Source organism: Streptomyces sp. Je 1-4 4N24, assembly GCF_026239515.1.
Lineage (GTDB): Bacteria > Actinomycetota > Actinomycetes > Streptomycetales > Streptomycetaceae > Streptomyces > Streptomyces nigrescens.
This window is the reverse complement of sequence record NZ_CP110836.1, coordinates 4,620,388-5,532,031: the sequence shown is the minus strand read 5'-3', so window position 1 is coordinate 5,532,031 and position 911,644 is coordinate 4,620,388. Positions and strand designations below refer to the sequence as shown.

Sequence of the window (911,644 nt, the reverse complement as noted above, 5' to 3'; positions counted from 1 at the left end):
GATCTTCGCCTGCGGCGGGCTGCTGCTGACCGCCCTGGTGCAGGGCGGGGTGGCCTGGGCCTGGCTCTCCACCCCGTCGCTGCTGCTGTTCGCCGGCAGCGCGGGGTGCGCGGCGCTCACCGTCCTCATCGAGCGCCGGGCCGCGGAGCCGATCATCCCCGGCTGGGTCTGGCGCCGCCGCACCATCTCCGCCGTCAACCTCGCCCTGGGCGCCCTGGGCCTGCTGATGGTCGCCCCGACGGTGTTCCTGCCCACCTACGCGCAGTCGGTGCTGGGCCTGAGCCCGACCGCCGCCGGTTTCGTGCTGTCCGTGATGACCCTGAGCTGGCCGGTCTCGGCCGCCCTCAGCAGCCACGTCTACAACCGGCTGGGCATCCGCACCTGCGCGATGCTCGGCATCGGCGCGGCCGGACTGGTCCTGCTCGCCTTCCCGCTGCTGCCCTACCCCGGCGCGGCCTGGCAGCCCGCGCTGATCATGCTGGCGCTCGGCGCGACCCTCGGCCTCTTCCAGCTCCCGCTGATCATCGGCGTCCAGTCCTCCGTCGGCTACACGGAGCGCGGCACCGCCACCGCCTCCATACTCTTCTGCCGCCAGGTCGGCCAGTCCCTCGGCGCCGCGCTCTTCGGCGCCCTCGCCAACGCCACCCTCAACGACCGCCTCGCCCACGCCCCTTCGGGCATCCGCCCCGGCCTGCCCGACGACCTCGACGCGGTCTCGCGCGCTTTGGAACACCCCGGCGACCTCACCGCGCAGGCCACCGACTACCTCCGCCGCGCCGTCGACACCACGGTCGACCATGTCTACCTCGGCGCCGCCGCGGCCGCCGGGCTCGCACTGCTCGCACTGCTGCTGGCACCGCGGCGCTTCCCGCTGCACACGGACTCCGTGGGTACGGGCCCGAACGAGGGGGAGCCGGGCAGGACCTGACCGGGCGACCGGCCCCGGGGCGGCGGGGCGGCCGTGTGGTCAGGCGCCCGCGCCGCCGCCCGCGCGCGGCAGCTGCGTCTCCAGGGTGTCTTCCGCATCGGGGCCGGCGTCCGGGACGGTGCCGGCGTCCCGCCCGGCGCCCCGCGGCTCCGTCGCGTCGTCCTCGTCCGGTGCCGGTGCCTTCCCGGTGAGCGCCGCCAGGCTGTTGCGTACATGGGTCATATGGGTGCGGACCTCTTCGCGCTCCGCGTCGTGCTCCCGCAGGATCCGCTCCGTGGTGCGCTCGATGCGCTCCACCTCGGCCTGCGCCTGGGCCAGCAGCCCGGCGCCACGGTCCTCGGCGTCCTCCTGACGGTGCCGGGCGGCCTCCTCCGCCTCCGCATACAGCAGCTCGCCGTCGGCGCGGGCGGCCTTCCCGCGGGCGTCCAGCTCCGCGACGAGCCGGTCCATCTCCGCCTCCATCTGCGCGAATTGCCGACCGGCCGTGTCCCACTCCTCGGCCTGCCGCTTCTCCTGGTCGCGCAGCAGCTGCGCGGTGCGCCGCTGCACCTCCGCCAGCTCTTCGGCCGCCTCCTCCCGCAGCTTCCCGGCCTCCTCGGTCGCCACCGCCACCAGCTCCGCGGCCTCACCCCGCGCCGCCTCACCCGTGCGCCGGGCCCGCGTCTCCGCCTCGCCGCGCCGGGCGTACGCCGCCTTGTCGGCCGCCTCCCGGACCTCGTCCGCATGGACCGCGGCCTCGTCCCGGATCTGCTCGTCCGCCTGCTGCGCCTCGGTTCGCAGCCGCGCCGCCTCCGATTCCGCGGTCGTCAGGATCAGCCGGGCCTCACGGCCGAGCGAGGCATACGTCTGCGGCGGCAACTGCGCCACATGGGCCCGCAGTTCCGTGAGTTCGGCCTCCATCTCGTTCGACAGGACCGTGAGCCGCGCGGCGCGCTCCCAGCAGGAGTCACGGTCGACCGAGAGCCCCTCGACCCGGCGGTCGACATCCTCCGGCCGGTAGCCACGCCCTCGTACGGTCTCGAACCCGTGAGGCGAAACCGATGCACTCATCCCTCAAGCCCCTCTCCGCCGCGCGCGGCAGTGGTGCGACCCGCAGCCTTCCGCGCCATTTCGCATCGTTGTGTGCAGCACTGTGCCGTTACGCGCATTTCCCTGGGGATCGGTGCGAGATCGCACCCTCGCGGCACTTCACCCCATCCACCCCACCAGGATGCGTCATTTGGTGCCAGAAGTCGGAATCCGGTCATCGTGGCGCAGCGCCTCGAACAACTCCCTCGCCCCGTTCTCGTCCCACGGCAGCACCGACCCGACGCCGCTGACCATCACCCCGGGCCGGTGCACCGGAACCGTCGTCGCCGTACCGCCGCCCCCGGCGATCTGCTTCATCGACCAGCCCATATCCAGCAGCCGCGCCACATCCGCGCCCTCGTCCACGAGCAGCGCCGCCAGCGAGGCGTCCCTCACCCGCGTCAGCCGGTCCGGATCGAGAAGCACCGACGGGGCGGCCATTTCGCCCGCCACCGCACCGAGCAACTGCCGCTGGCGCTTCACCCGTCCGAGGTCACCCTCCGGGTCGGCATACCGGGCCCGTACGAACGCCAGCGCCTCGGCGCCGTTCATCTGTTGGCAGCCGGCCGGGAAGTCCGCGCCCGACTTCTCGTCCTTCAACGGGGCGTCCAGACACAGCCGCACCCCGTCCAGCGCGTCCACGACCTGCACGAACCCCAGGAAGTTCACCTCGGCATAGCGGTCGATCCGCAGCCCGGTCGCCTGCTCCACCGTTCGGGTGAGCAGCTTCGGACCGCCGTCCGCATACGCCTCGTTGATCTTCCGGCTGCCATGGCCGGGTATCGGGACGTAGCTGTCGCGCGGCAGGCTGACCAGTGTGGGGCCGTGCTCACCGGAGTGCAGCACCATGATCGTGTCGGTGTTCTGCACCTCGTTGTTGCCGACATGCAGCTGCTCGCGCTGCTGCGGGGTCAGCGCGGTACGGCTGTCCGTGCCGACCAGCAGCCAGTTGGTGCCCTCGCCCGCGGCCGGCCGCCCGGCGTACTCGCCCAGCGCGTCGACATGCTGCAACTGCCGACCCGTCGACACATACAGCCAGGCCCCGCCCGCACACACCAGGGCGACCAGCACCAGCAGCGTCACCAGGGTCCAGGTGAACCACGCCCACGGGCGCCGGCGCGGCGGCCGGCCCGTCCTCCGCCCACGGTGCCACCACCGCGGGCGCGCCGCCCGGTACAGCGTCGTCGACGACGCCTGTGACAGCGGGGATATCGGACGGCCCATATACGCATGGTCAGGGCGCCCGACCCAACCCGCAGGTCGAGCGCCCTGACCATGCCCGGCAGCGGTGCCTGCCGCCGGCCCGTTGACGCGCCGCTAGCGAGGTGCGGTGCCAGGCGCCACGGGCCCACGCCGGCCCATCGGACAGGCCCTACAGCAGCCCGTCCCACATCTGTTCCAGCAGCACCGACCACCAGGTCTCCGGCGACCCCAGCGCGGGCGGATCCAGCGCGACCAGCTGTGCCTGGAAGTCGACGGTCCACCGGCCCGCCTGCTCGGGCGTCAGCCCGTACCGCAGCCGCCACATCCGCCCCAGCATCGCCAGACAGCGCGTGAACTCCGGCAGCCCCGAGTTCACGAACTGCGGCGTCGCCGGCTGACCACCCGGACCGGCCTCCATCGGCACCGCCACGATGTGCGCGGTCCCGTACTGCACACACAGCTGACGGCCGAAGTCATTGCCCATCACCAGATACGAACCGGCATCCGCGGCCGGCTGCACCATCCGCTCCGCCGCCAGCTCCGCCAGCGTCGGCACCGGCCGGTGCGGCTGCGCCTGCGCCCAGAAGAACGGCCCGAAGTCGACCGGCAGCCCGGCCCACACCAGCATCTGCGCCACCACATCGGGCACCCCCTGCCGGGAGACCGCCCGCTGGTCGAAACGGAACAGGGCCTGCGGGCCGAACGCCTGCTCCAGCTCCTGCCCGATCACCTGCGGGGGCACCGGCGGCACCGGCTGCACCTGCGACGGATGCGGCAACGGCACCCGCACCGGCGCCGGCCGCGCCGGACCGTCCGCGACCTGGTGCAACTCGCCCTGATGCTCGACGAGATGCCGTACGCCCTGCTGGCGCGAGGCATGGTCCCTGCCGTACGCGGCGGTGTGGCTGATCCGCACCTGCGGCCAGTTGTCCCGGATCATCCGGGCGCAGTAGCCACCCGGCAGATCACAGCACTCCAGCTCGGTGTGCAGCTCCAGCACCTGCTGCGGCGGCACGTTCATCTGGCGCAGCTCATGCAGCAGCTGCCACTCCGGATGCGGCGTACCGGGCGCCGAACGGCGCACGATCTTCTGCTCGGACCCGTCCGGCGCGCGATAACTCAGCACGGCCATATAGCCCGGCCCGACCGTCGGCTGGCCACTGGGCGCCTGCGGATAGCCGTACGCACCGCTGCCGCCGGGGCCCGGCGCACCGGGCGGCCCCTGCACAGGTCCGGGCGGCGCCGCGGGCGGGGGCGTGGGACCGGCCGACGGCGGCACACCGGGAGCACCCGGACCACCGGCCGCGCCGGGTCCACCGGCACCGCCGGGCAGCGCCGCGCCGCCCGCCAGCATCGTGGCGGCGGCATGCACCCCGCCGCCACCGGTACCGCCCGCGGCGGGCGGGGCGGGCGGGGCGGGCGGCGGGGGCGGACCGCCCTGGCCGCCGGAGCTCCGGCCGTCCGCGGGAACCCCGGGCTTACCGGGCGGACCGGGAGGCTTGGGCGCGCCCGGCACACCGGGCGGCGCGGGCGGCGGCGGGACCCCGGGGCCACCGGCGGCGCCGCCCGGCCCGCCCGCACCCCCGAGGCCGGCTGCCTGCACGGACGCACCGTCGGCGAGCATCGTCGCGGCGGCATGCACCCCGCCGGAGCCGGGACCGCCGGACGCCGGGGCACCCGCCCCGCCGGAACCGGAAGCCCCGGACCCGCCGGAACCGGCCGACGCCTCCGCGCCGCCCGGCCCGTCCACCGCGCTCAGATCCACCTCGGCCGCGTCCAGCTGCGAGACCAGCTGCGTCGGCACATAGCCACCGGCCGGCGCACCGGGCGCACCGGGGCCGGACGCCGCGGGCCCGCCGGGCGGGCGCACCCCGTCCTCGCCCGTACCGGCCTCCGCGGCCTGCGCCGGGTCCTGCTGCGCACCGTCCCGGCCCGCACCGGGCGGACCGGGCGGACCGGGCGGACCGGGCGGACCGGGCGGCGGGGGCGGGCCCGCGGCGGCGTTACCGGGCAGTGACGAGCCGTCGGCCAGCATCGTCGCCGCGGCATGCACCCCGCCGCCCGCGGGCGGCGCCCCCGGAGGCGGTACCCCAGGCCCGGCCGCGGCGGGCGAACCGGCTCCGGGCGTACCGGCACCCGGCGGGGGCGGCACATCGGTGACCGGCGGACCCGACGGCGGCGGCAGATCCGGCAGCCCCCCGGCGGCCGGCGGCGCGGACGGCATCGGCGGCGGCAGCGCACCGCCGCCGGGCCGGGCCCCGTCCGGGGCATCCAGCGCGGGCGCGACCTGCGTACGCGGCAACTGGCTGCCGCCCTGCAGCAGTTCGGTCTTGGCTTCCGGCCGGGCCCGCGGCGCCGACGGAGCGTCCTCCTCCTCGTCGAAACCGGCCAGCGGAGGCGCGAACACCGTCGCGGGCAGCCCCACCGAACGGTCCTCGCCGCCTCCGGCGGTCGTGTCCGCCTCGGCCCACGGCGTCGGCACACCGGAGGGACCCGCGCCCGCACCCGTCTCCGCGGCCTGCGCACCGCTCTGCGCGGGCCCGCCGTCCGTACCGTTGACGCTCACCTCGGCCCAGGCATCCGACGCCGACGACGCGGGCGCAGGGTCGGGAGCAGGCGCGGGAACGGACGGCGCGGCAGCCGCCGGCGCCTCCTCCGCGCCCCGCTGCTCCGCAACCCCCCTCGCGTCCGCCGCCTCCTGCAGCCACTCCGGCGGCGTCAGCAGGAACGAGGTGGCCTCCAGGTCGATCCGCTGCGGCGGCGCCTCGGCCACGCCGTACCCGCCGTCCGCGGCAGCGCCGTACTCCTCCTCGTAGCGCCGGATCACCTCACCCACCGGCAGCCCCGGCCACAGCGTCGTCTCTCCGCTGTCCCGCGCGATCACCAGCCGGGCCCGGCCGCCATCCGTCGCCGGACCCCCCTCCCGGTCCTCCGCCCAGGCCACGAAGCCCAGATCGAACTCCCGCACCCGCACCTCACGATGGAGCGCCGCCGGCACCTCGCCGTTCACCCACCGCTCCGCGCGCTCCTGCGCCTGCGCGAACGTCACCACCGCGCTCAACCCCCCACCGCGACCGCGTACGCGAAACCACCGTCGACCATCAGATCCGCCACCGTCTCCAGCTCCGGCGGATTGCCCGCCAGCCGCTGCAGGAAGTCATCGAAATCCGCGCCGCACGGCAACAACAGCCGCTCGACCCGCTCCTGCACCGTCCACCCGTCCTGGTCCCGCGCATCGTCGTACGGGCAGAACCACACCGAACCGAGCGCCTCACCGCGCACCTTCACCGCGACCACCCCGCCCTGCACGAACGCCACGCCCAGATAGTCCTTGGTGAAGTGGTCCCGCAGACACTTGTTCACATAGAGCAGATCGTTGACCGCCGCGTCATCGCGCACCGTGAAGAACGGCTGGTCGACCAGCAGCCCCAGCTCCGCGTCCAGCGCCGCCCCCACCGGCGCACAGCCGCCCGCCGCCTTCAGGAACGACCGGTACGCGCCGGGCAGCCGATAACCCAGCGCCTCCTCGGCCTGCGCCAACTGCTCCTCACCCACCGAAAGATCACGGTGCGGCAGTCCGAAGTGCGCCGGCCGCGTCTCCTGCAACGGCCGGGTACCGCGCTTGTCGTGCGCCACGGCGGCCGTCGCCAGCCCGCCGTGATGCCGCAACAGCGCCTTCACCTCCACCGGAACCAGCTCCATGCGCCGGGTACCGGCCACGTGATGCCAGGTCCAGCCGTGCGGAGTCGCCACGGCCGGCACATCTATCCACAGCTCGTGCCCCTGCGCATGCAGGGCCGCGTTCGCCGACACATAGTCCGTCAGCCGCAGTTCGTCGACGCCGAAACCCTCCGGCGGCTCGGCGATCTCCGCCGCCGCGCGCGCATACGGCGAGAACTCCGGGAAACCCCGTTCGTCCATCCGCACACCGGCGGGGTACCGTGCCGCACGGACCGGATCCGGAAAATGCACGACCTGCCCGGCATAGGCCGAATTCGGTGGCGCGGCATGTCCCGCCGCCCGGGGGCCGGGGAGTGCCCCCAGCCCTTGCCGACCTGTCGTCATCGCGCTTGCCCCCTGGCTGAAGCTGGCTTTGGAGCACAGCCTAAGCCGTACCGCCTCGCCGTCCCCCCTCCCCCGCCCCCGCTCGTCAGCCCCGCGACACACCGACGTCACCCACCGCCCCACCACCCCCGAGCCCCCCGCGCACCACCCCGCCCACCAGCCCCGTTGCCCCGCGACCGACGCCCCGTCAGCCCGCCGTGAGATCATCGACAGCCCGCCCGACTACCGCAACACCCAGCACATTTGGCAGGCTGACCTCCCCCACCTACGGCGGGGGGACCCCCAGCTACACGGGGATTCGGGGAGGGAAAGCACCACCATGAGCACCACTGCACGCCACCACAACGCAGCCGCAGGCGACCCCCGCATCGGCTGGAGCGGCCCCGCGGACGCCGATCGCGCCCCCGCCCTCCACCACCGCCGCGACGGCATCCTCCCCACCATCGGCGCCGCCCTGTCCGTACGCGGACAAACGCTCACCTGCACCGCCAGCAAGGCCGAACAGCCCCCCGCCCTGCACCCCCTCGTCCAGGACTTCCTCGACACCCTCGCCACCGCACAACGCGAGCGCTTCACCGGACGCTGCCCCGAAGCGGTCCTCCTCTCCCGGCACCTCACCGCCGTCGAGGGCAACCGCGGCAAACGCGCCTCCCGCAAACCCCTCACCAACGGCGAAGCCCGCCGCTCCCTCAAACACTCCAAGATCACCGCACGCCACATCCGCGAGGACGGCGACCCCCGGCACGGCAGCTACGCCCCGCCCTGCCGCTCCTGCGACGCCCTCCTCGCCCACTTCGGCGTCATGCCCATCAGCGGCACCGCGCCCACAGGAAGCTGACCGCCACCATGCCGCCCACCACCCCCGGCCCCCGCACCCCGGCCCACGACCGGACCGACTCGACCCGCTTCCCCGCCGCCGTCGACGTCGCCCTCCACGAAGCCGGCTGGCAGCCCGGCCGCTGGAACATAGAACAGGCGGAACACTGGGCCGACACCCTCCGCGCCCACACCTCCCCCGCCGGCCACCGCCACACCGTCTTCCCCGCCGCCGTCGAAGCCTGGGCCGAATTCGGCGGACTGCACATCACCGGCCCCGGCCCCGGCCGCCACATCGCCCCCGCCCCCTTCGCCATCGACCCCCTGCACGGCCTCCACCTCGCCCGCACCCTCGGCGACCTCGGCCGCGCCCTGGAAACCGACGTGGCCCCCCTCGGACGCGAAGAACTCACCACCCGCGACGGCGACACCTACAGCCAGGCGACCCTCGCCATCGACACCGAGGGCCGCGTCTACAGCCTCGATCACACCGGTGACTGGTATCTGGGGCCGGACATCGACAGTGCGTTGGGGGTGCTGGTGTTGGGGACGCGGCCCGTGCGGCTGGGGATGGCGGCCCACGTTGGCGACTGAGCCGCCGTGGTTCTTCCGTGGTTTTTTTCCCGCCTTCGGCGGGTGCGCGGGGGGTGTGTTTGGGCGGGGGCCGCTTGTTGTCGGTGGTGGGTGCCGGGTGCGGGCCTCCGGCACCTGTGTTGTGGACTGCTTCGCTTTACGTCCACAACACAGGCCCCTCCGGCCCGCCCCCTCCCGTCCGGATGGCGGCCCCCGTCCGGTGGGGATGAGGGTTTCCAAAGACCAGTAGCTCGGCCGCATCGTGGCGCGGCCGAGCTACTGGTCTTTTGTTTTCCTTCACCCCCACCGGGGTGGGGTCCCATCGAGTACGGGAGGGGGCGGGGCCGGAGGGGTGGGTGTTCGGACGTAAAGCGAAGCAGTCCGAACACCCACCCCGGAGGCCCCGAACCCGGCACCACCACAAACCGGGGCCCCACCCCAATCGCCACCCCCGCCGACAGGCGGGACACGCACGGCGGATCACCCGACAACGTGGGAATCCGGCAACACCGCCGATACACGGAAGCCGCCAGAATCCGTCGGGCCCGATACGAAGACGCCGCCCAGGGCCGTTACGCGCTCCCGCATGCCCACCAGGCCGTTGCCGCCGCTCGGCAGGCCCGCGTCGGCGGCGCCGCCCTCGCAGGGACCGTTCTCCACCTGGACCGCCAGCTCACCATCCCGGTGCGCCAGCCGCACCCGGGCCCGTGCCCCCGGCGCATGCTTGTGCACATTCGTGAGCGCCTCCTGCACCACGCGATAGACGGTCCGCTCCACCCGCGGCGCATAGTGCCGCCCATCAGAAGCAGCCGGCTCCCCCTCGGCCACCCCGTCCACCGTCAGCTCGACGACCATCCCGGCCGCCCGGGACTGACCCACCAGGGCCGCCAGCTCCGCCAGATGCGGCCCCTCGGCATCCGTATCCCCGGCGGCCGACGCCGACGCCCCGCCCGTCGGGCCGCCGTCCTCCGAGGGCTCCGCCGCAGCTCCGGCCACGGACGGCTCCGGGGACCGCGCCTGCACCGTCGCCCCCGCCCGGGAAGCCACCGCCGCCAGCCGCTCCGGCGCATCCGACACCGCGGCACCCCATACCGCCGCCCCGTCGGCCGTACGCAACACCCCCAGCATCTCCCGCAGCTCCGTCAGCGCCTGCCGCCCCATGTCGCCGACCAGACCCGCGTTCTTCGACGCCTTCTCCGGGTCCTTCAACGCCACCGCCTGCAGCGCCGCCGCATGCACCACCATCAGACTCACCCGGTGCGCGACCACATCGTGCATCTCCCGCGCGATCCTCGTCCGCTCCTCATTACGGGCCCACTCCGCCCGCTCCTCGGCCCGGTCCGCCAGCAACGACAGCTCGCGCTCCAGACCGTCCGCCCGCTCCCGCAAACTCTCGACGAGCCGCCGACGGGCCCCCACATACAGACCCCACAGCACCGGCGGCGCCGTCAGCACCAGCCCCAGTGCGAGCGACATCGCCGGGATCAGCCACATCGGCGGCTGGAAGTCCTCCTGCGCCGCCACGTCCTGCCGCAGGCTGAGGAACGTCGTCACCAACGTCCCCGTCACCGTCATCCCCGCCAGCAACGCCGTGATCCGGCGCGGCACCTCCGACGCGGCGAGCGTGTACAGCCCCACCGTGCTCAGCAGCCCGCCCATCTCCGCCGGGATCACCGCTATCGAGACCAGCACCACCACCACCGGCCAGCGCCGGCGCAACAACAGCACCGGCCCCGCCAGCAGGCCGAGCAGTATCCCGAGCAGCTCGGGCAGCTGCGCCCCCTCGGCGAATCGCGCCCCTTCCAACGCACACTCCACCGTGGAAGCCGCCGCCAGAAACACATCCAGCACGGCACTCCGGCGCCGGGCCCACCACCACGGCCCACTCACCGGCGCACCCCGCGCGCCCACACCTTCACTTGCCCCCGTCGCGGTCATACCGACCAGCCTACGGGCGCCCGCCCCCGATCCCCCGACCCATTACCGGCCCCGACCCAGGCCCATTACCAGCCCTTACCACCGGTTTTCACCCGAACTATTGAATCGCCCACATTTTCGACCCCGTCGCACACCTGCACGCGTCACCCTGTTCCCATGCCGAACCCCCATCGGGAACGCCCCGACTACGAGTCCTTACGCCCCCAGGCCGTCGCCCTGCGCCGGGCCGGCCTCAGCCGCCGCCAGATCCGCGACCGCCTCCACCTCCACAACAACGACATCCTCAACCGCCTCCTCGAAGGGGTCCCCGCCCCCGACTGGACCCGCCGCCCCAACGCCAAGGACGACCTCCGCGCACGGGCCCGCGAGCTGCGCAAACAGGGCCTCACCTACGACCGGATCCAGGTCGAACTGGGCTGCTCCAAGAGCTCGATCTCACTTTGGGTGCGGGATCTGCCCAAGCCGAAGCCGCGCCACACCCCGGCCGAACAGGCCCGGATCGCCCGCGAAAAGCGGTGGGAGCACGAGCTGGCGGTACGGGACAGGGAGCGCCGGGAAACGAAGAGCGCAGCAATCCAGGAGGTCGGTGACCTATCAGACCGGGAGCTCCTCTTCGCCGGAGCCGCTCTCTACTGGGCCGAGGGCTCCAAGGACAAGCCGTACAGACGGCGGGAACACGTCCAGTTCGTCAACAGCGACCCCGGCGTCATCGAGGTCTTCCTGGCCTGGCTGCGCCTGCTCGGCGTAGAGCCGGATCGGATTGCCTACCGGGTCATGATCCACATGACTGCCGACGTGGAGGCAGCCGAGCGCTACTGGGCCGAACTTGTCGGCGTGGACGTCGCCGCGCTCCAGAAGACCACGATCAAGAAGCACAACCCCAAGACCACGCGCAAAAACGTCGGGGAGGGCTACCGCGGCTGCCTGGTGGTCCGGGTGCTACAAAGTGCAGAGCTATACCGTCGCATCGAAGGCTGGTGGTACGGCATAGTGTTGGGTGCCAAGCGGCCAGACTGACGAGATGTCCGGTTTGGGCCGCTTTACTATCCCCTGTGGTGTAATTGGCAGCACTGAGGCTTTTGGTGCCTTATGTCCGGGTTCGAGTCCTGGCAGGGGAGCACACCCACAACAGGCGATTTTCCGGGTCCTGACCACCACGTCAGGACCCGCCCGCGTTTCGGCTGCAATACGCACCGGTATCCTTCGGATGACCACCACCCGAAGTAGCCAAGAAGCCGAAGGGCATCCCCGTGAGCGCCAACCGCCCGGCAGCCGTCGTCGTTCTCGCAGCGGGTGAGGGCACCCGCATGAAGTCGGCCACCCCAAAGGTCCTGCACACCCTCTGCGGCCGCTCCCTCGTCGGACATGTCGTCGCCGCCTCCCGTGAGCTGGACCCCGAGCATCTCGTCGTGGTCGTCGGCCACGCCCGCGAGCAGGTGCAGGCGCATCTCTCCGCGGTCGATCCCGCCGTGCGCACCGCGGTGCAGCACGAGCAGAACGGCACCGGTCATGCGGTCCGTACGGCTCTGGAGGAGCTGAGCCAGAGCGGTGTTGCCGTCGACGGCACGGTGATCGTCGTCTGTGGTGACACTCCGCTGCTGACCGGCGAGACGCTCCGGCTGCTGGGTGACACGCACGCCGCGGACGGCAATGCCGTCACGGTGCTGTCGGCCGAGGTCCCGGACGCGACGGGTTATGGGCGCATCGTGCGGGACGAGAGCTCGGGCGCGGTGACCGCGATCGTCGAGCACAAGGACGCGAGTGTGGCGCAGCGGGCGATCCGGGAGATCAATTCCGGGGTGTTCGCTTTTGACGGGCGGCTGCTGGTCGATGCGCTCGGCAAGGTGCGGACGGACAACAGTCAGGGCGAGGAGTACCTGACCGATGTGCTGGGGATCGTGCGGGAGGCCGGGCACCGGGTCGGTGCGGCGGTGGCCGGTGATCACCGGGAGATTCTGGGGATCAACAACCGGGTGCAGCTGGCGCAGGCGCGGCGGCTGCTGAACGACCGGTTGCTGGAGCGGGCGATGCTGGCCGGTGTGACGGTGGTGGATCCGGCGTCGACGTGGGTGGATGTGTCGGTGACGTTCGAGCCGGATGCGACGGTTCACCCGGGTACGGAGCTTCTGGGTGCGACGCATATCGCGACGGGTGCCGAGGTGGGTCCGCATTCGCGGTTGTCGGACACGTCGGTGGGTGCGGGCGCGGTGGCGTCGTTCACGGTGGCCGAGGGCGCGCGTATTGGCGAGGGGGCGAATGTCGGTCCGTACGCGTATCTGCGTCCGGGTACCGATCTTGGCCCGAAGTCGAAGGCCGGTACGTATGTGGAGATGAAGAACGCGTCGATCGGTGAGGGCACGAAGGTGCCGCATCTTTCGTATGTGGGGGATGCAACGATTGGTGAGTTCACCAATATCGGCGCGGCGAGTGTCTTTGTGAACTACGACGGTGAGGCGAAGCACCACACCACGGTCGGGTCGCATTGCAAGACGGGGTCGGACAACATGTTTGTGGCTCCTGTCACGGTCGGGGACGGTGCTTATACGGCGGCCGGCTCTGTTATCACCAAGGATGTGCCCCCGGGTTCGCTGGCGGTCGCGCGTGGCCAGCAGCGGAATATCGAGGGTTGGGTCGCGCGTAAGCGGCCTGGAAGCGCCGCCGCGCAGGCGGCTTCGGCTGCTCGCCAGGAGTCCGAGGGCGAGCGGTGATCGTGCAAGGGGTGCGCCGTGCGGGGCGTACCGTGATGAACGCACGCAAACTGTGATTCGAGGAGATTTGCTGTGACCGGGATCAAGACGACCGGCGAGAAGAAGCTGATGCTCTTCTCCGGCCGCGCCCACCCCGAGCTTGCCGAGGAGGTCGCGCACCAGCTGGGTGTGGGCCTGGTCCCGACGAAGGCATTCGACTTCGCCAATGGCGAGATCTATGTCCGCTATCAGGAGTCGGCGCGTGGCGCGGATTGCTTTTTGATTCAGAGCCACACGGCTCCGATCAATAAGTGGATCATGGAACAGCTGATCATGATTGATGCGCTGAAGCGGGCTTCCGCTCGGAGCATCACGGTGGTCGTGCCGTTCTACGGCTATGCGCGTCAGGACAAGAAGCACCGTGGCCGTGAGCCGATTTCGGCGCGGCTGATCGCGGATTTGATGAAGACGGCGGGTGCGGACCGTGTGGTGACGGTTGATCTGCACACCGACCAGATCATGGGCTTCTTCGACGGCCCGGTGGATCATCTTTTTGCGCTGCCGGTTCTTGCGGACTATGTGGGCGCGAAGGTGGACCGGGAGAAGCTGACGGTGGTTTCGCCGGACGCGGGCCGGGTGCGGGTGGCGGACCGTTGGTGTGACCGTCTGGGTGCGCCGCTGGCGATTGTGCACAAGCGGCGTGACAAGGACGTGGCGAACCAGGTCACGGTGCACGAGGTCGTCGGTGATGTGAAGGACCGGGTGTGTGTCCTGGTCGACGACATGATCGACACGGGTGGCACGATTTGTGCGGCGGCGGATGCGCTGTTCGCGAATGGTGCCTCGGATGTGATCGTGACGGCGACGCACGGTGTGCTGTCGGGTCCGGCGGCGGACCGGCTGAAGAATTCGAAGGTGAGCGAGTTCGTGTTCACGAATACGCTGCCGACGCCTTCGGAGCTGGAGCTGGACAAGATCACGGTGCTGTCGATGGCGCCGACGATTGCCCGTGCGCTCCGTGAGGTGTTCGAGGACGGTTCGGTGACGAGCCTCTTCGAGGAGCAGTGAGTGCAGGGCGTCGGGCGGGCCTGTGAGGTAGTCCGGGTCTGATCGACTTTGGGGCGGCCTCCCGGCCGGGTAGACTCATCGAGTTGCTCGGCGAGGGAGGCCGCCTTTTGGGTGGTTGTCCGTTATCGACGCGCTCTTCGTAGCAGGTCTGTCGTGGGCCGGGTGACGCCCACCGGATGTTTCTGAGATACGAGGAGTGCAGTCATGGCCGAGGTCAAGCTCACCGCCCAGGTTCGTACCGATTTCGGTAAGGGTGCCGCCCGTCGTGCCCGCCGCGCCGACCTGGTTCCCGCGGTGATTTACGGTCACGGTGCGGAGCCGCAGCACGTGGCGATCAACAACCACGCGCTGATGATGGCCCTGAAGACGCCGAACGCGCTGCTGCGTCTGGAGTTCGACGGCAAGAACGAGCTGGTCATCCCCAAGGCCGTGCAGCGTGAGGCGATCCGTGGCTTCCTGGTGCACGCGGACTTCCTGGCCGTGAAGAAGGGCGAGAAGGTCAACGTCGAGCTGCCGATCCACACCGAGGGCGAGCTGGCCCCGGGCGGCAACCTGCTCGAGTACGTGCTGAACACCCTGCCGGTCGAGGCCGAGGCCACCCACATCCCGGAGTCGGTCACCATCTCCATCGCGGGTCTGGACGCCGGTCACTCGGTGCAGGCGAAGGACATCGCGCTGCCGGCCGGTGTGTCGCTGGCCGTTGAGGACGACGCCGTGGTGCTGCAGATCGTCGCGGCGCAGGCGGAGGCGCCGGCCGAGGAGGCCGCCGAGGGTGAGGGCGCTGAGGGCGCCGAGGCCTGAGTCGTTTTTGCTGAGGCGGGTTCTCAGCGCTTTGTCCAGCCGCTGCCGCGCGCCTTTGGGCGTGGGGTGGCGGTTGGGCTGTTTCATGGGCAGTTGCGGTCGGGGCCGGCGGGTGTGGCCGGCGGATGTGGGAGTGGCTGAGATGGCGGACGCTGATCCGTGGCTGGTGGTGGGGCTGGGTAATCCGGGCCCGGAGTATGCGCGTAATCGCCACAATGTGGGTTTCATGGTGGCGGATTTGCTGGCGGAGCGGATGGGGGGCCGTTTCAAGGCGCACAAGGCGCGGGCGCAGGTGGTGGAGGGGCGTTGTGGTGCGCCGGGTCCGTCGAGTCGCCGTGTGGTGGTGGCGAAGCCGTTGTCGTTCATGAATCTGTCGGGTGGGCCGACGACGGCGTTGCGGGATTTCTACAAGGTGCCGGTGGGCAACATCGTGGCGATTCACGATGAGCTGGATATTGATTACGGTGCGCTGCGGCTGAAGCTGGGCGGCGGTGACAACGGTCACAACGGTTTGAAGTCGATCACGAAGTCGTTGGGGGCGGAGTATCACCGGGTGCGGTTCGGGATCGGGCGTCCGCCGGGCCGTATGCAGGTGGCGGATTTTGTGCTGAAGGATTTTTCGGCGGCGGAGCGGCGCGAGCTGGATTATTTCGTGGACCGTGCGGCGGATGCGGTGGAGACGCTGATCGTCGATGGTCTGGAACGGGCGCAGACCACGTACAACTCGTGAATGGGACAGCGGGGGTCAGTCTCTGACGAACCGTTGTCCGAGGTTGACGGGTGTGGGTGGATGGCCAAGGATCGCCGCCATGCCCAGAAGCAGTACGCGTACCCGTCCGGTCAGACGTAGTCGTATCCGGCGGGCCGGTGAGAGCGCCTATGGGGCGCTCCTTGTCGCCAGGACCGGGTTGATGGGTCTGCTGGCGTTGCTCCTGCTGGTGGCGGGGGTGTGGACGTCGTGGCACACGGCGCAGTACGCGATGCTCACCAAGGGGCGGGAGCGCGGAATGATGACGGTGTCGGCGTGTGCGGGTGAGCGGTGCACGGGCCCGTACGTTCCGTCGGCGGGTGCCGGCCGGCGGCTGGCGAAGGTGTCGATCGCGGAGGCGGCGGCGCCGGACAAGGGTGCGCGGGTCGAGGTGACGGTCAAGCCGGGGACGACGCAGGTGGTGCGGACCGGGGCGGCCGGGATTCTGCATGCGTGGGTGCCGTTCGCGGGATCGTTGTTGCTGGCGGCGCTGGTGGTGGCCGGGGGGATGCGGCTGCGGCGTACGGCGTGGGTGATGGGGTTGTTGGGGGCGGTGTTGTTGGGCGCGGCGTTCACGGCGCTGTAGAGCTGACGACGGCGGCGGCCCGTCCTCCTTGGTGGGAGGGCGGGCCGCCGCCGTTGTGTGGTGCCGGGGTGGGTCAGCCGGTGTTGCGCAGTCCGGCGGCGACGCCGTTGACGGTGAGCAGCAGCGCTCGGGCGAGGACCGGGTCGGGCTCCTCGCCGCGTTCGGCGGCGCTGCGCTGGCGGTCCAGCAGCGAGACCTGGAGGTAGGAGATCGGGTCCAGGTAGGCGTCGCGGATGTGGAAGGTCTGCTTGAGGACGTCGTTGGAGTCGAGGAGTTCCTTCTCCCCGGTGACGCGCAGGACCTCGGCGACGGTGAGTTCGTGCTCGGCCTTGATGACGTCGAAGACGTGCTTGAGCTTGTCGGGGACGAGGGTGTCGACGTAGTGCTGGGCGATCCGCAGGTCGGTCTTGGCCAGCGTCATGGTGACGTTGGACAGGAAGTTGCGGAAGAAGTGCCAGTACTCGTGCATTTCGTCCAGGACGCTGTCGAGTCCGGCCTCGCGGGCGGCCTTGAGGCCGGTGCCGACGCCGAACCAGCCGGGGACGATCTGGCGGGACTGGGTCCAGCCGAAGACCCACGGGATGGCGCGCAGCCCGTCGAGTCCTGCGCCGGAGTCGGGGCGGCGGGAGGGGCGCGAGCCGAGGTGGAGCTCGGCGAGCTGGTCGACGGGGGTGGAGGCGAAGAAGTACGCGGGCAGGTCCGGGTCTTCGACGAGGCGGCGGTAGGCGCCGTGGGCGGCGTCGGAGACGGTTTCCATGGCGGCGTCCCAGCGGGCCAGGGCCTCGTCGGACTGCCGGGGGGCGGTGTGCAGGGCGGAGGCCTGGAGGGTGGCGGCGACCGTCAGTTCCAGGTTCTCCCGCGCCAGCGACGGGACGAGGTACTTGTCGGAGATGACCTCGCCCTGTTCGGTGACCTTGATCTCGCCTTCGAGGGTCCCGTAGGGCTGGGCGAGGATCGCGTCGTGGGAGGGGCCGCCGCCGCGGCCGACGGTACCGCCGCGGCCGTGGAAGAGGCGCAGCCGTACGCCGTGCCGGTGGGCGACGTCGCGCAGCAGGCGCTGGGCGCGGTGGATCTCCCACTGGGAGGTGGTGATGCCGCCGAACTTGGAGGAGTCGGAGTAGCCGAGCATGACCTCCTGGACGTCGCCGCGCAGGGCGACCAGGCGCCGGTAGGAGGGGTCGGCGAGCATCTCGTCGAGCAGCTGGTCGGCGATCTTCAGCTCGTCGGTGGTCTCCAGGAGCGGGACGATGCCGATCTTGGCCCAGCCGGCGTGCAGGTCGATCAGGCCGGCTTCGCGGGCGAGGACGGTGGCGGCGAAGACGTCGTCGGAGCCCTGGCACATCGAGATGATGTAGGACTCGACGACCTCGGGCCCGAAGGTGTCCTTGGCCTTGAGGATGGTGCGGAAGACACCGAGCGTCTTGGCGCCGGCCTCGTCGAGCGGTGCCGGGGTGGGGGCCAGCGGGCGGCGGGAGCGCAGTTCCTTGGCGAGGAGCTTGCGGCGGTAGTCGCGCGGCATGTCCACGTAGCGCCAGGATTCTTCGCCGAGGCGGTCGAAGAGCTGGCCGAGGGCGTGGTGGTGCGCGTCGGCGTGCTCGCGGACGTCCATGGTGGCGAGCTGCAGGCCGAAGGCGGCGATGGTGCGCAGGGTGCGCTCCAGGCGGCCGTCGGCGACCAGTCCGCCGCGGTGTTCGCGCAGCGAGGTCTGGATCAGGGCGAGGTCGTCGAGGAGCTCCACGGTGCCGAGGTAGTCACGGCCGGGGACGTGGGGGGTGTCGCCGGCGAGGCGTTCGCGGGTGTTGACGAGCTTCTGCCGGACGCAGGTCGCCTTGAGGCGGTAGGGCTCCTCGCTGTTCAGCCGCTTGTAGCGGGGGCTGATCTCGGGGAGGAGGTCGAGGTCGCGCTGGAGGGAGGCCAGCAGCTCGTCGGTGGCGCCGCAGTTGCGGATGGAGTTGGACAGTGCGCCGCGCAGCTCGTCGACGTGCTCCAGGGCGTCGGTGATGCCGTGCTCGTGCTGGAGGAGCAGGACGTCCCAGGTGACCTGGGGGGTGACGTTGGGGTTGCCGTCGCGGTCGCCGCCGATCCAGGTGCCGAAGGTGAGCGGGCGGGTGCCGGCGGGCAGTTCGGTGCCGGCCCGTTCCAGCTCGGCGGCGAGGTCTTCGAGGACGTCGCCGACGGCGCCGCGGCCCAGCTCGTCGAGGTAGTAGATGGCGTTGCGGGCCTCGTCGGTGGGCTCCGGGCGGGCGACGCGCAGCTCGTCCGTCTGCCAGATGAGGTCGATGTTCTCGGCCAGGCGCAGGTCGGCGCGGCGGCGCTCGCCGTCGGGGCTGTCGAGCAGCTCGGCGACCTTGCGGAGCTTGGTGAGGACGGAGCGCCGGGCGGCCTCGGTGGGGTGCGCGGTGAAGACGGGGCGTACGCCGAGGTTGCGGGCGGTCTCGCGGAGGTGCTCGGGGTCGGCGTCCTTGAGCATGTCGGCGGTGCGGGCGAGGATGCTGCCCTCGGCGGCGCGCCTGGCGCCCAGCTCCCGGCCGCGGTGCACCTGCTCGGTGACGTTCGCGAGGTGGAAGTAGGTGGAGAAGGCGCGCACCAGCTTGGCGGCGGTGGCCAGGTCGGTGTCGCCCAGGAGCCGGGCCGCGGCTTCGCCGTCGGAGCGGGTCAGGGCGCGTACCCGCTCGACCAGGTCGAGCAGTTCCTGCCCCTCTTGTCGGACGAGGGTCTCGCCGAGGAGATCACCGAGGCGGCGGATGTCGGCACGCAGGGCGACGTTGTCGCTCGGGCCGGCTTCGGGGCCTTCGATGGACACGATCTCGGCCGGAGTGTTGTCGGCACTGCTCACAGGTGCGGCTCCTTGCAGCGATCAGGGACGTCGCACCGCGACCCGTGGGAGGGGTCGGAACGGGCGACGGGGTGGGCAGGTCTGATGCGGGCGGGTTGCGGACCGCGCTGTCCGACGTCCCCAGGATAGGTCTGCCCAGCATCTGCAGATCACACCGTCCGCTGGGTGGGCACTGCGTCACAGGTGAGGGGGTGTGGCGCCTGTCACGGCCTTGCCCGTGGCGGCGGCACTGCCATACTTACGAGACCGTAGGTTACGGTCCCGTAGCCGTAGCCGTGCCCCCGAGCCCCCGACGAGGGACACCATGACCGCTGGTCCTGAAGCCGTAGAAGATCCACCGATTCCTGCCGATTCCGCCGCCGGTCCGTCCGCCGGTACGCCGTCCGCGACGCTGGGCGGCGAGCAGCGCAGGTCGCTCGAACAGATCACGCTCCTGCTGTTCATCACCGTCCCGTTCGTGGCCCTGGTGGCCGCGGTGCCACTGGCCTGGGGCTGGGGGGTGAGCTGGCTCGATCTGGGGCTGATGGTGGCGATGTACTACATCGGCTGCCACGGCATCACGATCGGCTTCCACCGCTACTTCACGCATGGCGCGTTCAAGGCGAAGCGACCACTGCGGATCGCGCTCGCGATCATGGGCTCGCTGGCCGTGGAGGGGCCGCTGGTGCGCTGGGTGGCCGACCACCGCAAGCACCACAAGTTCTCCGACGCCGAGGGCGACCCGCACTCACCGTGGCGCTTCGGCGAGACGGTGCCCGCCCTGATGAAGGGGCTGTGGTGGGCGCACATCGGCTGGATGTTCGACGAGGAGCAGACGCCGCAGCAGAAGTACGCACCGGACCTGATCAAGGACAGTGCGATCCGTACGATCTCCCGCCAGTTCGTGCTGTGGACGACGGTGTCGCTGCTGATCCCGCCGCTGGTGGGCGGCCTGGTGACCTGGTCCTGGCAGGGTGCGCTGAGCGCGTTCTTCTGGGGTTCCCTGGTCCGCGTCGCGCTGCTGCATCACGTGACGTGGTCGATCAACTCCATCTGCCACGCTGTCGGCAAGCGCCCCTTCAAGTCCCGGGACCGTTCGGGGAACGTCTGGTGGCTGGCCGTCCTCTCGTGCGGTGAGTCCTGGCACAACCTGCACCACGCGGACCCGACCTGTGCCCGGCACGGGGTGATGAAGGGGCAGCTGGACTCCAGCGCCCGCTTGATCCGCTGGTTCGAGAAGGCGGGCTGGGCGTATGACGTCCGGTGGCCGGATGCGTCCCGTCTCGATGCCCGACGCGCGGAGAAGGCCGCCGGGGGTGCCTCCCGGCGGTAGCCGGGAAGGCATGATTGACGGGTGGCGATCGACGACAGCAGTACCAGCGGCAGCAAAAGCAAGTCTTCCTCCGCGGGGACGCGGCGGGCCCGCAGGGTCCGGATGACCGGTGCGGAGCGCCGGGAGCAGCTGCTGGACATCGGTCGCACGCTCTTTGCCGAGCGGGGCTACGAGGGCACGTCGGTGGAGGAGATCGCGGCGAAGGCCGGGGTGTCCAAGCCGGTGGTCTACGAGCACTTCGGCGGCAAGGAGGGCCTGTACGCGGTGGTCGTGGACCGCGAGATGCGGCAGCTCCTGGACATGGTGACGGGCGCACTGACCGCCGGCCATCCCCGCGAACTCCTCGAACAGGCGGCTTTCGCGCTGCTCGACTACATCGAGACCTTCACCGACGGCTTCCGCATCCTGGTCCGCGATTCCCCCGTGGCCCAGTCGACGGGCACCTTCGCCTCTCTCATCAGCGATATCGCCACCCAGGTCGAGGACATCCTGGGCCTGGAATTCAAGGCCCGCGGCTTCGACCCGAAACTCGCCCCGCTCTACGCACAGGCCCTGGTCGGCATGGTCGCCCTGACCGGCCAGTGGTGGGTCGACACCCGCAAGCCGAAAAAGGCCGAGGTCGCGGCCCATCTGGTCAATCTCGCCTGGCACGGCTTGGGCAACTTGGAGGCAAAGCCTCGGTTGATAGGGCATCGGAAGAATTGAGGGGCGGGAGGGCCGGGGCTGAGGGCGGCGCTCTCGGGTTCGGCGGACCGACGGTTCGATTGCCGGGTATCTGCCATGGCATCTCCATGGCGACACCTCGCGGTGATGACTCCACGGTGATGCCTCAAATGGCGACCCACCCGATGATCACCGTCTGGCACACTGGTCGGCCGTCGTCATCACCGCGTCTCACCAGGGGCCACGAGACGGTCATCCGGGTACGCGAGGGTGGGACCTTTGCGGGACGAGGCGAGCCGGAACAGGAGCAACAAGCCGAATGACCGAGATAAAGTTCTGCCTTTCACGGGAAGAGTATGCGCAGCACTTCGCCGCGCTGCCCGAGCATGAGGCATGGGGAGCTCTTCAAACGGGAAACGGGAGGTTCGCCGCCGAATCGCCTCTGGCCCGGGTTCATCGCCGCGGCGGAAGCGACGTCCGGGAGCCGGCCTTCGCCCTCACATCGACGGCAGAGCCCGCGCAGACCCTGTGCACCGTCGCCCCCCAGGCCGGCGCGGCCGACCCACAGACCGCCTATGCGGTGCATGACGGATCCGGCCGCTTCATCGGCCGGATCATCCACGAGCGTTCCCCACTGAGAATTCGCCAGGCGTGGCGCATCGAGGACGCGGCCAAACAGTGCAGCGCGGTCGCCTATAAGGGGAATATCCGCGGCTGGATCGGATATTGGGCGATCTCACCGTTCTGGGCCGTCATGGCGCTGATCCACCTCCTCAACGGTGACCTGCATCCGAGCGGTTCACTGTGGAGCAAGCCCCACCGCGCCCGCTGGCGCATGCGGGCCGGCGGCGGACCGAGGAAGGCCGCCCTCGACTTCAACACCGGCCGCTACCGCGCAGACACCGGACTGCTGGATGTACACCTCATCTATGCGCAGGCCGCGCTTTACGGCGTGTAGCAGCGAGCCGGGCGCCGCTCTCCTATCCCCGGAGCGCCGCCAGGCAGATATCCTGCGAATGATCGAGCGTTTGGCGACATTTCCGACACGCCGCACACCCACTTTCCCCTTTCTTTAATGTGTCTTTACCGCACCCCAGGGCTTTGCCTTACTCCTCTTTTACCTCCGCGTTTTCACCGCGCCAGGTGATCACGATACGGTGAGCGGATGCGCCGATTCGGGATCGCCGCATCCAGGAAATCGCCGAGCGACGGGGGAATCACGCCATGGCGGCAGACTTCAAAATCGACGTCGAGCGTGTTCAGGGGATGCTCAATAAACTCGCGAATGCCGATGACCGCATGCGGGACGCGCAGCACCGCCTGAACAAGGTGGGCCCGAAGGCCCTGGGCACCGATGGCCTCGATGATGCCTGTGATGAATTCCAGGGTCAGTGGGGCGACGGTATCAAGCGCATCGCGGATGCGGCGAAGGATATTCACGAGAAGCTCAAGATGACGCTGGATGCCTATAAAGCGGGCGAAGAGGAAAACGCCAAGATGCTCGGCAAGAAGTAACCACCGCCTCGGCCCGAGAAGCGACTGACAACAGGGGGAAGCGCATGTCCTGGCGCAGCATGTTCATCGACGACGACTCGGCCTGGCCCGGGGTCGGATTCAATCCGGCCAAGGGGGATCTGCACGCCATCCAGGCACTCTCCTCGGACGTGAAGTCCGTGGGCGACGAGCTGGATGAGCTGGACCATCTGCTCAAGGCGGTCGGCAAGAGTGACGGCGCCTGGGAGGGCGAGGCGGCCCGGAACTTCGCCAAGAAGCTCGGCGAACTACCCAAGTTCCTCAAGCAGGGCAGCGAGTCCATGCACGACTGCGCCAAGGCGCTGCGCGGCTGGCACGGCCATCTGCAGGCGTTCCAGGAAAAGGCCGGGAAGATCGAGGCGGAGGCGGCGTCGGCCCGTAAGCAGGCGGAGTCGGACCTCGATCACTACAACGACGTGTACCAAAGGTACTCGCCGTACTTCGGGCAGCCGATGGAGCCAGCGGCTGCCAAGCGGATGGACCACGAGATGGACACGGCCAAGGACAAGGCCGACCACTCCAAGGACAAACTCGAAGAGCTCATCCGCGAGGCCGAGCGCATCTACGCGCAGTGGAAAGACCGCGCCGGCGAGGCCGAACGCGCGATCCTGAAGGCGTCGGAGAACCACCCGCCGGATCTCCACTGGTGGAGCAAGGCGATGGACGGGCTGAAGGCCGGCTTCCGGGCGTTCACGGACTGGCTGGTCGAACACGCCGACCTGCTGTCCACCATCTCGTCGGGCCTGGCCGCGGCCGCGCTCGCCTGCGAGTTCGTTCCGGTTGTCGGGACGGCGGTGGGTGCCGTGCTCGCCGGCGCCTCCGCGGTCTGCGCCGCCGGTGCGATGGCAGGCCACTGGATCGGCAATGCACGAGGCAACGGAACTCCGGGATGGAAGATCGGGCTCGATGCGCTCGGGGTGCTCCCAGGCGTGGGCGGCATCGCGAAGTCTGCATTCGCGGGCGCCAAAATCGGCACACGCGCCGCGAGCATAGCTGGGGCCGGTGGACTGGGAAAGATGGCCGCCGGAGCCCAGGGCCTGACGAGGGGATACAAACTCGGCGAAAAGGTCTACGAAGGCGTGCGGTCCCCCCTCACCCAGAAGGGCATCAACTTTTGCCTGAAAGGAAAATTCCCGGAGGGAAAGGTGCCGGCTGCCGTGGAGGCCGGCATCCAACTGCCCATCAAGGCTGGATCATTCGCTCATGGCATCGAAAAGCAGTTCTCCGATCATTCGGGATAAAAACAGCTCCCGGTCGGCGCTGAAAGCAGAAATGAAATAGCGTTCGCGCGATCATAACGGGCCGCACGACGCGAGGGTCGGCGGGAGTCCTTTCGGGGGACGGTCGGCCCAGCGGCGCACGACCCGGCCGCGGGAACACTGAAAGGACCGAACCATGTCGAATGACGCCGGAGATGTGACGGCAGACGCACCGTCCCTGCAGTCGAAAACGTCCAGACTGCATATCGGCTGGATCATTCCGCCCTTCATCCATGAACTTCCCGTGAATGCCGTGGATGACGAAGCAGCGGCCGACCAATTGTACTCGCTGGTCACGGAACTCCTGCCACACCACCCTCCGGAGTATCAGTACCGCTTCACGCTGGGCCTCTCGGCGCAGTTGGAGCCAATGGCGGCAGCCAACGTCACCTATGCCGGCCTCTGCCCGCTCGAAGTAGAGGGACGGCCGAGTCTGTCGACCATCGTGGTCAGTCAGATGGAGCACGACAGTGAGGACGAGGCCGAGCTGCTGCGCAAGACACGCGAGCTCCTCGAGCGAAAGTATCCGGACGACGACTGCCAGACCGTGGAGTTGACGTGCGGTCCCGCGCTCACCCGCATCGGCACCTCCAGGCTTGTCATCAATGCGGAGTGGTCGGCATCCGGTAATGAGCTGCCGGTTGTCCTGACGCAGATGCAGGCCTACATCCCGCTGCCCAGTACCGCGGAAATGTTGGTCTTCGAACTCAGCTCACAAGCGAGCGAGGACTGGGGTCTGCATGCCGAAGTCTTCGGCGAAATCCTCAACACCGTCGACTGGGGGACGGAGCAGGAAGTTGAGGACTATCGCGCCATGCAGGGCGGGGGCTCGGCCGGTGCGTCGGCCACCGTCGCGACGGACGAGTCCGTCAAGAAGGCCCTGTACTGGCACTCCAGCAGGCTGGTGGATGCCGTCGCGCTGCACGGCAGCATGGGCGGCGGCGACGTCGCCTCCCTCACGTGTGCCGAGTGCTGGGCCAAGGGCCTGCGGTCCGCTTGTTCGGCCCGGCACAGCTGGTACATCGGTGAGGTGACGAGCGGCGACCTCACCCGCGCGCTGCCGCGGGTGATCGAATCCTTCGCCTCGCAAGGTTGGCGGACGGGCGGCGAGAGCACCGGAGAACGGGTCCGCCTCCGGGCCGGGGACGAGGCACCTGAGCAATCGGCGGGTTATGCCTTCACCGCCTCGGTTGACATCGAATCCGGCACGTTCACCGCCGAGGTGACCGCCCCGTGCACCCGCGCCGCTGCCCCTGCTGATTCCCTGTTTGGTTAAGAGGAGCTGAGAATGATGCGGGCTGATCTGGAGCAGAGAATCCCCGCGCTACTGCCCGCGGGCGAGGTTTATCTGGGCGGGTTCACCACGTCACGCTCGCCATGTGCCAGCGGTACGGGTGGCTGCGACGTGCCGGACAAGCGACGGCCCAGGGTGCTGGCCGACGGCCGGTCCAGTTCTGGAGACTTCCTGGGAAAGTTCGGGGAATTCGTCTTCCGTTTCCTGACCGCCGACTTTTCGTCGCCCGGTCAGTTCGACAGGGTGACCGATCCTGCCAAGAGGGCGAAGGCGCAGAAGAGGAAGAACAAGTTCTTCGGCGGCTGGGACAGCCTGGCCGGGCAGTGGCTGGCGGCAGCTCAGCCGCGGGCCAAGGTGGGAGTCGTCACCGCGGTCGCGCTCACCGAAAGAAATTTTCACTTCGTGTACGCGCAGTACAACCGCTGGAACGGGAAACTGGACGAGGCGATCGAGCTGGGTCCGGCCTTCCGCCGGGACTGTCTGTCCTGGACGCGGCTGACCGGCGCCCATGACCACGACGTGCAGCTCGGTTTCTCCGACGGCTCGTGGGGGACGCTGTTCGGTCCCGGCACGGAGGAATGTGCGAAGTTCTTCCCGCACACCCTCGGCAAGCGGGACCCCATCCCGTAAGCCCGGCCCGATGCCGGGATGAGCCGTCGCCGAAGGCCGGAAGTCCCCTCGACTCGACGCCCGGCTGGAGCCGGCCCGTGCCGGCCTCGGACCGGCAGTCGCCACGAACGGCGAGCTGGATGTGGTCGAGGCCGGTGATCACGGCGCGGGTCACCTCGGAGGGGGAGAGTCGGGGCGCGGCTGCGGGGGTGGCGGCCGGCGGTGGGCGGGGCGCTTCAGCGTGTCGTCGGCTTCTGGGCGACGGCGAAGATGCGGCGGAAGGGGAAGACCGTGCCGTGGCGGCCCGTGGGGTAGGCCTTGCGGAGGGCGTCGCGGTATTCGGCGAGGAAGGCTTCGCGGGCGGCCGGGTCGTTCTCCAGGGCGGTGAGGACGGGGCGCAGGGCGGTGCCCTTGACCCAGTCGAGGACCGGGTCGTCGCCTTCCAGGAGCTGGACGTAGGTGGTTTCCCACACATCGGCGGCGCAGCCGAGGTCGGTGAGGCGCTCCAGGTATGCGGCCGGTTCGAGGATGTGGATGAAGCGGCGGCCGTGGGTGTTGAGCCGCTCGCGCCACTGGGGGGCGTCGCACAGTTCGCCGAGGAGGGCGTGGCTGGGTGAGGTGAAGTTGCCGGGGACCTGGAAGGCGAAGGTGCCGCCGGGGGCGAGGGCCTCGATCCAGCGGGCGAAGGACTCCGGGTGGTTGGGGACCCACTGCAGGGCCGCGTTGGAGACGATCAGGTCGTAGGTCTCCTCGGGCGTCCAGTCGGCGGCGTCGGCGGGGGCGAAGTCGAGGTGGCCGCCGCCCGGGGTGGGGCCGGCGTGGGTCTCGGCCTCCTTGAGCATGTCCGGGGAGTTGTCGAATCCGGTGATGTGCGCGTCGGGCCAGCGGGTGGTGAGCTGGGCGGTGACGTTGCCGGGGCCGCAGCCGAGGTCGGCGATGCGGGCGGTGCGGTCCTGCCGGGGCAGGTCGGGTATCCGGTTGAGCAGGTCGTGGAACGGACGGGTACGGTGCCCGGAGTGGCGGAGATATTGCTGCGGATCCCAGGTTGGTGCGTCGTGCATGTTCGAAACCCCTTTGCCGATGCAGGGCTGACACAAGGCTGGCACGGTCTGGTTCGGGCCGTCTCGGCCGGAAACCGAGCCCCCGCCGACGATGCCCCATAGTCCAGCGAAATATATCTCGACGTCAAGAGACTTCATGTCGACAGACCCTCTACACTGATCGTCATGGAGGACGAGGTCGACCGACTGGTCGCAGCATGGCGCCGCGAGCGCCCGGACCTCGACGTGGAGCCGCTTGAGGTCCTCAGCCGCGTCTCCAGGCTGGCCAGACACCTTGACCGGGCCCGCCGTATCGCCTTTTCCGAGGTGGGCCTGGAGCCGTGGGAGTTCGACGTACTCACCGCGCTGCGGCGCGCCGGGGCGCCGTACCAGCTCTCCCCCGGAGCGCTGCTGACGCAGACGCTGGTCACCTCGGGGACGATGACCAACCGCATCGACCGGCTGGCCAAGAAGAACCTCGTCGAGCGGCTGCCCGACCCCAGCGACCGGCGCGGAGTGCTGGTCAGACTGACCGCGGAGGGCCGCGACAAGGCCGACCGGTCGCTGGCCGGACTGCTCTACCAGGAGCGCGCCATCCTCGCCGAGCTGTCCCGCCAGCAGCGCAGTGAACTGGCCGGACTGCTGCGGCAGTTGACCGGGCCGTTCGACAACACTCCCGGATAGCCATCCAGGGGAAGCCCAGGCGCGTCGCGAAGACAGTTCTGCACCGGCGTACGACCGTTTGGCCCACCGCATTTGACGGCGCGTAAGAAGATGGCGCGCGCCCCCTGAATTCGCGTGCGCCCCTCGCCGCCCCTGTCCCCTTGCCCGCCGCTCGCCCCGTGGGCTTGGATCGCGCCATGAGCCAGCAGCGCGCACCGCATCCGGCGAACGGCCCGTACGGCAGGCGGTTCGAGGGCCGTACGGTCCTGGTGACCGGGGCCGCCGCCGGGATCGGGGCGGCCACCGCCGACCGGCTGGCGGCCGAGGGCGCCGGGGTACTGCTGCTGGACATCGACGACGCGCGCGGCGAACACACCGCGCGGCGCATCCGGGCGGCCGGCGGGCGGGCCTCGTACGAGCACTGCGATGTGGCGGGCGAGGACGACTGGCGGCGGGCCGTCGAGGCGGCGCGGCAGCGCTACGGCCCGGTGGACGGGCTGGTCAGCAACGCCTTTGTGCCGTCTGTGGCGACCGCCGAACACACCCCGCTGGCGGACTGGGACCGGCAGCTCGCGGTCAATCTCACCGGTTCGTTCCTGGGCGTACGCGCCGCCCTGGCGGATCTGCGGGCGCGCGGCGGGGCGGTGGTGCTGACCTCGTCCGTGCATGCCCTGGTCGGGCTGCCGGGGCGGCCGGCCTACGCCGCCGCGAAGGCCGGACTGACCGGTCTGGGCCGTCAACTGGCCGTCGAGTACGGGCCGGAGGTGCGGGTCAACAGCGTGCTGCCGGGCCCGGTGCTGACGGCGGCCTGGGACGGGATCGGTGAGGAGGAGCGGCTGGCCAGCGCCGCGGAGACGGCGGCGCGGCGGCTGGGGCGGCCCGAGGAGATCGCCGCGGCCATCGCCTTTCTGCTCTCCCCCGAGGCGTCCTTCGTCACCGGGGCGAGCCTCGTCGTCGACGGCGGCTGGAGCGTGTACAAGAACTCCTCGTGAGCCGGTTCTGCTGACGGCGGGGCCGCGGCGCCCCGCCCGGGCCTCGATCCGTAGGGGGATCCATGGGCATCCATTTCGGCGGCGACTACAACCCCGAGCAGTGGCCCGAGGAGGTGTGGGCCGAGGATCTGAAGCTGATGAAGGCGGCCCATGTCACCATGGTCACCGCCGGGATCTTCTCCTGGGCCAAGGTCGAACCCCGGCCCGGGACCTGGGACTTCGGCTGGTTCGACCGGGTCATGGACGGGCTGGCGGGTGCCGGTATCGCCGTCTGTCTGGCGACCATGACCGCGTCACCACCACCGTGGCTCTCCCGCGCGCACCCCGAGATCCTGCCCGAGGACGCCGACGGCCGGCGGCGCTGGCCCGGCGCCCGGCAGCACTACTGCCCCTCCAGCCCCGTCTACCGCGCCCACGCCGTACGCCTCGTCGAACAGCTCGCCACCCGCTACGCCGGCCACCCCGCGCTCGCCATGTGGCACATCGGCAACGAATACGGCTGCCACACCCGCCACTGCTACTGCGAGGTGTCGGCCGACGACTTCCGGCGCTGGCTGCGTGAGCGCTACGGGAGCGTCGACGCGCTCAACGCCGCCTGGTCGACGGCCTTCTGGTCGCAGGCGTACGGCGACTTCGACGAGGTGCTGCCGCCCCGCACCGCGCCCACCTTCCCCAACCCCGCACAGCAGCTGGACTATCTGCGCTTCGGTGACGAGGCGCTGCGCGCCTGCTATCTGGCCGAAAAGGCGGTGCTGGAACGTGTCACCCCAGACATTCCGGCCACCACCAATCTGATGCCGCAGCACAAGCCGGTCGATGCCTTCGCCTGGTCTTCCCATATGGACGCGATGGCGCTGGACTTCTACCAGGATCCCCATGTGCCCGACGATCACATCCGGGCCGGATATGTCTTCGATCTGATGCGCTCGGCGCGCTCCGGGCAGCCCTGGATGCTGCTGGAACAGGCGCCGGGCGCGGTCAACTGGCGGCCCCGCAACGGCCCCAAGCCGCCCGGTGCCATGCGGCTGTGGAGCTGGCAGGCCGTCGCCCAGGGCGCGGACGCGGTGCTGTTCTTCCAGTGGCGGCAGTCGCTGGGCGGCGCGGAGAAGTTCCACTCGGCGATGCTGCCGCACGGCGGGACCGACACCCGCATCTTCCGTGAAGTGACGGAGCTGGGGCGGGAGTTGGCTTCGCTGCCGGGAATCGAGGGGACCCGGTCGCGGGCCGGGGTGGCGCTGCTGGCGGACTGGCACAGCTGGTGGGCGCTGGAGCTGGACTCCAAGCCGTCGACCGCGCTGGACCACTCCCGTATCGCACTGGACCACTACCGGCCGCTGTTCGAGGCGGGCGTGGTCTGCGATGTGCTGCCGCCGCAGCGCGACCTGTCCGGCTACCGGCTGGTCGTGGCGCCCAACCTGTATCTGCTCAGCACGCAGGATGCCGAGCGGCTGGCCGCCTATGTACGCGACGGCGGACAGCTGCTGGTGTCGTTCTTCTCCGGGATCGTCGACGCACACGACCGGGTGCACCCCGGCGGCTACCCGGCGCCGCTGCGGGCGCTGCTGGGGCTGCGGGTGGCGGAGTTCTGGCCGCTGGACGCGGGCCGGTCGGTGGCGGTCGATGGGGGTACCACCCTGCTCGAGCGAAGTCGAGAGCTTGGGGGAGATTACGTGGGGCAAGCGGACCTGTGGTCGGAGGCCCTCGACCTCGAAGGGGCCGAGGCGCTCGCCCACTTCACGGACGGGGAGCTCGCCGGCCGGCCCGCGGTGACCCGGCACTCCTACGGGCGGGGCACGGTCTGGTACGTCGCCACCCGGCTCGAACCGGCGCTGATGCGGGCGCTGCTGGACGAGGTCCGCGCGGCGGCCGGTGTGGAGCCCGTACTGCCGGGGCTGCCCGCGGGCGTCCAGGCCACCGTCCGCGAGGGCGCCGGCGGCCGCTTTCTCTTCCTCCTCAACCATGGGACGGAGACCGCCGAGGTCGGGCTGCCGGCGCCGCTGCGGGATGCGCTCGCGGCGCGCGGGACGGCCGGGGCCGGGGCCGTCGACCGGATCACGCTGGGGGCACGGGGCGTGGCGGTGCTGACGGAGCCGTAGGGCGTGCCGGGGGCCTGACCCGATCCGTCGGACCGGCGCCAGGAGCCCGCGGCGGGCTCAGGGCCCCGGCCGTCCCACGGGACCCGGCCGTCCCACGGGCCCCGGCCCGCTCACGGCACCGGCACCGAGGCCGCCGCGGCCGCCGCCTCCAGCTCGACCGGGCCGACCCCGGCCCGGCGGGCCAGCGCCACCGCCGCGAGGGTGGAGTGCACCCCGAGCTTGCCGAGCACGTTCTGCATATGGGTACGGACCGTGTGCGGGGAGAGGAACAGCCGCTCGGCGACCGCCTTGCGGCCCAGGCCCGCCACCATGCAGCGCAGCACCTCACGCTCGCGCGGGGTCAGCGACTCCACCAGCCGCTCACTCTCCGAACGGTGCTTGCGGGCGGCCGTCAGCTCCCGCAGCACACCGGTCAGCAGCGCGGGCGGCAGATGCGTCTCGTCACGGAGCACACCGCGGATCACGGCGAGCAGCCGGGAGAGCGAGCAGTCCTTGGCGACCCAGCCGGAGGCACCGGCCTGCAGGGCGGCGGCCGCGCGGCGCGGGTCGTCGCGGTCGGCGAGGACGACGGTGCGCAGATACGGATGGCTGGTGCGCAGGCCGGAGACCAGCGCGATCCCGTCCCGCGGCACGGCGCGCGGCACGGTGTCGCGGGCCGCTCCCTGTGCGGGCACCGCGAGCAGCGGCGCGGCGAGGTCGGCGTCGGCAAGCAGCACGTCGAAGCGGTGGCCGTCGGTGGCCGCCCGGTCCAGATTGCGCAGGGCAGCGGGGGCGCTGCCCGCGGCCGCGACGTCCACGTCCTGTTCCGCGGCGAGCGCGGCCGCCAGGGATTCGGCGAAGATGCGGTGGTCGTCGACCACCAGAACCCGGATGCGTTGCACAGAGACCCCCTGTCTCGGTGAACGGACCATAGCGGGCACGGCGCCCGAGTTGAAGATCGCCTCAGCCGCACGGCCACCGCCGTGCCGACATTGCTACCCCACCCCGGGCGCCGTACCCGAACGGTCTCGCCCCCTGATCGGCACCGGCCCCCACCGGTGCAGGTTCCCAGCGTACGGACGGGGTGCGGCGAGGGAAGGTGATTGGCGAAACTGCTTCCCCCGCCGGGCCGTTCGGTGCCTGTCCGGTGGCTTCACGCCGTCCGGCGCGCCCTACTCGACGCGGTGCGCCCCCGCGCTCGCGACCGCCTCGAAGATCCTCGGGGCGGTATGGCCGGCCGCCGCGAACGCCTCGGTGACCGCCGCGCCGGCGGCCGGGGCGTCCGCCTCCTCGACGAGCACGATCGCCGAGCCGCCGAAGCCACCGCCGGTCATCCGGGCCCCGAGGGCGCCCGCCGCCAGCGCGGAGTCGACGGCGAGATCGAGCTCACGGCAGGAGATCTTGAAGTCGTCGCGGAGCGAGGCGTGGCCGGCCGTCAGCAGCGGGCCGATGGCGCGGGTGCGGTCGGCGTCGAGGCAGGCGATGACCTTTTCGACGCGGTGGTTCTCGGTGACGATGTGCCGGACGAGGGCCTGGACGACGGGATCGCCGGCCAGTCCGGACAGCGCCTCGGGCAGTTGCGCGTAGGGCACGTCGCGCAGGGCACGCACCCCGAGCGCCCGCGCGCCACGCTCACAGCCGGCGCGCCGCTCCGCGTATGCGCCGTCCCCCAGCTCGTGCTTCACCCGGGTGTCGACCACGAGGAGCCGCAGCCCCTCCCCCGCCAGGTCGAACGGGACCTGGCGCCGGGCGAGGTCGCGGGTGTCCAGGAACAGGGCGTGGCCCTCGGTGCAGCAGGCCGCGGCGGTCTGGTCCATGATCCCGCAGGGCACCCCGACGAAGGCGTTCTCGGCCCGCTGGGCGAGCTGCGCCAGCCGCTGCGGCTCCTGGCCGAGCGCGTACAGGTCGTTGAGGGCGAGCGCGGTGACGACCTCCAGGGCGGCGGAGGAGGAGAGTCCCGCGCCGGTGGGCACCGTGCTCTCGAAGTGCAGATCCGCGCCGCCGACGGGCAGTCCTGCCTCCTGCATCGCCCAGACGACGCCGGCCGGGTAGGCGGCCCATCCGCCGCTGCGCTGTGCGCCGCCCCGGCTCGTCTCCAGCGCCCCGGAGGCCGTCTCGGGCCATGGCCGCAGCTCGTCGAGGCGCAGTGCGACGATGCCGCCGTCGGCGCCGCCGGAGTGCAGGCGCAGCACCCCGTCGGTGCGGGCCGAGGCGGCGGCGAGGGTGGTGTGCGGCAGGGCGAGCGGCATCACGAAACCGTCGTTGTAATCGGTGTGTTCACCGATCAGGTTGACCCGGCCGGGCGCCGCCCAGATGCCCGTGGGGGCGGCGCCGTACACCGCGGCGAACTGCCCGGCGGTGTGCTGGGCGCCGTGCTCGCGTCCGGTGGCCGGGGTGGCGGTTCCGTGTGCGACCATCAGGACTCCTTTGTCCGGTTTGTTCGGTCGAGACGCTGCGCGAACTCCCAGGCGTCGGCGACGATGCCGGCGAGGTCGGCGCGGCTCGGGCGCCAGCCGAGGCGGTCGATAGCGGTCTGCGCGGAGGCCACCAGCACGGCGGGGTCGCCGCCGCGGCGCGGGGCGGCCACCTCCGGGACGGGGTGCCCGGTGACCTTGCGGACGGTCTCGATGACCTCGCGGACGGAGAAGCCGTTGCCGTTTCCGAGGTTGCAGATCAGGTGCTCACCGGCGGTGGCCGCATCGAGGGCGAGGAGGTGGGCCTCGGCGAGGTCGGCGACGTGGATGTAGTCGCGGACACAGGTGCCGTCGGGGGTGGGGTAGTCCTCGCCGTAGACGGAGATCGCCGCGCGCTTGCCCTGGGCGACCTGGAGGACGAGCGGGATCAGGTGCGACTCGGGGTCGTGGCGCTCGCCGCAGCTGCCGTAGGCGCCGGCGACGTTGAAGTAGCGCAGTGAGACGGCGGCCAGGCCGTGGGCGGCGGCCTCGCCGCTGATCATGTGGTCGACGGCGAGCTTGCTGGCGCCGTACGGGCTGGTGGGCGCGGTCTCGGCGGACTCGGTGATCGGGGTGGACGCCGGCTCGCCATAGGTGGCGGCGGTGGAGGAGAAGACGAGGGTGCGGACACCGGCGTCGCGCATCGCGGCGAGCAGGTCCATGGTGCCGCCGACGTTGTTGCGCCAGTACTTCTCGGGGTTCACGACGGACTCGCCGACCTGGGAGAAGGCGGCGAAGTGCAGCACCGCGTCGTAGGAGGGGTCGAGCCACTTCGCCGCGTCCTGGATGCGGCCCTCGATGAAGTGGGCTCCGGCGGGGATGCCCTCGCGGTGGCCGGTGGACAGGTCGTCCAGCACGGTGACCTCGTGGCCGGCCTGCAGCAGATGGGCCGCAACGACGCTGCCGACGTATCCCGCACCACCGGTGACCAGGTATTTCTTGCTCACTCGCTCGCTACCTCTCGCAGTCGCTCGGCCGCGGCCTCCGGCGGCACATCATTGATGAACACGTTCATGCCGGATTCGGAACCCGCGAGAAACTTCAGCTTGCCGGAAGTTCGGCGGATGGTGAAAAGCTCAAGGTGGAGTGCGAATTCTCCGCGGTTCCCGGCGCGCAGCGGCGCCTGGTGCCAGGCGGCGATGTACGGCGTGCGGGCGGTGTTCGCCGCACGCTCCCCGCTCCCGCCGCCCGACTCCTCGAAGATCCGGTCGAAGCGCCGCAAGACTTCCAGATAGATCTGTGGGAATTCTGTGCGCGCGGCCTCGTCGAGGGCGAGCAGGTCGGGGACCCGGCGCTTGGGGTAGAGGTGCACCTCGTAGGGCCAGTGGGCGGCGTACGGGACGAAGACCACCCAGTGCTCGCCCTCCAGGACGATCCGGCGGCCGTCGGCCAGCTCGTCGGCGACCGTGTCGTCGAAGAGGTTGCCGCCGGTGGCCTCGCGGTGTGCGGCGAGCGAGGTGAGCATCCGCTCGGTGCGCGGGGTGAGGAAGGGGTACGCGTAGATCTGGCCGTGCGGGTGGCCGAGGGTGACGCCGATCTCCGCGCCGCGGTTCTCGAAGCAGAAGACCTGCTCCACACCCGGGAGTTGGGACAGTTCCGCGGTGCGGTCGGTCCAGGCCTCCAGGACCAGGGCGGCCTGCTCCTCGGTGAGGTCGGCGAAGGAGGCGTCGTGGTCGGGGGTGAAGCAGACGACCTCGCAGCGGCCGCTGTCGCCGGCGAGGGAGGGGAAGCGGTTCTCGAAGACGGCGACGTCGTAGTCGGGGGCGGGGATCTCGGAGAGCCGGCCGTCACGGGAGGGGCACAGCGGGCATTCGTCGGCCGGGGGGTGGTAGGTGCGGGCCTGGCGGTGTGAGGCGATGGCGACCGAGTCGCCCAGGAGCCGGTCGTGGCGGATCTCGGAGGCGGTGGCGACGGGGTCGAGGGGGCGGTGGTCGGCCTCGTCGCGTACGGCGTCGTCCCGCAGGTCGTAGTAGATGAGCTCCCGGCCGTCCGCCAGCCGGGTCGTCGTCTTCTTCACGGAGCTCCTCACACGCCTACCAAACACAAACAAACACAATGAAGCACAACTAAACAGCGGCGTCAACGCTGGGCGCAGCACGGGATCCCGCAGGGGCATTTACGACATATCGACAGGCCCGATCACAGATCAACAACTCAACCAAACAAAAGTATTCAGTTTCTGAGGGTGCGGGCGTAGCTTTCTGTGCGTTCTGGTCGCGCAAAGAAGCGAGTTCCCACCATGATCACCCTGGCCGAGGGGCTACGGCTCCCTACCAACGGGCTGGATTACACGATCCTGGCCCTCTACTTCGTCGTCGTCCTCGGCATCGGATTCGCGGCCAAGCGCAGCGTGAAGACGAGCCTGGACTTCTTCCTCTCCGGGCGGTCACTGCCTGCCTGGGTCACCGGCCTCGCGTTCGTCGCCGCCAACCTCGGCGCCACCGAGATCCTCGGTATGGCCGCCAATGGCGCGCAGTACGGGGCCTACACCGTCCACTGGTACTGGATCGGCGCCATCCCGGCGATGGTCTTCCTCGGCCTGGTGATGATGCCGTTCTACTACGGCTCCAAGGTCCGCTCGGTGCCGGAATTCCTGCTGCACCGCTTCGGCCCCTCCTCGCACCTGCTCAGCTCGGTCATCTTCGCCGTCTCATCCGTACTGATCGCGGGCGTGAACCTGTACGCGATGGCGATCGTGCTGCAGGCGCTGCTCGGCTGGCCGCAGTGGGTCGCGATCGTCGTCGCGGGCTTCTTCGTCCTCGCGTACATCACCATCGGCGGTCTGTCCTCGGCGATCTACAACGAGGTGCTGCAGTTCTTCGTCATCCTGGCCGCGCTGATCCCACTGACCGTCGTCGGCCTCAAACGCGTCGGGGGCTGGGACGGCCTGACCGACTCCCTGACGTCCTCGCACGGTGATGCGTTCCTGACCGCCTGGAAGGGCACCGGCATCGGCGAGGGCAACCCGCTCGGCGCGAACTGGCTCACCATCGTCCTCGGCCTCGGCTTCGTGATGAGCTTCGGCTACTGGACCACCAACTTCGCCGAGGTGCAGCGCGCCCTGTCCGCGAAGAACCTCTCCGCCGCCAAGCGGACCCCGCTGATCGCCGCCTTCCCCAAGATCTTCATCCCACTGGTGGTGGTCGTCCCCGGTCTGATCGCGCTGGTCATGGAGCCGACGCTGGGCAAGTCCAAGGACGGCCTGCAGTACAACGACGCGATCCCGGTACTGATGCGGGACCTGCTGCCCAACGGCGTACTGGGCATCGCCGTCACCGGCCTGCTCGCCGCCTTCATGGCCGGCATGGCCGCCAACGTCTCGTCCTTCAACACCGTCTTCACCAACGACATATGGGCGGCGTACCTCAAGAAGGGCCGGGAGGACGCCTACTACCTGAAGACGGGCCGGGTGGTCACCGCGGTCGGCGTACTGACCGGCATGGGCACGGCGTTCATCGCCGCCAGCTTCAGCAACATCATGAACTACCTCCAGACGCTGTTCTCCTTCTTCAACGTCCCACTGTTCGTCGTCTTCATCATCGGCATGTTCTGGAAGCGGACCAGCGCCGCGGCCGGCTTCTGGGGGCTGCTCTCCGGCACCGTTGCCGCGATGGTCAACTACTTCTGGCTCTACAAGCAGGGCATCATCGCGATCCCCTCCGACCAGGGCGCGAACTTCGTCTCCTCCATCGTCGCCTTCGTCGTCGGCGCGCTCGTGATGTTCGTCGTCACGATGGTCACCAAGCCCAAGTCCGTCGAATCGCTCGCCGGCCTGGTCTACGGCACGAGGTCACCCGGTATGACGGAGCTGCCCGCCGAGGGCGACGACGCCTGGTACCGCAAGCCGGCCCTGCTGGGCTGGGGCGCGATCGTCCTCGCCGCCATCTGCTACATACCGTTCTCCTTCTGACCCTGCCTGAACCAGCGGAGTTGACGCACCATGAGTGACTACCAGCACGAGGTCGCGGAGCTGGAGCGCGAATCGGCGACCGCCGCGCGGCTCTTCGACGTACGGCGCATCATCGGCGGCCTGTTCGTCGTCTACGGCGTGATCGTCACCATCGCCGGCGTGATGGCGACCGACGCGGACCTCAAGAAGGCCCAGAACATCAACATCAACCTGTGGACGGGCCTGGGCATGCTCGCCCTCGGCCTGTTCTTCCTGATCTGGATGAAGCTACGGCCGGCGGTTCCGCCTACGGCTGGGGAGCTGGCGGAGGAGGGTGGGGGCGGGGCTGGGGAGGGGTGAGGGCGGGGGCGTGATGGGCTGAGCGGGGTGTGGCGGGGGCGGGGGCGGGGGCGGCTTGTCGGGGCCTGCCGCCGCGCAGGGCTGGGCGCGGCTAACGCGGGGGCGGGACCGGCTCGTCGGGGCCTGCCGCCGCGCAGGGCTGGGCGCGGCTAACGCGGGGGCGGGACCGGCTCGTCGGGGCCTGCCGCCGCGCAGGGCTGGGCGCGGCTAACGCGGGGGCGGGACCGGCTCGTCGGGGCCTGCCGCCGCGCAGGGCTGGGCGCGGCTAACGCGGGGGCGGCGCCGGCTCGCCCGATCCCGCCACGGCGCAGTGCGCGGCGCGACTACCGAGGCGGCGGCACCGGCTCGTCGGGGCCCGCCCCCACCGCGCCGCGCGCGCCACGGCCGCCCGCCCGGTCCAGCAGCCCCGTACGCGCCGCCAGCGCGGCGGCCTCCAGCCGGGAGCCCACCTCCAGCTTCATCAGCACCCGCTGCACATGCGTACGCGCCGTACTCGGCGCGATGTCCATCCCCGCCGCGATCAACCGGGTGTCCTCACCGTCCGCGACCCGCATCAGCACCTCGACCTCCCGCGGGGTGAGGAGCTCCAGCAGCCGCGCCCCCTCGTCGTCCGGCTGCGCCGCGGGGTGCAGCAACTCCTCGAAGGCCTGCTGCAACAACTGCGGCGACACCGCCGACTCCCCCGCCCGCGCCTTCATCATGGCGCGCTCCACACCTTCGATCCGCTCGTCGTTACGCACGTACCCGGAGGCCCCGGCCGCAAAGGCGGCAGCAATCCCACGCGGACTGGGCACCGGCCCCAGCACCACCACCGCGACCTGCGGCCGCTCCTTCTTGATCCGCACGACCGGGTCGAAGGCCCCCGGCCGGGCGGGCGCGGCGGTACCCAGCAGACACACCTCGGGCGCCCGGCTCACCACCAGCTCCGCGGCCCCCGCGCTCGGCGCGGCCGCCGCCAGCACCCGGTGCCCGCGTAGTTTCAGCGCCGAGGCGAGCGCCTCCGCGAGCAGACGATGATCGTCGACCACCATGAGCCGCACGCCCATCGAGCAACCTCCCCCGCTCCAGCGGGCCCCGGCGCGGCCCCCGGCCGGGCCGCTTGTCCCCGGGAAGCTACACGCTCGGCTGCGATAGCGCGCCCCCTACCGGGAAGAAGCCCCCCGGAATGCTGGAATCCCGGCCATTCGGGGCCGGTTGGTGTGGGGATGGGAGCCTTGGGGGCGGTGGCGTGGGGCTGCGACGTCGCCGTATCCATGGGAAGTGCGCATTCAGGGTCCGTCGTTGGGCGTGACACTGGCTCCGGCTCCGGCTCCGGCTCCGACTCTGCGGAGCTGCTTGCTCCGGCGACCGGTCAAGCCGCCGACATAACAAGAGCGTTCCGCCGCAGAGTTGAACAGTGACGGGCCGACGGCAACACACCGCACTGTTCCGTTTTGGCGAGCAGGTAGAGCCGATCGCGCGCCGGACGCTCCCATGGACGGCACCGCCGAACCGATCCGAACGCCGCACTCCACCAACATCGTTGAATTAAAAAGAAACCGCCGTCCGGTTCTCGGCGCGAGTGTCGCCGACGGCGTTGTCAGTGCCGTATGCGAAGGTTAGTTCGGCAGTTGAACGGAGCATCGGGGGAGGGGTCGAGCCCGCTATGTCATTGACCTACGAGGTAGCGGCACTTCATGCAGGGCGACCAGATCCAGCCGCTTTGGTGGGGGAATTCCGCCGTACACATGTCTTGATCCCAACGATCAACGAAACACTCATGTCCACGGAGTTGGACGGCATCCGCTGGCTGTACGCGTTCACCGACGAAGACACCCTGACCCGCTTCGCCCTCTCCCGCGGCAGCGAGCCCGGGACGGAGTGGCGGTATGTGACCGCATCCGGCGCCCGGGTCCTTGACGTGCTGATTCCTGCCTGCGAGGGCCCGACGGGGGTGGCGTTGGATGCGGGCAGTGAACAGGGTGCGCTCTTCCCGCCGATGGCCGGAATCGTTCCGACCAGCGCGGCCATCGATGTATCAGCGGACGGCATTTCGGACGTACCGCACAAGGGGGAGGAATAAATGGGCCTGGTCGGCGGAAACGGTTACCAGCTCGAACCCGAGGCTTTTGAGCAGCTCACCAAGGGCATCAAGGCCGCGACGGCCGAACTCAAAGAACTGGGCTTTGATGTGGAGGCCCAACTGGGGCGCGGTTTCGACCGGTTGTCCCTGGACAGCATGGAATGCGGCGATGACGGCCTGGCCGCTGTGATGGATTCCTTCTGCGACCGCTGGGGCTGGGGCGTGCGCACGTTGATGCAGGACGCCAACGAATTCTCCAAGAAGCTCGGAATTACCGCCGGCATGTACTACGAGCAGGAGCAGTACGTCTCGGACGCACTGAAGCAGACGGTGAACGCGGCGATGGGCGACCCGTCCAAGACGGCAGAGGAGCTGCACAACACCTCGTGGGCCGACATCGGCGCCGACAACCCCTTCTCCCAGGTCGCGAACGCGGACTTCGACCCGACGTCGAAGGCGTCGATGGACGCGCATCAAAAAGTGGCAGAGGGCGCCCAGCAGTTCAGCCACGACGTGACCTCCGTTCCTGACCGGATCATGCACGGCGGCGAGGACCCCGCCGACGTCAAAACGGAGTTTCACGAGCCGAAGGGTTCGCAGGGCCAGGGGGGTAACAGCAAGTGAGCTGGGTCGGGGATGCCGTCAACGCCGTAGGCGAGGGCGCGAGCAAGATAACGGGGGCGGTCGAGCGCGGTGCCGGTGAGCTGATCGAGCACGGCTCCGACCTGACCGGTGACGCCCTGGAGGCGGCCGGTCTCGACGACGCCGGACATGCCGTCCGCTCCGCCGGCGCGGACGCGGCCGGTGCCCTGGGCGCCCACGTCGACGAACGCCAGCTGGGCGAGACGGAAGACCCCAAAGAGCTCATCCACGGCGACGTGGAGAAGATCAACGAGACGGCGTCCCACCTCAAGGACTTCTCAGCGGCCTTCGACCGGGTGGCCGACGGGATGCGCAAGCTCGGCTCGGGCCAGCACTGGAGCGGCAAAGCGGCGGACGCCTTCCGTGAGAAGTTCGATATGCATCCCAAGCAGTGGATGCACGCCGCCGATGCCTGCGACGACGCCTCGAAGGCGCTGAAGTCCTATGCGGAGACGGTGTCCTGGGCACAGGGCAAGGCCGGCGACGCGATCGACAAGTACCGCAAGGCGCTGGAGGCCACCCGCCGGAGCGTCGAGGCCTACAAGACCAAGGTCGACACGTACAACGCGCAGGTTGACTCGTACAACGCCGCCGTTGACGGGGGCCAGGACCCGGGCGCCCAGCCGCAGAAACCGGTCGTGTACGAAGACCCCGGTGCCGAGGGCCGTGAGGCGGCCCAGGACATGCTCAAGAGCGCCCGCACCCAGCGCAACGAAGCTGCCGGACGGGCCCGTAACGCCATCAAGGGCGCCCTGTCCCACGCTCCTGAGAAGCCCACGTGGCTCGACTCGGCGGGCGCGAACCTCAAGGACGGCGGCGAGGCGTTCGTCTTGGCGAACGCGCACATGGCCGGCGGTGCCCTCAAGGCCGGGGCCGACACCCTCAAGCTGGCCCGGACGATCAACCCACTGGACCCCTACAACGTCACCCACCCCTGGCAGTACCTCTCGAACACCTCCACCACCCTCATGGGCCTGGCGCAAGCCCCCCTCCACCCCATCGACACCGCCAAGGGCGTGCTCGGCTCCGGCTGGGGCAGCGACCCGTTCGACTCCGGCGCAGCGATGATCGTCAACGCGATCGGCGGCAAGGGCGCGGGCAGCCTGGCCAAGGGCGCGGCGAAGGCAGGGGCGAAGAACGCGGCCAAGGGCGCAGCGCGGACGGCAGCCAAGGAGGGCGGCAAGCGCACCGTCATGGACCGGCTGCGCAGGGCCTGGTGCAAGACCTTCGGCAGCGACCCCATCGACATGGCCACCGGCCGCATGATCCTGCCGCAGACCGACATCGCCCTCCCCGGCAGCCTCCCGCTCTCGTTCACCCGCACCTTCGAGTCGTCCTACCGCCAGGGCCGCTGGTTCGGCCCGACCTGGATGTCCACCGTCGACCAGCGCCTGGAGATCGACGCCGAGGGCGTCATCCTCATTGGCGAAGAGGGTGATTTCCACCTCTATCCTCACCCTGCCGTGGGCGTCCCCACCATGCCCACCGACGGTGACGGCGCCCCGCTCGAACTCACCCCGGACGGCGACTACCTCCTCACCGACCCGGCCACCGGTGTGCGCCGCTACTTCACCACCTACACCGAAAACCTCGCCGTCCTCGACGAGATATCCGACCGCCGCGGCAACCACCACACCTTCGACTACACCGAAGACGGCACCCCCACCGCCATCACCCACAGCGCCGGCTACCGCCTCCTGCTCACCACGGACGAGGGGCGCATCACCGCCCTCCACCTCGCCGGCGCCGCCCCGGACGGCAGCGACCAGCTCCTGGTCACCTACGGCTACGACGAGCTGGGCAACCTCACCAGCACCACCAACTCCTCCGGCCTGCCCCTACGCTTCGGCTACGACGACCACGGCCGGATCACATCCTGGACCGACACCAACAACAGCAGCTACCTCTACCTCTACGACGACCAGGACCGCTGCACCTCACAGGGCGGCATCGAAGGCCACCTGCGAGGACACTTCTCCTGGGGCGACCCCGACCCCACCACCGGCCTGCGCACCAACCTCCACCACAACTCCCTCGGCCAGGTCACCACCTACCAGGTCAACGACCACCACCAGATCGTCGCAACCACCGACCCCACCGGCGCCGCCACCCGCACGGTCCGCGATGCCAAGCACCGCGTCCTGTCGTCCACCGATCCCCTGGGTCGCACCACCCACATCGACTACGACGATGAGGGCCGGCCGGTGAGCGTCGTCCTCCCCGACGGCAGCCGCTCCACCACCACCTACAACGACCTCGGCCTGCCCCTGACCACCACCGGTCCGGACGGCACCACCTGGACGCACACCTACGACGCCGACGGCAACCGGACCTCCACCACTGACCCCACCGGGGCCAGCACCACCTACATCCACGACGAGCGCGGCCATATCGCCGGCGTCACCGACGCCTTGGGCAACACCACCCGGCTCTATTGCGACAAGGCCGGCCTGCCGGTGTCGGTCACCGATCCCCTCGGCGCGGTGACCCACTACCGCCGCGATGCTTTCGGCCGCACCACCTCCGTCACCGACCCCCTCGGCGAAACCACTCACATGGTGTGGACCGTCGAAGGCAAGCTGGCAGCCCGCATCGACGCCTCCGGCGCCACCGAGGAATGGACCTACGACGGCGAGGGCAACCGCCTCACCCACACCGACGCCATCGGCCAGACCACCCGCTTCGAGTACACCCACTTCGACCTGCTCACGGCCCGCACCGACCCCGACGGCGTCCGCCACGAGTTCACCCACGACACTGAACTCCGCCTCACCCAGGTCACGAACCCTCAAGGCCTGACCTGGAACTACAGCTATGACGGCGCAGGCCGCCTGATATCCGAGGTCGACTTCGACGACCGCGTCCTGGCATACGCCCACGACCCCGCAGGCCAACTCGCCAGCCGTACCAACACCCTTGGCGAAGTCACCACCTACACCCGCGACGCCATCGGCCGCATCACACACAAGGACGCCGCCGGTCTCGTCACCACCTACGTTCACGACGCCAGCGGCAACCTGCACCAAGCGGCCAACCCGGACGCCACCGTCACCTACACCCGCGACATCCTGGGCCGCGTCACCGCCGAAACGGTCAACGGCCGCACCATGACGTTCACCTACGACGCCCTGGGCCGCCGCATCTCCCGCACCACCCCCACCGGTCACACCACCACCTACACCTACGACGCCGCCGGCAACCGCACCGCCATGGACATCGCCGGCCACGTCCTCACCTTCGACCATGACGCTGCCGGCCAGGAACTCACACGGACCATAGGCAGCCATCTCCAGCTCACCCACATCTGGGACCCCACGGGCCGCCTCACCGCCCAGTCCTTCACCGCAGCAGCCACCGGCGCTCTCCCGGCCCCCGCAGAGGCTGCCCCGGCACCACACACCACTGTCGGAGCACAGCGGCTCCTCCACCGCGGATACACCTACCGCCCTGACGGCAACCTCACTGCAATCGACGACTCCCACACCGGCCGCCGAACCTTTGACCTCGACCGCGCCGGTCGCGTCACTGCCGTCCACGCCACCGGCTGGACCGAGACCTACGCCTACGACGAAGCCGGCAACCAAACCCACGCCACCTGGCCCGACCGCCACGCAAACCCTTCAGCCCGAGGCGACCGCACCTACACCGGCACCCGCATCATCCGCGCCGGCACCATCCGCTACGAACACGACGAACTCGGTCGTGCGACCCTCCGCCAAAAATCGCGCCTCTCCCGCAAACCAGACACCTGGCGGTACGCCTGGAACACCGAAGACCGCCTCACCACTGTCATCACCCCTGATAGCACAATCTGGCGTTACCTCTACGACCCGTTCGGTCGCCGAATGGCCAAACGACGCCTCGCCGACGACGGACAAAGAGTTGCTGAGGAAACCGCCTTCACCTGGGACGCGGCCACCCTCACTGAGCAAACCACCTACACATCTACAGCCCGTGAAACGATCACTCTCACCTGGGATCACGATGGCCTAGCTCCCCTGACCCAAACAGAACGCAAAACCGCAGCACCGGACCGATCCGGTGCTGCACAAGAAATTATTGACCAACGCTTCTTCGCCATCGTCACTGATCTGGTGGGCACTCCCACGGAACTGGTTGATCCCACCGGAAACTTCGCCTGGCGCACGAGCTCCGGTCTATGGGGGGACACCACCTGGAACGCCAACGCCACCGCCTACACCCCCCTACGGTTCCCCGGCCAACACTTCGACCCAGAAACCCAATTCCACTACAACGTCCAACGCCACTACGACCCGGCTACGGCGCGCTACCTCACCCCTGACCCCTTCGGCCTGGACCCGGCCCCCAATCCAGCCACCTATGTCCGCAATCCCCACACCTGGACCGACCCGCTTGGGCTCGCTCCCGATGCCTGTACAGCGGCCACTTCGGGAAAGCCGAGCTTTCCCGACGAGACCGTAGAGGCCACACCTGAGATCGTGGCACCAAAACCACTAAAGCCAAACCAAGCCTGGGATGCCATCAACGACTTTTTGGGGCCAGGCGAGCACACGAACACCCATCCCCGAACGGGAGTTCCTGACCCGCACCGTCTAGTATCAGAGGACGGGCAACGCAGCACCAGAATCGGGCCCCACGAAATGAACAGCAAGAATACAAAATTCCACTTCCACATGGAGAAGTGGGCCTTCATTTCACCGATGAACAAATGGATAGTGGATAACACGATGGTTCGAGTTCCCTTGGGGCTTAAATAATGGAGATCGAAATCCTGCGTATCATCGACCAGGAATCTGCAGAAGTGCATTTTCGATGTCGGGCAGGGGAGGCGCGAGGCGTTTGGCGAGGCGACTCTCCAGCCACCCTCGGAACACACCATATCGAGATCGACGTTCCAAATCCTGCACAATCTTGGAATTCCCGCACCCCGACAACACCACTCATCGCAGGCGACCCCGAAAACCAGAATTCCGTAACCACAATTGCAGGAACACTAGAATCCCTAGGGGAAGATGCGATCGCCTGCATTCGAGTCGACCAGGATATTCTGATGATCGAACTCGCTTCAGGCGATGAAGAGCCATCCGTTGGTACCGGCATCGAGATCCATACCACAGCCATTCACCTATACCCCCTCGATCTTTGAGGTGAAATCCGGAAAACTTCGTCACGTTATTCACCTTCCACATCCGATCCGACAAGGGCTGGGCATCCGCGATGCGATCAAGGATGGGTAGAAACGTGTCGCCTCATCGGCCATTCTGCAGCTATCAGGGAGTGCGACTCGACCTGCGAATCCGGGCAATTCAGGATAGTATCTCCGAGCCTTCGGCACCGCCTCGGGCCAGGGTTGTGATCGCAGCGGCTCGCGTCTGACTCCAGGGTGGCCGAGCGATGTGATGCTATTTCCTGTTCTGGTGCCTCGCCGGAGCAGCGATGCAGCCAGTTCACCGGCACAGGTCGGCTCCGAAACCAACCATGGGTGAACGTCCTGGACCATGTGGGGTCAGAGAAAGAGGAACTAAACCTCCCTCTCTGCGTAAAGACTCAGGGCGACCACCAGTTGTCGGACGTCATCGACGTGCTGTTAAAGGGGCAGCACATCGGGATGAGACTGGCGTAATCAAGGGCCCCTTATCGAACTTCCGGTACGCCTCGGAAGAGAAAGAAGTAAATGACTACTCCGCAACAGCCACCAGCCGGCTTCGGGCAGGCGCCGGGTTACGGGGCGCCACAAGGGATGCCGCAGCCCGGCCCACCGCCGGCCGGGTATCCGGTGGGTGCCGCCCCCGGCGGACCGGCGCCGTACGGGCATCAGCCGCATCCCGCCGGGCCTGCGCCCTACGGGCAGCCCGGACCCTACGGAATGCCGCAGCAGGCGCCCCCGTTCGGTTACGGCGGCCCAGGCATGCCGCCTCCCATCCCACCGAAGCGGAACGCCGGGAAGACGTGGGGCATCCTCGGTGCCGTGGCCGGTGTGCTGGTGATCGGGACTCTGGCCTCGACCGTGGCGGCCAACGGCGGAGGGAGTTCGTCGGGCGGGTCCGACGGCGGGCCGAGGTACCGGGTCACGGTGCCGCAGACGCTGGCAGGCGGGGAGTACAAGCTCGCCAAGGACATATCCCAGCAGGCCGGCAGTGCGGTGCCGCCTGACGGGGCCAATGAGCACAACATCAAGGCAGTGGGCGGGCAGTACTCGTCGGGAACCAAGTCGCTGGTGATGCTGGGGCTCTACGGCGTCATTGATGATCCCGAGACGGCCATCGACCACGCCATCCGTGGCATGACGCGCGACGGCAAAACGGAAGTCGCCGTGGCGGACAAGAAGTTCACGCCCACCGGGGGCGGAGATTCGCTTACCTGTGGTGTGGATGTGCGGACGGAGATGGGCCAGAAGGTCACGCTGCCGTTCTGTATCTGGGCCGATTCCAGTGCGAGCGCGAATGTCGCCGAAACCGACGCCTCGGATCTGTCGAAGGATCCGCAGTCCGTCGACCTTCAGGAATTCGCGGACAAGGCGGCCAAGATCCGCAGTGAGGTCAGGAAGCCGCTGGGCTGAGGCCCCGCGGATGGAGGCGGGCGCCTCCTGAAGTTCCGCCGGTCACCGTGGTACCGGTCGTTCTCCCACGGTGGGCGGCGTCGCTCCAGGAGCCGTGCGTCGGCCCGACCCTGGACGGCAGGACCTGCAGGACCTACGCCTCCTCCGCCAACTCCAGCCACCGCATCTCCAACTCATCCTTCTCCGAGCTCAGCTCGCGCAGCTGGGCGTCGAGACCCGCGACCTTCTCGAAGTCAGTCGCGTTCTCGGCGATCTGGGCGTGGAGCTTGCTCTCCTTGTCGCCGATCTTGTCCAGTTGGCGCTCGATCTTCTGGAGTTCCTTCTGGGCGGCGCGGTTGACGGCGGCGGCCTTCTTGGGGGCCGAGGTCTGCGGGGCGGGGGCCGGGGTGGCGGCCTCGATGACCTGGCGGCGGCGGTCCAGGTACTCGTCCAGGCCGCGCGGCAGCATCCGCAGCGTGGCGTCGCCGAGCAGGGCGTGGACGCGGTCGGTGGTGCGCTCAATGAAGTAGCGGTCGTGGCTGATGACGATCAGCGAGCCGGGCCAGCCGTCGAGGAGGTCCTCCAGCTGGGTCAGGGTCTCGATGTCGAGGTCGTTGGTGGGCTCGTCGAGGAAGAGAACGTTGGGCTCGTCCATCAGGAGGCGGAGGATCTGCAGGCGGCGGCGCTCACCGCCGGAGAGGTCGCCGACCGGCGTCCACTGCTTCTCCTTGGTGAAGCCGAACTTCTCGCAGAGCTGGCCGGCGGTCATCTCCCGGCCCTTGCCCAGGTCGACCCGCTCGCGCACCTGCTGGACGGCCTCCAGCACCCGCAGCGTCGGGGGGAGTTCGCCGACCTCCTGGGAGAGGTACGCCAGCTTGACGGTCTTGCCGACGGTGATCCGGCCGGCCACCGGCTGTGCCTCGCCCTGGGTGCGGGTGGCCTCGGCCAGCGCCCGCAGCAGCGAGGTCTTACCGGCGCCGTTGACGCCCACCAGGCCGATCCGGTCGCCGGGGCCCAGCTGCCAGGTCAGGTGCTTGAGGAGGATCTTCGGCCCGGCCTGGACGCTGACGTCCTCCAGCTCGAAGACGGTCTTGCCGAGGCGGGAGCTGGCGAACTTCATCAGTTCGGCGTTGTCGCGGGGCGGGGGGACGTCCGCGATCAGTTCGTTGGCGGCCTCGATGCGGAAGCGGGGCTTGCTGGTACGGGCGGGGGCGCCGCGCCGCAGCCACGCCAGCTCCTTGCGCATCAGGTTCTGCCGCTTGGCCTCTTCGGTGGCGGCGATCCGCTCCCGCTCGGCCCGCGCGAAGACATAGTCGCTGTAGCCGCCCTCGTACTCGTGGACGTCACCGCGCTGGACGTCCCACATACGCGTACAGACCTGGTCGAGGAACCAGCGGTCGTGGGTGACGACGACGAGCGCGGAGCGGCGGGCGCGCAGATGTCCGGCCAGCCAGGAGATGCCCTCGACGTCGAGGTGGTTGGTGGGCTCGTCGAGGACGATCAGGTCCTGTTCGGCGATCAGCAGCTTGGCGAGCGCGATGCGGCGGCGCTCGCCACCGGACAGCGGGCCGATGACGGTGTCCAGGCCCTGGGTGAAGCCCGGCATGTGCAGATCGCCGAAGAGGCCGGTCAGCACGTCGCGGATCTTGGCGTTGCCGGCCCACTCGTGGTCGGCGAGATCGCCGATGACCTCGTGCCGGATGGTGGCGGCAGGGTCGAGGGAGTCGTGCTGGGTGAGGACGCCGAGGCGCAGCCCGCCGTTGTGGGTGACCCGGCCGTTGTCCGCGTCCTCCAGCTTGGCGAGGATCCGGATCAGGGTGGTCTTGCCGTCCCCGTTGCGCCCGACGACGCCGATCCGGTCCCCCTCGTTGACGCCGAGCGAGACACCGTCGAGCAGGGCACGGGTTCCGTACACCTTGCCGACGGCTTCCAGATTGACGAGGTTGACGGCCATCTCACTCCTGCACTCAGACCTGCGCTTCCGACCTGCACGTCAGATCGATCGACCTACCCAGCCTAGTCGTCGTGCGGAGGTGGGCCGCCGGGAGATAAATACCTGTGGATAAGTGCGGGGAGATGAGTACCGGGAGATGAGTAGCCGTACTGATGGCAGGGCCGGCGGGCGCTCCTAGCGTGGGCCGCATGATCAACGAGCGGGCTCCGGAAGCCCTTCCTGTGCGCGACGCGGCACCGTCGGTGACGGGTTCCACCGTGGGCCGCGTTCTCATCGGCCTGCTGGTGCTGGCGTTCGCCGGGGTGACCGGGCTGTTCGCGCCGCTGCTGGTGATGGCGAGCGACAGCTGCTCCGAGGAGGACGCCCGCACGATCTGCTCCGCGGGCGCCCAGCAGGTCGTCGGCGGCCTGCCGGTCGGCGCCGCCTTCGTGGCCGCCCTCCTGGCGGTGGTGGGCATGGCCAACAGGAGCACGGCGGGCTGGGGCTGTCTCCTGGCGGCGCCGTTTCTGCTGGTCGTGTCCTGGGTGGTGGCGCTAGGCCTCGCGGGCAGCTGAGGCAACCGCCTCACCGTTGTAACGTGCCGTCATGGCACCGGACATGGGCATGGAAGTGGAGACCGTACGCGGGCTGGTCTACGGCCCGAGCGGCAAGCAGCTGGACGTCCACCGTCCGGCCGGGACGTCCGGGGCGATGCCGACCGCGCTGCTGTGGCACGGCATCGGCCCCGACGAGCGCGACGTCCTGGAGCCGCTGGCGCGGACGACGGCGGCCCTCGGGGCGCTGGTGCTCGTCCCGGACTGGCGCTCGGACGCCGCGGACGGCGGCCGGGCGCAGCTGCTGGAGTCGCTGGCCTTCGTCCGCAAGGAGGCGGGCGGTCTGGGCGGCGACGAGGCGTCGTACGTACTGGCCGGGTGGTCGGCGGGGGCCGGGGCCGCGCTCGGGGTCGCCCTGTGGCCCGAGTCCGTGGCGGAGTGGCGTCCGCGGGCGGTGGTGGCCGTGGCGGGCCGCTACGACCTGCCGGCCCGCACCACCGGGACCGCCCCGCTGGACGATCTCGCCGCGGGCCGCGACCCGGGCGTACCGGTCCATCTGCTGCACGGCACCCGCGACACCGTCGTGGACGCCCAGCACTCCCGCGCCCTCGCCGCGACGCTGCGGACCGTGGGCCGGGCGGTGACCCTCCAGGAGCCGGAGACCGACCACGCGGGCGTCATCATGACCGCGTACGACCCCGCGGCGGACCAATGCGTCCCGACGACCGCCGAGCACGCGGTACGGGCGGGGCGGCTGGTGGCGGGGGCGCTGGCGGGGGTCGGCGGGGGTATGGCGTAGCGCTCCCGCCGGTGTCTCGGGGCGGGAGCGCTACGCCGGACGACCAGGTGGTGAGCCTCCGGGCGGCCGGTCACCAGGGAACGCTTCTCTGCGGTCCTGTTGCCCGGTTGCCCTGTTACTCGGTGGCCATGTTGCCCAGTGCTCCCGTGCTCCCGTGCTCCCGTGCTCCCGTCTCCCGTGCTCAGCTCAGCGCTTTCTCGATGGCCTCGAAGATGTCGGCGTCGGTCTCCTGCTGCCAGGCCGGAAGGTCGGGCCAGTCCGCGACGCAGCCCGGCTTCGGGTCGTCGAAATGCTTGACATCTGGGCCGTCCAGCAGGTCGCGACGAAGCGGCCCTTCTGCTCCCGGGACAGCCTGGACGTGTGCCCGTCGCTGAACTCGATGAAGTGGCGCACCTGCTCGTAGACCGACCCGGCTGCCTCACGCTCCCACGGCGGGGTGTCGACCCACGGAGCGACGTAACCGGCCTTCGGCTCCCCGGGGAAGTGCTGATGCACACCGACGATCCAGGTCTCCCGGAACAGTCATGCACCCTCGGTCTGCAACATGCCATCCCCTCTCGTCACGGCGTGCTCCGCATGGCGATCTCCGCCCCCAGCTCCGCCGCACGGTGATCGCGGCTCAGGCGGCCGAACTCGTCGCACAGGTCTCGGAGCCCACGGGCGATGTACCCGGAGGATGAGGCGCGAGCCAGTGGTGCGGACAGCGGCGGAAAGGTACTGCGGTGCGCCCTCGGCTGCGGGCAACGAAGGCCGCACCGAATGTCATTACCCATGGGAAACAGTGACGTATAGGCTGCATGATCGGGCTCGCAGACCAACGGGCTCCGCAAGGAAACAAGGGGGACACGATGAAGAGCAAGCTCGCGCTGTCACTTGGTGCAGTCATTCTCAGTACGGCATCGGCAGGGCTCATCTCGGCCACCCCGGCCGCTGCCGCGGGCTACGAACACTTCGAGCAGGTCACATGCTGGAATATGAAGTACACGCACACGAGTTGGAGCGGGACATGCAATGTCCCGTTCGGCCACGCTCGAGCAGTGGCTGAGTGCGCCAACGGAAAGATCCATAAAGGCGCGTGGACGGGGCGTGGCACCTGGAAGTTCGGCATGAGCTGCGGCAAAAGCCGGATGGGCGGCATGAATGTGGAGGCCAAGAGCAAGTGAAGGCTGCGCCGGTCACTCCGCACCCGTGAGACGTTGCCACTGAATATCCGTCGGGGGCACCACCCCCGACGGATCGCAGCGGGTCACGGAATGATCCCGAGCTGATGGTCGGGCCTCCCGAGTGCCTTTGTGAGTGGCACCTAGGTGCGTGTCGGTCAGCGGCGGCCGCCGCCACCGGACGACCAGGTGTTGAGCCTCCGTACGGCCTCCTCCAACTCCCGGCGGCGGGCCGCCTGATCCGCGGGAGGCCGCGCCTGCTCCGACGGACGGACGGGGACGGACGGCCGGACGAGACGGCCGTCCTCACCGCACAGCGGCAGCAGCTCGGGCGGCAGTCGCCGGACGCGCACGAGGCGACGCCGCACCGGAGGCTCCGGCAACCAGGCCGTGGGCGAGAGGGCGCCGGTACTACTGCTCGCCCGATGGCCGCCCTGCCCCGGAAATAACCAACCCAGCAGCCTTTCGAGGATTGTTCGAACGAGGCCGCCTGGCCCACCCTTCAACGGGTGGCCGCCTTGCGGAGAACCTCGGTGAGCCGGCGGGCGGTGGCCGCGTTGCAGTTACCGAGGGCGACCAGCGAGACGCCGTACACGCCCGCGAAGCCCGGCAGATCGACGCCGAGCGACGGCAGCGTGATGCCGTGGTCCATCAGCGCGGTGCGCAGCTCTTCGGCACTTTCGTGTACGTCGTCGGGGAGGGAGCGGTCGAGGGGCATGGACCCCGCCTTTCTGTACGCATAGCAACGAACCGCTTACAGAGTGATGTGACGCGGCGTAGCGTGAAAGGGGTTTGGGCTCCCGGGCGTGGTCCGGGGAATGCGCGGTGTGACGTGGTGGAGATGTGGGAACCGCCGGGGCCCGTCCGCAATCACTGTGAATCAGCTACACGTACGGCGGTGAACCGTGGCACGACGCAAGGACATCGACGGGTCGGCGGGAGTTCCGACCTTCTACGGCAAGGAGCTGCGCTACCAGCGGGAGTTGGCCGGGCTCACGCTCCAGCAGCTGGTCGAGGGCAGCTTCTACGGCCCCAGTCACCTCAGCGAGATCGAGCGCGGCGAACGGCGGATGCCGGCGGAGCTGGCCGAGCACGTGGACAAGGTACTCAAGACGGATGGCTTCTTCCAACGGCGCTGCGAGGACGTGCGGAAGGCGAGGCGGACGGGCCATGCCGAGTACTTCGAAAGCGTCCTGGAGGCGGAGAAGTACGCGGAGACCATCGAGGAGTGGTGCCCCACCCTCATCCCTGGGCTGTTGCAGACCGAGCCGTACATGCGGGCAGTGGTGCGGGCGACCCATCCGCTGGCGCCCGACGAGGAGGTGGAGGAGAAAGTCAGCGCCCGCACGGCGAGGGCTCACCTCTTCGAGAGTGACCGCAAGACCCCGGAGTACTGGGTGATCCTGCCCGAGTACGTGTGGCGCTGCCCGGTCATTCCTGCGGCCGAGATGGCTGATCAGCTCGAACGCATCGCAGAGCTGGCAAGGAGGCGCCGGATCGTTCCACAGGTCCTTCCGTGGAATTGCGGACCGCACCCCCTCATGACGGTGGGCTTGGCCAAGATCATGACCTTTGCGGATGCTCCGCCGCTTGCCTACCTGGAATCGCAGTACAGCGGCGACACGATCGACGATCCGGCCCTCGTGAAGAAATACCGCAAGGCATACGATCGGCTCAGGGCCGCCGCACTTGCTCCCGAGGCGACCCTGACCATGATCGAGGCGGCCGCAGAGGACTACCGAAGTGACAAACGACCGGATTGACTTGAGCACCGCCGTCTGGCGCAAGAGCAGCTATACCAACGGCGACGGCGGGGACTGCGTCGAGGTGGTCGACGATCTCCCCGGCATCGTCCCCGTCCGCGACTCCAAGGACCCACACGGACCGGCGATCATCTTCCCGGCCACCGCCTGGTCGACCTTCGTCACCGCCGTCAAGGACACCGACCTCCCGGGCGTCTGAGTCCTCCCGGGCGCCTGAACGCTCCCAGCCGGCTGACTTCCAAGGCACGTTCCTATGTGGTCAGCTCAGCGCTTTCTCGATGGCCTCGAAGATGTCGGCGTCGGTCTCCTGCTGCCAGGCCGGAAGGTCGGGCCAGTCCGCAACGTAGCCGGGCTTCGGATCGTCGAAATGCTTGAACATCTGGGCCGTCCAGCAGGTCGCGACGAAGCGGCCTTTCTGGCCCCGGGACAGCCTGGACGTGTGCCCGTCGCTGATCTCGATGAAGTGGCGCACCTGCTCGTAGACCGACCCGGCTGCCTCGCGCTCCCACTGCGGGGTGTCGTCCCAGGGAGTGACGTAGCCGGCCTTCGGCTCCCCGGGGAAGTGCTGGTGCACTCCCGCGATCCAGGTTTCCCGGAACAGTCGTGCACCCTCGGTCTGCGACATGCCATCCCCTCTCATCACGGCGTGCTCAGCGTGGCGATCTCCGCCCCCAGCTCAGCCACGCGGTGGTCGCGACGCAGGGGGCCGAACTCGTCGCACAGGTCTCGGAGTCTAGGGGCGATGCACCCGGAGGTTTTGACCCCACAGCGACATCCCTCCCACGACGGTGCTGCCACGCCGGTATCGAGAACCGCCCCCGCCCCAAAGAACCTCCGCCCTACAAAACCCTCGCCCCCACCGCCGGAGAATCCGCCATCCGCACCTGTCGGCAGGTCCCCGACGCCATCAACGCCGACGCCACCTCCCGCGCCGCCTCCGCATCCTTGACCAGGAAAGCGGTGGTCGGCCCCGAGCCGGACACCAGCGCGGCCAGCGCCCCGGCCGCGGTGCCCGCCTCCAGGGTCTCGGTCAGCGACGGCCGCAGGGACAGAGCCGCGGCCTGAAGGTCGTTGGCCAGAGTCGAGGCCAGCGCACTGGCATCGCCAGCCTCCAACGCGGCCAGCAGCTCAGGCGCCGCCTCCGGCTCCGGCACATCCGTCCCCGCCGTCAGCCGGTCGAACTCCCCGTAGACGGCGGGAGTGGACAGCCCGCCGTCGGCGACCGCGAAGACCCAGTGGAAGGTGCCGCCGACCGGGAGCGGAGTCAGCAACTCGCCGCGCCCCCGCCCCAGCGCCGCGCCACCGACCAGGCTGAACGGTACGTCGCTACCCAACTCGGCGCAGATATCGAGGAGTTCGGCGCGATCGGATCCCGTCGACCAGAGCGCGTCGCAGGCCAGCAGGGCGCCCGCGGCGTCCGCGCTGCCGCCCGCCATGCCGCCCGCGACGGGGATGTCCTTGTGGATGTGGAGGTGGACCTTCGGCTCGATGCCGTGGCGGGCGGCGAGCAGTTCGGCGGCGCGGGCCGCCAGGTTCGTCCGGTCCAGGGGGATCTGATCGACGTCGTGGCCCTCGGCGGTGATCCGCAAGGTGTCCGAGGGGGTGGCGGTGACCTCGTCGTAGAGGCCGACGGCGAGGAAGACGTTCGCCAGGTCGTGGAAGCCGTCCGCGCGGGCGGCGCCCACGGCCAGCTGGACGTTGACCTTGGCCGGTACCCGGACGGTGACCGGGGTGCCGGTCGGGTCGGCCGTGCCGGTCGGGTCGGCCGTGCCCGTCACGCCGGTCGCGCCCGTCGCGCCGGTCGGGTCGCTCGCGCCGGTCGAGTCGGTCGTGCCGGTCGTGCCCGTCGCACCCGTCGGGTCGGTCGTGTCGGTCATGCGGCTCCCCCTGTCTGACGGATGCCGGGCGTGCCGCCCGGTCCCTTGTGCTCGGCGATCCGCGCGAACTCCTCTACGGTCAGTGCCTCGCCGCGGGCCTGCGGTGAGACGCCGGCGGCGACCAGGGCGGCCTCCGCCGCGGTGGCCGATCCGGCCCATCCCGAGAGCGCGGCGCGCAGTGTCTTGCGGCGCTGGGCGAACGCCGCGTCGACGACGGCGAAGACCTCGTCGCGGCTCGCCGAGGTCTCGATCGGCTTCTCGCGGCGGACGAGGGAGACCAGGCCGGAGTCGACGTTGGGGGCGGGCCAGAAGACGTTGCGGCCAATGGCGCCGGCCCGCTTGACCTCGGCGTACCAGTTGGCCTTCACGGAGGGCACGCCGTAGACCTTGTTGCCGGGGCGGGCGGCCAGCCGGTCGGCGACCTCGGACTGCACCATGACCAGGGTGCGGTCGATGGTGGGGAAGGTCGCGAGCATGTGCAGCAGCACCGGCACGGCGACGTTGTAGGGGAGGTTGGCGACCAGCGCGGTGGGGGCGGGGCCGGGCAGCTCGGTGACGTGCATGGCGTCGCTGTGGACCAGCGCGAAGCGGTCGGCGCGGCCGGGCAGCCGGGCCTCGACGGTGGACGGCAGCGCCGCGGCCAGCACCTCGTCGATCTCGACGGCGGTGACCCGGTCGGCGGCCTCCAGCAGTCCCAGGGTCAGCGAGCCGAGGCCGGGGCCGATCTCCACGACGACATCGTCGGGCCGGACGCCGGCGGTCCGCACGATACGGCGGACGGTGTTGGCGTCGATGACGAAGTTCTGGCCGCGCTGCTTGGTGGGGCGGACGCCCAGCGCGGCAGCCAGCTCGCGGATGTCGGCGGCGCCCAGCAGGGGCCCGGGATCGTCGGTGGTGCTCTTGCTCATGCCACAGCCTCGTTGCGCTCGTTCACCCGTGAAGCTTACGGCCGCAGACCGGCCACGGGCTCGCCCCCCGGCTGATGTAGAGCTTCTTGGCCCGGTAGGTCTGCTCGCGGGCGGGTGCGTCCTGTGGCCGGCCGTGGCCGCCGAGGGCCCGCCAGGTGGCGACATCGAACTGGTAGAGCCCGCCGTAGGTGCCCGAGGAGTCGACGGCGTTGGGCCGCCCGCCCGCCTCGCACTGCGCCAGCTTGTGCCAGGCGAGGTGGTCGGCACCGCGCACGGAGGTGGGCAGCTCCCTGATGCCGAGGTGCACGATCTGCGGGCGCGGGGCGCGTACGACCTCGCTGTGCAGCCGCTTCGCTTTCTGCCTGACGCCGTTGACGGTGCGCACCCGGTAGGTGACCCGTCGCACACCGGGCCGCCCCTGCTGGACGACGGCCACGGTGCCGCGGGCCAGGCGGGGGTCGGTCCGGTGGACCGTACGGAAGGGGATGGGTTTCTCGCGGACCTCCTTGGAGCCGGTGATCCGCAGCACCGAGATGGTCTGGCCGTCGCGCGGGAAGCTCTCCGGCGGCACCGAGGTGGTGTCCTGGCCGCGCAGGGCGAGGCCGGCCTCCGCGAGGGCCTCGCGGACGGTGGCCGCGTTGGTGCGGACCCGGTGCTCGCGGCCGTCGGCGACGATCACCACCGAGCGTTCGGTACGGACGGCCAGCTCCATGCCGCGCTGGGCGATGCGCCGGGAGCGGGAGGCCGACAGGTAGGCGCCGTCGGCGCGGACACCGAGCTGGTCGAGTGCGCCGGCGACGGTGTCCGCGGTGGTCCACACCGTGCGGCGCTGCCCGTCGATGGTCAGCACGACCGGGCGGCCGTGCCGGACGACGACCTCGTCGCCGCTGCGGAGGGCGGTGCCGGGGGCGGGGGCGACGATGTCGTGGGCGCCGATGTCGAGGCGCTCGTGGGCCAACAGGTCGTCGACGTCGGCGGCGAAGGTGTGCAGGGTGCGCGGGGCGCCGTCGACGGTGAGCCGGACCGCCTTGTCGTGCGCGATGAAGGCGGTGGTGCCGCCGGCGAGGAAGGCCACGACCAGGGCCCGGGGCAGCAGCAGGCGCAGCGCGTCGGGGTGTTCGGCACGGCGTCTGCGACGGCCGCGCGCGGCGCGGTGGCTGCTCTGCGAATGACTCACGGCGCGCTCCACATGCCCCGGCTGCGGTTGACGGCGGGAATGTAGCGGAGTCGGCGTCACTCTCCCAAGTCGGACCGATACGGAAAGTGACCGGATCGGGGGATGCGGGAGGATGCGGGAGGGCTTTCCGGTGGGGCGTACGGGCCCTTCGGCGGTAGGCGGGAGTCCGCCGCGAACCGTCAGTAACCGAAGGCCCGCGCCGTGTTCGCCGCGATGGCGGTGGCCAGGGCGTCCTCCGTCAGCGCCGTGACCTCGGCCATCGCCCGCAGCGTGACCGGAATGAGGTACGGGGCGTTGGCCCGTCCGCGGTACGGGGCGGGCGTGAGGAAGGGGGCGTCGGTCTCGACGAGGACGAGTTCGGGCGGGGCGACGGCGAGTGCGTCACGCAGCGGCTGGGCGTTTTTGAAGGTGACATTGCCGGCGAAGGACATGAAGTAGCCCGCCGCGGCGCAGATCTTGGCCATCTCGGCGTCGCCGGAGTAGCAGTGGAAGACGACCCGGTCGGGTGCGCCCTCCTCGCGCAGGATCCGCAGCACATCGTCGTGTGCCTCGCGGTCGTGGATGACCAGGGCCTTGCCGTGCCGCTTGGCGATCTCGATGTGTGCCCGGAAGGAGGCCTCCTGGGCGGCCATGCCTTCGGGGCCGGTGCGGAAGTAGTCCAGGCCGGTCTCGCCGACGCCGCGGACCTGCGGGAGGGCGGCCAGCTTGTCGATCTCGGTGAGTGCGGCGTCCAGGGCACTGTCACCGCCGGGCTCCCTGGCTCCCTGCCGGGACCAGCCGTCGGCCTCTCCGAGGACGATCCGGGGCGCTTCGTTGGGGTGCAGGGCGACGGTGGCGTGCACGCTGTCGTGGGCCGCCGCGGTCTCGGCGGCCCACCGCGAACCGGCCAGGTCGCAGCCCACCTGGACCACGGTGGTCACACCGACGGAGGCGGCCTTGGTGAGCGCCTCCTCGACGGTGCCCTCCTGCATGTCCAGGTGGGTGTGCGAATCCGCGACCGCCACCCGGAGGGGTTCGGGCAGCGGCGGCGGGGTGTTCTTGTCCTGCGGTGCCATGGCCGCGATCCTACGAGGGGCGCGGCACGGAGCTCACCTGCGGTGGTGCTGGAAGGGGTGCAGCAGGTCGGAGAGGTGCCAGTGGTGGCGTCCGGCGTCCTTGTCCCCGGCGGTGCCGCCGGTGGGGTCCGGGTCCGGGTCCGGGTCCGCCGCGGGGGTTTCCTTCTTCTTCTCGCTGCCGGGCTTCTTCTCGCTGCCGGGCCGGCGCTGGTGCATGCTCGCCATCGCGGCGGAGACCATCGAGACCTGCCCGGAGCGCATGATGCGGACGACGTCGGTGCCGCAGTTCAGGCAGGTGGGGCAGGTCAGCGGGGACGGGACGCGCACGCCGTCCGCGTAGTAGACGACCTGCGGCTCCCCCTTGCCGTCGACCTGGTGGACTATCTCGTAGGCCTGTTCCCAGCCGTAGCCGCACCGCATACAGGCGAAGGAGTACGCCTCGTGCGCTGCGGCGTCGGGCCGGGGGGCGGGGTGGTCTCCGCTGGTGGTCGTGGGGGAAACGCCGGTGGTCTTCGCGAAATCGTTCATGTGCTGCGCTCCTCTTGTCCGCTGGACAAGGTCTCCGGGAACCGTTCGTCCCACGTCCAGTGGACGCCTTTCCCGGTCACAAAGCAGCTGATCGCCGACCGTATTGGCCCAGATTTGGCCGGGGACAGGGAAAACTCCCCGCCGTCCCGGTCTGCGCTTTACCTTTCAGGCCAGTCATTTACCTTCCGATGGGTCGGTTTTCGCCGCGTTCTTCGCCGCGACCACCGCATCGAAGACCTCGCGCTTGGGCAGCCCGGCATCCGCGGCGACCGCGGCGATGGCTTCCTTGCGGCGCTCCCCGGCCTCCTCGCGGACCCGCACCCGGCGCACCAGCTCCTCGGCGCCCAGGTCCTGCGGCCCGGTGTCCGGGGCGCCCTCGACCACGATGGTGATCTCGCCGCGTACGCCCTCGGCCGCCCAGGGCACGAGGTCCTCCAGCCGCCCGCGCTTGACCTCCTCGTAGGTCTTGGTCAGCTCCCGGCAGACCGCGGCGCGCCGGTCGGCGCCGAAGATCTCGGCCATCGCGGCGAGGGTGTCGTCCAGCCGGTGCGGCGCCTCGAAGTAGACCAGGGTGCGCCGCTCGTCGGCGACCTCGCGCAGCCGGGTGCGCCGCTCACCGCCCTTGCGGGGCAGGAACCCCTCGAAGCAGAAGCGGTCCACCGGCAGCCCGGAGACGGCCAGGGCGGTGAGCACCGCGCTGGGGCCCGGTACGGCGGTGACCTTGATGTCGCGTTCGACGGCCGCGGCGACCAGCCGGTAGCCGGGGTCGGACACCGAGGGCATCCCCGCGTCGGTGACCAGCAGCACCCGCGCCCCGCCGGCCAGCGCCTCGGCCAGCTCGGGCGTCCGGGCCGCTTCATTGCCCTCGAAGTACGAGACGATCCGCCCGGACGGCTGGACCTCCAGCGCCTGGGTCAGCCGGCGCAGCCGCCGGGTGTCCTCGGCGGCGATCACATCGGCGGCGGCCAGCTCGGTGGCGAGCCGCGGCGGCGCGTCCGCGATCTCTCCGATGGGCGTCCCTGCAAGTACCAGCGTTCCAGTCACCTTCCCATCCTCCCAGGGCGCCGCCGTGCCCCGGCCGGTCGGTGTCCCCCGGTGTGCTCCCCGCCGGTCCACAGGCGGCTTCCCTACGATGGGCCGGGTGACGAGTGACACCACCGCGACCGACGCCGCCGCGCAGTACGCCCCGGAGCCGCCCGGAGCGCCCCCCGTGTGGCAGCGGCGACTGCGCCGCTTCGGGCTTCCCGTCCGCCCGCAGACCGATGTCCGCGCGCGGCTGGTGCCCGCCTTCCCCGAGCCGAGCGGCCGTCTGTGGGCCGTGTTCGGCGCGGGCCCGGAGGCCGCGGCCCGGCTGACGCGCTGGTCGGCCTGGGCCGGTCCGCTGCTGGTGGCGCTGTTCGCCGGGGTGCTGCGGTTCTGGAACCTGGGCAGCCCGCGGAAGGTGATATTCGACGAGACGTACTACCCCAAGGACGCCTGGTCGCTGCTGCAGTACGGCTACGAGGGCACCTGGGCCAAGAACGCCAATGACGCGCTGGTCGGGCATCCGCCGGAGCTGCTGCTCTCGCCGGAGCACTCGTATGTCGTCCACCCGCCGATGGGCAAGTGGCTGATCGCGCTCGGCGAGGGCGTGTTCGGGATGAACCCCTTCGGCTGGCGGTTCATGGTGGCGCTGCTCGGCACCCTCTCGGTGCTGCTGATCTGCCGTATCGGCCGCCGGCTGCTGCGCTCGACGGCGCTGGGCTGTCTGGCGGGCTCCCTGCTGGCGGTGGACGGTCTGCACTTCGTGATGAGCCGGACCGCGCTGCTCGATCTGATCGTGATGTTCTGGGTGGTGGCCGCCTTCGGCTGTCTGCTGGTGGACCGGGACCGCACCAGGGGCCGGCTGGCGGCGGCGCTGCCGGTCGGCCATGGGGGCACCTCCCGTTCGGGCGAAGCCGAGAACGGGGGAGGGGTCGCGCGCCCGGACGAGAGCGTCGGTGACCGGATGCGGCTCGGGTGGCGCCCCTGGCGGATCGCGGCCGGGCTGTGCCTGGGCCTGTCCGCGGCGACGAAGTGGAACGGGCTGTACTACCTCGCGGCCTTCGCCGTGATGGCGGTGCTGTGGGATGTCGCGGCACGCCGTACGGCCGGCGCCCGGCGCCCCTTCCGCTCGACGCTGCGCCGCGATGTCCTGCCCGCCTTCGGGGCCACCGTCGTCGTCGCCGTCGCCACCTATCTCGCGTCGTGGTCGGGCTGGATCGCCACCAAGGGCGGCTACTACCGCGACTGGGCGACCACACCGGAGGGCCGTACGGGGGCCTGGGTCTGGCTGCCGGACTGGCTGCGCAGCCTGTGGCACTACCAGACCGAGGTCTACTCCTTCCACACCGGACTGACCACCCCGCACGCCTACCAGTCCAACCCGTGGAGCTGGCTGGTCCTGGGCCGTCCGGTCTCGTACTTCTACGAGGACCCCAAGGCCGGCCAGGACGGCTGCACGGTGGCCGAGGGCTGCGCCCGTGAGGTGCTGGCGCTGGGCACGCCCCTGCTGTGGTGGGCGGCCTGCTTCGCGCTCCTCTATGTCCTCTACCGCTGGCTGTTCCAGCGGGACTGGCGGGCCGGGGCGATCCTGTGCGCCGTCGCGGCCGGTTATCTGCCGTGGTTCCTCTACCAGGAACGGACCATCTTCCTCTTCTACGCGGTGGTGTTCGTCCCGTTCCTGTGTCTGGCGCTGGCGATGATGATCGGCGCGATCGTCGGGCCGCCGGGCTCGACGGAGCGCCGGCGCACGATCGGCGCGGTCGGCGCCGGTGTCCTGGTTCTCCTGATCGCATGGAATTTCATCTACTTCTACCCCCTCTATACCGGGATGCCGATCCCCAAGTCGGCCTGGCACCACCGGATGTGGTTCGACACCTGGGTGTGAGCGACGCCCATTCGACAGTTCCGTAACAGCTGTACAACAGCGCGTCACCGGACCGTGCCCGTATCGAGACTCAGGGCCCTCCCGTGTCCCTTAGAGTGCGAGGCACGTTCTTGTGTGCGTATTCAGGGACGAGGCTCTGGGAGGGAATCGGTGGCATGCGCCGTGAGGTGAAGTACGGGCTGATCGGCGGATCGGTGGCCCTGGTGGCGGGAGTCGTGGGCGGCTTCACGCTGTTCGGCGGCTCGGACGAGTCGCCGCAGGAGGTCAGATCGGCGGATGCCAAGTCGGGTGAGAACGGGACCAAGGTGGCAACCGGCCCGTTGTCGGCCAAGGAAGTGCAGACGACCTCGCGGGAGTTCCTGACCGCGTGGCAGTCCGGTGACGCGACCAAGGCGGCCGGGATGACGGACGACCCGGCGAAGTGCAAGAGCGCGCTGGAGGCCCTGGGCAAGCAGGCGCGGTTCTCGAAGGTGACGCTCACGCCGGCCGCGCCGACCGGCGGCAAGGTGCCGTACACCGTCGCGGCGCAGATCGACTACAAGGGCACCAAGTCCGCCTACTCCTACCGCACCTCCGCGACCGTGGAGCGCGACAAGGCCACCGGAAAGCCGCAGATCGCCTGGCAGCCGACGATGCTGCACCCGGGCCTGGCCAAGGGCGACCAGCTGCGTACGGGCGAGGCCGAGGCGCCGCCGATCAAGGCCGTCGACCGCAAGGGCGCCGCGCTGACCCCCGAGGCGCATCCGGCGCTGGCCGGGGTGCTGGACAGCCTGCGCGACAAGTACGGCGACAAGACCAACGGCAAGCCGGGCGTGGAGCTGTTCATCCACCGCGCCAAGAGCGCCAAGCCCGCCGACCAGCTGCCCGACAAGACCCTGAAGGTGCTCTCCAAGGGGACGCCGGGCACGCTCAAGACCACCCTGGACGCCGGAATGCAGTCGGCGGCCGAGCGGGCGGTCAAGGGCAAGAAGTCCGCCTCCGTGGCGGCGGTCAAGCCCAGCACCGGCGAGATCCTGGCGCTCGCCAACTCCCCGGAGAAGGGCTTCAACCTGGCTACCCAGGGGTCCCTCGCGCCCGGCTCGACGATGAAGGTCGTGACCGCGGCGATGCTGATGGACAAGGGCATGACCTCGCCGGGCAAGTCCCACCCGTGCCCCAAGTACGTGACGGCCGGCGGCTGGAAGTTCCAGAACCTCAACAAGACCGAGATCAAGAACGGCACCTTCGCGCAGAGCTTCGCCGCGTCCTGCAACAACGCCTTCATCTCGCAGGCCAAGGACCTCAGCGACGACGATCTGACCAAGGAGGCCCGGGACGTCTTCGGCATCGGCCTGAACTGGCAGACCGGCATCCCCACCTTCGACGGCGCGGTGCCGGTGCAGAGCGACGCCCAGATGGCGGCCTCGCTGATCGGCCAGGGCGGGGTGCGGATGAACCCGCTCACTGTCGCCACGATCTCCGCGACGGTCCGGGCCGGCTCCTTCCACCAGCCGTACATCGTCTCCCCGTCGCTGGACCACCGGACGCTCGCCAAGGCCCCCCGCACGATGAAGCCGTCCACGCTCAGCGGTCTGAGGTCGCTGATGAAGCTGACCGCGACATCCGGTACGGCCGCCGAGGCGATGTCCGGGGTCAGCGGTGACATCGGCGCCAAGACCGGCTCCGCCGAGGTCGACGGCCAGAAGAAGCCCAACGCCTGGTTCACCGCCTACCGCGACGACCTCGCCGCGGCGGCCGTCGTCCCGGCGAGCGGCCACGGCGGCTCCAACGCGGGCCCGGTGGTCCGCGCCCTCCTCACCGCCCGCTGACGAGCGCGGGGCGCCCACGCGGCGCCCCGTCTCAGCGACCGGAAGTGACTCGCATGGCCCGTACAGCTTTCGCTAGCGTGCGGGCCATGAGCGATTCCGCGTCCGGCAGTGCCCCGGGAACCCAGACCGCCATATCGCCCGCCGCGCGCGAGCGCACCACGTGACCCCGCTCGTCGTCGCCGCGGTCCTGCTGGCCGCCGTCACCCACGCCGGCTGGAACGCCATCGCCCACGGCATCCGTGACCAGCTGCTGGCCTTCACCCTGGTCGGTGGCGGCGGTGCGGTCTGCGGTCTCGCCCTGGCCGCCGTCACCCCGCTCCCCGCCGCCGGCGCCTGGCCCTACCTCCTGGCCTCCGCCGTACTGCACATCGTCTACCAGGCCCTGCTGATGCAGTCGTTCCGCCTGGGCGACTTCGGGCAGATGTACCCCATCGCCCGCGGCACCGCGCCCCTGGTCGTCACCGTCCTGGCCGCCGTCTTCGTCCACGAGATCCCCGACGGCTGGGCGCTGGCCGGTGTCGCCCTGGCCTCCGCCGGGCTGGTGGGCGTCGCCCTCTGGGGCATCCGCGGTTCAGGCACCAAGCCGCACTGGCCGGCCCTCCTCGCCGCCCTCGCCACCGGCCTCGCCATCGCCTCGTACACGACCGTCGACGGCCTGGGCGTACGCGCCTCCGGCAGCTCCCTCGGCTATATCGCCTGGCTGATGCTCCTCGAAGGCATCGCGATCCCCGCCTACGCGCTCGCCACCCGCCGCCGCCAACTCCTCACCGAACTCCGCCCCTTCGCGCTGCGCGGGCTGGCCGGCGGGGTGCTCTCCGTCTTCGCCTACGGCCTGGTCCTGTGGGCCCAGACCCGCGCCCCCCTCGCGCCGGTCGCCGCGCTGCGCGAGTCCTCGATCATCGTGGGCGCCGCCATCGGCGCCGTCTTCTTCAAGGAACGCTTCGGCGCCCCCCGGATCGCCGCGGCGGGCCTGATGGTCATCGGCATCGGCCTGATGCTGCACACCGGCTGAGGGGCGCCGCGCGGACGGCTCAGCCGCCGGCCCGTGCGCCACGGACGCGCCGCACCAGGTCCTCCGCGGCCTTCGGCCATGCCTCTTTCTCGAAGGCGAAACCCGCTTCGAGCAGCCGGCCGGGCACCACCCGGCGGCTCTTGAGCAGCAGTTCGGTGTCGGAACGCAGCGCGAACGCGCCCAGCTCGGCCATCCACTTCGTAGCCGGCAGGCCCACCGGGACGCCCCAGGCGGCCCGCAGTGCGCGCATGAGGTCCCGCTGCGGCAGCGGACCGGGCGCGGCGAGGTTCACCGGCCCGGTGAGGTCGCTCCGGTCCACCAGGAACTCCACCGCGCGGACGAAGTCGCGGTCATGGATCCAGGACACATACTGGGCGCCGCCCGCGACCGGTCCGCCGAGCCCCAGCCGCGCCAGCCGCAGCAGCACATCGAACACCCCGCCGCGATCCGGGCTCATCACCATGGCGGAGCGCAGCGCGACCTTGCGGGTGTCCGGGGTGGCGGCCTCCTCCTGGGCCCGCTCCCACTCCTTGGCGATCTCGACGCTGAACGCCCAGTAGTCCGGGACGCCGGGCTCCGAGCCGCCGATCTCACCGGCCGCCTCGTCGTGGGGCGCGTCGAAGCGGTGGGCGTAAATGGTGGCGGTGCTCATCTGCAGCCAGACGCGGGGCGGCCGGGCGGCCGCCGCGATCGCTTCGCCCACGACCCGGGCGGAGTCCACCCGCGAGCGCATCATCTCCTGGAGGTTGGCCGGGGTGTAGCGGCAACTGACGCTGCGTCCGGCCAGGTTGATCACGACGTCACTGCCGTCGACCGCCGCCACCCAGGGGCCGGGCGTCGCACCGTCCCAGACGACGTCCCGCGCACGGACCGGGCGTCTGGTCAGCACCACGACCTCGTGACCCGCCGCTGTCAGCGCACGGTTCAGGATTCCGCCCACCTGACCGGTCCCGCCGGGTATCACTATCTTCATCAGGCTCCCTCGTCGCGCACGGCCAGTCCTGGCCCCGCCGTTTCCCGTGTTGCCGGGTGTGGGAGCGCCACACCCGGCAACCGGCCGATGCCGTGGCCCGGGGAGGTCAGCGTCCGGGGTAGACCGTGCCGTGGGGCGGGGTCTTCAGCGTACGGAGATAGGTGTCGATCGCCCGTGCCGGGAGGGGCGACTGGCACTTGCGGTAGAGCCAGTGGTCCATCGCGTCGAGGACGGCGAGCTTCCCCTTCGGGAATTCCTGAGCCATCCGACGCGCGCCCGGAAGCGGGGTCGCCAGATCGTGCTTGGCGTTCACGACGAGCACCGGCGGAAGCGGGCCCTTGGCCCGGACCGGCTCCGGCTCGGGCGCGGCCGGCCAGCCCTGGCAGCCGAGGATCATGTCCAGGGCCTGGGAGTTGTAGCGGCTGTGCGGGTTGGCGGACTGGGTCCGCTGACGCAGCTCCCGGTAGTGGGCATAGTCGCGGAGGCGGAAGTCGTAGTCCCGGCACATCACGGTGCGCCAGGCGGGGACGGGAGAGCTGTCGGTCCAGTAGACCTTGCCCTTGCCGCTGTTCAGGGCCCCCAGCTGCTCGGCGGTCGGCTGGGGGTTCCACTTCTGGAGGTAGTCGAAAAGGAAGCCGGACAGCTGGTCGGCGGTGACCTTCTTCCGCGTGGGGCCGTGCCGTCCCGGTTCGAACAGCCTGCCCGCGTCGGCGCGCGCGAACAGCCCGCGGACGACGGCCTGCATGTCCTGGCCCTTCAGCGCGCAGGAGGTGTCCTTCGCGCACCAGTCCGCCAGCTGCCGCACCCCGTTCTCGGCGGCGGCGGAACCTTCCGCGAGGAAGCGCTCGGCGTCCGGCCGGGACGGGTCCATGGCGCTGTCGAGGGCCAGCGCCCGGAGCTTCTGCGGGAAGAGACGGGCATATTGGCGGCCCATGAGCGTGCCATAGGAGTGCCCGAGGAAGCTGATCTTCTTCTCACCGAGGGCGGCGCGGATCGCATCCATGTCACGCGCGACGCTGACGCTGTCCATATGGTCGACGACCGGACCGCTGCGTGCCCGGCAGCTGTCGGCGAGCTGCTTGTTGAGCGTACGCATCCGCTGGAACTCGGCGGCGTTCTTCGGGCGGGTGGGGATCTTCCCGGCGAGCCTGTCGTCGCACCGGAGCTCTCCGCTGCGGCCGATACCGCGCGGGTCGAAGCCGATGATGTCGAAGCGGCTCCTGATGTTCTTGGCGTAGCCCTCGACCGGGTTGTCGGCGAAGTAGGCATCGTCCAGGCCGGTCGTACCGGGCCCGCCGGGGTTGGAGAGCAGGACACCGATGCGCTTCTTGGGGTCGGTGGCCTTCTGGCGGGCCACCGCGATCTTCATCGTCGGCCCGTCCGGCTTCGCCCAGTCGACCGGAACCTCCAGCGTCCCGCACCGGGTCCGCTTGCTCGGGGCGGGGTAGGGCGGCTCGGCCTTGGGGCAGGCGGACCACTGGATCGACCGCACCGGGGCCTCCCCCGCCGCCGGCTCCGCACTCGCCGGAGTCGCCCCCGCACTCGCCGGCACGAGCAGCGACGCGGCAAGCGCCACCACCCCCGCCGAGGCCGTGCGGCCAACACCCCTACGACGCCGGCGCGACCGGACGTCCACACTCTCGACCGGCCCGTCCCCGGGCCGGGAGAAGGAATCTGAAGCATTCATGCCGCACACCCTCACGCCCCCACATGATGGCCCTTCCATGGCCAGACGATGGCGACGTAACAGAGACACCGCGGCACCCAACTCCCCACCGAAACCCACCACATGCCCTCCCCCCACCGGGCCGGCCCGTCCACAAACGGGAGGGTGCGGGGCCTCCGGGGTGGTGTTGAGGACGTAAAGCGAAGCAGTCCTCAACACCACCCCGGAGGCCCCGCACCCGGCACCCACCACCAACAAGAGGAAGGGTCAGCCCACAAACCTCCCCCGCTCCCGCCGAAGGCGGGCGAAAACTACAGAAGACGCACGACGGCGTCACCCGGCAACGTGGGAAACCGCCCGCAGCAGCGCTTGCGCACGCGCATCCGCCGTCACATTCCGCTGCATCCCATTGGTGACATAGCCGAACGCCAGCCCGCTCTCCGGATCGGCGCAGGCGAGCGCGCCCCCGCGCCCGGGGTGGCCGAACGCGCCGGGCGCGAGGAGCGGGGAGGACGGCCCGTGGAGCATGAAGCCCAGGCCGAACCGTGTAGCGACCAGGAGGGTGCGGTCGAGCCCCGCGGACTCCTCGGTCCGGGCGAGGGTGAGCGTCGCGGGCGCGAAGAGCCGGGCGCGGCCGTCCACGGGACCGATGAGTGCGGCGTAGCAGCGGGCGAGCGAACGTGCGGTGGCGACGCCCGCCGAGGCGGGCAGCTCGGCGGCCCGGTACTCCGGCGCGTTCTCGTCGGGGGCGGGCGAGATCGCGGCGAAGGCGCGGCTGGTGAGCGAGCCGGGATCGGCGTACGCGTCGACGACGGACTGCTTCGGGCGGACCCGGAGCCCCGAGGCGGCGGGCGGCGCCGGGGGCTCGACGGGGGCGAGCCGCCCGACGCGGGACTGCGCCTCCTCGGGGAGGCCGATCCACAGGTCGAGGCCGAGCGGCCCGGCTATCTCGTCGGCGACCCAGCTGCCGATGGTGCGGCCGGTGGCCCTCAACACCAGCTCGCCGAGCAGCCAGCTGTAGGTCTGCGCGTGGTAGCCGTGGTCCGTGCCGGGTTCCCAGGCGGGTTCCTGGGCGGCGAGGGCGGCGGGGCCGCTGACCCCGTCGATGGCCTGGTCCGGGGTGAGCGGGGCGTCCAGGACGGGCAGTCCGGCGCGGTGCGAGAGCAGATGGCGGACGAGTACGCGTTCCTTGCCGGCGGCCTTGAACTCGGGCCAGTACGTGCCGACCGGCGCATCGAGGTCGAGCTGTCCGCGCTGGTGCAGCAGCAGCGGGACGACGGCGGCGATGCCCTTGGTCGCGGAGCGGATCACCTGGGCGGTGCCGGCCTCCCAGGGCGCGGCGTCCGCCGCATGCTTGCCGGCGTCCCCGTCCCTCGTGCCGCCCCACAGGTCCACGACCTTGCGCCCGTGCCGGTAGACGGCGACCGCCGCGCCCCGCTCACCGCGCCGCGCGAAGTTGGCCATGAAGGCGTCCCGGACCGGCTCGAAGCCGTCCTCTACCGTGCCCTGGACGTCCACCACTGATTCCCGCTTCCCGTTCATCCGCCGCTGTCGTGACCCCATCCATGGTGCAACGTGCGGATCAGTGCTGATGACCAGGACCGCGGCCCGTGGCGTTCGTCACATGCGCACCCCGCGGCAGGCCCCGGGAGGGCGTCAGCGGTGGGTCACAGCGGGACGTCGACCGACCGCGGATCGAAACCGAAGGGCAGCTCCAGCCGGTGGGTGCGCATCAGTTCCTCGTCGCACAGCAGCTCCTGGGTGGTCCCGTCGGCGACCAGCACACCGCCGGAGAGCACGACGGACCGCGGGCACAGCTCCAGCGCGTACGGCAGATCGTGGGTGACCATCAGGACGGTGACGTCCAACGACCGAAGGATGTCGGCGAGTTCGCGGCGGGAGGCGGGGTCGAGGTTGGAGGACGGTTCGTCGAGGACCAGGATCTCCGGCCGCATCGCCAGCACCGTGGCGACGGCGACCCGGCGACGCTGCCCGAACGAGAGGTGGTGCGGCGGACGGTCGGCGAACTCCGCCATCCCGACCCGGGTGAGTGCTTCGGTGACCCGCTCGTCCAGTTCGGCGCCGCGCAGCCCCGCGGAGGCCGGCCCGAAGGCGACGTCCTCGCGGACGGTGGGCATGAACAGCTGGTCGTCGGGGTCCTGGAAGACGATGCCGACGCGGCGGCGGATCTCGGCGAGGTGCTCCCTGGCGACCGGGAGCCCGGCGACCTCGACGGTGCCGGCGCCCGCTTCAAGGATGCCGTTGAGGTGCAGTACGAGGGTGGTCTTGCCGGCGCCGTTGGGCCCGAGCAGGGCGACCCGCTCGCCCCGGCCGACGGTCAGGTCGACACCGAAGAGCGCCTGATGGCCGTCGGGGTAGGCGTAGGCGAGCCCGGAGACGGCGAGGGAGGGGGCGGGCGTGGCGGTGCTCAAAGGGTCCATCCCAGGAGGCAGACGGCGAGCGCGGCGAGCGGGAGGGCGGCCGCGCGGGTCCATTGTGTGCGGGTGGCGGCGCTGCCGTCGACCACGGGCATGGTGCCGGTGTAGCCGCGGCTGACCATCGCGAGGTGGACACGCTCACCGCGCTCGTAGGAGCGGATGAACAGCGCCCCGGCCGATTTGGCGAGCACGCCCCAGTGGCGGACGCCACGCGCTTCGAAGCCGCGGGAGAGCCGGGCGATCCGCATCCGCCGCATCTCGTCGGTGATCACATCGCCGTAGCGGATCATGAAGGAGGCGATCTGGACGAGCAGCGGCGGCATCCGGAGCCGCTGCAGGCCCAGCAGGAGTTCACGCAGCTCGGTGGTGGACGCGAGCAGGACGGACGCGGCGACGCCGAGCGTGCCCTTGGCGAGGATGTTCCAGGCGCCCCACAGCCCGGACTCGCTCAGGCTCATCCCGAAGACGGCGACCCGCGGCCCCTCGGCGACGAACGGCATCAGCACGGCGAAGGCGACGAACGGCACCTCGATCAGCAGCCGCTTGAGCAGGAACCCGGCCGGGATCCGCGCGGCCGCGGCGGTGGCCGCGATCAGCAGCGCGTACAGCCCGAACGCCCAGACGGCTTCGCGTGGGGTGGAGACGACGACGAGGACGAAGCAGAAGACCGCCGCGATCTTGCAGTGCGCCGGCAGCGCGTGGACCGGCGAATGCCCGTGCCGGTACAGCTTGTGTGCTCCCCCACTGCTGAACGCGTGGGAGGTACCCCCATCCGCACCCATCTCAGACGCTCTCCGACGGGCGCCCGGCACCCGCGTCCGGCCGCTCCGCGGTGGCGGCGCTCCGGCGGCGCCGCACCACGACGAAGACGCCGGTGCCCACGGCCAGCGTCGCGCCGACGCCGATGACCCCGGCGAGGCCGCCGGACAGCCGCGGGTCGGTGATGTCCTTGACGCCGTAGTCGGCGAGCGGGGAGTCCTTGGCGGCGTGGTCCTCGGCCTTGCGGTCGATGCCGTGGTCGTGGGCGACCTTCTCCAGGCCGTCGGGGTTGGCGGAGGCGTAGTAGCTGAGGCCGCCCGCGCACACCAGGGCGGCGGCGAGCCCGGCCAGCCAGACGCGGCGGACGGAGCGGCGCGCGGGGACCGGGGCGGCGGCCGCGGGCACGGGTGCCGGGGCGGCCTCCGGGGCGGGCTCGTCGGCCGGAGCGGCGAGCGGTGAGGTCCGCAGCTCCAGCGGCTTGGTCAGCCCGCGGGCGCCGTACACGAGGTCGGGGCGCACCGCGATCACGGCACCGACCGTCAGGGCGGTGATCGCCGCCTCGCCGATCCCGATCAGCAGATGCACGCCCACCATGGCCGTGAAGACCTTGCCGATCGGCACATCCGCGGTACCGCCGAGCGCATAGAGGGCGGTGAAGGCGACCGCGGCCGCCGGCACCGAGAGCAGCGCGGCGACGAACGAGGCCACGGTGATGGAGCGGCGCTTACGCGGCAGCACCTTCACCAGCCCGCGGAACACGGCGTAGGCGACCACGGTCGTCACGATCGCCATATCGGTGATGTTCACACCCAGCGCGGTCAGCCCGCCGTCGGCGAACAGCACGCCCTGCATCAGCAGCACGACCGAGACGCACAGCACGCCGGTGTACGGGCCGACGAGTATCGCGGCCAGCGCACCGCCCAGCAGATGCCCGCTGGTGCCCGCCGCGACCGGGAAGTTCAGCATCTGCACGGCGAAGATGAACGCCGCGACCAGCCCGGCCAGCGGCGCCGTCCGCTCGGCGGCCGCCGCACCGGCCGGCCCCGCACCCGCCAGCTCACGCCGGGCGCCGCGCAGGCTGACCGCCACCGCGACCGCGGCGACCGCTCCGGTCGCCGCGGACACCGGCGCATTGATGAATCCATCGGGTACGTGCATCTCGGCTTCTCCGCTTCAGGCTCTGCAACCCACCAATGGTGGTGCCTCCTGCAAACAAGTTGCAAGAGCGCCCATGATGCGTAACGGCCACGACGCCGCCGAAGGGGGGTCCCATCTGGACACCCTCGGGAGGTGGCACATCTGTACGAATGACCGGAAACGGGCGCCGCCCCGCCACACGAGAGTGGCCGGGTTCACCCGACCGAGTTGCCGCCGCTTGCCCGGCCCGAAACGATGGGTGCGTGAGCGATGCACCCGAGGCCGTCGGGCCGCGCCCGGAGCCGAACCCCGCCAAGCCTCGTGGACGGCTGCGCCGGATGCCGGCCCGGCCGGACCCGCCCGGCGGCTCATATCTGCGCTTTCCGCATCTGCACGGCGGTCTGCTCTGCTTCGCCGCCGAGGACGACCTGTGGATCGCCCCGATCGCCCCGGACGGCGAGGAACCCGGCCGCGCCTGGCGGCTGACCGTGGACCGCACCCGCGTCGGCCACCCCCGCTTCTCCCCCGACGGGCAGCAGATCGCCTTCACCACCTGGCGCAGCCTCGACCCCGAGGTCCATCTCGCGCCGGTCGACGGCGGCCCGGCCCGCCGGCTGACGTACTGGGGCAGCACCGACGCCCGGGTCTGCGGCTGGACGCCCCCCGACCACGAGGGCCACTCGCACATCCTGGCGGTCTCCTCGCACGGCCAGCCGTTCTCGTACTACTCGTGGGCCTACAGCCTGCCCACCGACGGCAGCCCCGGCGGCCAGCTGCCCTGGGGGCCGGTCTCCGACATCGCGGTCGCGGACATCGGCGGGGAGCACCGCACCCTGCTGCTGAGCGGCAAACCGCCGCACGAGCCCGCCTCCTGGAAGCGCTACCGGGGCGGCGCGATGGGCCGGATGTGGCTGCACGGCACCCGGCTGCTGCCGGACCTGCACGGGCACCTCGACTCGGTGATGTTCGTCGGCGGCCGGGTCGCGTTCCTCTCCGACCACGAGGGCATCGCCAATGTCTACTCCTGTCTGCCCGACAGCACCGATCTGCGCCGCCACTCCGACCACGGCGACTTCTACGCCCGGCACGCCTCGACCGACGGCGAGCGGATCGTCTACCAGTGCGCCGGTGAACTCTGGCTGATCGACGACCTCACCCCGGACGCGGTACCGCGCAAGCTGGCGGTGCGCCTGGGCGGTCCGCGGGCCGGCCGGCGCAGCTACCAGGTCCCTGCCGCCTCGCACGTCACCGCGCTCGCGGTGGACACGACCGGGCGGGCCAGCGCGGTCGGCGTACGCGGCAGCCTGTACTGGCTCACCCACCGCGACGGCCCGGCCCGGACGATCCATGACGTCCCGGGCGTACGGGTCCGGCTCCCCGAAATGCTGGGCGCCAGCGGCCGGATCGCCTATGTCACCGACGCCGAGGGCGCGGACGCGATCGAGATCACCAACCTGCCGCGGGCCAGCGCGCCGGGCGAACCGCGCCGGCTGGCCGCCGGTGAACTGGGCCGGGTCCACGAGATGACCGCCGCCCCGGACGGCGAACGGCTGGCGGTGGCCGCGAACGACGGCCGGCTGCTGCTGGTGGACGTGGCCCGGCCGGAGGAGGGGGCGAGCGAGGAGGAGACCGCCTCCGGCGGTGTCACCGAGCTGATCCGCTCCACCAACGGCCCGGTCCGCGACCTGGCGTTCTCCCCCGATTCCCGCTGGCTGACCTGGTCGCACCCCGGCATCGGACGGTCGCTGCGGCAGATCAAGATGGCCCGGCTGGCCGACCGGCACATCGTGGACGTCACCAACGGCCGGTTCGAGGACGAGCAGCCGGTGTTCACCCGCGACGGCCGCTATCTGGCGTTCCTGTCCTGGCGCGGCTTCGACCCGGTCTACGACGTACACACCGGCGATCTGTCCTTCCCGCTGGGCTGCCGCCCCTATCTCGTCCCGCTGTCGTCGGCGACCCCCTCCCCCTTCGCGCTGTCCCCGGAGGGCCGGCCCGCGGCGGGCGGCCTGGACCCCGACGAGGTTCCTCCCCCGGCCGGCGAAGGGCCGCTGCTGGTCGAGGTCGAGGGGCTGGAGAACCGGGTCACCCCGTTCCCGGTGGCGGCGTCCAAGTACTCCTCCCTGGAGCCGGTCAGCGGCGGCGGGCTGGTCTGGCTGCGCTGGCCGATCTCCGGTGCGCTCGGCGAGACCTTCGCCAACCCGGCCGAGACCTCGGGCCGTCCCACCCTCGAACACTTCGATCTGACCAAGGCGCGGCGCACCGAACTCACCAGCTCCCTGGACGGGTTCGCGCTCAGCGGCGACGGCTCCCGGCTGGTCGTCAACGACGAGGGCGAGCTGCGCGCGGTCCCGGCGACCGAACAGCCCGACAGCGACTCCACGGTCTTCCTGGACCTGCGGCGCATCCTGCACGATGTCGATCCGGTGGCGGAGTGGCACCAGGCGTTCGAGGAGGCGGGCCGGATCACCCGGGCGTACTTCTGGGAGCCGCGGATGTGCGGCATCGACTGGGACGCGGTGCTGGCGCAGTACCGGCCGCTGCTGGACCGGGTCGCCTCCCCGGACGAGTTCGCCGACCTGCTGCGCGAGGTGATGGGCGAACTGGGCACGTCGCACGCCTATGTCACCGGCGCCCGGCGCAACGAGGGACCGCCGCACTACCAGCGCGCCATGGGCCTGCTCGGCGCCAACCTCGTGTGCCGGGACGGCCGTTGGGTGGTCACCCGGATCCTGCCCGGTGAGTCCTCGGACTCCAAGGCCCGCTCCCCGCTGGCCGGTACGGGCATCCGCGAGGGCGCGGCGCTCACCCATGTCGACGGCCGCCCGGTGGACCCGGTGACCGGCCCGTATCCGCTGCTGGCCGCGGCCGGCGGCACCACCGTGGAGCTCACGTTCTCCCCGCCGGAGGACGAGGGCCCGGCCCGCCGGGTCGCGGTGGTCCCGCTGATCGACGAACGGCCGCTGCGCTACCAGGACTGGGTGGCCAAACGCCGGGCGGTGGTACGGGAGTTGAGCAGCGGCCGGTGCGGCTATCTGCACATCCCCGACATGGGCGGCTCCGGCTGGGCACAGTTCAACCGCGATCTGCGGATGGAGGTCTCCCGTCCCGCCCTGATCGTGGACGTACGGGGCAACGCGGGCGGCAACATCTCCGAGCTGGTGATCGAGAAGCTGACCCGCACCATCATGGGCTGGGACCTGACCCGTGACGCCGAGCCCGTCTCGTACACCAGCAATGCGCCGCGCGGCCCGGTCGTGGCGGTCGCCGACGAGATGACCTCGTCCGACGGCGACATGATCACCGCGGCCTTCAAGCTCCAGGGCCTCGGCCCGGTGGTCGGCATGCGCACCTGGGGCGGGGTGGTCGGGATGACCGGGCGGCACCGGCTCGCCGACGGCACCGCGATCACCGTCCCGATGAACGCCGCGTGGTTCCGGCTCTACGGCTGGGGCGTGGAGAACCACGGCGTCGAGGTCGACATCGAGGCGCTGCGCTCCCCGCTGCACTGGGCCGAGGGCCGCCATCCCCAGCTGGGCGTCGCGATCCGTACGGCGCTGGAGCTGCTGGAGCGGCATCCGGCGGCGATGCCTCCGGACCTGTCGGACGTGCCGGACCTGCGGCGGCCCCCGTTGCCGCCGCGCAGCGGAGGCGCGGCCGAGGCGGCAGGCGCCTGACGCGAGCGGGCCCGGGCCGCCTCACCCCGGGCCGATCAGGAACTTCTGGTCGTCCTTCCCCGTGCAGGGCCGGGCGAGGGCGGTGGCGCCGGGCTCGTCGCCGCCGAGGGTGACGCATCGCTCGGCGCCCTCACCGCTCAGCCGCAGCCGGTACGCCGTCCCGCCGGCGCCCGTCCGCCCGCCGGCCGGTTCCACCCGGAACAGCTGTGCCGGCCCACCCGCCCTGCAGTCGTCCCACGGCTCCAGCAGCCCCTCCAGGCCGGACTCGCGCAGCAGGACCAGACAGCCCTTGCCGTGGTCACGATGGGTCCACTGGATGCGGTGGCGCCCCGCCCCGGCCGCCGTCAGATGCGTCTGCGGCGGCACGGCCTCCGCACAGGGCCGCTGCACGGCGACCGTGCGGTACCGGCGCACCCGCAGCACCCGCCCGTCCGTCAGACACAGGCCCGGGGCCCGCAGCGGACGGATCCGGACCTCGCCCGTGGGCAGCGGCGCCTTCGCCGCGGCCCCGTGCGGGGCGGTGCCGTCCCCGGTCAGCAGCGGTATGCCGACGGCGAGCAGCAGCGCCACCAGCGCGGCGGCACCGCTCAGCAGCACCCGCCGGCTGCGGTACGGGCTCCGGCGCGGGGCGTCCAGTACGGCAGCGCCGGCAGCGCCACCGGGCGCCTCCCCGGCATCCGGCGGCTCCCCGCCATCCGATGGCTCCCCGGCACCGGCCGCCGCCCGCTCCTCGATGCCCTGCCGCGCCGCGAGCCACGCGCCGACCTCGTCCTCCGCGCAGCCGCAGGCCCGGAGGAAGACGGCGAGGAGTTCGGCCCGCGGCAGGGTCCGTCTGCGCAGGACGTCGGCGAGGGTGCTGCGGGCGAGCACCTCGCCCCGTTCCGCCGCCCGCTGTTCGAGCTGACGGTACGTCAATCCTGATTGCTCCTTGAGCTGTTGCATCAGTTCGACGAGTGCGACCGCGTCACCGGCCGCGGCCGGACATAAGCCGCCGGATCCCCCCGTGCTTCTCATGCGGGCCATTGAACCGCCGCCGGGCCGCGGCCACAACACCGTGCCCGTCACCCCGGACAGCACCCTTCGCCCCTCCGGACAACGCCGCCGGGCCCCGTCCGACCTGCCCGGACCTCGCACGCCTGTCCGGGCCGGCCGATTCCCCTTGCCGGACAGCCGCGGCCCCAGCAGGGTCATGTCCTGCCCGGCCGGCACCGCCCCACACACCAACGAGCCACCACACAACGGGAGATACTCCGATGGGAATCCGTCACCGGATCGTTCCGCTCGCCGCCGCACTGGCGCTCACCGGCGGCCTCGCCGCCACCGAAGCCGCCCCCGCGCTCGCCGCCCACCCGGCGACCGGACCGACCGCCCAGCCGGCCGCCGCGGGCGGTACGTACCTCTACTTCAACAAGAACCAGAGCAACCCGAGCGACTCGCGGCTCTACCTGATGAAGAGCGTCCCGAACGCCAAGGACAAGGTGCTCGCCAAGTACCGTGCGGGCTCCGGCAACGGCGGGCGCAACGCCAAGAACGAGTGCGCGAGCATGCAGGGCTGGCTGCCCAACGGCAGCTACCGGGTGCTGGACCACACCAAGCGCCACAACGGCGGGCCCCGGGGCATCAACGGCTATGCGATCCACGTCCAGGACAAGGTCTGCAAGAACGGCAGGACCAAGCGCACCGAGCTGTTCGTGCACAGCGAGATGAACGTCAACGGCACACAGGGCGCCCGGCAGCCCGGCCGGGACAACCCCTACCGCTGGGACGGTGTCCGGGACTACTACTCGCTGGGCTGCATCAAGCTGACCCCGGCCCACATCATGAACCTGTTCGCCAAGGCCGGGCACTACGGCTGGCCGAAGTCGCTCAAGGTCGTCAGCTGACCGACGGCACCGGCCGTCGCCGACTGACCGACGGCGTCGACTGACCGACGGCACCGACTGACCCTGCAGGCACGAGGGTTGGGGGAACACGGGGAAGTGGTGGGGCGCACCCGGGCGGCCGGGTGCGCCCCTCCCGCACGCCGCGGCCCGGACCTCGCCGGCACCCCTCTGACCTGCCCGGACATCTGGGTTCCGATCCGAGACGGACGATCACTTCCCGGTAATAGAACCATTACATCGGGGTCGTACCGTTCCCGCCCGGGGCAGCCGCTGCGCGCCCCGCCAACACCCCCCGACCTCAACGGAGATACACCGATGGGAATCCGTCGACGGATCCTTCCGCTGGCCGCCGCACTGGCGCTGACCGGCGGACTGGCCGCCACCGAAGCCGCCCCCGCACTGGCCGCCCGGCCGGCGTCCGGGCAGACCACCGGAACGGCCGCGGCCGACGGTACGTACCTCTACTTCGACAAGAACCAGAGCAACCCGGGCAACTCGCGGCTCTACCTGATGAAGAGCATCGCGAACGCCAAGGACAAGGTGCTCGCCAAGTACCGTGCGGGATCCGGTGACGGCGGCCCCAACGGCAAGGACGAGTGCGCCAGTTCGCAGGGCTGGCTGCCGAACGGCGCCTATGACGTGCTGGCCCACGACGCGCACTACAACGGCGGGGACCAGGGGATCAACGGGAAGGTGATACACGTCCAGGACAAGGTGTGCGAGAACGGCCGGACCACCCGCGCCGAGCTGTTCGTGCACAGCGAGATGTGGCCCGAGGGCAGCCAGGCGGACGCTCAGCCCGGCAAGGACAACCCCTACCGCTGGGACGGCGCCGATGACTACCGCTCGCTGGGCTGCATCAAGCTGAGCCCGGCCCACATCACGAACCTCTTCGCCAAGGCGGAGCAGTACGGCTGGCCGACGGAGCTCAAGGTCGTCAGCTGACATGCGGTGGGGCGCACCCGGTCGACCGGGTGCGCCCCTTCACGCATGGCGCGTACGCCGCCGCGCGTGGTGTTCAGGACGAGCCACGTCAGCTCTGGAAGCGGCCCTCGGCGGCGTCCATCGCGTCCTGGGCCGGCCGGCGGCCCTGCTGGCCACGGTCACGGGGCTGCTGCCCACGGTCCTGGCCGCCCTGACGACGGTCGCTCTCCCGCTCGGGGCGCTGACCGCCGCGCTCCTGGTCCTGGCGCTGACCGCGCTCGTGACCCTGCTCGCGAGCGTCGCCCGAGGCCTTGTGCGCCTGGTCCTTGAGCTCGTTGGCCTTGTCCTGGAACTGGTCCTTGATGCCCATGCTGTTCACTCCTAGTGGGGTGTAGGGGGGTTGGGCCCCGTTCAGCGTGACACGCCCGGACATTGCTCGCATTTCGATCACGGATGACTACGCTCCGTGAGAATCAGCAGGTGCTCGGCGGGCGCTCACCGGTCCGCCCGCTCCTTCTCGTCGGCCTCACCGCCGGCGCCCACCAGACCGACCCGCCTCCCGTCCAGCCGGTCCCCGAGGCGCCGCATCTCCCGCCGGCCCGCCGTCCCGACGAGCGCGGGCAGATATCCGCGGACCGACTGCATCCCGCGCAGCCACCACTGCCCGTAGACATGTACGGAGCGGCGCTCGATGCCCGCGACGATCCGGTCGACGGCGGGGCCCAGCGGATAGGTCTTGTTCGACGGCCAGGGCAGCCGGGAGCGCAGCTCGCGCATGATGTCGTCCTGGTCGGCGCCCCGCACCATGTCGGTGTCCGTCCAGCTCAGATAGCCGACACCGACCCGTACGCCCTTGTAACCGACCTCGGCACGCAGACTGTGCGCGAACGCCTCGACGCCCGACTTGGACGCGCAGTACGCGGTCATCATCGGCGCCGGGGAGATCGCCGCCAGCGAGGCGATCTGCAGGAAGTAGCCGCGGGATTCCATGAGAACGGGCAGGAAGGCGCGAGCGGTGACCGCGCCGCCGATGAGGTTGACCTCGATGACCCGCTTCCAGGCGACCGGGTCGGAGTCGACGAACGGGCCGCCGGTCGCCACCCCGGCGTTGGCGACGACCACATCGACCTTCCCGAAGCGGTCCTTGACCTCGCCCGCCACCCGGGCCATCGCCTCGTGGTCGGTGACATCGGCGTGCCAGTGGTGCGCCGGGCCGTGCAGTGCGGCGGCGACCGCGCGCAGCTCGTCCGGCTCCAGCCCGACCAGCGCCAGCGACGCACCGCGCGCCGACAGCTTGCGGGCCAGCAGCGCACCAACCCCGCGCGCCGCGCCGGTCACCACGACGACCTGCCCCTGCAGACTCCTGCTCGCCCTCATGCCGTCTTCTCCTTCTTCTGCCGCGCGCCGCTTGGTACTTCGGCGGTGGCGGCCGCCCCGCTGCCGGTGCTGTGCAGATGGTCCTGTACGAGCGCGCGCAGCCGGCCGGAGACCGCGCCGGGGTCCTCGATCGGCGTCATGTGTCCCAGGCCCGGCAGCTCGGTCAGCCCGCGGAAGTCGGGGAGGACGGAGGCCAGCCGGCGGGCGTGCACCAGCGGGGTGAGCCGGTCGGCGGTGCCCGCGAGGACCGCGGTCGGCAGCTCCAGCCTGCTGACGCCACCGGTGAGTTCGAGGCCGGCCAGTACCGTGCCCCAGCGGGCCCGTACCCCGGCCGGGCAGGCGTGCACAATGCGCGCACAGGCCTCGATCTGCTCGGCGGTGGCACCGGGGCCCATGGTGGCGTACTTCAGCGCACGCTTGGCGAGCGGCGATACGGGGCCGAGCGGGGCCCGTGAGCGCAGCAGCAGCCGGTGGGCGCGGCGGCGGCCCTGCGGGCTGCGCAGCGCGAACACCCGTGATTCGGCGGGCAGATCGGCGCTGCCGGTGCTGCACAGCAGCGCGGCCGCGGCCCGTTCGCGCAGTTGCGGCCGCTCGGCGGCGGCCATGATCGTCATGCCGCCCATCGAGTGGCCGCCCAGCACGGCGCGTTCGCCCCTCTCCAGGGTCGCCTCCAGTACGGCGACCAGGTCGTCGGCGAGTGCATGGGTGCTGTGGCCCGCCGGACCGGCGGCGGGGCTGCGGCCGTGGCCGCGCTGGTCGTAGACGACGACCTTGTGGTCGGTGGCCAGTTCGCGGACGACCGGGGCCCAGAAGGCGGTCGAGCAGGTCCAGCCGTGTGCCAGGACGACGGCCGGGGCGGACTCGGGGCCATGGACCTCGGCGTACAGCCGGGCGCCGTCGGCCGAGGTGGCGGTCAGCGTCGTACGCGGTACCGGCGGGGCGTACGGACCGCTGGTGACATGTGCGGGCCGGCGGCTCATGCGGTCACCTCCGCGCGCTCGCCGGTGCTCCGGCCCGCGGGCCTGGTGCCCGGTGGCCGCAGCACCTCGTACTCCGCGAGGTCGACCTGCCGGGTGACCTTCTTGAACTCCGAGGTCGTGCCCGGCCAGACGGTCGTGTTGCGGCCGTTGGCGTCCAGATACCAGCTGTCGCAGCCGCCGGTGTTCCACACCGTGCGGGTCATCCGCTGCTGGACCCTGCGGTTCCAGTCCTGCACGGCGGACGGCCGGGCGTCGAGCGCGATCTTTCCGCCGAGGACGTCCAGCTGGCGCATGAAGTCGGCCAGGTAGTTCAGCTGCGCCTCGATCATCAGGATCATCGAGCTGTTCCCGAGGCCGGTGTTGGGCCCGATGACGGTGAGGAAGTTGGGGAAGCCGGCCGCGCTGGCGCCGCGCAGCGCCTCCATGCCGTCCTTCCACTCCTCGGCCAGCGTCGTCCCGTTGGCGCCCGTGACCCGCTGCGCGATCGGCATGTCGGTCACATGGAATCCGGTGCCGAAGACGATCGCATCGGCCTCCACCTCGCTCCCGTCGGACCCGACCAGGGTGCTGCCGCGGACCTCCGTGAGCCCCGCGGCGACCAGGTCCACATTCGGCTGCGCCAGGGCCGGGTAGTACGTGTTGGAGAGCAGGATCCGCTTGCAGCCGATGCGGTAGTCGGGCGTCAGCGCGGCCCGCAGCCCCGGGTCCTTGATGGCCTTCTTCATATGGTTCCGGGCCAGGAACTCGATCAGGCCCAGCTCATTGGGGCGCTTGGTGAAGGCGCTGACCTGCATCTCCCTGAGCCCCCACAGCAGCCCGCGGCGCGCGGCCCGGGTCGCCGGGAGCTTGCTGTGCAGCCATTTCTCGGCCGCACTGATCTTGCGGTCGGCGCGCGGCAGCACCCAGGGCGGGGTGCGCTGGAAGAGCGTGAGGCGCTCCACGTCCGGCTGGACGGCCGGCACGATCTGGATCGCCGAGGCGCCCGTACCGATCATGGCGACGCGCTTGCCGCGCAGGTCGTAGTCGTGGTCCCAGCGGGCGGAGTGCGAGACCTTGCCGGGGAAGGTGTCCAGCCCGGGAATCTCGGGCACCTTGGGGTCCGACAGCGGCCCGGTCGCCGACACCACCACATCCGCGGTCAGCGGGCCGCTCGCGGTCTCCACCTCCCAGTGCAGCGCGTTCCCGTTCCACCGCAGGCTGAGCACCTCCGAATGGAAGCGGAGGTGCGGGCGCAGCCCGAAGGTGTCGGTGACCCGCTCCAGGTACGCGCGGATGTGCGGCTGCCCGGAGAAGTTGCGCGGCCACTCCGGGTTGGGCGCGAAGGAGAAGGAGTACAGGTGCGAGGGCACATCGCACGCACACCCCGGATAGCTGTTGTCCCGCCAGGTGCCACCCACCGCGTCGGCCCGCTCCAGGACCACGAAGTCGGTGATTCCCTGGCGCCGCAGCCGGACCGCCGCCCCCAGGCCACCGAAACCCGATCCGATCACCGCAACCCGCACATGCCTGCGCTCGCGCTCGGCCATCCCGCCGCCTCCCGAGTTCGACGTTCTACCTGCCATCTTCGGTGCCATGACCTTCGGCGTCACAGCCGCCCGCCCAACTACGCCAGCAATCACTGGCGCAATTGGAGCGTAAGGCAGCCACGTACCGAGCGGTAGGGGGCGGGCGGCAGGAAGTTACCGCCGGTCGCACACCGGCCCCGCGTCATACCCCCGGCATAGGCTGAACCCGTGGCAGCGAACGAGAACACCCCCGACGAGCGGACGGAGCCCGCGGAGCACCGTCCCGCACGCGAATTCCGCATGGCCGACCTGGCCGAGGAAGCCGGCATCACGGTCCGTACGCTGCGCTTCTACCGCGAGCGCAAGCTCATCCCGCCACCGCGCCGCGAGGGCCGGATCGCCTGGTACAACGAGCACCATCTCGCCCGGCTGCGCACCATCGGCGCCCTCCTGGAGCGCGGCCACACCCTCGGCGGCATCGCCGAACTCCTCTCGGCCTTCGACACCGGCCGCGACGTGGGCGAACTCCTCGGCCTGGAGAACACCCTGGTCCCGCCCTGGTCCGAGGAGACGCCGGTCCGCCTCACCCCCGAGGAACTCGCCGACCACTTCAGCGAGGACATCACCGCCGAGAACCTCAGCACGTCCCTGGACATCGGCTATCTCGCCGTCGACGGCGACGAGTTCGTGCACATCAGCCGCCGCCTCCTGGACGCCTCCACCGAACTCGTCAACCAGGGCATCCCGCTGGCCGCCGTCCTGGAAGCCGGCCGCCAGGTACGCGCCCACGCCGACGCCCTCGCCGATGTCTTCACCACCCTCATCCGCACCCACCTCCTGTCCGACGTCCTCGCCCGCGTCTCCGCCTGCGAGGACGTCGGCCCCCACGAGGTCGACCACCTCACCGAGACCATCGAGAAGCTCCGTCCCCTCTCCAAGGGCGTGGTCGAGGCCGAGCTCTCCATGGCCATGGACCGCCGCGTCCGGGCAGAGGTGGCGAAGTGGCTGCCGCAGGAGGGACGGGAGGGGACCTGACCGCGGACCGCCGGGCGGACACGGCTCAGGGGCTGTCTCCCCGATCCGCCCTGATCGGGGAGACACCCCCTAGCACCGTCGCAGCCGGTACCGCGCCGCATGGTCGCGCAGCCGCTGCCGGGCGAGGTCCCGGTCGGCCGGGGTCTCCTCGGACGTGACGAGCTGCTCGGCATAGATGCGCACCAGCTCGGTCCGCACGAAATGCCCCTGCACCTGCTCCTCGACCAGGTGCGCATCGCTCAGTTCGGCCAGGTGGCGGTGGGTGCGTTCGAGATCGCGTCCGGCCAGGGCCGCGGCGGCGTCCACGTCCACCTCCGGGCCGGGGTGGAGACCGAGGAGACGGAACAGCCGGGCGGCCCCGCTCGACAGCGCGCGATAGCTGAGGTAGAGGCAGGCCTCCACCGCCAGATCGGCGTCGTGTGCGGACAACTCCTGCAGCCGGCGCCGCTCATCGGCCAGCTTGCTCGTCCAGCACCCCAGTGACCAGTCGGGGTGCGCCATCAGCCGGGCAGCGGCGATCCGCAGCGCCAGCGGCAGTCTGTCGCACCGCTCGACGAGTTCCCGGGCGGCGGCCGGGTCCGCCGCGATGCGCGCCCGGCCCAGCGCGTTGCCCAGCAGCTCCAGGGCGTCGTCCACGATGAACGGTCCCACCGTGACCAGGGCCGCCCCGTCGCGGACCACCAGCCCGCTCAGCCGCCGCCGGCTGGTCACCACGGCCAGACAGCCCGGAGCCGCGGGCAGCAGCGGGCGCGCCTGTTCCGCCGTGCCGGCGTTGTCCAGCAGGACGAGCATCCGCCGTCCGGCGAGCAGCGAACGGTACAGCGCCGAACGCTCCGTCAGGGACTCGGGAATCTTCGCCTCCGCCACCCCCAGTGCCCGCAGAAACGTTCCCAGCACGGTGCCCGGCCGCATCGGGGGACGCTCGAACCCCCGCAGGTCGGCGAAGAGCTGCCCGTCGGGGAACTCGGCCTTGTGGCGGTGCGCCCAGTGCACCGCCAGCGTGGTCTTGCCGGTCCCGCCCCCGCCCGCGAGCACCACACAGTCCGGCCTCGGAAGCCGGTCCAGCTTCTGGTCCAGCGCGACGATCTCCCCCACCCGCCCGCAGAAGTCGGCGATACGGGGCGGGAGTTGGGCGAGGGAGGTCAGCGGGGCCGACGGGCAGCAGGAGCCGTACGCCGCGGCGGAGTCGTACGGCGCGGCGGGTTCAGGGCCGGACCCCGGACCGGGGTGGGAACGGGGAGCGGAGCCGGGGCCGGGGCCGGGGCCGGCCGACGGGCGGCGGGCGAAGGGCGGCGCGGCCGCGGACTTCCCGCCGAGCACCGCCAGATAGGTCTCGCTGAGGGCCGGGCCGGGATCGATGCCCAGCCGGTCCTCCAGATGCCGCCTGGTGCGGTGGAAGTGATCGAGGGCCTCGGCCTGCCTGCCGCTCGCCTGCAGCGCACGCATCAGCAGCGCGGTCAGCTCCTCGTGCAGGGGATGCTCCGCGAGCCAGGCGGTCAGCTCTGTTATCAGTTCGCCGTAGCGGCCGAGCATCAGCAGCTTGGAACCGAGCTCCTGCAGCGCCGCCACTCTCGCCTGGGTCAGACCGACACCCAGCGTCCGCCGCACCCGTTCCCCCGGCACATCCGCCAGCGGCTCACCCCGCCACAGCCCGAGGGCCTGGCGCAGCTTGGCGACGGCGGTCCGGGGTTCGGCCTCATGGGCGTTGGACACCAGATACCGGAACCGGTTGACATCCACCGCGCACGGATCGGCGAGCAGCACATACCCCTGGCCGCGGGTGGCGATTTCGGCCTGGCCGACCAGCAGCTGCCGCAAGCGGTGCACATGATTGTGGACCACGCCTCTCGCTCTGGCCGGCGGATCCGCGTCCCAGGCCAGGTCGATCATTCTGCTCACCGTGATCACCTGATTGACCTCGCTGATCAGAATCGCGGCCACGGTGCGCAATCGCCCGGTTCCCAAACTCAGCAGTCGCCCATCGTTCACTTCAATTTCAACTGGCCCTAGTAGCCGCAACTGAACCATTGTGACCTCGAGTTCACGCCGCCGATGGACGCACGGCAAACCGCCCCTTTTTGCAGGAAGAGCACCGGTAGGAACGCCAGGTTCCGATTCCCTCACCCGCTCTCACTATATGGACACCCCCAGTGAATTGACGAACAGTCAATAGGGGCGCGGGCTCGCCGGCGGGACTCCGTGATCACGACGTGAGCGGATCATGAGCCGGGCCGCGAATCATCGTTTCCGCCGGCGGCAGTGGCTTTCCCCAGCGGCTGCCCCGGCCGCCTCTCCGGTCCCCCCACCGCATCGGGGACCGGAGAGGACCGCTGTCCGCACCCCCCATGAAGGAGAACCATGTTCACCAAGAACGTTGTGAAGAAGAGCCTCGCCACGGCGGCTCTGTGCGCAGCGCTGAGCGGCACGGCGCTCGCCTTCCCGGCGACGGCCTCGGCCGCACCGGTCGCCGCCGCGGCTGCGGCGGGCGAGTCGCCGGTCAGCGTCGGCGCCAACGCGAACCTCAACTTCAACGTCGACGTTCTCGGCATCGCCAACAAGATCGAGGCGTCGATCAAGACCAGCCAGAACCGCGAGGGCTTCGTCAAGAACCTGGCGGAGTCGGCGTTCTACGCCAGCGGCGGAAAGTACAACGTCGTGGTCCACAACCTCAGCCAGGGCTACGCGGACAACTTCCAGGGCGTCAAGGCGTACGGCTCCGCCACCTACGACAGCGTGGTCTACGGTATCTGGGTGTTCGAGGAGGGCGAGTTCACCAACAAGGGCGACGGTGGCTTCATCAACTGGGCCTTCAAGGGTGCCTGGGAGCGTCCCGACAACGGTGGCTACGTGAAGTTCTCCCGCCTCTCCTGAGGCACGGGTCGCACAACTGGCCCGCCCCCGCATGACGGCCTGCCGGATGATCCGGCAGGCCGTTCCGCATGACACCCACCACAACACAAAGGCCGCCCGAGAGATCCCTTGCACCGGACCGACCCCATGAATTCCCTTCGGCCACACCTCGACACCGCACCCGGAATTACGGGGTAATAGGGCCCTGTCACGGCCGCCTCCGCATCCAGCAGAAGGACGGCGACGGGGAAAGCCCTGGAGAGACCTTCTGCCGCTTGGGCAGCGGTCTCTCACCGTACGGTTACCGCGCCGCTACCGCCCTTTTCAGAGCGTCGCGGTGCTCCCAATTCCACGGGGCGTCGCGAAGTTCATCAGGCAGCCCTGCAAGCCCTGCCGTGATGTGGTCCACGGCGTCCGCGTACCGGGCGAGGCCCAGATTCGCCAGACCCATGTTCAGACGGTTGAACTCGGGCGTGAGCCAGTAAGCCGTGTCCGGGGGCGGCAGTTCAGCGGCAGCGGTCGTCAGCCTCTCCGCGTTCTCGACCAAGCGAAGGGCGTCGTCCCGCTCCCCCGACTCCGCCATGCCGGCTGCCGCCTGGAGCAGGTCCCCGAGACGCTGAGCGGGGTGGGCGCCCGGGGTGTGCGCGGCAGCGGAGTACCAACGGGCAACCCCGTGCGGTCGGCCCTGTTGACGTGCGATGTACCCCTTGAAGTTGAGCGCCTGCGCGGCCAGCGTGCCATTGCCCACCTCGTCCGCCAGCTCCACTGCGTCGTTCAGCAGATGCACTGCCCTGGCGTCCTGGCGCTCTTGAGCGAGCATCCATCCGCCGAACTGGAGGAACTCAGAGGCGACTTCCGCCAATCGGTTGCGATGTGGCCCCCGGGCGCCCTTGAGCAGGTGGATCACCTCGTTCATCTGCGTCAGGGTGGCCGGAAGTACCGACTGGGGCCTGACCGTGTCATCCAGCCGTCGGTACGCGGCAAGGACCCCGGCCAGGGCGTCCACGGTCCCCGCGTCCAGCCGGGAGGGGTTGGCCACGCTGCGGGTCATCCGAGAGCGGTCGTCATCGTCGAGCAGGGTTCCGGCCAGCGCTCCCCCGGTCTTGAGCAGATCGTCAAGTGACCTGGCCAGCTTGGGCGACGGCTGCTGCTTCCCATTCAGCACCCGGGACAGGTAGGCGGGGTCGTAGTTGATGGCACGCGCGGCGGCCTTTATCGAGTAACCGTTGTCATGCAGAGCACGGCGGGCAAGATCAGCGAAGTCGTCGTCACGCATCGCGCCTCATCACTCAGGGGTTGACCGAGTGACTTCCACTGTAGTCAACGCTGGTCAACTCCCGTGTGAGCTAGCGGCGTACCGACCATGGGAGCCATGACAGAGCCCACGAAGTACCCGACGGCACCGGTGGAACTGCCGTTATGGATGGACCTGGAGCCCGTGCCCGTGACCGGCTGCGATGTGTGCGGCGCACTGGCCAGGGAACGGGACGCCGCGCGGCGTGCCGGAGACGGCTCCAAGGTGAGCGACTGCAATGTGGAGATCCAGCGGCACCCGCACGGCACGAAGGTGGCCCGGAGGTGATCGCGCGGGCTGTTACCGGCCACCCCGTGGAAGACGAGTGGGCCCCGACCGGAACTAGCCCGGAGCGGGCGGACGTGCCCGGTCTGAGCTGACGGGCTCAGGGTCTCGCCCCGGTCCGCCCCTTGACCGGGGTGCTGCCGAGGCAGTGAGGCAGACCGCTTCGGCCCCGGGAAGCCGAAGCGCCTCTTGCCGCCCCGTCCGGCGACGGCGAGCACCACAGCCGGATGGGGCGCCCTGCCGCGAGCTACCGCTCGAACACCACCGTCACCGGCGCATGGTCCGACCACCGCTGGTCATAGCTGGCCGCCCGCTCCACCGACGCCTTCACCGCGCGCACCGCGAGGCCGGGAGTGGCCATGGCGTAGTCGATGCGCCAGCCCGCGTCGTTGTCGAAGGCGCGGCCCCGGTACGACCACCACGAGTACGGGCCCTCGGTGTCCGGGTACAGGCTGCGGACGACATCCACATAGCCGCCGCGGGCCTCGTCCAGGACATCGGTCAGCCAGGCGCGCTCCTCCGGGAGGAAGCCGGACTTCTTCCGGTTGGCCTTCCAGTTCTTCAGGTCGGCCTCCTGGTGCGCGATGTTCCAGTCGCCGCACACCACCACCTCACGGCCGTCCGCCGCGGCCCGCTTGCGCAGCTCGACGAGGTAGGGCAGGAACTCCGCCATGAAGCGTTCCTTCTCGTCCTGCCGCTCGGTGCCGACCTCACCGGAGGGCAGATAGAGGCTGGCGACGGTCACCCCGGGCAGGTCCGCCTCGACATAGCGGCCGCTGGTGTCGAATTCCGCCGAGCCGAAGCCCACCTGGACACGGTCCGGCTCCCGCCGGGTGTAGAGCGAGACCCCGGCCCGTCCCTTGGCGGCCGCCGGCGCGTGCACGGTGTGCCAGCCCGCGGGCTCGCGCACCTCGTCCGGGAGCTGGGCGGTCTCGGCCCGTACCTCCTGCAGGCACAGCACATCCGCCGCGGTCCCCGCCAGCCACGGGACGAAGCCCTTCTTGGCCGCGGCGCGCAGCCCGTTCACATTCACAGAGGTCACGGTGAGCATCCGGGCACGATACCGACCCTCCGCACCTCATCGCGCCGGGCGTCCGCTCGCCCGTACGATTTCTGGAATGGAGATACGTCCCGTCCGCTATGACCACCCCGACGCGGTCACGCTCGATGAGCTGGTCCAGCAGGAGTACGCCCGGCGCTACGGCGACGGTGACATGACCCCGCTGGACCCGGAGATGTTCACCCCTCCTCACGGTGCGTACCTGATCGCGTACGCCGGCGCCCGCCCGCTGGCCACCGGCGGATGGCGGCGGCAGGAGGACGCGGCGGAGGGGTACGCGGTCGGCGACGCCGAGATCAAGCGGATGATCGTGGTCCCGGAGGCACGCGGACGGGGGCTGGCCCGGCGGATCCTGGCCGCCCTGGAAGCGGACGCACGGGCCGCGGGGCGCTCCCGCATGGTGCTGGAGACCGGGATCAAGCAGCCCGAGGCGCTGGAGCTGTATGCCTCGTGCGGCTACGCACTCGTCGAGAAGTTCGGTCTGTACCGGACGTACGACGACAGCCGGTGCATGGCGAAGTTGCTGGTGGCTGAGGGCTGAGGCAGCCGGGGCGCCGCTCGGCCCGCGCACGGGCGGGCGTCCGGCCCTGTCGGCCCGACCCCGCCCCGGCCCTGCCCCGACCACGGCCCGCCCTCCCCCGGCCCGGAGATTTATTGACAGGTGTCCGCGCCGCTCCCCATACTCATTCCACTAATCAACTAGCTAAAGGGGGGATCCGGGTGAGCGACCCGAGCCCATGGGCCATCGAGGCCGAAGGACTGGGGAAGAAGTACCGTCGCGGCTGGGCGCTGCGGGACTGCTCCTTCCGGCTCCCCGCGGGCCACATCTGCGCCCTCGTCGGCCCCAACGGCGCCGGCAAGAGCACGTTCCTGGGCACCGCGACCCGGCTGGTGCAGCCGACCACCGGCACGCTGAAGCTGTTCGGCGTCCCGGTCTCCGACCCGGCCGTCCTGGCCCGGGTCTCCTTCCTCGCCCAGGACAAGCCCCTCTACCCCCGCTTCACGGTGGCCGAGACGCTGCGGCTGGGCCGTGAGCTCAACCCGCGCTGGGACCAGGAGCTGGCCGAGCGGATCGTCCGCTCCGGCAAGGTGCCGCTCAGCGCCCGCATCGGCACCCTCTCTGGCGGCCAGCGCACCCGCGTCGCCTTCGCCCTCGCCTTCGGCAAGCGGCCCGAGCTGCTGCTGCTCGACGAGCCGATGTCCGACCTCGACCCGCTCGCCCGGCACGAGATGTCGGGGCTGCTGATGGCCGAGGCCGCCGAACACGGCACGACCGTCCTGATGTCGTCCCACATGCTCTCCGAGATGGAGGTCATGTGCGACTACCTCCTCGTCCTCGCCGAGGGCCGGCTGCGGATGGCCGGCCAGACCGAGGACCTGATTCCCGCGCACCTGCTGGTGACGGGCGTCGCCGAGGGGGACGACGGGGTGCCCGAGGGGCTGCGGCGGCAGCACACCGTGGTCGAATCCCGGGTCACCGGGCGGCAGTTCAGCGCCCTGATCCGGGCCGGCGGCCCGCTCTCCGACAGCTGGGAGGTGCTGTCTCCGAGCATGGAGGAGGTCCTGCTGGCCTATCTGCGCTCACCCGACGCCCCCACGCTGATCGCGGACGAGTCCCGCGTCGACGGACCGCGAGGGGCCGCGGCATGAGCAGCACCAACACGTCCGGCCTCGCCGGTGCCACGGGCGCCGCGGACGGCGCGGACGGAGCGGACGGCGCGAGCGGCCTCGCCGGTACGGCCACCGGCCGCCGCGGCCTGCTGCACGGCCTGCCCTGGCTGGTCTGCCGCCGGCACCGCACCTTCCTGCGCCTCGCCCTGCTGGTCACCGTCGTAGGATGCGCAACCTTCGCCTACCAGCGCATCGGCGTGATGGACTTCCTGCACGCCCGGGGAACCACCCCCGACACCGAGGGGCGGCTGGCCAACGACTTCCAGAACGCCTACGGCAACGTGTTCCTCAGCGGCAGCCAGCTGCTGGAATACCTGCCCGTCCTCATCGGCATCTTCGTCGGCGCACCGCTCATCGCCGGCGAGCAGGAGCACGGCACCATCAAGCTGGTCACCACCCAGTCGGTGAGCCGCGGCCGCTGGATCGCCGCCACCCTCGCCCTGCCGCTGGCCGTCGCGGTGCTGTGCACCACCCTGCTGTCGGCCGCCTTCACCTGGCTGTGGACGCCGGCGCACAGCCTGGCCATGGGCAGCGACTGGCTGGCGGGCGGCCCCTTCGACAGCACCGGCCCCGTCCCCGTCGCCAGGACCCTGTTCCTGACCGCCTGCGGGATCGCCCTCGGCATGCTGATCAAGCGGGTGGTGCCGGCCATGGCGGCCACTGCCGTCTTCACCGTGGTCACCGGCGTGGTCTGGGCCGAGCAGGTACGCCCCCGCCTCGGCGCCCTGCGCAGCGTCACCTACCCGTATGCCTCCGAGGACGGCCCCCGTCTGCCGGTCGACGCCGTACGGGTGGACGACTGGGTGTCCACCGCGGACGGCACGCTCTACGGCTTCGGCACCTGCATCAACGACGACACCGAGGCCTGCCGGGCCAAGCTGGGCATCGTCAACCGGGTGACCCAGTACTTCGACTACGGGCAGATGGCCGGGATGCAGTGGCGGGGCGCGGGAATTCTGCTGGCGCTGACCGTCGTGGTGCTGGCGTTCGTCGTCTGGCGGGCGCACCGGCGGCCGCTCTGAACGGCCAGCCGCGCGACGGCCGATACGGGCGGCCGGCCGCGGGAGAATTCCGTACGGGGCACGTGCCGGGCGGCGCTTTGACACCCGGCACGGCCGGCCTGATCATCAAGCGGTCGGACAGCCCGGCCCCGGCGCCCCACAGGACGGCACGGGCGAAAGAAGCAGAGAGGTGGTGAGCGTCGTCGAATTCCGGATCGACCGTCGCAGCGGTGTCGCCACCTACCTCCAGATCGTCCAACAGGTCCAGCAGGCACTGCGGTTGGGGGTCCTCGTGGAGGGCGACCGGCTGCCGACCGCCGCGCAGGTGGCCGCCACGACCAAGGTCAACCCCAATACGACCCTCAAGGCCTACCGCGAACTGGAGCGCGAGGGCCTGGTCGAACCGCGCCCCGGCCTCGGCACCTTCGTCAGCAGGACGCTCGCCCGTCCCCAGTCCGCCGCGGACACCCTGCTCCGCGAGGAACTCCGCTCCTGGATGGACCGGGCCCGCGCGGAGGGACTGGACCGTGAGGACGTCCAGGCCCTGATGAACTCCGTACTGCAGGACCGGTATCCGAACGGCTGAGCCGGAGGGCTGATCCCGACGGTCGAGCCGGAGGGCTGATCCGGACGGTCGAGCCGATCTGCTGATCCGGACGGTCGATCCCGGCGGGCGCCCCGGGCGGAGCGGCGGCGCCCCCCTGCGCTCCCGCCCCTCCCCTCCCCTCCCCTCCCCTCTCCTCCCCGCTTGACCCTCACGCAACGTCAGGCCGCACGCTGAAGGAACGGCACGGCCCCGGCCACCGGTGGCCTCACCACCGGAAGACGGCGGGCCGGCCGGACACCACGGGACGAAAGGCGCTGCGATGAGTTACTCGGTGGGGCAGGTCTCCGGCTTCGCGGGGATCACGGTGCGGACCCTGCACCACTACGACAAGGCCGGCCTGCTCTCCCCCAGTGACCGCAGCCCCGCCGGCTACCGCCTCTACAGCGACACCGACCTCGCCCGGCTGCAGCAGATCCTCTTCTACCGGGAACTCGGCTTCCCCCTCGACGAGATCGCCACCATCCTGGAGGACCCGCAGGCCAACGCCCTGGACCATCTCCGTGCCCGGCACCGCCTCCTCAACGACCAGATCACCAAGCTGCACCGGCTGGTCGAGGTCGCCGAACACGCCATGGAGGTCCAGCAGACCGGTGTGGAGCTGACCCCTGAGGAGCGGTTCGAGGTCTTCGGCGAGGTGGCCTTCGACCTCACCTACGCCACCCAGGCCCATCTCAAGTGGCAGCACCACGAGGGCCATCAGCGCTCGATGGCGCGGGCCGCCGCGCACTCCAAGGAGGACTGGGCGAAGATCATGGCCGAGGCCGCCGACTGGCGTCTGCGGCTCCTCGCCGCCTTCGACGCCGGCGAGCCGGCGGACGGCACACCCGCCATGGACCTCGCGGAGGAGCACCGGCAGCACATCGCCCGCTGGTTCACCCCGTGCCCCACCGATATGCACGGCCGGATCGCCGACGACTTCGCCGCCGATCCCCGCGCCTTCGCCCTGGTCGTACCCCCCACCGAACAACGCCCCGGCCTCGCCCCGTACCTCCGCACCGCCGTACACGCCAACGCGGTACGCCAGTCGCCGCCGCACGGGGGCTGAGGGCCGTACGGGAGCTGAGCGCCGCACGGGGGCTGAGCGCCGTACAAGGGAGTCAGCGCCGTACATGAGCTGAGCGCCGTACGAGGGATGAGTGCGGCGCGAGGGCTGAGTGCCGCACGCGCTTCCCGGCGGCCCCCGGTCGCCCCGCCTGACGGCCAAATACCCGGACCCGGCGCCCGTATCTCCCACCGCCTCACCCGCCCGGCCCACCTCACACACGGAACGACCGCGGCCCTCCCTCTCCGCCACCTCCGCCACCTCCGTCGCCTCCGTCGCCTCCGCCTCTCCACCGCATCCGCCCCATCTCCCCTGCGTTCGCCGCGTCTGCCGCTTCGCCATGCCCGCATGCCGGCCATGCCCGCCGCAGAACACAGCCCGCAGCCCGCAGCACACACCACGCAGAACACACCACCCTCCCCAGACCCGAAGAAGGCTGAGGCCGACCGCCCATGACGCACATCCTGATCACGGCCGCCGGGTCCCACGGCGACATCGCCCCGTACACCGGCGTGGGCGCCCGGCTCCGCGCCGCCGGCCATGAGGTCGCCCTCGCCACCCACGACAGCTACGCCCCGCTCGTACGGGCCGCCGGCCTGGAGTTCCGCCAGCTGCCGGCCGACCCTCGCACCCGTCGCGCCGACCCCGCGGAAGCCGCCGGGCCGGACCGGCCCCCGGCGCCTGGCGGCACCCGCGCCCTCATGCGCCAGGCCACCGCCTTCATCAAGGAACTGGGCGGCGGTATCGCCGACGCCGCCCGCGAGGACACCGGCCTGCTCCTGCTCTCCGCCACCACCGCACCGCTCGGCCACCACCTCGCCGAGGCGAGGGGCATCCCGTCCCTGGAGCTGCCCCTCGTGCCCGCCGCCCCCACCGGCGACTTCGCCCCGGTCGTCAGCGGCGGCCGCTCACTGGGCCGCTGGGGCAACCGCGCCGCCGGCCGGCTCTCCCTCCGCGTCGTCGACCGCCTCTACGCCGACGCGGCCCGCGAGATGCGCGCCCGCCTCGGGCTGCCGCCCGCCACGCCCCGTACGGTCCGCCGCCGCGCCGAGGCCGCCGGCCGGCCGGTCCTGTACGGCTTCAGCGAGGTCCTGGTACCCCGCCCCACCGACTGGCGCACCGGCCTCGACGTCGTGGGGAACTGGTGGCCCTGGCATGCGCCGGACGACCGACTCCCGCCCGTCGTCGAGGACTTCCTGGCCGCGGGCCCGCCCCCGGTCTTCATCGGCTTCGGCAGCATGGCGGGCGGCGAGGGCGAACGCCTGAGTGCTCTCGCGGCAGCCGCCCTGCGCCGCGCCAAGGTCCGCGGCGTCCTCCAGTCCGGCTGGGCCGGTCTGACCACCCGGCACACCTCCGCGGACGCCGACCTCCTCACCATCGGCGAGGTCCCGCACGCGCTCCTCTTCCCCCGGATGTCCGCGGTGGTACACCACTGCGGCGCCGGCACCGCCGCCGCGGGGGTGCGCGCCGGAGTCCCCACCGTCCCGGTCCCGGTCACCGCCGACCAGCCCTTCTGGGCCGCCCGCCTGGCCGCCCTGGGCGTCGCCACCGCCCCGATCCCCTTCAAGGACCTGTCCACGGACCACGCCGTCGCCCGCCTGGCCCACGCCATCAGCCAGGCCACCGCCGCCCCGGCCCGCCGCGACCACGCCACCGCCGCCGCCCACCGTCTCGCCACCGAGGACGGCGCCGGCAAGGTCCTCAAGGCAGTCGAGCGCCTGGCTGCCTGAGCCCGCCCCGCCACCGTGCCCCGACCTCGTGCCCCTGCCCCGTCACCGCCACCGCCACCGCCACCGGTGTCGCAAACACCGGGCGGCCGGCGAGCCCCGGCTCGTCACCCCACCGGCCGCCGGACCACCGGGACCCGCCCGGACCACCGGGACCCGCCCGGACCACCGGGACCCGCCCGGACCACCGGGACCCGTCCGGACCGCCGGGGCCCGTCCGGCGGGCGGTCCGCCACCCGTTCGGCGGCCCGGTGCCCCGCCCCGGGATGCGACCACCGGCCACAGGGCGTGGGCTCGCAACTATGACCACGTTCCGCAAAAGCACCCCGCTGCGCAGAATGCTGCTGCTCGCCATAGCCCCGACGGCCATGGGCTGCGTCCTCACCCTGGCGGCGTCCGAGGTGGCCGTCGCCGCCTCGGCCGGCACCTGGAGCCACCCCACTAAGGCCCGCCACCGCATCAGCTCCCCCTACGGCGTCCGCGGCTCCTGGCAGGCCGGTCACCACACGGGCATCGACCTCGCCGTCCGCCCCGGGACCAAGGTCAGGTCCGTGGGCTCCGGCACCGTGGTCCTCGCCAAACGGTCGGGCGCCTACGGGAAGGCCGTGACGATCCGGATGAACGACGGCCGCTACACCCTCTTCGGCCACCTCTCCCGTATCACGGTCCGCCCCGGCCAGAAGGTCCGCGCCCGCACCCGCCTCGGCTACAGCGGCGCCACCGGCCGCGCCACCGGCCCCCACCTCCACTTCGAGGTACGCACCAGCCGCCGCTACGGCACGGACATCAACCCCCTCACCTACCTGGCCAAACACGGCATCCGCCTCACCCCCCACACCTCTGCCGCACCACGCCACCGCCATCGCCACAAGCACCACCACCGCCACCACAGGCACCACCACTAGGGAGACACCCCCCAGCCCACCGGCCGACAAGCCCACGCCTCACCACCCCTGAGCCCCCCTCAGCCCCGGGCTTCCGCCGGTCGCCGCGGCTGCCGTGCGTTCCTGCCGTACGCAGAGGCGGGTATGAGCTTGCCGGGGAGGCCCCCGTGGCAGGTACGCCGACGCCCAGACCGGTGGCGTACTTCACTGCCGCACGACACGAAAAAGCCCCCACCGGATCATCCCGGAGGGGGCTTTGACGTACTGTGCTGTGGACCTGAGGGGATTCGAACCCCTGACCCCCTCGTTGCGAACGAGGTGCGCTACCAGCTGCGCCACAGGCCCTTGCGACGAGTGAAACTCTAGCATCTCGGTCGCGGTGCTCGGAAATCGCTTCCGGTGCTGGTCAGCGGAGGGCTGTCACTCGTTCGCCGCGCGCGGGCGGTCCTCGTCCTCGTACTGGTCGAAGAGCGGGGTGCGGCCGCGGGCGCGGCGGCCGGCGTGGGTGGGGCGGTCCTGAGAGGGCATGTCGGGCTGGGCGTGGTCGGGGGCGGCACTGGAGCGGGCGGAGCTCCAGGCGTCGTCGGCGTCCAGGTCGACATGGCTGGTGGCGCGCGGGGCGACCGGGGCGGTGACGTAGGTGGGCAGGGGGACCGGGACCGGCTCCCAGCTGCCGGCGGCGGGGCTCGGACGCTCGCGCTCGCGCTGCTGGTCGACCCACTCGGCGTGGTCGGTCTCCTCGACCAGGGCGCGGCGGCCCGCGGTGTGGGCGGGGGTCGCGGGGCGGGGCGGTTCCGGGGCGGCCTCGGCCGGGGCGTCAGCGCGGGCGTCGGCCGGGTGCTCGTCGGCGGGCGGCTGGTCGGCCGCCTGCTGAGGGCGGCGCCTGCCCTCCCGCAGTCGCTGGGCCGCCGCCTCCGCCTTGCGCCGGTCCATGGTGAAGGTGAAGCGCCGCCGCTCCTGGGCGCGCAGGTAAATGATGTACGCGGTCAGGAGGAGGGCGGGGAGCGCGGGGGCCCAGAGGAAGGGGATACCGCCGACCGCGGCGACGATGGCGCCGACGGTGAAGGTGAGGAACAGGATGGTGATGGTGCGCCGGCGGCGGGCGAGAACCTTGGCGCGCTTGGTCCGCTCGGCGGCGGAGGGGCGCGGAGGGGTGGCCTGCACCCGGGTGTGGACGGCCTCGGCTGGGTCCGCCGGAGCGGGATCGCCAAAGTCCCGGGCGGCGGCCTCGTCGGCCGGAGCGTCCGGGTCCGCTTCGTCGCCCGCATCGTCGGCGGGGTACTCCCCGTGCCGCTTGTCGTAGCGGCGCTGCATGGCCGCGCGTCCGGACAGCAGCCGGATGGCGGTGCTGAAGCGCTCGGTCGGACGGGCCTCGTTGAGCTCGTCCTGCCTACGGAGCCACATCGGCACCAGATAGGCGGCCCAGGCCCCGACGATGACTGCGTAGATGAGGCCGCTGCTTCTCACAACTCACACGGTAGAGGGGTTTGCAGGGGGCCATCCGCCAATTGAGCCGGTGTGTCGCACGATCTGGCTGATATCTCGAACTTTTTTGTGATCGTAGAGATCAGCACCTCAGCCAATCCGGTCAATCAAGGAATGGATTCGAACATTTATTTTATTTGTGGGGTGCGCCCGGTGTGCGGGGTCTCCCTCGCCGCCAGCGGTTGATCAGGCCTTCGGGCACCTCTTCCGCGGTGAGGGCGTAAACGGCGTGGTCGCGCCAGGCGCCGTCGATGTGAAGGTAGCGCGGGCGGATGCCTTCTTCGCGGAAACCGAGCTTTTCGACCACCCGGCGGCTGGGGGTGTTCTCCGGGCGAATGCAGATCTCGATGCGGTGCAGGCCCACGGACCGGAAGCAGTGGTCGACGGCGAGCGCCACGGCCGTCGGAATGACACCGCGGCCGGCGACTTCCTGGTCGACCCAGTAACCGACATGGCCGGAGCACATGGAGCCCCAGGTGATGCCCGCGACCGTCAGCTGGCCGACGAGCCGGCCACGGTATTCGACGACGAACGGCAGCATCCGGCCGGCGTGCGCCTCGGCGCGGAGATGGCGGACCATCTGACGGTACGTGGGACGGTGCGGCGGGGCGAGGCCGGGCGGGGGCGGCGGGATGGTCGCTTCCCAGGGCCGCAGCCAGTCGCGGTTACGGCGGTTGACGTCGCGCCAGGCCCGTTGGTCGCGCACCCTTATCGGGCGGAGGGTGACATCACCGTCCGTCAGGATCACCGGCCAGGGCGCGTTCAGCTCGGGCTCCCGGAAGGTCTGGGGTGGTCGCCGCCCCGGATCTGGTCGACGGCGTGCGGCAGCAGGTCTGCGAGGACGGCGAGGCCGTCGCGGACACCGCCGGTGGAGCCGGGGAGGTTGACGATCAGGGTCGTACCCGCGACGCCCGCCAGGCCGCGGGAGAGCGCGGCGGTGGGGACCTTCGTCCGGCCGGCGGCGCGGATCGCCTCGGGGATGCCGGGGACCTCGTAGTCCAGGACCCGGCGGGTGGCCTCGGGGGTGCGGTCGGTGGGCGAGAGGCCCGTACCGCCGGTGGTGAGGATGACCGCGTAGCGGGCGGAGGAGACGGCGCCGCGGAGGGCGGCCTCCACCGGCTCGCCGTCGGGCACCACCTGCGGGCCGTCGACCTCGAAGCCCATGGCCGCCAGGCCCTCGGCGAGCAGCGGGCCGCCCTTGTCGGCGTAAACGCCGGCCGCGGCGCGGTGGGAGGCGGTGACGACCAGGGCGCGGGCGGGTGTCATGACCGGCTCCAGTCGCCGGACTTTCCGCCGGTCTTCTCCTCCACACGGATGTCGGAGATCACCGCGGCCTTGTCGACGGCCTTGACCATGTCGACGACGGTGAGGGCCGCGACGGACACGGCGGTGAGCGCCTCCATCTCGACGCCGGTGCGGTCGGTGGTTTTGACCGTGGCCGTGATCTCGACGGCGTCGTCGGTGAGGGAGAGGTCCACCGTCACGCCGGAGACGGCCAGCGGGTGGCAGAGCGGGATCAGCTCGGGGGTGCGCTTGGCGCCCATGATGCCGGCGATCCGGGCGGTGGCCAGGGCATCGCCCTTGGGCATGCCCTCGCCCCGCAGCAGCTCGATGACCTGCGATGACACCAGGACGCGGCCGCGGGCGCGAGCGGTGCGGGCGGTGACGTCCTTCTCGGAGACGTCGACCATCCGCGCCGCGCCCGCCGCGTCGAGATGGGTGAGGTGTTGCTGGCCGCTGCTCATCGTTCTCCCGGTACCAAACTGCCGCCTGTGGGACGACACCGTACCCCCGGCGGCAGCGGGCTATCCGAGCAGGACGACGTCCACCTCCGCGCCCGCGGGGACCTCGGTGGTGTCCTCGGGGACGATGATCAGCGCGTTGGCGTGCGCCATGGCTTTGATCAGGTGGGAGCCGGCGCCGCCCACGGGGGTGACCGTGCCGGCCTCGGCGTCGTAGGAGCCGCGCAGGAACTGGCGCTTCCCCTTGGGCGAGGAGGCCACGGCCTCGGTGCACCGGGCGGGAGTGGTGGGGCGGTGGACCTCGGGCAGCCCCATGAGGGCGCGGATGGCCGGGCGGACGAACAGCTCGAAGGAGACATATGAGCTGACGGGGTTGCCGGGCAGGGCGAGGAGCGGGATGCGGTCGGGGCCGATGAGGCCGAAGCCCTGGGGCTTGCCGGGCTGCATGGCGAGCCTGCGGAACTCGACCGTGCCCTCCTCGGCGGACAGCGCGGCCAGGGTTTCCTTGACGACGTCGTACGCGCCGACGCTGACGCCGCCGCTGGTGACGAGGATGTCGGCCCGGATGAGCTGGTCCTCCAGGGTGGAGCGGAGGGTCTCGGCGTCGTCGGCGACGGCGCCGACGCGGTAGGCGATGGCTCCGGCGTCGCGGGCGGCGGCGGTGAGCTGGAAGCTGTTGGAGTCGTGGATCTGGCCGGGCCCCAACGCCTCGCCGGGCTGGACCAGTTCGCTGCCGGTCGACAGCACCACGACGCGGGGGCGGGGGTGGACCCGGACCGTGCCGCGGCCGATGGCGGCGAGCAGGCCGATCTGGGAGGGGCCGAGGACCGTGCCCGCCCGCAGGGCCGGCTCGCCTTCGGTGACATCGCTGCCGCGGGCGCGGATATGGGCGCCGGCGGCGGCCGGGCGGTGGACGCGGACCTCGCCGCCGGCGTCCTGCGGGGCGGCGCTGTGGGCGCGCATCGTGGCGGCCGGTCCCTGGCCCGTGCCGCCGTCGGTCCACTCGACGGGGACGACGGCGTCGGCGCCGGGCGGCACCGGGGCACCGGTCATGATGCGGACGGCCTGGCCGGGCCCGATCCCGGGCAGCTCGCCGCTGCCCGCCGCGACATCGCCGATGACGGTGAGAGCGACCGGGGCGCTCTCCGTGGCGTCCGCGACATCGGCGGCCCGGACCGCGTAGCCGTCCATGGAGCTGTTGTCGAAGGGCGGCAGGGCGACGGGGACCGTGATGTCCTCGACCAGGACGCAGCCCTGGGCGTCGAGGAGTTGCAGCTCGATCGGGTCCAGCGGGCCGATCTTCGACAGGACGTCGTCGAGATGCTCGGCCACCGACCAGACGCGGTCCTGGTGGCGGGTCTGGTCGGTGGTGCCGTTCAACGTCTTACATCTCCTCGGTGACGTAACTGCGAAGCCAGGTCCGGAAGTCCGGGCCCAGGTCCTCACGTTCGCATGCCAGTCGGACAATGGCACGCAGATAGTCGCCGCGGTCGCCGGTGTCATAGCGGCGGCCCTTGAAGACCACGCCGTGCACCGGGCCGCCGAGGGCGGGGTCGGCGGCCAGCGCCTGGAGGGCGTCGGTGAGCTGGATCTCGCCGCCGCGGCCCGGGGCGGTCTTGCGCAGCACCTCGAAGACGGCCGGGTCGAGGACGTAGCGGCCGATGATGGCGAGGTTGCTGGGGGCGTCGGCCGGGTCGGGCTTCTCGACCAGGTCGGTGACGGCCACGACGTCGTCGTCGCCGGTCGGGGCGGCCGCCGCGCAGCCGTAGAGGTGGATCTGCGCCGGGTCGACCTCCATGAGGGCGATGACGGAGCCGCCGTACTGCTCCTGTATCTCGACCATGCGCTGCAGCAGCGGGTCGCGGGGGTCGATCAGGTCGTCGCCGAGGAGGACCGCGAAGGGCTGGTCGCCCACGTGGGGTGCGGCACACAGCACCGCGTGGCCCAGGCCCTTGGGGTCGCCCTGGCGTACGTAGTGCATGGTCGCCAGGTCGCTGGACTCCTGCACCTTGGCGAGCCGGGACTCGTCGCCCTTGCGGTGCAGCGCCTCTTCGAGTTCGTAGTTACGGTCGAAGTGGTCCTCGAGGGGGCGCTTGTTGCGGCCGGTCACCATCAGGACGTCGGAGAGCCCGGCGGCGGCCGCCTCCTCCACCACGTACTGGATGGCGGGCTTGTCGACTACCGGGAGCATCTCCTTGGGTGTGGCCTTGGTGGCGGGGAGAAACCTGGTGCCGAGGCCGGCTGCGGGGATGACAGCCTTGCTGATCCGTGTGTGCGATGCGGTCATGCGCGACACCATAACCGGCCCTATCGGAACGATGATGAGGGACCGGTGAATAGAGCATGAGAGCGGGAGCAAGGGCGCACAGTGAGCATTGAGCACGATAGAAAGCGCAGGTTGCGGCGGGATCTCCTGGAGGTGAGGAGAGCGTTGCCGCCGGATGTCGTCGCGGCGACGGGCGAGGCGCTGGCCCGACGTGCCCTGGAGCTGGACGAGTTGGTGTGGCCGGTCGCGCCGCGGCCCGAGGCGCTGCCCACCGTCGCGGCCTATGTCTCGATGGGCGGCGAGCCCTCCACCCGGGCCCTGCTCGACCTGCTGCGGGCGGCCGGGGTGCAGGTGCTGCTGCCCGTACTGCTGGCGGACAACGATCTGGACTGGGCGCTCTACGAGGGCGCGGAGGGGCTCGTACGGGCGGGCCGCGGGCTGCTGGAGCCGGACGGGCAGCGGCTGGGCCCGGAGGCCGTCACGGAGGCGGACGTGGTGCTGCTGCCGGGGCTCGCGGTGGACCGCAGCGGGCTGCGGCTGGGGCGCGGCGGCGGCTCCTACGACCGGGTGCTGTCGCGGCTGGAGCGGGCCGGTGCGCGGGCGTCGCTGGTGGTGCTGCTGTACGACGCGGAGGTGCTGGCGGAGGTGCCGGGCGAGGCACACGACCGGCATGTGCATGCCGCGGTGACCCCGTCGGGGGTGCACCGGTTCACGGAGCCGGGGGAACGTCCGCAGGACTGAGGCGGGCCGTGGACGGGCGGGCGGCCGGGCGGAGCCGGAAAGCCGTCGGGCGGACCGGATTCCTCCGGCCCGCCCGACGGCTCAGCAGTCACCAGGCGGCGGCGTGCGCGCCGCCCGCCCCTACGGCGACAGCGTCAGGGTGTCCTTGCCCGCCTTCTTGACGGCCTGCTCGCTGTACGCCCAGGGCAGCAGGTCGCCCTTGGCCCACTTGTCGGTCTGGTCGTAGTAGTGCGCGTCGTAGGCGTGCCCGGAGGCGCCGGTGAGGTTGATCCAGCGGGACTTGTCGAGGTCGGCGAGGTTGACGACCATCCGCATCGACGGGACCCAGGTGACCTTGTAGCCGCCGGCGGCGTTCCAGCCGGTGGCGTCGACCGCGGCCTCGCCGCCGCCGACGTTCCAGGGGCCGCGGTTGAACAGGCCCTGGAGCATGCCGGGCCCGTCGGTGCCCAGGGTCTGGTTCTTCAGGAACATCTGGTGCAGCCGTCCCCAGCTCCAGTTGTCGATGTTCTTGCCCAGCTTGGAGGTGAGCTCGAAGCGCGCGTCCTTCATGGCGTGTGCCAGAAGCTGGTCGCGGTTCTTGTCACCGGGGCGGTTGGGCCGGTCCTCGGTCTTCCACCAGTCGTTGTCCTGGTCGTCGAGGATGGTGCGGACGACCTCGTACCAGCGGTCGCCGCCGTCGGGCTGGGCGGAGTCACCGGCCCGCTCGCCGCATTCGCGGATGTACTTGTCGTTCTCGTCGGCGGGGCCGGTCTCGTCCGCCGGGCGGACGGTGAGGCACTGCCCGTCGGGGCGGACTTCCTTGGGCATCTTGTTGCCGAAGGCGAGCTTGAGGGTGTTGCGCCAGACGGCGTTGAAGTAGGCGGCCGCGGCGGAGTCGGGCTCCTGGGTGAAGTCCCAGCCCTCCAGCAGCTGCTGGGCGTCGCGGACGTACTTGTCCTTGATGTCGATCTTCGTCAGGTAGGGCGTCAGCAGCCGTGCGATCTCGCTGCTGTTGTCCTTCTGGAAGGTCTGCATGTCGTCGGTGGAGACCTTGCTGCCGTCCTTGATCTTCGACTCGATCAGGTCGTTGATCCGCTGGCTGCGGGAGCCGTAGCCCCAGTCCTTGGTGAGGAGGTAGGGGTACTTCTCGTCGGCGACGGCCTGGTTGGCGGTGACGATGTAGCCGCGCTTGGGGTTGTACTCGTACGGCAGGGCCTTCTGCGGGATGTAGCCGGTCCACTGGTACTTCGGGTTCCAGCCGGGCGCCGGGTAGGTGCCGTCGAACTGGCCGTCGCCCTTGCCGCGGACCGGGATCCGGCCCGGGGCCTGGTAGCCGATGTTGCCCTTGGTGTCGGCGTAGATCAGGTTCTGGGACGGGACCTCGAAGTGCGCGGCGGCCTTGCGGAAGCCGTTCCAGTCCTTGGCGCGGTTGAGTTCGAAGACGGCGTCCATGGACTTGCCGGGGTCCAGCGCGGTCCAGCGCAGCGATACGGCGTAGCCGTCACCGCGGTCCGGGGCGGCGTTGCCGACCGGGGCGTCCTTGCCGACATCGGCCAGTTCGTTGTCGCGGTCGGAGACGAGCGGCCCGTTCCTGGTGGACCGGACGGTGATCTCGTGGCTGTCGCCGCCGGCGACCTTGATGGTCTCCTTGCGGGTTATGAAGGGCCGCTGCTTGTTGTCGTAGAAGTACCCGTCGGCGTTGACCTTCTCCAGGTACAGGTCGGTGACGTCCGCGCCGAGGTTGGTCATGCCCCAGGAGATGTCCTGGTTGTGGCCGATGACGACGCCGGGCATCCCGGAGAAGGTGAACCCGGAGGCGTCGTAGTTGCACTTGGGGCTCGTGGTGCGGCAGTGCAGGCCCATCTGGTACCAGAGCGAGGGCATCTGCGGTGCCAGGTGCGGGTCGTTGGCGAGCAGCGGCTTGCCGGTGGTGGTGTGGGCGCCGGAGACGACCCAGGAGTTGGAGCCGATGCCGTTGCCGTTGGGGCCGAGCAGCGCGGGGACCTTGTCCAGCGTCTTGGACAGCGAGGACAGCTGCGACTGCACTGCCGCGGTGGCCCCGCCGGGGCCGGCCGGGGCGGCGTTCGCCGAACCGCTGGGCTTGAACTCCTTGGAGGCGGGGTCGACCGCACCGCCCTCGACGATCGGCTTGTTCCGCTTGTACGGGTATGCCGGGTAGAGCTGGGCGATCTGCGCGGGGGTGAAGCGGCTGGTCATCAGGGAGCGGTCGATCTCCTCCTGCATGTTGCCGCGCAGGTCCCAGGCCATCGCCTTGAGCCAGGCCACCGAGTCGACCGGCGTCCACTTCTCGGGCTTGTAGTCGTTCTCGAAGTCCAGCGCCGCGTACTCCAGGGACAGCGCCGAGCCCTCGTGGTCCTTGAGGTAGGCGTTGACTCCCGCGGAGTAGGACTGGAGGTACTTCTTGGTGCTGGGCGACAGCTTGGTGTCGTACTCCTTCTGCGCCACCTCGCGCCAGCCCAGAGTGCGCAGGAACGAGTCGGTCTTGACCTCGCTCTTGCCGAACATCTCCGAGAGCCGGCCGGCGGTCATGTGCCGCCGTACGTCCATCTCCCAGAAGCGGTCCTGGGCCTGGACGTATCCCTGGGCGCGGAAGAGGTCTTCGTCGGTGTCGGCGTAGATCTGCGGAATGCCGTGGGCGTCGCGGGTGACGTCCACCGGGTTGGTCAGACCCGGGAGTTTGAGCGAGCCCGTGGTCTGCGGGAACGACGCACGGACGGTACTGACACCCCAGAACGCGCCGAAGCCGATGCCCGCCACGAGCAGCAGCACGACCGTGATCGCGACGAGACGGCCGCGCCGCCCCTTCTTTTTCCTGGGGACTGGGCCGGACTTGTTGGCGGGCATCTCTGTCCTTCGAGGGGCAGGGTGGGAGTGCTGGAGCAACCATAGGCGCACGGGTTCGGCGACCCCTACGCGGAGTCACCACCGGCACATCCAACCTTCAAGTAATGGTAAATTGTTAGTCTCAGTAACTAGATACGGTAAGGAAAGCCCGCCCCGGAACCCGTGCGAGGAAGGATCAGCTCCTGACTGTCGACCATCTCAACGAACTCCTGCTGATCTGCTCGCTCGTACTGCTCATTGCGGTCGCCGCGGTACGGCTTTCCTCGCGCAGCGGGCTCCCCAGCCTGCTCATCTACCTGGGGATAGGCGTCGCGATAGGACAGGACGGGCCGGGCGGCGTCATCTTCGACAACGCCGAGCTGACCCAACTCCTCGGCTATGCCGCGCTGGTCGTGATCCTCGCCGAGGGCGGCCTGGGCACCAAGTGGAAAGAGATCAAACCGGCGCTGCCCCGGGCGGCAGCGCTCTCGACGGTCGGCGTCGCGGTGAGCGTGGGGGTCACCGCGGCCGGAGCGCACTATCTGGCCGGACTCGACTGGCGCCAGGCGCTGCTGATCGGTGCCGTGGTGTCCTCCACGGACGCCGCGGCCGTCTTCTCCGTGCTGCGCAGTGTGCCGCTGCCGGCTCGCCTGACCGGCGTACTGGAAGCCGAATCCGGCTTCAACGACGCCCCGGTGGTCATCCTCGTCGTCGCGTTCTCCACGTCGGGACCGGTCGAGCACTGGTACACCCTGCTCGGCGAGATCACGCTGGAGCTGGCGATCGGCGCCGCCATCGGACTGGCCATCGGCTGGCTCGGCGCGTACGGCATGCGGCATGTGGCGCTGCCCGCGTCCGGTCTGTACCCGATCGCCGTCATGGCCATCGCGGTCTCCGCCTACGCGGCCGGCGCCCTGGCGCACGGCTCCGGCTTCCTCGCCGTCTACCTGGCCGCGGTCATCCTGGGGAACGCCAAACTGCCGCACGCGCCGGCCACCCGCGGCTTCGCCGAGGGCCTCGGCTGGCTCGGCCAGATCGGCATGTTCGTCCTGCTGGGCCTGCTGGTGACCCCGCACCGCCTGATCGACGACATCGTCCCGGCGCTGGTGATCGGCATGATCCTGACGCTGGTGGCCCGGCCGACGTCCGTGTTCGTGGCGCTGCTGCCGTTCCGGGTGCCGTGGCGGGAGAAGACCCTGCTGTCGTGGGCCGGGCTGCGCGGCGCGGTACCGATTGTGCTGGCGACCATCCCGATGGTGGGCGATGTGCCCGGCAGCGAACGGGTCTTCAACATCGTCTTCGTCCTGGTCGTGGTCTACACCCTCGTCCAGGGGCCGACGCTGCCCTGGCTGGCCAAGCGGCTGCGGCTGGGCGAGGACGAGGAGGCCGCCGACCTGGGCATCGAGTCGGCGCCCCTGGAGCGGCTGCGCGGCCATCTGCTGTCCATGTCCGTCGGCCCGACGTCCCGTATGCACGGTGTCGAGGTCGGCGAGCTGCGGATGCCCGCGGGCGCCGCGGTCACCCTCGTCGTACGGGACGGCTCCAGCTTCGTGCCCTCGCCCTCCACGGTGCTGCGGCGCGGCGACGAGCTGCTGGTGGTCGCCACCGACCCGGTGCGCGACGCGGCGGAGAAGCGGCTGCAGGCGGTCTCCCGGGGCGGCAAGCTGGCCGGCTGGCTGGGCACCGGTGGCCCTGCCGCGGGGCGCGGCCACCGCCACCACTGACGTCCCACCGCACCCCCGGGCACGGAAATGTGCTGCATCTCTCCACGGATCCCAAGGAATTCCGCGTGAAGCCCTGACCAATCCCAGGGCTTCACGCGCCGCGGCCTGTAGTATGAAGAGGCACATCGACGAACCAACTCTGCCTGATGCAGAGCTGGCGCGACCGCTCGGCGGCCGCGGTCCCCTGCCCCACGCAGAGCCACCTTCCCCGGTGCGGACCACGCGGTATCACTCGGTCCTGCGCGAGAGGACAGCTCTCGGCGCGTACCCGTGACGACCTCGCGGGTGGCGCTACCAGGCGGCAGAAAGGCCCGGCCGTGGCATCCGCGGTCAAGGACTCCCGTTCCGGATACGGACCACTGCTCCGCACCCCTGGTGCTTGGACATTCCTGCTGCCCGGCTTTCTGGCCCGGCAGCCTTTCGCCATGCTGACGATCGGCATCGTGCTGCTCGTCGAATCCACCACCGGCTCGTACGGCACCGCGGGCGCGGTGTCCGCCGCGACCGGTGTCTCGATGGCCCTGTTCGCCCCGCAGAGCGGCAAACTCGCCGACCGCTTCGGCCAGCGCGCGGTGCTGATCCCCGGCGTCCTGGTACATGTCGCCGGTGTCGCTGCGCTGATCACCCTGGCCCTCGCGCACGCCCCCCTGTGGGCGCTGTTCGCTGTGGCGGTCCCCACGGGCGCCTCGACGCCGCAGGTCGGCCCGATGGTGCGGGCCCGCTGGGCCGCCCGGCTCGGCGGCAGTCCGCTGATGCCGACGGCCGCCGCCTTCGAGTCGGTGACCGACGAGTTCACCTTCGTGGTCGGCCCGGTGCTGGCGACCGCGCTGTGCACCGGCATCCACCCGGCGGCCGGGCTGGTCGCCGAGGCCGCGCTGACGCTGGCCGGTGGGCTGCTGTTCGCCGCGCAGCGGCGCAGCCAGCCGGCCGTGCACCGGACGCAGGCCGGCGACCGGCCGCGCGTCTCGGCGCTGTCGGTGCCCGGCGTACGCGTCCTGATCGTGGCGTTCCTCGGCATCGGCGCCGTCTTCGGCGGTATGCAGGTCTCGCTGACGGCGTTCACCCAGCACATCGGGCAGCCCGGCATCAACGGCGTGCTCTACGGGATCTTCGCGGGCGGCAACATGCTCGCCGGTATCGCCTGCGGCGCCCTCGCCTGGAAGGTCGGCCCGCGGCGCCGGCTGCTCGTCGCCTACGGGCTGCTGGCGCTGGCCACCACCCCGCTGTGGGCGGTCACCGCGGTGCCGCTGCTGGGCGCCGTCGGCCTGGTCGTCGGCCTGTGCATCGCCCCGGCCCTGATCACCGGCTACACGCTGGTGGAGTCGCTGGTGCCGGCCGCCGCCCGTACCGAGGCGTTCACCTGGCTGACCGGTGCGGTCGCGCTGGGCCAGGCGGCCGCGGCCACCTCCGCCGGCCAGCTGGCGGACGGCTTCGGGCCGAGCACCGGATTCCTGGTGCCGCTGGCCGGTACGGCGCTGGCCCTGACGGTGCTGCTGACGCTCCGCGCCCACCTGCTGCCGCGCCCCTCGGCCGGGGCCGCCGACGCCCCGGCGCACGGCGCCGACGACCGGGTCCCGGCCGTTTCCGACGACCGGGAACGGGAGCTGGCGCGCGCCTGACCGAGCGTGGAGTCGGTCACCGTCCGCCGGTCACGGTGGACTGGCGGGCGGGAATACTGCAATATGGAGCGTCGTTAGCACTCATCGAGTGAGAGTGCCAGGAGGAAGACTAGTGCCGACCTACCAGTACCAGTGCACCGAGTGCGGCGAGGGCCTCGAGGCGGTGCAGAAGTTCACCGACGACGCGCTCACGGAGTGCCCCGCCTGCAACGGACGCCTCAAGAAGGTGTTCTCCGCGGTCGGCATCGTCTTCAAGGGCTCCGGCTTCTACCGCAACGACAGCCGCGGCTCGTCGTCCAGCAGCAGCCCCGCGAAGAGCTCCTCGTCGGGCACGACGTCCTCCTCGGACTCGGCGGGCTCCTCGTCCGGCAGCTCCGACAGCAAGTCCTCCACCCCGGCCGCCTCCTCGTCCGCCGGCAGCACCTCGGGCACCAGCTCCGCCGCCTGACCCGCACTTCTCCGGACCCCGCCGTCACCGACGGCGGGGTCCGCGGCGTCAGGGCCTCCTTCGGGTCTTACGGCCGCCTTCCGTCTCCGCCAACCGCCTTCCCCCACCGCCGCGCCCCGATAGTGTGACCGGCATGGCTGACGCGGAGATTGGCGTTATCGGCGGATCGGGGTTCTACTCCTTCCTCGACGACGTGACCGAGATCACAGTGGACACCCCGTACGGGCGCCCGAGCGACTCGCTGTTCGTGGGAGAGGTCGCCGGCCGCCAGGTCGCGTTCCTGCCCCGGCACGGCCGCGGCCACCATCTCCCGCCGCACCGCATCAACTACCGCGCCAACCTGTGGGCACTGCGCTCGCTCGGTGTACGCCAGGTCCTCGGCCCGTGCGCGGTCGGCGGACTGCGCCCCGAATACGGTCCCGGCACCCTCCTGGTCCCCGACCAGCTCGTCGACCGCACCAAGGCCCGCGCCCAGACCTACTTCGACGGCGAGCCCCTCCCCGACGGGAGCGTCCCCAACGTCGTCCATCTGGCCTTCGCCGACCCGTACTGCCCCACCGGGCGCCGGGCCGCCCTTTCGGCGGCCCGCGGCCGGGACTGGGAGCCGGTCGACGGCGGCACCCTCGTCGTCGTCGAGGGCCCGCGCTTCTCGACCCGCGCCGAATCGCGCTGGCATGCCGCACAGGGCTGGTCGGTGGTCGGCATGACCGGCCACCCCGAGGCCGTCCTGGCTCGCGAACTGAGCCTCTGCTACACCTCGTTGACCCTGGTCACCGACCTGGACGCGGGCACCGAGACCGGTGAGGGCGTCTCCCACGAGGAGGTCTTCCGGGTCTTCGCCGAGAACGTCGGCCGGCTGCGCGAGGTCCTCTTCGACGCGGTCGCCGGACTCCCCGACAACGCCGCCCGCGACTGCCTGTGCACCGGCGTCCACGCCGGCTGGGACCTGGGCATCGAGCTGCCGTAACCCCCCGACGACGCGCTCGGCCCTCCCTCTCCCGGGTGGCCGGGTTGTCCACAGAGGCGGGGTCGTCCACAGCCCGGAGCGGGCGGGCGGGGTCGTGCGGCACGGTGGTGATCCGCGGTTCACCCGACCTCACCACCCCACAGGCGGTACCACCATGCTCCGCACCTCTCCCGCGCCCCCTGCCCCTACCGGCCCTACCGGCCCCGACCCTCTCTCCCCGCCACTCCCCGCTCCCCCGCCGTGTGAAGTGCCGCACTTCACGCCGGTACGGGCCGACGGCGGGCGGCACCGGTGGGGACGGACCGCGCGACAGCGCTTACTGGCCGCGGGCCTGGCGATGACCGCCGCAGCACTGGCCGGCGGGGCGTCGTACGGTGCCGTACGAGACACTCCCGCCCCCGGCTGCCCGTCGGCAACGGCACCGGGAGGGCGGTGACCATGCTCCAAGATCAAGTGGCATCTGCTCCCACCCCACGCGAGACTGCTGCGAATGGCGGGGCACCCGCCGCGCGCCAATGGGGGCGCGCCCACCGCACCGGTACCGCGGTATCCGTCCACGGCGTCCGCACACTGGGGCCACTCCGCCGGAACCCCCGGTTCCGCGCAGCCGCACCGGCCGCTCGACGCTTCGTGTCACACGACTGGACACCCCGGCCCTGCCCTGCCGTAAGTTGCGGTGCTGATTGTTGGTGCACCGTTCGTAGTGAGCATGGAAAGAGGCTGTCAGGTGAGCGAGAGCAAGGGCGTCCTTCAGGGATTCAGGGAATTCCTGATGCGCGGCAACGTCATCGAACTCGCGGTCGCGGTCGTCGTAGGTGCGGCCTTCACCAACATCGTGAACGCGGTGGTGAAGGGCATCATCAACCCCATCGTGGGCGCGCTCGGTTCGCAGAACCTCGATCACTACCAGTCCTGTCTGACCGCCACCTGCGCCAAGGATCCAAAGACGGGCGCCTTCACCGACGGGATCTACATCCTCTGGGGCTCGGTGCTCAGCGCCGCCCTGACGTTCCTGATCACCGCCGCGGTCGTCTACTTCCTCATGATCCTTCCGATCAACAAGTGGAAGGAACGCCAGGCGGCCCGGCAGACGGCCGAGGCGGGCCCTGCGGACCCCACCGAGATCGAGCTGCTCACCGAGATCCGCGATGCGCTGCTCGCCCAGCGCACCGGCTCACCGTCCGTGCCCTCCCCCGCCTCGGGCACCATCGGCACGCAGAAGACCCACGAGTAGCAGGCGCCCACGGCCGGCAGATGCCGCCCCCTCGCCTCGCTCAGAGGTGGTGGGGCGGCTTTTCGTCGAGGAAGCGGGCGAGGTCGGCGGCGCTGTCTCCACCGGCCGGGCGGTCGCCCCAGCCACGGTCGGTGTCGTCCGAGGACTGCTGGTTCAGCGGGTCATCGAAGATCAGCTTCGCCGCGGGCCTGGCCGCCGCCGGCCGCTCAGCGGGCGAGGACGCGGGGGCCTGCTCGGCATCGGAGGCGTCCCGCTGCTCGGCGGTCGGCTCAGCTTCGGGTTCGGGGGTGGTGCTCACCCCTCCAGAGTACGGGCGGGCCGGGACCGCCCACCGACCGGCGGCCCACAGCACCCTCTCGGGACGGCTCGGCATGAGCGAGGCCCACACCGCCCCTGCCGGGGGCGGGGGCCGGAACGGGGTCCGTCGGTCACGGGTGGTGGAGCGCCTGGGCGCGGGCCAGGTCGAGAGGCCCGTCCTCAGGGATCTCCAGGAAGTGCTCCACCTGCCACGCCTGTGCGGTGCGGGCCTGCCGATTGGTGGTCTCCACCCACGGCGGGTAGATACGGAAAGCCCGCTTTCCGCCGGAGCCGTTCCTGGAAACGATGCCCCGTTCGCAGAGCACCTCGCGCGAAAAGATGAAGTGCCCGAAGCGGTGGCCCTCGCGGGTGCTGATGACGAAGAGATCCACCGGATCCCCGGAGTCGAACGGCTGGATCGGCCCGCCGGTGCTCCGCTTCCACACCGTGACGAACTGGCCGACCTTCGTCGGGGTGGTCTTGGCAACCCGAAACCTGACGGAGGAGCCGTCGAGAGTGAATTCATGTGCCGCGTACTCAGCGCTCTCCGCTTCGCGCACCGGCCAGGAGCAGGTGAACCCACAGGGGTCGTAAACCAACGTCTTCGCCGCGAGGAGCTCAGCATGCAGGGAATCCCCATCCACCCAGCTCTCGGAAACTGCGGGCCGGCACTCCGAGGATTCTTCGGGCTTTGTCTCCATTCCTCCATCGTGTCATTGCCGACCGTCGGACATTTCGGCGGGATATCGACGGCCAGGGCGGGCGGGGGTGCGCGGCCAAGGCCGCCCGGTCGGATGCGGCGGGCGGAGGTGCGCGGCCAAGCGTGCCCGCGGTCGGATGCGGCGGGCGGGGGCGCACGGCCAAGGCCGCCCGGTCGGATGCGGCGGGCGGCGCGTCGTTCTCAGGCGCCGGCGGTCAGGGCCAGCTCGCCGACGACCTGGTCGCCGCTCATCTCCCCGGTCGGGCGGAACCCGAGCCCAAGGTAGAAGCGCTCGGGCCCGTGCTCACCCGGAACCCAGCTCACCGTCACACGACGCTGCCCGCGCCGTCGGACCTCCGCGCACACGGACTCCACAGCGAACCGGCCGTACCCACGGCCCTGGTGTCCGGCGGCGATGTTGAGTCGCCAGATCCCGGAGCGCAGCCTGTCCTCCGGGTTGTCCGGGTCGAAACGAACCAGGAAGAACCCCATGACGAAGCCCACGAGTTGCTCACCGTCGAAGATCAACCGAGGCCAGGCGACCTCGGGTTGCGCATACGCCTCGGCCAGTGACCGCACCACCGGCGCCACCAGCCGCTCCTGGTCGGGTCGCACCTTCAGTCGGCATGCGACCTCGACGTTGTCCGGTGTGACCTTCTCCAGGCGCAGCATTGACGTCATAGCGGGAAGGTACCGGCCGGGTGCCGAGAGCACGACGCAATAAAGGACGCGCGAAACGTCGTCCGCCGGGCCCCGACCACCGCCGTCATGAGCTGGGGAGATAGCCACCCCTGTGAAGCGACGTGAGCCGGGTGGGGCTGCGAACGCCCCCTCCGCTAGCGGCCCTTGTCGTGGGTGGGGATGAGGTGCGGCCGGTGGCCTTCGAAGGGCCGGGTCGGCGGGCCCTGTGAGGCGCGGCTGCGCCTGAGGGGCCGGTTGCGGTCGCTGCCGGGCAGGGGGTGGCGGGGGTGCGCGTACTCATGACGAGCCATGGGTCAGCAGCCTTTCCGCTCGGGGGTGGTGGGGGTGGTGGGGAGGGTGGGGGCGGGGGGAGCGAAGTTCTGCAGTGTGGGGGTGCGGGTGCCCAGGGCGCGGGCGACGGTCGGGAGGCGTACGGCCGCCGAGGCCCCCGGTGTCGCGCGGGGCGTGGGTGGGGGCGGCCGGAGCGGCGCCACGGTTGCCCCCGAAGCCGCGGCCCAAGGTGGGCGGGGCGTCTGGTGGCTGTGGCACGTGCTCCACGCTAGGCGCGGATGAGGCGAATGGCCCGTTTGGTGACCTGAGTGGGTGAGGGCTGTGCCTCGTCGGTGGGTGAGGGCTGTGCCCCGGTGGGGGAGGCTGTGCCGCCGATGGGCGAGGGCTGTGCCGCCGATGGATGAGGCCGCGGTCTCGTCAGTGGGTGCGGGCCGCGCCTCTCAGGGGGTGGGGAGGCTGTTCTCTGGAAGGGCTGGCTTTCCGGAGATGGCTGGTCCTCTGGAGGCGCCACGCTCGCCTGCCCTGCGCTCCCCCCCCAGGGCCACTCTCCCTCAAGCGCGCTCCCCGCAGGGCCACGCTCCCTCGCGGCGCGCTCCCCGCAGGGCCGCCCTCCCTCGCGGCGTGCTCCCCTCGCAGGGCCGCGATCATGTGGCCACGCACTCCTCCGAGAGCGGCGCTCCCCCGTCCCCGGAGTGACCCGTCGAGGTGCCGCGCCCTTGAATCGGTGCGCCCACAGGCCGCGCCCTCGAAGAGAGCCCTAGAAGGGCCTCGCTGATACGCCACGCTCCCTTGAGGACGGGCTCCCCCGGAGTAATCCGCTGAGGGACCGCGCTCCCTTGAAGGAGGAGGCTCGCTCTCCCGGGCCTGGGGCGTCGCCGCGTAGGCCGGGCCTGCTGGAAGGAGGGAGGCAGCGGTTGTTCGGGGCAGTCGTGACGTCAGTGGGTGGCGGCCGGCACGCCCAGGGCCTCGTGCCACCACAGGTCGCGCCCCGGCTTCCAGGAGACCGGTCGCGAGCACCGGTTCACCACCAGGACGGTGCGGTCCACGGCTCCCCCCGAAGCCGCGCCCCGCGCCAGTGCATGGTCGAGCAGGGGCTTCACCGGTCGTACGGCCCCGTCCCAGAACGCCGCATCGGCCGTGATCAGTACCCGGGCCGAGGACTCACGGGTCCGCGCGACCAGTTCGGGCACCGTCAGCGAGACCGGCAGCGTGGTGCGTATCGCATCCAGCCGTCCGCAGGCGAGGGTGGCGATCACCGACTCGGGCACCAGCGGCAGATGCACCGCGACCCGGTCTCCGGCCCGTACTCCGAGCCGGCGGAGTACGGTGGCGGCGCGCTCGGCCTGGTCGAGGAGCATGCCGTGCGTCAGCTCCTCCTGGCGTCCGGGCTCCCCACTCCAGGTGAGGGCGATCCGCGACGCCTCCGGCTCTTGTACTTCCCGGGCGTCATCTGCATGCTCTGAAGTCACACGGCGCAACATGCGGTTCAGCATGGAGATCACCGATCAACGATCGCTGAACGTCCGTTGTACGGGGCCGGCGCCGCCCCTTCCCGCACCCACGCGGCAGCAGATCGCTCCGGGGCCTTTCGGTCACCGCATCGCCCGCCCCGGCTCATCGCTCCGGGCCTCCCGGCCGTGCGGGCAAGCCGCTCCCTGGTTCCTGCCCCCTTCCGGTGCACTCCATCCCCCTCTCCCCCTCCTTTTCCCGTTTTCCTCCGCAGGCGCGAGAGGCGGACCCGTGAGAGGCGGCCCGATGCCCGTCATGCCGAAACCCGAACCGCACCCCCACCTGGGCCCGCAGGCCCGTTGGGCGCTCGCCGCCGTTGCCACCGGCGCGTTCTGCGTCCAACTGGACTCCTTCGCACTGAACCTGGCGCTGCCCGTCGTCCGCGACGCGCTGCACGGTTCTGCGACGGTCACCCCCTGGGTCGTCAGCGGCTATCTTCTCGCCGCGGGGTCCCTGATGCCCGTCGCCGGCCGTCTGAGCGATCTCTACGGGCGGCGCCGGATGCTGACGGCCGGGCTGGCGCTCTTCGGTGTCACTGCCGTCCTGTGCGCGCTTGCGCCGTCGCTGCCGCTGCTGGTGACGGCGCGGGTTCTGCAGGGCGCGGGCGGCGCGTTGATCATGCCTGCCGGGCTGGCCCTGCTCACCCATGCCTGTCCTCCGGGGCGCGGGCGCCGGGCGATGGGCCGTGCGCTGGGGCTGGCCGGACTGGCCACCGTCTGTGGCCCGTTCCTCGGTGGTGTGCTCGCCCGGTCCGTGTCCTGGCGGGCCGTCTTCTGGCTGACGGTGCCGCTCGCCCTGGCCGCCGGGCTGTGTGCCCGCCGGGCGGCGGAGTCCCGCGATCCGGACGCCGGACAGTCCCTCGACCACGTCGGTGCGATCGCCGCGACGGGCGTGGCGGCCTGTCTGGCCCGCTGGCTGGAGCACGCGGACTGGGGATGGGCGGCCGGCGCGGCGCTGTTCGGCGCGCTGTTCGTGCGGGCCGAGCGGCGCTCGTCCGCCCCGCTGGTGGACCTGGCCCTGTTCCGTAACCGCCCGTATGTGGCGCTGACCGTGGCCGGTGCGGTCGCCAACTCCGCGACCGTGGCGCTGTTGTACGTGGTCCCGTGGACACTTCAGCAGGCCGAGGGGTGGTCGGTGCTGGAGGCGGGAGTGGTCTTTGTTGCCCCGGCGGGCGCACTGGCCGTCGGGGGTCCGCTGGCCGGACGGGTGCGTCCGGGGGCGGCGGTGCCGGTGATGGCGCTCTGTCTCGCGTCCGGCGCAGTCGCGCTGGCGGCCACTACACGCGGTACGGGCACGCCCGCCCTGCTGATGGCCGCGACGGCTGCCGCGGCCGCGCTCGGGGTGGCCGGCGGGCTGGCCCTCACCGGCACGCAGGCGGTGGTGCGCCGCGAGCGGGCGGGCGAGGCGTCCGGGGTGACCAAGGCCGTGATGACGGCCACGGCGGGGGTCGGGCTCGCCCTCACCGCCGCCGGGACGGGTGGTGGGGCCCGCCCGTCCTTGGTGCTCCCCGCCGCCGTCTGCCTGGCTACCGCCGCGGCGCTCGTGATCGCTCGCGTACTTGGGGTTCGTCTCGTGGTTGGGCTCGCTCCCGTACTCGGGCGCGTCCTTGTACGCGCGCTCGTCTCCGTGCGCGCGCCCCTTCTCGTACGCGCACTCCTCCCCGTAGGCCGCCGGGTGACCGGCACCGGCACCGAAAGGGCCAACGCGGAGCGGACCGACGTCGAACGGACCGACGCGGAGCGGCCCGACATCCAACGGACCGACGCGGAGCGGGCCAGCGCCAAGCCGCCCGGCACCGATCAGCCCGATGCCGAACGGACCGACCGATGCCGAACGGACCGCCGTGAGTGAGGCGTTCGCGCGTGAACGGGCCCGCCGCCGGCCCCCGTGCCCCTACTACACGCCCGCCCCCGCCGCCGCCTCATACCCCCCAATCACATCGCAGACCTCTCCAAAACCGCGTGCCTCCAGCAGCGCTGCCGCTATTACCGAGCGGTTGCCGCTGCGGCAGTACAGGACCACCGGGCGGGCCGGGTCCAGTTCGGCGATGCGGTGCAGCAGGCCCGCGAGGGGGATGTTGCGGGCGCCGGGGAGGGCGCCCGCCTCGTACTCGGCCGGGTTACGGACGTCGATCAGCTGGACGTCGGCCGATGTGACCTCGGCCGGTCCGCCCGTGCCCAACTGCGGCTCGCACAGTGCCAGTTCCTCATGGCGGATGCGTCGGCTGCCGCGGCTGAGTGCGGGCGTGCGGTCCAGTACGGCGGTCGGGTCGGGCAGATGGCCGAGGACGTGGTCGTAGCCGATGCGGGCGAGGCGGAGGCGGGCCTCCTGTTCCGTGCCGGGGTCGGCGAGCAGCACGATCGGGGTGTCCGGGGCGACCACGCTGCCGGCGTACTCCGCGAACCGGGTGTCCAGGCTCGTATGGAGCGAGCCGGTCAGATGCGCGCGGGTGTAGGCGGCCAGCGGGCGGCAGTCGAGGAGAACGGCGCCCTGCCGGTCGCGGGCCGCGAGGGCCTCGTCCAGGGTGAGGGCGGGCGGCGGGCCCGGCTCCAGGAGGGGGTGGCCGTCGCGGTTGAGGGCCGCGTCGTGGGCGAAGTAGCCGGGGGTGGTGGGCTGCCCCGCGGTGACCAGGCGGATGAAGTCGGCCTCCGGCATGGGCTGGAGGGCGTAGTTGAACCGGCGCTGGTCGCCGATGGTGGAGCTGGTCTCGCTGGAGAGGTTGCGTCCGCAGGCGGAGCCGGCGCCGTGTGCGGGAAAGACCCGGGTCGCGTCCGGGAGGGTCAGGAGTTTGGTGTGCAGGGAGCGGTGCAGACGGGCGGCCATGCCCTGTGGTGTGTGCCCGGCGGCGGAGAGCAGGTCGGGGCGGCCGACATCACCGACGAAGAGGGTGTCGCCGGTGAGCACTCCGAACGGTACGTCGTCGTCGGGGTGTTCGCGCAGTACCAGGCAGATGGATTCGAGGGTGTGGCCGGGGGTGGCGAGAACGGTGAGGGTGACCCCCTGGCCGTCGTGCGCTCCGAGCGAGATGTGTTCGCCGTCCCGTAACCGCCGTATGGGGAAGCCGGTTTCGGCGGCCTCACCGAAGGCGATGGTGGCGCCGGTGGCCCGCGCGAGTTCGAGGTGGCCGGAGAGGAAGTCGGCGTGAATGTGCGTCTCGATGACGAGTTCGATCCGCAGGCCGGCGGCTTCCGCGTCGTGCAGGTAGTCGTCGATGTCGCGGCGCGGGTCGACGAGGACGGCGCGTCCGGTGGCCGTGTCGCCGATCAGGTACGACGCCTGGGAGAGGCAGTCGAGGTAGTACTGCGCGAAGTGCACGGTCGGCCTCCAGGGGTGCGCGGGGCCCGTGCGCGGCGGCCGGGGCCCGTTCGGGCAGGGTGCGTTGTGCGGATGCACGGATGTACGTACATTAGGTAGCCGGATGGCGGGCGACAAGCCGGGGAGGCCGGGACGGCCCGTCACCCTGTATAGAGCCGCTGCTATTTGATTCGGCATCAACTGATCGCACACAGTCATTGCGTGCGCATCGCTTGGTTCCGCATCCATGGCTCCGGCATCACCACTGCAACCCCCGTACGCCCGCGGAGGAATCCACGATGACGACCGAGCCGCCGCACGGCGCGCACGGCCCGCGTTCCCTGGACCGGCGCTCGCCGCTGCCCTTGTGGGCGCAGCTCTCCGCCGATCTGCGCCGTCGGATGGAAGCCGGCGCGTTCCGTGAGGAGTTCCCGGCCGAGCACCGGCTCACCGGCGAGTACGAGGTCAGCCGGCACACCGTCCGGGAGGCGCTGCGCAAACTGCGTGCCGACGGCCTGGTGATCGCCGAACGCGGCCGGACGAGCCGGCTGGACACCCGCCGCATACAGCAGCCGCTGGGCTCGCTCTACAGCCTCTTCCGCGAGCTGGAGGGCCAGGGGGTGGAGCAGCGCAGCGAGGTGCTCCGGCTGGAGCGGACCGTGGACGGCACGATCGCCGGGAATCTGGGGCTGGTCCCGGAGGCGCCGCTGGTCGTGCTGGAGCGGCTGCGGCTCGCGGACGGCGAACCGCTCGCGCACGACACCGCGTATCTGCCCGCCGACGCCGCCGAGCCGCTGCTGGACGCCGACTTCGGGCACACCTCGCTCTACGGCGAGCTGACGCGGCGCTGCGGGGTGAAGGTCACCGGTGGCCGGGAGCGGATCCAGCCGTTCCTGCCGGACATCCGGCAGGCGTGGCTGCTGGGGCTGGCCGACCGGGAGGCGGCGTTCGCCATCGAGCGGCTCGGGCAGGCCGGGGAGCGGCCGGTGGAGTGGCGCGAGACGGTGGTGCGCGGCGACCGGTTCACCTTCGTCGCGGAGTGGTCCGACCACAGCCGGGCCGTCGCCCTTGCGCCGCGGGCCTCGTGTCCGTCCTCGTAGCCCTGACGGTGCTGCCGTGCGGGTTGCTGATCGGTCTGCTGCTGGGCGCGCTCGGCGGCGGTGGGTCGGTGCTGGCGGTGCCGGCGCTGGTCTATCTGCTGGGGCAGTCGCCGCACGAGGCGACCGCGGGGGCGCTGGTCGTCGTCACGGTCGGCGCGGTGACCGGACTGCTGTGCCATGGCCGGGCCGGACGGGTCCGGTGGGCGGCGGGTGCGGCGTTCGGGGCGCTGGGTACGGCGGGCAGCTATCTCGGCTCCCGGTGGAGCGCGGCCCTGGATCCCACGGTGCTGATGGCGGCGTTCGCGGGTCTGCTGCTCGTGGTGGCGGCGATGCTGCTGACACGGGGACTGCGCGAGCGGCGTGCGGCGGAGGGTGTCCGGCCCTTACGGGACCCGGCGATGAGCTCACCGTTACGGGACGCCCCGGAAGCCGTGCCCTTACGGCATCCCGCAGACACGGTGTCCTTGCGGGACGCCCCGGAGATCATGCCCTTACGGGAGCCCGCGGAGACGGTGTCCTTACCGGAGTCCGCGGAGACGATGTCCGTACCGGACCCCGGGGAGACGGCGCCCCTACCGGCGTCCGCAGATCCGCTGTCCTCACAGGAGCCCGCAGATCCGCTGTCCTCACAGGAGCCTGCGGAGAAGCCGTTCTCACAGGAGCCCACGGAGAGGCCGTCCTCACAGGGCCCCGCCGAACCGCATCCCCCACAGGACCCCGCCGAGACCGTGCCCTTACGGGGCACCGCGGGCCCGGCGTCCTCCGGCGACCGGGGCGGCGCCGCCCGCCGGATGCCCCTGCGCCCCGCCCGCTTCGTCGTGACCGCCTCCGCCGTCGGGCTGCTCACCGGCTTCTTCGGGGTCGGCGGCGGGTTTGTCGTCGTACCGGCCCTCACCCTGGTGCTGGGCCTGGAGATGCCGGTCGCCATCGGCACCTCGCTCCTGGTCATCCTCATCAACTCCCTTACGGCGCTGGGCACCCGGGCCGGTACGGGCGCCCTGGACTGGCCGCTGCTGGCCGGTTTCGCGGCCTGTGCGGCGCTCGGCAGTCACCTCGGCAACCGCCTCACCAACCGGCTGCGCCCCCAGGTCCTGGCCACGGCCTTCGCCTGCCTGGTCACCGTCCTCGCCGTCACCATGGCGGCCACCGCCCTGCCCCGCCTCTGGTAGCCCGCGTCCCGCAGGCCGACCGACCTCCGATCCCGACCCCACCCGATTCCCCTTACCTTCCAGGAGGAGCACATGGCCCCCGCGCCCGCCGCCCCGTCCCACCACCAGGTCCTCATCGTCGGCGGCGGCACCGCCGGCATCACCGTCGCCGCCCGGTTACGCCGTGCCGGGGTCCGGGACATCGCGCTGCTGGAGCCCTCCGAAACGCACTGGTACCAGCCGTTGTGGACGCTGGTCGGCGGCGGTCAGGCGCCGCTGCGTGCCTCGCTGCGCACCGAGGCGGACGTCATGCCGCCGGGGGTGCGCTGGCTGCGGGAGCGCGCCACCGATGTCGACCCGGCCGCCCGTACGGTCACCACCGCCTCGGGCCGGGTCCTCTCCTACGGGCGGCTGGTGCTCGCCCCCGGCCTGCAGCTCGACTGGGACGGGGTGCCCGGCCTCGCCGCGGCCCTCGGCCACGGCGGGGTGAGCAGCAACTACCGGCCCGATCTCGCGCCGCTGACCTGGGAGTTGATCCGCCGGATGCGGAGCGGCACGGCGGTGTTCACCATGCCGTCCGGGCCGGTGAAGTGCGGCGGCGCCCCGCAGAAGATCGCGTATCTGGCGGCGGATCACTGGCGTAAGCGCGGGGTGCTGGGTGCGATCCGCACCATTCTGGTGCTCCCGGAGCCCGCGATGTTCAAGGTGCCGGTGTTCTCCCGTGCGCTGACGGAGACGGCCCGGCGGTACGGCATCGAGGTGCGGCTGAGCTCGGAGATGACCCGTCTCGACGGTGCGGCGCGCGAGGCGGTGATCACCGATCACACCACCGGCAAGACCGAGACCGTCCACTACGACCTGCTGCACGCCGTACCGCCGCAGCGCGCCCCCCAGTGGCTGGCCGACGGCCCGCTCGCCGACCCCGACTCCCCGTACGGGTACGTCAAGGCGGACCGGGCAACGCTCCAGCACCCGGATTTCCCGAATGTGTTCGTGCTGGGCGATGTCGCCAATCTGCCGACGTCCAAGACGGGCGCCGCGATCCGCAAGCAGGCTCCGGTCGCGGTCGCCAACCTCCTCGCCGGGCTGCGCGGGCGCCCGGCCGGCGCCCGCTATGACGGCTACACCTCCTGTCCCCTGGTCACCGCCCGGCACAAGATGCTGCTCGCCGAGTTCGACTACGACCTGCAGCCCACGCCGTCGATCCCCTTCCTCGACACCACCCGGGAACGCACCGACATGTGGTTCCTCAAGCGCTACGGCCTGCCGCAGCTCTACTTCAAGGGGATGCTCAAGGGCCTGGCGTAACCCCACCCCCACGGTGGGGGGAGCGTAACCACACCCCCCACCGGGCAGGGCTCACGCAAGGGGCGCATCACCCCCCTAAGGGCGATCCCCCACCCCCGCCCTAAGCCCCCGTCACCTCCCCCACCACACACCCCACGTTGTCCGGCGCCCCCGCCTCGCGGGCCAGCCGGATCAGTTCGCGTACGGCCTGGTCGGGGCCGTCGGCCGCGGTCAGCACCTGCTGGATCGCCTCGGTCGGCACCACCCCGGTCAGGCCGTCGGTGCACAGCAGATAGCGCTCCCCGGGCCGGGCCTCCAGGAGTTGCAGATCGGGGGCGAACTCGGTGGACCCGTCGAGCGACCGCAGCAGCTGTGTGCGCTGCGGATGCGAGGCCGCCTCCTCGGGGGTGAGCCGGCCCTCATCGATCAGCGACTGGACGAGGCTGTGGTCGTGGGTGATCTGGAAGAGGCCGGAGTCGCGCAGGACGTAGGCGCGTGAGTCCCCGAGGTGCAGCAGCGCCAGCTGTGCGCCGGAGCGGAGCAGCGCGGTGAGCGTGCTGCCGGTCGCCGCGTCACCCGCCGGGGCGGCGCGGTGGGCCCGGCGGGCCGCCTCCTCCAGGACGCCCAGCAGGTCCGCCGTGGTCAGGTCCTGTTCTTCCAGATCCTTGAGCGCCTCGATCGCGGCGGTCGCGGCCGGGCCGCCGTCCGGGCCGTAGCCGTCGGCGACGGCCAGCAGCCGCGGTCCGGCATGGGCGGCGTCCTGGTGGAGCGGACGTACCAGCCCCTGGTCGGTCAGGGCGGCGCAGCGCATCGTCAAGGGAGTGTGTGGTGTGGTCATGGCGGTGTTCTTCCTCTCCAACTGGTCGACGAGGAAGGCGGCCAGGTCCCGGCGGGCCGCGGTGTCGGCCTCGACCTGCGCCCAGTACGCGGCGACCGCCACGGCCGCCGCGTCCGGTGACAGCTCGCACACCTCGCGGATGCGGGCCAGCGGCATACCGAGCCGGCGCAGCCAGGCCACCAGCCGGGCCCGCTCCAACTGGGCGGGGGCGTAGCGGCGGTAGCCGCTGTGCGGGTCGACATGGGCCGGGGGCAGCAGGCCGAGCTCGTCGTAGAGGCGCAGTGCCTTCGGCGAGAGCCGGGAGGCCTTGGCGAACGCCCCGATGGTCAGCAGCGCACCGTCCTCGCGCGGCGCCGTGCCCCCGTATCCGTCCACCGTCCGCCCTCCTCGTACCGGGCGCCTCGCCCGGTACGGCCGATGCTGGGGCTTGCCCCAAGGGCAAGGTCAAACGCCCGCCACCGCCCCGCCCGGACCGGCCGGACCAGCCGGACCGGCCTGCCCCGCCGCCTCCGTCACGCCCGCGGTATCGCCGTCCCGGTCGCACCCCGACCCGTCTGCCTCGCCCCCACTGTCACCCCCGCGGTATCGCCGTCCCCATCGCGCCCGGACCAGCCGGCCCCGCCTGCCCCACCGCCTCCGTCACCCCCGCGATACCCCCACCTCCCCCGCATCCGCCGCCCCAGGAGCCAGCCGGTTGAGCGCGGCGGCGGTCAGTGCCTCGACGCCCATGGTGAGGGTCGGCCGGACCACGGGGACGAAGTGCGGCGAATGGTTGGACGGGATGTCCTGGGCGAGCCGTCCGGCCGCCAGCGCCGTCCGGAACTCCTCCGGGTCCCAGCCGCCCAGCCACCAGTAGTAGAGCGGGGCCCCGGCGGCGGTCGCCAGCAGTCCGGCGTCCTCGCTGCCGGTGGCCGGATCGTAGGCGAACAGCCGCTGCTCTCCGAAGAGTTCGGTGAACTGCTCGTTGACCTCCCGCAGGGTCGTGGAGTCGTTGACGGTGACGGGGAAGGAGTCCAGGACCTCGGTGTCCGGCGCGCGGTCCGCCCCGGAGGCGGTGGCCTCGGCGCGCGCGATGCGGTCGATGGCGGCCAGCACGGCGGTGCGGACGGTCTCGTCGAAGGTGCGGACGCTGAGCCGTACGACGGCCCGGTCGGGGATGACATTGGCGGTGTCCCCGGCGTGGAAGGAGCCGACCGTGACCACCGCCTGGTCCTTGGGCGCGACCTCGCGGGCCACGACGGACTGCACCCGCTGGACGAAGGACGCCGCCATCAGGATCGGGTCGATGGTGGTCTCGGGGCGTGAGCCATGGCCGCCGGTGCCATGGAAGGTGATCTCCAGGCTGTCGGCGGCCGCCATACAGGGGCCGGGGCAGTAGGCGATCAGCCCGGCACCGAGCGGGGCGACATGCTGGGCCAGCACCACATCGGGGGTGGGGACCAGGCTCTTGCTGTAGAGACCGGCGTCGATCATGGCGCGGGCGCCGCTGCCGACCTCCTCGGCAGGCTGGAAGAGCGCGATCAGAGTGCCGGACCAGTGGTCGCGGCCCGCCGCGAGCAGGTCGGCGGCGCCCAGCAGGCAGGTCACATGGACGTCGTGTCCACAGGCGTGCATCCGGCCGGGGACCGTGGAGGCATAGTCCAGACCGGAGTTCTCGGTGACGGGCAGCGCGTCCATGTCAGCGCGCAGCAGCACCACGGGGCCCGGGCCGTTGCGCAGGACGCCGACGACGCCGGTCCCGGCGATGCCGGTGGTGACGTCATAGCCGCAGCCGGTCAGCCGGCGGGCGGCCTCTGCGGCCGTACGGGTCTCCTGGAAGCCGAGTTCGGGGTGGCGGTGCAGGTCTTCGTAGAGGGCCACGAGGTCCGCGAGGCGGTCGTCGAGCGGGGCCAGGACGGCAGCGGGGGCGGAGCTGCCGCGGGGGCCGGCGTTAGCGGTCGTGCCTGTCGTGTCGCTGTCGCTCATACACGCATTCGACCATGAACGGCCGGCCGGCATCGAGCGGCGGCCCCCGACATCCCCCGGAACCCTCCCGTACGGGTCCCCGCCCGTCCCTGGCCGGACTTCGCGGTTGCCGCTCTCTCCGTTCGTGACACCGGAGCCCGTGCCTGCAACCGTGGATCACCGCCTGCGACCGGGACCAGCAAGCGCAAGCCGATGACTGGAGGCTGACGTTGGCCATTTCCCCCAACCCACCGACCGGCGAGCCCCGCGACCTCACGGCTCATCTGATGGACCAGGCCATGGGCCATCTCTTCTCCGCCGCCCTGCGCACCGCGGTGCAGCACCGCATCGCCGACCATCTCGCCGAGGGCCCGCGCACCGCCGAGCAGCTGGCCGCCACCACCGGCACCCACGCGCCACATCTGCGCCGCGTACTGCGCTATCTCGCCACCCGCGGCATCTTCCGGGAGGACGCAGCGGGCGCCTATCAACTGACGTCGGCCGCCCGGCCGCTGCGTACGGACGTCCCCGATTCGCTGCACGCCGCCGTGCTGATGATGACCGACGAGATGTTCCTGCGGACCTCGGCCGCCATGCCGGAGGCCGTGGCACACAGCGGCGCGTCCTTCGAGCGGATCTTCGGGGCACCCCTCTTCGCGCATCTGCTGTCGGACCCGGCCGCCCGCCGGCTCCTCGACGACGGGATGTCGTCGCTGTCCGCCCCGGTCGACGAGGCGGTGGCCGCCACGTACCCCTTCCCCGCGGCCGGCACGGTCGTGGACGTCGGCGGCGGCCGCGGCGGCCTGCTGCGCGCCGCGCTGCGCCGCCACCCCCAGCTGACCGGTGTGCTCTTCGACCAGGCGCCGCCGCTGGCCCACCACCTCCTGGACGACGACGAGTTGAAGGGCCGCTGGCGCACCCAGGAGGGTGACTTCTTCGAGTCCGTACCGGAGGGCGGTGACCTCTACGTCCTCAAGCACGTCCTGCACGACTGGCCGGATGAACCGTGCCGGCGCATCCTGCGCAGCTGCCACCGGGCGATGGCGACCGGCAGCCGGCTGCTGGTCATAGACTCCGTGCTGCCGCCGGGCAACACGCCGCACTTCGGCAAGACCATGGACGTCGCGATGATGGCGGTGGTCGACGGGAAGGAGCGCACGGCGGAGGAGTTCGCGACGCTGCTGTCGGCCGGCGGATTCCGGCTGACGCGGGTGCTGCCGACCTCGGCTTTCCCCTCGATCGTGGAGGCGGTCGCCGAGTAGCCGCCGCCCCGGGCACACCGCCCCCGCTCCCCTCGCTGGCGACACGCCGCACGCCGTCCCGGGCGACACGCCCCACCCAGCTCCCCTCCCGAGCGACACGCCCGCCCCGCCCCCCTTCGTGGGCGACACGCCGCACGCCGCTCCCCTCATTGGCGACACGCCGCGCCCCGCTCCCCTCATTGGCGGCACCGCCCGCCCGCGCTGTACTGAGGGCGGCCGCAACGGCCGACGAGAGGAGCTGACGTGCCGGTCCTCATGCGGGCGCGCCGCCGCGACGAGGAGCACCGCGCCGCCACCCCGCTGGAGCTCTTCTTCGACCTGTGTTTCGTCGTGGCGATCGCCCAGGCCGGCCGCCAGCTGGCACATGCGCTCGCCGAGGGGCATCCGGGGCACGGCGTGTCCGGCTATCTGATGCTCTTCTTCGCCATCTGGTGGGCCTGGATGAACTTCAGCTGGTTCGCCTCGGCGTACGACACCGACGACGCGCTCTACCGCGTGGTGACGCTCGTCCAGATGGCGGGGGTGCTGGTCCTGGCCGCGGGCGTGCCGCGGGCCTTCGCGCACAGCGACTTCACCGTCCTCTGGTTCGGGTACCTGGTCATGCGGCTGGCCATGGTCACCCAGTGGCTGCGGGCCGCCCTCGGCAACACCGGCGCCGAGCGGCGTACCGCGCTGCGCTACGCCTTGGGGGTGACGGTGTGCCAGGTCGGCTGGCTGGGCCTGCTGGTCCTGCCCGTGCACGACATTCCCTGGGTGTTCGTGGTCGTGGGCCTGCTGGAGCTGGCGGTCCCCACGCTGGCCGAGCGGGAGCGGCAGACGACCTGGCATCCGCGTCACATCGCCGAGCGCTACGGCCTGTTCACCATCATCGTGCTGGGCGAGACGATCGCGGCGGCCACCCTCGCCGTGCAGTCGGCGCTGGACCGGAACGACGCGCTCGGCACGCTGCTGCCGATCGCGGGCGGCGGGCTGCTGCTGGTCTTCGCCGCGTACTGGATCTATTTCGCGGTGCCCATCCACCTTCACCTCCGCTCGAACCGTCAGGCGTTCCTGTGGGGCTATGGGCACTACCTCGTGTTCGGCTCGGCGGCCGCGGTCGGCGCGGGCATCGAGATCGCGGTGGAGGAGTCCTTCGGCAGGGCGCATCTGTCGGCGTTCGCGGCGGCCGCCTGTGTCACGGTGCCGGCGGCGCTGTTCATGCTCACGGTGTGGCTGATCCACTCCCGGCACCAGAAGCGCGGCCTGGCCCAGCATCTGGTGCTGCCGGTGTCGGCGCTGCTGGTCCTGGTGTGCACCTTCGCCGGGGACTGGGCGGTCCTGGCGACCGGGCTGGTGGCCTCCGCCACCGTGGCGGCCGGTGTCGGCCTCACTTCCCGTCAGGGCACCGCGCTGGTGGAGTAGCGGCCCCCGTCACCCATCTCGACGATCGCCCCGGCACCGATCTCCTCGAAGGTGCGACTGCGCCCCCGCGAGGCCTACGGCACCGCCTCGCCCCACCTCTCTCTGTGGACCTGACGCCCCGTCCAGCCCTGCTCTGACCCTGATCCCGCATCAGATTCGGCCATCTTCGCCCTCCTCCGGACGAGGGGCTCTCTCCAGCACGGCCGCCACTCCGGACCCACCCCATTGCCCGTCAATTACCCACCAATGGACCCCACTTCCCGCCACTTCGCCCCCATGTTCCCCACTGTTCACATGGACCAGCGGAGGCGCGCGGACGCTGAAGCGGTAGGGTGCAGATTGCCCTTTTTATGACAGGGGGTGTACCTGTGGAAGACCGCAGGAAGCCCCGGGACCGACCGCCGTCCGTACCTGAGGAGACGCCAGCCATGGCCCGCCACGCTCAGTCCCGCGCGCGGACGAGACTGTCCCGGCGCAGCAAGGCCGTGAGCGGTCTCGCCCTCTCCACCCTGGTCGGAACCGCCCTGTGGGCGTGGCCGGCCTCGGGCGACGACCACAACAGCGGGACCGACGCCAAGAGCACCATGTCGACGACGGCTTCCGGCCCGGACACGCCACGTACGCCCGTGTCCGCGCCGAAAACCGCCCCGAAGGCCGCACCGAACGCCCCGGCCGGACGGCCGATCCCGGGCCTCAGTGACGCGGCCAGGAAGCGGATACCGGCCGACTCCCGGCAGGTTCTGGTCGTCACGGGCCAGGACATGGACTCCTTCCAGTCCCGTGTCGTCCTCTACACCCGCGAGGAGGGTTCGGACGACTGGGAGCCGGGCCCCACCTGGGCCGCGCACAACGCCGCCCGCGGCTGGACCGACGACCACCGCTACGGCGATCTGCGCTCGCCCATCGGGGTCTACCCCCTCACCGACGCGGGCGGCCTGCTGCCCGCGCCCGAGGGCACCAAGCTCCCCTACGACCGCAACAGCAGCTTCGTCGCCGACGGCACCGGTGTGGAGGGCGAGCCGCTGGCCGGCGCCTTCGACTACGTCATCGCCATCAACTACAACCGCGAGCCGGGGACCTCCCCCCTGGACCAGCAGCGCCCGTGGGGCGCCGCCAAGGGCGGCGGCGTCTGGCTGCACGTCGACCACGACGGGCCCACCCAGGGCTGTATCAGTCTCAAGCCCAAGGTGATGCGGGAGCTGCTGCGCACCCTCGACCCCGACCTGCACCCGGTCATCGTGATGGGACCGGCCGATTACTGAGCAGCCGGCGGGCCCGCCGTACCCCACGGGGCCGCAGGACGCCCTCACCGACGTCCTCGGCCTCCGGGTCGGCCACGCCCAGCGCATCGGTGACGGCTATCTGACCGGCACCACCGTCGTCCTGGCTCCCGAGGGCGGCGCCGTCGCGGCCGTCGACGTACGCGGTGGCGGCCCCGGCACCCGGGAGACCGACGCGCTGGACCCGCGCAATCTCGTCCAGCGCGTCGAGGCGCTGGTGCTGACCGGCGGCAGCGCCTTCGGTCTTGACGCCGCGTCCGGTGTCGCCGCCTGGCTGGAGGACCAGGGCCGGGGCTTCCGGGTCGGCCCGGACCCCGCCCAGGTCGTCCCCGTCGTGCCGGCCGCGGCCCTCTTCGACCTGGGCCGCGGCGGCAACTGGCGGGCCCGGCCGGACGCCGCCATGGGCCGGGCGGCGGCCGCCGCCGCGGCGGGCACCGAGCCCGGCGCTCCGGTCGCCCGGGGCAACACGGGCGCCGGCACGGGCGCGGTGGCCGGCGGCCTCAAGGGCGGCATCGGCACCGCGAGCGCGGTCCTCCCCTCGGGCGCCACCGTCGCCGCCCTGGCCGCCGTCAATGCCGCGGGCTCCGTCACCGACCCCCGCACCGGCGCCCTCTACGGCCTTCTGTACGAGGACCCCACCGCCCTGCCGGCACCCGAGGTCCACGCCGCCGCCCTGCGCCGACTGGCCGAGGCCCGGGAGATCTCCCTGACCCGTTCGGCAGCGTCCGTCCGTCCGCCGCTCAACACCACCCTCGCCGTGGTCGCCACCGACGCCACCCTCACCCGCGCCCAGGCCCACAAACTCGCCGGCACCGCCCACGACGGCCTGGCCCGCGCCATCCGCCCCGTCCATCTCCTCTCCGACGGCGACACGGTCTTCGCCCTGTCCACCGCCACCCGCCCCCTCACCCCCGAAGAGCCCCCCACCGACCCCGCCTTCGGCATCCACACCGAGGCCGGCGCCCTGAACGAGCTCCTCTCCACCGGCGCGGACGTCCTGACCCGCGCCATCGTCAACGCGGCCCACTCCGCAGAAACGGTGCGCGGCCCCGGCGGCGTCTTCCCCTCTTACCGCGACCTGTACGGAACCGCCTGACCGGCATCCGGCACGACCGGAAGACCGCCACCCCGCACAGCCGTGACACAACGGACACGCCGGACGACCGCCCACCCGCCCCCGTAGACGTGCCACCAACAAGCACGGCGGGAAGGCCACCCACCCCCGCAGGCCGTGACGGCAACCGACACCGCGGGACAGCCACCCGCCCCGCAGCCCCTGACGACAACCACCACGGCGGACAAGCAGCCCCCACCCCAGGCAGCAACGGCAAACGGCGGGACAGCCGCCCACGGCCCCAGGGCCGTGACCGCAACCGCCAACGGCGGGACAGCCGCCCACGTCGGAGGCCGGAGGGGATGTCCCGTGCCCCGCCCGCAGGACCGGAGCGAATGCCGGGGCACCCAACCCCACGTACCAGAACCGCCCGCGCCGAGGACGGGGTACGGGACATCCCCTCCGGCCCCCCACCCACCAACGGGCGGCGCACCGGCCTCAACCACTCACCACGCACCAGCCGCACACCGGCCTCAACCACTCACCGGCACCGGACACCACGCGCCACACACCACGCACCACCAGGCCACCGCGCCCCGCGCCCCGCGCCCCGCGCCCCGCGCCAGCAACCACCCACCGCACCCGCACCTCACACCCCGCACCCCACACTCAAACCCCCACCGCCCCCAACACCGACCCCGCCCCATACGTCACACCCATCGCCACCACCCCACCCCCCACATTCCGCACCATCGCCCGCCCCACCGGCGCAAACCCCAGCCGCGCGCTGCCCCACCCGCACAGCCCCAGCGCCACGACCACCGCACCCACCGTGATCCACAGCCGATCCGCGGCCGGCGGCAGCACCATCGCCAGCAACGGCAGCAACGCCCCCGCCGTGAACGCAAGGAAGCTCGCCCCCGCCGCATGCCAGGGATTGGTGAGTTCATCTGGGTCGATGCCCAACTCCACCTCGGCATGGGCCCGCAGCGCATCGTGCTCGGTGAGCTGCTCGGCCACCTCCCGGGCAAGCTGCTCGTCCAGCCCCTTCCCCTCCAACATCTCGGTCAGCTCGACGAGTTCCGCCTGCGGCTCTGTCGCCAGCTCCCGCTTCTCCTGCGCCAGCGCGGCCTTCTCCGAATCGCGCTGGGTGGAGACCGACACATACTCACCGGCCGCCATCGACAGGGAACCGGCCAGCAGCCCCGCCAGCCCCGCCGTCAACAACGTGCCGCGTTCGTCGGTGGCTCCGGCGACCCCGACGACGAGTCCGGCGGTCGACACGATGCCGTCGTTGGCGCCAAGGACCGCCGCCCGCAGCCAGTTGAGCCGGCTGCCGAGCCCGCCGCCGTGCGCCTCGTCGTGGTCCGTTGTCTGCGAGGTCATCGGACGAGCGTCTCACCCGTACCGGCCGTGCCCCGCTCGACGCCCCCGCGCCGCCCCGGAATGGCCGGTGGTAGAAACGGCCTTATGTCCGCACCGCCCCCCTCACCGCCTCCCCAGCCCCCACCGCCCACGCTCGTCCAGCCGGCGCCCCGTAAGCCCGCGCCCCGCCGCCGACTGTGGTGGCACCGGCTGATATTCGGGCTCTGGTACCGACCGGTGGAGGTGCTGGACGAGGCGCGGGACCGCAGCGCCTGGAGCGCGGCGGTGCTGCTGTCGCTGATCAGTGGCGCCATCGGGGTGCTGTCGGTGGACGCGTTCCACACCCAGTGGGCCGTCGACCGCACCGCGGGGCTCCAGCTCATCGGGCTGGCCGAGGCGGGGGTGCTGCTCGCCAGCTTCGTGCTGGGCGCGGTCGCCCATGCGATCGCCCGCACCCTCGGCGGTATCGGCCGCTTCGCGCCGACCGCGAGCCTGTTCATCGTGCTCTTCTGGGTGACAGATCTGCCGCGGCTGATGATCGCCGCCTGGCTGCCGAGCGACGCCACCTTCGTACAGGCCGCGACCTGGACGACCTGGGGCTTCGGCTATGTCCTCGCCATACTGCTCATACGCGGCCAGCACCATCTCTCGACGTGGAAGTCGGCGGCCGCGGTCTCCGTACAGATGCTGGCCGCACTGGCCCTGCTGAGGCTGGGCCCGGTCCGCTGAATCCGGGGCCACCGCCTCGGCCTCACCGGCCACATCAGCCGCACCGCCCGCACTCAGCAACTTCGAGTGCGGGCAGCCACCAACCACCGGCCACCACGGCCACCGGCCACCCACGACCGCCGGGGCTACGACTACCCGACTACGGCCGCCCGGCCACGGCCACCGGCCACGGCCCGCTCAACTACGGCTGGTCAGCCGCCGTACGAGCCCCTCGAACGCCGCCCGCTCGGCGGCGCTCAGCTCCACACACTCCGACGGCGGCCCGTCCGGCCCGGTCTGCCGCGGCACCGAGCCGAGCAGCTCCGGCTGTACGGGCAGCCCCGCTCCGGGCAGCCCCTCCGGGCCTCGCGACGAGAACGAGCCACCCGGTGCGTACCGTCCACGCGAGGCGTACCGTGTCCGCATCTCCCGCTGGTCCCGCCGCAGGGCGGCCTCGTACCGGCCCCGTCGCAGCAGTCTGGTCATCCCGACGGCCCAGACGACGCCCAGAGCGACAAGGACGCCGAGGCCGATCTGCTGCAGAATCGAATCGGAGGGAAGCATGTGGTCCTCCTGGACGGATGGGGGCGCTGGGCCAGGGCTTGTCTACGGATCGGTCCAGGAGCCAGTAGACACCACGCTTCAGGACTTCCGACAGGAGATCTTGGGCCGAAAGTCCCTAAGTGACACATCTCCTATGACATTTCGCCACATTTCCGGCACGGCCCGCGAAGGCGCCACCCCAAGAGGCCGCCCCAAGAGGCCGCCCCGGCAGGATTCCCCCCGCCCCGTTGGACACCCCGGAGGCTTCCCCCGGCGAAGATCGTCCCGGACGATGACGGCACCTCGTCCGCGACGTGAGGAGTACGCACGTGCCGCAGCCGCACCGGCCGCAGCCCCGGCCGCCCGCCGACGCCGCCCCCGAGCCCACCGGCACGGAGCCCACCGACACCGGGACCGACACCGAAACCACCCCGCCCACCGGCACCGCCCCATCCGCCGACGCAGCCCCGCCCGTTGCGCCGCCCGCCCGTGCCCTGGACGGCATCCTCGTCGCGGACTTCAGCCGGGTGCTGGCCGGGCCGCTGGCCGCCGCGACGCTCGCCGACCTCGGCGCCGAGGTGATCAAGGTGGAGCGGCCGGGCACCGGTGACGACACCCGCGCCTGGGGCCCGCCGTTCGTCGCGGACCCCCCTTCCGGCGAATACCCCCCTTCCGGCGAGGAGCCCGCACCGCACGAGGGCGGAGCGCCGCGGCGCGGGACGGCCGCGTACTTCGACGCCGCGAACCGCTCCAAGCGCGGTCTGGCGCTGGATCTCGGCGATCCGGACGATGCGGCCGCGGCCCGCGAGTTGGCGCGCCGGGCCGACGTACTGATCGAGAACTTCCGCCCCGGCTCGCTCGCCAAATACGGCCTGGACCACACCGCCACCCGCGCCGCCAATCCGGGCCTGGTCCACTGCACCATCACCGGGTTCGGCTCCGGTGCGGGCGCCCGGCTGCCCGGCTACGACTTCGTCGTGCAGGCGGTCGGCGGGCTGATGAGCATCACCGGCGAGCCCTGCGGCACACCGCTGAAGGCGGGCGTCGCACTGGTGGACGTGCTGACCGCGAAGGACGCCACCACCGGCATCCTGGCGGCGCTGCGCCACCGCGACCGCACCGGCCAGGGCCAGCTGGTCGAGGTCAATCTGCTGTCGTCGCTGCTGGGCTCGCTGGTCAATCAGGCGTCCGGGCATCTGGCCACCGGCCGCGATCCGGGCCCGATGGGCAATCGTCATCCGAGCATCGCCCCGTACGAGACGCTGGCCTGCCGCGACGGGCAGCTGCTCGCGGTGGCGGTGGGCAACGACCGTCAGTTCCGGGAGCTGGTGCGGGCACTGGGCGCCCCGGAACTCGCCGAGGACGTCCGCTTCGTCCGCAATGAGGACCGGGTGCAGAACCGCACAGATCTCATCAAAGCGCTGGAACGCCGGCTGGCCTCGGACACCCCGCGCGGCTGGACCGAGCGGCTGACCGCCGTGTCCGTGCCCTGCGGCCCGGTCAACACCGTCTCCGAGGCCCTGGAGTTGGCGCAGCGCCTCGGTCTCGACCCGGTGACACCGGTCGGCGAGGGGCGTATCCCCCAAGTCACCAGCCCACTCCGTCTTTCCGGGACGCCGGTGGCCCAACCCTTCGCCCCACCCCGCCTGGACGAACACGGCACGGCACTGCGAACCTGGCTGTCGGGACCGGCCGACCACCCCCTGCCGCCGCACATGTGACCTTCATCACAAGACCGCCGTACCCGCAACCAAATCCGTCCGCTCGTGCTGTTTACCAGCACGGAATCACAACACCCCTGTTATGGAGCAGCTCGTGACAACGCCGGACAACCTCGCGCCCGCTCGGTCCCGCACCCCGCACCAGCTGCTCCCCTCGGTCGAGCAGCCGGCGACGGGCGCCCCGCGCCGTAACCGGCGGATGCGCCGCACGCTCGCCGTGACGGCGCTGTTCGCAGCGGGTGCGCTGACCCTGTCCGCCTGTGGCGGGGACGCCTCGGCCGGTGGCAACGACGACGGCAAGAACGGCCAGGCCGGCGCGGACGCCGCGGCCGCCAAGAACGCCTCCGACGTCAAGATCAAGGTCTCGTCGGACGACGGCGCCACCAACGCCAGCATCAACGACACCGGTGTGAAGGCCACCGGCGGCAAGCTGACCGAGGTGAAGCTCACCGAGGCCGACTCCGGCAAGGACGTCGCCGGTGCCATATCGTCCGACGGCACGTCCTGGAAGCCCGGCGTCCAGCTGGAGCGCGGCACCAAGTACCGGATCGTGGCGAAGGCCAAGGACGCCAAGGGCCGGGCCGCCACCGAGAACGCGAGCTTCACGACGGTCTCCACGGCCAACAGCTTCATCGGCAGCTACACCCCCGACAACGGCAAGACCGTCGGCGTCGGTATGCCGGTGTCCTTCAACTTCGACAAGGCGATCACCAACAAGAAGGACGTCCAGTCCCACATCACGGTGACCTCCAGCAGCGGCCAGAAGGTCGTCGGCCACTGGTTCGGCACCCAGCGCCTGGACTTCCGTCCCGAGGACTACTGGAAGGCCGGCTCCAAGGTCACCATGAAGATCGACCTGGACGGGGTGAAGGGCGGCCAGGGCATCACCGGTGTGCAGTCCAAGACGGTGTCCTTCACCATCGGGCGCTCGCAGGTCTCCACGGTCGACATGAACACCCAGCACATGACGGTCAAGCGGGACGGCAAGACCCTCAAGGACATCCCGATCTCCGGCGGCAGCCCCGAGAACCCCACCTACAACGGCCAGATGGTCATCTCGGAGAAGTTCGAGCAGACCCGGATGGACGGCTCGACGGTCGGCTTCAAGAAGAAGGACGGCAAGGGCGAGTACGACATCCCTGACGTCCCGCACGCCATGCGGCTGTCGGCCTCCGGCACCTTCCTCCACGGCAACTACTGGGGCTCCCCGTCCATCTTCGGCCAGGCCGGCACCAGCCACGGCTGCGTCGGCCTGAAGGACAACAAGGGCGGCGGGGGCAACACCGACGGCAAGTGGTTCTTCAACGAGTCGCTGATCGGCGATGTCGTCGTCGTGAAGAACTCGAAGGACGAGACCATCAAGCCGGACAACGGCCTCAACGGCTGGAACATGTCCTGGGCCGAGTGGCAGCAGGGCAGCGCGGTCTGACGGACGACGCCCGCGGCACACACCCGAAGGCGGTGGCCGGTCCCTGGTAGGGGCCGGCCACCGCCTTTGTGCGTACGGGGCTGCTGCGTACTGGGGCGGCTGCATACGGGGCCTGCATACGGGGCCGCCGCATATGGGGCCGCCGCATACGGCTCCGGCGGATCAACGGGTCCGCCACCCCGGCTGGGCTGGGCCGCGCCGGGCCGTGCCGGGTCAGTCGTCGGCCCACCTCAGCGCGGGTGCACCAGCTCCACCAGTCCCGCCAGCCCCTCGCTCCCGTGGCCGTCCGCCACCCGCCGCTCCATCAGCGCGAACAGCGGCGCGAACAGTTCCGGGCTGACGCCCTGTGCGCGGCTGACATCCCCGATGCTGTCGTTCGAGACCTGCATGGCAAGGGGGGACCCGGTGACGCTGTAGTCGCCGGAGTCGATCTGTGCCGCCATCGCGGGCAGACCGCCGGCCATCGCCCCCAGCCACGGCTGCAGCAGCGTCGTGGTGAACTCCGCCACCGATCCGCCCGCCGAGCGCACCAGCGCGGCCGCGTGCAGAAAGCCGCCGAACATGCCGTACATGCCGCTCAGCAGCGCGAGGTCGTGCAGCGGCGCGAGCCCGGGGTCCTCGCCCAGGTAGACGCTGCGGGCGAACGCGTCCAGCACGCCCCGGTGCGCCTCGAAGGCCTCGCGCGAACCGCTGTAGAGCACAAAGGCCTCCGGGCTCGCGATGATCTCGGGCACGGCCATGATGCCGCCATCGAGGTAGGCGGCGCCGAGGCCCGTCACCCGCTCCGCCATCGCACAGGCCTCCTCGGGCGACCCGTTGGTCACATTGACCACCACGCGCCCCTGCAATGCCGCCCGCCCGACTCCCTGTTGCTCCAGCAGCGGGCCGATATCGCCGTAATCGAGGATGCAGACGAGCACGATCTCGCCCGCCGTGACCGCCTCGGCCACCGAACCGGCGCACCGCGCCCCACGCGCAACGAGCCCCTCGGCCCTGCCGGGCGTCCTGTTCCACACGGTCACTTCATGGCCGGCCACCAGCAGCGCCTCCGCCAGCGCCGCCCCCATGCTCCCCAGCCCGAGGACCGCCACACTCTTCTTCACCGTCGTCACGAACCGAACTCCCGCCTCATTGCACCGGATTCAGCGGCCTCGCAAGGGATTCCGGAGGCCGCCACATCAGTCTTGGCCGGAGCTCGGCACGGGACAAGTACCTACTTTTTGGTGCGTACTTACCTCCAGGTGCGTGGCCGTGCATGGTCGTGCGTGGACACCCCCGCAACGCCGACGGCCCCCGTCGCGGGCGAGCGACGGGGGCCGGTCTTCGGGCCGGTCTCCTGGGACCGGGGGCGTCAGGCGCCGGGGAGTTCGCCGCTCTTCACGGCGGTGACGAAGGAGGCCCAGGCGGGCGCCCCGAAGAGGAGGGCGGGGCCGTGGGGGGCCTTGCTGTCACGGACGGGGACGACGGCGGGGAAGTCGTCCGAGACCTCGATGCACTCGCCGCCGTCCTGGTTGCTGTAGCTGGACTTGCGCCAGGTGGCGGCGGTCAGGAGGTCGTCGGAGACCTCGATGCACTGGCCGCCGTCCTGGTGGTTGCTGTATGAACTCTTGCGCCAAGTGACGGTGCTCAGGTGGATGGTTCGCACGAGGCTTCCTCCAACAGCTGCCTGATGAACTTCCGTGATTCAGCCGGGGTTAGGGCTAGGTCACGGACCAGATCGTAGCTGAGCTGAAGGCGTTCGACTGCTGCCGTTTCCTCGATGAGTTCGCCCGAATAGCCGGTCTCCACCCATGCCACGGTGCGTCCGTCCGGGAGTCGCAAGAACATGGCGTGCGTGTTCGTCAGGGCGTGGAGACCGGCTTCCTGTCTCACGACCTGAATCACGATGTTCCGTCGTTCGCCCATGTCCAGCAGGTGCTCAAGCTGCTTGCGCCACTCTTGGGCATCCTCCAACGGCGTGCGCAACACGGCCTCGGACACGACGGAGCGGAACCGAGCGGCATTGTCGCCGTCCAGCAACTGGTGTCGCCCTATGCGCGCTTCAACCTGTCGTGTCAGCTCTTCACCGCTGATGCCGCCCGCTGTGAGCAAGTCATGTGCGTACGCCTCTGTCTGGAGCAGACCCGGCAGCGCACTCACCGCGTAGTGCCACAGGCTCAACGCTTCCGCTTCCAAGGTCATGTACCGCCGGTACCGCTCCTTGAACTGCGTGGGATCTGCCACCGCCAACTCCCACAACGTCAGCAGCAGCCCAGGCGTCCCGTAGTGCTGGTCCAACGCCTGCACCACCTCCGGGCTCCCCAGCGTCTGCCCGCTCTCCATCTTGCCGAACAGCGACCAGTCCCAGCCCAGTACGTCGCCGAGCTGCCGGAGGGTGTCGCCCTTCTGGGCCCGTAGTAATCGCAGCTCTTCGACGTAGCGCTGGCGCGGCTCCTGGCTCCGACCGGTGACCGCTCGCCTCGGTGGCATGGCGACCTCCTCCGTGGAAGGTGTGGGACTAACGGTGCGTGGCGGCGAAATACGGCCCACAAGCAGCATTCGCCCGCCTTTCCGGCCGCTTCCCGTAAGGGCCGGAACACACACGGTAGTTGCGCGCCGGTCCTCCGGGCAGGGAAACGGCGGACAGAGGGCGGTACTGGGGGCGGTACTCATGGCGACGGCGCAACGGGCGGCGGCCGCCGGATGCTCCGACGGCCGCTGAACCGGTTGTGTGGGGATGGTGGGGCCCCGCTGGGACCTTACGGGTGGTAGAGCTCGGCGATCTTCGTGGCGGCGCCGTGGTCCACGGTCACCCGGACTGTGGCGTTGCCGAGCTTGGCCGCCTTGCGCAGGTCGGCGAGGGTGCACGGGAGGGTGCCGTAGCCGGAGCCGTCCACCTGGACGCGGCCGTCGGGGGCCCCGCAGAGCGCCGCCGCACCGAGCACCTTGGTGTCGTCGAGTAGGTGGAAGGCCTGCTCGCTACCGTTCTCCGGGGCGACCGTGAGCTTGTAGTCGGTGAGCCACTTCAGCGTGCCGACCCAGGTGCCGCTGACGCCCTGGCGTCCGGCGGAGGAACCGCCCTGCCCACCGGCGCCGACCGTCGCGGAACCCTGGCTCCGTTCGTGCCCGTACGCGACGCGCCCTTCCCCTGTGCGGCCCCGGAGCCACCACCCGCCTGCTGCCCACCCGTCGAGGACGAGCCCGCGGAGGCACCGCCCGAGGAGAACCGCCGGACGCAGAGGAACCAGGGGAAGGGGTAGGTGGAGGGATGGAGGGGCAGACGGGCCGAGGCCTCCACCGTGTGGGCGGTGGAGGCCTCGGGACAGCCCTTGGGCCTGCTCCTGCGGAGAGGGATCAGGCGGCGACCGTCACCTCGGCCTCGTCGTCGGCCGGGGAGGGGGCCGGGTGGGTGGGCGACGGCTTCCGCAGGCCCTTGAGGAGGATCACCAGGGCCGTGCTGACGGCCGTACCCGCGGCGATGGCGAGCAGATAGAGGAGCGGCTGGCCGATCAGGGGGACGACGAATATGCCGCCGTGCGGGGCGCGGAGGGTGCAGCCGAAGGCCATCGACAGGGCGCCGGTGACCGCGCCGCCGGCCATCGCGGAGGGGATGACGCGCAGCGGGTCCGCGGCGGCGAAGGGGATCGCACCCTCGGTGATGAAGGAGGCGCCGAGCACCCAGGCCGCCTTGCCGTTCTCCCGCTCGGTCTTGGTGAAGAGCCGGCTCCGGACGGTCGTGGCCAGCGCCATCGCCAGCGGCGGCACCATACCGGCCGCCATCACCGCGGCCATGACCTTCAGACTGCCCTCGTTGGGGTGGGCGAGGCCGCCGACCGCGAAGGCGTAGGCCACCTTGTTGAGCGGGCCGCCGAGGTCGAAACACATCATCAGGCCGAGGATCACGCCCAGGATGATGGCGTTGGCGCCGGTGAGGCCGGACAGCCAGTCCGTCAGCCCCTTCTGCAGCGCGGCGATCGGCTTGCCGATCACGAGGAACATCAGGAAGCCGACGATCGCCGAGGAGATCAGCGGGATGACGACGACCGGCATGATGCCGCGCAGCACCGGTGGGATACGGACCCGTTGAATCGCCATCACCACGGCGCCCGCGATCAGTCCGGCGATCAGACCGCCGAGGAAGCCCGCGTTGATGGTGAGCGCGATGGCGCCGCCGACGAAGCCCGGCACCAGGCCCGGCCGGTCCGCCATGCCGTACGCGATGAAGCCGGCCAGGACCGGGACGAGGAAGCCGAACGCGACGCCGCCTATCTGGAAGAGCAGCGCCGCCCAGCTGGCGGACTCGGTCCAGATGAAGTGCTCGGCGACGGACGGCGCCTTGTTGATCGTGTAGCCGCCGATGGCGAAGGCGAGCGCGATGAGCAGACCGCCCGCGGCGACGAATGGAACCATGTAACTGACGCCGGTCATCAGCCACTTGCGCAGCCGGGTGGCGAAGCCGTCGCCCGCGTCGGCGCCCTTGTCCATGGGTGCGGCGGCCCGCGCCGGGGCGCCGGCCTCGCCGTGTGCGGCCTTCTGCCGTACCTCGGCGATGAGTTCGGCGGGGCGGTTGATGCCCGCCTTCACCCCGACGTCGACGGTCGGCTTCCCGGCGAAGCGTTCCTTCTCCCGTACCTCGACGTCATGCGCGAAGATCACGCCGTCCGCGTCCGCGACGAGCTGCGGGTCGAGCCGCTTGAATCCGGCCGAGCCCTGGGTCTCGACGAACACCTCGACACCGGCGGCCTGACCTGCCTTCTCCAGTGACTCGGCGGCCATGTAGGTGTGCGCGATGCCGGTGGGGCAGGAGGTGATGGCGACGATGCGGAAGGGGGTGGCCGGGGCGGGAGCGGCCTCGGGGGCGGCCTCGGGGGCGGCCTCGGCGGGGGCCTCTGTGGGGGCGCCACCGGCTGGGCGCTCGGCGGCCGTTGCGGTGGTGGGGGCGGCGTCCGTGGTCGCCTGCGGCTCGGCGTCCCGCTCGGGTCCGGGCTCCGCTGCCGGTCCGGCCACCGCCTCGGGCTCGGGCGCTGCGTCCGGCTCGGGGGCCGCCGCCGGCTCGGGGATCGCCTCCGCCTCGGGGACCACCGCCGGCTCGTCCCCGCGGATCAGCGCCGCCGTACGCTCCGGTTCGGTGGCGGACCGCAGCGCGCCGGTGAAGGTCTCGTCCATCAGGTGCCGGGCGAGGGTCGAGAGGATCGACAGATGGTCGGCGTCGCCGCCCGCCGGGGCCGCGATCAGGAAGATCAGGTCGGCGGGGCCGTCCGGCGCACCGAAGTCGATACCGGAGGCGCTGCGCCCGAAGGCCAGCGTCGGCTCCGTGACATGTTCGCTGCGGCAGTGCGGAATGCCGATCCCGCCGTCCAGTCCCGTCGGCATCTGGGCCTCGCGTGCGGCGATGTCCGCGAGGAAGCCCTCCAGGTCGGTGACGCGACCGGAGGTGACCATCCGCTCGGCCAGGGACCGTGCGGCGGCGTCCTTCGTTTCTGCGGACAGGTCGAGGTCGACCAGTTCCGCCGTGATCAGCTCACTCATCGCGGGCTCCCTTGCGCGCGGTACCGCCGTGGGGGCGGTGGGGACGGGACGGGGGGTGGCTGGGGCGCCGCCCGGTGCGGGCCGGGGGAACGGCGGACGGGACGCAGGGATACGCCGCAGACCCGGCAACCACCGCTCCGTACGCGGCAGTCACGGCAAGAGTCCGCCGCGCGGCGCTCATGACACCGGCTCCGTCAGCAGGCGGTCGAACGGCACCGCGTCGGTGGTCCGGACGGCGGCCGTGTCCAGATCGGCCGGGGTCGGCATCAGGCTGCCGGGCAGCTGGACGGCGGCCGCGCCATGGGCCAGGGCGACGGCCAGGGCCAGCGGGCCCGAACCGCCCGCTGTGAGGAAGCCCGCCAGCGAGGCGTCGCCCGCGCCGACATTGCTGCGGACGGCCGCGACCGGGGCGCTGCCGAAGTAGGCGCCTTGCTCGTCGACCAGCAGCTGGCCGTCCGCCCCCAGGGAGGCCAGTACGGCGCGGGCGCCCCAGGCGCGCAGCTCCTCGGCGGCCTTGACCGCGTCGCCGAGGGTCGCGAGCGGGCGGCCGACGGCCTGGGCCAGCTCCTCGGCGTTCGGCTTGACGACGTCCGGGCGTTCGCGCAGGGCCGCGGTCAGCGAGGGGCCCGAGGTGTCCAGGGCGATCCGGGCGCCCGCCCGGTGGGTGCGGGCGACCAGCTCCGCGTACCACTCGGGGGCCAGACCGCGCGGGAGGCTGCCGCAGCAGGCGATCCAGTCGGCGCCCACGGAACGCTCGCCGACCGTGGTGAGCAGCGCCTCCGACTCCTCGGCGGTCAGCTCGGGACCGGTCGCGTTGATCTTGGTGAGGGTGCCGTCGGGTTCGGCGACCGAGATGTTGGAGCGGGTCTGGCCGGCCACCGGCACCCCCGCCACCTCGATGCCCTCGGCGCCCAGCAGCCCGGCCAGCGCCGCACCGGCGGGACCGCCCACCGGCAGTACGGCGACGGTGCGATGCCCGGCGGCGGCCACCGCGCGCGAGACATTGACGCCCTTGCCGCCGGGGTCGATCCGGTCGGCGGTCGCCCGGAGCACGGCCCCGCGGTCCAGCGCCGGGATCTCGTACGTACGGTCCAGGCTGGGGTTGGGGGTGACGGTCAGGATCATGCGCGAACTACTTCCGTGCCCGCACGCTCGATGGCGAGGGCGTCGTCGGGGCTCAGGCCGGTGTCGGTGATGAGCAGGTCCACATCCGACAGTTCGCCGAAGCGGGCGAAGTGCTGCTGCCCGAATTTGGCGGAGTCGGCGAGGAGGACCACCCGGCGGGCGGCGGCGATCAGCGTCCGCTTGACGGCGGCCTCCGCGAGGTCGGGGGTGGTCAGGCCGCCGTCGGGGGAGAAGCCGTTGGTCGCGAGGAACAGCACATCGGCGTTGATCTCGCGGTAGGCGCGCAGTGCCCAGTCGTCGACCGCGGCCCGGGTGCGGTGCCGGATGCGGCCGCCCACGAGGTGGAGGGTGAGCCCGGGGTGGTCGGCCAGCCGCGCGGCGACCGGCAGACCGTGGGTGACGACGGTCAGCTCGGCCTCCAGCGGGATCTCGGCGGCGAGCCGGGCGGCGGTCGTTCCGGCGTCCAGAATCACGCTCCCGGAGCTGCCGGCGCCGCCTTCGCCGCCGGGGAGCTCGGCGAGCGCGGCCCGCGCGATGCGCTGCTTCTCGTCGGCGGCGACGGCGTCCCGCTCGGCGAGGTCGGGCTCGAAGTCCAGCCGGCCGGCCGGGATGGCTCCGCCGTGCACCCGGCGCACCAGACCGGCCCGGTCCAGGGCCTTCAGATCGCGCCGCACGGTCTCGGCGGTGACCTGGAACTCCTCCGCGAGGGAGAGCACATCGACCCGGCCGCCTTCACGGGCGAGCCGCAGAATCTCCTGCTGGCGCTCCGGTGCATACATCTGCGTGAGTGTCCGTTCCATGCCCGAGCCTGTGGTTTCAGTGCGAGGCTACGCCCGGATTTCGACAAAGTAAACAGACACGGGCTTCAGTCAGACTCAAACAGACATCCGCGCCTGTGAGTCCTGCGGGCGCCCCTCGCAGGACCCGGACGCGACGGAGCCCCGACGCCGGAAGGGGCATCGGGGCTCGTCCGTCACAGACCGGGCCGCGGATCTCGGTGCGCGCACCCGCGCGCTCTTTACGCGGCCGCGTCGAATCCCGTGTCATGCGCCATCCGCTTCAGCTCCAGCAGCGCATGCTTCTCGATCTGGCGGATCCGCTCGCGGGTCAGGCCGTGCTGCTTGCCGACCTCGGTCAGCGTGCGCTCGCGGCCGTCCTCGATGCCGTAGCGGGCCTTGATGATCGAAGCGGTGCGGTGGTCGAGACGGTCGATCAGGTCCTCCAGCTCCTCGCTGCGCAGCAGCGTGAGCACGGACTGCTCGGGCGAGGCCGCGGAGGTGTCCTCCAGCAGATCACCGAACTGGGTGTCGCCGTCGTCGTCCACGGACATGTTGAGGCTGACCGGGTCGCGCGCCCAGTCGAGTACGTCGGTGACGCGGGCGGGCGTGGAGCCCAGCTCGCCGGCGACCTCCGCCGGCTCCGGGTCACGGCCGTTCTCACGGTTGAACTCGCGCTGCACCCGGCGTATCCGGCCCAGCTCCTCGACGAGGTGCACGGGCAGCCGGATCGTGCGCGACTGGTCGGCGATGGAGCGGGTGATGGCCTGGCGGATCCACCACGTCGCATACGTCGAGAACTTGAAGCCCTTGGCGTAGTCGAACTTCTCCACGGCGCGCACCAGACCGGCGTTGCCCTCCTGGATCAGGTCCAGCAGAGGCAGCCCGGCGCGCGGGTAGCGGCGGGCGACCGCCACCACCAGACGGAGATTGGAACGGATGAAGATGTCCTTGGCCTTGGCGCCCTCCTCGACCAGCCTTTCCAGCTCCTCGCGGCCGGCGCCCGCGGCATTGCCGTCGGCGACCTCGCCGTCCAGGATCTGCTGGGCGTAGACGCCCGCCTCGATGGTCTGGGACAGCTCGACCTCCTTGGCCGCGTCGAGCAGTGGCGTACGCGCGATCTCGTCGAGGTACATGCCGACCAGGTCGCGGTCGGCGATCTCCCCGCCTATGGCGCGAACACTGGTGGCCCCGTCGGAACCGCTGCTGCTTTCCTGACGGCGGGCGACGGCACGGGTTGCCATGCGTGTGCTCCCTTTGCGATGAGTCGGTCGCGGGACGGTGGGCGGGCCGGGTGGTGGCATCGAAGCCGACGCTCAGCGACTGGCCCGTCCGAAGGAAACAACGGCTGGAATCCGGACAGAATTCCCAGGCTGCCCCGCTATTTTTCTGATCTTGCAGTACCCTGCGCCCCCATTTAGGAGGTCACATGCTGCAACAACACGGGGAAGTGCAGGTCAGGGCGGGCGCCGATGCGGACCTTCCGGCCCTTACGGATCTTTACAACCACTACATCCGTGAGACGTGCATCACTTTCGAACTGGAGCCCTTCACTCCGGAACAGCGCCGCCCGTGGCTGCTCTCCCACCCCCAAGACGGCCCGCACCGTCTTCTGGTTGCCCAAGAGACGACAGAACGGACGAAAAACCCGCACAACGGGCCGCCGAGCCATCCCTCCACCGGCGCGGAGGCTTCCGGGGCCGGGCACGCGGAAGCTTCCGTGACCGGACAGGCGGCGGCACTCGGGGCCGGGCACGGGGCTTCCGGGGCCGGGCACGGGGCGGCTTCCGGGGTCGGGCGCCCGTACGGTGCGCTGCTCGGTTACGCGACCAGCAGCGCGTTCCGCTCGAAGGCCGCCTACGCCCCGTCCGTCGAGGTCACCGTCTACTGCGCCCCGCACGCCGCCGGCCGGGGCGTCGGCACGCTGCTCTACAAGGCCCTGTTCGAGGCGCTGGCCGACGAGGACGTGCACCGCGCCTACGCCGGGATCACCCAGCCGAACGAGGCCTCCACCCGCCTCCACACCCGTTTCGGCTTCCGGCACATCGGCACGTATACGGAGGTGGGCCGCAAGTTCGGCCGCTACTGGGACGTGGCCTGGTACCAGAAGGACCTGGGCTGAACCCGCTCGCCACCGGCTCCCCGCCGCAGCACGCCCGCTTCCGGTACCCGCCGTTCCGGTTGCCGCGGGCGGCGCCCGGGTGTCGCCTGGACAGGAGGGGGCAGCGGGGAAACCGAGAGGAGCCCGCCATGGACCAGCACGCCCAGCGGCACGGCGCGAGGGCCGCCCGCTCCCACGGCACCGTCGAACCCGAACACGGCGCGACGACCACCGCCCGTACCCCGCGGCCGGCCCCGGGAATGGCCGGGATGAAGGAACGGGCCAGGCGCATCCCGCCGACCGTCTCGCTGCCGATCATCACGGCGCTCGCCTTCGGCCTCTTCGTCATCTTCCGCACCCACACCGCCGGCGACAAGGGCGGCCCGGCCATGCTGTACGGGCTGGCCGCGTTCGTGGTGTCGGGCGCCCTGGGGCTGGTGGTGGCCCACTTCCAGTCGTCCCTGATCACCGAGACCCGGGCGACCGCCTACGGTGCGCTCTTCGGCTGCTCGATGGGCTGGGCCTACAGCCTCGGCGGCGAAACCATCCTCAAATCGTCCGCCTTCGGCTTCACCATGGGCGCCGTGATGTTCGTCGCCGCCCTCTACGTCTTCCGCACCCACCGCACCCGCGAGCCGCACGGCTTGCACCGTCCGCACAAGACCCACCACCGGGACGACCGGACGCACCGGCTGCCGGTGGCCACGCACTGACGCCACCACCCCCTGCCCTCAACCGGTGACGCCACCACCCCCTTGACCTCAACCGCAACGCCCAGGCCCGTCCCGGAGTCTCCCTGCTCATCGACGACATGGCGCCGGCCGACGACCCGGTCGCACCCGGCTGGGGCCGCGGAGTGGAGATCCGCGGCCGTGCCGAACTGCTGACCCTCGAAGCGCCTCCGATGGCGCCCGACTTCTTCAGCAACGACGTGATCCGCGTCCATCCGCGCCGCATCATCAGCTGGCACCTCGAACCGGACGACGGCCGCGCCGGGTCCCGCAACGTCGGCTGAGTCCCGGGGCGCCCCTCACTCCACCTGCAGCGCCGCATCGTCCGACCTCCGCCGGAGGGTGCGCGGCGCCCGTCCCGGCGACCAGGTCTCCACCACCACATACGGAGCCTCGGTGGACGTACGCACCACCTCCGTCAGCTCCGCCCGGAAGAGATGGAACGGCTCCGGCGGCCTCACCGCCGCCGCATAGCGCGCGACCAAGGCGCGGTCGGTCACCTCCACGGCCCGCCCGGACACCCGTACATCGCCACCGGCCAGATCGGCGCCCGGCCCCGGATTGGCATGCAGCGCGAACCGGGCGTCGCGCCGCAGATCGGACACCTTGCGCGAGCCGACCATCATGCCCAGCCACAGTTCCCCGTGGCGGAAGTCCGCCTCCAGCCCGGTGAGCCGCGGTGCGCCGTCCTTCCGCAGGGTCGCCAGGACGTGGTGCCGGTACGCCCCGAACCGCTCCCGGACCCGCCCGGCGAGTTCCGGCACCACCGCCTCCACCACCGACCAGCCGACCGCACCGCCGACACCGCCATCGTCGCCCGCACCGCTCCCGATGCCTTCCCGGCTTCTGCTCTCACCCGTCATGACGGCACCCTCCCCCCGATACCCGACATCTCCTGTCCGGTATGGACGCGGGAGGCGGGCCCGGTGACGCCAGGGGCACCGCGGCACCGGCGCACTCCCCGGAACCACCCCGCCCCCGCCTTACGACCAGCGCCGTAAGCCGCGGCCGACCAGCGGTGTAGGACGGAAGGCCGTTACGCGGCGCCGCCCCGCCGACCTAGCCTCGGGCCATGGAGACGACGAGCGGCACACTCGACGAAGCCCTGTTACGACTGCACACCTCCGGCCCCGAGTTCAGCGGCTATCTGAGCAACCACGGACCGATGGCCGTGGAAGCCATGGTCCGCAACGGCCAGGCCCGCACCGTCCACCGCTGGCTCGACGCCTATGCGCACAAGCTGGAGGACGTACCGTCCCCCCGAGCCCGTATCACCGACGCCAACTGGCAGGAGGCGCTGGGCGATCCGGGCCGGGTCACCGACTGGACGCGGTACTTCACCGGGCGGGTCGCCGAGCGCCCCTGGCGCGAGCTCCTCGCCGAGTGGTGGCCGCGGCTGCTGCCCGGTATCGCCGGCGCCGCCACCCACCCCGTTATCCGCGTGGGCCATGCCGTACGCAGCCTCCTGACGGAGGGTGAGGACGCCGCCAGGATTGCGGAGTTCGCCCATGCCCTCGGCTACTGGGCCGCCCGCCATCTGCTCCTGCCCGCGACGGTGCACCCCGCGGGCAGCGCCACCCCGGCCGAGGCGCTGTCCGCCCTCCCCCGGATCGCCGAACGGCGTGTGACACCGCTGAACGGCTACGCCCAACTACTGACCACTCCCGGCTGGTTGAGCACCACCGAGTCGCTGCACCTCCCCGATGACCCCGAGGCCGCACGCGCGGGCCTGACCGCCCTCGTGCGCGCCGCCACCCTCAACTACGCGGACCACGGCCACGGGAACGGCATCATGCTGGTGCACGCCGCCACCGCGCCGAACGCGGTGCTGCGCACCCTGCCGGCGCTCCCCCGGGAACTGTGGGCGAGCTCGTTCGCGGCGGCCTGGGCGGCGGCCTCGGCGATCACCACGCTCTACGCCGCGGACACCCCGCGTCGAGCACCGGACGCCGCCGCGGTCACACCCGACGAGGTCTTCGCGCGGGCGGTCGCCCACGGCAACGAGCATGCGATCAAGTTCGCGGACACCGCCCTGGACGTCGCCGCGGCCTCCGAGGACGGCGACACCCGCGCCCTGTCGGCAGCCCTGAACGCGGTGGAACTGATCGACCACGACGCATGACGCACATTGCCACTCCGCGGAGTCACACTTGGCAGTAGTCGGCGCGCGCGACCACAGCATTCGCCTGGGCCTATACTTGAATGTTCAAGCGTCTGGAGATTTGGGGGTAATTCGACCTTGTTAAAACTTAAATAACTCTCCGAGTGGTGAGAGAGTGGATGGTATGAGCAACGAACCCGCAGCCGAGCCGCGCTGGCTCAGCGACGAGGAGCAATTCGCTTGGCAGTGCTACCTCCACGCCACCACGCTCCTGGAGGACCACCTCGACCGCCAGCTGCAACGGGACGCCAGGATGCCGCATGTCTACTACGGCCTGCTCGTCCAGCTCTCCCGTGCACCGCGGCGCCGGATGCGGATGACCGAGCTTGCTCAGAACGCCAAGATCACCCGCTCCCGGCTCTCGCATGCGGTCGCGCGCCTGGAGAAGAACGGCTGGGTACGGCGCGAGAACTGCCCCTCCGACAAGCGGGGCCAGAACGCCCTCCTCACCGACGAGGGAATGCGGGTCCTGGAGAAGGCCGCCCCCGGACATGTCGCCGCCGTACGCTCCGCGATCTTCGACCGCCTCTCCCCGGAGCAGGTCGGCCAACTGGCCGAGATCTGCCAAGTGATGACCGAAGGACTGCAACCGAAAGGCGCCGACCTCCCCTGGCTGCGCTGACGGATCAGCGGAACCGGAAGTGGCCGACGCCGGTGCGGGCGCGGGAGCCGGACGAGCCGACGGCGGGACGCCGTACGGCCCGCCCCCCTCGGCTCAGTGCACCATCACCGGAACCTGCACCTCACCGTCGCCCTCGGACGAGCCCAGGACCGTGCTCTCGCCGTCGGCGGAGGAGGCCACCGGCGAACCGGCACCCGGCCGCCCGGTGTTGATGAAGGTGTAGGCGATCACGCCCGCCAGGGCCAGGATGCCGACCGCCCACCAGATGGCGGTGGTGTAGCCGTGCACCATCGACTGGAGCTTGAGCAGGTCGGCCGAGCGCGCACCGGCCGCGTGCGAGGTGGCGTACGCGGTGGTGGCGCCGGCCGCGATGGTGTTCAGCAGGGCCGTTCCGATCGCGCCGCCCACCTGCTGCGAGGTGTTGACCATCGCGGAGGCGACACCGGCGTCGCGCGGCTGGACGCCGTGCGTGGCCAGCGACATGGCCGGCATGAACGCCGTGCCCATACCCAGGCCCATCAGCAGGAAGCCGGGCAGGATCAGCGCGGGGTAGGACGTGTCCAGATCGATCTGGGTCAGCACCAGCATGCCGAGCGCGGCGACCGTGAAGCCGGGCGCCATCAGCAGCCGCGGCCGGACGCGGTTCATCAGCCGGGCGCCGATCTGCGTCGAGCCGGTGATCATGCCGACGATCATCGGGAGGAAGGCCAGACCGGTGGTGACCGGTGTGTAGCCCTTCACGATCTGCAGGTAGTAGGTCAGGAAGAGGAAGAGACCGAACATGCCGATCACGGCCAGGCCAAGCGACGCGTAGACACCGGCACGGTTCCGGTCAGTGACCACCCGCAGCGGCAGCAGCGGAGCCTTCACCTTGGACTCGACCAGCACGAACGCCAGCAGCAGCACCGCGGCCGCGACGAACAGACCCAGGGTCGGGCCGGCCAGCCAGCCGTCCGACTCGGCGCGGGTGAACCCGTAGACCAGCGAGACCAGACCGAGGGTGGCCAGGATGACGCCGGGGATGTCCAGCCGGGAGGGGTTACGGCCCTCCGCGGGCTCACGGATGACCAGGAACGCGCCGGTCGCGGCGACCACGGCGAACGGGATGTTGACGAAGAAGGTCCAGCGCCAGTTCATGTACTCGGTCAGCACCCCGCCGAGGATCAGCCCCACGGCGCCGCCGCCACCGGCGATCGCGCCGAAGATGCCGAACGCCTTGGCGCGCTCCTTGGCCTCGGTGAAGGTCACCGCCAGCAGCGACAGCGCGGCCGGTGCCAGCAGCGCGCCGAAAACACCCTGCAGCGCACGGGCACCCAGCAGCATCCCCTGACCGGCCGCGGCCCCGCCGAGCGCGGAGGCGACCGCGAATCCGACGAGCCCGACGATGAAGGTCCGCTTCCGTCCCCACAGGTCGGCGACGCGCCCGCCGAAGAGCAGCAGACCGCCGAAGGCCAGTGCGTAGGCGGTGATCACCCACTGCCGGTTGGCGTCGGAGATACCGAGATCCTGCTGGGCGGAGGGCAGCGCGATATTCACGATGGTCGCGTCGAGAACGACCATCAGCTGGGCGAGAGCGATGAATATCAGCGCTTTCCAGCGCCGCGGATCAGCGTATGGGGCTGTTTCAGGCATGGCGGGATCCACCTACTGGTGCAGTGAGCGAACAAGAGCGAAGAACGGGACGGATGAGGCGGCCGTCGGCGAAGCGACGGACCGGACGTGAAGACGATCGGGACGGAACGGACGTGGACGGGCGGGAGGAGACGGGAGGGGGCAGGCGGACCGGTGCGCCCCGACTTACGAGCGGCGCCTCAGGTCGTCCAAAGTGGCGGCGGCGCCAGGGAGTTCGGAGCGGGCCGGCGCCTGCAGACCGTCCAGGAACAGCTGCAGATGCCGGTGCACGAACTGGTCGAAGTCCGGACAGCCACTGCCCGGCAGCGGCCGGGTGAGCTGAGTGACCGCGACCATCAGATCACCGACGGCGATGTCGGTACGCAGCTGCCCACTGTCGCGTGCGGCGCCCATGACGGCCTCGACGGCCGCCTCCAGACGCCCGCGCGCCGCGAGCAGATCGGGGTGGTCCCGGTCGATGCCGTCGGAGAGCAACGGGCACAGCGCCCCGATCCGCTCCTCCACCGCGGCGTGAACAAAGCGCCTCAGCGCCTGGAAAGCATCGGACTCCTCGGCAAGGGCACTCTCCGCGCGGTCCGCGGTACGGGACATGACGGAGAGCGTGACGTGGTGGATCAACTCCAGGCGATCCGCGAAGTGACGGTAGAGCGTCGCGTTGCCGACACTCGCGCGTCGGGCGATTTCATCGAGCGGGACCTCGGCCCCGAACTCGACCATCGTCTCGCGGGCGGCGGCGATGATCCGCTCCCGGTTGCGCAGGGCATCGGCCCGCAGTCGGGGCTGCTGCCCCTGCTTCCCGGACTTCGCGCATGCGGCGACGGCGGTCACGGCAGCGCACTCCCCTCATCTTCCGGCACTTTCTCGGAACCTGACTTCTCGGAACCTGACTTTCCGGAACCTGGCTTTCCGGAACACTGCCCCGGCGCCCGATCAGGTCACCACTCCGTTGGCTGCTCCGGTCACCACTCCGGTGGCTGCTCCGGCGACCGGCACGAACCGGGGAGAGGTTCCCCGTTTCATCCGGACGCCTGGTTAAACGGGGAAACCCTCCCCGGATATTTCACGCCACCCATGTGAGCTGACCCACACCCCCGCCAGCCGCCCCTCCCCACGCACCCCAGGCCCGACCTCCGGCCTCACTCCGGCCTCACTCCGGCCGACCCCAGCCTCTGGGCCGCCGCCCCGGCCCCGGGCCGTCCCAACCTGCGGGCCGCCCCAGGCGCGCCCCGAGGCCACCCGGGCCGGGACCGCCCCACCCGGCCCCCGCATGCCTCCAGTTGACGTAACCCCGCGCGCGAGCGATCACCCGTCGACACAAGGTGATCGATATGAAGCACAAGGTCTCCGCGGTCCTGGCCGCAGGCGCGGCCACCGCAGCCGCGGCGATAGCCCTGGGTTCACCGCCCAGCGCCGTGGCCATACCCTCCGCGCCCGGCGCCCCGCCGAGCGGCCCGTGTGCGCTGCGCGGTATCAGCGACGACGTCGCCGAATCCGCCGACACCCCCGCCGGCTTCTCCCACTCGTCCGGCACCGTAGAGGCGCTCACCCTCTTCATCGACTTCCCGGACGCCCGCGCCACGATGTCCCCCCGCGCCCGCTTCGCCGAGTTCTTCCCTGCCGCGACGGACTACTTCCGCACCAGCTCGTACGGCAGGCTGACCTACCGCCCCAGGCCGCTGCTCCGGTGGATCCGCATGTCACGGCCGCTCGCTGCGTACGGCATCCAGCGCGGCGCCGGTTTCGACCCGGCCTCGGACGGCGGCTATCACGCGCTCTCCCGGGATGTCGTACGCGCCGTCGACCCGCTCGTCGACTTCCGCGACTACGACGTCATCAACATCATCGCCACCCCCAACGCGGGGCCGCCCGCCACCCGTACGGTCCTCTCGGTCACCTTCAGCGGCGGTGACATGGGGCTGAAGACCGCCGACGGGGTGCCGTTCCGGAATGCGTCCTTCATCTGGAGCCGGCAAACCGGGGTGAGCGCCTTCCGCGTCCTCAACCACGAGAACGCCCATAGCTTCGGCCTGCCCGACCTCTACTTCACGGACGGCCGCGACGCTCCGGCCCCCGCAGGGCACTGGGACCCGATGGACGAGGACTGGGGGCCGAGCAATGATTTCGTCGGCTGGCACAAGTGGAAGCTCGGCTGGCTCTCCGCCGATCAGGTGCACTGCGCCCCACGCCACGGGACACCCGGCGAACACACCCTCACCCCGGTCTCCGCCCCCGGCGGCACAAAGATCGTCGTCATCCCGACCTCCCCCCACACCGCCCTGGTCGCCGAGGCCCGCACCCGCGGCCTGCTGGACCCGACGGTCTGCCGCCCCGGCATCCTCATCTACCGCGTCGCCACCCGCGTCCCCTCGGGCCGCGGCCCCCTCCGCATCGTGGACGCCACCCCGCACAGCGGCGGCTGCTACCGCGACAACAAATACGTCGACCCGGAACTGACCGACGCCACCTTCCAGCCCGGCGACACCTACACGGACCGCACCACCGGCGCAGCCGTCACCGTCCTGACGGAAAACCCGGACGGCACCTATCGCGTACGGGTGACCCCGGCACGCGACTAGGTGTGCTGTCCGGAGAGGTTGGTGACGCGGCTGGCTGGGGTGTGGCCGCTGATGCCGGTGTGGGGTCGGTGGTAGTTGTACCAGTCCAGCCAGTCGGGAAACGCTGCCTGCCGTTCGGCGTCTGAGGTGTAGGGCCGGTGGTAGGCCCATTCGTCGAGCAGGGTGCGGTGGAAGCGTTCGACCTTGCCGTTGGTCTGGGGGCGCCAGGGCCGTGTCCAGCGCGGTTGGATGCCCAGGTCGCGGCAGGTCTGGCGCCAGGTGTTCTTGCTGTAGGACCAGGCATTGTCGGTCAGGACGCGTTCGACGGTGACGCCGCGGGCGGCGAACCATGCCGTGGCCCGTGTCAGGAAGCCCGCGCAGGTGCCTGCCTTCTCGTCCGGGAGGTCTTCGGTGTAGGCCAGGCGGGTGTGGTCGTCCAGGGCGGTGTGGAGGTAGGCAAGCCCGGCTCCGTTGCGGTTCTTGCGTCCGGCCGCGCGGCCGAGGACTTTGTGGCCGCCGCCGTCGGGGATGCGGCCGAGTTTCTTGACGTCGATGTGGACCAGCTCGCCGGGACGGGCGCGTTCGTAGCGGCGGACGGGCTCACCGGTGGCCCGATCCACTGCGGCCAGCGGCGGCAGGCCGCGGCGGGTGAGGATCCGGTGGGCGGTGGAAGCTGCGACGCCGGCGCGGGCGGCCAGTCGCAGTGGGCCGATCCGGTGCTCGCGTCGCATGCGGACGATGTTGTCCTCCACCGCTGCGGACGTGCGGTGAGGCTGGTGGTGGGGCCTGCTGGAGTGGTCCTTCATCCCCGCCCGGCCGTGCAGTTGGTAGCGGCCGGCCCAGCGTGCAGCGGTGGTGTGGCTGACCTGGAAGCGTTCTGCGGCCCGGCGCAGCGGCCAGCCGTCGTCGACGACGCACCGGGCCAGACGCAGCCTTCCGGTCGGCGTCAGCGGGGCGTTACGGTGGATCACGAGGGCCTCCTGCACTCGGCGGTAGATGTCGCAATCCCCACCGAGCCAGAAGGCCCTCACCTCGTTCAAGCACCAGCCAGGGCATGTCGCGTCACCAACGTGCCGGGACAGCACAACTAGGGCCTGGCCGCCCCTGACCCAGGGGACAGGCCCTAACCACCGCCGCCCGGGCACGCCCAGGTACGCCCAGGTACACCCCTCCCCCCACTGCTCCTTCCACTCCTTCTGCTCCTACTCCCCACACACCACTCCTCCCGCCTCCCCCCTCCCCTCCTCCCGCCAGTGCCGCCGGCCGATGCTGATCAGCCGCAGCTGACGGCGCGCCACCCGTACGACCTGCTCGGCCGCCCCCTCCGCACCGTCCGCCTCGGCATCGAGCAGTGCCGCGGCCGTCGTCACCAACCGGTCCACATACAGCTCGGCGAGCATCCGCACATCGTCATCGCGCCACCCCCCCGACACCGGCTGGGACTTGAGCGCCGCCGCGACCTCCTCCGCGAACCGGTCCAGCTCCCCCGCGATGGCCTGCCGTACGGCCCGCACCCCACCGTGCCGCTCACGCGCCACGAACCGGATGTGCAGCGGATGGTGCCGCACATGCTGCTCCACGACCGCGACCGTGCGGTCGATCCGCTCCTCGGCCGCGTCCTGCTCGGCGAGGATCGCCCGCACCATCACATGCAGACTCCCCAGCGCCTCCTCGACCAGGGCGACACCCAGCTCACCCATGTCCCGGAAGTGCCGGTAGAACGCGGTCGGGGCGATCCCCACCACTCGCGTGACCTCCCGCAGCCCCAGGCTGCTCAGGCTCTGCTCCTCCAGCAGCCCGAGCGCCGCATCGAGCAACGCCTGACGGGTCTTCTGTTTCTGGGCCTGCCGGACTCCAAGACTGTGACTCATGTCATCCAGTAAACAACCGTTCTCCGAACTACTCCACCCGGAGACGGTCGTAGACTGAAGGAACTGAGTGAACAACTGTCCTCTGGAACCGGAAAGGAAGATCATGCTCTTCCTCGTCGCAGCCCTCCTCCTGATGGGGATCCTGCTGGGCACCGCGGCACACATCCCCGTCCCCGTCACCCTCGTCGCGGCCGCCGTCATCGCCGGCTGGCTGCTCGTCTTCTTCCTCCGCGAACGCCGCCACCACGACGAGGTGACCTCCCGATGACCACGCTCAGCGAAGCCCTGCGGACGACTCCGACCACACCGGCCAAGGCCACGGGCCCGGCCACCTCCCGCCTCCACTCCCAAGCGGACGGCATGGCCGTGGCCTCCTTCATCCTCGGCCTGCTCGGCACCCTCGTCCTCAACCTCCTCCTCGGCCCCTGCGCCCTGGTCCTCGGCGGCCTGGCCCTGGCCCGCGGCACCACCCGCCGCGGCCGCGCCCTCCTGGGCATCACCCTCGGCGCCGCCGACCTGCTCCTCCTCGCCCTCCTCGTCACCACGGACGGCACAGTCAGCTGGCACATCGGCAGCTGACACCCGGAAGCCGGGCTCGGCCCGACCCCGAACACCACAACGGCGGTGGCCCTCAACAGGCCACCGCCATCCCCACGCCCCACCACACCCCCACCGCTCCCCCGGTGGGCCACGCCCACCACCCCATATCCCCCACACAAGCAATCAGCAGCGAACACATCAGCTACCCTGTCAGGGGTTCAACCCCATGCCTCCGTAGCTCAGGGGATAGAGCACCGCTCTCCTAAAGCGGGTGTCGCAGGTTCGAATCCTGCCGGGGGCACCACAAAATTGCAGGTCAGCACACTGAAGGCCTTGCAGGGAACCTCTCTGGAAGGCCTTCAGGTGTGCAATGGGAACGCCCTGGGAACATTGAAATGCACATTATTCGCACTTCGGACGTCCTTTAGTGATCTGACGGCCACCCACGTCTTGACCGCCAGGGGCGCGGCCCGTTCTCGGGGAAATCTGCCCCGGTTCGTCGAGGTGCGACGGCGTGAGTGCCCTGACTCGGGATCAACGCTTCCCCGATCCCGCCCCGAACGGGGCCGCGGCCATGACGGAGAGTCGCCCCCCTGCACAGTGGCGGTACCGTGCCGGAACCTCACCGGGTTCCTCGTTCCGCTGTCCCTTGTCGGCCGGAAGCGTCCCGGAACAACGCGCCACCGCGCCGAGCCCTCGGCTGTGCGGTGAGACACGTGAAGGGATAGGGCGGGTCTACTCCACGGCTCGGCCTGCGGTGCGCATCAGTTCACGGATCTTGTACCCGTAGGTCTCGGCGCGACTTTCCCCGGCGTAGCACAGCACCTCGTCGCCGTCGTAGTCGCCTTCGCAGGCGTCCAGGCCGTCGAGTACGCCGAGGGCCACGGCCTCGGCCGCGTCAGGCATGCCCAGCGCCAGACGGCGACGGACATCGGCCTCGTACTGCTCGATGATCGGCTCGATCAGACGGCTCGCGGCCTCGTATACGTCGGTGTACCCGAAGCCCGGGCGATAGCCGGTGCTCAGATGGTCGCTGTCCAGGGTGCGCAGGGCCTGCTCGACCTCGGCCGCCGTCCCCTCCTGAAGGGCGGTCAGTTCGACGCGGGCACGCGGGGCGAGCAAGTGGACGGCCAACTGGTCTGCTTCTGCGCGCAGTTCGGGCCGAGCATCCAGCAGCCGGTCCAGCACCGCGGCCTTCTCCACGGCGGTGAGTGCGTCCAGGGCTTCGCCGGGGGCACAGGGGGTGTCGTCGACGGGTGCGGCGTGCCAGGGCAGGCGCCGTTCGACGGCGTGCAGGGCGAGTGCCACGGCATGCCGGCACAAGCGTCCTGACGCCAGGGCGCACGGGCCGTCGCATTCCGCCGTCAGTTCCCGGCCTACGACCTGCACCCATACACCGCGAGCGGCGCCCGAGCCGTCCCGCACCAGGCCGCCGATGCCGCGGGACTCGCTCTCCGCCTCGATCACCGCACCGTCGGCGAGCAGGGTTCGCCCCTCGGTGACCTCGGTGTCGTCGGCGAACGCGTACACCGTCCCCTCGTCCATGACCACAGCCATGCGGTCATTCAAGCGCACCCCCCGGGAGAGTGGGCGAGCGGGCGGCCCTGGCCACTACGTTCGGTGCGGAGACGGCAACACCTCCGCGAGCACGAGGTACCGCAGTGGGCAAACGCAACCAGGAACGACGGCGCGCGAAGGAGAAGCAGCGAGATACGTGGCAACGTGCCCGGGCGGAGCAGGAACTGCGACTGCGGCGATCCCTTTCTGCGGGGTGGGCGGCGGGCGGCCGGGGCGCATCACCTGTCCGCCGTGAGCTGACTGCAGGAAACGGCTGCGACGTTCGCGACCAGCGAGACAGCGATGCCGGTTCGAACGGCTGGCGGGTTGGCACTTCAAAGGTGCAAGGCGGCCGGACCGTTCCACGGTGATCCGCGATCGCGGTGACCACCCCCACCAGCCCCGATCCCTGCCCTCGCCACCGTCCGGCCAACGCCGGGCCCGGACGCACGAATGGACTCTTGAATAAGTCCAGATATAATAAGCGCACCTATCCATGTAGAGGTGTGCCGTGGACAAACCTGCCGAGATGTTCGACCGCGACTTCGAGTGGGCCGAGCTGACCCGCTTCGCCGCCCTGCCCGGCCCGCGCGCCACCCTCGGCGTGGTCTCCGGCCGCCGCCGCCAGGGCAAGACCTTCCTCCTGGACGCCGTCACGCGGGCAAGCGGCGGCTTCATGTTCACCGCCACCGAGACCACCGAAACCGACGCCCTGCGCCAGTTCGGCGAAGCCCTCGCCCGCCACCGCGACCAGCCCACCCCGTTCCGCTTCACTCATTGGGACGAGGCCGTCACGGAACTCATGCGCATCGCCGACAGGGGCGGCCCCACCATCGCGGTCATCGACGAGTTCCCCTTCCTCGCCAAGGCCTCCCCCGCCCTCCCCTCGATCATCCAGCGCGCCCTCGATCCCGCCGCCCAGCACACCAACACCCCCGTACGGCTCCTGCTGTGCGGCTCCGCCCTGTCCTTCATGGGCGGACTCCTCGCCGGCAACGCCCCGCTGCGCGGCCGCGCCGGCCTGGAACTCGTCGTCCCCACCCTGGACTTCCGCCTCGCCGCCGAGTTCTGGGAGATCACCGACCCGCGCACCGCACTGCTCACCCACGCCATCGTCGGCGGCACCCCCGCCTACCGCCGCGAGTTCACCCAGGGCGACGCCCCCGCCGGGCCCCACGACTTCGACGCCTGGGTCACCCGCGCCGTCCTCAATCCCGCCCGTCCGCTCTTCCGCGAGGCCCGCTACCTGCTCGCAGAGGAACCCGACCTTCACGACACCGCGCTCTACCACTCCGTCCTGGCCGCCATCGCCGCCGGAAACGCCGCACGCGGCGGCATCGCCGACTACCTCGGCCGCAAGTCCACTGACCTCGCCCACCCGCTCAGCGTCCTCCAGGGCGTCGGCATGATCACGCACGAGGCCGACGCCTTCCGCCGCAACCGCTCCGCCTACCGCATCGCCGAACCTCTCATCGCCTTCTACCACGCGGTCATGCGCCCCGCCTGGGGCGATCTGGAACGCCCCGGACGCGCCCCCGCCGTCTGGCGCCGCGCCCAGTCCACCTTCCGCAGCAAGGTTGTCGGCCCGCACTTCGAACAGGTCTGCCGCGAATGGGCCCGCTGGCACGCGTCCCCCGCAACCCACGGCGGGCAGGTCACAAGAGTCGCCAGCGGCACCGTCAACGATCCTGCCGCGAAGACCAGCCACGAAGTCGACGTCGCGGTCCATGGCGAGACCGACAGCGGCCGCGAAACACTACTCGCCATCGGCGAAGCCAAATGGAACGACGTCATGGGAAAGGGCCACCTCGAACGTCTCCAGCACATCCGTGCTCTCCTCACCGCGCGCGGCACCGCCACCGACGTCACCCAGCTGCAGTGCTACAGCGGCACCGGCTTCACCGACGAACTGCGCCACCTCGCCGAGAACGACCCCGCTATCCAGCTGATCGATCCAGTTCGCCTCTACCACGGCGACTGACCCGGTCGCAGTCACCGCCCCTGTACCGGGAGAACATGACCTCCACCATTACTGGCGTCGCGGAGAGCCTCAGCTCACGCTCATTCCCAGTCTGCTGACCTGCGAAAACGGCCACTGGCTCAACTCCCTAGGAGCTGCTCCTCGTCGGGCCGATGGTCAGTCGTCGGTGGTGTGGGTGACCGGCAAGCGTTGGGTGAAGGTCTGGCCGCCGTCGCGGGATTCGTAGACGCCGTCCTGGGTTGCGATGAGGACTCGGTTGGCGTCGACGGCAGTCAAGGCTTGGGGCTGACCGCCGGGGACGGTGGCGGTCTTCTTCCAGGTGCGCCGCCGTCGGTGCTGCGGTGCAGTGCACCGGTGGGGTCGATGCCGTACAGCGCGTCCGGCTTGGTCCACGAGAGGTAGGCCATCACCGGCCCGGCGCCGCGGCTGAAGCTCTTGCCGCCGTTTGTGCTCTTGGCGATGCCGTTTTGAGTGGTGGCCAGCACGATGTCGGGGTCGTTGGGGCTGACAGCGATGTCGAGGGCGGCGAGTTCGGCGCGCTTGTCCCAGGTCTTGCCGTCCTTGCTGACGCGCAGGAGGCCACCGGTGCTGTCGTAGCCGTAGATGGTGTTGTGGGCGTAGTCCAGGACATGGAAGTCGACTTCGCCGCCGAGGGAGAGGGTCTTCCAGGTCTTGCCTGCGTCGGTGCTCTTGATCAGGCCGCGATTGGCGTGGTCGCGCTGCCTTCGGCGGGGTGACCGCTGCCGAGGAACGTCTTGGGGCCGGCGACGGTGAAGCCCATGTAGTCGGCGGTGTCGCTGACCCGCTGGGAGGAGCCGTCGTCCGCCACGGCGATGACGCCCTCGTGCGTGGCGACGTACAGCTGTCCGTCCGCGGGGTCGACGCCGAGCCCATGGATATGGCTGAGGGCCATTCCCTCGGAAGGAGAAGTCTCCGAGCCGGTGGTGCCGTTGCCGGAACCGCCTGTGCAGGCGGTCAGAACGGCCGCGAGCAGAGCGGCGACGGCAGCTGCGGCGGAAACGAGGCCGGAGGGCGCACGACGCGAACGGCGTGATCCACATCGAGTCTCCGGTCAAGGCCACTTTCTCCCTCGGTCAGTTCATGACCGACGTGAACTTGTGCCTCCCGGCTCCCTGGTCCGGATGGTTCACTTGGCGACTCACGGTGGCGATCACACAGGTCGGCGACTGAAGCGTTACGCCCAGACCGTGGTGTGTGCCGCGACGAGGTTGTCGGCCGGTGCCGCAGGCCACCATTCGCCCTCGTCGTCCCGGAGGTGGGATACCAGCACTGTCATGGCCGCCCGGTGTCACCCCGCGGGTCGCTAGTGTTGCCCCATGGGCGTGTTGGACACGGCCGAGCTTGAGGCCATGATCGAAGAGGCGACTGTCGATGCCTACAACGAGGACGACCAGCTGACCGGTCTGTTCACCATGCTTGAGGAATACCTCTGCCTGCCCTTCACCACCGCGGTTCTCGGCGTCGAGGTAACGGTGGACGGCCTCGACCTCACGCCGGACAGAAGGATCGTCGCCCTGTGCTCTCGCGGCGGCATGCGGCAATCGATCGGAATGCTGGAGCTGCCGTTGCCCAGCCCGGCGCCCGAGGGTGCGGAGTGGATCGAGGCGTACCGTCACTGGGCCGGTTGCGGTCGGGCACCTCACACCCCACGCGGAACCGGCTTGTCTGGGAGGGCTGAACGTGGCTGACGCCATACATGGCACGCAGCAGGGCGCTGGCGAACCGTCGCTGACCGACCTCATCGAGCGCAGTGCCGAGTTGAAAGGGCAGCTGGTCGCCTTCGGGCAGAGCACCCGCTTTGACCGGTGGCTGACGCCCCTTCTGCTTGAGGCCGCAGGGCCTGAGCGGCAGTTGGACGAGGGCGAGGCGATCCGGGTCATCGACCACTTCATCCTGCGGTACCGCCTGCCGGACGGTTCGACCGTGGTGGACTGGTTCGTCGCCGGACGGAAGGACTTGACCGCGGTCGACCGGGAGATGCTGCTCGGCTGGAGCGACCCCGTCGAGGGAATCTTCGAGATCCAGCGCAAGGAAAAGGACGCCGTCGTCCTGCTGAACCTGGTCGACGACCTGGAGTACCGCACGTACTCGAATGTTGGGCGGGCGGCGTTCCGTGGCATGTCCAAAGGAGGATTCCTCCACACCTGCCTGGTACCCGTTCACTCGGCCGGCGGGGCGTGGCTGGTATCCGGGGCGATGACGAGCTACCCCAAGTCCAGTGCCACCGAGATCGCCCAGGCCGCTCTCCACCTGGCCACCAGCCAACCCGAACTGGTCTTCCGCAACCCCGAGAAGCTCGAGCAGGGATGGCAGCGGATGCGGGAGGACCGGGCCGCGTTCGTCGAGTTCTTCGGCGGCGATGAACTGGTCCTTCCGCCTGCCGAAGCCGAGGACCTCCTCAACGCCTACTACCGCCACCGCCAAGAGGCAGCCGTCGCCGGACAGCCCGACCGTGCCCGGGGCAGGCGGCCGTCTGACCTGGACCTGCCGTTCTTCGAGCTTCCGCGAGAACTCGCGGATTCGCACACCATCGGCGTCATCTATGACCAGGTCGACGGGCTCAACTTCTACGCGGACTACGGGATGTTGCGAGACCTCTTCGCGGACCCGGTGCGCGCGAGCCGTGGGCAGCATCAGGACCTGTTGCGCACGTACCTGCGCGAGGGGTCGATTGCGCCACTGCCGATCTGCCGACTGGCCGCCGCGCACCCGGAGACAGCCGACGCGGTGTTCCGGAAGCTGCTGCGGAAGCCCGGATTCACCTGGAGCGAGCACGGTGAGGCGCTGCTACGCCGACGCAAGCCCTGGTACTACGCGAACGAGCCCCGCCCTGGTGTCTCCGTAATCGGCGACCGCCTCGGCGCGCTCCTCACCGGCCGCCGGTAGCCGGCGTTCACACGGCAGCGACTGCTGCGCAACACTGCCCGTTCTCCGTCCAAGCCGTTTTTTCGGGAGCCCAGTGGGTGAGGGGTGAAAGCTGAGTTGACGAGAGTACCCGCGTCCGGCTCATCGCCATCTGAGCGGACAACTGCGCGCCGACCGAAGCATCAGCGGTGCTCAACGGAACCCGACTGGGCGACAGAGCTGCGTAGACACTCCTGCCGACTCTCGAAGACCCTTCCCAAGGCCTCAGTTGGGAACCTGATGGGAACAACAGGACAAAGAAGGCCCGCGAAGGATCGTGACAGATCACTCCCCCGTCGTTCCTCATGAGGACGTTGACCTGGGAAAACAGCGAAACATCAGGCCGGACAAGGCAAGACGAGTAACCTCATGATCATGCTCCTAAAGCGGGTGTCGCAGGTTCGAATCCTGCCGGGGGCACCATGCAGTACTCCGCTGACCTGGGGTTTCTCTCCCAGGGAGGCACCCTGTTCGGCCCTGGGCGCTTCGTCCGGGGCCGTTTGCGTGAGCAGACGGGGAGTTGATCTCCCGAATATCACCCGATGGACCAGCATCCTGTCGCCACCGCGTATGACGAGCAGGACGGCCTGCACACCCTTGCAGTTGTATGCGCAGACGCTGCCCGACATCAGGGACCTTCGCCGCCGCAGGGGCCGGCTCAGCATCGCCACCTCCGGGGGGGGCCACACCGGCCGCTACCGGCTGCTACCGGCTGCTGACCACCCTCACCGATCCGTCGGCCCACCCGGCCACTCCGATTACTGGGAAGGGAAGGTGAAGCGTAATCAGTCGCTGAGGTACAGGGCTTCCATGTGGCTGGTGGCGTGCTCGCTGTGTTGCACCCGCAGTGAGGAGGCGTCCAGGTCGGCCCTCCCCCACGGGTCCGCGCCGGCGAGGCAGGCCGTGGCGAGGGCGCCCCAGTCGTTCTGATTCGGGTCGTCGTCCAGGTCGAAGTACACGTCGAGGTCTTCGAGGACTTCCGTCGTGATCCCGAGGGCGGACATCACCGCCTGCGGGTCGCCGGTCACGACGAACGGTTCGTCACCGGGCCAGCCGCGGGCATGGAACATGGTGCCGTCCGGGAGCCACACGAGGTCTTCGGTGTGCTCGGCGCCGCAGTGCACCTCCACCCGGCCCACGATCCGTGCGTCGGGGAGGCGCTCCCTCAGCCGAGTGGCCTCCGCCAGCAGGGGCATGTCGTTGCCGTCGTCCGCGAACGCCGGATCGGAGATCGACACGAGGTTCCCCCACGCCCCCGCCTGCACGAGGTCCAGATCAGCTCTCGTGGCGACCGTGATCGTCTCGCTCTGCTTACGGGGGCCGAGGTCTTCGATCACGTCGTCGATCGTGCCCAGCGAGCGAGCGAACTCCGCTGCACGCTCCGGGTCGTTGGGCGGAAGGTGGTCGACCTCGACAGTGAACGGCGGGTTCAGGACAGTCAGTTCGTAGCGCACGCCGCTGCCACGGGTTATGCGGTCGGGCGGGAAAGTCCAGAAGCCTGTGTCAGACATGCCCGTCACCGTAATGGGTTCCCGATCTCGTCAAGGTGCACTCGCCCGCGCCCAGGCCCGGACCGCTACGCGTGGTTCCCACACGTGCTTGGCCGCACGGGCGCTCCCGGTCTGCGGGTGTCGCAGCAGGAGCCCGTACGGTTTGCCCATGGTGACTGCGACGGTCCGCGAGTGGCACGACGAGGAAGGGTGGGGCGTGCTCGACTCCCACGAGACGCCAGGCGGCTGCTTCGGCCACTTCTCCGACGTCCAGACGAGCGGCTTCCGCACGCTGTCGCCGGGACAGCAAGTCGACCTCACATGGGAAGCCCCCGGTTTCCAGCAGGATGGGTACGACTACCGCGCTGTGACCATCGTGCCTCGGCCTGCCTGACATCTACGCCTGACCTCAACAACGGCCCACGCCCACGGCCTCCCCCAGCCCGCTATGCCCTTCTAGGGCGAGGGCGTGAAGCCGGCGGAAAGGTCCATGTGGAATGGGGCGCCCGGAGTCGTTGGGGTCCAGCCCTCGCGAAGAGCAAGCTGGATGATCCGGGCAACGTCAGATGGCAGCACCGGCTTGGCTTCACGTACGAACCAGTTGCTCGGGTGCGGCTGGTTGGTGGTGACCACGAGCGTTGCCCCAGGGTTGTCTGCATGCTCGACCGCGAATGTGCACGGTGTCCAGGAAAGGGCCTGCAAGTAGGTCGGCCTGCGTCGCAACCGCCAGCGATAGACCGTGCTGCCGACGACGATGCGTCGCGATCCCTTGCGGCCCAGTGCCATGGCTCCTCCTCCGTCCTGCGTTCTGGCGTTCTGGCGTTCTGGCGTCGCCAAGCGGGATCAACGGTGGCGGGACGTCTGCGGCGGCTGGTGTATCGAGGCCACCGCTCGCCCGCGCGGGTCATCGGCTCGCGGGGCCAGGTTGATGACCCGGTGTAGCAAGGCCACCGGCTCCCCGGACTGCAGAGGGGGTAAGGCCGACGGTCCCTCCGTCAGGCCTCCACGTAGGCCGCGAGATGCTCGCCCGTGAGGGTCGAGCGGGTGGCGACCAGGTCGGTGGGGGTGCCCTCGAAGACGATGCGGCCGCCGTCGTGGCCGGCGCCGGGGCCGAGGTCGATAATCCAGTCTGCGTGTGCCATGACGGCCGGGTGGTGTTCGACGACGATGACCGACTTGCCGGCGTCGACGAGGCGGTCGAGCAGGCCGAGCAGTTGCTCGACGTCGGCGAGATGGAGGCCGGCGGTCGGTTCGTCGAGGACGTAGACGCCGCCCTTCTCGGCCATGTGAGTGGCCAGCTTGAGCCGCTGGCGTTCGCCGCCGGAGAGCGTGGTGAGCGGCTGGCCGAGGCGGAGGTAGCCGAGGCCGACGTCGGCGAGGCGGCCGAGGATGCGGTGCGCGGCGGGTGTGCGGGCCTCGCCGTCGCCGAAGAACTCCTCGGCCTGGGCCACCGACATCGCCAGCACCTCGCTGATGTCGCGGCCGCCGAGGTGGTGGTCCAGCACCGATGCCTCGAACCGCTTCCCCTCGCACTCCTCGCAGGTGGTGGCGACACCGGCCATCATCGCCAGGTCGGTGTAGATGACGCCGGCGCCGTTGCAGTGGGGGCAGGCACCCTCGGAGTTGGCGCTGAACAGCCCCGGCTTGACGCCGTTGGCCTTGGCGAACGCCTTGCGGATGGGTTCGAGCAGTCCGGTGTACGTCGCGGGGTTGCTGCGCCGGGAGCCCTTGATGGCTCCCTGGTCGACGGACACCACGCCGGATCCGGCGGGGATCGAGCCGTGTACGAGCGAGCTCTTGCCGGAGCCGGCGACGCCGGTGACGACGGCCAGCACCCCGAGCGGGATGTCGACGTCGACGTCCTGCAGGTTGTGCGTCGTCGCACCGCGGATCGGAAGCTTGCCGGTGGGCTTGCGCACCGTCTCCTTGAGGGCGGTCCGGTCGCCGAGATGGCGGCCGGTGACGGTGCCGCCGGCCCGCAGCCCCTCGACGGTGCCCTCGAAGCAGACGGTGCCGCCCGCCGTACCGGCGCCGGGGCCGAGGTCGACGACGTGGTCGGCGATGGCGATCGTCTGCGGCTTGTGCTCCACGACGAGCACCGTGTTGCCCTTGTCGCGCAGCCGCAGCAGCAGGTCGTTCATCCGCTGGATGTCATGGGGGTGCAGGCCCGCGGTGGGCTCGTCGAAGACGTAGGTGGTGTCGGTGAGCGAGGAGCCGAGGTGGCGGATCATCTTGACGCGCTGTGCCTCACCGCCCGAGAGCGTGCCCGACGGGCGGTCGAGCGAGAGGTAGCCGAGACCGATCTCCACGAACGAGTCGAGGGTGCGCTGCAGCGCGGTGAGCAGCGGTGCCACCGTTGGCTCGTCGCGGCCGCGGACCCATCCGGCCAGGTCGCTGATCTGCATCGCGCAGGCGTCGGCGATGTTGATCCCGTCGATCCGCGACGACCGGGCCGCCTCGCTGAGCCGGGTGCCGTCGCACTCGGGGCAGGTGGTGAAGGTGACCGCCCGCTCCACGAACGCCCGGATGTGCGGCTGCAGGGCCTCCTTGTCCTTGGACAGGAACGACTTCTGGATCTTGGGGATCAGCCCCTCGTAGGTGAGGTTGACGCCCTCGACCTTCACCTTGGTCGGCTCCCGGTAGAGGAAGTCCTGCATCTCCCTCTTGGTGAACTTGCGGATCGGCTTGTGCGGGTCGAGAAGGCCGGACTCGGCGTAGACCCGCACGGTCCAGAAGCTGTCGGACTTCCAGCCGGGGATGGTGAACGCGCCCTCGGCGATCGACTTGGAGTCGTCGTAGAGCTGGGTGAGGTCGATGTCGGAGACGGTGCCGCGGCCTTCGCAGCGCGTGCACATGCCGCCGGTACGGGTGAAGGTCTTCTTCACGGCCCTGGTCTTGGCGGCACCGCGGTCGACCGTGAGCGCACCGCTCGCCCGGACCGTGGGGACGTTGAAGGCGAACGCGTGGGGCGAGCCGATGTGCGGCTGCCCGAGCCGGCTGAAGAGGATGCGCAGCATCGCGTTGGCGTCGGTGGCGGTACCGACCGTGGAGCGGGGGTCGGCGCCCAACCGCTGCTGGTCGACGATGATCGCGGTCGTCAGCCCGTCGAGGACGTCGACCTCGGGCCGCGCCAGCGTCGGCATGAAGCCCTGCACGAAGGCGCTGTAGGTCTCGTTGATCAGCCGCTGCGACTCCGCGGCGATCGTATGGAACACCAGCGAGCTCTTGCCCGAGCCGGAGACTCCGGTGAACACCGTCAGCCGGCGCTTCGGGATCTCGATGCTGACGTCCTGGAGGTTGTTCACGCGCGCGCCGTGCACGCGGATCAGGTCGTGGCGGTCGGCCACGTGCGCAGGCGACTGCGTGTCCGTCCTCGGGGCCATGCTCATCGTGTCTCCATCTGTTACGCGGGGCCGCCTTCACGGTCTGTTACGTGGGGCCGCCGTCACGACCTGTTAGGCGGGCCCGCCGTCACGGGTTCCGTCGGTGTCGCCCGGCTCGATCTGGCCAGCCTTGCACGGGACGTCTGATTTCTCCCGGGCCTCGGCCCGTGGAGTCTCTGGGCCCGGGCGCGTGGTTGGGCTCGGGCTCGGCCTCGACTTCGGGCTCGGGCTCGGGCTCGGCCTCGGTCATCCGGACTGCTCAGCGCCGTTCCTGGATGCGGATCAGGTTGCCCGCGGGATCGCGGAAGGCGCAGTCGCGAACGCCGTACGGCTGCTCGGTCGGCTCCTGGACGACCTCGGCGTCGCTCGCCTGCAGCCGCGTGAAGGTGTCATCGAGGTCGCCGGTGGCCAGGAGGAGGGCGGCGTAGGTGCCCTTGGCCATCATCTCGACGATGGTGCGGCGCTCGTCGTCGGTGACGCCGGGGTCGGCGGCCGGTGGCGTCAGGACGATGGAGGTGCCGGGCTGGCCGGCCGGGCCGACCGTGATCCAGCGCATCCCCTGGTATCCGACGTCGTTGCGGACCTCGAAGCCGAGGGTGTCGCGGTAGAAGGCCAGAGAGGCGTCCGGGTCGTGGTGCGGGAGGAAGCTCGCGTGAAGGGTGATGTCCATGGCAGTCACGCTAGGTGCCGCTCGGTGCCGGCGCTTCTCGATTCCTGACCGGTCTTGGTCACCTGTCGCATCGCGACTTCTGACCGGTCCCGTCACCTGTCGCATCGCGATTCCTGACCGGTCCGGCCGGTTCGGTCACCTGGCGCTTCGCGATTCCTGACGGGTCTGGTCACCTGTTTCGCCACGCAGGACGGTATCCCCGCCGTCGCGCGCACCGCCTCGCGCCGGTAGACGCTGGGCGGCACCCCGACCAGCTCGGTGAAGCGGCTGCTGAAAGTGCCCAGCGACGAACAGCCGACCTCGAAGCAGACCTCGGTGACGCTGAGGTCGCCACGGCGCAGCAGCGCCATCGCGCGCTCGATGCGCCGCGTCATCAGGTAGCCGTACGGCGACTCGCCGTAGGCGCGCCGGAACTGGCGGCTGAGGTGCCCGGCCGACATGTTCACGCCGCGGGCGAGCGCTTCGACGTCCAGCGGCTGCGCGTACTCCCGGTCGATCCGGTCGCGCACGCGGCGCAGCCGCGCGAGGTCGCGCAAGTGCTGCTCTGCGGCGGGTCTGCTGGTCACCTACGAGATCGTGCCACGAGGCGTCGGCGTTGCCCAGTGGAGCGGCTTCGGCCTCCGTGTCCGGGGCCGTGGTGCGTGGGGCGGGGAGCCTACGGGGCCGGTGGGATGAGGCCCGTCTGCCAGGCCCAGGCGGCGATCTCGACGCGGTTGCGGACCTTCAGCTTGGACTGGATGTTGGCGAGGTGGGTCTTCGCCGTACCGGGCGAGATGACGAGTTCGGTGGCGATCTCCTGGTTGGTGGAGCCCCGGGCGACCAGGCGGACGATTTCGCGTTCGCGGTCGGTGAGGGTGTCGGGGGTGGTGGGGGTGGTGGGGTGGGGGCGCGCCGGCGGCAGGGACAGCCGCCGGAGGAGCCGTACGGTGATCTGCGGGCTGATCAGGGCGTCGCCCGCCATCGCCGCGCGCACGCCCTCGATCAGCAGGGTCGGCCCGGAGCGTTTGAGCAGGAAGCCGCAGGCGCCGTTGTGCAGGGCCGTGTGTACGTAGTCGTCGAGGTCGAAGGTGGTGACCACGACCACCCTGGTCGGCCGGGTGGCCTGGGGCCCCGCGAGCAGGCGGGTGAGTTCCAGGCCGTCCAGGCGGGGCATGCGGATGTCCGCCAGTACGACGTCCGGCCGGAGGTGGCGGACCAGGTCGAGGGCCGTGGCGCCGTCCGCGGCCTCACCGATGACGGTCATGTCCGGCTGCGAGTCGAGGACGAGCCGGAAGCCGCTGCGGACGTCGTCCTGGTCGTCGGCCAGGAGGATGCGGGTGGGGGCGCCGCTCATGTCGTCTCCTGGGGGAGCGTGAGGGTCTGCGGGAACACGGCCAGCACCCGCCAACCGCCGTCGTACGGGCCGTAGGAGAGGGTTCCGCCGGCCGCCTGTACGCGTTCGCGCAGGGCGTTCAGGCCGCGTCCGCCGTGGCCGTCGCGCTCCCACCGGGCGCGGAGGGCGGTGGCGGGAGCGGTTCCGGCGTCGTTGACGACCTGGACCTCGATCTCGCGGGCGGGTACGGGGCGGGCGGCGGGGTTGCGGATGGCAGGGGTGAGGGTCACCTCGACTCGGGCCGCTCCGGGGGCGTGCCGGCGGACGTTGGTGAGGGCTTCCACGACCATCCGGTAGGCCGTGGAGCTGGTTTCGCGGGAGAGGGTTCCGGGCGTGGCGGGCGGCATGGTGAGCCGGGCCTCGGTGGCTCCCGCGGAGGTGAAGCGCTCGATGAGGGCGGGGAGTTGGTCCACTCCTGGTAGAGGCTCGGGGCGGGGGGTGACCTCCGGGGGCGGGCCCTTGGGGGTGGGTGCTTGCTGGGGTGTGGGGGCTTCCTGGGGCGTCAGGGCAGCTGGGGGTTCCGGGGCGTCCGGGGCGTCCGGGGCGTCCGGGGCGTCCGGGGCGTCCGGGGCGTCCGGGGCGTCCGGGGCGTCCGGGGCGTCCGGGCGGATGATGCCGTTGCCGTTCGCCTCGTGCAGCATCCGTACCGTGCGGTCCATGGATGCCAAGGCGTTCAGCCCGGCTCTTTCGATGCGTTCCAGGGCTGGCAGGGCCTGGCCCGGGTCGGATTCGGCCACGAAGCGGGCGGCCTGGGCCTGCGCGACGATTCCACTGATGTCGTGTGCGACGAAGTCATGGAGATCTCGGGCGAGTTCGAGCTGCTGGGAGCGCCGGGTCTCGATGACCAGCCGGCACCGCCGGTGTTCCACCAGCCGTGGATAGCCGCCCACTACAGCAGCGCCCAGCACCGGCAGCGTCCAGAAGGCGGCGGCGCCTGCCAGGGGCAGCACGGACGGCGCCGGGACCAGCGGCAGCGTCCATGTCGCGACCGCCGCTCCTGCCACCACACCCGCGGCCACTGCCTGCCGACGCGGCGCCCAACGGATCACTACGGCGACGAGCATCAGCAGCACCGCCATCTCGGCCAGCCGCCATACGGATCCCCAGGGCGCCGATGGAGGGGCGGAGAACACCGTGGTCAGCAGCGACAGGCCTCCGGCGAGCGCCAGCGGGCGGGCGAGGCGGGCACGCGAGCGCGGCCAGCAGGCCACGGTCCAGAGGAGCAGGGTGGCGGACGCGACGGCCGGGACGGCTCCATAGGGGATCGCTGCCCATGTGCCGTACGCGAGGGTGAGGGCGGTCAGGGCTGCGCAGCCCGTTATGGCGGCGAGCACGGACAGGGTCGGGGGCCAGGCCGGGGTCGGGGTGAGGGTCGGGGTCGGGGTCGGGGTCGGGGTCGGGGTCGGGGTCGGGGTCGGGGGTAGGTTGCGGCGCCTCATATCGCGTCCGCTTCAACGTGGCGCCTCATCCAGGCCCACCCCCTATGTAATCCGCGGAGTTCATCGCCCCCGTATCGCTGCATCACCCTGCATCGGCCTGAACTGCCCTGCACCGCCAAGGCGTTCATCACCCCCACGCCGTCACCCCCACGCCACCCCCACGCCATCGATCCTACGAGCGGCCGTGGCGGCACTCCCTCCGCCGAACGGCAGAGATGACGCCTGCTCCGACGCCCGAGATCCGCTGATCGGCAGATGGTCCGGTCCGGCGGCCCGGCATCAGATTAGAGGCGTCATCGACAGGGCGGCGGCCGCCAAGTCTGCTGCATATCCAGGGAGTTCCTTGTGCCCGGCATCAATCCCTCCGTCCGTTCCTCTTCCGTCCGTTCCTCTTCCGTCCTTTCCTCTTCCGTCCGTTCCTCGTCCGGCCGTTCCTCGTCCGGCCGTTCGCCCTCCGTCCGTTCGCCCTCCGTCCGTTCCCCTTCCGGCCGTTCGTCCTCCGTAGCCAGGAGGCTCGGCTTCGTCGCTTCCCGTCGTCGCAGGGCCGCAGTGGGAGCCGTCGCCGCCGTGGCCTCAATCGCCGCGCTGACGGGGCTCACCCCCGCCACGTCCGCCGCGTCGGCCGCGCCCTCGGGCACCACGGCCGCCGCGAAGGCACCGGCCGGGCTCGCCCGGGTGAGCGGCCAGGCCCGCGTCTTCTATGCCTACTCGCCGCATGACGACATCCGCTTCTCCGTCGACGCGAAGGCAGCTCCGTTCAGCAGGCCGGTCGGCGGGCTGCCTCAGGGAATGCCCACCGATGCACGGGGAACGGTCACGATCTACCACTGGTCGCCCGAGAAGAAGCAGGGCCGACACGCGGAGGCCTCGGTGGACTGCCTGGCCACCGGGGGCGACACCGCGACGCTCAGCGCCGTGGTCACCAAGTCCGAGGACCCCGAGGAAATCGGGGATCGGCTGGGCTTCAGCGTCAAGGACGGTGGTCCCGGCAGGGGACAGTTCGGCTTCTCCTGGGCCGTGTCGAACGTCGATGTCGCCGATGGCAAGGCCGTCTTTCCGCATGTCGGGACCTGTATGGCACCGGCTCCGTTCGCGTCGGTGACGAAGGGCGGCTTCAAGGTCACACATGCGGAGCTGCCGCCGCTGCCGGCGGGGTGGGGGAAGCAGCAGGCTTACGGGGCCAGGGCCCGATGACGACGATCGAACGGTTCCCGCTCGTTCCCCGCGCGGTTGCGGTGGGCGGCGCACGCCGCGCCGGCGGAACATTCCCGTCCCGGCCGCGGTAGTCCCCGCGTCGCTGGGCCCGGCCGCGGTCACCGTGATCACGGCGCTGTCCTCGTTCGGCTGGGACGAGGAGATGACCGACCCCACCGCTCCGAAGGGCGCGGCTGCCTGGCTCATGACCGCCTGCTATCTGCCGCTGCTGGCCTGGGGCCCGCTCCTGGGGTGGGTGACGGTGGCGTACTACCGTCGGCGCCGCAAAGCCGGGTGAGGGCTGAGCTGAGCACGGCGACGCTCAGGCGGGGCGGAGCTGCACGTACTGTGCGGGGGGGGAAGCGGGGCCGCACGTTCTGCGCGGGGATCTCGTCCTGGCTGAAATTCCGGCTGAATGTCCGGCTGATTGTCCGGGCGGACGGTGGTGCCCAGTGCCGGGCGGTGCCGGGCGGTTTCCGGACGGTGCCGGGCGGTGCCGGGCGGTGCCGGACGGTGTGAGTTATCCACAGGGTCGACGGCGACCCCCGCGGAACTCGTAGGCTTTCGGAATGGCTCTGGCGGACGTGGAAGTGGTCGTGGACATGGATGTGGAAGGCGCTTCGGACGCAAGCGAGGCGGTGCAGGTGCTGCGCCGGGTGTTCGGGTATGACGCGTTCCGCGGCAGCCAGCAGGAGATCATCGAGCACGTCATAGGGGGCGGGGACGCAGTCGTCCTGATGCCGACCGGTGGCGGCAAGTCGCTGTGTTATCAGATTCCCTCGCTGGTCAGAAGCGGTGTGGGGGTCGTGATCTCGCCGCTGATCGCGTTGATGCAGGACCAGGTCGACGCCCTGCGGGCGCTCGGAGTGCGGGCCGGGTTCCTGAATTCGACGCAGGATCTGGAGGAGCGGCGGCTCGTCGAGGCCGAGTTCCTGTCCGGGGAGCTGGATCTGCTGTATTTGGCGCCCGAGCGGCTGCGGGTCGAGCAGACGCTGAATCTGCTCGACCGCGGGAAGATCTCGCTCTTCGCGATCGACGAGGCGCACTGTGTCGCCCAGTGGGGCCATGATTTCCGGCCGGACTATCTGGCGCTGTCGATGCTGCACGAGCGCTGGCCCGAGGTGCCGCGGATCGCGCTGACCGCCACCGCGACCGAGGCCACGCACACCGAGATCACCTCACGGCTGCGGATGGCGGACGCCCGGCATTTCGTGGCGAGCTTCGACCGGCCGAACATCCAGTACCGCATCGCGGCGAAGAGCGAGCCGAAGAAGCAGCTGCTGGAGCTGCTGCGGAACGAGCATGCGGGGGACGCGGGCATCGTCTACTGCCTGTCGCGGGCCTCGGTGGAGAAGACCGCACAGTTCCTGGTGGACAACGGCATCGCGGCGGTGCCGTATCACGCGGGGCTCGATCCGCGGACGCGTGCCGAGCACCAGGGCCGGTTTCTCCGTGAGGACGGGCTGGTCGTGGTCGCCACGATCGCGTTCGGGATGGGTATCGACAAGCCGGACGTCCGGTTCGTGGCCCATCTGGATCTGCCGAAGTCCGTGGAGGGCTACTACCAGGAGACGGGCCGCGCCGGGCGGGACGGGCAGCCTTCGACCGCCTGGCTGGCGTACGGGCTGCAGGATGTGGTGCAGCAGCGGAAGATGATCGACGGGTCGGAGGGCGACGAGGCGCACCGACGGCGGCTGTCGGCCCATCTCGACGCGATGCTGGCGCTGTGCGAGACGGTGCAGTGCCGGCGGGTGCGGTTGCTGGCCTACTTCGGGCAGGAGAGCAGCGCCTGCGGCAACTGCGATACGTGTCTCGTCCCACCGCAGACCTGGGACGGCACGGTCCCCGCCCAGAAGCTGCTGTCCACGGTCGTTCGGCTGCAGCGTGAGCGCGGGCAGAAGTTCGGCGCGGGCCAGATCATCGACATTCTGCTGGGGAAGAAGACCGCCAAGGTCATCCAGTTCGATCACGACGGGCTGAGCGTCTTCGGGGTGGGAGACGACCTCCGCGAGGCCGAATGGCGCGGTGTCGTACGGCAGTTGCTGGCGCAGGGGCTGCTCGCCGTCGAGGGTGATTACGGCACGCTGGTGCTCACGGAGGCGAGCGGCGAGGTGCTGGGCGGCCGGCGCGAGGTGCCGATGCGGCGGGAGCCGGAGAAGGCGGCGCGGGCGGCCCGGACGAAGGCGAAGAGCAAGCGCGCGGCGCCGGCGGACCTGCCGGAAGCGGCGCTGCCGGTCTTCGAGGCGCTGCGCGGCTGGCGGGGCCGTACGGCCAAGGAGCAGGGCGTGCCCGCGTATGTGATCTTCCACGATGCGACGCTGCGGGAGATCGCCACGCTCGGGCCGACGACGACGGCCGAGCTGGGCACGGTCAACGGGGTCGGCGAGAACAAGCTCGCGAAGTACGGCGCGCAGATCCTGGATGTGCTGGCCGGGCAGGAGACTCAGGACAACGCGGGCACCGATGCCGACGCCGACGCCATGCCGACGCCCAAGGTGGCTCAGGAGCATCACGCCGCACCGGAGCCCGATGACGAGGAGCTGCCGGAGCCGCCGGATGACATCGACTGGTGAGGGCGGCTGCGGTGATGCGGCTCGTCGTGGTGCGGTATGGCGGTGATGCGGCGGGCCGGGCCGGGTCGGCCGGGCCCGGGGGCCCCGCGGCGAGCAGCCGCCCGTCGCATGGGGCGGGCGGCCGGCTGGGCTCGGCGCGAGTGCCGGCTGAGCTGATGACGGTGGCCGGCTGATCTGTAGCCAGGTTCATGAACGGGACGATGCCGGTGCGTTCTTCGGTGCGGCCGAACACCTTCGCGGCGTGGACGTCGTAGGCGGAGAGGTAGGCCAGGGCACCGCCGCGTCCGTAGGTGTGATTGACGCTCATCGCCCTGGCCTTGCCGGGGGCGAGGGTGGGGTGGCAGCGGCACCGGGCCTGGATGGAGGTCTTCTCGTCCGCGCTGATCACGTACTCGTCATCGCCGAGCTGTTCGCCCTGTCAGGTGCGGGCGTACGGGTCCAGCACCCAGGCGGCCTTCAGCCGGAAGCCGGGGCTGGTGATGAAGATCCAGGAGCGGTGCTGCCAGGGCTTGAGCGCGTCCTGGGCCAGCCAGCGACGCACGGTCGACGCCGACATGAACGGGGTGGCTTTATTCACGGGTCGTGACAGCGGTTGTTCACGGGATTGGGAGGCGCCCCGATCGACGGTCGGGTGATGTTCACGAGTTTTGACAGCACTGCGGTCCTTGCTGGGACAGCTTCGGGATGCTCCTGGCGAGCGGGGCTGGGCAAGCCACACTCCGGGCGCCGGGTTTTCCCCAGTGCAGAGGGGGGCTGGCCCCACCATCGACCGGCCCGCTGGCCGGATGGTCCGGCAGGCATCGGACAACGAGGCTGAATGCATACGGTCCACCAAGCAAAAGGGAACCCTCTGTGATCAGCTTCAAGCCGCTGCGTCGCTGTACCGCCCGCATCGCTGCCATCGGCGCTCTCGCCGCTGCGGCCTGCGTCACCGTCATGGCCGGCAGCGCAGGAGCTATCGTCAACGGGTCGGACTCCACCGAGAGCTACCCCTTCATGGCGGTCATCCCGGAGTCTGCCCCGGACCAGGGTCTGATCGACGGGAACTGTGGGGCGTCGCTGATCGATCAACAGTGGGTGCTGACGGCGGCCCACTGCATAAAGGGCCAGGGGCTCAAGCTGGACGGCATCGTGCGGGTCGGCAGCGACCACCGCAAGTCCGGCGGCACCGTCCGGAAGATCGACCGGACCTTCGTCCACCCCGGCTATACGAACGGCGACAACAAGGTCGCCAACAAGAACGACATCGCGCTGGTACGCCTGGACCGCCCGGTCGCCCAGCAACCCATCAAGGTCGCCGAGCAGGCAGGGAGGCCCGGTATGCCGACCCGGCTCCTGGGCTTCGGCACCACCGTCGACACCGAGTTGAAGTTCCCGGACCGGCTGCAGGAGCTGAACACCCGCAGGGGCGCCGAGTCCGAGTGCGCGCCCGGGTACGCGGACCGGACCCGGCTGTGCACGATCACCACCGTGCCCAAGGCCATGGCCTGCTTCGGGGACTCCGGCGGACCGCAGGTCCAAAAGGGCCGGAACGGCCGCTGGGAGCTGATCGGCGTCACCTCGGGGCCCGGCGCCCCGAAAGTGCCGTGCTCGCAGGGCCCCGGCCTCTACACCAGCGCGCCCGCCTACGCGGGCTGGATCGACAAGACCATGAAGACCAACGGCGCTCCGTCGACTGCGGCCAAGGGCTCTGACCTCGCCCAGACCGGCACGAACGACAACACCGCGGTGATTGCCGGCGTGGCTGCCACGCTGATCACCGCCGGTGGCGGCACCGCCCTCGCCGTACGCCGCCGCAAGACCCGCCACGCCGCCTGAGCGCACCCGCCGCAACCCAAGACGGCGGCCCCCTCACCAAGGGCCGCCGTCCTTCGCCGCGTCCTGCACGCTCGCTCCCCCGAAGAGCAGAACCCAACCAGCCCTCAAGGCCAATAACCCGCCATCGGAAATGGGCACTCATCGCACCTTCGTCCAGATCACGGGAATCCGGACTCGAGTGGCAGAGCCCCGTCACAGATGTCGATCGCTCCGTTCAGCTGGACGACCCGGCGCTGCCGTCATTTCTCGTGAACATCCACGAGTCGGCTGGTGGCCGACTGCTGCTGAAACTCATCGACAAACGCTGTCGCTGAAAGCGAACGAAGCCAACGGGGCGATGCCCCGCCGGGCGGCCTCGCGGGCCAGTTCCGGGCACGACCGGCGTGAGAGCGGTACTTCACTCTCGGCAGGCAGCCGGCAGGCCGGCGCCTTGACCTCGGCGGCCTCCAGCGGTGTGAACGAGGCGGAACGGCCGCAGCATTGACGGTCTTTGAGCCCGGGCAGGCCCGCCTGGGCGAACCGGCCACGCCAGCGGCGCACCGTGTCCCAATGCAGCCCCGTCTCCCGGGCGATGCATGCGTTGGAGCGTCCACACGCGGCGTGCAGCACCATCTGTGCACGCACCCGCAGCCGGTGCTCGGTCTTGTGGCCGTAGGCAACCTTCTTCAACCTTCTTCAACTGCACGCGTTCGGCGGCACTCGGGGCTATCGGACAGGGGGTGCGGACGGGCATGGCGGGCGAACCAATCGGCCGAAGTGGATCGCTGGTACCCCGCAGCCTGCCCCGCCCGTCACCGCCCCAGCCCCCGCAATGACCGGTGCCAGAGGCCACTTGGACAGGGAAAACGCAACTTCGACATGGCCCGCAGAGGCAGCTACCTTCACCTGGTCTTCGGCGATCGCCCACGGTCGCACAGGAGTTCCTTCAGGCTGAGCCACCCGCGACGGGATGAGTTGGTCACGCCCCACGAATCCTCGCCCCCATGCGTAAGCCACCGAACCGGGTCCACACCAGGCACCCCCAACCAAGGAGAGACGCATGCCCCATCTTGCGCTGTACACATTCGGCGTCCTGAAGTCACCTCTCGCCGATCCCGCACCTCTCACGCGCGAGTTCTACGAGATTGGTGAGGCCGTCTACCGGAAGATCAGTCAGCACCCCGGATACCTCGCGCGTGCTGAACCGGCAGACGGTGACCGGGGCGTGCTCTTCGAGGCGGACTGGGGTGCATGGGGAGAGTTCGCCGTACCGACTTGGTACGGCAAGGGCCATACGGTGGAAACCACCGCTCTGGCCGCGACCCTCTCACTCTGGACCGACCTGCGCCCCGCCTTCGACGCCGTCTACACCGGTCTGCACCGTGAGGCGCTGAACAGGCGTTACGACTGGTTCGAGAGGACGGAACACCCGAATTACGTGTGCTGGTGGGTCTCCGACGGCGTGATACCCACCTGGCGGGACGGGGTTTCCAGGCTGGAGCACCTCCACGACCACGGCTCCGCGCCGCACGCCTTCACCTTTCACCACTCATTCGCCCCGGACGGAACTCCGACCAGGATCAAAGGCATCGGGCCGAAGAGCGACCAGGTTCGCTGACAAGGAAGCCTGAACGACTGGGTTCGCTGTCAAACGCCTCGATTGAATGACGGCGAACAGATGCGTCTGCGCTACGGCGGATCCGCCAGTACCTGGGGCTCCGCCCTCTACCTCGCGAGCACCGATGAATACCAAGACGCCATCCTGCCCACCAGCGGCTTCGCCCCCCGAAGTCGCCCTCGGCTGCGCCTGCGGCCTCTACCTCACCGACCCCAGCATCTGCCCCCGCACCACACACAACACAGGCTCCACAGTCAACTTCCGAAGGATTTACGGAGCCGACCACTAAGGCCGGGCCATGAAGTGCGTCCGGAGGGGGAATTCGGCCGCTTTGGCCCGGCCTGAGTACGGGCGCCGTCACACGACCGATCCCAGAGATCTCGGTGACTGTTACACAACGGATGGATCGCCGTTAAGGACGCTCCGTAGCGTGCTGAGCCTTATCGCATCCCTACGGCGGCCCGAGCCGCCCACGACGAGGAGTACCCATGCGGGCCCAGCGCCGCTCCGTGATCCGAACCGCCACCGTTGCGACCGGTGCACTGGCCGTGCTGCTGCTTCCTGCTGGCGCCGCCTTCGCCGCCGACTCCACCGCCCCCTCGGAGAGCCGGACCTCCATCATGCTGCCCGACGACGGGCTGGCCGGACTGGCCGAGAAGGCCGGCCAGCTGCCCAAGGCTGGGCTCATCGGTGGCGCGAGTGCCCTGGGCGTGGCCGGTACGGCCATCGCCGTCCACCGTCGACGCCACGGAAGCCGCGGCCAGGAAGCCTGAGCCGTCGGCCGGGGCTGAACCCGTACGCCGGGCCGCAGCCTGTACGTCAGGCCTCAACCCGTACGCCGGGCCGACTCCTGCCCCCGGACGGAGGCCGGACCCCCGGATGGAGCACGGACACCCGGATGGAGCTCGGTCCGAGCCCGGCCCCGGACCGAGCCCGGCCACCCGGGCTGAACCCGGACCGAGCCCGGGCGGAACGCAGACAGGGCCCGGCGGAACCAGACAGGGCCCGGACTCCGGCCGTCAGTCCAAAGTGCCCGACACCCGGACGACGAGCCCAGCCCCCAAGAGGCCCCCGCCGCCGCGGTCGCCCGCCCCTACTCCTACTCCTCCTCCCCCACCAGCCGCTGTACCTCCTCATAGCCCAGGACCTCGCCGCCCGCCCCGGCCGCTTCCGTCGGCTGTTGACCCGTACGGATGGCGTCCGCGGCCGTGAGGGTGGCCTGCAGGGCGGTCCGGAAGAGCAGCGAGCCGGTGCTGATGCGGCGTACGCCCAGCTCCGCCAGACGGCTGACGGTGTGCCGGCCGGGAGCGAAGAGGATGTTGAGCGGGGCGGGGATCTCGGCGGCCAGCACCGAGATCTCCTCGTCGGCGACGACGCCCGGTACGAAGACGCCGTCCGCGCCCGCGGCCAGGTACGTCTCGGCGCGCGAGAGCGTCACCGAAAGCGGCGGTGGGCTGTCCGCCCGCCAGTGGGTGTCGATCCGGGCGTTGAGGAACAGGCCCGGTGCCCGCTCCTTCACCGCGCTGATCAATTCGGCCTGACGCGCCGGATCCCGCAGCCCCTCGCCGCCGGGCAGCCCGTCCTCCAGGTTCAGCCCGGCCGCCCCCGCCTCCGCCAACTCGGCGGCCAGGTCGCCCACTTGCCCCGCATCGCCGCCGAATCCGCCCTCCACGTCGACCGTGTAAGGGCAGGTCAGCCGGCCGTTGAGCCGCAGCGCCAGCGCCACGGTGGCGTCCCGGACCTCGGCGAGCCCGCGCCCGTCCGGATAGCCGTGGGCCGCGGCGACGCCCAGGCTCGTGGTGCCGACTGCCGCGTATCCGGCCCCGGCGAGTGCGACGGCCGAGATGACGTCCCAGGCGTTGGGCAGCAGCAGCGGCTGGTCGGCGTGGTGCAGCGCATGGAAGTGGAAGGTGGCGTACTCCGGGGAGGTGCTCATATGGGCACCGTAGGCCGGAGTCCCATCGGTAGGTGCCGAAGACTCGCGGCGGAGAACGGAGTCATGACCACTCCGGCGTACAGCCACCGCGCGCCACCGCCCCGTCCACCCCCTCGAAACCGCGCACCATCACCGCCCGGCCCGCACCCCGCGACTCCCCCATCGCCAACCGACCCGCGCTCCACGACTCCCCCATCACCGCCCGGACCGTCCACCGCGTGTCCCCTCATCGCCGCCCGGCCCACCCCGTCCACCCCTCGAAACCGCGCACCATCACCGCCCGGCCCGCACCCCGCGTGTCCCTTCATCGCCGACCGGCCCGCCCTGCCACGCCCCGAAACCGCCGGCCGGCCCGCCCCGCCGCGCCCCGAAATCGCCGCGCGCCCGCCCTCCCCGGCCTCGTACCGTACGAGCATGATCGAGACGCCGCGCCGGAGCGGGAACGCGCCCGCCACCCTCACCCTCTGGCGCCCCACCGGCCCCGAGGAGCTCGCCCTGGTGGAGGCCTCCGGCTGGCGCGCCTGGCCGCCGCGCCTTCCCGACCAGCCGATCTTCTATCCCGTACTCAACGAGGACTACGCGATCCGGATCGCCCGCGACTGGAATGTGCCGGCTTCCGGCGTCGGTCATGTCACCCGCTTCGAGATCGAGGCGGACTTCGCCGAGCGCTATCCGGTGCGGCAGGCGGGCGGCAAGACGATCCTCGAACTGTGGGTCCCCGCCGAGGAGCTGGCGGAGTTCAACCGGCATATCGTCGGGCGCATCGAGCTGGTCCGCAGCTTCCGACCGCCTCAGGGGGAATGACCGTACGGGAATGACCGCACGGGAACGACCGGGCGGGGAAGGCCGGGCGGGGAAGGCCGGGCGGCGGACGACCAGACCGCTCCTGCGCGCACCGCCCCTGCGCACACCGCCCCTGCCCACACCACCCCGCAGGGCCGGCCCCGCCCGAGTCGCCCCCGAGCCCGCCCCCTACCTCCCGCCGCCGCACTCCCCCGGCCGCCCGTACACCGTGATCTTGGCGCCCCGTACCTCCCGGCTGCTGCAGACCTCGAACGCGGCGCGCAGTGTGTACCGCTTGGCGATTTCCTGGTCGTTGTCGTCGGCCGGCTGGCCGTCCGGGTCGCCGGCGACGACGATCCGGCGAGCGGTCAGCATCCGGTCGCGGATGACATCGCCGGAGCGCTCGGTGCCGTAGAGGGTGTGTGAGGCCAACGGGCTCTCGGCCAGCGCGAGATCGTGCAGCCCGCGGAAGTCGCGCGGCAGGGTCGCCCGCCAGATCCGCCGCCGGGACGGCATGAACAGCAGGCCGTCGCCGGGCTCGGACACCTCCCGTACGGCGTGTGCGACCGCGGTGACATCGTCGACCCGGCTGTCCGGGCTGCGCAGATGGACGTTGACCGGCAGCAGCACCGCCAGCAGCAGCACCACCGCCATCGCCCGCCGCAGCAGCCGCCCACGGGTCTGGCCCCGCTCGTCGGCCGGCCGCAGCAGCCGCGCCAGCGCGGCGCCCGCGAGCAGCGCGAACCCCACGACGTAGTAGAGGACATAGCGGTCCACGTAGGCCGGCTCGACATGGGAGAGCAGCAGCAGGAGGAGGGTGGGCAGAAGCAGCAGGGGGACGCCGAGGGCACGCAGCCCGATGGGGCCGCGGGAGCGGATCCGGACGCGGGAGCAGGCGATGCCGAGGACGGCGAGCACGGCGAACGTCAGCAGCTGGAGGGGGTCCGGCCACATGAGCCAGCTGATCTGCGCCGACTGCCGGGTGCTGAACACCGCGAGCGGGGCCAGAGCGGCGAGGACGGTGGCCGAGGCGAGCAGCCAGGAACGCAGTACGCGGCGGGGCAGCCGCGCCAGGACCACCGCGGCGCCGTGCGCCGGCAGCGCCAGCGCCGCGAACTCGTGCAGCAGACAGGCGGCCAGCATCAGCGCCGTATAGCCGAGCCACAGCCCTCTGCGCGGACCGGCCGCGGCCAGTACCAGCACATAGGTGGCCCAGACGACCAGCGCGCAGACCATCGCGTACGAGCGGCCCTCCTGCGCGTATTGCTGGACGACCGGGATCAGCCCGAAGGTGAAGCCCGCCAGCAGCCCCGCCCGCCGGCCGACCAGGCGCTGCCCCAGCAGGGCGACCCCGGCGGCGGCGACCGTCATCGCCGCCACGGACGGCAGCCGCAGACCGACCGCATCGCCGAACGCGCCGCGGAAGGTGGCGTCGTAGCCGGCGAACCAGACATGCATCAGCGCGTAGTACAGACCGTGCACGACATCGACATGCAGCAGCGTGGACCACAGGTCGGCCAGGCTGCGGTGCGCCATGTCGTAGGTGACCGCCTCGTCCCGCCATATGGCGTCCTGCCGGCGGATCCCCCACGCCCCCAGGAACAGCATCAGCCCCGCGGGCATCAGCACCACCGCGCCCTGCGCCACCCAGGCACCGCGGGCGGCGACGGCGGGTGCGTACGTCTTCTGCGCTTGCGCTACGTCGATGACGGACTCCGGTCACGTACGGGACGGACGGACAGACGAACGGTCAAACGAGGGGTCGGACGAAAGGTCAGGCGAGGGGGCGGATGAAAGGCCGGACTGGCCGACCGGGCGACCGGGCGACCGACCCGGGTGGTCGGGCAGCCGCCGGGCGGACCATCAGGCGAGGAGCAGGCCCACGAACCGGCGGCGGGCCGGGAAGAGACAGTGCCCGGGAAAGACTACGGACGCGGCACGTGACCGGGACAGGAATGGGCGGAGAGGGAGACCCGGTCAACTCCCTCCCCCCGGCCGAGCCAATGGCCGGGGCGCCAGACCGACGAGCCGCCAGGCCGACAGGCCGACGGACCGGGGACACAACGCTGACCAGCCGACGGACCGGGGACACAACGCTGACCAGCCGACGAACCGGGGACACAACGCCGACCAGCCGACAGACCGAAGACGCCGGCCCAACCAGCCGACAGCCCGGGGACATCCGGCCGAGAACCGGAAGCTCCGCCCCCGCCCACGGAGCCCCCGGCCGCCCGCCGCTCAGCCGAGCCGGACCAGCTTCGCGCCGAAGGACGGCTCGACGAGGTCCTGCTTCAGGGCCACCGGCACCTTCTGCGCGCTTTCACCCTCGCCGACCGTCAGCACACCCACCTCGGTGCCGGCCTTCGCCGTGTGCGGGATGCTCTTGCCGCCGTCGCTCATGGAGAACTTCGCCTTCATACCGGCCCAGCCCACCGCCGACAGGTTCTTGGTCGCCACGACCGGCGTCTCACCGCCGAGCCCGTCATCCACATAGCCGACGACCTGGCCCTTCTTGACCACGGTGGCCGAGGCCAGCGCCTCGCGGACCCCCGTGATCACCTTTGAGGTGTTGCTCAGGACCAGGCCGAGCGAGCTGCCGCCGTTGGGGTCCGGGCCGCTGACGTGCTGATCCATCGTCACACCGATCAGCAGGGGGGTCTTGTCGCCGACCGTGCGGTAGGCGGCCCACATGAACGCCCCGCCGGCCGCCGTGCTCGACCCCGTCTTGATGCCGCGGACCTTGCCCGCCATCGTCGTGAGCAGCTCGTTGTTGTTGAAGATCCGCTCCGGCAGCCCCGGGATCTGTTCGTTCTCGGTGCTCACGACCTTGCGGAACGCGTCGTTCTTCATGACCTCTTCGGCGAGCTTGAGCTGGTCGACCGCGGTGCTCTTGGTCGACGCGTCCAGGCCGCTGGGGTCGGTGTAGGTCGTCTTGGTCATCCCGAGGTCCTTGGCGGCGGCCTGCATCTTCTTCGCGAACGCCTTCTCGGACCCGGCGTCCCAACGCGCCAACTGCCGCGCGGCGTTGTTGCCGGAGGGGATCATCAGCATCTGCAGCATCTGGTACTGCGTGAACTTCTGGTCCTTCCTGAGCGTCACACGCGACTCGTCCTCGTTGTGCGAGTCGGCCTCGGCCTTCGCATCGATCGTGATCATCTGGCCCTTCTCACCCAACTTGAGCGGGTGATCGCGCAGGATCACATACGCGGTCATCACCTTGGCGACGCTCGCGGTCGGTACGGGCTTGGCCGCGCCGGACGTGCCCAAACTGCCGACGCCGACGACCTTGGCGGCGGACTGGCCCTGGTCGGGCCAGGGAATCGAGAGCTTGCCGCCCTCGAAGGTGAACCCGGTCGACCCACCGACGGCGAGCTCCGGGTCGGGCAGCGGGCGCACCGCCTGGGCGACCACGAAGATGATCACCAGCAGCACGGCCAGCGGGGTCCAGATCTTGAACCGGCGCACGACCGTACGCAGCGGGGTCTCGGGCGGCGGCGGGGTGTTGGTGAGCTGCGCCAGGAGGTCGAGCGGCGGCAGCGGCTGCTGCTTGGTGCGCTCGGCCTCGGGCAGCTCGGACGGGGCGGCCGTGGCACCCGTGGCGCCCGTGGTGGCGGGCGGCATGGCGCCCGGCCGGTCCGCGGGCTTGGGCGGCGCGGTCGGCTCGGCGGCCTGCGCGGCCTTCGCGGGCTCGGCGGCCGGCAGCGCGCCGCTCGCCTTGCCGGCCGGCTTGGCACCGGCCTTGTCGCTCGCCTTCTCCCCGGGCTTGTCCTCGGCCTTGTCGGGCGTACGGGCGGGGGTCTTCGGCGCCGTCTTGCCCAGCGACTTGCCCGCCGTGCCGTCGTCCGCCGACTTCAGCGCCACGAACTGGCTGGTCCGCTCCGAGTCCCGCTCGGCGACATTCGCAGCCTTGGCCTTGGCCTCATCCTTGGCCTCGGTCTTGACCTCATCCTTGGCCTCGGTCTTGGAATCTTCCTTGGCCGCGGTCTTGGCCTCGGGCTTGGACGCGCTCTTGGAACCGCTCCTGGACTCAGCGCCCGCCTTGTCCTTGGCACCGGCCTTGTCCGTGGCACCGGCCTTGTCCGTGGTGTCCGACGTGCCCTTGCTCCCGGGCTTGCCGGTGCTCTCCGGCTTGTCCTTGGCGTCGGTCTTGTCCTTGGCCTTGCTCGTGGCCGCGTCGCCGCCCTTGGCGGGCGGGGAGATCTTGAACGCGGTGGTCGCCTGATCGACGGCCTCGGCCTCGGCGCCCTCCCCCTTCAGATTCGCGAAGGCAAAGACCCGGGTCGCGTTGTCGACCGCCGACTCCTCGGTCCCGGCAGCGGCCTCTTCACTGCCCTTGCCGTCGCCCTTGCCGTCACCGTTGCCGTCACCCTTGCCCGCACCCGCCGCAGCGGCAGCCCCACCGGGCTTGCCCTTCTGCGGCCCGACGGTCTTGAACACGGCGGTCGGCTGGTCCACGACCTCGGCACCCTTGGACCGCGACTCACCCTGGGCCCCGGACGCAGGCTTATCCCCGGACGCAGGCTCGGCCTCGGGCTCGGCCTTACTCTCGCTCTTACCCTTGGACTCCGGCTGGGACTTGGCACCGGCCTCGGAGCCGCCACGACCCGCGCCGGCGTCACCGTCGGCCTGGGGGTCGGCGTCACCGTCAGGCTCGGGGTCAGCGTCGGCTTCGGACGCCACCGCAGGCCGCTCCTCCGCCTTTGCTTCCTGCTTTGCGGCAGCACCCTCGGCACCCCCGTCCGCGTCCTCGGACACCTCGGACGCGTCAGCGCCGGCCTTCTCGGCCGCACCGGAACCGGCCTTCTCCCCCGCCTCGGCCCCGGACTTCTCCCCCGACGCCGCCTCGGACTCCACATCCGACGCCGCGGCGGCATCGGCTCCGCCGTCGCCGCCCTCACCCGCCTCGGCGTCCTCCTCGGCGTCCTCATCGCCCTTGCCCGCGACCCAGGCGGCCACAGCGGCGCGCAGCCGCTCGTCGCCACCCCCGGAGCCCTCGGCGCCCTCCTCGGCCCCCTGAGGCTCCTCAGACGCACGTTCGGACCCCGACTCGACCCCGGCCCCGGGACCGCCCTCCGACGCGGGCTCCGCCCCGGATTCCGGCTCCGCCCCGGATTCCGGCTTCTCCGCGCTGTCCGGCCTGGGCTTCGCCTTCGCCCCGGACGTGGCTTTCGCCCCGGACTTCGCCTTCGCCGCCGTCTTCGCCACCGGCTTCGCCTTCGCCGTGGACTCCGGCGCCGGAGCAGGCTTCGGCTCCGCCGCGGCCTCCGCCCCGTCCTCAGGCTTCGGATCCTTCCCGGAACCCGATTCCTTCGCCGGTTCGTCCGGCTTCCCGCGGAAGGCAGACAGCCGCGGATCACGTTCGCTCCGCGCCGTCTTCCCCGACGACTGCTTCTTGTCCGACTTGTCGGGGGACTCGCCCGCCACCGATGTCTCCTTCATACGTCCCACTGCTGCCTGGCCCAGTGTTCCCAAGTGTCCTGTGTCCACGTGGCCCCATCTCGCCGCCACGCGTACCGGTAGCCGCAGCACCCCACAGAAAGATGTCGCCGACGTGCAAGACGAGAACGACATACCTACCGGTTCCCTACCGAACCCCCCACGCACCCTCGACAGATGAATGTGAGAGGGGTCACCCTGTCATTCATCCACGCGGGGAGGCATGGATGGGCAGGAGCCGCAGAACAATTCCGGAGGAGCTTCTGCTGCTCGCTTTGGACCCGACCACGGGGACCACAGCGCAGCCGCAGTCGCTCGACCTCGGCCTGGCCGGGGCACAGCTAGTAGAGCTGGCTCTGGCAGGACGGATAGCCCCAGACGGGGATCGTATCGCCGTGGTGATGGCACGGCCGACAGGAGATCCAACTCTGGACTCCGCGCTCGAACTGCTGCGCCGACGCGGCAGTCCGGTGCGCGCGGTCCACTGGATCGGCGGGCCCCGACTCGGGCTGCGCCAGACCTACCTCACGCATCTCGAACGGTGCGGCATGGTCCATGCCGTGGCGGGACAGATGTGCGGGGTACTGCCGACGACGCGCTACCAAGCGACGGAGACGGCCATCAGCCGGGAAATCAGGGCCCGGCTGGACAACGCGATCCGCACCGGCGTACCCCCGGACCCGCGGACCGCTGCGCTCGCCGCGCTGGCCCATGCGGTCGGGCTCGGCAAGCATCTGTATCCAGGGAACGAAGGGCGTTCATCGCGCTCCCGTCTCCGGGATCTGATCCGGCACGACCCGATGGGCGGACTGGTCGCACACGCCGTCATGGATGTGCAGAACGGTGTCGCGGCCCAGCCTCGGCGGCAGCAGGCGGCCGGCGCGACAGCCGTCCGGCAACCGGCCGCACGGGCCACGGCGGACCCGGCCGGAGCGCCGGTCCAGTCGCGGCACGGCCACGGCCGGATGGCCCGGGTGGGCGCCCGCTGACGCCGTAGAACGCCGTACGACACCTCGTACCACCCAGCGCAGCACCCGCATCACCCGCACCACCCGCCCCAAAGTCCCGTTCGGGAGCCGCAGCACCAGGCGCGGGGTGGCGGGCCGGCCGATCTGGACGACGGCCGGCCCGCCACCCCGCGCATCTGCTCGCTCGCCTTCTGTGTGCATTTCACTGCGCGGCGTCACCTCGGAGTGGCAGTCTGCTGAAAAGGAAACGACAGCAGTACGGAGCCGGAGGTGCACGTCCCGTGGCGTCCAATGTCAATCCCACCGTCAGGCGACGCCGATTGGGCCAGGAGCTGCGAAGGCTCCGTGAGCTCAAAGGCATGACGGCGGAGGAGGTGGCCGAGGCATTGCTGGTCTCCCAGTCGAAGATCAGCCGCCTGGAAAACGGCCGCCGCAGCATCAGCCAGCGCGATGTCCGCGATCTGTGCGGGGTCTACGAGGTCGAGGACCACCGCATCGTGGATTCGCTGATGCAGATGGCCAAGGATTCGCGTCAGCAGGGTTGGTGGCACGCCTTCGGCGACATCCCCTACAGCGTCTACATCGGCCTGGAGACCGAGGCGGCCTCGCTGCGGATCTACGAGTCCCTGCTGGTGCCCGGCCTGCTGCAGACCCCCGGATACGCCGAGGCGGTCATTCCCGGCACGGTCCCCGAGCTGGCGCCCGACCATCTGGAGAAGCGCATTCAGGTGCGGATGCGCCGCCAGGAGCGGGTCACCGACTCCGAGCGTCCGTTGCGGCTGTGGGTGGTACTGGACGAGAGCGCGCTGCGGCGCGTGGTCGGCAGCCATCTGATCATGCGCGAACAACTGGACCATCTCGTCGAGATGAGCCAATTGCCGCATGTGACGGTGCAAGTTCTGCCGTATGACACCGGTGCGCATGCCGGAATGTCGGGAACGTTCTCCATCCTGGAATTCGACGATGCCGCCGATTCCAGCGTGGTGTACATCGAGGGCGTCACCAGCGACCTCTATCTGGAGAAGACCAACGATGTGCACAAATACACGATCATGTACGAGCATTTGCGTGCGCAGGCGTTGAGTGCGGAGCACAGCCGGGAGTTCATCGCTGAAGCGGCGAAATCCCATGCAGACGCCATGAGATGACACCTACCAGGGAGTCAATAGCGCGGAATCAGCGCGGAATCCGGGATTCCGGCGAAAGGGATCGCACGGTACACCTGCCGTCGCCCTCATGAAAAGAGATCAAGAAATATGCCCTTCGTACGGGTGAACGGCCTCTGCGGCTGGTGATGTTGGCGCGTAGCGTCATCAGTACCGAATCCGCGGTAACTCAGAGCGAGTTGGAGTCAACATGGCCGTGCAGCCCAATTCCGCATTCTCCTGGACCAAGTCCTCGTACTCCGGTGGCAACGGCGCCTGCGTGGAAATCGCCGTGCCGACCGCCGCAGCCATCGCAGTGCGGGACTCCAAGGACCCCGACGGTCCGCGTCTCACGTTCGACAACTCCTCCTGGCGCCACTTTGTGTCGGACGTCGCCGGTGGCGCGTTCGACGCGGCATGACCTGAGCCGTCACCGTCCGCAATCCGCAGATGTGAGCCCTCTCGACTGGATCGCCGTCCCGGCCGAGGGGGCTCGGCCATGCCCGGGCCCCTCCGGCGGGCGCGCCGGTAGCCGTGCGCGTACGACCACCGACCGCATCGGTCAGCGCAGTTCGGACACATACCGGTCCGTTCCGGGCACGGTCGGAAGGAACGGCGCCACCAGCTCCACCCGCCCCAGCCCCGACTCCGCGACCTCCTCCTCCAGGCCGGCGAACTGCTCCGTCCAGCCGTCGCGCGGGTCCCGCTGGAGGAACCACAGCAGGGTCAGCCGGGTGTCGACGCCCTCGACCTGCCGCACATACGGCATCCGGTCCCCCGGCAGCGGCGTCGGGCGGAAGACCGTGACCATCGCGGCCGGTGAACCCGACAGCCGCCGCGGCAGATGCCGGGCACACAGCCACTCCAGAAGCGCGTCCCGCCGCTCCGGACCGTCCGCGTCGATCACCTCCAGCACCAGCCCGGCGTACGGGTGGTCCAGTGCGTGGAAGTCACGGGGACCCGCCGCACCGTCCCGGTAGACCGTCGCCAGATGGTCCTGGAAGGCCGTGAAGACATGCGTACGGCCCTGGTGGACCCGGCCGTCCCGGTTGAGGCGCTTGTTGATGCCGACGGTCCACTTCATGTGCTCGTCGTAGCGGCCCGCGGTGATCCAGTACGTGGAGAGATAGCAGCCGGCCGTGACCGGCCGGGCGACGGCGGACTTCTCGGGACGGCGCAGCAGTTGCAGCTCGCGCGTGGCCACCCAGCGGCGGCCGGCGAAGATCCACGGCATCGCCATCGCGCCCGCGATGTAGTGGTCGTCCTCGTACGAGCGGTTGTAGGCGTATTCATGGCCGGGGTGCGGTTCGACCATGGTGATCAGCGCATGGCCGGGATGCACGCCGTAGGGGCCGACGGCGGCCAGCTCGGCATAGGCGGCGGGCCCGGGGTCGACGGCCGCGGCGGTGGTGACCTCTGGCGTTCCTTCGCTGTCTGCGGTCATGACAGACAGGTGTAGCTGACGCAGCATCAGATGGGGGGGGCGGGCGGTGCACGAATCGTGGGAGACCGCGCGCACGGAACCGCCCCGGCCCGCCCGCGGCCCCACCCGCACCAGCTCATCATGCGGGCACCCCTGCTTTCCGGCACCGGGCCGCTTAAGCTGCCGGGCATCTGCAGCTAACGATGGTTAATCGCAGACCACGAGCGATTGGAGTCGCCATGCCGGACGCGATACTTGCCCGCGCAGCCACCCCCGTCCCCGGGCTCGCCGCCCGTGCGGCGCGGACCGGTAGCTCGCCCGTGCGCGACATCCTGGCGCTCACCGCCCGGCCGGAGGTCATCTCGTTCGCCGGCGGGCTGCCCGCGCCCGAGCTGTTCGATACGGCGGGCCTCGCGGCCGCCTTTCAGCATGTGCTGGCCGAGGACCCGCTGCGGGCGCTGCAGTACTCCACCAGCGAGGGCAGTCCGGCGCTGCGCGCGGCCATCGCGGCGCGCACCACCGCGCGCGGACTGGCCACCGACGCCGACGACCTGCTGGTGACGACCGGTTCCCAGCAGGGGCTGACGCTGCTGGCCACGGCCCTGCTGGAGCCGGGCGATGTGGTGCTGGTCGAGGACCCCTGTTACCTCGCGGCGCTGCAGATCTTCTCCTTCGCCGGCGCCCGGGTGGTGCCGGTGCCGACCGATGACGAGGGCCTGGACCCGGTCGCGCTGGACGAGATCACCGCGCGGGAGCGGCCCAAGCTGCTCTATGTCGTGCCGACCTTCCAGAACCCGACCGGCCGCACGCTGTCCGCCGAGCGCCGGGCCGCGGTCGCCGAGGTCGCCGCCCGGCGCGGGCTGTGGATCGCTGAGGACGACCCGTACGGAGAGCTGCGTTTCGAGGGCGCGCCGGTGCCGTGGGTCGCGTCGTTCCCCGGGGCCGAGGACCGTACGGCGCTGCTCGGCTCGTTCTCCAAGGTGATGGCGCCCGGTCTGCGCCTGGGTTCGCTGCGCGCGCCGGCCGCGCTGCGGCGTGCCTGTGTCGTCGCCAAGCAGGCCGCCGATCTGCACACCTCGACCGTCGACCAGGCCGCGGCGGCGCGGTACTTGGCGGTCGCGGACCTGGACGCGCATCTGGGGCGGGTGCGCGACGCCTACCGCGAGCGGCGGGATGCGCTGGTCGACGGGCTGGCCGCGGCGCTGCCCGAGGGCTCGCGGTGGAACCGTCCGGCAGGCGGCATGTTCGTGTGGGCGACGCTGCCCGAGGGGTACGACGCGACGGCGCTGCTGCCCGAGGTGGTGCGGCATGACGTCGCCTACGTCCCCGGCGCGCCGTTCTTCGCCGGGCCGCCGGACGCCACGGCCGCCCGTCTGTCGTTCGTGACGCACCCGCCGGAGGAGGTCCGCGAGGGGCTCGACCGGCTGAAGAAGGCGCTGGGGGGCGCGCGTCGGCACGCGTGAGCGCGGACGGCCGGTGCCTGCGCCCGAACGCGGCGGGCGGCGGAAAATCCGCTTCCGGACAGCCGTCGCCCTGCCGGAAACTGGAGGTCCACGGCGCGTGGACCTCCAGTGAACCTCCCGGGAGGCCGGATGACCAGTGGCCCCGACAATCCGGCGGACACGCCGGAGAACGACCCGGCGAACACGCCGGAGGACGACCCGGCGCGCGGCCCGTCGGACCCCAGCCCCGATCCCGACGCCGATTCCGATGCCCTTCGCGAGCCACACGCCGGTCCGGGTCCCGATCCCGATGCCCCTCGCGAGCGGCTCCCGTACCGCGTCCGGGCGCGGCTCCGCGGTGCCGGGCGGTGGCTGCGTGCGCATACCCGGCATGCGCTGGTCGTGGGTGTCGTCACGGCGGTCGCCGGTGCGCTGGCCACCGTGGGCGCCGACCAGCTGCCGAAGCTCTTCGAGGAGCCACCGCCCGGCTGCCCCGGGGCGGGCTGCGACGGCAGGAGTCCCAAGGACAGCGGGTGCGCGTATGACGCCACCACCTGGGAGCCGAAGGAGGGCAACCCGGTCCGCATCCACCTGCGTTACAGCAAGAGCTGCGGTGCCGTATGGGGGCGGATCGTCAACGGCGAGCCGGGGGACATGGTGACGCTCCGGGTGTCGGGCGGCGCGGCCCGCAGCGCCTCGATCGACTACCGGCACGACAAGTACACGACCATGGCGACCGTCGGCCCCACCTTCCGGGTGCGGCTGTGCGCGGTGCCCACGACCATCCCCCGCCGCACCGTCACCTGGGTCAAGTACTGCTTCGAGGCGACAGAGCATGTGCCCTGGGAGTGACCCCTGCGTCCCTCCCTCTTGGCGAACGGCTCTGGTCTTCCCCGGCCCCCGGGCCTAATCTGACGTGCCATCAGATATGAGCTGGGCGGCCCGGCCGGGAGGCACCGATGCTGCTGCGGAACAAGACCGTCGTCGTCTCGGGCGTAGGGGCCGGGCTCGGCCATCAGGTTGCGGCGGCCTGTGTGCGGGAGGGCGCCTCGGTGGTGCTGGGGGCCCGGACGGAGGCGAATCTGGCCAAGTCGGCGGCGCAGCTGGACCCTTCGGGCGCGCGTACGGCCTGGCGGGCGACCGATATCGGTGACGAGACGCAGTGCGCGGCGCTGGCCGGGCTGGCCGTGGAGCGGTTCGGCGGGATCGACGCGGTGGTCCATGTCGCCGCCCTGGACTCGCTCTTCGGGGGGCTTCGGGACGCCGACTTCGACTCCTGGCACCGTGTGGTGGACGTCAACCTCCTCGGCACACTACGGATGACCCGCGCCTGTCTGCCCTCGCTCACGGCACGCGGCGGCGGCTCGGTGGTGGTGATCGGCACCCAGTCGTCGGTCGCCGCACCGTCACAGGTCCAGCAGGCGGCGTATGCGGCGTCCAAGGGCGGGCTGGTCTCGGCGATGTACTCGCTGGCGCGCGAGCTGGGGCCGGACCGGATACGGGTCAACACCGTGCAGCCCGGATGGATGTGGGGCCCGCCGGTGGAGGCGTACGTACGGGTCCAGGCGCAGAGCGAGGGCGTCCCGGAGGCCGAGGTGCTGGCCCGGCTCACCGAGCGGATGGCGCTGCCCGAGCTGGCGACGGATGCGGATGTGGCCGAGACCGTGGTCTTCCTGGCCTCCGACCGGGCGCGTGCGATCACGGGCCAGTCGCTGCTGGTCAATGCGGGGGAGCTGATGCGGTAGCCCCGCCCGCCGGGCACGTAATTCTCCTTTCGGCAACGCCGCGAGGTGCGGTGCCCGGGGGCACCTCCCAGCGGTAGCTGGGGGAGCGTCGCAGGCCCACGGAGACCGGGGAGACTCCCCCTAAGCCCTCGGATACCGGGCGAGCCAGCCCGGCGACGAGCCGGCCGGGCCGTGCAGCGCGGCGCCCTGCGTCATCTCCATCGAGAAGTCGTCGGCCAGCTGCAGGATCGTGTCCCGGCCCTCCAGCTCGACCAGCCAGACCGGCGGCAGCGCCGTCTCGCCGTGCAGGGTGCCCAGCAGATTGCCGCAGATGGCGCCGGTGGAATCGCTGTCGCCGCTGTGGTTGACGGCCAGCAGGAGGCCGTGCCGGAGGTCCTCGGCGACCAGTGCGCAGTACACGCCGATCGACAGCGCCTCCTCGGCCGTCCAGCCCTCGCCCAGGGACTCCACCCGGGCGGGCGTCGGCATGCCCTGCCGTACGGCGCCGAGCGCGCGCTTGAGCGCGTCGGTGGTCTCCTCGTGGCCGGGGCGGGTGGCCAGGTGGGCCAGCGCCTTCTGCACGGCGCTGTCGAGGTCGTCGCCACGGGCCAGCGAATGGCTGATGATCGCGAAGGCCCCGGCCGCCAGATAGCCGGTGGGGTGGCCGTGTGTCTGTGCCGCGCACTCGACGGCGAGCTGGAAGACCAGCTGCGGCTCCCAGCCGACCAGCAGCCCGAACGGCGCGGAGCGCATCACCGCGCCGCAGCCCTTCGAGTCGGGGTTCTTGGGATGGTCCAGCGTGCCCATCGCCTCGTCGCCGAGGCCGCTCAGACAGGCCCGGCCCGGTGCCCGCCGGGAGTACAGCCACTCCTCGCGGGCCAGCCAGCCGTCGTCCTCCTTGCGCTCGTCCGGGCCCCAGTCGCGCTGGGTGGCGGCCCAGCGCAGATAGGCGCGGTGGACGTCGGTGGGCGGGTGCCAGGCTCCGGTGTCGCGGCGCACCTGGGCCCGGATCAGACCGTCCACGGTGAACAGGGTCATCTGGGTGTCGTCGGTGACCGCGCCGCGCCGCCCGTAGGCGGGCACGAAATCGGTCACGCCCTCCTGGCCGTGCGCCTTGCGGATCGCGTCGAGCGAGTCGAATTCGATACCGGCGCCGAGCGCATCGCCGATGGCACCACCGAGCAGACAGCCGCGTACCCGGCTGCGGAAGTCCTGCTGCTCCGCGCGCCCCCAGATGGCGCCACCGCCCGCTGCGCTCATGCCGAAACCTCGCGTCGCTCGGCCTCGCACTCGCGCGGCGCGCACCTCTGAACGGCACGCTCGCTGCGCTCGCTCACTGCGCCCTCCTGAAGCTCACTACGTCCCGGGGGGCCTTGCGGGGCCCCTGGCGCAGCACTGTAATCGACCGAGAATGATCAATTTTTGGCCAGGAGGGTATTGCGAATAGTCATTCGTAAGGAGGCTTTTGGCCGGTACCGTCCCGATGGGTACCGGCCCGAGGGGTACGGGGGCGGTCGGTGCGGGCTTGGCCGGTACGGGGTGCGGCGGTGCGGGGCCCAGCGGTAGGGGGCCCGGGCGGTGCTGGGCGCGGCGAGTCGGGAGGGGCCGCGTCGGGGTGGGGGCGCGCATGTGTGGGGCCGTACGGGCATGGGGGCCGGCCTTGTGTGGCCGTCCGGCCTTGCGCGCCGCCCGGACCGGCCCGTCAACTGGGCTGAGGCGGTACCGGTCATCCGGACGTGGGACCCGCCCCACGAGCCGACAGGCCCGGTCAGCCCTGCCCGGACGCCCGCCGGCCGCGCGGCGGAGACCACAGCCCTCTCGCCGCTCCGCGACGGACGCCCTCGCCCATCGCGCCTCGGGCGGCGCCGCCCTCAGGTCAGTCGCGAAGCGGCCACCGGTCTCGTCCCACCGGATGTCCCGCACCTCTCCCGTCTCTCTCTCCTCTCCCGCCCCCACCTGGGCGTTCATCCGTTCGATGATGGCGGCGGCGCCCGTTGGGCATGCTCTCCCCATGTCCGAGTACGAGTGGGATCGCACCACCATGGCTGTCGTCGCCTCCGCGCTCTCCGGAGACAGCGACGGCGCGGTGGAACTCCTTCGGCCGCTCCCCCAGAGCGATGTGTGCCATATCGCCGTACGCCTTGCCGCCATGGCGGCCGACGCCCTGATCGTCGCCGCCCAGGACAGCGGAGGCGACCGCGAGGAGGCACTGTCGCAGTGGCAGCAGTGCATCCTGCAGCACGAGGCGGAGTACGAGGGAGGAGTGGGGGACTGAGCGGCCGCGGCGGTACGGACGCGGGCCGAGGACGGTCATGACGGCGCGGCCCAGCCGCTGACCGGCCCCGGAACCCTCACAAGCCTTCTGCCCTGCTCCCGCAGAGTAGCCGTCGGCGGAGCTGCGGGGACGGGGCTGTGGACAACCGCGGTGCCGACTCCCGCCGGCTACTCCACGACCGGCAGCAGCTCCGGCAGATGACCGTCCGACGCGAGGGCGGCGGCCCGGCGTTCCTCGGTGACCGGGGCGTAGGTCGTGGTGCGGGGGCGGGCCGGGCGGCCGGCCAGGTCGGCGATGGCGATGAGGTCCTGGATGGAGCGGTAGGAGCCGTAACTCGACCCCGCCATTCGGGAGATGGTCTCCTCCATCAGGGTGCCGCCCAGATCGTTGGCTCCGGAGCGGAGCATCTCGGCGGCGCCGTCCGCGCCGAGCTTGACCCAGCTGGTCTGGATGTTGGTGATGTGCGGGTGGAGCAGCACCCGGGCCATGGCCGTCACCGCGCGGTTGTCACGGGTGGTGGGGCCGGGGCGGGCGATACCGGCGAGGTAGACGGGGGCGTTGGTGTGGATGAAGGGGAGGGTGACGAACTCCGTGAAGCCGCCGGTCTCCTGCTGGATCTCGGCGAGCAGGCGGAGGTGGCCCAGCCAGTGGCGGGGCTGGTCGACATGGCCGTACATCATCGTCGAGGACGAGCGGATGCCCAGCTCATGGGCGGTCTTGACCACCTCGACCCAGGTGGCGGTGGGCAGCTTGCCCTTGGTGAGGATCCAGCGGACCTCGTCGTCGAGGATCTCGGCGGCGGTGCCGGGGATGCTGTCCAGACCGGCGGCCTTGGCCTCGCTGAGCCATTCACGGATGGACAGCCCGGTACGCGTCGCGCCGTTGACGACCTCCATGGGCGAGAAGGCGTGCACATGCATACCGGGGACGCGTTCCTTGACGGCGCGCGCGATGTCGAAGTACGCGGTGCCGGGCAGGTCGGGGTGGATGCCGCCCTGCATGCACACCTCCACCGCACCCACGTCCCAGGCCTGTTGGGCGCGGTCGGCGACCTGGGAGAGGGAGAGCGTGTAGGCGTCGGCGTCCGTGCGGCGCTGGGCGAACGCGCAGAAGCGGCAGCCGGTGTAGCAGACGTTGGTGAAGTTGATGTTCCTGGTGACGATGTAGGTGACGTCGTCGCCCACGGTGTCGCGGCGCAGCTCGTCGGCGAGGGTGCAGAGCGCGTCCAGGGCGGGCCCGTCGGCGTGCAGCAGCGCCAGGGCCTCCGCGTCGGTGAGCCGGGTGGGGTCGTCGGCGGCCTGCGCCAGGGCCTGGCGTACGTCGGAGTCGATGCGCTCCGGCGCCATCCCGGGGGCGGCGGCCTCGCGCAGCGCCTCCCAGTCGCCGTAGACCTCGTCGAAGTCGTCGCGGCGGTCGGCGGTGCGTCCTTCGGTGTCGATGGTGTGGTGCAGGTCCGTACGGCCCGAGGAGCTCATCGTGAAGCCCTCGTCGGGCTCCTGCCAGGGGCGGCCCACCACCGGGGCGTCCTCGACGGCCAGGCCCGTCTCCGGGTCGGCGAGGGCGCGGACATGCGGCAGCAGGCGGGGGTCGAGCCAGGGCTCACCGCGCTGGAGGAACTCCGGGTAGATGGGGAGCCGTTCGCGCAGCTCGAAGCCGGCCGCGGCGCAGCGCCCGGTCAGCTCGTCGATCTGCGGCCAGGGGCGCTCGGGGTTCACATGGTCGCGGGTCAGCGGGGAGACGCCGCCCCAGTCGTCGATCCCGGCGTCGATGAGCAGCTGGTATTCGCCGTCGACCAGGTTGGGCGGTGCCTGGATACGGGTCGAGGGGCCCATGATGTGCCGGGCCACCGCGATCGTCGCGGCCAGCTCCTCCAGTTCGGCGTCCGGCATTCCGCGCATCGCCGTGTCCGGCTTGGCGCGGAAGTTCTGCATGATCAGTTCCTGGATGCCGTGGTAGGCGCGCTGGATGCGGCGCAGCGCGAAGAGGGACTCGGCGCGCTCCTCGTACGTCTCGCCGATGCCGATGAGCAGCCCGGTGGTGAAGGGGACGTTGGAGCGGCCGGCGTCCTCCAGGACACGCAGCCGGACGGCCGGTTCCTTGTCGGGCGATCCGTGGTGCGGCCCACCGGGCTCGCTCCAGAGCCGCTCGGCGGTCGTCTCCAGCATCATCCCCAGGGACGGGGCGACGGGCTTGAGCCGCTGGAAGTCCGTCCAGGACAGCACCCCGGGGTTGAGGTGTGGCAGCAGGCCGGTCTCCTCCAGGACGCGGATGGCCATGGCACGGACGTAGGAGAGCGTGTCGTCGTAGCCGTGCGCCTCCAGCCACTCGCGGGCCTCGGGCCAGCGGTCCTCCGGTTTGTCCCCCAGGGTGAACAGGGCTTCCTTGCAGCCCATTTCGGCGCCGCGGCGCGCGATGTCCAGCACCTCGTCGGGCGACATGAACATCCCGTGGCCGTCCCGGCGCAGCTTGCCGGGGACGGTGACGAAGGTGCAGTAGTGGCACTTGTCCCGGCACAGGCGCGTCAGGGGGATGAAGACGCCCTTGGAGTACGTGATCACGCCGGGGCGGCCCGCGGCCTCCAGGCCGGCGTCCCGCACCCGGGCCGCGGAGGCGCACAGGTCTCTGAGGTCCTCGCCGCGTGCCTGCAGCAGCACCGCGGCCTCGCCGGCGTCCAGCGCGACACCGTCGCGGGCCCGCTTGAGCGCGCGGCGCATCGCGTTCGCCGTGGGGCGGCCGGCGGCGGGCCCGGCGTGCGTCTCGCGGTCGGTCCCTTGGTCGGATGCCTGGTCAGGTACCTGCGCGCTGGAAGTCATCCTCCGAGCATACGAGCGCCCACCGACAGCCCCGCCGCCGGAGAAAGGGCCGTTGATGTGCCTCTGATCACTGCGGACGGAGGTTCCGTCCGGGTACGGAGGGGGCACTTCCCGGCGGCGGCGCACCGCACGCCTACATACTCGCCAGCAGCTCGTCCGAGTACGTCCGGGTCAGGAACTCCATGTTGTGGCCATCGGGGTCGAGGATGTAGACACCGCGGCCGCCGTCCCGGGTGTTGATCTCCTGAGGCTTGGAGTGCATGGGGTCGGCCCAGTAGGACAGCCCGCGCTCCTGTATACGGCCGAAGATCCCGTCGAACTCCTCCTCGGTCACCAGGAACGCATAGTGCGTCGGGACGAATTCGCCGCCTGCGACATGCTCGGCGTAGTCGAGGGCCACCCCGTTGTCCAGCTTGAGGGCGGCGAAGGGGCCGAACGCCTTGGGCTCGGGCACGCCGAGCAGATCGGCCAGGAAACGGGCGGAGGCAAAACGGTCGGTGCTGTGCACGATCGTGTGGTCGAGGCGAGGCATGGGGGCTCCTTGATCTCTCTGGTCCCGTGACCGACATGGTCCCGTGACCGACGTGGTCCCCTGATCTGCGGGACCGTCGAACCGCCGGTCTTCCGGACCGTGGACCGATCTCCTTGGACCGTTGACTGCGGGTGGCTCAACGGGTCCTCACCTCCGACGCTACGACCGGAGGGGGCGGATGCGAATCGGTCTCCGGTACCGGCCCGGACGGGAGGGCCGTACACCGCTGGTCCTAGGGCGCCCCCGGCGCGGTCGCCCTCCCCGGTCCGTCAGGCCTCGCAAGGGGCTGCCTCCGGACGCACCCGCCCGCCGTCACCCATCCGGCACGGTGCGCTGCCCTGTGTCACAAGTACTGCGCGAAGTCGTCCAGCGTCCGCAGTACCTCCGCCTCCCCGGCCGGTGGCAACTGCAGCACCACTTCCTGCAGCCCCAGTTCGCGGTAGTGCGCCAGCTTGCCGGGCGAGGGGTGGACCGCGTACGGCACCACCACCGGCTCACCCGTGCGCCCGGCGTCCGACCAGGCCTGCCGCAGCACCGGAACGGTCTCGGTCAGCCCCCGCCCGCCGATCGGCAGCCACCCGTCCGCGTACTCGGCGATCTGCCCGAAGAGCTTGGGTCCGGCCGCGCCGCCGAGGAGGATGCGCGGCGCGCCGTGGGCGGGCTTGGGGTGCGCGAAGGACGCCCGTACGGACCCGAACGTGCCCTTGTACGCGGTCGGTTCCGCGGCCCACAGGGCGCGCATCAGCGCCACCCGGTCGCGGGTCAGCTCGCGCCGGGTCGACCACTCCACCCCGTGGTCCGCGGCCTCTTCGACGTTCCAGCCGTAGCCGATGCCGAGGGTGAAGCGGCCCCCGGAGAGGAAGTCGAGGGTCGCGACCTGCTTGGCGAGGTCGACCGGGTCGTGCTGCGAGACGAGGGTGATGCCGGTGCCGAGGGCGAGCCGCTCGGTGACCGCGGCGGCCTGGCCGAGCGCGATGAACGCATCAAGGGTGCGGCCGTATTCGCGGGGCAGCGGCTCGCCCATGGGAGCCGGGGTGTCCCGGCTGGCCGGGATATGGGTGTGCTCGGGGAGATAGAGACCGGCGAATCCGCGCTGTTCCAGCTCGCGGCCCAGCCGGTCCGGCCGGATCGTCTCGTCGGTCAGGAAGATCGTGGTCGCGATCCGCATGCTGGGACACCTCCGCGTCGGGCGTGTGCGTGACCGCATGGTGCCTCACCGCCCGACAGTTATCCACAGCCCTTTCCCTCGGTGTCGCACCCGCGTACAACAGTTTTCACACGGCGCGACGAGCCTGCCGCGAGGCGGCACGTATCGGACACGACACGACGTGGGGGCGGGGATGGAACGACGCGATGTTCTGAGACTTTCGGCGGTTGCGGGCGCGACGGGCGCGCTTACGCTCGGACGTGTGAGCTTCGCCGACGCAGCGCCCGCGGGTGCCCGGCCCGGAGGCAGGGCGGGGGAGCAGACCCGGCGGGTCACCGGCCATCTGCCCACGGGCTCACCCGACTTCGTGTATCTGCCGGTCGAAGTGCCGCGCGGGGCGCGTGAGATCGCGGTGGCCTACCGCTACGACAGACCCACCGTCCCCGAGGGCACGGCCGGTAACGCCTGCGACATCGGCATCTTCGACGAACGGGGCACGGACCTCGGCGGCGCCGGCTTCCGCGGCTGGTCGGGCGGCGCACGGACGGAGTTCTTCCTGCGCGCCGACGAGGCCACCCCCGGCTACCTCCCGGGCCCCGTCAACGCCGGCACCTGGCATATCGCCCTCGGCCCGTACACCGTCGCCCCGCAAGGGCTGTCCTACGACGTCACGATCACCCTGAAGTACGGCCCCCGGGGCCACACCCCGGCGCCCGTCCATCCGCCCGAGCGCGCCCGGGGCCGGGGCCGTGCCTGGTACCGCGGCGACAACCATCTGCACTCCGTCCACTCCGACGGCAAGCGCACCCCCGCCGAGATCGCCGCGCTGGCCCGCGCCGCCGGACTGGACTTCATCAACACCTCCGAGCACAACACCACCTCCGCGCACGGTGCCTGGGACGGCCTGTGGGGCGATGACCTGCTGATTCTTACCGGCGAGGAGGTCACCACCCGTAATGGGCACGTGGTGGCCATGGGCACCGACCCCGGCGTCTTCATCGACTGGCGCTACCGGGCCCGCGACAACGCCTTCGGGAAGTTCGCGCGCGCCATCCGCCGGGCCGGAGGCTTGGTCATCCCGGCCCATCCGCACGCCACCTGTATCGGCTGCAACTGGAAGTTCGGGCTGAACGAAGCCGATGCGGTGGAGGTCTGGAACGGCCCGTACACCCCCGATGACGAGATCACCCTCGCCGAGTGGGACAACACCCTGGTCGCCCACGCCCAGGGCCGGGCGGACTGGCTGCCGGCCGTCGGCCACAGCGACGCCCATCGCGACCCCGATGTCGTCGGCCTGCCGCAGACCGTGGTGCTCGCCGACGATCTCTCGCGCCGGGCCCTGCAGGACGGCATCCGGGCCGGCCGGGTCTGGATCGCCGAGTCGTCGAAGGTCGGTCTGTCCTTCTCCGTCACCGGTGAGCGGGGCGAACACGCCGGAATCGCCGAGCGGCTGGCGGTCTCCCGTACGACGAAGGTCACCGCGCGGCTGACGGTCTCCGGCGCCCCCGGCTGCACGGTCTCCTTCCTCACCGACCAGGGGCGGCTGTACTCCACCCCGCTGCCGCCCTCGGGCGACGGCACCGTCAGCTGGCGGACCACCCCGGATTACGCCGCCTACATACGCGCGGAAGTCCGCCACCCCTCGACGACACCGGGCATGCCGGGCCCCATGGCGGCCATGACCAACCCGGTCTTCCTCGGCCGCTGGGGCTGAGCCCGACCGGCTGAGACCGACCGGGCGCGGCGGACGGCGGGCGGCGAGCAGCGCCAGGCGTGCCTCCGCCGCGAGTTGGGTTGGCCAGAGTGGGGCCGGGTGGTGCTGACCGGCTCACCCCGGCCACACGATCGCCTGCAGCTCGCTGTACGCATGCAGCGCGTACGAGCCTACGTCGCGCCCCACCCCGCTCTTCTTGAAGCCGCCGAACGGCGCTTCCATGTTCCGTCCGAGGGTGTTCACGCCGACCCCGCCGGCGCGCAGCTGCCGCGCCACCCGGAAGGCGCGGGCTACATCGCCGGACCACACGTAGTCGATGAGCCCGTAGTCGCTGTCGTTGGCGAGGGCCACCGCCTCGTCCTCCTCGTCGAAGGGCAGGACGACGACCACCGGGCCGAAGATCTCCTCCCGTACGACCCGCATGTCCCGGGTGCAGTCGGCCAGCAGCGTCGGTGCGACATAGAAGCCTCGCTCCGGCGCGGACGGCCGTTCGCCGCCCGCCACGACCCGGGCGCCTTCCTTCCTGCCCAGCTCCACATACGACTCGATCCGGTCGCGGTGCGCCGCCGAGATCACCGGCCCGACCACCGTCCCCGGCGCACGGGGATCGCCGACCGTCAGCCGCCCGAGGTACCGCGTCAGCCGCTCCACCAGCGCGTCGTACACCCCGCGCTGCGCGATCACGCGCGTCGGCGCGGTGCAGATCTGCCCGCTGTAGAAGGAGTACGTCGTGCCGATGCCGGTCACCGCCGAGTCCAGGTCCGCATCGTCGAAGACCACCGCGGCACCCTTGCCGCCCAGTTCCATGAGCTGGCGTTTCATACCGCGACCGCACACCTCGGCGATGCGCTGCCCGACGGCCGTCGAGCCCGTGAAGCTCACCATGTCCACATCCGGCGCGTCCACGGCCGCCTCGCCGACCGCCGGGGAGGCGCCGCTGACGACGTTCACGACCCCCGGCGGCGCCCCCGCCTCCGCGAGCGCCGCCGCCATCCGGTACACCGAGAGCGGGTCCTGTGGGGCGGGCTTCACCACGACGGTGTTGCCCATCGCCAGGGCCGGGGCGACCTTGCCCGCCGGGTTGGCCCACGGGTTGTTGTAGGAGGTGATGCAGGTGACGACGCCGACCGGCTGCCGTACCGCCAGGGCACCGAGCACACCCGCCTTCCCCATCGGCCCGGCCTCGTTGATCTGCGGCGGAAGCCCCTGCTCCACGGGCTCCAGCGCCCCCTTCGCATACCGCCGGAAGCGCGCCACCGCCACCGCCACCTGCATGCCGCGCGCCGTGCCGGTCGTCGCACCGCTCTCCGCCTGCGCCAGCTCGGCGTGCGCCGCGAAGTCGCGTTGCAGCACCTCGGCGGCCCGGTCGAGGATCTCGGCACGCCGCTGCGGCGCCGTACGGGACCAGGTGTGGAAGGCCTCGCCCGCCGCGGACGCCGCCTCGTACACCTGCTCCCGGCTCGCCTCGGGCGCGAGCCCGACGACCGTCTCCGTCGCCGGGTCGATGACCTCGTAGTGGCCGCCGTCGGGCTCGACCCACGCCCCGTCGACGAACAGCCGTTGCGGGGACGTCACTTGGCGCTCACCGCCACCGTGCCCGGCGCGCCGCACCGCAAGCCACCCAGGCTCCGCGCCACGCCCCGCACCACAGGCTGCCGCTCGCCCACGACCGCTACCTCGCCCGCACCCCACCCCACGACAACCGTCGCCTCGCCCGTCCCCCGCGTCCCCAACCCCACACCCGTCACTTCGTGCTCACCGTCCTCGTGTCCCGCCCCGACCGCAGCACCGTCCCCGGGACCGCGCCGGTCACCACGTCCTCGCGGATCGTCTCGACACCGTTGACCCACACCGCGTTGATGCCGATCGCCTTGGAATCCAGGCGCGGGCTGTCGCCGGGCAGATCGTGCACGAGCGTGGCCTTGCCCGCGTCGATCCGCTCCGGGTCGAAGAGGACGAGATCGGCGTGCCGGCCCTCCTCGATACGTCCCCGCTCCCGCAGGCCGAAGAGCTGTGCGGGGTCGTCGGTGAGCATCTTCACGGCCTGTTCGAGACCCATCAGCTTGCGGCCGCGCAGACAGTCACCGAGGAAGCGCGTCGTGTACGGGGCGCCGCACATCCGGTCCAGATGCGCGCCCGCGTCCGATCCGCCGAGCAGCACGTCCTCGTGCCGCCAGGTCTCGGCGCGCAGGGCCCAGGAGTCCGGGTCGTTGTCGGTGGGCATCGGCCACAGGACCGTCCGCAGCTGGTCGTTGGCGCAGATCTCCACCAGGCACGCGAAGGGCTCCTGGCCGCGCTCGGCCGCGATGTCCTGTACGACGCGCCCGGTCAGGCCCTCGTTCGCCGGGGAGTAGGTGTCCCCGATGACATACCGGCCGAAGTGGGTGAGCCGCCGGAAGACGCCCGCCTCCTTGCTGTCCGCGCGCCGCAGCATCTCGGCCCGGACCCCGGGGTCGCGGAGCTTCTCGATCCGTTCGGGGACCGGCAGGCCCAGGATGTCGCCCCATCCGGGGATCAGGTTCAGGGCGCAGAAGGTCCCCAGGGACATGTTCATGGGGGTGAGGATCGGCATCGTCAGGGCCACGATCCGGCCGCCCGCCTCCCGGGCCCGTGCGCTCGCGACCAGCTGCCGCGGCACCCGCTCGGGCACGGCCGCGTCGATGGTCAGCACATTCCAGTTCAGGGGGCGCCCGGCCGCCGCGCTCATCCCGGTGAGCAGCTCGATCTCGGCATCGCTGAACTGGTCGAGGCAGCCGGCCACGATCGCCTCGATCTGGGTGCCCTCGTGCTCACCGACGGCCCGCGACAGCGCGAGCAGCTCGGCCGGCGCGGCGTGCCGGGAGGCGACCGGCTGCCCGTCCCCGTCGGAGTGGGTGGCGGACTGGGTGGTGGAGAAGCCCCACGCGCCGGCCGCCATCGCCTCGTGGAAGAGCGCGAGCATCCGCTCCAGCTGGGCGGGCGTCGGCTGCCCGCCGACGGCGTCCTCCCCCATGACATAGCGGCGCAGTGCGCAATGTCCCACCATGAAGCCCGCGTTGACGGCGATCCGCCCCTCCAGGGCGTCCAGGTATTCGCCGAACGAGCTCCACGACCAGGGCGCGCCCTCTTCGAGCGCCACCAGGGACATGCCCTCGACCTTGGACATCATCCGGCGGGTGTAGTCGGCGTCGGCGGGCCGCTCCGGGTTCAGCGGGGCGAGCGTGAAACCGCAGTTGCCGCCCGCCACGGTCGTCACCCCGTGGTTGAGCGAGGGCGTCGCGTACGGGTCCCAGAAGAGCTGCGCGTCGTAGTGGGTGTGCGGGTCGACGAAGCCGGGGGCGAGGACGAGCCCGGTGGCGTCCTCACTGCTCCTCGCCTCCTCGGTGACGGTGCCGGGCGGCGCGACGACGGCGATACGGCCGTCACGGATGCCGACATCGGCGGTGTACGAGGGCGTGCCCGTCCCGTCCACAACGGTCGCGCCCTTGATCAGATGGTCGAGCACGGTGTGCGCCCCTTCCCCTCGGCGGAATTCAGCTGCCCGCGGCCGGCCGGAACCGGGTCGTGCGGTGCACCGGATCCGTGTCGATCTTCGGGATCACGTGCTCGCCGATGAGCTTGACCGTGTTCATCGTGTCCTCGTACGAGATCCCGATCGGCAGCCCGAAGCTCAGCTGGTCGGCGCCGGCCTGCTCCCAGCGCTTGCACTGCCCGAGCACCTCGTCCGGGTCACCGCAGATCATCAGCTCCTCGGCGATCAGCAGCTCGATGATCTCGGTGGTGTAGTCGGGCAGCAGCTCGGGCCACTCGGGGATGCCCTCGGGCCGGGGGAAGGTGTCGTGGTAGCGGAAGACCAGCGACTGAAGGTAGTTGAGTCCGCCGTTGACCGCGATCTCCACGGCCTTGTCGTGCGTCTCGGCACAGATCGCCGTCGAGGTCACCATCACGTTGTCGTTGACGAAGTCACCGATCGGCTCGGCATCCCGGATCGCCGTCTTGTACTGCTCCAGCACCCACTCCATGTCGGAGACCTTCTGCACGCTGAAGCCGAGGACCCCCAGGCCCTTCTTCGCCGCCATGGCGTACGAGGTCGGCGAGCCGGCCGCGTACCACATCGCCGGGTGCGAGGCCCCGTACGGCTTGGGGAAGATCTTGCGCGGCGGCAGCTGCCAGTGTTTGCCCTGGAACCCGGCGTACTCCTCCTGGAGCCACATCTTCGGGAACTCGGCGATGGTCTCTTCCCAGATCTCCTTGGTGTGGTTCATATCGGTGATGCCCGGCAGGAACCCCAGGATCTCGTGGCTGCCGGCGCCCCGCCCGCTGCCGAATTCGAAGCGCCCCTCGCTGAGATGGTCGAGCATGGCGACCTTCTCGGCGACCTTCACCGGGTGGTTGACCTGGGCGAGCGGGTTGAAGATCCCGGATCCCAGATGGATCCGCTCGGTCGCATGGGCCAGATAGCCGAGGAAGACGTCATTGGCGGAGAGGTGCGAGTACTCCTCCAGGAAGTGGTGCTCGGACGCCCAGGCGTACTTGAAGCCGGACTTGTCCGCCTGGATGACGTACTCGGTCTCCTCCATCAGCGCCTTGTGCTCCGCGAGCGGGTCGGTCTCGGCCCGCTTGCCCACATATCCCTGTACAAAGAGCCCGAATTCCAAGGAGGTTCACCGTCCCTGTGCCATATCTGACGCACCGTCAGATTCGATGTGTGCCGACTGTTCCACCGCACACGGAGAGCGTCAATAGCCGCCACCGCAGGACATGACGAGCTGTCAGATGATGCTGACCCCCGCCAGCCACCCACCGTCGACGACGAACGGCTGCCCCGTGATGTACGACGAGTCCTCGCACGACAGGAAGAGCGCCAGCTTGGCGACCTCCTCCGGCTGCCCGATCCGCCCCAGCGGCACCAGCTTCTGGTAGAGCTCGTCCACGGCCCGCTTCGACTCCGCCGGATCGATGCCCGGGTCGAGCGCGGCCGGGTTGGTCATCGGGGTGTCCACCGCCCCCGGGCACACCGCATTGACCCGGATCTTCCTGGCCGCCAGCTCCACCGCGGCGACCCGGGTCAGCCCGAGGACCGCATGCTTGGTCGCGGCATACGCACCGACGAAGGCCATCCCCGTCAGCGCCGTGTAGGAGGCGGTGTTGACGATCGTGCCGCCACCGGCCGCCTCGATCTCGGGCGCCACCGTACGGATCCCCAGGAAGCAGCCGACCTGATTGACCTGCACCACCTGCTGGAACTCCTCCAGCGGCGTCGACACCAGCTCGTTGAAGCGCAGGATCCCCGCGTTGTTGACCAGGCCGTCGATCTTCCCGAAGGCGTCCTTGGCGGCGACGGCCGCGGCCTGCCAGTCCGCCTCCTGCGTCACATCCAGATGGACGTACCGCGCGGCACCCTCCCCCAGCTCCTTGGCGAGCGCCTCACCCTGCCCGTCCAGCACATCCCCGAGCACCACCCGCGCGCCCTCCGCGACGAACAGCCGCGCCTCCTGCTCCCCCTGCCCCCGCGCCGCACCGGTGACGATGACAACCCGCCCGTCGAGCTTGCCCATGCCTGCCACTCCTCCACTGGTGAGAACGTGACCGCTGGAGCGTGCGCCGTCAGTCGTTGAGCAACGGCGCGACCTCCGCCCCGAACGCCACCATCTGATCCGTCAGTTCCTCGCGGCTCCGGCTGCGGAACCGCACCTGAATCTGCTGTACGCCCATCGCGCGGTACTCCCGCAGCGAGTCGGCGATCCGCTCCGGCGCCCCGGACAGCGTCCGCCGGCCGACCGCCCACCCCGGCTCGCCGACGTACAGCGGCTCGGCGATGGTGCCGATCACAACCGGCTCCTCGATTCCGGCCGCCTCCCTCAGCCGCCGCAGCCTTGCGATCTGTCCGGGCAGCTGTTCGCGCCGGTCCCCCTGCGGGAGCCAGCCGTCGCCACGCTCCGCGGCCCGCCGTACGGCGGCGGGCGAGGAGCCGCCCACCCAGATCGGCGGCCGCGGCGTCTGCACGGGCCGCGGCGCCTGGCCCAGCCCCTCGAACGCGAACCACTTCCCCGCGAACTTCGGGAACTCGTCCGGCCCCAGCGCCGCCTTCAGTGCCTCGACGGTCTCGTCCAGCACCGCCCCACGCCGCCCGAAGTCCACCCCGAGCGCCTCGAACTCCTCCGGTACGTGCCCGGCACCCACCCCGAGGATCAGCCGCCCGCCGGAGAGCCGGTCCAGCGTCGCGTACTGCTTGGCCGTGATCAGCGGATGCCGGAGCCCGACCACCGCGACATGGCTGAGCAGCCGGACCCGTTCCGTGACCGCCGCCAGATGCGCGAGCGTCGCCACCGGGTCGTACCAGACGGTGCTCATCGCCTCCGCCAGCCGGCGCGGAATCGCCAGGTGCTCACAACAGGCCACGTACGCGAACCCGCACCGGTCCGCCACCCGCGCGATCTCGACCAGATCAACGGGCCCGGCAGCCGCCTCCCAGCTCTCCGCAAAGAGCGTGCTCTGCGACTGCACCGGCAACTGCATCCCGCACACCAGCCGCCCGCCCTCCGGCCGCCACACCCCATCACGCACGCCGTCCACCGGCACCCTCCCGCCATCTGACGAACCGTCATATGTATCGGCGCGAGACATCGTGGCGCCTGGCGCCTCATCAGACAAGGGCGGCGTCGGGGCGCAATCGGCTACGCGGCGCCCCGGGAGGCCCGCCACATCGTGTGTTCGCGGCTGATCGCCTCCTCGGCGTCGGCCACCTCCTGCGTCCAGTCCGACTCCTCATGGGTCGCGGACAGCCGCTGGTGCACGATGCTCAGCTCGGTCGCCGCGAAGGTGTAGGCGCGGCCGAGCGACTCGTACTGCCGCACCGCGAACCAGGCGGCTCCGGCACCCAGCACCGCCGCCAGCACACCGGGCAGATCGAAGTCGATGACCTCCAGCAGGCGCAGCACGGCGGCGAGCACACCCAGCCCTTCCACCACGATGAGGCCGATCCGCCAGCGACGGGCCAGCGCAACGTTCATGGCCGCCTTGGTCCCGTACCACTGCTGCTGGTCCGCGATGCGCCCGGTGAGGTACGCCTGCTTACGGACCGCGAACGGGCTGCGGCGCAACTCGCCCATGGCCGGGGTGGCGGCCATCGAGCCGACCGGGACGATGCTATCGGCCGGCGCCTCCCTGAGCAGGACCTCCAGCCGCTCGTGGAACCTGCGTTCCGCGGTGTCCGCGGGCAGCGCGGCCGGGAACGGCTCGCCCGCCACCGCGTACCGCCAGGACAGCGTCTTCGCCGACTCCGCCAGGGCACGTCCGTCGTACCAAGCGCGCTCCGGCCGCTCCGCGAGCATCCACACCTCTAAGTAGACGGTCGCCAAGAAGGCCAGGAGCACCACCGCCACCGCGGCGTCCTTGCCCGACACCGCGCAGACGGCGGCCAGGATCGCCAGCACCAGACGCCATTTGTGCCCCACATATGGCGGCGCTGCCCCGAAAGAGAAGCGGCGTCCGCCGACCGGAACACCGCCGGAAAATCCGCTTCGCCGAGTATCTGCCCCTCGCTCACCGCAGCCCGCCCCCTCGCATCCCGCAACATGAGTCCGAAATACGAAAGAAGTGTAGAGCCGATCGACGGGGCCATCCTGGCATTCAGGGAAGGGGACCGGGACGAGGACGAGACGGGTGCGGTGACACCAACTTCACGGCTGCAAGGCGCCGTTGCCACCCTCCCCGGCGATGTGGATGATGCGGCGACGGGGACGCGCGGTGGCCCGCACCCGACCTGACGACGGGGGAACCGGAATGGCTGGTCAGAACGTCTCGCAGCACACCCACCGATATGATGCCTTCCTTTCCTACAGCCATGCGGCCGACAGCGCCAAGGCCGATCATCTTCGGCGAGGGCTGCAGAATTTCGCGCGCAGCAGCTGGCGGCAGTTACGCGCGCTGCGCATCTTCCTCGACAATGCCTCGCTGTCGGCGAACCCTGGGCTGTGGCCCGAAATCGAGCGTCATCTCGCGGATTCCGGCGCCTTCCTCCTGCTCGCCTGCCCGAGGTCCGCCGGCTCGGACTGGGTGCAGAAGGAGATCAACTGGTGGCGCGCCGGCCTCGGGGCGCGGCGGATGCTGATTGTCGTCACCGGTGGCGAGCTGAAGTGGGACCACGGGGCGGGGGACTTCGACTGGGAGCACACCACCTGCCTGCCACGCACCATGGCGGGGATGTTCAGCGACGAGCCGCGGTGGGTCGATCTGCGCTGGATGTCGGAAGAGGATCCCGGCTCGCTGCGGGACTCGCGCTTCCAGCAATGCGTGGCCGACCTGGCGGCCCCGCTGCACGGGCGCCCCAAAGAGGATCTGATCGGTGCGGACGTCACCCGGCAGCGCAGGACGAAGCGGCTCGTACGCGGTGCGCTCGCCGTCATCACCGCTCTCGCCGTTACGGCGGGCCTGGGATGGGTGAACGCCGTCCAGCAGCGGGACGAGGCCCAGCGGCAGGCCCGGCTGGCGACCTCCCGGCAGCTGGCCGCGACCGCCCTGAACCTCAAGGACGGAAATCTGCGGCTGGCGTCGCTGCTGGCGATCGAGGCGTACCGCATGCAGGAGTCGCCCGAGGCCATCGCCACGCTGAACCGGCTCTCCACGGACAGCCCTCACCTGGTGAGCATGGTGTCGAGCGCGAAGGACATCAGCGCGCTCGCCTTCAGCACGGACGACAAGGCGGTCGCCGTCGGGGACGAGGGCGGTGCGGTGGCGGTATGGCGCGCCGACGGCCGCGCCCTGCGCGCCCGGACCTCGCTGCCGGGCCGTATCACGGCAGTGGGCTTCAGCCAGGACGGGAAGCGGCTGGCCGCCGGGGACGGCAAGGGCAATGTGGGGGTCTATGACCTGACGCGCAAGACACTGCGGCGGCTCGCTCCCCGGCCGAAAAGCGTTTCCTCGCTGGGATTCGGCCTGGCGGGACAACTGGCCGTCGTGGACGACGACGGCACGGTGGCACTGTACGAGGAGAGCGGCAAGAAGGTCCGTTCGAAGCGCCGCGGGCACTCCGGCAAGGTGACCGTCTTCCAGAACGTCGATTCCCACCTTCTGGTGCGCGACGGGGTGGGTGGCGGCGCCCTGTACACGGTGCCCGAGCTGCGCACGGTCCTGGAAAGCAATCAGCTCTCGGTGCCCGCGGGCCAGTACGTGGCGGCCGTCTCCAACGGTGGCCGCTGCTTCGGCTACCTCAAATTCGGGCAGTTGATCAGCACTGGACTACCGAAGCTCAAGGGCCATGAGTCCCTCGCCGGCACCTGCCCGGACTTCCCCGCGCTCCCCAACGAGGAAGCCAGGCTGCTGGCGCTGTCCGACAACGGCCGGATGGCCGTGGGCACGGCATCCGGCATCACGGTGGCCGACGCGCAGACCAAAGGGCAGTCCGGCCAGCTCCGCAAGCTCACCGGTGTCGGCCGCCCCTCGCTGCTGCAGTTCTCGGACACGGGCGACAGGCTCGCATCCGCACACGGCAGGACGGTCGCGCTGTGGAACTTCCAGCAGTCTTCCCGGACGGCTCATCCGCACGGCCTGCCCCTCTCGGACGACCAGACCATGATCCACAGCCCGGCGCTGGCCGCCGGGCCGGACGGCCAGGTCGCCTGGAGCAACCTCATGCAGGACGACCCCTTCGGCAAGGAAACCAGGCTGCACGTCTGGAGCCCGAAGCGCCGCGGCCTGCTCGTGGGCGGGGACGCCCTCCTCTACGACGCGCTTGCCTTCAGCCCCGACGGCCGGACCCTGTACGCCGGCCAGGGCGGCGAGGTGCAGTCATGGCAGATCCAGGACACCCGCTTGGTGAAACGGCACACGGTGACCTTCTCCGGACGGCAGGACGACTACCGGGACCCCGTCATGATCGCCCCGCGCGCGGACGGCACCCTGGTCATCACCACGGACGACGGGGCCGTCCATGTCGCCGACCCGTCGGCGCAGCGCACCCGGATCGCGGTACCACCCGGTACCGGCGACCCTCAGCGCGGGCTGCTCTCCTCATTGAGCGACAACGGCCGGACGGCCGCGGTGGAGAACACCAAGGGCGCCGTCGACCTCTACGACGTCGGCTCCGGCCGGAAAATGCAGTCGGTTCGCCTGGACGGCGAGAAGGTGAATGCTCTCGCGCTGGCCGGCGGGGGACACGCACTGTTCCTCGACGGCAGCAGAGGAACCTTCGCCCGCTGGGACCTGGACGAACAGCGGTTCCGCTGGCAGAGCGACGAACCGAACGGGGCCCGGGTGACCGCGAGCGCGGACGGCCGTACGGTCCTCACCCTGGCCGACAGCGGCGCCTTGACCAGGTGGGACGCGGACACCGGGGACCGGCTGGGCGGCCCCGACATCCCCATCCCGCCCCACACGATGTCCGGGTTCGGCGGCATCGGGGAGCACACCGGCTTCGTGATGGACCGCGCAGGCACCCTGTGGACAGCCACCGAAGGCGGCGAGGTCCTCTCCTGGGACTTCTCGGTGAGCTCCTGGATCGAGGGCCTATGCCGGATCGCCGACCGCAATCTGACCGACGCCGAATGGCGCCGCTATGTGGGGACCACCCCGCCGTCCCGGCCTACCTGCGAGTGACGGCACGGCAGAACCGGCGCGGCACCGAATAGGCCCGGCGTCTACTCGCCCGCGGGCGCGCCGCCACCTTGCCCCTCGGGGCCGCGACCTGCCGCGGGCGGACGTGCACCCCGGCTTTCCGCGACCCGGCGCATGTCCCGCAGCGCCGCGGTCAACCCGGTGGCAAGGTAGCGGAGCTCCCTCGCCGTTGCCCTGGAGTCGCTCAGCATGTGGTCGGCATGGCCGAGCAGTTCATCCGCCATGCCGAGCTGCAGGCTCTCGATATCGTCCGCGACCCGGGATACGTAGCCCGTGCCGTCACCCGCGAGGAAGCACGGCTTGCCCTCCGGGGTCGACCACGGCAGCAGCCGGAACGTTGTCTGTGGCTCGTTCATGGCGCGGCCACCTCGACCCCGTGCTCCGGGCGCGGTCCGAGAACCACGCCGTCCACGGCCAACCAGAGGGTGCGACGGCGGGAACCTGGGCGTTGTGCCCGCTGTCGCCGCTCGTGCGCGACGACGTACGGGCGGACCATGACCGTGTCCTCACCCGGCCTTACCGGCACGCGCGTCAGACACCCCGCCGGTGCGGCCGCGCGGGGTGCGGCGGGGTAGACGCCGACCGCCCGATGGCGGCCCAGCGACGGCAGCAATAACCGCAAGAGCGGCTCGAAGATACGGGCGATACAGCGCGGCATGTCGACCTGCTTTCCTCAGGTTGGCCATGCCTCCGGGCCGCCTTTGCCGCGGTCGCGGGGGCATTCGGTAGTCGTACGACGACTGACCGTAGGGGCCCTGAGGAGGGAGAGGGGTCACACTTTGTGCCCCCTCGTTCAGGCCGCCAATACGCCGAGCTTGACGGCAAGTTCGCTCGCCCGGCGCCGCTGGGCCGGGTTCTTGGACTCCGCCTCTTCGAGGACGATGCGCCGCGCATAGCCGTTGTACCGGACGGTTTCCGGTGCCGCCTCGTGGGCCTTGCCGAGGGCTGCCAAGGCGGCCTCCGCCTGACCATCGAGTTGATATCCGCGCGCTTCCTCGATCCGGTGTCGCGCACGCCGGGGGCGGGAGGGAATCGTCGTGGAATCCGCGGCAGCCGCCTGTCGCACGCTCTCCGCCCCCGCGTGCAACTCGACTGCGACGGTGACGGCATGGGCTCCCATGACAGCTCGGGAGAATGAGGTCACGGGGTGGTAGTAGTCAGCGGGCAGCCGCTCCGCCATGGCACGCGCCGAATCCCAATATCGCCAGGCAGTTCCGGTGTCCCCCCGACGAGCTGCGGTATATCCCGCCTCGAATTGCAGCGCTCCGGCAATGGCGAGCACATCGTCGGGCGCATCCGGCAGGAACGCTTCCAGGTAGCGGAGCGTTTCCAGATTCACCGCGTCGGCAGCGTCGAAATGTGCGTGCCCACTGTCACGGTGCGCCTGAGTCGCCAGCCACGCCGAGATACCGATGGCGTGAGGGTCTTCGGATTCCTGTGCGGACATCATTCCGCGCTCCACGACCCGCCACAGCAGGGACGCATCCGGCTGGTACGCGAGAAAGAACTGGCTCAGGCTGTACGCCTCGGACAACAGTCTTTGCGCCGCTCGCCGCTCGCTCGCCGAATCGGCTTGCATTACCGCCAACTGCGTGTCCCGGATGAGCTCGGGCAGGAGAGCCCCGATGACGTCGCGATGGTTCGGGGCGGAATGCCGGGCACCCCACGCGCGGACAAGGCGCTCCCGAAGGTGCGCCGGCGGTGGAGCTTCCCGTCGCGTCGTCAAGGGGAACGTGTTGAGGGCCGCCCTCACTGCGGGCAGTCGGACGTGCCCAGGCCCGGTGAACATGGCGATCGCCATCGACTGATCACCCGTGAGGTCGGAGAGATCCCTGACCCTGAGGGCCTCCGCAATACGCAAGACGGTCGGCAGCTTGGGCATCTGCAGGCGCCCGCCCTCGATCTGCTTGACCCAGCTCGGCGACTTCCCCAGCAGCCCGGCCAGGACGTTGCGGCTCATCCCTCTACGGGTCCGCAGGATCTGCATGCGCTGACCAAAGGCAACCGGCTCGGCGAACGGGTCCGGCGTGGCATCTGAAGACACAGCCTTGCCCCTCTCTGTGCAGCTCGTCACTGCCAGAGTACGGGGCTGGGCCCTCCTTGTTGATCCCTTGTGGAAACCGCTGCTGCGGCGGGCCGGGGCGGATCGCGTACCGGGCCATCCGGACGGATGGCGTCCGTCCGCCCCCGCCAACGCCTCGCACCAACCCTGCGACGACTCGGCAATCACCGCGACCTCCCGGCAGTTGCCGACGTCCTGGAACGGGCCCAAGCCTGAGATCAAACCGGCGCCGTTGTCATCTCCACCCACCGCAGATACGCGTCGGACCCGGCAACGATCCGCACAGCAGACACCTCCGGGCTCTGCCACGGGTGGCGCTCCAGCAGATGCGCCTCGATTTCCTCGTATCGGTCGGCACGGACCTTGAGGAGAAGCTGCCACTCCTCGCCCGTGCCGAACTCGCCCTGATGCCAGAACACGGAGACGACCGGCCCGACGATCTGCGCCCCTGCGGCGAGCCGCGCGGAGACGACCGACTGCGCCAGCTTCACAGCCGCCTCGCGGTTCTCCGTCGCGGTGGACACCTGAAGAAACTCAGTCATGCGGCGGCCATATCCCCGACTCGGCAAAGGAGGGGCCGGCGTGGAGGACTGAGGACTGCGCGCACCCCTTCCCCCTCAGCTCCCGGCCGGAGTCCCCCGCCTCAGCCCCCCTCCCCCGCCCAAAGCCCCTCCCCCGTCAACCCCAGCAGCTCAATCGCATTCCCCCGCACAATCCGTTCCACCACATCCGCCTCCAGGTGCCCCATCTGGGACTCCCCGACCTCCCTCGACTTCGGCCAGGTGGAGTCCGAGTGCGGATAGTCCGTCTCGTACAGCACATTGCCCACACCTATCGCGTCCAGGTTCTTCAGGCCGAAGGCGTCGTCGAAGAAGCAGCCGTAGACATGCTCGGTGAAGAGTTCGGACGGCGGGCGGAGGACCTTGTCGGCGACGCCGCCCCAGCCGCGGTTCTCCTCCCAGACCACGTCAGCGCGCTCCAGGACGTACGGGATCCAGCCAATCTGGCCCTCGGCGTACATGATCTTCAGGTTCGGGAAGCGGTCGAACTTGCCGCTCATCAGCCAGTCGACCATCGAGAAGCAGCAGTTGGCGAAGGTGATCGTCGAGCCGACGGCGGCCGGGGCGTCGGCGGAGGTCGAGGGCATCTTGCTGGACGAGCCGATATGCATGGCGACGACCGTGCCGGTCTCGTCGCAGGCGCGCAGGAAGGGATCCCAGTAGTCGGTGTGGATGCTGGGCAGGCCCAGATGGGGCGGGATCTCGCTGAAGCAGACGGCGCGGACGCCGCGGGCCGCGTTGCGCCGTACCTCCGCGGCGGCCAGCTCGGCGTCCCACAGGGGCACGAGGGTGAGCGGGATCAGCCGGCCCTGCGCCTGCGGGCCGCACCACTCCTCCACCATCCAGTCGTTGTAGGCGCGCACCCCCAGCAGGCCCAGCTCACGGTCCTTGGCCTCGGTGAACGTCTGGCCGCAAAAACGGGGGAAGGTGGGGAAACAGAGGGCGGACTGGACGTGGTTGACGTCCATGTCGGCCAGACGGTCGGGGACGCTGAAGGAGCCCGGACGCATCTGCTCGTAGGTGATGCCCTCGAGCTTGATGTCGTCGCGCGCGTAACCGACGGCCGTGTCGAGACGGGTCAGCGGACGATGCAGGTCCTCATAGACCCACCAGTCGGCTATGGGCCCGCCGTCACCCACGTCACCCATCTTTGGGGCGAACTTTCCGCCCACGAACGTCAGCTCCTTCACGGGCGCCCGGACGATGCGCGGGCCGACGTCGCGGTACTTCGACGGGAGCCGGTCCCGCCAGACGTTGGGGGGCTCCACCGTGTGGTCGTCCACCGAGATGATCTTGGGGAAGGTCTCCATGGCGGATACGGTAGCGCCGATCTGACGATGCGTCAGCTATGCGGAACGGGGTCCTGAGACCAGGGGGCGCACGGAAGATTCACCTCCGCGCCCCCTGTGCGCGCCACTCCATCCCCGGCACCGATCACCCGAGGAGGCTTTGTGCACGGTCCGGACCCCTACTGACGTAAGCAGCCACGACAAGGCAGACTGGCCGTTGCACACAGCGAGGTAGTGCGCACAGCGCGAATCGATGCCACACACGGCAGGGGGGCACCATGGACGACGGTCCGGGGCGGGAGCGGCTCCGCTTCACCGTGCTCGGTCCCGTACGGGCTTGGCGCGGCGCAACACCGCTGGCAGCGGGCTCTCCGCAGCAGCGGGCGCTGCTCGCCGCACTACTGCTGCGCGGCGGACGCACCGCCACCGCGGCCGAACTCGTCGACGCCCTCTGGGGCGACGAGCCGCCGCATGCCGCGCTCGCCGCGCTGCGCACCTACGCCTCCCGGCTCCGCAAAGCCCTGGGCGACGACGCCGCAACCCTGGTCAGCGAGTCCGGCGGCTATGCGATCCGCCCGGTGGACGGCCGTCCCCTGGACCTCGACGCCGACCACGCCGAGCAGTACGCCGCCGAGGCGGAGAAGGCCAAGGCGTCCGGCGACCGCACCCACGCCCGTGAACTACTGGACCAGGCACTGGCGTTGTGGGACGGCGAGCCGCTGGCCGGCCTAGCGGGCCCGTACGCCGACACCCAGCGCACCCGTCTCCACGAGTGGCGGCTGTCCCTCACGGAGTCCCGCCTCGAACTCATACTGGAAGCCGGCTGCCACGCCGACGCGGTGTCCGAGCTGACCGCACTCACCGCCGCCCACCCGCTGCGCGAGCGACTGCGCGAACTGCTCATGCTCGCCCTGTACCGCAGCGGACGGCAGGCCGAGGCGCTCGCGGTCTACGCCGATACCCGTCGGCTCCTCGCAGACGAGCTGGGGGTCGACCCGTGCGCCTCGCTCTCCGACCTCCATCAGCGGATTCTGCAGGCGGACCCGGATCTGGACGCGCCCGCCGTCAGCTTTGACTCGGACCCCGCAGGCCCCGCCGTGGTGCGCCCCCAGCAACTCCCGGCCACGGTGGCCGACTTCACCGGCCGCGCCGCCTTCGTCTCCGAACTCGGCGACCAACTTGCCACCGCCGAGGGCAGCGTGATGGCCGTCTCGGCCCTGACCGGCATCGGCGGCGTCGGAAAGACCACCCTCGCCGTGCATGTCGCGCACGCGGCCCGCGACCACTTCCCCGACGGGCAGCTCTACGTCGACCTCCAAGGCGCCGGCCACACCCCCTCCGAACCCGTTGCCGTCCTGGGCGCCTTCCTTCGCGCCCTGGGCACACCCGATGCCTCCATCCCCGATGGCCTGGAGGAGCGTTCGGCCCTCTTCCGCTCCCTCCTGGCCGGCCGACGTGTGCTCGCCCTCCTGGACAACGCCCGGGACGCCTCCCAGGTCCGGCCGCTGCTGCCCGGCACGGAGGGCTGCGCCGCCCTGATCACCAGTCGTGCCCGCATGATCGACCTGGCCGGTGCACATCTCATCGATCTGGATGTGATGAGCCCGGAGGAAGCACTTGCGCTCTTCACCCGCATCGTCGGCGAGGAGCGCGTCACCTCGGAGCGGCAGGCCGCCATGGCCGTCGTCGGGGCCTGCGGTTTCCTCCCGCTGGCCATCCGCATCGCCGCCTCCCGGCTGGCCGCCCGCCGTACATGGACGGTCTCCATCCTGGCGCGCAAGCTCGGCGACGAGCGCCGGCGTCTGGACGAACTGCGGGCCGGCGACCTCGCCGTCAAGGCCACCTTCGAACTGGGCTACAAGCAGCTGGAGCCCGCACAGGCCCGTGCCTTCAGGCTTCTGGGGCTGGCGGACGGCCCGGACATCTCGCTCGCCGCGGCCGCCGCCGTACTCGACATGGACGCCGAGGACACCGAGGAACTCCTCGAATCCCTCGTGGACACCTCACTCCTGGAGTCCGCCGCACCGGGACGCTACCGCTACCACGACCTGGTACGCCTCTACGCGCGTTCCTGCGCCGAACGCGATGAACACCCGCCGTCCGAGCGGGATGCGGCGATCTCCCGGCTGCTGGACTTCTATCTGGCAACCGCAGCATGTATGTACGCGCTCGAGCGTCCGGGTGACCGGTTGATCGACCACATGGAGAGCACCAGCTACCCCGGCCTCGTTTTCGCCGACCGTGCGGCGGCATTGGAATGGCTGTTCAACGAAGCCGGGTGCCTGCTCGCCTGCGCTCGGCAGTCCAGCAGCCCGGACACCCTGCGACGGGCCGCCGATCTGTTGCAGCTCACGAAGGACCTGGCCGAATCCGGTGCCGACGCGCTGCAGTACGAGCAGGCCAATGCCGCGCTGCTGACGGCCGCCCGGGAGGCCGGGGACCAGCACGCGGAAGCACGTTTCCACCTTGCGCTCACCTATGTCCGCACGTTGTCGGGACGGCTGGACGAGGCCGATGAGAACGCCAAGTCCGCCATGCTGCTCGGACTTGCCTCCGAGGACCCCTACGTATCGTCGTTCGCACCCAACGACCGTGGGATCATCGCCAACGCGCAGCACCGGCATGCCGACGCGGAGGGCTACCTCCGACAGGCCCTGGCCGCTTTCCGCGACGACGAGAACCGGCAGGCCGAGGCCAGCGCGCTGTGCAACCTTTCCCGCGTCTATCTGGACACCGGGCGGGTGGACAGCGCCATCGATCTGGCGGAAGAGGGGCTCTCGATATACCGCCAGCTGGGGGCCAAACGCCGTCTTGCCAACGGCATGTACGCCCTCGCTCTCGCCTACACCCAGGCCATGCGGCTGGAGGAGGCGACCGAGCAGCTGACCGGCGCACTGGCCATCTTCAGGGACAGCCGGCAGCGCTTCTGGGAGGGCATGACCAACTTCCGGCTCGCCGAAGTCGAGCTCGCCGCCCGCCGTCCCGCCACCGCCGCAAACCATGCCGAACAGGCGCTGACCTCATTGCGGGGCATCGGCGGCGATTCCTGGCGCGCAACGGTACTGACCACGCTGGGGCGCGCCCTGCACGCACTCGGGCAGACCGGCCGTGCGCGCGTGTGCTGGCAGGAGGCACTGGCGACTTTCGAGCGTCTGGGATCCTCGGACGGCATCGCTGTCCAGGCACTTCTCTCGCCTACCGCGGTCGCATAAGCGCGTCCGTCCAACGGTGGACTCCGACGTTTATCGATCGTTCATCGCGGCGGGCCACTCTTATCAGCATCGAACCGCCGCCTCGGGGGGCAAGCGGCTCGGTGCCCAGGCCGCGCAGTTAAGGTGAGCGGCCATGCTACGCCCGTCCGGCGGCCCACGGGGGAGTCGCCGGCCGGGTGACCAAGCAGTAAGCGCCCACACAGGAGTTGATCCAAGTGACCGCCGACAACAAGGCCCCTGTCCCAGGAGACCGGGACATCATCCGGCCCATGGACAACCACCAGCCCATCAGCGGAGCCGGCGTCACCACGCAGGTGAAGAAGTCGGACGACCGGGATGTCCTCAAGCCCATGGACAACCACCAGCCCATCACTGGGGCCGGTGTCACCACCCAGGTGAAGAAGTCGGACGACCGGGATGTCCTCAAGCCCATGGACAACCACCAGCCGATCGCCGCGCCCCTGACCGATGACAATCACCAGCCCACCCCGGGGAGCGGCGCTTCTCAGAAGGGCTGACACCCGTTCATACGACTCCGGGTGAGGGCCCGTCGAACCAACGGGGGGTATACGGGGGCTCGCAGGCCAACGGGGGGGTATTCGGGGGATCGCAGGGGCCGGTTTCGATGGCGTGGAGGGGATGCCGTCGAAAGCCGGTCCCTGCGGCGTTTTGCCTTCGCGGGGCAAAACTGGCGACATTTATCCTATTTCCCTGATGATCGAACATCTGCCCTCAATTGCCGCTAGCTTGTTTCGGGAACAGCAACCTTCCCTGGCCCCTGAGGAGTTGGAATGACCCACACAAAGAAGGCCTTTATCGTCACCGCCATCGCGCTGGTCGCGCTGGGCGGCGCCACGCTGCCGGCCACGGCCGACAACCACATGCCCGCCCCGCCCCACTCCCTGGCGATCCAGGACAACCACGCACCGGTGATACCGCTCAACAGCCACACCCCGGTATCGCCGCTGGACAATCACATGCCCTGATCGCACCACCGAGCTATCGCGCCAAATCGCACGACTCGGCCGCTGATACTCGATCCGGGATGTGGCACGAAAACGGGGGCCGGGCTGACGCTCGGTCCCCGTTGCCATTCGCTTCTGCCTCTTGAGGCCGCGGGTGACGGTCAGCCATACCGCGGCACGCCCCACAATCTTTCGTGGAATACGGTGCGATGAAGCTGCCGCGGGGACCCCCCTCTTCCGCGGGCACTGCACACCCCTCGCCGAGCGCCGCCGTCGCGGCCGCGCCCCTTTCCTGACACCAGAGCTGACGCTTCGTCAGCTCTGGTGCTACAGTCACGCGGCACTCCCCGCCCCGCTCCGCTCGCAGCCAGGAGGCGCGCCGTGTTCGAACCCGCCCGTATACAGACGCTCTGGGAACTGGTCGAGTACCGTGCGCGGGCCTCGTGCGGGATGCCGATGTTCTTCGACGGGCACGGGCGGAGCGTCACCTTCGACGGGGTGCGGGACGAGGCGCTGCGGGTGGCGGCCGGGTTCCGGGAGCTGGGGATCGGGGCCGGGACGCGGGTGGCCTGGCAGTTGCCGACGCGGATCGGGACGGTGGTCGCGTCGCTGGCGCTGGCCAGGCTGGGGGCCGTACAGACACCGGTCATTCCGCTCCACCGGGAGCGTGAGGTCGGCTTCATCCTGGCGGAGTCGGCGGCGGAGTTCGTCCTCGTACCGGGCGTGTGGCGGGGGTTCGACCACACCTCGATGGTCCGGAAGCTCGCCGGGGACGGGGTGCGGGTGCTGCCGGTCGGGGACGGGCTGCCCACGGCGGACCCGGTCGGGGACGGGCTGCCCACGGCGGACCCGGCCGGGCTGCCCGCTGCGGCACCGGTCGGCGACGGGGCCACCACCTGGATCTACTACACCTCCGGCACCACCTCCGATCCCAAAGGGGTGGAGCACACCGATGCCGGCCTCATCGCCGGTGGTGTCGGGCTGGCCACCGCGCTCGGTATGTCCGCGGACGACACCGGCTCCATCGCCTTTCCGTATGCGCACATCGCCGGTCCGGACTATGTCATCGCGATGCTGGTCAGCGGGTTTCCCGCGGTCGTCCTGGACACCTTCGAGCCGGGCCGCGCGGCCGCCGTCTACCGGCGGCGCGGGGTCACCATGGCCGGCGGCAGCACCGCGTTCTACCAGGCGTTCCTGGACGAGTCGCGCCGCTACCGGCGGCGGCTGCCGCACGCGGGGCGGCTGATTCCGTCGCTGCGGCTGCTGTCGGGCGGCGGGGCACCGATGCCGCCGGAGCTGTATACGGCGGCCGGCCGGGAGCTGGGGTGTGCGATCGTGCACGGCTACGGGATGACCGAGTGCCCGATGATCGCGATGGGGACGCCGTACGACAGCGACGAGCAGCTGTCGCGGACGGTCGGCAAACCGGTCGCGGGGGCGCAGGTGCGGATCGTCCGGCCGGACGGGTCCACGGCCGGCACCGGGGAGACCGGCGAGGTCACGCTCAAGGGGCCGATGCTCTTCCGCGGGTACACGGATCCGGCGCTGACCGCGGAGGCGTTCACCGCCGACGGCTCCTTCCGCACCGGCGACCTGGGGCGGCTGCGCCCCGACGGGCATCTGGTGCTGACCGGGCGGCTCAAGGACATCATCATCCGCAAGGGCGAGAACATCTCCGCGCAGGAGATCGAGGATCTGCTCCACACCCATCCGGCGGTGGCGGAGGCCGCGGTGATCGGGCTGCCGGACCGGGAGCGCGGCGAGCGGGTGTGCGCGGTCGTCACACCCACCGATCCTGCCGCACCGCCGCTCACCCTGGCCGGGCTGACCGCGCATCTGCGGGCGGCCGGGCTGATGACCCAGAAACTGCCGGAGCAGCTGGAGACCGTCGGCGCGCTGCCGCGCGGCGGGCCGCTGAACAAGGTGCTCAAGACGGTGCTGCGGGAGCGGTATACGGAGTAGCCGGAGCCGTACGGCGGTGTGGCCGGAGCCGTACGGCGGTGTGGCCGGAGCCGTACGGCGGTGTGGCGATGAGTTCCGGGGGCCGGTGGAGTCTTCACTGGGAGTGGCGCCGGAGGTGTGCGCGGTATGCGTCCGGGGCCGCCCCGGCAGGACGCCCCCGGCAGGACGGAAGGACCCGGACGATGACCGAGACGATCGACTTCGCGGCGCAGGCGCGGCTGGTGTCGCAGCTCGCGGCCCGGACCGCCGAGGAGCAGCTCGATGCCCCCACCCCCTGCGAGGCGTACGCGGTGCGCCATCTGCTGGGCCACCTCGTCGGCCTGGCCGCGGCCTTCCAGGAGGCGGCGCGCAAGGACCTCGGGCCGATGACGAGCGTCGACCCCGGTGCGACGGAGCCCGATGTGGAGCCCGGCTGGCGCACCGAGCTGGACCGGAATCTGCAGGGCATGGCGGAGGCCTGGCTCGCCCCGGAGGCCTGGGAGGGCGAGACCCAGGCGGGCGGGGTGACCCTTCCCGCGGCCATCGCGGGCCGGATCGCGCTCAATGAGCTGGTACTGCACGGCTGGGACCTGGCGCGCGCCACCGGCCAGGAGTACGCGCCCGACGCGGCGAGTCTCGGGGTCTCGTATGCGCTGCTCATGCAGTTCGCCGAGAGCCCGGAGCGCGGGCCGTTCGGCCCGCCGGTGGAGGTGGCGGCGGACGCACCGCTCCTCGACCAGGTGGTGGCGCTCAGCGGCCGCCGGCCGGACTGGACGCCTCCGACGTCGTAGTCGGGGGCCCGAACGGCTCGACGGGGCGGTGCCCGGCCCTCCCGCGTGCGGCGCTGGACGTACGGCGCCGAGTGCGGCGAGTGCGGAAAGTGCGGCGTGCCCTGGACGCGGGTGTGGCGGTGAGGGGAACAGGCGCGGGGACAGGCCGGGGGCGGGCGGCATCCTCACGCGGGGGCGGGCCCCTGGGCACCCTTTCGCAGCCGGGTCTTGAGGATCTTGCCGCTGGCGTTGCGCGGGAGTTCGGTGACGAAGGTGACCTCCCGCGGGACCTTGTAGTTGGCCATCTCGCGGCGGGACCAGGCGATCAGATCGTCGGCGGTGAGCAGGGAGCCGGGGCGGCGGACCGCATAGGCCTTGCCCACCTCGCCGAGGCGGGGGTCGGGTATGCCGACGACGGCGACGTCGGCGATGTCCGGGTGGCGGCCGAGGAGTTGCTCTATCTCTGCGGGATAGGCGTTGAAGCCGCCGACGATGAACATGTCCTTGATGCGGTCGGTGATCCGGAGGTTGCCGTCCGCGTCGAGCACGCCCACGTCGCCGGTGCGCAGCCAGCCGTCGGGGGTGAGCGCGCGGGCCGTGCCGGCCGGGTCCTCGAAGTAGCCGGACATCACGTGGTAGCCGCGGACCAGCACCTCGCCGGGGTCGCCGGGCGGCAGCGGGCGGTCCGCGGCGTCGACGACCCGTACCTCGGTGCCGGGAAGGGCACGACCCGAGGTCGCGGCGATCACCTCGGGCGGATCGCCGCGGCGGCACATCGTGACGACGCCCGAGCTCTCCGAAAGGCCGTAGGCGGTCAGGACGGTGGAGATCTTCAGCTCGCTGCGCAGCCGCTCGACCAGTTCCAGGGGGACCACGGCGGCGCCGGTGACCACCAGGCGCAGTGCGGAGAGGTCGTGCCGGGCGCGGGCGGGGTGGTCCAGGAGCTGCTGATGGAGGGTGGGCGGGCCGGGGAGGACGGAGATCCGCTCGGCGGCGATCTTGGCGAGCGCGGTCTCCACGCTGAAGACCGGCTGGGGGATCATCGTCGCACCGCGCAGCAGACAGGCGATGATCCCGGCCTTGTAGCCGAAGGTGTGGAAGAACGGGTTGATGATCAGGTAGCGGTCGTCCTCCCGGAGGCCGGCCAGTTCGCTCCAGACGTCGTAGGCGCGCAGGGTCTGCGCATGGGTGATCACGGCGCCCTTGGGACGGCCGGTGGTGCCGGAGGTGAAGATGATGTCCGAGGGGGCGTCGGAGCGCACGGCGTCGGCCCGGTCGTGCACGGTCTCCGGTGGCACCGCGGCGCCGCCGGCGAGGAACTCCTGCCAGGTGACGAAGTCGGCGGGGGCGTCGTCGGAGAGCACCACGACCTTTTCCAGCCGCGGCAGTCCGGGCAGCGGGCCGTGGCCGGTGCCTTCCCGGGCGGCGCGGCGGAGTGCGGCGAGGTAGGACGTGCCGAGGAAGGTGCCGGTGATGAAGAGGAGCTTGGCGCGGGTGCGGCGCAGGAGGTAGGCGGCCTCGGTGCCCTTGAAGCGGGTGTTGACGGGGACGAGGACGGCGCCGGCGGTGACGGCCCCGAGGGCGGAGACGATCCAGTCGAGGGTGTTGGGCGCCCATACGGCCACACGGTCGCCGGGCACGACCCCGGAGGCGATACAGGCGGCCGCCGCCCGCTCCACCCGCTCGCCCAGCTCGGTGTACGAGACCCGGGTGCGGCCCTCGATCACGGCCTCCCGGGAGCCGTACCGCCGGGCGGCCGCGCGCACCAGGCGGGGGATGGCGCCGTACTCCAGGTCCGCCCGCGCCTCCACGTCGTCGCGCATCGCACTGCCTCCCGCCGAAGAGCTGTACGCCAGTAGCTGACTGTCCGTCAGATTAGCGGTAGCCTCCTCCGCTGTCAGCACTGGCGACCGACCACGGAGGTGGCGATGGGGGCGACCCTCAAGGACGCTACGGCGATAGCCGGCATCGGACAGACCCCGTTCGCCCGGCAACTCCCGGAATCCGAGAAGACCTTGGCCTGCCGGGCGATCGTCGCGGCACTGGACGACGCCGGGATCGCCCCCTCGGAGGTGGACGCCTTCGCCTCCTACACCATGGAGGAGACCGACGAGGTCGAGATAGCCAAGGCCATCGGCGCCGGGGACGTCACCCACTTCTCCAAGGTCGGCTACGGCGGCGGGGGTTCCTGCGCCACGGTGGCCCACCTGGCCGCCGCCATCGCCACCGGCCAGGCGAGCGTCGGTGTCGCCTGGCGGTCCCGTAAACGCGGCTCGGGACCGCGCCCCTGGAAGAACACCCGGGTCCAGCTGCCCACCCCGGGACAGTGGACCCGCCCCTTCGGACTGCTGCGCCCCGCCGACGAGATCGGCATGCTGGCCCGCCGCTATATGCACGAATACGGCGCCACCCGCGACCACCTCTTCAACGTCGCGCTCGCCTGCCGCAACCGGGCCAACCAGAACCCGGTCGCGATCATGTACGAACGCCCGCTGACCCGCGAGATGTACATGACCGCCCGCTGGATCAGCGAGCCGCTCTGCCTCTTCGACAACTGCCTGGAGACCGACGGCGCGCTGGCCTGTGTCGTGGTCGCAGCCGAGCGCGCCCGCGACTGCCGGCAGCGGCCCGTCTACGTCCACTCCGCCGCCCAGGGCCTGCCCGCCCAGCACCACGGCATGGTCAATTACTGGAACGACGACCCGCTCACCGGCCCCGCCTGGACGGCCGCCCGGCACCTGTGGAAAGGCGCCGACCTCGGACCGCAGGACGTCGATGTGGCCCAGATCTATGACGCGTTCACCCCCCTGATCCCCCTCTCGCTGGAGGGCTACGGCTTCTGCGGGCGCGGTGAGGGCGCGGCCTTCACCGAGGGCGGCGCGCTGGAAATCGGCGGCCGGCTCCCGCTCAACACCGGCGGCGGCGGTCTCTCCGAGGCGTACGTACACGGTTTCAACCTGATCACCGAAGGCGTCAAACAGCTGCGCGGCACCAGCACCGCGCAGGTCCCCGACGCCGCCACCTGCCTGGTCACCGCGGGCGAGGGAGTCCCCACCTCGGCCCTGCTGCTGAGGAGTTGAGACGTCTTGAACACCCGGGAGTCCGCTCGTGAGCCCGTGCACGAGTCCGTTCGCCATGCCATGACACCGATCGTGGCATCCGCCACTGACAACCGGCCCGAGATGGGCGCCGACCTGCTGCTTCCTGTCCCGGACGAGGACGGCGCGCCCTTCTGGGAGTACGCAGCCCGGGGCGAACTGCGCGTCCAGACCTGCGCCGACTGCGACGAACTGCGCTTCCCGCCCCGGCCGTGCTGCCCGCACTGCCAGTCCTTCGCCGCCCGCTGGCAGCGGATGAGCGGCCGCGGCCGGATCTGGTCCTATGTGCTGCCGCACCCGCCGCTGCTGCCCGCGTACGCCGAGCAGCCGGGCTACAACGCGATCGTCGTGGAGCTGGCCGAGGCCCCGCGCATCCGCCTCGTCGGCAACCTCGTCACCGCCGCCGACGCCCCCCTCAACTCCGTCGACCCGGCCCGGCTGCGCATCGGCGCCCCGGTGAAGGCCGTCTTCCACGCCATGCCAGGAGGCGTGACCGTACCCCGCTGGCTCCTGGAGCGGCCATGACGGTCCGCACCGAGATCGAGGACGGGGTCGCGCTGGTCACCCTCGACCGGCCCGAGCGGCACAACGCCGTCGACCTCGCCACCGCCGCCGAACTCGCCGACACCTGGCGGGCGTTCCGCTTCGACGACACCGTACGGGCCGCGGTGCTCACCGGCGCCGGCGGGCGGGCCTTCTGCACCGGCATCGACCGCTCCGTCGACGTCCCCCAGCCGTCCTCGCCCTACTCCCTCGACGACCCGCTGCTCCGCATCGGCCCGAAGGCCAACGACCTGTGGAAGCCGGTCATCGCCGCCGTCGAGGGCATGGCCTGCGGCGGCGCGTTCTATCTCCTGGGCGAGGCCGAGTTCCTCGTCGCCGCCGAGAACGCCACGTTCTTCGACCCGCACACCACCTACGGGATGGTGAGCGCGTACGAGTCCCTCTATATGGCGCAGCGGATGCCCTACGGGGAGGCCGCCCGGCTGGCCCTGATGGGGACGGCGGAGCGGCTGGGCGCACTCCGGGCGTACCAGATCGGCCTGGTCTCCGAGCTGGCCGCACCCGGCGCCGCGGCCGAGGTGGCGCGGCACCGCGCGGCCGTGCTCGCCGCCCAGCCGACCGAGGCGGTCCAGGGCACCGTACGTGCCCTGTGGGCGGCCAAGGAGACAGCCAGAGCGCAGGCCCTGGCGCACGCTCCCCAGCTGATCGCGCTGGGCAGTCTGCCCCCGGACCGCCAGGCCGCGCTGTTCGCCGCCCGCAAGCGGCACGGCGACGGGCACGGTGAGGGGCACGGCAACCAGGACGGCGGACGGGGCGACGGCCAGGACGGCGGACGGAGCGGCCGGCCCCTGGTCAGGTGACGACCGCTCCCCTACGGGTCACATACGGCTCTTGTGCGCCCGGGTGATCTCGCAGGTGAACCAGAACCGTCCGATGGAGGACTGGTTGACGGTGTACTTGGCGGTGTACGTCTCGGTGTCACCGGGACCGACGGTGATCGAGCGCTCGTGCAGCCCGTAGGCCTTCCCGTCAGCCGGCTTGGCCTTCATCCAGTTGACGGCCATGTCGTAGGAGAAGGAATCGTTCATGGACGGGTTGGTGATGGAGACCGTGTACGTGAACTGGCGCAGCGAATCGGAGAAGTCGCAGCCGCTGCCCCTGACGTCCGACCGCCCGTCCGGGTCGTAGGTCTCCTGGGTCGGCGAGGGCGAGAAGGTGGGCTCGTACGACGGGGTCGGGTCGTTCGGGTCGTACCCGCTGGAGAACGTCGGGCTCGGGAAAGAGCTCGGGACCGTCACCCGGGGCCGGCCGAAGGCACAGCCGCCGACGGTCGCCACCGTCACCAGCGCCAGCCCGGCCGCGACCGCTGCCCTGATACCCGTACGGGCGCCCCCGTGGATGCCCGTGCCCCTGCGCATGCCCTGCTTCATTCTGCCCATCCCCCGTGGAAACCGCTGAGCCGTCACTCTTGAATTGACGCGTGCACGGCACCCTAGCAAGCGCCGGTGACACCCCTTACGGGCCCCGGCTACGCGGGCGGGCGTACTTGTCTCGCGCGTGCAGGGGCTCAGGCGTAGCGTCGGTCCCGGAGGATGACCGGACGACCCGAAGCGAGGCGACGCCCGTGGTGCGCAACGTTCTCGGGTCGCTGATCGCCCTCGTCGGAGCGACGGCCGCCGTCTGGAGCCCCTTCCGTCCCTGGTACGACGGCCGTCACGGACGTGACGTGCGGATCGAGGACCTCTTCAACGGGCTCACGCGCACCAGCGCCGCCCTCTTCGGGTCCCTCCTCCTCCCCATGGCGTTCGCCGCCCTGCTGACCCTGATCGGTGTCGCCCTGCGCTCCCGGGTGCTGGTCTCCCTCGCGGGCCTGGTGGTGCTCGGCTTCACGATTCTGTGGATGGTCCGCCAGGGACAGGCTGCGACCGAGCTGACGGCCGGCGCCCGCGGTCTGGGGGTGGGCGTCGCCAACGCCCTCGGCGGCGGCGCGCTGCTGCTGCTCGGCGCCCTGATCATGCGGGGCCGCCCCCGCCGGGTCTACGACCACGGCTATGACGACCGGCAGTACGACGACGGCCGCTACGGACGCTACGCGCACGATGAGCGCTACGACGAGCGCGAGCCCTACGACCCGTATACGCCCTATCCCCCGGGGACTCCCGAACCGTGGGACGCGGGCCGCCCGGGGGCCGAGGAGTGGAACCCGGAGCCCTATCCGACCGGCCCCGGACCTGCCGGCCCCCCGGCCGGTCCCGGCGGACCCGGCGGTCCCGGAGGCGGCCCCTACGGGCAGCAGGAGGACACCCCCACCACACCGCTGCCGATCACCCCGCCACCACCACCGCCCCCGCAGCAACAGCAACAGCAACAGCAACAGCAACAGTGGACACAGGCACAACAGCGGCCACAGCAACCGCCCCCGCAGCAGCCGCAGCCGGCTCCCCCGCCGCCGCCCACCATGCCGGCCCATAAGCAGCCGCCCACGCCTCCGGTGGAGTGGGGCAAGGAGCAGCGACAGCCACGTCCCGCACCGCCCGAGCAACCCGAACGGCGCGAACAGCCCCCGGAGGAACGGGAGTAGACGCACGGGCAGATACGGGGGCGGCGCACGCGGGCCGCCCCGACCACCGCGCACGCGGGCCCCGCCCCGACCACGGCGGCGTCACAAGCCCCGCGCCCGCCCCCCGGCGTCACAAGCCCCGCGTCACGACCGCCGCGCCAGCCCCGTCCCCTTGGCCGCGTCCAGCGCGTACACACAACGGTCCTTGCTGCAGGCGTACACCACACCGCCGACCGCCACCGGCGAGCCGGTGATCTCGCCGCCGGTCTCCAGCTTCCAGCGCAGCTGGCCGCCCATCGCGTCGAGCGTGTAGAGGCAGTGGTCGGCCGAGCCGAAGTGCACCCGGCCCTCCGCGACGACCGGGGCGCCGACGACCTCGGCGCCGGCCTGGAACCGCCAGCGCGGGGTGCCGGTCACCGCGTCGAGTGTGTAGAGCGCCTTGCCGCTGCCCAGATGGACCGCGCCGTGCGCGACCAGCACCGGTTCGGTGGACTGCCGTGCCTCGGTGGCGATCCGCCAGCGGTCGCGGCCGTCCGCCGGGTCCAGCGCGTAGACCGTGCCGAGGTAGTCCGCCAGATAGACCCCGCCGCCGGTGACGGCCGGGCCGGGGGCGAAGGCGGGCGGGCTCAGGAACACCGCGGGCGCCTCGAAGTGCCAGCGCACATCGCCGCGTGCGATGTCGATCGCCAGCACCCGGGTCCCGGCCACGACATAGACCGCACCGTCCGACGCCGGCAGCAGCCGCATCGGCACCCCGCCGCAGGCCGCCGCGTCGCCCACCGGATACGACCAGCGCTCGGCGCCGGTCCGCGCTTCCAGTGCCTTCAGCCGGGCGTCGGCCCAGACGAAGACCGTCCCCTCGTGCACCACGGGCCCGGCCTCGGCGGTCTCGAAGTCGGTCTGGACGCCGCCGGTCTCCCACAGCAGTTCGCCGTTGCCGGCCTCCCATGCCTGGACTCCGCCCCCGCGGGTGCTGGTGACGACGGTCCCGCGGTCGACCTTGAGGGCGTAGACCCAGCCCTCGGTGGTCAGCCGCCAGCGCTCGGTGCCGTCGTCGGCGTCCAGCGCGTACAGGCTCGGGCCGTCCGAGGCATGGATCCGGCCGTCCGCGACCGCCATTGCCCAGGCGACGTCACGGGTCTTGAACTTGCGGCGTCCGCTGGCCACATCGAGCGCATGCACCTCGAAGGAGGTGACGTAGAGCAGGTCGTCGGCGACCGCGGGAGTGCCCCACACATCGTTCGACATCCGGAACCGCCAGGGGCGCCAGCGGCCCGGTTCGGCGGGCGGTGCCTCGGGGGGCGGGGGCGGTGCGGCCTCACCGCGGGCCGGGCTCTCCCCGCCGTTGGCCGGGCCCTGCGGAGGCACCCCGGCCGTGGGTCCGGCGCCGGGCGGCCGTACCCAGTTCGTCGCAGCACCGGCCTGCCCGCGCGGCGGCGGTGCGTCGGCGCGTGGACCCGGCCCTATCGAGGCGGGCGAGCCACCGAGCTGTACGGGACCGGCGGCGCCCTCCCCGGGGGCGGCCGACGGGACGGGTGGTGCGGAGGACAGTGCGGCCGAGGGGGGCGGAGCGGCGGCGGGCGGCGGCGCGGAGACCGGGGTCACCCGGGCCGTCGAGGCGTCCGGGCCGAGCACCGCGGGCTGCGGCATCGGGCCGGGGTGGGCACCGCGCGGGTCGCTGACGCGGTGCGCGCCGGGGCCCGCACCGATCTGGCCGGGCCAGCAGGACTCCGCGGCGGCGGGGGCGCTCTCCGGCCGCGGCGGCGCATGGGCGGGCTGCGCTGCGGGCATCGGGGGCGACACGGGCGGGGCCGGCGGTGCGGCGGGCGCCGGACGGCTCGCACCGCGGCCGGAACCGGCCCGCTGACCGTTGCCGGGTACGGCGGTGCGGCCGCCGCGCCGGCTCTCGATGAGGCCCACCGCGCCGGGCGGCAGCCAGGCCGAGGCGGTACCGCTGTCGTCGCTGCCGGAGCCGAAGAGGTGCGGCGCGAGCTGGGACTGCAGATCGGCGGGGGACGGCCGCTGGCCGGCCTCCATCTGCATACAGGACTCCATGAGCGGACGGAGTTCGTCCGGCAGCCCCGCCAGATCGGGGCCCTCACGCAGCAGCATGAAGACGGTCTCGACCGGATTGGCGCCATGGAACGGCGCATGCCCGGTGGCGGCGAAGACCAGCGTCGACCCGAGGGAGAAGACATCGCTCGCGCCCGTCACACTGCGCGAGTCACGGGCCTGCTCGGGTGACATGTAGGCGGGCGTGCCCACGGCCACATTGGTCATCGTCAGACGGGTGTTGGACACCCCGGAGGCGATACCGAAGTCGATCACCCGGGGGCCGTCCTCGACGACCAGCACGTTCGACGGCTTCAGGTCGCGGTGGACCAGGCCCGCACCGTGGATGGACTGCAGCGCCTCGGCGATCCCGGCCGCCAGCCAGCGCACCGCCTGGGCCGGGAGCGGCCCGCACTCATTGACTATTTCCTCGAGGGAGGGCGCGGGGACATAGGCCGTCGCGAGTCAGGGCACCGCCGCACGCGGGTCGGCGTCCACCACCGCGGCCGTGTAGAAGCCGCTGACCGCGCGGGCCGCCTCGACCTCGCGTGTGAAGCGGACCCGGAACAGCTGGTCCTCGGCGAGCTCGGTACGCACCGTCTTGATCGCCACGCGCCGGCCGGACGCCGAGCGCGCCAGATAGACCAGCCCCATGCCGCCGGCCCCGAGACGGCCGAGCACCTCGAACGGGCCGATCCGCCGGGGATCGTGCTGCGTCAGCTGCTTCAGCTGCTCCACCACTTACCTGCCACCTCCCCGTGGGGCGTAAAAAAGAGACTCTCAATAGCCACGAGCCGCCGAGAGCCACTGCCCCGTGCAGCGTCTCCCCGCCTGCGGCGAGGACTGTCGAAACGGCCGTACGCGTGCTGATTCTTCCTGGCCGAGCCGACGGTTGCGAACCCGGGGCCTGTCCGCCGTGTCACGGCATACCCCCCGTAGCCCGCACCGGGCCTGTTACCCGACGTCACCCCACCCCGCCTGACGTGCTCCGATACGTCCGGCGACGGGTGATTGCCGAGCGGGTTACCGGCCGGTTGGGGCTCCCCTGTGCGCGGCACCGCCCGATATATGGACGTTCACCATTCCGTTTGACGGGCACCTCAGGGGAACGGTTCAGCCTCTGGGGCATCCGATGGCCGCGGTGGCCGAAATCATGCCGTTCCGCCGACCGCACACACTCACCCCCCACCGGCCCTGCCCTCCCCGTCGTCACTTCCGGCCCCACGCCCCAATTCTGCGCGTTCGAAGGTCATTTCGGCGGCATCGCGCCTGGCGTGGCGCCTTGATTGATGCGCGAGCAGCGCAAAGCCCCGGCTGCCGCGGCGGCCATATGTCCACGCTAGCGCCGGTTCACGAAGTATGCGCGACGGAGATTCGAACGCAGGGTCGATTCCCGCGAGGCCCGGAGGGGGCCATGGAGTCGACGGAGAAGCGGGGGTGAAGTTCAACTGACGGCCACCATCGCGCACTTGTTGCACGGAGGGTGACCACTTATCCACCAAAGTTGTCCACAGGCTGTTGATAACACCGTTCACCGGTTCGGACCAAACGGCGCCATACGAGCCGTGCTCGCGGGCGGGCCCGCCACCAGGGCACTCCCCGGGGCCACGCACCCCTAACTCCCCCATCCCCATTTGCAGGCAGCCAAATCGCGCTCCGATCACCCCTCGGTAAGCTGACGGCATGACAGGACAAGTTCGAACCGTCGACGGCAGAGTTGCCGGCCGCCGCGGACAGGCGACGCGGCAAAAGCTTCTCGACTGCCTCAGTGAAATGCTCAGTTCGTCCCCCTATCGGGACGTCAAGGTCATCGATGTGGCCCGAAAAGCGGGGACTTCACCCGCAACGTTCTATCAGTACTTCCCGGACGTCGAGGGCGCCGTCCTCGAAATCGCCGAGGAGATGGCCAAAGAAGGCGCCACTCTGACCGATCTTGTCGCCGGACGCTCCTGGGTGGGCAAATCCGCCTGGCAGGCCGCGGAGGATCTGGTCGAGGGCTTTCTCTCCTTCTGGCGCAAGCACGACGCGATTCTGCGCGTCATCGACCTGGGTGCGGCCGAGGGCGACAAGCGTTTCTACAAGATCCGCATGAAGATCCTCAATGCCGTCACCAACTCCCTTACGGACTCCATCAAGGAACTCCAGAGCAAGAACAAGGTCGACAAGGACGTGAGCCCGGCCGCCATCGCCGGTTCGATCGTCGCGATGCTGGCCGCGGTTGCCGCGCACCAGAAGGGCTTCCAGAGCTGGGGCGTCAAACAGGCCGAGCTCAAGCCGAATCTGGCGCTGCTGGTGCACCTTGGCGTCACCGGAAAGAAGCCGACCAAATAACGAAGTAACCGCGACAGCAGTCGGGGAAGCGGCCGGAGAAGCTGCCGCGCCTCGAAGTCCCGGTGCTCCCGGGACGGTTCGCCGTCGGTCCTGTGTCCGTCCTGCCATAGCTGTACACCACACGCAGCGGGCGCCGCGCGGCCCCTCCGGGGTCCGGCACGGCGCCCGCTGCGCGTATGCGGCGCACCGGCTCGGGCAGAGCCGACGCCCCCTTGCGCACCCGGCCCGCTCAGCGCCGCTCCAGCCGGAACAGCCGGATCTCCCGTGTCACCCGTGCCTGATACGCGGCGTACGGAGGCCAGAGCGCCAGCGCCGCCCGCCATGCCCGCGCCCGCTCCTCACCGGTCAGCAGCCGGGCCCGCACCGGAATGTCCCGGCCCCGCCAACTCACCTCGGCCTCCGGATTCCTGAGCAGATTCCCGGTCCAGGCCGGATGCCCCGGCCGCCCGAAATTGCTGCCGACCAGCAGCCAGCCGCCGCCCTCCTCCGGTACGCACGCCAGCGGAGTACGCCGCGGCAGCCCGCTCCTGGCGCCGGTCGCGGTCAGCACCACACCGGGTAGCATCCGGGCACTGAGCAGCACCTTTCCGCGGGTCAGCCGGTGCACCGCACGGTCCAGGGCGGGGATGACATGCGGCGCGATCCGGGCGAACGTACGGGTCGCGGAGACCTTCATGAGCAACCGCTCACCCGGCGGCATCAGACCTCCACCGCCGCCGTACGGCCCGGCGCACCGGCCGGCTCCCCGCCCCCGCGCGGCTCCCCCGCCGCGTCCGGGAACAGCCCCGCCTCCTCCGCGGCCCGCGCGCGCAGCCGGTGCACGGGCCCCAGCAGCAGCTCGTCGCAGGCCGCGCGCTTGAAGTACAGATGCGCCTCGTGTTCCCAGGTGAAGCCGATACCACCGTGCAGCTGCACCGCCTCGGCCGCCACCGCCCGCAGACTCTCCAGTGCCTGCGCGAGCGCCAGCGCCCCCACCCCGGGCTCGGCCGCACCATACGGACCGGGGGCGCCGCCGGGCGCGTACGGTCCACCGCCCGCCGACCAGGCCGCGTAGTACGCCGCCGAGCGGGCCGCCTGCAGCCGCACATACAGATCGGCGAGCCGGTGCTGCACGGCCTGGAAGGAGCCGATGGGCCGGCCGAACTGCTCACGCTGCTGGACATGGGCGACGGTACGGGCCAGCGCCGTATCGGCCGCGCCGACCGCCTCGGCGGCCAGTGCCGCGGCCGCCGTCAGACCCGTCGCGGCGAGCGCCCCGGCCACCGCCGCCTCGTCACCGTCCCCCTCCCCCAGCAACTCGGCCGGTACATCGCGCAGTTCGAGGCGCGCCTGCGGACGGGTCTCGTCCAGTGCGGTCTGCCGGATCCGCAGCAGACCGGGCACACCGGGCTCCGCCCCGGGCCGGATATCGCTCCCGCCCGCCGCCGCCCGTACGAGGAAGAGCAGGGTGCGGCCCTGCGCGAACCCACCGGTGTGGGCGGCCACCACCAGCACCTCCGCGGTGTGCCCGTTGAGCACCTGCCCGGCCTCCCCGTACAGCCGCCAGCCCCCGCCCGCCGGCCGCCCGCCGTTCTGCGACGGGACGGCCTCGCACTCCCGCGGCGCCCTCCTCGCCTGGATTCCGCCGGCCCGGCCGCCGCCCGACCAACCGCCGTCGTTCGGCCCGGTCAGCGCCAGTGCGGTGGCGAGCCGGCCGCCCGGCACGGCCAGCGTCGCGGTCAGCTCCCCGGCGGCGAGGGCCGGGAGCAGTGCGGTGCGCTGGCGCTCGCTGCCCAGCGCGAGGATCAGCGGGGCGGCCAGCGCGGCGGTCGCTATCAGGGGTGAGGGAAGGACGACGCGGCCGGTTTCCTCGCAGGCCAGGGCGAGTTCGGTGGGCCCGCAGCCCACCCCTCCGTACGCCGTGGGCAGCGCCAGACCGGGCAGGCCGAGCCGGCCGGCGAGCTGCTGCCACAGCTGTGCGTCGTACCCCGCCGGGGTGCGTACCGCCGCCTTGACCTCGTCCGGACCGCAGCGTTTGAGCAGCAGTTCGCGCAGCGTACGGCGGATTTCGTGCTGCTCCTCGGTGAACGCGGCATCCATCGGCGGGCTCCTCCCGGCCGTGCGACAACGCCCGTCCGGTCGACGGGCCCCCGCTTCCGATCTGACGGGCCGTCATAGTAGGGACGGGGGGTGCACTTTCCTAGGCCGGTTCGCAAGTCATCGGCGCCGCCGGGGAACGAAGGCTCAGGACACGCCACAGGCAGGGCGGAGCCGGGTCACGTCGCCGTGACCCGGCTCCCTCGGTCCCGCCGGCCGGTCAGCGGATGAGGTGGACGGTGAGGTTCGTCTCCGTGTCACTGACGTTGACGGCGTGGACGGAGCCGTGGGCGGTGCGGTAGCGCCCGGTGCCTCCGGTGATCGCGAAGTCGATGTTGCCGGGGCCGGCGGCGGTGACGGTGAACCGGCCCTGCGCGGTGAGCTGCCCCAGGGGAAGCGCCAGGTCGGACGTGCACTGGAGGTCGAACTCGTCGGCCGGGGCGGTCCGGGTCAGCGTGCAGATCTGGCTGTAGGTGCCGACCTGGACGATGCCGCGGAAGAGATTCCCGGTGTTGACGAATTCGTCGCCCTGGCTGGGCCCGGACGAGCCGTCCACATCGACGAAGGTTCCCTGAGTCTGCTTTGCGACCAGCTGGAATACGGTCTCTCCCGGGGGAAAGGAATCGGCACCGGCGGCCGATGCCGCGGGTGCACAGAAAAGGATGGCCGACAGTCCGGTGGCCGCGCTCAGCAGAACCTGCTTGAAGTGACGCACAGTTTTCTCCTCTGGGACTGGAAGGGAATTTCACTGACGCTGTGCCGTGAGGTGCCTTGCTTCCCGGACCGATGGCGCGTGGACGGCATGACCCCGCGACTCCCGCCCGGCCCGTCGGCCGGGATTCGGGTCGGCCGGAAACTCGGTGTGCCGGTGCCGCACCGGCCGGCCGGGTCCGCCCGGCCGGCCGTCCGGCGTGCCCGGGTCGATCAGACGTCGGGGCCGGACACGTAGGTGAACCCGCCGGAGGGGGTGCTGCCGTCGGGGCCGGTGACCGTGACCGTGACGGTGCCTGCGGCGCCGCTGGGCGGCGACGTGGCGACCACGCTGGTGTCGGAGACGATCTCGAAGGGCGCCAGGACGCCGCCGAAGGTGACCTGCTCGGTGTGGGCCAGGTCGGTGCCGGTGATCGTCACAATGGTGCCGCCGGAGGTCGGTCCCGTGTTGGGGCTGATATCGGTGACGGTGGGCTGGCTGAGGTAGGTGTAGGTCAGCCCCACGGCGCTCCCGCCGGCGGTGATCACGGTGACGGCGACGCCGCCCGGCCCCGGCGCACCGGCGGCCCTGATGGTGACCTGGGTGTCGGAGACGCTCTGGATCACGGCACGGGTGGCGCCCAGGTACACATCGATCGCCCCGGAGAGGTTGCGGCCGGTGATGACGATCTCGTCGTCACCGCCGGCGACGGGCCCCGCGGCGGGGCTGATGCCGGTGAGGGCGGGCAACGGCACGTAGTAGAAGGTTCCGAGGAAGCCGGTGCCACCCGGGGTGGTGACCGTCACGGGGACGACACCGCCTCCGGCGGGGCTGGTGACGGTCAGCGAGGTATCCGTATTGGCGGTGACGGCGGCCTGAGCGGTGCCGAAGCGCACGGCGCCGGCGTTGGCCAGGTGGTGTCCGGTCACCGTCACGGTGTCACCGCCCCCCGTGGACCCCTGGTCGGGAATCACGGTCGTCGCGATCACACTGACGGTGTTGGCCTCGGCGTTGACCACATAGGCGTGCGTCCCGTCGGGGAAGACCGCGATGCCGGTGGGGCCGGCCCCCACCCCGATGTTCTCGACGACGGTATGGGTGGCGGTGTCGATCACGCTCACCGTGTCCGGGAGGGAATTCGCCACGAACACATGGGCATCGTCCGGGCTCACCGCCAGGAAGCGCGGCTGGGCGCTGACGCCGACGGTGGCGATGACGGCGTTGGTGACGGTGTCGACCACGCTCACCGTGGAACTGCCGGCATTGGTCACATAGAGGCGGGACCCGTCGGGGTTGAGCGCCAGCAGGATGGGGACATCGCCGGCCGTAATCGTCGTAGTGACGGTGTTCGTGGCGGTATCGATCACGCTGACGCTGCCCGAGAAGCACGCCACGTAGGCGCGGGTCCCGTCCGGCGTGATGACCACGCCGGTCCCCCCGGCCCCGACGGGGACCGTGTCGGTGACCGTGTTGGTGGCCGCGTCGATCACGCTCACCGTGGTGCCGGCCTGCTGTGTCACGTAGACGCGGGTGCCGTCCGGGGTGACCGCCGCCATCGTTGGTCCCTCCCCTACGGGGACGTTCGCGACGATGGCATTCGTGGCGGTGTCGACCACGCTGACAAGACCGTCGTCGGCGACGGTCACATAGCCGCGGGTGCCGTCCGGGCTGATCCCCACGAAGCTGGGCCCGGCCCCCGTGGGGATGGTGGCCGTGACGGTGTCGGTGACGGTGTCGATCACGCTGACCGTGTCCGAGCCCCGGTTGGCGACATAGGCGCGGGCCCCGCCGGGCGAAAGGGTAATTCCCTGGGGCAGCACACCCACAGGAATGACGGCGCCTGCCACAAAAGCGGCGCGCAATTCGGAATCCCGCACCTGAGCAGGCGCCGGAATGTGCGGCGTAAAGGCGAACATGACACTCCCTGAGGCAGGCGGGACGATCTTGTCCCGCACACGGAAATGTCTGCTCCGCCGTATGGGCAAACAGCGAGCAGTCAACCGGCCTGGAGCGGCCGGCGAAATGCACAAAGCGATGTGAGAATACCCTGCACGGGAAACCTTTTAAAGGCCGCCGCATATCTCTGATTCTCCGATAATCGCTTTAAGTCCGGCCTCCCCGGAACACTGCGGCCGCGGGGACGGGGACGCATTCCAGCCACCGCGCGTCGAGGCCGGCCGCTCGGAGCCACACTCCGCGCCCTGCCCGCCCTACCAAATCTGATGTACCGTCAGATTCATGCCTACAGGGACCACTTACGGGAATCGCAAGGTCGCCGTCGCCGGAGTCGCCCTGTCCGATTGCGGACGCGTGGACCAGGCCACCCCGTACGCCCTGCACGCCCAGGCCGCCCGCCGGGCACTCGCCGACAGCGGGCTGGACCGTTCGGTGATCGACGGCTTCGCCTCGGCCGGTCTGGGCACCCTCGCACCCGTCGAGGTCGCCGAATATCTGGGCCTGCACCCGACCTGGGTCGACTCGACCTCGGTCGGCGGGGCCACCTGGGAAGTGCTCGCCGCGCACGCCGCCGACGCGATCGCCGCCGGCCATGCCAACGCCGTACTCCTCGTCTACGGCTCCACCGCCCGCGCCGACATCAAGGCCGGGCGCCGCACCTCGAACCTCTCCTTCGGCGCCCGCGGCCCGCTCCAGTTCGAGGTCCCCTACGGGCACACCCTGATCGCCAAATACGCCATGGCCGCCCGCCGCCATATGCACCAATACGGCACCACCCTGGAGCAGTTGGCCCAGGTCGCGGTCCAGGCTCGCGCCAACGCGGCGGCCAATCCGGACGCCATGTACCGCGACCCGATCACCGTCGACGATGTCCTGGGCGGACCGGTGATCGCCGACCCGTTCACCAAACTGCACTGCTGCATCCGCTCCGACGGCGGCTGCGCGGTCCTGCTCGTCGCCGAGGACTACGTCCCGGACCTGGCCAAACCCCCGATATGGGTGCTCGGTTCGGGCACCGCGGTGTCGCACACCACCATATCGGAGTGGGACGACTTCACCGTCTCCCCCGCGGCGGTCTCCGGACAGCTCGCCTTCGCCCGCGCCGGGGTCCGCCCCGCCGAGATCGACCTCGCCGAGCTCTATGACGCCTTCACCTATATGACCTTGGTGACGCTGGAGGACCTGGGGTTCTGCGCCAAGGGCGAGGGCGGCGCGTTCGTCGGGGAGGGGCGGCTGCTGCGGGACGGGGAGTTGCCGGTCAACACCGACGGCGGCGGGCTGGCCGCCTGCCACCCCGGTATGCGGGGGCTGTTCCTGCTGGTCGAGGCGGTACGCCAGCTCCGCGGCGAGGCCGGCCCGGACCGCCAGGTACGCAAACCCGACGGCCGGCTGCCCCACCTCGCGGTCGCCTCGGGCACGGGCGGCTGGTTCTGTTCGTCGGGGACGGTGGTGTTGGGGCGGGGGTGAGGCGGGGCCCGCGACGGCCTCGGGAGGCCGGGCCCGGCGGGAGCCCCGGCGGAGACTCGCGGGCGGGCCCGGCGCCGGGGTCTCAGGGGAGCGGGAGACCGGCGGTCGCTCAGTCGGCGGCCGGGCGGGTGCCGATACTGAAGGCCGTGCCGAAGGGGTCGGTGATCGCGGCCATGCGGGCGTACGGGGCGTCCTCGGGGGTGCCGGCCGTACCGCCGGCGGCGACGGCGCGGGCCGCCACCGCGTCGGTGTCCGCCACCTCGAACACGGTCTGCCAGCGGGAGGCCGGAGCCGTGGGGTCGCCGAAGACACCGCCGATCTCATGGCCGTCGGGCCGGCGCAGGAAGGTGAAGTCGAAGCCCGGGAGGTCGTCGTTGCCGTCGAGCGTGAAGTCGAAGACGGTGGTGTAGAAGCGGCGGGCGGGCTCGGGGTCCGGGGACGCGAGGTCGTTGCGGATCAGGGTGTCGGGCTCGTTCACCAGCTCACAGCCCGGCAGCGTACGCCCCTGCCAGAGGCCGAAGCGAGCCCCGACCGGGTCCACCACGACGGCCGTACGGGCCAGGCCCGCCACATCCGAGGGCGGCACCGGCACCGCCCCGCCGCACTCGACGATCCGCTCGGCCACCGCGTCGCAGTCGTCCGTGGCCAGATACGGCAGCCACCAGGACTCACCCTCGACGTCCGCGGCGGACACGGGCCGCAGCGCCGCCACCCGCCGTCCGCGCAGCAGACACAGGGTGAACGGGCCGGTCGCCGCCGACCGCTCCACGTACTCCCAGCCGAACAGCGCGCGGTAGAACTCCTTCGCCCGGTCGAGGTCGGGGACCCCGAGATCGATCCAAGTCGGCGTTCCGAGCGGCTGATTGATGCTGATCTCGCTCAACGTCTGCTCCTTCGCGGTGACATTGCCCGCGACCGACGTTAGTGGCCCTTTAGGACAGGGCGTGTCCTAGAGAGGCAGCAGGCGGAACGGCAACAGGCAGAGCGGCCGTAGGGAAAGCGGTCGTAGGCAGAGCGCCCTACGCGGCCCATCATGGACAAACGTCATAGACAAGCGTTTAAGACGCTCGTATAGTCGGGGCACCGGTCGGCGAGTGCACCACGACCGAGCGCCACGGCCGAGAGCCACGGCCGCGTGGCGCAGCGCAGGCAGGAGCACCACGTCCCCGAAAGGAACCCCGCCATGTCCGGCACCGTTTCGCCGTCCCCCCGCACCAGGCCACGGACCGTGCTGATCTCCGGCGCGAGCATCGCCGGCCCGGCGCTCGCCCACTGGCTGCACCGCTACGGCTTCGCGGTGACCGTCGTCGAGCGCGCCCCCGAACTGCGGACCGGCGGCTACAAGGTCGACATCCGGGGTGCGGCCGTCGAGGTCGCCGAACGGATGGGAATCCTGGAGGACATCCAGCGCGCCAGTACGGACATGCGGACCGGCGCGTATGTGAACGACGACGGCGAGCGGATCGCCACCCTCCCCGCCGACATCTTCGGCGCCCGGGTCGGCCGGGACGACGAGATCATGCGGGGCGATCTGGCACGCATCCTCTACGAACGCACCCGGGCGGATGTCGAGTACGTCTTCGGCGACTCGATCACATCCCTCACCGAGCGGCCGGATGATCACCACGACGCCCGCCACGACGGCCGCCAGAGCCACGCAGGCCACGCAGGCCACGACACCGACGGCACCTGCGGCGTCGAGGTCACCTTCGAGCGCGGTGCGCCCCGCCGCTTCGACCTCGTCGTCGGCGCGGACGGGCTGCACTCGAACGTCCGGCGGCTGACCTTCGGCCCGGAGGAGCAGTTCGTACGGCACCTCGGGGCGTATATCTCCGCGTTCTCCCTGCCGAACGAACTCGGCCTGGACCGGGAGGAGTTGTACCACGCCGTACCCGGCAAGCTGATCTGCGTCTACAGCTCGTCCGGAGACCCGGCGGCCAAGGGCATGCTCACCTTCCGCTCACCGCGACTGGCCTACGACCATCGCAAACCGGCGGAGCAACTGGCACTGCTGGAGGCCGCGTTCAAGGATGTGGGAGTCGCCCCGTCCGAAGGCTGGACGGAGGTCCCGCGGCTGCTCGAAGCGGCCCGCGAGGCGGACGACTTCTACTTCGACGGACTGCAGTTGATCGAGATGGACCGCTGGTCGCGCGGCCGGGTGGTGCTGCTCGGCGACGCCGCGCACTGCGCCTCACCGGCATCCGGGCAGGGCACCGGGATGGCGCTGGTCGGCGCGTATGTGCTGGCCGGAGCGCTTGCGGAGGCAGGCCGCGGCCCGGAGGAGGCGTTCGACCGCTACGAGAAGGAGATGCGCGGCTATGTCGCGGTCAATCATGCGCTGGCGGCGAAGTTCGCGAAGGAAATGACGGCGGACTCCCGGCGGCAGATCCGGTTCCGTCATCTGATGATGCGGATCCTGCCGCACATGCCGTGGAAGAACCTGGTCGCGAAGAAGATCGCCGAGGACGTCCAGCGCGGCGCCAACGCGATCACCCTCCAGGACCATCCGGTACCGGCCGCCGCCACCGGTCGCGCTCCGGCCGACGGATGCCCGACGTACGCTGCCTGACATGACCGATCACCCCGCGCACCAGGACTCCCCGGACGCCACGCCCGCCGACGCCCCGGCGCACCACTCCGACGACGCGGAATCCCAGGCGTTCCGCGAGTTGCTGCGCGGGCTGCGGGTCTGGGACGTCGAACTGCCGTCGTTCGACCCGGCGACGGCCCCGGCCGAACCGCTCCCGCTGTTCCGGCAGTGGCTGCGCGAGGCCGCCGAGGCCGGTGTCCCCGAGCCGCACACCATGACGCTCGCCACGGCGGACGCGGCCGGCGCCCCCTCCGTACGGACCCTGATGCTGCATGACGCCGATGAGCGCGGCTGGCACTTCGCCTCGCACCGCGGCAGCCGCAAGGGCCGCGAACTGGCCGTACGACCGCGGGCGGCGCTCGGCTTCTACTGGCCGGCGGTCGGCCGCCAGGTGCGGGTCCACGGGCCGGTGACGGCGGCGGGCCCCGAGGAGAGCGCCGCCGATCTGCACCGCCGCTCCACGGGCGCGCTGGCCGCGGCACTCGTCGGCCGGCAGAGCGAGGTGCTCGGCTCGGTACAGGAGATGGCGCGCGCCTCGGAGGCGGCCTGGGAGCGCGCCCGGCGCGAGCCGGAGGCGCCGGTGCCGAGCTGGACGCTGTATGTGCTGCACCCCGAGGAGGTCGAGTTCTTCCAGGGCGATGCGCAGCGCCGTCACGTGCGGCTCAACTATCGCTATGAGGACGGGCGTTGGACGCAGGAGCTGCTCTGGCCGTGAGGCGCTGGCGGACGGGGCGGACCGGTCGGCTCGGACGGACCGGCCGGCTCGGACGGACCGAGTGCACGGAGCGCCACCCGCTCCGCCCGCTCCGCCCTCACAGCTGCTGATACATGATGTGCAGCCCCACATAGCCCTTGGTGGGGTGCAGGAAGCCCTCGGGGAGGGTCGTCATGATCTGGAATCCCAGGGACTTCCAGAGTGCGACGGCACCGGTGTTGGTCTCCACCACGGCGTTGAACTGCATCGCGCGGTAGCCCTCGGCGCGGGCCCAGGCCAGTACGTGCTCCCCCAGGGCCCGGCCGACGCCGCGTCCGGCGTACTGCGGATCGATCATGAAGCTGGCGCCGGCGATATGCGAGGCGCCGCCCATGTGGTTGGGGTTCATCTTGGCCGTACCGAGGACGGTGCCGGAGTCGTCGACGGCGACGACCGTGCGGCCGGGCGGTGTCAGCAGCCACATCTCGCGGCCCGTGGCCTCGTCGAGGTCCCGCGGAAAGGTGTAGGTCTCCCCGGCCGCCACGATGGTGTGGAAGAAGGGCCAGATGGCGGGCCAGTCGGCCGCGGTCGCCTCACGAATCAGCACGGCCACAGCATGCCTCGGGCCCGGCCGGCCCGCCACCGGAATTCGCCGGGGGCCTGGCCGGGGGGCGGGGCGCCGGGGCTCCGAGGGTGCGGGTTGCTCACACCGGCCGGAAGACGGGGATGGCGACCGCGGCGCCCTCACCCCCGAGGTTGCCCTCGCCCGCTCCCCGGAAGTGGACCACGAGCGGCATCCCGATCCGCAGCTCCCGCTCCGGGCAGTCGATGATCTCGGTCATCATCCGGGGGCCCTCGGTGAGATCGACCACGGCCGCGACGTACGGGACCCGGTCGCCGAACGGCGGGAGATCGTTACGGTGCACGACGGACCAGGTGTAGAGGGTGGCGCGGCCGGCGGCCGGCTCCCAGCAGACGTCCTCACTCCAGCAATACGGGCAGAACTCGCGCGGATAGTGGTGGGCCGCACCGCAGCCCTCGGCCCGGCAGCGACGCAACAGCAGCCGCCCCTCGGCCGCCGCGTCCCAGTACGGCCGGGTGAAGGCATCCACCTCCGGCAGATCGAACCGCACGGCGCCCCGCGAGGCGCTCCGTGCCGCGCCTGGTGCTGCGCCCGGCGCCGCGCTCCGCGCCCCCACCGCCCCGGCAACCCCGGCAGCACCCCCCGCCCTGGCAGCCCCGCCCGTCACTGGAACACCCCCAGCACCTCGTCGAACGCCCCTGTCGGCCGCCTCATCGCGAACAGGGCGACGAGGGAGATCAGCGTCGCCATGGCGTTCCGCCCCTGCTCCGCCCCGCCATGGTGCATCGGCACCGGAGCCCCACCGAGCCAGCTCGTCCGCATCCCGCACACCCTCCCGCTGCCGCACCGGGCGTCGGGTCCCGGCACCATACGCCGCGCCGGACACTCACCCCGCTCACCCCTGACGGTACGTCAGTTCAGCTGACGCGGACCGGGTGCGCAAGGGGGCCGACGCGGTCCGCCCGCGCGCCACAGTGGACGGAGGCGCGCAACCTTTCCCTTGCAGGACCATTCCTGACAGGGCGTCAGTTTAGTAATCTGACTATGCGTCAGTTATTGGAGAGCCGTCACACAGGAGCGGGCGTCTGCGATGCTTGGATCGACTCACGGCACCCTCACCACTCACTCCCGGCCGGCCCGCGTCGTGGCCTGTGGGGAGCAACCACCACACACCGTCCACGGTATGAGTGAACCGCACCGCGACGGCGGGGGACAGGGCGCCTGCCCCGTCGACCGGGATGTCAGCGGCCGTCCACTGCACGCTCCGGTGCCCGACCTGGACCGGTTCTTCCGGCCCGAGTCCGTGGCGGTGATCGGCGCCTCGGACCGCGAGGGCCGCCCCAACACCGGCATCACCCGTCAGCTGATCGCCTGGGCGGAACGGGTCGGTGCCCGGCTCCACCCCGTCAACCCGGGACGCACCGAGGTCTTCGGGCAGCCCTGCCATGCCGGCGTCGCCGATCTGCCGGAACCCGTCGATCTCGCGGTCCTCCTGGTCGGCGACCCGCTGCCGGTCATCGAGCAACTCGCCGAGGCCAAGGTGAAGTTCGTGGTGGCCTTCGCCTCCGGGTTCGCCGAGACCGGCGAGCGCGGTGCGGCCGCCCAGGCCCGGCTGGCCGAGGCCGTCGCCCGCTCCGGCCTGCGGCTGCTCGGCCCGAACACCAACCTCAACGCCTTCGAGAAGTTCCGTACGGACCTGGACGGACCGGCCATCGCCCTCATCACCCAGTCAGGCCACCAGGGCCGTCCCGTCTTCAGCCTCCAGGAACTGGGCATCCGCCTTTCGCACTGGGCCCCCACCGGCAACGAGGCCGACCTGGAGACCGCCGACTTCCTCTCCTACTTCGCCACCCGTCCCGAGGTCGGCGCCATCGCCGCCTATGTAGAAGGCCTCAAGGACGGCCGCAGTTTTCTGCTGGCCGCCGACCGCGCCGCCCGCAACAAGGTGCCCGTCGTCGCCGTCAAGGTCGGCCGCACCGAGACCGGCGCCCGGACGGCCGCGTCGCACACCGGCAAGCTCACCGGCGCGGACGAGGTCGTGGACGCCGCCATGCGGCAGTTCGGGGTGATCCGGGTGGACGGGCTCGACGAGCTGCAGGACACCGCGACGCTGCTGGCCCGCGCCAGGAAGCCCACCGCCGAGGGCGTCGCCGTCTATTCGATCTCCGGCGGCACCGGCGCCCACTTCGCCGATCTGGCGACCGCGGCCGGTCTGCGGCTGCCCGCCCTCGCCGCCGCCAAGCAGGCCGAACTGCACCAGTGGATACCCGACTACCTCCACGTCGCCAATCCGGTCGACAACGGCGGTCACCCGGTCGGTGACTGGCGCGGCCGCAAGATCCTCGACGCGATCCTGGCCGACCCCTCCATCGGCATACTGATCTGCCCGATCACCGGCCCCTTCCCGCCGATGAGCGACAAGCTCGCGCAGGACCTGGTGGACGCGGCGGAGCAGACGGACAAGCTGGTGTGTGTGGTGTGGGGCTCGCCGGTCGGGACGGAGGACGCCTACCGCCACACCCTCCTCGGCTCCTCTCGGGTGGCGACCTTCCGCACCTTCGCCAACTGCATCACCGCGGTCCGCGCCTACCTCGACCACCACCGCTTCGTCGACGGCTACCGCTCCCCCTTCGACGACGCCCCCCGCGTCCTGTCCCCGTCGGCACGCAAGGCGCACGCCCTGATGCGGCCGGGCCAGCAGCTCAGCGAGCACGCGGCGAAGCAGCTGCTGCGCGCCTACGGCATCCGGGTCCCGCGCGAACAGCTGGTGACCAGCGCGGCGGCGGCCGTACGGGCCGCGAGCCTGGTCGGCTATCCCGTGGTCATGAAGGCCTCCGGGCCGCAGCTCGCGCACAAGACCGAACTCGGCCTGGTCAAGGTCCATCTGACCTCGGCCAGCCAGGTCAGGGACGCCTACCGCGAGCTCACCGACATCGCCCGCTACGAGGACACCCCGCTGGACGGGGTGCTGGTCTGCCAGATGATCGAGCGGGGTGTCGAGATGGTCGTCGGCGTCACCCGGGACAGCCTCTTCGGGCCGACCGTGACCGTCGGCCTCGGCGGGGTGCTCGTGGAGGTCCTGCAGGACGTCGCGGTGGGCGTACCGCCCTTCGGTGAGGACCAGGCGCGCGCGATGCTCGACGAACTCCGCGGCCGCGCCCTCCTGGACGGTGTGCGCGGAGCGCCGCCCGCGGATATCGACGCGCTGGTCGAGGTCGTCCTGAGAGTGCAGCGGATGGCGCTCGAACTCGGTGACGAACTGGCCGAGCTGGACATCAACCCGCTGGTGGTGCTGCCGCGCGGACAGGGCGCCGTGGCCCTCGACGCGCTCGCCGTCTGCCCTTGACCACACGCGCACCCGCGCCCACCTCCACAGCGCCGGCCACCACGCCGCCGACCGCCATGACCACCCCGACCGCACCCTCTGGAGCCGCTCCCCCATGACACCCTCACCGTCCCCCGGTTCCGTTCCCCCTGCCGAGCCCGGCGAGCCCGCCGCCCGCGCGGAACCCGTCGATTCATTGGTACTGCACACCACTGACAACGGCGTCTCGTGGCTCACCCTCAACCGGCCGGACGCGATGAACGCCCTCACCCGTGACCAGCGCGAATGCCTCATCGGCCGGCTCGCCGACGCCTCGGCCGACCCGGATGTGCGGGCCGTCGTCCTCACCGCGACCGGCAAGGGATTCTGCGCCGGCGCCGATCTGCGCGGTTCGCCGTCGGCCGGTGAACGGGTCGCCGGTGATGTCGCCCGGCTGATCCGGGACGGCGCCCAGCGGCTCATCACGGCGGTGCTGGACTGCGAAAAGCCGGTCATCGCCGCCGTCAACGGCACCGCGGCCGGGCTCGGCGCCCATCTCGCGCTCGCCTGCGACCTGGTGCTGGCGGCCGAATCGGCCCGCTTCATCGAGGTGTTCGTCCGCCGGGGCCTGGCCCCGGACGGCGGCGGCGCCTACCTCCTGCCGCGGCTGATCGGCCCGCAGCGCGCCAAGGAGCTGCTGTTCTTCGGGGACGCCGTACCGGCCGCCGAAGCGGAACGACTGGGTCTGGTCAACCGGGTCGTGCCGGACGGTGAGCTGGCGAAGACGGCCCGGGAGTGGGCCGAGCGGCTGGCGGCCGGCCCGACCCGCGCACTGGCCCTGACCAAACAGCTGGTCAACGCCTCGCTCGACACCGACCGGGCCACGGCCTTCGCCGCCGAGGCCACCGCGCAGGAGATCAATATGACGACGGCGGACGCACAGGAGGGGGTCGCCTCCTTCGTCGCGCGTCGCCATCCGGTGTTCCGGGGACGGTGACCCTCCCCAGGCCGCGTTCCCGGAGCCCCCGCGGGCCTACTTCACCCCGGCCGGGCACTCCGGCACCTCACTGGTGTTCCGCGTCCGCACCCCCGGCAGCCAGCCCCGCACCCCCTGCCCGCTGGTGACCAGATACCAGCGGGTGGAGGTGATGCCCGCTTCGTCGCGGACCATCCGGCCGTCCGTCACCACACAGCGCGCCGCCAGCGCATCGCCGTGCCAGACCCGGCCGGCGGAATTGCCGCGCTCGGCGTACTTGGCGTGCGGGTCGTTGGCCAGTCGCAGCGCGCACTCCAGGGAGCGGCCCGTGCGGCAGGCCCGCTCGCTGTTGTGGACCGTTATCTTCACCGTCGGCGGCGGCCCCGCGGGCTGCAGGGTGACGGGCCCGGGACGCACCAGCCACCACACCCCCAGCGCCACCGCGGCCACCGCCGCCGCCACCACGAGCATGACCATGCGCGGCCGCCTCTGGGACAGCGGCAGCACGACGGGTGCCTGCTCCGTGCCCGGGTCCCTGATGCGGTCCCACAGGCCGGGCGGTGTCTCGATCTGTTCGTCCGCGAGCCGTAGCCGTGCGCGCAGCAGCGCCTCGGCATCGTCCCCGGCTCCGTCGCCCCGGCCACCGCCGAGGTCCAGGCCGTCGCCGCCCGCACCGCCCGCACCGCCGTCGTAGCGTGGCCCCACGCCCACCGTGCCGTTCACCTCCCGGCCTGCCCGTGCTCCGATTCAACGAGGTAGGCGCGCAGCCTGTCCAGCGCACGGGCGCGATGGCGGGCGGCGGTGCCACGATGCACCTTCATTATCTTGGCGGCCTGGTCGATGGTGTAGCCGTCGAGGTCGACGAGGATAACGATGCCGGCCTGCCGGTGCGACAACCGCCCTAACAGGCGCACCGCTTCGATCTCGGCCTGCCGCCGCTCCACGCCGCCGTCCCAGCCACCGGGCGCCCCGCCGAGGCCCCCACCGGCGCCGCCTCCCGCACCGGCCTCCTCGACGCCCTCCAGACCGTCGACCAGCACCTGGCGCCGGTCCTTGCGGTAGGCGTCGCGGGCGACGTTGAGGACGGCGGTGAAGGCGTAGGCGTACGGCTCGGGATGTGCGAGGAAACGCTGTGGCCGGGCCGCGAGTTTGAGATACGCCTCGTGCACCACATCCTCCGCGGACTGTCTCGATCCGGCCAGCATCACCGCCCTCCGGTACAACCGGGGCAGCAGCCCACAGAAGACCTCGTCGAAGGTGGGTGACGCGGCAGACGAAGCTGACGATGATGTCGCATCGGCCATGTACCGGAACTCTCCCCCGTGCTCGGCTACGGACGCGGCCGGAGTGGACGCTACCCGCGCGGACGACACGCAATCAGAAATCCGGCCCCCAATTTCCCCAGAATCCGCCGCAGATCACCCCGAGTAACCGGGAAACCACACCTGTGAGTGGTGCCCGCTCCGCACGCCTTCACATCTGACATGCCATCAGATTCAATAAGGGCATGATGGGACACGCGGGAATGGCGGCCACGGTCGTGCGATACCTACGCTCCGTCGGCGCGCCCACCACGGCCGCCGAATCGTCCCCCGCCACCCCGCTGCCGCGGCCCACGCTGCGCGCCGTACGCGAGGACGAGCGCGCCCCTCTGGACCCGGCCGAATTCCGCTCCGTCCTGGGGCACTTCGCCAGCGGCGTCACGGTCATCACGGCCCCCGGGGAGCCGGGCCCGGCCGGTTTCGCCTGCCAGTCCTTCGCCTCGCTCTCACTCGACCCGCCGCTGGTGACGTTCATGGTGGCGCGCACGTCGACCACCTGGCCGCTGATCGCCCGCGCCGGGGTGTTCTGCGTCAACATCCTCGGCGCCGGACAGGGCGACCTGTGCCGCGGGTTCGCGGTCAGCGGCGGCGACAAGTTCGCCGGCGTCGCCTACAAGGCCGCGCCGGCGACCGGCTCCCCACGACTGGCGGACGTCCCCGCCTGGATCGACTGCACCGTGCAGGCCGTCCACACCGGCGGCGACCATCTCATCGTGGTCGGCCGGGTCGAGGCCCTCGGCACCGACCCGGCCGCCGCCGCGAACGGCCCGCTCCTCTTCCACCGGGGAGCCTTCGGGCAGTTCCGGCCGTGAGGGCGGCGGTACACCGACGAGCGCCGACCGGCCCGGCCTCGGAGGTTCATACCCCGGACAACAGGCCCGCCCCGAGAACGCCTGCGCCCTCTCGGCCCGGCATTGGGGATCAGCGCTGGGCCGTGACCACCCGCCCGTCCCCCGGGCCCTCCCTCCGCTGCCGGATGACCAGGGCCATCAGCGCCGCGACGGCGCACAGTGCGCCGGACGCGTACCAGACCGGGTTGTACGTACCGAACGCATCGCGCGCCAGGCCGCCCAGGAAGGCGATCAGCGCGGCGCCCACCTGATGGGCGGCCAGCACCCAGCCGAAGACGATCGCGCCGTCGTCGCCGTAGTGCTCGCGGCACAGGGCGATGGTCGGCGGGACGGTCGCCACCCAGTCGAGGCCGTAGAAGACGATGAAGAAGACCATCGGCGGGTGGACGGTGTCGGACAGCAGCAGCGGCAGGAACATCAGCGACAGGCCGCGCAGTCCGTAGTAGGTGGCCAGCAGCCTGCGGGTGTTGAAGCGGTCGGTGAACCAGCCGGACGCGATGGTTCCGGCGATATCGAAGATGCCGATCACCGCGAGCAGCGAGGCGGCCGCCGTCATCGGCATGCCATGGTCGTGCGCCGCGGGCACGTGGGGGTCCCCCCTGCTCCTTAAGAGCTTGGGGGAGGGTCTTGACCAGGCCGTTCGTCGTGGCACCGCAGATCGCGAAGGTGCCCGCCAGCAGCCAGAACGGTCCCGTACGCGCAGCCGAGAGCAGCGCCCGTACGGCACGCCGGGCCGCGCCCCGCTGAGGCGGCGGCTTGGGGAGGAACTCCGTCGCCCCGTACGGCGCGACGCCCACGTCCGCCGGGTGGTCGCGCAGCAGCAGCCACACCAGCGGGACGACGGCGAGCGCGGCGAGCGCGACGGTCACCGCGGCCGGCCGCCAGTCGTGCCGGTCGATGATCCAGGAGAGGAGCGGGAGGAAGACCAGCTGTCCGGAGGCGCCGACCGCGGTGAGGATGCCGGTGACCAGCCCGCGCCGGGCGGTGAACCAGCGGCCGGTGACCGTCGCCGCGAAGGCCAGCGCCATCGAGCCGCTGCCCAGACCCACCAGCACACCCCAGGACAGGACGAGTTGCCAGCTCGCGGTCATGAAGACGGTCAGCCCGGCGCCGGCCGCAATCACCGTCAGGGCGACCGCCACCACCCGCCGGATGCCGAACCGGTCCATCAGCGCGGCGGCGAACGGCGCCGTCAGCCCATAGAGCGCGAGGTTCACCGACACCGCAAAACCGATGGTGCCGCGCGACCAGTGGAACTCGGCGTGCAGCGGCTCGATGAGCAGGCCGGGGAGGGAGGCGAAACCGGCCGCGCCGATGATGGTGAGGAAGGTGACGGCGGCGACGGACCAGGCCCGGTGCGGGCGCCGCCGACGGGGCGCCGGGGCAGGGGCGGGGTCCGCCGTACGCAGGGGAAGTTCGGGTGTCTGGGTCACCGGAGCAGCTTCGTGCGTCACCCCCGGGCGGAACGAGTGGCCGGAAGGCCAGGGTTCATCAGGATCGGGCCAGGGCCCTAGCCGAACGTCAGCACACCCCGGGCCACCCGCCCATGATGTGCGTCGTCCGCCGCCGTCGCGAAGTCCTCCACCGGATACGTCCGGGTCACCAACTCGTCCAGCAGCAGCCGCCCTTCGCGGTACAGCCGGGCGTACAGCGCAATGTCCCGCTGGGGCCGCGCCGACCCGTAACGGCAGCCCAGTATCGACTTGTCGAGATACATCGACGACACCAGGAACGAGGCCTCCGCGGTGGCCGGCGGCACACCGAGCAGCACCGCCTGGCCGTGCCGGTCCAGCAGATCGACGGCCTGCCGGATCAGCCGGGTACTGCCCACACACTCGAAGGCGTGGTCGGCGCCGGTCGGCAGGATCTCCTTCACCGCCTTGACGCTGTCGGCCACCGCCGACGCGTCGATGAAGTGCGTCGCCCCGAACTGCCGGGCCGCCGCCTCCTTCGCGGGGTTGGCGTCCACCGCCACGATCACCGACGCCCCGGCGATCCGCGCCCCCTGGAGCACATTGAGGCCGATCCCGCCGGCCCCGATCACCACGACCGAGTCCCCGCGATCCACCTTCGCCCGGTTGAGCACCGCCCCGACGCCGGTCAGTACCCCGCACCCGATCAGCGCGGCCGAGGTCAGCGGGATGTCCTCGGCGATCTTCACGGCCTGCACCGCCTTGACGACCGTACGCTCCGCGAACGCCGAGTTCGACGCAAAGCTGAACAGCTCGCGCTCGCCCCGCCAAAACGGCTTCTGCGGCATCCCGATCGCCTTCCGGCACATCGTCGGGCGCCCCCGGTCGCACTCCGCGCACGCCCCGCAGTTGGCCAGCGTCGACAGCGCGACATGATCGCCGGGCGCCACATGGCCGACGCCCGCGCCCACGGCCTCGACCACCCCGGCGCCCTCGTGCCCCAGCACCACCGGCACCGGAAACGGAATGGTCCCGTCGACCACCGACAGATCGCTGTGACACAGTCCCGCGGCCCGGATCCCGACCAGCACCTCACCCGGGCCCGGATCCCGCACCTCCAGGTCGTCCACGACCCGGGGCTGCTCGCCGTCGAATATGACGCCTCTCATCACCGCTCCAGTCTGGGCAGGCCGAGCACGCGCTCGGCGATGATGTTGCGCTGGATCTCGTCCGAGCCGCCGTAGAGGGTGTCGGCCCGGGTGAACAGGAACAGCCGCTGGAGTGCGTCGAGTTCATACGGAGCCCGCGCGGTCCAGTCGACGGGCCCGAGCGCCGCCGCGGCGCCCCGCACCCGCATCGCCAGCTCCCCGAGCCGCTGATGCCAGCCGCCCCACAGCAGCTTCGCCACACTCGGCGCCCCCGCGTCCCCGGCGGCACCCAGGGTCCGCAGCGCGTTCCACCGCATGACCTTCAACTCGGCCCACTGTCCGACGAGTTGCTCACGTAGCACCGGATCCCGCAGCGACCCACAGCGCACCGCGGCGGCGATCACGGCGGCCAGCTCCGCGGCGAACCCGATCTGCTGCACGAGCGTGGACACCCCCCGCTCCCGCGCCAGCAGCCCCATCGCCACCCGCCAGCCCGCGCCCTCCCCACCCACCACGTGCGGGGCCATCGCCCCGTCGAAGAACACCTCGTTGAACTCCGCCGTCCCCGACATCTGCCGGATCGGCCGCACCTCGATCCGCCCCGGCTGGTCCATCGGCACCAGCAGGAACGAGAGCCCCCGGTGCCGCCGCTCCCCCGGATCCGTCCGCGCCAGCACGAAGCACCAGTCGGCCTCCCTGGCCAGCGACGTCCAGATCTTCTGCCCGCTGACGCGATGGCCACCGCCGTCGCGGACCGCCACCGTGCGCAGCCCCGCCAGATCCGACCCCGCCTCCGGCTCGCTGTAGCCCTGGCACCACAGCTCCTCCCCCCGGGCGATGGCCGGCAGAAACCGCCGCCGCTGCGCCTCGTCCCCCTCCGCGATCAGCGTCGGCGCCAGCAGGTTCTCCCCGATGTGCCCCACCCGCCCCGGCGCCCCGGCCCGCGCATACTCCTCGGCCCACACGACCTGCTGGGTCAGACTCCCCACCCGGTTCCCGTACGCACCCTCCGCACACTCCCACCCGAGCCCGATCCACCCCCCACTCCCCAGCTCCCGCTCCCACGCCCGCCGCCCCCCGACCCCCTCGTACGCACCGACGAGATGACCCTCCAGCCACTCCCGAGCCTCCGCCCGAAACGCCTCGCCTTCTTGCCCGAACTCAAAGTCCACAACGCCCTCCCAGGCCCGCCCCCACCAACCCCCAGAACTCCCACCCACGGGAGGGGACGGGCCGGACACCCACCCGCCCGCCGCAGGCACAACGGTGAGAAACACCCACGGCGGGACAGCCGACAACGTCGCCCGGGGCCCGCGCAGCGGACCGGCGACAAACCCCCACGGCGGGACAGCCGACAACGTAGGCCCGCCACCTACCGATTCGGCCGCGCCTTCGCCTCGGCCGCGGCAGCCATCCCCGCCACCCGCCCCAGCATCGGCATCGGATCCGTCCCCACCGACCCCGGCAACACCTCCGCCACCCGCTCCGGCGTCCACCCGCCCCCCTCGGCATATACGGAGCGCAGCTCCACCGGCTGGGCCCAGACGGCGATCTTCGGCCCGGCGACCGTATAGACCTGCCCGGTGATCTCCCGGGCGCGCTCGCTCAGCAGATAGACGACCAGCGCCGCCACGTCCTCCGGCTCACCGATCTCCGTCAGCTCCATCGGCACCTTCGCCGACATCCGCGTGCGCGCGACGGGCGCCACCGCATTGGCCGTGACCCCGTACTTGTGCAGCCCGAGCGCGGCGCTCCGCACCAGCGAGATGATCCCGCCCTTCGCGGAGGCGTAGTTGGCCTGGGAAACCGACCCCTGGTGATTCCCGCTGGTGAAGCCCACCAGGGCCCCGGACCCTTGGCGCCGCATCACCGCGGCCGCCGCCCGGAACACCGTGAACGTCCCCTTCAGATGAGTGGCGACCACCGGGTCCCACTCCTCCTCGGTCATGTTGAAGAGCATCCGCTCGCGCAGGATCCCGGCCACGCACACCACGCCGTCGATCCGTCCGTACTGCGCCAGCGCGGTGTCCACGATCCGCTGGCCGCCGGCCATGGTCGACACATCGTCGGCGACCGCGGCCGCGACTCCTCCCGCCGCCTCGATCTCCTTCACCACGGACTCGGCGATCTCGCTGCTGGGTGCGCCGCCCTCGATGGAGACCCCGTAGTCGTTGACGACCACCTTCGCGCCCTGTTCCGCGCAGGCGAGGGCGACCGCCCGGCCGATGCCGCGGCCCGCCCCCGTGACGGCGATCACCTTGCCGGCCAAGAAGTTCCCCATGGCGTGACCCTTCCCGCAGTTTCTGACGGACCGTTAGATTTTTGAGCAGACCCGGTACGAACACAAGACCCCGGGCCGAACCCGGCCCGGGCGCCCCGAGGAGGGCCCATGCCCCTGCCGCAGGAGTTCCACGAGATCGCCAAACGCGTGAACAACTGGGGGCGTTGGGGCGCGGACGACGAGATCGGCACGCTCAACCTGATCACCGGCCAGGTCGTCCGGGAGGCCGCCGCCGGCATCCGCAGCGGCCGCCGCATCCCGCTCGCCCTGCCCCTCCGGCACGACGGCGTACAGACCGGCCTGATCCCGGGCCGGGTCAATCCGCTGCACACCATGACGGCCGTCAACCAGGAGATCTTCGGCCCCGGTACGGTCGCGACCTCGGACGACGCGGTCACCATGGGCCTGCAGTCCGCCACCCACTGGGACGGCCTCACCCATGCCTCCCACTCCGGGCGGCTCTACAACAACCGCCCCGCCGACTCGGTCACCGCGCACGACGGCGCCACCTGCCTCGGCATCGAGAAGGCCACCCCGGTCGTCTCCCGCGGCGTCCTCCTCGACGTGGCCCGAGTGCACGGAACCGACGTACTGCCCGGCGGGCACGCCGTCACACCGGAGGACCTGGACGCCGCCGAGGAACTGGCCGGGACGACGGTCCGGGCCGGCGATATCGTCCTCGTCCGGACCGGACAGCTGCGGCACTATCTCGCGGGCGACCGGCAGGCCTACGCCTTCCCGTCACCCGGCCTGTCGCTGCGCACACCAGAGTGGTTCCACGCACGCGATGTCGCGGCGGTCGCCAACGACACCCTGACCTTCGAGATCTTCCCGCCGGAGATCGAGAACCTGTGGATGCCGGTGCACGCCCTCCACCTCGTGGAGATGGGCATGCTGCAGGGCCAGAACTGGAATCTGGAGGAGCTGTCGACGGCCTGCGCGGAAGAGGGCCGCTTCGCGTTCTTCCTGTCCGCGATGGCCGAACCGTTCGTCGGAGCGTCCGGTGCGCCGGTCGCCCCCGTGGCGATCCTCTGAGGCGGTCCTCCGAGGCGGTCCTCCGAGGCGGCCGCGTTTCGCGTCGAGTCGCCGGCCACACCGGCCGGCGACTCGACGACGCCCGGCCGACCAGGTGGCGGTGCGCTCATGCGCGCCCCGAGCACGGCACCGCGGACCGCCACCCTTCCCCGGCTCCCGCCGGGCCCCCGACCAGGCCACGATCCGCACTCGTCAAGACCCCGGACCGGAATCCCGGCCCTCCCGGCGGCCTCGGCGTCCCCTCACGGCGCATCGCTTCACCCAAGAGTGATCAACTGAGCACGCCACGTCAACACCTGGTCTGGACTAATTTCGTTACACCCGATTCGCCCTACCTGGCGGCGGTGCGCCGGTGGTGCGCCGATCGGCGCGATTACGCCTGGTGTGTCACGGCACGTGAGGCCGTGCAATGGGGCTCATAAGCGCCCAGATCGGACCCGGCTGCCAACAGCAGTGGCCGGCCGCGGTCCACCTCGCACCAGATCCGCTTGCCGGCGCCCTCCTGCTGCCAGCCCCAGCGGTCGGCGAGACCGTCGACCAGCTCCAGGCCGCGGCCGTTGGTGTCGTCGCCGTCGGCGTGCCGCTGGCGCGGCGGGCGGGCGCTGGCGTCCACCACTTCGACCCGGACCGTGCCCACCACGGCACCCGAGCCGGAGAAACACATCCGCAGCTCGGCCGCCGCGCCGGTGTGCACCACGGCGTTGGTGACGAGCTCGGAGATCAACAGGATCAGCGTCTCCGCGAGCGGCTCATCGACCCCTATACCGGAACCCACGAGCCGCGACCGGGCCCACCGCCGGGCCCGCCCCACCTCCGCGGGGTCGGGCCGTACGTCCAACTGCACCTGAAGCACCTGCACCGCTCACACCATCCGAACCGGCGGAAACATCGCCTCGCGCCTCCACGGAGTCACGGTGCGTGACCCCGGCGATGCACAGCATGGTTGACGTTGAGTCACCCCAACAAGCGCTTCGGGCATATTCCAGCGCAAGGGAGTATGCGTCCTGCATACTGTGCGACGCACTTTGCGGGGAGTCGAACAAGGGGGGCGACCGGGCCCCTGCCTTAGGCGGGCGGCGCGCAGTCCGTACCCCGGAGCCGTCATTCCGACGGCACCGGGTTCGTTGCGCCACAGAACCACTCGCACCCAACGGAGAGTACCCGAGCGGAGCGCCGACTCCCCCCTGTGACGAGTCACGCCTAGGACACAACCCGATATCGACACTCCGTGACCGCTTCTGCGTAGTGAGTCCGACATTCCGCACACGGGGTGCCAGAGTCTGACATCACCGGCCGCCGCGCACCTCCGGAACGGCCTTCGCGCCCGCGCCGTCAGGCGATCAGGCCCGCGGCCAGCAGCTCCTCCGCCTCGCCCGCCGTTCCCCAGCGCTCGGCGTGCAACCAGGCCCGCTTGAGGTGCAGATGCACATCGGCCTCCCATGTGAAGCCCATTCCGCCGTGGACCTGCAGACAGTCCCGTGCGTTACGCACCGCGGCCTCGTCGGCGAGCAACTTCGCGCCCGTGACGTCGAGAACACCCTCCGTGATCGACGCCGCATACACCGCACTTCGGGCCATTTCCGTCCGTACCAGCATCTGCGCGCACAGCTGCTTGACCGCCTGGAACGAGCCGATGGGGGCGCCGAACTGCTCGCGCTCACGGGCGTGGCCGGCCGCCATCTCGACCGTGCGGACGGCACTGCCGAGCTGCTGGGCGGCGGTGAGCAACGCCGCCTCGCGACGGAGCCGGGGGGCGTCCAGGGCAACGGGCTCGGTGCGCGGCAGGTCCAGGACGCGGGCGAGCGGGGTGAGGGGATCGACGGAAGCAAAGGGGGCGCAGGACACCCGGTCCGGCGCACTCCGGTACGCACCGCTTGTGCGCCCCCGTGCGCCCTCCACCAAGATCAACTCATCGCATCCGTCCGGGTGTTCCCACAGCATCGGCTCCCGCGCCCCTTCGCACAGCCCGACGATCTTCTCGCCGGTCGCGACGCCGTCCACCACCCCGGCCAGCAGCTGGCACGCCACCAGCGGCCCCGGCAGCAGCGCCCGCCCGGCCTCCTCCAGGACCAGCACCGCCTCCGGCAGCCCCAGCCCCACCCCGCCGTCCTTCTCCGGCAGCCGCAGCGCGAAGAATCCGGCCGCACCCAGCTCGCGCCACAGCGCACGGTCCGGCCCGGGGTCCTCGACGGCCGCCCGCAGCCGGTCCCGGCCGAACCGCCCGGCCAGCAGCTCCCGGGTGCCGTCCTTCAACGCCCGTTGCTCATCGGTGAGTTGGAAGTCCATCGCCGGTCATCGCCCCTTCGGCAGGCCGAGGATCCGCTCGGCGACGATGTTCTGCTGGATCTGCGAGGTGCCGGCCGCGATGGTGTACGAGAGGGACGACAGCCGGTCCGCGACCCACTCGTGGTCCGCGTCCAGCGCCCCGGCGCCCAGCACCTCGGCCGCCGTGTCGTACAGCTCCTGCCGGGCGTGCGAATAGCTCAGCTTGAAGACCGAGCCGCCGGTGCCCGGGACGCCTCCGCTCCCCCGCTGCCCCCCGCGCGCGGGGGCCCGCATCGCCTCGCTCACATTCCACTGGGTCAGCCGCCACAGCGCCGTGAACTCCGCGTGCAGCCTGCCCAGTCTGCGGCGCAGCACGGCATCGTCCCAGCGGCCGTTGGCGCGGGCCGCACGGGCCAGCGCGCCGAGCACCCGGCGGCAGGCCACCACCTCGCCGACGAAGGCGGTGCCGCGCTCGAAGGACAGCGTCACCATCGTCACCCGCCAGCCGTCGTTCTCCGCACCGACGCGGTTCCCGGCCGGGACCCGTACGTCGTCGAGGAACACCTCGGCGAACTCCGTCGAGCCGGCGAGGGTGCGCAGCGGCCGGACCGTCACGCCCGGCGCGTCCATGGGCATCGCCAGCCAGCTGATGCCGCGGTGCTTGGGCGCGGCCGGATCGGTGCGGACCAGGAGTTCGCACCAGTCGGCGACCTCGGCGTGCGAGGTCCAGATCTTGGCGCCGTTGATGACGTACGTGTCCCCGTCGCGGACGGCCCTGGTGCGCAGCGCGGCGAGGTCGGAGCCGGCATCCGGTTCGCTGAAGCCCTGGCACCAGACCTCCTCGCCGCGCAGGATCGGCGGCAGCCAGCGGGCGCGCTGCTCGGCGGTGCCCTCGGCGGCGAGGGTGGGCCCCGCGTGCAGCAGCCCGACGAAGTTCGCACCGACGTAGGGCGCCCCGGCGCGCTCCGTCTCCTCCAGGAAGATCAGGTGCTGGGCGGGGGTGGCGCCCTGCCCGCCGGCGTCCCGCGGCCAGTGCAGGCCCGCGTATCCGGCGTCGTACAGCATCCGCTGCCAGGCCGTGTCGTACGCCCGGCGGCCCGGCCAGTCGGTCGCGGCGGGCGGTGCGGGGAGCCGGGGAAGCACCTCGCCGAGCCACCGGCGCAGCCGGGCCCGGAACTCTTCCTCCTCGGGTGTGCAGGTGAGGTCCATGGCGGCTACTTGCCGAGGTCCGGGCGGGTGCGGACCGCGTTGCCGCGCACCGGCCCGTGGCCGGAGAAGTGTGCGGGCCCGGTCGCACGGCCGTCCACGCCGATGCTGCGCGGCAGCTCCCTCGGGTTCGCCATCGCTGTCCCCTCACCCATATCTGATGCACCGTCAGAAGGAGGCTAGCCCCGACCCCTCTGGACCGACAAGGCGTCGGCCTCTAATCTCGGCGGGCGATCTGACGCAACGTCAGCAACAGGGAGGGGCAGATGACCGGCACCACCTTCTGGGACCTGGTCGCCCGGCGCGCCGCCCGAACCCCTGACGCGCCCGCCCTCATCCAGGGGGCCGAGTCCGCCCGGCAGGAACGGCGGATCACATTCGGCGCCCTGCACCGGCGCGCGATGGGGGCACCTCCCGTGCCCTTCAGGCACGGGGGAGGGTCGCGGCCGGCCTGTACGAGAGGGGCGTACGGCCCGGCAGCCGGGTCGTCTGGCAGCTGCCGACCCTCCCCCGAGCTCTTAAGGAGCAGGGGGGACCCCCACCGAGACCGTCCTGTTCAGCCTCGCCCTGGCCCGGATCGGCGCCGTCCAGAGCCCGGTCGTGCCGCTCTACCGCGCGCATGAGGTCGGCCAGGTACTGCGCCGCACCCGCGCGGCCTTCTTCGCCGTCCCCGGCGTGTGGCGCGGCTTCGACCACCGCGCCATGGCGGACCGTCTCGCCGCCGGTCTGCCCGGTCCGCTCACCGTCATCGAGGCGTACGACACGCTGCCCGACGCCGACCCGGCCGTCCTGCCCCCGCCGCCGGCCGACGCCGACGAGGTCCGCTGGATCTACTGGACCTCCGGCACCACCGCGGCCCCCGAGGGCGTGCTGCACACCGACCGCAGCCTGCGGACGGCCGGCCGGTGGCTGGGCACGGCGCTGCGCCTCGGCCCGTCGGACATCGGCTCGATGGCCTTCCCGTACGCCCATGTCGCCGGGCCCGACTACACCGTCATGCTGCTGGAGCACGGCATTCCGGCCGTCCTGCTGGAGCACTTCGCGCTACCGGGCGCGCTCGCCGCCTACCGCCGCCACCGCGTCACCCTCGCCGGCGGCTCCACCGCCTTCTACGCCCTCTTCCTCGCCGAGGCCCGCAAGCTGCCGCCCGGCCGCCGGCTGCTGCCGTCGCTGCGCCTGCTGGCCGGCGGCGGCGCACCCAAGCCCCCCGCGCTGTACCACGAGGTCGTCGCCGGGCTCGGCTGCCAACTCACCCACGGCTACGCCATGACGGAGGCCCCCATGGTCACCATGGGCGACCCGTACGACAGCCCCGGGCACCTGGCCGGCACCGACGGCCGGCCCCCCGCGGGCATGGAGATCCGTATCGCCCCCGGGAGCGGCGAGATCCGGCTGCGCGGCCCCGTCGTCTGCCGCGGCTACCTCGACGAGCCCGCCCCCTTCGACGCCGACGGCTTCCTCCCCACCGGCGACCTCGGCCACCTCACCCCCAGCGGGCACCTCGTCGTCACCGGCCGCCTCAAGGACATCATCATCCGCAAGGGCGAGAACATCTCCGCCCAGGAGATCGAGGAACTCCTCTCCCGCCATCCCTACATCGCCGACGCCGCCGTCATCGGCCTGCCGGACACCACCCGCGGCGAACGCGTCTGCGCGGTCATCGAACAACCCCCGGGAGCCCGCGAGTTGACCCTCGCCACCCTCACGGCGCACCTCCTCTCCCACGGCCTCGCCCCGCACAAGCTCCCCGAACAGCTGGAGCTGCTGCCCGCCCTGCCCCGCGACACAACCCTGCGCAAGGTCCGCAAACAGCAGCTGCGGGAGCGGTTCGGGGGGAGCGGGGCGGGGGCGGGGTGAGGCGCCCGCCCCACCGCCCGCCCCGCCGCCTGCCCCGCCGCCTGCCCCGCCGCCTGCCCCCAAAGGCCCGCCCATGGCGGACACCCCCTGTCCTCCACCCCCCATACGCTCCCCCCCATGAGTCATTCACGACCCCATATCGGCACCGCCGGGCGGCGGGCCCGGATCGGGCGGCGGCAGTTGCTGGCGGGCGGGCACCGGGCGGACCGTGCGGAGGAGGTCGCCGAGGCGGTCGTGGGGCTGCATGCCAGCGATCCGGCGACCGTTCATCTCGCGGCCTGTGCGCGGCTGGCCGTGCCGGATCCGGCGGAGGTGGAGCGGGCGCTGTACGACGACGGCTCGCTGGTCCGGATGCTGGGGATGCGCCGCACCCTCTTCGCGGTCGGCGCCGGGCTCGTACCGGTCGTCGCCTCCTCCACCGCACGGGCGGTCGCCGCCAAGGAGCGGGCGGGGCTGGTCCGGTGGCTCACCGAGGGCGCGCCGGGGTGGGACGAGCGGCGGCTGGCCGAGGCCGAGGCGAAGGTGCTGGCCGTGCTCGGCGGGCGGGGTGCGGCGACCGCGGCCGAGCTCACCGCGGAGGTGCCCGAGCTGCGCGATGCCATCGTGGTCTCCCCCGGCAAGCCGTACGAGGCCACGGTCGCCGTCTCCAGCCGCATCCTGCGGGTGCTGGCCGCCGAGGGCCGTATCCGGCGCGGACGGCCGCGCGGCGGCTGGACCAGCAGTTCCTTCCGCTGGACGCCCGGCACCGCGTTCGCCGAGCTGCCCGCGCCACCGGCCCCCGAGGCGCGCGCCGCACTCGCCCGCCGCTGGCTCGCCTCGTACGGCCCGGCGACCGTCGAGGACCTCAGGTGGTGGACGGGCTGGACGCTCACCGCCACCCGTCAGGCGCTGGCCGCCACCGGCGCCGTCGAGGTGACCCTGGACGGCGGCACGACGGGCGTCGCACTGCCCGACGACCTCGGCCCGGTCGCCGCCCCCGAACCCTGGGCCGCCCTGCTCCCCGGCCTCGACCCCACCACGATGGGCTGGAAGGCCCGCGACTGGTACCTCGCCCCGGACCAGGTGCCGCAGCTCGTCGACCGCAGCGGCAACATCGGGCCGACGGTGTGGTGGGACGGCCGGATCGTCGGCGGCTGGGCCCAGCGGGCGAACGGTGAGATCGTCTGGCGGCTGCTGACCGATGACGGAGGCAGCGAGGCCGCCGCGGCGGTGACGGACGCGGCGGCCCGGCTGGCGGCCTGGGTCGGTGAGGTCCGCTTCACCCCGCGCTTCCGGACGCCGCTGGAGCGGGAGTTGAGCCGGTAGCGACCGGCGGCGGGCCGGTGCCCGGCCGCCTCAGCGCGGCCGGTAGGCGCTCGTCGCCTGCCCGTAGAGCTGGTCCACCTCGTGCCGGCCGCGGTCCGGGCCGATGACGAGGACGAGGTGGTAGCGGCCCTTGTGGATCATCGCGAGGTTCCGTACGTACACTTCGCGACCGCTGCTGTCGCGCCAGGAGAAGGTACCCTCGGCCATCGCCGTCTTCCCGACGTCGATCCGCTGGAGGCCGGAGGCCGAGGCCCAGCCGGAGGAGCGGTACGGCGCCAGCTCGGGCTCCTTGTTCTGCAGATACGCCATCGGGTCGGTGCCGAAGCGCGCCGTCGTGTCGCGGCCGGGCACCACCACCAGCTCATAGTCCCCGCCGACGTACCGCACCTGGCCCCGGTCGTTCGCACCGCGCCGCTGCCAGCCCTCGCGGACCGCGATCTGGAATCCCGCCGGGTCGCTGCGTACCTCGAAGCCCTTGGCGGGCTCGGCGGGCGCGGTGGACTGCGGGGCGCCGGTGCCGGCGGAGGCGTGGTCACCGTCGCTCTCCTGGTCCCCGGACGGTGCGGGACTGCCGCCGGGCGCCGCGCCCGAGGTGCCCGTACGGTCCGCACCGCGCTCGCCCGCCTTGGAGTCCGAACCGGACTTCGGCAGGAACGCCATCGCATAGACGACCGCGCCGACGAGCAGCAGCAGGATCGCGGTGAGCAGCACCCGGCCGAGGTGGCGCGGAGTACGCGACGGGCGGGGCGCGGCGGCCGGGCCGGCCTGCCCGCTCATCTGCCGCTCGTACGGGTCCCGGTCCGCGGGCCCGCCCCGTCCGGGCGACGGGGCAGGGTTGCCGGACTTGGCCGTGCGGGCCGGTCTGGACTGCCGGAGCGGCTTCGGCTGCTTCGGGGGGCGGGGCGGACGGGCGGTGGAGACCAGCGGGGTGGACTGCTCCGGGGCCGGCGCCTGCGGTACGGGCGGTGCAGCCGCTGCGGTGGCCACGGCGGCCGGTGCCGGCTGCGGCCGTGCGCGGCGGGGCGTCCGGGTCTTCTTGTGCCGCCCCTTGCGGACGAGTTCGCCGCGGCGCCGCACGATCGGCAGCCGCCGCGGGTCCGCTCCCTCCGCCGGCATCGTCACCAGCCGGCTGCCGGCCTCCGGCTCCGGTGCGGTACGGATCAAGGAGCGCAGCCAGCCGCTCAGCTCCTCGGCATCCGGGCGGTCGGCCGGGTCCTGGCGCAGCAGGGACTCGACGACCGGCCGCAGCGCCCCGCACTCCTCGGCGTCCGCGGGCGGCTGCGAACAGACCAGCTGCGCCAGTTCGACGGCGTTGTCCTCGGGGAACGGCGGCTGCCCCTGCACGCTCCGGTAGAGCAGCGCGCCGACCGCCCACAGATCGGTGGCCGGGCCGACCGGCGGCGCCAGCTGCCAGTTCTCGTGCACCGGTCCGGCCTGCTCCGGCGCCCAGCGCTCGGTGACCGGGCCGATGACGGTCAGCCGCGCCTGCCGGGCCCGTTCGGCGGCGAGCCCGGCGGTGGGCCGGCCGTACGCGGGCGCGGTGGTGTCGCCGTCCGAGGCGGGCTTGGTCAGCGAGGTCTTGGCGTCGGGACCGGCCGGTGTGGGCTCATCCGGGGCGGGTGCGTCCGGGACGGGTGCGTCCGGGACGGGTGCGTCCGGGACGGGTGCGTCCGGTGCGGGCTGTTCCGGCAGGGCTCCGGCCGTGGTGGGCGGCTCGGCTCCGCACAGCGCCTCCTGGGCCGCGCCCGCCGCCAGACCGGTCAGGATGGCCCGGCCGTCGTCGCAGACCAGGACCGTACGGGCGGTGATGTTGCGGTGCAGCCGGCCCTCCGCGTGCAGCACCCGCAGCGCGGTGAGCAGATCCGCGGCGATCTCCGCGGCGCGGTGCGGGGACAGCGTCCGCTCGGCGAGCAGCGCGGACAGCGGGCGGGCGAAGAGGAGTTCGGCGACGATCCACAGGCTGCCGTCCTGCGCGAAGACGTCGAAGACCTGCTCCAGCCGGGGGTGGTCGGCCAGCTGGGCGGTGGTCGTCGCGGCGTCCAGTGCGCGTCGTACGGCGGGGTCCCGGGGACTGCGGTCGGCCACCCCCGCCCCGCCGGTCAGCCGCGGGGCACCGTAGCGGCCGCCGGCACCGCCCTCGGCGGGCCCGGCCGGCTCCGCCCCCACGACCTCCGCTTCGACGACCTCCGGCAGCGGCACCTGGCGGACCAGCACCTCCTGTCCGCTGAACGTGTCGAACGCCCGGGACTCGGTGAAGTCATCGTCGCCGAGGGGCCGCAACGGCAGGCGGTAACGCTCGGCGAGCACCCTTCCCGCGTACTCGTCCACGACGCCTCCCCGCAGCGCGCGCTGTGTCTACCGTCGCGCCGGAACGCCCTCGGCGCTGGCGCCTCCGGTCACTTCCGGTCGTATTCCCGCCGATTGCGGATGCGTACGGTCTTCGCGGTCTCACGATACGTGCCCGCACCGGAGCTTGCGGCCCGGTCTGCGCAACGACGCGCGCTCTGTCCGTTCCTCGCCCGGCCGCTGCCCCGGTCCCGCCCTCAGTCCTTGATCGCGAAGGTCTTGAACGCGGTGCTGACCACGTTCTGACACTCCTTCTCCGACCAGGCGTCCGCCTTGCAGGTGATCATGATGGCGTAGCCGTGCTGGTCGTCGGCCTTGAAACCGCGGTCGAGGACCCGGACCTTCTGGCCGCTCTGCCGGCGCGTGAAGGACCAGTCGGCGACGGTCGGATAGCCGCGCCACTTCACCGACTTGATGCTGATGAGGCGGTAGTCCTCGCTGGAGCCGCGCACGGCCGGCTCCAGGCTGCGCCAGGAAGCCGCCGCGTCGGTGCCGGGCTCGGCGTTGTAGTCCACCTGGACGCGGGGGAAGCCGCCCGAGGCGCTGTAGATGACGCCGGAGCCCTGCCCCGCGGTGGCCGTCTGCTTGAAGCCCTTGGGCATCGCCATACCGAAGTGGAACCGGCCGTTGGAGACCTGGGCGAAGCCGTCCGGCACCGCCTTGCCGTCCTTGCCGTCCTTGCCGCCGGTGTCGCCCTTGTCCTCGGCCGGGCTGACCCCGCCCGGCGGCTGCGGGACCGGCGAGCCGGGCCCGTCCTTCGCGTCCTCGCCCGTCCCGGCCGATTCCGTGGAGGGCTTCGCCTTCGCCGCGGACGACGCCTTGTCGTGCCTGCCGGCCGGCTTGCCGCTGTTCTTCGTGGTGTCGCCGCCGCTCAGCGCGACGGCCAGGACCGTGCCCAGCACCGCCAGGGCGACGATCACGGCCACGATGATCAGGGTGCGGCGCGGGACGACATCGGTCACCGAAGCACGCGTCGACGGACGGTTCCCGTCACCGGGTCTGGAGTCCGCACGGGCCCGCGCGGCGGCGGCAGCGGCAGTGGCAGCCGCACGGACCGTCTGCAGGGCGCCGCGCAGCCGCTCCTTGGCGGCCTCGGTGTCGAACCCGGGGCGGGTGAGCGTCGGACGGGAGACGCCCGAGCCCGCCCGGTCCGCAGCGGTCGTTTCCTCGGTGGCCGGGGTGGCCGCCTGCCGCGGGCGCTCGGTCCGCTTCGGGGTGCTGGTCGCGGCGGTCTTGGCGGCACCGGCCTTGGCGGCGCCGGCCTTGCTCTTGCCCGCCTTCGTACCGCCGGAAGCGGACCCGCTCCCGGCCGCCGGCTCCGCCACCGGGGCGGCGGCGGGTTTCGGCTTCGGCTTGCGCGGCACCCGCGACCTGGGGGCGGGCTTCGGCTTCGGCGCGCTCTCGGGCTTCGCCGTCGTGCGCTCCTTGGGCACCGTCGGCAGCACCATCGCCCGGGTCTCGTCCAGCGGGGGCTCCGGCTTCTGCGCCTCGGGGGCGTGCACCACATCGAGCAGCAGCGTCCGTGCACCGGCGTCGTCCAGCCGGCTCGCCGGGTCCTTCACCAGCAGGCCGAAGATGACCTCTTCCAGCGCACCGGCGCTCTTCGGCGGCTCGACCGGCTCGGTCATCACCGCCGTCAGCGTGGCGATCGCCGAGCCCTTGTCGTACGGCGGCACGCCCTCGACACAGGCGTACAGCAGCCCGCCCAGCGACCACATGTCGGCCGGCGGGCCCGGCTTGTGGCCGCGGGCGCGCTCCGGGGAGATGTAGGAGGGGGCACCGACGAGCATGCCGGTCGAGGTCACGGAGGGGTCGCCCTCGACCTGGGCGATACCGAAGTCGGTCAGCACGACCCGGCCGTCGTCGGACATCAGGACGTTGGACGGCTTCACATCGCGGTGCAGGATGCCCTCGGCGTGGGCGGCACGCAGCACATCGAGCACCGCCAGGCCGACCTCGGCGGCCCGGCGCGGGGTGAGCGGGCCGTCGTCACGGACGACCTCGGCGAGCGAGCGGCCCTCGACCAGCTCCATCACGATCCATGGGCGGTCGTCCTCGTCGACCACGTCAAAGACCGTCACCGCGCCGTTGTTCCGGATCCGGGCGATCGCCTTGGCCTCACGCAGCGTGCGGGTGATCAGACGGCGCTTCTCGTCCTCCTCGACCCCGCCCGGGAAGCGCAGTTCCTTGACTGCGACCGTACGGCCCAAGACCTCGTCGCGTGCCCGCCAGACGGTACCCATGCCGCCCCGGCCGAGAACATCGGCGAGCCGGTACCGGCCGGCGAGCAGCCTGCCCTCCTTGCCGTTCATCTCGACCTCGTCGCCCACTGAATCCCCTCTGCAATCCAGCCGAGTTGGCAGCTTCGACGTCCCATCGATCACCAAACTGGCCCAACTCGGACAACCCACCCTGGCAGAGCCTTCATTCTCCCTCATCCGCGGCCGTGCGGAAGGCCCGGGTCGGTGCGGGACGACACCTCGTACCCGCCATGAGGGCACCGGCGAACGGGAGTCCCGATGACGAAGCGCCCGCGCCGCCCGGCCGCGGCCCGCACCCTCCGCCCGGCGCCACCCCGGCCGGCCACCGCCACGCCACGGTCCGCACAGGCGCCCTGGCGGCCCTGGCCGCACCCTTCCTGACAGCCTGTATCAGCCGGCCCCGCTTCACCCCGCGCCCCTGGGGCGCGCCCAGCCGCCCGCGACGACGGCAACGGGACACGGCGACCGCAGCGACCTGACAGGGTGACGATCCGCCGTCTAGGGGCTGTCGGGCCCGTCCTCCATGGCGGAGCTCAGCTCGGACAGCAGGGTCTCGAACTGCTCCAGCAGCTCGGCCGGGTAGCGGGACAGGACCGCGTCCTGGCGCGCGTTGGCGGGGCCGAAGAACTCGTCCGCCAGCTCCCCGACCCGGGGACTGCTGTGCAGGGTGACGATCCGCCGGTCGGCGTGTCCGCGGGTACGGGTGACATACCCGGCCTCTTCGAGCCGGTTCAGCAGCGCGGTCATGGCCCCCGAGGACAGCGGGATACGCCTGCCGAGCGAGGCCGGTGACAGCGGGGTGCCCCGCTCCTCGGCCGAGGCGATCTCCAGCAGGGCGAACGCGTCGGTGGAGTGCACACCGATCCGGGCGGCGAAGCGACGGCCCAGTTCGGTGAAGCTCGCTCCGTAGTTCCTGAGCCCTCCCGCCAGCCGCTCACGCCGCGCCCCGACACCGCCGGACACCGGTTCCTCCACGAGGCCCCTCCGCCTTCCCTCCGCCACCGCAGGGCGGCGGCACATGTTGACAACCCGCCGCGGTTCACCATAGCTTCCCGCTGGAATTACTTCACCATGAAGTTTCTTCGCTAGCGAGTCACTTTACGGCAGAGTTACACCTCCCCCTCCCGACCCCTGGAGCGCTGATGCTGAACGCCCCCCGCCTCGACGGCATCGACCCGTTCGCCGCAACCGTCCGCGGCCTCACCGAGCCCGATCCGGTCCGCGCCGCGCTGCGGGCCGCCGGCCCCCTCGTGGAAGTGGACGCCCCAGCCGGCGGACCGGCATGGATCGTGACCGACGACGCCCTGGCCCGCGAGGTGCTCACCGATCCCCGGATCGTCAAGGACCCCGCGTTCGCGCCACCCGGCTGGGACACCGCCGGGCTGGAGCAGACCGCCGCCGAACAGCCCTCCCTCACCACCCTCGACGGCCCCGAGCACACCGCTCTGCGACGCGCCCACGCTCCGCTCCTCAACGCCCAGCGGATCCGCGCACAGTCCGAACGGGTCCACACGATCGCCCGGGAGCTGCTCACCGGACTCGGCGCCGGCCGCACGGTGGTCGACCTGATGGCGGGCTTCACCACCCGCTATCCGCTCACCGTCCTGCTCGATCTGCTCGGCATACCCCTCGACCACGTCGACCGGGCCGCCGACGGCTGCCGGCAGATGTTCAGCGACGAACCCGGCGCGCAGGGCAGGGCGATCGCCGCACTCACAGAACTCGCCGCCTCCGGGCTCGACGAGGGCGGCCGGGGACTCGCCGTGGAGCTGCGCGACCGGGTCCCCGCGCACACCACCCGCAACCAGCTGCAGTACCACCTGTTCGGGCTGGTCTTCGCCGGACAGCTCACCACCGACGCCGCCCTCGGCGTCCTGATCGCCCGCGCACTCGCCACCGGCCCGCACCGCGGCCAGGCGGACCGGACGGATCTCGACGCACTGGTCCGCGAGACGCTACGGCAGCACCCGCCCGCCCCGTTCACGCTCTGGCGGTTCACCACCACCGAGACCGAACTCGCCGGGACACGGCTGCCCGCCCGGGCGCCCGTGCTCGTCGACATCCAGGGAATCAACACCGACCCGGCCCGTTCCGCCGGACCGGACCTCACCTTCGGCGCCGGCCCGCACTTCTGCATCGGCGCCCAGCTCGCCCACCTCGAACTGCGCGCGGTGGCCGCGGTGCTGCGCACCGACTTTCCCGACGCCCGCCTCACCGTCCCCTTCACCGAGCTCCGGCTGACCGGCATCGGCGGCCTGCAGGGAAGCCGGCTGACCGCCCTCCCCGTCGCCCTGCACGGCTGACGGCTTCCCGCTCCGGTCCGCGGCCCGGTAGCAGGGCGCTCTAGAGCGGCACGATGTCCGGCGCCCCCAGGCGCGCCGCATCCGCCGTCAGATCGTCCGGCTGCCGCTGCGATTCGCGCTCCGCCTCGACGCGCTTCTGGTAGTGCGCGATCTCCTTCTCGATCTGGTCGCCGTCCCAGCCCAGCGCGGGCGCGATCAGCTCGGCCACCTCGCGGGCGCTGCGGGTGCCCCGGTCGAAGGTCTCGATGGAGATACGGGTGCGCCGGGTCAGTACGTCGTCGAGGTGGCGGGCGCCCTCGTGGGTACAGGCGTAGACCGCCTCGGCCCGCAGATAGTCCTCCGCGTGCGCCAGCGGTTCGCCCAGCGACGGATCGGCCACCACCAGCTCCAGCAGCTCCTCGGTCAGCGAGCCGTAGCGGTTCAACAGATGCTCTATACGGGCCACATGCAGTCCGGTGCGGGCCGCGATCCGGGCCCGCGCGTTCCACAGCGCCCGGTAGCCCTCGGCCCCGACCAGCGGCACGTCCTCGGTCACACAGTCCGCGACCCGCTGGTCGAGGGCGTGCACCGCCTCGTCCACCGCATCCTTCGCCATCACCCGGTACGTCGTGTACTTGCCGCCGGCCACCACGACCAGCCCCGGCACCGGATGCGCGACGGTGTGCTCTCGCGACAGCTTGCTCGTGGCGTCCGACTCCCCGGCCAGCAGCGGGCGCAGCCCCGCGTACACCCCCTCCACGTCGTCCCTGGTCAGCGGGGTCGCGAGCACCTCGTTCACATGCTCCAGCAGATAGTCGATATCGGCGCTGGAGGCCGCCGGATGCGCCTTGTCCAGATCCCAGCCCGTGTCCGTCGTCCCCACGATCCAGTGCCGCCCCCAGGGGATGACGAACAGGACGCTCTTCTCCGTCCGCAGGATCAATCCGGTCGTGGAGTGGATGCGGTCCTTGGGGACGACCAGGTGAATGCCCTTCGACGCACGGACATGGAACTGGCCGCGCTCCCCGATGAGCGCCTGGGTGTCATCCGTCCACACCCCGGTGGCGTTGACGATCTGCTGCGCCCGGATCTCGTAGTCGCCGCCCCCCTCGACGTCCTCCACCCGCACGCCGACCACTCGCTCGCCCTCGCGCAGAAAGCCCACCACCCGTGCCCGGTTGGCGACCTGCGCCCCATAGGCGGCCGCGGTCCGCACCATCGTGGTGACATAGCGCGCGTCGTCCATCTGCGCGTCGTAGTACTGCAGCGCGCCGACCAGTGCGTCCTTCTTCAGACAGGGCGCCACCTGCAGCGCCCGCTTGTGCGACAGATGCCGGTGCACGGGCAGACCGCGGCCGTGCCCCGACGAGACCGACATCGCGTCGTACAGGGCCACGCCGGAGCCCGCGTACCAGCGCTCCCAGCCCTTGTGCTGCAGCGGATACAGGAACGGCACCGGCTTGACCAGATGCGGCGCCAGCCGCTCCAGCAGCAGCCCCCGCTCCTTCAACGCCTCTCTGACCAGCGCGAAGTCCAGCATTTCCAGATACCGCAGACCACCGTGGATGAGCTTGCTCGACCGGCTGGAGGTGCCCGATGCCCAGTCGCGCGCCTCGACCAGTCCGGTGGACAGACCGCGCGTCGCCGCGTCCAGCGCCGTTCCCGCGCCGACGACTCCGGCGCCGACCACGAGAATGTCCAGCTCCCGCTCCGCCATTCGGGCGAGCGCCTCGGCCCGCTGCGCCGGTCCCAGTATCGCTGTCTTCACTGCTGCCTCCCGCTGTGATCGGGGCCACAACCGCCGTCCGTCGATTCTGTCCACGCTGCGTGCCGGTATCCACCCTTCGCTCCTGACGGCAACACCCCGCCGCCTTGATCCACCAATCCCTATTCTGGGTCAAATATCCGCTTAGTGTATTTATGCGCCCTCCGCACACGTCATGCGCACACGCCATTCGCAGTCGCTCGGGAAGGACGGCCGCAGCATGCCCGCAGACCTCGCCGTCATCGGACTCGGTCACCTCGGCCTCCCTCTCGCCCAGGCCGCCACCGCCGCCGGCATCGGCACCATCGGCTACGACCCCGACCCGCACACCGCCGGGCTCTCCGGCGCCGACGGGCCGCTGTCCGCCACCGAACTCCGCCGGCTGCTCTCCGCCGGCTTCCGCACCACCACCGACCCCACCACCCTCGGCCGGGTCCGTACCGCCGTCCTCTGCGCGCCCACGCCCCTCGGCGAGGACCGCGCCCTGGACCTCACCGCCCTCGCCGACGCCGCCCGCACACTGGCGGCACAACTGCGCCCGCACACCACGGTGATCCTCGAATCCACCGCCTACCCGGGCACCACCGAGGAATTCCTGCGCCCCCTCCTGGAGGAGGGCTCGGGCCTCACCGCCGGACGGGACTTCCACCTCGCCTGCTCCCCCGGCCGCCACGACCCCGGCAACCGGACCCACAGCTACGCCAACACCCCCAAGGTCATCGGCGGCCTCACCCCCGCCTGCACGGAAGCGGCCGCCGCCTTCTACGGCCGCCTCACCGACAAGGTCGTCCGCGCCCGCGGGCCCCGCGAGGCCGAGACCGCCAAGCTCCTGGAAACCAACTACCGCCACATCAACATCGCCCTGATGAACGAGATGGCGGTCTTCTGCCATGACATCGGCGTCGACCTGTGGGACGTCATCCGCTGCGCCGAGACCAAACCGTTCGGCTTCCAGGCCTTCCGCCCCGGCCCCGGGGTGGGCGGTCATGCCGCCCCCATCGACCCCAACTACCTCTCCTACAAAGGCCGTTCACTGGGCCACCCGCTCCGCATGGTGGAACTGGCCCAGGAGGTGAACGGCCGGATGCCGCGCTATGTCATCCAGCGCTGCGCCACCCTCCTCAACGAACACGGCAAATCCGCCCGTGGCGCGCGGATCCTGCTCCTCGGCGTCACCTACAAGCCGGACATCGGCGACCAGGCGGGCTCACCGGCCCGCGAGATCGCCTCCCGCCTGATGGAACTGGGCGCGCACCTCACGTACCACGACCCCTACGTTCCCCAGTGGAACGTTCTGGGCCGGCCCGTCCCCAGGCCCGACTCCCTGTACGAAGCCGCGGCCGCCGCGGATCTGACGGTCCTGCTGCAGCCGCATCGCACGTACGACCTCCAGGGCCTGGCCGTGAAGGCGCAGCTGCTACTGGACACCAGGGGTGCCACTCCTACGGGCGCCGCGCATCGTTTGTAGCCGCCGTTTCGTTTGTGCCCGCACGTTTCGTTTGTACCCGCACGTTGTCGTCTGCGGCGCCGTGTCGCCTCCCGGCGGGGTGGGGGGTGTTTGGGCGGGGGCCGCTTGTTGTCGGTGGTGGGTGCCGGGTGCGGGCCTCCGGGGCCTGTGTTGTGGACTGCTTCGCTTTACGTCCACAACACAGGCCCCTCCGGCCCGCCCCCTCCCGTCCGGAATGGCGACCCCCGCCCGGTGGGGATGAGGGTTTCCAAAGACCAGTAGCTCGGCCGCATTGTGGCGCGGGCCGAGCTACTGGTCTTTTTGCTTTCTTCCCCCCACCGGGGTGGGGTCCCACAACTGGCGGGAGGGGGCGGGGGCTCCGGGGTGTGTTGTCGGACGTAAAGCGAAGCAGTCCGACAACACACCCCGGAGCCCCCGCCACCGGCACCCACCACACACCAGGGGCCCCACCCCAAACACCACCCCCGCCGACAGGCGGGACAGGCACGGCGGGGGCACCCGACAACGTACGGCTAGCGCCGAGGGGCCACCGTCACCTCAACCCGCTGGAATTCCTTCAGCTCGGAGTACCCCGTCGTCGCCATCGCCCTGCGCAACGCACCGAAGAAGTTCATGGAGCCGTCGGGGGTCGTGGACGGCCCCAACAGCACCTCCTCCGTCGTGCCGACCGCCCCGAGGTCCATCCGCTTGCCGCGCGGCACGTCCTCGTGCACCGCCTCCATGCCCCAGTGGTGGCCACGGCCCGGCGCGTCGGTGGCGCGGGCCAGCGGGGAGCCGATCATCACGGCGTCGGCGCCGCAGGCGATCGCCTTCGGGAGGTCACCGGACCAGCCCACACCGCCGTCGGCGATGACGTGGACGTAGCGGCCGCCGGACTCGTCCATGTAGTCGCGGCGCGCGGCGGCGACATCGGCGACCGCGGTCGCCATCGGGACCTGGATGCCCAGAACGTTCCGCGTGGTGTGCGCGGCGCCGCCGCCGAAGCCCACCAGCACACCGGCCGCGCCGGTACGCATCAGGTGCAGCGCCGCGGTGTACGTGGCGCAGCCGCCGACGATGACCGGGACATCCAGCTCGTAGATGAACTGCTTGAGGTTCAGCGGCTCGGCCGCGGAGGAGACATGCTCGGCGGAGACGGTGGTGCCGCGGATCACGAAGATGTCCACGCCCGCGTCGACGACGGCCTTGGAGAACTGCGCCGTACGCTGCGGCGACAGCGCGGCGGCGGTGACGACGCCCGCGTCGCGCACCTCCTTGATGCGCTGGCCGATCAGCTCTTCCTTGATCGGCGCGGCGTAGATCTCCTGCAGCCGCTTGGTGGCCGTGGCGCCGTCCAGCTCGGCGATCTCGGCGAGCAGCGGTTCCGGGTCCTCGTACCGGGTCCAGAGACCTTCCAGGTTGAGGACGCCCAGGCCGCCCAGCTCACCGATGCGGATCGCGGTCTGCGGCGAGACCACCGAGTCCATGGGAGCGGCCAGGAACGGCAGCTCGAAACGGTAGGCGTCGATCTGCCAGGCGATCGAGACCTCCTTCGGGTCGCGGGTGCGGCGACTGGGTACGACGGCGATGTCGTCGAATGAATATGCCCGGCGGCCGCGCTTGCCGCGCCCGATCTCGATCTCAGTCACGTGTGTGGCCTTTCCCTCTACGTCTGCCGTTCCAGTATCCCCGACGCACCGAAGCCCGCGGCCGGGGAGGCCGCGGGCTTCACGGCAGGGCCGTGGTAGCGCCGTGGGGAGGGGCGCGCCGCGCCCCCTCCTCAGCGACGAGAGTAGTTGGGCGCCTCGGTGACCATCTGGACGTCGTGCGGGTGGCTCTCCTTGAGACCCGCCGCGGTGATCCGGACGAAGCGGCCCTTCTCCTTGAGCTCGGGGATGTCGGCGGAGCCGACGTAGCCCATGGAGGCGCGCAGACCGCCGATGAGCTGGTGGGCGACCGACGCGAGCGGGCCGCGGTAGGGCACCTGGCCCTCGATGCCCTCGGGGACCAGCTTGTCCTCGGAGAGCACGTTGTCCTGGAAGTAGCGGTCCTTGGAGAAGGACCGGGCCTGGCCGCGGGACTGCATCGCGCCCAGCGAACCCATACCGCGGTACGACTTGAACTGCTTGCCGTTGATGAAGACCATCTCGCCGGGCGACTCCTCGCAGCCGGCCAGCAGCGAGCCCAGCATGACCGTGTCCGCACCGGCCGCGATGGCCTTGGCGATGTCACCGGAGAACTGCAGACCACCGTCACCGATCAGCGGTACGCCCGCGGCGTTCGCGGCCTGCGCCGCCTCGTAGATCGCGGTGACCTGCGGCACGCCGACACCCGCGACGACACGGGTGGTGCAGATGGAGCCGGGGCCGACACCGACCTTGATGCCGTCGGCGCCCGCGTCGATCAGCGCCTGGGCGCCGTCGCGGGTGGCGACATTGCCGCCGACGACATCGACGTTGATGTTGGACTTGACCTTGGCGATCATGTCGAGGATGCCGCGGCTGTGGCCGTGCGCGCTGTCGATGACGAGGAAGTCGGCACCGGCCTCGACCAGCGCCTGCGCCCGCTCGTAGGCCTCGCCGCCGACGCCCACCGCGGCACCGACGACCAGCCGGCCCTCGGCGTCCTTGGCGGCGTTGGGGTACTTCTCCGCCTTGACGAAGTCCTTGACGGTGATCAGGCCCTTGAGCACGCCCGCGTCGTCGACCAGCGGAAGCTTCTCGATCTTGTGGCGGCGCAGCAGCTCGATGGCGTCCTCGCCGGAGATGCCGACCTTGCCGGTGACCAGCGGCATCGGGGTCATGACCTCGCGGACCTGACGGCTGCGGTCCATCTCGAAGGCCATGTCGCGGTTGGTCACGATGCCCAGCAGCTTGCCCGCGGCGTCCGTCACCGGCACACCGCTGATGCGGAACTTGGCACACAGCGCATCGGCATCGGCGAGGGAGGCGTCCGGGCGGACCGTGATCGGGTCGGTGACCATGCCGGACTCGGAGCGCTTGACCAGGTCGACCTGGTTGGCCTGGTCCTCGATGGACAGATTGCGGTGGAGCACGCCCGCGCCGCCCTGGCGCGCCATGGCGATGGCCATCCGCGCCTCGGTGACCTTGTCCATGGCCGCCGACAGCAGCGGGATGTTCACCGTGACGTTGCGCGAGACCCGGGACGCGGTGCTCACCGCGTTGGGCAGCACCTCCGACGCACCGGGCAGCAGCAGCACGTCGTCGTATGTCAGCCCGAGCATGGCGAATTTGGCGGGCATACCGTCGACGTTGTCACTCATGACACCTTCCCCAATGCTCTTGCCTCAGCGCGGACTCCCATGCTAACGGCCTAATGAGGTGTCCCATTCCACGAGCGATGAGGGCCTCGTCACTTGTGTATTTCTACGGCGACATCCGGCTGTTTCCCACCGGCAACCGCTACTGCTCGGCCAGTGCCCGCAGCCTGCTCAGCGCACGGTGCTGGGCGACCCGCACCGCCCCGGGCGACATCCCCAGCATCTGCCCGGTCTCCTCGGCCGTCAGCCCGACGGCGACCCGCAGCAGAACGAGTTCCCGCTGATTTTCCGGAAGGTTCGCCAGCAGCTTCTTGGCCCACTCGGCGTCACTGCTCAGCAGCGCCCGCTCCTCGGGGCCGAGGGAGTCGTCGGGCTGCTCGGGCATCTCGTCGGACGGCACGGCCGTGCTGCCCGGATGCCGCATCGCGGCCCGCTGCAGATCGGCGACCTTGTGCCCGGCGATGGCGAAGACGAACGCCTCGAAGGGCTTGCCGGTGTCGCGGTAGCGCGGCAGCGCACAGAGCACCGCGACACACACTTCCTGCGCCAGATCCTCGACGAAGTGCCGGGCGTCACCCGGCAGCCGCGACAGCCGGGTACGGCAGTAGCGCAGGGCGAGGGGGTGCACATGGGCCAGAAGATCATGGGTGGCCCGCTGGTCCCCCTCGACGGCGCGTGCGACGAGATCGCCGATTTCCTGCTTCCCGTCATCGCGCATCGGACCATGGTGCCTTGGCGCCGCGCGATCCGCGGCATCAGGTCCGCACTTGTGCACCGAAGCGTTATGAGCGGTAGGTGCGCCAGCTGTTGTCATGTCCTGCACCCTCCCCTCGTGCCCGACCGGCCCGTCCCCGAGGAACTCCATACCCCCAAGGATGCGGCACCGCGCGGCGAATCGGACCGCCGTCGTACGCCGACGGCTGCGGGGCGCCGTGCCGCCCCGCCCGCCACAGGGCGGGCGGGGATCTTCACTCCCCCGCATCGCTGCACGTCACAACGCCTTAACGGACCAGTCCCCAGCGGAAGCCCAGGGCCACCGCATGCGCCCGGTCCGAGGCGCCGAGTTTCTTGAAAAGGCGCCGGGCGTGGGTCTTGACCGTGTCCTCCGAGAGAAAAAGCTCACGGCCGATCTCGGCGTTCGAACGGCCGTGGCTCATGCCCTCCAGCACCTGGATCTCGCGCGCGGTCAGCGTCGGCGCGGCACCCATCTCGGCGGACCGCAGCCGGCGCGGGGCGAGCCGCCACGTCGGATCGGCGAGCGCCTGGGTCACCGTCGCCCGCAGCTCGGCGCGCGAGGCGTCCTTGTGCAGATAGCCGCGGGCACCGGCGGCGACCGCGAGCGCGACACCGTCCAGGTCCTCGGCCACCGTGAGCATGATGATCCGGGCGCCCGGGTCCGCGGACAGCAGCCGGCGCACGGTCTCGACACCGCCGAGACCGGGCATCCGTACGTCCATCAAAATCAGATCCGAACGATCGGCACCCCAGCGGCGGAGGACTTCCTCGCCGTTGGCCGCGGTCGTCACACGCTCGACGCCGGGCACGGTCGCAACCGCCCGACGGAGCGCCTCTCGGGCAAGCGGGGAGTCGTCGCAGACGAGGACGGATGTCATGACCGCCCTCCGCAGCTGATGCGCGTCACCTTGAGCCTCCAGGCTGGTACGTATCGTCACCTGAGCGATTGGCGGCCTCGGACATTTGCCCGGGGTCTACCTCTGCCAACCGCCTCCGCACTCTCAACGACGGTCACTCGAAAGAGTTACGGCTTCGGCGACCGAGTTCAGCACGCTCCGTGAGGAGCCGGATACGCAGACGACTCATCGGGCGACCGGCATCCGCGCGTGCACCCTATGCCCTATTTGGCTCTCTTTCTTCCATTTTCGTGGTGACTATGACTAGATTCGCAATGAGTCATATTTACATCTACTTCGACAGTAGATGTACCGTCGTGAGCACCGAGCCCGAATCAGCATCGCTTCGAGGGGACAAGCAATGGCAGATTTCTCCCGCCTCCCGGGCCCGAACGCAGACCTCTGGGACTGGCAGCTGCTGGCCGCCTGCCGCGGCGTGGACAGCTCGCTGTTCTTCCACCCCGAAGGTGAGCGCGGAGCGGCCCGCAGCGCGCGTGAGACATCGGCGAAGGAGGTCTGCATGCGCTGCCCTGTACGGGCCGAGTGCGCGGCGCATGCGCTGGCTGTCCGTGAGCCCTACGGGGTGTGGGGCGGCCTGACGGAGGACGAACGCGAGGAACTCATGGGCCGGGCCCGGCACCGGCTGGTCCCCGCCTCCTCCATGACCGGTCACGCGGGGATCTCCGGCGCCTGACCTTCGGGGGCGGATCGCTCCTGAAGAAACGTTCCTGCATGGCGGCACGGCTGCCCGCCTGCAGGGCTCCGGCGGGCCATTGCCGCCGTGAGCGAGGGGTTCGGTGCGGCCGTTGTCCCCGGCCGCCTCGGTGCGGCCGTAGTTCCCGGCCGCTGCGGTGCGGCCGTAGTTCCCGGCCGCTGCGGTGCGGCCGTAGTTCCCGGCCGCTGCGGTGCGGCTCAGCGCCTGGCCGCGTCCACCAGCTGGTTGAGCGTCGCCGCGACGGCGGGGACCTGTGCCAGGTCCGGCAGCGTGAGCGCGACGATCTCGCGGTGCACGGCAGGCTCCAGACGTACCGCCGTGGCTCCCTTGGGGCGCACCGACGCCAGCGTGAGCTCGGGCAGCGCGGCGACCCCCAGGCCGGCGCCGACCAGGCCGATGACCGCCGGATAGTCGTCCGTCGCGAAGTCGATACGCGGGGTGAAGCCCGCGCTCTCACAGACCTCCACGAGATGCCGGCGGCAGCGGGGACAGCCCGCGATCCACGCTTCGTCGGCCAGCTCGGCGAAGCGCGCGGCACCCGCCTTCGCCAGCCGGTGGCCGGCCGGCACCAGCCCGACCAGCCGGTCCGCCAGGATCGGGCGCACCACCAGGTCGTCCCACTCCGCCCCGGCCGCCGGGTCCGCACCGCGCACCTCGGGATAGCGGAAGGCCAGTGCGATCTCGCAGTCACCGTTGCGCAGCATCTCGATCGAGCGTGGCGGCTCGGCCTCGACCAGCGAGACCCGGGTACCCGGATGCGCGGCGCGCATCGTCGCCAGGGCGGTCGGCACCAGCGTCGAGCTGCCGGAGGGGAACGACACCAGCCGCACCCGTCCCGCGCGCAGGCCCGCGATGGCGGCGATCTCCTCCTCGGCGGCGGTGAGCCCGGCCAGGATGCCGACGGCGTGCCGTACGAGTGCCTCGCCCGCCTGGGTCAGCCGCATCTCGCGGCCCGCGCGGACCAGCAGCGGGGTGCCGGCGGACTGTTCCAGCGCCTTCATCTGCTGGCTGACGGCCGGTTGGGTACAGCCCAGCTCCCGCGCGGCGGCGGAGAACGAGCCGGTCCTGGCCACGGCGCGCAGCACACGGAGATGACGGGCCTCGATCATGCTTCGAGCATAAGCGCGTCTTGGGTCGATCGTGAAAAATCGAGACGTTGCTTTTGGGACGCATGGCCGGCGTGGATCAATGGGACGCATGAGCTGGGTAGACGCCGAGAAAGCGGGCCCGGACCACGCCCGACCGAACAACGGAGCACCATATGAAGCTGCTGAGCGTGAATCTCGGGCGGCCCGCCCCGTCCCGGCACACCGATGCCGAGGGCGGTACCGGCATCGACAAACGCCCCGTGGACGGCCCGGTGACGGTCACCGCCCCGGGGCCCAAGGGCGTCGGAGGCAGCGGACTGACCGGCGACGCGGTGGTCGACCTGCGCCATCACGGCGGCGACGACCAGGCCGTCTACGCCTATGCACGGGAGGATCTGGACGACTGGCAGCGGGAGCTGGGCCGCGAGCTGGCCAACGGGGCCTTCGGCGAGAACCTCACCACGTCGGGTGTGGAGGTCACCGGCGCCCGTATCGGCGAGCGCTGGCGGGTCGGCCCGCAGCTGTTGCTGGAGGTGAGCTCACCGCGGATCCCGTGCCGGACGTTCCACGGGTGGATCGGCGAGCGCGGCTGGATCAGGCGGTTCACCCAGGCCGGGGTGCCCGGTGCGTATCTGCGGGTGATCGAGCCGGGCGAGATCCGCGCCGGGGACGCCGTCGAGGTGGTGCACCGCCCCGATCACGAGGTGACGATCGGGCTGATGTTCCGGGCCCTGACCACCCGGCGGGAGCTGCTGCCGCGACTGCTGGAGGCGGGTGCCGCGCTTCCCGAGGAGGCGCGGCGGAAGGCGTCGAAGCATGCGGAGCGGGCGAGGGGTTGAGCCGCCTTCCGGACCGGGCGGGGCGGGCTCCCGGGGCGGTGGGCGCGGGGTGTGCCGCCGGTGGTCCGTGGGGCGGCCGCGCCGCCGGGGGTTGGGGCTCGGGCGTCGTGCCCGGGGCGGATAGCGTGCCCGTATGACGACTGCATTGATCACGGGAGCGACGGCGGGCATCGGGGCGGCGTTCGCCCGGCGGCTCGCGAGTGACGGCCACAGCGTGGTGCTGGTGGCGCGCGACGAGAAGCGACTGCATGAGCAGGCCACCGAGTTGCACGACCGGCACGGCATCGAGGCGGAGGTGCTGAGCGCCGATCTGGCCACCGAGGAGGGCATCGCCGCCGTCGAGGCCCGGCTCGCGGACACCAGGCACCCGGTGGACATGCTGGTGAACAACGCCGGCTTCGGCAACAAGGGCGAGTACCTCGAAGTCCCCATGGCCGACGAGCTGACGATGCTCAAGGTGCACTGTGAGGCGGTGCTGCGGCTGACCACGGCCGGGGTGCGCGGGATGCGGGACCGGCGCCGGGGTGCGGTGGTCAATGTGGCGTCGGTGGCGGCGTTCGTGCCGCGCGGCACCTACGGCGCGAGCAAGGCGTGGGTCGTGCAGTTCACCCAGGGCGCGGCGCGCGATCTGGCGGGGAGCGGCGTGCGGTTGATGGCGCTGTGCCCGGGGTTCGTACGGACCGAGTTCCACCAGCGCGCCGGGATGGGGACGGACAACATCCCCGGGTGGATGTGGCTGGACGCGGACAAGCTGGTCGACGCCGCGATGAAGGACCTGACGCGGGGGAAGTCGCTCTCCATTCCCGACCCGCGGTACAAGGCGCTGATGGGCGCCGTGAAGCTGGCGCCCCGTGGCGTGCTGAGCGGGCTGACGTCCCGTACCGGCCGGAAGTACGGGCCCCGCTGACGCCTGGTCACTTCGCCTCTTGCCGGGTGCGGTGCCGTGGTGGTGCCATGGCCGTGGCGTGCGGGGCGGGGCTGTGGGGTGCGGGAAAGCCGGCGCCCCCACAGGCCCGTCCCGGCGAAACGGCACAGGACACGCAACGACGCGCATCGACGGGAAGGGACGGGAAGCGACGGGAAGCGACGGGAAGGGACGGGAAGGGACGGGACGGCGACGAGCGCCGACGCGCCCCGGCGAAGGAGGTCCGTTGAGCACGAGGCACCCCACCTCCGACAGTCCCCCCGGGCCTGGGGGAATGCCGCCGGTCCGGCCCAGCGTGCTGCTGTCGATGGGCCCGGGTGTCGCCGAGCGGCTCCTGGACGGCCGCCACCACACCCGCCTCGCGGCCCTCGCCCGTACCGACCCGAGCCTCGTCGCCCACGATCTGGCCGACCCCGCCCCCGGGATCGCCGCCGCCCTCGCCGACGCCGAGGTGCTGCTCACCTGCTGGGGCGCACCGCCCCTGACCGGCCGGGTCCTGGCCGCGGCCCCCCGGCTGCGGGCCGTCGTCCACGCGGCCGGATCGGTCAAGCACCACCTCACCGACGCCTGCTGGGACCGCGGTATCGCCGTCACCTCGGCCGCCGCCGCCAACGCCCTCCCGGTCGCCGAGTACACCCTCGCCGCGGTTCTCTTCGCCAACAAGCGCGTCCTGCACTCCGCCCACCGCTACCGCGGCCTGCGGGCACCCCATGACTGGCCGCACGAACTCGCCGGGGCCGGCAACTACCGCCGCACCGTCGGCGTCATCGGCGCCTCCCGCATCGGCCGTCGCGTCATCGAGCTGCTGCGCCCGTTCGACCTGCGCGTCCTGTTGTACGACCCGTACGTGGACACCGCCGAGGCCGCCCGGCTCGGCGTGACCACGGTCCCCCTCGACGCCCTCTGCGCCGAGAGCGACATCGTCACGGTGCACGCCCCGCAGCTGCCCGCCACCCGCCATCTGCTCGGCGCCCGCGAACTGGGCCTGATGCCCGACGGCGCGACCCTGATCAACACCGCCCGCGGCTCGCTGGTCGACGGGACGGCCCTGCTCCCCGAGCTGGTGACCGGCCGGCTGCATGCCGTCCTCGATGTGACCGAGCCCGAACTCCCGCCCCCCGGCTCGCCGTTGTACGACCTGCCGAACGTGCTGCTGACCCCGCATGTGGCGGGGTCGCTGGGCACCGAACTCCACCGACTGGCCGACCACGCCCTCGACGAACTCGAACGCTACGGCCAGGGCCGTCCGTTCCTCACCCCCGTACGGCCGGAGGATCTGCACCGCTCGGCATGAGTCGGGCAGACCCCTGCCCGGCGCGGGTGGGTGCCGTACTCCCGTCCCCGCCGGAAAACCCGAAGACCCGGCCCCCGCAGCAGCGGGAACCGGGTCTCAGGTGAAGCAGGCCGATGAAACGCGTCAGCCGGGGCGACGGCTCACATCAGCGAGCGCGGCGCTCAGGTCAGTGCGCGTGGCCGTGACCGTGACCGGCCTCCGGCTCCTCCTCCGCGGGCTTCTCGACGACCAGGGTCTCGGTCGTCAGGAGCAGCGAAGCGATCGACGCGGCGTTCTCCAGGGCGGAGCGGGTGACCTTGACCGGGTCGATGACGCCGGCCTTGACCAGGTCGCCGTACTCGCCGGTGGCGGCGTTGAAGCCGTTGCCCTTGTCCTGCTCGGCGACCTTCGCGGTGATGACGTAGCCCTCGAGGCCGGCGTTCTCCGCGATCCAGCGCAGCGGCTCGACGACGGCGCGGCGGACGACGGCGACACCGGTGGCCTCGTCACCCTCCTTGCCGAGGGAGCCCTCCAGCACCTTGCCGGCGTGGACCAGCGCGGAGCCACCACCGGAGACGATGCCCTCCTCGACCGCGGCGCGGGTCGCGGAGATGGCGTCCTCCAGACGGTGCTTCTTCTCCTTGAGCTCGACCTCGGTGGCCGCACCCACGCGGATGACGCAGACGCCACCGGCGAGCTTGGCGAGGCGCTCTTGGAGCTTCTCGCGGTCCCAGTCCGAGTCGGTGGTCTCGATCTCGGCCTTGATCTGGGCCACCCGGCCGGTGACGTCCTCGGCCTTGCCGCCACCGTCGACGATGGTGGTGTCGTCCTTGGTGACGGTCACGCGGCGGGCGGTGCCGAGCACGTCCAGACCGGCCTGGTCGAGCTTGAGGCCGACCTCCTCGGCGATGACGGTGGCACCGGTGAGGGTGGCCATGTCGCCGAGCATCGCCTTGCGGCGGTCACCGAAGCCGGGGGCCTTGACGGCCACGGCGTTGAAGGTGCCACGGATCTTGTTGACGACGAGGGTCGACAGGGCCTCGCCCTCGACGTCCTCGGCGATGATCAGCAGCGGCTTGGAGGCACCGGCCTGGATGACCTTCTCCAGCAGCGGCAGCAGGTCCTGGATCGAGGCGATCTTGCCCTGGTGGATCAGGATGTACGGGTCCTCGAGGACGGCCTCCATCCGCTCCTGGTCGGTGACCATGTACGGCGAGAGGTAGCCCTTGTCGAAGGCCATGCCCTCGGTGAAGTCCAGCTCCAGACCGAAGGTGTTGGACTCCTCGACGGTGATGACACCGTCCTTGCCGACCTTGTCCATCGCCTCGGCGATGAGCTCGCCGACCTGCTTGTCCTGCGCGGACAGGCCGGCCACGGCGGCGATGTCGGACTTGTCGTCGATCGGACGGGCGGTCGCGAGGAGCTCGTCGGACACGGCCTTGACGGCGGCGTCGATGCCCTTCTTCAGGGCGGCGGGGGAGGCGCCGGCGGCGACGTTGCGCAGACCCTCGCGGACCAGCGCCTGGGCCAGCACGGTGGCGGTGGTGGTGCCGTCACCCGCGATGTCGTTGGTCTTGGTCGCCACCTCCTTGACGAGCTGGGCGCCCAGGTTCTCGTACGGGTCGTCGACCTCGACCTCACGCGCGATGGTGACACCGTCGTTGGTGATCGTCGGCGCGCCGAACTTCTTGTCGATGACGACGTTGCGGCCCTTGGGGCCGATCGTCACCTTGACGGTGTCGGCAAGCTTGTTGACGCCGCGCTCAAGGGCGCGACGGGCGTCCTCGTCGAACTTCAGGATCTTCGCCATCGGTTGCTTCAAGTCCTCTCATTGCGATCCTCGGCCACGGCGTGGGGACCGCTGTCGCTCAAACGAACTGCGCCCCTGCCCCGGGTTGTTTAGACGCGGGAACCAGGGGCGCAGATCACAGCAAAACTGGGTGACTTACTTCTCGACGATCGCGAGAACGTCGCGAGCCGAGAGAACGAGGTAGTCCTCGTTGTTGTACTTCACCTCGGTGCCGCCGTACTTGCTGTAGAGCACGACGTCGCCGACCTTCACGTCGAGCTCGACGCGCTTGCCGTCCTCGACCCGGCCCGGGCCCACGGCCAGGACGACGCCCTCCTGGGGCTTCTCCTTGGCGGTGTCCGGAATGACCAGGCCCGAGGCCGTGGTCTGCTCGGCGTCGAGCGGCTGGACCACAATGCGGTCCTCAAGCGGCTTGATGGCAACCTTGGAGCTGGTGGTCGTCACGATCCGACCTCCCCCTTCGGAGATCTCACGGGGTTAACTGTCTGAGGTGGCGACCAGGTGGATCCGTCGTCGCGGGTGCCGGACCTGCCCGTCGCTGTGTCTGGCACTCCCCACTGGAGAGTGCCAACGCTGAGACTATGACGCGGTTAGCACTCGGTCAAGCGGAGTGCCAGCGCGGCGGGGGGCTCTTCCCCCGCCGCGGTTGACCGGCCGTACGGAGCCGGGGGTGGCGGCCGTACGGAGCCGGGGTTCCGCGGCCGCCCGCATTCGGCGATCATGGGCATCCCTCGCGGGGGCGGGGCGGGTGACGAGGCATCCATCGGGCAGCTTCCCGCCAAATCGGACACACCTACTCCTGGCCTCGCAACCACGCCACCGGCTGCCTCGTCTACCTCCCCGACTGCCGGGCCGACGAACCGGACCCGTTCCCGGCCGGCCGGCGGCCTCGACGAATGGCGGAGGAATCCCGTGTGTGCAGCGACCAGAGTTCCCCGGAGGGCCAGGGTCCCGGAGAGCGATGTCGAACGCACCATGACGTTTGCCGCGCTGGCCCAGGCACCGGACCGGCGGAGAACCGAGGCACGGCTGCTCGCCCTCGTCGTCCTGATCGCGGTCTTCGGCTACACCTACACCGGTCTGTCGATGAGCGGCCGACTGCCCGGCGGGCTGGCCGTCTTCACCGTCACCATGCTGCTCATGGCGCTGCTCCCGCATCTGGTCCTGCGCCGCTTCGCGCCCCGGGCCGATCCGCTGATCCTGCCGGTGGCCACCCTGCTGACCGGGATCGGGCTGGTGCTGCTGCACCGCCTGGACATCACCTATGCGCAGACGCCCCGGCTGAAGACCGCCGCGGCGGCCAACGGCCAGCTGGTGTGGACGGCGATCGGAGTGGCGGTCTGCATCGCCATCCTCCTGATACTGCGCGACCACCGCATCCTGCAGCGCTACATCTATCTGACGATGGTGATCGCACTGGTGCTGCTGATGGCACCGGCCTTCTTCGGCGCCGATATGTACGGCGCCAAGCGCTGGATCCTGCTGGGGCCCCTGTCGCTGCAGCCCGGTGAGTTCGTGAAGATCATGATCTCGGTGTTCTTCGCGGGCTATCTCACCGTCAACCGCGATGCGCTGGCGCTGGCCGGACGCCGCGCCCTGGGCATCCAGCTGCCCCCGGGGCGGCAGCTCGCACCGATCTTCACGATCTGGGCGATCAGCCTGCTGGTGCTGATCTTCGAACGGGACCTCGGCACTTCGCTGATCTTCTTCGGCGTCTTCGTGATCATGCTCTACATGGCCACCGACCGCACCAGTTGGGTGGTGTGCGGTCTGCTGATGGCCACGGTCGGCGCGGCCGTGGTCGGCTCCCTCGAACCGCATGTCCACGGCCGGGTCACCGCCTGGCTGGACCCCATGCGGGCGTTCACCAAGGCCGGCCAGGCGGAGCACATGTCCGACCAGCTCGGACAGGCGCTGCTCAGCTTCGGCAGCGGCGGCATCAGCGGCAGCGGCCTGGGCCAGGGCCACCCCGAGCTGATCGGCTTCGCCGGCAACAGCGACTTCATCCTCACCACCGTCGGCGAAGAGCTGGGACTGGCCGGGGTGATGGCCGTGATCATGCTGTACGTGCTGCTGGCGCAGCGTGGCCTGCGGGTGGGGCTGAGCGCCCGCGACCCCTTCGGCAAGCTGCTCGCCGTCGGGCTGTCCGGAGCGCTGCTGCTCCAGGTCTTCGTCGTCTCCGGCGGCGTCACCGGCCTGATCCCCCTCACCGGCAAGGCCCTCCCGTTCCTCGCCAAGGGGGGCTCCTCCCTGGTCGCGAACTGGGTGATGGTCGCCCTCCTCCTACGGATCAGCGACCACGCGCAACGCCGGCGTGAGCCGGCTTGATTTCTTCCCACGTTTTCGGCTGTCCCGCCGTGGGTGTTGCTCGCCGTTGCGCCTGGCGGCGAGCCGGTCCGCTGCGCTTGGCCTCGGCCCCACGTTTTCGGCTGTCCCGCCGTTGCTCCCCCACTGCCTGAAGGGCGTGGGAGGTACCCCCACGCGGCGGGCCGGGTCCGCTGCGCGGGGCTGTCGGGGTGCGGTGACGAGCCTGCGCGGGTGGGTGTCCGGACTGCTTCGCTTTACGTCCGGACACCCACCCGCTCCGGCCCGTCCCCTCCCGTGGGGGGATGGAAAAGCGGTTGGTGGGGTGATCGTCGGTGGTCATGTGCTCCTCGCGAAGCAGGAGTGAAAGTGCCGTCTGCGGACGCCCGCCCCCACTCACCGTCACTGACTCCTCCCACGGGAGGGGACGGGCCGGAGGGGCCTGGTGTGTGGACGTAAAGCGAAGCAGTCCACACACCAGGCCCCGGAGGCCCGTCACCGCACCCGACAACCACCCAGCCCGCCGCCGGCGCAACGGCGAGCAACACCCACGGCGGGAGGGCCGAAAACGTGGGAGGACAATGACACCGTGAACGCGCTCGACACTTTTTCCACCCTGCTCACCCCGGAGGGCCAGGCCCTGCTGGCCGAATTGCGGGACCACGATCCGGCGGATGAGCTGGCGGCAGCCACCCGGCTGCGGCGGGAGCACCCCGCGGAGCTCGTTTCCGCGGCGCTCGGGCAGGCGCGGCTCCGGCAGCGGGCGGTGGCGAAGTTCGGGGCGGACGCCTGGCGGATGTACTTCACGCCGAACGGCGTCGAGCAGTCCACCCGCGCCACGGTCGCCACCCACCGCGCCACCCGCCTCGCCGCGCTGGGCGTCCGTACGCTGGCCGACCTGTGCTGCGGCATCGGCGGTGACGCGCTCGCCCTGGCGCGGGCCGGGATCCGGGTACTGGCCGTCGACCGTGACCCGTTGGCCTGTGCGGCGGCGCGGGCCAACGCCGAGGCGCTGGGGCTCGCGGAGCTGATCGAGGTGCGCTGCGCGGATGTGACGGAGGTGGACGTCGCCGGGTATGACGCGGTGTTCGTGGATCCGGCGCGGCGCAGCAAGGCGCGGGGCGGCCGGATTTTCGACCCCGAGGCGTATGCGCCGCCGCTGTCCTGGGCCGTCGAGGCGGCCCGTAAGGCACCGGTCGCGGCGTTGAAGATCGCGCCGGGGGTGCCGCACGAGGCGCTGCCCGAGGATGCCGAGACGGAGTGGATCTCGGACGGGGGCGACGTCAAGGAGGCCGTGGTGTGGTTCGGGACGGGTGAGGGCGGCGCGCCCCGGCCGGTGCCCGGCGGCCGCCGCGCCACCCTGCTTCCCGCCGGGGACTCCCTACTCGGCACCGGGCTGCCGGACCCGGCCGCCGGCGACGACGCGCCGCACGCGCCGGTCGGCCCGGTCGGTGACTGGCTGTACGAGCCGGACGGGGCGGTGATCCGGGCCCATCTCGTCGCGGATGTGGCCCGGCAGGTCGGCGGGCGGCTGATCGACCCGACGATCGCCTACATCACCGCGGACCGGCTGACCGCGACGCCGTACGCGACCGCCTATGCGATCACCGATGTGCTGCCGTTCCACGTCAAGAAGCTCAAGGCGCTGCTGCGGGAGCGCGAGGTCGGTATCGCGGTGATCAAGAAGCGGGGCTCCGCGGTCGAGCCCGAGGAGCTGCGCAAGAAGCTGAAGCTCGGCGGCGGACGCAGGTCCTGCACGATCTTCCTCACCCGGGTCGGCGGCGCCCCCAGCATGCTGCTGGGGCACCCGGCCACGGACCCGCTCACGCCAGGTCGGTGAGGTCCTCGGCGTAGATCTGGGAGAGCGGCTGCGGGCCGATGTACTGCTGGCAGGTGCACTGGCCCGCTTCGTACTCCAGCGGCCTGTGGTCGGCGTCCCACGCCACCGCCACCTCAACCCGCTCATGACACTTGCCCTTTTTGTCATGCTTGGCGAGGTGGTGGGTGCAGCCGCACACCGGTTCCGGCGGCTTCTGGGCGGCGGCCAGTTCCTGCCGTTCCTGGCGGGCGGTTTCCAGGCGCTCCATCTTGCGTTCGTGCCGGGTGCGCAGCGCCGTGCGGGCGGTGTCGGCGACCTTCGCGAAGCCGCCCGCCATGAAGAAGATGAAGACCCACCAGAACCAGTCCACGGCCTGCCGCCTCCCCACGTACGCGCTCGGTACTGCACGTCAGGGTAAGACCTCGGGCCGGATGCCGGGCCGGGGGTGGCGGCGAGGACTCGCAGAAGTACAAAACGAGCCCTCGCCGGCCCTCACGAGTAGAGGTTGTGCTTGCTCATCTCGTGGACGTGGTCATGGTCGTGGTGGTGGGTGTGGTCTGCGGGTGCGTCCTCGGGGAACTCGCCGGGCACATGGGGCTCGGTGACCGGGAGCGACGAGTCCGCGGAGAGGTCCCAGGCGGAGGCCGGGCGGTTGCGGGCCACCATTTCCGCGCCCAGGGCCGCGACCATCGCACCGTTGTCGGTGCACAGCTTGGGCCGCGGCACCCGCAGGGTGATGCCGGCGTCCTCGCAGCGGCGCTCGGCCATCGCCCGCAGCCGGGAGTTGGCCGCGACCCCGCCGCCGATCATCAGGTGGTCCACACCGTTGTCCTCGCAGGCCCGGACGGCCTTACGGGTCAGCACATCCACCACGGCCTCCTGGAACGACGCCGAGACGTCCGCCACCGGCACCTCCTCACCGGCCGCCCGCTTCGCCTCGATCCAGCGGGCCACCGCCGTCTTCAGACCGGAGAAGGAGAAGTCGTAGACCGGGTCACGCGGGCCGGTCAGACCGCGCGGGAAGCGGATCGCGTCGGGGTTGCCCTCGCGGGCGTAGCGGTCGATGACCGGGCCGCCCGGGAAGCCGAGGTTCAGCACCCGCGCGATCTTGTCGAACGCCTCACCGGCCGCGTCGTCGATGGTTGAGCCCAGCGGCCGTACGTCGGAGGTGATGTCCGGGGCCAGCAGGAGGGAGGAGTGGCCGCCGGACACCAGCAGGGCCATGGTCGGCTCCGGCAGCGCGCCGTGCTCCAGCTGGTCGACGCAGATGTGCGAGGCGAGGTGGTTGACCCCGTAGAGCGGCTTGCCGAGGGCGTAGGCGTACGCCTTGGCGGCCGAAACGCCGACCAGCAGCGCACCGGCCAGGCCCGGTCCCGCGGTGACCGCGATCCCGTCCAGGTCGGAGGCCGCGACCCCGGCGTCCTTCAGGGCGCGCTGGATGGTGGGGACCATCGCCTCCAGGTGGGCGCGCGAGGCCACCTCCGGCACCACGCCGCCGAAGCGGGCGTGCTCGTCGACGCTGGAGGCGACCGCGTCGGCGAGGAGGGTGTGGCCGCGGACGATGCCGACACCGGTCTCGTCGCAGGAGGTCTCGATGCCGAGGACGAGCGGTCCACCGCGTGAGTCAGCCATGGTTCTCAAGTTCCTTGTACGGAGGGTGCTTCGGAGGAGGTCTGGGTGGTGCGGCGCATCACGAGGGCATCGACATTGCCGGGCTGGTAGTAGCCGCGGCGGAAGCCGATCGGCTCGAAGCCGAAGCGCTCGTAGAGGCGCTGGGCGCGGAGGTTGTCGACCCGGACCTCCAGCAGCACCTCATGGCATTCGAAGTCCGTTGCGGCGCCGAGGAGTTCGGTCAGCAGCCGGGCGCCGAGGCCGGTGCCCCACTGGTCGCGGGCGGTGGCGATGGTCTGGATGTCGCCGGTGCCGTCGATGGCGGCCAGCCCGCCGTAGCCCACCAGCCGGCCTGCCTGCTCGGCGACGAGATAGCGGCGGGTGGCGTACGGGCCGCGCGCATGCGCCAGCTCGGACCAGAACATGCCCGGCGACCAGGCGTCCTCGGGGAACAGCTCCCGCTCCAGCTCCAGCACCGGCGCTATGTCCCACCAGCGCATCTCGCGCAGCATGGCACCGGGCCGGGCGACGTCGCCGCGCTGGGGGTCCCCCCGGACAGCGTCTGGGGGAGGCGCCGAGGTCTGGTGGTCGGGCGACGGGCGGGAACTCACCGGGCAGTGACCACCTTGTAGTTGGCGGGTACCTGCGCGTCCGGACGCCGCAGATACAGCGGCTGCGGCGGCAGCAGCTCCTCGCCCGCCGCGAGCTTCCCGGCCGCCAGCTCGGCCAGCGCGGCGGCGGACTGGTGCTCGGGCGCCTCGCGCCGTACGCCGGTGAAGACCGTGTCGTAGAGCAGCGCGCCCGCGCCCACGGCCGGGACGCCGGCCACCTGGTCGGCGAGGTCCGCGGGCCGGTCGACGGCGGGTTCGGTCAGCCTCGTGCGGGCATCGCCGTAGCGCGCCCAGTAGACCTCCTTGCGGCGGGCGTCGGTGGCCACGATGAAGGGCTCGGTCAGCCCGGAGGCGTGGGCGAGGCCGTCCAGGGTGCACAGACCGTGAACGGGTACGCCGAGCGCGGCGCCGAAGGTGGCGGCGGTCACCAGGCCGACGCGCAGCCCCGTATACGGTCCCGGGCCCACGCCGACCACGATGTCGCTGACCTCGTCGAGCTTGTGGCCGGCCTCGGCCAGCACCCGGTCGACGGCGGGCAGCAGCAGCTCGCCGTGCCGGCGCGCATCCACCTGGCGGGACTCGGCGAGGACGCGGGTGCCGTCATGGAGCGCGACGGTGACGGCGGGGGTGGCGGTGTCAAGAGCTAGCAGCAGCACGTCCTTAAGACTACGGCTCGGCGGGTGGTTCCGGTTCCCGGTGCTACCGTCGCCCCCGTAGCCCAGCAGCAAGCAGCCCGGCGCCCTGGCCCGGGACTCCCCGCCGGTGGCAGGGAGAGGGAGGAAAGGTGGCACAGCGGTGCCCGCTAAGAGCAGCACGATCGTCACCGCGCTGACCACGGCGGCCGTGGTCGCGGTCGGAGTGCTCGGCTACCAGGCCGCGGCGTCCGCCCCGGACACCCTCACCGAGGCCCGTAAGGACAGCCACCACAGCACCCCCAAGAAGCACCCGGACCGTCCCGGCAAGAAGGAGAAGGCGCCCGCTCCGGCCCCGATCCCCCCGGCGTCCGGCAAGGGCCAGCGGATCGTCTACTCGCTCGATGCCAAGCGGGTCTGGCTGGTCGGCGCGCAGGAGAAGGTGCGGCGTACGTTCACGGTCGCGCCGAGCACGATCAGCCCCCCGCCGGGGACCTACGCGGTCGGCTCGCGGTCGGTCAGCGTCACGGGCTCGGACGGGATAGCGATCGAGCATGTGGTGCGGTTCGCCACCGTCGGCAACGTCACGATCGGCTTCAGCGCGGCCGTCGACGGCTCCCGGCCCACACCGGACCCGTCGAAGAAGACCGGCGGTATCCGTGAGTCGCGGGACGACGGCAAGGCGATGTGGGACTTCGCGCTGCAGGGCACCAAGGTCGTCGTGGTCTCCTGACCACGCGGCTCCCGGACGGTCCGCCTTTCGCCCCTACGGGCTACGCCGCGTCGCGGCCCCCGGTGGACGCCGTCCCGGGCTCGGACTCCTCCTCCGCCTCCGGCTCGTCCGCCAGCCTGTCCCGACGGGCTTCTTCGGCGGCGTCGGGGGGCGTGGAGACCGCGCTGGCCGCGGCGCACGCCGCCAGCAGTTCATTCATGGTCGGCGTCTCGCGCGCATCGCGCCCGGCCGCCGCGAAGGGGGTGCTCTCACGCCCGTCGGGCGAGGGGGCGGGCTGGTGGGCCGACATGGACGCCTCCCGGGGGTCCTGGGGCAAGCGACAGAAGCTAGGCTGGCTACTTAGGCTCACCTAACTGGGGTCTCCACCCATGTCACCACGCCCGGCACCCGCTACGCAACATCTTACCGACGGCTTGTCGGAAACTACGGACGTCCGGCCGGATCCGTGACCGGGCGAAACGGCCGCCGCGGCCGCCCCGCCCCCGTCGTCAGCAGGTCTCCAGCGCGGGCAGACCGGCGTCGGCCCAGCGCGTGCCGAGGCCGGTGACCGTCACCTCGCGCACATCGTCCTTGTCGGCCTCCAGGGCCTCCTCCGCGCCACCGTTCCCCATGGCACGCCCGATGACCACATGCAGCCGGTCCTCGGCCAGCTCCTCGACCTTGCCCTCGCCCCACTCCACGACCACCACCGACTCCGGCAGCGAGACATCGAGGTCCAGGTCCTCCATCTCGTCCAGCCCGCCGCCGAGCCGGTACGCGTCGACGTGCACCAGCGGGGGGCCGCCGGCCAGCGAGGGGTGTACCCGGGCGATGACAAAGGTGGGAGAGGTCACGGCGCCGCGCACGCCCAGGCCCTCGCCCAGGCCGCGGGTCAGCGTCGTCTTGCCGGCTCCCAGCTCACCGGTGAGCAGTACCAGGTCACCGGGGCGCAGCAGCGGGGCCAGACGGCGGCCCAACTCCTGCATCTGTTCGGGGGACTTGACGGTAATGTGCGCCATCGCGCCGGTGGTGCTCATGCCGCAAATGGTACGTCCCGCCCGCCAAGCTTCGGACTGCCCGGCCACGGCCCGCAGGCCGTGGCCCGGCAGGCCAGGGGCTCAGGCGCGGGCGTGCCGGGAGCTGCGGGCCGCCGCGCCGGCCCGTTCCACCAGGGACACCAGATGCTCATTGACCAGCTCGGGCCGCTCCAGCATCACCAGATGCCCGGCGCCGGGGACGCACACCAGCTCCGCCTCGGGCAGCACCTCGACGATCGCCCGGCTGTGGTCGGCCGGGGTGATCAGATCGCTCTCCCCGGCGAGCACCAGCGCGGGCACCGCGTCGTACGCGACCAGCGCCTCGGTCTTGTCATGCACCGCGAACGCCGGGAAGAACTCGGCGACCACATCGATCGGGGTCGCCTCGATCAGCCGCTCGCCGAAGCGCGCGATGCCCGGGTCCACCTTCTCCGGCGTCCCGAACGAGTACCGCTTGATCAGTCCCGCGAACAGATCGGCGGTGGCCCGCCGTCCGCGCTCGACGATCTCGCGCTGCCAGCCCAGCGCCTTCAGCACGCCCGGCGCGAGCCAGTGGAAGGCCTTGACGCCCATGGACGGCAGCCCGAAGGCGACCTCGCTGAGCCGGCCCGCGGACGTGCCGATCAGGGCCACCCCGACCACCCGCTCCGCGACGTACTCGGGGAACTGGTCGGCCAGCGCCATCACCGTCATGCCGCCCATGGAGTGCCCGACCAGCACGATCGGCCCCTCGGGGACCGCGGCGTCCAGCACCGCCTTCAGGTCCCGGCCCAGCAGGTCGATGGTGACCGGTTCCGTGCCGTCGATCTGGCCGTGGCCGCGCGAGGAGCGGCCGTGGCTGCGCTGGTCCCAGTGGACGGTGCGCACCGTGCCGCGCAGCGCGGAGCGCTGGAAGTGCCAGGAGTCCTGGCTGAGGCAGTAGCCGTGGCTGAAGACGACCGTGGGAGCCGCGGAGCGCCGGCCCAGCGCCGCCGTCAGCCGCTTGCGCAGGCCGCTCTGGGCCTCCTGCGCGGCCCGCGCCTCCTTCCCGCGGACGGGTTTGGCGGACCGGTCGGCCTTGGCGCCCTTGCCGTTCCTGGCCTTGCCCGGGTGGCCGTCCTTCTCCGGCCGGGCCGACTCCACGCCCGGCTCGTCGACCTCGTAGTACAGCTCGGTGCCGTCCTCGGCGATCGCCGCGCCCGGTGTGCCGCGCAGCGTGCCGTACGGGCCGGCGGCGTCCAGCGCGAGCCGGGCGCGGCGGCGCATCCCGCGGCCGACCGTCATCCGCTCTATCGCCACCCCGGCCGCGGCACCCGCCGCGACCACACCGATCGCGGCACCGGCCACGCCGGCGTGCCGGCCCGCCCGTGCCCAGTTGCCGGCCGCCTCGACGGCCGTCTCGACCGCCTGCGCGGCGGCCTCCTGTCCCTCGGTCATGCCGTACCCCCCGTGAGCGCGCTGTCTCCTCCGGCTTCGTTCCGTATGCCGCTGTCCACGTAGACGCGCGGGACCCGGCTTCCGATCCGTGTGACGATCTCGTAGCCGATGGTTCCGGCCACCCTGGCCCAGTCCTCCGCGGTCGGCTCACCGCGGTCCCCCGGGCCGAACAGCACCGCCGGATCGCCCGGCTCGGCGCTGTCGCCGCCCAGGTCGACCACGAACTGGTCCATCGCGATCCGCCCGGCGACCGTCCGCCACTTGCCGGCGACCAGCACCGGACCGGTGCCGGAGGCGTGCCGCGGGATGCCGTCCGCATAGCCGAGGGGGACCAGCGCCAGGCTGGTCTCGCCGGGGGTCGTGTAGTGATGCCCGTACGACACGCCGTGGCCCCCCGGGACGCGCTTGACCGACGCGAGCGAGGCCTCCAGCGTCATCGCGGGGCGCAGCCCGAAGTCCTGGGAGGTGCCGACCTCGGGGCTGGGCGAGATGCCGTAGATGCCGATGCCGGTGCGGACCAGGTCGAAGTGCGCCTCGGGGAGGGTCAGCAGCGCCGGGGTGTTGGCGATGTGCCGCACCTCGGGGCGCAGCCCGGCCGTCTCTGCGGTCTTCAACGCCTCCTGGAAGACGGCCAGCTGGGCGGCGATCGAGGGGTGCCCGGGCTCGTCGGCGCAGGCGAAGTGCGACCAGACGCCGGTGACGGCTACCGTGCCCTCGGCCTCGGCGGCGCGGGCCGCGGCGGTCAGTTCCGCCCAGTCGGCGGGCGCGCAGCCGTTGCGGCCGAGCCCGGTGTCGATCTTGAGCTGGACCCGGGCGGTCCGGCCGCACTCCCGTGCCGCGCCGGTCACCTCGCGCAGCGCCCACAGCCCGCTCACCGCGACGTCGATGTCCTGCTCGACGGCCCGGCGCCAGGGGCCGCCCGGCGTCCACAGCCAGCACAGCAGCCGCCCGGTGTCGCCCGCCGCCCGCAGCGCGAACGCCTCCTCGGGCAGCGCCGTGCCCAGCCAGTCCGCGCCGGCCTCACGGGCGGCGCGCGCACAGCGCACCGCCCCGTGTCCATAGCCGTCGGACTTGACCACGGCCATCAGCTCTGCCCGGGGTGCGCGGTCCCGCAGTGCACGCACGTTCGACCGCACGGCGGCGAGGTCGATGGCGGCGCGGGCGCGCTTTGCTGTCTCGTTCATCCCCCTCAGTGTCGCAGGCGACGCCGCGGGGCCCCGGGGGACGGGCGGGGAAACCGCGCTCACACGCCGGGCTTCCGCCCCCAGACGTACACGGTGTCGCCCTTCCTCAGCACTTCCCACGCCCTCCGCGCGTCCGTCATGGTGAGGTTGACGCAGCCGTGCGAGCCGGGCCCCGAGAAGATGTCCTCGTAGACGCCGTGCAGCGCCTCCCCGCGGTCGAAGAACTGGGCGTACGGCATCCGCGTGCCGTACAGGTTCGAGATGTGGCGCCGGTGCCGCAGATAGATCCGGTACGAACCGGTGCGGGTCTCCATCGTCGGCGCGCCCGACCGGATCACCACCGGTTCGAGGATCACCCGTCCGCTCTGCTGCACCCACATCAGCTGCCGGTTCAGATCGACACACGCGGTCCGCTGGGGAAGGTTCGGGCAGTGACCGGCCCGGTTGGGGTCCTTCTTGGCCCGCATCAGCCGCACCGTCGCCCCCGTGACCGGTCCCGCGAATCCGGTCGCCGGCGCGATGCGGTGCGCCTGCTGGAACCGCCGGATCGCCCGGCAGTCCCCCGTGCTCTGCCGCCCGTCCACCTGCCGCCCCAGATAGCGCTCCGCCTGCCGCTGGTAGGGCCCGGTGGAGGCACTGCACCGCAGCGCCCTGGTGCCGGTGTGCGCCACCTCGGACCGCGGCACGTACTCGATGTGCCGGGACCCGGCCGTCTCCCGCCCCGCGCGCGGGATCCCGGGAACCAGGTCGGGCAGTCGGTACGCGGCGGACGGGGGCGTCACGGCCACCGCGGGCGACGGCGCCACGGCCACCGCGGGCGGCCCGGCGACAACGAGGAGCGAGGCGCAGACCAGCAGCGCGGAAAAGGTGCGTTTCATGCCCTCACGCATGCCGTGGCCGCGCGGTCGTACAAGCCCACCGGGCACCAGGTTCGCCCTGGTGCCCGCACCGTTCCCCCGCGGGGCGTAACGCCGGACCGGCAGCTGTCAGTCCGTCACATCACGCCAAGCGGCGGCCAGATGGGCGGCGACATCCGAGGCCAGGATCGGCGCACCGGTCGGCCCGGCCGCGCGGCGGGCCGCCAGCCCGTGCAGATACGCGCCGACGGAACCCGCGTCCCGCGCCGGGAGTCCCGCGGCGAGCAGCGACCCGGTCACCCCCGACAGCACATCCCCGCTCCCGGCCGTCGCCAGCCAGCTGGTCCCGGTGGGGTTGACCCGTACCGGACCGTCCGCCTCCGCCACCAGCGTCGTCGAGCCCTTGAGCAGCACCGTGGCACCGTACTGCGCCGCCAACTCCCGTACGGAGGCCAGCCGTGCCGCCTCGACCTCCTCACGCCCGCGTCCGAGCAGCGCGGCGGCCTCCCCCGCATGCGGCGTCAACAACGTCTCAGCCTTCCGCTCCCGGGTTCGCTGCGGCGACAGGAACCGCAGACCGTCCGCGTCCACCAGCACCGGCACCTCCGCCGCCAGCACCTCCTCCAGCGCGTCCGCCTCCTCCCCGATGCCGGGCCCGATCACCCACGACTGCACCCGGCCCGCCTTGTCCGGCGGCCCGGGATGCACCAGCGTCTCCGGGAAGTGCGCCAGCACCGCCTCGGCGGCCGGCCCGACATACCGCACGGCCCCCGCACCGCCCCGCAACGCGCCCGCCACCGCGAGCACCGCCGCCCCCGGATACCGCGCGGACCCGGCCACCACCCCGACCACGCCGCGCCGGTACTTGTCGCTCTCGGGCACCGGACGCGGCAGCAGCTCCGCCACGTCCGCATGCTGCAGCGCCTCCATCTCGGCGTCCTCCGGCAGCGTGAGCCCGATGTCCACCAGCCGCAGCGCGCCCGCCCGCTCCCGCGCCGGATCGATCAGCAGCCCCGGCTTGTACGCGCCGAACGTCACCGTCGCATCGGCCCGTACGGCGTCCCCGTGCACCTCACCGCTGTCCGCGTCCACACCACTGGGCAGATCGACCGCCACCACCCGCGCCGACTCCCATGCGGCCCGGGCGAGTTGAGCGGCCTCCGGGCGCAGCCCACCCCGTCCCCCGATCCCGACGATGCCGTCCACGACCAGATCGGCCCGTGCGATGTCCCGCGGCGCATCGTCCGAAACCCGCCCCCCGGCCGCCCGCAGCGCGGCCAGCCCGCCCTGATGGGCCCGTTCGGGCGACAGCAGCACGGCCACCACCCCGGCCCCTCTCCGGGCCAGCCGGGCACCGGCGTACAGCGCGTCCCCGCCGTTGTCACCGCTGCCCACCAGCAGCACCACCCGGCTGCCGTACACCCGCCCCAGCAACTCCCCACAGGCCACGGCCAGTCCGGCCGCCGCCCGCTGCATCAGAGCCCCTTCGGGCAACCGCCCCATGAGCTCCCGCTCCGCGCCCCGCACGGTCTCCACGCTGTAAGCAGTCCTCATACCGACAAGTCTCACCCCTCACCCACCGACCGACCCGCATTTCCTCCCACCGGGCAGGCCAGTCCGGGATCCGACGGGCCGACACAGCCCTGGGGGAGAGAGGGGGGCGGGCCGAGGAGAGGACGGCCACCTCCTGCCTCCCCGCCACCCGGAGCAGCAGCCTGAATTCCATCCACGGGTCCCCCACGGCCCGCCACCGCCGAACACACGGGAGGGGACGGGCCGGAGGAGGCGGTGTCAGGACGTAAAGCGAAGCAGTCCTGACACCGCCTCCGGAGGCCCGTCCCCGCACCACAACGACTCGGGGCGCGCCACGGCGGGACCGACCCCGCACCCACCGCGGGACCGGCCCAGAACACCCGCACCCCCACCACGGCGGCGCCCGCCGCAAGGGGGAACCCTCACCCCTCCGCAATCACCACAGCAGAAGCCACCCCCGCGTCATGACTCATCGACACATGCCACGACCGCACCCCGAGCTCCACCGCCCGCGCCTCGACCGTCCCCTGCACCCGCAGCCGCGGCTGCCCGCTGTCCTCGACATACACCTCGGCATCGGTCCAGTGCAGCCCGCCCGGCGCCCCGAGCGCCTTGGCCAGCGCCTCCTTGGCGGCGAACCGCGCCGCCAGGGAGGCGATACCGCGCCGTTCACCGCTCGGCAGCATCAGCTCCTCCTCGATGAACAGCCGCCGCGCCAGCTCCGGCGTACGCTCCAGCGCCTCGCCGAAGCGGTCGATCTCGGCGACATCGATGCCGACCCCGATGATCATTCCACCGTCACCGACTTGGCGAGGTTGCGCGGCTGGTCGACCTCGTTGCCGCGGGCGGTGGCCAGCTCACAGGCGAAGACCTGCAGCGGGATCGTGGACACCAGCGGCTGCAGCAGCACCGGCGTCCGCGGAATCCGTACGAGGTGATCCGCGTACGGCACCACCGTCTCGTCGCCCTCCTCCGCGATCACGATCGTGCGCGCCCCCCGGGCCCGGATCTCCTGAATATTCGACACGATCTTGTCGTGCAGCACGGACCGCCCCCGCGGCGACGGCACCACCACGACGACCGGCAGATCATCCTCGATCAACGCGATCGGCCCGTGCTTGAGCTCCCCGGCCGCAAAGCCCTCCGCATGCATGTACGCGAGCTCCTTGAGCTTCAGCGCGCCCTCCAGCGCCACCGGATAGCCCACATGCCGCCCGAGGAAGAGCACCGTGTTCTTGTCGGCGAGGGAGCGCGCCAGCTCCCGTACCGGCTCCATCGTGCCCAGCACCTGCTCCACCTGGGTGCCGATGGCCGCCAGTTCGCGCACCACGTCCCGGATCTCGTCGCCCCACTTCGTGCCCCGCACCTGCGCGACGTACAGCGCCACCAGATAGCAGGCCACCAGCTGGGTCAGGAACGCCTTCGTGGAGGCCACCGCCACCTCGGGCCCGGCGTGCGTGTACAGCACCGCGTCCGACTCCCGCGGGATGGTCGACCCGTTCGTGTTGCAGATGGCGAGCACCTTCGCGCCCTGCTCCCGCGCATGCCGCAGCGCCATCAGGGTGTCCATCGTCTCGCCGGACTGGCTGATCGCGATGACCAGTGTGTGCCGGTCCAGGATCGGATCGCGGTAGCGGAACTCACTCGCCAGCTCCGTCTCGCACGGAATCCGCGTCCAGTGCTCGATCGCGTACTTGGCGATCATCCCCGCGTGGTACGCCGTCCCGCACGCCACGATGACGACCTTGTCGACCTCGCGCAGCACCTCGGGCGGAATCCGCACCTCGTCCAGGGACAGCACCCCCGACGCGTCGATCCGCCCCAACAGCGTGTCCGCGACCGCCTTCGGCTGCTCCGCGATCTCCTTCAACATGAAGTAGTCGTAGCCGCCCTTCTCGGCGGCCGAGGCGTCCCAGTCGACGTGGTACTCCCGCACCTCGGCGGGCACCCCGTCGAAGTCGGTGACCGTCACACCGTCCCGGCGCAGCTCCACGACCTGGTCCTGGCCCAGCTCGATCGCCTCGCGGGTGTGCGCAATGAACGCCGCCACATCCGAGGCGAGAAACGCCTCGCCGTCCCCGACCCCCACCACCAGCGGCGAGTTACGGCGCGCCCCGACGACCACATCCGGCTCATCGGCATGCACCGCGACCAGCGTGAACGCGCCCTCCAGCCGCCGGCACACCTGACGCATCGACTCGGCCAGCTCCCCGCAGGACGAATAGGCCTCGGCGAGCAGATGCGCCACGACCTCGGTGTCCGTCTCGGACTCCAACTCATGCCCGCGGTCGGTGAGTTCGGCGCGCAGCCCGGCGAAGTTCTCGATGATGCCGTTGTGCACGACCGAGACCCGGCCGGCGTTGTCCAGATGCGGGTGGGCGTTCTCGTCGGTGGGCCCGCCGTGAGTGGCCCAACGGGTGTGCCCGATACCCGTCGAACCGGCCGGCAGCGGACGGTCCGCCAGCTCCTTCTCCAGGTTGGCGAGCTTCCCGGCCTTCTTGGCCGCCGCCAGACCACCGTCCGCCAGCACGGCCACCCCCGCGGAGTCATACCCGCGGTACTCCAGCCGCTTCAGCCCGGCCAGGACGACATCAAGGGCGCTCTGCCCGCCCACATATCCCACGATTCCGCACATGGAGGCAGCGTACGCGCCACGTCCTGCGGCACCACGTACGACCACGCACCCGGCTCACCCACCGCACCGCCCGCCCTTCCCGAACGGGCAGAGCACCAGCCGCGCTTGCCGCTCACCCGGGTTCCGGCAGGGACCGGGGCGGGAGCCCACCGCCCCCTCAATACCCCCGCTGTATCCGCTCCTGCGCCTCCAGCACCGTCTCCAGGGATTCCTCGTCCGCCTCCGCGTCCGCTCCGGGCCCGCTGCCCGGCTCGTAACGCTCCAGGAAATCGGCGAGATCCTCCCCCAGATCCTCGTCCGGCAGCTCCTCCGTCAGCTCGGCGTACACCTGGGCGGCAAAGCCGTCCGCGGTGCCGTCCGCGCCGTCGTAGTCCGCCCCGGCGGTCCTCCCCCACGGCCGCTGTCCCAGCAGACCGGCCTTACGCGTGCGCACACGCACCCCCTGATTAGTCCTCGGCCCGGAGCCGGGCCTCTCCCCGTCACCGACGGTACCGGGCAATATCCGCCGGGTACAGACGACCAGGCAGAGAAGCACCCAAGCCAGGCCCGACGTCCACAAGACCACCCCGGCCGGCCACCCCGAGATGAACGGTGTGTGGCGGCTGCGCACAATGGGCGCGTGCCCCTGACGACCGATCCGCAGCAACGACGCCGCGCCGACAGCTCCCCGTACGTCGATCTGACGCGCGCACAGTGGAGCGCCCTGCGGGAGAAGACCCCGCTGCCCCTGACGGCCGACGAGGTCGAACAGCTGCGTGGCCTGGGCGATGTCATCGACCTCGACGAGGTGCGCGATGTCTATCTCCCGCTGTCCCGGCTCCTCAACCTCTATGTCGGCGCCAGCAGCAATCTGCGCGGTGCGCTGAACACCTTCCTCGGCGACGTGGGCGGCGGCCCCCAGCCCGGTACCCCGTTCGTCATCGGGGTCGCGGGCAGCGTGGCGGTGGGGAAGTCCACCACCGCCCGGCTGCTGCAGGCGCTGCTGGCCCGCTGGCCCGAGCATCCGCGCGTCGAGCTGGTCACCACCGACGGGTTCCTCTTCCCCAACGCCGAGCTGCACCGGCGCGGCCTGATGTCCCGCAAGGGCTTCCCGGAGTCCTACGACCGGCGGGCGCTGACCCGCTTCGTCGCGGATGTGAAGTCCGGCAGGGCCGAGGTCACCGCACCGGTCTACTCCCACCTGATCTACGACATCGTGCCGGGCGAGCAGCTGACCGTGCAGCGCCCCGACATCCTCATCGTCGAGGGCCTCAACGTCCTCCAGCCGGCGCTGCCCGGCAAGGACGGCCGCACCCGCCTCGGGCTCGCCGACTTCTTCGACTTCTCCGTCTACGTCGACGCCCGCACCGAGGACATCGAGAAGTGGTACCTGGGCCGCTTCCGCAAGCTGCGCGAGACCGCCTTCCAGAACCCGTTCTCGTACTTCCGCAAGTACACCCAGGTCTCCGAGGACGAGGCCCTCGACTATGCGCGCATGATCTGGCGCACCGTCAACAAGCCCAATCTGCAGCAGAACGTCGCCCCGACCCGCGGCCGTGCCAACCTGGTGCTGCGCAAGGGGCCGGACCACAAGGTGCAACGGCTGTCGTTGCGCAAGCTCTAGGAAGGGCGAACGCCGTGCTGCATCTGCGCCTGATCGTCCCTGCGGACCGTACGGACGAGGTGCTCCAGCTGCTGGAGAAGACCGTCGGGACGACCCATCTCGTCGTGCTGAGCGGGGCGGCCCGTGATCCGCGGGGCGATGTGGTGATGTGCGATGTCGCACGGGAGGCCGGTGACGGACTGCTGGCCCGGCTGCGGGAGATGGGCCTCGACAGAACCGGTTCGATCGCGATCGAGCACATCGACCTGTCCCTGTCCCGGCGGGCCGAGCGGGCGGAGGACGAGGCACCCGGCGAGGGCGCGGACGCCGTCCTGTGGGAGTCGCTGACCGACGCCACCCACGAGGAGTCCACGCTCTCGGCCACCTACCTCGCGTTCCTGACCCTCGCGACGATGATCGCGGCCTGCGGTGTGGTCCTGGACAACGCGATTCTGATCGTCGGCGCGATGGCGGTCGGCCCCGAGTTCGGCCCGCTGGCGGGGATCTCCACGGCCCTGGTCCGGCGCGCCCCGCGACTGGCCTGGCGCTCACTGGTGGCGCTGATCGCCGGCTTCGCCGTGGCCATGGTGCTGACCTGCGGCTTCAGCTACTTCATGGACGCGGTGGGGCTGTTCACCGAGCAGAAGGTCGAGGGCCCGCGCCCCAATACGTCGTTCATCTGGCAGCCGGACTGGATGTCGTTCGTGGTGGCCTTCCTCGCCGGTGTCGCCGGCACCCTCTCGCTGACCTCGGCGAAGTCCGGCGCGCTGGTGGGCGTGGCCATCTCGGTCACGACGGTCCCCGCCGCCGCCAACGCCTCGGTCGCCTTCGCCTACGGCGACTACGCGCAGACCTGGGGCTCCTCCACCCAGCTCGTCCTGAACCTGGCGGGCATCGTGGTCGCCGGCACGCTCACCCTGGTCACCCAGAAGTTGCTGTGGGCCCGGCACGGCGCCCACCCGGTGGCCCGCTAGCGGTACGGAACGGCCTCGCCCCGGAGCGGCAGCTGCCACCCCGGGGCGAGGCCGGAGATTCCAGGGGACCCGCGGTGCGGTCCCCTGCCTCAGCGGCGGCCGCAGCCACCGCGTACGGCACTCATCCCAGCGCCGACTTGACCGCGTCCGCCAGCCGCTCGGCCACCGCACGGGCCTGCTCGATGTCCGCCGCCTCCACCATGACGCGCACCAGCGGCTCCGTACCGGACGGCCGCAGCAGCACCCGCCCGGTGGCGCCCAGCTCCCGCTCCGCCTCGGCGACCGCCGCGGTCACCTCGGGCGAGGTGGTCACTCGGGACTTGTCGACGTCGGGGACGTTGATCAGGATCTGCGGCAGCCGCTCCATGACGCCCACCAGCTCGGCCAGCGGCCGGCCGGTCGCGGCGAGCCGGGCGGCCAGCATCAGACCGGTAAGCGTGCCGTCGCCGGTGGTGGCGTGGTCCAGCACGATGACGTGCCCGGACTGCTCACCGCCCAGCGCGAAGCCGTGCGCCTTCATCTCCTCCAGGACGTACCGGTCACCGACCGCGGACTGGACGAGGTCGATGCCCTCGCGCTCCATGGCCAGCTTGAAGCCCAGGTTGGACATGACGGTGGCGACGACGGTGTTCTTGCGCAGCGTGCCCGCCTCGCGCATGCCGAGCGCCAGGACGGCCAGGATCTGGTCCCCGTCGACCTCGTTGCCGTCGCGGTCCACGGCCAGGCAGCGGTCCGCGTCGCCGTCGTGGGCGACACCCAGGTCGGCTCCGTGCTCGACGACGGCGGCACGCAGCAGCTGCAGGTGGGTGGAGCCACAGCCGTCGTTGATGTTCAGGCCGTCGGGGTCGGTGCCGAGCGTGATGACATCGGCGCCGGCCCGCGCGAACGCCTCGGGCGAGACCCGCGCCGCCGCCCCGTGTGCGCCATCGATGACGATCTTCAGCCCGTCCAGACGGTTGGGCAGCACGCCGACGAGGTGCGCGACATAGTTGTCGAAGCCCTCGTCATAGACGGTGACCCGGCCCACGCCGGCACCGGTCGGCCGCTCCCAGGGCTCGCCGGAGCTGTGGGCGCGGTAGGTCTGCTCGATACGGTCCTCCAGCTCGTCGGCGAGCTTGTGGCCGCCGCGGGCGAAGAACTTGATGCCGTTGTCGGGCATCGGGTTGTGGCTGGCGGAGAGCATCACGCCGAGGTCCGCGCCGAGCGAGCCGGTCAGATACGCGACCGCCGGGGTCGGGAGCACCCCCACCCGCAGCACGTCCACGCCGGCGCTGGCCAGGCCCGCGACGACCGCGGCCTCCAGGAACTCGCCGGACGCGCGTGGATCGCGTCCGACCACCGCCACCGGCCGGTGACCTTCGAATGTGCCGGCTTCCGCGAGCACATGCGCCGCAGCGACCGACAGACCGAGCGCCAGCTCCGCCGTCAGATCCGCATTGGCGACACCGCGCACACCGTCCGTGCCGAAGAGTCGTCCCACTGGTGTCCTCCGAGTAGATGAGCTTGGACCAGAGCATTGAGTCCAGGTATACGCCCCTGGTCCCGGATAGCCGAACGCCCCGGCAGCACGGAGGTGCCACCGGGGCGTTCGCCAAGATGCTGCATGGTGCAGCGCGCGATTAGCGCTTGCTGTACTGCGGCGCCTTGCGGGCCTTCTTCAGACCGGCCTTCTTGCGCTCGACCGCACGGTCGTCACGCTTGAGGAACCCGGCCTTCTTCAGCGCGCCGCGGTTGTTGTCCACGTCCGCCTCGTTCAGCGCACGGGCCACGCCCAGGCGCAGCGCACCGGCCTGGCCGGAGATGCCGCCGCCGGAGATGCGGGCGACAACGTCGTAGCGGTTGTCGAGCTCGAGCACCTTGAAGGGCTCGTTGACTTCCTGCTGGTGCACCTTGTTGGGGAAGTAGCCCTCAAGGGTGCGACCGTTGATCTTCCACTGGCCGGTGCCCGGAACGATCCGGACGCGGGCGATGGCGTTCTTGCGACGGCCCAGGCCGGCGGCCGGCTGCGGGTCGCCGAAGCGGGAGGCGAGGGACTCGGAGGTGTACTCCGACTCCACGACCTCGGTCTCGGTGGTGTATTCCTCGACGGCGTCGTCGTTCTCGATGACGGTCTCGGGAGTGGTCTCGGCCACGATGCTCCTCAGAATTCTCTGTCGTCTTAGGGGGTGGCCGGACTTACTGCGCGACCTGGGTGATCTCGAACGGGACCGGCTGCTGCGCAGCGTGCGGGTGCTCGGCGCCCGCGTAGACCTTCAGCTTCGAGAGCATCTGACGGCCGAGGGTGTTCTTGGGGAGCATGCCCTTGATGGCCTTCTCGACGGCCTTCTCGGGGTTCTTGTCGAGCAGCTCGTCGTAGCGGACGGAGCGCAGACCGCCCGGGAAGCCCGAGTGGCGGTAGGCCATCTTCTGGGTCCGCTTGTTGCCGGACAGGTGCACCTTGTCGGCGTTGACGATGATGACGAAGTCGCCCATGTCAACGTGCGGCGCGTAAACGGGCTTGTGCTTACCCCGCAGGAGGGACGCGGCCTGGGTGGCCAGACGGCCCAGGACAACGTCCTGCGCGTCAATGATGTGCCACTGGCGCTGGACATCGCCGGGCTTGGGGCTGAACGTACGCACGGTTAGCCTTCGCTTCTTCAGAGGTGGGGTATCCCCTGGCCCTGAGGCCGCGGGGACGGGTCCTGTACTGGTCACCACGACCGATCACACCAGCAGGAGCGGCACTACGGGTGACGCAACCCGATCGTCCGTCGCTGGTCATCGGCCCGGTGGACCGCGTAAGGGCCCCCTCACGTGAGATAGAGCAAGCCAATACGCATAACGAACAGGCAGAATACCGGCCCGGCCCCGGTGGGGTCAAAACGCCCCCCGAACCGGCGTGCGGTACCGGCCCGCCGGCGCTGTCACGGTGACTGTGAGTATCACCCGTCTCACGCTGCTCACCCGCACCACCGGCGCACCGCCCGCCGCGCCTACCGCGACCGCTCCACCCGCCGCTCGTCCCACACCGGCTCCGCCGTCTCCCGCACCAGCCCGTCCGACCCGAACACCAGGAACCGGTCGAAGGACCGGGCGAACCACCGGTCGTGGGTGACCGCCACCACCGTCCCCTCGTACGCCTCCAGCCCTTCTTGCAGCGCCTCCGCCGACTCCAGGTCCAGGTTGTCGGTCGGCTCGTCGAGCAGCAGGGCGGTCGTACCGGACAGCTCCAGCAGCAGGATCTGGAAGCGTGCCTGCTGGCCGCCCGAGAGCCGCTCGAAGCGCTGCTCGGCCTGCCTCTCCAGCTCGTAGCGGCGCAGGACGGACATGGCGCCGCCCCGGTCCTTGGCATGTTCCTTCCAGAGGATGTCGACCAGGGTGCGGCCCTCCAGCTCGGGGTGCGCATGGGTCTGCGCGAAGTGACCGGGCACGACGCGCGCGCCGAGCTTCCACTCCCCCGTGTGCCGTACCTCGTCCCCGGCGAGCAGCCGCAGGAAGTGCGACTTCCCCGAGCCGTTGGACCCCAGGACCGCGACCCGCTCGCCGTAGAAGACCTCCAGCGAGAACGGCTTCATCAGGCCGGTCAGCTCCAGGTCCTTCGCCGTGAGGGCGCGCACGCCGGTGCGCCCGCCGCGCAGCCGCATCGTGATCTCCTGCTCACGCGGCGGCTCCTGCGGCGGCCCGGCCTCCTCGAACTTCCGCAGCCGGGTCTGCGCGGCTTGATAGCGGGAGGCGAGGCCGTCGTTGAAGGCGGCCTTGTTCTTGAGCATGTTCACGAGCTGCTTGAGCTGCACATGCTTCTCGTCCCAGCGCCGCCGCAGCTCCTCGAAGCGGGCGAAGCGCTCCTTGCGGGCCTCGTGATAGGTGCCGAACCCGCCGCCGTGCACCCAGACGTCGGAGCCCGCCGGCCCCGGCTCCACGCTGACGATCTTCTCCGCGGCGCGGGCCAGCAGCTCCCGGTCGTGCGAGACGAACAGCACCGTCTTACGGGTCTGCCGCAGCTGCTCCTCCAGCCACCGCTTGCCCGGCACGTCCAGATAGTTGTCCGGCTCGTCCAGCAGCAGCACCTCGTCCGTGCCCCGCAGCAGCGACTCCAGCACCAGCCGCTTCTGCTCGCCGCCCGAGAGCGTCCGCACCTGCCGCCACTGCGCCTTCTCGTACGGCATCCCCAGCGCCGCCATCGTGCAGATGTCCCAGGCGGTCTCGGCCTCGTAGCCGCGCGCCTCGGCCCAGTCGCTGAGTGCCTGGGCGTAGGCCATCTGCGCGGCCTCGTCGTCGTCCTCGGCGGTCATGATCGCCAGCTCGGCGGCGTCCACCGCGGCGGCCGCCTCCCTGATCCGCGGCTGCGCCACGGAAACCAGCAGGTCACGCACCGTGCGCTCATCCCGTACGGAGCCCACGAACTGCGGCATCGCCCCCAGTCCGCCGCTGACCGTCACCGCCCCGCCGTGCGGCTGCAGCTCCCCCGCGATCAGCCGCAGCAGCGTCGTCTTGCCGGCGCCGTTGGCTCCCACCAACGCGACCGACGCGCCCTCCCCCACCCGGAAGGACACATCCCCCAGCAGGACCCTCCCGTCCGGGAGGTAGTACTCCAGATGTCCGGCCTCAAGATGTCCCATGAGCGGGATTGTGACCGGCCTCCAAGCCTTCTACCAACCCCATTAGGATGCGCGGCATGAGCTTTGGGCAAGGCGGGCCGTTCGACGGCCCCGGGGGTTCTTCGTCGTCGACGCCGGACTGGGGCGCACTCGCCGAGGAGAGTGAGGCACAGTCCCGCCGCAAACGCCGGCTGTGGATCGGCGGCGGCGCGCTGGCCGCCCTCGCGGTGGCCGGCATCGTCACCGCCGCCGTCATGACCAGTGGCGGCTCGAAGGGCGGCAAGCCGACGGCTGCGCCCACCGCGTCCGACGAGGCCGCGGTGCCGGACGACAAGCCGTCCTTCCCGGACGTCTCCGTCCCGCCCCCGCCCAACCCGCGGGACTACATCTCCGACCCCAAGAAGGACAAGGCGCCGCTGACCCCCGCCACCCTCTTCCCGCAGAAGAGCATGGTCGTCGGCGAGCACACCTACCCGCGCACCAAGACCGCCGCCACCAAGGACTGCACCGCCGGCGCCCAGGGCCCGCTGGTCTCCTCGCTGTCCCACAACGGCTGCCGGAAGCTGCTGCGTGCCACGTACTCCAAGGGCGGCGTCGCGGTCACCGTCGGCATCGCGGTCTTCGACTCGCCCGCCAAGGCCGCCAAGGTCATGAACGAGAACAAGGCCAACCTCATGCCGCTGCCCGGCGGCGGGGTCCCCTCGGACTTCTGCCAGGGCACCAAGTGCCGGATGGCGACCAACGCCACCGGCCGCTACGCCTACTTCACGATCGCCGGCTACCTCAACGGCAAGGACGTCACCGGCACCGAGACCAAGGCCCGGCAGATCGCCCGCGACGGCGGCGCCTACGCGTTCAGCCAGATCACCCAGCGCGGCAAGGACCAGGCCGCGAAGGCCGCCGAGCAGCAGCTCAAGGACGCACGGAAGAAGGCCGGCCAGTCCTGACGCCCCCGGTGGCGCCGCCTTTTTGACGGCGCCACCGGGCGGCCCGTGCCGCCGCTCAGCAGCAGCCGGCCGCCGGCAGCGTCCGCCTGTTCCGCGCCTCCTGGTTGCGCGCCATCAGCAGGTCGTCGGCCGGATAGCCGACCTCCTCCAGCGTCAGCCCATGGGGCCGGACGACATGCACGGCGGAGTCCCGTACGCCCGCGGCCAGCACCTTGCCGGGCCACTCCACCGGCCGGTGCCCGTCCCCGACGAACAGCATCGCCCCGACCAGCGACCGCACCATGTTGTGGCAGAAGGCATCCGCCCGCACGGTCGCCGTGATGATCCCGTCCGCGCCCCGCACCCAGCTCAGCTCCTGGAGCGTACGGATCGTCGTCGCGCCTTCCCGCCGCTTGCAGTACGCCGCGAAGTCGTGCTCACCCAGCAGCGGCCGGGAGGCCTCGTTCATCGCCTCGACGTCCAGCTCCCAGTCGTGCCACAGCACATGGCCGCGCAGCAGCGGGTCCACCCCGCCGTGGTGATCGGTCACCCGGTACGCATAGCGCCGCCAGATCGCCGAGAACCGCGCATTGAACCCGTACGGCGCCTCGGTGAGCCGCCACACCCGCACATCCTTCGGCAGCCGCCCGGCCAGCCGCCGCAGCAGCTTGTCCTCGTGCTCGGCCCACAGCTCCGCGGGCAGATCCACATGCGCCACCTGCCCCCGCGCATGCACGCCCGCGTCCGTACGGCCGGCCACGGTGAGCTCATACGTCTCCCCGGAGCGCGTCACCGTCCGCAGCGCGTCCTCGATCTCCCCCTGGACGGTCCGCCGCCCGCCGGCCTGCTTCGCCCACCCGGAGAAGTCCTTTCCGTCGTAGGAAAGGTCCATCCGCACCCGGACCAGGCCCGGCTTCACTTCGTCACTCACACCAGCAATCCTCTCAACCCCGCGCGGTGCCGCCCGCACCCGAACGCGAAAGCGGGCCCGCCCCGAAGGGCGAACCCGCTCACGCGTAAGTCAGGACTCAGGCGTCCTTCGACTCCTCGGTCGCCTCGGCAGCCGTGGCCGCCTCCGCGTCCTTGGCCGCACGCTTGGTCGCGGCCTCGGCCTCACCGGTGGCCTGCTGGGCCACGGTCAGCGCCTCCACCAGCTCGATGACAGCCATGGGAGCGTTGTCGCCACGACGGTTACCGATCTTGGTGATACGGGTGTAGCCACCCGGGCGGTTCTCGAACCGCGGGGCGATCTCCGTGAAGAGCGTGTGCACGACGCTCTTGTCCGAGATCAGCTGCATGACCTGACGGCGGTTGTGAAGGTCGCCCTTCTTCGCCTTGGTCACCAGACGCTCCGCGTACGGACGCAGACGACGGGCCTTGGCCTCGGTCGTCGTGATGCGGCCGTGCTCGAAGAGCGCGGTGGCCAGGTTGCGCAGCATGAGGCGCTCGTGCGCAGCGCTGCCGCCCAGACGGGCACCCTTGGCGGGCTTCGGCATGGTGTATCTCCTTCTTTGCTGCACCGGCCGTATCAGGTACCGGTGTCAGTTCCCACGAGGCGGCCGCCCCGCGGAAGATTCACACGGCTGAGGCCCGGGGCACACGGCCCCGGACCCCTGCCGGACAAACTCAGTACTGCTCGGTCTCCACGAAACCGGCGTCCGCGTCGTCGTCGGCGCCGAACGCGTCGGCGGCGGCGGTCGGGTCGAATCCGGGAGGCGAGTCCTTCAGCGCCAGGCCCATACCGGCCAGCTTCGCCTTGACCTCGTCGATCGACTTCGCACCGAAGTTGCGGATGTCGAGCAGGTCGGCCTCGGAGCGCGCCACGAGCTCACCCACGGAGTGGATGCCCTCACGCTTGAGGCAGTTGTACGAGCGGACCGTGAGCTCCAGCTCCTCGATCGGCAGCGCCAGGTCGGCGGCCAGGGCGGCGTCCGTCGGGGACGGGCCCATGTCGATGCCCTCGGCGTCGATGTTGAGCTCGCGCGCCAGACCGAACAGCTCAACCAGGGTCTTACCGGCGGACGCCATGGCGTCACGCGGGCGCATGGCCTGCTTGGTCTCGACGTCGACGATCAGCTTGTCGAAGTCGGTGCGCTGCTCGACACGGGTCGCCTCGACCTTGTAGGTGACCTTGAGCACGGGGCTGTAGATGGAGTCGACCGGGATACGGCCGATCTCCTGGCCCACCTGCTTGTTCTGGACGGCGGAGACATAGCCGCGACCGCGCTCGACGGTCAGCTCCATCTCCAGCTTGCCCTTGCCGTTGAGGGTGGCGAGGACCAGGTCCGGGTTGTGCACCTCGACACCGGCCGGCGGGGCGATGTCCGCCGCGGTGACCAGGCCGGGACCCTGCTTGCGCAGGTACATCACGACCGGCTCGTCGTGCTCGGAGGAGACGACCAGCTGCTTGATGTTGAGGATGAGGTCGGTGACGTCCTCCTTGACGCCCGGCACGGTGGTGAACTCGTGCAGGACACCGTCGATGCGGATGGACGTGACCGCCGCACCCGGGATCGAGGACAGGAGGGTCCGACGCAGAGAGTTGCCGAGGGTGTAACCGAAGCCCGGCTCCAGCGGCTCGATCACGAACCGGGAGCGGTATTCGTCGACGACCTCTTCGGTCAACGAGGGACGCTGAGCAATCAGCATGGTGTTCGATCCTTCAGTCGTGGACGCCCGCTATTTGACGCCCGCTGTACTGACAAGGGTACGGGCGGCACGGCGCCATCGGCTCCGTACCGCCCCCACCGGTCAGCTCTTACTTGGAGTAGAGCTCAACGATCAGCTGCTCCTGCACCTGGGTGTCGATCACCTGGCGCTCGGGCATGCTGTGCACGAGAATCCGGAGGTTCGAGGGGATCGCTTCCAGCCAGGCCGGAACGGTCTTCTCGCCGGCCTCGGCCTGCGCCACCTGGAAGGGGGTCAGGTTCCGAGAGCCCTCGCGGACCTCGATGATGTCGTTCACGGACACACGGGCCGACGGGATGTCGGTCTTGCGGCCGTTCACATTGACGTGTCCGTGACGGACCAGCTGACGGGCGTGGTCGCGGGACTTGGCAAAGCCGGCCCGGTAGACCACGTTGTCGAGGCGGGTCTCAAGGATGCGCAGAAGGTTCTCACCGGTCTTGCCGGTCTTCTGGTTCGCTTCCTTGTAGTAGTTCACGAACTGCTTCTCAAGGACACCGTAGATACGGCTGCACTTCTGCTTCTCACGAAGCTGGAGCAGGTACTCGCTGTCCTTGGTGCGCCCGCGACCGTGCTCACCCGGGGGGTAAGGACGGATCTCGATCGGGCACTTCGCGCTCTCGCACTTGCTCCCCTTGAGGAAGAGCTTCTGCTTCTCCCGACGGCAACGCTTGCAGTCGGCCCCGGTGTAACGCGCCATTGTCTAGTTGTCTCCTACTTCAGGTGGTCAGACGCGGCGACGCTTGGGCGGGCGGCATCCGTTGTGAGGAGTGGGGGTGACGTCCTGGATCGAACCCACCTCGAGGCCGGTGGCCTGGAGGGAGCGGATCGCGGTCTCACGGCCGGAGCCGGGACCCTTGACGAAGACGTCGACCTTGCGCATGCCGTGCTCCTGCGCGCGGCGGGCGGCCGACTCGGCGGCCATCTGCGCGGCGAAGGGGGTGGACTTGCGCGAGCCCTTGAAGCCGACATGGCCGGCAGAGGCCCAAGAGATCACGTTGCCCGTGGGGTCCGTGATCGAGACGATCGTGTTGTTGAACGTGCTCTTGATGTGAGCGTGCCCGTGGGCGACGTTCTTCTTCTCCTTGCGGCGCACCTTCTTGGCGCCGGCCGTACGGCCCTTCGGAGGCATTCATTACTCCCGTGGAGGTGGTCGGTCCTACAGCGAAGACCGCTGGTAAGCGTCCTGTCCTGCTGAGGACTACTTCTTGCCCGGCTTCTTCTTGCCGGCGATCGCGCGACGCGGGCCCTTGCGGGTACGGGCGTTCGTGCTGGTGCGCTGACCGTGCACCGGCAGACCGCGACGGTGGCGCAGACCCTGGTAGCAGCCGATCTCGACCTTGCGGCGGATGTCGGCCTGGATCTCGCGACGGAGGTCACCCTCGGTCTTGAGGTTGTTGTCCACGTACTCGCGGATCTTGACGAGGTCTTCCTCGGCCAGGTCGCGAACACGGGTGTTCGGGTTCACGCCGGTGGCGGCGAGAGTCTGCTGCGACAGCGTCCGCCCGATACCGAAGACGTAGGTGAGGGCGACCTCCACACGCTTTTCGCGCGGGAGATCAACGCCTGCGAGGCGTGCCATTGATGTGGCTCCTGATGGCTATTCGGAGGTCTTCCGCAGCACCGTTCCCGTAAGACTCTGAAGAATTACGAGCCGGGTCCCCGGCCTCCGAGCCGGGGGTGTCGTCCCCACGCGAGTGATGCGGGGGTCGGGTGACTGCGTATGTACGTATGTGCTTGCGTCGCGCGAAAACTGCGAAATGCAGGTGGTCGGCGTGCGTCAGCCCTGGCGCTGCTTGTGGCGCAGGTTGTCGCAGATGACCATGACCCGGCCGTGGCGGCGGATCACCTTGCACTTGTCGCAGATCTTCTTGACGCTCGGCTTGACCTTCATGGGATGTGAGGTTCTCCGGGTCAGTGCCGTCACCCCACGGGAGCGGGGCGGCGACAAGATCTACTTGTAGCGGTAGACGATCCGGCCACGCGTCAGGTCGTACGGAGAAAGCTCCACCACGACCCGGTCATCCGGGAGGATACGGATGTAGTGCATCCGCATCTTGCCGCTGATGTGCGCGAGGACCTTGTGACCGTTCTGGAGCTCCACCTTGAACATGGCGTTCGGGAGGGACTCGATCACGGTGCCCTCGATCTCGATGGCACCTTGCTTCTTGGCCACGCTTCGCCCTTCGAATCGGCTACCTTGATCGACTATCCCGCACCACACCCTCAACCAAGAGGGCATACGGATGCACGAGAGCCGACGCGTCAGTCTACGCCAGCGTCCAGGAAAAGACGAATCCAGGATTATTGCCCATCAGGCGTGATCCTTACGCCCGGGCGGCCCGGCTCACGACAGAGCGGCCGGTTCACGCCAGGGGATCGGGCGCCGCCGTGATCCCCAGCTCGGCGAGCTTGGCCTTGCCGCCGTCCGGCGCGGTCAGCACCAGCGGGCCCTCCTCGGTCAGCGCGACCGAGTGCTCCCAGTGCGAGGACCAGCTGCCGTCGTTCGACTTGACCGTCCAGTCGTCGTCGAGGACGTGGGTCTTGGCCGTGCCGAGGTTCACCATCGGCTCGATCGCGATACAGAAACCGGGCACCAGCTTCGGGCCGCGGCCGCGCTTGCGGTCGACGTAGTTCAGCAGATGCGGGTCCATGTGCATCTGCGAGCCGATGCCGTGGCCGCCGTAGTCCTCGACGATGCCGTACTTACCGCTCGCCGGACGGGGCTGGCGGCGGATGTAGCCCTCGATCGCCTTGGAGATGTCCACCAGGCGGTTGCCCTTGGCGACCGCCGCGACGCCCGCCCACATCGACTCCTCGGTGACCCGGCTCAGCTCGACCAGCTCCGCCGAGTGACCGGACCCGACGAAGGCGGTGTACGCCGCGTCGCCGTGCCAGCCGTCGATGATCGCGCCGCAGTCGATGGAGATGATGTCGCCGTTCTGCAGCACCGTCTCGGTGTCGGGGATGCCGTGGACCACGACATCGTTGACCGAGGTGCAGATCGTCGCGGGGAAGCCGCCGTATCCGAGGAAGTTCGACTTCGCACCGTGTTCGGCGAGCACCTTGCGTGCCGCGTCGTCCAGGTCCTTGGTCGTGGCGCCCGGCACCGCGACCTTCCGGGTCGCCGCGTGAATGGCGGCGACCACCAGCCCCGCCTCGCGCATCTTCGCGATCTGCTCGGGGGTCTTGATCTCCACCATGGGGGCTGGCGCCTTCCTGAACCGACTACAACGCTTCTCCGGCGGTCGTCACAACCGCCCCGTACACGATACGGCCGCGGTACCCGTTGCGGGCACCGCGGCCGTAGGCAAGCCGTTTGCTGCTATGCGTCCCGGGACGGCAGGGCCGCCATCGCGCGCTTGGTGACCTCGTCGACCTTGCCCATCGCCAGGAGCGTGACCACCAGGTCCTGCGCCTTGTAGTAGTCGATGATCGGCTCGGTCTCCGTGTGGTAGACCTCCAGGCGCTTGCGGACGGTCTCCTCACGGTCGTCGTCCCGCTGGTACAGCTCGCCGCCGCAGACGTCACAGACGCCCTCGGCCTCCGGCTTGTTGTACTCGGCGTGGAAGACGTGGCTGCTGTCGTTGCGGCAGATGCGCCGGCCGGCGATCCGCTTGACGACCTCGTCCTCGGGGACCTCCAGGTCCAGGACGGCGTCCAGCTTGAGGTTCTTGTCCTTGAGGTACTCGTCCAGCGCCTTGGCCTGGCCCAGGTTGCGGGGGAATCCGTCCAGCAGGAAGCCGTTGGCGGCGTCGGGCTGCTCCATACGGTCCTCGGCCATCGCGATGGTGACCGAGTCGGGCACCAGATTGCCGGCGTCCATGTATGACTTCGCCTCGCGGCCGAGGGGCGTCCCCTGGCTGATGTTGGCGCGGAACAGGTCCCCCGTGGAGATGTGCGGGATCGCGAGGTTCTTGGCAAGGTACGCAGCCTGCGTACCCTTGCCGGCCCCCGGGGGTCCGACGAGGACGATTCGCATCAGCGGAGGAACCCTTCGTAGTTGCGCTGCTGAAGCTGGCTCTCGATCTGCTTCACGGTCTCCAGGCCCACACCCACGATGATGAGGATGCTTGTCCCGCCGAACGGGAAGTTCTGGTTCGCGTTGAAGAGCACCAACGCCACTGTTGGTACGAGCGCGATCAGCCCCAGGTACAGCGAGCCCGGCCACGTGATCCGGTTGAGCACGTAGCTGAGGTACTCGGCCGTCGGGCGACCAGCCCGGATACCCGGGATGAAGCCACCATACTTCTTCATGTTGTCGGCAACTTCTTCGGGGTTGAAGCTGATGGCCACGTAGAAGAAGGCGAAGAACACGATCAGCAGGAAGTACGTAACGATGTAAACGGGGTGATTTCCCTTGGTGAAGTTGGTGGCGATCCACGTCGCCCATGCCGCCTTCGACCCGCTGAACTGTGCAATGAGGGCTGGAATGTAGAGCAGCGATGACGCGAAGATGACAGGAATCACACCTGCCTGATTCACCTTGAGCGGGATGTAAGTGGACGTACCGCCGTAGGACCGGCGGCCGATCATCCGCTTCGCGTACTGCACCGGGATCCGCCGCTGAGCCTGCTCGACGAAGACCACCAGGGCGACCATCGCCAGGCCCACCGCGATCACCGCGAAGAACTCGATCCAGCCGTCGGCCAGCTTGCCGGTGAGCTTGATCTGCCACAGCGCGCCCGGGAAGCCGGCGGCGATCGAGATGAACATCAGGATCGACATGCCGTTGCCGATGCCGCGGTCGGTGACCAGCTCGCCGAGCCACATGATCAGGCCGGTGCCGGCGGTCATCGTGATGACCATCGTGATGGTGGTGAAGATCGAGTCGCTGGGCACGATCTCGCTGGCGACCGGGCAGCTCTGGAAGAGCGCACCGCTGCGGGCGGTGGCCACCAGGCCGGTGCCCTGCAGGATGGCGAGCGCCACGGTCAGATAGCGCGTGTACTGGGTAATTTTCGCCTGGCCGGACTGCCCCTCTTTCTTGAGGGCCTCCAGCCGGGGAATCACCACGGTCAGCAGCTGGAGGATGATGCTCGCCGTGATGTACGGCATGATCCCCAGCGCGAAGATCGTGATCTGCAGCAGCGCACCACCGCTGAACATGTTCACCAGGGCGAACAACCCGCTGTTACCGCCGGCCTGCTTCATGCAGGTCTCGACGTTCGCGTAATTCACCCCGGGGACCGGGACATGCGCGCCGATCCGGTAGAGCACGATGATGCCCAATGTGAACAGCAGCTTCTTGCGCAGGTCGGGCGTCTTGAACGCTCGGGCGAACGCGGTGAGCACGGTGCCTCCTGCGCCTCCCGCATGTGCGAGAGGTGACGGTCTTGAGGATCGACGAATAGTTAGCGGCCAAAACCGCACAGGCACGGCCCGTGCGGCGAACGTCCGGAGTCTGGTCCCGGACAAAACAACACTGCACGCCACCTTACCGGCGACCGTACCCCCTTGGAACGACCAACCGGGGATGCCCCAATCGCTGGGCATCCCCGGTCAGTTGAACCAACGAACTCAGATGAGCTCGGTGACGGTGCCGCCGGCAGCGGCGATCTTCTCCTTGGCGGAGCCGGAAACGGCGTCAACCGAAACCTGCAGCGCCACGGAGACCTCGCCCTGGCCCAGGACCTTGACGAGCTCGTTCTTGCGCACCGCGCCCTTGGCGACCAGATCGGCCACCGTGACCTCGCCACCCTGCGGGTAGAGCTCGGCCAGCTTGGCCAGGTTCACGACCTGGAACTGCTTGTGGGCGGGGTTCTTGAAGCCCTTCAGCTTCGGGAGGCGCATGTGGAGGGGCATCTGCCCGCCCTCGAAGCGCTCCGGAACCTGGTAACGGGCCTTCGTGCCCTTGGTACCACGACCAGCGGTCTTACCCTTGGACGCCTCACCACGACCGACACGGGTCTTGGCGGTCTTGGCGCCCGGGGCGGGCCGGAGGTTGTGGACCTTCAGCGGGTTGGTCTCCGCCATGTCAGTCGACCTCCTCAACCGTCACGAGGTGGCGGACGGTGTGCACCATGCCGCGGAACTCGGGGCGGTCCTCCTTGACAACCACGTCGTTGAGCCGCTTGAGGCCCAGCGAACGAAGGGTGTCGCGGTGGTTCTGCTTGCTACCGATGTAGGACTTCGTCTGCGTGATCTTGAGGTGCGCCATTACGCGGTCACCCCGGCACGCGCCCGCAGCAGAGCGGCGGGAGCAACGTCCTCCAGCGGCAGGCCACGACGGGCCGCGATCTCCTCGGGGCGCTGCAGGCCCTGAAGCGCGGTCACCGTGGCGTGCACGATGTTGATCGGGTTCGACGAACCGAGCGACTTGCTCAGCACGTCGTGGATGCCCGCGCACTCCAGAACGGCACGCACGGGGCCACCGGCGATCACACCGGTACCGGGGGAAGCCGGCTTGAGCAGGACAACGCCCGCAGCCTTCTCGCCCTGGATGGGGTGAGGGATGGTGCCCTGGATACGGGGGACCTTGAAGAAGTTCTTCTTGGCCTCTTCCACGCCCTTGGCGATGGCAGCCGGAACTTCCTTGGCCTTGCCGTAACCGACACCTACGGTGCCGTCACCGTCGCCCACCACGACCAGCGCGGTGAAGCTGAAGCGACGGCCACCCTTGACAACCTTGGCGACACGGTTGATCGCGACAACGCGCTCAACGTATGCGGTCTTCTCGGCGGCAGCGCCACCGTCGCGACCCTTCCGGTCCCGCCGCTCGCCGCCACCGGCACCGCTCCCGCGGCGCTGGGGTCCAGCCATTGGATTTACCTCTCTCTGTTACGTCCGCTAGCTCCGGAACCGGGGCTTAGAACTTCAGCCCGGCTTCGCGGGCGGCGTCGGCCAGAGCGGCAATCCGCCCGGCGTACTGCTTGCCACCACGGTCGAACACGACGGCCTCGACACCGGCGGCCTTGGCACGCTCAGCGACCAGGGAGCCGACCTGCTTGGCCTGAGCGCTCTTGTCGCCCTCGCCACCACGAATCGAAGCGTCCAGGGTCGACGCGGAGGCCAGCGTGTGGCCCGCGATGTCGTCGATGACCTGCGCCGTGATGCCACGGTTGGTCCGCGTCACCACCAGACGCGGACGCTCCGGCGTACCCGAAATCCGCTTACGGATGCGGATGTGGCGACGCTTAGCGGCGGCGCGCTTGTAGGCGTCACCCTTAGCGATCTTCACACCGTATGCCATGGCTTACTTACCAGCCTTTCCGACCTTGCGGCGGATGACCTCGCCGGCGTACTTGACGCCCTTGGCCTTGTACGGGTCAGGCTTGCGCAGCTTACGGATGTTCGCCGCCACCTCGCCGACCTTCTGCTTGTCGATGCCCTCGACGCTGAGCTTCGTGGGCGACTCGACCTTGAAGGAGATGCCCTCGGGGGCCTCGACCAGGATCGGGTGGCTGTAGCCCAGCGAGAACTCCAGGTTGGAGCCCTTCGCCTGGACGCGGTAGCCGACACCGCTGATCTCGAGCGCCTTGCTGTAGCCCTGGGTCACGCCGGTGATCATGTTCGCCACCAGCGTGCGGGACAGGCCGTGCAGGGCCTTGTTCTGACGCTCGTCGTTCGGGCGCGAGACGGTGATAACGCCGTCCTCACCCTTGGCGACCTCGATGGGAGCCGCGACGGTGTGCGCGAGGGAACCCTTGGGGCCCTTCACCGCGACCGTACGGCCATCGATGGTGACGTCCACACCAGCGGGAACCTGGATGGGCAGCTTGCCAATACGCGACATTAGCTATTCCTCCGTTCCCTGGTTACCAGACGTAGGCGAGGACTTCCCCACCCACGCCCTTCTTGCTGGCCTGCTGACCGGTCAGGAGACCGTGGGACGTGGAGATGATCGCCACGCCCAGGCCGCCGAGGACCTTCGGCAGGTTGGTGGACTTTGCGTAGACCCGCAGGCCCGGCTTCGAAATCCGCTTGATGCCGGCGATCGAGCGCTCGCGGTTCGGGCCGAACTTCAGCTCGAGGACGAGGTTCTTGCCAACCTCGGCGTCCTCGACGCGCCAGCCGGTGATGTAACCCTCCTGCTGGAGGATCTCCGCGATGTGCGACTTGATCTTGCTGTGCGGCATCACGACGGTGTCGTGGTACGCCGAGTTCGCGTTACGCAGACGGGTCAGCATGTCTGCGATGGGATCAGTCATGGTCATGAATTGGCCTTCGGCCTCTCTCGCCGGGGTTTCCTATGTGCGCCATCCCTCTCCCCGATCAGAGTCGGGACGGGTGCGGCGCGGGGACCTACGGCGTAGTAAGCGACTTTATGCGGGCACGGCCCGCGGTCGGTCTCAGGCGGCGGTGCGCCCAAACCCCTCTACCCTACGGGAAAGGAGGAGTGGACGCCCGCCGACCGAATGCTTACCGAGAGCCCTGGTCGTCCCAATGAAGGGATTACCAGGAGCTCTTGGTCACGCCCGGCAGCTCGCCACGGTGAGCCATCTCACGAAGGCACACGCGGCACAGGCCGAACTTGCGGTAGACGGAGTGCGGACGGCCGCAGCGCTGGCAGCGGGTGTACGCGCGCACACCGAACTTCGGCTTGCGAGCAGCCTTGGCAATCAGAGCCTTCTTCGCCATCTCGCTCACGCCTCCTTGAACGGGAAGCCGAGGTGACGAAGGAGAGCGCGGCCCTCATCGTCGTTGGTCGCCGTGGTGACCACGGTGATGTCCATACCCCGGGTACGGTCGATCTTGTCCTGGTCGATCTCGTGGAACATGACCTGCTCGGTGAGACCGAAGGTGTAGTTGCCCCGACCGTCGAACTGCTTCGGGGACAGACCACGGAAGTCGCGGATGCGCGGCAGCGCGAGCGACAGCAGGCGGTCCAGGAACTCCCACATGCGGTCACCGCGGAGGGTGACGTGGGCACCGATCGGCTGGCCCTCACGCAGCTTGAACTGCGCGATGGACTTACGGGCCTTGGTGACGGCCGGCTTCTGGCCGGTGATCGTGGTGAGGTCCTTGATGGCACCCTCGATCAGCTTGGAGTCGCGGGCGGCGTCGCCCACACCCATGTTGACCACGATCTTGGTCAGACCGGGGATCTGCATGACGTTCTCGTAGGAGAACTCGTCCTTCAGCTTCCCGGCGATCTCTTCGCGGTAGCGCGTCTTCAGACGCGGCGCGTTGGTGGTGGCAGTCATCAGATGTCCTCACCGGTCCGCTTGGCAACGCGGATCTTGTTGCCCTCGTCGTCGAAGCGGTATCCGACGCGGGTGACGACCTTGTTACCGTCCTTCTCCACGACCAGCTGAACGTTGCTGACGTGGACAGGGGCCTCGGTCGTCACGATGCCGCCGGTCTTCGAACCACGAGCGGTCTGTCCGGCCTTGGTGTGCTTCTTGACCCGGTTGACACCCTCGACCAGGACACGGTCCTCGCGGGGGAAGGCCTGGATGACCTTGCCCTGCTTGCCCTTGTCCTTACCGGTGATGACCTGGACCAGGTCGCCCTTCTTGATCTTCATCGGTTACAGCACCTCCGGCGCGAGCGAGATGATCTTCATGAACTTCTTCTCGCGCAGCTCCCGGCCCACGGGGCCGAAGATGCGGGTGCCGCGGGGGTCGCCATCGTTCTTGAGGATGACGGCCGCGTTCTCGTCGAAGCGGATGTACGAGCCGTCCGGACGGCGGCGCTCCTTGACGGTGCGAACGATGACCGCCTTGATGACGTCACCCTTCTTCACGTTGCCACCGGGGATCGCATCCTTCACGGTGGCGACGATGACGTCACCGATGCCCGCGTAGCGGCGACCGGAACCACCGAGAACACGGATGCAAAGGATTTCCTTCGCACCAGTGTTGTCGGCGACCCTCAGTCGCGACTCCTGCTGGATCACGTCTATCTCCTGTGTGTCTGCCGGTTCCCGGCAGGGGCCGCCTCGTACGAGACGAAGCCCCTGCCGAGCCTGGCGGAACTGTTCCTAGGGGGTCCCCCTAGGAGGGATTACTTGGCCTTCTCGAGGATCTCGACGATGCGCCAGCGCTTGGTGGCGGACAGCGGCCGGGTCTCCATCAGGAGGACGCGGTCGCCGACGCCGGCAGCGTTCTGCTCGTCGTGCGCCTTGAGCTTGTTGGTACGGCGGATGACCTTGCCGTACAGCGCGTGCTTGACGCGGTCCTCGACAGCGACGACGACGGTCTTGTCCATCTTGTCGCTGACGACGAGGCCCTCACGGGTCTTGCGGAAACCGCGCTCGTTCGTCTCAGTCACATTCTTCTCGCTCATCAGGCGCTCTCCACCGTCTCGATGCCCAGCTCGCGCTCACGCATCAGGGTGTAGATCCGGGCGATGTCCTTACGGACGGACTTGAGCCGACCGTGGTTCTCAAGCTGTCCGGTCGCCGCCTGGAAGCGGAGGTTGAACAGCTCCTCCTTGGCCTCACGAAGCTTGCCGACGAGGTCCTCGTCATTCAGCTCGCGCAGCTCGGTCGCCTTGGTACCGGCCGCCATCACGACTCACCTGCCTCGCGCCGCACGATGCGGCACTTCATCGGAAGCTTGTGGGCGGCGCGGGTCAGCGCCTCCTTGGCAACCTTTTCGTTCGGGAAGGACAGCTCGAACATCACCCGACCGGGCTTGACGTTCGCGACCCACCACTCCGGAGAACCCTTACCGGAACCCATGCGGGTTTCGGCCGGCTTCTTCGTGAGCGGGCGGTCCGGGTAAATGTTGATCCAGACCTTGCCGCCACGCTTGATGTGACGGGTCATGGCAATACGAGCGGACTCGATCTGCCGGTTCGTCACGTAGGCCGGGGTCACAGCCTGGATTCCGTACTCACCGAAGGCCAGCTCGGTGCCACCCTTGGCCATACCGCTGCGCTTCGGGTGGTGCTGCTTGCGGTGCTTGACCCTGCGAGGGATCAGCATGTCGGTCAGGCCTCCGTTCCGGGGGTCTCCGCCGGAGCAGCGGCAGCGGCCTCGGCCTTGGGGGCCTCGGCAGCGGCGGTCTGCTGCTGCGGCTTGCGGCCACCGCGGCCGCCACGCTCGCCACCGCGGCGCGGGCGGTCGTTGCCGCCACCGCGGGCCGGGCGGTTACCCGCACGGGCGGCAGCGTTCTCGGCACGCACCTCGGCGATGTTCTTGACGTCGCCCTTGTAGATCCAGACCTTCACGCCGATGCGGCCGAAGGTGGTCTTGGCCTCGAAGAAGCCGTAGTCGACGTTCGCGCGGAGCGTGTGCAGGGGCACACGGCCCTCGCGGTAGAACTCCGAGCGGGACATCTCGGCGCCGCCGAGACGGCCACCGCACTGGATCTTGATGCCCTTGGCGCCGGCCTTCATCGTCGACTGCATGCTCTTACGCATGGCGCGACGGAAGGAGACGCGGGACGAGAGCTGCTCGGCGACGGCCTGGGCCACGAGCTGAGCATCGGTCTCGGGGTTCTTGACCTCGAGGATGTTCAGCTGGACCTGCTTGCCGGTCAGCTTCTCCAGCTCGCCGCGGATGCGGTCGGCCTCGGCGCCGCGGCGGCCGATGACGATGCCCGGACGAGCGGTGTGGATGTCAACGCGGACGCGCTCACGGGTGCGCTCGATCTCCACCTTGGAGATACCGGCGCGCTCCATGCCCTTCGTCATCATGCGACGAATGGCGACGTCTTCCTTGACGTAGTCCTTGTACAGCTTGTCGGCGTACCAGCGGGACTTGAAGTCCGTCGTCACGCCGAGGCGGAACCCGTGCGGGTTTACCTTCTGGCCCATTACCGGGTTCCTTCCTTGCTGCTGACGACCACGGTGATGTGGCTGGTCCGCTTGCGGATCCGGTAGGCACGGCCCTGAGCACGCGGACGGAACCGCTTCAGGGTCGGGCCCTCGTCGACATAGGCCTCGGAGATGACGAGGCTGCCGGCGTCGGTGTGGTCGTAGTTGTGTGCAGCGTTGGCAATGGCGCTGTCCAGCACCTTGCCAACCGGCACGCTCGCGGCCTGCGGGGCGAAACGCAGGACCGCCTGAGCCTCCGTGGCATCCATGCCACGGATAAGGTCCACCACGCGGCGGGCCTTCATGGGCGTGACGCGGATGTACCGCGCCTGGGCCCTGGCTTCCATGGTTGTCCCTTCGGTGTCAGTCATAGTCTTCGCACTCCGGTCGATCAGCGACGACGCGACTTGCGGTCGTCCTTCTCGTGGCCGCGGAAGGTGCGGGTCGGCGCAAACTCGCCGAGCTTGTGGCCGACCATCGACTCGGTGACGAACACCGGGACGTGCTTGCGGCCGTCGTGCACCGCGATCGTGTGGCCGAGCATGGCCGGGACGATCATGGAGCGGCGGGACCAGGTCTTGATGACGTTCTTGGTGCCGGCATCGTTCTGAACATCCACCTTCTTGGAAAGGTGGTCGTCGACGAAGGGCCCCTTCTTGAGACTGCGCGGCATCTAAACCCGCTCCTAGCGCTTCTTGTTCGTCTTGCGGCGGCGGACGATGTACTTGTTGCTCGCCTTCTTCGGCGAACGAGTACGACCCTCCTTCTGACCCCACGGCGAGACCGGGTGGCGACCACCGGAGGTCTTGCCCTCACCACCACCGTGCGGGTGGTCGACGGGGTTCATCACGACACCACGCACGGTCGGGCGGACGCCCTTCCAGCGCATACGGCCGGCCTTACCCCAGTTGATGTTCGACTGCTCGGCGTTGCCGACCTCGCCGACAGTGGCGCGGCAGCGCACGTCGACCAGGCGGATCTCACCGGACGGCATACGAAGGTGAGCCATGCGGCCCTCCTTCGCCAGCAGCTGCACGGAGGCACCGGCAGAGCGGGCGAACTTCGCACCGCCGCCCGGACGGAGCTCGATCGCGTGGATCGTCGTACCCACGGGGATGTGACGCAGCGGCAGGTTGTTGCCCGGCTTGATGTCGGCGCCAGCGCCGTTCTCAATCCGAGCACCCTGGACCAGGCCACGGGGCGCGATGATGTAGCGCTTCTCGCCGTCTGCGTAGTGCAGCAGCGCGATGCGCGCGGTGCGGTTCGGGTCGTACTCGATGTGCGCGACCTTGGCCGGCACGCCGTCCTTGTCGTGACGACGGAAGTCGATCACTCGGTAGGCGCGCTTGTGGCCACCGCCCTGGTGGCGAACGGTCACACGACCGGCGTTGTTACGGCCGCCCTTGCTGTGCAGCGGGCGGACCAGCGACTTCTCCGGCGTGGACCGCGTGATCTCGACAAAGTCGGCGACGCTGGAGCCACGACGGCCCGGGGTCGTCGGCTTGTACTTGCGGATACCCATTTCTCAGTCCTCGTCCGATTCCGGACGACTCGGACTCCGTTAGGAGACCGGGCCGCCGAAGATGTCGATACGGTCGCCCTCGGCGAGGGTCACGATGGCGCGCTTGGTGTTCGCGCGCTTGCCGTAACCGGTGCGGGTGCGCTTGCGCTTGCCCTGCCGGTTGATCGTGTTGACCCCGGTGACCTTGACCGAGAAGACCGCCTCGACGGCCTGCTTGATCTGGGTCTTGTTCGCGCCGGGCGCGACGATGAACGTGTACTTGTTCTCGTCCAGCAGCGCGTAGCTCTTCTCCGAGACAACCGGCTTGACGAGCACGTCACGCGGGTCCGAGAAGGTCTTGCTGGTGACGACGGCCTCAGTCATCAGGCGTCGCTCCCTTCGGTCTCAGCGGCCTTGGGGCCAGACACGAAGGACTCGAAAGCGGCCTTGGTGAAGACCACGTCGTCGGAGACGAGCACGTCGTACGTGTTCAGCTGGCCCGGCTCCAGGATGTGAACCTGGGGCAGGTTGCGGGCGGACAGCCACGCGGCCTCGTCGCTGCGCTCGGCGACCAGAAGCACGTTCTTGCGCTCGCTGACCTTGCCGAGAAGCGTCTTGGCGGCCTTGGTGGAGATGTCGCCCTCGACCACGCCGGCAACGACGTGGATGCGGCTGTTGCGGGCCCGGTCGGTGAGGGCACCGCGCAGGGCGGCAACCTTCATCTTCTTCGGGGTCCGCTGGCTGTAGTCACGCGGCACGGGGCCGTGGACGATGCCACCGCCGGCGAACTGCGGCGCACGGGTCGAACCCTGACGCGCCCGGCCGGTGCCCTTCTGGCGGTACGGCTTCTTGCCACCGCCGCGGACCTCGCCGCGAGTCTTGGTCTTGTGCGTGCCCTGACGGGCCGCGGCCAGCTGTGCGACAACGACCTGGTGGATCAGCGGAACGCTGACCTTGGCGTCGAAGATCTCCGTGGGGAGCTCGACGGTACCGGCCTTGTCGCCTGCCGGCGAAAGGATGTCAATGGTGCTCATCGGTTACCTCAGGCCCCCTTGGCCGCGGTACGGACCAGGACGAGGCCGCCGTTCGGACCAGGAACTGCGCCCTTGATGAGCAGCAGACCCTTCTCCGCGTCAACGGCGTGGACGGTCAGGTTCTGGGTGGTGACCCGCTCATTGCCCATACGGCCGGCCATCCGCATGCCCTTGAACACGCGGCCCGGGGTGGCACAGCCACCGATGGAGCCAGGCTTACGGTGCACACGGTGGGCACCGTGGGAGGCCTTGCCGCCATGGAAGCCGTGACGCTTCATGACACCGGCGAAGCCCTTGCCCTTGCTCTTGCCGGTCACATCCACCTTGACGCCGGACTCGAAGGTCTCAGCGGTCAGCTCCTGGCCGAGGGTGTACTCACCGGCGTCGGTGGTACGGACCTCGACGAGGTGACGACGGGGGGTGACGTCGGCCTTCGCGAAGTGGCCCTTGAGGGGCTTGTTCACCTTGCGCGGGTCGATCTCGCCGAAGGCGATCTGGACGGAGTCGTAACCGTCCTGGTCATTGGTGCGCACCTGGGTAACGACACAGGGGCCGGCCTTCACCACGGTCACCGGGACGACACGGTTGTTCTCGTCCCAGACCTGGGTCATGCCGAGCTTCTCGCCCAGGATGCCCTTGATCTGCTTAGCCATCTCTTCCGCGCCTCTCAGAGCTTGATCTCGATGTCAACGCCGGCCGGAAGGTCCAGGCGCATCAGCGAGTCAACGGTCTTGGGCGTCGGGTCGAGGATGTCGATCAGGCGCTTGTGCGTGCGCATCTCGAAGTGCTCGCGCGAGTCCTTGTACTTGTGCGGCGACTTGATGACGCAGTACACGTTCTTTTCAGTGGGCAGCGGCACCGGGCCCGCGACCGACGCACCAGTGCGGGTCACCGTCTCGACGATCTTCTTCGCCGAGGAGTCGATGACCTCGTGGTCGTAGGCCTTGAGCCGGATGCGGATCTTCTGTCCCGCCATGGCTACTTCGTAGTCCTGTCTCTCGTAACGCTCTGGGACCCGGTGCGCTGCGCCTCAGCGGAAGCGCTGTTCTTCTCCGACCCACGCGGTCGGGCGTGTCGCACCCCTTCTCGTAAATCCCCGTAAAGGGAATCCTTCAAGAAGGAGAAGGCAGGGGAAGAACACCCACCGGGTGCCTGGCCGAGGCACCCCGCTGACGCTTCCCGGAAGATTCCCGTATTTCCGGCCCTGAGAAGGGACGACGAATACCTGGGACTCGCTTCCGGTCCTCCCGGCGGGAGGCGCGCAGCATCGGCACTCAACCGAGCAACCTGGACAGTGTGCCACACCTGGGACGCGTAAGGCCAATCGGACCCCAACTGTCAAGGAGCCCCGCCCACCTGACGGTGGACGGGGCTCCTCATGAGCTCCGGGGAGCTACGACCGGATCGACCGGATCAGCGAAATTACTTCGTGATCTTGGTGACCTGGCCGGCGCCGACGGTCCGGCCACCCTCACGGATGGCGAACTTCAGGCCCTCCTCCATGGCGACCGGCTGGATCAGCTCGACCGTCATCTCGGTGTTGTCGCCCGGCATGACCATCTCGGTGCCCTCGGGGAGGGTCACGACGCCGGTCACGTCCGTGGTACGGAAGTAGAACTGCGGGCGGTAGTTGTTGAAGAACGGGGTGTGACGGCCACCCTCGTCCTTCGACAGGATGTACGCCTGGGCCTCGAAGGAGGTGTGCGGCGTGACCGAGCCCGGCTTGATGATGACCTGGCCGCGCTCGACGTCCTCGCGCTTGATGCCGCGGAGGAGCAGACCGACGTTCTCACCGGCCTGGCCCTCGTCGAGGAGCTTCCGGAACATCTCGATACCGGTGACCGTGGTGGTGGTCTTCTCGGTCTTGATGCCGATGATGTCGACGGTCTCGTTGACCTTGAGGACACCACGCTCGATACGACCGGTGACAACGGTGCCACGGCCGGTGATCGTGAAGACGTCCTCGATCGGCATCAGGAACGGCTTGTCGACGTCGCGCTCGGGCTGCGGGATCGACTCGTCGACGGCGTTCATGAGCTTGAGGACGGAGTCGCCCCACTCCTTGTCGCCCTCGAGCGCCTTGAGCGCCGAGACCTTGACGACCGGAACGTCGTCGCCGGGGAACTCGTACTCGGAGAGGAGCTCACGGACCTCGAGCTCGACGAGCTCCAGGATCTCCTCGTCGTCCACCATGTCGGCCTTGTTCAGGGCGACAACGATGTACGGAACGCCGACCTGGCGGGCCAGGAGCACGTGCTCCTTGGTCTGCGGCATCGGGCCGTCGGTCGCGGCGACCACGAGGATGGCGCCGTCCATCTGCGCCGCACCCGTGATCATGTTCTTGATGTAGTCCGCGTGACCGGGGCAGTCGACGTGGGCGTAGTGACGGTTCTCCGTCTGGTACTCGACGTGCGCGATCGAAATCGTGATACCGCGCTGGCGCTCCTCAGGAGCCTTGTCGATCTGGTCGAAGGCCGAGGCCTCGTTCAGGTCCGGGTACGCGTCGTGCAGCACCTTGGTAATGGCGGCCGTGAGGGTCGTCTTACCGTGGTCAATGTGACCGATGGTGCCGATGTTGACGTGCGGCTTAGTCCGCTCGAACTTCGCCTTCGCCACTGGTTCCTCCTGAAGTGGTTCTGTACGCCTTACTCATCGGCGCCAGGTGATCTTTGCTGGGATGCCGGCTGCCGGGGCATTCCTCACGGATTGCGGGGATTACCCCGGCAGACGGTGTCAAGCCTAAAGCGTGTTCCGACTCTCGGGAGACGGACCTATTCGCCCTTGGCCTTCGCGATGATCTCCTCGGCGACGTTCCGGGGAACCTCGGCGTAGGAGTCGAACTGCATCGAGTAGCTTGCGCGACCCGAGGTCTTGCTGCGGAGGTCGCCGACGTAGCCGAACATCTCCGACAGGGGGACCAGGCCCGTGACGAGCTTGGCGCCACTGCGCTCCTCCATGGACTGGATCTGTCCACGGCGGGAGTTGATGTCGCCGATCACATCGCCCATGTAGTCCTCGGGCGTGGTGACCTCGACCTTCATCATCGGCTCGAGCAGGGCCGGGGAGGCCTTGCGCGCGGCCTCCTTGAAGGCCATCGAACCAGCGATCTTGAAGGCCATCTCCGAGGAGTCGACCTCGTGGAAGGCACCGTCGAGGAGCGTGACCTTGACACCGGTCAGCGGGTAGCCGGCGAGAACACCGAACTCCATGGCCTCCTGGCAGCCCGCGTCCACGGACGGGATGTACTCCCGCGGGATACGGCCACCGGTGACCTTGTTCTCGAACTCGTACCCGTCGCCCTCGAGCGGAGCGATCGCGATCTGCACCTTCGCGAACTGGCCGGAACCACCAGTCTGCTTCTTGTGCGTGTAGTCGAGACGCTCGACGGCCTTGCGCAGGGTCTCGCGGTAGGCGACCTGCGGCTTGCCGACGTTGGCCTCGACCCGGAACTCACGCTTCATACGGTCGACCAGCACGTCGAGGTGCAGCTCGCCCATACCCGCGATGATGGTCTGGCCGGTCTCCTCGTCGGTGTGAACCTGGAACGAGGGGTCCTCTTCGGCGAGTCGCTGGATGGCGACACCCAGCTTCTCCTGGTCGCCCTTGGACTTGGGCTCAATGGCGACCTGGATGACCGGGGCCGGGAACTCCATCGACTCAAGGATGACCGGGTTCGACGCGTCGCAGAGGGTCTCACCGGTGGTGGTCTGCTTCAGACCCATGACGGCGACGATGTCACCGGCACCCACCGACTCGATCTCCTCACGCTTGTTCGCGTGCATCCGGTAGATCTTGCCGATGCGCTCCTTCTTGCCCTTCACCGAGTTCTGCACCTGCGAGCCGGCCTCGAGGCGGCCCGAGTACACCCGGATGAAGGTGAGCTTGCCCAGGTGGGGGTCGCTCGCAATCTTGAACGCAAGAGCGGACAGCGGCTCGTCCTCGGACGGCTTGCGCTTGATGACCTCTTCCGGGTCGCTGACCGCGTGGCCCTCAATGGCCTCGACGTCCAGCGGGGAGGGGAGGTAGCGCACGACCGCGTCGAGCAGGGGCTGCACACCCTTGTTCTTGAACGCGGTACCGCAGAACACCGGAGTGACGGTGGTGTTCTCGGCCTTGCCGGAGGCGATGGTGATCCGGCGGATCGCCGCGTAGAGCTGCTCCACGGTGGGCTCCTGGCCCTCCAGGTACAGCTCCATGATCTCTTCATCGTTCTCGGCAACGGCCTCGAGCAGCTTGCCGCGCCACTCGTCGGCCGCCTCGATGTGCGTGTCCGGGATGTCGACGGTGTCGTACATCTCGCCCTTGGCGGCCTCGGCCGACCAGACCAGGGCCTTCATGCTGACGAGGTCGACGACGCCCTTGAAGTCCGCCTCGGTGCCGATCGGCAGCTGCATCACGATCGGGGTCGCGCCCAGGCGGTCCACGATCATGTCGACGCAGCGGTGGAACTCGGCGCCCGTACGGTCGAGCTTGTTGACGAAGCAGATACGCGGAACGCCGTAGCGGTCCGCCTGACGCCAGACGGTCTCGGACTGGGGCTCGACACCGGCAACGCCGTCGAACACCGTCACCGCACCGTCCAGGACGCGCAGCGAGCGCTCCACCTCGACCGTGAAGTCGACGTGGCCCGGGGTGTCGATGATGTTGATGGTGTTGTCGACGTCTTCCAGCGGCCAGTGGCAGGTCGTCGCGGCAGACGTGATGGTGATGCCGCGCTCCTGCTCCTGCTCCATCCAGTCCATCGTGGCAGCGCCGTCGTGGACCTCACCGATCTTGTACGAAACACCGGTGTAGAACAGGATCCGCTCGGTGGTGGTCGTCTTGCCCGCGTCGATGTGGGCCATGATCCCGATATTGCGGACCTTGGCCAGGTCAAGCGAAGTGGTGGCCATAGTGGCTCAATCTTCTCTCGGTCTCGATGTGGGTTGCGACTACCAGCGGTAGTGCGCGAAGGCCTTGTTGGACTCGGCCATCTTGTGCGTGTCCTCACGCTTCTTGACCGAAGCGCCGAGGCCGTTGGAGGCGTCGAGCAGTTCGTTCATGAGGCGCTCGGTCATGGTCTTCTCGCGGCGGGCGCGGGAGTAGCCCACGAGCCAGCGGAGCGAGAGGGTGGCCGCACGGCCGGGCTTGACCTCGACCGGGACCTGGTAGGTCGCGCCACCGACGCGGCGGGACTTGACCTCAAGGGTCGGCTTGATGTTCTCGAGCGCGCGCTTGAGCGTGATGACCGGGTCGTTGCCGGTCTTCTCGCGCAGACCCTCCATGGCGCCGTAAACGATGCGCTCAGCGGTGGAGCGCTTGCCGTTCAGCAGAACCTTGTTGATGAGGGAGGTCACCAGAGGAGAGCCGTAGACCGGGTCGATGATGACCGGGCGCTTCGGGGCGGGGCCCTTACGAGGCATTCTTACTTCTCCTTCTTGGCGCCGTAGCGGCTGCGAGCCTGCTTGCGGTTCTTGACGCCCTGCGTGTCGAGGGAGCCGCGGATGATCTTGTACCGAACACCCGGCAGGTCCTTCACACGGCCGCCACGCACGAGCACGATCGAGTGCTCCTGGAGGTTGTGGCCCTCACCCGGAATGTAAGCAGTGACCTCGATCCCGCTGGTCAGACGCACACGCGCGACCTTACGCAGGGCCGAGTTCGGCTTCTTCGGGGTGGTCGTGAAAACACGCGTGCAGACGCCACGGCGCTGGGGGGAACCCTCGAGCGCGGGCGTCTTGTTCTTCTCGACCTTGTCCTGCCGGCCCTTGCGGACCAGCTGCTGGATCGTAGGCACCGTTTCTCCGGTTTCTGTGTGCCAGTCTCGGTAAAGCTAACCTGGAACATCCCCGACCCACGCGGTCGGGTGTGTCGAATACTGCAGTCCGGTCCCTCGCTGGAACGAGTGAGGCGGCAGATTGCGGTGTCAAAACCCGGCTTCCGTGCTGGTCCCCCCAGCGGGAGATTTCGCGCACGGCAGCCCAGGGACACCCCAGGCACAAGGTCAGAGCGTACCTACCGCATTGGCTGCGGTCAAAACAAATGCACACGCGAAGGACACGCCGGACTCCTCACGGCGTTGCGGTCACCGTAGTGCGATCCACGGCCGTACGGAAGAAGGCGCCACGCCCCCGCGCCGGCCCTCCCCCGGCGGCACCGCGTCCGCCGGCCGGCCTCCGCTCGGCCCCCTAGAGATTGACCGCGGCGGAGAGTATGAACACCAGCAGGAACAGCGCCCAGCCACCGATCGCCAGCCAGCCCAGAATGAGACCCGTGAGGGCCTGGCCGTCCCCGCGCTCGCCGGAGCGGCGGATCTCGGCCCGCGCCTTGTGCCCCAGGATCACCGCCGGAATCGCCGTCAGGCCCCACGTCACCGGCGTCATGATCCCGCAGACCAGTGCGCCCGTCGCCGAGCTGTTCGTCGTCACCGGCACCGGCATCTGCATCGGCATGAAGGTCGCCGGCACCATCGGCCGCTGCGGCACGAACTGTGCCTGCGGCACCGGCCCCTGCGGCAGATCCGCGACCAGCATCTGCAGTTCGGCGTGTGTCTGCGCCTTGTAGGCCCGCGTGAGCCGCTGTTCGTACTCCGGCTGCTGCAGCCGCCCCTCGGCGAACCCCGCCTTGAGCACATCGACCGTCCGCTCACGATCGGCGTGCGAGGCGCGCATGGCAGGCACCTGATTCGACGGCTGCGCCGGCTGACCGCCCTGCCACGGTTGGAATGCCACTTCGCGAACCTCCCCCCGCTCGACAGTTGTCCCCATCTTCTCATCACAGACGCAGGGATGGGAGGACAAGTTCCCCCGCGCGGCCCCCAACTCGGCGGGAGCGCCCGACGCGAGCGCCGCGCCGACGCCGCAGGGCGGCCACCCCCGAAGGGATGGCCGCCCTGTTGCTGTCGTACGGACCAGGCTTACTGGTTGTACGGACCGTAGTCGTAGTCCTCCAGCGGGACCGCCTGGCCGGAGCCGGTGCCGAAGGGCGAGTAGTCGATGTCGTCGTAACCGACGGCCGAGTACATCGCGGCCTTGGCTTCCTCGGTGGGCTCGACCCGGATGTTGCGGTAGCGGGACAGGCCCGTACCGGCCGGGATGAGCTTACCGATGATGACGTTCTCCTTGAGGCCGATCAGGGAGTCCGACTTGGCGTTGATCGCCGCGTCGGTCAGGACCCTGGTCGTCTCCTGGAAGGACGCCGCCGACAGCCACGACTCGGTGGCCAGCGAAGCCTTGGTGATACCCATCAGCTGCGGACGGCCGGAGGCCGGGTGGCCGCCTTCCGCCACGACCCGACGGTTCTCGCCCTCGAACTTCGTGCGCTCCACCAGCTCGCCCGGCAGCAGCTCCGCGTCGCCGGACTCGATGATCGTCACACGGCGCAGCATCTGCCGGATGATGATCTCGATGTGCTTGTCGTGGATCGCCACGCCCTGGCTGTTGTAGACCTTCTGGACCTCGCCGACCAGGTGGACCTGGACGGCACGCTGGCCGAGGATCCGCAGCACGTCGTGCGGGTTCACGGCACCCACGGTCATCGGCTGGCCGACCGTGACGTGGTCGCCCTCGCCCACCAGGAGACGGGCACGCTTGGAGACGCCGTAGGCCATCTCGTCGCTGCCGTCGTCCGGGGTGACGACGACCTTCTTGGTCTTCTCGGTCTCCTCGATCCGGACGCGGCCGGCCGCCTCCGAGATCGGGGCGACGCCCTTGGGCGTACGGGCCTCGAAGAGCTCGACGACACGCGGCAGACCCAGGGTGATGTCGTCACCGGCCACACCACCGGTGTGGAAGGTACGCATCGTCAGCTGGGTGCCGGGCTCACCGATGGACTGGGCGGCGATGATGCCGACCGCCTCACCGATGTCGACCAGCTTGCCGGTGGCCAGCGAACGGCCGTAGCAGAAGGCACAGGTGCCGACCGCGGACTCACAGGTCAGGACCGAGCGGGTCTTGACCTCCTCGACGCCCGCGTTAACCAGCGCGTCGATGAGCACGTCACCGAGGTCGACGTTCGCCGGGGCGACGACCTTGCCGTCGACGACGACATCCTCGGCCAGCATGCGTGCGTAGACGCTGGACTCGACGTCGTCCGCCTTGCGCAGGACACCGGCGGCGTCCTTCGAGGCGATCCGCAGCTTGAGGCCGCGCTCCGTGCCGCAGTCCTCCTCGCGAATGATGACGTCCTGGGAGACGTCGACCAGACGACGGGTGAGGTAACCGGAGTCGGCGGTACGAAGGGCGGTGTCCGCCAGACCCTTACGGGCACCGTGCGTGGAGATGAAGTACTCGAGCACGGACAGACCCTCGCGGAACGACGCCTTGATCGGACGCGGGATGGTCTCGTTCTTCGCGTTCGACACCAGACCACGCATACCGGCGATCTGCCGCATCTGCATCATGTTTCCTCGGGCACCCGAGTCAACCATCATGAAGATGGGGTTCGTCTTGGGGAAGTTCTCGTTCATCGCCTCGGCGACCTCGTTGGTCGCCTTGGTCCAGATGTTGATCAGTTCCTGAGTGCGCTCGTCCTTGGTGATCAGACCGCGCTCGTACTGCTTCTGGACCTTCTCGTCCTGGGCCTCGTAGCCCGCGACGATGGCCTTCTTGGCCTCCGGCACGACGATGTCCGAGACGGCGACGGTGACGCCGGAACGGGTCGCCCAGTGGAAACCGGCCGCCTTCAGGTTGTCGAGCGTCGCCGCCACGATGACCTTGGGGTAGCGCTCGGCCAGGTCGTTGACGATCGCGGAGAGCTGCTTCTTGCCCACCGAGTAGTCGACGAACGGGTAGTCCTCGGGCAGCAGCTCGTTGAAGAGCGCGCGGCCCAGGGTCGTCCGCAGCCGGAAGCTGTCACCCTGCTGCCACTCGGGCTCGCCCTCCTCCGGAACCGGCGGGGTCCAGCCGCGGGGCGGGACGGTGCCGATCGGGAAGCGGATGTCGACCTTCGCCTGCAGCGAGAGCTCACGGGCGTCGAAGGCCATGATGGCCTCGGCGACCGAGCCGAAGGCCCGGCCCTCACCCTTGACCTCGCGCTCCTCTTCATCCGTGGTGAGGAAGAAGAGGCCGAGCACCATGTCCTGGGTCGGCATGGTGACCGGACGGCCGTCGGCCGGCTTGAGGATGTTGTTCGAGGACAGCATCAGGATGCGGGCCTCGGCCTGGGCCTCCGCGGACAGCGGGAGGTGGACGGCCATCTGGTCACCGTCGAAGTCCGCGTTGAACGCGGTGCAGACGAGCGGGTGAATCTGAATGGCCTTGCCCTCGACCAGCTGCGGCTCGAAGGCCTGGATGCCCAGACGGTGCAGCGTGGGCGCACGGTTCAGCAGCACCGGGTGCTCGGCGATGACCTCTTCGAGCACGTCGTAGACGACCGTGCGGCCGCGCTCGACCATGCGCTTCGCGCTCTTGATGTTCTGCGCGTGGTTGAGGTCCACCAGGCGCTTCATCACGAACGGCTTGAAGAGCTCCAGCGCCATGGCCTTGGGCAGACCGCACTGGTGCAGCTTGAGCTGCGGGCCGACGACGATGACGGAACGCGCCGAGTAGTCGACTCGCTTACCGAGCAGGTTCTGACGGAACCGGCCCTGCTTACCCTTCAGCATGTCGCTGAGGGACTTCAGCGGGCGGTTACCGGGACCGGTGACCGGACGGCCGCGGCGGCCGTTGTCGAACAGCGCGTCGACGGCCTCCTGCAGCATCCGCTTCTCGTTGTTCACGATGATCTCGGGGGCACCGAGGTCAAGGAGACGCTTGAGGCGGTTGTTGCGGTTGATCACACGGCGGTACAGGTCGTTCAGGTCGGAGGTCGCGAAGCGGCCACCGTCCAGCTGCACCATCGGACGCAGGTCCGGCGGGATCACCGGGATGCAGTCCAGCACCATGCCCTTGGGGCTGTTGCGGGTCTGCAGGAAGGCGGAGACGACCTTGAGGCGCTTGAGCGCACGGGTCTTCTTCTGGCCCTTGCCGGTACGGATGATCTCGCGGAGGCGCTCGGCCTCCTCGTCCAGGTCGAAGGTCTCCAGGCGCTTCTGCAGGGCAGCGGCACCCATGGAGCCGTCGAAGTACGTGCCGAAGCGGTCACGCAGCTCGCGGTAGAGCAGCTCATCGCCCTCAAGGTCCTGGACCTTGAGGTTCTTGAAGCGGTTCCACACCTCGTCGAGACGGTCGATCTCGCGCTGCGCACGGTCACGCAGCTGCTTCATCTCACGCTCGGCGCCCTCGCGCACCTTGCGGCGGACGTCCGCCTTGGCGCCCTCGGCCTCCAGCTCGGCCAGGTCGGTCTCGAGCTTCTTGGCGCGGGCCTCCAGGTCGGAGTCGCGGCGCTGCTCGATCTGCTGACGCTCGACGGAGACATGCGCCTCCAGCGAGGGCAGGTCGCGCGTACGACGCTCCTCGTCCACCCACGTGATCATGTAGGCGGCGAAGTAGATGACCTTCTCGAGGTCCTTGGGCGCGAGGTCCAGCAGGTAGCCCAGCCGGCTCGGCACGCCCTTGAAGTACCAGATGTGGGTCACGGGAGCGGCCAGCTCGATGTGGCCCATCCGCTCACGGCGCACCTTGGCGCGAGTGACCTCGACGCCGCAGCGCTCGCAGATGATGCCCTTGAAGCGGACGCGCTTGTACTTACCGCAGTAGCACTCCCAGTCCCGGGTAGGACCGAAGATCTTCTCGCAGAAGAGTCCGTCCTTTTCGGGCTTGAGCGTGCGGTAGTTGATGGTCTCGGGCTTCTTGACCTCGCCGTGGCTCCACTGACGGATGTCGTCAGCGGTTGCCAGACCGATCCGGAGCTCATCGAAGAAGTTGACGTCGAGCACTATGCGTCAATCCCTCTCAGGGTTGTAAGTCTTGGGGTCTGAAACGGGGGTCCTGGGGCCGGCCGGGGAACCATCACTGGCTCCCCGGCCGAACTCCCGTCAGACCTCTTCGACGCTGCTCGGCTCGCGCCGGGACAGGTCGATGCCGAGCTCCTCCGCAGCGCGGAAGACGTCCTCGTCGGTGTCGCGCATCTCGATGGACATGCCGTCCGAGGACAGCACCTCCACGTTGAGGCACAGGGACTGCATTTCCTTGATGAGCACCTTGAAGGACTCGGGAATGCCGGGCTCGGGGATGTTCTCGCCCTTGACGATGGCCTCGTAGACCTTCACGCGGCCGGTCACGTCGTCGGACTTGATCGTCAGCAGCTCCTGGAGGGCGTATGCGGCGCCGTAAGCCTCCAGCGCCCACACCTCCATCTCACCGAACCGCTGGCCACCGAACTGAGCCTTACCACCCAGCGGCTGCTGGGTGATCATCGAGTACGGACCGGTCGAGCGCGCGTGCAGCTTGTCGTCGACCAGGTGGTGCAGCTTGAGGATGTACATGTACCCGACCGAGATCGGGTCCGGGAAGGGCTCACCGGAGCGGCCGTCGAACAGCTGCGCCTTGCCGGAGCCCTTGACCATCCGCTCGCCGTCGCGGTTGGGGAGCGTCGAGTCGAAGAGACCCGCCAGCTCGTCCTCGCGCGCACCGTCGAAGACCGGGGTCGCGACGTTGGTGCGGGGAGCGACGTCGTCGGCGCCGATCGCCTGCAGACGCTGCTGCCAGTCCTCGGAGCCCTCGACCTTCCACCCCTGGCTGGCGAGCCAGCCGAGGTGGATCTCCAGGACCTGTCCCGGGTTCATTCGGGACGGGACACCCAGCGGGTTGAGGATGATGTCGACCGGGGTGCCGTCCTCCAGGAACGGCATGTCCTCGACCGGCAGGATCTTCGAGATGACGCCCTTGTTGCCGTGACGGCCGGCGAGCTTGTCACCGTCGGTGATCTTGCGCTTCTGGGCGACGTAGACGCGGACCAGCTGGTTCACGCCCGGGGGCAGCTCGTCGCCCTCTTCACGGTCGAAGACGCGGACGCCGATGACCTTGCCGATCTCACCGTGCGGCACCTTCAGCGAGGTGTCGCGCACCTCGCGCGCCTTCTCACCGAAGATCGCGCGGAGCAGGCGCTCCTCGGGGGTCAGCTCGGTCTCACCCTTGGGCGTGACCTTGCCGACGAGGATGTCGCCGGCGACGACCTCGGCACCGATACGGATGATGCCGCGCTCGTCGAGGTCGGAGAGGACCTCTTCGGAGACGTTCGGGATGTCCCGGGTGATCTCCTCGGGGCCCAGCTTGGTGTCACGGGCGTCGACCTCGTGCTCCTCGATGTGGATCGAGGAGAGGACGTCGTCCTGCACGAGGCGCTGCGACAGGATGATCGCGTCCTCGTAGTTGTGACCCTCCCACGGCATGAACGCGACGAGCAGGTTCTTGCCGAGCGCCATCTCGCCTTCGTCCGTGGACGGACCGTCGGCGAGGACCTGGCCCTCGATGACCCGCGCGCCCTCGTCCACGACGACCTTCTGGTTGAAGGAGGTGCCCTGGTTGGAGCGGGTGAACTTGGCGACGCGGTACGTGGTGTACGTGCCGTCGTCGTTGGCGACGGTGATGTAGTCCGCGGAGACCTCCTGGACCACACCGTCCTTCTCCGCCTTGATGACGTCACCGGCGTCGACCGCACAGCGGTACTCCATGCCGGTGCCGACCAGCGGCGACTCCGCCTTGATCAGCGGAACGGCCTGGCGCATCATGTTCGATCCCATGAGCGCACGGTTGGCGTCGTCGTGCTCGAGGAACGGGATCATGGCGGTCGCGGCCGACACCATCTGGCGCGGCGAGACGTCCATGAAGTCCACCTCGTCGGCGGGGACGAGGTCGACCTCGCCGCCACGACGGCGGACCAGGACACGCTGCTCGGAGAAGCGCATGTCGTCGGAGAGCTTCGCGTTCGCCTGGGCGATCAGGAAGCGGTCCTCCTCATCAGCGGTGAGGTAGTCCACCTCCTCCGTGACCTGGCCGTCGACGACCTTGCGGTACGGCGTCTCGATGAAGCCGAAGACGTTGACCCGGCCGTAGGAGGCCAGCGAGCCGATCAGACCGATGTTGGGACCTTCAGGGGTCTCAATCGGGCACATACGGCCGTAGTGCGAGGGGTGCACGTCACGGACGTCCAGGCCGGCCCGCTCACGGGAGAGACCACCCGGGCCCAGCGCCGACAGACGACGCTTGTGGGTCAGACCCGACAGCGGGTTGGTCTGGTCCATGAACTGGGACAGCTGGCTGGTGCCGAAGAACTCCTTGATGGAGGCGACGACCGGCCGGATGTTGATCAGGGTCTGCGGCGTGATCGCCTCGACGTCCTGGGTGGTCATGCGCTCACGCACGACGCGCTCCATACGAGCCAGACCCGTGCGGACCTGGTTCTGGATGAGCTCGCCGACGTTGCGCAGACGACGGTTGCCGAAGTGGTCGATGTCGTCGGTCTCGACAACGATGGAGTTGCCGTTCTCGCCGATCGTCTCGGTCTCGCCGGCGTGCAGCTTGACCAGGTACTTGATCGTCGCGATGACGTCATCGGTGGTCAGCACACCGGCGTCGAGCGGCTCGTCGCCACCGAGCTTCTTGTTGACCTTGTAGCGGCCGACCTTCGCGAGGTCGTAGCGCTTGGGGTTGAAGTACAGGTTCTCGAGCAGCGTCTGCGCGGCCTCGCGGGTCGGCGGCTCGCCCGGACGCAGCTTGCGGTAGATGTCGAGCAGCGCATCGTCCTGACCCTGGGTGTGGTCCTTCTCCAGGGTGGCGCGCATGGACTCGTACTCGCCGAACTCCTCGAGGATCTGCTCGGTCGTCCAACCGAGCGCCTTGAGCAGGACGGTCACGGACTGCTTGCGCTTACGGTCGATGCGCACACCGACCATGTCGCGCTTGTCGATCTCCATCTCCAGCCAGGCACCCCGGGACGGGATGATCTTGGCGGAGAAGATGTCCTTGTCGGACGTCTTGTCGATGGAGCTGTCGAAGTACACGCCCGGCGAGCGCACCAGCTGCGAGACGACGACACGCTCGGTGCCGTTGATGCAGAAGGTGCCCTTGTTCGTCATGAGCGGGAAGTCGCCCATGAAGACCGTCTGGGACTTGATCTCGCCGGTCTCGTTGTTGGTGAACTCAGCGGTGACGAAGAGCGGAGCCGCGTACGTGAAGTCGCGCTCCTTGCACTCATCGATGGAGTTCTTCGGGGGCTCGAAGCGGTGGTCGCGGAACGTCAGCGACATCGACCCGGAGAAGTCCTCGATCGGGGAGATCTCTTCGAAGATCTCTTCCAGACCGGACTTGGTGGGGACTTCCTGCCCACTCTCCAGCGCAGCCTCGACGCGACCCTTCCATGCGGCATTGCCGAGCAGCCAGTCGAAGCTTTCGGTCTGCAGCGCAAGGAGGTTCGGAACCCCGAGGGGCTCCTTGATCTTCGCAAAAGAGATGCGCAGCGGGGCGGTGCTGTCGCCGTTGTTCGTATTGGCAGTCGAGGCGTTGCGCGAGGCGGCCAAGAGGGGGTCCTTCCGAGGGCTCGGACTCACTACGCGCGTACCGGTCCCGAATCGAGCAGACTGAGGGAAAGCCCAGATCAGGGCAGATCATTCAGCTTTGCTCGGGCTCGGGTATGCCCCTGGTGACGGGCAGGGAGCAGCTAACAGGCAGCGCAAAGGGTCAGTGTAGCCACTTGGCACACTGATGTCCAGAGCGAGTTTCCGGAGACCGGTTCAGCACCGTGATACCGATCTTCTCCCTCCGGGAGGTCATGCCCTCCGCACCGGAGGAAGCCCTCGTTTGTTCTTCTCAATGCCATGCGCCTGCCGAAAGCCCTGCGCCAGTGGCGCACACCGATGCTTCCCTCTTCGTCCGCGATCCATGCCTCGAACCCTGGATCGCTTCTGCGTCGCGTCCCGAGAATTGCGCGCCGCGTCCGGTTCGTCAAGGCCCCCCACCTCTGGGAGATCGTCACATGGGGGCACGTCCGGGCAACGATGATCACCATACTCGCACGCAGGCACGAGACAATGCAGCCGTGGCGAGCACGCCGAAGGGCGACCACCCGCATGGGTGATCGCCCTTGGCTGGTGTCCCTGACGCCTCAGGCGCTCAGGACGCGAGTCCGAAGACCCGGTGAAGTCACTTGACCTCGACGGAGGCGCCGGCGCCCTTGAGGGACTCGGCGGCCTTCTCGGCGGCGTCCTTGGCGACCTTCTCGAGGACGGGCTTCGGGGTGCCGTCGACGAGGTCCTTGGCCTCCTTCAGGCCCAGGGAGGTCAGCTCACGCACGACCTTGATGACCTGGATCTTCTTGTCGCCCGCACCGGTGAGGATGACGTCGAACTCGTCCTGCTCCTCGGCCTCGGCGGCGGCCGGGGCGCCCGGGGCACCGGCGGCGGCAACGGCGACGGGGGCAGCGGCCTCGACGTCGAACTTGTCCTCGAACGCCTTCACGAACTCGGAGAGCTCGATGAGGGTCATCTCCTCGAACTGCGCGAGCAGGTCTTCCTGGCTGAGCTTCGCCATGGTGGCGGTCCTTCCACTAATTCGGCTGGTGCCGGATGTACATGTCTGGCGGGCGTACTACGGGCCCGCTGAGCGTCCGAGTGATTACTCGGCAGCCTCGGCGGGAGCCGGCGTACCGGCACCGCCCTGCTCGACCTTGCTGCGAAGCGCGTCCGCGGTGCGGGCGAACTTCGTGAGCGGGGCCTGGAAGGTCGCCGCGGCCTTGGCCATGGACGCCTTCATGCCACCCGCCAGCTTGGCGAGCAGAACCTCACGGGACTCGAGGTCCGCAAGCTTCTTGATCTCGTCGGCGGACAGCGCCTTGCCTTCAAGGACACCGCCCTTGATGACGAGAGAGGGGTTTTCCTTGGCGAAGTCACGAAGACCCTTCGCCGCCGTGACCGGGTCACCGGTCACGAAGGCAACAGCGGTCGAGCCCTTGAGGTGCTCGTCCAGCTGAATCCCGGCCTCCTTGGCCGCGATCTTGGTCAGCGTGTTCTTCACCACACGGTACTGAGCGTTCTCGCCGAGAGAACGACGCAGCTCCTTGAGCTGCGCCACAGTCAGTCCGGTGTAAGAAGTCACAACAGCTGCGTTGGAACCACGGAGCTTCTCAGTGATCTCCTCAACGGCTGCGATCTTGTCAGACGTCGCCATGAGCCTCGGCCTCCTTCCGGGTGATGAGGACCGCGCAGAAGGGGCTGGGCAAAACAAACGCCCCGGCGCAGGCGCACGGGGCGTACTCAACCAGGGCGGAATTCCGTCCGGGAGTTCATCCATACACACCTGCGCAGGCCGTCCGCAGCTAGCGGATCCTTCGGCCACTACACGTCCGGGACCGGACGCGCAGAGACAACCAGCGGTCTTTGGCTTCCGCATACGGTACGGGAGAGCCCTGCGTCAGGCAAATCGGCCGAGAGGGGGCGCGGGCGCCGCTCACGGCTGCTGGAGCGCGTCCTGCGGGCCGGCCGCGCCACGGGGGCAGCGTGGGCCCGGAAGGGCGGCACAGCATGCGTCAGGCCCCGCCCTCCTTGCGGGAGAGCGGGGCCTGACGACAGTGGTCACACGCTATGAGGCGCCGATCGCGGAGATCAGACGGCCTCGTCCTCGACGAGGAGGTTGCGGGTGCGGTTGGCGTCCAGCGGGATGCCAGGGCCCATCGTGGTGGTGATGGTGGCCTTCTTGATGTAGCGGCCCTTGGCGGCGGACGGCTTGAGGCGGGAGATCTCCTCGAGCGCCGCGGCGTAGTTCTCCACCAGCTTGGTCTCGTCGAAGGAGACCTTGCCGATGATGAAGTGGAGGTTCGCGTGCTTGTCCACGCGGAACTCGATCTTGCCGCCCTTGATGTCGGTGACAGCCTTGGCGACATCCGGGGTGACCGTGCCGGTCTTCGGGTTCGGCATCAGACCACGCGGACCGAGCACGCGGCCGAGGCGGCCGACCTTGCCCATGAGGTCCGGGGTGGCGACGACGGCGTCGAAGTCCAGACGGCCCTTGGAGACCTCGTCGATCAGTTCGTCCGAGCCGACGATGTCGGCGCCGGCGGCTTCCGCGGCCGCAGCACGGTCACCGGTCGCGAAGACCAGGACCCGGGCGGTCTTACCGGTGCCGTGCGGGAGGTTCACGGTGCCACGGACCATCTGGTCCGCCTTGCGCGGGTCGACACCCAGACGCATGGCGACCTCGACGGTCGCGTCGAACTTGACGGACGCGGTGTCCTTGGCGAGACGGACGGCCTCGAGGGGGGCGTACAGACGCTCCCGGTCGATCTTCGCGTCCGCGTTGCGAAGAGTCTTGCTGCGCTTCACTTCTGCTCCTGGTGCAGTGGGGTGGAGTCGTGGTGCGGACCAGCGCCTGGCCCTGCCACGTGTGGTGCCTGAAGGGCTGGGATCAGCCCTCGACCGTGATGCCCATGGAACGGGCGGTGCCGGCGATGATCTTCTCGGCGGCGTCCAGGTCGTTGGCGTTCAGGTCGGGCATCTTGGTGGTGGCGATGTCACGGACCTGGTCACGCGTGATCTTCGCGACCTTGGTCTTGTGCGGCTCGCCGGAGCCCTTCTCCACGCCCGCGGCCTTCAGGATGAGCTTCGCGGCCGGCGGGGTCTTGGTGATGAAGGTGAAGGAACGGTCTTCGTAGACCGTGATCTCCACCGGCACGACCATGCCACGCTGCGACTCGGTCGCGGCGTTGTAGGCCTTGCAGAACTCCATGATGTTGACGCCGTGCTGACCCAGCGCGGGGCCGACCGGCGGAGCCGGGTTTGCGGCACCGGCCTGGATCTGGAGCTTGATAAGCCCCGTGACCTTCTTCTTCTTGGGAGGCATGCTCTCTCCGGGTCCTAGTGAGAGGTGTTTCGCCATTCCACCCGGTCATCCGGATGGAGGCATACCGCACAACGATAACGGGTATGGTCGTGCGGCCAAAAACCGAGCAGGTCAGACCGGCTGTGAGCCCGTCTGACCTGGTCGATTTGGCTGGTGTTCCGGAAGAACCTAGTTCTTCTGGATCTGGTCGAAGCTGAGCTCGACCGGGGTCTCGCGGCCGAAGATCTCGACGAGGCCCTTGACCTTCTTCGAGTCGGCGTTGATCTCGTTGATCGTGGCCTGCAGCGTCGCGAACGGGCCGTCGGTGACGGTGACGGAGTCGCCCACCTCGAAGTCCAGCACCTGGACCTCGACCTTGCGGGACGGCGCCGGCTTGCCCTCGGCCGCGGCGGCCTCCTTGGCGGCCTTCTCCTCGGCCTCCGGGGCGAGCATCTTGACGATCTCGTCCAGCGTCAGCGGGTAGGGGTCGTAGGCGTTGCCGACGAAGCCCGTGACACCCGGGGTGTTGCGGACGACGCCCCAGGACTCGTTCGTCAGGTCCATGCGCACCAGCACGTAGCCCGGGAGCTTGTTCTGGCGGATGGTCTTGCGCTCGCCGTTCTTGATCTGGGCGACCTCTTCCTGCGGCACCTCGGCCTGGAAGATGTAGTCCTCGACGTTCAGCGAAACGGCACGCTGCTCGAGATTGGTCTTCACGCGGTTCTCGTAACCCGCGTAGGTGTGGATGACGTACCACTCACCGGGGAGGCCGCGGAGTTCGTCGCGGAGGGCGGCCACCGGGTCGACCGGCTCCTCTTCCTCTTCCTCGGCGGCTTCACCGGCGGCTTCGTCCTCGTCCTCGACGTGCACCGCGGCGGCCTCGGCGGGCTCACCGGCGGCGGCTTCCTCGGCGTCCAGCTCGTCGACCTCGTCGGCGGCCTGGACGATCTCGAGTTCGGTGTCGTCGCCCTGGACCTCGGCCGAGGCAGCCGCGTCCACGTCGGCCGCTGCCGTCTCGGCGGAGTCGGCGGCGTCGTTCAGGTTCGGGTCAGACACGGTGGCTGCTTCTTCCTGGCTTCAAGGGGTTGAACATGCGAAATGGGCGCCCGCTGAGGCGCCCTCCGCGGGATCAGCCGAAGACGTACCCGACGACTCGGTTGATTCCCAAGTCAATCACGGTTACGAGACCGATGATGATGACAACGAAGATGATCACCACGGTGGTGTACGTCGACAGCTGGCTGCGCGTGGGCCAGACGACCTTGCGGAGCTCCGCCACGACCTGGCGGTAGAAGAGCGCGAGCCGTGCGAAGGGGCCCTTCTTGCCGCGCTTGCCGCCGCGACGGGGCTTCTTCTGGGATTCCGCGGTTTCGTCCTCGGAACGACCGCGCTCAGGCATGTCGATGGAGCCCAGGGCGTCCGTCACTCGTCCTCACCTGAATCCGGGTCGTGGCCGTGCCGCGCCCGGTTGAGCCGCACGGCGGTGCATTTCATACGTACGCGTGCACGCACCGTGGTGAAGAAGTGCGTGTAGCAGGGCCGGAGGGACTTGAACCCCCAACCGCTGGTTTTGGAGACCAGTGCTCTACCAATTGAGCTACGACCCTTTGTGGTTCCCCCAACCTACCGCATGCGGCCGACTGCACTACGTGCGTGCACCGCGGCGACCTGTCGGGAGCCAACGGTCAGCGAGTGTACGTGCTTCAGAGCCGGGCGTCGAACAGAAACGTCCCGGGTGGTGCCCGCAAACCGATGTGCCGGGCTCGTCAGAGGTCTGGGACGATGCAGATATGAGCGCTGCCACTCCTCCCGCTTCGTCCCCCGCAGACCGCCGGGTCTCGGCCCGCGTCGGTGCGATCTCCGAGTCCGCGACCCTCGCCGTCGACGCCAAGGCGAAGGCCCTCAAGGCCGCCGGACGCCCGGTGATCGGCTTCGGTGCCGGTGAGCCCGACTTCCCGACGCCCGACTACATCGTCGAGGCGGCGATCGAGGCCTGCCGCAACCCGAAGTACCACCGCTACACCCCGGCCGGCGGCCTCCCCGAGCTGAAGACCGCGATCGCCGCGAAGACACTGCGCGACTCCGGCTACGAGATCGAGGCCGCGAACGTCCTGGTGACCAACGGCGGCAAGCAGGCGATCTACGAGGCCTTCGCAGCGATCCTCGACCCGGGCGACGAGGTCATCGTCCCGGCGCCGTACTGGACCACCTACCCCGAGTCGATCCGTCTGGCCGGCGGTGTGCCGGTCGATGTCGTCGCGGACGAGACCACGGGCTACCGCGTGACCGTGGAGCAGCTGGAGGCGGCCCGTACGGACCGCACCAAGGTGCTGCTGTTCGTCTCGCCGTCGAACCCGACCGGCGCCGTCTACAGCCGCGAGCAGGTCGAGGCCGTGGGCCGCTGGGCCGCCGAGCACGGCCTGTGGGTGCTGACCGACGAGATCTACGAGCACCTGGTCTACGGCGACGCCGCGTTCTCGTCGCTGCCGGTGGTCGTGCCCGAGCTGCGCGACAAGTGCATCATCGTCAACGGTGTGGCGAAGACGTATGCGATGACCGGCTGGCGGGTGGGCTGGGCGATCGGCCCCAAGGACGTCATCAAGGCCGCCGCGAACCTCCAGTCGCACGCCACGTCCAACGTCTCCAACGTCGCGCAGGCCGCGGCCATCGCGGCGGTCTCCGGCGATCTGACGGCCGTCGAGGAGATGAAGGTCGCCTTCGACCGGCGCCGCAGGACCATCGTGCGGATGCTCAACGAGATCGACGGGGTGCTGTGCCCGGAGCCGGAGGGCGCGTTCTACGCGTACCCGTCGGTCAAGGAGCTCCTGGGCAAGGAGATCCGCGGCAAGCGCCCCCAGACCAGCGTCGAGCTGGCCGAGCTGATCCTGGAGGAGGCGGAGGTCGCCGTCGTCCCGGGCGAGGCCTTCGGCACCCCCGGCTACCTGCGGCTTTCGTACGCGCTGGGCGACGAGGACCTGGTCGAGGGCGTGTCGCGGATCCAGAAGCTGCTGGCGGAGGCCAAGTGATCAAGACCACCTACGAAAAGTCGTAGGTGGTCGCGCAGCGGGCGTCCGGAGCCTTCCGGGCGCCCGCTCGCGCGTTCTCCCGGACACCCCTTCGGGAAAGCTCTACCGGCGCACCGCCCGGATGCGGCAAGATCTTGGGATGGAGAGCGTTCGTGCCCGCGGCGAAGCCGCAATCCGAGACCTGTGCCGATTGCCGAAGGCCCATCTGCACCTGCACTTCACCGGTTCGATGCGGTCCACGACCCTGCTGGAGCTCGCCGACAAGTACGGCGTCCATCTGCCGGAGGCGCTGCGGAGCGGTGAACCTCCCCAGCTGAGAGCCACCGACGAGCGCGGCTGGTTCCGTTTCCAGCGGCTGTACGACATCGCGCGGTCGTGTCTGCGGTCCCCCGAGGACATCCAGCGGCTGGTGCACGAGGCCGCCGAGGAGGATGTCCGCGACGGGTCGCGCTGGCTGGAGATCCAGGTCGACCCGACCTCGTACGCCCCCCGGCTGGGCGGGCTGATCCCGGCCCTGGAGATCATCCTGGACGCGGTGCACAGCGCCTCACGGGACACCGGCCTCGGCATCCGCGTCCTGGTGGCCGCGAACCGTATGAAGCACCCCTTGGACGCCCGTACGCTGGCGCGTCTCGCGGTGCGCTACGCCGACCACGGCGTGATCGGCTTCGGGCTGTCCAACGACGAACGCCGGGGTTTCGCCCGGGACTTCGACCGTGCCTTCGCCATCGCCCGGGAGGGCGGTCTGCTGGCGGCGCCGCACGGCGGTGAGCTGTCGGGACCGGCGAGCGTCCGGGACTGCCTGGACGATCTGCACGCCGGCCGGGTGGGGCACGGCGTACGGGCCGCGGAGGATCCCGTGCTGCTGCGCCGGCTGGCCTCACGCGGGGTGACCTGCGAGGTGTGCCCCGCGTCGAATGTGGCGCTGGGCGTCTACGAGAAGCCGGAGGACGTACCGCTGCGGACGCTCTTCGACGCGGGTGTGCCGATGGCGCTGGGCGCGGACGACCCGCTGCTGTTCGGCGCGCGGCTGGCCGCGCAGTACGAGATCGCCCGCACCGCGCACGGCTTCACCGACGCCGAACTGGCCGAACTGGCCCGGCAGTCGGTCCGCGGCTCACGCGCCCCACAGGACGAGCAGCAGCGGGTGCTGGCGGAGATCGACGCCTGGCTGGCCGCGTAGGGCCGTCCAGGGCCACCCAGGCGCCTTCCAGGGCATGCCGTGCGGATCGCCCAGGGGGTGTGTTCCCGATCAGGCGAGTCCGCCGTGATCGGGAAGACGTTCCCTAGAGGCTGACGCCGACCGTGACGGGTTCGTTGACGAGTGTGACGCCGAAGGCCGTGTGCACGCCGTCGCGGACCTCGCGGGCCAGGGCGAGCAGGTCCTCGGTGGTGGCCGCGCCGCGGTTGGTGAGCGCGAGGGTGTGCTTGGTGGAGATGCGGGCGGGGCCGGTGCCGTAGCCCTTGGTGAAGCCGGCCCGGTCGATGAGCCAGGCCGCGGAGGTCTTCAGCAGGCCGTCGCCCGCCGGGAACGCGGGCGGGGCGACGTCGGGGCCGAGACGGTCCTGGACGCGGCCGACGAAGACGGCGTACTCGGCCTCGGTGAGGATCGGGTTGGTGAAGAACGAGCCCGCCGACCAGGTGTCGTGGTCCTCGGGGTCCAGCACCATGCCCTTGCCGGCACGCAGGGCCAGCACGGTCTCCCTGGCGACGGCGGCCGGCACCCGGTCCCCGGCCTCGACGCCGAGGGCACGGGCGGTCTCGGGGTACTTCAGGGGCGCGGAGAGGCCTCCGGCGTCCTCCAGGGCGAAGCGCACCCGCAGCACCACGAACCGGTCGGGGTGCTGCTTGAAGCGGCTGTGGCGGTACGAGAAGCCGCACTCCTCGTTGGGGATCGTGACGGTCTCGCCGAGACGGCGGTCGTAGGCGACGACCTCGGTGATCGTGGTGGAGACCTCCTGGCCGTACGCGCCCACGTTCTGGATCGGGGTGGCGCCCGCGGAGCCGGGGATGCCGGCCAGGCACTCGACACCGGCCAGTCCCGCCTCGACCGTGCGGGCGACCGCGTCGGACCAGTTCTCGCCCGCGGCGAGCGTGAGAGCCGTGCCGTCGAGCGCGAAGCCACGGGTGGCGAGGCGCAGGGCCGTGCCGTCGAAGCCCTTGTCGCCGATGACGAGATTGCTGCCGCCGCCGATGATCAGCAGCGGGGTCCCGGCGTCGTCGGCCGCGCGGACGGCAGCGATCACCTCGTCGTCGGTGGTGGCCGTGACGAGGCGGGTGGCCGGGCCGCCGAGGCGGAAGGTGGTCAGCGGGGCGAGGGGGGCGTCGTGGAGTTCCTGCACGCGCCCAAGGGTACGGGGGCGGTCCGGCAGCCCTCGGCCGGACGCCCCCCGGCGGCCCCGGCTCAGGCCAGGCGGACCACGGCGCGGGACATGCCCAGCACCTTCTGGCCGGCGCTCATGGCGGTGAGGTCGACGCGGACCGTACGGTCGTCGTCGTCCAGCTTGGCGGCGACCTTGGCGCTGACCTCGATCAGCGCGCCCGTCTCATCGTTGGGGACGACGACGGGCTTGGTGAAGCGCACACCGTATTCGGCGACCGCGCCCGGGTCACCGGCCCAGTCGGTGACCACCCGGATCGCCTCGGCCATCGTGAACATGCCGTGGGCGATGACGTCCGGCAGCCCGACCTCCTTGGCGAACTTCTCGTTCCAGTGGATCGGGTTGAAGTCACCGGAGGCGCCCGCGTACCGGACGAGCGTGGCGCGGCTCACGGGGAAGGTCTGCGCCGGGAGTTCCATGCCGACCTCGACGTCGTCATAGGAAATCTTCGCGGTCATCTCAGGCCTCCTTCGTGGCGCGGGCCACCAGCTTGGTGAAGGCGGTCACGACGTGTTCGCCCGCCTCGTCGTGCACCTCGCCACGGATGTCGATGATGTCGTTGCCGGCCATGGTCTTGATGGCCTCGATGGTGGAGGTGACGGACAGTCGGTCCCCGCTGCGCACCGGCCGGGTGTAGGCGAATTTCTGGTCGCCGTGCACCACCCGGCTGTAGTCCAGACCCAGTTGCGGGTCCTCGATGACCTGCCCGGCGGCCTTGAAAGTGATGGCGAACACAAAAGTCGGCGGTGCGATCACATCGGAGTGCCCGAGTGCCTTTGCCGCTTCGGTGTCGGTGTAGGCGGGGTTGGGGTCACCGATCGCCTCGGCGAATTCGCGGATCTTTTCCCGGCCGACCTCGTACGGGTCGGTGGGCGGGTACGTGCGTCCGACAAAAGACTGGTCGAGCGCCATGGGCTCGCAACCTCCCTGTACTGATGGTGATAACGCCGTGAGGCCGCCCCCACGAATGGGGACGGCCTCACGGACGAGCCTGTGTTATCGCGTCTCGCGGTGCGCGGTGTGCGAGTTGCAACGGGGGCAGTGCTTCTTCATCTCAAGACGGTCCGGGTCGTTACGCCGGTTCTTCTTGGTGATGTAGTTCCGCTCCTTGCACTCCACGCAGGCCAGCGTGATCTTCGGGCGGACGTCGGTGGCAGCCACGTGAGTGCTCCTTGGACGGACGGGTGGTCGGATTAACGCATAAAAGAGTAGCCGATCGGAGGACCGACCCCACAATCGGCTACTGTCAGTAGCGGTGACCGGACTTGAACCGGTGACACAGCGATTATGAGCCGCTTGCTCTACCGACTGAGCTACACCGCTGTGATGCGAGGGGACCCCGCCCGAAGGCGGGAACCTCACACATCAGAGCCCCAATACGGAATCGAACCGTAGACCTTCTCCTTACCATGGAGACGCTCTGCCGACTGAGCTATTGGGGCGAGCGATGAAGACATTACACGGCCCGCCGCCAAACGTGAAATCCGTATCCGGGCCGTGCCCCAGCCGCCTCGCGCACCACACCGGTACGACTATTTCGCGCCTGCGCGAAGCTCTCCCGGCCGCGCCCTAGGCTCGGAAGAACGCTGCGTGATCTTGCACGCCGGTGCCTTCGAGGAGCGCGATGTCCGACAGCAGTTCGCCGCAGCCGCAGCCGGGAAAGCCCGGCGGGCCCGGCCGGTTCGCGAGGTCGGAAAACGGTGCGCTGGTGCTGTGCGGAGCCCGGCTCGCCGACGGGCGGACGGTGGACGTACGGCTCGGCGGCGGACGCATCGAGGCCGTCGGGACGGCCGGCAGCCTCGCCCCGCAGGGCGCCCGGGTCGACCTCGCCGGCTACCTCCTGCTCCCGGCCCCCGCCGAACCCCATGCGCACTGCGACACCGCCCTGACGGCCGACTCCGACGGCCCCGCCTCCAGTTCCCCCGAGGACGTCCAGCGGCGGACGACCGAGGCCGCGCTGCTGCAGCTGGGGCACGGCGCCACCGCCTCCCGAAGCCACGTCAGGATCGGCGACGTCCAGGGCCTGCGCTCGCTGGAGGCGGTGCTGCAGGCCCGCAGGTCGCTGCGCGGGCTGGCCGATCTGGCGGCGGTCGCGGTGCCGCGGGTGCTGACCGGGGTGGCCGGGGCGGACGGGCTGGCGATGCTGCGGGACGCGGTGAAGATGGGCGCCTCGGTGATCGGCGGCTGCCCGGACCTCGACCCCGATCCGGCCGGGTACGTCCAGACGGTCCTGGAGCTGGCCGGGGAGCACGGCTGCCCGGTGGATCTGCACACCGACGGTGACGATCCGGCGCGGCTGGCGCGGTTCGCGGCGATGTCCGGCGGACTGCGGCCGGGGGTCGCCCTCGGGCCGTGCGCCGGGATGGCGCGGATGCCGCGGAGTGTGGCGGCGCGGGTGGCCGAGCAGCTCGCGGCCGCCGGGGTCGCCGTCGTCTGTCTGCCGCAGGGTGACTGCACGGGCCTGGAGCGGTACGGCTCGCGGGTGTCGCGGCCGGCGCCCGTACGGCTGCTGCGGGCGGCCGGCGTCCGGGTGGCGGCGGGCAGCGGGGCGCTGCGGGACGTGGCGAACCCGGTGGGGCGCGGTGACCCGCTGGAGGCCGCGTATCTGCTGGCCTCCCTGGGCGAGGCCACGCCGGAGGCGGCCTACGGGACGGTGAGTTCGGCGGCGCGGGCGACTCTGGGCCTGCCGGAGGTACGTGTCGAGGCGGGCTTCCCCGCGGAGTTGCTGGCGGTGCGCGGTGAGCGGATCGCCGGGGTGCTCTCGCTCGCGTACAGCCGGATCGTGATCCACCGCGGGCGGGTGGTCGCCCGTACCAGCGCGGTGCGCGAGTACTGCGACTCGGCGGCGGATGTGGCGCTGGAGCTGCCGCGGCAGTCGCAGCGCTGAGCCGCGGCGGCGAGAAGGCACCCCGCCCCCGGCCGGTCCCGCGCACCGCGGCGGGGCTTCGGCGTACGGTCGGGATCATGCGCATTGTCATCGCAGGTGGACATGGTCAGATCGCGCTGCGGCTGGAGCGGTTGCTCGCCAAGCGCGGGGACGAGGTCGCGGGCATCATCCGCCGGCCGGAACAGGCCGGTGACGTGCTGGCCGCGGGAGCCGAGCCGGTGGTCTGCGACCTGGAGTCGGCGTCGGTGGAGGATGTCGCCCGGCACATGGAGGACGCCGACGCGGCCGTCTTCGCGGCGGGCGCGGGGCCGGGCAGTGGCATCGAACGCAAGGACACGGTGGACCGTGGCGCCACGGCACTCTTCGCGGACGCGGCCGAGGCCGCCGGGGTACGGCGCTTCCTCGTCGTCTCGTCCATGGGCGCGGACCGTGAGCCCCCCGAGGGCACCGACCCGGTCTTCGCCGCGTACCTGCGGGCGAAGGGCGCCGCGGACGCGGACGTACGGGCCCGCGCCGGGCTGGACTGGACGATCCTGCGGCCGGGCCGGCTGACCAATGACCCCGGAACGGACCTGGTGACGCTGGCCGACGCGACCGGCCGCAGCGAGGTGACCCGGGACGATGTGGCGGCCGTCCTGGCGGAGCTGCTCGACGAGCCGGGCACCATCGGCCGGACGCTGGAGCTGGTCGGCGGGGAGGTACCGGTGAAGGAAGCGGTGCGGGCGGTGGCCGGGCACTGAGGGCGGCGTCCGCCGGGTGGGCGGACGAGACGGGACCGGGCCCCGGTCCGCCGGGTGCGGGCCGGGGCCCGGTCGGCTTTCGCGCCGGTCGCGGCTCGGGTCGGGTCGGCCTTCGCTCCGGTCGCGGCTCGGGTCGGGTTGTGACTCGGGGTAGGTCGTGACTCGGGGCAGTTCGTGACCCGGGGCGGTTCGTGACCCGGGCGGTTCGTGGAATGCAGACCCGAGATGCCCAGGGCGTGGCCGGTGTCGTCCCTGCCGCTCATGCTGCCCAACTGGCGGTGAAGGCCGCCAAGTTGGCGACGTCCCTCGGGGAATCGCTGCCACTCCAGGCCGGGACCCCCAGGGCCAGGAGTGGCAGCGGAAGGGGGGCGTCGAATGCGTCGGGCTGAGGGGACCAGCCGCCTGACGTTCAACGGCCGCCCTAGGTGAACGGGCCCTCGACCGTGAAACGGCGCAGGTGCTGGGCGAATGCCTCGGCCTCGCCCGGCGGCCATGAGGACAGGCTCGCCATGATGTGAGCGGCCAGACGTGCCCGTAGCTCCGCCACTGCGCGTTCGCCCTGCTCGGTGAGGACGAGCAGGTGTGCGCGCCGGTCGTCGGGGTCCGCTTCACGGCGGATGAGGCCGGCGGCCTCCAGTCGTGAGGCACGTCGGGTGACACCGGAGCGGTCGACCCCGACGTCGGGAGCCAGGTCGGCCGCGCTGCGGGGCCCGGTCCGGGCCAGTGCGCTCAGCACCGGGTACGTCAGTTCGTCCACCGCCTCCCCCATGCCCTCGGTGAGCTGTTTGTGCAGCTGTGTGCGGGTGGTGCGCCTGAGCAGGAGGCCCAGCGCGTCTGCGATCTCGTGCCCTACCTCGTTCTCCACACTCCCAAGAATAGCGTGCGGCGCGCACGCATCTGCTGCTACGGTGACGGAAATGCGTGCGCGGCGCACGCACTTTCGGAGGGGAAGTCCCATGGCTCGTACCGGCATCGAGGCCGCCCTGAACGACCTGCTCTTCCACCGCGACCTCACCGTGCAGGAGGCCGCCGACCGCCACTTCACCCCGGAGTACCGCCAGCGCACGGACGGGCAGTGGGCCGACCGCGCCGGGTTCCTGGAGCACATCGCCCACCTGCGCACCCTCGTCACCGGCGGCCATGTCCAGGTGCACGAAGAGCTCTACGACGGCAGCAAGTACGCCGACCGGCACACCGCCCACATCACGAAGAAGGACGGCTCGACCGTGCGCACCGAGGTCTATGTGTTCGCCGACCTCGCGCCCGACGGCCGGTTCAGCCGCATCGAGGAGACCACCCTGCTGCTCCAGGGCACCGACGCCGACCGCAACATCGGCAGCGCCCGCTGAGATCCGGGGGAGCCGGAGCGCGGCCGGCTCCGGGGGTCGAGCGGGCCGGTGGTGCCGACACGCGAAAAACCCCTCCGATCTGCTTGTTTCAGCAGATCGGAGAGGTTCCTCCGCTGTGGCGGCGCCAGGATTCGAACCTGGGAAGGCTGAGCCGGCAGATTTACAGTCCCCTGAAGATCAGCCAGCCGTCCAGCGCTTGACCTGCGTAAACGGGCAGACGTTCAGGAGGCGCGGGCATTTCCGTCCACACGTCGTCCACAGACCTGCCTGGCAGAGCTTCTGTTGGCGCGAGGTGCGCGCCAGTCTTGACCTCGTGCGCTAGGACTTTGCGCGTTGGTCCGGAACGGCCATGTGCAACTGTTGGAGACCGTGCATTGCGGCATGGAACGCTGCCCCGATCTCGCGTGCCCTGTCCTCAGTCTTGATCGGCCACATGGAGATGTAGTCAGCTCCGATGTTCACCTGCTCCACGGTGCCATCCAGTACCAAAGCTTCGGCCTTAGAGTTCAGGATCGCCATCCCCTGGTCCGGGACGTAGGGCTTGCTGCTGGCCATGGCATCTAGCTCCACCTTCCAGTGGCGCCCATGGCGAGCGATACACACGAAGATCGCGTCGTTGGCCTTGGCGCTCCTGTAGGCCGCACGATGAGCTTCCAGCTCCGTGCAGTCGGGGATGAGCGCAGCTTGAAGAGGCATTCCAGGCGGCATCGGCATGCTGGCATCGTCGCAGGCACTCACGCCTACATTCAGGTGAACAGCCAGTTCAAGCAGATTCGATACGTCGCCGCCCCGTGCGGGCCCTCAGCAGCGCTCCACGGTCCCGTTCGATAGAGACGCCGGCACTGGCCTCAGCCATGACTGAGCTACCGCTCGGGCCTGATCGGTATCGATCTGACCGTTAAGGAATCAGGTGGAGTTCACAGCGCGAGCCGGTGAGGACAAGCTGCCACTGCGCCGGGCAACTTCGGCAAGACTGCTCCGATGACCGAAGTCCTGAGGCGCCTACTCGCGATGGTGTCCGTCCTAGGCGTGATCGGTGTGCCCTTCGGCATCGGATGGCTCTGGACGCACCCGCAGTCACGACCGTCGCGCTGGATACGCCACAACGCGGTTGACCCGATAACCACCCGCTACGCCGCGTGGATCGATCGGCGGACGCAGCGGCGGCTGGGGAATGCCTGCCGGAATCTGCCACCAACCTTTCCGCCCGTCCCATGGCATGAGTGGCGCTATGTCGCCATGCCGGTGAGGCAGTGGTGCGCCCGCTCCCCGTGGGCGGCCATCGCGCACGCCTTCAAACTGGCGATTCTGGCGGTGGCGGTGCTCAATGTCGGCACGCTCGTGAACATAGCCCGGTACGTCTGGCACAACCCTCCAGGTTCGAGGGGACCACGCCATCTGACGGGAGACCAGCTGGTTGACAACATGATGGCCGATCCCGCGAACCACCACTCGGTGAAGGGCGGGCAAAACCCTCTTGACCCGCTTGGTTCCTTGGTGCGCGCAGGTCAACATGCTGTCGAGTGGTTGGTGCACAAGGTGGAACCCGGGGTGTCGGCTGTCATGAACCCTTTGGCTGACCCTGTGGCCACGGCCACCACGGCAGCCGCGCTGGTGTTGCTGGCCATGTTCTTCGTTGCCATGCGGCCGGCCGCGACCGTCTTCGTCTGGCTCAGCGACACCAAGAAGGCCGGGAGTCAGCAAGAGAACCGGCCGCGGTCGATCCTGGCTGAGCGGCCAGGCATGTTCTCCCGTGCCCGGGTCGGGGAGACGGCCCAGTGGCGGCCTGTGGTTGTGCTCCTGGGCGTCTGCGGGAGTCTCGGACAGGCGTACAAGCAATGGGATACCGGTGGTCCCCTGGTTGCCCCGCGTGTGAGCCTGGCCGCTGCTGAACGGGCGGTGTGGTCAGCGTGGCGGACCCGGCACGATCGGATAAGACACTCACGTCAACAGGGGTTGAAGGAACATGCCGCGCTGGTGGTCGGGGCCCTGCGGGCGGTGGAGGCCAGGCAGGACACGGAGGCAGACACCGGGCAGGTCTTCGAGGACACGGCCCGCATGCTGCTGAAGATCGCCCAGCGGTATGGCGAGGGCCGCACGCTAGCCCTGTTGGACCCCGAGGACTTGAACGGGGTCACCCCGGCGGTGAACCGTGAATGGCTGCGCCTAACCATTCTCGGCAGCGTGGTGGTGGGCACGGCGGTGGGTGCGAACCTATTGGACGTCCCGGACTCGGCGACCGGGCCGCTTATCGGCATCATCAGCCTGGTGGCGGTTGGTGTGCTGTACGGGGCCCGTCTGGTGGCAACGGACCTTATCGACGTCATGCGAGGCCAAAGCCGCAAGTAACTCTGCGCAAGCGCTTCAGCGCTCTACCCGGCCTTCGCCAACGCTCCGCGACGGCTCGTCGCTCCGGCGCGTAGCTTCGTCGCATGCTGGCGCTCTTCGACCTCGACAACACCTTGATCGACCGGCGCGGATGCCTTCACAAGTGGGCCCGCGACTTCGTGCGCTCACGGCGGTTGCCGCGAGAGACAGTGGCCGTCATCTGTGATCAGCTACGGGAGCGGGCCTATCCAGCAGACTTCATACGCCTGCGGGAGACGCTCGGGGTCAGCGATCCCCCGGACGACCTCTGGCGTGAGTATGTCGATGGCGTCGCCCGGTCCGTTCGCCACTTCCCGGGGGTTCTGGAGGGTCTCGAAGAGCTGCGTCGTACGGGCTGGAGTACCGGCATCGCAACGAACGGCGCGGGAGACATCCAACGGGCGAAGCTCGATGCGACCGGCCTCACCCTGCTCTTCGACGGAGTCTGCATCTCGGGGGAGATCGGCGTCCGGAAACCGGCATACGGCCATTTCGAGGCTGCCGCCGAAATGTGCGACACCCGGCTGAGCGCCGATGGGTGGATGGTAGGCGACACCCCCGGCACCGACATTGAAGGGGGGATCGCGGCGGGCCTGCGAACGCTGTGGGTAGCCAACGGCCGTCCGTGGATCTATGGCCCCCGCGAGCCAGACATTGTGGTGAAGGACGTCGCGGAGGCCATAGACGCATTGCAAGGACTGGCGACTTAGGGGCGGAGTCCAGACTCCAGACCTTTGCCTCACAGGGCCCTAGCCGCAGAAACCGCAGAATACGCAGAAATCCAGAAAACGGGCCATGACCTGCAGCGATGACAAGCAGGGCTCGCTGCCGCAAAAAACGCGAGAATCGCCGCAAAAATAGGTGCAAGCCCTCATGCCGTCCGCGGGAGACCCCACGACCGCGCAGCAGATCATCCGATCCTGAACGGCTCGGCCACTGAAAACGGCCTCCCGTCCGCATCACGCGAACCAGAGGCCGTTCACCGCCCAGCGGGGTGCTCAGTGCAGGTCGGGTTGCGACAGCGGGAGGTCATCCGCTCGCAATAGGTCCAAGGCTTCCGAGATCTCCAAGCTCTGGTCCTTCGTCTGCGCCCAACGCTCCATGACGGCCGCCGTCGCCTCAGCCAGCTCGTCAGGAAGACTCAGCTCGCCGAGGGCCGACGCCACCTCGCGCATTTCCGGGCCCCAGCGCCATGCCCGCGCTGCCACTTTGGGGATGTACTCGGGCTCCGCCAGGTAGCTGGTCGAGCGGCCCTGTGCGATGTCGAGCAGCTCGTCCTGCACACCCCAGTCACGCGCGAGAGCGTGTGTCACAGCGGCCAGCACACGGCTCGCCTTCTGGTAGCTGCTGTACGAGAGCTTGAGCGCGGATGCCTTGCCGATGCCACCGCTGAGGGGTCGCGCGGCTACGGCCGTTCCTGCGAAGAGCTCGGCAACCGCCCTCGCGGCTTCGTCGGGGCCGGACAGGTATAGCCGCGCCGTCTTCGCGGCGGACGGGGGCGATCCGATGACCGAACCGTCCACCAGTCGGTCAGGATCTCGGATGGCGAAGGCACTGATGCTCGCCATCGTGGCCGGCGAGACCGCATTGGCATCCACGTAGATCCCGCTGAACTCCTCAGCACCTACCAGGCCCGCGACGGATTCGGCGTCCGCCGGCGGGCACAGGGCCATGATGATGTCGCAGCGACTGGCCATTTCGGCGATGTCGCGGACCTCGCTGAACCCCGCTGCGCGCTCTCTCGTGGCGGGGCTGCGGCCCTCAGGGCACCAGACGACCTCTGCCCCACGGTGTTTGGCCTGAGCGGCCACGGCCGCACCCATGCTTCCGGGATGCAAGATGCCGAGCGTCGTCACGACACCAGCCCCCGGATATCACGTACGGCCGCCGTCGCGTTGGCTGCCAGCGCCTCAGCGATGAGTTCCGCTGCCTCGGTCGGCGACTGGCGATGCGTTTCGACCACCAGAGACCACGGCTCTTCCGCGTGAGCCAGGAGGTCTTCCCGCGTCTCGTCCCACACGGCCAGGCGCGCCTCAACGTCCTTATCGCCGCGGGCCGCAGAGCGCTCGGCCGTGACTTCCTTGGGGCACCACAACAGAACCTTGGCCCAATGGAGCGGGAATGCCTGTACGGCGCTCGCGCCGGCCACCTGGCCCATGTGCAGGACTGGCGTTCGCCCTGCTTTGAGGAGTTCTGACAGACCGCCCCGGTCAATGGCGTACTCGGCGTTGTACCGGGAGTTCCGGTACAACAGCTCTCCCGCCTGGTCGAGTTCGTTGATGCGCTCCAGGGTCGTTAGGCGGTAGCCGGTTGTCCGGCCAGCACCGGCCTTGAGGCGCTGGAACAACGTGAACTCGCCGCGCAGCCGGTTCAGCTCCGCTGTGATCGTGTCCTTACCCGAACCCGGCGGACCGTACAGGATGACGCCAGCGCCGGTCACAGGCCACCGCCGCTCAGTGCATCCCTGGCTTGGTCAGCCATGGCGACGGCTCCGCCCAGCCGGTTGTCCACGACGAAATGCGGCCCCTGAGGCTTCATCTCCATGTCAAGGCCGGAGAGATATTCCTCCCACGATTCCATCTTCCACGCGTCTCGTGGGGCGCCTCGAAATTCGATGTACTCGCGCATCGATTCCGGATCGCATCGAACCCATATGGTAGCGACCGTGACACGCTTCGACCGGCAGCGATTATGGAAGCGTTGCATCCAGTCCGCCTGGGAGAACTCAGAAACGAACGGCGCATCGAGGATTGTCGAAATACCGCAGTTGAGGTTGTCCCATGCCGCCTCCAGGAGGCAGCGGTATTCCAGCGGACGCACCTTCTCGCGGTAGAGCTCCGAACTTCGGTCGTTGGCCTCTCCGCCGAGAGCAATGAGAAATTGGTCTACGAGTGGGCGGGTGATGGAATCCTTGTCGAGGATCGGCCACCCTGTGAGACTTCCGAGGAATTTGGCGAACTCAGATTTTCCGGATCCGGCGTATCCCCCCACCAACAGGACTGATGGAGTGTCGGCGACTCCACCGGCGGCGCGACGGCGCCATGCGTCAAGGACACGGTCACGCAATGCCGCACTGTCGACATCGTCGCTACCGGGCTGGATAACACCGAGGGCTTCCACGATCGCATTTGACGGGTCAGGGAGGCTCTTGTTCTGCGGGTCTGGGACGGATTCCACCCGCGTTTCCTCTCCGGGGAGAGCACGGCGGAAGCCAAGTTCGGCTTCGTTGCGGTCGTAGAGAAGGCAGTAGGCCCGGCGATAATGCGGACCAGGGTATATAGAGCCACTCTCATGACCCCAGATGGTCTGGAAGTTCGCGGCGATGTTGAAGCTGTGTCGCTGCGCTATTTCTCGAAGCTGCTCCCCCGTCTCTTCGAGAGTGAGCGCGTGACTTTCGCGGTACTGCTTCAGAAATTCCGGCTTCCAGTCTGGATTCCGCCGAGCCATCTGCCCCTCCTAGATAGCTACTCGAAGCCGCGAGTGTAGCGGCCTGAGAGGCCCCGTGAAAAACCGTGATAGTGGATGTGTAAGCGGATGTGTAAAAACCTTTGGGCTAAAAAGGCTAGGGACGCGTGATACCGATTCCCTTGCCCTGACGGTGAACTGACACCACGTCCGATCAGGAGGTGTCAATGCATCGCATCCGAAACTCAGTTGGCTTCGATCCTGGCCACCCGTTCGCGCAGTTCTCCCACCTCTGCACGAAGGCCGGCGACCTCCTGCCGCAGCTGGGCGACTTCGTCTTGCACCTCGCTGCTACCAGCGAGCTTCTGGGCGTCCGGCGTCAGGAACGCCGCCTTGCCCTGGTGGCTGACAACGAGCCCGTCGGCCTTGAGGTGCCGGACCGCTTCGCGAGCGACCGTGATCGAAACACCGAACTCGGCCTGGAGCTGCGACAGCGACGGCAGCTGCCCAGCCTCAGTGAACTCTCCGGCTCCGATGCGCTCACGAAGCCGATCAGCCACCTGCTGGTAGGCGGGCTTGCCGGACCACTCAACCATCTGCACCCCAGTGCTCGTATCGACCTCTGCCCCATAGTGCCCAAGCGTGATGGGCAATGCCAGCGTCCCCGAACTCACCGCGGAACGTAGGGGTTGACGGGACTCTGCCTCACAGTGCACTCTGAGGCAGAGCCGGGGAACGCCCTCAGCTCCGACCTTCACCGATGCCTCTGATCGGTAGGGCCGAGAAGAACCGCACTTCCACAGCGCCCGGAGGGCCCCGTGAAACGGGTCCGAAGGAAGCGTCTGTTCCTTGAGAACTGAACAGCGTGCTTATTGAACGGGGTGCAATTCCCCGTCCCCCGCAACGGCCCGGGTGATGGCCGCCGGCGGCCACTTATCCGCGTATCAGCTCTGGAGAACAGTCCTGGGGATCATCCCTTCATCACTGGAGGTCAGCCCCCTCGGTTGCCACCTGGTATGCGCCGCCCTGCTGGCGTCAGAGCAGTGACGATGACGCACCCGATTTCCCGGCTCGGGACCGGTGCTCCGTGGCAACGGCGCACCGATGAAGGCCGTATCCCTGCTTCCTGCGTCAGGTCGGTGTGAACCGACAACATACCCGGGCGCCGCCGGATGGACCGTCGGGCGGCGCCTGTACGACCTCCGGTCCACCCCTTCTGGATCCGCAGCGCTTGGCGCTGCGGCCGGTTGCCTCCTCCGCCCGTCCGGCCCTGTGCCGTACGGGCGGGGTTGAGGGGAGCCGGATAGTCCGGCCCTTCCGATGAAGGAGCACTCATGTCCCGTCTGGTCATTGGTTTCGGCGACGACGGCAAGTTCCGCAACGACATTCAGGACCAGGCCAGCGAGAGCTACACGGTGACCGCCGGCCCGAACGAGACCGTCACCGTCATCGACGGTCAGACCCAGGTCACCAAGGACGACGACACCAACTGAGCGTCCTCGCCGCCGCTGACGCGTTGCCCGAACCGCCCGTCGCGCACGCGGACACCAGTAGCTGTACCTGCGCACTTGCCGGGGCGGTCGCCTCTCACCACATCACCGCGACCGCCCCGGCTCTCCGTCCCTTCGACAACAAGGAGCCACATATGGATGCCTCTACCTTCGCTGCTGTCTTCATCGCCCTGTACGTCGCCCACAGCGTGGGTGATCACTGGGTGCAGACCTCGCACCAGTCGGCTACCAAGGGCCGCCCCGGCTGGGTCGGTCGTCTCGCCGACGCGCGCCACGTCGCCACTCTCACGGCTACAAAACTGGCCTTACTCCTGCCGGTTGCCGCGCTGCTGGGGCTGCGTCTGTCGGTACTTGGTCTGGTGATTGGCCTGGGCGTGGATGCGGTGACGCACTGGTGGGCCGATCGCCGCAGCACGCTGGCGTGGCTGGCCAAGGTCACCGGCAAGACCGAGTTCTACGGCTTCGGCACCGCCGCCCACCCCGCGCACCCGACCACTGCCGAAGGCAAGCCCGCCGCTCACCTCGGCACGGGTGCCTACGCGCTGGATCAGTCCTTCCACCACCTGTGGCTGCTCATTGCAGCCGTCCTGATCGCCACCGTCTGACCGCGCTACAGCTGCACCCGCTGGGGCGGTCGCCTCTCACCACAAGACCGCGACCGCTCCGGCTCTCCGTCCCTTCGACACAGGAGCAAGCCATGCGTACGTACATCGGCAACCAACAGATCGTGTCCACCGGCGAGTTCGAGGAACTGGCCTTCGGCTTCGAGGAGCAGGCGCTGGGCCTCGACCGTGAGCTGTTCCTCAACCCGTTCGAGCCGGAGACCGCCGACGAGCGCGCGGCCCGCTTGGATGCGGCCGCCGACATCCTGGCGGACCTGCGGGAGCAGGGCGAGCACGGCGACGAGATCGCCGCGTGGGACGCCCTCTACGCCGACGCCCTGACCGCCGTTGCGCCGCTGCGGCGCGTGCGCCGCGTCCGTCGCTCGGGCGAAACGGGGGAGGCGGCATGAGCCAGACCCTGACGATGCTGGCGGCTGCGGCGCCTCTGGCGGCCGGATGGTCCCTGCACTCCCGGCGGCTGCACCGCCGCATCGAGGCAGCCCGCAGGGACCCGTTGACCGGTCTGCTGACCCGTGACCCGTTCCAGGCCCGCGCTCGGAAGATTGCGGCGGCTGGGGCGTTCGCGGTGGTGGTCATCGACCTGGACGGCTTCAAGCAGATCAACGACACCTACGGCCACGCTGCCGGGGATGTCGTGATCGCTGCAAGCGGCCAGCGCCTGGGCGAGTGGAGCCGCAGCCACAGCGGGGCGGCCGGCCGCCTCGGGGGCGATGAATTCGCCGCCGTCATCCGCGTCTCCCGAGCTCGGGAGACGCGCGCAGCCATGAACGCGCTGACCGCGTCGCTCGCCGAGCCCGTGGAGTTCGAAGAACACCTGATGTGGGTGGGGGCATCGGCCGGGGTCGTCCAGCAGCACACCGGCAACCGCGTCGCGGACCTGTCGCAGTTGATGCGGTGCGCGGATGAGGTCATGTACGGCGCGAAGCAGACCGGCGGCGGTTGGAGGGTCGGAGCCGACAACGCGGCTCCCGCCTACCGGACGGTCAACGGCCGTCGGGATGGCCGTCGCGGCACCAGCGGGGACCACAGCCTCGAAGGAGGGTCGCTGTGAGCCAGATTTACAGTGCGCGGGGCGCGCGGCAGATGGACGCGGCCACCGTCGCCAAGGCCAACGCCGAAGCCGACCTGCTGCGGGCCCAGGCCGCCGCCGCGACCGGCAAGGCCAATGTCGACGTCGAACGCGTCCGGCGGGAAGCCGCGGCCCAGGCCCGCCGCGAGCGGCGCCGGGAACGCGAGGAGAACGCGACGGCCCGCCGGGAGCGGCGCCGTGCCGCATTTGCTCAGCTCGGCGGCCAGATGGGCGCGCACCGCGTGACGCTGGTGACCGTCGCGGTCATCGCGCTGTTCGTGTCGGTGGCGCTGCCCGCGCAGATCGACTTCCTGGGCAGCCGCTGGGCGTGGCCGATGGCCGTGGCCGGCGGGGTGTCGCTGGAGTCCCTGACGTGGATGTTCGCCATCCAGGGCCAGCGCCGCGAACAGCGGGGCCTGTCCGCCGGCGTCCACCGCGCCGGAACCTGGTCGGCCGCACTGGTGGCCGCTGGCATCAACCTGGCGCACGGCGCGCAGATGTGGGGTTTCGGCTTCGGCGTGGTCGCCGCGGTCGGCTCACTGGCCGCGCCAGTGGCGTATGAGACCTACCGCCTGTCGGTCTCCGAGGACGACACCGGCGCCAGCCCGGAGGAGATCCGGCACAACCGGCGCCGGCGCCGCCACCACCGCAAGGTGCACCGCGCCGCGACGCGCCTGCGGTGGGCCACCGTCCCGCCGATGGATGAGGCTCGTGCGTGGGAGACCGCCTGGCGGATGGTCCACGCCGCAGAACCCGGCGTCACCCGCCGGGAACTCAAGCGGCACACCAAGCGAGCCGGGAAGGTCGCCCAACTCGTCACCGAGCACGCCGACGCCGGACCGCTGCCCTCACTGGAGCTGTTCACCGGCCCCCGTACGGACGCTCCCGCAGCCGTGCCGGAGCTGGAGCGTACGGGTTCTGAAGAGGGGGGCGGGGAGCGTACGCAAGGCCGTACGGACGGGCCCGCGAACGGGCCGTACGAGCAGGTCAGGCCCCGGACGCCCCAGCCTCCGAAGCCGACCCGTACACCGCCCGTACGGCCTGCCCGTACGGGTGCACGGGCCGCGTCGGACAAGGCTTACGAGGATGCGGAGCTGGAGCGTACGCGCCAGCGCGCCGAAGAGGCGTACGCGCAGTCCCTGGACGCCGGAACGCCGATCGGCCCGGCCGCGCTGGGCCGGGAGTTCGGCTTCTCCGAAGGCTGGGCCCGCAAGCGCATCAAGGCCGTGGACGAACGCCGTACCACCGCCGCCCGCCAGGGCCTGCACCTGGTGACCGCAGCCGGACAACCCTGATGGCCGCGCCGGCATGTGTGACCTGCGCCTTCCCCGACGACGAACAGCAAGGAGCGCCTGTGAGGCGCACCGACGCCGTCCGCATGCACAGCGAAGAAGCCGCGGCTTACAGCCGGGCCGCCGAGACCGCCGTCGAGCCGACCCGCACCTGGCTGCTCGGAACGGCCGACGACCACCAGGCCATGGCCGACGCCGCGCGCCTCGGTGACTACCACTACACGGATCTGGAGGACTGACCGTGCCTCGCACCAAGCCCACGCCCGGACAGCAGCGCAAGCACAACGCCCGCCGCAGGGCCAAGCGCCTGGCCGACCACCGCATGCGCATGGCCAACCACGCCGCCAGCCAGCTCGTGAGCTGGGAGTGGGACGGCAAGCGCCCCGTCACTCCCCAGCAGGTCATCGCCAAGGCCACCGCCATGTACGGCAACTACCGCCAGGTCCGGGACCAGGCGATCACCCCGGCCGAGGCTCGCGCCGCCCTGGACACCGTCCTCAACAGCTGACCAGCCCGCTCCCTTATCCATTCACCTGATCAACACGAGGAGATCCGCTGTGACCAGCCAGAACGCTCAGCAGCAGGGTTCGCACCACTGGGTCATGACCCTGGAGCTTCCCGGCCGTGCGATGAACACGCTCTACGGCACCTGGACCCCGCCCGAGGGCGCGACCCGCCATGACGTCTTCATGGCCATCAAGAGCGACATCGGCCGGGAGGCCCCGGAGATGGCGCGCGCCAACGTCGTCTTCTTCTCGCTGGAGCCCAACCAGCTCTGACCTGTCCCGTCCTCGTTTCAACGGGGCCCGGACGTCTGCCGGCCAAAGCGCCGTCCGGGCCCCTTCCACCTCCCGTTTCCGGAAGGAAGCAGCAGTGAATCACGACGACGACCGCGAACTGTTCAACCGGCTGGAAGCCGACATGGCCGCCGACGCCGCCCGCCAGGAGGGTGCGGAGGTGGTGGACCTGGGCAAGGCCCGCTCCGCCCGCGGGGCGGCCGACGAATCGCCCGCCCCGGAGCCGACCGGCCGACCGGCGGAGCCGGATCCGTCCGCCCGGGTGCTGGTGGACGGCCCCGACGTCAAGGGCCCCGGCTACCTGGGCAGGCTGATGGGCGCCAAGCGCCGGGCGATCGTCCCGGAGTGGCTGAAGTCCACCGACGAACTGAAGACTGCCGCCACCTGGGTTGCTGGCCACTACGGCCACATGACCGGCTACCACGCCCTGCGCACCCCGGTCTACGCCGCCCGGCTGGCCTTCCAGGCGCCGCGCGGGGCCGCGAAGTTCCTGGGCGGCACGATGCGTTGGGTCTCCGACGCGGAAGGCGACCCGGTGCGCCGCGCCATGGTGACCAAGGAGGATGCAGCCACCTACCTCAAGCTCTCCCGCCAGCGCGACGGCCGCGTACGGCTGCGCACCCTCGTGGTCACCCTCGCCACGTTCATGGGCCTGGGGGCCGCGCTCGCGCTGTATGTGCTGGCCCCGGCCTGGCTGATGGCGGTGTCGGTGAGTGCAGTGGTGCTGGCCCTGGGCTGGGCCGGGGACGCAGCCGATGCCCCCGTCATCAACCGGGCCGTGGAGCTGCCCAAGGCCCAAAAGCTCACCTCCGACATCGTCCTGAGGGCGCTGGGTGCGCTCGGTATCCCGGCGATCAACCAGGCCCAGTCCAAGGGGCGGGAGGGGTTCACGTTCACCGCGCCCATCACCCGCGACGGCCCCGGCTGGCGCGCCGAAGGCGACCTCCCGTACGGCGTGACGGTTACCGACGTCATCGAGCGGCGCGACAAGCTGGCCTCGGGTCTGCGCCGGCCGCTGGGCTGCGTGTGGCCCGAGGCCGTGCCGGACGAGCACACAGGCCGCCTGGTGCTGTGGGTCGGCGATCAGGACATGTCCAAGGCCAAGAAGCCCGCGTGGCCGCTGGCCAAGTCCGGCACGGTGGACCTGTTCAAGCCGGTGCCGTTCGGCACCGACCAGCGCGGACGCTGGATCAACGTCACCCTGATGTACATCGCGGGCATCATCGGCGCCATCCCCCGCATGGGCAAGACGTTCCTGCTCAGGCTGCTGCTGCTCATCGCCGCCCTCGACCCGCGCGCCGAGCTGCACACCTACGACATGAAGGGCACCGGCGACCTCGACCCCGTCGGCAACGCCGTCTCCCACCGCCACGCCGCCGGAGACGACGACGAGGCAATCGAGTACGCCATCCGCGACTTCCGCGAGCTGCGCACCGAGCTGCGGCGGCGCACCAAGATGATCCGCTCGCTGCCGCGGGACATCTGCCCGGAGTCGAAGGTGACTTCGGAGCTGGCCAGCAAGAAGGAACTGGGTCTGCACCCGATCGTGATCGGGGTGGATGAGTGCCAGGTGCTGTTCGAGCACCCGAAGTACAAGGACGAGTTCGAGGAGATCGCCACCGACCTGGTCAAGCGCGGCCCGGCCACCGGCATCGTGCTGCTGCTCGCCACGCAGCGGCCGGACGCCAAGGCGCTGCCCACCGGCATCTCCGCGAACGCCTCGGCCCGCTGGTGCCTGAAGGTCATGGGCCAGCTGGAGAACGACATGGTCCTGGGCACCTCCGCCTACAAGCGCGGTGTGCGGGCCACGATGTTCTCCTGGGGCGACAAGGGCATTCACTACTTCGTCGGCGAAGGAGCCGATGCCCGGATCGTCGGCTCCGTCTACGTCGATGGCGTAGGCGCCGACGCCATCGCACTGCGCGCCCGCAAGGCCCGCGAGGACGCCGGCCTGCTCTCCGGTCACGCGCTGGGCGAGGAGCCCGAGGCGGATGCCTCCGCCGCCTATGACCTGCTGCGGGACCTGCTCGGCGTGATCCCGGCCGAAGAGGCCAAGGTCTGGAACGAAACCGTCGTGGCCCGCCTGGCCGAGCTGCGGCCCGACGTCTACGGCGAGTGGGCCGCCGAACAGCTCACCGCGGCCCTGAAGCCGCATGGCATCGAGACCGTCCAGATCGGGCGGCGCATCAACGGCAAGGTCGTCAACCGGCGCGGTATCGAACGCGCCCACCTCGCCGCCGCAGTAGCGGAGCGTGACGGAAACCGGGACGCCGGATAAGCCCGCGGGGCCGCTATCGCTAGCGGTAACCCTCGCTAACGTTAGCGGCCCCGCTAGCGCCCCACACCGCATCTGATCAGGCTGCTAGCGGATAGCGGCCCACCTGCGGAAACCCTCGAAAACCGCCCTGGAGGCCGTTCATGACCCGCATCAGCCTCGCTATCACCTGCCTGGCGGTAGTAACGCTCTGTTATGTCGCTCTGTGTGCTGTCTCGCCGTTCGGCGACTGCCGCAAGTGCAAGGGCTTCGGCTACGCGCTCAAGAAAGACCGCCGCGGACGGCTCCGCCCCGGCAAGACCTGCCGCCGCTGCCACGGCGACCGCAAGCGCATCCGCGTCGGCCGCCACCTGTTCAACGTCGCCATGCGCCTCCACCGCGACGGCACCCGCTGACCCCCTCCACCACCTCACGCCAAGGAGGCCCCTGTGGCCATCACCGTCTCCCTCGTCGCCCTCTTCGGCCTGGTCCTGTTCTTCCTGCTCCGCTCCAAGACCCTCGGCTGGGGCTCCGCCTTCATCGCCATGATGTTCGGCTTCTTCCTCGCCTCCACCGGCGCCTCCGGCCCCATCAACCAGCTCACCCACGCCGTCATCGACGCCATCGGCAACCTGTAGGAGGCGGCCGTGAACGAACCCCTCGTCGCCCGCCACTGGCTCGCCGCCGCGGCACCCAAAGCCGCCCCGGCCCTGGCCACCTCCACCGTGCTGATCCTCGCCCGCATCTGGAACGCCAACGGTGCCGAACACTCCGTCGGCGACGCCGTGTTGATGACCGCGCTCTCCCTCGGCGCGGCAGTGGCCGGCGCCCTGGCCTCGGTCGGGCGCGCCGGGGATGGCGTCATCGCGGGCACCGCGTTCGCCACCTCCGGGGCCCTGGCCCTGGCAGGGGTAGCGGGATACGCCGACGGCCTCTCACTGCCCCTGCTGCTGTGGGCCCTGTCCACCGCAGTGACCTACGGCCTGGCAGCGCGGCACTGGCGCACCGACCGCCGCGAAGCCGCCGCCCACGACCGGCACATCGGCGAGCGCCGCGAAGAGCACGCGCACGTGGAACGCGTCGAGGCGCTACGGGCCGGAGCGCAGATCGAGGTAGCCCGCGAAGGCGCCGCCTACGCCACCGCCCTGGCCCAGGCCATCACCGCACGCTCCGCCCTGCCCGGCTTCAACGCCGCCGAACTCACCCACGCGGGACTTCCCGAACTCCCCACCATCGAGATCACCAAGGAGCACTGAGATGGACATCGACCCCGACGAGATCGTCACCGTGGCACTCGACACCTACGACTGGGAGCACTCCTACTCCCGACTGCTCACCCGCCGCCAGCTCGGCGAACTCCTCCTCCGCTTCGCCGACATGGCCGACGAGACCGAAATGGCCTACGAGGAGAGCACCGCATGAGCCACCGTCCCTTTCCCCGGCTGCGCATTCAGCGCGCCACTTGGCCGCGCCCGGCTCTCATCCTGACCGACACCCCGCGCCCCGCCTGCCGCTACTGCGAGGGCATCGGCGGCATCGAGCACGAATACGGCCACCCCGAGACCGGCGAGTACGACGGCTCCCACTGGGAGCCCTGCGAGTGCTGGAACCAAGACCACCGCTGGGTCCTGCTGCCCCTGCCGCGCCTTCCCCAGCGCTGGCACCGCGCCGGCCGCGACCCGTGGGCCGCCAACGGCTTCAGCGACGAACCCCCCTTCTGACCCACACCAGAAAGGCACGACCTATGAGCGCCACCCGCAAGCCCCAGCACAGCGCGGACACCGCTGCCGAAGCGGTCCGCAAGTTCAACCACGCCACCCTGCCCACCCCACGCTCCCGCTCGGGCAGCCTGCACTACCCCGGGCAGGCGTACTCCAGCGTCGCCGCCTTCAAGCGCATGGCGCAGTACCTGCCGCAGTCCTTCGAGCAGACCCGAGGCTTCCTCACCCGGCTGCACCTGGAAGGCGCCCTCACCGCCGACTACGGCCTGGTGGCTGACCACGTCAGCGACGCCACGACCGCACTGGCCGAAGCCTCCCGCTGCGCGGACATGCTCGCCGACGCCCTCAACCGCGCACACAGCGCGCTGGCGCCCATCGGCTACAGCGGCGACATCGAGGACTGAATACGCCCGGGGCGGTCGCCTCTCACCACAAGACCGCGACCGCCCCGGCTCTCCGTCCCTTCGAAGAAACAGGAGAACCCCCAGCATGACACCTGAGTCCGCGCACGCACACCACGCCACCGTGCTGCCGATGCGCGACCGCACTGGCGACGACTTCACCCGCATCCCGCCCAACGACGTGGACGCCGAACAGGCCGTCGTCGGCGCCCTCATGCTCGCCCCCGACGTCATCGCCGAGGTCAGCGCGGTCATGGACCCCGCCGACCACTACCGCCCGGCCCACGAGACCGTCCACCGCGCCACCCTCCACCTGCACAGCCAAGGCCAGCGCGCCGACCCGATCACCCTCGGGCACCACCTCGAACAGGTCGGCGACCTCCACCGCGTCGGCGGCCGGTCCTACCTCCACACCCTCATCGACGCAGTCCCCACCGCCGCCAACGCCGTGTACTACGCCGAGATCGTTCACGACCTGGCACGGCGCCGCCGCAGCATCGAAGCAGGCACCCGTATCGTCCAGGCCGGCATGTCACCGGACGCCACACCCGAGGACCTGCGCGAAGCCCTGGCACTGGGCGCCGAGACCATGCCCGGCGTGTGGGCGGAGCCGATCCCGCTCAACCACCAGCCCAAGCTCCCCACCTTCCCCACCCACACCCTGCCCACCTGGATGCGGGCATTCGTGGAGGCCCTGGCCGAGGAGACCCAGACCCCGCCGGACCTCGCCGGAACCCTGTCCCTCGCTGTCCTGGCCACCGCCGCGGGTGGCCGCGTCGTTGTCCAGCTCCGCGGACGCTGGCGCGAACCGACGAACCTGTTCACGGTCGTCGCCCTGCCCCCGGGCAACCGCAAGTCGGCCGTCTTCTCGGCCATGACCGCCCCGCTGCACGCCGCCGAGAAGCTGCTCGCCTCCGAGACAGCCGGGCGCATCGCCGAGGCCGAAGTGACCGCCAAGATGGCCCGTGAGGCCGCCGACAAGGCCGCCGTTCAGGCGGCCAAGGCCGAGGGCCCCGAACGCGACGGGCTGACCGCCGAGGCCATCGCCCTGGCACAAGCTGCCGAAAGCCTCGAAGTCCCGGTCAAGCCGCGCCTGCTGGCCGACGACTCCACACCCGAAACCCTCACCACCCTCATGAGCGAACAAGGCGGGCGCCTGGCGGTGATGTCGGCGGAGGGCGGCATCTTCGACATCATCGCCGGCCGCTACTCCGGCACCCCCAACATGGAAGTCTTCCTCAAAGGCCACGCCGGGGACTGGCTCCGCGTAGACCGGCGCACCCGGGACGAGAACATCGACGAACCGGCCCTGACCATGGGCCTGGCCGTCCAGCCCGACGTCCTCAAGGACATCGGTCAAAACCGCAGCTTCGACGGCCGCGGCCTGCTCGCCCGCTTCCTGTACTCGCTGCCCGAATCGCTGGTCGGCTACCGCAAGTCCGACCCTGACCCCATCCCCGACCACGTCGCCGAACGCTACGACCGCACCGTCACGGCCCTCACGCTCTCGCTGGCCGAGTGGACCGACCCCGCCGTACTCCGGCTCACCCCCGAGGCCCACCAGGCGCTCCGCGCCTTCGACCAGCGCCTCGAACCTCAGCTCCGCGCCCGCGGCGGGCGGCTGGCACACATCACCAACTGGGCCAGCAAGCTGGTCGGCGCCACCGCCCGCATCGCCGGCCTCCTCCACCTCGGCCAGCACCTCGAAGACGGCTACACCCAGCCCATCAGCGGCGACACCATGGACGCCGCCATCGAGATCGGCGACTACTTCACCACCCACGCCCTGACCGTCTTCGACCTGATGGGCGCCGACACCACCCTCGCCCGTGCCCGTCTCCTCCTGGGCGTCCTGGAGGACAACGGCTGGGAGAGCGTCAGCCGACGCGACCTGTTCGCCAAGCTCTCCCGCTCCGAATTCCCCTCCGTCGGCGACCTGGAGCCCGTCATGGCGCTCCTGGAGGAACACGGCTACCTCCGCACCGAAACCCCGCCCCGCACCGGCAAGCGCGGCCGGCCCCCGGCCCCCCGCTACCTCATCCACCCCCAGGTACGGGAGCCCAAGGTATGAGCCACGAGCCCGCCGCTGATTTTTGCGGCAATTTCCGCGATTTTTGCGGCAACCACCCTCGCACCCTCATCGCCGCAGGTCACAGCGCATCTTCGGGCTTTTTTGCGGATTCTGCGGTTTCTGCGGCGGCCCCCCGTATCCGGAGCGCGAACCCGAATCCTGAAGGAGGGCACTGAGCATGGCCGTAACCCGTAAGCGCACACCCGCGGATGAGCTTGTGCCGCTGCCCGCAGTCCTGGACGAACTCGGAATCAGCCGGGCCTCCTGGTACCGGTGGCGCGACCGCGGCTACGGGCCCGAAGCGCGGCGCACACCGACCGGCCGTATCTGCGTGCGCCGAAGTGCACTGGACGCCTTCAAGAACGAATTGGAGGCCGCGTGACTGAGTGGAGCTACACCGTAAAGATCTGGGCCATCCGTAAGCGTGACTACCGGAAGCCCTACCAGCTCCGCTGGAAGGTGGGGAAGCGTCCGCACTCTGAGTCGTTCCTGACGTCGGGCCTGGCGGAGAGCCGCCGGGCCCAGCTCATCACGGCGGCCCGTGAGGGCGAGCCGTTCGACGTGGACAGCGGAATGCCTAAGTCCCTGGTCACGAAGGAGCGCGATATCTCGTGGTACGAGCACGCGCGCAAGTACATCGAGATGAAGTGGCCCCATGCCCCCGGGTCCACGCGGCGGACGCTTGCCGAGGCGATGGCGAGCGTCGCACCCGCGCTGGTGAAGGACACCAAGGGCATGGCGGACCCCAGGACCGTACGCACGGCCCTGTACAGCTGGGCGTTCAACATGAACCGGTGGGAGCAGGAGCCGCCGGCGGAAGTCGCCAAGGTGCTCGCCTGGTTCGAGCGGAAGTCGCTGCCTGCCTCGGCGCTCTCGGATCCCATGCGGGTCAGGGCCGCCCTGGACGCCCTCACCAAGAAACTGGACGGCAAGACGGCTGCGGCAACCACGATCCGCAGGAAGAGAGCGATCTTTCACAACGCTCTTGGGTACGCAGTGGACGCCGGGCTGCTGACCGATAACCCGCTCCCTCATGTCCAGTGGAAGGCACCCGAACAGGTGGAAGAGGAGGTGGACCCCACCTGTGTGCCGGACCCCGGGCAGGCCGCGAAGCTCTTGGCGGCCGTACGGGACCAGAGCCCCCGCGGCCGTCGCCTGGTGGCGTTCTTCGGGTGCATGTACTACGCCGCGGCGCGGCCGGCCGAAGTCATCGGGCTTCGTGTGCAGGACTGCGACCTGCCGCGACGCGGATGGGGGGTGCTGCGGCTCCGTGAGACGCGCCCCAGGTCGGGTTCCGCATGGACGGACAGCGGCGACGCCCACGACAAGCGGGGGCTGAAGCACCGTCCACGGAAAGCCGTCCGGCCGGTTCCCATACCGCCCGAGCTGGTCGCCCTGCTGCGGTGGCACGTGACGGCGTACGGCGTGGCCCCAGACGGTCGCCTGTTCCGCACACAGCGCGGCGGGCTCATCCAGGACACCGGTTACGGCGAGGTCTGGGCTGAAGCGCGATCACGAGCCCTGACGCCCGCGCAACGCGAATCGCTGCTCGCCAAGCGCCCTTATGATCTCCGTCACGCCGCAGTGTCGACGTGGCTCAGCTCAGGCGTAGAGCCTCAGCTCGTGGCCAAGCGCGCCGGCCACAGTGTCGCCGTGCTGTTCCGCGTGTACGCCAAGTTCCTCAGCGACGGAGACGAGGCTGCGAACGCCAAGATCTCCGCTCGCCTGGGGCAGCACAGCTGACGGGGCCAGAAATCCCGTCCACGCCCCGTCCACGCACTTCGAGGCGGGGCGTTCGAATGCGAGACAGAGCGAGACACTACGTGGATCGCGAGAGCGCATGACAAAGGGCCCCTGGTCTGCGGTAATCGCAGGCCAGGGGCCCTTTGCTTTCCTGTGGCGGCGCCAGGATTCGAACCTGGGAAGGCTGAGCCGGCAGATTTACAGTCTGCTCCCTTTGGCCGCTCGGGCACACCGCCAAGGTTTGCTGCCGGGAGACCCGCTGTGGGGCGGCGCTCCGTGGCAACGACGTAAACCATACCCGATGGCTGGGGGTGGTTCGCCACTCGATTCGGGAGCGCTGGATCTTGGACGGGTGGCTAGGCTTGGCAGGCGGTCCGGGGACGGGCCGCACCCCTGACGGATCTACGTACGAGGAGCCAACTCAACATGGCCGACTCCAGTTTCGACATCGTCTCGAAGGTAGAGCGGCAGGAGGTCGACAACGCTCTCAACCAGGCCGCCAAGGAGATCTCGCAGCGCTACGACTTCAAGGGCGTGGGCGCGTCGATCGAGTGGTCGGGCGAGAAGATCGAGATGCGGGCCAACGCCGAGGAGCGGGTGAAGGCCGTACTCGACATCTTCCAGTCCAAGCTGGTCAAGCGCGGGATCTCGCTGAAGGCGCTCGATGCCGGCGAGCCGCAGGCCTCGGGCAAGGAGTACAAGATCTTCGCCTCGATCGAGGAGGGGATCTCGCAGGACAACGCGAAGAAGGTCGCCAAGATCATCCGCGATGAGGGCCCGAAGGGCGTCAAGGCGCAGGTGCAGGGCGACGAGCTGCGGGTCAGCTCGAAGAGCCGGGACGACCTGCAGGCGGTGCAGCAGCTGCTGAAGGGCAAGGACCTGGACTTCGCCCTGCAGTTCGTGAACTACCGGTAGGAGCCCGGTTCACGGGTGCCACAGGATGGGGCGGCGCGCTTCGGTGTGCCGCCCCACCTGTGTGTCGGGCGGCGATACGGCGGCCCTGCGGGCGCTTGACCTCAACTGCGCTTGAGATTGCAGGGTCGTGGCATGACTTCTCCTCATGACGCACAGACCCACCCCGACGACGCACAGACCCGCCCCGGTACCGGACCCGGGACGCGGGCCGGGTTCCGTACCGATGTGTTTCCGGAGATCCGGCGGGCGGATGCCGGTGCCGTACTGATCAGCGAGTGGGACGCGGGCAGTCCGGCGGGGCAGCGGGCCGTCCTGGACGGTGTCGCCCACGCCTGGGAGGAGACACCTCTGCCGGCGGGCTTCCTGTCGCGGGTGCTGTTCGCCGGGACGGACGGACGCAGTGTGCTCAATTACGCGCAGTGGACGAGCGAGGCGGCACACCGGGAGTTCGTGCGGACCGAGAACACCGGGCTGAGCGAGCGGATCGCGGCCGTACTGGACGGTGGGGGGGACGTGGGCAATTCCGGTCCCGGCCGCTTCCGGCTGTACCGCAGCATGCTGCCGCACGGAGCGCCGCAGGAGCCGGGCTGCGTCGTACGCGTGGCCTTCCGGACGACGGGGCACGACGCGGCCCGGGGGCTCGTGGACGGGCTGCTGGAGCGGGTCGGTGAGCTGCAGCGGGGGGATGGCGGGATCGCCTCGCACTTCCACATCAGCGAGGACGGCGACCGGGTCGTCAACTACAGCGAGTGGACGGATCCGGAGTCGCACGAGCGGGAGGTCGGCCGGGCACTGCAGCCGCAGGGGCAGGTGCGGAGCTATATCGACAGCCTGCCGGGGGTCGAGCCGCTCGGGTTCCGGCGTTATGTGGCCCCTCGGGGGCTCGTACGGGGCTGAGGGCGAGGGGCCGGGCGGGGCGGGTGGTCAGCGCGCCGCGAAGGGCTCGTCCGTGGGGACGATGTCGCGGCCCAGCGGCATGAGGGAGACCGGGATCATCTTGAAGTTGGCGATGCCGAAGGGGATGCCGATGATCGTCACGCACAGGGCGATGCCGGTGATGATGTGCCCCAGGGCCAGCCACCAGCCCGCGAAGATGATCCAGATGACATTGCCGATCGCCGAGCCGGCGCCGGCGTCATCCCGGATGACGGTCGTCCGGCCGAAGGGCCACAGGGCATAGCCGGCGATCCGGAAGGACGCGATGCCGAACGGGATGGTGATGATCAGGATGCAGCAGATGATGCCCGCGAAGACATAGCCGAGCGCCAGCCAGAAGCCGCTGAGGACCAGCCAGAGGATGTTGAGGATGAACTTCATGATCAGCAGCCTTCCACGGGCGCGGCGGAGAACGTAACTGCCGGGCAAGACGCCCTGGACCGGGTGAAGCGTTGCGTTCATGATGCGGCGGTCGGTGGGCGGTGGCCACCGCTCCCCGCGGCCCCTGGCCCGTCAGGGGCGGTGGTGGCCCGCCATCTGTTCCAGGCGGGCGATGCGTTCGCGCATCGGGGGGTGGGTGGAGAACAGCCGGGACATGCCCTCGCCGGCCCGGAACGGATTGGCGATCATCATGTGTCCGGCGGTCTCCAGCCGCGGCTCGGGCGGGAGCGGAAGCTGCTGGGTGCCGGCGTCGAGCTTGCGCAGGGCGGAGGCCAGGGCCAGCGGGTCGCCCGTGAGCTGGGCGCCCGAGGCGTCCGCCTGGTACTCGCGGGAGCGGCTGACGGCCAGCTGGATGAGCCCGGCCGCGACCGGGCCGAGGATCATGATCAGCAGCATGCCCAGGAGGCCGGGGCCCTCGTCGTCGTCGGAGCGGCCTATGGGAATCAGCCAGGCGAAGTTGACGAGGAACATCACGACGGAGGCCAGTGCGCCCGCGACGGAGGAGATGAGGATGTCGCGGTTGTAGACATGGCTGAGCTCATGGCCGAGGACGCCGCGCAGCTCGCGCTCGTCGAGCAGCTGGAGGATGCCGTCGGTGCAGCAGACCGCGGCATTGCGGGGGTTACGGCCGGTGGCGAAGGCGTTGGGCGCCTGCGTCGGGGAGAGGTACAGGCGCGGCATGGGCCGGCGGGCCGCGGTGGAGAGCTCCCGGACCATGCGGTAGAGCTGTGGTGCCTCGAACTCGCTGACCGGGCGGGCGCGCATGGCCCGCAGGGCGAGCTTGTCGCTCTTCCAGTACGCGTAGGCGTTGGTGCCCAGGGCGACGACGACGGCGATGATCAGGCCCGTACGGCCGAACAGGCTGCCGATGACGATGATGAGGGCGGACAGTCCCCCGAGGAGTACGGCGGTCCTGAGCCCGTTGTGCCGGCGGTGCACGGTACGCCCTCCAAGCGGTGCGGCAGGGGAACCCTGTGCTGCGTTTCTCCACTCTCCAGTGGACCCTTACTCACTGGTCAACGCGGGATGAACGAGCCTGGTTCCCCGGTCCGCGCGGGGCGGGCCGGGCGGGGCCCGGGGCCGCGCCCGGTGGGGCCCGCCGCCTTACGGAAAGGCTGAGGGCCGCTCCTGGCTGTCAGGAGCGGCCCTCAGTGTGCGGGTGTCCGCCGTGCGTGCCTGTTAGAGCAGCGCCCCGGAGGCGAAGCGCAGGACGAGCTGCGGGGCGCCGGAGAGGGCGATGCCGAGGACGGTGGCGAGCGCGATGGCGGTGGCGAGAGGGGCCGGGATCCCGGTGCGGGGCGGCCGCTGCTCCGCCGGGGCGGCCTCGGGCGCTTCGGCGGTCTCGGCCTCCCGGAAGAGGACCGTGGTCCACTGCAGGTAGTAGTAGAGCGCGATCACGACATTGATCGCCATGATCACCGCGAGCCAGGCCAGACCGGCGTCGACGGCCACGGAGAAGACCGTGACCTTGGCGAACAGGCCGATGATGCCGGGCGGCAGCCCGGCGAGGCAGAGCAGGAAGAAGCCGAGGGCGAGCGCCACGACGGGCCGCTGGTGGTACAGGCCCCGGTAGTCGGAGATGCGGTTGGCGGGGCGCGTACGGGCCACCAGGGCGGCGACGGCGAAGGCGCCGAGGTTCACGGCCGCGTACATCAGGGCGTAGGCGACGGTGGAGCCGATGGCGTGCGCCGGGTCCCGGGTGTAGCCGGCCGCCGCGATCGGCACCAGGAGGTAGCCGGCCTGGCCGACCGACGACCAGGCGAGCAGGCGTACGGCGCTGTGCGCGCGGCGCGGGTCCTGGCGGAGGGCCGCGACATTGCCGACGGTCATGGTGAGGGCGGCGAGGACGGCCAGCGCCGGGCCCCAGACGTCCGCGTACGACGGGAAGCCCTGGACGGTGACGAGGATCAGGCCGGAGAAGCCGACGGCCTTGCCGACCACGGAGAGGTAGCCGGCGATGGGGAGCGGCGCGCCGACGTAGGTGTCCGGCACCCAGAAGTGGAACGGCGCCGCGGCGGTCTTGAAGGCGAAGCCGACGAGGGTGAGCGCGACACCGGCGCTCGCCAGGGTGGCCAGCCGCGGGTCGGGGAGACCGGTGAGGGCGTCCGCCACCCGGGAGAGGTACAGGCTGCCGGTGGCCGCGTACAGGAAGCTCACGCCGAGCAGCATCACGGCGGTGGCGGCCACCGAGGACAGGAAGAACTTCAGCGCCGCCTCGGAGGAGAGCCGGTCGCCGCGCCGCAGCCCCACAAGGGCGAAGGCGGGCAGCGAGGCCACTTCGAGGGCGATGACGAGGGTGGCGAGGTCCCGGGAGGCGGGCAGCAGGGCGGCGCCGGCCGCCGAGGAGAGCAGCAGGAACCAGTACTCGCCGGCGGGCAGGTCCTGGTCCTTGATGATGTCGATGGACAGCAGGGCGGTCAGCAGCGCCCCGCCGAGCACCAGGAACTGGATGACCAGCGTGAACGGGTCGGCCACATAGCTGCACACGTCGGGGTGCTCGGGGAGGCAGAAGGTGCGGCGGTCGCCGCCCAGGAGGGGCAGCAGGAGGAGCGCGGAGACCGCGAGGCCCGCTGTGGCGATCCAGCCCAGCAGCGGCTTACGGGCCGCCGGGAGGAAGAGGTCGGCGACGAGCACCACCAGGGCGACGGCCGCGGTGAGGGTGGGCGGCGCGAGGGCGACCCAGTCGACGGACTGGACCAGAGGGGTGATCGAGCTCATCACTTACCGCCTCCGAGGAGCTGCTGGACGGCCGGGTCGGTGAGGCCGAGGAGGGCCGCGGGCCACAGTCCGGCGAGGACGGTCAGGGCGGCCAGGGGGGTCCAGGCCGCGTATTCGTAGCGCGCGATGTCGGGGATGACAGGGGCCGCTGCGGGCTGTCCGGACGGGTCCTCGCCGGCCGGGTCGGCGGTGCCGAGCGGGGCGGTCGGGGCGAGGTGCGGGGTGCCGCCCATGCAGACGCGGCGGACGACGAGCAGCAGGTAGGCGGCGGTCAGCAGGGTGCCGAGACCGGCCATCACCATGAACGTCAGGAAGGCGGGGCGGCTGAGGCCGGCGGCTGGCTGGAAGGCACCGAACATCGCCAGCATCTCGCCCCAGAAACCGGCCAGTCCGGGGATGCCCAGGGAGGCGACGGCGCCGAAGGCGAGCAGTCCGCCGAAGCGCGGTGCCCTGCCGTAGAGGGCGGCACCGGTACTGCCCGCGAGGGCGTCGAGATCGGTGGTGCCGTAGCGGTCCTTGAGCGCGCCGACGAGGAAGAAGAGCAGGCCGGTGATCAGGCCGTGCGCGATGTTGGCGAACAGTGCGCCGTTGACGCCGGTGGGGGTCATGCTGGCGATGCCGAGCAGGACGAAGCCCATGTGGCCGACGGAGCTGTAGGCGATCAGACGCTTGAGGTCGCCCTTGGCGCCCTTGCGTACCAGGGCGAGGCAGGCGAGCGAGCCGTAGATGATGCCGACGGCGGCCAGCGCGGCGAGGTACGGCGCGAAGGTCTGCATGCCCTCGGGCGTGATGGGCAGCGCGATCCGCACGAAGCCGTAGGTGCCCATCTTCAGCAGCACACCGGCCAGCAGCACCGAACCGACGGTGGGGGCGGCGGTGTGGGCGTCGGGCAGCCAGCTGTGCAGCGGCCACAGGGGCGACTTGACGGCCAGTCCGATGCCGACCGCGAGCACCGCGAGCAGCTGGACGGTGTGGCTGAGCTGGGCTTTCGGTCCGTTGTCAGTGGCGAGTGCCACCATGTCGAACGTGCCGGATTTCACGCCGATGAGGAGGAGGCCGAGCAGCATCACGACGGAGCCGAGCAGCGTGTAGAGGATGAACTTCCAGGCCGCCGCCTGCTTCCCCGCCCCGCCCCAGCGGGCGATGAGGAAGTACATCGGGATGAGGACCATCTCGAAGGCGAGGAAGAAGAGCATCAGGTCGAGGACGGCGAAGGTGGCGAGGGTGCCGGCCTCAAGGGTGAGCAGCAGCGCCACAAATGCCTTGGGAGACGGGCCCGTCGGCATGTGGAAGTAGCTGTAGAGCGCGCAGAGGAAGGTCAGCAGCGCGGTCAGGACGACGAGGGGGAGCGAGATGCCGTCGATGCCGAGGTGGATCCGGATGTCGAGCGCCGGGATCCAGCTGATGTCGGTGGTGGCCTGCATACGGGCCGGATGGTCGTGGTCGAAACCGGCCGCCAGCGCGACGGCGGCGGCGAGCACGACACCGGTGACGGTCACCCCGTGGCGCAGTACGGCCTGGTCGGGGTTCTTGCCGCGCAGGCCGGGCGGGGCGGGGAGCAGTGCGGCGAGCGCGCCGACGAGGGGGAGGACGACAACGGCCGCGAGGAGAAGCTGCATAGCGGTGTGATTCACGGGTCAGGCCCTCCTCAGGGTTTCGGCTCCGGCGAGGCAGGCCACGAGCTGTGTCGGCTGGGGGTACGGGGGTCGGCCCCCGGGGGATGGCAGCACGGTCAGGCTCCCGTACCCGTGGCGACGAGGACGGCGGCGACGGCCAGGACGAGCGAGCCCGCCAGCAGCGCGCCGAGGTAGGTCTGCACGTTCCCGGTCTGGGCGCGGCGGACGGCGGCGCCCAGCCAGCGGGGCGCGGTGCCGGCACCGCGGACGTAGGTGTCGACGACCTCGCGGTCCAGGAAGCGGACGAGCGTGGCGGCGGCGCGTACGGGCCGGACGAACAGCGCGGAGTAGACGGCGTCGAGATGGAAGCCGACGGCGGCGTGGGGCTGCAGCGGGCCGAGGAGGAGGCGGCCGGGGTCGGCCGGGTCCGGGGCACCGGCCACGCTTCCGTAGACCGGGGCGTGGGTGGCGATGGCCGTCTCCTCGGCGAGCCCTGGTGAGGCGTCCGGGTCGGTGACGACCGCGCCGATGGGGGTGCGGGCGGCCAGGGCCGTGGTGTGGCGCCAGGCCGCATAGGTGACCAGGCCGCCGACGAGGGCGATACCGGTGCCCAGGACGGAGGTGGTCAGGGTCGGTGCGAGCGAGCGTCCGTCGAACCAGTCGGGCAGCAGAGGGGCGGCGAGGCCGAGCGCGGCGGTCGGGACGAAGAGCACCCACAGCACGGCGTTCATGACGACCGGCTGCGGGCCGTGGTCGGGGGCTTCGACGCCCTTGCCCCTGAAGGCCAGCAGCCACAGGCGGGTGGCGTAGGCCGCGGTGAGGAGGGCGGTGAGCAGGCCGGAGACCAGGACGGTCCAGCCGGCCGCGCCGGGGATGCCGTGCGCCGCACCGATGGCGGTGTGCTCGGCGGCGCCCAGGACGGCTTCCTTGGAGAAGAAGCCGGCGAACGGCGGGATCGCGGCGAGCGCGAGCAGCGCGACGGTGACGGTCCAGTAGGCGTCCGGGATGCGCCGGGCCAGGCCGCTCATCCGGGACATGGCGGCCAGGGAGTTGGTGCCCGCGGCGTGGATGATCACGCCCGCGCCGAGGAAGAGGAGGGCCTTGAACGCACCGTGCGAGATGAGGTGGAAGACGGCGGCGCCGCGGTCGCCGACGGCCAGCGCGCCGAGCATGTAGCCGAGCTGGCCGACCGTCGAATAGGCCAGGACGCGCTTGATGTCGTCCTGGGCCAGCGCGGCCAGACCGGAGCCGACCATGGTGATCGCGGCCATGACCGCCATCACCACCAGCGCGGCCGCGGAGGCGGCGAAGACGGGGAGGAGACGGGCCACGACATAGATACCGGCCGCCACCATCGTCGCGGCGTGGATCAGCGCCGAGACGGGCGTCGGGCCGGCCATCGCGTCCGGGAGCCAGGTGTGCAGCGGGAACTGCGCCGACTTGCCCGCGACACCCGCCAGCAGCAGCAGCGCGATCAGCGTCGGATGGTCCAGGCCGCCGTCGGTGACGGTCCCGAGGATGCCGGTGATGCGGAAGGTTCCGGCGTCGGCGGCCAGCGCGAAGATGCCGAAGAGGAAGGGGACATCGCCGAGCTTGGTGACGAGGAATGCCTTGAGGGAGGCGGCACGGGCGGCCTCGGTCTCCCAGTAGTGGCCGACGAGGAAGTAGGAGCAGATGCCCATGACTTCCCAGCCGACCAGCAGCAGCATCAGGTCGCCGGTGTAGACGACCAGCAGCATCGCGGAGGTGAAGAGGGAGACCAGCGCGGCGTACGAGGCGTAACGCGGGTCGTCGCGCAGATAGCCGGTGGAGTAGAGCTGCACACAGGACGCCACGATCCCGACCAGGACGGCGATCAGCACGGCGAAGCCGTCGAGGTGCAGCGCCAGGTCGATGGGGATCGAGCCGGTCGGGGTGAGCTGGGTGGCGACGTCGGTGGCCGGGCCGGTGCCCTGCCGGATCGCGACGGACACCGCGAGCGCGGCGGCGGCCAGCGTCGGCAGCACGGCCAGCGGCCGGACGAATCCGGGCGCGCGGCGGCCCAGGAGGAGACCTGCGACGGCCCCGAGGAAGGGCAGGAGGGGAACGAGAACGGCAGTGGTCGTGAGGGTCACGCGGCGGCCTCCGCCGTGGTGTCCGGCTGCGGGTCCCCGTCCCCGGCGCCCGCCTTCTCGGCGAGGTCACGGAGCCGGTCGATGTCGGAGCTGCCGCGGTTGCGGTAGACGAGCAGCACGATCGCCAGTCCGATGCCGATCTCGGCGGCGGCGATGGCGATGGTGAAGAGGGTGAGCGCCTGGCCGGTGTGCAGGGTGTCGCGCAGCCAGACGTCGAAGGCGACGAGGTTGAGGTTGACGGCGTTGAGCATCAGCTCGACGGACATCAGCACCAGGATCGCGTTGCGGCGGGCGAGCACGCCGTACAGACCGGTGCAGAAGAGGAGGACGGCGAGAACGGCCGGGTAAGCGAGATGCATCAGCGCTGCTCCTCTCGCGGGGCGGGGGCGGCGGGAGCGCGGGAGGCACCGGTCTTGAGGTCCGCCGCCGCGGCCCTGCCCTCCCCCGTCCTGCGGGACAGCACGATCGCCCCGACGAGCGCGGCGAGCAGCAGCACGGACAGCGCCTCGAAGGGCAGCACCCAGTACTGGAAGAGGGTGCGCCCGGAGGCTTCGGCGGAGCCCTGGGCGGCGCCCTCGAAGCTGATCCAGGTGGCGCGGAAGGCATCCACGACGACCCAGACCAGGCAGCCGGCCGAGGCGAGGGCCACGGCGAGCGCGGCCCAGCGGTTGCCCGAATCGGCGTCCGGGGAGCGGCCGATGGGCGCCTTGGTGAGCATCAGCCCGAAGAGCAGCAGGACGACGACCGAACCGACGTAGATCAGCACCTGCACCCAGGCGATGAACTCGGCCGTGAGCAGGAGGTATTCGACCGCGATCCCACCGAGGGCGACGACCAGCCAGAGGGCGGCGTGCACCAGCTGCCGGGTGGTGACGGTGATGACGGCCGCGCCGAGGGTGGCGATCCCGACGAGGACGAAGGCGATCTCGACACCCGTGGGTGAGAGGAAGCCCTGGCCGGCTGCGGTGGCGGCGAGCGTCACTGTCCCTCCCCTGGGGTGTCCGGTCGGTCCGGCGCGGAGGCCTCGGCCTCCGCCGCGGCCTGCTGGGCGGCGAGCTTGTCCGCGGCCTTACGGGCGGCGGCGAGCTCCTTGGGCTCCTCGGCCGCCGGGTCGAGCGCCGGGGGCTCGGGCACCGTCCACATCCACTCGCGGAGCTTGTCGCGCTCGTGGGTCAGATCACGGATGTCCGTCTCGGCGTACTCGAACTCCGGTGACCAGAAGAGCGCGTCGAAGGGGCAGACCTCGATGCAGATACCGCAGTACATGCACAGCGCGAAGTCGATCGCGAAACGGTCCAGCACATTGCGGCTGCGCTCCCGGCCTCCGGGGGCGGCCGGCGGCACCGTCTCCTTGTGGGAGTCGATGTAGATGCACCAGTCCGGGCACTCCCGGGCGCACAGCATGCAGACCGTGCAGTTCTCCTCGAACAGCCCGATGACGCCACGGGTGCGGGGCGGGAGGTCGGGCTGGACGTCCGGGTACTGGGCGGTGACGGAACGCTTCGTCATCGTCCGCAGGGTGACGGCGAGCCCCTTGGCGAGGCCGCTACCGGGGAAGCTCATGACGAGATCACCACCTTGACGACGCCGGTGAGGGCGATCTGGGCGAGGGCGAGCGGGATGAGGACCGTCCAGGCGAGCTTCTGCAGCTGGTCCTCGCGCAGCCGCGGATAGGTCACCCGCAGCCAGATGACGCCGAAGGCGAGGATCACGGTCTTCAGCAGCGTCCACAGCCAGCCCAGGCCGTCGGCGCCGAACGGGCCGTGCCAGCCGCCCAGGAAGAGGACGGAGGTCAGGGCGCAGAGGACGACGATGCCCGCGTACTCGGCGAGGAGGAAGAGGGCGAAGCGCAGTCCGGTGTACTCGGTGTACGCACCGAAGATGATCTCCGAGTCGGCGACCGGCATGTCGAACGGCGGCCGCTGCAGCTCGGCGAGGCCCGCGGTGAAGAAGACCACGCCGCCGACCATCTGCCACGGCACCCACCACCAGTGGAAGGCCTCGATGATGCCGGGCAGTGAGAGCGTGCCGGCCGCCATCGCGACGGAGGCCGCGGTGAGCAGCATCGGCAGCTCGTACGCCAGCAGCTGCGCGGCCGTCCGCAGACCGCCGAGCAGCGAGAACTTGTTCGCCGAGGCCCAGCCCGCCATCAGCGAGCCGAGCACCCCGACGCCCATGACGGCGAGCACGAAGAAGATCCCCGCGTCCAGGGCCTGGCCCACGGCGTTGTGCGGGCCTATCGGGATGGCGACCAGGACCAGGAGGTACGGCAGCAGCGCGACGGCGGGCGCGAGCTGGAAGATCCGCCGGTCGGCACCGGCCGGCACGATGTCTTCCTTCTGCGCGAACTTCACACCGTCGGCGACGAGCTGCGCCCAGCCGTGGAACCCACCGGCGTACATCGGCCCGAGCCGGCCCTGCATATGGGCCATGACCTTGTGCTCGGTCTGCCCGATGACCAGGGGGAACACCAGGAAGACGGCGAAGACGGCGAGGAGGCGCAGCGCGATGTCGAGAGCGTCGCTCATGGGGTGTCGCCTCCTGCCGGGTCCTGGGGGGTGGGGGGCTGGTCCTGGGGCGCGTCTTGGTGGGGTTGGGGGGCGGGCTCCGGGTCTGTGGGCGCCGCCGGTTTCTGCTCCGTAGTGGCTGCCGACTCAGGCTCCGCGGGGGCCGCCGGCCCAGGGTCGGGGGCGGCCGTCGGCTCAGGGTCGGGGGCGGCCGTCGGCTCAGGGTCGGGGGCGGCCGTCGGCTCAGGGTCGGGGGCGGCCGTCGGCTCAGGGTCGGGGGCGGCCGTCGGCTTCGGCTCCGGGGAGGCTGCCGGTTTCGGCTCCGGCTTCTCTTCCGACGTCTCCGGCTCGGCCTTCTTCTCGGGCTCCGCCTTCTTCTCCGGCTCCGCCTTCTTCTCCGGCTCGTCGAAGGCCGGGCGGGCGTGGTGCCAGGGTGCGTCGGAGGAGCGCGGGGGCGCCTCCTTCGCGGGGGTCGCCGGGGTCGGGGCGTCCTGGGCCGGCGCTTCCTTCGGCGCGGTGTCCTTCGGCGCGGTGTCCTTCGGCGCGGTGTCAGTCGCCGGGGCCTCAGTCGCCTGGGTGTCAGTCGCCGGGGCCGCCGTGGTCTCCGCCGCGTCCGCCGCCGCGCGCTGCTGACTGGCCGACCCCTCGCTCACCGAACGGGTACGACGGGCCGGCCGCTCCGGCCGCTCGGCACGTGCCGGGGCCGCCGGAGTTCCGGTCGCCTCCCCCGCCGCCTGCTGGCCGGCCGAGCCCGCGCCCGCCGTACGGGTACGCCGCGCCGGCCGCTCGCCCGCGGCGCCGCCGGCCGCCCGCGCGCCCCGCGCCGGACGCGCGGGCGCAGGCGGCAGCTGGCCCTTCAGCGGACCCCACTCGTTCGGGTCCGGGACGCCCGGGGGCAGCATCTGGCGCCGCTTGGGCCCGCCGTGCTCGGACTCGCCCGGCTCCTTGGCTCCCGGCCACGCCTTGGCGACCCGCGCCGCCAGCACGAAGTCCTTGCGCAGCGGGTGCCCTTCGAAGTTCTCCGGGAGCAGCAGCGGTACGAGGTGCGGGTGGCCGGTGAAGTCGACACCGAACATCTCGTGGGTCTCCCGCTCGTGCCAGCCCGCGCCCGCGTACACACCGAGGGCGGTGGGCAGCGCGGCCGCGTCATGCGGCACGGTCGTCCGCACGATCAGCCGGTGGACGGTGCCGGGGCGCGCCACCTCCGCGAGGTGGGCGCAGATCCGGAAGCCGGTGCCGGGCTCGTCGACGGCGCTCAGCCAGTCGAAATAGCTGCAGCCCAGGTCGTCGCGGGCGGCCGTCAGCGCGGTGAGCCAGCCGTCCACGGGGACGTCGACGGTCAGCAGGTCGTACGCCAGCTCCGCCGTGGCACCGGGACCGAAGATCTCGCTCGCCGGGCGCGGCAGCCAGCCGACGACCGGCTCGGCCGGGGGCTGCTCGGGCTGCTCGCTCCGGTCCGGCGCCGCCGACTGCTCAGGGGTCGTCGCCTGCTCGGAGGGCGTCGCCTGCTCGGAGGGCGTCGCCTGCTCGGGGGTCTCCGGCCGCTGCTCGGGCTGCTCGCTCATCGGTCTTCCTCCCCCGCCGGATTTGCAGCATCCGTCGGCTTCGGAGCGTCCGCCGGCTTCGGCGCGGGCGGCGTGACGAGCCCCCTGCGCAGCGCGGCGGCCGAGGGCCGGGCGGTGCCGCCCTTCGCGTACCGCTCCCCCAGCGATTCGCGCGCGATCTTCTCCTGGAGCTTGAGGATGCCCTGCAGCAGCGCCTCCGGACGCGGCGGGCAGCCCGGGACGTACACATCCACCGGGATGATCTGGTCGACGCCCTTGGTGACGGAGTACGAGTCCCAGTAGGGGCCACCACAGTTGGAGCAGGCCCCGAAGGAGATGACGTACTTCGGCTCCGGCATCTGCTCGTAGAGCCGCTTGACCGCGGGCGCCATCTTGTCGGTGACGGTGCCGGAGACGACCATCAGGTCGGCCTGGCGGGGGCCGGGCGCGAACGGGATCACGCCGAGCCGGATGAAGTCGTGCCGCGCCATGGACGCGGCGATGAACTCGATGGCACAGCAGGCCAGGCCGAAGTTGAAGACCCACAGGCTGTAGCGGCGGCCCCAGTTCAGGACCACCTTCATCGGTTCGGGCGCGAGCCGGGCGAGGGTGCCCAGGCGCCGCGGCTCCGGCAGGAACTCGGGGGCGGCGCCCTCGGCTGCGGAGCTGGCGGAGGCGGGGGTCACGTCCATTCCAGGACGCCCTTCTTCCATGCGTAGAGCAGGCCGACGGCGAGGAAGCCGAGGAAGATGAACATCTCCACCAGCGTCACGCCGCCGAAACCGGGGGCGGCGAAGATCGTTGCCCAGGGAAACAGGAAGATCGAGTCCACGGCGAAGATGACGTAGAGGAAGGCGTAGACGTAGTAGCGGACCTGGGTGTGCGCCCAGCCCTCACCGACCGGGTCCACACCGCACTCATACGTCAGCAGCTTCTCCGGCGTCGGTACCACGGGCCGCAGCAGCCGCCCGGCCCCGAAAGCCACGGCGACGAAGAGCACACCGATCACGGCGATGAGCCCGACGACCGAGTAGCCCTGGAAGTAGTCCGCGGCGACGGTGGTCCGTACGGTCGCGTCCGACACGTCCGCCCCTCGCTCCCTGACTGTGATTGTTCAACGACTTCGACGATCTGTACGGACCGGAGTCTAGGCCCTGCCCCGGCCGCGGTGAGCAGCCGCATCGTCGCGACTGGTGGGGTTGTCCCCACTTCGCCCTACCTGGGTGGCCGGCAGCGTAAAGGGAGCGTCCGGTTGTCTCAGAACCTGTCTCACGGACCGGACGGACGGCGGCGTGGGAGCCGAGGCGGGAGACGGAAGGGGAGACGGGGCGGGAGGGCTCGGGTCAGTGGATCGGGCCTCCGTCGAACGGGCTCCGCCGGTCGGGAGTGGTGGGGGCGGCGGGGGCGCCGGTGCCTCCTGGGGAGCCGGACGGTTCGGGGGCCGCCGCCGGCATCGTCGGCATCGGCTGTGGCGCCGGGACCCGGGGCTGCGAGGGAGCCGACGGCTGCGACGGGGACGGAGGCTGCGACGGGGCCTGGGGCTGCGGCGGAGACGGAGGCCGGGTGGGCGCCTGCGCCTGCGCCTGGGGGCGGGAGTGTGGCTGGTGCTGTGCGGGAGCCGGGTGCGCGGCCTGCGGCGGGTAGTACTGGGGCGCCTGCTGGGGCTGATGCTGGGCCTGGGCCTGCGGACCGGACTGGGCCTGCGGACCGGATTGGGAGCGCGGACCGGACTGGGACTGCGGACCGGATTGGGAGCGCGGACCGGACTGGGACTGCGGACCGGATTGGGAGCGCGGACCGGACTGGGACTGCGGACCGGATTGGGAGCGCGGACCGGACTGGGACTGCGACCGCTGCGGCTCCTGGTAGGCCGCGGAGACCGTCGCCTGGCCCGGGACGTACACCGGCGGCTGCCCCGGCGGGTGCACGGTCGTGTGCCGTTGCTGCTGCCGTCGGCCCGGTTCCCGCGAGACCGCACGGTCCATCACCTCGGCCGCGATCCGCGCCGCCGCCTCCCTCGTGCGTTCGCCGAGCAGCTCCGTACGGATGGCGCCGCCGGCCGCCAGATGCCGGTCGTAGGGCAGCGGCAGCACCGCCGCACCGCCGGCGCCGAGGTGTTCGGCGGCCCTGCGGACGTCGACGCCGCTGTCGGGGGAGGTGTGGGTGAGCACCACGACGGTGGTGGGCAGCAGGCCGGAGTGCAGCCCGCCGACCCAGTCCAGTACGGAGCGGGTGGCCGCCACGCCCTCCGGGGTCGCGGGGGTGACCAGCACACGCGCCTGCGTCGTCACCAGTGCGGTGCGCGCCACCTCGGCGGGCAGCGTCTCGCAGTCCACGACGGTGGCCGCGAAATGGCGGCGCAGCGAGGTCATCACGACGCGGTAGGTGTCGAGGTCCAGCCGGGTGCCGATGGCGCCCTGGCTGCCGGGCAGCAGCCAGCCGCCGCCCGCGAACGGGAGGAGATACCCGGTCAGGTCCGTGATCAGCATCGACGGATCGACGATCTGCGCCAGGTCACTGCCCGACCACCGCACCTCGCGTGCGCCGAGCCGGTGCGGCAGCGTGCCGAGCGCCGGGTCGGCCTCGACGGCGAGAACCGGGTCGGAGCGGTAGTGCGCGAAGGTGAGCGCGAGCAGGGCGGCGACGGTGGACTTGCCGGCGCCGCCGCGAATGCTGGACACGGCGATCTGCCGGCCCGTGGTCACGGGCTGCTGGATGGCGTGCGCGGCCTGGGTGACCGCGGCTGTTTCGGCGGCCGGGGACGAGGCGAAGACCCGGCGCAGCGCACGGCCCGCACGCCGGGCCAGGGGGTCACCACGGCGCGGCCGGGGCTGACCGTCGGCCAGTTCCGGCGGCAGAAGGGGCACGGAGAGGGGCGTCCGGGCCGGCAATCCCGGCCGGCCGTAGCGACCGGGAGCCGACGCCGGCATGGGCGCGGGGGCGGGCGCGGAGGCCGAGGGAGTGGACGGCGGGGAGGGCGGGGGCGCCGAGTGCGCGGAAGCCGACGGGGCGGGTGACGAGGGGCCGGGGCCGGGTGGCTGGATCGGTGCGGAGGGCTGAGCGGGTCCGGAGGGGTGGACCGATGCCGACGGCTGGACCGGTACGGACGGGTCGGCGGCTGTCGGTGGCACCGGCCCAGCGGCGGGCATGGCCCCGGCGGCGGGCGCCGGACGGGCCGCGGGCGCCGTATGGGCCGCGGGCGCCGTATGGGCCGCGGGCGCCGTATGAGCGGCAGGCATCGACTCGGTGGCAGGCGTCACCCCAGCGGGAGGCAGCGCAACAGCCGCAGGCATCGCCCCGGCCGCAGGCATCGACGCACTCGTGGGCATCGACGCGCTCGTGGGCATCGAAGCGCCGGTGGGCATCGCACCAGCCGCGGGCAGGCTCCCGGGAGCGACCGGCGCCCCCGGCGTCCCCGGCGTCCCCGGAGCAGTTGCCTGCCCGCCCTGACCGCCGCCCGCCTCGCTCATCGCTCCCGCCTCGACCGTCATACCCAACTCGCCGCTCTCGCCCGTAATTCCCGCCGCACCCGCCTCCCGTGCCGTATAGACCCCAGGAGCCGCCTTCATCGCCTTCATCGCATGCACCGCATCCACACCTCCTCCCCCTCCGGCTCCCGCCTCTTCCGGATGGCACTCCGCAGATGACATGACCCCTCCACCGCCTCTCCGGGTCAGGACGCGCCGAACAGCAGGCCGTAGAGCCCGAAGGCCCCAAGGGTGACCGGGATCAGTGCCACCATGCTCGCCGACTCGGCACGGTCCAGCCACCGTCGCAGCCGGGCGAGCGAGGGCTCCGGCACCCGCACCGCGAGCACTGCGACCGGCAGCACCGCCAGCAGACCCAGCACGGCCAGCGCCGGCCCCGGCGCCCCGCCGTCGGTGGCCCAGAGCACCACCAGCCGTACGCAGACCGCCAGACCGGCCGCCAGCAGCGCGACGACCTCCACCGCCAGCGGATACGCCCGTGCCCGTGAGCACAGCACACCGCACAGCAGCAGCGCGGCGAGCACGGTCCAGAGGCCGGGTGTCTGCACCGCGAGCACCCCCGCCGCGCCCGCCGAGGCCGCCGCGACCGCCGTGGCGGGAGCCAGCTCCCGGTGGGTGGCGCCCAGCGCGCCCGCCACCTGGTGGCGGCTGACCGGCGTACCGCCGGAGCGCAGGTCGTCGAGCCGGGTCAGACCGGCGGCCCGCAGCGCGAGACGTGGCAGCTGCCCCAGGACGAGGACGGAGACGAAACCGAGCACAACTCCCGTACGTGCGGGGGTGGTCAGTGCCAGGCCCAGCTCCCAGGCGCCCACCGCGAGCGCGAGCGACGCGGCGCCGGTCAGGCCGCCGCGCCCCTGCCCCGTACAGAGCCCGAGGAGGGCGAGCACGGCCGCCACGGTCAGTCCGACGGCGGCGAGCCTGGCGCTGCCGCCCGGGACCGCCTGCCAGGCCGCGGCCACGCCGAGCACCCCGCCGACCAGCAACAGGGCGGCTCCCGGGGCGTGCTGCCCGTGCCGCGCGGCGAGCGCACCGACGGCCGCACCGGCGGCGGTGACGAGGACGGCGGCGATGCCGAGCCAGAGGGCGATGCCCCCGTTCGCGTACCAACTGCCCGCGCAGGCCCCGGTGACCGCCGCGAGCAGCACGCTCGCCGTCACCGCCGTCCAGGCCCTGCTCCGCTCGCCCCAACCCCAGCCGCGGACATCGAGGGGGGCGGCCACCGCGTCGGTGAGGTCCCGTGTGGCGGAATCCGGCCGTCCCGCGGCGCCTTCCGGCTTCAGCAACTGGCCGTCGTAACCCCGCGCCATCGCCCCTCGCCCCTCCCGTTGTGCATCGCCACACCTTACGGTCCCGCCGACGCGCCGTGTCCACCACTCCGATAACGGGACAGGCACTGTGCCGCGCCTTCGTGCCGCCCCGGCTCAGGTGCTTTGACCTGCAACGGGACGCTTGATGCGGGGAGGGGAATGGGGCAAACCCCACCCCAGTCCCCCCAGCTACCCCATGGCACCCGGGACGGCGGACGGGCAGGCTGGGCGCATGACGGAGAGATCCCGCCCCAGTGCTGCCGAGGACGCCCTTGACGGCGCCTCACCACCGCCGCCCAGAGCGCCGCTCAGCGGCACGACGTGGCGGGAGATCGCCTATCTGCTGGCCAACTTCCCTTTGGGCATTGTGGCGTTCGCGGTGCTGATGGTGTGGGTCCTGCTGGGGGTGGGGCTGTCCATCATCGTGATCACGCTGCCGCTGCTGGTTACGGGGCTGATGGCGTGCCGGCAGTACGGGAGGCTGGAGCGGGCCCGGGCGCGGGCGTTGCTCGGGGTGCGGGTCGAGGAGCCGAGCCGGCTGCGGGCGCGGTACCCGGGGTTCCTGCCGTGGTTGTGGACGGGGCTGAAGGATCCGGTCGCCTGGCGGCATGCGCTGTTCACGTTCATCCGGCTGCCCTGGGCCGCCCTCACGTTCACGGTCGTCTTCGTCCTGCTCTTCCTGGGGTGGCCGGCGCTGCCGTGGGTGGCGCGCTGGCTGTCCAACGTGGACCGGGCGATGGTGCGCGGGCTGCTCTCGCCGTCCGACGAGCTGGAGCGGCGGATCGCCGAGCTGGAGTCGGACCGGGTGACGGTCACCGACACCGCGGCCGCCGATCTGCGGCGCATCGAACGGGATCTGCACGACGGCGCACAGGCCCGGCTCGTGGCGCTCGCCATGGGACTCGGCCTGGCGAAGGAGAAGCTGCTGGAGGGCCAGGCCGACGCAAGCGTGGCGGCGATGGTGGACGAGGCGCACGGCGAGGTGAAGCTGGCGCTGCAGGAGCTGCGGGATCTGGCCCGGGGCATCCATCCGGCGATCCTCACCGACCGGGGGCTGGGGCCCGCGCTGACCTCACTGGCCGGACGCTGCACGGTGCCGGTGACGACGGCCGTGGACCTGGCCGAGCGGCCGGCGCCCGCCATCGAGGGCATCGTCTACTTCACCGTCTCCGAGCTGCTGCAGAACGTCTCCAAGCACAGTGCGGCGCGGCGGGCGTCCGTCGAGGTGTGGCGGGTCAAGGGGGGAGGGCCCACCGGGGCCGCGGACAAGGGCGCTGATGGGCGGCGGGCGGGTGACCGGCTGCTGATCCAGGTGTCGGACGACGGGAAGGGCGGGGCGCGGCTGGACGGCGGCAGCGGGATGACGGGGCTCGCCGAGCGGCTGGGGTCGGTGGACGGTCTGTTCGTACTGGATTCGCCGGTGGGCGGACCCACGCGGGTGACGGCGGAGCTGCCGTGGCGGGCGCGGACGGGGGCCGGGGCCGAGGCGAGGACGGGGGCGAGGGCGAGGGCCTGAGGGGGCGTCGGCCGGTCGGCCTGCCGGTCGGCCGTCGGCCCGTCCGGGCCTCGGGGCGGCGGGGCGGCGGGGCGGCGAGGCGGCGAGGCATCGGCGCGGCGAGGCGGGTTGCGGCCGACCTCAGGTCCGGGGTGGGGATAACCCCAGGCGAAGACTGCGAGAACCCTCATGGTGCGGGGGGCGCCGGTCGCGGACGCTGGTCATGGCGGAAAAAGCCGCACGGAGCGGCAGAGCAGACAGCGGCACCGACAGGGCAGGCCGCGCCTGGCAGAACGGACGACGAGACGATGGATACCGCATACGCACCGCATCCCCGCGGCCCCCGTGTGCCCGTGGGGCTGAGTGCCCCGTTCTCCGGGCGCACCTGGCGGGAGTTCCTCTACCTCTTCCTCAGCCTCCCGATGTCCGTCCTGATGTTCGTGTACGCGATAACGGTGATCTCGCTGGGGGCCGGTCTGCTGGTGACGTTCCTGGGCATCCCGGTGCTGGCGGGCGGTCTGGCCGGCAGCCGTGCGCTGGGCGGTCTGGAGCGTGCGCGGGCCCGCGCTCTGCTGGGGCTGGACGTCGCCGATCCGGAGCCGGCCCGGACCTCCAAGCCGGGCCTGATGGGGTGGGTCGGGGCCGTGCTGAAGAGCGGGGTGTCCTGGCGGCACCTCGTCTACTCCGTGCTGCACATGCCGTGGGCGGTCTTCTCCTTCGTCTTCTCGGTGACGTTCTGGTCCGTCGGCTGGGCACTGCTGGCCTATCCGCTGTGGCGCTGGACGTTCCTCGCGTATCTCGACCAGCCGGGCCTCCAGATGTGGGGCGACGGCAGGGGCCACGGCATCTATCTCGACACCCCGGCGGACATCGGGTTCACCAGCGGGCTCGGGCTGCTGCTGGTGCTGGCCGGGCCGTGGGTGATCCATGGGCTGACGCAGGTGGACCGGGTCATGGTCCATGGCCTGCTGGGGCCGTCCTCCCTCGCCACCCGGGTGACGCAGCTGGAGTCGGACCGTGGGGTGGTGGTGGACACCGCGGCGGCCGACCTGCGGCGCATCGAGCGCGATCTGCACGACGGCGCACAGGCCCGGCTGGTGGCGCTCGCCATGGACCTGGGCCTGGCCAAGGAGAAGCTGGCGGAGGACCCGGAGGCCGCGGCCAGGATGGTGGACGAGGCGCACGGCGAGGTGAAGATCGCGCTCCAGGAGCTGCGTGACCTGGCCCGCGGGATCCATCCGGCGATCCTCACCGACCGGGGTCTCGGCCCCGCGCTGTCGGCGCTGTCCGCGCGGTGCACGGTCCCGGTGACGGTGACCGTGGATCTGGACCACCGGCCGGCCGCGGCGATCGAGGGCATCGCGTACTTCACCGCCTCCGAGCTGCTGCAGAACATCTCCCGGCACGCCCGGGCCACCAGCGCCACGCTCGACGTCTGGCGCACCGCGGACCGGCTCATGGTGCTGGTCGCGGACAACGGCCAGGGCGGCGCGCACACCGGTAGCGGCACCGGTCTGGCCGGCCTCGCCGAGCGGCTGGATGCCGTCGACGGCCTGCTGATAGTGGACTCCCCGATCGGCGGACCGACGTGCATCACCGCCGAACTGCCGTGGCGCGGATGACCGCCGGGCGGCGCTGAGGGGGCCGCCCGGGTCAGCACCCCGCGGGGGGGGACCCGCCCACTCGCGCCCGCCCCTCCCCGCCCGGCGCTCTCGGCCCCCTGTCTCCACCCCTGCTCCCCCTCACCCGCCTCGTTTCCGTCCGGATGCTGGGATGCTGGGGTCCGGCAGGGACGGGACGGGATGGCGCATGGGGGGATCTGAGCCGTGGAGGACAAGGTGCGGGTGGTCATCGCCGAGGACTCGGTGCTGCTCCGGGAGGGCCTGACCAGGCTGCTCACCGACCGGGGGCACGAGGTCGTGGCCGGTGTGGGGGACGCCGAGGCGCTGATCAAGGTGATCGGGGAGCTGGCGGACGAGGGAACGCTGCCGGATGTGGTGGTGGCGGACGTACGGATGCCGCCGACGCACACCGACGAAGGGGTGCGGGCCGCGATCCGGCTGCGCCGCGACCACCCCGGCCTGGGCGTTCTGGTCCTGTCACAGTACGTCGAGGAGCAGTACGCGACGGAGCTGCTGGCCAGTTCGAGCCGGGGCATCGGCTATCTGCTCAAGGACCGGGTGGCCGAGGTGCGGGAGTTCGTCGACGCGGTGGTCCGGGTCGCCGGGGGCGGGACCGCGCTGGACCCGGAGGTGGTGGCACAGCTGCTAGGCCGCAGCCGTAAGCAGGACGTGCTGGACCGCCTGACACCCCGGGAGCGGGAGGTGCTGGGGCTGATGGCCGAGGGCCGGACGAACTCCGCGGTCGCCCGGCAGCTGGTGGTCAGTGACGGTGCGGTCGAGAAGCACGTCAGCAATATCTTCCTGAAACTGGGCCTGGCACAGAGTGACGGGGATCACCGAAGAGTGCTTGCCGTGCTCACCTACCTCAACTCCTGAGCGTCTGACACTCTGTCAGATGGGCTGTCCGAGGTGTTTTCCGCCCAGGTCCAGGACTTTGGGCGTAGAACCAATGGAGGAGTCCGGAGCGTCATGAATAAGGGGGTCACGGGGGCGGTGATTTCATGACAAAACGCACCAGACCGGTGTCTCATGTTGACGTCCACCATGCGATCGGCCTAAGGAAGGCCACCCTTACCCACGTACGATGGTTATGGGACAACCGGTCGGTACGACACGTCCCGAGCCCTGCCTCCGGCGGGGACGCCGCACCCCTCGAGGGAGGTCCGAAGCAGTGACCAGCCAGGTCAGTAGCCCAGCCGAGCAGACCGACGCAGCGCTTGTCGGGGAACAGCGCGCTTCCGGTAACGGCGGCGAAGGCAAAGAAGTCCGACGTCTGGACCGGGTGATCATCCGGTTCGCCGGAGACTCCGGTGACGGTATGCAGCTCACCGGCGACCGGTTCACCTCCGAGACGGCGTCGTTCGGCAACGACCTGTCGACGCTGCCGAACTTCCCCGCCGAGATCCGGGCCCCTGCCGGGACCCTGCCGGGCGTCTCCAGCTTCCAGCTGCACTTCGCCGACCACGACATCCTCACGCCCGGTGACGCACCGAATGTGCTGGTCGCGATGAACCCCGCAGCCCTGAAGGCGAACATCGCCGATGTGCCGCGGGGCGCGGACATCATCGTCAACACCGATGAGTTCACCAAGCGCCCCATGGCGAAGGTCGGCTATGCCACCAGCCCGCTGGAGGACGGCTCACTGGAGGCCTACAACGTCCATCCGGTGCCGCTGACCACGCTGACGATCGAGGCGCTCAAGGAGTTCGGTCTCTCCCGCAAGGAGGCCGAGCGCAGCAAGAACATGTTCGCGCTGGGGCTGCTGTCGTGGATGTACCACCGGCCGACCGAGGGCACCGAGAAGTTCCTGCGGGCGAAGTTCGCCAAGAAGCCGGAGATCGCGGAGGCGAACGTCACCGCGTTCCGGGCGGGCTGGAACTTCGGTGAGACGACGGAGGACTTCGCCGTCTCGTACGAGGTCGCCCCGGCGACCAAGGACTTCCCCACCGGCACCTACCGCAACATCTCCGGAAACCTCGCGCTGTCCTACGGGCTGATCGCGGCGGGCCGGCAGGCGGATCTGCCGCTGTACCTGGGCTCGTACCCGATCACTCCGGCCTCCGACATCCTGCACGAGCTCTCCAAGCACAAGAACTTCGGTGTGCGGACGTTCCAGGCGGAGGACGAGATCGCCGGTATCGGCGCGGCGCTGGGCGCGGCCTTCGGCGGCGCGCTGGCGGTGACCACCACCTCCGGCCCCGGTGTGGCGCTGAAGTCGGAGACCATCGGTCTCGCGGTCAGTCTCGAACTGCCGCTGCTGATCGTGGACATCCAGCGCGGCGGGCCCTCGACCGGACTGCCGACGAAGACCGAGCAGGCCGATCTGCTGCAGGCGATGTACGGACGCAACGGCGAGGCGCCGGTGCCGATCGTGGCGCCCAGGACCCCCGCCGACTGCTTCGACGCGGCGCTGGACGCGGCCCGTATCGCACTCACCTACCGCACCCCCGTCTTCCTGCTCTCCGACGGCTATCTGGCCAACGGCTCCGAGCCATGGCGGATCCCCGACATCGATGAACTCCCCGATCTGCGGGTCCAGTTCGCCTCCGGCACCAACCACCAGCTGGCGGACGGCACCGAGGTGTTCTGGCCGTACAAGCGCGACGGGCAGACGCTGGCCCGCCCCTGGGCCGTACCGGGCACGCCGGGCCTGGAGCACCGCATCGGCGGCATCGAGAAGCAGGACGGCACCGGCAACATCTCCTACGACCCCGCCAACCACGACTTCATGGTGCGCACCCGCCAGGCGAAGGTGGACGGCGTCGAGGTTCCCGACCTCAAGGTCGACGACCCCGCCGACGAGAGCGGCCAGGGCGCCAAGACCCTCGCCCTGGGCTGGGGTTCGACATACGGACCGATCACCGCGGCGGTCCGGCGCGTACGGGGCGCGGGGGAACGCATCGCGCAGGCCCATCTGCGCCATCTCAACCCCTTCCCACGGAATCTCGGCGAGGTCCTGGCGCGTTACGACAAGGTGATCGTGCCGGAGATGAACCTCGGACAGCTCGCCACTCTGCTGCGCGCCAAGTACCTCGTGGACGCGCACTCGCACACCCAGGTCAGCGGAATGCCGTTCAAGGCCGAGCAGCTCGCGGAGGTCTTTAAGGAGGCCATCAATGACTGAGACGATCTCGGAGAGCTCCTCGCAGATCGAGGCGCTCTCCCTGGTGCCCAAGGCCGACGCCAAGCAGTCCATGAAGGACTTCAAGTCCGATCAGGAAGTGCGCTGGTGCCCCGGCTGCGGTGACTACGCCGTCCTCGCCGCCGTGCAGGGCTTCATGCCCGAGCTCGGCCTGGCGAAGGAAAACATCGTCTTCGTCTCCGGCATCGGCTGCTCCTCCCGCTTCCCGTACTACATGAACACCTACGGGATGCACTCCATCCACGGCCGCGCCCCGGCCATCGCCACCGGCCTGGCCTCCTCGCGGCGCGATCTGTCCGTATGGGTCGTCACGGGTGACGGCGATGCGCTGTCCATCGGCGGCAACCACCTCATCCACGCCCTGCGGCGCAACGTCAACCTCAAGATCCTGCTGTTCAACAACCGGATCTACGGTCTGACCAAGGGCCAGTACAGCCCCACTTCCGAGGTCGGCAAGATCACCAAGTCGACGCCGATGGGCTCGCTGGACGCGCCGTTCAACCCGGTCTCGCTGGCGCTCGGCGCCGAGGCGTCCTTCGTGGCGCGCACCGTCGACTCCGACCGCAAGCACCTCACCTCGGTGCTGCGCGAGGCCGCCGCCCACCCCGGCACGGCACTGGTGGAGATCTACCAGAACTGCAACATCTTCAACGACGGCGCCTTCGAGGTCCTCAAGGACAAGGAGAAGGCCGAGGAGGCCGTGATCCGTCTGGAGCACGGGCAGCCGATCCGCTTCGGCGCGCTGGCCCCCGACGGCTTCGGCTCCAAGGGCGTGGTCCGCGACCCGGCCACCGGCGACCTCAAGGTCATCGACGTCCGGGAGGAGGGCACGGGCGGTGTGCTGGTGCACGACGCCCACAGCCTCTCGCCCACGACGGCCTTCGCCCTCTCCCGGCTCGCCGACGCCGACACCCTCCACCACACCCCCATCGGTGTGCTGCGCAGTGTCGACCGGCCGGTCTACGACACCCTGATGTCCGACCAGCTGGACGCCGCCATCGAGCAGAAGGGCAAGGGCGACCTCGCCGCGCTGCTGACCGGCAACGACACCTGGACGGTCGTCGGCTGACCGACCGGCTTCGCCAGTTCCGCGGGTGCCTCCGGAAGCGTCTTACGGCGCTTCCGGAGGCACCCGTTCGTCGTAGGCCGTGATCACGACAGACTTCCCGTCCGGTGCGCCATACGGGTCCCCTCTTCTGCCCCGTGCCGGTCCCGCCTCCTGCGCCCTGCGGGTCCCCTCTCCGGCCCGCCGTGCCTGTCCCGGCTCGTGCGCCATGCAGCTCCCTTCTCCTGCGCCATGCGGGCCCCGCCCCCTGCGCCGTGCCGGTCCCGCGTCGGCGGGCGATGCTGAAGGGCGATCCCGCACCGGCTATCCGTACGCCCGTCATAGACGATCGTTTATGGCAGGCGTACGGTCGGGTCCTCAGCCAGCGACGCCCACAGGGGGTAACTCATGAGCTTCGTCGTCACCGGCGCCACCGGGGCACTCGGCCGACTCGTCATCGAGGAGTTGCTCCGGCGCACCGCACCGGGCGAGATCGTCGCCCTCGCCCGCGACCGCGCCAGGGCCGCCGACCTCGCGGCCCGCGGGGTGGAGATCAAGCACGCGGACTACAGCCGGCCCGAGACCCTCCAGGGTGCCTTCGCGGCCGGTGACCGGGTGCTGTTCATCTCCGGGAACGAGGCGGGGCAGCGCCTCACCCAGCACCGCACCGTCATCGACGCCGCGCGGGAGGCGGGCGTCGGGCTGCTGGCGTACACCAGTGTGCTGGGCGGGCCGACGGCCACGTTCTCGATCGCCGAGGAACACCTCGCCACCGAGCAGGCGCTGCTCGCGTCCGGGGTGCCGTACTGCCTGCTGCGCAACGGCTGGTACCACGAGAACTACACGGGCGCGCTCGCCACCACCCTGAAGACCGGCGCCGTCGTCGGCAGCGCGGGCGAGGGCCGGGTGGCCACCGCAGCGCGCCGGGACTACGCCGAGGCGGCCGCCGTCGTCCTCACCGGCAGCGGCCACGAGAACACGGTGTACGAGCTGAGCGGCGACACCGCCTGGACGATGGCCGAGTACGCGGCCGAGGTCTCGCGGCAGACCGGCCGGCGCATCCCGTACCGCGATCTGCCGCCGGAGCAGTATGTGGCGCTGCTTGTCGAAGCGGGCGTACCGGCGCTGGGCGCGCAGCTGGTCGCCGACGCGGACGCCGGGGTCGCCCGCGGCGAGCTGTCCGCGACGCCCGGCGAGCTGTCCCGGCTCATCGGCCGTCCGACCACGCCGATCGCCGAGGCGATCGCGGAGGCGCTGAAGGGGCTGGAGGGGCTGAAGGGGCTGAAGGGGCTGCCCACCTGAAGCGGCCGCGGCCTGGGAGCGCGGCCCGAAGCCCAGCCCCGTAGCGACGCCCGTACGGCCTGTCATGACCGTATTTCAAGACGGGCATGACAGGCGGTCCGGGCGGCGCTACGTTCCCCGGAGCGACGCAGCACCACCAGGAGGGCCCCTTGCAGCCTCGAAGCGACCAGCGCACCGGACTCGCCTACGGCCTCGCCGCCTACACCATGTGGGGCCTGCTGCCGCTCTACTGGCGGCTGCTGGAGGACGCCTCGCCGTCCGAGATCCTGGCCCACCGCATGGTGTGGTCGCTGCCCGTCGCCGTCGTCCTCCTCGCCGTGCTCCGCCGCTGGTCCTGGATCGGCCCGCTGCTGCGGCAGCCCCGAAGGCTCGGGATGGTCCTCCTCTGCACCCTGTTCATCTCGGCGAACTGGTTCCTCTACATCTGGGCGGTCAACTCCGGGCATGTGCTGGAGGCGTCGCTCGGCTACTTCATCAATCCGCTGGTCAGCATCGCCTTCGGCGTTCTGCTGCTGCGCGAGCGGCTGCGTCCGCTGCAGTGGACGGCGGTGGGGACCGGCACCGTCGCCGTCATCGTGATGGCCGTCGCCTACGGCCGGGTGCCCTGGATCGCGCTCGCGCTGGCCTTCTCGTTCGCGACGTACGGGCTGGTCAAGAAGGGCATCAAGCTCGACGGGATCGAGGGCTTCAGCGCCGAGACGGCCCTGCAGCTGCTGCCCGCGCTGGGCTTTCTGGTCTTCCTCGGCCTGCGCGGTGAGGCCAGTTTCACCACCGGCGGGGTGGGCCAGGCGCTGCTGCTGTCGGCCTGCGGTATCGCGACGGCGGTGCCGCTGATCTGCTTCGGCGCCTCGGCCGTGCGGCTGCCGCTGACGACGATCGGGATGCTGCAGTATCTGGCGCCGACCTTCCAGTTCGTGCTGGGGCTCACGGTCTTCCACGAGGCGATGCCGCCGGAGCGCTGGGCCGGGTTCACGCTGGTGTGGCTGGCCCTGGCGCTGCTGACCTGGGACGCGCTGCGGACCGCGGGGCGGGCGCGGACGGCGCTGGCGCGGGCCGCGGCACACGCGGGCGAGACGGCCGCGGCCGAGGCGGCGCAGTCCGCGGAAGCGGGCCGGGCAGCGGCGGCGGCACCGCACACCGCGGAGCGGACGGTGCCGCCGCGGCCCCCCGGGCTCACGCAGTGATGTCCCGAGTGGTGAAGCGCGCCCAGGCCGCCGAGCCGAACACCAGGGCGTACAGCGCCTGCAGGCCGAAGTTCTTCTGCAGCTGGTCCCAGTAGACGGGGTCGCGGAGCAGATCCGCGAAGGACAGCCAGTAGTGCGGGAAGAGATACGGCTGGAGGGCGTCCAGCTGCGGAATGGTGTCCAGGATCTGCACGGTGATCAGCAGGCCGACCGTGGTCGCCATGGCCGCGATACCGCTGGTGGTGAGCGTCGAGACGAACAGGCCGATGGCAGCCAGCCCGGTCAGGGACAGCGCCACCGCGACCGCGATGGCCAGCGCCCGCAGCAGCCCCTCGCCGAAGGACACGGAGGTGCCCGAGAGCAGGGTGACCTCGCCCAGGGGGAAGAGCAGTGCCCCGGTCGCCAGTGCGGAGAGCGCCACCACCAGGGTGCCCACCAGGCAGAACGTCAGGGTCGTGGCGTATTTGACCAGCAACAGACGGGTGCGGCCGGCAGGGGCGACCAGGAGGTAGCGCAGCGTCCCGCCGTGCGCCTCACCGGCGAGGGAGTCGCCCGCGATCACGCCGACGGACATCGGCAGGAAGAACGGCAGGGTCACCGCGAGCGAGGTGAAGACCAGGAAGAGGCCGTTGTGGGTGACCTGGGAGAGGAACGCCGGGCCGCCCGCGCCGCCGTCACCGCTGCCGCCCGGCCCGCCGTCGCCGGTCTCGATCCTGACAGCGATGCCGACCAGGACCGGTACGCCCGCGAGCACCGCCAGCAGTGCGAGGGTGCGCCAGCGCCGGAACGTCATGGCGATCTCGCCGCCCAGCAGCCCCAGCGACCACAGCGGCCGGGGCGTGCGCCGCACCGCCTCAGCCTGCGACATCGAAGCCCTCCCCGGTCAGTGACACGAAGACATCCTCCAGCGAGGCGCGCTCGGTGCCGAAGCCACGGACCCGTACCCCGGCGTGCACCAGCGCGGCGTTGAGGTCCGCGAGCTCCCGCGGCGCCCCGCCGTCCGGCCCGCCCATGGGGGCGTCCGGGGCCGGGAGTTCGCCCGTCACCCGGTCGTCGGTGATCTCCACGCCGCTCACCCCGAGCTCCTTCAGCACGCGGGCCGCGTCCGCGGTGTCGGGTGTGGTGACCGTGAGCCGGCCGTGGCCGTGCGGGCCGAGGACCGTGGCGGAGAGGTCGGCGACCGTGCCCTGGGTGATCAGCCGGCCGCGGGCCATCACCGCGGCATGGGTGCAGACCTGCTCGATCTCGTCGAGGAGGTGGGAGGAGAGGAAAACGGTCGTGCCGTCCGCCGCCAGCTCGCGGACCAGGGCACGGATCTCCCGCATGCCCTGGGGGTCCAGGCCGTTGGTGGGCTCGTCGAGCACCAGCAGCTCACGGGGCCGGAGCAGGGCAGCGGCCAGACCGAGCCGCTGCTTCATACCGAGGGAGTAGGCACGCGCCTTCTTGCCCGCCACCGCGGCCAGGCCCACCCGCTCCAGTGCCCGGCCGACCCGCGCGCCGCGGGTACGGGGGTCGGCGGCCGGGTCGGCGGCGTCGAACCGGCGGAGGTTGTCCCGCCCGCTGAGGAAGCCGTAGAGGGCCGGGCCCTCGATGAGCGCGCCGACCTCGGGCAGCACCCGGCGGCCCGCGGCGGGCATCGGCTGCCCGAGCACCCGGGCGTGGCCGGCGGTCGCCTCGATCAGGCCCATCAGCATGCGGATGGTGGTGGTCTTGCCACAGCCGTTGGGGCCGAGGAAGCCGAAGATGCTGCCGCGCGGTACGGCCAGATCGAGGCAGTCGACGGCGAGCCGCCCGCCGCGGTAGGCCTTGGTCAGCCCCCGCGTCTCGATCGCCCAGTCCCCGACCGGCGGACGCCCGGCCCCGGGCCCGTCGGCGGGCGGGCGCACCCCGTCGGGCCCCGGGGCGGGTGGTGCCGGCATCGGTCCCCCAACGTCGTACGAAGGCTCACGGGCTGCGCCGCGCCACCCGCGAAGGGGTGGCGCGGCGGTCCCGCGAGGCTGTGGTGGCCCGTTACTTGGCGGCGTTGGCCGCGTTGATCAGGCTCTGCTTGTCGACGGCGCCGACGTAGACCGTGCCGTTGTCCGTGATCAGGGCGTTGACCAGACGGGTGCTGAAGAACCGGCCCGAGCCGAACGAACCGTTGACCTTGTCGCCGATGCTGTCCAGGAACTTGGCGGCGTCACCGCCCGCGCCCTCGCCCTTGTCCTTGCCGGAGGGCAGACCGGCGCCCTCGCCCTTGATCGTGGCGATGGACGTCCAGCCCTTGCCGATGACGTTCAGCCCGCCCATGTCCTTGGCGAGCTCCTTGCGGGACGGGGCGTCCTTGCCGTGCTCGCGCTGCGCCGTCGCACGCTCCTTGTCGCCCTCGACGACCTTGGCGCCCTTGGGCGGGGTGAAGTCGAAGTTGCTCGCGGCGGGCTTGGCGAAGTCGACGTTGGTGTAGCCGATGTCGACGGCGGCCGCGCCACCGCTCTTGGGAGTCAGGGTGAACTTCAGCGGCGTGCCGTTCTCGGCGTCCACCGCGACCCGGATCGAGCCGACCGTGGAGCCGGCCTGCTTGGGCTTGATCAGCAGCTGGTAGGCGTCCCGTCCGGCGACCTTGGCGGTGCCGTCGACGGTGACCGAGGTCGTGTCACCGGCCGCCTTCAGGGCCTGCTTCGCGAGGTCCTGCGGCGTCGCGCCCTTCAGGTCCTTGGGCAGGCCCTCGGGGGCCCGGTGCTGCTTGCCGGAGCGGCTGTGGGGCGCGGTGCTGTGCACGGCGGTGTTGCTGCCGCTGTCGTACGCCCAGAGCTCGTTGCCGTCGTGGACGAGGCTGTACTCGGCGGCCTTGTCGACGATCGACACCCGCTGCTTGTCGGGGCCGTCGGCCGCGACGCGCAGTGTGTGGGCACCGGACGCCAGCTCCATCAGCTTGTTCTGGGGCGCTGCGGAGGCGCCGTCCCCGCCCTTCTCGCCGCCGCCCGGGGCGCCGCCGAAGCCGCCCGCTCCGCCGCCGACGCCCGGCAGGGCGGGCAGACCGAGGTCCGTGGTGACCCGGACCGTGCCGGAGAGCTGCTGGACATCCGACTTGGCGACCTTGGCTATCAGGTTCTGTGCCGAGATTTTCGGCAGGTCCGGAGAACCGGAGCCGGCGAACGCCGGGACCATCGTGGCTGCCGCCACCCCCGCCACCACGACCGGCACGCCATACCGCACCGCCTTACGGCGCCTCGTGGAGCGCTCCGCGTCCCATCCGTCGGTGACCTCGGTCGGTTCGTTCCGTGGCATCTGCCCTACCTCCGTCGTGTGCGGCGGCTGCTGTGCTGTCCACGTGTCCCCCTGGGGTCATGGTGACCTGTCCGCCGCGCTCAGGTGGTTCCATCTCACCAAATCGCGCGGCAGAAAACGTCAGCCCGCGGGAGCAACTCGTCCTACTGCTGAGGTATGACGCCCGGTCACCTCAGGGCGGAGCCCGTACGACAGAAGGCGGAGCATTCCCTAGGGGACGCGGGGACACGCCCTGGGGGATGCGGGGACACACCCTAGGGGCAGGCGCGGCGGGAGGCCTCAGCCCGCCCGGTGCACCACCGCGTCGCAGAGCCCTTCGAGGGCGGACCTGGCCATGCATGAGGACAGCGGGGCCAGCATCGCGCGGGCCTCCTGCGCATAGCGCACGGTGTCGCGGCGGGCCTCTTCGAGCGCCGGGTGGGCGCGCAGACCGGCCAGCGCCTCGGCGTGCCGTGCGTCGTCGGTGAGGTCGCCGGCCAGCAGCTCGCACAGCGCCCGGTCCTCGGGGGTGCCGGCGGCGCTTTCGGCCCGCGCCCGCAGCCGCAGCACCGGCAGCGTCGGGATGCCCTCACGCAGATCCGTACCGGGCGTCTTGCCCGACTCGTGCGAGTCGCTGGCGATGTCCAGGACGTCGTCGGCCAGCTGGAAGGCCGTACCGAGCCGCTCGCCGTACTGGGTGAGGATGTTGACCGTCGACTCCTCGGCGCCCGACATCATCGCGCCGAAGCGGCAGGCGACAGCGACCAGCGAGCCGGTCTTGCCCGCGAGCACGTCCAGGTAGTGGTCGATGGGGTCGCGGCCGTCGCGCGGGCCCGCGGTCTCCAGGATCTGGCCGGTCACCAGGCGTTCGAACGCCTCGGCCTGGATCCGGACCGCCTCGGGGCCGAGGTCGGCGAGGATGTGCGAGGCGCGGGCGAACAGGAAGTCGCCGGTCAGCACCGCGACGGAGTTGCCCCAGCGGGCGTTGGCGCTGGCCACCCCGCGGCGCACATCGGCCTCGTCCATCACGTCGTCGTGGTACAGCGTCGCCAGGTGCGTGAGCTCCACGACAACGGCGGAGGGCACCACACCCGGGCTGTAGGGGTCACCGAATTGGGCGGCCAGCATCACCAGCAACGGCCGGAACCGCTTGCCGCCCGCGCGCACGAGATGCTGCGCGGACTCGGTGATGAACGGCACGTCGCTCTTGGTGGCCTCCAGCAGGCCCTCCTCGACAGCCGCCAACCCGGCCTGGACATCGGCCTCAAGAGCCTGGTCCCGCACGCTCAGCCCGAAGGGCCCGACGACGGTCACGAGGGGTACTCCTGTCTGCTGACGATCAAACTGAATGTCGATCTGTCGCTGTCTCCACCATTGGCCAGCGTATCCGGTCGCAGTTCGATCACCGTGAGCGCCCGCCCCCCGAACCGCCCGGGAAGCACGGCGACCCCCCGGCCGGGAAGTTCCGGGTGATCTGTTGACGCGGGTGCGACGCGGAAGAGCGGCACCGGCGCACGCGGAGAAGCGGACCGGCAACGGCAAGCATCCCCGTTCCGCTTCCGCTCCGGCAAGGCCCCCGCGGACCGGGCATGGCCGGAAAACCCCACCCCGTCACGGCCCCGCCTCCAAGGGGACGTACCGGTCACCACCCGTCGCGAAAACACCACGGACCAGGACGACTTCCGCATCCGCCGCACCGCCTGCCGTCATGACCGGGCGAGGCCGCCCTCCGGCATACGGGGCACCGGAGGACGCCCGGAATACGGGGTACCGGAGGAGGCCCGGACGCGAGGTGACCCCGGCACCGGCCCGCGCGGCCGCCCCCGCCTCACCCGTACGCCCGCGCCACCGCCCGTGCCAGCCGCGGCGAGGCGAACTCCGTGCCGCACACGAAGCGCATCACCGGCCCGAACGAGGCGGCCGCCAGCAGCCCCGTGAAGTACAGCCCCGGTACGGACGAGCCGAAGCCGGCATCCAGCAGCGGACCGCCGGCCCGCGCCACGACCCCGGTGCGCAGCCCCTGCCCCAGGAAGTCCAGCGCCGCCAGATCCATCCGGTAGCCGGTCGCGGCCAGCACATGGTCGGCGACGACCTCCCCGCCCTGCCCGTCGGCGCCGCGTAGCGCCAGCACGGGACGGCCGTCGCGAACCGTGGCCCGTACGATCCGCCGCCCCTGCGTCACCCGCACCCGGTCGGTGAAGCGGTCCCGCAGCCACCACGCCCCCAGCGGGACGGGCACCCGGCGCGCCAGATAGCGCCGGGCGGGCACCGGCAGCCGGCGGAAGGCACCGGCGTGCCGGGTCAGCGCGTACAGCGGCCAGGCGGTGCCGGACGGCGACGGCGGGCGCAGCCGCGGCCGGCGGTCCGGCGGCGGGCCGAAGCCCACCGCGGCGGGGCCGCGCGCCACCACCCGTACGGCCGCCGCGCCCGCCTCGGTGAGCAGCACCGCGCTCTCCAGCGCCGACTGCCCGGCGCCGATCACCACCACGTCCCGCCCGGCCAGCGCGGACAGATCGTGGTGCTGCGAACTGTGCGAGACCGGCCCGGTGGCGGACGGGCCGTCCGGGATCGCGGCGGCCAGTTCCGGCGGCAGCTGCGCCAGTCCGGTCAGGCCGGTGGCGACGACCACCGCCCGCGCGCCGAGCTGCTCACCGCTGTCCAGCTTCAGCTCGAAGCCGTCGGCCCGCCGGTCGACCGAGACCACCCGGACCTGCTCCAGACCGGGGACCAGCCGCTGCTGCACCCACTGCCCGTACCGCACGAAGGTCTCCACGGGGAGCAGGTCCCGGTCCGAGACGTAGGACCCCTCCCCCGTCGCCGCGCAGAAGTCGCCGAGGGTGTGGCCGGGCCGGGGGACGCCGATGCTGGAGGCCGCGGGCGGCGAGGTGAGCAGCATGCCCGCGGGCATCCGGGTGCGCCAGCTCACCATCGGCTGCCCGAAGACGCGCACCGGCAGGCCGTACGCCCGTAGATGCGCGGCCGCCGACAGGCCGTACGGACCGGCTCCGATGACCGCTACCGGAGTGCTCACTTCGGTCCCTCCCCCATGTGAAGAACGGCAGTCCGGCCGCGTCGGCCAGGGAAGGAAGTTAGGCCTGAATTGCGCAGTGCGGCAAGGCTTTTCCGGACATGACCGATGCGTGGGGCGCAGCACACCGCGCCCCCGCCCACCCTCTGCGTACGCATCCACGCCATCACGCCCCGGGACCGCCCCGCTGATCACCGCCCGGCCGTACTCTGATCGACGGCCCCACGGCCCGCGGGCCACCAGGCCCCGGCCGCCCACCGGCGACGACGCACGCGAGGAGCTGTCCATGCCCGAGCAGAGCCCGTTCGACCTGGCGGAAGGCGATCCCTTCGGCCCGCACAACCTCCCCTACGGCGTCTTCAGCACCGCCGACGCGCCCGACCGGCGCCGCCTCGGCGTCCGCTACGGCAACCAGGTCCTCGATCTGAGCGCCCTGCCCAGCGCGCTGCCCGCCGCCATCCATCCGCACGCCGAACTGCTCGCGGCGCCGACCCTCAACCCGCTGCTGGCCGCCGGCCGCCCCGTCTGGCAGCAGATCCGCGCGGCCGTCCACGCCGCCGTGACCGACCCCGCGCACCACGACGAGGTGGCGCCGCTGTTCCACCCGCTGGACGGGGTCACGCTGCACCTCCCCTTCGAGGTCGCCGACTACGTCGACTTCTACGCCAGCGAGCACCACGCCACCAACGTCGGCCGGATCTTCCGCCCGAACGACGCGGCGCTGACCCCCAACTGGAAGCATCTGCCGATCGGTTACCACGGCCGGGCGGGCACCGTGGTCGTCACCGGCACCCCGGTCGTACGGCCGCACGGCCAGCGCAAGGCCCCCGCGGACGAGGCGCCCTCCTTCGGCCCGTCCGTCCGCCTCGACATCGAGGCCGAGGTCGGCTTTGTCGTCGGTGCGCCCTCCACGCTCCACGAGCCCGTCGCCCTGGGCGCCTTCCGCGACCATGTCTTCGGCGTCTGCCTCCTCAACGACTGGTCGGCGCGCGACATCCAGGCCTGGGAGTACGTGCCGCTCGGCCCCTTCCTCGGCAAGTCCTTCGCCACCTCCGTCTCCGCCTGGATCACCCCGCTCGACGCCCTCGACGAGGCCCGTACACCGCCGCCCGCCCGGGACTTCCCACTGCTGCCCTACCTCGACGACGCGGGCGCGGAACCGGGCGGTATCGACATCCGTATCGAGGTGCGCATCAACGGCGAGACGGTCTCCCGGCCGCCGTTCTCCGCCATGTACTGGACGGCCGCCCAGCAGCTCGCCCATATGACCGTCAACGGCGCCTCGCTGCGCACCGGCGATCTGTTCGCCTCCGGCACCGTCTCCGGGCCCGACCCCGACCAGCTCGGCTGCCTGCTGGAACTCACCCAGGGCAAGGGCCCCTACCTCCAGGACGGCGACGAGGTCACCCTCACCGCCTGGTCGCCCGGCCCCGGGGGCGCCCGGATCGGCCTGGGCGAGGTCACCGGCCGCATCCTGCCCGCGGGATGACCGGCACACCGCTCACCCTCCCGGAGGAGCTGCTGCTGCTCGCCCTCGAACCGGAACGCGGCCGGTTCCTGAACCACGCCAGCTACCTGCGGTACGGACTGGCCGGCGCGGCGCTCGCCGATCTGGAGGAGGCCGGGCGGATCACCGTCGGGGGCGGCGACCGGATCACGGTGAGCAATCCCCTGCCGCTGGGTGATCCGGTGCTGGGCGGCGCGCTGGCGGCGCTGCCCGGCCCGGACAAGCGGGGCCGGGGCATCAAGGCGGAGCGCTGGGTGCGCCGGGCCGGGCGGCCGGTCCAGGAGCTGTGTGTGCGCCGGCTGGAGCAGCGCCGCGCACTGCGCCGGGAGACCCGGCGCGCCCTGGGTCTGTTCCCGTACGAGCGCTTCCCGGCCGGGGCGGTGGATCTCGTCGGCCCGGTCCGGGAGCGCTTCGCCGCGGCGCTCGACGCCGGGTTCCCGGACCGGCGGGGCCGGCTGATGGCCGCGCTGGCCTCGGCGACCGACCTGGACCGCCGGCTTCTGCTCAGCCGCGGCTACCGCCCCGTGCGCCGCGAGATGAAGCGGTTCGCGCGGGAGTTCTGGATGACATATGCGGTGCAGCGCGCGGTCCGCCAGGACAAGGAGGCGGGGTCGAATGCGGCCTCCTCCTGAACCGGCCCGGCCCGGTCCGGTCCGCCCGGGATACCCCGTCTTGTCGCCTCAAGGGCGCTCCTACGTCACAGCCGCACACCAACTCCGTACCGGCGCTGCCGCAATCCGGGCGACGGCACAGGCCGCCGCCCACAGCCGCTGCTAGCCTCACGTCTCCTGACCCACAACGGAGGAGACGTACGTGCGCAAGGCAGCGCAGATCGCCGGGGCGGCAGCCATCGCCGCGATGCTGCTCAGCGGTTGCGGAAGCAGCGGCGGCAACGAGACCGGCAACGACAGCAAGCCGAGCAAGTCGCCGGACGCCGCGCCGTCGACTCCGGGAGGCGCCGACAAGCCCGCGAGCCCCGCCGCGGTCGAGGGCGCCTGGAAGAGCGGCCCGAAGAGCAACCAGCTGATCCTGGTGATCACCAAGGGCACCGTCGCGTTCAGCAACGGGCACAAGTCCGCCTGTCTGGGCAAGGTCCAGGAGATGGCCGGGATGACCATGGCCGCCGTCAAGTGCACCGACGGGGACACCACCCGCACCATGGGCACCCTCAAGCCCGGCGCGGACGGCAAGACCCTGACCGTCGACTGGAAGAACGGCCCCACCGAGAAGTACACGAAGTCGAGCGACGGCAGCGTGAAGATCCCCGACATGCCCGAGATGCCGAGCGGGATGCCCAAGAGCTGACCGCCCGCCCGGCACACGGCCGCCGCCCGGAACCCCCCGAGGGCTCCGGGCAGCGGCCGTTGCCGTACCGCGCGGCCCGTGCTCAGCGCACGAAGACCCCGGCCTGGCCGGCCAGATCGAGGAAGTACTGCGGCGCCAGACCGAGCACCAGGGTGACCGCGACGCCGATGGCGATGGCCGTGGTCGTCAGCGGGCTGGGCACCGCGACGGTCGGGCCGTCCGCCTTGGGCTCGTTGAAGAACATCAGCACGATGACGCGGATGTAGAAGAACGCGGCGATGGCCGACGAGAGCACACCGACCACCACCAGCCAGCCCGCGCCGCTCTGCGCCGCCGCCTTGAAGACCGCGAACTTCCCGGCGAACCCGGAGGTCAGCGGGATGCCCGCGAAGGCGAGCAGGAAGACCGCGAAGACCGCGGCCACCAGCGGCGAACGCCGGCCGAGCCCCGCCCACTTGGACAGCTGGGTGGCCTCGCCGCCGGCGTCCCGCACCAGGGTGACGACGGCGAAGGCGCCGAGGGTCACGAAGGAGTAGGCGCCGAGGTAGAAGAGCACCGAGGAGATGCCCTCCTCGCTGGTGGCGATGACACCGGCGAGGATGAAACCGGCGTGTGCGATGGAGGAGTAGGCCAGCAGCCGCTTGATGTCGGTCTGGGTGATGGCGACGATCGCCCCGCCCAGCATCGTGATGATCGCGACGCCCCACATCACCGGCTGCCAGTCCCAGCGCATCCCCGGCAGGACGACATACAGCAGGCGCAGCAGCGCACCGAACGCCGCGACCTTGGTGGCGGCCGCCATGAAGCCGGTGACCGGGGTCGGGGCGCCTTGGTAGACGTCCGGGGTCCACATGTGGAACGGGACCGCGCCGACCTTGAACAGCAGCCCCATCAGCACCAGCGCCGCACCGATCAGCAGCAGGGCGTCACTGCCCATGGCGCCGGCCAGCGCCGGATCGATCTGCTTGGCACCGTCCGAGATCACCTCGGCGATCCCGGCGTAGGTGACCGTGCCCGCGTAGCCGTACAGCAGGGCCACGCCGAACAGCAGGAAGGCGGACGAGAAGGCGCCGAGGAGGAAGTACTTCACCGCGGCCTCCTGCGACAGCAGCCGCTGGCGGCGGGCCAGCGCACACAGGATGTACAGCGGGAGGGAGAAGACCTCCAGCGCGATGAAGAGGGTCAGCAGGTCATTGGCCGCCGGGAAGACCAGCATGCCGCCGACCGCGAAGAGCGCGATCGGGAAGACCTCGGTGGTGGTGAACCCGGCCTTGACCGCGGCCTGTTCGGCGGCGCCGCCGGGGACGGCCGCGGGCTGCGCGGCGAAGGAGTCCACGTGGTTGCCGTGCGCCGCCGGGTCGAGCCGGCGCTCGGCGAAGGTGAAGACGGCGACCAGGGACACCAGCAGGATCGTGCCCTGCAGGAACAGTGCGGGCCCGTCGACGGCGAGGGCGCCCATGGCGGCGATATGCGCCTTGGCCGAGCCGAAGCCGCCGGCCGCCAGACCGATCACCGCGGCGAACGCGGCCGCCAGCGCCACCAGGGCCAGCAGCAGCTGGGAGGAGTAGCGGTGCCGGCGCGGTACGAACGCCTCGATGACGATGCCGATCACGGCCGCGCCCAGAACGATCAGCGTCGGCGACAGCTGGGCGTACTCGATGTGCGGCGCCGGGATCTTGCCCGGTGCGCCGGCCGCCACTGTCCACAGGCTGTGGACACTTGCCACGGAACTCACTTCGCGGCCTCCACGTCTTGATCATGCACGGCATGGCCGGGCCGGCCCTGGCCGGGCACGGCGTCCACCTTCACAGCGGGCTTGGGGTCCTTCTTGTCCACGACGGACAGGGTGTGGCCGACCGCCGGATCGACGAGGTCGGTGAGCGGCTTCGGATACACACCGAGGAAGAGCAGCAGCGCGATCAGCGGCGCCACCACCACCAGCTCCCGCACCCGGAGATCGGGCATGCTCTTCACCTCGGCCTTCACCGGCCCGGTCATCGTCCGCTGGTAGAGCACGAGGACGTACAGCGCGGCGAGGACGATGCCCAGGGTGGCGATGATGCCGATCACCGGATAGCGGCTGAACGTGCCGACCAGGACCAGGAATTCGCTGATGAACGGTGCCAGGCCGGGCAGCGACAGGGTGGCGAGGCCGCCGATGAGGAACGTGCCGGCGAGGACCGGGGCGACCTTCTGGACACCGCCGTAGTCCGCGATCAGCCGCGAGCCGCGGCGGCTGATCAGGAAGCCGGCCACCAGCATCAGCGCGGCAGTCGAGATGCCGTGGTTGACCATGTAGAGCGTCGCGCCGCTCTGGCCCTGGGTCGTCATCGCGAAGATGCCCAGGATGATGAAGCCGAAGTGGGAGATCGAGGCATAGGCGATCAGCCGCTTGATGTCCCGCTGGGCGACCGCCAGCAGCGCGCCGTAGAGCACACTGATCAGCGCGAGCACCAGGATGGCGGGCGTCGCCCAGCTGCTGGCCTCCGGGAAGAGCTGGAGGCAGAAGCGGAGCATCGCGAACGTGCCGACCTTGTCGACCACCGCGGTGATCAGCACCGCGACCGGCGCGGTGGACTCGCCCATGGCGCCCGGCAGCCAGGTGTGCAGCGGCCACAGCGGCGCCTTCACCGCGAACGCGAAGAAGAAGCCGAGGAAGAGCAGCCGCTCGGTGCCGGTGGCGATGTCCAGCTTGCCGGCCGCCCGTGCCTCGACGATCTGCTGCAGCGAGAAGGTGCCGGTGCCGAGCTGGTCGGCGGTGACGGCGTACAGCCCGATCACCGCGGCCAGCATGATCAGTCCGCCGGCGAGGTTGTAGAGCAGGAACTTCACCGCGGCGTACGACCGCCGGTTCGCGGACCGCTCCTCACCGTCCCCGCCCGCCCGGTCCCCGAAGCCGCCGATGAGGAAGTACATCGGGATCAGCATGGCTTCGAAGAAGATGTAGAAGAGGAAGACATCGGTGGCCTCGAAGGAGATGACCACCATCGCCTCGACCGCCAGGATCAGCGCGAAGAAGCCCTGGGTGGGCCGCCAGCGCCGGTTGGGCGTGGCCTCTTCCAGGGGGTCGGCGTCATGCCAGCCCGCCAGGATGATGAAGGGGATCAGCAGGGTGGTCAGCGCGATCAGGGCGACCGCGATGCCGTCCACGCCGAGTTCGTAGCGCACACCGAAGTCACTGATCCAGGCATGCGACTCGGTGAGCTGGAAGGGGCCCTTCGCACCGGGGTCGAAGCGGAACGCGACGACCAGGGCCAGCGCGAAGGTGGCCAGCGAGAAGAACAGCGCGAGCCATTTGGCCGCGGTGCGCTTGGCGGCGGGCAGCGCGGCGGTGGCGATCGCACCGACCGCCGGCACCACGGCCACCGCCGTCAGCAGGGGAAACGACATGGCTCAGACACCCCTCATCAGCAGGGTCGCGGCGACGAGAACGGCGGCCCCGCCCAGCATCTGGACCGCGTACGAACGGACGAATCCGGTCTGCAACCGGCGCAGCAGGCCGGACAGTCCGCCCATCGACGCCGCCGTGCCATTGACCGCACCGTCCACGAGGGAGCGGTCGACCCGGACGAGGGTGCCGGTGAGCTCTTCGCCGCCGCGCACGAAGACGATGTGGTTGAAGTCGTCCTGGAGCAGATCGCGGCGGGCGGCCCGGGTCAGCAGCGAGCCGCGTGGGGCGAGCGCCGGGACGGGCTTGCGGCCGTACATCGCCCAGGCCATGCCGACCCCGATGAGCAGCACCACGATCGTCGAGGCGGTGACCGTGGTGGCGCTGAGCGGGGAGTGGCCGTGCGCGAACGAGGTGACCGGCTCCAGCCACTTCACAAAGGCCTCGTTGACGCTGAACAGCCCGCCCGCGAAGACCGATCCGACGGCCAGCACGATCATCGGGACCGTCATGACCTTCGGTGACTCGTGCGGATGCACCTCGCTGGGGTCCCAGCGCTTCTCGCCGAAGAACGTCATCAGCATCACCCGCGTCATGTAGAAGGCGGTGATCGCGGCGCCCAGCAGGGCCGCGCCGCCGAGGATCCAGCCCTCGGTGCCGCCCCGGGCGAACGCCGCCTCGATGATCTTGTCCTTGGAGAAGAAGCCGGACAGACCGGGGAAGCCGATGATCGCCAGATAGCCGAGGCCGAAGGTGATGAAGGTGACCGGCATGTACTTCCGCAGGCCGCCGTAACGGCGCATGTCCACCTCGTCGTTCATCCCGTGCATCACGGAACCGGCGCCGAGGAAGAGGCCCGCCTTGAAGAAGCCGTGGGTGACCAGGTGCATGATCGCGAAGGCGTAGCCGATCGGGCCGAGGCCGGCGGCCAGGATCATGTAGCCGATCTGCGACATCGTCGAACCGGCCAGCGCCTTCTTGATGTCGTCCTTGGCGCAACCGACGATCGCACCGAAGAGGAGGGTGACCGCACCGACCACGACGACCGCCAGCTGGGCGGTCGGGGCCTCATTGAAGATCGGCCCGGAGCGGGTGATCAGATACACCCCTGCGGTGACCATCGTGGCGGCGTGGATCAGGGCCGAGACCGGGGTCGGGCCCTCCATCGCGTCGCCGAGCCAGGACTGCAGCGGCACCTGCGCCGACTTACCGCAGGCGGCCAGCAGCAGCATCAGCCCGAGGGCGGTCAGCTTGCCCTCGGAGGTGTCACCGGTCGCGGCGAGCACCGGGCCGAAGGCGAAGGTCCCGAACGTCGTGAACATCAGCATGATGGCGATGGACAGGCCCATGTCGCCGACACGGTTGACGAGGAACGCCTTCTTGGCAGCGGTGGCCGCGCTCGGCTTGTGCTGCCAGAACCCGATGAGCAGGTACGAGGCGAGGCCGACGCCCTCCCAGCCGACGTACAGCAGGAGGTAGTTGTCGGCGAGGACGAGCAGCAGCATCGCCGCGAGGAAGAGATTGAGGTAGCCGAAGAAGCGGCGGCGCCGCTCGTCGTGCTCCATATAGCCGATCGAATAGATGTGGATCAGCGAGCCGACACCGGTGATCAGCAGGACGAACGTCATGGACAGCTGGTCGAGCTGGAAGGCGATGTCGGCCTGGAAGCCGCCCACCGGGATCCAGCTGAACAGGTGCTGATGCAGGGCACGGTCCTCGGCGCCCCTGCCGAGCATGTCGGCGAAGAGCACCACCCCGAGGGCGAACGACGCCACCGAGAACAGCGTGCCGATCAAGTGGCCGGTGCGGTCGAGTCGGGTGCCGCCGCACAGCAGCAGGGCCGCACCGACCAGCGGTGCCGCGACAAGCAGCGCGATCAAGTTCTCCACTTTGTGCGACCCCTTACAGCTTCATCAGGCTGGCGTCGTCGACCGAGGCCGTATGACGGGTGCGGAAGATCGACACGATGATGGCCAGACCGACCACGACCTCGGCCGCGGCGACGACCATCGTGAAGAAGGCGATGATCTGGCCGTCCAGATTCCCGTGCATCCGCGAGAAGGTGACGAAGGCGAGATTGCAGGCGTTGAGCATCAGCTCGATGCACATGAACACCACGATGGCGTTCCGCCTGATCAGCACTCCGGCCGCGCCGATGGTGAACAACAGGGCGGCGAGATAGAGGTAGTAGACCGGGTTCATTTCTTGGCCCCCTCCTTGTGCTCCTTCGGTGTCGCGCCACCGGACGACGGCGGGCCGGGCTCGTCCTCGGAGCCCCGGCCCAGCCAGTCCTCGGAGCGCCGCTCCAGTGCCTTCAGCTCGGCGAGTGAGGCACCGGAGACATCGCGGATCTGGCCCCGTTCCCGCAGCGTCGGATTGACGCTGAGCTGGGAGACGGTGCCGTCGGGCAGCAGACCCGGAATGTCGACGGCGTTGTGCCGGGCGTAGACACCGGGGGCGGGCAGCGGCGGTACCTGCTTGCCCTCGCGGATCCGGGCCTCGGACTGCTCACGCTGCGTCTTGGCGCGCTCCGTGCGCTCCCGGTGGGTGAGCACCATCGCGCCGACGGCCGCCGTGATCAGCAGTGCGCCGGTGGCTTCGAAGGCGAAGACGTACTTGGTGAAGATGAGCGCCGCCAGGCCCTGCACATTGCCGCCGGCGTTGGCCTCGCCCAGGCCGTTGAACTCCTTGAGCGAGGCGTTGCCGATACCGGCGATCAGCAGGATGCCGAAGCCGAGGCCCACCCCGGCGGCGAGCCAGCGCTGGCCCTTGAGGGTCTCCTTGAGGGAGTCCGCGGCGGTGACACCGACCAGCATGACGACGAACAGGAACAGCATCATGATCGCGCCCGTGTAGACGACGATCTGGACGACGCCGAGGAAGTACGCGCCGTTGGCCAGGTAGAAGACCGCAAGGACGATCATGGTCCCGGCGAGCGAGAGGGCGCTGTGCACGGCGCGCTTCATCAGGATCGTGCACAGCGCGCCGATGACGGCGACGCTGCCCAGCATCCAGAACTGCACGGCCTCCCCCGTGGAGGTCATGGAGGCCGCGGCGGCGAGGCCGGTCATGCGTTCGCCTCCTTCTCCTGCGGGCCGTCGTCGGCCTTCTCGCCCTTGGAGGTCGCGGCCTGACGGACGGTCCCCGGCGCGGCCTCGGTCACCAGACCCTGGTAGTAGTCCTTCTCCGTCATGCCGGGGTAGATCGCATGCGGGGAATCGACCATGGTCTCCTCCAGGCCCGCGAGCAGCTCTTCCTTGGTGTAGATGAGCGATTCGCGGGACCGGTCGGCGAGTTCGTACTCATTGGTCATGGTCAGCGCGCGGGTCGGGCAGGCCTCCACGCACAGACCGCACAGGATGCAGCGCAGATAGTTGATCTGGTAGACGCGGCCGTAGCGCTCACCCGGGGAGTAGCGCTCCTCATCGGTGTTGTCCGCGCCCTCGACATAGATCGCGTCCGCCGGGCAGGCCCAGGCGCACAGCTCGCAGCCGATGCACTTCTCCAGCCCGTCCGGATGGCGGTTGAGCTGGTGCCGGCCGTGGAAACGCGGCGCCGTCGGCTTCTTCTCCTCCGGATACTGCTCGGTCAGCCGCTTCTTGAACATGGCCTTGAAGGTCACGCCGAAGCCGGCCACGGGGTTCTGGAACTCAGGCACCGTCGCCCCCCTTTCCGTCGTTTCCGATTCCGTCACTGACAGTGTCCGCCCCGCCACTGACAATCAGCTCCCGCTCCCGTCGCGGCCTGCGGCGCGGCACGGGCGGCACGGTCTGTCCGGGCAGCGGCGGTACGGGGAATCCGCCCGCCATCGGGTCGAAGGCACCGTCGCCGTCCGTCTCCTCCTCCTTCTCACCACGCCGGAAGAAGTCCACGACGAGGGAGATCAGCAGCAGCGCGACGGCGCTGCCGGCCACGTACAGCACGATCTGGGAGAAGTTGTAGCCCTCGTTCTTCAGCGCCCGGACGGAGGCGACCAGCATCAGCCAGACCAGCGAGACCGGGATGAGGACCTTCCAGCCCAGCTTCATGAACTGGTCGTAGCGCACCCGGGGAAGGGTGCCGCGCAGCCAGATGAAGAAGAACAGCAGCAGCTGCACCTTGATCGTGAACCAGAGCAGCGGCCACCAGCCGTGGTTGGCGCCTTCCCAGAACGTGGAGATCGGCCAGGGGGCTTTCCAGCCGCCCAGGAAGAGCGTGATCGCGACGGCCGAGACGGTCACCATGTTGATGTACTCGGCGAGCATGAACATCGCGAACTTGATGGACGAGTACTCGGTGTTGAAGCCGCCGACGAGGTCGCCCTCGGACTCCGGCATGTCGAACGGCGCGCGGTTGGTCTCGCCCACCATCGCGACGATGTAGATGATGAAGGACACCGGCAGCAGCAGGATGTACCACCTGTTCTGCTGCGACTCCACGATGGTCGACGTCGACATCGACCCGGAGTAGAGGAACACCGCCGCGAACGACATCCCCATCGCGATCTCGTACGAGATCATCTGCGCGCACGAGCGCAGTCCGCCGAGCAGCGGATAGGTCGAGCCGGAGGACCAGCCCGCCAGCACGATGCCGTAGATGCCGACCGAGGCCGTGGCCAGGATGTAGAGGACGCCGATCGGCAGGTCCGTCAGCTGCATCGGGGTGCGGACACCGAAGATCGAGATCTCGTTGCCCGCGGGCCCGAAGGGGATCACCGCGATCGCCATGAAGGCCGGGATGGCCGCCACGACCGGCGCCAGGAGGTAGACCACCTTGTCGGCCCGCTTGACGACCAGGTCCTCCTTCAGCATCAGCTTGATGCCGTCGGCGAGGGACTGCAGCATCCCCCAGGGCCCGTGCCGGTTGGGGCCGATGCGCAGCTGCATCCAGGCGACGACCTTGCGTTCCCAGACGATCGAGAACAGCACCGTCAGCATCAGGAACGCGAAGCAGAAGACCGCCTTGATGACGACCAGCCACCACGGGTCGCGGCCGAACATCGACAGGTCTTCCTGGGCCAGCACGCTGCCGGCGGCAGCGAGTTGATCGAGCTGCTGCATCATGCCTCCACCTCCTCGGCCGGCTCCGGCGTGCCCGGGGCGGCGGAGATCTTCACCAGGTCACCGGGGCGGGCCCCGGTATCGGCGGCGACGCCACCGCCCGTGGAGTTGAGCGGCAGCCACACCACCCGGTCGGGCATCGGCGTGACCTGGAGCGGCAGCCGGACCGAGCCGGCCGGCCCGGTGACGGCCAGCAGATCCCCGTCCTTGACCCCGGTCTCCTGCGCGGTGATCTCCGACAGCCGGGCGACCGCGGCGTGCCGGGTACCGGCCAGCGCCTTGTCGCCTTCCTGGAGCCGCCCCTGGTCCAGCAGGAGCCGGTGACCGGCGAGGACGGCCTCCCCGCTGTCGGGGCGGGGCAGCGGACGCCCGGTCTCCACGGGCTCGCCCGCGTACGGGCCGTCCCAGCCGCCGAGCCGGTCCAGTTCACGGCGTACGGCCCGGATGTCCGGCAGCGCCAGATGGACGTCGAGGGCGTCGGCGAGCATGTGCAGCACCCGGGAGTCCGGCAGCAGATGGCGGTGGGTCATCTGGTCCGGTTTGAGTGCGGCCTCGAACAGCCGCGCCCTGCCTTCCCAGTTGAGGAAGGTGCCGGGCTTCTCCACCACGGCCGCCACCGGGAAGACCACATCCGCCCGGTCGGTGACCTGCGAGGGCCGCAGCTCCAGGCTGACCAGGAAGCCGACCTCGTCCAGCGCTGCCAGCGCGCGGGCCGGGTCCGGCAGGTCCGCGACCTCGACGCCCGCCACGAGGAGCGCACTGAGTTCGCCGGTCGCCGCGGCCTCGATGATCTGGCCGGTGTCCCGGCCGTGCCGGTGCGGCAGTGCGGCCACGCCCCAGGCGGCGGCGACCTCGTCGCGGGCCCGCGGATCGGTGGCCGGCCGGCCGCCCGGCAGCAGACCGGGCAGGGCGCCCGCCTCGACGGCGCCGCGCTCGCCCGCCCGACGGGGGATCCACACCAGACGGGCCCCGGTGGCCGACGCCAGGCGGATCGCGGCGGTCAGCGCGCCGGGCACCGCCGCCAGCCGCTCACCGACGACGATCACCGAACCGTCGGCCCGCAGCGCCTCGGCCGCGGAACGGCCCTCGCCCTCCAGGCCGACACCGCCCGCGAGCGCGTCCAGCCATTCGGTCTCGGTACCGGGCGCGGACGGCAGCAGCGTGCCACCGGCCTTGATCAGCCCGCGCGAGGCGTAACCGGCCAGCCCGTAGGTGCGCTGTCCGCTCCTGCGGTGCGCCTTGCGCAGCCGCAGGAAGACGCCCGGGGCCTCCTCCTCGGCCTCGATACCGGCCAGCAGGACGGCCGGTGCCTTCTCCAGCGCGGTGTACGTGACTCCCTGGCCTCCCCCAGACTCCGTCCGGGAGGTGCCCCCAAGATCACGGCCGCGGCCGGCGACCCGGGACGCCAGGAAGTCGGCCTCCTCTGCGCTGTGCACCCGGGCCCGGAAATCGATGTCGTTGGTGCCCAGCGCGATCCGGGCGAACTTGGCGTAGGCGTAGGCGTCCTCGACGGTCAGCCGGCCGCCGGTCAGGACGCCGGTACGCCCCTTGGCCGCGGCCAGTCCGCGGGCCGCCGCCTCCAGGGCCGCGGGCCAGCTCGCCGGCTCCAGTTCGCCGGACTCCGGGTTGCGCACCAGGGGATGCTCCAGCCGGTCGCGCTGCTGCGCGTACCGGAAGGCGAACCGCCCCTTGTCGCAGATCCACTCCTCGTTGACCTCGGGGTCGTCGGCAGCCAGCCGCCGCAGCACCTTGCCGCGCCGGTGGTCCGTACGGGTCGCGCAGCCGCCCGCGCAGTGCTCGCACACCGACGGCGAGGAGACCAGGTCGAAGGGGCGGGAGCGGAAGCGGTACGCGGCGGAGGTGAGCGCGCCGACCGGGCAGATCTGGATGGTGTTGCCGGAGAAGTACGACTGGAAGGGGTCGCCCTCTCCGGTCCCGACCTGCTGGAGGGCGCCGCGCTCAAGGAGCTCGATCATCGGGTCGCCGGCGATCTGGTTGCTGAAGCGGGTGCAGCGCGCGCACAGCACACACCGCTCACGGTCCAGCAGCACCTGGGTGGAGATCGGCACCGGCTTCTCGAAGGTGCGCTTCCTGCCCTCGAAGCGGGTGTCGGTGTCGCCGACCTGCATCGCCTGGTTCTGCAGCGGGCACTCACCGCCCTTGTCGCAGACCGGGCAGTCCAGCGGGTGGTTGATCAGCAGCAGCTCCATCACCCCGCGCTGGGCCTTCTCGGCCACCGGGGAGGTCAGCTGCGACTTGACGACCATGCCGTCGGTGCAGGTGATGGTGCAGGAGGCCATCGGCTTGCGCTGGCCCTCGACCTCCACGATGCACTGCCGGCAGGCGCCCGCCGGGTCCAGCAGCGGGTGGTCGCAGAAGCGCGGGATCTCGATGCCGAGGAGTTCGGCGGCACGGATGACCAGCGTCCCCTTGGGGACGGAGATCTCGATGCCGTCGATCGTCAGGGTGACGAGGTCCTCCGGCGGGATCGCCGCCTCGCCGCCTCCCGAGGGAGCATTGGTCGTGACGGTCATGCATTCACCCCCAGGTGAGCGTCGTTGTCGGCCCACAGGGTCGACTTGGCCGGGTCGAAGGGGCAGCCCTTGCCGGTGATGTGCTGCTCGTACTCCTCGCGGAAGTACTTGAGCGAGGAGAAGATCGGCGAGGCGGCGCCGTCGCCGAGGGCGCAGAAGGACTTGCCGTTGATGTTGTCGGCGATGTCGTCGATCTTGTCGAGGTCGCCCATCTGCCCCTTGCCGGCCTCGATGTCGCGCAGCAACTGCACCAGCCAGTAGGTCCCTTCACGGCAGGGCGTGCACTTGCCGCAGGACTCGTGCGCATAGAACTCGGTCCAGCGGGTGACCGCCCGGACCACACAGGTGGTCTCGTCGAAGCACTGGAGCGCCTTGGTGCCGAGCATCGAGCCGGCCGCGCCGACGCCCTCGTAGTCGAGGGGGACGTCGAGGTGCTCGTCGGTGAACATCGGCGTCGAGGAGCCGCCCGGCGTCCAGAACTTCAGCCGGTGGCCGCGGCGGATACCGCCGCTCATCTCCAGCAGCTGGCGCAGGGTGATGCCCAACGGGGCCTCGTACTGGCCGGGGTTGGTGACATGGCCGCTGAGCGAGTAGAGCGTGAAGCCCGGGGACTTCTCGCTGCCCATCGACCGGAACCAGTCCTTGCCCCGGTTCATGATCGCGGGAACCGACGCGATGGATTCGACGTTGTTCACGACAGTGGGGCAGGCGTACAGGCCCGCCACCGCCGGGAAGGGGGGACGCAGCCGGGGCTGTCCGCGGCGGCCCTCCAGCGAGTCGAGCAGCGCGGTCTCCTCACCGCAGATGTACGCGCCCGCACCCGCGTGCACGATCACGTCCAGGTCGAGCCCGGAGCCCAGGATGTTCTTCCCGAGGAAGCCCGCCGCATAGGCCTCGCGCACGGCCTCCTGCAGCCGCCGCAGGACGGGCACGACCTCGCCGCGCAGATAGATGAAGGCGTGGTTCGACCGGATCGCATGGCAGGCGATCACGATGCCCTCGATGAGGGAGTGCGGGTTCGCGAAGAGGAGCGGGATGTCCTTGCAGGTGCCGGGCTCCGACTCGTCGGCGTTGACCACGAGGTAGTGGGGTTTGCCGTCGCCCTGCGGGATGAACTGCCACTTCATCCCGGTCGGGAAGCCCGCGCCGCCGCGGCCGCGCAGCCCGGAGTCCTTGACGTAGGCGATGACCTCGTCCGGGGGCATCGCCAGCGCCTTGCGCAGGCCCTCGTAGCCCTCGTGCCGGCGGTAGGTTTCCAGCGTCCAGGACGCGGGCTGGTCCCAGAAGGCGGACAGGACGGGCGTCAGAAGCTTCTCGGGGTTGGTCTCCCCGCCGGCCTCCGGCCGGGAGGCACCCCCGTGTTCGGCTGCCACTGTCATCACTCCCCCTCCTCTGCTGTGGGGCCGGCCGGGTGCTGGTCGTCCGAGGCCGACGTCTGCTGCGGTGCGTCGTGGGAGCTGGGGTGGCCCGAGGGCGCCTCGTCGGCGGGGTGGCCGGACGGGGGTTCGCCACCGGTTCCGTCGGGGGTGCCGTCGGTGGTGGAGCGCGGCGCGATGACGTGGTCGGCGCCGCGGCCGGGGAGGGCCTCACCCCTGGCCAGCCGCAGCCCGATCAGCGAGGCGGGACCGGCGCCGCCGGTGGCCTCGACGGCGCCCGGCCGCTCGTCCGGGAAGCCGGCGAGCATCCGGGCCGTCTCCTTGAACGTGCACAGCGGCGCACCGCGGGTGGGCTCGACGGCCCGGCCGGCCCGCAGGTCGTCGACCAGCCGCCGGGCGGTCTCCGGCGTCTGGTTGTCGAAGAACTCCCAGTTGACCATCACGACCGGGGCGAAGTCGCAGGCCGCGTTGCACTCGATGTGTTCGAGGGTGACCGCGCCGTCCTCGGTGGTCTCGCCGTTGCCGACGCCGAGGTGCTCCTTGAGCTCCTCGAAGATGGCGTCGCCGCCCATCACCGCGCAGAGCGTGTTGGTGCAGACCCCGACCTGGTAGTCGCCGCTCCGCTTGCGGCGGTACATGGAGTAGAAGGTCGAGACGGCGGTGACCTCGGCGGTGGTGAGGTCGAGCATCTCGGCGCAGAAGCGGATGCCGGTGCGGGTGACATGCCCTTCCTCGGCCTGTACGAGATGCAGCAGCGGCAGCAGCGCCGAGCGCGCGCCGGGGTAGCGGGCGATCACCTCCTTGGCGTCCGCTTCGAGCCGGGCCCGTACGTCCGCCGGGTAGTCGGGGGCGGGGAGTGCGGGCATTCCCAGCTGCACGTCCTGGTTTGCCGGAGTGGCGTTCACCGGTCGACGCCTCCCATCACGGGGTCGATGGACGCGACGGCGACGATGACGTCGGCGACCTGGCCGCCTTCGCACATCGCCGCCATGGCCTGCAGATTGGTGAAGGACGGGTCGCGGAAGTGCACCCGGTAGGGGCGGGTGCCGCCGTCGCTGACCACATGCACACCCAGTTCGCCCTTGGGTGACTCGACGGCCGCGTAGGCCTGTCCCGGCGGGACCCGGAAGCCCTCGGTCACCAGCTTGAAGTGGTGGATCAGGGCCTCCATCGAGGTGCCCATGATCTTCTTGATGTGGTCGAGGGAGTTGCCCAGACCGTCCGGGCCGAGGGCCAGTTGGGCGGGCCAGGCGATCTTCTTGTCGGCGACCATCACCGGGCCGGGCTCCAGCCGGTCCAGGCACTGCTCGACGATCCGCAGCGACTGGCGCATCTCCTCCAGCCGGATCAGGAACCGGCCGTAGGAGTCGCAGGTGTCGGCGGTCGGCACCTCGAAGTCGTAGTCCTCGTAGCCGCAGTACGGCTGTGTCTTGCGCAGATCGTGCGGCAGTCCGGCGGCGCGCACGATGGGCCCGGTGGCACCGGTGGCCATACAGCCGGCCAGGTCGAGATAGCCGATGCCTTCCATCCGGGCCTTGAAGACCGGGTTGCCGGTCGCGAGCTTGTCGTACTCGCCGATGTTCTTGCGCATCTTCTTGACGAACTCACGCACCTGGTCGACCGCGCCCGGAGGCAGGTCCTGGGCGAGGCCGCCGGGCCGGATGTAGGCGTGGTTCATCCGCAGGCCGGTGATCAGCTCGTAGAGGTCGAGGATGAGCTCACGGTCGCGGAAGCCGTAGATCATGATCGTGGTGGCGCCCAGTTCCATCCCGCCGGTGGCGATGGCCACGAGGTGGGAGGACATCCGGTTGAGCTCCATCAGGAGCACACGGATGACCGTGGCCCGGTCGGGGATCTGGTCGGTGATGCCGAGCAGCTTCTCCACGGCCAGGCAGTAGGCCGTCTCGTTGAAGAACGGCGTCAGGTAGTCCATCCGCGTCACGAAGGTGGTGCCCTGCGTCCAGGTCCGGTATTCGAGGTTCTTCTCGATGCCGGTGTGCAGATAGCCGATCCCGCAGCGGGCCTCGGTGACGGTCTCGCCGTCGATCTCCAGGATCAGCCGGAGCACCCCGTGGGTGGACGGGTGCTGCGGACCCATGTTGACGATGATCCGCTCGTCGTCGGCCTTCACGGCGGCCGCGGCGATCTCGTCCCAGTCGCCACCGGACACGTTGTAGACGGTGCCCTCGGTGGTCTCGCGGGCCAGCGACTCCCGGGTGTCGAAGTCGCTCGACGTGCGGTGGCCGGACGAGGAGTGGGAGTGCGGTGCAGTAGTCATCAGCTGTACGACCTCCGCTGGTCGGGAGCCGGAATCTGGGCGCCCTTGTACTCGACGGGGATGCCGCCGAGCGGGTAGTCCTTGCGCTGCGGGAAGCCCTGCCAGTCGTCCGGCATCATGATCCGGGTCAGCGCCGGGTGGCCGTCGAAAACGATTCCGAAGAAGTCGTAGGTCTCCCGCTCGTGCCAGTCGTTGGTCGGATAGACGTCCACCAGCGAGGGCACATGCGGGTCGGCGTCCGGGGCGGAGACCTCCACCCGGATCAGCCGGTTGTGGGTGATCGAGCGCAGGTGGTAGACGGCGTGCAGCTCGCGGCCCCGGTCGCCGGGGAAGTGCACCCCGCTCACCCCCGTGCACAGCTCGAAGCGCAGCGCCGGGTCGTCGCGCAGGATCCTGGCGACGGCCGGCAGGTAGCTGCGCTCGATGTGGAAGGTCAGCTCGTCGCGGTCCACGACGGTCTTCTCGATGACGTTCTCGGGGACCAGCCCCTGTTCGTCCAGGGCGCCCTCCAGCTCGTCGGCGATCTCGTCGAACTCGCCGTAACCGTCCTCCGTGCCACGCGGTCCGCCGTACGGCCGCGGGGTCGCGCCGGGCAGCCGGACGGTGCGGACGAGGCCGCCGTAGCCGCTGGTGTCGCCGCCGTTGTTGGCGCCGAACATGCCACGGCGGGTGGCGATCGCCTCTCCGGTGTCCTCGCGCTGCGCGGGAACGGCTTCCTCCTGGCCGTTCTGGCCGTTCGGCTCGGGACGCTCGGGGTTCTTCTGCTCACTCACCGCAGCAGCCCCTTCATCTCGATCAGCGGCAGCGCCTTGAGCGCCGCTTCCTCCGCCTCGCGGGCGGCCTGCTCCTGATTGACCCCGAGCTTGGTGTTCTGGATCTTCTGGTGGAGCTTGAGAATGGCGTCCATCAGCATCTCGGGACGCGGCGGGCAACCCGGCAAATAGATGTCAACGGGAACAATGTGGTCAACGCCCTGCACAATCGCGTAGTTATTGAACATTCCGCCTGACGAGGCGCAAACCCCCATGGAAATCACCCACTTCGGGTTCGGCATCTGGTCGTAGACCTGCCGCAGCACGGGCGCCATCTTCTGACTCACCCGGCCGGCCACGATCATCAGATCCGCCTGTCGCGGCGACCCGCGGAAGACCTCCATGCCGAAGCGGGCGAGGTCGTAGCGCCCGGCGCCGGTGGTCATCATCTCGATGGCGCAGCAGGCCAGTCCGAAGGTCGCGGGGAAGACCGAGGATTTGCGCACCCAGCCGGCGGCCTGCTCGACAGTGGTCAGCAAAAAGCCGCTCGGCAGCTTCTCTTCAAGTCCCATGTGTGACCCCTAGTCCCATTCCAGGCCGCCACGACGCCAGACATAGGCGTAGGCGACGAAGACGGTGAGCGCGAAGAGGAGCATCTCGACGAGCCCGAAAAGCCCCAGGGCGTCGAAGGTGACGGCCCAGGGATAGAGGAAGACGATCTCGATGTCGAAGACGATGAAGAGCATCGCCGTCAGGTAGTACTTGATCGGGAAGCGACCGCCACCGGACGGTTGTGGCGTCGGCTCGATTCCGCACTCGTAGGCCTCGAGCTTGGCCCGGTTGTAGCGCCTGGGCCCGACGAGGGTGGCCATCACGACGGAGAAGATCGCAAAGCCTGCCCCGAGGGCTCCCAGTACGAGGATGGGCGCGTAAGCGTTCACCGTCCTCGCTCCCTTCAGTCGACGATGACTGGATGGCGGTCCACCCGGGCCCTCCGGCTGCCCCATGGAGATCGTGCCTATGTGAGGCAGTTCACAAGCCCGAGCGCCTGCATCTTATGCCCGCTGGTCTGTGATCTGCGACACGGGGGTGACCAACGCCTTTGTGATCTCCACCACCCGGCGAAGGATCATGAAGTCGGATGAGCGGTGATCTTCATACGCGAAGCACGCGAGCGATCACGAGAGGTGACATTCGCGTGTGTTACCGCTGGTCAGCGCGCGATGGCCAATATCAAGTGGCTACCGCTACAGGCAAATTGGTGCTGGGCACGGCCAACTGCTATATGCAGCAGACCGCATGGACGCGCCCCTCTCGTGACCCGGTCGTGATCGTCGGTACGTGCTTCCGTTCACGAGCGACCGCCCGACGTCAGGTCACGGGAACATAACGGACACTCAAGAGTGACCTATCCCACGCTATTTCCATCACTAAGTGCTTGACGCCCGGGAAGCCTTGGCGTGGCGGATGAGGAAGTGGTAGGCGCCCGCCGGGCCCGCATGGAGCAGCAAATGCCATGCGTAGGAACATGATCGCGAAATTCGGACATCCCGCCGCCGACGCGATGGGCGGACAAAAGTCCGGTTTGTTCGTCGCGTACGCGTCAAGTGTGGCGCACTGCACCTTTCTTGGCAGCAACCGGCGGCTCCTGATAGCCGTTATTGCCATGTCCCCGAACGCACTCATACCCAGCCACCGGAAGCCCCGCCGTCCTTCCGCGTCCTCGCGGGCGCTGCGCGCGGGCGTGACCGGTGGCTTCCTCACCCTCGCGGTGACCGGCGCGACCGTGCCGGCCAACGCCGCGGAAAAGCCCGTCTCCGAAACCCAGGAGATGCCGACGATCACGACGGCGCTGGCGACCAGCGCCGCCCGGAGCGCCGACACGGCCGAGCAGGTCGCGTTCAACTACGAGCGTCAGGCGCTCCAGGACAGCGCCTTCTCGCGCGCCGCCAAGGCCGCGGAGAAGCACAAGGCCGAGGCCGTGAAGAAGGCCAAGGCCGAGGCGAAGAAGAAGGCCGAGGAAGCCCGTAAGGCCAAGGAGGCCGCCGAGGCCCGTGCCTCGCGCTCCTCCGAGCGTTCGACCCTTTCCGCCCCGTCGTCGTCCACCGCCACCGGCAGCACCGCCACGCTCGTCTCCTTCCTCAAGGCGCAGCTCGGCAAGGCCTACGTGCTGGGTTCCTCCGGCCCCTCGTCGTACGACTGCTCCGGTCTGACGCAGGCCGCGTTCAACCAGATCGGCATCGACCTGCCGCGGGTCTCGCAGGACCAGTCCACCCAGGGCACCCAGGTCGGCCTGGACAACCTCCAGGTCGGCGACATCCTGTACTGGGGCAGCGCGGGCAGCGCCTACCACGTCGGCGTCTACATCGGCGACGGCAAGTTCATCGGCGCCCAGAACTCGAGCACCGGCATCGTCGAGCGCCCGCTCGACTACGACATGCCGACCGGCGCCGTGCGCGTCCTCTAGGACCACCGCACCCTCGACACCGCAAAAGGACCGCCCCTCTCGCCGCTCGGGAGGGACGGTCCTTTTCGTGTGCGGTGCCTCCGGGCCGTCCGGGGCGTCCCCGCCTCCCCTCGTCCGACGGATGATTCGCGCCGCTCAGCGCCACGATCAAGCCAGGTACGGGCCGGAGGCCGCCCGTCGAGCTACCGATGGGCGGTACGCGCCGTTGCACCTCTCGCCATATGCCGCACATACCGCTTATGCGCCGTGCGGCATCCGTAGAGAGAGGGAACCGCGCTTCGATGAACACCCATCGCACCGCTCACCGCCTCGTCAGCCGGGCCGCGACGGCCGCCGCCCTGGCCACCGCGCTCGGCCTGGGCGCCGTCCACACCGCGACCGCCTCGGCCCCGTCCGCCGCACCGCTCTCCGTCCGGCCCGCGGCGCCCGGCCCCGACGGTGGCTGGCATCAGAACGGGCTGCATCTGACGGCCGCCGAGAACAAGAAGGTGAACGGCTTCGTCGCCCGCGCCCGGCGGGCCGAGCGCGCCATCAGCCCCGGGGTCCGGGCGGCCGCCAGGATCAGCCATGCCGAACTGGTCGGCTTCGACCAGCGGCTGAAGTCGCCGGACTCGCTCAAGCGCAAGGTCGCCACCTGGATGCTGGAGTCACCGGGGCAGACCGTGGACGCATCGCTCCGCAAGATCAATGACGCGGTCCGCTTCACCCTCCAGTGGCCGGCCGGCACGTACAGCCGGGGCGCCCGCACCGCGGCCGGGTTGCTGTCCGCGTGGGGCAACGACTCCACCCGCTGGGCCAACACCTGGAACCGGCCCACCGGCTACAAGGCGATCAACTCCGCCTGGCGCGCGCCCCGCTCCGGCCAGCTCTTCGAGGTCCAGTTCCACACCCCCGAGAGCAAGGCGGCGCAGCTGGAGACACACAAGCTGTACGAGGAGCAGCGGCTGCCCGGCACGCCGCCCGAGAGGGTGCGGGAGCTCCAGGAGCAGCAGGACGCGATCTTCGCGGCGGTGCCGGTCCCGCCGGGCGCCGAGCGGCTGACCGCCCCCGCCCGCCGGCTGCCGTCCCCGGACCCGGCGCGCCGGCTCCCCGCACCGGCCCCCGCCCCCGTCGGCTGACCGGGCAGGTCACCGGGCGCCCTGCAGGGAGACGGCGGCGGGAGACGGCGGCGGGCCGAGACGTTTCCCGGGGCGGCCGCCCGCGTCGGCCGGGCAGCGGCGGCCGGGCAGCGGCGCCTGAGGCACGAACGGGGCCGGCCCCAGACATCCCGTCCGGGGCCGGCCCGCTGCGTCACGCCTTCGGGGCGACCTTGCTCAGCCCGTTGATGATGCGGTCCATCGCGTCGCCGCCCGTGGGGTCGGTGAGGTTGGCGAGCATCTTGAGGGTGAAGCGCATCAGCAGCGGGTGGGTCAGACCGCGCTGGGTGGCGATCTTCATGACCTTGGGGTTGCCGATGAGCTTCACAAAGGCGCGGCCCAGGGAGTAGTAGCCGCCGTAGGTGTCCTTGAGGATCTTCGGGTAGCGCTGCAGGGCCAGTTCGCGCTGCGCGTACGTGGCGCGGGCGTGCGCCTGCACGATGACCTCGGCGGCGATCGCACCGGACTCCATGGCGTAGGCGATGCCCTCGCCGTTGAACGGGTTGACCAGCCCGCCCGCGTCACCGACCAGCAGCAGGCCCTTGGTGTAGTGCGGCTGGCGGTTGAAGGCCATGGGCAGCGCGGCGCCACGGATCGGGCCGGTCATGTTCTCGGGTGTGTAGCCCCAGTCGGCGGGCATCGAGGCGCACCACGCCTTGAGGATCTCGCGCCAGTCCAGCTCCTTGAAGGCCGAGCTGGAGTTGAGGATGCCGAGGCCGACATTGCTCGTCCCGTCGCCCATACCGAAGATCCAGCCGTAGCCGGGCAGCAGCCGGTCCTGGGCGCCGCGGCGGTCCCACAGCTCCAGCCAGGACTCCAGGTAGTCGTCGTCATGGCGGGGCGAGGTGAAGTACGTACGGACGGCCACGCCCATGGGGCGGTCCTCGCGCCGGTGCAGGCCCATGGCCAGCGAGAGCCGGGTGGAGTTGCCGTCGGCGGCGACGACGAGCGGGGCGTGGAAGGTGACCGGGGTCTTCTCCTCGCCGAGCTTGGCGTGGACGCCGGTGATGTGGCCGGTCAGCTCGTTGACGATCGGCGCGCCCACATTGCAGCGCTCGTGGAGCCGCGCCCCGGCTTTCTGCGCCTGCCGGGCCAGCTGCTCGTCGAAGTCATCGCGCTTACGGACCAGTCCGTAGTCCGGGTACGAGGCCAGTTCCGGCCAATCCAGCTGGAGCCGGGAGCCGCCGCCGATGATCCGCAGGCCCTTGTTGCGCAGCCAGCCCGCTTCCTCGGAGATGTCGATGCCCATCGCGACCAGCTGCTTGGTGGCGCGCGGGGTCAGCCCGTCGCCGCAGACCTTCTCGCGCGGGAACGCGGTCTTCTCCAGAAGGAGCACGTCCAGACCGGACTTGGCGAGGTGATAGGCGGTGGCGGAGCCGGCGGGACCGGCACCGACGACGATCACATCCGCGCTGTGCTCCGATCGGGCGGGGGTCACGGAATCGGTCACGGACGCGGACTCGGTCACGGCGCTGTCTCCCGGAAGTCGATATCTGGATATCTGGGTGCCGACCGGCACTGGGCATGTGCAGTCTATGGGGGCCTTGGTGATCAGAACCTGAAGGGTTGTCCCGATGAAGTCTGTGCACACACCGCTCCCCGCAGTCGAACTGCGCGTGCCCACCGAGGAGGACGCGCTGCACTGGCACCGGGCCTTCAACCACCCGGATGTCATGGAATTCCATGGCGGCGCCCCCGCCGAACTCTCGGAGTACGACGAACTCACCGCCCGTCAGCGCCGGCACCACGCGGAGCTGGGCTTCTGCCTGTTCACCCTGGTGGACCCGGCGGACGGCGCGGTCATCGGCTTCACCGGAGCCCAGCCCTGGCCGCACGACTGGGGACCGGCCGGGGAGATCGAGATCGGCTGGCGGCTCGGCCGCGCCTACTGGGGCAAGGGCTATGCCACCGCTGCGGCGCAGGCGGCACTGGAATCCGTACGGGCGGCCGGGGTCCGGCACGTGGTGGCGATGGTGGCCGCCGCGAACGAGCGGTCGATCGCGGTCACCCAGCGGCTGGGGATGCGGCGGGCGGAGACGGTGATCACCCCTGAGGGGCAGCGGAAGGCGTACTGCCACCGGCTGGATCTGTGACGCCTGCCGCGCACGGAAAGGGCGCTGCGGATTCCTCCCGCAGCGCCCTTCGGGCGGCCCGGCGGCCATCGACGACGCCGGATCCGCCGGCGTCAGCCCCCGGCCGGCCTGCGCCCCCGGTGCAGCGCCACCACGCCACCGGTCAGATTGCGCCAGGCCACCTCGCTCCAGCCCACGCCCTGCAGTCGGGCGGCGAGTTCGGGCTGGTTGGGCCAGGTGCGGATGGACTCGGCGAGATAGACATAGGCGTCCGGGTTGCTGCTGACCGCGCGGGCGACCGGCGGCAGCGCCCGCATCAAATACTCGGTGTAGACGGTCCGGAACGGCGCCCAGGTCGGCTCGCTGAACTCACAGATCACGACCCGGCCACCGGGCTTGGTGACCCGGTACAGCTCCGCCAGCGCGGCATCGGTGTCCTGGATGTTGCGCAGCCCGAAGGAGATGGTGACGGCGTCGAAGACCTCGTCCGCGAACGGCAGCCGGGTGCCGTCACCGGCCGTGAACGGCAGCCACGGATGCCGCTTCTTGCCCTCCCCCAGCATGCCGACGGAGAAGTCGCACGGCACCACGTACGCACCGGCCCTGGCGAACGGCAGCGAGGAGGTGCCGGTACCGGCCGCGAGGTCGAGCACCCGCTCGGCGGGCCGTGCGGCCACCGCACGCTCCACCTCCTTGCGCCACAGCCGCGCCTGCCCCAGGGAGAGCACGTCGTTGGTGAGGTCGTACCGCGCCGCCACGTCGTCGAACATCGCGGCGACTTCGTGCGGCTGCTTGTCCAGGGATGCTCGGGTCACCCGGCCATTGTCCACCGTGCCGGCGCCGGACGACGCACCGGGCACGGCCCGGCACGCCCGCCGTCAGCGGCGGCGGTACACCAGCCGGCCGGCCAGGACGGTGGCCAGGCAGCTGCCGTCCTCGGCGAAGACCGCGAAATCGGCCGCGCCGCCGACGGCCAGCTCACGGGGGCGGCCGCCGGGCGGCTCCGCGAGCCCGGACCGCTGGACGGCCGTACGGACCGCGGGCCGGGTGAACGGCCCGGTCAGCGCCGTCGTCCCGGTGGCCAGCAGGCGCTGCAGGCCACGGCGGGCGCCGGCGCCCCAGCGGGTCTCGGTCATGCCGAGGGCGGCGAGCGCCTCGCCCGTGATCGGCTCGCTGCCGAGCTCATCGGCCTCACGCGGGTCGGGGTGGTAGGCGGCCTCCAACAGCGCGGCGCCCTCCGGTTCGTACCGGCCAGGCGTCAGCACACCGTCCCACTCCCGGACTCTCGCCCGGTCGCCGTAGACCGCCCACAGCTCCTCGTACGGGCCGATGGCGGCGATCCGGGCGCCGTCGACGACGACCGCATGCCCGGGAGCCGGCTCCCCGTCATGGCTGAGCCGGACACCGCGGACGCGGTGAAGTGTCAGCATCCGCGGCTCAGTTGGCCTCGACCAGCTTCAGTTCCGGATGCGCCGTGCCGCCCTCGATCGCCGTGGACGACAGATGCGAGACGACCTTGTCGTCGACCGGGTCGTTGGCCGGGTCGTCGTGGACGACCAGGTGCTCATAGGTGGTCGCGCGCTGCGCCGGGACCCGGTCCGCCTTGCGGATCAGGTCGATGATCTCCGTGCGGTTGGAGCGGTGCTTGGCACCCGCCGAGGAGACCACGTTCTCCTCCAGCATGATCGAGCCGAGGTCGTCCGCGCCGTAGTGCAGCGACAGCTGGCCGATCTCCTTGCCGGTGGTCAGCCACGAGCCCTGGATGTGCGCGACGTTGTCCAGGAAGATCCGGCCGATCGCGATCATGCGCAGGTACTCGAACAGGGTGGCCTGCGTCTGGCCCTTCAGGTGGTTGTTCTCCGGCTGGTAGGTGTACGGGATGAAGGCGCGGAAGCCGCCCGTACGGTCCTGGACGTCGCGGATCATGCGGATGTGCTCGATCCGCTCGGCGTTGGTCTCGCCGGTGCCCATCAGCATCGTGGAGGTCGACTCCACACCCAGCTCGTGGGCCGCCTCCATGATCTCCAGCCAGCGCTCACCGGACTCCTTCAGCGGAGCGATGGCCTTGCGGGGGCGCGCCGGCAGCAGCTCGGCACCGGCGCCCGCGAAGGAGTCGAGGCCGGCGGCGTGGATGCGCTGGATCGCCTCCTCGACGGACACCTTGGAGATCCGGGCCATGTGCTCGACCTCGGAGGCGCCGAGGGAGTGGATGACCAGCTGGGGGAAGGCCTTCTTGATGGCGGAGAAGTGATGCTCGTAGTACTCGACGCCGTAGTCGGGGTGGTGGCCGCCCTGGAACATGATCTGGGTGCCGCCCAGTTCGACGGTCTCCGCGCAGCGGCGCAGGATGTCGTCGAGGTCGCGGGTCCAGCCCTTGGCGGTGTCCTTGGGCGCGGCGTAGAAGGCACAGAACCTGCAGGCCGTCACGCACACATTGGTGTAGTTGATGTTGCGTTCGATGATGTACGTCGCGATGTGCTCGGTACCGGCGTAGCGACGGCGGCGCACGGCGTCGGCGGCCTTGCCCAGCGCGTGCAGCGGAGCGGAGCGGTACAGGTCGAGCGCTTCCTCCGGCGTGATGCGGCCGCCCTGCGCGGCGCGGTCGAGTACGGACTGGAGGTCGGCGTTCTCGGTCACCGGGGCGTCCCTTTCGCAGGCGGGCATCACGAACTGAACCAGCGTACGTCAGGGGTACGACAGCCTCGCTCGCGGCCGGACCGGGGCCCGAGCGGCGGCCTCCCGCCGTCACCCGGGGGGGGGGAGGCCGTCGCCCGACAGCGTCAGAGGTTCAGAAGTGCGGGACGCACCCCTCCACCGCCCTCATCAGTAGTACGGGTTGTACGCCTTCCTGCTGTAACAGGAGGAGACCGGGCTGCTGCCCCTGACCTTCTGGGCCTCGACCCGGGCGCTGACGATGCCCGCGCTCTCCGAGGCGTACGTCTTCCACCGCTTGATCGTGCCGGCTCCGCCGTGGTTCGCACGCCAGGAGTAGGTGACCCGCTTTCCGGAGCCGGTGACGATGTCGAGGCGCACCCGCACCCAGGCGCCGTCCGCCGCCAGATCGTGCGCGCTGAGCCCCACCAGGCCCAGCTTGGTCTTGCCGGTGTACCCCCAGTTCAGCGTGCCGCCCGCACCGCCGCCCGGCGTGGCGCACTGGGCGGTGTTGACGCCCGCCGCACCGGCCGGTCCGGACGACACCGAGACAAGCACCGCAACGGCGCCTGCCAGGGCGGCGAGGGCACGCGTACGTGTTCTCATGGGTCCCCCTGTTGCACGTATCCAAGATCCTTGCGCGCTCGCAAGATCGCCCCCATCCTGCCCGAACGCGCCCCCGTGCGCTGTCCACCGCTGCCCCCGCGCCGCCCGGCACCGGCCGGTGAACCGGGCCGCGCGGCCGCTCGCTACCGGGCGGCCGCCGCCTCCAGCAGCTGCACCGTCACATCCGCCGGGAAGCCGGTCGTCGGCCCGACCCGCCGGGCGAACTCCGTGACGCCTCTCAGCTGCTCGGGTCCGAAGCGGAAGTCCAGCGTGGTGAAGTACCGCTCCAGCACCGGCTCGTCGAAGGTCTCCCAGCGGGCGGCCTGCTCGGCGACCTTGGCGACCTCCTCCAGCGACAGATCACGCGAGGCGAGAAACGCCTCGTGCACCTTCTGCACCACGACCGGCTCGCGCTCCAGGTACTCGCGCCGGGTCGCCCAGACGGCGAAGACGAACGGCAGGCCCGTCCACTCCTTCCACATCTGGCCGAGGTCGTGCACCTCCAGGCCCAGCTGGGGCCCGTCGTGCAGATTGGCGCGCAGCGCGGCATCGCCGATCAGCACCGCCGCGTCCGCCTCCTGCATCATCAGGCCGAGGTCCGGCGGGCAGCTGTAGTACTCGGGCCGCACCCCGATCTTCTCGGCCAGCAGCAGCTGGGCCAGCCGTACGGACGTCCGCGAGGTCGAACCGAGCGCGACCCGGGCCCCGTCCAGCTGGTCCAGCGGCTTCTGCGAGACGATCACGCAGGACATGACCGGGCCGTCACAGCCGACGGCGAGGTCGGGGAACGCGACGAGGTCGTCGGCGGCCCGCAGGAATTCCACGAGCGTGATCGGCGCGATGTCGAGTTCCCCGCGGACCAGCTGCTCGCTGAGCTTCTCCGGCGTGTCCTTGCTGAGATCCAGATCGAGCAGGGTGCCCGTACGGGCAAGGCCCCAGTAAAGGGGCAGGCAGTTCAGGAACTGGATGTGGCCCACTCGCGGCCGGCTGCGACGGCGGCCGGCGTCGGCTCCCGCGGGTGCGTCTCCGAAGGTTGAATTGTCCACATGCGGAGGCTAGACCTGTCTCCCTTGGGGCAGCGCAGCGGGTCGCCGTATGGACGTTAGTGCGGTCGGTTAAACGTGATCTTTGGCTCTTCCGCCTCAGGAGCAGCACATGCTACGCTCAGCGCAAGTTGCAGTTTGGTTTCCCTTGCAGTACAGAGCCTGCGGAGCATGTGACCCCGCAGGCTCTTGTAGTTTCAGACTTCTTTGCAGGTTCTGGAGCAGGGCAACCCTTTGGCCCAAGGAGGGCTTATGGCTACCGGAACCGTCAAGTGGTTCAACGCTGAAAAGGGCTTCGGCTTCATCGCCCAGGACGGCGGCGGCCCGGATGTCTTCGTCCACTACTCGGCGATCAACGCCTCTGGCTTCCGCTCCCTGGAGGAGAACCAGCAGGTGAACTTCGACGTCACGCAGGGCCCGAAGGGTCCGCAGGCGGAGAACGTTACGCCGGTCTAAGTTGCCCGGCCCGGAATTCCTTCCAGGTCGCCCCTAAGCAGTACCCAAGGAGCCTCGCTCCGCCACTTCGGTGGCGAGCGGGGCTCCTGCCTTTTGTCCGCCGGCACCCGGCACCGCCACGAATGGCGGCCACATGAATTCTCGCCGTCCGGCACATGACACACCCGAATGCCACACGCAATAGGGAATTCCCTCCGCCAATGGCGGCCCGATCCACGGGACACCTCGACGCCGGCCGAGGCGACCCGTCGGTGCAAGGAAAATCCGGGCAGACTTACTGCCCCGGTCAGCCGAAAGACCCCACTCGGAACGGCCAGAACCGCCCCCTCCCCGGCCGCCGCCGGAAACGGCACGCGGCCGGCCATCCCGAGGGCGAGCGAGCCGCCCGCCGCAGGCCCCCGGGTGCGACTGACGCCCCGCGCGACTGTGTACCGAAGCGATCACGGAAAGTGGTCACATCGGAACATGACCCGGCATACCGTGGGCAGAATGAGCGAGCACTTGCCCCCGCAGAAGCCCTGCCCCGACTGCGCCGGCAGAGGCACCGTGGACTGGGAGACGCCGACCGGCGAGCGCGTCACCACACAGTGCTCCGGTTGTGGCGGCACCGGAACCGTCCTGGCATAGAGGAGGCAGAGGCAACATGGCGGCCTCCAGTAGGAACGGTAAGCCGGTCGGCCTGGACGAGCAGTACGTCGGCAAGCTGCCGTGCTCGACCTGCGGGATACGGTCGATGAAACTGCCCGGCCGGCAGGGCGGGTTGTGCATCCCCTGCTACGCCGATGAATGTGCGGCCGCCGGCCGGCGCGCGGCAACGGCGGGCTCCTGGGTCGCCGCGAGTTTCGTGGGCGACCCGTGTCTCGCCTGCGGTTCACGGTCCGTTGACGCCAACGGCTGGGCGTTCTGGTGCAACACCTGCGACATGCAGACGGCGGTGGCCCTGCCACCGCGGTGAGAAGCCCCGCATCGCGGGGGGGGCGGGACGAAGACGCTGTCGGTCCGCGCGCCCGGCCCCCCTCAGTCCCCTTCGTACAACTCGCCGCGCAGCAGTCGCCCTTGACGGTCTCTTGGAGCGTGTGGCCCGCCGTCCCCCGCTTCCGGCGCCACTCGGCTCCGGAAGCAGGCCGGAGCGTACGACCGGGCAGCAGGCCGGTGCGAAGTCAGCCAGATGTGGCGTCGCGGCATTGCACGTCAGCCCCCGTGCCACCTCCCCCACAGAGGTGACACGGGGTTCCAGTTTGACGCGTCAAAGGCTTTTGCTCCAGACCGGGGGTCATCTGCTTTCGTAGAGGCCCGCTATCTCCTTGGCGAAATCTCGGGCGACCGCGGCACGGCGGAGTTTCAGGGACGGGGTGAGATGCCCGGTTTCCTCGGTGAAGTCCACCGGTAGGACGGCGAAGCGGCGGATGGATTCGGCGCGGGAGACCAGCTCGTTGGCGTCGTCGACGGCGCGCTGGAGGTCGGCCAGCAGGCGCGCGTCGCGGACCAGCCGCTCGGGCGGCAGGTCCTGCTTCTTGTGCATCTGGCGCCAGTGCGCGAGACCGTCCGGCTCCAGGGTGAGCAGGGCGGTGATGTAGGGGCGGTTGTCGCCGATGACCATGCACTGGCCCACGAGGGGGTGCGAGCGGAGACGGTCCTCCAGAGGGGCCGGGGCGACGTTCTTGCCGCCCGTGGTCACGATGATCTCCTTCTTGCGGCCGGTGATGGTGAGGTAGCCGTCCGGGTCGAGGGCTCCTAGGTCGCCGGTCGCGAACCAGCCCTGGTCGGTGACGGGGCGGGCCGCGCCGAGGGCCGCGTCCCAGTAGCCGGAGAAGACATGGTCGCCGTGGATCAGGATCTCGCCGTCGTCGGCGATGCGTACGGCGGTACCGGGGAGGGGCCAGCCGACCGTGCCGATACGGGGCCGGAGGGGCGGGGTGACGGTGGTGGCCGCGGTCGTCTCCGTCAGGCCGTAGCCCTCGAAGATCTCGATACCGGCACCGGTGTAGAAGGCCGCGAGGCGGCGGCCGAGGGGTGAACCGCCGCAGAGTACGTGGCGGACCTTGCCGCCGAGGGCGGCGCGGATACGGCGGTAGACGAGGGGGTCGTAGAGCTTGCGGGCGCCCTTGAGGGCCACGCCGGGGCCCGGACCCGTCCCGTGTTCCTTGGCCTCGACGGCCTCGCCATAGGAGCGGGCGATACGGACCGCGCGGTCGAAGGAGGCCGCCCGGCCCATCTTCTCCGCGGTGGCCCGTCCGGTGTTGAAGACCTTCTCCAGGACGTACGGAATGGCCAGCAGGAACGTCGGACGGAAGCCGGCCAGGTCGGCGAGCAGGTCGTCGGTCCGGATGCTGGGGGCATGGCCGAGGCGGACGCGGGCGCGCAGACAGCCGACGGCGACCATACGGCCGAAGACATGGGAGAGCGGGAGGAAGAGGAGGGTGGCGGCGGGCTCCTCGCTGACCGATTTGAAGACCGGGTGCAGCAGCTCGACGGCGTTGTCGGCCTCGGCGAAGAAGTTGGCGTGGGTGAGCGCACAGCCCTTGGGGCGGCCGGTGGTACCGGAGGTGTAGATGAGGGTCGCGAGGGCGTACGGGCCGGTGGCGGCACGGCACTGGTCCACCGCCTCGTCCGGCACGTCGCGGCCCGCCGAGACGAGTTGGGAGACGGCGCCGGTGTTGAACTGCCAGAGGTGGTCGAGGGCGGGGAGTTCGGCGCGGAGGCCGCTGATGAGGCGGGTCTCGTCGACGCCCTCCACGACGCAGGCGCGGGCGCCGGAGTCGTGCAGGATCCACTGCGCCTGGTGGGCGGAGGACGTGGGGTAGAGGGGGACGGTGACCAGACCGGCCGCCCAGGCGGCGAAGTCGACGAGGGTCCACTCGTAGGTCGTACGAGCCATGATCGCGAGCCGGTCGCCGGGACGGAGCCCGTAGGCGATCAGGCCCTTGGCGACGGCGCGCACCTCGGCGGCGAACTCCGCGGCGGTCACGTCACGCCAGATGCCGCTGGGCTGCTTACGGGCGAGCACGACGTCGGCGGGGGCCTCGTCGGCGTTGCGGAAGGGGAGGTCCCCGAGCGAGCCACTGCGTACGGGCGGGGCCAGCGGGGGGACGTATACCTCGCGGACCGTGCCGTTGACCACGGTTTTCTGCGGCTCGGTGAGAGTGGGGGCGGAGGTGTGGGTGGGAGTGGGCGCGGTGAGTGATCCGGTGGGTGCACTTTCCTGGTGGGACACGAGCGGCTCCTCGTTTTCCTGTGGAGTGCGGGTTGCCGTGGGCTGGGGCCGTTTCGCCTACGTGGTGTGGGTGGTGGGGTCGGAGGGGACGCCCGGTAATCCGTCCTCGGCGCGGGCGGCCCTGGTCCCGGAGGTTGGGAGCCCCGGCGTTCGCTCCGGTCCTGCGGGCGGCTCACCGGACATCCCCTCCGACCGCCGTACGTGCGCGGCTCTCCCGCCGTACCGATCACCGTCACGGCCGTACGCAGCAGGTCTTGGCAGGGACCTGGCCATGGCCCCGCAGGTCGGGCGCGGCCGAGGTGGGGGCTGTGACGGACGGTGCCACCGGGCCGCAGCCGGCAACGCTGGACGGTTGGAGGGGATGTACCGGGGCCCGCCCGCAGGACCGGAGCGAACGCCGGGGCAATCAATCGCACGCAGCCGCGTCGCCCGCGCCGATGGGGGCACCTCCCGGCCGAAGGCTGGGGGAGGGTGCCGGTGCGTCCCCTCCGACCCCCGCGGCAACCACGCACCCCGCAAAACCCCAGCCCCCACGGACCCGGACGGCAGACACGGATCCCGCACGGCGCCAGCCCCCACAAAGCCGGACGGCAGACACGGACCCCGCACGGCCCCAGCCCCCGCCGGGCGGCAGATGGACCCCGAAGCCCGCCCCTCGGCGGCGTCGAACTACCGCACGTCATCGTGGTGTCGGCCTCGTCGGGTCCGAACACCGGCTTGGGATGGGTGAGTTGGCTCGGCACGGCGACGGTGCCGGCGTCCGACGGCGGACGGCTCGCTCGCGGCGGTGGGGGAATCACGCATCCTCGACCCAGCTCCTGACCCGACGGTAACCTTACTTCGGCGTAAATTTACGCGAGGACCGGCAGTTGGCCAATGCCCGCGCGCCACCTTCGTTCCGGCGATTCCGGCCAGGGTTACGGCGGACGTGCCCACGTCGACCGTGTTCCACGTACCGGTCACACTCTCCTCCGCCTACTGCCACACCCTTTCCACGTACCGGCCACGCCGGAAGGGCGAACCCCCTCAAGCCGCCGCCCCGGCCCCCGACGGACGGGGACCGGGGCGACAGTTGGTGGGCAGGCCGCGTCAACGCCTGGCGCAGGAGGGGCTCTAGTGGCCGACGAGACCGCTCGGCGACCATCTGTCCCCGCCCATCAGGCGGCCGAGGCCCGTCCAGGCGAAGTTCATCATCGTGGCCGCCGTGTCCTTGGCCGACGGATGCTCGGGTTCACCCGAAACGCCTTCGTCCGTACGGACATTGGCCCACTCGGCGAGCGACTCGGCCGCGCCGACCAGGGCGTGCGCGAGCCCGGCGACCTCACGTTCGGCCAGCTCGCCCACGCAGCCCGCCTCCTTTGCGGCCGCACCCAGCAACTCCGTGACGAACTCGACGATCCCCGCCCGCATCGAGGCCACTTCACGCGCGAACGGCTCACCGTGCGTCCGCGCCTGCTGGTGGAGTACGGCCCAGCCGTACGGATGCTCGGCGGTGTGCGCGAAGAAGCCCTTCAGGCCGCTCCACAGCTGCCGGTCGGCCGCCACCCCCGGCTCGACGGCCGCCGTCACGGCCGCCACCAGCGCCTCCGACTCCCGCCGGATCACCGTGTTGAACAGGTCTTCCTTCGAATTCAGGTAGAGATAGACCAGCGGCTTGGAGACTCCGGCCAGCTCGGCGATCTCGTCCATCGAGGCCGCCCGGTATCCACGCCGCGCGAACGTCAGCACCGCGGCATCCAGCATCTGCTCCTCCCGGACGGCGCGCGGCACCCGCTTGCCCTTCACAGCTCCCACCCTGAATGTCCCTCCATCCCGCCCCTTTACTGCAAAGTAAGTTTACGATCTTCGCTTCCCACCCCTCACCTCTTGACGCGTTCGCGCCATAGCGAGACGATACGTCTCGTCGCACTACGTCGCAGGGCGACGCCCTCGTCCGCATCACTCGGAGGACCGCCCCATGCAGCAGTTCATCGACGCCGCCCCCGGCATCCGCCTGTGGACCGAGCAGCGCGGCGCCGCCGACGCGGCCCCGCTACTGCTGGTCATGGGTGCCCAGGCGTCCGGCGTCGGCTGGCCGGAGCCGCTGGTCGACGCGCTGGCCGCGCACCACCGGGTGATCCGCTACGACCACCGCGACACCGGCCGCTCCACCTGGTCCTTCGACGAGCAGCCGTACCGGATCGCCGATCTCGCCGATGACGTGATCGCGGTCCTGGACGGGCTGGGCATCGACCGGGCACATATCGTCGGCATGTCATTGGGCGGCATGCTTGCCCAGATGGTGCTCGCCGACCACCCCGACCGACTGCTCAGCGCCACTCTCATCGGCACCATGGCCCTCAGCACCACCCCCTACACCCGCCCCGACGGCAGCACGGTCCCGGCCGACGCGCTGCCGGGCGTCGCACCCGAGGTCCTGGAGCTGTGGGCCCGTCCGGTCGAGGACCACGGTGCGGCGGCCGAGGTGGAGCGCCGGATCGAACACTGGCGCGTACTCGCCGGTGGCCGACTCCCCTTCGACGAGGACCACTTCCGCGCCTTCGAGCACCGCGTCATCGCGCACACGGGACACCACCGGGTGGGCACCGCGCACGGCCGTGCGGCGGACGACGGCATGCTCCGTACCGACCAGCTCGCCGAGAACGAGGTGCCGGCCCTGGTGGTCAGCGCGCCCGCCGAGCCGGTCTTCCCGCCGCCGCACCCCCAGCACCTGGCCCAGTGCGTCCGGGGCGCGGAGCTCGTCGAGATCCCGGGCATGGGACATGCACTGCCGCCAGCCGTACACGCACCGCTGACCTCGGCGATCCTGGCCCGCACGGGAGGGCCCACCACTCGGCTGGGCCGCACTGACCCCTTAGGTACAGTGCAAGCCAAGTAATCCCCCTGTTTCCGCCAAGACTTGGGATAGCGCGGCACAGGGGACGCGGCAGGTCAACGGGAGGACGGGGCGAATGGGCGGCACGGGGTACGACGTAGAGAGCACGGCTCTACGTCGCTATGCGAACGCGGCGGACCATGCGGCGGACCAAGTGGAGAAGATCCGCAACCGCGTCGGCAAACTGCAGCTGTCCAGCGGCGTGTTCGGTCAGCTTGCGGAGTCCGACAGTCTCAAGTCGGACTACGACACGCAGTCCGAGGAGGCGGTGAACGACCTCCACGACGTCAAGGAATCGCTGGGCGCCATCGCCGACGGGATCCGTCTGACGGCCGAAGCGTACGACAACAACGAGGATGACCAGGTCTACGCCCTCGGCGGGGGAGCCTCGTGAGCCAGGCACTGGAGCGCATCGGGTTCGACGTCGACTGGAGCAACCCGCTGGCGGGTGCGCTCGACTCCGTCATCCGGGGGGCCATCAAGGACCTCGGCCTCGACGAATATCTGGAAAAGGTCAGCGGCGACAACGAGAAGCTGATCGAAACCGCCAGGGAATGGCGAGCCGCGGCCCGCGACATGAACGACGTCGTCGAGGATCTGCTGGCCGAGCGCAAGACGTTGCAGCGGTCATGGACCGGCGAGGCGTCAGAAGCCTTCGGCGGCACCATGACGGAGTTCGAAAAGGCCCTCAAGGCCGAGGCCGAGGACATGAACACGGTCGCCGAACTCCTGGAGATGGCCGCCGAGGCGTGCACCGAGGCCGAGAACACGATGATCGAGCTGATCACCGAGATCGTCGAGGCCCTGCTGGTCGCGGCCGCGACGGCGGCGATCGTCGCACTGCTGACCGCCGGTATCGGCGCCGCGATCGGTCCGCTCATCGGCGCCGCGGGGGCCGCGCACCGTGCGATGAAGGCCGTACGGATCACCGCGAAGCTGGCGGACAAGCTCAAGGATCTCGCCGACCGGATGCGGGCGGTGCAAAAGCTGCGGCGGGCGCGTATCAAGGCCAAGGCGCTGTGGCGGAACAAGAACGCCCGCAAGAAGATCAACAAGAACCTCAAGCGAATCGGCAACAAGGTGGTGGGTGCCAAGGCGGCCGGTGCGGCCTTGGACGCGGCGCCGCTGGCCAACAGCGTCATCGAGCACCACACCGGCGTCGACGTCGGCCAAGTGGTCTCCGAGAAGACCGCCGGCGCCAGAGAGAAGGTCGGCGAAGCGGCCAACTCGGCCGAGCGTGCGATCCACGATGCCACCGGCGTCAAGGAGGTCCACGTCGGCGACAAGAGCTGGGACGTCGAGCATCAGACCCCCGTCGGCCCGAGCGCCCCGAAGGCCGAGCAGCCGACCGAGCAGCAGAAGCAGTACGCCGACCGGCCCGACTCCGAGCGCTTCACCGACCGCCTGGCCGACAGCGCAGCGCGGTCCAAGCCCGTCCGGGAGGTCTTCGGATGAGTCTGCGGGTCGCCTGGGGGAAGGTGCCGTACAAGGAGGCGAGGGAGCGCGCGGTGCAGGCGCTGCCGGCCGGGGAGCGGCTCGTACAGAATGAAGTCGCTTTCCCCGGATGGAAGTTGTCCAAGCCGTGGCGGTGGAACCGCCCCCGCGTCCTGGCCGGCCGACGTCTCCCGGGCGACCGCTGGGAAGGCACCAAACGGGCCTTCTGGTCGATCTACTGGGGTATCGAGGCGATCCTCGAACCGATCCCCGATCTCTTCGGGGGCCGGCGGCGGGGCAAGCCGCTCAAGGGCGGCTGGGGAAGCCTGGCGGGCGGGCTGGCCACCGCCCTGTGGCCGCGTGTGCCGACCACGGACGCGCTGCCGGTGCTCCAGCTCACCGACCGCCGGCTGCACATCAGCTATGTCCAGCGGGGCCGCCGCCGCGGCGAACTGGGCGCGGTCGAGCCGGGCTGGAGCGCGTCGGCCGAGCAGGTGGCCTGGGTCCGGCACCGTACCGACGTCGACGCCGACAGCTTCGAATTCGGCTTCACGGACGGCTCCTGGGTCCGGGTGAATCTGCCGAGCCAGCACGCCGTGTACTTCACTGAGTGCTTTCCCCGGACGGAGGCGGGCCGGCCTTAGCGGGACGGCCTTAGCGAGACGGCCTTAGCCCGCCGGCCGCCACCGGCCTCCCGGCGAGGCCGTACGCACGGATGCGCCCCGGCCTTGAATCCAAGGTCGGGGCGCATCGGTGTGGCAGGCCGAGAACTACGCGGCAGTCGGCACCGGCACGGACACCTTCTCGTCCGTGCCCTCGGCACCGGCCGTCTCCACGTTGATGCTCCGGGCTCCGTTGTAGGCGTCACGGTCGAGGATCTTCTCCCGGGCGGACACCAGGATCGGGATGACCGACTGACCGGCCACGTTGGTGGCCGTCCGCATCATGTCCAGGATCGGGTCGATGGCCATGAGCAGGCCGACGCCCTCCAGGGGCAGGCCCAGCGTGGACAGGGTCAGCGTCAGCATGACCGTCGCGCCGGTCAGACCGGCGGTGGCGGCGGAGCCGATGACGGAGACGAAGGCGATGAGGAGGTAGTCGCCGATGCCCAGGTGGACATCGAAGATCTGCGCGATGAAGATCGCGGCGATCGCCGGGTAGATCGAGGCGCAGCCGTCCATCTTGGTCGTCGAGCCGAACGGCACCGCGAAGGAGGCGTACTCACGCGGCACACCGAGGCGCTCGGTGACCTGCTGGGTGACCGGCATGGTGCCGACCGACGAGCGGGAGACGAAGGCCAGCTGGATGGCGGGCCAGGCGCCGCGGAAGAACTGCAGCGGGTTGACCTTGGCGACGGTCGACAGCAGCAGCGGGTAGACCCCGAACAGCACCAGGGCGCAGCCGACGTAGATGTCGACGGTGAAGGTCGCGTACTTGCCGATCAGGTTCCAGCCGTACGTCGCGATGGCGTGGCCGATGAGGCCGACGGTGCCGATCGGGGCGAGGCGGATGACCCACCACAGGGCCTTCTGGAGCAGTTCGAGGACCGAGCGGCTGATCTTGAGGACCGGCTCGGCCTTCTCGCCGAGCTGCAGCGCGGCGATACCGGCGACGGCGGCCATGAAGACGATCTGCAGGACGTTCAGCTCGGTGAACGGCGTGATGATGTCGGTGGGGACGATGCCGGTCAGGAAGTCGATCCAGGAGCCGGCCTCCTCGGGGGCCTTGCCGTCCTTGGGGGTCAGGCCGGTGCCCGCGCCGGGGTTGCTGAGCAGGCCGATCGCCAGGCCGATCGCGACGGCGATCAGCGAGGTGACCATGAACCACAGCAGGGTGCGGGAGGCGAGCCGGGCGGCGTTGTTGACCTGCCGCAGATTGGTGATCGACACCAGGATCGCGAAGAAGACCAGCGGCGCCACGGCCAGCTTCAGCAGCTGGACGAAGAGATCGCCGATGTGCTGCAGCGTGGTGGTGAGCCAAGCAACGTCACCGCTCTTGGCGATCCAGCCGAGCAGCACGCCCAGGGCGAGGCCGGCCAGGATCTGCACCCAGAACGGGATCTTGGGTATGCGGGAGGACGGGGGACTCTGCGGGGCCTGTGAGGACTCGGCGGTCTCGGCAGACGTGGACAACGGACACACTCCGGGGACAGGTGAGAGACGTCAGGGGACGGCGAAAAGAAGCGCCGGGAACTCGAGCGGCTGCGGAGCAGCTGCGTTGCGGGCCTCTCCCGCCCGGAGGGGTGGGGAGAAGGATCTCCGGCCGCTGGAGAAGAGAGGTCAGCGGCGGCAACAGGCCGCGGACATACAGCGGCAGAGATCGACATGCAGGCGCGCCACGAGCGGAGTGCTCATGGGGGACGGGGGCGCGGCTGCTGTCTTCATGACAAGCACGTTAACACTTGAACTTTGAGGAACCCAAAGAAAATCTTTGGGTTCCCGGAAGGGCCGTGCGCCGGAGCCTCCGTCAGAAACGCGACAGGCGCCCGGCCGTGGAGCGGAGTCCACGGCGACGGGCGCCTGTCGCGGAGGTGCGGCTGTGAGGCGTCTTACATAAAGGTCCAGGCCTTCAGAGCAGGCCGTCCTCCTGGCCGGCGTTGGCCGCGAGGCGCTCACGCTGGCGGTCGACCTTGGCGACGATCTGCTCGGACATCGCGTCCCGCTGCTTGCGCAGCAGCACAAAGCTGAGCGGCGCGGAGATCACGATGGCGAGCAGCAGCATCCACACGGTGTTGGCGGCGCCGATGGCGAGCGGAATGATCCGGAAGTACGCCAGCACCCACACCACGGCGAACGAGGCGACGAAGAGGCCGATGCGAAGGGCGGTGTAGCGGAGCGTGGCGAAGTTGTGGCTACTCACGGATGGGACCTTCTCCTCAACGGCAACCTAAAGGGTCTGCATCCAGTCAAGCACAGCGCTTCGGGCGATCTTCGCGGCCCCCGCCGCAGCCCGGTCCCGGCGCGGGCCCGGCTCCTCGGCGTCGAGATCGGCCCCTCGGCGGCCCGCCCGGCCCGGCGGTCCGCCCGTCAGCCCAGATCCAGCCACATGGTGATGTCGTCGCGGTAGTCGTCGTCGGCCACCCGGATTGCACCGGGCACCCGGCCGACCTCCTGGTAGCCGCAGGCCTCGTAGAAGGGGCGGGCGCCGGAGCCGCCGCGGCAGGTGAGGCGGAGGGCGGTGACGCCCTCGACGGAGCGGGCGGCGTCGGCGACCGCCGTCATCAGCCGGCGGCCGGTGCCCCGGCCCTGGAGGGAGGGGTGGACCATGACGGTGTAGACCCACAGCCAGTGCTTCATCAGGCGGTGGCTGTTGGTGGTGAGGAACGCCGTGGCCAGGACCCGGCCGTCCGCGTCGCGGCCGGCCACCAGGCGCTGGCGACCCTCGGCCATGGCCGTCAGATGCCTGAGCAGCTCCGGGCGGATGTCCTCGCGGGTCACCGGCGGGACGAATCCGACCGCGCCACCGGCGTTGGAGACATCGGCCCACAACGCGCATATTCCGTCATGGAGTTCGGGGGTGAGGGAAGGGTCCAGGTCGAAACGCACGTTCATGACCGGACCCTAACTCTCGCCTCGGCGGTGCTCCCGCGCAGGTCAGACGCGCATCGGCTGCGGGGATTCGCGGCGGTCCAGGTCCGGGCCCGGGTACTCGCGGATGGCCTCGTAGCGGGTGTTGCGCTCGACGGGGCGGAAGCCGGCGTCGCGGATCAGGTCCAGCAGGTCCTCACGGGTCAGCTTGTTGGGCGTGCCGTAGTTGTCCGCGTCGTGCGTGATCTTGTACTCGACGACCGAGCCGTCCATGTCGTCCGCGCCGTGCTGCAGGGCGAGCTGGGTGGTCTGCAGACCGTGCATGACCCAGAAGCACTTGATGTGCGGGACGTTGTCGAAGAGGAGGCGGGAGACCGCGAAGGTCTTCAGGGCCTCGGCGCCGGTCGCCATGGTGGTCCGGGCCTGGAGCTTGTTGCGGACCTTGCCGTCCTGCATGTCCACGAAGTCGTGCTGGTAGCGCAGCGGGATGAAGACCTGGAAGCCGCCGGTCTCGTCCTGGAGCTCACGCAGCCGCAGCACGTGGTCGACACGGTGGCGGGGCTCCTCGATGTGCCCGTAGAGCATCGTCGAGGGGGTCTTGAGGCCCTTCTCGTGGGCGAGGCGGTGGATGCGCGACCAGTCTTCCCAGTGGGTGCGGTGGTCGACGATGTGCTGCCGGACCTCCCAGTCGAAGATCTCGGCGCCGCCGCCGGTCAGCGACTCCAGGCCGGCGTCGATCAGCTCGTCGAGGATCTCGGAGGCGGAGAGCCCGGAGATGGTCTCGAAGTGGTGGATCTCGGTGGCGGTGAAGGCCTTGAGGGAGACGTGCGGCAGCGCCTTCTTCAGCTCGCTGAGCGAGCGCGGGTAGTAGCGCCACGGCAGGTTGGGGTGGAGCCCGTTGACGATGTGCAGCTCGGTGAGGTTGTCGTTCTCCATCGCCTTGGCGAGGCGGACGGCCTCCTCGATGCGCATCGTGTACGCGTCCTTCTCGCCCGGCTTGCGCTGGAAGGAGCAGTAGGCGCACGACGCGGTGCACACATTGGTCATGTTGAGATGACGGTTGACGTTGAAGTGGACGACGTCGCCGTTCTTGCGCGTGCGCACCTCGTGGGCGAGGCCGCCCAGCCATGCCAGGTCGTCGGACTCGTAGAGGGCGATACCGTCCTCGCGGGTCAGCCGCTCCCCGGCGTGGACCTTCGCCTCCAGCTCGCGCTTGAGGCCCACATCCATCGACGCAGCCATCCGGTCGCCTCCCAGTCTCTGCCGTATCGGTGCCGTTCTTCGGAGCCCGAAACGGGCTTCGTCGAGCGTACTCCCCCGTAATGGGGGCGGACGGGGCCCCCTGGCCACCCGTCCGCTCCGGTGTGTCCCGCCGGCGCCCGGTGACCTATTCGGCCTCTTCGGGCAGCTGGCCGACGCGGTTCTCCCACTTGGTGGAGAGCACGATCGTGGTGCGCGTACGGGAGACGCCCTTGGTGCCGGACAGCCGCCGGATGGTGCGCTCCAGACCGTCCACGTCACCCACCCGCACCTTGAGCATGTACGAGTCGTCGCCGGCGATGAACCAGCAGTCCTCGATCTCTTCGAGGGCGCGCAGCCGCTGCGCGACGTCCTCGTGGTCGGTGGCGTCCGACAGCGAGATGCCGACCAGCGCGGTGACACCGAGACCGAGCGATGCGGCGTCCACCGTCGCGCGGTAGCCGGTGATCACACCGGCCGCTTCGAGGCGGTTGATCCGGTCCGTGACGCTGGGCCCGGAGAGGCCGACGAGCCGGCCGAGCTCCGCATACGAGGCCCGGCCGTTCTCGCGAAGTGCCTGGATGAGCTGCCTATCCACCGCGTCCATGCCCTCAAGCCTTCCAATCTTTACGCATATTCGGGTTCTGCCTGTAGAATCTAAGGCATGCAGGGCTTCGACCCTGCGAATCTTTCAGGCGATCAAAAACGATCTCACAGGAGTTGTCACCGTGTACTCGATCGAGATGGCCTACGCCCGCATGCGCGAGCTGCAGGACCAGGCCAATCGTTCACGTGCCCACCGGTCCGCGGCACCGCGGACCCGGCGCCTCTTCGGCCGCGCCGCCGCGAAGAAGCGCTAAGGAGCCTCCGGGGCCTCCTCCACGTCCTTGGAGCCACCCCGCAGCTCCCCCTCCCAGCGCCGGTACAGCCCGTGCGGCACCTCGGCCGCATCGAGCGCCCGGCCCGCGACGAAGTCCACCAGATCCTGGATGTGCGTCGCCCCCGCATAGAACGCCGGTGAGGCGGGCAGCACCACGGCGCCCGCCTCGTCCAGCGTCACCAGATGCTTCAGCGTCGGACCGTTCAACGGGGTCTCACGCACCGCGACCACCAGCCGCCGCCGCTCCTTGAGCGTCACGCTCGCCACCCGCTGCAGCAGATCCTTCGACAGCCCGAGCGCCACCCCGGCCACACACGCCGTACTCGCCGGGACGATCAGCATCCCCTTCACCGGATACGAGCCCGACGAGGGCCCGGCCGCCAGATCCCCGGCCGGCCAGTACCGCACATCCGCCAGGTCCGCCTCCGTCACCGGAAACGTCGCCGGTTTGCCATCGGCTCCGCGCCCCAGCCATTCCCGCAGGTCAGCGCGCCAGTGCGCATCCCGGAAGGCAATGCCCGTCTCGTCCAGGAGGGTCAGCCGCGACGCCCGGCTGACGATCAGGTCCACCGCCTCCCCGGCGGCGAGCAACCCGCGCAGGACGGACGCGGCATACGGCGTCCCGGACGCGCCGGAGATCCCCACGACCCACGGACGGCGTCGGCCGGGGCCCTGCTTACTGGTGTCGTTGTGCGGCGGCTCCACGCATCGAGCCTATCCGGCGGAACCATGGACCCCCTCACGGCCGTTCCTACGTGTGCGCCCCTCGCGGAGCCCCGCCGAGGGCCGCCCCACCGGGGGACGAGAAAGGGACGGCCGGAGATGACATCACGCGCGAAGCCCGCGATCTTCCTGATGCTGGGCTGGGTGGCCCTGCTCTGGCTGCTGGAGGGCGTCGACTTCGCCACCGGCGGCGCGCTGGACACCTTCGGGATCGCACCGCGCGAGCCCGCCGAACTGGCGGATGTGGTGCCCGCCGCCTTCCTGCACTTCGGCTTCGGCCATCTCGTGGCGAACACCCTGCCGCTGCTGCTGCTCGGCCTGGTCGCCGCGCTGCGCAGCGGGGTCCCCCGCTTTCTCGCCGTCACCCTGCTGATCATCCTCGCCAGCGGGCTGGGCGTCTGGTTCACGGCCGCGCCGGACAGCAACACCGCGGGCGCCTCCGGTGTCGTCTTCGGGCTCTTCGGCTATCTCCTGGTGCGCGGCTTCATCGAGCGCAAGCTCCTCGACATCGGCATCGGCCTGGTGGTCGGCGTGCTGTACGGCTCGATCCTGTGGGGCGCGCTGCCCACCGACAGCGGCATCAGCTGGCAGGGGCACCTGTTCGGGCTGATAGGCGGGGTGCTGGCGGCCTTCGTCTTCCGGGTGCGCACTCCCGGCCACCTGACCGCCGACGATGTCCGACCCATCGCTTGACTTCCGCTCCCCGCCCTAAAGTGCGGGGATTCCTACCACGGTCGGCTGACCGTCTCGGTGGGTTCCTGCTTCGACGCGCTGTGCCGGGACGAGCCCCGGCCTTACCTGCGCTCCACAGGCTGATACCGCCAGTCCGGCGGCCTTGGCGACGTTGACCGCCGCGTTGATATCTCTGTCCAGAACAGTCCCGCAGGCCCCGCACGTCCATACGCGGATGTGCAGGGGCTTGGGGCCATCCTGGACGCCGCAGGCCGAGCACACTTGAGAAGTGGGCTCGAAGCGTCCGATGCGGAAGAACTTGCGCCCATGGATCTGGGCCTTGTACTCCAGCATCGCGACGAATGAGGACCATCCCGCGTCGTGCACGGACTTGGCCAGGCGCGTACGGGCGAGCCCCTTGACCGCCAAATCTTCCACTGCAATCGCTTGGTTCTCGCGAATGATCTGGGTGGAAAGCTGGTGGTGGAACTCGCGGCGCGCGTCGGCCACCTGCGCATGAGCACGGGCGACCTTGACGCGAGCCTTGTCCCGGTTGTTGCTGCCCTTGGCCTTGCGGGACAGGCAGCGCTGCTCCCGCTTGAGCTTCTTCTCGGCCCGCCGGAGAAAGCGCGGAGCGTCGATTTTGCGGCCGTCCGATAGAACCGCGAAGTGTCCCAAGCCGAGGTCGATGCCAACCTGTGGCGTGACCTCGGGCAGCGTCTCGGGCCGGTCTCCACGACGAAGGAGGCGAAGTAGCGCCCCGCCGCGTCCTTGACCACGGTCACCGTCGACGGAATCGACGGCAGGGCGCGGGACCACTTCACCCGTACATCGCCGATCTTCGGCAACACCAGGTCTCCACCGGGGGTGATCTTCCATCGTGCGTTGGCGGTGAACCGGATCGTATGCCGGTTGTCTTTGCGGGACTTGAAACGCGGTTCGGCGATCTTCGGTCCCTTGCGGGTGCCCTTCATCGACGCAAAGAAATTCGAGTACGCCGTGTCCAGATCCCTGAGCGACTGTTGCAGCACCACCGCCGAGACTTCGCCCAGCCATGCGCGGGCCTCGGTCTTCCTCGCCTCAGTGATGACCCGCTTGGACAGGTCACCGATCTTCGGATACGGCAGGTCCCGCTCGTGGGCGCTTTTGCGGGCACGCAGCGCGTCATTGAACACGACACGGGCGCACCCGAATGCCCTACCCAACGCGGCACGCTGAGGACCGTTCGGGTACAGGCGGAAGCTGTACCGAAGCTGCACGATCATTGGTCGTCACTGCGCTTACGCCCTTCACGCCGGGCGTCTCCTCCCCCAGGTTCCGCGAGGAGTACCCGAACTGGTCCGGCACTACTGGCGGGCACACCACCTGTAATCCGGCTCCTAATTCGCCGGATCGGTCGGCGGGCCCGACTGTTCGCCCGTGCATCGAGCAACAGAATCGCCCCAGGTGATCTGCAGGTCAGAGCATTGCTCAGAATCGCTTCACCACCGGACTGAAGCCCGGTGCACTGCGCTTAACCCCGGTAGCCTCAAGCGGAACGGAACGTGCGGGGCCGTGCACACGGCCCCGCACCGCACACGGCGACGCGCGCGAGACGCAGTACTTACGGGGTGAGCAGAGCATGTCCGACCACTACCAGCCCGGTTACGGTCCACCGCCCGGCGGACCGCAGCAGCCGTACGGGACACCGCAGCAGGGCTGGCCCGGCGCCGCGCCGGGCGGCTACGGCTACCCCGGCACGCCGCAGCCCGGCACACCGCAGCCCGGCTACGGCGCCCAGCCGCCCCAGCCTTCCTCGGGCCCCGCGATGTGGTCCCACCTCGGCGCGCTGCTGACCGTCACCGCGGGCACGATGATGTGCTGCGGCCTGGGCGCCTTCCTCGGCTGGATCTACCCGCTGTCCCTGCGTGGCAACGACCGCCACAAGCACGACCCGTACATCCGCCACCACGCCACCCAGGCGGTGAACTACGGCATCACCCAGGCCATCATGGCGGCCCTCGGGCTGGTCCTGTACGTCGCCAGCGCCCTCATCTTCGCGGCGGCCGCCACGGAAGAACAGCGCAACAGCTCCGGCCTCGCGGTCCCCCTGGTGACCGTGATCGTCATCTTCGGCGCCTACGCCCTGTCCGGCGTCGTCTGCGCAGTCATCGGCACGGTCAAGGCCACCCGCGGCGAGCTCTGGACCTATCCACGCCTGATCGCCTGGCCCCTCAGCAAGGGCTGAGGGAGGACGTCAGACCGTCGTCAGGCCGTCAGACCGTCAACCCCCGCACCAACAGATCCAGCAGCGCGCAGACGAAGAGCGCGATCCCGATGAACCCGTTGACCTGGAAGAACGCCCGGTTCAGGCGGGTCAGGTCATGCGGCTTGACGATCGTGTGCTCGTACAGGAACGCCGCCGCCACGATCACCAGGCCCAGCCAGAGGAACACCCCGGCACCGGTCGCCACGGCGTACCAGGCGAAGAGCGCCGTCGTGACGAGATGGCAGCCGCGCGCGCCCCAGACCGCGGCCGGGATGCCGAAGCGGGCCGGGACGGACAGCACGCCGACCTCGCGGTCCGTCTCCACGTCCTGGCAGGCGTAGATCAGGTCGAAGCCGCCGATCCAGATGCCGACCGCGAGGCCGAGGATCACCGCCTCCCAGGACCACGTCGCGCTGATCGCGAGCCAGGCGCCGATCGGGCCCATCGCCTGGGCGAGGCCGAGGATCGCCTGCGGGAAGTTGGTGAACCGCTTGCCGTACGGATAGACCACCATCGGCACCACCGCGAGCGGCGCGAGCGCCAGGCACAGCGGGTTCAGCAGGGCGGCGGCGCCCAGGAAGACGACGAGCGCGATCAGCGCGCCCGTCCACGCGGACTTCACCGAGACCGCGCCGGTGACCAGTTCCCGTTGCGCGGTGCGCGGGTTCCGGGCGTCGATCTCGCGGTCGATGATGCGGTTCGCGGCCATCGCGAAGGTCCGCAGGCCGACCATGGCGACGGTGACGAGGAGCAGCGGGCCCCACTGGATGTGCCGGCCGCCCTCGTACATCGCGGTCAGCGCGGCGATGTAGGCGAAGGGCAGCGCGAAGACCGAGTGCTCGATCATCACCAGGCGCAGGAAGGCCTTGGTGCGGCCCGGCTGCGGGACCGCTGCGGATGCGCTGCTCACGAGAGGCCGTACTCCTTCCAGCGGCGGTCGACCAGCGCCGCCGTCCGCGGGTCGGACTCGACCATCTCCGGCCAGCCCCCGTCCCTCGTGTAGCCCTCCTCGGGCCACTTCTTCGTCGCGTCGATACCCGCCTTGCCGCCCCAGAACTGCTGGTAGGAGGCGTGGTCGAGATGGTCGACGGGACCTTCGACGACGGTGAGGTCGCGGGCGTAGTCGGTGTTGCCGAGCGCCCGCCAGGAGACCTCGTGGAGGTTGTGCACATCGCAGTCCGCGTCCACGACCACGATCAGCTTGGTCAGCGACATCATGTGCGCGCCCCAGATGGCGTGCATGACCTTCTGAGCGTGCTTGGGGTACTTCTTGTCGATCGAGACGATCGCGCAGTTGTGGAAGCCGCCGGACTCGGGGAGGTGGTAGTCCACGATGTCCGGGACGATGATCTTGAGCAGGGGGAGGAAGAAGCGCTCCGTCGCGCGGCCCAGCGGGCCGTCCTCGGTCGGCGGGCGGCCGACCACGATCGACTGGAGCAGCGGCCGCTTACGCATCGTCACACAGTCGATGGTCAGCGCCGGGAACGGCTCCTGCGGCGTGTAGAAGCCGGTGTGGTCGCCGAACGGGCCCTCGGGGAGCATCTCGCCGGGCTCCAGCCAGCCCTCGATGACGACCTCGGCGTTCGCCGGGACCTGCAGCGGGACGGTCTTGCAGTCGACCATCTCGATCCGCTTGCCCTGCAGGAAGCCCGCGAAGAGGTACTCGTCGATGTCCCCGGGCAGCGGCGCGGTCGAGGCGTACGTCACGGCCGGCGGGCAGCCGAAGGCGATGGCGACCGGCAGCTTCTCCCCGCGCTTGGCGGCGACCTGGTAGTGGTTGCGGCTGTCCTTGTGGATCTGCCAGTGCATACCGATGGTGCGCTTGTCGTGGCGCTGCAGGCGGTACAGGCCCAGATTGCGCACCCCGGTCTCCGGGTGCTTGGTGTGCGTCAGGCCCAGGTTGAAGAAGGAGCCGCCGTCCTCGGGCCAGGTGAACAGCGCGGGCAGCCGGTCCAGGTCGACATCGTCGCCGCGGAGCACGACCTCCTGTACGGGCGCTTCCTTGACCTTCTTCGGCGGGACGTGCGTCATCCCGGCCAGCTTCCCGAACGCCTCGCGCACGCCGACGAAACCGTGCGGCAGCTCCGGCTTGAGCAGCCCGCCGATCTTGCCGCTGATGTCCTCGTAGGACTTCAGGTCGAGCGCCTTCAGGAGCCGGCGGTCGGTGCCGTAGACGTTCATGGCGAGCGGCATCGCCGAGCCCTTGACGTTCTCGAAGAGCAGCGCGGGACCGCCGGACTTCTGCACCCGGTCCACGATCTCGCCGACTTCCAGATACGGGTCGACCTCGGCCTTGATGCGCTTGAGGTCGCCTTCCCGCTCAAGTGCGCGCAGGAACGAGCGAAGATCGTCGTAAGCCATGCGTTCCAGTATCGGGTACGCACTACCCTGGACGGGTCACCGGGCCCCGCCGAGGGCCCGCCGTCGCGCGCAGGGGGCCCGTTCCGCAATGCTCAGGTATCTGCCGTTCCTACTGGTGCTGGCGCTGTGGATCTATGCGTTCATCGACTGCCTGAACACCCCCGAATCGCAGGTGCGCGGTCTGCCCAAGGTGGTCTGGGTCCTCATCGTCCTGCTCTTCGGCGAGGTGCTGGTCGGTCCGGTCGCCTGGCTGGTGGCGGGCAAGCAGCGGCAGCCGGTGAACGGCGGCGGCAGCACGCCGTCGGAGTGGCACCGCAGGCGCCGTACGAAGTTCGTCGCGCCGGACGACAACCCCGAGTTCCTTCAGTCCCTCAAGAAGGAGAACCCGAAGGACGAGGCGCTGCTCAAGGACTGGGAGGCCGATCTGCGCCGCCGCGAGGACGAGCTGCGCCGCAAGGAGACCGAGCCGGGCGAGTCGAACGGCCCGGAGGACACCCCGCCGGCCACGAGCTGAGGCGCTCCCCGCGGCGTACGGTGAATCCATGGACCGCACGCAGGACTGGGGGCAGGACCGCGACGAGTTCCGGCTGCACGGCAGCGTCGACGGCCACAGCGACCCGACCGGGCACCCCGACCATCTGCAGGAGCAGGCCCGCGCCATGCTGGCGACGGCGGTCGCCGAGGCACGTGCCGGACTGGCCGAGGGCGGCATCCCGGTCGGCGCGGCGCTCTACGGAGCGGACGGCACCCTGCTGGGCCGCGGCCACAACCGCCGCGTCCAGGACGGCGACCCCACCTTGCACGCCGAGACCGCGGCCTTCCGCGCGGCCGGCCGCCAACGCAGCTACCGCGGCACGACGATGGTCACCACCCTCTCCCCCTGCTGGTACTGCAGCGGCCTGGTCCGCCAGTTCGGCATCTCCCGGGTGGTCATCGGCGAGGCCCGCACCTTCCACGGCGGCCACGACTGGCTGGCCCGGCACGGCGTACGGATCGTGCTCCTGGACGACACCGAGTGCGCGTCGATGATGCGCGACTTCATCGGGGCACGGCCGGAGCTGTGGCGGGAGGACATCGGGGGCGAATGAGGGGCCGGGGCCGGGCATGTCGCGCCCGTTCAGGCCCACCGCCCCCCCACAATTCGCCGGCCCCACCCCCGCTCTCCCGCCAGGATGAGCCGTCATGAACAGCACCAGCCCCGACGTCCCCGTACGGGCCGCGCACTCGCCCGTGGACCCCGGGGGCCCCGTGGACCCCGTACACCCCGCCGAACCCCACCGCCGGATCCGCGCCCTGCACACCGATACGACCGTCACCGTCTACCAGGCCTACTCCCCCGCGCTCGGCCTCCCGGCCGCGCGGGACGGGCGCTTCCCGGCGGCCTGGAAGCGGGAGCGGATGACATGGATCAAGCCGTCGTTCCTGTGGATGATGTACCGCTGCGGGTGGGGCGAGAAGGCCGGCCAGGAGACCGTGCTGGCGATCGAGATCGACCGGGGCGGGTTCGACTGGGCATTGCGCAATGCCTGTCTGTCGCATTACGGCCGCGATGAGCACGTCGACCGCGAGGCGTGGCAGCGGGAGTTGAAGCGGTCGCCGGCGCGGGTGCAGTGGGATCCGGAGCGCGATCTGTGGTTGCGGGCGCTGCCGTACCGTTCGCTGCAGCTGGGGCTGGCGGGGGAGGCGTCGCGGCGGTATGCGGACGAGTGGACGGTGGCGATCACGGATGTCACCCCGCTGGCCCAGGAGGTCCGTGCGCTGGTGCGTGCCGGGGAGACCGCGGCGGCCGCCGCGCTGCTGCCCGAGGAGCGTCCCTACCCTGCACCCGAGGGAACTCCGGGCCTGGGCCGCGTGTCCTGACGCACCTTCGCAAACGCGTAATTCCGGCCACCGCGCGGTCCCCCGTGCGCTGCTTCGTGTGGCGTACGGGACGTAGCGAGGTCCGGCCAACTGAGCGCCGTTCACAGCCAATTGATGCATTGCCCAGCTACCTCCCCCTGCCCGGGAGACTCAGCCGCCGCCACAGTCAAGTCGGCCCGCTGAGGGCTCCCGCGACTCAGGGAGAGTGGCACATATGCCTGACATGACCCGACGAAGACTCCTCGGCTCCGCGGCCGGCGCGGTCGGCGGCGCCGCCGCGCTGTCGCTGCTGCCGCCCAGCGTCCAGAAGGCCGTCGCCGCCGGACCAGCACGTCACGGCTCACTGCACGACGTCGAGCACGTCGTGATGCTCATGCAGGAGAACCGCTCGTTCGACCACTACTTCGGCACCCTGCGCGGCGTCCGTGGCTTCGCCGACCCGGACGCGCTGACGCTGCCGGACGGCCGGTCCGTCTTCCATCAGCCGGACGCGCAGAACCCGGACGGCTATCTGCTGCCGTTCCGCCTCAACACGCACACCACCAGCGCGCAGGCCATCCCGTCCACCAGCCATGCCTGGTCGGTGCAGCACGAGGCGTGGAACGGCGGGAAGATGGACCGCTGGCTGCCCGCGCACCGCAAGGCCGACGGCGTCAACGGGCCGTACGTGATGGGCTATCACACCCGCGCGGACATCCCCTTCCAGTTCGCCCTCGCCGAGACGTTCACGCTCTGCGACAACTACTTCTGCTCGGTCTTCGGACCGACCTGGCCCAACCGGCTGTACTGGATGACCGGCACCCTCGACCCGGGCGGCACTCTGGGCGGTCCGGTGCTGAACAACACCGCGCCGCGGCCGTACCGCTGGACGACCTACGCCGAGCGGCTGGAGGCGGCGGGCATCAGCTGGAAGGTCTACCAGGAGGAGGACGACTACGGCTGCAATCTCCTGGAGCAGTTCCAGACGTTCCGGGACGCCAAGCCCGGGGAGCCGCTCTACGAGCGCGGGATGCGGGCGCAGCCGGCCGGCACCTTCGAGGACGACGCCCGCGCCGACCGGCTGCCGGCGGTCTCCTGGCTGATTCCCACGAGCCATCAGTCCGAGCATCCGGACTATCTGCCGGCCGCGGGCGCCGACTATGTCGCCAAGAAGATCGAGGCGATCGCGTCCAACCGGAAGGTGTGGGCCAAGACGGTCTTCATCCTCAATTACGACGAGAACGACGGGCTCTTCGACCATGTGCCGCCGCCGGTGCCACCCCCGGGGACGAAGGACGAGTTCGTCCGGGGTCTGCCGATCGGCGGCGGCTTCCGGGTGCCGTGTCTGATCGTGTCGCCGTGGACGGTGGGCGGCTGGGCCGCCGGTGACCCCTTCGACCACACCTCGGTGCTGCAGTTCCTGGAGCGCTGGACGGGCGTCGCGGAGCCGAACATCAGTGACTGGCGCCGGGCCGCCTTCGGCGATCTGACCTCGGCGTTCGGCTTCCGGCATGCGGCGCGCCGGCCGCCGTGGCTGCCGGACGACACCGCGCAGCGGCTGGTCGAGGCGCAGTGGGAGGTGGCGCATCTGCCGAAGCCGACGCTGCCGGGCGGCGGGCAGCGGCCGCCGCGCCAGGAGCGCGGCAGGCGCCGGCGGCGCTGAGGGCACGGTCGGCGCTGAGGGCGCGGGGCCGGGCGCGGCGCTCCCCGTGAAACGACGGTGCCGTACGGGGGCCTCAGGACGAGGCCTCCCGTACGGCACCGGGGCGGCGGTTCGCACCGCCGTGGAGCACGCCGGCGGCGGTACCGCTGCGGTCAGACTCCCGCGTACGAGTGCAGGCCCGACACGAAGATGTTCACGCCGTAGTAGTTGAACAGGTAGCAGGCGAAGGCGATCAGGCCGAGCCAGGCGGCCTTGCGGCCCTTCCAGCCGGCGGTGGCGCGGGCGTGCAGATAGCCGGCGTAGGCGACCCAGGTGATGAAGGACCAGACCTCCTTGGGGTCCCAGCCCCAGTAGCGGCCCCAGGCGGCCTCGGCCCAGATGGCGCCCGCGATGATGGTGAACGTCCACAGCGGGAAGACGGTGGCGTTGATGCGGTAGGCGAACTTGTCGAGCGAGGCGGCGGAGGGCAGCCGCTCCAGCACGGAGGTGGCGAAGGCGCCGGGCTGCTTGCCCGTCGGGTCGGCGAGCTTGGCCTCGTGGCGGTCGCGGAAGAGGAACAGCCCCGTGGAGACGGCACCGAGGTAGAGCGCCGCGCCGGAGATGATCGCGCAGCTGACGTGGATCCACAGCCAGTACGAGTGCAGCGCCGGCACCAGCTGGTCGCTGGCGGTGTAGAGCACCGAGACGGCCAGACCGAGGTCCAGCAGGACGCTGGTGACCAGCGGGAGGCCGATCCAGCGGACGTTCTTCTTGAGCACGAGCAGCAGCAGGAAGAGGCCCACCGCGACCGCGGCGAAGGTCGTGGAGAACTCGTACATGTTGCCCCAGGGGGCACGCTGCACGGACAGGGCGCGGGTGACGACGCCGCCCACGTGCAGCGCCCAGGCCAGCACCGTCAGCGAGATGGCGATCCGCCCGTAGAGGTCGCCCTTCTCGGTGCCGCCCGCGGCACCCGGCCCGTCGGGGACATCGCGGCTGCCGGGGGCGGACCTGCTGATGACCTTGGGGCGCTCCAGTACGGCGGTTCCGGCGGAGCCGCTCGCACCGGACCGGGCGGATGCCGTCGCGGGCGCCTGGGCCTGGACGGTCAGGGCGGCGGCGGTGCGGCCGACCCTGCTGCGGCTGCCGAACACCCACTCGGCCATGTGGGCGAGGAAGGCGAGCGTGTAGACCGCCATCGCCGAATAGACCAGCAGGTTGCTGTTGTGCGCCATTGTCTCGTTGGCTGCGGCAGCGAGGTTCACGCGCGCGCTCCTTCAGAGGGGTCAGCAGGTCCGTCAGAGTCAGTGGGCTCCGCGGGGTCTTCGGAGTCGGGGCCGGGACCGGCGTCCGGGGCCGGTCCGGGCTTCGGGTCGGGTGCCCGGCCGTCGTCGCCGGTGGCCGGGGCGAGGGGGGCGTCGGGCTCCAGTGCCAGCGCGAGCTCGGCGAGTTCCTCCGGCAGCCGGGCGGACTCGCTGCGGCCGAGTCCGGCCAGCTCGACGACGGTGTGCCCGTCGGCGTCCGCTTCGGCGCGGATCCACACCCGGCGCCGCTGGATGAACAGCGAGCCGGCCAGGCCGACCAGGGCGGCGGCCGCGCCGGTCAGGGCGAGACCGTTGCCGGGCTGGTGGCTGATCTTGAAGCTGGCCCAGCTCTTGATGCCGGTGAACTTGATGCTGCCGTCACCGTTGGGCAGCTTCATCGTCTCGCCGGGCAGCATCATCTTGGCGACCGGGCGGCCCTTGTCCTTGTATTGCTTGAGGCGCTTCTTGTCGAGCTGGTAGACGTTCTGCGGCAGCCCGGAGCCGACGCCCAGGTCACCGTGGTAGGCGGTCAGCGTCAGCACCGGGTAGTCCAGCGCGGGGAACTGGGAGAACATCGAGCCGGAGCCCTTGCCGCCGAAGGTCGGCACGAAGAAGCCCTGGAAGCCGAGCTGGTTGGGCTTGCCGCCCTTGGTCTGCGCGCCGGGCACCTTCACCACACCGGTCGAGGTGAAGTTCTTGGGGTCCTGCGGGAGGAAGGGCACCGCGCCCTTGTAGACGACCTTGCCGCGGCCGTCCTTGACGGTGACCTCTGGCGCGTAGCCGTGGTTGAGCAGGTAGACCTTGGAGCCGGCGATGTCGAGCGGGGTGTTCACCTCGATCGCGGTCTTGTGCTCCTTGCCGTCCGCGCCGGAGAAGTACGTGATGTGGGCGCGGAAGATCCGCGGGGTGCCCTTCTCCGGGCCGGACCGCTCGTAGGTCGCCTCGAACTTGTTGAGGGTGAAGCCGAAGGGCTCCAGGGTGTCGGTGTCGAAGAAGGCACCGGATGTGAAGTCGTCGTACTGGGTGAGGCTGTTGGCGAAGCCGTCGCCCTCGGTGATCAGCTTGCCGCCCTCGGACTTCCACAGGCTGCCGACGGCGAACGCCACCAGCATCACGATCAGCGCGAGGTGGAAGACGAGGTTGCCGACCTCCCGCAGATAGCCCTTCTCGGCGGCGACGGCGGTGCCGTGCAGGTGTGCGCGGAACCGCCGCTTCTTCAGCAGCCGATGCGCCGCCCCGAGGACCTCCTCGGGCGCCGCGTTGGTGCGCCAGGTGGTGTACGCGGGCAGCCGGGTCAGCCGGCGCGGGGCGGCCGGCGGGCGGCCGCGGAGCTGTCCGACGAACTGCCAGCTGCGCGGCACGATGCAGCCGATCAGCGAGATGAACAGCAGCAGGTAGATCGCCGAGAACCACACCGAGCTGTAGACGTGGAACATCCCGAGCTTGTCGTAGATGTCGGCGAGGGTGGTGTGCTCGTTCTTGAACTGGTCGACCTTGACCGGGTCGATGCTGGTCTGCGGGATCAGCGAGCCGGGGATGGCGCCGACGGACAGCAGGAAGAGCAGCAGCAGCGCGACCCGCATCGAGGTCAGCTGCCGCCAGAACCAGCGCGCCCAGCCGAGGGGGCCGAGCGAGGGGAGGGCGACGTCCTCCGTGGGCGCGGTCGAGAGCTGGGACCCGGCCGCGCCGAGATCGCTGCCCGTGTCGGCCGCGGGGCCCTCGTCGCGGGGGGTGCCGGTCTTGGTGGACATCAATCAGATCCCAACGGTGGAGCTTTGCGTCCAGGCCTGCACCTCGGACATCAGACTGTCCCAGACGCCGGTGACGAGGAGGATGCCGAGCGCGATCATCATGCCGCCGCCGAGCCGCATCACCAGCAGGTAGTGCCGCTTGACCCAGCCGAAGGCGCCGAGCACCCGGCGGAAGGCCAGCGCGACCGCGATGAACGGCAGGCCCAGACCCAGGCAGTACGCCACGGTGAGCAGGGCGCCGCGGACGGCGCTGGCATCGTAGAACGTGAGGGTGCTGACGGCGGCGAAGGTGGGGCTCAGGCACGGTGTCCAGCCGACGCCGAAGAGCACCCCGAGCACCGGCGCGCCGGCCAGACCCATGGCGGGCTTCTTGTGGAAGCGGAATTCACGCTGTCCGAAGCGCTTGAGGACGCCGGCGAAGGCCAGCCCGAGCACGATCATCAGCACGCCGAGGACGCGCGAGATGACGTCCTTGTACTCCTGCAGGTCCCGGCCGACGAACCCGAAGAGCGCGCCGCCGGAGACGAAGACGGCGGTGAAGCCGAGGACGAAGAGGGCGGCGCCGGCCAGCATCCGGCCGCGCTTGGCCTCGCCGAGGTCGGTGCCGGTGACGCCGGTGACGTACGACATATAGCCCGGCACCAGCGGCAGGACACAGGGCGAGAAGAACGAGACGAGTCCGGCGAGGAGCGCGATGGGGGCGGCGGCGAGCAGAGTGCCGTTGAGGACGGTCTGGTTCTCCGCGGCGGCGGCGAGCAGGTTCACGTGATCACTTCTCGGCGATCAGCGGTTCGACCATCTTGCGCAGATCGTCCTCCGCGAGCGGGCCGATCGAGCGCGCGGCGATCTTGCCCTGCCGGTCGATGGCGATCGTGGAGGGGATGGACTGCGGGTTGAGGCTGCCCTTGGGGAAGCGGAGCATCAGCCGGCCGGTCGGGTCGAACAGGCTCGGGTAGGGCACCTTGTGCTCTTCCTCGAAGCTGGTGGCCTGCGACTTCTCGGAGTCGCGGGTGTTGATCCCGAGGAACTGGACGCCCTTGTCCTTGGTCTCGTTCGCGACCTTGGAGAAGTTCGGCGCCTCGGCGATACAGGGGCCGCACCATGATCCCCAGACGTTGAGGATGACGACCTTGCCCTTGTAGTCGGCGACGTCCAGCTTCTTGCCGGTGGTGCTCTCACCGGAGAGCTCGGGCGCCGGCTGCCGCTCGCCCTTCTTGACGGTGTCGACACCGTTCTTGCCCTGGACGAAGCGGGTCTGGGCGGAGCCGCCGGAGGCGCCGTCGCCGCAGGCGCTCAAGGTCAGCGCGGCGGCCGCGGCCCCTGCGGCGAGCAGGGCGACGCGGCGGCGGCTCGTGAGGCGGCGTGGGGCGCGGCAGGCACTCATGTGAAAAGTTTCGCATGGGCCATTTCCGGATCTTCCACGCCCCCCTCACCGGCCGCGTCCCCGCGCGAAGGGACCTGTCAGGCCGCGGTCAGATAGGACTTCCAGCCGCCGGACGGCCGCTGTCCGACGGGGATCCGCTGGAGCCTGCGCAGCACCTCCGGGTCCTGTGCGTCGATCCAGTCGGTGAACTGCCGGAACGACACCAGATGGACATCGCGGTTCTGCTCATTGGCAATGTGTTTGATCGCGTCCTCGACGGCGTCCATATAGATGCCGCCGTTCCACTGCTCGAAATGATTGCCGACGAAGAAGGGCGCACGGTTGGTCTCGTACGCCCGGCGGAATCCGGAGATATACGCGTCGGTGGCCTGCTGCCGCCAGCCCGGGTAGTTGACCGGCGGGGCCTTCGTCGAGTGCTTCGACTGATTGGCGAGGAGGTTGTAGTCCATCGAGAGGACCTCGAAAGAGTGTCCCGGGAACGGGATCTGCTGGAGCGGGAAGTCCCAGAGGCCCATTTTCTTCTTCGGCCACATCTGCACACCACCGGGTGAACTGGCGTCATAGCGCCAGCCGAGTTCCCTGGCGGTGGGCAGCAGATTTTTCTGCCCGAGGAGACATGGCGTACGGCTGCCGACCAGTTCTTTCCGGTAGTCGAAGGGCAGCGGCTCCAGATCGGTGAAGCCGGTATGGGTCCGCCACCGGGTGACGAAGTCCATCGCCTGGTCGATCTCGGACTGCCACTCCCGCGGGGTCCAGTGCCGGACGGCGCCCGAACCGGAGCAGAAGTGCCCGTTGAAGTGGGTGCCGATCTCATGGCCGTCCAGCCAGGCCTCCCGCAGGTACCTGAGCGTCTCCTTGATGTGGGCATCGCTGAGGTAGCCGATGTCGGAGGCGCCCCGCGGATTCTTCGGCGGTTCGTAGAGGTGCTTTTGGGATTCCGGGAGGAGATACACCCCGGAGAGGAAGAAGGTCATGGCCGCGCCATGGTCCCTGGCGAGCTTGAGAAAGCGGGGGAAGAGGCCGTTGCCAACCTCTCCCGCACCGTCCCAGGAGAAGACCACGAACTGCGGCGGGGTCTGACCGGGCTCCAGCCGTTCGGGGGATTTCGGCTGATGGGGCTGGGCACCGGAATTCGCTGTCGAGCCGTCACCGATGAGCTTGGGGCGGGCCTGGACGGAGTTCTTCGCGCGCTGCTTGTTGGCTCCCGCGTCCGGGTCCGGCGAGGAGCAGCCGGCGACGCCCAGCGCCGCGGCTGCCCCAACTCCCATACCCAGCAGGTTTCGCCGGCTGATCGCGCGCATACCCTCGTCCCCTCGTGCTCGCCGAACTCAATATCCATATAAACGGACAACCGAGTGGAGGGCATGTTGAGCGTCGGGGGATCCGGGTCAATCGCTCAGGTATTTCATTCTGCGGGCTTTTGACGTTGCGCCAAGTGATGCACCGTCAGGCCCCGAAGGCCTTGGCCTTTCCCTTGACGGGTTTGGCGCCCGCCAGAAGATGGGAGGGAACCAGGTCGCGCGCCGGTTCGCTGTACCCCACCGAAACGATCTTGTCGCCGTGGAAGGTGAACGACGTCAGCGAGGCCAGCGTGCACTGCCGCCTCCGCGGGTCGTGCCACAGCCGCCGCCGCTCCGCGAAGCTGCGCACGATCCAGATCGGCAGCTGATGGCTGACCGCGACCGCCTCGTGGCCCCGTGCGGCATCGCGCGCCGCGCCCAGCGCCGCCATCATCCGTACGACCTGCTCGATGTACGGCTCACCCCAGGACGGCCGGAACGGGTTCGTCAGGTACTTCCAGTTCCCCGGCTTCTTCAGCGCACCGTCGCCGACCCCGAAGGTCTTCCCCTCGAAGACATTGCCCGCCTCGATCAGTCGCTCGTCGGTGGCGAGCTCCAGACCGTGCGCACCGGCGACCGGCACCGCGGTCTCCTGCGCACGCTCCAGCGGCGAGGCGACGACATGTGTGATGTCCCGCTCCGCGAGATGCTCCGCCACCCGGTCGGCCATCTTCCGCCCCAGGTCGGAGAGGTGGTAGCCGGGGCGGCGCCCGTAGAGAACGCCGTCGGGGTTGTGCACCTCGCCATGCCGCATCAGATGCACGACGGTGATGTCTTCGCTGCTCATGTCACCCATTCATTCAGTCGTCTCAAGCGGTCGCCGGCCCGTGCGCCCGCAGCCGTCTCAGGCCGTCGCCGCGGCCGCGGCGCGCGCGGCGGCCGGCAGGGCGGCGGCGATCCGCTCGACGGCCGCCGTGTCGTGCGCGGTCGAGACGAACCACGACTCGAAGGCGGACGGCGGGAGGTAGACGCCCTGCGAGAGCATCGAGTGGAAGAAGGCGGTGAAGCGGAACGTCTCCTGCGCCTTGGCCCCGTCGTAGTCGGTCACCTCGGCGTCCGTGAAGAAGACCGTGAACATGTTCCCCGCGGTCTGGAGCCGGTGCGCCACGCCCTCCTTCGCCAGCGCCGCGGTGACCAGGCCCCGCACCTCCGCCGAGACCGCGTCGACCTTCTCGTAGGCGGCGTCGTCCAGCAGCCGCAGCTGCGCGACACCGGCGGCGGTGGCGATCGGGTTCCCGGACAGGGTGCCCGCCTGGTAGACCGGGCCGGCCGGGGCGAGATGCGCCATCACGTCCGCCCGGCCGCCGAAGGCCGCGGCCGGGAAGCCGCCGCCCATGACCTTCCCGAAGGTCATCAGATCCGGACGTACCCCATCGATCCCGTACCAGCCGGCCTTGCTGACACGGAAGCCGGTCATCACCTCGTCGGAGATGTAGAGCGCGCCGTCGGCGGAGCACAGATCCTTCAGGCCCTGGTTGAAGCCCGGCAGCGGCGGCACCACGCCCATGTTGCCCGGCGACGCCTCCGTGATCACACAGGCGATCTCCCCCGGGTGCGCGGCGAACGCGGCCCGCGCCGCCTCCAGGTCGTTGTACGGCAGCACGATCGTGTCGCCGGCCTGCGCGCCCGTGACCCCCGGCGTGTCGGGCAGCCCGAAGGTCGCCACGCCCGACCCGGCCGCGGCCAGCAGCGCGTCCACATGCCCGTGGTAGCAGCCCGCGAACTTGATCACCTTCGGCCGGCCGGTGAACCCGCGGGCCAGCCGGATCGCCGACATCGTTGCCTCGGTGCCGCTGGAGACCAGCCGCACCTGCTCGACCGGCTCGATCCGGGCCACGATCTCCTCGGCCAGCTCGACCTCGCCCGCGCCCGGCGTACCGAAGGACGTACCGCGGGCGACGGCCTCCTGGACCGCGGCGATCACCTCGGGGTGCGAGTGACCGAGAATCATCGGTCCCCACGAGCACACAAGGTCGACATACTCACGGCCGTCGGCGTCGGTGAGGTACGGACCGGTACCGGACACCATGAACCGGGGCGTACCACCCACGGCGCGGAACGCCCGCACCGGAGAGTTGACGCCGCCCGGCGTCACGGCGGACGCACGGTCGAACAGCGACTGCGAAACAGGGGCTTCATACGGAAAAGACACGGTGATCCTGACCTGCATAAACGGAGGGAGGGCAGCGGCGCGTGGGCACGGCCCGGCTGACAACGGTGCGGGAATCCCCTCGCGGTACGCCTTCAGGCGCCGCTCGGTTCAATCTCGATCCTTTTTTGATTCCTCTCGCTTTCGACCGGGCGTCAGCCCCCACTCGTCTGCGAAACTGTGGAGACGTACGAGTAAGTCACGCAAGCAATGGTCTCAGAGGCGCACGGGGGCGTGCGGCCGGGCGTTTCACGCGCCGGTGACGGGGGAGGTCTCTGAGACGATGATCGGGTTGCGCGGCTGGGGCTGCGAGTGGTCGGGTGGAGATATGCATCGCGGTGGCGAACTGGGCGAGGGAACCAATGACCGGGGTCCCGAGCGCGCCCAGCGCGGCCGTCACCGGCGCGAGGAATCCACGGGCAACAGGACCACGGGCGGGGAAATCAGAGGCGGCCGCATGGGGGTGACGTACAGGTACTTCGGTGCGCCCAACGGTGCGACCGCGGCCCGGGTGCCGGTCTCCATGCGTCCCGAGGAGCTCGGCGGTGACGAGCTCGGCATGGGCGGCATGTTCAGCAAGATCAAGCCGGAGACGATGGCCGCCATGGTCCTCACCGGCATAGAGGGCATACCGCTCCATAAGGTTCCGCCGCTCGAACTCGTCGTCCTCCACCCCGACTACGCCGTCGTCAAGCTCCCCATGACCGTGGTCGACCCGCTGCGCGGGGTCGGCGAGGAGTCGGTCGGCGCGGCCGCCTTCATCTGGTCCACCGTTCCCGACCGCGGGGGCCCGCGGGACGCCTTCACCGTCTACCAGCTGCTGCACGAGTGGCAGGACTTCAGCCACCGGCTGCACGAGGCGGGGCACCAGGCGTACTGCCTGGTCTGGCCGTAACGGTTCAGCGCGGGTGCGGCGGCCTGCGCAGGGGACGGCGGGCCGCTCGCCGGGCCCCGCCGGTCACCACGTGGGGCGGGCCGAGACACCGCCGTCCACGACCAGCTCGTGACCGGTGATCCAGGACGCCATCGGCGAGGCGAGGAAGACACAGGCATCGCCCACGTCCTCGGGTGTGCCCAACCGCCCGGCGGGCACCGCCGCTTGCCAGCGATGCACCCCCTCCGGCCAGTCCTCCGCCAGGCCGGGCCGGCCGATCAGGCCCGGCGAGACGCTGTTGACGCGGATACCGTCCGGCCCGTACTCCAGCGCCGCCGCGCGGGCATGCATCACCACCGCCGCCTTCGACGCGCAGTAGTGGGCATGCCGCGGCGCCGGACGGTCCGCCTCGATCGAGGCGATATGGGTCACCGAGCCGCCGCCGGCCGCCCGCATCACGGCCGCCGCGGCCTGGGTGCAGGCGAAGACGCTGTGCACATTCGGGTCCGTCACCGCCCGCCAGTCGGCGAGCGACATCTCCGCCAGCTCCTGGGTCGGCTGCACGCCCGCGTTGTTCACCAGCGCGGTGAGCCGCCCGCGCCAGCCGGCCGCCTCCGTCACCAGTCGGTGGCACTCCTCCTCGACGGCCAGATCGGCGCGCAGCGCCAGCGCGCTCCCGCCGTCCGCCTCGATCTGCGTGACCAGCGCCCGCGCCGCGTCGGCGCCCGTACGGTAATGCGCGACGACGGCGGCGCCCGCGGCGGCGAACCGCAGCGCGATACCGCGGCCGAGGATGCCGGCGGCGCCGGTGACGAGGGCGACCTGGTCCCGGAGGTCGGGGAGGCCGGGGTGGCGGGGGGCGCCGGACGGGGCGTCGGACGAGGTGTCGGTCATGGCCGGCTCAGGGCGGTGATCCACGCTGCCTCCCCGGGGAAGCGCGCGGCCAGTACGGCGGCGTCCCCGTGCTCGTAGTCCTCGAAGGTGAAACCGGGCGCCATCGTGCAGCCGAAGAGCGTCCAGGAGCCGCCGTCGGCCACATCGGCGGCCATCCACGTACCGGCCGGCACCGTGAACTGGACATGCTGCCCGCCCAGGACGTCCGGCCCGAGGACGACCGTACGGGCCGTGCCCCCGCCGCCGTCCTCCCGGAGGAGGAAGAGGGTGAGCGGATCGCCCCGGTAGAAGTGCCAGATCTCGTCGGACGGGAGCCGGTGCAGCGCGGAGAAGTCACCCGGCTCGGCGGTCAGCAGCATCACGATCGCCGTCCCCTCTGGCCGCCCGTCGGGACGCTCGGGGCCCGCCCATGTACGCCGGTACCGCCCGCCCTCACGGGGCAGCGGCACCAGCCCGTAGAAGTCGATCAGCGCCTCGGGAAGGCGGTCACGGGAGGTGCGGTGCTCATCCATCTGCGGGCTGCCTCCGCCTCGTCTGCGACTGCCGGTTGATTCAGCCTAGGCACGAAGTCCGCGTGAGGCGGGCAAAATCGGACGTGTCCGAGGCGGCCGGCGACGCTCCGGCGAGGCCCCGGCCCACCCCCCGGCCGACGCTCCGTCAGCCGGCCGTCCAGTGCGGGTCGCGGCCCGTCTCCGCTGGCCGCCGCCTTCGGGCCGACCCGTGCCGCGGCCGCCGTACTGGAGCCGGCCGGGCGAGGACGCCCGGGTGGCCGCGCTCGACGCCTTTCTGACCCCGCTGCTGCGGGCCGGGCCGCGGACTCTCGCCCAGGCCGAGCTCGCCATGGGGCTGGCCGACCGGATCCGCACCGACCGTACGATCCGCCGGGTCGCGGACTTCGCACGGACCGAGGGCCTGTCCGTACGGGCCCTGCAGCGGCTGTTCGCCGGATATGTCGGGGTCAGCCCCAAGTGGGTGCTGCTGCGCTACCGGGTGCACGAGGCCCTGGAGCGCGCCGCCTCCGATGCGGAGGTCGACTGGGCCGCGCTCGCCGCCGAGCTGGGCTACAGCGACCAGGCGCATCTGGTCCGCGATGTCACCGCCACCGTCGGGGTCCCGCCGACCGCGTACGCGCGGTGAGCGACCGCCGGGCAGGCCGCCCGGCCCCGGTGGCGGTCAGGGGTGTTCGGCCGTCAGATAGCGCTGGACGGTGGGCGCCAGCCAGGCGATGACCTCGTCGTGGCTGAGGCCGACAGCCGGCGGGAGGTGCAGCACATAGCGGCACAGCGCCATGCCGAGTATCTGGGAGGCGATCAGCGCGGCGCGGGTCGGCGCCTCCTCGGGCACCGGGCAGACCGCGGCGAGGACCGGCTTGATCTGCTCGGCGAACACACCGCGCATCCGCTCCGCGCCCGCCTCGTTGGTGACGCCGACGCGCATCATCGCCGTCAGCGTCTCGTCGCACTCCCAGCGCTCCACGAAATGGCGGACGAGCCGGGCACCGGCCTCCTCGCGCGGGAAGTGGGTGAGGTCCGGGGCGTGCACTTCGATCTCGGAGGCGGCCGCGAAGAGGCCGGCCTTGTTGCCGTAGTAGCGCATCACCATCGACGGGTCGATGTCCGCGTCCCTGGCGATGGCGCGGATGGTGGCGCGCTCGTAGCCGTCCGCGGCGAAGCGGTCCCTGGCGGCGGCGAGGATCGCGGCCCGGGTCGCGGCGGAGCGGCGGGGGCGGGCGGGGTCGGCCGCTTCGCCGGGCGCGGGGCCCTCGGCGTCGGGGGCGGCGTCGGGGTCCGCGACGGCATCGGACATCGCAGCGGATGCCGCGGCGGGGGCGGCGTCCGGCACGGCATCCGTGGTGGAGGGGGCATGTTCGACCATGTCAACAACTGTAGGCCAACGACTGTTGACATGCCAGGCCCGGCCGCCCTACGCTTGCCAACAAGCGTTGACCAACATGCGTTGGCACAGCCATCAGCCACAGCCGCAGTCACCGTCACAGCAGGCACAGGAGGCGGAAGCCATGGACGCCATGAACCGCAGGACCGGCCGGAGCGAGAGCGGGGCCGACCCGGCCCGCGAGGGGCGCGACACGGACGTCATCGTCGTGGGCGCCGGACCGACCGGCCTGCTGCTCGCCGGAGACCTCGCCGAGGCGGGGCTGGGCGTCACGCTTCTGGAGCGACGCCCCGCCGAGATCAGCAACCTCACCCGCGCCCTGGTCGTGCATGCCCGCACCCTGGAGCAGCTCGATGCCCGCGGCCTCGCCGATGAACTGGTCGCCGGCGGCCATCCGCTCACCGGCCTCCGTCTCTTCGGCCGGGCCACCATCGACCCGACCCGGCTCCGCACCCGCTTCCCCTTCGTGCTGGTCACGCCCCAGTTCGAGGTCGAGCGGCTGCTGGAGCGCCGGGCCCGCCGGGCCGGTGTCACCTTCCGCCACGACTCCGAGGTGCTCGGCCTCGACCAGGACGCCAACGGTGTGACGGTGCGCTTCCGCACCGCCGAAGGGCTCGGCGCCGTCCGCGCCGCCCATGTCGTCGGCACCGACGGCGTCCGCAGCACCGTCCGCGAGGTGATCGGCCTGCCCTTCCCCGGCAAGTCCGTGATCCGCTCCCTGGTGCTCGCCGATGTCCGGCTGGCCCAGGAGCCCGATTCCCCGCTCATGGTCAATGCCAACGGCGAGGCCTTCGCGCTGATCGCCTCGTTCGGCGGCGGCTTGTACCGCGTCATCGGCTGGAACCGCCGCCACCAGGCCGACGACGACGCCCCGGCCGACCTCGATGAGATCCGCGAGCTGACCCGGCTCGCCCTCGGCAGTGACTACGGCATGCACGACGCCCGCTGGGTCTCCCGCTTCCACAGCGACGAGCGCCAGGTCCCCACCTACCGGGTCGGCCGTGTCTTCCTCGCCGGCGACGCCGCGCATGTGCACTCCCCCGCCGGCGCCATGGGAATGAACACCGGCCTGCAGGACGCCGCCAACCTCAGCTGGAAACTGGCCGCGGTGCTCCAGGGCCACGCTCCCGACAGCCTGCTGGACAGCTATCAGACCGAGCGCCACCCGGTGGGCAGGCAGGCCCTGCGCAGCAGCGGCGCCCTCATCCGGCTCGCCCTGCTGCCCACCGCCCCCGGGGACGCCGTCCGCGCCCTCGGCGCCCAGCTCATCGACCGTCTGCGGCCGCTGTCCCGCCGGGCGATCCGCACCATCTCCGGCATCGGCATCGCCTATCCGGCCGGGCCCGGCGCCCACCCCCTCGCGGGCCACCGCGCCCCCGACATCCGGCTGGCCGGCGGTGGCCGCCTCTATGAGCTCCTCCGCCAGGGCCGGTTCGTCCTCATCACCCCCGCCGGCGAGCCCGGCGTCCCCCAGGCCCCGGCGGGCGGCGGGGACTCCCCTCGCCCCGCTGCCGGCCGCGTGGTGACCGCCTCCTGGCGGAGCCCCCGCCGCACGGCCCTTCTCGTCCGCCCCGACGGCTATATCGCCTGGGCCACCGACGCCACCGCCCCCGCCGAGCGCGCCGCGGCGCTACGGGGCGCGCTCGCCCACTGGACCGGGGCCGAGGACGGGGCCCTCATAGCCACCGCCCTCACCCCTCCAATACATGCCGCAGATACGCCCGCGGGTCGTTGAGATAGCGCCGCCAGTGGTCGACCAGCCCCAGCTCCGCCCACTCCACTCGCCGCATCCCGTGCTCGCCGACCTCGACGATCTCGGCACCCGGCAGCGCCGTCAGCAGCGGGGAGTGGGTGGCGCAGATGATCTGCGCGCCACCCCTCCCCAACTCGTCCATCAGCCCCACCAGTTCAAGACAGGAGGAGAAGGACAGTGCCGCCTCCGGCTCGTCCATCACATACAGGCCCCGCTGCGAGAACCGCTCCCGGAAGGCCATCAGAAAGCCCTCCCCATGGCTCATGTCGTCCGGGGACTGCGACAGCTCCCCGTTCAACGCCACCATCGCGGTCTCGGCCCGCAGGAAGAACCCTTTTCGGCGGACCCGCGGCCCGCGCACCATCCGGCGCCCCTCCTGCGTCGGATCGAACCGCATCAGTCCACCGAGCAGCGACCTCTCCCGCGAGCTGACGTACTTGTATCCGGCCTTGCCGCCGTACGGATCCAGCCCGAAACCCTCCGCCAGCGCCTCGGCCAGGGTCGATTTCCCCGAACCGTTCTCCCCCACCAGGAAAGTGACCGGAGCGCGGAAGGCCAGCCCCTCCTCGGCCAGCTGGCGCACACACGGCACCGTCCAGGGCCAGCCGTCCTCGGCCGCCCCCGCCCCCTCCGGAACGTCCACGTAAGCCCGTTCGATCAGCATGCCCCCGAAGCTCTCACACCCCACTGACAGTCGCCCCGCCCGCAGCCACCCCACTGACAGTCGCCCCGCCCGCCCGGGAGCCGGGCTCCCGCTCCGTACGCTTCCCCCATGCTGATCGCCCGCTCCGCCGCCCTCTTCGTCGTCGCCGCCCTCTTCGAGATCGGCGGTGCCTGGCTGGTCTGGCAGGGCGTCCGCGAGCACAAGGGCTGGGCCTGGATCGGCGCCGGAGTGCTCGCGCTCGGCGTGTACGGCTTTGTCGCCACGCTCCAGCCGGACGCCGCATTCGGCCGGATCCTCGCCGCGTACGGCGGTGTCTTCGTCGCCGGATCGCTGGCCTGGGGCATGGTCGCCGACGGCTACCGCCCCGACCGCTGGGACGTGATCGGCGCGCTGGTCTGCCTGGCCGGCATGGCAGTGATCATGTACGCCCCCAGGGGACGTTGACCCGCCTGCATATCCTGGCCGCGGACCGTCCTCCCCCCGGCTCGTGCGGAGCAGGGGGACCCATCGCCCGAGGAGAGTGCATGACCGCCGAGGCCCGTACCGCCGTCGTCACCGGAGCGAGCAGCGGCATCGGCGCCGCCACCGCGCGAGCGCTGGCCGCGGCCGGCTACCACGTGGTGCTCACCGCCCGCCGCAAGGACCGCATCGAAGCGCTCGCCGCCGAGCTGCCGCACGCCGAGGCCTACGCCCTCGACGTCACCGACCGCGCCGCCGTCGACGCCTTCGCGGCCGCCCTCGACCGCTACCCGTCCGTCGACGTACTGGTCAACAACGCCGGCGGCGCCCTCGGTGCGGAGCCGGTCGCCACCGGTGACCCCGCCGACTGGCGGACCATGTACGAGGTCAATGTGCTGGGCGTGCTCCATATGACCCAGGCGCTGCTGCCCGTGCTCACCGCCTCCGGCGACGGCACCGTCGTCGTGCTCTCCTCCACCGCTGGCCATGGCACCTACGAGGGCGGCGGCGGTTATGTCGCCGCCAAGCACGGCGCCCATGTCATCGCCGAGACCCTCCGCCTGGAGCTGTGCGGCGAGCCGGTGCGCGTCATCGAGGTCGCCCCGGGCATGGTCAAGACCGACGAGTTCGCCACCACCCGCTTCCGTGGCGACACCACCAAGGCCGCCAAGGTCTACGAGGGCGTCGACCAGCCGCTCAGCGCGGAGGATGTCGCCGACACCATCACCTGGGCGATCACCCGCCCCTCCCATGTCAATGTCGACCTCCTGGTGGTCCGCCCGCGCGCCCAGGCCTCCAACTCCAAGGTCCACCGCAGCAGTTGAGACACCCTGCGGGCCGCCCCCGCCGGGCCGCCGGCCCCTGCATACGGGGCCTGGGTGACCCCCACCGGGCGCCAGGAGCTCGGCCATTCGGCGGCGGTTGGCTCGCGGCCGGTGCCGGACCGCGGTGTGGTGGACACGGAGGCGTGCCGACGTCCCGCGCAGGGGTGGCATCGGGCGCTCGGCCGTGGAAGGACGAGCCATGCTCATATCCGGGCGCACAGCGGGCCGTAGGCGTGGTGCCGCGGTCCTCACCGCACTGGTGACCTGCTCGACGGCACTCACCGGCCCGGACCTCGCCGCGGCCGGCGGTCCGCCGTCACCTCCGGCGTCCGCCCCGCGGCTGGAGTGGAAACCCTGCGTCCGGGACAGGGCGTTCGACTGCGCGACCGCGAAGGTGCCGCTGGACTACCGCAACCCCGGCGGTCGCACCATCGAACTGGCCGTCATCAAACGGAAGGCGACCGGTCCCGGGCGGCGCATCGGCACCCTGTTCTTCAACCCCGGCGGACCCGGCGGGCCGGGAACGGTCCAGATGCCGCAGAATTACCCGTTCTTCCCGCGCGAGGTGCGGGAGCGGTTCGACATCGTCAGCTGGGACACCCGCGGGGTCGGCCACAGCACCGCCGTGAACTGCTTCGCGCGACCTGGGGATGCCGAGGCCTGGGAGGCGAGCAAACCGGCCGGTTTCCCGGTCGGCGCACAGGAGCGGAAGACCTGGATCAGCGCGTTCGAGGAGCTGGCCCGCCGCTGCGGGCAACGTGACCCCGAGCTGCTGCGCCATATGTCGACCGCCGACATCGCTCACGACCTCGACCGGCTCCGCCGCGCGGTGGGCGACGCGCAACTCACCTACCTCGGGACCTCGTACGGCTCGTTCCTCGGCGCCACCTACGCCAACCTCTTCCCCGGCAAGGTCCGCGCCCTGGCCGTCGACAGCACCATCGACCCACAGGCCTGGACGGACCACGCCTCGCACACCGCCCCCCGGCGCCCGATATTCCTGCGCATGGGCGCGGACCTCGGCGCGGCCGCGATCCTGGACCAGTTCCTCGCCCTGTGCGGCGCCACGACCACCGCCCGCTGCGCCTTCTCCGCCGGCAGCCCGAAGGCGACCCGGGACAGGTTCGACCAGCTGATGCGGCGCCTGCGGGAGCATCCGGTGGGCACATGGACCTACGGCAAGACGGTCGATGACGTGGTGAGCGGCCTCGACATCGTCCACCCCGGATGGACGGACCTCGCCGGCAGGCTGCAGGACCTGTGGCGGGGCCGCGTCCCGCGGCCGCCCACGCCCCTCCCCGCACCACCGGTCCCGAATCCGTACACCGGCGTGGAACAGGCGAGTGCCATCCTCTGCTCCGACAGCCCCAATCCGCGTGACACCGGGGTCTACCACGCCCTGGAGGAGGCCAGTGCCCTGCGCGCGGGCGACACCGGACGCTTCTGGACCTGGGCCGCGGAGCCGTGTGCCACCTGGCCGGCGGTCGCCGCCGACCGCTACCGCGGCCCGTGGAACACGCCGACGGCGCACCCCGTCCTCGTGATCGGCACCGTCTACGACCCCGCCACCCCCTACTCGGGCGCGCAGGCCATGACCAAGGAGCTGGCCCACGCCCGGCTGCTCACCCACCACGGGTACGGGCACACCGCACTGCTCAACCCCAGCAGCTGCGTCAAGGCGTACGAGAGCCGCTACTTCATCGGCGGCACGCTCCCGCCGGCCGGAGCGGTGTGCCGGCCGGACACGCCCCCCTTCTCCGCCCCCAGGCCGAGCGGCGGCGTCGCCACCGGCGGCGGAGCGATGGCCGGCCTCGTCTCCTGAGCCGGCGGTCGCCCCGCAGGCCGGGTCAGCCCTTGACGCAGATGACCTGCTTGAGCTTCGCGACGACCTCGACCAGGTCCCGCTGCTGGTCGATGACCTTCTCGATCGGCTTGTAGGCACCCGGGATCTCGTCCACCACACCGGAGTCCTTACGGCACTCCACGCCCCGCGTCTGCTCCTCCAGGTCCCGGGTGGAGAACCGCTTCTTCGCGGCGTTCCGGCTCATCTTGCGGCCGGCGCCGTGGGAGGCGGAGTTGAAGGACGCGGCGTTGCCCAGGCCCTTGACGATGTACGAGCCGGTGCCCATCGAGCCCGGGATGATCCCGTACTCGCCGCTGCCCGCCCGGATCGCGCCCTTACGGGTCACCAGCAGGTCCAGGCCGTCGTACTGCTCCTCCGCCACATAGTTGTGGTGGCAGGAGATCACGTCCTCGAAGGTCACCTTCGCCTTCCTGAACTCCTTGCGGACGACGTCCTGGAAGAGCGCCATCATCACGGCCCGGTTGTGCTTGGCGTACTCCTGCGCCCAGAACAGGTCGTTGCGGTACGCCGCCATCGGCGGGGTGTCCGCGATGAAGACGGCGAGGTCACGGTCGACCAGGCCCTGGTTGTGCGGCAGCTTCTGCGCCTGGCCCATGTGGAACTCGGCCAGTTCCTTGCCGATGTTCCGGGAGCCGGAGTGCAGCATCAGCCACACCACCCCGTCGTCATCGAGGCAGAACTCGATGAAGTGGTTGCCCGAACCGAGCGACCCCATCTGCTTCGTGGCCCGCTCCTGACGGAACTTGACCGCGTCGGCGACCCCGTCGAACCGCGCCCAGAAGTCGTCCCACCGGGCCGTCGGGAAACCGTGGATCCGTCCCGGGTCCACCGGATCGTCATGCATCCCCCGGCCCACCGGAATCGCCTGCTCGATCTTCGAGCGCAGCCGGGAGAGATCACCGGGCAGGTCGTTGGCGGTGAGCGAGGTCCGCACCGCGCTCATTCCGCAGCCGATGTCGACCCCGACCGCCGCCGGGCAGACCGCGCCGCGCATGGCGATCACCGAGCCGACCGTGGCGCCCTTGCCGTAGTGGACGTCCGGCATCACGGCCAGGCCCTTGATCCACGGCAGGGTGGCGACATTGCGCAGCTGCTGCATCGCGACGCCCTCGACCGTGGCCGGGTCCGTCCACATCCGGATCGGCACCTGGGCACCCGGTACCTCGACGTACGGCATAACTTCCTCATTCCCCCGAATTTATGAAAAACGCAAAAGCCGGACAAGTTATCCGATCTTGGACGGCGAACCGGCATGCGCGGCAAGACGTGCGGTAGACATTGTGTCCATCGGCCGCTGACCGGCGGCAACCGCATTTCGTAGGGGAAGGAGCCGCGAGCGATGCCACGCAAGCCGTTCGTACCCGGCGCCGCACTGGTGGTGGCCGCGGCGCTGGCCGCCGGCCTCACCGCCTGCACCGGCGGCTCCAGCACCGGCGACGAGGCCGGCGACGCCAAGAGCGGCGGCACCGCCTCGTCGAGCCCGGCCGCCGAACCGGGCCGCTACCAGACCCTCCCCGAGGCCTGCGGGCTGCCCGCGCGCGGCACCCTCCGCGGCATGCTGCCCGGCGGCGACCAGCGACTTTCGCGCGCCGAGGCCAAGAAGATCTTCGACGGCCAGCCCGACATCACCTACGACACCGACCGCCGTGTCGGCTGCCGCTGGACCCGCGAGACCACCGCGGGCACCCGCCATCTGAGCCTCGACATCCAGCGCGTGGTGTCGTACGACGCCGCCGTCAGCGATGACGACAAGGCGCAGGGGATCTACGACAGCAAGGAGCTGGCCGCACAGATCCCGCCCGGCGGCAGCGGCTCCCCCTCGCCCACCACCCCGAGCCCGTCCGCCACGAAGGGGAAGGGCGAGAGCAAGGGCGAAGGGACCACCACGAACAGCTCGACGGGCGGGAACTCGACGGGCGGGAAGGGGAAGGCACCCTCCGGAAGCCCCTCGGGGGCGTCCGGCCCGAGTACGGACCCGAGTGCGGACCCCAGTGCGGACCTGAGCGACTCCACCGCCCCGCGCGTCCTGGACGACCTCGGGGACGCGGCCTTCCTCAATGACAAATTGGTCACAGCGGACTCGGGTGTGCACCGCGATGTCACTGTGGTCTTTCGCACGTCGAACGTCATCGTGACGCTCACCTACGACCAGTGGTCCACGGACAAGACGATGTTGCCGGAGAGCCAGGAACTGCAGGACAAGGCCCGTTCGCTGGCCGGCGAGCTGTCCGAGAGCCTCAGCGAATAGTCCGGATCAGGAAGATTGACCGAATAGGTAAGTGCAAGGAGATACGCCCGGTTTGGGCGTTGCGCTCATCGACAGGAACCGGTCACCCACCTCGCCGCGCCGCGTACCGTGCCCCTAGCCCTGCCCGTACGGGAGGAAAGGCGGACCACCGCCACGGTCGTGCACCACGCCGGCCTGACGACGACGAACAGCGAAGGAACCATGCACCGTTCAGCCAAGCGACTCGCCAGCCTTCTCACCTGCGCAGCAGTTCCGGTGCTGCTCGTCGCCGGCTGCTCCGGCTCGGACAGCGACAGCTCCGGTGACGCCTCCGCCTCCGCCGCTTCCAGCAGCGCGGCCAAGCCCTCGCCGTCCGTCGCGCCGGCGAAGTTCAAGAAGCTGCCCAACCCGTGCTCGGCGTTCTCCAAGGACACCGTCAAGAAGATGCTGCCCAAGGCGAAGGACGCCTCCGGGGAGCGCGGCACCTCCACGGACAACGCCGCCCACGGCACCTGCTCCTGGAGCAGCTCCGACGAGAACGGCGTCGACGGCACCCAGTTCCGCTGGCTGGACATCGGCTACCAGCGCTACGACTCCGACCCGGGCGTCGGCTCCGGCGAGAAGCGCGCCACGGACTTCTACACCAAGCAGGTCATCGAGGCGAAGGACACCAAGAGCGCCAAGAAGCTGGCGGCCGTGAAGACCTCCGGTACCGGCGACGAGGCGACCGCGATCACCTACGACGTGAAGAAGGAGGGCAACGACTTCAAGAACACCACGGTCGTCGCCCGCACCTCCAACATCGTCGTCACGATCAACTACAACGGTGCCGGCCTGGCGGGCGCGGACACCCCCAAGGGCGCCGACCTCCTCAAGAAGGCCCAGGCAGCCGCCAAGGAAGCGGTCACCGCCGCCGCCAAGGCCAACACCTGACGGCAGCGACGCCGCCCGCGCCCCCGGCCCGGCCGGGGGCGGGTGTGCGTCCGTAGCTGCACCATCGAGGTGAAGGCCCCCCGGCCCCCCGCCTCCCGGTCAGAGCCCAATCGTGACCCGGCCCCCTCCGTACCGGCACACGCCCGCCCGTAGGCATGTGCCAGGCTGTCGCTCGCAACAGACCGACTAAGAGGGGTTCTCGGGTGGCCGCGCCACTGAAGCTGACACGCACGCACCGGATACTCATCGGAGTTGTCGTCGCCGGCGCGGTGGTCATCGCCGGCATCGGCTTCGCCGGCTCCTACGCGGCCGTGCGGGAACTTGCCGTCAGGAAGGGCTTCGGCGACTTCGCCTACTTCTTCCCCATCGGCATCGACGCGGGCATCTGTGTCCTGCTCGCGCTGGATCTGCTGCTGACCTGGATCCGCATGCCCTTCCCGCTGTTGCGCCAGGCGGCGTGGCTGCTGACGGTCGCGACCGTGGCGTTCAATGCCGCCGTGGCGTCCGATCCCCTGGGCATGGGCATGCACGCCGTCATCCCGGTGCTGTTCGTCGTCACCGTCGAGGCCGCCCGGCACGCCGTCGGGCGGATCGCCGACATCACGGCGGACAAGCACATGGAGGGTGTGCGCCTCACACGCTGGCTGCTGTCGCCGGTCCCGACGTTCCTGTTGTGGCGGCGGATGAAGCTGTGGGAGCTGCGGTCGTACGACGCGGTGATCAAACTGGAGCAGGAGCGGCTCGTGTACCAGGCGCGCCTGCGTTCGCGCTTCGGGCGGGGCTGGCGTCGTAAGGCTCCCGTGGAGTCCCTGATGCCCCTGCGGCTCGCCCGGTACGGGGTGCCGCTGGCAGAGACCGCTCCCGCGGGGCTTGCCGCGGCGGGCATCGAACCGCAGTTGATGCCGGCGCCCCAGCAGTCCGTGACGCCCGCTCTGGAGCCGAAGGCCCAGGAGCCGGCCGAGGAGATGCCGAGCCAGTGGTTCGCGGCGCCGCAGCAGGTGACGTATCAGGGTGACTACGATCCGACGTACGTCCCGGAGCCGGAGCATCAGCTCTCGTACGACGAGCACCAGCAGGTGCCGGCGCGCGAGCAGGTCCCGGTACCGGCGCCGCGCGCGCCGGAGCCCGAGCCGCAGGTCCCGGTGCCGACCGGTGCAGGCGGCACGCGTCCGCTCGGCAAGGGCACCCCCGAGGCGGACCCGCAGCCTGCCCAGGCACCGGCCGCGGCCCCGACCGACGAGGACCTGTACCAGGTGTTCCGGCATTCCATAGAGGGCGAAGGCATGCCGACACCGGGCGCGTTCGCGGCGAACCTGCTGGCGCAGTACGGGATCCGCCTCCAGTCGCGGGAGCTGAACCGCTACATGGACCGGTTCAGCGACCGCCTCAACGCGGAGATGATGGACGAGCACATCGCGTAACGCGCAGGCCGGGGCCCGAACACATCCCGTAGGCCCCGCCCCTACACCGCCCCCGAGCGCGCCCGCTCCTGCTTGCGCTTCCTGGCCGTGTCGCCCCATACGGCCAGCGCCGCACCGGCCGCGAAGAGGCCGACGTAGGCGGGGGACGGCAGTGTGAACCAGTGGGGCAGCAGCCCCCAGGCGCCGTCGAAGAACACCTGGCCGATGAATCCCATCGCGCCCTGAATCATGACGATGAAGCCGAGTAAACCTCTCATGGCTCCAGCGTGAAGGGTCCGGTCCCGGGCGTCCTCGTCCCCGGGGCCGAACCCTTCTCCTCCCTCAGGCGGAGACCGCACGAGGGTGTCTACGACTCAGCGCGGCAGCAGCGCTGCCGCGGCCCGTCAGCCGCCGAGCAGCTTGCGCACCCGGTCGGCGCCGACGGCCAGCAGCAGGGTGGGCAGCCGCGGCCCGGTGTCCCGGCCGACCAGCAGGTTGTAGAGCAGGGCGAAGAACGCGCGCTGGGCGACCTTCAGCTCCGGGGTCGGCTTGGCGTCCGGCTCCAGACCCGCCTGGACCTTCGGCACGCCGTAGACCAGCGTCGTCAGACCGTCCAGCGACCAGTGCGTGTCCAGGCCGTCGAGCAGCAGCCGCAGCGAGCCGCGGGACTGCTCGTCGAGGGTGCCTAGCAGCTCCTCGTCGGGCTCGTCACGGACGATGGTGCGCTGCTCGGCCGGCACCTGGGTGGTGATCCAGTACTCGGCCCTGTCGAGCCGCGGCCGGGTCTCGTCCAGGGTGGTGACGGGGTTGTCCGGGTCCAGGTCGCTCAGGATCCGGAGCGTCTGCTCGTCATGGCCGGCCGTGATGTCCGCGACCGAGGCGAGGGTGCGGTACGGCAGCGGGCGCGGCGTACGGGGCAGTTCGCCGGCGGCGGTGCGGGCCGCGCGGGAGTACGCGGCGGCGTCGGCCGGCAGCGCGCTGCCGTCGGCGACCTTGGACTCCAGCTTGTCCCACTCGTCGTAGAGCCGCTGGATCTCCTGGTCGAAGGCGATCTTGAAGGACTGGTTGGGCTTGCGGCGCGCGTACAGCCAGCGCAGCAGCGGCGCCTCCATGATCTTCAGCGCATCGCCCGGGGTCGGCACCCCGCCGCGCGACGAGGACATCTTGGCCATGCCGCTGATGCCCACGAAGGCGTACATCGGGCCGATGGGCTGGTCGCCGCCGAAGATCTTGCGGACGATCTGGCCGCCGACGACGAAGGACGAGCCGGGCGAGGAGTGGTCGACACCGGACGGCTCGAAGATCACGCCCTCGTAGGCCCACCGCATCGGCCAGTCGACCTTCCAGACCAGCTTGCCGCGGTTGAACTCGCTCAGCCGGACCGTCTCGCCGAACCCGCACGCGCAGGTGTAGGCCAGCTCGGTGGTCTCGTCGTCGTACGAGGTGACCGTGGTGAGGTCCTTCGCGCACTGCCCGCAGTACGGCTTGTACGGGAAGTAGCCGGCCGAGCCGCCGCTGCCGTCGTCCTCGGCGGCCGCGCCGGAGCCCTCGGCGGCCTCCAGCTCGGCCTCGTCGACCGGCTTCTGCGACTTCTTCGCCGGGGCCTTCTTCGTGCGGTACTGGCCGAGGATCGCGTCGATCTCCGCGCGGTGCTTCATCGCGTGCAGGACCTGCTCGCGGTAGACACCGGAGGTGTACTGCTCGGTCTGGCCGATGCCGTCGTAGTCGACGCCCAGCTCGGCCAGCGCCTCGCTCATCGCGGCCTTGAAGTGCTCGGCCCAGTTCGGGTACGCCGAGCCGGCCGGGGCGGGCACCGAGGTCAGCGGCTTGCCGATGTGCTCGGCCCAGGACTCGTCGACGCCCGCGACGCCGGCCGGAACCTTGCGGTAGCGGTCGTAGTCGTCCCAGGAGATGAGGTGGCGGACCTCGTAGCCGCGGCGGCGGATCTCGTCGGCGACGAAGTGCGGGGTCATGACCTCGCGGAGGTTGCCGAGGTGGATCGGGCCGGACGGACTCAGGCCCGAGGCGCAGACGATCGGTTTGCCGGGGGCGCGGCGCTCCGCCTCGGCAATGACCTCGTCCGCGAACCTGGAGACCCAGTCGGTCTCGGTGCTCTGCTGAGCCACGATCGGCCCTTCCTCTTCCTGGTGCTTCCTGGGTGCGCCGTCCTGCGCGCGGACGCACAAAAGCCTGACGGTGCCCATTGTCCCAGACGGAAAATCAGTGGTAGTGCCGTGGGATACTCGTTGGCAAACCCTTTCCACTCCAGCGACACCTCCCTCTGGAAGAGAGCTCATCTCCATGGCCTCGGTCACTTCCCTCGCAGCATCGGTCAACCAGCGCGTCGCGGACGCCCTCTCGGCAGCCCTGCCGGAGGCCCGCGACGTCGACCCGCTGCTGCGACGTAGCGACCGGGCGGATTTCCAGGCCAACGGCATGCTGGCGCTGGCGAAGAAGCTCAAGGGCAATCCGCGGGAGCTGGCCACGCAGGTCGTCGCGGGCATCCCCACGGGTGACAGCGGCGCGGTGATCAAGGAGATCGAGGTCTCCGGCCCCGGCTTCCTCAACATCACCGTCGCCGACGAGGCGATCATCACGACCCTCGCCGCGCGCGCCGCCGACGACCGGCTGGGCGTGCCGTACGCCGACGGGGCCGGCACCACCGTCATCGACTACGCCCAGCCGAATGTGGCGAAGGAGATGCACGTCGGCCATCTGCGGTCGGCGGTGATCGGCGCGGCGATGGTCGAGATCCTGGAGTTCACCGGCGAGAAGGTGATCCGCAGGCATCACATCGGCGACTGGGGCACCCAGTTCGGCATGCTCATCCAGTACCTCATCGAGCACCCGCACGAGCTGGACCACAAGGGCGGCGAGGTCTCCGGCGAGGAGGCTATGTCGAACCTGAACCGCCTCTACAAGGCGTCGCGGGCGCTCTTCGACTCCGACGAGGAGTTCAAGGAGCGCGCCCGGCGCCGGGTCGTCGACCTCCAGGCCGGTGACGAGGAGACGCTGGCCCTGTGGCGGCGGTTCGTCGACGAGTCGAAGATCTACTTCTACTCGGTCTTCAACAAGCTGGACATGGACATCCACGACCCCGATGTCGTCGGTGAGTCCGGCTACAACGCCATGCTGGAGGAGACCTGCCGGCTGCTGGAGGAATCCGGTGTGGCGGTGCGCTCCGAGGGCGCCCTCTGTGTGTTCTTCGACGACGTCAAGGGCCCTGACGGCAACCCCGTCCCGCTGATCGTCAAGAAGACCAACGGCGGCTACGGCTACGCCGCCACCGACCTCTCCGCGATCCGCGACCGGGTCCAGAACCTCTCCGCCGACACGCTGCTCTACGTCGTCGACGCCCGTCAGTCCCTGCACTTCAAGATGGTCTTCGAGACCGCCCGCCGGGCCGGCTGGCTGGACGACAAGACGCATGCGGTGCAGCTGGCGTTCGGCACGGTCCTCGGCAAGGACGGCAAGCCGTTCAAGACCCGTGAGGGCGAGACGGTGCGGCTGGTGGACCTGCTGGACGAGGCGATCGACCGGGCGACCGCGGTGGTGCGGGAGAAGGGCGAGCCCATCGGCCTCACCGAGGAGGAGATCACCGGCAACGGCGCGCAGGTCGGCATCGGCGCCGTGAAGTACGCGGACCTGTCGACGTCGGCCAGCCGTGACTACAAGTTCGACCTGGACCAGATGGTCTCGCTGAACGGCGACACCTCGGTGTACCTCCAGTACGCCTACGCCCGGATCCGGTCGATCTTCCGCAAGGCCGGTGACGTGGCCCCCGCGGCGCACCCGGAGCTGCCGCTGGCCCCGGCGGAGCGGGCGCTGGGTCTGCACCTCGACCAGTTCGGCGAGACCGTCGCCGAGGCCGCCGCCTCGTACGAGCCGCACAAGCTCGCCGCGTACCTCTACGGCCTCGCCTCGCTGTTCACGACCTTCTACGACCAGTGCCCGGTCCTGAAGGCCGAGGGCGGCCCGGACCAGATCGCCAACCGGCTGTTCCTGTGCGACCTGACCGCCCGCACCCTCCACCAGGGCATGGCCCTGCTCGGCATCCGGACGCCCGAGCGCCTCTGACCGGCGCGCGTCGTTCCGGCCGCCCACGCGGCCCGCGTCGCACACGCTCCCGCCCAACGGCCCCGTACAGCACAGGAGTTGTACGGGGCCGCTCCGGCTTCAGGGGGGAGCCGGAAGAGCGGAGTCCGGCCGCGGACGGACGGCCTCAGGCCCGCACGACCGCAGCGCCGCTGCCCCGCAGTGCCTCAGCGCCTCACGGCCAGCGCTTCCGTACCTCGTCCTTGGCCTTCTCGCTCACATCGAGGCCCTGACCGGCGGTCTTCTCCGCCCGCCCCTCGGCCTGCAGCTTGCGGTTGTGCGTCGCCCGGCCGACGGCTTCCTTCATGGCGCCGATGACCTGGGCGCCCTTGGCCTGCATCTTGCGTTTGGCAGTCATGGTGACCCGCTCCTCGTCCGGTCGCGGTCTTCCTTGACAACCGGTCCCGTGCCCGGCACAGGGCGGACAAAACGTCGCGCACAGCAAAGCTCCCGCCCCCGGGGCCCGGGGACGGGAGCAGGTGCGGCGTACGGGCGCCCGGCGGCTCACAGCCCCCGCGCGACCTCCGTGGCCCAGTACGTCAGGATCATGTTCGCGCCGGCCCGCTTGATACCGGTCAGCGTCTCCAGGATCGCCTTGTCGCGGTCGATCCAGCCCTTCTCGGCGGCGGCCTCGATCATCGCGTACTCACCGGAGATCTGGTACGCGGCGACCGGTACGTCCACCGAGTCCGCGATCTTCGCGAGCACATCGAGGTACGGCAGCGCCGGCTTGACCATCACCATGTCGGCGCCCTCCTCCAGGTCGAGCGCCAGCTCGCGCAGCGACTCGCGGAGGTTGGCCGGGTCCTGCTGGTAGGTCTTGCGGTCGCCCTTGAGGGACGAGCCGATGGCCTCGCGGAAGGGCCCGTAGAAGGCGGAGGAGTACTTCGCGGTGTAGGCGAGGACCGAGACGTCCTCGTGGCCGGTCTGGTCGAGCGCGTCGCGGATGACACCGACCTGGCCGTCCATCATCCCGCTGGGGCCCACGACATGGACGCCCGCGTCGGCCTGGACCTGCGCCATCTCGGCGTAGCGCTCCAGCGTCGCGTCGTTGTCGACCCGGCCGGCGTCGTCCAGGACACCGCAGTGCCCGTGGTCGGTGTACTCGTCCAGGCACAGGTCCGACATGATCACGAGTTCGTCGCCGACCTCGGCCTTCACGTCCCGGATGGCGACCTGCAGGATGCCGTCCGGGTCGGTGCCGGCCGTGCCGAGGGCGTCCTTCCTGGCGTCCTCGGGCACCCCGAACAGCATGATCCCGGCGACCCCGGCCCCGGCCGCCTCGGCGGCGGCCTTGCGCAGCGTGTCACGGGTGTGCTGGACCACGCCCGGCATGGCGGAGATCGGCACCGGCTCGCTGACCCCCTCCCGTACGAACGCGGGAAGGATCAGGTCGGCGGGGTGCAGCCGGTGTTCGGCCACCATCCGCCGCATGGCGGGGGTGGTACGCAGCCGCCGGGGCCGCGCACCGGGGAAGCTTCCGTACTTCGTCATACCGCCCACGCTACGCCCGCTTTGCGCATGCCTTTGCCGACGGGCCGTCGGACGGGACGGGTCCGGGCTCCGGCGCACAACCAGAAGGGCGCCCCGGAAGAGGCGCCCTTCAAAGCCGTACGAACCGTGCTAGCTACGCGCTCTCCGGCGCGATCCGGGCCGCCGCTCGCTCGGCCGGGTGACCGGGTCCCCGGCCTCCAGCGCGGTGTCGCGCCGCGCCGCCCCGAAGTCCGCGAGCGCCTCGGCCAGCTTGTGCACCGAGGGCTCGGGCGACATGACGTCCACGCGCAGCCCGTGCTCCTCGGCGGTCTTGGCGGTGGCCGGGCCGATACAGGCGATCACGGTGACGTTGTGCGGCTTGCCGGCGATACCGACGAGGTTCCGCACGGTCGACGAGGACGTGAAGAGCACGGCGTCGAAGCCGCCGCCCTTGATCGCCTCGCGGGTCTCGGCCGGCGGCGGCGAGGCGCGCACGGTCCGGTAGGCGGTGACGTCGTCGACCTCCCAGCCCAGCTCGATCAGCCCGGCGACCAGGGTCTCGGTGGCGATGTCGGCACGCGGCAGGAAGACGCGGTCGATCGGGTCGAAGACCGGGTCGTAGGGCGGCCAGTCCTCCAGCAGACCGGCGGCGGACTGCTCACCGCTCGGCACCAGGTCGGGCTTCACACCGAAGGCGACCAGCGCCTTGGCGGTCTGCTCCCCGACCGCGGCGACCTTGATCCCGGCGAACGCGCGGGCATCCAGGCCGTACTCCTCGAACTTCTCCCGGACGGCCTTGACGGCATTGACCGAGGTGAAGGCGATCCACTCGTAGCGGCCGGTGACCAGGCCCTTGACCGCACGCTCCATCTGCTGCGGGGTACGCGGCGGTTCGACGGCGATGGTCGGGACCTCGTGCGGCACCGCACCGTACGAGACGAGCTGGTCGGAGAGCGACGCGGCCTGCTCCTTCGTACGCGGCACGAGCACCCGCCAGCCGAAGAGCGGCTTGGACTCGAACCACGAAAGGCGGTCGCGCTGCGCGGCGGCACTGCGCTCACCGACCACGGCTATGACCGGCTGGCCGCCGTCCGCCGACGGCAGCACCTTGGCGGCCTTGAGCACCTGCGCGACCGACCCGAGGGTGGCGGTCCAGGTGCGCTGGCGGGTGGTGGTGCCGGCGACGGTGACGGTCAGCGGGGTGTCGGGCTTGCGGCCTCCGGACACCAGCTCACCGGCGGCCGCGGCCACCAAGTCGAGGGTGGTGGAGACGACGGCGGTGGCGTCGCTGGCACCCACTTCGGCCCAGCAGCGCGCATCGGCGCTGCGGGCGTCGATGAAGCGCACATCGGTGCCCTGCGCGTCCCGCAGCGGGACACCGGCGTACGCGGGCACGCCGACGGCCGCGGCGATACCGGGCACGACCTCGAAGACGATGCCTTCGGCGGCGCAGGCCAGCATCTCCTCGGCGACGTATCCGTCCAGGCCGGGGTCTCCGGTGACGGCACGTACGACCCGCTTGCCCGCACGGGCGGCCGCCATGACAAGATTGGCGGTGTCCCTAAGGGCCGGGACGTCGGCGGGGATTGACGCCTCGTCAGCTGATGCCTGCAGTGGTGTGTCCACCTGTGCGCGGGCATGCACGCGCACGACGTCCAGCACCTGCGGGTCGGCGATCAGTACGTCCGCGGAGGCCAGCGCCTCCACGGCACGCAGCGTCAGCAGACCCGGGTCTCCCGGCCCGGCACCCAGGAAGGTGACCTGACCGGAGGCGGAGTGGTTTGGGGCGGTGGGGTTCAAAGTGCTCGCTCCCCCATAAGACCGGCCGCACCCTTTGCGAGCATCTCGGCGGCGAGTTCCCGACCCATGTTCAGCGGGGTCGACAGCTCGTCGGGAGAGGCGGGTACGTGCCCGGTGGTGGACATCTGCACCAGCGTGCTGCCGTCGGTCGTGCCGACGACACCGCGCAGGTGCAATTCGGTGACAGCCTGCTCGTCAGCCTTGGGGCCTCCCCTGCTCGAGCGAAGTCGAGAGCTTGGGGAAAGGTCGGCCAGTGCTCCGACGGGTGCGGAACAGCCGGCCTCCAGGGCGGCGAGCAGGGATCGCTCGGCGGTCACGGCGGCCCGGGTGTCCGGGTCGTCGAGCTCGCTGAGCCGGGCGGCGAGGTCCGCGTTGACCGCGGCGCACTCGATCGCCAGCGCCCCCTGGCCGGGGGCAGGCAAAACCACGTCGGGCGACAGCAGCTGCGTCGCCTCGTCGATCCGGCCGATGCGGGTGAGCCCGGCGGCGGCCAGTACGACCGCGTCCAGTTCGCCCTTTTCGACGAAGCCGATGCGGGTGTCGATGTTCCCGCGTATCGGCACGGTCTCCACACGCCGGCCCAGCGACCTGGCCCAGGCGTTCAGCTGCGCCATCCTCCTGGGCGAGCCGGTGCCGATGCGGGCAACCCGGTCCTCGTCGGCGGTCAGCTGCTCAAAGGTGAGCCCGTCCCTGGCGATCAGCGCGTCCCGGGGGTCTTCCCGTACGGGTATGGCTGCCAGGGTCAGGGTGTCAGGCTGCGCGGTGGGCAGGTCCTTGAGCGAGTGGACGGCGAAGTCGATCTCCCCGGCGAGCAGCGCGTCCCGCAGCGCGGAGACGAACACACCGGTGCCGCCGATCTGCGCGAGGTGCTCGCGGGAGGTGTCGCCGTAGGTGGTGATCTCCACCAGTTCGACGGGGCGGCCCGTGAGCGCGCGCACCACCTCGGCGATCTGCCCGGACTGGGCCATGGCGAGCTTGCTGCGCCGCGTGCCCAGCCGCAGTGCTCTCGTTGTGCTGTTGGTCATGACCGCTCCCGTGCATCGTGCCTGTCGGCGCGCGTGTCGGCCCGGCTGACGGCGGCGACCGTCTGGGGGTCGAGATCGAAGAGTTCCCGCAGGGCGTCCGCGTACCCGGCGCCGCCGGGCTCGCTGGCCAGCTGCTTGACCCGGACGGTGGGCGCATGCAGGAGTTTGTCGACGACGCGGCGCACGGTCTGGGTGATCTCGGCGCGCTGCTTGTCGTCCAGGTCGGGCAGGCGGCCGTCGAGCCGGGCGATCTCACCGGCGACGACGTCCGCGGCCATGGTGCGCAGGGCGACCACGGTGGGAGTGATGTGCGCGGCCCTCTGGGCGGCGCCGAAGGCGGCGACCTCGTCGGAGACGATGCCGCGCACCTTGTCCACGTCGGCCGCCATCGGCGCGTCAGCGGACGCGTCGGCCAGCGACTCGATGTCGACGAGGTGCGCGCCGTCGATCCGGTGCACCGCGGCATCTATGTCCCGCGGCATGGCGAGATCGAGCAGCGCCAGCGGCGCCTCGCGCCCGTCACGCGCGGCCGCGACCATCTCGCCGGCCAGGACCAGGCCGGTCGCGCCGGTACAGGACACCACGATGTCGGCGAGCGCCAGCTCCTCCGGGACGGAGGTCATCGCCACCGCACGGGCGGCGAGCCCGGTGGCGGCGCCGGTCCCGCCCGGCTCGGTGAGGATCCGGACCAGCCGCTCGGCGCGCTCGACGGTGCGGTTGGCGACGGCCAGCTCGCCGACGCCGGCCCGTACGAGGGTGGTGGCGGCCAGCGACGACATCGATCCGGCGCCGATGACCAGCGCCCGCTTGCCGCGCGCCCAGTCCTCGACGTCCCGGCCGGCCGCGAGCTGCTCCAGCCCGAAGGTGACCAGCGACTGGCCGGCCTTGTCGATGCCGGTCTCGCTGTGGGCGCGCTTGCCCACCCGCAGGGCCTGCTGGAAGAGGTCGTTCAGCAGCCGGCCCGCGGTGTGCTGTTCCTGGGCGACGGCCAGTGCGTCCTTGATCTGCCCGAGGATCTGGCCCTCGCCGACGACCATCGAGTCCAGGCCGCAGGCCACCGAGAAGAGGTGGTGGACGGCCCGGTCCTCGTAGTGGACATAGAGATAAGGGGTGAGCTCCTCCAGGCCGGCGCCGCTGTGGCGGGCCAGGAGGGTGGACAGCTCGGCGACACCGGCGTGGAACTTGTCCACGTCGGCGTAGAGCTCGATGCGGTTGCAGGTGGAGAGCACCGCGGACTCGGTGACCGGTTCGGCCGACACCGCGTCCTGCAGCAGCTTGCCGCGCGCCTCCGGGGCGAGCGCGGCCCGCTCCAGCACGCTCACCGGCGCGCTGCGATGGCTCAGTCCGACGACCAGGAGCGTCATGCCGGCATCACGGCGGGCATGTCCCCGTCAGGTCCCTTGCGATCGTCCGCCACCGCGGCGGCGGCCCGGGCGGCCGCAGCCGGCCCACCCGTGTCGGGCCCGCCCTCCTCGCCGGCCTTGCGCTGCTCGTGGAAGGCGAGGATCTGCAGCTCTATCGACAGGTCGACCTTGCGTACGTCCACCCCGTCGGGCACGGTCAGTACGGTCGGCGCGAAGTTGAGGATCGAGGTGACACCGGCGGCGACCAGGCGCTCACAGACCTGCTGGGCGGCCCCGGCCGGCGTGGCGATGACGCCGATCGAGACGCCGTTGCTCTCGATGATGTGCTCCAGCTCATCGGTGTGCTGGACCGCGATGCCCGCGACGGGCTTGCCGGCCATGCCGGGGTCGGCGTCGATCAGCGCGGCGACGCGGAAGCCACGCGAGGCGAAGCCTCCGTAGTTGGCGAGCGCGGCGCCGAGGTTACCGATACCGACGATGACAACCGGCCAATCCTGGGTCAGCCCCAGTTCACGCGAGATCTGGTAGACGAGGTACTCCACGTCGTAGCCCACGCCGCGGGTCCCGTACGAGCCGAGGTAGGAGAAGTCCTTGCGCAGCTTGGCGGAGTTGACCCCCGCCGCGGCCGCGAGCTCCTCGGAGGAGACCGTGGGTACCGAGCGCTCGGAGAGCGCGGTCAGTGCACGCAGATACAGCGGAAGCCGGGCGACGGTGGCCTCGGGAATGCCTCGGCTGCGGGTCGCCGGTCGGTGAGTTCGGCCAGTTGCCACGGTGCTCCTGCGGGTAGAGCGGGGCTGCGGGCGACCGCATGGAACCCGACCGCCCTGTCTTCTGCAGGCTATGTCTTTGTGAACGCGTGCACAAAGATGGTGTCCGGTTTGTCCGCCCAAAGTGACCGGGGTCACGCGGCTATTACAGGCCTCCGCGGAACCAACTCCCACGTCACACCGTTCACTCGCGCCACCCGTTTCACGGGGCAGCGCCGACGGGAGCACGCGCTCTCACTCCTTACCGCTATACCCCCGGAAACCTACAAATCGCCCACCGATGGTAATCGAACCGGGCCGGACCGGGCACCGCCGTGACCCGGCACAATGGCTCCATGGCCCCCTTGTTCAGCCGCAGCCCCCGCAAGAGCCCCGCCGACCGGATGGTCACCCTGATCGGCAAGCCGGGCTGCCACCTCTGCGACGACGCCCAGGCCGTGATCGAGAAGGTCTGCGCCGAGACCGGCGCGTCGTGGGAGAAGAAGGACATCACCGAGGACGCCGAGCTGCACCGCAAGTACTGGGAGCAGATTCCGGTCATCCTCGTCGACGGCGCCCAGCACGACTTCTGGCGGGTCGACCCGAAACGGCTGCGTACGGCCCTGGGTGCCTGAGCCTTCCGCGCTCCCCGGAGCCGCGCGAAACGGCCACGGACGGCCGTACGGGAGGGCCGTGCGGATGGCCGTAACGCCACCGTCCGCCGCCCCAGGCCTTCCTGACACGCGCCCGTAACCGGCTGCACCGAACAAACTGGCTACGCTGTCGGCATGTCGCCCGCTCGCCGATCCGGCTGGATGCCCTCCGGGGCGCTCTTCGACCTGGGCTGGATCCCTCGCCGCAGACGCCCCGCCACGGCCCGCAGCGTGCTGGCCGGCGAGGCCGCGGCCGAGGCCGCCCGCAAGTCCTCCCAGGAGGCGCCGCCGGTCGAGGAGACGCCCGCGGAGCCCGAATTCCCGGTCGTCGGGGACACGGCGGCCGCCGCCTTCTTCGACCTGGACAACACCGTCATGCAGGGCGCGGCGCTCTTCCACTTCGGCCGCGGCCTGTACAAGCGGCACTTCTTCCACAAGCGCGACCTGGCCCGCTTCGCCTGGCAGCAGATCTACTTCCGGCTCGCCGGCTCGGAGAACCCCGAGCACATGGCGGACGTCCGCAACAGCGCGCTGTCCATCGTCCAGGGCCACCGCGTCGCCGAGCTGATGTCCATCGGCGAGGAGATCTACGACGAGTACATGGCCGAGCGGGTCTGGCCCGGCACCCGCGCCCTGGCCCAGGCCCACCTCGACGCCGGCCAGAAGGTCTGGCTGGTGACCGCGGCCCCCGTCGAGACCGCGACGATCATCGCCCGCCGGCTCGGCCTGACCGGCGCGCTCGGCACCGTCGCCGAGTCCGTCGGCGGTGTCTACACGGGCAAGCTGGTGGGCGAGCCGCTGCACGGCCCCGCCAAGGCCGAGGCGGTCCGCGCCCTGGCGGCGGGCGAGGGCCTGGACCTGTCGCACTGCGCCGCCTACAGCGACTCCGCCAACGACATCCCGATGCTCTCGCTCGTCGGGCACCCGTACGCGATCAACCCCGACAGCCGCCTGCGCAAGCACGCCCGGGAACAGGGCTGGCGGCTGCGCGACTACCGCACCGGCCGGAAAGCGGCCAAGATCGGCATCCCCGCGGCGGCCGGGGTCGGTGCCCTCGCCGGCGGCGCCGCGGCCGCGGTCGCACTCCAGCGCCGGCGCCGCTGACCAGGCCTGATCACCGAGCCGGCCGGACGGCCATCCCCACTCCCTACCCCCTCCGCCGTCCCCTCAGTCCCGCCGCTGTCGGTCAGCCACAACACGCCTTCCAACCAGGCAGATTGCGTTCCCTTCCGATCAATAGTTGCTCAGTATTCGATACTTGATCTGCCACCAACCCGGCACGGACCGTAACTAATCGATGATTTGAGCAACTGGGTGTAGCGCTGCCTGTACGAAGCGTTATTCTCCTCAGACGCAATCCGGAACCCACACGTCCCTACGACGAGTGAACGGTCCCGCACTGCACGTGATGGAAGCTCTGCCTCTGGGAGTCCCGTGTACCCACACGTCGGGGTTGACGCCTCGGGCCTGGCTACGCTGCGTACGACACTCGTCGACCACCTGCGCAGTTTTGTCCCCACCGCGTACGCCGTCCCCGCATTCGCCTCAGCCGTCCCCGCCGCCGGACCCTGCTATGCCCTGGCCGACGGGAGTGCTGCGGTCGGAAAGGCCGCCGGCAGAACCCGCCGCTCCGGCACCGGCACGACCACCGCCCGTCGTCCCGCCGACAGCGACAGCCGTCGCATGATGGACCTCGTCGAACGAGCCCAGGCCGGCGAGGCCGAAGCCTTCGGCCGCCTCTACGACCAGTACGCCGACACGGTCTACCGCTACATCTACTACCGCGTCGGCGGCCGTGCCACGGCCGAGGACCTCACCAGCGAGACCTTTCTGCGGGCTCTGCGCCGCATCGGCACGTTCACCTGGCAGGGCCGTGACTTCGGCGCCTGGCTGGTGACCATCGCCCGCAATCTCGTGGCCGACCACTTCAAGTCCTCCCGCTTCCGCCTGGAAGTCACCACCGGAGAGATGCTCGACGCCAACGAGGTCGAGCGCAGCCCCGAGGACTCGGTCCTCGAGTCCCTCTCCAACGCCGCCCTCCTGGAGGCGGTACGCAAGCTCAACCCCCAACAGCAGGAGTGCGTCACGCTGCGCTTTCTGCAGGGCCTCTCGGTCGCCGAGACCGCCCGCGTCATGGGCAAGAACGAGGGCGCGATCAAGACCCTCCAGTACCGCGCGGTCCGCACCCTCGCGCGGCTGCTCCCCGAAGACGCCCGCTGACCCACCCCCTGTCCACATGCGCCGACGACCCGTCCCACGCCGTCATTTGCTCACTCTCGGCGACCGCCCATGCCCGGTCGGTCAGATCATCGTGAGTGCGTAACCCGAGTGCCGCGCCGCTCGTTGTGCGGGATGCAGGCTCCATGCGGTCACGCCATGCCCGCTGCCTCTCACTCGATCGAGTGGCCGCGGACCACGGCGTGCAACCATCCGGTCCATCTGGACAGTCAAAGCCAGTCCGGGGAGTCGAGCGGGATGACGAGAGGAGGTGCCGCCCGTGATCGCAAATGTCTCGGTGCACCGGCGGGCCAACGCCTTCGCCCAGGCCCTGGAGGAGCAGGTCCTCGAGGGCGCGGCGGCCGAGGACCAGGTCGACAATCCGGCCCAAGCGCCGGGCGAAGCACGGCTGTTGGCGGTCGCCGACGGCCTCGGGAAACTCCCGGGGCCGGAGATGGCCACCGAGGTCAAGACTGTCCAGCGCGCCCAGCTCATCGCCGCGATGGAGGCCGCCTTCGCCGAAGGCGCTCCGTCCGACGGTGCCAGGGTGCCCGAGCAGCGCGAACACAAGGGCGCGCACCGCGCCACGAAATCGATCGGCCGGCTGCGCCCGCGCTCCCGCCTCTCCAAGGGGCTGGCGGCAGGCGGGCTGACGGTCGGCGTCGCCGCCGGCGCCTTCAGCGGTGTCGCCGCGGCCAGCTCCGATGCCCTCCCCGGCGACTCCCTCTACGGCCTCAAGCGCGGCATGGAGGACCTGCGGCTCGGTATGGCCGACGATGACTCCGACCGCGGCCGGCTCCTTCTCGACCAGGCCTCCACCCGCATGATGGAGGTCCGCCGGCTGATGGAGCGCGCCCGGCTCGCCGACCTCGACCACGAGTCGCTCGGCGAGATCCGCAAGGCGCTCTCCGGCATCCGGCACGACGCGGGCGAGGGCCACCGCCTGCTGCACGCGGCGTATGAGCGCGACGGCTCACTCGGCCCCATCCAGGCGCTGAACTCCTTCACGCGGTCCCATCGCGGCACCTGGTCGCATCTGCGCGACAAACTCCCGGTGCAGCTCACGGACGTCCGCGACGAGGTCAGTTCGGTCTTCGACGCCATGGACAAAGAGGTCGGTCCGCTCCGCTCGCTGCTGCCGCCCACCCCGGACAGCAGGCGCCACCACCGCGACACGCCCGCCTCCGCGGGCACCGGCTCCGGCTCCGACGGCCGCCCGGCACCGTCCGGCAGCAAGTCCGCCCACGGCAAGCACTCCGGCGGCCCGCACGCCCCGCGCCCGTCGGCGTCACCCTCCCAGGAGGACGGCCTGCTCGGCGGCAATACGGGTGGGCTGCTCGACCCGCCGTCCAAGGGCGGCAGCCCGTCGCCGCACGACCGGGGCCACAGCGGTGGCAGGGACACCGGCGGCCAGCCCGATGTCACTCTCCCGCCGCTGATTCCGGGACTGCTTCCCGGTCTGGGCATCGACGGCGAGGATCTCCCGAAGTAGCGGATCGGTCCGGTGCCGGCGCGCTCGGTGTTCTTCTGGTCCTTCCCTCAGAAGAACACCGAGCGTCGCTGTACCAGCAGCTTGTAGAGGGTGTGCTGAATCGTTTCCCGTACCTGATCGGTCAGGTTGAACATCAGCATCGGATCGTCCGCCGCCTCCGGCGGATAGCCGGCCGTCGGGATCGGCTCGCCGAACTGGATCGTCCACTTCGTCGGCAGCGGCACCCCACCCAGCGGCCCCAGCCACGGGAAGGTCGGTGTGAGGGGGAAATACGGCAGCCCCAGCACCCGCGCCAGCGTCTTGGCGTTCCCGATCATCGGGTAGATCTCCTCCGCGCCCACGATCGAGCACGGCACGATCGGCACCCCGGCCTTCAACGCCGTCGAGACGAAGCCGCCCCGCCCGAAGCGCTGGAGCTTGTAGCGGTCTGCGAAGGGCTTGCCGATGCCCTTGAAGCCCTCCGGCATCACCCCGACGATCTCGCCGCGCTCCAGCAGCCGCTGGGCGTCCTCCGCGCAGGCGAGGGTGTGCCCGGCCTTGCGCGCCAGCTCGTTTATCACCGGCAGGACGAACACCAAATCGGCCGCCAGCAGCCGGAGATGACGCTGCGCCGGGTGGTTGTCGTGCACCCCGACCTGCAGCATCAGGCCGTCCAGCGGCAGCGTCCCGGAGTGGTTGGCGACGATCAGCGCTCCGCCGTCGGAGGGGATGTTCTCGATCCCCTTCACCTCGACCCGGAAGTACTTCTCGTAGAACGGCCGCAGCAGCGACATCAGGACCTGGTCGGTCAGCTCCTCGTCGTACCCGAAGTCGTCGACCTCGTAGTCGCCGGTGATCCGCCGCCGCAGAAAGGCCAGCCCGCCGGCGATCCGCTCTTCCAGGGACCGCCCGGGGTTCGGCCGCGGGGTCGCGGCCGGCGGATGCTCGGTCCGTGCCTCCGGTACGGGTGCCAGCGCCGCACCGCCTCCCGCGCGCCCGGCCCGCCGGGCCTTCCTGCGCGCCCGGGGCTCCTCGCCGAAGGGAATGACCTTGGCGTCCGCCATCGTGGATGAACTCCTCACTGGGTCGGGCCGCTGCGTGCGGGCAGCACGCCGGCGAGCCGGTCGACGGTGCGGGCGAGGGACTCGGGCGCCAGCAGCCCGGGTCCGCGGCTGCGGGCGAATTCCGCGAAGGTCTCCGCCGTCGTGTACTTCGGCTGGAATCCCAGTGTCTCGCGCATCTGTGTCGTTTCGACGACCCTGCCGTGCGTGAGCAGCCGGATCTGCTCCGGCGAGAAGTCCGTGATGCCGATGGACCGCAGCGCCGTACCGGCCCAGGTGACGGTCGGCAGCAGCAGCGGCACGGTGGGCCGCCCCAGCCGCCGGGAGGTCTGCGAGAGCAGCAGCACACCGTCTCCGGCGATATTGAACGTGCCGCTGTTGAGCGTGCCGCGGCGTGGCGCGGCGGCGGCGATCCGCAGCACCTCGATGGCGTCGTCCTCGTGGACGAACTGCAGCCGCGGGTCGTAGCCCAGGACGGTGGGCCATACGGGCAGCGAGAAGTATTCGGCGAGCGGGGAATCCGCGCACGGCCCGAGAATGTTGGCGAAGCGCAGCACACACACCGCCACATCCGGCCGGCGGCGGGCGAAACCGCGGACGTACCCCTCGACCTCGACGACGTCCTTGGCGAAGCCACCGCTGGGCAGCGACTTCGGTGTGGTGGTCTCGGTGAAGACGGCGGGGTCCCGGGGCGCGGAGCCGTAGACGCTGGTGCTGGATTTGATGACCAGCCGCTGCACCTTCGGGGCCTTCTGGCAGGCGCCGAGCAGCTGCATCGTCCCGATGACGTTGGTTTCCTTCACCGAGGCGCGGCCACCGCGCTTGCCCAACGGGGTGCCGTTGATGTCCATATGGATGACGGTGTCGACGCCCGTCTCGGCCAGGACCCGGGCAATGGCCGGATGCCGGATATCGGCTTTGAGGAATTCGGCGCCGCCCAGATGGTGCTCCGGTGCCACGGCGTCGACCCCGATCACCCGGTCGACGTCGGGATCGCGCTGGATGCGACGGACGAACCGACCGCCCAATTGCCGTGCGACTCCCGTGACGAGCACGACCTTGCCCAAGATCGACCCTTCCTTCCCGCCGCGACCACGCCCTGGCCGAGCTGTGCAGGCCACGCTATCGGGTCGGTGTTGCGCGGTGATGACCGCAGGATGCCCGTGGCCACATTTCCGTCCGACCACCGTCCATACGGCCCACAACGCACCGCAGCCCCCCATCGCACCAAGGCGATGAGGGGCTGCGAATTCGCGATCAGCGTCGCTTACTTCTTGTTACGACGCTGAACACGGGTGCGCTTGAGCAGCTTGCGGTGCTTCTTCTTCGCCATCCGCTTGCGCCGCTTCTTGATAACAGAGCCCACGACTACCCTCGCTCACTTCGAATCACTCGGTGCGGGGCGTCCGAGCCCACACTACCTACATCGGGCCAGCCTACCCGGCGCCGGGCGAACGGCGTAATCCGAGGGTCGGCGACGGACCCGTCAGGCTGATTCCACCCCCACAAAGGACTCACGGAGATAGTCGTGAACCGCCTGCTCCGGAACCCGGAATGACCTCCCCACGCGAATCGCGGGCAGATGGCCGCTGTGCACCAGGCGGTACACGGTCATCTTCGACACTCGCATCACCGTGGCGACCTCCGCCACTGTCAGGAACACGACCTCGTTCAGAGGCCTCTGGTCTGCCGCCATGTCACACCTGCACCTTCCGCATAAGACGGACACCGGCTTCCCCTCCGGTGACTCTTCGTCGCTATGCGCTCACTCCCCAGATTAGGGGCGGGTGATGCGAGTGGGGAAGAGGAGCAGCGAACAGCCGCCTATCGGGACAGACACGCCCGATTGATGACATAGCGCGCCAGGGGCCGATAGTCCGCGGCCCGCACCGCGTCATCGAGCGGCACCACCACGGACACCCGTCCCTCGGCCTGGCCGACGAACAGCGCCGGGTCGTCGGTGTCCGCCAGCCCGATCGCCTCAAAACCCAGCTGACCTGCCCCGCAGACCCAACCGTGGTCCCCGATCACCAGGGCCGGCAGCGGGCCCACGGTGTCCGCCGCGGCCGCCAGAGCGGTCCGTACCGGGAGCGGGGAATGGGTGTGTACGCCCCTGGCCCCGGGCGCGCCCCGCACGCCGGGTTCTCGCATCAGCGCGACTCCCCGTACGTACGCGAGTGTGCAGGGACGTACCCCGAACCGGGTCGCTATGTCGACACCGGCGCCATACGCCGGGGTGAGAACGGGGCAGCCCGCCGACGAGAGGGCGTCTGCGAGGGCGGCGTAGAACCCCAGCAGCCGGTGCGGATGGCCGGTGCCGATCAGCACCGGCGCCCGGCGGCCGGCGGCCGCGGCGACCCGTTCGGCGAACCCGTCCAGCGCGGCGACCGTCCGGTCGGGGTCGATCACATCCGGGCCGGAAGTATGCGCGGGATCGGCCGAAACCCCGCACTTCCGCCCCATCAGTCTCAGTACTTCACCGAGCGGCCAGTCCCGTTCGGGATCCAGCCCCAGCAGCGCTCTGGGATCGCGCGCCGCGAAGAGCCGGTAGCGCGCCAGACTCTTCTCCCGCGTGGTCGCGATCGTCCCCGCGAGCCGCGCCTCGATCAGGTGCGCCCGCAGCGCCCCGGTTCCCAACACGCGTCCCATACTGTCCGGTTGGTCGGCCTACGGTTGCCCGGACCGGCGGGTAGTCACACATCCGTGGGGCGCGGCGCCGGATACGGCCGTACGGGAGCGGCGGAGGGCGCCGCGCGGGCCGCCCGCCCGCGGGACCTCGGCTCCCGCACGGAGCACCTCGTCGCCGGGCGCCGTAACAGCGTTACAGGGACGTGGCGGACCTGGCGGGGGTTCCGGCCCTACGGGAGCAGCCCATGGGCCGGGAAGATCGCCCGACGGGTCGCCAGCACCGCCTGGTCCAGCCGGTCGGCCGGGTCATAGCCGTCGTCGACGAAGTTCCGCCACTGCGGCGTACGGCCGTCCGTCATCCGGTGCGGCGCCAACTGCCGGGTCCGGCGGAACACTTCGTGCCGCCAGGCCTCCGGCACCATCGCGGTCGGGTCGATCGGCCGGCCCGCCGCGATCGCGACCAGATGTGTCCAGCTGCGCGGCACCACGTCCACCACCGCATAGCCGCCCCCGCCGAGCGCGACCCACCGGCCGTCCGCGTACTCATGCGCCAGTTCGTGGCAGGCCTCCGCCACCGCGCGCTGGGCGTCCAGGCTCACCGCGAGATGCGCCAGCGGATCCTCGAAGTGGGTGTCCGCGCCGTGCTGCGTCACGATCACCTGCGGCCGGAAGGCCCCCAGCAGCTCCGGGACCACCGCATGGAACGCCCGCAGCCAGCCCTCGTCCGCGGTCCCGGCCGGCAGCGCCACATTCGCCGCGGTGCCCTCCGCGCCCGCCCCGCCGGTCTCCTCCGGCCAGCCGGTCTGTGGGAAGAGCGTCCGGGGATGCTCGTGCAGCGAGATCGTCAGGACCCGCGGGTCCTCCCAGAAAGCCGCCTGCACCCCGTCACCGTGGTGGACGTCCACATCCACATACGCGACCCGTTCGGCCCCCAGCTCCAGCAGCCGGGCGATCGCCAGCGACGCGTCGTTGTAGATACAGAAACCGGCCGCCCCGCCCGGCATCGCATGGTGCAGCCCGCCGGCGAAGTTCACCGCATGGGCCGCGTCGCCGCGCCAGACGGCCTCCGCCGCGCCCACCGACTGCCCGGCGATCATCGCGGACGCCTCGTGCATCCCCACGAACGCCGGATCGTCCGCCGTCCCCAGTCCGTACGACAGATCCGCGGCAGCCGGGTCCGCCGAGGCTCTGCGGACCGCGGCGATGTAGTCCTCGCGATGCACCAGCCGCAGGGTGGAGCCCCCGGCCGGCTTGGCCGCGACCACCTCCAGCGGCCCGCGGTCCAGCTCGAACGCCTCCACCAAACGCATGGTCAGCGCGAGCCGGACCGGGTCCATCGGATGCCCGGACCCGAAGTCGTAGCCCGTTACTGCCTCATCCCACATCAGCTGTGCGCGGCCGCTCATGTCCGTCACCGTATCGGGCCTCCGGCGCCCCGAACGAGCGGGCATACACCAGCGTCACCAGCACCAGGGCCATCGGTACGAGCATGGCCCCCCGATAGCTCCAGGCGTCACCGAGCGCACCGACCAACGGGGAGCCGATCAAGAAGCCCACGTAATTGAAATGTTCAGCCGCGCGACGGCCATGTCCGCGGCCTCGGGACCGTGCTTTTCGAAGGCGTGGCGCCCCGCCGCCGCAAACGTCTGGGGCACGAGCACACACAGCCCGAGCCCCAGCAGCGTGAACCCCGCCATCCCGGCCCAGGGCCCCGGCGCCGCCGCCACCACCGCGAAACCGCCCGCCGCGACCACCGCCCCGGTCCGCACCACCGCGACCGCCCCGAAGCGCCGCACGCCCAGGTCACCGACCGCCCGCCCGAGCAGCGTGGTGACCATGTAGACGTTGTACGGAAGGGTGGCGAGCTGCTCGGAACTCCCCAGGACGTCCTGCAGATACTTGGCGCTCCAGTTGGAGACGGTCGAGTCCCCGATATACGCGAACGCCATCACCAGACACAGCGGCCACAACAGCCGCATCGCAAGGGGCACCACGGCCCCCTCCGGCGCCGCCTCACGTCCCTCCTGAGCCCGCCGGCCCCGGTCCACGAACCATCGGGCCCACGAGCAGCGCCAGCGGCGCCAGAACCGCCACCGCCGGCCCGTACAGCAGCGCCAGCGACAGCTTCCAGTGCGCACCCGCCCAGGCCGGCGAGGCGCCCACGATGCCGCCCAGGCTGTACGCGGCATGGAAGCCGAGCATGATGCTCCGCCCGTACGCCCGCTGCAGGCTCACCCCGAGCATGTTCATCGAGGCGTCCAGCGCCCCCACCGTCAGCCCGAACACCGCCAGCGCCACCGCCGCCTGCGCCATCGAGCCGACCGACCCGACAGCCGCCGGCGCCAGACACACCACCGTCGAACCGATCCGACAGCCCGGTCTTCGTTAACGCCACCCGAATGCGCTCATGTCTTCCCGACGACCCCACGCAGTACGGCACCCCGTCCGCGTCCAGCTTCTCCAGCACCTCCTCGCCCACGCCCGCCACCGGCTCCAGACTTCTGCGGAACTCCTCGAAAGCGCATACCCATGAGCGTACCGAGCCCTGAACGCAGAAAAGCCCCGCACCATAAGGTGCGGGGCTTTCCCACAATGATTGTTCGGCGGCGTCCTACTCTCCCACAGGGTCCCCCCTGCAGTACCATCGGCGCTGAAAGGCTTAGCTTCCGGGTTCGGAATGTAACCGGGCGTTTCCCTAACGCAATGACCACCGAAACACTATGAAGTTAACCAACCCGGCACAATCACAGGTCGTTACTTCAGAACCTACACAGTGGACGCGAGCAACTGAGGACAAGCCCTCGGCCTATTAGTACCAGTCAACTCCACCCGTTACCAGGCTTCCATATCTGGCCTATCAACCCAGTCGTCTACTGGGAGCCTTAACCCCTCAAAGGGGGTGGGAGTCCTCATCTCGAAGCAGGCTTCCCGCTTAGATGCTTTCAGCGGTTATCCTTTCCGAACGTAGCCAACCAGCCATGCCCTTGGCAGGACAACTGGCACACCAGAGGTTCGTCCGTCCCGGTCCTCTCGTACTAGGGACAGCCCTTCTCAAGACTCCTACGCGCACAGCGGATAGGGACCGAACTGTCTCACGACGTTCTAAACCCAGCTCGCGTACCGCTTTAATGGGCGAACAGCCCAACCCTTGGGACCGACTCCAGCCCCAGGATGCGACGAGCCGACATCGAGGTGCCAAACCATCCCGTCGATATGGACTCTTGGGGAAGATCAGCCTGTTATCCCCGGGGTACCTTTTATCCGTTGAGCGACGGCGCTTCCACAAGCCACCGCCGGATCACTAGTCCCTACTTTCGTACCTGCTCGACCCGTCAGTCTCACAGTCAAGCTCCCTTGTGCACTTACACTCAACACCTGATTGCCAACCAGGCTGAGGGAACCTTTGGGCGCCTCCGTTACTCTTTAGGAGGCAACCGCCCCAGTTAAACTACCCACCAGACACTGTCCCTGATCCGGATCACGGACCCAGGTTAGACATCCAGCACGACCAGAGTGGTATTTCAACAATGACTCCACAACCACTGGCGTGGCCGCTTCAAAGTCTCCCACCTATCCTACACAAGCCGAACCGAACACCAATATCAAGCTATAGTAAAGGTCCCGGGGTCTTTCCGTCCTGCTGCGCGAAACGAGCATCTTTACTCGTAATGCAATTTCACCGGGCCTATGGTTGAGACAGTCGAGAAGTCGTTACGCCATTCGTGCAGGTCGGAACTTACCCGACAAGGAATTTCGCTACCTTAGGATGGTTATAGTTACCACCGCCGTTTACTGGCGCTTAAGTTCTCAGCTTCGCCAACCCGAAAGTTGACTAACCGGTCCCCTTAACGTTCCAGCACCGGGCAGGCGTCAGTCCGTATACATCGCCTTACGGCTTCGCACGGACCTGTGTTTTTAGTAAACAGTCGCTTCTCGCTGGTCTCTGCGGCCACCACCAGCTCACCGAGTAAATCGGATCACCAGCAATGGCCCCCCTTCTCCCGAAGTTACGGGGGCATTTTGCCGAGTTCCTTAACCATAGTTCACCCGAACGCCTCGGTATTCTCTACCTGACCACCTGAGTCGGTTTAGGGTACGGGCCGCCATGAAACTCGCTAGAGGCTTTTCTCGACAGCATAGGATCATCCACTTCACCACAATCGGCTCGGCATCAGGTCTCAGCCTTAACGTGTGACGGATTTACCTGCCACACGGCCTACACCCTTACCCCGGGACAACCACCGCCCGGGCTGGACTACCTTCCTGCGTCACCCCATCGCTTACCTACTACCACCTTGGATCGGCGGCTCCACCACGTCCCTTTGTCCGAAGACTCCAGGCCGGCTTCACGGCCTTAGCATTAATGGATTCGATATTGGGCGTTTCAAAGCGGGTACCGGAATATCAACCGGTTGTCCATCGACTACGCCTGTCGGCCTCGCCTTAGGTCCCGACTTACCCTGGGCAGATCAGCTTGACCCAGGAACCCTTAGTCAATCGGCGCACACGTTTCCCACGTGTGTATCGCTACTCATGCCTGCATTCTCACTCGTGAACCGTCCACAACTCGTTTCCACGGCTGCTTCACCCGGCACACGACGCTCCCCTACCCATCACGATCCCCGTTGGGGGTAATATCGCAATGACACGACTTCGGCGGTGTGCTTGAGCCCCGCTACATTGTCGGCGCGGAATCACTTGACCAGTGAGCTATTACGCACTCTTTCAAGGATGGCTGCTTCTAAGCCAACCTCCTGGTTGTCTCTGCGACTCCACATCCTTTCCCACTTAGCACACGCTTAGGGGCCTTAGTCGATGCTCTGGGCTGTTTCCCTCTCGACCATGGAGCTTATCCCCCACAGTCTCACTGCCGCGCTCTCACTTACCGGCATTCGGAGTTTGGCTAAGGTCAGTAACCCGGTAGGGCCCATCGCCTATCCAGTGCTCTACCTCCGGCAAGAAACACACGACGCTGCACCTAAATGCATTTCGGGGAGAACCAGCTATCACGGAGTTTGATTGGCCTTTCACCCCTAACCACAGGTCATCCCCCAGGTTTTCAACCCTGGTGGGTTCGGTCCTCCACGAAGTCTTACCTCCGCTTCAACCTGCCCATGGCTAGATCACTCCGCTTCGGGTCTTGGGCACGCTACTCAACGCCCTATTCGGACTCGCTTTCGCTACGGCTTCCCCACACGGGTTAACCTCGCAACATACCGCAAACTCGCAGGCTCATTCTTCAAAAGGCACGCAGTCACGACTGCATGTGCAAGCACACACAGCGACGCTCCCACGGCTTGTAGGCACACGGTTTCAGGTACTATTTCACTCCGCTCCCGCGGTACTTTTCACCATTCCCTCACGGTACTATCCGCTATCGGTCACCAGGGAATATTTAGGCTTAACGGGTGGTCCCGCCAGATTCACACGGGATTTCTCGGGCCCCGTGCTACTTGGGTGTCTCTTAAACGAGCCGTTGATGTTTCAGCTACGGGGGTCTTACCCTCTACGCCGGACCTTTCGCATGTCCTTCGCCTACACCAACGGTTTCTGACTCGTCCCACAGCCGGCAGACTGCAGAAAAGAGATCCCACAACCCCAACCACGCAACCCCTGCCGGGTATCACACGTGACTGGTTTGGCCTCATCCGGTTTCGCTCGCCACTACTCCCGGAATCACGGTTGTTTTCTCTTCCTGCGGGTACTGAGATGTTTCACTTCCCCGCGTTCCCTCCACACTGCCTATGTGTTCAGCAGCGGGTGACAGCCCATGACGACTGCCGGGTTTCCCCATTCGGACACCCCCGGATCAAAGCTCGGTTGACAGCTCCCCGGGGCCTATCGTGGCCTCCCACGTCCTTCATCGGTTCCTGGTGCCAAGGCATCCACCGTGCGCCCTTAAAAACTTGGCCACAGATGCTCGCGTCCACTGTGCAGTTCTCAAGCAACGACCAGCCACCCACCACCCCAACCCGAAGGCTGAGTTCACTGGGGCCGGCATCGCGAAGGTCCAGACTCAAGTCCGTACCCTCAGATACCCAACAGCGCGCCCGGCCCACTCCATCAATCCCCACGTTCCACGCCGAAGCAGTACTAGTGACAACCAATCAAGTGCGCCGAATAGTCAACGTTCCACCCATGAGCTAACCACCGTCGAACATTTGCCGACGTAGTGGCTCTGGACAACCTTGCGGCTGCCTAGATGCTCCTTAGAAAGGAGGTGATCCAGCCGCACCTTCCGGTACGGCTACCTTGTTACGACTTCGTCCCAATCGCCAGTCCCACCTTCGACGATTCCCTCCCACAAGGGGTTGGGCCACCGGCTTCGGGTGTTACCGACTTTCGTGACGTGACGGGCGGTGTGTACAAGGCCCGGGAACGTATTCACCGCAGCAATGCTGATCTGCGATTACTAGCAACTCCGACTTCATGGGGTCGAGTTGCAGACCCCAATCCGAACTGAGACCGGCTTTTTGAGATTCGCTCCACCTCGCGGTATCGCAGCTCATTGTACCGGCCATTGTAGCACGTGTGCAGCCCAAGACATAAGGGGCATGATGACTTGACGTCGTCCCCACCTTCCTCCGAGTTGACCCCGGCAGTCTCCTGTGAGTCCCCATCACCCCGAAGGGCATGCTGGCAACACAGAACAAGGGTTGCGCTCGTTGCGGGACTTAACCCAACATCTCACGACACGAGCTGACGACAGCCATGCACCACCTGTACACCGACCACAAGGGGGACCCTGTCTCCAGGGTTTTCCGGTGTATGTCAAGCCTTGGTAAGGTTCTTCGCGTTGCGTCGAATTAAGCCACATGCTCCGCTGCTTGTGCGGGCCCCCGTCAATTCCTTTGAGTTTTAGCCTTGCGGCCGTACTCCCCAGGCGGGGAACTTAATGCGTTAGCTGCGGCACGGACGACGTGGAATGTCGCCCACACCTAGTTCCCAACGTTTACGGCGTGGACTACCAGGGTATCTAATCCTGTTCGCTCCCCACGCTTTCGCTCCTCAGCGTCAGTATCGGCCCAGAGATCCGCCTTCGCCACCGGTGTTCCTCCTGATATCTGCGCATTTCACCGCTACACCAGGAATTCCGATCTCCCCTACCGAACTCTAGCCTGCCCGTATCGAATGCAGACCCGGGGTTAAGCCCCGGGCTTTCACATCCGACGTGACAAGCCGCCTACGAGCTCTTTACGCCCAATAATTCCGGACAACGCTTGCGCCCTACGTATTACCGCGGCTGCTGGCACGTAGTTAGCCGGCGCTTCTTCTGCAGGTACCGTCACTCTCGCTTCTTCCCTGCTGAAAGAGGTTTACAACCCGAAGGCCGTCATCCCTCACGCGGCGTCGCTGCATCAGGCTTTCGCCCATTGTGCAATATTCCCCACTGCTGCCTCCCGTAGGAGTCTGGGCCGTGTCTCAGTCCCAGTGTGGCCGGTCGCCCTCTCAGGCCGGCTACCCGTCGTCGCCTTGGTAGGCCATCACCCCACCAACAAGCTGATAGGCCGCGGGCTCATCCTTCACCGCCGGAGCTTTCCACCACCAGACCATGCGGTCGGTAGTCGTATCCGGTATTAGACCCCGTTTCCAGGGCTTGTCCCAGAGTGAAGGGCAGATTGCCCACGTGTTACTCACCCGTTCGCCACTAATCCCCTCCCGAAGGAGGTTCATCGTTCGACTTGCATGTGTTAAGCACGCCGCCAGCGTTCGTCCTGAGCCAGGATCAAACTCTCCGTGAATGTTTACCCGTAATCGGGTCAACACACACGAGAGCGGAACCACCGGACGGAATAAGTCTGGTGGTTCACAGCGTCCTCGCTGTGTGTGCCACCCCGACCGCATGGGCCGTGGTGGACTTTCAAAGGAACCTCATCCGCCGGAAGTGTTTCCGGTGGACGGGGTATCAACATATCTGGCGTTGACTTTTGGCACGCTGTTGAGTTCTCAAGGAACGGACGCTTCCTTTGTTCCTGTTTCACCAGGATCTCCGGGCGCTTCCCTTCGGTCTTGCGTTTCCGACTCTATCAGATCCTTGCGGGCCCGATTTTCGCCGGCGCGTTTCCGCCTTTCGGCTTCTTCGCGTTTCCAACCTTACCAGATCCGTTTCCGTCTCTGGCCCCTGTTGGAGCGGGGTCGGCCGCTTCGCTTTCGCTTTTCGGCCTTTCCGACTCTAGCAGATCCGTTTCGGTCCGTTGCCGGTCCGAATTCGTTTCCGAATCCCCGTCGGAAGGGGGTTCCGCCGTGGTGCGGCTATTTAGGCTGCCGCGCCTTTCGGCGTGATCACTACGTTAGCGGAATTCCTCTTTGACGCATAATCACGTCGCGGTCCGAATTTCGGCATGCCGAAATCGTTCCCGGTGAGGGGCCGTGCAGTAGTGGTGTGCCGCGAAGCGGCGGGATGGTTGTCGCAGAACCGTTCCGGCTCTGTGGCAACTCGGAGAACACTACGGACGGGGCAAGGCCGTGTCAACTCGCGTCAGTCAAGGTCACTCAGACGCCCGTCGGCGTCCGGCTGGGCGTCCTCGACGCGGCGCAGCAGACGGGTCAGCACCTGACCGAGGAGCTGGCGTTCCTCGCCGGAGAGGTCCTGGAGAAGGTCCTCTTCGAAGACCGAGGCCAGGCGCATCGCCTCCAGCCACTTCTCGCGGCCGTCGCGGGTCAGCTCGACGATGACGCGGACGCGGTTGGTCTCGTCGCGCTCCCGGGTGACCAGACCCTCGCTCGCCATGCGGTCGATGCGGTGGGTCATGGCGGCTGGCGTGAGGCCGAGGCGCTTGGCGAGTTCGCCGGGGCCCAGTTGGTAGGGGGCACCGGAGACGACGAGGGCCTTGAGGACCTCCCATTCGGCGTTGCTCAGGCCGAGCGTGGCGGTCTGTCGTCCGTAGGCGACGTTCATCCGTCGGTTGAGGCGCTGCAGTGCGGAGACGACCTGCTCCACCTGGGGGTCGAGGTCCTGGAATTCGCGCTGGTAGGCAGCGATCTGTTCCTCGAGGCTCGGCTCGGCAGCATCGGCGGCCGCATCGGAGGGCTCAGGCATGCGGCGCAGTATGACATGGAAGTCATTGGCGTTGAAGTTCTTCGACATGTACTCTTTAACTTCGAACTTTAGAGTTGAAGTCTTCAGGGTGAGACTGTCCGCCTCGGACCGGTCTCGCCCTGGCGTCTGTCCTGGCTCCTTGGTTCTCCCCTTGTTCGTCCGACGACCTGACCTAGGTAGGTGAGTGTGACCACCGCGATGGGCGCCGCGTTGCGCCGGATCCAGCTCGGGAACGCGCTGAGTGCGTTCGGGAACGGCTTCACCGTTCCGTATCTGTACGTCTATGTGGCGAAGGTGCGGGATCTTGGTGCGAGCACGGCCGGTGTGGTGCTGGCGATGCTGGCGGTGGCCGCGCTCGTCGTCCTGCCGCTGACCGGTCGGGCGATCGACCGGCGCGGACCGCTGCCGGTGGCCATCGCCGGTACGGTCTCCGCTGCCGTCGGTGCGCTGGGGCTCGGGCTGTCCGCCACGGAGCCGCTGGTCATCGCGTCGGCCATCGCGCTCGGTGCCGGGATCGCGGTCATTCAGCCGGCGCTCGCCACGATGATCGTGTGGTGCTCGACGACGCTGACCAGGTCGCGGGCGTTCGCCACCCAGTTCTTCCTGAACAACCTGGGGCTGGGTGTCGGTGGGCTGGTCGGCGGGCTGCTCGTCGACGAGTCGCACGCGTCGAGCTTTGTGCGGCTGTTCGCCATCGAGGCCGTGATGTTCTTGGTGCTCGGCGCGGCGGTGGCGACCGTACGGCTGCCGCGGGCGCCGAAGGTCGAGGACGCGGTGCCGACCGAGGAGCGGGCCAAGGGTGCCTGGCGGGCGATGTTCGCCGACCGGCGGATGGTGTGGCTGTGCGTGCTGGGGTTCGTGCTGTTCTTCGCCTGCTACGGGCAGTTCGAGTCGGGGCTGGCGGCGTATGCCACCGAGGTCACCCGGATCGCGCCGTCGAGCCTGGGCATTGCGCTCGCGGCCAATACGGCGGCGATCGTGGCGGCGCAGTTCGTGGTCCTCAAACTGGTCGAGCGGCGGCGCCGCAGCCGGGTGATGGCGCTGGTCGGCATGATCTGGACGGTGGCGTGGCTCGCCGCCGGGCTGTCGGGACTGGTGCACGGCGCGCAGATGGTGGCGACGGTGCTGCTGATCTCGACGTACGCACTGTTCGGTATCGGTGAGTCGCTGCTGTCGCCGACGGTGGCTCCGCTGGTGGCCGATCTGGCGCCGGCCTCGCTGATCGGTCAGTACAACTCGGCGTTCGCCCTGGTCAAACAGCTGGCGCTGGCGATTGGTCCGGCAGTGGGAGCGCTGATGGTGGGGCACGGCATGTACGCGGCGTACATCGGGATGCTGGTGGTCTGTGCGCTGGGGATCACCGGGTTGTCGTGGTGGCTGGGGCGGATGCTGCGGCCGGACCAGGACAATCCGCACCGTGCGGTGGCGGCGGTGCCCGCGGCGCGGGTGCCGGCCGAGTCGGCCGTGGTGCCCTGCGGGACCTGAGAGAACTGCGAGAACTGCGAGAACTGACGGTTCAACGGCCCCGGCGCCGGTCCCCTCGGACCGGGGCCGGGGCCGTTTGTCGTACGGCTATCCCCGGGGCAGCGCGAATTCGCACCAGACGGCCTTGCCGCCGCCCGGGGTGCGGCGGGAGCCCCAGGACGAGGCGATGGTGGCGACGATGGAGATGCCCCGGCCGGCCTCGTCGGCGGGTTCGGCGCGGCGGCGGCGCGGGAGGTGGTCGTCGCCGTCGGTGACCTCGACGATCAGACGGCGGTCCGTACGGCGCAGACGCAGGCGCATCGGCGGGGTGCCGTGCTGGAGGGAGTTGGCGACCAGTTCGCTGGCCGCCAGGACGCCGAGGTCGTGCAGCTCGGGCGAGAAGCGCCAGGAGGCGAGGACACCGGAGGCGAAGGCGCGGGCGCGCGGGGCCGCTTCGGTGCCGCCGTGGAGTTCGAGGGCGGCGTTGTGGAACAGCTCGGCGTCATGGCCGGTGCGGGCGGGGTGCTGGAGGACGAGGATGGCGACGTCGTCGTCGTGGGTGGCCGTGATGCCCAGGGAACGCAGCAGGCGGTCGCAGACGATGTCGGGGGCGCCGGCCGCACCGGCGAAGGCGCGCTCCAGGGCCTCGACTCCGTGGTCGATGTCCTTGTCGCGGCGCTCGACGAGGCCGTCCGTGTAGAGGACGGCGCTGCTGCCGGGGCCCAGCGGGACGGACCCCGAGGTGTGCAGCCAGCCGCCGGTCCCCAGGGGCGGGCCGGTCGGCTCGGCGGCGCGGTGGACCGTGCCGTCGGGGTCGCGGACGAGGATGGGCAGATGGCCGGCCGAGGCGTAGACCAGGCGGCCCTCGTTCGGGTCGTGGACGGCGTAGACGCAGGTGGCGATCTGGCTGGCGTCGATCTCGGCGGCCAGGCCGTCCAGGAGCTGCAGGACCTCGTGGGGCGGGAGGTCGAGGCGGGCGTAGGCGCGGACCGCGGTGCGCAGCTGGCCCATGACGGCGGCGGCGCGCACCCCGCGGCCCATGACATCGCCGATGACCAGGGCCGTACGGCCGGCGCCGAGAGTGATGACGTCGTACCAGTCGCCGCCGACCGCGGCGTCCGTGCCGCCGGGCTGGTAGGTGGCGGCGACACAGAGGTCGTCGGGCTGCTCCAGTTCCTGGGGCAGGAGGGAGCGCTGGAGGGTGACCGCGGCCTCGCGCTGGCGCGCTTCGCTGGCCCGCAGCCGCTCGGCGGACTCGATCTGGTCGGTGACCTCGGCGCCGAAGACCAGGACGCCCTTGTGCGGGGCGACGCAGGCGACCTCGGGGTCGGGGGCCGGGCCGCTCGCCGCGACCTCGATCGGGGTGCAGGTGAAGGTGTAGTAGCCGTCGCGGGTACGGTCGCCGCCGGCGCCGCCGGGGACCTTGCGGGACTTGACCGTACGTGGTTTGCCGCTGCGCAGGACCTGGTCCATCAGGGGGAGCAGGCCGAGTGCGTCGAGCTCGGGGAGGGCTTCGCGGGCGGTGTGGCCGGCCGGGCGCGGGCCGAAGACGGAGGCGTAGGCGCCGTTGACGTAGGCGAGGCGGTGCTCGGGGCCGTAGACGACGGCGACCAGGGCGGGGATGGTGCCCAGGATGTCGTGGACGGACAGGGCGTCGACGGTGGGCGGCAGGGTCGCGGGGGTGCGGTCCAGGGAGGGGGCCGGATCGGTGTGCTCGGCGCGGGCCGCGGGGACGGAGCCGGTGGTGGCGGCCGTCGGGGCGGACGGGGCGCCGTCCGCCACCGCGGGCACGTCGGACGGCGCCGGGGCCGCGGTGGGCGGGACGGCCGGCGTGCCGGATGCGGGGCGGGGTGCGGCGCGGTCGGACCGCGCGGCGGCGCGCCGCTGTGTGCCGGGGAGTTTGGCGCTCCAGCGCGTGAAGATCACGGAGGGGTACCTCTTACTTCGCGTCGTCGCGCGGGATCGGGCCGTCGGCATGGCGGGATCTCCCGGCCGGGGGCCGGGGGACGGTCGGCTGGGGACACTCTCGGCGCCCTTTTGCGGAATGCAGCAAACGTCCAGAATCCTCGTGATTGTCACTCTTTGCAGATACGAGCCCACCCATGGTCACACGTCCAGTGTGGCCGACCGGACGGACATCCGTCAGACGCCCGGGTGCCGCTGTGGAGTTCCGTGCTCCGGAACAACCGGCCGTCCCAGGGCTGACGGCACCTCAACACTCGTGGGGGTACGGCGCGTCAACTGGCTTCGTTGTGCCGTCCGGTTCCCGCGGCGAGTTCGAACTCGGCGCGCGGGTTCTCCAGCGAGCCGAGCGAGACGATCTCGCGTTTGAACAGGCCGGCGAGGGTCCATTCGGCGAGCACCCGCGCCTTGCGGTTGAAGGTCGGCACCCGGCTGAGGTGGTAGGCGCGGTGCATGAACCACGCCGGGTAGCCCTTCAGCTTGCGCCCGTAGACATGCGCGACGCCCTTGTGCAGGCCGAGTGAGGCCACCGAGCCGGCGTATTTGTGCGCGTAGTCCACGATCGGACCGCCGCGCACCGCCGCCGCGACGTTCTCGGCGAGGACCTTGGACTGGCGGACGGCGTGCTGGGCGTTGGGGGCGCACAGGACGCGGGGCGCGTCGGACCCGGCGGGCGGCTCGGCCGTCAGGTCGGGGACCGCGGCCGCGTCCCCGGCGGACCAGGCGTGTTCGACACCGTCCACCTGGAGCGCGGCGGTGCACTTGAGGCGGCCGTGGCCGTTCAGCGGCAGTTTGGTTTTGGCCAGAATGGGGTGCGGTTTGACGCCCGCGGTCCACACCAGGGTCCGGGTCGGGAAGCGGGAGCCGTCGCTGAGCTGGGCGACATGCTTCTCACAGGACTCCAGCCGGGTCTCCAGCCGTACGTCGATATTGCGGGCCCGCAGCTCCCGTACGGCGTAGCCGCCCATGTCCGGGCCCACTTCGGGCAGGATCCGGTTCGTCGCCTCGACCAGGATCCACTTCATGTCCTCGGGCTTGATGTTGTGGTAGTAGCGGACGGCGTAGCGGGCCATGTCCTCCAGTTCGGCGAGTGCCTCCACGCCCGCGTAGCCGCCGCCGACGAAGACGAAGGTCAGCGCGGCGTCGCGGATCGCGGGGTCGCGGGTGGAGGAGGCGATGTCGAGCTGTCCGAGGACGTGGTTGCGCAGTCCGATGGCCTCCTCGACCGTCTTGAAGCCGATGCCGACGTCGGCCAGACCCGGGACGGGCAGGGTGCGCGAGACCGAGCCCGGGGCCAGGACCAGTTCGTCGTACGCCACCTCGATTGCGCCGTTGCCGGTCTCCTCCGCGGCCAGGGTGGTGAGGGTCGCCCTGCGGGCGTCGTGGTCGATGGCGGTGACCTCGCCGATGACGACCTTGCACTGCGGCAGCACCCGGCGCAGGGGTACGACGACATGGCGCGGGGAGATCGAGCCGGCCGCGGCCTCGGGCAGGAACGGCTGGTACGTCATGTACGGCTCGGGGTCGACCACGATGACCTCGACGGTGCCCTGCCGGAGTTCCTGCTTGAGCTTCCGTTGCAATCGCAGGGCGGTATACATCCCCACGTAGCCACCGCCGACAACGAGAATGCGCGTCACGTCCTTCGAAGACACAGTCTTCACAGAGGTTCTCCTCGCGGTGTCGACCAGGCCCGGGGCGGCACCGATCCGAAAGCCGGCCGGCCGCGTGGCCCGCTTCGGGAGCTGCACCCCCGGGAAAGCACAGCACTGTTCCATGACGCACCCCCGGAGCGCCTTTGTCCACAGCCCCGTCGAAATGTATGACCGGGCGCGACCCTGGGGACGGAACGACGCATTCCGGCTGTCCGGGGCGAGGTGCGCTGGTCAGGGGGCGGGTGGCAAAGGAAGAGCGGGGGCGTAATCGGGGCGGATCAGACGCCTTGGGCCGATCGGGGGGCGCATTGTGCGGAACGCCCCCTTCATTCTTGACCCGAGCTCAACTATGTTCGTATCTCGTTGGGGTGCACCCTCTCGTCGGTACGCCCTGACTGTCAGGGCGGGGAGTCTCCGGGGGGAGACGTCATAACCGGGGGATCACTATGCACATTCAGGGCTCTCAATGGCCGGCCACTGTCGCTGTGGCACATGCCCACGACGGCGCCGGGAGCAGTCACGAGAACAGCAGACCCCACAGCAACGGCACCGCGGTGACCAACGGTGCCGGTACGGGGACGGGCGGCCGCAGCACACCACTGCGGGTGGACGCCCAGCGCAATCTGGAGCACGTACTGCGCGCCGCACGCGAGGTGTTCGGCGAGCTGGGGTACGGCGCGCCCATGGAGGACGTGGCGCGGCGGGCCCGCGTCGGGGTCGGCACGGTCTACCGCCGGTTCCCGAGCAAGGACGTACTGGTCCGCCGGATAGCCGAGGAGGAGACCTCACGGCTGACGGACCAGGCACGTACGGCACTGGGCCAGGAGGACGACCCGTGGTCGGCGCTGTCCCGCTTTCTGCGGACGTCGGTCGCCTCGGGTGCCGGGCGGCTGCTGCCGCCGGGCATCCTGCGGGTCAGCGCCGATGCCGAGCGGTCCGCGGGGCCGACGCCGGACGGCGCGGAAGGGCCGCGGGTGCCGGACGGCCTGAGCGAGGCACGGGTGCCGCAGCAGCGCACGGCGCCCGGCGCGGACGGGGCGGCCACCGATTTCCGGCCGGCCGAGCGGCGCGACACCCAGGAGGGTGAGCCGGCCGCCTCCGAGGAGGCGACCGGAGCCGAGGCGCTGCTGGACGTCGTGGGGCGGCTCGTGGAGCGCGCCAAGACGGCCGGTGAGCTGCGCGCCGATGTGACGGTCTCGGACATCCTTTTAGTGATCGCCACGGGAGCGCCCACGTTGCCCGATCCGGGTCAGCAGCAGGCCGCGTCCGCGCGGCTGCTGGAAATTCTGCTGGAGGGGCTGCGCTCACGCCCGGCCCGGTGAGGTCCGGCGGCCGGCTCCGTCCGGGTGGACCCGAGCGCCGGGTCCACCGGGCGGGGCCGGGCCGCGGGACGGTGCCGTCCGCGGACCGGGGAGCCCCCTGTCCGCGTGCCGGGGAGCGCGTCCGGACGCCGCGCACCACAGGGCCCGTACGAGGGCCGCGCACGGTGTGGGCCGTCTGTGCAGCATGGCCCGTACGGGTGAACGCCCGTGCGGTCGTCCGCGTGTGCACCCCGGATGAGTGGATGGCCGTCAGGACCCTCAACCGCCGGGGCCCGGTGTGGCACGCTGGCGCGGTATTCCGTTGGGACAGCGGCTTCGGGAGCCTCGGCGATGGGTGTTGACGGGCGGGACGAGCGGCGCGACGGTGCGGCCGGGGCGGGCGAGCAGCAGGCGACGCGGTCCGGGCAGGTCCCCGGCCAGGAAGGGCCGTTGGGGGCGACTCCTCCGGCCGGCGGGCCGAACGGGCCGCACGATCGCGCCGATGTCCCGGCGGGCGCGGGGCCCAGTGTGCCGCCGCAGCGGGAGCCCTCCCGCGGCGCGGGCCCGGCCGCCGGCGCCGAGGGCGGTGAACTGCCGCCTTCCGACGCCCAGTTGCTCTCCGATCTGCGGGCGGGCGACGACAGTGCGTACGAGGAGATGTACCGCAGGCACGCCGCGGCGGTCCGGCGCTACGCCCGGAGCTGCTGCCGGGACGTGCACACCGCGGAGGATCTGACCGGCGAGGTCTTCGCCCGCACGCTGCAGGCGGTGCGCGGCGGGGCGGGCCCGGAAACCGCGGTGCGTGCCTATCTGCTGACGACCGTCCGCCGGGTGGCCGCGTCCTGGGCGCAGACCGCGCGGCGGGAGCAACTGGTCGAGGACTTCGCGGTGTTCGCGGTGGCCTCGGCCGATGTGTCGGGCGACGACGCCACCCTGGACCTGGGCGCGGATGTGCGCGCCATGCAGGAGGCCGAGCGGTCGATGGCCGTGCGGGCGTTCCGCAGTCTGCCGGAGCGCTATCAGACGGTGCTGTGGCACACCACGGTCGAGGACGAGTCACCGAGCGAGGTCGCCCCGCTGCTCGGGCTGACCGCGAACGCCACCGCCGTATTGGCGCACCGCGCCCGCGAGGGCCTCAAGCAGGCGTATCTGCAGGCCCATGTCAGCCAGTCGCTGACCGCCGGCGGTGACTGCGCCCGGTACGCCGACCGGCTCGGCGCCTATGCCCGCGGAGGGCTGCGGATGCGGGCCGAGCGGGGGCTGCGCAAGCACCTGGATGCCTGTCCCCGGTGCCGGCTGGCCGCGCTGGAGGTCGCGGACGTCAATCAGCGGATCGGTGCGCTGCTGCCGGTCGCGTTCCTCGGGTGGCTCGCCGCCGGGTACGCCGTCAAGACCGCGGTGGCGGGCGCGGCGGGAGTGGCGGCCGGTGCGGCCGCGGCCGCCGGGAGCGGCGGGTCCGGGGCGACGGGAGGTTCCGGTGGTGCCGCCGTGGGCAAGGGGCTGGGCGGCACGGTCAAGGCCGGGATCGGGATCGGGGCGGCGGTGGTGGCGGGCGCGGCGCTCTCGCTGGCGCTGACCGCCTCCCCGGAGCCGGCGCCGGAAGCGCGGGCCCAGTCCCCGCGGCCGGCCCCGTCCGCACCGCAGCAGCCGGCGCCCGGAGCGTCGCATCCCGCACTGCCGCCGGCGGGGGGCGCCGCCCCGAAGCCGGACCCGACAGACAAGCCTGACCCGACACACAAGCCGGACCCGGAGCACAAGCCGGGCCCCGCGCCGAAGCCCAGGCCGACGGCGGCCCCTCAGGGGCCGACGCCCGCCCCGAGGCCGCCCTCGACGCCGACGCCGCCCCACCGGCCCACACCACCCGAGCCGACACCGCCCCGGCCCACACCGCCGAGGCCCACCCCGACACCGCCGCTGCCTGCCCCGGCCTCGTACCGGGTCAATGCGCTCGCCCACGACTTCATGGGGGACGGCAGCAGGCCGGAGGTACGCACCCTGGGGAGCAGCTGGCTGTGGCAGCGGCAGGCACCGCAGATCGCCGGTACGAGGTATGCGCACGGGGTGAGCGTGCATGCGCGGTCGTCGGTGACCATCGACCTCAACCGCCGGTGCACCGCCTTTGACGCCGTGGCGGGCGTCGATGACGTCAGTCCGGGACCGGGGGCGCTGCGGTTCTCCGTCTACGCGGACGGTGTGCGGCTGTGGCGGTCGCCGGTGGTGCGCGGCGGGGAGCCGGCCGTACCCCTGCACGTCCCGCTGGCGGGCCGGAAGACGCTGCGGCTGGTGACCGATCCGGCGACGCCCTTCGGTGCGGCGGCCCTGGCGGACTGGGCGCAGTCGACGATCATCTGTCGCTGACGCGCCGACGGCCCCCGGATCGCCGGTGGCCGAGGCGCCAACGACCCCTGGAGCACCTGTCGCTGAGACGCCAAGGCCCCTGTTCTCCGACCCGCTCAGGGGTGGCCGCGCCACCACGCAACGGAAGGGTGTGGGGCTCCGGCGGTGGGCCTCCGGCCCGCTGAGCTTCACGCCCACAGACCCGGGCTCACCCCAGCCGCGCCCGGGGAACCACTCCCCCCGCGACGGCCTTCTGACGCGGCGCCCCGGCCCCCGTCCAGCACGACCCCCGCCGCGCCACCAGCCGTCGCAACCACACTTCCGTGGAGACCAGTTCGGCCAGCCCGTCCAGCGGCAGTGCCTCGCCCTCGGCCGCCGAGCGCAGTGCCTTGCGGACCACCCGCGCCTCCACCAGCCCCGCATCGGCCAGCAGCGGGGTGTCGAAGAGCCGCACCAGGTCACCGACGGCGCCGCGCAGCCCGGCGCGTACCGCCGCCGCGTGGGTGAGCTGCGAGGTGGCGCCCCATCCGGGCGGCAGATCCCGGACCCCGGCCCCGGCCAGTACGGAGCGCAGCACCGAGGCCCGTGCCCCGGGCTGTACCCGCAGGGTGTCCGGCAGGGCGCGGCAGGCGAGCACCACCTGGTTGTCGAGGAACGGGGCGTGCAGCCGCTGGTTGCGGACCTCGGCGGCCTGCTCGAAGACGCGGTGGTCGGCGGCCTGACGGGCCAGCGCGGCACGGGCGCGCCGCTCGCCGGGGCGGCCCACCGCGGGCGAGCGGTGCACCGCGTCGCTGAGCCGAACCGATACTTCAGCCAGTGCCTCTCCCGTGAGCCAGCGCGCCGCGGGCCCCGGCCGGCACCAGGCGAGCGCGGCCAGTGAGGCGTCCACGGCTCCGCCGGCCACCGGCTCGTCGGCGAACTGCCGCTCCAGGAGGCGGCGCGCCGTATCGGCGATCCCTGCCGAGTAGGGCATACGGGCGAGCCTGCGGGCCGCGCGGTAGACGGTGAAGGGCACGAGGACGGACTGCGCGGAGGCGCCGTCCGCCTTGGCCAGCGCGGTGACCGGGCGCAGCAGATGGCGTCGGCGGCGGTCCATGAGGAGGTCGGCGAGCCGGGCCGGGTGGGCGTCGAGGACCTGGCGGGCGCCGTGCCCGACGAAGTGGTCCGCGCTGCCGGCCAGCAGCCGTCTGCGGTGGCGGCTCGCGGTGGTGAGGGAGGGGCCCGGCTCGTCCGTGAGCGGGCCGCTTTCCAGGTCCGTATACGGGAGGGCTTCTTCACCGGCCGCGACGACGACATGGTGCAGCCGCGGGTTGTCGGCGATGGTGCGGGCGCGCTCCAACTCGGCGTCGTGGGAGGCCTGGCCGCCATGGGTGGCACGGTCGTTGAAGGTGACGGCCAGGAGGCGTTCGCCGTGGCCGTTGAGCCTTCCTGGCCGGCCGGGAAGACCGGCGGCCAGCAGGGCGAGGGTTCCGGAGGCGCTGCCTCCGGAGAGGTCGGCGCCGACGCCGGGAGCCGGTGCACCGCGCGCCGCGCGCCGCTCGGCGGGTCCCATACCGGGCACCGGGCCGGGGTCGAGGCCGTCGAGCCCCTCCGGGTCGGGCGCGTGCCGGATCCCGGCCAGCCGCGCACGGACGGCTTCGACCAGGGCGTCGCGGACGCCGTCCACGGCTTGTTCCGGGGCGAGTTGGGGCGCGGCGACGGCGAGCGAGGCGGTCGGCTCGAAGGAGGTGATGTCGCCGGCGCCGCCGCGCAGCACCAGGGCGTGGCCGGGCGGGATCCGGTGGACGCCTTCGTACGGTGTGCCGGCGCCGAGCGCCTCGGGGAGGTCCGGGCAGGCCAGCAGCGCGGCCAGGTGGCCGATGTCGAGACCGGCCTCGACGAGGTCGGCGAGCGGGAGGGCTGCGGTGGCGTAGGCGGTGCCGCCGGCCCACGGGGTGTGGAAGACGGGACGGGCGCCGGCCAGGTCGCCGGTGACGGTGATCCGCCGCCCTACCTGGACGACGGCGGTGTAGCTGCCGGGCCAGGCCGTGAGATGACGCAGTGCGCCCCCGCGCGCCGCGAACAGGCCCACCTTCAGCTGGTCGTCGGTGGCTCCGCAGACGCCGAAGACCGCGAGCCGGGTCTCGGGGTCGGCCTGGACGACACGGACCTCGTCCGGCCGCCAGTCGCCGACCGCCCAGAGGGGATCCGGGCCGCCCCAGAGGAGCTGGGCGCCCACGGGGAGGACCGTGTGGCGCTCGTCGCCGGCCGCCGGCCCCGTGGCGGCACTGCTCCACCCCACCAACCAGCGCATCGCCGCCTCCACCCGATTCCCCGTGAGCCGGGGCCAACGGCCGCCCCGTACAGCGGATCGCCCGGCCCCTACCGAGCTGTTGTGCGGACCATGCTGCCATGACAGGGGCGCGGGAGAGGTGCTGGAGCGGACCTGTATACGGGCAGTTCGCGGGGCGGGCGGCCATCCGGGACCGCCGGCGGGCCTACAGGGGCGTCACGCGCTCACCGTGCGACGGGCCGTGAGCGGCGGAGCGGACGCGGCGGGGCTGCCGGCGGGACGGCCGCGCGAGCCGGTCCGGCGGCACACCTCACGCCGGGCGCGTGCACTCCGCCGCATGGGCCCCGGAAGGCCCCCCGTGTGGCCCCCGAGGCAGCTGGGTGTGCGCGGCGGCGCGAAATCATCACCCGTCGATTTTCGGCCAAAGTCCGTTCCATATAGCCCAGTTGACGCCATCAGGCGTGGTGTCAACCGGCGACTCGACCGGCCGGCGTCCGGTCGGCGTCCGGTCCGTGCGACGGTCCGGGAGGCGGGCTGCGCCCCCCGGACCGGACCGTCACCCGCGGGGAAATGAGGTGACGGTATCCCCCAGCCCACTGGATCCAGTGCAGCGGGCCGACCCACGCAGAAGACATGCAAGCGCTCCCGAAAGCGGGCGGCCAGCGCGCACGGACGGGCGCACGGGCACACGTACCCGGAGCACATGCCAATTCCCGCACCCCTGTTTGAACATGAATCTCGCCATCCGGGACACCGACTCTTAACGGTCGGGATCCGGCGAACTACTCTGGGTGGACGCATGCCCCGGGGTACCGGGGCGGCCGTCGCTGTGTCGAGGGGTGCGCATGTCCAGGGATATACGCGGGCCGAACGAAAAGCTCGGCACCGTTCTCGCCCTCGCGGGTATCAGCAATGCCGGACTGGCGCGCCGGGTCAACGACCTCGGTGCGCAGCGCGGACTGACGCTTCGTTATGACAAGACGTCGGTGGCGCGGTGGGTCTCCAAGGGCATGGTGCCCCAAGGCGCCGCGCCCCATCTGATCGCGTCCGCGATCGGCAGCAAGCTCGGCCGTCCGGTCCCGCTGCACGAGATCGGGCTGGCCGACGCGGACCCGGCACCCGAGGTCGGCCTGGCATTTCCCCGCGATGTGGGCGCCGCGGTGCGTTCCGCGACCGAGCTGTACCGTCTCGATCTGGCCGGACGGCGGGCCGGCGGGGGCGGCATCTGGCAGAGCCTGGCCGGATCCTTCGCCGTCAGCGCGTACGCCACCCCCGCCTCGCGCTGGCTGATATCCCCGGCCGACAGTTCGGTGGCACGGGAGGCGGCCGAGGCGCGGGACAAGGACGCCGCGGCGGCCGGCGACGCCGGGATCCCGCAGCACGTCGGCCACAGCGATGTCAGCAAACTCCGAGAGGCGGCCGAGGACGCGCGCCGCTGGGACTCCAAGTACGGCGGCGGGGACTGGCGTTCGTCGATGGTGCCCGAGTGCCTCCGGGTGGACGCGGCGCCGCTGCTTCTCGCCTCGTACAGCGACGAAGTGGGCCGTGCGTTGTTCGGGGCGACCTCCGAACTCACCCGGCTCGCGGGGTGGATGGCCTTCGACACGGGCCAGCAGGAGGCCGCGCAGCGGTACTACATCCAGGCGCTACGGCTCGCCCGCGCGGCCGCCGACGTCCCGTTGGGCGGCTATGTCCTGGCCTCGATGTCCCTCCAGGCGACCTACCGCGGCTTCGCCGACGAGGGGGTCGACCTCGCCCAGGCCGCCCTGGAACGCAACCGCGGACTGGCCACCGCCCGGACCATGAGCTTCTTCCGCCTGGTCGAGGCGCGGGCGCAGGCCAAGGCCGGCGAGGCGCGCGCCTGTGAGGTGGCGCTGAAGGCCTCCGAGGGCTGGCTGGAGCGCTCGCGCGGCGGCGACCCCGACCCCTCGTGGCTGGACTTCTACTCGTACGAACGCTTCGCGGCCGACGCCGCCGAGTGCTACCGCGATCTGCGGCTGCCCCGCCAGGTCCGCCGTTTCACCGAGCAGGCGCTGTCCCGGCCCACCGAGGAATTCGTCCGCTCGCACGGTCTGCGCCTGGTCGTGTCCGCGGTCGCCGAACTGGAGTCCGGCAATCTGGACGCGGCCTGCGCGGCGGGTACCCGCGCGGTCGAGGTGGCCGGGCGGATCTCCTCCGCCCGCACCACCGAGTACGTCCGTGATCTGCTGCACCGCCTGGAGCCGTACGGCGACGAGCCCCGGGTGGTCGAGCTGCGGGAGCGGGCCAGACCGCTGCTGGCGGCGCCCGCTTAGCGGCGGGCCGGCGCCCTCCCGGCCGCGCGAGCCGCGTACGGCCCGGCCGGGAGCAGGTGTCCCGGAGCCGTCCGATCGGCATTGTCAGTGCCGGCCGTCATGATGGGATACGTCGTCGGCGATGATGCGCAGGTCCGTGGCGACGGGCCGGCCTGCGGTCATGCGGTTGGGGAGGTGCAGTGGCGGCGTACGACTGCGAGGTGCTGGTGATCGGTGCCGGCATCGTCGGACTCTCTACGGCGTATGCGATCACGCGTGCCGCGCCCGGCACGCGTGTCGTGGTGCTGGAGAAGGAGCCCGGTCCGGCCCGCCATCAGACCGGACGCAACAGCGGCGTGATCCACAGCGGCATCTATTACCCGCCCGGTTCGCTCAAGGCCCGCTACGCCCTCCAGGGCTCCGCGGAGATGGTGAAGTTCTGCACCGAACACGCCATCCCCCATGAGGTCACCGGCAAGCTGATCGTCGCCACCGACCGCAGCGAGCTGCCGCGGCTGCACGGGCTCATCCAGCGCGGCCGCGAGCACGGCCTGCCGGTGCGCGAGCTGGGCCCCGCCCAGATAGCCGAGTACGAACCCGAGGTGCGCGGCCTGGCCGCCATCCATGTCGGCACGACCGGCGTCTGCGATTTCGGCGCGGTCGCCCGCCGTTTCGCCCGCCTCGCCGAGGACGCCGGTGCCCGGATCCGGTACGGCTCCGAGGTGACGGCCATCGGCCGCCGCCCCGGCCGGGTGGCGGTCCGTACGGCCGACGGCACCGTCCACCGCGCCCGCGCCCTGGTCAACTGCGCCGGACTGCACTGCGACCGGATCGCCCGGCTGGCCGGCGACGCCCCGGGCATGCGGATCGTCCCGTTCCGCGGTGAGTACTTCACCCTCGCCCCGGACCGCGCCTCCCTGGTCCACGGGCTGGTCTACCCGGTCCCCGACCCGGCCTTCCCCTTCCTCGGCGTGCATCTGACCCGCGGCATCGACGGCGCCGTGCACATCGGCCCGAACGCCGTCCCCGCCCTGGCCCGCGAGGGCTACGACTGGCGCACCCTGCACCCCGCCGAGCTGGCCGGCACCCTCGCGTACCCCGGCTCCTGGCGGATAGCCCGCCGCCACTGGCGCTACGGCGCCGGTGAGCTGCACCGGTCGCTGTCCCGGCGCGCCTTCACCGACGCGGTCCGCCGCCTGCTCCCGGCCGCCCGCGAGGAGGACCTGGTCCCCTCCCCGGCCGGCGTCCGCGCCCAGGCCGTCCTCCCCGACGGCACCCTCGTCGACGACTTCCTCTTCGCCGAATCCCCCGGCATGGTCCACGTCCTCAACGCCCCGTCACCGGCCGCCACGGCCTCGCTGCCCATCGGGCGGGAGGTGGCGCGGAGGGTGCTGGGGGTGATGGGAGCGGGGCGCGCATAACGCGACCGGCTCCCGGCCTTCCGCTCGTCCCGGAAGGCTGGGAGAGCGGAGGGGCCGGGAGCCGGAAGAGCCGGTGCGCCGGGGCCGTCAGCTGACCGGTGCCTTGAAGGCCTGCACGCTCGTCTTGTCGTGACTGAGCCCCGCGCCCTGGATGAAGAGCGTGTTGGTGTGTCCGTCCCAGGCCAGCGACATGAGGTCCGGGGAGCCCAGGGCGTGCTTCGGGTCGTAGAGCGTGCCCAGCACCTTCTCCTTGCCGTCCCGCACACCGGTCGACACCAGCACCGGATCCCGGCCGACGGCACCGGTGTCAGGCGCGTTCGTCACCGCGATCAGCCCTTCGGTGTCCAGCGCGGCGGGCGCCGAGGACCACTTCTTCCACAGCAGCTCCCCGGTCTTCAGGTCCATGGCCGCCATGCCGCCGGAACCGTAGCCGGACACCAGCACCTGCTCGTCCTCGTCGACGAAGGTGTCGCGGGGCTTGAGGCTCAGGTCCTTCAGTTCGCCTTCGAGCTTGAACGTCTTGTCCGGCTTCCCTTCCTTGGTGTAGGTGGAAAGGGTGCCTTCGGCGTCGATCACGTTGGCCTCGGCGCTCATGCGGATCGTCAGGGGTCGGTCGGACAGAATCTGCCCGACGGCCCGGCCGTCGCCCGAAACCGTCGAATGGATGCCGCTGTACTCCAGGTCCTGGAGGGCCAGCTGCTTCTTCGGCTTCGCGTCGGGGCAGTCACTGCCCACGGCCCGGTACTGCGGGCTCAGCCCCACCGTGGTGGTGCACTCGTGGCCGCGAGCGGTCAGCTCCCAGACCTTCGCGCCACCGGTGATGGTGAAACCGGCGTACGTGTCCCCCATCGCGACGGCAACGACCTTCGAGTTCACCACCATTTGCGGGCTGTCCTCGGTGCTCTCGCCCTTGAGGTTCTTCGACCAGAGCGTGCGCCCGGTGTCCGTGTCCACGACGGAGAGGAAGGAGCAGTCGTCGCCGCCCGCATCGAAGACCACGGCGCCGACGCCGTCGTCGCTCGCTTCCTTGGACATGGCGCAGACCTCGCCCGCGCCCTTGGGCGTCTTGACCGTCCACTGCTTCTTACCGGTCTTGCGGTTGTAGGCGCGCACACCGCCGCCGTCACCGAAGACGACGTCGTCATTGTTGAACCACATCGAGCGCAGGTTGTTCTCGTCCTGCCCCTCGCGCTCGGACGCGGGCGACGGCGCCTCCCACAGCCGCGACATGGCGTTCGCGGGCCGGTCCGCGGCCGGGTCGGCGGAGTCGTCCTCCGCGAGGAGGAAGTACCCCCCGACACCGGCCCCGATCAGCACGACCATCGCGATCGTCAGGATGAGCGGCACGGGCACCCCGCTGCGCCCCGGACCGGGGGGCTGCCCCGGGCCGCCGGGGAACGGTGCCGCCGTGGGCCCGCCGGGGAACGGCGGCTGTCCGGGGAACGGCCCAGGCCCCTGGCCCTGCTGCGGGTACGGCGGAGGCGGCTGCTGGCCTCCCGGCGGCGGAGGGGCGTAGCCCTGCTGAGGCGGCGGGCCCTGGGGCCCGCCCACGGGCGGCGGAAACTGCGCCGCACCCGGCCCGGGCTGTCCCTGCGGCTGATGCCCGGGCGCTCCCGTGTACGGGCCGGGCTGCCGGCCCTGGGACGGGACGGGCGGCGGAGCGGTCTGGCCGGGGGCGGGGTGGCCCGGAGCCGGCGGGCCGGCGGGCGGCATCCCCGCGCCCCCCTGGCCGGGCGGCTGCGGCCCCTGCGGATTCCCGGTGTATCCCTGGCCGCCCTGCGACACGGTGAACCAACCCCCTGGTTTGTTTTGCTCACGTCAACCCCGCATCGTATGCATGCCGCTACACACCGCGCCAACCTCCCTCCCCGCAAAGGGTTCCGCCCCGCCCGCCCCGGGCCGGCGCCTCGAAGGCTCCGGCTGAACCCGGGCCCTCCTCCCCCGGACCTGCGCCCCCGTAGAATCGACACACTGTGTCCGAGAACCCCACCACTCACGCCCCCGCCGCTGCGGAATCAGACGCTCCGGAATCCGCCGCCGCGGCCTCCGCCCGTCAGGAAACCGTGGCTCAGGAAACCGTCGCTCAGGAAGCCCCCGAGCTCGGGGCCACCGCCGTCTCGGCCGCCACCCCCCGGCGCGGCGAGCCCATGTTCCCCGACGGGACGGGCCCCGCCGCCGACCCCGCGGGTTCGCATCACGAGCGGCGGATCCGTTCCTTCCAGCCCCGCCGCAGCCGGGTCTCGCCCAGCCAGGCCGATGCGCTGCGCCGCCGGTGGCCGACATGGGGACTGGACATCGACGGGCTCTCCCGTATCGATCTGGACGCCTTCTTCGACGGGCGGCCGGTCGTCCTGGAGATCGGCTTCGGCATGGGTGAGGCCACGGCACAGATGGCCGCCGCCGACCCGGACACCGGCATCCTCGCCTGCGATGTCCACACCCCCGGACAGGGCAATCTGCTCGGTCTCGCGGAGCGGAACGGTCTGTCCAACATCCGGGTGGCCAACGGCGACGCGATCATCCTGCTGCGCGAGATGCTGGCTCCCGCCTCCCTCGCCGGCCTGCGCATCTACTTCCCCGACCCCTGGCCGAAGAAGCGCCACCACAAGCGCCGCCTCGTCCAGCCGGAGTTCATCGCCCTGGCGACCACCCGGCTCGCGCCCGGTGCCCTCGTCCACTGTGCGACCGACTGGGAGCCGTATGCCGAGCAGATGCTCGAGGTGCTCTCCGCCGAGCCGACACTGGAGAACCTCCACCCCGGCTATGCGCCGCGTCCGGACTTCCGCCCCCTCACCAAGTTCGAGGGCCAGGGCCTGGACAAGGGGCATGTCGTCCACGACCTCCTCTTCCGCCGCCGCGACACGTAGGGCGAACGCGCCTCGCTAGGGTCGATGGGTGTACCCGTCCCAGCCGCCCTCGCACCCGCCCCACGCGCCCGCCCCTCCCCCGTACACACCGCACACGTACGAGCCCTCGGCCGCGTCTGGCCGCCGCCGGACGGCGCCCTGGCGCAGCAAGACCCTCCGCGCGGTCGCGCTGGTGTCGATGCTGGCGCTCTCCGGCGTGATCATCATCGGCATGGTCCGCCAGGAGACCGGCACCGAGGGCTTCCTGGTCGGCCTCGGACTGGCCGTCTTCCCGGTACCGTTGCTGGTGGCGGCGTTCTGCTGGCTCGACCGCGTCGAACCCGAGCCCTGGCGCAACCTCGCGTTCGCCTTCACCTGGGGCGCCTGCGCCGCCACCCTGGTCGCGCTCCTCGCCAACGGCTTCGCGACCGACTGGCTGGCCGCCAACATCGCCTCCACCTCGCCCTCCGAGGCCGAGGCCTGGGGCGCCACGGTGATCGCGCCGGTCGTCGAGGAGGTGGTCAAGGCCGCCGCCGTGCTCCTTCTCTACCGCTTCCGGCGGCGGGAGTTCGACGGCATCACGGACGGCATCGTCCTCGCCGGCATCACGGCCACCGGCTTTGCCTTCACCGAGAACGTCCTCTACCTGGGCAACGCCTTCGGCGAGGACCAGTCCCTGGGCCACTCCGGACTGGACTCACTCACCGCCGGCACCTTCTTCCTCCGCATCATCGTCTCCCCCTTCGCCCACCCGCTCTTCACCATCCTCACCGGCCTCGCGTTCGGCATCGCCGCCACCCGCTACCCCCGCCGCCGCGCCGCCCGCATCGCCCTCGCCCTCCTCGGCCTGCTCACCGCCGTCCTCCTGCACGCCATCTGGAACGGCGCGTCCACCCTGGGCGACCTCGGCTTCCTCATCGTCTACGGCCTCTTCATGGTCCCCGTCCTCATCGCCCTGACCTGGCTGGCCATCTGGGCCCGCACCCAGGAACTGCTCTCCCTGCGCGGCTACCTCGCCCCCTACATCACCGCCGGCTGGCTCGCCCCCACCGAACCCACCGCCCTCTCCTCCCTCAAAACCCGCGCCCTGGCCCGCGACCTGACCCGCCGCACCCAGGGCCCGGCCGCCGCCCGCGCCGTCACCGAATACACCGCCGTGGCCACCGCCCTCTCCTTCCACCGCCGCCGCGCCCACCTCATGGGCCCACCCCCCGACTTCGCCATCCGGGAGCAGCATCTGCTGGAGCATCTGCGGGAGTATCAGGGTTGGGGGCGGGCGGCGTTGGTGGATGCGTGGATGGCCAGGGAGCAGCCATACGGCTCCGAAGACTCGCGTAACCGCACCAATTAACGCCTGCCCTGGGCCGCGCAACAGCGGCCGCCGGCCACACGCCCTTAGTCGCCGACGGGCCCTATCTCCGTCGACAGCGGGGTACGGAGCACCTTTACTGGGCAACTAGCCCTGGTCTATGGCTAGTCCATCCGTACGTGAGAACGAGGGAAGCGCCAACTTGTCCGAGACCCAGCAGGAACGTGCCGCTCGCTTCTTGGAGGCGCTTGCCTCCCTGCCTCTACATCGGCCATCAGGTGAACCATCGAGGGACCAGCCCATCGCACTCCTGTGGGCGATCAGTCGTGCGGTCGAACGCGCAGATCGCCTCACCTCATGGGAAAAGGCAAAGACCGACCTGCGGGCCATGTTTACGGAATACGGAGAAGCAGATTCAACCCCGGCACCCGAAAAAGCTTTCCAAGAGTTGGGCCAGCTTCCTTTCTGGGACTTTCTAGACGCAGCGGACGAGGGGAAATCGCCGCAAGGTGGACTAGAGTCCGCCCTCTACGAACACCTCGTCACAGATAAGGACCTGTGCAGGAATGCAGTAAAGCTACTCCACGATAAGTACTTCCCGGACCACCGGCACGAACTGCTACTTCTGGAAGCAGGACTCGCTGACGCAACATTTGACGGCTTCGGGCACCCTCCACATGTGCGCATCGGAGATGGGTTCAAGAGGCGGCGAACACTGGCTCGGGCCAAAGTTCACCGTCAAACAATGGCCGGAATTTGCGGAACAGCGGCCACCGGCGCCGAATCTATCGTCGTTTCGGGAGGCTACAGAGACGATGAGGACTATGGCGACGAAATGATCTACACCGGGCAAGGCGGCCGTGAAGAAACAACGAAGAAGCATTACAAGGATCAAGAGCTGACCCTGGGGAATGCAGCCTTGGTCACTAGCTTCGCCACCGGGAGGCCTGTACGAGTGATCCGTGGATCGGGCGGCGATCGACAGCACTCACCCGCGACTGGACTCCGCTACGACGGCCTGTACCGAGTTGAGGAGTACTGGTCACAACGCGGCGAGTCCAATTTCCTCGTATGGCGCTATCGCCTCCGCTCAATCGAACGCTTCGACAAACAGGCCGCCATCAACATTGCCCGCTCAACCCCTTCCGGTAATGCCGCACCAGGACGTAAAGAAACTTCCACTCAGCGCATCATCCGCAGCACAAAAGTGGCCGACTATGTAAAGAAAATACACGACTTCACATGTCAAGTATGCGGACTACGCATCGAAACTCCTACGGGCGCATACGCCGAAGCCGCGCATATTAAACCACTCGGGCAGCCACATAACGGGCCCGATGAGATCGACAATGTGCTATGCCTGTGCCCAAATCACCATACGGCCTTCGACTTCGGAATGCTCATCATCAACGATGATCGGACCGTGACGCAGCGAGGTTCGACACCTCACACCTATCGACTCCGCGAGATCTCTGGCCACACCATAAAGACGCAATACCTCGCGTATCACCGAAATCACCACGACCAATAAACGGCGTGGCAGATTAGGGCCTTCCGCAGCACCCCCTCTCTGGCGTGCTTTTGCGCGAGAGAGGGGATGCTGCCCATTCATTAGCCCCTAGCCCACGACGCCACGCTCCCCTTCGAAGCGCATTTGCGCATAGTCGAGAACCGTATCGGGATCCCACCCCTGCGTCTGAAGCCCTCGAAGGACTTCAGCGATGAGGCCAACAGCTGCCTCCTCCTGAGCAACTAGATGCAGCGACCTTCCTTCAGTCGCCGAACCAGGCATCGCCCGACTGGAGAACGAGAGCGGTAGCACTCCCCTCGACGACCGCGGGCCGGCGGCGCCACCGGCCTGAGCGGTGCAGGATGCGCCGATCTCACACCAGGTGGTTTTGCCGTGCGCGGCAGCGGTCACTCCCCAGCGGTCCGCCACCGCAGCAACCAAGCCAAGCCCGCGCCCCGTTTCCGACGTGGACGTGACACCAAGGGGCCTGGGGAGCCGCTGGCTCTCCTCATCCCGAACCGAAATGCGCAGATGCGCGTCACTCACCACAACCGACAGCACGGCGGCGGCACCTTCGCCCACATGGTTGATCACGTTCGTGGCGAGCTCGCTCACGCAGAGCCGTGCTGCGTCGCCGATCGCCGAAAGGCCCCAGAGGTCGAGGTAGCTGCTCGTCAGGCGACGTAACTCAGCCACCCCTGCTGGCCTCGCCATGAAGGGATAAACCCACTCCGCACTCGACATGCAGTGGTTGGCATTCATCTGACCCAACTCCCTTGCTTGCCCGCGACCCGGCGGCATCACGCTTGGCCACCGCGTGATGACTCTCAGTTCCCCGAGTGCGATAGTGGCAGCACGCATCCCTTCGTGCAATGTGCACGGCGGGATTCGCTCCATCGAGTGATTGGCCCGTACCTGACCCTCCAGCCAGAATGAACACCCGCCAAACCAAGGAGAGTTGCCATGGCCGGTTCGCCCACCGCTCGTCGCCGTCGCCTGGCGATCGAGCTGAAGAAGCTTCGTGAGGACCACGGACTCACCTGCAACCAGGTGGGCGAGTCACTGGACTGGAGCGGCTCCAAGGTGAACCGCATGGAGACCGGCCAAGGGCGCGTCCAGCCGTCAGACGTTGATGCGTTGTGTCGCTTCTACAACACCAGCGACGAGCTACGGGAACTCCTCAAGGGCCTTGCCAAACACTCCAAGATGCGAGGTTGGTGGCACGCGTACGGCAGTGCCGTGCCCACGTGGTTCTCCGTGTACGTCGGCCTTGAACAGGCGGCCTGTAGCCTGCGCACGTACGAGGCTGAGTTCGTGCCTGGGCTGTTGCAAACCGCGGACTACGCCAGGGAGCTCCACCGAGCTACGGCCCAGCCAAGACCAGAGGACGTCGAGCAGATGATTGCCGTACGCATGGAGCGACAGTCACTCCTCACCGGTCCCCATGCACCAGACTTGTGGGCGATCCTGCACGAGAGTGTGCTGCGGCATGCCATCGGGAACAGCGATGTGATGCAAGCGCAGTTCGAACTCTTGCTGAAGGCAGCGCAGTTGAAGAACGTCACGGTCCAGGTGCTGCCGTTCAACGCAGGTAGCTACCCTGCAACGGGGGCGTACACGATGCTGGGGTTCCCTGAGCAAGAGGACCCGGACATCGTGTATCGCGATGGCCTGACAGATGCTGTCTATCTGGAGCAACCCAGCGACATCGCTCAGTATGCAAAGGCATTCGACAACTTGCGGGCACTGTCCTTGAGTCCGCAACAGTCCAGTGCCCTCATCACCGACGCGATGCAAGGACTCACCTGATGACTCACACAGCACCTCTCGTCTGGCATAAGAGCAGCTACAGCAACGGTTCCGGCGGCAACTGCATAGCGGCAGCGGCACCCGATAGGTCCACCATCCTGGTCCGAGACACGAAAGTTCCCGGGGGCCAGATACTCAACTTCACCTGCGCGGCATGGCAGGACTTCGTCACCTGCGTGCAGCGCCCGGACTGGAGCGTCCGCGCCTAAGGCAGCACATCGTGCGGGATCCGCGAAAGCCGCGCGTAGGGTCGTCAGAGTTATCCCCTGATGTGGAGGTTTCTGTGATGACCGGCGTACCGACAAGCGTGATTGCAGCAACCGGCCTGCTGGGCGGCTACGCCGTAGCCCGCTGGACCAAGAAGCGGCCGCTCGGTGGGGTGGTGCTCGCTGCGGCCGGGGCCGTGGCGGCCAAGGGGTGGCAGCAGAAGGCGGGGAATGCCACGGCGGCGGCGCTGGGTGGGGCGTACGTGGCCGCGTTTGCCGGGTCGCATCCGTTGGCGAAGAAGATCGGGGCCTGGCCTTCGGTGTGTGCGGTGGCGGGTGGGGTTGCGCTCGCGTCCTGGGTGGCGGTGGACCGCCGGAAGTAGAGCGGGAGCAGAGAGAAGGGGCGGGGCCTTGGCCCCGCCCCTTCCGCCCGTCTGGCGTGTTTCAGGCCGAAGCCTCAGTCAGCAGCGTGAGTTCCGCGTCCGTCAGGGTCAGTTCGGATACCGCCAGCAGCGCCGGGAGCTGGGCCGTCGTACGGGCGCTGGCGATGGGGGCCGCGACGGTGGGCTGGGCGGCGAGCCAGGCGAGGGCGATGGTGGCGGGTTCGGCCTGGTGGGTGCCGGCGATGGTGTCGAGGGCCTGGAGGACGCGGCGGCCGCGGTCGGTGTCCACGTACTTGAGGGCTCCCCCGGAGCGGGCGCTGTCGACCTGGGTGCCCGGGCGGTACTTGCCGGTGAGGAAGCCGGAGGCGAGGGCGTAGTACGGCATCGCGGCCAGGCCGTGACGGGCGGCCACGTCGGCGAGTTCGCCCTCGTAGGTGTCGCGGGAGACCAGGTTGTAGTGGGGCTGGAGGGCGACATAGCGGGCCAGGCCCTCGCGGGTGGAGCAGGCCAGGGACTCCTCCAGGCGCTGCGCCGAGATGTTGGAGGCGGCGATCTCGCGGACCTTGCCGGCCCGGACGAGGTCGTCGAGGGCGCTGAGGAACTCCGGGACCTCGACCGACTCGTCGTCGTAGTGGGTGTAGTAGAGGTCGATGTAGTCGGTGCGCAGACGGGTGAGGGATGCGTCGACCGCGGACTTGATGGTGGCGGGGGCGAGGCCCTTGAGGTCCGGGTGGGCGCCGACCTTGGTGGCGATGACGACTTCGGAGCGATTGCGGCGGGAGGCCAGCCAGTTGCCGATGACGGTCTCGGATTCGCCGCCCTTGTTACCGGGGACCCAGGCCGAGTAGACGTCGGCGGTGTCGATGAAATTGCCGCCGCCCGCCACATAGGCGTCGAGCACGGCGAAGGACTCGGCTTCGTCGGCCGTCCAGCCGAAGACGTTGCCGCCCAGGGACAGCGGGGAGACGGAGAGCGAGCCGAGGGGCTTGTGTGTCGCGGTCATATCCGGTGGCAGCGTCGGGGGAAGAGGAGTTATTCCTTCCTCTTCCCCCTCCCGCAGCAACTCCCGGCGGATGCCCACAGGTTGAGCTCTTTGCGCGCGTGCCGAGGGCACCGGTCATGCGCGCAAGGCCGCCGGTCGAGCGCAGAGGCCGTCATTCATGCACCGAAGCCGTCGGTCAACCGTTGATGCCGCCAATCACACGCTGATGCAGCCAGTCACACGCTGAGGCAGCCAGTCACACGCTGAGGCAGTCGCTCACACATTGATGCCGTGGTCGCGGAGCCACGGCATGGGGTCGACCGGGTCGCCGGCGTCGGGGCGTACCTCCAGGTGGAGGTGGGGGCCGGTGACATTGCCGGTGGCGCCGACGCGGCCGATGACATCGCCAGTGTTGACCTTGCCGGAGGTCTTCACCATCGAGGAGAGGTGGCAGAACCAGACTTCGGTGCCGTCGTCGAGGGTGAGGACGATGCGGTAGCCGTACGAACCGGCCCAGCCGGCCTGGGTGATGGTGCCGGAGTGCAGCGCCTTGACGGGAGTGCCGGTCGGCGCGGCGAAGTCCTGTCCGGTGTGGTCCGCGGCCCAGCGGTCGCCGGCCTGGCCGAAACTGGCGGTGAGCGTGTAGGAGGACACGGGGGCGATGAAGCTCTTCGCCAGTTTGGCGAGGCGTTCGGCCTCCGCCTTCTGACGGGCCGCTTCCTCGGCCTTGCGCTTGGCCTCCATCTCGGCCGCCTTCTTGGCTGCTGCGGCCTTTTCGGCCGACTTCTGGTGGGCGGCGGCTTCCGTTGCGACCTGCTGGACGGCGGCCTGTTCGGCGGTGTCGCGTGCCTCCTGCTCGGCGGCGCCCTGCTGCGCGTCAGCCTGCTGGAGGATGCGGCTGCGCAGCGCCTCACCGGCGCCCGTGCCGCCGCCCGTGTCCGCGCTCGCCTGCGTGGCCCGGGTGAGCGGCCCGGAGGCGGCAGGAGCCGCGTCGTCGGCGACAGCGGATGCGGAGTCCTCGTCGGATATCAGCTCGCCGATGCCGGGAAGCGACTTGGCGTCCGGCAGGTTTTCGGAGAGGTCGTCGGCCATCCCGCCGATGTCGGGCATCGAGATCGGCACCGGCGGACGGTCCTCGGCCGAGGCCATTCCGCCCGCGCCGACCGCCGCGATGACACCGACACCCAGGACGGTGCCGCTGCGGGCGAGTCCGCCGCCGCGCTGCTTGGCCACCCGGTGTTTGCCGCGGACGGAACGGGTGGATTCCTCGGTGGGATTCCACTCCTCCCACGGTCCGTCGCCGTCATCGGCACCGGGGCCGGGGAAGGCACCTCGGTCATCGAGCTCGTAGGCGGACGGAGACTCGGGGGCAGGCCTGTTGGACGCCACGGAGGCGCACTCCTTTCCTTCCTTCTCGCCTACCGGGTTAGCTGACGGGTTCGGAGCAGGAAGGTCTCCTACGGGCGCCCGCTGGCGGAGGGCGTCCGATTCACCCCAAGGAAGTGGTTCCCCGGTTCCCTTGGTGCAGTTCGAAGTGCTTGGGGGTGCGTGAAAAGCGCGTGCGGGATTCGGCGTCGGCGCGCGGTGCCGCCTCTTGCGACGGCTGGGACGACCGCGCTGCGTTATCGGACAGTAATAGAGATGGCGACCGAATTCCAAGCGTTCCCACGAATCCTTATCGGCTCAGCACAAGCTGTGGCATGGACTTTTTCGGCCACCACGGCCACAAAACGGGCGAGTTGACCGCCCGGCGCTAAACGATCTCGCGCGGATTGTGCACCAGTCGTTATGCGGAGGGGTGCCCCTCAATTACGGAGGGTGAGAGCAGTAACGTCGGATCATGGTCGTCAACGTCGGGAACACCGGGAACGCCGGACGTGCTGCCGGTATCGCGTGGGGAGTGGCGGAGCGGTACCGGGAGTTCTCCTGGCGGGAGGCGCGGGGCCGGTCGGACGCGCACGAGGAGCTGAGCGCGCGGATCAGCCAGGACGCGGAGCTCTGCGACCTGCTGTCGGGATCGCTGCCCGCCGGCAACAAACAGCAGCCGAATCTCCTGCTCGCCGCCGTCCGTTATCTCGACGGCCCGCACGCCGAAACGGGCCCGCGCGGTGAGGCCGCGTACGGGCGCTGGCGCGAGTGGACGATCCGGCACTGGGACGAGGTACGCACGGTGATCATGCAGCGCGCCACCCAGACCAACGAACCGGCCCGCTGCGCCACCCTGCTGCCGCTGCTCGCCCGTCTGCCGCAGCCGCTGGCGCTGCTGGAGGCCGGTACGTCCGCGGGACTGTGTCTGCACCCCGACCGCTATCGCTACCGGTACGAGGCCGACGGCGAGGACGGGGACGGCCGCCGGGCGGGCGCCCTCCGCACCGAGCTGGGGGCGCCGGAGAGCCCGCTGGAGCTCACCTGCCGTACGGGAGGGGCCGCCGACGAGCTGCCCGACCGGATGCCGGAGATCGTGTGGCGGGCCGGCATCGACCTCGACCCGCTCGACCCGGTTGCCGAACCGGATGATCTGCGCTGGCTGCAGGCGCTCGTATGGCCGGGCGACGGGGAGCGTACGGCGCGGCTGTCCGCGGCCGTCGAAGCGGTGCGGCCGGCGCCGCGGCCGCGGATGGTGCGCGGCGATCTGCTCGACGAGCTGCCCGCGCTCGCCGCCGAGGCGCCGCCCGAGGCGACGCTGGTCATCTTCCACAGCTCGGTGCTGACCTACCTCCCGCCCGCCCGCCGCGAGGAGTTCGCCCGGCTCGTACGGTCTCTGCTCGACGGACGGCCCGGCGGCGGCCACTGGATCTCCAACGAGCACCACTCCGTGTTGCCCTGGATCACCGGCCCGGCACACCACTCGCCCCGCCCGGACGACCCGCTGCTGCTGACCCTCGCGCTCGACGGGCACCCGGTCGCACTCACCGGCCCGCACGGCCAGAGCCTGCACGGCCTCCCCGGGGCGACGGACATCCCGGGGAGCTGAGCGCGGCCCCGATATCCGTACGCGCGACCTGACCTCCCATACACACGGCCCGATACCCCGTACGCGCAACACGGCCTCCCATACACACGGCCCGACCCGTACACCCAGCCCGGCCCCGGACGCGCCCCGATTCCCGTACGCGCGCCCCGATTCCCCTACGCGCGCCCCGGCTCCCGTACGCAGCGCCCACGCCCCTCCGCGGCCCCGCCCCGTAGGTCGCCCCCAGGCCCCTACGAACGCCGACGCCTACGCCCCCATCGGCCGCTGCACCGCCAGCAGCGCCATATCGTCGGCCGGCGCGCCGCCCGTATGGCGTGCGACGTCCTCGACGACGGTGTCCAGGAGGACGTCCGGGCCGGGGAAGCGGCAGCCGCGCAGTTTGCTCGACGGGTTGTAGAAGCGGCCGAGCAGGTCCCGGGCCTCGGTCACCCCGTCGGTGAAGAAGAGCAGCAGGGCCCCGGCCGGGAAGAACGTCTCGTCCGGCCGGTCCGGCCGGCTCGCCATCTCGCCCAGCCCGAGGGGCAGCGCCGGCGCCGCGGGAGCCAGCTCGCGCAGACCGCCGTCCGGGGTGAGCAGCAGCGGGGGCGGGTGGCCCCGGTTGAGCACCCGCAGCACGGACTGCCCGTCGGCGGGGATCTCGGCCAGCACGGCAGTGGTGAACCCCTCGGTCCGCTCCACCCCGTTGCGCCGCCCGCCCTCCCGTTGCAGCGCCCGCTCCAGCCGCCCCGCCACCGCACCCAAGGTGCTCTCCTGTTCCGCCGCCTCGCGAAAGGCGCCGATGACGATCACCGCGGTCTCCACCGCCTCCAGCCCCTTGCCCCGTACGTCGCCGACGATCAGCCGTAGGCCGTGCGGGGTGTCCTGCACCGCATAGAGGTCGCCGCCGATCCGGGCATCCGCCCGCGCGCCCACATAGCGGGCGGCGAGGGCGAGCCCGGCGAGCCGTTCGGGCGGCATGGGCAGTACGGCGCGCTGGGCGGCCTCCGAGACGTCCCGTACGGAGGCCAGACGGGCATCGACCGTCCGGACGACCCGGTTGATGCCGAGGGCCAGCAGGGCGACGACAAGGACCGTGGCGATCTCCGTCACCGACTCGCTGTAGTTCTGCCCGGCGCTGCGGTAGGTGACGACCCAGATCTCGCCGAGCAAAGCGGCCAGGGCCGTGAGGGCGGTGCCCCGCAGGGAGAAGAGCGGCGCGGCGACCAGCGGGGCGGCGGAGAAGAAGGGGGCGGCCGTGTAACTGGCCGGCGTCCCCATGTCGAAGACGACCCCGCCGACGATGAGGATGGCGGGAAGTCGGCGCACCAGCAGACGGCCGGACCACGACATCCGGGAGCGGCCCTCCTCGCGGGCCCCGCGCTCCCCGTCGTCCTCGCCCTCGGGGGGCGCCTCACCTCGGAGCATCCGCACCGGCCTCTTCCCACTCCCGCCCGTCCGTACGGGCACCGCCGTGCCGGTCGCCTGGACGTCCCCAGGCTTGCCGGTACGGGGCGGGACGGCGACTCGTCGGGGGCCGGACGGGTCACCGGACCGGCCGCGCCACGTGAGGAAGAGGCGAGGGCGGGCGAAGAGGACCGGGCGCAGCGGCGGCCTCTCCAACCACCTCGTGCCACCCGCCTCGTGCCGCCCGATTCGCGCCCCCAAGCCCGTTCCGCCCCACAGCACTTGAGCCCCGCCCCGGACACCGCTCATGACCGAGGGCCCGGACCGCACACGGTCCGGGCCCTCAGGCCACTGCACACACCGGCCGGACGGTCTCCCCGTCCGCTTCTGGTGGGCCATCAGGGGCTCGAACCCTGAACCAATGGATTAAAAGTCCACTGCTCTGCCAATTGAGCTAATGGCCCGCACCGAGCAGCATAGCCCGAGGAGGTGCCGCAGCCCGAAGGCATTACGGATCAAGCCATGCGGCGGGGTGCCGCGGGGCCGGCCGACGGGCCCTGCGGGGCATCGGGTGTGCCGTACAACACGCAGGGCCCGTACGGCACTTGCGTGCGTACGGGCCCTGCGGATCAGCGTCGGTGATCAGCCGTTGCGCTTCCAGCGCGGCTTGTCCTCGCGGCGGCCGAAGGAGCCGGTCGGGGCGCCACGGTGGTCGTCACGACGGCCGTACGGGCGGTCGCCGCCGGAGCGGTGGCCACCGGAGGACGGACGGCCGGAACGGTCGTCACGGTTGAACGGACGGTCGCCGCCGCCGGAGCGGTAGCCACCGGAGGCCGGACGGCCGCCGGTACGGTCGTCACGGTTGAACGGGCGGCTCGGACGGTCGCCGCGGTCACGGTTGAAACCGCCACCGGAACGGTCGTCACGGCGCTCGAAGGAACGGCCACCGGAACGGTCGTCACGACGGTCGCGGTTGAAGCCACCACCGGAACGGTCATCGCGACGGTCACGGTCGAAGGAACGGCCACCGGAGCGGTCATCGCGACGGTCCCGGCCGAAACCGCCCCGGTCGTCCCGGCGGTCACGGTTGAAACCGCCACCGGAACGGTCATCGCGACGGTCGAAGGAACGACCACCGGAACGGTCATCACGACGGTCGCGGTTGAAGCCACCACCGGAACGGTCATCGCGACGGTCACGGTCGAAGGAACGACCACCGGAGCGGTCGTCACGACGGTCCCGGCGCTCGAAGTTGCCCCGGTCGTCGCGGCGCTCGTCCGACGCAGCGGCCTGGGCCGGAACGGCGGCCTCGGCCACCTCGGCGGCGGCGGTCTCGGCAGCGGCGGCGAGCGCCTCGGCCGGGTCCTCACCGCGCTCGCGGGCGGCACGGGCGGTCAGCCGGTCGGCCTCCTCGCGCAGCTCGCCGGCGCGGCGCTGCAGGCGCTCCAGCTCACGGGTGAGCTCGCTCACCTCGCGCTCGACCTGCTTGGCGGTGTTGTTGGCCGACTCGGCCTGGACCTCGGTGAGCGAGCGCGCACCGGTGATCCGGGCGACGTCCTCGTCGAAGGCGCCGGAGCCGCCGACGATGTGGCGCGAGGCGTCCACGCCCGCGTCCTCCATCAGCCGGAAGATCTGCCGGCGCTGGTGCGGCAGCGACAGCGAGACGACGGTGCCGGACTGGCCGGCGCGGGCGGTACGGCCCGAGCGGTGCAGGTAGTCCTTGTGGTCACCGGCCGGGTCGACGTTGAGGACCAGGTCGATACCGTCGACGTGGATACCGCGGGCGGCGACGTCGGTGGCGACCAGCGCGTTGACGTAGCCGTCCTTGAAGTCCGCGAGCACCCGTGTCCGCGCGCCCTGGGTCATACCGCCGTGCAGCGCGTCGGCCTTCACGCCGGACTCGACGAGCTGCTCGGCGATGCGGTCGGCGCCCAGCTGGGTGCGGACGAAGATGATGGTGCGGCCCTTGCGGGCGGCGATCGCGGCGGTGACCGGCGCCTTGTCCTTCGGCTTCACGACCAGGACGTGGTGGGTCATGGTGGTGACGTTGCCCTGGGCGCTGTCGACCTCGTGGCTGACCGGGTTGGTCAGGTAGCGCTTGACCAGCGTGCCGATCTCGTTCTCCATCGTGGCGGAGAAGAGCATCCGCTGGCCGCCGGACGGCACCTGGTCGAGCAGCTCGGTGACCTCGGGCAGGAAGCCCAGGTCGGACATCTGGTCGGCCTCGTCGAGGACGGCGACCTGGATGTTCTCCAGGGAGCAGGCGCCGCGGTTGATGATGTCGCGCAGCCGGCCCGGGGTGGCGACGAGGACGTCGACACCGCGCTCCAGCGCGTAGATCTGGTTGCCCATGGACGTACCGCCGCAGACGACCTTCATCTTCAGGCCGAGGACGTCGCCGTAGGGCTGGAGCGCATCCGCGACCTGCATCGCGAGCTCACGGGTCGGGGTGAGGATGACCGCGCGCGGCTTCTTCTTCTCGGTGTGGCCGCCGGCCAGCGTGGCCAGGGTCGGCAGACCGAAGGAGAGGGTCTTGCCGGAGCCGGTGCGGCCACGGCCGAGGATGTCCTTGCCGGCTAGGGCGTCCGGAATGGTCGCGGCCTGGATGGGGAAGGGGGTGGTGACGCCGTTCTGCGCGAGCTTGCGGACGACGCCCTCGGGCAGTCCGAGGTCGGCGAAGGTGACGGTGTCGGTGGCGGCTTCCGCCGCGTCGGTCTCGGGCGCCTCGTCGGCGGCCGTCACCTCGGGAGCCGTCTGCTCGTCGAGTGCGGGCATGACGGACTGCTCAGTGGAAATGGACATGCGAAATGCGAAACCTTCCGGAGTCTCGGCACGCGCCCAAACTCCGTGTGTTTCACACGACCGCCTCTATGCGGTCAGCCACGGCAAGGGAGAGAACGCGCCACGCGGCGCGCTTCTTTTCTGGCGCCGGGCAAATGGGATCAAACGATCTACCACCATACGCACTCCGCACCCCGGATGGCAAATGACCTTCTGACCAGGCCTTCCGTTCCCCCGGACAAACCTACCCGCCCCGCCCGGAACCCCCTTATGCCTCCTCGTCGTAGAGGTCCGACTCCGACGCCATCGGCGAGACGGGGGACGGGCCGGAGGCATGGGAGCTCGGCGGTGGCGGGGGGCTGCTGGCCGGCGGGGTCGGCTGCGCGGGGGGCGTACTGGGCGCGGGTGAGGCCGGCGGGGTGGCCGGGCGGTCGGGGTGGGACGGCGAGGGCTCCGCGTGTCCGGGGCGTCCGCCATGACCGCCGGAGCCGCCGTGGCCGCCGGCACCCGGCTCGGGGCCCGACGGCCGCACCGGGCGGGACGGCGTACCGGGCTCGGACGGCTCCGGCGCCGCGCTCTTCGACGGCTTGCCCTTCTTGCCCTTGCCACCGGCCGGGCGGCCCTCACCGTTGCGCCCCATGCGCCGCGGGCCGTCGCCCCGGCCGTCCACGGTCACCCCGTTGGGGCCGGACCACGCGTCCTTCCCGTCGTGCCGCGCGGTGCTGCCGGACGGTTTCGGCTCCTCCGGATCGCTCACGCTCATACAGCCGGCCAGCGTCGCGGCCAGCGCGGAGACGGCCACGGCCGCGGCGGTGGCCCGGGAGCGCACCCGGCCCGACGGAGGGCGCGACGAAGGGACGGGAGCAGGGGACGACGACGGGGACGGTGTCGGCGTCAGGGACGACTGGCGATGTGGGCTCGGGCGCACGGCGGGACCTCCGGATCCGGAACGCAGGGACGGCGGCACGGACGCCCTGCCCAACTCCCGCTCCCCACCTGAGGACACGCACCACGCCCGGCCGATCGCGCCGGGCGCGCGTTCCGGGGGCCGCCCGCACTCCCGACGGCCCCTGGGAGCCGCCCCCTAGGAGCCGGCCCTTCGACCGTCCCTAGCCGTAGCCCAGCGCGTGCAGCCGCTCGTCGTCGATCCCGAAGTGGTGCGCGATCTCATGAACGACCGTCACCTCGGTCTCCGCGACCACGTCCTCACGGGTCTCGCACATCCGCAGCGTCGGCCCCCGGTAGATGGTGATCCGGTCCGGGAGCACGCCCGCGTACCACTCGCCCCGGTCGGTCAGCGGCGTCCCCTCGTAGAGCCCGAGCAGCTCGGGGTCGTCGGTGGGCGGTTCGTCCTCGACGAAGACCGCCACGTTGTCCATCAGCCGGGTCAGTTCCGGCGGGATCCGGTCCAGCGCCTCGGCGACCAGTTCCTCGAACTCCTCGCGCGTCATTTCCAGCACACCACCATTCTCCGCCACGCTGCCTCCCCACCGATCGTCGCGGCCCGCCCGGCGCACCGCAGCCCAACCGGAAGCCGCCACTCCTCGCTTAACGGCGCCACGGACGGGCATACGGGACCAATGGCCCGCGCAGCGCGCTCCCGGACACCACACCCCGACACCCCGCAAAGCCCTCTGCACCGGCTGCTCCATACCGGCCTCCACGGCGTACGCGCCCTCCCGGCAGCCGTCCGCCGCGCCTACCGCTCCCGCCGTACGGCCCCCACCGCCGGCTTAGCCGAGTCACCGCACCCACTGACCCGCTCCCTCGGCCTGATAGCCGTCACCGTCGTCGGCGCCTGGCTGGGCCTGCTCCTGATCGGCAGCCTCCGTGTCCCCGTCGGCCCGATGGACACCAGCATGGCGCTGCGACCCTCGCTGGCCGGCGGCACCCGGATCGACGTCGCACCGCTCGGCGACCTGGAACTGAGCAGCCACCACGCGCCCGTACGGCTCGATGTCGACGTCGACCGGCTGGACCCGGTCCGCTCCCAGGCGCTGGTCGACCACCCCGAGCGGTTCGCCGGTCTGCAGGCCGAGGTCACCCACGACGTCACCCGCGGCGCCCTGGGGCTGGCGCTGCACTCCTGTGTCGCCGTGGCGTCCGGCGCCACCGCGCTGGGCCTGGCCGTCTACCGCCGCCCGCGCCGCGCACTGGCCGCCGGCGGTCTGGCGCTCACCCTGCTCGCCGCCTCCGCGGGCACCGCATACACCACCTGGGACCCCCAGTCCGTACTGGAGCCGAAGTTCTCCGGACTGCTCACCTCGGCCCCCTCCGTGGTCGGCAACGCCCGGAACATCGTCAGCGAATTCCACGTCTACCAGAAGGAGTTGGCGCGTCTGGTGACCAACGTCACCAAGCTCTACGACGCCACCTCGACGCTGCCGGCCTACCAGCCGGACCCCACCACCATCCGCGTCCTGCATGTCTCCGACATCCACCTCAACCCCGGCGCCTGGCGGATCATCGCCTCCCTGGTGAAGCAGTACCGGATCAACGTGATCGTCGACACCGGCGACACCATGGACCACGGCTCGGCCGCCGAGAACCACTTCCTGGACCCGGTCTCCACCCTCGGCGCCCCCTACGTGTGGGTGCGCGGCAACCACGACTCCCGCGGCACGCAGAAGTACCTGACCGGCCGACGCCACGTCACCGTCCTCGACCACGGCAAGGTCACCCAGGTCGCCGGCGTACGCATCGCGGGCGTCGGCGACCCGCAGTTCACCCCGGACCGCCGCGTGGTGGCTGCCGGTGACCCCGCCGAGCGCACCGCGGGCGGCCGCCTCGCCGACGCGCTGCGCACCCAGCGGCTGGCCGGCACCCCCGTCGACATCGCGCTGGCCCACAACCCCGCCGCCGTGACCGAGGCGGACGGCCTGGCCCCGCTGGCCCTGGCCGGCCATGTCCACCACCGCGAGAACACCCTGCTCCCCCAGGGCACCCGGCTGATGGTCGAGGGCTCGACGGGCGGCGGCGGACTGCGCGCGGTGCAGAACAAGAAGCCCGAGCCGGTCCTGGCGTCGGTGCTCTACCTGGACCGGACGACGAAACGGCTGCAGGCCTGGGACGAGATCACCCTCGGCGGACTGGGCCTTTCCCGGGCCGAGGTCAGCCGCCACCTCCCCCGGGAGAACCAACCCGGCGCCACGCCCTCACCGTCCACTTCACCGCCCTCGGCCGACCCGTCGTCCGGTCCCCCGTCCGGCCCCTCGCCCGGCTCTGCTTCACGCCCGGCCAGGAGTCCTTCCGAGCACCCCCGCTGAACCGTTTTGGCGAACGGTCCTCCCATCCCATATGCTTCTCACGTCCCCGACGGCGCCGGTAACGACGCCAAGGTGGCCACCAGCCCTCATCGTCTAGTGGCCCAGGACGCCGCCCTTTCAAGGCGGTAGCACGGGTTCGAATCCCGTTGGGGGCACGCATCACCGTGTGCGAGACTGGCTCACGCCGCTTTCGCACAATGCAAGGTCCTGTGGAGCAGTTTGGAGTGCTCGCCACCCTGTCAAGGTGGAGGCCGCGGGTTCAAATCCCGTCAGGACCGCTGCGGCTGGGTAGCTCAGTTGGTACGAGCGATCGCCTGAAAAGCGATAGGTCGCCGGTTCGACCCCGGCCCCAGCCACACCCATTGGGAGAAGGCCCCGATTCCTCGAATCGGGGCCTTTTTCGTCGCTATCCGACGCCGGCTTCCCGGGCGGCCTCGGAGGGCCGGCCCTCCGGCTGCCAGAAGATCAGCCGGGCACCGCCGGTGATCACCCCCGTCGCCGCCAGGCCCATGGCCATCCGCACCAGCCGCATATCGCCTTCCCAGTAGTGCCACGGACCGAAGACCAGCCAGCTGGCGAGCGCGATACCGGCGACCATCATGACGACGCCCGCTATGCGTCGTATTCCCTTGTCCATGCGGTCATCCTCGCGTATGCGCACAGGCGTCGTGATCCATCTTTCCGCCCCCGGTGCCCTCTCCCCGCGGCCACCCGGATGGCGGTGCCGCCGGCTCCGAAGGCCGCGGGCGCGAGGTGCGGGCGGGGCACCGGGCACCGTCCGCGCGGGCAAATGGTTCGCCAGTCGTTCAGGGGAGGTGAGATCCTGGGGGACGTATGTCCAGTCAGCCTGCCTCCGCCCTGCCCGACGGCTCTGCTCCCGCGCTGCCCGGCACCCCCGCTCCCGGCCTCTCCGACCTGCTGGAACGTCTGCCCGAGCTGATGCTGCGCGATCAGCAGCGGCTGGGCCGCCGGCTCGACGGCGCACGCCGTATCCGTAAGCCCGAAGCCCGGGCGGCGGTGCTCTCGGAGATCGCCGGCGGTATCGACGAGGCGGAGCTGCGGGTCGAGCAGCGTCGCGCCGCGGTACCCGAGATCACGTATCCGGAAGAGCTGCCGGTCAGCCAGAAGAAGGACGAGATCCTCGCCGCGATCCGCGACCACCAGGTCGTGATCGTCGCCGGTGAGACCGGGTCCGGCAAGACGACGCAGATCCCCAAGATCTGTCTGGAGCTGGGCCGGGGTGTCCGGGGCCTGATCGGGCACACCCAGCCGCGCCGGATCGCGGCCCGTACGGTCGCCGAGCGGGTGGCCGAGGAGCTGAAGACCCCGCTGGGCGAGGCGGTCGGCTGGAAGGTCCGCTTCACGGACCAGGTCGGCGGGGACACCCTCGTCAAGCTGATGACGGACGGCATCCTGCTCGCCGAGATCCAGACGGACCGGGAGCTGCGCCAGTACGACACGATCATCATCGACGAGGCACACGAGCGCAGCCTCAACATCGACTTCATCCTCGGCTATCTGGCCCAGCTGCTGCCCCGGCGCCCGGACCTCAAGGTCGTCATCACCTCGGCGACCATCGACCCGGAGCGGTTCGCCCGGCACTTCGGCAGCGTCGCGTCCGTAGGGGCGGCGCCGGACCGCGCCGGCTCCCCGCCCGCCCCGGACGCCTCCGGGAACGACGACGGGACGAAGCCGACGGCTCCGGTCGTCGAGGTCTCCGGCCGGACCTATCCGGTGGAGGTGCGCTACCGCCCGCTGCTGGAGGAGGGCGGCCAGGCCGCGAACAACCTGGAGGGCGACCGCGACCAGATCACCGCGATCTGCGACGCCGTGGACGAGCTCCAGTCCGCCGGGCCCGGCGACATCCTGGTCTTCCTCTCCGGCGAACGGGAGATCCGCGACACCGCGGACGCGCTCAACAAGAAGGCCCTCCCGTTCACCGAGGTCCTCCCCCTGTACGCGCGGCTGTCGCACGCCGAGCAGCACCGTGTCTTCCAGCGGCACACGGGCAGACGGATCGTGCTGGCCACGAACGTCGCCGAGACCTCGCTGACCGTCCCGGGCATCAAGTACGTCATCGACCCGGGCATGGCCCGTATCTCCCGCTACAGCTACCGCACCAAGGTCCAGCGGCTGCCCATCGAGCCGGTCTCGCAGGCCAGCGCCAACCAGCGCAAGGGCCGCTGCGGCCGTACCAGCGACGGCATCTGCATCCGCCTCTACTCCGAGGACGACTTCCTCTCCCGCCCCGAGTTCACGGACGCGGAGATCCTCCGGACGAATCTCGCCTCCGTCATCCTGCAGATGACCGCGGCCGGCCTCGGCGAGATCGAGAAGTTCCCGTTCATCGACCCGCCGGACCGCCGCAACATCAAGGACGGCGTCGATCTGCTGAGCGAGCTCGGCGCGCTCGACATCAAGCAGAAGGACCCCAAGAAGCGGCTGACCCCGCTCGGCCGCAAGCTCTCGCAGCTGCCGGTCGACCCGCGGCTGGCGCGGATGGTGCTGGAGGCGGACCGCAACGGCTGTGTCCGCGAGGTCATGGTCATCGCGGCGGCCCTGTCCATCCAGGACCCGCGCGAGCGGCCCGCGGACAAACAGCAGCAGGCCGACCAGCAGCACGCCCGCTTCAAGGACGAGACCTCCGACTTCCTCGCCTTCCTCAACCTCTGGCGCTATGTCCGCGAGCAGCAGAAGGAGCTGTCCTCCTCGGCCTTCCGCCGAATGTGCCGCAGCGAGTTCCTGAACTATCTCCGGATACGTGAGTGGCAGGACATCTACTCCCAGCTGCGTTCGGTCGCCAAGACGATGGGCATCCACCTCAGCGAGCAGGATGCGGCGCCGGACCCCATCCACACCTCCCTGCTTTCCGGTTTGCTTTCGCATATCGGCATCAAGGACACCGACGCCAAGAACGAGTATCTGGGCGCCCGCAGCGCCAAGTTCGCGGTCTTCCCCGGCTCCGCGCTCTTCAAGAAGCCCCCGCGCTGGGTGATGTCCGCCGAGCTGGTCGAGACGTCCCGCCTGTGGGCGCGGGTGAACGCGAAGATCGAGCCGGAATGGATCGAGCCGCTCGCCCAGCACCTGGTCAAGCGGACATACAGCGAGCCGCACTGGGAACAGAAGATGGCCGCGGTGATGGCGTACGAGCGGGTGACGCTCTACGGCGTCCCGATCGTCGCCCAGCGCAAGATCACCTACGGCCGGATCGATCCGGAGACCTCACGCGATCTGTTCATCCGTAACGCCCTGGTCGAGGGCGACTGGCGCACCCACCACCAGTTCTTCCATGACAACCGCAAACTTCTCGGCGAGGTCGAGGAGTTGGAGCACCGCGCCCGGCGCCGCGACATCCTCGTGGACGACGAGACGCTCTTCGACTTCTACGACCAGCGCATCCCCGCGGACGTGGTCTCCGGCGCGCACTTCGACGCCTGGTGGAAGAAGAAGCACCGCGAAGAGCCGGAGCTGCTGAACTTCGAGCACTCGATGCTCATCAACGAGTCCGCCGAGGCCGTCACGAAGGACGACTACCCGGATTCCTGGCGGCAGGGCAAGCTGAAGTTCAAGGTCACCTACCAGTTCGAGCCGGGCGCGGACGCGGACGGTGTGACCGTCCACATCCCCCTCCAGGTCCTCAACCAGGTCTCCTCCGAGGGCTTCGACTGGCAGATCCCGGGTCTGCGCGAGCAGCTGGTGACGGAGCTGATCCGGTCCCTGCCCAAGCCGATCCGGCGCAACTACGTCCCGGCACCGAACTTCGCGGCCCGCTTCCTGGACTCCACGGTCCCGCTGCAGGGCGCTCTGACGACGTCTCTGGCCGCGGGGCTGCAGCGGATGGTGGGCGTACCCGTGGAGGCCGCGGACTTCGACACGGCCAAGGTCCCGGACCACCTCAAGATCACCTTCCGGGTGGTCGACGAGCGGCGCCGCAAGCTCGCCGAGGCCAAGGACCTGGAGGCGCTGCGGCTGAAGCTCAAGCCGAAGACCCGGGCGGCCATCTCCAAGGCCTTCGAGCAGGCCGCCGAGCGGCCCGCCAGGGACCGCAGGGGCGGCGGGGGCGACGGGCCGGCGCCGGCCGGTCCGGAGCAGCGCACGGGACTGACGTCCTGGACGATCGGCACGCTGCCGCGCACCTTCGAGACCCGGCGTGCGGGCCAGCCGCTGAAGGCCTACCCGGCGCTGGTCGACGAGGGCAGCAGCGTCGCCGTACGCCTCTTCGACACCGAGGCCGAGCAGCTCACGGCGATGTGGGCGGGCACCCGCCGGCTCATCCTGCTGAACATCCCGTCCAATCCGGCCAAGTTCGCCCAGGACAAGCTGAGCAATCAGCACAAGCTCGCGCTGTCCCGCAATCCGCACGGCTCCATCGCGGCGCTCTTCGAGGACTGCGTCACCGCCGCCGCGGACCGTCTGATCGCGGCCCGGGGCGGTCCGGCCTGGGACGAGGAGTCCTTCCGGAAGCTGTTCGACGCGGTCCGCGCGGACCTGGTGGACGTCACCCTGAAGACCATCCAGCAGGTCCAGGAGGTGCTGGCCGCCTGGCAGGCGTGCGAGCGCCGGCTGAAGGAGACGACGTTCCCCTCGCTGCTGCCGTCCCTTACGGACATCAAGGAGCAGCTGGCGGCGCTGATCAAGCCGGGCTTCGTGACGGCGCACGGCGCCAAGCGGCTGCCGGACCTGATGCGCTATCTGGTCGCCGCCGACCGCCGTCTGCAGCAGCTGCCCACCAACGCCGAGCGGGACCGCACCCGTATGGCGAAGGTGAAGGAGATGCAGGACGAATACGCCTGGCTGCTGGAGCAGTTCCCACAGGGCCGCCCGGTGCCGGCCGCGGCCCTGGAGATCCGCTGGATGATCGAGGAGCTCCGGGTGAGCTACTTCGCCCACGCTCTGGGGACCGCGTACCCGGTCTCCGACAAGCGCATCGTGAAGGCGGTGGACGCCGCCGCGCCGTAGGAACCAGGGCCGCCGGTATCGAGTTCGACCGCACCCCCTGACCTGCTGTACAGTCTTGCTTCGCAGCCCGCCGCAAGCGGAAAGCGAAACGCAAGGTCCTGTGGAGCAGTTTGGAGTGCTCGCCACCCTGTCAAGGTGGAGGCCGCGGGTTCAAATCCCGTCAGGACCGCTTTTTTACGGCCCGCATCCCTCTCGGATGCGGGCCGTACTGCTGTCCGGACCGGGCCGCGCCCCGTGCGAAGCCGCCGGGCATCCCACAACCCGTCAGGTCGCACCCCACGGCCCGTATCGCGCACCGGTGCGGGCCGCCTCGCCGACCGCCTGCCGGCCACTCCCCACACCCCCGCAGGACGCCGTCCCTGCCGCTGTCCATTTCCGACCCCGCCGGATGCGGACCGTAGCCGGATTGGCGCCCGCTGTATTGACGGCGGCACGTACCGCCGGTACTCACTGAGGAAGGCGTGGGGGCCGGGGAGGTATGCGCAATGACGACTGCGGTACGGCACGAGACCAGGGCGCTGTTGCGGGCCCATCTGTCAGCGGCCACGGGCTACCGCCACCTGACGCGGCACTGCCCCATCTGTCATCAGCTGCAACGGCTCGCCATGGAGCCGCACACGGCCCGCTCCGGGCCTCCGGCGCCGGCGTCCACCTCCGCCTCGCCCGCGGCCGTCTGTGAGTCGCCGGCGGGCGAGGACGGGACTCCCGCGACCGCGTGACCACCAGCGCCCTCGCCACCCACTGCGCGGTGAGGGCCCGTTGGGTGTGGCGGGCGGGGTTCTCTATCGCAGTGGACGTAACGTCTTCAAGCGCCGCGTAGTGTGACGGGTGTCACCGAACAAGTTTGGCGCGATGCGGAACTTACACCCTCCCTACAACCGGTCAATTTAATATGTGCAATTGCACCACCCCTGAGGCGGCTCCGGAAAGGGGGCCGGGGTCCACTCGGAAAGGCCCTCACAGGGCCCGTGAAGACCCCCTGGCCGCCGTCCGGGACGGTGCCGGCGCCAGGCCGGCCCGACCGCTCCGACGAGCCCTGAAGCGGGCGCACACAAAAAAATCGCGCTGGACCCGGCGGAGTCCAGCGCGATCGATGACGTACCCAAGTGGAGCAGGTGTGGGGCCTGTGGGGCAGGCGCCGCGTCGTATGAAGCTGTGTGGAGCGGTCGAGCGGTGTGGCGCAAAGCGGGCGCTTTCGGGTTGGGGGCCCCGAAAACGACCTGGTTATGCGGTTGTTCAGGCCTCGCTGCGCTGCTGCGGGATGCCCGCGAGCAGTGCGCGGACCTCAGCCTCGCGGTAACGCCGGTGTCCTCCGAGCGTGCGGATGGACGTGAGCTTGCCTGCCTTGGCCCAACGGGTCACCGTCTTCGGGTCCACGCGGAACATCGTGGCGACCTCAGCAGGGGTAAGCAGCGGCTCGGCGTCAGGGGTGCGAGCGGTCATGAGCGGCCTCCTCGGGAGAACCGAACCATCACGGTTCTTTCCTCTAAATTCTGCACCTTGACCCACGTTGCCCGAAATGGCGGACGCGGGCCGAGTCGGTTATAGGACGAACGGCTTGTCCTCGGCACTACAACTACACCATCTGTCCAGCCACGTCGGCCAAACCGATGGAATTGCCCTCTCAGGTGTTCAACCTCGGCGGAAGCCGATGGACCGTGCCATAGCGGACAGTCACCCGTCCGTGACGATCAGTCACAACGTGATCAGCCGCCACAGAACCCTCAAGGAACGCAATACCGATCTATCCGCCCTTAGTTGGACGGAAGGAGCCCAGGTCGGGCTCCTTGTCCTATTTTGGCACGAGGGTATGGCTTGGGAGCAAGACCCGAAGTCAGTGCTTTAGGTCACGCTTGAGGCAATCGCCCGGATCAGGACCTACGTCCTTTACCGTCCAACCACCGAAAAGCGAACGCAGCGCTTCCGCACCACAAACCTTCGGCACCGCACCGGCGCCTCAGCTGGAGAACTGTCGTTCCCGCACCGCACGCCACCGCTGGGAAAGCTTCTCGTACGCGACCCCGGCCCGCTCGCCGTCCCCCTCGCGCAGCGCCGCCAGCCCCTCCGCCACCTCGGCGGCGGAACGGTCCTCGGCGAGCTGCCCTTCGGGCACCGCGTGCACCAGCCCTCCGTAATCCAGCTCCACGAGCGAACGCGGATGGAATTCCTCGAGCCAGCGCCCCACATCTACCAGGCCGTCGATCAAGGGCCCCTCTTCCAGGGCGTCCCGCAGGGTGCGCAGCCCACGGGCGACCCGCCGCCGCGCCTGCACCATCGGCGTCCGGTAACGCAGCACCGGCCCCTGATCACCCTTCGTGTACTCCCGCTCGCCGTCGGAGAACAGCACGAACCAGCGGACCGGGACATGCCAGGCCGCCCCGCGGATCCAGGGTCTGGCGTCCGGGTTGCGCTCCCGCCACTGCTCGTAGTCGGTGGCCGCCTGCCGGCGCACGACCGGGGGCAGCGCCGCATCCAGCACCGAGGCCGGCAGCAGCTCGTCCAGCGTCTCCAGGGCCTGCCAGCCGCGCAGCCGGGTGCGCCACGGACAGACGCAGGTCACCTCGTTCACGACGGCGATGAAGGCGTCCGCGCTCTCGTGGACCGGCACCGGCACCGGTGGGGTCGGCAGCAGATCCGCCAGCGCCCGGCGCTGCTCGTCCTGGGCAGTAGGGGTCTTCGCCCGCTTGGCATAGCGCGCCCAGTGGGTGCGCTCCGGCTCGGGGAACGCAGCCAGCGGCTCGTAGACCCGTAGATATGCCATGTACGGGACCTTCACCGACGACGCCAGGGCCACGCCCGCTCCTTCAAAGGGAAGTCCGCCGCCGGGAGATCCCGAGGGCCCCCGCCGGCCTGCGATACGACCAGATCGTCCCATGCCCGTCCCCCGGGAGAGGGTGATCCTCGGCACCTGACCGATCAACCCGCCCCGCAGGTCTTACGCTCTTTTCAACCGGCCCTCCCCACCCGTCGGAGGGCATCCTTCGCGACTTATGGGAGTCACCACAGTGACTGACGTACGTCCGGCCTCCGCCGGCACCGACGGCGGCGTTCTGCACACTCTGTTCCGATCGGAGCAGGGTGGCCATGAGCAGGTCGTTCTCTGCCAGGACCGTGCCAGCGGCCTGAAGGCTGTGATCGCCATCCACAGCACCGCCCTGGGCCCCGCCCTCGGCGGTACCCGCTTCCATGCCTACGCCTCCGAGGAGGAGGCCGTGCTGGACGCCCTGAACCTGTCGCGCGGCATGTCCTACAAGAACGCCCTCGCCGGGCTGGACCACGGCGGCGGTAAGGCCGTGATCATCGGTGACCCCGATCTGATCAAGACCGAGGAACTCCTGCTCGCCTACGGCCGGTTCGTGGCCTCCCTCGGGGGCCGCTATGTCACCGCGTGCGACGTCGGTACCTACGTCGCCGACATGGACGTCGTCGCCCGTACGAACAAGTGGACCACCGGCCGCTCCCCCGACAACGGCGGCGCCGGCGACTCCTCCGTCCTGACCGCCTACGGCGTCTTCCAGGGCATGCGCGCCTCGGCCCAGCACGCCTGGGGCGACCCGACGCTGCGCGGCCGCAAGGTGGGCATCGCGGGCGTCGGCAAGGTCGGCCACCTCCTCGTCGAGCATCTCCTCCAGGACGGCGCCGAGGTAGTGATCACGGATGTCCGCGCCGAGTCGGTGGACCGGGTCCGCGCCAAGTTCCCGCAGGTCACCGCGGTCGCGGACACCGAGGCACTGATCCGCACCGAGGGCCTGGACGTCTACGCGCCGTGTGCGCTGGGCGGTGCGCTGAGCGATGAGTCGGTGCCGGCGCTGACCGCGAAGGTGGTGTGCGGCGCGGCCAACAACCAGCTCGCCCACCCCGGCATCGAGAAGGATCTGTCCGACCGCGGCATCCTCTACGCGCCCGACTACGTCGTGAACGCCGGCGGTGTCATCCAGGTGGCCGACGAGCTGCACGGCTTCGACTTCGACCGCTGCAAGACCAAGGCAGCGAAGATCTTCGACACCACCCTGGCGATATTCGCTCGTGCGAAGGCCGACGGCATTCCGCCCGCCGCGGCCGCCGACCGCCTGGCCGAGCAGCGCATGGCGGAGGCCCGGCGCACCTGACCGAGGCCGGAAATGCGGCCTTGTCGGCCGGAAACAGCTGCTTGTGCGGCCCGCCACGGGTGATCAGGGAGACATCCCTCACCACCCGTCGGCGGGTCGCCGTACAGGACAGGTTAAAATCGCAGTTGACCAGCGGGGACGGGGCACCTTGCAGGTCGTGCCGAGCGGCGGGTGATGCGGGCGACGTACCGTATGGCCGCGGAAGCAGGTACCGTTAAAGCCCTACGGGCCGGTCTCTCTGTCGAGAGCCCGCTCTGATCCATGAACGCGTGTCAAGACTCTGGGGCCATCGAGCCCCGTCATTGAGGGGGTCGACCCATGGGGCGCGGCCGGGCCAAGGCCAAGCAGACAAAGGTCGCCCGCCAGCTGAAGTACAGCAGCGGTGGGACGGATCTCTCACGACTGGCCGACGAGCTGGGTGCATCACCGTCGAACCAGCAGCCTCCGAACGCAGAGCCGTTCGAGGAGGACGAGGACGACGACCCGTACGCACGGTACGCAGATCTGTACAACAGCGACGACGACGAAGAGGACGAGGGCGACTCGTCGGACCAGCGTCGTCGCGCTTGACCACGCTGTGCGCTCGCGGCACCCATAACAGCATCACGGACCCGGTCCTGGGCATTGCCCGGACCGGGTTCTGTGCTGCCCAGATGACTGTCCGGATGTCCGTTGGTGCGGCCGCCGCGCCGACGGCTGCCGACGAGGGCCGCACCTCCCATGGCCCGGACCGGGCCATGGGGCGGACTCGGCCGGTCAGCTCGCGTAGTCACCGGTCAGGGTCACTGCCTCTGCGTGGTCACCGCGCTCGGTGATCTCGCCGCTGACCCAGGCGTCCACACCGCGGTCTGCGAGCGTGGTGAGGGCGGCCTCCACCGAACCCTGGGGGACGACGGCGATCATGCCGACGCCCATGTTCAGGGTCTTCTCCAGCTCCAGGCGCTCGACCGAGCCGGCCGAGCCGACCAGGTCGAAGACCGGGCCGGGCGTCCAGGTGGCACGGTCGACCGTGGCGTGCAGACCGTCCGGGATCACCCGGGCGAGGTTGTTGGCCAGACCGCCGCCGGTGATGTGCGAGAAGGCGTGCACCTCGGTCGTACGGGTAAGCGCCAGGCAGTCCAGCGAGTAGATCTTGGTGGGCTCCAGGAGCTCCTCGCCCAGCGTGCGGCCGAACTCCGGGATCTCCCGGTCCAGGGCCATCCCCGCCCGGTCGAACAGCACATGACGGACCAGCGAGTACCCGTTGGAGTGAAGGCCGGAGGACGCCATGGCGATCACCGCGTCACCCGTACGGATACGATCCGCGCCCAGTACCCGGTCCGCCTCGACGACGCCCGTACCGGCACCGGCGACATCGAACTCGTCCGCGCCCAGCAGGCCAGGGTGCTCCGCGGTCTCGCCGCCGACCAGTGCGCAGCCGGCCAGCACACAGCCCTCGGCGATGCCCTTGACGATCGCGGCGACCCGCTCCGGGTAGACCTTGCCCACGCAGATGTAGTCGGTCATGAACAGCGGTTCGGCGCCGCAGACGACCAGGTCGTCGACGACCATGCCGACGAGGTCGTGACCGATGCTGTCGTAGACGCCCATCTTGCGGGCGATGTCGACCTTCGTGCCGACGCCGTCGGTGGCGGAGGCCAGCAGCGGGCGCTCGTACCGCTTCAGCGCCGAGGCGTCGAAGAGGCCTGCGAAGCCGCCGAGCCCGCCGACGACCTCGGGGCGGGTGGCCTTCTTCACCCACTCCTTCATCAGGTCCACGGCGCGGTCGCCGGCTTCGATGTCGACGCCCGCACTCGCGTAGCTGGCACCAGTGGTCTCGGGCATGGCTGAGAACTTTCGTGTCGTGTGTGTACGAGCTCTACGGGCGACGCAGCGCGTCGGCGCCGCCGACCCCGGCCGTGAGCGTCTGGACGCCGTCCACGTCGGACTTCGCCGGAGCCGCGGTCTCCGACTCCAGGAGGTGCTTGCCCAGCAGCTCCGGGTCGGGCAGCTCCATCGGGTACTCACCGTCGAAGCAGGCACGGCACAGATTCGGCTTGGCGATCGTGGTCGCCTCGATCATGCCGTCGATGGAGATGTACGCGAGCGAATCGGCGCCCAGCGACTTGCCGATCTCCTCCACGCTCAGCCCGTTGGCGATCAGCTCCGCACGGGTGGCGAAGTCGATGCCGAAGAAGCACGGCCACTTGATCGGCGGGGACGAGATCCGGATGTGGACCTCGGCGGCGCCGGCCTCGCGCAGCATCCGGACGAGGGCGCGCTGGGTGTTGCCGCGGACGATCGAGTCGTCGACGACCACCAGGCGCTTGCCGCGGATGACTTCCTTGAGCGGGTTGAGCTTGAGACGGATACCGAGCTGGCGGATGGTCTGCGAGGGCTGGATGAAGGTCCGGCCGACGTAGGAGTTCTTGACCAGGCCGGAGCCGTAAGGGATACCGCTGGCCTCGGCGTAGCCGACGGCGGCGGGGGTGCCGGACTCCGGGGTCGCTATCACCAGGTCCGCGTCGGCCGGCGCCTCGGCGGCCAGCTTGCGGCCCATCTCCACACGGGAGAGGTACACATTGCGGCCGGCGATGTCGGTGTCCGGGCGGGCCAGGTAGACGTACTCGAAGACACAGCCCTTGGGGCGGGCCTCGGCGAAGCGGCTGCTGCGCAGGCCGTCCTCGTCGATGGCGACCATCTCGCCGGGCTCGATCTCCCGGATGAAGCTGGCGCCGCAGATGTCGAGGGCGGCGGTCTCGGAGGCCACCACCCAGCCGCGCTCCAGGCGGCCGAGGACCAGCGGGCGGATGCCCTGCGGGTCGCGGGCGGCGTAGAGCGTGTGCTCGTCCATGAAGCAGAGCGAGAAGGCGCCCTTGACCTTCGGCAGGACGCGCGGTGCGGCCTCTTCGACGGTCAGCGGCTTGCCGTCCTCGTCGACCTGGCCGGCCAGCAGGGCTGTCACCAGGTCGGTGTCGTTGGTGGCCGCGACCTGGGTCGCGCGGCCGCCCTCGCGGGGCAGGGCGGCGACCAGATCCGCCAGCTCGGCGGTGTTGACCAGGTTGCCGTTGTGGCCGAGCGCGATCGAGCCGTGCGCGGTCGCACGGAACGTCGGCTGGGCGTTCTCCCACACCGAGGCACCGGTGGTGGAGTAGCGGGCATGGCCCACGGCGATATGACCCTGGAGGGAGCCGAGCGAAGTCTCGTCGAAGACCTGGGAAACCAGGCCCATGTCCTTGAAGACGAGGATCTGGGAGCCGTTGCTCACCGCGATGCCCGCGGACTCCTGTCCACGGTGCTGCAGCGCATACAGCCCGAAATAGGTGAGTTTGGCGACCTCTTCACCCGGAGCCCAGACACCGAAGACGCCGCAAGCGTCCTGGGGGCCCTTCTCACCGGGGAGCAGGTCGTGGCTGAGTCGTCCGTCACCACGTGGCACGGCACCGAGTCTAGGGCAGGTCGCGCATTCATCCGAACCGGGGATGGCCGCGCAACTGGAGAAGTGCATGAATGCGGGACCGTGGGTGATTGACGTGGCCACGACCGCCGGGCCGGTGGCCGACCGGTCGGTACCTCGCCTATTGCGGGCCGAGTGCCGCCCCGGCCGCCGCGCTGAACTGCGTTTTCTTCACTGCTGAGCGGATTGCGGTGCTCCGCTTCTCGCTTCCCCGCGGTCGCCCGTTGTGCGGCCATGGCCTCGCTCCTTCCGGGTTTGCCGCTCGCCGCGTCCGCCCCGTCCGTGTGAGATACGCGACGTGCACCGTCCCCCGCCGGGACCCGGTTCGAGCCGACCCGGCCCGATCAGCTCATGACGGGCAGATACGCGCCGATGTCGGCCCGCTCGCCGCCGGCGCTGACGCGCGCCGCGTCCACCGCCTCGGCCCACGTCGTCCGGCCGGTGGCCAGCCGTATCCAGGTCAGCGGGTCGGTCTCGACGACATTCGGCGGGGTGCCGCGGGTGTGCTTCGGCCCCTGGACGCACTGCACCACGGCGAACGGCGGCACCCGGACCTCGACCGAGCCGCCCGGCGCGCGAGCGGCCAGCACATCGGCCAGCAGCCGGGTCGTGGTGGCCAGGGCCTGGCGGTCGTACGGGATCTCCTGGCCGGTCGCCGCCGCGAGATCGTCGGTGTGCACGATGAGTTCGAGGCAGCGGGTGACCAGGAAGTCGGACAGCCGCATCGCGCCGGGGACGGCGGCCATCACCCGGTCATCGGGCTCCAGTCCGACGGCCTCGGTGTACTCCGCCGCGGTGCGCTCCAGCAGGTCCACGGGCTCGTGGGCGGCGGCCAGGGCGCGGCTGCGCTCGTCGACCGAGGAGGCGAGCGGGGCGGACGCGGACGGCCATTCCAGCAGGGTGGCCTCCGGCTGCGGCGGGGCCGGCCGCGCGAGGCTGCGCGCCACCGCGCCCACCGCCATGGCCAGATGCGCCACCAGCTCCCGCACCGTCCAGTCGCCGAGGCGGGTCGGCAGCGCGAACTGCTCGGGCGAGAGACCGCGTACGGCGTCCAGGACATGATCGAGCTGGGCCGCGACGGCGGCGCGGGTCTTCTTCGGGTCGTACTGACGAGCGCGCGGCTTCCGGGCGGCGGGTGGCATGTGGATCAGCCTAGGCGGGACCACTGACAGTGCCCTCGGTTTCCGCCACCGTCGCCGGGGCCGCCTCGAAGATCTCGCCGTTGGCCGGGACGCCGATGTCCTGCCAGGTGAAGGGAAGCCCGTCGGCGGTTTCGGAGTCGGCGGCGTTCATCAGCTGGAAGTGGACGTGCGGCTCGGTGCTGTTGCCGGAGTTGCCGCACTGACCGAGCTGCTGTCCGGCCCGGACCCGGTCCCCCGGGCGGACGGTGAGCGAGCCGCGGCGGACATGGGCGTAGAGCGCGTAGGTGCCGCCGCCCAGGTCGAGGATCACGTGGTTGCCGATGATCCGCCGGACGCCGCCCAGAGTGCGGCCGATTCCTTCGACGAGGAAGAAGTAGACGACCGCGAGCCATGACGTGCGGCTGAGGTGGTCGCGCTGGCGGTCGTCGGTGTGGACGACGGTGGCGTCGGCGACGGCGAACAGGGGCGCACCGAAGGCCGGGAAGTCCGCATTGCCCCGAGCGAGGGGCCACCAGCCGAAGCCGGGCCGTGCGCCGGGCTCGGGCTCGGCCACGATGTCGATGGCGTACGCCTGCCCGTAGGCCCGGGTGCCGTGGCTGGGCACCTTGTCGGCGGGGCTGTTCAGCGCCTTCCAGCGGCCGGTGACCGGCGCGGCGGTCACCACCGGCCCGGGAGCGGACCCGGTGGCGCCCTCGCCCTTCGTGCCGGCCCTCCGCCGGTGGACGCCGAATCCGAGCAGCAGCCACAGGACGAGCGGGATCCAGGTCAACCAGTACGCGAAGTAGTCGACGAAGAAGTTCGTGACGACCATCCCGACGAAGGTCAGCAGGCAGAGGCGGGCGGCGAGTGCGGAGAGCTTCCGTACGGACGTGGACGGCATGCGATTCCCCTGGGGTCGGCTCGGGTGGGTGTCAGGGCCCGGCGGCGGTCAGCATCACCAGCAGCGGTACGACGCGGTCGGTGGGTACCTCGTAACGGCCGCGGGCGGCGGTGTGCAGCCAGCCGGCGGCGGTCAGCTGCCGGAGGTGGTGGTAGATCTGGCCGGTCGTGCCCGTGCCGTCGAGCTCGGTGAGTTCGGCGGCGGTGCAGCGGCCGCCGAGGATCTCGCGCAGCAGCCGCAGGCGTACGGGCTGGCCGAGCGCCGCGAACGACTCGGCGGCGGCGGCCCAGTCGCGGTCCAGCACGGTGTCGGTGACCAGGCCGTACTGCCACTCGTAGCGCTGTCCGGCCGGGGTCCGTACGGCGCCGGTGAAGAGCACTCCGCCGTTGTCGGCGCCCAGCTCGGCGAGCTGGCCCTTCAGGCCCTGCAGGGCCCACAGCGCGTCATCGGGGTCCCGCTCGGGCGGGGGAGCCGGCCGGTCGGCGGCCTGCTCGAGCGCCGCCAGCCGTCGCTCCAGCTCGGACACCCGCTGTTCGAGATCCATGGTGAGAGATTACGTAACTACGTAATTCTTGGCAAGAGGGTTGCCCGTTAGGGGAAAGTCATCCGGCGCGGAAAAGCGGCGACGGCCCGCCCCCTTGTGGGGACGGGCCGTCGGACCGTCATATGGGGGCGGAGTGCACCGCCCCGCCCGGCCTCAGGCGATCAGGCCCGGGATCGTCGCCTCGTGCGACTCCTTCAGCTCGCTCAGCGGGATGCTGAACTGCCCCTGGACGTCGATCTCCGCGCCGTCGATCACGCCGATCCGGGTGGCCGGCAGGCCCCGCGCACCGCACATATCGGTGAAGCGGAGCTCCTCGCTGCGCGGGACGGCGACGACCGCACGGCCCGCCGACTCGGAGAACAGCAGGACGAAGGGGTCCAGCCCGTCGGGAACAACGAGGCGGGCGCCCTTGCCGCCGCGCAGACACGACTCCACCAGCGCCTGGATCAGACCGCCGTCGGAGAGGTCGTGCGCGGCGTCGATCATGCCGTCACGGGAGGCCGAGATCAGCACCTCCGCCAGCAGGCGCTCGCGCTCCAGGTCCACCTTCGGCGGCAGACCACCGAGGTGATCGTGCACGACCTGCGACCACGCCGAGCCGCCGAGCTCCTCGCGGGTGTCACCCAGGAGGTAGACCAGCTGGCCCTCTTCCGCGAAGGCGATCGGCGTACGGCGGTTCACATCGTCGATGACACCGAGCACCGCGACGACCGGGGTCGGGTGGATCGCCACCTCGCCGGTCTGGTTGTAGAGCGAGACATTGCCGCCGGTGACGGGCGTGCCGAGGGTCTGGCAGGCGTCGGCGAGACCGCGGGTGGCCTCGGCGAACTGCCACATCACCGCCGGGTCCTCGGGCGAACCGAAGTTCAGGCAGTCGGAGACCGCCAGCGGCTTGGCACCGGACGCGGCGACATTGCGGTACGCCTCGGCCAGCGCCAGCTGCGCGCCCGCATACGGGTCGAGCTTGGCGTAGCGCCCGTTGCCGTCGGTCGCGAGCGCGACACCGAGGTTGCTGTCCTCGTCGATGCGGACCATACCGGCGTCCTCCGGCTGCGCGAGGACGGTGTTGCCCTGCACGAACCGGTCGTACTGGTCGGTGATCCACGCCTTGGAGGCCTGGTTGGGCGAGGCCACCAGCTTCAGGACCTGCGCCCGCAGTTCCTCCGCGTTCGCCGGGCGGGCCAGCTTGGCCGCGTCGTCGGCCTGGAGGGCGTCCTGCCAGTCGGGGCGGGCATACGGGCGCTCGTAGACCGGGCCCTCGTGGGCGACGGTGCGCGGCGGTACGTCCACGATCTGCTCGCCGTGCCAGAAGATCTCCAGCTGCGAGCCCTCCGTCACCTCACCGATGACGGTCGCGATGACATCCCACTTCTCGCAGATCTCCAGGAAGCGGTCGACCTTCCCGGGCTCAACGATCGCGCACATGCGCTCCTGGGACTCGCTCATGAGGATTTCCTCGGGCGAGAGGGAGGAGTCGCGCAGCGGCACGGTGTCCAGCTCGACGCGCATCCCGCCGGAGCCGGCCGAGGCCAGCTCGCTGGTGGCGCAGGACAGCCCGGCACCGCCGAGGTCCTGGATGCCGTCGACCAGGTCTTCCTTGAAGATCTCCAGGGTGCACTCGATGAGCAGCTTCTCCTGGAAGGGGTCACCGACCTGGACGGCGGGGCGCTTGGTGGGCTTGGAGTCGTCGAAGGTCTCCGAGGCCAGCACGGAGACGCCGCCGATGCCGTCGCCGCCGGTGCGGGCGCCGTAGAGGATGACCTTGTTGCCCGCGCCGGACGCCTTGGCGAGGTGGATGTCCTCGTGCTTCATGACGCCGATACAGCCGGCGTTGACCAGCGGGTTGCCCTGGTAGCAGGCGTCGAAGACGACCTCGCCACCGATGTTGGGCAGTCCCAGGCAGTTGCCGTAACCGCCGATTCCGGCCACCACGCCCGGCAGGACGCGCTTGGTGTCGGGGTGGTCGGCGGCACCGAACCGCAGCGGGTCGACGACGGCGACGGGGCGGGCGCCCATGGCGAGGATGTCGCGGACGATGCCGCCGACGCCGGTGGCCGCGCCCTGGTAGGGCTCGATGTACGAGGGGTGGTTGTGGGACTCCACCTTGAAGGTGACGGCGTAGCCCTGGCCGACGTCGACGACACCGGCGTTCTCGCCGATACCGACGAGCAGTGCGTCGTTCTCGGGGGCCTTCTCGCCGAACTGCTTCAGATGGACCTTGCTGCTCTTGTAGGAGCAGTGCTCGGACCACATGACCGAATACATGGCGAGTTCGGCGCCGGTGGGACGGCGGCCGAGAATCTCCCGGATGCGCTGGTACTCGTCCTGCTTCAGGCCGAGTTCGGCCCACGGCTGGTCGGTGTCCGGCGTCTCGGCTGCGTGCTTGACGGTGTCGAGAGTCATGCGTTGACCAGCTTCTTCAGGATCGAGGTGAAGAATCCGAGGCCGTCGGTACGGCCCGTACCGATCAGCGGCTCCACGGCGTGCTCGGGGTGCGGCATGAGGCCGACGACATTGCCCGCCTCATTGGTGATGCCGGCGATATCGCGGAGCGAACCGTTGGGGTTGCCGTCCAGGTAGCGGAAGGCGACCCGGCCCTCGGCCTCGAGCATGTCGAGCGTGCGCTCGTCGGCGACGTACCGGCCGTCGATGTTCTTCAGCGGAACACTGATCTCCTGGCCGGACTCGTAGTCCACGGTCCAGGAAGTCTCCGCGTTCTCCACCCGCAGCTTCTGGTCACGGCAGATGAAGTGCAGATGGTTGTTGCGGAGCATGGCGCCGGGCAGCAGGTGGCTCTCGGTGAGCACCTGGAAGCCATTGCAGATACCCAGGACGGGCATACCGGCCTTGGCCTGCTCGATAACGGTCTCCATCAGCGGCGAGAAACGGGAGATGGCCCCGGCCCGCAGATAGTCGCCGTACGAGAAGCCGCCGGGCAGCACCACGGCGTCGACCTGCTTGAGGTCCTTGTCGCGGTGCCACAGCGGCACCGCTTCGGCGCCGGCCACCCGGACCGCGCGCTGGGTGTCGCGGTCGTCGAGCGTGCCGGGGAAGGTAAGGACTCCGATCCGCGAGGTCATGAGTCGACCCGCACGGTGAAGTCTTCGATGACGGTGTTGGCGAGGAAGGTCTCGGCCATCTCATGGATGCGAGCGAGGGCGGCGTCGTCGACCGGACCCTCCACCTCAAGTTCGAAACGCTTGCCCTGACGGACGTCGGCGATCCCCTCGAATCCCAGGCGTGGCAGTGCGCGCTGCACCGCCTGCCCCTGCGGGTCGAGGATCTCCGGCTTGAGCATGACGTCGACTACGACGCGTGCCACTGGCACTCCCGGTGGTGTGGTGCGTAAGGCGGTGTCCTCACAGTACCGTGTTCGAAAATCTACGCGCATAGATATACAGTGCGCCCGATCACGGTCCGGTATCGACAGGAGTGCACCGCAGGAAAAATCCTCGAAAAGATCCGGGGTCCGGATTGCGGGAAGACACGCTGACAAAATTAACTGGGCTTCACAATGCAATGCCCATCGCTGTACAAATGAAAAAGCATTGATCCCAATCAGCCGGATCCGGAGCATCACCCCATGTCAACAAGGGGTTGCTCCCCGAAAGGACCGATATCCGTGGCGCAGCGCGTAGTAGTAACGCTCTCCGATGACATCGACGGAGGAGAAGCCGCAGAGACGGTCGCCTTCGGATTGGACGGGAAGTCGTACGAGATCGACCTCAATCCCGCCAATGCGAAGAAACTGCGCGGTGCCCTCGCTCCGTTCGTCGAGGCCGGCCGCAAGCGGGCCAAGTCCGGCAAGGCCTACCACCGGACCGCGGTGACCCCCGATCCCGCGGCCGTCCGGGCCTGGGCCCGCTCCAACCAGATGGACGTCCCCCCGCGCGGCCGGATCCCGAAGAAGGTCTACGAGGCCTTCAACGCCGCCAATCACTGACCGAGTTACCGGCATCCCTCGGCCCGCGCGCAGCCGACTTGCACAGCACCCCTACTGATCAGCTAGAGTCTGGAGCACGCCGAGGGGCGAGGCCGAAAGGCCGGACCTCACGGAGTCACGCGGGTGTAGCTCAGTAGTAGAGCGCCCCCTTTCCAAGGGGGAGGCGCAGTGTGCAATCCCTGTCACCCGCTCTGACTGCTCGACCTTCCTAAAGGATCAGGTAGAGTAGCTGTCGCGCCGCTCGGTGAAAGCCGAGTGGATGCCTGCGGACGTAGCTCAGTTGGTAGAGCGCAACCTTGCCAAGGTTGAGGTCGCGAGTTCGAGCCTCGTCGTCCGCTCAGATAAAGAAGGCCCCGGTCATTGCGACCGGGGCCTTCTTTTGTGGCGCCACATCGCGCCACTCCCGCTTCCCTTGCTCCGCGCCTTGGCAACTGACATTTGTCATCAGCTGCGATGACAGCCCGCACTGCCCCGAACCTTGATCCGGCGGAACGCTGGTCTCATGAACATCGGGGAGAAAACCATCGGGGGCGTCGGACGCGGCGGCGCCAGAAGCGCCGGCTCCGGAGCCGGTGTGATCGAAGTCACCGGGCTGCGGAGGAGTTACGGTGCCGCCGGCCGGCGCACGGACGGTCGGCGGGAACGGGGCCGGCGCAACGGGCCCAGCGGGCCGAGCGGGCCGAGCGGGCCGAGCGGGCCGCGGAGCTTCGAGGCCGTGCGCGGGATCGACTTCGCCGTCGAGCGCGGGGAGCTGTTCGCGCTGCTGGGGACCAACGGCGCGGGCAAGACCTCCACTCTCGAACTGCTGGAGGGCCTGGCCCTGCCCACTGCCGGACAGGTCCGCGTCCTTGGCCATGACCCCTTCCGGGAGCGGCGCAAGGTGCGGCCCCGTGTCGGCGTCATGCTGCAGGAGGGCGGCTTCCCCTCCGAGCTGACGCCCGCGGAGACCGTGCGCATGTGGGCGGGGTGCACCAGCGGGGCGCGTCCGGTCGACGAAGCCCTCGGCTCCGTGGGGCTGGAGCGGCGCCGCAATGTCCGGGTGAAGCAGCTGTCCGGCGGTGAGCGCCGGCGGCTGGATCTCGCCCTGGCGCTGCTGGGGAGGCCCGAGGTGCTGTTCCTGGACGAGCCGACGACCGGCCTGGACACCGAAGCGCGCCATGCCACGTGGGAATTGGTCCGCGAGCTGCGGGACTCCGGGACCACGATCGTGCTGACCACGCACTATCTCGAAGAAGCCGAGGAGCTGGCGGACCGGCTGGCGATCATGCACGGCGGGCGGATCGCGGCCGCGGGCCATGTCGCGGACGTGGTCGCCGCGCACCCCTCGCACATCTCCTTCGAGCTGCCCACCGGATTCCATCTCGGCGACCTCCCGCCTCTGGGCGAACTGGGCGTCATCGGCCACGAGACGGACGGGCGCGCGGTCCGGCTGCGGACGGACGAGCTGCAGCGGGCCGCGACCGGCGTACTGCTCTGGGCTCAGGACAAGGGGATAACGCTGGGGAATCTGGACGTCAGATCCGCATCCCTGGAAGAGGCATTTCTGCACATCGCAAAGGGGCTGGAGAACGCATGAGTGCAAGCGTGAGGGAAGCCGGCGTCCCCGAGCGCGCCGGAACGGCCGGGGAGACCGGCGCCGCGGCGCGTCTTCTCTCCCTGGGGCGGGCCGAGTTGACCCTTCTCGGCCGCAACAAGACCGCGTTGACGACCTCGTTGATCATCCCGGTCGCCCTGGCATTCGCCATGAAAGGGGCGGTCAGTGGAATGAATCTGTCCGGCACCGGGCTGTCGGTCGGAACGGTGCTGCTCCCCGCGACCCTCGGTTACGTCCTGATCTTCGCCGTCTACTCCAACCTCACCGGCTCCTATGTCGCCCGGCGTGAAGAACTGGTCCTCAAACGACTGCGTACCGGTGAGCTGCGGGACCTGGAAATACTGACCGGCACCGCGCTCCCGTCGGTACTGCTGGGGCTGGGGCAATGTGTCCTTCTGGTGGTCCTGGGCGGCCTGGTGCTGGACGCCGGTCTGCCCACCGCGCCGCATCTCCTCATCGCAGGAGTGGTGCTCGGCATGGCCGCGGTCGTGGGGTTCGCCGCGGCATCCTCCGTGCTCGCCAAGTCGGCCGAGGCCGCTCAGCTGGCCGTGCTCCCCTTCATGATGGTGTCGCTGGCCGGGTCCGGGATGGTCGTCCCCCTGGACATCCTTCCGGAGCGCGTGGCGTCCGTTCTCGAACTGCTCCCGTTGTCACCGGCGATGGAGCTGATACGGGCCGGCTGGACCGGCGGCGGGGGCCTCAAGGAGACGCTGGGGCAGGTCATCACCGGCTTGGCCTGGAGCGGGCTCGCGTTGTTTGCTGTTCAGCGGTGGTTCCGCTGGGAGCCGCGGCGCTAGCGGTGCAGGGCGATCACGACGGGGGCGGACAGCGCATGATCGAAAAGCTACGGACGATGTGGCGGCGGCGGGGCCAGATGGCCATGATCGACGCCTACTTCCGCAGCAGTCTGTACCTCCTCCCCTGGCTTCCCGTGCTCATGGGGGTGGCGCCTGTGATGAGCCAGACGGGGGGCAGCCCTGTGCCGGTCACCTTGGCCGGAGTCGCCATGGGGCTGAATCTGGCACAGGGCGCGCTGGCCGTACCGCTGTTGAACCGCGCATTGAACCGCTATCTGGAACGGGGGGCGACACCGCGCACCCTGCTGTTCGTCTCGGGGGTGCTGACCCTCGTCGCCGAGGGCGCGCTGTGGACGCTGCTCACCGTCAAGGGAGCGGCCGACAAGGACAGTGTGAGTGCGGTGGCGCTGGCGATCGGCGCGACCCTGACACCGTTCTTCATGGCCCACAGCCTGGTGGTGTCCAAGCGGAAGTTCCTGGCCGCGCTGTCCGGCAGCGCCGCGGCGTCCATGGCGTTGCTCTTCCCGCTCACGGGCTCCTGGCTGGGCTCGCTGGGCATGGCGTGCCTGTTGCTCTTCGCCGGTATGTGGAGCTTTGTGCTGGCGCGACCCACGGGCTGGCTGCTCGGTGTGATCTGGAAGCTGGATGCGGCACGCGGCACCGAGACGCGGCTCGCGGTCGCCGAGGAGCGGCTGAGGTTCGGCCGGGATCTGCACGATGTCATGGGCCGGAATCTGGCGGTGATCGCGCTCAAGAGCGAGCTGGCGGTCCAGCTGGCGCGACGGGAGCGGCCGGAGGCCGTGGAGCAGATGGTGGAGGTGCAGCGGATCGCCCAGGAGTCACAGCGGGAGGTCCGGGAGGTGGTGCGCGGCTACCGGAAGGCCGATCTGCAGGCGGAGTTGGCGGGGGCCCGCTCCATACTGCGGGCGGCGGGGGTGGACTGCCGTATCGAGGGCGAGGAAGGGGCACAGCTGCCGCCGGAGGTGGAGTCGGCGCTCGGCTGGGTCGTCCGCGAAGGCACCACGAACGTCCTGCGGCACGCCGTGGAAGTGCGGCGCTGTGCGGTGCGGACCCGGATCGACCCGCACCGCTCGGTGCTGGTGATGACCATGGAGAACGACGGTGTCACCAGTCCGCCGGACGGGTCCGCCGCCGGTTCGCTCCCCGGCAGCGGTCTCAAGGGACTGCGGGAACGGCTCAGCCCCTTGGGCGGGAGCCTGACGTCGGGCCTGGTCCCGAACGGCTTCTTCCGGCTGACGGTCGAACTCCCGGTGGGGGCGGCGAGTGGGTAGCGGGGGCGGGGTGCGGAGTGTGTCGGTGCGGGCGGTCGCGGTGGGACGGAGAGGGGGATGACGGGGTGAGTGAGGGGGTGAGCGAGCGGGTGATCCGGGTGTTGCTCGCGGATGATGAGCACCTGATCCGTGGGGCTCTGGCGGCGTTGTTGTCGCTGGAGGACGATCTGCAGGTGGTGGCGGAGGCGGCGACGGGGCCGGAGGCGCGGGCGATGGCCCGGGCGCATGAGCCGGATGTGGCGGTGCTGGATCTGCAGATGCCGGGGGCGGACGGTGTGGCGGTGGCCACATCGCTGCGGGACGAGGTGCCGGGGTGCCGGTCGATGATCGTGACGAGTCACGGCCGGCCGGGGCATCTGAAGCGGGCACTGGAGGCGGGGGTGCGGGGCTTTGTGCCGAAGACGGTGTCGGCGCAGCGGCTGGCGGAGATCATCCGCACGGTGCATACCGGAAACCGTTATGTGGACCCGGAGTTGGCGGCGGACGCGATAAGCGCCGGGGAGTCACCGCTGACCGTCCGGGAGGCGGAGGTACTGGAATGCGCCGAGGCAGGGGCCCCGGTCACGGAGATCGCGGCGCGGGCGTCACTGTCGCCGGGGACGGTGCGGAACTATCTCTCGTCGGCGACCGCGAAGCTGGGCGCGGAGAACCGTCATGCGGCGGCGCGCATCGCCCGCGAGCGGGGTTGGCTATAGTGGACCCCGCACCGCGCGGCGGCGACTGATTTCAGGAGCTTTGCGCGGAGCATGCGGACGTAGCTCAGTTGGTAGAGCGCAACCTTGCCAAGGTTGAGGTCGCGAGTTCGAGCCTCGTCGTCCGCTCAGATGAAGGAAAGACCCCGGTCGGTGACCGGGGTCTTTCCGTTATGACCAGCTGAGGCCCGTGAGGCGCTGGTAGGCCTCGATGTACTTGGCGCGGGTGCTCTCGACGATCTCGTGCGGGAGGGCGGGCGGCGGCTCCTCGCCCGTACGGTCCCAGGCCGCGGCGGGGGACGTCAGCCAGTCACGGACGAACTGCTTGTCGAAGGACGGCTGGGCGCGGCCCGGCTGCCACAGATCGGCCGGCCAGAAGCGCGAGGAGTCCGGCGTCAGGACCTCATCGGCCAGGGTCAGCTGCTCGCCGTCGAAGCCGAACTCGAACTTGGTGTCCGCCAGGATGATGCCGCGCTCGCGGGCGATGTCGCGGGCCCGGCCGTAGACGGCGAGGGTGGTCTGCCGCAGCTGGGCGGCGACCTCGGTGCCGACCTGGTGGGCGACCTCCTCGTAGGAGACGTTCTCGTCGTGATCGCCGACGGCGGCCTTGGTGGCCGGGGTGAAGATCGGCGCGGGGAGCTCGGAGCCGTCGACGAGGCCTTCGGGGAGGGCCAGTCCGCAGACCGTACGGGTCTGCCGGTATTCGGCGAGGCCGGAGCCGGTGAGATAGCCGCGGGCCACACACTCCACGGGGACCATGTCCAGCGACTTGCAGACCAGGGTGCGGCCCGCCCAGTCGGCGGGGGCGCCGGCCGGGACGTCGGTGGCGAGGACATGGTGGGGCACCAGGTCGGAGAGCTGATCGAACCACCACAGGGACAGCTGGGTGAGGACGCGGCCCTTGTCCGGGATCTCGGTGGGCAGCACCCAGTCGTAGACCGAGGTCCGGTCGCTGGCGACCATGACCAGGTCACCGGCGGCGTTCCGGTAGAGGTCGCGCACCTTGCCGGTGTGGAGGTGGGTGAGCCCGGGGACCTCCACCGGCTCAGGCTTTTCTACAAAACCGGGCACGCTTCCTCCGCGTAGGTTGATCCAGGAGTCCTACCGATTCTCCCTTACGCGCGCCGGAGGTGTCGGACGGGGGCCGGGTGCGCCCCCGGAGCCCGGTGTCAGACGGGGCGGCGGGTGCCGCGACGGGTGCCCCGGTGGGCGATCAGCGCGAGGGTGGCCGCGGCCGGGACGACCGCCGCGAGCAGGACCGTGGCCGGGGCGAACCAGCCGGTGAGCAGGGTGATCGCGTACGGGGTGCAGAAGCCCAGGTAGCACAGGGCCCAGAAGCGCGCGGTGAGGCGGGCCAGCCGGTCCGGGGGTGCCAGGGCGGCGACCTCGGTCAGTCCGTACGCCACACACAGTCCGTATCCGGCGCCGAGGACGGCGGCGGCGAGCAGGGCCGCGTCGGGCCGTATGTGGGCGACGGCGAAGGCGGCGAGGAGCAGGCCGAGGATGACGGCGGCGAGCCCGGCGACGGCGGTGGCGATGCGGTGCCGGGCGGCGAGGCGGCGGGCGAGCGGGGCGACGAGCAGGCCGGTGCCGGGGGTGACCGCGGTGACGATGCCGGCGTACACGGTCTGCCAGCCGGTGAGCCCGGCGTCGACGAGCCCGGGGAGGGTGGCGAGGGCGATGCTGGGGGCGACGAACACCCAGGGGGCGACCGGGGCGACCAGCCGGCGGAAGGCGGTGCCGGGGGTGGGGGCAGGGACAGCGGCGGGGGCAGGCGCGGCCGGCGTGGTGGCCGCCAACTGTCCGCCGGTGGTGGCGGTTTCCGGGGTGCGGGCCGCGAGGAGGGCGGCTGCCGCGGAGAGGGCGAGGTGCGGGAGGTAGGCCGTGATCAGGGGCGCCGGGGCCCATTGGGCGGTCAGTGCCGCCGCCAGGCCGCCGGTGGCGAAGCCCGCGGAGAGGAAGAGCCCCGAGCGACGGGCCGCGGCCCCCGCCGCCGAGACGGTGTCGTACGGCGGTGAGGACAGCTCCTTGATCCAGGCGCTGCCGGCGCTGAGCAGGGCACCGGCACCGATGCCGGTCAGAAAGCGGCCGGGCCACAGCAGACCGGTGGCCGTCGCGCCCGCCATCAGCAGCGCGGTCGCCAGCGCGGAGATCGCGAGCGCGGTGAACACGACGGGGCGGCGGCCGCGGCGGTCGGCGAGCGGGCCGCCCAGGAACAGACCGGGGATCAGGCCGAGGACGTAGACGCCGAAGAGTGCGCTGGTGGTGGCCGCGGTCAGACCGGGGCCGGAGTGGTAGGCGCCGAGCAGGGCGGAGAACTGGTTGGCGCTCCAGCCCGACGCGGTCATGACCCATCCGGTGCGCAGCCAGTGGCGGGGCGCGAGCGGAGGGCGGCCGGTCGGGAGGCGTGCGGGTGCCGTGGTGGTCATGCAGGGCTTTGTACGGGCCGTGCGGGCCGCGGCGCCTCCGCCGTTCAGGAAGTGTGAACGGTCCCGGGGGCGGGAGCGGGCCCGGAATTATCGTGGGGCGCATGGATCTGCGGCGGCTCTCCTCCTTCCTTGCCGTGGTCGAGGAAGGGCACTTCGGGCGGGCGGCGACCCGGTTGTTCCTGTCTCCCGCGGCGGTGACCGGACACATTCAGCAACTGGAGCGGGAGTTCGGCACCCCGCTGCTGGAGCGGAGCCCGGTGGCGCCGACCCCGGCCGGGCGGCGGCTGGTCTCCCACGCCCGTACGCTGCTCGCCGCCGCCAACGCCGCCATGGACGATGTGGCGGACGTGGCCCAGGGGGCGGCACCGCGGCGGCCGCTGCGGGTCGGCGTCATGGGGCACGGATCGGCCGAGGTGACCCCGGCCGCGGTCAGCGCCTTCCGCCGGGCGCGGCCCGAAGTGCCGTTGTCGCTGGTGCAGTTGACCTTCACCGAGCACTGCAGCGCACTGCGCGAGGACCGGGTGGATGTGGCGTTCGTCCGTCCCGGGTTCCAGAGCGAGGGGATCACGGTCGATGTGCTGACGACCGAGCAGCGGATCGTGGTGGTGTCGGCGGCGTCCTCGCTCGCGGACGCCGCGCGGGAGGGGGTGCGGCGGGCGGACATCATCGACCTGCCGTATCTGCGGCTGCCGCCGCACACCCCGCGGCCTTTCACCGACTACCTGTACTTCGACGAGGGTGAACGGCGCAGCCCTGACTGTGCGTTGACCCCGCACGACTGTCTGACGAGCGTGGTGGCGGGGCGGGGCGCGGGCTCGGCGCTGAAGTCGTTCGCGCGCTACTACCCGTGGCCGGGCACCGTGTGCATACCGGTGCTGGACGCGCCGTGGGCGGACAGCGTGCTCGCGACCCGGGAGCAGGACCCCGATCCGGAGGTGCGGATCTTCCGGGCGCTGACCGTCGCGCTGGCACGGGAGTTGGGGCCGGCCGCCGCGCGGTAGGGCCTCTTCGACGCTGATCCGTCGGACAGGCTCTACCGCGCCGGGCTCAGTCGCGTTTGCAGATGCGGTCGAGGAGGTTGGCGGTGGCGCGCTGGACGCGCTGGTCGACATGGCCGGGGCGGTCGAGGGCGGGCGACCAGGCGAAGGTGCCGGAGGCGAAGACCCAGGCGCCACTGGGGGCGCGGTAAAGAGAGGTCTCCTGATGGCGGCGGGCGCCCTCGCTGTCGCGGTACGGGGAGTGGGAGAGCAGGATGCGTTCGGTGTGCTTGGGGAGGCTGGTGCGCGGGAAGTAACGGTCGGCCTCACCGGCGACCAGGCCGGGAAGCTCATCGCCTTCATGGGCGCCAGTGGCCTCCCACAGCCAGTGGCTGCCGTTGCGGACGACCAGGGGGGCCGGTTCGGGGACCCGGCCGGCGTACTGGATGCCCATCAGCCGCTGCTCGGGATCGCCGTTCTCCCGCCAGAGCGCGGGGCGTCCGGGGCCCTGGCGCTTGCGGCAGTGGAGCAGGGAGTCCGGGCCCGAGGGCGACGGGGAGAGGTCGACCTGCCAGTACATGGTGTTGGCGGACAGGAAGACCAGGGAGGTGCCGGTGTCCCGGGCGGCCTCGACCGTGCGGCGCATGGGCACCGACCAGTATTCGTCGTGGCCCGGGAAGACCAGGCCGCGGTAGCGGGACGGGTCGACCCGGCCGGCGTGCAGATCGCGGGCGTCGGCGTAGGCGAGGTCGTAGCCGTAGCGCTCGGCCCAGCGGATGAAGTCGTAGGCATGGCCGACATGGAGGGGCAGGCCGGCGCCGGCGTAGGGGCGGTCGAAGGAGACAGTGGTGGCGGCGTCCTGTTCACCGAGCAGGGCGCCCTTTTCGTCCCAGGCGTGGTAGAGGCTCGCGCCCGTGCGGCCGTCCTCCGGGTAGAGGTTGTAGGCCTGCCAGGTGATGTCGGGCAGCAGCAGGAGGAGATCGGCGGGCTCGTTGTCGCGGACGGTGAAGGGGATGTGGGAGCGGTAGCGGCCGTCGGCGGTGGTGAGCACCGCGACATAGGCGCCGAGGTTCCAGAACGTGGGGACCTGGAGGCGCCAGGACAGCCACCAGTGATGGCAGGAGACCGTGCGCTCGGCGGTCAGCGGGGGCGGCTGGACGATACCGGCCAGCCGCGGACTGGTGGTGACCTTGTGGGCGCCGGTGCCGCCGTAGTGGCCGATGCGGTAGACGTCGATGCTGAACGGCTGGGGCGGATCGACCGAGACCCGGAAGTCGATGGCCTCGCCGGGGGCCACCGCGCCGGGGCCGGCGAAACCTTTGATCTGGCGGTGCACGTCATCGGCGGTGCGCGGGCCGTTGTGCTTGTGGGGGACGGGCTCGCTCAGATCGCCCTGGGCGACGGCGGGGTCGACGTACCAGGGGATGATGCGGCCGGAGTCGAAGTAGTTCTCGCTGCCGCGCAGCCAGGGCAGCGGGCCCTGCCCGAACGGGTCCGTGACCGCGTGGGCGAGGGCGCCCGACTCCCAGCGCCTGATCTGATCCGTCGCCACCTTCCACTCCCCTCCCGCGTCCCCCATCGGCCGCGGCCCCTCGGGCCGGTGCTGCGCCGGCGGGGCGAACCCGGCCGGCCGTCCCCCAGCACATCACATTACGCACCCACTCCGTCACCCTTCGTCGTGAATTTAGATGCAACCGCCCCCGAAATGCGAACTGGAAGGGAACATTCAGCCGGTCGAGCGGGCTGACTTGGAGGGGCGGCGGCCCGCCGGCCGCCGTGGGCCCGGGGTCATACCAGCCGGACCGGCTTTTCCGGCCGTACGCCGATCGTCGTCAGCCAGCCGCGGAGCGGCTCCGCATCCCCGTCGTCGACCAGGCTGAGCACCGGGCGGCCGAGGTCGGCCCGGCGGGCGCCGTCGACCAGCAGTGCCGGGCCGTCGAGCCAGTCCAGGCCGGGGGCGGCGCCGGCGGTGTCGACGGCGGCGCAGCAGACCATGGCGGTGACATGGTCGGCGAGCAGCTCACGGCCCGTACGGGGCGGCTGCAGCGGGAACAGCGGGAGGCCGCCCTCGGCCATGCCGTCGCCCCAGGCCACTCCGAGGGCCGCGTCCTGCTGCGAGGTACCGCGGGCGGCCTGGCGGGCCGCCTCCTCGCGCTCCTCCCGCTCGACCTCCGCGCCCAGCCGGGCGGCGACGAGATCGCCCGCACTCTCGTCATGGGTGAGCCGGTCGATGACGCGGGCCAGCGTGGGGCCGGGGGCCGGGGCGGGCTGCGGCTCGCCATGGCGGTCGGCGGCGGGCGGACCCAGGGAAGGCTCGTCGGCGGGAGGGCGCTCTTCCGGGCGATCGCCGGGTGTACGGGCGGCGGTGCGGGCGTACGAGAGGGGCGGGGCGGCGGTCGCGGGGTCCTGGGCCGGGGCCGCCGACGCGGGCGGGGGCGGCGACGCGGGCGGCGACGCGGGCGGGGGCGCCCGGAGCGCGGTCGCCGGGAGGTTGTCGAGTACGCGGTGGAGGCGGGCGGCCTCCAGACGCCATTTACGGTCCACGACCTCTTCCGGGTACTGGTTCCAGCCGACCGGTGACCAGTCGGGTCCCGGCTCGGCCGGACCGCCGTGGAAGAGGCGGGCGGCCAGCAGGGAGGCGGCGCGGTCGATGGCGCCCGGCTCCTCCAGGAGGTCGCAGGCCGGGCGCTCGCCAAGACGGGAGGCGAAGCCGTCGGCGAGGCGGTCGCGGCGGGAGAGTTCGGTGAGCGCGGAGACCACACCGGCGTCCAGCCGGGACGGCCAGCGGCCCATCCGCCAGGCCGGCAGCGCGACCCGGGTCAGCAGCCGGTCCCAGCCCGCGTACGCCAGGCCGACCTGCTCCTGGGCGACGATCCGCAGGCCGTAGTCGACGGTCTGGGCGCGCTCGGAGGCGGCGGTCGCGACGGCGCGTTCCATGATCGTGGCGTGTTCGCGGCCGGCCCGGAGCAGCATTCGCGCCACCCGGCCGACGAAGCGCAGCGGGAGGTCCCGCAACGGGCGCCGGGCGCGGGCGGCGACCGCGACCGCGGCGTCCAGACCGCGGATGAAGCGGCGGGCGGCGGCTATGTCGGGATGGGAGGACGGGCCGGTGCCGGCGACGACGGGGGCCAGCAGGGCGCGCAGCTCGGCGACCCGCATCCACCACAGGAACGGCGAGCCGATGACCAGGACCGGCGCCTCGGGCACCCGGCGCTCCCCGCCGGCCGGTCCCCCACTACGGCCGGGCGGGCCGTGTGCGCCGTGTGCGCGGTGGGTGCGGTCCTCGAGCCAGCTGTCGCAGTCCGGGGTGAGCGCTATGGCGGAGGGCGCGGGGACCTCCAGGCGGTCGGCGAGATCACGTACCAGGCGGTAGAGGTCGGGGGCCGACTTCTCGGAGATCGGGACGGACGGGCTGAGGGCCGGTCTGGCGCGCGCGACGACCACGGCGACCAGCGCGGCCAGCAGCAGGCTGACCACCGCGAGGCCGCCGGTGATCCCGCGGGCGAGGTCCCAGCCGGTGCCCGCGCCGAGATGACCGGTCACCCGGCCGGCGAGCAGCACCACGGCCGCGGCCGCGGGCAGCAGTGCCACGGCCAGCGCGGTACTGCGGATCCGCAGCACCGCGAGGGCGCGGGCACGCGCCGCCAGGACGCCTGTTTCCGGACTTGCCACGAGCCTGTACACCCCCTGCTGTCCTGATGGAGCCGGACGGAGAGAACACGGGACGGACGTACGAGAATTGCGCGTTGTGCGGAGCGAGCTCACTCCCCACCCACTGTGGCACCGGCCACTGACATCGCAATGCCGGTGAGCCACTTGCCGGACGCCACCGTGATCACCGTGCCGGAATCCGGCACGGCCACCGCAGGACGCTTGCGCGGAACCCTAGTTGGGGGTTTTCGTCTCGTCAGCCGGTTACTTGGTGCGGTCACTCGATGGAATGGCTTTGGGCAAAGCCGGGAACCGGTGCCGGAAAGAGAGGGGCCCCGGGCGATTCGGCCCGGTCTGCACCCACAGACCTGGGGCATATGCCACGGTATGTGCCATGTGCCCCAGGGGAGATGCCATCAGCTGCGACCGGCGCGACGGGCGCGTCCGTGCGACCCGTGCGCCGTCGCGACGTCCCGGGACAACACGCCTAGGCGCCCTGTGCCTCCGCGGCGTCGTCCGCGACCTTGGCCGCGATGTCCGTGCGGTGCTGGGAGCCGTCCAGGGAGATCCGGCCGAGGGCGCGGTAGGCGCGCTGCCGGGCGGTGGTGAGGTCCGAGCCGGTGGCGGTGACGGACAGCACCCGGCCGCCCGCGCTGAGCACCGCGCCGGAGTCGTCGCGCTTGGTGCCGGCGTGCAGGACGTACGCCTTGGGGCCGTCCTGCGCCACGACATCGGCGAGACCGTCGATCGGGTCGCCGGTGCGCGGGGTGTCCGGGTAGTTGTGGGAGGCGATGACGACGGTGACCGCCGCGCCGTCGCTCCAGCGCAGCGGCGGGAGGGTGGCGAGGGTGCCGGTGGCCGCGGCGTGCAGCAGGCCGGCGAGCGGGGTCTTGAGGCGGGCGAGGACGACCTGGGTCTCCGGGTCGCCGAAGCGCGCGTTGAACTCGATCACGCGCACCCCGCGGGAGGTGATCGCCAGACCCGCGTAGAGCAGCCCGGAGAACGGGGTGCCGCGGCGGCGCAGCTCGTCGACGGTGGGCTGCAGGACGGTGGCCATGACCTCGTCGACCAGCTTGGGGTCGGCCCACGGCAGCGGGCTGTACGCACCCATGCCGCCGGTGTTGGGGCCCTGATCACCGTCGTAGGCCCGCTTGAAGTCCTGGGCGGGCTGCAGCGGTACGACGGTCTCGCCGTCGGTGACCGCGAAGAGGGAGACCTCGGGTCCGTCGAGGAACTCCTCGATGACGACGCGGTCGCAGGCCAGCGCGTGGGCGCGGGCGGCCTCGACGTCCTCGGTGACGACCACGCCCTTGCCGGCCGCCAGCCCGTCGTCCTTGACGACGTACGGCGCGCCGAAGGCGTCCAGGGCCTCGTCGATCTCTTCCGGGGTGGTGCAGACATAGCTGCGGGCCGTGGGGACGGCCGCGGTGGCCATCACGTCCTTGGCGAAGGCCTTGGAGCCCTCCAGCTGGGCGGCCTGGGCCGAGGGGCCGAAGACCGGGACACCGCGGTCGCGTACGGCGTCCGCGACGCCCGCCACCAGGGGGGCCTCGGGACCGACCACGACCAGATCGGCCTCCAGGCCGACGGCGAGTTCGGCGACGGCCGCGCCGTCGAGGGCGTTGACCCCGTGCAATTCGGCCACCTCGGCGATGCCGGCGTTGCCGGGAGCGCAGTGCAGCGCGGTGACGTCGGGGTCGAGGGACAGAGAGCGGCACAGGGCGTGTTCGCGGGCGCCGCCGCCGATGACGAGGACCTTCACGGTGGCAGCCTAGACGAGAGCTCCGGACACCCTGACGTCGGCCGGGCCCGGGGGCGAGCGGCGCCGGGGCGGCCGGAAACCGTGCGTCACCGCGTTGGCCACTCTTTCGGGTGAGACACCCGGCGGCCTTATACCCGATCCCGCACCACTTCCGGGCGGAAAGAGCGTGATCGTGGGGCCGACGCCAGCCGTTCGGCGGTAGGAAGGGGGCGGCGCGCAACGGCCGTCCCGTATGCCACGTGCGCACCGCGCGTATCTGTCACGCGTCACCGCACGTGTCTGTCATGCGTCACCGCACGTATCTGTCATGCGTGCAATCTGTAGAGAGCGTAGAGAGGGAGTGCCCGGGTGAGTCAGCCGGAGATGCAGCCCGAGGGACCCCCTCGGGAGAGCAGCCGCCCCACTCGGGAGAGCGGCGGCCGGGGCCCCGGCCGGAGGGATCTCGCGGGACGGGTCTTCCCGCTCGGCGACTGGGGGGAACCGGCCGACCGCCTCGACGCGCTCTATCTCTGGACCGAGGAGGGCGCGCTGCGCGCCGCCGACTGGTATCTGCACGACCGGCTGGCCAAGCGCCGCGGCGCGCGGGCGCTGCGGCTGGGCGCCGCGGCCGGGGTGAGCGTCGGCGGGGCGCTGCCGCTGCTGGATCTTGCCGGTATCTGGGAGGGCGGCGCGTCCTGGGGCTGTCTTTCGCTGCTGCTGGCGGCGGTGTGTCTGGGCGGCGACCGGTACTTCGGGGTGACCGCCGGCTGGATGCGGGATCTGGCGACCGCGCAGGCGATTCACCGTCGGCTGGAGGCGCTGCAGTTCGACTGGGCGACGGAGAGCGTGCGGGAGGTGCTCGGGCCGGCCGAGGGCACGGCGGGCGAGGCGGCGGAGCGCTGTCTGGGGGTGCTGCGGCGGTTCAACGAGGACCTCGGGGAGCTGGTACGGGCCGAAACGGCCGGCTGGATGGCGGAGTTCCGGACCGATTCGCTGCGCTTTGCCGCGGACGGGGGCGGCTCTGCCGCCGTTTCTCCGCGTCAGGAAGGGGCGCCTGCGGCGGGGCGGTTTGCGGTGCCGCATCGGGCGCGGCCGAATATGCCTCGGCAGCGGCCGCCGGAGTGATTGCTTCCCACGTTTTTGGCTGTCCCGGCGTGACGGTTTCTCGCCGTTTGTTGCCCGCTGCGCGGTGCCCTCGCCGTTGCACCTGGCGGCGAGCCGGTCCGCTGCGCTTCGCCTCGGCCGATACCTGCGAGTTGCCCGCCGTTGCGCCTGCGGCGGGCCGGTCCGCTGCGCGGGGCTGTCGGGGTGCGGTGACGGGCCTCCGGGGCAGGGGTGTGGGACTGCTTCGCTTTACGTCCCACACCCCTGCCCCTCCGGCCCGTCCCCTCCCGTGGGTGGGTGGGAAAAAGGGGGGTGGGTGGGAACGGGTGGTGGGCGGGAACGGGTGGTGGGCGGGAATGGGTGGTGGCCCAGGGGAGGCTGGTGGGTGGGTCAGCTGAAGACGATCATGGAGCCTTGGGCGAGGCTTCGGGTGGCGGCGGCGTGGAGGCCCAGCCATACGTGGCGTTCGCGGGCGAAGGGGCTGTTGTCCGGGGGGACGGCGTTCGCCCGTTCCTCCAGGGAGGTGGGGCCGGCCGGCGGGGCGGGGGCGGCGGGTGGATTGGCCGGATCGATGCCGAGGGATGGCGCAACCAGTTCGAGGTCGCGCAGCAGGCCGTGCGAGGAGCCCAGCGGGCCGCCGCCCTCCAGCAGTTCGTCGTTGGCGAGCGGGTGCGGGAAGTCGACCGGGACATAGGCGCCCGCGTGGTCGTAGTGCCACACCAGGTGGGACTGCTGCGCGGTGGCCTCGAACATCTCCAGCAACTGCTCGTAGTCGCCGCCCAGTTCGTCGACCGGTGTCACTTCCAGGTTGCACAGCCGCAGCAGGTAGGCGCGGCGCAGGAAGTGCAGGGCGTCGTAGTCGAAGCCGGCGACCGGCGCGACGTCACCGGACAGGCCGGGCATGTAGCTGAAGACCGGGACCGGTGGCAGGCCCGCTTCCGTCAGGGCCTTGTCATAGGCGGCGATCTCTTCGGAGAACGGGTTGTCGGGGCTGTGGCACAGCACATCGACGAGGGGTACCAGCCACAGGTCACATGCCACGAGTGTGGGCTCGCTTCCGGTCGGGGACAGGGACACCGGCGCACGTACAGCTACGGGTACGGCCCATTACGGCCGATGGTCGGGACAGCGTAGTGCTAGCCGCGCGTTCCGACGAGAGCGAGGGAGTGCTCGTTGTACTCGGCGATCAGCCGCTGCGCGGTGGCCAGGTCGTGCTGGATCAGGGCGTCGGCCAGCGCGCTGTGGCCCTGCCACAGCAGCCCCCTGAGGTCAGGTTTGCGGCGCAGCAGCGGCACCGCGAACATCCAGGTCTGGACGCGGATCCGGTCGAGGAAGTCGCTGATGTAGGCGTTGTTCACGATGCTGCTCAGCTCGCGCCAGAACCGCAGGTCGTAGCCGATCAGGACGTCCAGGTCACCGGCCCGCGCGGCCCGTTCGGCCTCGTCGGCGCGGCGCCGGATGGAGATCAGCACGCCCGCGGAGGTGGCGCGCAGTGCCTGGTCGGCGCCGCTGCGGAAGATGCCCTCGATGATCAGGGTGCGGGCCTCGACCATGGCCCGGAAGTCCTCGGCGGTGAAGGCGTGCACCTTGAAGCCGCGATGCTGTTCGACGTCGAGGAGGCCCTGGGCGCACAGGTCGAGCAGCGCCTCGCGCACCGGGGTTGCGGAGACGCCGTACTGCTCGGCGATCTCCTTGACGGTGAAGGGGTGGCCGGACGGCAGCCGGCCGGCCAGGACCTCGTCGCGCAGGGCGTCGGCGATCTGCTGGCGCAGGGTGCTGCGTCGTATGACTGAGCTGTCTCCGCCGGCGGGCATCGTGTGCGTCTCCTTAGACGTCCATGACCGCGCAAGTGGGAGCGGCCCCCGCCCACGATAGGCGAGGGCCGGGCCGGTCCGCTGCCCGAGGTTGCCGTGGGCATGCCGTACGGCACGCCTGTGACCTGCGGTTCCGGCCGCCGGGCGGACCCGGCCCCGGACTCAGACGGTGTGGGCGTCGGCCGCCGTCAGGGCCTCGTCAAGGGCGGCCAGGCCCTCCTTGGCCTCGGCCTCGGTGACCGTGCAGGCCGGGACGACATGCGTCCGGTTCATGTTCACGAACGGCCACAGACCGCCGCGCTTGCAGGCCGCCGCGAATTCGGCCATCGGAGCGTTGGCGGCGCCGGAAGCGTTGTACGGCACCAGCGGCTCGCGGGTCTCCTTGTTCTTGACCAGGTCCAGGGCCCAGAAGACGCCCAGGCCGCGGACCTCGCCGACGGACGGGTGGCGGTCGGCGATCTCGCGCAGCGCGGGGCCGATGACCCGCTCGCCGATGTCGGCGGCGTTCTCCACGATCCGCTCCTCGGTCATCGCGTTCATGGTCGCGACGGCGGAGGCGCAGGCCAGCGGGTGGCCGGAGTAGGTCAGACCGCCCGGGTAGGGGCGCTGGTCGAAGGTGGCGGCGATCTCGGCGCTGATCGCGACGCCACCGAGCGGGACATAGCCGGAGTTGACGCCCTTGGCGAAGGTCAGCAGGTCGGGGGTGACGCCGAAGTGGTCGGCGGCGAACCAGTGGCCGGTGCGGCCGAAGCCCGCCATGACCTCGTCGAGGATGAAGACGATGCCGTGGCGGTCGCAGATCTCGCGGACGCCGGCGAGGTAGCCGGCCGGCGGGACCATGATCCCGGCGGTGCCCGGGACGGTCTCCAGGATGATCGCCGCGATCGACTGCGGGCCCTCGAAGGCGATGGTCTGCTCCAGGTGCGCGAGGGCGCGCTCGCACTCCTGCTGCTCGTTCTCGGCGTGGAAGGCCGAGCGGTAGAGGAACGGGCCCCAGAAGTGGATGACACCGGCCGAGGCGGTGTCCGAGGGCCAGCGGCGGGGGTCGCCGGTCAGGTTGATCGCAGCGGCGGTGGCGCCGTGGTACGAGCGGTAGGCGGACAGCACCTTGGCGCGGCCGGTGTGCAGCCGGGCCATCCGGACCGCGTTCTCCACGGCCTCCGCGCCGCCGTTGGTGAAGAAGATCTTGTCGAGGTCGCCGGGGGTGCGCTCGGCGATCAGCCGGGCGGCCTCGGACCGGACGTCCACGGCGAAGCCGGGTGCGATGGTGCACAGCTTCGCGGCCTGCTCCTGGATCGCCGCGACGACCTTGGGGTGCTGGTGGCCGATGTTGGTGTTGACCAGCTGCGAGGAGAAGTCGAGGTAGTGGTTGCCGTCGTAGTCCCAGAAGTACGACCCTTCGGCGCCGGCGATCGGCAGCGGGTCGATCAGGCCCTGCGCGGACCAGGAGTGGAAGACGTGCGCGCGGTCGGCGGCCTTCACGTCCCGCCCGTCGCCCACCACCACCCTTCCCTGGTAGCGCTGCGCGCTGCTGTTGTTTTCGCCGGCAGCAGGGTCGGCGGCGGAGGCGGAGGGCGTCGTGGTCACGGTCAGTACCTCGGATCGGGTCGCTCGGGTCCGCCGGAGGACGGTCGCGGCGAACGCCCTCAGCCTAGGGATCACGGCCAGGCGCCCGGTACCGACAGTGTGTGTGACTCCACGCACGGCGCACGGACACTCTGTCCGGAATCGCGGGCTTCGGGCGGAGGTCGCTGTGCCGCTGCGCAGAGGGCCGGTACGGACCTGTTGAGGCGAAGGCTTCCCCTGTTGAGGCGAAGCTTCGCGAGTGGGATTCATTGACAGCATGCTGTCGATGGGACAGGATGCTGTCATAGAGACACAAGGAACGGCGGACCCGGTTTCCGCTGTCGGCCAAGGAGCTCTCATGACCTCGCGCACCGTGCACCTCGCCGCCTACGACACGCTTGCCGACTGGGAGTACGGCCACGCCATCGGCCATCTCCGCAGCGGCAGTTACTTCCGCCCGGCGCGGGGCGCCTACGACGTGGTCACCGTCGCGGCCACCACCGGCCGGCCGGTGACGAGCATGGGCGGGCAGCGGATCGTGCCCGGTCTCGCGCTGGACGCCCTGCGCCCCGAGGACAGTGCGCTGCTGATCCTCCCGGGCGCCGAACTGTGGGACACCGGCGAGGAGTTGGTGCCGTTCGCGGCCAAGGCCCGGGAGTTCCTGGCCGCCGGGGTGCCGGTCGCGGCGATCTGCGGCGCGACCGCGGGGCTGGCCCGGGAAGGCCTGCTGGACGACCGTCCGCACACCAGCGGCGCCGCCCCGTACCTCGCCGCGCAGCCCGGCTACCGGGGCGGCGGCCATTACCGCGAGGCCGATGCGGTGCGCGCCCGCGGTCTGATCACCGCGGGGCCGACCGCGCCGGTGGCCTTCGCCCGGGAGATCTTCGCCGAACTCGACGTCATGGAGCCGCGGATTCTGGACGCCTGGTACCGCCTGTTCGCGCACTCCGACGCCGATGCCTTCCCCGTGCTGATGACGGCGGGGGCGGCCGAGTCGGAGGGCGGGTCCGAGGCCGGCTCCGAGGGCGGGTCCGTATGAGCGCGTCCCGGGGCGACGGGCCCCGGTCCTCCGAGCCCGCGGCGCCCGAAGGCCCCCGGCCCCCCGAGCTCCTCAGCCGTACCGCCCTCTCCGTCTTCCGGCTCAACGGGCAGTTCCTCGCCGTCGCGGACGGCCTCGCCCATCCGGCCGGGCTGACCGCCGCCTGGTGGCAGGTGCTGGGCGCCGTGCTGCCCGAGCCGCTGTCCGTTGCCGGTATCGCCCGGGCGATGGGCATCACCCGCCAGAGCGTGCAGCGCATCGCGGACCTCCTTGTTGCGCGCGGCCTCGCCGAATACCGACCGAATCCGGCGCACCGACGCGCCAAACTCCTCGCCCCGACCGAGGAGGGCCGGGCCGCTGTCGCCCGTATCACCCCCGGCCATGCGGAGTTCGCCGCCCGGCTGCGCGAACAGCTCGGCGGGCCGGAGGGGTTCCAACGGGTCACGACGGCGCTGGAGGAGCTGTCGGCGGCGCTGGACGAGTTGGCCGGTCCGCCGAAGGCCCCGCCGGCCGCGGAGGACTAAGGGGCGGACGGGCCTGCCGGGGCGCGGCGGGCGCTCGATATCCTCACCGCGGACGAGAGACCGCGGGCAGCACCGGGAGCGGAGGCGCCGGCGTCCACTCGCCCGCTGGCGGCTTCGGGGGAAAGGGCGACGGGATCGTGGAACAGCCGATACGTGCTGGGCAGCAGGGACGGCCGGGGCGCGCGGAACGGGCCGGATGGCTGCGGCCGCTGGACGCACAGGATCCGGCGCGGATCGGGGACTACCGTCTGCTCGGACGGCTCGGCCAGGGCGGTATGGGACGGGTGTTCCTGGCCCGTTCGGACCGCGGCCGTACGGTCGCGGTCAAGCTGGTGCACCCGGAGCTGGCCGGCGAGGAGGAGTTCCGGGCCCGCTTCCGGCGGGAGGTACGGGCCGCGCAGCGGGTCGGCGGGGAGTGGACGGCGCCCGTACTGGACGCGGACACCGAGGCCGGGACCCCCTGGGTCGCCACGGGCTATATCGCGGGCCCCTCCCTGCAGCGGGTCGTCGGCGGCGGCACTCCGCTGCCCGAGCGGAGCGTACGGATCCTGGCCGCCGGACTGGCCCGTGCGCTGGGCGCGATCCATGCCGCCGGGATCATCCACCGCGACCTCAAGCCGTCCAATGTGCTGCTCACCATCGACGGGCCGCGGGTCATCGACTTCGGGATCGCGCGGGCGCTGGAAGCGGTCACCGGCAACGGGGTGACGCGTACCGGCGATTCGGTCGGCTCACCGGGCTTCATGTCACCGGAACAGGTGCGCGGCGAGCCGCTGACCCCGGCCTGCGATGTCTTCTCCCTCGGGTCCGTACTGGCCTACGCGGCGACCGGACGGCAGCCGTTCGGCACGGCCGACAGCATCGCGCACGCCCTGATGTTCCGCATCGCCCAGGAGGAGCCCGATCTCTCCGCACTGCCCGACGGGCTGCGCGAACTGGTCTCCGGATGTCTGGCCAAGGACCCGGAACAGCGGCCCACGCCCGCGGAGTTGGTGGCGCAGGCGGAGCGCGGGGCCGGGGGCGGGCCGGGCGCGGACGACGAGCCCTGGCTGCCGGGGGCGCTGATCGCCCGGCTGGGGCGGCATGCCGTGGAGCTGCTGGAGGCGGAGGACCCGCAGGACGGGGAGAACGCGCGGGGTGGCGACCGGGCCGGCGCACCGTCCGCGGTCCCGTCGCCCGCCCCGGAGGGACCCGGCGGGGTGCATGCGCTGCCCACCGCCGTCTCGCACACGTCCGCACCGGGCCGCACCCCGGCGACGCCGCCCCCGGGCCCCGTCGCGCCCGGTCCGGCGTCGCACCCGCCGCATACCGCCCGTGCAGACCATGGCCCCGCTGTCCCGGCGCCCGCCCCGGCGTCGCGCCGTCGTCGTGGTGCCGGTGCCGCCCGGTTCGCCGCGTTCGCGCTGGTGCTGGCCGGGGTCGGTGCGGCCACCGTGTACGCCGTGCTCGGCGGCGACGGCGACGGTGTACGGGCGGAGGACGCGCACGGCAAGGACGGCCGGGCATCGGGGCAGTCCGCCGCGAACGGGGGCATTCCGACGGACTTCCTGGGCACATGGGAGACGACCCTCGACGGCTCCGCCGTCAACGCCCGGCGCCTCACGCTCATCCAGGGCGAGACCGGTGACACCGTGCTGACGATGACGGCGACCGGAGCGTCCTACCGCTGCGCGTTCGCGGCCACCCTGATCAGCGCGGGCCCCCCGGTCCGCCTCGGCCCGTCCACGGTGGTCTCCGGACCGGACGGCTGCCGGCCCGGCGAGTCGAGCACCCTGGAGATGGTGGGCGGCACGCTGCGCCGCGTCTCCGACGACGGCAAGGCCCTGTCGTACCGCAAAACGGGGTGACGGCTGACAAGAAGGGGTGAAGGGCGCCCGGGTGACGCAGCGTCCGGCGGCGGCCCGGCGTGGGCCGTTCGACCGTTCCTCCTGGTCACATGGCCGTCGTTCCCCTGTCACCCCTCGATCGTTCTCCCGTCGTGACGCTCTGTCGGCCCTAGCGCGATCCCGGGCCGCCTAGGCTCGGGGGACGCCTGCTGCCGCCACGCGCCTCAGGCACGGAACGACACGGGGGAGGGTGCCCGGATGGACGGCCTGCGGGGGCTGACGGCCGACGATCCGCAGTGGATCGGGGACTACCGGCTGCTCAGCCGTCTCGGCAGCGGCGGGATGGGGCGGGTCTACCTCGCCCGTTCCGAGGGCGGCAGGACCGTCGCGGTGAAGCTGGTGAAGGCCGAACTCGCCGCGGAGGAGGAGTTCCGGGACCGCTTCCGCGCCGAGGTCGCGGCCGCGCGGCGGGTCGGCGGGCGCTGGACCGCGCCGGTGCTGGACGCCGACACCGAGGCCGCGGTCCCCTGGGTCGCCACCGGCTATATCGCGGGTCCCACACTGAGCGAGGTCGTCGGGTCGTACAGCCGCTCCGGCAGCTACGGCCCGCTGCCGGAGGATTCGCTGCGGCGGCTGGCGTACGGACTGTCCTGCGCGCTGCGCGACATCCACGGGGTCGGTCTGGTGCACCGCGATCTCAAACCGTCCAATGTGCTGCTCACCATCGACGGGCCGCGGGTCATCGACTTCGGGATCGCGCGGGCCCTGGACGCGGTCGGGGAGCAGACCCAGACCCGGGCCGGCACAGTGCTCGGCTCGCCCAGTTTCATGTCGCCCGAGCAGGTCACGGGGCAGCGCGTCGCCCCGGCCAGCGATGTCTTCTGTGTGGGCTCGGTGCTGGCGTACGCGGCGACCGGGCGGCAGCCGTTCGGCAATCCCGCTTCGGGTGTCCATGCGGTGATGTTCAAGATCGCGCAGGAGGAGCCGGACGTGGCCGCGGTGCCGGACGGGATCCGCGCGCTGATCCTGGACTGCCTGGCCAAGGACCCGGCGGCGCGACCCACCCCCGAGGAGCTCGCCGAGCGTCTCGGGCCGGTGCCCGGCGGCGGCCCGTCGGCCCCGCCCTGGCTGCCGGCCGAGCTGATCGCCCGCCTGGGGCAGCACGCCGTGCTCCTCCTGGACACCGACACCCCGCCCGGCGGCCAGCCGCCGACGGTGCTGACCACCAAAACCCTGCCCAGTCCAGCACCGCCCCCGCCGCCCACCGCGGCGGAGCGACGCCGCCGCCGTCGATGGCTCCCCCTCGTCGCCACGGCCGTCGTCGCGGCCGCCACGGCAGCCGGCGCGGTCCCGCTGCTGAGCAGCGGGGCGGACGCCGACGACAGCGCGTCCGACATCCCGGCCCGCTATGTCGGCACCTGGTCGGGCCCGGTGCTGCGGGACGGGACGCCGACCGGGCAGCAGCGGCGGTTCGTGATCACCCACGGCACGGTCGGCGAGGTGGTCGCGAACAGCACCAGCCTGGGCGCGACCTACGAATGCCGCAGCGACGGCAAGCTGGTGTCCGTCACCCGGCAGGACGGGCACCCGGCACTGCGGCTGGACACCAAGGTCGTCCGGTCCGTCCCGGCCGGCCGCTGCTCCGCGCTGGGCGAGCACACCCTGGAGGAGGGCGGCGCCGACACCCTGACCTGGGCCGCGGCCGGACGCACCGCGACGCTGCACCGCGTCGCCCCGGCCGACGGCACCGTCCCGTCCGGCTTCCTCGGCACCTGGCGGCGGCCGAACGACGACGGCTACGGCAGCCAGCAGCTGACCGTCAAACAGGCCCCGGCGGGCAGCACGGTCCTCAGCACCGTCGTCGTGGGCCGCGCCGGCCGCTGCACGGCGCACGCCGACCTCTACGCGGCGGAGGGCGGCAAGCTGACCGTCGGCCCGTCGGTCGTCGACCGGGCCGCGCCCGGCTGCACACCGAGCAGCACCTCCGTGCTCAGCCTGGCCGGCGACGGCACCCTGCACCGCGAGTTCCTGGGCGACGACAAACAGCCGCGCGGCTACTCCAGGGTGAAGTAGCCGCGCGGCTGCCTGCTGCGCTGCACCGGGGGACCGCCCAGGTCCCCCGGCGGTGTCCCTAGGACAGGAACGAGTTGATCTCGATCGTCTCATCGCGGCCGGGGCCGACGCCGATCGCGGAGATCGGGGCGCCGGACATCTCCTCCAGCGCCTTGACGTACGCCTGGGCGTTCTTCGGCAGGTCGGAGAACGACTTCGCCTTGGTGATGTCCTCGGACCAGCCGGGGAGCATCTCGTAGACCGGCTTGGCGTGGTGGAAGTCGGTCTGCGAGTACGGCAGCTCTTCCACGCGCTTGCCGTCGATCTCGTAGGCGACACAGACCGGGATCTGCTCCCAGCCGGTGAGCACATCGAGCTTGGTGAGGAAGAAGTCGGTCAGGCCGTTGACGCGGGTGGCGTAGCGGGCAATGACCGCGTCGAACCAGCCGCAGCGGCGGTCCCGGCCGGTGGTCACGCCGCGCTCGCCGCCGATGCGGCGCAGCGCCTCGCCGTCCTCGTCGAAGAGCTCGGTCGGGAACGGACCGGCGCCGACGCGCGTCGTATAGGCCTTGAGGATGCCGATGACGCGGCTGATCTTCGTGGGACCGACGCCCGCACCCGTGCAGGCGCCGCCCGCGGTCGGGTTCGAGGACGTGACGAAGGGGTACGTGCCGTGATCGATGTCCAGCAGCGTGCCCTGGCCGCCCTCGAAGAGGACCACCTTGTCGTCGTCGAGCGCCTTGTTGAGGATCAGGGTGGTGTCGGCGACATAGCCCTTGATCTTGTCGGCGTAGCCCAGCAGCTCCTCGACGACCTGGCCGGCCTCGATGGCGCGGCGGTTGTAGAGCTTGGTGAGCAGCTGGTTCTTGACGTCGAGAGCCGCCTCGACCTTCTGCTCAAGGATCGACTCGTCGTAGAGGTCCTGGACGCGGATGCCGACGCGGTTGATCTTGTCGGCGTAGGTCGGGCCGATGCCGCGGCCCGTGGTACCGATCTTCCGCTTGCCGAGGAACCGTTCCGTCACCTTGTCGACAGTGATGTTGTACGGCGTGATCAGATGCGCGTTACCACTGAGCAGCAGCTTGGACGTGTCGACGCCGCGCTCGTTGAGTCCGCTCAGCTCGGAGAGCAGGACCGCCGGGTCCACGACGACGCCGTTGCCGATGACCGGGGTGCACCCCGGCGAGAGGATTCCGGAAGGGAGAAGGTGCAGTGCGTACTTCTGGTCGCCGACGACGACCGTGTGGCCGGCGTTGTTGCCGCCCTGGTAGCGCACCACATAGTCCACGGATCCACCGAGCAGGTCGGTGGCCTTTCCCTTGCCCTCATCACCCCACTGAGCACCGAGCAGCACAAGTGCGGGCACAGGCGTACACCCCTTCCGGGCGGGGCATGTCCAACGTGCGTGGATGGCGTCGGCGTGCCTTTTCACGCGTACGTCATCGCTAGAGCCGTCGGACCGGTGCCCCGGAATAGACGAAGCCCCTGGCGCAATAGCGCAAGGGGCTCTTGCACCGAGATGCTACCTGAGGAAGGACCGAGGTGTCGGCGCAGCCTTCTGGGCACTCTCCCGTGGACTCCGTTCGGGGGTACCCCCTGCTCGTGGTCATCGACCCGGTCGCCCGCAGTACGGACGGCGAGTCCGTGCGGATCGCGAAGGATGTCCTGTGCGCGGGCGCGGGCGCGAAAATCTGTCTTCCGGAGGGTCCGGAGGAATTCGCGCGGATGCTCGCCCGCCGCGGCCACCGGCGCCCGGTGGTGATCGGTGACGACCGGACGCTGCTGCGGGTGGTGGGCCTGCTGCACAAGGAGCGCGAGCTGGCCGCGGTGCCGCTGTCGATGGTCCCGGTCGGCGCCCCGGCCGCCGTCGCGCTGAGCCGCGCACTGGGCGTCCCCACGGACACGGTGGCCGCCGCGCGGGCCGTCCTGGACGGCGGGGAGCGGCCGATGGATCTGCTCACGGACGACAGCGACGGCATCGTGCTGGGCGGCCTGCGCATCCCCTGCGGGAGCGAGGCGACCCGGCCGGTGCACGGGGCGTATGTGCCGGGGACGGCCCCGCCGCCGGCCCCCGTCGGACCGGCCGACGCCCTGGGCGGACGGGGCGGCCCGCCGGACGGCCTCGACGGGCCCCGGCCGTGGTGGAAGCCGGCCGCGCGGACCGCCCGTACGGCGCTGGCGCTGCTGGCCGCGCCGGCGGCCGGCCTTGGCGCACGGCGGGCCCGGGTGCCGGGGCAGCGGCTGCGGATCGAGGCGGACGGAGTGCTGCTGGCGGATCTGGACCGGCCGGTGCGCGGGGTGTCGGTGGTGCCCGGCGGGCAGACCGGGGCGGACGGGCCGCGGCCGGGGGGCGGTGCCGGTGACGGCCGTGAGCTGGCCGAGGTCGTGGTGCACTGGCCGGGCGGGGCGCGGCCGGTGCGGACCCGGGCGCGGGCGGTGACGGTGTCCGGCGCGGACTTCCACTACCGGGCGGATGCGGTGGTCGGCGGGCCGGTCAGGACCCGTACGTGGACCGTGCAGCCGGCGGCATGGCGGCTCCAGCTGCCGCGGAACGGGTGAGCGGCGCCCCCGGGGTGCCCGTCTAGCGTTCGTAGTCGGTGCGCAGGTCGTCGCGGTAGGTGCGCCAGCGCTCCAGCATCCCGGCGAGTTCCTTCTGCATGAACTCGAAGAAGGCGAGGGTCTCGCCGAGCCGGCGGCCGGCGGGGGTGGTCTCGCCCAGGCCGGCGACGCCCTCGCGCAGGGTGCTCTCCCAGCGGGTGAGCATGTTGTCCCGGCGGGTCATCGCCTCGTACCACTGGTCGCTGTGCACGCGGTAGCGGTCGCGGCGGGAGCCGGGCTCACGTTCCCGGCTGACCATGTCGACCTGGGAGAGATAGCGGATCGCGCCGGAGACGGCGGCCGGGCTGACCTGGAGGCGCTCGCCGAGTTCGGCGGACGTCAGCACGCCGGAGTCGGAGGCCAGCAGACAGGCGAAGACCCGGGCGGACATCCGCTGCATACCGGCGTCGACCAGCTGGGAGGCGAACCGCTCGACGAACTGCGAGACCGCTTCGTCATCACGCGTGGTGTCGCCGCCGTACTGGCGGGTGTCGTCCGTCCGGTCCGCACTCTGCTGTGCCTGCTCGCTCATATCCGCATCATCTCCCCTGTTCAGAGCCACCCACCCCAAGTTTATACGGTTTCTTAACTTCACAAATTTGTGAATCTAGCGTAGCTTCAAAATCATGACCAAGGCAATCTCCACCGCCCCCGCGATCCGGGTCGACGGTCTCCACAAGTCCTTCGGCCGCACCCATGCGCTGGACGGCCTCGATCTGCAGGTGGCGGCCGGTGAGGTACACGGCTTCCTCGGACCCAACGGCGCCGGCAAGTCCACGACGATCCGGGTACTGCTCGGCCTGCTGCGCGCCGACGGCGGCACGGCCCGGCTCCTGGGCAAGGACCCCTCGCGGCCCGTCCCGCCCGCGCCGCACGCCCCCGTCATCTGGCGGGCACCGGCACCCTGTTGCGCCTTGCGCTGCGCCGCGACCGGTTGATGATCCCGGCCTGGGTGCCGGCCCTGGGCCTGGCCCACGGCCTCTCGGTCGCGACCCCGGCGGCCAACTGGGCCCGGTACTGGCCGCGGCGCTCTCCCAGGTCCCGGCGGTCTGGACGCTCACCGGTCTGGCGGTCCTCGTCTTCGGGCTGTTCCCGAAGGCCACCCCCGCCGTCTGGGCGCTCGTCGGCGGCTGCCTGGCCATCGGCTGGCTCGGCCCCTCCCTCAAGTTCCCTGCGTGGGCGATGAATCTCTCCCCGTACACCATCTCCCCAAGCTCCCCGGCGCCGACGCCACCGCCGCCCCGTTCGTCTGGCTGCCGGCGCTCTCCGCCCTCTTCGCCCTCCTGGGCCTGGTGGGGGTGCGCCGGCGCGACATCGGCTGATCCCCCGGCGGCCCGTCGCCCCACGGCCGGCCGTCCCCGAAGACGTGCGCCGTCGGAGCTGTAGCGGACTCCGGCGGCGCACTTCCGTACGCGGTGGTGAGTGGGCGCCCGGCTGTCCACAGCATGTGGATACAGCACACGACGTGGCCAACCGCCAGTCACTGTTCGCCATTTCACCTGGCGGTGTGTTAACTCGCAGTAACCCTGGAGCACTTGGTGACCAACCCGTTACTTTCCGTGGGCACGGTCGTGACCACGACCCGCGGCACCGGAGGGGTTCATGCGACGCATCACCACCAAGATCGGCATTCTCGCGGCGGCGGCACTGCTCGCCGTCACGGCGGCCGGACCGGCCCAGGGGAAGCAGGCGAGCGACGCCGCACAGCCCCACCGGGTCGACTCGGCGGCCTACTTCGTGATGACCGATGTCACCCGCGAGGAATTCGTCATCAAGCTCACCGACCCGCGCAAGATCCAGCACGCCCGGGATCTGCTGAGCGGTGCGACCAGCTCGGAGCCCCATGTCATCGGCCGGATCGACAAGCGCCCCGCCCCGTACAACTGGCGCTGGAGCTTCCACCTCCGCCCGGAGACGATCGACTTCTTCGACTTCGCCATCGAGGTCTGTGACGCCACCACGCCCTATGTCGAAGAGCATCTGGACGAGGCCGGCGGGCCGTTCCTGCCCGGCCTGATCTGGTGCCCCTGGAGCTCGAAGCTGCTGCGGGAGGTCCCGCAGCCGTAAGGGCGCGTGCCGGGCCGCCGGCCGGACTCGTCCGCCGGCGGTCCTCGCGCGTTCCGCCCGAGGCCCTCAGCCCCCCGGCGTCACCAGCCGCGCCTCGTACGCGAACACCGCGGCCTGGGTGCGGTCGCGCAGCCCCAGCTTCACCAGGATGCGGCTGACATGCGTCTTCACCGTGGACTCGGCGACCACGAGATGCTCGGCGATCTCCCCGTTCGACAGGCCCTGGGCGACCAGCACCAGGACTTCGGTCTCGCGCTCGGTGAGGTCGGCGATGCGCTCCTGGGCGGGGGCGCGGGGGGTGCCGAGGCGGGAGAACTCGGAGATCAGGCGCTTGGTGACGGTGGGGGCGAGCAGCGCCTCGCCGGAGGCGACGATGCGGACGCCGTCGGCGAGCTGGCCGGCCGAGGCGTCCTTGAGGAGGAAGCCGCTGGCCCCCGAGCGCAGCGCCTGGTAGACGTACTCGTCCAGATCGAAGGTGGTCAGCACCAGGACCTTGGCGCCCTCGTCGGCGGCCACGATCTCGCGGGTCGCCTCCAGGCCGTTCATCTCCGGCATCCGGATGTCCATCAGGACGACATCGGGCTTGAGGACGGCGACCTTGCGCACCGCCTCGCGGCCGTCGACCGCCTCCCCGACGACCTCGATGTCCGGCATGGCGTTGAGCAGGACGGAGAAGCCCTCCCGGACCATCACCTGATCGTCGACGATCAATACCCGGATCATGCGCGTGCTCCCCCAGCCTTGTTCTTGCCCGTCGTGTTCGCCACCGGGATGAACGCCGCGACCTCGAAACCGCCGTCCTCGGTGTGGTCGGCCGTCATCTCGCCGCCCAGCATTTGTACCCGCTCCCGCATGCCCAGCACTCCGTGCCCCGCGCCCGGGGACGGCTTGGCCAGCCGGCTGGGCGCACCGTTGACGATCCGCACGCCCAGCCCGCCCAGCACATAGGAGATCTCCACCCGGGCGTCGGCGCCCGGCGAGTGCCGCAGCGCGTTGCTCAGCCCCTCCTGCACGATCCGGTACGCGGACAGCTCGACGCCCTGCGGCAGCGGCCGGGGCGAACCGGTGACCACGGCCTCGACGGTCAGCCCGGCACCGCGGACGCTGTCGAGCAGCGAGTCGAGGTGGCCGAGCGTCGGCTGCGGGGCCTCCGGGTCGCTCTCGGCGAAGGTGTCCGGGTCGGCGGAGCGCACCACGCCGAGGATGCGGCGCAGCTCGGCGAGCGCGGCGACGGCGTTCTCCCGGATCGTCGCGAAGGACGTGGCGAGCTCGGGCGGGGTGTCCTTGACGCGGTAGGGAGCCGCCTCGGCCTGGATGGCGATGACGGACATGTGGTGGGCCACCACATCGTGCAGCTCGCGGGCGATCAGGGCCCGCTCCTCCAGGAGCGTCCGCCGGGTGCGCTCCTCCTCGGTGACGGTCCGCGTCCTGACGACCTGTTGGCGCTCCTCGCGCCAGGCACGGACCGCGGCGGCGGAGATCAGAATCACTCCGCAGAAGACCGCCACCGGCGCCGGATCACCCGGGTCCGTGCCGGTGAGCACCGTCAGGACCGCCGCCACGGCAAAGGTGACCAGCCACATCTCCATGGCCAGCCGCGGCCGGGTGCGCAGCACCACGAGGACCATCACCATGACGTGGGTGGCGAAGGCGCCGTTCGAGAAGAGGTTGGCGTACGGGGAGGTCGACTCGGCGAACGCCCCAACGGCGAACGCGGCCAACGACAGCCAGTAGGCGCCCACCGGGCGGAAGAGGGTGAGCATCGGCGGCGCGGCGAGCAGCAGGGAGAAGCCGGCGGCCACCATGCCGTGCAGCGGTCCGGGGCCGGAGCTGGCCAGGTCCACCAGGAGGACAAAAGCCGAGAAGAAGCCGACGGTCACATGCGGCAGCCAGCGTGCCCAGCGTCGCAGCCTCTCGGGCAGCCACGGCACCCACCGGGAGATCTTGGCATCTTCCAGCGGGGGCAGCGGGCGGAAGGCGAAGGCGTCGACGAACAGGTCCTGGCGCAGCCGGTGCAGCACGCCATGGGCTATCCGTGCCTCCGAGTGCAAAGAGTCCTGCTTCTGGGTCGTCTCGTTCACGCTGACAACGGTAAGCAACGGCGGACCCCCGGGCGTCCCCACCAGTGGGGATCTGCGGGGATCCGCCTCAAGTACTACAAGGTCAGCTCAGGCAACCGACAAGTGTGTGACAGCTGGGGCTGCCGGGGGTGACGGGGGCGTAGTGGCCCACGCCGGGCAGCTCGCGCAGGTCCGTGGTGCCGGGGCTCCGCGCGGCGTAGCGGCGGGAGAGCTCCACCGGGACGTCGGGGTCGTCGGTGCCGTGCAGGATCGTGACCGGGATGCCGGCCGGCGGATGGCGCGCCGGGTCGGCCGCGGCAAGGCGGTCCGGCAGACCGGGCCCGGCGCCGAGCAGCTCGGCGACCGCGCCGTCGCTCAGACCCAGCTCATGGGCGCGGGCGAGATCGGCGACCGGTGAGACCACGAGGACGCGGGTCACCGGGGTGCCGGGGCGGGCGGCCGCGAGCAGCGCGAGATGGCCGCCCGCCGAGTGCCCGACCAGGACCACGGCGGGGTCCGCCACGGTCTGCGCCAGCGCCGTGTGGGCGGCGCCGATGGCCGCCGTGACGTCCTCGAAGGTCTGCGGCGCCCCGCCGCCCGCGCCGACCCTGCGGTACTCGGCCAGCGCGACCGGCATCCCCTGCCCGGCCAGTTCGGCGGCGAGCGGAGAGAGATGGCGGCGGTCGTAGGCCGCCCGCCAGAAGCCGCCGTGCAGCAGGACGACCAGCGGCCCGCGGACCGCCGCCCGACCGCCCTCGCCCGACCGCGGCGCGTAGACATCGACGAGCTGGTCCGGATGCGGCCCGTACGCCACCGTCCGGTCCGGCGCCACCGGGGCGAGCCCCAGCAGCGCCGGCTCCTCGTCCGCCACACTCACCCGGCGGCCCCGGACGCCCCCGACTCCACCTCGGGCAGCGCCCCCAGCACCTCACCGAGCACCCGCGCCGCCCGCTCCGCGTCCGCGAAGGAGGTGTAGAGCGGGGTGAAGCCGAAGCGCAGCACATCGGGATAACGGAAGTCGCCGACCACCCCGCGCCGGATCAGCTCGTCCATCACCTCACCGGCGAGCGGGGTGCCGCCCTGCCCGTCCGTGGCGGACAGCTTGGGGGAACACGCCAGCGACACCTGGCTGCCGCGCCACTGGTGCTCGGACGGGGTGAGGGAGCGCACACTGCCCGGCGGTACATAGGCCGCCACGCACTCCAGGAAGAAGTCCGTCAGGGCGAGGCTCTTGGTGCGGACCTCCTCGATGGACACCCCGTCCCAGGCCTCCAGCGCCGCCTCCAGGGCGAGCAGCGACAGGATGTCGGGGGTGCCGACCCGGCCGCGCAGAATGCCGTCGGCCGGGACGTACGAAGGGTCCATCGCGAACGGATCGGCGTGCGAGTTCCAGCCCGGCAGCGGCGATTCGAACCGCTCCTGGAGGCTCTCGCGGATGTAGAGGTACGCGGGCGAACCCGGGCCGCCGTTGAGGTACTTGTACGTACAGCCGACGGCGAGGTCGACATGGTGCGCGTCGAGGCCGACCGGCAGCGCGCCGGCGCTGTGGCACAGGTCCCAGACGGCGAGCGCGCCCGCGGAGTGCAGCGCATGGGTGATGCCGGGCAGGTCGTTGAGCCGGCCGGTGCGGTAGTCGACGTGGTTGACCAGCGCCAGCGCGGTCCGCTCGGTGACCTCGTCGGCGATCCGCGCGGGCTCGACCGGCCGCACCGCGAGACCGGTCATCCGGGCCACGGAGCGGGCGATATAGCCGTCGGTCGGGAAGGTCGTGGCATCGACGAGGATCTCCGTGCAGCCCTTGCCGGCCATACGGACGCCGCCGATCAGCGCCTTGAAGAGGTTGACGCTGGTCGAGTCGCCGACCACCACCCGGCCGGGCCCCGCCCCGATCAGCGGGGCGATCTTGTCGCCGATCCGCTCGGGCGCGGTCCACCAGCCGGATTCGTTCCAGGACCGGATGCGCAGCTGCCCCCACTCGCGGGTGATGACATCGGCTATCCGGTCGGACACCCCGCGGGGCAGCGCGCCCAGCGAGTTGCCGTCGAGATAGACATCGGCGTCGCCGGACGCGTGATCGGGCGCGGGGTCGAGGACGAAGCGGTCGCGGATCGCGGCGAGCGCATCGGCGGCGTCCAACTCGGCGGCGCGCACGGCCTGTTCACGGGCCCCGGCGGGCTCGGTGCGGCCGGTGGCCTCGGGGAACTCGGGAGTCTCAGACATGGCTTCGCGCCGTCCACAGCTCGGGGAAGACATTCTTGCGTGCCCGCTTCTCCAGCCAGGCCACGCCCGCGGAACCACCGGTACCCATCTTTGCTCCCATCGCCCGCCAGGTCGCGACCAGATGGTCGTTGCGCCAGCGGCGGATCAGTTCACCGACATCGGTCAGCACCTCGCCGAGCCGGACCAGCTCGGAGTCCTGCGAACCGGCGTAGATCTCGGCCCAGACGGCCTCGACGGCCGGGTCCGGTTCGTAACGCTGCGCCGGGTCCCGCCGCAGCACGGCCTCGGGGACCGCCCAGCCGCGCCGGGCGAGCATCCGCAGTACCTCGTCCCACAGGCTGGGCTCCTGGAGGGCCTTCTCCAGCTCGGCGTGCTCCCGCGGCGCACCACGGTGCGGCACCAGCATGGACGCGGACTTCTCGCCGAGCAGGAACTCCATCCGCCGGTACATCGCCGACTGGAAACCGGAGCCCTCGCCGAGCGCGCTGCGGTAGGCGTTGAACTGCGCCGGGGTCAGCCGGGCGAGCGGCTTCCAGGCGGCGTTCAGCGCCTCCAGCTCGTAGGTGGAGCGGCGCAGCGCCTCCATGACCACCGGCAGGTCGTCGCGGCGCAGCGCCTCGGCGGCGGTGCGCCACTCATGGACGATGACGGTGAACCACAGCTCCATGACCTGGGTGGTGACCAGGAAGACCATCTCGCCGGGGTCCTCGGAGAGCGGGTGCTGCAGATGAGTGAGGACGCCCGCCTGGACATAGTCCTCGTACGGGGTCGTGCTGCTGGCGCCGATGCTCAGATCCGGGGCGAAGGGCGGGTCGGACTCGGCGGTGCCGGCCGATACCGGGCACCCGGCGGGCGCGGTCGATCCGCGGTCCGGGGGATCGATGGGAGACGGCTGCGACATGAGGGACTCCTCAGGTGCGAACTACCGGGTAGCGGTCCGCCCCTTCCTCGTCGGCTCGGGAGCCCCGGTCCCCTCGGGCGCGGGATGGCCCGGCCCACTGAAATCATCGGTGCTGGACAGCGACCGCGCAAGGGCCGACCGCGATCACGCGGCCGGCCCGTTGACCTGGGAGCTCCCTGGCAGCAGCACCGGCGGCCCCGCCACGGGGACCGGCGGCGGCCCGTCAGGAGAGGGTGTCGGCCGCGGTCGGCGAGGAGTCCCGCAGGAAGGTCGCGCAGCGCTCGTACTCGTCCTGCTCGCCGATCGACTGGGCGGCGCGGGCGAGGGCGTGCAGCGCCCGGAGGAAGCCGCGGTTGGGCTCGTGCTCGAACGGCACCGGGCCGTGGCCCTTCCAGCCGGCCCGGCGCAGCGCGTCCAGGCCGCGGTGGTAGCCGGTGCGGGCGTAGGCGTACGACTCGACGACCCGGCCCCCCTCGAACGCGTCGTCCGCGAGCTGCGCCCAGGCCAGGGACGAGGTCGGGTACTTCGCGGCGACATCGGACGGTGCCGTGCCCGCGGCGAGCAGCTCGCGGGGCTCGGGATCGTCGGGCAGATGGGTCGGGGGCGGTCCCCCGAGAAGGTTTTCGTGAATGGGCATGGTTCCAGTTTGCCAGTGCCCTGCGGGGTGGCCCCGCACCACGTTTTCGGCTTTCCCGCCGTGGGGGTTGTTTGCCGTTGCGCCTGCGGCGGGCCGGTCCGCTGCGCTTTGCCTCGGCCCCACTCTGCGGCCCTCCCGCCATTGCGCCTGCGGCGGGCCGGTCCGCTGCGCTTTGCCTCGGCCCCACTCTGCGGCCCTCCCGCCATTGCGCCTGCGGCGAGCCGGTCCGCTGCGCGGGGCTGTTGGGGTGCGGTGACGGGCCTCCGGGGCAGGGTGTCCGGACTGCTTCGCTTTACGTCCGGACACCCTGCCCCTCCGGCCCGTCCCCTCCCGTGGGGGGAGTTCTGGAGGTTGGTGGGGGCTTGCGTCAGCCCTCGTGTGGTGCGTTGTCTTCTCGTGTCTCGCCCGGGTCCAGTGGGGGTGCGGTCACCCCACAGTGGAAGGTCGTCTTCGCGTGGCAGGGCTCCTCGGCGCCCGGTTCGGGGCGTAGGGCGTCGGTCCGTACGGTCAGCCAGGCGATCAGTGCGCCGGCCACCAGGACGCCGGCGCACAGCGGCATGGCGCGCAGGAAGGCCGCGCCGAAGGCGTCCGCCGAGCGGTAGGCCTCCGGGCCGAAGCCCGCGAGCAGGGGCAGCGCCGCCACCGCCATCAGGCCAGCGGCCCGCGCCGCCGCATTGTTGATGCCGCTGGCCAGGCCCGCCCGGTCCACGTCCACCGACGCCAGCACGGTCGCGGTGAGCGGCGCGACCAGCGTCACCATCCCCGCGCCCAGCACCACCAGCGCGGGCAGCACATCGGCGAAGTAGGACGCGCCCCGGCCCACCCGCATCATCAGCAGCAGCCCCGCGGCACACAGCAGCGGTCCCACGGTGAGCGGGATGCGTGGGCCGATGCGCTGCCCCAGCTCTCCGGAGCGGGCGGAGAGCAGCAGCATCAGCACGGTGGTGGGCAGCAGCGCGGTACCGGCCTGCAGGGCCGAGTAGCCCACCACGACCTGGAGCTGGAGCACGGACAGGAAGAAGAATCCGCTGAAGGCGGCGTAGACGCAGACCGTCACCGCGTTGATGGCGGAGAACTGGCGGATACGGAAGATGGCGGGCGGCAGCATCGGATCGGCCCGTCGCCGTTCGACCTGGACGAAGAGCACCCCGAGCAGTACCCCGGCCACCGCGGGGAGGAGCACTCCGGGGCCGGTGCCGCCGTCCGGCGCGGCGATCAGCGCATAGGTCACCCCGGCCAGCGCCAGCGCCCCCAGCACCGCGCCCCGTACGTCGAAGCCGCGGTGCGCGCGGGCCCCGCGCTCCCGGGTCTCCGGTACGTGCCGCAGCGCCACCGGGACGCACACCGCCGCCAGCGGCACGTTCAGGAAGAAGACCCAGCGCCAGCCGGCGCCGTCCACCAGCCAGCCGCCGATGAACGGGCCCACCGCCGCGGCCACCCCGCCGAGCCCCGACCAGGCGCCGACCCCGCGTGCCCGGTCGGCGGGGTGGAGGACGGCCTGGATCAGCGCCAGTGAACCGGGCGTGAGCAGCGCCCCGCCGACGCCCTGCAGTGCACGGGCCGCGATCAGCACTCCGGCCTGCGGTGCGAGCCCGCACAGCAGCGAGGCCGCGGCGAACCACACCACGCCGATCACGAACACCCGGCGCCGGCCGAAGCGGTCACCGAGCGCACCGCCCAGCAGGATCAGCGAGGAGAGGGTGAGCAGGTAGGCGGTGACGGTCCACTGGAGGACCGCCAGATCCGCGTGGAGGTCCTCGCCGATCCGGGGCAGGGCGACATTGACGACCGTGCCGTCGAGCAGCGCCATCCCGGACCCCAGCACGGCCGTCAGCAGCACCCACCGGCCCTGTGCCGAGGCCAGCCGGACCGCGCCGGGCGCACTCGGTTCGCTCATACCGCGAGCATGCCCGTCCCCGCGCCCGCGCGCCCGCCCTGCGTCCGCGAGGCAGGGCCGGCACACGAAAGGCTCCGCATCCCGGACGGATGCGGAGCCCTTGTGCGCGGCGGCCGGCGGTGCGGCCCGCCGGTTACTTGATCTTGGTGCCGGTGGAGCGCAGGTTGGCGCAGGCCTCGGTGACCCGCTTGGCCATACCGGCCTCGGCCAGCTTGCCCCAGCTGCGCGGGTCGTAGGTCTTCTTGTTGCCGACCTCGCCATCGACCTTCAGCACACCGTCGTAGTTGCGGAACATGTGGTCCGCGACCGGGCGGGTGAAGGCGTACTGGGTGTCGGTGTCCAGGTTCATCTTGACCACGCCGTTCTCCAGCGCGGTGGCAATCTCCTGCTCGGTGGAGCCGGAGCCGCCGTGGAAGACGAAGTCGAACGGGGCGACCTTGCCGTACTTGGCGCCCACGCCCTCCTGGAGGTCCTTGAGCAGCTCGGGACGGAGCACGACATTGCCCGGCTTGTAGACGCCGTGGACATTGCCGAAGGAGGCGGCGAGCAGGTAGCGGCCCTTCTCGCCCAGGCCCAGCGCCTCGGCGGTGCGCAGCGCGTCATCGACCGTGGTGTAGAGCTCGTCGTTGATCTCGTGGGTGACGCCGTCCTCCTCGCCACCGGTCGGGGTGATCTCGACCTCAAGGATGATCTTGGCGGCGGCGGCCTTGGCGAGCAGCTCCTGGCCGAGGGCCAGGTTGTCGGCCAGGGTCTCGGCCGAACCGTCCCACATGTGGGACTGGAACAGCGGGTTCTGGCCCTTGGCGACGCGCTCAGCGGAGATGTCCAGCAGCGGACGTACGTAGCCGTCCAGCTTGTCCTTGGGGCAGTGGTCGGTGTGCAGCGCGACCGTGATGTCGTACTTCTCGGCGACGACGTGCGCGAACTCGGCGAGCGCCACCGCGCCGGTCACCATGTCCTTGTTGTACTGGCCGCCCAGGAACTCCGCACCACCGGTGGAGATCTGGATGATGCCGTCGCTCTCGGCCTCGGCGAAGCCACGCAGTGCGGCGTGCAGCGTCTGCGTCGACGTGACGTTGATGGCCGGGTAGGCGAACTTCCCTGCCTTCGCCCGGTCGAGCATCTCGTTGTAGACCTCGGGGGTTGCGATGGGCATCTGTCCGCTCCTTGTGTGTGCGGGTGTGCGTACTGGGCCCTGACCAGGGGGCGAGGACTTCGCCGTGCACATCTTCCCAGACAAGGCCTCTCGCTCCACATTGCCTGTCCGGCCGTCCCACTCCGTGGGCGGCCGGTTTCACGTGAAACCAGCCGCCCCTCGGCAAAGTCGCAGGTCAGCGCGGATTACCCCGATCCGGCGCGACCGTGGCGCCGGCCTCAGCCCAGGCCGAGGTCACCCAGCTGGTAGCCCGTGATATAGGGCAGTCCGGCCTCGGCGATGGCCGAGGCGGCACCACGGTCGACGATCGTTGCCACCGCAACGACCTCGGCGCCCGCCTCACGCGCCGCCTCGACGGCGGTCAGCGGCGAGCCACCGGTGGTGGAGGTGTCCTCGACGATCAGGACCCGGCGGCCCGTGATGTCCGGGCCCTCGATACGGCGCTGCATCCCGTGCGCCTTCTGCGCCTTGCGGACGACGAAGGAGTCCAGCCGGCCGCCGCGCGCCGCGGAGGCGTGCAGCATCGAGGTCGCGACCGGGTCGGCACCGAGCGTCAGCCCGCCGACCGCCTCGTAGTCCAGGTCGGCGGTGATGTCCAGCATCAGCTGACCGACCAGCGGCGCGGCCTCGCCGTCCAGGGTGATCCGGCGCAGGTCGATGTAGTAGTCGGCCTCCTTGCCGGAAGAAAGCGTCACCTTGCCGTGCACCACGGCCTTGTCCTTGATCTGCTGCAGCAGCTCGCCGCGCACGTCGTCACTCATGCGCACGAGCTTATGCGGTGCCTCGCGCGAGGCTCCGCCAGCTCCAGGTCATGGAGATCTCCAGCGGGTCGATCGGGGTGACCAGGCGCGGCAGGGTGTTGAGACCGTCCGGCGGGCCGGTCTGGGGCTCGACGCAGACCGCGGCCTCCTGCTCGTCGTAGACCACGGCCCATTCGGCGCGGCTGGTGATCTTCAGCTCCAGGCGGCCCGGCCAGGTGAGCGTGGCCTCCACGCCCCGCGGCATCCCGAAGCAGTCGTCCCAGGGTCCCGGCTTCTGCGGGATCCGACGGCCGGTCGGGAGGTGGTCCGCGCCCCGCTCCTCCTGCCACTCGGGCGCGAAGTCGAGGTAGACGTCCGCGCCGCCCTCCCCCAGGTTCCGCAGGAACCAGGGGTGCCAGCCGGCCTGCCCGGGGAAGGAGTCGGCGGTCGCCTCGACGCCCATGGTGAGGGTGAGCGAGCCGCCGTCGTCGGCGAGTTCGACGAGCTGGGTGACCCGCCCCGGGTACGGCCAGGGCGCCGCCGGATCTGCGAGGTCGTAGGTGAAGACCCCCTCCGTGGCGCTCGTCCGCACCGTGCGCCAGCTCAGGTCGCGGCCGGTGCCGTGGATGGCGTGCGGCGCGGCGTCGATCGGCATCTGGTGGAGTTCGCCGCCATTGCGGAACTGCCCGTGGGCGAGCCGTCCGCACCACGGAACCATCGGGAAACAGCCATAGCTGCTGCCCTGCCGCAGCAGCTCCGTACCGCCGACGCGGAGGCTCGCGATCCGGCAGCCTTGGTCCGGCCGGACGGTCAGTTCGGTGTCGCCGGCGGCCAGTCGCACGCCCTCCGGCGTCCGCGCCGCGCGCTGCGTGGTGTTGTCGGTGCTCACGGAACCGAGCCTAGGGTGTCCGGCGGATCAGGGCCGGAGAGGCCGCGGCGTCCGGCGCACTGCACTCGCTCGCGGCCCCAGCGACGCACCGCGCCCCTCGCGGGACGCCACGGAGCGCGTCCGCCACGGGCCGCGGGCCCGGGTCAGCGGCGCCGGCGCAGTACCCGGCCGACGACCACCGCGGACGCCAGCACCACCGCGGCCGCGGGCGCCGCCCAGCGCAGGGTCACGGAGGTGCCGTTCGACTCGGGTGCGGGCACCGGCGCGTACCGGCCGCGCGGCGGGGCGTGATCGACCTCTTCCGCGCTGCGCCCGATCATCGTGCGGCGGGCGTGCGCGGCCTCGGCGGGGGCGAGCCGGTCCGCCTCGTCGCCGTAGCCGTGCTCGGGGTGCACCGAAGGGAAGGTGTCCGCGGAATCGCCCGCGGCGGCGTCCTCGCCGGCCTCGGCCGCCGCACCGGGGTCCGTCGTCTCGTCGGCGTCCGGGTCGAGGGACGGGGGCGGCACCTCGGTGTCGAACACCCCGGACCCGGCCGTCTCCTCGGCGTCATCGGCCGGTCCGCCGTCGTCGGCCACCGGCCGCCGCTGCAGATCCCCTGCCAGGTTCTCCGCGAAGCGGTCCAGCAGCCGGCGGCCCACAGTGGCGGCGGACTGATCGCTGGCGTCGGCGAGCCGGCCGTCGCGGTGGACCGTGCCGGAGCAGCTCAGCATCGTCCCGGGACCGGGCTCGGTGGCGGGGGAGAGCCGTACGGCCAGAGTCAGCGCAACCGTCCCGTCGCCCCGCGCCTCGGTGCCCTTGGCCTCGACGGTCACCGCGGCGCCCGCACCATCGTCACCAGGCACCTCGTCCGCGGCGGCGCTGACCGTCAGCGTGCCGCGATAGGTGATGGTGGAGCTTCCGATACGCAGTCGCAGCCGGCCCTCCGGACAGTGGGGGGCGGCATCGGCGTCGAGCTGGACTCCTGGGACACAGCGCGCCACCCGCTCCGGCTCGGTGAGCGCCTGCCGCACGGTCCCGACGGGAAACGGAACGTACACCTCATGCTCCATGACATGGGAGCCTACCCAGCGCCCGCGGACCCGTGCCCGCCCACGCGGAACTTTCTGACACCGGGCCGGAACCCGCCACACACCGCTGCCCGCCGCACACCCCGCACCCGCGCGGCCCCGGCCGTTGTCCGGCGTGGTCCGCGCCCGCCGTCACCGCGTTCCGTCGTGCCCGGCTCAGTCCAGATACCGCGGATGCATCAGCGTCGACGCCGGCAGCCCGGCCCGCCGGTCGTGGGTCTCCGCCCGCCGCCCGGCCAGCAGCTCAGCGGCGCTGAGACCGGCCAGTGGGGGTGCGTCGGGCGCCAGACCGAACGACGGCCGGTGCCGCGCGGCCAGCACGAAGCCCCAGTACCGGTTCCCGGCCGAGGGCGCGGCGGCCGGCACCTTGGCGTCCACCGGCGGGACGGCGCCCGCCGAGCGGTCCGGGCCGCCGGAGAAGGCCGCGGGCCGGCCGGACAGCCGGTACGGAACCGTCGCCAGGCCCACCGACCGGACCGTCGACTCCACCGTCCAGTACAGACGCGAGCGCTCGACCGGCGGCCCGGCGTGCACCACCAGCCGCCCGTCGCGGGCCAGCAACCGCGCCGCGAGGCCGTAGAACTCCTGCGAATAGAGCTTGGTGCTCGCGGTGATCCCGGGGTCGGGAAGATCGGAGACGATGACGTCGTACGGCGCCGCCCGCCGTCCGGGGCCGCCCGTGCCCCGCTGCCGCAGCCACTCGAAGGCGTCGGCGGTCACCACCCGCACCCGGGGATCGGCGAGCGAGTGCCGGTTGAGGCGCGCGAGTCCGGGGTCGGTGCGCGCCAACTGCAGGACGCCGGGGTCGAGTTCGACGACGGTCACCGAGCGGACCGAGCGGTAGCGGAGGATCTCGCGCACCGCGAGGCCGTCGCCGCCGCCGAGCACCAGCACCCGGCCGTGCGGGCCGCCCGCCATCGCCGGGTGCACCAGCGCTTCGTGGTAGCGGAACTCGGTCTCCGCGCTGACGCGGAGCCGGCCGTCGAGATACAGCGCCAGCGGTCCGCCGGAACCTTTCCTCCCCCGCCCCGCACCGACTCCGGCCCCCGTCCCACCGGTCATCACCACTTCCTGGACGCCGGTCTGCACCGCGACCCGCGCCGATGAGCCGTACACCGCCTGCCGGGCGGCCCGTTCGAACGGCGTGGCCAGCAGCACGCCCGCGGCGAGCAGCGCGAGGACCAGGGCGTTGACGCCGAAGAGCACCCAGCGGGCGCGGGCACTGAGGTCGCGGCGGAACAGCCACAGCACCAGCACGGCGCCGGCCACCACATTGACCGCACCGGTGAGCAGTGCGCCGGTCAGCTGGCCGAAGCCGGGCAGCAGCAGAAAGGGAAAGGCCAGACCGCCGACCAGCGCGCCGACGTAGTCCGCGGCGAAGAGATCGGCGACCGCGCCGCCCGCGTCCTGCCGGCGCACCCGCTGGATCAGCGTCATCAGCAGCGGCACCTCGGCGCCGATCAGGATGCCGATGGCCAGGGAGAAGCCGACGAGCGCGGAGCGGGACTGGCCGAACCACGCGTAGCAGGCGTAGAGCGCCATCGCGGAGCTGCCGCCGACCAGCGCGAGGCCGGCCTCCACGGCGCCGAAGCCGACCGCCGCCCGGCAGCGCAGCCGCTTGGCGAGCAGCGCGCCGACACCCATCGCGAAGACCATGACGGACAGCACGACCGACGCCTGGGTGACGGAGTCGCCCACCAAGTACGTGGCCAGGGCGACCAGTTCGAGTTCGTAGACCAGACCGCAGGCGGCGCAGACGAAGACGACGGCGAGGACGAGCAGCCGGCCGGGTCCGGCCGGCACGGGCAGTCGCGCCGGTGTCATGGCTTCCGGCGGGCTGGGAGTGCCGGTGGGAGCGGACTCTGGCGGGTCGATCATAAAGTGAACGCTACGTGACGATTCTGTGGCGCTCCGTCACCCACACGAGTACACCTCACGGGCTACACCCCTCAAGCGGAGCGTTGACGAAGCGTGGGGCGCGAGGGCACACCGCGTCGTACAGGCCGCGCACTCCCCGCCATCCGCGCCCTCCTGAAACTCCACGCCCCCGGCGCACAGCCTGCGCGCCCCTCGCACCACGCACTCCCCAGCGCCCTCCAGTCGACCGGACCGGTCACTATCGTCCGGCCCCCGCTAGACCGCCGCGGCCCTCGCCCGTACGCCCACCCGGGTACGGGTGGCCACCAGGCGGCCCTCCTGCGGATACGCGTGCCAGGTCCGCCAGCGCACCTGCCCCTGCTGACGCTGCGCCAGCATCGCGGTGAAGGCGTGCGGCGAGCCGGGGAACGTACCGGCGAGACCGTGCGGATGCTCGGCCACCAGCGCGAGCAACTCCTGCGCACGGCCGGCGAACGAGCCGCGCGAGAGGGTCTCCACATGGGCGGCGAATTCGTACTCCCAGTCCCCCAGCCGCTTCGCCACCCCGAGCGGCAGCGGTGTGCTGCTGCCCGGCATACAGGCGACCGTTTCGGAGCAGGTGCCGTTCTCCTCCTCGAGGAGCACCTGGTGAGAGGCGCCGAGGAGCCTCAACTGCACCTGGGCGTCCTGGAGTTGGAGATCGAGTACGGCGAGGGCGGGCAGGGGTTCCCTGCCCAGCGCCCAGGCCAGGTCGGAGGCACGGGTATCGGTGTACGCCGTCGTCAAAGAGGTGAGCATGGGTCGGCTCCGCAAGCACGCAGTGGAATGGTGGGCCGGCCCGCCCGAAAAGGATCAGGGATGTACGACTGCCTGCCGGCTCGTGCCCACGTGGGGTCGGAGAACGTGGGGGATTCTCTGGGGAGAGGGAATCATGAAAGCCCCGTCGCCCACAGCGCTTTTACCCATCTTCTCCGGGTTTCCATCCGCTCGGGGGCCTTGCAGTTCAGTTGTTCAACGACCAAGCGCCCGGCGGGTGTTGGCCTTTCGACCAGCACCCTCCGGGCGCATATGCGACAAGCAACTAGCCATCCGCACATATGGAGTTGGCGCGGAGCACCGTCGGCTCAGCAGCCCGTCGGCTCAGCTGCCGCCGCCTCCGCCGCCACCGCAGCCGCCGCCTCCGCCACCGCCGCCACCACAGGAAGAACCGCCACCACAGGAGGAACCGCCGCCGCATCCGCCGCCCGAACCTCCGTCACCGCCGGCCCACCAGCCGCCGCCACCGGAACCGCCGGAGCCCCCTCCGCGCCCCGTGCCCGACCCGCTCCGCGAGGCCAGGGCAACCAGGCCGATCACCCCCGCGCAGATCACCACGAAAACCACAATCCCCATTTGCCTCACACTCCTTTCGTTCCCCCGAAGCGAGGCACCCGCTCCGTCCGGCGCCCTGTGCGCCGCTCCGGCACCGTCCGGTGCCGTGGACCGTCCTCGTCGACGGCCGTCTCATTCCTTTGTGCGGGGCTGATGCCCCGGCCCCGGCGTCTCAAAGCACAGTTGAGGAAGTCCAGAGGTTCGGCGGAGGATGGCGCCCATGGACCGACCGCTGCTCAACCGCCGCCTCGCCGAATTCGGCACCACGATCTTCGCCGAAATGTCGGCACTCGCCGTCCGGACCGGCTCCATCAACCTCGGCCAGGGCTTCCCCGACGCCGACGGGCCGGAAGAAGTCAGGGAGGCGGCGGTGCGTGCCCTGCGCGACGGCCGCGGCAATCAGTACCCGCCCGGCCCCGGCATCCCCGAACTGCGCACCGCCGTCGCCGCCCACCAGCAGCGCTTCTACGGCCACCTCGGACTCTCCTACGACCCCGACACCGAGGTCCTGATCACCGCGGGCGCCACCGAAGCCCTCGCGGCCTCTCTGCTGGCGCTGCTGGAGCCGGGCGACGAGGTCATCGCGCTGGAGCCCTACTACGACTCCTACGCCGCCGGTATCGCGCTGGCGGGCGGCCGCCGCGTCCCGGTGACCCTGCGCGCGGACCCGGAGTCCGGCACCTACCGCCTCGACCTGGACGAACTGCGCGATGCCATCACCGGCAGCACCCGCCTGATCCTCCTCAACACCCCGCACAACCCCACCGGCACGGTGCTGTCCCGCGAGGAGCTCGCCGAGATCGCCCGCCTCGCCTGCGAGCACAACCTCCTCGTCATCACCGACGAGGTCTACGAACACCTCGTGTTCGAGGGCGAGCACCTCCCCCTCGCCTCGTTCCCCGGGATGCGCGAGCGCACCGTCACCATCGGCTCGGCCGGCAAGACCTTCTCGTTCACCGGCTGGAAGGTCGGCTGGGTCACCGCCCCCGCGGAGCTGGTCGGCGCCGTCCGCTCGGCCAAGCAGTTCCTCACCTATGTCTCCGCGGGCCCCTTCCAGTACGCCGTCGCCGAGGCACTCGCCCTGCCCGACAGCTACTTCGCGGAACTGCGCAACGACCTGCGCGCCAAGCGCGACGTCCTGGCCACCGGGCTCACCGCGGCCGGCTTCCAGGTCTTCCGCCCCGCCGGCACCTACTTCATCACCACCGACATCCGCCCCCTCGGCCACGACGACGGCTTCGCCTTCTGCCGCGCCCTCCCCGAACGCGTAGGCGTCGTCGCCATCCCCAACGCCGTCTTCTACGACCACAAGACCCAGGGCGCCCCCTACGTCCGCTTCGCCTTCTGCAAGCAGGAGGCAGTACTCCGGGAGGCGGCGGAACGGCTGCAGAAGCTCTGACCTGGCCGCGGGCCGTGTCTCGCTCTTCTGCGGCGCACCGTCGGAGCAGCCGGCACCGACAGCCTCCTTGCGTGCGCCGCAGAAGCAGCCACCACGTTCCTACTGAGGGGCGACCGGCATGGCCTCGAAATCGTCGAAGAGGTAGGCGTAGACCTGCGCGAGATAGGCCCGCAGCTCCCGCCCGTCGGGGAATTTCACATACGTCAGCCCGAACCACTGCTCCACCGTCAGCGGCTCATTCGTCACCAGATGCATCAGGCCCGCGCGAATCCCTTCCTGATAGTCGGGCCAGGCCAGGTCAAACGTCTCCCGCAGCATGCCGAGATCGTCGACCGCTTCGACGCCGAGAATTGCGGCACAGAAATGCACGAAGCGGCGGTCGATGCCGGGTACGTCCAGCCCCAGGTCGGCCAGTGGGGCGGTAACCGGGTCGATTTCCTCGTAGCCGCCCGGGTACGGGTAGAGCGTGGTGTTCCGCAGGTCGGCCGCGTTCTCCGGCCCATCCTCGCTCTCCAGATCCTGCACCGGGCGGTACACCCCGTACAGCAGACCGCGCGTCGAGAAGTCCGCATAAACGTAGTTCACTTCACCGCTGGGGCCGTACGGCTGCCTGGGATCGATCGTGATTGCCGTGGCCTTTCCCCCGCATTCCTCGCCCTCTCCGTAAACCGCCTCGAACGGCAGAATCGGCGAGAGGTCGTGATGCTTCAGCGCCGCCTCACGCAGGGCGTCGTCCGCTTGGACCATGGCCTCCTCGGTGTCGAAACGGCTCGCCCACGGGCCGGTACGGGGCGGCAGCTCGTCGCGGATCGACATGGGGGTGGGACTCCGTCCGTGAAGGTGGGTGGCACGCGGGGGGGGATCGTCTTCGTATGGCCCGGCGGCGCACCGGGCCGCCGTTACGTCCAGTACTTCTCCGGCGGCGGAGCCTCCGGGTCCGGGGCCACCGGCGGCTCCTTACGGTCGCCGTAGAAGTAGTCGTAGAGATCCTGCAGGTAAGCGTACAGACGGTCGTCTTCGTAGAAGAAGACGTGGGTCAGCTGGCCCCATTGCTCCGCGGTGACCGGGTGTTCTCGGAGAAGATACTCCAATGCTTCGTGTAGATGCCGGGCGAAGGGCGTGTCTCGCTTCGCCTTCCCCTTCATCTTGTCGATGTCGTCGATCCATTCGACACCGAGTGCGACTTCAAAGAATGTACAGATATCCGTATCCGTCGCAAAATGCGGAATACCTTCTCCTCGGTATCTCATGTATTCCTGTCCCTCTGTGGCTCCGGATACATTGTCACAAGCTTGTGTCCGCCGTTGCCATCCGGATCATAGATCGCCAGGAGCCCGGATCCTCGAAAGTCGACCGGCTTGTAGTTAATGCTTCCGCTCGCCTGGTCCACCGGGCTCTCCGGGTCGACATAGAAACCGCGAAAACGCTCGTGATGATCTCCCCCGGGCCCCCAAGCCTCCTCGGGCTGAAAGCGAATGTACTGCCGCTCCTGGTCATGGGGATCAAGCTTGCTACGGCCATGGATGTCGGCATGCATGAACGCTTCGTCCTGATCGCGGTTGAAGGCAGTGGAGAAGGAATCGCACTTATGCTTGCGATTCATGTCCTCCGCGTCCATGTACGCATTTTCCCCCAACCGCTCCTTGGCGTTCGGTCCATGCGCCGGGTCGATCTTCTCCTTGGTCTGCACATAGCCGTCTTGGTAGTGGTAGCGGGGATTACCGTCGGCATCCTTGAGCGGATCGCCGTTGGCGTCCACGGGCCCGGTCGGCTTACCCAGTCGTTCCTTCAGCATGTCATCGGTCGGATCGAGATGCCGCTGCGGACCGTGCCCCTCCCGGCGGAGGCCATCGACGCGCTCCGCGACGCGTTTCCTGTGCTTGTCCCGCAGGTCGTCCTCGCCAAGCACCCGCTGGCCGAGCTTCAGGTGAACCGCGTCCCGCTCGTCCTGGTGACGCCGCAGGTCCTTGCGAATCGCCTCTTCGGCGTCGTCGATGTTCTTCTTGGTGATGTCCAGCCCGTGCCCGATCGACCGGTGCCCCCTGGCCATGGCCTTGGACATGTCCGTGATCATGGAGTCGATGATCGGGCGGACCGCCTTCTGCACAATCATCCCGAATCTGCCCTTGCCGAGCAGTTTTCCGCGCGTTTTGGAGTCCAGATTGCTGCCGTGGTGCTCCACCTTCTCCGCATGCCCGTGAGCTTCCTTGGCCGCCTTCGCCAAGCGGTCGGGGTGCGCCTTGAACCCCTTGCTCATGCGGCACCCCCCGCAGCGCCCAGCGCAGCGTCAACGCCCTTGAAAACAAGGCCGGAGACGGCTTTTTCGATTTCGGCCTGGAAGGGCTCGACCGCCATGGAGACGAGTTCGGCGATGAGGACGTCCTCGATTTCCTGGATGACCTCTCTGATGATGCGTCTGCCGATCTCGATGGCTGCCGCCTCGGCGGCCGCGGCGATGCCGAGCGTGGCTACGGTGGCGGCTGCCGCGGCCGCCATCTCGACCGCGGTGATGACCAGTTGGGCGATGACCACACCCTTGGCGACGACCACACCGGTGGCCGCGACCTCCAGTGCCGTGGCCAGGACTTCGCAGCAATTGGTCAGGGCCGTATGGTGCTCACCGGATACCTGATTCCAGCGGCTGAGCAGTGCGTCGTAGGAGGCACCCTCGTAGGCGTCCGCGAGTCCTTTCAGCGTGGAGTCCAGCCCACTGTGCCCCTCCGCGAGGTTCTGGCCGAATTCCCGTACGTGGCCGGCCCACGCCCGCAGTTCGTCCTCGTCGATGTCGGGCCATTCCAGGCCCATCAGCTCCATGATCCAGACGACTTCACCAGGCAGTTCGATGGACAACGCCGGCCTCCCCCTTGGCTCCGCGCCCGCTCAACTCCGCATGTACGGACGAGCAATGTGACAAGAACGGTTCCACACGCAACAGAACATGATCAAGGTCAGTCGGACGTGGAATCGCTTACAGAGCGGGAGTGCGCGCCGCGCCCCGGTGCCTACCGCCCCGGCCGACCGCCATCGGCCGCGCCCCCGCCACAAACAGACGCGGGCCCCGGAGACATGAGTTCCGGGGCCCGCGCAGCGGGGTGGGTGTGGGACGGACGGGCTCAGGCCTCGTCGTCACCCTGCTTCTTGTCGGAGTCGCCTTCGATCTCGGCCTCCAGGCCGAGCTGCTCGACGATCCACTTGTCGAATTCGATGGAGGCGCGGACCCAGCTGACCGTGCTCGACACAAAGTGTTCGAGCGAGACACCGGTGCCGATCAGCATCGATGCTTCACCGATCAGACGGACCGTGCCGTCGTCATGGGTGTGGGTGTAGGCCTTGGGCCACAGCGTCCGGCGGTTCCAGTCGTCGATCGCCTCCAGCAGCTTCGACTTCTCATCGATGCCGTGGGGACGGTCGTAGAACGTGCGGACGGAGAAGATCTGCTGCTCCTCCTCGCCCCGGAACATGAAGTACGTGCGGAACTGCTCCCACGGGGCGGCGAGGTCACCCTCCTCGTCGACTACGTACTTCAGCTCCATCTGGTCGAGGAGCTGCTTGACCAGGTCCTGGTCTGGCACGACGGGACCATCAGGCCCCGACGGCTCGGGTTCGGGCTGGCCCCCGAAATTCGGAATCGAGGACGGGTCGATGCTCACCGTGGAATTCCCTTCGTATGGTCCCTGCCATCCTCCCCCACATCCGCCCCGTCGTGGCAACCCGGACGGAGCGGATGCGGGCAAGGCGTCGCCCTGGGCAACGATCGGCGGGCCGGACGGGTACCCGGGGCCGCGGCCCGGCCCGGGGCCGCGGCCCCCGCCGGCCGGCCGTCCCGGACGCCCCGGCCTCAGGCGCCCCGGTCACGGCACCGGACGCCCCGGACCCAGGCACCCGACACCAGACCCCCGGCCCCCGCCGGTCAGCCCGCCGGCCGCCCGGCCGCCTCCACCGACAGCTGGTCGCCGTCCACGTCCACCCGCACGGTGTCGCCCTCCAGCACCTCGCCCGCCAGGATGGCGCGGGCGAGCTGGTCGCCGATGGCCGTCTGGACCAGGCGGCGCAGCGGCCGGGCGCCGTAGGACATGTCCGGGGCGGGGGCGTCGACGACCGGTTCCTGGCCGAGCCAGGCGAGCCAGGTCAGGGCGCGGTCGGTGACGTCCAGCGTCAGCCGGCGGTCGCCGAGGCGGCGCTGCAGATGGTCGAGCTGGATGCGGGCGATCCGCTGCAGCTGGTCCGTACCGAGCGGGTGGAAGACCACCACGTCGTCGAGCCGGTTGAGGAACTCGGGCCGGAAGGACGCGCGGACCGTCTCCAGCACCTTCTCCCGCTTCTGGTCCTCCTTGAGCAGCGGGTCCATCAGGAAGGTGGAGCCGAGGTTGGAGGTCAGGATGAGGATGGTGTTGCGGAAGTCGACCGTGCGGCCCTGGCCGTCCGTGAGCCGGCCGTCGTCGAGGACCTGCAGCAGGATGTCGAAGACCTCGTGGTGGGCCTTCTCCACCTCGTCCAGCAGGACGACGGAGTACGGGCGGCGGCGGACCGCCTCCGTCAGCTGGCCGCCCTCCTCGTAGCCGACGTAGCCGGGCGGCGCGCCGACCAGCCGCGCGACGCTGTGCTTCTCGCTGTACTCCGACATGTCGATACGGACCATCGCCCGCTCGTCGTCGAAGAGGAAGTCCGCGAGCGCCTTGGCCAGCTCGGTCTTGCCGACGCCGGTCGGGCCGAGGAAGAGGAACGAGCCGGTGGGGCGGTCCGGGTCGGCGATACCCGCGCGGGTGCGGCGTACGGCGTCCGACACCGACCGTACGGCCTCGGTCTGGCCGATCAGCCGCTTGCCGAGCTCCTCCTCCATGCGCAGCAGCTTCTGGGTCTCGCCCTCCAGGAGGCGGCCGGCCGGGATACCGGTCCAGGCACCGACCACATCCGCGATGTCGTCCGGCCCGACCTCCTCCTTGACCATGGACTCCTTGGACGCCTCCTGCTCGGCCTCGGCGGCGGCCGCTTCCTCCAGCTCCCGCTCCACCCCCGGGATCTCGCCGTAGAGCAGCTTGGAGGCGCTGTCGAAGTCGCCGTCGCGCTGGGCGCGCTCCGCCTGTCCGCGCAGCTCGTCGAGCCGCTCCTTGAGCGCACCGACGCGGTTGAGGCTCTGCTTCTCCTTCTCCCAGCGGGCGGTCAGGCCGCGCAGCTCCTCCTCCTTGTCGGCGAGGTCCTTGCGCAGCTTCTCCAGCCGCTGGACGGATCCGGCGTCGGTCTCGTTCCGCAGCGCCAGCTCCTCCATTTTGAGCCGGTCCACGGCGCGCTGGAGCTCGTCGATCTCCACCGGGGAGGAGTCGATCTCCATACGGAGGCGGGACGCGGCCTCGTCGACCAGGTCGATGGCCTTGTCGGGCAGGAAACGGGAGGTGATGTAGCGGTCGGAGAGGGAGGCGGCGGCGACCAGCGCGGAGTCCGCGATCTGCACCTTGTGGTGGGCCTCGTAGCGGCCCTTGAGGCCGCGCAGGATCGCCACCGTGTCCTCGACGGTCGGCTCGGCGACCAGCACCTGCTGGAAGCGCCGCTCCAGCGCCGGGTCCTTCTCGATCCGCTCGCGGTACTCGTCGAGCGTCGTCGCGCCGACCATCCGCAGCTCACCGCGGGCCAGCATCGGCTTGAGCATGTTGCCCGCGTCCATGGACGAGTCGCCGCCGGCGCCCGCGCCCACGACGGTGTGCAGCTCGTCGATGAAGGTGATGATCTGGCCCTCGCTGGACTTGATCTCCGCCAGGACGGTCTTCAGCCGCTCCTCGAACTCACCGCGGTACTTGGCGCCCGCGACCATCGCCCCCAGGTCGAGCGCGACCAGCCGCTTGTTGCGCAGCGACTCGGGCACATCGCCCTTGACGATCCGCTGTGCCAGCCCCTCGACGACGGCGGTCTTGCCGACGCCCGGCTCGCCGATCAGCACGGGGTTGTTCTTCGTCCGGCGGGACAGCACCTGCACCACCCGGCGGATCTCGTGGTCCCGGCCGATGACCGGGTCGAGCTTGCCCTCACGGGCGGCCGCGGTGAAGTCCGTACCGAACTTCTCCAGCGCCTTGTACGTGCCCTCCGGGTCGGCGTTGGTCACCCGCTGCCCGCCCCGGTTCGCCTCGAACGCGGCCAGCAGCTTCTTGGCACCGGCGCCCTGCTGCTCCAGCAGCTCGCCGGTGCGCCCGCCCTTGGCGGCGATACCGATGAGGAGGTGCTCGGTGGAGACATAGGCGTCACCGAGCTCCTTGGCGCGCTGGGTGGCGTCCGCGATGGCGGAGAGCAGATCGCGGTCGGGCTGCGGCGGCGCGACGGTCGAGCCCTGCACGCTGGGCAGCGCGGCCAGCTGGCGCTCGGCCCCGTTGCGCAGCGCGGCGGCGTCCGCCTCGACGGCGGCCAGCAGGTCCATGATGTTCTCGTTGTCCTGCCCGGCCAGCAGCGCGAGCAGGAGATGCGCGGACGTCATGTCCGCATGCCCGGCGGTGACCGCCCGCTCATTGGCGGCGCTCAGCGCCTCCCGGCTCTTGTTGGTCAGCTCGGCGTCCACGTCCTCGCGATCCTCCTCGACTCGTCCTGCACGGCCTTGTTGCCCAGTCTGGACCCAGCCAGGGCCGCCCGATCCGGCACATCCTGCTCATACCAACATGCGATAAGTTGAGTCTATTCCACTCAAGGTTGGTTTGGGGAGCCGCCCCGCCCCTTCCTCGCTCACTCGTGCGAGCGAATCGGGGACGAACGCACCGTCACCGTCCGCGTCACCCGGCAACACTGGCCTTCGACCACAAGGAGGTGCAGCATGACGGCTATGGCACACGAGCCGATGGCGACGGACCAAGAGACCCTCCTGGATTACTTCCTCGCCCTGGATACCCCTGAGGGCTTCCGGGCCGAGCTGATCGAGGGGGAGATCATCGTGACGCCGCCGACGGATGGGAACCACGAGCGTTTCTTCAGCCGACTGACCAAACAGATCCTGGCGAAGTCCGTGACCGATATGGACGTCTCCGGAGGCAAGGGACTCCTGCTTCACCCCAGTGACCGTAAGAACCACGTGATCCCCGATGCCACCTTCGCGCCCACCGAACTGGATCTGTTCCTGGATGCCGAGCCCTGGATGCCCAGCGAAGGCATCGCCCTGGTCGTGGAAGTGACGTCGAGCAAGCCAGAGCACGACCGCATCATCAAACGCCACTGCTACGCCCGCGCCGGCATCCCGCTCTACCTGCTCGTGGACCGCAGCAAGGCCACGATCACGCTGTTCAGCGACCCCTCCGGGGACGACTACGCAGGGCACAACACCACCCCCATCGGCAAACCCCTCCCCCTCCCCGCCCCCTTCTCCTTCGACCTGGAGACCACCGACTTCCTCTGAATTCCGGGCCCCGAACTACTCTGGCCCCCATGGCCCATGACCTCAGCGCCCTCAGCCCGGAGTACCTCGCCTTCTGGGGCGAGTATCTGATGCCGACGCTCACCACTCTCCGTACGGACGGGACGCCCCATGTGGTTCCCGTGGGCGTCACCTACGACGCCGGACAGCGGATCGCGCGGATCATCACCCGCAAGGACAGCACCAAGGTCAAGAACATCCTCGCCGCCGGGGCGGACGGCGCCACCGTCGCCGTGTGCCAGGTCGACAAGGGGCGCTGGGCGACGCTGGAGGGCCGGGCCCGGGTGCGTACGGACGCCGAGTCGGTGGCTGATGCGGTGCGCCGGTACGCCGAGCGGTACGGCCGGACGCCGACGCCCAACCCCGACCGCGTCATGATCGAGATCGCGGTGACCAAGGCGATGGGCCGGGCCTGAGCGCCGGCCCGCGAGCCCGCTCCCCCTCCGAGGTGCCCCCTTCTGCCCGCTGGCCGGAAACGGTCCCTCCGGATCCGCCGCGGGCCACCCACCTGGTACTCAAGAGCGACGGGAACCGAACAGCTCCGCGCAATCACGGACGACATCGGACCTGTCCCCTGCAAAAGACAGCAGCTGGAGGCCGTATGGCGTCGGCATTGTGCATCGTGACGACCGTTCCGCGCCGTCCGTCCCCCACCCGGCCGCACCCGCACGCCGAGCTCTGCCCGCGCTGTGGCGGCCAGCTCGCCGTCAATCAGGACGGCTGGAAGATCTGTCACGCCTGCGGCTATGCCTCGCCGCCCGGTACAGCCCCTCCTCCACGGGCCGCTCGCGGGGGTATCGTCGCCCCCACAGTCGCCACGCCCCGGAGGGCACGATGAACTCGGTCCGAGTCACGGCGATCGCCTGCCTGATGCCGCTGTCCGAGCTGGACGAGGATCCGTTCCTGGTCGATGACCGCAGCCAGCACGACATGTGCAAGCAGTGGGCGGCGGCCCGTGACTACCACCTGACCTGCCAGCTCAGCCTGCATCAGCTGCGCGCCGACCACAGCGCACTGTGGCGTGATGTCGAAGAGGGCCTGGTCGATGTGTTCGTGGCGCCCAACCGCCGGGCGCTGGAGAACGCCATCGACGGCGCGGACGAGTTCACCGCGCGCTGCGCCGCGGCCGGCGTCCGCCTGGAGACCGCCGACCTCGACGAGCCGGTCTACACCCTGGCGATGAAGTCGCATGTGCACCGGCGGCTGTCGATGCCGACGGCGGGCTACAACGGCTGCTGAGCGGGCCGTGGCCGGGGCGCCGCCCGCGCACGCAAACGCGAGAAGGGCCGGGTCACCCCGGCCCTTCGTCACGTCATACGGGCGTACGCACCGCGGCCGGTCACTCCGGCCGCTTGGGGCGCCAGACCACCAGCGCGCTGCCCTGCTGCACATCCTGATACGGCACCAGATCGCGCCGATAGGAGGCATGCACCGCCGCCTCCCGCTGCTGCATCGCGCTGGCCGCGCCCTCCAGGGCGCCCTGCAGCTCGATGACCCGCTGCTGCAGGGCCGCGACCTGGTTCTCCAGCTCGATGATGCGCTTGATGCCGGCGAGGTTGATGCCCTCGTCCTGGGACAACTGCTGCACCGTACGGAGCAGTTCGATGTCCCGGGCCGAATAGCGGCGGCCCCGCCCGGCCGTGCGGTCGGGCGAGACCAGCCCCAACCGGTCGTACTGCCGAAGGGTCTGCGGATGCAGGCCGGAGAGCTGAGCCGCGACGGAGATGACGTACACCGGCGACTCATCGGTCAGTTCATAGGGGTTACGACGCTGCCCGCCCCGGCTGTCCATCTCAAGCTCCCTTCGCGGCCTGGAACAGCTCCGCCCGCGGGTCCGGCCCCGCGGTCGCCTCGCGATAGGACTCCAGCGACTCCTTCGCCTTGTCGCTGAGGTCACCGGGGACCAGCACCTCGATGGTGACCAGCAGATCACCGCGGGTGCCGTCCTTACGGGCCGCGCCCTTGCCCCGGGCCCGCATGGTGCGTCCGTTGGGGGTGCCGGCCGGCAGCTTCAGCGTCACCGGCGGACCGCCCAGCGTCGGCACCTTCACCTCACCGCCGAGCGCGGCCTCCGGGAAGGTGACCGGCACCGTGATGGTGAGGTTGTCGCCCCTGCGGCCGAAGACCGGGTGGGCGTCGACATGCACGACCACATACAGATCGCCCGCCGGGCCGCCCTGCTCGCCCGGGGCGCCCTTGCCGCGCAGCCGGATCCGCTGCCCGTCGGAGACGCCCGCGGGGATACGGACCTGCATCGTGCGGGCACTGGTCGCCCGCCCGCTGCCCTTGCAGACCTCGCAGGCGTCCTGGGCGATCAGGCCCCGGCCCTTGCAGTCGGCGCACGGGTCGGTGAGCGAGAAGCCGCCGCCCGCGCCCCGGCTGACCTGGCCGGTACCGACACAGGTCGGGCAGACCCGCGGGGTGCCGTTCTTGTCGCCGGTGCCGGAGCACGCCTTGCACGGCGCCTGGCTGGACATCCGCAGCGGGACCGTGGCCCCGTCGACCGCCTCGGTGAAGCTGAGCGTCACCTCGGACTCGATGTCCTGGCCACGGCGCGCATGGGTACGGGTACCGGCGCCGCCGCGGTTGAACAGGCCGCCGAAGACGTCGCCCAGGCCACCGCCGAAGCCGCCGCCCTGGCCGCCCTGCCCCTGGCCGCCGCCCCCGAAGAGGTCGCCCAGGTCGAAGTTGAAGCTGCCGCCTCCACCGGGGCCCGGACGGTAGCCGCCGTTGCCGAACAGGGTGCGCGCCTCGTCGTACTCCTTGCGGCGCTTGCTGTCGCCCAGGACGTCGTTCGCCTCGGAGATCTCCTTGAAGCGCTCCTCGGCCTTGGCGTCGCCCTTGTTGGCGTCCGGGTGGAACTCGCGGGCGAGCTTGCGGTACGCCTTCTTGATCTCCGCTTCGGTGGCGTCCTTCGGGACGCCGAGGACCTTGTAGTAGTCCTTCTCGACGAAGTCCTTGGTGCTCATCCCCGACGTCCCTCCTTCCGCACGGTTTTCGTTTCTGTCCTCACGTCAGCCCTCTTCCGGGCCACCGCTCTCCTCGTCCGAAGCCTTGGCGTCCTCGTCGGAGGTGGACTTGGTGCTCTGCGCACCGGGCTGCGGCTCGGCGACGGCGACCCGCGCGGGGCGGATCGTTCGTTCACCGATGCGATACCCGGGCTGCAGGATCGCCACGCACGTGGTCTCGGTGACATCCGGTGCGTACGAGTGCATCAGCGCCTCGTGGATCGTCGGGTCGAAGGGCTCGCCCTCCTTGCCGAACTGCTGCAGTCCCAGCTTGGCGACCACGGTCTCCAGCGATTCGGCCACCGACTTGAAGCCGCCGACCAGTTCGCCGTGCTCGCGGGCGCGGCCGACGTCGTCGAGGGTGGGAAGGAGCTCGGACAGGAGGTTCGCCGCGGCGATCTCCTTGACCGTGACCCGGTCCCGCTCCACCCGACGGCGGTAGTTCTGGTACTCCGCCTGGAGCCGCTGGAGGTCCGCAGTGCGCTCGTTGAGCGCCGTGCGTACCTGGTCCAGCTGCGCCTGGAGCGCTACGTCCGGTACGTCCCCGGCCGGGGCCGAGCCCGCCTTGTCGGCGGACTCGGCCTGCGCCGCGTCTTCGGAAGCGGCGTCAGAGGGGACGTCGGGCTTCTCGTCGAAGCCCGGGGTCTCCTCCGTCACGCGGCACCATCCTTCTTCGGCTTCTCGTCGTCGACGATCTCGGCGTCCACGACGTCGTCCTCGGCCTTGGCCTGCTCACCGTCAGCGGCGCCCTCGGCACCCGCAGCGGCCTCCGCGCCCTGGGCGTCGGCGTACATGGCCTGGCCCAGCTTCTGGGAGACGGCCGCGACCTTCTCGGTGGCGGTGCGGATCTCCGCGGTGTCCTCACCCTTGAGCTTCTCCTTCAGCTCGGTGAGGGCCTCCTCGACCTCGGTCTTGACCTCGCCGGGAACCTTCTCCTCGTTGTCCTTGAGGAACTTCTCGGTCTGGTAGACGAGCTGCTCGCCCTGGTTACGGGACTCGGCGGCCTCGCGGCGGGCGTGGTCCTCGTCCGCGTACTTCTCGGCCTCCTGGCGCATCCGGTCGACCTCGTCCTTCGGCAGCGAGGAGCCGCCGGTGACGGTCATCTTCTGCTCCTTGCCCGTGCCCAGGTCCTTCGCGGTCACGTGCATGATGCCGTTGGCGTCGATGTCGAAGGAGACCTCGATCTGCGGGACCCCGCGCGGGGCCGGCGGCAGACCGGTCAGCTCGAACATCCCGAGCTTCTTGTTGTACGCCGCGATCTCGCGCTCGCCCTGGTAGACCTGGATCTGCACGGACGGCTGGTTGTCCTCGGCCGTCGTGAAGATCTCGGAGCGCTTGGTCGGGATCGTGGTGTTGCGCTCGATGAGCTTGGTCATGATGCCGCCCTTGGTCTCGATACCGAGGGACAGCGGGGTGACGTCCAGCAGGAGGACGTCCTTGACCTCACCCTTGAGCACACCGGCCTGGAGGGTGGCGCCGATGGCGACGACCTCGTCCGGGTTGACGCCCTTGTTGGCGTCCTTGCCGCCGGTCAGCTCCTTGACGAGCTCGGCGACGGCGGGCATACGGGTGGAGCCGCCGACCAGGACCACGTGGTCGATCTCGGACAGGTTGATACCCGCGTCCTTGATCACGTTGTGGAACGGGGTCTTGCAGCGGTCCAGGAGGTCCGAGGTGAGCTGCTGGAACTGCGAGCGCGTGAGCTTCTCGTCCAGGTGCAGCGGGCCCTCGGCGGAGGCGGTGATGTAGGGAAGGTTGATCGTCGTCTCGGTGGAGGACGACAGCTCGATCTTCGCCTTCTCAGCGGCCTCGCGCAGGCGCTGCAGGGCCATCTTGTCCTTGGCCAGGTCGACGCCGTGGCCGTTCTGGAACTGCTTGACCAGGTAGTCGACGACGCGCTGGTCCCAGTCGTCACCACCGAGGTGGTTGTCACCGTTGGTGGCCTTCACCTCGACGACGCCGTCACCGATCTCCAGCAGCGAGACGTCGAAGGTGCCGCCACCGAGGTCGAAGACCAGAATGGTCTGGTCGTCCTTCTCCAGGCCGTAGGCCAGAGCGGCCGCGGTGGGCTCGTTGACGATCCGCAGGACGTTGAGGCCCGCGATCTCACCGGCCTCCTTGGTGGCCTGGCGCTCGGAGTCGTTGAAGTAGGCCGGAACGGTGATGACCGCGTCGACGACCTTCTCGCCCAGGTACGCCTCGGCGTCGCGCTTGAGCTTCTGCAGGATGAAGGCGCTCATCTGCTGCGGGTTGAAGCCCTTGCCGTCGATGTCGATCTTCCAGTCGGTGCCCATGTGGCGCTTGACCGACCGGATGGTCCTGTCGACGTTGGTGACCGCCTGACGCTTGGCGACCTCGCCGACCAGCACCTCGCCGTTCTTGGCGAAGGCGACAACGGACGGCGTGGTCCTGGCGCCCTCGGCGTTGGTGATGACGGTGGGCTCACCGCCTTCGAGAACACTGACGACGGAGTTCGTCGTGCCCAGGTCGATGCCGACCGCACGTGCCATTTCAATTCCTCCAGCTGACTTGAGTGGAACAGGCTCAAGAGTGCAGTACCGAAGAAAACCTGTCAACAGACCTGAGTCTGGGGCGCTCAACTTTTATGTCGCCCTTACCGTCACCAGGCCTCCACCGGAGGACGCCGAGGCCCCACACAGGGTTGCCTTCGCGACGCAGATCACCGGCCGGGCGGCTTCATGGGGCGGAGGAGAATGGGTAACCTCAGCGGCAGACCCAAAAAGTTACCGCTTAGTAGTTCCCACCGTTTTCCGCTCTCGCAGGTACGAGGAGCCTCCCATGCAACTCGCCGCGATCATCGTGTCGCTGGTGCTCATCGCGGTCGCCGTGGCGCTGTTCGGCCGCGCCCTCCTGCAGATCTACCGCCAGATGCGACTGGGCCAGCCGGTGCCCGCAGGCACCCGGACCGACGCTCCCGCCCAGCGGACCGTCACGGTGGCCAAGGAGTTCCTCGGCCACACTCGCATGAACCGCTGGGGCATCGTCGGCGTGGCGCACTGGTTCGTGGCGGTGGGCTTCTTCACCCTGCTGCTGACGATCGTCAACGCCATCGGCCAGCTCTTCCAGGCCGACTGGCTGATCCCGGTCATCGGCGGCTGGCTGCCGTGGGAGATGTTCGTCGAGGCGATGGGCACGATGACGACCGTGGGCATCCTCGCCCTGATCGTCATCCGTCAGCTGAACCGCCCCGGCGGCGCGGGCCGCAAGTCCCGCTTCGCGGGCTCCAACACCGGCCAGGCGTACTTCGTCGAGACCGTCATCCTCATCGTCGGCATCTGCATCGTGACGCTGCACGCCCTGGAGGGCGCCCAGCACGGCGTCGACCACTACGAGCCGGCGTTCTTCGTCTCGTACCCCCTGGTCGCGTTCTTCAAGGGGATGAGCCTCGGCACCCTGCAGAACCTCACCTACTTCTTCGCCGCCCTCAAGATCGCGACGTCCTTCATCTGGATGATCACGGTCTCGCTCAAGACCGACATGGGTGTGGCCTGGCACCGCTTCCTCGCCTTCCCCAACATCTGGTTCAAGCGCGAGGCGGACGGCGACGTCGCCCTCGGTGCCCTGCAGCCGATGACCAGCGCGGGCAAGCCGATCGACTTCGAGGACCCGGGCGAGGACGACCAGTTCGGTGTCTCCCAGGTCGAGCACTTCTCCTGGAAGGGCCTGCTCGACTTCTCCACCTGCACCGAGTGCGGCCGCTGCCAGTCGCAGTGCCCCGCCTGGAACACCGGTAAGCCGCTGTCGCCGAAGCTGCTGATCATGGCGCTGCGCGACCACGCACACGCCAAGGCGCCGTATCTGCTCGCGGGCGGCGGCAAGGACATGGAGGGTACGGAGCAGGCGACCGCCGAGCAGCTCGCCGACGTCCCCGCGTCCGCGCTGGCCGAGGCCGAGCGCCCGCTGATCGGCACCCTGGAGGAGAACGGCGTCATCGACCCGGACGTCCTGTGGTCCTGCACCACCTGCGGCGCCTGTGTCGAGCAGTGCCCGGTCGACATCGAGCACATCGACCACATCGTCGACATGCGCCGCTACCAGGTCATGATCGAGTCCTCGTTCCCGTCCGAGGCGGGCACGATGCTCAAGAACCTGGAGAAGAAGGGCAACCCCTGGGGCCTGGCCAAGAAGCAGCGTCTGGCCTGGACCAAGGAGGTCGACTTCGAGGTTCCGGTCGTCGGCCAGGACGTCGAGGACCTCACCGAGGTCGAGTACCTCTACTGGGTCGGCTGCGCCGGCGCCCTGGAGGACCGCGCCAAGAAGACCACCAAGGCCTTCGCGGAGCTGCTGCACATCGCGGGCGTGAAGTTCGCGATCATGGGCGGCGACGAGAAGTGCACCGGTGACTCCCCGCGCCGTCTGGGCAACGAGTTCCTCTTCCAGCAGCTCGGCGCCGAGAACGTCGCCACGCTGAACGCCGCCTTCGGTGAGTCCCTCAACGAGGACGGCGGGGTGGACGAGTCGACCAAGAAGCCGAAGTCGTCGAAGAAGATCGTCGCGACCTGCCCGCACTGCTTCAACACGATCGCGAACGAGTACCCCCAGCTGGGCGGCGAGTACGAGGTCATCCACCACACCCAGCTGCTCCAGCACCTGGTGGACGAGGGCAAGCTCACCCCCGTCACCCCGGTCGAGGGTCTGATCACCTACCACGACCCCTGCTACCTGGGCCGCCACAACAAGGTCTACACCCCGCCGCGCGAGATCATCGCCAAGGTGCCGGGCCTGCGGAACGAGGAGATGCACCGCCACAAGGAGCGCGGCTTCTGCTGTGGCGCCGGCGGTGCCCGGATGTGGATGGAAGAGCGCATCGGCAAGCGCATCAACAACGAGCGGGTCGACGAGGCGCTGTCGCTGAACCCCGACATCGTGTCGACGGCCTGCCCCTTCTGCCTCGTGATGCTGACCGACTCGGTCAACGGCAAGAAGAACGACGGCAAGGCGAAGGAATCCATCCAGGTCGTCGACGTGGCCCAGCTGCTGCTGGACTCCGTCAAGACCCCCGTCGACCCGGCGGGCGACGAGGAGCCGGAGGACGCTCCGGAGCCCGAGCCGGTGAAGTAACGGCACGGGCAGGAACGTTGGCCGGCGGCCGGTCCCTTTCACAGGGGGCCGGCCGCCGGCCTTTCCGGACGGCCGGTGGGGCCATTGCGGGGCGGCGGGCCACCGGAGAGCATCGGGTGCCGCGGCCGGCGACACGACAACAGGCTTATGGGTGGGGTGGATACGGCATGGGAAGACGGATCGCCGCGACGGCAGGGCTCGGGCTGGCTCTTCTCCTCAGCTCCTGCGGTCTGCTCTCCCCCGCCGGCGACGCACGTCCCTCCTCGCCCCACCGCGCCTCCTCGCTGCCGCGGGCGCGCCCCGTCCCCGCCGGCCACGGCAGCCGGACCGCCACCGACTTCAACGGCGACGGCCACCCCGACCTCGTCCTCGACAGCCTGCTCGCACCGTCCGGAGGCCATGACGACGACCCGGGCATCGGCATCGTCTACGGCTCCGCGCACGGACTCGGCCTGGCCACCCGGGAGTTGCTCACCCCGGCCCGCCACGCCGCCCCCACCGCAGGGACCGTCCCCGCGTCCTTCGACGCCGAGACCGTCTGCGATCTCGACCGGGACGGATTCAGCGACCTGGTCGTCACCACCGACCCGCCCTACGACGGCATCGGCCGCCCGCCCGTCCCCGTACAGCTCCTCTTCGGCTCACCGCACGGCCTCGGCCCTGCCCGTGCCGTGAAACTCCGCATCCCGGACCGGGCGAGATTCGGCAACGAATGGCCCGACCAGCCGGTCTGCGGCGACTTCGACGGCGACGGCGCGCCCGACCTGGCCGTCACCGCCTCCGGCCCCCGGATCAGCTATCTGCGGGGCCCGTTCACCCGCACCGGCGCCCCGAAGGCGGCCGGCGCACCGGTCGACATCCCCGGCACCGCCCTCGCGACCACCGCACCCCTGTCGTCGTCCGACATCGACGACGACGGCACCGACGACCTCCTCGTACGGGCCGCCGACCCCGGCCGCCGCGCCCGCAGCCGGCTCGCCCTCGGCGGCCCCCGGGGCCCGCTCCGTGCCGGCCCGGCCGCCTACCCGCCCGGCTACGCCACGGTCTTCGGCCGCTTCGCCGGGGCCGGGCGGGGGGTGACCTCCGTCACCGCCGACACCGGTGGTCTGCTCTCCGTCGGCGGCCGCCCCGGCAGAATCCGTACCGGCACGGGCCGGATCCCCACCCTCGCCGCCGGTGATGTGGACCACGACGGCAACCCTGACCTCGTCGTGGCCGGCAGCCGCCCCGCCCTGCTGAGCGGCACCGCGAACGGGCTCTCCACGACCGCCCGCCGCCTGCCCGTGCCCCGCCTTCCCGGCTCCGGACGCCCGCACTCCACGGTTCTCGCCCTCGCCGACTTCGACGGTGACCACCGCGCCGACCTCGTTCTCCTCACACAGCGCGACCGCACCCACGACAGGGTGACGGTGCTGCCCGGCGGTCCGTCAGGACTCGCCGCGCGGCCCGCCCACTCCTTCACCACGGCGGATTTCACAGCCCCCTGACGGTGCGCCAGCCAATTGTGGCCGGTGGCTAATACACTTGTCCCGGCGCGGGACACATCCGAGCATGACGCCATGAACACAGACACGGGCAGGGCCACGGCCGACGATCCGAGCGCCCTGGTGCGCCCCGCCCCACGCGAGACGCCGCCCGCCCCGCCCGTCACGGTCCGGCTCGCCCTCCCCACCGACGCCCCCGCGATCGCCGCCGTCCACCAGGCGTCACGGCAGGCCACCATGCCCTACCTGCCGCCCCAGCGCCGTACCCACGAAGAGGTCACCCGCTGGATCCGGGAGATCGTGCTGCCGCAGTGTCACACCCTCGTCGCCGTCCGTGGCACGGTCCTCCTCGGCTATGCGTCCCTGCAGGGCGAGCTGCTCGAACAGCTCTACCTCCGCCCGGAGGTCCGGCGCACCGGCATCGGCTCCCTCCTCCTCGCCGAGGCACGACGGATCCGCCCCGACGGCCTGTACCTGCATGTCTTCCAACTCAACACCGATGCAAGGGCGTTCTACGCCCACCACGGTTTCCGGGTGGTGGCGGCCAACGACGGCAGCGCCAACATGGAGAACCTGCCGGATCTCACCCTCCGCTGGACACCGGACCCCGGCCCCCGGCCCCCTCGGGGAACCCCCTAGGGGATGTCACAGGTCAGCAGCAAACCGGGGCCCGAACCCCCTGCTCCGCCACCCAATCCACGCGGACCAGGTACTTTCGAGTACGTGGCTGGATTCAGGATGGGTCGCGGACGGGATGCCCGCCCCGCGCAGAACGGACAGCAGGGGCAGCAGGGGCAGCAGGCTCCGTACGGGCAGCAAGGGCCGTACGGGCAGCAGCCCCCCTCGCCGCCTGGGCAATGGCAGCCGGCACCGCAGCAGTACGGCGGCGGACCGCAGGGGCAGCCGCAGCCGCACGGGCAGTACGGCGAGCCCGAGTACTTCGGCGACGGTGGCTATGAGCCCCAGCAGCAGTCCTACGCACCGTATACGAACGACAACAACCCTGGACACACCCAGCAGTTCAGCGTCGGCGACGCCCCGGACGCCTACGGTGCACCGGCCGGCCGGTACGACGGCGGCTCCGACCAGTACGGGGCGGGCGGCACCTACCGCGCCGGCCAGACCAGCGCGCCCCCGGCCGGCCCCCGGCTGCACTGGAAGCAGCTGCTCCCCGGCATCGTGCTGCGCCCCGACGCCACGTTCTGGCAGATGCGCGACCACCAGGCGTGGGCCCCGGCGCTGATCGTCACCTTCGTCTACGGCCTGCTCGCGGTCTTCGGCTTCGACAAGGCCCGCGAGGATGTGCTGAACGCCACCCTCTCCAACATCATCCCGTGGGTAGGTATCACCGCGGTGATGTTCATCATCGGCGCCCTGATCCTGGGCGCGGTCACCCACACCATGGCCCGCCAGCTCGGCGGCGACGGTGCCTGGCAGCCGACCATCGGCCTGGCCATGCTGATCATGACGATCTCGGACGCGCCCCGGCTGCTGTTCGCGATGTTCCTCGGCGGCGACAGCACGCTGGTCCAGGTCCTGGGCTGGCTGACCTGGCTCGCCACCGGCTATCTGCTCACCTCCATGGTCAGCAAGTCGCACGACCTGCCGTGGCCCAAGGCGCTCGGCGCCGCCGCGATCCAGCTGGTCGCGCTGCTCGCCCTGGTGAAGCTCGGCACCCTGTAGGCCGCACCGGCCACGGCAAGGGGCCCGCCCCGGAGCACTCGGCTCCGGAGCGGGCCCCTTGCGTATGCCGGGCTCGCTCCCTCCGGGCCTCAGGCGAACCGCTGCCCGGCCGACCCGTCGCACCCCTGCAGCCGCAGCGGTTCCTTCGCCCCGGCCAGCGTCAGGCACAGCGAGGGCGCGGCGGCCGGCCGGAGCGTGCCGCCGTCGGCCCGTACGAACTGCTGGTTGGCCGCGCCCGAGCAGTTCCACAGCACCAGCCCGGCCCCGGCCGTGTACCGCGCGCCCGGCACGTCCAGGCACCGGTCCTGGGTCAGCTCCACATGCAGCGACCGCTGCCCCGCGTCGTACCACCAGCCCTGGTTGCGCTGCCCGTGGCAGTCCCAGCCGCCGACCGCCGTGCCATTACGGCTGGCGCCCCCGGCCGCATCGACACAGCTCCCCGTCCCGGCGTTCTTCAGCGGCCGGTAGGCGTCGTCCCAGGCCCCCGGGTACAGCTTCGGCTGCCCGGTGCTCGCCGGATCGGCGCAGGCCGCCTCGCGCAGCCCCGACGCGTACAGCTGGGTCAGACACGAGGCGAACGCGCCGTGCCCGCGGGCGTTGGGATGGAAGGACTGCCGCACCGAATTCGAGTTCGGCGGGAAGGGGTTGGAGAGGTTCACATACAGCCCGCGGGCCCAGGTCTCCTCCATGCACACCTCGTGCCCGTGGAACAGCCGCGAGGCATCCAGATAGGTCGCGCCGGAGTCCCGCGCGGCCTTCCGCACCCCCTTCTCGAACGCCGGCACGGCGGCATTGCGCCCCCAGCCCGCGTCGGAGGTGTAGCCCGTGCAGCCGCCCGGCAGCTTCCCCGGATACCGCGGGTTGTCCTCGACGTCCGGCCCGATCGGGCTCGGATACGACATCACCACGAGCCGGTAGTCGCCGTCCGCGTAGCCGGCGTCCCGCATCACGGTCCGCAGATCGCCGACCGTCTTCCCGACCTTCGGCACCAGCCCGTCGACCCGTGCCTGCCAGCCCGGCTGGTACTTCGGCTCACAGGTGCCCTGCAGCAGGAACCAGCGGGTGACACAGTCCGTCATCACCGGCCCGAACTGCAGATCGTCATTGGCACCGGCCACCAGGAGCACCATCTTCAGCCGGGTGTTACGGGCCGCGATGGCGAGGCTGTCGCTCTGCACCAGCTCGTCGGCGTACTGCTTGCTGCCGCCGATCACGATGTTGCCGGTTCCCGCGCCCGAGCAGGCGGCGTTGTACGTCACCTCCGCCGCGATCCCGGTCCGGTGGATCGCCGAGTCCGGCGACCGGTGACACCAGTTGTCCGGACCGTCCGTCCCCGGCTCGTACGTCCCGACGCCCTCCCCCGAGATCTCACTGTCCCCCAGCGAGATCAACGAGGTCTTGCGCTCCCCGAGGGGCCGCTGGGCCGAATCCCCGTAGAGCCGGTCCGCCTCCCGGGCCCGGATCTTCTCCAGCTCGGGCGCCAGCGGCTTGGCGGCCGTGGCGCCGGCCGCTGCCGTGCCGCCCGTGGCCCCGGGGCTGGCGCTCGCCCCACCCGCCGCCACGGTGCACACCATGGTCAGGGCCGCCGTCGAGGTCGCCACGGCGGTCCTCAGCCGCCGCCCGCGCCCCGTCCGCAACCCGTATCCCGTACTCCGCCCACGTAACGCCCACCGCCCGCGTCTCGCACGCACTATGGGGCCTCCCTTCCGGTCTGCCGTCACCGCGGGTTGTACTCGGAGGTAGGCAACAGCGGAACACCGGGAACGGGATTGGCCGAAAGCGGTACAACGAAAAGCCGGCCGACCGCCAACTCCCTTACCGGGAGCGGCAATCGGCCGGCCCTGTCACCTCAGGCGTCGAGAATCTGCCCCTCGCGCCGCACCACCGGCGGCTCGACGCTCCACGGGAAGTTGATCCACTCGTCCGTGCGCTTCCACACGTACTCGCACTTCACCAGCGAGTGCGACTTCTCATAGATCACCGCGCTGCGGACCTCGGCCACCGTCCCCTGGCAGAAGTCGTGCACGAGCTTCAGCGTCTTACCGGTGTCGGCGACGTCATCGGCGATCAGCACCTTCTTGTCCGAGAAGTCGATCACGTTCGGCACCGGCGCCAGCATGACCGGCATCTCCAGGGTGGTCCCCACCCCGGTGTAGAACTCCACATTCACCAGGTGGATGTTCTTGCAGTCCAGCGCGTACGCCAGACCCCCCGCGACAAAGACGCCGCCGCGGGCGATCGACAGCACGACATCGGGCTCGTACCCGTCATCGGCGATCGTCTGCGCCAGCTCACGGATCGCCCCGCCGAACCGCTCGTACGTCAGGTTCTCCCGCACGTCACTCACGTATCTCTCTCAGACCTTCTGTGTCCACACGCTCTGCCACGCGCCCGCCCTGTAGAGCGCGCCCCCCACACCGACGCGGCCGTGTCATACCTGCGTGCGGTGGAAGTTCTTGAACGAACGGGACGGCGTCGGACCGCGCTGCCCCTGGTAACGGGAGCCGTACTTCTCACTGCCATACGGGTGCTCGGTCGGCGAGGTCAGCCGGAACATGCACAGCTGCCCGATCTTCATGCCCGGCCACAGCTTGATCGGCAGCGTGGCGACATTGCTCAGCTCCAGCGTCACATGCCCGCTGAACCCCGGGTCGATGAACCCGGCGGTCGAATGCGTCAGCAGCCCCAGCCGCCCCAGCGAGCTCTTCCCCTCCAGCCGGGACGCCAGATCATCCGGCAGCGTGATGACCTCATACGTCGAGGCCAGCACGAACTCGCCCGGGTGCAGGATGAACGCCTCATCGCCCTCGGGCACGACCTCACGAGTCAGGTCGGACTGCTCGATGGCGGGGTCGATGTGCGGATAGCGGTGATTCTCGAACACCCGGAAATAGCGGTCGAGCCGCACGTCGATGCTGGACGGCTGCACCATCGACTCTTCGTAGGGGTCGATACGCACCCGACCAGCATCGATCTCGGCCCGGATGTCCTTGTCTGAGAGAAGCACGCAGACGAGGATACGCGCCCGCCCGACCCCCCTCGCACGACGAGGGCCCGGCCCCCCACCAGGGAAGCCGGGCCTCGTCCCACTCTTCGTCCTACTGCCGGCCGCCGCCTCTCTCACGAGGCACGGCTGCCGCTCTCAGCGAAGTGCCGCGGCTTCCTTGATCGCCACCACACTTCTCTTGTCTTGATCGCTTGCTTCTCGTGACCGCTACCGCTTGGCGTGCTCGACGGGCACCGAGTGCCGCAGCCGAGCACAGCGCGGGCAGCGCAACAGCCGTCCGGGACCGAGCCGGTCGGTGGTCTGCATCGGGAACGAAGCGGTGCTGAACACGTGGCCCTCGGCACAACGTACGACGGTGCGCTCCATCAAGTCCCTCTCCCAACTGCGTGGACAACAAAAGCCACATTAGGGGATGAACTGGGCGCCACCACACGCGGCACTCCGACGCCCAACCGTACGCCCCAACTCCCGCACCCCGCACCCACATCCCACCCCGAACCACACCCCACCGAGGCCGCTGCCCACACCCCGCCGAGGCCGCGGACTGCACCCCGTCCAACACCCCCACTCACAGCATCCGGGCATGCCAAATGCACCGCGGGGCGGCGATGGGGTAGAGTGTGCGACGATGTTCCGCTCTCGATCCGAGACCGGATCACGCGGGTGTAGTTTAATGGTAGAACATGAGCTTCCCAAGCTCAGAGCGCGGGTTCGATTCCCGTCACCCGCTCCATAGTTGAGGCCCAGGTCGGAGACCTGGGCCTTGTTTGTTGTCTAGACCGCGTCAGGTGTCGCGCACCAGATCCGCACCAGAAGGCTTCTGAGCGGGCTTGCTGCGGGCGGCCCGCACGAGGCGCAACTCGGCCTGTCCCTCCGGCCACATGGGACCGTACGCAGCCAGGAAGACCATCAGGCGCCAGCGAGGCCCCGCTACCGGGGGAGTTGGGCATGGATGGTTTTGCCGGTTCCGGGGGCGGGGTGAGGGTCAGGTGGCTGGTGAGGTGGCGGATCATGTGCCAGCCGAAGCCACCGCTGCCGCCGTTGAGATCAGGTGTGCGTTCGCGGGGGGCCGCTGAGCTGAGGTCGCTGACCGCGGCGGTCAGCGTGTCCGGGCCGGCAAAGAGCTGGAGGGTGTACCGGCCACCGCCGTGGCGCAGTGCGTTGGTGGCAAGTTCGGAAACCACCAGGAGGAAGGTGTCCGCGCGCTCGGGGTCCGGTGCTGGAGTGAGGTTGTCAGTGAATGCGCGGGTCGCCTCGCGGGCCCGGTGGATGCTGTCCGGGCTTTCGCCCCGCACCACGGTCGGTACGGGATGAGGGGCGCTGGTGATCTTCATACCGTTCATGCGCGTACACCCCACCTGTGATCTGTTGCGCCTTTTGCCGTGGCAGGCAGCGCGCCCGCCCCTTCGGTTCCCACACCCCGGACAACGCGCTTCCTGGTGCAGTTTCCATCAGGCGCGGATGACAGAAGCCCGACCCTTACCTTCACAGAAAATCTGTCATGGCGGCGGTAGACATGCGCCCCCTCGGGGTTTAGTCTTTTCGTCGTAGCCAAGAGATCGAAGGGCGCGGCAGAGGTCGAACTGCCGCGCGTGCAGTGTCAGAAGAGGGCACGGCAGTGGAGTGGCGGGGCCAAAAGGTATGCACGTGGGCCCCGCGACTGACTGCCGGGCCGGGCGGCCCCCGGGGCCGCGGGCAGAACCGCAGGATCCGCAGTAGCAAGCAGGTCGGCAGGAGGAAGAGAAGGAGGCGACACCATCAGGATCGCCCGGGCGAGGAAGTGAGTCCGCTCGGGTACCGCAGGCCCCGGATTGGAAGGTGGTCCCCGGTCACACATCCGCGATCCCCGCACTTCCCGCCCTCTCCCGGGCGACGGTGCGGAAACAGAAAGCCGGCACCGCAGTAAGCCGGCAGATGGTGTTCACATCCCTCGGGGCCCTGGTGCGTGTTCGGCACCAGGGCCCCACGATGCATTCCCCCATCAGAGGTGCAAATGACCGCAGAAATCTCTCACGACCGTCTCAACGACGAGGATTACCCCGCCTACACCATGGGGCGGGCCGCCGAAATGCTCGACACCACCCCCGCCTTCCTGCGGGCCCTCGGCGAGGCCAAGCTGATCACGCCGTTGCGTTCCGAGGGCGGCCACCGCCGCTACTCCCGCTACCAGCTGCGTATCGCCGCACGCGCCCGCGAACTCGTCGACCAGGGGACCCCTGTCGACGCCGCCTGCCGCATCGTCATCCTCGAAGACCAGCTCGACGAAGCTCGGCGCATCAACGAAGAACTGCGCACTTCACCCTCCGGGCGCCGTCTCAAGACCGACGTCTGAACTCCGTTTCCGCGCCCGCCAACGTCGCCGCGCCCCGGGGACGTTCAGTCGCCGTCGGACAGGCCGGAGTCACAGCCGACCCACAGCAGCCACGCAGACGAGCTCCGTCGATATCGTCGCCGGAGCTCTTCGCCGTCAGCCTGACGCCAAGCGGGCTGAGCGCCACGGTCGAGGTGTTCCCTGATCTCGCGGCAGCATCCGAGGCTCCGCACCTCTGATTCACCGGGAGCCGGGCAGGCCATCGGGACGTGGGACGGACGAGGCCCAAGCGCCAGGTCACTGCTGTGGTCAGCAGACGGCGAGGGCGATGGCGATGTAGTGCGCGGTGAAGCCCGCCACAGTCAGGGCGTGGAAGACCTCGTGGAAGCCGAACCAATGAGGTGAGGGGTCGGGGCGCTGGAGGGCGTAGACCACCGCGCCCACGCTGTAGAGGAGACCGCCGGTCACGATCAGGGTGAGTACGGCCGCTCCGCCGGTGTGCAGGAAGTCGGGCAGGTAGCGCACCGGTGCCCAGCCCAGGGCCAGGTAGCAGGGGGTGTACAGCCAGCGGGGAGCTGCGACCCAGAGGACGCGGAAGGCGATGCCGACGAGCGCCCCCGTCCACACGATCCACAGCAGGACGGGCCGTTGGTCCGTAGGGAGGAGGAGCACGGCCAGGGGGGTGCAGGTGCCGGCGATGATGAGGAAAATATTGGCGTGGTCGAGACGACGCAGAACGGCGTCGCCGAGCGACCCCCAGGTGCCGCGGTGGTAGATGGCGCTCGTCCCGAACAGCAGCAAGGCCGTGACCGAGTACACGGCGCAGGCCAGGCCAGCCTGCGGGGTCCGGGCCAGGCTGATGAGGACGACGCCTGCGATCAGCGCGGCGGGGACCATTCCGGCATGGAGCCAGCCACGCAAGCGCGGCTTGATCGGCTCCACCAGGTCGGCAGCCCGCTCCACCAGAGCGGCAGCCGGGTGAGAGCCCTCCCCGGCACTGTCACGGTGCGCTCCGCGGGGTTGGCCGGCTGGAGCGCGTTCTCCCCTCACCGGGGCGAGGGGCACACTTCCGGATTCGGTGGCGTCGCGGGACACAGCTTCCGTCCTCCTTCGGACTGTTGGGCCTCGCCGGCAACCAGGTAGCCACGGCTGGAGTCACCCCGCAACAGCGTTTGGGGAGGTCAGCTCGGGCCGCCGGGCCTGCATCGCCACAGCGGTCCGGTCAGGCTCGGGCCGGGTGCCCCAGCAAAGCCGACGCCGTCTCCAGTGGTGTGAGACCGGTCGGTGGCACGAGCGCGGCAGCCGGGCGGCACACGAAGCCGAGGCGGCTCAGGGCTCGGGTCACTTCGCCGGCGGAGAAGTCACGACGGTCCTGCCGGGTGATGATCTCCCCGACCTGTTTGACGGGGTAATGGCGGCGGCCGATGAGCACGGACTCACCCGTGACGGGTTCGGGTTTGATGCCCTTCATCGCATCCTGCACCTCGGTCTTGATCAGGTTGAAGGGGAAGCGGGCGATGACGACGCGCATAGTGCCTCTACAAGGTCGAAGAGAAGCCGGAAACGGATCGCCGGCCCGGGTGGAGAGGTATCAACGGGTGAGGACGACGACGCCCAGGGCGTGCCCGTCCTCACCGATCACGGGTGAGGCCCGCAGCGCGCGTTGGCGCATGGCGCGTTCCGCGTCGTGTACAGACATTACGGGCGAAGTGAAGGGCCCACGGTCGTAGACGATGTCCCGCAACCGGGTCTCCTCGGTGTACCAGGAGCCTTGGTGGTGGGCTGCCATCTGGGAACGGGTGATCAGGCCCGTACACCGCCCGTCCTCGTCACGGACGAGGAGATGGTCGGTGCGGGCCCCGATGAGGACGGACAGCGCCAGGTCGACGATCATGTCGTCGCCGACCTGTGGTCCCGGCGACGTCATGACGTCGCCGGCTGCCTTGCCGGAGCAGTCCGCCTGGGGGTAGCTCTGAAGCATCAATCCTCCTGACGATGGTGATCCGACGTGCTGAGCGTGATCGTTTGGGGCCGGCCTAGGCGGCCGGGGCCGAGGAGGTCTGCCGCGCAGTCGGCGTCGCGGTTCGGGATGATCCGGCGGCACGGCGGGCCTGGGCGGGGCGGCTGCGGCGGCCGCGCGTGGAGGAGCCGCTGCGCTTGGCGCGTTCGACGACTGGTGCGGCGATGGTGACCGGGATGCCGGAGGGTGCCTGGGCGCCGGTGATACGGCTCAGTTCGGCCTCGCCGGAGCGGACCTGGGTGGACTGCGGGGTGATGCCCGCGTCCGCCATCAGGCGATTCATGGTGCGGCGCTGGTTGGGCAGGACGAGGGTGACGACGCTGCCGGACTCGCCGGCGCGCGCGGTGCGTCCGCCGCGGTGCAGGTAGTCCTTGTGATCGCTCGGCGGGTCGACGTTGACGACGAGGTCGAGGTTGTCGACGTGGATACCGCGGGCCGCGACGTTGGTGGCCACCAGGACGGTGACATGGCCGGTCTTGAACTGGGCCAGGGTGCGGGTGCGTTGGGGCTGGGACTTGCCGCCGTGCAGGGCCGCGGCGCGCACGCCGCTGCTCAGCAGGTGTTTGGTGAGGTTGTCCACGGCGTGCTTGGTGTCCAGGAACATGATCGACCGGCCTTCGCGGGCCGCGATCTCGGTGGTGGTGGCGTGCTTGTCGGCACCGTGGACGTGCAGCACGTGGTGCTCCATCGTGGTGACCGCGCCCGCCGAGGGATCGACGGAGTGGACCACCGGGTCGGTGAGGTAGCGCCGGACCAGGAGGTCCACGTTGCGGTCCAGGGTGGCCGAGAAGAGCATCCGCTGCCCCTCGGGCCGGACCTGGTCGAGCAGGGCGGTGACCTGAGGCATGAAGCCCATGTCGGCCATCTGGTCGGCCTCGTCCAGCACGGTGATGGCGACCTGGTTCAGCCGGCAGTCACCGCGCTCGATGAGGTCCTTGAGCCGTCCCGGCGTGGCGACGACCACTTCGGCGCCACCGCGCAGTGCGCTGGACTGCCGGCCGATCGACATCCCGCCGACGACCGTGGCCAACCGCAGCTTCAGCGACCGGGCGTAGGGGGTGAGTGCGTCGGTGACCTGCTGGGCCAGCTCCCGGGTGGGGACCAGGACCAGGGCCAGCGGCTGGCGGGGCTCGGCGCGCTGTCCGGCGGTACGGGCCAGCAGGGCCAGACCGAAGGCCAGCGTCTTGCCCGATCCGGTGCGTCCGCGGCCGAGCACATCGCGTCCGGCCAGCGAGTTCGGCAGCGTGGCGGCCTGGATGGGGAACGGGGCGGACATGCCTTCCGCACTGAGGGCCGCCAGCAGCGCCGACGGCATGTCCAGCTCGGCGAAAGTCTCGGCCGGGGGCAGGGCGGGAGTGTGGGTGACGGGCAGGGCGAACTCTCCCTGCAGTGTCGCGGGACGCCGCCCGGGGCCCCCGGAACGGCCCGTGCCCGAGCGGTTCGGCCCACCGGAGCGGTAGCCGCCGCGGCCTGAGCCTGACGAGCCGGCAGAACGGGAGTAGCGGTCATTCGTGCGAGCTGTGCGGTTCATGGAGAACCTTCCTCGATGCGGTACGTCGAGGAATTCCCGGCGGCAATAAGCCGCACACAAAGAATCGCAAGAACGAACCGATGAAATGAGATGAAACGAAGGGGGGCGGAAACATGTCGACCCCGCACGCCGAAGCGGGACCGGCAACGCCGCAAAGAAGAGCGAAAGAGTTGCCTGATCATGAATCCGGGCGGATTGTCCGTCGCGCGATAGCGGTCGGGAAATCGAACTCGCTGCCCGCACGCCGCTTGTGCGGCGCTGTGGGGCACACGGGAAGCACCGAAAAGCAACGAGCTGGGGCCCGCACCCAAGGTGCGGGCCCCAGCTACGGTGTACGCGTCAGCGTCAGGCGGGAACGATGTTCTCGGCCTGCGGGCCCTTCTGGCCCTGCGTGACGTCGAAGTTCACCTTCTGGCCCTCCTGCAGCTCGCGGAAGCCCTGGGCAGCAATGTTCGAGTAGTGGGCGAAGACGTCGGCGCCGCCGCCCTCCTGCTCGATGAAGCCGAAACCCTTTTCCGCGTTGAACCACTTCACGGTGCCAGTAGCCATGTCATATCTCCTTCGGGGCAGTGCCCGGAGCCCACACCATGCGGGCTCCGTGTCGCTGCGTTGATTGCCCGTCCGGAAATAAACACCGGAAATACGAAAGCGCTCCGCCATGTACGACAGCGAGCACGCTTGAAGTCTTGGGAACCACAACTGCAACTGAGATCGACGGTAGCACGGTACTGGCGGCCATGCGCGGCACATGATCCCGACGCTTTCGGGAGCGCAAAAAACCCTTACCGCACCAGTGGCCATTTCTGTAGTTGCGGCATGAGATATTCAGCATCGACGCTCGCCCCTATTCGACCGGAAATGCATCGACCCCCTCGGACAGCGCCCGGGCTCAGGCACGGGCCGGACACCATCCGTGCCTGGCCGAACCACACCACACCCACAACCGTCGGGGGCGGATCGCGGCGCGGCACGCCCCGTACCGGGCCACCGAATCAGCAGTCCAGCGGCGCGGGGTCAGCACACTCAAGATCACCCGGGAGGACGGGGGCCCGTGCTCACGGCCCCGGCAGCCGTCTTCGCCCTAGCTGCCACGTCGAGAACTTCGGCTCGTTCGAGACAGGCCGCCTCGGTCCTGCAAGGTGAATATCGGGCGCTGTAAGCCATGCCCGCCGGGATCGCCCGACGCTGTCTGAGGCAACCCCGGCGAACCTTTAATCGGGGTGGTGAGCACGCCGACCCTGCACGCTTGCACCAGCAATGCCGCCGCCGGTATCCACATGCCCCTCTCTTCCACCTGCCCGCAAGGGAATCTTGACGGCCAGCAGTTGCCTCCCGACGACGCCCGTGCCCTCCGCATGCCCCAACGAGCGGTAAATCACGGTCAATACGGGTCCCCACCGACCCTCTTCACTCTGCGCCACAGCCCACGTTTAAGCAGGTCAGACCCACAATGGTGCGTACACGCCCCATTGATTCCCAAGCTCAGAGCGCGGGTTCGATTCCCGTCACCCGCTCCATAGTTGAGGCCCAGGTCGGCGACCTGGGCCTTGTTCGTTGTCTAGACCGCGCTAGGCGTCGCGCATCAGATCCGCACCAGAAGGCTTCTGACGGGGCTTGCTGCGGGCGGCCCGCACAAGGTCGTCCAGCCCGCTCGCGACTTCCTGTTGCCGCTCAAGATCCGAGTGCTGGTAGATCAACGCGGCCTTCTCCGATGACTGGCCGGCGCGGACCATCGTGTCCTTGAGGGTGGCCCCGGATCGGGTCGCCAGGGTGTGACCGGTGTGACGAAGGTCCCGGACATCGTCGCCGAGCTCGGCTCCCTCGAGACCGACCCACGTGTCGTTCGCCAGGTGAACAGGCTCAGCCGGGCAACGGTGGAGACGGTGGACGACATCGAGCCGGAGGCATACCGGCTGGCCATCCTCTATCTCATCCATCGCATCTACGTCGGTGGCCCCTCGCTCCCTCTCGACGAACAGGTCCGCATCGTCTGGCGTATCCCCGAGCCCACGACACCCGTGTCACAGCCTTGATGAGCGCAAAACAGGGTACCCAGCAGCCCGCAGCCCGCTCAACAGAGAGGGGAACCACATCCGGACCGTCGCCGTGGGCGTGCGTGCCTGACGGCGATGCCGTCGGCCGCACCGTCTGCAGACGTGCCACAACGTGCCAGTAACGGTGGTAGGTAGCGGTCAACGTGGGGACTTAGACGGCCGGCCGGACGATAGCCCAAACGGACGTTTCCCCAGGACAGCGGCTGTGCTTGATTCCCAAGCTCAGAGCGCGGGTTCGATTCCCGTCACCCGCTCCATAACGAAGGCCCAGGTCAGCGACCTGGGCCTTGTTCGTTGTCCAGACCTCTCCGGCGCGCGCGTGCCCTCCGCGTGCCCCATCTCGCCAAAACGCCCCAGGCGGACGGGGCCTGACACCCTGCCTGCACCCCTGGAGCGAGCACCCACCTCGGATCGCGAGACGCATTCTTCGTGGCCTGCACCACACGCCTGCCTCGTGTATGCGAATTCGCTTTCCCGAAGGGGGAGTTGACCACCAGGCCGAACGCGCCGATCACGACGCCACCGCCCTGCTGGCCAAGGCCGCCGCGCGACACGAACTGGACAGCGCCGACTCGATCAGCGAAGTCCTGGTCTGGCGGTTGCAGCACCTCGGCTACGTCACCCAACCCGCGTCGGCGCCCAGGTCCCGGCGTCCTCGTACCGAGCCCGCCCCTCCTGTCCCTGCCGCTGCCGCCATCGCCCACCAGGAAGCGAACCGGCTCCGGCGACGGTGATCACGCCCGCCCCGACACCTCCGGACCGAGCAGCTCCAACGCCTCCTCCCAGTGGAAACGGTCCGCTCCGCCACCAGCCTTCGGCCGGTGGGGATCGTACGAGCCGATCAAGACGCCCGCCTCTCTCCGCGGCACTTCGGGCGCCTTCTCCGGCGCCCACCATGCCAGCCACATCGCCACAGGTCAGGGGGCAAGTTCGCAGGTTTCTGCGGTTCTGCTGGCGGACTGCCATACCCTCAGATCCGAAGGGAGCGCCGTCAGAGCGTCTTTTGGGTTGACCAGAGGGTGACGCCACTTCCCTGATGATTGAGTGAGGTCAAAGGACTCACAGGGGTGGAAGATGGATGCGTGCTGGTTGGTGTTCGTACCGGACCGTGAGGATCTTGCGCATCAGGCGGACCAACCAGCATCACCAACTGGTACAGCCCGATCGCCGCGGGCCGTCCGCCCGGCCTCACGACCTCGCCGAGCAGCTCCGCACACCGCCCGTACAGCAGAATCCGTTGCCCGCTGTCGAGCCCCGCGAGAGCATCAAGGTTCAATGGTCCGTCTCCTTTCGTTTGCGCTTCGCGACGCAAATGAAAGAGTGCGGGCCATTGTCATGTTCACGATTTTGAGTAATCCGCCAGGATCTGCGAATGACAGGTACCGTTTGATGTACACAACAGAGCCGACAGAAGCCCGCATCGAGGATGCGGGCAACATCTTGGTTGCGCCTTCGATATTGCAAGATAGCGACTTGATCAGGGATTTCTTCGGGTCCACAATCACGCCAGAGGACCTTGCTTCTGGTTCGCCCGACCTCGCGCAGAAGACCGTCTACCTGTGTGGCGACATATCCGGGATCAGCAGCCGCCAACTGCAGGCGGCGGACCGGGTATTCGTTGTCCGGGAGCTGTCACACGGTTACCATGAGGACGTCGACAAACCTTGGACCCTCGTCGGCCTCGGTCGAGTCCCCATCCGCGTACACGGCGTCGGCGTGTACTACCGTCGCTTTTTCGGACTCGGCGACGATTACTTCGGACGGATCCGTGCGGAGCACGCGTTCCAGTCCCTGACGGAGTCCACCAAACCTGGAACAGCCCATCGCAGCGGAATCTATCTGACGCCCGTCACGCGAAACGGTGATGAACTGCATTTCCGCCTGCTCCGGTGCTCCACGAATCTCTCGGGGTCGACCGAGAGCTTTCGCCCGACCGACACGCGCATCGTCGAGGCTCTGAACCGCGAGGCCGCCGCCGTCTTCCGGAACCAGGCACCACTCAATCACGTCCTCGCTCAGATCTACCACAACACCCGCGCCACGACCGAGCGCAAGCAGTCCAAGGCAAAGATCTCGGCCCATGCCGACAAGACCAAGGACATGCCCGTCAATGGCATCATGGCCTTCTGCACCTTCTATGACCGGCTCGACAAGCTGCAGCCCCTGGCCGAGGACGCCTTCGACTACGGTGCGAAGGGTGCCAGCGGGCTGACCAAACTCCACTTTCGCCTCAAGGACCCGACCGAAAAACGCGACGGAGTCGCGCTCCCCACGCAGTTCACCCTGATCCTCCACCCCGGCTCCGTGTTCTTCATGCCGCTGTCCACCAACCGCCTGTATACGCACGAAATCCGGCCCTCGACTTTGGACGCCGAGTTGCTCCCGACCCGCCTGGGATACGTGGTGCGCTGTTCGAGCGCCGAAGCCGTTCACAAGAACGGCCACACGTTCCTCAAACTGGCCGGAGATTTGGTGAAGCTGGGGCCACCCACATCGGACGGCATGAACGAGCTGCGCAGACTCTACGCCGAGGAGAACAGGACCACGTCCTTCATTGATTACGGCGAAGATTTCCTCTTCAGTATGAACACGGGAGACTACGTTGCACCCCGAGTCCAGGATCTCGGATGAGATCATCTCGTGCGCTTTGCCGACCGAGGAGAATCTCTTTGCGGAGCTGTCCACATCGGCTCGTTTGGAAGACGTAGGAAAAGGCCGGCGAAGCACCGTGATTACCAAGATCGACGAGGCAGGTGGTGTGCCTCTCGTACGCACTACCACTCGATATAGCAGCCCGACGCAGCGTTTCCGGGCAGTGCACGAACGGCTGGCGCAACAGATTCAAGAACGTGCGGCGCTTTCGGTCGGCTTCAACAACGCTCTCATCGAGAACTACACGAACGCCTACAAAACCATGGGCAGCCATTCCGACCAAGCCCTCGATTTGGCCGACGAGTCGTTTATCGCTGTCTTCTCCTGCTACCAATATCCTGAAGCGAGCCCACCAAGGAAGCTGATCTTCGAATCAAAGGGGTCCGGTGGCGAGAGGTTCGAGATCCCCCTCGCCCACAACAGTATCGTCGCGTTTTCTGTCGACTCGAATCGGCGACTCAGGCACAAGATCGTACTGGACACACCCGTCCCGACGGCGGACAACCAATGGTTGGGTGTGACCTTTCGAACGTCAAAGACCTTCGTTCGGTTTCACGACGGACATGTATACCTCCCGCAGGGTGCGCGCCTCATGTCGGCCGACGATGAGCAGAAGAGCGAGTTTTACCGACTACGCCGCCGTGAGAACAATGAAACGGACTTCATCTACCCTCTGCTGGCATACACCATCAGCGAGAGCGATCTGATGCCGCCCGTCTGACCTTAATTAGCGGCAGCCGAACGAGCCGAGGCCGAACGCTGTGAGGCGGGGCGCCATTGCGCGGACCTTGACGCACATGGCGTCGACCTCTTCATCGGTCAGCTTCCCAGCAGTGGCAGCTTCAGCCCTCGCCTCCGCGTGTTGAGCCGCGCGCGCCGCGGGATCGGCGGGCGGCACGTCCGGGCAGGAATCCGTCCTCTCCGCCCACCAGGATCTGGGGCTGAGCTGCCACGCCTCCACCCGACAGACGTGCTTCCTTCACGCGTGCAATCCGCGTAGGGCCAGCGGCACCGCCCGTGGCAGGCACCGCGCCAGCGCCTGCAGGAACGCTCGCATTCCGAGGCCGCTTCACCCACCGTGCCAGTGCCGTGCCAGGGAGGCCGGTAAACTACGGTCAACAACGGGCGGAGAACAGCTGGCCCCACCCGCCCCAGTCACGGTGTCTTTGCTGGTCAGATGGGTACTGGGTACGCGAAAGCCCCCTGATTCCCAAGCTCAGAGCGCGGGTTCGATTCCCGTCACCCGCTCCATATGGAAGCCCCAGGTCAGTGGCCTGGGGCTTGTTTGTTGTCAGACCATTTCTGGAGCGCGTGCCAGTCGCGTGCCATAACGCACCGATTGCCGCGCCGAATTGGCACTCGCACGCCCTTCCAGGGCGACCAGGCCCATGGCTTCAAGGGTGGTGGAGGGCATGACGAGTACGTCGTGGTCGGCGAAGGTCCTCCACAGCTGTGGACGACGGAGCCAGCCGAGGTAGTGACGCAGCCGGCCCCACCCCGGCTGCGTCACTACCCTGGCCAACGGGACACCCACGGCACTCGATCGGGAGACCCTGACGCTCGACATCGACAGCATCGACAAGCTCTTGCGCAACGGCGTCCGCGACAACGTCTACCCCGGTGCCGTCTGGGCCATCGGCGACGCCACCGGCACGAAGGCGAATGGCGCCGTCGGACTTCTGGCCGGAGGTCAAAGGCCACCCCCTCGGACAGGTCACCACCCGCCACCTTCTGTCCCACGCCGCCGGCCTCCTCCAGCGACTCAACGGGCTTGCCCGCACACGGATCTGGCGCCCCCTCGGGATGTCCGAAACGTCCTTCGGCCCCCTTCCCTCCCCGTCCATGGGGCGCTGCGCGCCGACTGAGATCTGGGACATCCGCTTCCTCTGGCCCACGCCAGGGCCGGCCGTGCAGGTGCGTTGGACGGGTCTGTGCCGAACTCAGGCGATGCGAGGCGGCATTAAAGACGCGTAAAGATTGCCGGAAACCGGCAATGTTTCGACTCGGCCATGCGTGCGACGATCCCTCCTGTTCAAGCGATTCGGGAGAACGAGGGAGGGTGTCCCAGATGGCCTGGTTTCTTGGCCTCGGCATAGCAGGCATCGCGCTACTCGTGCTCTCGCTGGTGTTCGACGGTGTCCTCGAAGGGGTCTTCGGAGGGGCCCTGGATGGGCTCTTCGACGGTCTGCTGTCGCTTCCGGTGGTCGCAGGTTTCCTGTCGATGTTCGGTTTCAGCGGCGCGATCGTGCTGGGCGGCACCGGCCTCGGTGCCGGTGCCGCCACGGGAGTCGGCGTCGCGGCCGGAGTCGCTGCAGGGTGGCTTACGTGGAAGTTCAGCCGCACGCTGATGCGCGATCAGACCGACGCCACGCCACGTCAGGAGGACCTGGTCGGCACCGCGGGATCGGTGGTGACCGCCATTCCCGCCGATGGCTACGGCGAAGTGCTGCTACGGCTCGCGGGCCATCCCGTGAAGCTGGCGGCCAGGAGCGCGGTACCCGTGGCCCGAGGTGCCGAGATCTGGGTGGAGGCATCGCTCTCGTCCACCTCGGTGGCCGTCCGGCCGGTCGAGCGCTGACCGGCACCGCCTCTCAGCCCACCCGCCCGAGCTGCCCCACCCGCCTCAACAGGTGACCGGAAGCCCATCACCGGCCACCAAGTACTGACCACCATTCGATCTGCCGACCCCTGGGAAGGCAGGGGGGATCCGATATGAGTCCAGTCATTGTCGCCGTCGTGGGAGTCGTCGTACTCCTCGTCCTGCTCGCCCTCGTCGTCATCACCCGCTACAAGGTCGCGGGGCCCAACGAGGCGTTCATCATCACCGGACGGCGCGGCAAGAAGTCCATCGACCCGGACACCGGACGGGTCAGCATCGACAACAGCGGCCAGAAGGTCGTGGTCGGTGGCGGGGTCTTCGTCGTTCCGTTCGTCCAGCAGAAGTTCTCCCTGGACCTGTCCAGCCGGCACATCCCGGTCGCCGTACGGGGTGCCGTCACCCTGCGGGGTGTGAAGGCCAACCTCGAAGGCGTCGCGATCGTCAAGGTCGGCGGCAGCGAGGACGCGATCCGGGCCGCGGCCCAGCGCTTCCTGCAGCAGCAGGACGGCATCGTCGGCTTCACCCAGGAAGTGCTCTCGGGTGCGCTGCGGGCGATCGTCGGGCGGATGTCGGTCGAGGACATCATCCGCGACCGTGCCGCGTTCGCCGGGCAGGTCGCGGAGGAGGCCGAGGCGAGCCTGTCGGGGCAGGGCCTGATTCTGGATGCCTTCCAGATCCAGGACATCACCACCGAGGGCTCCTACCTGGAGGACCTGGGCCGGCCGGAGGCCGCCCGGGCGCGGCAGGAGGCCGATATCGCCGAGGCGAACGCGAAGCGTGCTTCGGAGCAGGCCCGGCTCAAGGCGGCCGAGGAGATCGCCATCGCCGAGCGGACGTTCAATCTGAAGCAGGCCGAGATCCGTGTCGAGACCGAGGCCGCGGCCGCCCGGGCCAACGCCGCGGGTCCGCTCGCCGAGGCCGCGCGTCAGCAGGAGGTCCTCTCCGAGCAGGAGAAGGTCGCCGAGCGGCAGGCCGCGCTGACCGACCGGGAACTCGACACCAAGGTCCGCAAGCCCGCCGACGCCGCCCGCTACCAGGCCGAGCAGGAGGCCGAGGCCCGCCGTATCGCCCAGGTCAAGGAGGCCGAGGCGGAGGCCCAGCGCGCCCGACTGACCGGTGAGGGCGAGAAGCTGCACCGCGCGGCGCTCGCCGAGGCGGTACGGATCGAGGGCGAGGCCAACGCGGCGGCGATCGCGGCGAAGGGCTCGGCGGAGGCCGAAGCCATGCAGAAGAAGGCCGATGCCTTCGCGCAGTACGGCGATGCGGCCATGCTCCAGATGCTGGTCGAGGCGCTGCCGCAGGTCGTCGCCAAGGCATCCGAACCGCTCAGCGCCGTGGACAAGATGACCGTGATCTCGACGGACGGCGCGAGCCAGCTGTCCCGTACGGTCGCGGACAACGTCGCCCAGGGCATGGAACTGCTCAGCTCCACCACGGGCGTCGACCTCGCCGAGATGCTCAAGGGCATCACCCGGCGCGGGGCGACCTCGAAGGCGGAGATATCCGTACCCGAGCGGGCCGCCGCAAACGGGCAGATCCCGATCACTGACTGACCATCCAACAGGGGAAGGCAGGAGCCCGCCGGCAGATCGCTGCCGGCGGGTTCCTGCCTGTCTCGCGCCGATCTCGCCCTGAGCCTCTCCGGCCTCCATGTGTTCACTCCGGGAGATGGTGCGGCACCGGCCAGGAGTTGCGCGTCACCGGGCGCCGGCAATCCACATACTCCTGAATTCAGGATGTCATGTACTCTCGCTAGGTGTGCTGACACTTGCCTCCGACGTCGAGGTGCTGGCCCGGTTCGGCCGCGCGCTCGCCGACCCGATCCGCTGCCGCGTCCTGCTCGCCCTCCGCAAGGCCCCGGCTTACCCCGCCGACCTCGCCGACGCCCTCAGCGTCTCGCGCACGCGGCTGTCGAACCATCTGGCGTGCCTGCGCGACTGCGGCCTGGTCGTCGCGGTGCCCGACGGCCGCCGCGTCCGCTACGAGCTGGCCGATGAACGTTTCGGTCACGCACTGGACGACCTGCGCACCGCCGTGGTCGCCGTCGAGACCGACCGGACGTGCGCCGATGCCGACGAGAAGGGGTGCTGCTGACCATGACCGCCGAGGTACCTGCATCCCTCAGTCCCGGCCCTGCCCGCCGCGACGCACTCGCCCGCCTGATACGGCTTCTGGTCGCCGCAACCATCACGTACAACGTGATCGAGGCGATCGTCGCCATCACCGCCGGCACCCTCGCCTCGTCCACCGCTTTGATCGGCTTCGGCCTGGACTCGGTCATCGAAGTCTCCTCCGCCGCCGCGGTCGCCTGGCAGTTCTCCGCCCGCGACCACGCCGTACGCGAGGCCCGCGAGAAGACCACCCTGCGGATCATCGCCGTCTCCTTCTTCGCGCTCGCCGCTTACGTCAGCATCGACGCCGTACGCGCCCTGACCGGCACCGGCGAGGCCGAACGTTCCGTTCCCGGCATCGCGCTGGCCGCCCTGTCCCTCGCGGTGATGCCGTTCCTGTCCGCCGCCCAGCGCCGCGCCGGCCGCGAACTCGGCTCCGCCTCCGCAGTCGCCGACTCCAAGCAGACCCTGCTGTGCACCTACCTGTCCGCCGTGCTCCTGGTCGGGCTGGTCGTCAACGCCACCCTCGGCTGGTCCTGGGCCGATCCGATCGCCGCCCTCGTCATCGCCGCCGTCGCCGTCAAGGAAGGCCACGACGCTTGGCAGGGCAAGGGCTGCTGCGCAGTCCCCGCCGCGGCAGCGACCGAGGCCATCGACACGGAGGCGGACGCGTGCACCTGCCGCGCCGGATGCGACTGCTGCAACTGAGCTCCATCGGCTCAGGAGGAAGCCCGAGTCTTGTCGGAACTCGTGAACATTCCGGCGTCACCCTGGCGAACGCCCGCCTGCGAATGGGATGCCGAAGGGCTGTCCGTTCTGGCGAACAGAACCCATGTGTTAAGAAGGCGCAAGTACTACGCCAAGGGATGGGGACGGGTGGCACGGCGGGAGATACCCGAGGAGTTCCTGCACGGATACGACCGGATCCTCGACGAAGTGGCACAGACCGGGCGCCGCCTGAACCGTGACGAGCTCGCATCGCGGCGCACGGTGGGGGAACAGGCCGCCGAGGCAGGTCACAGCCTGCGCTCCCTGGTCAATGCCCATCTCACCGTCACGCGCGCTGCCTGGCCGCGCAATGCCTCGGCTCCCGCCGACAGTGCCCTCGCCGCCGTCGCGCAGGCGATCGACGCCCTCGCCGAGGGCTACGAACGCGCCCAGCACCTGGCTGTACGCCAAGAAGAGGCCGAACGTCGCGAATTCATCGACGACCTGCTCCACGGAGGCGCCGATCTGGGGCGTCTCGCCGAACGTGCCGAACGCTTCGGCCTGCGCTTCTCCCACGCCCACGCCGTCGCCGTGGCCGAGGGCACCGCCGCCTACTCCGAGGCCGACCCTGTCGCACGCCGCGTGGAACTCGCCCTCCTGGGGCGCTTCGGCGACCGCCAGATCCTGCTCACCACCAAGGACGGCCGCCTGATCTGCATCGCGCCCGGGGACCAGACAGACGTCCTGACCCACTTCGCCAAGCAGGCACACGCGGCCACGGACGGGGGCCGGGTCGCGGTGGGCCGTACCCATCCCGGCGCCGGCGGCGTCGTCCAGTCCTACCAAGAGGCTCTGAACGCCCTCGGCCTGGCAGAGCGCATGGACCTCGACGACCCCGTCCTCCACGCAGCGGACCTCCTCGTCTACCCCGTCCTCACCCGGGACCGCGAGGCCATGGCCGACCTCGTCCGCAGCGCCCTCGGCCCTCTCCGGCAGGCCCGCGGCGGCGCCCAGCCGCTGCTGGAGACGCTGACGGCGTACTTCGACTCAGGATGCGTATCCGCGGAAGCCGCCCGACGCCTCTCCTTGAGCGTCCGGGCGCTGACCTACCGCCTGGGCCGCATCCACCAGCTCACCGGCTCCAACCCGGCCGACCCCCTGCACCGCTACACCCTCCACACCGCCGTCATCGGAGCCCGCCTGCTCGACTGGCCGGCGAAGGAGCTGTGACGACCCTGGGAGCTTGCGTCACAACTTGTCCAACTCTTAAAGCACTTCGCATGTCACGGCTCAGGACGAGGCGCGATACTCGACCAGTGGACTCGATCTACCGCAGTACGACGGGCAGAGAGCTCATCCGACGCTGGTGCCTCGACCAGCTCGCCGCATGGCCGGTGCCGCACGAACGCAAGACGGTGACCGCCAAGGGCGCATCGACCCACGTGGTCCTCGCCGGATCCGGCGCAACGACCGTCGTGTTCGTCCCGGGCACCAACTTCAACGCTGCCGCGTCCCTGCCACTGGCCACAGCCCTGGTCGCCGCCGGCCACCGGGTCCTGCTGGTGGACGTCCCGGGCCAGCCCGGTCTCAGTTCCGGCGAACGTAACCTTTTCGGCGGCCAGCTGTCCTGGTACGGGGCGTGGCTGAGCGAGGTGATCGAGAAGATCTCGTCCGAGCCGGTAGCGGTGATGGGCCACTCCTTCGGTGCTGCTATTGCCCTGTCCAGCGACTGTCCCCGGATTGACCGGCTCATCCTGGCTTCCCCTGGCGGACTGGCCAGGCTGAGGCTGACCCCCACCGTGCTGGCCGCCTCGGCCGCCTGGTTCCTGCGGCCCGCACCAACGCACAGCACACGGCTCCTGCGAGCCATGCTCGCGCCTGGACATCTACCCCGCGAGGAACTGGTGAACTGGATGACTCTGGTAGCCCGGCACTCGCGCTCCAGCGGGGCGCCCGGCGCAGCCACCCCACCCGCGCGATCGATACCCCGCCTGGTCGTCACCGGGGAGCACGATGTCTTCCTCCCACCACGGCGGCTCAGCCCGGCAGTGCGCGCCACACTCGGCGCCGAGCTGGGTGTGATCCCCGAGGCCGGACACCTCGTGGTCGAAGAGCGCCCCGAATACCTATCCACATTGCTGGAGATTCCGGGCCAGCCCACCTCCGATGCCCCGGTGGAGTAGCCCGGCCTCCGAGCGTCGGGCCTACCGACCACGCAGGGCCGGGCCCACACAGCGTGTCACTCCAACCGTTCCCCGAGTCGTGACCGCGACGGCCGCCACGTAGAAACGCACGGGTTCTGCTTCTGGCCCGCGACTGCAACAGTGACCAGATGCGGCGGCGAGGTAGCACCACGACTGGCCGGTACGGCGTGTAGTGCTCCTCGGCGGGGCTGAGGACGGCACGAGCCAGGATCGGCGAGAGCACCAACTAGCGCATTCACCTGCGGAAACACAGGTAAGCGGGGCCCGTATACGCAAGGCGCGAGCGTATACGGACCCCGCTTGAGGAGCCGGGCCGCCGGGGGGCGGTCAGACGGTGGTCTTCACCGGCTCCTGGTCTTCGTCGGCCTCGCCGCTTTCTCCGGCCTTGCGGGCGCGGACGAACTCCAGGAAGGAGTTCAGTTCGCGCTTGACGACCGGGGCGAGGAGGTAGAGGCCGATGATGTTGATGACGGCCAGCATGAAGAGCACGGCGTCGGCCATGTCGATGAGAGTCTGCAGGGTCAGCAGGGATCCTGCTACGGCGAACAGGGTGTAGATGACCTTGTAGGTGAGCTCGCTGGCCTTGCTGCGTCCGAAGAGGTACGACCATGCCTTGAGGCCGTAGTAGCCCCAGGTCAGCACCGTCGAGATGGCGAAGAGCAGCACCGCGACGGTCAGGATGTACGGGAACCAGGGCATGACGGTCCCGAAGGCGTCGGAGGTGATGGTGACGCCCTGGGCGTCGCCGTTGCCGACCTTCCAGCTGTCGGGGCTTGCGATGACGATGGTCAGCGCGGTCATGGTGCAGATGACGACCGTGTCGATGAACGGCTCCAGCAGGGCGACCAGGCCCTCGCTGGCGGGGTGCTTGGTCTTGACCGCGGAGTGCGCGATCGGGGCGGAGCCCAGACCGGCCTCGTTGGAGAACGCGGCCCGCTTGAAGCCGACGATCAGGGCGCCGAGCACACCGCCGGCCACGCCCTCGGGGTTGAAGGCACCTTCGATGATGGCGCCGACCGCCGAGGGCAGGGCCGTGACATTCACCAGGATCACGGTCAGGCAGGCCGCGATGTAGATGCCGGCCATGGCGGGGACGAGCTTGCTGGTGACGGAGGCGATGGAGCGGATGCCGCCGAGCAGCACGATGCCGACGAGCGCGGCGACGAGGACGCCGAAGAACAGTGCGCCGGCGGACGAGCCCAGGATGCCGCTCTCGCCGCCGGTGACGGAGACCAGCTGGGCGTAGCTCTGGTTGACCTGGAAGAGGTTGCCGCCGAAGAGGCCGAAGAACAGGACCATGGCGGAGGCCAGGGTGGCGAGGACCTTGCCGAGGGTCTTGCCGCGGTTGCCGAAGCGGTCGACGAGCCCCTTGGGCAGATAGTGCATGGGGCCGCCGGAAACGCTTCCGTCGGCGTGCACCTCGCGGTACTTCACGCCGAGGGTGACCTCCACGAACTTGGTGGCCATGCCGAGCAGGCCGCAGAGGATCATCCAGAAGGTGGCTCCGGCGCCGCCGATGGAGACGGCGACGGCGACACCGGCGATGTTGCCGAGGCCGACGGTGCCGGAAACCGCGGCGGTCAGCGCCTGGAAGTGGTTGACCTCACCGGCCGACCCCTTCTCGTCGTACTTGCCACGCACCACGTCGACGGCGAGGCGGAACTTGCGGATCTGCACGAACCCGAACCAGCCGGTGAAGACCAGACCGGCGACCACGAGCCAGGCAACGATGAGGGGAAGATCCGTTCCACCGACGGGAACGGAGTAGAAGACGACTTCTCCGAGCCACTTGGCTATGGGCTCGAAGAATCCGCTGACCGCTTCGTCGACGGAATTTGTCATGGAGTCGAGTGACACGTGGCTACCTCGATGGCGCAGGGGCCAGAGCACGGGAGGGTTGCTCCGGCTGATGTGCGAGCTTTGAGCGAACGCCGTTGTCCGATCGGCGACCCGGGGTGCGGCGGTCCGCGGACTCGGACCGTGATCACCCTGGTCGTACAGCCGGTGCGTGCCGGCACTCCGCGGTGCGGCGAGGGGTGGGCCGCCTGCGGTGTTGCGCAGTTTTAGCACGCCCTTTACCAATCCATTAGTGATGCACGTCACATAACAACAAGTAACTTTCGAAAGTCGCAGCGATCGAGACCGACCCGTTATTCGGATTCGAGACTCCGAAGATCGAAAGCCTCGGCGATTCCCTTGCCGGGCTCCGGCAGCAACCGACGCGCCACAAAGGCGCGCTAGAGACCTGTCAAAATCGCGTAAAGAGCATGTATGGTTCCCCGCGGTGTGCCGGGAAGTCTGGTCGGCGAATGGGAGAGAACTCTCTTTACCGATCGGGGACACCTCATGGCGAGACCGGCCAAGCTCGTGCGAGACCTCGCAGAGCCCTGCCCCGCCACCCTCTCGACGGACGACAACTCCGTGGCTGCGCCGCCGATGCCCGTTGAGCGCCGGCTGCCCGCGCTGCTCGCCGCCGCTTCCGATCAGCTGCCGTACGCCGGCGTTCCGAGCGCCCGGCCCCTCAAGCAGCCGGTGCCCGACTTACGTACGGAACGCACCGCTGCTGAGCGCCGGCATCGACGAACGGCACCTCGACGAAGCCCCTGAGGGCATCGCGGCCTGACCGCCGCCGCATGGCTGCCGTCACGGACCTACCCGCCGCTGGCGCCGGCGGCAGCGCCCGCCGCGGGAGCCCTGCAGGTGGCAGGGCTCATGCCCCGGAATCACCCACTGGCAGCCGTGCCGTCATCGAACGCGACACGGACCAGGTCCAGTTGGAGGGCGAGATCACGATCGCCCGCTTGATGGAACGATTCATCGGAGAACTATGAACGACTGGCAGAGCTGGGCCGCGATCGCCATCTTCGTCGGCGCATACGCCCTGATCATCACCGAGAAGATCCACCGTGTGGCGGCAGCCCTCGGCGGCGCCGGCCTGATGCTGGCGATCGGGGCGACCGACGACGCGTCGGCCTTCCACTCCGAGCGCAGCGGCATCGACTGGAACGTCATCTTCCTGCTGATGGGCATGATGATGATCGTCGGCGTGCTGAAGAAGACCGGCTTGTTCGAGTACCTGGCCATCTGGTCAGTGAAGCGAGCGAAAGCCAAGCCCTTCCGCGTGATGGTCATGCTGATAGTGATCACAGCTGTGGCTTCGGCGCTGCTCGACAACGTCACCACCGTGCTGCTCATCGCCCCCGTCACTCTGCTGGTCTGCGAGCGCCTCGCACTCCCCGTCGCGCCGTTCCTGATCGCCGAGGTCCTCGCCTCCAACATCGGCGGCACCGCCACCCTCGTCGGTGACCCGCCGAACATCATCATCGCCAGCCGGGCCGGCCTGACCTTCAACGACTTCCTCGTCCACCTCGCGCCCCTGGCCGCCCTGCTGATACTGGCCCTCATCGCGCTCAGCCGCGTCCTGTTCCGCAAGTCCTTCCGGTACGACGAGGCCCGGGCCGCCGAGGTGATGGAGCTGCAGGAACGCGAGGCGATCCGCGACCCCCGCCTCCTCGTCCAGGGCCTGATCGTCCTGGCCCTGGTCGTCGCCGGCTTCGTCCTGCATCCGGTACTGCACTACGAGCCCAGCATCGTCGCCCTTCTCGGCGCCGGCCTGCTGGTCGCCGTCTCCACCGCGGAGACCGGCGACGTGCTCGGCGAGGTCGAGTGGCCCACGCTCGCCTTCTTCGCAGGGCTGTTCATCATGATCGGCGGACTCATCGAGACCGGCGTGATCGGAGAGGTGTCCAAGGCCCTCGCGGCGGCGATCGGCCACGACGAACTGGGCGGGACCATGGTCCTGCTCGGCGGCTCGGCCGTGCTGTCCGGCGTCATCGACAACATCCCCTACGTCGCCACCATGGCGCCCATCACCAGCGATCTCGTCACGGCGATGGGCGGCGCCGCCGACCACGTCATGTGGTGGGCCCTGGCCCTCGGCGCGGACCTCGGCGGCAACGCCACCGCCATCGGCGCCAGCGCCAACGTCGTCGTCCTCGGCATCGCCGAACGCAACCGCACCCCCATCTCCTTCTGGCAGTTCACCAAGTACGGCCTCGTCGTCACCGCCGTCACCGTGGCCATCTCGGCCGTATACGTCTGGCTGCGCTACTTCGCCCTGGCCTGACCGATGGCCACATGGGCACAGGCAGCGCTCGGATGCAGTGCCGTCGTGGCGGCACTCGTCGTCCGCACCGCACTCGGGGCGATACGTCGGCCGGGCACGGCCCGACGGCGATAGCGCTTCCTGACGAACAGACCAGCGGCGACGGCAGGCGCTGCCTCTGCGCTCACCCTTGGAGGCGCGCTTGCATGCGGCGGAAGCGGCCCGGGCCATGCCGTATGGGCTCTCCTTGGCGGGGTGCTGACCGCGTTCATCGTCGACCGGGGCATGGACCGAGGCAGGAGCGAATGAAGCTGGAGATCATGGAGAGTGGGCGTGACCGGGCTCGCGCGGCCACACGCCGGGGCGGAGCCAACATCGCGGTCACCGACACGAGGACTGGGGCAGGCGCCAGGCCGAGCGTGCACCATATGTGTTGCGTCAACGTCGTCGCCGGGAGCCCTGCGATGGGCGACGCTGGGACCAGAGCCCTTCCAAGCAGACGAGGAGCCGACCGTGCGCGCACGAGATCTGGCCGTTGACTACGAATCGGTGAACGTCGACAGCGATGCCCTGGCGGCGGCGCGGCTGATGGCTGAACACAAACTCCCCGGCCTCCTGGTGCTCGACGAGCAGGGCGAGCCCAGGGCGATCCTCCCGGCCTCCCAGATGGTCAAAGTCCTGGTGCCCGAGTACGTGATCGAGGACCCGGCCCTCGCCGCGGTCGTCGACGAAAAGCACGCCGACCGGCTCTGCCAAGCCCTGGCCGGGCGCAGCGTCGGCGACTGCCTGCCCATCGACGCACCCCCACCTCCCCTCGCGGACCCCGATGACACCGCTCTGGAAGTCGCAGCGCTCATGGCCCGCGTACGCAGCCCTCTGGTCGCCGTGGCCGAGAAGGCCAAGGAGGACGGCACACACCTGCTCGGTGTGATCACCGCAGCCCACCTACTGCACGAACTCCTCGAAGCATCGGGAAGCTAGCCCCCGGCACATCCCGCCGTGCCACGACATCCGACGCTTCACGGAGCGCGGCCCGTCCAACCCGGTGGCGAGGGGTCGCCCCTTCGATTCAGAGCCAGTCAAGTCACCCTCGAACTCAGCATCGAGTTACGGCACTCGGCGTCTGCGAGCGCGGTCTTAATACTCGTCCCAGCGGGGGAGACGCCCCGGTCTTCGTGCCGAAGCGCGGTCATAGCGGTCTGCCCCTGGCAGGACGGCCGGAGCTCCCGGCCATGGCCGGGAGCTTGCGCACGGTGCCCTGTAGCTGGCGGACGCTCTGCGTCACCGGCAACTTCCAGCGGGCCCCTCCGGCGCAGGACCGCCCGTCACTCCGCTGCGGCCTCTGAGAGCCGCGTCCTTCTCCAGTACTGCCGTCGCTTCTCCTCCTTCACGACGACACCGAGACGGGCGAGTTCCTCCCGGAGCTCACCGATGTCGTCGTCGGAGGAATCCTTCTTCTCCAACGCCTCCTGGCGCGCCTTGAGTACGGCGTCCGCGCCCTTCGGCAGTCCGGGAGTGCCGGGGACCCAGCGGCGGAACATGTCCTCGTACGGATCGGCGTCCGCCCACGCATAGCCGTGCCCGGTGAACGCGTCGGCGACGCGACGGGCCTCCAGGTCACACTCCTGCCGGGCGAGTTCGCCCCCGTCGTGGCCGAGCAGGACAAGCTGCTTGCCGTCGCGGAACACCCTGGCCACGGCGTCGTACGGAAACTCGTGCTCCCGGCCCTTGCGCAGGAGCGTGACGCACTGATCCGACAGCCGGATCACCAACTGCTCACGCTGGCCGATGAATCCGAGAGCCAGCCCCGCCACCGAACCCACAACGGGCAGCACCGGGGCGGGTAGCCACGCAAGAAGCTGGGCCGGCACCTGCAGCGGTGGCCAGGGGCATGTCGAGAGCCAGTCGGCCAGGAAGCCGACGAGCCAGCCGGCGCCCGCCCCCAGCACTGCGAGCCCGAGGTAGACACCCGCGGCGCCCCACGTCTGCTGACCAAGCACCGTGAGCCGGTCACCCGGCAGGTCCGGTTCCAGTCCCGCACCCCTCGTCATCGTCCTCCTCATCCCTGCCGTCACAGCCTTCCCCGCCGTTGGCGGAACAACATTCCGGGCATTCCTTCTATTACTCGCAGCAGGAATCCGAAGGGAACCGCATCTCTCGCATCGCCTCGTCTCCCTGCCTTCTGTATGAGGTGCGATTACTGCCGTAATTCGCGCATGGGAATGGAGGAAGCCCCGCCCCTGAAGGGGCCCGACAGCACGCCGAAATCAGGCATCCGTGCGTCACGCTAGGTAGGTCACATGACAGTCTCTGCATGACCGGATGATGGGCACGTAACACCCGCACGCACACCCCGCGTCAGCTTCCGGCGGTGGCTCGGTCGCGAGCAGCCTTGTGCTGCCGTCGCCGGTTGCCGCCCCAGGGGCCGGGGCCGTTGTTGGCCGTGAAGACCAGCCGGATGCCGCGGGTCGAGACCTCGGGAAGGTCGATGGCCGTCTGGGCAGTGAAGGCGTAGCGCCATAGTTGAGGCCCAGGTCGGAGACCTGGGCCTTGTTTGTTGTCCGGACCAGTTCAGGCGTCCCGCACCGGATCCGCACCGCTTCCCCCTCATTCGGCTGGAGGGAGAGCGGTCGCGACGTTCAGGCGGTCACGCTGCTCGGTCTTCCCGCCTGCCCTGGCGACTGCTCGCCGTCAGGCCGCGCAACGCGCGAAAGCCTGCACCCTGCCGGATTGGTTCGCCTCATTTTCGAATCGAATCGTCCACCGTCTGTCGCTCACCGCGCGGTTGCCCGTCACGTCGATGCTGGCGGAGGACACCAGCCAGCCACCGCTGACGGCAAAGGTGCCCCTGGGGCAGGTGACAGTGACGGTCTCGGCCTGGTTGGCCCCGATGGACCGGACCGGGCTCTCTGCGGTGACGACGCGGGGGTGGGCGGCTTCGTCATCGGCCAGTGCGGGGGACGCCAGGCTGACGGCCAACGCGGGTGCAGCGGCCAGGGCGAGGAGCTTGGTGCGGGACATGCTTTGACCTCTCTGAGTGGTTCGTGCGTTCTCTGCGAATCGAACGCACCAGCCCAGGCTAGGAACGGGGTGGACGGAACCGCCATCCGATGCGCCCCATTAGAGTGACGGAATGCGCACCATCGGTTACTGATCGTGGTGGCGCTGCCCAGGGTCCGACCTCCAACTACCGACGCAGGCCGCCCTGTTGACCGGAGCTCAGCGACCGTCGCGCCCATGGGTCGCATGGAGGGGTGCAACAGTTCCCCCTCCGGCCGTCTGCGGGCCGCGAAAGGGCACTCCCAGGTCAGCGACCTGGGCCTTGTTTGTTGTCCGGACAGCCCCGGTGCGGGCGTGCCCTCCGTGTTTCCCAACTCCCCTCTATGGATTGCACAGAGAGGTGGCGCACGGCACCTCAGGGGCCACGCGGTGGACGGTGCCTCGAATCCCGAGACGGGACTCCTTTGGCCTGCGCCACCAACGCGTCAAGTGAATGGGACGGCCTCGATCGGGCCGCATGATGCCCGGACGGCCGGGCCAGCGCCCCGGGCCCGGTCTGTGGTGCAATGGTTGAGTGAAGTTTGAGCATGACAACATGGTCGGGGTCCACTTGGCTGTGTCGCTGGTGAATCTTGAGTCGAGTGGTTCCTGGGGGTCTGAGGCGCTGGAACGGGCGCTGCAGGAGCATGCGATCCGGCGTTCGCGTGTCACCGGCTCGGCCGGTGAGGAGATCAGAGCGTGGACGCGGCTTTTGCGGCCCGTTTTTGAGGCTTCCTCCCAGGACCAACGGTGCGAGAAGATCAACGCTCTGCTCGCGGACGGCGCGGGAAGCGTGTACCTCACCACGCACGACGACCTGCGGCCGCATCTGCACTTCGCACCGGACGCCCAGGACGTCCAAAGCCGTGTGAAAGCCGTGACCGCGGGAGCTCTGGCCATCTTCACCATGGAGGCCGAGGGGGAACGGCTGGGCGTCTGCGCGCTGGACTCCTGCCGGACCGCCTTCGTCGACACCAGCCGCAGCGGTCGCCGCGCCTACTGCTGCGCGCGCTGCGCCAACACCGATGCGGTCCGCCGCCACCGCATGAAGCGGCGCTAGCGCTCCGCCCGGTTGCCGGCGTCATGCCGAGACCAGTGCCAGGACGAACGGGACAGCGGCGATGCCCAGGAGTGTCTGCGTCGCGGTGATGCCGGCCATCATCGGTGCGTCGCCGCCGAGTTGTCTCGCCATGATGTACGAGGACGATGCCGTGGGCAGAGCCTGGAAGAGCACGGCGATGATGAGCGCGTGGGAGCCCAGGCCGACCATCTGAGCCGCCAGGAGGGTCGCGGCGGGCATGAGGGCGAACTTGACGGACGACGACGTGAGGATCGGCGCCGCCCACGAGCGTGCCGCACCGAAGCGCAGCGCGGCGCCGATGCACAGCAGCCCCAGCGGCATCGAGGCGGCTCCGAGTGCCCCGAGCGCCGGCTCGATGCCCGGCGGCAGGCGCAGATCGAGTGCCTGCAGGAGGATGCCTCCCGCGCAGGCGAGGATGAGCGGGTTGGTCACGAGCTGTTTGACGATGCCCGTAAGGCGCAGGCGTGCGCTCCCGAACCGCGCGAAGACCAGCACGCACAGGACATTGACCGTGGGGACGATCACCGCGTTGCAGACGGCGGCGGTGGCGACTCCCTGGGTGCCGTACAGACCGGCAGCAATCGTCACACCGATGTAGTTGTTGAACCTGATGCTGCCCTGGAAGACGGAGGTGAAGCCGTCGTCCTTCAGTCGCATCACGGGCCTGAAGGCGATGACCAGTACGGCGACCGCCACCGTGGAGGCGATCAGAGTGCCTGCCAGGGCCCCTACCGGCAGATCGTCGGTGTCGGCCGTCGCCAGGCTGTGCAGGAACAGAGCCGGGAGCAGCACGTGATAGCTGAGGCGCTCGGCTTCGGACCAGAACCGCTCGGTGGTGATCATCGATCGCTTGAGCGCGTAGCCCAGCGCGATCAGCAGGACGACCGGAATCAGCGCCTTGATGGTCAGTGCGATCACGCCGGAGTCCCGTTCAGCGTGGCGACGATGATGTGGCAGCCCTCTTCCAGGGTGGCGATGTCGGTGGCGAAGGAGAGCCGCAGGTGGCCCGGCGCGCCGAAGGCGCTGCCCGGGACGGTCGCGCATCCCGCTTCGAGGAGGGTCTCCGCCGCTGCGAGATCGTCGCCGGTCACAAGGCGCGGAAAGAGGTAGAACGCGCCGTCGGGTTCCACCGTGTCCAGGTGCCGGCTCTGCCGCAGAATCGCCAGAGCCGCATCGCGTCGTCGGCGGTATGTTTCCCCTCGTTCCGCCAGAATCCCCTGGGCCCCCTCCAGGGCGGCAACCGCGGCGATCTGGCTCACGGTCGCCGTCTGCGTGCAGTTCTGGGTCTGTACGGCGGTGATACGACGGACAAGTTCGGCCGGCCCGAACCCCCAGCCGACCCTCCAGCCGGTCATCGCGTACGCCTTGGAGACGCCGTCGACGAGCAGGATCCGCTCGCGCAGGTCGGGCGCGACCTGCGCGATGCCGATGTACTCGCCCTCGCCGTAGCGGATGTGGGCGTAGATCTCGTCCGAAAGGATCATCGCCGAGGGGTGCCGTCGCAGGACCTCGGCGAGACCGGCCAGGGTGTCATGGCTGTAGGTGGCGCCCGAGGGGTTGCCAGGAGCGTTGAGCACGACCCAGCGCGTGCGTGCGGTCATGGCCGCTTCCAGGGCGTCGGGAGCGAGTCTGAACCCCGAGTCGGCCGAGCAGGGAACGATCACGGGCACGGCGCCGCACAGGCGAACCATGTCCGGATAGCTTGCCCAGTAAGGCGCCGGGATGATCACCTCGTCGCCCGGTCCGAGGGTGGCGAAGAGCGCGTTGAAGATGACCTGCTTGGCGCCGCATCCCACGGCCACTTCGGCATCTGTGTACCTCAGGGAGCGGTCTCGTTCCACTGCGCGCCGTGCGGCACGGCGCAGTTCCGGTATCCCGTTGGCGGGCGTGTAGCCCAACGGGCGGGCAGCGGCCTCCTGGGCGGCAAGAACCGCGTGCGCAGGCGGGGCGAAGTCGGGCTCACCGAGCGTGAGGTCGATGACGCGACGGCCTTCCGCCCGATACTCGGCCGCGCGGCGGGCCATCTCCAGGATGGGTGAGCCGGAAGGTGTCACCGGGCAGCCAGTCACCGGTCAGCCCTCCCCAAGGCGAACGGAACTTCCGTGGAACCGGTGGCCGTTCTGTCCCGCTGGTGGGTGTGGGAAGAGTCAGGGCCCTGGGCAGCGGGCGTCGAAGAGCGCATACCGACAGGCTGATGTAATACCCCGAGGCATGACAACCATTACAGGGCCCTGCGGGAGGACTCGGCAGGCCGGCACGCCGCCGCGACGTCTGAACCTGCCGGGCCACGGCCGGCAACTGAGCGTTGCCGAAGGCCGGACGCACGGTGCCGAGCAGCAGCCCCGCCCCCATGGCCCGCGTCCGGCCCGGCCTCGAAGAGGCTTCGCATGGGTCGCGCCGGCGCCGATGGCATCGACACCGAGCCCGACTCGGCCACCCGTGCCGTCTACACCGGCTCCGGGAGGCGGACCTTTGTACGGCGCCGCATCAGCACCGGTCCCACCAGCGCGACCAGAGCCAGTGACAGGATCGCCGCCGAGGCCGGCCGGGTGAGGAAGACTGCCGGGTCGCCCTCGCTGAATGCCAGAGCCCGTCGGAACTGGGACTCCATGAGCGGCCCCAGCACCGCGCCGAGGATGAGCGGTGCGATGGGGTAACCCGTGCGGCGCATGAAGAGACCGAGGACCGCCACCGCGATGGCCAGCATCACCTCGAAAGTGCTCTGCGAGAGCGCGTAGACACCGAGGAGGGCGAAGCACAGGATGCCCGCGCTGAGCACCGGCGCCGGGAGGCGCAGCAGCTTGACCCAGAACCGGATCATGGGGAGGTTGAGCACCAGCAGCATGACGTTGCCGATATAGAGGCTCGCTATGAGCGTCCACACCAGTGCGGGCTGCTGTGCGAACAGCTGGGGGCCGGGCTGGATGTTGTAGATCTGGAAGGCGATGAGCAGCACGCCGGCCGTGGCGGAGGTGGGGATGCCGAGGGTGAGGAGTGGCATGAGGACGCCGGAGAAGGCGGCGTTGTTGGCGGCCTCGGGGCCCGCTACGCCCTCGATGGCGCCCTTGCCGAACTCGTCTTCGCCCTTGCCGCGCTCCTTCCTGCGTTTCGCGAGGCGCCGCTCGATGTTGTAACTGAGGAACGTGGGGATCTCCGCGCCGCCCGCCGGCATCGCGCCGAAGGGCACGCCCAGGGCGGTGCCGCGCAGCCAGGGGCGCCAGGAGCGGCGCCAGTCGTCGCGGGTCATCCCGACCCCGCCGCGCAGGGAGGCAACCTGCTCCGACCGGTCGGGGGTGCAGGTGGTGAAGAGCACCTCGGCGACGGCGAAGAGGCCGACGGCGAGGGCCACGACAGGGATGCCGTCGTACAGCTGCGGCAGTCCGAAGGAGTAGCGGGCCTGACCGGTGAGGGCGTCGATGCCGACGAGCCCGAAGGCGAGGCCGAGGAAGAGACTCGACAGACCGCGGATCACCGAGTCGCCGATGAGCGAGGTGACCGTGACGAAGGCGAGCACGATGATGGCGAAGTACTCGGCGGGCTGGACCAGTTTCGCCAGGGCGGACATTCCGGGGGCGAGGAAGGTGATCACGAGCGTCGAGATGGTGCCCGCGACGAAGGAACCGATCGCGGCGGTCGCCAGGGCGGCTCCGGCCCGGCCCGTTCTGGCCATGGGATGGCCTTCGAGGGTGGTCGGTACGGAGGCTGTCTCGCCGGGAACGTTGAGGAGGATCGCCGTGGTGGATCCGCCGTACATGCCGCCGTAATAGATGCCGGCGAACAGCACGAAGGCGCCGACCGGGTCGAAGATGAAGGTGAGAGGCAGCAGCAGGGCCACCGTCGTCGCCGGGCCGAGGCCGGGCAGCACGCCGACCAGCGTGCCCAGGGTCACTCCGGCCAGTGCGAGAAGCAGGTTCTGCAGGCTGAGGGCGCCGGCGAAGCCGTCGCCGAGGTTGCCGAGAACGTCCATGTCAGAAGGCCAATCGGAGGTAGCCGGGCGGCAGGTTGATGCCGAACAGCCGGTCGAACACGAAATAGGTCGCGAGGGCGAGGGCGAGCCCGATCAGCACGTCACGCCGCAGGTTGCGGCTGCCCTGGATGCGGGCTGACGCGGCGTAGAAGACGGTCGTCACCTGCCAGTAGCCGACGAACGGCATGAGCAGCGTGTAGGTGACCAGAGCGCCCAGAAGAATCAGCGTCGGACGCCACCGCGCGGGGGCCGCGGGGGCCTGCTCGGTGTGCTCCGCACGCTCGGCGGGCTCCCCCGCTCCGGCCGAGCGGCCCGGCCGGGAGCCCAGGACCGCGCCGAGCCGAGGGCCCAGGAACGCCTGTACGACGCCGATCGCGCCGATCAGAGTGCCCGCCGCACCGACCAGGATCGGGAACGGCCGGGGGCCCACCGTCTGGAAGCCTCCGCCCTCCGGGATGAGGAATGCGCCGATCAGCACCGTAAGGCCCACGGCGAGGATGAAGAGCGCCATCGCCCGGGGGCCGAGCGGCGGCCGCCCGGAGCCCGGCCGGCCCGTGGGCCCCCCGGGCCCCGGGCGCCGCGGGAACTGCGGAGGCTGCCCGGCCGACCCGTCCTGCCCGGCCGACCGGTCCGGGCTGGACCGCTTCTGCTGAGAGGCGGTCACTTGACGAGCCCCAGTTCCTCAAGGACTTTGTTGACCGGCCCCTCCTGGTGCTGGATCAGGTCGCCGAACCTGTCGCCCGGCGTCCAGGCGTCCGCCCAGTCGTTCCGCTTCAGCACGTCCTTCCAGCAGCTTGAGTTGCGCATCTTGCGCACCGTGTCCACGACGGCCTGCTGCTGGGCACCGGAGAGCCCGGACGGGGCGAGAACACCACCGACGCTCCGGACGGCAGCCGCCTCCAGGCCCAGCTCAGCCAGCGACGGGGCATCGATGCCCTTGATCTCCTGTCCTTTGGGCTTCTCGGTGAAGGCGAGGACCTTCAGGGCCTTGGCCTCGATCTGGCCGCGGAGTTCGGTGAGGGTGGAGATGCCCACGGTCGCGGCGCCGTTGAGCAGCAGGCTGACGGTCTCGCCGCCACCGCCGGTCGGCACGTAGTTGATCTTGTCGGGTGAGACGCCTCTGCTCTTGCCGAGGAGCGCCGCCTGGATGTGGTCGCCGCCGCCGAGCGAGCCGCCGGTCCACTTGATCGACTTCGGCTTCTTCCTCAGGTCGGCGAGCAGGCTCTTCACGTCCTTGTACGGGGAGTCCTTCGGCACGACGACGGCGCTCGGGGAGCTGGTGAGGCCGGCCACGGGCGTGAGCGACTTCAGGTCGACCGGGGACTTGTTGACGGCGATGCCGCCCAGCACCGTCACCGTGTCCATCACCACGAGCTGGTGCGCGTCGCCCTTGTGCTTGAGGAACTCGGCCAGGCCGATGGTGCCCCCGGCCCCCGGTTTGTTGCTGACGGTGGCCTTCTCCCTGATGACCTTGCACTGGGTGAGCGCTTGGGACATACCTCTGGCGCGGGTGTCCCAGCCGCCGCCGGGGCTGCCGGGGGCGAGCACCGATATCCCCTTGGTGGGGTAGGCGACGGTCTTCCCACCACCGTCCTTAGCGTCGTCCGCGGTTCCCACGGCGCAGCTGCTGAGCATGCCCGCGGCCGTGAGGACGGCGGCGGCGCGGCGGGCCGGCTTGACGTGCATGTTCTTCATCAGGCGCGCTCTCCTTCCAGAATCGACGTGAAGAAATCCTTGACGGGTTCGAGGACGGACATCGGCTGGTGGCCCGCGCCCTGAACGACGTCGAACCGGACCGGGATGCCGTGCCGCTCGAAATCCGAGCTCAACGCCCGCAGCCGCTCCAGCCGGGTCCGGCCGTAGGCGTCCGCACCGTCCATCCAGTTCGAGTCGCCGATGTTGTTGATCTCCCAGGTCTCGGTGTCCTCGGATCCGACGACCATCTGCACCGGCACGTCCCGTAGCTCCGCGAGCCGCGGCAGCCGGCCGAACTTCTCCTCGAAGCCCTTCAGCCCCACCCACCAGTCCCGCTCCGGGTCGAGGTAGGTGATCCGGCCCGGGGCGCCGATCGAGACGCCGGTGAGCCGGTCCGGATGCAGATAGGCGAAGCGGTGGGCGAACTGCCCGCCGCCGGAGAAGCCGTGCAGCAAGAACCTGGAGGTGTCCGTGTTCCAGCGGTCGCCGGCCTCCGCGACGATCTCCAGCAGGACTTGGTCGTACCGGATGTCGCCGTACTCGATGAACTTGAAGTTGTGGAGGTCGTCGGGGTTGCCGATGCCGGCGGGAAACAGCGGGCACAGCACCAGGCAGCCGTTCTGCTCGGCCCACTCGGCGAAGTTGTCGCGGTACTGAGGGCCGCGTCGGCCGGTGCCGTGCTGGAGCACCGCGAGCGGCACCGGTGCGCCCTGCGGGTCGTGGGCACTCGGCACGTAGGCGCAGAACGAGAAACGCTGGTCATGGCGTGAGGCGAAGATCGTGGTCGCGCCACCCGAGTAGTACTCCGTCGGATGCGCGGGACCGCCTCGCTCCGCGAGACGTGCGTGACCGGCCATATGTCCTCCAAGCCGCAGGTCATCGGGTGTGTCGTGGAGGTGATTCTGTGAACCGGCCAAGGGCGGGGCAATAAGATTGCCGCCGGCGCGGTAAGGTTGAGGATGGCCGTGATCTTGATGATCGAGGCGGCGCGACCGGAGTGGATCACCATTCGGCCCTCGCCTCTGGCCGAGCTGTGCGCGGCGCTGCACGCGCTGGATGAGCCGGAGCACCACCCGGAGAGCGGGGCGTGGCTGTCGGCGGTGCACAAGGAATTCACCGACGACCTGCTGACGCGTGCGACGGTGTGGGCACCGCTGTGGGGCGCATTCCGGGCGCGCTATCTGCTGCCGCTGACCACGGGGCCCGAGCGCTCGCTGGACGCGGAGCTCGCCGAGGTGGCCCGGCTGCCCGTGGACGCCTTCGCCGCGCTGACGCTGGAAGCGCTGATCGGCAAGAACCGCGCCGCGGGCGAGCCGTCACAGGAGCCGACGGAGGTGCTGCGGCGGCTGCGGCTGATCTCGTTGCGCCGCTACGACCTCGGGCTTCGGCTCATCGGGGAACCCGCCCGGTTCCGGGACGAGTTGCTGGAGGTCCTCGCCGCCTTCGGCTCGACGCTCTTCGACAAGGAGTGGCGCCGGGTACGGGCCGACGTGGAGGCCGACACCCAGACCCGGCAGCGACAGCTGCACCTGCACGGTGTCGCGGCGGCCTTCGACGGCATCGGCACCGTGTCGGGCGACGGCCCACCGCGGGTGATCGTCGAGAAGCTGTACCACGCGACGGCACGGCTGGACGAGCGCACGCCCGGCGTGCTCGTGCCGAGCGTGCACGGAGCGCCCCACGTGGTCGTCAAGCACGCCCCCGGCTTTCCGGTGGTCGTGCAATACCCGGTGCTGCAGACCTCGGCGCCGGTCTCGGTGGAGGAGGCGCAACGGCGACTGGCGGTGCTGGCGGACCCGACACGACTCCGGATCTGCCAGAACATCCTGCGCCACCCCGCGGCCACGGCGGAGCTCGCGGCACGGCTGGGAATGACATCACCTCAGGTCTCACGGCATCTGCGCCGGCTGCGCGAGGCGGGACTCGTATCGACGCACCGGCACGGGGCGGCTGTGTACTACCGGCTCAACGTGGAAGCCATCGGGCGCCTCGGCCCGGATCTGCTGGCCGGCCTGCACCACTGAGGATCCCTGCCGAGGACGTCGAGCCCTACCCGCGCGCGGGGGGAGTCGCGAAAATCCGGTCCAGGTGGTGATGGAGCACCGCGAGGGCCGACTCCGGACTCCGCTGGCCCACGAGGATGCTGGTGCCCATGGCCGCCGTCATCGCGAGCAGACTGATCGCCTCCGTGCGTGCGTCGATGCCGGGACCGGCCAGACCCGACGCCTGGGCCTGTTCGAGCAGGCCGGTCAGGGCGTTCTCGGCGGCGTCGGGGTTGTCGATGAAGGGCTGGGCGGCCAGCGCGTCGTCGGTCACGGACAGGATCGAGTAGGAGCTGTAGAGGAGGTGGAAGGTGCGGCCCTCCTCGTCGGTCGGGAGAGAGGCCAGCAGCAGCGCCTCGATGGTCGCGCGCGGGCCCGGGTCCGGGCCTGCGGCGGCCAGGCGGGCGCCCACCCGTGCGGTGAAGCGGTCGGTCAGGTGCTGGAGCCCGTAGAAGAGCAGCTTCGCCTTGGTCTCGAAGTAGTACTGCACGAGCCGGAGTGACACGCCGGCCTCTGCGGCCACGTCGCGCATGCCGACGGCGTGCAGTCCTCGACGCCCCGCGACCTGGATGAGCGCCTCGGCGATCTGGGCGCGCCGTTCCTCGTGGTCCACGTGCTTTGGCATGTGCCGGTGTCTCCGCCCGTCGGTGTGGGGTTCGCGGTCCGGCTCAGCCCGGACCCTTTATGGTACCGCCGTACCAACATCATGGTACGGTCGTATCACGAAGAACGGATCTCCCCGGAGGTGCCCCCGTGCCCGAGAACACGAACCGTGTGCGCCGCGATGTCGGCCGCTACGTGAACGACGAGCTGCGCGACCGCTACTTCGCCGCCTGCGACGCCGTCTACGCGATGGGTGCGCCCGCCCGCTCCGAGACGGACGTCGAGACCAGCTTCGGCACCACGCACGTCTACCGGTACGGCCCCACGGATCCGGCAGCCGAGTCCCGTACGCCGGTGGTCCTGATCCACGGCGCGGGCTACTGCTCGGCGATGTGGTACCCCAACACCCCCGCGCTCAGCGCCGAACGGCCCGTCTACGCGCTCGACACCCCCGGCGACGCCGGGCGCAGCGTCCACCGCGAGCCCATGTGGCAGCCGGAGCGCGCCGCGCAGTGGCTCGACGAGACACTCGACGCCCTCGGCCTCGACCGGGTCCACCTGGTCGGCTCCTCGTACGGCGGCTGGCTGGTGCTCAACATGACCCACCGCCGGCCCGGACGGCTCGCGTCGGTCACCGCCCTCGACCCCGGCGGCCTGGAGAAGGTGGGCCTGCGCTTCTTCGCCTGGGTCTTCGTCAGTCTCTTCGCCAGCTTCGCCCCCAAGGCGCTGCGCCCGCGCCTCGCCTCCTGGCTGGAGCAACCGGTCATCGCCGTCCCCGAGTTGCGGACGTGGATCCAGGCGGGCGCCCGCGCCTTCCGGATCCGCCGCCCCGCGCCGCTGCCGCTGACCGAGGACGCGCTGCGCTCCATCCGGACCCCGCTCTACCTCATCATGGGCAAGCGCAGCCTGCTGGTACACCCGCAGCGGCAGCTGGAACGGGTGCCGCGACTGATCCCCGGAGCCCGTGCCGAGATCATCGCCGCGACGGGCCACGGCCCGCAGATCGACCACCCCGACGTGGTCAACGCCCGGATGCTGAGCTTCATGGAGGACATCGACTCCCTCGACCCGGCCGAGGCCGACGGCGTGGTCGACGCGTAGGACCTACGGCAGGGAGGGCTCCGGCACGGCCGAGCAAGCAGGAACATCAGCACAGGCGTGCCGGCCGCAAACCGCAGGCTCCTTGAAGGAACCCCCGACGCGCCAACCGCCCGCCTCAGCGCCGGTGAACGACGCCGGGAGCTAGCTGCTCCGCGTCGTGGCCCATCCGTGTGGACCGCCGCCCGGAGTACGGTGAACACGTCGGGATATTTCGAGCGTTCCCCCCTTGCCGGAGTCGAAAGGCCGGCGGTGGGGCGGGCCAGCTCATCTCCTCCCCCGTCGGCAAGTCGCGACGGACAACACGAGAAGGGCGACAGAACGCCAACCGTTCCAGGCGGCGGTAGGTGTGAGCATTCACCGAGGGGCACCTCATACGCCTGACAGAGAGGCCGGCATGAGACCTGTAGAACCGATGCCTTCGGCAGGGATGGCTGAGGTCCGTATCGTCGCCGCATCCCCCGAGGCCGCGCGCCGGGTCGCAGAAGTGCTCCGGCACTGCTTCCCCGCCGCCGAACAGCGCAGCTACCCCGCCGGCCACGACGGCGGGACCCGGCTCCACATCACGGTGGACACCACGCACACCTCCGAGCCCGTCGTGACGGCCGCGCCGTGGCGGGTGACCAGCGAGTCAGCCGCGCGTGACCGCCCGCATGCGGACGAGGTCTGAGGAAGCCGGCCTCAGACACGCGGCTGAGACAGGGCCGGCCCCTCGACCGGGCATCCGGCACTTCTCCGCCGCGATGACCGCGACACAGTTCTCCCCAGAGGTAGCAGTCATGGCATCACTGACCGAGCGGAAGGCGTACCGCGAGAAGATCATGCAGGCTCTGTATGAGGCCACAGAAGGCAACCGCCTCCTGGGTGTCACCGGAGCCAAGCTGGCCCAAGAACTCGCGATCCCGGCAGAGGATCTGGCTGCCGCCTGCACGTATCTGGTGGGCGAGGACCTGATCACGGTCGACTGGACCGCGGGCAATACGCCGGCCATGGTCACGCTGACGCACCAAGGCATCCGGCGCATGGAGGCCGAAGAAGAAGAGCACGGTTGACGCCCTGCTCAGGCGGCGTCCGAACCCTTCGGCTGCCACTCAAGGGATGCGTGTGGGGCCGGGAGAGCGAGGAAGCCGCGGTCCAGAGCTGATTGCGGTACTCGGATGGGACGGCACGAGGGGCCTGTCCGGGCACGGGAGCACGTGCCCCTACCGGCGGAGGGCCCGGAGGAACAACCCATCCGGCCGTTAGTGCTCTTGCTCCGCGCCGGGTACCGGTGAACCATGGCTGGCACCTTCACCACCCGCACCATCAACATGGCAACCGGCGCCACTGAGACCATGCACGACCTGACGAACGCGTGCTCCGCGTTCCTCCGGGAGGCGGCTCATGGGCGAAACGGACTGCTGAACGTGTTCACTCCCCACGCGACGTCCGGCCTGGCCGTCATCGAGACCGGCGCGGGCAGTGACGATGACCTGTTGGCAGCCCTCCGCGGCATTCTTCCCGCGGACGACCGCTGGGGGGACCGCCACGGTGGTCCAGGCCACGGCCGCGGCCACATGCTCCCGGCTCTGGTACCACCACACGCCACGTTGCCCGTAGTCGATGGCAAGCTGGAGCTGGGGGCCTCGCAGTCCGTCGTACTGGTGAACACCGACCGGGACGGCCCCGAGCGCCAGGTCCGGCTGTCCTTCCTCGGCTGACCGGACGACCCACGCGGTCCTGCGGCCGGCAGCCCCCGTTGGCAGCCGATGTCGCACGAGAGTGTCCGGCTGCCCGCACGGCAGGCGCTGCCTCTCTTCGCAATTCTCAAGTCCGAGACTGCTCCAAGGTCTCCTGTGCCCTTCGCCCCGTCGCTCCGGATCGGCTCGGCGAGCCTTACCCGGAGTAAGCCGGCACTACCGAGGGCAATTCGCACACCAGCCTCCATGCTCGTGTCGTTTTCGGCGATTCCCCCTCACCGCGAGTGCCCTGATGAACGAAGCGGAGCAGCGCCGGATCGCGGAGGAGACGGAACTGTCCCTGGTATCGGTCTGGGACTCCGAAGGGGGCCATGGAGCAAGCCTGCAGACCTGGTCACCGAGGAGGCGATGACCTTGTCGGGCGCGTCGACGCATCGCCGACTGCGCGAACGGTGACCTCAGCGTGCGCCGCCGCCCTCTCCTGCGAGCCTTGGCGACGGGGTCAGATTGAGTTGGCCGATGGCTTCCTTCACGTCCTGCGGCCAGAGCCACAGCCGGTAGACCGGCGGGACCCGGAAGTAGTCCTCCGGACCGTGCAGTTCGCGATTGCGCATATCCACGCAGTACCTCGTCCGCCAGGAGAACGCCTCGCCAGGCTTCCACTCCTGCCCCTCGGCCTTCTTCTTCGTGACGTCGTGAAGCTTCTCAAGGGCCCGGTACTCGTAGGCGAGCAGGGTTTTGGGGTCCTTCCAGATTCCCTTCTTGCCCTTGACCGCCTTGTCGGCGGCCTTGAGGAGGAGGGGAAGGTCGAGCTCGCCGGGGATGGAGGGGTAGATGACGAAGGTGGCCGCCCATCCTTCGGCGATGAGGTCGAGGTTGAAGGTCGGCCTCTTCTCCCTCGGCAGACTGGCCAGTTCCTTCTTCGAGTAGTTCGGCGCGATGTAGGCGAGCAGACGGTTGTTGTCGTCGAACTGGTCGTCGGCGGTGCGGATGAAGATGCTGCGCTCCTTGCCGGGTTTCCTGCCCTCGGCCAGCCTCTTCTTGATGTTCTCCGTGTTGAACGCGGCCGCCGTCGTGCCTTGGCCGAACTGCAAACTGCCCGCTTTCCCCGTCTCGATCTTCGGCAACAGGAATGCGGCGAGGTCATCGGAGATGGGCGCGATGCCCTCCCGTATCCAGGCGGCCAGTTGCTTGAATTCCTTGTCGACGTTCTCGGCCCGTTCAACCGTGTCCGCCGTCGTTTCCGGAGTGTCGACGGACAGCATGCGGACCGGCATCTTGACGTATGGCGTATCCCCGTCGTGTACCTCGACCAGGGCACGCGAGCCCAGCGACGGCATGGCGGTCCCGGCAGGTGTCCACAGGATCTCTACAGGGTCGGTCACGGCTGCTGTCCTTCCCGGCGTACGCCTTTGGCGCCTCCGCCCTCCGGCTCCACCCAGCGTCACGCCGTGCTCCCGGCGCCGCAACTCCGCACGGCCGGACACGAGCCGGCAGCGATTCAGGCGGAGCGCGGCCCCGCGGCCCCCGCCTCCTTCATTCGGGCCGGGCCGAGCGGACGCGACCGGAGCGGCGCAGGCTGCGCGTATGGCGGTATTCGCGCAGGAGGATCGTCAGCACGGCGGAAACGGCTGGGCGTGCGGGGGCGGCCAGGAGGCCCGGACCCTTGGCCTCGGCCGCGTCGGTGGTGGCCTCTTCCAGGGCTATCAGAGCCCGGACGAAGGGACGGTTGGCGGGTGGCACGAACCCGGTCACACAGTGGCTGGCGGCCAGGGCAGCACGGGCCTGTTGGAGGAGGTGCCGCAGCAGAGCACGGGCTCCGGGGGTGTCCTGGGCCTGTACGAGGTCGGCACGGGTCACGCCGTGGCTCAGCAGGGCGTCCTCAGGGAGGGTCAGCCTGTCGTCGGACAGATCCTCGGCGAGATCGTTGACGAAGTCGAGTCGCTGGCTGCCGTCTATGTAGGTGCGGCAGGCAGCGCGGTAGCCGGCAGGTTCGTCACCGGGGGCGAGCAGGCAGGCGACCAGCATGAAGGCGGGCAGTGAGTACGCGTCGAGATAGCGCTGGTAGTCCGACTCCGTGGCGAAGCCGGTGAATTCGAGTTCGGTGGCCGCGGTGCGGAGAAAGTCCTTGGCATGGAGGAGAAGGCGGGGGTGGCAGGCGCCGGTGTGCAGGAGCGGCCATTCTCCGGTACCGAGTTGGGGCCGAGTCGCCCGGTTCGGATGCGCGGGTTCGGTGCCCGGACCGAATGCGCGGTTCGGTGCCCGGATCGGAAGCGCGGTTCGGTGGTCCGTCCTCGAACCGCCGCTCAAAGCCCCACCCACGGCCCCCTGCCGTGCGTCTGCGCTGCGACCACACCGCAGGAACGGTATTCGCAACGGTTGTTAGTGAGGCGTTACCGGTGCACTAGCGATCTCCGTGAGAGTCATGTGCGTCCAAGGGCATGGGTTGAGGCCGCTGAGGCCTTCAGCCTTCTGCCCGCCCATCGAACGGGGGAGCACGACATGCAGAAGATGACACCGGACCACGACGCGGCTGTGGGGCGCCGGGCACAGGAATCGCGGCCTTCGCCTTTTCGAAGTTGACCACGCATCCGCCTCCCCCTCCTTCTGGGCGTCCCACTTCTCCGGTCGTCCCCCCACACCAGAACTTCGAACGAATGCGATGGGCACCGTTATGCGTGAATTCAGCCGTCGGGGCATATTTGGACTCGGGGTAGGAGCGGCCGCCGCGCTCTCCGTCGCCGGCTGTTCCCCCTCCGGATCGTCGGACTCCGACAAGGTCGGAACCAAGCCCGGACAGACCGCGAAGGGAAAGCCGATCGGCGACGGCTCGACCGCGTACACCGGAAAGCAGCCCAACCAGCCGCCCGCGCCGGAGAAGCTGAAGCCGGGCCAGAAGCCACCGCAGTTCGTGGTCTTCTCCTGGGACGGGGCGGCCGAGGTGGGCAACGGCCTCTTCCCGCGGTTCCGCAAACTGGCCCGCGACCACAACGCCTCGATGACCTTCTTCCTTTCCGGGCTGTATTTGCTGCCGGAGTCGAAGAAGCGCCTGTACCGGCCGCCGAACAACCCCGTCGGCGCCGCCGACATCGACTACCTCACCGATGACCACATCAAGGAGACGCTGAAGAACCTTCGCGCGGCCTGGCTGGAAGGCCACGAGATAGGCACCCACTTCAACGGCCACTTCTGCGGCGGCACCGGCTCGGTCGCCAACTGGACCCCCGCCCAGTGGGACTCCGAGATCGAGCAGGCCATGGACTTCGTCACCAAGTGGCGGACCAACACCGGCTTCACCGACCTCGAACCGCTGCCCTTCGACTACAGCAAGGAACTCGTCGGCGCCCGCACGCCGTGCCTGCTCGGCCAGGAGAACCTGCTGCCGACGGCGCGCAAGCGCGGCTGGCGGTATGACGCCAGCTCGCCCGGCGGCCTCCAGGTCTGGCCCACCAAGAAGCAGGGCATCTGGGACTTCCCGCTCCAGTCGATCCCGTTCGGCAACCTCCCCTCCGGTGTCCTCTCGATGGACTACAACATGCTGTACAACCAGTCGAAGAACTCCACCAAGGGTCCGCCGGCCAACTACCCGGGCTGGCGCAAGCAGGCCGCCGACGCGTACATAGCCGGCTTCCAGCGGGCATACGAGACGAACCGGGCCCCGTTGTTCGTCGGCAATCACTTCGAGCAGTGGAACGGCGGCATCTACATGGACGCCGTCGAGGAGGCGATCAAGCACATCGCCGACGAGAAGCACAAGGACGTCCGGATGGTCTCCTTCCGGCAGCTGTGCGACTGGCTCGACGCCCAGGACCCCCAGGTCCTCGCCGGCCTGCGCCAACTCGGCGTCGGGCAGCAGTTCACCGGACGCGGTTGACTGCACCGCAAGGGGGCGAAGATCCCTGCCCGCGGGTTCGACTCCCGTCACCCACTCCATAGTTGAGGCCCAGGTCCGAGACCTGGGCCTTCTTCGTGGGCTTGTCCCTCGCCACGCCCCTCCAGGCCCCGCGGCGAGGTGTCGAGCCATGTCCCGGGGGCGCACTTGAGCCACGCCCCGCCGACCCGCGGCCGGTGTCTGCGCCCGTGGTAGGGGCCGCGGTGTCGTACTGCGATTGCGGCAGGTCAAGTGTCTGCGGGCGCACGACGACGGGCGCGGGGGCGCAACGGCATCGTGATCCAGGTCGCAAGCGACGGGAAGACCACCGTCTGTCGAGGAGCCTGGAGCAGTTGTGGACCCAACAGCACACCGTGTGGCCGACGCAGAGGACGCCGCCCAGGCTGCCATCCGCAGCCGGCTGCGTGCGGCAGTAATCGATATCGCGCCCATCTTCGGATTCACCGTGAGCTTCGCTCTCACACATCGGCTCCCCGTCGCGCTGGCGCTCGCCCTGGCGGCGGCGGCCGGAGCCTGCGTCTACCGGGTGGTGCGCGGGGAGTCGGTGTGGCGCGCGCTCGCCGTCCTCGGTCTCGTGTGCGTCCAGGGGGCACTGGCCGCACGGACCGGAGAAGCCGCCAACTTCTTCCTGCCGAACCTGGTGATGCACAGCGTGGTCGCCCTGACGAACGCCGTGATGTTGCTGCTCGGACGGCCGCTGATGGGCGTGGTGGTGGCGCAGATCACGAAGGAGGGGCCCGGCTGGCGCCGGTGCACGGTGCGGCGGCGGGCGTTCATCAAGGGCAACCTGGTCATCCTCGTCGTGAGTCTGATGATGCTGTCGATCCAGCTGCCGCTGTACCTGGCCGGCGAGGCCGTCGCCCTCGGTACGGCCGACGCCTTCGGGCCCCCCGTCCTCGCGCTCAGCATGCTCGTGGGCTGGCGCGTCTACCGGCGCGCCCTGGGCGGCCATCACTGCGCCACCCACGACCGCACGACCACCGGGACATCCCTCCCTCTTGAAAGGACTCTTTCGTGACGAACACCCAGCCCCTCAAAACCCAGCCCACGGTGCGGAGTTGCCCCTTCGACCCGCCGGGGGACTACCGGACACTGCGTGAGCAGGAGCCGGTCGTGCCGATGACCTTCCCGGACGGTGTGACCGGCTGGTTGGTCACCAGGTACGAGGACGTGCGCACCGTCCTGGCCGACCCGCGGTTCAGCACGAAGGGCACCCTCCCGCGGCCCGGCGGCGTGGACGAGGTACCGCCGCCGGCTCCTGGGATGTTCCTCGCGATGGACGCGCCGGAGCACACCCGGTTCCGGCGCCTGCTCACCGGTCAGTTCACGGTGAAACGGATGCGGCAGCTGACACCGGCGGTGGAGCGGATCGTCGCCGAGCAGCTGGACGCGATGGCCGCGGCCAAGGGCCCGGTCGACCTCGTCCAGGCCTTCGCCCTGCCCATTCCCTCGCTGGTGATCTGCGAGCTGCTCGGGGTGCCCTACGCCGACCGTGAGGAGTTCCAGCGGAACTCGGCCACCATCATCCGGCTGAATCCCAGCCCCGAGGAATTCCGTCAGGCGCAGACCGCGATGCATGGGTACCTCCACCAACTGGTGCTCGCCAAGCGGGAGAAGCCCACCGGCGACCTCCTCAGCGAGCTGGTCCACTCCGGAGAGCTGACCGACGAGGAACTGGCCGGTGTCGGGGTGCTGCTGCTGATCGCGGGGCACGAGACGACCGCGAACATGATCGCGCTGGGCGCCATGTGCCTGCTGCAGCACCCGGAGCAGCTGGCGGCGCTGCGCGCCGACCCCTCCCTGATGGACAACGCGGTCGAGGAGCTGCTGCGCTACCTGACGATCATTCAGTTCGGGATCCGGCGTAGGGCGCTGGAGGATCTGGAGCTCAACGGCCGCCAGATCAAGGCAGGCAGCATGGTGGCCGTCTCGCTGGCCTCCGGGAACCGGGACACGGCACACCTCGCCGACGCCCCGGAGCGGCTGGACGTCGGCCGGCCGCACAGCCCGCACCTGGCGTTCGGCCACGGCATCCACCAGTGCCTCGGCCAGCAGCTGGCCCGGGTGGAGATGAAGGCCGCGCTGTCCGCGCTCCTGGACCGGTTCCCGGCGCTGCGGCTGGCGGTTCCGGTGGAAGAGGTGCCGATGCGCGACGACATGCTCGTCTACGGCGTCCACGAACTGCCCGTGACCTGGTGAGACCGGCACACCGCCGGCACCTCGTCGCACCACACACCACACGGAGAACCCATGAAGATCCTCATCGATGAGGGAAAATGCGTCGGGGCGGGCACCTGCGTGCTGGCTGCCGCTGACGTCTTCGACCAGCGGGACGAGGACGGCGTCGTCGTACTGCTCGACGCCGACCCGCCGCACGGCTTGCTGCCCCAGGTCAGGGACGCCGCCGCCCGCTGCCCGGCACTGGCGATCGAGGTGGTGGAGTAGTGCCCGCCATGGACCGCATCGTCCTGGTGGGCGCGTCGGCCGCGGGTCTCACCGCGGCCGAAACTCTCCGGCACGAGGGCTTCACCGGGACGCTGACCCTGGTCGGCGACGAACTGCGGCTCCCGTACGACCGGCCACCGCTGTCCAAGCAGGTGCTGGCCGGCGAATGGGAACCGCACCGGTGCGCCCTGCGCCGGGAAGCCGACCTCCAGCAGCTGCGCATGGACCTGAGAGCGGGCTGCCGGGCAACCGGCCTGGACACGGCGGAACGTGTCGTCACCCTGGCCGACGGGGACCGGCTGGGCTACGACGGCCTGATCATCGCCACCGGACTGCGCCCCCGTCGCCTGCCCTTCGGCCATGACCTGGCCGGCGTCCATGTGCTCCGCACCCTCGACGAAACCCTCACACTGCGCGCCCAGTTGCACGCCGGGCCGCGCGTCGTGGTGATCGGTGCCGGATTCCTCGGCAGCGAGATCGCCGCCACCACACGCGGCCTCGGCCTGGACGTCACCCTCGTCGATGTCGAAGCCACTCCGCTGGCCCGGCAGGTCGGCACCTTCGTGGGCGGTCTGGTGGGTGACATGCACCGCGACCACGGTGTCCGCCTGTGCATGGGCCGCCATGTCACCGGCATGACCGGCGAGAACGGGCGGGTCACCGCGGTGACGCTCGACGACGGTACGTGGCTTGCCGCCGATGTCGTGGTGGTGGCGATCGGCTCGGTGCCGGCCACCGAATGGCTGGCCGGCTCCGGGATCCCGTTGGGTGACGGAGTGCTCTGCGACCGCACCTGCCAAGCCGCGCCCCGGGTGTACGCGGCAGGAGACGTCGCCAACTGGGCCCATCCGGCGGCCGGTGGCCGCGTCCGCCTCGAACAACGCACCAATGCCACCCAACAGGCCATCACCGCCGCCCGGAACCTGCTGGCCGGTCCGGCGGAGGCCGTGCCCTACGCACCGGTCCCGTTCGGCTGGACCGACCTGTACTACACCAAGATCCAAACCTGCGGCTGGTGCCCCTCCGACGCGACCGTCGAGGTCGTCGACGGGGATCCGCGGGAACACCGATTCGTCGCGCTCTACAAGGTGGACGGCCGTGTGGTGGGCGCGCTGGGCTGGAACAGCGCACGTGCCCTGCGCGAGTACCGCAGTCACCTCGCCGGGAACACCGCCGCCTGACGCACGTCCTGACGGGGCGCCACTCCTGCCCCGTCAGCACTTCCCCGACCAGCGCCGCCTGCCGGCGACGGCTCCCGAAAGCCGCGCCGGCAGGCCGGTACCTCCCCCAAGCCCCATCCCCCCGTAGCCCCCGTAAGGAGCCACCCGTGATCTGCCCCGCACACCCACCCGTCGGCCCGTACGCGAGCGCGATCATGCCGTACGCGAGGTGAGCCGGCTGCTGTGTGAGGAGCCGGGCCGCACGGTCCGTCTCGTTCGATGTCGATGAGGCCATGCGCACCGCAGGGCCGGGCCGCCGGCATCGTCGGTCCGGCCGGGGCTGCGTACCGTGGGAGCGTGCAAATGATCGACCGGTTCAGCGCGTGGCAGCGGACGACCCGGCCACTCGTGGTCGACCTGACCGTCGCGCTGGCCTGCTTCCTCCTGGCCTCCCCGCTGGTCGTCGCCTTCGCCTACATCGACCGGGCTCCGGTCGGCTGGTCCGTCGTTGCCCTCGCGGTCTCCTGTGTTCCCCTGATCGCCCGGAACCGCTGGCCGATCACCGTGGTCGCAGTGACGGTGGCCATACATCTGGTCCAGTCCGCCCTGCTCCCGCTCGCCCGGCCGACGCCCGCCGCCACGGCTGTCGCTCTCTATACGGTGGCGATCCGCACCGACCGGCGCCGGGCCTGGCGCGTGGGCACCCTCGCGGCCGTCGTGCTCATCACCGCGTCGCTGGTCTTCCCCCCGGGTGCGCTACAGATGCCGCAGTCCCTCGCCCGCCCGCAGTCCCTCGCCCTGGCGGACAAGCTCCCGTCGTCCCTCGCCCTGATTGCCTGGACGCTCATGGCGGTGGCCATCGGCGACGCCGTCCGCAGCCGCCGCGAAGTGCTCACCGCCGCCGAGGAGCGGGCCGAGCGGGCCGAGCGCACCAAGGAGGAGGAGGCCCGCCGACGGGTCACCGCGGAACGCCTCCGGATCGCCCGGGAGCTGCACGATGTCGTGGCCCACCACATCACTCTGATCAACGCCCAGGCAGGCGTGGCCCACCACCTCATGCGCACCGACCCCGAGCCCGCCTACCAGGCGCTCGAACGGATCCGGGACACCAGCCGGGGGGCGCTGGACGAACTGCGCGCCACCGTAGGACTGCTCCGGTACGGCGAAGAGCCGGTCGAGCCCCGCGAACCGGCGCCCGGACTCGCCGGTCTCGACGCGCTGCTGGACTCCTTCCGCCACTCCGGCCTCGATGTCACGCTGGAGCGCACCGGGCCACCGGGCGAGCTGTCACCGATCACCGATCTGACGGCCTACCGGATCATCCAGGAGGCCCTGACCAATACGCGCAAGCACGCCGGCCCGGCCTCGGCACGGGTCCGCCTGGACTTCCGCACCGACGTCCTGCGGCTCACCGTCGACGACGACGGCCGTGGCACCGGGGGAAGCGGCCGTGGCACCGGCCCGGTCGCCACGGGCCTCCAAGGAATCCAGGAGGCCGGCACCGGCCACGGCATGATCGGTATGCGGGAGCGTGCCAAATCCGCCGGAGGTACCCTCACTGCCGGACCGCGCCCCGACGGGGGCTTCCGTATCGAGGCCGAACTGCCGCTGCGCGCCGGCCGAAAGGGCCGACCATGACCATCCGTGTACTGCTCGCCGACGATCAGGCACTCCTGCGCGGCACCTTCCGGATGCTCGTCGACTCGGCCCCCGACATGGAGGTCGTCGCGGAGGCCGCCACCGGCCGCGAAGCCGTCGAGCTGACCCGCAGCCACCGCGCCGACCTGGTGCTGATGGACATCCGGATGCCCGACCTCGACGGCCTCGCCGCGACCAGGCTGATCAGCGAGGACGAGGATCTCGCCGGTGTACGGGTGCTGGTGCTGACCACCTTCGAGAACGACGAGTATGTCGCGGAGGCGCTCCGCGCCGGGGCGAGCGGTTTCCTCGGCAAGGGCATCAACCCGGACGAGCTGCTCGATGCGATCCGGGTGGTCGCCGCCGGCGACTCCCTGCTCTCGCCGACCGCGACCAAGGCCCTGATCGCACGCTTCCTGGCCCAGCCCGCACCCCCCGGCCGGACCGCGTCACCGCAGCTGGCCGCACTCACCCCGCGGGAGCGCGAGGTGGTCGCCCTGGTCGCCGACGGCCTGTCCAACGACGAGATCGCCGAGCGCCTCTTCGTCACCCCGCTCACCGCCAAGACCCATGCGAACCGCGCGATGACCAAGCTGGGCGCCCGGGACCGGGCCCAACTCGTGGTCATCGCCTACCGGACGGGACTGGCCCGGCCTGACGGGCCCTGACCTCCGGCACCGGGGCGTCTCGGGCGTTGAGGCAACGGGCCGGCCGTCGCTCCGCGATGCTCGGCCCCCCTGTCCGGCTCTCCGGCTCTCCGCCGGCTCCGGACGCCTGCCCTGCCTGCCTTGTTCGAGGCGAATTGCCTCCCTGCCGAAGACACAAAAATCTACTCTCGTCAGAGTAGACATTGGGCTCTCACACGATTACGGTTTTTCTCGTAGCCAAGGTTGAACGCCCGGCGGAGGTTAGCCGGGAAGCGGTTCAGCCAGGCCGGTGCGGCGGTGGAGTTCCGAAGCCAGGGTGGTCGCAGGACGGTGACGGGACTGACGGCCGTACCGGGTGGCCCGCGGTGTTCAGGGGCCGCCACCGGCAGTACTCGGAGCGCAGACGGCTGCGGTCCGGCAAGTGATCGACACAGAGGAAGAACGGAGGAAGCAGACGCCATCAGGATCGCCCGGGCGAGGAGTACTCCCCCCGGGTACCGCACGACCCCGGATTGGCAGGTGGTCCACGGTCACGCAGCAGCGATCCCCGCACCCACGCCCCTCGCCGGGGCGGGGCCGCGGAAACAGAAGGTCGGCGCAGCACTAGGGCCGACAGATGGTGTTGAATTTCCTTCGGGGCCTTGGTGCCGTACGGCACCAAGGCCCCTCGACGCGCTCCCAAGAAGAGGTGCAGATGACAGCGGATGATTCGCTCGGCAGCCGGCTGGACGATGACGACTACCCCGCCTACACGATGGGTCGGGCCGCCGAACTTCTCGGCACGACTCCCGGTTTCCTCCGCGCCATCGGAGAGGCCCGCCTGATCACTCCGCTCCGCTCCGAGGGCGGGCACCGCCGCTACTCCCGCTACCAGCTGCGCATCGCCGCCCGCGCCCGGGAGCTCGTCGACCAGGGCACTCCGATCGAGGCGGCTTGCCGCATCGTCATCCTTGAGGACCAGCTCGAAGAAGCCCAGCGCATCAACGCCGAATTCCGCCGCGCCTCCGCAGCCACCTCGGACGACAGCTCGCACTGAGCCGGCGGGCGCCCGGACCGCGACGGGCGCCCGGGGACCGCCCTCCCGCCGTCGGGCTGCCGCCTTCCCGAGGCCCGCCCCACGGCGCCGCATCGACCGCGGCGCTACAGGTTGTCGCCCCAGCCGCCCTGGATCATGGTCTGGAACGCCCATGCGCCGTCCCGCCTGACCAGGATGTCGGCGTAACGCAGCTGCCGGCTCCGGCCGCCCATCGTCATGGTCGAGTCCGAGAAAACCACGGCCAGGACGGGCGAGAGGAAGACCGGCGTCCGCGTGGACTCGAAGGTGATGTCCTCGCTGCCGTCCCCCATCACCTGCGTCATCGTCGCGATGTACTGCTCGCGGTCCCACTGTGCCGCTCGGCCGTTGCCGGCCGCGTCGTCGCTCACGAGGTTGAGGGGGAACATCGCCAGGTCGGCCATGCTCTGAACGTCGCGCTTCGCGCTCTGTGCGTCGTACTCCACGAACCAGGCCTCCAGGCTCGCGCGGTCCTCGGCGGTCGGGACGTATCCGGCATCCGGCAGAAAGGTCACACAGACTCCTCACGGTCTCTTCGACACGGTCTCTTCGACGCATCAGCCGTCACACGGGCCACGGGCACGCGGCCGGCCATCGGCCATCAGGCGCCAGTCGTCAAATTTATCTACTCGGGAAAGGTATGCCCTCAAGCGCCTCTAGTCAAACTTGATTAGACATTGATCAGGTTCTCCGCGCGGTGCGCGTCGTGACATGTCCGGAGTGCGGGAGGTGCCGCCGGGAAATCTGCACGGAAGCGTCACACGGCCTACGCGTGGCCCTCGACGGGTGTCGTTAGCGTTACTGCCCGCTCGATCCCGCGTGCGAACTGGATCAGCTCGATCAGGTCGTCGGCGTCCGTGGCGGCGCAGCCAGCACAGAAAGATCGAAGATGGACTACTGCTCGTCGTGCCGCCGGAGTCTCAACGGGGCACTCGTATGTCCAGGATGCGGCGATTACGCCCCGGACATAGCCCCGCCCACCCACCGCCGGCAGAGCGCGATGGCCGCCGCCGCGAACTGGGAGTCCTGGCAGCCTGAGGAAGCCCCCGCCCCGGGGCCCCGCCAGGGCCGGTACGCCGATGCCGGTCCGTTCGGCGGCGGTGCCTCCGAGACCGCGCCGTTCGGCGGCGCCTTCGACGCCGTGCCGGCGGATACGGCCGACACCGCCGACACCGCAGCCGCCCCGGACGACGGTGCGCCCGGGGATGCCGAGGTCCCCGCGCCCACCGGGCAGGGCCGGGCGGCCCGGCGCCGCCAACTGGCCCGGTGGAAGAAGCACCGGCGCCGGGCCGCGGCCGCCACGGCCTTTGCCCTCGTCGGCGGCGGTCTGACCGTCAGCATGTTGCAGAACAAGCCCGCCACCAACGGCACCCACGCGGCCTCGAAGCCGGAGCCGGAGCGCGTGTCCACGCCCCGGACCGAGCCCGCCGCCTCGTCGACGGACCGGGCGGACAGCCAGGCGTCCCGGCACCCCGGCGCCCGCCCGTCCCTCCCGGCCGGCCGGCATGCGCGCCCCACCGCGGCCACTCCGCCGCCCGCCACGACGGCCCGGCAGCCACAGTCCGACGCCCCGTCCCATACCGCCGCGCCGCCCCGCGCGAGCGCGCCCACCGCGTCCACTCCGGACCGGGCGGCGCACCCCGCGCACACCGATGCCGCGACCAGCGCCCCCGCTGCCTCCGGAGGCTCCGGAGGCAGCAGCGGAGGCAGCAGCTCGGACACCTCGCCGACAGACACCGCGCCGACCACACCGGCCACACCGACCGCACCGGAGGCGGGGCAGTCCTCGCCGACGCATGTGTGTCTGCTGGGTGTGGTCTGCGTCGGCTGATACCGACGTCGTCGGTGTCCTGTGCCTGGCCCGGCTACCCGGCCGGCTGGCGTTCGCGCCTGCCGGTGGCCGGGGTGGCCGGGGATACGGCGCCCCCGGCCCTCTCCGCCGCGGACTCGCCGGCAGTGCCGCCGGTCGGCGACGTCCGGGTGCGGGCCTTGAGGACCTGGGTGCCGATGGCGAGCGTGACGGCCAGCAGGAGGACGTAGAAGACGCCGATCTTGCGGAGGTCGTCGAGGAAGAACCAGACGGATGCCAGGGACGTGAACCAGAAGGCGACGAGGGCGAAGCCGCCGGTGCGCTCGTCCTTGTATCCGGCGGCGAGGCACAGCGCGGAGACGACCCCCAGGACCAGGGCGATGATGACGTAGCGGGTTTCCCAGCCGATGTTGGCGCGCGCCAGCTCGGACCACACCGCCACGGCCTCCGCCACCGGGCCCCAGGCCACCGCGCAGGCGAGCCGGGCCGACCACAGCAGCAGCACCGATCCGGCGACACCGGCGAGCAGCGCGACCCGGGAGAACTGACCGACCTCGATCATGTCGGTCCGGGATATCACCAGGGACAGGAAGCAGCCGAGCAGTGCGACCGCGCCTTCGGCCGTCGGCCGGAACACCACCCGCGCCGGCTTCCGGCGGGCGGACCGCGGCGCCGGTGCGCTCCCGGCGGGCGCGGGCGGGGCCGCCGCCGGGGCGGGGTCCGCGGCCGCGGGATCGAGCGCGGTGGGGGTCGGGAGGCGGGGAGCCGGTGCGGAGCGGGGTGCCGCGGCGAGCGCCTTCTGCATCGCGGCGGCGTCCGCGAAGCGGTCCTCCCGGCGCTTGTGCAGGGCTCTGGCGATCACGGCGTCCACGGCGGGCGGGAGTTCCGGGCGGAGCTGCGAGGGCGGCACCGGCTCCGCGGCCAGATGCTGATGCATGACGGAGAACGGTGAGTCCCCGGTATACGGAGGACGCCCCGTCAGCAGCTCGTACAGCAGACAGCCCACGGCGTACAGATCGGTGCGGTGGTCGGTCTCGCCGCCGTTGATCTGCTCGGGGGCGAGATAGGCGGGGGTGCCGACCGCCACGCCGGTCCCGGTCAGCCGGGTGGCCACCTCGCTCAGCGCCTTGGCGATACCGAAGTCGACGACCTTGACCGCGCCGGACGCGGTGAGCATGACGTTCGCGGGCTTGATGTCCCGGTGCACGATGGCGTGCCGGTGGCTGTGGTCCAGCGCCGCCAGCACCTGACCCGTGATGTCGACGGCCTGCGCCACCGTCAGCGGGCCGTCCCTCAGCACCTGGCTGAGGGTCCGGCCCGCCACATATTCCATGACCAGATAGGGCTCGGCCGCACCGCCGCCGGCGTCCTCACCGACGTCATGGACGGTGGCCACACCGGGGTGGTTGAGCGCGGCGGCGGCATGTGCCTCCCGCTGGAAGCGGGTGAGGAACTCGGGCTGCATCGCCAGCTCGGCGGAGAGGGTCTTGACGGCGACGGTACGGCGCAGCCGGTGGTCGACGGCCCGGTACACCGTCCCCATGCCGCCGTGCCCGAGCTGCTCCACCAGCTCGTACCGCTGCCCCAACATCCTGTGTTCCACCGGGTTCCTCCAGGGACCGATCACGCCAACACGGCGGAAGACGTGCGGGAGGGCGGTCGGGTTCCCCGCCCCGCGGGGAGCGGCGGCACGGATGGGCGGTGCCGGGCTACCGGCCTTCCGGAGGCGAACTGCCCGCTCCGCCCGGCTCGATGACGGTGAGGGCGGCGGCCGGGCAGAGTCCGGCGGCCAGCCGGGCGGTGGCGCGCAGCCCGGGCGGGGGCACGGCGGTGCGGAGCAGCACCAGGCCGTCCTCGGCGTCCTGGTCGAACACCTCGGGGGCGGTCAGGGCACACATCCCGGCGCCGATACAGCGGTCGCGGTCGATGCTCAGCTGCATCGGGCTACTCCTTGTCCCAGGTGACGGGGAGCCGGTGCACCCCGTGGATGTTCATGGCGTCGCGCAGCGGTACGTCCTCCGGCGGGACGGCCAGTCGCAGCGTCGGGAAGCGGCGGAACAGCGCCGGGAAGGCCACCCGCATCTCGACCCGCGCCAGCTGCTGGCCCAGGCACTGGTGGACGCCGTGGCCGAAGGACAGATGGCCGGTCGCCTTCCGCCGCAGATCGAGGGTGTCGGGGTCGGGGAACTTCAGCGGGTCGCGGTTGGCGGCCTGCACCGAGACGGCGACGGTATCGCCGGCCCTGATCAGTTGCCCGTCCAGCTCGACGTCCTCCAGGGCCGCCCGCAGCCCGGTGTGGGCGATGCTCAGATAGCGCAGCAGCTCCTCGACCGCCTGGTCGGCGAGGCCGGGGTCGCCGCGCAGGGCGGCGGCCTGCTCGGGGTGGCTCAGCAGGGCGAAGGTGCCGAGCGCGAGCATGTTCGCGGTGGTGTCGAGACCGGCGGCCAGCAGGAAGCTGCCGACGCCGGCGAGTTCGTCATCGGTCAGTTCACTGGTGGTCAGATCGCTGAGCAGGTCGTCGGTGGGGTGGGCGCGCTTGGCCACCACCAGTTCGCGGACGCATTCCGCGAGCGCGGTCATGGCAGCCATCTGCTCCTCCGGAGCGGCGTCCGGGCTGCTCAGCATCGTGGTGTGCTCCTGGAAGCCCGCACGGTCGGACGGCGACACCCCGAGCAGTTCGCAGATCATCAGGGCCGGGACGGGGTGCGCGAACACCTGCACCAGATCGACCACCGGTCCCTGGCGCTCCATGGCGTCGAGGTGCTCGGCGGTGATCTGCTCGACGCGGGCGGTGAGTTGGCGCATCCGGCGGACGGTGAACTTTCCGGCGAGCAGCCGCCGGTAGCGGGTGTGCTCCGGTGCGTCGATCCCGGTGAGGTCGCCGAGCGGTGCCGGCGGCAGGGTGCCGGAAGGCCCGCCCGGGAGGGGGTAGCGCAGCAGCTCGTACCGGGAGCTGAAGCGGGGGTCGGCGGCTATCGCCCGGACCACGGAGTGGCCGGTGGCCAGCCAGCCCACGTGCCCGTCGGGGTAGTGCATCGGGCGCAGCGGCTGCTGTTCGCGCAGCTCCGCCAGCTCGGCGGGCGGGTCGAAGGGACAGCCCGCGGGCCGGGTCACCGGCAGGGTCACCGGCTCGGGGTGCGCCGCTGTTTCCTGAGCGGTCTGCTCGGTCGTGGGTGCGGGTGCGGGTGCGGACGGTTCGTGCTGCATGGGGTGTCCTCCGGTGCAGGTTGGCGGCACGGCGAAGCGCCGGGCGAAGTGCAAGGTGGAGTGCAAGGCCGAGTGCAAGGTGGAGCGCGCGGTGAAGTGGTGCGGGTGCGCGGCGAAGTGGCGCGGTGCGGTGCGTGCGCGCGGCGAAGTGGCTTGTGCAGCGGCCGGTGAAGTGGCTTGTGCAGGGACTGGTGGAGCTGCCTGTACAGGGGCCGGGGAGCGGCCGTTCAGCGGGTGGCGCTGCGGCGGAAGGCCGTGCGCGCCCACAGATAGCCGACCAGGGTGAGGCCGACGCACCAGGCCACGGCGGCTATCCACTCGGCGCCGACCCCGGTGCCCATCAGCAGGCCCCGCAGCGTCTCGATGACGGGGGTGAAGGGCTGGTACTCGGCGAACCAGCGCAGCCCGGTGGGCATGGACTCCGGGGGGACGATGGCGCTGCCGAGGAACGGGAGGAACTGGAACGGCAAGGGTATGTTGCTGGCCGTCTCGGGACTCTTGGCCACCAGGCCGATGGCGGCCGACATCCAGGTCAGCGCCAGGGTGAGCAGGGTGAGCAGACCGGCGGCGGCGAGCCATCCGAGGGGCGTGGCATGGGTACGGAAGCCCATGAGGAGCGCGACGCCGATGACGAAGGCGATGCTGACCAGCGTCTGCAGGACGCTGCCGACGACATGCCCGGTCAGGAAGGACGCACGGGAGATCGCCATCGTGCGGAACCGGTTGACGATGCCTTCGGTCATGTCGACGCAGACGCCGACAGCGGTGACCAGGGCGCCCGAGGTCGCGGCCATGAGGATGATGCCGGGCGCGACATAGTCGATGTACTCGGTGCTGCCGCCGGCCGCCCCGCCGATGCCGGTCCCCAGGGCGCCGCCGAAGACATAGGTGAAGAGAAGCAGCATCAGGACGGGCATCGCGATGACCGACACCGTCAGGGAGGGGTAGCGCAGCGCATGCTTCAGATTGCGCCGCAGCATCGTCCGGGCATCGCGGGCCGCGTAGGACAGGGTGGTCATCAGGCGTTCTCCTTCAGGGAGTTGGCCTCGCTGGCGGTCCGGTCGCGGCCGGTGAGGGTGAGGAAGACATCGTCGAGATCGGGGGTGTGCACCGTCAGTTCCTCGGCGCGGATCGACGCATGGTCCAGGGCGTCGAGGACGGCGCGCAGGGCGGGGACGCTGCCGTCACCGGGGATGTGCAGAGTGAGCGCTTCGCTGTCGTGTGTGGTGGCGCCGAAGAGGGCGGTGGCCGAGTCGAGTGCGGACGCGTCCTGGAACCGGAGGCGGATATGACCGCCGGGGATCCGTCGCTTCAGCTCGTCCGCGGTGCCTTCGGCGACCAGCTTTCCCCGGTCCAGGACGGCGATGCGGTCGGCGAGTTGGTCGGCCTCCTCCAGATACTGCGTGGTCAGGAAGATGGTGACGCCGTCGTCGGCGACCAGGCTGCGGATGATCTCCCACATGGTGCGCCGGCTACGGGGATCGAGTCCGGTGGTCGGCTCGTCGAGGAAGATGATGCGCGGGTCCCCGACCAGGGTCATCGCGAGGTCGAGCTTGCGGCGCATCCCGCCCGAGAAGGTGACGACGGGCTTGGTGGCGGCCTCGGTGAGTTCGAAGCGGCGCAGCAGCTCGGTGGCTCGCCGGCGCCCTTCGCGGCGGTCGAGATGGTGCAGGTCCGCCATGAGGAGCAGGTTCTCGCGGGCGGTGAGCAGGTTGTCGACCGCCGAGAACTGGCCGGTGACGCCGATCGCGGCGCGTACGGCATCGGCGTCGCGGACCAGGTCGTGGCCGGCGACCCGCGCCTGGCCGGCGGTGGCGGGGATGAGGGTGGAGAGGATCTGCACGGTGGTGGTCTTGCCCGCGCCGTTGGGCCCGAGCAGAGCGAAGACCGTGCCTTCGGGGATGCACAGGTCGATGCCGTCGAGCACCACCTTGTCGCCGTAGGACTTGGATAACCCGGTGGTAGTGATCGCCGACGCGACGGCGGTCGTGGAAGTCATGATCATGACAGTCCCGTTTCTTGGATGCGGTGGTAGTGGCCGCCCAGAAGCGGCCGAGGTCTGGTCAGGGGCGGTCGAGGCCTGGTCAGCAACGTCCGAGGTCTGGTCAGGAGCGGCGGATCAGGATGTCGCCGGCGCTGGTGTGGGCGCGTACTTCGACGGTGTCGGCACTGTCGCCGGGGCCTTCGGCGGCACCGAGGTCATTGCGCACGCTGCCGGCACCGGTGGTCACCTCCAGCCAGGCGGCGGTGGACTCACGGATGCCGACCTCCAGGTCACCGGCGGCGGCCTGGAGCACGACCTGGCCGCGGGAAACTTCGCCGATCCGGATGGCACCGTTGGCGGACTTGGCGTCGACTCCGGCGTGCGCGACACCGACGGAGATGAGGCCGTTGGACGCGCGCGCCCGCAGCGCGCCGGTGACCTCGCCGATCGTGGTCGAGCCATTGCCGTTCTTGACCAGAGCCTCGCCCCCGATCTCACCGACCTCGATCTGGCCCGCGCCGACGAGCTCGGCATCGCCCGACACCCGGTCCAGCCGGATGTCGCCGTAGTCGGTCCGCAGGTTGACGGCCTCCGCCTCGTCGACCTGGAGGTCGCCGAACGAGGTCTTGAGCCGGCACTCGCCGAGCCGGCCTTCCACGGTGAAGTCCGCCATGGGCGAGGTGCCCAGGATGTCCGATCCGGCCGGCAGCTCGATGGTCACATCGAGGGAGCCGGACTTGCCGAAGAGCGAGCGCTTCCTGGGGCCCTTGACGAGCAGCTTGCCGCCGGAGCAGGTGACCTTGGTCTGCTGCGCGGCCCGCACATCGGCCTCCGCGGTGGCGTCGCGCGGCAGCACCTCGACGACGGTGTCGATGCGCTTGCTCGCGGCGATCCGGACGGAGCCGAGGTCGAGCTCAATAGTGACGGAGAGCGGTTCGGGAGTGTCGAAAGCAGGCATGGCTGTGCCGTCCTCATGACTGGTGTGAGTTCCGCCGGGAGGGCGGGTGAATGAGTGAGTAAGCGAGTGAGTGAGTAAGCGAGTGAGTGAGTGAGCGTGCGAGAAGTGGTGCGGTGCGTGGGCGCTGTGCGTCGGTGCGGTGCGTCGGCGCAGGGGCGGGGTGGTTTTCGCGGCCCCCGGGTGGCGGCCGGTTCCCGATCCCCGGGCGTGGCCCGCCCTAGCGGACCCAGCCCGTGTAGCCCTGCTGGCCCCAGTGGCGGGAACTGCGGCCGGCGGTGGGGCGGCTGGGGGCGCCCGGCTCCAGGGCGGTGGCAACGGCCCGCACCAGCCAGGCGTTGACCGAGAGGCCTTCCTGCCCTGCGGCGTCCTCGACCCGGGCCTTGAGATGGGCGGGAAGACGGAAGTTGATCCGCGCGGTGCCGCCCTCGTCGGCGTCCGAAGGAGCCGGGGGCGCGGAGGCCCGCGGCTCACCGGCCGCCGCCTCGGGCAACTCCGCCTGCCCGTACGGCTCCTGGACCGGCGGTGCGGTCACCACGAACTCGGGGTCGAGCCCGCGCAGCCGCAGATCGACCGATCCCGGCGCCAGGTCGCGGGTGATCTCGGTCATGGCGGAGGAGAGTGCGTTCAGCAGCGTGAGCCGGACGGCCGACTCCAGGGGGGTGGTGAGCCGCTCGGCCAGGGCACGGGCTTCGTCTCCGCCCGCGTCCGCGGCGACCGCGAGCTCGTGCCGGAGATTGTCGACGTAGGGCGTGAGGTCCATAACGCCATAGTGGCACCATCATGGCGCCACCGCAAGTCACCATGGCGCATGAATGACACTAATGGCGCCACCGCGGCATCATCCGAGGCGCCATAGGCGCGCCACGCCACCTCACGCGCGCGGTTCGGGGGCGCCCGGGCACGAACGGGCGCGGCCGCCGCGGCAGTTGCCGCCGCGCACAGCGGCCCCGCCCTGCGGCCCCGCCCACGGCACCGGCCACTGCGGAATGCCGCCCTCCGGTCCGCTCGAATGCGCGGGCTATGGTGCTCCCGCAGACTGTGCAACCCGTGCGGCGGAGGAGAACTCACGGTGTCCGATCTGGGACGGCTCGTGGCCGACCGGTACCGGCTGGTGGAGCAGGTCGGCCGCGGCGGCATGGGCACGGTGTGGCGGGCCGAGGACGAGCTGCTCGGGCGGCCGGTGGCCGTGAAGAAACTGCTCGTACCGCCGCACCTGAGCGACGACGAGATCGAGACGCTCTACGAGCGCACCCGCCGCGAGGCCCGCAGCGCCGCCCGGATCACCCACCCCCATGTGATCGTGGTGCATGACGTCGTCGACGACGAGGGCCTGCCGTGCATCGTCATGGAGTACATCCCCTCGGTCACCCTGGGCGACCTGCTGAAGCGCAAGGGCGCGCTGCCGCCCGACGAAGCGGCCCGGATCGGCCGCGGGATGGCCGCCGCACTGCGCGCCGCCCACGACGCCGGGGTGCTGCACCGGGACGTCAAGCCCGCCAATGTGCTGCTCGGGAACGACGGGCGGATCGTCCTCACCGACTTCGGCATCGCCGTGCAGGCCGGGACGCCCTCGCTGACCCGGACCGGCGAACTGGTCGGGTCGATCCAGTACCTCGCGCCGGAACGCCTCCGGAGCGGCATCGCCGAGCCCGGCCCGGCCAGCGACCTGTGGTCCCTCGGGGCGACGCTGTACCAGGCGGTCGAAGGGCGCCCCCCGTTCGGCCGGGACACCGCGATCGAGACGGCGTACGCCATCGCCACCGAGGAGTGCCCGCCCCCGCGCAACGCCGGTGACCTGGGCCCGGTGATCGCGGGTCTGCTCGTGAAGGAACCCGGGGAGCGCATGGACGCCCATGAGGCCGAGCGCCTCCTGGGCGACCACACGGCCGGCACGGTGACCCCTCTCGGCGATCAGCCCACCCGGCCGCACCGCGCCGAAGCCCGGCCGCACCGCACCGAAGCCCCCGCGGTTCCCGCCCGGAAGGGCAGGCGCGGCCGCCGCACGGCGCTGTGGAGTGCCGCCGCCATGGCGGTCGCCGCTTCCGTGACCGGTGGTGTGCTGCTGTGGCCCTGGGGCGGTGCCGATGCGTCCGGCGCCCGCCCGGCCGGGGCGCACGCCCCCAGCCGTCCCCCGAGCACCAGCCCTTCCCCGCCGCCGCCACCGGTTCCCGCCGGATACCACCTCAAGGAGGAGGGTCCGGGCTTCTCCCTCCCCATACGGGACGGCTGGAAGCGCCAGGACCCGCCGGGCGCCGAGGTCGCCTATGTCTCCGGGCTGGCGGGCCTGCGAATCAACATCGTCCCGTTCGCCGGGGAGTCCGATCCGCTCCGGCACTGGCGGGAGACCGAAGAGGACCAGACGCGCCGGGACAACCCGGGCTATGAGCGGGTCAGGATGGACCCCACGACGTTCCGGGGGCGGCCCGCGGGCTACTGGGAGTTCACCTTCGACGGCTCGGCACGGAAGTACCGCGCGGTGGAGCTGGCGTTCAGCGGCACCGACGGCACGCAGTACGTGGTCTACCTCTCCGCACCGGACGCCCAGTGGAACCAGTACCGGCCGGTCTTCGACACCGCCGTCAAGGGAATCCGGCTCGGCGCTTAGCCTCCGCGCACCGCAGCCGCCTGTCCTCCGCGCACCGCAGCCGCCGGCCTCCCCTCAGCCGCCGCAGCGGGTGTCCGTCTGCTGCCGCCGCCCCGTCGTCAGGAAGGCGGTGACGGTGCGGTCGCCGCAGGCGGTGCCGTTGGCCAAGTAGGCGCCGTGGCCCCCGTGTTCGAGTGTGAGCAGCCGGGCCCGCTCGCCCAGCGCCCGGCGCATCTTCAGCGCGCCGAAGTACGGGGCGTAGGGGTCCCGGCGGTTCTGGACCATCAGGATGTTGGACGGACCGTCGGCGGTGATCCGGGTGGGCGGCTCCGCCGGTGCCTGCCAGAAGCCGCAGGGCGTGATGTTGGCCGGCATCCCGGCCGTGAGCGGGTGCCGGGCGCGGTCGGCGGCCACCGCGCGCCGGTGGGCGGGCACCGACGCCGGCCAGCGCACATCGTTGCAGACGGTGGCCGTTATGGCCGCCGCGTCCTGGTCCGGCAGCGGCCCCGCGAGGGTGTCCGGCAGCACCGGCTCGGCGGCCGGATTCTGGGCCTGCTGGATCAGCCGGGCGGTCTCGGCGAACAGACCGTCGCTCTGCAGGGCGTTCTGCAGCGCCTGCCGCAGCCGGTTGCCGGTCAGCGGGACGCCCGGCGTGGTGGACTCCTTCGGCTCGCGGTCCAGCTTCGCGGCCAGTGCGAGGAACAGCGGCCGCACGTCCTCGGGCCGCCGCGCCAGCCGCAGCCCCTGGCTCTCCCGTGCCGGGTCGGCGGCCCAGGCCGCGAAGTCGGGGAAGCGGGCGTCCGCGCCCGCCGAAATGTTCGCCAGCCATCCGCGCCCCACCCGGGTCGGGTCGGGGTCGCTGCTGCTGTCCAGCACCCAACGGTCGGTGTGCCGCGGGTACTTCTGCGCATACACCGCTCCGACGTACGTCCCGTACGAGTACGCCCAGGCCGACAGCTTCTCCTCGCCCAGGGCCCGGCGGAGGCGGTCGATGTCGCGCGCCTCGTTCACGGTGGTGAAGCTGCGCAGCACGGCACCGCCATGGCGGCGGCACGCCTCGGCGATCCGCCGGGAGCGGGCGGCATTCCCGCCGATCTCGCCGTCCGGCCCCGGCCAGGACCGCAGGGTCACCAAGTGCCGGTCGGCCGCGTCGAGTTCACAGCCCGCCCGGGTGCTCCCGCCCACTCCCCGCGGGTCAAAGCTGACCAGGTCGTACGCCCCCGCCATCGCCTTCCGCAGCGCCGGCCCCTTCGTCGCCAGCCGGTGCACCCCGGACCCGCCCGGACCGCCGGGGATCACCAGCAGCGTCCCCCGCCGCGCCGCGGGCCGCTCGCTGCGCATCCGGGTCACCGCGAGGCTCAGCTGCGGGCCGTCCGGGTCGCGGTAGTCGAGCGGTACGGGCAGCCGGGCGCACTCCTGGCCTGCCGGGCCGCCGGGCTCGGCGCAGGGCCGCCAGGTGAGGGCGGGCCCGGTGGTGCCGGGAGCGTCGGCGCGGACCGCCGGGGCGGCCGCGGTCAGGGTGGCGGCGACGGTGGCGACGGAGAGCGTGAGGAGGAGGGTGCGGTGGGCGTAAGTCGTCATGGGGCAAGGCTGGTTGAGCGGCCCCCCACTGCCCATCCGGCAGACCTGACACCGGGGGTGGGGTTAGCCCGAGTATGCGGCGGCGCGCGCCGTGGGCCACTACGGACCGGCCGGCCCGTCCGCGCTACTCGCCGATGCCGATCAGGGCCAGCGTGATGTTGTCGGGGCCGCCCGCCTCGATCGCGGACTTCCACAGTTCGAAGGCGGCCCGGCCGCCGCTGTGGAGTTGCAGCAGGTCGTTGAGGGCGTCCTCCGGGACGGGGTCGGTCAGACCGTCGGTGCACACCAGGTAGCGGTCGCCCGGGGACAGCGGCGCTTCGGTGACATGCGGGGTGATGGCGCTGAACTCCGGGGTGCCGCCGAGCGCCTGGGTGACGAGCGAGGTGGTGCGCCGTCCCGGCGCCGGCGGAGGGCTGTCGTCCACGCTCACCTGGCGCAGACCGTCCGCCGTCGTGTCCAGCACCCGGCTGTCGCCGACGTTGAACACCAGCAGCGACTCCGCCAGGACGACGGCTCCGGCGACCGTGGTGCCCATGGTGGTCAGCTCCGGGTCCCGGCCGGCGGCCGCGTACACCGCGTCATTGCAGAGGTTCAGGGCGTCACGGACGGCTTCCTCGGTGTCCAGGGCCGGGCCCAGCGCCGCCAGTTGCCGTACGGCCAGGGCACTGGCCACCTCGCCGGCCGGCTGCCCGCCGATACCGTCGGCGACCGCGACGACGAGCGGGGTGCCGAGCGGGAACACCAGGGTCTGCGGGTTCTCGGTCATGGTGCCGCAGAGCGTCCAGGGGCCGGCCACCAGGCTGTCCTCGTTGTGCTCGCGGAGCAGTCCGGGGTGGCTCAGCGCGGTCACGGTGACGTACTCCATACCCCTGTCCCGTTCCGGGCCTCCGCTCCGGCAGACCCCATGTCCCCCGGGGCGTTCCGTACCACCATTGTGGGCGCCGACGGGCGGCGGCGCGCGCCCGCCGCGAGACCCGGGGCAGGCCGGTCAGGCGCTCTCCTTTCCGCCCAGGGTGTTGCGCTGCATCAGACGGGAGATGTCCTTCCCGGTGATGATCCCCACGAGATGCCCCGCGTCCACGACGAGGATGCGGGCGCCGGTCCGCAGACTGAGCTTGTCCAGCGCCTCGGTCAGCAGATCGTCCGGGGCGGCGACCGCGCACTGGGACAGCGGGGTCGCGACCTCGCGTACCCGCAGCGTCTCCCGGCTCGGGGCCGGTACCGTCGCGAGCCGGCGCAGCTGCACGATGCCGCTGGGGCGGCCCTCGAAGTCGAGCAACGGCAGTGTGGAGTGCCCGGAGTGCACGGCCACCTCGTCGATGAAGCGCTGGACGGTCAGCCAGTCGGCACCGCCGGCCACCGGAGCGGACATCGCCTCGCCGACCCGGAGCCCCCGCAGCGCCCGGTGCAGGGCCGCGCGGCGCCGCTCCGCGCCGGCGACGATCATGATGAAGAGGCCGATGAAGACGATCCACAGCCCACCCGGCGCCCCGCGCAGCACCGAGATCCAGCCGGCGGCCACCAGCAGCAGCCCCATGATCTGGCCGCCCCGGGCGGCCGCCAGGTCCGCCCGCTCCCGGTCCCCGGTGCGCCACCACAGCAGCGCCTGCACCACCCGCCCGCCGTCCAGCGGCACGGCGGGCAGCAGATTGAACACCCCCAGGAACAGATTCGCCCAGCCCAGCCAGGCCAGGACGACGGAGGGCACCGCCCAGCCGGACAGCCCGTGCAGCCCGACCCCGGCCCCCAGCGCGATACCGCCGATGACCAGGCTGATGAGCGGCCCGCTGACCGCCACCGCGAAGGCCGCCCCCGCGGTCTGCGGCCGCCCCATCCGGGTCGTTCCGCCCAGCGCCCACAGCGTCACGTCCTGCACCGAGATCTTCTTGCGCAGGGCGGTCGCGGCATGTGCCGTCTCGTGCAGCAGCAGGCTGCCCATGAGCAGCGCGGCCCCGGCGACCCCGGCGACGGCGTATACGGCGTCCGAGCGCCCCGGCGTCCAGACGGGCAGGCCCTGCCGGCCGAGTCCGTACGCGAACAGGCCCACCAGCAGCGGCACACTCCAGTGCATACGCAGCGGTACCCCGACCACCTGTCCGACGCGGACCGAGCCGTTCATCGTCGTCTCCTGCCGGCCCGGCGTCCGGTCCCCCCGGGCAGGTCTCGCCGACCCGCGCTCCGTGAACCGGCCGCCCGGCACCCACCACAATTGTCGCTCGCGGAACCCGGGCCGGACAGGCCTACGCTGGAGGGACGGACCGGCACGCTGTCCGTCCGGACGGCGCCGCCGGTCGTCACCGACGAACCGCCGGAGGTGCGCCATGGGGCACAGCCACCACTTCCATCTGGATCAGGGTGACCATTCGATCACCGTGAACGTCGGGCCCGGCCGGTCCGGGGAGATCGAGCTCCTGGTCGACGGCAAGGTGGTCGCGTACCAGAAGGAACACAGCGCCGGCATGAATGTGCTGACCGGCGAACTCCCCGAAGAGCCCGCCCACCCCTTCCGGGTCCTGCTGCGCCAGCCGCACCTCGTCCCCTCCATGCCCCGGTGCACGCTGGAGCTGGACGGTGTGGAGCAGCCCATGCCGGAGCGGCTCGTGCTCTGAGCGCCGGGTGCCGGATGCCCGGCCGCCCCCGGTGGCCGGCCGGCCGCGGACCGGTCGCCCCTGCCCGCCGCCGGTCCTTTTCGCCTGCCCGCACACGGCCGCCCCTCCCGCGAAGGCCCCACGAAGTGTTGGGCCACCCGGCTGATTGTGGCCGCCGGGGGTTTTGCTCCCCGCGGGTTGAACGCCGGTGCGGGCCGACCACGGCAGCACGATACGTCTGGCATCCGAAGGACGAAGAGGCGAGGAGCGACGTGAGAAGAATTGCGCAGGCAAGCACTGTTGTCGGGGCGTGCGGACTGGTGCTGCTCGGCAGCGGGGTGGCCCAGGCCCAGGTGATTCCCAGCGATTCCCTGCTCGCCGCCGTCGTGGGCGCCGACGTCGGCACCGTGGCCGGCATGGTCTCCGGAGTGGTCTGCAACAACCGGCTCGCCGACTTCAACTACAACTCGCCAGTCTTCCGGTCGCCGCACCCCTGCATCAACGGTCCGGTACGCAGCGGCAACAGCCTGAACAGCGGCAACTTCATCAACCATGGCAACCCGAACAACAGCGGCAACATCGCCAACACCAACGGGTCGACCAACAGCGCCAACGCCGTCACCGGCGCCTCGCAGGGCAGCGGCAACAGCGTGCAGCGCATCGTGAAAGGCATCCTCCACTGACAGGGACCGGCCCCTGACACGGCTACGGCCCACGGCCTTCTTCGACAGCAGTTCCCCGAGCGCCCGGCGGATTCCGCCGGGCGCTCGCCGTTTCCCCCACGGCCGTGCGGCGCCTCGGCCGGACATACCTCCGGCCCCGGACGCGCCGGGGCCGGAGGGCAGATCAGCGTCGGGTCACAGCTTCTGCTTGCCGCCGCGGCCGATGTGCTGCTGGTTGTTGCTGGTCTTGTTCTCGGCTCCGGTCGTGCCGCCGGCGTCGTCGTTGGTGTTGCCGTTGACGTTGGTCGGGCTACCGCTGTTGCTGTTGTTGCCGGACAGGTGGACGTTCTGCGAGTTCCGGACGTTTCCGCTGTTCAGCGGCCCGTTGATGCAGATTCTGGCCCGGTGACGGCAGCTGAATCCGGCATGGAAGTTGGCGAAGGTGTCGCTGTTCCAGACGCCGTCCCCGTCGAACGGCCCGTCCCAGGCCTGTGCGGGCGACGCCCCGCCGACGGCCAGGAGCAGACCGCAAGCTCCTGCAATCACCACATTGACACGTGCCATGTTCTTCACTGTGTGCTCCTGCACCTCGCGGTTGGGTACCCCGCGTCTTGGTACCGGCCGTGCCCCCATCCACCAAGCCTGAGCAACGGCCCGTCCCGCGCATTCACTCGCACCGATCAGCGGATTCACCGTGACGGCCCTCAGGAGCACCGCGCCCGGCGGAACACCGAGCCCGGCGGAGCACCGCGCCGGGCTCACGCCCGCAGCCGCAGCCGCTGCCCCGGGTAGATGTGGTCCGGCCCCTTGTCGAGGGTGTCCTGGTTCAGGTCGTAGAGGGCCTTGCTGCCGCCCGGGGTGTGGGCGCGTTCGGCGATGACGGAGAGGCAGTCGCCGGGCTGCACCACATAGGTGCGGGCGGTGGTGTGGCCGGAGGAGGTGCGGCTGCGGGTGCGGGGGGCCGCCTGCGGGGCCGGATCGTCCGACCCGGCCCGCTCCGTGGCGCGGGAGGCGCTGTCGCCGTCGTCGGTGGTCCGGGCGCAGTTGGGCCAGGCCGACAGCCCTCGGTCGCGGGCGATGCGCTCGGCGATGCGGATCTGCTCGTCACGGGTGGCGAGGTCGGCGCGCGGCGCGTAGCGGCGGCCTCCGTAGGCGCGCCAGGTGGCCGGGTCGATCTGCAGACCACCGTGGTAGCCGTTGCCGGTGTTGACGTGCCAGCGGCCGTTGCTCTCGCAGGCGGCGATGCGCTCCCAGTCCGGGGCCGGGCCGGCGGGCGAGCCGGCCGCCGCGGCACTCGGGGCGGCCAGGCCCAGGACGCTCAGCAGGACCAGCAGCACGGACAGGAGCGTTTCGACGGACCGTTTGGCGAGGGGCGACGGCATGACGGCAATCCTCCGCTGTGCTCCGACAACGCCGTGGCGCAGTACTCGCCACGACCGGTGGGCACCCACCAACCAACCCGGCAATATGGTTTTTGCCGTGTCCGGGCGCCGCGACATGCGGGGGTTTCACCCGGGTGGGCGCGAAGTCCGCACCCGGGCCGCATTCCGGCCGGCAGCGGGGAATGCCTGCCGGCGCGTGCGCCGACGGCCCGGCGGGAATCCGGGAACTACCCGACCGGATAGGAGAAGGCCGGGGTGAGCGCGAGGGGTTCCGGGACGGCGACGGCGAACTCGTACGCGGAGGAGAACGCGATGTTCCGTACCGAGACCGGGACATCGAGGCCGTGCGGGCCGGGGACGGTGACCGTTCCGCGGTCGCCGGGGAACCCCGCCTCGATGCGCTCCGGCGCAAGGGACAGCCCACGGCCGACGGCCTGCAGGGCGGCGTCCTTGCGGACCCAGAAACGGGTGACGAGACGGTCGCGCTCGGGGGCCGGGCGGGTGGCCGCGATGCGTGACTCATGGCCGGTCAGCACCTCGTACGGGGTGTCCGGCGGGGAGGTTTCGGGGCGGACGGACTCCACCGAGAAGCCCATCCGGCGGGCGTCGTCCCCGCAGGCCACGACCAGCAGACCGCGGGTTCCGTACAGTTCCCAGTGGCCGTCGGCGGCCATCGCGGCGCTCACCCGCTCGGGGAGCCGGGCCAGCAGCCGGCGGCGGTCCGCGCCGTCGAGGGTGGCCCGGGAACGGCCGTTGAGGGCCGGGCAGTCGTCGGGGGAGAGGCCCGTGCCGGATCCGTGGGGAGAAGCGGAACCTACGGGGACGACGAAGACCGGGACGGGGGTGGCGGCGGAGTCCGGGTGACCGGGTGCGGGAGCGAGCGGTGCGGGACAGGCGCGGCCGGGGTGGGGACCCGGGTCCACCACGTGGTCAAAGGGGGTTCGGGGAGACAGATCGAGAAGAGCGGCGTTCGATTTCACGTACTTTCCGTCCTCCGCAGTTGAGCGGTGCCGAGGCCATACCGGGTGAGTGACTACCCGTCATATGGATGGCCCCTCCCCCTTTTTCGCCTCCATCGATCGATACGGACAGCCCAAGTTTGCAGACCCTCCGAGGCGTTCGGGTCATCCCTCCTGCTGATGTCCGGCTACATACTTCGATGTACGGGAGACCGCCCCGAATTCCGGCGCCAGGGCCAGGAGAACGGGTGACCCGCCGAATACTGTCCTGGTGTGTGGTTACGTCCATTCCCCCGTACGCAGGCGCGCCGCCGCCCCCTACCGCTCCGTGACCTCAGATTGGCAGTGGGTTTCTTCGCCGGCTGCCTGATCCTGTATGTCGTGGGCGGGCCGCGGGTCATGGGGGGCGATATTCCCGCCTGGCAGGCCGTTCTGCCGTTGCTCGTGCTGTGTACCGCGACGGTCTTCCGCAGTGCCCTGCCGCTGGCCGCGCTCGCCGTCGGCACGCTCACCGTCACCGTGGAGATGGTCGCCGGCGGCGGGATGGGACCCGTGCTCGTCTATACGGATCTGCTCTATGCGGCCGCCCTGTACGGAGCCCCGTGGCTGTGCCGGGTCCTGCAGATCGGGACCGTGGCGGCCACTCTGGCGGCCACCGTCGCGCTGGTCCTCATCGGCGACCGCTCCGAGGGGGTGACGACCGGCATCGTCATCGCGGTGCTGCTCATCTCCCCCGTATGGACCGCGGTGGTGATCCGCAACCACAAGGAGCGGGCGGATGCCGAGCGGGAACGCGCCGCACAGATCGACCGGCTGGCGGAGCTGGACCGCAAGACCGTGCTGCAGACCGAACGCACCCGTATGGCCCGTGAGCTGCACGACCTGGTGGCCAACCACCTCAGTGCCATCGCCATTCACTCCAGCGCCGTGCTCTCCCTGACCGAGGCACAGCGGGAGAAGGACGGTTCGGCCGAGGAGGATCCGGTGCTGCGGGCGCTCTCGGTGATCCGGGAGAACAGTGTGCAGGGACTGGCCGAAATGCGCCGGATGGTGGTGCTGTTGCGGTCCGAGCGGGGGGTGTCCGACGACTGGGACCGGCCGCAGCTCAACGCGCTCGGCGCGCTGGTCGATCAGGCCCGGCCGGCCGCCGACGCGGCGGGGCTGACCCTGCACGCCGAATTACCCGAGAAATTCCCCGAGGTGTCGTCGGTGATCGAGGTGACGGCGTACCGGATCGTGCAGGAGGCGCTGACCAATGTCCTCAAGCATGCCGCGGCGGGGCGGGTGCAAATCCACTGTGAGGCCGGCGACGAGCAGCTGACCCTCTCGGTCGACAGCCCGCTGGCCCGCCCCGACGGCCGGCCCCGGCAGCGCCCCGTGGACCGGCTGACGGCCGGTGCGGGCGCCGGGCTCGCCGGGATGTCCGAGCGAGCCGCCCTGGTCGGCGGCAGCTTCGATGCGGGGCCCGACCACACCGCCCCGGGGCGGTGGCGGGTGCGCGCGGTGCTCCCGCTGGCCCAGAACCCCTAGGAGACGAGAAAGGTGGCACAGCCAGTGAAGGAGTCAGCGGCGGACGAGCTGAGGGGCGGGCCGGCGACGGCGCCGGGGGAGCGCCCGGCGGACGGGCCCCCGGGCATCCGGGTGCTGGTGGCCGACGACCAGGCGGCCGTACGGTCCGGGCTGGTCCTGGTGCTGCAGACGGACCCGGCCATCACAGTGGTCGGTGAGGCCGGGGACGGTGCGACGGCCGTCCGTATGGCCGCCGAACTGCGGCCCGATGTCGTCCTGATGGACGTCCAGATGCCACAGCTCAACGGGATCGCCGCCACCCGCAGCATCGTGGCGCGCGGCCTCGCCCAGGTGCTGGTGCTGACCACCTTCGACCTCGACGAGTACCTCTTCGGGGCGCTGCGGGCCGGGGCCGGCGGCTTCATCCTCAAGAACGCGGAACCGGCCGTACTGGTGGGCGCGGTACGGGAGGTGGCATACGGGGAGGGGTTCCTCACCCCGGCCCTCGCCCGGCGGCTGATCTGCGAGTTCGCCGGGCGGCCGCCGGCGGCGGCGGGCGTCACCCTGCCGGACGGCGCCGCACAGGCCCTCGACACCCTCACCAAAAGGGAGTTGGAGGTGCTGGCCTGTATCGCGGGCGGGCTGGGCAACAGCGCCATCGCGGAGCGCCTCGATCTCGCGGAGGGCACCGTGAAGACCCACACCAGCCGCATCCTGTCGAAGCTGAAGCTGCGCAGCCGGGTGCAGGCGGCGATTCTGGCGCAGCAGCACGGGATAGCCCTGCGGGGGTAAAAGAGAGCGCTCCCAGCGTGCGCCCCCGACCGGCCCCTGATTTTCTCCCGGCCGCCCCCCTAACCGTCCCCTAGCCGCCCCTGACAGGGCCGGGGAGTACATAGAAAGTGACAGCCGGCGAGCGGAAAGGGCCTACCTGCGGATGATCCGAATGTGCCGGACCGGACGGAACACTGGTCCGTACAAGGAGTCCGCCACCATTCACACGGAGCGAGGGAAACCCATGAAGGGTGTTGCCTTAGGCATTGTTCTGACGATCGCAGGTCTGGCCCTTTGGCTGACCACAGAGGAAGTGGAGAATGCAGTCATCTCGCTTCACAAGGCCGGGCTGATACTGGCGATCGTCGGTGCAGCGGAGACCTTGTTCGCACTACTGGGTCTCGCAAAGAAGACCAAGAAATAACGCGCCCTGCACAAAACAAAGGAACACCGGACAAAGGAAATACGGCGCTACGGAGACTTCATCCTGGCGGTCGTCATTCCCGCTTTTCGATGAGCTCCGTCAGCCGTTCCCGGGCCCGCTCGGCGTGCCGGTACGCCTGGGCCCGCCGGAACAGTTCCGCGGAATACCGGAAGTGCCCGACGGCCCTTTCCCGGTCGCCCGCCCGCGCACATGCCGCCGCGACCTCCCCCAGCGCGGCGGCCTTCTCATGGCTGCGGCCGGTGTCCGGGAGCGCGGCCAGCTCCGCGCCGAGGGCGAACAGCCGGGCGCGGTCACCGGTCACCTCGGCACCGGCCGCTTCCGCGGTCGTCAGCCACAGCGGGAAGCCCGGCTCCTGAGCCACCGAGGCGACCACCAGGCCGCGCTCGACGATGCCGCGGGCCGCCGCCGGCTCGCCGCGCCGCAGCAACAGCAGCGCGTAATGGCCGTTGATCTTCTCCCACAGCGGGAACCCGGCGGCGGGGGTGACCCGGCGCGCACACTCGCCCAGCAGCTCGGTGGCGCGCTCCGGCTCGCCCCGGTCCCGCAGGTCGAGCGCCCGGTGCAGATCGACGGAGGCGCGCGGCCCGGGGAGCACACCGTCCGCCGGGGGCCGGCCGTGGTCCGTGTCGGGCGCCCAGTCCGGGCAGCCGCTCCAATAGGCGCAGCGGGTCAGCACCTCAAGGACGAGCAGCGAGTGAAAGCCGGTGCCGGGGCGCTGGCCGGTGCATTCGAGGTGGCCGGTCAGCGCGTAGCGCAGTCCGTCCTGGACGCGGCCGGCCGACTCCAGCAGATCGGCGAGCGCGATCAGGGCGCGCAGCCGGGGCTCGGCGTACGGCTCGGGGGCGAGCACCTCCAGCATCCGCTGCAGGACCTCGGCGCCCTCATCGGCGCGGCCGAGCGTGCCCAGGATTTCCGCAATGGCGAGCTGGGCCTCGGTGAAAACATCGTCCTGTCGGTGGGCCGGCTCGATCTCGGCCAGTTCCCGGAATTCCGACAAGGCCCCTTCGACGTCACCGCCGTCCCATTGTCTGCGGGCCGCCACCAATCGTCCGACCAGGTCGAGCCGGCGGGCCCGTCCGGTAGCTTCTGCGGGCGCGGCGGCTCCGGATATTTCCGCCACACCGACCCCGAGGCGTTCCGCCAGAATCTTGAGTGCCCAACCGCTGGGAATGCGTTTCCCGTGCTCCACCAGCGAAATGTAACTGGATGACATTTCGGGTCCGGCAAGGTCATGCTGTGTCATTCCCGCACTGACCCGGAGTTCTTTGATTCTCCTCCCGGTGTCCGCCAGCTCAGGCATTCCACAAACCCTCCGGATTTCGAACGGTGGATGACCCCGGGCGGCCGCGTCAAATCGCCGAGTCACAATGAGTGCTCGGGACTTTACCAAGGGGTCAAGAAGAAGTCGACCAATATGCGGATACTTTCACCGGCCTTCGCCGAGCGCACCGAGATCATTTCGAGGGGATGCGCGCAATGCGGACATCGCCCGCAAGGAGCCGGCGCACCGCACCGGAAAACCGGTCGCCCGGTACACGTCATCGCACGGTCGCCGGGGCCCTCTGGGGCACACATCGGCGCGCTGCGCCGCGGCCCGGAGACACGTCACGGGCTCGCGGATATACGTCGGGGCGTCGGGCGGCACCCGCCCGGCCTGCGGTCCATACCGTAGACCACCCGCCGCTCACGGCCCGCGGAAGTCCCGGCACGCATGCGCTGCGTGCGGAGCTCGGGCTGGAGCTGGGAGGAGGCCCGGGGACCGGCGCCCTGGTCGGGGCGAAGCGGTAGAACTCCGGGGGTACGTCGGGTGGTTCAGGTCTGTGGTCGTGCGGTGGCTGAGGCTGTCACTGCTGCTTGGGCTGCTGCTTGGGCTGCGGCTGCGGCTTTGGCTGCGGCTGTCGCTGTGCCGGGTCTCCCGTTGATGCGGGTCTGCGTCCGTCCCGGCGCCTTCAGGTGGTTCACGTCTGCGTACGTTTCACGTGGAACATGCCGGCTTCTGCACCCTCGTCCGCGCCTGCACCCAGACCTACGTCCGAACTGCGTCTGCCTCTGTCTCTACGTCTGCCTCAACGGCTGCCTCTGCGGCTCTACGTCTGCTGCTTTTTGTCCATCTCCGGTGCAGCATCGCTGCGTGCTACCGCGATGGCTCATGTCTCCGTGCGGCTGTCACCGAGCGGCTGTCTCCGCGCTGCTGACTTCGCGCTGCTGACTCCGTGCTGCCGCGCGTTCTGTGCGCTGTCGCCTGGGTCATGCGTGTGTGCGCTGCAGCCGGTTCAGACGACGCGGGCGGTGTGTGCACGGTTGCGGGCCGCCGGAATGACGGCGGAGCGTGCGTCCGCGCCGGCCCTGGCGTCGTCCGGCGTGGTCCCGGCCGGGTCGGTGAAGTCGTCGGCCGTCAGCGGCTCGGCGCCGGCGGTGATGCGGCTGCGCATCCCCGGCGAGGTGCCATGGGCCTCTGCACTGATGCGCTGCTTGATCGTGGGCGGCAGCTCCGGGCGGGGGAACATCCGGCGGGCGGGCCCGGCTTGGCCGTACAGCGGCACGGTGCGGGGAGCGGGTACGGCACGGCTCCCCCTTTCCGGCTGGTGATCCGGCGCGGCGCAGCGCCCCACATCCGGGGCGTCACCACCCGGGGCCTCGGTGCCCGCGTTCCCCTTGCCCGCGTTCCCCTTGCCCAGGGTCCGCTCGTACAGTGCGGCGTCCCGGCGCGCGGCCGACGCCGCCGCGGAGACCCCCAGTGATGCCAGCAGCTTGCCGAGCATGACAAGGCACACCGCCCAGAACTTCATGACCTTGGTCGCAGCCATGGCCCCTCGCTTTCGGTCGGGATCTCCCCGAGAGATCCGTTGCGTCTACTTCGGTTGCGCTTCCTCTGTTGCTTCGCTTCAGTTGCGCCGCTTCCGGTGCACCACTTGGATGGCGTCGCTTCTGTTGCGTTTTCTTATGATGAGTACGTAATGGGCGGATTCGCGGACCGACGCCCCCGGATCGGCGTTCTTCCGATGAACACCACCCGTACGCAGTAGCCGAGGGCCGTGGGGGCAGGCGGCCGGCAGGTCGTAGGCCCCGGTCAGCCGATCGGTTGCGACCGGACCGAGCCCACCGCACGGCACGAGCACACCGCCCCGCTCATCACGGTGGGCGGTGGCGTACGACCGGGGGATTCTCGGCTGAGGGGGTCCGGCCCGGCGGGCCAACGCCGCGGGCCACTGTGGCTGTTTCACGTGAAACAGCCACAGACGAGGGCGAGTTGGCGGGCATCACCCCGGGCTGTCGCCCCTGCGCCGCGCCTCGTGCTCAGGCCGGTGTCGGCTCCCCCGTGCGGGCCATCTCCGCCATCATGCGGACGGCCTCGGGCTCGGGGGTGGTGGGCGGGATGATCAGGAGGTCCCAGCGGCCGTTGCCGGAGGAGACCAGGCAGATGGTGTCCGGGCCGGGGCGGCCGGTGGTTCTGCGGAGGCGGACGACATGACCGGCGACGAGGGTGTGGGAGGGGAGAGCGGACCAGGCCGCGCCGTTCACCGTGGCGTGGGTGATCCGGGGCCAGTCGAAGGGCAACGCGGTCAGCAACTCCGGGAGTTCGGCCAGCAGGTCGGTCGAGTGCGGCCACCAGAGACCGTCCAGGTGCCGGGCCGTATCGGTGTGTGGGGCGATGGTCAGGCGGGCGACGGAGGGCGGTGCGTGGTGCGGGGCGTGAGTTGGGTGGGGAGGGTCCCCGGCGGTGGTCATGCGGTGCTCCTGAGCCGGCGGGCCGCCACCCGTTCGGGGTCGGGCCAGCGCACGTCCCGGACCCAGCCGAGGCGTTCGAAGAGCCGGATGACGGCGGCGGACACATCGAGCTGGCCGCGGTCCACACCGTGCCGGGCGCAGGTCGGGTCGGCGTGGTGCAGGTTGTGCCAGCTCTCGCCGAACGACAGCAGGGCCAGCGGCCACAGGTTGGTCGCCCGGTCGTGGCGCCGGGTGCGGAAGGGGCGGTCGCCGATGAGATGGCAGAGCGAATTGACGCTCCAGGTGACGTGGTGCAGCAGCGCGATCCGGATGAACCCCGCCCACAGCAGGGCGGTCAGCGCGGTGACCCAGGAGCCGCCGAGCGCCCAGCCCAGCGCGAACGGCAGGCCGAGCGTGAGCAGACAGAGCGCGGGGAACGCCCGGTCCACCGCGCGGATCCCTGGGTCTGCGAGCAGATCGGGGGCAAAGCGGCGGTGCGAGGTGGGGTCGTCGCCGAACAGCCAGCCGATGTGCGAGTGGACCAGTCCGCGCAGCTGACCGCGCAGGCTGGTGCCATAGCGGTAGGGCGAGTGCGGGTCGCCGGGGCGGTCGGTGTAGGCGTGGTGGCGGCGATGGGTGGCGACCCAGTCGATGACATCGCCCTGGAAGCTGAGCGAGCCGGCGAGGGCGAGCGCGATGCGCAGCGCGGGGGCGGCCGTGTAACTGCCGTGCGTCAGGCCGCGGTGGAAGCCGATGGTGACGCCCAGGCCGCTGATGACGTAGAAGACGGCCAGGAGGACGAGGTCGGTGAGGTGGACGACGCTGCCCCAGAGGAGGGGGATCGCGACGGCCAGGCCGACGAACGGGGCGACGACGATGATGCCGGTCACCGTGACATACATCCGCCGGCCGCTGGTCGGCGGGGACACGGTGCCGCTGTCAGGGAACGGGGAGGCACCGTCGTAGTCCTGGGCCGACGGGACGGTGCGGGCGGTGGACGTCACAGGTCGTTTCCCGCCTTGCCGGAGGGCGGCGGTGGGCCGGCCGCAGGCGTCTCGGGACGGGCCCCGTCATGCGGCCGCTTGTGCATCCGCTGCCGTACGGACTGCTTCCAGTCCGCGTACCGATGGGTCGGCATCCGCCCGGCCCCCTGGGCGTTGACCCGGGCGATGAACAGCGCCCCCAGCGCCACCAGCGCCAGCAGCACGACCACGGTCCACAGAGTCTGCATGGTGCTCACCTCACTCGGGCGGGCCGCAGCAGCCGGCTCACCCGGTGTTGTGGTCCCCGAGTCCCTTGGTGTCTTCACGGTACCCCGCACCAGCCCGGCAAATCCCTTTAAAGGCGGTGATAGCCGGGCACTCTCCGTTGGGCGGCCACGGCCAGGCAATTTCTACACAGGTGTAGACGCCTCCTCGCCACGGCCGCGTGCCCCACCGCCCCGGCGAGGAGGCCGGAGAGGGGCGGCGCCGACGACGGCCGCCCTCCCCGCCCGGAGGTCCTGTCCTCAGACGTTGACGCCGAAGTCCGCCGCGATGCCCGCCAGACCGGACGCATAGCCCTGGCCCACCGCGCGGAACTTCCACTCCGCACCGTGCCGGTAGAGCTCGCCGAAGACCATCGCGGTCTCGGCCGAGGCGTCCTCGCTCAGGTCGTAGCGGGCCAGCTCCACCCCGTCCGCCTGGTTGACGACGCGAATGAACGCATTACGGACCTGGCCGAAACTCTGCCCCCGGCCCTCCGCCTCATGGATGGATACCGGGAAGGCGATCTTTGCGATCTCGGCGGGCACTGCCGACAGCGTGACATCGATGGACTCGTCGTCCCCCTCGCCCTCGCCGGTCAGGTTGTCGCCGGTGTGCTGCACCGAGCCATCGGGGCTGGTGAGGTTGTTGTAGAAGACGAAGTGCGCGTCCGAGACGACCTTGCCCGCCTCGGTGCACAGCAGCGCGCTGGCGTCCAGGTCGTAGTCCGCGCCCGTGGTCGTGCGGACGTCCCAGCCGAGGCCGACCGTGACCGCGGTCAGTCCGGGTGCTTCCTTCGACAAGGAGACATTGCCGCCCTTGCCCAGCGAGACTCCCATGGCTTCCCTCCAGGTGTTGCCTGCATTCCGGGTGAAGCCTCAAAATCTACAGGAGTGTAGAAGTACAGCGACGGGGATCGACGGGGCAGGCTGCAGGCCGGACAAACCACCGTCCGGATCCGGCCACTCAGTAAGATGCCCGGACGTCCCGGGCGTCGGGACACCCGGCGCGACGGGAGGCGACGACAGTGGGCGGAAAGTCCTTCGGGAAGGCGCCGGGCGGCGGGGGAACCCCTGAGCCGGGGGAGTCCGGCGGCTCCGGACAAGAGCGCACCCGCCGGCGCGGACAGGGCCAGCTGGAGGCCCAGGTGCTGGCCGCGCTGCACGACGCGTCCGGCCCGGCCACCGCCGCCTGGGTGCAGGAACGGCTCGGCGGCGACCTCGCGTACACGACCGTGATGACGATCCTCTCCCGGCTGCACGCCAAGCAGGCCGTCACCCGTGAGCGGTCCGGCCGCGCCTACGCCTGGACCCCGGCCGCCGACGAGGCCGGTCTCGCGGCACTGCGGATGCGCCGTGTACTGGACGGCGAACCGGACCGGGACGCCGTACTGACCAGCTTTGTCTCCGCGCTCTCCGCACACGACGAGCAGTTGCTGCGCACCCTCCTCGACCGCGCCACGGCGGACGGTCCCGCCACGGCCGACGGCCCGGCGCCCGCCGGCGGCCCGGCCGCTGAGCCCGGCACGGGCCGACGGCACTGACCCCCGCGGGCCCGGCTGCTGCGGTCGCCGCGGAGGACACGGCCGCCTCCGGGCTCTCCGCGCCCTCCGCGCTCAACGCAGCGGTTGCGCTGTTCGTCGTTCTCAAGGCGGCAACGCCGCTCTGAGTGCACACTGATCCTTGACCTCGCCGGGCCGGACACGGCGCACCGCACGGTGAACGCTCCGCACCGAGCAACTTCTACAACACTGTAGAACTTCCCGGTAGAGTGCGCGCAGATGCGCAACGGGCGCGGCCGGAGGGGGAGATGGCGACGAGGTGCGGACTCCTGACCTGGGACTGCCCGCCTCCAGAGGCGGAGGTCCGATGGGTGTATCAGCCGGTGGAGGTCCAATACCCGGACGGCAGATGGATGTTGGGCCGGATCAACGCCTGGTGGACGGACGGCGCGGGCGAGTTGTGGTGCCGGCTGCGTACCCTGCCCGGCGGCGCATGTCCGCAGTGGCTGCGTTACGACCCCGAGTCCATCCTGCTGCTGCCCAGCGCCGGTACCTGATCCGCCACCCCCTGTCGACGCGGCCGGTCCCCCCGGCCGCCGGGGCCGCCCCCTCACCCGTACCGCACCACCCGCATCACCAGCATCAGAAGGACCAGAAGGGCCATCGGCGTGCATGACAGGCAGACGCACCAGCAGACGGCCCGACGGGGCGCCGACGGCGCACCCGGCTCGTCCTCTCCCGCCGGCGACGACTCGCGCGCGCCCGGCGGCTCCCGCGCGTCCAGCACCGGCTCGCGCCGAAAATCCTCCGGTTCCGGCCGCCGGTCCGGGGGCGGCTCCCGTAAGGCAGGCGGGGCGGGCACGCTGCGGATGACCCGCCGGGGCCGCATCCTCGCCTGGACCGGCGGTGTGCTCGGCGTGCTGGTGCTCGCCACGGCCGGCGTCGGCGCCTGGGTCTACCAGGAGCTGGACGGCAACATCCGCGGCGTGGACATCGGGGTCGACGGCGACCGGCCGGCCAACCTCAGCCCCGGTTCCAAGAACATCCTGGTCGTCGGCTCCGACAGCCGCGCCGGCGCCAACGCCAAGTACGGCAGGAACCTGAGCACCATGCAGTCGGACACGCTGATGGTGCTGCACATCGCCGCCAACCGTAAGTGGGCCACCGCGGTCTCCTTCCCCCGTGACTCCTGGGTGGAGATCCCCGCGTGCACCCGCGGCAACGGCTCGAAGTCGTCCCCGCACCACTTCAAGATCAACGAGGCGTTCTCGATCGGCGGGGACTCCGGGAGCATCACCAAGGCCGCGGCCTGCACCATCAAGACCGTCGAGAAGAACACCGGCCTGCGCATCGACCACTTCACCTCGGTCGACTTCCAGGGCTTCAAGGGAATGGTCAACGCCCTGGGCGGCATAAAGGTCTGCCCCAAGTACGCCATCCACGACAAGAAGGCCCACCTCGACATGGACGCGGGCTGCCAGAACGTCCGGGACGAGAAGGCGCTCGGCTACGTCCGCACCCGCTACAGCGTGGGCGACGGCTCCGACCTCGGCCGCATCGGCCGTCAGCAGGAATTCATGAAGGCGCTGTCCGCGAAGGCCCAGTCGAAGCTCACCAGCCCGGGCGAGCTCTACGACTTCCTGAAGTCGGCCACCAAGTCCATCACCACCGACAACGCCCTGGCCGGCCTCAAGCCGCTGTACGACCTGGCCGCGACCGTTCAGGAGGTCCCCAGCGACCGCCTCACCTTCCTGACCGTCCCCAACTACTCGCGCGAGGCCGACGTCCCCACCGACAAGGCCAATGTCGTCTGGCAATACCCACAGGCCGGCGGGCTCTTCAGCGACCTCGCGCACGACCGGGAGGTCGGCGCCGCCGAGAAGAAGAAGCTCGCCGAGGCCGCCAAGCACCCGGTGACCGCCCGTTCCGTGCAGGTGCGGGTGCTCAACGGCACCGGCACCCCCGGCCAGGCGGCGGCCGCCGCCGAGCAGCTGCGCAAGCTCGGCTTCACGGTCATCGCCACCGGCAACGCCCCGACGACGGACAAGACCACGCTCACCTACCCGGCCGCGCTCAAGGCCCAGAGCGCCGTCCTGGCCGGCCGTCTCCCCGGCACCAAGGCGACGCAGTCGGCCGACGCGGCACCGGGCGCGGTGACACTGACCATCGGGCCGGACTTCGCGGCGGGCAAGCGCTAAGAGGGCTGCCCCTAGGGGAACGGCCGCTGACGCTTGCCGCCCGGCTGCCGGGAACGATGGCGCATCACCGCTTCGGTGTTCCCGCAGCGTGCCGTGCAGTACCGCCGTCGCCCGTTCCTGGACGTGTCCACATAGGCGCGGGCACATTCGGCGCGCAGGCATCGCCCGAGCCGTGCTCCCCCTTCCCAGCACAGGAAAGCAAAACGGGCGCATCGCGGCATGCCGACCGGACGCCGGGCCGGGGTCTGCCGGACGGCGTCCCGTGTGCCGAGGGCCTCAGACGCGCAGCCGTTCCACCGGCCGGGCTGTGTGCACCTCGATGTCGTGCGCGGCCCGTTGGAGCAGCTGATGGCTGAGGTCCGACATCGCCCGGGCCACCGCCAGCTCGTCGCCGATGGCCGGGACGTTCTCATCGGCAGGATTGCAGCGGGCCGCTCCCTGGCCGACCATCTGCCCGCCTTCCTTGCCGCGCAGCCTGGCCTCGGCCCTGACCTCGCTGTCGGTCTCGGTGATGCTGATCTCGGCGTTCCATGTCTTCGTGGCAGTCACCGGAAGCCTCCTCGTCCACCCCATGAGCAGCGCATGAACCGCCCCCACAAAAATCGTCGCACCGGCGCCCGCGGGTCGCACCTGGGGCTCACCACACCCGGATCCGGGGGATTTCCCCATGGTCCGGCCGCGACGGCGGCCATAGCCTCGTCACAGCGGGGGAGCAGGCGGGGCACGGGCCCTCACCTCGCCGACTACCGACCATTCACGGGGGAATTCATGCGTCAGCGGGTCCGCTTCATCGGGATCGTCGCGATGGCCGGCATCGGGGCGTGTGCCCTCAGCGCCTGTGGCTTACTGCCCGGCAAGACCTTCCAGGACGACGCCAGAGTGCCGAAGAAGATCACGTCCATCCGCCTGGACAGCGGCTCGGGGGGCCTCACGGTGCACGGCGGCAAGGGCGGCGGCACGGCCTCGGTCCACCGCGCGGTGTCGTACCACGGCGACCGTCCCGAGGGCGCCACCCACCGTGTCGAGGACGGTGTGCTGGTGCTCGCCGGCTGTGGCACGAACTGCACCGTGGACTACACGGTCGAGGTGCCGGCGGGCATCCCGGTGAGCGGGGAGACCTCGTCCGGGGCGGTGGAGCTGACCAAGGTGGGCCCGGTGAAGATGACCACCACCTCAGGGGACATCCAGCTGGACGGCGTGGCCGGCGCGGTCGACGCCCGGACCAGCAACGGCCGGATCACCGGCCGCGGTCTGTCGGGCGCGCGCACCTCGGCCGAGACCTCCAACGGGGCGATCGACCTCACCCCCGCCACCGCGCAGAACGTCCGGGCGAGGACATCCAACGGCGAGATCACGGTGCAGCTGCCGAAGGGCCCGTACCGGCTGTCCGCCGAGACCGACAACGGCGAGAAGCACATAGGCATCGCCCAGGACCCGGCGGCCCGCTTCCATCTGGACCTGACCACCAGCAACGGGGACATCACCGCGAAGCCCGCCTGACGGGCCGCAGCCTCCGGGGCGGGTGGTCGACCACCACGTCGGATAGCTTCCGGCCCCGGCCGCAGCCACCCGTCATGGCCGACCGCAGCCACCCGTCATGGCCGACCGCAGCCACCCGTCATGGCCGAACCGCGGCCTCCCGCCGGGGCGGGGGCCGAGGCCGGGCCCCGCCCCGCGGCGGGTCAGTCCTCCCCCTCCAGCTCCCCCTCGGTCTCCAGGAATGCCTGGCGCAGGGCCGCCAGTGTCTCGGCGTCCGGCTTTTCCCACATGCCGCGGGATTCCGCCTCCAGGAGGCGTTCGGCGATTCCGTGCAGGGCCCAGGGGTTGGCCTCCTCCAGGAAGGCGCGGTTCTCGGGGTCGAGGACGTAGGTCTGGGCGAGCTTGTCGTACATCCAGTCGGCGACCACGCCCGTGGTGGCGTCGTAGCCGAACAAGTAGTCCACGGTGGCGGCGAGTTCGAAGGCGCCCTTGTAGCCGTGGCGGCGCATCGCCTCGATCCAGCGGGGGTTGACCACCCGGGCGCGGAAGACCCGGGAGGTCTCCTCGACCAGGGTGCGGGTGCGGACCGTCTCCGGGCGGGTGGAGTCACCGATGTACGCCTCGGGGGCCTTGCCCTTGAGCGCCTTGACGGTGGCGACCATGCCGCCGTGGTACTGGAAGTAGTCGTCGGAGTCCGCGATGTCGTGCTCGCGGGTGTCGGTGTTCTTGGCGGCGACCGCGATGCGCTTGTAGGCGGTCTCCATCTCGGAGCGGGCCGGCCGGCCCTCCAGCCCGCGGCCGTAGGCGTAGCCGCCCCAGACGGTGTAGACCTCGGCGAGGTCGGCGTCGGTGCGCCAGTCGCGGGAGTCGATCAGCTGGAGCAGGCCCGCACCGTACGTCCCCGGGCGGGAGCCGAAGATACGCGTGGTGGCGCGGCGTTCGTCGCCGTGCTCGGCGAGGTCGGCCTGCGCATGGGCGCGGACGTAGTTGTCCCCGTCCGGCTCGTCCAGGCCGGCGGCGAGCCGTACGGCGTCGTCGAGCAGGCCGATGACGTGCGGGAAGGCGTCCCGGAAGAAGCCGGAGATGCGCAGCGTGACATCGATACGGGGGCGGCCGAGTTCGGCGAGGGAGATGGGCTCCAGCCCGTTGACCCGGCGCGAGGCGTCGTCCCATACGGGGCGGACACCCAGCAGCGCCAGCGCCTCGGCCACGTCGTCACCGGACGTCCGCATGGCGCTGGTGCCCCACAGCGACAGGCCGACGGACTGCGGCCAGTCGCCGTTGTCGTCGCGGTAGCGCGCCAGGAGGGAGTCGGCGAGGGCCTGGCCGGTCTCCCAGGCGAGGCGGGAGGGCACGGCCTTGGGGTCGACGGAGTAGAAGTTCCGGCCCGTCGGCAGGACGTTGACCAGGCCACGGAGCGGGGAGCCGGAGGGGCCGGCCGGGACGAAGCCGCCGTTGAGGGCATGCACGGCGTGGTCGATCTCGTCGGTGGTGGCGGCGAGGCGCGGGACGACCTGACGGGCGGCGAAGTCGAGGATGTCGGCGACCGCGGCCGGGTGGCCGTCGGCGACACCGGCCACCGCCGCCGGGTCCCAGCCGGCGTCCTCCATCGCCTGCACCAGGGCGCGGGCGGTGGCCTCGGCCTCGTCGGCGGTCGTACGGGTGGCCGCGGACTCGTCCAGTCCGAGCGCCTCGCGCAGACCGGGCAGGGCGGACGTACCGCCCCAGATCTGGCGGGCGCGGAGGATGGAGAGGACGAGGTTGACGCGGGCCTCACCGGCCGGCGCGCCGCCCAGGACGTGCAGTCCGTCGCGGATCTGGGCGTCCTTGACCTCGCACAGCCAGCCGTCGACGTGCAGCAGGAAGTCGTCGAAGCCGTCGTCGTCGGGGCGTTCGTCCATCCCCAGGTCGTGGTCGAGCTTGGCGGCCTGGATCAGCGTCCAGATCTGGGCGCGGATCGCGGGCAGCTTGGCCGGGTCCATCGAGGAGATGGCCGCGTACTCGTCGAGGAGCTGCTCCAGACGCGCGATGTCGCCGTAGGACTCGGCGCGGGCCATCGGCGGAACGAGGTGGTCGACGAGGGTGGCGTGCACCCGGCGCTTGGCCTGGGTGCCCTCGCCGGGGTCGTTGACCAGGAAGGGGTAGATCAGCGGCAGATCGCCGAGGGCGGCGTCGGGTCCGCAGGCCGCGGACAGGCCCGCGTTCTTGCCGGGCAGCCACTCCAGGTTGCCGTGCTTGCCCAGGTGGACCATGGCGTCCGCGCCGAAGCCGCCGTCGTCGGCGGAGGCCGCGATCCAGCGGTACGCCGCCAAGTAGTGGTGCGAGGGCGGCAGATCGGGGTCGTGGTAGATCGCGATCGGGTTCTCGCCGAAGCCGCGCGGCGGCTGGATGAGGATCAGGAGATTGCCGCGGCGCAGGGCCGCCAGCACGATGTCGCCGTCGGGGTTCCGGCTGCGGTCGACGAACATCTCGCCGGGCGGCGGCCCCCAGTGCTCCTCGACGGAGTCCCGGAGTTCCTGCGGCAGCGTGGCGTACCAGCGCTTGTAGTCGGCGGCCGGGATCCGGACCGGGTTGCGGGCGAGCTGCTCCTCGGTGAGCCACTCCTGGTCGTGGCCGCCGGCGTCGATGAGGGCGTAGATCAGCTCGTCACCATCGCCGGACTCCAGGCCCGGGACCGGCTCGGCGGTCTCGTCGCCGAAGTCATAGCCGTCCGCCCGGAGACGGCGCAGCAGAGCCACGGCACTGGCCGGGGTGTCCAGGCCGACCGCGTTGCCGATACGGGAGTGCTTGGTCGGGTACGCGGACAGCACCAGCGCGAGGCGCTTGTCCGCGGCCGGGATGTGGCGCAGCCGGGCGTGCCGGACGGCGATCCCGGCGACCCGGGCGGCGCGCTCGGGGTCGGCGACGTAGACGGGCAGACCGTCCTCGTCGACCTCCTTGAAGGAGAACGGGACGGTGATCAGCCGGCCGTCGAACTCGGGGACCGCGATCTGCGAGGCGGCGTCCAGCGGCGACAGCCCCTCGTCGTTCTCCTCCCAGGCGCTGCGCGGCCCGGTCAGGCACAGGGCCTGCAGGATCGGCACGTCCAGGGCGGCCAGCGCGCCCGCGTCCCAGGATTCGTCGTCGCCGCCGGCGGAGGCCTCGGCGGGCTTGCTGCCGCCCGCCGCGAGGACCGTGGTGACCAGGGCGTCGGCGGACCCCAGCGCCTCGATCAACTCCGGTTCGGGGGCGCGGAGGGAGGCCACGAACAGCGGCCGGGCACGCCCGCCCGCCGCCTCGATCTGCTCGCACAGGGTCCGGACGAAGGCCGTGTTACCGCTCATGTGGTGAGCGCGGTAGTAGAGCACGGCGACCAGCGGACCGCTCTCGTTGCGGCCTTCCCAGTCCAGCGGACCCCAGGACGGGGCGGGCTCCGGCGGCTCGAAGCCATGGCCGGTGAGCAGCACCGTGTCGGAGAGGAAGCGGGCGAGCTGGTCGAGGTTGGCGGGACCGCCGTGCGCAAGGTAGGCGTGCGCCTCGGCCGCGATACCGACCGGGACCGTGGACTGCTCCATGAGCTGGGCGTCGGGGGCCTGTTCACCGGTGAGCACGACGACCGGCCGGTGCTGGTCCTCGGCGAGCAGCACCTCCAGGCCCTCCTCCCAGGCACGGATGCCGCCGAGGAGGCGTACGACGACGAGGTCGGTGCCCTCCAGCAGCGCGGGGAGTTCGGCGACGTCGAGGCGGGCGGGGTTGGCGAGCCGGTACGGCACGGGACCCGTGGCCGCGCGGGCGCTGAGCAGGTCGGTGTCGGAGGTCGACAGCAGCAGAAGCATGCGAGCGCAGGCCTTCCTCGGGGTATCCGCGCCCCGGGTGGTCGTATGGACGGCGGGAGTTCCTGACTCACCCGGCAGCTGCCGGGTTCACAGTGGCGGGACCGCGCCGGATTCTCACCGGGCTTCCTCCCTTGGGCCCTAAGACCCTGCGCCGTCGCTGGCGTCCGGTGGGCCAGCCGACCCACCGACCTGCATAGTAAGGGCAGTGGACGGGGGAGGTAAGCGGGCCTCCGGACCGGCCGCAGCGGGACGGGGGCGCTCGCCTCCGTACCCGGATCCGGACCGGGAGCTTGGCCGGATCCGGCCCCGATGAGCCACCCGCCTCCGTGGGTATGCTCGCGGCCATGCCGCCCTCCCCCTCGATACGGCCCCAAGGTGCCGAACCGCCCATACGGGACCGCGGTGACGCCTGCCCGGGAGCGCTGCGGCTGCACTCCGCCGCCGACGGCCACCTCGCCCGAGTGCGGCTGCCCGCCGGAGACTTGACGGTACGTCAGGCCGAGGCGCTGGCCGACGCCGCGGACCGGCTCGGCGACGGCCACCTCTCGCTCACCTCCCGCGGCAACGCGGAACTCCGCGGCCTCCCGGACGGCTGCGGCGACCGGCTCGCCGTCCTGCTGCGCGACGCCGGTCTGCTGCCCTCCGAGCGCCACGAACGCGTCCGCAACATCCTCGCCTCGCCCCTTGCCGGACTCGACCGGCACACCCCTTCTGACGTGCGGTTGTGGGCCCGTGAGCTGGACGGACTGCTCTGCGCGAGCGAGTCCGCGACCGCGCTGTCGGGCCGCTTCCTCTTCGTCCTGGACGACGGACGGGGCGATGTGGCGGCACTCGGCGGGGATGTGAGCTTGGTCGCAGAACGGGGCGGGGTCGGGGCGCCGATGGGGGACGGGGAGCTGTCCGGGGCCGGGGACCAGCCTGGGTACGGGGGCCTGCCCGGGGCCGGGGATCTGCCCGGGGCCGGGGATCTGCCCAGATACGGATGCCCGGCCGGGTCCGGGGGTACCGCGCTGCTGCGGGTCGGCGACGACCCGGCGGCGCTGCGGATCGCCGGGCCGGACGCCCCGCGCGCCGCCCTCACCGCCGCCGAGGCCTTCCTGACCGCCGCTGAGGCGAGCGGCAGCGGCGCCTGGCGGGTACGTGAACTCCCGGTCGGACACGGTCTAACGGCCCGGGCCGTCGCGGAGCGACTGCGCGCGGCGGGCATCGGGTGCGCGGAGGTGGCCGGGGCGGTGGCTGCGGGGGTGGCCGGGGCCGGAACCGCTCATGTGGGCGGGTCCGCGGATGTGACCGGTACCACCGACGTAGCCGGGACCACCGACGTAACCGGGACCGCCGACGTAACCGGGACCGCCGACGCGACCGAGGCGCCCACACCCGCCTCCGCGCCGTACGCCGAGTCCGTCCCTGACGCCGCGTCCGTCCCGTTCACCCCCTCCGTCCCGTACGCCGGTTCCGTCCCGCCCCCCGCCTCCGTCCCGTACGCCGACTCCTCCGCCCCCGGCGTCATCGAGGGCACCGACGGCGCCCGTGCGCTCTCCGTCCTCGCGCCGCTGGGGCGGCTGTCGGTCGCCCAGTGGCGCCTGCTGACCTCCGTCGCCGCCGAGGACGGTGCCGGCGCGCTCCGCCTCACCCCCTGGCGCGGCATCGTCATCCCCGGGCTGTCCGCCGACACGGCAGTTCCCCGCCTGCGCGAACTGTCCACCGCCGGACTGATCACCGACCCGGACTCCCCCTGGCACCGCATCGGCGCCTGCACCGGCCGCCCCGGCTGCGCCAAGTCCCGTACCGACGTACGGGCCGACGCGTCGGCCGCCGTCACAGCGGGCACCCCCGTCCCCGGCGAGCCAGGACAGCAGCCCGCCCTGCGCCGGCTCCCCGTGTACTGGTCCGGCTGCGAACGCCGCTGCGGCCACCCGCGCGGCGCCTGGGTCGATGTGCTGGCGACGCCGGAGGGCTACCGCGTCTCCGTAGTACAGCCGCAGAGCACACCCGCCCCGCATCCCGCACCGGCGGCACCCTCCGCAGCTCCATGCCCCACCACCTCATGAACCGCCCCCGACCCACAGCGCCATGCCCCACCACCTCATGAACCACCCTCGACCCACAGCGCCATGCCCCACCTCCAGAACCGCCCCGTACCCGACAACCCCGAGGCCACAGTGACCGCGTTCGACTACGAGAAGGACGGGGCGACGATCTACCGCCAGTCCTTCGCCACCATCCGCGCCGAGGCGGACCTCGCCGGCCTGCCCGCCGACGTCAGCCGGGTCGCGGTCCGGATGATCCACGCCTGCGGCATGGTCGACCTGGTACGCGATCTGGCCTTCACCCCCGAGGTGGTGGCCCGCGCCCGCGAGGCGCTGCGCGCCGGTGCGCCGATCCTCTGCGACGCCAACATGGTCGCCAGCGGCGTCACCCGGAAGCGGCTGCCGGCCGGCAACGACGTCCTGTGCACCCTCACCGATCCGTCGGTCCCGGACCTGGCCGCCAAGATGGGGACGACCCGCAGCGCCGCCGCCCTGGAGCTGTGGCGGGACCGGATGGAAGGCGCCGTGGTCGCGTTCGGCAACGCCCCCACCGCCCTGTTCCGGTTCCTCGAAATGATCGAGGAAGGCGCGCCCCGCCCCGCCGCCGTCATCGGCATACCCGTCGGCTTCATCGGCGCCGCGGAGTCCAAGGACGCGCTGATCGCCCACCCGTCGGAGCTGGACCACATCGTGGTGCGCGGGCGCCGGGGCGGCAGCGCCATGGCCGCGGCCGCGATCAACGCCATGGCAAGCGAGGAAGAGTAAGCGTGAGCGAGCAGCAGCTGACCGGTCGCCTCTACGGTGTGGGCCTCGGCCCCGGCGACCCGTCCCTCATGACGGTCCGGGCGGTCCAGATCATCGCCGGGGCGGACGTCATCGCCTACCACAGCGCCCGGCACGGACGTTCCATCGCGCGTTCCATCGCCGCCGAGCACCTCCGCGCCGACCACATCGAGGAAGCGCTGATCTACCCGGTCACCACCGAGTCGACCGATCACCCCGGCGGCTACCGGGGCGCGCTGGACGAGTTCTACGAGGCCGCGGCGGCCCGCCTCACCGTCCATCTCGACGCCGGCCGCACCGTCGCCGTCATCTCCGAGGGCGACCCGCTCTTCTACGGCTCCTACCAGCACATGCACAAGCGGCTGGCCCACCGCTATCCGACCGAGGTCATCCCCGGCGTCACCTCCGTCAGCGCCGCCGCGGCCCGTCTGGGCAAGCCGCTGGCCGAGGCCGACGAGGTCCTGACGATCCTGCCCGGCACGCTCCCGGAGGAGGAACTGACCGCCCGCCTGTCCTCGACCGACACGGCCGTCGTCATGAAGCTGGGCCGCACCTTCCCCACCGTCCGCCGCGCCATGGAACGCTCCGGCCGCCTCCCGGAGGCCCACTACGTCGAGCGCGCGACGATGGCCGGCGAACGTACCGAGAAGCTGGCGGACATCGACGCGGAGACGGTCCCCTACTTCTCCGTAAGCGTCGTACCGAGCCGGATCGCGGACCTGCCGCCCAGTACGGGTACGTCCACAGACATGGCCACGGCCACGGGGACAGGGACGGGGACGGGGACGGGGACGGGGACGGGGACGTCAACTGGGACGGTCACGGCAGACGAACCGTCCGGCCCCGGCGAGGTCGTGGTCGTCGGCACCGGCCCGGCCGGGCCGCTCTGGCTGACGCCCGAATCCCGCGGCGCCCTGGCCGCCGCCGAGGATCTCGTCGGCTACACCACCTACCTGGACCGCGTCCCGCCGCGCCCCGGCCAGCGCCGCCACGCCTCCGACAACAAGGTCGAGTCCGAACGCGCCGAACTCGCCCTCGACCTGGCCCGGCGTGGCCGCAAGGTAGCCGTGGTCTCCGGTGGTGACCCAGGGATCTTCGCGATGGCCACCGCCGTCCTGGAGGTCGCCTGCCAGGCTCCCTACCGCGACATTCCCGTACGGGTCCTCCCGGGCGTCACCGCCGCCAACGCGGCCGCCGCCCGCGCCGGCGCCCCCCTCGGCCACGACTACGCGGTCATCTCCCTCTCCGACCGCCTCAAGCCCTGGGAGGTCATCGCCGAACGCCTGCACGCCGCGGCCGGCGCCGACCTGGCCCTCGCCCTCTACAACCCCGGCTCCCGAAGCCGCACCTGGCAGGTCGGCAAGGCCCGCGAACTCCTCCTGGAACACCGGGCCCCCGACACCCCCGTCATCCTCGCCCGCGACATCGGCGGCCCCGAGGAGTCGGTCCGCACCGTCCACCTCGCCGACCTCGACCCGCACCAGGTCGACATGCGGACGCTCCTGATCGTCGGGTCGTCCCAGACGCAGGCGGTACGGCGCGATGACGGGACTCAGGTCGTGTGGACGCCGCGGAGGTATCCGGAGGGGTGAGGCTGCCTGCCAGGTAGGGGGCTCCGGCTCGCGTCATGCGGGCGCCGGGGCTCCGTCCGGGCGTGGGGCCGGCTCCGGACCGCACCTCTAGCGGGCATCTTTCTCTGGTCCGCGCGGTGACCTGACGCCTGCCGAGCAGATCCATCCATCGAGTGCAACGTGAGGGGGCGCAAGGGCGGGGGACCTTGTCAGCGGACGACGTCGAAGACGTTCTTCTGCAGGCCGTTGGCGTACACCTCGTGCTCGACGAGCTTCAGTTTCTGGGTGTCCTTGTCCGTGCCACTGAACAGACGCTTGCCCGCACCCAGCAGCAGCGGGAAGACGAGCAGGTGGTAGCGGTCGATCAAGCCGGCGTCCGAAAGGGCCTGGTTCAGGGCGGCGCTCCCATGCACGATGATCGGGCCGCCCTCGGTCTCCTTCAACGCGGCGACCTCATCGAGCGAGCGCAGGATCGTGGTCTCGCCCCAGTTCGATACCAGATCGTCCTCCGTGAGGGTCGTGGAGACAATGTACTTCGGCATCACCTTGTAGTCGGCGAAGTCCGCCATGTCCGGCCACACCGGGCTGAACGCCTGGTAGCTGGCCCGGCCCAGCAGTATCGCGGTGGCTTCCTTCTGCTCCCGGCCCTTGATGTCGAATGCTTCGGGGAGGAACTCGATGTCCTTGAAGGTCCACCCGGAGTTCCGGTATCCGGGCTCGCCGCCCGGACCCTCCACAACGCCGTCGAGGGAGATGAAGGCGGTACTGATCAAGGTACGCATCGAAGGTTCCTTGGTGTCTCGTGTCCGGCTCTCAGCAGATTCGGCTGGTGCGCGATTGGATCACACGTGCGGCCCGCAGCGCACCAACAATGACCTCTGACTGCGGATCACGGAGAAACTCATCGGTCGTCGCCTGCCCTTCTTGCAACCCCTCCCGCATGGTCCACCTCATCCGGGCTTCTGGCCGGCGCCGGACCACGCCTCGTGCAACCCCTCCCGCCCCAGCCGCGTCTTCCGCACCATGCACGCGAATATGGCCCGCGTACAGCAACTACTGATCTTCACCCGGCTCCAGACGAGCAGCTGCGCCTTCGCCGTTGCGCTGCTCTCGGGGGTCGCGCTGTCCACCGTGCTGCCGCAGTTGCCCGTGGCCAGATATGACCTGTTGCTCGTCTACGGACTGCTGCTCACGCTGGTGTTCCGCCTGCGCGGGTGGGACAGCGGCAGGGATGTCCTGGTCATCGCCGTGTGTCACGCGATCGGGCTGGCCTTCGAGCTGGTGAAGGTCTCGCTCGGCTCCTGGAGCTATCCGGAGCCCGCGGTGTTCAAGTTCGCGGGCGTGCCTCTGTACGGGGGCTTCCTCTATGCCGCGGTGGGCAGCTATGTCTGCCGCGCATGGCAGCTGATGGACCTGGAACTCGTCCGCTACCGCCCCCGCGCCACCACGGCCCTGGCCGTGGCCATCTACGTGAACTTCTTCAGCCACCACTGGCTGCCTGACGTGCGCTGGCCCCTCGCCGCCCTGCTCGTCGCGGTCACGGGAGGTACGTCGGTGCGGTTCAGTGTGGGCAAGGCGCGCTACCGCATGCCGCTGGCGCTGTCCTTCGCGCTCATCGGCTTCTTCTTGTGGCTGGCCGAGAACATCGCCACCTACCTGGGCGCATGGCGCTACCCGCACCAGCTCCACGGGTGGCAACCGGTCGCCCTGGAGAAGTTCGGCTCATGGGCGCTCCTGATCAGCGTCACGTTCGTGATCGTGGCGGCAACCAGGCGGCGGCGCGGCCCCGGGTGACCCAAACGGGATGCGTCGAATGGGTGCGGTCACCGCGCTGTCGCCCAGAACGATGTGTAGGGCATCGCTCACCGGCCGGTCGCCTGGGCCAGACGCCGGTCGAGCTCTCTGTCCACGTCCTGCTGCTGTACCGCGGTGGGGTCATACCCGTTCCACCTCTTCAGCGCCGCGAGCGCCTTTGCCGCGCGCTCTGCACGCTCAGCCTCAGGGAGACGGACATGGGCATCGGACATCGTCGTGCTCCTTTCTCCCGCCTCTCGGGTACGGGTGCGTACTCGTACCCGAGAGGCCAGGTCAGCCGAGCCGACCGTCCTTCACGCCATCCATGAAGGCCGACCAGGCCGCGACCGGAAAGAGCAGTACGCCACCGGCCGGGTTCTTGCTGTCACGGACCGACACGGCGCCGGGGAAGCCGTCGGAGACCTCGACGCAGTTGTTGTCCCCTCCGTCGCTGTAGCTGCTCTTGCGCCAAGCACCACTTGCCAGGTTCATGGCCTGCTGCCCTCCGTTGACCTCAGCTCAGTTGATCGGCTTTTACGGTCGCTATGAACGCCGCCCATGCTCCGGCCGGAAAGAGCAGCACACTCCCGGTCGGGTTCTTGCTGTCACGGACCGGCACGGCGCCGGGGAAGCCGTCGGAGACCTCGACGCAGTTGTCGGCTCCGCCATCGCTGTAGCTGCTCTTACGCCACTCGGCGTCGACCAGGTCGCTGACTGTCTTCATGGTCTGCTGTCCTCCACCAACTGCTCGATGAACGCTGCTGAATCAGACGGCGAGAGGGCCTCGTCGCGGAGCCGATCGTAGGACAGGCGATATTGCTCAACCTCTTCTGGCTCTTCGATCAGTTCGCCCGACCTGTTGCCTTCCAGGTAGGCAACGGCACTACCGTCCGCCATCCACAAGAGCCAGAGCGAACCCCCCATCAGGCTATGCACTCCGGCAGAGAACGGAAGCACCTGAATGGTCATGTGCGGCAACTTGGCGGCCTCCAAAATCCGCACCAGCTGGTCATGCCAGATGACGGGGTCGCGCACCGGCCGCCGCAGCGCCGCCTCATCCAGGATGATCCGCACATGCGGCGGTCGATGACGCTGCAGCAACTCCTGCCTGCCCAGTCGGGCAGCGACGTTCTCCTCGATCTCGTCGGGGCTTATGGGCGTTGTCACCGACGACAGCACCACTCGTGCGAAGTCCTCGTTTTGCAGCAACCCAGGGATGGCACTCGCGTATGTATGCAGGATCGTCGCCTTCGCCTCGTACCGCATGAACTCCCGGTACTTGTCCTTGAACGCATCCAGCCGCGCCAGCCCCCACAGCCGCACCAGCAGCCCACTCGTGCCGTAGATCCGGTCCAGCGTCTCCATGACCGGCAGCTTCGAGAGGCGTTCGCCGGTCTCCAGGCGGTGCAGGTAGGTGCGGTCGTAGTTGGCCTCGTCGGACAGTTGGGCCAGTGATCTGCCGGACGACTCCCGTAACCGGCTGAGCTCGCAGGCGAGGACCCAGCGGGCCGAACCCGCGTCCTCCTCGGAATTCTTTTCGACCATTCTCAGACCCCCTGTTGCCCGTGCCGACGACAACGCCAACTCCCTTTCGAGAGCTGGTCGGAGTGACAACTCTAGGGCGGGGAAAGGGCATTGACAGCCCAGTCAGGACTCGAACGGAGAAGAGAAATGGGATTGGCGGAGCGCAGTCCGGCGGCCGGGAGGATCAGGGATGCGGAGCAGGCGCGGGACGAGCTGCGGGCGGCGCTGAAGGGGGCGGGCATCACCTTGCCGTCCCTGGCTCTGGACGGGGTGTCGCTGGTGGGGGACTTTCCTCGCCCGCTGGTGGATCTGGGGCGCTGCACGCCGGAGCTCGCGCGGCGGCTCGCGCAGGCGGTGGGGAAGTGCGCCCCGTGAGTGAGGAGACGGCCGACTCCTCCGACGCCCGCGACGCCGGCGGCGAAGGTGAGCAAGGGGAATGCGCAAAGCGGCGGGAAGAATTAGTGGAAAGGGTTCGGGAAGCGAATCGGCTCAGTGTGAATCGGCCGCGCTGAAAAGTCCCCGCAGCCATTCCGCCGCCTCCTGTGGCCCTTCCGCCACCGGCACCCCGTCGGGTACCGGCGGGCGCCGTACGACGACCACCGGGACCCCGGCCTCCCGCGCCGCCGTCAGCTTGGCGGCGGTCGCGGCGGCGCCGCTGTCCTTGGTCACCAGGACGTCGATGCGGTGAGTGCGGAGCAGCGCGCGTTCGCCCTCCACGCTGAAGGGGCCGCGGTCGAGCAGCACCTCCATACGGAGCGGGTGCGGGGGCTCGGGGGCGTCGACGGAGCGGACGAGGAACCAGAGGCCGGTGAGGTGGGCGAAGTGGGCGAGGCCCATCCGGCCGGTGGTGAGGAAGACGCGGGTGCCGAGGGCAGGAAGAGCGGCGGCGGCCTCGTCCAGGGAGGTGACCTGGTGCCATGTGTCGCCGGGTACCGGCACCCAGCCGGGCCGGCGGACGGCGAGCAGGGGAACATGGGCGGTGGCGGCGGCCAGGGCCGCATTGTGACTGATCGTGTCGGCGAAAGGATGGGTGGCGTCGATGAGCGCGTCCACCGCGTGCTCGCGCAGCCAGCGGGCGAGGCCCTCGGGGCCGCCGAACCCGCCGATGCGTACCTCCCCCGCGGGCAGCCGTGGCGCGGCGACCCGGCCGGCGAGCGAGGTCGTCACGCGCAGGGCGGGCTCCGGCGCGAGCTCCGGTGCCCCGGCAGGCTCCGGCGCCAGGGCGGCGGCCAGGCGGCGGGCCTCCGTCGTACCGCCGAGGATCAGTACATGGCGTGGCGGGCGGGCTGCGTCGGGCATGGGATGTGGGTTCCTCCGTGGCTGAAGCGCAACCGCAGGGTACGGGGAAGGCCGCGGGCGGGCGTAGTGCGCAGCTCGCGCACACCGGGCTGCGGCCCGGCTGGACGACCGGTGCCTGTGCGACGGCGGCGAGCACGGCCGCGTACACGGCGCTGCTCAGCGGCGAGTTTCCCGATCCGGTGACGATCACGCTGCCGAAGGGGCAGACGCCGTCCTTCGCGCTGGCGGTGGAGGAGCTGGCGCCGGGGCGGACGGCCGCCACGGCGGGTGTCGTCAAGGACGCGGGCGACGATCCGGATGTCACGCACGGGGCGCTGGTCCGGGCCACCGTGCGGGCGCTGCCCGCGGGGTCGGGCGTGGTCTTCAGGGCCGGGCCGGGGGTCGGGACCGTCACCCGCCCCGGCTTGCCGCTGGAGGTGGGCGAGCCGGCCATCAACCCCGTGCCGCGGCAGATGATGCGGGAGCATCTGGCGGAGGTCGCCGGGCGCCATGGCGGGCCGGGGGCGACGGCCGATGTCGAGGTGGAGATCTCGGTCGATCACGGGGAGGAGATCGCCCGCAGCACCTGGAATCCGCGGCTGGGGATCCTGGGCGGGCTGTCGATCCTGGGGACCACCGGGATCGTGGTGCCGTACTCCTGCTCGGCGTGGATCGACTCCATCCGGCGGGGTGTGGACGTCGCACGCGCGGCAGGGCGGCGGCATGTGGCCGGGTGTACGGGGTCGACGTCGGAGAAGGTGGCCGTCGCGCTGCACCACCTGCCCGAGGACGCGCTGCTGGACATGGGCGACTTCGCGGGCGCGGTGCTGAAGTACGTCCGGCGGCATCCCGTGGAGCGGCTCACCATCTGCGGCGGGTTCGCCAAGCTGTCCAAACTGGCGGCCGGGCATCTGGATCTGCACTCGGCGCGGTCCCAGGTGGACAAGGGGTTCCTGGCCGAGCTCGCCCGGCGGGGCGGGGCGGACGAGGCGCTGGCGGGGGCGGTCGCGGAGGCCAACACGGGCCTGGCGGCACTGCAGTTGTGCGCCGCGGCGGGTGTCCCGCTGGGGGATCTGGTGGCGGCGACGGCACGGGACGAGTCGCTGGCCGTGCTGCGCGGCGCGCCCGTCGCGGTCGACGTCATCTGCATCGACCGGGCGGGGATGGTGGTGGGGCGGGCGGAGCCGCGGGGGCCGGGGGACGCCCGGCGGGGAAGCCCTCAGCGGTGACGGGCTTCCCCCACGTCAGCGGTCAGTTCCGGTGCCCGCGGCCGTACCGGTCGGCGATGCAGTCGTCCTGGCTGCCGGTGAGCGATCCCAGCGCCGCACCGAGGGCGCAGGTGGTCAGCCGCAGCGGGTTGTCACGGAATCCGGGGCGCTCGTAGCGGCCCTCCCGGCGGTCGTAGCGGCCTTCGCGGCGGTCGTGCACCCGGCCCGGCCGGTCGTGCATCCGGCCCGGACTGTCGTGCATCCACGGCGAGCTGTCGCCCCTCTGTCCCGGGGTGTCCTTCGCCTGTGCGACATGTTCCTTTTCCTTGCCGTCGGCCGCGGCGACGGTGCCGCCGAAGAGCGTCAGCAGGGCTGCGGCGCCGACGACGCCGGCGGCCAGTCTGGTACGCATCGTGGCGTACTCCTTTGCTTCGGCCCCCCTTGGGTGTCGCAGCTTCCTTACCGGTCCCCGGCGGCGGGATAACGGGTATTCACCCTGATGCGGTCGGAGAGCCATCCGGACGGGCCCGGAGGGGCCGCGACCGGTCCGGACCGTGTCCGCGGTTGCGTCCTCGGTGTGCAATTGCCCGAAACACAGCCCCGACGGACGCAAGCCCTTTCCCGCGCCACAGCACCCCGTTTCCGGATCAGGGGGAAGTGACACCCCCGATGGAGAGGAAAGCGGGGAAGGCAGACATCTCACCCCTTCACACTCACCGCGGGCTCGGCGGACGGTACCCGCAAAATATACGCGGAGGGCATGCATGAAGGGTTTTCCCAGGACACTTTTCCGATAGCCGCCGCACGGTCGGTTCACCACCAAGAAGCGGGCAAAAGTGCAGGTCAGGGCGATTATTGCGCTCGATTGCATACCGGTTAAAAACTGAACGGTAAGTTGCCTGGGAAAGCTTTGGCGTGATTGCATTCTGCGAGCACACGGACCGCCATTATGGACGCCACATTTCCGGCGCCCAACGGTCCCGTTACGGCCGCATTCGCTTTATCGGCAAATTCGGCTTTATCGGCAATTCGGTCTGCGTGAGTTCAGAACCCATAGCTTTGAAGGGAAGGGCACGCCATGAACGGCTTCACCCCTGCGATCGACACCTGCGAGATCGCCGACAACGAGCTGGACAACATTGCCGGTGGGCTCGCCAGCGCCGGTGCCGAGGTTGCCGGGCACGGTGCCGCCGTGAGCGTCGGCGGTGTCGTCGAGACCGCCGGGTCCCTCGCGTCGAGCCTGCCCGTCGGCCAGGTCGCCGGTATGGCCACGGTGGAGACCACCGGCTTCTGAGAGCGGCTGACCGCGGCTGACATCGACGTCAGCGGCAAGGCTTGACGGCCAGGAGCATTCCTCGCGCCCCACCGGTGCTTCGGCATCTCGGCAGGGCCGGCCGGAACCCCGGAACCTCCAGTTCCGGGGTTCACGCATGTCCGGGCCGGGATCCAGGAGGAATTCCGGTCGGTAGAAGGACTGCAGCCGCTGGCCACGGCCCCTACGCGTCCGCTACGGCGTCTCCGTGACCGGCGGCGTGCCCGACGGCCCGGCGCACGGCAGGTGCGATCGCTCGCGGTCCGCCGAGTAGAGATGGCTGTCGCGGAACTGCTCGGCACCCAGGGTGCGGCCGACCATGATGACGGCCGTACGGACCACGCCCGCGGCCTTCACCTGGCCGGCGATATCGGCGAGGGTGCCGCGCAGCACGAGTTCGTCGGGGCGGGAGGCCATGGCGACGACCGCGGCGGGGCAGTCGGCGCCGTAGTGCGGCAGGAGTTCGCCTACGACCCGGTCGACGTACATGGCGGCCAGGTGGAGCACCAGCAGCGCACCGCTGCGCCCGAGCGTGGCCAGGTCCTCGCCCTCGGGCATGGGGGTGGCCCGCTGCGCGACCCGGGTGAGGATGACGGTCTGGCCGACGGTGGGGACGGTCAGCTCGCGCTTGAGCGCGGCCGCCGCCGCGGCGAACGCGGGGACGCCCGGCACCACGTCGTACGGCACCCCGGCCGCGTCCAGCCGGCGCATCTGCTCGGCGACCGCGCTGAAGACGGACGGGTCGCCGGAGTGCAGCCGGGCCACGTCATGGCCCTCCTCGTGCGCGCGGACCATTTCGGCGGTGATCGTGTCGAGGTCCAGCTGTGCGGTGTCGATGAGCCGGGCGCCGGGCGGGCACTCGGCGAGCAGCTCGCGCGGCACCAGGCTGCCGGCGTACAGACAGACCCCGCAGGAGGCGAGCGTACGGGCGCCGCGCACGGTGATCAGGTCGGCGGCGCCGGGACCCGCGCCGATGAAGTGGACGGTCATGGTTGCTCGGTCTCCTGGGGGAGGGCGGTCGGGGACGGGGAGGCGGACGGCGGTTTCACGGCCGCCCACTGGGTCACCGGCATCGCCTGCCGCCAGCCGGTGAAACCGCCGACCGGCACGGCGTGGGCGACCGCGAGCCGGACCAGCTCGCCGCCGTGCCGCCGGTACCAGTCGGCGAGCAGCGCCTCGGACTCCAGCGTCACGGTGTTCGCCACGATCCGGCCGCCCGGCGGCAGCGCCGTCCAGCACGCGGCCAGCAGGCCGGGGGCGGTCAGCCCGCCGCCGATGAAGACCGCGTCCGGCGTCGGCAGACCGTCCAGCGCGGCGGGCGCGGAACCGGGGACGACCCGCAGTCCCGGGACGCCGAGCGCCTGCGCGTTCCGGCCGATCCGCTCGGCCCGTACGGGGTCGCGCTCGACGCTGACGGCGCGGCAGCTGCGGTGCGCCCGCAGCCACTCGATGGCGATGGAGCCGGAGCCGCCGCCGATGTCCCAGAGGAGTTCGCCGGGGGCGGGGGCGAGCGCGGCGAGGGTGGCGGCGCGGACATGGCGCTTGGTGAGCTGGCCGTCGTGCTCGTAGGCGGCGTCGGGGAGGCCGGGGACGGTGGAGAGCGGCGGGGTGCCGGGCGCACGGCGGCAGTCGAGGGCGAGGACGTTGAGGGGGTCGCCGGGCGGTGCGTCCCAGTCGTCGGCGGTGCCCTCGGCGGTCCGTTCGCGGGGGCCGCCGAGCTGCTCCAGTACGCGCATCCGGGTCGGGCCGAAGCCGTGGGCGCGCAGCAGGGCCGCGACCTCGGCGGGGGTGCCGGCGCCGGCGGACAGCACCAGCACCCGGCGGCCGTCGTACAGCGCGCGGACCAGGTTCCCGGTGGGCCGTCCGACGAGCGTGACGACCTCGGTGTCCTCCAGCGGCCAGCCGAGGCGGGCGCAGGCGTGGGAGACGGAGGAGGGGTGGGGGAAGATGCGCAGCCGGGGGCCGGCGCCGGGGGCCGGGGACCCGCCCGCCGTCTCTCCCGCGCCGGCGGCCGCCTGCTCCCCGAGCACCTCGGTCAGCGTCCGTCCGATGCCGTAGAACATCGGGTCGCCGCTGGCCAGCACGCACACCCGGCGTCCGGCGTACGTGGCGAGCAGCCCGGGGACCGCGGGGCGCAGCGGCGACGGCCACGGGACGCGCTCACCGGCGCACTCCTCGGGCAGCAGCGCGAGCTGACGGGCGCCGCCGATCAGCACCTCGGCGGTGCACAGGGCCTGCCGGGAGGCGGCGGGCAGTCCGTCCCAGCCGTCCGCCCCGATGCCGACGACGGACAGGGGTTCAGGAGCGGCCGGGGCGGGTGGTGCGGGGCTCACTGCCGGATACCTCAGAGGTCGGGAGGGGACGGGGACCGGTCCGGGGGACGGGAGCCGAACTTTACTGACCGGTCGCTCCGCACCGCCCCGCGGGGAGGCCCACCCCTCCCTCACGTCAGCAGGGCGATCAGGAACTGGCCCGCGAACAGGAACGCCGCGCAGAAGCCCGCGACCGCCGGCAGCCACTGCCAGATGCCGCGCGGGGAGTCGAAGCAGGCCAGGTAGCCGAGGACGGCGACCGTGCCGAGCAGGGCGCCGAGCCAGAAGGTGAGGCCGTCGCGGTGGGTGGACAGGATGGCGACGGCGGCCAGCAGGCCGAGGGGCGCCAGCAGCTGTCCCGTGCCGGGTGCGGGCCGCCGGGTCTCCCCCGTAGCGTTGCTCATGGCGCCGGATGCTACCCGGCAGGAGGAGCTTCGGCGGCTCACCGCGCCAGCCGGGAGCGGATGGCCAAGCTCCGTTTCCGCCCCCGCGCCCGCCCGCCTCCGCACCGCTCTGACCAGGCACGATCGTCCGTTCGACGGTAATGACAACGGTCACCGGTGCAGCCTTTGGATCTTTCGCGGAAGTGCGGTTTGCTTCGCAGCAAGGAGCCAGGAAGGAGCGCGCCGATGACCGAGCACGCCCATAGCCACGGGCACAGCCACAGCCACAGCCATGCACACGGAGTCTCACCCGACGCGGACCGGCGCTGGCTGCGGGCCGCGCTGATCCTGCTCACCTCGTACATGGCGGTCGAGGTCGTCATCGGTGTGGTCGCGCAGTCCCTGGCGCTGATCTCGGACGCCGCCCATATGCTCACCGACGCGGTCTCGATCGTGCTGGCCCTGATCGCGATGCGGCTGGCCGCACGGCCGGCGCGCGGCGGGTACACCTACGGGCTCAAGCGCGCCGAGATCCTCTCCGCGCAGGCCAACGGCATCACCTTGCTGCTGCTGTCGGTCTGGCTGGCGTACGAGGCGGTCGAGCGGCTGATCTCGCCGCCGAAGGTGACCGGCGGGCTGGTGCTGGTCACCGCGCTCTCCGGGATCGTGGTCAATCTGATCTGCACCTGGCTGCTGTCCAAGGCCAACCGCTCCAGCCTGAACGTCGAGGGCGCCTATCAGCACATCCTCACCGACCTGTTCGGGTTCGTCGCCACCGCCGTCGCCGGTCTGGTCGTCGTGACGACGGGCTTCGAGCGGGCGGACGCGATCGCCACGCTCGTGGTCGTCGCGCTGATGCTGCGGGCCGGAACGGGGCTGGTGCGGGAGTCCGGCCGGATCTTCATGGAGGCCGCGCCGGCCGGCATCGACCCGGACGCGCTGGGCGACCACCTGGTCGCCGCGGACGAGGTCGTCGAGGTGCACGATCTGCACATCTGGCAGATCACCTCCGGACATCCGGCGCTCTCCGCGCACATCCTGGTGGCGCCGGGCGGCGACTGCCACAAGGTCCGCCGCAGTCTGCAGGAGCTGCTGAGCGGGGAGTACGGCATCACCCACGCCACCCTCCAGGTCGATCACGTCGGCGAACAGGGCGCGGCCGATGAGCTGCTCACGCTGAGCCCGCGGCCCGGTCCCGGCCCGGAGCGGCAGGCCGGCCACTGCGAGGACGCACACGGTCCGGTGCACCGGCCGGGGCCGCACCGGCACTGAGCGGCCGGGGCGGCGAGCCCCGGGGTGCACTGTGGCCGCCGGAGCGGCGCGCCGCTTCCGCGTCCCCTCACTCGGGTGAACCCGGCCCGGGACAGCGCCGCCTGCCGCCGGTGACGGGGGCCGCGATGCTCGGATGACGGCATGAGAACCGCCGTTGTCTGCGCGCTGCTGTGCGCCGCCACGCTCCCCGGACCGTCCGCCGCCGCGTACGCCCCGAAGGCACCGCCCGCCGTCTCCGTCACGGTGGCGGTGACCGACGGCGCCGACGACGCCGAGTCCGGCAAACGGCTCGACTACCGCATCACCGTGCACAACCTGGGCGCCACCGAGGTCCACGGCGCCCGGATCGAACAGCGGATGCCGGCCACCACGACCTCGGCGACCGCGCCCGGCGGCACCGTCGAAGGGCACGGTATGGGCGAGCAGAAGGCGATCTGGCGCGCCGATCTGCCCGCGCACGACATCCAGGTCTTCACCGCCACGGCCGTGCTCGGCGGCCGCGCCGACCTCGTCGCCTCCGCCGCCCCCGGCACGCTCCGCGCCGCCGCCACGGTCTGTGTGTACGTCGGCGAATCCTTCGCGCCCACAGCCTGCTCGGGCGATCTGGACGACCTGCCGGAGACCGCTCCGGAGGGTGAGGGCGGCGGCTGGATGGGGTGGGCGGCGGCCGCCGTGGCGATGGCGCTGTTCGGGCCGGGGGTGGTGCGGGCGGTCCGGCGGCGGCGCGCCGCGCGGGCGGGCTGAGCCGGGGCCGCGCGCCCGGTCACCCATTGGCACCGTCCCGGCTCGCGGGCGGCGCGGGTTCCCACTTGCCTGGGAGGTGGCCGTAGGGCGCGTCCCGCGGAGCTCCTCCGGCCCGGCCGGTCCGTGGGACGCGCACCGGTCCGCCGTGCAGGAAGGACCGGACGCGATGTCAGCGAGCGCACCCGTACGCCCGGGCGGGCGGGTGACGGAGGGGGAGCGGCCGCCGCACGGGCCGCGGCGCGCACGGGGGCTGGCCGGTGGGGTGTTGCTGCTGGTGGGGGCGTTGCTGCTGCCGTTGAGCCTGGTCGCGCTGTGGGCGCGGGCCGAGCTGACCGAGACCGACAGTTATGTGGCGGCGGTGGCGCCGCTGGCCGGGAACACCGCCGTCCAGGAGGCGGTCGTCGACGATGTGACGGCCGGTGTGATGGCGCATGTCCGGCTCGACGGGCTGCTGAAGGCCGTACCGCGCGCCGAGCGTCCCGCGGTGCGGCGGCACTTCACCCGCGGGATCCGCCAGTTCGTGGCCCAGCAGGTGCGGCAGGTCGTCACCGGGAGCGGCTTCCCCGCGGTGTGGAACGGGGTGCACCGGACCGCCCACCGGACGCTGGACGGCCGGCTGGCCGCGTCCGGGCGGTCCGCGGTGACGCTGGATCTCACCCCGGTCGTGGAACGGGTCAAGCGTCAGCTGTCCCACAACGGCATGGGGCTCGACATTCTCCGGCGGGTGCCGCGGGCCGGGGTGGAGATCGTGCTGCTGAAGGGGCCGGACGTGCCGCGGATCCGGGCCGTCTACGAGCTCGTCCGCACCGGGGCGCTGCTGTTGCCGCCGGTCGCGGCGCTGTGTCTGACCGGCGGGCTGCTGCTGGCGCGGCGCAAGCGGCGGGCGCTGATCGGTACGGGGCTGGGCTGCGCGGCGGCCGCCGGCCTGCTGGCCGCGGCGCTCGCGCTGGTCCGCAGCCGCGCCCTGGACGCGCTGCCCGCGATGGTCTCCCGGCCGGCCGCGGGCGCCTACGCGGACGCCCTCACCGGACCGCTGCGCACCGGGTTCTGGCTGGTCATCGGCGCGGGAGGGCTGACCGCGGCGCTGGCCGCGGCGGGACCGCCGGCTCTCCGGGCCCTGCGGGCCCGCCGGCTCTCCGCCCGCACCGGCGCCGGCGCCGGTCCCTGACCGCCGCTCAGATCGCCAGCACCGTCTTCCCCTGTGCCCGGCCGGTGCGGCTGGTCGCCAGGGCGTCCGGTGCCTCTTCCAGGGAGACCTCACGGCCCACGAGGACCGTCAGCCGGCCCGCGTCGACATGGCCGGCGAGGATCTCCAGCAGCTGCGGGGAGGGGCGGTTGACGAAATTGAAGCCGCGGAGGTTGTGCTCGGTGAGCTCGTCCGCGTCGGCCGAGCCGATCAGCGAGACGGCGGTCCCCCCGTCGCGTACGGTCCGGGTCAGTTCGGCGAACTCGGCGGGGCCGCTGGTCATGTCGATCAGCACATCGACACCGCCCGGATGGTGCGCGAGGACCTGGTCGGCGATCGGGCCCGCGGTGTGGTCGACGGTCTCGGCGGCGCCCAGCGTGCGCATCAGTTCCGCCTTGGCCTGGCGGGCGGTGGCGATCACCTCGGCGCCGCGGCCGGCCGCGAGCTGGGTGATGAAGGTGCCGACGCCGCCGGTCGCGCCGACGATCAGCACCGTTCTGCCCTCGGCGATCCGGGTCTCCTCGACCAGGTTGTACGCGGTCATGCCGGCCGTCGGCAGTGCCGCGGAGGTGGCGTAGGTGACGCTGCGGGCGGCGTGCGCGATGCGGTCCTCGTCGGCGACGGCGAGTTCGCAGTACGAACCGCCGCCCTGCTCGGGCCGCTGGAACTGGCCGAACACCGCGTCGCCGATGGTGAACCGCCGCACCCCGCTCCCGATGGCGAGCACCTCGCCCGCCCCGTCCGATCCCAGGACGAGGGGGAACGCGGCCGGCACGGCATCGCCGAACATACCGTCGGCGAGCTTCCAGTCGACAGGGTTGAGTCCGGCGGCGGACAGCCGCACCAGGACCTCACCGGGCCCTGGTTCGGGCTGCGGCAGATCCATGAGCTGCGGCTGTTCACCGAATGCGCTGACTGCTACGGCTCTCATCGTGGCGCTCCCTTCCACCCTTCCGACCGGTGGCCGAAGTGGATCGTAAGCACGCCGGCCGGGCCGGAGGCGGCAGGAGGAGAGGCGGTGCGGCGGAAGCAACTCGTACGGCCCCGCACGCCGGGGCTGTCCGGCCCCCGTTCGACATGGCGCGGCTGCACGGGCCGTCGCGGCCCGGCCGGCGGTCCGCGACACCGGCGCTGCGCCCCGGGTGGCCCGTGCCGGGCGCCGCTCGGCTCCAGCCTGGTGAATTCCCCGGTCCCGGGGTCGCGGCGCAGGGCGTTCAGCTCTCCGGAAGGTCCGCCTCGGGTAGATATGACGCCATGCGCGTTCTGGTGGTGGAGGACGAGGAATGCCTCGCGGACATGATCGCCGCGGAGCTGCGCCGCGCCGCGATCGTGGTGGATATCGCCCACGACGGCCGCGCGGCGCTGGCCGGACTGCGGCTCGTCGCGTACGACGTGCTCGTCCTGGACGGTGAGCTGCCCGCACCGCACGGCGACGCCCTGCGCCGGTATGTGGTGGAGCACAGGCTGCCGACCAGGGTGCTGCTGCTCACCGCGGCCGGCCCGGACGACCGGGTGGCGGACCCGGAGCCGGCCGCCGACGACTGTCTGGCCAAGCCCTTCGCCCATGAGGAGTTGCTCGCCCGGGTCCTGACGCTGGGCCGGGCAGCGCGCCGGGTGGTACCGCAGGTCATCGAGCGGGCCGGCGTCACCGTCGACGCCGCGCACCGGCTGGCCGCCCGCGACGGCCGGGCGCTGGCGCTGTCGCGTACGGAGTTCGGGGTGCTGGAAGTGCTGCTGCGTGCACAGGGCGCGGTGGTCAGCGGTGACGAGCTGATCGAGGAGGTGTGGGAGGAGCACACCAGCTATGGCGACAACGCCGTACGCGTCACCCTCGGCGCGCTGCGCGCCAAGCTCGGCGACCCGCCGGTGATCGAGGCCGTGCCGGGCGCCGGGTACCGGATGACCGACGGGCCGGGGACGGGCGGCGAGCCGGAGCCCGGCGCACGGCGGGAAGCGGTCTGAGGAGGGCCTATCTCCGCCCCCACCCGTTTGCCCGCATGACGGGTCCGGCCGCGGGCCGCGGGATTCAATGGCGCAATGATCCGGTTCGAGTCCGTCACCAAGCGCTACCCCGACGGGACCACCGCCGTCGACGGCCTCTCCTTCGAGGTCGGCGAGGGGGAACTGGTGACACTGGTCGGACCGTCCGGCTGCGGCAAGACGACGACCATGATGATGGTCAACCGGCTCATCGACCCCACGCACGGCCGGATCTGTGTCGACGGTGCGGACATCGCCGGCGTCGACCCGGTCACTCTGCGCCGCGGGATCGGCTATGTCATCCAGCAGACCGGTCTCTTCCCGCACCGCACCGTCCTCGACAACACCGCGACCGTGCCCTTTCTGACCGGCTGGAAGAAGGCCAGGGCCCGCGAGCGGGCCGCCGAACTCCTGGATCTGGTCGGTCTGGACCCGGACGTCTACGGCCCGCGCTACCCCGACCAGCTCTCCGGCGGGCAGCGCCAGCGCGTCGGGGTGGCCCGTGCGCTCGCCGCCGATCCGCCCGTGCTGCTGATGGACGAGCCGTTCGGCGCGGTCGACCCGGTCGTCCGCGACCGGCTGCAGAAGGAGTTTCTGCGGCTGCAGGCCAATCTGCACAAGACGGTGCTGCTGGTCACCCATGACATCGAGGAGGCCATCCGGCTCGGTGACCGGATCGCGGTCTACGGCGCCGGCCGGATCGAGCAGTACGACACCCCCGCGAGCGTCCTCGGCGCCCCCGCCACCCCCTACGTCGCCGAATTCGTCGGTACCGACCGTGCGTTGAAGCAGCTCTCGGTCACCGGTATCGACCGCGGCGACCTCGAACGCCCTCCGTTCGCCCGGCTCGGCGAACCCGCCGCGGACGCCCTGGCCCGGCTGCGGACCGAGGGCGCCCGCTGGGCTGTGGTACTCGACGAGGACGGCACACTGCACGGCTGGGTGGGCACCGAGGAGCTGGCGGGCGGGGAGGGCACGGTCGCCGGTCACGCCCGCCGGATGGAGGCCTGGGTGCCGGTGACCGGCACGCTCAAAGCGGCCTTCAGCGAGATGCTCAAACACGATGCCGGCTGGATCGCGGTCCTGGACGGCCACCGGTTCCTGGGCGTTCTCACCCCGACCACACTCCATGAGGCACTGCGCCGCACCATCGGATCGGACGAGCGGGGGGTACCGCGGGAGCGGGCCGAGGTGGACTCGGTCCCTACGGAGTGAGGGCGCTCCGGGCGACAGGGGGGTGTTTCACGTGAAACGGCGCGCAGCGAGCCAGGACGGGCGTTTCACGTGAAACACCGCGCCCTGGCCTCCCGTGTCAGTTCTTGGGCAACAGCCCTTTGGATTTCAGGTAGTTGCGCGCCACATCCGCCGGCAGCCGCCGCCAGCTGTCCACCTGCTCGTTGAGGTACGCCAGGTCGGCGGTGGTCAGCACCTTGTTGAGGCGGTTGAGTGCGGCGGCCGGGCGCTCGCCGCCCGCCCGCGCGCGGTTGACGACGGGGACGACACAGTCGGCGTTCTGCAGCTTCTTGTCGTCGGTGAGCAGCACCAGACCGAACTGGTCGAGAGTGGCATCGGTGCTGGTGGTCAGCACCATCTGGTCCTGCCCGTTCTGCACGGCCTGCTTGGCGGGCGTGGTGCCGACACCCTTCGGGTCGATGGCCGTGATGTGGATCCCGTAGCGCTTCTTCAGCCCCGGCGCGCAGAACGGCCGCTGGACGCATTCATCGCCCGCGGCCAGACGCACCGGAAGCTTGGCGCTGCCCAGATCACTGAGGGTCTTGAGGTGGTGCTTGCGGGCATAGGAGGCGCTCACCGCGAAGGCGTTCTGGTCGACGGCCCGTCCGGCCGGGAGCACGGTCAGCCCGCGCGGGCCGGCGAGCCGGCGCAGCGCGGCCATGGTGGCGCCGATGTCGGGCGAGGCCACCGGCGCCGCCTTGGAGCCCTTGTTCTTGGCATGGAGCCAGTCCGCGAAGGTGGCGGCGTACTCGGGGACGACATCGATCTGCCCCACCTCCAGGGCGGGTTCGTACAGCTCCCGGTTGCCGACGGTCACGACCCGGGTCCGGTACCCGGCGTGGTCGAGCAGCGCCGCGTACATCTGGGCGAGCAGCTCGCTCTCGGTGAAGCCGGCCGAGCCGATGACCAGTTCACGGCTGTCATCGGGGGAGGCGGTGATCGCGGAGCGGGTCTCCAGCGAGGGGCCGCTGGCGCAGGCCGAGACCCCGAGGACGGCGGCGCCCGCAACGGCCGCCACAGCGGCCCTCATCGGATCCGTCCGCCCGCCCAGCCCGGCGCCCACCGCTGCGCCAGCTCGAAGGCGGCCTCCATCAGCAGCGCGAACACCGCGACCAGCACCGCTCCGGCGACCACCTGCGGGGTGCTGGCCAGGTTGAAGCCCGCGGTGATGATCCGGCCGAGGCCGCCGCCGCCCACCAGCGCGGCGAGCGTGGCGGTGGCCACCAGCTGGACCGCGGCGATCCGGATGCCGGTCAGAGCGAGCGGAGAGGCGAGCGGCACCTCGACCCGCCACACCAGCTGGGCGCCGGTCATCCCCATGCCCCGCGCGGCCCGCACCACGTTCTGGTCCACCTCACGCATCCCGACATACGCATTGGTCAGCAACGGCGGGATGGCGAACAGCACGAGCGCGATGATCGTCGGCCACTGCCCGTGCCGTCCAATCGGGGTGAGCAGCAGCAGGACGAGTACCGCGAAGGTCGGCACCGCGCGGCCGATGTTGGCGAGGTTGACGGCCAGCGCGCCGCCGCGGCCGAGGTGGCCGAGCGTCAGGGCGACCGGCAGCGCGATCAGGGCGCTGATGACCAGGCAGGCGAAGGTGAGCACGAGGTGCTGTTCGAGGCGGTGCCACACGCCGTTCTCCCCTGACCAGTTGGCGGCGGCGGTCAGCCATCTCCAGACCGCGGAGACGGTGTTCATGCCTGCTGCCCGGCCGCGGCGGCCGGCCGCTTCGGTCCGGCGATGGCCCGGGAACGCACCCGCGCCCGCCGGCCCGCCCGGCGCCAGGGCGTGAGCAGCCGTTCCACACCGAGCAGCAGCAGATCCAGGACGACCGCGATCAGCACACAGAGCACGGACGCGGTGAGCACCTGCGCCTTGAAGAACGCATTCATCCCGGAGTAGATGAGGTTCCCCAGTCCGCCGTATCCGACGATGGCACCGACGGTGGTGAGCGCGACCGCCGAGACCGTGGCGATCCGCAGCCCGGCCATCGCCGCCGGTACGGCCAGCGGCAGCTCGACGGTCAGCAGTTGGCGCATCGGCCCGTACCCCATCCCCCGGGCGGCCTCCCTGGCCTCGGCGGGGACCCCGTCCAGCCCCGCCAGGATGTTCCGTACGAGCAGCGTGAGGGAGTACAGCGCGAGGCCGACCACCACGAGGGTGGCGGACAGCCCGTAGAGGGGCAGCAGCAGCGAGAACATCGCCAGCGACGGGATCGTGTAGAGCACGGTGGTGATGCCGAGCACCGGCCCGACCGTCCAGCGTCTGCGGCGGGCCAGCAGCGCCAGCGGGACCGCGATCACCAGCCCGAGCGCCACCGAGATCAGCGTCAGCTGGAGGTGCTGGGCGAGCGCGTCGAGCAGGATCTGCCGACGGGTGCTCAGGTAGTCGCCGCAGATCCAGTCGTTGTGCGCCAGGCAGTCGTCCGGCGGCGGTGCGGTCACGGTACGAGTCCACCGCGGCACGGGCGGGGTGTCGCGGCGGGCGCGTCCGATCGGGGTGGGCGCGGACGGCCTCCACCGCCGCGCCTCCCACCCGCCTCTTCTGCCTCTCCCGCCACGTACACACCACACGTATACACGCGGTGTGTACTACCTATGTATAGTTCCCTCGAGTCCCCTCGACCGCTGTCACCGATGGTCGGCGCGGCGCGGCCCCGCCCCGTACGCGTCGGCTTTGCCATGCGCGAAAACGCAGGTCACGGGCTCGTTGCCGACCACCCGCGCCCGAAGAGAGACCCGTATGCCGAAGCCGATATCCGCGGCCCGCCGCACGTCCATAGCCGGGCTGCTGACGGCCGTCTCCCTGGCCCTGGCCCTCAGCGGCTGCGCCACCTACGACGTCACCGCCCCGGCCGACGCCCGCGCCGAGGCACCGGCGGCCGAGGTCACCAAGAAGGACGCCGCGCTCGCCGCGGGCAAGGACGCCAAGGCCCCCCGGGGCGCGGCCGGTGACGACATCGACTGCCGCAAGGCCAAGTGCGTCGCGCTCACCTTCGACGCGGGCCCCAGCGAGAACACCAACCGCCTGCTGGACATCCTCAAGAAGGAGAAGGTCCGGGCGAGCTTCTTCATGCTCGGCAAGAACCACGTCGAAAAGCGCCCGGCGGAGGTGAAGCGGATCGACACCGAGGGCCATGAGCTGGCCAACCACACCTGGTCGCACCAGATCCTGACCGACATGTCGCCCGAGGCGGCCAAGCGCGAGATGTCACGCCTCCAGGAGGCGGTCCGCAAGATCACCGGCAAGACGCCCCGGCTGATGCGCCCGCCGCAGGGCAGGACCGACGGAAGCGTCTCCGAGATCAGCAAGGACCTCGGCCTGGCGCAGGTCCTGTGGAGCGTGACCGCCAAGGACTACCAGACCAACGACTCGGCCCTGATCACCAAGCGGGTGCTCGAACAGACCGAGCGCGACGGCATCATCCTGCTGCACGACATCTACCGGGGGACCGTGCCGGCCGTGCCCGGCATCCTCAAGGAGCTGAAGAAGCGCGGCTACACGATCGTCACGGTCTCCCAGCTGCTCTCCCCGGCGAAGCCCGAGCCGGGGATGGTCTACCGGCCGTAGCGCGCCACGGCCGGTGCCGCAGCCGCCTTCCGTCACCCCGGCCCGACCCCGGAGGCCTCGGCCGGCCCGGCCGTCCCCTTGCCGCTGAGCCGGTGCCACCAGTGCCGGCGCCGCGGGTGCACGGCCCACCGCCCGGCGTCACGGCACACAACAGGGGCGCCGGACAGCTCCGGCGCCCCTGCTCGGTTCACTTGCGGCTCACCCCCGGGGGCGCTCCGCCTCCACCCGTCGGTGTCCCTTGTCGTCGGACGTCGACGGTGTCGGGGACGGCGTGGTCCGCCGGCCCGGGGCGCCGCCCTTCGCCACACCCGGCTTGCGCTGCGGCACGGCCTCGGTGTCCTGCGGGAACGTCAGCTGCTGGCTCTGCCACTCCAGGGCCGGCACGACCTCACGCCGCCAGGTCGTGAACTGGTGGCTGCCCTGCGGCAGGATGATCGAGTCGACCGTCATCGGCGACTTGGCCGCACGGAGGAACTTCATGGTGTCGCCGTAACCCGCCTCGCCCTTACGGCTGCTGGCCACCAGCGCGGAGATCTGCGGTGCGGGCAGGTTCTTCAGCCGCCACAGCAGATCGTGCTCCCGCTCGCGGCGGGCGCCGTCCGGGCCGGGGCCGAAGAGGCTGCCGGTGGTCAGGTCGTCCTTGATCGCGTAGTCACCGGAGAGCGAGACCGCCGAGGTGTAGACCTTCGGGTTGCGCATCGCCAGCTGCAGCGAGCAGGTACCGCCGGACGAGTAGCCGAACGCACCCCAGGCACTGGGGTCACGGCCCACCCGGTAGGCCGACTTCATGGCGTCCGGCAGGTCCTTGGTGAAGAACGTCTCGGCCTGCGGCCCGTTCGGCACGTCCACGCACTCGGTGTCGCGCGGCGGGGCGATCGTCGGCCGGACCATCACGATCACCGTCGGCTGCATCTTGCCCTGCGCGATCAGCCGGCCCGCGTTCTGCGGCACCTGGAGGTGCTGCGCAAGGTTCATGATCCCGCCGGGGTAGCCGCTGATGACGACCATGACGGGGAACCGCTGCCGGCGGAACTGCTGCTGGAAATACTGCGGCGGCAGATAGACGAAGCCCGGGTTGATGGCCCGGCTGCGACGGCCGACGATCTTCACGGACTCGACCTTGCCCACCCGGTCCGCGGGCCCCTTGGGCAGTCCGGTCACCCGGTCGAGCCCCTGCGGACCGGCCGGCTGGACGAGCCCGCCCTTCAGGTTGCCGACCGAGGCGTACTGGCCGCCGCCCTGGCTCACGGAGGCCGGCGCCTCCTCGGTGTTGCCCAGCAGTTCGTCCCAGTTGCCGTAGAACTCGAAGTTGGTGTTCACGGCGAGGGCGAGCGCACACACGATCGACACCTGGGTGACCACGATCGCGCCCAGCCTGCCGAGGACCGCCCCCACCCCGCGCCGCGCCAGGCGGGGCCAGAGCCAGACCGTGGCGGCCACACAGAGCACCGCCAGCACGATCACCGTGTATTCGAGCGACTGACTGGTCAGCCCCATGCGCCCACATCTCCCGTCACCCTAGGAAGGGTTCTTGCCTTCTTAACCGGCCGCCTTAGGCACAACGGACGGCTCAGGACAATGGTCACCGGAGAAGACGGGCACACCTGCGCATCGGATACCTGAACGACCTACTTCTTACCCTGCTCTTGCCACATCGTTTCCGCGGCGTGATGTGGAGGCCGGGGGGAGAGCCGCCGGGCGCGTCGCGGGACGGGGCCGGGGCCCGTGGAAGGGGCAGCGGCCCGCGGGACGGGGAGCCGGTGCCCGCCCCACGGGCCGCCGTCCGCTCTCAGACCCCGATGTCCCGTCCGTCCTTCCGCCACACGCTCACCACGGACGGCCGGACCAACTCCCCTTCGCCGTCCGGCCATTGCGAGGCGGGCCGCTCGACACTCGCCCCGTCCACCTCACCCGGATGCTGCACGGCGACCAGCACCCGCCGCTCCTGCACGACCGGCCCGCAGGTCTCGGCCCCCGTGGGCACCGTCAGGAACTGCCTGACCTCACCCCGCCGTTCTCCCGCGGTCGCCACCCCGAACAGCCCGTCATGGCTGCCCAGCGCATTTCCGTCGGTCGATATCCACAGATTTCCGTGCACATCAAAGGTGATGTTGTCCGGGCAGGAAATCGGGCTGACCTGGTCCTTGGGGAATCCGCCGAAATAGGTCGCCGGGTCCTCCGGGTCACCGCAGACCAGGAACAGCCGCCAGTCGAAACGGTCCGCCGCCGGGTCGTCCGACCGCTCGCTCAGTTCCAGAACCTGCCCGTGCTTGTTCTCCTTGCGCGGATTGACCTCGTCCGCCGGAGCCTTGCCGGCCTTCCCCCGGTCGCTGTTATTGGTCAGCGCGATATAGACCCGTCCGGTACGCGGGCTGGGCTCGACGTCCTCCGGCCGGTCCATCTTCGTGGCGCCCACCTTGTCGGCAGCGATCCGCGTGAAGACATACACCTCTTCCGCCGTCATTCCCGGCACATACGAGGTGTCACCGCTCGCCAGCGGAATCCACTCCCCCGACCCGTCGAACGCCCCGTCCTTCGGCAGCTTGCCCGACCCGTCGATCTCCCCCGCCGCACTGTCACCGGTGAACTTGGCGGCATAGAGCGTCCCCTCGTCCAGCAGCGTCCGGTTGTGCTCCCGCGCGGCCCGCGAAGTGCCCCGCTTCATCCGCCGGGCGGAGACGAACTTGTAGAAGTAGTCGAACTTCTCGTCATCGCCCATGTAGAGAACGGGCCGGCCGTCCGCCGTCAGGCGCGGTTCGGCCGCCTCGTGCTTGAACCGCCCCAGCGCCGTCAGCTTCCGCGGTGTCGACTCGGGGTCGTAGGGATCGATCTCCACGACCCATCCGAACCGGTGCGCCTCATTCGGCTCCCGCACCACATCGAAGCGCTTGTCGAACCGCTCCCACTTACGCTGGCTCGCCCCGCCGGTAATGCCGTACCGCTTGAGCCGGGCCGCCGCCGTCGGATCGGTGACACTGTCCCCATTGGCGAAATACTGGTTGAAATTCTCCTCGCCGGACAGCACCGTCCCCCACGGCGTGATGCCACCGCCGCAGTTGTTGAGCGTCCCCAGAATCCGCGTCCCCTCGGGATCGGCGGAGGTCTTCAGCAGATCGCTGCCCGCCGCGGGGCCGGTGACGTCGAATGGCGTGGTGCCGGTGATCCGCCGGTTGAGCCGGTGCCGGGACACCGCCGTCAGCCGCCCGCTGTGCCGCTCCTCCTGTACGACCAGCACGGACAGCCCGTGCGCCGCCCAGCCGATCTCGGCCTGCTCCCGCGTCGGCGCCTCCGCGTCGTACCCGGCGAACATCAGCTGCTCGTCGGTGTACTCGTGGTTGATCACCATCAGCTGCCGGTGCCGCTCGCCCGGCACGTCCAGCACGGCCATGTAGTCGTTGTTGTAACCGAACTGCCCCGCCTGCGCCTTCGCCGACTGCCGGTCCGGGTCGAACGCCGGCGCCCCACGCAGGATCGGGTCGCCCCACCGGACGATGATGTTCTGGGTGTGCCCCTCCGGGACGACCACCGCATCGGCCGTATTCGGCGCCACCGTGGCGAACCGCAGTCCGCGCGCCGCCTTGTGGCCCTTCCCGCCCCGTGGCGCCTGGCCAGGACCCGGCGCCGCCACGGCCGCCGGCGCCCCCACGCCGCCCGCCACGCCCCCGGCTGCCGCCGCCACCGTCACGACCGCGGCGGCCCGCACCATCGAACGCCGGGACAGCGCACCGGCGATGACCTCACCGACGTAGGCGTTGTCGCTCGTATTGGGCGTCTCGTGAAAACAGGCGTCACCACAGCGGTACCGGCACGTCAGGGCCGAACGCCCACCAGGGTGCGAGCCGATCAACGGCAGGAACTTGCGCACATTTCCCCCTCTTTAGCGGTGTCGAACGATGTCGAACGGTTTTGAGCGCAGTCGAACGGATTCGAGCGCAAGCGTTCGGTTCGCGGTCATGGTTCGCCGCGACGCTAAGGGGGCCGTTCCGCCGCACGACGACGCAAACATGAACAGACGGTGAATCCGGGGGTACGGCAGGCCCGCGCGGCACCGTACGAGGGGTCAATCCCGGTTCCAGGGAAGGTCGAGACGGCGCATACGACTGCGGCGCAGATCGCGGGAAGGATTCAGTCCGGTATCGAAAATCCCGCACGGGACCATGCGCCGCGATGGTGTTCACACTGCTGATCAACCTCGTACGCAGGACCGATGTCTTCTCGGCGGGACTCCGGCGCCCCGGCCGAAACCATTCGGCCCGCCACAGCCCCCGGATGGCCCATCACACAAGGCGCGGGGTCCCACGATGAGGCCGGTCCCGGCCGCTACGCTTACGTATCCGTCCTGGTCAGGGACATGTCCGTGCTTCACGGACATACGCCGCACCCAGCACACGCAAGAGAGGTTCGCCGATGGGCATTCGGAGTCTGCTGCGCAACGCTTTCGGTCGCTCCAAGGCGACCCGTGAAGAAACCGGCGCGGCCCCGAGCGGCGCCGACAAGCCGGAGTCCGCGACCATCCCGGAGGCCCGCGAGGAGTCCACACCGGCCCCCGCCACCCCGGAAGCTGAAGTTCCGGCCGCCCGGACGGCCCCCTCGGAGGCCCCCGTCGCGGACCCGGCGCCGACCACCGCAACGCTGCCCGCGCAGGGCAGCCGCGCGGACCGTGCGGACCGGGCCGCGGCTGAGCCCGCGCCGGACGCCGCCGCGACGGCCACGCCGTCGGCCCCGGCCGAGGCCGTCGAAGCGGGCGACGCGGTCGAGGAGGCCGAGAAGGCCGAGGCGGGCTCGGCCAAGGAGGCAGCTGCGGCCGAGGACGACGCCGTCGCCGATCTCGTGAGCCAGGCCTTCGACAACCCGAACCCGGCGCCGACGGCCACGGCCGAGCCCACCGCCGGGCCCTCCGCCGGGTCCGCCGAGCCGGCGGCCGAGGCGAAGGCGGAGCCGGCGGCCGAGACGGAGGCCGTCGCGGAGCCCGAGGCCGAGGCGGTCGCGGAGTCCGTCGCGGAGCCCAAGGCGGACGCAGAGCCCAAGGCGGACGCAGAGCCCGAGCCGGTCGCGGAGCCCGCGGAGCCGGAGGCGGACAAGAAGGCGGCGGCCGAGCCGGAGCCCGTACAGCAGCCGGAGCCCGAGCCCGAGGCGAAGCCGGAACCCGTGGCGGCGGAGGCACAGCCCGCCACCGAGCCCGAGGCCACGCCGGAACCGGCACCGGAGGCCGAGGCGAAGCCCGCGGCCGAGCAGCCCAAGGACGAGCCGAAGGCAGCGGCGCCCAAGACGGCCGAGCCCAAGACGGCCGAGCCGAAGGACGCAGCGCCGAAGGCCGACCAGCCGGCAGCGGACCAGCCCGAGGCCGAGCCCGAGGACGTCACCGCTCCCGCCGCCGCGGCCTCGCTCCCCTCCGTCGCCCCCGCCCTGGTCAGCCTCTACAAGTCCGCGGGCAGCACCCTGGACAAGCACGGCCTCGCCACCCAGCGTGCCGCCGTCTACCTGGTCCTGGACCGCTCCGGCTCGATGCGCAACTACTACAAGGACGGCACCGTCCAGAACCTCGCGGAGCAGGCCCTCGGCCTCTCCGCCCACCTCGACGACGATGCCACCGTCCCGGTCGTCTTCTTCTCCACCGACATCGACGGCACGGCCGAGATCGACCTCACCAACTACGAGGGCCGCATCGAGGAACTGCACGCCGGCCTGGGCCACATGGGCCGTACGAACTACCACTGGGCCATCAACGCGGTCGTCGAGCACTACAAGAAGTCCGGCGCCACCGCCCCGGCCTTCGTCATCTTCCAGACCGACGGCGCCCCGACCTCCAAGCCGGCCGCCGAGAAGGCCCTCTGCGAGGCGGCCGGACTCCCCATCTTCTGGCAGTTCATCGGCTTCGGTGACCCGGACGCCAAGGGCTTCGACTTCCTCCGCAAGCTGGACGACCTGGCCGTCCCGGAGAAGCGCGCCGTCGACAACGCCGGCTTCTTCCACGCCGGCCGCGACCCGCGCAGCCTCTCCCACGACGCGCTCTACCAGCAGCTGATGGTCGAGTTCCCCGAGTGGCTCGCCGAGGCCCGCACGGCCGGCGTCCTCAAGGACAGCTGACCACCCGCACCTCCACCACACCCGACACCTCACCGGCCGCGGCCGGGCTCCCACGGGCCCGGCCGCGGCCGCCGTCTTGCGCGCCCGTGACCACGGCGCCGCCGCACACCACAAGAGGCGAGGCCCCGCGCCCCTACCTACGCTGAATGGGTGAAGCGCTCCGTTTGATCCGGTTGCTCCGGGGTGGGGCGGCGGGGTGGCCGGGGTGGCCGTACCAGCCGAGCGAGGCGGGTCGTGATGAGTGACGCGAGCCAAGAGGGAGGTCCCGCTCCCCCTCCCAAACCCAGCACTCCCCGTTGGGCCGCGCCCCCGAAGCCGGATCCGCGGCGCTGGTGGGGCCTCGTGGTGATTGCGATTGCGCAGCTGATGGTGGTGCTGGACGCGACCATCGTGAACATCGCGCTGCCGTCGGCCCAGCGGGATCTGGGGATGTCGGACGCCAACCGGCAGTGGGTGATCACCGCGTACACGCTGGCGTTCGGCGGGCTGCTGCTGCTCGGCGGGCGGATCGCCGACCTGGTGGGGCGGAAGCGGACGTTCATGATCGGGCTGGTCGGGTTCGCGGTCGCGTCGGGGCTGGGCGGTGCGGCCACCGGGTCCGGGCTGCTGTTCGGGGCGCGGGCGCTGCAGGGCGCCTTCGGGGCGCTGCTGGCTCCGTCCGCGCTGTCGCTGCTCACCACGACGTTCACCATCGGGAAGGAGCGGAGCAAGGCCTTCGGGATCTACGGGGCCATCGCGGGCGGTGGCGCGGCCATCGGACTGATCGCCGGCGGGCTGCTGACCGAGTACCTGGACTGGCGCTGGTGTCTGTATGTGAATGTGCCGATCGCGGTGATCGCTTTCGTGGGGGCCGCGGTGTTTCTGCACGACAAGACGGAGCGGGGCCGCGTTCACCTGGACGTTCCGGGTGCGGTGCTGGGCTGCGGCGGTCTGGTCGCGATCGTTTACGGGTGCAGTGAGGCGCAGCCACGGGGGTGGGGTGACGGGGTGGTCATCGGGCTGCTGGTGGGCGGTGCGGTGCTGCTGGCCGTCTTTGCGTGGTGGCAGACGCGGGCACCGCATCCCCTGCTGCCGTTGCACATCGTGCGGGACCGGAATCGCGGTGGCGCCTTCCTGACCATGGGACTGGCGGTCATCGCGATGTTCGGGATGTTCCTGTTCATGACCTACTACCTGCAGACCGTGCTCGGCTATTCACCGGTCAGGACCGGGATGGCCTTCCTCCCGATGGTGGCCGCGATCGTGGTCGGCTCGACCCAGATCTCGGCGCGGCTGCTGCACCGGATCCCGCCACGGTTCCTGATGGTCCCGGGCGCACTGCTCGCCGCCGTGGGGCTCTACACCCTGACGTATCTGACCGCCCTGCCCGCGTATGTGTCGCATGTGCTTCCGGCCATGCTGCTCGTCGGGCTCGGGATGGGCCTGATCTTCATGCCGGTGATGGCGACGGCCACGTCCGGGGTGGCGCCGCACGACTCGGGAGTCACGTCCGCGACGGTCAACACGGCGCAGCAGGTGGGTGGTTCGATCGGTACGGCGCTGCTGAACACGATCGCCACCTCGACGAGTGCGGTGTTCATCGCGGACCACCTGGCGGACGCGGCCCGCAAGGGCGGCGGACTGGGGCTCACCCCGGCGGTGCGGGACCAGATCGTGAAAAACGGGGTGGTGCACGGCTTCAACGTCGCCATCGGGGTGGCGTCGGTGATCATGCTGCTCGCCGCGCTCGTCGCCGGACTCATGGTCAACGGCCGGGCGCCGAAGCACGGCCGGACCCCGGCGGGGGACAGCGCGGAGTCGGCGGACGCGGCCGTGTGAGAGCGGGCGGCGGGCGGGGTGAGCAGGGCCTCGTCCGCCGCCGGAAAACCCGCGCGGGCGCCCCTGGCCCGTCCAGTACGATATTGACGTTCCGTAAAGCAAATCCTCACTCACCGTAGCGACTTGGGAGCAGCCGGCAATGGCTCGACACCTCATCACCAGCGCCCTTCCGTATATCAACGGGATCAAGCACCTGGGCAACATGGTGGGGTCCATGCTCCCGGCCGATGTCTATGCCCGGTATATGCGGCAGCGCGGGCACGATGTGCTCTACATCTGCGCGACGGACGAGCACGGGACCCCTGCCGAGCTGGCGGCGAAGGACGCGGGGCAGTCGGTCGACGCGTTCTGTGCCGAGCAGCACGACAAGCAGAAGGCGATCTACGAGGGCTTCGGCCTCGAATTCGACTACTTCGGGCGGAGCTCGTCGCGGGAGAACGTGGAGCTGACGCAGCACTTCGCGCGCAAGCTGCACGAGAACGGCTTCATCGAGGAGCGGGCGATCCGCCAGGTCTTCTCGATCGCCGACGACCGCTTCCTGCCGGACCGCTACATCGTCGGCACCTGTCCGCACTGCGGCTACGACAAGGCGCGCGGCGACCAGTGCGAGAACTGCACCCGGGTGCTCGACCCGACCGATCTGATCGACGCCCGCTCGGCGATCAGCGGCAGCGGCGAGCTGGAGGTGCGGGAGACCAAGCACCTCTTCCTGCTCCAGTCGAAGCTGCAGCACGAGGTCGAGGGCTGGCTGGACGGCAACGGCAGCCGGGAGTGGCCGACGCTGGCCTCGTCCATCGCGCACAAGTGGCTGACGGAAGGCCTCCAGGACCGGGCGATCACCCGTGACCTGGACTGGGGTGTTCCGGTGCCGGCCGATGTGTGGCCGGAGCTGGCGGCCGAGGGCAAGGTCTTCTACGTATGGTTCGACGCGCCGATCGAGTACATCGGCTCGACGAAGGAGTGGGCGGACGTCGACCCGGAGAACCGCGACTGGAAGTCGTGGTGGTACGAGGCCGATGACGTCCGGTACACGGAGTTCATGGCCAAGGACAATGTGCCGTTCCACTCCGTGATGTTCCCGGCGACGCAGCTGGGGACCCGCGAGCCGTGGAAGAAGGTCGACTTCCTCAAGGCCTTCAACTGGCTCAACTACTACGGCGGGAAGTTCTCCACCTCCCAGCGGCGCGGCATCTTCACGGACGCGGCGCTGGAGCTGCTGCCGGCCGACTACTGGCGCTACTTCCTGATCGCCAACGCCCCGGAGTCGGACGACACCTCCTTCACCTGGGAGCTGTTCTCGGCCTCGGTCAACAAGGACCTGGCGGACACGCTCGGCAACTTCGTCAACCGGGTGCTGTCGTTCTCCCGGAAGCGGTTCGGTGACGAGGTGCCCGCGGGCGCCGAGGCCGGGGCCGCGGAGCAGAAGCTGGGCGAGGAGATCGCCGGGCTGCTGGCGGAGTACGAGGGCCACATGGAGGCCCTGCAGTTCCGCAAGGCCGCGGCGTCGCTGCGCGCCCTGTGGAGCGCGGGCAACTCCTACCTGGAGGAGAAGGCCCCGTGGCTGGAGATCAAGACCGACAAGGACGCCGCGGCCCTGACGCTGCGTACGGCGATGAACCTGATCCATCTGTACGCGATCATCTCCGAGCCGTTCATCCCGTCGTCGGCCAAGGCGATGCGGGGCGCCTTCGCGCTGGAGAACGACACGGCCGTGTGGGTCTCCCAGGAGGAGGCGAAGGCGCTGGCCTCGGTGCCGGCCGGCACGCCCTTCACGGTGCCGCCGGTGCTCTTCGCGAAGATCACCGAGGACGACCTGGAGGCCTACCGCGAGCGCTTCGGCGGCGCGGAGCAGTAGCAATCCCCTCCTGACCGCGGACGCCTCCGCGGCGGGGAGACGGCAAGCCCTGCGCGCCCGTCCGGCCTTCGAGGCCGGGCGGGCGCGCGTCTATGCGGGCCCGCCCGGCCGTGGCGGGCTCAGGGCCGGGTCGGCGGGGACACAAAGGCGTGCAGTGACTCCATGCCCGGCATCGGCGGCAGCGGGACCGGGCGCCAGCCACGGGCGTAGGCCGGCGGCTTACGGCCCATGACCAGGACGGCGGCGGGCCGGGTCGTGGCCAGCCGGGCCAGGCCCGCGGGGGTGATACCGGCGTCATGGCCCTCGGGCTGCCGGGACGCACAGCCCGCCTGGTACGCCACCCGTACCGCCTCCTCGCCGCTCACCACACAGGGCGGCCGCAGACCGGCCCGGCGCAGCGTCTCGGAGATCCGGCCGAGGCCGTTCTGGGCGCGTACCGTGCTCTGCTCCATCTTGTGCAGGATCGCCAGCTGGATGACCTCATGGCCCATCAGGATGAGGACGAGGGCGGCCACCGCCCAGGCGTGCCGGCGGCGCGGCAGCCGGGTCAGCCAGTACAGGAACCATGCGGCGGGCATCAGCAGCAGGGCGTACGCGGGCAGCAGGAAGCGCGGCGCCGCGTAATCCACCGTCAGAAGGTAAGGGGCGGCGAGACAGAGACCGGTCAGGGCCGGGACGACGAGCGGAGCCGGTCCGTTGCGGTGCAGCGGGCCGACGGGGTCGCGCAGCCGTACCGCGGGCCACACCGGACCGTGGCGGTGCGGCTCACCGACGGGCTCGCGGCTGCCCGGACGGACGGGCGCCAGCCCGAGCGGCTGCGGGCCACCGCCACGCTCCGCGGACGCCCACGCCGGACCGTACCGGTGCAGCGCACCACCGGACTCCCGGGCGCGCAGCGCCACCCACACCGCCCCGATGACCGCCAGGGGCAGCAGGAACCACCACACCGCCGTCACCGGATGCTCCCAGGACAGCTGGCAGGGGCGGCACAGCGTCTTGCCCTGCAGGGAGCGGGCATGGTCGTCGAAGGACAGGTGCCAGCCGAGGCCGCCCTGGATCCCCGCGGCCTGCCGCAGCCGGGCCAGGAGCCCGCCGTAGGACAGATACGCCTCCGCGACCCACTCGGCGCACCCCAGGGCCAGCCCGGCCGGCAGCGCCAGCAGCACGGCGGGGCGCCGCCATGACGGGACGCACAGCGCCGCGGCGAAGAGCGGCACGGTCAGCCAGACGGCGTCGGTGGGACGCATCAGCGCGGCCACCGCCACCGCGAGGGCGAGTCCGGCCGCCGCGCCCCGGCCGGCACGGGGGGCCAGTTGCCGGGACGGCTGCCGTACGGCGAGCAGGAAGCAGCCGGTGGCGGCGAGCGCGGCGTAGGCGACCCACAGGTTGGGCATCGCCTGCGGGCCGTAGAAGAGCGTGATCCACAGACCGGCGAACAGCGCGCCGCCCAGGGCCGGTACGGGGGCCGGCAGCAGCCGCCGCCAGACGCACAGGCTGAGCAGGAGCCCGGCGCCGGAGAGCACCGCCAGGTAGCAGTGCAGCACGGTGGCCGAGGTCGTCAGCACGGCGACCGGGGCGAGGAGGAAGCTGACGCCGCGGGCGCGCGGGGCGCTGAAGAACGCGGCCGGCGTATGGCGGTCGACCTGGCTGACGTACACCGTCTCGTCCCAGCCCAGACCGGGGGTGGTCAGGGCGGAGTGGACCAGGAGGACGGTGAAGGCGGCGGCCACGGCGAGGAGCCACCACAGGTCATGGGCCGCAACGGAACGCGTTACGCGGGCCCTCGGCCCCGGGCCGGGCGGAGCGGAGAGGAGGCTGGCTTGCTGCATGGGCACCACAGTGCGGGCGCCGACGGGGCACGGCCACATGAGTGGAGCGGTCGGGGCACCCGGGCCGGTGCGCCGTGCCCGTTCCGGGCCGGGGACCGCCTGACCGCCGCGACCCGTCCGACAACGCAGGGGCCCCGAACGGGCCGGGGCGGCGTTTCACGTGAAACGCCGCCCCTCAGCCTGTCCGAGGCCCTTTGTCCCTCAGCGGTGCCTACTTCACCTGCGGCTTGCGCAGGGAGAGGTGCAGCTCCTTGAGGCGTGCCTCCTCGACCTCGCTCGGGGCGCCCATCAGCAGGTCCTGGGCGTTGCCGTTGAGCGGGAAGGCGATGGTCTCGCGGATGTTGGGCTCGTCGGCCAGCAGCATGACGATGCGGTCGACGCCGGGGGCGATGCCACCGTGCGGCGGGGCGCCGAACTTGAAGGCGCGCAGCATGCCGCCGAACTCGGCCTCGACCGTGTCCTTGTCGTAGCCGGCGATCGCGAAGGCCTTGTACATGACCTCGGGCTCGTGGTTACGGATCGCGCCGGAGGACAGCTCGGTGCCGTTGCAGACGATGTCGTACTGCCAGGCCAGGATGTCCAGCGGGTCCTTGGTCTCCAGCGCCTCCAGACCGCCCTGCGGCATGGAGAACGGGTTGTGCGAGAACTCGATCTTGCCGGTGTCCTCGTCCTTCTCGAACATCGGGAAGTCGACGATCCAGCAGAAGCGGAACTCGTCCTCGACGAAGTGGCCGGCACGCTTGGCGACCTCGACGCGGACCGCGCCCATGATCTTGGAGACCTCGTCGAACTCACCGGCGCCGAAGAAGACGGCATGGCCGGGCTTGAGGTCCAGGGCGACGACCAGCGACTTGATGTCGTCCTCGGTGAGGAACTTGGCGATCGGGCCGGTCAGTGCGTTGTCCTCGCCGACCCGGACCCAGGCCAGGCCCTTGGCGCCCTGCTGGACGGCGAAGTCGCCCAGCTGGTCGAAGAACTTGCGCGGCTGGTCGGCGGTGTCCGGCACGGCCAGGGCACGGACGTGCTTGTCGGCGAAGGCCTTGAAGCCGGAGCCCGCGAAGACGTCGGAGACATCCACCAGCTCCAGCTCGGCGCGCAGGTCCGGCTTGTCGGAGCCGTACTTGAGCATCGCCTCGCGGAACGGGATGCGCGGGAACGGGGAGGTGACCGTGCGGCCGTTGCCGAACTCGGTGAACAGCTCGGTCATCAGCTTCTCGACGGGCTGGAAGACGTCTTCCTGCTCGACGAAGCTCATCTCGACATCGAGCTGGTAGAACTCGCCCGGCGAACGGTCCGCACGGGCGTCCTCGTCGCGGAAGCAGGGCGCGATCTGGAAGTAGCGGTCGAACCCGGCGATCATCAGCAGCTGCTTGAACTGCTGCGGGGCCTGCGGCAGCGCGTAGAACTTGCCGGCGTGCAGACGGGAGGGGACCAGGAAGTCGCGGGCGCCCTCGGGCGAGGTCGCGGAGAGGATCGGGGTCGCCATCTCGTTGAAGCCGAGGGCCACCATCTTGTGGCGGATGGCGGAGATCACGGCGGTGCGCAGCATGATGTTGCGGTGCATCCGCTCACGGCGCAGGTCAAGGAAGCGGTACTCGAGGCGCTTCTCCTCGTTGACGCCGTCGTCCGCGTTGATCGTGAAGGGGATCTGGTCGGCGGCGCCGAGCACCTCGACCTCGGTGACCTCGATCTCGATCTCACCGGTCGGCAGGTCGGGGTTGACGTTGTCGGCACCGCGCGCGCTGACCTTGCCGTCGATGCGGACGACGGTCTCCTTGGTCAGCGAGCCGAGGGCCTCGTTGGCCGGGGTGCCGGGGCGGGCGACGAGCTGGACCAGACCGTAGTGGTCGCGCAGATCGATGAAGAGGATGCCGCCCAGGTCACGTCGATTGTGCAGCCAGCCGCTGAGGCGGACGTCGGTGTCGACGTCCGTGGCTCGGAGCTCGCCGCAGTTATGGGACCGGTACCGATGCATCGCTCATCCAAGTCGTCGCGAGTGTCGAGGTGAGGAGTTGTCGGGAGAGGGAGAGGAAAAGGAGTACGGGCTCACACGCCCGGTCGCTCTCCCCGTGGATCACCCGAAAGGCCACCCCAGGATTGACATAACCGCTCCAGGTTACCGTCCCGGCCCGCAGGCCTTCGTTGACATATACGCATCAGCGCCGTGGGGACCGGGTCGGGGCGTCCCGACTGGGACGATGGTCACGTCCGGCTCACTGGTCGGGCCTCGCCAAACACACCTAAAGTGAGGCAATGCGCACCGAGGATCTCCTGGCCGCCATCGCGACCGGCCTGTGGCGCTGGGACCACGCATCGGGACGGGTGACCCTCGACGCCGAAGCGGCCCGGCTGCTCGGGCTGCCCGCAGAACCGGTGGAACTGACCCAGGCCGCGGTGCGCTCCCGTTTTCATCCCGTCGACTTCGCCGAGATCAACGGGATCGTGCAGCTCGCGGTCGCCGAGAAGACGCTCGCCGAGGCCCGGCTGCGCATCGTGGACGAGCACGGGCGGGTGCAGCGCATCGTCCGCTCCCGTTCCCGCCCACGGATCGTCGACGGTGACTTCGAGCTGGTCGGCACCCTCCAGGAGGTGCCCGAACCACAGCCCGGGACCTCTGCCGCGCACACCCCGATAACCGGCGACTGGCGCCGCTCCCGCGAGGCGTTCCTGCTGGACGCGGGCCGGGCGCTGGCCGAGGCCCGGTCCACCGCCGAGGTGCTGCGGGTCGCGGCCGGACTGTCCATGCCGGGGTTCATGCCCGACGGGCTCGCGGTCTTCGGCATCGAGGGCGACCGGCTGTCGGTCATCGGCCACCACGGACACCATTCCGGTGATGAGCGGCCGTTCGCCGACATGGCGCTGGCGACCGACTATCCGGCCGCCGAAGTCGTCCGTACGGGCCGGGCCCTCTACCTGCCCACCCCGGAGGAGTACCGCCGCCGCTACCCCGCCACCTGGCCGCTGGCCGCCCGTTTCCGCCGGACGTCCTGGGCGTTCCTGCCGCTGGTGAACGCGGGCCGGACGATCGGCGCCTGGATGGCGGCGTTCGCCCAGCCGGTGGCGTTCACACCCGATGAGCGCTCGGTGCTGACCACCGTCGCCCGGATGCTGGCCCAGGCGCTGGCCAGGGCCGGTATGCAGGAGGAGCAGCAGGAGCTGGCGCTGGGGCTGCAGCGCAGCATGATGCCGACGGTGCAGCCGGACATCCCGGGGATGACGGTCGCGGCCCGCTATGTCCCGACCGGCGGCGGACTGGAGGTCGGCGGCGACTGGTACGACATGATCCCGCTGCCGTCCGGCCGGATCGCCCTGGTCATCGGGGATGTCCAGGGGCACGACGTACGGGCCGCGGGCCTGATGGGGCAGTTGCGGATCGCGCTGCGGGCCTACGCGTCCGAGGGCCACCACCCCGATGCCGTGCTCTCCCGCGCCTCCCGCTTCCTGGCCGGGATCAACGAGACCGAGCTCCGCGGGCACGGCGAGGACCAGCGCTTTGCGACCTGCCTCTACATCGAGGTGGATCCGGCGACGGGGCTGCTGGACATCGCGCGGGCCGGCCACCCCGATCCGGCGATCCGGATGAGCGACGGCACGATGCTGGTCCGGCCCACCGCGGGCGGGCTGCCACTGGGCATCGTCCCGGACACCGACTACCCCACCACCCGGCTCGTCCTGGAACCCGGCGAGACCATGATGGTGTGCACCGACGGGCTGATCGAGACCGGCGGCCACGATCTGGAGACCGGCTGGGCGCGACTGCGCGACATCCTCGAGTCCTGCGAGGCCGGTGAGGACGGCGAGAGCCTGGAACGGCTCGCCGACGCGCTGGTCCAGGCCGTGCACGGGCCGCCGTCGCACCACACCACCGGGCCGCTGGTGGACCGCCGCGAGGACGACATCGCCGTACTGCTGCTGCGCCGCGACGGCGCCGGCTGCGGGGTCGGCACCGGCGGACCGCTGGCCCCGCAGCCCGTCCGGCGCACCGTGCTCTCCGTCGCGCAGGCCGAGCCGGAGCGGATAGCCGAGGCGCGCCGGCAGGTCCGGGACGTGCTGCACGACTGGGCGGACCCGGACCAGGTGGACTCGGCGGTGCTGATGGTCTCCGAGATGGTCACCAATGTCCTGCTGCACACCGACGGGGACGCGCTGCTGGTCGCCGAGATCACCGGTGAACGGGGCGCCCGGCGTATCCGCGTCGATGTCGCCGACAGCAGCGATGAGCTGCCGCACCGCCGCTGCCCCGGTGAACTGGCGTCCTCGGGCCGCGGTCTGATGCTGCTGGAGCTGCTGGCCGGGGCATGGGGCGTGGATCCGCGCGGCGACGGCAAGTCGACGTGGTTCGAGCTCTACGAGGAGGCTGGGGAGGCGGCGGGTCCGCTGTCGTCGGAGTCCGAGCCCGCGGCGTAGTGCACCCGCAGCTCGTGGAGCACACCCGTAACGGCGGCGGTCAGCGGTACGGACAGCAGCATGCCGAGGATGCCGGCGAGGCTGGCGCCCGCGGTGATCGCCAGCAGCACGGTCGCCGGATGCATCTGGACCGTACGGCTCTGGATCATCGGCTGGAGCACATGACCCTCCAGCACCTGCACGGCCAGGACGACACCGAGCGCCCAGAGCGCGATCACCACGCCCCGGTCGGCCAGCGCCACCAGGATCGCCACCGCGCCGGAGATGAAGGCACCGAGGTAGGGGATGTAGGCGCCGACGAAGACCAGTGCGCCCAGCCCGATGGCGCCCGGCACCTGAAGGATCAGCAGTCCGACGGTGATGCAGATGGCGTCGATCAGCGCGATGAAGGTGGTGCCGCGCATGAAGCCTTCGATGCTCTGGAACCCACGGCGGGCCATCCGCTCCAGCTGCGGTGCGGAGCTGCCGGGCGCCCAGTCCCGCAGGGCGCGTACGGCCTTGCCGGAGTCGCGCAGGAAGAAGAAGGTCAGCAGCAGGGCCAGGACCGAGGCGGCGAGGAACTGGCCGACGACGCTGACCCCGGCCAGCAGCCCGGAGGCCGCGGTGCCACCGAACTTGGTGACCAGCTCCTTGGACCGGGAGGCGAGGTCGTCGAGCGACGTACCGGCCGAGCCGAAGTGCCGGGAGAGGTCCTTGGCGGCTTCCCTGAGCGAGGCGATGATCTGGTCACCGGTGTCGATCAGCGCGTTGACGACGATGTATCCGGCGCCGCCGACCACCACCACGAGGACCGCACAGGTCAGTCCGGCCGCCAGTGAACGGTTGAGCTTCATCGCCACCAGCCGCCGGTAGAGCGGCCCGAGCAGCCCGCTGCCGAGCAGCGCCAGCAGGACGGGTGTCACGGCCGCGCTCAGCTCGACGCACAGCCAGACCCCGAGGGCCACCACGGCCGCGATCAGCAAGACCACCAGACACCAGGCCGCGGCACGGCGGGCCTGGACCGGCAGCAACGGGCTGGGGGGCTGCGGTCGTTCACCCTCGGCGCCGCGCCCGTTCTCTTCCGAGTCGTTTCGCACCCGGACAGTCCACCACGGCCGCACCCCGGGTACGGCCCCCGGGAACGGGCGGGGGCGGCGTTTCACGTGAAACGCCGCCCCGGTGCCGATGTGGCGTCAGCGCGCGTCGGCGGGGATCGTCCCGAGTCGGCCGGCCTGGAAGTCCTCGAAGGCCTGGGCCAGTTCGGCGTGGGTGTTCATCACGAACGGGCCGTAATGCCTCATCGGCTCGCGGATCGGCAGCCCGCCCAGCAGCACGACCTCGAAGTTCGGGCTCCGCGACTCCTGGGACTCGTCCGCCCGGATCGTGATCGAGTCTCCGGTACCGAACACCACCGCCTGCCCCATGCGGAACGGGCGCCCCTCCGCACCGGCCGCACCGCGTCCGGCCAGGGCGTAGGCGAGGGCGTTGAAGTCCTTGCGCCAGGGCAGGGTCAGTTCGGCGCCCGGGTTCACCGTCACATGCACCATCGTGATCGGCGTGTGCGTGATGCCCGGCCCCTGATGGCCGTCGATGTCACCGGCGATCAGCCGCAGCAGTGCGCCACCGTCGCCCGAGGTCAGCAGCTTGACCTGGCCCCCGCCGATGTCCTGGTAGCGAGGGGCCATCATCTTGTCGCTCTTCGGCAGGTTCACCCACAGCTGGAGGCCGTGGAAGAGGCCACCGGACATCACGAGCGACTCCGGCGGCGCCTCGATGTGCAGCAGCCCCGAACCGGCCGTCATCCACTGGGTGTCACCGTCATTGATGACGCCACCGCCGCCGTGCGAGTCACGGTGCACAAAGGTGCCGTCGATCAGATACGTGACGGTCTCGAAGCCGCGGTGCGGGTGCCAGGGCGTGCCCCTGAGTTCTCTCAGTTGGGGGCGTAGGGTCGCCGACATGACACAAGGGGTTGTGACCGGGGTGGACACGTACGCGGGTGCTTACGACCGTCAGTCGCGCGAGCGCGAGAATTCGAGCGCAGCAAGCCCAGCGACACAGCGTAGCGCCAACGAAGACAAGGCGGCCGACCTTCAGCGCGAAGTCGAGCGCGACGGGGGCCGGTTCAGGTTCGTCGGGCATTTCAGCGAAGCGCCGGGCACGTCGGCGTTCGGGACGGCGGAGCGCCCGGAGTTCGAACGCATCCTGAACGAATGCCGCGCCGGGCGGCTCAACATGATCATTGTCTATGACGTGTCGCGCTTCTCGCGCCTGAAGGTCATGGACGCGATTCCGATTGTCTCGGAATTGCTCGCCCTGGGCGTGACGATTGTTTCCACTCAGGAAGGCGTCTTCCGGCAGGGAAACGTCATGGACCTGATTCACCTGATTATGCGGCTCGACGCGTCGCACAAAGAATCTTCGCTGAAGTCGGCGAAGATTCTCGACACGAAGAACCTTCAGCGCGAATTGGGCGGGTACGTCGGCGGGAAGGCGCCTTACGGCTTCGAGCTTGTTTCGGAGACGAAGGAGATCACGCGCAACGGCCGAATGGTCAATGTCGTCATCAACAAGCTTGCGCACTCGACCACTCCCCTTACCGGACCCTTCGAGTTCGAGCCCGACGTAATCCGGTGGTGGTGGCGTGAGATCAAGACGCACAAACACCTTCCCTTCAAGCCGGGCAGTCAAGCCGCCATTCACCCGGGCAGCATCACGGGGCTTTGTAAGCGCATGGACGCTGACGCCGTGCCGACCCGGGGCGAGACGATTGGGAAGAAGACCGCTTCAAGCGCCTGGGACCCGGCAACCGTTATGCGAATCCTTCGGGACCCGCGTATTGCGGGCTTCGCCGCTGAGGTGATCTACAAGAAGAAGCCGGACGGCACGCCGACCACGAAGATTGAGGGTTACCGCATTCAGCGCGACCCGATCACGCTCCGGCCGGTCGAGCTTGATTGCGGACCGATCATCGAGCCCGCTGAGTGGTATGAGCTTCAGGCGTGGTTGGACGGCAGGGGGCGCGGCAAGGGGCTTTCCCGGGGGCAAGCCATTCTGTCCGCCATGGACAAGCTGTACTGCGAGTGTGGCGCCGTCATGACTTCGAAGCGCGGGGAAGAATCGATCAAGGACTCTTACCGCTGCCGTCGCCGGAAGGTGGTCGACCCGTCCGCACCTGGGCAGCACGAAGGCACGTGCAACGTCAGCATGGCGGCACTCGACAAGTTCGTTGCGGAACGCATCTTCAACAAGATCAGGCACGCCGAAGGCGACGAAGAGACGTTGGCGCTTCTGTGGGAAGCCGCCCGACGCTTCGGCAAGCTCACTGAGGCGCCTGAGAAGAGCGGCGAACGGGCGAACCTTGTTGCGGAGCGCGCCGACGCCCTGAACGCCCTTGAAGAGCTGTACGAAGACCGCGCGGCAGGCGCGTACGACGGACCCGTTGGCAGGAAGCACTTCCGGAAGCAACAGGCAGCGCTGACGCTCCGGCAGCAAGGGGCGGAAGAGCGGCTTGCCGAACTTGAAGCCGCCGAAGCCCCGAAGCTTCCCCTTGACCAATGGTTCCCCGAAGACGCCGACGCTGACCCGACCGGCCCTAAGTCGTGGTGGGGGCGCGCGTCAGTAGACGACAAGCGCGTGTTCGTCGGGCTCTTCGTAGACAAGATCGTTGTCACGAAGTCGACTACGGGCAGGGGGCAGGGAACGCCCATCGAGAAGCGCGCTTCGATCACGTGGGCGAAGCCGCCGACCGACGACGACGAAGACGACGCCCAGGACGGCACGGAAGACGTAGCGGCGTAGCGAGACACCCGGGAAGCCTGTTAGGCGCTGAGACGGGCGCACAGCGGGCTTCCTGGGGCAGCGGGAAGGGTCGGCCGGTCCCCCGGTCGGCCCATTTCTCTTGTCTCGGTTTAGTTAGTTAGCCTAAGTAACAGTGACTCCGTCACCACAGCACAGCGGGGCGAGCCGTTGACCTGGGGGAAGTGATGCTGTGACGGAATGACTCGAAACACACATTCCTAATGACTTCTCATTGGGTAATCCAGACTTCACGCCACTTCATCACAGCGTCACCCGGGCGCCCTTCGCTGTGACCCCGAATCAGGTTGCCGACAACCTTCATATAGGTAGAGGGGTTTACGCGCCACGCATCAAGCACCGCTAAGGAACGGCGTCGAGCGCTACCCACTCAGGCCGGTCACTCCCCTGATCTCTCCCAGGGTTGAGCGACCGGCGTTGCCTCCCTAGCTCAGTTCGGTTAGAGCGCCTGTTTCGTAATCAGGGGGTCGGCGGTTCGAATCCGTCGGGGGGCTCAATGAGCGGATACACAATCGCTTGGCTCGCATGGCTTGCCGCGTTCGGCGTCATTGAGGGTCGAGCGCTCTTCAATAAGAAGCCGGGCGACACGCTGAGCGAACACGTCTGGTCATGGTTCGCCACGCAAAGCGGCAGTACAGGCAAGCCTTCGGGTTGGGTGCGTGCTCGACGCTTTGCGCTACTGGCCTTCATGGGTTGGCTCACTGCCCACTTCATGACGGGCGGTCGCTTCTAGCGCTGCCGCGCCCAGCCTACTCACGTGAGTAGGTAGGGGGGTGGTCGACGGATAGGGGGGTGTCCCCGGAAGGGGGGGGTGCCCTATGCGTACCCGGTGTCTCGACTGTAGGGACTGGGCTACTCATGGTGGGCGCTGTGCTCAGCACCACGCCACCTATCAGGCACAGCGCAGTGTGAAGAGCCATGCGAAGCGGCGTGCTGCTATCGCCCGTGGGAACAACGCTGCGGCGAAGATGCGTCGTGCTATCCGTAAGGCAGTGGGCGCGCACTGTGCTACCTGCCTGGGTTGGTACCACTAGAAAGCTTCTCGAGCGGATCGATCCTGCAGGAATTCCCGGGCATAACTGTTCCACTTGTATCGTCGGTCTGATAATCAGACTGGGACCACGGTCCCACTCGTATCGTCGGTCTGATTATTAGTCTGGGACCACGGTCCCACTCGTATCGTCGGTCTGATTATTAGTCTGGGACCACGGTCCCACTCGTATCGTCGGTCTGATAATCAGACTGGGACCACGGTCCCACTCGTATCGTCGGTCTGATTATTAGTCTGGGACCATGGTCCCACTCGTATCGTCGGTCTGATTATTAGTCTGGGACCACGGTCCCACTCGTATCGTCGGTCTGATTATTAGTCTGGAACCACGGTCCCACTCGTATCGTCGGTCTGATTATTAGTCTGGGACCACGGTCCCACTCGTATCGTCGGTCTGATTATTAGTCTGGGACCACGATCCCACTCGTGTTGTCGGTCTGATTATCGGTCTGGGACCACGGTCCCACTTGTATTGTCGATCAGACTATCAGCGTGAGACTACGATTCCATCAATGCCTGTCAAGGGCAAGTATTGACATTCGTCGTAACCTGTAGAACGGAGTAACCTCGGTGTGCGGTTGTATGCCTGCTGTGGATTGCTGCTGTGTCCTGCTTATCCACAACATTTTGCGCACGGTTATGTGGACAAAATACCTGGTTACCCAGGCCGTGCCGGCACGTTAACCGGGCTGCATCCGATGCAAGTGTGTCGCTGTCGACGAGCTCGCGAGCTCGGACATGAGGTTGCCCCGTATTCAGTGTCGCTGATTTGTATTGTCTGAAGTTGCTTTTACGTTAAGTTGATGCAGATCAATTAATACGATACCTGCGTCATAATTGATTATTTGACGTGGTTTGATGGCCTCCACGCACGTTGTGATATGTAGATGATAATCATTATCACTTTACGGGTCCTTTCCGGTGATCCGACAGGTTACGGGGCGGCGACCTCGCGGGTTTTCGCTATTTATGAAAATTTTCCGGTTTAAGGCGTTTCCGTTCTTCTTCGTCATAACTTAATGTTTTTATTTAAAATACCCTCTGAAAAGAAAGGAAACGACAGGTGCTGAAAGCGAGCTTTTTGGCCTCTGTCGTTTCCTTTCTCTGTTTTTGTCCGTGGAATGAACAATGGAAGTCCGAGCTCATCGCTAATAACTTCGTATAGCATACATTATACGAAGTTATATTCGATGCGGCCGATCTAGCAGAAAGTCAAAAGCCTCCGACCGGAGGCTTTTAACTTCTGTCACCTAGGTTACGCCCCGCCCTGCCACTCATCGCAGTACTGTTGTAATTCATTAAGCATTCTGCCGACATGGAAGCCATCACAAACGGCATGATGAACCTGAATCGCCAGCGGCATCAGCACCTTGTCGCCTTGCGTATAATATTTGCCCATGGTGAAAACGGGGGCGAAGAAGTTGTCCATATTGGCCACGTTTAAATCAAAACTGGTGAAACTCACCCAGGGATTGGCTGAGACGAAAAACATATTCTCAATAAACCCTTTAGGGAAATAGGCCAGGTTTTCACCGTAACACGCCACATCTTGCGAATATATGTGTAGAAACTGCCGGAAATCGTCGTGGTATTCACTCCAGAGCGATGAAAACGTTTCAGTTTGCTCATGGAAAACGGTGTAACAAGGGTGAACACTATCCCATATCACCAGCTCACCGTCTTTCATTGCCATACGAAATTCCGGATGAGCATTCATCAGGCGGGCAAGAATGTGAATAAAGGCCGGATAAAACTTGTGCTTATTTTTCTTTACGGTCTTTAAAAAGGCCGTAATATCCAGCTGAACGGTCTGGTTATAGGTACATTGAGCAACTGACTGAAATGCCTCAAAATGTTCTTTACGATGCCATTGGGATATATCAACGGTGGTATATCCAGTGATTTTTTTCTCCATTTTAGCTTCCTTAGCTCCTGAAAATCTCGATAACTCAAAAAATACGCCCGGTAGTGATCTTATTTCATTATGGTGAAAGTTGGAACCTCTTACGTGCCGATCAGATTAAAACGAAAGGCCCAGTCTTTCGACTGAGCCTTTCGTTTTATTTGACCATGTTGGTATGATTTAAATTAATACGACTCACTATAGGGTCAGTGCGGCCGCGACTTCAAGTCACGTGAATTCCAAGCTTCGGATCCCCTGCTCAGTTCGAGCAAGGGGTCGATCACGTACATCGCCGCGATCATGGGGGCCTTCGCCGACAGCGCGGACCGCGACGGTCGATACCACATCCGTTACGACGTCCCGGCGCTCACGCATCTGTTCCAGGGCAGCGACCTGGAACAGTGGGAGCGGCGGCTCCGCGAGAAGCCGAGGGACGAGCCGCTCTCCCCGAAGAACCCGATGGCCGAGTGGGCGAAGCGCAACCGGGTGTTCCTCGACTCCGCCATGCCGCTGCGCCCTTGGGACAAGGACCCCACGCCCACGACGCCCACCCCGCAGCCGCCGCCCACCCCCGAGCCGACGCCCGGACCGAGCCCCACGCCCCGCTGAGGCCGGCGCCGCCCGGCCCGCTCCCTCTTGCCGGGCTGCCGGACGTTCCCGGACCGCCCAACGGTTCCGGGACTGCGGGTCGTTCCCGGACCGCCGGACGGCTTCCGGACTGATGGCCGGTTCCCGGGGTACGGACGGTTCCCCGGCCGCGGACGGCCGTTCGGCCGGTCTCAGTCTCCCCCGGGCGCGGTGTGCCGCAGCAGAGGGCCGGTGTGGCGCTGGAGGACGGCCGTGGCCTCGGCCGGGGTGCGGTGGCCCGCCAGGACGTGGACGGTCAGCCCCTCCGCCAGGGCCAGCAGCGTGCGGGCCTCGCGCCGGGGGTCGATGTGCGGGGGGATCTCCCGGGTGTCCTGTCCGTAGCGGATGAGCCAGCACAGGAGGTCGTCGAGTTTGGCGTAGGTGTCCCGCAGGACGGCGGCCAGCTTCGCACTGGCCGGGGCGTGTGCGGTGAAGGCCAGCCAGGCGTGTGCGTGAGTCCTCGACTCCTCGTCCAGCAGCGCGAGTTCGGCCAGCGTGTGGGACAGCAGGGTGGAGGCGGACCGCGGGTCGGAGGCGGCGGCGATGCGCTGGTTGGCACGCTCGGTCACGCCCTGGGAGATGTGCTCCAGTGCGAACAGCAGCATGTCCTCCTTGGTGCGGAAGCAGCGCTGGACGGCGCCCATGGACACCTCCGCCTCTGCGGCCACGTCCCGGAGGCTGACCGCGTCCATGCCGGAGCGGGCGATCAGGGTGCAGACGCTCTCGGCGATCCGCCGGCGGCGTTCCTCGTAGTCGACCTGTCTGGGCACGTTCCCGCTCCTCCCCAGGTTCCGATGCACTTGCATCATATCCGGATCTCCCGCACGATGTGATGCGACCGCATCGGAACGGCGCGGGCACATCACAGGAGGGGTATTCCGTTCATGGCAAAGCAGACCAAAGGGGCGGGCAGCGACTCGGTACAGGGGCTGCTGTGGCTGTTCGGCGCGATCCTGGTCGTCCAGGGCTTCGGATCCGCCGTCACGGAGGCCGGGTGGGACACCAGCTTCGGGGTCTCCGGTCTCCTGCGGGCCGCCCATGTGCCCGTCTGGGGAACCCTGGTGGTCGGGGTGGCGGGCGTCGCCCTGCTGGGTGCGGCGGCGCGTCGCCGCCACCGCGAGAAGCGGGCGGGGCGCGGCTCGTGACGGGACGGGCCAAGCTGCACCGTCCATGACCGGTACGGAGTGACGCACCTCGTGACCGGTACGGAGTTGCCGCGCCTCGTGACCGGTACGGAGTGACGCATCTCGTGCCGACGCGAGGTGTCGCACCTCGTAGCCCGTGCGAAGTGCCGTGTCTCGTCGATCCGTCGGCGACGGGCGCGGGCCACCGGAGGCGGAGCGCCTGCCTAGGCAGGGAGGCAGGGAGTCAGTCCGCTCGGCGCAGTCCCGCGATGAGGAGAGCGACCAGCCGGCGGGCGTCGTAGCGGGGGTCGGTGTCCGCGCCGATGCACAGGTTGCCGACGCCGCGCATCAGTTCGTAGGCCCCTAGGCCCGCGCGGATCTCGCCGGAGTCGGCCGCGGCGTCGAGGAGTTGGGCGCACACCGGCACGAGGCGGTCCAGGAAGGAGGCGTGCAGCGTATCGAAGCCGGCCTGGTCGGACTGCAGCACGGCGGCGAGTCCGTGCTTGGTGACCAGGAAATCGACGAACAGGTCGATCCACTGCCGCAGCGCGGCGTACGGGGTCGCGCCGCTCTCCAGCAGAGCCGGCCCGGCCTCGGCGCAGGCCTCGATCTGGTGCCGGTAGACGGCGATGATGAGGTCGGCGCGGGTGGGGAAGTGGCGGTAGATCGTGCCGACCCCGACGCCGGCCTCGGCCGCGATGTCGCGTACCGGCGCCTCCACGCCCGACGTGACGAACACCGCGGCGGCCGCGTCGAGCAGGGTCTCCTGGTTGCGCCGGGCGTCCGCCCGCTTGGACCTGGCCGCGGGACCCGCGCCCTCGTCGCTCCCGTGCACCGCCGCTCCCTCCGCCGTCTCGCCTACGGAACAGGGTTCCGCTTGCCCATCGTGCCAGAGCCGGGACCCGGCGGCCAACCGGGCCCCGCGCGGCATCCTCGCCGGCGGAACCGGACCCTGCCCCGGCCCCGGCGCCGGGTGTCAGGGCCGGGAGCCCGCCTCGATCCCGTCGAGCAGGAACTCCAGCCCGAGCGAGAAGTTGGCGTCCCAGTCGTCGTCGGCGATGTAGTTGTTCGCGGCGACGGTCGGGTACCGCTCGCGCCTGTTCTCCAGGTACTCCTGCCCCAACCGGGTCTCCTCGGCGGAGAGCTGGAGGCTGGACTGGGCGGCGGTGGCGCCCATCACATGGTTGTAGAGCGCCCAGGTCGCGGCGTGCAGCCGCTTGCCGGTCACCCCGGCACGGACCAGCGCGGACTGCAGGAACTCCATCCACGCCAGGAAGTTGGGCCCCATCAGCGGCCGTTGGCGCGCGGGCAGGGTGGCCGCCCAGGGGTGCCGCAGCATGGCCTTGCGCCAGCCGTCGACGAGGGTGGCGATGTCCTCGCGCGGACTGTCGGCGTGCCGGTCGGGGACCTGGGTCTCGCCGAAGATGGCGTCGACGGCGAGATCGACGACGTCGTCCTTGGTCGCCACGTGCCAGTACAGCGTCGTGGCACCCACCTGGAGGCGCTCGGCCAGCCGTCGCATCGTCAGCCGGCCCATGCCCTCGTCGTCCAGCAGCGCGACGGCCGCGTCGACGATACGCGCCCGCGTCAACGGGGGTTCGCCCTGTTTCTCCCGCGAGGCCCGCAGCCAGACGTTGCCGACTCCGCCGCCGGACCGGCTCTTCGTGCGCTCTTTGTCTGCGATGACGTTCACCTCCGAAATCACGCGGCCCGATCCCAGGGCGCGAGACGCCGCACCGAGCGTGCACTGGAGTCTCGCATGCCCTGGCCCCCGGTCCGTACCAGGTGACCGGCGCACCGGGACCGAGCCGCAGTCCTACTTCTTGAAAAAATCTTCGCCCCCCTGTTGACCAGGCATTTCAACGCTCTCCAGGCCGCCCGGGGAGAGGCTTCGCACCCCCTTTTGGTCACGTCCCGCTGCGCAGAGTTGTAGTAGAGTCACTCGTCACTAGACCAACGTTCGAGACACCCGACCATAGTGCGAGTGACTGTGACAGACATCAAGCAAGAAGCCCCGGCTCCCCCCGCTCAGTCCCCGAAACGCTGGTGGGCCCTCCCCGTCGTGAGCCTGGCCCAGCTGATGGTCGTGCTGGACGCGACCATCGTGAACATCGCCCTTCCCTCGGCCCAGCAGGACCTGGGAATGTCGGACGCCGACCGGCACTGGGTCATCACCGCCTACGCCCTCGCCTTCGGCGGGCTGCTGCTCGTGGGCGGCCGGGTGTGCGGCGCCCTCGGCCACCGCCGCTCCTTCACCCTCAGCCTGATCGGCTTCGCCGTGACCTCCGCGCTCGGCGGAGCCGCGAACTCCGCGGGCATGCTGTTCGCCGCCCGCGCGGGCCAGGGAGTCTTCGCCGCCCTCCTGGCGCCGGCCGCGCTGTCCCTGCTGATCCTGACGTTCACCGACGGGCGCGAACGGGGGAAGGCCTTCGGTGTGTTCGCCGGGGTCGGCGCCGGCGGCGCGGCCCTGGGCGTGGTGGCCGGCGGTCTGCTCACCGAGTACACCGACTGGCGCTGGTGCCTCTACATCAACGTCCCGATGGCCGCCCTCGCCCTGCTGGGCGTGCCGTTCATCATCCGGGACCGCCCCAGCGGCACCCTGCGCCACCTGGACCTTCCCGGGGTGCTGCTCAGCGTCGCCGGCCTCGTCTGCCTGGTCTACGGCTTCACCCAGGCCGAACCGCACGGCTGGGGCGACCCGAAGGTGCTCTCCCTGCTGATCGGCGGCATCGTGCTGCTGGGGCTGTTCGTCCTGGTCGAGGCCCGGACGGGGCACCCGCTGCTGCCGCTGCGCATCCTCGCCCACCGCACACGGGGCGTCGCCTTCGTCTCCGTGTGCGTGATGTTCATCGCGATGTTCGGCTTCTACCTGTTCGTCAGCTACTACACGCAGACGATCCTCGGCTACTCACCCGTCAAGGCGGGCATGACGCTGCTGGTGAACGCCGTGTGCACCACCATCGGCGCGATGCTGATCGCCGGAAAGCTGACCGGCCGCGTCCCGGCGAACGTGCTGATCGCGGGCAGCCTGCTCTCCTCCGCCCTCGGCATGCTGATCCTCACCCAGCTGGAAGTGGACAGCTCCAACGTCTTCCTCGTCTATCTGACCCCCGCGATGATCCTGACGGGGCTCGGACTCGGCTGCCTGCTGGCGGCGGCGACCAACATGGCGACGGTGGAACTGGGCCACGCCGAGGCGGGTGTCGCCTCAGCCGCGTACAACACGGTGCAGCAGGTGGGCGCCGCGTTCGGTACCGCTCTGCTCAACTCGATCGCTACCAGCGTCACCGGTGACTACCTCAAGGAGCACGGGGCCGGCCCGGAATCCGTCAACGCCGGGACCGTGCACGGATACACGGTGGCGCTGTGGGTCGCCTTCGGCATCCTCCTCGCCGGTGCGGTGGCCGTCGCCCTCTTCTCCCGGCGCCGGGACAGCGAGGGCCGGCCGGAGGCCGTCCTCGAGTCCACGCACTGAACCGTCCCTCTCCGCTCACTCAGGCCATCCCCCAGCCGAACAAGGAGAAACAAGGCCCATGGACAATGCGCAGCTGCCCCCCACCGCTGCCGAGGGTTTCGTACCCGTCATCGATTTGTCCGCGAAAGACACGGCCCCAGGACGCGCCGCGATCGCCACCGCGATCGACCAGGCGTGCACGAGTTCCGGTTTCTTCGTGATCGTCGGTCATGGTGTCCCCGAAGACCTCATCGGCCGCATGTTCACCACGACGAAAGCCTTCTTCACCCTGCCGGACGAGGAGAAGGACCTCGTCGCGCACCGGCCGGGGGTGTCCGGATACCGGCGGACCGGCGGCACCACCGCCCTCAGCCTCGATCAGGAGACGCCGCCCGACCTGTGCGAAGCCTTTTCCGCGCACGTGACGGGGGAACTGAGCGACAGCGAGCGCGGCAGGCTCGGTGACCAGTGGGCGACCTGGACGCTGGCGAACATCTGGCCCGAACGGCCCGCCGGCTTCCGGGAGGTGTGGCAGGAGTACATGGCCGTCATAAGCGATCTCGCGGCGGACCTGATGCGACTGTTCGCCCTCGCACTCGATCTGAAAGAGGACTTCTTCGACGACAAGTTCGACCACCACGGATCATCCGTCGCCGTCAACTACTACCCCCCGCAGCACACCCCGCCCCTCCCCGGCCAGTGGCGGCGGGGCCCCCACACGGACTTCGGCAGCCTCACCATCCTCTACCAGGAGGACGACCGCGGCGGCCTCCAAGTCCTCCAGGGAGAAGACACCTGGCGCGACGTCGCCGCCATCCCCGGCAGCTTCGTCGTCAACATCGGCGACCTCATGGCCCTGTGGACCGGCGGACGCTGGGTCTCCACCATGCACCGCGTCGTCAACCCCCCACACGGAGACACCACCTCCCGCCTCACCATCCCCTTCTTCTACCTCCCCAACCACGACGCCACGATCGAACCGCTGCGGCCGTGCCCGGACGCGGCCGGCGGCCCGGTGGGCAGTCGCCGGACCGATCTCACCAGCGTGATCGCCGGGGAGTGGATGTCCCGCAAGATCCAGAAGATGTTCGCCGGCACCCCGTAACACGCCGCGCGTGCCCCGACCCCGATCCGTTGCCGAGGTGCCCTCCCCCGCATGCGCACCTCGGCAACGGGTCGGCTTTCCGCTGTTGCGGCAGCGGTACCGACAGAAAGACGTAAAGAAAAGGATCGAGCAAACCGTGGGGACCGTACGGTCGGCGGATGAGTTGACACATTCGGCCACCGGCCGTGGCGACCGGCAGCCGGCCGGACCTACCGTCGGGCGGGACATCACTTCCCGGGCGTCGGCGCGGAAGCCTCGGGAAATGCAAGAGGAAGGAAAAGTCGTGAGTAATGCTCAGCCGACCGTCACCGTGACCGATGGGTTCGTGCCGGTCATCGACCTCTCCTCGCGGAAAACCCCCGAGGGTCGCGCCGCGATTGCCGACGCGATCGGAAACGCACTGCGCAGTTCGGGCTTTTTCATCGTCGTCGGCCACGGGGTTTCCCGGGACCTCGTCGACCGCATGTTCACGACGACGAACGCCTTCTTCAAGCTCCCGGAGGAGGAGAAGGACCTCGTCGCGTCCCGCCCGGGGGTGTCCGGATACCGCAGGGCCGGCGGCACGCTCGCGCGCAGCCTCGACCAGGAGACGCCGCCCGACCTGTGCGAGACGTTCGCGGCCCACGTGACCGGGGAGCTGAGCGACGAGGAGCGCGCCGGGCTCGGTGACCAGTGGGCGAGCTGGACGCACCGGAACGTGTGGCCGAAGAACCCCGAGGGGTTCCGGGGCGCCTGGCAGGACTACATGGCCGCGATGGAGGAACTGGCCGCCGACCTGATGCGGCTGTTCGCGCTGGCACTCGAACTGGACGAGGACTTCTTCGACGACAAGTTCGACCACCACGGATCATCCGTCGCCGTCAACTACTACCCCCCGCAGCACACCCCGCCCCTCCCCGGCCAGCTGCGGCGCGGTCCGCACACGGACTTCGGCAGCCTCACCATCCTCTACCAGGAGGACGACCGCGGCGGCCTCCAGGTCCTCCAGGGAGAAGACACCTGGCGCGACGTCGCCGCCATCCCCGGCAGCTTCGTCGTCAACATCGGCGACCTCATGGCCCTGTGGACCGGCGGACGCTGGGTCTCCACCATGCACCGCGTCGTCAACCCCCCACACGGAGACACCACCTCCCGCCTCACCATCCCCTTCTTCTACCTCCCCAACCACGACGCCTCCATCGAGCCGATGCGGCCGTTCACGGATTCCTCCGCCGTCGAGCGGTTCGACACCGTGACGGTGAGCGAATGGGTGTCGCGCAAGGTCCAGAAGATATTCTCCTGAATTTCTTCCGAGTTGACAGATCCAACGGCTGAACATGGTCCGCCCGCTCAGCCGTATCTACGGTCGGAATCACCTACCGCTGACGGCTCCGCAGAAAGGCACGGAAGATGACCAAGAGCGTCCACCACGACAGGATCAGCGAACAGTACCAGGCTTCGAGCACGCAGTACGACAACGTCAAGAACCTGCCGTACGCCTTTGTCGAGCGGGAGACGCTGCTCTCCGGGGTTCCCGACCTCACCGGGAAGCGCGTGCTGGACGTGGCGTGCGGAACCGGTTTCTATTCCCGCATTTTCAAGCGGCTGGGCGCCGACAAGGTCGTCGGCGTGGACATCGAGCAGTCCATGGTCGACGTCGCCCGCCAGATCGAGGCCGAGGCGCCGCTGGGTATCACGTACGACGCGGTGGACGCCGCGGAACTGCCGGTGCTGGGGGAGTTCGACGTCGTCGCCCCGATCTGGGCGTTCGTGCACGCGAAGGACACCGCCGAATACCACGACATGGTGGCCCGGTGCGCGGCGAACCTGGTGAGCGGCGGCACCATGGTCGCACTCTGCTCCAACCCGGACATCGACCTGGACAAGATGTCCGTCTACCCCCGCTACGGCCTCTCCATCACCCCGAAGGAGAAGCACGGCGATCTCCAGGTCATCCACATCGAGATGGATGTCGAGCCGCATGTCGGATTCGACGGCTTCTTCTGGCCGGCGGGCGCCACGGAGGAGGCGATGGAAAAGGCCGGGCTGATCGATGTGAAGCGCCACCCGAATCGCGCTCCGGGACACGTCGCAGGAATGTCGGAGAAGGGCTACTGGGCCGATTTCGTGGCCAACCCGCCGTTCGCTCTCTACACGGCGGTCAAGCCCTGAGGATCCGGTTCGGGAGACCGGACGAGTGGCACCCTCTCGAGACGGAGAATCGCATTGAAGCTCGCTGTGTTCGGAGCAAACAGTTCCACCGGACGTCACCTCACCGAGCAGGCGCTGGGTGCGGGACACACGGTGACCGCGGTCGTGCGACGGCCCGAGGCGTTCCCGCTGTCCGGCCCGCAGCTGCGGGTGCACGCCGCTGACGTGTTCGACAAGGCGGCGGTCGAGGAGGCGGTGGCCGGCAGCGAGGCGGTCATCTCGATCCTCGGCGTCCCCTACCAGCGCAAGCCGGTGACGGTGCTCTCCCGCGGCATCACGCACATCACCGACGCGATGGCGGCGCACGGCGTCAAGCGGCTGGTCGCGGTGACCTCGCGCCTGCTGGCCGTGCACGCCCCCCGCTCGGAGGGCGAGAAGCCGCTGTACGAGAGGTTCGTCTACCGCAGGCTCCTCTACCCCTTCCTCACCACCCTCGGCCGGACCCTGTACGACGACATGCTCCGCATGGAGCACATCGTGCGCGCGACCGAGCTGGACTGGACCCTGGTGCGGCCCTCCGCGCTCTACAACACCGACGTGGTCAGCGACTACCACTTCGGCCCGCCGGAGTCGCCGGGCCTGTACACCTCGCGCATCGACCTCGCCCATTCCCTGCTACACGAGGTCACCGAGAACTCCCATGTGCGCTCGGTGGTCTCTGTATTCACCACGGAAGGGGTGCCGACCTTCGGTGACGTACTGAAAAAGGAAGTCATGCGCATCGGCTCCTGGGAGCATAAGTAGGATTCAAGCCGCGCACGGACCGACGACACCGCCCCGGAACGGGGTGGTGTCGTCCCCATGCGCGTTTTCCCCGCGTTTCCCGGACCGCACACCGGCTCATTCCGTACCCAACTCCAAAGCAGCGTGGTAAGACTGGAACAGACCTGTGGCATGGACCAAGCGGCACCATCCGACCGTGAATCCGGGAGAACTTCCAGGGGGGAGATGCACCGGTGCACAAAGGATCGCAGCTCGCAGTATTCCTCGAAACCCTGCACTGGTCGCCCGAGCGACTGGCGCGGGAAATCAACAGGCGATACGGCGAGGGCACCGTCAGCCTCAAGGCTCCGTACGGCTGGGCGAAGGGAGCCTACCCCCGGGGCCAGGTGCCGGGCTTCGTGGCCGCCATCCTCTCGGATCAACTGGGCAGAACGATCGATATCAGCCAGATATGGCCGCAACGCTTTCCGGACGCCCAGCCGGGCGGTGTCGGCGACCCGGCCCTCGGCCCCCCGTGGACGGAGGAGCACGTCGGCCGCATCCTGCGGCCGCTGCTGGACCAGGAGGACGGTAAGCGGGAGCCGTGGCCGGCCGAACCGGTGCCCGGCGCCGTGCTCGTCTCGCTCGCCGTGGACTGGCTGACGGCCGAGGGCCGGCTGGCGTCGGCGCGGTCACAGGGCGCCGAAGTGTCCACCGAGATGGTCGACATACTGACCAGTCGGATTGCGCGACTGCGCCGGGTGAGCGCCGCGGAGGACGACTCCCTGGTCATGAACTGGGTGGTGCACGAGCTGCGCTGGGCACTGCACATGTCCGAGAACACCGCCTATGACGCCCCGACCGGCAGACGGCTGTACGGCGCCATCGCCGAACTGGCGCAGCTCGCCGGCTGGCTGGCCGAGGACCAGGGCCACTACGCCCGCGGCCAGCACTATCTACTGGCCGCGCTCCGCGCCTCCGGCCTGGCGGGCGACCGCAACCTGGGCGCGTACGTCCTCTCCTGTCTCAGCTACCACCTCACCAAGTGCGGCAACGGCCAGGACGCGCTGCGGCTCATCAAACTCGCGGACGTCGGCATGGACGACGCGCTGCCCGGCGTACTGCACTCGCTGCTGGCCTCACGCGAGGCACGGGTGTACGCGCACTTCACGGACGGACCGGCGGCCGAGCCGGCGGGCCAGGCGGGGCCGACGGTCCACCGCGTCGGTTCGGCGGGACACCCCGCCGGCGGGCCTCCGGAGCGCCGTGACGCGGAGGGCAGACTGCCCGGACCGGGGCCCCGCTCCCCCCTGATCGGCGCGCACTCGGGGGTGGTCACCCCGTCGGGCCACCGCGGGCTGAGCCCGTGCGACTGCGACCGGTGAGCGCCGCCCGGCCGGCACCGGCCGGAGCGTCACGGCCCGTGCCCTGACCAGGACACGGGAGGGGCGTGGCCGGAACGTAACCGGGACGTGGCTGGGGCATGTTCGGGGCACGGCCGGGGTACCGCCGGGTCAGGCCACCCGGAACATCCCAGGCAGGGCAGGGCACGGCGCGGCGCGGCCGGCCGTCCCGGCGGGGGAGCCGGTGCCGTCCCCGGCGACCGGCTCCCCTCCCCTCCGCACCCGTGCCCTCCCCTGCCTGCCTCCCCTCCCCCGATCTCAGGCCGCCCCGTCGTGAGGCCGCGAGGGGGCGGGCAGCTCGAGGTAGCCGCCCAGGGTGTGCGTGCCGGGCGGCGGTGCGGGCTCGGCGGCGCGGGGAGCGTCCCCGCCCGTGGGGGCGAGATAGCCGCCCAGCGTGTAGGTGCCCCCGTCCAGCGGGCCGGGACCGGACCGGGCACCGGCCGGGGCGGCGGGAGACGGGACAGGGCGCGCGACGTCGGTCGGGGCCACGGCGTCGGGGGGTGCGACGGCGTCCGGGGCGGCGAATTCGCGGGCCCCGTGCAGCCATGCGAGGTGGTCGTTGAGGTCGTCGGCGCTCATCCCCGCCAGCGTCCTGTTGCGGGCCGCCGCCGTCTCGCCGCGGGCGTGCCACAGTCCGATGCTGTCGCGGGCCGTACGGTGCACGCGGGCGGTGCGCTCGCGGCGGGCCGCGTTGTAACGGCGGAACCGGGCGGGGAACTCGTGTGCGGAGCAGTCGAGCAGGTCGCCGAGCACCACCGCGTCCTCCAGCGCCATGCAGGCGCCCTGCGCCGCGTAGTGCAGCATCGGGTGGGCCGCGTCCCCGAGCAGGGCGACCCGGCCGTCGGTCCAGGTCCCGACGGGTTCGCGGTCGACCAGCACCCAGGCCTTCCACTCCGTGCCCAGGGCGAGCAGCCGCCGCGCGGTGTCGCACAACTGGGCGAACTGCTCCCGCACCCGGGAGCCGGGCACCGGCACCCCGGAGAACACCTCGGCCGGCTCGTTCTCCACGCTGGGTGCCAGGTTGAGCAGTCGGCCGCCGGCGATCGGATAGTGCACGAAGTGCCTGCCCGGCCCTGCCCACCAGGTGACGGACCGGTGGCGCAGGTCGTCGGGTACCCGCTCCATCGGCACGATCGAGCGGTAGACGGTGATGCCCGCGTTGCGCGGCATGCCGTCCCCGACGAGCTGTGCGCGGACGGCGGAGTGCAGGCCGTCGGCCCCCACCAGGGCGTCCGCCGTCAGCACCTCCCCGTTCCCCAGCCGCACCCGCACACCGTGGTCGGTGTGGGTGTAGCCGGTGACGGGAGAGGACGCGCGCAACTCGACGCGGTCGCTGTCCCGGCACGCCCGCAGCAGCAGCCGGTGCAGCTCGCCACGGTGCACCACGACGTAGGCGTTGCCGAAGCGGGCGCGGTACCGGGCGTCGAGCGGCATGCTGACGACGTGCTCTCCCAAGACGCCGTCCATGAACCGCAGTTCCTCCACCGGTACGGCGATGCCGCCGACGGCCTCCGCCAGGCCCAGCCGGTCGAGTGCGAGCATGCCGTTCGGTGCGAGCTGGATGCCCGCGCCCAGCTCCGCGAACTCGGCCGCGCGCTCGCACACCACGACCCGGTGTCCTCGGGCGGAAACGCCGAGCGCCGTGGCGAGTCCACCGATGCCGCCCCCGGCGACGGCCACCGTCGTCATGCCTCTCCCCCGGCCGACCGCGCCTCGGCGGGGCCGACGGTGACGGGCGGCTGCCCGGCCGCCGGCGCTGCGGCCCGCCGTGTGCCCGCTTCCTCTCCCGCCCCCACGAGACGGGCCAGTTCCAGCCGCTTGACCTTGGTGGTGGCGGTCTGCGGAAGGTCCGCCTGCCGCCACTGGACCGGCGGGGCCATCCGCGGCAGATCGGCCACCGCCGCCCGCCAGGCCGCCTCGTCCAGGGGACGGTCGTCCTTGGTGCAGACGACCGGCAGCGGGAGCCCGTCCTCCGTCTCGATGATCACGACCTCGGTCAGCTCGGCGAGGCGGGAGAAGAGCCGGTCCTCCACCGAGAGGGTGCTGCCGAACCCGGGGATCTCGTCGACCTCCCGGTCGAGCAGATGCAGACACCCCCAGCGCGTGCGGTAGCCCAGATCCCCCATCCGCCACCAGCGCGCGGAGGCCTGCTGCTCGAACCGCTCCTGTTCACCGAGGTAGGTGCGGATCCGGCCGTCGCTGCTGACCTCGATGTATCCGGGCGAGGAGGCCGTGGGCCGCTTGCCGTCCCGGCTCACCACCCGCACCCCCGTCATACCGGGGAAGGGGATGCCCACGCAGCGGCCGTCCGCCGTGGGCGAGCGGCGCTTGCCGTAGGAGCGGGCGACGCTCGGGCCGACCTCGCTCTGCCCGTAGATCTGGCCGAACTTGGCCGACCGGCGCCGGGAGGCCCCGATCAGGGTGCTCACCGTGCGGGGGTGCAGAGCGTCGAACGTGCTGCTGAAGAACTTCACGTTGGCCAGCGGCCGGCGCGGGTCGGAGGCCAGTTGCTCCCAGCTCAGGTACGTGTTCGGGTGGGCCTCCAGGACCGCGGGCCGCAGCCGCGCGAAGAGCGGGGCGACCCGCTGCGGGTCGGCGTCCGCGAGCACCGCGACGGGGAAGCCGCGCAGCAGCGAGAGGGCCAGCGCGGTGAACAGCCGCGAGTGCACGAAGGAGACGTGGATGGCCACCGGCTCGCGCCGCCGCAGCAGCGCTGTCGCCAGCGCCTGCGGCCGGTAGCGGGCCTCCAGGCTGAAGGCGGTGTGGACGGCCAGCTTGGGCAGGCCGGTGGTGCCGGAGGTGTGGGTGACCAGGGTCGGGTGCTCCGGCGGCAGCGCCAGCGCGGGGATGCGCGGCGCCCCCGCCAGCTCGGCCAGCGCGGTGGCCCGCCGGTGGCTGCCGGAGGCCAGCAGGACGCGACGGCAGAGCGGGAAGACCTCCTTGGGCAGGGAGCCGGTCAGCTTCGCCTCGTCGGTGAGCAGGTACGGGCGGTCGACCCGGCGCAGCAGCGCGGTGACCGTCTCACCGTCCAGATGGGGCGACAGGAGCACCGGAACGGCGCCGATCCGCGCGGCCGCGACCGCGAGCAGGGTGATGTCGAAGGCGTTGCTCTTGTGAATCACCAGATGGTCGCCGGGGCGTGCCCCGGCGCGCCACAGGCGCGAGCCGAAGTCGCTCACGAGATCGGCGACGTCGGTCATCGTCAGGCTTCTCCCCCGGTCCGGCGCGATGTCCAGATCGTGGTCGAGGAGCAGGACGTTCGTCGGATAGCGGGCCGCCGCCCGGTCGAACAACGTGCCCAGCCGAATGCCGCTGTTTCCTATGCGCTGGAGAAGCATGCGTCAACCTCGATGCGGGTCTGCTGATGAAGGTCAGGGGGTCAGGACGACTCGACGACTTTCTTGAGGCGTTCGACAGTGGCGGCCATATCGGATCTCACCTTGGCCCCCCACTCGGTGAAGAACGCCTTCTTCTCGTCGTCGCTCATTCCGGCCGTGATGCCCGTGATGCCCTCGGTGGGTCCGCCCATCCGGAAGTGGTGGGTGAGCGAGGTGCCGCCCGGTGCGGGCCGCAGCGTGTATCCCCAGACGCTGTCCTGGGCGCGGCCGGCCTCGGTGCGCATCGCCCAGGAGAAGCGGTGAGGGGGTTCGGCCGCCACGACCTCGGCCGTCGTGGTCCACGCGCCGCGTACCACGGGGGCCCAGGCCACCACGTCGGCGCTGCGGTGGTTGTGGCCGCGGAACACCGCGCCCACGGTGCCGGGGGTGCCGTGTGTCCACTCCCCGCCGGTGCACTCCTCGCTCCACTGGTGACAGCGCGGCAGATCGCTCACCACGGAATAGACGCATTCCGGGGACCGGGCGACATGCACCTCGACGCTGATGTCGAAGAGGGGTTCTGCTTCGTTCGGAACTTCTGTGGCGTTCATGGCGAAATCCTGTCCGGGGGTGGGAAGGGCGGCAAGAAAACGCGGTCCGGGTTCGTCAGGTCCCGTCGGCCGCGAGGGCGGCACGGCTCTTTCCGCCGCGCCCGCCGGCCCGCGTCGTCCGCCATTCGACCAGGGCCAGGCCCGCGGCCATGCCGCCGCCGAACCCGGCGAGCACCACCAGGTCGCCGGGCACGAGCCGGTCGGCGGCCCGGTCGAGGGTGACCGGCACCGACGCGGCACCGGTGTTGCCGAGGAACCGCACCGTCGTATGCGTGTGCTCCGGCAAAAAGCCGAGGCTGTCGGCGAGCGCGGCGATCATCCGCCCGTTGGCCTGGTGGGGGACGAAGTGCGCGCGCCGGGCGCGGTCCGCCAGATGGCGGTCGAGGAAGGAGCGGATCAGCGGCCCGACCCGGTTCTCCACGAAGTGGCGGACCGCCGGGCCGTCCATGGCGAAGTAGTGGAGGCCCTCCTCGACCGAGGCCCGGGACGCGGGTATCCGGGAGCCGCCCGCGGGGACCCGGATCAGGTCCCGTTCCTGCGGGAAGGTGGCCAGCTCGGTGGCGAGGACACCTCCGGTCGCGGTGGGCCCCAGCACCACGGCTCCGGCGCCGTCGCCGAAGAGCACGACGGTCCTGCGGTCGGTGGGGTCGAGAGTGCGCGAGTAGATGTCGGCGCCGATGACGACGGCGTGGCCGCCCGTGCCGCGGATCATGCGCTCCGCCGCGGTCAGCGCGAAGACGAAGCCGCTGCACACCGCGTTGATGTCGAACGCCGGGGTGCCGGCCGGGACGCCGAGTTCGGCGGCGACCGCGGTGGCGGTGGGCGGCTGGGGCGCGTCGGGTGTGGAGGTCGCCACCACGACGAGGGAGATGTCCGCCGGGCAGACCCCCGCGTCGTCGAGCGCGGCGCGCGCGGCCATCGCCGCCAGGTCGGAGGTGGCCTCGTCCGCCTTCGCCCAGCGGCGTTCGCGGATGGCGGTCTTCCGGGTGATCCACTCGTCCGTCACGCCGGCCGGTGCGCCGACCTCGTCGTTGGTGACGACCTTTCCGGGAAGACAGGAACCGGTGCCGAGAATTCCGATCGCTTCGGCGTCATGGACCGGTGCTGCTCCAGGGGCCATGATGACTCATTTCAGCTCGTCGCCGCGCGGCATTCCCGGGCGGGAGTGCGGGGCGGCGTCCGGTACGAAGGTTTGCCCCGGACGGTATTCGGGGGCCGGGCGGCGCCCTAGGAAAACGCGGCAACAAGTGTCAGCTCCGTCGGCGGCGGTGGCCGTTGCGCCAATCCCGCGGCGACCGGAAGTGAACGCCTCGGGGTGCGGCAGAAGTTGACAGACTTCCCGGCCCGTACATCGACCTTCTCCCGCAAGCGGTCCTAGCGTGGGGCGCCGAGGCGGTGGCCGTCCGAACAAGGGATTTTCATGGGGACAAGCAAGGAGGCGGCGGCACAGCCGCCTTGGACCGGTGCCATCGACGTGCACCACCATGTCATTCCGGAATTCTACGCTGCGGAACTGAGGGACCTCGGATTCGCCTCCACACTGCCCGGTGTCGACAAACCCCGGTGGGAGATCGGGACGAGTCTGTCGATGATGGAGCGGCAGGGCATCCGGGCGGCGGTCGTCAACGTCTGGCCCGGGGTGCCCGCCGTGGACGCGGCGACGGGCGCGCGGCTGGCCCGCCGGGTCAACGAGTTCCTCGCGGAGCTGACGGCCGCGCACCCCGGCCGGCTCGGCGCGTTCGCGGTGCTGCCGCTGCCGCACGTGGACGCCGCGCTGGAGGAACTCGCCTACAGCATGGACGTCCTCGGCCTGGACGGGGTCGGCCTGGTCACCCACTACGGCGGTGTGTACGTGGGGGATCCGGCGCTGGACGCGTTCCACGCCGAGGCGGCGCGCCGGGGCACCCCGCTGTTCGTCCACCCGACGGCGCCGCCCGTCGACCAGCCCGCGTTCGGACTGCCCGTCTCGCTGTGCGAGTTCCCGTTCGAGACCGTGCGGCTGACGGCGCAGCTGCTGTACAACCGCACGCTGGAGAGGCATCCGGGGCTGCGCGTGATCCTGTCCCACGGGGGCGGCGGTGTGGCCTACTACGCCGCACGGCTGGCCTGCGGCCCGCTGATCCGCGCCGATCTGGCCGAGCGGCTGCCCGAGGACCCGGTCGGCTATCTGCGGCGCCTCTACAGCGACACCGCCATGATCGGTGATCCGCACGCCTTTCCGTCGGTGCGGGCGTTCACCGGAGCCGGCCGGCTCCTGGTCGGCTCGGACTTCCCGTTCATGCCGGAGTCCTTCAGCGCGGCCGGCGGCCGTCACATCGTCGGGCAGGGCGGATTCACCCCGGACGAACTGGCGCGCATCGAGTTCGGCAATGCCGCCGAGCTCTTCCCACGATTCGCCCACGAGAGGCAGGAGGGCCGTTAGCATGCTGGACGACACCACGGTCGCCGCGTATCTGGACCGTATTTCGGCGCGGCGCCCGGCGAAAGCCGACCTGGAGTCGCTGCGGAACGTGCAGATGCGTCATCTGCTCTCCGTGCCCTTCGAGAATCTGGGCTATCACCTCGGTGAAGAGATCCACATGGACGAGCGGGCCGTCGACAAGGTCGTCCAGGAGCGCCGGGGCGGTGGCTGCTACGAGGTCAATCCCTCGCTCAAGTTCCTGCTGGAGAGCCTGGGGTACGAGGTCTCCCTGCTGCCGGGCAGGGTGTGGATCAAAGGACGGCTGACCGCCCCCCTGTGCCATCTCGCGCTCAAGGTGCGGGCGGAGGGCGCGGAGTGGCTGGTCGACGTGGGCTTCGGCCGCAACAGCCGCTACCCCCTCTCGCTGGCCACGCGGGACGAGCAGCAGGACCCGCACGGCAGCTTCCGGGTGGCGGCGGCCGACGACGGCGGTATCGACGTCTCCTTGAACGGCACGCCGCAGTACCGGGTGTACGACATCCCGTGCGACATCTTTGACTTCGGGCCCACGCTGTGGTGGTACCGCACCGCGCCCGACTCCCCCTTCCTGCAGAACCTCTTCTGCTCGCTGCCCACCGAGAACGGCCGGGTCACCCTGAAGGAGGACCAGCTCACGCTCATCGTCGGCACCGAGCGGGAGAGCCGGCGGCTGTCCGGCGAGGAGGAGATCCGTGAGGCGTACGACAAGTGGTTCGGCATCCGGCTGGAGCGGCTGCCGGTGAAGGCGTCCCAGGACAACGGCATCTCCATGTCGTTCGACTGACAGCGGGCGCGCCCGGCGCGGCCACGGCGTCCGGCCATGGCCTCCGGTCGTCCTTCCCCGCGGCCGGAGGCCGCGAGCGCTCCACCCCCGGAGCCGTTCCGGGGGTGGAGCGCTTCGTCGGCCTTCGGCGTCCCCGGGCCTGGGTCCCGGACCCGGGACGGTAGGTCGCAAGGTGCCGGAGTCAGGAGGTGCCGGAGGGGTTGGAGACCAGGTAGCGCCAGTACCCGTCCGGGCCCCGGCGGGCGATGTCGGTCGCCGTGCCCTCGGTGTGCACGTGGCTGCCGTCCGGCCCCACGCCGTCGTGCACGTAGTCGTTGATCAGCAGTGCCGTGTCCCCCACCACATAGACGTGGCGCAGCGTGACGGTGATCGGGATGCGGTCGCGCACCACCGCCGGGAGCCCGGCGCGGCGCTGCTCGCCCGCCGACACCTCACCGGGCCGCACCACATGGACGGCTTCCGGTTCGAAGAGCGCGTCGAGGAGTTCGAGGTTCCGCGCGTTGAAGGCGTCGGCGAAGACGGTGGGCAGGTCGGCCGGCTCGACGGGAAGTCCCGCAGTGTGCTGAACGGCATTCGCGAGGTCATTCATGCGCCGAGTACAGCAGCCGGGAAAACCCGAGGGCACGGGGTAGCGCCGGTCTCTGTCAGCTCCGCGCCTCCGGACGGAGTATTCCGTGCGGACCTGACAGATGACGGAATCAGCCGTGGCTCCGGCTTTCGCGCGAACGGCATGATGCAGCCGTCATCCGCGTGCCGGTACGCCCGAATCGGTCGACAAGGAGTTTCCCTTGACCACGCTCACTCTGCTCTTCCATTCCCGCAGCGGAAACACCTACCAGCTCGTGGAGAAGGCCGCGAAAACGGCGCTGGACGCGGGTGCCGAGGTGCGGGTCCGCAAGGTGCCCGAGCTGCCCGACCCGATGATCCTGGACAAGGGTGCCTACGCGGAGCTGGCGACCGCCACCGCGGACGTCCCGGACGCTGGACTGGACGACCTGCTGTGGGCCGACGCGATCATGGTAGGTACGCCGGTCCACTACGGGCTGCCCGCCCCGCAGATACTCAACTTCATCGACCACACCGGCCCGGTCGCCATCCCCGGCAAGCTGATGAACAAGGCGGTGTCCGCGTTCGCCTCCGGTTCCATGCCGCACGCGGGCCAGCAGGCGGCCATCCTCGCCCTGCACAACGCCTTCTGCCACTGGGGCGCCGTGATCGTGCCGAACGGCTCGGCCGCCGCGGTGCTGCACCAGCCCGGGAACGGGGCCCCGTACGGCACCGGCACCATCTCGCGGCACCAGGCGAACAGCGTGACCGAGGACAACCTGGGTGCCATCGAGTACCAGACGCTGCGCACCCTCCAGGTCGCCGGCGCGCTCGGCCGGGGGCTGCGGCCGGAGCCGGGGATCACCATGGTGAGCGACGAGCGGCTGCGCACCTTCGGCCTGGACATCTGACGGGGCGGGCATGACGTTCCGTGACTCCCCGTGGCCCGAGGGGACGCCCTGCTGGGTGGAGGTGCGGGTGGCCGACCCCGTGCGCACCAGCACCTTCTACGGCAAGCTCTTCGGCTGGACGTTCTTCGACCACGGCCCCGAGTACGACCACTATCTGACGGCGCGGCTGAACGACCGCGCCGTCGCCGACATCGGCCCGCGGGCGCCGGGGCAGCCGGCGGCCGGGCCCTCGGCGTGGCTCGTCTGCTTCGCCGTCACCAGTGCGGACGCGACCGCGGCGCGGATCACCGAGGCGGGCGGCACCGTGCCGCTGGCGCCGTGCGACGTCGGCGACCACGGCAGGTTCGCGGTGGCGGCCGATCCCGCCGGGGCCGAGTTCGCCGTCTGGCAGGCGTACGCGTACCCCGGCGCGGAGGTCACCGGCGTGCCCGGTGCGGCCGTGTGGCACCACTGCGCGAGCCGGGACGCCGGGGCGTCGCTGGCCTTCTACGCGGCCGTGTTCGGCCACACCGTGACCCGGGCGCCCGGCGGCTGCACCACGCTCGGCCTCGACGGGCGCCCGGTGGCGAGCGTCGGCGAGGTCCCGACCGGGGACGGCGGCGCACCCTCACACTGGGACGTCACCTTCGGCGTCGAGCACCTGGCCACCGCGCTCACCCGGATCACCGAGCTGGGCGGCACCGTGCGCGAGGGACCGTTCGACACCCCGCACGGCCCCGGCGCCCGGGTCACGGACGCGCAGGGCACCCCGTTCGACGTCCTCGAAACCGGCGGCGGGCACTGAGGTTCGGTAGGGGGCGCCCTCCCGCCGCGCCCCGGCACACCACCGGGCCGCCGGCGGACCACCGCCGAGCCGCCGCCGGTCCACTGCGAGAGGGCCGCCCCTTGACGCCTCCACGCCACCTGGGGGGCAGCGGGCGCGACACGGGCGCGGGCGCGGATCCGACATGAACGCCGGCGCCCGCACCCGGATCCGGACCGGATCCGCAACCGCACCCGCACCCGCACCCGCACCCGCACCCGCACCCGCACCCGCTGCGAAGGGTGACGCCCGCACGGCACCGTCGCGGGAACTCCGGCATGAACAGCGGACGCCCGCGGCATGACGCGTTCCCGGCGGTTCCGTTGCCGAGGACTCCACCGCGCGGGCGCCGCCCGCACAAAATCCGGGGCCCGGGCGGCGGTTGGGCCCGAAAGGACGTCGGACATCCGCCCCGTGCCGGGTCCACCGGGTCTGACGGCCGGCCGGGTCCCGGCAATTGACAGATTTCCGCTGACCTGACGAACCGGTTCGTCGCGCCTTGGCCCGCACCCGCCGAGGCATCAGGGTGGAGCCGTGTCCCCGATATTCCTTTCGGATCGATATCCAGGCGACGGCCGATGCCGGGCGACGGCGCGGAACAGCCGTGACCGGCTCGGGTCGCCGTGCGAAAGCTGGAGCCGGCATTGACTAGCGACATGCTCCCCATTCCCTTGGAAAAGGCGCGGCAACAGCCGGAATGGGAGGACCGGGCGCAGGTGCAGCGCGCGCGGGAGACCCTGGCCGAGCGCCCCGGACTCGTCCGGCCGGACGACGTGCGGACGCTGCGTGCCCATCTGGCCCTCGTCAGCGAGGGCGCGGCCCAGGTCGTGCAGGCCGGTGACTGCGCGGAGGACCCGGCCGAGTGCACGGCGGACCACGTCGCGCGCAAGGTGGCCGTGCTCGACCTGCTCGCCGGTGCGATGAAGCTGGCCGGGCGGCGTCCGGTGCTGCGGGTGGGCCGGATCGCGGGACAGTTCGCCAAGCCGCGGTCGCAGCCGACCGAGCGTGTCGGGGACGGCGAACTCCCCGTCTACCGGGGCCACCTGGTCAACGGACCGGCGCCGGACGCGGAGGAGAGGCGCCCCGACCCGCTGCGTCTGGTCACCGGGTACATGGCCGCCGCCGACATCATCGCCCACCTCGGACAGGGCCGTGCCACCGGCATCGACCAGCCGGTGTGGACCAGCCACGAGGCGCTGGTCCTCGACTACGAGGTCCCCCTGGTGCGCCGGACCGACGAGGGGGAGCTGCTGCTCTCCTCGGCCCACTGGCCCTGGCTCGGGGAGCGCACCCGCCAGGTGGACGGGCCGCACGCGGCGCTGCTCGCCCAGGTGGTCAACCCTGTCGCCGTCAAGGTGGGGCCCACGGTGGAGGTGGCCGAGCTGCTGGCGCTGTGCGCCCTGCTGGACCCGGAGCGGCGCCCGGGCCGGCTGACGCTGATCGTGCGGATGGGCGCCGGGACGGTGGCCGAGCGGCTGCCCGCGCTGGTCCGCGCGGTGCGGTCGGCCGGGCATCCGGTGGTGTGGCTGACCGATCCGATGCACGGCAACACGGTGGTCACCCGCAGCGGCCACAAGACGCGGTACGTCCGCACGTTGCAGCGCGAGGTCCGCGAGTTCCGCGCCGTGCTGGCCGGGGCCGGTGCGTTCCCCGGCGGTGTGCACCTGGAGACGACGCCCGACCAGGTCACCGAGTGCGTGCTCGACGCCTGGGAGGCCGACCGGGTCCCGGAGGTCTACACGAGCTTCTGCGACCCGCGGCTCACCGTCGACCAGGCGCTCGAGGTCCTGAGCGCCTGGGGCGGGGCCGAACCGCCGGCGATGGCGGCCGAGGTGGCCGGGCCGCGGCAGGCGGCGGGGGGCTGAGACATGGCAGGCAGCGGCGCCGACAGCCCCCCCGGGCGGCCACGCGCGGCGACAGCGACGACAGCGACAGCGAAATCGACAGCCGGGAAGTCCGGTCCACCCGGTGGGCCCGGAGCGCTCGGCACACGGGCTCGGCACGTGAGCGGCGTCCGGGCGCGCACGCAGCGGCACCCAGAGGAACGGAGAGGAACCGCCATGTCCGGGATACCCGACATCCCCGCGTACCCGATGCCCGGTGAGCAGGATCTGCCGGCGAACACCGCACGCTGGACGGTGCGTCCCGAGCGGGCCGTCCTGCTGGTGCACGACATGCAGCGCTACTTCCTGCGCCCGTTCGCCGACGAGCAGCGCCGCACGCTCGTGGGCAATGTCGTCCTGCTGCGCGAGCGGTGCGCGCGGCTCGGTGTCCCCGTCGCCTTCACGGCGCAGCCCGGCAGCATGACCCCCGAACAGCGCGGTCTGCTGCGGGACTTCTGGGGGCCGGGGATGCGCCTCGACGCGGCGGACCGGGACGTCGTGGGGGAGCTGGCCCCGCGCCCGGACGACTGGCTCCTCACCAAGTGGCGCTACAGCGCCTTCTTCCGGTCCGATCTGCTGGCCCGGATGCGGGGGGCGGGCCGCGACCAGCTCGTCGTCTGCGGCGTCTACGCCCACATCGGGGTGCTGGCCACCGCCGTGGACGCCTTCACCCACGACATCCAGACGTTCATGGTGGCCGACGCCGTCGCCGACTTCTCCGCGGACGAGCACCGGCTCGCGCTCACCTACGCGGCGCGCCGGTGCGCCGTGGTGGCCACCACCCGCGGACTGCCCGTCGAAGGCGGCACGCTGCTGGGCGACGTGGCCGACGGGACGGCGGAGAGGCGGGCCGCCGCGTGAGCGCCCGGCGGACGGCCGCCGACCCGGCGCGGGTGCTGCTGGAGCGGGTGCTGGCCCCCTCCCCTCCCCCGTTCGCCCTGCTGCACCGCCCGACGGCGGCCGGGTCCGACCGGGTGGAGGTCCTCACCGGACCGGTCGGGCCCGTGGAGCGCATCGCCGACCTGCCCGTCCCCGCCTCGGCGCGGGGCCCGGCCGGCGCCGACGTGCTGGCGCTGGTGCCCTACCGGCAGCTGGCCGAGCGCGGCTTCCCCGCACCGGACGACGGGGAGCCGCTGCTGGCCATGACCGTACGGGAGCAGGCCGCGCTGGACCGGGCCGAGGTGCTCGCCACCGTCCCGGACGTGCCCATCCGGCTGGAGAACGAGCGCTTCGACATCGACGACGAGGAGTACGCCGGGCTGGTGCGCCGCGTCCTGGCCGAGGAGATCGGCGCGGGCGCCGGCGCGAACTTCGTCGTCAAGCGCCGTTTCCTGGCCGATCTCACGGGCTACACCCCGGCCACGGCGACCGCCTTCTTCCGGCGGCTGCTGGCGCGGGAGGCCGGCGTCTACTGGACGTTCCTCGTGCACACCGGCGACCGCACGCTCGTCGGGGCCAGCCCGGAGAGGCATCTGAGCCTCGCGGACGGGGTCGCGGTGATGAACCCGATCAGCGGGACCTACCGCTATCCGCCTGACGGCCCCACCCTCAGCGGGGTGATGGACTTCCTGGCGGACCGCAAGGAGACCTACGAGCTGTTCATGGTGGTGGACGAGGAGCTGAAGATGATGTCCCGGTTCTGCGACGCGGACGTGCGCGTGGTGGGGCCGTACCTCAAGGAGATGGCACGGCTCGCCCACACCGAGTACGTCATCGAGGGGCGCACCGAGCGGGACGTACGGGAGATCCTGAGCGCCACCCTGTTCGCGCCGACCGTCACCGGCAGCCCCCTGGAGAGCGCGAGCCGGGTGATCAACCGGTACGAACCCGCTGGGCGCGGCTACTACAGCGGGGTGGCGGCGCTCATCGGCAGGGACGGCCGCGGCCGCCGCACGCTGGACTCCTCCATCCTCATCCGCACCGCCGACATCACCTCCGAGGGCCGGATGGCGATCGGAGTGGGCGCCACCCTGGTGCGGGACTCCGAACCGGCGGCCGAGGTGGCCGAGACGCTCGCGAAGGCGACCGGTCTGCTGTCCGCCCTGCGCGCCGAGCCGGAGGGCCCGCTGGGCCGGCACCCCTCGGTGCGGTCGGCGCTGCGGGCCCGCAACCAGGAGATCGCCCGCTTCTGGCTGGACGGGTCCGGCCCCGCCGCCGGCCGCCCTTCCGCACTGGACGGGCGGCGGGTGCTGGTCGTCGACGCCGAGGACACCTTCACCTCGATGATCGCCCACCAACTGCGCTCCGCGGGGTTGGAGGTGACGGTGCGGCGGTTCGACGAGCCCTACTCCTTCGCCGAGCACGACCTCGTCGTCATGGGGCCGGGTCCGGGCAGCCCGCTGGAGGTCGGTGAGCCCCGGATCGCCCATCTGCACGAGGCGGTGGACACGCTGCTGGAGGCGCGCCGCCCGTTCCTCGCCGTCTGCCTCAGCCACCAGGTCCTCAGCCACCGGCTGGGCCTGCCGGTGCGCCGGAGGGACATCCCGCACCAGGGGGTGCAGAAGGACATCGACCTGTTCGGGCGGCCGGAGCGGGTGGGCTTCTACAACAGCTTCGTGGCGCACAGCCCGTCCGGGCTGCTGACCCCGTACGGTACGGGCCCGGTCGAGGTCTGCCGGGACGCGGCGACCGGTGAGGTGCACGCGCTGCGGGGACGGCACTTCGCGGGAGTGCAGTTCCACGCCGAGTCGGTCCTCACCCACGACGGGGTGCGCATCCTCGGGACGCTGCTGGCCGGTGTGCTCGACGGCGCCGGGCAGCCGGTGCGGTCCTGACGGTGGGCGGGCGCGGCCGCGCGCTGCCCCGCCGTACCGCCCGCGGAGCCGGGGCGGCGACCGCACCGGCCCCGTCAGCCCGTCGTCAACGCGACCCGGCGGCCGTGCAGTTCGCCCGCCTCCAGCATGCGGTGGACCTCGGCTGTGGCGCTCAGCGGAAGGACCCGTACCTCGCGCGGCCGCAGACGGCCCCCGGCCAGCAGCCTGTTGACGCAGCCGGCCGCCTGCGCCAGCTCGCCGGCCGTGGCCCCGGTGATGGCGAAGCCGACGACGGACCCGTCCCGCACGTACAGCGGTCCGGCGGGCAGCACGGGCGTGGTGTGCAGTCCGGCGAGCAGGACGACGCGTCCGCGCCGGGCGAGCAGCCGCACGGCGGTGGTGAGGTCGTTGACGCCGGCCGCGTCCGCCCAGACGTCGACTCCTTCCGGGCACGCGCGCGCCAGCCGGTCACCCAGCCCGTCCGCCTCCCGGTCCACCACCACATCGGCTCCCAGGTCACGGCAGTAGGCGGCGTCCCGGGCCCGGGCCACCGCCACCACCCGGGCACCCGCCGCGGCGGCGACGACCAGCATGGCGGCCCCCACGTTCCCCGCCGCGCCGACCACGACCACGGTCTGGCCCGCCCGCAGCCGGCCGTGGGTGACCAGGCCCAGGTACGCGGTGGCCGCCGGGTGCACCACCGTCACCGCGGTCTGAGGGGCGACACCGTCGGGCAGCCGGTAGAGCCGTTCGGCCGGCACGACGGCGCGTTCGGCCGCCGCCCCCTGCCGTCCGGCGTGTCCGAGGCTGTTGCACCACACCCGCTCCCCCACCCGGAACCCGGTGACCCCGTCGCCCGTCCCGGCGACCCGGCCGACCAGATCGCGGCCGACCACGAACGGGAAGTCCACGGGCGTCTCCACCGCCCCGGACCGGATGAAGGTGTCCACGTGGTTGGCGGTGGTCGCCTCGACGTCCACCAGCACCTCGTGCGTGCCCGGCCGGGGGTCGGGGAGCGGACCGAACCGTATGGAATGTGCCGGACCGAATTCGTTGATGTAGGCAGCACGCATACGGGGATTCTCCCAGAGGACGCGGCGCCGGACACGCGGCGGCCCGGTCGGGTGCGGAATGTGTCAACTCGCATCGCCGGGCCGCCTTTTACCGTTCCTTTTCCCCACCGCCCGCACTTGACTGATTGCTCCCGCCGGCGTTGCCGGGCACCCGCCCGCCCTTTCAGAATGCGTGCGGTGTTCCCTCGCACGTCCTCGCCGTATTCGGGCAGGTCCGGCGCTGCCATATGTCCCCGGCCGGAATGAGAAGGGGTGCTCGGATTGAACACGACGGCACACGAGATCGCGGTCATCGGCGCGGGCCCGCGCGGGCTCGCCGTGCTGGAGAGACTGTGCGCGAACGAACGGGCGCGGCCGTTCCGTTCGCGGGTGCTCGTCCATCTCGTCGACTCCGCGCCGGCCGGTGCGGGATCGGTGTGGCGCACCGGCCAGTCGCGGCACCTGCTGGCGAACACGGTCGCCTCACAGATCACCGTCTTCACCGACGTTGCCTCGCGCATCGCCGGTCCCATCGAGCCGGGACCGAGCCTGTACGAGTGGGCCGCGTCCCTGCCCGCACCCCCAGCGGGGGACGACGCGGCCGGCAGCACCCCCGACACGGCGTACGACGCAGCCACCCTCGCCGAGGCGCACGCGCTCGGGCCCGACTCCTACCCGACGCGCGCGCTGTGCGGGCGCTACTTCGCCGACTGCCTCCGCCGCGTCGTGGAGGGCGCCCCCGCCCATGTGGAGATCAGGGTGCACAGGTCCCGGGCCGTGGCCATGGCCGACACCCTCGGGTATTCCGGCGGGCCGCAGGGCGTCCGGCTGGAGAACGGCACCCGGCTCAACCACCTGGACGCCGTCGTGCTCGCCCAGGGACATCTGCCGACCCGGCCGACCCCGCACGAGGAGCGCATCGCGAGCCTCGCCCGTATCAACCACCTGACCTACCTGCCGCCGGCCAACCCGGCGGACGCCCGCCTCGACGGCATCCGGGCCGGGGAGCCGGTGCTGCTGCGCGGCCTCGGGCTGTGCTTCTTCGACTACCTCGCCCTGTTCACCCTGGGCCGCGGCGGCCTCTTCGACCGCGTCGGCGGGGAGCTGGTGTACCGCCCCAGCGGCGAGGAGCCGCTCCTGTACGCCAGTTCGCGCCGGGGTGTGCCGTTCCACGCGCGCGGCGAGAACGAGAAGGGCGCGCACGGCCGCCACCTCCCCCGCCTGCTGACGGCCGACCACGTGGCCCGGCTGCGCACGCGTGCCGCACGGGCGGGCGCCGGGCTGTCCTTCGCCCAGGACCTGTGGCCGCTGATCGCCCGCGAGGTGGAGACCGTCTACTACGAGACCTGGCTCAGGCACCGGCGCGGCGCCGAGGCGGCGGAGCTGTTCGCCGCCCGCTACGCGGCCTGCGCCGAACCGGCCGCGCGCGAGGCCCTGGTGGACGCCCACCGGATCCCCGCCGCCGACCGGTGGGACTGGGCGGCCCTCGCGGACCCCGCACGCACGCGTACGTTCACCGACCGCGACGACTTCCGGGCCTGGCTGCTCGACCGGCTGGCGGAGGACGTCCGGCAGGCCCGCGAGGGGAACGTCGGCGGACCGGTCAAGGCCGCCCTCGACGTCCTGCGCGACCTGCGGAACGAGATCCGGCTCGCCGTGGACCACGGCGGCCTGGAGGGGTCCTCGCACCGGGACGAACTGGACCGGTGGTACACGCCCTTGAACGCCTTCCTCTCCATCGGCCCGCCGCCCCGGCGCGTCGAGGAGATGCGTGCCCTGGTGAGGGCCGGTGTCCTGGAGCTGACCGGCCCCGGCACCCGGATCAGGATCGACACCCGTCGCCGGGCGTTCGTGGCCGACTCCGAGACGGTGCCCGGCCCCACCGTCCGGGCCGGGGTCCTCATCGAGGCACGCCTGCCCGCGCCGGATCTGCGCCGCACGGCCGACCCGCTGCTGCGGCACCTGCGGCACACCGACGCGTGCGCCCCCTACCGGGTCGCCACCGCGGACGGCGGCACGTACGAGACGGGCGGACTGGCCGTGACCCCGCGGCCCTACCGGCTGCTCGACGCCCGGGGGCGGGCGCACCCGCGCCGCTTCGCGTACGGGGTGCCGACCGAGGCGGTGCACTGGGTGACGGCGGCCGGCATCCGGCCCGGTGTGGACTCGGTGACGCTCGCCGACGCCGACGCCATCGCCCGCACCGTGCTCGGCCTGGGGCCCAGCGACGCGGCAGCCGGTGCCACGGCGGCCGGGGTCCCGCACGGCGAGGTGCTGCTGTGAGCACACCGCCCGCGAGAGCCGCCACGGCCGGTACCGCGCCGCCCCCGCCCGCGCCCCACGTCCTCGACGCGGGCCTGCTCTCCCCGGTCCGCGCGGGCACCCCCGTCGAGCGGGCCGTCTCGGACTCCGCGTGGCTCCAGGCCATGCTCGACGCGGAGGCCGCGCTCGCCCGCGCGCAGGCGAGGCTCGGCCTCGTACCGGCACACGCCGCCGAGGTCATCACGAGGACCGCGCGGGCCGGCCGGTTCGATCCGCGTGAACTGGCCGTCCGCGCACGCGAGAGCGCCAACCCCGTGGTCTCTCTGGCCGGAGCCCTGACGCGCGCGGTCGCGGAGGCGGACCCGGCCGCCGCCGAGTACGTGCACCGGGGCTCGACCAGCCAGGACATCTTCGACACGGCGGCGATGCTCGTCTCCCGCGACGCGCTGCGCCTGCTGCGCGCGGACCTGGCCCGTATCGCGGACGCGCTCGCGCGCCTCGCCCGCGCACACCGCGACACGGTGCTGCCGGGACGCACCCTGGCGCTGCACGCCGTGCCCACCACCTTCGGGCTCAAGGCCGCGGGCTGGCGGCGAGCGGTGCTGGACGCCGACGCCCGCGCGGCCACCGTCCTGGCCGCCCTGCCGGTCTCGCTCGGCGGTGCGGCGGGCACCCTCGCCGGATACGTCGAGCACGGCGCGGACCCGGAGCGCCTCGTGGCGGCGTTCGCCGCCGAGACCGGGCTGCGCGCCCCCGCCCTGCCCTGGCACACCCTGCGCACCCCGATGGCCGACCTCGCCGCCGTCCTGGCACACGGCGCGGGCGCGCTGGGCAAACTGGCGGTGGACGTGCTGTCCCTCACCCGTACCGAGGTGGGCGAGGTCGTCGAACCCCATGTACCAGGACGCGGCAGCTCCTCCGCGATGCCGCAGAAGCGCAACCCCGTCCTGGCCACGCTGGTCCGCAGCGCCGCCCTTCAAGTCCCGGCGCTCGCGGGGGTGCTGACCCAGTGCATGCTCACCGAGGACGAGCGTTCCGCGGGCGCCTGGCACGCGGAGTGGCAGCCGCTGCGTGAATGCCTCCGCCTGACCGGGGGCGCCGCCCACACGGCGGTGGAGCTGGCCGGGGGACTGACCGTGCGGCCCGCGCGGATGCGCGCCAACCTCCGGCTCACCGAGGGCGGGATCGTCGCCGAGCGCCTCGTGGCCGCGCTGGCACCGCTGCTGGGCAAGGCCGCCGCCCGCACCCTGCTGACCCGCGCCACCGCGGCGGCGGCGGAGGACGGGCGCCCCTTGGCCGTACACCTCGCCGGCGCGGCCGAGTTGGCCGGCCGGATCCCCCCCGCCGAACTGGACCCGCTGTGCGATCCGGCCGGCTACACCGGCGCCGCGGCCGGCCTGGTGGACCGCGAACTGCGGCCGGGCGGCGCGGAAGGAGACGGCTGAAACCCCGCCCCCGCCTCGTCCCCGACGGAACGGACGGCGCCCTGCGCGCCCCGCCGCACCACCGGCTTCTGACCCGCCGTGACCCGCACCTGACCCGTTCCTGACCCGTTCCCGACCGCTGCTGACCGCGACGACCCACCGCCGGCCCGTCCCGCACCGTGGTGCCCGCTCCGGTGCGAGGGGGGCCGGCAGGCCGGGCGGAGTCCACGCGAGGGGCGGGGTCGTCCCCGGCACGGGCCCGCTCCGGAGGGCGGCTCCCCGCCGGAGGGGCTCGGTGGGGAACCGTCTGGTAGGAAACCACGAGTCCCCCGGGGCCACCCGCCGCATCCGCCCGCAGCGGAACCGGACATCCCCATCAGCGGAGCGCGCCGTCACCCACGGAATCCGTGGCTTTCCCCGGCGCCGCACACGGATTCCTGACTGTCTCGGGGGCGTTCACGGGAATATCGGCTGCCCGCCGTCCCGCTGACCACCCTGACCCGGCTCATGACCAGCTGACCCGCTGACGACCTTGCGCCGCACACCGCCCGTGGGTTTGGATTTTCGCAGCCTTAGGGAACGGGGGAAGAACAGGCTGCGGATTCTTATACACATGGTAACCGCAGCTATTCGCCCCCTCATTCCGACGACCAATCGACCCAGGGCCGGAAAAATAGGGGGAGAAATGTACGTGTACCGAGCACCGCGGGAATTGACCGAACCCTGGCGCCGTACCGCCCCAGCGACCGCGCCGCGCCCGCGCGTCCGTCCCGACCGCCGCGCGCCACGCCCCGCCTTCCCGCGAGGGCGTGACTGAGCCTCCCGCGTCCCCCGCCGTGCCGGCAGCCCGCACGGTGCCCCTCCGCTCCGTACGCCGCTTCCGCTCCGTACGCGACCGACTCGGCCCGCCACGCAGTGCGCACCCGCACGCGGGGGCCCTCTCCTCCCGGACCCGCTCTCCCCTCCGCCCCTGACGGGCCGGACCGAGGCCCGGAAGCCGGTACCCCCGTACCGGACATGTGACAGCCACTCCCACCCACCACCGCGCTCCGGACCGCCGACGACGTGCGCCGACGACGCCGCACGCTCCGCCAGGCCGCACCGGAGCCTCCTTCCGCGGACCCGGCGGACGTGCCCGCGCACGACCGGGTGCGCCGTACCGACGCGCCCGCGCACGGCACTCGCGACGTGCCCAGGTGCCGGTCGTCCCGCGCCGGAGACCGGGACCAGGGCACGGACACCTCGCGGCCGGCCCCGGCGGCCCCTTGCCCGCAGGGCCCACCGGCAGGCCCCAGGCCCGTATCCGCCCTCGCACCTGTCCGCTCACCACATCGATCACGACCGCGCACGCCCGTGCGCGGTCCGGGAAACGCACCGCGCACCCACCAGGAGGCACGGCATGACTCTCGTCAACCGCGAACCCGACTGCATCGCATTACTGGACGACCCGACGGACGGCCCCGGCCCGGAAACCACCGGAAGACCTGCCCTCGACCGTTCGGTGGCGGAACTCTCCCCCGTCGTTTTCGCCTCGCTCCCGCGGGCGGACCAACGCCGAAAAGGATTGATGTACCTGCGTGGTCTGCTGGGAGCGACCGGAAGGAAATCGGTGCGGAACATCGCCGCATTCCTGGGGGACCAGGTCAACGATCAGGGCCTGCACCACTTCATCAACGACTCGACATGGGAATGGGACCCCATGCGGGAAGCCCTGGGACGCCATGTCCTCCAACGGCTGCCACCGCGCGCCTACGTGGTCCATCCGCTGCTCATCCCGAAGTCCGGCACGCACTCGGCGGGCGTGACCCGCACCTTCTCCTGGGAGCGGGGGCAGGCCGTCACCGCCCAGCAGGTGACCGGCGTGTGGGGCGTGACCGCGCAGACCGCGCACCCGCTGAACTGGCAGCTGCACCTGCCCTCCCAGTCGCCGAGAGGCACCCCCGACGACTGCCGCGGGACGGTGCCGGGCACGGACCCGGCCGCCTGGCGGACACCGGAGGAGGCGATGGTGAACGCCTACGTGGAGACGGCGGCGCGCCTGTCGCTGCCGCGTCGCCCGGTGGTGCTCAACGCCGAGCGGCTGGACGGCATCAAACTGGTCGCCCGGCTCGGCGCGGCGGGGCTCCGGCACGTCTCGAAGATCGCCCCGGACACCTGGCTGCTGCCCAACGACCCCTCGCTGCCGGGGTGGGGCGACAGCCCCCTGCAGGCGAGCCGCATCGCGCGGATGGCCAGGGCCGGCCGGAACCGCGTGGCCCTGATCCCGTCCGGCACCCCGGACACACCGGAGCTGGTCGTCACGGCACGGGTGCGCCTCCCGGCCGTACGGGAAGCCTCCGGGCAACGCGGCACCGGGAACGGGGACCTGCTGCTGATCGGTGTGGGCGGCGGCCGCTCCCGGTGGCCCGAGGAACTCTGGCTGACGGACATGGCGCGGGCCGACCACTCCGCCCTGCTGCGGCTCGTGGGGCTGAGCCGCCGGGTGGAGCGGCAGGGCGTGCCGCTGGCCGAACGCGTGGGGATACGGGACTTCGTGGGCCGCTCGTACGCGGGGTGGAACCGGCACGCCACGCTCGCCTCGGTCGCCCATGCGGCCACCGAACTGGCCGGACTGCGGCCGGACGCCGATCCCTTGGCGGCGAGGGGGTGGGGCCGCGCCTGCCTGTGACTGGGGGCGCGCGTGCGGCCGGGAACCTGTGACCGGAGGCCCGCGTGCGACCTCCCGCCTGTGACCTGGGGTCCGTGGCCTGGGAGCTGTGACCCGGGGTCCGGGACCGGGAGCTGTGACCGGGGGCGGGCCGGGCCGGGCAGGGTCCCGGTCTCAGTGGCCCCTGCTGTGCCGGCCGCCGAGCTGGTCCCGGTGGCGCGGGTCGCCCAGGTGCCTGTCCTCGTCGAACTCGGGGGCCGCCTTGACCTGTTCCCTGGACAGGGCGACGCGGACGGTCCGGTCGGCGTTGCTGATGCCCAGGACCGCGCCGGCCGGGAGGAGCACCTTCTTGCCGAAGATCCACGGGCCGGTGTCCACCACCAGGTACCCGGAACCGATCTCCGTGGAGTTCTCGTCGACCGTGCCGGCGCGGCCGTCGGGCGCCTCGACGTGGTACCCGGTCAGGTCCGCGTCCGGCGTGTGGCCGGCGGTCGGCGCGTAATTCCCCAGGTTCTCCGTCACCAAGACCTCCCGAAACCTCTCGCCGGACCCTCCGCACGCCGGCGGACGCGCCCACCACGGGTGCCCCGCCGGACATCCCGGTACACACCCTCGTCTGTTTCCATGAGAAGGCAGGCGGGGGAGCGTCGGACGCCGAAGGAGCTGGGCGGTGGCGAAGGGGAAGGCGGAAGCGGGGGCGGTGACCGCGCCGGTGGTGGTGTTCGATCTGGACGGGACGCTGGCCGATGTCCGGCACCGGCTGCCGCTCCTCCAGCGGCGCCCCCGCGACTGGGAAGCCTTCTTCGCCGCGGCCGTCCACGACCCGCCGCTGGCCGAGGGCGTCGCTCTGGCCCGCGAGAAGGCGCGGGAGGGGGAACTCGCCTACGTCACCGGACGCCCCGAACGCTGCCGCGCCGACACCCTGGCGTGGCTCCGCGAGCAGGACCTGCCCGGCGACCGGCTCCTCATGCGCGCCGAGCGGGACCGCCGCCCCGCGCGGGTCGCCAAGCCGGAGCTGCTGCGGCACCTCGCCCGCGAGCGCCCCGTCCTGCTGGTGGTGGACGACGACGCGCAGGTGTGCCTCGCCTACGAGCGCGCGGGCTTCCCGGTGCTGCGCGCGGACTGGATGAGCCAGGAGCCGGTACTGGAAGCCGTCCAGGAAGCGGAAGGGCGCACTTGACGCGCGCCGGGCGACTCGCGCCGACAGCTGCCGCACCCGCCGAGGGCTGCCGCGTCGAAGACGCCCGCCGACGGCTGCCCCGGTGGAGGCGCCGATCACCTGCCCCTCCCCGATGCCGCGCCCGATGCCGCGCCCGCCGGTGACACCTCCGGGGGACGGCCCACCCCGCGAACGGCACACGTGGCGACGACGGGGCGGGGAGGGGGCGTTCAGCCTGCCGTTTCCGGCAGTCGGCGGACCGCGAACCCGCCCCGGCCGTCGAAGCCCACCTGCCAGACGGTGTCGAAACCGTCGTCGGCGGCGGGGGCGCGGAGCCGTCGGAGAGTGGCCAGCACGCCGGCCTCCGGCACCCGGTCACGCCCCTCCCGGAGCGCGTTGCGCCGCAGCGACCCCGCCGGATCGGGCGGGAACCAGTAGGCGGTGACCGTCGCGCCGTGCGCGTGCGCCAGGGCGACCAGCGGCTCCCATTCCCGCGCCGAGGGGTTGGTGTTATCCACGGCGACCGACCGCCCCGCGCCCAGCGCCTCCTCGACGAGGCGCAGTTGCCTTCGCTGCTTGTTCCGCGCGGAGCGGGGAAAGAAATCCTTGCTGACCAGCAGGTACCGACCGGTGAGGTGCCGGTCGCAGAACGTGGACTTCCCCGAGGCCTGGAGCCCGACCAGCACGGCGACGTCCGGGACCGTCCTCCTCACGGGCATCCGCACCACCTCCTCGCCGTCGGGGTACCCACCCCCGCCCTGGGAGCGGCGGGGTCGGTGCGACCGTGTGCGTCCGGGCCATCGCCATCCGTGCCGCGGCGGCGCATCCTGTCCCCGACGGGAAGGCCCGCACCGCCGCGCGGGGCGGGTGTGCCGAGGCGAGGAGGGAGCGAGTCGATGCCCACACCCGTGTGCTCGCTGATCCTGAACGAACGCCAGAGAGTCGCGAGCGGGTCGTACCACGTGGTGCGGTTCCCGTTCGGCGGCGGCGAGTCCTACGACGCGGAGGGGATGCACCAGGTACGGCAGCCGGACGGCTACGAGGTGACCAACTGGCGCGCCGACGACCGGTCCGGCCTCATCTGGCCCTCGGTCGACGGCTGGGGCTCCCTCACCGCGCTGATCTACTGGGAAGCGGGCGACTACAGCGAGCTGCGCGACCAGTTCGTACGCGACCCGCTCCGGCTGACCGACGATCCGGTGAACACCACGGCGACCGACCACAGGCGCCCCTCCCCCGGGATGCAGTGCTTCACCAAACACCACGAGTTGTTCGTGCACCCGGGCGTACCGCTGGCGCTCCGCGTCTCGCACAACGACTCCCGCGCCCGCCACCTCGTCCACGCCCAGTTCAAGCTCGCCATCCACACCTGAGGCGACGGGCGCACAGCGCGGCATGGGGCCGCCTCCGGCGCGTCGCCCCCGGGGGCCGGCGTTCGCGCACGCCTGCGGTTGACCGACCGGGCAGTCGGGAGTCGGCCGGCCGGCGCCCCCTCCGTACGGACACCCCGAACGGCCCGCCCGCCCGGGTCCCGTTCGGGAGGGCGGCTCCGGGGCGGGCCGAGAGGGCCGTGGGCCCGGGGACCGGAACGGCGGGGTCCGACGGGTCCGGCCGTCACGAGGGTCCCCCGGTGCCGTGGAGCGCGCCCGGCGCTCCGGTGCCGGGCGGGGTGAACCGTCCGAGGACACCGGCCATATGGGCGGCGAACGGCGCCAACGCGGGCCGCAGGTCCGACCAGTGCTCGGCCTCCTCCCCCCGGTAGACGGCGCGGGCGCGGGCCAGGACGGGGCGGTGCCGCGCGGGCAGCCGCTCCAGTGCCCAGGCCGCCGCCGCGTCCTTGGGGTCGATCACGCCCGTCGCGAGGGTCCGCCAGATGCGGGCCAGCGTCAGGACGGCGTTGCGGGTGTCGCTCTCCAGCTCGGACAGCAGCTCGGGCACGGCGGCGATGAGCGCCCTCTCCAGGTCCTCGTCCGGCACCGGGTCGAGCAGCCGCGCCGGTGGCGGCCCGTACAGCGCCGTGTTCCCGCGCAGCACCACCGTGACCAGCAGGGCCAGATCCGGACTCGGTGCGGGGGCGGGGATCTCACCGCGCTCGTACTCCTCGCGCAGCCACTCGCCGTACTGGAACTCGCACCACGGCGGATAGCGCCAGGGACGGATGTCGCCCTCGGCCACGACCGTCAGCTCCACGGGGCGCGCCGGACCCGTCCGGGCCTTCTCCCCGGAGACCGGGAGCAGTTCGGCGACGAGCGCCCGGCGTTCCTCCTGGGTCGTGCGCCGCCGCGCCACCACGAACACATCGACATCGCTGTGCGGCCGCAGCCCGCCCAGTACCGCGGACCCGTGGAGGTACGCCCCCCGTACAGCGGGCCCGAGCACCCGCCGGACCACCTCCACGACCTGCTCCGCCAGCGCCACCCGACCTGCCCTCCCCTTCACCGACGCACCGGGTTCCGCCCGGACCGCTCCGGGGCCGGACCGCCACCGAAGACCGCCGCCCCCCGTGCCGGCCGTTCTTCGGGAGCGGCATTCTCCCCCGTCGGAAGACCTCTGGCCAAGGCGCATCCGGGTGGACCGGGCGCACGGATCAGGAGCGCTGGAGCGGCGGGGCCGGCGCCCTGAACGGCGGCGCGGGCGCGGAACCGGACGGGGGCGGGGGCGGGCACAGGCGTCGGCGTCGGCGTCGGCGCGGAACCGTACCGACCGCGGTCCCGCTCTCCGCGGCACGGCGTGACAGCGCGCCGCCCGTTGCCGAACGCCCTTCGGACAGCGCGGCGGCCCCACTCTCGGCGCACGGCGTGACGGCGCGCCCCCGGGCCGAGCGCGACCACGCCGTCGTGCGCCGGCCGGAGCGAGGTCCGGCGGCCACCTCCTCGCCATGGAGGCCCCGGAACAGCTCGCGGCGGACACCCGGGGATTCTTCGGCGGCCCGCGCCGGCTCAGCCCACCGGGCTGCTCGCCGCGGCGGCCAGCCGTTCCAGCTCGGCCGCCGCGTCCGCACGGAACGCGGCACGGGCGGCCTCGGTCTGCCGGGTCCGGGCGGGGCCGGGGGCCGCCAGCGCGCGGACCGCCCGGACCGGCTCCCCCTCCCCTTCGGCGTGGCAGGACAGTCCGGCCCGGGCCATCGCCTCGACGCCCGCCACGGCGTGCCCGGGCAGGGGGCGGTAGCCGACGACGGGCAGCCCCGCCGCGAGGGCCTGGGCGGCGGTCTGCCCGGCGGCGTTGTCGAGCAGGACATCGGCGGCGGCCATCAGCCGGTGCAGATCGGTCACCCAGCCGAGGGGCGATCCTAAGCTTAGAATTCCACGTGGACAAGTTGTCGCGGCCGCTTCTATAGTGTCACCTAAATACTAGTGACTCCAGCGTAACTGGACTGGCCACAGTTAGGCCGCAAATGTAATCACACTGGCTCACCTTCGGGTGGGCCTTTCTGCGTTCGCGAGTGGACCCGATAAGCTCATGGAGCGGCGTAACCGTCGCACAGGAAGGACAGAGAAAGCGCGGATCTGGGAAGTGACGGACAGAACGGTCAGGACCTGGATTGGGGAGGCGGTTGCCGCCGCTGCTGCTGACGGTGTGACGTTCTCTGTTCCGGTCACACCACATACGTTCCGCCATTCCTATGCGATGCACATGCTGTATGCCGGTATACCGCTGAAAGTTCTGCAAAGCCTGATGGGACATAAGTCCATCAGTTCAACGGAAGTCTACACGAAGGTTTTTGCGCTGGATGTGGCTGCCCGGCACCGGGTGCAGTTTGCGATGCCGGAGTCTGATGCGGTTGCGATGCTGAAACAATTATCCTGAGAATAAATGCCTTGGCCTTTATATGGAAATGTGGAACTGAGTGGATATGCTGTTTTTGTCTGTTAAACAGAGAAGCTGGCTGTTATCCACTGAGAAGCGAACGAAACAGTCGGGAAAATCTCCCATTATCGTAGAGATCCGCATTATTAATCTCAGGAGCCTGTGTAGCGTTTATAGGAAGTAGTGTTCTGTCATGATGCCTGCAAGCGGTAACGAAAACGATTTGAATATGCCTTCAGGAACAATAGAAATCTTCGTGCGGTGTTACGTTGAAGTGGAGCGGATTATGTCAGCAATGGACAGAACAACCTAATGAACACAGAACCATGATGTGGTCTGTCCTTTTACAGCCAGTAGTGCTCGCCGCAGTCGAGCGACAGGGCGAAGCCCTCGGCTGGTTGCCCTCGCCGCTGGGCTGGCGGCCGTCTATGGCCCTGCAAACGCGCCAGAAACGCCGTCGAAGCCGTGTGCGAGACACCGCGGCCGGCCGCCGGCGTTGTGGATACCTCGCGGAAAACTTGGCCCTCACTGACAGATGAGGGGCGGACGTTGACACTTGAGGGGCCGACTCACCCGGCGCGGCGTTGACAGATGAGGGGCAGGCTCGATTTCGGCCGGCGACGTGGAGCTGGCCAGCCTCGCAAATCGGCGAAAACGCCTGATTTTACGCGAGTTTCCCACAGATGATGTGGACAAGCCTGGGGATAAGTGCCCTGCGGTATTGACACTTGAGGGGCGCGACTACTGACAGATGAGGGGCGCGATCCTTGACACTTGAGGGGCAGAGTGCTGACAGATGAGGGGCGCACCTATTGACATTTGAGGGGCTGTCCACAGGCAGAAAATCCAGCATTTGCAAGGGTTTCCGCCCGTTTTTCGGCCACCGCTAACCTGTCTTTTAACCTGCTTTTAAACCAATATTTATAAACCTTGTTTTTAACCAGGGCTGCGCCCTGTGCGCGTGACCGCGCACGCCGAAGGGGGGTGCCCCCCCTTCTCGAACCCTCCCGGTCGAGTGAGCGAGGAAGCACCAGGGAACAGCACTTATATATTCTGCTTACACACGATGCCTGAAAAAACTTCCCTTGGGGTTATCCACTTATCCACGGGGATATTTTTATAATTATTTTTTTTATAGTTTTTAGATCTTCTTTTTTAGAGCGCCTTGTAGGCCTTTATCCATGCTGGTTCTAGAGAAGGTGTTGTGACAAATTGCCCTTTCAGTGTGACAAATCACCCTCAAATGACAGTCCTGTCTGTGACAAATTGCCCTTAACCCTGTGACAAATTGCCCTCAGAAGAAGCTGTTTTTTCACAAAGTTATCCCTGCTTATTGACTCTTTTTTATTTAGTGTGACAATCTAAAAACTTGTCACACTTCACATGGATCTGTCATGGCGGAAACAGCGGTTATCAATCACAAGAAACGTAAAAATAGCCCGCGAATCGTCCAGTCAAACGACCTCACTGAGGCGGCATATAGTCTCTCCCGGGATCAAAAACGTATGCTGTATCTGTTCGTTGACCAGATCAGAAAATCTGATGGCACCCTACAGGAACATGACGGTATCTGCGAGATCCATGTTGCTAAATATGCTGAAATATTCGGATTGACCTCTGCGGAAGCCAGTAAGGATATACGGCAGGCATTGAAGAGTTTCGCGGGGAAGGAAGTGGTTTTTTATCGCCCTGAAGAGGATGCCGGCGATGAAAAAGGCTATGAATCTTTTCCTTGGTTTATCAAACGTGCGCACAGTCCATCCAGAGGGCTTTACAGTGTACATATCAACCCATATCTCATTCCCTTCTTTATCGGGTTACAGAACCGGTTTACGCAGTTTCGGCTTAGTGAAACAAAAGAAATCACCAATCCGTATGCCATGCGTTTATACGAATCCCTGTGTCAGTATCGTAAGCCGGATGGCTCAGGCATCGTCTCTCTGAAAATCGACTGGATCATAGAGCGTTACCAGCTGCCTCAAAGTTACCAGCGTATGCCTGACTTCCGCCGCCGCTTCCTGCAGGTCTGTGTTAATGAGATCAACAGCAGAACTCCAATGCGCCTCTCATACATTGAGAAAAAGAAAGGCCGCCAGACGACTCATATCGTATTTTCCTTCCGCGATATCACTTCCATGACGACAGGATAGTCTGAGGGTTATCTGTCACAGATTTGAGGGTGGTTCGTCACATTTGTTCTGACCTACTGAGGGTAATTTGTCACAGTTTTGCTGTTTCCTTCAGCCTGCATGGATTTTCTCATACTTTTTGAACTGTAATTTTTAAGGAAGCCAAATTTGAGGGCAGTTTGTCACAGTTGATTTCCTTCTCTTTCCCTTCGTCATGTGACTTGATATCGGGGGTTAGTTCGTCATCATTGATGAGGGTTGATTATCACAGTTTATTACTCTGAATTGGCTATCCGCGTGTGTACCTCTACCTGGAGTTTTTCCCACGGTGGATATTTCTTCTTGCGCTGAGCGTAAGAGCTATCTGACAGAACAGTTCTTCTTTGCTTCCTCGCCAGTTCGCTCGCTATGCTCGGTTACACGGCTGCGGCGAGCGCTAGTGATAATAAGTGACTGAGGTATGTGCTCTTCTTATCTCCTTTTGTAGTGTTGCTCTTATTTTAAACAACTTTGCGGTTTTTTGATGACTTTGCGATTTTGTTGTTGCTTTGCAGTAAATTGCAAGATTTAATAAAAAAACGCAAAGCAATGATTAAAGGATGTTCAGAATGAAACTCATGGAAACACTTAACCAGTGCATAAACGCTGGTCATGAAATGACGAAGGCTATCGCCATTGCACAGTTTAATGATGACAGCCCGGAAGCGAGGAAAATAACCCGGCGCTGGAGAATAGGTGAAGCAGCGGATTTAGTTGGGGTTTCTTCTCAGGCTATCAGAGATGCCGAGAAAGCAGGGCGACTACCGCACCCGGATATGGAAATTCGAGGACGGGTTGAGCAACGTGTTGGTTATACAATTGAACAAATTAATCATATGCGTGATGTGTTTGGTACGCGATTGCGACGTGCTGAAGACGTATTTCCACCGGTGATCGGGGTTGCTGCCCATAAAGGAGGCGTTTACAAAACCTCAGTTTCTGTTCATCTTGCTCAGGATCTGGCTCTGAAGGGGCTACGTGTTTTGCTCGTGGAAGGTAACGACCCCCAGGGAACAGCCTCAATGTATCACGGATGGGTACCAGATCTTCATATTCATGCAGAAGACACTCTCCTGCCTTTCTATCTTGGGGAAAAGGACGATGTCACTTATGCAATAAAGCCCACTTGCTGGCCGGGGCTTGACATTATTCCTTCCTGTCTGGCTCTGCACCGTATTGAAACTGAGTTAATGGGCAAATTTGATGAAGGTAAACTGCCCACCGATCCACACCTGATGCTCCGACTGGCCATTGAAACTGTTGCTCATGACTATGATGTCATAGTTATTGACAGCGCGCCTAACCTGGGTATCGGCACGATTAATGTCGTATGTGCTGCTGATGTGCTGATTGTTCCCACGCCTGCTGAGTTGTTTGACTACACCTCCGCACTGCAGTTTTTCGATATGCTTCGTGATCTGCTCAAGAACGTTGATCTTAAAGGGTTCGAGCCTGATGTACGTATTTTGCTTACCAAATACAGCAATAGTAATGGCTCTCAGTCCCCGTGGATGGAGGAGCAAATTCGGGATGCCTGGGGAAGCATGGTTCTAAAAAATGTTGTACGTGAAACGGATGAAGTTGGTAAAGGTCAGATCCGGATGAGAACTGTTTTTGAACAGGCCATTGATCAACGCTCTTCAACTGGTGCCTGGAGAAATGCTCTTTCTATTTGGGAACCTGTCTGCAATGAAATTTTCGATCGTCTGATTAAACCACGCTGGGAGATTAGATAATGAAGCGTGCGCCTGTTATTCCAAAACATACGCTCAATACTCAACCGGTTGAAGATACTTCGTTATCGACACCAGCTGCCCCGATGGTGGATTCGTTAATTGCGCGCGTAGGAGTAATGGCTCGCGGTAATGCCATTACTTTGCCTGTATGTGGTCGGGATGTGAAGTTTACTCTTGAAGTGCTCCGGGGTGATAGTGTTGAGAAGACCTCTCGGGTATGGTCAGGTAATGAACGTGACCAGGAGCTGCTTACTGAGGACGCACTGGATGATCTCATCCCTTCTTTTCTACTGACTGGTCAACAGACACCGGCGTTCGGTCGAAGAGTATCTGGTGTCATAGAAATTGCCGATGGGAGTCGCCGTCGTAAAGCTGCTGCACTTACCGAAAGTGATTATCGTGTTCTGGTTGGCGAGCTGGATGATGAGCAGATGGCTGCATTATCCAGATTGGGTAACGATTATCGCCCAACAAGTGCTTATGAACGTGGTCAGCGTTATGCAAGCCGATTGCAGAATGAATTTGCTGGAAATATTTCTGCGCTGGCTGATGCGGAAAATATTTCACGTAAGATTATTACCCGCTGTATCAACACCGCCAAATTGCCTAAATCAGTTGTTGCTCTTTTTTCTCACCCCGGTGAACTATCTGCCCGGTCAGGTGATGCACTTCAAAAAGCCTTTACAGATAAAGAGGAATTACTTAAGCAGCAGGCATCTAACCTTCATGAGCAGAAAAAAGCTGGGGTGATATTTGAAGCTGAAGAAGTTATCACTCTTTTAACTTCTGTGCTTAAAACGTCATCTGCATCAAGAACTAGTTTAAGCTCACGACATCAGTTTGCTCCTGGAGCGACAGTATTGTATAAGGGCGATAAAATGGTGCTTAACCTGGACAGGTCTCGTGTTCCAACTGAGTGTATAGAGAAAATTGAGGCCATTCTTAAGGAACTTGAAAAGCCAGCACCCTGATGCGACCACGTTTTAGTCTACGTTTATCTGTCTTTACTTAATGTCCTTTGTTACAGGCCAGAAAGCATAACTGGCCTGAATATTCTCTCTCGGCCGCCGCCGCCTTTTCCTCAATCGCTCTTCGTTCGTCTGGAAGGCAGTACACCTTGATAGGTGGGCTGCCCTTCCTGGTTGGCTTGGTTTCATCAGCCATCCGCTTGCCCTCATCTGTTACGCCGGCGGTAGCCGGCCAGCCTCGCAGAGCAGGATTCCCGTTGAGCACCGCCAGGTGCGAATAAGGGACAGTGAAGAAGGAACACCCGCTCGCGGGTGGGCCTACTTCACCTATCCTGCCCGGCTGACGCCGTTGGATACACCAAGGAAAGTCTACACGAACCCTTTGGCAAAATCCTGTATATCGTGCGAAAAAGGATGGATATACCGAAAAAATCGCTATAATGACCCCGAAGCAGGGTTATGCAGCGGAAAAGATCCGTCGACCTGCAGCTCACGGTAACTGATGCCGTATTTGCAGTACCAGCGTACGGCCCACAGAATGATGTCACGCTGAAAATGCCGGCCTTTGAATGGGTTCATGTGCAGCTCCATCAGCAAAAGGGGATGATAAGTTTATCACCACCGACTATTTGCAACAGTGCCGTTGATCGTGCTATGATCGACTGATGTCATCAGCGGTGGAGTGCAATGTCGTGCAATACGAATGGCGAAAAGCCGAGCTCATCGGTCAGCTTCTCAACCTTGGGGTTACCCCCGGCGGTGTGCTGCTGGTCCACAGCTCCTTCCGTAGCGTCCGGCCCCTCGAAGATGGGCCACTTGGACTGATCGAGGCCCTGCGTGCTGCGCTGGGTCCGGGAGGGACGCTCGTCATGCCCTCGTGGTCAGGTCTGGACGACGAGCCGTTCGATCCTGCCACGTCGCCCGTTACACCGGACCTTGGAGTTGTCTCTGACACATTCTGGCGCCTGCCAAATGTAAAGCGCAGCGCCCATCCATTTGCCTTTGCGGCAGCGGGGCCACAGGCAGAGCAGATCATCTCTGATCCATTGCCCCTGCCACCTCACTCGCCTGCAAGCCCGGTCGCCCGTGTCCATGAACTCGATGGGCAGGTACTTCTCCTCGGCGTGGGACACGATGCCAACACGACGCTGCATCTTGCCGAGTTGATGGCAAAGGTTCCCTATGGGGTGCCGAGACACTGCACCATTCTTCAGGATGGCAAGTTGGTACGCGTCGATTATCTCGAGAATGACCACTGCTGTGAGCGCTTTGCCTTGGCGGACAGGTGGCTCAAGGAGAAGAGCCTTCAGAAGGAAGGTCCAGTCGGTCATGCCTTTGCTCGGTTGATCCGCTCCCGCGACATTGTGGCGACAGCCCTGGGTCAACTGGGCCGAGATCCGTTGATCTTCCTGCATCCGCCAGAGGCGGGATGCGAAGAATGCGATGCCGCTCGCCAGTGGCTGAGCTCATGAGCGGAGAACGAGATGACGTTGGAGGGGCAAGGTCGCGCTGATTGCTGGGGCAACACGTGGAGCGGATCGGGGATTGTCTTTCTTCAGCTCGCTGATGATATGCTGACGCTCAATGCCGTTTGGCCTCCGACTAACGAAAATCCCGCATTTGGACGGCTGATCCGATTGGCACGGCGGACGGCGAATGGCGGAGCAGACGCTCGTCCGGGGGCAATGAGATATGAAAAAGCCTGAACTCACCGCGACGTCCCGAAGGCGTGGCGCGGCTTCCCCGTGCCGGAGCAATCGCCCTGGGTGGGTTACACGACGCCCCTCTATGGCCCGTACTGACGGACACACCGAAGCCCCGGCGGCAACCCTCAGCGGATGCCCCGGGGCTTCACGTTTTCCCAGGTCAGAAGCGGTTTTCGGGAGTAGTGCCCCAACTGGGGTAACCTTTGGGCTCTCCCGGCGCGTACTCCACCTCACCCATCTGGTCCATCATGATGAACGGGTCGAGGTGCTGGTAGTCGATCCCGGCGAACGCACGGCGCACCGGGAAGCCCTCGCCCTCGAATCCGCTCGGAGCAGTGGCAACGGCCAGCACGGGACGGGTGTGCGCCGCGACGGGCGCCGCCACACGCGGCAGGGTCAGCGGATTCTCTACGGTCACAGCGGGCATGGCGGCCTCCTCGGTCGTTCGGCCAACTTAGTTGAATGGTGAACAACCTGCAAGGCCCGCGGCATTCCCGCCCGTGTTTCCCCAGGTCAAATGGGTGCTCCAGAGCCCCCGCGGAGGCACCCCGACACAACTCGGGCCGGCCCCCTTGGGGGGACCGGCCCTCGACTCAGCAGCGGCAGCGGCCATCGGCCCACTGCGCGCCCGGGCGGCTAGCCATACATCCGCCGCATCGCGAAATCGACCATCTCCTCCACGGCCTTCGCGTCGAAGACCATCCGGTGGTCGCCCTCCATGTCGAGGACGAACCCGTAGCCGGTCGGCAGCAGGTCGAGCACCTCGGCGCCGGTGATCACGAAGTACTTGGACTCCTTGCCCGCGTACCGCCGCAGCTCCTTGAGCGAGGTGAACATCGGGATCACCGGCTGCTGGGTGTTGTGCAGCGCCAGGAAGCCGGGGTTGTCACCGCGCGGGCAGTAGATCTTGGACGTGGAGAAGATGCCCTGGAAGTCCTCGGCCGACATCGAGCCGGTGGTGAAGGCGCGCACCGCATCGGCGAGGGAGGGCGGGGACGGCTCGGGATACAGCGGCTGCTCGCCGTAACCCCCGGGGGCCGGTTGCTGCGGCGGGGGCGGCGGCGCTCCGTACTGCTGCTGCCCGGCACCCGCGTTCTGGTCGTAGCCGTACATGCGCCACAGCGTACTGAGTCGGCGATTCTCCGGGGGACGCTCGTCACAGATGGGCGGTAGGGGTTGATTCTTATTACCGGTGGGTAGCATCATCGTAGACACTTGCTACTTGCTGGTATTGCGTTTGAGGTCCTCCCTCCCGAACCCTTACGGAGCCGTATCCATGGGGCACTACAAGTCGAATCTCCGCGACATCGAGTTCAACCTCTTCGAGGTGCTCGGCCGTGACAGCGTGTACGGCACCGGACCGTTCGCGGAGATGGATGTCGACACCGCCAAGAGCGTGCTGTCCGAGATCGCCCGGCTGTCCGAGAACGAGCTGGCGGAGTCCTTCGCCGACGCCGACCGGAACCCCCCGGTCTTTGACCCGGACACCAACACCGCGCCGGTGCCGGACACCTTCAAGAAGAGCTACCAGGCCTACATGGACGCCGAGTGGTGGCGTCTGGGCATCCCGGAGGAGCTCGGCGGCACCACCGCGCCGCGCTCCCTGCTCTGGGGCTTCGCCGAGACCATCCTGGGCTCCAACCCGGCCGTGTGGATGTACGCCTCCGGCCCCGCCTTCGCCGGCGTCCTCCACGACGAGGGCACCGAGGAGCAGCACCGCATAGCCCAGCTGATGGTGGACAAGCAGTGGGGCTCCACGATGGTGCTCACCGAGCCGGATGCCGGTTCGGACGTCGGCGCCGGCCGCACCAAGGCCGTGCAGCAGGAGGACGGCTCCTGGCACATCGAGGGCGTCAAGCGCTTCATCACCTCCGGTGAGCACGACATGTCCGAGAACATCGTGCACTTCGTCCTCGCCCGCCCCGAGGGTGCCGGTCCGGGCACCAAGGGCCTGTCGCTGTTCATCGTGCCGAAGTACGACTTCGACTGGGAGACCGGCGAGCTGGGCGAGCGCAACGGCGCCTACGCCACCAACGTCGAGCACAAGATGGGCCTCAAGGCGTCCAACACCTGTGAGATGACGTTCGGCGCCAACCACCCGGCCAAGGGCTGGCTGCTCGGTGAGAAGCACGACGGCATCCGCCAGATGTTCAAGATCATCGAGTTCGCCCGGATGATGGTCGGCACGAAGGCCATCGCGACCCTCTCCACCGGCTACCTCAACGCGCTGGAGTACGCCAAGGAGCGCGTGCAGGGCCCGGACCTGGCGGCCTTCACCGACAAGACCGCGCCGCGCGTCACCATCACCCACCACCCCGATGTGCGCCGCTCCCTGATGACGCAGAAGGCGTACGCCGAGGGCATGCGCGCCCTGGTGCTCTACACCGCCACGGTCCAGGACGAGATCCTCGTCAAGGAGGCCGCGGGCGAGGACGCGAGCGCCGCGATCCGCCTCAACGACCTGCTGCTGCCGATCGTCAAGGGCTACGGCTCGGAGAAGTCCTACGAGCAGCTGGCGCAGTCGCTGCAGACCTTCGGTGGCTCCGGTTACCTGCAGGAGTACCCGATCGAGCAGTACATCCGGGACGCCAAGATCGACACCCTCTACGAGGGCACCACCGCGATCCAGGGCCAGGACTTCTTCTTCCGGAAGATCGTCCGCGACCAGGGCCAGGCCCTGACCGCCCTCTCCGACGAGATCAAGAAGTTCCTCGCCGACAACACCGGCGGTGAGGAGCTGGAGCAGGCCCGCGGCGAGCTGGCCAAGGCCGCCGCCGACCTGGAGGCGATCGTCGGCACCATGCTGACGGACCTCGCCGGCACCGAGAAGGACGTCAAGTCCATCTACAAGGTCGGTCTGAACACCACCCGCGTGCTGATGGCCTCCGGCGATGTCGTCATCGGCTACCTCCTGCTCAAGGGTGCGGCCGTGGCCGCCGAGAAGCTGGCCGGCGCCTCGGCGAAGGACAAGCCCTTCTACACCGGCAAGATCGCCGCGGCGAAGTTCTTCGCGCACAACGTCCTGCCGGGCGTCTCCGTCGAGCGCGGCCTGGCCGAGTCCGTGGACCAGTCGCTGATGGAGCTCGACGAGGCCGCGTTCTGAGTGCGGATTCCGCGGCCCGGCTGCGGCGTTTCTCTTAGAGGTCTCTCAGATTGACCGTCCAGACTGACGGGGCCCGTCTCTCTTCCCCCGGAGAGGCGGGCTCCGCCATGTCCGGGGAAGGTGCGGCGGATGGCAGGACAGCGCAGCGGGCATGCCCCCCGTATGCCGGTACCTCGGCCGGAAAACCCGGAATCCACCGCTCCGCAACGTTTACCGGTCCGGAGTGCAGAAATCCTGGCCGGAAGGGTGCGCAGTCGCGACGCATGCGCACGGGGAATGCGGGGTCCGGCTCCTTATGCTGAATCCATGACCAACTCCGCCCGCTTCGATCGCGGCCACACCGACGACCTGATGTCCTATCTCGCCGCCAGTCCGTCGCCCTACCACGCGGTGGCAAATGCGGCGGAGCGGCTGGAAAAGGCAGGTTTCCGGCAGGTCGCCGAGGTCGACGCATGGGACGGCGAGAGCGGCGGGAAATATGTGCTGCGCGGCGGCGCGATAGTCGCCTGGTACGTGCCCGAGGGCGTACACGCGGCCACTCCGTACCGAATTGTCGGGGCTCACACCGACTCTCCCAATCTGCGAGTCAAGCCGATTCCGGACACCGGCGCCCGCGGCTGGCGGCAGATCGCCGTCGAGATCTACGGCGGCACCCTGCTCAACACCTGGCTGGACCGTGATCTGGGGCTGAGCGGCCGGGTGACGCTGGGGGACGGCAGCCACCGGCTCGTCCATGTCGACCGGGCGCTGCTGCGGGTGCCACAGCTGGCCGTTCACCTCGACCGCTCGGTGAACGCCGACGGTCTGAAGCTGGACAAGCAGCGCCATATGACGCCGATCTGGGGCCTGGGCGGGGTGGCCGAGGGCGATCTGATCTCCTTCGTCGCCGAAGAGACCGGCGTGCCGGCCGGCCACATCAAGGGCTGGGACCTGATGGTGCACAGCATCGAACCACCCGCCTATCTGGGCCGCGACCGCGAGCTGGTCGCCGGCCCGCGGATGGACAACCTGCTCTCCGTACACGCCGGTACGGCCGCGCTCACCGCCGCCGCGGCGACCGGCAGCGCCCTGACCAGCATTCCGGTGCTGGCCGCCTTCGACCACGAGGAGAACGGCAGCCAGTCCGACACCGGGGCGGACGGCCCGCTGCTCGGCACGGTGCTGGAGCGCTCCGTCTTCGCCCGCGGCGGCTCCTACGAGGACCGGGCACGGGCCTTCGCCGGCACCCTGTGCCTGTCGTCCGACACCGGGCACGCCGTCCACCCCAACTACAGCGAGCGGCACGATCCGGGCCACCACCCGATGCCCAACGGAGGACCGATCCTCAAGGTCAACGTCAACCAGCGCTATGCCACGGACGGCAGCGGACGGGCCGTCTTCGCGGCGGCCTGCGAGCGGGCCGGGGTGCCGTGGCAGAGCTTTGTGTCCAACAACTCGATGCCGTGCGGGACCACCATCGGGCCGATCACCGCGGCCCGCCACGGCATCTCGACGGTCGACATCGGCGTGGCCATCCTGTCCATGCACTCGGCGCGTGAGCTGTGCGGTGCCGAGGACCCGTATCTGCTGGCGAACGCCCTGACGGCCTTCCTGGAGGGCTGAGTTGGAATTCTCACTGCTCGGCCCGATCGCCGTGACGACCGGCTCCATGGAGCTGTCGCTCGGGCCCGCCAAACGGCGCAGTGTGCTGGCGCTGCTGTTGCTGCAGCCCAACACCACCGTCCCACTGGAGCAGTTGATCGACTCCCTGTGGGAGGACGAGCCGCCCGAACACGCCCGTACGGTCGTCCAGGGGCATGTCTCGCGGCTGCGCGCCACGCTCGCCGAGGGCGGTGCGGAGGCGTACGGCATCGAGCTGACCACGCATGGCTCCGCCTATCTCCTGCGGCTGCCGGAGGAACTGATCGACGCTCACCGGTTCGGTGAGCTGGTGGCGCTGGCGCGCCCCGAGGCGGCGCCGGCCGATGCCGTACCACTGCTGCGCGAGGCGCTCGGCCTGTGGCGCGGGCCCGCGCTGACCGGCACGGTCACCAGCCCGCCGTTCGCGGCCGCCGCCCATGCGCTGGAGGAGCGGCGGCTGACGGCCGTGGAGGCGCTGGGGCGGGCGCACGGCACGCTCGGCGAGCATGAACAGGCCGCGGCCATCCTCTACTCCGCGGCCGTCAACCACCCCCTGCGGGAAGGGCTGATCGCCGGGCTGATGCGGGCGCTGTTCCGTACGGGGCGGCAGTCGGATGCGCTGGAGTGGTTCCACCGCACCCGCCGGCTGCTCAACGAGGAGCTGGGCGTCGATCCCGGCGAGCGGCTGCGCGGCGCCTACGAGGAGATTCTGCGGGCGGAGGCGGCGACGAAGCCGACGGGTGGGGCCCGTGCGACGGGTGCCGCTGCCGGTGGGACCGCCAGGGACGGTCGCGCCGGGGCTTCCGGAGAGAGCCGTTCCGCGACAGGCGCAGGGCCACGGCCCGTACCGGGCGGCACCGGTGCGGCGGACGCCCGTGGTGGCGAGGCCGGGCCAGGGGCCGACGGGACCCGGACGGGCGCGCCGGACGGCGCCCGTGCCGGGTCCGGCTCGGGGCGGGCCGGTGCGGCACCGCGGTTGCTGCCCCGCCCGCCTGCCCGCTTCCTGGGGCGGGAGGACCAGCTCACCGCGCTGACGGCCGTGTTGACGGACCGTGCGACCGGGGAGAGCCCGCTCGCGGTGGTGGCGGGACCGGCCGGTGTCGGCAAGACCGCCTGTGCCGTGCAGTGGGCACATCTGCACGCGGGGGCCTTCCCCGACGGCCAGCTCTTCGCCGATCTGCGGGGCTTCGGCGAGGGCGACGAGGCGGCGCCGGCCGAGATCCTGCGCGACTTCCTGCTGGCGCTCGGCACGCCGCCGGAGCGGGTGCCCGGTTCGGCCCAGGCCGCGTCCGCGCTGTTCCGCTCGCTGGTCGCGGAGCGCCGGCTGCTGGTCGTCCTCGACAATGCGCGCAGCTCGGCGCAGGTACGGCCGCTGCTGCCCGGCGGCCCACGCTGTGCCACGGTCGTCACCAGCCGCAGCCGCCTCGACGGGCTGGTCGCCACCGACTGCGCCCGTCCGGTCGGCCTCCAGACGCTCGGCCACGAGGAAGGCGCGGCGCTGCTCGGCGCCATGCTCGGCCCCGACCGGGTCGCCGAGGACCCGGCAGCCGCACGCGAGCTGGTCGATCTGTGCGACGGTCTGCCGCTGGCGCTGCGGGCCGCGGCCGCTCAGCTGACCGCCCGGCCGCGCTGGCGGCTGGCCCGGCTGGCCGCGGCGCTGCGCGACGAACGGCGGCGGCTGGCGCTGCTGTCCGCGGAGGACACCGGGATCGCGGCGGCCCTGCGGATGTCCGTCGCCCGGCTGTCGGCCGATGACGCACAGCTGCTCAGCGCGCTGGCGACCAGCGCGGACGGACACCTCAACGCGTCGCTGGCGGCGGCGCTCGCCGGATACGACCCGGAGCGCACCCAGGACGGTCTGGACCGGCTCGCGGAGATGCATCTGGTGGACGAAGAGGCCACCGATGTCTACACGATCAGCACGCTGACGCAGCTGTTCGCGCGGGACGAGCGCGGGGAGAGCGGCGACGGGGGCAAGCGCGGTACGGGTGAGGGGAGCAAGGGGGAGTGACGGACGCGGCTGAGCCCGTGGCTGTCCCCGTGCGGGGACGTTAGGCGCACGTTAGTGGCACGCCAACGGCGAGCGGCAGTCTTGTGGTTGAACGCAGGACAGGCCACAGGCCAGACCGCAGGACGTACCGCCGGCGCGGTACGGGCCACTGACCGGGGGAGACCGGAATGCCGCGCAGCCACCACCGCTCCGAGTCCGTCATCGAGACCGGCGTCCGTGCCGCCAACGGCGCCCCGCACCCGTCCCGTGCGGTCCGCCGCCGTACCCTGCGGATCGCCGCGGCCGGACTGACCGCCGTCGCCGCGCTCACCCTCACCGCCTGCGGGGGCCAGGACAATCCGCTCCAGACCGGCGCCGCCAAGCCGTTCAACCCGGCGCCCCAGGTCTCCGAGGACCCGGCGGCGAAGGGTGACGGCGGCCTCCAGGACGGTGCCCTGCCCGCACGCGGCCGGACGGAGCAGGCCTCCGCCGAGCGCGGCGGCACGGGTACGGGTGCCCGCACGAGCGGCACCGGGGCGGGCCCGAGCAGTGCGGGCAAGCGCGGCGCCGCCGTCGGCACCCGGCACACCGCCTGCGACGCCGCGAAGATCCGGATCGTCGCCCAGCCGTTGAAGCGGCCGGTCAACCATCTGCTGCTGGAAGCCACCAACACCTCCGGCGCCGCCTGCGATCTCCACCTCTCCCCCTATCTGCGGTTCGGCGACGCACAGTCCCCCCTCGCCGAACTGCCGGACAGCAGGCCGCAGTCCGTGATCACCCTCGCCCCCGGCGAGTCCGGCTACGCCGGCGTGCTCACCTCGTCCGCCGACGGTTCCGGCCGGAACGGCCATACGGTGACCTCGCTGTCCGTCAGCCTCCCCGGCCGCGACGGCAAGGGCAGCATCGGCGGCTCAACGACGGTGGCGCTCCCCGGAGGCTCGGTGTACATCGACGACAGTGCGTGGGTGACGTACTGGCAGTCGGACGCGAGTGCCGCGACGGAGTGGTGAGCCCCGGCCGGTGGTTCGTCGTCCGCGGTCCCGGTCCGGTGAGCCGTGTGCCGGTGAGCCGTTGAGCCGATGGCCGGCAGGCCGTCAGGTGCCTGACGCAGGCTGAAGAGGCCGACAGCACCACCCCTTGAACCAGGGCGCCCGCATCCCCCAGCGGGCGCCCTTTCCTCTGCCCGCTGTCACTGCCCGCTGTCCGCTCTGTCCGCTGTCCCGTCATGTCTCACACCGCGGGCCGTCCCGTCCCGATCTCCCGGCGTCTTTGCAGGTCACAGCCGTGCGTACGGCCGGGACATCCCATGGGACAGGGAACCTCCGGGCAGCCCCGGTGCCCCGCTCCACGATGGTCTCCGTCGCCGTCAGCAGACCGTCCGGCGGCTCACCGATCGGGCCAACAGGCCCTGTACGGAGGGGAATCGGCATGTACGAGCACAGCAGCACGCACCCGGCGGACACCACAAGCCCCGCGGACCGGCCCGCCCCGATGACGCGTCACCGGCAGTCCCCGTTCCGCAGGACCGTGTGGCGCACGGTGCTGCCCGCGGTGGCCGCGGCCGGGATCAGTGTCGCCGGGTTCACGGGATTCGCCCATGGCAGTGACGTGGGCAGCGCGACCGCCGGCGGGCACTCCGCGACCGCCACCAAGCTCTCCCACGACAGCTCCGCCCGCACCGTCCGCGCCGCGGGCACCGGCTCCGTACGGCAGGCCGCCGCCGACTTCCCCACGTGGGGCACCCGTTGGGTGGTGCACGCCACCGCCGACGCCGGCTCCCCCGCCGTCGGGATGATCAACAAGACGGCGCCGGGGCAGGACCGGATCACCGCCGACTACCAGGTCGACACCGGCCGCAAGGTGTGCGAGGGCAGCTCCTGCTCGACGTTCATGGCGCATCTCACCGGGCCGGTCAGCGGCTTCCTCAGCGTGGTGGCGGTGGACATCCCGCAGGACCGGCTGCCGGGCGTCCCGGTACAAGGCGGCGGGGGGCAGCCGCAGCCGCAACCCGGCGGTTCGCGCGAGGAGATGCTGAACCGCGCCGCCACCTGGCTGACCGCGAACAACGGCGCCCAGGTCCCGTACAGCCAGGCCAAGGTCTGGAAGGACGGCTACCGTCAGGACTGCTCGGGCTATGTGTCGATGGCGCTCGGCCTGCCGACGCCCGGCACCAACACCGTGGGGCTGGCCACCAACCGCGGCATCACCCGGCCCATCTCAGTGGGCGAGCTCAAGCCCGGTGACCTGCTCATTGACGCCTCCGGTGACAACAACACCCGGCATGTGGTGATCTTCGAGAAGTGGAACAACGACGCCCACTCCTCGTACACCGCCTATGAACAGCGCGGCGACCACGGCACGGACCACCGGACGCTGACCTACGGCCTGCCCGGCGGCGACGCCGAGTTCAAGCCCTACCGTCCGGTGAAGTTCGGCGACTGACCCCGCTCGGGGAGCGCGAGGCCCGACGGAAGATCTCACGCTGTTTCACGTGAAACGTCACCATCTGATCCGGCTGCGGTCCGGATCGTGTCACGAGGGGCACTTCCGCCACAGGGGAGCGGAAGTGCCCCTCGCGCGCGTATGCCCGCTGTGCTGGAATGCGAGACGTGCCTGGCCATCAGAACCACGCTCATGTCCGCCGTAAGCCGTTGGCTCCGCTGCCCGACGAACTCTCCGGCCCGGTACGGGACTTCGTCGCCTCCTTACGCCGTATGCACGGCGAACTCGGCTACAGCCTGAAGCAGTTGGAGAGCCGGCTGCCTGTCAGCCGCTCCTCTCTTTCCCGCTATCTGCGGGGGCAGAGCCTGCCCGACGAACGGCTGCTGGTGCAGTGGTGCACGCTCTCCTTCACCGGCGAGGACCGCCTCCCCGCTCTCGTCGAACTGCTGCACCGCGCCCAAGAGGCGGTGGACGGGGGCGAGCCGGCAGCGGAGCGGGACGGTGCGTCCGACGGGGAACGCCGGGCGGGCGCCGAGGGCCGGGCCGGCGGCGACGGGACGGAAGCGGGAGCCGCGGCGACAGTCGGCCGGCGTCGGGGGCTGGTGCTCGCCGGGCTCGGGACCGTCGCGGCACTCCTCGCCGCGGCGTTGGCCGTACCGGCGCTGACCAGCTCGAACGGGTCGCCGGACTACGGCGGCGACGGCCGGGCACCAGGCGCGAAGAGCGCGGCGTCGGCCACCGGGTCCGCCAGGATCACCGTCCACAATGTCGAACGGGACTGTCAGCACCGGCGCACCGAGAACTGCGCACTCGGGCTGGCCCGCGATCCGTACCGGCTCTATCGCCGCTCCAATGTCGTGGGCCATGTCTGGCACGGCGAGGTACTGCGCGCGGTCTGCCGGATCGCCAACGGGATCACGGTCACCGATGAGGTGGGCGGGCACAGCAGCATGTGGTTCCGGGTCGATCACGACCGCGAGCAGGTGTGGGTGCCGGCCATCCGCATCCGCCCGGAACAGGTCGAAAACACCGCGCTGCCCGGCTGCCCGGACTGACGCTTCGGCCCCCGCTCCGGACCGGTTCTGCGTCACCCGCAGGTTGATCTTCACCCTCGTCACGGACCGGCCCTGCCCCCGCACGCCCCCTATGACCTGCGATGACTCCATATCGCCAGGGCGCTCGCCGCACCCGCCCTGGTGCATCGACCGGCAATGGATATCGTGGCCGTGCCATGACAGACACACCACGCTGATACCGCAGCAACTCACGGGGGAACCACCCATGACCGCACGCCGCTCCCGCCACCGCTCCGCCGCGTACGCCGCGCTGGCTCTCGGGCTGGCCGGTTCGCTCGCGCTGACCGGCTGCAACAGCCACTCCTCGAAGAAGTCGAAGAAGTCGTCCTCCTCGTCTTCCAAGAGCAAGAAGCGCAAGATCATCGGTGGCGGTGCGGCAGCGGCGGGCGCGGGAGCGACCTCGCGCCGGGTGCCCGACTGCTACCCCAGCACGTACAAGCTCACGTTCTCCCAGCAGACCGGCCCGAAGAGCCATGTGGCCGTGAAGTTCAAGAACTCCACCAGCCGCGACTGCAAGCTCTACAACGCGCCGCTGCTGCGCTTCAACAACGCCAAGGACCCGCTGCCCCTGTCGCAGGGCACGCCCGGCCACCTCGACGGCACCCGGATCACCGTGCCCGCCCACGGTGACGCCTACGCGGTCATCCCCACCAACACCGCGGCCACCAAGGGCACCGAGCAGAAGTCGGTGACCGTCGACTTCATGGGCATCTCGGCGAGCTCCGTCACGCACGGTCCGGCGACCGTCAACTTCGCGGAGAAGCGGCTCCACATCTCCGTCGGCAAGAGCAAGGTCACCAACTGGAGCGCGAGCATTCACGGGGCGCAGCTGGCGGCAGGCGTCGGGAAGTAACCCCGGCGCACCGGCCGGCCCCACCGGCCGTCCTCGGCCCGGTCCCGGTCAACGGGCCCGGGGTCCGCGCTCCTACTCGGCGTCCAGCCCGGCCAGGACGAGCCCCAGTCGGGCCACCCCGCCCTCGGCGATCTCGACCGGGACGCCCCAGTCCTGCTGGTGTACATGGCAGGCGGGGTATTCGATGTCCGGGGCGTCGTCGCAGGACGCGGCCATCGCCGAGACATGCAGCACGCCCTCGGTCACACCGTCCGCGAGCACCAGATCCCGGGTGAGGTCGGTGCCGGCGCCCGCGCCGTCGGCGAGCAGCTCCGGCGGCGTCGCGCTGACCAGCAGCCGGGTCGAGGGACCGTAGCGGGTGTCGAGCTTCTGGCCGACCGGGGCCTGGAAGACCACCTCCAGCCGCAGCGCACCCGGAGCGACCTCGGTGGCCGCGCGCTGGGTGCGATGCGCCACCGACTCGACGCGGATCGCCTCCTCCGGCAGCCGCAGCCGGGTCAGCCGGTGCCGCGCCGACTCCACCACCACGATGTCGCCGTCGACGAGCACCGCGTCGGACGGCTCGCGCAGATCCTTCGCCAGCGTCGTCACCTCGCCGCTCGCGGGGTCGAAGCGGCGCAGTGCGTGGTTGTAGGTGTCCGCGACGGCGACCGAGCCGTCGGGCAGCGCGGTCACTCCCAGCGGATGCTGCAGCAGCGCCTGGTCGGCGGCGCCGTCGCGGTGTCCGAAGTCGAACAGACCGGTGCCGACGGCCGTACGGATGACATAGCCGTCGCCCGTGTCGGCGGGCTCCACCCAGCGGACCGCGCTGGTCTCCGAATCCGCGACCCACAGCCGGTCGCCGGCCGCCGCGAGCCCGGACGGCTGGGCGAACCACGCCTCGGCGGCCGGGCCGTCCACCAGGCCCTCGTTGGTCGTACCGGCCGCGACCTGGACCGTGCCGGCAGCCGGGTCGTACGTCCACAGCTGGTGCACTCCGGCCATCGCGATCCACAGCCGGTCCTGCCACCAGGCGAGGTCCCACGGCGAGGAGAGATCCACCTCGCGGGCCGGGCCCGAGGCCGGTGAGCCCTGCCACCACTGCTTGCCGGTGCCGGCCACCGTCTCCAGCGTGCCGCCGGCGGGGTCGAAGACGCGGATGGCGTGGTTGACCGTGTCCGCGACGGCCACCCTGCCGTCGGGCAGCAGCGTTAGGCCCTGCGGCTCGTTGAAGGAGTCCGCGGTCAGCCCGCGCTCGCCGGTGCCGATCCGGCGCAGCACCTGCTCGCCGTCCGCCGCCAGCTCCACCAGCTGATGCCGGGTGGTGTCCGAGACGAGGAAGCTGCCGCCCGGCAGCCGCACCGCCTTGCCGGGGAAGCGCAGATCGGTGGCGACCGGCTCCGGCGGGACGTAGGGACCGTCACCGCGGCGCAGGGTGCCCTTCGCCGCGTGCTCGGCCTCCAGCTCCTCGACGAGCTTCTCGATGGCGTGCGCATGGCCCTCGCCGGCGTGCTGGGCGACGACATATCCCTCGGGGTCGATCACCACGAGCGTCGGCCAGGCCCGTACCGCGTACTGCTTCCAGGTGGTGAGCTCGGGGTCGTCGAGGACCGGGTGCTCGACGCCGTACCGCTCCACGGCGTCCACGACGGCCTGGTGCTCGGCCTCGTGCACGAACTTCGGGGAGTGCACACCGATGATCACGACCGTGTCGCGGTGCCGCTCCTCCAGCTCCCGCAGCTCATCCAGGACATGCAGACAGTTCACACAGCAAAAAGTCCAGAAATCCAGGACGACAATGCGTCCTCGCAGGTCGGAGAGGGTCAGATCCTTGTTGCCGGTGTTCAGCCAGCCGCCCTTGCCGGTCAGCTCGGGGGCGCGGACGCGTGCACGTGAAGCCATGTGGACATTCAACGTCACTCCGGTGCGTGCGCATTCCACAGGGCCCCGGGGGAACACGTCAGCCATGCAGCGATCTCCCGGGGAAGCCTCCCCGCGCCCTGGCAAGTACGTGGTACGCGACCGCATCTTCGGCATCGGTGACGACTACTGGATCGAGGACGAGCACGGACGGCACGCCTTCCTCGTGGACGGGAAGGCGCTGCGGCTGCGGGAAACCTTTGAGCTGAAGGACCCCGAGCGGCGGGTGCTGATCACCATCCGCAAGAAGATGCTCAGCCTGCGCGACACCATGACCATCGAGCGGGACGACCAGCCGCTGGCCACGATCAAGCGGAAGCGGCTCTCGCTGCTGCGCAACCACTACCGCGTCGAGCTGGTGGACGGCACCGAGCTGGACGTCAGCGGAAAGATCCTGGACCGGGAGTTCGCGATCGAGTACGAGGGCGAACTGCTCGCGGAGATCTCGCGGCGCTGGCTGACGGTGCGTGACACCTATACGGTCAACGTCGTACGGGACGACGCGGACCCGCCGCTGCTCATCGCCATCGCCGTGTGTGTGATCCGGCTGGCGGAGCGGGAGCGCGGGGAGGACTGAGAAGCACGCGTTCCGGGCGTACGGCGCACCCCTCTGCGGCCGGGAAGCATCGGCCTACGATGGTCGTCCGAAAGCACTGCCGGGGTGCCCGTGCGCAGCGTAACTTAACTGCACAGACAGCAGCCCGCGTACGAACCGTCCGAGGGGTCCCGTGACCGTCCATCCCAGCCTTCAGTCCTCCATCGATGCCTGGACTCACTCCATAGAAGCGATAACCGAGCTGGTTACTCCGCTCGTCGAAGGCGAGTGGAACAGGGCGACGGACCTCCCAGGATGGTCCGTGCGCGATGTGGTCTCCCATGTCATCGGCCTGGAATGCGAAATGCTGGGCGACCCACGGCCGATCCACACCCTGCCGCGCGATCTCTACCACGTCCGCAGCGAGTCGGCGCGACGGATGGAGGTGCAGGTCGACGTCCGCCGGCACCACACCGCGCCGGAGATGCTCGGCGAGCTCGAATACACCGTCATCCGCCGCTCGCGGCAGCTGCGCAACGAGTCCCGCCAGCCGGACGCCGTGGTGCGCAGCCCGCTCGGCGAGGACCGTTCGCTGGAATTCGTGCTGCAGCAGCGGGCGTTCGATGTCTGGGCGCATGAGCAGGACCTGCGCCGGGCGCTCGGCAAGCCCGGCAATCTCGACTCCCCCGGCGCGCAGGTGACGCGCGATCTGCTGGTGACGGTGCTGCCCGGCATCGTCGCCAAGCGGGCCCAGGCGCCCGCCGATTCAGCGGTGGTCTTCGACGTCAGCGGACCGCTGGAATTCCTGCGTACGGTCCGCATCGACGCCGAGGGCAACGCCACGATCGACGGCAGTGTCTCGCTCGGTCCGACCGTGACCCTCGCCCTGGACTGGGACACCTTCCACCGGCTGGCCTGCGGCCGGGTGCGCCCGGCGGCCGTCACCGAGCAGATCAAGATCGACGGCGACGCCGGACTGGCCGCGGCGATCCTGGACCACTTCGCGGTCACGCCATAGCACCAAGGGTGGGCGGACGGCTTCCCGGCGGGCATCCGCCTCGTCCACGCCCCCGCCCGTCGGCCGGCCGGAGATCGAGAGCCGGCCCCGGAGTATGAGCCGTTTCACGTGAAACAGCCCTGTCCGTTCCACGTGAAACGGACCCGGCCGCCGCGTGCTCGGCCGCCTTACGCCGGAACGTGAACCGCCTCGACCCGGCTGACGACCAGCCGTTCCCGCTCGCGTCGCGCCGCACGCCGCCGCAGCCGCAGAATCTGCGAGACGCCGAGCGCCTCCAGGACGAAGATCGAGGCGAAGGCGATCCGGTAGTTGTCCCCGGTCGCGTCCAGCAGAACACCGACGGCGAGCAAGGTCGTCATCGAAGCGGTGAAGCCGCCCATGTTGACGATGCCGGAAGCGGTGCCCTGACGCTCGGGCGGGTTGGCGGGCCGCGCGAAGTCGAAGCCGATCATCGAGGCGGGGCCGCAGGCGCCCAGCACCGTACACAGCACGATCAGCAGCCCCATCGGCGCATGATCGGCCGGCCAGGCAAGCACGATCGCCCACATCAGCCCCGTGGCGCCCACGGTGCCCAGTGCCAGCGGGGTACGGGCCGCGTGGTGGCGGGCGATGATCTGGCCGAAGACCAGTCCCACCGCCATGTTGGAGAGCACCACGAGGGTGAGCAGTTCACCGGCGGTGCCGCGGGACAGCCCCTGCGCCTCGACGAGGAACGGCAGGCCCCAGAGCAGCAGGAACACCATCGCGGGGAACTGGGTGGTGAAGTGCACCCACATGCCCAGCCGGGTGCCGGGCTCCCGCCAGGCGTCCGCGATCTGCCGGCGCACGAACCCGGCGCCGGCGTGCCCGGCGGATGCGGGCGGCGGCTCGAAACCCTCGGGGTGGTCCTTGAGGAAGAGCAGCAGCACGATCAGCACGACGATCCCGCCGGCCGCACTGGCGGCGAAGGTCGGCGTCCAGCCGAAGGAGTGCAGGAACCGGGCGAGGACGAGCGTGGAGATCAGGTTGCCCGCCATCCCGACCAGCGCGGCGATCTGAGCGATCATCGGCCCACGGCGGGCCGGGAACCACCGCGAGCCCAGCCGCAGCACGCTGATGAAGGTCATCGCGTCCCCGCAGCCGAGCAGCGCACGCGAGCCGAGCGCCATGGCGTACGACGAGGAGAGCGCAAAGCCGAACTGGCCGACGGTGTAGAGCACTACGCCGATCGTCAGCACCTTCTTGGGGCCGAGCCGGTCGACCAGCAGACCGACGGGGATCTGCATCCCCGCGTACACCAGCAGCTGGAGGATGGAGAACGTCGACAGCGCCGAGGCGTTGATGTGGAAGCGCTCGGCGGCGTCCAGCCCGGCCACGCCGAGGCTGGTGCGGTAGGTGATCGCGACGAAGTAGACCGCGACACCGATGCCCCAGACGGCCATCGCCTTACGGCCACCGGGCGGGTCCGCGGGCATCAGCCGGGCGGAGCCGCCGCCTATACCGGAGCCGTCCGGGCCGAGGGAGCCGCCGGCACGTCCGCTGCCGGCGCTCATCGCACGTCCCCCTGCGCGAGGTTGCGGACCCAGCTAACGTGCCGCTGCACGACATCGGTCGCGGCGTCCGCGTCTCCGGCGCGCAGCGCCTCCAGGATCTCGGCATGCTCGGTGATGTTCTTGGCGATCCGGTCCGGGTGGGCATGCATCACCGCGACACCCATCCGCAGCTGACGGTCGCGCAGCTGCTCGTAGAGCCGGTCCAGGATCTGATTGCCGGCGCTGCGCACGATGGCGGCGTGGAAGGCGCGGTCGGTGACGGACACGGCGGCCAGATCGCCGGACGCGGCCTGCTCCCGCATCGTCTCCAGCAGCTCGGTCAGCTCGCCGACCAGCGCCTCGCTCGCGGGCACCGCCTTGGCCGCGGCGTGCTTCTCCACCAGTAGCCGGGTCTCGACGACGTCGGCGATCTCCTGTGCGGAGACCGGCAGGACCAGCGCGCCCTTCTTGGGGTAGAGCTTGATCAGCCCCTCGACCTCCAGCCGCAGCAGCGCCTCGCGCACCGGCGTCCGGGACACCCCCACGGCGTCGGCCAGCTCACCCTCGGTGAGCAGCATGCCGCCCTCGTAGCGGCGCTCCAGGACGGCGTCCTTGATGTGCGCATACACCCGCTCCGCGGCGGGCGGCTGCTTGGCGGCGGTCTCTCTGGCAGGAGCGGTGGGCGTGGACGCTGAGGGCATGCGCACAGGATAGATACAACAGGTATGCGTTCGACACTTCATTCCGCGATGCGGACAGTTGATGTCACGTTTGCCCTGGTAGAGGCGCTATGGTCCGTCGTGGCGCGGAACGGCCGCCGGGGCGCCCGCGTGCGCCCCGGCCCGTCCGCCGCCCGGCGGTGCCCTCAGCCCGGCGGTGCCGTCAGCCCCGCATCCGCCCCTGCGCGACCAACCGGTCCACGACCTGCGCATGGGCGGGTGCACAGCGTTCCCGCGCCTCCTGACGGTCGAACCAGGCGTATTCGGCGATCTCCCGGCCGGGGGCCGGTGCGATGTCCTGGGGCCCGCCGGTGAAGCAGGTCATATGCAGCCGGCGCCCGTTCTTCCCGTGGGCGACGTCATGGATGACAAATGCCTCTGCCAGTTCCTCGGCGGGCACCACCAGTCCGAGCTCCTCACCGAGCTCACGCGACAGCGCCTCCCGTGCGGTCTCCCCGGGCTCGTACTTGCCGCCCGGGAGATAGAAGGTGTCGTTCCCCCGCGTCCGTACGCTCAGCAGCCGCCCCTCCCGCAGATGCAGCCAGCTCACCGACTTCAGCGGCGCGGCGCGCTCCAGGGTGATCAGCGGATGGCCGGTCTCCTCGTCCGTCCGCCGCCCCCGCTCCGTGAAGCCCAGGTACGCGCAGAAGCGTCGGGCCCGGCCATTGTCCTCGAAGACCTCCAGGGTCAGCGCGCCGTGCAGCGCCGCCGCATGCTCCAGCAACTCCCGCCCGGCTCCGCCGCCTTGCGCCTCCGGTGCCACGAACAGCCCGCCGACCTCGGCCCCGGGTCCGGTGCCGTCCCCGGGCCCGCCGGCCCGCAGTCCGAGCAACCCGATGACACTGCCCTTCCGTTCGGCCACCCAGTTCTCTGCCCGGACGAGGTCCACCTCGCGGAGGAGCCGGGCCCGTTCGCCCGCGCCCTCCCCGTCGAGGAACGGGTGTGCCTGCCGCGCGGCCCGGGACCACAGATCGGTGACAACGTCCTGGTCGGACGGCCGATAGCGCCTGATGATCATTTCGCTGCTCATTTCGCCGACCGTAAACAGCGCGGCCGGCTGCGGCAAACCCTTTCCCGGCCACCGCAGGAAGGGGGACCCCAGAGTGATGTCGAGTCCACCTCAAGTCGGACAGGAGTCCGTACCTGCCGCGTACGGACCGCGGCGAATCTCATGGGTGAATAGAGACAGGGAGCCGGGGAGGCTCCGACACCAAGGGGAGTTGACCATGCAGTCCAGGACGAACGCCGGCCGCCGTACGCGGAACACCGTCGTGCTGGCATTGATCGTCGCCGGCCTGTGGGCGGGCATCGCCCTGACCCGCGGCGCCGCACGCACCGACGAGTCCGGCCCGACCGGGCCGGTGGGCCACTTCAGCCGCGCGGTGGAGCTCATCCGCGGCTGACCGGCCACCGGCCCCGTCACCGGCCCGCTATGCCTTGCGCGGCTCTCCGCGATACGTACCGAACGACCAGAGGTTGCCCTCGGGATCGCGGACACCGAATTCCCGCGATCCGTAATCGGTGTCGGCCGGCTCGGCGATGATCTCCGCCCCGGCAGCTCTGGCGCGGGCACACAGCTCGTCGGGACGGTCGGTGACGACATAGCCCCCGAACGTCCCGGGCCGCAGCGGCCAGCGGTCGTCCTCCGCTTCCTTGACGGAGCCGAGCATGATGCCGCCGCCTTCGGGCCAGGAGAGCTGGGCGTGCTCGACACGCTCGCCCTTCGCGTGGACCACGGTCTCCTCGAAGCCGAACGCATCGACCAGGAAACGGATCAGCGCACGGGCATCGCGGGCCCGCAGCGTCGGCCAGACCTGGGGTGCGGGGGTGGTGTCGGACAGGTTCTCGGGCATGATCGCCGGACCTCCTGGATCGGAACGCGGCCCCCGGTGGGCCGCCGTCTTCAGCGTTCCTCGATGGCGTCCCCGGCGGCTTGGACGTTTCGGAACTCCTCGGCGAGCCACTGACTGGGCGGACAGCCGGCCAGCGAGCGGAACTCCCGGGCGAGATGCGCCTGATCGAAGTAGCCGCAGCGCACGGCCAGATCGGCCAGCAGTGATGGGCGGCCCGCACGGGCCTGGGCACCGAGCAGCCGGCATGCCCGGTCGAAGCGGATGACCCGGGCGGCGGTCTTGGGCGCCAGACCGGTCTCCTGCCGGAAGCGGGCGGTCAGATGGCGCGCGCTCCAGCCGACGTCATCGGCGAGCAGGGCCACCGGAGCGGCGCCCCGGGTCCGCGCCAACAGCTGCCAGGCACGGACCACTTCGGGTGACGGTCCGGAGCCGCCCGGCTCCCGCGACAGGCAGCGCAGCAAGTAGGCATCCAGCAGCGCGAACCGCTCCGGCCAGCCGTGGGCCGCTCGCAGCCGCTCACCGAGCTCCGCACCGTGCCGTCCGAGGACGGCATCCGCGGGGAGGTCGATGCTCGCCAGCTCGCCGGCCGGCAGCCCCAGCAGGGCGCGGGCGCCCAGCGGATGCAGACCGACCTGGATGCCGGAATGACGGCCGGGGTGGGCGATCAGCGCAGGGCGGGTGTGCAGACCGCCGATGAGGGTGTCGTAGGTGCCGGGGGCCTGCCCGGGATCGGGGTGGCCGGTCAGCGTGAGCGGCTCGTCGAGGGTGAAGATCAAAGTCAGCCGGGGCGAGGGGAGCCCACGGTGCCGACCCGGCGGCAGCCCGGCCTGCCGGTATCCGGTGTAGGAGCTGACGTACGGCCGGAGCGGCGGCGCGGGGCAGGCGACCGGCTGCTCGTCCACAGGGCCGGAGCGGGCCCGAGGCGGCGTTTCACGTGAAACGCCGCTCCGAACCGCCCGGCCCCGCATTCCGGCTCATCCCCAGGTGATGAGCCGCTTGGGCCTCTCCAGCACCGCCGCGACATCCGCGAGCAGCTTGGAGCCCAGCTCGCCGTCGATGAGCCGGTGGTCGAAGGACAGCGCGAGGGTGGTGACCTGACGTGCCTTCACCTTGCCCTTGTGGACCCACGGCTGGAGCTTGACCGCACCGAAGGCGAGGATCGCCGACTCCCCCGGGTTGAGGATCGGCGTACCGGTGTCGACCCCGAAGACGCCGACGTTGGTGATGGTGACCGTGCCACCGGTCATCGCCGCCGGCGAGGTCTTGCCCTCACGAGCGGTGGCGACCAGATCGCCCAGTTCCTCGGCGAGTTGGGGCAGCGTCTTGGCTCCGGCGTCCTTGATGTTCGGGACGATCAGCCCACGCGGGGTGGCCGCCGCGATCCCGAGGTTCACATAGTCCTTGTAGACGATCTCCTGACGCGCCTCGTCCCAGGCCGCATTGACCTCCGGGTGGCGCCTGATGGCCACCAGGAAGGCCTTGGCGACGAGCAGCAGCGGATTGACGCGCAGCCCCGCCATGTCCGGGTCCTGCTTGAGCTCCTGGACGAGCTTCATCGTGCGGGTCACATCGACGGTGATGAACTCCGTGACATGCGGCGCGGTGAAGGCGCTGGAGACCATCGCCTGCGCGGTGGCCTTGCGTACGCCCTTGACCGGCACCCGCCGCTCACGGGCGGCGGCGTCGACGACACCGGCCGGGGCGACCACCTCGGCGACGGGGGCCGGCCCGGGAACCTCGGCCGGGGCGGGCGCCGCCGCCGGAGCGGCGGCCGCATGGACGTCCTCGCGGGTGATGATGCCGTCCGGCCCGGTGGGGGCGATCGTCGCCAGATCGATCCCGAGGTCCTTGGCGAGCTTGCGCACCGGCGGCTTGGCCAGCGGCCGGCCGACGGCACCGGCGGCCGCACCGTTCGCGACCGGAGCCACGGGTGCAGCCGGCGCGGGCGCCGTCCGCCCGTTCAGCTCCGCCTGGAGCGCGGCGCTCACGGGCTCCGGCTGGGCCGGAACCCCGGCCTGGGGCTTGCGTGCCCGGCGCTTGGTCGAGGACGGCGCGGCACCGTAGCCGACCAGCACCGCCTGCCGGCCCTGCGGCTCGGCCTCCTCCTCGTCCTTGGCGGCGTCCTGCGGCGCCTGCTCCGGCGCCGGTGCCGTGGCGGGCCCGGCGCCGGGGTCGGTGTCCACGGAGATGATGACGGTGCCGACATCGACGGTTACGCCCTCGCCGAAGTTCAGCTCGTGCACCACCCCGTCGTAGGGAATGGGCAGTTCGACGGCGGCCTTGGCGGTCTCCACCTCACAGACGACCTGGCCGTCGGTGACGGTGTCGCCCGGCTGGACGTACCACTTGAGGATCTCGGCCTCGGTCAGCCCCTCGCCGACGTCGGGCATCTTGAACTCGCGGAAGCGCTGAGCCTTGGCGGTACTTGCAGTCATGGTCACGAACTCTCCTCAAACCCTCAGTACGCCAACGCACGATCAACGGCGTCGAGCACCCGGTCCAGTCCCGGAAGGTACTCGTCCTCCAGACGGGAGGGCGGATACGGGGAGTGGAAACCGCCGACCCGCAGGACCGGGGCCTCCAGGTGGTAGAAGCACCGCTCGGTGATCCGGGCGGCGATCTCGGCACCAGCGCCGAAGAAGACCGGGGCCTCGTGGACGACGACCAGCCGGCCGGTCTTCTGCACCGACGACTGCACGGTGTCGAAGTCGATCGGGGAGAGCGAGCGCAGGTCGACGACCTCGAGCGACTTACCCTCCTCGGCCGCGACGTTGGCGACGTCCTGGCAGACCTTGACCATCGGACCGTAGGCGGCCAGCGTGAGGTCGGAGCCGGTCCGGGCGACCCGGGCCTTGTGCAGCGGGTCCGGGATCGACTCGGTGTCCAGCCGCGACTTGTCGTGGTAGCGGCGCTTGGGCTCGAAGTAGATGACCGGGTCGTCGCCCGCGATGGCCTGCTGGAGCATCCAGTAGGCGTCGGAGGAGTTCGAGGGGGAAACGATCTTGAGGCCCGCGACATGCGCGAACAGCGCCTCGGGGGACTCGGAGTGGTGCTCGACCGCGCCGATGCCGCCCGCGTACGGGATGCGGATGACGACCGGCACCTTGACCTTGCCCAGCGCGCGGGCGTGCATCTTCGCGAGCTGGGTGACGATCTGGTCGTAGGCGGGGAAGACGAAGCCGTCGAACTGGATCTCGACGACCGGACGGTAACCGCGCAGCGCCATACCGATCGCGGTGCCGACGATGCCGGACTCGGCGAGCGGGGTGTCGATCACCCGGTCCTCGCCGAAGTCCTTCTGCAGACCGTCGGTGACGCGGAAGACGCCACCGAGCTTGCCGACGTCCTCGCCCATGACGAGGACCTTGGGGTCGGCCTCCATGGAGGCGCGCAGCGATTCATTGATCGCCTTGGCGATGGTGATCTTCTCGAAGACGGCCATGGTCAGTTCCCCTCCGCGACAAGATCGGCGTCGGCGAACGACGCCTGGTACGCGGCGAACTGCGCGCGCTCCTCATCGACGAGCGCATGCCCGTCGGCATAGACATTCTCGAAGATCGCCATGGTGTCCGGGTCGGGCATGGCGCGTACGGCATCGCGGACCCGCTTGCCCAGGGCCTCGCTCTCCTCGTCGATCGAGGCGAGATAGGCCTCGTCGACGATGCCCTCGGCCTCCAGGTACGTCCGCAGCCGCAGGATCGGGTCCTTTGCCTCCCAGGCCGCCCGCTCCTCGTCCGCCCGGTACTTCGTCGGGTCGTCGGAGGTGGTGTGCGCGCCCATGCGGTAGGTGAACGCCTCGATGAGCATCGGGCCCTGGCCGGTGCGCGCCCGCTCCAGTGCCGCCTTGGTCACCGCCAGACAGGCCAGTACGTCATTGCCGTCGACCCGTACGCCGGGGAATCCGAAGCCACGGGCGCGCTGGTAGAGCGGCACCCGGGTCTGCTTCTCGGTGGGTTCGGAAATCGCCCATTGGTTGTTCTGGCAGAAGAACACGACCGGGGCGTTGTAGACCGCGGAGAAGGTGAAGGATTCCGCGACATCGCCCTGGCTGGAAGCACCGTCACCGAAATAGGCGATGACCGCGGAATCCGCGCCATCCTTCTGCACACCCATCGCATAGCCGGTCGCATGCAGAGTCTGCGAGCCGATGACGATGGTGTAGAGGTGGAAGTTGTTGGTGTTGGGATCCCAGCCGCCGTGATTGACACCGCGGAACATGCCCAGCAGGTTCGTCGGGTCGACTCCGCGGCACCAAGCCACACCGTGCTCGCGGTAGGTCGGGAAGACGTAGTCGTCGTCGCGCAGCGCGCGGCCGGAGCCGATCTGGGCGGCTTCCTGGCCCAGCAGCGAGGCCCACAGGCCCAGTTCGCCCTGGCGCTGGAGGGTGGTCGCCTCGGCATCGAACTTCCGCGTCAGCACCATGTCGCGGTAGAGCCCGCGCAGTTCTTCGGCGGAAAGATCGATCGAGAAATCCGGGTGCTCGACCCGCTTCCCTTCGGGCGTCAGCAGTTGTACGAGCTGATCCTGCTCCGCCTGGTCGGGCCGGCCGGAGTTCCGGGCCTTGGCCGGGGACGCCTTCTTCGCCGACGTCGCCTTTTTGGCGGTGGTGCGCTTGGTGCTGCCGCGGGCGTTTTTCCGCTGCGCAGTGCCTTCCACGGTCACGTGCTGCTCCTCCGTCTGTCCGGCCCCCGGGGTCCGCCGGTGGCCGTATTGCGGCTCACCCGGTATCCGATACGGCGCACGGGGTGTGTGCGATCGCGGCCGGATCCGGGTGGAACAAAGCTCCCGGACAGTGGCCTGCTCATTGCACGTTACCCATTGTCAAAGCCGAAGTGGAAACGGCGCTGACCTGCGATTTTGCTTGGATTTCCAAGTAAAATCGCGAAGGCTTGGAACAACTCCTGGTCACAGCGTTGCAGGCCGCCGGGACAACGGCACGTTATATCGGTGACCTGGAGCACGGGAAGGGTTGATGTGTGAGACTGGTGGGGTGCGCGAAGACGGAAAAATCACGGTATTCCTGCTCGATGACCACGAAGTTGTCCGGCGTGGCGTCCACGAAATGCTGTCGGTCGAGGACGACATCGAGGTGGTCGGGGAGGCGGGTACTGCCGCAGATGCCCTGGTCAGGATCCCGGCGACCCGTCCGGACGTCGCGGTGCTCGATGTCCGGCTGCCGGACGGGAGCGGTGTCGAGGTCTGCCGCGAGATCCGTTCACAGGATGAGGACATCAACTGCCTGATGCTCACCTCGTTCGCCGATGACGAGGCCCTCTTCGATGCGATCATGGCCGGTGCGGCCGGTTATGTCCTCAAGGCCATTCGGGGGAACGAACTGCTCTCCGCGGTGCGCGAGGTGGCCGCCGGGAAGTCACTGCTCGACCCCGTGGCCACCGCCCGGGTGCTGGAGCGGCTGCGCGACGGCAACTCCGCGAAGGGCGACGACCGGCTGGCGAGACTCACCGACCAGGAGCGCAGGATCCTCGATCTGATCGGCGAGGGAATGACCAATCGCGCCATCGGCGAGCGGCTCCATCTCGCGGAGAAAACGATCAAGAATTACGTCTCCAGTCTGCTTTCCAAACTCGGAATGGAGCGCCGTTCCCAGGCCGCCGCCTATGTCGCCCGTATGCAGGCGGAACGGCACTGAACAGCCCAGGGGTGTGGCCCGCATTCCCCGCGTTCGGCTGCGCAGTGCCACGGCTGCCGGCAGCCCCCGTCGCGCGGGAGCCGATACGCCGTCTTCCTCCTGTGCGCACTCTGCGTAAGGCCTTCCGGCACGGCCACTCCGACGGGCGTAGTTGATCTAACATCTGGCGCGTGCTGCGCTCATCTGTAGTCCGGACGGCGGCGACGCCCGACAAAGACACCCTCGGATACCTGCTCCGCCACTACGCGGGCGCCGGTGCGCCGCTGTCCTGTGAACCTGTCGCCGAGGGCCTGCTCAACCACGGCTATTTCCTCGCCACCACCCGCGGCCGCTACTTCCTCAAGCACCACCTCGACGGCGACCGCGCCGCCCTCACCCGCCAGCACCGCGCCACCTACCGGCTCGCCGCGCTCGGCCTGCCGGTCGCCCCGCCCGTCGCCCATGCGGACGGCCGCACCGTCACGGTCCTCGACGGCCGCTGCTACGCCCTGCACCCCTGGGTCGAAGGCCGCCATCTCGGCGGCGCCGCGCTGACCCGCGGCCAGTCCCGGCGGCTCGGCGCCCTGCTCGGGCTGGTGCACACCGCGCTGGAGGAGGTCATGGCGGACGAACCGCATCCGCCCCGGCCGCCCTGCGCGGACGCCGGCGCCGACCCCGAGCGGACCTTCGAGACGATCGACGAGCTGCTGGCCCTGGCCCGCGGCGCCCGGCCGCGCACCAGCTTCGACGAGCTCGCCGAACACCGTCTGCTGGAGCGCCGGGCCTTACTGGCGGAGCAGGCGCACCGCCGCCCGGCCCCCGGCGCCGAGCCCCCGGCGGGCTGGGTGCACGGCGACTTCCACCCGCTGAATGTGCTCTACCGGGGCACGGAACCGACCGCGATCGTCGACTGGGACCGGCTGGGCGTCCAGCCGCGCGCCGAGGAGGCGGTACGCGCCGCCGCGATCTTCTTCGTACGCCCCTGCGGCACGCTGGACCTGGCCAAGGTGGCGGCGTACGCGGGCGCCTACCGCAGCGCCTGCGGGGCCGGTGCCGAGGAACTCGCGGCGGCCGTCCACCGTGTGTGGTGGGAGCGGCTGAACGACTTCTGGATGCTCACCTGGCGCTACCAGCTGGGCGACCGCCGCACCGATCCACAGTTCCCGGCGGCGGCCGCCCTGGCCGTGTGGTGGACCCGCGAGTACCGGGCCGTACGGAACGCGTTCACCCGCTGAACGGGGAGCGGGGCACCCGTCAGCCGGTCGTGCCCGACGTCACGCCGGTGTCCGGGCCACCGGTGCCCGCGCCACCGTCATCGGTCCCGCCCGTGGGGTCCGTGGGCTCGGTGGGATCGGTGGGCTCGTCCGACGGCTCGTCGGTCGGCGGCTCGGACGTCGGCGGCTCCGAGGTCGGCGGCTCCGAGGTCGGCGGCTCGGACGTCTCCGGCGTGCTGGGCTCCTCCGTCGGCGGCTGGGAGTACGTGCCGCTGTCGCCCGTGTCTTCGGGCTCGGTCTCCGGAGTGCTCGGCTCCTCCGTCGGCGGCTCGCTCGTCTTGTCGTCCTGCGACGGCGTCGGCGACTGCGTGGTGGGAGTCTCGTGCTTCTGGTCCTGGCCGCCGGTGTTCTGCATCGCGAAGGCGACACCCACCGCAATGGCGATCACCGCCAGCGCCGCGATCAGCCAGATCTTGCCGCGGCCGCCCTTGGCCGACCGGGGCCCGCCGTCGAAACCGCCGTCGTCGTCGCGCATACCGGGCGTCAGGATCGGCTGCGCCGTGGTCTGGCCGGCGTCGGGGTGCGGCAGCGCCGTGGTGGCCGCGGTGCCCATGGACGGGGTGAGCCCGCCCTCGTGCACGGCGACCGGGCCGGTGCTCCAGGTGCCCGTGTGGCCGCCCTGCTCGTGCAGCATCTGCAGCGAGTACTGGACCAGACCGCGCATCTCCTCGGCGGACTGGAAGCGGTCGTCGGGGTCCTTCGCCAGCGACCGCATGACCAGGCCGTCCAGCTCCGGCGGCACCGCGTCGGCGACCTGGGACGGCGCCACCGGCATGTCCTGGACATGCTGGTAGACGACCGAGAGCGGGGTCTCGCCGGTGAACGGCGGCCGCAGCGTGAGGAGTTCGTAGAGCAGACAGCCGGTGGCGTAGAGGTCGGAGCGGGTGTCGACGGTCTTGCCGAGCGCCTGCTCCGGGGAGAGGTACTGGGGCGTGCCCATGACCATGCCGGTCTGGGTCATGGTGGACGCGGCGCCGTGCAGGGCGCGCGCGATGCCGAAGTCCATGACCTTGACGGCGCCGCTGTTCGTGATGATCACGTTCGCGGGCTTGATGTCCCGGTGCACGATGCCGTGCTGGTGGCTGTAGGCCAGCGCCTCCAGCACACCGGAGACGATGATCAGCGCCTGGTCCGGCGGCGGGGCATCGGCGTTGAGCAGCAGATCGCGGATGGTGTGGCCCTCGACCAGCTCCATCACGATGTACGGCACGGTGTTGCCGCCGACCAGGTCCTCGCCGGAGTCGTAGACCGCCACCACCGCGTGGTGGTTCAGCCCGGCCACGGACTGTGCCTCCCGCGTGAAGCGGGCCTTGGAAACCGGGTCCTCGGCGAGGTCTGCACGCAGCAGCTTCACGGCGACGGTACGGCCAAGACGTACGTCCTCGGCTGCGAACACCTCCGCCATACCGCCGCGGCCGAGCCGTCCCGTGAGCCGGTAGCGGCCATCGCCGACCAGCCCGCCGTTGCCCCACATCTCCGGTGCGTCGGGGATATTGGAGCCGGTGGCGTCAGGATCGGACGGGCCCTGGGGGCTCTGCGTCGGTGCCATCGGTCCTCGCCGTCGAATCGATCCGCATGAGAGCGGTAAGGTCATCGGTCTTCGCTAGAGCACGCTACAGGTTCCGCGGCACCCACCGGTCCGTCGTGGACCGGCCATCAAACCCGCCGGACGCCAAACGTCGCAAGTTCACCGGGGGTAATCAGGCGCCAAAACGTCTCATGGCCGTGACGGGATCTTGCACATCTGGTCACGGAACGGGCACACAGCTTGACGTGTCCGGGGGCTGGGGCAGACTTGGCTGCGAAATTCCAGATTTTGATCGCTATACGTACGGGTAGTGCGCCTAGGGGGAAGCGGAACGATGAGCCAGGACGGCGCTCAGGGCCAATACGAGGGCCGTTCGGTCGGCGGAGGACGTTACCAGCTTCGTGATCTTCTCGGCGCGGGCGGAATGGCTTCCGTACACCTCGCCTACGACAGCGTGCTGGACCGCGAGGTCGCGATCAAGACCCTGCACACCGAGCTCGGGCGCGAGCAGGCCTTCCGTGAGCGCTTCCGCCGCGAGGCCCAGTCCGTGGCGAAGCTCACGCACACCAATATCGTCTCCGTCTTCGACTCCGGTGAGGACGAGCTCGACGGCGGCATGGTGCCGTACATCGTCATGGAGTACGTCGCGGGTCAGCCGCTGCGCTCCGATCTGGACACCGACATCGCTCAACATGGCGCGATGCCGACGGAAAAAGCCCTGAAGATCACGTCGGATGTGCTGGCGGCGCTCGAGGTCAGCCATGAAATGGGCCTGGTCCACCGGGACATCAAGCCCGGCAACGTGATGCTGAACAAGCGCGGCGTTGTCAAGGTCATGGACTTCGGCATCGCCCGCGCCATGCAGTCCGGTGTGACGTCCATGACGCAGACCGGCATGGTCGTCGGCACCCCGCAGTACCTGTCGCCCGAGCAGGCGCTGGGCCGCGGTGTGGACGCCCGCTCCGACCTCTACTCCGTCGGCATCATGCTCTTCGAGCTGCTGACGGGTCAGCTGCCGTTCGACGCGGACTCCCCGCTCGCCATCGCCTACGCCCATGTCCAGGAAGAGCCCCCGGTCCCGTCGAGCATCAACAGCTCGCTGCCGCCGGCCGTGGACGCGCTGGTGGCCCGTGCGCTGAAGAAGAACCCCAACGAACGCTTCCCCACCGCCGAGGCGATGCGGGACGAGTGTCTGCGGATCGTCGGGTCCGGGCAGTCCGGTGCGACGCCGCTGATCATCGGCGAGGGCCCGCGGGCGCGTACCAGCGGTGCGTCGGTCTCCTCCGCGGTCTTCCCCACCGCCTCCGGCAACCCGCACACCCCGGCCCCGCCGAACGTGCAGCAGCCGTACCAGCCGACCCAGGCCGCCTTCGGTCCCTCGACGCCCCCGCCGCCGCCGAACAACACCTACCCGACGCCCGCGCCGGGCCCCGTTCCGGGCCCGGCGCCGTTCAATACGGGTGGCTACCAGCCCCCGACCTACACGCCGCCTCCGGTGACGGCGTCGATGCCGACGAGCGGCGGTCCCGCCCCGCGGAAGAACAACTCCGCGGTGATCGTCGTCTCGGCGATCGTCGGCGTCATCGTGGTGACCGCGATCGCGATCGGCATCGGTCTGAGCGCCGGTTCCAGCGACGACAACGGCGGGGACATCAGCCCGACGTCGGCGTACTCCGAAACCGCCTCGCCCACCGAGAGCGTCCGGCCCGAGGACAAGACGGCGACGATCCTGACCTCCGAGTGCACCAGCCCGTCCAAGGTCTACGGCGATGAAGGCACGATCTACATGCCTTCGTTCCGCTTCAAGAATCTGGACTCGGTGAAGAAGTGCATCGAGGCGGCCGGCTGGAAGTACAAGGTCGACCACGAGGACAGCGCGCTCTGGGGTAAGAACACCGTCACGGACCAGTCCCCGGACCCGTTCGGGCGGTGGGAACCGAGTGACGGCGAGACCATCGAGCTGACCGTCTCGACCGGCCGGAGCGGCTGACGGCATACGGCCCACGGGCCTCCCGGACAGACGGAAGGGGCCGGCACGCATTCCGCGTGCCGGCCCCTTCCGTCTGTCCGGTTGCTGTGGCTCCTCGGTGCGCTCCGGCCTGCCGCGCAGATGCCGGGCGAACGCTCAGAGGTACGGGCCCGAGCGGGCGCCGCCGTGACCGGGCGTGCCCTCCTCGCCCTCCATCGGAACGGCCCCGGGCGGCAGCGCACGGCGCATCGACTCCAGCTGGGCACGGGCCGCCATCTGCTGGGCGAACAGTGCGGTCTGGATGCCGTGGAAGAGGCCCTCCAACCAGCCGACCAGCTGGGCCTGGGCGATCCGCAGCTCCGCCTCCGTCGGCACCGATTCATCGGTGAACGGCAGCGACAGCCGCTCGAGCTCCTCGACCAGCTCGGGCGCCAGTCCGTCCTCCAGCTCCTTGACCGAACTGGAGTGGATCTCCTTGAGGCGGACCCGGCTCGCCTCGTCCAGAGGAGCGGCCTTCACCTCCTCCAGCAGCTGCTTGATCATGCTGCCGATGCGCATGACCTTCGCAGGCTGTTCCACCATGTCCGTCAAGGGGGTCTCCCGGGATTCTTCGCCGTCATCCCCGCCGCCGGAGCCGACGCCGCCGAGCGCCATGCCGTCCGGGCCGACCACCAGGACGTGCGGATTCTCCTGCGACCGTTCATTCATCGGCATATCCATGCCGCCATTCTCTCGTACGCGGGCTCCTGACAGGTGGTGCCCCCGGGAGAACGTGATCCACCATTCCGAGCGGATCCTGGCGGCGCTGTTTCACGTGAAACAGCGGATTCTCGCCGTTTCACGTGAAACCACCGAAATCATCAGTTCCGGCGCAGCCGCAGGGCGAAGAAGGCCAGCCCCAGACCGGTGAGAGCAAGGCCGGCCCCCATCGGAAGAACCCGCTCGACCGGGGCCCCGGGGGTCTCCATGGCGTACGGGCTCGCCGTGGCCTCCGATGCGTCATCCGTGCTCTCCGGTGCGGAGCGGTCCTCCCCCGGGGTGGGCGTCGGGAGTGGCGGCAACGCCTCGTACGAGCGCCGGGTGAACCGGTCCGCGACGTCGAAGCGTCGCGAAGGGGACGGCCGTGACGGAGTGGCCGCCGCGGCAGGGGCTTCGGACGCCGCAGGCTTGCGGCGCTTCGGCTTCGGGGCATGCCGACCGGGCCGCGGGTGCGCACGGTCGGTGTCGGGCGAACCCGTCGCGGCGGGCGGCCCGTAGCTGCCGTGCCGCGGGAGGTCGGCACTGCCGCCGTCGGTTCCCGGGGCGGAGTACGGCGGGCCCGGCACGGAGTAGCCGGGGCCGAACGGGTGATGCGGGTGGTGGTGCCACCGTCCGTGCCCGCGGAGCCCCCCGAAGTGGTGATGCGGCGACCGGTGCGGGAAGCCCGGAAGGCCGTGCGGCAGGCCGGGGAAGCGGTCCGGCAGCTCCGGGAGATGCGCCGGGGCCCCTGGATGACCGGGATGCCCGGCGCGCGCCCGGCCCGCTCCGGCCCCGGGCCCCTCGGCCGGCGGCGGGCCGGGCGTGAAGTCGTCGGCGCCGTACCCATCGAGACCAAAACCGTCGGCGCCGGCCGCACCCGGGACGTCGTCCGGCGGATCGCCCGGCCGGGCGAGATGCGGGGGACGGTCGACCGGTGTGGCCCGCCGGTCCGCGGCCACCGCGGAGGTGGCTCCTATCGGAACGGGCAGCACGACGGCAGCCGCCAACAGACCGGTGGCGATGCGCGAACGGAATCCTGGAGCGACCACAGTGCCCCTCCCGTGCCGAGCCGTCGAGTGACCTGTTCAGCGTCACATGTGATGACAATCACGGCATCTTGGACATGTCGGCCGGGTTACCGGGCGCATGCGCGGGAGGGGCGGGCGCGGACGGCCCGGTTGCGGAGGGGGCGGCCGTCGGCTCAGACCGTCAGCACGACCTTGCCGACATGCGCGCTCGCGTCCACAACCCGGTGCGCCTCGGCGGCGTCCGCCATCGGGAGCGCGCGGTCCACGATCGGCCGGACCTGACCGTTGGCGATCAGCGGCCAGACGTGCTCCCGTACCGCGGCGACGATGGCCGCCTTCTCGTTCAGCGGGCGGGCGCGCAGCCCGGCGCCGGTGATCGCCGCGCGCTTGGCCATCAGGGCGGCGAGATTCAGCTCCGCCTTCACCCCGCCCTGCAGCCCGATGATCGCCAGCCGTCCGCTGACCGCCAGCGCCTTGACGTTCCGCTGCAGATACTTGGCGCCGATGATGTCGAGGATGACATCCGCGCCCGTGCCGTCGGTGGCCTTGCGGATCTCCTGGACGAAGTCCTGTTCGCGGTAGTCGATGAGGATGTCCGCGCCCAGCTCGGCGCAGCGGGCCAGCTTCTCGGGACCGCCCGCGGTCACCGCGACCCGCGCGCCGACGGCCTTGGCGAGCTGGATCGCCATCGTGCCGATGCCGCTGGCCCCGCCGTGGACCAGCAGCGTCTCACCGGGCCGCAGGTGCGCGATCATGAAGACGTTCGACCAGACCGTGCAGGTCACCTCAGGCAGCGCGGCGGCCGTGACCAGGTCCACGCCGGCCGGCACCGGCAGGACCTGTCCGGCCGGGACGGCGACCTTCTCCGCGTATCCGCCGCCCGCCAGCAGCGCACACACCTCGTCACCGACGGCCCAGCCGTGCACACCGGGGCCGAGCGCACTGATCCGCCCCGCACACTCCAGACCCGGATAGGGGGAGGAGCCGGGCGGCGGATCGTAGAAGCCCTGGCGCTGGAGCAGGTCGGCGCGGTTCACGGCGCTGGCCGCGACCTCGATCAGGACCTCGCCCTCGGCGGGCTGCGGATCGGGCACGTCCGCCCAGACAAGTGCTTCGGGGCCACCGGGCTCCGGGATAGTGATCGCTCGCATGGGCGCGAGGCTACTCGCCGTCCGCGCACGGGGCGAAGGTGCGGGGGCCGACGACTACCGCCGGGTCGGCCATCTGCCCCCGCACGACGTGCGGTTATTCATCCGCCCGGCGCATCGGGGCGACGCCGGTGCCGGGGAGGGTCGGCTTGGTGGGCTGCTTGCCGGAGAGGTCCGCCGCCTCTGTCGGGGCCGCCCGCACGATGGTGATCAGACGGTCCGTGCTCTGCAGCGGACTGGCCTCCGGATCGTCGTAGCCGAGGAGCCGGTGGCCGCGCAGCACAGACACGACCAAGTCGTCGGTCTCCCGTACGGACTTGCCGACCTCCGCCTTCACCACCGTGCGTTCCACCAGGTCGAGGCCGCTGCCCTGCTGGATCAGATCCTCCATGACGGTGCCCGCGCTGGGGCTGTGGACGGAGAGCCCCAGCAGCCGGCCGGCCGCGCTGGCCGAGGTGATCACGGCATCGGCGCCGGACTGCCGGAGCAGCGGGGCGTTCTCCTCCTCCCGCACCGCCGCGACGATGTTCGCCCTCTTGTTGAGCTGACGGGCGGTCAACGAGACCAGCACGGCGGTGTCATCGCGCTGGGTGGCGATCACGACCTGGTGGGCGCGCTGGACCTCGGCCCGGAGGAGCACATCGCTGCGGGTCGCATCGCCGACCACCCCCGCGAACCCGTCGGCCACCGCCGCGTCGATCACTTTGCTGCTGGGGTCGACGATGACGATGCGGTCGCGGTTGAGCCCCGTCGCACACAGGGTCTGGGCGGCGGAACGGCCCTTCGTCCCGAAGCCGACGATGACGGTGTGGTCACGCAAGGTGTTTCTCCAGCGTTTCAGTTGCCACTGCTCACGGGTGCGCTCGGTCAGCACTTCCAGTGTGGTGCCGACCAGGATGATCAGGAACAGCACGCGGAGCGGCGTGATGAGCAGGATGTTCAACAGCCGCGCACTGTCGCCGTACGGGACGATGTCGCCGTATCCCGTGGTCGAGAGCGTGACGGTCGCGTAGTAGAAGCAGTCGAGCAGGTCGACCCTGCCGTCGGCGTTGTCGTGGTACTCGTTGCGGTCGATCCAGACGATGAGGACCGTCGCGAGCAGGACGAGCAGCGCCATCAGCAGCCGGCGGGCGACCTGCCGCAGCGGCGGCATGGGGGTGCGGCGCGGCAGCAGCACCCGGTGCGACCGGTCCTCGGGCACCTCACGCGCCGCGGCGTCCTGGGACGGGAGCTTCACACGCGGCCTCCGGTGGCCTCAGGGGGATCGTACGGACCGCCAGGGGCGGCCCAGCCGGGCGTCCAGCCCGCCGACCAGCTCGCCGACCAGGGGAATTCCAGGAGTTCGAGCTCGGTGCCGCGCTCCGCGCCACCGGGCGGGACGACGGCCAGCGCATCGGCGGAGGCGATCCCGCGCAGCATGGCCGGGCCGTGGAAGCGCAACGGTACCGCCATCAGGCCGTGCCGCTCGTCGTCGCGGTAAGCCACCGGAACGAGCCGGGTGTCGCGTGGATGTCCGGCAACTGCGGCCGCCAGCGGCGTGCGGTACGGCGCGGCGGGACGGCGGGCGGCGAGCGTACGGAGCAGCGGTTCGGCGAGGGTGAGCAGGCCGGAGACGGCGGCGAGGGGGTTGCCCGGCAGGCCGACGAGATGTCGGCGCGGGGCCAGGCGGGCCAGCAGCATGGGGTGTCCGGGGCGGACCGCCACCCCGTCCACCAGCACCTCCGCGCCGAGCCGGCGCAGGGTGGGGTGCACATGGTCGACGGGACCCGACGCAGTGCCGCCCGTAGTGATCACCACGTCGGCGGTGGACCCCGCAAGGGCGGCGTACAAGGTGTCGGCCTCGTCGGCGAGATGGCGCGGCGGCGCCGCCTCGATGCCCAGTGCGTGCAGCCAGGGGGCGAGCATCGGGCCGAGGGCGTCGCGGATCCGGCCCTCCCGCGGCAGCCCGTGGTCCAGCAACTCGTCGCCCAGGACGAAGACTTCGGCACGCGGGCGGCGGTAGGCGGTCAGCTCGTCGTAACCGGCCGCCGCGGCCAGGCCGAGGACGGCGGGGGTCACCAGGGCGCCCGCGGGCAGCAGTTGATCGCCGCGGCGGCACTCCTGGCCGCGCGGGCGGATGTCCTGGCCGGGCGGCGCGGGTCGTGGTGCGTACAGCCGCCGTCCGCCGTCGCTCAGCTCACGGACCTCGCCGTGCTCGCTGCGCAGCACGGCGGTGGCGCCGGACGGGACGCGCGCGCCGGTGGCGATCGGGATCGCATGGCCGTCGAGGAGCGCCTCGGCGGGGGCGTGACCGGCGAGAATGCCGGAGGGAAGGCTCGCCTCGGGTGCGTCGGCGGGCCGGTCCAGGCGCCAGGGGCCGGGGCCGGAGACCGCCCAGCCGTCCATCGCCGAGGTGTCGAACGACGGCAGATCGGTGAGCGCGGTGAGGGGGGCAGCGAGCGTACGGCCGAGCGCCTCGTCGAGCGCCGAGGTCTCGGGCGCGGGCGGCCCGGGTACGGCGCGCTCGGCGAGCCGGCGGGCGGTGTGCCAGGGGACGGCGGCCGGGGTGGGGCGCGGACCGGTGCCGGTGGGAGGCACGGGGTCCGCGGGGCCGGAGGGGCCGGGGGACCTGGAGGGGCCGCTCCGGGCAGCGGCGGGGTCGTCGGGGGAGAAGGGGTCGTCCGGTGTGTAGGGGGCGTCGCCGCCGTTGTCGGTCGCGGAGGAGGTGGCTGCCGCGCCCCCTCCGGCGGCGTACGGCGTCGTCACGGTCGTGGCCTCGGGCCCGGCTCCGGGCCGTACCCATGTCGGCGCCGTGCCGTTGGCCAGCGCGAGCGCATCATCGAAGGGGTCGCCGTGCCCCTCGGCCGCGGGGCGGCCCCACGGCCGGCCCACCGCGCCGCCGGCCTCCCCGCCGCACTTCCCGTCGGTCATTCCGCGGGCTTCGCTTCGCCCTGGGCGCTGCCGGCCTCGGACGCGCCCTCGGCCGCCCAGCGGTGGGCCAGCGCGGCGGCCCGGTCGGCCAGTTCCTTCACATCCCGGTCCTGGCGGCCCGCCGCATAGCCGATCAGGAAGGTCGTCAGCGGCGCGGCGGGGCGGGTCACGCCATGGGCCGCGTCCCGCGCGAGATCGAGAAGCGCCGCCGTGTCGACATCGAGCTCGATGCCCAGTTCGGCCTTGACTGCGGTGATCCATTCATCCAGCACGTTCCCATGCTCCCTGATACGGGCGCGGGCCGCGCTGATGTCTTCCCAGGTGTCGCAGTCGAAGGACGCCGCGGAGAGGGCGTCCGGAACCCGTTCGACCACCAACTCGGCCAGCAGCGCACGCAGCGGCAGCCCGGCCAGGCTGCCGTGTGCGGCCCGCAGCCGCGCCAGCTCACGGCGCAGCGGCTCGGCCCGGTAGGCGGCCACGAGCGGCTGGTCCCGCCCCGAGGCGTCCCGGAGCATCGCCCCGTCGCGGGGGGAACTCTCGCCCGGTCCGGCAGCGCCTGCCGTTCGCGTCGCCTCCAGGAGGCTCCGTACGGTCGCGGCCGTCAGGAACGGGAGGTCGGCGGAGAGGACGAGCACCGTCGGGGCGGTGGTGTGCCGCAGGCCGGCGTCCAGTGCGGCGAGCGGGCCGCCGCCGGGCGGGTCCTCCAGGGCGTGGACGAGGTCGCGGGCGGTCGGGCGGGCGGGGCCGACGACGACGGTGGTCACCGCATCGGGGCAGGCGGCGAGCACCCGGTCCAGCAGCGGGCGGCCGCCGACGGACAGGGCGGGTTTGTCCGCCCCGCCGAGCCGCCGGGCCGCGCCGCCGGCCAGCACGATGGCGTCGTGGTCGGTGAGGTCGTTCACCCCTTGAGTATCGCCGGGCGCACCGGAATCACACCGCTGCCGGAGCGACTGCGGATGTCAGCTCCGCCACAGCGGGCGCAGCCGGGACGGCCGGGACGGCTGCCCCGGCCTCGCCGCTGCCATCCGCCGCACTCCCGTCACAGCGTCCGGAGCAACAGCGCGGGCTGCTCCACGCAGTCGGCGACGAACCGGAGGAAGCCGCCGGCGGTGCCGCCGTCGCACACCCGGTGATCGAAGGTGAGCGAGAGCTGGACGACCTGCCGGACGGCCAACTCGCCTTCGTGCACCCAGGGTTTGGCGGCTATCCGGCCGATGCCGAGCATCGCCGCCTCCGGGTGGTTGATGATCGGCGTGGAGCCGTCGACACCGAAGACGCCGTAGTTGTTGAGGGTGAAGGTGCCGTGCGTCAGCTCGGCCAGGGAGAGCCCGCCGGCCCTGGCGGTTTCCGTGAGCCGGGCGATCTCGGCGGAGAGCCCCTCGACCGTACGGGCATGGGCGTCCCGTACGACCGGCACCACCAGGCCGCGGTCGGTCTGCGCCGCGAAGCCCAGATGGACGGCGGGCAGCCGGACGATCTCCTGGGCCTTGGTGTCGACGGTGGAGTTGAGCGCGGGGAACCGTGCGAGCGCGGCCGTACAGATCCGGGCCAGCAGTGCGAGCAGCGACACCTTGGGGGCGCCCGGCACATTCATCGCCTTACGGGCGGCGAGGAGTTCGGTGGCATCGGCCTCCACCCAGCAGGTCGCCTCCGGGATCTCCCGGCGGCTGCGGCTGAACTTCTCGGCGGCCGCACCGAGCATCCCCTTCAGCGGGATCCGCTCCTCACCCGCCGTGGCACCGGCCCCGGCCGCGGGCCCGACGGCCGTCACGGCCCCGGCCCCCGCCACGCCCGTCACACCGGCCCCGGTCAGCTCACCGGTACCGACCGCGGGGGCTGCTCCGGCAGCGGCCGTTTCCCGCTCCCGCCGCTCCCGGATCGCGCACTCGACATCCGTACGGAGGATCAGCCCATCCCGTCCTGACCCGGTCAACTCCCGCAGATCCAGGCCGTTCTCCCGCGCCATCCGACGCACCAGCGGCGAAATGACGGCCACCGTACGGCTGCCGTCCTCCACCGTCCCGGCCCCGGCCAAACCGTCCGCACCGGCGTCCGCACCGGAGGTCCCGGCTGCTCCGGCGATGCCGACCGCCCCTATGGACGTCGCCCCGGAAGCAACCGCCCTTGCATGACCAGGCGTCCCCTCGGCCTCACCGGCCCCGGCCGAACCGTCCGCCACCTGGCCGGGCGGCCGTGGCACTCCCGCCATGGGGCCCGCTCCGGGCCCCGGCCTGATGCGGCGCCGGCGGGCCGCCGCCGCACTCGTGCCGTACCCGACGAGCACATTCCCGGACCCGGCGTCCGCCGCGCCGTCCGCGGGCGGCCCGGAGACCCGGCCGGTGGCCGCCGCGCCCCCATCGGGCGCACCGCCTTCCGCACCCGCCCCGGAGTCCGGTCCCGTCCCAGGGCCGGCCCCTGCCAGATCAGCGGGCACGGCCCCCACGGCGACCGTCACCAGCGGTGCCCCCACCGGGACTTCGGCCCCCTCCTCACCGAAACGGGCGGTCACCACGCCCCCGTACGGGCACGGCACCTCCACCATCGCCTTGGCGGTCTCGACCTCCACCACCGGCTGGTCGATGGCCACCACCTCGCCGACCTCGACCATCCAGTGCACGATCGTCGCCTCGGTGAGGCCCTCCCCCAGGTCGGGCAGGGTGAATTCGCGGACCACGGCCATCACTCACCACGTCCCTCGGTCCAGTCCGACTCCCACTGGAGGCGGGCGACGGTGTCCAGAATCCGGTCCACGCCCGGAAGGTGGTGCCGCTCCAGCATCGGCGGCGGATACGGGATGTCGAAGCCGGCGACGCGCAGCACCGGCGCTTCCAGGTGGTGGAAGCAGCGTTCGGTGATCCGGGCGGCGATCTCGCCGCCGGGACCGCCGAACCCGTTGGACTCATGGACGACCACGGCCCGCCCGGTCCGCCGCACCGAGGCGCAGACCGTCTCGTCGTCGAACGGCATCAGGGACCGCAGATCGACCACTTCCAGGTCCCAGCCCTCGGCGCGGGCGGCCTCGGCGGCCTCCATGCAGACCGGGAGCGACGGGCCGTAGGTGATCAGCGTGGCGCTGCTGCCGCGGCGCCGGATCGCGGCACGGCCCAGGGGCGCGACCTCGGTGGGTGCGTCGGGCGACCAGTCGGCCTTGGACCAGTACAGCCGCTTGGGTTCGAGGAAGACGACCGGGTCGTCGGAGGCGATCGCGGCGCGCAGCAGTCCGTAGGCGTCCTCGACGGTCGCCGGGGTGACGACCTGGAGCCCCGGGGTGGCGAGGTAGTACGCCTCGGAGGAGTCGCTGTGGTGCTCGACCCCGCCGATCCCCCCGCCATAGGGGATCCGGATGGTCAGCGGCATCGTCAGCGCGCCGCGAGTGCGGTTGCGCATCCGGGCGACATGGCTGATCAGCTGCTCGAACGCCGGGTAGGCGAACGCGTCGAACTGCATCTCGACGACCGGCCGCAGCCCGTACATCGCCATGCCGACGGCGGTGCCCAGGATGCCAGCCTCGGCGAGCGCGGTGTCCGTGCAGCGGTCCTCGCCGAATTCCTTGGCGAGGCCGTCGGTGACCCGGAAGACGCCGCCCAGGGTGCCGACATCCTCGCCCATGACATGCACGGACGGGTCGTCGGCCATGGCGTCGCGCAGCGCGCGGGTCAGCGCCTGCGCCATGGTGGCGGGCTTGCGCGCGGTCGCCGGAGCGGTGGTCGTCATGGCCTGGCCTCCTCGGCGGACCCGTCGGTGCCCGCTGCGTCCTCGGTGTGTCCGGCGGCCTCGGCGTCCAGCTCGGCGCGCAATTGTGCGGCCTGGGCACGCAGTTGGCTGGTCTGCTCGGCGAATACATGGGTGAACAGGTCCATCGGGTCCACCTCCGGGTCGGCGTTCATCCGCTCGCGGAGGTCGGCCGCCAGCTGCTCGGCACCGTCCCGGGTGGCGCCGACGAAGTCGTCGGTCAGCAGATCGCGGGCGGCCAGCTCACGCTCCAGCAGGGCTATCGGGTCGTGTGCCTTCCAGGTCTCGACCTCGGCATCGCTGCGGTAGCGGGTGGCGTCGTCGGCGTTGGTGTGCGCCTCGATGCGGTAGGTCACGGCCTCGATGAGGGTGGGGCCGCCGCCCCTGCGGGCCCGCTCCACGGCCTCGGTGAGCACCTCGTGCATCGCGGGGGCGTCATTGCCGTCGACCAGACGGCCCGGCATGCCGTATCCGACCGCCTTGTGGGCGAGGGACGGCGCGGCGGTCTGCTTGGCGAGCGGCACGGAGATCGCGAAGCCGTTGTTCTGGACGAGGAAGACGACCGGTGCCTGCCAGAGCGCCGCGAAATTCAGCGCCTCGTGGAAGTCGCCCTCGCTCGTGCCGCCGTCGCCGACCATGGCCAGCGCGACCACCTCGTCGCCCTTGAGGCGGGCGGCGTGCGCCAGGCCCACGGCATGCGGGAGCTGGGTGGCGAGCGGGGTGCACAGGGGGGCGATGCGGTGTTCGTGGGGGTCGTAGCCGTTGTGCCAGTCGCCGCGCAGCAGGGTCAGGGCCTGTACGGGGTCGAGGCCGCGGGCCACGGCGGCGAGGGTGTCGCGGTAGCTGGGGAAGAGCCAGTCACGGTCTTCGAGAGCCAGCGCCGCGGCGACCTCGCAGGCCTCCTGGCCGGTGGAGGACGGGTAGACCGCCAGGCGCCCCTGCCGGGTCAGGGCCGTGGCCTGGGCGTTGTACCGACGGCCGCGGACCAGCTGGGTGTACAGCCGGGTCAGCAGTCCGGAGTCGAGCCGGGCCGCGGCGTCCGTACCCAGAAGGCGGTACGGCTCCGCGTCGGGCAGGAGGGGCGCGGGGTCGACGCGCGGCTGCCAGGCGGGCGGCGGACCGGCCAGGCTGCTCTTGTTCCTGCTGCTGCCGGGCTGCTCAAGGACCGTCATGTCGAGCACCTCCTCGGATCGAAGGGGGTGGCGCGATGCGCCTCATGGGGGTGGTGGGCGGACGGCGGGTGGGCAGGATGGAATCGGCCAGGGCGGGTACGCCCTGCCCTACCGATTGTTCGGTCGCTGATGCATTTTGGCTACAGGCGGGCTCAGCCTGTGGACAAACGGTTCTCCACAGCTTGAGATGAAGCCAGGGCGTCCACAAAGGGGAGGCGGGACCATATGCCGGACGAACAGATGGCCAATTCCGGTGGGCAACCGGCGACACCGGTCGGCCCGCCACCGACGGCATCCGCCCCGCCCTCACCGGCCGCACGCCCGCTGGACACCATCGACCGCTCGATCCTGCGCATGCTGCAGACCGACGGCAGGGCCTCGATACGCTCCGTGGCCGAGCGGGTGCATGTCTCGCGCGCCAATGCCTACGCCCGGATCAACCGGCTGATCGACGACGGTGTGATCCGTGGCTTCAGTGCCCTGATCGACCAGGAACGGGCAGGTCAGGGCGCCTCTGCCTACATCACGCTGAAGATCGTGCAGAACTCCTGGCGGACCGTGCGCAAGCAGCTCACGGCGCTGCCGGGGGCCACGCACATCGCACTGGTCAGCGGCGATTTCGATGTGCTGCTGCTGGTCCACACCAAGGACAACCGGGAGCTGCGCGAGCTGGTCCTCACCCGCATCCAGTCGATACCGGAAGTCCTGAGCACCCGCACCCTGCTGGTCTTCGAGGAGACCGACCTCGGCCCCGAAGAGGAATGACCGGCCCGGCCGCCGCTGGAGTGAGCCCTCACCGGGCACAGCCCCCTCAGGGAATGCCGGGATCCCGCCCCCGGATCATGTGGTTCCCGGGGGCCGGCGGTGGTGCGGATCAGGGCTTGCGCAGCCCCGCGAACGCCGTACGCACCACGGCCTCGGCGACCTCGTCACGGCTCACCGCGCCACCCCGCCCGGGCCGGTACCACTCCACAATCGAGTTGATCATGCCGAAGAGCAGCCGGGTGGCCAGCCGGATGTCCACGTCGTCCCGCAGGTCGCCGTCGGCGGCGGCCTGCTTGAGCAGGTCGGACACCTCGTGGTCGAACTCCCGGCGGCGCTCCATCGCCCACCGCTCGGTGTCCGTGTTCCCGCGCACCCGCAACAGCAGCGTCACATAGGGGAGTTCGTCCATCAGCACCTCGGCCACGCGCCGGGTGACATGCTCCAGGCGCTCGATCGCCCGCCCCTGGAGGGCGCCCGGCTCCTCCAGCACGCCGAACAGCCCGTCCAGCGCACGGCTTATGGCGCGGTGCAGCAGCTCTTCCTTGCTGCGCACATGGTGGTAGATCGAGGACTTCGAGATACCGGCCGCCTTGGAGAGGTGCTCCATGGACGTGCCGTCGTAGCCGCGCTCGATGAACACCTCGACGGCGACCGCGAGCAGCGAATCAGGCGTATAGGTGTCGCGCTTGGCCATGGTCATGATTAGAGCACCAAATCCTCGAGGTCTGCACGGCGCCTCAGCGCCCAGGACGGCGCGTACCGTCCGCCGGCGTCCTGGGCGTGCATCGAATGCAGCAGATCCCACACCCAATGGGCACCGAGCCGCTCGACCCATTCCATGGGGCCGCCGGGGTAGTTCACGCCCAGCCGCATGGCCGTGTCGATGTCCTCGGGGGTCGCGACCCCGCGGGCCGCGGCGTCCACGGCGAAGTCGATGATCATCGCGATCGTCCGGCCGACGATCATTCCCGGCACGTCCTCGATCACACTGACCTGCTTGCCCAGCGCCTGGAACAGCCCGACAGCCTCCGCGAGGTCCTCCTCGGAGACCGCCGCCGAGGCCGCCAGGGCGATCCGGGTGGCGGCACGGTAGTCCAGGGACAGGTCGAAGCGGATGGATTTCTCATAGACGAGAGTCGTGGCCGGATAACCGTTGGTCAGCGCCAGAGAGGCCCCGCCGGGAAGACGGAGGAAGCCCTCCGACACCCCCGCCGTGCGGTCGCGGGTGACCTTGATGCCCGCCTCCTCGATGAGCTCGCGCAGCACCACAGCCGGGCCGGGCAGCTTCGCGTGCAGGCCGACGTGCTCGGGCGCCGGGCAGGGCTCCGCGGTCCGCGGTTCCGGCCGGCGGGCGCCCTCGGAGTAGTCGAACCAGCCGCGCCCCGCCTTACGGCCGTGCAGCCCGGACTCGACCAGCCGGCGCTGCGCCAGGGAGGGGGTGAACTTCGGGTCCTGGAAGAGGGCCTGCCACACGGAGTGGGTGACCGCCTCGTTCACGTCCTGCCCGATGAGGTCGGTCAGCTCGAAGGGCCCCATCTTGAATCCGGCGCCCTCCCGCAGCACCGCATCGATGGTGGCGGGGTCGGCGACCCGCTCCTCGTAGGCCCGCAGGGCTTCGGCGTAGAAGGGGCGGGCGATGCGATTGACGATGAAGCCGGGGGTGTCGGCGCAGCGCACCGGCCGTTTCCCCCAGGCCGCGGCGGTGTCGTACGCCGTGGTGGCGGCCGCCTCGTCGGTGGCGAAGCCGCTGATCACCTCGACCAGGGGGAGCAGCGGCGCGGGGTTGAAGAAATGCAGGCCCGCGCAGCGGCCGGGGTGGCGCAGCCGGCCCGCGACCGCGGTCACGGACAGCGAGGAGGTGTTGGTGGCCAGCAGGCAGTCCGCCGCCACGATGTCCTCCAGGGCGGTGAACAGTTCCTGCTTGGCGGGAAGCTGCTCCAGGATCGCCTCGACGACCAGCGCGGCATCGGCCAGCTCCGCGAGGTCGGTGGCGGGAGAGAGACGCGCGCGGGCGGCGTCCCGCCCGGCCGCCGGGATCCGGCCTTTTTCGACGAGCCGGTCCAGCCGCCGGCCGATCTCCTCGGCGGCCTGCCCGGCGCGCCCGGGGGCGCTGTCATAGAGGCGTACGCGATGGCCGGCGACCAGCGCCACCTGCGCGATGCCCTGTCCCATGGTGCCGGTGCCCACCACTGCCACGGTGCTGCTGGTCCCGAGTGCCGTCATGCCAGCTGATCCTCCCCGACCGACTTTTCCACAGGCTGGCCGGGCCCTCTTGCCCCGACCGATCGTTCGGTTACTCTAACTCCGTTGCCTTGTCCGCTCCCAGCCCTTATCCACTCTCCGCCCGGCTCGACGAGGAGTTGGTCATCGATGGCCGCCGAAATGACCGCAGCGCAGTTGATCGAGAAGCACCGCCCGACCCTCGACCAGACGCTGGAGGCGATCCGCACCCGCGCGTACTGGTCCCCGCACCCCGAGCACCCGAAGGCGTACGGCGAGACCGCCGCACCCGACGGGCTGGCCGCCTTCGAGGCGCTGCGCGGCAAGCGGTTCGAGCTCGACCAGCCCGGCACGGACGACTGGACGGGCGAGGAAGTCTCGCCGTACGGCCCGGAGTTGGGCATTACCTACCCGCATCCGGATGTGGACGAACTGCTGCCTGCCATGCGCGCCGCGCTCCCCGTCTGGCGGGACGCCGGTCCCGAGACGCGGGCGGCGGTGTGCCTGGAGATCCTGGCCCGGATCAGTGCGCGCACCCATGAGTTCGCGCAGGCCGTGATGCACACCAGCGGCCAGGCCTTCATGATGGCGTTCCAGGCGGGCGGGCCGCATGCCCAGGACCGTGGCCTGGAGGCGGTGGCGTATGCGTACGCCGAGCAGGTCCGCACGCCGCAGCAGGCGCCGTGGTCCAAGCCGCAGGGCAAGCGTGACCCGCTCGAGCTGTCCAAGAGCTTCACGGCCGTACCGCGCGGTGTCGCCCTGGTGATCGGCTGCAACACCTTCCCGACGTGGAACGGCTACTCCGGCCTGTTCGCCTCTCTGGCGACCGGCAACCCGGTGCTCGTCAAACCGCATCCGCGCGCCGTGCTGCCGCTGGCGCTGACCGTCAAGGTGGCCCGCGAGGTGCTCACCGAGGCCGGTTTCCCCGCCGACCTGGTGTGCCTGGCCGTGGACAGGCCGGGTGAGGGCCTGGCCAAGACACTGGCCGTCCGCCCCGAGGTCCGCATCATCGACTACACCGGCTCGACCGCCTTCGGCGACTGGCTGGAGACACATGCCCGGCAGGCGCAGGTCTTCACGGAGAAGGCCGGCGTCAACACCGTCGTCATCGACTCCACCGGCGACTACAAGGGCATGCTCAGCAACCTCGCGTTCTCGCTGTCGCTCTACAGCGGCCAGATGTGCACCACCCCGCAGAATCTGCTGATCCCGCGCGACGGCATCAGCACGGACGCCGGCCCGAAGTCGTACGACGAGGTGGTCAGCGATCTCGCGGGCGCGGTGAGCGGCCTGCTGGGCGATGACGCACGGGCCAACGCCCTGCTGGGCGCCATCGTCAATCCGCAGGTCAAGGAGCGGCTCGACGCGGCTGTCGGGCTCGGCGAGGTGGCGCTGCCCTCCCGTGAGGTGGTCAACCCCGAGTTCCCCGGGGCCACGGTCCGTACACCGGTGATCGTCAAGCTGGACGGCGCCAAGCCGGACGACGAGGCGGCCTATCTGTCGGAGTGCTTCGGCCCGGTGTCCTTCGCGGTGGCCGTCGATTCCGCGGCCGACGCGGTGGATCTGCTGCGGCGCACGGTCCGCGACAAGGGCGCCATGACGGTCGGCGCGTACACCACCTCGCCCGAGGTCGAGCAGCTGGTGGAGGAGGCCTGCCTGGAGGAGTGCGCCCAGCTGTCGCTGAACCTGACCGGCGGCGTCTATGTGAACCAGACCGCGGCGTTCTCGGACTTCCATGGCTCGGGCGGCAACCCGGCGGCCAATGCCGCGCTGTGCGACGGCGCCTTTGTGGCGAACCGCTTCCGGACGGTGGAGGTGCGCCGGCCGGCGTGACCGGCGCGGCCCGGGCCCGGGACCTGTTCCTGGGCCCCGCCCGGCGGCCGGCGGTGCCCAGGGACTGTCAGAGGCCGCCCGGCCCCTCGATCCGCGCATGGCGGCCGATCCAGGCGTGCATCGCGATGGCGGCCGCGGCCCCCGCGTTGATCGAGCGGGTCGAGCCGAACTGCGCGATCGAGCAGACCAGCGAGGCGTGCCGGCGCGCTTCCTCGGTCAGCCCCGGCCCCTCCTGGCCGAACAGCAGCACACAGCGGCGCGGCAGCTCGGTCGTCTCCAGCGGTACGGCGCCGGGGAGATTGTCGATCCCGATGATCGGCAGCTCCTCGGCCGCCGCCCAGGCGGTGAGGTCGGCGGTGTCCGGGTGGTGGCGGACGTGCTGGTAGCGGTCGGTCACCATCGCGCCGCGGCGGTTCCAGCGGCGCTGCCCGACGATATGGATCTCCTTGGCCAGGAACGCGTTCGCGGTCCGGACGACCGAGCCGATGTTGAAGTCGTGGCCCCAGTTCTCGACGGCCACATGGAAGTCATGGCGGCGGGTGTCGAGGTCGGCGACGATCGCCTCGCGCGTCCAGTAGCGGTATTGGTCGACGACATTGCGGCGGTCGCCGTGCGCGAGCAGCTCGGCGTCGAACCGCTCGTCCTGCGGCCAGGGCTGCGGATGCGGTCCGACGCCGATCTGGGGCCCGTACCCCTCGTCGTACTGGAGGGGCTCGGCGGGGGCGGTTTTCTCGCTGCTCACCCCACGAGCGTATGGCCACCGCCGCTGTGCTCCGTACGGGCGTCCGGCTCACCGCCGCCGGAACCGCCGGCCGGGCGGGCCGGTCCGCCGCGCGAGAACAGCCGTTCACGCAGACCGGAGATCCGCCCGGAGAGCCAGGTCAGGAATTTCGTCGGCAGGAACACCGCGTCCGCGGTGACCATCGCGAGCGAGAAGAACGGCAGCCCCAGCAGGAACGCGATCGTGAGGTGCTCACAGATCATCGCGACCAGCAGCACATTCTTCAGCCGGCGGTTGAAGAGCGTGAACGGGAAGGCGACCTGCACGATCACCGTGCCGTAGGTGATCAGCATGATCATCACGCCGTTGCTGCCCAGGAGCTCGGACAGCGCCGGCCAGGGCGAGAAGTAGTCCAGGTGCATCGGGAAGTAGACCGCGGTGCCGTCCTGCCATCGACTGCCCTGGATCTTGTACCAGCCGGCGGTGGCGTAGATCAGGCAGACCTCGACCATGATCACCAGCAGTGCGCCGTTGTGGGCGAGCTTGGCGAGGGTGTCCAGTACGACACGGGGCTCGCCGGGCGCGTACCGCTGCACCGCCCACCACAGGCCGTGCGTCGCCCACAGCCCCCACAGCACCAGGCTCCAGCCGATGTGCGGGAACGGGCCGTTCTCGAACCAGCCGAGGCCGTAGTTGCCGCCCAGCTGGGCGACGGCCAGGGCGAGGCCGAGCACGGCCCACAGGATGACGCCGGGCAGATCGCGGGAGCCGGTGGGAGCACCGGATTCGTCCGCGGCGGCCGCGGCCCGCTTCGCCCGGCGCGCGTCCAGCGACCAGACCTGCCCGCAGCGGGTCAGCACGAGATACATCGACATCAGGTGGATGACGTTGTCGCCACCGTCCCCTATGAAGATGCTGCGGTTCTGCAGCGAGATCACGCCGACCATGAAGAGCACCGACATGGTGCGGGTGCGCCAGCCGAGCATCAGCAGCGCGCTGGCCACGATGGCCATCAGGTAGACGCACTCGAACCAGCCGCGGCCGTCGGACCAGGGCAGGACGGAGAAGGCGTGGTTGCCGCTCAGCAGCCGGCGCGCCATGTCCAGGCTCCAGGGGCTGTCGGGCCCGTAGAGAACCTCGCGGTGCGGCCATTCCCGCAGCAGGAAAAACAGCCAGGTCGCCGAGAAGCCGATCCGGATCACGGCGGTCTGGTAGGGAGCCAGCGCCCGATCTGTGACGTACCGAAAACCGCGGCCGATGGCCCGCTCGATACGGGTCTCTTCGTAGGGAGCGGGCTCCTGGGGAGCCTGTGGTGCCTGCGCTTGCTGAGGCACGTCGGTCGGCTCCATGGGGAGCTCGGGCTGCTGTGCGCCGGGCGTCTGGTGAGGCTGCTGGGGCGTCGGTGACGTCACTGGTTCTTCGCCCCCTCGGGCAGGTCGTCTGCGGTGACCTGCCACCAGGGCAGTACGCGGAACACGGGCTTGTCGCTGATCTTCTCGGAGCTCCACGGCGGCGGACGGACCGCCGTCGTCTGCGAGCGGACCTGAACCTGCTCGATCCGGCCGCCGCTCCTGGTCCACTCGTCCTCCATCCGGAACAGCACGATCCGCCGGATGTAGCGCTCGGACAGCTCACCGCGCAGGCCCACCGGGCGGTTCTGCGCGTTGTGGGTGTTGAGGAAGAGTTCCCACCCGCGGCGCAGCTGGTTCTGCTGGGTGTGGCTGGGCAACGGGTTGTGGAGGATGGCCCGGCCGTCGCGGGCGGTCAGATCGGTCCAACCGGTGGTCCGCGCGGCGCCGTCCTCGGTGCGCAGCTGTGCGCGGACCTGGACGTCGCTGTTCTGCTGGAGCGGATTGGGTGCGAACAGCTTCCAGTTCTGCTCGTACTCGGGATAGACGTAGTCGCTGATCAGGGCGCCCTGCTGCTTGCTGAGCGTGTTCGACGGCGCGACGTGCAAGAACATCATGGCGAGGTGCATCGCGACGACGACCGCGATGGCACAGGCCGCTGTTCCGATGACGATCCGCGAGGGCAGCGAGAGCGCGGCCAGTGGCCGCGATTCGTCCCCGTATGACTGCATTCCCGCCCCGTTCCCAGAATCCAAGCGGCTGACTCCGCTTCGGAACCGTACCTAGGCGGCCCCGCCGGGCACACCTCCCCCGAGTTATCCACAGGCTTGACACCCGGGGTCCGCCCACTCACCATTGAACCGAACGATCGGTCGGTCGGGAGCAGCGAGGGGGCACCACATGACGACGATCGCGCCGGAAGAGACGGCCCGAGAGGCCGTATTCGACGCCACCGTGGCCGCGGAAGAGCGCATCGAGCCGCGGGACTGGATGCCGGACGCCTACCGCTCGACACTCGTGCGGCAGATAGCGCAGCACGCCCACTCCGAGATCATCGGCATGCAGCCCGAGGCCAACTGGATCACCCGGGCGCCGTCCCTGCGCCGCAAGGCGATCCTGATGGCGAAGGTGCAGGACGAGGCCGGCCACGGCCTGTATCTCTACAGCGCCGCCGAAACCCTGGGCACCGGCCGCGACGAGCTGCTGGACAAGCTGCACTCCGGCCGCCAGAAGTACTCCTCGATCTTCAACTACCCGACCCTGACCTGGGCCGACGTCGGAGCCATCGGCTGGCTGGTGGACGGCGCGGCGATCACCAACCAGGTCCCGCTGTGCCGGTGTTCGTACGGCCCCTACGCCCGCGCCATGGTCCGCATCTGCAAGGAGGAGTCCTTCCATCAGCGCCAGGGCTACGAACTCCTGCTGACCCTCAGCCGCGGCACCGAGGCCCAGCACGCCATGGCGCAGGACGCGGTGGACCGCTGGTGGTGGCCGTCCCTGATGATGTTCGGCCCGCCGGACGACGAGTCGTCACACTCCGCGCAGTCCATGGCCTGGAAGATCAAGCGGCACTCCAACGACGACCTGCGCCAGCGCTTCGTGGACATCTGCGTCCCCCAGGCCGAGACCCTCGGACTGACGCTCCCCGACCCGGATCTGACGTGGAACGAAGAGCGCGGTCACTGGGACTTCGGCCCGATCGACTGGGCCGAGTTCCGCGAGGTCCTCAAGGGCAACGGCCCCTGCAATGAACAACGGATCAGCCGCCGGCGACAGGCCCATGAGGAAGGCGCCTGGGTGCGCGAAGCAGCCGCCGCCCACGCGGCCAAGCACGGGAAGGCCACCCGATGACCACACCACGCCCCGCCGAACCCGCCACCGCCGCCGCGCCCACCGACTGGCCCCTGTGGGAGGTCTTCGTCCGCAGCCGCCGCGGTCTGTCGCACACCCACGCCGGCAGCCTGCACGCACCGGACGCCGAGATGGCGCTGCGCAACGCCCGCGACCTCTACACCCGCCGCTCGGAAGGCATCTCCATCTGGGTGGTGCCCTCGGCGCAGGTCACCGCCTCCTCGCCGGACGAGAAGGACGCCTTCTTCGAACCGGCCGGCGACAAGCCCTACCGCCACCCGACCTTCTACGAGATCCCGGACGGGGTGCATCACCTTTGATGAACATCACCGCCACCCCGGCCCTGCCCCTCGGGGACGACGCCCTGATCCTCTCCCACCGCCTGGGCGAGTGGGCCGGCCACGCCCCGGTTCTGGAGGAGGAGGTCGCCCTGGCCAATATCGCGCTGGACCTGCTCGGCCAGGCCCGCGTACTGCTCTCCCTGGCCGGCGACGAGGACGAGCTGGCCTACCTGCGCGAGGAGCGGCAGTTCCGCAATCTCCAGCTCGTGGAACAGCCCAACGGCGACTTCGCCCACACCATCGCCCGCCAGCTCTACTTCTCCACCTACCAGGAGCTGCTGTTCGACCATCTCGCCGCAACGGAGGGCGAGTTGGCGCCACTGGCCGGGAAGGCCGTCAAGGAGGTCGCCTACCACCGCGACCACGCCCACCAGTGGACGCTGCGCCTGGGCGACGGCACCGACGAGAGCCGCGCCCGCATGCAACGCGCCCTGGATTCCCTGTGGCAGTTCACCGGCGAACTCTTCGAGCCGGTGGACGGACTGGAAACGGTGCCCTGCGCGGCCCTGGAAGACAGCTGGACCACCCGCATCACCGCCACTCTGGAACAAGCCACCCTCACCGTCCCCGAAGGGCCCCGGCACGGCGCCTGGCGAGCCGGGGCGGGCCGCCAGGGACTGCACACCGAATCGTTCGGACGGCTGCTGGCCGAGATGCAGCACCTCCACCGCAGCCACCCGGGGGCGACATGGTGACCACCACCGCCCTCGAGGAGGAACTGCTGGCACTGGCCGGCTCCGTTCCCGACCCCGAGCTGCCGGTGCTCACCCTCGCCGAGCTGGGCGTGCTGCGCGGTGTGCAGCTCACGGCCCCCGGCCGGGTCGAGGTGCAGCTCACCCCGACGTACACCGGCTGCCCCGCCATCGAGGCGATGTCGGCCGACATAGAGCGGGTGCTGCACGACCACGGCATACCCGACGTCGAGGTGCGTACGGTCCTCAGCCCTCCGTGGACCACGGACGCGATCACCGCCGAGGGGCGCCGCAAGCTCGCCGAATTCGGTATCGCACCGCCACGTCCCACGGGGCCGGCCGGCGGACCGGTCGCCGTCGACCTCACCATCCGCTGCCCCCACTGCGGATCGACCGACACCACCCTGCTGAGCCGGTTCTCCTCCACGGCGTGCAAGGCACTGCGCCGCTGTGAGTCCTGCCGCGAACCCTTCGACCACTTCAAGGAGTTGTGATGTTCCACCCGCTCCAGGTCCGGGAGATCGAGCGGCTCACGGACGACGCGGTGGCCGTCACCTTCGCGGTCCCGCCCGAGCTGCGCACGGCCTTCCGGCACACCCCAGGGCAGCACATCGCGCTGCGCAGATCGGTCGACGGCCAGGAGATCCGCCGTACGTACTCCATCTGCACCCCGGCCACCGACCAGCCCGTGCTGCGCGTGGGCATCCGGCTGGTCGAGGACGGTGCGTTCTCGACGTACGCGCTCAAGGAACTGGCGGTCGGCGACACGGTGGACGTCATGGCCCCGGCAGGCAGGTTCACCCTCGAACCGCGCCCCGGCCACTTCGTCGGAATCGTCGGCGGCAGCGGCATCACCCCCGTGCTGTCCATCGCCGCCACCCTGCTCGCCCAGCAGCCGGACGCCCGCTTCTGCCTCATCCGCAGTGACCGTACGGCGGCGTCGACGATGTTTCTGGAGGAGGTGGCCGACCTCAAGGACCGCTATCCCCAGCGCTTCCAGCTCATCCACACCCTCTCCCGCGAGGAACAACAGGCCGGCCTGCCCTCCGGCCGCCTGGACGAGGCCCGGCTCCGCTCCCTCCTGCCCGCGCTCCTGAAGATCGACTCCGTCGACGGCTGGTACCTCTGCGGCCCCTACGGCCTGGTCCAGGGCGCCGAACGCGCCCTGCGCGCCCTCGATGTGCCCCGCACCCACATCCACGAAGAGATCTTCCACGTCGACAACGGCACCCCGACCGCCCCCGCAGCCGCCACTCCCGCGCACAGCACCGTGACCGCCACCCTCGACGGCCGCTCCGGAAGCTGGCCCGTCCACGACAGCGAATCCCTGCTCGAAGCAGTCCTGCGCAACCGCGCGGACGCCCCGTACGCGTGCAAGGGCGGCGTCTGCGGCACCTGCCGCGCCTTCCTGGTCTCGGGCGAGGTCCGCATGGACCGCAACTTCGCCCTGGAATCCGACGAGGTCGACGCCGGTTACGTGCTGGCCTGCCAGTCCCACCCGGTCACGGAGAAGGTCGAGCTGGACTTCGACCGATAAGACCGACCCGAGCGGGTCAGCCCCACGAGCCGGGCGCGGACGCCCCACCGGTCGGCGCCCCGGCCGCCACACCAGGGCGGCGTCTCGGCCCCGGACGCCCCGCCCCTTGATGCCTGGTTCCGTTTGATGCCTGGTTCCGTGCCTAGCTGCATCCGGGAGGCCGCCTGAGCCGCTTGGCCACGCCGAGGTCCCCACCTTCACCGCCGAGGACCCGCCGCTGGTCCGCGTGCCCTGAAGCCCGACATCGGCAACCGGCCCCGGCATCGGCATCGGTCTTCGCAACCGGGCTCGGCTTCGGACTTCGGCTTCGGCCTCTTTCCGGCAGGTGCCGACATCGAGGCGGTCACCGAAGCCGGTGCCGGCCGGAGCCCAGCACGTCCCATCCGCTCCCCAGCCGCCTCCTTCGCCCACCCTCAGCTCCCTCGCCCTTCCGCCGCCTCCGCCATTCCCAATTCCTGCAACATGTTCTACCTTGACGCTTCGTCAGATCGAGGCGCCGCGTGGGAGGACAGAGCAGTGGACTTCACCTTCACCGAGGAGCAGCAGGCCGCCGTCGAAGCGGCGAGGGCCGTCTTCTCGGGGGTCGCTCCGGACAGTGTGCCCAGCCCGGCACTCACCCCCGGTGCAGTCGCCGACGACTTCGACCGCGCGCTCTGGCACAAGCTCGCCGACACCGATCTGCTGAGCCTGCCGATCGCGCCCGAGCACGGCGGCGCAGGCCTGGACCCGATCGCGCTCTGCCTCGTACTCCGCGAGTCGGCCAAGGTGCTGGCACGGGTACCACTGCTGGAGTCCGGAGCCGCCGCACTCACCCTCCAGCGTTATGCGACCGACGAACTCTGTGCCGAGGTGCTCCCCCGGATCGGTGCCGGGGACCTCGTCGTGACCGTCGCCGCCCACGGCCGCACCGGCCACGAACCGGCCGACCTCGCCGTGGAAGCCCATCAGGAAGGGGCCGAGTGGGTCCTCGACGGCGTCCAGACCGCTGTCCCCTGGGCCCGGACCGCGGACCGGGTCCTGCTCCCCGCCCGCACCCCCGAAGGCCACACCGTCCTCGCCCTCGCTCCCCGCACCCACCCCGGAGTCACGCTCGACGACCAGGTGTCCACCAGCGGAGAGCCGCTCGCCGAGGTCCTGCTGGATTCCGTACATATCAGCGCCCGGGAAACGATCACCGACCCCGCAGCCTGGGACTCGCTGCGCCACGTTCTGACCACCGGCACCTGCGCACTCGCCCTGGGGCTCGGGGAACGCGTACTGGCCATGACCAGCGACTACACGAGCAAGCGCGAACAGTTCGGGTTTCCGGTGGCCACCTTCCAGGCCGTCGCCTGCCAGGCCGCCGATCGCTTCATCGACCTGCGTGCCATGGAGGCCACGCTCTGGCAGGCCGCCTGGCGTCTCACCACCGAAGCGGCCGGCCCGCTACCGCTCGCCGGTGATGTGGCGGTCGCCAAGATCTGGGCCTCCGAGGGCGTACGCCGCGTCGTCCAGACCGCTCAGCATCTGCACGGTGGCTTCGGCGCCGACACCGACTACCCGCTGCACCGCTACCACGCCTGGGCCAAGCAGCTCGAGCTCTCCCTCGGCCCCGCCGCGGCCCACGAGGAGTCCCTGGGCGAGCTGCTCGCGGCACATCCGCTGGGCTGAGCCGAGTACAAGCCGGAGCGTGTGCCCGGTCGGCGGGGTGCCGGGTCGCCGAAGGGGCGCCGGGTTTCAGGGTTCTGGCCACGGGCCGCCACGGGTCACGGGTGGCGACCGCCGGCCGCCGCACACTCCGTCAACAGCCCGGACGATCATCCGGTGCGGCCTCCGTCGACCACCAGGGAGGAGGCGACTGACGACTGTTCGGGAGCTGATAGCTACCCGGGGCTGATGACTGTCCCGGGGGAGGACGACCACCCGGGCGGACAACCCTCCAGCCACCCGACAGCCCAACTCTCCGGCTCTCCGGCTCTCCGGCTCTCCGGCTAGACGACCGAACCCGAGCCGCCCTTGCCGTCCGAGACCGGACGGCCGGCGGCCTCCCATGCCTGCATGCCGCCCGCGACGTTCACCGCGTCGACGCCCTGCTGGATCAGGTACTGCGCCACCTGTGCCGAGCGCCCGCCGACCCGGCAGAGCACGTACACCTTGCCGTCCTGGGGAGCCGCCTCGGTCAACTCCCCGTAGCGGGCGACGAATTCGCTCATCGGGATGTGCAGCGCGCCCTCGGCGTGCCCCGCCTCCCACTCGTCGTCCTCGCGCACATCCAGGAGGAAGTCCTCCGACGTGAGAGTGTCGACACCGACCGTGGGCACAGAACCAAATTGCATGGTCTCGACGCTACCCGACCAGCTGCGCGAGGTACGTCTCGCGTTCCGCGACATCGGCGAGCAGCTTCTCGGCGATCTCGTCCAGCAGCGCGTCCGGGTCCTCCGGCGCCATCTTGATCATCGCGCCGATCGCGCTCTCCTCCAACTCGGCGGCCATCGCGGCCAGCAGCTCCTTGCGCTCGGCCAGCCACTCCAGCCGCGCGTAGAGCTCCTCGCTCTCGCTGAGCCGCTCCTCGACCGGCGCGGGACCGGCCTCCCACTCCCGCGCCAGCTCGCGCAGCACCGTCTCATCGCCCTGGGCGTATGCCATGTTGACCCGCGCGATGAAGGCGTCCCGCCGCGCACGCTCCGCGTCGTCCCGCGCCAGGTCCGGGTGGGCCTTGCGCACCAGGTCGCGGTAGACCTTGCGGGCCTCTTCGCTGGGCCGCACCTTCTGCGGCGGCTGCACCGACCGCTCGGTGAGCATCGCCTCGGCCTCGGGAAACAGCCCGTCCGAACCCATCCAGCCGTGGAACAGCTCCTCGACCTCCGGCATCGGCAGCACCGACGCCCGCGCCTCCCGCGCCTTACGGAGGTCCGCGGGATCGCCCGTACGCGCCGCCACCGCCTCGGCGATCTGCGCGTCCAGCTCGTCCAACCGTGCGTACATGGGGCCGAGCCGCTGGTGGTGCAGGCGGGAGAAGTTCTCCACCTCCACCCGGAAGGTCTCCACCGCGATCTCGAACTCGATCAGCGCCTGCTCCGCGGCCAGCACCGCCTTCGCCAGCCGCCGGGTCGCCTCGTCCTGCGCCGCGGTCGCCTGCTCGTCCGGCACACCACCCGGCTCGGGCTCTTCCGCGACCTGACCGATCCCCGGCTCGGAAGCCCCGGCCGGACCGACGCCCTCATCGGACCCCGCCCCGGCCCCACCGATGCCCTGATCAGGCCCTGCCGCGGCCTGACCCACGGGTGGATCGGTGTGGGTCCCGCGGCCGAGGTCCAACCCCTCCGAGCCCGCGACCTGATCTTCCGGGCCGTTGTCGTGCCCGAGCTGGGCGCTCTGCCCGCCGTCGCGGGCGTCCGGTGCCTGCGGGTCGGCCTGGGCGTCCGGGGTGCCCGGTACGTCCGGTCGGTGCTGGCCGTCCTGCGCGTTCTCCGCGTGCGAGTTCGTCACCCGGCCAGCGTACGGCCCCGCCGGGCGCGGTCCTCCACGGCCGTTCAATCGCTTCCTGCTGGGATCGGGGCCCCCTCCCCCCAGCCCACCCACCCCACCTACCTCCCACCGCCAACCGCCCCCAAGCCCCCCACACCCCGACCCGACCGCCCCCAAGCCCCCCAGCAGCCCCGGACCCACCAAGCCCGCAACCCACCCCGAACCGACCACCGAACCCGAGCCCGAGCCCGACCACCAAGCCCCAGCCCGCCAACACCCAGAGCCCACGAGCCCACGAGCCCACCAGCGCCCCACACCCCAGCCCCAGGCTCAGCCCCTGAGCCCGAGCCCGCCCCCGACCTCCCCTCCTCACACCCCCATCTCTGCCTCAACCCGCCCGCTCTTCACCGCCGCTGTCAGGGCCGCGTGGTCCGCTTCCGTGCGGTCTGCGTAGGAGACCGCGAAGGCGGCTATGGCCTCGTCCAGTTCGTCGTTCTTACCGCAGTAGCCGGCCAGCAGGCGCGGGTCGGCGCTGTGGGAGTGCGCACGGGCCAGGAGGGCGCCGGTCATCCGGGCGTAGTCGTCCATCTGGTCGCCGGAGAGCTGCGTCGGGTCCACGCTGCCCTTGCGGTTTCTGAACTGGCGGACCTGGACGGGCAGCCCTTCCTGTGGGCCGCTGCCCGAGGCCACGCCCCCCGTGCCCGCAGATGCCACGCCCTGCACCGTCGTCCAGCCCAGCAGGATGTCACTGACCACCTGCATCCGGCGCTGCCCGAGCACCACCCGGCGGCCCTCGTGCACCACCGACGGCACCGGGAAGCCGGCCTTCTCCGCGAAGGGCGCCAGCACCGAACTGCGTGCCTCCTTCACCTGCAGGACCAGCGGCTCGCCCCGGTGATCCAACAGCAGCACCACATACGACCGCAGGCCCACACTGCCCGTGCCGACCACGCGGAAGGCCACATCGTGCACCGCGTACCGGGCCAGCAGGGGCAGCCGGTGCTCGGCGACCGTGTCCAGATAGCCGGTGAGGGACGCGGCCACGGCTGCCGCCTCCGCATCCGGCACCTGCCGCAGCACCGGCTGTGCATCCACGAACCGGCGGCCGCCGTCCGCCGTCGGCTCCGTCGCCTTGGCCGCGAACCGCGCGCTGGTGTTCTTGCGGGCCTTCTCCGCGACCCGCTCCAGCGTTCCCAGCAGATCCCGGGCGTCGGCGTGCGAGACCAGCTCCTCGTCGGCGATCGCGTTCCACGCCCCGATGACCGGCAGCTTGGCCAGCAGCCGCATCGTGCGCCGGTAGGAACCCGCCACGTCCAGTGCCGCCTTGCGGCAGTCGTCCTCGTCGGCGCCGGCCTCCCGGCCGGCCAGCACGATCGATGTCGCGAGCCGCTTCAGATCCCACTCCCACGGCCCGTGCAGGGTCTCGTCGAAGTCGTTGAGGTCGATGACGAGGCCGCCGCGGGCGTCGCCGTAGAGACCGAAGTTGGCGGCGTGCGCATCTCCGCATATCTGCGTGCCGATGCCGGTCACCGGGCCGGCGGCCAGGTCGTACGCCATCAGGCCTGCGGAGCCGCGGAGGAAGGCGAAGGGGCTCACGGCCATCCGCCCGACCCGTATCGGCGTCAGCTCGGGCAGCCGGCCGGCGTTGGACTCCTCGACCGCCGCGACCGCGTCCGGCCGCCCGTCCGCGATCGACAGTACGGCCTGCCCGGAACGCGGGAGCCGCTCCCGCAGCGCCCGCCCCACGGCCTTGGGCGACAGCCCCTGTGCATCCGGATGGGCAAACCCCGGTACGTACGGCACACGCGGCATAGCGGGCCACCTCCCCCTTCACGACCTGTGTCCGGTGTTCTTGATGTCCTTGCGCTTCAGTTTCTCTGTGTACTGCGCTCGTCCGCGCGCCGGGCGGTTCCGGTCTGCCGACGTGCATGACGTTACCGAGGTCCCGGCGCGGCCCGCAGAGCCTGTGGATAACTTTCCGGACGGCTAGACGCCCACCACTTCCTCCATCTCCTCCTCCCTCTCGCCCTCCAGCGCCGCGGCCGCCTCCGCGGACCCGTGACCCGCCCCCGCTCCCCCTGCCGTCCGCACCGGCCGGCCGCTCCGTTCCGGAGCCGGTTCCGGCACCGTCGCCGCCACCGCGGCCGCCGCCACCGCCGCGGCATGGGCCGCCGCCTCCGCCTCCGCGGTACGCCGCCGCTTCTCGGCCAGGGCCGCCACCCCGATCGTCACCAGGCCGACGACCAGCCACCACACCAGCGTCCAGAAGTGTCCCGACAGCCCGTAGCCGTCGAAGTAGACATGGCTGCGGGTGCCTTCCACGAAGCCCGCACCGTTCCAGAAGGAGTGCAGCGCCGCGAAGAACCCGTTCTGCATCTCGGGGCGGAAGATCCCGCCGGAGGACGTGAAGTTGAGCATCACGAAGAGGGTCATCACACCGAGCGTCGTCCAGCGCCTGAGGAAGGTGTGCAGGCCGGTGCCGATCAGCAGAATGCTCGCGGAGTAGAGCCAGGCCATGCCCCACAGGCCGCCGAGACCGTGGTCGACGAGGTGGAAGACCGGGCCGGCGAACGCCGTCCCGATGAGGCCGACGACGAAGGAGGTCCCAAGGGCCAGCGCCGCCCGCAGCCGGAGCGGCAGCACGGCTCCGGCGCCGCCGATCACGGCGACCGAGGCGTACGAGCCGATGCTGATCGCGACCAGCAGGAAGAAGATGCCCTGACCGGTCGGGTCCTCCTCGGTGGTCGGCGCCACGTCCGTGACCTTCAGCGGGGTGCCCTGTTGCGCCGCGATCGGGGTGAAGACCTTCTGGACGACGGTTGCGCTGGTGTCGGAGGCAGCCGTCGCCACCAGCAGCTCGGGCACCGGCTTCCCCCTGCCCGCCACCCCGCTGGCACCGGACAGGCCCGCCGACGTACTCAACGCACTCGCTGCACCCGCCTCACCGGCCCTGTCCGCCCCGTCCACCCCGTGCGAAGCCCCCTTCGCCCCCGACGCATCCGCCGTGCCCGCCGCACCCTTCGCACCATGCGCAGGGATCACATACGCGCCGAAGATGTCCTGGTGCTTGAGCCGGTCGACCGCCGCCGACCGGTCACCGACAGTCCGTACGTCCAGTTCACCGCCCGCCTTGTCGTTGATCGACTGGGCGAGCAGCTGGGCGCTCCGGCCCGGTCCGACGACGGCGACGGGCAGGTGGTGCGGCGCGGGGTGCGCGAAGGCGCCCAGATACGCCAGTCCCATCCCGATGCACATCAGCAGCGGGGTGATCAGGTGCGTCAGGACGTGACGCAGCCCGGTGGCGTGGGCGCCGCGCGCGGCACGGCGCTCGCTTCGGTGGTCGGGACGTCGGACCGTACTCATGGGCCAGGCCCTCTCAGCTCGCCGGATCAGCTGTCGCCACCAGGTGGCCGGAAGCAGTAGTTGGCTATTACAACTCTCAATCACGTTGTACTGTACAACTACCTCTACGAAAGGCAACCCGTGGCTCACCGCGAGGACTCCGTCGAGACCATCCAGCAGGAGATGACCGCGTTCGCCCGCCGAGCCCGCGCGGCCGCCGCCCGGATGCATCCCGAGCTGTCGCTGGTCTCCTACACCCTGCTTGCGCACCTCGATGACCAGCAGGGATGCCGCGCCACGGACCTCGCGGCGCACTACTTCCTGGACAAGTCCACGGTCAGCCGGCAGATCGCCGCACTGGAGAAACTCGGCTTCGTCGAGCGCCGCGTCGACCCGGAGGACCACCGGGTACAGGTGCTGCACCCCACCGGGAAGGGCGCCCAGGTGCTCGCCAACGTCACCGCCAGCCGCCGCCAGGCGTTCCACGAGCGGCTGGCCGACTGGGACGAGGAAGACCTCGACCGCTTCGCGACGTATCTGCGCCGCTACAACGCCGCACAGGAACGGCTGGGGTAAGCGGGGCAAGACAGCCACCCGAGCACCACCCCGAGCGGGCCCCAAAGACGGAGGCCGCCGCACCGCCCGCCGGCGCCCCCGCCCCGCGGCGTCTACTTCCGGAACCGCTCCGGACACTGCCCGCCGTCGGCGAGGTAGGTCTCCGCCCAGCGCCCCAGCTCCTTGAGCGCGGGCTCCATCGCCAGACCGGCCTCCGTCAGCCGGTACGAGACCCGCAGCGGCGGCCCCGCGTCCACCTCGCGGACGACCAGGCCGGTCGCCGCCAGCTCCATGAGGCGGTCGGAGAGCATCCGCTCACTGATCCCGGGGATGGCCCGCCGCAGCTCGGCGAAGTGCACCGGCCCCGGCATCAGGGTGGCGACGATCAGCCCCGTCCAGCGCTTCCCGAACAGCTCGAAGACGCGCGTCATCCTGCCGTCGACCTGCCTGCACATCGCCTCGCCGTGGTCCGCCATACACCCAGAGTACCGCCTTCCCGTTGGCTACTGCGGAAAAGTAAGTTCCTGTGCTATCAATAGTGACGTACGGAATTCAATCAGCGGTCGCGCACCGCCCGGCCGCCTACCGAAGGACCGATCCCATGGCCACGCTTCTGCTCATCGACTCCTCCGTCTTTCCCGAGGGCGGCTCCGCCTCCCGTTCGGTCACCGCGGCCTTCCGCAAGGCCTGGGAGGAGCAGCACCCCGACGGCACCGTGATCCACCGCGACCTGGCCGCCGATCCGCTGCCGCACCTCGACGGCGTCGGCACCTCCGCCGGCTTCTCCGACCCGGCCACCCACACCCCCGAGCAGCAGGCAGCCTTCGCGCTGCGCGTCAAGCTCGCCGAGGAGCTGGAGCAGGCCGACGCGATCGTCATGGGTGCCCCGATGTACAACTTCACGATTCCCTCCACGCTCAAGGCGTGGCTCGACCAGGTGATCATCATGGGCCGTACGGCGGGGGAGCAGCCGTCGGCCAAGGGCACCCCGGTCACCGTCGTCGCCAGCCGCGGCGGTTCCTACGCCCCGGGCACGCCCCGTGAGTCCTTCGAGTACGTCCAGAACTACCTGGAGGCCGTGCTGAACGGCGGTCTGGGCCTCGAGGTCGACTTCATCGTCCCCGAGCTGACCATGGCCCCGAGCAACCCGGCGATGGCCGAGCTGATCCCGCTGTACGAGACCTCCCGCGACCAGGCCCACGAGGACGCGGCGGCCAAGGCCAAGGCTCTCGTCGAGCGCCTCGCCGCCTGAAGCACAGCCGAGACCCGAGCCGGGGAGTGGGCTGCCGGCACGGCCTCCCACGGCCTGACGCAGCCACCTCCCGGCGGGCGGCCGCCCGTATTGCATCGCCACCCACGCGCCCGCCCCGGGGGCACCGGGCCACGCGGCTCCTCCGCCCCGTGCCCACGCCCCCGGGCCCGCGCCCCTTGCCCGCCTTTACTCCGGGCCTCACTCCGGGCCCGAGGACACCTCCCGTACCGGTGCCCTCCCCACCCCCACCGCCACCAGCGCCCCCACGGCGAGCGCCCCGCCCAGCCACATCACACCGACCGCGCCCCAGCCGTCCGCGGCCCGCCCGCCGGCCAGCGCCCCCAGTGCGATGGCCCCGTTGAACACCGCCACGAAGAGTGCGGAGGCCGCCTCGCGCGCACCCGGTGCGGCCGCCATCAGCCAGGTCTGCGTGCTGACCGAGACGCCCCCGTAGGCCAGCCCCCATACGGCCACCACGAGCGCCGTCCCCGGCACCCCTGCCCCGCGCCCCACCAGCGGCATCAGCAACACCGCCCCCGCAAGCACCCCGCAGATCACCAGCAACGCCGCCCTTGGTGACCGCGCCGCCCCGGCCCCGGCCAGGAAGTTCCCGGCCAGCCCCGCGAGGCCGAACGCCAGCAGCAGCGTGCTGATCTGCCCGGCCTCCGCGCCGGCCACCTCCTCCAGCACCGGCCGCACATAGGTGTACGCCGCGAAGTGCCCGGTCACCAGGAGCGCCACCAGGACGAGCCCGGTCCGTACGGGGGCGCCGCGCAGCACGGCCAGCACCCCGTTCAGCCGCACCGCAGCCGTCTCCGGCAGCGGCGGCAGCAGTACGGCCAGCGCGACCGCGACCGCCCCGCAGACCACGGCCATCGCCCCGAACGCCGTTCGCCGGCCGCCCAGTTCACCCAGGAACGTGCCGGCCGGCACACCCAGTACGGACGCCGCCGCGACCCCGCTGAAGATCAGGGATGTCGCCGCCGCCACGCTCCGCGCGGGCACCAGCCGCACCGCGAGCCCCGCCGCGATCGCCCACACCCCGCCCATCCCCAACCCCACCAGCACCCGTGCCACCAGCAGCACCACGACATTCGGCGCATACGCCGCCAGCAGATTGGCCGCCGCCAGGGTGCCCATCAGGGCGACCAGCACCGCCCGCCGGTCCCGCCGCCCCACCAGCATCGTCAGCAACGGGGCCGACACCGCCGCGACCAAGCCTGTGACCGTCAGCGTCAGCCCCGCCGTACCGGCCGAGATCCGCAACTCCCGGCCGATCGGGGTCAACAGCCCCACCGGCAGCATCTCCGACGTCACCACCGTGAACGTCGCCGCGGCCAGCGCCCCGACCGCCGGCAGGCCACCGCCCCGCTTCCGCCCCGACTCCGCTGTTCGCGCGGCCACTTCGGCGCCCCGGGCCGCCGCCCCGCCCTCGATGTTCGTCATGCCCCCAGCCAACGCCCGCACCGCCGGGGGAACAACGGCCCACCTCTCACCCTTCTATGAGCAGGACTCATCGATCCACCGCGCAAAACCGCCCGATCCCCGGAGGAGCCCCATGAGCGGCCCGCCCGCCGCAACCGCCGGCCTGCCCGCCCCCGGCCTCGAACTCCGCGAGCTGGAATGCTTCCTCGTCCTCTCCGAGGAGCTCCACTTCGGCCGCACCGGTGAGCGGCTGTATGTCTCGCAGAGCCGCGTCAGCCAGCTGCTGCGCGCCCTGGAGTCGCGGATCGGCGCCCGGCTCGTGGACCGCACCAGCCGCCGGGTCCGCCTCACCCCGCTCGGCGAGGAGTTCCGTACCTCGCTGCGCCCCGCCTACGACGCGCTGCGCACCACCGTGGAGAGCGCCCGCAGCGCCGCCCGCGGGATCGAGGGCCGTCTGACGATCGGCTTTCAGGGCACCGCGGACGACCGGATCATGCGGGCCATCGACGTCTTCCACCGCCGTCACCCGGGCTGCGCCACCGAGATCGTCGAGATCCCGCTGTGCGATCCCTTCGGCGCACTGCGCAGCGGCGCGGTCGACGCCGCCGTGACGCTCCTGCCCGTCGCCGAGCCCGATCTCACCCTCGGCCCCGTCTTCCCGGCCCAGCAGCAGACCCTCGCCGTCTCCGTACGGCACCCCCTGGCGTCCCGCGCCACGATCGGCGCCGAGGATCTCGCCACCACCCCGCTGATCTCCGCGGCCGGCCCGGCGCCCGCCTACTGGCGCGCGGCACACGCCCCGGCAGCCACCCCGCAGGGCCGTCCGATCCCTGCGGGGCCAGGCGTCAGCACGCTGCAGGAGGGCCTCACCCTCGCCGCGGCCGGCCGCGGCGGCATGCTGCTGTGCCGCCCCACCGCCGACTACCACGGCCGCCGCGACCTCGTCTTCGTCCCCGTCACCGGCCTGCCGGGGTCGGTCCTGGGGCTGGTCCACCACACCGCCCGGGAAACCGCCCGGGTCCGCGCCTTCCGTACGGTCGTCACGGAGATCGCCGGGTGACGGAGGCCATGGCGGGGGCGGCAGCGGCCACGGTGAGGGCGGCGGCGGGCGCGGATGTGACGTAGGCCTCAACGGGCCGGCCGAGGCCTGCCCGTGAGGGCGTCCCCCACGGCGCCCGTGACGTACCCAACAACGTGATGAAGACAACGAAAGACCCCCGGCCCGGATTTCTCCGGAGACCGGGGGTCTCATCTGTGCGCGAGGGGGGAGTTGAACCCCCACGCCCTTTCGGGCACTGGAACCTGAATCCAGCGCGTCTGCCTATTCCGCCACCCGCGCATGGGTGCTGCCGATTGATTCTCTCACGTGATCCGGGCTGTTCCGTCCGGGTCTTGTGCGAGCGCCTTTCGACATCCAGAACACTAGCACGCTGTCGGGGGTGCCTTCACACGCCTTTCCCCCGGTCCCCGCCCTGCGGCAACCCGGGTGGCACCCCGCCCCACACCGGGCATTCGCCGAGCGCTGCCCAGAGGGTTCACACTCGCGGTAGCCGCAAACAGAGTGAGGGCCACCCGGTCCGCCTCCGGGCCGGCCGGGGCCCGCGCCCCGCGCCATGTCCGACTCCGGCCCCCGCCCGGCCGGAGTGGTCGGCGGTTGCGGGACACTGTCTGCGGGGCACATCTACGATCGCAGTGCACGAGCAGTGGGCAAGGAGCAAACAAGCACCGGGCAACCCTGTGAGGGGCGACACTCGTCCTCAAGGCGGGAAAGGGGAACCAGCCGATTTCCCGACGCGTGGATACGATCAGTAAGCAGTATCAGGACGACTCGACCAGGACGACCCCGACGAAGACTGAGGAAGGAGGTGCCCCGTGGGAGTACTGAAGCGTTTCGAGCAGCGGCTCGAAGGTCTCGTCAACGGCACCTTCGCCAAGGTGTTCAAGTCCGAGGTGCAGCCCGTTGAGATCGCCGGCGCGCTGCAGCGTGAGTGCGACAACAACGCCACCATCTGGAACCGCGACCGCACGGTCGTCCCCAACGACTTCATCGTCGAGCTGAGCACCCCCGACTACGAGCGGCTGAGCCCCTACAGCGGGCAGCTCGGCGACGAGCTCTCCAGCATGGTCCGCGACTACGCCAAGCAGCAGCGGTACACCTTCATGGGCTCGATCAAGGTCCATCTGGAGAAGGCCGACGATCTCGACACCGGCCTGTACCGCGTCCGCAGCCGCACGCTCGCCTCCAGCTCGTCCCAGGACCAGCCGGGCCCGGCGGCCGACCGGCGCTCCGCGGCGATGCCCCGCGGCGGCCAGCCCGGCGGCGGCCATGTGAGCCCGCCCCCCATGCCTTCGTCCCCGCCTCCCGGCGGCGCACAGTCCGTACCCCGTACGGCACCGCCCGGTGCAGGACCGCAGCCCCAGGCACAAACCAGGCGCTGGATCGAGATCAACGGCACCCGCCATCAGATCTCCCGCCCCACGCTCGTGCTGGGCCGCAGCACCGACGCTGACGTACGGATCGACGACCCGGGTGTCTCCCGGCGTCATTGTGAGATCCGGGTCGGAACGCCCCCCATGATCCAGGATCTGGGTTCCACGAACGGCATCGTGGTAGACGGGCAGCACACCACTCGCGCTAATCTCCGCGACGGCTCGCGGATTGTCGTGGGCAGTACCACCATCGTTTACCGGCAAGCCGAAGGGTGAAGCGGGGGCAATGTCAGAGCTGACCCTCACGGTCATGCGGTTGGGTTTCCTCGCCGTACTGTGGCTGTTCGTCATCGTGGCCGTTCAGGTCATCCGCAGCGATCTGTTCGGCACGCGCGTCACACAGCGCGGTGCCGCCCGTCGCGGCGGACAGGAACCGCGTGCGCAGCGGCAGGCTGCCGCGCCACCGCAACAACAGCGCCGCCAGGAAGGCGGACGCGGCAACAACAACCGGCAGCGCCGCGGAGCCCCCACGAAGCTCGTGGTCTCCGAGGGCTCGCTGACCGGCACCACCGTCGCCCTCCAAGGCCAGACCATCTCCCTGGGCCGTGCGCACGACTCCACGATCGTGCTGGACGACGACTACGCGTCCAGCAGGCATGCCAGGATCTACCCGGACCGTGACGGCCAGTGGATCGTCGAGGACCTCGGTTCCACCAACGGCACGTACCTGGACCGGACCCGACTGACGACCCCGACACCGATTCCTCTGGGAGCCCCGATCCGCATCGGCAAGACCGTCATCGAGCTGCGGAAGTAGTACGACAATGAGCGAGCGGAGCGAGCGAGCCGCGGCGGTCCACTCGGCGGACCCGGGCGTGCTCCCGACCGGAGGGTGGGCAGTGTGGCTCGAAGAGACCGGCTGTACCCCGAGCCGACGGGTGAGGTGCGCATGAGTCTGTCACTGCGCTTCGCCGCCGGATCGCACAAGGGCATGATCCGCGAGGGCAACGAGGACTCCGGCTACGCCGGGCCACGGCTGCTCGCCATCGCCGACGGCATGGGCGGCCAGGCCGCCGGTGAGGTCGCCTCCTCCGAGGTGATCTCCACACTCGTCCAGCTCGACGACGACGTTCCCGGCTCCGACCTCCTCACCTCCCTGGGCACGGCCGTCACGCGCGCCAATGACCAGCTGCGGGTGATGGTCGAGGAGGACCCGCAGCTGGAGGGCATGGGCACGACCCTGACCGCCCTGCTGTGGACCGGGCAGCGGCTCGGTCTCGTCCATGTCGGCGACTCGCGTGCGTACCTGCTGCGTGACGGCGCCCTGACCCAGATCACCCAGGACCACACCTGGGTGCAGCGGCTGGTCGACGAGGGCCGGATCACCGAAGAGGAAGCCACCACCCATCCGCAGCGGTCGCTGCTGATGCGGGCGCTGGGCAGCGGCGATCATGTCGAGCCCGATCTGTCGATCCGCGAGGTGCGGGCCGGCGACCGGTATCTGATCTGCTCGGACGGACTGTCCGGGGTGGTCAGCCACCAGACGCTGGAGGAGACCCTCGCCAGCTACCACGGGCCGCACGAGACGGTGCAGGAGCTGATCCAGCTCGCGCTGCGCGGCGGCGGACCCGACAACATCACCTGCATCGTCGCCGACGTCCTGGACGTGGACGGCAACGAAACGATGGCCGGTCAGCTCAACGACACCCCGGTCATCGTCGGCGCCGTCGCGGAGAACCAGCACCAGCTCAGCGACCCGAGCACGCTGCAGACCCCCGCCGCCCGGGCCGCCGAACTCGGCCGGCCCGGCGGACCGAACCCGGGCGCCCCTGGTGCCTTCGGACCGCCCGGCAGCGGTGATCCGGAGGTCGGCGGACCGCCGCAGGGCTCGTTCGGCGCGTTCATGGACGAGGACTTCGTCAAGCCCCGGCGGCGCGGGCGGTGGCTCAAGCGGTCGCTGCTCATCGCGCTGGCGCTGGCCGTCGTGGGCGGCGGCTGCTACGCGGGCTACAACTGGACGCAGACCCAGTACTTCGTCGGTGCCAAGGACGACCACATCGCGCTCTACCGGGGCATCAGCCAGGATCTCGCGTGGATCAGGCTCAATGATGTGGACGAGGACCACCCCGAGATCGAACTCAAGTACCTGCCGCTGTACCAGCGCAACCAGGTCAAGGAGACGATCGCGGTCGACAACCGCACTCAGGCGGGAGAAAAGGTCACCGAATTGAGTAAGCAGGCCAATGCCTGCCGTACCAAGGAGCAGCGGGAGGCCGCCGAGCGTGACGCGGCGCGTCACCCGGGCCAGGGCCAGACGGGCACACCGAGCAAGCCCGGCTCTCCGTCAGCTTCACCGTCCGGTTCGCCGAGCGCCAAGCCCGGCAGCACCGGCAGGAACAGCGGCACCGGCACGGCCGGCGCACTGGCGGCGACCACCTCTCCGTCTCCCAAGGCCACTCCCAGCCAGGCCCCTTCCCAGGAGCAGCAGAAGCTGGAAAAGAATTGCAGCACCCAGCAGTGAGGGCGTAGGGGGCCGTAGATCTCATGAGCAGCACCACCAACACCACCACCATCGGCACCATCGGAGCCCCGAGCCGCCGCAACACCGAGCTGGCGATGCTCATCTTCGCGGTGCTGATTCCGGTGTTCGCGTACGTCAACGTCGGTCTGGCGAAGGACGGTTCGGTGCCGGCCGGTGTGCTGGGCTACAGCCTCGGGCTCGGCCTGCTGGCGGGCGTCGCGCATCTCGTCGTCCGCAAGTGGGCGCCGTACGCGGATCCGCTGATGCTGCCCATCGGCACCCTGCTCAACGGCCTGGGTCTGATCTTCATCTGGCGGCTGGACCAGGAGCCTTCGCTGGGCAAGGCGATGGCGCCCAACCAGCTGATGTGGTCGACCCTCGGTGTCGCCTTCTTCCTCGCCATCCTGATCTTCCTCAAGGACCACCGGGTCCTGCAGCGCTACACCTACATCTCGATGGTGGTCGCGCTGGTGCTGCTGATCGCCCCGATGTTCTTTCCCGGTGTGAACGGCGCAAAGATCTGGATCACGATTCCGGGTCTCGGCTCGCTGCAGCCCGGTGAGTTCGCGAAGATCATCATCGCGATCTTCTTCGCCGGCTATCTGATGGTGAAGCGGGACGCGCTGGCGCTGGCCAGCCGCCGCTTCATGGGCCTCTACCTCCCCCGCGGCCGCGACCTCGGCCCGATCCTCGTCATCTGGGCGCTGAGCCTGATGATCCTGGTCTTCGAGACCGACCTGGGTACCTCGCTGCTGTTCTTCGGCCTGTTCGTCGTGATGCTGTACGTGGCGACCGAGCGGACCAGCTGGATCGTGTTCGGACTGCTGCTCAGCGCGGGCGGCGCGGTCGCTGTGGCGACGTTCGAGTCGCACGTCCAGATCCGTGTGCACAACTGGCTCAACCCGCTGGAGCTGCAAGGCGGCGGTGTCACCGAGACCGCCCAGGCCATGTACTCCTTCGGCTCCGGCGGCATCCTCGGCTCCGGTCTGGGCCAGGGCTACTCCCGCCTCATCCAGGGCATCGCGCCGAAGAGTGACTACATTCTCGCCACGGTCGGTGAGGAGATCGGGCTCGCCGGGCTGATGGCCATTCTGATGCTGTACGGCCTGCTGATCGAGCGCGGTATCCGTACGGCGCTGGCGGCCCGCGACCCGTTCGGCAAGCTGCTCGCGATCGGCCTGTCCGGTGCCTTCGCCCTGCAGGTCTTCGTCGTCGCCGGTGGTGTGACGGGCCTGATCCCGCTGACGGGTATGACGATGCCGTTCCTCGCCCAGGGTGGGTCGTCCGTGATCGCCAACTGGGCGCTGATCGCGATCCTGCTGCGGATCAGCGACACCGCGCGCCGCCCGGCGCCGGCCCCCGCTCCCTCCACCGACGCCGAGATGACCCAGGTGGTCCGTCCGTGAACAAGCCCCTGCGCCGGGTCGCGATCTTCTGCGGCCTGCTCGTCCTCGCCCTGCTGGTGCGCGTCAACTGGGTGCAGTTCGTCCAGGGTGACGAGCTCAAGGACGACCCGCACAACCGGCGGGTCGCCATCGAGCGATACAGCATCCCGCGCGGCAACATCATCGTGGACGGCAAGGCCATCACCGGCTCCTCGACCACGGACAGCGGCGACTTCAAGTACAAGCGGACGTACAAGAACGGCAAGATGTGGGCGCCGGTCACCGGCTACGCCTCGCAGGCCTTCGACGCCAACCAGCTCGAGAAGCTCAACGACGGCATTCTCACCGGTACCGACGACAGGCTCTTCTTCAGCCGCACGGTCGACATGTTCACCGGCAGCAAGCAGAAGGGCGGCAACGTGGTGACCACCCTCGACGCCAAGGCCCAGAAGGCGGCCTTCGACGGGCTCGGCAAGCAGAAGGGCGCGGTCGCCGCGATCAACCCGGAGACCGGCGCGATCCTGGCACTGGCCAGCACCCCGTCCTACGACCCGTCCACCTTCGCCGGGATGAGCAACAAGGACGCCGAGGCGTACAACGGGCTGCAGAAGAAGAACAACCCCGACGAGCCGATGCTCAACCGGGCGCTGCGCCAGACCTACCCGCCCGGCTCCACCTTCAAGGTCGTCACGGCAGCGGCGGCCCTGGAGAACGGCCTCTACGACGACGTCGACTCCAGCACCCGCTCCCCGCTGCCCTACACGCTCCCCGACACCTCGGGCGTCGAGCTGAAGAACGAGGGCAACATCCCCTGCAAGAACGCCAGCCTGCGCGAGGCGCTGCGGGTGTCCTGCAACACCGTGTTCGGCAAGATCAGCGCCGACCTCGGCAACAAGAAGATGAAGGCCGAGGCGGAGAAGTTCGGCTTCAACGACCCGGGCATCAACACTCCGGTCCGTGCCTCGGAGAGCATCTTCCCCACGGACAACCGGCCGCAGAACGCGATGGCGGGCATCGGCCAGGCCTCCAACCGCGCCACACCGCTGCAGATGGCCATGGTCGCCTCGGCGGTCGCCAACGGCGGCAAGCTGATGAAGCCGTACATGGTCGATCAGCTGGTGGCGACGAACCTCAATGTGGTCCAGCAGCACACTCCGCAGGAGATGAGCCAGCCGCTCAGCCCGGAGAACGCGCAGAAGATCCAGAGCATGATGGAGACCGTGGTCAAGTCGGGTACGGGAACCAACGCCCAGATCCCGAACGTCACAGTCGGCGGTAAGACCGGTACCGCACAGCACGGTGAGAACAACAAGGACAATCCGTACGCCTGGTTCATCTCCTACGCGAAGACCGACAAGGGCACCCCCGTCGCGGTCGCTGTCGTCATTGAGGGATCCGACACGCTCCGCGATGACATCGCCGGTGGCAAGCTCGCAGCTCCGGTCGCGAAGCACGTCATGCAGGCGGTACTCGAAGGCGAAAAGTGACTCGGATCATGCCAATACCGGTCACGTATCAGGTTGCGGCTCCGGCCCGGTCCGGTACGGCGTGCCGGGTACGGTATGCCCGGACAGCACACCGCCGGACCACACACCGGTGCGGTCGGGACTGACGGAGAGGGCTGGAGAAGCTTATGGAAGAGCCGCGTCGCCTCGGCGGCCGGTACGAGCTGGGCTCGGTGCTCGGCCGCGGTGGCATGGCCGAGGTGTACCTCGCGCATGACACCCGCCTGGGCCGCACCGTAGCTGTGAAGACGCTGCGGGTGGACCTCGCCCGTGACCCGTCCTTCCAGGCCCGGTTCCGCCGTGAGGCCCAGTCGGCCGCCTCGCTGAACCATCCGTCGATCGTCGCGGTCTACGACACCGGCGAGGACTACGTCGACGGTGTCTCGATCCCGTACATCGTCATGGAGTACGTCGACGGCTCCACGCTCCGTGAGCTGCTGCACTCCGGAAGAAAGCTGCTGCCCGAGCGCTCGCTGGAGATGACTACCGGTGTCCTCCAGGCGCTGGAGTACTCCCACCGGGCCGGCATCGTCCACCGCGACATCAAGCCAGCCAACGTCATGCTGACGCGCACCGGCCAGGTCAAGGTCATGGACTTCGGCATCGCCCGCGCCATGGGCGATGCCGGGATGACGATGACGCAGACCGCGGCGGTCATCGGCACGGCCCAGTACCTCTCGCCCGAGCAGGCCAAGGGCGAGCAGGTCGACGCCCGCTCCGACCTGTACTCCACCGGCTGTCTGCTCTACGAGCTGCTCACGGTACGGCCGCCGTTCGTCGGTGACTCACCGGTCGCGGTGGCCTATCAGCATGTCCGCGAGGAGCCGCAGAAGCCGAGCAACTTCGACCCCGAGATCACGCCGGAGATGGACGCCATCGTCCTGAAGGCGCTGGTCAAGGACCCGGACTACCGCTATCAGTCGGCCGATGAGATGCGTGCCGACATCGAGGCGGCGCTGGATGGCCAGCCGGTCGCGGCGGCCTCCGCCATGGGTGCGGCCGGCTACGACCAGGACCAGCCGACCACCATGCTGCGTCCGCAGGATCCGGCCGGCCAGACCGCCATGCTTCCGCCGATGAACCCGGACGACGGGGGCTACGACGACCGCGGCGACCGCCGCCGCGGCAGCGGTCAGAAGAAGAGCAGCACCTCGACGATCCTGCTGGTGCTTGCGGCCGTCCTCGTCCTGGTCGGTGCGATCTTCATCGGCAAGGCGATGTTCACCAACACCAATACGGGCGGCAAGGTGTCGGTGCCCGACCTCGTCGGCAAGACCCGAGCCGAAGCGAAGGCCTCCGGACGGAACGGCGGCTTCAACATCTCCGAGGCCGGTCGTAAGGCCTGCGACAACGTGAAGAAGGGCCGGGTCACCGAGCAGGAGCCGGAGGCCGGCGAGAAGATCGACAAGAATGAAACGGTCAACGTGACCATGTGCACGGGCGCCATCAAGGTCACCGTTCCGGACGTGGAGGACCTTTCGTTCGAAAGTGCTCGCGACCGCCTCAAGCGCAAGGGCTTCGAGAACGTCAAAAAGGTCCCTGAGGAGTCCGACCGGACGCCGGGCATCGTGCTCAAGCAGAACCCCGCTGGCCAGAGCGAGGCGCCCAAGAGCACAGTGATCGTCCTCACCGTCGCCCAGGAGTCTCCCAAGCAGAACGTCCCGCCCGTCACGGGACAGGACTTCGCGACGGCCGAAAAGCAGCTGAAGGACCTGGGCTTCGTGGTCGAGAAGAGCGAACAGGAAATCACCGACCCGAACCAGGTCGGCAAGGTGCTCAGCCAGAGCCCCGAGGGCAACACTCCGGCCAAGGAGGGTTCCACGGTGACCCTCACGGTCGGTAAGGCGGGGGCCCAGACACCGGTTCCGAGTGTCGTCGGCCAGCCGGTGAAGGAGGCGAAGAAGGCGCTGCAGCAGGCCGGCTTCACCAACATCCAGTTCGCCGCCGGCAGCTCGCAGGACGACAACGCCCGCGTGGTCACCCAGGACCCGCAGCCGCAGACACCGTCCGACCCCAAGACCACCACCGTGACGCTGACCACCATCGGTGGCGGCAACGGCGATGGCGGCAACGGGGGCGACGACGGCGGCGGCTTTATCGGCGGACCGTTCGGCTAGCAGAGCAGCGGTCGCTTCGGCGAGGCGAACAGGAAGCCCCGGCAGCCCTCCAAGGGCGCCGGGGCTCTCTGTTGTGCGCTAGCGGATTTCCTTCGGGGGTGTGCGGTTCGCGTCGACCTTCTCGGTGCGCTCCAGCTCGCCCCAGACGACATAGCGGTAGTCCGAGGTGTAGACCGGGGTGCAGGTCGTGAGGGTGATGTAGCGGCCCGCCTTGCGCTTACCGGATTCCTTGGGGATGTCGTCGAGGACGTCCACGTTGTACTTCGAGGTCTCGGGCAGGGTCGCGAAGACCTTGTAGACGTACCAGGTGTCCTTGGTCTCGAAGACGATCGGGTCGCCGTCCTTGAGCTTGTCGATGTTGTGGAACTTCGCGCCGTGGCCGTCGCGGTGCGCGGCGAGCGTGAAGTTTCCCTTCTTGTCCTTGGGCAGCCCCGACTTGACCGGCTTGGTGTAATAGCCGGCCACGCCCTCGTTGAGGATCTCGGCGTCGGTGCCCTTCTCGACCAGCACTTCACCGTTGTTCATCGCCGGGACGTGCAGAAAGCCGATGCCGTCCTTGGTGTCCAGCTCCCCCGGCCCCTTGGGGCCGCCGCTCGCCCAGTGCTGACGCACCTGGTCACCCTGCTTGTGCGCTTCGCGGTCGGCGAGGACGTTGGTCCACCACAGCGAGTAGGCGACGAACAGGCCCAGGATCAGCCCGACCGTGATCAGCAGCTCCCCGATGACGCTGACGGTGGAGGCGATGGCCCGGCGCACACGGCGCGGCTTGAGTGGCGGCGCGGACCGGTCGCATGCCTCGTCGTTTCCGGTGGCAGTCACCGCGTAGCACCCCTCTTATGTTTGCTCAGCCGGCGAGCGCATCCGGTTTGCCCTTGCTCCGCGGCCGCTCGTCGACCATCTTGCCCCAGACGATCATCCGAAAGGTACTGGTGAACTCCGGGGTGCAGGTCGTCAGGGTGATGTAGCGGCCGGGGCCGGTGAATCCCGAGCCAGGCGGCACCGGACCGATCACGCTGGTGTTGCTCGGAGACGTCTGCGGGAGGATGCTCTCCATCTCGTACGTGTAGTACGAGCTCTTCGTCTCGACGATGATCTTGTCGCCCTTGGTGAGGCGGTTGACGTAGCGGAACGGCTCACCGTGAGTGTTGCGATGGGCCGCCACCGCGAAGTTGCCCTTCTTGTCCCAGGGCATCGCCGTCTTGATCCCGCTGTTCTTGTCGTAGTGACCGACCATGCCGTGGTCCAGCACTTTGTGCTTGTCGATCCCCTCGGCTATCGGCGCCTTCACATCCAGCTTGGGGATATACATGATCCCGAAGCGCTCGCCGTCCGCGAGATTCTTCTTCTCGCCGCCGCCCTTGTCCCATTCGCTCTGCAGGTTGCTGGCGGCGCCGCCCGCCTCCTGTTCCGCCATCACGTTCGTCCACCAGAGCTGGTAGGTGACGAACAGCAGCATCAGCACGCCGAGGGTGATGAAGGCCTCGCCCAGCGCGCGGCTGGCGATCAGGCTGGGGCTGTCCTTGGCGGCCCGTGCGGCCTGCCGGGCCTCCAGCCGGGACATGGGGGCGGGCGCCGGTTCGGAGGCGGTGGCAGCGGTGGCCGGCGCGGCGGCGCCGCTGTGGCGCCCACGCCTGCCGCCCCGCTTTGCGGCCTCCTGAGCAGCCTTGCGCCGGGCCGCTCGGCCTCCGGGCGCCGGGTCCGCTGCCGCGGTTTCATGTGAAACCGTCGTGTCGGTTTCACGTGAAACGCTGTCCCCGTCGGGCTTCTCGGCCTGCCGCAGCGCCATGGTCTCGTCGTCCTGCCACGACGCGGAGCCCGCGGCCGCTGCCGGAGGGGGGCTCACGGCGGAAGCGGGTCTCACCCTCGGTGTGGGGGCCGGCGACGCCGGTGTCTCCGGGGCGGTACCGCGCTGAGATATCGGCTCGGCGGTGGCGGGGCGGCGAGCGGGGCCGGGCCCCTGGCCGTAGGCGGCCGCCTGAGGGCCGTACGACTGCCGTCCCGGCGGGGACGGCTCTTCGGGCTCCAGATGCGGGCGGAACCACGGTGAGCCCTGTCTCACGCCCTCCTGAGCCGGTTTGCCCCGCCGACGCCCCCGGCCCGGCTGCCCGTAGGGATCCGGCGCGGGCGCGGGTGCCGGTGGCACCTGGCCCGGCAGCGGATCGGTCAGCGGGTCGGCCAGCTGCTCCACCGCCGCCTCGAACGCATCGGGCTGCCCGTACGGGTCCTGCGGAGCGTAGGACCGCTCCGGCTCGTCCGGCTCGTAGGCTCTCCCTTCACGTTCGGGGCGCAGGTCGGTCACCCGCCGGCCTTGCCGACCACCGGGGCCAGCCCCGTCGAGCGCTCCACTGCCCCCTTGTCGCCGCATTCGACGAGCCAGTTGGCCAGCATCCGGTGGCCCCACTCCGTCAGGACCGACTCGGGGTGGAACTGGACACCCTCGACCAGGAGTTCGCGATGCCGCAGGCCCATGACGATCCGTCCGCCGGGGACGTCCTCGGCCTCCGTCCAGGACGTGACGATCAGTTCGTCGGGGACGGTCTCCGGCTCGACCGCCAGGGAGTGATAGCGGGTGGCGGTGAAGGGGGACGGCAGCCCGGAGAAGACGCCGACGTCGTCGTGGTGGACCGGCGAGGTCTTGCCGTGCAGCAGCTCGGGGGCGCGGTCCACCACGCCGCCGTACGCGACCGCCATCGACTGCATGCCCAGGCAGACACCGAAGACCGGGACACCGGTCTCCGCGCAGTGCCGGACCATGTCGACGCAGACGCCGGCCTGCTCGGGTGTGCCGGGTCCGGGCGACAGCAGCACCCCGTCGAAGCCGTCCTGGGCGTGCCGCGGCGCGACCTCGTCGTTGCGCAGCACCTCACATTCGGCACCGAGTTGGTAGAGGTACTGGACGAGGTTGAAGACGAAGCTGTCGTAGTTGTCGACGACGAGAATCCGTGCGGTCATCGGGCGGCCATCCCTTCATCGACAGTGACGTCATTGAAGGGGAGCAGCGGCTCCGCCCACGGAAAGACGTACTGGAAGAGTACGAAGACGACCGCCAGGACGAGCACCAGGGAAATCAGCGCTTTCACCCATGTGTTGCCCGGCAGATGCCGCCAGATCCAGCCGTACATGCTGTCGCTGTCCCCTTGCCGATGTGCCGATGACGATGTCGATTGCGACACCAGAGTAAGGGGCGAGGGCGGGCCCAGGTGGGTCAGCCGGTCAAAGCCGATGGCCTTCCCTGTGCCACGGGTTGGGTGGAATCGAGGTGTGCCCAGGCGATCAGCCGGTGGCTGTGGCCCCATTCCGGCTCGCAGGTGGTCAGCGTGAGATAGCGCCCGGGGCCGTTGAATCCGGACTTCCGCGGTACGGGGTCGATCACCCCGATGTCGCCGGGCAGCGTCGTATAGGGCCGGTTGTCGATGCGGTAGGTGAACCAGGTCGTGCCGTCGGTCAGCACCACGGCGTCACCGGGGCGCAGCCGCGGGAAGTCCTTGAAGGGGTCGCCATAGGTGCGGCGGTGACCGGCGACGGAGAAGTTGCCGGTCTCGCCGAGGCGGGCGGTGCGGGCGTAATGGCCGAGGCCGCGCTTGAGGACATCGGTCGCGGTGCCTTCCAGGACGGGCTTGGTCCAGTCGCTGCCCAGACGCGGGATGTACATGACGGCGAAGGAAGCGCCCGGGGTGTAGCGGCGGGGCCACTCGGCCGGGGCGGAGTCGCCGTCGGGGGCCGGTGTGCTGTCGGGGGCGGTGACCGGGCCCGTGGCCCACTGGTGCTGGAGCCTGCCGATCTCGCCGTCCATGGCGCTGTCGGCCCGTACGCCGGTCCAGAAGAGGACGTAGGCCACGAAGAGCACGATCAGTGCACCGACGGTGACGCAGATCTCGCTGAGCGTCCGCACGATACACCGCACCGTCGTCCGGCCCCGCAGCGTCATCCGGCCCCGTCCCTCCCCGGCGCCCGCGGCGTGCGGACTACGGCTTCACAGGCTGTGCGTAGTGGAGTTCCACTGTGCCGGAGTAGCCGGGAAGAGTCACCGCCTCGTGCTGGTCGACCTTCCAGCCCAGGCCGTAGGCGTTCACGTACTGGAGGTAGTTCTGGATGGCGGGGGACGCGGTCAGCGCGTTGGCGAGGGCCTCGCGGTTGCCGACGGCGGTGACCTTGTACGGCGGGGAGTAGACCCGGCCCTGGAGGATCAGCGTGTTGCCGACACAGCGCACCGCGCTGGTGGAGATCAGCCGCTGGTCCATGACCTTGATGCCCTTGGCTCCGCCGTGCCACAGGGCGTTCACCACGGCCTGCAGGTCCTGCTGGTGGATGACCAGGTCGTTGGGCTGCGGCTCGGGCACCCCGGGGATCTTGGCGGTGGCGTTCGGCGGGGCGTCGGTGAGCGTGACCGTCACGCCCTGGCCCTTCAGCGGCTTGGTGCCGGCGTTCTTCTCCAGCGCCTTGAGCTTGGCGTCCTCGGCCCGGGAGCTTCCGTTGTCGCGCTGCGCGAGAGCGTCGACCTCTTCCCGGAGAGTGGCGTTACGGTCGTCTTGGGCACCGTTTTTGTGGCTGCGTTCCTGGATGAGGTCGGACAGCCGCAGCATCGAGTCGTCCGAGCGCAGATTCGTGCCGCGCGCGGTGTCGAAGCTCAGCCAGAAGAGCAGACCGGCGAGCGCGAACACGACCAGAGTGAGGAGCCGCACGGGCCGCAGGCGGGAACGGGTGGGGCGGTCGGGGGAGTCAGCGGAATTGCTCAACGTACCCTTACTCCTTACGGCGCCACGGAAGCACTACGCTAACGGACGCCCGGGAAAGGAATCCGCTCCCCACCGCGTCCGCGCCCTGGCACACACCTCGTACCTCCCCCGCGGAGGGGGCACCGCCCGCTCGAGCGAAGCCGAGAGCGGGGGAGCAGCGCATCGACAGGAGAGTTCCTCGTGCCGAAGTCACGGATCCGCAAGAAGGACGACTTCACGCCGCCCCCGGCGAAGACCACCAACCTGAAGATGAGCTCAGGCCGCGGTTGGGTGGCGCCACTGATGTTGGCGATGTTCCTGATCGGGCTGGTGTGGATCGTGATGTTCTACGTGTCCGAGGGCGATCTGCCGATCGCCGCCATGGGCAACTGGAACATCGTGTGCGGCTTCGGCTTCATCGCGGTGGGCTTCGGCGTATCCACCCAGTGGAAGTAGCGCAAGCCCTGCCCAAGGCCATCCACACGGTTATCCACAGCCGGGGAAAACTTCAGAAGATCTGTGGATAACCCTCCGGAGGTTGACGCCGGTGTGATCGGCGGCACCCTCTTCCGGCCTCCTGCTCCCCCTTTCCTTACTGGGGAAACGCAGGTCGGAGCGGACCGGAACGAGAGTTCCGCACAGCATGCACAAGATCGGCCACGCACTGTGGACAACGTGCCGGGACGGACTCTCAGCCCACCAGCTGAAGAGTCCGTACCCACACCACCGCGATGATCGCCAGCAGCGCCACCACACAGGTCGCGCTGTGCACCAGCGTCCGGCGGTCACGCGGCGCATGCACCATCCCGAACGCCACCACGGCGCCCACCACCAGGCCGCCGACATGGGCCTGCCAGGCGATGTGCGGCCACAGGAACGTGAAGGCCAGGTTGAGGCCGAGCAGGATCAGCACCGGCTTCATGTCGTAATTCAGCCGCCGCAAGAGGACCGCCGTCGCGCCGAGCAGCCCGAAGATCGCGCCGGACGCACCCAGCGAGGGCTGGTTCTGCGCGGCGAGGAGATACGACAGGGCGCTGCCGCCCAGACCGGCGAGCAGATAGAGCCCGATGAACCGCAGCCGGCCGAGCGCCGCCTCCAGCGGCGGTCCCAGCCACCACAGCGAGAGCATGTTGAACGCGAAGTGCGCGATCTGCTGGTGCAGGAACGTCGCCGTCAGCAGGCGGTACCACTCACCCTCGGCGACACCGACGAGCTGAAACCGGCTCGGGTCGGCGGCCAGCCCGAGCAGATCGAGCCGGTTGACCAGCGGACTCATGTCGCCGCCGGTCGCCAGCACGGCGACGAACACAGCGGCGTTGATGCCCAGCAGGATCTTGGTGATCAGCCGCGGATCGGCGGCAATCGTGCCGCCCGCGATCGTGCGCGGCGCGGCGGCCTGCGGCGCATGACCGGTGCCGCCACCGCTGCGTACACAGTCCGGGCACTGGAAACCGACCGAGGCGCTGACCATGCACTCCGGGCATATGGGCCGGTCACAGCGGGTGCAGCGGATTCCGGTGGAGCGATCCGGGTGGCGGTGGCAGCCCGGCAGGCCATCGTCACCCCGCGCGTCCTGCGGCTCCTTCGGGCTGCCTGGCACCTGATCCATCCGTCCCCTCGTCCCCTTCTCCGTCCGGCGCGTCAGCACTTCGCCGTTTCCGCCCGGCCTTCGCCCGTGGACGAGCGTCGCGCCCCGCCTGATGTACGACCGGGCGGGGCGCAATGGTTCCCCGGACCCGGCCGGGGCGCACGACGCGGGTCAGCGGGTCTCGATGGCCACCGACTCGATCACGACGTCCTGGAGCGGACGGTCGGTGCGCGGGTTGGTCTGGGTGGCGGCGATGGCGTCGACGACCTTCTTGCTCGCCTCGTTGCTGACCTCACCGAAAATCGTGTGCTTGCCGGTCAGCCACGCGGTGGCCCCGACGGTGATGAAGAACTGCGAGCCGTTGGTGCCCGGGCCGGCGTTGGCCATGGCCAGCAGGTACGGCTTGTTGAAGGCCAGGTCGGGGTGGAACTCGTCCCCGAACTCGTAGCCGGGGCCGCCGGTGCCGTTGCCCAGCGGGTCGCCACCCTGGATCATGAAACCGCTGATCACCCGGTGGAAGACCGTGCCGTCGTACAGCCGGTCCGTGGACTTCTTGCCGGTCGCCGGGTGGGTCCACTCCCGCTCACCATTGGCGAGCTCGACGAAGTTCTTGACCGTCTTCGGTGCATGGTTCGGCAGGAGCCGGATCTCGATGTCGCCCTGGTTCGTCTTCAGGGTGGCGTAGAGCTGTTCAGCCACGATCGACCTTCCATAAGTCTTCACTGACGGTTCCTGATCCTCGCATGGACCGGCCCTCCGAAGACCTCCGCGCCGCATGTGCGCGCCGCCCCGACCGCACCTCTTGACGGTTTTCGTGCGCATTTCCTGCGCCCGGAGCGGCAAATCGTGGCATTGTCGTCAACAAGACTCCGGAAGGTCCGCAATGACCCGGATGCCCGCTCGCACATGCCGTGCGACGCATGAGCGGGCATGATCTCCAAACGGGTGGACAGGCGACAGAGAAGACACGGGGGACCAACCCCCAAGCCCCGGACACGCCACCGAGGAGGAGGATCCCGTGACCCGCAAGAAAAGCGTGCGCGCCGCGACCGATACGGCCAAGGACAGCGTGCGGCACGCCGCGGAGGTGGTGGCCCCGTATGCCGGTACGGCCAAGGAAGCCGCCGTGCACTTCGCGCACGAGGCCCGTACGCGAGCGGCTCCCAAGGTGGCCGAGGCCGCTCATCAGGCACGTGTGCAGTACGACGCGCATCTGCACCCACGTATCGAGCACGCCCGTGGCACGCTGCCGCCCAAGGTGGACGCCGCGGCGACCCGGGCTGCCTGCCGGACCCGTAAGGCGGCCCGCCAGGCGGCCGACTACACGGCACCGCGGCTGGAGCACGCGGTGACCCACGCCCGCGCCGCGGCCGAGCCGGTGCGCGACGAGGCCCTCGCCCGCGGTACCGCCGCGCTCGCCGCACTCCGCGGCCAGGTGACGGCCGCCGAGATCGCCAAGCTCCAGAAGAAGCACAGCCGGCGGGCCAAGTGCGGCAAGCTCGCCAAGCGCCTCACCGTGCTGGGCATCCTGGCCGGCGGTGCGATCGCCGCCTGGAAGTGGTGGGACAAGCAGGCCAACCCGGACTGGCTGGTCGAGCCGCCGGCTCCCACCGAGGTCAGCGACCGCGGCCGGCTGAGCGCGGTCGACGGCAGCGAGGGCGCCTCGCTGGACCCCGACGTCCAGGCCAAGCAGGCCGAGGCCGATGAACGCGGCGGCAACACGGCCTGACAGCGGAGCAGCGGAAACCGGGCCGGGCCCGTCACCCCAGCGAAGGGCGGCGGGCCCGGCCCGGTCGCGTACGGACGGCGAGGCCGGCTCCGGGCAGTGCGCCAACACTCCGTCAGAAATCTCAAAAGCCCTTCTGACCAGCGGTTACGCCGATCGGAAGGGCTTTCGGGAGTGGAGCCTAGGGGAGTCGAACCCCTGACATCTGCCATGCAAAGACAGCGCTCTACCAACTGAGCTAAGGCCCCTTCGCCGACCAGGGTACCCGGTGTCCGGTCGCTTTCCCGACCGGGTATCGCCGCACACCGTTGCTCTCCGTAGGATGCTTCGCGAGATTCGCGGCAGCGAAGCGATCGGGGAGACAGGGGAGACGGTATGGACTCAGCACAGCAGGAAGCCACCGCGCGGGCCCGGGAGCTGCAGCGCAGTTGGTACGGGGAGCCTCTGGGTGCGCTGTTCCGCCGTCTCATCGACGATCTCGGCCTGAACCAGGCCCGGCTGGCCGGCGTGCTCGGTCTGTCCGCCCCCATGCTGTCCCAGCTGATGAGCGGGCAGCGCGCGAAGATAGGCAACCCGGCCGTGGTGCAGCGGGTGCAGGCGCTGCAGGACCTGGCCGGCCAGGTCGCCGACGGCAGCGTGAGCGCCGCCGAGGCCACCGACCGCATGGAGGAGATCAAGAAGACGGCTGGCGGCTCGGTGCTGAACAACACCGCGCAGCAGACGTCGTCGACGGGGGCGACCACGGTGCGGCGCGTGGTGCGGGAGATCCAGTCGCTGCTGCGGTCGGTCGCCGACGCCGGGGACATCATCGATGCGGCGAACACCCTCGCCCCGGCTCACCCCGAACTGGCAGAGTTCCTCCGGGTCTACGGTGCCGGTCGCACCGCGGACGCGGTCGCCCATTACGAGGCGCACCAGAGTTAGCCACAGGGGACGTTGCGAGTTCAGAAGGCGGACGGGGCGCAATGGGTGAGATCTTCGCCGGTCGGTATGAGCTGATCGACCCGATCGGACGAGGCGGGGTGGGCGCGGTCTGGCGCGCCTGGGACGCCCGGCGCCGCCGCTACGTTGCCGCGAAGGTGCTGCAACAGAGCGACGCGCACACACTGCTGCGCTTCGTCCGCGAGCAGGCGCTGCGGATCGACCATCCGCATGTGCTGGCCCCGGCGAGCTGGGCCGCGGACGACGACAAGGTGCTGTTCACCATGGATCTGGTGAACGGCGGCTCGCTGGCGCATCTGATCGGGGACTACGGTCCGCTGCCGCCGCGGTTCGTGTGCACGCTCCTGGACCAGCTGCTGGCCGGGCTGACCGCGGTGCACGCCGAGGGGGTGGTGCACCGCGACATCAAGCCGGCGAACATCCTGCTGGAGGCCACCGGCACCGGCCGGCCGCATCTGCGGCTGTCCGACTTCGGCATCGCGATGCGCAAGGGCGAGCCACGGCTCACCGAGACCAACTACGTGGTGGGCACGCCCGGTTACTTCGCTCCGGAGCAGCTGCTGGGCGCCGAACCGGACTTCCCCGCCGATCTGTTCGCGGTCGGTCTGGTCGCGCTCTATCTGATCACCGGCACCAAGCCGGACGCCGAGGCGATGAGCCGGCACTTCGGCGAGCACGGCATCCCGAACGCGCCCGAGGGCGTCCCGGAGCCGCTGTGGCAGGTGCTGGCGTCCCTGGTCCACCCGGATCCGGAGGCGCGGTTCAAGACGGCCACCGGGGCACGTAAGGCGATGCTGTCGGCGGTCGAGCTGCTGCCGGACGCGACGATCGAGGAAGAGATCGTCGAGGTCTTCGACCACATAGGGCCGCTGCCGGCCGAATTCGGGCCGGACGGGCCGCTGCGTCCCAGGGACACCGCGGGATCCGCCACGGCCGGCGCCACCGCAGGCAGCGGGGCCACCGGGCAGGTCTCCATGTCGGACACCGGCAGCTTCCAGCTCGCCCCGCCGGAGCCGAGCACCCCGCCGACACCGACCCCGACGCCTACGCCCACCCCGATGCCGAGGGCCACGCCGGGGAGCACCCCCACGGGCCACGGCAGCACGCCCACGGGCCACGGCGCCACCTCCACCGGCCATGGCGAAAGCCTCACAGGCCACAGCAGCGCCTTCCCCCACCACGGCGGTACGCCCACCGGCCACGGCACCCCGGCCGGGCCGCCCGCCTCGTCCGGTATGCCGACGACGCCACCCCCGCCACCCGCGCCCGCGTACGAGCCGACCGCCGCCGCCCCTCCGGAACGGTCCGCGACCCGCCCGTACACGGCGGGCCCGCTCCCGGTCCCCGGACAGCCCCCGGCGGGCGTCTCCGTCACCGTTCCGGCCATGGCGCACCCCGCCCCGTACAGAAAGCCGGGACCGCCCCCGAAGGTCGCGGTCCCGGTGCTGATCGTGGCGTTGCTGTGCATCGCGGTCGGTGTCTGGGCGCTGATCGCCGCCTGATGCCCCACCACGGGGCCGGTGGCCGGCAGTGGAGCCGGGACGGCACCCGGCCCCGTGGAGGCCCGCTACCAGCCCTGTGGCGGCCCGAACTGACGGTTCTGCACCGCCTGTTGGGTCGAGTCCGTCGACTGTTCCGGCAACGAGGGCCGGCCACCCGGTCCGCCGGCGGTACCCGGCCCGGCCGGAGTGCCCGCCGCACCGGCCGCCGACCGCCGCGCCGCCAGCGTCCACGCTCCCAGTCCCACCAGCAGCACCACACCCGTGCCGATCCCGGCGTAGGCCACCGTCATCAAGGTGCCGTTCTTCGACGCCTCCTGTGCGGACTGGCCCTTCTCGGCCGTCTCCCGGTCCTCGGGCGTGACGGAGAAGACGCGGGTCGGCTCGGCGTAGCCGGGTCCGGCCTTGGCGGTGCCGCGGACATCCACCCTCAGGGTGAGCTCCGCGGCCTTGGGGAAGAACTGCGCGGCATCGGGGTGCAGGCTCACCTCGAGGTAGTACCAGCCCGCGAACCGCATCGCGTTGACCGAACCGCTCGTGTCGAAGCGGTTGCCGTAGTCGACGGGCGCGGTGAACTCCTTGGCGGCGGTCGGCTTCCCCGTGTACGAGACAAAGCTGGGGTTGCCGACCACGCCGCGCGCCGGGTTGTAGACGCTCAGGCCGAGCACCCTGGGGAGGAAGCCGGTGGCCTTGGCCGACGTCGCGTTCGGCAGCTCGGCGCTCAGGTTGAGCCGCTGTCCCCAGTCCACCGGCACACGGTAGAAGCGGGTCTCGCCCGGCCTGATCCGGTCCTTCCAGACGCCCGTGGCGACCGAGCCCGCGTCGTTGAAGCCGGTGCCGCCCTTGGCGCTGCGCTTGGTGTTGTCCGTACGCGGCGCCGGTGTCGCGGTGCTCCAGAGGCCCTTGCCCGGTTTGGCGGGGGTGTTGCCCTCGAGTGGGGGCTCGTTGAGGTAGTTGAGTTCCAGCGGCCAGGTGTCGGGGCCGGAGGTTGCCGATCCCTCGCGGGTGATCACGAGGTAGTACGGGCCCGCCTTCTGGCACTCCGTACGGTCGGCGCCGATGCGACGGGTGGCGTAGTCGGCGATCGGGTACGCCATGCCGCCGCCATTGAAGGACGGCCGGGATTCCGAACCGCAGGTCGTGCCGTTGCTGTCCTGGACGGTGAGGGTCAGCTTGTCGCCGTAGTCCTCGACCTTGGTGCCGGGCGGGGGCGCCGCGACGGCCGAGAAGTATGCACTGGTCCTGGCGTCCAGGTTGACGGCGTACCACTTCTGCTCGCCGCGCTTGATGGCGTCGGTGTGCAGTCCGGGCTTGAGTTGTGGTGCGTGCGCGGCGCTGGAGGAGCCCTCGGTCTTCGTGGCGCCGTCCGCCGTGCGGTAGTGGGGGACGGCATCGGCGGAGGCCACGCCCACCGCCCCCGGCAGGATCGGCACCGCGGCGAGCGCCGCCAGCACGGCTATGCCCCTGTACGTCGTGCGCCCCGTCACCACGAGCCACCCCTCATCGGATCCGAATTCCCGCCGTCGGCATGCGGCTTTCTGCGCGCCCGCCCGTAGGCGACCGCGAGACCGGCCAGCAGCAGTACGCCCACGCCGCCGACGGCGACCGCCGCCACACGTCCTGTGGACCATCCTCCACCGCCGCCCGGCGTCCCGTCCTGCGAGGGACCGGAATCGCCCCGGGAGGTATCGGCCGCGACCGTGGCGGCCCCGGCCTGGGGGCCGCTCTTCTCCTTGCCCAGCACCTCGATCCGCAGCACCACGCCGATCTGCGGGTTCTCCGCGATCTGGGACGCCTTGGCGCCCAGCGTCACCGCGAGGTAGAAGTCGCCCTTGCGGTGCACGGGAATGACGTTCGGGTGGTTCTCGTAGCGGTTGGTCCAGGCGACCGGGACCGTGCCCATGCTGAGCGAGGCCGGACGCCCGTTGTAGGACACCTGGCGGCTGAATTCCGTGGTGCCGCTGCCGACCGGCGCACGGAACGGTGTGTAGACCTGGGTGCCGCCGGAGGACGTATGGGCGCTGTAGCCCCTGACCGTCGGCTCGTTGGCGAACTCCACGTCGTAGCGCAGCTGCTGCCCCCAGCCGACCGACACCTTGTACCAAAGGGTCTGCGCGGGCAGGACCTTGTCCCGCCAGACGCCCTGGTGCAGCGTACGGGCGTCATTGAAGCCGGTGCCGCCGGTGACGTCCTTGGGGGCGGTGGTGGGCAGCGTGGCGTTCTTGCCGCCCGCGCCGTACTCCGGCTCCGACTGCGCGGGCGTGACGCCCTTCTTCAGCGGATGTTCCACGTGAAACGTCAGCTCCATCGGCCACCGTGCGGCGTCCGAGCCCTTGGCGGCCTTGCGCTCGACGACCAGCCAGTACCGCCCTGCCTTGTCACAGCCACCGGTACCGCTCTGCGAAGGGACCCGGCTGACGCCCGAGGTCAGCGGCGTCGCGCCCTCCTGTTGCCCGAAGAACTCGGTGGTGGACTGGCAGGCGCTGTCGGCGCCGTACGCGATCCGGGTGTGCAGCGCGTCGAGGTAGTCGACGGCCGCGCCGGGCTGGGGCACCACGGTCGCCGAGAAGTTGGCCGTCGAGGCGGCATCCAGGTCGGTGGCGTAGTAACGCTCCTCGTTGGGCCCGATGGAGTCGAGGTACTGCCCGGGGGCCATGGCGGGGGCGCCGCTCCGGGCCGCCGTGCCGCGGATCTGCTTGCCCTTGAAGCGGTAGCCGTCCGCGGAGAGTTGGCCGGCCCGCTGGAGCTGGCGGGCGAGCGACCGGGCGTCCGGGGCGTCGTAGTACTGCCCGTTGCCGGCCTTGGCGATGCACTCCAGCTGTGCACGGGCCTTGCCCGCCACCTGGAAGCCGATGGCGTCGATGTGCAGATCGACGCCGGAGTCGGCGAGTTGGGCAGCGACCTTGCAGGGCGGCGGTGTCTGGCAGTTGTCCTCGCCGTCGGAGATCAGCAGGATCGTGCGCTTGCCGATCGAGCCCCCGGCGAGCCGGGGCAGATCGGCGGCAGCCTTGCGCAGGGAGAGCCCGATGGGGGTGTCGCCCTTGGGCTCGACGCGCGCGACGGCCCGCTTGATGCCCGCCCGGTCGAGGGCGGCGACCGGCTGGGCGAGACGGGTGTCGTCACAGCCCTTGGGCTTGTCGGCGCCATAGACCCGCAGACCGGTGGGGTAGCCGTCGGGGAGTGCGTCGACGACCGTGCCGACGGCCTTGCGGGCGGAGTCGATCCGGGTGCCGCCGGAGCCGTCCTTCCCGGCCATCGAACCGGACGAGTCGAGCACCATCACCATCCCGCTGCCCTCGGCGGCGGGCGCCCTGGCCGGTGTGGCGGCGGTGGCCTGAAGTGGTGTGGCGGTCAGGGCCAGCAACAGCCCCCCGAGCAACGCCACCACCCCCCGGCGTGGTCGTGGTGCCATGTCCTGTTCCCCCTTGTGTCCTGCTGGTCCCCGCCACAGACAGAAGCTTTGCTATTGCAAGCTAATGGTGTGCTATAGCAAACTCAAGAGGATCACCGTCACGGTCCTGCAACGACAACCAGCCACCCCGGCACAGCCGCCGGCCCCGGGAGCACCGGCCTCCCGCCCGCCCCCGGACGCACGAAACCCCGACCACCCGGAGGCAATCGGGGTCCGTACGAACCTGCTGTGCGTTTATGGGTCTCAGACACCCGAACCTGCGGGCACGGAGTCGGTCGCCTCCGTCCACAGATCCTGCTCGGCGCGATCCGCCTGGATCTGGCGGTACACGAGGAGCCCGCCGATGGCGGCCAGTGCGACCAGGAGAAGCTTCTTCACCGCGCGACCTCGTCTTTCGTTGACGTAGGGGACCTATGTCGGCCGATGATACACACCGACCGATACCGATCGGTTACCTAGCCCGCGGTCGGCAACACCTCTTCCGAGACGCGCTCCGCGAGCCAACTTCCGCCTCCGTACAACGAATCGGCCCGGCCGGGGAGTTCCCCGGCCGGGCCGATTGTGCAGTGCGGCTACCAGGACTTGAACCTGGGGCCTCTTCCTTATCAGGGAAGCGCTCTAACCGTCTGAGCTATAGCCGCGCGCTCGCTGCACCAGAAGATTAGCGCACTTCAGAGGCGTTCCCAAAATCGGTTCACGGAGCCTGGCGAACGCCCTCTCACGAGGGACTCACTCGTCCTCGGCGAGGGTGAGCTCCACGCCTCCGACGAACCCGGCCGACAGGTTGTAGATGAAGGCACCGAGCGTGGCCAGGGCCGTCGCCAGCACCACATCGATCACCGCGATGATCGAGGTGAACAGCAGCGCCCGCGGCAGCGACAGGAACGACTGGAGATCGAAGCCGCCGCCGTCACTGGAGCCGGTGGCCTCGCTGATCGTCGCGCCGACCGTGGAGAAGACGCCCATCGCGTTCATCACCATCCACAGCACCGCGACGGCCACGACCGTGCAGATGCCCAGCGCGATGGAGAGCAGGAAGCTGACCTTCATCACCGACCACGGATCGGCGCGGGCCACCCGCAGCCGGGCCTTGCGGGTCCGCGGGGCCGTGGTGGCGCCCGTACGGGGCCTGCGCACCGCCTGCCCGCCGGTCTCCCCGTCCTCGGTGGGATACGCCTGAGGCGGCTGATACGGCTGCTGTGCGCCGCTCCCGGCCTTCGCCTGGGGTTCCGGCCGGGGCTGTGGCTGTGGCTGTCGGGTATCGGTCACGGGTCCCCCTTGATGCGAGCCCTCGTCCCGGGGGCCGGTGTCGGAAACGGCGGAGCCACGGGCGCTGTCCTCCGTCACGGTCGCGGGTCCGGACGAGGAGCCCTTCCCGGCTCCCGATCCACCCGCCGCAGCGCCCGTGGCTCCACTCACGATCTACTCCTCGTGTTACTCCGCGGGCTGCTCGCCCTCGGTCTCCGCGGGCACGGTCCCCTCCGCCGCCTCGGTCTCGTCGGGCTCGGCGCCCCCGTCGACCTCTTCGGCTTCACGGCCGGCCTCGGCGTTCCATGCGATGCCGACGACGGCATCACGCTTGCCCAGGTTGATCAGTTGGACGCCCATGGTGTCACGGCCCGTCTCACGCACCTCGTTGACCCGCGTACGGATCACGCCACCCCCGAGCGTCACTGCGAGGATCTCATCCGTCTCCTCGACGACCAGCGCGCCGACCAGCGAACCCCGGTCCTCGACGATCTTGGCGGCCTTGATGCCCAGCCCGCCGCGGCCCTGGACGCGGTACTCGTCGACCGCGGTGCGCTTGGCGTAGCCGCCGTCCGTGGCGGTGAACACGAAGGTGTTGGCGCGGACCACGTTCATCGAGAGCAGCTCATCGCCCTCGCGGAAGCTCATGCCCTTCACACCGGACGTGGCCCGGCCCATCGGGCGCAGCGCCTCGTCCGTCGCCGTGAACCGGATCGACTGGGCCTTCTTGCTGATCAGCAGCAGATCGTCGTGCTCCGACACCAGCTCGGCGCCGATCAGCTCGTCATCCGTGCCGTCCTCCTGCTCGCGCAGGTTGATCGCGATGACACCGCCGGAACGCGGCGAGTCATAGTCCTTGAGCGGCGTCTTCTTCACCAGGCCGGCCTTGGTGGCGAGCACCAGATACGGCATGGCCTCGTAGTCGCGGATCGCCAGGATCTGCGCGATCTGCTCGTCCGGCTGGAAGGCGAGGAGATTGGCCACATGCTGACCCCGCGCGTCCCGTCCCGCGTCGGGGAGTTCGTACGCCTTGGCGCGGTAGACCCGGCCCTTGTTCGTGAAGAACAGCAGCCAGTGGTGGGTCGTGGAGACGAAGAAGTGGTCGACGATGTCGTCTTCCTTGAGCTTGGTGCCCCGGACGCCCTTGCCGCCGCGCTTCTGCGAGCGGTAGTCGTCGGTCTTCGTCCGCTTCACATAGCCGCCACGGGTGATCGTGACGACGATGTCCTCCTCGGCGATCAGGTCCTCGATGGACATGTCGCCCTCGAAGGGCACCAGCTTGCTGCGCCGGTCGTCGCCGAACTTCTCGACGATCGCCGCGAGTTCCTCGCTGATGATCTGGCGCTGCCGCTCCGGGGAGGCCAGGATCGCGTTGTACTCATTGATCTTGCGCTGCAGCTCGTCGTGCTCGGCGGTGATCTTCTGGCGCTCCAGGGCGGCCAGTCGGCGCAGCTGCATCTCCAGGATCGCGTTCGCCTGGATCTCGTCGATCGTCAGCAGGCCCATCAGGCCCTCGCGGGCCACCTCGACCGTCTCACTGCGCCGGATCAGCGCGATGACCTCGTCGATGGCGTCCAGCGCCTTGAGCAGACCGCGCAGGATGTGCGCCCGCTCCTCGGCCTTGCGCAGCCGGAACTTCGTCCGGCGGACGATGACCTCGACCTGGTGCGTCACCCAGTTGCGGATGAAGGCGTCCAGCGAGAGCGTGCGCGGCACCCCGTCGACCAGCGCCAGCATGTTCGCGCCGAAGTTGGTCTGCAGATCGGTGTGCTTGTAGAGGTTGTTGAGGACGACCTTGGCGACCGCGTCCCGCTTGAGCACGATGACCAGACGCTGGCCCGTACGCGAGGAGGTCTCGTCGCGGACGTCCGCGATCCCGCCGATCTTGCCGTCCTTCACCAGGTCGGCGATCTTCTGCGCGAGGTTGTCCGGGTTGACCTGGTAGGGCAGCTCGGTGACCACCAGGCACTGGCGGTTCTGGATCTCCTCGACCGCCACCACCGCACGCATCGTGATCGAGCCACGGCCGGTGCGGTAGGCCTCCTCGATGCCCTTGCGGCCCACCACCAGCGCGCCGGTGGGGAAGTCCGGGCCCTTGATCCGCTCGATGAGCGCGTCCAGCAGCTCCTCGTGGGAGGCCTCCGGGTGCTCCAGCGCCCACTGGGCACCGGCCGCGACCTCGCGGAGGTTGTGCGGCGGGATGTTGGTGGCCATACCGACCGCGATACCGGCCGACCCGTTGATCAGCAGGTTGGGGAAGCGCGCCGGCAGGACCGTCGGCTCCTGGTTACGGCCGTCGTAGTTGTCCTGGAAATCGACGGTCTCCTCGTCGATGTCCCGCAGCATCTCCATGGAGAGCTGCTTCATCTTGCACTCGGTGTACCGCATGGCGGCGGCCGGGTCGTTGCCCGGGGAGCCGAAGTTGCCGTTGGAGTCGACCAGCGGCATCCGCATCGACCACGGCTGTGCCAGGCGCACCAGGGCGTCGTAGATCGAGGAGTCGCCGTGCGGGTGGTACGTACCCATGACGTCACCGACGACGCGGGCGCACTTGTAGAAGCCCTTCTCGGGGCGGTAGCCGCCGTCGTACATGGCGTACAGGACGCGGCGGTGGACGGGCTTGAGGCCGTCCCGGACGTCCGGCAGCGCACGCGAGACGATGACGGACATCGCGTAGTCGAGGTAGGAGCGCTGCATCTCCGTCTCGAGCCCGACGGGCTCGACACGCATCCCCACGCCTTCGATGGCGGCGGGCGCGCCCTCGGCGGTCACGCCGTCCGGGGTCACAGGGGGGTTCTCGTCGGCCATGGTGGTTCAAAGTCCTTTCGAGCTGCGGCTGTTGTTCGGGCCGACAGGGCTCAGATGTCGAGGAAGCGGACGTCCTTGGCGTTGCGCTGGATGAACGAGCGGCGCGCCTCGACGTCCTCGCCCATCAGCACGGAGAACAGGTCGTCCGCGCGGGCCGCGTCGTCCAGGGAGACCTGGCCGAGGACACGGTGGTCGGTGTCCATGGTCGTGATGCGCAGCTCCTCGGCGTTCATCTCACCGAGACCCTTGAACCGCTGGATGGAGTCCTCGCGGATCCGCTTGCCGTTCTGCTTGCCGAGCTCGATCAGCGCGTCCCGCTCCGGGTCGGAGTAGGCGTACTCGAAGTCGTCCCGGCCCCACTTGATCTTGTACAGCGGCGGGCGGGAGAGGTAGACGTGCCCGGCCTCGACCAGCGGCCGCATGAAGCGGAAGAGGAAGGTGAGCAGGAGGGTGTTGATGTGCTGACCGTCGACGTCGGCGTCCGCCATCAGGATGATCTTGTGATAGCGGAGCTTCTCGATGTCGAAGTCCTCGTGCACACCCGTGCCGAACGCCGAGATCAGCGCCTGGACCTCGTTGTTCTGCAGGATCTTGTCGACCCGGGCCTTCTCGACGTTGAGGATCTTTCCTCGGATCGGCAGGATCGCCTGGTACTCCGGGTTACGGCCGGACTTGGCCGAGCCGCCGGCGGAGTCACCCTCGACGATGAAGATCTCGCACTTCTCGGGGTCGTTGGACTGGCAGTCGCTCAGCTTGCCGGGCAGCGACGCGGTCTCCAGCAGGCCCTTGCGGCGGGTCAGATCGCGCGCCTTACGGGCCGCCACACGCGCGGTGGCCGCCTGGATGCCCTTGCGGATGATGTCCGCGGCCTCGTTGGGGTTGCGGTCCAGCCAGTCGTTGAGGTGCTCGTGGACCACCTTCTGGACGAAGGTCTTCACCTCGGTGTTGCCCAGCTTGGTCTTGGTCTGACCCTCGAACTGCGGCTCGGCGAGCTTGACCGAGATGATCGCCGTCAGACCCTCGCGGATGTCCTCACCCGTGAGGTTGTCGTCCTTCTCGCGCAGCAGCTTCTTCTCGCGCGCGTAGCGGTTGATCAGACCGGTCAGCGCGGCGCGGAAGCCCTCCTCGTGGGTACCGCCCTCATGGGTGTGGATGATGTTCGCGAAGCTGTAGACACCCTCGCTGTACTGGGTGTTCCACTGCATCGCGAGGTCGATGGAGAGCATCCGCTCCTTGTCCTCGGCCTCGACCGAGATCACCGTCGGGTGCACCAGCTCGCCCTTGCGCGAGTTGAGGTACGTCACGAAGTCGACGATGCCGCCCTCGTAGTGGTACCGCACCGAGAGCGGCGTGCCGTCCTCGTCCACGTGGTCCGGGCGCTCGTCGGTCAGCGCGATCGTCAGACCCTTGTTGAGGAACGCCATCTCCTGGAAGCGCCGCGACAGCGTCTCGAAGCTGTACGTGGTGGTCTCGAAGATGTCGGGGTCGGCCCAGAACGTCACGGTCGTGCCGGTTTCGTCCGTCGCCTCGTTCTTGGCGAGCGGCGCGGTCGGCACACCGAGCTTGTACTCCTGCGTCCAGCGGTAGCCGTCCGTGCGGACCTCGACCGCCACCCGCTGCGACAGCGCGTTCACGACGGAGACACCCACGCCGTGCAGACCACCGGAGACCGCGTAGCCGCCGCCGCCGAACTTACCGCCGGCGTGCAGCACCGTCATCACGACCTCGACGGCCGGCTTGTTCTCCGACGGCACGATGCCGACCGGGATACCGCGGCCGTTGTCGACGACGCGGACGCCGCCGTCGGCCAGGAGCGTCACCGTGATGGTGTCCGCGTGGCCCGCCAGCGCCTCGTCGACGGAGTTGTCGACGACCTCTTGCACGAGGTGGTGCAGACCACGCTCGCCCGTCGAGCCGATGTACATGCCAGGGCGCTTGCGGACCGCGTCCAGGCCTTCGAGGACGGTGATCGCACTGGCGTCATACGACTTCTCCACCGCGGAGTCGCCCATGGCGCCGGCAGGAACCCCCTCTTCAGTAGAAGCCGTGTTGTTCTCGTTGAGGTCGCCGGAGTCGGCCACGAAGCGCCCTTTCTGGCACAGCACGAGCCCTTCCGCGCCTGTGGGATTCACCCCTGGGAAGACAGGCGGGAGCGGCTGCGTCGTTCGACATGTTCCGCGAGTGGGCGGGATTGCCACCAGTGTACCGGTGGCGCCGACACTCATGGGGGTTTGGAGGCACCTGAGTCGTCATGTGCCGCCCTGAACTGGCGTCCGCCGACTCCCCATATCCGAGACGGGGCCTCAGGACGCTCACGCGGGCACTCAGCGCTTCGGACTGTCAACCGGCGGCTACCGTGAGCGGAGTCTCATCCGCCTCACCCGTATATAGGGGACCTTCGCAGGTCACCCAGGGGGTCCGGGGCTCAGCCGTAGGTGTCGCCAGGGCCCTTGCTGCCCGGTGCGCGCAGCGATCCGTAGCGCCGGGCGGGACCGCCAGGGCCCAGCACCTTGATCACCTTTACGGTGCCGTGCCCCAGGTCCTCGTTGAGGCGGGCCACCAGCGTCGGGGCCAGCAGCCGCAGCTGCGTCGCCCATGCCGTCGAATCGCACTGCACCGTCAGCACCCGGGCGTCCTCGTCGTACTTCTGCGGCTCACAGTGCTGTGCCACCTCGGGCCCGACCAGCTGCGGCCAGCGCCCCATCACCCCGCCGACCGCCGCCGGGGTCTCCCAGCCGCGCTCCGTGATCAGCCGGTTGATCGCCGCACCGAGCGGCAGCGGATCGCGGCCGTCCGCCCGCGCCCCCGAGCGCAGTCCCCCGCGCCTGGCCTGCTTCTTCTGCTGCGCGGCCGCGCCCCGCGCCCGCGCCTGCTCCTTTGCGGCCACCAGCGCCTGGCGGGCCAGATCCACCCCGGAGAGCTCCGGCGGCCGGGGCCGGTCGGGCTGCTCCTCGCTCACGGGGTCACCTTCTCCACGGCGCCGCCGGCCACCGCAAAGCGCGTCCCGGCCAGGACACCCGGCACATCGTCGTCCACCGCGGCCGTCACCAGCACCTGCTCGCCCGGGGCCACCAGCTCCGCCAGCCGCTCGCGGCGTCGCGCGTCCAGCTCGGCGAAGACGTCGTCCAGGACGAGCACCGGCTCATTGCCCTCGGCGCGCAGCAGGTCGTACGAGGCCAGCCGCAGCGCCAGCGCATACGACCAGGACTCACCGTGGCTGGCGTAGCCCTTCGCCGGGAGCTGCCCCAGCTTGAGCACCAGATCGTCGCGGTGCGGGCCGACCAGCGTCACCCCGCGCTCGATCTCTCCCTTACGGGCCTCGCCGAGCGCCGCCAGCAGCACGCCGTACAGCTCCTCGCGGGTGGTGGCCTCGGCCATCGCCTCGCCCGCCGAACCGCGGTACTCCAGCGCCAGCGGCCCGCCGCCCGGCGCCAGCTGTTCATAGGCCTTGTCCGCGAGCGGCTGCAGCGCGGCGATCAGATCGAGCCGCTGCGTCAGCAGCTCGGCGCCCGCGCGGGCCAGATGCTGGTCCCATACGTCGAGAGTGGACAGGTCCATCTGCCGGCCGCCGTGCCGCCGCGCCAACGCGGCTGTTTTCAACAGGGTGTTGCGCTGCTTGAGGACCCGGTCGTAGTCCGAGCGCACCCCGGCCATCCGCGGCGACCGCGCGGTGATCAGCTCGTCCAGGAACCGCCGGCGCTCCCCCGGATCGCCCTTGACCAGCGCCAGATCCTCCGGCGCGAACAGCACCGTCCGGACGATCCCCAGCACGTCCCGCGGCCTGACCTGCGAAGACCTGTTGATCCTGGCGCGGTTGGCCTTGCCCGGGTTGAGCTCCAGCTCGATCAGCTGCTGCCGCTCGCCCTGGACGACCGCGGCCCGGACGACCGCCCGCTCGGCGCCCATCCGCACCAGCGGGGCGTCCGAGGAGACCCGGTGGCTGCCGAGCGTGGCGAGATAGCCGATCGCCTCGACCAGATTGGTCTTGCCCTGGCCGTTGGGGCCCACGAAAGCCGTGACGCCCGGATCGAGCGGAACCTCGACCCGGGCGTACGAGCGGAAGTCGGCGAGGGACAGATGCGATACGTGCATGGCTGGGTGCCGACCTCCCCCGGCTGTGCGTGCTGTTGGTGCCTGTTGCTTCTGGTTGCTGCGGTGTCCGCTACTTCGTGCCCTCGACCGCGTGGCCACCGAACTGGTTGCGCAGCGCGGCGATCATCTTCATCTGCGGGGAGTCGTCCTGACGGGAGGAGAAGCGCGCGAAGAGCGAGGCCGTGATCGTGGGCAGCGGTACGGCGTTGTCGATCGCGGCCTCTACGGTCCAGCGGCCCTCACCGGAGTCGGCGGCGTAGCCGCGCAGCTTCTCCAGGTGCTCGTCGTCGTCGAGCGCGTTGACGGCCAGGTCCAGCAGCCAGGAGCGGATGACCGTGCCCTCCTGCCAGGAACGGAAGATCTCCCGCACGTCCGTGACGGAGTCGACCTTCTCCAGCAGCTCCCAGCCCTCGGCGAAGGCCTGCATCATCGCGTACTCGATGCCGTTGTGGACCATCTTCGCGAAGTGGCCGGCGCCGACCTTGCCGGCGTGCACCGAGCCGAACTCGCCCTCGGGCTTGAGCGCGTCGAAGATCGGCTGCACCTTGGCGACGTCGTCCTTGTCGCCGCCGTACATCAGCGCATAGCCGTTCTCCAGGCCCCAGACGCCGCCGGAGACACCGCAGTCGACGAAGCCGATGCCCTTGGCCTTCAGCTCCTCGGCGTGCTTCTCGTCGTCGGTCCAGCGGGAGTTGCCGCCGTCCACGACGATGTCGCCCGGCGAGAGCAGCTCGGCCAGCTCGTCGATCGTGGACTGGGTGGCGGCACCGGCCGGCACCATGACCCAGACCACCCGCGGACCCTTGAGCTTCTCCACAAGCCCCTGGAGGCTGTTCACATCCGCCAGGTCCGGGTTGCGGTCGTATCCGACGACGGTGTGGCCGGCGCGGCGAATGCGCTCGCGCATATTGCCGCCCATCTTGCCGAGACCGACGAGACCGAGCTCCATCAGAGACCCTCTTTGCACGTAGTCGTTGCTGGTGTACCCGAGACCGAGCCTACGCCCGCAGGTCCGTGCACACCTGTGGGCTCAGCCGCTCATCAGGGGCCTGTCAGCCGGTCGCCACAAGGCCCGTGGCCAGGGCGGCTGTCCGGCACCCGCCGGACAGCCGCACCGGCGTACCGCCGTCCGCGTGGCCCTCGCGCTCCCGGCCGTCAGCCCGACAGCCGCACCGGCATGATCAGGTACTTGTACGCGTCGTCCGCCTCGGCGTCCTTGGCCGGCCGGCCGCTCAGCAGCGCCGGCTTCGTCGAGGTCGTGAAGGACAGCTGCGCCACGGGGGAGTCGATGGCCGACAGGCCCTCCAGCAGGAAGCCGGGGTTGAAGGCGATCGAGATGTCGTCACCGTCCAGATCGGCGTCGACCCTCTCCACAGCCTGTGCATCGTCGCTGGAGCCGGCCTCCAGGATCAGCACGCCCTGCTCGAAGCTCAGCCGGACCGGAGTGTTCCGCTCGGCCACCAGCGCCACACGCTTGACGGCCTCGACGAACGGGGCGGTCTCGATCACGGCGACCGAATTGAACTCGGTCGGGAAGAGCGTGCGGTACTTCGGCAGGTCGCCTTCCAGCAGACGGGTCGTCGTCCGGCGCCCGGCACCCTCGAAGCCGATCAGGCCCTCGCCCTGGCCGGAGCCGGACAGCGCCAGCGTGACGGTGTCGCCGCTGCTGAGGGACTTGGCGGTGTCCAGCAGCGTCTTGGCGGGGACCAGCGCGACCGCGGAGGCGTCCGGGCTCTCCGGCTTCCACAGGAACTCGCGCACCGCGAAGCGGTAGCGGTCGGTGGAGGCGAGGGTGACCGTGTCGCCCTCGATCTCGATCCGTACGCCGGTGAGCACCGGAAGGGTGTCATCACGGCCGGCGGCGATGGCGACCTGGGCGGCGGCCGCGGCGAAGACCTCACCGGGGACGGTACCGGTGGCGGTGGGCATCGTCGGCAGGGACGGGTACTCCTCCACAGGAAGGGTGTGGAGGGTGAACCGCGAGGAACCACAGACGACGGTGACTCGTACACCGTCGGTGGAAATCTCCACCGGGCGGTTGGGGAGCGCACGGCAGATGTCGGCGAGCAGCCGGCCGGAGACGAGGACGGTGCCCTCCTCTTCCACCTCCGCGTCCACCGAAACCCGCGCGGAGACCTCGTAGTCGAAGCCGGAGAGGCTCAGCGTGCCGTCCTCCGTCTTCAGCAGCAGGCCCGCGAGGACGGGCACCGGCGGACGGGCCGGGAGGCTCTTGGCCGCCCAGGCCACTGCCTCCGCGAGTACATCGCGCTCCACCCGGATCTTCACCGGAAACCGCCTCCTGCTGTTGCTGGCTCTTCGCCCTGCTGGCCTTCGTCGTCGGCTGGGTTGCCGGAGACCAGTCTGACGCACGCCACCGACAGTCGGTGCGGCTCGGGGTCAAGTCGACTCGACCGGGGCCGGACGCTCGGCGGCCAACTTGTGCACAGGCCCCGTTTCCGAACGAGTTCCCCGGTAGATATCCGTGGTCGTAGTAGTAGGGGCTGTGGAAACCGTGGACAACCGCTTTTGCGCAGGTCAACGCGGATTTTTTGTCCACCGCCCCTGTGGGTGGCGGCCGTGGATAAGCGGGCGGTTCTGTGGACCGCCGGAAGTTCTGCACACCCGATGCACAGGGGACAGGTACTTCTCCCCAGTGCCATCCCCAGCTTTACCCACGTTCCCCACAGCCCAACCGACCACCTTGGTGTGACCGCTTTCACTCGGCCCGGTGAGGGTGGGTGTCGTGTTGCCGAACAGTGGACAGCGGTGTGGAGAAGCCGGTGATTGCTGGGGACAACGGCGGCTTGCCTGTGGGCGGACGGTGGACAAGATGTCGGCCCTCCTGTGGACGAATCCGCTGTCCACACCCTGTGGAGGAAGGTTGGCCACAAATCCACACGCGGCTGACCTCCCCCGATGCCCCGTCAGTACACCGGCCTGTGGATCCCACAGGGATAACTTTCCCCTCCCCAAGGTGTGGACGGAAGATTCTTGCCCAATCTGTGGAGAGAGGCCGTGTCCCGCCGCGGAATCGAACAGAGCCGACGCGTTCCACAGGTTTGGGACGAGGGCGGGGCGTCTCGGAGCGGGGGTCAGAGGGGTTCGGGGAGGGCCCGGGAGAGGCGCTCTACGGGATCGGACGCCCTCCCCAGGCGCGCGCAGGACGACGCAGAGGAAAGCGGAAGGAAGAAGGGGAAGCGGGGAGGGCGGTGCGGCCGGGGCGCTCGTCGGCCCGCGGTCCCCGTACGGCGAAGGGCGCTCCGGGAGCGTTCCCGGAGCGCCCTGGGCGTCCTGTGGGCCGGCCTCAGCCGTTCTTGATGCGGTTGGTGAGCTCGGTGACCTGGTTGTAGATCGAACGTCGCTCGGCCATCAGCGCGCGGATCTTGCGGTCGGCGTGCATCACGGTCGTATGGTCCCGGCCGCCGAACTGCGCACCGATCTTCGGCAGCGAGAGATCGGTCAGCTCGCGGCACAGATACATGGCGATCTGGCGGGCGGTCACCAGCACCCGGCTGCGCGAGGAGCCGCACAGATCGTCGATGGTCAGCCCGAAGTAGTCCGCGGTCGAGGCCATGATCGCGGTCGCGGTGATCTCCGGCGCGGCATCCTCGCCGCCGGGGATCAGATCCTTCAGCACGATCTCGGTCAGCCCCAGGTCCACCGGCTGCCGGTTGAGCGAGGCGAACGCCGTGACCCGGATCAGCGCGCCCTCCAGCTCACGGATGTTGCGCGAGATCCGTGACGCGATGAACTCCAGCACCTCCGGCGGCGCGTTCAGCTGCTCCTGCACCGCCTTCTTGCGGAGGATCGCGATCCGGGTCTCCAGCTCGGGCGGCTGGACGTCGGTGATCAGACCCCACTCGAAGCGGTTGCGCAGCCGGTCCTCCAGGGTGACCAGCTGCTTGGGCGGCCGGTCACTGGACAGCACGATCTGCTTGTTCGCGTTGTGCAGCGTGTTGAAGGTGTGGAAGAACTCCTCCTGCGTCGACTCCTTGCTCGCCAGGAACTGGATGTCGTCGACCAGCAGGATGTCCATGTCGCGGTAGCGCTTGCGGAACGCGTCCGCCTTGCCGTCGCGGATGGAGTTGATGAACTCGTTGGTGAACTCCTCCGAGCTCACGTACCGCACCCGGGTCCCCGGATAGAGGCTGCGCGCATAGTGCCCGATCGCATGCAGCAGGTGGGTCTTGCCCAGACCGGATTCCCCGTAGATGAACAGCGGGTTGTACGCCTTGGCCGGTGCCTCGGCGACGGCCACCGCGGCGGCGTGCGCAAAGCGGTTCGAGGCACCGATGACGAAGGTGTCGAAGAGGTATTTCGGGTTCAGCCGGGCGGTCGGCTCTCCGGGGCCGGTCGCCGGCGCGGGCTGCGCGGCGAGCGGGCTGGGCGCACCGCTGGGCGCGGGCAGCCCGGCGCCGGGGCCGGAGCCGGGAGCGCCCGAGCGGCCGTTGTGCCCGCCGGGCTGGTGCTCGGAGAGGTCGCGGCGCGGCTGGTCATACGGGGAGCGCGGACCGTCGGAGTGCTGCGGCGGCCCATTGCGGTCGGGCGCCTGCGCACGGTAGTCGTTCTGCCGCTGCTGATGCTGTGAGACGTGGGACGACGGGGAGGCGTACGGGTCGCGCTCGGGGAAGCCGCCGAGGTGCTGCTGCTGCCAGCCGTAGTCGTCGCGCGGCCCGGGGCCGCCGCCCATCTGCGGCCAGCCGCCGGGTTCGTGCCGGGGCTGCTGGTAGTCCGGGTAGGCGGGCCGGACGCCGGGCAGGTCCTCGCCCTGGTGTCCGTAGCCCTGTCGGCTGTCGTGCCGGGAATCGTGCCGCGCTTCGTAGCCGTCGTACGCATTGTGCTGCTGCGGTTCGTGTTGCTGCTGTGACTGATGCGTCTGCTGGTGGTGCGGGGGGTGCTGCTGAGACGACTGGTGCTGAGGAGCGGGCGGCGCGGACTGCGCCGGGGGCTCCTCAGCGGAGTCGTCCACGGTGATCGCGATCCGGATCGGACGGCCGCACTCATGACTGAGGGCCTCCCCGATCAGCGGCGCCAGCCGGCCTTCGAGCACACCCTTGGCGAATTCATTGGGGACAGCGAGCAACGCGGTGTCGGCGACCAGCGCCAGCGGCTGGGTGCGCTTGAGCCAGTCCTGGTCCTTGGGCTTGAGGCCGTCGGCCTCCGCACGGAGGAGATGGTCGAGCACGCGCGGCCACACTGCGGCAAGATCGGCAGGTACATCAGCCACAGGGCACGCTCTCTCACAGTCCCACGAATGTGTGATTCTCAGGACGGGCGGGAAGGAATCGAAGTTCAGCCACGGTAGTCAGGGCGGGCCTGGGGATTCAAGTTGTTGTCCACAGGCTGTGCATAGTGTGTCCTGACAAGGGGCCGGTCGGCGCCGCCGAGGAGCCGGTTTGACCGGATGGCGTAGCCGCGCGTACCGTGACCAGGTCGAGTTGTCGATGGCTGCTGCCGCCTGCCTCCGATGGGCAAAGATCACGCTCGAGTGATCGTGTAGCGGTGCACTTAGGCGTTGCGAGCTACTCGTGGGCGCACGGTGACAGCCAGTCGACGCCCCACATCTGTCTCTCCTGAGACAACAAGCATTCCTGGAGCCCCCGAGTGAGCAAGCGCACCTTCCAGCCGAACAACCGCCGTCGCGCGAAGACCCACGGCTTCCGTCTGCGCATGCGGACCCGTGCCGGCCGCGCGATTCTCGCGTCCCGCCGTGGCAAGGGTCGCGCCCGCCTGTCGGCCTGAGCAGCAACCTAGGTCCATGACGTGCTGCCTACCGAGTATCGGCTGAGGCGGCGCGAGGACTTTGCGACCGCGGTACGCCGGGGACGCAGGGCCGGGCGCCCGCTCCTTGTCGTTCATTTTCGTAGCGGTGCAACGGACCCGCACGGGTCGGGGGAAAGCGTTCCCCCGGCACGTGCGGGTTTCGTCGTGAGCAAGGCAGTGGGCATCGCTGTCGTCCGCAACAAGGTCAAGCGCAGGCTGCGTCATCTCATGCGCGACCGGCTGGACCGGCTGCCCACCGGTAGCCTGGTTGTCGTACGGGCCCTGCCCGGCGCGGGTGATGCGGATCACGATCAGCTGGCCCGCGACCTGGATGCCGCCCTCGAGCGGCTGCTGGGAGGGGTGCCGCGAGGCTGCCATCCCCCGGGGGCTGCGACCGACGGCCGCTGCGCCTCGGGCCCCCGGAACCCCGGACGGGACCCGGGAGGGAGCGCACAGTGAAGTACCCGCTGCTGCTTTTGATCAAGATCTATCAGTGGACCATCAGCCCCCTGCTGGGACCGGTCTGCAAGTACTACCCGTCGTGCTCGCACTATGGCTACACGGCCATCGACCGGCATGGCGCGGTGAAAGGGACTGCGCTGACAGCCTGGCGCATTCTGCGATGCAATCCGTGGTCGCTCGGTGGCGTCGACCACGTCCCTCCCCGGAAGCGTCCGGTTTGGCATCAGCGGCTGAGGAGCCGCCTGGGCGGGCCCACCGTCCCTGAGCCTGTCGCCCAGCCCGAGACTCAGCCCAACGCCCAAGGAGCCTGATTCGTGGACACGATCCTCGGTCCCCTCTATATCGCTGTTTCCTGGATCATCGTCCAGTTCCACTCGTTCTACAGCCTCATCTTTGACAAGGACAGTGGCGCGGCGTGGGGTCTGTCCATCGTCTCGCTGGTGGTGCTGATCCGTATCTGCCTGATCCCGCTCTTCGTGAAGCAGATCAAGTCGACGCGGAACATGCAGGCGCTCCAGCCGAAGATGAAGGCGATCCAGGAGCGCTACAAGAGCGACAAGCAGCGCCAGTCCGAAGAGATGATGAAGCTCTACAAGGAGACGGGCACCAACCCGCTCTCGAGCTGTCTCCCGATTCTGGCCCAGTCGCCGTTCTTCATCTCGCTGTACCAGGTCCTGAACCACATCGCTGAGAACAGGGTGGTCGGCGTTATCGACCAGCCGCTTCTGGAGAGTGCGCAGAAGGCCCATATCTTCGGTGCGCCCCTGGCGGCGAAGTTCGTGGACAGCGCGGAGAAGATCCAGAGCCTGGGCGCTTCTGTGGTCGACGTCCGCGTGGTCACCGTCATCATGATCGTCCTGATGTCGGCGTCGCAGTTCTACACGCAGCGCCAGCTGATGACCAAGAACGTCGACCTCACGGTGAAGACGCCGTTCATGCAGCAGCAGAAGATGCTGATGTACGTCTTCCCCATCATGTTCGCCGTCTTCGGTATCAACTTCCCCGTCGGTGTTCTCGTCTACTGGCTGACCACCAACGTGTGGACCATGGGCCAGCAGATGTTCATCATCCGTCGTAACCCGACCCCGGGCAGCAAGGCCTTCGAGGAGCGTCAGGAGCGGCTGCGGGCCGCGGGCAAGCTCGTCGAGGACCCGGCCGAGATCGCCGCGAAGCAGGCCGTCGAAGAGGCACGTCAGAACCGCCAGCAGCCCAAGCGCCAGACGAAGAGCAAGCGGCAGACCGGCGGCGCTGCGGCCGGCGGTGCGCAGGCCCGTACGCGGGCCGGATCGGCGTCGGGCTCCGGTCAGGGTGCTGCGAAGAAGCCGTCGCTGGAGAAGAAGGACGCGCAGGAGGACAAGGGGAAGGGCGGCGCCTCCGGGTCCCGCACCACCAAGTCCGGACAGCGCAAGGGCCAGCAGCGCCCCAAGCACCCGACCAAGAAGTAAGAAGGAGTCCTTTCGTGACGGACACGACCCCTGCCACCAAGGGCACCGACACCCTGACCCGCCTGGAGCAGGAAGGCGAGATCGCGGCCGACTACCTCGAGGGTCTGCTGGACATCGCCGACCTCGACGGTGACATCGACATGGATGTCGAGGCCGACCGCGCCGCGGTGTCGATCATCAGCGACTCGACCAGCCGTGACCTGCAGAAGCTGGTGGGCCGCGAGGGTGAGGTGCTGGAGGCTCTGCAGGAGCTGACCCGGCTGGCCGTTCACCGTGAAACCGGTGATCGCAGCCGTCTGATGCTGGACATCGCCGGATTCCGGGCGCGTAAGCGTGAGGAGCTTTCGGAGATCGGCGCGAAGGCGGCGGAAGAGGCCAAGGGCACCGGCGAGCCGGTGAAGCTCGACCCGATGACGCCGTTCGAGCGCAAGGTCGTCCATGACGCGGTGGCGGCGGCCGGGCTCCGGAGCGAGTCCGAGGGCGAGGAGCCGCAGCGTCGAGTGGTTGTTCTCCCGGCCTGACCGCTCAGCGCTCCCGTTTTTCTTTGGCCCCGTCTGCCCGCAGGCGGGGCCAAACGTTGTCAGCGTTCTGTGTTATCCCGGGGGCGTAACCCGGGTTCCCGGCAGAAGAAGCAGTCCAGAAGAAGGGCGGTTCCCGTGACGGAGGCAGCAGCAGAGCTCCCTCCTGCGCCGAAGGCGGCGGAGGAGGTATTCGGTGAGCGCTTTCCGGAAGCCGTGCGGTACGGCGAACTGCTCGCCGACGCCGGGGTGAAGCGTGGGCTCATCGGCCCGCGTGAGGTGCCGCGGCTGTGGGAGCGGCATCTGTTGAACTGCGCGGTGCTCTCCGAGGTGGTCCCCGAGGGCGTCACGGTCTGCGACGTGGGCTCGGGGGCCGGGCTGCCCGGTATCCCGCTGGCCCTGGTGCGCCCGGATCTGAAGATCACGCTGCTGGAGCCGCTGCTGCGGCGTACGAACTTCCTTCAGGAGGTCGTCGAGCTGCTCGGGCTGGACCATGTCACGGTCGTGCGCGGGCGGGCCGAAGAGGTCATGGGCAAGCTCCCCCAGGTGCATGTGGTGACGGCGCGTGCCGTCGCCCCCCTCGACCGGCTGGCCGGCTGGGGTGTGCCGCTGTTGCGTCCCTACGGCGAGATGCTGGCGCTCAAGGGCGATGCGGCGGAGGAGGAGCTCAAGGGGGCCCGGGCGGCGCTGAGCAAGCTCGGCGTGGTGGAGACCTCGGTGGTGCATGTGGGCGAGGGCATTGTGGATCCGCCGTCGACCGTGGTGCGGGTCGAGGTGGGCGAGAGCCCCGGCGGTGTCCGCTTTGCGGCCAAGCGGGCGAAGGCGGCACGCGTGAGCCGTGCGTCGAGGGGGCGCCGTCGCTGATGCCCGATGTCGGCGCGATGGAGGCCGGCGTTGATATGAGGGCATCCCGTTCCACGAAGGGCAGGAACGGGCGAATTCCGTAAATGCCATCAAAACGACACAAGACGGAGTGTCGCGGCTGATTCAGGCGCGACGCTGGCATCGTGTTTCACGTGAAACGTCGTTCTCTGCTGCAAGGGATCATCGACCGTGGTCGTGCGGCCGCCGTGCCGCGTGACCGTAGACCCACAAGGGTCAGCGAAGTATCCACAGAAGTGGATTCGTCCACAGGAGAACGGACCTCACTGGTTCACGACACCGAAAGCATGGCAGGCTCTGAACATTGCGAGCCTGATGTCGAGGAGAGTGAATCCTTGCGGTCCGACGCCAACATCGCGGGACCGATGACCGATCCGGTCCCCGGTCCCCGTAGCGAGTCGTTCGGGGACGACGTTTCACGTGAAACGCCGCCCCCGATGGACGACACCCCGATCGGTCGTGCAGCTCAGCTGGCGGTGGAGGCACTTGGCCGCGCGGGTGAGGGGCTGCCCCGGCCTGAACAGACGCGGGTCATGGTGGTTGCCAACCAGAAGGGCGGGGTCGGAAAGACCACGACCACGGTGAACCTGGCGGCCTCCTTGGCCCTGCACGGTGCCCGGGTTCTGGTGATCGACCTCGACCCCCAGGGCAATGCCTCCACGGCGCTGGGGATCGACCATCACTCCGAAGTGCCCTCCATCTATGACGTGCTGGTGGACAGCAAGCCTCTCTCCGATGTGGTGCAGCCGGTTGTGGATGTGGAGGGCCTGTTCTGTGCGCCCGCCACGATCGATCTGGCCGGTGCGGAGATCGAGCTGGTCTCGCTGGTGGCACGTGAGAGCCGGCTGGACCGCGCCATCAAGGCGTATGAACAGCCGCTGGACTACATCTTCATCGACTGCCCGCCCTCCCTCGGCCTGCTCACGGTCAACGCGCTGGTGGCCGGCGCCGAGGTACTGATCCCGATTCAGTGCGAGTACTACGCCCTGGAGGGACTGGGGCAGCTGCTGCGGAACGTCGATCTGGTGCGGGGGCATCTCAATCCCAAGCTCCATGTCTCGACGATCCTGCTCACCATGTACGACGGGCGCACCCGGCTGGCGTCCCAGGTCGCCGATGAGGTGCGTAGCCACTTCGGCCATGAGGTGCTCCGTACGAGCATCCCCCGCTCGGTGCGCATCTCCGAGGCACCCAGCTATGGGCAGACGGTGCTCACCTATGACCCGGGATCCAGCGGTTCGCTTTCCTATCTCGAAGCGGCCCGAGAGATCGCATTGCGTGGGGTCCCGCAGACCGGGGGCCAGGGCCTCAGCGTCAACTATGAAGCACAGCACAGCATCTCGGAGGGGACTCAGTGAGTGAACGACGTAGAGGCCTGGGCCGTGGGCTCGGTGCGCTGATCCCCGCGGCACCGCAGAGCACGGATCATGCCGGGGCCGCGGGGCAGGGGGCGACGTCACCGTCGTCCGTACCCGTCCTGGCCCCGGAGCGTGGGGTGGCGGCTGCCAAGGTGACCTCGCTGTCGGCGCACGGTGTTTCACGTGAAACGGAAGCACCGGCCGGGGCCGAGGCATCGACGGCGGGCGTCTCGGAGGTGTCCGGCGCGCACTTCGCCGAGGTGCCGCTGGACGCAATCAAGCCGAACCCGCGGCAGCCACGGGAGGTCTTCGACGAGGACGCTCTCGCCGAGCTGGTCACCTCCATCAAGGAGGTGGGCCTGCTCCAGCCGGTGGTGGTCCGACAGACGGGGCCGGGGCGGTATGAGCTCATCATGGGTGAGCGCCGCTGGCGGGCATGCCGTGAGGCCGGGCTGGAGAAGATCCCCGCGATCGTGCGGGCCACGGACGATGAGAAGCTGCTGCTCGATGCGCTCCTGGAGAACCTCCACCGGGCCCAGCTCAACCCGCTGGAAGAGGCAGCCGCCTATGACCAGTTGCTGAAGGACTTCAAGTGCACGCATGACGAGCTGGCCGACCGGATCGGGCGTTCGCGCCCGCAGGTCTCCAACACGCTGCGACTGCTGAAGCTCTCCCCGTCGGTGCAGAAGCGGCTTGCCGCGGGTGTGCTCTCCGCGGGCCACGCCCGTGCGCTTCTTTCCGTGGAGGACTCGGAAGAGCAGGACCACCTTGCGCGCCGCATCGTGGCGGAGGGGCTCTCGGTCCGCTCCGTCGAGGAGATCGTGACGCTCATGGGGTCGGCCCCCAAGGGGGCGAGCAAGACCAATGGGCCCCGCGCGGGCGCCCGGGTGTCTCCCGCGCTCACGGGCCTCGCCTCCCGGCTGTCCGACCGCTTCGAGACCCGGGTGAAGGTCGACCTGGGACAGAAGAAGGGAAAGATCGTCGTTGAGTTCGCCTCGATGGACGATCTGGAGCGCATTCTCGGCACGCTCGCCCCGGGGGAGGGGCGCGTCCTGGACCAGACGCTGGCCGAGGAGAACAACGACGAGGAGTGAGCTGACGCTCTCGGCTCCTGGGCGGGCCGTGTTCCGGAGCCCATACCGGAACACGGCCCGCCCTTTGCACTCGTGCGGTACCCGTGCCCGTAAAGGGTGGATACGATGCGTTCGGGTATGGCACGCATCCATGTGGACATCTCACACCGAGGAGAGGGCCATGCGATCGGTGAGCCGCACCGGACTGTTGGCAGCGGGGTTCGGTCTCGCAGCCATCGGAGGGTTCGTTGGTGGTCTGCTCAGAGAGCAGGTGGCGCTGACAGCGCTTCGGGGTGTGGCAGGCGAGGAAAGTGAGGACCTGGGTTCATGGGCCGTCGGCTCGTACCGCTCACGCTGGACAACCTTCCGGACCTCCCCAAGCGCTGCCGCTCCTGTGTCTTCTGGGAGCTCGACCCCGTCAGTGGCGAGGCCGCGGTAAAGGCGGGTCGCCCTGAGCTGGAGAAGGAAGCCTGGATTTCGGCAGTACTGCTGGAGTGGGGGTCCTGCGGGCGGGTGGTCTATGTCGATGAGGTGCCGGTCGGGTTCGTGATGTACGCCCCACCGGCCTATGTGCCACGCTCCACGGCCTTCCCCACCAGTCCCGTCTCGCCGGATGCGGTGCAGCTGCTGACGGCATGGCTGATCCCCGGCTACCAAGGCCAGGGGCTGGGGCGGGTGATGGTCCAGACGGTCGCCAAGGACCTCATCCAGCGTGGCTTCAAAGCCATCGAGGCCTTCGGGGATGCCCGGTGGAGTGAGCCGGCCTGTGTGCTGCCCGCCGATCATCTGCTCGCGGTGGGCTTCAAGACCGTACGTCCCCACCCCCGCTTTCCTCGGCTGCGTCTTGAGCTGCGCACCACGATCTCGTGGAAGGAAGATGTGGAGCTCGCACTCGACCGCTTGCTGGGAGCCGTCCAGAAAGAGCCCGCACTGCGACCGTTGTAGAGCCGACGGTTTCCCGTGAAACAGAGAACGGGCCCGCTCCCTCAGGGGGCGGGCCCGTTTCCCGTGAAACGTGGCGGTGTGACTCAGCCGAGGAAGTCCGCCAGGTCGCGCTCGATCGCGGCCTTCGGCTTGGCGCCGACGATGGTCTTCACGACCTCGCCGCCCTGGTAGACGTTCATGGTCGGGATCGACATGACGCCGTACTTGGCGGTGGTGGCCGGGTTCTCGTCGGTGTTCAGCTTGGCGATGACGATCCCGTCGTGCTCGGCGGCAATCGCTTCCAGGGACGGGGCGACCTGGCGGCACGGGCCGCACCAGGTGGCCCAGAAGTCCACGAGAACGGGCTTGTCGCTCTTGAGGACGACCTCTTCAAAGTTGTCGTCCGTGACGGTCACCGTGGCGCCGGCCATGGGATTCTCCTTACTGGGTGGGTGGTGGGAAAGCTGGGTGCGCGGATCAGGCGGAGGGAGTCTTCTCCGGCTCGGCCGTCGCCTCGCTGTCCGACAGCGACGCGAGGAAGCGCTCGGCGTCGAGGGCGGCGGAGCAGCCCGTGCCAGCCGCGGTGATCGCCTGACGGTAGGTGTGGTCGACGACATCGCCGGCCGCGAAGACGCCGCTCAGGTTGGTACGCGTGCTGGGCGCGTCGACCTTGAGGTAGCCGTCGTCGTCGAGCTTCAGCTGGCCCTTGAACAGCTCGGTCCGCGGGTCGTGGCCGATCGCGATGAAGAGGCCGGTGACGGGGAGCTCGGAGGTCTCGCCCGTCTTGAGGTTGCGCAGCGTCAGACCCGAGAGCTTGCTCTCACCGTGGATCTCGGCGACCTCGCTGTCCCACACAAACTTGATCTTCGGGTCGGCGAACGCACGCTCCTGCATGGCCTTGCTGGCCCGCAGGGTGTCACGGCGGTGGACGACCGTGACCGACTTGGCGAAGCGGGAGAGGAAAGTGGCCTCCTCCATCGCGGTGTCGCCCCCGCCGATGACGGCGATGTCCTGGTCCTTGAAGAAGAACCCGTCACAGGTGGCGCACCACGAGACGCCGCGACCGGACAGTTCGTCCTCACGGGGCAGGCCGAGCTTGCGGTGCTGGGAGCCGGTGCTGACGATCACGGTCTTCGCCCGGTGCACATTTCCAGCGGTGTCGGTAACGGTCTTGATCTCTTCGGAGAGATCGACCGCGACAATGTCGTCCGGCACGAGCTCGGCGCCGAAGCGCTCCGCCTGGGCACGCATGTTGTCCATGAGGTCCGGCCCCATGATGCCGTCGCGGAAACCGGGGAAGTTCTCCACGTCGGTGGTGTTCATCAGCGCGCCTCCGGCGGTGACGGCACCTTCGAAGACCAGCGGCTTCAGGGACGCGCGGGCGGTGTAGAGCGCTGCGGTGTAGCCCGCGGGCCCGGAGCCGATGATGATCACGTTGCGGACGTCGCTCACGGGTGTCTTCCTTGTCTCTGCCGACTGCTTGCTGGGGCTCTCGGTTCTCTCACCCCACCCAACGGATCCTACGGGGCGAGCATTCCCGGAGTGTCACAGCGCACTTCTCGTTGATCAGTCTCGCTGGAACGAGTGCGACAGCAGGACCTTCCCGGGAGCCGGCGGCGTGGCAGAGACACAAGAGGAAGCGATGACATACGCGGTGACGCGCTGGGGATTGGCCGGAGCCGGCAGCACTACGAGGTAGGCGTCCTGGCCCTGGTAGCGGGTGTGGCGGGTCGCCAGCGGGCTCTCAGGACGTTCGATGGCATGGCGGACGCAGGACGGGATGGTGTCGGCGCTACCGCGCATCGGGGTGTCGGGAGTGCTCCGGGTGCTGATGTCCGGGGACTTGTGTGAGCCCTTGGACTCCAGCAGATCGTGGACATGTGATCCGAGGCTGGCAGCGGTCAGGGCGCCCGCGCCGCCAGTGGTCTTCTCGGGCGTGGCGGTGGCTCGGTCCTGGTTGCTCGCCTGGGTGCCGTCGACGGCGGCGTTCTGGATGAGAAGCCCGCCGAAGCTGAGGACTGCCGCGGCCGCTGCGGTGCCGAGCAGAATCCGCGGCCAGCGCCGCGCACGGGACGCCCGGCCCCCTGGCGTCTGGCGTCCCGGTCCGGAGGAGCCCCGGGGGCGTCCGGCGGGCCGGGCGGACGGCGTTCCTCGGCGGGGAGCCTCATCGTCGGTTTCACGTGAAACCACGACGGGGACGGTGGCTGTTTCACGTGAAACAGCCACCGTGGCGACGGGAGTGGTGGCGTCCAGCAGCGCTTCGGCGGCGAGGGCGGCATCGATGCGGCCGGCGACATCGGTCGGCATCCGCAGCGGTCCGGGGAGCGTGCCGAGCAGTGACCGGATTTCCTCCAGGGACGCATAGACGTCGTTGCACAGGGGGCAGGTGGCGAGATGGTCGCGTAGTTCCGCGGTGCGCGAGGGGGAAAGTAGCCCGTCCGTGAGTTCGGAGATCTCGGAGACCTCCGGGTGCTCACCCGTGGGGTGCTCACCCGTGCCGGTCGTCGACGTCACGCTCGCCCACCTCCGCCCTTCACGGCACCTGTGTCCTTCGGCCCTGCCGTCGGTGGGACGGATGTCCCCTGCGCCCGGTTCCTTCCCCCGCTCACGGGTTTGCTATCCCCGTTGTCGGCGCGCAGATGGGTGACCAAGGGGAGGAGCCGAGCCCGGCCTCGTGCGCAGCGGCTTTTCACCGTTCCGGTCGGGATTTCGAGGATCGACGCGGCCTCCGCGACGGGGTACCCCTGCATATCGACGAGGACGAGCGCGGCCCGCTGCTCCTCGGGAAGGGTGCGCAGGGCGCTGACCAGTTCCCGGTGCAGATCCTGGCGCTCGGCGGGCGCCGCGGCGGATTCCTCGGGTTCGAGCAGCTGCTCCAGCCGCTCGGTCTCGGCAACCGGTGAGGTACGTCGCGAGGCGGTCTTACGGGCCCGGTCCAGACAAGCATTGACCGTGATGCGGTGCAGCCAGGTCGTCACGGCGGACTGTCCGCGGAAGGTGTGGGCGGCACGATAGGCGGAGACCAGGGCGTCCTGGACGGCGTCGGCGGCTTCCTCGCGGTCACCGAGGGTGCGCAGTGCCACCGCCCAGAGCCGGTCGCGATGGCGCCGGACTATCTCCCCGAAGGCATCGGGGTCGCCTTTCACATGCAGGGCAAGGAGATCGGCGTCGGTTGGTGTCGAAGCCTCGTCGCTGTCGGTGGACACGGGCCCCCCGGCCGTAGCTGCCTGATCTCGGTCCCATTCAAGCCCGCCAGGTCACGAAAGTAAATGCTGTCGAAAAGCAGCGATCAGCTGACGTGGGCGGATATACGCCGTTCTCGCGTGGTCTCGATCCGTACCGGAGTGGAGACCCTATGCGTGGGGGCCCCGGCCGGATTCCGGACCGGAGCCCCACAGTCGTGCCGTGCTCACCACTTGCTCAGCTGGTGAAGGACACCTCTGTCACACCCTGCCGGTAGCCGGGGTCGGTGTACCCGTCACTCGGCGCAAACGGCATCGCGGTGATCCATACGACGACAAAACGCGTGTTCGCCGGTTTCTTCAGCTTGATCTTTGCGACCGACCCCGAGGTATCGCCCGTGCCGAGCCGGCGCATGGAGCTCAGTGGCTCCGACGGGGAGAGCGAATGGGCGCCGTAAAGCGTGATGGTTGTGCGCTTGCCGACGAAGTGAAGTCCGATCGACGCGCCGCTTATCTGCCGCTTCGATCCGAGATCGTAGACGAGGCCAACGCCCTTCTTGAAGGCCGGATTCAGCGCAGGGCCCTCGTGATAGCTCTTGCTGCCCCAGAAGGTGCTGGGGTCCCCGTCGTATGTGTCCTTTGCCTGATCCGCGTGCTGCGGCTGGCCGTCGGGGTAGTACTCCCCAGCGTCCACGATCTTGATCGGCTTGCCCGTGGGCTTCTTGGCCGCGCCGCCGCTCGTCTGCGAGTTACCCGGGTCCTCCTGGTCGCTCTCCCGCTTCAGCAGAGTGTCCGCCAGCTGCCAGCTGCCGAGCCCCAGCGCCGCGATCAGCAGCGCCGAGACGGACCACTTCAGGGCCCGGCCGGTGCGGCTCTGCAGCGGCGACGGAGGCGGGGTGACCGGCTGCGTGGCGTGCGGTGCCGGCGCTCCGTGGGCGGACGACTGCCGATAGCTGCCCTGTTGGTAGCCGGTGCGCTGGTACGGCGGCGGGGCGTTGAACGCCGTCTCCGGGGGCCGGATGCGCGGCATGGCCGCGACGGCCTTGGCCAGCTCCTCAGGGGTGGTGCACGGCTGCTCCTGGCGGGAGGCCGTCGCGCCATCGTTGATCAGCGCGCGCATGGCCAGCTCGGACAGCCCGCGGTGAACTCCGGCGCGCACCTGGTCGGGCGCGATCAGCCCGACACCCTTGGGCAGGCCGGTGAGGCCATGGGCGTCGTTCTCGTACGGCCAGCGCTGGGTCAGCGCGGCGTAGAGCAGCGCGCCGATCGCCTCGGTGTCCGTGCGCTGCGGGGACTCGCAGGTGATGCCGCGCAGTGCCGCCATGACGGCCAGGCCGCGGATGCGGTACTGCCCGGACTCCGTACGCAGCACCGAGCCGGGGGTGATCCGCAGATGGGAGAGACCCTCGCGGTGCGCGGCGGCCATGGCCTGGGAGACCTGGCTGACGAGCTGGTAGGCGTCGTGCGGCTCCAGCGGGCCGTTGGCGAGCACCGTCGTGAGCTCGGTGGCGTCCGGCAGCCACTCATGGACGACGTAGACGAGGTCGTTCTCCTCGACGGCGTCCAGGACCTGGACGAACCGGGGGTCACCGAGCAGCGCCGACGAGCGGGCGGCGGACAGCACCGGCCTGGCTCTGGGATGGTCGGCGGGCAGGATATGCACACCGACGGCGCGGCGCAGCATCTCGTCGACCGCACGCCAGCTGCTGAATCCGTCCAGACGGGTGACGCACTCTTCGAGGCGGTAGCGTCTGGCAAGCTTGTGGCCGCTGTGCAGCTCCGGTGGCTGGGCTTCGATCGCCTCGGCACGCTCCTCATCGGTGCCTGCGGCGTCCTGTTCCCTGCCGGATACCTTCTCGGCCTTAGCACCGTCGTCCGTGGCCTTACCCGCCTTGGCGGTCAGCGGTTCCTCACCGCTCGTGTCAGCCACGTCGACGGCAGCCGTGCTCCGTTCCGCCACCGTCGTTCCTGCCTCCCCATCCGTTGCAGGCTCAATGAGCCAAGACAATTGTGCCCACAGTCCGCCACTATGCACGACACACGGTGGCAGTCGATGGTTGTGCTCAACTAACGTCCAAGCTTCGACCGGACCATGCCGACCAGGGCGTTCAGTTCCTCGATGCGCATTTTGCGTGCGGCTACGTAGAACACGGCCAGAAGTGCGGCAGCACCGGCGACCAGTGCGGCGATCGACCCCAGGAACCCGCTGCCGAGTGTCTGCATGATTCCGTACACCACGGCCCCCGAGATGATCGTGGCAGGAATGCTGGCGCCGGCCAGCCGTGCGTAGGTCCGGACGACATGAGCGGAGTCGAGGTCGCCGTCCATGCGCTTGCTCAGACGACGCCAGGCCACACCGACGCCGATGATGTACGCCAGGCCGTACGAGGCGGCCATGCCCACCACGGCCCAGCGCGCGGGCAGGATCAGGAAGCAGAGACCGGAGGCCACGGCGTTGACGGCGGCGACGATCACCGTGTTGTAAAAGGGGGTCCGGGTGTCCTCGTACGCGTAGAAGGCGCGCAGGACGACGTACTGCACCGAGAACGGGATCAGACCCACACCGAAGGCCATCAGCATGTAGCCCATCGGGATGCCGGCGCCGGACGAACCGTAGACCAGCGTGCACAGCGGGATGCCGAGGGAGAGGAAGCCGAACGAGATCGGGACGATGGCGACGGCGGAGGTGCGCAGGCCCTGCGAGATGTCGTCGCGGACGGCTCCGGTGTCGCCGTCGTGTGCGGACCGGGCCAGCCGCGGCAGCAGCGCCGCCATCACGGAGACGGTGATGATCGCCTGGGGCATGTTCCAGATCAGCTGTGCGCTGGCGTACGAGATGAAGCCGGTGCCCGGGTGCCCCTGGTCGTTGGCGGTGTTTCCGGCCCAGGTGGAGAGCTGGGTGACGACCAGGACGCCAGCCTGGTTCGCGAGCACGAACAGCACCGTCCACTTGGCGAGCTTGGCGGCCTTGCCCAGGCCGTGGCCGCGCCAGTCGAAGCGGAGCCGGAGCTTGAAGTCGGCGTCGCGCAGGTACGGGATCATCGCCAGCGCCTGGACGACGAGCCCGAGGAGGGTGCCGATGCCCAGGAGCCGGATGCCCTCGTCCGGGATGGTGGTCACGCCGATGTGCGAGGTCTCCGCCGTGCCGTAGACCCAGATGAACAGGCCGAAGGTGGCGATCATGACGATGTTGTTGAGGACCGGGGTCCACATCATCGCGCCGAAGCGGCCGCGGGCGTTGAGGATCTGTCCCATCACGACATGCAGACCCATGAAGAAGATCGTGGGTACGCAGTAGCGGGTGAACGCGACGGCGACCTCGTTGGCCGCCGGGTCGCGCGAGATGTCGAAGGAGACCAGCTTCACCAGCAGTGGCGCCGCGACGACCGACAGGACCGTTAGCACGCCGAGGACCACCATGACCAGCGTCAGCAGCCGGTTGGCATAGGCCTCGCCGCCGTCGTCGTCCTCCTTCATCGCGCGGACCAGCTGCGGGACGAAGACGGAGTTCAGACCGCCGCCGATGGTCAGGATGAAGATCATCGTCGGCAGCTGGTAGGCGACCTGCCAGGAGTCACCGAGCACCGCACCGCCGAGCGCCGCGACGATCAGTGCCGAGCGGACGAAGCCCGTGAGACGCGACACCATCGTGCCGGCGGCCATCACCGCGCTGGACTTGAGCAGACCGGAGGCCCGGCCACCGGAGGGCTTGCCGGCCGCCGCCACGGGGGCGGGCTCCGGCTCCGGAGCGGGCTGCTGGGGCACCGCCTCCGGGCCGGGCGCCGCGCCGGCCGTCGCGGGCCCGGGAGGCACCGGAGCGGGCTGCTGGGGCTCGTAGTGCTGCTGGTCCCGGTAGAGATGCGCGAAGGCGTCGGGCTCCGGACGCTCGTTGGAGGCGTGGGTCCTCAGATGGTCGATGCCCAGGAGCTGTGTCGTCGCGTGGTCATCGCCGTACGGGAGGTGAGGGACCGGCCCCTGCGGCTCGGGTGGCGGGGGCGGGGCCCACTGCTGCGGGTCGGGCGTGTGCCGGCCCGCGGCGGGCTGCTGGTAGAGCGGGGGCGCGGGCTGTCCCGGGGGCGGCGGGGGGTGTGCGGCGCGGTCGTAGAGCGCCTCGGTCACCGGGTCCTGAGCCGTCGGGTCCTGGGCGCGGAACGGATCGTTGCGGTAGGCATCCTGGACGTAGGGGTCCTGGTCCGCGGGCAACGGGGGCGTCGGAGGGACCGGGCCTGTGGGGTCGCCATTGGCGCCCCGGCCCCGGTCACCGTCGTACGGCGCATTCATCGCTGCCCCACCTCATCCGTCGCCGGCCGTCCGGCCCCGCTATCTATCAACGGTCCACTTTCTCACCTGAGCCGGACGGGCCGGAGCTTTCCGATCCGGTGTCCGGCGTGGGGTCACTCGGCTGCTCGGGCTCGTCGCCGTCCGTGCCGCCGTTGTCGCCGTCCGTACCTGTGTCGTCATCGGGACCCTCGCCGTCGGACCCGTCCTCCGCGCGCTGGGCGGCCCCCCGCTTGCGCTGGAGATAGATCCGCACCCCGGCGAGGACGAGCAGCAGCACCCCGCCGGCGATGACGAGCATCACCGTGGCGGTGATCTCCGTGACGTTCACCTGGAACATCATGGGCTCACCGTAGGGCTTTCCGTCGGCCGTGTAGAGCTGGGCGGTCACCCAGGCCCGGCCGTTGGCGTTCGCCGTGGTGGCGAACTTGAACGACTGGCTGTGGCCGCCGTCCACTGTGATCTGCTGCGCCTTGCCCGCATCCAGACGGTTGGGCTGGGACGAGGTCAGCTTCAGCGTCATGTCCTTGACGCCCTGGACCAGGTTGTTCTGGACCGTCACCGGAATCGTGGCGCTGCGCCCGGAGAGCGTCGCCCCCGACTTCTGGATCAGGTGCACCTTCTTGGTCAGACCGTCGAGGTAGCTGCGGACGGAGTGCCGGAATCGTGCGGCACCGGAGGCATCGCCGCGCCATTCCGTCGACATCTCCCGCATTATGGCGCTGCCGAACGGGGTCACCACACGCTCCGGCTGGGCCAGGATCACCCGGTAGTCGTCCAGCGCGGCCTGGGTGCCCTGGATCTGCCGGAAGGCGCTGGTGGGGAGTTCCTGGCGGCGCAGCGAGGACGGATAGGCGGCACCGCTCGGCACCTGGCGGGTGGCCGAGCGGTCGGGCTTGGCCTTGGCCGCCTTGCCGAGGCTCAGCGGCTGGGTCCAGCTCCCGGAGTCGTCCAGCGTCCGCAGCGCGGTGGCCATGGCGTGGGCCTGGCTGACGGACGGCATGCGCTGCGGCGCGACGACGATGCTGCGCTGCCGGTCGGGGTCCTCAAGACTGATCATCTGGGTCTGTGCGACGAAGTCCTGGACCGCGTGGGCGGAGTTTCCGGCCTTCGACATATCGCCTTCGAAGGCCCGCGAGAGCTGTGCATCCGCCACGATGGCCGTGTTGCCGCCACCGATGGGGCGGGCCGCCGTCGGGGTGTAGGACAGTCCTCCGGTCTCCCGCAGGCTGTCGCTGCGGGTGATCACGTTGTGCGCACCGGCCGAGGTCGCGACATCCACGACCGAGGAGTCGATCGCACCGTCGACGGGCCAGGCGAAGTCCGTACGCGGCTTCACGCCGAGGATCGTGTCCACGGTCGTCTCGGCGAGGTCGGTGGCCGGGCCGAGGTGGCTGAGCGCGCTGGGCACGCTCTTGCCGTGATGGGCGAGCGAGGCGAGGTCGGGGTCGGCGAAGGGCAGCGCGACGACCTCGTGCGACTTGACCGCTTCTTCGAGCTCGTGCAGCCACTGCTTGGCGACGGCCTGGTTCTTGCCCATGGGGCCGTCCGGGCCGTTCACCCGGTACGACTTGGTCATCGCGTCGACGGTCGCGAGCAGGTCGGGATCGATGACGAAGGTCACCGGCAGGTTCTTGCCGAGCGCGACCATCTGCTGCAGCCGGCCTCCCGGCGCGAGCTCGGCAGCGAGGTCGTCGTTGCGGAAGACCGGCGTCTGCTGGGCGTCGGCGTCGGTCTCGGCGGTGAGATGGGTGGAAGAGATCAGCGGCCACAGGTACGTGAGCTGCGTCTTCTTCTGGGCGTCGGCCTCCTGCCAGGGCAGCAGCGTGCGGTCGAAGCCGAGGACCTGGTTGTAGGGCGCGGCCTGCGAGCGCCCTGACACAGAGACACCGAGCTGGTACACACCGTTCTTGTCGAGACGGAGGTCCTTGACCGGCACGCTGACGCTGAAGGGGCGGCTGACGCCGGGCTCCAGCTTGCCGATCTTCTCCGCGCTCCCGTTGATCTCCTCGCCGTCGGTGCCGGGCAGATAGCCGGTGCGACGGGACACATTGTCGATGGAGCTCCGGCCGCCGAGGGCGTCCCCGCGGTTCATGCCGACATGCGCGTTGGTGATCGTGTCGCGTCCGTCGTTGGTCAGCGTCCCGGAGACGGTGACCGTGTCGCTCTTGGCGGGAGCGGACGGGGACATCGAGTCGATGGTGACGTCGACCGTGCGGGAGCCCGTCGGGGCCGCCTGGGCGGTGGCAGCGTGCGGAACCTGGAGCAGCCCCGTGAGCAGGAGCACTCCAGTGAGCAGTGTCACGGTCCTTCGCAGCCATCGACCACGCGGCCGTTCAGTCCCCTGGAACCCTGCCGCCTCGGCCACGCGCTCGTCCGTCCCTCGTCTTCGTCAGTGGTCGTCGGAATGTGCGTCCACGAATGGTAACGAGGCCCGCTGCGCCGTAGT

812 protein-coding genes, 20 tRNA genes, 3 rRNA genes, 18 pseudogenes and 3 riboswitches (1 of these 856 cut by a window edge) are annotated in these 911,644 nt (G+C 70.4%); of the genes and pseudogenes, 364 read left to right on the top strand and 489 right to left on the bottom strand.

What is annotated here, in order from left to right:
• Positions 1-928: the 3' portion of an MFS transporter gene (locus tag SLV14N_RS24335; protein ID WP_208688067.1), read on the top strand. 575 nt of this gene lie to the left of the window's left edge; the window shows 928 of its 1,503 coding nt (coding positions 576-1,503); its start codon lies beyond the left edge, outside the window; it ends in the stop codon at positions 926-928.
• Between the two features lie 39 nt (positions 929-967).
• On the opposite strand, the gene SLV14N_RS24330 is transcribed toward SLV14N_RS24335, so the two are convergent.
• The 4 genes from SLV14N_RS24330 to SLV14N_RS24315 all read right to left on the bottom strand — a co-directional run bounded on the left by SLV14N_RS24330 (position 968) and on the right by SLV14N_RS24315 (position 7,264).
• Positions 968-1,978 (bottom strand): cellulose-binding protein, encoded by a 1,011-nt coding sequence (locus tag SLV14N_RS24330; RefSeq protein ID WP_208683571.1) that lies wholly within the window; start codon positions 1,976-1,978, stop codon positions 968-970.
• A gap of 165 nt (positions 1,979-2,143) precedes the next feature.
• Positions 2,144-3,079 carry an LCP family protein gene (locus SLV14N_RS24325; protein WP_208688066.1) on the bottom strand — a complete coding sequence of 312 codons (936 nt, stop codon included), beginning with the start codon at positions 3,077-3,079 and terminating at the stop codon, positions 2,144-2,146.
• Positions 3,080-3,368: 289 nt separating this feature from the next.
• Complete coding sequence (locus tag SLV14N_RS24320) at positions 3,369-6,251, bottom strand: SUKH-4 family immunity protein (RefSeq protein WP_263273250.1); 2,883 nt, start codon at positions 6,249-6,251, stop codon at positions 3,369-3,371.
• Positions 6,252-6,256: 5 nt separating this feature from the next.
• Entirely contained in the window at positions 6,257-7,264 is a 1,008-nt protein-coding gene (locus SLV14N_RS24315; RefSeq protein WP_208683567.1) for an SMI1/KNR4 family protein, read from the bottom strand.
• 319 nt (positions 7,265-7,583) lie between these two features.
• Here SLV14N_RS24315 and SLV14N_RS24310 point away from each other — a divergent pair, with 319 nt between their 5' ends.
• Positions 7,584-8,102 (top strand): YwqJ-related putative deaminase, encoded by a 519-nt coding sequence (locus tag SLV14N_RS24310; RefSeq protein WP_208683565.1) that lies wholly within the window; start codon positions 7,584-7,586, stop codon positions 8,100-8,102.
• A gap of 8 nt (positions 8,103-8,110) precedes the next feature.
• On the top strand, positions 8,111-8,674 hold the full coding sequence (locus SLV14N_RS24305) for an SUKH-3 domain-containing protein (protein WP_208683563.1): 564 nt from the start codon (positions 8,111-8,113) through the stop codon (positions 8,672-8,674).
• Between the two features lie 459 nt (positions 8,675-9,133).
• Here SLV14N_RS24305 and SLV14N_RS24300 read toward each other — a convergent pair whose 3' ends face one another.
• Positions 9,134-10,591 (bottom strand): sensor histidine kinase, encoded by a 1,458-nt coding sequence (locus SLV14N_RS24300; protein WP_263271055.1) that lies wholly within the window; start codon positions 10,589-10,591, stop codon positions 9,134-9,136.
• Positions 10,592-10,747: 156 nt separating this feature from the next.
• Between SLV14N_RS24300 and SLV14N_RS24295 the strand changes: the two genes are divergently transcribed.
• From SLV14N_RS24295 to SLV14N_RS24265, 7 genes are all read left to right on the top strand, one after another.
• Positions 10,748-11,608, top strand: a complete 861-nt coding sequence (locus SLV14N_RS24295) for a hypothetical protein (protein WP_263271053.1) — start codon at positions 10,748-10,750, stop codon at positions 11,606-11,608.
• 29 nt (positions 11,609-11,637) lie between these two features.
• Positions 11,638-11,709 (top strand) — tRNA-Gln (locus SLV14N_RS24290).
• Positions 11,710-11,841: 132 nt separating this feature from the next.
• Positions 11,842-13,299 carry a bifunctional UDP-N-acetylglucosamine diphosphorylase/glucosamine-1-phosphate N-acetyltransferase GlmU gene (gene glmU, locus SLV14N_RS24285; RefSeq protein WP_078518695.1) on the top strand — a complete coding sequence of 486 codons (1,458 nt, stop codon included), beginning with the start codon at positions 11,842-11,844 and terminating at the stop codon, positions 13,297-13,299.
• A 72-nt stretch (positions 13,300-13,371) separates the two neighbouring features.
• On the top strand, positions 13,372-14,346 hold the full coding sequence (locus tag SLV14N_RS24280; protein WP_018091057.1) for a ribose-phosphate diphosphokinase: 975 nt from the start codon (positions 13,372-13,374) through the stop codon (positions 14,344-14,346).
• Positions 14,347-14,550: 204 nt separating this feature from the next.
• The gene (locus SLV14N_RS24275) at positions 14,551-15,147 is read left to right on the top strand and encodes a 50S ribosomal protein L25/general stress protein Ctc (protein ID WP_208683558.1); all 597 of its coding nucleotides are present in this window, start codon (positions 14,551-14,553) and stop codon (positions 15,145-15,147) included.
• 142 nt (positions 15,148-15,289) lie between these two features.
• Complete coding sequence (gene pth, locus SLV14N_RS24270) at positions 15,290-15,877, top strand: aminoacyl-tRNA hydrolase (RefSeq protein WP_026169877.1); 588 nt, start codon at positions 15,290-15,292, stop codon at positions 15,875-15,877.
• A 79-nt stretch (positions 15,878-15,956) separates the two neighbouring features.
• The gene (locus SLV14N_RS24265; protein ID WP_208683557.1) at positions 15,957-16,481 is read left to right on the top strand and encodes a hypothetical protein; all 525 of its coding nucleotides are present in this window, start codon (positions 15,957-15,959) and stop codon (positions 16,479-16,481) included.
• Between the two features lie 73 nt (positions 16,482-16,554).
• On the opposite strand, the gene ppc is transcribed toward SLV14N_RS24265, so the two are convergent.
• On the bottom strand, positions 16,555-19,278 hold the full coding sequence (ppc, locus tag SLV14N_RS24260; RefSeq protein ID WP_208688065.1) for a phosphoenolpyruvate carboxylase: 2,724 nt from the start codon (positions 19,276-19,278) through the stop codon (positions 16,555-16,557).
• 343 nt (positions 19,279-19,621) lie between these two features.
• Here ppc and SLV14N_RS24255 point away from each other — a divergent pair, with 343 nt between their 5' ends.
• The 7 genes from SLV14N_RS24255 to SLV14N_RS24225 all read left to right on the top strand — a co-directional run bounded on the left by SLV14N_RS24255 (position 19,622) and on the right by SLV14N_RS24225 (position 26,008).
• Entirely contained in the window at positions 19,622-20,629 is a 1,008-nt protein-coding gene (locus tag SLV14N_RS24255; protein ID WP_208683556.1) for a fatty acid desaturase, read from the top strand.
• Between the two features lie 21 nt (positions 20,630-20,650).
• Entirely contained in the window at positions 20,651-21,334 is a 684-nt protein-coding gene (locus SLV14N_RS24250; RefSeq protein WP_018091063.1) for a TetR/AcrR family transcriptional regulator, read from the top strand.
• Between the two features lie 277 nt (positions 21,335-21,611).
• Positions 21,612-22,250 carry a hypothetical protein gene (locus tag SLV14N_RS24245; protein WP_208683555.1) on the top strand — a complete coding sequence of 213 codons (639 nt, stop codon included), beginning with the start codon at positions 21,612-21,614 and terminating at the stop codon, positions 22,248-22,250.
• 266 nt (positions 22,251-22,516) lie between these two features.
• Positions 22,517-22,807, top strand: a complete 291-nt coding sequence (locus SLV14N_RS24240) for a WXG100 family type VII secretion target (RefSeq protein ID WP_208683554.1) — start codon at positions 22,517-22,519, stop codon at positions 22,805-22,807.
• A gap of 59 nt (positions 22,808-22,866) precedes the next feature.
• Complete coding sequence (locus SLV14N_RS24235) at positions 22,867-24,066, top strand: putative T7SS-secreted protein (protein WP_263271048.1); 1,200 nt, start codon at positions 22,867-22,869, stop codon at positions 24,064-24,066.
• Between the two features lie 154 nt (positions 24,067-24,220).
• Positions 24,221-25,360 (top strand): hypothetical protein, encoded by a 1,140-nt coding sequence (locus SLV14N_RS24230; RefSeq protein WP_263271046.1) that lies wholly within the window; start codon positions 24,221-24,223, stop codon positions 25,358-25,360.
• A 12-nt stretch (positions 25,361-25,372) separates the two neighbouring features.
• Positions 25,373-26,008, top strand: a complete 636-nt coding sequence (locus SLV14N_RS24225) for a hypothetical protein (RefSeq protein WP_208683549.1) — start codon at positions 25,373-25,375, stop codon at positions 26,006-26,008.
• 215 nt (positions 26,009-26,223) lie between these two features.
• Here the strand turns inward: SLV14N_RS24225 and SLV14N_RS24220 are convergent, their stop codons facing one another.
• Positions 26,224-27,048 carry a trans-aconitate 2-methyltransferase gene (locus SLV14N_RS24220; RefSeq protein WP_208683547.1) on the bottom strand — a complete coding sequence of 275 codons (825 nt, stop codon included), beginning with the start codon at positions 27,046-27,048 and terminating at the stop codon, positions 26,224-26,226.
• 165 nt (positions 27,049-27,213) lie between these two features.
• Between SLV14N_RS24220 and SLV14N_RS24215 the strand changes: the two genes are divergently transcribed.
• From SLV14N_RS24215 to SLV14N_RS24205, 3 genes are all read left to right on the top strand, one after another.
• A complete protein-coding gene (locus tag SLV14N_RS24215; protein ID WP_018091071.1) occupies positions 27,214-27,711 on the top strand; it encodes a MarR family winged helix-turn-helix transcriptional regulator in 498 nt (165 codons plus the stop codon).
• 176 nt (positions 27,712-27,887) lie between these two features.
• Positions 27,888-28,682 carry an SDR family NAD(P)-dependent oxidoreductase gene (locus SLV14N_RS24210; protein WP_208683546.1) on the top strand — a complete coding sequence of 265 codons (795 nt, stop codon included), beginning with the start codon at positions 27,888-27,890 and terminating at the stop codon, positions 28,680-28,682.
• A 62-nt stretch (positions 28,683-28,744) separates the two neighbouring features.
• A complete protein-coding gene (locus SLV14N_RS24205; RefSeq protein WP_263271043.1) occupies positions 28,745-30,778 on the top strand; it encodes a beta-galactosidase in 2,034 nt (677 codons plus the stop codon).
• A 110-nt stretch (positions 30,779-30,888) separates the two neighbouring features.
• On the opposite strand, the gene SLV14N_RS24200 is transcribed toward SLV14N_RS24205, so the two are convergent.
• The 4 genes from SLV14N_RS24200 to galT form a co-directional block, all read right to left on the bottom strand.
• Positions 30,889-31,659 (bottom strand): response regulator transcription factor, encoded by a 771-nt coding sequence (locus tag SLV14N_RS24200; protein ID WP_109890274.1) that lies wholly within the window; start codon positions 31,657-31,659, stop codon positions 30,889-30,891.
• A gap of 270 nt (positions 31,660-31,929) precedes the next feature.
• Positions 31,930-33,174 carry a galactokinase gene (galK, locus tag SLV14N_RS24195; protein ID WP_263271042.1) on the bottom strand — a complete coding sequence of 415 codons (1,245 nt, stop codon included), beginning with the start codon at positions 33,172-33,174 and terminating at the stop codon, positions 31,930-31,932.
• Positions 33,174-34,157, bottom strand: a complete 984-nt coding sequence (galE, locus tag SLV14N_RS24190; protein WP_263271041.1) for a UDP-glucose 4-epimerase GalE — start codon at positions 34,155-34,157, stop codon at positions 33,174-33,176. Before galE ends, galK begins: the two co-directional genes overlap by 1 nt.
• Complete coding sequence (galT, locus tag SLV14N_RS24185; RefSeq protein ID WP_208683542.1) at positions 34,154-35,227, bottom strand: galactose-1-phosphate uridylyltransferase; 1,074 nt, start codon at positions 35,225-35,227, stop codon at positions 34,154-34,156. The genes galE and galT overlap by 4 nt, the downstream gene beginning before the upstream one ends.
• Before the next feature lie 222 nt (positions 35,228-35,449).
• Here galT and SLV14N_RS24180 point away from each other — a divergent pair, with 222 nt between their 5' ends.
• Both SLV14N_RS24180 and SLV14N_RS24175 read left to right on the top strand, forming a co-directional pair.
• On the top strand, positions 35,450-37,120 hold the full coding sequence (locus SLV14N_RS24180; protein ID WP_208683541.1) for a sodium:solute symporter family protein: 1,671 nt from the start codon (positions 35,450-35,452) through the stop codon (positions 37,118-37,120).
• Between the two features lie 30 nt (positions 37,121-37,150).
• Entirely contained in the window at positions 37,151-37,459 is a 309-nt protein-coding gene (locus SLV14N_RS24175) for a hypothetical protein (protein ID WP_263271039.1), read from the top strand.
• Between the two features lie 323 nt (positions 37,460-37,782).
• On the opposite strand, the gene SLV14N_RS24170 is transcribed toward SLV14N_RS24175, so the two are convergent.
• Positions 37,783-38,505 (bottom strand): LuxR C-terminal-related transcriptional regulator, encoded by a 723-nt coding sequence (locus SLV14N_RS24170; protein WP_263271038.1) that lies wholly within the window; start codon positions 38,503-38,505, stop codon positions 37,783-37,785.
• 599 nt (positions 38,506-39,104) lie between these two features.
• Here SLV14N_RS24170 and SLV14N_RS24165 point away from each other — a divergent pair.
• The 5 genes from SLV14N_RS24165 to SLV14N_RS24145 all read left to right on the top strand — a co-directional run bounded on the left by SLV14N_RS24165 (position 39,105) and on the right by SLV14N_RS24145 (position 46,704).
• Positions 39,105-39,521 (top strand): SseB family protein, encoded by a 417-nt coding sequence (locus SLV14N_RS24165; protein ID WP_263271036.1) that lies wholly within the window; start codon positions 39,105-39,107, stop codon positions 39,519-39,521.
• Positions 39,522-40,145 carry a hypothetical protein gene (locus SLV14N_RS24160; RefSeq protein WP_208683534.1) on the top strand — a complete coding sequence of 208 codons (624 nt, stop codon included), beginning with the start codon at positions 39,522-39,524 and terminating at the stop codon, positions 40,143-40,145.
• The gene (locus tag SLV14N_RS24155) at positions 40,142-44,902 is read left to right on the top strand and encodes a putative T7SS-secreted protein (protein WP_263271035.1); all 4,761 of its coding nucleotides are present in this window, start codon (positions 40,142-40,144) and stop codon (positions 44,900-44,902) included. The genes SLV14N_RS24160 and SLV14N_RS24155 overlap by 4 nt, the downstream gene beginning before the upstream one ends.
• A complete protein-coding gene (locus SLV14N_RS24150; protein ID WP_263271033.1) occupies positions 44,902-45,291 on the top strand; it encodes a hypothetical protein in 390 nt (129 codons plus the stop codon). Before SLV14N_RS24155 ends, SLV14N_RS24150 begins: the two co-directional genes overlap by 1 nt.
• Positions 45,292-46,113: 822 nt before the next feature.
• A complete protein-coding gene (locus SLV14N_RS24145) occupies positions 46,114-46,704 on the top strand; it encodes a hypothetical protein (RefSeq protein WP_263271031.1) in 591 nt (196 codons plus the stop codon).
• A 133-nt stretch (positions 46,705-46,837) separates the two neighbouring features.
• On the opposite strand, the gene SLV14N_RS24140 is transcribed toward SLV14N_RS24145, so the two are convergent.
• Complete coding sequence (locus tag SLV14N_RS24140) at positions 46,838-48,637, bottom strand: ABC-F family ATP-binding cassette domain-containing protein (protein ID WP_208683527.1); 1,800 nt, start codon at positions 48,635-48,637, stop codon at positions 46,838-46,840.
• A gap of 188 nt (positions 48,638-48,825) precedes the next feature.
• Between SLV14N_RS24140 and SLV14N_RS24135 the strand changes: the two genes are divergently transcribed.
• Positions 48,826-49,191 carry a hypothetical protein gene (locus SLV14N_RS24135; protein ID WP_263271029.1) on the top strand — a complete coding sequence of 122 codons (366 nt, stop codon included), beginning with the start codon at positions 48,826-48,828 and terminating at the stop codon, positions 49,189-49,191.
• A 31-nt stretch (positions 49,192-49,222) separates the two neighbouring features.
• Positions 49,223-49,969 carry an alpha/beta hydrolase gene (locus SLV14N_RS24130; RefSeq protein WP_263271028.1) on the top strand — a complete coding sequence of 249 codons (747 nt, stop codon included), beginning with the start codon at positions 49,223-49,225 and terminating at the stop codon, positions 49,967-49,969.
• A gap of 181 nt (positions 49,970-50,150) precedes the next feature.
• Here SLV14N_RS24130 and SLV14N_RS24125 read toward each other — a convergent pair.
• Positions 50,151-50,491, bottom strand: a pseudogene (locus SLV14N_RS24125) (hypothetical protein).
• Positions 50,492-50,817: 326 nt separating this feature from the next.
• Between SLV14N_RS24125 and SLV14N_RS24120 the strand changes: the two are divergent.
• On the top strand, positions 50,818-51,132 hold the full coding sequence (locus SLV14N_RS24120) for a hypothetical protein (protein ID WP_263271027.1): 315 nt from the start codon (positions 50,818-50,820) through the stop codon (positions 51,130-51,132).
• 155 nt (positions 51,133-51,287) lie between these two features.
• Here SLV14N_RS24120 and SLV14N_RS24115 read toward each other — a convergent pair whose 3' ends face one another.
• Both SLV14N_RS24115 and SLV14N_RS24110 read right to left on the bottom strand, forming a co-directional pair.
• Complete coding sequence (locus SLV14N_RS24115; RefSeq protein ID WP_263271026.1) at positions 51,288-51,497, bottom strand: hypothetical protein; 210 nt, start codon at positions 51,495-51,497, stop codon at positions 51,288-51,290.
• A gap of 134 nt (positions 51,498-51,631) precedes the next feature.
• A complete protein-coding gene (locus tag SLV14N_RS24110) occupies positions 51,632-51,847 on the bottom strand; it encodes a hypothetical protein (RefSeq protein WP_263271025.1) in 216 nt (71 codons plus the stop codon).
• Positions 51,848-52,034: 187 nt separating this feature from the next.
• Between SLV14N_RS24110 and SLV14N_RS24105 the strand changes: the two genes are divergently transcribed.
• Together SLV14N_RS24105 and SLV14N_RS24100 are read left to right on the top strand one after the other, a co-directional pair.
• Positions 52,035-52,892, top strand: coding sequence for a helix-turn-helix transcriptional regulator (locus tag SLV14N_RS24105; protein ID WP_263271024.1), 858 nt, complete (start codon positions 52,035-52,037; stop codon positions 52,890-52,892).
• Between the two features lies 1 nt (position 52,893).
• Positions 52,894-53,091 (top strand): DUF397 domain-containing protein, encoded by a 198-nt coding sequence (locus SLV14N_RS24100; protein WP_263271023.1) that lies wholly within the window; start codon positions 52,894-52,896, stop codon positions 53,089-53,091.
• A 60-nt stretch (positions 53,092-53,151) separates the two neighbouring features.
• Here the strand turns inward: SLV14N_RS24100 and SLV14N_RS24095 are convergent, their stop codons facing one another.
• From SLV14N_RS24095 to rsmI, 7 genes are all read right to left on the bottom strand, one after another.
• On the bottom strand, positions 53,152-53,517 hold the full coding sequence (locus SLV14N_RS24095) for a hypothetical protein (RefSeq protein WP_263271021.1): 366 nt from the start codon (positions 53,515-53,517) through the stop codon (positions 53,152-53,154).
• Positions 53,518-53,731: 214 nt separating this feature from the next.
• Complete coding sequence (locus SLV14N_RS24090; RefSeq protein ID WP_263271020.1) at positions 53,732-54,769, bottom strand: 4-(cytidine 5'-diphospho)-2-C-methyl-D-erythritol kinase; 1,038 nt, start codon at positions 54,767-54,769, stop codon at positions 53,732-53,734.
• Positions 54,766-55,677, bottom strand: coding sequence for a 16S rRNA (adenine(1518)-N(6)/adenine(1519)-N(6))-dimethyltransferase RsmA (gene rsmA, locus SLV14N_RS24085; RefSeq protein WP_263271019.1), 912 nt, complete (start codon positions 55,675-55,677; stop codon positions 54,766-54,768). The genes SLV14N_RS24090 and rsmA overlap by 4 nt, the downstream gene beginning before the upstream one ends.
• A gap of 22 nt (positions 55,678-55,699) precedes the next feature.
• Positions 55,700-56,854, bottom strand: coding sequence for a ubiquitin-like domain-containing protein (locus tag SLV14N_RS24080; RefSeq protein WP_317633719.1), 1,155 nt, complete (start codon positions 56,852-56,854; stop codon positions 55,700-55,702).
• 179 nt (positions 56,855-57,033) lie between these two features.
• Positions 57,034-57,909 (bottom strand): TatD family hydrolase, encoded by an 876-nt coding sequence (locus tag SLV14N_RS24075; RefSeq protein ID WP_263271017.1) that lies wholly within the window; start codon positions 57,907-57,909, stop codon positions 57,034-57,036.
• Positions 57,910-57,942: 33 nt separating this feature from the next.
• The gene (locus SLV14N_RS24070) at positions 57,943-58,437 is read right to left on the bottom strand and encodes a hypothetical protein (RefSeq protein ID WP_263271016.1); all 495 of its coding nucleotides are present in this window, start codon (positions 58,435-58,437) and stop codon (positions 57,943-57,945) included.
• 174 nt (positions 58,438-58,611) lie between these two features.
• The gene (gene rsmI / locus SLV14N_RS24065; RefSeq protein ID WP_208683506.1) at positions 58,612-59,481 is read right to left on the bottom strand and encodes a 16S rRNA (cytidine(1402)-2'-O)-methyltransferase; all 870 of its coding nucleotides are present in this window, start codon (positions 59,479-59,481) and stop codon (positions 58,612-58,614) included.
• An 88-nt stretch (positions 59,482-59,569) separates the two neighbouring features.
• On the opposite strand from rsmI, the gene SLV14N_RS24060 reads away from it, so the two are divergent.
• From SLV14N_RS24060 to SLV14N_RS24050, 3 genes are all read left to right on the top strand, one after another.
• Positions 59,570-61,345: a dolichyl-phosphate-mannose--protein mannosyltransferase gene (locus tag SLV14N_RS24060; RefSeq protein ID WP_263271015.1), complete on the top strand. Its 1,776-nt coding sequence runs from the start codon at positions 59,570-59,572 to the stop codon at positions 61,343-61,345.
• A gap of 155 nt (positions 61,346-61,500) precedes the next feature.
• Positions 61,501-63,153, top strand: a complete 1,653-nt coding sequence (locus SLV14N_RS24055) for a penicillin-binding transpeptidase domain-containing protein (RefSeq protein WP_263271014.1) — start codon at positions 61,501-61,503, stop codon at positions 63,151-63,153.
• A 160-nt stretch (positions 63,154-63,313) separates the two neighbouring features.
• Positions 63,314-64,165: an EamA family transporter gene (locus SLV14N_RS24050; protein WP_263271012.1), complete on the top strand. Its 852-nt coding sequence runs from the start codon at positions 63,314-63,316 to the stop codon at positions 64,163-64,165.
• Positions 64,166-64,184: 19 nt separating this feature from the next.
• Here the strand turns inward: SLV14N_RS24050 and SLV14N_RS24045 are convergent, their stop codons facing one another.
• The 6 genes from SLV14N_RS24045 to SLV14N_RS24020 form a co-directional block, all read right to left on the bottom strand.
• Positions 64,185-65,138: a TIGR01777 family oxidoreductase gene (locus SLV14N_RS24045; protein WP_263271010.1), complete on the bottom strand. Its 954-nt coding sequence runs from the start codon at positions 65,136-65,138 to the stop codon at positions 64,185-64,187.
• Between the two features lie 106 nt (positions 65,139-65,244).
• The gene (locus tag SLV14N_RS24040) at positions 65,245-66,630 is read right to left on the bottom strand and encodes an alpha/beta hydrolase (RefSeq protein WP_263271009.1); all 1,386 of its coding nucleotides are present in this window, start codon (positions 66,628-66,630) and stop codon (positions 65,245-65,247) included.
• A gap of 507 nt (positions 66,631-67,137) precedes the next feature.
• Positions 67,138-68,346 carry a serine hydrolase domain-containing protein gene (locus SLV14N_RS24035; RefSeq protein ID WP_263271007.1) on the bottom strand — a complete coding sequence of 403 codons (1,209 nt, stop codon included), beginning with the start codon at positions 68,344-68,346 and terminating at the stop codon, positions 67,138-67,140.
• Between the two features lie 125 nt (positions 68,347-68,471).
• Positions 68,472-69,245, bottom strand: coding sequence for an energy-coupling factor ABC transporter ATP-binding protein (locus tag SLV14N_RS24030; protein WP_263271006.1), 774 nt, complete (start codon positions 69,243-69,245; stop codon positions 68,472-68,474).
• Positions 69,233-70,024, bottom strand: a complete 792-nt coding sequence (cbiQ, locus tag SLV14N_RS24025; protein ID WP_263271005.1) for a cobalt ECF transporter T component CbiQ — start codon at positions 70,022-70,024, stop codon at positions 69,233-69,235. The genes SLV14N_RS24030 and cbiQ overlap by 13 nt, the downstream gene beginning before the upstream one ends.
• A 1-nt stretch (position 70,025) precedes the next feature.
• Positions 70,026-71,159 carry an energy-coupling factor ABC transporter permease gene (locus SLV14N_RS24020; protein WP_263271003.1) on the bottom strand — a complete coding sequence of 378 codons (1,134 nt, stop codon included), beginning with the start codon at positions 71,157-71,159 and terminating at the stop codon, positions 70,026-70,028.
• A 317-nt stretch (positions 71,160-71,476) separates the two neighbouring features.
• Here SLV14N_RS24020 and SLV14N_RS24015 point away from each other — a divergent pair, with 317 nt between their 5' ends.
• Entirely contained in the window at positions 71,477-74,815 is a 3,339-nt protein-coding gene (locus SLV14N_RS24015; protein WP_263273249.1) for a S41 family peptidase, read from the top strand.
• A 21-nt stretch (positions 74,816-74,836) separates the two neighbouring features.
• Here the strand turns inward: SLV14N_RS24015 and SLV14N_RS24010 are convergent, their stop codons facing one another.
• Entirely contained in the window at positions 74,837-75,829 is a 993-nt protein-coding gene (locus tag SLV14N_RS24010; protein ID WP_263271001.1) for an RICIN domain-containing protein, read from the bottom strand.
• Positions 75,830-76,068: 239 nt separating this feature from the next.
• Here SLV14N_RS24010 and SLV14N_RS24005 point away from each other — a divergent pair, with 239 nt between their 5' ends.
• Positions 76,069-76,698 (top strand): hypothetical protein, encoded by a 630-nt coding sequence (locus SLV14N_RS24005; RefSeq protein WP_263270999.1) that lies wholly within the window; start codon positions 76,069-76,071, stop codon positions 76,696-76,698.
• Between the two features lie 315 nt (positions 76,699-77,013).
• A complete protein-coding gene (locus SLV14N_RS24000; protein ID WP_263270998.1) occupies positions 77,014-77,643 on the top strand; it encodes a hypothetical protein in 630 nt (209 codons plus the stop codon).
• An 88-nt stretch (positions 77,644-77,731) separates the two neighbouring features.
• Here SLV14N_RS24000 and SLV14N_RS23995 read toward each other — a convergent pair whose 3' ends face one another.
• The 4 genes from SLV14N_RS23995 to SLV14N_RS23980 all read right to left on the bottom strand — a co-directional run bounded on the left by SLV14N_RS23995 (position 77,732) and on the right by SLV14N_RS23980 (position 81,505).
• Entirely contained in the window at positions 77,732-77,992 is a 261-nt protein-coding gene (locus SLV14N_RS23995; RefSeq protein ID WP_208683488.1) for a hypothetical protein, read from the bottom strand.
• Positions 77,993-78,117: 125 nt separating this feature from the next.
• The gene (locus tag SLV14N_RS23990) at positions 78,118-78,999 is read right to left on the bottom strand and encodes an SDR family oxidoreductase (protein ID WP_208683486.1); all 882 of its coding nucleotides are present in this window, start codon (positions 78,997-78,999) and stop codon (positions 78,118-78,120) included.
• Positions 78,996-79,979, bottom strand: coding sequence for an alpha/beta fold hydrolase (locus SLV14N_RS23985; RefSeq protein WP_263270996.1), 984 nt, complete (start codon positions 79,977-79,979; stop codon positions 78,996-78,998). Before SLV14N_RS23985 ends, SLV14N_RS23990 begins: the two co-directional genes overlap by 4 nt.
• A complete protein-coding gene (locus SLV14N_RS23980; protein ID WP_208683481.1) occupies positions 79,976-81,505 on the bottom strand; it encodes an NAD(P)/FAD-dependent oxidoreductase in 1,530 nt (509 codons plus the stop codon). Before SLV14N_RS23980 ends, SLV14N_RS23985 begins: the two co-directional genes overlap by 4 nt.
• 207 nt (positions 81,506-81,712) lie before the next feature.
• Here SLV14N_RS23980 and SLV14N_RS23975 point away from each other — a divergent pair, with 207 nt between their 5' ends.
• Positions 81,713-82,519, top strand: coding sequence for a MerR family transcriptional regulator (locus tag SLV14N_RS23975; protein WP_263270995.1), 807 nt, complete (start codon positions 81,713-81,715; stop codon positions 82,517-82,519).
• A gap of 69 nt (positions 82,520-82,588) precedes the next feature.
• Here SLV14N_RS23975 and SLV14N_RS23970 read toward each other — a convergent pair whose 3' ends face one another.
• Positions 82,589-84,460 (bottom strand): AfsR/SARP family transcriptional regulator, encoded by a 1,872-nt coding sequence (locus tag SLV14N_RS23970; protein WP_263270994.1) that lies wholly within the window; start codon positions 84,458-84,460, stop codon positions 82,589-82,591.
• Between the two features lie 417 nt (positions 84,461-84,877).
• Between SLV14N_RS23970 and SLV14N_RS23965 the strand changes: the two genes are divergently transcribed.
• On the top strand, positions 84,878-85,390 hold the full coding sequence (locus SLV14N_RS23965; protein ID WP_208683475.1) for a stress protein: 513 nt from the start codon (positions 84,878-84,880) through the stop codon (positions 85,388-85,390).
• 280 nt (positions 85,391-85,670) lie between these two features.
• On the opposite strand, the gene SLV14N_RS23960 is transcribed toward SLV14N_RS23965, so the two are convergent.
• Positions 85,671-86,645, bottom strand: coding sequence for a helix-turn-helix transcriptional regulator (locus tag SLV14N_RS23960; RefSeq protein WP_263270992.1), 975 nt, complete (start codon positions 86,643-86,645; stop codon positions 85,671-85,673).
• A gap of 96 nt (positions 86,646-86,741) precedes the next feature.
• Here SLV14N_RS23960 and SLV14N_RS23955 point away from each other — a divergent pair, with 96 nt between their 5' ends.
• On the top strand, positions 86,742-86,951 hold the full coding sequence (locus SLV14N_RS23955; protein ID WP_263270991.1) for a hypothetical protein: 210 nt from the start codon (positions 86,742-86,744) through the stop codon (positions 86,949-86,951).
• A 244-nt stretch (positions 86,952-87,195) separates the two neighbouring features.
• On the opposite strand, the gene SLV14N_RS23950 is transcribed toward SLV14N_RS23955, so the two are convergent.
• Entirely contained in the window at positions 87,196-87,999 is an 804-nt protein-coding gene (locus tag SLV14N_RS23950) for an exodeoxyribonuclease III (protein WP_093636624.1), read from the bottom strand.
• 67 nt (positions 88,000-88,066) lie between these two features.
• On the opposite strand from SLV14N_RS23950, the gene SLV14N_RS23945 reads away from it, so the two are divergent.
• The 7 genes from SLV14N_RS23945 to SLV14N_RS23915 all read left to right on the top strand — a co-directional run bounded on the left by SLV14N_RS23945 (position 88,067) and on the right by SLV14N_RS23915 (position 94,961).
• Positions 88,067-88,549, top strand: a complete 483-nt coding sequence (locus tag SLV14N_RS23945) for a GNAT family N-acetyltransferase (protein ID WP_263270990.1) — start codon at positions 88,067-88,069, stop codon at positions 88,547-88,549.
• Between the two features lie 179 nt (positions 88,550-88,728).
• The gene (locus SLV14N_RS23940) at positions 88,729-89,658 is read left to right on the top strand and encodes an ABC transporter ATP-binding protein (protein ID WP_263270989.1); all 930 of its coding nucleotides are present in this window, start codon (positions 88,729-88,731) and stop codon (positions 89,656-89,658) included.
• On the top strand, positions 89,655-90,701 hold the full coding sequence (locus tag SLV14N_RS23935) for an ABC transporter permease (protein ID WP_263270988.1): 1,047 nt from the start codon (positions 89,655-89,657) through the stop codon (positions 90,699-90,701). The genes SLV14N_RS23940 and SLV14N_RS23935 overlap by 4 nt, the downstream gene beginning before the upstream one ends.
• A 169-nt stretch (positions 90,702-90,870) precedes the next feature.
• Positions 90,871-91,266, top strand: a complete 396-nt coding sequence (locus SLV14N_RS23930) for a GntR family transcriptional regulator (protein ID WP_208683463.1) — start codon at positions 90,871-90,873, stop codon at positions 91,264-91,266.
• Between the two features lie 280 nt (positions 91,267-91,546).
• Entirely contained in the window at positions 91,547-92,332 is a 786-nt protein-coding gene (locus SLV14N_RS23925; protein WP_208683461.1) for a MerR family transcriptional regulator, read from the top strand.
• A gap of 449 nt (positions 92,333-92,781) precedes the next feature.
• Positions 92,782-94,059, top strand: a complete 1,278-nt coding sequence (locus tag SLV14N_RS23920) for a glycosyltransferase (RefSeq protein ID WP_263270987.1) — start codon at positions 92,782-92,784, stop codon at positions 94,057-94,059.
• A gap of 299 nt (positions 94,060-94,358) precedes the next feature.
• Positions 94,359-94,961 carry a M23 family metallopeptidase gene (locus tag SLV14N_RS23915; protein ID WP_263270986.1) on the top strand — a complete coding sequence of 201 codons (603 nt, stop codon included), beginning with the start codon at positions 94,359-94,361 and terminating at the stop codon, positions 94,959-94,961.
• A 251-nt stretch (positions 94,962-95,212) separates the two neighbouring features.
• On the opposite strand, the gene SLV14N_RS23910 is transcribed toward SLV14N_RS23915, so the two are convergent.
• From SLV14N_RS23910 to galU, 7 genes are all read right to left on the bottom strand, one after another.
• A tRNA-Ala gene (locus SLV14N_RS23910) sits at positions 95,213-95,285 on the bottom strand.
• A gap of 75 nt (positions 95,286-95,360) precedes the next feature.
• A complete protein-coding gene (locus SLV14N_RS23905) occupies positions 95,361-96,407 on the bottom strand; it encodes a hypothetical protein (protein WP_263270985.1) in 1,047 nt (348 codons plus the stop codon).
• Positions 96,408-96,558: 151 nt separating this feature from the next.
• Positions 96,559-97,173: a GNAT family N-acetyltransferase gene (locus SLV14N_RS23900; protein ID WP_263270984.1), complete on the bottom strand. Its 615-nt coding sequence runs from the start codon at positions 97,171-97,173 to the stop codon at positions 96,559-96,561.
• A gap of 14 nt (positions 97,174-97,187) precedes the next feature.
• Complete coding sequence (locus tag SLV14N_RS23895) at positions 97,188-97,691, bottom strand: molybdenum cofactor biosynthesis protein B (RefSeq protein ID WP_263270982.1); 504 nt, start codon at positions 97,689-97,691, stop codon at positions 97,188-97,190.
• The gene (gene moaC / locus SLV14N_RS23890) at positions 97,688-98,170 is read right to left on the bottom strand and encodes a cyclic pyranopterin monophosphate synthase MoaC (protein ID WP_262041249.1); all 483 of its coding nucleotides are present in this window, start codon (positions 98,168-98,170) and stop codon (positions 97,688-97,690) included. Before moaC ends, SLV14N_RS23895 begins: the two co-directional genes overlap by 4 nt.
• Positions 98,171-98,230: 60 nt before the next feature.
• Complete coding sequence (glp, locus tag SLV14N_RS23885; RefSeq protein ID WP_208683452.1) at positions 98,231-99,547, bottom strand: gephyrin-like molybdotransferase Glp; 1,317 nt, start codon at positions 99,545-99,547, stop codon at positions 98,231-98,233.
• Positions 99,548-99,551: 4 nt separating this feature from the next.
• On the bottom strand, positions 99,552-100,454 hold the full coding sequence (gene galU, locus SLV14N_RS23880) for a UTP--glucose-1-phosphate uridylyltransferase GalU (RefSeq protein WP_208683451.1): 903 nt from the start codon (positions 100,452-100,454) through the stop codon (positions 99,552-99,554).
• Positions 100,455-100,598: 144 nt separating this feature from the next.
• On the opposite strand from galU, the gene SLV14N_RS23875 reads away from it, so the two are divergent.
• On the top strand, positions 100,599-101,174 hold the full coding sequence (locus SLV14N_RS23875) for a 5-formyltetrahydrofolate cyclo-ligase (protein WP_259670780.1): 576 nt from the start codon (positions 100,599-100,601) through the stop codon (positions 101,172-101,174).
• 120 nt (positions 101,175-101,294) lie between these two features.
• Here the strand turns inward: SLV14N_RS23875 and SLV14N_RS23870 are convergent, their stop codons facing one another.
• Positions 101,295-104,018 (bottom strand): penicillin acylase family protein, encoded by a 2,724-nt coding sequence (locus SLV14N_RS23870; protein ID WP_263270981.1) that lies wholly within the window; start codon positions 104,016-104,018, stop codon positions 101,295-101,297.
• A 182-nt stretch (positions 104,019-104,200) separates the two neighbouring features.
• Between SLV14N_RS23870 and SLV14N_RS23865 the strand changes: the two genes are divergently transcribed.
• From SLV14N_RS23865 to mscL, 5 genes are all read left to right on the top strand, one after another.
• Positions 104,201-105,721: a potassium/proton antiporter gene (locus tag SLV14N_RS23865; RefSeq protein ID WP_263273248.1), complete on the top strand. Its 1,521-nt coding sequence runs from the start codon at positions 104,201-104,203 to the stop codon at positions 105,719-105,721.
• Between the two features lie 317 nt (positions 105,722-106,038).
• Entirely contained in the window at positions 106,039-107,340 is a 1,302-nt protein-coding gene (locus SLV14N_RS23860) for an MFS transporter (protein WP_263270980.1), read from the top strand.
• Between the two features lie 112 nt (positions 107,341-107,452).
• The gene (locus tag SLV14N_RS23855) at positions 107,453-107,788 is read left to right on the top strand and encodes an FmdB family zinc ribbon protein (protein ID WP_208683445.1); all 336 of its coding nucleotides are present in this window, start codon (positions 107,453-107,455) and stop codon (positions 107,786-107,788) included.
• A gap of 133 nt (positions 107,789-107,921) precedes the next feature.
• Entirely contained in the window at positions 107,922-108,755 is an 834-nt protein-coding gene (locus SLV14N_RS23850) for an S-methyl-5'-thioadenosine phosphorylase (protein ID WP_208683443.1), read from the top strand.
• Positions 108,756-109,482: 727 nt separating this feature from the next.
• Positions 109,483-109,989, top strand: coding sequence for a large conductance mechanosensitive channel protein MscL (gene mscL / locus SLV14N_RS23845; RefSeq protein ID WP_208683441.1), 507 nt, complete (start codon positions 109,483-109,485; stop codon positions 109,987-109,989).
• Between the two features lie 40 nt (positions 109,990-110,029).
• On the opposite strand, the gene SLV14N_RS23840 is transcribed toward mscL, so the two are convergent.
• From SLV14N_RS23840 to SLV14N_RS23815, 6 genes are all read right to left on the bottom strand, one after another.
• Complete coding sequence (locus tag SLV14N_RS23840) at positions 110,030-110,287, bottom strand: hypothetical protein (RefSeq protein ID WP_263270979.1); 258 nt, start codon at positions 110,285-110,287, stop codon at positions 110,030-110,032.
• Between the two features lie 130 nt (positions 110,288-110,417).
• Positions 110,418-110,987 (bottom strand): MepB family protein, encoded by a 570-nt coding sequence (locus tag SLV14N_RS23835; protein WP_263270978.1) that lies wholly within the window; start codon positions 110,985-110,987, stop codon positions 110,418-110,420.
• A gap of 200 nt (positions 110,988-111,187) precedes the next feature.
• Positions 111,188-111,667, bottom strand: coding sequence for a GNAT family N-acetyltransferase (locus tag SLV14N_RS23830; RefSeq protein ID WP_208683437.1), 480 nt, complete (start codon positions 111,665-111,667; stop codon positions 111,188-111,190).
• Between the two features lie 155 nt (positions 111,668-111,822).
• The gene (locus tag SLV14N_RS23825) at positions 111,823-111,978 is read right to left on the bottom strand and encodes a hypothetical protein (RefSeq protein WP_208683435.1); all 156 of its coding nucleotides are present in this window, start codon (positions 111,976-111,978) and stop codon (positions 111,823-111,825) included.
• A gap of 3 nt (positions 111,979-111,981) precedes the next feature.
• On the bottom strand, positions 111,982-112,161 hold the full coding sequence (locus tag SLV14N_RS23820) for a hypothetical protein (RefSeq protein WP_263270977.1): 180 nt from the start codon (positions 112,159-112,161) through the stop codon (positions 111,982-111,984).
• Positions 112,162-112,893: 732 nt separating this feature from the next.
• Positions 112,894-113,427 (bottom strand): AMP-binding protein, encoded by a 534-nt coding sequence (locus SLV14N_RS23815; RefSeq protein ID WP_259670485.1) that lies wholly within the window; start codon positions 113,425-113,427, stop codon positions 112,894-112,896.
• A gap of 295 nt (positions 113,428-113,722) precedes the next feature.
• Between SLV14N_RS23815 and SLV14N_RS23810 the strand changes: the two genes are divergently transcribed.
• Positions 113,723-115,318 (top strand): MFS transporter, encoded by a 1,596-nt coding sequence (locus tag SLV14N_RS23810; RefSeq protein WP_263270976.1) that lies wholly within the window; start codon positions 113,723-113,725, stop codon positions 115,316-115,318.
• 45 nt (positions 115,319-115,363) lie between these two features.
• Here SLV14N_RS23810 and SLV14N_RS23805 read toward each other — a convergent pair whose 3' ends face one another.
• Entirely contained in the window at positions 115,364-116,782 is a 1,419-nt protein-coding gene (locus SLV14N_RS23805) for an MBL fold metallo-hydrolase (protein WP_263270975.1), read from the bottom strand.
• A 278-nt stretch (positions 116,783-117,060) separates the two neighbouring features.
• Here SLV14N_RS23805 and SLV14N_RS23800 point away from each other — a divergent pair, with 278 nt between their 5' ends.
• The 3 genes from SLV14N_RS23800 to SLV14N_RS23790 all read left to right on the top strand — a co-directional run bounded on the left by SLV14N_RS23800 (position 117,061) and on the right by SLV14N_RS23790 (position 120,317).
• Positions 117,061-117,861 (top strand): GntR family transcriptional regulator, encoded by an 801-nt coding sequence (locus SLV14N_RS23800; RefSeq protein WP_263270974.1) that lies wholly within the window; start codon positions 117,061-117,063, stop codon positions 117,859-117,861.
• Positions 117,846-119,030: a TSUP family transporter gene (locus tag SLV14N_RS23795; protein ID WP_263270973.1), complete on the top strand. Its 1,185-nt coding sequence runs from the start codon at positions 117,846-117,848 to the stop codon at positions 119,028-119,030. The genes SLV14N_RS23800 and SLV14N_RS23795 overlap by 16 nt, the downstream gene beginning before the upstream one ends.
• A 72-nt stretch (positions 119,031-119,102) precedes the next feature.
• A complete protein-coding gene (locus SLV14N_RS23790) occupies positions 119,103-120,317 on the top strand; it encodes an FAD/NAD(P)-binding oxidoreductase (protein ID WP_263270972.1) in 1,215 nt (404 codons plus the stop codon).
• Positions 120,318-120,417: 100 nt separating this feature from the next.
• Here SLV14N_RS23790 and SLV14N_RS23785 read toward each other — a convergent pair whose 3' ends face one another.
• Entirely contained in the window at positions 120,418-121,509 is a 1,092-nt protein-coding gene (locus SLV14N_RS23785; RefSeq protein ID WP_263270971.1) for a MerR family transcriptional regulator, read from the bottom strand.
• Between the two features lie 264 nt (positions 121,510-121,773).
• Positions 121,774-123,099, bottom strand: a complete 1,326-nt coding sequence (locus SLV14N_RS23780) for an amidohydrolase (RefSeq protein ID WP_208683420.1) — start codon at positions 123,097-123,099, stop codon at positions 121,774-121,776.
• A gap of 209 nt (positions 123,100-123,308) precedes the next feature.
• On the opposite strand from SLV14N_RS23780, the gene SLV14N_RS23775 reads away from it, so the two are divergent.
• From SLV14N_RS23775 to SLV14N_RS23760, 4 genes are all read left to right on the top strand, one after another.
• Positions 123,309-124,340 carry a methyltransferase gene (locus SLV14N_RS23775; RefSeq protein WP_263270970.1) on the top strand — a complete coding sequence of 344 codons (1,032 nt, stop codon included), beginning with the start codon at positions 123,309-123,311 and terminating at the stop codon, positions 124,338-124,340.
• Positions 124,341-124,583: 243 nt separating this feature from the next.
• Complete coding sequence (locus SLV14N_RS23770; protein WP_263270969.1) at positions 124,584-125,741, top strand: low temperature requirement protein A; 1,158 nt, start codon at positions 124,584-124,586, stop codon at positions 125,739-125,741.
• 428 nt (positions 125,742-126,169) lie between these two features.
• On the top strand, positions 126,170-127,003 hold the full coding sequence (locus SLV14N_RS23765; protein ID WP_208683415.1) for a hypothetical protein: 834 nt from the start codon (positions 126,170-126,172) through the stop codon (positions 127,001-127,003).
• Positions 126,996-128,117, top strand: coding sequence for a P1 family peptidase (locus SLV14N_RS23760; protein WP_208688054.1), 1,122 nt, complete (start codon positions 126,996-126,998; stop codon positions 128,115-128,117). The genes SLV14N_RS23765 and SLV14N_RS23760 overlap by 8 nt, the downstream gene beginning before the upstream one ends.
• Positions 128,118-128,744: 627 nt before the next feature.
• Here SLV14N_RS23760 and SLV14N_RS23755 read toward each other — a convergent pair.
• Positions 128,745-129,461 (bottom strand): VIT family protein, encoded by a 717-nt coding sequence (locus tag SLV14N_RS23755; RefSeq protein ID WP_208683413.1) that lies wholly within the window; start codon positions 129,459-129,461, stop codon positions 128,745-128,747.
• An 84-nt stretch (positions 129,462-129,545) separates the two neighbouring features.
• On the opposite strand from SLV14N_RS23755, the gene SLV14N_RS23750 reads away from it, so the two are divergent.
• A complete protein-coding gene (locus SLV14N_RS23750) occupies positions 129,546-130,169 on the top strand; it encodes a Yip1 family protein (protein WP_259670483.1) in 624 nt (207 codons plus the stop codon).
• Between the two features lie 177 nt (positions 130,170-130,346).
• Here the strand turns inward: SLV14N_RS23750 and SLV14N_RS23745 are convergent, their stop codons facing one another.
• On the bottom strand, positions 130,347-130,712 hold the full coding sequence (locus SLV14N_RS23745; RefSeq protein ID WP_208683411.1) for a hypothetical protein: 366 nt from the start codon (positions 130,710-130,712) through the stop codon (positions 130,347-130,349).
• A 482-nt stretch (positions 130,713-131,194) separates the two neighbouring features.
• Here SLV14N_RS23745 and SLV14N_RS23740 point away from each other — a divergent pair, with 482 nt between their 5' ends.
• The gene (locus SLV14N_RS23740; protein ID WP_263273247.1) at positions 131,195-132,412 is read left to right on the top strand and encodes a CaiB/BaiF CoA-transferase family protein; all 1,218 of its coding nucleotides are present in this window, start codon (positions 131,195-131,197) and stop codon (positions 132,410-132,412) included.
• An 82-nt stretch (positions 132,413-132,494) separates the two neighbouring features.
• Complete coding sequence (locus tag SLV14N_RS23735; RefSeq protein ID WP_263270968.1) at positions 132,495-133,841, top strand: Ig-like domain-containing protein; 1,347 nt, start codon at positions 132,495-132,497, stop codon at positions 133,839-133,841.
• 230 nt (positions 133,842-134,071) lie between these two features.
• Here SLV14N_RS23735 and SLV14N_RS23730 read toward each other — a convergent pair whose 3' ends face one another.
• From SLV14N_RS23730 to SLV14N_RS23695, 8 genes are all read right to left on the bottom strand, one after another.
• A complete protein-coding gene (locus tag SLV14N_RS23730; RefSeq protein ID WP_208683403.1) occupies positions 134,072-134,953 on the bottom strand; it encodes an NAD(P)-dependent oxidoreductase in 882 nt (293 codons plus the stop codon).
• Between the two features lie 239 nt (positions 134,954-135,192).
• Complete coding sequence (locus SLV14N_RS23725) at positions 135,193-135,486, bottom strand: DUF397 domain-containing protein (RefSeq protein ID WP_263270967.1); 294 nt, start codon at positions 135,484-135,486, stop codon at positions 135,193-135,195.
• Positions 135,468-136,310, bottom strand: a complete 843-nt coding sequence (locus SLV14N_RS23720) for a helix-turn-helix transcriptional regulator (protein ID WP_263270966.1) — start codon at positions 136,308-136,310, stop codon at positions 135,468-135,470. The genes SLV14N_RS23725 and SLV14N_RS23720 overlap by 19 nt, the downstream gene beginning before the upstream one ends.
• A 269-nt stretch (positions 136,311-136,579) precedes the next feature.
• The gene (locus tag SLV14N_RS23715; protein WP_263270965.1) at positions 136,580-136,765 is read right to left on the bottom strand and encodes a hypothetical protein; all 186 of its coding nucleotides are present in this window, start codon (positions 136,763-136,765) and stop codon (positions 136,580-136,582) included.
• 409 nt (positions 136,766-137,174) lie between these two features.
• Entirely contained in the window at positions 137,175-139,349 is a 2,175-nt protein-coding gene (locus SLV14N_RS23710) for a fructose-specific PTS transporter subunit EIIC (protein ID WP_263270964.1), read from the bottom strand.
• A 177-nt stretch (positions 139,350-139,526) separates the two neighbouring features.
• Complete coding sequence (pfkB, locus tag SLV14N_RS23705) at positions 139,527-140,474, bottom strand: 1-phosphofructokinase (RefSeq protein WP_263270963.1); 948 nt, start codon at positions 140,472-140,474, stop codon at positions 139,527-139,529.
• Complete coding sequence (locus SLV14N_RS23700) at positions 140,471-141,253, bottom strand: DeoR/GlpR family DNA-binding transcription regulator (protein WP_042156164.1); 783 nt, start codon at positions 141,251-141,253, stop codon at positions 140,471-140,473. Before SLV14N_RS23700 ends, pfkB begins: the two co-directional genes overlap by 4 nt.
• Positions 141,254-141,492: 239 nt before the next feature.
• Positions 141,493-142,494: an RNA polymerase sigma factor RpoD/SigA gene (locus SLV14N_RS23695; RefSeq protein WP_127151536.1), complete on the bottom strand. Its 1,002-nt coding sequence runs from the start codon at positions 142,492-142,494 to the stop codon at positions 141,493-141,495.
• Between the two features lie 185 nt (positions 142,495-142,679).
• Here SLV14N_RS23695 and SLV14N_RS23690 point away from each other — a divergent pair, with 185 nt between their 5' ends.
• The 3 genes from SLV14N_RS23690 to SLV14N_RS23680 all read left to right on the top strand — a co-directional run bounded on the left by SLV14N_RS23690 (position 142,680) and on the right by SLV14N_RS23680 (position 144,366).
• Positions 142,680-143,372: a GNAT family N-acetyltransferase gene (locus SLV14N_RS23690; protein ID WP_263270962.1), complete on the top strand. Its 693-nt coding sequence runs from the start codon at positions 142,680-142,682 to the stop codon at positions 143,370-143,372.
• Positions 143,373-143,500: 128 nt separating this feature from the next.
• The gene (locus SLV14N_RS23685) at positions 143,501-144,064 is read left to right on the top strand and encodes a hypothetical protein (RefSeq protein WP_263270961.1); all 564 of its coding nucleotides are present in this window, start codon (positions 143,501-143,503) and stop codon (positions 144,062-144,064) included.
• Positions 144,065-144,162: 98 nt separating this feature from the next.
• Positions 144,163-144,366, top strand: a complete 204-nt coding sequence (locus SLV14N_RS23680; RefSeq protein WP_263270960.1) for a hypothetical protein — start codon at positions 144,163-144,165, stop codon at positions 144,364-144,366.
• Between the two features lie 15 nt (positions 144,367-144,381).
• Here the strand turns inward: SLV14N_RS23680 and SLV14N_RS23675 are convergent, their stop codons facing one another.
• Positions 144,382-144,945 carry a pyridoxamine 5'-phosphate oxidase family protein gene (locus tag SLV14N_RS23675; RefSeq protein WP_263270959.1) on the bottom strand — a complete coding sequence of 188 codons (564 nt, stop codon included), beginning with the start codon at positions 144,943-144,945 and terminating at the stop codon, positions 144,382-144,384.
• 209 nt (positions 144,946-145,154) lie between these two features.
• Between SLV14N_RS23675 and SLV14N_RS23670 the strand changes: the two genes are divergently transcribed.
• Positions 145,155-146,204 (top strand): questin oxidase family protein, encoded by a 1,050-nt coding sequence (locus SLV14N_RS23670; RefSeq protein ID WP_263270958.1) that lies wholly within the window; start codon positions 145,155-145,157, stop codon positions 146,202-146,204.
• A 163-nt stretch (positions 146,205-146,367) separates the two neighbouring features.
• Positions 146,368-146,865: a MarR family winged helix-turn-helix transcriptional regulator gene (locus SLV14N_RS23665; protein ID WP_018091188.1), complete on the top strand. Its 498-nt coding sequence runs from the start codon at positions 146,368-146,370 to the stop codon at positions 146,863-146,865.
• Positions 146,866-146,958: 93 nt separating this feature from the next.
• On the opposite strand, the gene SLV14N_RS23660 is transcribed toward SLV14N_RS23665, so the two are convergent.
• Positions 146,959-148,497, bottom strand: a complete 1,539-nt coding sequence (locus SLV14N_RS23660) for an MFS transporter (protein WP_208683381.1) — start codon at positions 148,495-148,497, stop codon at positions 146,959-146,961.
• 165 nt (positions 148,498-148,662) lie between these two features.
• Positions 148,663-149,325, bottom strand: a complete 663-nt coding sequence (locus SLV14N_RS23655; protein WP_263270957.1) for a TetR/AcrR family transcriptional regulator — start codon at positions 149,323-149,325, stop codon at positions 148,663-148,665.
• A 500-nt stretch (positions 149,326-149,825) separates the two neighbouring features.
• Here SLV14N_RS23655 and SLV14N_RS23650 point away from each other — a divergent pair, with 500 nt between their 5' ends.
• Positions 149,826-151,073 (top strand): M6 family metalloprotease domain-containing protein, encoded by a 1,248-nt coding sequence (locus tag SLV14N_RS23650; protein WP_263270956.1) that lies wholly within the window; start codon positions 149,826-149,828, stop codon positions 151,071-151,073.
• On the opposite strand, the gene SLV14N_RS23645 is transcribed toward SLV14N_RS23650, so the two are convergent.
• The gene (locus SLV14N_RS23645; protein ID WP_263270955.1) at positions 151,070-152,023 is read right to left on the bottom strand and encodes an IS481 family transposase; all 954 of its coding nucleotides are present in this window, start codon (positions 152,021-152,023) and stop codon (positions 151,070-151,072) included. The genes SLV14N_RS23650 and SLV14N_RS23645 overlap by 4 nt on opposite strands.
• A 231-nt stretch (positions 152,024-152,254) precedes the next feature.
• Positions 152,255-152,923 (bottom strand): TetR family transcriptional regulator, encoded by a 669-nt coding sequence (locus tag SLV14N_RS23640; RefSeq protein WP_263270954.1) that lies wholly within the window; start codon positions 152,921-152,923, stop codon positions 152,255-152,257.
• A 67-nt stretch (positions 152,924-152,990) separates the two neighbouring features.
• Between SLV14N_RS23640 and SLV14N_RS23635 the strand changes: the two genes are divergently transcribed.
• The 3 genes from SLV14N_RS23635 (at position 152,991) to SLV14N_RS23625 (ending at position 153,767) form a co-directional block, all read left to right on the top strand.
• On the top strand, positions 152,991-153,191 hold the full coding sequence (locus tag SLV14N_RS23635; protein WP_263273437.1) for a hypothetical protein: 201 nt from the start codon (positions 152,991-152,993) through the stop codon (positions 153,189-153,191).
• Positions 153,188-153,502, top strand: a complete 315-nt coding sequence (locus SLV14N_RS23630; protein ID WP_263270953.1) for a hypothetical protein — start codon at positions 153,188-153,190, stop codon at positions 153,500-153,502. The genes SLV14N_RS23635 and SLV14N_RS23630 overlap by 4 nt, the downstream gene beginning before the upstream one ends.
• 189 nt (positions 153,503-153,691) lie before the next feature.
• Positions 153,692-153,767: transfer RNA gene (locus SLV14N_RS23625), tRNA-Arg, on the top strand.
• A gap of 212 nt (positions 153,768-153,979) precedes the next feature.
• A riboswitch (cobalamin riboswitch) is annotated at positions 153,980-154,102 on the bottom strand.
• 96 nt (positions 154,103-154,198) lie between these two features.
• On the opposite strand, the gene SLV14N_RS23620 is transcribed toward SLV14N_RS23625, so the two are convergent.
• On the bottom strand, positions 154,199-155,020 hold the full coding sequence (locus SLV14N_RS23620) for a hypothetical protein (RefSeq protein WP_263270952.1): 822 nt from the start codon (positions 155,018-155,020) through the stop codon (positions 154,199-154,201).
• A 511-nt stretch (positions 155,021-155,531) separates the two neighbouring features.
• Here SLV14N_RS23620 and SLV14N_RS23615 point away from each other — a divergent pair.
• The gene (locus SLV14N_RS23615; protein WP_263270951.1) at positions 155,532-157,001 is read left to right on the top strand and encodes an ATP-binding protein; all 1,470 of its coding nucleotides are present in this window, start codon (positions 155,532-155,534) and stop codon (positions 156,999-157,001) included.
• 272 nt (positions 157,002-157,273) lie between these two features.
• On the opposite strand, the gene SLV14N_RS23610 is transcribed toward SLV14N_RS23615, so the two are convergent.
• A complete protein-coding gene (locus SLV14N_RS23610; protein ID WP_259670480.1) occupies positions 157,274-157,486 on the bottom strand; it encodes a hypothetical protein in 213 nt (70 codons plus the stop codon).
• Between the two features lie 209 nt (positions 157,487-157,695).
• Entirely contained in the window at positions 157,696-157,914 is a 219-nt protein-coding gene (locus SLV14N_RS23605; RefSeq protein ID WP_259670479.1) for a hypothetical protein, read from the bottom strand.
• A gap of 424 nt (positions 157,915-158,338) precedes the next feature.
• On the opposite strand from SLV14N_RS23605, the gene SLV14N_RS23600 reads away from it, so the two are divergent.
• Together SLV14N_RS23600 and SLV14N_RS23595 are read left to right on the top strand one after the other, a co-directional pair.
• Positions 158,339-158,710 (top strand): calcium-binding protein, encoded by a 372-nt coding sequence (locus SLV14N_RS23600; RefSeq protein WP_263270950.1) that lies wholly within the window; start codon positions 158,339-158,341, stop codon positions 158,708-158,710.
• Positions 158,703-159,908, top strand: a complete 1,206-nt coding sequence (locus SLV14N_RS23595; protein ID WP_263270949.1) for a hypothetical protein — start codon at positions 158,703-158,705, stop codon at positions 159,906-159,908. Before SLV14N_RS23600 ends, SLV14N_RS23595 begins: the two co-directional genes overlap by 8 nt.
• Before the next feature lie 803 nt (positions 159,909-160,711).
• On the opposite strand, the gene SLV14N_RS23590 is transcribed toward SLV14N_RS23595, so the two are convergent.
• Entirely contained in the window at positions 160,712-161,437 is a 726-nt protein-coding gene (locus tag SLV14N_RS23590; RefSeq protein WP_263270948.1) for a DUF6333 family protein, read from the bottom strand.
• A 148-nt stretch (positions 161,438-161,585) separates the two neighbouring features.
• Here SLV14N_RS23590 and SLV14N_RS23585 point away from each other — a divergent pair, with 148 nt between their 5' ends.
• Positions 161,586-161,810, top strand: a complete 225-nt coding sequence (locus tag SLV14N_RS23585; RefSeq protein WP_263270947.1) for a cold-shock protein — start codon at positions 161,586-161,588, stop codon at positions 161,808-161,810.
• A 62-nt stretch (positions 161,811-161,872) separates the two neighbouring features.
• On the opposite strand, the gene SLV14N_RS23580 is transcribed toward SLV14N_RS23585, so the two are convergent.
• From SLV14N_RS23580 to SLV14N_RS23555, 6 genes are all read right to left on the bottom strand, one after another.
• The gene (locus SLV14N_RS23580; RefSeq protein ID WP_263270946.1) at positions 161,873-162,202 is read right to left on the bottom strand and encodes a hypothetical protein; all 330 of its coding nucleotides are present in this window, start codon (positions 162,200-162,202) and stop codon (positions 161,873-161,875) included.
• A gap of 209 nt (positions 162,203-162,411) precedes the next feature.
• Positions 162,412-164,805: an excinuclease ABC subunit UvrA gene (locus tag SLV14N_RS23575; protein WP_263270945.1), complete on the bottom strand. Its 2,394-nt coding sequence runs from the start codon at positions 164,803-164,805 to the stop codon at positions 162,412-162,414.
• Positions 164,806-165,058: 253 nt separating this feature from the next.
• A complete protein-coding gene (locus SLV14N_RS23570; RefSeq protein ID WP_159487863.1) occupies positions 165,059-165,469 on the bottom strand; it encodes a VOC family protein in 411 nt (136 codons plus the stop codon).
• A gap of 92 nt (positions 165,470-165,561) precedes the next feature.
• A complete protein-coding gene (locus SLV14N_RS23565; RefSeq protein ID WP_263270944.1) occupies positions 165,562-166,035 on the bottom strand; it encodes a helix-turn-helix transcriptional regulator in 474 nt (157 codons plus the stop codon).
• A gap of 89 nt (positions 166,036-166,124) precedes the next feature.
• A complete protein-coding gene (locus SLV14N_RS23560; protein ID WP_263270943.1) occupies positions 166,125-166,802 on the bottom strand; it encodes a response regulator transcription factor in 678 nt (225 codons plus the stop codon).
• Positions 166,799-168,280, bottom strand: coding sequence for a sensor histidine kinase (locus tag SLV14N_RS23555; protein ID WP_263270942.1), 1,482 nt, complete (start codon positions 168,278-168,280; stop codon positions 166,799-166,801). Before SLV14N_RS23555 ends, SLV14N_RS23560 begins: the two co-directional genes overlap by 4 nt.
• A 567-nt stretch (positions 168,281-168,847) precedes the next feature.
• On the opposite strand from SLV14N_RS23555, the gene SLV14N_RS23550 reads away from it, so the two are divergent.
• From SLV14N_RS23550 to recQ, 3 genes are all read left to right on the top strand, one after another.
• Positions 168,848-169,474, top strand: a complete 627-nt coding sequence (locus SLV14N_RS23550) for a hypothetical protein (protein ID WP_263270941.1) — start codon at positions 168,848-168,850, stop codon at positions 169,472-169,474.
• Between the two features lie 124 nt (positions 169,475-169,598).
• Entirely contained in the window at positions 169,599-169,772 is a 174-nt protein-coding gene (locus tag SLV14N_RS23545) for a hypothetical protein (RefSeq protein ID WP_208683332.1), read from the top strand.
• A 271-nt stretch (positions 169,773-170,043) separates the two neighbouring features.
• Entirely contained in the window at positions 170,044-172,047 is a 2,004-nt protein-coding gene (gene recQ, locus SLV14N_RS23540; RefSeq protein WP_263270940.1) for a DNA helicase RecQ, read from the top strand.
• Positions 172,048-172,465: 418 nt separating this feature from the next.
• Here the strand turns inward: recQ and SLV14N_RS23535 are convergent, their stop codons facing one another.
• Positions 172,466-172,603 carry a hypothetical protein gene (locus SLV14N_RS23535; protein WP_263270938.1) on the bottom strand — a complete coding sequence of 46 codons (138 nt, stop codon included), beginning with the start codon at positions 172,601-172,603 and terminating at the stop codon, positions 172,466-172,468.
• Between the two features lie 296 nt (positions 172,604-172,899).
• On the opposite strand from SLV14N_RS23535, the gene SLV14N_RS23530 reads away from it, so the two are divergent.
• Complete coding sequence (locus SLV14N_RS23530) at positions 172,900-173,865, top strand: trypsin-like serine protease (protein WP_317633718.1); 966 nt, start codon at positions 172,900-172,902, stop codon at positions 173,863-173,865.
• 291 nt (positions 173,866-174,156) lie between these two features.
• Here the strand turns inward: SLV14N_RS23530 and SLV14N_RS23525 are convergent, their stop codons facing one another.
• A complete protein-coding gene (locus SLV14N_RS23525; RefSeq protein ID WP_263270937.1) occupies positions 174,157-174,534 on the bottom strand; it encodes a helix-turn-helix domain-containing protein in 378 nt (125 codons plus the stop codon).
• Between the two features lie 370 nt (positions 174,535-174,904).
• Between SLV14N_RS23525 and SLV14N_RS23520 the strand changes: the two genes are divergently transcribed.
• Together SLV14N_RS23520 and SLV14N_RS23515 are read left to right on the top strand one after the other, a co-directional pair.
• Positions 174,905-175,462, top strand: a complete 558-nt coding sequence (locus tag SLV14N_RS23520) for a DUF3291 domain-containing protein (RefSeq protein WP_208683329.1) — start codon at positions 174,905-174,907, stop codon at positions 175,460-175,462.
• A gap of 488 nt (positions 175,463-175,950) precedes the next feature.
• Complete coding sequence (locus SLV14N_RS23515; RefSeq protein ID WP_208683325.1) at positions 175,951-176,235, top strand: hypothetical protein; 285 nt, start codon at positions 175,951-175,953, stop codon at positions 176,233-176,235.
• A 326-nt stretch (positions 176,236-176,561) separates the two neighbouring features.
• Here the strand turns inward: SLV14N_RS23515 and SLV14N_RS23510 are convergent, their stop codons facing one another.
• Positions 176,562-177,398 (bottom strand): isocitrate lyase/phosphoenolpyruvate mutase family protein, encoded by an 837-nt coding sequence (locus SLV14N_RS23510; protein WP_208683323.1) that lies wholly within the window; start codon positions 177,396-177,398, stop codon positions 176,562-176,564.
• Between the two features lie 414 nt (positions 177,399-177,812).
• On the opposite strand from SLV14N_RS23510, the gene SLV14N_RS23505 reads away from it, so the two are divergent.
• On the top strand, positions 177,813-178,202 hold the full coding sequence (locus SLV14N_RS23505) for an ADP-ribosylation/crystallin J1 (RefSeq protein WP_208683321.1): 390 nt from the start codon (positions 177,813-177,815) through the stop codon (positions 178,200-178,202).
• Positions 178,203-178,370: 168 nt separating this feature from the next.
• On the opposite strand, the gene SLV14N_RS23500 is transcribed toward SLV14N_RS23505, so the two are convergent.
• Both SLV14N_RS23500 and SLV14N_RS23495 read right to left on the bottom strand, forming a co-directional pair.
• The gene (locus tag SLV14N_RS23500) at positions 178,371-179,828 is read right to left on the bottom strand and encodes a glycosyltransferase family 39 protein (RefSeq protein WP_263270935.1); all 1,458 of its coding nucleotides are present in this window, start codon (positions 179,826-179,828) and stop codon (positions 178,371-178,373) included.
• A gap of 591 nt (positions 179,829-180,419) precedes the next feature.
• Positions 180,420-183,620 carry a D-alanyl-D-alanine carboxypeptidase gene (locus tag SLV14N_RS23495; RefSeq protein ID WP_263270934.1) on the bottom strand — a complete coding sequence of 1,067 codons (3,201 nt, stop codon included), beginning with the start codon at positions 183,618-183,620 and terminating at the stop codon, positions 180,420-180,422.
• Positions 183,621-183,844: 224 nt separating this feature from the next.
• Here SLV14N_RS23495 and SLV14N_RS23490 point away from each other — a divergent pair, with 224 nt between their 5' ends.
• From SLV14N_RS23490 to SLV14N_RS23480, 3 genes are all read left to right on the top strand, one after another.
• Complete coding sequence (locus SLV14N_RS23490; protein WP_208683319.1) at positions 183,845-184,606, top strand: GPP34 family phosphoprotein; 762 nt, start codon at positions 183,845-183,847, stop codon at positions 184,604-184,606.
• A 260-nt stretch (positions 184,607-184,866) separates the two neighbouring features.
• Complete coding sequence (locus SLV14N_RS23485; RefSeq protein WP_026170083.1) at positions 184,867-185,733, top strand: helix-turn-helix transcriptional regulator; 867 nt, start codon at positions 184,867-184,869, stop codon at positions 185,731-185,733.
• 208 nt (positions 185,734-185,941) lie between these two features.
• Positions 185,942-186,151, top strand: a complete 210-nt coding sequence (locus tag SLV14N_RS23480) for a DUF397 domain-containing protein (RefSeq protein WP_208683311.1) — start codon at positions 185,942-185,944, stop codon at positions 186,149-186,151.
• A 141-nt stretch (positions 186,152-186,292) separates the two neighbouring features.
• On the opposite strand, the gene SLV14N_RS23475 is transcribed toward SLV14N_RS23480, so the two are convergent.
• Positions 186,293-187,174, bottom strand: a complete 882-nt coding sequence (locus SLV14N_RS23475; RefSeq protein WP_263270933.1) for a hypothetical protein — start codon at positions 187,172-187,174, stop codon at positions 186,293-186,295.
• 218 nt (positions 187,175-187,392) lie between these two features.
• Here SLV14N_RS23475 and SLV14N_RS23470 point away from each other — a divergent pair, with 218 nt between their 5' ends.
• From SLV14N_RS23470 to SLV14N_RS23460, 3 genes are all read left to right on the top strand, one after another.
• Complete coding sequence (locus SLV14N_RS23470) at positions 187,393-188,616, top strand: PLP-dependent aminotransferase family protein (RefSeq protein ID WP_263270931.1); 1,224 nt, start codon at positions 187,393-187,395, stop codon at positions 188,614-188,616.
• A gap of 129 nt (positions 188,617-188,745) precedes the next feature.
• Positions 188,746-189,447, top strand: coding sequence for a DUF2690 domain-containing protein (locus SLV14N_RS23465; RefSeq protein ID WP_263270929.1), 702 nt, complete (start codon positions 188,746-188,748; stop codon positions 189,445-189,447).
• A 107-nt stretch (positions 189,448-189,554) separates the two neighbouring features.
• Positions 189,555-190,340: an SDR family oxidoreductase gene (locus SLV14N_RS23460; protein WP_263270928.1), complete on the top strand. Its 786-nt coding sequence runs from the start codon at positions 189,555-189,557 to the stop codon at positions 190,338-190,340.
• A gap of 120 nt (positions 190,341-190,460) precedes the next feature.
• Here SLV14N_RS23460 and SLV14N_RS23455 read toward each other — a convergent pair whose 3' ends face one another.
• Positions 190,461-191,579: an ADP-ribosylglycohydrolase family protein gene (locus SLV14N_RS23455; RefSeq protein ID WP_263270926.1), complete on the bottom strand. Its 1,119-nt coding sequence runs from the start codon at positions 191,577-191,579 to the stop codon at positions 190,461-190,463.
• Between the two features lie 751 nt (positions 191,580-192,330).
• On the opposite strand from SLV14N_RS23455, the gene SLV14N_RS23450 reads away from it, so the two are divergent.
• Positions 192,331-192,594 (top strand): hypothetical protein, encoded by a 264-nt coding sequence (locus SLV14N_RS23450; protein WP_018092249.1) that lies wholly within the window; start codon positions 192,331-192,333, stop codon positions 192,592-192,594.
• A 167-nt stretch (positions 192,595-192,761) separates the two neighbouring features.
• Here SLV14N_RS23450 and SLV14N_RS23445 read toward each other — a convergent pair whose 3' ends face one another.
• The 3 genes from SLV14N_RS23445 to SLV14N_RS23435 form a co-directional block, all read right to left on the bottom strand.
• The gene (locus SLV14N_RS23445; RefSeq protein WP_208683301.1) at positions 192,762-195,407 is read right to left on the bottom strand and encodes a bifunctional FO biosynthesis protein CofGH; all 2,646 of its coding nucleotides are present in this window, start codon (positions 195,405-195,407) and stop codon (positions 192,762-192,764) included.
• A gap of 133 nt (positions 195,408-195,540) precedes the next feature.
• Positions 195,541-195,939 carry a VOC family protein gene (locus SLV14N_RS23440; RefSeq protein ID WP_018092251.1) on the bottom strand — a complete coding sequence of 133 codons (399 nt, stop codon included), beginning with the start codon at positions 195,937-195,939 and terminating at the stop codon, positions 195,541-195,543.
• A gap of 343 nt (positions 195,940-196,282) precedes the next feature.
• Positions 196,283-197,107 (bottom strand): TIGR03619 family F420-dependent LLM class oxidoreductase, encoded by an 825-nt coding sequence (locus SLV14N_RS23435; RefSeq protein WP_263270925.1) that lies wholly within the window; start codon positions 197,105-197,107, stop codon positions 196,283-196,285.
• Positions 197,108-197,279: 172 nt separating this feature from the next.
• Between SLV14N_RS23435 and SLV14N_RS23430 the strand changes: the two genes are divergently transcribed.
• A complete protein-coding gene (locus SLV14N_RS23430; protein ID WP_263270924.1) occupies positions 197,280-198,800 on the top strand; it encodes a CehA/McbA family metallohydrolase in 1,521 nt (506 codons plus the stop codon).
• Positions 198,801-198,914: 114 nt separating this feature from the next.
• Here the strand turns inward: SLV14N_RS23430 and SLV14N_RS23425 are convergent, their stop codons facing one another.
• From SLV14N_RS23425 to SLV14N_RS23400, 6 genes are all read right to left on the bottom strand, one after another.
• Positions 198,915-200,375: an aldehyde dehydrogenase family protein gene (locus SLV14N_RS23425; protein ID WP_263270922.1), complete on the bottom strand. Its 1,461-nt coding sequence runs from the start codon at positions 200,373-200,375 to the stop codon at positions 198,915-198,917.
• Positions 200,376-200,544: 169 nt separating this feature from the next.
• The gene (locus tag SLV14N_RS23420) at positions 200,545-202,284 is read right to left on the bottom strand and encodes an amidohydrolase family protein (RefSeq protein WP_263270921.1); all 1,740 of its coding nucleotides are present in this window, start codon (positions 202,282-202,284) and stop codon (positions 200,545-200,547) included.
• A 28-nt stretch (positions 202,285-202,312) separates the two neighbouring features.
• Complete coding sequence (locus SLV14N_RS23415) at positions 202,313-203,437, bottom strand: LLM class flavin-dependent oxidoreductase (RefSeq protein ID WP_208683290.1); 1,125 nt, start codon at positions 203,435-203,437, stop codon at positions 202,313-202,315.
• Positions 203,438-203,551: 114 nt separating this feature from the next.
• Entirely contained in the window at positions 203,552-204,337 is a 786-nt protein-coding gene (locus SLV14N_RS23410; protein ID WP_263270919.1) for an SDR family NAD(P)-dependent oxidoreductase, read from the bottom strand.
• A gap of 49 nt (positions 204,338-204,386) precedes the next feature.
• Positions 204,387-205,298, bottom strand: a complete 912-nt coding sequence (locus tag SLV14N_RS23405; RefSeq protein WP_263273246.1) for an LLM class F420-dependent oxidoreductase — start codon at positions 205,296-205,298, stop codon at positions 204,387-204,389.
• A 158-nt stretch (positions 205,299-205,456) separates the two neighbouring features.
• Complete coding sequence (locus SLV14N_RS23400; RefSeq protein ID WP_263270918.1) at positions 205,457-206,236, bottom strand: DUF4231 domain-containing protein; 780 nt, start codon at positions 206,234-206,236, stop codon at positions 205,457-205,459.
• 328 nt (positions 206,237-206,564) lie between these two features.
• On the opposite strand from SLV14N_RS23400, the gene SLV14N_RS23395 reads away from it, so the two are divergent.
• Complete coding sequence (locus tag SLV14N_RS23395) at positions 206,565-209,375, top strand: toll/interleukin-1 receptor domain-containing protein (RefSeq protein WP_263270917.1); 2,811 nt, start codon at positions 206,565-206,567, stop codon at positions 209,373-209,375.
• A gap of 41 nt (positions 209,376-209,416) precedes the next feature.
• Here SLV14N_RS23395 and SLV14N_RS23390 read toward each other — a convergent pair whose 3' ends face one another.
• From SLV14N_RS23390 to SLV14N_RS23370, 4 genes are all read right to left on the bottom strand, one after another.
• Positions 209,417-209,749 (bottom strand): hypothetical protein, encoded by a 333-nt coding sequence (locus SLV14N_RS23390; protein ID WP_263270916.1) that lies wholly within the window; start codon positions 209,747-209,749, stop codon positions 209,417-209,419.
• 437 nt (positions 209,750-210,186) lie between these two features.
• The gene (locus SLV14N_RS23380; RefSeq protein ID WP_263270914.1) at positions 210,187-211,437 is read right to left on the bottom strand and encodes a helix-turn-helix domain-containing protein; all 1,251 of its coding nucleotides are present in this window, start codon (positions 211,435-211,437) and stop codon (positions 210,187-210,189) included.
• Between the two features lie 236 nt (positions 211,438-211,673).
• Positions 211,674-211,997: a divalent-cation tolerance protein CutA gene (cutA, locus tag SLV14N_RS23375; RefSeq protein ID WP_263270913.1), complete on the bottom strand. Its 324-nt coding sequence runs from the start codon at positions 211,995-211,997 to the stop codon at positions 211,674-211,676.
• Between the two features lie 101 nt (positions 211,998-212,098).
• On the bottom strand, positions 212,099-213,325 hold the full coding sequence (locus SLV14N_RS23370; protein WP_263270912.1) for an amidohydrolase family protein: 1,227 nt from the start codon (positions 213,323-213,325) through the stop codon (positions 212,099-212,101).
• A 257-nt stretch (positions 213,326-213,582) separates the two neighbouring features.
• Between SLV14N_RS23370 and SLV14N_RS23365 the strand changes: the two genes are divergently transcribed.
• The 5 genes from SLV14N_RS23365 to SLV14N_RS23345 all read left to right on the top strand — a co-directional run bounded on the left by SLV14N_RS23365 (position 213,583) and on the right by SLV14N_RS23345 (position 220,213).
• Positions 213,583-216,516 carry a BTAD domain-containing putative transcriptional regulator gene (locus tag SLV14N_RS23365; RefSeq protein WP_263270910.1) on the top strand — a complete coding sequence of 978 codons (2,934 nt, stop codon included), beginning with the start codon at positions 213,583-213,585 and terminating at the stop codon, positions 216,514-216,516.
• Between the two features lie 269 nt (positions 216,517-216,785).
• Positions 216,786-217,034, top strand: coding sequence for a hypothetical protein (locus SLV14N_RS23360; protein ID WP_263270908.1), 249 nt, complete (start codon positions 216,786-216,788; stop codon positions 217,032-217,034).
• Between the two features lie 273 nt (positions 217,035-217,307).
• Positions 217,308-217,502 carry a hypothetical protein gene (locus SLV14N_RS23355; protein ID WP_109890510.1) on the top strand — a complete coding sequence of 65 codons (195 nt, stop codon included), beginning with the start codon at positions 217,308-217,310 and terminating at the stop codon, positions 217,500-217,502.
• A gap of 360 nt (positions 217,503-217,862) precedes the next feature.
• Positions 217,863-219,443, top strand: coding sequence for a class I adenylate-forming enzyme family protein (locus SLV14N_RS23350; RefSeq protein WP_263270905.1), 1,581 nt, complete (start codon positions 217,863-217,865; stop codon positions 219,441-219,443).
• Positions 219,444-219,625: 182 nt separating this feature from the next.
• Positions 219,626-220,213, top strand: a complete 588-nt coding sequence (locus tag SLV14N_RS23345; RefSeq protein WP_208683271.1) for a TIGR03086 family metal-binding protein — start codon at positions 219,626-219,628, stop codon at positions 220,211-220,213.
• Between the two features lie 164 nt (positions 220,214-220,377).
• Here SLV14N_RS23345 and SLV14N_RS23340 read toward each other — a convergent pair whose 3' ends face one another.
• Entirely contained in the window at positions 220,378-222,015 is a 1,638-nt protein-coding gene (locus SLV14N_RS23340; RefSeq protein WP_263270904.1) for a FadD3 family acyl-CoA ligase, read from the bottom strand.
• Positions 222,016-222,120: 105 nt separating this feature from the next.
• On the opposite strand from SLV14N_RS23340, the gene SLV14N_RS23335 reads away from it, so the two are divergent.
• Genes SLV14N_RS23335 through SLV14N_RS23325 form a run of 3 tightly spaced genes read left to right on the top strand, consistent with a single transcriptional unit; the run spans position 222,121 to position 224,654 of the window.
• The gene (locus SLV14N_RS23335) at positions 222,121-223,272 is read left to right on the top strand and encodes a lipid-transfer protein (RefSeq protein ID WP_263270902.1); all 1,152 of its coding nucleotides are present in this window, start codon (positions 222,121-222,123) and stop codon (positions 223,270-223,272) included.
• A 60-nt stretch (positions 223,273-223,332) separates the two neighbouring features.
• A complete protein-coding gene (locus SLV14N_RS23330; protein ID WP_208688043.1) occupies positions 223,333-223,815 on the top strand; it encodes a Zn-ribbon domain-containing OB-fold protein in 483 nt (160 codons plus the stop codon).
• Positions 223,812-224,654: an enoyl-CoA hydratase/isomerase family protein gene (locus tag SLV14N_RS23325; protein ID WP_263270901.1), complete on the top strand. Its 843-nt coding sequence runs from the start codon at positions 223,812-223,814 to the stop codon at positions 224,652-224,654. The genes SLV14N_RS23330 and SLV14N_RS23325 overlap by 4 nt, the downstream gene beginning before the upstream one ends.
• 18 nt (positions 224,655-224,672) lie before the next feature.
• On the opposite strand, the gene SLV14N_RS23320 is transcribed toward SLV14N_RS23325, so the two are convergent.
• A complete protein-coding gene (locus SLV14N_RS23320) occupies positions 224,673-225,212 on the bottom strand; it encodes a hypothetical protein (RefSeq protein ID WP_263270900.1) in 540 nt (179 codons plus the stop codon).
• Between the two features lie 206 nt (positions 225,213-225,418).
• Between SLV14N_RS23320 and SLV14N_RS38835 the strand changes: the two genes are divergently transcribed.
• On the top strand, positions 225,419-226,375 hold the full coding sequence (locus SLV14N_RS38835) for a hypothetical protein (protein ID WP_317633717.1): 957 nt from the start codon (positions 225,419-225,421) through the stop codon (positions 226,373-226,375).
• A 123-nt stretch (positions 226,376-226,498) separates the two neighbouring features.
• Here SLV14N_RS38835 and SLV14N_RS23310 read toward each other — a convergent pair.
• Positions 226,499-229,135, bottom strand: a pseudogene (locus tag SLV14N_RS23310) (PQQ-binding-like beta-propeller repeat protein).
• Positions 229,136-230,089: 954 nt separating this feature from the next.
• Here SLV14N_RS23310 and SLV14N_RS23305 point away from each other — a divergent pair.
• Entirely contained in the window at positions 230,090-230,737 is a 648-nt protein-coding gene (locus SLV14N_RS23305; protein ID WP_026170093.1) for a TetR family transcriptional regulator, read from the top strand.
• 229 nt (positions 230,738-230,966) lie between these two features.
• On the opposite strand, the gene SLV14N_RS23300 is transcribed toward SLV14N_RS23305, so the two are convergent.
• The 4 genes from SLV14N_RS23300 to SLV14N_RS23285 form a co-directional block, all read right to left on the bottom strand.
• Positions 230,967-231,437 carry a nitroreductase family deazaflavin-dependent oxidoreductase gene (locus SLV14N_RS23300; RefSeq protein WP_263270899.1) on the bottom strand — a complete coding sequence of 157 codons (471 nt, stop codon included), beginning with the start codon at positions 231,435-231,437 and terminating at the stop codon, positions 230,967-230,969.
• Positions 231,437-232,816, bottom strand: coding sequence for an acyl-CoA dehydrogenase family protein (locus tag SLV14N_RS23295; RefSeq protein ID WP_263270897.1), 1,380 nt, complete (start codon positions 232,814-232,816; stop codon positions 231,437-231,439). The genes SLV14N_RS23300 and SLV14N_RS23295 overlap by 1 nt, the downstream gene beginning before the upstream one ends.
• Positions 232,817-233,033: 217 nt before the next feature.
• The gene (locus SLV14N_RS23290; RefSeq protein WP_263270895.1) at positions 233,034-233,528 is read right to left on the bottom strand and encodes a hypothetical protein; all 495 of its coding nucleotides are present in this window, start codon (positions 233,526-233,528) and stop codon (positions 233,034-233,036) included.
• Between the two features lie 209 nt (positions 233,529-233,737).
• Positions 233,738-235,420 (bottom strand): IPT/TIG domain-containing protein, encoded by a 1,683-nt coding sequence (locus SLV14N_RS23285; RefSeq protein ID WP_263270894.1) that lies wholly within the window; start codon positions 235,418-235,420, stop codon positions 233,738-233,740.
• A 322-nt stretch (positions 235,421-235,742) separates the two neighbouring features.
• Between SLV14N_RS23285 and SLV14N_RS23280 the strand changes: the two genes are divergently transcribed.
• The gene (locus tag SLV14N_RS23280; protein ID WP_263270893.1) at positions 235,743-236,927 is read left to right on the top strand and encodes an acetyl-CoA acetyltransferase; all 1,185 of its coding nucleotides are present in this window, start codon (positions 235,743-235,745) and stop codon (positions 236,925-236,927) included.
• A 109-nt stretch (positions 236,928-237,036) separates the two neighbouring features.
• On the opposite strand, the gene SLV14N_RS23275 is transcribed toward SLV14N_RS23280, so the two are convergent.
• Entirely contained in the window at positions 237,037-237,810 is a 774-nt protein-coding gene (locus SLV14N_RS23275) for a VOC family protein (RefSeq protein WP_263270891.1), read from the bottom strand.
• Positions 237,811-238,110: 300 nt separating this feature from the next.
• Here SLV14N_RS23275 and SLV14N_RS23270 point away from each other — a divergent pair, with 300 nt between their 5' ends.
• Complete coding sequence (locus SLV14N_RS23270) at positions 238,111-239,496, top strand: FAD-dependent monooxygenase (protein ID WP_263270890.1); 1,386 nt, start codon at positions 238,111-238,113, stop codon at positions 239,494-239,496.
• Position 239,497: 1 nt separating this feature from the next.
• Positions 239,498-240,232 carry a pyridoxal 5'-phosphate synthase gene (locus SLV14N_RS23265; RefSeq protein ID WP_263270889.1) on the top strand — a complete coding sequence of 245 codons (735 nt, stop codon included), beginning with the start codon at positions 239,498-239,500 and terminating at the stop codon, positions 240,230-240,232.
• A 97-nt stretch (positions 240,233-240,329) separates the two neighbouring features.
• On the opposite strand, the gene SLV14N_RS23260 is transcribed toward SLV14N_RS23265, so the two are convergent.
• The 3 genes from SLV14N_RS23260 to SLV14N_RS23250 all read right to left on the bottom strand — a co-directional run bounded on the left by SLV14N_RS23260 (position 240,330) and on the right by SLV14N_RS23250 (position 241,616).
• A complete protein-coding gene (locus SLV14N_RS23260) occupies positions 240,330-240,818 on the bottom strand; it encodes a GNAT family N-acetyltransferase (RefSeq protein ID WP_208683242.1) in 489 nt (162 codons plus the stop codon).
• A gap of 97 nt (positions 240,819-240,915) precedes the next feature.
• On the bottom strand, positions 240,916-241,344 hold the full coding sequence (locus SLV14N_RS23255) for a Zn-ribbon domain-containing OB-fold protein (protein ID WP_208683240.1): 429 nt from the start codon (positions 241,342-241,344) through the stop codon (positions 240,916-240,918).
• A gap of 113 nt (positions 241,345-241,457) precedes the next feature.
• Entirely contained in the window at positions 241,458-241,616 is a 159-nt protein-coding gene (locus SLV14N_RS23250) for a hypothetical protein (RefSeq protein WP_263270887.1), read from the bottom strand.
• Between the two features lie 268 nt (positions 241,617-241,884).
• On the opposite strand from SLV14N_RS23250, the gene SLV14N_RS23245 reads away from it, so the two are divergent.
• Entirely contained in the window at positions 241,885-244,140 is a 2,256-nt protein-coding gene (locus SLV14N_RS23245; protein WP_263270885.1) for an acetate--CoA ligase family protein, read from the top strand.
• A gap of 94 nt (positions 244,141-244,234) precedes the next feature.
• Complete coding sequence (locus SLV14N_RS23240) at positions 244,235-245,095, top strand: enoyl-CoA hydratase/isomerase family protein (RefSeq protein ID WP_259670468.1); 861 nt, start codon at positions 244,235-244,237, stop codon at positions 245,093-245,095.
• Positions 245,096-245,131: 36 nt separating this feature from the next.
• On the opposite strand, the gene SLV14N_RS23235 is transcribed toward SLV14N_RS23240, so the two are convergent.
• Positions 245,132-245,785, bottom strand: a complete 654-nt coding sequence (locus tag SLV14N_RS23235) for a hypothetical protein (protein WP_259670467.1) — start codon at positions 245,783-245,785, stop codon at positions 245,132-245,134.
• A gap of 8 nt (positions 245,786-245,793) precedes the next feature.
• Positions 245,794-246,378: an RNA polymerase sigma factor gene (locus SLV14N_RS23230; protein ID WP_263270883.1), complete on the bottom strand. Its 585-nt coding sequence runs from the start codon at positions 246,376-246,378 to the stop codon at positions 245,794-245,796.
• A 221-nt stretch (positions 246,379-246,599) separates the two neighbouring features.
• Between SLV14N_RS23230 and SLV14N_RS23225 the strand changes: the two genes are divergently transcribed.
• Positions 246,600-247,208 carry a flavin reductase family protein gene (locus tag SLV14N_RS23225; protein ID WP_263273245.1) on the top strand — a complete coding sequence of 203 codons (609 nt, stop codon included), beginning with the start codon at positions 246,600-246,602 and terminating at the stop codon, positions 247,206-247,208.
• A gap of 109 nt (positions 247,209-247,317) precedes the next feature.
• On the opposite strand, the pseudogene SLV14N_RS23220 reads toward SLV14N_RS23225, so the two are convergent.
• The 4 genes and pseudogenes from SLV14N_RS23220 to SLV14N_RS23205 form a co-directional block, all read right to left on the bottom strand.
• Positions 247,318-248,680, bottom strand: a pseudogene (locus SLV14N_RS23220) (MFS transporter).
• A gap of 77 nt (positions 248,681-248,757) precedes the next feature.
• Positions 248,758-249,828 carry a Zn-dependent alcohol dehydrogenase gene (locus tag SLV14N_RS23215; RefSeq protein ID WP_208683233.1) on the bottom strand — a complete coding sequence of 357 codons (1,071 nt, stop codon included), beginning with the start codon at positions 249,826-249,828 and terminating at the stop codon, positions 248,758-248,760.
• Positions 249,828-250,979 (bottom strand): acyl-CoA dehydrogenase family protein, encoded by a 1,152-nt coding sequence (locus tag SLV14N_RS23210; protein WP_263270881.1) that lies wholly within the window; start codon positions 250,977-250,979, stop codon positions 249,828-249,830. The genes SLV14N_RS23215 and SLV14N_RS23210 overlap by 1 nt, the downstream gene beginning before the upstream one ends.
• Positions 250,980-251,179: 200 nt before the next feature.
• Positions 251,180-252,088, bottom strand: a complete 909-nt coding sequence (locus tag SLV14N_RS23205; protein WP_263270880.1) for an SDR family oxidoreductase — start codon at positions 252,086-252,088, stop codon at positions 251,180-251,182.
• Positions 252,089-252,196: 108 nt separating this feature from the next.
• Here SLV14N_RS23205 and SLV14N_RS23200 point away from each other — a divergent pair, with 108 nt between their 5' ends.
• Positions 252,197-253,123 carry a cyclase family protein gene (locus SLV14N_RS23200; protein ID WP_208683227.1) on the top strand — a complete coding sequence of 309 codons (927 nt, stop codon included), beginning with the start codon at positions 252,197-252,199 and terminating at the stop codon, positions 253,121-253,123.
• Positions 253,124-253,496: 373 nt separating this feature from the next.
• Here SLV14N_RS23200 and SLV14N_RS23195 read toward each other — a convergent pair whose 3' ends face one another.
• From SLV14N_RS23195 to SLV14N_RS23180, 4 genes are all read right to left on the bottom strand, one after another.
• Positions 253,497-253,982 carry an ATP-binding protein gene (locus tag SLV14N_RS23195; protein ID WP_208683225.1) on the bottom strand — a complete coding sequence of 162 codons (486 nt, stop codon included), beginning with the start codon at positions 253,980-253,982 and terminating at the stop codon, positions 253,497-253,499.
• A 473-nt stretch (positions 253,983-254,455) separates the two neighbouring features.
• Positions 254,456-255,409 carry an acyl-CoA dehydrogenase family protein gene (locus SLV14N_RS23190; protein WP_208683224.1) on the bottom strand — a complete coding sequence of 318 codons (954 nt, stop codon included), beginning with the start codon at positions 255,407-255,409 and terminating at the stop codon, positions 254,456-254,458.
• Positions 255,410-255,415: 6 nt separating this feature from the next.
• On the bottom strand, positions 255,416-256,597 hold the full coding sequence (locus tag SLV14N_RS23185; protein ID WP_263270878.1) for an acyl-CoA dehydrogenase family protein: 1,182 nt from the start codon (positions 256,595-256,597) through the stop codon (positions 255,416-255,418).
• A gap of 5 nt (positions 256,598-256,602) precedes the next feature.
• The gene (locus tag SLV14N_RS23180; RefSeq protein WP_259670465.1) at positions 256,603-256,731 is read right to left on the bottom strand and encodes a hypothetical protein; all 129 of its coding nucleotides are present in this window, start codon (positions 256,729-256,731) and stop codon (positions 256,603-256,605) included.
• Positions 256,732-256,860: 129 nt separating this feature from the next.
• On the opposite strand from SLV14N_RS23180, the pseudogene SLV14N_RS23175 reads away from it, so the two are divergent.
• Both SLV14N_RS23175 and SLV14N_RS23170 read left to right on the top strand, forming a co-directional pair.
• Positions 256,861-258,451 (top strand): annotated as a pseudogene (locus tag SLV14N_RS23175) (class I adenylate-forming enzyme family protein).
• A 117-nt stretch (positions 258,452-258,568) separates the two neighbouring features.
• The gene (locus SLV14N_RS23170; protein WP_208683216.1) at positions 258,569-259,756 is read left to right on the top strand and encodes a winged helix DNA-binding domain-containing protein; all 1,188 of its coding nucleotides are present in this window, start codon (positions 258,569-258,571) and stop codon (positions 259,754-259,756) included.
• Positions 259,757-259,786: 30 nt separating this feature from the next.
• On the opposite strand, the gene SLV14N_RS23165 is transcribed toward SLV14N_RS23170, so the two are convergent.
• From SLV14N_RS23165 to SLV14N_RS23155, 3 genes are all read right to left on the bottom strand, one after another.
• Positions 259,787-262,084, bottom strand: coding sequence for a protein kinase (locus tag SLV14N_RS23165; RefSeq protein ID WP_263270875.1), 2,298 nt, complete (start codon positions 262,082-262,084; stop codon positions 259,787-259,789).
• A 215-nt stretch (positions 262,085-262,299) separates the two neighbouring features.
• The gene (locus tag SLV14N_RS23160) at positions 262,300-264,432 is read right to left on the bottom strand and encodes a serine/threonine-protein kinase (RefSeq protein WP_263270874.1); all 2,133 of its coding nucleotides are present in this window, start codon (positions 264,430-264,432) and stop codon (positions 262,300-262,302) included.
• Between the two features lie 429 nt (positions 264,433-264,861).
• On the bottom strand, positions 264,862-265,338 hold the full coding sequence (locus tag SLV14N_RS23155) for a MarR family winged helix-turn-helix transcriptional regulator (protein WP_208683210.1): 477 nt from the start codon (positions 265,336-265,338) through the stop codon (positions 264,862-264,864).
• A gap of 167 nt (positions 265,339-265,505) precedes the next feature.
• On the opposite strand from SLV14N_RS23155, the gene SLV14N_RS23150 reads away from it, so the two are divergent.
• The gene (locus SLV14N_RS23150) at positions 265,506-266,666 is read left to right on the top strand and encodes a cytochrome P450 (protein WP_208683208.1); all 1,161 of its coding nucleotides are present in this window, start codon (positions 265,506-265,508) and stop codon (positions 266,664-266,666) included.
• Positions 266,667-266,706: 40 nt separating this feature from the next.
• Here the strand turns inward: SLV14N_RS23150 and SLV14N_RS23145 are convergent, their stop codons facing one another.
• Positions 266,707-268,413 (bottom strand): glycerol-3-phosphate dehydrogenase/oxidase, encoded by a 1,707-nt coding sequence (locus tag SLV14N_RS23145; RefSeq protein WP_208683206.1) that lies wholly within the window; start codon positions 268,411-268,413, stop codon positions 266,707-266,709.
• Between the two features lie 217 nt (positions 268,414-268,630).
• Here SLV14N_RS23145 and SLV14N_RS23140 point away from each other — a divergent pair, with 217 nt between their 5' ends.
• Positions 268,631-269,878 (top strand): nucleotide sugar dehydrogenase, encoded by a 1,248-nt coding sequence (locus SLV14N_RS23140; protein ID WP_208683204.1) that lies wholly within the window; start codon positions 268,631-268,633, stop codon positions 269,876-269,878.
• A gap of 512 nt (positions 269,879-270,390) precedes the next feature.
• Here the strand turns inward: SLV14N_RS23140 and SLV14N_RS23135 are convergent.
• The 4 genes from SLV14N_RS23135 to SLV14N_RS23120 form a co-directional block, all read right to left on the bottom strand.
• A complete protein-coding gene (locus SLV14N_RS23135) occupies positions 270,391-271,506 on the bottom strand; it encodes a GuaB3 family IMP dehydrogenase-related protein (protein WP_208683202.1) in 1,116 nt (371 codons plus the stop codon).
• Between the two features lie 131 nt (positions 271,507-271,637).
• Positions 271,638-273,140, bottom strand: coding sequence for an IMP dehydrogenase (gene guaB / locus SLV14N_RS23130; protein ID WP_042155968.1), 1,503 nt, complete (start codon positions 273,138-273,140; stop codon positions 271,638-271,640).
• Positions 273,141-273,279: 139 nt separating this feature from the next.
• Entirely contained in the window at positions 273,280-273,855 is a 576-nt protein-coding gene (locus tag SLV14N_RS23125) for a sigma-70 family RNA polymerase sigma factor (protein WP_018090849.1), read from the bottom strand.
• Positions 273,856-274,138: 283 nt separating this feature from the next.
• Positions 274,139-274,750, bottom strand: coding sequence for a response regulator transcription factor (locus SLV14N_RS23120; protein ID WP_003948568.1), 612 nt, complete (start codon positions 274,748-274,750; stop codon positions 274,139-274,141).
• A gap of 379 nt (positions 274,751-275,129) precedes the next feature.
• Here SLV14N_RS23120 and SLV14N_RS23115 point away from each other — a divergent pair, with 379 nt between their 5' ends.
• Positions 275,130-275,462: a WhiB family transcriptional regulator gene (locus tag SLV14N_RS23115; protein ID WP_018090850.1), complete on the top strand. Its 333-nt coding sequence runs from the start codon at positions 275,130-275,132 to the stop codon at positions 275,460-275,462.
• A gap of 218 nt (positions 275,463-275,680) precedes the next feature.
• Here the strand turns inward: SLV14N_RS23115 and SLV14N_RS23110 are convergent, their stop codons facing one another.
• Positions 275,681-276,592 (bottom strand): LysR family transcriptional regulator, encoded by a 912-nt coding sequence (locus SLV14N_RS23110; protein ID WP_263270871.1) that lies wholly within the window; start codon positions 276,590-276,592, stop codon positions 275,681-275,683.
• Positions 276,593-276,744: 152 nt separating this feature from the next.
• On the opposite strand from SLV14N_RS23110, the gene SLV14N_RS23105 reads away from it, so the two are divergent.
• The 3 genes from SLV14N_RS23105 to SLV14N_RS23095 all read left to right on the top strand — a co-directional run bounded on the left by SLV14N_RS23105 (position 276,745) and on the right by SLV14N_RS23095 (position 279,629).
• Entirely contained in the window at positions 276,745-277,410 is a 666-nt protein-coding gene (locus SLV14N_RS23105; RefSeq protein ID WP_208683197.1) for an MOSC domain-containing protein, read from the top strand.
• A 133-nt stretch (positions 277,411-277,543) separates the two neighbouring features.
• Complete coding sequence (locus SLV14N_RS23100; protein WP_208683195.1) at positions 277,544-278,317, top strand: SDR family oxidoreductase; 774 nt, start codon at positions 277,544-277,546, stop codon at positions 278,315-278,317.
• A 292-nt stretch (positions 278,318-278,609) separates the two neighbouring features.
• A complete protein-coding gene (locus SLV14N_RS23095; RefSeq protein WP_263273244.1) occupies positions 278,610-279,629 on the top strand; it encodes a hydroxyacid dehydrogenase in 1,020 nt (339 codons plus the stop codon).
• Positions 279,630-279,795: 166 nt separating this feature from the next.
• Here the strand turns inward: SLV14N_RS23095 and groL are convergent, their stop codons facing one another.
• Both groL and groES read right to left on the bottom strand, forming a co-directional pair.
• Positions 279,796-281,418 (bottom strand): chaperonin GroEL, encoded by a 1,623-nt coding sequence (gene groL / locus SLV14N_RS23090; RefSeq protein ID WP_208688038.1) that lies wholly within the window; start codon positions 281,416-281,418, stop codon positions 279,796-279,798.
• 135 nt (positions 281,419-281,553) lie between these two features.
• Positions 281,554-281,862, bottom strand: a complete 309-nt coding sequence (groES, locus tag SLV14N_RS23085) for a co-chaperone GroES (protein WP_018090856.1) — start codon at positions 281,860-281,862, stop codon at positions 281,554-281,556.
• 531 nt (positions 281,863-282,393) lie between these two features.
• Between groES and SLV14N_RS23080 the strand changes: the two genes are divergently transcribed.
• Positions 282,394-283,746: an FtsW/RodA/SpoVE family cell cycle protein gene (locus SLV14N_RS23080; protein ID WP_208683193.1), complete on the top strand. Its 1,353-nt coding sequence runs from the start codon at positions 282,394-282,396 to the stop codon at positions 283,744-283,746.
• 565 nt (positions 283,747-284,311) lie between these two features.
• On the top strand, positions 284,312-285,562 hold the full coding sequence (locus tag SLV14N_RS23075; protein ID WP_263270868.1) for a class I SAM-dependent methyltransferase: 1,251 nt from the start codon (positions 284,312-284,314) through the stop codon (positions 285,560-285,562).
• On the opposite strand, the gene SLV14N_RS23070 is transcribed toward SLV14N_RS23075, so the two are convergent.
• The 4 genes from SLV14N_RS23070 to tsaB all read right to left on the bottom strand — a co-directional run bounded on the left by SLV14N_RS23070 (position 285,546) and on the right by tsaB (position 288,419).
• On the bottom strand, positions 285,546-285,911 hold the full coding sequence (locus SLV14N_RS23070; RefSeq protein WP_208683190.1) for a hypothetical protein: 366 nt from the start codon (positions 285,909-285,911) through the stop codon (positions 285,546-285,548). The genes SLV14N_RS23075 and SLV14N_RS23070 overlap by 17 nt on opposite strands.
• Before the next feature lie 122 nt (positions 285,912-286,033).
• Positions 286,034-287,173: a tRNA (adenosine(37)-N6)-threonylcarbamoyltransferase complex transferase subunit TsaD gene (gene tsaD, locus SLV14N_RS23065; protein ID WP_263270866.1), complete on the bottom strand. Its 1,140-nt coding sequence runs from the start codon at positions 287,171-287,173 to the stop codon at positions 286,034-286,036.
• 5 nt (positions 287,174-287,178) lie between these two features.
• Positions 287,179-287,664, bottom strand: coding sequence for a ribosomal protein S18-alanine N-acetyltransferase (gene rimI, locus SLV14N_RS23060; protein WP_263273243.1), 486 nt, complete (start codon positions 287,662-287,664; stop codon positions 287,179-287,181).
• A gap of 95 nt (positions 287,665-287,759) precedes the next feature.
• Positions 287,760-288,419 carry a tRNA (adenosine(37)-N6)-threonylcarbamoyltransferase complex dimerization subunit type 1 TsaB gene (gene tsaB, locus SLV14N_RS23055; RefSeq protein WP_263270865.1) on the bottom strand — a complete coding sequence of 220 codons (660 nt, stop codon included), beginning with the start codon at positions 288,417-288,419 and terminating at the stop codon, positions 287,760-287,762.
• Between the two features lie 139 nt (positions 288,420-288,558).
• On the opposite strand from tsaB, the gene SLV14N_RS23050 reads away from it, so the two are divergent.
• Positions 288,559-289,128 carry a hypothetical protein gene (locus SLV14N_RS23050; protein WP_208683181.1) on the top strand — a complete coding sequence of 190 codons (570 nt, stop codon included), beginning with the start codon at positions 288,559-288,561 and terminating at the stop codon, positions 289,126-289,128.
• 40 nt (positions 289,129-289,168) lie between these two features.
• Here the strand turns inward: SLV14N_RS23050 and SLV14N_RS23045 are convergent, their stop codons facing one another.
• The 9 genes from SLV14N_RS23045 to SLV14N_RS23005 all read right to left on the bottom strand — a co-directional run bounded on the left by SLV14N_RS23045 (position 289,169) and on the right by SLV14N_RS23005 (position 298,202).
• A complete protein-coding gene (locus SLV14N_RS23045; protein ID WP_208683180.1) occupies positions 289,169-289,417 on the bottom strand; it encodes a hypothetical protein in 249 nt (82 codons plus the stop codon).
• 199 nt (positions 289,418-289,616) lie between these two features.
• Positions 289,617-290,144: a tRNA (adenosine(37)-N6)-threonylcarbamoyltransferase complex ATPase subunit type 1 TsaE gene (tsaE, locus tag SLV14N_RS23040; protein ID WP_208683179.1), complete on the bottom strand. Its 528-nt coding sequence runs from the start codon at positions 290,142-290,144 to the stop codon at positions 289,617-289,619.
• An 81-nt stretch (positions 290,145-290,225) separates the two neighbouring features.
• Positions 290,226-291,560: an alpha/beta fold hydrolase gene (locus tag SLV14N_RS23035; RefSeq protein WP_208683174.1), complete on the bottom strand. Its 1,335-nt coding sequence runs from the start codon at positions 291,558-291,560 to the stop codon at positions 290,226-290,228.
• Entirely contained in the window at positions 291,557-292,744 is a 1,188-nt protein-coding gene (gene alr, locus SLV14N_RS23030) for an alanine racemase (protein WP_208683172.1), read from the bottom strand. The genes SLV14N_RS23035 and alr overlap by 4 nt, the downstream gene beginning before the upstream one ends.
• Positions 292,745-292,803: 59 nt before the next feature.
• On the bottom strand, positions 292,804-293,622 hold the full coding sequence (locus SLV14N_RS23025) for a L,D-transpeptidase (protein WP_263270862.1): 819 nt from the start codon (positions 293,620-293,622) through the stop codon (positions 292,804-292,806).
• 108 nt (positions 293,623-293,730) lie between these two features.
• A complete protein-coding gene (locus SLV14N_RS23020; protein WP_263270861.1) occupies positions 293,731-295,155 on the bottom strand; it encodes an NAD(P)H-hydrate dehydratase in 1,425 nt (474 codons plus the stop codon).
• A 401-nt stretch (positions 295,156-295,556) separates the two neighbouring features.
• A complete protein-coding gene (locus tag SLV14N_RS23015) occupies positions 295,557-295,925 on the bottom strand; it encodes a holo-ACP synthase (RefSeq protein WP_208683166.1) in 369 nt (122 codons plus the stop codon).
• Positions 295,922-297,769 (bottom strand): glutamine--fructose-6-phosphate transaminase (isomerizing), encoded by a 1,848-nt coding sequence (glmS, locus tag SLV14N_RS23010; protein WP_263270860.1) that lies wholly within the window; start codon positions 297,767-297,769, stop codon positions 295,922-295,924. The genes SLV14N_RS23015 and glmS overlap by 4 nt, the downstream gene beginning before the upstream one ends.
• A 157-nt stretch (positions 297,770-297,926) precedes the next feature.
• Positions 297,927-298,202 carry a hypothetical protein gene (locus tag SLV14N_RS23005; RefSeq protein ID WP_263270859.1) on the bottom strand — a complete coding sequence of 92 codons (276 nt, stop codon included), beginning with the start codon at positions 298,200-298,202 and terminating at the stop codon, positions 297,927-297,929.
• Between the two features lie 186 nt (positions 298,203-298,388).
• On the opposite strand from SLV14N_RS23005, the gene coaA reads away from it, so the two are divergent.
• The gene (gene coaA, locus SLV14N_RS23000) at positions 298,389-299,372 is read left to right on the top strand and encodes a type I pantothenate kinase (RefSeq protein ID WP_018090879.1); all 984 of its coding nucleotides are present in this window, start codon (positions 298,389-298,391) and stop codon (positions 299,370-299,372) included.
• A gap of 14 nt (positions 299,373-299,386) precedes the next feature.
• Positions 299,387-300,325, top strand: a complete 939-nt coding sequence (locus SLV14N_RS22995; RefSeq protein WP_263270857.1) for a DUF389 domain-containing protein — start codon at positions 299,387-299,389, stop codon at positions 300,323-300,325.
• A gap of 121 nt (positions 300,326-300,446) precedes the next feature.
• Here SLV14N_RS22995 and glmM read toward each other — a convergent pair whose 3' ends face one another.
• The 4 genes from glmM to SLV14N_RS22975 form a co-directional block, all read right to left on the bottom strand.
• Positions 300,447-301,805, bottom strand: a complete 1,359-nt coding sequence (gene glmM, locus SLV14N_RS22990; protein WP_263270856.1) for a phosphoglucosamine mutase — start codon at positions 301,803-301,805, stop codon at positions 300,447-300,449.
• 139 nt (positions 301,806-301,944) lie between these two features.
• Positions 301,945-302,457, bottom strand: coding sequence for a 30S ribosomal protein S9 (gene rpsI, locus SLV14N_RS22985; RefSeq protein WP_018090882.1), 513 nt, complete (start codon positions 302,455-302,457; stop codon positions 301,945-301,947).
• 43 nt (positions 302,458-302,500) lie between these two features.
• Positions 302,501-302,944: a 50S ribosomal protein L13 gene (gene rplM / locus SLV14N_RS22980; RefSeq protein ID WP_006604900.1), complete on the bottom strand. Its 444-nt coding sequence runs from the start codon at positions 302,942-302,944 to the stop codon at positions 302,501-302,503.
• Between the two features lie 353 nt (positions 302,945-303,297).
• A complete protein-coding gene (locus tag SLV14N_RS22975) occupies positions 303,298-304,923 on the bottom strand; it encodes an ABC-F family ATP-binding cassette domain-containing protein (RefSeq protein ID WP_263270854.1) in 1,626 nt (541 codons plus the stop codon).
• A gap of 56 nt (positions 304,924-304,979) precedes the next feature.
• On the opposite strand from SLV14N_RS22975, the gene SLV14N_RS22970 reads away from it, so the two are divergent.
• Positions 304,980-305,849 carry a hypothetical protein gene (locus SLV14N_RS22970; protein ID WP_208683149.1) on the top strand — a complete coding sequence of 290 codons (870 nt, stop codon included), beginning with the start codon at positions 304,980-304,982 and terminating at the stop codon, positions 305,847-305,849.
• Positions 305,850-305,904: 55 nt separating this feature from the next.
• Here the strand turns inward: SLV14N_RS22970 and truA are convergent, their stop codons facing one another.
• The 46 genes from truA to SLV14N_RS22740 all read right to left on the bottom strand — a co-directional run bounded on the left by truA (position 305,905) and on the right by SLV14N_RS22740 (position 342,030).
• Positions 305,905-306,759 (bottom strand): tRNA pseudouridine(38-40) synthase TruA, encoded by an 855-nt coding sequence (truA, locus tag SLV14N_RS22965; protein ID WP_208683148.1) that lies wholly within the window; start codon positions 306,757-306,759, stop codon positions 305,905-305,907.
• Between the two features lie 97 nt (positions 306,760-306,856).
• Complete coding sequence (gene rplQ, locus SLV14N_RS22960) at positions 306,857-307,324, bottom strand: 50S ribosomal protein L17 (protein WP_018090886.1); 468 nt, start codon at positions 307,322-307,324, stop codon at positions 306,857-306,859.
• Between the two features lie 130 nt (positions 307,325-307,454).
• Positions 307,455-308,477: a DNA-directed RNA polymerase subunit alpha gene (locus SLV14N_RS22955; RefSeq protein WP_003956430.1), complete on the bottom strand. Its 1,023-nt coding sequence runs from the start codon at positions 308,475-308,477 to the stop codon at positions 307,455-307,457.
• A 109-nt stretch (positions 308,478-308,586) separates the two neighbouring features.
• On the bottom strand, positions 308,587-309,213 hold the full coding sequence (gene rpsD / locus SLV14N_RS22950; RefSeq protein ID WP_127151655.1) for a 30S ribosomal protein S4: 627 nt from the start codon (positions 309,211-309,213) through the stop codon (positions 308,587-308,589).
• 27 nt (positions 309,214-309,240) lie between these two features.
• A complete protein-coding gene (gene rpsK / locus SLV14N_RS22945) occupies positions 309,241-309,645 on the bottom strand; it encodes a 30S ribosomal protein S11 (protein WP_004571845.1) in 405 nt (134 codons plus the stop codon).
• A gap of 69 nt (positions 309,646-309,714) precedes the next feature.
• Complete coding sequence (gene rpsM, locus SLV14N_RS22940; protein WP_018090888.1) at positions 309,715-310,095, bottom strand: 30S ribosomal protein S13; 381 nt, start codon at positions 310,093-310,095, stop codon at positions 309,715-309,717.
• Positions 310,096-310,293: 198 nt separating this feature from the next.
• Positions 310,294-310,407: a 50S ribosomal protein L36 gene (gene rpmJ, locus SLV14N_RS22935; protein WP_003956441.1), complete on the bottom strand. Its 114-nt coding sequence runs from the start codon at positions 310,405-310,407 to the stop codon at positions 310,294-310,296.
• A gap of 60 nt (positions 310,408-310,467) precedes the next feature.
• Entirely contained in the window at positions 310,468-310,689 is a 222-nt protein-coding gene (gene infA / locus SLV14N_RS22930) for a translation initiation factor IF-1 (RefSeq protein WP_003956442.1), read from the bottom strand.
• A 190-nt stretch (positions 310,690-310,879) separates the two neighbouring features.
• Positions 310,880-311,716 (bottom strand): type I methionyl aminopeptidase, encoded by an 837-nt coding sequence (gene map / locus SLV14N_RS22925; protein ID WP_018090889.1) that lies wholly within the window; start codon positions 311,714-311,716, stop codon positions 310,880-310,882.
• 122 nt (positions 311,717-311,838) lie between these two features.
• Entirely contained in the window at positions 311,839-312,495 is a 657-nt protein-coding gene (locus SLV14N_RS22920; protein ID WP_208683147.1) for an adenylate kinase, read from the bottom strand.
• Complete coding sequence (gene secY, locus SLV14N_RS22915) at positions 312,495-313,808, bottom strand: preprotein translocase subunit SecY (RefSeq protein WP_208683146.1); 1,314 nt, start codon at positions 313,806-313,808, stop codon at positions 312,495-312,497. The genes SLV14N_RS22920 and secY overlap by 1 nt, the downstream gene beginning before the upstream one ends.
• Before the next feature lie 225 nt (positions 313,809-314,033).
• The gene (rplO, locus tag SLV14N_RS22910; protein WP_018090892.1) at positions 314,034-314,489 is read right to left on the bottom strand and encodes a 50S ribosomal protein L15; all 456 of its coding nucleotides are present in this window, start codon (positions 314,487-314,489) and stop codon (positions 314,034-314,036) included.
• A 1-nt stretch (position 314,490) separates the two neighbouring features.
• On the bottom strand, positions 314,491-314,673 hold the full coding sequence (gene rpmD, locus SLV14N_RS22905) for a 50S ribosomal protein L30 (protein ID WP_006604889.1): 183 nt from the start codon (positions 314,671-314,673) through the stop codon (positions 314,491-314,493).
• On the bottom strand, positions 314,673-315,275 hold the full coding sequence (gene rpsE, locus SLV14N_RS22900) for a 30S ribosomal protein S5 (RefSeq protein ID WP_006604888.1): 603 nt from the start codon (positions 315,273-315,275) through the stop codon (positions 314,673-314,675). The genes rpmD and rpsE overlap by 1 nt, the downstream gene beginning before the upstream one ends.
• A gap of 46 nt (positions 315,276-315,321) precedes the next feature.
• Complete coding sequence (gene rplR, locus SLV14N_RS22895) at positions 315,322-315,705, bottom strand: 50S ribosomal protein L18 (protein WP_018090893.1); 384 nt, start codon at positions 315,703-315,705, stop codon at positions 315,322-315,324.
• 3 nt (positions 315,706-315,708) lie between these two features.
• Positions 315,709-316,248, bottom strand: a complete 540-nt coding sequence (gene rplF, locus SLV14N_RS22890; protein WP_018090894.1) for a 50S ribosomal protein L6 — start codon at positions 316,246-316,248, stop codon at positions 315,709-315,711.
• A gap of 22 nt (positions 316,249-316,270) precedes the next feature.
• On the bottom strand, positions 316,271-316,669 hold the full coding sequence (rpsH, locus tag SLV14N_RS22885) for a 30S ribosomal protein S8 (protein ID WP_006604885.1): 399 nt from the start codon (positions 316,667-316,669) through the stop codon (positions 316,271-316,273).
• Between the two features lie 238 nt (positions 316,670-316,907).
• Complete coding sequence (locus SLV14N_RS22880; protein ID WP_003956452.1) at positions 316,908-317,093, bottom strand: type Z 30S ribosomal protein S14; 186 nt, start codon at positions 317,091-317,093, stop codon at positions 316,908-316,910.
• A 5-nt stretch (positions 317,094-317,098) separates the two neighbouring features.
• The gene (gene rplE, locus SLV14N_RS22875; protein ID WP_018090895.1) at positions 317,099-317,659 is read right to left on the bottom strand and encodes a 50S ribosomal protein L5; all 561 of its coding nucleotides are present in this window, start codon (positions 317,657-317,659) and stop codon (positions 317,099-317,101) included.
• Complete coding sequence (gene rplX / locus SLV14N_RS22870; RefSeq protein WP_006604883.1) at positions 317,659-317,982, bottom strand: 50S ribosomal protein L24; 324 nt, start codon at positions 317,980-317,982, stop codon at positions 317,659-317,661. The genes rplE and rplX overlap by 1 nt, the downstream gene beginning before the upstream one ends.
• Before the next feature lie 3 nt (positions 317,983-317,985).
• On the bottom strand, positions 317,986-318,354 hold the full coding sequence (gene rplN, locus SLV14N_RS22865) for a 50S ribosomal protein L14 (protein ID WP_003992364.1): 369 nt from the start codon (positions 318,352-318,354) through the stop codon (positions 317,986-317,988).
• Positions 318,355-318,461: 107 nt separating this feature from the next.
• Positions 318,462-318,743: a 30S ribosomal protein S17 gene (gene rpsQ, locus SLV14N_RS22860; protein ID WP_006604882.1), complete on the bottom strand. Its 282-nt coding sequence runs from the start codon at positions 318,741-318,743 to the stop codon at positions 318,462-318,464.
• Positions 318,743-318,967 (bottom strand): 50S ribosomal protein L29, encoded by a 225-nt coding sequence (rpmC, locus tag SLV14N_RS22855; protein WP_018090896.1) that lies wholly within the window; start codon positions 318,965-318,967, stop codon positions 318,743-318,745. Before rpmC ends, rpsQ begins: the two co-directional genes overlap by 1 nt.
• Positions 318,967-319,386 (bottom strand): 50S ribosomal protein L16, encoded by a 420-nt coding sequence (gene rplP / locus SLV14N_RS22850; protein WP_006604880.1) that lies wholly within the window; start codon positions 319,384-319,386, stop codon positions 318,967-318,969. Before rplP ends, rpmC begins: the two co-directional genes overlap by 1 nt.
• Before the next feature lie 5 nt (positions 319,387-319,391).
• Positions 319,392-320,219, bottom strand: coding sequence for a 30S ribosomal protein S3 (gene rpsC, locus SLV14N_RS22845; protein WP_018090897.1), 828 nt, complete (start codon positions 320,217-320,219; stop codon positions 319,392-319,394).
• Positions 320,219-320,566, bottom strand: a complete 348-nt coding sequence (rplV, locus tag SLV14N_RS22840) for a 50S ribosomal protein L22 (protein ID WP_006604878.1) — start codon at positions 320,564-320,566, stop codon at positions 320,219-320,221. Before rplV ends, rpsC begins: the two co-directional genes overlap by 1 nt.
• Before the next feature lie 44 nt (positions 320,567-320,610).
• Entirely contained in the window at positions 320,611-320,892 is a 282-nt protein-coding gene (gene rpsS / locus SLV14N_RS22835; protein WP_018090899.1) for a 30S ribosomal protein S19, read from the bottom strand.
• Between the two features lie 12 nt (positions 320,893-320,904).
• Positions 320,905-321,741: a 50S ribosomal protein L2 gene (gene rplB, locus SLV14N_RS22830; RefSeq protein ID WP_088798407.1), complete on the bottom strand. Its 837-nt coding sequence runs from the start codon at positions 321,739-321,741 to the stop codon at positions 320,905-320,907.
• Between the two features lie 39 nt (positions 321,742-321,780).
• A complete protein-coding gene (gene rplW, locus SLV14N_RS22825; RefSeq protein ID WP_033269707.1) occupies positions 321,781-322,104 on the bottom strand; it encodes a 50S ribosomal protein L23 in 324 nt (107 codons plus the stop codon).
• Positions 322,104-322,754 (bottom strand): 50S ribosomal protein L4, encoded by a 651-nt coding sequence (rplD, locus tag SLV14N_RS22820; RefSeq protein ID WP_042155858.1) that lies wholly within the window; start codon positions 322,752-322,754, stop codon positions 322,104-322,106. The genes rplW and rplD overlap by 1 nt, the downstream gene beginning before the upstream one ends.
• Positions 322,755-322,762: 8 nt before the next feature.
• Positions 322,763-323,407: a 50S ribosomal protein L3 gene (gene rplC, locus SLV14N_RS22815; RefSeq protein WP_018090903.1), complete on the bottom strand. Its 645-nt coding sequence runs from the start codon at positions 323,405-323,407 to the stop codon at positions 322,763-322,765.
• Between the two features lie 14 nt (positions 323,408-323,421).
• Positions 323,422-323,730, bottom strand: coding sequence for a 30S ribosomal protein S10 (rpsJ, locus tag SLV14N_RS22810; RefSeq protein WP_003948644.1), 309 nt, complete (start codon positions 323,728-323,730; stop codon positions 323,422-323,424).
• A 446-nt stretch (positions 323,731-324,176) separates the two neighbouring features.
• Positions 324,177-325,370: an elongation factor Tu gene (gene tuf, locus SLV14N_RS22805; RefSeq protein ID WP_127151661.1), complete on the bottom strand. Its 1,194-nt coding sequence runs from the start codon at positions 325,368-325,370 to the stop codon at positions 324,177-324,179.
• Positions 325,371-325,525: 155 nt separating this feature from the next.
• On the bottom strand, positions 325,526-327,646 hold the full coding sequence (fusA, locus tag SLV14N_RS22800) for an elongation factor G (protein ID WP_208683144.1): 2,121 nt from the start codon (positions 327,644-327,646) through the stop codon (positions 325,526-325,528).
• 39 nt (positions 327,647-327,685) lie between these two features.
• On the bottom strand, positions 327,686-328,156 hold the full coding sequence (gene rpsG, locus SLV14N_RS22795; protein WP_004571813.1) for a 30S ribosomal protein S7: 471 nt from the start codon (positions 328,154-328,156) through the stop codon (positions 327,686-327,688).
• 2 nt (positions 328,157-328,158) lie between these two features.
• Entirely contained in the window at positions 328,159-328,530 is a 372-nt protein-coding gene (rpsL, locus tag SLV14N_RS22790) for a 30S ribosomal protein S12 (protein WP_003948652.1), read from the bottom strand.
• A 391-nt stretch (positions 328,531-328,921) separates the two neighbouring features.
• On the bottom strand, positions 328,922-329,404 hold the full coding sequence (locus SLV14N_RS22785) for a DUF1707 and DUF4190 domain-containing protein (protein WP_018090906.1): 483 nt from the start codon (positions 329,402-329,404) through the stop codon (positions 328,922-328,924).
• A gap of 245 nt (positions 329,405-329,649) precedes the next feature.
• Entirely contained in the window at positions 329,650-333,549 is a 3,900-nt protein-coding gene (locus tag SLV14N_RS22780) for a DNA-directed RNA polymerase subunit beta' (protein WP_208683143.1), read from the bottom strand.
• Positions 333,550-333,648: 99 nt separating this feature from the next.
• Positions 333,649-337,131: a DNA-directed RNA polymerase subunit beta gene (gene rpoB, locus SLV14N_RS22775; protein ID WP_018090914.1), complete on the bottom strand. Its 3,483-nt coding sequence runs from the start codon at positions 337,129-337,131 to the stop codon at positions 333,649-333,651.
• Positions 337,132-337,753: 622 nt separating this feature from the next.
• On the bottom strand, positions 337,754-338,140 hold the full coding sequence (gene rplL, locus SLV14N_RS22770; RefSeq protein WP_208683141.1) for a 50S ribosomal protein L7/L12: 387 nt from the start codon (positions 338,138-338,140) through the stop codon (positions 337,754-337,756).
• An 84-nt stretch (positions 338,141-338,224) separates the two neighbouring features.
• Positions 338,225-338,776 carry a 50S ribosomal protein L10 gene (gene rplJ, locus SLV14N_RS22765; protein WP_026169847.1) on the bottom strand — a complete coding sequence of 184 codons (552 nt, stop codon included), beginning with the start codon at positions 338,774-338,776 and terminating at the stop codon, positions 338,225-338,227.
• Between the two features lie 434 nt (positions 338,777-339,210).
• Entirely contained in the window at positions 339,211-339,927 is a 717-nt protein-coding gene (gene rplA, locus SLV14N_RS22760) for a 50S ribosomal protein L1 (RefSeq protein WP_018090917.1), read from the bottom strand.
• An 82-nt stretch (positions 339,928-340,009) separates the two neighbouring features.
• Positions 340,010-340,444 (bottom strand): 50S ribosomal protein L11, encoded by a 435-nt coding sequence (gene rplK / locus SLV14N_RS22755; protein ID WP_009715899.1) that lies wholly within the window; start codon positions 340,442-340,444, stop codon positions 340,010-340,012.
• Positions 340,445-340,612: 168 nt separating this feature from the next.
• Positions 340,613-341,479, bottom strand: a complete 867-nt coding sequence (gene nusG, locus SLV14N_RS22750; RefSeq protein WP_263270845.1) for a transcription termination/antitermination protein NusG — start codon at positions 341,477-341,479, stop codon at positions 340,613-340,615.
• Between the two features lie 73 nt (positions 341,480-341,552).
• Positions 341,553-341,849, bottom strand: coding sequence for a preprotein translocase subunit SecE (gene secE / locus SLV14N_RS22745; protein ID WP_208683137.1), 297 nt, complete (start codon positions 341,847-341,849; stop codon positions 341,553-341,555).
• A gap of 108 nt (positions 341,850-341,957) precedes the next feature.
• Positions 341,958-342,030 (bottom strand) — tRNA-Trp (locus SLV14N_RS22740).
• Positions 342,031-342,213: 183 nt separating this feature from the next.
• Here SLV14N_RS22740 and SLV14N_RS22735 point away from each other — a divergent pair.
• Positions 342,214-343,449 (top strand): pyridoxal phosphate-dependent aminotransferase, encoded by a 1,236-nt coding sequence (locus tag SLV14N_RS22735; protein ID WP_018090920.1) that lies wholly within the window; start codon positions 342,214-342,216, stop codon positions 343,447-343,449.
• A 139-nt stretch (positions 343,450-343,588) separates the two neighbouring features.
• On the top strand, positions 343,589-344,632 hold the full coding sequence (locus SLV14N_RS22730; protein ID WP_263270844.1) for an adenosine deaminase: 1,044 nt from the start codon (positions 343,589-343,591) through the stop codon (positions 344,630-344,632).
• A gap of 103 nt (positions 344,633-344,735) precedes the next feature.
• Here SLV14N_RS22730 and SLV14N_RS22725 read toward each other — a convergent pair whose 3' ends face one another.
• The 6 genes from SLV14N_RS22725 to SLV14N_RS22700 form a co-directional block, all read right to left on the bottom strand.
• On the bottom strand, positions 344,736-345,791 hold the full coding sequence (locus SLV14N_RS22725; RefSeq protein WP_263270843.1) for a UDP-N-acetylmuramate dehydrogenase: 1,056 nt from the start codon (positions 345,789-345,791) through the stop codon (positions 344,736-344,738).
• A gap of 62 nt (positions 345,792-345,853) precedes the next feature.
• Positions 345,854-346,288, bottom strand: a complete 435-nt coding sequence (locus SLV14N_RS22720; protein WP_208683128.1) for a MaoC family dehydratase — start codon at positions 346,286-346,288, stop codon at positions 345,854-345,856.
• Between the two features lies 1 nt (position 346,289).
• A complete protein-coding gene (locus tag SLV14N_RS22715) occupies positions 346,290-346,742 on the bottom strand; it encodes a MaoC family dehydratase N-terminal domain-containing protein (protein ID WP_208683126.1) in 453 nt (150 codons plus the stop codon).
• A gap of 84 nt (positions 346,743-346,826) precedes the next feature.
• Complete coding sequence (gene rpmG, locus SLV14N_RS22710; protein ID WP_006604855.1) at positions 346,827-346,991, bottom strand: 50S ribosomal protein L33; 165 nt, start codon at positions 346,989-346,991, stop codon at positions 346,827-346,829.
• Between the two features lie 89 nt (positions 346,992-347,080).
• A tRNA-Met gene (locus tag SLV14N_RS22705) sits at positions 347,081-347,153 on the bottom strand.
• A 46-nt stretch (positions 347,154-347,199) separates the two neighbouring features.
• A tRNA-Thr gene (locus SLV14N_RS22700) sits at positions 347,200-347,272 on the bottom strand.
• Between the two features lie 182 nt (positions 347,273-347,454).
• On the opposite strand from SLV14N_RS22700, the gene SLV14N_RS22695 reads away from it, so the two are divergent.
• Positions 347,455-348,717, top strand: coding sequence for an amidohydrolase family protein (locus SLV14N_RS22695; protein WP_262038925.1), 1,263 nt, complete (start codon positions 347,455-347,457; stop codon positions 348,715-348,717).
• Positions 348,718-348,794: 77 nt separating this feature from the next.
• Positions 348,795-349,457 (top strand): NAD(P)H-binding protein, encoded by a 663-nt coding sequence (locus tag SLV14N_RS22690; protein WP_208683124.1) that lies wholly within the window; start codon positions 348,795-348,797, stop codon positions 349,455-349,457.
• 421 nt (positions 349,458-349,878) lie between these two features.
• Here the strand turns inward: SLV14N_RS22690 and SLV14N_RS22685 are convergent, their stop codons facing one another.
• Positions 349,879-350,322, bottom strand: a complete 444-nt coding sequence (locus tag SLV14N_RS22685) for a MarR family winged helix-turn-helix transcriptional regulator (RefSeq protein ID WP_208683122.1) — start codon at positions 350,320-350,322, stop codon at positions 349,879-349,881.
• A gap of 91 nt (positions 350,323-350,413) precedes the next feature.
• On the opposite strand from SLV14N_RS22685, the gene SLV14N_RS22680 reads away from it, so the two are divergent.
• On the top strand, positions 350,414-350,806 hold the full coding sequence (locus tag SLV14N_RS22680) for a nuclear transport factor 2 family protein (protein ID WP_263270842.1): 393 nt from the start codon (positions 350,414-350,416) through the stop codon (positions 350,804-350,806).
• Positions 350,807-351,124: 318 nt separating this feature from the next.
• Here the strand turns inward: SLV14N_RS22680 and SLV14N_RS22675 are convergent, their stop codons facing one another.
• Positions 351,125-351,544, bottom strand: coding sequence for a hypothetical protein (locus SLV14N_RS22675; RefSeq protein WP_263270841.1), 420 nt, complete (start codon positions 351,542-351,544; stop codon positions 351,125-351,127).
• A gap of 243 nt (positions 351,545-351,787) precedes the next feature.
• On the opposite strand from SLV14N_RS22675, the gene SLV14N_RS22670 reads away from it, so the two are divergent.
• Together SLV14N_RS22670 and SLV14N_RS22665 are read left to right on the top strand one after the other, a co-directional pair.
• Entirely contained in the window at positions 351,788-353,155 is a 1,368-nt protein-coding gene (locus SLV14N_RS22670) for a hypothetical protein (protein WP_263270840.1), read from the top strand.
• 83 nt (positions 353,156-353,238) lie between these two features.
• Entirely contained in the window at positions 353,239-353,883 is a 645-nt protein-coding gene (locus SLV14N_RS22665) for an HAD family hydrolase (protein ID WP_263270839.1), read from the top strand.
• 288 nt (positions 353,884-354,171) lie between these two features.
• On the opposite strand, the gene SLV14N_RS22660 is transcribed toward SLV14N_RS22665, so the two are convergent.
• The 4 genes from SLV14N_RS22660 to SLV14N_RS22645 form a co-directional block, all read right to left on the bottom strand.
• The gene (locus tag SLV14N_RS22660) at positions 354,172-355,029 is read right to left on the bottom strand and encodes an NAD(P)-dependent oxidoreductase (protein WP_263270838.1); all 858 of its coding nucleotides are present in this window, start codon (positions 355,027-355,029) and stop codon (positions 354,172-354,174) included.
• Complete coding sequence (locus SLV14N_RS22655) at positions 355,026-355,613, bottom strand: ATP-binding protein (RefSeq protein WP_263270837.1); 588 nt, start codon at positions 355,611-355,613, stop codon at positions 355,026-355,028. The genes SLV14N_RS22660 and SLV14N_RS22655 overlap by 4 nt, the downstream gene beginning before the upstream one ends.
• Entirely contained in the window at positions 355,610-356,620 is a 1,011-nt protein-coding gene (locus SLV14N_RS22650) for an ATP-binding protein (RefSeq protein WP_263270836.1), read from the bottom strand. Before SLV14N_RS22650 ends, SLV14N_RS22655 begins: the two co-directional genes overlap by 4 nt.
• 203 nt (positions 356,621-356,823) lie before the next feature.
• Complete coding sequence (locus tag SLV14N_RS22645) at positions 356,824-357,174, bottom strand: winged helix-turn-helix domain-containing protein (protein ID WP_263273242.1); 351 nt, start codon at positions 357,172-357,174, stop codon at positions 356,824-356,826.
• 738 nt (positions 357,175-357,912) lie between these two features.
• Here SLV14N_RS22645 and SLV14N_RS22640 point away from each other — a divergent pair.
• From SLV14N_RS22640 to SLV14N_RS22550, 18 genes are all read left to right on the top strand, one after another.
• The gene (locus SLV14N_RS22640; RefSeq protein ID WP_263270835.1) at positions 357,913-358,071 is read left to right on the top strand and encodes a hypothetical protein; all 159 of its coding nucleotides are present in this window, start codon (positions 357,913-357,915) and stop codon (positions 358,069-358,071) included.
• Between the two features lie 152 nt (positions 358,072-358,223).
• A complete protein-coding gene (locus tag SLV14N_RS22635; protein ID WP_263270834.1) occupies positions 358,224-358,694 on the top strand; it encodes a DUF3307 domain-containing protein in 471 nt (156 codons plus the stop codon).
• Between the two features lie 92 nt (positions 358,695-358,786).
• On the top strand, positions 358,787-359,101 hold the full coding sequence (locus SLV14N_RS22630; RefSeq protein WP_263270833.1) for a hypothetical protein: 315 nt from the start codon (positions 358,787-358,789) through the stop codon (positions 359,099-359,101).
• Positions 359,098-359,763: a GGDEF domain-containing protein gene (locus SLV14N_RS22625; protein WP_263270832.1), complete on the top strand. Its 666-nt coding sequence runs from the start codon at positions 359,098-359,100 to the stop codon at positions 359,761-359,763. Before SLV14N_RS22630 ends, SLV14N_RS22625 begins: the two co-directional genes overlap by 4 nt.
• A complete protein-coding gene (locus SLV14N_RS22620) occupies positions 359,760-361,076 on the top strand; it encodes a hypothetical protein (protein ID WP_263270831.1) in 1,317 nt (438 codons plus the stop codon). The genes SLV14N_RS22625 and SLV14N_RS22620 overlap by 4 nt, the downstream gene beginning before the upstream one ends.
• A gap of 59 nt (positions 361,077-361,135) precedes the next feature.
• The gene (locus SLV14N_RS22615; protein ID WP_263270830.1) at positions 361,136-361,312 is read left to right on the top strand and encodes a hypothetical protein; all 177 of its coding nucleotides are present in this window, start codon (positions 361,136-361,138) and stop codon (positions 361,310-361,312) included.
• 2 nt (positions 361,313-361,314) lie between these two features.
• Positions 361,315-361,581: a hypothetical protein gene (locus SLV14N_RS22610; protein WP_263270829.1), complete on the top strand. Its 267-nt coding sequence runs from the start codon at positions 361,315-361,317 to the stop codon at positions 361,579-361,581.
• A gap of 49 nt (positions 361,582-361,630) precedes the next feature.
• Positions 361,631-361,852: a hypothetical protein gene (locus SLV14N_RS22605; protein WP_263270828.1), complete on the top strand. Its 222-nt coding sequence runs from the start codon at positions 361,631-361,633 to the stop codon at positions 361,850-361,852.
• 94 nt (positions 361,853-361,946) lie between these two features.
• On the top strand, positions 361,947-364,148 hold the full coding sequence (locus SLV14N_RS22600) for a cell division protein FtsK (RefSeq protein WP_263270827.1): 2,202 nt from the start codon (positions 361,947-361,949) through the stop codon (positions 364,146-364,148).
• A 140-nt stretch (positions 364,149-364,288) separates the two neighbouring features.
• A complete protein-coding gene (locus SLV14N_RS22595; protein WP_263270826.1) occupies positions 364,289-364,540 on the top strand; it encodes a hypothetical protein in 252 nt (83 codons plus the stop codon).
• 33 nt (positions 364,541-364,573) lie between these two features.
• A complete protein-coding gene (locus SLV14N_RS22590; protein WP_263270825.1) occupies positions 364,574-364,762 on the top strand; it encodes a hypothetical protein in 189 nt (62 codons plus the stop codon).
• A 9-nt stretch (positions 364,763-364,771) separates the two neighbouring features.
• Complete coding sequence (locus SLV14N_RS22585; RefSeq protein ID WP_263270824.1) at positions 364,772-365,380, top strand: hypothetical protein; 609 nt, start codon at positions 364,772-364,774, stop codon at positions 365,378-365,380.
• Between the two features lies 1 nt (position 365,381).
• On the top strand, positions 365,382-365,546 hold the full coding sequence (locus SLV14N_RS22580) for a hypothetical protein (RefSeq protein ID WP_263270823.1): 165 nt from the start codon (positions 365,382-365,384) through the stop codon (positions 365,544-365,546).
• Positions 365,543-365,845: a hypothetical protein gene (locus tag SLV14N_RS22575; protein WP_263270822.1), complete on the top strand. Its 303-nt coding sequence runs from the start codon at positions 365,543-365,545 to the stop codon at positions 365,843-365,845. The genes SLV14N_RS22580 and SLV14N_RS22575 overlap by 4 nt, the downstream gene beginning before the upstream one ends.
• A gap of 23 nt (positions 365,846-365,868) precedes the next feature.
• Entirely contained in the window at positions 365,869-366,249 is a 381-nt protein-coding gene (locus SLV14N_RS22570) for a hypothetical protein (RefSeq protein ID WP_263270821.1), read from the top strand.
• Between the two features lie 85 nt (positions 366,250-366,334).
• Positions 366,335-368,317 (top strand): DUF3987 domain-containing protein, encoded by a 1,983-nt coding sequence (locus SLV14N_RS22560; protein WP_317633716.1) that lies wholly within the window; start codon positions 366,335-366,337, stop codon positions 368,315-368,317.
• A 178-nt stretch (positions 368,318-368,495) separates the two neighbouring features.
• Entirely contained in the window at positions 368,496-368,699 is a 204-nt protein-coding gene (locus SLV14N_RS22555) for an AlpA family transcriptional regulator (RefSeq protein WP_263270820.1), read from the top strand.
• Positions 368,696-370,060 (top strand): tyrosine-type recombinase/integrase, encoded by a 1,365-nt coding sequence (locus SLV14N_RS22550; RefSeq protein WP_263270819.1) that lies wholly within the window; start codon positions 368,696-368,698, stop codon positions 370,058-370,060. Before SLV14N_RS22555 ends, SLV14N_RS22550 begins: the two co-directional genes overlap by 4 nt.
• Positions 370,061-370,214: 154 nt before the next feature.
• Here SLV14N_RS22550 and SLV14N_RS22545 read toward each other — a convergent pair.
• Positions 370,215-370,296, bottom strand: a tRNA-Tyr gene (locus SLV14N_RS22545).
• A 190-nt stretch (positions 370,297-370,486) separates the two neighbouring features.
• Between SLV14N_RS22545 and SLV14N_RS22540 the strand changes: the two genes are divergently transcribed.
• Complete coding sequence (locus SLV14N_RS22540) at positions 370,487-370,975, top strand: YajQ family cyclic di-GMP-binding protein (RefSeq protein ID WP_018090929.1); 489 nt, start codon at positions 370,487-370,489, stop codon at positions 370,973-370,975.
• A gap of 132 nt (positions 370,976-371,107) precedes the next feature.
• Positions 371,108-371,872 carry an antibiotic biosynthesis monooxygenase gene (locus SLV14N_RS22535; protein ID WP_263270818.1) on the top strand — a complete coding sequence of 255 codons (765 nt, stop codon included), beginning with the start codon at positions 371,108-371,110 and terminating at the stop codon, positions 371,870-371,872.
• A gap of 27 nt (positions 371,873-371,899) precedes the next feature.
• Here SLV14N_RS22535 and SLV14N_RS22530 read toward each other — a convergent pair whose 3' ends face one another.
• The 13 genes from SLV14N_RS22530 to SLV14N_RS22470 all read right to left on the bottom strand — a co-directional run bounded on the left by SLV14N_RS22530 (position 371,900) and on the right by SLV14N_RS22470 (position 385,718).
• Positions 371,900-372,292, bottom strand: coding sequence for a YccF domain-containing protein (locus SLV14N_RS22530; protein WP_208688036.1), 393 nt, complete (start codon positions 372,290-372,292; stop codon positions 371,900-371,902).
• A gap of 132 nt (positions 372,293-372,424) precedes the next feature.
• The gene (gene htpX, locus SLV14N_RS22525) at positions 372,425-373,291 is read right to left on the bottom strand and encodes a zinc metalloprotease HtpX (protein WP_263270817.1); all 867 of its coding nucleotides are present in this window, start codon (positions 373,289-373,291) and stop codon (positions 372,425-372,427) included.
• Between the two features lie 240 nt (positions 373,292-373,531).
• A complete protein-coding gene (locus SLV14N_RS22520) occupies positions 373,532-375,070 on the bottom strand; it encodes an NADH-quinone oxidoreductase subunit N (RefSeq protein WP_263270816.1) in 1,539 nt (512 codons plus the stop codon).
• Positions 375,070-376,689 carry a NuoM family protein gene (locus tag SLV14N_RS22515; protein ID WP_208688035.1) on the bottom strand — a complete coding sequence of 540 codons (1,620 nt, stop codon included), beginning with the start codon at positions 376,687-376,689 and terminating at the stop codon, positions 375,070-375,072. Before SLV14N_RS22515 ends, SLV14N_RS22520 begins: the two co-directional genes overlap by 1 nt.
• A gap of 113 nt (positions 376,690-376,802) precedes the next feature.
• Complete coding sequence (locus tag SLV14N_RS22510) at positions 376,803-378,800, bottom strand: NADH-quinone oxidoreductase subunit L (RefSeq protein ID WP_263270815.1); 1,998 nt, start codon at positions 378,798-378,800, stop codon at positions 376,803-376,805.
• On the bottom strand, positions 378,797-379,159 hold the full coding sequence (nuoK, locus tag SLV14N_RS22505; protein WP_018090936.1) for an NADH-quinone oxidoreductase subunit NuoK: 363 nt from the start codon (positions 379,157-379,159) through the stop codon (positions 378,797-378,799). Before nuoK (SLV14N_RS22505) ends, SLV14N_RS22510 begins: the two co-directional genes overlap by 4 nt.
• Positions 379,159-379,782, bottom strand: a complete 624-nt coding sequence (locus SLV14N_RS22500) for an NADH-quinone oxidoreductase subunit J (protein ID WP_263270814.1) — start codon at positions 379,780-379,782, stop codon at positions 379,159-379,161. The genes nuoK (SLV14N_RS22505) and SLV14N_RS22500 overlap by 1 nt, the downstream gene beginning before the upstream one ends.
• Entirely contained in the window at positions 379,779-380,363 is a 585-nt protein-coding gene (locus SLV14N_RS22495) for an NADH-quinone oxidoreductase subunit I (RefSeq protein WP_208683108.1), read from the bottom strand. The genes SLV14N_RS22500 and SLV14N_RS22495 overlap by 4 nt, the downstream gene beginning before the upstream one ends.
• Positions 380,360-381,328: a complex I subunit 1 family protein gene (locus SLV14N_RS22490; protein WP_093640309.1), complete on the bottom strand. Its 969-nt coding sequence runs from the start codon at positions 381,326-381,328 to the stop codon at positions 380,360-380,362. The genes SLV14N_RS22495 and SLV14N_RS22490 overlap by 4 nt, the downstream gene beginning before the upstream one ends.
• Complete coding sequence (locus SLV14N_RS22485; protein WP_265874087.1) at positions 381,325-382,872, bottom strand: NADH-quinone oxidoreductase subunit C; 1,548 nt, start codon at positions 382,870-382,872, stop codon at positions 381,325-381,327. Before SLV14N_RS22485 ends, SLV14N_RS22490 begins: the two co-directional genes overlap by 4 nt.
• The gene (locus tag SLV14N_RS22480) at positions 382,869-383,543 is read right to left on the bottom strand and encodes an NADH-quinone oxidoreductase subunit B (protein ID WP_263270810.1); all 675 of its coding nucleotides are present in this window, start codon (positions 383,541-383,543) and stop codon (positions 382,869-382,871) included. The genes SLV14N_RS22485 and SLV14N_RS22480 overlap by 4 nt, the downstream gene beginning before the upstream one ends.
• On the bottom strand, positions 383,534-383,935 hold the full coding sequence (locus SLV14N_RS22475; RefSeq protein ID WP_018090942.1) for an NADH-quinone oxidoreductase subunit A: 402 nt from the start codon (positions 383,933-383,935) through the stop codon (positions 383,534-383,536). The genes SLV14N_RS22480 and SLV14N_RS22475 overlap by 10 nt, the downstream gene beginning before the upstream one ends.
• Positions 383,936-384,194: 259 nt before the next feature.
• Positions 384,195-385,718 (bottom strand): hypothetical protein, encoded by a 1,524-nt coding sequence (locus tag SLV14N_RS22470; protein ID WP_265874085.1) that lies wholly within the window; start codon positions 385,716-385,718, stop codon positions 384,195-384,197.
• 61 nt (positions 385,719-385,779) lie between these two features.
• Here SLV14N_RS22470 and SLV14N_RS22465 point away from each other — a divergent pair, with 61 nt between their 5' ends.
• Positions 385,780-385,911, top strand: coding sequence for a hypothetical protein (locus tag SLV14N_RS22465; RefSeq protein ID WP_259670462.1), 132 nt, complete (start codon positions 385,780-385,782; stop codon positions 385,909-385,911).
• Between the two features lie 613 nt (positions 385,912-386,524).
• On the opposite strand, the gene SLV14N_RS22460 is transcribed toward SLV14N_RS22465, so the two are convergent.
• A complete protein-coding gene (locus tag SLV14N_RS22460) occupies positions 386,525-387,646 on the bottom strand; it encodes a secretion protein snm4 (protein ID WP_263270808.1) in 1,122 nt (373 codons plus the stop codon).
• Positions 387,647-387,878: 232 nt separating this feature from the next.
• Between SLV14N_RS22460 and SLV14N_RS22455 the strand changes: the two genes are divergently transcribed.
• The 7 genes from SLV14N_RS22455 to rarD all read left to right on the top strand — a co-directional run bounded on the left by SLV14N_RS22455 (position 387,879) and on the right by rarD (position 397,436).
• On the top strand, positions 387,879-389,162 hold the full coding sequence (locus tag SLV14N_RS22455; RefSeq protein ID WP_263270806.1) for a sensor histidine kinase: 1,284 nt from the start codon (positions 387,879-387,881) through the stop codon (positions 389,160-389,162).
• A gap of 287 nt (positions 389,163-389,449) precedes the next feature.
• On the top strand, positions 389,450-390,763 hold the full coding sequence (locus SLV14N_RS22450; protein WP_263270805.1) for a sensor histidine kinase: 1,314 nt from the start codon (positions 389,450-389,452) through the stop codon (positions 390,761-390,763).
• Between the two features lie 216 nt (positions 390,764-390,979).
• A complete protein-coding gene (locus SLV14N_RS22445) occupies positions 390,980-391,639 on the top strand; it encodes a response regulator transcription factor (protein ID WP_311044724.1) in 660 nt (219 codons plus the stop codon).
• A 295-nt stretch (positions 391,640-391,934) separates the two neighbouring features.
• Complete coding sequence (locus tag SLV14N_RS22440) at positions 391,935-393,887, top strand: 2-oxoacid:acceptor oxidoreductase subunit alpha (RefSeq protein WP_208683098.1); 1,953 nt, start codon at positions 391,935-391,937, stop codon at positions 393,885-393,887.
• Positions 393,880-394,974: a 2-oxoacid:ferredoxin oxidoreductase subunit beta gene (locus SLV14N_RS22435; protein ID WP_263270804.1), complete on the top strand. Its 1,095-nt coding sequence runs from the start codon at positions 393,880-393,882 to the stop codon at positions 394,972-394,974. Before SLV14N_RS22440 ends, SLV14N_RS22435 begins: the two co-directional genes overlap by 8 nt.
• A 384-nt stretch (positions 394,975-395,358) precedes the next feature.
• On the top strand, positions 395,359-396,252 hold the full coding sequence (locus tag SLV14N_RS22430) for an SDR family oxidoreductase (protein WP_263270803.1): 894 nt from the start codon (positions 395,359-395,361) through the stop codon (positions 396,250-396,252).
• A gap of 149 nt (positions 396,253-396,401) precedes the next feature.
• Complete coding sequence (gene rarD, locus SLV14N_RS22425) at positions 396,402-397,436, top strand: EamA family transporter RarD (protein ID WP_263270801.1); 1,035 nt, start codon at positions 396,402-396,404, stop codon at positions 397,434-397,436.
• Here rarD and SLV14N_RS22420 read toward each other — a convergent pair.
• The 5 genes from SLV14N_RS22420 to SLV14N_RS22400 form a co-directional block, all read right to left on the bottom strand.
• A complete protein-coding gene (locus SLV14N_RS22420) occupies positions 397,426-398,304 on the bottom strand; it encodes an ABC transporter permease (protein WP_263270800.1) in 879 nt (292 codons plus the stop codon). The genes rarD and SLV14N_RS22420 overlap by 11 nt on opposite strands.
• Positions 398,291-399,355, bottom strand: a complete 1,065-nt coding sequence (locus tag SLV14N_RS22415) for an ABC transporter ATP-binding protein (RefSeq protein WP_263270798.1) — start codon at positions 399,353-399,355, stop codon at positions 398,291-398,293. The genes SLV14N_RS22420 and SLV14N_RS22415 overlap by 14 nt, the downstream gene beginning before the upstream one ends.
• Before the next feature lie 91 nt (positions 399,356-399,446).
• Complete coding sequence (locus tag SLV14N_RS22410; protein WP_263270797.1) at positions 399,447-400,703, bottom strand: DUF2092 domain-containing protein; 1,257 nt, start codon at positions 400,701-400,703, stop codon at positions 399,447-399,449.
• A 279-nt stretch (positions 400,704-400,982) separates the two neighbouring features.
• Positions 400,983-401,996 carry a polyprenyl synthetase family protein gene (locus SLV14N_RS22405; protein WP_018090956.1) on the bottom strand — a complete coding sequence of 338 codons (1,014 nt, stop codon included), beginning with the start codon at positions 401,994-401,996 and terminating at the stop codon, positions 400,983-400,985.
• A gap of 514 nt (positions 401,997-402,510) precedes the next feature.
• Positions 402,511-403,713 (bottom strand): FAD-dependent oxidoreductase, encoded by a 1,203-nt coding sequence (locus SLV14N_RS22400; RefSeq protein WP_263270795.1) that lies wholly within the window; start codon positions 403,711-403,713, stop codon positions 402,511-402,513.
• A gap of 283 nt (positions 403,714-403,996) precedes the next feature.
• Here SLV14N_RS22400 and fahA point away from each other — a divergent pair, with 283 nt between their 5' ends.
• From fahA to SLV14N_RS22385, 3 genes are all read left to right on the top strand, one after another.
• Positions 403,997-405,199: a fumarylacetoacetase gene (gene fahA, locus SLV14N_RS22395; RefSeq protein WP_263270793.1), complete on the top strand. Its 1,203-nt coding sequence runs from the start codon at positions 403,997-403,999 to the stop codon at positions 405,197-405,199.
• Positions 405,196-405,849 carry a GPP34 family phosphoprotein gene (locus SLV14N_RS22390; RefSeq protein WP_263270792.1) on the top strand — a complete coding sequence of 218 codons (654 nt, stop codon included), beginning with the start codon at positions 405,196-405,198 and terminating at the stop codon, positions 405,847-405,849. The genes fahA and SLV14N_RS22390 overlap by 4 nt, the downstream gene beginning before the upstream one ends.
• Positions 405,850-406,030: 181 nt before the next feature.
• Positions 406,031-406,522: a hypothetical protein gene (locus SLV14N_RS22385; protein ID WP_208683080.1), complete on the top strand. Its 492-nt coding sequence runs from the start codon at positions 406,031-406,033 to the stop codon at positions 406,520-406,522.
• Between the two features lie 82 nt (positions 406,523-406,604).
• Here the strand turns inward: SLV14N_RS22385 and nuoN are convergent, their stop codons facing one another.
• From nuoN to SLV14N_RS22315, 14 genes are read right to left on the bottom strand one after another with little or no spacing between them, the layout of a single operon-like run.
• Positions 406,605-408,257 (bottom strand): NADH-quinone oxidoreductase subunit NuoN, encoded by a 1,653-nt coding sequence (gene nuoN, locus SLV14N_RS22380; protein ID WP_127151706.1) that lies wholly within the window; start codon positions 408,255-408,257, stop codon positions 406,605-406,607.
• A complete protein-coding gene (locus tag SLV14N_RS22375) occupies positions 408,254-409,912 on the bottom strand; it encodes an NADH-quinone oxidoreductase subunit M (protein WP_263270789.1) in 1,659 nt (552 codons plus the stop codon). The genes nuoN and SLV14N_RS22375 overlap by 4 nt, the downstream gene beginning before the upstream one ends.
• A 3-nt stretch (positions 409,913-409,915) precedes the next feature.
• A complete protein-coding gene (nuoL, locus tag SLV14N_RS22370) occupies positions 409,916-411,799 on the bottom strand; it encodes an NADH-quinone oxidoreductase subunit L (protein ID WP_208683071.1) in 1,884 nt (627 codons plus the stop codon).
• A 13-nt stretch (positions 411,800-411,812) separates the two neighbouring features.
• Entirely contained in the window at positions 411,813-412,112 is a 300-nt protein-coding gene (nuoK, locus tag SLV14N_RS22365; protein WP_018090964.1) for an NADH-quinone oxidoreductase subunit NuoK, read from the bottom strand.
• Positions 412,109-412,981: an NADH-quinone oxidoreductase subunit J gene (locus SLV14N_RS22360; protein ID WP_263270788.1), complete on the bottom strand. Its 873-nt coding sequence runs from the start codon at positions 412,979-412,981 to the stop codon at positions 412,109-412,111. The genes nuoK (SLV14N_RS22365) and SLV14N_RS22360 overlap by 4 nt, the downstream gene beginning before the upstream one ends.
• Complete coding sequence (gene nuoI, locus SLV14N_RS22355; RefSeq protein ID WP_263270787.1) at positions 412,978-413,568, bottom strand: NADH-quinone oxidoreductase subunit NuoI; 591 nt, start codon at positions 413,566-413,568, stop codon at positions 412,978-412,980. Before nuoI ends, SLV14N_RS22360 begins: the two co-directional genes overlap by 4 nt.
• A complete protein-coding gene (gene nuoH, locus SLV14N_RS22350; protein ID WP_208683065.1) occupies positions 413,561-414,952 on the bottom strand; it encodes an NADH-quinone oxidoreductase subunit NuoH in 1,392 nt (463 codons plus the stop codon). Before nuoH ends, nuoI begins: the two co-directional genes overlap by 8 nt.
• Positions 414,949-417,483: an NADH-quinone oxidoreductase subunit G gene (locus tag SLV14N_RS22345; protein ID WP_208683063.1), complete on the bottom strand. Its 2,535-nt coding sequence runs from the start codon at positions 417,481-417,483 to the stop codon at positions 414,949-414,951. Before SLV14N_RS22345 ends, nuoH begins: the two co-directional genes overlap by 4 nt.
• Positions 417,480-418,862 (bottom strand): NADH-quinone oxidoreductase subunit NuoF, encoded by a 1,383-nt coding sequence (nuoF, locus tag SLV14N_RS22340; RefSeq protein WP_208683062.1) that lies wholly within the window; start codon positions 418,860-418,862, stop codon positions 417,480-417,482. The genes SLV14N_RS22345 and nuoF overlap by 4 nt, the downstream gene beginning before the upstream one ends.
• Complete coding sequence (nuoE, locus tag SLV14N_RS22335) at positions 418,862-419,725, bottom strand: NADH-quinone oxidoreductase subunit NuoE (RefSeq protein ID WP_208688033.1); 864 nt, start codon at positions 419,723-419,725, stop codon at positions 418,862-418,864. The genes nuoF and nuoE overlap by 1 nt, the downstream gene beginning before the upstream one ends.
• A gap of 35 nt (positions 419,726-419,760) precedes the next feature.
• A complete protein-coding gene (locus SLV14N_RS22330; protein ID WP_263270785.1) occupies positions 419,761-421,137 on the bottom strand; it encodes an NADH-quinone oxidoreductase subunit D in 1,377 nt (458 codons plus the stop codon).
• Positions 421,137-421,910, bottom strand: coding sequence for an NADH-quinone oxidoreductase subunit C (locus tag SLV14N_RS22325; protein WP_208683061.1), 774 nt, complete (start codon positions 421,908-421,910; stop codon positions 421,137-421,139). Before SLV14N_RS22325 ends, SLV14N_RS22330 begins: the two co-directional genes overlap by 1 nt.
• A complete protein-coding gene (locus tag SLV14N_RS22320; RefSeq protein WP_018090973.1) occupies positions 421,907-422,461 on the bottom strand; it encodes an NADH-quinone oxidoreductase subunit B family protein in 555 nt (184 codons plus the stop codon). The genes SLV14N_RS22325 and SLV14N_RS22320 overlap by 4 nt, the downstream gene beginning before the upstream one ends.
• A 9-nt stretch (positions 422,462-422,470) precedes the next feature.
• Positions 422,471-422,830, bottom strand: coding sequence for an NADH-quinone oxidoreductase subunit A (locus tag SLV14N_RS22315; RefSeq protein WP_030262580.1), 360 nt, complete (start codon positions 422,828-422,830; stop codon positions 422,471-422,473).
• 725 nt (positions 422,831-423,555) lie between these two features.
• Between SLV14N_RS22315 and SLV14N_RS22310 the strand changes: the two genes are divergently transcribed.
• Positions 423,556-424,356 (top strand): C40 family peptidase, encoded by an 801-nt coding sequence (locus SLV14N_RS22310; RefSeq protein ID WP_208688031.1) that lies wholly within the window; start codon positions 423,556-423,558, stop codon positions 424,354-424,356.
• Between the two features lie 281 nt (positions 424,357-424,637).
• The gene (locus SLV14N_RS22305; protein WP_263270782.1) at positions 424,638-425,474 is read left to right on the top strand and encodes an ATP nucleotide 3'-pyrophosphokinase; all 837 of its coding nucleotides are present in this window, start codon (positions 424,638-424,640) and stop codon (positions 425,472-425,474) included.
• A gap of 172 nt (positions 425,475-425,646) precedes the next feature.
• On the opposite strand, the gene SLV14N_RS22300 is transcribed toward SLV14N_RS22305, so the two are convergent.
• Positions 425,647-427,167 carry a geranylgeranyl reductase family protein gene (locus SLV14N_RS22300; protein ID WP_336298238.1) on the bottom strand — a complete coding sequence of 507 codons (1,521 nt, stop codon included), beginning with the start codon at positions 427,165-427,167 and terminating at the stop codon, positions 425,647-425,649.
• On the opposite strand from SLV14N_RS22300, the gene SLV14N_RS22295 reads away from it, so the two are divergent.
• Positions 427,067-427,585, top strand: coding sequence for a GNAT family N-acetyltransferase (locus tag SLV14N_RS22295; protein ID WP_208683059.1), 519 nt, complete (start codon positions 427,067-427,069; stop codon positions 427,583-427,585). The two genes, SLV14N_RS22300 and SLV14N_RS22295, sit on opposite strands and share 101 nt — an antisense overlap.
• Positions 427,586-427,677: 92 nt before the next feature.
• Here the strand turns inward: SLV14N_RS22295 and SLV14N_RS22290 are convergent, their stop codons facing one another.
• From SLV14N_RS22290 to SLV14N_RS22270, 5 genes are all read right to left on the bottom strand, one after another.
• Positions 427,678-428,379 (bottom strand): demethylmenaquinone methyltransferase, encoded by a 702-nt coding sequence (locus tag SLV14N_RS22290; RefSeq protein WP_263270780.1) that lies wholly within the window; start codon positions 428,377-428,379, stop codon positions 427,678-427,680.
• Between the two features lie 63 nt (positions 428,380-428,442).
• Positions 428,443-428,994: a hypothetical protein gene (locus SLV14N_RS22285; RefSeq protein ID WP_208683057.1), complete on the bottom strand. Its 552-nt coding sequence runs from the start codon at positions 428,992-428,994 to the stop codon at positions 428,443-428,445.
• 7 nt (positions 428,995-429,001) lie between these two features.
• The gene (gene mqnC / locus SLV14N_RS22280; protein ID WP_208683056.1) at positions 429,002-430,201 is read right to left on the bottom strand and encodes a cyclic dehypoxanthinyl futalosine synthase; all 1,200 of its coding nucleotides are present in this window, start codon (positions 430,199-430,201) and stop codon (positions 429,002-429,004) included.
• Positions 430,202-430,387: 186 nt separating this feature from the next.
• Positions 430,388-430,822 carry a hypothetical protein gene (locus SLV14N_RS22275; RefSeq protein WP_208683055.1) on the bottom strand — a complete coding sequence of 145 codons (435 nt, stop codon included), beginning with the start codon at positions 430,820-430,822 and terminating at the stop codon, positions 430,388-430,390.
• A 143-nt stretch (positions 430,823-430,965) separates the two neighbouring features.
• A complete protein-coding gene (locus tag SLV14N_RS22270; RefSeq protein ID WP_263270777.1) occupies positions 430,966-431,868 on the bottom strand; it encodes a menaquinone biosynthetic enzyme MqnA/MqnD family protein in 903 nt (300 codons plus the stop codon).
• A gap of 249 nt (positions 431,869-432,117) precedes the next feature.
• Between SLV14N_RS22270 and SLV14N_RS22265 the strand changes: the two genes are divergently transcribed.
• From SLV14N_RS22265 to SLV14N_RS22255, 3 genes are all read left to right on the top strand, one after another.
• On the top strand, positions 432,118-432,321 hold the full coding sequence (locus SLV14N_RS22265) for a cold-shock protein (protein WP_003984261.1): 204 nt from the start codon (positions 432,118-432,120) through the stop codon (positions 432,319-432,321).
• A 489-nt stretch (positions 432,322-432,810) separates the two neighbouring features.
• A complete protein-coding gene (locus SLV14N_RS22260) occupies positions 432,811-432,948 on the top strand; it encodes a hypothetical protein (RefSeq protein WP_158686046.1) in 138 nt (45 codons plus the stop codon).
• Between the two features lie 16 nt (positions 432,949-432,964).
• On the top strand, positions 432,965-433,276 hold the full coding sequence (locus SLV14N_RS22255) for a hypothetical protein (protein ID WP_208683053.1): 312 nt from the start codon (positions 432,965-432,967) through the stop codon (positions 433,274-433,276).
• Between the two features lie 318 nt (positions 433,277-433,594).
• Here SLV14N_RS22255 and SLV14N_RS22250 read toward each other — a convergent pair whose 3' ends face one another.
• Positions 433,595-435,442, bottom strand: coding sequence for a long-chain fatty acid--CoA ligase (locus tag SLV14N_RS22250; protein WP_259670777.1), 1,848 nt, complete (start codon positions 435,440-435,442; stop codon positions 433,595-433,597).
• Positions 435,443-436,648: 1,206 nt separating this feature from the next.
• Positions 436,649-437,329, bottom strand: coding sequence for a TetR/AcrR family transcriptional regulator (locus SLV14N_RS22245; protein WP_263270772.1), 681 nt, complete (start codon positions 437,327-437,329; stop codon positions 436,649-436,651).
• Positions 437,330-437,492: 163 nt separating this feature from the next.
• Here SLV14N_RS22245 and SLV14N_RS22240 point away from each other — a divergent pair, with 163 nt between their 5' ends.
• From SLV14N_RS22240 to SLV14N_RS22225, 4 genes are all read left to right on the top strand, one after another.
• The gene (locus SLV14N_RS22240; RefSeq protein WP_263270770.1) at positions 437,493-438,413 is read left to right on the top strand and encodes an alpha/beta fold hydrolase; all 921 of its coding nucleotides are present in this window, start codon (positions 437,493-437,495) and stop codon (positions 438,411-438,413) included.
• A 73-nt stretch (positions 438,414-438,486) separates the two neighbouring features.
• On the top strand, positions 438,487-438,804 hold the full coding sequence (locus SLV14N_RS22235; protein WP_018090988.1) for a DUF2563 family protein: 318 nt from the start codon (positions 438,487-438,489) through the stop codon (positions 438,802-438,804).
• A complete protein-coding gene (locus SLV14N_RS22230) occupies positions 438,801-439,865 on the top strand; it encodes a WXG100 family type VII secretion target (protein WP_208683048.1) in 1,065 nt (354 codons plus the stop codon). Before SLV14N_RS22235 ends, SLV14N_RS22230 begins: the two co-directional genes overlap by 4 nt.
• Complete coding sequence (locus tag SLV14N_RS22225) at positions 439,862-440,488, top strand: hypothetical protein (RefSeq protein ID WP_263270768.1); 627 nt, start codon at positions 439,862-439,864, stop codon at positions 440,486-440,488. The genes SLV14N_RS22230 and SLV14N_RS22225 overlap by 4 nt, the downstream gene beginning before the upstream one ends.
• A gap of 126 nt (positions 440,489-440,614) precedes the next feature.
• Here SLV14N_RS22225 and SLV14N_RS22220 read toward each other — a convergent pair whose 3' ends face one another.
• The 5 genes from SLV14N_RS22220 to SLV14N_RS22200 all read right to left on the bottom strand — a co-directional run bounded on the left by SLV14N_RS22220 (position 440,615) and on the right by SLV14N_RS22200 (position 445,217).
• Positions 440,615-441,976, bottom strand: coding sequence for a dicarboxylate/amino acid:cation symporter (locus tag SLV14N_RS22220; protein ID WP_263270766.1), 1,362 nt, complete (start codon positions 441,974-441,976; stop codon positions 440,615-440,617).
• A gap of 436 nt (positions 441,977-442,412) precedes the next feature.
• Positions 442,413-442,703: a DUF4229 domain-containing protein gene (locus tag SLV14N_RS22215; protein WP_093645035.1), complete on the bottom strand. Its 291-nt coding sequence runs from the start codon at positions 442,701-442,703 to the stop codon at positions 442,413-442,415.
• Between the two features lie 167 nt (positions 442,704-442,870).
• Complete coding sequence (locus tag SLV14N_RS22210; RefSeq protein WP_263270764.1) at positions 442,871-443,395, bottom strand: GNAT family N-acetyltransferase; 525 nt, start codon at positions 443,393-443,395, stop codon at positions 442,871-442,873.
• A gap of 42 nt (positions 443,396-443,437) precedes the next feature.
• Positions 443,438-444,601, bottom strand: coding sequence for an aminofutalosine synthase MqnE (gene mqnE, locus SLV14N_RS22205; RefSeq protein ID WP_263273240.1), 1,164 nt, complete (start codon positions 444,599-444,601; stop codon positions 443,438-443,440).
• 157 nt (positions 444,602-444,758) lie between these two features.
• A complete protein-coding gene (locus SLV14N_RS22200) occupies positions 444,759-445,217 on the bottom strand; it encodes an Lrp/AsnC family transcriptional regulator (protein ID WP_018090995.1) in 459 nt (152 codons plus the stop codon).
• 121 nt (positions 445,218-445,338) lie between these two features.
• On the opposite strand from SLV14N_RS22200, the gene SLV14N_RS22195 reads away from it, so the two are divergent.
• Positions 445,339-445,470 (top strand): hypothetical protein, encoded by a 132-nt coding sequence (locus SLV14N_RS22195; protein ID WP_259670458.1) that lies wholly within the window; start codon positions 445,339-445,341, stop codon positions 445,468-445,470.
• Here the strand turns inward: SLV14N_RS22195 and SLV14N_RS22190 are convergent.
• Positions 445,467-446,195: a UbiX family flavin prenyltransferase gene (locus SLV14N_RS22190; protein WP_208683039.1), complete on the bottom strand. Its 729-nt coding sequence runs from the start codon at positions 446,193-446,195 to the stop codon at positions 445,467-445,469. The two genes, SLV14N_RS22195 and SLV14N_RS22190, sit on opposite strands and share 4 nt — an antisense overlap.
• 117 nt (positions 446,196-446,312) lie before the next feature.
• Between SLV14N_RS22190 and SLV14N_RS22185 the strand changes: the two genes are divergently transcribed.
• Positions 446,313-446,906: a rhomboid family intramembrane serine protease gene (locus SLV14N_RS22185; RefSeq protein WP_208683037.1), complete on the top strand. Its 594-nt coding sequence runs from the start codon at positions 446,313-446,315 to the stop codon at positions 446,904-446,906.
• A gap of 15 nt (positions 446,907-446,921) precedes the next feature.
• Here SLV14N_RS22185 and SLV14N_RS22180 read toward each other — a convergent pair.
• A pseudogene (locus SLV14N_RS22180) lies at positions 446,922-448,144 on the bottom strand (RNA-guided endonuclease InsQ/TnpB family protein).
• A gap of 362 nt (positions 448,145-448,506) precedes the next feature.
• On the opposite strand from SLV14N_RS22180, the gene SLV14N_RS22175 reads away from it, so the two are divergent.
• The gene (locus SLV14N_RS22175; protein ID WP_208683035.1) at positions 448,507-449,112 is read left to right on the top strand and encodes a DUF4870 domain-containing protein; all 606 of its coding nucleotides are present in this window, start codon (positions 448,507-448,509) and stop codon (positions 449,110-449,112) included.
• 28 nt (positions 449,113-449,140) lie between these two features.
• On the opposite strand, the gene mqnP is transcribed toward SLV14N_RS22175, so the two are convergent.
• Together mqnP and SLV14N_RS22165 are read right to left on the bottom strand one after the other, a co-directional pair.
• Positions 449,141-450,043, bottom strand: coding sequence for a menaquinone biosynthesis prenyltransferase MqnP (mqnP, locus tag SLV14N_RS22170; protein ID WP_208683033.1), 903 nt, complete (start codon positions 450,041-450,043; stop codon positions 449,141-449,143).
• Entirely contained in the window at positions 450,040-451,494 is a 1,455-nt protein-coding gene (locus SLV14N_RS22165; RefSeq protein WP_018091001.1) for a menaquinone biosynthesis decarboxylase, read from the bottom strand. The genes mqnP and SLV14N_RS22165 overlap by 4 nt, the downstream gene beginning before the upstream one ends.
• Before the next feature lie 88 nt (positions 451,495-451,582).
• Here SLV14N_RS22165 and SLV14N_RS22160 point away from each other — a divergent pair, with 88 nt between their 5' ends.
• From SLV14N_RS22160 to SLV14N_RS22145, 4 genes are all read left to right on the top strand, one after another.
• On the top strand, positions 451,583-452,008 hold the full coding sequence (locus SLV14N_RS22160; protein ID WP_208683030.1) for a PLD nuclease N-terminal domain-containing protein: 426 nt from the start codon (positions 451,583-451,585) through the stop codon (positions 452,006-452,008).
• 28 nt (positions 452,009-452,036) lie between these two features.
• A complete protein-coding gene (locus SLV14N_RS22155; protein ID WP_336298237.1) occupies positions 452,037-452,582 on the top strand; it encodes a nucleoside deaminase in 546 nt (181 codons plus the stop codon).
• Positions 452,583-452,676: 94 nt separating this feature from the next.
• Entirely contained in the window at positions 452,677-453,354 is a 678-nt protein-coding gene (locus SLV14N_RS22150) for a DUF4291 domain-containing protein (protein ID WP_263270760.1), read from the top strand.
• A 214-nt stretch (positions 453,355-453,568) separates the two neighbouring features.
• Positions 453,569-454,996, top strand: coding sequence for an alkaline phosphatase family protein (locus tag SLV14N_RS22145; RefSeq protein ID WP_263270759.1), 1,428 nt, complete (start codon positions 453,569-453,571; stop codon positions 454,994-454,996).
• Between the two features lie 152 nt (positions 454,997-455,148).
• On the opposite strand, the gene ccsB is transcribed toward SLV14N_RS22145, so the two are convergent.
• From ccsB to hemL, 7 genes are all read right to left on the bottom strand, one after another.
• Positions 455,149-456,240, bottom strand: coding sequence for a c-type cytochrome biogenesis protein CcsB (ccsB, locus tag SLV14N_RS22140; protein WP_263270757.1), 1,092 nt, complete (start codon positions 456,238-456,240; stop codon positions 455,149-455,151).
• On the bottom strand, positions 456,237-458,030 hold the full coding sequence (locus SLV14N_RS22135; protein WP_263270755.1) for a cytochrome c biogenesis protein ResB: 1,794 nt from the start codon (positions 458,028-458,030) through the stop codon (positions 456,237-456,239). Before SLV14N_RS22135 ends, ccsB begins: the two co-directional genes overlap by 4 nt.
• Positions 458,031-458,033: 3 nt before the next feature.
• Positions 458,034-458,795 carry a cytochrome c biogenesis CcdA family protein gene (locus SLV14N_RS22130; protein WP_263270754.1) on the bottom strand — a complete coding sequence of 254 codons (762 nt, stop codon included), beginning with the start codon at positions 458,793-458,795 and terminating at the stop codon, positions 458,034-458,036.
• Positions 458,796-458,799: 4 nt separating this feature from the next.
• Entirely contained in the window at positions 458,800-459,414 is a 615-nt protein-coding gene (locus SLV14N_RS22125) for a TlpA disulfide reductase family protein (protein WP_018091009.1), read from the bottom strand.
• A gap of 77 nt (positions 459,415-459,491) precedes the next feature.
• Entirely contained in the window at positions 459,492-460,715 is a 1,224-nt protein-coding gene (locus SLV14N_RS22120; RefSeq protein WP_263270752.1) for a hypothetical protein, read from the bottom strand.
• Between the two features lie 145 nt (positions 460,716-460,860).
• Entirely contained in the window at positions 460,861-461,541 is a 681-nt protein-coding gene (locus SLV14N_RS22115; protein ID WP_208682997.1) for a histidine phosphatase family protein, read from the bottom strand.
• Positions 461,542-461,598: 57 nt separating this feature from the next.
• A complete protein-coding gene (gene hemL, locus SLV14N_RS22110) occupies positions 461,599-462,906 on the bottom strand; it encodes a glutamate-1-semialdehyde 2,1-aminomutase (RefSeq protein WP_208682995.1) in 1,308 nt (435 codons plus the stop codon).
• 325 nt (positions 462,907-463,231) lie between these two features.
• Between hemL and SLV14N_RS22105 the strand changes: the two genes are divergently transcribed.
• Positions 463,232-463,798 carry a hypothetical protein gene (locus tag SLV14N_RS22105; protein ID WP_263270750.1) on the top strand — a complete coding sequence of 189 codons (567 nt, stop codon included), beginning with the start codon at positions 463,232-463,234 and terminating at the stop codon, positions 463,796-463,798.
• A 63-nt stretch (positions 463,799-463,861) separates the two neighbouring features.
• Here the strand turns inward: SLV14N_RS22105 and SLV14N_RS22100 are convergent, their stop codons facing one another.
• Together SLV14N_RS22100 and SLV14N_RS22095 are read right to left on the bottom strand one after the other, a co-directional pair.
• A complete protein-coding gene (locus SLV14N_RS22100; RefSeq protein WP_263273239.1) occupies positions 463,862-464,671 on the bottom strand; it encodes an SDR family NAD(P)-dependent oxidoreductase in 810 nt (269 codons plus the stop codon).
• Positions 464,668-465,183: a cupin domain-containing protein gene (locus SLV14N_RS22095; protein ID WP_208682990.1), complete on the bottom strand. Its 516-nt coding sequence runs from the start codon at positions 465,181-465,183 to the stop codon at positions 464,668-464,670. The genes SLV14N_RS22100 and SLV14N_RS22095 overlap by 4 nt, the downstream gene beginning before the upstream one ends.
• Positions 465,184-465,424: 241 nt before the next feature.
• On the opposite strand from SLV14N_RS22095, the pseudogene SLV14N_RS22090 reads away from it, so the two are divergent.
• A pseudogene (locus SLV14N_RS22090) lies at positions 465,425-465,808 on the top strand (helix-turn-helix domain-containing protein); the annotation flags it as partial.
• Between the two features lie 36 nt (positions 465,809-465,844).
• Here SLV14N_RS22090 and SLV14N_RS22085 read toward each other — a convergent pair.
• Entirely contained in the window at positions 465,845-466,546 is a 702-nt protein-coding gene (locus SLV14N_RS22085; protein ID WP_263270748.1) for a TetR family transcriptional regulator, read from the bottom strand.
• Positions 466,547-466,688: 142 nt separating this feature from the next.
• Here SLV14N_RS22085 and SLV14N_RS22080 point away from each other — a divergent pair, with 142 nt between their 5' ends.
• Entirely contained in the window at positions 466,689-468,299 is a 1,611-nt protein-coding gene (locus tag SLV14N_RS22080) for an FAD-dependent monooxygenase (protein WP_263270747.1), read from the top strand.
• Here SLV14N_RS22080 and SLV14N_RS22075 read toward each other — a convergent pair.
• The gene (locus SLV14N_RS22075) at positions 468,256-468,981 is read right to left on the bottom strand and encodes an AAA family ATPase (protein ID WP_263270746.1); all 726 of its coding nucleotides are present in this window, start codon (positions 468,979-468,981) and stop codon (positions 468,256-468,258) included. The genes SLV14N_RS22080 and SLV14N_RS22075 overlap by 44 nt on opposite strands.
• 108 nt (positions 468,982-469,089) lie before the next feature.
• Between SLV14N_RS22075 and SLV14N_RS22070 the strand changes: the two genes are divergently transcribed.
• The 3 genes from SLV14N_RS22070 (at position 469,090) to SLV14N_RS22060 (ending at position 472,086) form a co-directional block, all read left to right on the top strand.
• Positions 469,090-469,425, top strand: a complete 336-nt coding sequence (locus SLV14N_RS22070) for a YnfA family protein (protein WP_127151765.1) — start codon at positions 469,090-469,092, stop codon at positions 469,423-469,425.
• A gap of 80 nt (positions 469,426-469,505) precedes the next feature.
• Positions 469,506-470,264, top strand: coding sequence for an SDR family oxidoreductase (locus SLV14N_RS22065; protein ID WP_127151766.1), 759 nt, complete (start codon positions 469,506-469,508; stop codon positions 470,262-470,264).
• Between the two features lie 199 nt (positions 470,265-470,463).
• A complete protein-coding gene (locus SLV14N_RS22060; RefSeq protein WP_263270745.1) occupies positions 470,464-472,086 on the top strand; it encodes an alpha/beta hydrolase in 1,623 nt (540 codons plus the stop codon).
• Between the two features lie 25 nt (positions 472,087-472,111).
• Here SLV14N_RS22060 and SLV14N_RS22055 read toward each other — a convergent pair whose 3' ends face one another.
• Positions 472,112-473,305 (bottom strand): RtcB family protein, encoded by a 1,194-nt coding sequence (locus SLV14N_RS22055; RefSeq protein WP_208682981.1) that lies wholly within the window; start codon positions 473,303-473,305, stop codon positions 472,112-472,114.
• 162 nt (positions 473,306-473,467) lie between these two features.
• Between SLV14N_RS22055 and SLV14N_RS22050 the strand changes: the two genes are divergently transcribed.
• From SLV14N_RS22050 to SLV14N_RS22040, 3 genes are all read left to right on the top strand, one after another.
• A complete protein-coding gene (locus SLV14N_RS22050) occupies positions 473,468-474,376 on the top strand; it encodes a hypothetical protein (protein ID WP_263270742.1) in 909 nt (302 codons plus the stop codon).
• Between the two features lie 201 nt (positions 474,377-474,577).
• A complete protein-coding gene (locus SLV14N_RS22045; protein ID WP_263270741.1) occupies positions 474,578-475,288 on the top strand; it encodes a DUF3558 family protein in 711 nt (236 codons plus the stop codon).
• 203 nt (positions 475,289-475,491) lie between these two features.
• Positions 475,492-476,709 carry a DUF2637 domain-containing protein gene (locus tag SLV14N_RS22040; protein WP_263270740.1) on the top strand — a complete coding sequence of 406 codons (1,218 nt, stop codon included), beginning with the start codon at positions 475,492-475,494 and terminating at the stop codon, positions 476,707-476,709.
• A gap of 41 nt (positions 476,710-476,750) precedes the next feature.
• Here SLV14N_RS22040 and SLV14N_RS22035 read toward each other — a convergent pair whose 3' ends face one another.
• On the bottom strand, positions 476,751-476,966 hold the full coding sequence (locus SLV14N_RS22035) for a hypothetical protein (RefSeq protein WP_093644988.1): 216 nt from the start codon (positions 476,964-476,966) through the stop codon (positions 476,751-476,753).
• A 126-nt stretch (positions 476,967-477,092) separates the two neighbouring features.
• The gene (gene lysS / locus SLV14N_RS22030) at positions 477,093-478,814 is read right to left on the bottom strand and encodes a lysine--tRNA ligase (protein ID WP_263270738.1); all 1,722 of its coding nucleotides are present in this window, start codon (positions 478,812-478,814) and stop codon (positions 477,093-477,095) included.
• A 175-nt stretch (positions 478,815-478,989) separates the two neighbouring features.
• On the opposite strand from lysS, the gene argS reads away from it, so the two are divergent.
• On the top strand, positions 478,990-480,765 hold the full coding sequence (argS, locus tag SLV14N_RS22025) for an arginine--tRNA ligase (RefSeq protein ID WP_208682970.1): 1,776 nt from the start codon (positions 478,990-478,992) through the stop codon (positions 480,763-480,765).
• 193 nt (positions 480,766-480,958) lie between these two features.
• Here argS and SLV14N_RS22020 read toward each other — a convergent pair whose 3' ends face one another.
• The 6 genes from SLV14N_RS22020 to SLV14N_RS21995 all read right to left on the bottom strand — a co-directional run bounded on the left by SLV14N_RS22020 (position 480,959) and on the right by SLV14N_RS21995 (position 487,215).
• A complete protein-coding gene (locus SLV14N_RS22020) occupies positions 480,959-481,141 on the bottom strand; it encodes a CsbD family protein (RefSeq protein WP_208682968.1) in 183 nt (60 codons plus the stop codon).
• Positions 481,142-481,287: 146 nt separating this feature from the next.
• A complete protein-coding gene (hemB, locus tag SLV14N_RS22015) occupies positions 481,288-482,277 on the bottom strand; it encodes a porphobilinogen synthase (RefSeq protein ID WP_263270737.1) in 990 nt (329 codons plus the stop codon).
• Positions 482,278-482,406: 129 nt separating this feature from the next.
• The gene (locus SLV14N_RS22010; protein ID WP_263270736.1) at positions 482,407-484,056 is read right to left on the bottom strand and encodes a bifunctional uroporphyrinogen-III C-methyltransferase/uroporphyrinogen-III synthase; all 1,650 of its coding nucleotides are present in this window, start codon (positions 484,054-484,056) and stop codon (positions 482,407-482,409) included.
• A complete protein-coding gene (hemC, locus tag SLV14N_RS22005; protein ID WP_263270735.1) occupies positions 484,053-485,081 on the bottom strand; it encodes a hydroxymethylbilane synthase in 1,029 nt (342 codons plus the stop codon). The genes SLV14N_RS22010 and hemC overlap by 4 nt, the downstream gene beginning before the upstream one ends.
• Positions 485,078-486,445 (bottom strand): glutamyl-tRNA reductase, encoded by a 1,368-nt coding sequence (locus SLV14N_RS22000; RefSeq protein ID WP_208682959.1) that lies wholly within the window; start codon positions 486,443-486,445, stop codon positions 485,078-485,080. Before SLV14N_RS22000 ends, hemC begins: the two co-directional genes overlap by 4 nt.
• Positions 486,442-487,215, bottom strand: coding sequence for a redox-sensing transcriptional repressor Rex (locus SLV14N_RS21995; protein WP_208682957.1), 774 nt, complete (start codon positions 487,213-487,215; stop codon positions 486,442-486,444). Before SLV14N_RS21995 ends, SLV14N_RS22000 begins: the two co-directional genes overlap by 4 nt.
• A gap of 332 nt (positions 487,216-487,547) precedes the next feature.
• Between SLV14N_RS21995 and SLV14N_RS21990 the strand changes: the two genes are divergently transcribed.
• The 4 genes from SLV14N_RS21990 to SLV14N_RS21975 all read left to right on the top strand — a co-directional run bounded on the left by SLV14N_RS21990 (position 487,548) and on the right by SLV14N_RS21975 (position 491,553).
• The gene (locus tag SLV14N_RS21990) at positions 487,548-487,826 is read left to right on the top strand and encodes a glutaredoxin family protein (protein WP_263270734.1); all 279 of its coding nucleotides are present in this window, start codon (positions 487,548-487,550) and stop codon (positions 487,824-487,826) included.
• A 180-nt stretch (positions 487,827-488,006) separates the two neighbouring features.
• A complete protein-coding gene (locus tag SLV14N_RS21985; protein WP_018091038.1) occupies positions 488,007-488,948 on the top strand; it encodes an HAD family phosphatase in 942 nt (313 codons plus the stop codon).
• 330 nt (positions 488,949-489,278) lie between these two features.
• Positions 489,279-490,064 (top strand): ECF subfamily RNA polymerase sigma factor, BldN family, encoded by a 786-nt coding sequence (locus SLV14N_RS21980; RefSeq protein ID WP_006604745.1) that lies wholly within the window; start codon positions 489,279-489,281, stop codon positions 490,062-490,064.
• A gap of 277 nt (positions 490,065-490,341) precedes the next feature.
• Positions 490,342-491,553 carry a DUF5667 domain-containing protein gene (locus tag SLV14N_RS21975; RefSeq protein ID WP_208682954.1) on the top strand — a complete coding sequence of 404 codons (1,212 nt, stop codon included), beginning with the start codon at positions 490,342-490,344 and terminating at the stop codon, positions 491,551-491,553.
• A 47-nt stretch (positions 491,554-491,600) separates the two neighbouring features.
• Here the strand turns inward: SLV14N_RS21975 and SLV14N_RS21970 are convergent, their stop codons facing one another.
• The 12 genes and pseudogenes from SLV14N_RS21970 to SLV14N_RS21915 form a co-directional block, all read right to left on the bottom strand.
• Positions 491,601-492,596, bottom strand: a complete 996-nt coding sequence (locus SLV14N_RS21970) for a lysophospholipid acyltransferase family protein (RefSeq protein ID WP_208682952.1) — start codon at positions 492,594-492,596, stop codon at positions 491,601-491,603.
• 14 nt (positions 492,597-492,610) lie between these two features.
• Positions 492,611-493,660, bottom strand: coding sequence for an NAD-dependent epimerase/dehydratase family protein (locus SLV14N_RS21965; RefSeq protein WP_208682950.1), 1,050 nt, complete (start codon positions 493,658-493,660; stop codon positions 492,611-492,613).
• A gap of 200 nt (positions 493,661-493,860) precedes the next feature.
• Positions 493,861-493,959 carry an AURKAIP1/COX24 domain-containing protein gene (locus SLV14N_RS21960; RefSeq protein WP_003948845.1) on the bottom strand — a complete coding sequence of 33 codons (99 nt, stop codon included), beginning with the start codon at positions 493,957-493,959 and terminating at the stop codon, positions 493,861-493,863.
• Positions 493,960-494,079: 120 nt separating this feature from the next.
• Positions 494,080-494,289: a helix-turn-helix domain-containing protein gene (locus SLV14N_RS21955; RefSeq protein ID WP_006604741.1), complete on the bottom strand. Its 210-nt coding sequence runs from the start codon at positions 494,287-494,289 to the stop codon at positions 494,080-494,082.
• 128 nt (positions 494,290-494,417) lie between these two features.
• Positions 494,418-495,233 carry a phosphatase gene (locus SLV14N_RS21950; protein ID WP_263270731.1) on the bottom strand — a complete coding sequence of 272 codons (816 nt, stop codon included), beginning with the start codon at positions 495,231-495,233 and terminating at the stop codon, positions 494,418-494,420.
• Positions 495,234-495,451: 218 nt separating this feature from the next.
• Complete coding sequence (locus SLV14N_RS21945; RefSeq protein WP_208682946.1) at positions 495,452-496,627, bottom strand: acetoin utilization protein AcuC; 1,176 nt, start codon at positions 496,625-496,627, stop codon at positions 495,452-495,454.
• Positions 496,596-497,552, bottom strand: a pseudogene (locus SLV14N_RS21940) (MFS transporter); the annotation flags it as partial. The gene SLV14N_RS21945 and the pseudogene SLV14N_RS21940, both read right to left, overlap by 32 nt.
• Positions 497,553-497,580: 28 nt before the next feature.
• Positions 497,581-497,739, bottom strand: a pseudogene (locus tag SLV14N_RS21935) (hydrolase); the annotation flags it as partial.
• Between the two features lie 80 nt (positions 497,740-497,819).
• Positions 497,820-497,936 (bottom strand): 5S ribosomal RNA (gene rrf / locus SLV14N_RS21930).
• A 74-nt stretch (positions 497,937-498,010) separates the two neighbouring features.
• A 23S ribosomal RNA gene (locus tag SLV14N_RS21925) occupies positions 498,011-501,133 on the bottom strand.
• 301 nt (positions 501,134-501,434) lie between these two features.
• Positions 501,435-502,963 (bottom strand): 16S ribosomal RNA (locus tag SLV14N_RS21920).
• Together the 16S, 23S and 5S rRNA genes form the textbook arrangement of a ribosomal RNA operon.
• A gap of 737 nt (positions 502,964-503,700) precedes the next feature.
• Positions 503,701-504,261 carry a MarR family winged helix-turn-helix transcriptional regulator gene (locus SLV14N_RS21915; protein WP_208682944.1) on the bottom strand — a complete coding sequence of 187 codons (561 nt, stop codon included), beginning with the start codon at positions 504,259-504,261 and terminating at the stop codon, positions 503,701-503,703.
• Positions 504,262-504,447: 186 nt separating this feature from the next.
• Here SLV14N_RS21915 and SLV14N_RS21910 point away from each other — a divergent pair, with 186 nt between their 5' ends.
• On the top strand, positions 504,448-505,746 hold the full coding sequence (locus SLV14N_RS21910) for an MFS transporter (protein ID WP_208688023.1): 1,299 nt from the start codon (positions 504,448-504,450) through the stop codon (positions 505,744-505,746).
• Between the two features lie 87 nt (positions 505,747-505,833).
• Here SLV14N_RS21910 and SLV14N_RS21905 read toward each other — a convergent pair whose 3' ends face one another.
• Both SLV14N_RS21905 and SLV14N_RS21900 read right to left on the bottom strand, forming a co-directional pair.
• The gene (locus SLV14N_RS21905) at positions 505,834-507,651 is read right to left on the bottom strand and encodes a SpoIIE family protein phosphatase (RefSeq protein WP_208682942.1); all 1,818 of its coding nucleotides are present in this window, start codon (positions 507,649-507,651) and stop codon (positions 505,834-505,836) included.
• 311 nt (positions 507,652-507,962) lie between these two features.
• Positions 507,963-509,342: an NAD(P)/FAD-dependent oxidoreductase gene (locus tag SLV14N_RS21900; RefSeq protein ID WP_263273238.1), complete on the bottom strand. Its 1,380-nt coding sequence runs from the start codon at positions 509,340-509,342 to the stop codon at positions 507,963-507,965.
• Positions 509,343-509,788: 446 nt separating this feature from the next.
• Here SLV14N_RS21900 and SLV14N_RS21895 point away from each other — a divergent pair, with 446 nt between their 5' ends.
• Together SLV14N_RS21895 and SLV14N_RS21890 are read left to right on the top strand one after the other, a co-directional pair.
• Positions 509,789-510,664 carry a TetR/AcrR family transcriptional regulator gene (locus SLV14N_RS21895; protein ID WP_208682940.1) on the top strand — a complete coding sequence of 292 codons (876 nt, stop codon included), beginning with the start codon at positions 509,789-509,791 and terminating at the stop codon, positions 510,662-510,664.
• Positions 510,665-510,994: 330 nt separating this feature from the next.
• Positions 510,995-513,001 (top strand): sigma-70 family RNA polymerase sigma factor, encoded by a 2,007-nt coding sequence (locus SLV14N_RS21890; RefSeq protein ID WP_263270728.1) that lies wholly within the window; start codon positions 510,995-510,997, stop codon positions 512,999-513,001.
• 187 nt (positions 513,002-513,188) lie between these two features.
• On the opposite strand, the gene SLV14N_RS21885 is transcribed toward SLV14N_RS21890, so the two are convergent.
• Positions 513,189-515,273, bottom strand: a complete 2,085-nt coding sequence (locus SLV14N_RS21885) for an asparagine synthase-related protein (RefSeq protein WP_263270727.1) — start codon at positions 515,271-515,273, stop codon at positions 513,189-513,191.
• Positions 515,274-516,097: 824 nt separating this feature from the next.
• Between SLV14N_RS21885 and SLV14N_RS21880 the strand changes: the two genes are divergently transcribed.
• Both SLV14N_RS21880 and lhgO read left to right on the top strand, forming a co-directional pair.
• Positions 516,098-517,546, top strand: coding sequence for a hypothetical protein (locus tag SLV14N_RS21880; protein WP_018092687.1), 1,449 nt, complete (start codon positions 516,098-516,100; stop codon positions 517,544-517,546).
• Between the two features lie 179 nt (positions 517,547-517,725).
• Complete coding sequence (gene lhgO, locus SLV14N_RS21875; protein WP_263270724.1) at positions 517,726-518,946, top strand: L-2-hydroxyglutarate oxidase; 1,221 nt, start codon at positions 517,726-517,728, stop codon at positions 518,944-518,946.
• Positions 518,947-519,033: 87 nt separating this feature from the next.
• Here lhgO and SLV14N_RS21870 read toward each other — a convergent pair whose 3' ends face one another.
• Positions 519,034-520,293, bottom strand: coding sequence for a PQQ-like beta-propeller repeat protein (locus SLV14N_RS21870; RefSeq protein ID WP_263270722.1), 1,260 nt, complete (start codon positions 520,291-520,293; stop codon positions 519,034-519,036).
• A gap of 716 nt (positions 520,294-521,009) precedes the next feature.
• On the opposite strand from SLV14N_RS21870, the gene trmB reads away from it, so the two are divergent.
• The 3 genes from trmB to SLV14N_RS21855 all read left to right on the top strand — a co-directional run bounded on the left by trmB (position 521,010) and on the right by SLV14N_RS21855 (position 524,632).
• The gene (trmB, locus tag SLV14N_RS21865; RefSeq protein WP_259670454.1) at positions 521,010-521,813 is read left to right on the top strand and encodes a tRNA (guanosine(46)-N7)-methyltransferase TrmB; all 804 of its coding nucleotides are present in this window, start codon (positions 521,010-521,012) and stop codon (positions 521,811-521,813) included.
• 28 nt (positions 521,814-521,841) lie between these two features.
• Positions 521,842-523,143, top strand: coding sequence for a PrsW family intramembrane metalloprotease (locus tag SLV14N_RS21860; protein WP_263270720.1), 1,302 nt, complete (start codon positions 521,842-521,844; stop codon positions 523,141-523,143).
• Between the two features lie 160 nt (positions 523,144-523,303).
• Positions 523,304-524,632, top strand: coding sequence for a YDG/SRA domain-containing protein (locus tag SLV14N_RS21855; protein WP_263270719.1), 1,329 nt, complete (start codon positions 523,304-523,306; stop codon positions 524,630-524,632).
• An 87-nt stretch (positions 524,633-524,719) separates the two neighbouring features.
• Here SLV14N_RS21855 and SLV14N_RS21850 read toward each other — a convergent pair whose 3' ends face one another.
• Positions 524,720-525,373: an ATP-binding protein gene (locus SLV14N_RS21850; RefSeq protein ID WP_263270717.1), complete on the bottom strand. Its 654-nt coding sequence runs from the start codon at positions 525,371-525,373 to the stop codon at positions 524,720-524,722.
• Positions 525,374-525,574: 201 nt separating this feature from the next.
• Here SLV14N_RS21850 and SLV14N_RS21845 point away from each other — a divergent pair, with 201 nt between their 5' ends.
• The 3 genes from SLV14N_RS21845 (at position 525,575) to SLV14N_RS21835 (ending at position 527,009) form a co-directional block, all read left to right on the top strand.
• Complete coding sequence (locus SLV14N_RS21845; RefSeq protein WP_263270715.1) at positions 525,575-526,420, top strand: helix-turn-helix transcriptional regulator; 846 nt, start codon at positions 525,575-525,577, stop codon at positions 526,418-526,420.
• Complete coding sequence (locus SLV14N_RS21840; RefSeq protein ID WP_263270714.1) at positions 526,420-526,629, top strand: DUF397 domain-containing protein; 210 nt, start codon at positions 526,420-526,422, stop codon at positions 526,627-526,629. Before SLV14N_RS21845 ends, SLV14N_RS21840 begins: the two co-directional genes overlap by 1 nt.
• Positions 526,630-526,706: 77 nt before the next feature.
• Entirely contained in the window at positions 526,707-527,009 is a 303-nt protein-coding gene (locus SLV14N_RS21835; protein WP_208682920.1) for a hypothetical protein, read from the top strand.
• Positions 527,010-527,070: 61 nt separating this feature from the next.
• Here the strand turns inward: SLV14N_RS21835 and SLV14N_RS21830 are convergent, their stop codons facing one another.
• A complete protein-coding gene (locus tag SLV14N_RS21830; protein WP_263270712.1) occupies positions 527,071-528,012 on the bottom strand; it encodes an aldo/keto reductase in 942 nt (313 codons plus the stop codon).
• 255 nt (positions 528,013-528,267) lie between these two features.
• Positions 528,268-529,380 (bottom strand): M23 family metallopeptidase, encoded by a 1,113-nt coding sequence (locus SLV14N_RS21825; RefSeq protein ID WP_263270711.1) that lies wholly within the window; start codon positions 529,378-529,380, stop codon positions 528,268-528,270.
• 11 nt (positions 529,381-529,391) lie between these two features.
• Positions 529,392-529,546, bottom strand: a riboswitch (cyclic di-AMP (ydaO/yuaA leader).
• Between the two features lie 285 nt (positions 529,547-529,831).
• Between SLV14N_RS21825 and SLV14N_RS21820 the strand changes: the two genes are divergently transcribed.
• Complete coding sequence (locus tag SLV14N_RS21820; protein WP_263270710.1) at positions 529,832-530,965, top strand: DUF2332 domain-containing protein; 1,134 nt, start codon at positions 529,832-529,834, stop codon at positions 530,963-530,965.
• A 246-nt stretch (positions 530,966-531,211) separates the two neighbouring features.
• Here the strand turns inward: SLV14N_RS21820 and SLV14N_RS21815 are convergent, their stop codons facing one another.
• The 5 genes from SLV14N_RS21815 to SLV14N_RS21795 form a co-directional block, all read right to left on the bottom strand.
• Entirely contained in the window at positions 531,212-532,294 is a 1,083-nt protein-coding gene (locus SLV14N_RS21815; RefSeq protein ID WP_263273237.1) for a PP2C family protein-serine/threonine phosphatase, read from the bottom strand.
• 442 nt (positions 532,295-532,736) lie between these two features.
• Positions 532,737-532,812: transfer RNA gene (locus tag SLV14N_RS21810), tRNA-Lys, on the bottom strand.
• Between the two features lie 178 nt (positions 532,813-532,990).
• Positions 532,991-535,150, bottom strand: a complete 2,160-nt coding sequence (locus tag SLV14N_RS21805; RefSeq protein WP_263270709.1) for a DEAD/DEAH box helicase — start codon at positions 535,148-535,150, stop codon at positions 532,991-532,993.
• A 247-nt stretch (positions 535,151-535,397) separates the two neighbouring features.
• Positions 535,398-535,931, bottom strand: coding sequence for a hypothetical protein (locus tag SLV14N_RS21800; RefSeq protein ID WP_259670452.1), 534 nt, complete (start codon positions 535,929-535,931; stop codon positions 535,398-535,400).
• A 307-nt stretch (positions 535,932-536,238) separates the two neighbouring features.
• The gene (locus tag SLV14N_RS21795) at positions 536,239-536,589 is read right to left on the bottom strand and encodes a metallopeptidase family protein (protein WP_208688019.1); all 351 of its coding nucleotides are present in this window, start codon (positions 536,587-536,589) and stop codon (positions 536,239-536,241) included.
• A 120-nt stretch (positions 536,590-536,709) separates the two neighbouring features.
• On the opposite strand from SLV14N_RS21795, the gene SLV14N_RS21790 reads away from it, so the two are divergent.
• The 4 genes from SLV14N_RS21790 (at position 536,710) to SLV14N_RS21775 (ending at position 538,751) form a co-directional block, all read left to right on the top strand.
• A complete protein-coding gene (locus SLV14N_RS21790; RefSeq protein WP_263270708.1) occupies positions 536,710-538,395 on the top strand; it encodes a metallophosphoesterase in 1,686 nt (561 codons plus the stop codon).
• A gap of 82 nt (positions 538,396-538,477) precedes the next feature.
• Positions 538,478-538,550, top strand: a tRNA-Glu gene (locus SLV14N_RS21785).
• A gap of 48 nt (positions 538,551-538,598) precedes the next feature.
• Positions 538,599-538,673 (top strand) — tRNA-Asp (locus SLV14N_RS21780).
• Positions 538,674-538,677: 4 nt separating this feature from the next.
• A tRNA-Phe gene (locus SLV14N_RS21775) sits at positions 538,678-538,751 on the top strand.
• A gap of 50 nt (positions 538,752-538,801) precedes the next feature.
• On the opposite strand, the gene SLV14N_RS21770 is transcribed toward SLV14N_RS21775, so the two are convergent.
• Positions 538,802-539,032 (bottom strand): hypothetical protein, encoded by a 231-nt coding sequence (locus SLV14N_RS21770; protein ID WP_259670451.1) that lies wholly within the window; start codon positions 539,030-539,032, stop codon positions 538,802-538,804.
• Positions 539,033-539,229: 197 nt separating this feature from the next.
• Here SLV14N_RS21770 and hrpA point away from each other — a divergent pair, with 197 nt between their 5' ends.
• The 3 genes from hrpA to SLV14N_RS21755 all read left to right on the top strand — a co-directional run bounded on the left by hrpA (position 539,230) and on the right by SLV14N_RS21755 (position 544,073).
• Positions 539,230-543,354 carry an ATP-dependent RNA helicase HrpA gene (gene hrpA / locus SLV14N_RS21765; RefSeq protein WP_263270706.1) on the top strand — a complete coding sequence of 1,375 codons (4,125 nt, stop codon included), beginning with the start codon at positions 539,230-539,232 and terminating at the stop codon, positions 543,352-543,354.
• A 94-nt stretch (positions 543,355-543,448) separates the two neighbouring features.
• Positions 543,449-543,523 (top strand) — tRNA-Asp (locus SLV14N_RS21760).
• 316 nt (positions 543,524-543,839) lie between these two features.
• Positions 543,840-544,073 carry a DUF6274 family protein gene (locus SLV14N_RS21755; protein ID WP_263270704.1) on the top strand — a complete coding sequence of 78 codons (234 nt, stop codon included), beginning with the start codon at positions 543,840-543,842 and terminating at the stop codon, positions 544,071-544,073.
• Positions 544,074-544,590: 517 nt separating this feature from the next.
• Here SLV14N_RS21755 and bldC read toward each other — a convergent pair.
• Both bldC and SLV14N_RS21745 read right to left on the bottom strand, forming a co-directional pair.
• Positions 544,591-544,797, bottom strand: a complete 207-nt coding sequence (gene bldC, locus SLV14N_RS21750) for a developmental transcriptional regulator BldC (protein WP_003949541.1) — start codon at positions 544,795-544,797, stop codon at positions 544,591-544,593.
• Between the two features lie 514 nt (positions 544,798-545,311).
• Complete coding sequence (locus SLV14N_RS21745) at positions 545,312-546,148, bottom strand: hypothetical protein (protein WP_208682895.1); 837 nt, start codon at positions 546,146-546,148, stop codon at positions 545,312-545,314.
• Positions 546,149-546,344: 196 nt separating this feature from the next.
• On the opposite strand from SLV14N_RS21745, the gene SLV14N_RS21740 reads away from it, so the two are divergent.
• A complete protein-coding gene (locus tag SLV14N_RS21740) occupies positions 546,345-547,463 on the top strand; it encodes a Glu/Leu/Phe/Val dehydrogenase dimerization domain-containing protein (RefSeq protein ID WP_263270703.1) in 1,119 nt (372 codons plus the stop codon).
• A 318-nt stretch (positions 547,464-547,781) separates the two neighbouring features.
• Positions 547,782-548,033: a DUF3073 domain-containing protein gene (locus SLV14N_RS21735; RefSeq protein ID WP_018092657.1), complete on the top strand. Its 252-nt coding sequence runs from the start codon at positions 547,782-547,784 to the stop codon at positions 548,031-548,033.
• A 186-nt stretch (positions 548,034-548,219) separates the two neighbouring features.
• On the opposite strand, the gene purM is transcribed toward SLV14N_RS21735, so the two are convergent.
• The 8 genes from purM to purS all read right to left on the bottom strand — a co-directional run bounded on the left by purM (position 548,220) and on the right by purS (position 556,787).
• Positions 548,220-549,287, bottom strand: a complete 1,068-nt coding sequence (gene purM / locus SLV14N_RS21730; protein ID WP_109890760.1) for a phosphoribosylformylglycinamidine cyclo-ligase — start codon at positions 549,285-549,287, stop codon at positions 548,220-548,222.
• Between the two features lie 34 nt (positions 549,288-549,321).
• Positions 549,322-550,881, bottom strand: a complete 1,560-nt coding sequence (purF, locus tag SLV14N_RS21725) for an amidophosphoribosyltransferase (protein ID WP_018092655.1) — start codon at positions 550,879-550,881, stop codon at positions 549,322-549,324.
• 362 nt (positions 550,882-551,243) lie between these two features.
• Positions 551,244-552,041, bottom strand: a complete 798-nt coding sequence (locus SLV14N_RS21720; protein WP_263270702.1) for a maleylpyruvate isomerase family mycothiol-dependent enzyme — start codon at positions 552,039-552,041, stop codon at positions 551,244-551,246.
• Positions 552,042-552,051: 10 nt separating this feature from the next.
• Entirely contained in the window at positions 552,052-552,921 is an 870-nt protein-coding gene (locus SLV14N_RS21715; RefSeq protein ID WP_208682888.1) for a M23 family metallopeptidase, read from the bottom strand.
• Positions 552,922-552,952: 31 nt separating this feature from the next.
• Positions 552,953-553,465, bottom strand: a complete 513-nt coding sequence (locus SLV14N_RS21710; protein ID WP_208682886.1) for a helix-turn-helix transcriptional regulator — start codon at positions 553,463-553,465, stop codon at positions 552,953-552,955.
• A 153-nt stretch (positions 553,466-553,618) separates the two neighbouring features.
• A complete protein-coding gene (gene purL / locus SLV14N_RS21705) occupies positions 553,619-555,868 on the bottom strand; it encodes a phosphoribosylformylglycinamidine synthase subunit PurL (protein ID WP_208682884.1) in 2,250 nt (749 codons plus the stop codon).
• Positions 555,865-556,545, bottom strand: coding sequence for a phosphoribosylformylglycinamidine synthase subunit PurQ (gene purQ / locus SLV14N_RS21700; protein WP_208682881.1), 681 nt, complete (start codon positions 556,543-556,545; stop codon positions 555,865-555,867). Before purQ ends, purL begins: the two co-directional genes overlap by 4 nt.
• Positions 556,542-556,787: a phosphoribosylformylglycinamidine synthase subunit PurS gene (gene purS, locus SLV14N_RS21695; protein ID WP_006604673.1), complete on the bottom strand. Its 246-nt coding sequence runs from the start codon at positions 556,785-556,787 to the stop codon at positions 556,542-556,544. The genes purQ and purS overlap by 4 nt, the downstream gene beginning before the upstream one ends.
• 300 nt (positions 556,788-557,087) lie before the next feature.
• Here purS and SLV14N_RS21690 point away from each other — a divergent pair, with 300 nt between their 5' ends.
• From SLV14N_RS21690 to SLV14N_RS21655, 8 genes are all read left to right on the top strand, one after another.
• Positions 557,088-557,408, top strand: coding sequence for an Lsr2 family protein (locus SLV14N_RS21690; RefSeq protein WP_026170169.1), 321 nt, complete (start codon positions 557,088-557,090; stop codon positions 557,406-557,408).
• A gap of 119 nt (positions 557,409-557,527) precedes the next feature.
• A tRNA-Gly gene (locus tag SLV14N_RS21685) sits at positions 557,528-557,599 on the top strand.
• Between the two features lie 74 nt (positions 557,600-557,673).
• Positions 557,674-557,746 (top strand) — tRNA-Gly (locus SLV14N_RS21680).
• Positions 557,747-557,910: 164 nt separating this feature from the next.
• On the top strand, positions 557,911-558,984 hold the full coding sequence (locus tag SLV14N_RS21675; protein WP_263270698.1) for an ABC transporter ATP-binding protein: 1,074 nt from the start codon (positions 557,911-557,913) through the stop codon (positions 558,982-558,984).
• Positions 558,981-559,799, top strand: a complete 819-nt coding sequence (locus tag SLV14N_RS21670) for an ABC transporter permease (RefSeq protein WP_259670450.1) — start codon at positions 558,981-558,983, stop codon at positions 559,797-559,799. Before SLV14N_RS21675 ends, SLV14N_RS21670 begins: the two co-directional genes overlap by 4 nt.
• A gap of 35 nt (positions 559,800-559,834) precedes the next feature.
• The gene (locus tag SLV14N_RS21665; RefSeq protein ID WP_263270697.1) at positions 559,835-561,091 is read left to right on the top strand and encodes a sensor histidine kinase; all 1,257 of its coding nucleotides are present in this window, start codon (positions 559,835-559,837) and stop codon (positions 561,089-561,091) included.
• Positions 561,092-561,156: 65 nt separating this feature from the next.
• Positions 561,157-561,786, top strand: coding sequence for a response regulator transcription factor (locus SLV14N_RS21660; RefSeq protein WP_259670449.1), 630 nt, complete (start codon positions 561,157-561,159; stop codon positions 561,784-561,786).
• A gap of 53 nt (positions 561,787-561,839) precedes the next feature.
• A tRNA-Gly gene (locus tag SLV14N_RS21655) sits at positions 561,840-561,912 on the top strand.
• A 42-nt stretch (positions 561,913-561,954) separates the two neighbouring features.
• Here the strand turns inward: SLV14N_RS21655 and SLV14N_RS21650 are convergent.
• The gene (locus SLV14N_RS21650) at positions 561,955-562,854 is read right to left on the bottom strand and encodes a phosphoribosylaminoimidazolesuccinocarboxamide synthase (protein ID WP_026170165.1); all 900 of its coding nucleotides are present in this window, start codon (positions 562,852-562,854) and stop codon (positions 561,955-561,957) included.
• A gap of 98 nt (positions 562,855-562,952) precedes the next feature.
• On the bottom strand, positions 562,953-564,212 hold the full coding sequence (locus tag SLV14N_RS21645; protein WP_259670448.1) for an MFS transporter: 1,260 nt from the start codon (positions 564,210-564,212) through the stop codon (positions 562,953-562,955).
• A 101-nt stretch (positions 564,213-564,313) separates the two neighbouring features.
• Between SLV14N_RS21645 and SLV14N_RS21640 the strand changes: the two genes are divergently transcribed.
• The gene (locus SLV14N_RS21640; RefSeq protein WP_263270695.1) at positions 564,314-565,213 is read left to right on the top strand and encodes a LysR family transcriptional regulator; all 900 of its coding nucleotides are present in this window, start codon (positions 564,314-564,316) and stop codon (positions 565,211-565,213) included.
• Between the two features lie 46 nt (positions 565,214-565,259).
• On the opposite strand, the gene SLV14N_RS21635 is transcribed toward SLV14N_RS21640, so the two are convergent.
• The 3 genes from SLV14N_RS21635 to purD all read right to left on the bottom strand — a co-directional run bounded on the left by SLV14N_RS21635 (position 565,260) and on the right by purD (position 570,602).
• Positions 565,260-566,741 carry a N,N-dimethylformamidase beta subunit family domain-containing protein gene (locus SLV14N_RS21635; RefSeq protein ID WP_263270693.1) on the bottom strand — a complete coding sequence of 494 codons (1,482 nt, stop codon included), beginning with the start codon at positions 566,739-566,741 and terminating at the stop codon, positions 565,260-565,262.
• Between the two features lie 236 nt (positions 566,742-566,977).
• Positions 566,978-568,861, bottom strand: a complete 1,884-nt coding sequence (locus tag SLV14N_RS21630) for a hypothetical protein (RefSeq protein WP_263270691.1) — start codon at positions 568,859-568,861, stop codon at positions 566,978-566,980.
• A 466-nt stretch (positions 568,862-569,327) separates the two neighbouring features.
• Positions 569,328-570,602: a phosphoribosylamine--glycine ligase gene (gene purD, locus SLV14N_RS21625; RefSeq protein ID WP_208682873.1), complete on the bottom strand. Its 1,275-nt coding sequence runs from the start codon at positions 570,600-570,602 to the stop codon at positions 569,328-569,330.
• 348 nt (positions 570,603-570,950) lie between these two features.
• Between purD and SLV14N_RS21620 the strand changes: the two genes are divergently transcribed.
• On the top strand, positions 570,951-571,706 hold the full coding sequence (locus SLV14N_RS21620; RefSeq protein WP_263270690.1) for an SLATT domain-containing protein: 756 nt from the start codon (positions 570,951-570,953) through the stop codon (positions 571,704-571,706).
• Positions 571,707-572,075: 369 nt separating this feature from the next.
• Here the strand turns inward: SLV14N_RS21620 and SLV14N_RS21615 are convergent, their stop codons facing one another.
• The 3 genes from SLV14N_RS21615 to SLV14N_RS21605 all read right to left on the bottom strand — a co-directional run bounded on the left by SLV14N_RS21615 (position 572,076) and on the right by SLV14N_RS21605 (position 575,005).
• Positions 572,076-572,726: a hypothetical protein gene (locus SLV14N_RS21615; protein ID WP_018092637.1), complete on the bottom strand. Its 651-nt coding sequence runs from the start codon at positions 572,724-572,726 to the stop codon at positions 572,076-572,078.
• Positions 572,727-572,821: 95 nt separating this feature from the next.
• Positions 572,822-573,499 (bottom strand): GntR family transcriptional regulator, encoded by a 678-nt coding sequence (locus SLV14N_RS21610; protein ID WP_208682871.1) that lies wholly within the window; start codon positions 573,497-573,499, stop codon positions 572,822-572,824.
• A gap of 162 nt (positions 573,500-573,661) precedes the next feature.
• Positions 573,662-575,005: an aspartate aminotransferase family protein gene (locus tag SLV14N_RS21605; RefSeq protein WP_263273236.1), complete on the bottom strand. Its 1,344-nt coding sequence runs from the start codon at positions 575,003-575,005 to the stop codon at positions 573,662-573,664.
• Positions 575,006-575,423: 418 nt separating this feature from the next.
• Here SLV14N_RS21605 and SLV14N_RS21600 point away from each other — a divergent pair, with 418 nt between their 5' ends.
• From SLV14N_RS21600 to SLV14N_RS21585, 4 genes are all read left to right on the top strand, one after another.
• Positions 575,424-576,104 (top strand): DJ-1/PfpI family protein, encoded by a 681-nt coding sequence (locus tag SLV14N_RS21600; protein WP_263270688.1) that lies wholly within the window; start codon positions 575,424-575,426, stop codon positions 576,102-576,104.
• Entirely contained in the window at positions 576,101-576,628 is a 528-nt protein-coding gene (locus SLV14N_RS21595) for a MarR family winged helix-turn-helix transcriptional regulator (protein ID WP_263270687.1), read from the top strand. The genes SLV14N_RS21600 and SLV14N_RS21595 overlap by 4 nt, the downstream gene beginning before the upstream one ends.
• Before the next feature lie 137 nt (positions 576,629-576,765).
• Positions 576,766-578,475: a serine/threonine-protein kinase gene (locus SLV14N_RS21590; RefSeq protein ID WP_263270685.1), complete on the top strand. Its 1,710-nt coding sequence runs from the start codon at positions 576,766-576,768 to the stop codon at positions 578,473-578,475.
• 237 nt (positions 578,476-578,712) lie between these two features.
• The gene (locus SLV14N_RS21585) at positions 578,713-580,527 is read left to right on the top strand and encodes a serine/threonine-protein kinase (protein WP_263270684.1); all 1,815 of its coding nucleotides are present in this window, start codon (positions 578,713-578,715) and stop codon (positions 580,525-580,527) included.
• Positions 580,528-580,585: 58 nt separating this feature from the next.
• Here the strand turns inward: SLV14N_RS21585 and SLV14N_RS21580 are convergent, their stop codons facing one another.
• Positions 580,586-581,872, bottom strand: a complete 1,287-nt coding sequence (locus SLV14N_RS21580; RefSeq protein ID WP_026170160.1) for an adenylosuccinate synthase — start codon at positions 581,870-581,872, stop codon at positions 580,586-580,588.
• Positions 581,873-582,078: 206 nt separating this feature from the next.
• Between SLV14N_RS21580 and SLV14N_RS21575 the strand changes: the two genes are divergently transcribed.
• Positions 582,079-583,065: a diacylglycerol kinase family protein gene (locus tag SLV14N_RS21575; protein ID WP_263270682.1), complete on the top strand. Its 987-nt coding sequence runs from the start codon at positions 582,079-582,081 to the stop codon at positions 583,063-583,065.
• Positions 583,066-583,087: 22 nt separating this feature from the next.
• Here SLV14N_RS21575 and SLV14N_RS21570 read toward each other — a convergent pair whose 3' ends face one another.
• Positions 583,088-583,636, bottom strand: coding sequence for a GbsR/MarR family transcriptional regulator (locus SLV14N_RS21570; RefSeq protein ID WP_263270681.1), 549 nt, complete (start codon positions 583,634-583,636; stop codon positions 583,088-583,090).
• Positions 583,637-583,730: 94 nt separating this feature from the next.
• On the opposite strand from SLV14N_RS21570, the pseudogene SLV14N_RS21565 reads away from it, so the two are divergent.
• The 3 genes and pseudogenes from SLV14N_RS21565 to SLV14N_RS21555 all read left to right on the top strand — a co-directional run.
• Positions 583,731-583,952 (top strand): annotated as a pseudogene (locus SLV14N_RS21565) (ATP-binding cassette domain-containing protein); the annotation flags it as partial.
• A gap of 327 nt (positions 583,953-584,279) precedes the next feature.
• The gene (locus tag SLV14N_RS21560) at positions 584,280-584,426 is read left to right on the top strand and encodes a hypothetical protein (protein ID WP_263270679.1); all 147 of its coding nucleotides are present in this window, start codon (positions 584,280-584,282) and stop codon (positions 584,424-584,426) included.
• A gap of 280 nt (positions 584,427-584,706) precedes the next feature.
• Positions 584,707-585,171 (top strand): calmodulin-binding protein, encoded by a 465-nt coding sequence (locus SLV14N_RS21555; protein ID WP_208682860.1) that lies wholly within the window; start codon positions 584,707-584,709, stop codon positions 585,169-585,171.
• 66 nt (positions 585,172-585,237) lie between these two features.
• Here SLV14N_RS21555 and SLV14N_RS21550 read toward each other — a convergent pair whose 3' ends face one another.
• The 13 genes from SLV14N_RS21550 to SLV14N_RS21490 all read right to left on the bottom strand — a co-directional run bounded on the left by SLV14N_RS21550 (position 585,238) and on the right by SLV14N_RS21490 (position 599,393).
• Positions 585,238-585,894: a response regulator transcription factor gene (locus tag SLV14N_RS21550; protein WP_018092623.1), complete on the bottom strand. Its 657-nt coding sequence runs from the start codon at positions 585,892-585,894 to the stop codon at positions 585,238-585,240.
• Positions 585,891-587,252 carry a sensor histidine kinase gene (locus SLV14N_RS21545; RefSeq protein WP_263270676.1) on the bottom strand — a complete coding sequence of 454 codons (1,362 nt, stop codon included), beginning with the start codon at positions 587,250-587,252 and terminating at the stop codon, positions 585,891-585,893. The genes SLV14N_RS21550 and SLV14N_RS21545 overlap by 4 nt, the downstream gene beginning before the upstream one ends.
• 82 nt (positions 587,253-587,334) lie before the next feature.
• Positions 587,335-588,108: a S9 family peptidase gene (locus SLV14N_RS21540; protein WP_263270674.1), complete on the bottom strand. Its 774-nt coding sequence runs from the start codon at positions 588,106-588,108 to the stop codon at positions 587,335-587,337.
• Positions 588,105-589,451, bottom strand: a complete 1,347-nt coding sequence (gene kynU / locus SLV14N_RS21535; RefSeq protein ID WP_263270672.1) for a kynureninase — start codon at positions 589,449-589,451, stop codon at positions 588,105-588,107. Before kynU ends, SLV14N_RS21540 begins: the two co-directional genes overlap by 4 nt.
• Positions 589,444-590,352, bottom strand: a complete 909-nt coding sequence (locus SLV14N_RS21530; protein WP_208682854.1) for a tryptophan 2,3-dioxygenase family protein — start codon at positions 590,350-590,352, stop codon at positions 589,444-589,446. Before SLV14N_RS21530 ends, kynU begins: the two co-directional genes overlap by 8 nt.
• Positions 590,353-590,575: 223 nt before the next feature.
• Positions 590,576-590,989 (bottom strand): DUF3151 domain-containing protein, encoded by a 414-nt coding sequence (locus SLV14N_RS21525; protein ID WP_208682852.1) that lies wholly within the window; start codon positions 590,987-590,989, stop codon positions 590,576-590,578.
• A gap of 367 nt (positions 590,990-591,356) precedes the next feature.
• Complete coding sequence (locus tag SLV14N_RS21520; RefSeq protein WP_263270670.1) at positions 591,357-592,886, bottom strand: MFS transporter; 1,530 nt, start codon at positions 592,884-592,886, stop codon at positions 591,357-591,359.
• Between the two features lie 133 nt (positions 592,887-593,019).
• On the bottom strand, positions 593,020-594,042 hold the full coding sequence (gene fbaA, locus SLV14N_RS21515) for a class II fructose-bisphosphate aldolase (protein ID WP_263270668.1): 1,023 nt from the start codon (positions 594,040-594,042) through the stop codon (positions 593,020-593,022).
• 218 nt (positions 594,043-594,260) lie between these two features.
• Complete coding sequence (pyrE, locus tag SLV14N_RS21510; RefSeq protein ID WP_018092411.1) at positions 594,261-594,803, bottom strand: orotate phosphoribosyltransferase; 543 nt, start codon at positions 594,801-594,803, stop codon at positions 594,261-594,263.
• A 10-nt stretch (positions 594,804-594,813) separates the two neighbouring features.
• A complete protein-coding gene (locus SLV14N_RS21505) occupies positions 594,814-595,671 on the bottom strand; it encodes an aldose 1-epimerase (RefSeq protein WP_208682846.1) in 858 nt (285 codons plus the stop codon).
• Positions 595,672-595,814: 143 nt separating this feature from the next.
• Positions 595,815-596,720, bottom strand: coding sequence for an SRPBCC domain-containing protein (locus SLV14N_RS21500; RefSeq protein WP_263270665.1), 906 nt, complete (start codon positions 596,718-596,720; stop codon positions 595,815-595,817).
• 174 nt (positions 596,721-596,894) lie between these two features.
• Positions 596,895-598,616: a polyamine aminopropyltransferase gene (locus tag SLV14N_RS21495; RefSeq protein WP_263270663.1), complete on the bottom strand. Its 1,722-nt coding sequence runs from the start codon at positions 598,614-598,616 to the stop codon at positions 596,895-596,897.
• 255 nt (positions 598,617-598,871) lie between these two features.
• A complete protein-coding gene (locus SLV14N_RS21490; RefSeq protein WP_263270662.1) occupies positions 598,872-599,393 on the bottom strand; it encodes a DUF2617 family protein in 522 nt (173 codons plus the stop codon).
• Positions 599,394-600,186: 793 nt separating this feature from the next.
• Here SLV14N_RS21490 and SLV14N_RS21485 point away from each other — a divergent pair.
• A complete protein-coding gene (locus SLV14N_RS21485; protein ID WP_263270660.1) occupies positions 600,187-601,365 on the top strand; it encodes a pyridoxal phosphate-dependent aminotransferase in 1,179 nt (392 codons plus the stop codon).
• A 99-nt stretch (positions 601,366-601,464) separates the two neighbouring features.
• On the opposite strand, the gene SLV14N_RS21480 is transcribed toward SLV14N_RS21485, so the two are convergent.
• The 6 genes from SLV14N_RS21480 to clpB all read right to left on the bottom strand — a co-directional run bounded on the left by SLV14N_RS21480 (position 601,465) and on the right by clpB (position 607,906).
• Positions 601,465-602,181: a hypothetical protein gene (locus SLV14N_RS21480; protein WP_208682835.1), complete on the bottom strand. Its 717-nt coding sequence runs from the start codon at positions 602,179-602,181 to the stop codon at positions 601,465-601,467.
• Between the two features lie 83 nt (positions 602,182-602,264).
• Positions 602,265-602,615 carry a hypothetical protein gene (locus SLV14N_RS21475; protein ID WP_208682834.1) on the bottom strand — a complete coding sequence of 117 codons (351 nt, stop codon included), beginning with the start codon at positions 602,613-602,615 and terminating at the stop codon, positions 602,265-602,267.
• A complete protein-coding gene (locus tag SLV14N_RS21470) occupies positions 602,612-603,622 on the bottom strand; it encodes a hypothetical protein (protein ID WP_263270658.1) in 1,011 nt (336 codons plus the stop codon). The genes SLV14N_RS21475 and SLV14N_RS21470 overlap by 4 nt, the downstream gene beginning before the upstream one ends.
• A complete protein-coding gene (locus tag SLV14N_RS21465; protein WP_208682829.1) occupies positions 603,619-604,215 on the bottom strand; it encodes a WXG100 family type VII secretion target in 597 nt (198 codons plus the stop codon). Before SLV14N_RS21465 ends, SLV14N_RS21470 begins: the two co-directional genes overlap by 4 nt.
• 263 nt (positions 604,216-604,478) lie before the next feature.
• Positions 604,479-605,015, bottom strand: coding sequence for a YbjN domain-containing protein (locus SLV14N_RS21460; RefSeq protein WP_026170115.1), 537 nt, complete (start codon positions 605,013-605,015; stop codon positions 604,479-604,481).
• Between the two features lie 260 nt (positions 605,016-605,275).
• Entirely contained in the window at positions 605,276-607,906 is a 2,631-nt protein-coding gene (gene clpB / locus SLV14N_RS21455; RefSeq protein ID WP_208682827.1) for an ATP-dependent chaperone ClpB, read from the bottom strand.
• A 249-nt stretch (positions 607,907-608,155) separates the two neighbouring features.
• Here clpB and SLV14N_RS21450 point away from each other — a divergent pair, with 249 nt between their 5' ends.
• The 3 genes from SLV14N_RS21450 to SLV14N_RS21440 all read left to right on the top strand — a co-directional run bounded on the left by SLV14N_RS21450 (position 608,156) and on the right by SLV14N_RS21440 (position 609,988).
• On the top strand, positions 608,156-608,731 hold the full coding sequence (locus SLV14N_RS21450) for a Uma2 family endonuclease (RefSeq protein WP_263270655.1): 576 nt from the start codon (positions 608,156-608,158) through the stop codon (positions 608,729-608,731).
• A gap of 29 nt (positions 608,732-608,760) precedes the next feature.
• Positions 608,761-609,165, top strand: coding sequence for a pyridoxamine 5'-phosphate oxidase family protein (locus SLV14N_RS21445; protein ID WP_127151850.1), 405 nt, complete (start codon positions 608,761-608,763; stop codon positions 609,163-609,165).
• A gap of 418 nt (positions 609,166-609,583) precedes the next feature.
• On the top strand, positions 609,584-609,988 hold the full coding sequence (locus SLV14N_RS21440) for a hypothetical protein (RefSeq protein WP_018092400.1): 405 nt from the start codon (positions 609,584-609,586) through the stop codon (positions 609,986-609,988).
• Between the two features lie 100 nt (positions 609,989-610,088).
• On the opposite strand, the gene SLV14N_RS21435 is transcribed toward SLV14N_RS21440, so the two are convergent.
• The 4 genes from SLV14N_RS21435 to dnaK are packed head-to-tail and all read right to left on the bottom strand — an operon-like array spanning position 610,089 to position 614,267.
• The gene (locus SLV14N_RS21435; RefSeq protein ID WP_018092399.1) at positions 610,089-610,541 is read right to left on the bottom strand and encodes a heat shock protein transcriptional repressor HspR; all 453 of its coding nucleotides are present in this window, start codon (positions 610,539-610,541) and stop codon (positions 610,089-610,091) included.
• A gap of 1 nt (position 610,542) precedes the next feature.
• Positions 610,543-611,718 carry a molecular chaperone DnaJ gene (gene dnaJ / locus SLV14N_RS21430; RefSeq protein WP_263270652.1) on the bottom strand — a complete coding sequence of 392 codons (1,176 nt, stop codon included), beginning with the start codon at positions 611,716-611,718 and terminating at the stop codon, positions 610,543-610,545.
• Between the two features lie 45 nt (positions 611,719-611,763).
• Positions 611,764-612,414: a nucleotide exchange factor GrpE gene (grpE, locus tag SLV14N_RS21425; protein ID WP_093648156.1), complete on the bottom strand. Its 651-nt coding sequence runs from the start codon at positions 612,412-612,414 to the stop codon at positions 611,764-611,766.
• On the bottom strand, positions 612,411-614,267 hold the full coding sequence (dnaK, locus tag SLV14N_RS21420; protein ID WP_208682824.1) for a molecular chaperone DnaK: 1,857 nt from the start codon (positions 614,265-614,267) through the stop codon (positions 612,411-612,413). The genes grpE and dnaK overlap by 4 nt, the downstream gene beginning before the upstream one ends.
• 289 nt (positions 614,268-614,556) lie before the next feature.
• Here dnaK and SLV14N_RS21415 point away from each other — a divergent pair, with 289 nt between their 5' ends.
• The 4 genes from SLV14N_RS21415 to SLV14N_RS21400 all read left to right on the top strand — a co-directional run bounded on the left by SLV14N_RS21415 (position 614,557) and on the right by SLV14N_RS21400 (position 620,006).
• Positions 614,557-616,839, top strand: a complete 2,283-nt coding sequence (locus tag SLV14N_RS21415) for a (Fe-S)-binding protein (RefSeq protein ID WP_263270649.1) — start codon at positions 614,557-614,559, stop codon at positions 616,837-616,839.
• Between the two features lie 167 nt (positions 616,840-617,006).
• Positions 617,007-618,326: a VCBS repeat-containing protein gene (locus SLV14N_RS21410; RefSeq protein WP_263270647.1), complete on the top strand. Its 1,320-nt coding sequence runs from the start codon at positions 617,007-617,009 to the stop codon at positions 618,324-618,326.
• A 72-nt stretch (positions 618,327-618,398) separates the two neighbouring features.
• Positions 618,399-618,962 carry a GNAT family N-acetyltransferase gene (locus SLV14N_RS21405; protein WP_208682818.1) on the top strand — a complete coding sequence of 188 codons (564 nt, stop codon included), beginning with the start codon at positions 618,399-618,401 and terminating at the stop codon, positions 618,960-618,962.
• Positions 618,963-619,061: 99 nt separating this feature from the next.
• Positions 619,062-620,006, top strand: a complete 945-nt coding sequence (locus SLV14N_RS21400) for a Yip1 family protein (protein WP_263273235.1) — start codon at positions 619,062-619,064, stop codon at positions 620,004-620,006.
• Positions 620,007-620,095: 89 nt separating this feature from the next.
• On the opposite strand, the gene SLV14N_RS21395 is transcribed toward SLV14N_RS21400, so the two are convergent.
• The 4 genes from SLV14N_RS21395 to SLV14N_RS21380 form a co-directional block, all read right to left on the bottom strand.
• Positions 620,096-621,580 carry a ricin-type beta-trefoil lectin domain protein gene (locus tag SLV14N_RS21395; RefSeq protein ID WP_272578543.1) on the bottom strand — a complete coding sequence of 495 codons (1,485 nt, stop codon included), beginning with the start codon at positions 621,578-621,580 and terminating at the stop codon, positions 620,096-620,098.
• Positions 621,581-621,855: 275 nt separating this feature from the next.
• Positions 621,856-622,353 carry a phosphoribosyltransferase gene (locus SLV14N_RS21390; RefSeq protein ID WP_026170114.1) on the bottom strand — a complete coding sequence of 166 codons (498 nt, stop codon included), beginning with the start codon at positions 622,351-622,353 and terminating at the stop codon, positions 621,856-621,858.
• An 84-nt stretch (positions 622,354-622,437) separates the two neighbouring features.
• Entirely contained in the window at positions 622,438-623,013 is a 576-nt protein-coding gene (gene dcd / locus SLV14N_RS21385) for a dCTP deaminase (RefSeq protein ID WP_208682787.1), read from the bottom strand.
• A gap of 207 nt (positions 623,014-623,220) precedes the next feature.
• Entirely contained in the window at positions 623,221-623,379 is a 159-nt protein-coding gene (locus SLV14N_RS21380; RefSeq protein ID WP_016573140.1) for a hypothetical protein, read from the bottom strand.
• 293 nt (positions 623,380-623,672) lie between these two features.
• On the opposite strand from SLV14N_RS21380, the gene SLV14N_RS21375 reads away from it, so the two are divergent.
• Positions 623,673-623,746, top strand: a tRNA-Gly gene (locus tag SLV14N_RS21375).
• A gap of 197 nt (positions 623,747-623,943) precedes the next feature.
• On the opposite strand, the pseudogene SLV14N_RS21370 reads toward SLV14N_RS21375, so the two are convergent.
• Positions 623,944-624,347: pseudogene (locus tag SLV14N_RS21370) on the bottom strand (ATP-binding protein).
• Positions 624,348-625,006: 659 nt separating this feature from the next.
• On the opposite strand from SLV14N_RS21370, the gene SLV14N_RS21365 reads away from it, so the two are divergent.
• A complete protein-coding gene (locus SLV14N_RS21365; protein WP_208682785.1) occupies positions 625,007-625,345 on the top strand; it encodes a MerR family transcriptional regulator in 339 nt (112 codons plus the stop codon).
• Between the two features lie 288 nt (positions 625,346-625,633).
• Here the strand turns inward: SLV14N_RS21365 and SLV14N_RS21360 are convergent, their stop codons facing one another.
• From SLV14N_RS21360 to SLV14N_RS21335, 6 genes and pseudogenes are all read right to left on the bottom strand, one after another.
• A complete protein-coding gene (locus SLV14N_RS21360) occupies positions 625,634-626,374 on the bottom strand; it encodes a hemolysin III family protein (protein WP_263273233.1) in 741 nt (246 codons plus the stop codon).
• A gap of 172 nt (positions 626,375-626,546) precedes the next feature.
• The gene (locus SLV14N_RS21355; RefSeq protein WP_208682781.1) at positions 626,547-626,855 is read right to left on the bottom strand and encodes an SCO5918 family protein; all 309 of its coding nucleotides are present in this window, start codon (positions 626,853-626,855) and stop codon (positions 626,547-626,549) included.
• 60 nt (positions 626,856-626,915) lie between these two features.
• Positions 626,916-627,305, bottom strand: a complete 390-nt coding sequence (locus tag SLV14N_RS21350; RefSeq protein ID WP_208682779.1) for a CBS domain-containing protein — start codon at positions 627,303-627,305, stop codon at positions 626,916-626,918.
• 55 nt (positions 627,306-627,360) lie between these two features.
• Entirely contained in the window at positions 627,361-628,875 is a 1,515-nt protein-coding gene (locus SLV14N_RS21345; protein WP_263270641.1) for a DEAD/DEAH box helicase, read from the bottom strand.
• 345 nt (positions 628,876-629,220) lie between these two features.
• Positions 629,221-629,424, bottom strand: a complete 204-nt coding sequence (locus SLV14N_RS21340; RefSeq protein ID WP_006604711.1) for a cold-shock protein — start codon at positions 629,422-629,424, stop codon at positions 629,221-629,223.
• A gap of 1,019 nt (positions 629,425-630,443) precedes the next feature.
• Positions 630,444-630,668, bottom strand: a pseudogene (locus SLV14N_RS21335) (site-specific integrase); the annotation flags it as partial.
• Here SLV14N_RS21335 and SLV14N_RS21330 point away from each other — a divergent pair.
• A complete protein-coding gene (locus tag SLV14N_RS21330; protein ID WP_263273435.1) occupies positions 630,657-630,908 on the top strand; it encodes a hypothetical protein in 252 nt (83 codons plus the stop codon). The pseudogene SLV14N_RS21335 and the gene SLV14N_RS21330 sit on opposite strands and share 12 nt — an antisense overlap.
• A 518-nt stretch (positions 630,909-631,426) precedes the next feature.
• Positions 631,427-631,534: pseudogene (locus SLV14N_RS21325) on the top strand (relaxase); the annotation flags it as partial.
• Positions 631,535-631,663: 129 nt separating this feature from the next.
• Here SLV14N_RS21325 and SLV14N_RS21320 read toward each other — a convergent pair.
• A pseudogene (locus tag SLV14N_RS21320) lies at positions 631,664-631,798 on the bottom strand (flavoprotein); the annotation flags it as partial.
• A gap of 520 nt (positions 631,799-632,318) precedes the next feature.
• Between SLV14N_RS21320 and SLV14N_RS21315 the strand changes: the two are divergent.
• Both SLV14N_RS21315 and SLV14N_RS21310 read left to right on the top strand, forming a co-directional pair.
• A complete protein-coding gene (locus SLV14N_RS21315) occupies positions 632,319-633,560 on the top strand; it encodes a hypothetical protein (RefSeq protein WP_263270637.1) in 1,242 nt (413 codons plus the stop codon).
• Positions 633,532-634,302, top strand: a complete 771-nt coding sequence (locus SLV14N_RS21310; RefSeq protein ID WP_208682773.1) for a hypothetical protein — start codon at positions 633,532-633,534, stop codon at positions 634,300-634,302. Before SLV14N_RS21315 ends, SLV14N_RS21310 begins: the two co-directional genes overlap by 29 nt.
• A gap of 639 nt (positions 634,303-634,941) precedes the next feature.
• On the opposite strand, the pseudogene SLV14N_RS21305 reads toward SLV14N_RS21310, so the two are convergent.
• Positions 634,942-635,067: pseudogene (locus tag SLV14N_RS21305) on the bottom strand (glycosyltransferase); the annotation flags it as partial.
• Between the two features lie 582 nt (positions 635,068-635,649).
• Between SLV14N_RS21305 and SLV14N_RS21295 the strand changes: the two are divergent.
• The 6 genes from SLV14N_RS21295 (at position 635,650) to SLV14N_RS21270 (ending at position 641,182) form a co-directional block, all read left to right on the top strand.
• Entirely contained in the window at positions 635,650-636,159 is a 510-nt protein-coding gene (locus tag SLV14N_RS21295) for a hypothetical protein (RefSeq protein WP_208688008.1), read from the top strand.
• Positions 636,160-636,293: 134 nt separating this feature from the next.
• On the top strand, positions 636,294-637,733 hold the full coding sequence (locus SLV14N_RS21290) for a flotillin family protein (RefSeq protein ID WP_259670440.1): 1,440 nt from the start codon (positions 636,294-636,296) through the stop codon (positions 637,731-637,733).
• A 205-nt stretch (positions 637,734-637,938) separates the two neighbouring features.
• Positions 637,939-638,274, top strand: a complete 336-nt coding sequence (locus SLV14N_RS21285; RefSeq protein WP_263270635.1) for a helix-turn-helix transcriptional regulator — start codon at positions 637,939-637,941, stop codon at positions 638,272-638,274.
• Positions 638,275-638,276: 2 nt separating this feature from the next.
• Positions 638,277-638,999 carry a cation transporter gene (locus SLV14N_RS21280; RefSeq protein WP_263270633.1) on the top strand — a complete coding sequence of 241 codons (723 nt, stop codon included), beginning with the start codon at positions 638,277-638,279 and terminating at the stop codon, positions 638,997-638,999.
• A 168-nt stretch (positions 639,000-639,167) separates the two neighbouring features.
• On the top strand, positions 639,168-640,229 hold the full coding sequence (locus tag SLV14N_RS21275; protein ID WP_263273231.1) for a CdaR family transcriptional regulator: 1,062 nt from the start codon (positions 639,168-639,170) through the stop codon (positions 640,227-640,229).
• An 86-nt stretch (positions 640,230-640,315) separates the two neighbouring features.
• Positions 640,316-641,182 carry an alpha/beta fold hydrolase gene (locus SLV14N_RS21270; RefSeq protein WP_263270632.1) on the top strand — a complete coding sequence of 289 codons (867 nt, stop codon included), beginning with the start codon at positions 640,316-640,318 and terminating at the stop codon, positions 641,180-641,182.
• A gap of 348 nt (positions 641,183-641,530) precedes the next feature.
• On the opposite strand, the gene SLV14N_RS21265 is transcribed toward SLV14N_RS21270, so the two are convergent.
• Positions 641,531-643,060 carry a sodium:alanine symporter family protein gene (locus tag SLV14N_RS21265; protein WP_263270631.1) on the bottom strand — a complete coding sequence of 510 codons (1,530 nt, stop codon included), beginning with the start codon at positions 643,058-643,060 and terminating at the stop codon, positions 641,531-641,533.
• A gap of 970 nt (positions 643,061-644,030) precedes the next feature.
• Between SLV14N_RS21265 and SLV14N_RS21260 the strand changes: the two genes are divergently transcribed.
• Positions 644,031-645,329: an ArsB/NhaD family transporter gene (locus tag SLV14N_RS21260; protein ID WP_263270630.1), complete on the top strand. Its 1,299-nt coding sequence runs from the start codon at positions 644,031-644,033 to the stop codon at positions 645,327-645,329.
• A gap of 492 nt (positions 645,330-645,821) precedes the next feature.
• Entirely contained in the window at positions 645,822-646,289 is a 468-nt protein-coding gene (locus SLV14N_RS21255; protein ID WP_263270629.1) for a CBS domain-containing protein, read from the top strand.
• A 344-nt stretch (positions 646,290-646,633) separates the two neighbouring features.
• Here the strand turns inward: SLV14N_RS21255 and SLV14N_RS21250 are convergent, their stop codons facing one another.
• Both SLV14N_RS21250 and SLV14N_RS21245 read right to left on the bottom strand, forming a co-directional pair.
• The gene (locus SLV14N_RS21250; RefSeq protein WP_263270627.1) at positions 646,634-647,359 is read right to left on the bottom strand and encodes a hypothetical protein; all 726 of its coding nucleotides are present in this window, start codon (positions 647,357-647,359) and stop codon (positions 646,634-646,636) included.
• A 640-nt stretch (positions 647,360-647,999) separates the two neighbouring features.
• Entirely contained in the window at positions 648,000-648,329 is a 330-nt protein-coding gene (locus tag SLV14N_RS21245) for a hypothetical protein (RefSeq protein ID WP_208682762.1), read from the bottom strand.
• A 553-nt stretch (positions 648,330-648,882) separates the two neighbouring features.
• Here SLV14N_RS21245 and SLV14N_RS21240 point away from each other — a divergent pair.
• Complete coding sequence (locus tag SLV14N_RS21240; RefSeq protein ID WP_263270626.1) at positions 648,883-649,407, top strand: CGNR zinc finger domain-containing protein; 525 nt, start codon at positions 648,883-648,885, stop codon at positions 649,405-649,407.
• Between the two features lie 21 nt (positions 649,408-649,428).
• Here SLV14N_RS21240 and SLV14N_RS21235 read toward each other — a convergent pair whose 3' ends face one another.
• From SLV14N_RS21235 to SLV14N_RS21210, 6 genes are all read right to left on the bottom strand, one after another.
• Positions 649,429-650,346: an AEC family transporter gene (locus SLV14N_RS21235; protein ID WP_263270624.1), complete on the bottom strand. Its 918-nt coding sequence runs from the start codon at positions 650,344-650,346 to the stop codon at positions 649,429-649,431.
• On the bottom strand, positions 650,343-651,452 hold the full coding sequence (locus SLV14N_RS21230) for a pyridoxal phosphate-dependent aminotransferase (RefSeq protein WP_263270623.1): 1,110 nt from the start codon (positions 651,450-651,452) through the stop codon (positions 650,343-650,345). Before SLV14N_RS21230 ends, SLV14N_RS21235 begins: the two co-directional genes overlap by 4 nt.
• A 422-nt stretch (positions 651,453-651,874) precedes the next feature.
• Positions 651,875-653,395, bottom strand: a complete 1,521-nt coding sequence (locus SLV14N_RS21225; RefSeq protein ID WP_263270621.1) for a tripartite tricarboxylate transporter permease — start codon at positions 653,393-653,395, stop codon at positions 651,875-651,877.
• A 1-nt stretch (position 653,396) separates the two neighbouring features.
• Complete coding sequence (locus SLV14N_RS21220) at positions 653,397-653,906, bottom strand: tripartite tricarboxylate transporter TctB family protein (RefSeq protein WP_265874000.1); 510 nt, start codon at positions 653,904-653,906, stop codon at positions 653,397-653,399.
• A 149-nt stretch (positions 653,907-654,055) separates the two neighbouring features.
• Positions 654,056-655,090 carry a tripartite tricarboxylate transporter substrate binding protein gene (locus SLV14N_RS21215; protein ID WP_263270619.1) on the bottom strand — a complete coding sequence of 345 codons (1,035 nt, stop codon included), beginning with the start codon at positions 655,088-655,090 and terminating at the stop codon, positions 654,056-654,058.
• Positions 655,090-655,947 (bottom strand): alpha/beta hydrolase, encoded by an 858-nt coding sequence (locus SLV14N_RS21210; protein ID WP_208682741.1) that lies wholly within the window; start codon positions 655,945-655,947, stop codon positions 655,090-655,092. The genes SLV14N_RS21215 and SLV14N_RS21210 overlap by 1 nt, the downstream gene beginning before the upstream one ends.
• A gap of 102 nt (positions 655,948-656,049) precedes the next feature.
• Between SLV14N_RS21210 and SLV14N_RS21205 the strand changes: the two genes are divergently transcribed.
• Positions 656,050-657,114 carry a DUF5937 family protein gene (locus tag SLV14N_RS21205; RefSeq protein WP_263270618.1) on the top strand — a complete coding sequence of 355 codons (1,065 nt, stop codon included), beginning with the start codon at positions 656,050-656,052 and terminating at the stop codon, positions 657,112-657,114.
• A gap of 25 nt (positions 657,115-657,139) precedes the next feature.
• Here SLV14N_RS21205 and SLV14N_RS21200 read toward each other — a convergent pair whose 3' ends face one another.
• Positions 657,140-657,757, bottom strand: coding sequence for a TetR/AcrR family transcriptional regulator (locus SLV14N_RS21200; protein ID WP_263270616.1), 618 nt, complete (start codon positions 657,755-657,757; stop codon positions 657,140-657,142).
• Between the two features lie 128 nt (positions 657,758-657,885).
• Here SLV14N_RS21200 and SLV14N_RS21195 point away from each other — a divergent pair, with 128 nt between their 5' ends.
• From SLV14N_RS21195 to SLV14N_RS21180, 4 genes are all read left to right on the top strand, one after another.
• Positions 657,886-658,836 carry an alpha/beta fold hydrolase gene (locus SLV14N_RS21195; RefSeq protein ID WP_208682735.1) on the top strand — a complete coding sequence of 317 codons (951 nt, stop codon included), beginning with the start codon at positions 657,886-657,888 and terminating at the stop codon, positions 658,834-658,836.
• A 394-nt stretch (positions 658,837-659,230) separates the two neighbouring features.
• Positions 659,231-659,503 (top strand): hypothetical protein, encoded by a 273-nt coding sequence (locus SLV14N_RS21190; protein ID WP_263270615.1) that lies wholly within the window; start codon positions 659,231-659,233, stop codon positions 659,501-659,503.
• Positions 659,504-659,612: 109 nt separating this feature from the next.
• Positions 659,613-659,885 (top strand): hypothetical protein, encoded by a 273-nt coding sequence (locus SLV14N_RS21185; protein ID WP_208682731.1) that lies wholly within the window; start codon positions 659,613-659,615, stop codon positions 659,883-659,885.
• Positions 659,886-660,110: 225 nt separating this feature from the next.
• Complete coding sequence (locus tag SLV14N_RS21180; protein WP_208682729.1) at positions 660,111-660,533, top strand: YjbQ family protein; 423 nt, start codon at positions 660,111-660,113, stop codon at positions 660,531-660,533.
• Positions 660,534-660,970: 437 nt separating this feature from the next.
• Here SLV14N_RS21180 and SLV14N_RS21175 read toward each other — a convergent pair whose 3' ends face one another.
• Positions 660,971-661,897, bottom strand: a complete 927-nt coding sequence (locus tag SLV14N_RS21175) for a thermonuclease family protein (protein WP_208682727.1) — start codon at positions 661,895-661,897, stop codon at positions 660,971-660,973.
• A gap of 151 nt (positions 661,898-662,048) precedes the next feature.
• The gene (locus SLV14N_RS21170; protein WP_263270614.1) at positions 662,049-662,822 is read right to left on the bottom strand and encodes a squalene/phytoene synthase family protein; all 774 of its coding nucleotides are present in this window, start codon (positions 662,820-662,822) and stop codon (positions 662,049-662,051) included.
• A gap of 364 nt (positions 662,823-663,186) precedes the next feature.
• Between SLV14N_RS21170 and SLV14N_RS21165 the strand changes: the two genes are divergently transcribed.
• From SLV14N_RS21165 to SLV14N_RS21130, 8 genes are all read left to right on the top strand, one after another.
• Entirely contained in the window at positions 663,187-664,386 is a 1,200-nt protein-coding gene (locus tag SLV14N_RS21165) for a hypothetical protein (protein WP_263270612.1), read from the top strand.
• A 373-nt stretch (positions 664,387-664,759) separates the two neighbouring features.
• Positions 664,760-665,422, top strand: a complete 663-nt coding sequence (locus SLV14N_RS21160; protein ID WP_208682721.1) for a DUF3159 domain-containing protein — start codon at positions 664,760-664,762, stop codon at positions 665,420-665,422.
• Positions 665,419-666,603, top strand: coding sequence for a cytochrome P450 (locus SLV14N_RS21155; RefSeq protein ID WP_263270611.1), 1,185 nt, complete (start codon positions 665,419-665,421; stop codon positions 666,601-666,603). The genes SLV14N_RS21160 and SLV14N_RS21155 overlap by 4 nt, the downstream gene beginning before the upstream one ends.
• Positions 666,604-666,654: 51 nt before the next feature.
• Positions 666,655-666,849, top strand: a complete 195-nt coding sequence (locus SLV14N_RS21150) for a ferredoxin (RefSeq protein WP_208682716.1) — start codon at positions 666,655-666,657, stop codon at positions 666,847-666,849.
• Between the two features lie 8 nt (positions 666,850-666,857).
• Positions 666,858-668,030, top strand: a complete 1,173-nt coding sequence (locus tag SLV14N_RS21145) for an NAD(P)/FAD-dependent oxidoreductase (RefSeq protein WP_263270609.1) — start codon at positions 666,858-666,860, stop codon at positions 668,028-668,030.
• Between the two features lie 342 nt (positions 668,031-668,372).
• Complete coding sequence (locus tag SLV14N_RS21140; protein WP_208688005.1) at positions 668,373-669,647, top strand: sensor histidine kinase; 1,275 nt, start codon at positions 668,373-668,375, stop codon at positions 669,645-669,647.
• Positions 669,644-670,315, top strand: coding sequence for a response regulator transcription factor (locus SLV14N_RS21135; RefSeq protein WP_263270607.1), 672 nt, complete (start codon positions 669,644-669,646; stop codon positions 670,313-670,315). The genes SLV14N_RS21140 and SLV14N_RS21135 overlap by 4 nt, the downstream gene beginning before the upstream one ends.
• 673 nt (positions 670,316-670,988) lie before the next feature.
• Positions 670,989-671,330: a MerR family transcriptional regulator gene (locus SLV14N_RS21130; protein WP_208682703.1), complete on the top strand. Its 342-nt coding sequence runs from the start codon at positions 670,989-670,991 to the stop codon at positions 671,328-671,330.
• Positions 671,331-671,434: 104 nt separating this feature from the next.
• Here SLV14N_RS21130 and SLV14N_RS21125 read toward each other — a convergent pair whose 3' ends face one another.
• Entirely contained in the window at positions 671,435-671,863 is a 429-nt protein-coding gene (locus tag SLV14N_RS21125) for a nuclear transport factor 2 family protein (protein WP_208682701.1), read from the bottom strand.
• Between the two features lie 485 nt (positions 671,864-672,348).
• Between SLV14N_RS21125 and SLV14N_RS21120 the strand changes: the two genes are divergently transcribed.
• Complete coding sequence (locus SLV14N_RS21120) at positions 672,349-673,179, top strand: hypothetical protein (RefSeq protein WP_263270606.1); 831 nt, start codon at positions 672,349-672,351, stop codon at positions 673,177-673,179.
• A gap of 34 nt (positions 673,180-673,213) precedes the next feature.
• Here the strand turns inward: SLV14N_RS21120 and SLV14N_RS21115 are convergent, their stop codons facing one another.
• The 7 genes from SLV14N_RS21115 to SLV14N_RS21085 all read right to left on the bottom strand — a co-directional run bounded on the left by SLV14N_RS21115 (position 673,214) and on the right by SLV14N_RS21085 (position 680,067).
• On the bottom strand, positions 673,214-674,761 hold the full coding sequence (locus SLV14N_RS21115) for a protein kinase (RefSeq protein ID WP_263270605.1): 1,548 nt from the start codon (positions 674,759-674,761) through the stop codon (positions 673,214-673,216).
• A gap of 106 nt (positions 674,762-674,867) precedes the next feature.
• A complete protein-coding gene (locus SLV14N_RS21110) occupies positions 674,868-675,098 on the bottom strand; it encodes a ferredoxin (RefSeq protein ID WP_263270603.1) in 231 nt (76 codons plus the stop codon).
• A 4-nt stretch (positions 675,099-675,102) separates the two neighbouring features.
• On the bottom strand, positions 675,103-676,365 hold the full coding sequence (locus SLV14N_RS21105; protein ID WP_221174703.1) for a cytochrome P450: 1,263 nt from the start codon (positions 676,363-676,365) through the stop codon (positions 675,103-675,105).
• 227 nt (positions 676,366-676,592) lie between these two features.
• Entirely contained in the window at positions 676,593-677,384 is a 792-nt protein-coding gene (locus tag SLV14N_RS21100; protein ID WP_263270602.1) for an ABC transporter permease, read from the bottom strand.
• Complete coding sequence (locus SLV14N_RS21095; RefSeq protein ID WP_263270601.1) at positions 677,384-678,364, bottom strand: ATP-binding cassette domain-containing protein; 981 nt, start codon at positions 678,362-678,364, stop codon at positions 677,384-677,386. Before SLV14N_RS21095 ends, SLV14N_RS21100 begins: the two co-directional genes overlap by 1 nt.
• 106 nt (positions 678,365-678,470) lie before the next feature.
• Positions 678,471-679,307: a DUF4097 domain-containing protein gene (locus SLV14N_RS21090; RefSeq protein WP_263270599.1), complete on the bottom strand. Its 837-nt coding sequence runs from the start codon at positions 679,305-679,307 to the stop codon at positions 678,471-678,473.
• Between the two features lie 217 nt (positions 679,308-679,524).
• Positions 679,525-680,067 (bottom strand): hypothetical protein, encoded by a 543-nt coding sequence (locus SLV14N_RS21085; protein WP_208682681.1) that lies wholly within the window; start codon positions 680,065-680,067, stop codon positions 679,525-679,527.
• 309 nt (positions 680,068-680,376) lie between these two features.
• Here SLV14N_RS21085 and SLV14N_RS21080 point away from each other — a divergent pair, with 309 nt between their 5' ends.
• The gene (locus tag SLV14N_RS21080) at positions 680,377-681,912 is read left to right on the top strand and encodes a serine/threonine-protein kinase (protein ID WP_263270597.1); all 1,536 of its coding nucleotides are present in this window, start codon (positions 680,377-680,379) and stop codon (positions 681,910-681,912) included.
• Positions 681,913-681,966: 54 nt separating this feature from the next.
• Here SLV14N_RS21080 and SLV14N_RS21075 read toward each other — a convergent pair whose 3' ends face one another.
• From SLV14N_RS21075 to SLV14N_RS21065, 3 genes are all read right to left on the bottom strand, one after another.
• The gene (locus SLV14N_RS21075) at positions 681,967-683,472 is read right to left on the bottom strand and encodes an alpha/beta hydrolase (protein WP_263270595.1); all 1,506 of its coding nucleotides are present in this window, start codon (positions 683,470-683,472) and stop codon (positions 681,967-681,969) included.
• 124 nt (positions 683,473-683,596) lie between these two features.
• Positions 683,597-684,337: a PP2C family serine/threonine-protein phosphatase gene (locus SLV14N_RS21070; protein ID WP_208682676.1), complete on the bottom strand. Its 741-nt coding sequence runs from the start codon at positions 684,335-684,337 to the stop codon at positions 683,597-683,599.
• A 123-nt stretch (positions 684,338-684,460) separates the two neighbouring features.
• Positions 684,461-685,591: a site-2 protease family protein gene (locus SLV14N_RS21065; protein ID WP_208682674.1), complete on the bottom strand. Its 1,131-nt coding sequence runs from the start codon at positions 685,589-685,591 to the stop codon at positions 684,461-684,463.
• 202 nt (positions 685,592-685,793) lie between these two features.
• Between SLV14N_RS21065 and SLV14N_RS21060 the strand changes: the two genes are divergently transcribed.
• Positions 685,794-686,081 carry a hypothetical protein gene (locus tag SLV14N_RS21060; RefSeq protein ID WP_018092323.1) on the top strand — a complete coding sequence of 96 codons (288 nt, stop codon included), beginning with the start codon at positions 685,794-685,796 and terminating at the stop codon, positions 686,079-686,081.
• 251 nt (positions 686,082-686,332) lie between these two features.
• Positions 686,333-686,743, top strand: coding sequence for a hypothetical protein (locus SLV14N_RS21055; protein ID WP_208682672.1), 411 nt, complete (start codon positions 686,333-686,335; stop codon positions 686,741-686,743).
• A gap of 174 nt (positions 686,744-686,917) precedes the next feature.
• Here SLV14N_RS21055 and SLV14N_RS21050 read toward each other — a convergent pair whose 3' ends face one another.
• The 3 genes from SLV14N_RS21050 to SLV14N_RS21040 all read right to left on the bottom strand — a co-directional run bounded on the left by SLV14N_RS21050 (position 686,918) and on the right by SLV14N_RS21040 (position 689,084).
• Positions 686,918-687,295, bottom strand: a complete 378-nt coding sequence (locus tag SLV14N_RS21050) for a hypothetical protein (protein WP_208682670.1) — start codon at positions 687,293-687,295, stop codon at positions 686,918-686,920.
• A 185-nt stretch (positions 687,296-687,480) separates the two neighbouring features.
• Positions 687,481-688,104, bottom strand: a complete 624-nt coding sequence (locus tag SLV14N_RS21045; RefSeq protein WP_263270593.1) for a LysM peptidoglycan-binding domain-containing protein — start codon at positions 688,102-688,104, stop codon at positions 687,481-687,483.
• A gap of 227 nt (positions 688,105-688,331) precedes the next feature.
• Entirely contained in the window at positions 688,332-689,084 is a 753-nt protein-coding gene (locus SLV14N_RS21040) for a 4-phosphopantetheinyl transferase family protein (protein WP_208682666.1), read from the bottom strand.
• Positions 689,085-689,408: 324 nt separating this feature from the next.
• Between SLV14N_RS21040 and SLV14N_RS21035 the strand changes: the two genes are divergently transcribed.
• The 3 genes from SLV14N_RS21035 (at position 689,409) to SLV14N_RS21025 (ending at position 691,767) form a co-directional block, all read left to right on the top strand.
• Complete coding sequence (locus SLV14N_RS21035; protein ID WP_263270590.1) at positions 689,409-690,593, top strand: sensor histidine kinase; 1,185 nt, start codon at positions 689,409-689,411, stop codon at positions 690,591-690,593.
• A gap of 48 nt (positions 690,594-690,641) precedes the next feature.
• A complete protein-coding gene (locus SLV14N_RS21030; RefSeq protein ID WP_263273229.1) occupies positions 690,642-691,364 on the top strand; it encodes a response regulator transcription factor in 723 nt (240 codons plus the stop codon).
• A gap of 223 nt (positions 691,365-691,587) precedes the next feature.
• Complete coding sequence (locus SLV14N_RS21025; protein WP_208682657.1) at positions 691,588-691,767, top strand: DUF5708 family protein; 180 nt, start codon at positions 691,588-691,590, stop codon at positions 691,765-691,767.
• A gap of 73 nt (positions 691,768-691,840) precedes the next feature.
• Here SLV14N_RS21025 and SLV14N_RS21020 read toward each other — a convergent pair whose 3' ends face one another.
• The 6 genes from SLV14N_RS21020 to SLV14N_RS20995 all read right to left on the bottom strand — a co-directional run bounded on the left by SLV14N_RS21020 (position 691,841) and on the right by SLV14N_RS20995 (position 697,579).
• Positions 691,841-693,088, bottom strand: coding sequence for a helix-turn-helix domain-containing protein (locus SLV14N_RS21020; protein ID WP_263270588.1), 1,248 nt, complete (start codon positions 693,086-693,088; stop codon positions 691,841-691,843).
• 973 nt (positions 693,089-694,061) lie between these two features.
• On the bottom strand, positions 694,062-694,595 hold the full coding sequence (locus SLV14N_RS21015; protein WP_263270587.1) for a DUF6344 domain-containing protein: 534 nt from the start codon (positions 694,593-694,595) through the stop codon (positions 694,062-694,064).
• Positions 694,596-695,085: 490 nt separating this feature from the next.
• Complete coding sequence (locus tag SLV14N_RS21010; RefSeq protein ID WP_208682645.1) at positions 695,086-695,517, bottom strand: DUF5994 family protein; 432 nt, start codon at positions 695,515-695,517, stop codon at positions 695,086-695,088.
• Positions 695,514-696,500: a fatty acid desaturase gene (locus SLV14N_RS21005; RefSeq protein WP_263270586.1), complete on the bottom strand. Its 987-nt coding sequence runs from the start codon at positions 696,498-696,500 to the stop codon at positions 695,514-695,516. The genes SLV14N_RS21010 and SLV14N_RS21005 overlap by 4 nt, the downstream gene beginning before the upstream one ends.
• The gene (locus SLV14N_RS21000) at positions 696,497-696,727 is read right to left on the bottom strand and encodes a hypothetical protein (protein WP_259670437.1); all 231 of its coding nucleotides are present in this window, start codon (positions 696,725-696,727) and stop codon (positions 696,497-696,499) included. The genes SLV14N_RS21005 and SLV14N_RS21000 overlap by 4 nt, the downstream gene beginning before the upstream one ends.
• Positions 696,728-697,003: 276 nt before the next feature.
• Positions 697,004-697,579 carry a TerD family protein gene (locus SLV14N_RS20995; protein WP_208682639.1) on the bottom strand — a complete coding sequence of 192 codons (576 nt, stop codon included), beginning with the start codon at positions 697,577-697,579 and terminating at the stop codon, positions 697,004-697,006.
• A 296-nt stretch (positions 697,580-697,875) separates the two neighbouring features.
• On the opposite strand from SLV14N_RS20995, the gene SLV14N_RS20990 reads away from it, so the two are divergent.
• The 3 genes from SLV14N_RS20990 (at position 697,876) to SLV14N_RS20980 (ending at position 700,439) form a co-directional block, all read left to right on the top strand.
• Entirely contained in the window at positions 697,876-698,283 is a 408-nt protein-coding gene (locus SLV14N_RS20990) for a BlaI/MecI/CopY family transcriptional regulator (protein WP_259670773.1), read from the top strand.
• A gap of 329 nt (positions 698,284-698,612) precedes the next feature.
• Positions 698,613-698,798: a hypothetical protein gene (locus SLV14N_RS20985; protein WP_263270583.1), complete on the top strand. Its 186-nt coding sequence runs from the start codon at positions 698,613-698,615 to the stop codon at positions 698,796-698,798.
• A gap of 312 nt (positions 698,799-699,110) precedes the next feature.
• Positions 699,111-700,439 (top strand): LCP family protein, encoded by a 1,329-nt coding sequence (locus SLV14N_RS20980; protein ID WP_263273228.1) that lies wholly within the window; start codon positions 699,111-699,113, stop codon positions 700,437-700,439.
• Between the two features lie 11 nt (positions 700,440-700,450).
• Here SLV14N_RS20980 and SLV14N_RS20975 read toward each other — a convergent pair.
• Together SLV14N_RS20975 and SLV14N_RS20970 are read right to left on the bottom strand one after the other, a co-directional pair.
• Positions 700,451-700,627, bottom strand: a pseudogene (locus SLV14N_RS20975) (CGNR zinc finger domain-containing protein); the annotation flags it as partial.
• Between the two features lie 88 nt (positions 700,628-700,715).
• Positions 700,716-700,988: a DUF1876 domain-containing protein gene (locus SLV14N_RS20970; RefSeq protein WP_208682635.1), complete on the bottom strand. Its 273-nt coding sequence runs from the start codon at positions 700,986-700,988 to the stop codon at positions 700,716-700,718.
• A 219-nt stretch (positions 700,989-701,207) separates the two neighbouring features.
• Here SLV14N_RS20970 and SLV14N_RS20965 point away from each other — a divergent pair, with 219 nt between their 5' ends.
• Positions 701,208-701,939, top strand: a complete 732-nt coding sequence (locus SLV14N_RS20965; protein ID WP_263270581.1) for a DUF4097 family beta strand repeat-containing protein — start codon at positions 701,208-701,210, stop codon at positions 701,937-701,939.
• A gap of 182 nt (positions 701,940-702,121) precedes the next feature.
• Here the strand turns inward: SLV14N_RS20965 and cobN are convergent, their stop codons facing one another.
• Positions 702,122-705,733 (bottom strand): cobaltochelatase subunit CobN, encoded by a 3,612-nt coding sequence (cobN, locus tag SLV14N_RS20960; RefSeq protein WP_208682631.1) that lies wholly within the window; start codon positions 705,731-705,733, stop codon positions 702,122-702,124.
• A gap of 33 nt (positions 705,734-705,766) precedes the next feature.
• A riboswitch (cobalamin riboswitch) is annotated at positions 705,767-705,904 on the bottom strand.
• A gap of 161 nt (positions 705,905-706,065) precedes the next feature.
• Here cobN and SLV14N_RS20955 point away from each other — a divergent pair.
• The 3 genes from SLV14N_RS20955 (at position 706,066) to SLV14N_RS20945 (ending at position 710,138) form a co-directional block, all read left to right on the top strand.
• On the top strand, positions 706,066-707,784 hold the full coding sequence (locus SLV14N_RS20955; protein ID WP_263273226.1) for a cobalamin biosynthesis protein CobG: 1,719 nt from the start codon (positions 706,066-706,068) through the stop codon (positions 707,782-707,784).
• A 111-nt stretch (positions 707,785-707,895) separates the two neighbouring features.
• A complete protein-coding gene (locus tag SLV14N_RS20950) occupies positions 707,896-708,528 on the top strand; it encodes a precorrin-8X methylmutase (protein ID WP_263273225.1) in 633 nt (210 codons plus the stop codon).
• 2 nt (positions 708,529-708,530) lie between these two features.
• The gene (locus SLV14N_RS20945; RefSeq protein ID WP_263270579.1) at positions 708,531-710,138 is read left to right on the top strand and encodes a precorrin-2 C(20)-methyltransferase; all 1,608 of its coding nucleotides are present in this window, start codon (positions 708,531-708,533) and stop codon (positions 710,136-710,138) included.
• Positions 710,139-710,326: 188 nt separating this feature from the next.
• Here SLV14N_RS20945 and SLV14N_RS20940 read toward each other — a convergent pair whose 3' ends face one another.
• Positions 710,327-710,899, bottom strand: a complete 573-nt coding sequence (locus SLV14N_RS20940; RefSeq protein ID WP_263270577.1) for a dihydrofolate reductase family protein — start codon at positions 710,897-710,899, stop codon at positions 710,327-710,329.
• A 253-nt stretch (positions 710,900-711,152) separates the two neighbouring features.
• Here SLV14N_RS20940 and SLV14N_RS20935 point away from each other — a divergent pair, with 253 nt between their 5' ends.
• Positions 711,153-711,911 (top strand): DUF817 domain-containing protein, encoded by a 759-nt coding sequence (locus SLV14N_RS20935; protein WP_263270575.1) that lies wholly within the window; start codon positions 711,153-711,155, stop codon positions 711,909-711,911.
• A 68-nt stretch (positions 711,912-711,979) separates the two neighbouring features.
• Here SLV14N_RS20935 and SLV14N_RS20930 read toward each other — a convergent pair whose 3' ends face one another.
• The 4 genes from SLV14N_RS20930 to SLV14N_RS20915 all read right to left on the bottom strand — a co-directional run bounded on the left by SLV14N_RS20930 (position 711,980) and on the right by SLV14N_RS20915 (position 713,456).
• Positions 711,980-712,144 (bottom strand): hypothetical protein, encoded by a 165-nt coding sequence (locus tag SLV14N_RS20930; protein WP_263270574.1) that lies wholly within the window; start codon positions 712,142-712,144, stop codon positions 711,980-711,982.
• 61 nt (positions 712,145-712,205) lie between these two features.
• The gene (locus SLV14N_RS20925) at positions 712,206-712,403 is read right to left on the bottom strand and encodes a DUF397 domain-containing protein (RefSeq protein WP_263270573.1); all 198 of its coding nucleotides are present in this window, start codon (positions 712,401-712,403) and stop codon (positions 712,206-712,208) included.
• A gap of 22 nt (positions 712,404-712,425) precedes the next feature.
• The gene (locus tag SLV14N_RS20920; RefSeq protein ID WP_263270572.1) at positions 712,426-712,635 is read right to left on the bottom strand and encodes a DUF397 domain-containing protein; all 210 of its coding nucleotides are present in this window, start codon (positions 712,633-712,635) and stop codon (positions 712,426-712,428) included.
• Positions 712,632-713,456: a helix-turn-helix transcriptional regulator gene (locus SLV14N_RS20915; protein ID WP_263270571.1), complete on the bottom strand. Its 825-nt coding sequence runs from the start codon at positions 713,454-713,456 to the stop codon at positions 712,632-712,634. The genes SLV14N_RS20920 and SLV14N_RS20915 overlap by 4 nt, the downstream gene beginning before the upstream one ends.
• Before the next feature lie 126 nt (positions 713,457-713,582).
• On the opposite strand from SLV14N_RS20915, the gene SLV14N_RS20910 reads away from it, so the two are divergent.
• A complete protein-coding gene (locus SLV14N_RS20910; protein WP_262042427.1) occupies positions 713,583-713,810 on the top strand; it encodes a hypothetical protein in 228 nt (75 codons plus the stop codon).
• Between the two features lie 114 nt (positions 713,811-713,924).
• Here SLV14N_RS20910 and SLV14N_RS20905 read toward each other — a convergent pair whose 3' ends face one another.
• Positions 713,925-714,734, bottom strand: coding sequence for a cobalt-precorrin-6A reductase (locus tag SLV14N_RS20905; RefSeq protein ID WP_263270570.1), 810 nt, complete (start codon positions 714,732-714,734; stop codon positions 713,925-713,927).
• A gap of 17 nt (positions 714,735-714,751) precedes the next feature.
• Here SLV14N_RS20905 and SLV14N_RS20900 point away from each other — a divergent pair, with 17 nt between their 5' ends.
• Complete coding sequence (locus tag SLV14N_RS20900) at positions 714,752-715,942, top strand: cobalt-precorrin-5B (C(1))-methyltransferase (RefSeq protein ID WP_208682616.1); 1,191 nt, start codon at positions 714,752-714,754, stop codon at positions 715,940-715,942.
• A gap of 22 nt (positions 715,943-715,964) precedes the next feature.
• Here SLV14N_RS20900 and SLV14N_RS20895 read toward each other — a convergent pair whose 3' ends face one another.
• Positions 715,965-716,333 carry a hypothetical protein gene (locus SLV14N_RS20895; RefSeq protein WP_263270568.1) on the bottom strand — a complete coding sequence of 123 codons (369 nt, stop codon included), beginning with the start codon at positions 716,331-716,333 and terminating at the stop codon, positions 715,965-715,967.
• Between the two features lie 666 nt (positions 716,334-716,999).
• Between SLV14N_RS20895 and SLV14N_RS20890 the strand changes: the two genes are divergently transcribed.
• Entirely contained in the window at positions 717,000-717,215 is a 216-nt protein-coding gene (locus SLV14N_RS20890; RefSeq protein ID WP_263270567.1) for a hypothetical protein, read from the top strand.
• Between the two features lie 213 nt (positions 717,216-717,428).
• Here the strand turns inward: SLV14N_RS20890 and cobM are convergent, their stop codons facing one another.
• The 3 genes from cobM to SLV14N_RS20875 form a co-directional block, all read right to left on the bottom strand.
• Positions 717,429-718,223 carry a precorrin-4 C(11)-methyltransferase gene (gene cobM / locus SLV14N_RS20885; protein ID WP_208682610.1) on the bottom strand — a complete coding sequence of 265 codons (795 nt, stop codon included), beginning with the start codon at positions 718,221-718,223 and terminating at the stop codon, positions 717,429-717,431.
• A complete protein-coding gene (gene cbiE / locus SLV14N_RS20880) occupies positions 718,220-719,566 on the bottom strand; it encodes a precorrin-6y C5,15-methyltransferase (decarboxylating) subunit CbiE (protein WP_263270565.1) in 1,347 nt (448 codons plus the stop codon). Before cbiE ends, cobM begins: the two co-directional genes overlap by 4 nt.
• Before the next feature lie 110 nt (positions 719,567-719,676).
• Positions 719,677-719,949, bottom strand: a complete 273-nt coding sequence (locus SLV14N_RS20875; protein WP_263270564.1) for a hypothetical protein — start codon at positions 719,947-719,949, stop codon at positions 719,677-719,679.
• Positions 719,950-720,174: 225 nt separating this feature from the next.
• On the opposite strand from SLV14N_RS20875, the gene SLV14N_RS20870 reads away from it, so the two are divergent.
• The 3 genes from SLV14N_RS20870 to SLV14N_RS20860 all read left to right on the top strand — a co-directional run bounded on the left by SLV14N_RS20870 (position 720,175) and on the right by SLV14N_RS20860 (position 723,112).
• On the top strand, positions 720,175-721,200 hold the full coding sequence (locus tag SLV14N_RS20870) for a cation diffusion facilitator family transporter (RefSeq protein WP_263270562.1): 1,026 nt from the start codon (positions 720,175-720,177) through the stop codon (positions 721,198-721,200).
• Positions 721,201-721,341: 141 nt separating this feature from the next.
• Entirely contained in the window at positions 721,342-721,944 is a 603-nt protein-coding gene (locus SLV14N_RS20865) for a hypothetical protein (RefSeq protein ID WP_263270561.1), read from the top strand.
• Between the two features lie 166 nt (positions 721,945-722,110).
• Positions 722,111-723,112 (top strand): hypothetical protein, encoded by a 1,002-nt coding sequence (locus SLV14N_RS20860; RefSeq protein WP_263270560.1) that lies wholly within the window; start codon positions 722,111-722,113, stop codon positions 723,110-723,112.
• 7 nt (positions 723,113-723,119) lie between these two features.
• Here SLV14N_RS20860 and SLV14N_RS20855 read toward each other — a convergent pair whose 3' ends face one another.
• Positions 723,120-724,061 (bottom strand): NADP-dependent oxidoreductase, encoded by a 942-nt coding sequence (locus SLV14N_RS20855; RefSeq protein WP_208682598.1) that lies wholly within the window; start codon positions 724,059-724,061, stop codon positions 723,120-723,122.
• 323 nt (positions 724,062-724,384) lie between these two features.
• On the opposite strand from SLV14N_RS20855, the gene SLV14N_RS20850 reads away from it, so the two are divergent.
• Both SLV14N_RS20850 and SLV14N_RS20845 read left to right on the top strand, forming a co-directional pair.
• Positions 724,385-725,092 (top strand): response regulator transcription factor, encoded by a 708-nt coding sequence (locus SLV14N_RS20850; protein WP_263270558.1) that lies wholly within the window; start codon positions 724,385-724,387, stop codon positions 725,090-725,092.
• 75 nt (positions 725,093-725,167) lie between these two features.
• Positions 725,168-726,325, top strand: coding sequence for a betaine/proline/choline family ABC transporter ATP-binding protein (locus tag SLV14N_RS20845; protein ID WP_208682595.1), 1,158 nt, complete (start codon positions 725,168-725,170; stop codon positions 726,323-726,325).
• A gap of 97 nt (positions 726,326-726,422) precedes the next feature.
• On the opposite strand, the gene SLV14N_RS20840 is transcribed toward SLV14N_RS20845, so the two are convergent.
• The 3 genes from SLV14N_RS20840 to SLV14N_RS20830 are packed head-to-tail and all read right to left on the bottom strand — an operon-like array spanning position 726,423 to position 728,790.
• Positions 726,423-727,373 (bottom strand): ABC transporter substrate-binding protein, encoded by a 951-nt coding sequence (locus SLV14N_RS20840; protein ID WP_263270557.1) that lies wholly within the window; start codon positions 727,371-727,373, stop codon positions 726,423-726,425.
• Positions 727,370-728,044 carry an ABC transporter permease gene (locus tag SLV14N_RS20835; RefSeq protein ID WP_263270556.1) on the bottom strand — a complete coding sequence of 225 codons (675 nt, stop codon included), beginning with the start codon at positions 728,042-728,044 and terminating at the stop codon, positions 727,370-727,372. The genes SLV14N_RS20840 and SLV14N_RS20835 overlap by 4 nt, the downstream gene beginning before the upstream one ends.
• Entirely contained in the window at positions 728,041-728,790 is a 750-nt protein-coding gene (locus tag SLV14N_RS20830) for an ABC transporter permease (protein ID WP_208682589.1), read from the bottom strand. The genes SLV14N_RS20835 and SLV14N_RS20830 overlap by 4 nt, the downstream gene beginning before the upstream one ends.
• Before the next feature lie 298 nt (positions 728,791-729,088).
• On the opposite strand from SLV14N_RS20830, the gene SLV14N_RS20825 reads away from it, so the two are divergent.
• Positions 729,089-729,916 carry a polysaccharide deacetylase family protein gene (locus tag SLV14N_RS20825; protein ID WP_263270555.1) on the top strand — a complete coding sequence of 276 codons (828 nt, stop codon included), beginning with the start codon at positions 729,089-729,091 and terminating at the stop codon, positions 729,914-729,916.
• Between the two features lie 198 nt (positions 729,917-730,114).
• On the opposite strand, the gene SLV14N_RS20820 is transcribed toward SLV14N_RS20825, so the two are convergent.
• Together SLV14N_RS20820 and SLV14N_RS20815 are read right to left on the bottom strand one after the other, a co-directional pair.
• Entirely contained in the window at positions 730,115-731,413 is a 1,299-nt protein-coding gene (locus SLV14N_RS20820; protein ID WP_208682585.1) for an esterase family protein, read from the bottom strand.
• 292 nt (positions 731,414-731,705) lie between these two features.
• The gene (locus tag SLV14N_RS20815; RefSeq protein ID WP_263270554.1) at positions 731,706-733,781 is read right to left on the bottom strand and encodes a PhoX family phosphatase; all 2,076 of its coding nucleotides are present in this window, start codon (positions 733,779-733,781) and stop codon (positions 731,706-731,708) included.
• Positions 733,782-734,323: 542 nt separating this feature from the next.
• Here SLV14N_RS20815 and SLV14N_RS20810 point away from each other — a divergent pair.
• From SLV14N_RS20810 to metG, 3 genes are all read left to right on the top strand, one after another.
• A complete protein-coding gene (locus SLV14N_RS20810) occupies positions 734,324-736,003 on the top strand; it encodes a VWA domain-containing protein (protein WP_263270552.1) in 1,680 nt (559 codons plus the stop codon).
• Positions 736,004-736,345: 342 nt separating this feature from the next.
• Positions 736,346-737,821: an MFS transporter gene (locus tag SLV14N_RS20805; RefSeq protein WP_263270551.1), complete on the top strand. Its 1,476-nt coding sequence runs from the start codon at positions 736,346-736,348 to the stop codon at positions 737,819-737,821.
• Between the two features lie 139 nt (positions 737,822-737,960).
• Positions 737,961-739,676 (top strand): methionine--tRNA ligase, encoded by a 1,716-nt coding sequence (metG, locus tag SLV14N_RS20800; protein ID WP_208682577.1) that lies wholly within the window; start codon positions 737,961-737,963, stop codon positions 739,674-739,676.
• Positions 739,677-739,795: 119 nt separating this feature from the next.
• On the opposite strand, the gene SLV14N_RS20795 is transcribed toward metG, so the two are convergent.
• Together SLV14N_RS20795 and aspS are read right to left on the bottom strand one after the other, a co-directional pair.
• On the bottom strand, positions 739,796-741,505 hold the full coding sequence (locus SLV14N_RS20795) for a hypothetical protein (RefSeq protein ID WP_263270549.1): 1,710 nt from the start codon (positions 741,503-741,505) through the stop codon (positions 739,796-739,798).
• A gap of 211 nt (positions 741,506-741,716) precedes the next feature.
• Positions 741,717-743,480, bottom strand: a complete 1,764-nt coding sequence (gene aspS, locus SLV14N_RS20790) for an aspartate--tRNA ligase (protein WP_263270548.1) — start codon at positions 743,478-743,480, stop codon at positions 741,717-741,719.
• Between the two features lie 278 nt (positions 743,481-743,758).
• On the opposite strand from aspS, the gene SLV14N_RS20785 reads away from it, so the two are divergent.
• Positions 743,759-745,912, top strand: a complete 2,154-nt coding sequence (locus SLV14N_RS20785) for a SpoIIE family protein phosphatase (RefSeq protein WP_263270547.1) — start codon at positions 743,759-743,761, stop codon at positions 745,910-745,912.
• Here the strand turns inward: SLV14N_RS20785 and SLV14N_RS20780 are convergent.
• Positions 745,852-746,988 (bottom strand): AI-2E family transporter, encoded by a 1,137-nt coding sequence (locus SLV14N_RS20780; protein WP_208682568.1) that lies wholly within the window; start codon positions 746,986-746,988, stop codon positions 745,852-745,854. The two genes, SLV14N_RS20785 and SLV14N_RS20780, sit on opposite strands and share 61 nt — an antisense overlap.
• A gap of 96 nt (positions 746,989-747,084) precedes the next feature.
• On the bottom strand, positions 747,085-747,852 hold the full coding sequence (locus tag SLV14N_RS20775) for a pirin family protein (RefSeq protein ID WP_265873985.1): 768 nt from the start codon (positions 747,850-747,852) through the stop codon (positions 747,085-747,087).
• 22 nt (positions 747,853-747,874) lie between these two features.
• Here SLV14N_RS20775 and SLV14N_RS20770 point away from each other — a divergent pair, with 22 nt between their 5' ends.
• The 4 genes from SLV14N_RS20770 (at position 747,875) to SLV14N_RS20750 (ending at position 753,273) form a co-directional block, all read left to right on the top strand.
• Positions 747,875-749,692 (top strand): recombinase family protein, encoded by a 1,818-nt coding sequence (locus SLV14N_RS20770; protein WP_015973862.1) that lies wholly within the window; start codon positions 747,875-747,877, stop codon positions 749,690-749,692.
• 437 nt (positions 749,693-750,129) lie between these two features.
• Positions 750,130-750,204, top strand: a tRNA-Thr gene (locus SLV14N_RS20765).
• Positions 750,205-750,206: 2 nt separating this feature from the next.
• A complete protein-coding gene (locus SLV14N_RS20760; RefSeq protein WP_015973863.1) occupies positions 750,207-750,443 on the top strand; it encodes a hypothetical protein in 237 nt (78 codons plus the stop codon).
• A gap of 2,521 nt (positions 750,444-752,964) precedes the next feature.
• On the top strand, positions 752,965-753,273 hold the full coding sequence (locus SLV14N_RS20750) for a hypothetical protein (protein WP_265667711.1): 309 nt from the start codon (positions 752,965-752,967) through the stop codon (positions 753,271-753,273).
• A 170-nt stretch (positions 753,274-753,443) separates the two neighbouring features.
• Here the strand turns inward: SLV14N_RS20750 and SLV14N_RS20745 are convergent, their stop codons facing one another.
• On the bottom strand, positions 753,444-754,061 hold the full coding sequence (locus tag SLV14N_RS20745) for a TetR/AcrR family transcriptional regulator (protein WP_173873851.1): 618 nt from the start codon (positions 754,059-754,061) through the stop codon (positions 753,444-753,446).
• 114 nt (positions 754,062-754,175) lie between these two features.
• Here SLV14N_RS20745 and SLV14N_RS20740 point away from each other — a divergent pair, with 114 nt between their 5' ends.
• The gene (locus SLV14N_RS20740) at positions 754,176-754,436 is read left to right on the top strand and encodes a hypothetical protein (RefSeq protein ID WP_173873850.1); all 261 of its coding nucleotides are present in this window, start codon (positions 754,176-754,178) and stop codon (positions 754,434-754,436) included.
• A 223-nt stretch (positions 754,437-754,659) separates the two neighbouring features.
• On the opposite strand, the gene SLV14N_RS20735 is transcribed toward SLV14N_RS20740, so the two are convergent.
• On the bottom strand, positions 754,660-755,250 hold the full coding sequence (locus tag SLV14N_RS20735) for a TetR/AcrR family transcriptional regulator (RefSeq protein ID WP_265667712.1): 591 nt from the start codon (positions 755,248-755,250) through the stop codon (positions 754,660-754,662).
• Positions 755,251-755,391: 141 nt separating this feature from the next.
• Positions 755,392-756,108: a TetR/AcrR family transcriptional regulator gene (locus SLV14N_RS20730; RefSeq protein ID WP_173873848.1), complete on the bottom strand. Its 717-nt coding sequence runs from the start codon at positions 756,106-756,108 to the stop codon at positions 755,392-755,394.
• A 285-nt stretch (positions 756,109-756,393) separates the two neighbouring features.
• Between SLV14N_RS20730 and SLV14N_RS20725 the strand changes: the two genes are divergently transcribed.
• The 6 genes from SLV14N_RS20725 (at position 756,394) to SLV14N_RS20700 (ending at position 763,251) form a co-directional block, all read left to right on the top strand.
• Positions 756,394-757,890, top strand: a complete 1,497-nt coding sequence (locus SLV14N_RS20725; RefSeq protein WP_265667714.1) for an MFS transporter — start codon at positions 756,394-756,396, stop codon at positions 757,888-757,890.
• A 58-nt stretch (positions 757,891-757,948) separates the two neighbouring features.
• Entirely contained in the window at positions 757,949-758,974 is a 1,026-nt protein-coding gene (locus SLV14N_RS20720; protein ID WP_173873847.1) for an isopenicillin N synthase family oxygenase, read from the top strand.
• Positions 758,975-759,257: 283 nt separating this feature from the next.
• Complete coding sequence (locus SLV14N_RS20715; protein WP_202034930.1) at positions 759,258-760,256, top strand: isopenicillin N synthase family oxygenase; 999 nt, start codon at positions 759,258-759,260, stop codon at positions 760,254-760,256.
• Between the two features lie 107 nt (positions 760,257-760,363).
• On the top strand, positions 760,364-761,125 hold the full coding sequence (locus SLV14N_RS20710) for a class I SAM-dependent methyltransferase (protein WP_173873845.1): 762 nt from the start codon (positions 760,364-760,366) through the stop codon (positions 761,123-761,125).
• Between the two features lie 54 nt (positions 761,126-761,179).
• Positions 761,180-761,908, top strand: a complete 729-nt coding sequence (locus tag SLV14N_RS20705; protein ID WP_173873844.1) for an NAD(P)-dependent oxidoreductase — start codon at positions 761,180-761,182, stop codon at positions 761,906-761,908.
• A 212-nt stretch (positions 761,909-762,120) separates the two neighbouring features.
• Positions 762,121-763,251, top strand: a complete 1,131-nt coding sequence (locus SLV14N_RS20700) for a hypothetical protein (RefSeq protein WP_173873843.1) — start codon at positions 762,121-762,123, stop codon at positions 763,249-763,251.
• A 276-nt stretch (positions 763,252-763,527) separates the two neighbouring features.
• Here the strand turns inward: SLV14N_RS20700 and SLV14N_RS20695 are convergent, their stop codons facing one another.
• The 4 genes from SLV14N_RS20695 to SLV14N_RS20680 are packed head-to-tail and all read right to left on the bottom strand — an operon-like array spanning position 763,528 to position 768,317.
• Positions 763,528-764,958 (bottom strand): FAD-dependent monooxygenase, encoded by a 1,431-nt coding sequence (locus tag SLV14N_RS20695; protein ID WP_173873842.1) that lies wholly within the window; start codon positions 764,956-764,958, stop codon positions 763,528-763,530.
• Positions 764,955-766,607: a class I adenylate-forming enzyme family protein gene (locus SLV14N_RS20690; RefSeq protein ID WP_173873841.1), complete on the bottom strand. Its 1,653-nt coding sequence runs from the start codon at positions 766,605-766,607 to the stop codon at positions 764,955-764,957. Before SLV14N_RS20690 ends, SLV14N_RS20695 begins: the two co-directional genes overlap by 4 nt.
• A gap of 41 nt (positions 766,608-766,648) precedes the next feature.
• Positions 766,649-767,197, bottom strand: a complete 549-nt coding sequence (locus SLV14N_RS20685; RefSeq protein WP_173873840.1) for an SRPBCC family protein — start codon at positions 767,195-767,197, stop codon at positions 766,649-766,651.
• A 55-nt stretch (positions 767,198-767,252) separates the two neighbouring features.
• Entirely contained in the window at positions 767,253-768,317 is a 1,065-nt protein-coding gene (locus SLV14N_RS20680; RefSeq protein ID WP_173873839.1) for a 3-oxoacyl-ACP synthase III family protein, read from the bottom strand.
• A 300-nt stretch (positions 768,318-768,617) separates the two neighbouring features.
• Here SLV14N_RS20680 and SLV14N_RS20675 point away from each other — a divergent pair, with 300 nt between their 5' ends.
• Both SLV14N_RS20675 and SLV14N_RS20670 read left to right on the top strand, forming a co-directional pair.
• Positions 768,618-769,619: an amidohydrolase family protein gene (locus SLV14N_RS20675; RefSeq protein ID WP_173873838.1), complete on the top strand. Its 1,002-nt coding sequence runs from the start codon at positions 768,618-768,620 to the stop codon at positions 769,617-769,619.
• 1 nt (position 769,620) lies between these two features.
• Positions 769,621-770,421 (top strand): arylamine N-acetyltransferase, encoded by an 801-nt coding sequence (locus SLV14N_RS20670; RefSeq protein WP_173873837.1) that lies wholly within the window; start codon positions 769,621-769,623, stop codon positions 770,419-770,421.
• Between the two features lie 181 nt (positions 770,422-770,602).
• On the opposite strand, the gene SLV14N_RS20665 is transcribed toward SLV14N_RS20670, so the two are convergent.
• Positions 770,603-771,010 carry a DUF4440 domain-containing protein gene (locus SLV14N_RS20665; protein WP_173873836.1) on the bottom strand — a complete coding sequence of 136 codons (408 nt, stop codon included), beginning with the start codon at positions 771,008-771,010 and terminating at the stop codon, positions 770,603-770,605.
• Positions 771,011-771,209: 199 nt separating this feature from the next.
• Here SLV14N_RS20665 and SLV14N_RS20660 point away from each other — a divergent pair, with 199 nt between their 5' ends.
• The 5 genes from SLV14N_RS20660 (at position 771,210) to SLV14N_RS20640 (ending at position 777,337) form a co-directional block, all read left to right on the top strand.
• Entirely contained in the window at positions 771,210-771,878 is a 669-nt protein-coding gene (locus SLV14N_RS20660) for a flavodoxin family protein (RefSeq protein WP_173873835.1), read from the top strand.
• A 10-nt stretch (positions 771,879-771,888) separates the two neighbouring features.
• Positions 771,889-772,662: a VOC family protein gene (locus tag SLV14N_RS20655; protein WP_173873834.1), complete on the top strand. Its 774-nt coding sequence runs from the start codon at positions 771,889-771,891 to the stop codon at positions 772,660-772,662.
• Between the two features lie 674 nt (positions 772,663-773,336).
• On the top strand, positions 773,337-774,545 hold the full coding sequence (locus SLV14N_RS20650) for a 3-deoxy-7-phosphoheptulonate synthase (RefSeq protein WP_202034929.1): 1,209 nt from the start codon (positions 773,337-773,339) through the stop codon (positions 774,543-774,545).
• Between the two features lie 195 nt (positions 774,546-774,740).
• On the top strand, positions 774,741-775,424 hold the full coding sequence (locus tag SLV14N_RS20645; RefSeq protein WP_173873832.1) for an isochorismatase family protein: 684 nt from the start codon (positions 774,741-774,743) through the stop codon (positions 775,422-775,424).
• Positions 775,421-777,337 (top strand): anthranilate synthase family protein, encoded by a 1,917-nt coding sequence (locus SLV14N_RS20640; protein ID WP_173873831.1) that lies wholly within the window; start codon positions 775,421-775,423, stop codon positions 777,335-777,337. Before SLV14N_RS20645 ends, SLV14N_RS20640 begins: the two co-directional genes overlap by 4 nt.
• Positions 777,338-777,411: 74 nt before the next feature.
• Here SLV14N_RS20640 and SLV14N_RS20635 read toward each other — a convergent pair whose 3' ends face one another.
• Entirely contained in the window at positions 777,412-778,389 is a 978-nt protein-coding gene (locus SLV14N_RS20635; RefSeq protein ID WP_173873830.1) for an NADPH:quinone reductase, read from the bottom strand.
• Positions 778,390-778,650: 261 nt separating this feature from the next.
• Between SLV14N_RS20635 and SLV14N_RS20630 the strand changes: the two genes are divergently transcribed.
• The 3 genes from SLV14N_RS20630 to SLV14N_RS20620 all read left to right on the top strand — a co-directional run bounded on the left by SLV14N_RS20630 (position 778,651) and on the right by SLV14N_RS20620 (position 784,722).
• Positions 778,651-780,651 (top strand): FAD/NAD(P)-binding domain-containing protein, encoded by a 2,001-nt coding sequence (locus tag SLV14N_RS20630; RefSeq protein WP_173875087.1) that lies wholly within the window; start codon positions 778,651-778,653, stop codon positions 780,649-780,651.
• A gap of 74 nt (positions 780,652-780,725) precedes the next feature.
• The gene (locus SLV14N_RS20625; RefSeq protein WP_180218776.1) at positions 780,726-782,075 is read left to right on the top strand and encodes a lyase family protein; all 1,350 of its coding nucleotides are present in this window, start codon (positions 780,726-780,728) and stop codon (positions 782,073-782,075) included.
• Positions 782,076-783,453: 1,378 nt separating this feature from the next.
• Complete coding sequence (locus SLV14N_RS20620) at positions 783,454-784,722, top strand: transposase (protein ID WP_173873828.1); 1,269 nt, start codon at positions 783,454-783,456, stop codon at positions 784,720-784,722.
• A 153-nt stretch (positions 784,723-784,875) separates the two neighbouring features.
• On the opposite strand, the gene SLV14N_RS20615 is transcribed toward SLV14N_RS20620, so the two are convergent.
• Positions 784,876-785,223, bottom strand: coding sequence for a PRC-barrel domain containing protein (locus tag SLV14N_RS20615; protein WP_173873827.1), 348 nt, complete (start codon positions 785,221-785,223; stop codon positions 784,876-784,878).
• 148 nt (positions 785,224-785,371) lie between these two features.
• Here SLV14N_RS20615 and SLV14N_RS20610 point away from each other — a divergent pair, with 148 nt between their 5' ends.
• Entirely contained in the window at positions 785,372-785,881 is a 510-nt protein-coding gene (locus SLV14N_RS20610; RefSeq protein ID WP_265667716.1) for a hypothetical protein, read from the top strand.
• 209 nt (positions 785,882-786,090) lie between these two features.
• Here the strand turns inward: SLV14N_RS20610 and SLV14N_RS20605 are convergent, their stop codons facing one another.
• A complete protein-coding gene (locus SLV14N_RS20605; RefSeq protein WP_173873826.1) occupies positions 786,091-786,579 on the bottom strand; it encodes an ATP-binding protein in 489 nt (162 codons plus the stop codon).
• A gap of 177 nt (positions 786,580-786,756) precedes the next feature.
• Between SLV14N_RS20605 and SLV14N_RS20600 the strand changes: the two genes are divergently transcribed.
• Complete coding sequence (locus SLV14N_RS20600; protein ID WP_173873825.1) at positions 786,757-787,233, top strand: hypothetical protein; 477 nt, start codon at positions 786,757-786,759, stop codon at positions 787,231-787,233.
• Positions 787,234-787,474: 241 nt separating this feature from the next.
• On the opposite strand, the gene SLV14N_RS20595 is transcribed toward SLV14N_RS20600, so the two are convergent.
• The 4 genes and pseudogenes from SLV14N_RS20595 to SLV14N_RS20565 form a co-directional block, all read right to left on the bottom strand.
• Complete coding sequence (locus SLV14N_RS20595) at positions 787,475-788,278, bottom strand: aminoglycoside adenylyltransferase family protein (protein WP_265667717.1); 804 nt, start codon at positions 788,276-788,278, stop codon at positions 787,475-787,477.
• Between the two features lie 521 nt (positions 788,279-788,799).
• Positions 788,800-789,132 (bottom strand): hypothetical protein, encoded by a 333-nt coding sequence (locus tag SLV14N_RS20590; protein ID WP_265667718.1) that lies wholly within the window; start codon positions 789,130-789,132, stop codon positions 788,800-788,802.
• A 5,519-nt stretch (positions 789,133-794,651) separates the two neighbouring features.
• A pseudogene (locus SLV14N_RS38990) lies at positions 794,652-794,735 on the bottom strand (conjugal transfer protein TraJ); the annotation flags it as partial.
• Between the two features lie 287 nt (positions 794,736-795,022).
• Positions 795,023-795,118, bottom strand: a pseudogene (locus tag SLV14N_RS20565) (IS6 family transposase); the annotation flags it as partial.
• Between the two features lie 113 nt (positions 795,119-795,231).
• On the opposite strand from SLV14N_RS20565, the gene aac(3)-IVa reads away from it, so the two are divergent.
• Positions 795,232-796,011 carry an aminoglycoside N-acetyltransferase AAC(3)-IVa gene (aac(3)-IVa, locus tag SLV14N_RS20560; RefSeq protein WP_265668496.1) on the top strand — a complete coding sequence of 260 codons (780 nt, stop codon included), beginning with the start codon at positions 795,232-795,234 and terminating at the stop codon, positions 796,009-796,011.
• A gap of 433 nt (positions 796,012-796,444) precedes the next feature.
• Here the strand turns inward: aac(3)-IVa and SLV14N_RS20555 are convergent.
• Positions 796,445-796,672: pseudogene (locus SLV14N_RS20555) on the bottom strand (pirin family protein); the annotation flags it as partial.
• A gap of 209 nt (positions 796,673-796,881) precedes the next feature.
• Positions 796,882-797,358: an SseB family protein gene (locus tag SLV14N_RS20550; RefSeq protein WP_208682558.1), complete on the bottom strand. Its 477-nt coding sequence runs from the start codon at positions 797,356-797,358 to the stop codon at positions 796,882-796,884.
• A gap of 163 nt (positions 797,359-797,521) precedes the next feature.
• Here SLV14N_RS20550 and SLV14N_RS20545 point away from each other — a divergent pair, with 163 nt between their 5' ends.
• The 7 genes from SLV14N_RS20545 (at position 797,522) to SLV14N_RS20515 (ending at position 807,329) form a co-directional block, all read left to right on the top strand.
• Complete coding sequence (locus SLV14N_RS20545; protein WP_208682555.1) at positions 797,522-799,348, top strand: acyl-CoA dehydrogenase; 1,827 nt, start codon at positions 797,522-797,524, stop codon at positions 799,346-799,348.
• Between the two features lie 306 nt (positions 799,349-799,654).
• Entirely contained in the window at positions 799,655-800,950 is a 1,296-nt protein-coding gene (locus SLV14N_RS20540) for a M18 family aminopeptidase (protein ID WP_208682553.1), read from the top strand.
• Position 800,951: 1 nt separating this feature from the next.
• On the top strand, positions 800,952-802,979 hold the full coding sequence (locus SLV14N_RS20535) for a BTAD domain-containing putative transcriptional regulator (protein ID WP_208682551.1): 2,028 nt from the start codon (positions 800,952-800,954) through the stop codon (positions 802,977-802,979).
• A 167-nt stretch (positions 802,980-803,146) separates the two neighbouring features.
• Positions 803,147-803,968 (top strand): DUF4232 domain-containing protein, encoded by an 822-nt coding sequence (locus SLV14N_RS20530; RefSeq protein ID WP_263270543.1) that lies wholly within the window; start codon positions 803,147-803,149, stop codon positions 803,966-803,968.
• A 418-nt stretch (positions 803,969-804,386) separates the two neighbouring features.
• Positions 804,387-805,400, top strand: coding sequence for a hypothetical protein (locus tag SLV14N_RS20525; RefSeq protein WP_263270541.1), 1,014 nt, complete (start codon positions 804,387-804,389; stop codon positions 805,398-805,400).
• Between the two features lie 158 nt (positions 805,401-805,558).
• A complete protein-coding gene (locus SLV14N_RS20520) occupies positions 805,559-806,455 on the top strand; it encodes a helix-turn-helix transcriptional regulator (RefSeq protein ID WP_263270540.1) in 897 nt (298 codons plus the stop codon).
• A 226-nt stretch (positions 806,456-806,681) separates the two neighbouring features.
• Positions 806,682-807,329 carry a DUF4232 domain-containing protein gene (locus tag SLV14N_RS20515; protein WP_263270538.1) on the top strand — a complete coding sequence of 216 codons (648 nt, stop codon included), beginning with the start codon at positions 806,682-806,684 and terminating at the stop codon, positions 807,327-807,329.
• Positions 807,330-807,401: 72 nt separating this feature from the next.
• Here SLV14N_RS20515 and SLV14N_RS20510 read toward each other — a convergent pair whose 3' ends face one another.
• On the bottom strand, positions 807,402-809,210 hold the full coding sequence (locus tag SLV14N_RS20510; protein WP_263270536.1) for an NHL domain-containing thioredoxin family protein: 1,809 nt from the start codon (positions 809,208-809,210) through the stop codon (positions 807,402-807,404).
• Positions 809,211-809,274: 64 nt separating this feature from the next.
• Here SLV14N_RS20510 and SLV14N_RS20505 point away from each other — a divergent pair, with 64 nt between their 5' ends.
• Both SLV14N_RS20505 and SLV14N_RS20500 read left to right on the top strand, forming a co-directional pair.
• Positions 809,275-809,805 carry an LURP-one-related/scramblase family protein gene (locus SLV14N_RS20505; protein ID WP_263270534.1) on the top strand — a complete coding sequence of 177 codons (531 nt, stop codon included), beginning with the start codon at positions 809,275-809,277 and terminating at the stop codon, positions 809,803-809,805.
• 151 nt (positions 809,806-809,956) lie between these two features.
• On the top strand, positions 809,957-810,781 hold the full coding sequence (locus SLV14N_RS20500) for a maleylpyruvate isomerase family mycothiol-dependent enzyme (RefSeq protein WP_026170193.1): 825 nt from the start codon (positions 809,957-809,959) through the stop codon (positions 810,779-810,781).
• A 167-nt stretch (positions 810,782-810,948) separates the two neighbouring features.
• Here the strand turns inward: SLV14N_RS20500 and SLV14N_RS20495 are convergent, their stop codons facing one another.
• From SLV14N_RS20495 to SLV14N_RS20485, 3 genes are all read right to left on the bottom strand, one after another.
• Entirely contained in the window at positions 810,949-812,202 is a 1,254-nt protein-coding gene (locus tag SLV14N_RS20495) for an MFS transporter (protein WP_317633736.1), read from the bottom strand.
• Positions 812,203-812,309: 107 nt separating this feature from the next.
• Positions 812,310-812,993, bottom strand: a complete 684-nt coding sequence (locus SLV14N_RS20490; RefSeq protein ID WP_208682532.1) for a GntR family transcriptional regulator — start codon at positions 812,991-812,993, stop codon at positions 812,310-812,312.
• A 181-nt stretch (positions 812,994-813,174) separates the two neighbouring features.
• A complete protein-coding gene (locus tag SLV14N_RS20485) occupies positions 813,175-814,041 on the bottom strand; it encodes a GNAT family N-acetyltransferase (protein WP_208682530.1) in 867 nt (288 codons plus the stop codon).
• 196 nt (positions 814,042-814,237) lie between these two features.
• On the opposite strand from SLV14N_RS20485, the gene SLV14N_RS20480 reads away from it, so the two are divergent.
• Complete coding sequence (locus SLV14N_RS20480) at positions 814,238-814,414, top strand: hypothetical protein (RefSeq protein WP_167540541.1); 177 nt, start codon at positions 814,238-814,240, stop codon at positions 814,412-814,414.
• Between the two features lie 27 nt (positions 814,415-814,441).
• On the opposite strand, the gene SLV14N_RS20475 is transcribed toward SLV14N_RS20480, so the two are convergent.
• From SLV14N_RS20475 to pdhA (SLV14N_RS20455), 5 genes are all read right to left on the bottom strand, one after another.
• A complete protein-coding gene (locus SLV14N_RS20475; protein WP_208682528.1) occupies positions 814,442-814,864 on the bottom strand; it encodes a VOC family protein in 423 nt (140 codons plus the stop codon).
• A gap of 50 nt (positions 814,865-814,914) precedes the next feature.
• Complete coding sequence (locus tag SLV14N_RS20470; protein ID WP_263270533.1) at positions 814,915-815,766, bottom strand: AraC family transcriptional regulator; 852 nt, start codon at positions 815,764-815,766, stop codon at positions 814,915-814,917.
• A gap of 72 nt (positions 815,767-815,838) precedes the next feature.
• Positions 815,839-817,299, bottom strand: a complete 1,461-nt coding sequence (locus SLV14N_RS20465; RefSeq protein WP_263270532.1) for a dihydrolipoamide acetyltransferase family protein — start codon at positions 817,297-817,299, stop codon at positions 815,839-815,841.
• 23 nt (positions 817,300-817,322) lie between these two features.
• The gene (locus tag SLV14N_RS20460) at positions 817,323-818,306 is read right to left on the bottom strand and encodes an alpha-ketoacid dehydrogenase subunit beta (RefSeq protein WP_093640999.1); all 984 of its coding nucleotides are present in this window, start codon (positions 818,304-818,306) and stop codon (positions 817,323-817,325) included.
• Positions 818,307-818,308: 2 nt separating this feature from the next.
• Positions 818,309-819,526, bottom strand: a complete 1,218-nt coding sequence (pdhA, locus tag SLV14N_RS20455) for a pyruvate dehydrogenase (acetyl-transferring) E1 component subunit alpha (RefSeq protein ID WP_208682522.1) — start codon at positions 819,524-819,526, stop codon at positions 818,309-818,311.
• A gap of 328 nt (positions 819,527-819,854) precedes the next feature.
• On the opposite strand from pdhA (SLV14N_RS20455), the gene SLV14N_RS20450 reads away from it, so the two are divergent.
• A complete protein-coding gene (locus SLV14N_RS20450) occupies positions 819,855-820,514 on the top strand; it encodes a response regulator transcription factor (RefSeq protein WP_269470889.1) in 660 nt (219 codons plus the stop codon).
• Between the two features lie 170 nt (positions 820,515-820,684).
• Positions 820,685-821,728 carry a phosphotransferase gene (locus SLV14N_RS20445; RefSeq protein ID WP_208682519.1) on the top strand — a complete coding sequence of 348 codons (1,044 nt, stop codon included), beginning with the start codon at positions 820,685-820,687 and terminating at the stop codon, positions 821,726-821,728.
• Positions 821,729-821,747: 19 nt separating this feature from the next.
• Here SLV14N_RS20445 and SLV14N_RS20440 read toward each other — a convergent pair whose 3' ends face one another.
• Positions 821,748-823,316 carry a protein kinase gene (locus SLV14N_RS20440; RefSeq protein ID WP_263270531.1) on the bottom strand — a complete coding sequence of 523 codons (1,569 nt, stop codon included), beginning with the start codon at positions 823,314-823,316 and terminating at the stop codon, positions 821,748-821,750.
• Positions 823,317-823,629: 313 nt separating this feature from the next.
• Between SLV14N_RS20440 and SLV14N_RS20435 the strand changes: the two genes are divergently transcribed.
• The gene (locus SLV14N_RS20435) at positions 823,630-825,285 is read left to right on the top strand and encodes a protein kinase (protein WP_208682514.1); all 1,656 of its coding nucleotides are present in this window, start codon (positions 823,630-823,632) and stop codon (positions 825,283-825,285) included.
• A 135-nt stretch (positions 825,286-825,420) separates the two neighbouring features.
• Here the strand turns inward: SLV14N_RS20435 and SLV14N_RS20430 are convergent, their stop codons facing one another.
• The 9 genes from SLV14N_RS20430 to pdhA (SLV14N_RS20390) all read right to left on the bottom strand — a co-directional run bounded on the left by SLV14N_RS20430 (position 825,421) and on the right by pdhA (SLV14N_RS20390) (position 835,992).
• Entirely contained in the window at positions 825,421-825,984 is a 564-nt protein-coding gene (locus SLV14N_RS20430; protein WP_174857673.1) for a bacterial proteasome activator family protein, read from the bottom strand.
• 140 nt (positions 825,985-826,124) lie between these two features.
• A complete protein-coding gene (locus tag SLV14N_RS20425) occupies positions 826,125-827,051 on the bottom strand; it encodes a hypothetical protein (RefSeq protein ID WP_263270530.1) in 927 nt (308 codons plus the stop codon).
• A gap of 152 nt (positions 827,052-827,203) precedes the next feature.
• Positions 827,204-828,181: an NAD(P)H-quinone oxidoreductase gene (locus SLV14N_RS20420; protein ID WP_093640984.1), complete on the bottom strand. Its 978-nt coding sequence runs from the start codon at positions 828,179-828,181 to the stop codon at positions 827,204-827,206.
• Between the two features lie 94 nt (positions 828,182-828,275).
• Positions 828,276-829,415 carry a TrkA family potassium uptake protein gene (locus SLV14N_RS20415; protein WP_208682511.1) on the bottom strand — a complete coding sequence of 380 codons (1,140 nt, stop codon included), beginning with the start codon at positions 829,413-829,415 and terminating at the stop codon, positions 828,276-828,278.
• On the bottom strand, positions 829,412-831,088 hold the full coding sequence (locus SLV14N_RS20410; protein WP_263270529.1) for a molybdopterin molybdotransferase MoeA: 1,677 nt from the start codon (positions 831,086-831,088) through the stop codon (positions 829,412-829,414). Before SLV14N_RS20410 ends, SLV14N_RS20415 begins: the two co-directional genes overlap by 4 nt.
• Entirely contained in the window at positions 831,085-831,990 is a 906-nt protein-coding gene (locus tag SLV14N_RS20405; protein ID WP_263270528.1) for a molybdenum cofactor guanylyltransferase, read from the bottom strand. The genes SLV14N_RS20410 and SLV14N_RS20405 overlap by 4 nt, the downstream gene beginning before the upstream one ends.
• 137 nt (positions 831,991-832,127) lie before the next feature.
• A complete protein-coding gene (locus tag SLV14N_RS20400) occupies positions 832,128-833,768 on the bottom strand; it encodes a dihydrolipoamide acetyltransferase family protein (RefSeq protein WP_263270527.1) in 1,641 nt (546 codons plus the stop codon).
• Positions 833,768-834,802, bottom strand: a complete 1,035-nt coding sequence (locus tag SLV14N_RS20395; RefSeq protein WP_263270526.1) for an alpha-ketoacid dehydrogenase subunit beta — start codon at positions 834,800-834,802, stop codon at positions 833,768-833,770. The genes SLV14N_RS20400 and SLV14N_RS20395 overlap by 1 nt, the downstream gene beginning before the upstream one ends.
• Entirely contained in the window at positions 834,799-835,992 is a 1,194-nt protein-coding gene (pdhA, locus tag SLV14N_RS20390; protein ID WP_263270525.1) for a pyruvate dehydrogenase (acetyl-transferring) E1 component subunit alpha, read from the bottom strand. Before pdhA (SLV14N_RS20390) ends, SLV14N_RS20395 begins: the two co-directional genes overlap by 4 nt.
• A gap of 225 nt (positions 835,993-836,217) precedes the next feature.
• Between pdhA (SLV14N_RS20390) and SLV14N_RS20385 the strand changes: the two genes are divergently transcribed.
• The gene (locus tag SLV14N_RS20385; protein ID WP_208682499.1) at positions 836,218-836,757 is read left to right on the top strand and encodes an Lrp/AsnC family transcriptional regulator; all 540 of its coding nucleotides are present in this window, start codon (positions 836,218-836,220) and stop codon (positions 836,755-836,757) included.
• Positions 836,758-836,866: 109 nt separating this feature from the next.
• Here the strand turns inward: SLV14N_RS20385 and SLV14N_RS20380 are convergent, their stop codons facing one another.
• Together SLV14N_RS20380 and SLV14N_RS20375 are read right to left on the bottom strand one after the other, a co-directional pair.
• Positions 836,867-837,457, bottom strand: coding sequence for a TetR/AcrR family transcriptional regulator (locus SLV14N_RS20380; protein WP_018092708.1), 591 nt, complete (start codon positions 837,455-837,457; stop codon positions 836,867-836,869).
• Between the two features lie 2 nt (positions 837,458-837,459).
• Positions 837,460-838,980, bottom strand: a complete 1,521-nt coding sequence (locus SLV14N_RS20375; protein WP_263270524.1) for a 3-hydroxyacyl-CoA dehydrogenase — start codon at positions 838,978-838,980, stop codon at positions 837,460-837,462.
• Between the two features lie 147 nt (positions 838,981-839,127).
• Here SLV14N_RS20375 and paaN point away from each other — a divergent pair, with 147 nt between their 5' ends.
• On the top strand, positions 839,128-840,810 hold the full coding sequence (gene paaN / locus SLV14N_RS20370) for a phenylacetic acid degradation protein PaaN (RefSeq protein ID WP_263270523.1): 1,683 nt from the start codon (positions 839,128-839,130) through the stop codon (positions 840,808-840,810).
• Positions 840,811-840,877: 67 nt separating this feature from the next.
• Here paaN and SLV14N_RS20365 read toward each other — a convergent pair whose 3' ends face one another.
• The 3 genes from SLV14N_RS20365 to SLV14N_RS20355 form a co-directional block, all read right to left on the bottom strand.
• The gene (locus SLV14N_RS20365) at positions 840,878-841,552 is read right to left on the bottom strand and encodes a TrmH family RNA methyltransferase (protein WP_263270522.1); all 675 of its coding nucleotides are present in this window, start codon (positions 841,550-841,552) and stop codon (positions 840,878-840,880) included.
• Complete coding sequence (locus tag SLV14N_RS20360; RefSeq protein ID WP_263270521.1) at positions 841,549-842,865, bottom strand: HTTM domain-containing protein; 1,317 nt, start codon at positions 842,863-842,865, stop codon at positions 841,549-841,551. Before SLV14N_RS20360 ends, SLV14N_RS20365 begins: the two co-directional genes overlap by 4 nt.
• A gap of 74 nt (positions 842,866-842,939) precedes the next feature.
• Positions 842,940-843,611 carry a DUF5819 family protein gene (locus SLV14N_RS20355; protein WP_263270520.1) on the bottom strand — a complete coding sequence of 224 codons (672 nt, stop codon included), beginning with the start codon at positions 843,609-843,611 and terminating at the stop codon, positions 842,940-842,942.
• A 169-nt stretch (positions 843,612-843,780) separates the two neighbouring features.
• Between SLV14N_RS20355 and paaA the strand changes: the two genes are divergently transcribed.
• The 6 genes from paaA to SLV14N_RS20325 all read left to right on the top strand — a co-directional run bounded on the left by paaA (position 843,781) and on the right by SLV14N_RS20325 (position 848,951).
• On the top strand, positions 843,781-844,731 hold the full coding sequence (gene paaA, locus SLV14N_RS20350) for a 1,2-phenylacetyl-CoA epoxidase subunit PaaA (protein WP_208682488.1): 951 nt from the start codon (positions 843,781-843,783) through the stop codon (positions 844,729-844,731).
• Complete coding sequence (gene paaB, locus SLV14N_RS20345; protein ID WP_127152004.1) at positions 844,728-845,051, top strand: 1,2-phenylacetyl-CoA epoxidase subunit PaaB; 324 nt, start codon at positions 844,728-844,730, stop codon at positions 845,049-845,051. The genes paaA and paaB overlap by 4 nt, the downstream gene beginning before the upstream one ends.
• Positions 845,051-845,767 (top strand): 1,2-phenylacetyl-CoA epoxidase subunit PaaC, encoded by a 717-nt coding sequence (gene paaC, locus SLV14N_RS20340; RefSeq protein ID WP_263270519.1) that lies wholly within the window; start codon positions 845,051-845,053, stop codon positions 845,765-845,767. The genes paaB and paaC overlap by 1 nt, the downstream gene beginning before the upstream one ends.
• Complete coding sequence (paaD, locus tag SLV14N_RS20335) at positions 845,761-846,258, top strand: 1,2-phenylacetyl-CoA epoxidase subunit PaaD (RefSeq protein WP_018092699.1); 498 nt, start codon at positions 845,761-845,763, stop codon at positions 846,256-846,258. The genes paaC and paaD overlap by 7 nt, the downstream gene beginning before the upstream one ends.
• The gene (gene paaE / locus SLV14N_RS20330; RefSeq protein WP_093640941.1) at positions 846,258-847,301 is read left to right on the top strand and encodes a 1,2-phenylacetyl-CoA epoxidase subunit PaaE; all 1,044 of its coding nucleotides are present in this window, start codon (positions 846,258-846,260) and stop codon (positions 847,299-847,301) included. The genes paaD and paaE overlap by 1 nt, the downstream gene beginning before the upstream one ends.
• A 516-nt stretch (positions 847,302-847,817) precedes the next feature.
• Positions 847,818-848,951 carry an acyl-CoA dehydrogenase family protein gene (locus tag SLV14N_RS20325; RefSeq protein WP_263270518.1) on the top strand — a complete coding sequence of 378 codons (1,134 nt, stop codon included), beginning with the start codon at positions 847,818-847,820 and terminating at the stop codon, positions 848,949-848,951.
• A gap of 320 nt (positions 848,952-849,271) precedes the next feature.
• On the opposite strand, the gene SLV14N_RS20320 is transcribed toward SLV14N_RS20325, so the two are convergent.
• The 4 genes from SLV14N_RS20320 to SLV14N_RS20305 all read right to left on the bottom strand — a co-directional run bounded on the left by SLV14N_RS20320 (position 849,272) and on the right by SLV14N_RS20305 (position 854,111).
• Complete coding sequence (locus SLV14N_RS20320; protein WP_208682481.1) at positions 849,272-849,616, bottom strand: rhodanese-like domain-containing protein; 345 nt, start codon at positions 849,614-849,616, stop codon at positions 849,272-849,274.
• A gap of 10 nt (positions 849,617-849,626) precedes the next feature.
• Entirely contained in the window at positions 849,627-850,769 is a 1,143-nt protein-coding gene (locus SLV14N_RS20315) for a hypothetical protein (RefSeq protein ID WP_317633715.1), read from the bottom strand.
• Between the two features lie 348 nt (positions 850,770-851,117).
• Complete coding sequence (locus SLV14N_RS20310; protein ID WP_263270517.1) at positions 851,118-852,560, bottom strand: DUF2252 domain-containing protein; 1,443 nt, start codon at positions 852,558-852,560, stop codon at positions 851,118-851,120.
• A gap of 174 nt (positions 852,561-852,734) precedes the next feature.
• A complete protein-coding gene (locus SLV14N_RS20305) occupies positions 852,735-854,111 on the bottom strand; it encodes an ABC transporter permease (protein WP_263270516.1) in 1,377 nt (458 codons plus the stop codon).
• Between the two features lie 120 nt (positions 854,112-854,231).
• On the opposite strand from SLV14N_RS20305, the gene SLV14N_RS20300 reads away from it, so the two are divergent.
• Entirely contained in the window at positions 854,232-854,666 is a 435-nt protein-coding gene (locus SLV14N_RS20300) for a MarR family winged helix-turn-helix transcriptional regulator (RefSeq protein ID WP_208682477.1), read from the top strand.
• A gap of 92 nt (positions 854,667-854,758) precedes the next feature.
• On the opposite strand, the gene SLV14N_RS20295 is transcribed toward SLV14N_RS20300, so the two are convergent.
• Positions 854,759-855,121: a helix-turn-helix domain-containing protein gene (locus tag SLV14N_RS20295; RefSeq protein ID WP_208682475.1), complete on the bottom strand. Its 363-nt coding sequence runs from the start codon at positions 855,119-855,121 to the stop codon at positions 854,759-854,761.
• A gap of 125 nt (positions 855,122-855,246) precedes the next feature.
• On the opposite strand from SLV14N_RS20295, the gene SLV14N_RS20290 reads away from it, so the two are divergent.
• Complete coding sequence (locus SLV14N_RS20290) at positions 855,247-855,897, top strand: FMN-dependent NADH-azoreductase (protein ID WP_208682473.1); 651 nt, start codon at positions 855,247-855,249, stop codon at positions 855,895-855,897.
• Positions 855,898-856,095: 198 nt separating this feature from the next.
• Here the strand turns inward: SLV14N_RS20290 and SLV14N_RS20285 are convergent, their stop codons facing one another.
• Positions 856,096-857,343, bottom strand: a complete 1,248-nt coding sequence (locus SLV14N_RS20285; RefSeq protein WP_263270515.1) for an MFS transporter — start codon at positions 857,341-857,343, stop codon at positions 856,096-856,098.
• A 112-nt stretch (positions 857,344-857,455) separates the two neighbouring features.
• On the opposite strand from SLV14N_RS20285, the gene SLV14N_RS20280 reads away from it, so the two are divergent.
• Entirely contained in the window at positions 857,456-858,382 is a 927-nt protein-coding gene (locus tag SLV14N_RS20280; protein WP_263270514.1) for a LysR family transcriptional regulator, read from the top strand.
• 195 nt (positions 858,383-858,577) lie between these two features.
• Here the strand turns inward: SLV14N_RS20280 and SLV14N_RS20275 are convergent.
• Positions 858,578-858,661: transfer RNA gene (locus SLV14N_RS20275), tRNA-Leu, on the bottom strand.
• Positions 858,662-859,194: 533 nt separating this feature from the next.
• Here SLV14N_RS20275 and SLV14N_RS20270 point away from each other — a divergent pair.
• The 6 genes from SLV14N_RS20270 (at position 859,195) to pknB (ending at position 867,280) form a co-directional block, all read left to right on the top strand.
• Positions 859,195-860,028 (top strand): DUF3662 and FHA domain-containing protein, encoded by an 834-nt coding sequence (locus SLV14N_RS20270; protein ID WP_018092066.1) that lies wholly within the window; start codon positions 859,195-859,197, stop codon positions 860,026-860,028.
• A gap of 10 nt (positions 860,029-860,038) precedes the next feature.
• Entirely contained in the window at positions 860,039-860,569 is a 531-nt protein-coding gene (locus SLV14N_RS20265; RefSeq protein ID WP_018092067.1) for an FHA domain-containing protein, read from the top strand.
• A gap of 132 nt (positions 860,570-860,701) precedes the next feature.
• Positions 860,702-862,273 carry a PP2C family serine/threonine-protein phosphatase gene (locus SLV14N_RS20260; protein WP_208682461.1) on the top strand — a complete coding sequence of 524 codons (1,572 nt, stop codon included), beginning with the start codon at positions 860,702-860,704 and terminating at the stop codon, positions 862,271-862,273.
• 23 nt (positions 862,274-862,296) lie between these two features.
• A complete protein-coding gene (locus tag SLV14N_RS20255) occupies positions 862,297-863,679 on the top strand; it encodes an FtsW/RodA/SpoVE family cell cycle protein (protein ID WP_208682459.1) in 1,383 nt (460 codons plus the stop codon).
• Positions 863,676-865,145: a penicillin-binding protein 2 gene (locus SLV14N_RS20250; protein WP_263270513.1), complete on the top strand. Its 1,470-nt coding sequence runs from the start codon at positions 863,676-863,678 to the stop codon at positions 865,143-865,145. The genes SLV14N_RS20255 and SLV14N_RS20250 overlap by 4 nt, the downstream gene beginning before the upstream one ends.
• Before the next feature lie 146 nt (positions 865,146-865,291).
• A complete protein-coding gene (gene pknB / locus SLV14N_RS20245; protein WP_263270512.1) occupies positions 865,292-867,280 on the top strand; it encodes a Stk1 family PASTA domain-containing Ser/Thr kinase in 1,989 nt (662 codons plus the stop codon).
• A 78-nt stretch (positions 867,281-867,358) separates the two neighbouring features.
• Here the strand turns inward: pknB and SLV14N_RS20240 are convergent, their stop codons facing one another.
• The 6 genes from SLV14N_RS20240 to SLV14N_RS20215 all read right to left on the bottom strand — a co-directional run bounded on the left by SLV14N_RS20240 (position 867,359) and on the right by SLV14N_RS20215 (position 872,016).
• Positions 867,359-868,099 carry a class E sortase gene (locus tag SLV14N_RS20240; protein WP_263270511.1) on the bottom strand — a complete coding sequence of 247 codons (741 nt, stop codon included), beginning with the start codon at positions 868,097-868,099 and terminating at the stop codon, positions 867,359-867,361.
• A 25-nt stretch (positions 868,100-868,124) separates the two neighbouring features.
• Positions 868,125-869,579 carry a class E sortase gene (locus SLV14N_RS20235; RefSeq protein ID WP_263270510.1) on the bottom strand — a complete coding sequence of 485 codons (1,455 nt, stop codon included), beginning with the start codon at positions 869,577-869,579 and terminating at the stop codon, positions 868,125-868,127.
• The gene (locus SLV14N_RS20230) at positions 869,576-870,232 is read right to left on the bottom strand and encodes an aminodeoxychorismate/anthranilate synthase component II (RefSeq protein WP_263270509.1); all 657 of its coding nucleotides are present in this window, start codon (positions 870,230-870,232) and stop codon (positions 869,576-869,578) included. Before SLV14N_RS20230 ends, SLV14N_RS20235 begins: the two co-directional genes overlap by 4 nt.
• On the bottom strand, positions 870,229-870,402 hold the full coding sequence (locus SLV14N_RS20225; RefSeq protein ID WP_018092075.1) for a hypothetical protein: 174 nt from the start codon (positions 870,400-870,402) through the stop codon (positions 870,229-870,231). Before SLV14N_RS20225 ends, SLV14N_RS20230 begins: the two co-directional genes overlap by 4 nt.
• Positions 870,403-870,485: 83 nt before the next feature.
• The gene (locus tag SLV14N_RS20220; RefSeq protein WP_263270508.1) at positions 870,486-871,208 is read right to left on the bottom strand and encodes a class E sortase; all 723 of its coding nucleotides are present in this window, start codon (positions 871,206-871,208) and stop codon (positions 870,486-870,488) included.
• 37 nt (positions 871,209-871,245) lie between these two features.
• Positions 871,246-872,016: a DUF881 domain-containing protein gene (locus SLV14N_RS20215; protein WP_208682445.1), complete on the bottom strand. Its 771-nt coding sequence runs from the start codon at positions 872,014-872,016 to the stop codon at positions 871,246-871,248.
• 180 nt (positions 872,017-872,196) lie between these two features.
• On the opposite strand from SLV14N_RS20215, the gene crgA reads away from it, so the two are divergent.
• Positions 872,197-872,451 (top strand): cell division protein CrgA, encoded by a 255-nt coding sequence (gene crgA, locus SLV14N_RS20210; RefSeq protein WP_018092078.1) that lies wholly within the window; start codon positions 872,197-872,199, stop codon positions 872,449-872,451.
• Positions 872,452-872,686: 235 nt separating this feature from the next.
• Here the strand turns inward: crgA and SLV14N_RS20205 are convergent, their stop codons facing one another.
• On the bottom strand, positions 872,687-873,604 hold the full coding sequence (locus SLV14N_RS20205; RefSeq protein ID WP_208682437.1) for a rhomboid family intramembrane serine protease: 918 nt from the start codon (positions 873,602-873,604) through the stop codon (positions 872,687-872,689).
• A 150-nt stretch (positions 873,605-873,754) separates the two neighbouring features.
• On the bottom strand, positions 873,755-874,282 hold the full coding sequence (locus SLV14N_RS20200; RefSeq protein WP_208682435.1) for a peptidylprolyl isomerase: 528 nt from the start codon (positions 874,280-874,282) through the stop codon (positions 873,755-873,757).
• Between the two features lie 319 nt (positions 874,283-874,601).
• Between SLV14N_RS20200 and SLV14N_RS20195 the strand changes: the two genes are divergently transcribed.
• Positions 874,602-875,312, top strand: a complete 711-nt coding sequence (locus tag SLV14N_RS20195) for a DUF5324 family protein (protein WP_208682433.1) — start codon at positions 874,602-874,604, stop codon at positions 875,310-875,312.
• Positions 875,313-875,484: 172 nt separating this feature from the next.
• Here SLV14N_RS20195 and SLV14N_RS20190 read toward each other — a convergent pair.
• Positions 875,485-875,557 (bottom strand) — tRNA-Ala (locus SLV14N_RS20190).
• 127 nt (positions 875,558-875,684) lie between these two features.
• Here SLV14N_RS20190 and SLV14N_RS20185 point away from each other — a divergent pair.
• Together SLV14N_RS20185 and SLV14N_RS20180 are read left to right on the top strand one after the other, a co-directional pair.
• A complete protein-coding gene (locus SLV14N_RS20185) occupies positions 875,685-876,233 on the top strand; it encodes a DNA-binding protein (RefSeq protein ID WP_018092082.1) in 549 nt (182 codons plus the stop codon).
• A gap of 41 nt (positions 876,234-876,274) precedes the next feature.
• Positions 876,275-877,753 (top strand): serine/threonine-protein kinase, encoded by a 1,479-nt coding sequence (locus SLV14N_RS20180; protein WP_263270507.1) that lies wholly within the window; start codon positions 876,275-876,277, stop codon positions 877,751-877,753.
• A 65-nt stretch (positions 877,754-877,818) separates the two neighbouring features.
• On the opposite strand, the gene SLV14N_RS20175 is transcribed toward SLV14N_RS20180, so the two are convergent.
• The 12 genes from SLV14N_RS20175 to dnaA form a co-directional block, all read right to left on the bottom strand.
• Complete coding sequence (locus SLV14N_RS20175; protein WP_263270506.1) at positions 877,819-879,240, bottom strand: hypothetical protein; 1,422 nt, start codon at positions 879,238-879,240, stop codon at positions 877,819-877,821.
• Positions 879,234-881,162, bottom strand: coding sequence for a VWA domain-containing protein (locus SLV14N_RS20170; RefSeq protein ID WP_263270505.1), 1,929 nt, complete (start codon positions 881,160-881,162; stop codon positions 879,234-879,236). The genes SLV14N_RS20175 and SLV14N_RS20170 overlap by 7 nt, the downstream gene beginning before the upstream one ends.
• Before the next feature lie 243 nt (positions 881,163-881,405).
• A complete protein-coding gene (locus SLV14N_RS20165) occupies positions 881,406-881,540 on the bottom strand; it encodes a DLW-39 family protein (protein ID WP_003958712.1) in 135 nt (44 codons plus the stop codon).
• A 189-nt stretch (positions 881,541-881,729) separates the two neighbouring features.
• Positions 881,730-881,803, bottom strand: a tRNA-Ile gene (locus SLV14N_RS20160).
• Between the two features lie 88 nt (positions 881,804-881,891).
• Positions 881,892-882,581 (bottom strand): DUF3566 domain-containing protein, encoded by a 690-nt coding sequence (locus tag SLV14N_RS20155; protein ID WP_208682427.1) that lies wholly within the window; start codon positions 882,579-882,581, stop codon positions 881,892-881,894.
• A gap of 15 nt (positions 882,582-882,596) precedes the next feature.
• Complete coding sequence (gyrA, locus tag SLV14N_RS20150) at positions 882,597-885,218, bottom strand: DNA gyrase subunit A (RefSeq protein WP_208682425.1); 2,622 nt, start codon at positions 885,216-885,218, stop codon at positions 882,597-882,599.
• Between the two features lie 50 nt (positions 885,219-885,268).
• On the bottom strand, positions 885,269-887,323 hold the full coding sequence (gyrB, locus tag SLV14N_RS20145) for a DNA topoisomerase (ATP-hydrolyzing) subunit B (RefSeq protein WP_208682423.1): 2,055 nt from the start codon (positions 887,321-887,323) through the stop codon (positions 885,269-885,271).
• Positions 887,324-887,643: 320 nt separating this feature from the next.
• Positions 887,644-888,177, bottom strand: a complete 534-nt coding sequence (locus tag SLV14N_RS20140) for a DUF721 domain-containing protein (protein WP_127152033.1) — start codon at positions 888,175-888,177, stop codon at positions 887,644-887,646.
• The gene (gene recF / locus SLV14N_RS20135; protein WP_263270504.1) at positions 888,174-889,310 is read right to left on the bottom strand and encodes a DNA replication/repair protein RecF; all 1,137 of its coding nucleotides are present in this window, start codon (positions 889,308-889,310) and stop codon (positions 888,174-888,176) included. The genes SLV14N_RS20140 and recF overlap by 4 nt, the downstream gene beginning before the upstream one ends.
• 70 nt (positions 889,311-889,380) lie before the next feature.
• A complete protein-coding gene (gnd, locus tag SLV14N_RS20130; protein WP_208682419.1) occupies positions 889,381-890,259 on the bottom strand; it encodes a phosphogluconate dehydrogenase (NAD(+)-dependent, decarboxylating) in 879 nt (292 codons plus the stop codon).
• A 206-nt stretch (positions 890,260-890,465) separates the two neighbouring features.
• Positions 890,466-891,596 (bottom strand): DNA polymerase III subunit beta, encoded by a 1,131-nt coding sequence (gene dnaN, locus SLV14N_RS20125; protein ID WP_018092092.1) that lies wholly within the window; start codon positions 891,594-891,596, stop codon positions 890,466-890,468.
• A gap of 1,018 nt (positions 891,597-892,614) precedes the next feature.
• A complete protein-coding gene (gene dnaA, locus SLV14N_RS20120) occupies positions 892,615-894,537 on the bottom strand; it encodes a chromosomal replication initiator protein DnaA (RefSeq protein WP_263270503.1) in 1,923 nt (640 codons plus the stop codon).
• Between the two features lie 377 nt (positions 894,538-894,914).
• Between dnaA and rpmH the strand changes: the two genes are divergently transcribed.
• The 9 genes from rpmH (at position 894,915) to SLV14N_RS20075 (ending at position 901,756) form a co-directional block, all read left to right on the top strand.
• Entirely contained in the window at positions 894,915-895,052 is a 138-nt protein-coding gene (gene rpmH / locus SLV14N_RS20115; protein ID WP_003949374.1) for a 50S ribosomal protein L34, read from the top strand.
• A 21-nt stretch (positions 895,053-895,073) separates the two neighbouring features.
• Entirely contained in the window at positions 895,074-895,532 is a 459-nt protein-coding gene (rnpA, locus tag SLV14N_RS20110; protein WP_208682415.1) for a ribonuclease P protein component, read from the top strand.
• On the top strand, positions 895,529-895,846 hold the full coding sequence (gene yidD, locus SLV14N_RS20105) for a membrane protein insertion efficiency factor YidD (protein ID WP_006604423.1): 318 nt from the start codon (positions 895,529-895,531) through the stop codon (positions 895,844-895,846). The genes rnpA and yidD overlap by 4 nt, the downstream gene beginning before the upstream one ends.
• A 3-nt stretch (positions 895,847-895,849) precedes the next feature.
• The gene (yidC, locus tag SLV14N_RS20100; RefSeq protein WP_208682413.1) at positions 895,850-896,980 is read left to right on the top strand and encodes a membrane protein insertase YidC; all 1,131 of its coding nucleotides are present in this window, start codon (positions 895,850-895,852) and stop codon (positions 896,978-896,980) included.
• Between the two features lie 14 nt (positions 896,981-896,994).
• Positions 896,995-897,501, top strand: coding sequence for a R3H domain-containing nucleic acid-binding protein (locus SLV14N_RS20095; protein WP_018092096.1), 507 nt, complete (start codon positions 896,995-896,997; stop codon positions 897,499-897,501).
• Positions 897,502-897,636: 135 nt separating this feature from the next.
• Positions 897,637-898,362, top strand: a complete 726-nt coding sequence (rsmG, locus tag SLV14N_RS20090) for a 16S rRNA (guanine(527)-N(7))-methyltransferase RsmG (protein WP_208682411.1) — start codon at positions 897,637-897,639, stop codon at positions 898,360-898,362.
• Positions 898,363-898,667: 305 nt separating this feature from the next.
• Positions 898,668-899,738: an AAA family ATPase gene (locus tag SLV14N_RS20085; RefSeq protein ID WP_078518757.1), complete on the top strand. Its 1,071-nt coding sequence runs from the start codon at positions 898,668-898,670 to the stop codon at positions 899,736-899,738.
• Positions 899,735-900,832, top strand: coding sequence for a ParB/RepB/Spo0J family partition protein (locus tag SLV14N_RS20080; protein ID WP_263270502.1), 1,098 nt, complete (start codon positions 899,735-899,737; stop codon positions 900,830-900,832). The genes SLV14N_RS20085 and SLV14N_RS20080 overlap by 4 nt, the downstream gene beginning before the upstream one ends.
• A 306-nt stretch (positions 900,833-901,138) precedes the next feature.
• A complete protein-coding gene (locus tag SLV14N_RS20075) occupies positions 901,139-901,756 on the top strand; it encodes a GNAT family N-acetyltransferase (RefSeq protein ID WP_030075726.1) in 618 nt (205 codons plus the stop codon).
• An 83-nt stretch (positions 901,757-901,839) separates the two neighbouring features.
• On the opposite strand, the gene trxA is transcribed toward SLV14N_RS20075, so the two are convergent.
• The 7 genes from trxA to SLV14N_RS20040 all read right to left on the bottom strand — a co-directional run bounded on the left by trxA (position 901,840) and on the right by SLV14N_RS20040 (position 911,500).
• Positions 901,840-902,166, bottom strand: coding sequence for a thioredoxin (gene trxA, locus SLV14N_RS20070; protein ID WP_127152041.1), 327 nt, complete (start codon positions 902,164-902,166; stop codon positions 901,840-901,842).
• A gap of 46 nt (positions 902,167-902,212) precedes the next feature.
• Complete coding sequence (trxB, locus tag SLV14N_RS20065) at positions 902,213-903,187, bottom strand: thioredoxin-disulfide reductase (protein WP_208682407.1); 975 nt, start codon at positions 903,185-903,187, stop codon at positions 902,213-902,215.
• A gap of 114 nt (positions 903,188-903,301) precedes the next feature.
• Positions 903,302-904,249, bottom strand: coding sequence for a zf-HC2 domain-containing protein (locus SLV14N_RS20060; protein WP_263270500.1), 948 nt, complete (start codon positions 904,247-904,249; stop codon positions 903,302-903,304).
• Positions 904,246-904,941, bottom strand: a complete 696-nt coding sequence (gene sigM, locus SLV14N_RS20055) for an RNA polymerase sigma factor SigM (RefSeq protein ID WP_263270499.1) — start codon at positions 904,939-904,941, stop codon at positions 904,246-904,248. The genes SLV14N_RS20060 and sigM overlap by 4 nt, the downstream gene beginning before the upstream one ends.
• A 214-nt stretch (positions 904,942-905,155) precedes the next feature.
• On the bottom strand, positions 905,156-906,877 hold the full coding sequence (locus tag SLV14N_RS20050; protein ID WP_263270498.1) for a serine/threonine protein kinase: 1,722 nt from the start codon (positions 906,875-906,877) through the stop codon (positions 905,156-905,158).
• Positions 906,878-906,984: 107 nt separating this feature from the next.
• Positions 906,985-909,198 carry a murein biosynthesis integral membrane protein MurJ gene (gene murJ / locus SLV14N_RS20045; RefSeq protein ID WP_263270496.1) on the bottom strand — a complete coding sequence of 738 codons (2,214 nt, stop codon included), beginning with the start codon at positions 909,196-909,198 and terminating at the stop codon, positions 906,985-906,987.
• Between the two features lie 46 nt (positions 909,199-909,244).
• Positions 909,245-911,500, bottom strand: coding sequence for a DUF6049 family protein (locus SLV14N_RS20040; protein ID WP_263270494.1), 2,256 nt, complete (start codon positions 911,498-911,500; stop codon positions 909,245-909,247).
• Positions 911,501-911,644: the final 144 nt, after the last annotated feature.

What these genes read in the sequence shown, in the direction of transcription:
- SLV14N_RS22000 (WP_208682959.1), bottom strand. Translation starts at nt 486,445, where the DNA reads ATGACGCTCCTGGTCGTCGGACTGAGCCATCGCAGCGCGCCGGTGAGC.
- SLV14N_RS20720 (WP_173873847.1), top strand. Translation starts at nt 757,949, where the DNA reads ATGGACAATGCGCAGCTGCCCCCCACCGCTGCCGAGGGTTTCGTACCC.
- SLV14N_RS22785 (WP_018090906.1), bottom strand. Translation starts at nt 329,404, where the DNA reads ATGCGCGCCTCGCACGCCGATCGTGAGCGGACGGTCGATGTGCTCAAG.
- SLV14N_RS20850 (WP_263270558.1), top strand. Translation starts at nt 724,385, where the DNA reads ATGCGCGTTCTGGTGGTGGAGGACGAGGAATGCCTCGCGGACATGATC.
- SLV14N_RS20310 (WP_263270517.1), bottom strand. Translation starts at nt 852,560, where the DNA reads ATGCCGCGTGTGCCGTACGTACCGGGGTTTGCCCATCCGGATGCACAG.
- SLV14N_RS20320 (WP_208682481.1), bottom strand. Translation starts at nt 849,616, where the DNA reads ATGCAATTTGGTTCTGTGCCCACGGTCGGTGTCGACACTCTCACGTCG.
- SLV14N_RS23510 (WP_208683323.1), bottom strand. Translation starts at nt 177,398, where the DNA reads ATGAGCACCTCCCCGGAGTACGCCACCTTCCACTTCCATGCGCTGCAC.
- SLV14N_RS21025 (WP_208682657.1), top strand. Translation starts at nt 691,588, where the DNA reads ATGAAGGGTGTTGCCTTAGGCATTGTTCTGACGATCGCAGGTCTGGCC.
- SLV14N_RS21445 (WP_127151850.1), top strand. Translation starts at nt 608,761, where the DNA reads ATGGCCCATGACCTCAGCGCCCTCAGCCCGGAGTACCTCGCCTTCTGG.
- SLV14N_RS23270 (WP_263270890.1), top strand. Translation starts at nt 238,111, where the DNA reads ATGTCCGGCACCGTTTCGCCGTCCCCCCGCACCAGGCCACGGACCGTG.
- SLV14N_RS24140 (WP_208683527.1), bottom strand. Translation starts at nt 48,637, where the DNA reads ATGGCCGTCAACCTCGTCAATCTGGAAGCCGTCGGCAAGGTGTACGGA.
- SLV14N_RS23305 (WP_026170093.1), top strand. Translation starts at nt 230,090, where the DNA reads ATGACAGGACAAGTTCGAACCGTCGACGGCAGAGTTGCCGGCCGCCGC.
- SLV14N_RS23640 (WP_263270954.1), bottom strand. Translation starts at nt 152,923, where the DNA reads ATGAGTCACAGTCTTGGAGTCCGGCAGGCCCAGAAACAGAAGACCCGT.
- SLV14N_RS21740 (WP_263270703.1), top strand. Translation starts at nt 546,345, where the DNA reads ATGGGAGTCACCACAGTGACTGACGTACGTCCGGCCTCCGCCGGCACC.
- SLV14N_RS21400 (WP_263273235.1), top strand. Translation starts at nt 619,062, where the DNA reads ATGGGTCGCGGACGGGATGCCCGCCCCGCGCAGAACGGACAGCAGGGG.
- SLV14N_RS23835 (WP_263270978.1), bottom strand. Translation starts at nt 110,987, where the DNA reads ATGGAGACAAAGCCCGAAGAATCCTCGGAGTGCCGGCCCGCAGTTTCC.
- SLV14N_RS22635 (WP_263270834.1), top strand. Translation starts at nt 358,224, where the DNA reads ATGGATGCCTCTACCTTCGCTGCTGTCTTCATCGCCCTGTACGTCGCC.
- SLV14N_RS22185 (WP_208683037.1), top strand. Translation starts at nt 446,313, where the DNA reads ATGACATCACGCGCGAAGCCCGCGATCTTCCTGATGCTGGGCTGGGTG.
- SLV14N_RS23105 (WP_208683197.1), top strand. Translation starts at nt 276,745, where the DNA reads ATGAAGCTGCTGAGCGTGAATCTCGGGCGGCCCGCCCCGTCCCGGCAC.
- argS (WP_208682970.1), top strand. Translation starts at nt 478,990, where the DNA reads ATGGCCTCGGTCACTTCCCTCGCAGCATCGGTCAACCAGCGCGTCGCG.
- rplK (WP_009715899.1), bottom strand. Translation starts at nt 340,444, where the DNA reads ATGCCTCCCAAGAAGAAGAAGGTCACGGGGCTTATCAAGCTCCAGATC.
- SLV14N_RS21020 (WP_263270588.1), bottom strand. Translation starts at nt 693,088, where the DNA reads ATGCCTGAGCTGGCGGACACCGGGAGGAGAATCAAAGAACTCCGGGTC.
- hemB (WP_263270737.1), bottom strand. Translation starts at nt 482,277, where the DNA reads ATGACGAAGTACGGAAGCTTCCCCGGTGCGCGGCCCCGGCGGCTGCGT.
- SLV14N_RS20840 (WP_263270557.1), bottom strand. Translation starts at nt 727,373, where the DNA reads ATGAGGGCCGCTGTGGCGGCCGTTGCGGGCGCCGCCGTCCTCGGGGTC.
- SLV14N_RS23720 (WP_263270966.1), bottom strand. Translation starts at nt 136,310, where the DNA reads ATGCCACCGAGGCGAGCGGTCACCGGTCGGAGCCAGGAGCCGCGCCAG.
- SLV14N_RS22490 (WP_093640309.1), bottom strand. Translation starts at nt 381,328, where the DNA reads ATGAGCGACGCTCTCGACATCGCGCTGCGCCTCCTCGCCGTCTTCGCC.
- SLV14N_RS22095 (WP_208682990.1), bottom strand. Translation starts at nt 465,183, where the DNA reads ATGGATGAGCACCGCACCTCCCGTGACCGCCTTCCCGAGGCGCTGATC.
- SLV14N_RS24160 (WP_208683534.1), top strand. Translation starts at nt 39,522, where the DNA reads ATGGGCCTGGTCGGCGGAAACGGTTACCAGCTCGAACCCGAGGCTTTT.
- SLV14N_RS24015 (WP_263273249.1), top strand. Translation starts at nt 71,477, where the DNA reads ATGCCGGCCCGGCCGGACCCGCCCGGCGGCTCATATCTGCGCTTTCCG.
- SLV14N_RS21815 (WP_263273237.1), bottom strand. Translation starts at nt 532,294, where the DNA reads ATGTCGTGGTCCGGCCGTCTGCTGGTGCGCCGACTTCCCGCCATCCTC.
- SLV14N_RS20440 (WP_263270531.1), bottom strand. Translation starts at nt 823,316, where the DNA reads ATGGCACCGACGCAGAGCCCCCAGGGCCCGTCCGATCCTGACGCCACC.
- tsaE (WP_208683179.1), bottom strand. Translation starts at nt 290,144, where the DNA reads ATGAGCACCACCGGCGCGATGGCGCACATTACCGTCAAGTCCCCCGAA.
- cobM (WP_208682610.1), bottom strand. Translation starts at nt 718,223, where the DNA reads ATGACCGTCCACTTCATCGGCGCGGGTCCCGGCGCCGCCGACCTGATC.
- SLV14N_RS21350 (WP_208682779.1), bottom strand. Translation starts at nt 627,305, where the DNA reads ATGCTTCAGAGCTACCCCCAGGCGGACTGCTCCGGCAAGGCAGCCGGC.
- rpsQ (WP_006604882.1), bottom strand. Translation starts at nt 318,743, where the DNA reads ATGAGCGAGAAGAATGTGACTGAGACGAACGAGCGCGGTTTCCGCAAG.
- SLV14N_RS24000 (WP_263270998.1), top strand. Translation starts at nt 77,014, where the DNA reads ATGGGAATCCGTCGACGGATCCTTCCGCTGGCCGCCGCACTGGCGCTG.
- SLV14N_RS22515 (WP_208688035.1), bottom strand. Translation starts at nt 376,689, where the DNA reads ATGCAGCTTCTCCTCGCGGCCGTTGTCGTCCTCCCCCTCGTCGGCGCG.
- SLV14N_RS23440 (WP_018092251.1), bottom strand. Translation starts at nt 195,939, where the DNA reads ATGCCTCGCCTCGACCACACGATCGTGCACAGCACCGACCGTTTTGCC.
- SLV14N_RS23100 (WP_208683195.1), top strand. Translation starts at nt 277,544, where the DNA reads ATGACGACTGCATTGATCACGGGAGCGACGGCGGGCATCGGGGCGGCG.
- SLV14N_RS20375 (WP_263270524.1), bottom strand. Translation starts at nt 838,980, where the DNA reads ATGACGGCACTCGGGACCAGCAGCACCGTGGCAGTGGTGGGCACCGGC.
- SLV14N_RS21550 (WP_018092623.1), bottom strand. Translation starts at nt 585,894, where the DNA reads ATGATCCGGGTATTGATCGTCGACGATCAGGTGATGGTCCGGGAGGGC.
- SLV14N_RS22695 (WP_262038925.1), top strand. Translation starts at nt 347,455, where the DNA reads ATGTCCGACAGCAGTTCGCCGCAGCCGCAGCCGGGAAAGCCCGGCGGG.
- SLV14N_RS23620 (WP_263270952.1), bottom strand. Translation starts at nt 155,020, where the DNA reads ATGGCTGTGGTCATGGACGAGGGGACGGTGTACGCGTTCGCCGACGAC.
- SLV14N_RS20515 (WP_263270538.1), top strand. Translation starts at nt 806,682, where the DNA reads ATGACCGCACGCCGCTCCCGCCACCGCTCCGCCGCGTACGCCGCGCTG.
- SLV14N_RS20480 (WP_167540541.1), top strand. Translation starts at nt 814,238, where the DNA reads ATGCAGTCCAGGACGAACGCCGGCCGCCGTACGCGGAACACCGTCGTG.
- SLV14N_RS20075 (WP_030075726.1), top strand. Translation starts at nt 901,139, where the DNA reads ATGGGCCGTCGGCTCGTACCGCTCACGCTGGACAACCTTCCGGACCTC.
- SLV14N_RS23710 (WP_263270964.1), bottom strand. Translation starts at nt 139,349, where the DNA reads ATGAGTGAGCTGATCACGGCGGAACTGGTCGACCTCGACCTGTCCGCA.
- rpmJ (WP_003956441.1), bottom strand. Translation starts at nt 310,407, where the DNA reads ATGAAGGTCAAGCCGAGCGTCAAGAAGATCTGCGACAAGTGCAAGGTG.
- SLV14N_RS21215 (WP_263270619.1), bottom strand. Translation starts at nt 655,090, where the DNA reads ATGAAGAACATGCACGTCAAGCCGGCCCGCCGCGCCGCCGCCGTCCTC.
- SLV14N_RS22240 (WP_263270770.1), top strand. Translation starts at nt 437,493, where the DNA reads ATGCAGCAGTTCATCGACGCCGCCCCCGGCATCCGCCTGTGGACCGAG.
- SLV14N_RS20665 (WP_173873836.1), bottom strand. Translation starts at nt 771,010, where the DNA reads ATGAATGACCTCGCGAATGCCGTTCAGCACACTGCGGGACTTCCCGTC.
- SLV14N_RS22575 (WP_263270822.1), top strand. Translation starts at nt 365,543, where the DNA reads ATGAGCCACCGTCCCTTTCCCCGGCTGCGCATTCAGCGCGCCACTTGG.
- SLV14N_RS21365 (WP_208682785.1), top strand. Translation starts at nt 625,007, where the DNA reads ATGACCGCAGAAATCTCTCACGACCGTCTCAACGACGAGGATTACCCC.
- SLV14N_RS24110 (WP_263271025.1), bottom strand. Translation starts at nt 51,847, where the DNA reads ATGCCCCTCGACCGCTCCCTCCCCGACGACGTACACGAAAGTGCCGAA.
- SLV14N_RS21595 (WP_263270687.1), top strand. Translation starts at nt 576,101, where the DNA reads ATGAGCGCGTCCCGGGGCGACGGGCCCCGGTCCTCCGAGCCCGCGGCG.
- SLV14N_RS22455 (WP_263270806.1), top strand. Translation starts at nt 387,879, where the DNA reads ATGACGGAGAGATCCCGCCCCAGTGCTGCCGAGGACGCCCTTGACGGC.
- SLV14N_RS20785 (WP_263270547.1), top strand. Translation starts at nt 743,759, where the DNA reads ATGCGCACCGAGGATCTCCTGGCCGCCATCGCGACCGGCCTGTGGCGC.
- SLV14N_RS23830 (WP_208683437.1), bottom strand. Translation starts at nt 111,667, where the DNA reads ATGACGTCAATGCTGCGCCTGGAGAAGGTCACACCGGACAACGTCGAG.
- SLV14N_RS23395 (WP_263270917.1), top strand. Translation starts at nt 206,565, where the DNA reads ATGGCTGGTCAGAACGTCTCGCAGCACACCCACCGATATGATGCCTTC.
- SLV14N_RS24120 (WP_263271027.1), top strand. Translation starts at nt 50,818, where the DNA reads ATGAAGAGCAAGCTCGCGCTGTCACTTGGTGCAGTCATTCTCAGTACG.
- SLV14N_RS20085 (WP_078518757.1), top strand. Translation starts at nt 898,668, where the DNA reads ATGGCAGGCTCTGAACATTGCGAGCCTGATGTCGAGGAGAGTGAATCC.
- SLV14N_RS21945 (WP_208682946.1), bottom strand. Translation starts at nt 496,627, where the DNA reads ATGAGCGGCCGCGCACAGCTGATGTGGGATGAGGCAGTAACGGGCTAC.
- SLV14N_RS24230 (WP_263271046.1), top strand. Translation starts at nt 24,221, where the DNA reads ATGTCGAATGACGCCGGAGATGTGACGGCAGACGCACCGTCCCTGCAG.
- SLV14N_RS23985 (WP_263270996.1), bottom strand. Translation starts at nt 79,979, where the DNA reads ATGAGCCGCCGGCCCGCACATGTCACCAGCGGTCCGTACGCCCCGCCG.
- SLV14N_RS22045 (WP_263270741.1), top strand. Translation starts at nt 474,578, where the DNA reads ATGCACCGTTCAGCCAAGCGACTCGCCAGCCTTCTCACCTGCGCAGCA.
- SLV14N_RS21090 (WP_263270599.1), bottom strand. Translation starts at nt 679,307, where the DNA reads ATGCCTGCTTTCGACACTCCCGAACCGCTCTCCGTCACTATTGAGCTC.
- SLV14N_RS23745 (WP_208683411.1), bottom strand. Translation starts at nt 130,712, where the DNA reads ATGCTTCCCTCCGATTCGATTCTGCAGCAGATCGGCCTCGGCGTCCTT.
- SLV14N_RS21570 (WP_263270681.1), bottom strand. Translation starts at nt 583,636, where the DNA reads ATGAGCGAGCAGGCACAGCAGAGTGCGGACCGGACGGACGACACCCGC.
- SLV14N_RS23570 (WP_159487863.1), bottom strand. Translation starts at nt 165,469, where the DNA reads ATGGACATCACCCTTCACGCGAGCTTCCTCCCGCACCACGACCCGGAC.
- SLV14N_RS23120 (WP_003948568.1), bottom strand. Translation starts at nt 274,750, where the DNA reads ATGACATCCGTCCTCGTCTGCGACGACTCCCCGCTTGCCCGAGAGGCG.
- SLV14N_RS20420 (WP_093640984.1), bottom strand. Translation starts at nt 828,181, where the DNA reads ATGCGAGCGATCACTATCCCGGAGCCCGGTGGCCCCGAAGCACTTGTC.
- SLV14N_RS23325 (WP_263270901.1), top strand. Translation starts at nt 223,812, where the DNA reads ATGACGGTCCGCACCGAGATCGAGGACGGGGTCGCGCTGGTCACCCTC.
- SLV14N_RS22255 (WP_208683053.1), top strand. Translation starts at nt 432,965, where the DNA reads ATGGCGGCCTCCAGTAGGAACGGTAAGCCGGTCGGCCTGGACGAGCAG.
- SLV14N_RS24220 (WP_208683547.1), bottom strand. Translation starts at nt 27,048, where the DNA reads ATGCACGACGCACCAACCTGGGATCCGCAGCAATATCTCCGCCACTCC.
- SLV14N_RS21200 (WP_263270616.1), bottom strand. Translation starts at nt 657,757, where the DNA reads ATGCCAAAGCACGTGGACCACGAGGAACGGCGCGCCCAGATCGCCGAG.
- SLV14N_RS22055 (WP_208682981.1), bottom strand. Translation starts at nt 473,305, where the DNA reads ATGCCGTACGTCGAGGTACCGGGTGCCCAGGTGCCGATCCGGATGTGG.
- SLV14N_RS21280 (WP_263270633.1), top strand. Translation starts at nt 638,277, where the DNA reads ATGACCGCCGAGGTACCTGCATCCCTCAGTCCCGGCCCTGCCCGCCGC.
- SLV14N_RS22720 (WP_208683128.1), bottom strand. Translation starts at nt 346,288, where the DNA reads ATGACCGCGAAGATTTCCTATGACGACGTCGAGGTCGGCATGGAACTC.
- SLV14N_RS23150 (WP_208683208.1), top strand. Translation starts at nt 265,506, where the DNA reads ATGCTGAACGCCCCCCGCCTCGACGGCATCGACCCGTTCGCCGCAACC.
- SLV14N_RS24295 (WP_263271053.1), top strand. Translation starts at nt 10,748, where the DNA reads ATGCCGAACCCCCATCGGGAACGCCCCGACTACGAGTCCTTACGCCCC.
- SLV14N_RS21970 (WP_208682952.1), bottom strand. Translation starts at nt 492,596, where the DNA reads ATGGCGGACGCCAAGGTCATTCCCTTCGGCGAGGAGCCCCGGGCGCGC.
- rplC (WP_018090903.1), bottom strand. Translation starts at nt 323,407, where the DNA reads ATGGCTAAGCAGATCAAGGGCATCCTGGGCGAGAAGCTCGGCATGACC.
- SLV14N_RS20435 (WP_208682514.1), top strand. Translation starts at nt 823,630, where the DNA reads ATGAGCCAGGACGGCGCTCAGGGCCAATACGAGGGCCGTTCGGTCGGC.
- guaB (WP_042155968.1), bottom strand. Translation starts at nt 273,140, where the DNA reads ATGAGTGACAACGTCGACGGTATGCCCGCCAAATTCGCCATGCTCGGG.
- SLV14N_RS21000 (WP_259670437.1), bottom strand. Translation starts at nt 696,727, where the DNA reads ATGCAGACTCTGTGGACCGTGGTCGTGCTGCTGGCGCTGGTGGCGCTG.
- SLV14N_RS22295 (WP_208683059.1), top strand. Translation starts at nt 427,067, where the DNA reads ATGAAGTCTGTGCACACACCGCTCCCCGCAGTCGAACTGCGCGTGCCC.
- fahA (WP_263270793.1), top strand. Translation starts at nt 403,997, where the DNA reads ATGCCCGAGCAGAGCCCGTTCGACCTGGCGGAAGGCGATCCCTTCGGC.
- SLV14N_RS22480 (WP_263270810.1), bottom strand. Translation starts at nt 383,543, where the DNA reads ATGGACGTGACCCCCGCCTCCGCCAGCTCCGCAGCCGAGGGCGCCGCC.
- rplE (WP_018090895.1), bottom strand. Translation starts at nt 317,659, where the DNA reads ATGACTGCCACCACCAACGCGCCGCGTCTGAAGACGCGCTACCGCGAA.
- SLV14N_RS23520 (WP_208683329.1), top strand. Translation starts at nt 174,905, where the DNA reads ATGCCCCATCTTGCGCTGTACACATTCGGCGTCCTGAAGTCACCTCTC.
- SLV14N_RS20265 (WP_018092067.1), top strand. Translation starts at nt 860,039, where the DNA reads ATGTCAGAGCTGACCCTCACGGTCATGCGGTTGGGTTTCCTCGCCGTA.
- alr (WP_208683172.1), bottom strand. Translation starts at nt 292,744, where the DNA reads ATGAACGAGACAGCAAAGCGCGCCCGCGCCGCCATCGACCTCGCCGCC.
- SLV14N_RS23115 (WP_018090850.1), top strand. Translation starts at nt 275,130, where the DNA reads ATGGCAGATTTCTCCCGCCTCCCGGGCCCGAACGCAGACCTCTGGGAC.
- SLV14N_RS20860 (WP_263270560.1), top strand. Translation starts at nt 722,111, where the DNA reads ATGTCAGCGAGCGCACCCGTACGCCCGGGCGGGCGGGTGACGGAGGGG.
- SLV14N_RS21555 (WP_208682860.1), top strand. Translation starts at nt 584,707, where the DNA reads ATGCGACGCATCACCACCAAGATCGGCATTCTCGCGGCGGCGGCACTG.
- SLV14N_RS22235 (WP_018090988.1), top strand. Translation starts at nt 438,487, where the DNA reads ATGGGCGGCACGGGGTACGACGTAGAGAGCACGGCTCTACGTCGCTAT.
- SLV14N_RS21290 (WP_259670440.1), top strand. Translation starts at nt 636,294, where the DNA reads ATGAGTCCAGTCATTGTCGCCGTCGTGGGAGTCGTCGTACTCCTCGTC.
- SLV14N_RS21600 (WP_263270688.1), top strand. Translation starts at nt 575,424, where the DNA reads ATGACCTCGCGCACCGTGCACCTCGCCGCCTACGACACGCTTGCCGAC.
- SLV14N_RS22625 (WP_263270832.1), top strand. Translation starts at nt 359,098, where the DNA reads ATGAGCCAGACCCTGACGATGCTGGCGGCTGCGGCGCCTCTGGCGGCC.
- SLV14N_RS23045 (WP_208683180.1), bottom strand. Translation starts at nt 289,417, where the DNA reads ATGTCGGCCCACCAGCCCGCCCCCTCGCCCGACGGGCGTGAGAGCACC.
- SLV14N_RS20605 (WP_173873826.1), bottom strand. Translation starts at nt 786,579, where the DNA reads ATGCCCGTGAGGAGGACGGTCCCGGACGTCGCCGTGCTGGTCGGGCTC.
- SLV14N_RS23365 (WP_263270910.1), top strand. Translation starts at nt 213,583, where the DNA reads ATGGACGACGGTCCGGGGCGGGAGCGGCTCCGCTTCACCGTGCTCGGT.
- map (WP_018090889.1), bottom strand. Translation starts at nt 311,716, where the DNA reads ATGGTGGAGATCAAGACCCCCGAGCAGATCGCGAAGATGCGCGAGGCG.
- pdhA (WP_263270525.1), bottom strand. Translation starts at nt 835,992, where the DNA reads ATGACGGTCCTTGAGCAGCCCGGCAGCAGCAGGAACAAGAGCAGCCTG.
- SLV14N_RS23180 (WP_259670465.1), bottom strand. Translation starts at nt 256,731, where the DNA reads ATGGCGAACCCGAGGGAGCTGCCGCGCAGCATCGGCGTGGACGGCCGT.
- SLV14N_RS22360 (WP_263270788.1), bottom strand. Translation starts at nt 412,981, where the DNA reads ATGACCGGCCTCGCCGCCGCGGCCTCCATGACCTCCACGGGGGAGGCC.
- SLV14N_RS20485 (WP_208682530.1), bottom strand. Translation starts at nt 814,041, where the DNA reads ATGAGCAGCGAAATGATCATCAGGCGCTATCGGCCGTCCGACCAGGAC.
- SLV14N_RS21245 (WP_208682762.1), bottom strand. Translation starts at nt 648,329, where the DNA reads ATGTCCCGCACCAAGCTCCTCGCCCTGGCCGCTGCACCCGCGTTGGCC.
- SLV14N_RS21060 (WP_018092323.1), top strand. Translation starts at nt 685,794, where the DNA reads ATGGGGCACAGCCACCACTTCCATCTGGATCAGGGTGACCATTCGATC.
- SLV14N_RS22485 (WP_265874087.1), bottom strand. Translation starts at nt 382,872, where the DNA reads ATGAGCGAGCAGCCCGAGCAGCGGCCGGAGACCCCCGAGCAGGCGACG.
- SLV14N_RS22715 (WP_208683126.1), bottom strand. Translation starts at nt 346,742, where the DNA reads ATGGCGCTCGACCAGTCTTTTGTCGGACGCACGTACCCGCCCACCGAC.
- hrpA (WP_263270706.1), top strand. Translation starts at nt 539,230, where the DNA reads ATGTCCAGTCAGCCTGCCTCCGCCCTGCCCGACGGCTCTGCTCCCGCG.
- SLV14N_RS22060 (WP_263270745.1), top strand. Translation starts at nt 470,464, where the DNA reads ATGCTCATATCCGGGCGCACAGCGGGCCGTAGGCGTGGTGCCGCGGTC.
- fbaA (WP_263270668.1), bottom strand. Translation starts at nt 594,042, where the DNA reads ATGCCCATCGCAACCCCCGAGGTCTACAACGAGATGCTCGACCGGGCG.
- SLV14N_RS22225 (WP_263270768.1), top strand. Translation starts at nt 439,862, where the DNA reads ATGAGTCTGCGGGTCGCCTGGGGGAAGGTGCCGTACAAGGAGGCGAGG.
- rplL (WP_208683141.1), bottom strand. Translation starts at nt 338,140, where the DNA reads ATGGCGAAGCTCAGCCAGGAAGACCTGCTCGCGCAGTTCGAGGAGATG.
- SLV14N_RS22100 (WP_263273239.1), bottom strand. Translation starts at nt 464,671, where the DNA reads ATGACCGACACCTCGTCCGACGCCCCGTCCGGCGCCCCCCGCCACCCC.
- SLV14N_RS21710 (WP_208682886.1), bottom strand. Translation starts at nt 553,465, where the DNA reads ATGGATCTCGAACAGCGGGTGTCCGAGCTGGAGCGACGGCTGGCGGCG.
- SLV14N_RS22975 (WP_263270854.1), bottom strand. Translation starts at nt 304,923, where the DNA reads ATGGGACATCTTGAGGCCGGACATCTGGAGTACTACCTCCCGGACGGG.
- SLV14N_RS22640 (WP_263270835.1), top strand. Translation starts at nt 357,913, where the DNA reads ATGTCCCGTCTGGTCATTGGTTTCGGCGACGACGGCAAGTTCCGCAAC.
- SLV14N_RS22540 (WP_018090929.1), top strand. Translation starts at nt 370,487, where the DNA reads ATGGCCGACTCCAGTTTCGACATCGTCTCGAAGGTAGAGCGGCAGGAG.
- SLV14N_RS23215 (WP_208683233.1), bottom strand. Translation starts at nt 249,828, where the DNA reads ATGAGAGGCGTCATATTCGACGGCGAGCAGCCCCGGGTCGTGGACGAC.
- SLV14N_RS23955 (WP_263270991.1), top strand. Translation starts at nt 86,742, where the DNA reads ATGACAGAGCCCACGAAGTACCCGACGGCACCGGTGGAACTGCCGTTA.
- SLV14N_RS20750 (WP_265667711.1), top strand. Translation starts at nt 752,965, where the DNA reads ATGGGGGCCTTCGCCGACAGCGCGGACCGCGACGGTCGATACCACATC.
- rpsE (WP_006604888.1), bottom strand. Translation starts at nt 315,275, where the DNA reads ATGGCTGGACCCCAGCGCCGCGGGAGCGGTGCCGGTGGCGGCGAGCGG.
- SLV14N_RS23250 (WP_263270887.1), bottom strand. Translation starts at nt 241,616, where the DNA reads ATGCGGACGAGCTGGCTCGGTGGGGCTCCGGTGCCGATGCACCATGGC.
- SLV14N_RS23460 (WP_263270928.1), top strand. Translation starts at nt 189,555, where the DNA reads ATGCTGCTGCGGAACAAGACCGTCGTCGTCTCGGGCGTAGGGGCCGGG.
- galU (WP_208683451.1), bottom strand. Translation starts at nt 100,454, where the DNA reads ATGACCGCATCGCACACACGGATCAGCAAGGCTGTCATCCCCGCAGCC.
- SLV14N_RS20910 (WP_262042427.1), top strand. Translation starts at nt 713,583, where the DNA reads ATGGGATTGGCGGAGCGCAGTCCGGCGGCCGGGAGGATCAGGGATGCG.
- SLV14N_RS22430 (WP_263270803.1), top strand. Translation starts at nt 395,359, where the DNA reads ATGAGCTTCGTCGTCACCGGCGCCACCGGGGCACTCGGCCGACTCGTC.
- SLV14N_RS21250 (WP_263270627.1), bottom strand. Translation starts at nt 647,359, where the DNA reads ATGACGAGGGGTGCGGGACTGGAACCGGACCTGCCGGGTGACCGGCTC.
- SLV14N_RS23965 (WP_208683475.1), top strand. Translation starts at nt 84,878, where the DNA reads ATGTTCACCAAGAACGTTGTGAAGAAGAGCCTCGCCACGGCGGCTCTG.
- SLV14N_RS23925 (WP_208683461.1), top strand. Translation starts at nt 91,547, where the DNA reads ATGAGTTACTCGGTGGGGCAGGTCTCCGGCTTCGCGGGGATCACGGTG.
- SLV14N_RS23950 (WP_093636624.1), bottom strand. Translation starts at nt 87,999, where the DNA reads ATGCTCACCGTGACCTCTGTGAATGTGAACGGGCTGCGCGCCGCGGCC.
- metG (WP_208682577.1), top strand. Translation starts at nt 737,961, where the DNA reads ATGGCTCGACACCTCATCACCAGCGCCCTTCCGTATATCAACGGGATC.
- SLV14N_RS24055 (WP_263271014.1), top strand. Translation starts at nt 61,501, where the DNA reads ATGCGCCGTGAGGTGAAGTACGGGCTGATCGGCGGATCGGTGGCCCTG.
- SLV14N_RS22080 (WP_263270747.1), top strand. Translation starts at nt 466,689, where the DNA reads ATGGACGCCATGAACCGCAGGACCGGCCGGAGCGAGAGCGGGGCCGAC.
- SLV14N_RS21990 (WP_263270734.1), top strand. Translation starts at nt 487,548, where the DNA reads ATGGCCCCCTTGTTCAGCCGCAGCCCCCGCAAGAGCCCCGCCGACCGG.
- SLV14N_RS22155 (WP_336298237.1), top strand. Translation starts at nt 452,037, where the DNA reads ATGGACCGCACGCAGGACTGGGGGCAGGACCGCGACGAGTTCCGGCTG.
- SLV14N_RS23580 (WP_263270946.1), bottom strand. Translation starts at nt 162,202, where the DNA reads ATGGCACTGGGCCGCAAGGGATCGCGACGCATCGTCGTCGGCAGCACG.
- SLV14N_RS22210 (WP_263270764.1), bottom strand. Translation starts at nt 443,395, where the DNA reads ATGAACGTGCGTTTCGACCTGGACCCTTCCCTCACCCCCGAACTCCAT.
- SLV14N_RS22450 (WP_263270805.1), top strand. Translation starts at nt 389,450, where the DNA reads ATGGATACCGCATACGCACCGCATCCCCGCGGCCCCCGTGTGCCCGTG.
- SLV14N_RS21610 (WP_208682871.1), bottom strand. Translation starts at nt 573,499, where the DNA reads ATGCCCGCCGGCGGAGACAGCTCAGTCATACGACGCAGCACCCTGCGC.
- rplQ (WP_018090886.1), bottom strand. Translation starts at nt 307,324, where the DNA reads ATGCCGAAGCCCGCCAAGGGTGCCCGTCTGGGCGGCAGCGCTGCGCAC.
- SLV14N_RS23445 (WP_208683301.1), bottom strand. Translation starts at nt 195,407, where the DNA reads ATGACTTCCAGCGCGCAGGTACCTGACCAGGCATCCGACCAAGGGACC.
- SLV14N_RS24090 (WP_263271020.1), bottom strand. Translation starts at nt 54,769, where the DNA reads ATGACCGACACGACCGACCCGACGGGTGCGACGGGCACGACCGGCACG.
- SLV14N_RS22390 (WP_263270792.1), top strand. Translation starts at nt 405,196, where the DNA reads ATGACCGGCACACCGCTCACCCTCCCGGAGGAGCTGCTGCTGCTCGCC.
- SLV14N_RS20680 (WP_173873839.1), bottom strand. Translation starts at nt 768,317, where the DNA reads ATGGCCCCTGGAGCAGCACCGGTCCATGACGCCGAAGCGATCGGAATT.
- SLV14N_RS24315 (WP_208683567.1), bottom strand. Translation starts at nt 7,264, where the DNA reads ATGACGACAGGTCGGCAAGGGCTGGGGGCACTCCCCGGCCCCCGGGCG.
- SLV14N_RS21915 (WP_208682944.1), bottom strand. Translation starts at nt 504,261, where the DNA reads ATGCCTGAGCCCTCCGATGCGGCCGCCGATGCTGCCGAGCCGAGCCTC.
- SLV14N_RS24165 (WP_263271036.1), top strand. Translation starts at nt 39,105, where the DNA reads ATGTCATTGACCTACGAGGTAGCGGCACTTCATGCAGGGCGACCAGAT.
- SLV14N_RS20385 (WP_208682499.1), top strand. Translation starts at nt 836,218, where the DNA reads ATGCCGGACGAACAGATGGCCAATTCCGGTGGGCAACCGGCGACACCG.
- SLV14N_RS23345 (WP_208683271.1), top strand. Translation starts at nt 219,626, where the DNA reads ATGACCGAGACGATCGACTTCGCGGCGCAGGCGCGGCTGGTGTCGCAG.
- SLV14N_RS20545 (WP_208682555.1), top strand. Translation starts at nt 797,522, where the DNA reads ATGGGGCACTACAAGTCGAATCTCCGCGACATCGAGTTCAACCTCTTC.
- SLV14N_RS24310 (WP_208683565.1), top strand. Translation starts at nt 7,584, where the DNA reads ATGAGCACCACTGCACGCCACCACAACGCAGCCGCAGGCGACCCCCGC.
- galK (WP_263271042.1), bottom strand. Translation starts at nt 33,174, where the DNA reads ATGGTCGCACACGGAACCGCCACCCCGGCCACCGGACGCGAGCACGGC.
- SLV14N_RS21645 (WP_259670448.1), bottom strand. Translation starts at nt 564,212, where the DNA reads ATGACCACCACGGCACCCGCACGCCTCCCGACCGGCCGCCCTCCGCTC.
- SLV14N_RS21145 (WP_263270609.1), top strand. Translation starts at nt 666,858, where the DNA reads ATGGACCGCATCGTCCTGGTGGGCGCGTCGGCCGCGGGTCTCACCGCG.
- SLV14N_RS22665 (WP_263270839.1), top strand. Translation starts at nt 353,239, where the DNA reads ATGCTGGCGCTCTTCGACCTCGACAACACCTTGATCGACCGGCGCGGA.
- SLV14N_RS22085 (WP_263270748.1), bottom strand. Translation starts at nt 466,546, where the DNA reads ATGGTCGAACATGCCCCCTCCACCACGGATGCCGTGCCGGACGCCGCC.
- gnd (WP_208682419.1), bottom strand. Translation starts at nt 890,259, where the DNA reads ATGGAGCTCGGTCTCGTCGGTCTCGGCAAGATGGGCGGCAATATGCGC.
- SLV14N_RS21295 (WP_208688008.1), top strand. Translation starts at nt 635,650, where the DNA reads ATGGCCTGGTTTCTTGGCCTCGGCATAGCAGGCATCGCGCTACTCGTG.
- rpsD (WP_127151655.1), bottom strand. Translation starts at nt 309,213, where the DNA reads ATGGCGCGTTACACCGGGGCCGACTGCAAGCGTTGCCGTCGGGAGAAG.
- SLV14N_RS20760 (WP_015973863.1), top strand. Translation starts at nt 750,207, where the DNA reads ATGAGCGGATACACAATCGCTTGGCTCGCATGGCTTGCCGCGTTCGGC.
- SLV14N_RS21165 (WP_263270612.1), top strand. Translation starts at nt 663,187, where the DNA reads ATGCGTGAATTCAGCCGTCGGGGCATATTTGGACTCGGGGTAGGAGCG.
- bldC (WP_003949541.1), bottom strand. Translation starts at nt 544,797, where the DNA reads ATGACCGCTCGCACCCCTGACGCCGAGCCGCTGCTTACCCCTGCTGAG.
- nuoK (WP_018090936.1), bottom strand. Translation starts at nt 379,159, where the DNA reads ATGCATCTCGCTTACCCGGCCGTTCTCGCCGTCCTCCTCTTCTGCACC.
- SLV14N_RS21405 (WP_208682818.1), top strand. Translation starts at nt 618,399, where the DNA reads ATGAACACAGACACGGGCAGGGCCACGGCCGACGATCCGAGCGCCCTG.
- SLV14N_RS20305 (WP_263270516.1), bottom strand. Translation starts at nt 854,111, where the DNA reads ATGAGTACGGTCCGACGTCCCGACCACCGAAGCGAGCGCCGTGCCGCG.
- mqnE (WP_263273240.1), bottom strand. Translation starts at nt 444,601, where the DNA reads ATGGATGTGGGCCTCAAGCGCGAGCTGGAGGCGAAGGTCCACGCCGGG.
- SLV14N_RS20940 (WP_263270577.1), bottom strand. Translation starts at nt 710,899, where the DNA reads ATGCGTACCTTGATCAGTACCGCCTTCATCTCCCTCGACGGCGTTGTG.
- SLV14N_RS24210 (WP_208683546.1), top strand. Translation starts at nt 27,888, where the DNA reads ATGAGCCAGCAGCGCGCACCGCATCCGGCGAACGGCCCGTACGGCAGG.
- SLV14N_RS23190 (WP_208683224.1), bottom strand. Translation starts at nt 255,409, where the DNA reads ATGGACTTCCAACTCACCGATGAGCAACGGGCGTTGAAGGACGGCACC.
- SLV14N_RS22920 (WP_208683147.1), bottom strand. Translation starts at nt 312,495, where the DNA reads ATGCGAATCGTCCTCGTCGGACCCCCGGGGGCCGGCAAGGGTACGCAG.
- SLV14N_RS21720 (WP_263270702.1), bottom strand. Translation starts at nt 552,041, where the DNA reads ATGCCACCCGCCGCCCGGAAGCCGCGCGCTCGTCAGTACGACCCGAAG.
- SLV14N_RS21180 (WP_208682729.1), top strand. Translation starts at nt 660,111, where the DNA reads ATGGCTGGCACCTTCACCACCCGCACCATCAACATGGCAACCGGCGCC.
- SLV14N_RS20230 (WP_263270509.1), bottom strand. Translation starts at nt 870,232, where the DNA reads ATGACCGCACGGATTCTCGTCGTCGACAACTACGACAGCTTCGTCTTC.
- SLV14N_RS24150 (WP_263271033.1), top strand. Translation starts at nt 44,902, where the DNA reads ATGGAGATCGAAATCCTGCGTATCATCGACCAGGAATCTGCAGAAGTG.
- SLV14N_RS23280 (WP_263270893.1), top strand. Translation starts at nt 235,743, where the DNA reads ATGCCTACAGGGACCACTTACGGGAATCGCAAGGTCGCCGTCGCCGGA.
- SLV14N_RS20935 (WP_263270575.1), top strand. Translation starts at nt 711,153, where the DNA reads ATGGCCCGCGTACAGCAACTACTGATCTTCACCCGGCTCCAGACGAGC.
- SLV14N_RS20355 (WP_263270520.1), bottom strand. Translation starts at nt 843,611, where the DNA reads ATGCAGTCATACGGGGACGAATCGCGGCCACTGGCCGCGCTCTCGCTG.
- SLV14N_RS21525 (WP_208682852.1), bottom strand. Translation starts at nt 590,989, where the DNA reads ATGCCCATTCACGAAAACCTTCTCGGGGGACCGCCCCCGACCCATCTG.
- rplF (WP_018090894.1), bottom strand. Translation starts at nt 316,248, where the DNA reads ATGTCGCGTATTGGCAAGCTGCCCATCCAGGTTCCCGCTGGTGTGGAC.
- SLV14N_RS22345 (WP_208683063.1), bottom strand. Translation starts at nt 417,483, where the DNA reads ATGACCGTCACGACCAATGCTCCCTCGGGAGGCGGCGAGGCGGCGATC.
- cbiQ (WP_263271005.1), bottom strand. Translation starts at nt 70,024, where the DNA reads ATGGGTGCGGATGGGGGTACCTCCCACGCGTTCAGCAGTGGGGGAGCA.
- hemC (WP_263270735.1), bottom strand. Translation starts at nt 485,081, where the DNA reads ATGACCAACAGCACAACGAGAGCACTGCGGCTGGGCACGCGGCGCAGC.
- SLV14N_RS20865 (WP_263270561.1), top strand. Translation starts at nt 721,342, where the DNA reads ATGAGAACCGCCGTTGTCTGCGCGCTGCTGTGCGCCGCCACGCTCCCC.
- SLV14N_RS21820 (WP_263270710.1), top strand. Translation starts at nt 529,832, where the DNA reads ATGGTCGTCAACGTCGGGAACACCGGGAACGCCGGACGTGCTGCCGGT.
- SLV14N_RS22680 (WP_263270842.1), top strand. Translation starts at nt 350,414, where the DNA reads ATGGCTCGTACCGGCATCGAGGCCGCCCTGAACGACCTGCTCTTCCAC.
- SLV14N_RS21095 (WP_263270601.1), bottom strand. Translation starts at nt 678,364, where the DNA reads ATGACTTCCACGACCGCCGTCGCGTCGGCGATCACTACCACCGGGTTA.
- SLV14N_RS22555 (WP_263270820.1), top strand. Translation starts at nt 368,496, where the DNA reads ATGGCCGTAACCCGTAAGCGCACACCCGCGGATGAGCTTGTGCCGCTG.
- SLV14N_RS20475 (WP_208682528.1), bottom strand. Translation starts at nt 814,864, where the DNA reads ATGCCCGAGAACCTGTCCGACACCACCCCCGCACCCCAGGTCTGGCCG.
- SLV14N_RS20600 (WP_173873825.1), top strand. Translation starts at nt 786,757, where the DNA reads ATGCCCACACCCGTGTGCTCGCTGATCCTGAACGAACGCCAGAGAGTC.
- SLV14N_RS21715 (WP_208682888.1), bottom strand. Translation starts at nt 552,921, where the DNA reads ATGCCGTCCACGTCCGTACGGAAGCTCTCCGCACTCGCCGCCCGCCTC.
- SLV14N_RS23330 (WP_208688043.1), top strand. Translation starts at nt 223,333, where the DNA reads ATGACACCGATCGTGGCATCCGCCACTGACAACCGGCCCGAGATGGGC.
- paaD (WP_018092699.1), top strand. Translation starts at nt 845,761, where the DNA reads ATGGTGACCACCACCGCCCTCGAGGAGGAACTGCTGGCACTGGCCGGC.
- SLV14N_RS22495 (WP_208683108.1), bottom strand. Translation starts at nt 380,363, where the DNA reads ATGAGCTTCCCCGGTAGCGGCCTCGCCAAGGGGCTCGCCGTCACCCTG.
- SLV14N_RS22020 (WP_208682968.1), bottom strand. Translation starts at nt 481,141, where the DNA reads ATGACTGCCAAACGCAAGATGCAGGCCAAGGGCGCCCAGGTCATCGGC.
- SLV14N_RS23370 (WP_263270912.1), bottom strand. Translation starts at nt 213,325, where the DNA reads ATGGAGACCTTCCCCAAGATCATCTCGGTGGACGACCACACGGTGGAG.
- SLV14N_RS21105 (WP_221174703.1), bottom strand. Translation starts at nt 676,365, where the DNA reads ATGCAGCACGAACCGTCCGCACCCGCACCCGCACCCACGACCGAGCAG.
- SLV14N_RS20495 (WP_317633736.1), bottom strand. Translation starts at nt 812,202, where the DNA reads ATGGCCGTCTGGGGCATCGGTGTCGCGGTCTACTTCGTCGCGATCACC.
- SLV14N_RS24180 (WP_208683541.1), top strand. Translation starts at nt 35,450, where the DNA reads ATGATCACCCTGGCCGAGGGGCTACGGCTCCCTACCAACGGGCTGGAT.
- SLV14N_RS20825 (WP_263270555.1), top strand. Translation starts at nt 729,089, where the DNA reads ATGCCGAAGCCGATATCCGCGGCCCGCCGCACGTCCATAGCCGGGCTG.
- SLV14N_RS23020 (WP_263270861.1), bottom strand. Translation starts at nt 295,155, where the DNA reads ATGAGGACTGCTTACAGCGTGGAGACCGTGCGGGGCGCGGAGCGGGAG.
- SLV14N_RS23920 (WP_263270987.1), top strand. Translation starts at nt 92,782, where the DNA reads ATGACGCACATCCTGATCACGGCCGCCGGGTCCCACGGCGACATCGCC.
- SLV14N_RS23170 (WP_208683216.1), top strand. Translation starts at nt 258,569, where the DNA reads ATGAGTCATTCACGACCCCATATCGGCACCGCCGGGCGGCGGGCCCGG.
- nuoE (WP_208688033.1), bottom strand. Translation starts at nt 419,725, where the DNA reads ATGCCCGCACTCCCCGCCCCCGACTACCCGGCGGACGTACGGGCCCGG.
- SLV14N_RS24030 (WP_263271006.1), bottom strand. Translation starts at nt 69,245, where the DNA reads ATGGACCCTTTGAGCACCGCCACGCCCGCCCCCTCCCTCGCCGTCTCC.
- nuoH (WP_208683065.1), bottom strand. Translation starts at nt 414,952, where the DNA reads ATGATGCAGCAGCTCGATCAACTCGCTGCCGCCGGCAGCGTGCTGGCC.
- SLV14N_RS20955 (WP_263273226.1), top strand. Translation starts at nt 706,066, where the DNA reads ATGCTCGCGGCCATGCCGCCCTCCCCCTCGATACGGCCCCAAGGTGCC.
- SLV14N_RS21955 (WP_006604741.1), bottom strand. Translation starts at nt 494,289, where the DNA reads ATGGCGGCAGACCAGAGGCCTCTGAACGAGGTCGTGTTCCTGACAGTG.
- SLV14N_RS21665 (WP_263270697.1), top strand. Translation starts at nt 559,835, where the DNA reads ATGATCGAAAAGCTACGGACGATGTGGCGGCGGCGGGGCCAGATGGCC.
- dnaJ (WP_263270652.1), bottom strand. Translation starts at nt 611,718, where the DNA reads ATGAGCACCAAGGACTTCGTCGAGAAGGACTACTACAAGGTCCTCGGC.
- SLV14N_RS23495 (WP_263270934.1), bottom strand. Translation starts at nt 183,620, where the DNA reads ATGAAGGAGACATCGGTGGCGGGCGAGTCCCCCGACAAGTCGGACAAG.
- groL (WP_208688038.1), bottom strand. Translation starts at nt 281,418, where the DNA reads ATGGCGAAGATCCTGAAGTTCGACGAGGACGCCCGTCGCGCCCTTGAG.
- SLV14N_RS20410 (WP_263270529.1), bottom strand. Translation starts at nt 831,088, where the DNA reads ATGACCGACGGGAAGTGCGGCGGGGAGGCCGGCGGCGCGGTGGGCCGG.
- SLV14N_RS23405 (WP_263273246.1), bottom strand. Translation starts at nt 205,298, where the DNA reads ATGCAGTTGCCGGTGCAGTCGCAGAGCACGCTCTTTGCGGAGAGCTGG.
- SLV14N_RS22300 (WP_336298238.1), bottom strand. Translation starts at nt 427,167, where the DNA reads ATGACATCCGGGTGGTTGAAGGCCCGGTGCCAGTGCAGCGCGTCCTCC.
- SLV14N_RS23435 (WP_263270925.1), bottom strand. Translation starts at nt 197,107, where the DNA reads ATGCGGATCGCGACCACGATCTTCCTGACCGACGAGACGATCCGGCCG.
- rpsS (WP_018090899.1), bottom strand. Translation starts at nt 320,892, where the DNA reads ATGCCGCGCAGTCTCAAGAAGGGGCCCTTCGTCGACGACCACCTTTCC.
- SLV14N_RS20395 (WP_263270526.1), bottom strand. Translation starts at nt 834,802, where the DNA reads ATGACGACCACCGCTCCGGCGACCGCGCGCAAGCCCGCCACCATGGCG.
- SLV14N_RS23140 (WP_208683204.1), top strand. Translation starts at nt 268,631, where the DNA reads ATGCCCGCAGACCTCGCCGTCATCGGACTCGGTCACCTCGGCCTCCCT.
- SLV14N_RS24020 (WP_263271003.1), bottom strand. Translation starts at nt 71,159, where the DNA reads ATGCACGTACCCGATGGATTCATCAATGCGCCGGTGTCCGCGGCGACC.
- SLV14N_RS23790 (WP_263270972.1), top strand. Translation starts at nt 119,103, where the DNA reads ATGGCCCCCGCGCCCGCCGCCCCGTCCCACCACCAGGTCCTCATCGTC.
- SLV14N_RS23455 (WP_263270926.1), bottom strand. Translation starts at nt 191,579, where the DNA reads ATGAGCGCAGCGGGCGGTGGCGCCATCTGGGGGCGCGCGGAGCAGCAG.
- SLV14N_RS24245 (WP_208683555.1), top strand. Translation starts at nt 21,612, where the DNA reads ATGACCGAGATAAAGTTCTGCCTTTCACGGGAAGAGTATGCGCAGCAC.
- SLV14N_RS23295 (WP_263270897.1), bottom strand. Translation starts at nt 232,816, where the DNA reads ATGGATGCCGCGTTCACCGAGGAGCAGCACGAAATCCGCCGTACGCTG.
- paaE (WP_093640941.1), top strand. Translation starts at nt 846,258, where the DNA reads ATGTTCCACCCGCTCCAGGTCCGGGAGATCGAGCGGCTCACGGACGAC.
- rplW (WP_033269707.1), bottom strand. Translation starts at nt 322,104, where the DNA reads ATGACTGAGGCCGTCGTCACCAGCAAGACCTTCTCGGACCCGCGTGAC.
- purL (WP_208682884.1), bottom strand. Translation starts at nt 555,868, where the DNA reads ATGACTCTCGACACCGTCAAGCACGCAGCCGAGACGCCGGACACCGAC.
- fusA (WP_208683144.1), bottom strand. Translation starts at nt 327,646, where the DNA reads ATGGCCACCACTTCGCTTGACCTGGCCAAGGTCCGCAATATCGGGATC.
- SLV14N_RS21770 (WP_259670451.1), bottom strand. Translation starts at nt 539,032, where the DNA reads ATGGACAAGGGAATACGACGCATAGCGGGCGTCGTCATGATGGTCGCC.
- SLV14N_RS20710 (WP_173873845.1), top strand. Translation starts at nt 760,364, where the DNA reads ATGACCAAGAGCGTCCACCACGACAGGATCAGCGAACAGTACCAGGCT.
- SLV14N_RS23200 (WP_208683227.1), top strand. Translation starts at nt 252,197, where the DNA reads ATGCCCCTGCCGCAGGAGTTCCACGAGATCGCCAAACGCGTGAACAAC.
- SLV14N_RS20505 (WP_263270534.1), top strand. Translation starts at nt 809,275, where the DNA reads ATGCAGCGATCTCCCGGGGAAGCCTCCCCGCGCCCTGGCAAGTACGTG.
- SLV14N_RS21530 (WP_208682854.1), bottom strand. Translation starts at nt 590,352, where the DNA reads ATGTCGCAGCCGTCTCCCATCGATCCCCCGGACCGCGGATCGACCGCG.
- SLV14N_RS24305 (WP_208683563.1), top strand. Translation starts at nt 8,111, where the DNA reads ATGCCGCCCACCACCCCCGGCCCCCGCACCCCGGCCCACGACCGGACC.
- nuoF (WP_208683062.1), bottom strand. Translation starts at nt 418,862, where the DNA reads ATGACAGTGGCAGCCGAACACGGGGGTGCCTCCCGGCCGGAGGCCGGC.
- pfkB (WP_263270963.1), bottom strand. Translation starts at nt 140,474, where the DNA reads ATGATCCTGACCGTCACCCCCAACCCCAGCCTGGACCGTACGTACGAG.
- SLV14N_RS20220 (WP_263270508.1), bottom strand. Translation starts at nt 871,208, where the DNA reads ATGACGCTGCGGGGCCGGACGACGGTGCGGTGTATCGTGCGGACGCTC.
- SLV14N_RS22160 (WP_208683030.1), top strand. Translation starts at nt 451,583, where the DNA reads ATGCTCAGGTATCTGCCGTTCCTACTGGTGCTGGCGCTGTGGATCTAT.
- SLV14N_RS22075 (WP_263270746.1), bottom strand. Translation starts at nt 468,981, where the DNA reads ATGCTGATCGAACGGGCTTACGTGGACGTTCCGGAGGGGGCGGGGGCG.
- tsaD (WP_263270866.1), bottom strand. Translation starts at nt 287,173, where the DNA reads ATGGCTGACTCACGCGGTGGACCGCTCGTCCTCGGCATCGAGACCTCC.
- rpmD (WP_006604889.1), bottom strand. Translation starts at nt 314,673, where the DNA reads ATGGCGCACCTCAAGATCACGCAGACGAAGTCCTACATCGGTAGCAAG.
- SLV14N_RS21205 (WP_263270618.1), top strand. Translation starts at nt 656,050, where the DNA reads ATGGCCGTGATCTTGATGATCGAGGCGGCGCGACCGGAGTGGATCACC.
- SLV14N_RS22145 (WP_263270759.1), top strand. Translation starts at nt 453,569, where the DNA reads ATGCCTGACATGACCCGACGAAGACTCCTCGGCTCCGCGGCCGGCGCG.
- SLV14N_RS23755 (WP_208683413.1), bottom strand. Translation starts at nt 129,461, where the DNA reads ATGACCTCGCAGACAACGGACCACGACGAGGCGCACGGCGGCGGGCTC.
- SLV14N_RS23800 (WP_263270974.1), top strand. Translation starts at nt 117,061, where the DNA reads ATGACGACCGAGCCGCCGCACGGCGCGCACGGCCCGCGTTCCCTGGAC.
- SLV14N_RS24170 (WP_263271038.1), bottom strand. Translation starts at nt 38,505, where the DNA reads ATGGGCGTGCGGCTCATGGTGGTCGACGATCATCGTCTGCTCGCGGAG.
- glmS (WP_263270860.1), bottom strand. Translation starts at nt 297,769, where the DNA reads ATGTGCGGAATCGTGGGATATGTGGGCGGGCAGAGCGCCCTTGATGTC.
- SLV14N_RS22465 (WP_259670462.1), top strand. Translation starts at nt 385,780, where the DNA reads ATGGGCGCGGGGGCGGGCGCGGAGGCCGAGGGAGTGGACGGCGGGGAG.
- moaC (WP_262041249.1), bottom strand. Translation starts at nt 98,170, where the DNA reads ATGAGCAGCGGCCAGCAACACCTCACCCATCTCGACGCGGCGGGCGCG.
- SLV14N_RS23870 (WP_263270981.1), bottom strand. Translation starts at nt 104,018, where the DNA reads ATGCCCGCCAACAAGTCCGGCCCAGTCCCCAGGAAAAAGAAGGGGCGG.
- SLV14N_RS22520 (WP_263270816.1), bottom strand. Translation starts at nt 375,070, where the DNA reads ATGAGCTCGATCACCCCTCTGGTCCAGTCCGTCGACTGGGTCGCCCTC.
- SLV14N_RS24175 (WP_263271039.1), top strand. Translation starts at nt 37,151, where the DNA reads ATGAGTGACTACCAGCACGAGGTCGCGGAGCTGGAGCGCGAATCGGCG.
- SLV14N_RS23750 (WP_259670483.1), top strand. Translation starts at nt 129,546, where the DNA reads ATGTCCGCACCGCCCCCCTCACCGCCTCCCCAGCCCCCACCGCCCACG.
- nuoK (WP_018090964.1), bottom strand. Translation starts at nt 412,112, where the DNA reads ATGAACCCGGTCTACTACCTCTATCTCGCCGCCCTGTTGTTCACCATC.
- SLV14N_RS21010 (WP_208682645.1), bottom strand. Translation starts at nt 695,517, where the DNA reads ATGACCACCGCCGGGGACCCTCCCCACCCAACTCACGCCCCGCACCAC.
- SLV14N_RS21805 (WP_263270709.1), bottom strand. Translation starts at nt 535,150, where the DNA reads ATGTCCATTTCCACTGAGCAGTCCGTCATGCCCGCACTCGACGAGCAG.
- SLV14N_RS21495 (WP_263270663.1), bottom strand. Translation starts at nt 598,616, where the DNA reads ATGATCGACCCGCCAGAGTCCGCTCCCACCGGCACTCCCAGCCCGCCG.
- paaC (WP_263270519.1), top strand. Translation starts at nt 845,051, where the DNA reads ATGAACATCACCGCCACCCCGGCCCTGCCCCTCGGGGACGACGCCCTG.
- SLV14N_RS21895 (WP_208682940.1), top strand. Translation starts at nt 509,789, where the DNA reads ATGCACATTCAGGGCTCTCAATGGCCGGCCACTGTCGCTGTGGCACAT.
- SLV14N_RS21415 (WP_263270649.1), top strand. Translation starts at nt 614,557, where the DNA reads ATGCAACTCGCCGCGATCATCGTGTCGCTGGTGCTCATCGCGGTCGCC.
- SLV14N_RS23700 (WP_042156164.1), bottom strand. Translation starts at nt 141,253, where the DNA reads ATGTATGCACCGGAGCGCCAGCAGGAGATTCTGCGGCTCGCCCGTGAA.
- SLV14N_RS20930 (WP_263270574.1), bottom strand. Translation starts at nt 712,144, where the DNA reads ATGTCCGATGCCCATGTCCGTCTCCCTGAGGCTGAGCGTGCAGAGCGC.
- SLV14N_RS20290 (WP_208682473.1), top strand. Translation starts at nt 855,247, where the DNA reads ATGGCCACGCTTCTGCTCATCGACTCCTCCGTCTTTCCCGAGGGCGGC.
- SLV14N_RS24005 (WP_263270999.1), top strand. Translation starts at nt 76,069, where the DNA reads ATGGGAATCCGTCACCGGATCGTTCCGCTCGCCGCCGCACTGGCGCTC.
- SLV14N_RS22530 (WP_208688036.1), bottom strand. Translation starts at nt 372,292, where the DNA reads ATGAAGTTCATCCTCAACATCCTCTGGCTGGTCCTCAGCGGCTTCTGG.
- SLV14N_RS24240 (WP_208683554.1), top strand. Translation starts at nt 22,517, where the DNA reads ATGGCGGCAGACTTCAAAATCGACGTCGAGCGTGTTCAGGGGATGCTC.
- cutA (WP_263270913.1), bottom strand. Translation starts at nt 211,997, where the DNA reads ATGACTGAGTTTCTTCAGGTGTCCACCGCGACGGAGAACCGCGAGGCG.
- SLV14N_RS22305 (WP_263270782.1), top strand. Translation starts at nt 424,638, where the DNA reads ATGAACACCCATCGCACCGCTCACCGCCTCGTCAGCCGGGCCGCGACG.
- SLV14N_RS20675 (WP_173873838.1), top strand. Translation starts at nt 768,618, where the DNA reads ATGGGGACAAGCAAGGAGGCGGCGGCACAGCCGCCTTGGACCGGTGCC.
- SLV14N_RS21210 (WP_208682741.1), bottom strand. Translation starts at nt 655,947, where the DNA reads ATGGCCGGTCACGCACGTCTCGCGGAGCGAGGCGGTCCCGCGCATCCG.
- SLV14N_RS22880 (WP_003956452.1), bottom strand. Translation starts at nt 317,093, where the DNA reads ATGGCGAAGAAGGCTCTGATTGCCAAGGCTGCTCGCAAGCCGAAGTTC.
- SLV14N_RS24095 (WP_263271021.1), bottom strand. Translation starts at nt 53,517, where the DNA reads ATGTCGCAGACCGAGGGTGCACGACTGTTCCGGGAAACCTGGATCGCG.
- SLV14N_RS23335 (WP_263270902.1), top strand. Translation starts at nt 222,121, where the DNA reads ATGGGGGCGACCCTCAAGGACGCTACGGCGATAGCCGGCATCGGACAG.
- SLV14N_RS21015 (WP_263270587.1), bottom strand. Translation starts at nt 694,595, where the DNA reads ATGGCTGCGACCAAGGTCATGAAGTTCTGGGCGGTGTGCCTTGTCATG.
- SLV14N_RS23945 (WP_263270990.1), top strand. Translation starts at nt 88,067, where the DNA reads ATGGAGATACGTCCCGTCCGCTATGACCACCCCGACGCGGTCACGCTC.
- SLV14N_RS22070 (WP_127151765.1), top strand. Translation starts at nt 469,090, where the DNA reads ATGCTGATCGCCCGCTCCGCCGCCCTCTTCGTCGTCGCCGCCCTCTTC.
- rpsM (WP_018090888.1), bottom strand. Translation starts at nt 310,095, where the DNA reads ATGGCACGCCTCGCAGGCGTTGATCTCCCGCGCGAAAAGCGTGTGGAG.
- SLV14N_RS22175 (WP_208683035.1), top strand. Translation starts at nt 448,507, where the DNA reads ATGTCCGACCACTACCAGCCCGGTTACGGTCCACCGCCCGGCGGACCG.
- gyrA (WP_208682425.1), bottom strand. Translation starts at nt 885,218, where the DNA reads ATGGCCGACGAGAACCCCCCTGTGACCCCGGACGGCGTGACCGCCGAG.
- SLV14N_RS23465 (WP_263270929.1), top strand. Translation starts at nt 188,746, where the DNA reads ATGACCAGTGGCCCCGACAATCCGGCGGACACGCCGGAGAACGACCCG.
- SLV14N_RS20895 (WP_263270568.1), bottom strand. Translation starts at nt 716,333, where the DNA reads ATGCGTACCAGACTGGCCGCCGGCGTCGTCGGCGCCGCAGCCCTGCTG.
- SLV14N_RS21450 (WP_263270655.1), top strand. Translation starts at nt 608,156, where the DNA reads ATGACGGCTATGGCACACGAGCCGATGGCGACGGACCAAGAGACCCTC.
- SLV14N_RS21480 (WP_208682835.1), bottom strand. Translation starts at nt 602,181, where the DNA reads ATGTCGATCCGCGACGAGCTGCCGCCCCGTACCGGCCCGTGGGCGAGC.
- SLV14N_RS24265 (WP_208683557.1), top strand. Translation starts at nt 15,957, where the DNA reads ATGCCCAGAAGCAGTACGCGTACCCGTCCGGTCAGACGTAGTCGTATC.
- SLV14N_RS23360 (WP_263270908.1), top strand. Translation starts at nt 216,786, where the DNA reads ATGGACAACCACCAGCCCATCAGCGGAGCCGGCGTCACCACGCAGGTG.
- SLV14N_RS20820 (WP_208682585.1), bottom strand. Translation starts at nt 731,413, where the DNA reads ATGGGGCTGACCAGTCAGTCGCTCGAATACACGGTGATCGTGCTGGCG.
- SLV14N_RS24075 (WP_263271017.1), bottom strand. Translation starts at nt 57,909, where the DNA reads ATGGCACCGCAGGACAAGAACACCCCGCCGCCGCTGCCCGAACCCCTC.
- SLV14N_RS23185 (WP_263270878.1), bottom strand. Translation starts at nt 256,597, where the DNA reads ATGGACCTCACCTGCACACCCGAGGAGGAAGAGTTCCGGGCCCGGCTG.
- SLV14N_RS22580 (WP_263270823.1), top strand. Translation starts at nt 365,382, where the DNA reads ATGGACATCGACCCCGACGAGATCGTCACCGTGGCACTCGACACCTAC.
- SLV14N_RS23780 (WP_208683420.1), bottom strand. Translation starts at nt 123,099, where the DNA reads ATGAGCGACAGCGACACGACAGGCACGACCGCTAACGCCGGCCCCCGC.
- SLV14N_RS21045 (WP_263270593.1), bottom strand. Translation starts at nt 688,104, where the DNA reads ATGCCGTCGCCCCTCGCCAAACGGTCCGTCGAAACGCTCCTGTCCGTG.
- SLV14N_RS21640 (WP_263270695.1), top strand. Translation starts at nt 564,314, where the DNA reads ATGGATCTGCGGCGGCTCTCCTCCTTCCTTGCCGTGGTCGAGGAAGGG.
- SLV14N_RS20925 (WP_263270573.1), bottom strand. Translation starts at nt 712,403, where the DNA reads ATGAACCTGGCAAGTGGTGCTTGGCGCAAGAGCAGCTACAGCGACGGA.
- SLV14N_RS23480 (WP_208683311.1), top strand. Translation starts at nt 185,942, where the DNA reads ATGGCCGTGCAGCCCAATTCCGCATTCTCCTGGACCAAGTCCTCGTAC.
- SLV14N_RS20855 (WP_208682598.1), bottom strand. Translation starts at nt 724,061, where the DNA reads ATGAGAGCCGTAGCAGTCAGCGCATTCGGTGAACAGCCGCAGCTCATG.
- SLV14N_RS20685 (WP_173873840.1), bottom strand. Translation starts at nt 767,197, where the DNA reads ATGAACGCCACAGAAGTTCCGAACGAAGCAGAACCCCTCTTCGACATC.
- SLV14N_RS23630 (WP_263270953.1), top strand. Translation starts at nt 153,188, where the DNA reads ATGACCACGCTCAGCGAAGCCCTGCGGACGACTCCGACCACACCGGCC.
- SLV14N_RS23680 (WP_263270960.1), top strand. Translation starts at nt 144,163, where the DNA reads ATGGCGCCGGCCGACGACCCGGTCGCACCCGGCTGGGGCCGCGGAGTG.
- SLV14N_RS21475 (WP_208682834.1), bottom strand. Translation starts at nt 602,615, where the DNA reads ATGAGATACCGAGGAGAAGGTATTCCGCATTTTGCGACGGATACGGAT.
- SLV14N_RS22050 (WP_263270742.1), top strand. Translation starts at nt 473,468, where the DNA reads ATGCCACGCAAGCCGTTCGTACCCGGCGCCGCACTGGTGGTGGCCGCG.
- recF (WP_263270504.1), bottom strand. Translation starts at nt 889,310, where the DNA reads ATGCACGTATCGCATCTGTCCCTCGCCGACTTCCGCTCGTACGCCCGG.
- SLV14N_RS22670 (WP_263270840.1), top strand. Translation starts at nt 351,788, where the DNA reads ATGACCGAAGTCCTGAGGCGCCTACTCGCGATGGTGTCCGTCCTAGGC.
- rplJ (WP_026169847.1), bottom strand. Translation starts at nt 338,776, where the DNA reads ATGGCGACGTCTGACAAGATCGCAGCCGTTGAGGAGATCACTGAGAAG.
- SLV14N_RS21135 (WP_263270607.1), top strand. Translation starts at nt 669,644, where the DNA reads ATGACCATCCGTGTACTGCTCGCCGACGATCAGGCACTCCTGCGCGGC.
- SLV14N_RS22065 (WP_127151766.1), top strand. Translation starts at nt 469,506, where the DNA reads ATGACCGCCGAGGCCCGTACCGCCGTCGTCACCGGAGCGAGCAGCGGC.
- SLV14N_RS22285 (WP_208683057.1), bottom strand. Translation starts at nt 428,994, where the DNA reads ATGCTGACACTTCACCGCGTCCGCGGTGTCCGGCTCAGCCATGACGGG.
- SLV14N_RS20965 (WP_263270581.1), top strand. Translation starts at nt 701,208, where the DNA reads ATGCGTCAGCGGGTCCGCTTCATCGGGATCGTCGCGATGGCCGGCATC.
- SLV14N_RS23995 (WP_208683488.1), bottom strand. Translation starts at nt 77,992, where the DNA reads ATGGGCATCAAGGACCAGTTCCAGGACAAGGCCAACGAGCTCAAGGAC.
- SLV14N_RS23535 (WP_263270938.1), bottom strand. Translation starts at nt 172,603, where the DNA reads ATGTCGGCGTCGACCGTGCGTCGCTGGCTGGCCCAGGACGCGCTCAAG.
- SLV14N_RS22415 (WP_263270798.1), bottom strand. Translation starts at nt 399,355, where the DNA reads ATGCCGGCACCACCCGCCCCGGGGCCCGACGGGGTGCGCCCGCCCGCC.
- SLV14N_RS23895 (WP_263270982.1), bottom strand. Translation starts at nt 97,691, where the DNA reads ATGACACCCGCCCGCGCCCTGGTCGTCACCGCCTCCCACCGCGCCGCG.
- SLV14N_RS21835 (WP_208682920.1), top strand. Translation starts at nt 526,707, where the DNA reads ATGACCGGCGTACCGACAAGCGTGATTGCAGCAACCGGCCTGCTGGGC.
- SLV14N_RS20180 (WP_263270507.1), top strand. Translation starts at nt 876,275, where the DNA reads ATGGGTGAGATCTTCGCCGGTCGGTATGAGCTGATCGACCCGATCGGA.
- SLV14N_RS24235 (WP_263271048.1), top strand. Translation starts at nt 22,867, where the DNA reads ATGTTCATCGACGACGACTCGGCCTGGCCCGGGGTCGGATTCAATCCG.
- SLV14N_RS20920 (WP_263270572.1), bottom strand. Translation starts at nt 712,635, where the DNA reads ATGAAGACAGTCAGCGACCTGGTCGACGCCGAGTGGCGTAAGAGCAGC.
- SLV14N_RS23810 (WP_263270976.1), top strand. Translation starts at nt 113,723, where the DNA reads ATGCCGAAACCCGAACCGCACCCCCACCTGGGCCCGCAGGCCCGTTGG.
- rpmC (WP_018090896.1), bottom strand. Translation starts at nt 318,967, where the DNA reads ATGGCGGCCGGTACCAAGGCGACCGAGCTGCGCGAGCTGAATGACGAG.
- SLV14N_RS22200 (WP_018090995.1), bottom strand. Translation starts at nt 445,217, where the DNA reads ATGGACGCGGTGGATAGGCAGCTCATCCAGGCACTTCGCGAGAACGGC.
- SLV14N_RS21890 (WP_263270728.1), top strand. Translation starts at nt 510,995, where the DNA reads ATGGGTGTTGACGGGCGGGACGAGCGGCGCGACGGTGCGGCCGGGGCG.
- SLV14N_RS21840 (WP_263270714.1), top strand. Translation starts at nt 526,420, where the DNA reads ATGACTCACACAGCACCTCTCGTCTGGCATAAGAGCAGCTACAGCAAC.
- SLV14N_RS23355 (WP_109890510.1), top strand. Translation starts at nt 217,308, where the DNA reads ATGACCCACACAAAGAAGGCCTTTATCGTCACCGCCATCGCGCTGGTC.
- SLV14N_RS21075 (WP_263270595.1), bottom strand. Translation starts at nt 683,472, where the DNA reads ATGACGACTTACGCCCACCGCACCCTCCTCCTCACGCTCTCCGTCGCC.
- rimI (WP_263273243.1), bottom strand. Translation starts at nt 287,664, where the DNA reads ATGCTGCGCGAGATGCGCTGGTGGGACATAGCGCCGGTGCTGGAGCTG.
- SLV14N_RS21065 (WP_208682674.1), bottom strand. Translation starts at nt 685,591, where the DNA reads ATGAACGGCTCGGTCCGCGTCGGACAGGTGGTCGGGGTACCGCTGCGT.
- SLV14N_RS24045 (WP_263271010.1), bottom strand. Translation starts at nt 65,138, where the DNA reads ATGAAGATAGTGATACCCGGCGGGACCGGTCAGGTGGGCGGAATCCTG.
- SLV14N_RS21585 (WP_263270684.1), top strand. Translation starts at nt 578,713, where the DNA reads ATGGACGGCCTGCGGGGGCTGACGGCCGACGATCCGCAGTGGATCGGG.
- rplX (WP_006604883.1), bottom strand. Translation starts at nt 317,982, where the DNA reads ATGAAGATCAAGAAGGGCGACCTGGTCCAGGTCATCACCGGTAAGGAC.
- SLV14N_RS21675 (WP_263270698.1), top strand. Translation starts at nt 557,911, where the DNA reads ATGAACATCGGGGAGAAAACCATCGGGGGCGTCGGACGCGGCGGCGCC.
- SLV14N_RS22735 (WP_018090920.1), top strand. Translation starts at nt 342,214, where the DNA reads ATGAGCGCTGCCACTCCTCCCGCTTCGTCCCCCGCAGACCGCCGGGTC.
- SLV14N_RS23125 (WP_018090849.1), bottom strand. Translation starts at nt 273,855, where the DNA reads ATGCGCGATGACGGGAAGCAGGAAATCGGCGATCTCGTCGCACGCGCC.
- SLV14N_RS20465 (WP_263270532.1), bottom strand. Translation starts at nt 817,299, where the DNA reads ATGACTGCAAGTACCGCCAAGGCTCAGCGCTTCCGCGAGTTCAAGATG.
- SLV14N_RS20460 (WP_093640999.1), bottom strand. Translation starts at nt 818,306, where the DNA reads ATGGCCGTCTTCGAGAAGATCACCATCGCCAAGGCGATCAATGAATCG.
- SLV14N_RS23735 (WP_263270968.1), top strand. Translation starts at nt 132,495, where the DNA reads ATGGAGCAGCTCGTGACAACGCCGGACAACCTCGCGCCCGCTCGGTCC.
- SLV14N_RS23765 (WP_208683415.1), top strand. Translation starts at nt 126,170, where the DNA reads ATGGCCCGCCACGCTCAGTCCCGCGCGCGGACGAGACTGTCCCGGCGC.
- SLV14N_RS20255 (WP_208682459.1), top strand. Translation starts at nt 862,297, where the DNA reads ATGAGCAGCACCACCAACACCACCACCATCGGCACCATCGGAGCCCCG.
- SLV14N_RS23665 (WP_018091188.1), top strand. Translation starts at nt 146,368, where the DNA reads ATGAGCAACGAACCCGCAGCCGAGCCGCGCTGGCTCAGCGACGAGGAG.
- SLV14N_RS23430 (WP_263270924.1), top strand. Translation starts at nt 197,280, where the DNA reads ATGGAACGACGCGATGTTCTGAGACTTTCGGCGGTTGCGGGCGCGACG.
- SLV14N_RS22650 (WP_263270836.1), bottom strand. Translation starts at nt 356,620, where the DNA reads ATGGCTCGGCGGAATCCAGACTGGAAGCCGGAATTTCTGAAGCAGTAC.
- rpsC (WP_018090897.1), bottom strand. Translation starts at nt 320,219, where the DNA reads ATGGGCCAGAAGGTAAACCCGCACGGGTTCCGCCTCGGCGTGACGACG.
- SLV14N_RS21130 (WP_208682703.1), top strand. Translation starts at nt 670,989, where the DNA reads ATGACAGCGGATGATTCGCTCGGCAGCCGGCTGGACGATGACGACTAC.
- SLV14N_RS21220 (WP_265874000.1), bottom strand. Translation starts at nt 653,906, where the DNA reads ATGGCGCTCTTCATCCTCGCCGTGGGCCTTACGGTGCTGATCGGCGCA.
- SLV14N_RS20280 (WP_263270514.1), top strand. Translation starts at nt 857,456, where the DNA reads ATGAGCGGCCCGCCCGCCGCAACCGCCGGCCTGCCCGCCCCCGGCCTC.
- SLV14N_RS20400 (WP_263270527.1), bottom strand. Translation starts at nt 833,768, where the DNA reads ATGGCCGTGGTCCGCGAATTCACCCTGCCCGACCTGGGGGAGGGCCTC.
- SLV14N_RS21850 (WP_263270717.1), bottom strand. Translation starts at nt 525,373, where the DNA reads ATGAATGCCAACCACTGCATGTCGAGTGCGGAGTGGGTTTATCCCTTC.
- paaB (WP_127152004.1), top strand. Translation starts at nt 844,728, where the DNA reads ATGACCACACCACGCCCCGCCGAACCCGCCACCGCCGCCGCGCCCACC.
- SLV14N_RS23660 (WP_208683381.1), bottom strand. Translation starts at nt 148,497, where the DNA reads ATGCCTGAAACAGCCCCATACGCTGATCCGCGGCGCTGGAAAGCGCTG.
- SLV14N_RS20810 (WP_263270552.1), top strand. Translation starts at nt 734,324, where the DNA reads ATGGGCATTCGGAGTCTGCTGCGCAACGCTTTCGGTCGCTCCAAGGCG.
- SLV14N_RS21485 (WP_263270660.1), top strand. Translation starts at nt 600,187, where the DNA reads ATGGACCGACCGCTGCTCAACCGCCGCCTCGCCGAATTCGGCACCACG.
- SLV14N_RS22035 (WP_093644988.1), bottom strand. Translation starts at nt 476,966, where the DNA reads ATGAGAGGTTTACTCGGCTTCATCGTCATGATTCAGGGCGCGATGGGA.
- SLV14N_RS22630 (WP_263270833.1), top strand. Translation starts at nt 358,787, where the DNA reads ATGCGTACGTACATCGGCAACCAACAGATCGTGTCCACCGGCGAGTTC.
- SLV14N_RS21470 (WP_263270658.1), bottom strand. Translation starts at nt 603,622, where the DNA reads ATGAGCAAGGGGTTCAAGGCGCACCCCGACCGCTTGGCGAAGGCGGCC.
- aspS (WP_263270548.1), bottom strand. Translation starts at nt 743,480, where the DNA reads ATGCATCGGTACCGGTCCCATAACTGCGGCGAGCTCCGAGCCACGGAC.
- SLV14N_RS24275 (WP_208683558.1), top strand. Translation starts at nt 14,551, where the DNA reads ATGGCCGAGGTCAAGCTCACCGCCCAGGTTCGTACCGATTTCGGTAAG.
- SLV14N_RS21985 (WP_018091038.1), top strand. Translation starts at nt 488,007, where the DNA reads ATGCCCTCCGGGGCGCTCTTCGACCTGGGCTGGATCCCTCGCCGCAGA.
- purQ (WP_208682881.1), bottom strand. Translation starts at nt 556,545, where the DNA reads ATGACCTCGCGGATCGGAGTCCTTACCTTCCCCGGCACGCTCGACGAC.
- SLV14N_RS20995 (WP_208682639.1), bottom strand. Translation starts at nt 697,579, where the DNA reads ATGGGAGTCTCGCTGGGCAAGGGCGGCAATGTCTCCTTGTCGAAGGAA.
- SLV14N_RS20520 (WP_263270540.1), top strand. Translation starts at nt 805,559, where the DNA reads ATGCGAGACGTGCCTGGCCATCAGAACCACGCTCATGTCCGCCGTAAG.
- kynU (WP_263270672.1), bottom strand. Translation starts at nt 589,451, where the DNA reads ATGTCTGAGACTCCCGAGTTCCCCGAGGCCACCGGCCGCACCGAGCCC.
- SLV14N_RS21830 (WP_263270712.1), bottom strand. Translation starts at nt 528,012, where the DNA reads ATGACCGCGACACACAAGCCCCTCGGCTCGCTCTCCGTCTCCCCGCTG.
- SLV14N_RS21345 (WP_263270641.1), bottom strand. Translation starts at nt 628,875, where the DNA reads ATGAACCGCACAGCTCGCACGAATGACCGCTACTCCCGTTCTGCCGGC.
- rplV (WP_006604878.1), bottom strand. Translation starts at nt 320,566, where the DNA reads ATGGAAGCCAGGGCCCAGGCGCGGTACATCCGCGTCACGCCCATGAAG.
- SLV14N_RS20635 (WP_173873830.1), bottom strand. Translation starts at nt 778,389, where the DNA reads ATGCGTGCTGCCTACATCAACGAATTCGGTCCGGCACATTCCATACGG.
- SLV14N_RS23240 (WP_259670468.1), top strand. Translation starts at nt 244,235, where the DNA reads ATGACACCCTCACCGTCCCCCGGTTCCGTTCCCCCTGCCGAGCCCGGC.
- SLV14N_RS23515 (WP_208683325.1), top strand. Translation starts at nt 175,951, where the DNA reads ATGCGGGCCCAGCGCCGCTCCGTGATCCGAACCGCCACCGTTGCGACC.
- SLV14N_RS24205 (WP_263271043.1), top strand. Translation starts at nt 28,745, where the DNA reads ATGGGCATCCATTTCGGCGGCGACTACAACCCCGAGCAGTGGCCCGAG.
- SLV14N_RS22420 (WP_263270800.1), bottom strand. Translation starts at nt 398,304, where the DNA reads ATGTCGCAGGCTGAGGCGGTGCGGCGCACGCCCCGGCCGCTGTGGTCG.
- SLV14N_RS22535 (WP_263270818.1), top strand. Translation starts at nt 371,108, where the DNA reads ATGACTTCTCCTCATGACGCACAGACCCACCCCGACGACGCACAGACC.
- SLV14N_RS20890 (WP_263270567.1), top strand. Translation starts at nt 717,000, where the DNA reads ATGAACGGCTTCACCCCTGCGATCGACACCTGCGAGATCGCCGACAAC.
- SLV14N_RS23095 (WP_263273244.1), top strand. Translation starts at nt 278,610, where the DNA reads ATGCCGCCGGTCCGGCCCAGCGTGCTGCTGTCGATGGGCCCGGGTGTC.
- SLV14N_RS22730 (WP_263270844.1), top strand. Translation starts at nt 343,589, where the DNA reads ATGGAGAGCGTTCGTGCCCGCGGCGAAGCCGCAATCCGAGACCTGTGC.
- SLV14N_RS24035 (WP_263271007.1), bottom strand. Translation starts at nt 68,346, where the DNA reads ATGAACGGGAAGCGGGAATCAGTGGTGGACGTCCAGGGCACGGTAGAG.
- SLV14N_RS22310 (WP_208688031.1), top strand. Translation starts at nt 423,556, where the DNA reads ATGTCCCCGAACGCACTCATACCCAGCCACCGGAAGCCCCGCCGTCCT.
- SLV14N_RS23600 (WP_263270950.1), top strand. Translation starts at nt 158,339, where the DNA reads ATGGGCGTGTTGGACACGGCCGAGCTTGAGGCCATGATCGAAGAGGCG.
- SLV14N_RS20795 (WP_263270549.1), bottom strand. Translation starts at nt 741,505, where the DNA reads ATGCAGCAAGCCAGCCTCCTCTCCGCTCCGCCCGGCCCGGGGCCGAGG.
- SLV14N_RS23225 (WP_263273245.1), top strand. Translation starts at nt 246,600, where the DNA reads ATGGCGGCCACGGTCGTGCGATACCTACGCTCCGTCGGCGCGCCCACC.
- SLV14N_RS21150 (WP_208682716.1), top strand. Translation starts at nt 666,655, where the DNA reads ATGAAGATCCTCATCGATGAGGGAAAATGCGTCGGGGCGGGCACCTGC.
- SLV14N_RS20285 (WP_263270515.1), bottom strand. Translation starts at nt 857,343, where the DNA reads ATGACGAACATCGAGGGCGGGGCGGCGGCCCGGGGCGCCGAAGTGGCC.
- SLV14N_RS23230 (WP_263270883.1), bottom strand. Translation starts at nt 246,378, where the DNA reads ATGGCCGATGCGACATCATCGTCAGCTTCGTCTGCCGCGTCACCCACC.
- rplB (WP_088798407.1), bottom strand. Translation starts at nt 321,741, where the DNA reads ATGGGTATCCGCAAGTACAAGCCGACGACCCCGGGCCGTCGTGGCTCC.
- SLV14N_RS22275 (WP_208683055.1), bottom strand. Translation starts at nt 430,822, where the DNA reads ATGAGAACACGTACGCGTGCCCTCGCCGCCCTGGCAGGCGCCGTTGCG.
- SLV14N_RS23560 (WP_263270943.1), bottom strand. Translation starts at nt 166,802, where the DNA reads ATGAGCGGCGCCCCCACCCGCATCCTCCTGGCCGACGACCAGGACGAC.
- SLV14N_RS22105 (WP_263270750.1), top strand. Translation starts at nt 463,232, where the DNA reads ATGCATCGCGGTGGCGAACTGGGCGAGGGAACCAATGACCGGGGTCCC.
- SLV14N_RS23990 (WP_208683486.1), bottom strand. Translation starts at nt 78,999, where the DNA reads ATGAGGGCGAGCAGGAGTCTGCAGGGGCAGGTCGTCGTGGTGACCGGC.
- SLV14N_RS20655 (WP_173873834.1), top strand. Translation starts at nt 771,889, where the DNA reads ATGACGTTCCGTGACTCCCCGTGGCCCGAGGGGACGCCCTGCTGGGTG.
- SLV14N_RS21500 (WP_263270665.1), bottom strand. Translation starts at nt 596,720, where the DNA reads ATGGAGCATGAGGTGTACGTTCCGTTTCCCGTCGGGACCGTGCGGCAG.
- SLV14N_RS22435 (WP_263270804.1), top strand. Translation starts at nt 393,880, where the DNA reads ATGACTGAGACGATCTCGGAGAGCTCCTCGCAGATCGAGGCGCTCTCC.
- SLV14N_RS22690 (WP_208683124.1), top strand. Translation starts at nt 348,795, where the DNA reads ATGCGCATTGTCATCGCAGGTGGACATGGTCAGATCGCGCTGCGGCTG.
- SLV14N_RS21315 (WP_263270637.1), top strand. Translation starts at nt 632,319, where the DNA reads ATGTACACAACAGAGCCGACAGAAGCCCGCATCGAGGATGCGGGCAAC.
- SLV14N_RS21880 (WP_018092687.1), top strand. Translation starts at nt 516,098, where the DNA reads ATGTCCAGGGATATACGCGGGCCGAACGAAAAGCTCGGCACCGTTCTC.
- SLV14N_RS23690 (WP_263270962.1), top strand. Translation starts at nt 142,680, where the DNA reads ATGCTGCAACAACACGGGGAAGTGCAGGTCAGGGCGGGCGCCGATGCG.
- SLV14N_RS24300 (WP_263271055.1), bottom strand. Translation starts at nt 10,591, where the DNA reads ATGACCGCGACGGGGGCAAGTGAAGGTGTGGGCGCGCGGGGTGCGCCG.
- SLV14N_RS21120 (WP_263270606.1), top strand. Translation starts at nt 672,349, where the DNA reads ATGGCCGCCGCCGCGAACTGGGAGTCCTGGCAGCCTGAGGAAGCCCCC.
- SLV14N_RS23470 (WP_263270931.1), top strand. Translation starts at nt 187,393, where the DNA reads ATGCCGGACGCGATACTTGCCCGCGCAGCCACCCCCGTCCCCGGGCTC.
- SLV14N_RS20430 (WP_174857673.1), bottom strand. Translation starts at nt 825,984, where the DNA reads ATGGATATGCCGATGAATGAACGGTCGCAGGAGAATCCGCACGTCCTG.
- SLV14N_RS21435 (WP_018092399.1), bottom strand. Translation starts at nt 610,541, where the DNA reads ATGGACAGCCGGGGCGGGCAGCGTCGTAACCCCTATGAACTGACCGAT.
- SLV14N_RS22320 (WP_018090973.1), bottom strand. Translation starts at nt 422,461, where the DNA reads ATGGGACTTGAAGAGAAGCTGCCGAGCGGCTTTTTGCTGACCACTGTC.
- dnaK (WP_208682824.1), bottom strand. Translation starts at nt 614,267, where the DNA reads ATGGCACGTGCGGTCGGCATCGACCTGGGCACGACGAACTCCGTCGTC.
- SLV14N_RS21735 (WP_018092657.1), top strand. Translation starts at nt 547,782, where the DNA reads ATGGGGCGCGGCCGGGCCAAGGCCAAGCAGACAAAGGTCGCCCGCCAG.
- SLV14N_RS21140 (WP_208688005.1), top strand. Translation starts at nt 668,373, where the DNA reads ATGATCGACCGGTTCAGCGCGTGGCAGCGGACGACCCGGCCACTCGTG.
- rpsH (WP_006604885.1), bottom strand. Translation starts at nt 316,669, where the DNA reads ATGACCATGACTGATCCCATCGCAGACATGCTGACCCGTCTGCGTAAC.
- SLV14N_RS22410 (WP_263270797.1), bottom strand. Translation starts at nt 400,703, where the DNA reads ATGCCACGGAACGAACCGACCGAGGTCACCGACGGATGGGACGCGGAG.
- SLV14N_RS21230 (WP_263270623.1), bottom strand. Translation starts at nt 651,452, where the DNA reads ATGGCCCGCCGCGCGGCCGAGTATCGGGCGGAAGGCCGTCGCGTCATC.
- murJ (WP_263270496.1), bottom strand. Translation starts at nt 909,198, where the DNA reads ATGAATGCGCCGTACGACGGTGACCGGGGCCGGGGCGCCAATGGCGAC.
- SLV14N_RS21355 (WP_208682781.1), bottom strand. Translation starts at nt 626,855, where the DNA reads ATGCGCGTCGTCATCGCCCGCTTCCCCTTCAACCTGATCAAGACCGAG.
- recQ (WP_263270940.1), top strand. Translation starts at nt 170,044, where the DNA reads ATGGCTCTGGCGGACGTGGAAGTGGTCGTGGACATGGATGTGGAAGGC.
- SLV14N_RS22260 (WP_158686046.1), top strand. Translation starts at nt 432,811, where the DNA reads ATGAGCGAGCACTTGCCCCCGCAGAAGCCCTGCCCCGACTGCGCCGGC.
- SLV14N_RS23475 (WP_263270933.1), bottom strand. Translation starts at nt 187,174, where the DNA reads ATGACCGCAGACAGCGAAGGAACGCCAGAGGTCACCACCGCCGCGGCC.
- SLV14N_RS21190 (WP_263270615.1), top strand. Translation starts at nt 659,231, where the DNA reads ATGAGACCTGTAGAACCGATGCCTTCGGCAGGGATGGCTGAGGTCCGT.
- SLV14N_RS22645 (WP_263273242.1), bottom strand. Translation starts at nt 357,174, where the DNA reads ATGGTTGAGTGGTCCGGCAAGCCCGCCTACCAGCAGGTGGCTGATCGG.
- SLV14N_RS24060 (WP_263271015.1), top strand. Translation starts at nt 59,570, where the DNA reads ATGGGCCGGGTGACGAGTGACACCACCGCGACCGACGCCGCCGCGCAG.
- SLV14N_RS21260 (WP_263270630.1), top strand. Translation starts at nt 644,031, where the DNA reads ATGAACGACTGGCAGAGCTGGGCCGCGATCGCCATCTTCGTCGGCGCA.
- SLV14N_RS23300 (WP_263270899.1), bottom strand. Translation starts at nt 231,437, where the DNA reads ATGCCGCCGGGTGAGCGGTTGCTCATGAAGGTCTCCGCGACCCGTACG.
- rplP (WP_006604880.1), bottom strand. Translation starts at nt 319,386, where the DNA reads ATGCTGATCCCTCGCAGGGTCAAGCACCGCAAGCAGCACCACCCGAAG.
- SLV14N_RS22955 (WP_003956430.1), bottom strand. Translation starts at nt 308,477, where the DNA reads ATGCTGATTGCTCAGCGTCCCTCGTTGACCGAAGAGGTCGTCGACGAA.
- SLV14N_RS24070 (WP_263271016.1), bottom strand. Translation starts at nt 58,437, where the DNA reads ATGAACGATTTCGCGAAGACCACCGGCGTTTCCCCCACGACCACCAGC.
- rplD (WP_042155858.1), bottom strand. Translation starts at nt 322,754, where the DNA reads ATGAGCACCATTGACATCCTTTCGCCGGCAGGCGACAAGGCCGGTACC.
- SLV14N_RS23505 (WP_208683321.1), top strand. Translation starts at nt 177,813, where the DNA reads ATGATCGAGACGCCGCGCCGGAGCGGGAACGCGCCCGCCACCCTCACC.
- SLV14N_RS21410 (WP_263270647.1), top strand. Translation starts at nt 617,007, where the DNA reads ATGGGAAGACGGATCGCCGCGACGGCAGGGCTCGGGCTGGCTCTTCTC.
- SLV14N_RS21380 (WP_016573140.1), bottom strand. Translation starts at nt 623,379, where the DNA reads ATGGAGCGCACCGTCGTACGTTGTGCCGAGGGCCACGTGTTCAGCACC.
- SLV14N_RS20980 (WP_263273228.1), top strand. Translation starts at nt 699,111, where the DNA reads ATGACCCGCCGGGGCCGCATCCTCGCCTGGACCGGCGGTGTGCTCGGC.
- SLV14N_RS20645 (WP_173873832.1), top strand. Translation starts at nt 774,741, where the DNA reads ATGTCCGGGATACCCGACATCCCCGCGTACCCGATGCCCGGTGAGCAG.
- SLV14N_RS23340 (WP_263270904.1), bottom strand. Translation starts at nt 222,015, where the DNA reads ATGCGCGACGACGTGGAGGCGCGGGCGGACCTGGAGTACGGCGCCATC.
- trxA (WP_127152041.1), bottom strand. Translation starts at nt 902,166, where the DNA reads ATGGCCGGCGCCACGGTGACCGTCACGGACGACAACTTTGAAGAGGTC.
- SLV14N_RS20915 (WP_263270571.1), bottom strand. Translation starts at nt 713,456, where the DNA reads ATGGTCGAAAAGAATTCCGAGGAGGACGCGGGTTCGGCCCGCTGGGTC.
- SLV14N_RS20510 (WP_263270536.1), bottom strand. Translation starts at nt 809,210, where the DNA reads ATGGCTTCACGTGCACGCGTCCGCGCCCCCGAGCTGACCGGCAAGGGC.
- SLV14N_RS23980 (WP_208683481.1), bottom strand. Translation starts at nt 81,505, where the DNA reads ATGGCCGAGCGCGAGCGCAGGCATGTGCGGGTTGCGGTGATCGGATCG.
- SLV14N_RS23850 (WP_208683443.1), top strand. Translation starts at nt 107,922, where the DNA reads ATGGCTGACGCGGAGATTGGCGTTATCGGCGGATCGGGGTTCTACTCC.
- SLV14N_RS22150 (WP_263270760.1), top strand. Translation starts at nt 452,677, where the DNA reads ATGAACAGCACCAGCCCCGACGTCCCCGTACGGGCCGCGCACTCGCCC.
- SLV14N_RS23205 (WP_263270880.1), bottom strand. Translation starts at nt 252,088, where the DNA reads ATGGGGAACTTCTTGGCCGGCAAGGTGATCGCCGTCACGGGGGCGGGC.
- SLV14N_RS23670 (WP_263270958.1), top strand. Translation starts at nt 145,155, where the DNA reads ATGGAGACGACGAGCGGCACACTCGACGAAGCCCTGTTACGACTGCAC.
- SLV14N_RS23025 (WP_263270862.1), bottom strand. Translation starts at nt 293,622, where the DNA reads ATGAAACGCACCTTTTCCGCGCTGCTGGTCTGCGCCTCGCTCCTCGTT.
- cobN (WP_208682631.1), bottom strand. Translation starts at nt 705,733, where the DNA reads ATGCTTCTGCTGCTGTCGACCTCCGACACCGACCTGCTCAGCGCCCGC.
- SLV14N_RS21110 (WP_263270603.1), bottom strand. Translation starts at nt 675,098, where the DNA reads ATGCAGCTGAGCATCGACCGCGACCGCTGTATCGGCGCCGGGATGTGT.
- SLV14N_RS23825 (WP_208683435.1), bottom strand. Translation starts at nt 111,978, where the DNA reads ATGGCTCGTCATGAGTACGCGCACCCCCGCCACCCCCTGCCCGGCAGC.
- SLV14N_RS20295 (WP_208682475.1), bottom strand. Translation starts at nt 855,121, where the DNA reads ATGGCGGACCACGGCGAGGCGATGTGCAGGCAGGTCGACGGCAGGATG.
- SLV14N_RS24330 (WP_208683571.1), bottom strand. Translation starts at nt 1,978, where the DNA reads ATGAGTGCATCGGTTTCGCCTCACGGGTTCGAGACCGTACGAGGGCGT.
- SLV14N_RS23605 (WP_259670479.1), bottom strand. Translation starts at nt 157,914, where the DNA reads ATGGCCCTCAGCCATATCCATGGGCTCGGCGTCGACCCCGCGGACGGA.
- SLV14N_RS20870 (WP_263270562.1), top strand. Translation starts at nt 720,175, where the DNA reads ATGACCGAGCACGCCCATAGCCACGGGCACAGCCACAGCCACAGCCAT.
- SLV14N_RS20205 (WP_208682437.1), bottom strand. Translation starts at nt 873,604, where the DNA reads ATGGATCAGGTGCCAGGCAGCCCGAAGGAGCCGCAGGACGCGCGGGGT.
- SLV14N_RS22375 (WP_263270789.1), bottom strand. Translation starts at nt 409,912, where the DNA reads ATGTCGTTTCCCCTGCTGACGGCGGTGGCCGTGGTGCCGGCGGTCGGT.
- SLV14N_RS20380 (WP_018092708.1), bottom strand. Translation starts at nt 837,457, where the DNA reads ATGACCATGGCCAAGCGCGACACCTATACGCCTGATTCGCTGCTCGCG.
- SLV14N_RS21100 (WP_263270602.1), bottom strand. Translation starts at nt 677,384, where the DNA reads ATGACCACCCTGTCCTACGCGGCCCGCGATGCCCGGACGATGCTGCGG.
- pth (WP_026169877.1), top strand. Translation starts at nt 15,290, where the DNA reads ATGGCGGACGCTGATCCGTGGCTGGTGGTGGGGCTGGGTAATCCGGGC.
- SLV14N_RS24135 (WP_263271029.1), top strand. Translation starts at nt 48,826, where the DNA reads ATGATCAACGAGCGGGCTCCGGAAGCCCTTCCTGTGCGCGACGCGGCA.
- SLV14N_RS23695 (WP_127151536.1), bottom strand. Translation starts at nt 142,494, where the DNA reads ATGGCAACCCGTGCCGTCGCCCGCCGTCAGGAAAGCAGCAGCGGTTCC.
- SLV14N_RS20740 (WP_173873850.1), top strand. Translation starts at nt 754,176, where the DNA reads ATGGCAAAGCAGACCAAAGGGGCGGGCAGCGACTCGGTACAGGGGCTG.
- SLV14N_RS22120 (WP_263270752.1), bottom strand. Translation starts at nt 460,715, where the DNA reads ATGCGCGCGATCAGCCGGCGAAACCTGCTGGGTATGGGAGTTGGGGCA.
- SLV14N_RS22135 (WP_263270755.1), bottom strand. Translation starts at nt 458,030, where the DNA reads ATGTCCACCAAGACCGGCACCCCCCGCGACGAGGGCCCCGCGGCCGAC.
- rsmA (WP_263271019.1), bottom strand. Translation starts at nt 55,677, where the DNA reads ATGAGCAAGAGCACCACCGACGATCCCGGGCCCCTGCTGGGCGCCGCC.
- SLV14N_RS23960 (WP_263270992.1), bottom strand. Translation starts at nt 86,645, where the DNA reads ATGCGTGACGACGACTTCGCTGATCTTGCCCGCCGTGCTCTGCATGAC.
- SLV14N_RS20225 (WP_018092075.1), bottom strand. Translation starts at nt 870,402, where the DNA reads ATGTACGGCTGGATCTGGCGGCATCTGCCGGGCAACACATGGGTGAAA.
- SLV14N_RS20530 (WP_263270543.1), top strand. Translation starts at nt 803,147, where the DNA reads ATGCCGCGCAGCCACCACCGCTCCGAGTCCGTCATCGAGACCGGCGTC.
- SLV14N_RS23935 (WP_263270988.1), top strand. Translation starts at nt 89,655, where the DNA reads ATGAGCAGCACCAACACGTCCGGCCTCGCCGGTGCCACGGGCGCCGCG.
- SLV14N_RS20875 (WP_263270564.1), bottom strand. Translation starts at nt 719,949, where the DNA reads ATGAGCAACGCTACGGGGGAGACCCGGCGGCCCGCACCCGGCACGGGA.
- SLV14N_RS23390 (WP_263270916.1), bottom strand. Translation starts at nt 209,749, where the DNA reads ATGAACGAGCCACAGACAACGTTCCGGCTGCTGCCGTGGTCGACCCCG.
- SLV14N_RS22330 (WP_263270785.1), bottom strand. Translation starts at nt 421,137, where the DNA reads ATGACTACTGCACCGCACTCCCACTCCTCGTCCGGCCACCGCACGTCG.
- SLV14N_RS22560 (WP_317633716.1), top strand. Translation starts at nt 366,335, where the DNA reads ATGACACCTGAGTCCGCGCACGCACACCACGCCACCGTGCTGCCGATG.
- SLV14N_RS23265 (WP_263270889.1), top strand. Translation starts at nt 239,498, where the DNA reads ATGACCGATCACCCCGCGCACCAGGACTCCCCGGACGCCACGCCCGCC.
- SLV14N_RS20775 (WP_265873985.1), bottom strand. Translation starts at nt 747,852, where the DNA reads ATGTCGGCGACCCTACGCCCCCAACTGAGAGAACTCAGGGGCACGCCC.
- SLV14N_RS24255 (WP_208683556.1), top strand. Translation starts at nt 19,622, where the DNA reads ATGACCGCTGGTCCTGAAGCCGTAGAAGATCCACCGATTCCTGCCGAT.
- SLV14N_RS23650 (WP_263270956.1), top strand. Translation starts at nt 149,826, where the DNA reads ATGAAGCACAAGGTCTCCGCGGTCCTGGCCGCAGGCGCGGCCACCGCA.
- SLV14N_RS20670 (WP_173873837.1), top strand. Translation starts at nt 769,621, where the DNA reads ATGCTGGACGACACCACGGTCGCCGCGTATCTGGACCGTATTTCGGCG.
- SLV14N_RS21340 (WP_006604711.1), bottom strand. Translation starts at nt 629,424, where the DNA reads ATGGCTACTGGCACCGTGAAGTGGTTCAACGCGGAAAAGGGTTTCGGC.
- SLV14N_RS24130 (WP_263271028.1), top strand. Translation starts at nt 49,223, where the DNA reads ATGGCACCGGACATGGGCATGGAAGTGGAGACCGTACGCGGGCTGGTC.
- pknB (WP_263270512.1), top strand. Translation starts at nt 865,292, where the DNA reads ATGGAAGAGCCGCGTCGCCTCGGCGGCCGGTACGAGCTGGGCTCGGTG.
- SLV14N_RS23590 (WP_263270948.1), bottom strand. Translation starts at nt 161,437, where the DNA reads ATGTCTGACACAGGCTTCTGGACTTTCCCGCCCGACCGCATAACCCGT.
- SLV14N_RS23110 (WP_263270871.1), bottom strand. Translation starts at nt 276,592, where the DNA reads ATGATCGAGGCCCGTCATCTCCGTGTGCTGCGCGCCGTGGCCAGGACC.
- purM (WP_109890760.1), bottom strand. Translation starts at nt 549,287, where the DNA reads ATGCCCGAGACCACTGGTGCCAGCTACGCGAGTGCGGGCGTCGACATC.
- SLV14N_RS24215 (WP_018091071.1), top strand. Translation starts at nt 27,214, where the DNA reads ATGGAGGACGAGGTCGACCGACTGGTCGCAGCATGGCGCCGCGAGCGC.
- SLV14N_RS22165 (WP_018091001.1), bottom strand. Translation starts at nt 451,494, where the DNA reads ATGGCTTACGACGATCTTCGCTCGTTCCTGCGCGCACTTGAGCGGGAA.
- SLV14N_RS20525 (WP_263270541.1), top strand. Translation starts at nt 804,387, where the DNA reads ATGTACGAGCACAGCAGCACGCACCCGGCGGACACCACAAGCCCCGCG.
- SLV14N_RS22460 (WP_263270808.1), bottom strand. Translation starts at nt 387,646, where the DNA reads ATGGCGCGGGGTTACGACGGCCAGTTGCTGAAGCCGGAAGGCGCCGCG.
- paaA (WP_208682488.1), top strand. Translation starts at nt 843,781, where the DNA reads ATGACGACGATCGCGCCGGAAGAGACGGCCCGAGAGGCCGTATTCGAC.
- SLV14N_RS23685 (WP_263270961.1), top strand. Translation starts at nt 143,501, where the DNA reads ATGGACCAGCACGCCCAGCGGCACGGCGCGAGGGCCGCCCGCTCCCAC.
- SLV14N_RS23450 (WP_018092249.1), top strand. Translation starts at nt 192,331, where the DNA reads ATGTCCGAGTACGAGTGGGATCGCACCACCATGGCTGTCGTCGCCTCC.
- SLV14N_RS21395 (WP_272578543.1), bottom strand. Translation starts at nt 621,580, where the DNA reads ATGGTGTGCACCGTGGCGGCGGGTGGGGCGAGCGCCAGCCCCGGGGCC.
- SLV14N_RS20185 (WP_018092082.1), top strand. Translation starts at nt 875,685, where the DNA reads ATGGACTCAGCACAGCAGGAAGCCACCGCGCGGGCCCGGGAGCTGCAG.
- SLV14N_RS23080 (WP_208683193.1), top strand. Translation starts at nt 282,394, where the DNA reads ATGACGTTTGCCGCGCTGGCCCAGGCACCGGACCGGCGGAGAACCGAG.
- SLV14N_RS21440 (WP_018092400.1), top strand. Translation starts at nt 609,584, where the DNA reads ATGAACTCGGTCCGAGTCACGGCGATCGCCTGCCTGATGCCGCTGTCC.
- SLV14N_RS23035 (WP_208683174.1), bottom strand. Translation starts at nt 291,560, where the DNA reads ATGACCGAGGGACAGGAGGCCGCCGCGCAGGCGGTCGAGACGGCCGTC.
- SLV14N_RS21085 (WP_208682681.1), bottom strand. Translation starts at nt 680,067, where the DNA reads ATGGACCTCACGCCCTACGTCGACAATCTCCGGCACGAGCTCGCGGTC.
- SLV14N_RS24010 (WP_263271001.1), bottom strand. Translation starts at nt 75,829, where the DNA reads ATGAGAAGCACGGGGGGATCCGGCGGCTTATGTCCGGCCGCGGCCGGT.
- SLV14N_RS23575 (WP_263270945.1), bottom strand. Translation starts at nt 164,805, where the DNA reads ATGAGCATGGCCCCGAGGACGGACACGCAGTCGCCTGCGCACGTGGCC.
- SLV14N_RS21755 (WP_263270704.1), top strand. Translation starts at nt 543,840, where the DNA reads ATGACGACTGCGGTACGGCACGAGACCAGGGCGCTGTTGCGGGCCCAT.
- pyrE (WP_018092411.1), bottom strand. Translation starts at nt 594,803, where the DNA reads ATGAGTGACGACGTGCGCGGCGAGCTGCTGCAGCAGATCAAGGACAAG.
- SLV14N_RS23015 (WP_208683166.1), bottom strand. Translation starts at nt 295,925, where the DNA reads ATGATCATCGGGGTCGGCATCGATGTCGCCGAGATCGACCGCTTCGGC.
- SLV14N_RS21185 (WP_208682731.1), top strand. Translation starts at nt 659,613, where the DNA reads ATGGCATCACTGACCGAGCGGAAGGCGTACCGCGAGAAGATCATGCAG.
- SLV14N_RS20845 (WP_208682595.1), top strand. Translation starts at nt 725,168, where the DNA reads ATGATCCGGTTCGAGTCCGTCACCAAGCGCTACCCCGACGGGACCACC.
- SLV14N_RS21490 (WP_263270662.1), bottom strand. Translation starts at nt 599,393, where the DNA reads ATGCTCACCTCTTTGACGACGGCGTACACCGATACCCGTGCCTCCGAC.
- SLV14N_RS22265 (WP_003984261.1), top strand. Translation starts at nt 432,118, where the DNA reads ATGGCTACCGGAACCGTCAAGTGGTTCAACGCTGAAAAGGGCTTCGGC.
- SLV14N_RS22970 (WP_208683149.1), top strand. Translation starts at nt 304,980, where the DNA reads ATGAGCTTTGGGCAAGGCGGGCCGTTCGACGGCCCCGGGGGTTCTTCG.
- SLV14N_RS21520 (WP_263270670.1), bottom strand. Translation starts at nt 592,886, where the DNA reads ATGAGCGAACCGAGTGCGCCCGGCGCGGTCCGGCTGGCCTCGGCACAG.
- SLV14N_RS21845 (WP_263270715.1), top strand. Translation starts at nt 525,575, where the DNA reads ATGGCCGGTTCGCCCACCGCTCGTCGCCGTCGCCTGGCGATCGAGCTG.
- paaN (WP_263270523.1), top strand. Translation starts at nt 839,128, where the DNA reads ATGGCCGCCGAAATGACCGCAGCGCAGTTGATCGAGAAGCACCGCCCG.
- SLV14N_RS23410 (WP_263270919.1), bottom strand. Translation starts at nt 204,337, where the DNA reads ATGGGCAAGCTCGACGGGCGGGTTGTCATCGTCACCGGTGCGGCGCGG.
- SLV14N_RS21885 (WP_263270727.1), bottom strand. Translation starts at nt 515,273, where the DNA reads ATGCGCTGGTTGGTGGGGTGGAGCAGTGCCGCCACGGGGCCGGCGGCC.
- rpsG (WP_004571813.1), bottom strand. Translation starts at nt 328,156, where the DNA reads ATGCCTCGTAAGGGCCCCGCCCCGAAGCGCCCGGTCATCATCGACCCG.
- SLV14N_RS23320 (WP_263270900.1), bottom strand. Translation starts at nt 225,212, where the DNA reads ATGCGCAGGGGCACGGGCATCCACGGGGGCGCCCGTACGGGTATCAGG.
- SLV14N_RS20690 (WP_173873841.1), bottom strand. Translation starts at nt 766,607, where the DNA reads ATGCTTCTCCAGCGCATAGGAAACAGCGGCATTCGGCTGGGCACGTTG.
- SLV14N_RS20905 (WP_263270570.1), bottom strand. Translation starts at nt 714,734, where the DNA reads ATGCCCGACGCAGCCCGCCCGCCACGCCATGTACTGATCCTCGGCGGT.
- SLV14N_RS22595 (WP_263270826.1), top strand. Translation starts at nt 364,289, where the DNA reads ATGACCCGCATCAGCCTCGCTATCACCTGCCTGGCGGTAGTAACGCTC.
- rpsK (WP_004571845.1), bottom strand. Translation starts at nt 309,645, where the DNA reads ATGCCTCCGAAGGGCCGTACGGCCGGCGCCAAGAAGGTGCGCCGCAAG.
- SLV14N_RS20620 (WP_173873828.1), top strand. Translation starts at nt 783,454, where the DNA reads ATGACTCTCGTCAACCGCGAACCCGACTGCATCGCATTACTGGACGAC.
- SLV14N_RS23915 (WP_263270986.1), top strand. Translation starts at nt 94,359, where the DNA reads ATGACCACGTTCCGCAAAAGCACCCCGCTGCGCAGAATGCTGCTGCTC.
- SLV14N_RS22570 (WP_263270821.1), top strand. Translation starts at nt 365,869, where the DNA reads ATGAGCGCCACCCGCAAGCCCCAGCACAGCGCGGACACCGCTGCCGAA.
- SLV14N_RS21790 (WP_263270708.1), top strand. Translation starts at nt 536,710, where the DNA reads ATGGCCCGCGCAGCGCGCTCCCGGACACCACACCCCGACACCCCGCAA.
- SLV14N_RS20695 (WP_173873842.1), bottom strand. Translation starts at nt 764,958, where the DNA reads ATGACGACGGTGGCCGTCGCCGGGGGCGGCATCGGTGGACTCGCCACG.
- SLV14N_RS21070 (WP_208682676.1), bottom strand. Translation starts at nt 684,337, where the DNA reads ATGGAGTACGTCACCGTGACCGCGCTGAGCCACCCCGGACTGCTCCGC.
- SLV14N_RS22115 (WP_208682997.1), bottom strand. Translation starts at nt 461,541, where the DNA reads ATGAGCAGCGAAGACATCACCGTCGTGCATCTGATGCGGCATGGCGAG.
- SLV14N_RS21225 (WP_263270621.1), bottom strand. Translation starts at nt 653,395, where the DNA reads ATGGACGTTCTCGGCAACCTCGGCGACGGCTTCGCCGGCGCCCTCAGC.
- SLV14N_RS23585 (WP_263270947.1), top strand. Translation starts at nt 161,586, where the DNA reads ATGGTGACTGCGACGGTCCGCGAGTGGCACGACGAGGAAGGGTGGGGC.
- SLV14N_RS20550 (WP_208682558.1), bottom strand. Translation starts at nt 797,358, where the DNA reads ATGTACGGCTACGACCAGAACGCGGGTGCCGGGCAGCAGCAGTACGGA.
- SLV14N_RS22125 (WP_018091009.1), bottom strand. Translation starts at nt 459,414, where the DNA reads ATGAGTGCCTGCCGCGCCCCACGCCGCCTCACGAGCCGCCGCCGCGTC.
- SLV14N_RS20170 (WP_263270505.1), bottom strand. Translation starts at nt 881,162, where the DNA reads ATGGCACCACGACCACGCCGGGGGGTGGTGGCGTTGCTCGGGGGGCTG.
- SLV14N_RS23675 (WP_263270959.1), bottom strand. Translation starts at nt 144,945, where the DNA reads ATGACGGGTGAGAGCAGAAGCCGGGAAGGCATCGGGAGCGGTGCGGGC.
- rplR (WP_018090893.1), bottom strand. Translation starts at nt 315,705, where the DNA reads ATGGCATACGGTGTGAAGATCGCTAAGGGTGACGCCTACAAGCGCGCC.
- SLV14N_RS23555 (WP_263270942.1), bottom strand. Translation starts at nt 168,280, where the DNA reads ATGAGGCGCCGCAACCTACCCCCGACCCCGACCCCGACCCCGACCCCG.
- SLV14N_RS20260 (WP_208682461.1), top strand. Translation starts at nt 860,702, where the DNA reads ATGAGTCTGTCACTGCGCTTCGCCGCCGGATCGCACAAGGGCATGATC.
- rplO (WP_018090892.1), bottom strand. Translation starts at nt 314,489, where the DNA reads ATGGCGGAGACCAACCCGCTGAAGGTCCACAACCTCCGGCCCGCCCCG.
- rpsJ (WP_003948644.1), bottom strand. Translation starts at nt 323,730, where the DNA reads ATGGCGGGACAGAAGATCCGCATCCGGCTCAAGGCCTACGACCACGAG.
- SLV14N_RS20490 (WP_208682532.1), bottom strand. Translation starts at nt 812,993, where the DNA reads ATGCCCTCAGCGTCCACGCCCACCGCTCCTGCCAGAGAGACCGCCGCC.
- SLV14N_RS24225 (WP_208683549.1), top strand. Translation starts at nt 25,373, where the DNA reads ATGATGCGGGCTGATCTGGAGCAGAGAATCCCCGCGCTACTGCCCGCG.
- SLV14N_RS20650 (WP_202034929.1), top strand. Translation starts at nt 773,337, where the DNA reads ATGCTCCCCATTCCCTTGGAAAAGGCGCGGCAACAGCCGGAATGGGAG.
- SLV14N_RS20835 (WP_263270556.1), bottom strand. Translation starts at nt 728,044, where the DNA reads ATGAACACCGTCTCCGCGGTCTGGAGATGGCTGACCGCCGCCGCCAAC.
- SLV14N_RS21670 (WP_259670450.1), top strand. Translation starts at nt 558,981, where the DNA reads ATGAGTGCAAGCGTGAGGGAAGCCGGCGTCCCCGAGCGCGCCGGAACG.
- SLV14N_RS20540 (WP_208682553.1), top strand. Translation starts at nt 799,655, where the DNA reads ATGACCAACTCCGCCCGCTTCGATCGCGGCCACACCGACGACCTGATG.
- SLV14N_RS23285 (WP_263270894.1), bottom strand. Translation starts at nt 235,420, where the DNA reads ATGTTCGCCTTTACGCCGCACATTCCGGCGCCTGCTCAGGTGCGGGAT.
- SLV14N_RS23490 (WP_208683319.1), top strand. Translation starts at nt 183,845, where the DNA reads ATGGGCAGGAGCCGCAGAACAATTCCGGAGGAGCTTCTGCTGCTCGCT.
- SLV14N_RS23245 (WP_263270885.1), top strand. Translation starts at nt 241,885, where the DNA reads ATGCTTGGATCGACTCACGGCACCCTCACCACTCACTCCCGGCCGGCC.